Annotated in this window: 673 protein-coding genes, 8 tRNA genes and 1 pseudogene (1 of these 682 cut by a window edge); 349 read left to right on the forward strand and 333 right to left on the reverse strand. The window is 44.9% G+C overall.

Annotation, left to right across the window (positions count from 1 at the left end):
- Positions 1–882: the 5' portion of a H(+)/Cl(-) exchange transporter ClcA gene (gene clcA, locus ACF8CV_RS02245; protein WP_005463563.1), read on the reverse strand. 522 nt of this gene lie to the left of the window's left edge; the window shows 882 of its 1,404 coding nt (coding positions 1–882); it begins with the start codon at positions 880–882; its stop codon lies beyond the left edge, outside the window.
- Positions 883–1,385: 503 nt separating this feature from the next.
- Here clcA and ACF8CV_RS02250 point away from each other — a divergent pair.
- Positions 1,386–1,964: a hypothetical protein gene (locus ACF8CV_RS02250; RefSeq protein WP_011106434.1), complete on the forward strand. Its 579-nt coding sequence runs from the start codon at positions 1,386–1,388 to the stop codon at positions 1,962–1,964.
- Here the strand turns inward: ACF8CV_RS02250 and ACF8CV_RS02255 are convergent.
- On the reverse strand, positions 1,951–2,358 hold the full coding sequence (locus tag ACF8CV_RS02255) for a helix-turn-helix transcriptional regulator (protein WP_005463567.1): 408 nt from the start codon (positions 2,356–2,358) through the stop codon (positions 1,951–1,953). The two genes, ACF8CV_RS02250 and ACF8CV_RS02255, sit on opposite strands and share 14 nt — an antisense overlap.
- A gap of 95 nt (positions 2,359–2,453) precedes the next feature.
- On the opposite strand from ACF8CV_RS02255, the gene ACF8CV_RS02260 reads away from it, so the two are divergent.
- The 5 genes from ACF8CV_RS02260 (at position 2,454) to ACF8CV_RS02280 (ending at position 8,273) form a co-directional block, all read left to right on the forward strand.
- A complete protein-coding gene (locus tag ACF8CV_RS02260) occupies positions 2,454–3,362 on the forward strand; it encodes an aldo/keto reductase family oxidoreductase (protein ID WP_005477146.1) in 909 nt (302 codons plus the stop codon).
- Positions 3,363–3,720: 358 nt separating this feature from the next.
- Entirely contained in the window at positions 3,721–4,725 is a 1,005-nt protein-coding gene (locus ACF8CV_RS02265) for a response regulator (protein WP_005463571.1), read from the forward strand.
- Positions 4,725–5,162: a PAS domain-containing protein gene (locus tag ACF8CV_RS02270; RefSeq protein ID WP_005463573.1), complete on the forward strand. Its 438-nt coding sequence runs from the start codon at positions 4,725–4,727 to the stop codon at positions 5,160–5,162. Before ACF8CV_RS02265 ends, ACF8CV_RS02270 begins: the two co-directional genes overlap by 1 nt.
- Positions 5,163–5,251: 89 nt before the next feature.
- Positions 5,252–6,793 (forward strand): NAD(P)H-hydrate dehydratase, encoded by a 1,542-nt coding sequence (locus tag ACF8CV_RS02275; RefSeq protein WP_021452211.1) that lies wholly within the window; start codon positions 5,252–5,254, stop codon positions 6,791–6,793.
- A 433-nt stretch (positions 6,794–7,226) separates the two neighbouring features.
- Positions 7,227–8,273 (forward strand): GMP reductase, encoded by a 1,047-nt coding sequence (locus tag ACF8CV_RS02280; protein WP_005463577.1) that lies wholly within the window; start codon positions 7,227–7,229, stop codon positions 8,271–8,273.
- Between the two features lie 52 nt (positions 8,274–8,325).
- Here ACF8CV_RS02280 and ACF8CV_RS02285 read toward each other — a convergent pair whose 3' ends face one another.
- From ACF8CV_RS02285 to ACF8CV_RS02295, 3 genes are all read right to left on the reverse strand, one after another.
- A complete protein-coding gene (locus tag ACF8CV_RS02285) occupies positions 8,326–10,359 on the reverse strand; it encodes an acetoacetate--CoA ligase (protein WP_138937138.1) in 2,034 nt (677 codons plus the stop codon).
- An 83-nt stretch (positions 10,360–10,442) separates the two neighbouring features.
- A complete protein-coding gene (locus ACF8CV_RS02290) occupies positions 10,443–11,369 on the reverse strand; it encodes an electron transfer flavoprotein subunit alpha/FixB family protein (protein ID WP_138937137.1) in 927 nt (308 codons plus the stop codon).
- Positions 11,366–12,118: an electron transfer flavoprotein subunit beta/FixA family protein gene (locus ACF8CV_RS02295; protein WP_138937136.1), complete on the reverse strand. Its 753-nt coding sequence runs from the start codon at positions 12,116–12,118 to the stop codon at positions 11,366–11,368. The genes ACF8CV_RS02290 and ACF8CV_RS02295 overlap by 4 nt, the downstream gene beginning before the upstream one ends.
- 158 nt (positions 12,119–12,276) lie before the next feature.
- On the opposite strand from ACF8CV_RS02295, the gene ACF8CV_RS02300 reads away from it, so the two are divergent.
- From ACF8CV_RS02300 to ACF8CV_RS02345, 10 genes are all read left to right on the forward strand, one after another.
- Positions 12,277–13,914, forward strand: coding sequence for an electron transfer flavoprotein-ubiquinone oxidoreductase (locus ACF8CV_RS02300; RefSeq protein ID WP_138937135.1), 1,638 nt, complete (start codon positions 12,277–12,279; stop codon positions 13,912–13,914).
- A gap of 242 nt (positions 13,915–14,156) precedes the next feature.
- Positions 14,157–14,957, forward strand: a complete 801-nt coding sequence (locus tag ACF8CV_RS02305) for an ABC transporter ATP-binding protein (RefSeq protein ID WP_005463591.1) — start codon at positions 14,157–14,159, stop codon at positions 14,955–14,957.
- On the forward strand, positions 14,957–16,909 hold the full coding sequence (locus ACF8CV_RS02310; RefSeq protein WP_138937133.1) for a long-chain fatty acid--CoA ligase: 1,953 nt from the start codon (positions 14,957–14,959) through the stop codon (positions 16,907–16,909). The genes ACF8CV_RS02305 and ACF8CV_RS02310 overlap by 1 nt, the downstream gene beginning before the upstream one ends.
- Positions 16,909–17,802, forward strand: a complete 894-nt coding sequence (locus ACF8CV_RS02315; protein ID WP_005463595.1) for a branched-chain amino acid ABC transporter permease — start codon at positions 16,909–16,911, stop codon at positions 17,800–17,802. Before ACF8CV_RS02310 ends, ACF8CV_RS02315 begins: the two co-directional genes overlap by 1 nt.
- An 11-nt stretch (positions 17,803–17,813) precedes the next feature.
- Positions 17,814–18,881, forward strand: a complete 1,068-nt coding sequence (locus ACF8CV_RS02320; RefSeq protein ID WP_005463596.1) for a branched-chain amino acid ABC transporter permease — start codon at positions 17,814–17,816, stop codon at positions 18,879–18,881.
- A 54-nt stretch (positions 18,882–18,935) separates the two neighbouring features.
- Positions 18,936–20,180, forward strand: coding sequence for an ABC transporter substrate-binding protein (locus tag ACF8CV_RS02325; protein ID WP_025505638.1), 1,245 nt, complete (start codon positions 18,936–18,938; stop codon positions 20,178–20,180).
- Positions 20,181–20,248: 68 nt separating this feature from the next.
- The gene (locus ACF8CV_RS02330; RefSeq protein WP_138937132.1) at positions 20,249–21,070 is read left to right on the forward strand and encodes an ABC transporter ATP-binding protein; all 822 of its coding nucleotides are present in this window, start codon (positions 20,249–20,251) and stop codon (positions 21,068–21,070) included.
- Positions 21,071–21,079: 9 nt separating this feature from the next.
- Positions 21,080–22,282, forward strand: a complete 1,203-nt coding sequence (locus tag ACF8CV_RS02335) for a phenylacetate--CoA ligase family protein (RefSeq protein ID WP_138937131.1) — start codon at positions 21,080–21,082, stop codon at positions 22,280–22,282.
- Between the two features lie 164 nt (positions 22,283–22,446).
- Entirely contained in the window at positions 22,447–23,049 is a 603-nt protein-coding gene (locus ACF8CV_RS02340; RefSeq protein WP_138937130.1) for a methyltransferase domain-containing protein, read from the forward strand.
- A 190-nt stretch (positions 23,050–23,239) separates the two neighbouring features.
- Entirely contained in the window at positions 23,240–23,656 is a 417-nt protein-coding gene (locus ACF8CV_RS02345; protein WP_138937129.1) for a hypothetical protein, read from the forward strand.
- A 182-nt stretch (positions 23,657–23,838) separates the two neighbouring features.
- Here ACF8CV_RS02345 and ACF8CV_RS02350 read toward each other — a convergent pair whose 3' ends face one another.
- Positions 23,839–24,501 carry a c-type cytochrome gene (locus ACF8CV_RS02350; protein ID WP_208871053.1) on the reverse strand — a complete coding sequence of 221 codons (663 nt, stop codon included), beginning with the start codon at positions 24,499–24,501 and terminating at the stop codon, positions 23,839–23,841.
- A 43-nt stretch (positions 24,502–24,544) separates the two neighbouring features.
- Positions 24,545–25,858, reverse strand: coding sequence for a molybdopterin-dependent oxidoreductase (locus ACF8CV_RS02355; RefSeq protein WP_083151788.1), 1,314 nt, complete (start codon positions 25,856–25,858; stop codon positions 24,545–24,547).
- A 234-nt stretch (positions 25,859–26,092) separates the two neighbouring features.
- Between ACF8CV_RS02355 and ACF8CV_RS02360 the strand changes: the two genes are divergently transcribed.
- The 3 genes from ACF8CV_RS02360 (at position 26,093) to ACF8CV_RS02370 (ending at position 27,735) form a co-directional block, all read left to right on the forward strand.
- Entirely contained in the window at positions 26,093–26,449 is a 357-nt protein-coding gene (locus ACF8CV_RS02360) for a MerR family transcriptional regulator (protein WP_025442629.1), read from the forward strand.
- 58 nt (positions 26,450–26,507) lie between these two features.
- The gene (locus ACF8CV_RS02365) at positions 26,508–26,885 is read left to right on the forward strand and encodes a carboxymuconolactone decarboxylase family protein (protein WP_005463606.1); all 378 of its coding nucleotides are present in this window, start codon (positions 26,508–26,510) and stop codon (positions 26,883–26,885) included.
- Between the two features lie 94 nt (positions 26,886–26,979).
- Positions 26,980–27,735 carry a PhzF family phenazine biosynthesis protein gene (locus ACF8CV_RS02370; protein WP_069544593.1) on the forward strand — a complete coding sequence of 252 codons (756 nt, stop codon included), beginning with the start codon at positions 26,980–26,982 and terminating at the stop codon, positions 27,733–27,735.
- A gap of 70 nt (positions 27,736–27,805) precedes the next feature.
- Here ACF8CV_RS02370 and ACF8CV_RS02375 read toward each other — a convergent pair whose 3' ends face one another.
- Genes ACF8CV_RS02375 through ACF8CV_RS02385 form a run of 3 tightly spaced genes read right to left on the reverse strand, consistent with a single transcriptional unit; the run spans position 27,806 to position 30,355 of the window.
- Positions 27,806–27,934, reverse strand: coding sequence for a DUF2474 domain-containing protein (locus ACF8CV_RS02375; protein ID WP_015313385.1), 129 nt, complete (start codon positions 27,932–27,934; stop codon positions 27,806–27,808).
- 20 nt (positions 27,935–27,954) lie between these two features.
- Positions 27,955–28,962: a cytochrome d ubiquinol oxidase subunit II gene (gene cydB, locus ACF8CV_RS02380; protein ID WP_138937127.1), complete on the reverse strand. Its 1,008-nt coding sequence runs from the start codon at positions 28,960–28,962 to the stop codon at positions 27,955–27,957.
- Positions 28,963–28,990: 28 nt separating this feature from the next.
- Positions 28,991–30,355, reverse strand: a complete 1,365-nt coding sequence (locus ACF8CV_RS02385; protein WP_208871052.1) for a cytochrome ubiquinol oxidase subunit I — start codon at positions 30,353–30,355, stop codon at positions 28,991–28,993.
- 136 nt (positions 30,356–30,491) lie between these two features.
- Here ACF8CV_RS02385 and ACF8CV_RS02390 point away from each other — a divergent pair, with 136 nt between their 5' ends.
- Positions 30,492–31,925, forward strand: coding sequence for a PLP-dependent aminotransferase family protein (locus ACF8CV_RS02390; protein ID WP_180793729.1), 1,434 nt, complete (start codon positions 30,492–30,494; stop codon positions 31,923–31,925).
- A 9-nt stretch (positions 31,926–31,934) separates the two neighbouring features.
- On the opposite strand, the gene ACF8CV_RS02395 is transcribed toward ACF8CV_RS02390, so the two are convergent.
- Positions 31,935–32,483 (reverse strand): sugar O-acetyltransferase, encoded by a 549-nt coding sequence (locus ACF8CV_RS02395; RefSeq protein ID WP_021821808.1) that lies wholly within the window; start codon positions 32,481–32,483, stop codon positions 31,935–31,937.
- Positions 32,484–32,821: 338 nt separating this feature from the next.
- On the opposite strand from ACF8CV_RS02395, the gene ACF8CV_RS02400 reads away from it, so the two are divergent.
- Positions 32,822–33,688, forward strand: a complete 867-nt coding sequence (locus ACF8CV_RS02400) for a mechanosensitive ion channel family protein (protein ID WP_005499186.1) — start codon at positions 32,822–32,824, stop codon at positions 33,686–33,688.
- A 98-nt stretch (positions 33,689–33,786) separates the two neighbouring features.
- On the opposite strand, the gene ACF8CV_RS02405 is transcribed toward ACF8CV_RS02400, so the two are convergent.
- Entirely contained in the window at positions 33,787–34,113 is a 327-nt protein-coding gene (locus ACF8CV_RS02405; protein WP_024700735.1) for a DUF1840 domain-containing protein, read from the reverse strand.
- Between the two features lie 132 nt (positions 34,114–34,245).
- Here ACF8CV_RS02405 and ACF8CV_RS02410 point away from each other — a divergent pair, with 132 nt between their 5' ends.
- Positions 34,246–35,082 carry a phosphate/phosphite/phosphonate ABC transporter substrate-binding protein gene (locus tag ACF8CV_RS02410; protein WP_169614779.1) on the forward strand — a complete coding sequence of 279 codons (837 nt, stop codon included), beginning with the start codon at positions 34,246–34,248 and terminating at the stop codon, positions 35,080–35,082.
- A gap of 11 nt (positions 35,083–35,093) precedes the next feature.
- The gene (locus tag ACF8CV_RS02415; RefSeq protein ID WP_140278959.1) at positions 35,094–37,715 is read left to right on the forward strand and encodes a response regulator; all 2,622 of its coding nucleotides are present in this window, start codon (positions 35,094–35,096) and stop codon (positions 37,713–37,715) included.
- 94 nt (positions 37,716–37,809) lie between these two features.
- On the opposite strand, the gene ACF8CV_RS02420 is transcribed toward ACF8CV_RS02415, so the two are convergent.
- The 6 genes from ACF8CV_RS02420 to ACF8CV_RS02445 form a co-directional block, all read right to left on the reverse strand.
- Positions 37,810–38,712 (reverse strand): hydroxymethylglutaryl-CoA lyase, encoded by a 903-nt coding sequence (locus ACF8CV_RS02420; RefSeq protein ID WP_180793727.1) that lies wholly within the window; start codon positions 38,710–38,712, stop codon positions 37,810–37,812.
- Positions 38,693–40,753: an acetyl/propionyl/methylcrotonyl-CoA carboxylase subunit alpha gene (locus ACF8CV_RS02425; RefSeq protein ID WP_392415958.1), complete on the reverse strand. Its 2,061-nt coding sequence runs from the start codon at positions 40,751–40,753 to the stop codon at positions 38,693–38,695. The genes ACF8CV_RS02420 and ACF8CV_RS02425 overlap by 20 nt, the downstream gene beginning before the upstream one ends.
- On the reverse strand, positions 40,746–41,528 hold the full coding sequence (locus ACF8CV_RS02430; protein WP_025556192.1) for an enoyl-CoA hydratase-related protein: 783 nt from the start codon (positions 41,526–41,528) through the stop codon (positions 40,746–40,748). The genes ACF8CV_RS02425 and ACF8CV_RS02430 overlap by 8 nt, the downstream gene beginning before the upstream one ends.
- Before the next feature lie 106 nt (positions 41,529–41,634).
- Entirely contained in the window at positions 41,635–43,242 is a 1,608-nt protein-coding gene (locus tag ACF8CV_RS02435; RefSeq protein WP_138937121.1) for a carboxyl transferase domain-containing protein, read from the reverse strand.
- 114 nt (positions 43,243–43,356) lie between these two features.
- Positions 43,357–44,526, reverse strand: coding sequence for an isovaleryl-CoA dehydrogenase (locus tag ACF8CV_RS02440; protein WP_138937120.1), 1,170 nt, complete (start codon positions 44,524–44,526; stop codon positions 43,357–43,359).
- A 45-nt stretch (positions 44,527–44,571) separates the two neighbouring features.
- The gene (locus ACF8CV_RS02445) at positions 44,572–44,958 is read right to left on the reverse strand and encodes a MerR family DNA-binding transcriptional regulator (protein ID WP_005373242.1); all 387 of its coding nucleotides are present in this window, start codon (positions 44,956–44,958) and stop codon (positions 44,572–44,574) included.
- A 209-nt stretch (positions 44,959–45,167) separates the two neighbouring features.
- Between ACF8CV_RS02445 and ACF8CV_RS02450 the strand changes: the two genes are divergently transcribed.
- From ACF8CV_RS02450 to choV, 14 genes are all read left to right on the forward strand, one after another.
- Positions 45,168–46,346 carry a thiolase family protein gene (locus ACF8CV_RS02450; protein ID WP_025502106.1) on the forward strand — a complete coding sequence of 393 codons (1,179 nt, stop codon included), beginning with the start codon at positions 45,168–45,170 and terminating at the stop codon, positions 46,344–46,346.
- Between the two features lie 70 nt (positions 46,347–46,416).
- Entirely contained in the window at positions 46,417–47,910 is a 1,494-nt protein-coding gene (locus ACF8CV_RS02455) for a CoA-acylating methylmalonate-semialdehyde dehydrogenase (RefSeq protein ID WP_138937119.1), read from the forward strand.
- 88 nt (positions 47,911–47,998) lie between these two features.
- Entirely contained in the window at positions 47,999–49,153 is a 1,155-nt protein-coding gene (locus ACF8CV_RS02460; protein WP_138937118.1) for an acyl-CoA dehydrogenase family protein, read from the forward strand.
- 49 nt (positions 49,154–49,202) lie between these two features.
- Positions 49,203–49,979: an enoyl-CoA hydratase gene (locus tag ACF8CV_RS02465; RefSeq protein WP_138937117.1), complete on the forward strand. Its 777-nt coding sequence runs from the start codon at positions 49,203–49,205 to the stop codon at positions 49,977–49,979.
- Between the two features lie 10 nt (positions 49,980–49,989).
- A complete protein-coding gene (locus ACF8CV_RS02470; protein ID WP_138937116.1) occupies positions 49,990–51,120 on the forward strand; it encodes an enoyl-CoA hydratase/isomerase family protein in 1,131 nt (376 codons plus the stop codon).
- A gap of 18 nt (positions 51,121–51,138) precedes the next feature.
- On the forward strand, positions 51,139–52,035 hold the full coding sequence (gene mmsB, locus ACF8CV_RS02475) for a 3-hydroxyisobutyrate dehydrogenase (RefSeq protein WP_029830150.1): 897 nt from the start codon (positions 51,139–51,141) through the stop codon (positions 52,033–52,035).
- A 9-nt stretch (positions 52,036–52,044) separates the two neighbouring features.
- Positions 52,045–52,803 (forward strand): SDR family oxidoreductase, encoded by a 759-nt coding sequence (locus ACF8CV_RS02480; protein WP_138937115.1) that lies wholly within the window; start codon positions 52,045–52,047, stop codon positions 52,801–52,803.
- Positions 52,804–53,257: 454 nt separating this feature from the next.
- Entirely contained in the window at positions 53,258–55,306 is a 2,049-nt protein-coding gene (locus tag ACF8CV_RS02485; RefSeq protein WP_138937114.1) for a GGDEF domain-containing protein, read from the forward strand.
- 593 nt (positions 55,307–55,899) lie between these two features.
- On the forward strand, positions 55,900–56,499 hold the full coding sequence (gene betI / locus ACF8CV_RS02490; protein ID WP_138937113.1) for a transcriptional regulator BetI: 600 nt from the start codon (positions 55,900–55,902) through the stop codon (positions 56,497–56,499).
- Between the two features lie 18 nt (positions 56,500–56,517).
- Positions 56,518–57,978: a betaine-aldehyde dehydrogenase gene (gene betB, locus ACF8CV_RS02495; RefSeq protein ID WP_138937112.1), complete on the forward strand. Its 1,461-nt coding sequence runs from the start codon at positions 56,518–56,520 to the stop codon at positions 57,976–57,978.
- Positions 57,979–57,999: 21 nt separating this feature from the next.
- Positions 58,000–59,730: a choline dehydrogenase gene (gene betA / locus ACF8CV_RS02500; protein WP_138937111.1), complete on the forward strand. Its 1,731-nt coding sequence runs from the start codon at positions 58,000–58,002 to the stop codon at positions 59,728–59,730.
- Between the two features lie 48 nt (positions 59,731–59,778).
- Positions 59,779–60,717 (forward strand): choline ABC transporter substrate-binding protein, encoded by a 939-nt coding sequence (locus ACF8CV_RS02505; protein WP_025503669.1) that lies wholly within the window; start codon positions 59,779–59,781, stop codon positions 60,715–60,717.
- 54 nt (positions 60,718–60,771) lie between these two features.
- Entirely contained in the window at positions 60,772–61,614 is an 843-nt protein-coding gene (gene choW, locus ACF8CV_RS02510; protein ID WP_138937110.1) for a choline ABC transporter permease subunit, read from the forward strand.
- A 2-nt stretch (positions 61,615–61,616) separates the two neighbouring features.
- A complete protein-coding gene (gene choV / locus ACF8CV_RS02515) occupies positions 61,617–62,801 on the forward strand; it encodes a choline ABC transporter ATP-binding protein (protein ID WP_138937109.1) in 1,185 nt (394 codons plus the stop codon).
- A gap of 114 nt (positions 62,802–62,915) precedes the next feature.
- On the opposite strand, the gene ACF8CV_RS02520 is transcribed toward choV, so the two are convergent.
- A complete protein-coding gene (locus tag ACF8CV_RS02520; protein WP_005499154.1) occupies positions 62,916–63,572 on the reverse strand; it encodes an NAD(P)H-dependent oxidoreductase in 657 nt (218 codons plus the stop codon).
- 314 nt (positions 63,573–63,886) lie between these two features.
- Between ACF8CV_RS02520 and ACF8CV_RS02525 the strand changes: the two genes are divergently transcribed.
- On the forward strand, positions 63,887–64,315 hold the full coding sequence (locus tag ACF8CV_RS02525) for a globin (RefSeq protein WP_138937108.1): 429 nt from the start codon (positions 63,887–63,889) through the stop codon (positions 64,313–64,315).
- 127 nt (positions 64,316–64,442) lie between these two features.
- On the opposite strand, the gene ACF8CV_RS02530 is transcribed toward ACF8CV_RS02525, so the two are convergent.
- The 3 genes from ACF8CV_RS02530 to ACF8CV_RS02540 form a co-directional block, all read right to left on the reverse strand.
- The gene (locus ACF8CV_RS02530; RefSeq protein ID WP_042765493.1) at positions 64,443–65,228 is read right to left on the reverse strand and encodes a slipin family protein; all 786 of its coding nucleotides are present in this window, start codon (positions 65,226–65,228) and stop codon (positions 64,443–64,445) included.
- Between the two features lie 9 nt (positions 65,229–65,237).
- Entirely contained in the window at positions 65,238–66,617 is a 1,380-nt protein-coding gene (locus tag ACF8CV_RS02535; protein WP_138937107.1) for a nodulation protein NfeD, read from the reverse strand.
- Between the two features lie 199 nt (positions 66,618–66,816).
- Positions 66,817–69,540 carry an EAL domain-containing protein gene (locus ACF8CV_RS02540; RefSeq protein WP_392415971.1) on the reverse strand — a complete coding sequence of 908 codons (2,724 nt, stop codon included), beginning with the start codon at positions 69,538–69,540 and terminating at the stop codon, positions 66,817–66,819.
- A 319-nt stretch (positions 69,541–69,859) separates the two neighbouring features.
- On the opposite strand from ACF8CV_RS02540, the gene ACF8CV_RS02545 reads away from it, so the two are divergent.
- From ACF8CV_RS02545 to ACF8CV_RS02570, 6 genes are all read left to right on the forward strand, one after another.
- Positions 69,860–69,982, forward strand: a complete 123-nt coding sequence (locus ACF8CV_RS02545; RefSeq protein ID WP_017447435.1) for a hypothetical protein — start codon at positions 69,860–69,862, stop codon at positions 69,980–69,982.
- 183 nt (positions 69,983–70,165) lie between these two features.
- Positions 70,166–71,128 carry a cytochrome-c peroxidase gene (locus ACF8CV_RS02550; protein WP_138937105.1) on the forward strand — a complete coding sequence of 321 codons (963 nt, stop codon included), beginning with the start codon at positions 70,166–70,168 and terminating at the stop codon, positions 71,126–71,128.
- A complete protein-coding gene (locus tag ACF8CV_RS02555) occupies positions 71,121–73,478 on the forward strand; it encodes an ATP-binding protein (protein WP_138937104.1) in 2,358 nt (785 codons plus the stop codon). Before ACF8CV_RS02550 ends, ACF8CV_RS02555 begins: the two co-directional genes overlap by 8 nt.
- An 89-nt stretch (positions 73,479–73,567) precedes the next feature.
- On the forward strand, positions 73,568–74,041 hold the full coding sequence (locus ACF8CV_RS02560; RefSeq protein ID WP_138937103.1) for an OsmC family protein: 474 nt from the start codon (positions 73,568–73,570) through the stop codon (positions 74,039–74,041).
- A gap of 179 nt (positions 74,042–74,220) precedes the next feature.
- The gene (locus ACF8CV_RS02565) at positions 74,221–75,231 is read left to right on the forward strand and encodes a DUF2804 domain-containing protein (RefSeq protein ID WP_171055838.1); all 1,011 of its coding nucleotides are present in this window, start codon (positions 74,221–74,223) and stop codon (positions 75,229–75,231) included.
- 8 nt (positions 75,232–75,239) lie between these two features.
- Positions 75,240–76,097, forward strand: coding sequence for a sterol desaturase family protein (locus tag ACF8CV_RS02570; protein WP_025517096.1), 858 nt, complete (start codon positions 75,240–75,242; stop codon positions 76,095–76,097).
- 34 nt (positions 76,098–76,131) lie between these two features.
- Here the strand turns inward: ACF8CV_RS02570 and ACF8CV_RS02575 are convergent.
- Positions 76,132–76,206, reverse strand: a tRNA-Gly gene (locus tag ACF8CV_RS02575).
- 314 nt (positions 76,207–76,520) lie between these two features.
- On the opposite strand from ACF8CV_RS02575, the gene ACF8CV_RS02580 reads away from it, so the two are divergent.
- The 3 genes from ACF8CV_RS02580 to ACF8CV_RS02590 all read left to right on the forward strand — a co-directional run bounded on the left by ACF8CV_RS02580 (position 76,521) and on the right by ACF8CV_RS02590 (position 78,294).
- On the forward strand, positions 76,521–77,039 hold the full coding sequence (locus tag ACF8CV_RS02580; RefSeq protein ID WP_005463686.1) for a DUF4136 domain-containing protein: 519 nt from the start codon (positions 76,521–76,523) through the stop codon (positions 77,037–77,039).
- Between the two features lie 110 nt (positions 77,040–77,149).
- Positions 77,150–77,566 (forward strand): hypothetical protein, encoded by a 417-nt coding sequence (locus ACF8CV_RS02585; RefSeq protein ID WP_138937101.1) that lies wholly within the window; start codon positions 77,150–77,152, stop codon positions 77,564–77,566.
- 50 nt (positions 77,567–77,616) lie between these two features.
- Entirely contained in the window at positions 77,617–78,294 is a 678-nt protein-coding gene (locus ACF8CV_RS02590; RefSeq protein ID WP_138937100.1) for a DedA family protein, read from the forward strand.
- Between the two features lie 113 nt (positions 78,295–78,407).
- On the opposite strand, the gene ACF8CV_RS02595 is transcribed toward ACF8CV_RS02590, so the two are convergent.
- From ACF8CV_RS02595 to ACF8CV_RS02605, 3 genes are all read right to left on the reverse strand, one after another.
- Positions 78,408–78,731 carry a hypothetical protein gene (locus ACF8CV_RS02595; RefSeq protein WP_025509265.1) on the reverse strand — a complete coding sequence of 108 codons (324 nt, stop codon included), beginning with the start codon at positions 78,729–78,731 and terminating at the stop codon, positions 78,408–78,410.
- A gap of 79 nt (positions 78,732–78,810) precedes the next feature.
- Positions 78,811–79,284, reverse strand: coding sequence for a hypothetical protein (locus ACF8CV_RS02600; protein WP_025623283.1), 474 nt, complete (start codon positions 79,282–79,284; stop codon positions 78,811–78,813).
- Between the two features lie 284 nt (positions 79,285–79,568).
- Complete coding sequence (locus ACF8CV_RS02605; RefSeq protein WP_025634018.1) at positions 79,569–80,210, reverse strand: murein L,D-transpeptidase catalytic domain family protein; 642 nt, start codon at positions 80,208–80,210, stop codon at positions 79,569–79,571.
- Between the two features lie 1,287 nt (positions 80,211–81,497).
- Here ACF8CV_RS02605 and ACF8CV_RS02610 point away from each other — a divergent pair.
- Positions 81,498–82,256, forward strand: a complete 759-nt coding sequence (locus ACF8CV_RS02610; protein WP_062866820.1) for a 5'-methylthioadenosine/adenosylhomocysteine nucleosidase — start codon at positions 81,498–81,500, stop codon at positions 82,254–82,256.
- Between the two features lie 79 nt (positions 82,257–82,335).
- On the opposite strand, the gene ACF8CV_RS02615 is transcribed toward ACF8CV_RS02610, so the two are convergent.
- The gene (locus tag ACF8CV_RS02615; RefSeq protein ID WP_015313346.1) at positions 82,336–84,699 is read right to left on the reverse strand and encodes an EAL domain-containing protein; all 2,364 of its coding nucleotides are present in this window, start codon (positions 84,697–84,699) and stop codon (positions 82,336–82,338) included.
- A 475-nt stretch (positions 84,700–85,174) separates the two neighbouring features.
- Here ACF8CV_RS02615 and rbsD point away from each other — a divergent pair, with 475 nt between their 5' ends.
- From rbsD to vctC, 14 genes are all read left to right on the forward strand, one after another.
- Entirely contained in the window at positions 85,175–85,594 is a 420-nt protein-coding gene (rbsD, locus tag ACF8CV_RS02620) for a D-ribose pyranase (RefSeq protein WP_015313345.1), read from the forward strand.
- 22 nt (positions 85,595–85,616) lie between these two features.
- The gene (gene rbsA, locus ACF8CV_RS02625; RefSeq protein WP_005463701.1) at positions 85,617–87,122 is read left to right on the forward strand and encodes a ribose ABC transporter ATP-binding protein RbsA; all 1,506 of its coding nucleotides are present in this window, start codon (positions 85,617–85,619) and stop codon (positions 87,120–87,122) included.
- A complete protein-coding gene (gene rbsC, locus ACF8CV_RS02630) occupies positions 87,119–88,102 on the forward strand; it encodes a ribose ABC transporter permease (RefSeq protein WP_005463702.1) in 984 nt (327 codons plus the stop codon). Before rbsA ends, rbsC begins: the two co-directional genes overlap by 4 nt.
- An 85-nt stretch (positions 88,103–88,187) precedes the next feature.
- On the forward strand, positions 88,188–89,066 hold the full coding sequence (gene rbsB / locus ACF8CV_RS02635; protein WP_069502047.1) for a ribose ABC transporter substrate-binding protein RbsB: 879 nt from the start codon (positions 88,188–88,190) through the stop codon (positions 89,064–89,066).
- 228 nt (positions 89,067–89,294) lie between these two features.
- A complete protein-coding gene (rbsK, locus tag ACF8CV_RS02640; RefSeq protein WP_020837978.1) occupies positions 89,295–90,212 on the forward strand; it encodes a ribokinase in 918 nt (305 codons plus the stop codon).
- A gap of 34 nt (positions 90,213–90,246) precedes the next feature.
- Positions 90,247–91,257 carry a substrate-binding domain-containing protein gene (locus ACF8CV_RS02645; RefSeq protein ID WP_021485288.1) on the forward strand — a complete coding sequence of 337 codons (1,011 nt, stop codon included), beginning with the start codon at positions 90,247–90,249 and terminating at the stop codon, positions 91,255–91,257.
- A gap of 152 nt (positions 91,258–91,409) precedes the next feature.
- Positions 91,410–91,628 carry a hypothetical protein gene (locus ACF8CV_RS02650; RefSeq protein ID WP_021485268.1) on the forward strand — a complete coding sequence of 73 codons (219 nt, stop codon included), beginning with the start codon at positions 91,410–91,412 and terminating at the stop codon, positions 91,626–91,628.
- 160 nt (positions 91,629–91,788) lie between these two features.
- Positions 91,789–92,520, forward strand: coding sequence for a nicotinamide riboside transporter PnuC (gene pnuC, locus ACF8CV_RS02655; protein ID WP_023584864.1), 732 nt, complete (start codon positions 91,789–91,791; stop codon positions 92,518–92,520).
- 11 nt (positions 92,521–92,531) lie between these two features.
- The gene (locus tag ACF8CV_RS02660) at positions 92,532–93,263 is read left to right on the forward strand and encodes a nucleoside phosphorylase (RefSeq protein WP_025521674.1); all 732 of its coding nucleotides are present in this window, start codon (positions 92,532–92,534) and stop codon (positions 93,261–93,263) included.
- 202 nt (positions 93,264–93,465) lie between these two features.
- Entirely contained in the window at positions 93,466–94,146 is a 681-nt protein-coding gene (locus ACF8CV_RS02665) for a Crp/Fnr family transcriptional regulator (RefSeq protein WP_065766106.1), read from the forward strand.
- A 163-nt stretch (positions 94,147–94,309) separates the two neighbouring features.
- A complete protein-coding gene (locus ACF8CV_RS02670) occupies positions 94,310–95,218 on the forward strand; it encodes a siderophore ABC transporter substrate-binding protein (protein ID WP_069502045.1) in 909 nt (302 codons plus the stop codon).
- A gap of 22 nt (positions 95,219–95,240) precedes the next feature.
- Positions 95,241–96,176 (forward strand): iron chelate uptake ABC transporter permease subunit VctD, encoded by a 936-nt coding sequence (vctD, locus tag ACF8CV_RS02675; protein ID WP_069502043.1) that lies wholly within the window; start codon positions 95,241–95,243, stop codon positions 96,174–96,176.
- Positions 96,169–97,119: an iron chelate uptake ABC transporter permease subunit VctG gene (gene vctG, locus ACF8CV_RS02680; RefSeq protein ID WP_005482136.1), complete on the forward strand. Its 951-nt coding sequence runs from the start codon at positions 96,169–96,171 to the stop codon at positions 97,117–97,119. The genes vctD and vctG overlap by 8 nt, the downstream gene beginning before the upstream one ends.
- Positions 97,120–97,121: 2 nt before the next feature.
- Entirely contained in the window at positions 97,122–97,877 is a 756-nt protein-coding gene (vctC, locus tag ACF8CV_RS02685; RefSeq protein ID WP_025499447.1) for an iron chelate ABC transporter ATP-binding protein VctC, read from the forward strand.
- Between the two features lie 47 nt (positions 97,878–97,924).
- Here vctC and cueR read toward each other — a convergent pair whose 3' ends face one another.
- Both cueR and ACF8CV_RS02695 read right to left on the reverse strand, forming a co-directional pair.
- Positions 97,925–98,311, reverse strand: a complete 387-nt coding sequence (gene cueR / locus ACF8CV_RS02690) for a Cu(I)-responsive transcriptional regulator (RefSeq protein WP_025606356.1) — start codon at positions 98,309–98,311, stop codon at positions 97,925–97,927.
- Between the two features lie 205 nt (positions 98,312–98,516).
- On the reverse strand, positions 98,517–99,503 hold the full coding sequence (locus ACF8CV_RS02695) for a helix-turn-helix domain-containing protein (RefSeq protein WP_069502041.1): 987 nt from the start codon (positions 99,501–99,503) through the stop codon (positions 98,517–98,519).
- 116 nt (positions 99,504–99,619) lie between these two features.
- On the opposite strand from ACF8CV_RS02695, the gene ACF8CV_RS02700 reads away from it, so the two are divergent.
- Both ACF8CV_RS02700 and ACF8CV_RS02705 read left to right on the forward strand, forming a co-directional pair.
- Positions 99,620–101,626 carry a TonB-dependent siderophore receptor gene (locus ACF8CV_RS02700; protein WP_069502039.1) on the forward strand — a complete coding sequence of 669 codons (2,007 nt, stop codon included), beginning with the start codon at positions 99,620–99,622 and terminating at the stop codon, positions 101,624–101,626.
- Positions 101,627–101,685: 59 nt separating this feature from the next.
- Positions 101,686–101,967, forward strand: a complete 282-nt coding sequence (locus tag ACF8CV_RS02705) for a DUF2218 domain-containing protein (protein WP_005482124.1) — start codon at positions 101,686–101,688, stop codon at positions 101,965–101,967.
- A 65-nt stretch (positions 101,968–102,032) separates the two neighbouring features.
- Here the strand turns inward: ACF8CV_RS02705 and ACF8CV_RS02710 are convergent, their stop codons facing one another.
- The gene (locus ACF8CV_RS02710) at positions 102,033–102,284 is read right to left on the reverse strand and encodes a YgjV family protein (protein ID WP_005454365.1); all 252 of its coding nucleotides are present in this window, start codon (positions 102,282–102,284) and stop codon (positions 102,033–102,035) included.
- Positions 102,285–103,151: 867 nt separating this feature from the next.
- Between ACF8CV_RS02710 and ACF8CV_RS02715 the strand changes: the two genes are divergently transcribed.
- A complete protein-coding gene (locus ACF8CV_RS02715; RefSeq protein ID WP_392415988.1) occupies positions 103,152–118,835 on the forward strand; it encodes a retention module-containing protein in 15,684 nt (5,227 codons plus the stop codon).
- A 114-nt stretch (positions 118,836–118,949) separates the two neighbouring features.
- Here the strand turns inward: ACF8CV_RS02715 and ACF8CV_RS02720 are convergent, their stop codons facing one another.
- From ACF8CV_RS02720 to yccS, 3 genes are all read right to left on the reverse strand, one after another.
- Positions 118,950–119,249 carry a hypothetical protein gene (locus ACF8CV_RS02720; RefSeq protein WP_005477585.1) on the reverse strand — a complete coding sequence of 100 codons (300 nt, stop codon included), beginning with the start codon at positions 119,247–119,249 and terminating at the stop codon, positions 118,950–118,952.
- A gap of 81 nt (positions 119,250–119,330) precedes the next feature.
- Positions 119,331–119,528 (reverse strand): hypothetical protein, encoded by a 198-nt coding sequence (locus tag ACF8CV_RS02725; RefSeq protein WP_017448124.1) that lies wholly within the window; start codon positions 119,526–119,528, stop codon positions 119,331–119,333.
- A 253-nt stretch (positions 119,529–119,781) separates the two neighbouring features.
- On the reverse strand, positions 119,782–121,935 hold the full coding sequence (gene yccS / locus ACF8CV_RS02730) for a YccS family putative transporter (RefSeq protein WP_031381834.1): 2,154 nt from the start codon (positions 121,933–121,935) through the stop codon (positions 119,782–119,784).
- Positions 121,936–122,392: 457 nt separating this feature from the next.
- Here yccS and helD point away from each other — a divergent pair, with 457 nt between their 5' ends.
- Positions 122,393–124,462, forward strand: a complete 2,070-nt coding sequence (helD, locus tag ACF8CV_RS02735) for a DNA helicase IV (protein ID WP_015313109.1) — start codon at positions 122,393–122,395, stop codon at positions 124,460–124,462.
- Positions 124,463–124,540: 78 nt separating this feature from the next.
- On the opposite strand, the gene ACF8CV_RS02740 is transcribed toward helD, so the two are convergent.
- Both ACF8CV_RS02740 and torT read right to left on the reverse strand, forming a co-directional pair.
- Positions 124,541–124,996, reverse strand: a complete 456-nt coding sequence (locus ACF8CV_RS02740) for a methylglyoxal synthase (protein WP_005454351.1) — start codon at positions 124,994–124,996, stop codon at positions 124,541–124,543.
- Between the two features lie 63 nt (positions 124,997–125,059).
- On the reverse strand, positions 125,060–126,109 hold the full coding sequence (gene torT, locus ACF8CV_RS02745) for a TMAO reductase system periplasmic protein TorT (RefSeq protein WP_228750870.1): 1,050 nt from the start codon (positions 126,107–126,109) through the stop codon (positions 125,060–125,062).
- A gap of 43 nt (positions 126,110–126,152) precedes the next feature.
- On the opposite strand from torT, the gene torS reads away from it, so the two are divergent.
- Positions 126,153–129,119, forward strand: a complete 2,967-nt coding sequence (gene torS, locus ACF8CV_RS02750) for a TMAO reductase system sensor histidine kinase/response regulator TorS (RefSeq protein ID WP_138937097.1) — start codon at positions 126,153–126,155, stop codon at positions 129,117–129,119.
- Between the two features lie 68 nt (positions 129,120–129,187).
- Here torS and ACF8CV_RS02755 read toward each other — a convergent pair whose 3' ends face one another.
- The 3 genes from ACF8CV_RS02755 to ACF8CV_RS02765 form a co-directional block, all read right to left on the reverse strand.
- Complete coding sequence (locus ACF8CV_RS02755; protein WP_005454225.1) at positions 129,188–129,379, reverse strand: hypothetical protein; 192 nt, start codon at positions 129,377–129,379, stop codon at positions 129,188–129,190.
- An 18-nt stretch (positions 129,380–129,397) separates the two neighbouring features.
- Positions 129,398–131,752: a fatty acid cis/trans isomerase gene (locus ACF8CV_RS02760; RefSeq protein WP_025521651.1), complete on the reverse strand. Its 2,355-nt coding sequence runs from the start codon at positions 131,750–131,752 to the stop codon at positions 129,398–129,400.
- A gap of 89 nt (positions 131,753–131,841) precedes the next feature.
- On the reverse strand, positions 131,842–132,228 hold the full coding sequence (locus ACF8CV_RS02765) for a winged helix-turn-helix domain-containing protein (protein ID WP_101945347.1): 387 nt from the start codon (positions 132,226–132,228) through the stop codon (positions 131,842–131,844).
- Positions 132,229–132,519: 291 nt separating this feature from the next.
- On the opposite strand from ACF8CV_RS02765, the gene ACF8CV_RS02770 reads away from it, so the two are divergent.
- The 3 genes from ACF8CV_RS02770 to ACF8CV_RS02780 all read left to right on the forward strand — a co-directional run bounded on the left by ACF8CV_RS02770 (position 132,520) and on the right by ACF8CV_RS02780 (position 138,366).
- A complete protein-coding gene (locus ACF8CV_RS02770; protein WP_230391705.1) occupies positions 132,520–134,034 on the forward strand; it encodes an arylsulfatase in 1,515 nt (504 codons plus the stop codon).
- Between the two features lie 309 nt (positions 134,035–134,343).
- Entirely contained in the window at positions 134,344–135,891 is a 1,548-nt protein-coding gene (locus ACF8CV_RS02775; RefSeq protein ID WP_025610029.1) for an arylsulfatase, read from the forward strand.
- Positions 135,892–136,050: 159 nt separating this feature from the next.
- Complete coding sequence (locus ACF8CV_RS02780; protein ID WP_138937095.1) at positions 136,051–138,366, forward strand: cytochrome c3 family protein; 2,316 nt, start codon at positions 136,051–136,053, stop codon at positions 138,364–138,366.
- Here ACF8CV_RS02780 and ACF8CV_RS02785 read toward each other — a convergent pair.
- On the reverse strand, positions 138,353–139,210 hold the full coding sequence (locus tag ACF8CV_RS02785; protein ID WP_005477563.1) for a LysR family transcriptional regulator: 858 nt from the start codon (positions 139,208–139,210) through the stop codon (positions 138,353–138,355). The two genes, ACF8CV_RS02780 and ACF8CV_RS02785, sit on opposite strands and share 14 nt — an antisense overlap.
- A 141-nt stretch (positions 139,211–139,351) precedes the next feature.
- On the opposite strand from ACF8CV_RS02785, the gene ACF8CV_RS02790 reads away from it, so the two are divergent.
- From ACF8CV_RS02790 to yegS, 11 genes are all read left to right on the forward strand, one after another.
- Positions 139,352–140,878, forward strand: coding sequence for an arylsulfatase (locus ACF8CV_RS02790; RefSeq protein WP_005454209.1), 1,527 nt, complete (start codon positions 139,352–139,354; stop codon positions 140,876–140,878).
- 114 nt (positions 140,879–140,992) lie between these two features.
- Positions 140,993–142,294 carry an anaerobic sulfatase maturase gene (locus ACF8CV_RS02795; RefSeq protein ID WP_025551862.1) on the forward strand — a complete coding sequence of 434 codons (1,302 nt, stop codon included), beginning with the start codon at positions 140,993–140,995 and terminating at the stop codon, positions 142,292–142,294.
- An 85-nt stretch (positions 142,295–142,379) separates the two neighbouring features.
- Entirely contained in the window at positions 142,380–143,363 is a 984-nt protein-coding gene (locus tag ACF8CV_RS02800) for a MoxR family ATPase (protein ID WP_005396657.1), read from the forward strand.
- 12 nt (positions 143,364–143,375) lie between these two features.
- On the forward strand, positions 143,376–144,338 hold the full coding sequence (locus ACF8CV_RS02805; protein WP_138937094.1) for a DUF58 domain-containing protein: 963 nt from the start codon (positions 143,376–143,378) through the stop codon (positions 144,336–144,338).
- Entirely contained in the window at positions 144,339–144,917 is a 579-nt protein-coding gene (locus tag ACF8CV_RS02810; RefSeq protein WP_208871049.1) for a DUF4381 domain-containing protein, read from the forward strand.
- Entirely contained in the window at positions 144,910–145,980 is a 1,071-nt protein-coding gene (locus ACF8CV_RS02815) for a VWA domain-containing protein (protein WP_140298881.1), read from the forward strand. The genes ACF8CV_RS02810 and ACF8CV_RS02815 overlap by 8 nt, the downstream gene beginning before the upstream one ends.
- The gene (locus ACF8CV_RS02820; protein WP_208871048.1) at positions 145,973–147,703 is read left to right on the forward strand and encodes a VWA domain-containing protein; all 1,731 of its coding nucleotides are present in this window, start codon (positions 145,973–145,975) and stop codon (positions 147,701–147,703) included. Before ACF8CV_RS02815 ends, ACF8CV_RS02820 begins: the two co-directional genes overlap by 8 nt.
- Positions 147,700–149,016, forward strand: a complete 1,317-nt coding sequence (locus ACF8CV_RS02825; RefSeq protein ID WP_208871047.1) for a BatD family protein — start codon at positions 147,700–147,702, stop codon at positions 149,014–149,016. Before ACF8CV_RS02820 ends, ACF8CV_RS02825 begins: the two co-directional genes overlap by 4 nt.
- 49 nt (positions 149,017–149,065) lie before the next feature.
- Entirely contained in the window at positions 149,066–149,491 is a 426-nt protein-coding gene (locus tag ACF8CV_RS02830) for a bifunctional diaminohydroxyphosphoribosylaminopyrimidine deaminase/5-amino-6-(5-phosphoribosylamino)uracil reductase RibD (RefSeq protein WP_005454234.1), read from the forward strand.
- A 173-nt stretch (positions 149,492–149,664) separates the two neighbouring features.
- Positions 149,665–150,570, forward strand: coding sequence for a LysR family transcriptional regulator (locus tag ACF8CV_RS02835; RefSeq protein WP_171055836.1), 906 nt, complete (start codon positions 149,665–149,667; stop codon positions 150,568–150,570).
- 9 nt (positions 150,571–150,579) lie between these two features.
- The gene (gene yegS / locus ACF8CV_RS02840; protein WP_138937089.1) at positions 150,580–151,479 is read left to right on the forward strand and encodes a lipid kinase YegS; all 900 of its coding nucleotides are present in this window, start codon (positions 150,580–150,582) and stop codon (positions 151,477–151,479) included.
- 134 nt (positions 151,480–151,613) lie between these two features.
- Here yegS and ACF8CV_RS02845 read toward each other — a convergent pair whose 3' ends face one another.
- The 3 genes from ACF8CV_RS02845 to ACF8CV_RS02855 form a co-directional block, all read right to left on the reverse strand.
- The gene (locus tag ACF8CV_RS02845; RefSeq protein ID WP_005454158.1) at positions 151,614–151,949 is read right to left on the reverse strand and encodes a YgiW/YdeI family stress tolerance OB fold protein; all 336 of its coding nucleotides are present in this window, start codon (positions 151,947–151,949) and stop codon (positions 151,614–151,616) included.
- A 15-nt stretch (positions 151,950–151,964) separates the two neighbouring features.
- Entirely contained in the window at positions 151,965–152,612 is a 648-nt protein-coding gene (locus ACF8CV_RS02850; RefSeq protein ID WP_021485233.1) for an AcfA family outer membrane beta-barrel protein, read from the reverse strand.
- Between the two features lie 177 nt (positions 152,613–152,789).
- The gene (locus tag ACF8CV_RS02855) at positions 152,790–153,773 is read right to left on the reverse strand and encodes an HAD family phosphatase (RefSeq protein WP_060658822.1); all 984 of its coding nucleotides are present in this window, start codon (positions 153,771–153,773) and stop codon (positions 152,790–152,792) included.
- 378 nt (positions 153,774–154,151) lie between these two features.
- Between ACF8CV_RS02855 and ACF8CV_RS02860 the strand changes: the two genes are divergently transcribed.
- Together ACF8CV_RS02860 and ACF8CV_RS02865 are read left to right on the forward strand one after the other, a co-directional pair.
- Positions 154,152–155,474, forward strand: a complete 1,323-nt coding sequence (locus ACF8CV_RS02860; RefSeq protein ID WP_025557625.1) for an anaerobic sulfatase maturase — start codon at positions 154,152–154,154, stop codon at positions 155,472–155,474.
- Positions 155,475–155,483: 9 nt separating this feature from the next.
- The gene (locus ACF8CV_RS02865; protein ID WP_138937088.1) at positions 155,484–156,611 is read left to right on the forward strand and encodes a tetratricopeptide repeat protein; all 1,128 of its coding nucleotides are present in this window, start codon (positions 155,484–155,486) and stop codon (positions 156,609–156,611) included.
- Here the strand turns inward: ACF8CV_RS02865 and ACF8CV_RS02870 are convergent.
- Complete coding sequence (locus ACF8CV_RS02870) at positions 156,608–158,245, reverse strand: VRR-NUC domain-containing protein (protein ID WP_138937087.1); 1,638 nt, start codon at positions 158,243–158,245, stop codon at positions 156,608–156,610. The two genes, ACF8CV_RS02865 and ACF8CV_RS02870, sit on opposite strands and share 4 nt — an antisense overlap.
- Positions 158,246–158,312: 67 nt before the next feature.
- Entirely contained in the window at positions 158,313–159,545 is a 1,233-nt protein-coding gene (locus ACF8CV_RS02875; protein WP_138937086.1) for an OFA family MFS transporter, read from the reverse strand.
- A 575-nt stretch (positions 159,546–160,120) separates the two neighbouring features.
- Between ACF8CV_RS02875 and ACF8CV_RS02880 the strand changes: the two genes are divergently transcribed.
- A complete protein-coding gene (locus tag ACF8CV_RS02880; RefSeq protein WP_005454342.1) occupies positions 160,121–160,477 on the forward strand; it encodes a hypothetical protein in 357 nt (118 codons plus the stop codon).
- A 154-nt stretch (positions 160,478–160,631) separates the two neighbouring features.
- Here ACF8CV_RS02880 and ACF8CV_RS02885 read toward each other — a convergent pair whose 3' ends face one another.
- The 4 genes from ACF8CV_RS02885 to ACF8CV_RS02900 form a co-directional block, all read right to left on the reverse strand.
- Positions 160,632–162,485 (reverse strand): M48 family metallopeptidase, encoded by a 1,854-nt coding sequence (locus tag ACF8CV_RS02885; protein ID WP_138937084.1) that lies wholly within the window; start codon positions 162,483–162,485, stop codon positions 160,632–160,634.
- The gene (locus ACF8CV_RS02890; RefSeq protein ID WP_005486526.1) at positions 162,485–163,075 is read right to left on the reverse strand and encodes a LemA family protein; all 591 of its coding nucleotides are present in this window, start codon (positions 163,073–163,075) and stop codon (positions 162,485–162,487) included. The genes ACF8CV_RS02885 and ACF8CV_RS02890 overlap by 1 nt, the downstream gene beginning before the upstream one ends.
- 229 nt (positions 163,076–163,304) lie before the next feature.
- The gene (gene dcuC, locus ACF8CV_RS02895; RefSeq protein ID WP_005454288.1) at positions 163,305–164,672 is read right to left on the reverse strand and encodes an anaerobic C4-dicarboxylate transporter DcuC; all 1,368 of its coding nucleotides are present in this window, start codon (positions 164,670–164,672) and stop codon (positions 163,305–163,307) included.
- Between the two features lie 353 nt (positions 164,673–165,025).
- Positions 165,026–166,150 (reverse strand): fatty acid desaturase, encoded by a 1,125-nt coding sequence (locus ACF8CV_RS02900; RefSeq protein ID WP_029806593.1) that lies wholly within the window; start codon positions 166,148–166,150, stop codon positions 165,026–165,028.
- Positions 166,151–166,421: 271 nt separating this feature from the next.
- On the opposite strand from ACF8CV_RS02900, the gene ACF8CV_RS02905 reads away from it, so the two are divergent.
- Positions 166,422–166,970 carry a GNAT family N-acetyltransferase gene (locus tag ACF8CV_RS02905; protein WP_015313129.1) on the forward strand — a complete coding sequence of 183 codons (549 nt, stop codon included), beginning with the start codon at positions 166,422–166,424 and terminating at the stop codon, positions 166,968–166,970.
- Positions 166,971–167,055: 85 nt separating this feature from the next.
- Here ACF8CV_RS02905 and ACF8CV_RS02910 read toward each other — a convergent pair whose 3' ends face one another.
- On the reverse strand, positions 167,056–167,673 hold the full coding sequence (locus tag ACF8CV_RS02910) for an HAD family phosphatase (RefSeq protein WP_005498603.1): 618 nt from the start codon (positions 167,671–167,673) through the stop codon (positions 167,056–167,058).
- Between the two features lie 319 nt (positions 167,674–167,992).
- Between ACF8CV_RS02910 and ACF8CV_RS02915 the strand changes: the two genes are divergently transcribed.
- Positions 167,993–170,041, forward strand: a complete 2,049-nt coding sequence (locus ACF8CV_RS02915) for a response regulator (RefSeq protein WP_138937083.1) — start codon at positions 167,993–167,995, stop codon at positions 170,039–170,041.
- A gap of 77 nt (positions 170,042–170,118) precedes the next feature.
- On the opposite strand, the gene cqsA is transcribed toward ACF8CV_RS02915, so the two are convergent.
- From cqsA to ACF8CV_RS02935, 4 genes are all read right to left on the reverse strand, one after another.
- On the reverse strand, positions 170,119–171,300 hold the full coding sequence (cqsA, locus tag ACF8CV_RS02920; RefSeq protein WP_138937082.1) for an alpha-hydroxyketone-type quorum-sensing autoinducer synthase: 1,182 nt from the start codon (positions 171,298–171,300) through the stop codon (positions 170,119–170,121).
- 353 nt (positions 171,301–171,653) lie between these two features.
- Complete coding sequence (ylqF, locus tag ACF8CV_RS02925) at positions 171,654–172,598, reverse strand: ribosome biogenesis GTPase YlqF (protein ID WP_005454328.1); 945 nt, start codon at positions 172,596–172,598, stop codon at positions 171,654–171,656.
- A 294-nt stretch (positions 172,599–172,892) separates the two neighbouring features.
- Positions 172,893–173,630 carry an EAL domain-containing protein gene (locus ACF8CV_RS02930; protein ID WP_029999846.1) on the reverse strand — a complete coding sequence of 246 codons (738 nt, stop codon included), beginning with the start codon at positions 173,628–173,630 and terminating at the stop codon, positions 172,893–172,895.
- Between the two features lie 179 nt (positions 173,631–173,809).
- Entirely contained in the window at positions 173,810–176,056 is a 2,247-nt protein-coding gene (locus tag ACF8CV_RS02935; RefSeq protein WP_171055846.1) for a M9 family metallopeptidase, read from the reverse strand.
- Positions 176,057–176,321: 265 nt separating this feature from the next.
- On the opposite strand from ACF8CV_RS02935, the gene ACF8CV_RS02940 reads away from it, so the two are divergent.
- From ACF8CV_RS02940 to ACF8CV_RS02950, 3 genes are all read left to right on the forward strand, one after another.
- Complete coding sequence (locus ACF8CV_RS02940; protein WP_171055835.1) at positions 176,322–179,357, forward strand: M6 family metalloprotease domain-containing protein; 3,036 nt, start codon at positions 176,322–176,324, stop codon at positions 179,355–179,357.
- Positions 179,358–179,403: 46 nt separating this feature from the next.
- On the forward strand, positions 179,404–180,387 hold the full coding sequence (locus ACF8CV_RS02945) for a GlxA family transcriptional regulator (protein ID WP_005454316.1): 984 nt from the start codon (positions 179,404–179,406) through the stop codon (positions 180,385–180,387).
- A gap of 607 nt (positions 180,388–180,994) precedes the next feature.
- On the forward strand, positions 180,995–181,903 hold the full coding sequence (locus ACF8CV_RS02950; RefSeq protein WP_138937080.1) for a LysR family transcriptional regulator: 909 nt from the start codon (positions 180,995–180,997) through the stop codon (positions 181,901–181,903).
- A gap of 52 nt (positions 181,904–181,955) precedes the next feature.
- Here the strand turns inward: ACF8CV_RS02950 and ACF8CV_RS02955 are convergent, their stop codons facing one another.
- A complete protein-coding gene (locus tag ACF8CV_RS02955; protein WP_138937079.1) occupies positions 181,956–182,399 on the reverse strand; it encodes a prepilin peptidase in 444 nt (147 codons plus the stop codon).
- A gap of 194 nt (positions 182,400–182,593) precedes the next feature.
- On the opposite strand from ACF8CV_RS02955, the gene ACF8CV_RS02960 reads away from it, so the two are divergent.
- The 14 genes from ACF8CV_RS02960 (at position 182,594) to ACF8CV_RS03025 (ending at position 194,524) form a co-directional block, all read left to right on the forward strand.
- Positions 182,594–182,848 (forward strand): Flp family type IVb pilin, encoded by a 255-nt coding sequence (locus ACF8CV_RS02960; protein WP_005481274.1) that lies wholly within the window; start codon positions 182,594–182,596, stop codon positions 182,846–182,848.
- A gap of 58 nt (positions 182,849–182,906) precedes the next feature.
- The gene (locus ACF8CV_RS02965; protein WP_005481305.1) at positions 182,907–183,659 is read left to right on the forward strand and encodes a hypothetical protein; all 753 of its coding nucleotides are present in this window, start codon (positions 182,907–182,909) and stop codon (positions 183,657–183,659) included.
- Between the two features lie 2 nt (positions 183,660–183,661).
- A complete protein-coding gene (locus tag ACF8CV_RS02970; RefSeq protein WP_005454128.1) occupies positions 183,662–185,005 on the forward strand; it encodes a type II and III secretion system protein family protein in 1,344 nt (447 codons plus the stop codon).
- Positions 185,005–185,454, forward strand: coding sequence for a hypothetical protein (locus tag ACF8CV_RS02975; protein ID WP_005498619.1), 450 nt, complete (start codon positions 185,005–185,007; stop codon positions 185,452–185,454). Before ACF8CV_RS02970 ends, ACF8CV_RS02975 begins: the two co-directional genes overlap by 1 nt.
- A gap of 3 nt (positions 185,455–185,457) precedes the next feature.
- Complete coding sequence (locus ACF8CV_RS02980; protein WP_005454059.1) at positions 185,458–186,657, forward strand: AAA family ATPase; 1,200 nt, start codon at positions 185,458–185,460, stop codon at positions 186,655–186,657.
- Positions 186,654–187,919: a CpaF family protein gene (locus ACF8CV_RS02985; protein ID WP_005454188.1), complete on the forward strand. Its 1,266-nt coding sequence runs from the start codon at positions 186,654–186,656 to the stop codon at positions 187,917–187,919. The genes ACF8CV_RS02980 and ACF8CV_RS02985 overlap by 4 nt, the downstream gene beginning before the upstream one ends.
- Entirely contained in the window at positions 187,916–188,830 is a 915-nt protein-coding gene (locus ACF8CV_RS02990) for a type II secretion system F family protein (RefSeq protein WP_171055834.1), read from the forward strand. The genes ACF8CV_RS02985 and ACF8CV_RS02990 overlap by 4 nt, the downstream gene beginning before the upstream one ends.
- A complete protein-coding gene (locus ACF8CV_RS02995) occupies positions 188,830–189,696 on the forward strand; it encodes a type II secretion system F family protein (RefSeq protein WP_005481282.1) in 867 nt (288 codons plus the stop codon). The genes ACF8CV_RS02990 and ACF8CV_RS02995 overlap by 1 nt, the downstream gene beginning before the upstream one ends.
- Complete coding sequence (locus ACF8CV_RS03000) at positions 189,696–190,784, forward strand: lipopolysaccharide assembly protein LapB (protein ID WP_005454318.1); 1,089 nt, start codon at positions 189,696–189,698, stop codon at positions 190,782–190,784. Before ACF8CV_RS02995 ends, ACF8CV_RS03000 begins: the two co-directional genes overlap by 1 nt.
- Positions 190,781–191,323 (forward strand): TadE family protein, encoded by a 543-nt coding sequence (locus ACF8CV_RS03005; RefSeq protein WP_138937078.1) that lies wholly within the window; start codon positions 190,781–190,783, stop codon positions 191,321–191,323. The genes ACF8CV_RS03000 and ACF8CV_RS03005 overlap by 4 nt, the downstream gene beginning before the upstream one ends.
- Complete coding sequence (gene tadF / locus ACF8CV_RS03010) at positions 191,313–191,891, forward strand: tight adherence pilus pseudopilin TadF (RefSeq protein ID WP_005498630.1); 579 nt, start codon at positions 191,313–191,315, stop codon at positions 191,889–191,891. The genes ACF8CV_RS03005 and tadF overlap by 11 nt, the downstream gene beginning before the upstream one ends.
- Position 191,892: 1 nt before the next feature.
- Positions 191,893–193,278, forward strand: a complete 1,386-nt coding sequence (locus tag ACF8CV_RS03015; RefSeq protein WP_005454199.1) for a VWA domain-containing protein — start codon at positions 191,893–191,895, stop codon at positions 193,276–193,278.
- Between the two features lies 1 nt (position 193,279).
- Positions 193,280–193,843, forward strand: a complete 564-nt coding sequence (locus tag ACF8CV_RS03020) for an OmpA family protein (RefSeq protein WP_005459729.1) — start codon at positions 193,280–193,282, stop codon at positions 193,841–193,843.
- Positions 193,844–194,065: 222 nt separating this feature from the next.
- On the forward strand, positions 194,066–194,524 hold the full coding sequence (locus ACF8CV_RS03025; protein ID WP_015313138.1) for a hypothetical protein: 459 nt from the start codon (positions 194,066–194,068) through the stop codon (positions 194,522–194,524).
- A gap of 173 nt (positions 194,525–194,697) precedes the next feature.
- Here ACF8CV_RS03025 and ACF8CV_RS03030 read toward each other — a convergent pair whose 3' ends face one another.
- Positions 194,698–195,552: a LysR family transcriptional regulator gene (locus tag ACF8CV_RS03030; protein ID WP_025628658.1), complete on the reverse strand. Its 855-nt coding sequence runs from the start codon at positions 195,550–195,552 to the stop codon at positions 194,698–194,700.
- 167 nt (positions 195,553–195,719) lie between these two features.
- The gene (locus ACF8CV_RS03035) at positions 195,720–196,718 is read right to left on the reverse strand and encodes a LysR family transcriptional regulator (protein WP_025604535.1); all 999 of its coding nucleotides are present in this window, start codon (positions 196,716–196,718) and stop codon (positions 195,720–195,722) included.
- Between the two features lie 190 nt (positions 196,719–196,908).
- Here ACF8CV_RS03035 and ACF8CV_RS03040 point away from each other — a divergent pair, with 190 nt between their 5' ends.
- The 6 genes from ACF8CV_RS03040 to ACF8CV_RS03065 all read left to right on the forward strand — a co-directional run bounded on the left by ACF8CV_RS03040 (position 196,909) and on the right by ACF8CV_RS03065 (position 206,601).
- Positions 196,909–198,360, forward strand: a complete 1,452-nt coding sequence (locus ACF8CV_RS03040; protein WP_138937077.1) for a DUF1254 domain-containing protein — start codon at positions 196,909–196,911, stop codon at positions 198,358–198,360.
- 409 nt (positions 198,361–198,769) lie between these two features.
- Entirely contained in the window at positions 198,770–202,435 is a 3,666-nt protein-coding gene (locus ACF8CV_RS03045) for an ATP-binding protein (RefSeq protein ID WP_138937076.1), read from the forward strand.
- Positions 202,419–203,585: an EAL domain-containing protein gene (locus ACF8CV_RS03050; RefSeq protein WP_138937075.1), complete on the forward strand. Its 1,167-nt coding sequence runs from the start codon at positions 202,419–202,421 to the stop codon at positions 203,583–203,585. The genes ACF8CV_RS03045 and ACF8CV_RS03050 overlap by 17 nt, the downstream gene beginning before the upstream one ends.
- Positions 203,578–204,174, forward strand: coding sequence for a response regulator transcription factor (locus tag ACF8CV_RS03055; RefSeq protein WP_005481323.1), 597 nt, complete (start codon positions 203,578–203,580; stop codon positions 204,172–204,174). The genes ACF8CV_RS03050 and ACF8CV_RS03055 overlap by 8 nt, the downstream gene beginning before the upstream one ends.
- Before the next feature lie 9 nt (positions 204,175–204,183).
- A complete protein-coding gene (locus ACF8CV_RS03060; protein ID WP_005486479.1) occupies positions 204,184–205,554 on the forward strand; it encodes a GGDEF domain-containing protein in 1,371 nt (456 codons plus the stop codon).
- 159 nt (positions 205,555–205,713) lie between these two features.
- The gene (locus ACF8CV_RS03065) at positions 205,714–206,601 is read left to right on the forward strand and encodes a LysR family transcriptional regulator (protein WP_005489294.1); all 888 of its coding nucleotides are present in this window, start codon (positions 205,714–205,716) and stop codon (positions 206,599–206,601) included.
- A 10-nt stretch (positions 206,602–206,611) separates the two neighbouring features.
- Here ACF8CV_RS03065 and ACF8CV_RS03070 read toward each other — a convergent pair whose 3' ends face one another.
- The 4 genes from ACF8CV_RS03070 to ACF8CV_RS03085 all read right to left on the reverse strand — a co-directional run bounded on the left by ACF8CV_RS03070 (position 206,612) and on the right by ACF8CV_RS03085 (position 209,514).
- The gene (locus tag ACF8CV_RS03070; RefSeq protein ID WP_005454317.1) at positions 206,612–207,220 is read right to left on the reverse strand and encodes a response regulator transcription factor; all 609 of its coding nucleotides are present in this window, start codon (positions 207,218–207,220) and stop codon (positions 206,612–206,614) included.
- Positions 207,213–207,377, reverse strand: a complete 165-nt coding sequence (locus ACF8CV_RS03075) for a hypothetical protein (protein WP_005454149.1) — start codon at positions 207,375–207,377, stop codon at positions 207,213–207,215. The genes ACF8CV_RS03070 and ACF8CV_RS03075 overlap by 8 nt, the downstream gene beginning before the upstream one ends.
- 73 nt (positions 207,378–207,450) lie before the next feature.
- Entirely contained in the window at positions 207,451–209,082 is a 1,632-nt protein-coding gene (locus ACF8CV_RS03080) for a response regulator (protein ID WP_005486537.1), read from the reverse strand.
- A 96-nt stretch (positions 209,083–209,178) separates the two neighbouring features.
- Positions 209,179–209,514 (reverse strand): Hpt domain-containing protein, encoded by a 336-nt coding sequence (locus ACF8CV_RS03085; protein ID WP_229628784.1) that lies wholly within the window; start codon positions 209,512–209,514, stop codon positions 209,179–209,181.
- A gap of 548 nt (positions 209,515–210,062) precedes the next feature.
- On the opposite strand from ACF8CV_RS03085, the gene ACF8CV_RS03090 reads away from it, so the two are divergent.
- The gene (locus ACF8CV_RS03090; protein ID WP_005481272.1) at positions 210,063–211,037 is read left to right on the forward strand and encodes a chemotaxis protein CheV; all 975 of its coding nucleotides are present in this window, start codon (positions 210,063–210,065) and stop codon (positions 211,035–211,037) included.
- Positions 211,038–211,103: 66 nt separating this feature from the next.
- Here ACF8CV_RS03090 and mshA read toward each other — a convergent pair whose 3' ends face one another.
- On the reverse strand, positions 211,104–211,640 hold the full coding sequence (gene mshA, locus ACF8CV_RS03095; protein ID WP_392416020.1) for a type IV pilin MshA: 537 nt from the start codon (positions 211,638–211,640) through the stop codon (positions 211,104–211,106).
- Positions 211,641–212,016: 376 nt separating this feature from the next.
- Here mshA and ACF8CV_RS03100 point away from each other — a divergent pair, with 376 nt between their 5' ends.
- From ACF8CV_RS03100 to ACF8CV_RS03115, 4 genes are all read left to right on the forward strand, one after another.
- Positions 212,017–212,739 (forward strand): sulfite exporter TauE/SafE family protein, encoded by a 723-nt coding sequence (locus ACF8CV_RS03100; RefSeq protein ID WP_138937074.1) that lies wholly within the window; start codon positions 212,017–212,019, stop codon positions 212,737–212,739.
- 88 nt (positions 212,740–212,827) lie between these two features.
- The gene (gene rarD, locus ACF8CV_RS03105; protein ID WP_015313147.1) at positions 212,828–213,733 is read left to right on the forward strand and encodes an EamA family transporter RarD; all 906 of its coding nucleotides are present in this window, start codon (positions 212,828–212,830) and stop codon (positions 213,731–213,733) included.
- 205 nt (positions 213,734–213,938) lie between these two features.
- The gene (locus tag ACF8CV_RS03110) at positions 213,939–214,325 is read left to right on the forward strand and encodes an MAPEG family protein (protein WP_005454090.1); all 387 of its coding nucleotides are present in this window, start codon (positions 213,939–213,941) and stop codon (positions 214,323–214,325) included.
- Positions 214,326–214,712: 387 nt separating this feature from the next.
- Positions 214,713–215,252, forward strand: coding sequence for a phosphatase PAP2 family protein (locus ACF8CV_RS03115; RefSeq protein WP_020835216.1), 540 nt, complete (start codon positions 214,713–214,715; stop codon positions 215,250–215,252).
- Positions 215,253–215,327: 75 nt separating this feature from the next.
- On the opposite strand, the gene ACF8CV_RS03120 is transcribed toward ACF8CV_RS03115, so the two are convergent.
- Positions 215,328–216,695 (reverse strand): endonuclease/exonuclease/phosphatase family protein, encoded by a 1,368-nt coding sequence (locus tag ACF8CV_RS03120; protein WP_025518808.1) that lies wholly within the window; start codon positions 216,693–216,695, stop codon positions 215,328–215,330.
- Between the two features lie 350 nt (positions 216,696–217,045).
- On the opposite strand from ACF8CV_RS03120, the gene ACF8CV_RS03125 reads away from it, so the two are divergent.
- Positions 217,046–219,151, forward strand: coding sequence for a M4 family metallopeptidase (locus tag ACF8CV_RS03125; RefSeq protein ID WP_025498858.1), 2,106 nt, complete (start codon positions 217,046–217,048; stop codon positions 219,149–219,151).
- Between the two features lie 154 nt (positions 219,152–219,305).
- The gene (locus ACF8CV_RS03130; RefSeq protein WP_138937073.1) at positions 219,306–219,620 is read left to right on the forward strand and encodes a multidrug efflux SMR transporter; all 315 of its coding nucleotides are present in this window, start codon (positions 219,306–219,308) and stop codon (positions 219,618–219,620) included.
- Positions 219,621–219,703: 83 nt separating this feature from the next.
- Here the strand turns inward: ACF8CV_RS03130 and ACF8CV_RS03135 are convergent, their stop codons facing one another.
- Positions 219,704–220,609: a DMT family transporter gene (locus tag ACF8CV_RS03135; RefSeq protein ID WP_171055833.1), complete on the reverse strand. Its 906-nt coding sequence runs from the start codon at positions 220,607–220,609 to the stop codon at positions 219,704–219,706.
- A 183-nt stretch (positions 220,610–220,792) separates the two neighbouring features.
- Between ACF8CV_RS03135 and ACF8CV_RS03140 the strand changes: the two genes are divergently transcribed.
- From ACF8CV_RS03140 to ACF8CV_RS03155, 4 genes are all read left to right on the forward strand, one after another.
- Complete coding sequence (locus ACF8CV_RS03140) at positions 220,793–221,251, forward strand: NUDIX pyrophosphatase (protein WP_005454164.1); 459 nt, start codon at positions 220,793–220,795, stop codon at positions 221,249–221,251.
- 17 nt (positions 221,252–221,268) lie between these two features.
- The gene (locus ACF8CV_RS03145; protein WP_005454093.1) at positions 221,269–221,754 is read left to right on the forward strand and encodes a GNAT family N-acetyltransferase; all 486 of its coding nucleotides are present in this window, start codon (positions 221,269–221,271) and stop codon (positions 221,752–221,754) included.
- Between the two features lie 5 nt (positions 221,755–221,759).
- A complete protein-coding gene (locus tag ACF8CV_RS03150) occupies positions 221,760–222,332 on the forward strand; it encodes a GNAT family N-acetyltransferase (protein ID WP_171055832.1) in 573 nt (190 codons plus the stop codon).
- Between the two features lie 125 nt (positions 222,333–222,457).
- Complete coding sequence (locus tag ACF8CV_RS03155; RefSeq protein ID WP_138937072.1) at positions 222,458–223,870, forward strand: coniferyl aldehyde dehydrogenase; 1,413 nt, start codon at positions 222,458–222,460, stop codon at positions 223,868–223,870.
- Between the two features lie 67 nt (positions 223,871–223,937).
- Here ACF8CV_RS03155 and ACF8CV_RS03160 read toward each other — a convergent pair whose 3' ends face one another.
- Complete coding sequence (locus ACF8CV_RS03160) at positions 223,938–225,341, reverse strand: anion permease (protein WP_017447632.1); 1,404 nt, start codon at positions 225,339–225,341, stop codon at positions 223,938–223,940.
- 273 nt (positions 225,342–225,614) lie between these two features.
- On the opposite strand from ACF8CV_RS03160, the gene ACF8CV_RS03165 reads away from it, so the two are divergent.
- Both ACF8CV_RS03165 and ACF8CV_RS03170 read left to right on the forward strand, forming a co-directional pair.
- The gene (locus ACF8CV_RS03165; protein WP_138937071.1) at positions 225,615–227,189 is read left to right on the forward strand and encodes a sensor histidine kinase; all 1,575 of its coding nucleotides are present in this window, start codon (positions 225,615–225,617) and stop codon (positions 227,187–227,189) included.
- Entirely contained in the window at positions 227,186–227,863 is a 678-nt protein-coding gene (locus ACF8CV_RS03170; RefSeq protein WP_138937070.1) for a response regulator, read from the forward strand. Before ACF8CV_RS03165 ends, ACF8CV_RS03170 begins: the two co-directional genes overlap by 4 nt.
- Positions 227,864–227,940: 77 nt before the next feature.
- Here ACF8CV_RS03170 and ACF8CV_RS03175 read toward each other — a convergent pair whose 3' ends face one another.
- Positions 227,941–228,420: an aminoacyl-tRNA deacylase gene (locus tag ACF8CV_RS03175; RefSeq protein ID WP_171055831.1), complete on the reverse strand. Its 480-nt coding sequence runs from the start codon at positions 228,418–228,420 to the stop codon at positions 227,941–227,943.
- A 157-nt stretch (positions 228,421–228,577) separates the two neighbouring features.
- Here ACF8CV_RS03175 and ACF8CV_RS03180 point away from each other — a divergent pair, with 157 nt between their 5' ends.
- The 4 genes from ACF8CV_RS03180 to ACF8CV_RS03195 all read left to right on the forward strand — a co-directional run bounded on the left by ACF8CV_RS03180 (position 228,578) and on the right by ACF8CV_RS03195 (position 233,573).
- Positions 228,578–230,119, forward strand: coding sequence for a glutamate synthase-related protein (locus tag ACF8CV_RS03180; protein ID WP_024702908.1), 1,542 nt, complete (start codon positions 228,578–228,580; stop codon positions 230,117–230,119).
- Between the two features lie 193 nt (positions 230,120–230,312).
- Positions 230,313–232,487 (forward strand): catalase/peroxidase HPI, encoded by a 2,175-nt coding sequence (gene katG, locus ACF8CV_RS03185; protein WP_025604558.1) that lies wholly within the window; start codon positions 230,313–230,315, stop codon positions 232,485–232,487.
- 161 nt (positions 232,488–232,648) lie between these two features.
- Positions 232,649–233,101, forward strand: coding sequence for an antitoxin Xre/MbcA/ParS toxin-binding domain-containing protein (locus ACF8CV_RS03190; protein WP_005481265.1), 453 nt, complete (start codon positions 232,649–232,651; stop codon positions 233,099–233,101).
- A gap of 1 nt (position 233,102) precedes the next feature.
- Positions 233,103–233,573: an RES family NAD+ phosphorylase gene (locus ACF8CV_RS03195; RefSeq protein WP_005376497.1), complete on the forward strand. Its 471-nt coding sequence runs from the start codon at positions 233,103–233,105 to the stop codon at positions 233,571–233,573.
- A 79-nt stretch (positions 233,574–233,652) separates the two neighbouring features.
- Here the strand turns inward: ACF8CV_RS03195 and ACF8CV_RS03200 are convergent, their stop codons facing one another.
- Positions 233,653–235,503, reverse strand: coding sequence for an acyltransferase family protein (locus tag ACF8CV_RS03200; RefSeq protein ID WP_138937068.1), 1,851 nt, complete (start codon positions 235,501–235,503; stop codon positions 233,653–233,655).
- Positions 235,504–235,744: 241 nt separating this feature from the next.
- On the opposite strand from ACF8CV_RS03200, the gene ACF8CV_RS03205 reads away from it, so the two are divergent.
- Positions 235,745–236,020 (forward strand): nitrogenase-stabilizing/protective protein NifW, encoded by a 276-nt coding sequence (locus ACF8CV_RS03205; RefSeq protein WP_047707487.1) that lies wholly within the window; start codon positions 235,745–235,747, stop codon positions 236,018–236,020.
- 119 nt (positions 236,021–236,139) lie between these two features.
- Here the strand turns inward: ACF8CV_RS03205 and ACF8CV_RS03210 are convergent, their stop codons facing one another.
- Together ACF8CV_RS03210 and gloA are read right to left on the reverse strand one after the other, a co-directional pair.
- A complete protein-coding gene (locus ACF8CV_RS03210) occupies positions 236,140–237,240 on the reverse strand; it encodes an alkene reductase (RefSeq protein ID WP_138937067.1) in 1,101 nt (366 codons plus the stop codon).
- An 11-nt stretch (positions 237,241–237,251) separates the two neighbouring features.
- Positions 237,252–237,638: a lactoylglutathione lyase gene (gene gloA / locus ACF8CV_RS03215; RefSeq protein ID WP_047123724.1), complete on the reverse strand. Its 387-nt coding sequence runs from the start codon at positions 237,636–237,638 to the stop codon at positions 237,252–237,254.
- 210 nt (positions 237,639–237,848) lie between these two features.
- Between gloA and ACF8CV_RS03220 the strand changes: the two genes are divergently transcribed.
- Together ACF8CV_RS03220 and ACF8CV_RS03225 are read left to right on the forward strand one after the other, a co-directional pair.
- Positions 237,849–238,277 carry a PaaI family thioesterase gene (locus ACF8CV_RS03220; RefSeq protein WP_138937066.1) on the forward strand — a complete coding sequence of 143 codons (429 nt, stop codon included), beginning with the start codon at positions 237,849–237,851 and terminating at the stop codon, positions 238,275–238,277.
- Between the two features lie 26 nt (positions 238,278–238,303).
- The gene (locus tag ACF8CV_RS03225) at positions 238,304–238,693 is read left to right on the forward strand and encodes a MazG nucleotide pyrophosphohydrolase domain-containing protein (RefSeq protein ID WP_005395204.1); all 390 of its coding nucleotides are present in this window, start codon (positions 238,304–238,306) and stop codon (positions 238,691–238,693) included.
- A 45-nt stretch (positions 238,694–238,738) separates the two neighbouring features.
- Here the strand turns inward: ACF8CV_RS03225 and ACF8CV_RS03230 are convergent, their stop codons facing one another.
- Complete coding sequence (locus ACF8CV_RS03230) at positions 238,739–239,614, reverse strand: universal stress protein (RefSeq protein WP_005395202.1); 876 nt, start codon at positions 239,612–239,614, stop codon at positions 238,739–238,741.
- Positions 239,615–239,826: 212 nt separating this feature from the next.
- On the opposite strand from ACF8CV_RS03230, the gene ACF8CV_RS03235 reads away from it, so the two are divergent.
- The 7 genes from ACF8CV_RS03235 to def all read left to right on the forward strand — a co-directional run bounded on the left by ACF8CV_RS03235 (position 239,827) and on the right by def (position 245,750).
- The gene (locus ACF8CV_RS03235) at positions 239,827–241,173 is read left to right on the forward strand and encodes a magnesium transporter (RefSeq protein WP_006742292.1); all 1,347 of its coding nucleotides are present in this window, start codon (positions 239,827–239,829) and stop codon (positions 241,171–241,173) included.
- A gap of 266 nt (positions 241,174–241,439) precedes the next feature.
- On the forward strand, positions 241,440–241,976 hold the full coding sequence (locus ACF8CV_RS03240) for an AAA family ATPase (protein WP_021821594.1): 537 nt from the start codon (positions 241,440–241,442) through the stop codon (positions 241,974–241,976).
- A gap of 113 nt (positions 241,977–242,089) precedes the next feature.
- Positions 242,090–243,535, forward strand: a complete 1,446-nt coding sequence (locus tag ACF8CV_RS03245; protein WP_171055830.1) for an N-acylglucosamine 2-epimerase — start codon at positions 242,090–242,092, stop codon at positions 243,533–243,535.
- A gap of 100 nt (positions 243,536–243,635) precedes the next feature.
- On the forward strand, positions 243,636–243,887 hold the full coding sequence (locus ACF8CV_RS03250; RefSeq protein WP_005395194.1) for a DUF2999 family protein: 252 nt from the start codon (positions 243,636–243,638) through the stop codon (positions 243,885–243,887).
- 315 nt (positions 243,888–244,202) lie between these two features.
- On the forward strand, positions 244,203–244,532 hold the full coding sequence (locus ACF8CV_RS03255) for a YceK/YidQ family lipoprotein (RefSeq protein WP_138937064.1): 330 nt from the start codon (positions 244,203–244,205) through the stop codon (positions 244,530–244,532).
- A gap of 32 nt (positions 244,533–244,564) precedes the next feature.
- Positions 244,565–245,023 (forward strand): ABZJ_00895 family protein, encoded by a 459-nt coding sequence (locus tag ACF8CV_RS03260; protein WP_171055829.1) that lies wholly within the window; start codon positions 244,565–244,567, stop codon positions 245,021–245,023.
- A 220-nt stretch (positions 245,024–245,243) separates the two neighbouring features.
- Positions 245,244–245,750, forward strand: coding sequence for a peptide deformylase (gene def / locus ACF8CV_RS03265; protein WP_005395192.1), 507 nt, complete (start codon positions 245,244–245,246; stop codon positions 245,748–245,750).
- Between the two features lie 64 nt (positions 245,751–245,814).
- Here the strand turns inward: def and ACF8CV_RS03270 are convergent, their stop codons facing one another.
- Positions 245,815–246,222 carry a helix-turn-helix domain-containing protein gene (locus tag ACF8CV_RS03270; protein ID WP_024701298.1) on the reverse strand — a complete coding sequence of 136 codons (408 nt, stop codon included), beginning with the start codon at positions 246,220–246,222 and terminating at the stop codon, positions 245,815–245,817.
- Between the two features lie 84 nt (positions 246,223–246,306).
- Here ACF8CV_RS03270 and ACF8CV_RS03275 point away from each other — a divergent pair, with 84 nt between their 5' ends.
- The 4 genes from ACF8CV_RS03275 (at position 246,307) to ACF8CV_RS03290 (ending at position 249,962) form a co-directional block, all read left to right on the forward strand.
- Positions 246,307–246,810, forward strand: coding sequence for a DUF2938 domain-containing protein (locus ACF8CV_RS03275; RefSeq protein WP_138937062.1), 504 nt, complete (start codon positions 246,307–246,309; stop codon positions 246,808–246,810).
- 232 nt (positions 246,811–247,042) lie between these two features.
- A complete protein-coding gene (locus ACF8CV_RS03280) occupies positions 247,043–248,071 on the forward strand; it encodes a phospholipase A (RefSeq protein WP_005478421.1) in 1,029 nt (342 codons plus the stop codon).
- 94 nt (positions 248,072–248,165) lie between these two features.
- Positions 248,166–248,624 carry a hypothetical protein gene (locus ACF8CV_RS03285; protein WP_005486552.1) on the forward strand — a complete coding sequence of 153 codons (459 nt, stop codon included), beginning with the start codon at positions 248,166–248,168 and terminating at the stop codon, positions 248,622–248,624.
- Positions 248,625–248,957: 333 nt separating this feature from the next.
- Positions 248,958–249,962, forward strand: coding sequence for a metal-dependent hydrolase (locus ACF8CV_RS03290; RefSeq protein ID WP_208871046.1), 1,005 nt, complete (start codon positions 248,958–248,960; stop codon positions 249,960–249,962).
- A 39-nt stretch (positions 249,963–250,001) separates the two neighbouring features.
- On the opposite strand, the gene ACF8CV_RS03295 is transcribed toward ACF8CV_RS03290, so the two are convergent.
- On the reverse strand, positions 250,002–250,394 hold the full coding sequence (locus tag ACF8CV_RS03295; protein ID WP_017447613.1) for a hypothetical protein: 393 nt from the start codon (positions 250,392–250,394) through the stop codon (positions 250,002–250,004).
- Positions 250,395–250,688: 294 nt separating this feature from the next.
- Complete coding sequence (locus tag ACF8CV_RS03300) at positions 250,689–252,449, reverse strand: ABC transporter ATP-binding protein/permease (protein ID WP_208871045.1); 1,761 nt, start codon at positions 252,447–252,449, stop codon at positions 250,689–250,691.
- Between the two features lie 311 nt (positions 252,450–252,760).
- Between ACF8CV_RS03300 and ACF8CV_RS03305 the strand changes: the two genes are divergently transcribed.
- On the forward strand, positions 252,761–255,403 hold the full coding sequence (locus ACF8CV_RS03305; protein WP_208871044.1) for a hypothetical protein: 2,643 nt from the start codon (positions 252,761–252,763) through the stop codon (positions 255,401–255,403).
- A gap of 169 nt (positions 255,404–255,572) precedes the next feature.
- Here ACF8CV_RS03305 and ACF8CV_RS03310 read toward each other — a convergent pair whose 3' ends face one another.
- Positions 255,573–256,484: a LysR family transcriptional regulator gene (locus tag ACF8CV_RS03310; RefSeq protein WP_208871097.1), complete on the reverse strand. Its 912-nt coding sequence runs from the start codon at positions 256,482–256,484 to the stop codon at positions 255,573–255,575.
- Positions 256,485–256,587: 103 nt separating this feature from the next.
- Between ACF8CV_RS03310 and accD the strand changes: the two genes are divergently transcribed.
- From accD to ACF8CV_RS03335, 5 genes are all read left to right on the forward strand, one after another.
- Positions 256,588–257,457: an acetyl-CoA carboxylase, carboxyltransferase subunit beta gene (gene accD / locus ACF8CV_RS03315; RefSeq protein ID WP_069545398.1), complete on the forward strand. Its 870-nt coding sequence runs from the start codon at positions 256,588–256,590 to the stop codon at positions 257,455–257,457.
- 235 nt (positions 257,458–257,692) lie between these two features.
- Positions 257,693–258,553: an immunity 49 family protein gene (locus tag ACF8CV_RS03320; protein WP_069545397.1), complete on the forward strand. Its 861-nt coding sequence runs from the start codon at positions 257,693–257,695 to the stop codon at positions 258,551–258,553.
- A gap of 24 nt (positions 258,554–258,577) precedes the next feature.
- Positions 258,578–258,922: a hypothetical protein gene (locus ACF8CV_RS03325; RefSeq protein ID WP_069545396.1), complete on the forward strand. Its 345-nt coding sequence runs from the start codon at positions 258,578–258,580 to the stop codon at positions 258,920–258,922.
- An 82-nt stretch (positions 258,923–259,004) separates the two neighbouring features.
- Positions 259,005–259,265 carry a DUF5062 family protein gene (locus tag ACF8CV_RS03330; RefSeq protein WP_005376453.1) on the forward strand — a complete coding sequence of 87 codons (261 nt, stop codon included), beginning with the start codon at positions 259,005–259,007 and terminating at the stop codon, positions 259,263–259,265.
- A gap of 223 nt (positions 259,266–259,488) precedes the next feature.
- On the forward strand, positions 259,489–259,983 hold the full coding sequence (locus ACF8CV_RS03335) for a YcxB family protein (RefSeq protein ID WP_025505837.1): 495 nt from the start codon (positions 259,489–259,491) through the stop codon (positions 259,981–259,983).
- A gap of 64 nt (positions 259,984–260,047) precedes the next feature.
- On the opposite strand, the gene ACF8CV_RS03340 is transcribed toward ACF8CV_RS03335, so the two are convergent.
- The 5 genes from ACF8CV_RS03340 to ACF8CV_RS03360 all read right to left on the reverse strand — a co-directional run bounded on the left by ACF8CV_RS03340 (position 260,048) and on the right by ACF8CV_RS03360 (position 267,792).
- Complete coding sequence (locus ACF8CV_RS03340; RefSeq protein ID WP_021485250.1) at positions 260,048–261,166, reverse strand: hypothetical protein; 1,119 nt, start codon at positions 261,164–261,166, stop codon at positions 260,048–260,050.
- A complete protein-coding gene (locus ACF8CV_RS03345; RefSeq protein ID WP_138937056.1) occupies positions 261,159–262,118 on the reverse strand; it encodes a hypothetical protein in 960 nt (319 codons plus the stop codon). The genes ACF8CV_RS03340 and ACF8CV_RS03345 overlap by 8 nt, the downstream gene beginning before the upstream one ends.
- 598 nt (positions 262,119–262,716) lie before the next feature.
- Positions 262,717–265,200: a hypothetical protein gene (locus tag ACF8CV_RS03350; protein WP_138937055.1), complete on the reverse strand. Its 2,484-nt coding sequence runs from the start codon at positions 265,198–265,200 to the stop codon at positions 262,717–262,719.
- The gene (locus ACF8CV_RS03355) at positions 265,197–266,852 is read right to left on the reverse strand and encodes a hypothetical protein (RefSeq protein ID WP_138937054.1); all 1,656 of its coding nucleotides are present in this window, start codon (positions 266,850–266,852) and stop codon (positions 265,197–265,199) included. The genes ACF8CV_RS03350 and ACF8CV_RS03355 overlap by 4 nt, the downstream gene beginning before the upstream one ends.
- A 73-nt stretch (positions 266,853–266,925) precedes the next feature.
- Positions 266,926–267,792 (reverse strand): WYL domain-containing protein, encoded by an 867-nt coding sequence (locus tag ACF8CV_RS03360; RefSeq protein ID WP_055465059.1) that lies wholly within the window; start codon positions 267,790–267,792, stop codon positions 266,926–266,928.
- A gap of 142 nt (positions 267,793–267,934) precedes the next feature.
- Here ACF8CV_RS03360 and ACF8CV_RS03365 point away from each other — a divergent pair, with 142 nt between their 5' ends.
- The 5 genes from ACF8CV_RS03365 (at position 267,935) to ACF8CV_RS03385 (ending at position 274,833) form a co-directional block, all read left to right on the forward strand.
- Positions 267,935–268,699, forward strand: a complete 765-nt coding sequence (locus ACF8CV_RS03365) for a Wadjet anti-phage system protein JetD domain-containing protein (RefSeq protein WP_138937053.1) — start codon at positions 267,935–267,937, stop codon at positions 268,697–268,699.
- 10 nt (positions 268,700–268,709) lie between these two features.
- Positions 268,710–271,625 (forward strand): DUF1749 domain-containing protein, encoded by a 2,916-nt coding sequence (locus tag ACF8CV_RS03370; protein ID WP_208871043.1) that lies wholly within the window; start codon positions 268,710–268,712, stop codon positions 271,623–271,625.
- Entirely contained in the window at positions 271,618–273,048 is a 1,431-nt protein-coding gene (locus ACF8CV_RS03375) for a hypothetical protein (RefSeq protein ID WP_138937051.1), read from the forward strand. The genes ACF8CV_RS03370 and ACF8CV_RS03375 overlap by 8 nt, the downstream gene beginning before the upstream one ends.
- The gene (locus ACF8CV_RS03380) at positions 273,035–273,631 is read left to right on the forward strand and encodes a hypothetical protein (RefSeq protein ID WP_055465062.1); all 597 of its coding nucleotides are present in this window, start codon (positions 273,035–273,037) and stop codon (positions 273,629–273,631) included. Before ACF8CV_RS03375 ends, ACF8CV_RS03380 begins: the two co-directional genes overlap by 14 nt.
- Before the next feature lie 107 nt (positions 273,632–273,738).
- The gene (locus ACF8CV_RS03385) at positions 273,739–274,833 is read left to right on the forward strand and encodes a hypothetical protein (RefSeq protein ID WP_055465063.1); all 1,095 of its coding nucleotides are present in this window, start codon (positions 273,739–273,741) and stop codon (positions 274,831–274,833) included.
- 639 nt (positions 274,834–275,472) lie between these two features.
- Here the strand turns inward: ACF8CV_RS03385 and ACF8CV_RS03390 are convergent.
- Positions 275,473–276,603 (reverse strand): AAA family ATPase, encoded by a 1,131-nt coding sequence (locus ACF8CV_RS03390; RefSeq protein WP_138937050.1) that lies wholly within the window; start codon positions 276,601–276,603, stop codon positions 275,473–275,475.
- A 473-nt stretch (positions 276,604–277,076) separates the two neighbouring features.
- Between ACF8CV_RS03390 and ACF8CV_RS03395 the strand changes: the two genes are divergently transcribed.
- Together ACF8CV_RS03395 and ACF8CV_RS03400 are read left to right on the forward strand one after the other, a co-directional pair.
- Positions 277,077–279,098 (forward strand): ATP-dependent endonuclease, encoded by a 2,022-nt coding sequence (locus tag ACF8CV_RS03395; protein ID WP_206383816.1) that lies wholly within the window; start codon positions 277,077–277,079, stop codon positions 279,096–279,098.
- Positions 279,091–280,950, forward strand: a complete 1,860-nt coding sequence (locus ACF8CV_RS03400; protein WP_138937048.1) for a UvrD-helicase domain-containing protein — start codon at positions 279,091–279,093, stop codon at positions 280,948–280,950. Before ACF8CV_RS03395 ends, ACF8CV_RS03400 begins: the two co-directional genes overlap by 8 nt.
- Positions 280,951–281,124: 174 nt before the next feature.
- On the opposite strand, the gene gcvP is transcribed toward ACF8CV_RS03400, so the two are convergent.
- From gcvP to ACF8CV_RS03415, 3 genes are all read right to left on the reverse strand, one after another.
- Complete coding sequence (gene gcvP / locus ACF8CV_RS03405) at positions 281,125–283,989, reverse strand: aminomethyl-transferring glycine dehydrogenase (RefSeq protein WP_017447602.1); 2,865 nt, start codon at positions 283,987–283,989, stop codon at positions 281,125–281,127.
- 128 nt (positions 283,990–284,117) lie between these two features.
- Entirely contained in the window at positions 284,118–284,498 is a 381-nt protein-coding gene (gene gcvH / locus ACF8CV_RS03410) for a glycine cleavage system protein GcvH (protein WP_005454126.1), read from the reverse strand.
- 51 nt (positions 284,499–284,549) lie between these two features.
- A complete protein-coding gene (locus ACF8CV_RS03415; RefSeq protein ID WP_005478453.1) occupies positions 284,550–285,845 on the reverse strand; it encodes a serine hydroxymethyltransferase in 1,296 nt (431 codons plus the stop codon).
- A 375-nt stretch (positions 285,846–286,220) separates the two neighbouring features.
- Here ACF8CV_RS03415 and ACF8CV_RS03420 point away from each other — a divergent pair, with 375 nt between their 5' ends.
- Both ACF8CV_RS03420 and gcvT read left to right on the forward strand, forming a co-directional pair.
- Positions 286,221–286,844: a helix-turn-helix domain-containing protein gene (locus tag ACF8CV_RS03420; RefSeq protein WP_005454180.1), complete on the forward strand. Its 624-nt coding sequence runs from the start codon at positions 286,221–286,223 to the stop codon at positions 286,842–286,844.
- 260 nt (positions 286,845–287,104) lie between these two features.
- Positions 287,105–288,223: a glycine cleavage system aminomethyltransferase GcvT gene (gcvT, locus tag ACF8CV_RS03425; protein ID WP_005478448.1), complete on the forward strand. Its 1,119-nt coding sequence runs from the start codon at positions 287,105–287,107 to the stop codon at positions 288,221–288,223.
- Between the two features lie 72 nt (positions 288,224–288,295).
- On the opposite strand, the gene vdeR is transcribed toward gcvT, so the two are convergent.
- The gene (gene vdeR, locus ACF8CV_RS03430) at positions 288,296–289,021 is read right to left on the reverse strand and encodes an efflux transporter transcriptional repressor VdeR (protein ID WP_005478460.1); all 726 of its coding nucleotides are present in this window, start codon (positions 289,019–289,021) and stop codon (positions 288,296–288,298) included.
- Between the two features lie 150 nt (positions 289,022–289,171).
- On the opposite strand from vdeR, the gene vmeT reads away from it, so the two are divergent.
- Genes vmeT through vmeV form a run of 3 tightly spaced genes read left to right on the forward strand, consistent with a single transcriptional unit; the run spans position 289,172 to position 294,377 of the window.
- Positions 289,172–290,257, forward strand: coding sequence for a multidrug efflux RND transporter periplasmic adaptor subunit VmeT (gene vmeT / locus ACF8CV_RS03435; protein WP_005454112.1), 1,086 nt, complete (start codon positions 289,172–289,174; stop codon positions 290,255–290,257).
- A complete protein-coding gene (gene vmeU, locus ACF8CV_RS03440) occupies positions 290,257–291,318 on the forward strand; it encodes a multidrug efflux RND transporter periplasmic adaptor subunit VmeU (RefSeq protein WP_208871042.1) in 1,062 nt (353 codons plus the stop codon). Before vmeT ends, vmeU begins: the two co-directional genes overlap by 1 nt.
- Entirely contained in the window at positions 291,318–294,377 is a 3,060-nt protein-coding gene (gene vmeV, locus ACF8CV_RS03445; RefSeq protein ID WP_138937047.1) for a multidrug efflux RND transporter permease subunit VmeV, read from the forward strand. The genes vmeU and vmeV overlap by 1 nt, the downstream gene beginning before the upstream one ends.
- A gap of 68 nt (positions 294,378–294,445) precedes the next feature.
- Here vmeV and ACF8CV_RS03450 read toward each other — a convergent pair whose 3' ends face one another.
- The 4 genes from ACF8CV_RS03450 to fruB all read right to left on the reverse strand — a co-directional run bounded on the left by ACF8CV_RS03450 (position 294,446) and on the right by fruB (position 299,200).
- Positions 294,446–295,021, reverse strand: a complete 576-nt coding sequence (locus ACF8CV_RS03450) for a porin family protein (protein WP_005454197.1) — start codon at positions 295,019–295,021, stop codon at positions 294,446–294,448.
- A gap of 309 nt (positions 295,022–295,330) precedes the next feature.
- Positions 295,331–297,064 (reverse strand): PTS fructose transporter subunit IIBC, encoded by a 1,734-nt coding sequence (gene fruA, locus ACF8CV_RS03455; RefSeq protein ID WP_208871041.1) that lies wholly within the window; start codon positions 297,062–297,064, stop codon positions 295,331–295,333.
- Between the two features lie 19 nt (positions 297,065–297,083).
- The gene (pfkB, locus tag ACF8CV_RS03460; protein WP_138937045.1) at positions 297,084–298,058 is read right to left on the reverse strand and encodes a 1-phosphofructokinase; all 975 of its coding nucleotides are present in this window, start codon (positions 298,056–298,058) and stop codon (positions 297,084–297,086) included.
- Positions 298,059–298,069: 11 nt separating this feature from the next.
- Entirely contained in the window at positions 298,070–299,200 is a 1,131-nt protein-coding gene (gene fruB, locus ACF8CV_RS03465; RefSeq protein ID WP_138937044.1) for a fused PTS fructose transporter subunit IIA/HPr protein, read from the reverse strand.
- A gap of 365 nt (positions 299,201–299,565) precedes the next feature.
- On the opposite strand from fruB, the gene cra reads away from it, so the two are divergent.
- Entirely contained in the window at positions 299,566–300,546 is a 981-nt protein-coding gene (cra, locus tag ACF8CV_RS03470) for a catabolite repressor/activator (protein WP_005454171.1), read from the forward strand.
- 9 nt (positions 300,547–300,555) lie between these two features.
- Here the strand turns inward: cra and ACF8CV_RS03475 are convergent, their stop codons facing one another.
- Positions 300,556–301,509 (reverse strand): endonuclease/exonuclease/phosphatase family protein, encoded by a 954-nt coding sequence (locus tag ACF8CV_RS03475; RefSeq protein ID WP_171055827.1) that lies wholly within the window; start codon positions 301,507–301,509, stop codon positions 300,556–300,558.
- 225 nt (positions 301,510–301,734) lie between these two features.
- Here ACF8CV_RS03475 and ACF8CV_RS03480 point away from each other — a divergent pair, with 225 nt between their 5' ends.
- Positions 301,735–302,274: an RNA-binding S4 domain-containing protein gene (locus ACF8CV_RS03480; protein ID WP_025613590.1), complete on the forward strand. Its 540-nt coding sequence runs from the start codon at positions 301,735–301,737 to the stop codon at positions 302,272–302,274.
- Positions 302,275–302,400: 126 nt separating this feature from the next.
- Here the strand turns inward: ACF8CV_RS03480 and ACF8CV_RS03485 are convergent, their stop codons facing one another.
- The 7 genes from ACF8CV_RS03485 to ACF8CV_RS03515 form a co-directional block, all read right to left on the reverse strand.
- On the reverse strand, positions 302,401–303,219 hold the full coding sequence (locus ACF8CV_RS03485) for an EAL domain-containing protein (RefSeq protein WP_005454118.1): 819 nt from the start codon (positions 303,217–303,219) through the stop codon (positions 302,401–302,403).
- A 92-nt stretch (positions 303,220–303,311) separates the two neighbouring features.
- The gene (locus ACF8CV_RS03490; protein ID WP_021483974.1) at positions 303,312–304,232 is read right to left on the reverse strand and encodes an amino acid ABC transporter permease; all 921 of its coding nucleotides are present in this window, start codon (positions 304,230–304,232) and stop codon (positions 303,312–303,314) included.
- Positions 304,233–304,313: 81 nt separating this feature from the next.
- A complete protein-coding gene (locus tag ACF8CV_RS03495; protein WP_138937042.1) occupies positions 304,314–305,135 on the reverse strand; it encodes a transporter substrate-binding domain-containing protein in 822 nt (273 codons plus the stop codon).
- 9 nt (positions 305,136–305,144) lie between these two features.
- Positions 305,145–305,942, reverse strand: coding sequence for an amino acid ABC transporter permease (locus tag ACF8CV_RS03500; protein ID WP_138937041.1), 798 nt, complete (start codon positions 305,940–305,942; stop codon positions 305,145–305,147).
- Positions 305,942–306,676 (reverse strand): amino acid ABC transporter ATP-binding protein, encoded by a 735-nt coding sequence (locus tag ACF8CV_RS03505; RefSeq protein WP_023585209.1) that lies wholly within the window; start codon positions 306,674–306,676, stop codon positions 305,942–305,944. The genes ACF8CV_RS03500 and ACF8CV_RS03505 overlap by 1 nt, the downstream gene beginning before the upstream one ends.
- Before the next feature lie 209 nt (positions 306,677–306,885).
- Positions 306,886–308,364: a pyruvate kinase gene (gene pyk / locus ACF8CV_RS03510; protein ID WP_005454220.1), complete on the reverse strand. Its 1,479-nt coding sequence runs from the start codon at positions 308,362–308,364 to the stop codon at positions 306,886–306,888.
- Between the two features lie 134 nt (positions 308,365–308,498).
- Positions 308,499–309,878 (reverse strand): MFS transporter, encoded by a 1,380-nt coding sequence (locus ACF8CV_RS03515; RefSeq protein WP_005397635.1) that lies wholly within the window; start codon positions 309,876–309,878, stop codon positions 308,499–308,501.
- A 287-nt stretch (positions 309,879–310,165) separates the two neighbouring features.
- Between ACF8CV_RS03515 and ACF8CV_RS03520 the strand changes: the two genes are divergently transcribed.
- From ACF8CV_RS03520 to ACF8CV_RS03530, 3 genes are read left to right on the forward strand one after another with little or no spacing between them, the layout of a single operon-like run.
- Entirely contained in the window at positions 310,166–311,452 is a 1,287-nt protein-coding gene (locus ACF8CV_RS03520) for an ABC transporter substrate-binding protein (RefSeq protein WP_029810865.1), read from the forward strand.
- Positions 311,452–313,806 carry an ATP-binding protein gene (locus ACF8CV_RS03525; RefSeq protein WP_025508820.1) on the forward strand — a complete coding sequence of 785 codons (2,355 nt, stop codon included), beginning with the start codon at positions 311,452–311,454 and terminating at the stop codon, positions 313,804–313,806. The genes ACF8CV_RS03520 and ACF8CV_RS03525 overlap by 1 nt, the downstream gene beginning before the upstream one ends.
- On the forward strand, positions 313,796–315,064 hold the full coding sequence (locus ACF8CV_RS03530) for a sigma-54 dependent transcriptional regulator (RefSeq protein WP_138937040.1): 1,269 nt from the start codon (positions 313,796–313,798) through the stop codon (positions 315,062–315,064). Before ACF8CV_RS03525 ends, ACF8CV_RS03530 begins: the two co-directional genes overlap by 11 nt.
- 89 nt (positions 315,065–315,153) lie before the next feature.
- On the opposite strand, the gene ACF8CV_RS03535 is transcribed toward ACF8CV_RS03530, so the two are convergent.
- Both ACF8CV_RS03535 and ACF8CV_RS03540 read right to left on the reverse strand, forming a co-directional pair.
- A complete protein-coding gene (locus tag ACF8CV_RS03535) occupies positions 315,154–315,810 on the reverse strand; it encodes a lysoplasmalogenase (RefSeq protein ID WP_025524028.1) in 657 nt (218 codons plus the stop codon).
- A gap of 299 nt (positions 315,811–316,109) precedes the next feature.
- Positions 316,110–317,258, reverse strand: coding sequence for an iron-containing alcohol dehydrogenase (locus ACF8CV_RS03540; protein ID WP_138937039.1), 1,149 nt, complete (start codon positions 317,256–317,258; stop codon positions 316,110–316,112).
- 204 nt (positions 317,259–317,462) lie between these two features.
- Between ACF8CV_RS03540 and ACF8CV_RS03545 the strand changes: the two genes are divergently transcribed.
- Positions 317,463–318,344 carry an AraC family transcriptional regulator gene (locus ACF8CV_RS03545; protein WP_171055826.1) on the forward strand — a complete coding sequence of 294 codons (882 nt, stop codon included), beginning with the start codon at positions 317,463–317,465 and terminating at the stop codon, positions 318,342–318,344.
- 277 nt (positions 318,345–318,621) lie between these two features.
- Positions 318,622–321,786, forward strand: coding sequence for a chitinase C-terminal domain-containing protein (locus tag ACF8CV_RS03550; protein ID WP_138937037.1), 3,165 nt, complete (start codon positions 318,622–318,624; stop codon positions 321,784–321,786).
- Positions 321,787–321,894: 108 nt separating this feature from the next.
- Here the strand turns inward: ACF8CV_RS03550 and glgC are convergent, their stop codons facing one another.
- The 4 genes from glgC to ACF8CV_RS03570 all read right to left on the reverse strand — a co-directional run bounded on the left by glgC (position 321,895) and on the right by ACF8CV_RS03570 (position 327,361).
- Positions 321,895–323,109 carry a glucose-1-phosphate adenylyltransferase gene (gene glgC, locus ACF8CV_RS03555; protein WP_029804891.1) on the reverse strand — a complete coding sequence of 405 codons (1,215 nt, stop codon included), beginning with the start codon at positions 323,107–323,109 and terminating at the stop codon, positions 321,895–321,897.
- A gap of 356 nt (positions 323,110–323,465) precedes the next feature.
- Positions 323,466–325,214 (reverse strand): formate--tetrahydrofolate ligase, encoded by a 1,749-nt coding sequence (locus ACF8CV_RS03560; protein WP_029799170.1) that lies wholly within the window; start codon positions 325,212–325,214, stop codon positions 323,466–323,468.
- Between the two features lie 238 nt (positions 325,215–325,452).
- The gene (locus ACF8CV_RS03565; RefSeq protein WP_024701266.1) at positions 325,453–326,757 is read right to left on the reverse strand and encodes an inosine/guanosine kinase; all 1,305 of its coding nucleotides are present in this window, start codon (positions 326,755–326,757) and stop codon (positions 325,453–325,455) included.
- A 130-nt stretch (positions 326,758–326,887) separates the two neighbouring features.
- A complete protein-coding gene (locus ACF8CV_RS03570; RefSeq protein ID WP_005454218.1) occupies positions 326,888–327,361 on the reverse strand; it encodes a CreA family protein in 474 nt (157 codons plus the stop codon).
- 270 nt (positions 327,362–327,631) lie between these two features.
- Here ACF8CV_RS03570 and ACF8CV_RS03575 point away from each other — a divergent pair, with 270 nt between their 5' ends.
- The 3 genes from ACF8CV_RS03575 to ACF8CV_RS03585 all read left to right on the forward strand — a co-directional run bounded on the left by ACF8CV_RS03575 (position 327,632) and on the right by ACF8CV_RS03585 (position 330,815).
- Positions 327,632–328,141 (forward strand): hypothetical protein, encoded by a 510-nt coding sequence (locus ACF8CV_RS03575; RefSeq protein ID WP_020842098.1) that lies wholly within the window; start codon positions 327,632–327,634, stop codon positions 328,139–328,141.
- Between the two features lie 70 nt (positions 328,142–328,211).
- The gene (locus ACF8CV_RS03580) at positions 328,212–329,963 is read left to right on the forward strand and encodes an HD domain-containing phosphohydrolase (RefSeq protein ID WP_138937220.1); all 1,752 of its coding nucleotides are present in this window, start codon (positions 328,212–328,214) and stop codon (positions 329,961–329,963) included.
- Between the two features lie 183 nt (positions 329,964–330,146).
- Positions 330,147–330,815 carry an HAD-IA family hydrolase gene (locus ACF8CV_RS03585; protein ID WP_020842100.1) on the forward strand — a complete coding sequence of 223 codons (669 nt, stop codon included), beginning with the start codon at positions 330,147–330,149 and terminating at the stop codon, positions 330,813–330,815.
- Between the two features lie 552 nt (positions 330,816–331,367).
- Here the strand turns inward: ACF8CV_RS03585 and ACF8CV_RS03590 are convergent.
- Entirely contained in the window at positions 331,368–332,798 is a 1,431-nt protein-coding gene (locus ACF8CV_RS03590) for a methyl-accepting chemotaxis protein (RefSeq protein WP_138937221.1), read from the reverse strand.
- 577 nt (positions 332,799–333,375) lie between these two features.
- Here ACF8CV_RS03590 and ACF8CV_RS03595 point away from each other — a divergent pair.
- Both ACF8CV_RS03595 and ACF8CV_RS03600 read left to right on the forward strand, forming a co-directional pair.
- Positions 333,376–333,972 carry an ACP phosphodiesterase gene (locus ACF8CV_RS03595; protein ID WP_025504500.1) on the forward strand — a complete coding sequence of 199 codons (597 nt, stop codon included), beginning with the start codon at positions 333,376–333,378 and terminating at the stop codon, positions 333,970–333,972.
- Between the two features lie 78 nt (positions 333,973–334,050).
- Positions 334,051–335,304 (forward strand): DEAD/DEAH box helicase, encoded by a 1,254-nt coding sequence (locus ACF8CV_RS03600; protein ID WP_029832304.1) that lies wholly within the window; start codon positions 334,051–334,053, stop codon positions 335,302–335,304.
- 39 nt (positions 335,305–335,343) lie between these two features.
- On the opposite strand, the gene ACF8CV_RS03605 is transcribed toward ACF8CV_RS03600, so the two are convergent.
- Together ACF8CV_RS03605 and ACF8CV_RS03610 are read right to left on the reverse strand one after the other, a co-directional pair.
- Positions 335,344–336,132 carry an EAL domain-containing protein gene (locus tag ACF8CV_RS03605; protein WP_015313218.1) on the reverse strand — a complete coding sequence of 263 codons (789 nt, stop codon included), beginning with the start codon at positions 336,130–336,132 and terminating at the stop codon, positions 335,344–335,346.
- Between the two features lie 188 nt (positions 336,133–336,320).
- Positions 336,321–336,953, reverse strand: coding sequence for a hypothetical protein (locus tag ACF8CV_RS03610; protein WP_015313219.1), 633 nt, complete (start codon positions 336,951–336,953; stop codon positions 336,321–336,323).
- 214 nt (positions 336,954–337,167) lie between these two features.
- Here ACF8CV_RS03610 and ACF8CV_RS03615 point away from each other — a divergent pair, with 214 nt between their 5' ends.
- The 3 genes from ACF8CV_RS03615 to ACF8CV_RS03625 all read left to right on the forward strand — a co-directional run bounded on the left by ACF8CV_RS03615 (position 337,168) and on the right by ACF8CV_RS03625 (position 338,690).
- A complete protein-coding gene (locus ACF8CV_RS03615; protein ID WP_005454378.1) occupies positions 337,168–337,410 on the forward strand; it encodes a DUF2164 domain-containing protein in 243 nt (80 codons plus the stop codon).
- A gap of 174 nt (positions 337,411–337,584) precedes the next feature.
- Positions 337,585–338,124 (forward strand): cytochrome b, encoded by a 540-nt coding sequence (locus ACF8CV_RS03620; RefSeq protein WP_021448503.1) that lies wholly within the window; start codon positions 337,585–337,587, stop codon positions 338,122–338,124.
- Positions 338,121–338,690, forward strand: coding sequence for a YceI family protein (locus tag ACF8CV_RS03625; RefSeq protein ID WP_005477055.1), 570 nt, complete (start codon positions 338,121–338,123; stop codon positions 338,688–338,690). The genes ACF8CV_RS03620 and ACF8CV_RS03625 overlap by 4 nt, the downstream gene beginning before the upstream one ends.
- Before the next feature lie 115 nt (positions 338,691–338,805).
- Here ACF8CV_RS03625 and focA read toward each other — a convergent pair whose 3' ends face one another.
- Positions 338,806–340,257: a formate transporter FocA gene (gene focA, locus ACF8CV_RS03630; protein WP_138937222.1), complete on the reverse strand. Its 1,452-nt coding sequence runs from the start codon at positions 340,255–340,257 to the stop codon at positions 338,806–338,808.
- A gap of 264 nt (positions 340,258–340,521) precedes the next feature.
- Between focA and ACF8CV_RS03635 the strand changes: the two genes are divergently transcribed.
- Entirely contained in the window at positions 340,522–341,427 is a 906-nt protein-coding gene (locus ACF8CV_RS03635; protein WP_005498809.1) for a LysR substrate-binding domain-containing protein, read from the forward strand.
- 267 nt (positions 341,428–341,694) lie between these two features.
- Positions 341,695–342,177, forward strand: coding sequence for a DUF1097 domain-containing protein (locus ACF8CV_RS03640; RefSeq protein WP_005483841.1), 483 nt, complete (start codon positions 341,695–341,697; stop codon positions 342,175–342,177).
- Positions 342,178–342,370: 193 nt separating this feature from the next.
- Here the strand turns inward: ACF8CV_RS03640 and ACF8CV_RS03645 are convergent, their stop codons facing one another.
- The gene (locus ACF8CV_RS03645) at positions 342,371–344,005 is read right to left on the reverse strand and encodes an ATP-dependent endonuclease (protein ID WP_138937223.1); all 1,635 of its coding nucleotides are present in this window, start codon (positions 344,003–344,005) and stop codon (positions 342,371–342,373) included.
- A 271-nt stretch (positions 344,006–344,276) separates the two neighbouring features.
- Here ACF8CV_RS03645 and ACF8CV_RS03650 point away from each other — a divergent pair, with 271 nt between their 5' ends.
- From ACF8CV_RS03650 to ACF8CV_RS03660, 3 genes are all read left to right on the forward strand, one after another.
- A complete protein-coding gene (locus ACF8CV_RS03650) occupies positions 344,277–346,019 on the forward strand; it encodes a bifunctional UDP-sugar hydrolase/5'-nucleotidase (protein ID WP_138937224.1) in 1,743 nt (580 codons plus the stop codon).
- Between the two features lie 521 nt (positions 346,020–346,540).
- Positions 346,541–347,560 carry a TerC family protein gene (locus ACF8CV_RS03655; protein WP_020842108.1) on the forward strand — a complete coding sequence of 340 codons (1,020 nt, stop codon included), beginning with the start codon at positions 346,541–346,543 and terminating at the stop codon, positions 347,558–347,560.
- 279 nt (positions 347,561–347,839) lie between these two features.
- Complete coding sequence (locus tag ACF8CV_RS03660) at positions 347,840–348,031, forward strand: hypothetical protein (protein WP_005451745.1); 192 nt, start codon at positions 347,840–347,842, stop codon at positions 348,029–348,031.
- A gap of 159 nt (positions 348,032–348,190) precedes the next feature.
- On the opposite strand, the gene ACF8CV_RS03665 is transcribed toward ACF8CV_RS03660, so the two are convergent.
- From ACF8CV_RS03665 to ACF8CV_RS03675, 3 genes are all read right to left on the reverse strand, one after another.
- On the reverse strand, positions 348,191–348,748 hold the full coding sequence (locus tag ACF8CV_RS03665; RefSeq protein ID WP_005455388.1) for a PhnA domain-containing protein: 558 nt from the start codon (positions 348,746–348,748) through the stop codon (positions 348,191–348,193).
- Positions 348,749–349,026: 278 nt separating this feature from the next.
- Positions 349,027–351,435 carry a VolA/Pla-1 family phospholipase gene (locus ACF8CV_RS03670; RefSeq protein WP_138937285.1) on the reverse strand — a complete coding sequence of 803 codons (2,409 nt, stop codon included), beginning with the start codon at positions 351,433–351,435 and terminating at the stop codon, positions 349,027–349,029.
- Positions 351,436–351,455: 20 nt separating this feature from the next.
- On the reverse strand, positions 351,456–352,700 hold the full coding sequence (locus ACF8CV_RS03675) for an outer membrane protein transport protein (protein WP_021448509.1): 1,245 nt from the start codon (positions 352,698–352,700) through the stop codon (positions 351,456–351,458).
- A 358-nt stretch (positions 352,701–353,058) separates the two neighbouring features.
- Here ACF8CV_RS03675 and ACF8CV_RS03680 point away from each other — a divergent pair, with 358 nt between their 5' ends.
- On the forward strand, positions 353,059–354,141 hold the full coding sequence (locus tag ACF8CV_RS03680; RefSeq protein WP_138937286.1) for a site-2 protease family protein: 1,083 nt from the start codon (positions 353,059–353,061) through the stop codon (positions 354,139–354,141).
- Between the two features lie 83 nt (positions 354,142–354,224).
- On the opposite strand, the gene ACF8CV_RS03685 is transcribed toward ACF8CV_RS03680, so the two are convergent.
- Complete coding sequence (locus tag ACF8CV_RS03685; protein WP_005455384.1) at positions 354,225–355,013, reverse strand: M48 family metallopeptidase; 789 nt, start codon at positions 355,011–355,013, stop codon at positions 354,225–354,227.
- 204 nt (positions 355,014–355,217) lie between these two features.
- On the opposite strand from ACF8CV_RS03685, the gene ACF8CV_RS03690 reads away from it, so the two are divergent.
- The 5 genes from ACF8CV_RS03690 (at position 355,218) to cutA (ending at position 358,291) form a co-directional block, all read left to right on the forward strand.
- Positions 355,218–355,652, forward strand: a complete 435-nt coding sequence (locus tag ACF8CV_RS03690) for a hotdog fold thioesterase (RefSeq protein ID WP_005455359.1) — start codon at positions 355,218–355,220, stop codon at positions 355,650–355,652.
- Positions 355,653–355,695: 43 nt separating this feature from the next.
- Positions 355,696–355,929, forward strand: coding sequence for a DUF3389 domain-containing protein (locus ACF8CV_RS03695; RefSeq protein ID WP_005455381.1), 234 nt, complete (start codon positions 355,696–355,698; stop codon positions 355,927–355,929).
- Positions 355,930–356,008: 79 nt separating this feature from the next.
- Entirely contained in the window at positions 356,009–357,715 is a 1,707-nt protein-coding gene (locus ACF8CV_RS03700) for an SgrR family transcriptional regulator (RefSeq protein ID WP_021821670.1), read from the forward strand.
- The gene (locus ACF8CV_RS03705) at positions 357,699–357,950 is read left to right on the forward strand and encodes a hypothetical protein (RefSeq protein WP_005479768.1); all 252 of its coding nucleotides are present in this window, start codon (positions 357,699–357,701) and stop codon (positions 357,948–357,950) included. The genes ACF8CV_RS03700 and ACF8CV_RS03705 overlap by 17 nt, the downstream gene beginning before the upstream one ends.
- 8 nt (positions 357,951–357,958) lie before the next feature.
- Complete coding sequence (cutA, locus tag ACF8CV_RS03710) at positions 357,959–358,291, forward strand: divalent-cation tolerance protein CutA (RefSeq protein WP_005455382.1); 333 nt, start codon at positions 357,959–357,961, stop codon at positions 358,289–358,291.
- Here cutA and ACF8CV_RS03715 read toward each other — a convergent pair.
- Positions 358,253–358,849 carry a DUF2238 domain-containing protein gene (locus ACF8CV_RS03715; protein WP_025504043.1) on the reverse strand — a complete coding sequence of 199 codons (597 nt, stop codon included), beginning with the start codon at positions 358,847–358,849 and terminating at the stop codon, positions 358,253–358,255. The two genes, cutA and ACF8CV_RS03715, sit on opposite strands and share 39 nt — an antisense overlap.
- Positions 358,850–359,124: 275 nt before the next feature.
- Here ACF8CV_RS03715 and ACF8CV_RS03720 point away from each other — a divergent pair, with 275 nt between their 5' ends.
- Together ACF8CV_RS03720 and ACF8CV_RS03725 are read left to right on the forward strand one after the other, a co-directional pair.
- The gene (locus tag ACF8CV_RS03720) at positions 359,125–359,964 is read left to right on the forward strand and encodes an isopenicillin N synthase family oxygenase (protein WP_005455357.1); all 840 of its coding nucleotides are present in this window, start codon (positions 359,125–359,127) and stop codon (positions 359,962–359,964) included.
- 132 nt (positions 359,965–360,096) lie between these two features.
- Positions 360,097–360,717 carry a DNA-J related domain-containing protein gene (locus tag ACF8CV_RS03725; RefSeq protein WP_025553954.1) on the forward strand — a complete coding sequence of 207 codons (621 nt, stop codon included), beginning with the start codon at positions 360,097–360,099 and terminating at the stop codon, positions 360,715–360,717.
- A 128-nt stretch (positions 360,718–360,845) separates the two neighbouring features.
- Here ACF8CV_RS03725 and ACF8CV_RS03730 read toward each other — a convergent pair whose 3' ends face one another.
- The 4 genes from ACF8CV_RS03730 to ACF8CV_RS03745 form a co-directional block, all read right to left on the reverse strand.
- On the reverse strand, positions 360,846–362,501 hold the full coding sequence (locus tag ACF8CV_RS03730; RefSeq protein ID WP_025546194.1) for an ABC-ATPase domain-containing protein: 1,656 nt from the start codon (positions 362,499–362,501) through the stop codon (positions 360,846–360,848).
- 71 nt (positions 362,502–362,572) lie between these two features.
- The gene (locus ACF8CV_RS03735; protein ID WP_005498840.1) at positions 362,573–364,483 is read right to left on the reverse strand and encodes a GGDEF and EAL domain-containing protein; all 1,911 of its coding nucleotides are present in this window, start codon (positions 364,481–364,483) and stop codon (positions 362,573–362,575) included.
- Positions 364,484–364,671: 188 nt separating this feature from the next.
- Positions 364,672–365,871: an enoyl-ACP reductase FabV gene (gene fabV / locus ACF8CV_RS03740; RefSeq protein ID WP_021484013.1), complete on the reverse strand. Its 1,200-nt coding sequence runs from the start codon at positions 365,869–365,871 to the stop codon at positions 364,672–364,674.
- A gap of 83 nt (positions 365,872–365,954) precedes the next feature.
- Positions 365,955–366,557 (reverse strand): arylesterase, encoded by a 603-nt coding sequence (locus tag ACF8CV_RS03745; protein ID WP_005455373.1) that lies wholly within the window; start codon positions 366,555–366,557, stop codon positions 365,955–365,957.
- On the opposite strand from ACF8CV_RS03745, the gene ACF8CV_RS03750 reads away from it, so the two are divergent.
- The 3 genes from ACF8CV_RS03750 (at position 366,556) to ACF8CV_RS03760 (ending at position 371,480) form a co-directional block, all read left to right on the forward strand.
- Positions 366,556–367,248: an ABC transporter ATP-binding protein gene (locus tag ACF8CV_RS03750; RefSeq protein WP_005455354.1), complete on the forward strand. Its 693-nt coding sequence runs from the start codon at positions 366,556–366,558 to the stop codon at positions 367,246–367,248. The genes ACF8CV_RS03745 and ACF8CV_RS03750 overlap by 2 nt on opposite strands.
- Positions 367,248–369,704, forward strand: coding sequence for an ABC transporter permease (locus ACF8CV_RS03755; RefSeq protein WP_171055852.1), 2,457 nt, complete (start codon positions 367,248–367,250; stop codon positions 369,702–369,704). The genes ACF8CV_RS03750 and ACF8CV_RS03755 overlap by 1 nt, the downstream gene beginning before the upstream one ends.
- A 342-nt stretch (positions 369,705–370,046) precedes the next feature.
- Positions 370,047–371,480, forward strand: coding sequence for an FAD-dependent oxidoreductase (locus ACF8CV_RS03760; protein WP_138937288.1), 1,434 nt, complete (start codon positions 370,047–370,049; stop codon positions 371,478–371,480).
- A gap of 22 nt (positions 371,481–371,502) precedes the next feature.
- Here ACF8CV_RS03760 and ACF8CV_RS03765 read toward each other — a convergent pair whose 3' ends face one another.
- From ACF8CV_RS03765 to ACF8CV_RS03775, 3 genes are read right to left on the reverse strand one after another with little or no spacing between them, the layout of a single operon-like run.
- Positions 371,503–372,438 (reverse strand): biotin-dependent carboxyltransferase family protein, encoded by a 936-nt coding sequence (locus ACF8CV_RS03765; protein ID WP_005498848.1) that lies wholly within the window; start codon positions 372,436–372,438, stop codon positions 371,503–371,505.
- Positions 372,435–373,118 carry an allophanate hydrolase subunit 1 gene (locus ACF8CV_RS03770; protein WP_069528927.1) on the reverse strand — a complete coding sequence of 228 codons (684 nt, stop codon included), beginning with the start codon at positions 373,116–373,118 and terminating at the stop codon, positions 372,435–372,437. Before ACF8CV_RS03770 ends, ACF8CV_RS03765 begins: the two co-directional genes overlap by 4 nt.
- Positions 373,118–373,873 carry a 5-oxoprolinase subunit PxpA gene (locus ACF8CV_RS03775; protein ID WP_020835288.1) on the reverse strand — a complete coding sequence of 252 codons (756 nt, stop codon included), beginning with the start codon at positions 373,871–373,873 and terminating at the stop codon, positions 373,118–373,120. The genes ACF8CV_RS03770 and ACF8CV_RS03775 overlap by 1 nt, the downstream gene beginning before the upstream one ends.
- Before the next feature lie 319 nt (positions 373,874–374,192).
- On the opposite strand from ACF8CV_RS03775, the gene ACF8CV_RS03780 reads away from it, so the two are divergent.
- Entirely contained in the window at positions 374,193–376,151 is a 1,959-nt protein-coding gene (locus ACF8CV_RS03780) for a diguanylate cyclase domain-containing protein (RefSeq protein WP_138937289.1), read from the forward strand.
- A gap of 54 nt (positions 376,152–376,205) precedes the next feature.
- Complete coding sequence (gene galE / locus ACF8CV_RS03785) at positions 376,206–377,222, forward strand: UDP-glucose 4-epimerase GalE (RefSeq protein ID WP_005498859.1); 1,017 nt, start codon at positions 376,206–376,208, stop codon at positions 377,220–377,222.
- A 126-nt stretch (positions 377,223–377,348) separates the two neighbouring features.
- Here the strand turns inward: galE and ACF8CV_RS03790 are convergent, their stop codons facing one another.
- Positions 377,349–377,474, reverse strand: a complete 126-nt coding sequence (locus ACF8CV_RS03790) for a hypothetical protein (RefSeq protein ID WP_005480852.1) — start codon at positions 377,472–377,474, stop codon at positions 377,349–377,351.
- A gap of 83 nt (positions 377,475–377,557) precedes the next feature.
- Complete coding sequence (locus ACF8CV_RS03795) at positions 377,558–379,639, reverse strand: TonB-dependent hemoglobin/transferrin/lactoferrin family receptor (protein ID WP_138937290.1); 2,082 nt, start codon at positions 379,637–379,639, stop codon at positions 377,558–377,560.
- A 238-nt stretch (positions 379,640–379,877) separates the two neighbouring features.
- Between ACF8CV_RS03795 and ACF8CV_RS03800 the strand changes: the two genes are divergently transcribed.
- A complete protein-coding gene (locus tag ACF8CV_RS03800) occupies positions 379,878–380,765 on the forward strand; it encodes a LysR family transcriptional regulator (RefSeq protein WP_005455339.1) in 888 nt (295 codons plus the stop codon).
- Positions 380,766–380,851: 86 nt separating this feature from the next.
- On the opposite strand, the gene ACF8CV_RS03805 is transcribed toward ACF8CV_RS03800, so the two are convergent.
- Positions 380,852–383,485, reverse strand: a complete 2,634-nt coding sequence (locus ACF8CV_RS03805; protein WP_025442755.1) for a bifunctional acetate--CoA ligase family protein/GNAT family N-acetyltransferase — start codon at positions 383,483–383,485, stop codon at positions 380,852–380,854.
- 242 nt (positions 383,486–383,727) lie between these two features.
- Between ACF8CV_RS03805 and ACF8CV_RS03810 the strand changes: the two genes are divergently transcribed.
- From ACF8CV_RS03810 to yciH, 4 genes are all read left to right on the forward strand, one after another.
- Entirely contained in the window at positions 383,728–384,297 is a 570-nt protein-coding gene (locus ACF8CV_RS03810; RefSeq protein ID WP_005455347.1) for an SPOR domain-containing protein, read from the forward strand.
- Between the two features lie 151 nt (positions 384,298–384,448).
- Positions 384,449–385,438, forward strand: coding sequence for a D-alanine--D-alanine ligase (locus ACF8CV_RS03815; protein ID WP_138937291.1), 990 nt, complete (start codon positions 384,449–384,451; stop codon positions 385,436–385,438).
- Positions 385,439–385,566: 128 nt separating this feature from the next.
- Entirely contained in the window at positions 385,567–385,956 is a 390-nt protein-coding gene (locus ACF8CV_RS03820) for a DUF3319 domain-containing protein (protein ID WP_005498869.1), read from the forward strand.
- 4 nt (positions 385,957–385,960) lie between these two features.
- Entirely contained in the window at positions 385,961–386,272 is a 312-nt protein-coding gene (yciH, locus tag ACF8CV_RS03825) for a stress response translation initiation inhibitor YciH (protein WP_020835292.1), read from the forward strand.
- Positions 386,273–386,578: 306 nt separating this feature from the next.
- On the opposite strand, the gene ACF8CV_RS03830 is transcribed toward yciH, so the two are convergent.
- Positions 386,579–386,947 (reverse strand): DUF3693 domain-containing protein, encoded by a 369-nt coding sequence (locus ACF8CV_RS03830; RefSeq protein ID WP_046875304.1) that lies wholly within the window; start codon positions 386,945–386,947, stop codon positions 386,579–386,581.
- Positions 386,948–387,073: 126 nt separating this feature from the next.
- Between ACF8CV_RS03830 and ACF8CV_RS03835 the strand changes: the two genes are divergently transcribed.
- From ACF8CV_RS03835 to ACF8CV_RS03875, 9 genes are all read left to right on the forward strand, one after another.
- Positions 387,074–387,697 carry a 3'-5' exonuclease gene (locus ACF8CV_RS03835; RefSeq protein ID WP_208871040.1) on the forward strand — a complete coding sequence of 208 codons (624 nt, stop codon included), beginning with the start codon at positions 387,074–387,076 and terminating at the stop codon, positions 387,695–387,697.
- A 3-nt stretch (positions 387,698–387,700) separates the two neighbouring features.
- Positions 387,701–387,916, forward strand: a complete 216-nt coding sequence (locus ACF8CV_RS03840) for a hypothetical protein (RefSeq protein ID WP_005477640.1) — start codon at positions 387,701–387,703, stop codon at positions 387,914–387,916.
- Entirely contained in the window at positions 387,900–389,048 is a 1,149-nt protein-coding gene (locus ACF8CV_RS03845) for a replication initiation factor domain-containing protein (RefSeq protein ID WP_005477651.1), read from the forward strand. Before ACF8CV_RS03840 ends, ACF8CV_RS03845 begins: the two co-directional genes overlap by 17 nt.
- A 3-nt stretch (positions 389,049–389,051) precedes the next feature.
- Complete coding sequence (locus ACF8CV_RS03850; RefSeq protein ID WP_015975173.1) at positions 389,052–389,405, forward strand: DUF1293 family protein; 354 nt, start codon at positions 389,052–389,054, stop codon at positions 389,403–389,405.
- Between the two features lie 11 nt (positions 389,406–389,416).
- A complete protein-coding gene (locus tag ACF8CV_RS03855; RefSeq protein ID WP_208871039.1) occupies positions 389,417–389,662 on the forward strand; it encodes a single-stranded DNA-binding protein in 246 nt (81 codons plus the stop codon).
- 10 nt (positions 389,663–389,672) lie between these two features.
- The gene (locus tag ACF8CV_RS03860) at positions 389,673–389,906 is read left to right on the forward strand and encodes a phage coat protein (protein WP_208871038.1); all 234 of its coding nucleotides are present in this window, start codon (positions 389,673–389,675) and stop codon (positions 389,904–389,906) included.
- A gap of 371 nt (positions 389,907–390,277) precedes the next feature.
- Positions 390,278–391,567, forward strand: coding sequence for a methyl-accepting chemotaxis protein (locus ACF8CV_RS03865; protein ID WP_238988922.1), 1,290 nt, complete (start codon positions 390,278–390,280; stop codon positions 391,565–391,567).
- Between the two features lies 1 nt (position 391,568).
- Entirely contained in the window at positions 391,569–391,883 is a 315-nt protein-coding gene (locus ACF8CV_RS03870; protein ID WP_017822026.1) for a DUF2523 family protein, read from the forward strand.
- Positions 391,880–393,022 carry a zonular occludens toxin domain-containing protein gene (locus ACF8CV_RS03875; RefSeq protein WP_021035986.1) on the forward strand — a complete coding sequence of 381 codons (1,143 nt, stop codon included), beginning with the start codon at positions 391,880–391,882 and terminating at the stop codon, positions 393,020–393,022. Before ACF8CV_RS03870 ends, ACF8CV_RS03875 begins: the two co-directional genes overlap by 4 nt.
- A 321-nt stretch (positions 393,023–393,343) precedes the next feature.
- Here ACF8CV_RS03875 and ACF8CV_RS03880 read toward each other — a convergent pair whose 3' ends face one another.
- Positions 393,344–393,598, reverse strand: a complete 255-nt coding sequence (locus ACF8CV_RS03880; protein WP_208871036.1) for a hypothetical protein — start codon at positions 393,596–393,598, stop codon at positions 393,344–393,346.
- Between the two features lie 295 nt (positions 393,599–393,893).
- Between ACF8CV_RS03880 and ACF8CV_RS03885 the strand changes: the two genes are divergently transcribed.
- On the forward strand, positions 393,894–394,631 hold the full coding sequence (locus tag ACF8CV_RS03885) for a hypothetical protein (RefSeq protein ID WP_208871035.1): 738 nt from the start codon (positions 393,894–393,896) through the stop codon (positions 394,629–394,631).
- A 155-nt stretch (positions 394,632–394,786) separates the two neighbouring features.
- Positions 394,787–395,185 carry a hypothetical protein gene (locus tag ACF8CV_RS03890; protein WP_208871034.1) on the forward strand — a complete coding sequence of 133 codons (399 nt, stop codon included), beginning with the start codon at positions 394,787–394,789 and terminating at the stop codon, positions 395,183–395,185.
- A gap of 39 nt (positions 395,186–395,224) precedes the next feature.
- Here the strand turns inward: ACF8CV_RS03890 and ACF8CV_RS03895 are convergent, their stop codons facing one another.
- From ACF8CV_RS03895 to ACF8CV_RS03905, 3 genes and pseudogenes are all read right to left on the reverse strand, one after another.
- Positions 395,225–395,590 (reverse strand): phage protein, encoded by a 366-nt coding sequence (locus ACF8CV_RS03895; protein WP_208871033.1) that lies wholly within the window; start codon positions 395,588–395,590, stop codon positions 395,225–395,227.
- Positions 395,568–395,804 (reverse strand): annotated as a pseudogene (locus ACF8CV_RS03900) (DUF3693 domain-containing protein); the annotation flags it as partial. The gene ACF8CV_RS03895 and the pseudogene ACF8CV_RS03900, both read right to left, overlap by 23 nt.
- 454 nt (positions 395,805–396,258) lie before the next feature.
- Entirely contained in the window at positions 396,259–396,498 is a 240-nt protein-coding gene (locus ACF8CV_RS03905) for a hypothetical protein (RefSeq protein WP_069509768.1), read from the reverse strand.
- Between the two features lie 81 nt (positions 396,499–396,579).
- Here ACF8CV_RS03905 and ACF8CV_RS03910 point away from each other — a divergent pair, with 81 nt between their 5' ends.
- Complete coding sequence (locus ACF8CV_RS03910) at positions 396,580–397,413, forward strand: LysR family transcriptional regulator (RefSeq protein WP_138937293.1); 834 nt, start codon at positions 396,580–396,582, stop codon at positions 397,411–397,413.
- 333 nt (positions 397,414–397,746) lie between these two features.
- Entirely contained in the window at positions 397,747–397,959 is a 213-nt protein-coding gene (locus ACF8CV_RS03915; protein WP_005479370.1) for a hypothetical protein, read from the forward strand.
- Positions 397,960–398,007: 48 nt separating this feature from the next.
- On the opposite strand, the gene ACF8CV_RS03920 is transcribed toward ACF8CV_RS03915, so the two are convergent.
- From ACF8CV_RS03920 to ACF8CV_RS03965, 10 genes are all read right to left on the reverse strand, one after another.
- Positions 398,008–398,397, reverse strand: coding sequence for a universal stress protein (locus ACF8CV_RS03920; RefSeq protein ID WP_017447541.1), 390 nt, complete (start codon positions 398,395–398,397; stop codon positions 398,008–398,010).
- Positions 398,398–399,159: 762 nt separating this feature from the next.
- On the reverse strand, positions 399,160–399,318 hold the full coding sequence (locus tag ACF8CV_RS03925) for a YoaH family protein (protein WP_005455352.1): 159 nt from the start codon (positions 399,316–399,318) through the stop codon (positions 399,160–399,162).
- Positions 399,319–399,362: 44 nt separating this feature from the next.
- On the reverse strand, positions 399,363–400,484 hold the full coding sequence (locus tag ACF8CV_RS03930) for a conjugal transfer protein TraF (protein ID WP_005455289.1): 1,122 nt from the start codon (positions 400,482–400,484) through the stop codon (positions 399,363–399,365).
- Between the two features lie 60 nt (positions 400,485–400,544).
- The gene (locus ACF8CV_RS03935; RefSeq protein ID WP_005455351.1) at positions 400,545–401,426 is read right to left on the reverse strand and encodes a DUF2861 family protein; all 882 of its coding nucleotides are present in this window, start codon (positions 401,424–401,426) and stop codon (positions 400,545–400,547) included.
- Positions 401,427–401,432: 6 nt separating this feature from the next.
- A complete protein-coding gene (vxrB, locus tag ACF8CV_RS03940) occupies positions 401,433–402,095 on the reverse strand; it encodes a response regulator transcription factor VxrB (protein ID WP_025442766.1) in 663 nt (220 codons plus the stop codon).
- Positions 402,070–403,524, reverse strand: a complete 1,455-nt coding sequence (gene vxrA / locus ACF8CV_RS03945) for a sensor histidine kinase VxrA (protein ID WP_015313246.1) — start codon at positions 403,522–403,524, stop codon at positions 402,070–402,072. The genes vxrB and vxrA overlap by 26 nt, the downstream gene beginning before the upstream one ends.
- A 155-nt stretch (positions 403,525–403,679) precedes the next feature.
- Positions 403,680–405,056 (reverse strand): Re/Si-specific NAD(P)(+) transhydrogenase subunit beta, encoded by a 1,377-nt coding sequence (gene pntB, locus ACF8CV_RS03950; RefSeq protein ID WP_005461042.1) that lies wholly within the window; start codon positions 405,054–405,056, stop codon positions 403,680–403,682.
- Between the two features lie 9 nt (positions 405,057–405,065).
- A complete protein-coding gene (locus ACF8CV_RS03955; protein ID WP_025502005.1) occupies positions 405,066–406,622 on the reverse strand; it encodes a Re/Si-specific NAD(P)(+) transhydrogenase subunit alpha in 1,557 nt (518 codons plus the stop codon).
- A 432-nt stretch (positions 406,623–407,054) separates the two neighbouring features.
- Entirely contained in the window at positions 407,055–407,336 is a 282-nt protein-coding gene (locus ACF8CV_RS03960; protein ID WP_005498884.1) for an HlyU family transcriptional regulator, read from the reverse strand.
- 53 nt (positions 407,337–407,389) lie between these two features.
- Positions 407,390–407,758 (reverse strand): late competence development ComFB family protein, encoded by a 369-nt coding sequence (locus ACF8CV_RS03965; protein WP_005479403.1) that lies wholly within the window; start codon positions 407,756–407,758, stop codon positions 407,390–407,392.
- Positions 407,759–408,014: 256 nt separating this feature from the next.
- Between ACF8CV_RS03965 and ACF8CV_RS03970 the strand changes: the two genes are divergently transcribed.
- Positions 408,015–409,259 (forward strand): GGDEF domain-containing protein, encoded by a 1,245-nt coding sequence (locus tag ACF8CV_RS03970; RefSeq protein ID WP_011106381.1) that lies wholly within the window; start codon positions 408,015–408,017, stop codon positions 409,257–409,259.
- 75 nt (positions 409,260–409,334) lie between these two features.
- On the opposite strand, the gene ACF8CV_RS03975 is transcribed toward ACF8CV_RS03970, so the two are convergent.
- Together ACF8CV_RS03975 and ACF8CV_RS03980 are read right to left on the reverse strand one after the other, a co-directional pair.
- Positions 409,335–410,324, reverse strand: coding sequence for a Solitary outer membrane autotransporter beta-barrel domain (locus ACF8CV_RS03975; protein ID WP_005498888.1), 990 nt, complete (start codon positions 410,322–410,324; stop codon positions 409,335–409,337).
- Positions 410,321–411,280 carry a diguanylate cyclase gene (locus ACF8CV_RS03980; protein WP_005479359.1) on the reverse strand — a complete coding sequence of 320 codons (960 nt, stop codon included), beginning with the start codon at positions 411,278–411,280 and terminating at the stop codon, positions 410,321–410,323. Before ACF8CV_RS03980 ends, ACF8CV_RS03975 begins: the two co-directional genes overlap by 4 nt.
- A gap of 181 nt (positions 411,281–411,461) precedes the next feature.
- Here ACF8CV_RS03980 and ACF8CV_RS03985 point away from each other — a divergent pair, with 181 nt between their 5' ends.
- The gene (locus ACF8CV_RS03985) at positions 411,462–411,899 is read left to right on the forward strand and encodes a DUF3069 domain-containing protein (protein WP_005461031.1); all 438 of its coding nucleotides are present in this window, start codon (positions 411,462–411,464) and stop codon (positions 411,897–411,899) included.
- A 75-nt stretch (positions 411,900–411,974) separates the two neighbouring features.
- Here the strand turns inward: ACF8CV_RS03985 and modC are convergent, their stop codons facing one another.
- The 4 genes from modC to ACF8CV_RS04005 form a co-directional block, all read right to left on the reverse strand.
- Entirely contained in the window at positions 411,975–413,081 is a 1,107-nt protein-coding gene (gene modC / locus ACF8CV_RS03990; protein WP_069521952.1) for a molybdenum ABC transporter ATP-binding protein ModC, read from the reverse strand.
- Positions 413,078–413,767: a molybdate ABC transporter permease subunit gene (modB, locus tag ACF8CV_RS03995; protein WP_005460972.1), complete on the reverse strand. Its 690-nt coding sequence runs from the start codon at positions 413,765–413,767 to the stop codon at positions 413,078–413,080. The genes modC and modB overlap by 4 nt, the downstream gene beginning before the upstream one ends.
- Before the next feature lie 27 nt (positions 413,768–413,794).
- Positions 413,795–414,550: a molybdate ABC transporter substrate-binding protein gene (gene modA, locus ACF8CV_RS04000; RefSeq protein ID WP_015313251.1), complete on the reverse strand. Its 756-nt coding sequence runs from the start codon at positions 414,548–414,550 to the stop codon at positions 413,795–413,797.
- Between the two features lie 125 nt (positions 414,551–414,675).
- Complete coding sequence (locus ACF8CV_RS04005) at positions 414,676–416,127, reverse strand: cobyric acid synthase (protein WP_025587111.1); 1,452 nt, start codon at positions 416,125–416,127, stop codon at positions 414,676–414,678.
- Between the two features lie 161 nt (positions 416,128–416,288).
- Here ACF8CV_RS04005 and ACF8CV_RS04010 point away from each other — a divergent pair, with 161 nt between their 5' ends.
- A complete protein-coding gene (locus ACF8CV_RS04010; RefSeq protein ID WP_005460948.1) occupies positions 416,289–416,660 on the forward strand; it encodes a YgiW/YdeI family stress tolerance OB fold protein in 372 nt (123 codons plus the stop codon).
- Between the two features lie 155 nt (positions 416,661–416,815).
- Positions 416,816–417,352 carry a hypothetical protein gene (locus ACF8CV_RS04015; RefSeq protein WP_005460944.1) on the forward strand — a complete coding sequence of 179 codons (537 nt, stop codon included), beginning with the start codon at positions 416,816–416,818 and terminating at the stop codon, positions 417,350–417,352.
- A 77-nt stretch (positions 417,353–417,429) separates the two neighbouring features.
- Here the strand turns inward: ACF8CV_RS04015 and ACF8CV_RS04020 are convergent, their stop codons facing one another.
- The 3 genes from ACF8CV_RS04020 to ACF8CV_RS04030 form a co-directional block, all read right to left on the reverse strand.
- On the reverse strand, positions 417,430–418,113 hold the full coding sequence (locus ACF8CV_RS04020) for a RimK/LysX family protein (protein WP_021450877.1): 684 nt from the start codon (positions 418,111–418,113) through the stop codon (positions 417,430–417,432).
- Positions 418,114–418,124: 11 nt separating this feature from the next.
- Positions 418,125–419,312 (reverse strand): amino acid aminotransferase, encoded by a 1,188-nt coding sequence (locus ACF8CV_RS04025; protein ID WP_005460937.1) that lies wholly within the window; start codon positions 419,310–419,312, stop codon positions 418,125–418,127.
- Positions 419,313–419,467: 155 nt separating this feature from the next.
- Positions 419,468–420,325 carry an AraC family transcriptional regulator gene (locus ACF8CV_RS04030; RefSeq protein ID WP_005479361.1) on the reverse strand — a complete coding sequence of 286 codons (858 nt, stop codon included), beginning with the start codon at positions 420,323–420,325 and terminating at the stop codon, positions 419,468–419,470.
- Between the two features lie 158 nt (positions 420,326–420,483).
- Here ACF8CV_RS04030 and ACF8CV_RS04035 point away from each other — a divergent pair, with 158 nt between their 5' ends.
- Entirely contained in the window at positions 420,484–421,869 is a 1,386-nt protein-coding gene (locus tag ACF8CV_RS04035; RefSeq protein WP_025556741.1) for an MATE family efflux transporter, read from the forward strand.
- A gap of 84 nt (positions 421,870–421,953) precedes the next feature.
- Here ACF8CV_RS04035 and nrdG read toward each other — a convergent pair whose 3' ends face one another.
- Complete coding sequence (gene nrdG, locus ACF8CV_RS04040; protein ID WP_005394529.1) at positions 421,954–422,424, reverse strand: anaerobic ribonucleoside-triphosphate reductase-activating protein; 471 nt, start codon at positions 422,422–422,424, stop codon at positions 421,954–421,956.
- A gap of 84 nt (positions 422,425–422,508) precedes the next feature.
- Complete coding sequence (nrdD, locus tag ACF8CV_RS04045; RefSeq protein WP_020842161.1) at positions 422,509–424,629, reverse strand: anaerobic ribonucleoside-triphosphate reductase; 2,121 nt, start codon at positions 424,627–424,629, stop codon at positions 422,509–422,511.
- Positions 424,630–424,938: 309 nt separating this feature from the next.
- Here nrdD and ACF8CV_RS04050 point away from each other — a divergent pair, with 309 nt between their 5' ends.
- On the forward strand, positions 424,939–425,805 hold the full coding sequence (locus ACF8CV_RS04050; protein ID WP_171055853.1) for an endonuclease/exonuclease/phosphatase family protein: 867 nt from the start codon (positions 424,939–424,941) through the stop codon (positions 425,803–425,805).
- An 88-nt stretch (positions 425,806–425,893) separates the two neighbouring features.
- Here ACF8CV_RS04050 and ACF8CV_RS04055 read toward each other — a convergent pair whose 3' ends face one another.
- Genes ACF8CV_RS04055 through ACF8CV_RS04075 form a run of 5 tightly spaced genes read right to left on the reverse strand, consistent with a single transcriptional unit; the run spans position 425,894 to position 431,508 of the window.
- Positions 425,894–426,949 carry an efflux RND transporter periplasmic adaptor subunit gene (locus tag ACF8CV_RS04055; protein ID WP_005460933.1) on the reverse strand — a complete coding sequence of 352 codons (1,056 nt, stop codon included), beginning with the start codon at positions 426,947–426,949 and terminating at the stop codon, positions 425,894–425,896.
- Positions 426,946–430,254, reverse strand: coding sequence for an efflux RND transporter permease subunit (locus tag ACF8CV_RS04060; RefSeq protein WP_138937296.1), 3,309 nt, complete (start codon positions 430,252–430,254; stop codon positions 426,946–426,948). The genes ACF8CV_RS04055 and ACF8CV_RS04060 overlap by 4 nt, the downstream gene beginning before the upstream one ends.
- Positions 430,255–430,282: 28 nt before the next feature.
- Complete coding sequence (locus tag ACF8CV_RS04065; protein WP_005479357.1) at positions 430,283–430,741, reverse strand: YeeE/YedE family protein; 459 nt, start codon at positions 430,739–430,741, stop codon at positions 430,283–430,285.
- 10 nt (positions 430,742–430,751) lie between these two features.
- On the reverse strand, positions 430,752–431,171 hold the full coding sequence (locus tag ACF8CV_RS04070) for a YeeE/YedE family protein (RefSeq protein WP_005394547.1): 420 nt from the start codon (positions 431,169–431,171) through the stop codon (positions 430,752–430,754).
- Positions 431,172–431,199: 28 nt separating this feature from the next.
- Positions 431,200–431,508 carry a metalloregulator ArsR/SmtB family transcription factor gene (locus tag ACF8CV_RS04075; RefSeq protein ID WP_005460911.1) on the reverse strand — a complete coding sequence of 103 codons (309 nt, stop codon included), beginning with the start codon at positions 431,506–431,508 and terminating at the stop codon, positions 431,200–431,202.
- Between the two features lie 178 nt (positions 431,509–431,686).
- Between ACF8CV_RS04075 and ACF8CV_RS04080 the strand changes: the two genes are divergently transcribed.
- Together ACF8CV_RS04080 and ACF8CV_RS04085 are read left to right on the forward strand one after the other, a co-directional pair.
- On the forward strand, positions 431,687–431,872 hold the full coding sequence (locus tag ACF8CV_RS04080; protein ID WP_005460908.1) for a DUF2892 domain-containing protein: 186 nt from the start codon (positions 431,687–431,689) through the stop codon (positions 431,870–431,872).
- Between the two features lie 71 nt (positions 431,873–431,943).
- On the forward strand, positions 431,944–433,647 hold the full coding sequence (locus tag ACF8CV_RS04085; RefSeq protein WP_025535331.1) for an FAD-dependent oxidoreductase: 1,704 nt from the start codon (positions 431,944–431,946) through the stop codon (positions 433,645–433,647).
- A 106-nt stretch (positions 433,648–433,753) separates the two neighbouring features.
- Here ACF8CV_RS04085 and ACF8CV_RS04090 read toward each other — a convergent pair whose 3' ends face one another.
- Positions 433,754–436,078, reverse strand: a complete 2,325-nt coding sequence (locus ACF8CV_RS04090; protein ID WP_138937297.1) for an FdhF/YdeP family oxidoreductase — start codon at positions 436,076–436,078, stop codon at positions 433,754–433,756.
- Positions 436,079–436,744: 666 nt separating this feature from the next.
- Here ACF8CV_RS04090 and ACF8CV_RS04095 point away from each other — a divergent pair.
- From ACF8CV_RS04095 to ACF8CV_RS04140, 10 genes are all read left to right on the forward strand, one after another.
- Positions 436,745–437,629 carry a LysR family transcriptional regulator gene (locus tag ACF8CV_RS04095; protein WP_005460961.1) on the forward strand — a complete coding sequence of 295 codons (885 nt, stop codon included), beginning with the start codon at positions 436,745–436,747 and terminating at the stop codon, positions 437,627–437,629.
- A gap of 53 nt (positions 437,630–437,682) precedes the next feature.
- Positions 437,683–438,513 (forward strand): formate dehydrogenase accessory sulfurtransferase FdhD, encoded by an 831-nt coding sequence (fdhD, locus tag ACF8CV_RS04100; RefSeq protein WP_017447522.1) that lies wholly within the window; start codon positions 437,683–437,685, stop codon positions 438,511–438,513.
- 406 nt (positions 438,514–438,919) lie between these two features.
- Complete coding sequence (uhpT, locus tag ACF8CV_RS04105) at positions 438,920–440,314, forward strand: hexose-6-phosphate:phosphate antiporter (RefSeq protein WP_005479317.1); 1,395 nt, start codon at positions 438,920–438,922, stop codon at positions 440,312–440,314.
- 139 nt (positions 440,315–440,453) lie between these two features.
- Complete coding sequence (uhpA, locus tag ACF8CV_RS04110) at positions 440,454–441,062, forward strand: transcriptional regulator UhpA (protein ID WP_005486300.1); 609 nt, start codon at positions 440,454–440,456, stop codon at positions 441,060–441,062.
- Positions 441,062–442,564, forward strand: a complete 1,503-nt coding sequence (gene uhpB, locus ACF8CV_RS04115; protein ID WP_138937298.1) for a signal transduction histidine-protein kinase/phosphatase UhpB — start codon at positions 441,062–441,064, stop codon at positions 442,562–442,564. The genes uhpA and uhpB overlap by 1 nt, the downstream gene beginning before the upstream one ends.
- Before the next feature lie 6 nt (positions 442,565–442,570).
- Positions 442,571–443,911 carry an MFS transporter gene (locus tag ACF8CV_RS04120; RefSeq protein WP_005394568.1) on the forward strand — a complete coding sequence of 447 codons (1,341 nt, stop codon included), beginning with the start codon at positions 442,571–442,573 and terminating at the stop codon, positions 443,909–443,911.
- A 124-nt stretch (positions 443,912–444,035) separates the two neighbouring features.
- Positions 444,036–445,253: a mannose-6-phosphate isomerase, class I gene (gene manA / locus ACF8CV_RS04125; RefSeq protein WP_138937299.1), complete on the forward strand. Its 1,218-nt coding sequence runs from the start codon at positions 444,036–444,038 to the stop codon at positions 445,251–445,253.
- A 354-nt stretch (positions 445,254–445,607) separates the two neighbouring features.
- Entirely contained in the window at positions 445,608–446,870 is a 1,263-nt protein-coding gene (locus ACF8CV_RS04130) for a hydroxymethylglutaryl-CoA reductase (RefSeq protein WP_138937300.1), read from the forward strand.
- Positions 446,871–447,316: 446 nt separating this feature from the next.
- On the forward strand, positions 447,317–448,879 hold the full coding sequence (locus tag ACF8CV_RS04135) for a DUF1800 family protein (RefSeq protein WP_138937301.1): 1,563 nt from the start codon (positions 447,317–447,319) through the stop codon (positions 448,877–448,879).
- 9 nt (positions 448,880–448,888) lie between these two features.
- Entirely contained in the window at positions 448,889–450,214 is a 1,326-nt protein-coding gene (locus ACF8CV_RS04140; RefSeq protein ID WP_138937302.1) for a DUF1501 domain-containing protein, read from the forward strand.
- Positions 450,215–450,302: 88 nt separating this feature from the next.
- Here the strand turns inward: ACF8CV_RS04140 and ACF8CV_RS04145 are convergent, their stop codons facing one another.
- Positions 450,303–451,397 (reverse strand): ketoacyl-ACP synthase III, encoded by a 1,095-nt coding sequence (locus ACF8CV_RS04145; protein WP_005498926.1) that lies wholly within the window; start codon positions 451,395–451,397, stop codon positions 450,303–450,305.
- Between the two features lie 166 nt (positions 451,398–451,563).
- Between ACF8CV_RS04145 and trxC the strand changes: the two genes are divergently transcribed.
- Both trxC and ACF8CV_RS04155 read left to right on the forward strand, forming a co-directional pair.
- On the forward strand, positions 451,564–451,998 hold the full coding sequence (trxC, locus tag ACF8CV_RS04150; protein ID WP_005486290.1) for a thioredoxin TrxC: 435 nt from the start codon (positions 451,564–451,566) through the stop codon (positions 451,996–451,998).
- A 176-nt stretch (positions 451,999–452,174) separates the two neighbouring features.
- The gene (locus tag ACF8CV_RS04155; protein WP_025507109.1) at positions 452,175–453,335 is read left to right on the forward strand and encodes an MFS transporter; all 1,161 of its coding nucleotides are present in this window, start codon (positions 452,175–452,177) and stop codon (positions 453,333–453,335) included.
- Positions 453,336–453,388: 53 nt separating this feature from the next.
- Here the strand turns inward: ACF8CV_RS04155 and ACF8CV_RS04160 are convergent, their stop codons facing one another.
- A complete protein-coding gene (locus ACF8CV_RS04160; RefSeq protein ID WP_138937303.1) occupies positions 453,389–454,282 on the reverse strand; it encodes a helix-turn-helix transcriptional regulator in 894 nt (297 codons plus the stop codon).
- Between the two features lie 90 nt (positions 454,283–454,372).
- Here ACF8CV_RS04160 and ACF8CV_RS04165 point away from each other — a divergent pair, with 90 nt between their 5' ends.
- Positions 454,373–455,719 carry an MATE family efflux transporter gene (locus ACF8CV_RS04165; RefSeq protein WP_021454656.1) on the forward strand — a complete coding sequence of 449 codons (1,347 nt, stop codon included), beginning with the start codon at positions 454,373–454,375 and terminating at the stop codon, positions 455,717–455,719.
- Here ACF8CV_RS04165 and ACF8CV_RS04170 read toward each other — a convergent pair.
- Positions 455,706–456,101: a nitrous oxide-stimulated promoter family protein gene (locus tag ACF8CV_RS04170; RefSeq protein WP_025505122.1), complete on the reverse strand. Its 396-nt coding sequence runs from the start codon at positions 456,099–456,101 to the stop codon at positions 455,706–455,708. The genes ACF8CV_RS04165 and ACF8CV_RS04170 overlap by 14 nt on opposite strands.
- A gap of 14 nt (positions 456,102–456,115) precedes the next feature.
- Positions 456,116–456,625, reverse strand: coding sequence for a GNAT family N-acetyltransferase (locus tag ACF8CV_RS04175; RefSeq protein WP_138937304.1), 510 nt, complete (start codon positions 456,623–456,625; stop codon positions 456,116–456,118).
- Between the two features lie 72 nt (positions 456,626–456,697).
- Here ACF8CV_RS04175 and ACF8CV_RS04180 point away from each other — a divergent pair, with 72 nt between their 5' ends.
- Positions 456,698–456,880, forward strand: coding sequence for a DUF2986 domain-containing protein (locus ACF8CV_RS04180; protein ID WP_005486333.1), 183 nt, complete (start codon positions 456,698–456,700; stop codon positions 456,878–456,880).
- 52 nt (positions 456,881–456,932) lie between these two features.
- Here ACF8CV_RS04180 and ACF8CV_RS04185 read toward each other — a convergent pair whose 3' ends face one another.
- Complete coding sequence (locus ACF8CV_RS04185; protein ID WP_138937305.1) at positions 456,933–459,110, reverse strand: TonB-dependent receptor; 2,178 nt, start codon at positions 459,108–459,110, stop codon at positions 456,933–456,935.
- A 90-nt stretch (positions 459,111–459,200) separates the two neighbouring features.
- Complete coding sequence (locus ACF8CV_RS04190) at positions 459,201–459,938, reverse strand: siderophore ferric iron reductase (protein ID WP_031812623.1); 738 nt, start codon at positions 459,936–459,938, stop codon at positions 459,201–459,203.
- Between the two features lie 418 nt (positions 459,939–460,356).
- On the opposite strand from ACF8CV_RS04190, the gene ACF8CV_RS04195 reads away from it, so the two are divergent.
- Positions 460,357–461,688, forward strand: a complete 1,332-nt coding sequence (locus tag ACF8CV_RS04195; RefSeq protein ID WP_005460955.1) for an anaerobic C4-dicarboxylate transporter — start codon at positions 460,357–460,359, stop codon at positions 461,686–461,688.
- Between the two features lie 88 nt (positions 461,689–461,776).
- On the opposite strand, the gene ACF8CV_RS04200 is transcribed toward ACF8CV_RS04195, so the two are convergent.
- A complete protein-coding gene (locus ACF8CV_RS04200) occupies positions 461,777–462,265 on the reverse strand; it encodes an NYN domain-containing protein (protein WP_005480252.1) in 489 nt (162 codons plus the stop codon).
- A gap of 117 nt (positions 462,266–462,382) precedes the next feature.
- Here ACF8CV_RS04200 and ACF8CV_RS04205 point away from each other — a divergent pair, with 117 nt between their 5' ends.
- Complete coding sequence (locus ACF8CV_RS04205; RefSeq protein ID WP_005486276.1) at positions 462,383–462,823, forward strand: DUF4174 domain-containing protein; 441 nt, start codon at positions 462,383–462,385, stop codon at positions 462,821–462,823.
- 44 nt (positions 462,824–462,867) lie between these two features.
- On the opposite strand, the gene cobA (ACF8CV_RS04210) is transcribed toward ACF8CV_RS04205, so the two are convergent.
- From cobA (ACF8CV_RS04210) to nirB (ACF8CV_RS04225), 4 genes are all read right to left on the reverse strand, one after another.
- Positions 462,868–463,626: a uroporphyrinogen-III C-methyltransferase gene (gene cobA, locus ACF8CV_RS04210; protein ID WP_031819437.1), complete on the reverse strand. Its 759-nt coding sequence runs from the start codon at positions 463,624–463,626 to the stop codon at positions 462,868–462,870.
- 173 nt (positions 463,627–463,799) lie between these two features.
- A complete protein-coding gene (locus ACF8CV_RS04215; RefSeq protein ID WP_015313275.1) occupies positions 463,800–464,648 on the reverse strand; it encodes a formate/nitrite transporter family protein in 849 nt (282 codons plus the stop codon).
- Positions 464,649–464,850: 202 nt separating this feature from the next.
- Entirely contained in the window at positions 464,851–465,174 is a 324-nt protein-coding gene (gene nirD / locus ACF8CV_RS04220; RefSeq protein ID WP_138937306.1) for a nitrite reductase small subunit NirD, read from the reverse strand.
- A 13-nt stretch (positions 465,175–465,187) separates the two neighbouring features.
- Positions 465,188–467,752, reverse strand: coding sequence for a nitrite reductase large subunit NirB (gene nirB, locus ACF8CV_RS04225; RefSeq protein ID WP_138937307.1), 2,565 nt, complete (start codon positions 467,750–467,752; stop codon positions 465,188–465,190).
- Between the two features lie 439 nt (positions 467,753–468,191).
- On the opposite strand from nirB (ACF8CV_RS04225), the gene rnk reads away from it, so the two are divergent.
- Positions 468,192–468,599, forward strand: a complete 408-nt coding sequence (gene rnk, locus ACF8CV_RS04230; RefSeq protein WP_005480352.1) for a nucleoside diphosphate kinase regulator — start codon at positions 468,192–468,194, stop codon at positions 468,597–468,599.
- A gap of 434 nt (positions 468,600–469,033) precedes the next feature.
- On the forward strand, positions 469,034–470,668 hold the full coding sequence (locus ACF8CV_RS04235; RefSeq protein ID WP_045626294.1) for a hypothetical protein: 1,635 nt from the start codon (positions 469,034–469,036) through the stop codon (positions 470,666–470,668).
- Between the two features lie 78 nt (positions 470,669–470,746).
- Here the strand turns inward: ACF8CV_RS04235 and ACF8CV_RS04240 are convergent, their stop codons facing one another.
- The 3 genes from ACF8CV_RS04240 to ACF8CV_RS04250 all read right to left on the reverse strand — a co-directional run bounded on the left by ACF8CV_RS04240 (position 470,747) and on the right by ACF8CV_RS04250 (position 473,626).
- Positions 470,747–472,549: an Ig-like domain-containing protein gene (locus ACF8CV_RS04240; RefSeq protein ID WP_155006945.1), complete on the reverse strand. Its 1,803-nt coding sequence runs from the start codon at positions 472,547–472,549 to the stop codon at positions 470,747–470,749.
- Between the two features lie 843 nt (positions 472,550–473,392).
- Positions 473,393–473,466, reverse strand: a tRNA-Cys gene (locus ACF8CV_RS04245).
- Positions 473,467–473,539: 73 nt separating this feature from the next.
- Positions 473,540–473,626 (reverse strand) — tRNA-Leu (locus ACF8CV_RS04250).
- A 677-nt stretch (positions 473,627–474,303) separates the two neighbouring features.
- Between ACF8CV_RS04250 and ACF8CV_RS04255 the strand changes: the two genes are divergently transcribed.
- On the forward strand, positions 474,304–476,553 hold the full coding sequence (locus ACF8CV_RS04255) for a hypothetical protein (protein WP_171055854.1): 2,250 nt from the start codon (positions 474,304–474,306) through the stop codon (positions 476,551–476,553).
- A 104-nt stretch (positions 476,554–476,657) separates the two neighbouring features.
- Here ACF8CV_RS04255 and ACF8CV_RS04260 read toward each other — a convergent pair whose 3' ends face one another.
- Together ACF8CV_RS04260 and ACF8CV_RS04265 are read right to left on the reverse strand one after the other, a co-directional pair.
- Positions 476,658–479,342 (reverse strand): Ig-like domain-containing protein, encoded by a 2,685-nt coding sequence (locus ACF8CV_RS04260; RefSeq protein ID WP_138937309.1) that lies wholly within the window; start codon positions 479,340–479,342, stop codon positions 476,658–476,660.
- Between the two features lie 784 nt (positions 479,343–480,126).
- Positions 480,127–480,915 carry a thioredoxin domain-containing protein gene (locus ACF8CV_RS04265; RefSeq protein WP_025505708.1) on the reverse strand — a complete coding sequence of 263 codons (789 nt, stop codon included), beginning with the start codon at positions 480,913–480,915 and terminating at the stop codon, positions 480,127–480,129.
- A gap of 443 nt (positions 480,916–481,358) precedes the next feature.
- Between ACF8CV_RS04265 and ACF8CV_RS04270 the strand changes: the two genes are divergently transcribed.
- Positions 481,359–482,291, forward strand: a complete 933-nt coding sequence (locus tag ACF8CV_RS04270; RefSeq protein WP_138937310.1) for a CHAD domain-containing protein — start codon at positions 481,359–481,361, stop codon at positions 482,289–482,291.
- 97 nt (positions 482,292–482,388) lie between these two features.
- On the forward strand, positions 482,389–483,177 hold the full coding sequence (locus ACF8CV_RS04275; RefSeq protein ID WP_005460910.1) for a lipase: 789 nt from the start codon (positions 482,389–482,391) through the stop codon (positions 483,175–483,177).
- A 62-nt stretch (positions 483,178–483,239) separates the two neighbouring features.
- On the opposite strand, the gene ACF8CV_RS04280 is transcribed toward ACF8CV_RS04275, so the two are convergent.
- From ACF8CV_RS04280 to ACF8CV_RS04295, 4 genes are all read right to left on the reverse strand, one after another.
- Positions 483,240–483,494 carry a hypothetical protein gene (locus ACF8CV_RS04280; protein WP_005460888.1) on the reverse strand — a complete coding sequence of 85 codons (255 nt, stop codon included), beginning with the start codon at positions 483,492–483,494 and terminating at the stop codon, positions 483,240–483,242.
- Between the two features lie 130 nt (positions 483,495–483,624).
- Entirely contained in the window at positions 483,625–485,148 is a 1,524-nt protein-coding gene (gene amyS / locus ACF8CV_RS04285) for an alpha-amylase (protein ID WP_025505706.1), read from the reverse strand.
- A gap of 329 nt (positions 485,149–485,477) precedes the next feature.
- A tRNA-Cys gene (locus ACF8CV_RS04290) sits at positions 485,478–485,551 on the reverse strand.
- Between the two features lie 73 nt (positions 485,552–485,624).
- Positions 485,625–485,711: transfer RNA gene (locus tag ACF8CV_RS04295), tRNA-Leu, on the reverse strand.
- A 535-nt stretch (positions 485,712–486,246) separates the two neighbouring features.
- Between ACF8CV_RS04295 and ACF8CV_RS04300 the strand changes: the two genes are divergently transcribed.
- From ACF8CV_RS04300 to ACF8CV_RS04315, 4 genes are all read left to right on the forward strand, one after another.
- A complete protein-coding gene (locus tag ACF8CV_RS04300; RefSeq protein ID WP_138937311.1) occupies positions 486,247–487,878 on the forward strand; it encodes a methyl-accepting chemotaxis protein in 1,632 nt (543 codons plus the stop codon).
- Positions 487,879–487,990: 112 nt separating this feature from the next.
- Entirely contained in the window at positions 487,991–489,220 is a 1,230-nt protein-coding gene (alr, locus tag ACF8CV_RS04305; RefSeq protein WP_138937312.1) for an alanine racemase, read from the forward strand.
- Between the two features lie 240 nt (positions 489,221–489,460).
- Positions 489,461–490,192, forward strand: coding sequence for an AzlC family ABC transporter permease (locus ACF8CV_RS04310; protein WP_069522821.1), 732 nt, complete (start codon positions 489,461–489,463; stop codon positions 490,190–490,192).
- Entirely contained in the window at positions 490,189–490,497 is a 309-nt protein-coding gene (locus ACF8CV_RS04315) for an AzlD family protein (RefSeq protein ID WP_005460963.1), read from the forward strand. Before ACF8CV_RS04310 ends, ACF8CV_RS04315 begins: the two co-directional genes overlap by 4 nt.
- A gap of 168 nt (positions 490,498–490,665) precedes the next feature.
- Here the strand turns inward: ACF8CV_RS04315 and dld are convergent, their stop codons facing one another.
- The 6 genes from dld to ACF8CV_RS04345 all read right to left on the reverse strand — a co-directional run bounded on the left by dld (position 490,666) and on the right by ACF8CV_RS04345 (position 497,382).
- Positions 490,666–492,372, reverse strand: a complete 1,707-nt coding sequence (gene dld / locus ACF8CV_RS04320; protein WP_138937313.1) for a D-lactate dehydrogenase — start codon at positions 492,370–492,372, stop codon at positions 490,666–490,668.
- A gap of 385 nt (positions 492,373–492,757) precedes the next feature.
- Positions 492,758–493,660 carry a LysR family transcriptional regulator gene (locus ACF8CV_RS04325; RefSeq protein WP_015313288.1) on the reverse strand — a complete coding sequence of 301 codons (903 nt, stop codon included), beginning with the start codon at positions 493,658–493,660 and terminating at the stop codon, positions 492,758–492,760.
- Between the two features lie 221 nt (positions 493,661–493,881).
- A tRNA-Gly gene (locus tag ACF8CV_RS04330) sits at positions 493,882–493,957 on the reverse strand.
- A gap of 3 nt (positions 493,958–493,960) precedes the next feature.
- Positions 493,961–494,034 (reverse strand) — tRNA-Cys (locus tag ACF8CV_RS04335).
- Between the two features lie 222 nt (positions 494,035–494,256).
- Complete coding sequence (gene viaA / locus ACF8CV_RS04340) at positions 494,257–495,711, reverse strand: ATPase RavA stimulator ViaA (protein WP_005463855.1); 1,455 nt, start codon at positions 495,709–495,711, stop codon at positions 494,257–494,259.
- A gap of 9 nt (positions 495,712–495,720) precedes the next feature.
- A complete protein-coding gene (locus tag ACF8CV_RS04345) occupies positions 495,721–497,382 on the reverse strand; it encodes an ATPase RavA domain-containing protein (RefSeq protein WP_005480265.1) in 1,662 nt (553 codons plus the stop codon).
- 269 nt (positions 497,383–497,651) lie between these two features.
- Here ACF8CV_RS04345 and ACF8CV_RS04350 point away from each other — a divergent pair, with 269 nt between their 5' ends.
- The 5 genes from ACF8CV_RS04350 to ACF8CV_RS04370 all read left to right on the forward strand — a co-directional run bounded on the left by ACF8CV_RS04350 (position 497,652) and on the right by ACF8CV_RS04370 (position 502,447).
- Positions 497,652–498,167, forward strand: a complete 516-nt coding sequence (locus ACF8CV_RS04350) for an NUDIX hydrolase (RefSeq protein ID WP_005463851.1) — start codon at positions 497,652–497,654, stop codon at positions 498,165–498,167.
- A 23-nt stretch (positions 498,168–498,190) separates the two neighbouring features.
- Positions 498,191–499,195 carry a low-specificity L-threonine aldolase gene (gene ltaE, locus ACF8CV_RS04355; protein ID WP_138937314.1) on the forward strand — a complete coding sequence of 335 codons (1,005 nt, stop codon included), beginning with the start codon at positions 498,191–498,193 and terminating at the stop codon, positions 499,193–499,195.
- Positions 499,196–499,272: 77 nt separating this feature from the next.
- Positions 499,273–499,590, forward strand: coding sequence for a cytochrome c (locus ACF8CV_RS04360; protein WP_005498990.1), 318 nt, complete (start codon positions 499,273–499,275; stop codon positions 499,588–499,590).
- Positions 499,591–499,818: 228 nt separating this feature from the next.
- On the forward strand, positions 499,819–501,351 hold the full coding sequence (gene yfcC, locus ACF8CV_RS04365; protein WP_005463845.1) for a putative basic amino acid antiporter YfcC: 1,533 nt from the start codon (positions 499,819–499,821) through the stop codon (positions 501,349–501,351).
- Between the two features lie 100 nt (positions 501,352–501,451).
- Positions 501,452–502,447 (forward strand): succinylglutamate desuccinylase/aspartoacylase family protein, encoded by a 996-nt coding sequence (locus ACF8CV_RS04370; protein ID WP_138937315.1) that lies wholly within the window; start codon positions 501,452–501,454, stop codon positions 502,445–502,447.
- A gap of 64 nt (positions 502,448–502,511) precedes the next feature.
- On the opposite strand, the gene ACF8CV_RS04375 is transcribed toward ACF8CV_RS04370, so the two are convergent.
- Positions 502,512–503,666: a multidrug effflux MFS transporter gene (locus ACF8CV_RS04375; RefSeq protein WP_069493813.1), complete on the reverse strand. Its 1,155-nt coding sequence runs from the start codon at positions 503,664–503,666 to the stop codon at positions 502,512–502,514.
- Positions 503,667–503,805: 139 nt separating this feature from the next.
- Here ACF8CV_RS04375 and ACF8CV_RS04380 point away from each other — a divergent pair, with 139 nt between their 5' ends.
- Complete coding sequence (locus ACF8CV_RS04380; RefSeq protein WP_025509441.1) at positions 503,806–504,585, forward strand: helix-turn-helix domain-containing protein; 780 nt, start codon at positions 503,806–503,808, stop codon at positions 504,583–504,585.
- An 18-nt stretch (positions 504,586–504,603) separates the two neighbouring features.
- Here the strand turns inward: ACF8CV_RS04380 and ACF8CV_RS04385 are convergent, their stop codons facing one another.
- Genes ACF8CV_RS04385 through ACF8CV_RS04395 form a run of 3 tightly spaced genes read right to left on the reverse strand, consistent with a single transcriptional unit; the run spans position 504,604 to position 506,263 of the window.
- Positions 504,604–505,125: a lipocalin family protein gene (locus ACF8CV_RS04385; protein WP_020837932.1), complete on the reverse strand. Its 522-nt coding sequence runs from the start codon at positions 505,123–505,125 to the stop codon at positions 504,604–504,606.
- A 55-nt stretch (positions 505,126–505,180) separates the two neighbouring features.
- Entirely contained in the window at positions 505,181–505,708 is a 528-nt protein-coding gene (locus tag ACF8CV_RS04390; RefSeq protein ID WP_138937316.1) for a histidine phosphatase family protein, read from the reverse strand.
- A 30-nt stretch (positions 505,709–505,738) separates the two neighbouring features.
- Positions 505,739–506,263: an AAA family ATPase gene (locus tag ACF8CV_RS04395; protein WP_138937317.1), complete on the reverse strand. Its 525-nt coding sequence runs from the start codon at positions 506,261–506,263 to the stop codon at positions 505,739–505,741.
- 409 nt (positions 506,264–506,672) lie between these two features.
- On the opposite strand from ACF8CV_RS04395, the gene ACF8CV_RS04400 reads away from it, so the two are divergent.
- A complete protein-coding gene (locus ACF8CV_RS04400; RefSeq protein WP_005480328.1) occupies positions 506,673–507,053 on the forward strand; it encodes a cystatin domain-containing protein in 381 nt (126 codons plus the stop codon).
- Positions 507,054–507,117: 64 nt separating this feature from the next.
- Here ACF8CV_RS04400 and ACF8CV_RS04405 read toward each other — a convergent pair whose 3' ends face one another.
- The 22 genes from ACF8CV_RS04405 to tagH all read right to left on the reverse strand — a co-directional run bounded on the left by ACF8CV_RS04405 (position 507,118) and on the right by tagH (position 535,826).
- Complete coding sequence (locus ACF8CV_RS04405) at positions 507,118–510,174, reverse strand: AAA family ATPase (RefSeq protein WP_138937318.1); 3,057 nt, start codon at positions 510,172–510,174, stop codon at positions 507,118–507,120.
- Between the two features lie 9 nt (positions 510,175–510,183).
- A complete protein-coding gene (locus ACF8CV_RS04410) occupies positions 510,184–511,317 on the reverse strand; it encodes an exonuclease SbcCD subunit D (protein ID WP_138937319.1) in 1,134 nt (377 codons plus the stop codon).
- Between the two features lie 96 nt (positions 511,318–511,413).
- Positions 511,414–512,256: a transhydrogenase beta subunit gene (locus ACF8CV_RS04415; protein ID WP_138937320.1), complete on the reverse strand. Its 843-nt coding sequence runs from the start codon at positions 512,254–512,256 to the stop codon at positions 511,414–511,416.
- Positions 512,257–512,547 carry a PAAR domain-containing protein gene (locus ACF8CV_RS04420; RefSeq protein ID WP_005499010.1) on the reverse strand — a complete coding sequence of 97 codons (291 nt, stop codon included), beginning with the start codon at positions 512,545–512,547 and terminating at the stop codon, positions 512,257–512,259.
- 13 nt (positions 512,548–512,560) lie between these two features.
- Positions 512,561–514,396: a type VI secretion system tip protein TssI/VgrG gene (gene tssI / locus ACF8CV_RS04425; RefSeq protein WP_005488647.1), complete on the reverse strand. Its 1,836-nt coding sequence runs from the start codon at positions 514,394–514,396 to the stop codon at positions 512,561–512,563.
- A gap of 57 nt (positions 514,397–514,453) precedes the next feature.
- The gene (locus ACF8CV_RS04430) at positions 514,454–514,933 is read right to left on the reverse strand and encodes a type VI secretion system tube protein Hcp (protein WP_005375967.1); all 480 of its coding nucleotides are present in this window, start codon (positions 514,931–514,933) and stop codon (positions 514,454–514,456) included.
- A 205-nt stretch (positions 514,934–515,138) separates the two neighbouring features.
- Positions 515,139–517,706 carry a type VI secretion system ATPase TssH gene (gene tssH, locus ACF8CV_RS04435; protein ID WP_025632525.1) on the reverse strand — a complete coding sequence of 856 codons (2,568 nt, stop codon included), beginning with the start codon at positions 517,704–517,706 and terminating at the stop codon, positions 515,139–515,141.
- Between the two features lie 10 nt (positions 517,707–517,716).
- Positions 517,717–518,682, reverse strand: coding sequence for a type VI secretion system baseplate subunit TssG (gene tssG, locus ACF8CV_RS04440; protein WP_138937322.1), 966 nt, complete (start codon positions 518,680–518,682; stop codon positions 517,717–517,719).
- Entirely contained in the window at positions 518,679–520,502 is a 1,824-nt protein-coding gene (gene tssF, locus ACF8CV_RS04445; RefSeq protein WP_021450825.1) for a type VI secretion system baseplate subunit TssF, read from the reverse strand. Before tssF ends, tssG begins: the two co-directional genes overlap by 4 nt.
- Positions 520,499–520,963 (reverse strand): type VI secretion system baseplate subunit TssE, encoded by a 465-nt coding sequence (gene tssE, locus ACF8CV_RS04450; protein ID WP_015313304.1) that lies wholly within the window; start codon positions 520,961–520,963, stop codon positions 520,499–520,501. The genes tssF and tssE overlap by 4 nt, the downstream gene beginning before the upstream one ends.
- Positions 520,964–520,971: 8 nt before the next feature.
- The gene (locus tag ACF8CV_RS04455) at positions 520,972–521,769 is read right to left on the reverse strand and encodes a type VI secretion system accessory protein TagJ (protein ID WP_005499024.1); all 798 of its coding nucleotides are present in this window, start codon (positions 521,767–521,769) and stop codon (positions 520,972–520,974) included.
- 10 nt (positions 521,770–521,779) lie between these two features.
- On the reverse strand, positions 521,780–523,291 hold the full coding sequence (gene tssC / locus ACF8CV_RS04460; protein WP_208871095.1) for a type VI secretion system contractile sheath large subunit: 1,512 nt from the start codon (positions 523,289–523,291) through the stop codon (positions 521,780–521,782).
- Positions 523,292–523,346: 55 nt separating this feature from the next.
- Positions 523,347–524,840, reverse strand: coding sequence for a type VI secretion system contractile sheath large subunit (gene tssC, locus ACF8CV_RS04465; protein ID WP_005463811.1), 1,494 nt, complete (start codon positions 524,838–524,840; stop codon positions 523,347–523,349).
- On the reverse strand, positions 524,840–525,370 hold the full coding sequence (gene tssB / locus ACF8CV_RS04470; RefSeq protein ID WP_005463809.1) for a type VI secretion system contractile sheath small subunit: 531 nt from the start codon (positions 525,368–525,370) through the stop codon (positions 524,840–524,842). Before tssB ends, tssC (ACF8CV_RS04465) begins: the two co-directional genes overlap by 1 nt.
- Before the next feature lie 15 nt (positions 525,371–525,385).
- Entirely contained in the window at positions 525,386–526,507 is a 1,122-nt protein-coding gene (tssA, locus tag ACF8CV_RS04475) for a type VI secretion system protein TssA (protein WP_005480330.1), read from the reverse strand.
- Entirely contained in the window at positions 526,504–527,292 is a 789-nt protein-coding gene (locus ACF8CV_RS04480) for a PP2C family serine/threonine-protein phosphatase (protein WP_005463805.1), read from the reverse strand. Before ACF8CV_RS04480 ends, tssA begins: the two co-directional genes overlap by 4 nt.
- A 10-nt stretch (positions 527,293–527,302) precedes the next feature.
- Positions 527,303–527,998 (reverse strand): type VI secretion system-associated protein TagF, encoded by a 696-nt coding sequence (tagF, locus tag ACF8CV_RS04485; protein WP_138937324.1) that lies wholly within the window; start codon positions 527,996–527,998, stop codon positions 527,303–527,305.
- Positions 527,980–531,498, reverse strand: a complete 3,519-nt coding sequence (tssM, locus tag ACF8CV_RS04490) for a type VI secretion system membrane subunit TssM (protein WP_138937325.1) — start codon at positions 531,496–531,498, stop codon at positions 527,980–527,982. The genes tagF and tssM overlap by 19 nt, the downstream gene beginning before the upstream one ends.
- A 15-nt stretch (positions 531,499–531,513) precedes the next feature.
- Complete coding sequence (gene tssL / locus ACF8CV_RS04495) at positions 531,514–532,806, reverse strand: type VI secretion system protein TssL, long form (protein ID WP_025628598.1); 1,293 nt, start codon at positions 532,804–532,806, stop codon at positions 531,514–531,516.
- A gap of 11 nt (positions 532,807–532,817) precedes the next feature.
- Positions 532,818–534,143, reverse strand: coding sequence for a type VI secretion system baseplate subunit TssK (tssK, locus tag ACF8CV_RS04500; protein WP_005463797.1), 1,326 nt, complete (start codon positions 534,141–534,143; stop codon positions 532,818–532,820).
- Between the two features lie 21 nt (positions 534,144–534,164).
- Complete coding sequence (gene tssJ / locus ACF8CV_RS04505; protein ID WP_005463795.1) at positions 534,165–534,620, reverse strand: type VI secretion system lipoprotein TssJ; 456 nt, start codon at positions 534,618–534,620, stop codon at positions 534,165–534,167.
- A 9-nt stretch (positions 534,621–534,629) separates the two neighbouring features.
- Positions 534,630–535,826: a type VI secretion system-associated FHA domain protein TagH gene (tagH, locus tag ACF8CV_RS04510; RefSeq protein WP_138937326.1), complete on the reverse strand. Its 1,197-nt coding sequence runs from the start codon at positions 535,824–535,826 to the stop codon at positions 534,630–534,632.
- Between the two features lie 322 nt (positions 535,827–536,148).
- Here tagH and ACF8CV_RS04515 point away from each other — a divergent pair, with 322 nt between their 5' ends.
- The 4 genes from ACF8CV_RS04515 (at position 536,149) to ACF8CV_RS04530 (ending at position 540,502) form a co-directional block, all read left to right on the forward strand.
- Positions 536,149–538,290 carry a serine/threonine-protein kinase gene (locus tag ACF8CV_RS04515; RefSeq protein ID WP_171055856.1) on the forward strand — a complete coding sequence of 714 codons (2,142 nt, stop codon included), beginning with the start codon at positions 536,149–536,151 and terminating at the stop codon, positions 538,288–538,290.
- A gap of 111 nt (positions 538,291–538,401) precedes the next feature.
- Entirely contained in the window at positions 538,402–539,937 is a 1,536-nt protein-coding gene (locus ACF8CV_RS04520; protein WP_025625980.1) for a response regulator, read from the forward strand.
- 2 nt (positions 539,938–539,939) lie between these two features.
- Positions 539,940–540,275, forward strand: coding sequence for a hypothetical protein (locus ACF8CV_RS04525; RefSeq protein WP_020837948.1), 336 nt, complete (start codon positions 539,940–539,942; stop codon positions 540,273–540,275).
- Between the two features lie 35 nt (positions 540,276–540,310).
- Positions 540,311–540,502 (forward strand): hypothetical protein, encoded by a 192-nt coding sequence (locus ACF8CV_RS04530; protein ID WP_171055869.1) that lies wholly within the window; start codon positions 540,311–540,313, stop codon positions 540,500–540,502.
- A gap of 27 nt (positions 540,503–540,529) precedes the next feature.
- Here the strand turns inward: ACF8CV_RS04530 and ACF8CV_RS04535 are convergent, their stop codons facing one another.
- The 4 genes from ACF8CV_RS04535 to ACF8CV_RS04550 form a co-directional block, all read right to left on the reverse strand.
- The gene (locus ACF8CV_RS04535; protein WP_025636024.1) at positions 540,530–541,024 is read right to left on the reverse strand and encodes an ATP-binding protein; all 495 of its coding nucleotides are present in this window, start codon (positions 541,022–541,024) and stop codon (positions 540,530–540,532) included.
- Complete coding sequence (locus tag ACF8CV_RS04540) at positions 541,017–542,237, reverse strand: PP2C family protein-serine/threonine phosphatase (RefSeq protein ID WP_138937329.1); 1,221 nt, start codon at positions 542,235–542,237, stop codon at positions 541,017–541,019. Before ACF8CV_RS04540 ends, ACF8CV_RS04535 begins: the two co-directional genes overlap by 8 nt.
- A 24-nt stretch (positions 542,238–542,261) precedes the next feature.
- Complete coding sequence (locus ACF8CV_RS04545; protein ID WP_015313320.1) at positions 542,262–542,522, reverse strand: hypothetical protein; 261 nt, start codon at positions 542,520–542,522, stop codon at positions 542,262–542,264.
- A 221-nt stretch (positions 542,523–542,743) separates the two neighbouring features.
- Complete coding sequence (locus ACF8CV_RS04550; protein WP_005463777.1) at positions 542,744–543,358, reverse strand: glutathione S-transferase; 615 nt, start codon at positions 543,356–543,358, stop codon at positions 542,744–542,746.
- 144 nt (positions 543,359–543,502) lie between these two features.
- On the opposite strand from ACF8CV_RS04550, the gene ACF8CV_RS04555 reads away from it, so the two are divergent.
- On the forward strand, positions 543,503–544,078 hold the full coding sequence (locus ACF8CV_RS04555; protein ID WP_015313322.1) for a TetR/AcrR family transcriptional regulator: 576 nt from the start codon (positions 543,503–543,505) through the stop codon (positions 544,076–544,078).
- Between the two features lies 1 nt (position 544,079).
- Complete coding sequence (locus tag ACF8CV_RS04560; RefSeq protein ID WP_138937330.1) at positions 544,080–544,484, forward strand: PPC domain-containing DNA-binding protein; 405 nt, start codon at positions 544,080–544,082, stop codon at positions 544,482–544,484.
- A 98-nt stretch (positions 544,485–544,582) separates the two neighbouring features.
- Here the strand turns inward: ACF8CV_RS04560 and nirD (ACF8CV_RS04565) are convergent, their stop codons facing one another.
- From nirD (ACF8CV_RS04565) to ACF8CV_RS04615, 11 genes are all read right to left on the reverse strand, one after another.
- Entirely contained in the window at positions 544,583–544,918 is a 336-nt protein-coding gene (nirD, locus tag ACF8CV_RS04565; protein ID WP_138937331.1) for a nitrite reductase small subunit NirD, read from the reverse strand.
- Positions 544,919–547,438, reverse strand: a complete 2,520-nt coding sequence (gene nirB, locus ACF8CV_RS04570) for a nitrite reductase large subunit NirB (RefSeq protein WP_138937332.1) — start codon at positions 547,436–547,438, stop codon at positions 544,919–544,921.
- A gap of 10 nt (positions 547,439–547,448) precedes the next feature.
- Positions 547,449–548,285, reverse strand: a complete 837-nt coding sequence (locus tag ACF8CV_RS04575; RefSeq protein ID WP_021450807.1) for an ABC transporter ATP-binding protein — start codon at positions 548,283–548,285, stop codon at positions 547,449–547,451.
- Between the two features lie 11 nt (positions 548,286–548,296).
- Complete coding sequence (locus ACF8CV_RS04580) at positions 548,297–549,262, reverse strand: ABC transporter permease (RefSeq protein ID WP_138937333.1); 966 nt, start codon at positions 549,260–549,262, stop codon at positions 548,297–548,299.
- 80 nt (positions 549,263–549,342) lie between these two features.
- The gene (locus tag ACF8CV_RS04585) at positions 549,343–550,707 is read right to left on the reverse strand and encodes a CmpA/NrtA family ABC transporter substrate-binding protein (RefSeq protein ID WP_005499062.1); all 1,365 of its coding nucleotides are present in this window, start codon (positions 550,705–550,707) and stop codon (positions 549,343–549,345) included.
- A 265-nt stretch (positions 550,708–550,972) separates the two neighbouring features.
- Positions 550,973–551,554, reverse strand: a complete 582-nt coding sequence (locus ACF8CV_RS04590; protein ID WP_171055857.1) for an ANTAR domain-containing response regulator — start codon at positions 551,552–551,554, stop codon at positions 550,973–550,975.
- 63 nt (positions 551,555–551,617) lie between these two features.
- The gene (locus ACF8CV_RS04595; protein ID WP_171055870.1) at positions 551,618–552,535 is read right to left on the reverse strand and encodes a dienelactone hydrolase family protein; all 918 of its coding nucleotides are present in this window, start codon (positions 552,533–552,535) and stop codon (positions 551,618–551,620) included.
- Positions 552,536–552,703: 168 nt separating this feature from the next.
- Entirely contained in the window at positions 552,704–553,657 is a 954-nt protein-coding gene (locus ACF8CV_RS04600; protein ID WP_031813013.1) for a glycosyl transferase family protein, read from the reverse strand.
- Complete coding sequence (cobA, locus tag ACF8CV_RS04605; protein WP_025637278.1) at positions 553,654–554,559, reverse strand: uroporphyrinogen-III C-methyltransferase; 906 nt, start codon at positions 554,557–554,559, stop codon at positions 553,654–553,656. Before cobA (ACF8CV_RS04605) ends, ACF8CV_RS04600 begins: the two co-directional genes overlap by 4 nt.
- A 20-nt stretch (positions 554,560–554,579) precedes the next feature.
- Positions 554,580–557,243, reverse strand: coding sequence for a nitrate reductase (locus ACF8CV_RS04610; protein WP_171055858.1), 2,664 nt, complete (start codon positions 557,241–557,243; stop codon positions 554,580–554,582).
- 307 nt (positions 557,244–557,550) lie between these two features.
- Entirely contained in the window at positions 557,551–557,985 is a 435-nt protein-coding gene (locus ACF8CV_RS04615; RefSeq protein ID WP_025557814.1) for a GNAT family N-acetyltransferase, read from the reverse strand.
- A gap of 366 nt (positions 557,986–558,351) precedes the next feature.
- On the opposite strand from ACF8CV_RS04615, the gene ACF8CV_RS04620 reads away from it, so the two are divergent.
- The 5 genes from ACF8CV_RS04620 to ACF8CV_RS04640 all read left to right on the forward strand — a co-directional run bounded on the left by ACF8CV_RS04620 (position 558,352) and on the right by ACF8CV_RS04640 (position 565,044).
- On the forward strand, positions 558,352–559,608 hold the full coding sequence (locus ACF8CV_RS04620) for an aromatic amino acid transport family protein (RefSeq protein WP_138937337.1): 1,257 nt from the start codon (positions 558,352–558,354) through the stop codon (positions 559,606–559,608).
- A 624-nt stretch (positions 559,609–560,232) separates the two neighbouring features.
- Positions 560,233–562,146 carry a diguanylate cyclase gene (locus ACF8CV_RS04625; protein ID WP_025611658.1) on the forward strand — a complete coding sequence of 638 codons (1,914 nt, stop codon included), beginning with the start codon at positions 560,233–560,235 and terminating at the stop codon, positions 562,144–562,146.
- 28 nt (positions 562,147–562,174) lie between these two features.
- Complete coding sequence (locus ACF8CV_RS04630) at positions 562,175–562,516, forward strand: hypothetical protein (protein WP_005463744.1); 342 nt, start codon at positions 562,175–562,177, stop codon at positions 562,514–562,516.
- Between the two features lie 281 nt (positions 562,517–562,797).
- Entirely contained in the window at positions 562,798–564,576 is a 1,779-nt protein-coding gene (locus ACF8CV_RS04635) for a S8 family peptidase (protein WP_138937338.1), read from the forward strand.
- A gap of 12 nt (positions 564,577–564,588) precedes the next feature.
- Positions 564,589–565,044, forward strand: coding sequence for a hypothetical protein (locus ACF8CV_RS04640; protein WP_005463738.1), 456 nt, complete (start codon positions 564,589–564,591; stop codon positions 565,042–565,044).
- A 116-nt stretch (positions 565,045–565,160) separates the two neighbouring features.
- On the opposite strand, the gene ACF8CV_RS04645 is transcribed toward ACF8CV_RS04640, so the two are convergent.
- The 4 genes from ACF8CV_RS04645 to ACF8CV_RS04660 all read right to left on the reverse strand — a co-directional run bounded on the left by ACF8CV_RS04645 (position 565,161) and on the right by ACF8CV_RS04660 (position 569,532).
- Complete coding sequence (locus ACF8CV_RS04645) at positions 565,161–566,450, reverse strand: alkaline phosphatase (protein ID WP_005463736.1); 1,290 nt, start codon at positions 566,448–566,450, stop codon at positions 565,161–565,163.
- A gap of 130 nt (positions 566,451–566,580) precedes the next feature.
- Positions 566,581–567,510: an SRPBCC family protein gene (locus tag ACF8CV_RS04650; RefSeq protein ID WP_025586982.1), complete on the reverse strand. Its 930-nt coding sequence runs from the start codon at positions 567,508–567,510 to the stop codon at positions 566,581–566,583.
- Positions 567,511–567,650: 140 nt separating this feature from the next.
- Complete coding sequence (locus ACF8CV_RS04655) at positions 567,651–568,892, reverse strand: HAMP domain-containing sensor histidine kinase (protein ID WP_005463732.1); 1,242 nt, start codon at positions 568,890–568,892, stop codon at positions 567,651–567,653.
- Entirely contained in the window at positions 568,864–569,532 is a 669-nt protein-coding gene (locus ACF8CV_RS04660) for a response regulator transcription factor (RefSeq protein ID WP_029854696.1), read from the reverse strand. The genes ACF8CV_RS04655 and ACF8CV_RS04660 overlap by 29 nt, the downstream gene beginning before the upstream one ends.
- Positions 569,533–569,622: 90 nt before the next feature.
- Between ACF8CV_RS04660 and ACF8CV_RS04665 the strand changes: the two genes are divergently transcribed.
- A complete protein-coding gene (locus ACF8CV_RS04665; RefSeq protein WP_138937339.1) occupies positions 569,623–570,816 on the forward strand; it encodes a DUF5666 domain-containing protein in 1,194 nt (397 codons plus the stop codon).
- A gap of 158 nt (positions 570,817–570,974) precedes the next feature.
- Positions 570,975–571,271, forward strand: a complete 297-nt coding sequence (locus ACF8CV_RS04670; RefSeq protein ID WP_015313339.1) for a hypothetical protein — start codon at positions 570,975–570,977, stop codon at positions 571,269–571,271.
- Between the two features lie 95 nt (positions 571,272–571,366).
- Here ACF8CV_RS04670 and ACF8CV_RS04675 read toward each other — a convergent pair whose 3' ends face one another.
- Complete coding sequence (locus ACF8CV_RS04675; protein WP_015313098.1) at positions 571,367–572,410, reverse strand: hypothetical protein; 1,044 nt, start codon at positions 572,408–572,410, stop codon at positions 571,367–571,369.
- Positions 572,411–572,789: 379 nt separating this feature from the next.
- Between ACF8CV_RS04675 and ACF8CV_RS04680 the strand changes: the two genes are divergently transcribed.
- Both ACF8CV_RS04680 and ACF8CV_RS04685 read left to right on the forward strand, forming a co-directional pair.
- Positions 572,790–573,251 carry a hypothetical protein gene (locus tag ACF8CV_RS04680; RefSeq protein ID WP_138937340.1) on the forward strand — a complete coding sequence of 154 codons (462 nt, stop codon included), beginning with the start codon at positions 572,790–572,792 and terminating at the stop codon, positions 573,249–573,251.
- 90 nt (positions 573,252–573,341) lie between these two features.
- Entirely contained in the window at positions 573,342–573,815 is a 474-nt protein-coding gene (locus ACF8CV_RS04685; protein ID WP_138937341.1) for a copper chaperone PCu(A)C, read from the forward strand.
- A 106-nt stretch (positions 573,816–573,921) separates the two neighbouring features.
- Here the strand turns inward: ACF8CV_RS04685 and yegD are convergent, their stop codons facing one another.
- The 3 genes from yegD to ACF8CV_RS04700 all read right to left on the reverse strand — a co-directional run bounded on the left by yegD (position 573,922) and on the right by ACF8CV_RS04700 (position 576,644).
- Complete coding sequence (gene yegD, locus ACF8CV_RS04690) at positions 573,922–575,274, reverse strand: molecular chaperone (RefSeq protein WP_017448115.1); 1,353 nt, start codon at positions 575,272–575,274, stop codon at positions 573,922–573,924.
- An 85-nt stretch (positions 575,275–575,359) separates the two neighbouring features.
- Entirely contained in the window at positions 575,360–575,986 is a 627-nt protein-coding gene (locus ACF8CV_RS04695) for a hypothetical protein (protein ID WP_005483333.1), read from the reverse strand.
- A gap of 337 nt (positions 575,987–576,323) precedes the next feature.
- Complete coding sequence (locus ACF8CV_RS04700; protein WP_005455725.1) at positions 576,324–576,644, reverse strand: DOPA 4,5-dioxygenase family protein; 321 nt, start codon at positions 576,642–576,644, stop codon at positions 576,324–576,326.
- A 685-nt stretch (positions 576,645–577,329) separates the two neighbouring features.
- Between ACF8CV_RS04700 and pdhA the strand changes: the two genes are divergently transcribed.
- The 4 genes from pdhA to ACF8CV_RS04720 all read left to right on the forward strand — a co-directional run bounded on the left by pdhA (position 577,330) and on the right by ACF8CV_RS04720 (position 582,449).
- Complete coding sequence (pdhA, locus tag ACF8CV_RS04705) at positions 577,330–578,424, forward strand: pyruvate dehydrogenase (acetyl-transferring) E1 component subunit alpha (protein WP_025507202.1); 1,095 nt, start codon at positions 577,330–577,332, stop codon at positions 578,422–578,424.
- On the forward strand, positions 578,417–579,400 hold the full coding sequence (locus tag ACF8CV_RS04710) for an alpha-ketoacid dehydrogenase subunit beta (RefSeq protein WP_005455773.1): 984 nt from the start codon (positions 578,417–578,419) through the stop codon (positions 579,398–579,400). The genes pdhA and ACF8CV_RS04710 overlap by 8 nt, the downstream gene beginning before the upstream one ends.
- Positions 579,397–580,551 (forward strand): dihydrolipoamide acetyltransferase family protein, encoded by a 1,155-nt coding sequence (locus tag ACF8CV_RS04715; protein ID WP_017448113.1) that lies wholly within the window; start codon positions 579,397–579,399, stop codon positions 580,549–580,551. The genes ACF8CV_RS04710 and ACF8CV_RS04715 overlap by 4 nt, the downstream gene beginning before the upstream one ends.
- A 236-nt stretch (positions 580,552–580,787) precedes the next feature.
- Positions 580,788–582,449: an electron transfer flavoprotein-ubiquinone oxidoreductase gene (locus ACF8CV_RS04720; RefSeq protein WP_140071907.1), complete on the forward strand. Its 1,662-nt coding sequence runs from the start codon at positions 580,788–580,790 to the stop codon at positions 582,447–582,449.
- Positions 582,450–582,516: 67 nt separating this feature from the next.
- Here the strand turns inward: ACF8CV_RS04720 and ACF8CV_RS04725 are convergent, their stop codons facing one another.
- Complete coding sequence (locus tag ACF8CV_RS04725; protein ID WP_025556617.1) at positions 582,517–583,164, reverse strand: glutathione S-transferase family protein; 648 nt, start codon at positions 583,162–583,164, stop codon at positions 582,517–582,519.
- A 128-nt stretch (positions 583,165–583,292) separates the two neighbouring features.
- Between ACF8CV_RS04725 and ACF8CV_RS04730 the strand changes: the two genes are divergently transcribed.
- Positions 583,293–584,126, forward strand: a complete 834-nt coding sequence (locus ACF8CV_RS04730) for a LysR family transcriptional regulator (RefSeq protein ID WP_025556619.1) — start codon at positions 583,293–583,295, stop codon at positions 584,124–584,126.
- Positions 584,127–584,141: 15 nt separating this feature from the next.
- Here ACF8CV_RS04730 and ACF8CV_RS04735 read toward each other — a convergent pair whose 3' ends face one another.
- The 21 genes from ACF8CV_RS04735 to ACF8CV_RS04835 form a co-directional block, all read right to left on the reverse strand.
- A complete protein-coding gene (locus tag ACF8CV_RS04735) occupies positions 584,142–584,714 on the reverse strand; it encodes a protocatechuate 3,4-dioxygenase (RefSeq protein ID WP_070226390.1) in 573 nt (190 codons plus the stop codon).
- Positions 584,715–584,883: 169 nt separating this feature from the next.
- Complete coding sequence (gene artM / locus ACF8CV_RS04740) at positions 584,884–585,552, reverse strand: arginine ABC transporter permease ArtM (RefSeq protein ID WP_020842245.1); 669 nt, start codon at positions 585,550–585,552, stop codon at positions 584,884–584,886.
- On the reverse strand, positions 585,549–586,238 hold the full coding sequence (artQ, locus tag ACF8CV_RS04745; protein ID WP_070226391.1) for an arginine ABC transporter permease ArtQ: 690 nt from the start codon (positions 586,236–586,238) through the stop codon (positions 585,549–585,551). Before artQ ends, artM begins: the two co-directional genes overlap by 4 nt.
- A gap of 1 nt (position 586,239) precedes the next feature.
- Positions 586,240–586,983 carry an arginine ABC transporter substrate-binding protein gene (locus ACF8CV_RS04750; protein ID WP_017448107.1) on the reverse strand — a complete coding sequence of 248 codons (744 nt, stop codon included), beginning with the start codon at positions 586,981–586,983 and terminating at the stop codon, positions 586,240–586,242.
- A gap of 88 nt (positions 586,984–587,071) precedes the next feature.
- On the reverse strand, positions 587,072–587,800 hold the full coding sequence (gene artP / locus ACF8CV_RS04755) for an arginine ABC transporter ATP-binding protein ArtP (RefSeq protein ID WP_079720406.1): 729 nt from the start codon (positions 587,798–587,800) through the stop codon (positions 587,072–587,074).
- Positions 587,801–588,148: 348 nt separating this feature from the next.
- The gene (locus ACF8CV_RS04760; RefSeq protein WP_138937343.1) at positions 588,149–589,534 is read right to left on the reverse strand and encodes an FAD-binding oxidoreductase; all 1,386 of its coding nucleotides are present in this window, start codon (positions 589,532–589,534) and stop codon (positions 588,149–588,151) included.
- Positions 589,535–590,035: 501 nt separating this feature from the next.
- Positions 590,036–591,139, reverse strand: a complete 1,104-nt coding sequence (locus tag ACF8CV_RS04765; protein ID WP_023585042.1) for an NADH:flavin oxidoreductase — start codon at positions 591,137–591,139, stop codon at positions 590,036–590,038.
- A gap of 268 nt (positions 591,140–591,407) precedes the next feature.
- Positions 591,408–591,734: a hypothetical protein gene (locus tag ACF8CV_RS04770; protein WP_020835103.1), complete on the reverse strand. Its 327-nt coding sequence runs from the start codon at positions 591,732–591,734 to the stop codon at positions 591,408–591,410.
- Complete coding sequence (locus tag ACF8CV_RS04775; RefSeq protein ID WP_045602988.1) at positions 591,718–592,233, reverse strand: hypothetical protein; 516 nt, start codon at positions 592,231–592,233, stop codon at positions 591,718–591,720. The genes ACF8CV_RS04770 and ACF8CV_RS04775 overlap by 17 nt, the downstream gene beginning before the upstream one ends.
- Before the next feature lie 462 nt (positions 592,234–592,695).
- Positions 592,696–593,610 (reverse strand): heme o synthase, encoded by a 915-nt coding sequence (gene cyoE / locus ACF8CV_RS04780; RefSeq protein WP_196216431.1) that lies wholly within the window; start codon positions 593,608–593,610, stop codon positions 592,696–592,698.
- The gene (gene cyoD / locus ACF8CV_RS04785; protein ID WP_005455698.1) at positions 593,571–593,882 is read right to left on the reverse strand and encodes a cytochrome o ubiquinol oxidase subunit IV; all 312 of its coding nucleotides are present in this window, start codon (positions 593,880–593,882) and stop codon (positions 593,571–593,573) included. Before cyoD ends, cyoE (ACF8CV_RS04780) begins: the two co-directional genes overlap by 40 nt.
- The gene (cyoC, locus tag ACF8CV_RS04790; RefSeq protein ID WP_138937345.1) at positions 593,882–594,484 is read right to left on the reverse strand and encodes a cytochrome o ubiquinol oxidase subunit III; all 603 of its coding nucleotides are present in this window, start codon (positions 594,482–594,484) and stop codon (positions 593,882–593,884) included. Before cyoC ends, cyoD begins: the two co-directional genes overlap by 1 nt.
- Positions 594,474–596,510 (reverse strand): cytochrome o ubiquinol oxidase subunit I, encoded by a 2,037-nt coding sequence (gene cyoB, locus ACF8CV_RS04795; protein WP_138937346.1) that lies wholly within the window; start codon positions 596,508–596,510, stop codon positions 594,474–594,476. The genes cyoC and cyoB overlap by 11 nt, the downstream gene beginning before the upstream one ends.
- 4 nt (positions 596,511–596,514) lie before the next feature.
- Positions 596,515–597,396 carry a ubiquinol oxidase subunit II gene (gene cyoA, locus ACF8CV_RS04800; protein WP_005455699.1) on the reverse strand — a complete coding sequence of 294 codons (882 nt, stop codon included), beginning with the start codon at positions 597,394–597,396 and terminating at the stop codon, positions 596,515–596,517.
- A 638-nt stretch (positions 597,397–598,034) separates the two neighbouring features.
- Positions 598,035–598,793: an SDR family oxidoreductase gene (locus tag ACF8CV_RS04805; RefSeq protein WP_005498505.1), complete on the reverse strand. Its 759-nt coding sequence runs from the start codon at positions 598,791–598,793 to the stop codon at positions 598,035–598,037.
- A 75-nt stretch (positions 598,794–598,868) separates the two neighbouring features.
- Positions 598,869–599,771, reverse strand: coding sequence for a 3-hydroxyisobutyrate dehydrogenase (mmsB, locus tag ACF8CV_RS04810; RefSeq protein ID WP_005498503.1), 903 nt, complete (start codon positions 599,769–599,771; stop codon positions 598,869–598,871).
- Positions 599,772–599,797: 26 nt separating this feature from the next.
- A complete protein-coding gene (locus ACF8CV_RS04815; protein WP_015313073.1) occupies positions 599,798–600,934 on the reverse strand; it encodes an enoyl-CoA hydratase/isomerase family protein in 1,137 nt (378 codons plus the stop codon).
- A gap of 8 nt (positions 600,935–600,942) precedes the next feature.
- A complete protein-coding gene (locus ACF8CV_RS04820; RefSeq protein WP_138937347.1) occupies positions 600,943–601,728 on the reverse strand; it encodes an enoyl-CoA hydratase in 786 nt (261 codons plus the stop codon).
- 41 nt (positions 601,729–601,769) lie between these two features.
- Entirely contained in the window at positions 601,770–602,924 is a 1,155-nt protein-coding gene (locus ACF8CV_RS04825) for an acyl-CoA dehydrogenase family protein (RefSeq protein ID WP_208871092.1), read from the reverse strand.
- A gap of 20 nt (positions 602,925–602,944) precedes the next feature.
- Positions 602,945–604,438, reverse strand: coding sequence for a CoA-acylating methylmalonate-semialdehyde dehydrogenase (locus ACF8CV_RS04830; protein WP_025557327.1), 1,494 nt, complete (start codon positions 604,436–604,438; stop codon positions 602,945–602,947).
- Between the two features lie 29 nt (positions 604,439–604,467).
- Positions 604,468–605,694 carry a thiolase family protein gene (locus ACF8CV_RS04835; RefSeq protein ID WP_208871091.1) on the reverse strand — a complete coding sequence of 409 codons (1,227 nt, stop codon included), beginning with the start codon at positions 605,692–605,694 and terminating at the stop codon, positions 604,468–604,470.
- A 258-nt stretch (positions 605,695–605,952) separates the two neighbouring features.
- Between ACF8CV_RS04835 and ACF8CV_RS04840 the strand changes: the two genes are divergently transcribed.
- The 5 genes from ACF8CV_RS04840 to ACF8CV_RS04860 all read left to right on the forward strand — a co-directional run bounded on the left by ACF8CV_RS04840 (position 605,953) and on the right by ACF8CV_RS04860 (position 610,996).
- Positions 605,953–606,327: a MerR family DNA-binding transcriptional regulator gene (locus ACF8CV_RS04840; RefSeq protein ID WP_208871090.1), complete on the forward strand. Its 375-nt coding sequence runs from the start codon at positions 605,953–605,955 to the stop codon at positions 606,325–606,327.
- Positions 606,328–606,405: 78 nt separating this feature from the next.
- A complete protein-coding gene (locus tag ACF8CV_RS04845) occupies positions 606,406–607,575 on the forward strand; it encodes an isovaleryl-CoA dehydrogenase (protein WP_208871089.1) in 1,170 nt (389 codons plus the stop codon).
- Positions 607,576–607,609: 34 nt separating this feature from the next.
- Complete coding sequence (locus ACF8CV_RS04850) at positions 607,610–609,214, forward strand: carboxyl transferase domain-containing protein (protein WP_208871088.1); 1,605 nt, start codon at positions 607,610–607,612, stop codon at positions 609,212–609,214.
- Positions 609,215–609,251: 37 nt separating this feature from the next.
- Complete coding sequence (locus ACF8CV_RS04855) at positions 609,252–610,097, forward strand: enoyl-CoA hydratase-related protein (protein ID WP_020835089.1); 846 nt, start codon at positions 609,252–609,254, stop codon at positions 610,095–610,097.
- A complete protein-coding gene (locus tag ACF8CV_RS04860) occupies positions 610,094–610,996 on the forward strand; it encodes a hydroxymethylglutaryl-CoA lyase (RefSeq protein ID WP_208871087.1) in 903 nt (300 codons plus the stop codon). The genes ACF8CV_RS04855 and ACF8CV_RS04860 overlap by 4 nt, the downstream gene beginning before the upstream one ends.
- Before the next feature lie 35 nt (positions 610,997–611,031).
- Here ACF8CV_RS04860 and ACF8CV_RS04865 read toward each other — a convergent pair whose 3' ends face one another.
- From ACF8CV_RS04865 to ACF8CV_RS04880, 4 genes are all read right to left on the reverse strand, one after another.
- A complete protein-coding gene (locus tag ACF8CV_RS04865) occupies positions 611,032–611,583 on the reverse strand; it encodes a DUF2301 domain-containing membrane protein (RefSeq protein WP_024703254.1) in 552 nt (183 codons plus the stop codon).
- Positions 611,584–611,608: 25 nt separating this feature from the next.
- Positions 611,609–612,487, reverse strand: a complete 879-nt coding sequence (locus ACF8CV_RS04870; RefSeq protein ID WP_005485953.1) for a DMT family transporter — start codon at positions 612,485–612,487, stop codon at positions 611,609–611,611.
- Between the two features lie 285 nt (positions 612,488–612,772).
- Positions 612,773–614,086, reverse strand: coding sequence for a methyl-accepting chemotaxis protein (locus ACF8CV_RS04875; protein WP_208871086.1), 1,314 nt, complete (start codon positions 614,084–614,086; stop codon positions 612,773–612,775).
- Positions 614,087–614,370: 284 nt separating this feature from the next.
- Positions 614,371–615,564 carry an acetate/propionate family kinase gene (locus tag ACF8CV_RS04880; RefSeq protein WP_005483382.1) on the reverse strand — a complete coding sequence of 398 codons (1,194 nt, stop codon included), beginning with the start codon at positions 615,562–615,564 and terminating at the stop codon, positions 614,371–614,373.
- Between the two features lie 360 nt (positions 615,565–615,924).
- Here ACF8CV_RS04880 and ACF8CV_RS04885 point away from each other — a divergent pair, with 360 nt between their 5' ends.
- Positions 615,925–617,463 carry a bifunctional diguanylate cyclase/phosphodiesterase gene (locus ACF8CV_RS04885; RefSeq protein WP_021821499.1) on the forward strand — a complete coding sequence of 513 codons (1,539 nt, stop codon included), beginning with the start codon at positions 615,925–615,927 and terminating at the stop codon, positions 617,461–617,463.
- Positions 617,464–617,537: 74 nt separating this feature from the next.
- On the opposite strand, the gene ACF8CV_RS04890 is transcribed toward ACF8CV_RS04885, so the two are convergent.
- Complete coding sequence (locus ACF8CV_RS04890) at positions 617,538–619,469, reverse strand: DEAD/DEAH box helicase (RefSeq protein ID WP_005483383.1); 1,932 nt, start codon at positions 619,467–619,469, stop codon at positions 617,538–617,540.
- Positions 619,470–619,848: 379 nt separating this feature from the next.
- On the opposite strand from ACF8CV_RS04890, the gene rnb reads away from it, so the two are divergent.
- Positions 619,849–621,855 carry an exoribonuclease II gene (rnb, locus tag ACF8CV_RS04895; protein WP_017448089.1) on the forward strand — a complete coding sequence of 669 codons (2,007 nt, stop codon included), beginning with the start codon at positions 619,849–619,851 and terminating at the stop codon, positions 621,853–621,855.
- Between the two features lie 71 nt (positions 621,856–621,926).
- The gene (locus ACF8CV_RS04900; protein WP_138937355.1) at positions 621,927–622,730 is read left to right on the forward strand and encodes an AraC family transcriptional regulator; all 804 of its coding nucleotides are present in this window, start codon (positions 621,927–621,929) and stop codon (positions 622,728–622,730) included.
- Positions 622,731–622,734: 4 nt separating this feature from the next.
- Here the strand turns inward: ACF8CV_RS04900 and ACF8CV_RS04905 are convergent, their stop codons facing one another.
- Entirely contained in the window at positions 622,735–623,088 is a 354-nt protein-coding gene (locus tag ACF8CV_RS04905) for a DUF3024 domain-containing protein (protein WP_005489200.1), read from the reverse strand.
- Between the two features lie 256 nt (positions 623,089–623,344).
- Here ACF8CV_RS04905 and ACF8CV_RS04910 point away from each other — a divergent pair, with 256 nt between their 5' ends.
- Positions 623,345–624,172 (forward strand): phosphate ABC transporter substrate-binding protein, encoded by an 828-nt coding sequence (locus ACF8CV_RS04910; protein ID WP_138937356.1) that lies wholly within the window; start codon positions 623,345–623,347, stop codon positions 624,170–624,172.
- A gap of 55 nt (positions 624,173–624,227) precedes the next feature.
- Here ACF8CV_RS04910 and ACF8CV_RS04915 read toward each other — a convergent pair whose 3' ends face one another.
- Positions 624,228–624,908 carry a MaoC family dehydratase gene (locus tag ACF8CV_RS04915; protein WP_138937357.1) on the reverse strand — a complete coding sequence of 227 codons (681 nt, stop codon included), beginning with the start codon at positions 624,906–624,908 and terminating at the stop codon, positions 624,228–624,230.
- 329 nt (positions 624,909–625,237) lie between these two features.
- Here ACF8CV_RS04915 and ACF8CV_RS04920 point away from each other — a divergent pair.
- Positions 625,238–625,328: transfer RNA gene (locus ACF8CV_RS04920), tRNA-Ser, on the forward strand.
- A 24-nt stretch (positions 625,329–625,352) separates the two neighbouring features.
- Here ACF8CV_RS04920 and ACF8CV_RS04925 read toward each other — a convergent pair.
- Complete coding sequence (locus ACF8CV_RS04925; protein WP_025542236.1) at positions 625,353–626,306, reverse strand: LysR family transcriptional regulator; 954 nt, start codon at positions 626,304–626,306, stop codon at positions 625,353–625,355.
- A gap of 135 nt (positions 626,307–626,441) precedes the next feature.
- Here ACF8CV_RS04925 and ACF8CV_RS04930 point away from each other — a divergent pair, with 135 nt between their 5' ends.
- Genes ACF8CV_RS04930 through ACF8CV_RS04940 form a run of 3 tightly spaced genes read left to right on the forward strand, consistent with a single transcriptional unit; the run spans position 626,442 to position 631,014 of the window.
- On the forward strand, positions 626,442–627,680 hold the full coding sequence (locus ACF8CV_RS04930; RefSeq protein ID WP_171055859.1) for an anaerobic sulfatase maturase: 1,239 nt from the start codon (positions 626,442–626,444) through the stop codon (positions 627,678–627,680).
- A 7-nt stretch (positions 627,681–627,687) separates the two neighbouring features.
- A complete protein-coding gene (locus ACF8CV_RS04935; RefSeq protein ID WP_025794803.1) occupies positions 627,688–630,057 on the forward strand; it encodes an arylsulfatase in 2,370 nt (789 codons plus the stop codon).
- Between the two features lie 21 nt (positions 630,058–630,078).
- A complete protein-coding gene (locus tag ACF8CV_RS04940) occupies positions 630,079–631,014 on the forward strand; it encodes a LysR family transcriptional regulator (protein WP_171055860.1) in 936 nt (311 codons plus the stop codon).
- A gap of 112 nt (positions 631,015–631,126) precedes the next feature.
- Here ACF8CV_RS04940 and ACF8CV_RS04945 read toward each other — a convergent pair whose 3' ends face one another.
- Both ACF8CV_RS04945 and ACF8CV_RS04950 read right to left on the reverse strand, forming a co-directional pair.
- A complete protein-coding gene (locus ACF8CV_RS04945; RefSeq protein ID WP_079741580.1) occupies positions 631,127–631,300 on the reverse strand; it encodes a hypothetical protein in 174 nt (57 codons plus the stop codon).
- Positions 631,301–631,357: 57 nt separating this feature from the next.
- Complete coding sequence (locus tag ACF8CV_RS04950) at positions 631,358–632,908, reverse strand: PAS domain-containing methyl-accepting chemotaxis protein (RefSeq protein ID WP_025505329.1); 1,551 nt, start codon at positions 632,906–632,908, stop codon at positions 631,358–631,360.
- A 252-nt stretch (positions 632,909–633,160) separates the two neighbouring features.
- On the opposite strand from ACF8CV_RS04950, the gene modF reads away from it, so the two are divergent.
- Positions 633,161–634,615, forward strand: a complete 1,455-nt coding sequence (modF, locus tag ACF8CV_RS04955) for a molybdate ABC transporter ATP-binding protein ModF (RefSeq protein WP_025505328.1) — start codon at positions 633,161–633,163, stop codon at positions 634,613–634,615.
- A gap of 13 nt (positions 634,616–634,628) precedes the next feature.
- On the opposite strand, the gene ACF8CV_RS04960 is transcribed toward modF, so the two are convergent.
- Positions 634,629–636,095, reverse strand: coding sequence for an EAL domain-containing protein (locus tag ACF8CV_RS04960; RefSeq protein ID WP_138937360.1), 1,467 nt, complete (start codon positions 636,093–636,095; stop codon positions 634,629–634,631).
- Positions 636,096–636,429: 334 nt separating this feature from the next.
- Between ACF8CV_RS04960 and ACF8CV_RS04965 the strand changes: the two genes are divergently transcribed.
- The 3 genes from ACF8CV_RS04965 (at position 636,430) to ACF8CV_RS04975 (ending at position 641,331) form a co-directional block, all read left to right on the forward strand.
- Positions 636,430–637,164 carry an IclR family transcriptional regulator gene (locus tag ACF8CV_RS04965; RefSeq protein ID WP_005482748.1) on the forward strand — a complete coding sequence of 245 codons (735 nt, stop codon included), beginning with the start codon at positions 636,430–636,432 and terminating at the stop codon, positions 637,162–637,164.
- Between the two features lie 6 nt (positions 637,165–637,170).
- Complete coding sequence (locus ACF8CV_RS04970; RefSeq protein ID WP_005482584.1) at positions 637,171–638,010, forward strand: arginase family protein; 840 nt, start codon at positions 637,171–637,173, stop codon at positions 638,008–638,010.
- A 300-nt stretch (positions 638,011–638,310) separates the two neighbouring features.
- Positions 638,311–641,331 (forward strand): DUF6701 domain-containing protein, encoded by a 3,021-nt coding sequence (locus ACF8CV_RS04975; RefSeq protein ID WP_138937361.1) that lies wholly within the window; start codon positions 638,311–638,313, stop codon positions 641,329–641,331.
- Positions 641,332–641,421: 90 nt separating this feature from the next.
- Here the strand turns inward: ACF8CV_RS04975 and ACF8CV_RS04980 are convergent, their stop codons facing one another.
- The 4 genes from ACF8CV_RS04980 to pcp all read right to left on the reverse strand — a co-directional run bounded on the left by ACF8CV_RS04980 (position 641,422) and on the right by pcp (position 645,032).
- Positions 641,422–642,714, reverse strand: a complete 1,293-nt coding sequence (locus ACF8CV_RS04980) for a DEAD/DEAH box helicase (RefSeq protein ID WP_005482719.1) — start codon at positions 642,712–642,714, stop codon at positions 641,422–641,424.
- A gap of 184 nt (positions 642,715–642,898) precedes the next feature.
- A complete protein-coding gene (locus ACF8CV_RS04985; protein ID WP_025526409.1) occupies positions 642,899–643,885 on the reverse strand; it encodes a GTP-binding protein in 987 nt (328 codons plus the stop codon).
- Positions 643,886–643,948: 63 nt separating this feature from the next.
- Positions 643,949–644,212 carry a hypothetical protein gene (locus ACF8CV_RS04990; RefSeq protein ID WP_047725634.1) on the reverse strand — a complete coding sequence of 88 codons (264 nt, stop codon included), beginning with the start codon at positions 644,210–644,212 and terminating at the stop codon, positions 643,949–643,951.
- Positions 644,213–644,393: 181 nt separating this feature from the next.
- Positions 644,394–645,032, reverse strand: a complete 639-nt coding sequence (gene pcp / locus ACF8CV_RS04995; protein WP_138937362.1) for a pyroglutamyl-peptidase I — start codon at positions 645,030–645,032, stop codon at positions 644,394–644,396.
- A 241-nt stretch (positions 645,033–645,273) separates the two neighbouring features.
- Between pcp and ACF8CV_RS05000 the strand changes: the two genes are divergently transcribed.
- From ACF8CV_RS05000 to ACF8CV_RS05010, 3 genes are all read left to right on the forward strand, one after another.
- Positions 645,274–645,522: a hypothetical protein gene (locus ACF8CV_RS05000; RefSeq protein WP_005462100.1), complete on the forward strand. Its 249-nt coding sequence runs from the start codon at positions 645,274–645,276 to the stop codon at positions 645,520–645,522.
- A 480-nt stretch (positions 645,523–646,002) separates the two neighbouring features.
- Complete coding sequence (gene trpB, locus ACF8CV_RS05005) at positions 646,003–647,226, forward strand: tryptophan synthase subunit beta (RefSeq protein ID WP_017448076.1); 1,224 nt, start codon at positions 646,003–646,005, stop codon at positions 647,224–647,226.
- A 230-nt stretch (positions 647,227–647,456) separates the two neighbouring features.
- A complete protein-coding gene (locus ACF8CV_RS05010; protein WP_178979042.1) occupies positions 647,457–647,870 on the forward strand; it encodes a VF530 family DNA-binding protein in 414 nt (137 codons plus the stop codon).
- Positions 647,871–648,022: 152 nt separating this feature from the next.
- Here ACF8CV_RS05010 and ACF8CV_RS05015 read toward each other — a convergent pair whose 3' ends face one another.
- Positions 648,023–649,273, reverse strand: a complete 1,251-nt coding sequence (locus ACF8CV_RS05015) for a DEAD/DEAH box helicase (RefSeq protein WP_015313050.1) — start codon at positions 649,271–649,273, stop codon at positions 648,023–648,025.
- Between the two features lie 269 nt (positions 649,274–649,542).
- Positions 649,543–649,758, reverse strand: a complete 216-nt coding sequence (locus ACF8CV_RS05020; protein WP_005375557.1) for a DUF3820 family protein — start codon at positions 649,756–649,758, stop codon at positions 649,543–649,545.
- Between the two features lie 173 nt (positions 649,759–649,931).
- On the opposite strand from ACF8CV_RS05020, the gene ACF8CV_RS05025 reads away from it, so the two are divergent.
- Positions 649,932–650,240, forward strand: a complete 309-nt coding sequence (locus ACF8CV_RS05025) for a cysteine-rich CWC family protein (protein WP_072828505.1) — start codon at positions 649,932–649,934, stop codon at positions 650,238–650,240.
- Positions 650,241–650,281: 41 nt separating this feature from the next.
- Here ACF8CV_RS05025 and ACF8CV_RS05030 read toward each other — a convergent pair whose 3' ends face one another.
- Positions 650,282–650,626: a HopJ type III effector protein gene (locus ACF8CV_RS05030; protein WP_053313905.1), complete on the reverse strand. Its 345-nt coding sequence runs from the start codon at positions 650,624–650,626 to the stop codon at positions 650,282–650,284.
- Between the two features lie 211 nt (positions 650,627–650,837).
- On the opposite strand from ACF8CV_RS05030, the gene ACF8CV_RS05035 reads away from it, so the two are divergent.
- A complete protein-coding gene (locus ACF8CV_RS05035; RefSeq protein ID WP_208871085.1) occupies positions 650,838–652,607 on the forward strand; it encodes a choice-of-anchor I family protein in 1,770 nt (589 codons plus the stop codon).
- Positions 652,608–652,777: 170 nt separating this feature from the next.
- Here the strand turns inward: ACF8CV_RS05035 and ACF8CV_RS05040 are convergent, their stop codons facing one another.
- The gene (locus ACF8CV_RS05040) at positions 652,778–653,116 is read right to left on the reverse strand and encodes a 4a-hydroxytetrahydrobiopterin dehydratase (protein WP_005482617.1); all 339 of its coding nucleotides are present in this window, start codon (positions 653,114–653,116) and stop codon (positions 652,778–652,780) included.
- Complete coding sequence (gene phhA, locus ACF8CV_RS05045) at positions 653,106–653,900, reverse strand: phenylalanine 4-monooxygenase (RefSeq protein ID WP_138937365.1); 795 nt, start codon at positions 653,898–653,900, stop codon at positions 653,106–653,108. Before phhA ends, ACF8CV_RS05040 begins: the two co-directional genes overlap by 11 nt.
- Positions 653,901–654,121: 221 nt before the next feature.
- On the opposite strand from phhA, the gene ACF8CV_RS05050 reads away from it, so the two are divergent.
- Positions 654,122–656,092, forward strand: a complete 1,971-nt coding sequence (locus ACF8CV_RS05050) for an acetoacetate--CoA ligase (protein ID WP_138937366.1) — start codon at positions 654,122–654,124, stop codon at positions 656,090–656,092.
- A gap of 57 nt (positions 656,093–656,149) precedes the next feature.
- Here the strand turns inward: ACF8CV_RS05050 and ACF8CV_RS05055 are convergent, their stop codons facing one another.
- A complete protein-coding gene (locus ACF8CV_RS05055) occupies positions 656,150–656,725 on the reverse strand; it encodes a class I SAM-dependent methyltransferase (RefSeq protein WP_171055863.1) in 576 nt (191 codons plus the stop codon).
- Between the two features lie 225 nt (positions 656,726–656,950).
- Here ACF8CV_RS05055 and ACF8CV_RS05060 point away from each other — a divergent pair, with 225 nt between their 5' ends.
- Positions 656,951–657,829 carry a LysR family transcriptional regulator gene (locus ACF8CV_RS05060; protein ID WP_005461877.1) on the forward strand — a complete coding sequence of 293 codons (879 nt, stop codon included), beginning with the start codon at positions 656,951–656,953 and terminating at the stop codon, positions 657,827–657,829.
- Between the two features lie 175 nt (positions 657,830–658,004).
- The gene (locus ACF8CV_RS05065) at positions 658,005–658,901 is read left to right on the forward strand and encodes a cation diffusion facilitator family transporter (protein WP_005462012.1); all 897 of its coding nucleotides are present in this window, start codon (positions 658,005–658,007) and stop codon (positions 658,899–658,901) included.
- Positions 658,902–659,005: 104 nt separating this feature from the next.
- On the opposite strand, the gene ACF8CV_RS05070 is transcribed toward ACF8CV_RS05065, so the two are convergent.
- On the reverse strand, positions 659,006–659,299 hold the full coding sequence (locus ACF8CV_RS05070; RefSeq protein ID WP_202632722.1) for a hypothetical protein: 294 nt from the start codon (positions 659,297–659,299) through the stop codon (positions 659,006–659,008).
- Between the two features lie 230 nt (positions 659,300–659,529).
- Positions 659,530–659,859, reverse strand: a complete 330-nt coding sequence (locus tag ACF8CV_RS05075; RefSeq protein ID WP_053317626.1) for a hypothetical protein — start codon at positions 659,857–659,859, stop codon at positions 659,530–659,532.
- A gap of 529 nt (positions 659,860–660,388) precedes the next feature.
- On the opposite strand from ACF8CV_RS05075, the gene ACF8CV_RS05080 reads away from it, so the two are divergent.
- On the forward strand, positions 660,389–660,955 hold the full coding sequence (locus ACF8CV_RS05080; protein ID WP_005482595.1) for a hypothetical protein: 567 nt from the start codon (positions 660,389–660,391) through the stop codon (positions 660,953–660,955).
- A gap of 189 nt (positions 660,956–661,144) precedes the next feature.
- Here the strand turns inward: ACF8CV_RS05080 and yddG are convergent, their stop codons facing one another.
- Positions 661,145–662,047 carry an aromatic amino acid DMT transporter YddG gene (gene yddG / locus ACF8CV_RS05085; protein WP_005482638.1) on the reverse strand — a complete coding sequence of 301 codons (903 nt, stop codon included), beginning with the start codon at positions 662,045–662,047 and terminating at the stop codon, positions 661,145–661,147.
- 120 nt (positions 662,048–662,167) lie between these two features.
- Between yddG and ACF8CV_RS05090 the strand changes: the two genes are divergently transcribed.
- The 5 genes from ACF8CV_RS05090 to ACF8CV_RS05110 all read left to right on the forward strand — a co-directional run bounded on the left by ACF8CV_RS05090 (position 662,168) and on the right by ACF8CV_RS05110 (position 666,451).
- Entirely contained in the window at positions 662,168–662,323 is a 156-nt protein-coding gene (locus tag ACF8CV_RS05090) for a hypothetical protein (protein WP_005461930.1), read from the forward strand.
- A gap of 12 nt (positions 662,324–662,335) precedes the next feature.
- Positions 662,336–662,986, forward strand: coding sequence for an isoprenoid biosynthesis glyoxalase ElbB (gene elbB, locus ACF8CV_RS05095; RefSeq protein ID WP_138937368.1), 651 nt, complete (start codon positions 662,336–662,338; stop codon positions 662,984–662,986).
- A 334-nt stretch (positions 662,987–663,320) separates the two neighbouring features.
- Complete coding sequence (gene yiaY / locus ACF8CV_RS05100; protein ID WP_138937369.1) at positions 663,321–664,469, forward strand: L-threonine dehydrogenase; 1,149 nt, start codon at positions 663,321–663,323, stop codon at positions 664,467–664,469.
- Between the two features lie 163 nt (positions 664,470–664,632).
- A complete protein-coding gene (locus tag ACF8CV_RS05105) occupies positions 664,633–665,709 on the forward strand; it encodes a PQQ-dependent sugar dehydrogenase (RefSeq protein WP_171055864.1) in 1,077 nt (358 codons plus the stop codon).
- Between the two features lie 133 nt (positions 665,710–665,842).
- Positions 665,843–666,451 carry an HAD family hydrolase gene (locus ACF8CV_RS05110; protein WP_138937371.1) on the forward strand — a complete coding sequence of 203 codons (609 nt, stop codon included), beginning with the start codon at positions 665,843–665,845 and terminating at the stop codon, positions 666,449–666,451.
- A 110-nt stretch (positions 666,452–666,561) separates the two neighbouring features.
- Here ACF8CV_RS05110 and ACF8CV_RS05115 read toward each other — a convergent pair whose 3' ends face one another.
- The 8 genes from ACF8CV_RS05115 to ACF8CV_RS05150 form a co-directional block, all read right to left on the reverse strand.
- Positions 666,562–667,041, reverse strand: a complete 480-nt coding sequence (locus ACF8CV_RS05115; RefSeq protein ID WP_005461991.1) for a Dps family protein — start codon at positions 667,039–667,041, stop codon at positions 666,562–666,564.
- 217 nt (positions 667,042–667,258) lie between these two features.
- On the reverse strand, positions 667,259–669,259 hold the full coding sequence (locus ACF8CV_RS05120; RefSeq protein ID WP_171055865.1) for a methyl-accepting chemotaxis protein: 2,001 nt from the start codon (positions 669,257–669,259) through the stop codon (positions 667,259–667,261).
- 144 nt (positions 669,260–669,403) lie between these two features.
- Positions 669,404–670,621 carry a hypothetical protein gene (locus ACF8CV_RS05125; RefSeq protein ID WP_138937373.1) on the reverse strand — a complete coding sequence of 406 codons (1,218 nt, stop codon included), beginning with the start codon at positions 670,619–670,621 and terminating at the stop codon, positions 669,404–669,406.
- Positions 670,614–671,327 (reverse strand): ABC transporter ATP-binding protein, encoded by a 714-nt coding sequence (locus ACF8CV_RS05130; protein ID WP_005482754.1) that lies wholly within the window; start codon positions 671,325–671,327, stop codon positions 670,614–670,616. The genes ACF8CV_RS05125 and ACF8CV_RS05130 overlap by 8 nt, the downstream gene beginning before the upstream one ends.
- Entirely contained in the window at positions 671,327–672,562 is a 1,236-nt protein-coding gene (locus tag ACF8CV_RS05135) for an FtsX-like permease family protein (RefSeq protein WP_029862499.1), read from the reverse strand. Before ACF8CV_RS05135 ends, ACF8CV_RS05130 begins: the two co-directional genes overlap by 1 nt.
- The gene (locus ACF8CV_RS05140; protein ID WP_138937374.1) at positions 672,552–673,781 is read right to left on the reverse strand and encodes an ABC transporter permease; all 1,230 of its coding nucleotides are present in this window, start codon (positions 673,779–673,781) and stop codon (positions 672,552–672,554) included. Before ACF8CV_RS05140 ends, ACF8CV_RS05135 begins: the two co-directional genes overlap by 11 nt.
- Positions 673,782–673,821: 40 nt before the next feature.
- Complete coding sequence (locus tag ACF8CV_RS05145) at positions 673,822–674,568, reverse strand: outer membrane lipoprotein-sorting protein (protein WP_005487829.1); 747 nt, start codon at positions 674,566–674,568, stop codon at positions 673,822–673,824.
- Between the two features lie 116 nt (positions 674,569–674,684).
- On the reverse strand, positions 674,685–676,127 hold the full coding sequence (locus ACF8CV_RS05150; protein WP_029862502.1) for a diguanylate cyclase domain-containing protein: 1,443 nt from the start codon (positions 676,125–676,127) through the stop codon (positions 674,685–674,687).
- A gap of 475 nt (positions 676,128–676,602) precedes the next feature.
- Between ACF8CV_RS05150 and ACF8CV_RS05155 the strand changes: the two genes are divergently transcribed.
- Complete coding sequence (locus ACF8CV_RS05155; RefSeq protein WP_138937375.1) at positions 676,603–677,946, forward strand: PAS domain-containing methyl-accepting chemotaxis protein; 1,344 nt, start codon at positions 676,603–676,605, stop codon at positions 677,944–677,946.
- Between the two features lie 28 nt (positions 677,947–677,974).
- On the opposite strand, the gene ACF8CV_RS05160 is transcribed toward ACF8CV_RS05155, so the two are convergent.
- Positions 677,975–678,268 carry an alternative ribosome-rescue factor A gene (locus tag ACF8CV_RS05160; protein WP_025509878.1) on the reverse strand — a complete coding sequence of 98 codons (294 nt, stop codon included), beginning with the start codon at positions 678,266–678,268 and terminating at the stop codon, positions 677,975–677,977.
- A 367-nt stretch (positions 678,269–678,635) separates the two neighbouring features.
- Here ACF8CV_RS05160 and ACF8CV_RS05165 point away from each other — a divergent pair, with 367 nt between their 5' ends.
- From ACF8CV_RS05165 to ACF8CV_RS05180, 4 genes are all read left to right on the forward strand, one after another.
- On the forward strand, positions 678,636–678,845 hold the full coding sequence (locus tag ACF8CV_RS05165) for a cold-shock protein (protein ID WP_005375625.1): 210 nt from the start codon (positions 678,636–678,638) through the stop codon (positions 678,843–678,845).
- Between the two features lie 90 nt (positions 678,846–678,935).
- On the forward strand, positions 678,936–679,481 hold the full coding sequence (locus tag ACF8CV_RS05170; protein WP_138937376.1) for a YaeQ family protein: 546 nt from the start codon (positions 678,936–678,938) through the stop codon (positions 679,479–679,481).
- Positions 679,468–680,010 carry a hypothetical protein gene (locus ACF8CV_RS05175; protein ID WP_138937377.1) on the forward strand — a complete coding sequence of 181 codons (543 nt, stop codon included), beginning with the start codon at positions 679,468–679,470 and terminating at the stop codon, positions 680,008–680,010. Before ACF8CV_RS05170 ends, ACF8CV_RS05175 begins: the two co-directional genes overlap by 14 nt.
- Positions 680,011–680,120: 110 nt before the next feature.
- Positions 680,121–680,480: a glutaredoxin gene (locus ACF8CV_RS05180; protein ID WP_020842304.1), complete on the forward strand. Its 360-nt coding sequence runs from the start codon at positions 680,121–680,123 to the stop codon at positions 680,478–680,480.
- 91 nt (positions 680,481–680,571) lie between these two features.
- On the opposite strand, the gene ACF8CV_RS05185 is transcribed toward ACF8CV_RS05180, so the two are convergent.
- Positions 680,572–681,198 carry an OmpA family protein gene (locus ACF8CV_RS05185; RefSeq protein WP_005482692.1) on the reverse strand — a complete coding sequence of 209 codons (627 nt, stop codon included), beginning with the start codon at positions 681,196–681,198 and terminating at the stop codon, positions 680,572–680,574.
- Between the two features lie 290 nt (positions 681,199–681,488).
- Between ACF8CV_RS05185 and ACF8CV_RS05190 the strand changes: the two genes are divergently transcribed.
- On the forward strand, positions 681,489–682,121 hold the full coding sequence (locus tag ACF8CV_RS05190) for a thiol:disulfide interchange protein DsbA/DsbL (protein WP_086590470.1): 633 nt from the start codon (positions 681,489–681,491) through the stop codon (positions 682,119–682,121).
- Positions 682,122–682,134: 13 nt separating this feature from the next.
- Complete coding sequence (locus ACF8CV_RS05195) at positions 682,135–682,608, forward strand: FKBP-type peptidyl-prolyl cis-trans isomerase (RefSeq protein ID WP_005461979.1); 474 nt, start codon at positions 682,135–682,137, stop codon at positions 682,606–682,608.
- A 77-nt stretch (positions 682,609–682,685) separates the two neighbouring features.
- On the opposite strand, the gene cyoE (ACF8CV_RS05200) is transcribed toward ACF8CV_RS05195, so the two are convergent.
- The 4 genes from cyoE (ACF8CV_RS05200) to ACF8CV_RS05215 are packed head-to-tail and all read right to left on the reverse strand — an operon-like array spanning position 682,686 to position 685,986.
- Positions 682,686–683,594 (reverse strand): heme o synthase, encoded by a 909-nt coding sequence (cyoE, locus tag ACF8CV_RS05200; protein WP_138937378.1) that lies wholly within the window; start codon positions 683,592–683,594, stop codon positions 682,686–682,688.
- Positions 683,587–684,606 (reverse strand): heme A synthase, encoded by a 1,020-nt coding sequence (locus ACF8CV_RS05205; protein ID WP_138937379.1) that lies wholly within the window; start codon positions 684,604–684,606, stop codon positions 683,587–683,589. Before ACF8CV_RS05205 ends, cyoE (ACF8CV_RS05200) begins: the two co-directional genes overlap by 8 nt.
- Before the next feature lie 10 nt (positions 684,607–684,616).
- The gene (locus tag ACF8CV_RS05210) at positions 684,617–685,153 is read right to left on the reverse strand and encodes a hypothetical protein (RefSeq protein WP_017447843.1); all 537 of its coding nucleotides are present in this window, start codon (positions 685,151–685,153) and stop codon (positions 684,617–684,619) included.
- Positions 685,150–685,986, reverse strand: coding sequence for an SURF1 family protein (locus tag ACF8CV_RS05215; protein ID WP_171055866.1), 837 nt, complete (start codon positions 685,984–685,986; stop codon positions 685,150–685,152). The genes ACF8CV_RS05210 and ACF8CV_RS05215 overlap by 4 nt, the downstream gene beginning before the upstream one ends.
- Between ACF8CV_RS05215 and ACF8CV_RS05220 the strand changes: the two genes are divergently transcribed.
- Positions 685,934–686,170, forward strand: a complete 237-nt coding sequence (locus ACF8CV_RS05220) for a DUF2909 family protein (protein ID WP_005482739.1) — start codon at positions 685,934–685,936, stop codon at positions 686,168–686,170. The two genes, ACF8CV_RS05215 and ACF8CV_RS05220, sit on opposite strands and share 53 nt — an antisense overlap.
- 8 nt (positions 686,171–686,178) lie before the next feature.
- On the opposite strand, the gene ACF8CV_RS05225 is transcribed toward ACF8CV_RS05220, so the two are convergent.
- From ACF8CV_RS05225 to coxB, 4 genes are read right to left on the reverse strand one after another with little or no spacing between them, the layout of a single operon-like run.
- Positions 686,179–687,063, reverse strand: coding sequence for a cytochrome c oxidase subunit 3 (locus tag ACF8CV_RS05225; RefSeq protein WP_015313021.1), 885 nt, complete (start codon positions 687,061–687,063; stop codon positions 686,179–686,181).
- A 51-nt stretch (positions 687,064–687,114) separates the two neighbouring features.
- Complete coding sequence (locus ACF8CV_RS05230) at positions 687,115–687,654, reverse strand: cytochrome c oxidase assembly protein (RefSeq protein WP_005498389.1); 540 nt, start codon at positions 687,652–687,654, stop codon at positions 687,115–687,117.
- A gap of 20 nt (positions 687,655–687,674) precedes the next feature.
- Positions 687,675–689,312 (reverse strand): cytochrome c oxidase subunit I, encoded by a 1,638-nt coding sequence (gene ctaD, locus ACF8CV_RS05235; protein WP_021450720.1) that lies wholly within the window; start codon positions 689,310–689,312, stop codon positions 687,675–687,677.
- Positions 689,309–690,472: a cytochrome c oxidase subunit II gene (gene coxB / locus ACF8CV_RS05240; protein ID WP_025501154.1), complete on the reverse strand. Its 1,164-nt coding sequence runs from the start codon at positions 690,470–690,472 to the stop codon at positions 689,309–689,311. The genes ctaD and coxB overlap by 4 nt, the downstream gene beginning before the upstream one ends.
- Before the next feature lie 330 nt (positions 690,473–690,802).
- Between coxB and ACF8CV_RS05245 the strand changes: the two genes are divergently transcribed.
- The gene (locus tag ACF8CV_RS05245; RefSeq protein ID WP_138937382.1) at positions 690,803–692,497 is read left to right on the forward strand and encodes a phospho-sugar mutase; all 1,695 of its coding nucleotides are present in this window, start codon (positions 690,803–690,805) and stop codon (positions 692,495–692,497) included.
- Positions 692,498–692,600: 103 nt separating this feature from the next.
- On the opposite strand, the gene ACF8CV_RS05250 is transcribed toward ACF8CV_RS05245, so the two are convergent.
- Complete coding sequence (locus tag ACF8CV_RS05250; RefSeq protein ID WP_023584657.1) at positions 692,601–693,023, reverse strand: GNAT family N-acetyltransferase; 423 nt, start codon at positions 693,021–693,023, stop codon at positions 692,601–692,603.
- Positions 693,024–693,102: 79 nt separating this feature from the next.
- The gene (locus ACF8CV_RS05255) at positions 693,103–693,735 is read right to left on the reverse strand and encodes a LysE family translocator (RefSeq protein ID WP_005498379.1); all 633 of its coding nucleotides are present in this window, start codon (positions 693,733–693,735) and stop codon (positions 693,103–693,105) included.
- 228 nt (positions 693,736–693,963) lie between these two features.
- Here ACF8CV_RS05255 and ACF8CV_RS05260 point away from each other — a divergent pair, with 228 nt between their 5' ends.
- The 3 genes from ACF8CV_RS05260 (at position 693,964) to ACF8CV_RS05270 (ending at position 695,892) form a co-directional block, all read left to right on the forward strand.
- The gene (locus ACF8CV_RS05260) at positions 693,964–694,791 is read left to right on the forward strand and encodes an AraC family transcriptional regulator (protein WP_025521251.1); all 828 of its coding nucleotides are present in this window, start codon (positions 693,964–693,966) and stop codon (positions 694,789–694,791) included.
- A gap of 79 nt (positions 694,792–694,870) precedes the next feature.
- Positions 694,871–695,581, forward strand: coding sequence for an AzlC family ABC transporter permease (locus tag ACF8CV_RS05265; protein WP_005498374.1), 711 nt, complete (start codon positions 694,871–694,873; stop codon positions 695,579–695,581).
- Positions 695,581–695,892 (forward strand): AzlD domain-containing protein, encoded by a 312-nt coding sequence (locus ACF8CV_RS05270; protein ID WP_138937383.1) that lies wholly within the window; start codon positions 695,581–695,583, stop codon positions 695,890–695,892. Before ACF8CV_RS05265 ends, ACF8CV_RS05270 begins: the two co-directional genes overlap by 1 nt.
- On the opposite strand, the gene ACF8CV_RS05275 is transcribed toward ACF8CV_RS05270, so the two are convergent.
- Positions 695,889–696,503 (reverse strand): fumarylacetoacetate hydrolase family protein, encoded by a 615-nt coding sequence (locus tag ACF8CV_RS05275; protein WP_005461913.1) that lies wholly within the window; start codon positions 696,501–696,503, stop codon positions 695,889–695,891. The two genes, ACF8CV_RS05270 and ACF8CV_RS05275, sit on opposite strands and share 4 nt — an antisense overlap.
- Positions 696,504–696,705: 202 nt before the next feature.
- Entirely contained in the window at positions 696,706–697,734 is a 1,029-nt protein-coding gene (locus tag ACF8CV_RS05280; protein WP_208871084.1) for a porin, read from the reverse strand.
- Positions 697,735–698,347: 613 nt separating this feature from the next.
- Between ACF8CV_RS05280 and ACF8CV_RS05285 the strand changes: the two genes are divergently transcribed.
- The 3 genes from ACF8CV_RS05285 to ACF8CV_RS05295 all read left to right on the forward strand — a co-directional run bounded on the left by ACF8CV_RS05285 (position 698,348) and on the right by ACF8CV_RS05295 (position 701,310).
- Positions 698,348–699,319 carry a porin gene (locus ACF8CV_RS05285; RefSeq protein WP_005498366.1) on the forward strand — a complete coding sequence of 324 codons (972 nt, stop codon included), beginning with the start codon at positions 698,348–698,350 and terminating at the stop codon, positions 699,317–699,319.
- A 474-nt stretch (positions 699,320–699,793) separates the two neighbouring features.
- Positions 699,794–700,651 carry a DMT family transporter gene (locus ACF8CV_RS05290; RefSeq protein ID WP_171055867.1) on the forward strand — a complete coding sequence of 286 codons (858 nt, stop codon included), beginning with the start codon at positions 699,794–699,796 and terminating at the stop codon, positions 700,649–700,651.
- 44 nt (positions 700,652–700,695) lie between these two features.
- Positions 700,696–701,310 (forward strand): glutaredoxin domain-containing protein, encoded by a 615-nt coding sequence (locus ACF8CV_RS05295; RefSeq protein ID WP_138937385.1) that lies wholly within the window; start codon positions 700,696–700,698, stop codon positions 701,308–701,310.
- A gap of 86 nt (positions 701,311–701,396) precedes the next feature.
- On the opposite strand, the gene ACF8CV_RS05300 is transcribed toward ACF8CV_RS05295, so the two are convergent.
- From ACF8CV_RS05300 to ACF8CV_RS05310, 3 genes are all read right to left on the reverse strand, one after another.
- Positions 701,397–701,531, reverse strand: a complete 135-nt coding sequence (locus tag ACF8CV_RS05300) for a hypothetical protein (protein WP_005461920.1) — start codon at positions 701,529–701,531, stop codon at positions 701,397–701,399.
- Positions 701,532–701,663: 132 nt separating this feature from the next.
- Positions 701,664–702,011 (reverse strand): hypothetical protein, encoded by a 348-nt coding sequence (locus ACF8CV_RS05305; protein WP_138938015.1) that lies wholly within the window; start codon positions 702,009–702,011, stop codon positions 701,664–701,666.
- Positions 702,012–702,221: 210 nt separating this feature from the next.
- Positions 702,222–703,415 (reverse strand): multidrug effflux MFS transporter, encoded by a 1,194-nt coding sequence (locus ACF8CV_RS05310; protein ID WP_017447858.1) that lies wholly within the window; start codon positions 703,413–703,415, stop codon positions 702,222–702,224.
- Between the two features lie 107 nt (positions 703,416–703,522).
- Between ACF8CV_RS05310 and ACF8CV_RS05315 the strand changes: the two genes are divergently transcribed.
- On the forward strand, positions 703,523–704,410 hold the full coding sequence (locus tag ACF8CV_RS05315; protein WP_005498358.1) for a LysR family transcriptional regulator: 888 nt from the start codon (positions 703,523–703,525) through the stop codon (positions 704,408–704,410).
- A 248-nt stretch (positions 704,411–704,658) separates the two neighbouring features.
- Positions 704,659–706,479 (forward strand): bifunctional diguanylate cyclase/phosphodiesterase, encoded by a 1,821-nt coding sequence (locus ACF8CV_RS05320; RefSeq protein ID WP_138938016.1) that lies wholly within the window; start codon positions 704,659–704,661, stop codon positions 706,477–706,479.
- A 52-nt stretch (positions 706,480–706,531) separates the two neighbouring features.
- Here the strand turns inward: ACF8CV_RS05320 and ACF8CV_RS05325 are convergent, their stop codons facing one another.
- Both ACF8CV_RS05325 and ACF8CV_RS05330 read right to left on the reverse strand, forming a co-directional pair.
- The gene (locus ACF8CV_RS05325; protein ID WP_011106286.1) at positions 706,532–707,815 is read right to left on the reverse strand and encodes a peptidoglycan DD-metalloendopeptidase family protein; all 1,284 of its coding nucleotides are present in this window, start codon (positions 707,813–707,815) and stop codon (positions 706,532–706,534) included.
- Between the two features lie 124 nt (positions 707,816–707,939).
- Complete coding sequence (locus tag ACF8CV_RS05330; RefSeq protein WP_138938017.1) at positions 707,940–708,569, reverse strand: hypothetical protein; 630 nt, start codon at positions 708,567–708,569, stop codon at positions 707,940–707,942.
- 160 nt (positions 708,570–708,729) lie between these two features.
- On the opposite strand from ACF8CV_RS05330, the gene ACF8CV_RS05335 reads away from it, so the two are divergent.
- The 4 genes from ACF8CV_RS05335 to ACF8CV_RS05350 all read left to right on the forward strand — a co-directional run bounded on the left by ACF8CV_RS05335 (position 708,730) and on the right by ACF8CV_RS05350 (position 714,106).
- Positions 708,730–709,131 (forward strand): GFA family protein, encoded by a 402-nt coding sequence (locus ACF8CV_RS05335; RefSeq protein ID WP_017447860.1) that lies wholly within the window; start codon positions 708,730–708,732, stop codon positions 709,129–709,131.
- 153 nt (positions 709,132–709,284) lie between these two features.
- Positions 709,285–709,956, forward strand: coding sequence for a YoaK family protein (locus ACF8CV_RS05340; protein ID WP_015313010.1), 672 nt, complete (start codon positions 709,285–709,287; stop codon positions 709,954–709,956).
- 468 nt (positions 709,957–710,424) lie between these two features.
- Entirely contained in the window at positions 710,425–711,789 is a 1,365-nt protein-coding gene (locus ACF8CV_RS05345; RefSeq protein ID WP_208871083.1) for a YjiH family protein, read from the forward strand.
- A gap of 445 nt (positions 711,790–712,234) precedes the next feature.
- Complete coding sequence (locus ACF8CV_RS05350; RefSeq protein WP_208871082.1) at positions 712,235–714,106, forward strand: methyl-accepting chemotaxis protein; 1,872 nt, start codon at positions 712,235–712,237, stop codon at positions 714,104–714,106.
- 46 nt (positions 714,107–714,152) lie between these two features.
- Here the strand turns inward: ACF8CV_RS05350 and ACF8CV_RS05355 are convergent, their stop codons facing one another.
- From ACF8CV_RS05355 to ACF8CV_RS05365, 3 genes are all read right to left on the reverse strand, one after another.
- Positions 714,153–714,482, reverse strand: coding sequence for a hypothetical protein (locus ACF8CV_RS05355; RefSeq protein ID WP_025525226.1), 330 nt, complete (start codon positions 714,480–714,482; stop codon positions 714,153–714,155).
- A gap of 215 nt (positions 714,483–714,697) precedes the next feature.
- A complete protein-coding gene (locus tag ACF8CV_RS05360) occupies positions 714,698–715,855 on the reverse strand; it encodes an amino acid permease (RefSeq protein ID WP_208871081.1) in 1,158 nt (385 codons plus the stop codon).
- 710 nt (positions 715,856–716,565) lie between these two features.
- Entirely contained in the window at positions 716,566–716,877 is a 312-nt protein-coding gene (locus ACF8CV_RS05365) for a hypothetical protein (RefSeq protein ID WP_021448112.1), read from the reverse strand.
- 143 nt (positions 716,878–717,020) lie between these two features.
- On the opposite strand from ACF8CV_RS05365, the gene ACF8CV_RS05370 reads away from it, so the two are divergent.
- Positions 717,021–717,356, forward strand: a complete 336-nt coding sequence (locus ACF8CV_RS05370; RefSeq protein WP_005462056.1) for a helix-turn-helix transcriptional regulator — start codon at positions 717,021–717,023, stop codon at positions 717,354–717,356.
- Positions 717,357–717,421: 65 nt separating this feature from the next.
- Positions 717,422–718,186 carry a hypothetical protein gene (locus ACF8CV_RS05375; protein WP_208871080.1) on the forward strand — a complete coding sequence of 255 codons (765 nt, stop codon included), beginning with the start codon at positions 717,422–717,424 and terminating at the stop codon, positions 718,184–718,186.
- 76 nt (positions 718,187–718,262) lie between these two features.
- Here the strand turns inward: ACF8CV_RS05375 and ACF8CV_RS05380 are convergent, their stop codons facing one another.
- The 7 genes from ACF8CV_RS05380 to ACF8CV_RS05410 all read right to left on the reverse strand — a co-directional run bounded on the left by ACF8CV_RS05380 (position 718,263) and on the right by ACF8CV_RS05410 (position 725,746).
- Positions 718,263–719,009 carry a phosphatase gene (locus ACF8CV_RS05380; protein ID WP_025540800.1) on the reverse strand — a complete coding sequence of 249 codons (747 nt, stop codon included), beginning with the start codon at positions 719,007–719,009 and terminating at the stop codon, positions 718,263–718,265.
- Positions 719,010–719,034: 25 nt separating this feature from the next.
- Positions 719,035–719,769 carry a nucleoside/nucleotide kinase family protein gene (locus ACF8CV_RS05385; protein WP_021450709.1) on the reverse strand — a complete coding sequence of 245 codons (735 nt, stop codon included), beginning with the start codon at positions 719,767–719,769 and terminating at the stop codon, positions 719,035–719,037.
- Positions 719,770–719,778: 9 nt separating this feature from the next.
- The gene (locus ACF8CV_RS05390; RefSeq protein WP_005462031.1) at positions 719,779–720,297 is read right to left on the reverse strand and encodes an MltR family transcriptional regulator; all 519 of its coding nucleotides are present in this window, start codon (positions 720,295–720,297) and stop codon (positions 719,779–719,781) included.
- A gap of 59 nt (positions 720,298–720,356) precedes the next feature.
- Positions 720,357–721,628, reverse strand: coding sequence for a zinc-binding dehydrogenase (locus ACF8CV_RS05395; RefSeq protein WP_140056251.1), 1,272 nt, complete (start codon positions 721,626–721,628; stop codon positions 720,357–720,359).
- Positions 721,629–721,675: 47 nt separating this feature from the next.
- Positions 721,676–723,100 carry a PTS mannitol transporter subunit IICB gene (locus tag ACF8CV_RS05400; protein WP_077672446.1) on the reverse strand — a complete coding sequence of 475 codons (1,425 nt, stop codon included), beginning with the start codon at positions 723,098–723,100 and terminating at the stop codon, positions 721,676–721,678.
- Between the two features lie 12 nt (positions 723,101–723,112).
- Positions 723,113–723,556, reverse strand: a complete 444-nt coding sequence (locus ACF8CV_RS05405) for a PTS sugar transporter subunit IIA (protein WP_005391226.1) — start codon at positions 723,554–723,556, stop codon at positions 723,113–723,115.
- 432 nt (positions 723,557–723,988) lie between these two features.
- Complete coding sequence (locus ACF8CV_RS05410) at positions 723,989–725,746, reverse strand: SgrR family transcriptional regulator (RefSeq protein WP_005482583.1); 1,758 nt, start codon at positions 725,744–725,746, stop codon at positions 723,989–723,991.
- Between the two features lie 489 nt (positions 725,747–726,235).
- On the opposite strand from ACF8CV_RS05410, the gene ACF8CV_RS05415 reads away from it, so the two are divergent.
- Together ACF8CV_RS05415 and arsB are read left to right on the forward strand one after the other, a co-directional pair.
- Positions 726,236–726,577 carry a helix-turn-helix transcriptional regulator gene (locus tag ACF8CV_RS05415; RefSeq protein ID WP_005482591.1) on the forward strand — a complete coding sequence of 114 codons (342 nt, stop codon included), beginning with the start codon at positions 726,236–726,238 and terminating at the stop codon, positions 726,575–726,577.
- An 84-nt stretch (positions 726,578–726,661) separates the two neighbouring features.
- Positions 726,662–727,717: an ACR3 family arsenite efflux transporter gene (arsB, locus tag ACF8CV_RS05420; RefSeq protein WP_138938020.1), complete on the forward strand. Its 1,056-nt coding sequence runs from the start codon at positions 726,662–726,664 to the stop codon at positions 727,715–727,717.
- A gap of 42 nt (positions 727,718–727,759) precedes the next feature.
- On the opposite strand, the gene ACF8CV_RS05425 is transcribed toward arsB, so the two are convergent.
- Complete coding sequence (locus tag ACF8CV_RS05425; RefSeq protein WP_171055935.1) at positions 727,760–728,539, reverse strand: helix-turn-helix transcriptional regulator; 780 nt, start codon at positions 728,537–728,539, stop codon at positions 727,760–727,762.
- Positions 728,540–728,560: 21 nt separating this feature from the next.
- The gene (locus ACF8CV_RS05430; protein WP_017447872.1) at positions 728,561–729,094 is read right to left on the reverse strand and encodes a YbhB/YbcL family Raf kinase inhibitor-like protein; all 534 of its coding nucleotides are present in this window, start codon (positions 729,092–729,094) and stop codon (positions 728,561–728,563) included.
- Positions 729,095–729,282: 188 nt separating this feature from the next.
- On the opposite strand from ACF8CV_RS05430, the gene ACF8CV_RS05435 reads away from it, so the two are divergent.
- Positions 729,283–730,074: a PhzF family phenazine biosynthesis protein gene (locus ACF8CV_RS05435; protein ID WP_138938022.1), complete on the forward strand. Its 792-nt coding sequence runs from the start codon at positions 729,283–729,285 to the stop codon at positions 730,072–730,074.
- A gap of 92 nt (positions 730,075–730,166) precedes the next feature.
- Here ACF8CV_RS05435 and ACF8CV_RS05440 read toward each other — a convergent pair whose 3' ends face one another.
- Positions 730,167–731,198: a lactonase family protein gene (locus tag ACF8CV_RS05440; RefSeq protein ID WP_138938023.1), complete on the reverse strand. Its 1,032-nt coding sequence runs from the start codon at positions 731,196–731,198 to the stop codon at positions 730,167–730,169.
- A gap of 545 nt (positions 731,199–731,743) precedes the next feature.
- On the opposite strand from ACF8CV_RS05440, the gene ACF8CV_RS05445 reads away from it, so the two are divergent.
- The 4 genes from ACF8CV_RS05445 to ACF8CV_RS05460 all read left to right on the forward strand — a co-directional run bounded on the left by ACF8CV_RS05445 (position 731,744) and on the right by ACF8CV_RS05460 (position 736,644).
- The gene (locus tag ACF8CV_RS05445; RefSeq protein WP_138938024.1) at positions 731,744–733,375 is read left to right on the forward strand and encodes a methyl-accepting chemotaxis protein; all 1,632 of its coding nucleotides are present in this window, start codon (positions 731,744–731,746) and stop codon (positions 733,373–733,375) included.
- Positions 733,376–733,668: 293 nt separating this feature from the next.
- Positions 733,669–734,616: an HlyD family secretion protein gene (locus ACF8CV_RS05450; protein ID WP_046873728.1), complete on the forward strand. Its 948-nt coding sequence runs from the start codon at positions 733,669–733,671 to the stop codon at positions 734,614–734,616.
- A gap of 4 nt (positions 734,617–734,620) precedes the next feature.
- On the forward strand, positions 734,621–735,547 hold the full coding sequence (locus ACF8CV_RS05455; RefSeq protein WP_025503973.1) for an ABC transporter ATP-binding protein: 927 nt from the start codon (positions 734,621–734,623) through the stop codon (positions 735,545–735,547).
- The gene (locus tag ACF8CV_RS05460; RefSeq protein ID WP_171055951.1) at positions 735,547–736,644 is read left to right on the forward strand and encodes an ABC transporter permease; all 1,098 of its coding nucleotides are present in this window, start codon (positions 735,547–735,549) and stop codon (positions 736,642–736,644) included. The genes ACF8CV_RS05455 and ACF8CV_RS05460 overlap by 1 nt, the downstream gene beginning before the upstream one ends.
- A gap of 110 nt (positions 736,645–736,754) precedes the next feature.
- Here ACF8CV_RS05460 and ACF8CV_RS05465 read toward each other — a convergent pair whose 3' ends face one another.
- From ACF8CV_RS05465 to fdhF, 3 genes are all read right to left on the reverse strand, one after another.
- The gene (locus ACF8CV_RS05465; RefSeq protein WP_005487881.1) at positions 736,755–737,126 is read right to left on the reverse strand and encodes a hypothetical protein; all 372 of its coding nucleotides are present in this window, start codon (positions 737,124–737,126) and stop codon (positions 736,755–736,757) included.
- Positions 737,127–737,302: 176 nt separating this feature from the next.
- Complete coding sequence (locus ACF8CV_RS05470; protein WP_138938026.1) at positions 737,303–738,250, reverse strand: endonuclease/exonuclease/phosphatase family protein; 948 nt, start codon at positions 738,248–738,250, stop codon at positions 737,303–737,305.
- A 72-nt stretch (positions 738,251–738,322) separates the two neighbouring features.
- On the reverse strand, positions 738,323–742,591 hold the full coding sequence (gene fdhF / locus ACF8CV_RS05475) for a formate dehydrogenase subunit alpha (RefSeq protein WP_138938027.1): 4,269 nt from the start codon (positions 742,589–742,591) through the stop codon (positions 738,323–738,325).
- A 242-nt stretch (positions 742,592–742,833) separates the two neighbouring features.
- Here fdhF and ACF8CV_RS05480 point away from each other — a divergent pair, with 242 nt between their 5' ends.
- The 5 genes from ACF8CV_RS05480 (at position 742,834) to ACF8CV_RS05500 (ending at position 750,501) form a co-directional block, all read left to right on the forward strand.
- The gene (locus tag ACF8CV_RS05480) at positions 742,834–743,253 is read left to right on the forward strand and encodes a hypothetical protein (protein WP_025508335.1); all 420 of its coding nucleotides are present in this window, start codon (positions 742,834–742,836) and stop codon (positions 743,251–743,253) included.
- A gap of 218 nt (positions 743,254–743,471) precedes the next feature.
- Complete coding sequence (locus ACF8CV_RS05485; RefSeq protein ID WP_171055937.1) at positions 743,472–744,893, forward strand: TolC family protein; 1,422 nt, start codon at positions 743,472–743,474, stop codon at positions 744,891–744,893.
- Between the two features lie 103 nt (positions 744,894–744,996).
- Positions 744,997–746,712, forward strand: a complete 1,716-nt coding sequence (locus tag ACF8CV_RS05490; protein ID WP_138938029.1) for an efflux RND transporter periplasmic adaptor subunit — start codon at positions 744,997–744,999, stop codon at positions 746,710–746,712.
- 2 nt (positions 746,713–746,714) lie between these two features.
- Positions 746,715–749,855 carry an efflux RND transporter permease subunit gene (locus tag ACF8CV_RS05495; protein ID WP_025503983.1) on the forward strand — a complete coding sequence of 1,047 codons (3,141 nt, stop codon included), beginning with the start codon at positions 746,715–746,717 and terminating at the stop codon, positions 749,853–749,855.
- 64 nt (positions 749,856–749,919) lie between these two features.
- Positions 749,920–750,501: a cupredoxin family protein gene (locus ACF8CV_RS05500; RefSeq protein ID WP_021450693.1), complete on the forward strand. Its 582-nt coding sequence runs from the start codon at positions 749,920–749,922 to the stop codon at positions 750,499–750,501.
- A 119-nt stretch (positions 750,502–750,620) separates the two neighbouring features.
- On the opposite strand, the gene ACF8CV_RS05505 is transcribed toward ACF8CV_RS05500, so the two are convergent.
- The gene (locus ACF8CV_RS05505; protein WP_171055938.1) at positions 750,621–751,970 is read right to left on the reverse strand and encodes a ferric reductase-like transmembrane domain-containing protein; all 1,350 of its coding nucleotides are present in this window, start codon (positions 751,968–751,970) and stop codon (positions 750,621–750,623) included.
- A 242-nt stretch (positions 751,971–752,212) separates the two neighbouring features.
- On the opposite strand from ACF8CV_RS05505, the gene ACF8CV_RS05510 reads away from it, so the two are divergent.
- Both ACF8CV_RS05510 and ACF8CV_RS05515 read left to right on the forward strand, forming a co-directional pair.
- Positions 752,213–753,064, forward strand: coding sequence for a carbenicillin-hydrolyzing class A beta-lactamase CARB-18 (locus ACF8CV_RS05510; RefSeq protein ID WP_005459715.1), 852 nt, complete (start codon positions 752,213–752,215; stop codon positions 753,062–753,064).
- 302 nt (positions 753,065–753,366) lie between these two features.
- Positions 753,367–754,434, forward strand: coding sequence for a sensor domain-containing diguanylate cyclase (locus tag ACF8CV_RS05515; protein WP_005459714.1), 1,068 nt, complete (start codon positions 753,367–753,369; stop codon positions 754,432–754,434).
- 127 nt (positions 754,435–754,561) lie between these two features.
- On the opposite strand, the gene ACF8CV_RS05520 is transcribed toward ACF8CV_RS05515, so the two are convergent.
- On the reverse strand, positions 754,562–754,714 hold the full coding sequence (locus ACF8CV_RS05520; protein WP_005459713.1) for a hypothetical protein: 153 nt from the start codon (positions 754,712–754,714) through the stop codon (positions 754,562–754,564).
- 273 nt (positions 754,715–754,987) lie between these two features.
- On the opposite strand from ACF8CV_RS05520, the gene speG reads away from it, so the two are divergent.
- Positions 754,988–755,518, forward strand: coding sequence for a spermidine N1-acetyltransferase (gene speG, locus ACF8CV_RS05525; RefSeq protein WP_005488166.1), 531 nt, complete (start codon positions 754,988–754,990; stop codon positions 755,516–755,518).
- Between the two features lie 182 nt (positions 755,519–755,700).
- Here speG and ACF8CV_RS05530 read toward each other — a convergent pair whose 3' ends face one another.
- The 7 genes from ACF8CV_RS05530 to ACF8CV_RS05560 all read right to left on the reverse strand — a co-directional run bounded on the left by ACF8CV_RS05530 (position 755,701) and on the right by ACF8CV_RS05560 (position 767,524).
- Positions 755,701–756,498: a hypothetical protein gene (locus tag ACF8CV_RS05530; RefSeq protein ID WP_005459709.1), complete on the reverse strand. Its 798-nt coding sequence runs from the start codon at positions 756,496–756,498 to the stop codon at positions 755,701–755,703.
- 176 nt (positions 756,499–756,674) lie between these two features.
- The gene (locus tag ACF8CV_RS05535; RefSeq protein ID WP_138938031.1) at positions 756,675–757,760 is read right to left on the reverse strand and encodes an OmpP1/FadL family transporter; all 1,086 of its coding nucleotides are present in this window, start codon (positions 757,758–757,760) and stop codon (positions 756,675–756,677) included.
- A gap of 120 nt (positions 757,761–757,880) precedes the next feature.
- Positions 757,881–761,021, reverse strand: coding sequence for an efflux RND transporter permease subunit VmeQ (vmeQ, locus tag ACF8CV_RS05540; protein ID WP_021452513.1), 3,141 nt, complete (start codon positions 761,019–761,021; stop codon positions 757,881–757,883).
- A 10-nt stretch (positions 761,022–761,031) separates the two neighbouring features.
- Positions 761,032–762,174 carry an efflux RND transporter periplasmic adaptor subunit VmeP gene (vmeP, locus tag ACF8CV_RS05545; protein ID WP_005391278.1) on the reverse strand — a complete coding sequence of 381 codons (1,143 nt, stop codon included), beginning with the start codon at positions 762,172–762,174 and terminating at the stop codon, positions 761,032–761,034.
- Positions 762,175–762,264: 90 nt separating this feature from the next.
- On the reverse strand, positions 762,265–763,056 hold the full coding sequence (locus ACF8CV_RS05550) for a hypothetical protein (RefSeq protein WP_005479226.1): 792 nt from the start codon (positions 763,054–763,056) through the stop codon (positions 762,265–762,267).
- A 530-nt stretch (positions 763,057–763,586) separates the two neighbouring features.
- Positions 763,587–765,746 (reverse strand): prolyl oligopeptidase family protein, encoded by a 2,160-nt coding sequence (locus ACF8CV_RS05555; RefSeq protein ID WP_138938032.1) that lies wholly within the window; start codon positions 765,744–765,746, stop codon positions 763,587–763,589.
- A gap of 206 nt (positions 765,747–765,952) precedes the next feature.
- Entirely contained in the window at positions 765,953–767,524 is a 1,572-nt protein-coding gene (locus ACF8CV_RS05560) for an ATP-binding cassette domain-containing protein (RefSeq protein WP_155007034.1), read from the reverse strand.
- A gap of 445 nt (positions 767,525–767,969) precedes the next feature.
- Between ACF8CV_RS05560 and ACF8CV_RS05565 the strand changes: the two genes are divergently transcribed.
- From ACF8CV_RS05565 to ACF8CV_RS05575, 3 genes are all read left to right on the forward strand, one after another.
- Positions 767,970–768,395 (forward strand): universal stress protein, encoded by a 426-nt coding sequence (locus tag ACF8CV_RS05565; protein WP_005459700.1) that lies wholly within the window; start codon positions 767,970–767,972, stop codon positions 768,393–768,395.
- Between the two features lie 235 nt (positions 768,396–768,630).
- The gene (locus tag ACF8CV_RS05570) at positions 768,631–769,248 is read left to right on the forward strand and encodes an NAD(P)H-dependent oxidoreductase (RefSeq protein WP_005459699.1); all 618 of its coding nucleotides are present in this window, start codon (positions 768,631–768,633) and stop codon (positions 769,246–769,248) included.
- Positions 769,245–771,203 carry a monovalent cation:proton antiporter-2 (CPA2) family protein gene (locus ACF8CV_RS05575; RefSeq protein WP_020835009.1) on the forward strand — a complete coding sequence of 653 codons (1,959 nt, stop codon included), beginning with the start codon at positions 769,245–769,247 and terminating at the stop codon, positions 771,201–771,203. The genes ACF8CV_RS05570 and ACF8CV_RS05575 overlap by 4 nt, the downstream gene beginning before the upstream one ends.
- A 108-nt stretch (positions 771,204–771,311) precedes the next feature.
- Here the strand turns inward: ACF8CV_RS05575 and ACF8CV_RS05580 are convergent, their stop codons facing one another.
- Positions 771,312–771,605, reverse strand: coding sequence for a hypothetical protein (locus ACF8CV_RS05580; protein WP_005459692.1), 294 nt, complete (start codon positions 771,603–771,605; stop codon positions 771,312–771,314).
- 244 nt (positions 771,606–771,849) lie between these two features.
- Between ACF8CV_RS05580 and ACF8CV_RS05585 the strand changes: the two genes are divergently transcribed.
- Positions 771,850–772,143: a helix-turn-helix transcriptional regulator gene (locus tag ACF8CV_RS05585; RefSeq protein WP_005459687.1), complete on the forward strand. Its 294-nt coding sequence runs from the start codon at positions 771,850–771,852 to the stop codon at positions 772,141–772,143.
- A gap of 68 nt (positions 772,144–772,211) precedes the next feature.
- Here ACF8CV_RS05585 and ACF8CV_RS05590 read toward each other — a convergent pair whose 3' ends face one another.
- The 3 genes from ACF8CV_RS05590 to ACF8CV_RS05600 form a co-directional block, all read right to left on the reverse strand.
- The gene (locus ACF8CV_RS05590; protein WP_138938035.1) at positions 772,212–773,561 is read right to left on the reverse strand and encodes an alpha-amylase family protein; all 1,350 of its coding nucleotides are present in this window, start codon (positions 773,559–773,561) and stop codon (positions 772,212–772,214) included.
- 476 nt (positions 773,562–774,037) lie between these two features.
- On the reverse strand, positions 774,038–774,268 hold the full coding sequence (locus ACF8CV_RS05595; RefSeq protein ID WP_138938036.1) for a PAS factor family protein: 231 nt from the start codon (positions 774,266–774,268) through the stop codon (positions 774,038–774,040).
- 286 nt (positions 774,269–774,554) lie between these two features.
- A complete protein-coding gene (locus ACF8CV_RS05600; protein ID WP_138938037.1) occupies positions 774,555–777,005 on the reverse strand; it encodes a M9 family metallopeptidase in 2,451 nt (816 codons plus the stop codon).
- Between the two features lie 533 nt (positions 777,006–777,538).
- On the opposite strand from ACF8CV_RS05600, the gene ACF8CV_RS05605 reads away from it, so the two are divergent.
- The 5 genes from ACF8CV_RS05605 (at position 777,539) to katG (ACF8CV_RS05625) (ending at position 783,676) form a co-directional block, all read left to right on the forward strand.
- Positions 777,539–778,519: a hypothetical protein gene (locus ACF8CV_RS05605; protein WP_138938038.1), complete on the forward strand. Its 981-nt coding sequence runs from the start codon at positions 777,539–777,541 to the stop codon at positions 778,517–778,519.
- A 256-nt stretch (positions 778,520–778,775) separates the two neighbouring features.
- Complete coding sequence (locus ACF8CV_RS05610; RefSeq protein WP_029803685.1) at positions 778,776–779,651, forward strand: hypothetical protein; 876 nt, start codon at positions 778,776–778,778, stop codon at positions 779,649–779,651.
- Between the two features lie 114 nt (positions 779,652–779,765).
- The gene (locus ACF8CV_RS05615) at positions 779,766–780,656 is read left to right on the forward strand and encodes a hydrogen peroxide-inducible genes activator (protein ID WP_138938039.1); all 891 of its coding nucleotides are present in this window, start codon (positions 779,766–779,768) and stop codon (positions 780,654–780,656) included.
- Positions 780,657–780,913: 257 nt separating this feature from the next.
- A complete protein-coding gene (locus ACF8CV_RS05620) occupies positions 780,914–781,384 on the forward strand; it encodes a Dps family protein (RefSeq protein ID WP_029810933.1) in 471 nt (156 codons plus the stop codon).
- 126 nt (positions 781,385–781,510) lie between these two features.
- Positions 781,511–783,676 (forward strand): catalase/peroxidase HPI, encoded by a 2,166-nt coding sequence (gene katG, locus ACF8CV_RS05625; protein ID WP_140338085.1) that lies wholly within the window; start codon positions 781,511–781,513, stop codon positions 783,674–783,676.
- Between the two features lie 135 nt (positions 783,677–783,811).
- Here the strand turns inward: katG (ACF8CV_RS05625) and ACF8CV_RS05630 are convergent, their stop codons facing one another.
- Positions 783,812–784,342 (reverse strand): cytochrome b, encoded by a 531-nt coding sequence (locus ACF8CV_RS05630; protein ID WP_238988924.1) that lies wholly within the window; start codon positions 784,340–784,342, stop codon positions 783,812–783,814.
- A gap of 246 nt (positions 784,343–784,588) precedes the next feature.
- Between ACF8CV_RS05630 and ati1 the strand changes: the two genes are divergently transcribed.
- Positions 784,589–785,038, forward strand: a complete 450-nt coding sequence (ati1, locus tag ACF8CV_RS05635; RefSeq protein ID WP_005457555.1) for an Ati1 family type III secretion system chaperone — start codon at positions 784,589–784,591, stop codon at positions 785,036–785,038.
- A 40-nt stretch (positions 785,039–785,078) separates the two neighbouring features.
- Positions 785,079–786,572: a VPA0450 family T3SS effector inositol phosphatase gene (locus ACF8CV_RS05640; RefSeq protein ID WP_025500416.1), complete on the forward strand. Its 1,494-nt coding sequence runs from the start codon at positions 785,079–785,081 to the stop codon at positions 786,570–786,572.
- A gap of 91 nt (positions 786,573–786,663) precedes the next feature.
- On the opposite strand, the gene ACF8CV_RS05645 is transcribed toward ACF8CV_RS05640, so the two are convergent.
- Together ACF8CV_RS05645 and ACF8CV_RS05650 are read right to left on the reverse strand one after the other, a co-directional pair.
- The gene (locus ACF8CV_RS05645) at positions 786,664–788,568 is read right to left on the reverse strand and encodes a S8 family serine peptidase (protein ID WP_140140409.1); all 1,905 of its coding nucleotides are present in this window, start codon (positions 788,566–788,568) and stop codon (positions 786,664–786,666) included.
- 355 nt (positions 788,569–788,923) lie between these two features.
- Positions 788,924–791,143, reverse strand: coding sequence for a nuclease-related domain-containing protein (locus ACF8CV_RS05650; RefSeq protein ID WP_025610765.1), 2,220 nt, complete (start codon positions 791,141–791,143; stop codon positions 788,924–788,926).
- Positions 791,144–791,270 lie beyond the last annotated feature (127 nt).

The raw sequence follows: 791,270 nt of genomic DNA on the forward strand, positions 1-791,270 counted from the left end.
TGAGCCCGTGATCAGGTAACGCTTACGATCGTTTTTATGAATAGCAACAAAGCTGTCTTGCGCCACTGTAATCAGTTTGTTGAAGATCACGCCAAACACGCCAAACAGTGCGCCAAGCAATAGGAACAACCACAAGGTTTGTAGCGCTGGGGATTGATATTGCGGCATGGTGATTACGGCGTCTTGACCATTGATGGCGCGGAACACAATGTTCGCCATAATGGCAGAAATGATCACGGCACGAATCGAGATAAGCGAGTAGCGAAACTGAGGTCGCATTTCCTCAACTACGAACATGATCCCCGCAAGCGGTGCATTAAAGGCCGCAGCCAAACCGCCAGCAGCACCAGAAGCGAGCAGGGAATGGCGGGTATCGTCATCTTTAACGCGGAAAATATCGGTCACCATTCGACCTACAGCACCGCCCATTTGCACCGTTGGGCCTTCACGACCGAGCACCATACCAGAGCCAAGTGCGCCCATGCCGCCGAAGAATTTTACTGGCAGGACTCGCCACCAACGCACAGGACGAATGTTGTCCATCGCGCCTTCAATTTCAGGGATACCTGAGCCCGCCGCCTCTGGGGCAAAGCGGTGAACAAGAAAGTAGCCAATAAAAGCAAGCAGCGCGCTGATCAGCACCGCAGCAAGCCAAAGAGGAAGTACGCTACCGATTTCGCTTCTCAGCCATTCGGTGCGGGTTTCAGAAACAAAATGAACCGCAAGTTCGAAGTAAGTACCGACGAAACCAGCTAATGTGCCGACGATGGCGGCCATAATCAGGACAGAAAATGGTGTGGACCCTCGAGAGACAAACTGGTTAATCGCATCTTTCGGTACGTGCGCTAACACAGATTTCACAATTCTCTCTCGTTTGGTCATTAACAAATTCTCCTGAAGCTTGTGGAAAGGAAGAACGAAAGTATACGCTTCGGAGAGTCTAGACCTAATCAGTAAAGATGCAATTTAGCTTTCCACTATTGAGTGTTCGAAGAATCTCGACGACAACCATTATTTAGGATTGTGCTATTGCTCTCATATTTGGCGGTTTTTTGATATAAAAAAACTTGTTTTCTGAGCAAAATGAACCATGCTTTAAGTGTAAAGCAACATGACTGCTTCAGAAGGAGGGATGTGAGGTTTTACACACAATTTGGATGGATTCAAACCCTACAGTAAGTCCTCGTTTTATGTTCGGGATGCATCAATAGACATCATCGATTCGCAAACTCACGATTGAGTAACGAGGTAGAGGCGCACGCAAGAGTGCGCCTTCTTAATGTCTGCTAGATAACATTTTCGTACTCGCCTCTAAAATATTCTCTTTGATAAATCTAAGCCTAGCGTTAAGGTCGTTGTTTTCCGTTTTTAACTTTAAACACACCATGCGATTTGCTTCTCGAACTTTGCTATTTTTCTGCTGTGTCGCGGCATCCTTTTCTTCATTGGCTTCGCAACGCTGGTGGCAAGAAGTCTTGTCTTCTACGCCGTACCAGAAACTGAGTGAACAGATTCAACATGATGGGAACTGGTATCCGTGTGATGTGCAGATTGGCGAGACAGAAAATCTCAGCCGTTCTTTCTGTTTAGATGAGTTTTCCTACTATCAGCAGACGCTATACGGCGAGGCGGTATTCGAAGAAAAGAAAGCGCAATTCTCCTTTTTAACCGAGTATCAGAGACAAACGCTGAGTGAACTCATTCTTAATCTAAGAAAAGATGGTTTGGTGATGCGAAGCTTAGCAATCGGCAACGAGCAATACGATGTCGCAGCGTCGCTGAAAAACAAATCTGCAGGAGAGGTCGACAAAGAAGTGGTGTTACTGATAAATCGCTACCCGCCAGAGATTGAGAGGTCGATGGTTTGGGTAAAAGCAGATGAGTTTACAGAGCCATCACCGCACGTAGTCATTACTTTACGCAGTGATGGCGAAATGATCGAGTTGCGACTTACTCGGCTTTAGTCTCTTTATGCAAAGCAAGAAATGTCGCCATGGCGGATTCATCTAAAAATCCGTCTGCCTTTTTATGTGCGCGCAGGTATTGGTACCCTGCAATGAGCTTTCGATGAAGCTCTTCTTTATCTTCTGTCAGCTCATCATTCATCACGTGTTGGAAAGCCAACTTATAGGCATCCATATCCACCACTTCAGCTCGACGGTAGAGATAACCGCAACCCGTCGCTAACCATTCAAGAGAGCAGTTTGCCCGCATCGCAATCTGATTGGCTTTGGTTAGGCTAGGTTCGCTGCCTTTTAGGTACTTTCGGATGAGCGCTTCCGACACATCAACGCGTCGTGCAAATCCGCTGATGCTTTCTTCGCCAATCAAAGTGGCTAAACGTTGGGCAAAAGACATATTTCGTACTCCAGTTCGAATTGCGAAAGTTTACCCGTTGAGACGATGTGAAAACAAGACTAGGATGAATGCAGTTCAATTGAAGGAGAAAACCCATGGTTGCAAAAGTTGTGACTGCACCAAATGGCCCTGAATTTTCAGAGCTAGTTCAAGGATATTGGCGTGCGGCAGATTGGGGAATGACGGCTCAAGAGCGTTTGTCATTTCTTAAGCAACATATTGAGTTAGGGATCACTACGGTCGATCACGCAGACATTTACGGTAACTACGAATGTGAAGCGTTGTTTGGTGAAGCGTTAGCTTTGGATAAAAGCGTACGCGACCAAATCCAGATCGTGACCAAATGTGACATTAATTTGTGTGGTGACAAAACACCTGAACGCAAAATTAATCACTACGACACAAGTTCGGCACACATTTACCAATCAGTGAACAACTCACTTGAGCGCTTAAATGTGGATGAAATCGATGTGCTATTGATCCATCGTCCAGATGTATTGATGGATGCTGATGAAGTTGCGGAAGCATTCACGGAGCTGCACAAAGTAGGTAAAGTGAAGCACTTTGGTGTGTCCAACTTTACGCCGCGTCAGTTCGAATTGTTGCAATTGCGCCTTGGTAAACCTCTTGTGACTAACCAAGTGGAAATCAACCCGCTTAATTTTGAGGTTGCGCACGATGGAACGCTAGACCAAATGCAAATGTTGCGCACGCGTCCAATGGCTTGGTCTTGTTTAGGTGGCGGCTCAATCTTCAGTGGGGAAAGCGAGCAAGCGATTCGCGTTCGTAACGAGCTAGAAGCGATTCGTGAAGAAGTGGGTGCGACCAGCATTGACCAAGTGATTTACGCTTGGGTACGTCGCTTGCCTTCTAAGCCAATTCCAATCATTGGTTCAGGGAAAATTGAGCGCGTGCAAACGGCAGTGAATGCACTGAATATCGAATTGACTCGCGAGCAATGGTATCGAGTTTGGGTTGCTTCGAAAGGTCACGGTGTGCCATAGAAAGCGTATTAGCATCGTGATTTTACTTAAGGCATCTTATTAGATGCCTTTTTTGATGTTTCCTCTTTCCTTTCTTCACTTTAGCAAGTAACGAACTTTTTCTCGGTTTTCTGGAGCTTAGATAAACGCAACCCTATGCGTATCAAGGGCTGAGAATGGTCAGTAGGCTTTGTTCGATGTCACTAAATCGACAGTGAAATGCGTTGTTTCTTGTTGGCTAGGTTCACTCATCTATTGATCTTGCGTATGCTTACTGCATAAACAAAAAATACAAATTCCTCGTCAGTTTTCTCGTACTATATGCGGTAACAATCTGGTAGACTCCAGCGCAGATTGTTGAATATAAAAAGGTGATTGAATGTCTTTTCCTGTACTCATCTGTGATGATTCAGCGTTAGCACGCAAGCAGATGGCTAGATCACTGCCAGCAACATTGAATCCGGATATTACGTTTGCTATCCACGGAAAAAATGCGCTTGAAGAATTAGCGCAAAAAGAATTTAAACTGATGTTTCTTGACCTCACCATGCCAGAAATGGACGGTTTTGAAACCTTAGAAAACATGCAGCGTTTAGGAAACAAAACGCCAGTTGTGGTTGTGTCGGGGGACATTCAACCCAAAGCCAAAGAGCGCGTTTTCGCGTTAGGTGCCAAAGCATTTATTCAAAAGCCCATCGCAAAAGATGAGCTAAAAAACGCCCTCAAAGAGCTGATTGAGCCAGAGCCTAGACCGCTTATCATCACACCAAGCGTGATTGAGCTGCCTATTCTCCGCCGACGCGATATTTACATGGAAGTGGCGAACGTTTCTATCGGCCGAGCTGCCGACGCGTTAGCTCGCCATTTTGATGTATTTGTTCAACTGCCTTTACCAAACGTGAATATCTTTGAAGTGAGTGAGCTTCACATGGCGCTGCGTGACTTGGCATCGCATGATAACGTCTCAGGCGTTTGTCAGGGCTTTTGTGGCGAAGGCATTGCCGGGGAAGCATTGGTCATTTTGAGTGACTCTAGCGTATCGGATCTGAAAAAGCTGATGAAAGTGCCAGCCGACAGTGAAGAGCTTGAAGAACTCGAGTTGTTGATGGATATCTCTAACATCTTGGTTGGCTCGTTCCTAAATGGTTTAGGCGAGCAATCAGAAGTGCGTTTCTTCCAAAGTCCGCCGGTATTGCTTGGTCAGCACATTTCGATTGATTCCATTATTGAGTCCACAACGGGCGCATTCAAACGCACAATGACGTTTGAAGTGAGCTACAACATCGAAGGCACATCGATTCGCTGTGATTTGCTGTTTATGTTTGTTGATGAATCGCTGCCATTGCTTGATAACAAACTCGCATACCTAATGGAGGAGTTCTAATGTTGAATATGCCAGCAGAGTTTGAACAATTCCATTGGATGGTCGACATGGTACAGAACGTCGATATGGGGTTGGTGGTGATTGATCGAGATTACAATGTTCAAGTCTGGAACGGTTTTATGACGCACCACAGCGGTTTGCAATCGCATGAGGCAATTGGCCGTTCGATCTTCGATATCTTCCCAGAAATCCCGCCGGAATGGTTTAAGTTGAAGACGAAACCTGTGTACGACTTGGGTTGCAGAAGCTTTATTACGTGGCGTCAACGTCCGTATTTGTTTCGCTGCCGCAACGTACGCCCTGTTACACAACAGGCGGAGTTTATGTACCAGAACGTAACGCTTAACCCAATGCGAACGCCAACTGGAAAAATCAACTCACTGTTTTTGTCTATCCAAGACGCGACAGCAGAAGCCTTGATGTCACAACATAAATAGCGATTGAAATTTATTCGTTAAAAGCCAAGGGGAACCTTGGCTTTTTTGTATACTTATAATTGTGTTTCCCCAATGCGCAGAGCCTAAATATGGACTTTAATCTCGCCTTAAAACTCTACACCGCCGAGCAAGTCAAAAACGGAGAAGTGGTTGCCGCCCACATGGCAGGCGTTTCTATGTATAGCCTAATGCAGCGAGCTGGCATGGCTGTTTACGAACGATTTCTTCATTTATACCCAAGAGCGAAAAACGTTCTTGTCGTTTGTGGCAAAGGCAACAACGGCGGCGATGGCTACGTGTTTGCATCCCTTGCAAAACAAGCTCAGCTGAATGTTCAAGTTTTTCAAATCGGTGATGTAACGCAGCTTCAGGGCGATGCTTTGCGTGCGTATCAAGACTGGCAAACCGTTGATGGTAAAAACAGCAGTTGGGATGATTGGAATACTGCGTTACTTGAAGCGGAAGTGATCATCGACGCTATGTTAGGCACGGGGCTAAAGGGTGAAGTCCGAACTGAATATCGTCGCTACATAGAGCAGATCAACCAAATTCAGTGCCCGGTTATTGCGGTCGATATCCCGTCCGGCTTGTGCGCTAACACTGGCTCAGTTTTAGGTGACGCAATCCAAGCGGACCATACAGTTACCTTCATCGGCGTTAAGCAAGGGTTATGTACCGCTCAAGCGAGAGACCGAATTGGCGAGCTGCACTTTTGTGGTTTGGGCGTCAACGTGGAATTCGATTCCATAGAAGAAGAAAGTGCACTGGGTATTGACCATAAAGTCATCCCTCGTTTGCTCCCAAAGCCAAAAGCGACCGCTCACAAAGGCGATAACGGTAAATTACTTTGCGTCGGCGGGAATCAAGGTATGTCTGGCGCAATCCGTTTGTGCGCGTCTGCGGCGGTTCGAAGCGGGGCAGGGTTAACAGCAAGTATTACGCACCCTGATAGTTTCATTCCTCTGCAGGTTAGTTGCCCAGAAGTGATGAGTCAAAGCATAACCACGGATTTACTCAGAGACACGGAAAACGCGCTCACTAAGCGTATTCGCTGGGCGGATGTTTTGGTGTTTGGCCCCGGTTTTGGCGACGATGAGTGGGCGTATCAAGCTTATCAATACCTATCTCAAGAACAAAAACCGAAAGTTGTGGATGCGGATGGTCTAAATATTCTGGCAATGTTAAGTCAACGATGTGATGGCACATTGGTGTGTGACAACCAACGTGTCATCACTCCTCATCCGGGAGAAGCCGCTCGTTTGTTAAATGTGACCACTCAACAGGTTGAAAGTGATCGATATTCCGCAGCACGCCAACTGCAAGAACGCTATGGTGGCGTAGTGGTGTTAAAAGGTGCAGGAACGCTGGTTTTTGATGGTGTCAGAATGTATGTGTGCCTCGCAGGTAATCCGGGCATGGCGACGGGCGGAATGGGTGACGTACTTTCTGGTGTGATTGGTGCACTGCTTGCCAAAGGTTTACCGATCTCTATCGCAGCGCGATTAGGAGTCATGATTCATAGCCACGCAGCCGATCTCAATGCAGAAAAACATGGAGAAGTGGGATTATTAGCCACAGATGTCGTGGAGACTCTTCGCGCTGCGACTCATATTCAGCGAGCGAAAAACTGAATCTCGGGCGAAAATGTGACTTTAAAAGTGAAATTTCTTTAATGATCTTCGAGATGTATACGCGAGATTGAAGGTTAACTGGTTGAGTTTTAATCAGCTTTGAGAGGTATATCGGTCAAGATAAAAGTGAATGACGCAAAGGTTTGCGCAATGGATTAGCTTTTAGGTTTTCTTAAGTTGTTGAATTTGTTAATTAAGAAGAAAAAAGAGTGTCTTGAAAGGGATTTTTGATATGCGATTTTCAAGATGGTAACACAAAAAAAATGCAAATATCAGACTTGTAGGAAAGAAATCACAGCCTATAATGCTGAAAACCGGAGCGTCTGCCAACGCTCCGGTTTTTTTGTGTCCGAAGAACAGTGAACCCGTCTGCCAACGGTTTCACTACGCACTCTGAGATGACACATATACATATGAATCAAGGAATTACACAATGCGTATCGAACAAGAACTTAAGTTAGGTTTTAAAGATGTACTGTTTCGCCCGAAACGTTCTACCCTGAAAAGCCGTTCTCAAGTAAATTTAACCCGCGATTTTACATTCAAGCATAGTGGTCGTCAATGGTCTGGTGTGCCTGTAATCGCAGCGAACATGGATTCAGTTGGTAGCTTTGAAATGGCTAAAGCACTGGCTGAGCATGGTGTAATGACAGCCGTTCACAAACACTACACAGTGAACGACTGGGCAGACTTCGTAAAATCTGCTGACAACGCAACGCTAAAAAACGTGATGGTGTCTACGGGAACTTCTGACGCAGATTTCCAAAAAACAAAAGACATTATGGCGCTTTCTGACGAGCTCATCTTTATCTGTGTTGATATCGCGAACGGCTACTCAGAGCATTTGGTTGAGTACGTAGAGCGTGTACGTGCAGAGTTTCCAGACAAAGTGATCTCTGCGGGTAACGTGGTTACTGGTGATATGTGTGAAGAGCTTATTCTTGCTGGCGCAGACATCGTAAAAGTGGGCATTGGCCCAGGTTCAGTATGTACTACTCGTGTCAAAACGGGTGTGGGTTATCCTCAGCTTTCTGCAATCATTGAGTGTGGTGATGCGGCGCACGGCCTTGGTGGTATGATCATCGGTGACGGCGGTTGTTCATGCGCGGGTGACGTATCAAAAGCGTTTGGCGGCGGTGCAGACTTCGTGATGCTGGGCGGTATGTTAGCGGGTCACGAAGAGTCAGGCGGCGAGATCATCGAGAAAGATGGTGAGACTTTCATGAAGTTCTACGGAATGTCTTCTCAGTCGGCAATGGACAAGCACTCTGGTGGTGTGGCTAAGTACCGTGCCGCTGAAGGTAAAACCGTACTATTGCCATTCCGTGGCAGTGTTCACGGTACGATCTCAGATATCCTTGGTGGTGTGCGTTCAACCTGTACCTACGTAGGCGCAGCGAAGCTTAAAGAACTAACGAAGCGTACGACTTTCATCCGCGTACAAGAGCAAGAGAACAACGTATTCGGTAAAGAGAAGTAATTTAAAACTTCGAATAAATTGAAATCGTAAGAGCCGCAATAGCGGCTCTTTTTTATAGCGCATTGGTCAGTACTGGCTGTGTTTCAACGGCAATTGCCGCTATCTCTTCCAAAACCTCTGGATTCGCAATTGCGCCGATATTTTTAACTGTCTGACCATTCACGACCTGCTTTACTGCCAGTTCAACCGTTTTACCGGAACGCGTTCGTGGAATATCACTGAGTGCGAAGATCTTGCGCGGGACATGTCGCGGTGAGCAGTTCGCTTTCAACGTTTGGCGGATCAAGTCAGTCAGTTGCGGCGTTAACTCAACACTTTGGCTTAATTTGACGAATAACCAGATCTCTTCAGATTGCTGGCTCAACTTACCGACGGCAATCGAATCTTCGATACCCGATAGCGCGTTCACTTGTTGATAGATTTCTGCTGTGCCAATACGTACACCGCCGGGGTTGAGCGTTGCGTCGCTTCGGCCGTAGAAGATAAAGCCACCGTTTGCGGTTTGCTTGACGTCGTCACCGTGGTGCCAAGTATCAGCAAATTTGCTCCAGTAAGCATCGTGATAACGTTCGCCATTGTCATGCCAAAAGCCGATAGGGAAGTTTGGCAGCGAGTTGTTACATGTTAGTTCTCCGCGTTGTGAAACTACTTCGCTCCCTGCGTCATCAAGCACTTTTACCTTGTTGCCGAGCCCCGCGCCTTGGCATTCCCCTTTGTAGACGGGAGAGATCGGGTTACCGAGAACAAAGCAGCCACAAATGTCGGTTCCGCCAGCGATGGAAGCTAAGTGTAAATCCTGTTTGATATGTTGATAAACGTAACTGAACTGCTCTGGATAGAGCACGGAACCTGTAGAGCATAAGGTCTTCATCGAATCCAAACTATGCTCTGACCGAGGCGAATAATTGGCTTGCTCAAGCGCTTCGAGATACTTTGCAGAGGTACCAAACAGTGACACCGACTGCTCTTCCGCCAAGCGCCAAAGCACAGAATGGTCGGGGTACACGGGGCTACCGTCGTAAATCACCAACGTGGCACCGCTCGCGAGTGCGGAAACATGCCAGTTCCACATCATCCAACCACAAGTGGTGTAGTAGAAAACCTTGTCGAGAGGTTTAACATCGCAGTGCAGTTGATGTTCTTTCAAATGATTGAGTAAGGTTCCACCTACGGAATGGACAATGCACTTAGGCTGCCCTGTGGTTCCTGACGAATATAAAATGAATAACGGGTCATTAAACAGCGCTGGTTGGTAGTGAATAGCTTGTGGAGCAATGTGTTCAGACAACTCGCTCCATGTAATGAAGTCGGAGTCGGATCGTTCGTCTCTTGGTGTTAATTCGCTGCTTGGCGTTAAATAGTCAATTTGGCAAACGCTAATGGTGTTTCCGAGCTTGCTGCTAATCGCTCGGTTTTTTTGCGTCATATCGAAGATCTTGCCGCCAAATTGGTAGCCATTACAACAAAACAATACTTTGGGTGTCACTTGACCGAAACGCTCTAACACGCTGTCGACGCCAAAGTCTGGAGAGGTCGACGTCCAAATAGCACCGAGGCTGGTGGTCGCGAGCATCGCAATTACGGTCTCTGGAAGGTAGGGCAAGTAGGCCGCCACGACATCACCTTTACCGACACCATTTGCAATCAACCATTGTTGGACGATGGACACTTGCTCAATCAACTGTTGACCAGAGAGCTGTTTTTGCTCGCCACTTTCATTGCTGAAAACAATCAATTGTCGCTCTGGTGATTGCTCAGCGTGTACAAGTAAATTCTGAGCGTAGTTAAGGGTTGTATCGCAGAACCAAACCGTATCTCTGTTGATATTTGGTGAGTTTGAATCGCTCCATTTTGGCTCGCCTAAACTTTTGACTTGTGAACCTAACTTGCCAACGACTTTACAAAATTGCCAAGTGTGCTGCCAAAATGCGTCATTGTGTTCAATAGACCAGCGGTGTAATGACGCATAATCGCTAATCTCATTACTTGTGCTGCTTCGTACTTTAGTGCTCTCGATAAATCGAAGTAGGTTACTGTCTCTGACTCGCTCAGCAGATGGCGACCAAATAGGAGTTTGGCTTGGCATAGTTCCCTCTATTTTCAATCCATTGTTAACTTACGTTGATCAAAAAGGGCGAGCATCATCATGCTCGCCCTTAGTCGGTTTATTTATAGTTGCTCAGCGAGCTGAGGCAATATCTCAAACAGATCGCCGACTAACCCATAATCCGCCACTTCGAAGATAGGGGAGTCTGGATCTTTGTTGATAGCGACAATCACTTTCGACTCTTTCATGCCGGCAAGGTGTTGGATTGCACCAGAGATCCCGACGGCAATGTAAAGTTTAGGCGCGACGATTTTGCCTGTTTGACCGACTTGTAAGTCGTTAGCGACAAAACCTGCATCGACAGCAGCGCGAGACGCCCCAATCGCTGCGCCGAGTTTGTCGGCGACTTTTTCGATAAGTTCGAAGTTCTCTTTGCTGCCAACGCCACGACCGCCAGAAATCACGATTTCCGCAGCGGTGAGTTCAGGGCGCTCAGAAACGGTCTTGTCGATAGCAACTAACTCTACAACGGAAGATTGAGCCGAGGTTTGCTGATGTTCAATATCAACTTGGCTATTGCAGGCGACCGGATCAAAGGCCGACGCGCGCACGGTGACCACACGTAAATGGTCGTTTGAAGTCACCTTAGCGAAGGCGTTGCCCGCATAGATTGGACGGATAAACGTCTTATCGTCAACCACTTGAACGATGTCTGAGATTTGTCCTACACCACATTTGGCGGCGATACGTGGCGCAAGATCTTTGCCTTTGGACGATGAGTTAGCCCAAATGCCGTCAAAGCCGTCGGCAAGTCCGACGACTACTGGCGCGATATTTTCCGCGAATTGGTGCACCAGCGATTCGTCGTCAATGCAAATCACTTTTGCAATACCATTGACGCGGCTCGCTTGCTGAGCGACTTCTTCACATTGATAACCAATCACGAGCAATGTGTTATCTTGGCCCGCTTGACTTGCGGCATTCACGACTTTCAACGTATCGGCGTGCAGTTGGTTGTTGTCATGTTCTGCAATAATTAGATTCTTCATGAAATCACCTTCGCTTCGTTACGTAGCTTATCGAGAAGTTCTGAAACAGACTTCACTTTGATACCGGCTTTTCTTTGCGCTGGTGGGGTAACTTCCGTGATGGTTTGGCTAAACACAACTTCAACGCCCAAGCTCTCTGGTGTGATCGTGTCGAGGGGTTTACGTTTGGCCTTCATGATATTAGGTAGGGAAGCGAAGCGAGGCTCGTTTAAACGCAAATCAGTGCTGATCACCGCTGGCAAGTTCATTGCTACCGTCATCAATCCACCATCAACTTCTCGCACCACCTGCACCTTGTGATCTTCAATTTTTACATCCGATGCGAAAGTGGCTTGAGGCCAATCAAGTAAAGCGGCCAGCATCTGCGCGACTTGGTTATTGTCCGTATCGATCGATTGTTTGCCGGTGATCACCAACTGAGCTTGCTCTTGCTCAACAATCGCTTTGAGCAACTTAGACACCACGAGCGGTTCAATTTTGTCCGCCGTGTCGATATGAATCGCGCGATCTGCTCCTAGTGCTAGGGCCGTGCGCAATTGTTCCTGACATTGTGTGCCGCCAGCACTCACAACGATGACTTCTTCTGCAATCCCTTGCTCTTTTAGTCGCACCGCTTCTTCAACGGCGATTTCGCAAAACGGGTTGATAGTCATCTTGACGTTATTGGTTTCAACATCGCTGTTGTCCGGTTTAACACGGACCTTAATGTAGGGATCAATGACCCTTTTAATTGGCACTAGTATTTTCACGTTAGATTCCTTTTTACAGTGAAGACTATCTGTTGACACTGAAGACGATGTGTTGACGTCTTTAAAATGATGTTAATTTACCTTTACGTTTGCGTCAACTTTAAATATATTGTTGATTAACAAGTTGGCAACATGCAAAAGAAGAAGGGAATACAACCATGGAAAGAGACTGCATGGAGTTTGATGTTCTGATTGTTGGTGCGGGCCCGGCGGGCTTGTCTGCTGCCTGTCGCGTCAAACAGTTGGCAATGGAAAAAGACCAAGAAATTTCAGTTTGTGTTGTAGAGAAAGGTTCGGAAGTGGGGGCGCACATTCTCTCTGGCGCGGTGTTTGAAACGCGCAGTTTGGATGAGTTGTTTCCGGATTGGAAAGAAAAGGACGCGCCGCTCAATACCAAAGTCAATCAAGATAAAACCTACTATTTAAGTAACGAACTTAATGGTCATGAACTGCCAACGTGGGCAGTGCCGAATACGCTGCATAACGATGGTAATTACATCATCAGTTTAGGTAGTTTGTGCCGTTGGATGGCAACCCAAGCAGAAAACCTAGGCGTAGAAATCTACCCTGGCTTTAGTGCTAACCGAGCCATTATTGATGAACAAAACCGTGTTTGTGGCGTGCTTACTGGGGACATGGGGTTAGATAAAAACGGCGAGCAAAAAGCCAATTTCGAGCCGGGTATCGAACTTCGCGCTAAGTTTACGCTGTTTGCCGAAGGTGCCAGAGGTCATATTGGTAAGCAATTGATTAACAAATTTAATCTCGCTGAAGATAAAACGCCACAGCACTATGCGATTGGCTTTAAAGAGCTGTGGGAAATACCCGCAGAGCAACATCAGCAAGGATTGGTTGTTCATGGGTTAGGTTGGCCGTTGGCAAACGAAGCAAGTGGTGGCAGTTATCTTTATCATCTTGAGGGCAACCAAGTCGCAGTTGGCCTGATTGTTGACCTTAATTACGAAAATCCCCACCTGAGTCCGTTTGACGAATTTCAGCGTTTTAAACATCACCCGTTGATTGAGCAGTACCTGAAAAACGGTAAGCGCATCAGCTATGGGGCTAGGGCGATTGCCAAAGGCGGCTTTCATTCCCTTCCGACCCAACAATTTGCGGGTGGACTATTGATTGGCTGTGATGCTGGCACGCTCAATAGCGCGAAAATCAAAGGCACGCATACCGCGATGAAGTCGGGGATACTCGCCGCTGAAGCCGTTTTTGAAGCGGTTTCAAATCAATCGGTTATTGCCGACTACCAAAGCCATTTCAAACAGTCATGGCTATATGAAGAGCTTTATCAAGCACGCAACTTCTCTAGCGGAATACACCGTTTTGGCTCTTGGTTAGGCGGTGGTTTAGCGATGTTGGAACACAACGTGTTAAAAGGCAAAGTAAAGTGGAATGTACGTTGTGAACATCCCGATCATCAGTCTTTAATTCTTGCGGAAAACAGCGATGAGATCCTCTATCCGAAACCTGATGGCGTGTTGAGTTTTGACCGCCTTTCTTCCGTCTATTTATCCAATATTTTCCATGAAGAAGACCAACCGTGTCATTTGCAGCTTGCCAGCCAGCGCATTCCTATCGAACAGAACTTGGCGCTCTATGCAGAGCCCGCTCAACGCTACTGTCCTGCTGGGGTGTATGAAATTGTAGAAGGTGTAGAGCAAGCCAAATTACAGATTAATGCGGCGAACTGTATTCACTGTAAAACCTGCGATATCAAAGACCCAAGTCAAAACATCACCTGGACGCCTCCTGAAGGTGGTGGTGGTCCCAACTACCCAAATATGTAGTGGTCTGAGAATAGTTTTTATTAACAACTTATTTACTTAAAGTTTGCGTCAGTTCAAATCTTTATCGGTGAACTCGATTGCAACTTAATCTTCAAGGCATTATTCTGATTTTAAATTGACGTTTACGTAAACTGAATGAAAAGTTGATGCATAGGTGTAGAAGCGGTTACCAGTATCAAAGTGAAGTTTGATATCGAAATAGTGCTCAAGGAAACGCACTCAAAATGAAAGGGAGATCAACTATGGTATCGGAAACACCTCTTTTGCAGGTAAACGATATTTCATTGGCCTTTGGTGGGGTGAAAGCGTTAACCGACGTGAGCTTCCATGTGAACGAGAAGGAAATTTTCTCAATCATCGGTCCCAATGGTGCAGGTAAAACTTCGATGCTCAACTGCATCTCTGGCCGATACACTCCGAACAAAGGGTCGGTCATCTTTGCTGGAAACGACGTAACCAAACGTACCCCGAGCCAACGCGCTGAGTTAGGTCTGGGCAGAACCTTCCAGAACTTAGCACTTTTCTCACATATGTCAGTGCTCGACAACATCATGGTTGGCCGACACCACCTGTTGAAAAACAACTTCGTGACAGGCCCGCTTTACTGGTTCTCTAACGCGCAAAAAGAAGAGATGGCACACCGCAAATACGTGGAAGACGTCATCGATTTTCTTGAAATCCAACACATCCGCAAAGCCACCGCTGGCACGCTTTCTTACGGTTTACGTAAACGTGTCGAGCTTGCACGCGCAATAGCGTTAAGACCAAAACTTCTTTTACTCGATGAGCCGATGGCCGGTATGAACCTTGAAGAAAAGGAAGACATGGCACGTTACATCATGGATCTGAACGAAGAACTCGACATCACCATCATCATGATCGAACACGACATGGGCGTAGTCATGGATATCTCTAACCGCGTGTTGGTTTTGGATTTTGGTAAACACATTGCAATGGGCGAACCGGAAGAAGTGATGGCGAACCCACACGTGAAACAGGCTTATTTGGGTGAAGAACTACCGACATTAGAGGAGAGTGCATAATGGCACAGCAACATAATGATTGGGCAGATATAACCAGCTTAGATACCTTTCCAAAAGTGTTGCAGCACAATGCCAAGCACTGGCCAGAGCAAGTGGCAATGCGAGAGAAAGAGTTCGGTATTTGGCGAGAGTTTACTTGGCAGGATTACGAAAACCGAGTCAAGTGGATGGCATTATCGCTACAAGATTTAGGCATCGGCGAGCAAGATGTGATTGGCCTGTTGGGGGATAACCGACCTGAATGGGTGTGGGGTGAACTGGCTGCGCACGCGATCAAAGGCTATTCACTGGGTATCTATCAAGATTCCATGCATGAGGAAGTGGCGTACTTAATCAATTACGCGAAAGCAAAAGTTGTGATTGCCGAAGATGAAGAGCAATGCGACAAATTGCTTGAGCTAGGCGATGAAATTCCAAGTGTGGAATACATCATTTACTGCGATCCACGCGGGATGCGCAAATACGATGATCCGCGACTGATTGATGTTGAGCAGGTTTACAAAAAAGGGCAGCTGATCGATAAAGCTAACCCAGATAAGTATCTCAATATGGTTGCCGCAACCAAAGGCAGTGATCTCTCGATTCTTTGTACCACTTCGGGTACGACCTCAAAACCGAAATTGGCGCAACTTCACAGCGGCACGTTCTTAGATCACTGTGCGGCTTACTTGCGTGCGGACCCACGTTCTCCGGGCGACAACTACGTTTCTGTACTGCCTCTGCCTTGGATCATGGAGCAGGTGTATGTGGTTGGTCAGGCGTTGATTTCACGTCAAATCGTCAACTTCGTGGAAGAACAAGAAACCATGATGTCGGACTTACGCGAGATTGGCCCGAACTTTGTGCTGCTTGCACCGCGAGTATGGGAAAACATTGTGGCGGACGTCTCTGCACGCATGATGGATTCCACACCGTTCAAGCAGAAGATGTACAAACTCGGTATGAGCTTAGCGAACAAAGCGCTGGATCAAGGCAAACGCTCTAAGCTGGCGGAATGGATTTTACTACGTGCCCTGCGTGACCGTTTAGGTTTCTCGAATCTGTCTTCTGCGGCTACCGGTGGTGCGGCAATGGGGCCAGATACTTTCCGTTACCTGCAAGCTATCGGTGTGCCACTCAAACAGCTTTATGGCCAGACCGAAATGTGTGGTGCGTACACCGTACACCAAGCCGATGACGTGGATTACGATTCAGTCGGTGTCGCATTTGACAATGCCGACGTGAAAGTCATCAACCCAGACAGCAATGGGGTGGGTGAGATCATCGCGAAAAGTACCGGCATGTTTACCGGCTATCTCAATAACCAAGCGGCGTACGATGAAGATGTTCAAGATGGTTGGATGCACACAGGCGATGCGGGCTACTTTAAAGATTCTGGCCACTTAGTCGTTATCGACCGTTTGAAAGATATGTCGGAAACCAGCCACGGCGACCGTTACTCTCCGCAGTTCATTGAAAACAAACTCAAGTTCTCGCCATTTATCGCAGAAGCGGTGGTGGTGGGTAAAGGCCGACCTTGGCTCTCCGCAATTATCTGTATTCGTTATGCGATTGTCGCCAAGTGGGCGGAACAAAAGGGCATTGCATTCACCAACTACACCAATCTTTCTGCACAGCCAGAAGTGTACAAAGCGATTCGCGAAGAAGTGCTGAAAGTGAATGAGTCGCTGCCAGACGCACAGAAAATCAGCAAATTCATTCTGCTTTATAAAGAGCTGGACGCGGATGACGGCGAGCTAACTCGTACACGTAAAGTGCGTCGTGGTGTGGTTGCCGAGAAATACGGCGACATCATCGAAACCATTTACAGCGCAGCACCGACGGTGGATGTCGACACGGTGATCACTTATCAGGATGGAACCAAGACACGCATTCAAACGTCGCTGGTGATAGAAACGCTTATTCAACATGAGCTGACACTGGTGGATAGCGAACAACGGAGGATCGCATAGTGAATACGGATTTATTACTGCAACTCGTCATTAATGGCGTGATCGTCGGCATGTTGTATGGCGTGGTCGCCATGTGCTTTGTACTGATTTACAAATCAACTCAGGTGGTGAACTTTGCTCAGGGTGAGTTTCTATTAATCGGCGCGTGGGTGTGTTGGGCTGCATTGGTTCATCTACAGCTGCCATTTTTCGTCGGCTTCTTACTCACGCTCGCCTTTATGATGGTGTTTGGTATCGCTGTGCAAACCATTGTGCTCAGGCCGTTGATTGGTGAGCCGATCATCTCGGTGATCATGGTGACGATTGGGTTGTCGATGTTCTTCCAAGCCCTGATGAAATGGATGTTTGGTGTATCGGCGGTGTCGTACCCACAGGTATTCGAAACCAACGTCGTCAATATTGGTGGTTTGAACGTAGAATTTGCTTACATCCTCAGTTTGATCTTTTCGATGATCATCATGGGCGCGTTCTACTGGTTCTTCAAATTCAGCAAAATGGGTTTGGCGATGAGAGCGACGGCATTTAACCAGCAGGTCGCCCAGAGTCTTGGCATTTCCATCAAGAAAGTGTTCGCCATCAGTTGGGCTATTTCGGCGATGGTATCCGCGACAGCAGGGATTGTTATCGGGATCGTAAATGGCGTATCAGACGCGTTATCTATCATCGGCATCAAGGTGTTCCCAGCGGTTATTTTAGGTGGCTTGGATTCCGTGGTTGGCGCAATCGTCGGTGGTATCACCATCGGGGTGCTGGAGAACTTGGCTGAGTTCTTTGATAGCCAATACCTGCAAGTGGGTAACCTTTACAACATCGCACCGTTCTATGTGCTGTTAATCATTCTTGCCTTCAAGCCATACGGCCTGTTTGGTACCAAAGATATTGAGCGTATTTAAGGAGAAATACTATGGCTCAACTTAGCATGCGCCCATGTGGGGATTTTCGAACCACATACAAAAGTGATACGCCAATTTTTGAAACAAAAACCATCAGAAGCCTAGCGATAGCGGGTGTGATCGCCATGCTGGCCGCACCTCTGGTACTGGATATTTACTTCCTCAACCTGTTTATTCAGATTGCGTACCTCGGTATTGCGGCCCTTGGTTTGAACATTTTGGTCGGCTTTACCGGACAAATCTCGCTAGGTCACGGTGCGTTCTTTGGCTTTGGCGCGTTTGCATCGGCTTGGCTGAACAACCAGTTCAACATTCCAGTGGTATTTGCCATTCCGCTCGCGGGTTACTTGACCATGATCGTCGGGATGCTCTTTGGCTTGCCAGCCGCGCGAATCAAAGGTTTGTACCTTGCGATTGCAACTTTAGCTGCGCAGTTCATTTTGGAAGACTTCTTTGCTCGCGCGGAGTGGTTCAGTGGTGGTTCATACGGTGCGAGTGCCAGCCCAATCAACCTGTTTGGCTTCGAGTTCTCGACCGATGAAAGCTTCTTCTATGTTGCACTGTTTGCGCTGATCTTTATGTATCTATGGGCTTCCAACCTCATCCGTTCTCGTGATGGTCGTGCGTTTGTTTCGGTACGCGATCATTACCTATCGGCTGAAATCATGGGTATCAACCTGACTAAATATCGTCTGCTCTCTTTTGGAGTGTGTGCGTTTTATGCAGGCATCGGCGGCGCGCTCTACGGGCATTACTTAGGGTTCGTTTCTGCTGAAGGCTTCACCATCATGATGTCTATTCAGTTCCTCGCGATGATCATCATCGGTGGTCTGGGATCGGTGAAAGGTACATTGATGGGCACGATCTTCATCGTGTTGCTACCGGAGGTTTTAGAGTTTGGTGTGACGGGGCTGGCTGCGTTTAGCGATAACACGTCGTTCATTGATGGGCTTGCTTACTTCAAAGAAATGGCGATTGGTTTGGTCATCATGCTGTTCCTGATTTTTGAACCTCAAGGATTGTCGCATCGCTGGCAACAAATTCGAGCATATTGGAAACACTATCCGTTTTCTTATTAATCGGTACGTCGTGTACTTAAGTGGAATATACCTAAATAACAAGGACAACGAGTTATGAACAAAGGACATTTAGCGACAACGTTGGTGCTATCTTCGGCACTGTTTACTACCGCATCTTGGGCAAAAGATTCCGTGTTTGTCGGGCATCTGGTGGATTTCTCTGGTCCAACGGCTTATGTAAGTAAACCGTACGGCTCTGGTGTACGAGATGCACTGCAGTGGATTAATGAAAATGGCGGCATCAACGGTACCGAATTAGAATTTGAAACGGTGGACATGGCGTACAAAGTGCCAGTGGCGATTTCTAACTACAAACGTTGGGTTGCGCGTAAAAACATGGTCGCGATGCAAGGGTGGGGCACAGCAGATACCGAAGCGCTGATCTCATTCGTAACCAAAGACAAAGTGCCAGTATTCTCTGCGTCTTACTCGGGTCACTTAACAGACCCTACGGGCAAAAACCCGAAGACAGCCAAGCCTGCTCCATACAACTTCTTCTATGGCGCGTCTTATTCAGATGCCTGTCGTGCGTTGGTGAAATGGGCGAAAGAGGATTGGGAATCAAAAGGCAATACCACGGCACCTAAATTTACTCACATTGGTGATAACCATCCGTTCCCGAATGCACCAAAAGACGCGTGTGCGGAATACGCCAAAGAGCTGGGCTTTGAAGTGCAAAACCCAGTGGTTGTCTCACTCAAACCGGGTGATTTCAAAGCGCAATGTCTGTCGCTAAAAGAATCCGGCACCAACTACGGTTACATCGCGAACCTAGGTGGCTCAGTCATTTCACTAGTGAAGTCGTGTAACACGGTTGGCACGGAATTCCAGTACATGGCGAATATCTGGGGTGGTGATAAACCCGTAATTGAAGCGGCAGGTGACGGTCTGAAAGATTACGTGTTCCCAGGTATGACGGCATTCTGGGGCGACGATAGCGAAGGCATGAAGCTGGTTCAGCAAATCTCCAAACTGTCTGAATCTGAGCCGGGAGAGTTCCGAACTCACCATTACATTCGCGGCGTTTGTTCAGCGTTTTACATGAAAGAAGCGATGGAATGGGCGAAGGACAACGGCGGCATTACGGGTGAAAACATCAAGAAAGGCATGTACGTACACAAAAACTGGGTTCCGAAAGGTCTAGAAGGCGTGTGTATTCCTGCTAACTGGCAACCAGAAGATCACCGCGGCACTACCACCGTAAACGTGTTTATGGGTAACAACCAAGGCGGTGCAGTAGACATCAAGAAAGTGTCTCAGGTGACATTGTCACGCCGTGACGATTGGCTAGGTTACTAACAACAAAACAAGAACAGGTGAGGGGATGCGATATACATCATCCCTTCCTCTGCACAAGGAGTGGCTTGATGAGTGAATTAGCAAGGGATATAGAACCAGCGGAGATCTTACTCTCGGTAAACAACATCGAAGTGGTCTACGACGAAGTTATTTTGGTTCTGCGTGGCGTGAGCCTTGAAGTACCTAAAGGTCAAATCGTGACGCTGTTAGGCGCGAACGGGGCCGGTAAATCGACCACACTAAAAGCCATTTCGGGTTTGTTAAAAACCGAAGATGGTGAAGTGACTCGCGGGGAAATTAACTTCATGGGCGAACGTATCGATAACAAAAGCCCAGAAGAGATTGTCCGTTCGGGCATTTTCCAAGTGATGGAAGGGCGTAGAATCGTCGAAGACATGACGATTATCGAGAACCTTCGTTTAGGGGCGTTTACCCGCAACGACAACGAGGTTGAGCAAGACATCGAAATGGTGTTTGATTACTTCCCTCGACTCAAAGAACGAACTGGTCTCGCAGGCTATTTGTCGGGCGGTGAGCAGCAGATGTTGGCAATTGGCCGCGCACTGATGGCCCGCCCGAAAATGATCTTACTTGATGAGCCGTCGATGGGGCTTTCACCACTGTTGGTGAAGGAAGTGTTCAGCATCATTGAGAAGATCAACAAAGACCAAGGCATTACCATGTTGCTGGTGGAACAGAACGCAAACTTTGCGCTTCATGCGGCCGACTATGGCTACATCATGGAATCCGGCAAAATTGTGCTCGATGGCAGTAAGCACGAGCTGCTTAATAACGAAGACGTGAAAGAGTTCTATCTGGGTGGCGGCGATGAAGAGCGCAAGAGCTTCAAGAACTTAAAATCTTACAAACGTCGTAAGCGCTGGTTGTAAGGAGCAGAGATGAACGAATTATTCGATGCAAAAGAGTCTTTATCTCCCGCTGAGAGAGAAGAATCGTTGTTTCAACGTCTGCCGACACTGATTGAAAACGCAAAAGCGAACAGCGAGCACTACGGCAACATCTTCGCAGATATCGACGCCTCAATCGCAAGTAACCGTGAAGGGCTATCGAAGTTGCCGATTACACGCAAGTTTAATGTGCCCAGCCAGCAGCAACTCAAGCCGCCGTTTGGGGGCTTGAACAGCGTCAGTATCGGGCAAATGGCTCGCGTGTTTCAATCTCCAGGCCCGTTGTATGAGGCGCAAACGGATGAATCGGACTTCTGGCGAATGGGACGCGCGTTTCATGCCGCAGGATTTCGCCGTGGTGACTTGATCCACAACACGCTCTCTTACCACTTCTCTCCGGGTGGATTCATTATGGATGGCGGTGCTAGAGCGTGTGGCTGCGCGGTATTTCCGGCTGGGGTAGGTAATACCGAAGCGCAGATTGAAGCGATCAAACAGCTTCAGCCGACGGGTTACACGGGAACGCCATCTTATTTGTTGACGCTGCTACAGAAATACCAAGAGCAATACGGCGAGTTACCTAGTTTTACCAAAGCGTTGGTTTCTGGTGAAGCCGTCACCGAAGATATGCAACAAGCGTTTACGGACAAAGGGATTGCTGTATTTCAAGCCTACGCGAGTGCCGAGCTTGGTTTGATTGCGTATCAAGTCGCTGGCGAGCAAGGCTTAGTGATTGGCGAAGATATTATTGTCGAAATCGTTGATCCCGACGGTATACCAGTACAACTGGGTGAGGTCGGAGAGGTGGTCGTTACCTCACTAGATGAGAAGTTTCCGCTGATTCGCTATGCAACGGGAGATTTATCGGCTTATTTAGATTCAGGCTCAGATTCGCCACGCACAAATGCGCGAATAAAGGGTTGGATGGGGCGTGCCGATTCGGCAGTCAAAGTTAAAGGCTTATTTGTGTATCCGCATCAGATCCAAGAAGTGTGTCGACGTCATGAAATCAAAGGTTCTTTGAAGATTGAGCGTGACGGCTTCAGCGATACCATCACATTCTGTTGTCATGATGTACATGTATCGGCAGAGGACATTCAAGCGACACTTCAATCCGTCACCAAACTGAAAGGCAATGTTCAGTTTGTTGCAAACGATGCGGATCAGCCCTTGATCAATGATTTGCGCAGTTAGATGAATAATAAGAACAGTCACGTCATTAACAACGTTAAACATCAACACTAGGTATTTAACGCTAGGCTATAAAAGAAAAGGGATACCGAGATTCATCGCGTATCCCTTTCTGTTTTGAGTGCATGCTTTTGTTGAATGTGTGCATGTGAGCGAGAACAAGAACGATGAAAAGCAAAGATTTACCAATCATCAATGAACAATTTTGGGATGCGCTGTTTTTTAGCGGCACGATGCCTTGGGATCGTAACCAAACGCCAAACGAGCTGAAGCACTACTTAAAACGCATTGCTGACAAGGCTCACTCGGTGTTTATCCCTGGCTGCGGCGCAGCTTATGAAGTATCGCATTTTGTCGATTGCGGACATGACGTTATCGCAATGGATTACAGCGCAGAAGCCGTCAATCTTGCGAAATCTCAGCTTGGTCAACATCAAGATAAAGTGATGTTGGGGGATGTATTTAATGCGGACTTTTCCCGAGCGTTTGATGTGATTTATGAACGCGCATTTTTAGCCGCACTACCGAGAGAAATATGGGGTGATTACTTTGCGATGATTGAGCGTTTGCTACCAAGTAATGGCTTGCTGGTGGGGTATTTTGTTATCAGCGACGACTACCGATCGCGTTTTCCTCCCTTTTGTTTGCGTAGCGGAGAGATTGAACAAAAGCTAGCGGCCAACTTCCACCTAATCGAAAGCGCACCCGTTACCGACAGCGTTGATGTCTTTAAAGGTAAAGAACAGTGGATGGTGTGGCAGAAGAAATGAGGTCATGGCGATTCAATCTGACATTGTTGGTGATCTTTAGTTGTCCAATTACCTATTAGTAGTTTAGTAGTTGACTCATTTTTGGATTAGATATGGAGACATAGATTATACCGAATAGACACCTTGCTATCCTCGAACTCCATTGCCTAGACTTTAATCTGATTACCCATGCTAAACGAAGGTATTCTTCATGAAAATAATGTCTAAATGTAATGTGTTCGTTATCTCTTTATTCACTTTGGGGCTTTTAGGCTGCGCAAGCACGAAAGACAATATGGTGGCCAAAGGGTTTCCTGTTCAATATGCAGAGGGTTTTGATGACGGGTGTCACAGTGGATACAAAGCGGCTGGAAGCTTGTTTGATGAATTTAAGAAAGACATTTCCCGATTTAACTCTGATAAAAAGTATGCTCAAGGTTGGTCTGATGGATTCAGACAGTGTGAGAGTGAACAGGAAGCAATTGAGCGTCAAACCCGAATAACAATAGAGCAGCAAAAACTGATTGAACAACGCGAAGCCAATGAGCGCTCAGAGACATATCTTCTTGAAAAACATGCATTAGAAGGAGTCGATACAAGCGGACTTGAGAGTTTAACCCCCAAGTAGCGGTGGAGTATTGTGATTGCGAGTCGATGTACTTTCCATATATTTAGTATTTCGCAAAACGACGTAAATGTATGGAATGGGCCGCAGTCGTTTACTATAACTGGCGGTCGCGCGGAACTTCACTTTGTCCAAGGACGGGTTGAGTCTCGTATAATCAAATAGCGATAGCAGCTGACGTTTGATTACCCTCCATAATAGGTAGAAAGGTATTCCAGAATGGCTTCTCGGTCGTCGCCTGATAAATCTTCCATACCTTGCTCTTCAATCATCCAGTCGAGGGTTTCATCCCATCTTTGGCGGCTTAGTCCTTGTTGTGTGACCATGTGTAACGAATGACAGGCTGAGCAGACTGCTGCGACGAGCTCCATATTCTCTCCCGGCGTTAATATCCCATTACCTGGCGATTTAACCTCCAATCCTGATGACGTCATATTCCAATTGGGTGGTGTCGGGTTTTTCGTTGCAAGCCATGCAATGATAGCCGCGCGCGCACCGGGATCTGTTACGCCAGGGAAGACCATGTTGGTTCCTTGCGCGAAGTCATTCGGAGCGGATAAAAATGCGTCCAACTTTTCAGCGTCCCACTTTCCTTGATGTTGTCTAATTCCGTCGCTGTAATTGAAGCCCTCAAAACTGGCGATATTGCGCTCCGCTAGCCCCCATAAGGGCGGGCCAACCACTGTTACGCCATTCGGCTCAAATTGATGGCAGGCTTTACAAACCATGGCTTGCTTCTCGCCTGCTGCAATCAACTCGTCGTTACTCGCAAGAACAGGGGCGCTTAACAAAGCCAAAAGGGTGAAAGCGAGCGGGAGTACCCTCTCTGATGGTTGTTTTGTTCTCACCTTGTTATGTCCCCTAAGTTCTCACCATTCTGCTATTGACTCTTTAACTTCGTACAATCAATGCGATGCGGTGGAAAGTGTTGTTGAGGTAACCTTTCGGATTCCATGCAATGGCAAAAGGCTGGCTGACGCCTTGATCGTCAGTTGCTTTCGCCCACACTTCGTAGTAACCCGCTTGAGGGAACTTCACCTTAGCATTGAACGTTTGCCAAGCACCGTCATTGGTAGGAGCTGCGAGGTCGGCATCCATCCATGTTGCGCCAAAATCAATCGAAATCTGCACTTTGGTCACTTTTCGGTCGCCAGACCAAGCATGTCCGCGAATGGCTATTTCATTGCCATTGACTTCTGTGTTGGTTTGCGGAGAGGTGATGAGCGATTTTACTGGCATACGCTCTATGATCTCGAAATCCTCTTTCGCCACGTTTTCTCCCGGGGCTACGGGGCGGTTAGGGACTCGATAGGAAGTGCCTGTCATCTTTGGCCCATCGTGTATTTGATCGCGAATTTGAATGCGAGTGAGCCATTTTTGCGAACAAGAACCTGGCCAACCTGGAACCACTAAACGCAATGGCGCACCATTCATAGGGTGAAGTGCTTCGCCGTTTTGAGCAAAGGCGATGAGATTTTCACTGCCCATGGCTTTAGCAATGGGGACGCCACGAGAAATTGGTAACTTGCCTTCTTTGCCTGAAAGATGCTTGTCGGCACCATAGTGCGCGGTGTAAACGGCTCCGTCTTTTACGCCTGCGGCTTTGAGCACGTCGGCCAAGCGAACGCCTGTCCAACTAGAGCAAGCCACAGCGCCGTAAGTCCATTGATTACCGGATGCTTTGGGATCAAAGAACGCTCGGCCGTTACCACCACATTCAACGACCAGTTGCTGTTCTACGACATCGAAGTTCTTTTTGAGATCGGCAATCGACAGCGACATTGGTTTGTCGACCAATCCATCAATGGTCAACGTCCAAGTTTCAGGGTTTACGTCTGTTGGTGGAATACCGTTGTTGCGAATGAAATGGCGTCGAGTTGGAGTTACGTCGTCATTCAACAAATGGGGTGGGGTTTCTGCATTCATCGGTCTGTCGTTGAGCACCGTTAAACCGTCTTTGCCTTCGATCATGACGTCATCAAGACCCTCTGCAAAAGCTGCGGGGATGATGCCAGCCGGCATATTGCGATGGAATGGGATAAATCCACCAAGCGCGGCGGCCATGGTCGCTAAACCAGCGCCTTTTAGAAAACCGCGCCTGTCTGGGTAGCTGACTCGTCCAAAGACTTTCTCATCCGCAGATTTGGGATTGTTTTCATAATACTTATAGATCCCTTGCGGTTTGTTTTTCTCGTTCTCACTCATGATGTGTTCCTTTGTCGGCACACGCCCAAGAACTGCTACGTCATTCTTGTCCCTTAGTTCGTATCGCCGATCTCTACAGTTGCCTTACTAAAGGGTTTACATCAATAAAAGTAGACGACTATTTATAGTCTTAACAACATCGGTAAGAAACTAGACTGCTTGCTTTGCAAAGGTTATCCATAGTGTGGTTACATTACTTGTGGTCACAGGAAGGGATAATCTTCGGTAAAAATAATGAATATGAAAGAGTTTTCCAGCGCAGTTGGGTTGTCGTCTTACACGCTTCGATACTATGAAAAAATTGGCTTACTGAAACATGTCCACCGAAATAGCAGTGGGCACCGTGTCTACACCCATCGAGATATTGATTGGGTCAACTTCATCAAGCGGCTGAAAGAGACGGGAATGCCGTTAGAAGAGATTCAAGAATATGCTTCATTGAGGGAGATTGGCTCGCAAACGACTGCTGACAGACAAAAGCTTTTGGAAGCTCATCGAGATAATTTAATAGAGCATATCCGACAACAAAATGAGCATCTGAAACGATTAGAAGAAAAAATAAATCTGTATAAAAGCGGAAAAGTACGTTGACTTAGAGTTCACTCTAACTTGTAAGGTGTGCGGGTATTCACTCAAAGGAGCACACAAAATGGAAAATACGCGATTTCAAACAGGGTTAGAGCAGTTATCAAAAATCGATGGGGAGGCCGGCCAAAAAGTTATCGAAAGCCTGAACGACATTTGCCCTGATTTAGCAAAGTTCACGATTGAGTACCCATTTGGCGACATCTACACCCGTGAAGGGCTAGATCTAAAATCGCGAGAGATCGCTACGGTGTCCGCATTGACGGCGATGGGGAACTGTACTCCACAGCTTAAAGTGCATTTACACGCAGCGCTAAACGTTGGCTGTACGGAAGAAGAGATCAAAGAAGTGATCATACAAATGTCTGTTTACGCAGGATTTCCAGCTGCATTAAATGGCATGTTTGCCTTTAAAGAAGTACTCTCGGAAAGGCAGGTTTAGCTGCCTGCAAGCAACATTGAAAGTGAGCGTTAGGAGTCTCTAACGCTTTTATTTTTATATTTTTTAACGCGTTATTAAACCGCAAGGATGGTGGATGATTAAAGCGCAGATATATGATGTATTTTGTGATGAGTTGGCTCAAGGTAACCCTTGTGGCGTTGTCGAACTAAATCACTGGCTGAGTGATTCTGAGTTACTTCAAATCACTCATCAGGTCGCTCAACCTGTCACATCATTTGTGGTTCAGTCTGGCAGTGACTACCACATTCGTTGGTTTACTCTAGCAGGGGAAATCAACTTATGCGGACATGGGAGTTTAGGCGCAGGAGCCGCGCTCATTTCTAAATATCATCGGAATGAGGTCATTCTTCAAAGTTCGCATGGTCATATTACTGTTTCTGAACTGGATGGAATGTACAGGATTGTGATGCCAAGTTGGCAAGCCAAGCCTCATGCCATCCCCTTGGATATTTCAGGCTTCTCCAATCGCCCCATAGGTGCTTTTACAACGCGTGATTTGGTTGTTGTTCTCGAATCCGAAGATGATGTTGTTCGCTATCAACCTAACTTTGATGAGCTGATTAAAATTGATGAGTTTCATGCTGTCATCGTGACGGCTCAAAGTTCTGATAGTGGTTATGTGCTGCGTTACTTTGCACCTAAAATCGGTATTTCAGAAGATCTTGCCACAGGCTCGGCTCAGTGCTCATTAGCGCCTTATTGGTTTGAAAAGCTGGGCAAAGAAAAATTGACGGCTCGTCAGCTATCTCGTTCTGGTGGTTATTTTGAAGTGGTTCGTGGTTCAGAATCTACTATCGTATTGTCTGCACAAATAAAAAGTCGGACTTGAATATAAACGCCTCTAGCTCTTACACAAGCTCTAGAGGCATCCATTTTTTTATTGACTTAAAAGTGCCGAGCTAAGATTTTAACCCTGCCGCGGTCATCATGACGCGAAACAGCATTGATACGAACCCCAGAGCTAGCACACTGGCCGCCCAGATCCCAACCATCCAAGCCCACTGGCGGCACCAATTTTTGATTTTCATACTCACTCCTTATCAATTTGTTAATGGTACGCTTCGCCTTCTTTCACTTTTCCAGAGAAGACGTAGTAACTCCAAAAGGTGTAAGCCAGAATGATCGGGATGATGATCACCGCTCCAACGAGCATAAAGCGCTGACTGCTTGCAGGAGCCGCTGCTTCCCATATCGATATGCTAGGAGGAATGATATTTGGCCAGATACTGATACCAAGCCCAGCGAACCCGAGAATCACGATCACCAATGCCATCACGAAAGGGCTGCGCTCTTTTCGCTTTTTAACGGAGTCGGCAATCTTCAAACAGACCAGCCCAGTAATGACAGGTACGGGCAGTAAGTAGAACAAATTGGGCAGAGAAAACCATCTTTCCGCAATGGCAGGGTAAGCAAGTGGAGTCCAAGCGCTCACAATGACTAATGCGGAGATCATTGCCAGTAGTGTTTTGTTAGTGAAGCGGTACATCGTGTTTTGCAGTGAACCTTCCGTTTTCATGATGAGCCATGTGCTACCGAGCAGCGCGTACGTTGCGACTAAACCCAAACCACAAAAGATGGAAAAAGGGGTGAGCCAGTCTAGTTGGCTACCTACGAAGACGCGGTTTTCCACCGCAAAACCCTGAATTACCGCGCCAACGACGATGCCTTGGAAAAACGTGGTTAAAATCGAGCCGACCATAAAAGAGCGGTCCCAGAACTTTAAGTGGTTTTCCAATGCTTTAAAGCGAAACTCAAACGCTACGCCACGAAAGATCAAAGCAATCAACATCAACGTTAAAGGGATGGTTAGCGCTTCAATAATCACCGCGTAAGCCATCGGAAAAGCGCCAAATAGAGATGCGCCTCCAAGCACAATCCAAGTTTCGTTGCCGTCCCAAACTGGCGCGACACTGTTGACCATGACGTCTTTTTGTTTTTCATCCTTGATGAAGGGCATCAGTATTCCAATACCCAAATCGAAGCCATCCATGATGATGTACATCAAAGTGGCAAAAACGATGATCGCGAACCAAATCACGGATAAATCAAAATGCATATTCTCTACCTTCACTTTGTGACAAATTCTAAATGCGACCTGAAACGGTCGTCATGTCGTGCTCATCGTGCTCGATTGTATCGGGGCCTTTCTTGATTTGGTGGATCATGTAGTAATACCCAAAACCAAACACCAAGCTGTACACAACAAGGAAACACAGCAGGCTGATGCTCATTTGTAGGTCTCCGTGTGCAGAAACCGCATCACGCGTTTTTTGTACGCCATACACGACCCAAGGTTGCCGACCAACCTCTGTCGTAAACCAGCCAGCGAGTATTGCGATAAGACCAGATGGCCCCATAAATAATGAAAACTTGAGGAACCAACGCGAGGTATAAAGCGTGTTCTTTTTTCGTAACCACATGCTGTAGAAGCTTTGAAAAATCATCAGAAGTCCTAGTCCGACCATGATTCGAAATGACCAAAAGACGATAGGTGAGTTCGGTCGTTCCTCTTTCGGGAAGTCTTTCAGCGCCGGAATTGGCTCAGTTAAACTGTGGCGTAGGATCAAACTTCCTAGAACAGGAATTTCTAAGGCATAGTCTGTGCGTTCTTGTTCCATGTTTGGCATGCCGAACAAAATCAATGGGGTTGGTTTGCCATCACTGTTATCCCAATGTCCTTCGATGGCGGCGATTTTGGCGGGTTGGTGTTCCAAGGTGTTTAACCCGTGCACATCGCCAATTACGGCTTGGAGTGGCGCAAGGAACACTAAGATCCCGAGCGACATCGAAAACATGGTTTTTACCGCAGTCGATTGATTGCCTCTCAATAAATGCCAAGCGGCTGACGCGCCTACAAAGAGTGCCGAACTGATGAAAGCCGCGACGCTCATGTGCGCCAAACGATAAGGAAATGAAGGATTGAAAACGATAGCAAACCAGTCGGTTGGCACCACACGTCCGTCGACAATTTCATAGCCTTGTGGCGTTTGCATCCAACTGTTGGAGGCGAGAATCCAGAACGTCGAAATGATCGTGCCTAACGCCACCATCGAGGTTGCAAAAAAGTGCAGCTTTTCGCCGACGCGACGCCAACCAAACAGCATCACGCCAAGAAATCCAGCTTCGAGAAAGAAAGCCGTTAACACTTCGTAAGTCAGTAATGGGCCAGTGATAGAACCAGCGAAGTCGGAGAAACCACTCCAGTTGGTGCCGAATTGATAGGCCATGACAAGACCAGATACAACACCCATTCCAAAGTTAACCGCAAAAATTTTCGACCAGAAGTGATAGAGCTTTTGGTAATCGGGATTACGTGTTTTTAGCCATAAGCCTTCCAGCACGGCGAGATAGGTGGCCAAACCTATGGTGATAGCGGGGAAAATAATATGAAAGGATACCGTAAAGGCGAACTGTATCCGTGCAAGCATAAATGCGTCGAGGCCAAACATTAAACTTCCTTTGATCTTTTAAGTTTTATGAGAGAGCTATTTTAAAAGGAGCGGAATGAGGGAAGTAGGTACAGACAGTGACTATAAACCTATAACAGATTAAATATTGAAGTGTTATTATTTTGAATTCAGCTTTATGGAGGGGGATTTGCGTTTGGCGAAGTATCAAGAGTTAGTGGAACAGCTTAAAAGGCAGATAAAATCGGGGATATGGCATCCGGGTGACAAGCTGCCTTCGCTGCGTCGCCAATCTGAACACTCGGGTTTGAGCTTGATGACGGTGTTGCACGCGTATCAAATTCTGGAATCTCAAGGCTGGGTGACGTCACAGCCGCGCTCTGGTTATCGAGTCGCTCCCAATATTAAGAGTTCAAATGAACCCCAAGCGCCAGCCGCGGTTTCGTGGACAGAGCAGGTAGACATCAATGAGTTTATCTTTGATGTGCTGCAGGCGAGTAAAAATCCATCCATGATCAATTTTGGCTTTGCCTATCCAGACCCAAGTTTGTACCCACGATATCACGTGAATCGGGCGATGAGCGCAGCCGCTCGCAATATGCCGATTTCCACCACCTTTGATAACTTACCGCCGGGAAACGAACAATTACGCACCATCATCGCGAAGCGTTATGCTGCGAAATGCATTGAAATTTCACCCGATGAAATTGTTATTACGGCAGGCGCGCTGGAGGCGTTAACGCTCAGTTTGCAAGCCTGCACAAGACCGGGAGATTGGGTGGTTGTGGAGTCGCCTGCATTCTATGGCGCATTGCAATCCTTAGAGCGGTTAGGTTTGAAAGCGCTCTCAGTAAGAACAGACCCAGTCACGGGCATTGACCTAGACTCATTGGAACGAGCGCTGCAAACACACGATGTGAAAGCATGTTGGCTGATGTCGAACTTCCAAAATCCTCTGGGTTTTACGCTCACCAACGAGAAAAAACAAAAGCTGATTGAGCTGACACAGCGATATAACGTGCCAGTGATTGAAGATGATGTGTACAGCGAACTGCATGCCGAGAATGACTCAGTTTACCCACTAAGAATGTTTGATGACATGGGCAATACCATGTTGTGCTCCTCGTTTTCAAAATCATTAATCGCAGGGCTACGTATTGGTTGGGTTGCGGCGGGAAAGCGGGCGCTAGAGGTACAAAAGTTACAGTTAATGAGTACATTAGCGACGAGTGCACCAGTGCAAATGACATTGGTGCATTATTTAACAAGTCGCAATTATGAATCGCATTTGAAGCAGTTACGGAAAAAGCTGTTTGAACGTAAAAGTAAGATGACGGATCTGCTTAATGAGCTGTTACCTGAAGCAGTCAAAGTGTTAAGCCAAAGCGGCGGGTACTTTATTTGGTTAGAGCTTCCCAAGCATATCGACGCCTTGCAGATATATCGAGAAGCGCTAAAAGATAATATCAGCATCGCACCGGGAAAGATGTTCAGCCTGACAGAACAATACGATCACTGTATTCGTCTTAACGCTTCTTTTGAGCTCAATGACAAATACGTCCATGCTCTCAATCTATTTGCCAACATTATTCGCGATCATTTGGCGAAATAGCGACTTTCTTCAGTTTTTTGGTTTAATGGATCGCGCCGGATTCCCAGCAACTCGATCGCCCGGCGCAACGTCTTTGGTTACGACAGAGCCAGCGCCGACGACGGCCTCATCGCCAATGGTCACGCCTGGCAGTATGATTGCGCCCCCACCAATCCAAACGTTATTGCCGATTTTTACCGGTTTGGCGATCTCATCTCCGGCTAAGCGTCTTTGTGTATCGAGTGAATGAGCTGCTGTGTAAATTTGCACTCTAGGCCCAATCATGACGTTCGCGCCAATCTCAACCTGCCCATTGTCCAGAATAATGGCGTCCCAGTTGATGTAGGTGTTTTCCCCGATGGACAAGTGACAACCGTAGGTAAGTTGAAGCGGTGGCTCTATACAGGCGCTGTTTTCTAATTGGACGCCCATTTCTGCCAATAGTTGTCTACGTATATCTGGGTTTGGCTCGTGGTTAAATTGGAAGACAAGCTGAGCGGTTTTGGCGCGCATTAGCTTTAGTTCTTCATCCAGACAATTATAGGTTTCTCCAGAGCGCATCCGAGTCAGTTCTGACATAACAATCATTCCATCAATGTTGTTTGCAATAAGGTGCATAATAATAAATGAAGGTGATTCGAAGTGAAAATTTGATGCTTAAAAATCAGAAAGTTATCACTGATTTGCCTTGCGTATTCAGTCGGTTGATTGGCTCGTTTAGTACACAAAGACGTACTCCTTAAATGGCTTAATCGTGTTGAAGCCAAAGCGGGAAACCACTCGAAGCGTTTTGCGTAGATTACAATATAGTTAATAAGAAGAACTTAATTGAGCCGTTTGCGCTATCGATTGACCTAAAAACTTAAGACTTATGCGCTCTGGCTTGCTGGCAACGATGAAACAAGAGTGAGCACTTTATGTTCGAACGGGTCATTTCATTTTTAGAAACAACACTGTTTACCTTTAACGAACAACCTATCACGTTGTGGGCGATATTGATGGTACCGACATGGGTGATTGTCGCTTTATGGTTGTCCAAAATTTTAATCAAAACCGTTACGTCAAGAATGTCCTCATCGGGGAAAGATCCAAACGTCATTCATTTGGTTAAACGGATATTATTTGTCATCGCTCTCGCCATTATTTTTATGACCACACTTTCGATGATCAATGTGCCAATTACCGCGTTCGCCTTTCTGTCTGGTGCCATCGCTATCGGCTTCGGTTTTGGTGCACAAAACATCATTAACAACTTCATAAGTGGCTGGATTTTGATTGGTGAAAAGCCAATCCGAATTGGGGACTTTTTAGAGGTTGAGGGCGCCAAAGGCATTGTCGAGCAAATAAATACACGTTCAACTCGAATCAGACGAACCGATGGCGTTCACATGCTCATTCCCAACAGTCAGTTGATTGAGAACGTGGTGATCAACTGGACGTTATGCGACAGATTAGTTCGTGGCTCGGTCATCGTCGGTGTCGCGTATGGGAGCGATGTCAAACAGGTTGCTGCCTTAATGGCGGAAGTGACTTCGCAGCAAGCGCAAGTTCTGAGTTCACCAGCTCCAGACGTGTTTTTTCAAGACTTTGGCGATAATGCTTTGATCTTCGAATCTTATTTTTGGATTAACTCAACGGTTGAAGGCGGGATTCGATCGGTCGCAAGTGCCATACGTTTTGAAATCTATGAAGCTTTCGAAAAGCACGGTATTGAAATCGCGTTTCCACAACGAGATGTGCACATTGATGGGGAAATCAAGTTGTCTAGGGAGAGAAACGGATAGGGCGATAAGCGGTGTAGGTGCCCTTATCTTGGCTTCGAGTAGTGATAGCGAGGCGGTCACAATATGGATTCACCTCGCTAGAAACCAGTTTGAAGGCGTTATTGGTTGTCCCACATGACTTCGCATTCTTCTTTGATTGCTGATTTTAGCAACTCAATCAGTGGAAACGCTCTGCGCCCTAAGCTTACCGCTGGCTCTGCTTGTTCTTCCTCTTCGTCTACATCTACATCAGTAGGGAGGTTTTCCTCAGCCGCATTTTTCGCAGATAGAGCAGAAGTTAACTTTGATAGCGCGTCAGGAACATCTTGAGCGGAAATTGAGCCCGGCACTGTGCCGCTGTGACCCATCATTTTGATCATCTCTAATGCAATGTCGCCAAACATCGTGACATTTGCATAACTACGACAACGAAATGTAATAAGCATGTACTGCTCCTATTTTTAGGTATTCGTTTGAGTATAAATCCTATCCGAGACATGAGGCAATTTAACGCGTTAATTCGCAATCTTTCAAATAGCTATCTATCTTTAACGGAAGACAAACACAAGGAGGTGATTTTGTTGAATTCTCAATTGCAGAAGCTGACTTGGCTGTTTAAAAGGCGAATTTTTACGTTGCTTATGACGTTATGCATATTGTCGCCTTCCATCTTCGCTCAACCCTCTCTTGTTTTTGGTGTGGTGCCACAACAATCGGCCACCAAATTAGTTCAACAATGGCAACCATTACTGCAACGTTGGGGCGAGCTTGCCGGAGTTGAAATCAAATTTGCTACTGCGCGTGATATTCCTACTTTTGAAGCCCGTTTATTGGCTGGAGAATATGACATCGCGTACATGAATCCTTATCACTTTACGCTGGTGAATCAAACTCCGGGTTATACGGCGTTAGCAAGAGCGAAGAACAAGCGTATTACAGGGATTATTGTGGCGAGAAAAGGGCAGTCAATTACTCTTGATGATCTGCAAGAAGAGACGATTGCTTTTCCGGCTCCGCGCGCGTTTGCGGCTTCCATCATCACGCAATCTGAACTAGAACAGAAAGGCATCAAATTTACGCCCAAATATGTGGGCTCGCACGATTCGGTCTATTTAGGTGTTCTGAAAGGCTTGTATATCGCTGGTGGTGGCGTGAAGCGTACCTTTGAGAGCTTGCCGAGTGAAACCAAAGAACAATTGAGCGTGATTTATACAACCGCAGGTTATACCCCTCATGCTATTGCAGTCTCGAATGAGGTAGATGAAGAGATGGCTTTGGCATTGCGAGCGGCGATCTCACAACTCAATGAGGATCCCAAAGCACAGGAGAGCTTCGCTTTACTCAATATTGATGGATTGCAATTGGCGCAAGACCAAGATTGGCAAGACGTCGTCCAATTGGGCATTTCGAGATAAGTAGGCGCTTTATGACGCTGCGTTCAAAAACGATAATCGGCATTGCACTCATCGAAGCACTCGCGCTCGGTGTACTTATCATCAGCGGCCTCAACTGGTTTAAAAGCTCGAACGAGACCAGTCTCGAAGTTGGTAGCCAGAATTTGGTGAGTGTGTTTGCTCAAGCTTCGAGAGACGCGGTAATCGCAACGGATCTGGCGTACTTAGACAGCTTTGCACGCTCTGTCGTAAGTGAACACAAGTTGGCTTACATCCGTATCGTCAATCAAGATGGCATCGAACTTACGCTTCAAGGTGATTACACAGGCGTTGACACCAATGTTCGTCCTTTCGATGCAAGCGACGGTGTTTATGACGTGGCGAAAGCAATCACTTTAGGCGATCAGACTTTTGGCGTGGTAGAAATGGGTGTTCACGTCGAGCATGTTCATCAAATGCTTTCGTTTGCGACTCATGCGAGTTTGGTGATTGCCTTTGTCGAAATGTCGCTGGTGGCGCTGTTTTCATTTGCGCTAGGCAGCTATTTAATGAAGCGTTTGGATCTTCTCCGCACTGGGGTAATCAAGGTTTCACGGCAAGGGCCGGGTTCGCAAATTTCTATTTCAGGCAATGATGAAGTCACGCGCGTTGGAGAAGCGTTTAACCAAATGTCGCGCTCTTTAGCGCAAGCGCAAAATAAACTTCAGCAAGAACATCAGACCCAGCAGCAGTTATCCGCCAAAATATCTCAGCTTGCCGAGGTGGCGGAACACGCTCGCGATACCATCATCATTACGCATCCTGACGGCACGATTGCTTGGGTAAACTCTGCGTTTGAGCAGTTAACCGAATATTCGTTAGAGGAAGTGGTTGGCAAATCACCGGGCGAACTGCTGCAAGGTGAAGACACCGACGCAAACACGGTCGCGCTGCTCTCGCAAAGTGTTCGCAGCCATTCTCCGGTTAGGGTTGAGATACTCAATTACACCAAGTCGCAGCGCCCATATTGGGTCGAGTTAGAGCTGTCTCCGGTGTTTGATGAAAATGGCGAGCTACTGCGTTTTATTGCGGTAGAACGTGACATCACCGATAGACGCGAGATGGAGAAGCGTTTGTCGTCTGCATTGGATAAATCGAAAAAAGCCACGCAAGCCAAGTCGGAATTTCTGGCAAACATGAGCCATGAGATTCGCACTCCAATGAACGCGATCATGGGGATCAGCGAGATATTGCTTGAGAACGAAAACCGCCGAGAGCCAAGGGAGTTATTGCTCCTGCTGCACAAATCTGCCAATAACCTTGTGACCATCATTAACGACATCCTCGATTACAGCAAAGTCGAAGCGGGCAAGTTGACGCTTGTTGAAGAGGAGTTTGATTTGCGCTCGTTAGTCGAGAGTTGCACGGCATTGTGTGCGTATCAAGCGGATAAAAAGAACCTTAAGTTATTGGTTGATATGCCATTAGCCATGAATACGGTCGTGGTCGGTGATAAAGGTCGGATTAATCAAATCTTACTTAACTTGATCGGCAATGCAGTGAAATTCACGGATGAAGGTCATGTGCTGCTGAAAGTAAGAGAAAGTGAGCTCGGTTTTGATTTTTCAGTGACCGATACAGGCATTGGAATTCCTGAAGACAGGCTAACTCATATTATGGATAAATTTGAGCAGGTCGATACCTCCGCGACAAGGCGACATGAAGGAACGGGCTTAGGGTTGGCAATCTCAAAACGTTTGATCAGCATGTACAACGGTGAGCTTTGTGTGCGTTCGGATTTTGGCAACGGATCGTGTTTTAGCTTTAGTTTGCAGTTGCCTAAACGAAGTCAGCCTCATTCTGAACCGGTAGAACTGAATGCAAATCGACTATTGTTGATTGATGATTATCAACCACGCGTGGAACATTTGATGCGCTTAGCTAAGGAGATTGGCATCGAGGTGACTCATTGCAACGATTGGGCTGCGGCGCAGTCTTTGGGCAGAGATTTGGATGATTTTGACCGCATCATCGCGAGCGTGAACAATGCTCAGGATAGAGATGCGCTCTATGAGCTTGATGCGACAGAATCAGCCGCCAAACGGGTACTGTTTCTCGCCCCTTGTGTGATGGAGGAAGGGCTGGCATGGTCGTGCGAACGGGATCGTTTACTGCCGCAACCTGTCACACAGCATAAACTGCAAACTCTGCTTTCTAGCAAAATACAAAAGCGTCGAGCGCTTTCCTCACAAGACAATCCAGATTTTTCTAATTTGCACCTTTTGGTTGCAGAAGACAGCCATATCAATCGAATATTGATTGAAAAAATGTTGCAAGACACCGGTGTGAAACTGACGTTGGCGGAAGATGGTGTCGAGGCCGTTGAACTCTACAAGCAGCTTTCCCCTGATTTGGTGATTACCGATATTTCTATGCCAAACAAAGATGGTTTTGGTGTGACAAAAGACATTCGTGAGTTACAGGAAAACGGTGAGTTTCCTTGGTGTCCAATCGTGGCGTTTTCTGCTCACGCGATGCAAGAAGAGCAGCAAAAAAGTATTGCACTAGGGATGAATGATTACCTGACGAAGCCAGTTCAGAAAAGCGATTTACTCGATATGATTGCGAAGTGGGGACGGCATACTCAAATGGCTGAAAAGCACGCCTCTGGTTAGTGCTTTTGTGAATCGTATTTGGCCCTAATAAAACGGGCATGTTGTTACGCATGCCCGTTTGTATTTATTGGTTGCTTATCGCGGATAGAGTCTTTTACAAGCTGTGCGGATCACCCAGAGCGAGTGCTACTTTGGAAGACGGACGTTTACCTAACGCACGGCAAATTTGCCAACCCGCTTCATTGATAATGTTGAGATCAATCCCCGTTTCAATGCCAAGCTGCTCACACAGATAAAGCACATCTTCCGTTGCAACATTGCCACTGGCTCCTTTCGCGTAAGGACAGCCGCCCAAGCCTGCAACAGCACTATCAATGGTGTTGATGCCCATTAACAAGGCTTGGTAAATATTGGCTAGTGCTTGCCCGTAAGTGTCATGAAAATGAACCGCGAGCACGTCTTTTGGCAGTTGCGTTAATAGCGAATCCAGCATGGCGATAACGCGATTGGGCGTCGCCTTGCCGACCGTATCGCCCAGAGAAATCTCATAGCATCCCATATCAAACAACGTATTGGCGACCGCAGTGGTTTGCTCTGGCTTGATTTCTCCCTCATATGGACACACCATGGTGCAAGACAAGTACCCGCGCACAGGTATGTTATGGTGCTTTGCGAGTTCGATAACCGGCTCAAAGCGAGAGAGGCTTTCGGCAATACTGCAGTTGATGTTTTTCTGGCTGAACGCTTCTGAAGCGGAGCCAAATACCGCAATTTGCTTTACACCGCTTTCCAGCGCACGTTCTAACCCTGCGAGATTTGGTGTGAGCGCGCTATAAACCACGTTTGGCTTTTGCGTGATACCAGCAAACACCTGATCGGAATCGGCCATTTGAGGTACCCATTTCGGCGAGACGAAAGAGCCCGCTTCAATGTGCTTTAAGCCACTAGTGCTTAGCTGATTGACCAAACGGATTTTATCAATCAGCGTCACTGCCGTTTCATTCTGCAAGCCATCACGCGCGCCGACTTCGACGATATTAACCTTCGCTGGTAGCATATTCGTGCTCCTTATCTTCACAGACATTATCGGCTGCAGAAATTAAATGCAGCAGGATGGAACCGTGCTGTACTTGGTCTCCATGTTGATAAAACACTTCATCAACGGTCGCTGCTACTGGAGCGGTAATGGTATATTCCATCTTCATCGCTTCGAGTACTAACAGCGGATCGCCAGCCGCTACTTTGTCTCCTTTATTCACCATGACCGCCGAGATCACGCCGTTCAGTGGTGCGGTTGGACTAAGTTCGTCGTCTTTGCCTTTTGGTGATTCAAAACTTGGTTGATGAGCGAACGTACGTTGCTGACCAAGATAAAACACGGTTGTCTTTTGCTCGTCGCTAAGCACATTAAAGGTGTAACGCTCATTATTGATATCGACGATAAACGGGTTGTCACTTTCAAGCAGAGTGACCTGATGCAACTCCTCACCACATCGGACAGTGAAGTGGTTTAGGTGCAGAGCCCCTGTATCTTGCGATGGTTGTTGCAAGCGTACTTGATGGTTGGCATTGGCATCCGTGAAGTTAAATCGATAAACGTTGTCAACTGATAGCCTAAAACCTTGCGTGGTTGGAGAGGGTAACGTTGAGCTGCCTGATTTTGAAGTGAGATCATTCCAGCGAGCAACCGCCGCCAACGTTAGCCAGATAGAATCCGACACGTTTTGCTGCTCACTTATGCCTTGCTGGTGTGTGACAAGGAAACCAGTATCGAGCTCAATGTTGGCAAAGGCTTGCTGCGAAACAATGCTATGCAGATAACCAATGTTTGTCGTTACTCCACGCACGTGATATTGAGTTAACGCCTGCTTAAGCTGCTTGAGCGCGATATCACGTGTTTGCCCCCAGACGATCAGTTTGCTGATCATCGGATCGTAGTATTCGCTAATGGTATCGCCTTGGGTAACACCGCTATCAACACGCACACAAGCTAGTCGAACATTGCTGTCTGAGATGGGTTCTTGTAAATAATCAATGCGTCCAGTCGACGGCATAAAGTCGTTGTCGGCATCTTCGGCGTAAATTCGCAGCTCGATTGAGTGACCGTTATGAGTGATTTCAGATTGCGAGATCGGTAAATGCTCGCCAGCCGCAACTTTGAATTGCCATTCAACCAAATCAACGCCGGTGATCAATTCAGTGACAGGGTGTTCAACTTGCAGACGGGTATTCATCTCCATGAAGTAGAATTGACCGCGGCTATCGAGCAAGAATTCAACCGTACCAGCGCCAACATAATCGATCGCTTGAGCGGCCTGAACTGCGGCTTCACCCATTTGTTTACGCTGTTCATCACTAAGACCGGGTGCAGGTGCTTCTTCGACCACCTTTTGGTGACGACGTTGAATAGAGCAATCGCGATCAGACAGATAAACACAGTTGCCATGTTGGTCTGCAAAGACCTGAACTTCAACGTGGCGAGGCTGCAATATGCATTTTTCGACAAGAAGCTGCTTATCGCCAAAGCTTGAAAGTGCTTCACGCTGCGCACCGTCGATGGCCAGCGGCATTTCGGCTTCGCTGTTGACCACTCGCATGCCTTTACCGCCGCCCCCTTGGGTTGCTTTAAGCATCACTGGGTAACCGATTTTTTCCGCTTCCGCTAATAAGTGCTCAACGCTGTTGTCTGTGCCGTGATAGCCCGGAACCAAAGGCACGTTTGCCTCTGACATAATGGCTTTGGCTTGCGACTTCGAGCCCATCGCTTCAATTGCGCTGGTGGAAGGGCCAATAAAAACGATGCCATTTTCACTACACGCTTTGGCTAATTTCGGGTTCTCGGAAAGAAAACCATACCCAGGGTGGATAGCATCGGCTTGCCATTTTTTCGCTGCGCCGATAATCGCATCGATATCGAGATACGACTCACTCGCCGGAGCAGGGCCGATAAATTCGGCGAAATCCGCTTGTTTAACATGTAAGCTGCTGCGATCCGCTTCGGAATAGACGGCAACCGTCTCGATAGCCATGCTTTTTGCGGTTTTAATGATTCGGCAGGCAATTTCACCGCGGTTTGCGATCAGTATTCTTTTAAACATGATTCCTCCAATGAGCGGCGCGCTTTTCAAAAAATGCACTCAGTCCTTCTTGTCCTTCACTGGACACGCGGGCGGTTGCAATGGCTTGGCTGGTGTATTCAATTAATGAGTGATCGATAGGGTGGTTGTCACAACGTAAGCAGAGTGCTTTTGCCGCCTGCATGGCTTGTGGACCGTTGTTAAGCAGGTGGTCAATGGTGCGATTGACGGCTTCACGTGGTTGAGAGTCGATCTGATGAAGAATATTCATCGATAGCGCGGTTTCGGCATCAATCAGTTCGGCGGTTAAAAAGTAACGTCGGCTTTGTCGTTGTCCAATCGCTCGGATTACGTAGGGGCCGATAGTGGCGGGCAATAAGCCGAGCTTCACTTCACTCAAACAGAAGCGGCTTTCAGGTGTACCGATAGCGATATCGCAGCAGCAGATAAGCCCGAGTGCACCACCAAATGCCGCGCCATGCACCATGGCAATGGTTGGTTTGCTAAAGGTATCCAGTTTATGCAGGAGCATCGCCAATTGCTGTGCATCTTGAAGGTTTTCACTCTCGGTTTTGGTGGCCATTGACTGCATCCAGCCAAGATCAGCACCCGCAGAAAAGTGTTTCCCTTGCGCGGTGAGCACCAATGCACGTAAAGAATCGTCTCGCTCAAGTTGTTCCAAAGTTTCGATAAGTGAAGCAATTAATTCATCATCAAACGCGTTGTGTTTTTCTGGTCGATTGAGGCTCAACCAGGCAACGCCATTGCTGTCTTTTTCAAGCAGTAGTCCGGTCATGTGACTTCCTTTGTCTGACATTTCAGTCTGATATTCCAATGCTCGCTAACCGTTACTTGTATAAAGATCGGTATTCGCGAGGAGTTAAGGTTTGCCTTGCATCCGACTACATACGGAAGATGCCAAATTTGCTGTCTGGTATCGGCGCATTAAGCGCAGCAGACAGAGCAATGCCGACAACATCACGGGTTTTCGCAGGGTCAATAATGCCGTCGTCCCACAGGCGTGCACTGGCGTAGTACGCATGGCTTTGAGTCTGGTACTGCTCCGCGATAGGACGCTTAAACGCTTCTTCTTCTTCTGTGCTCCAGCTTTCGCCTTTGCGCGTTTTAATATCACGGGTCACTTGTGCCATCACGCCAGCCGCTTGCTCTCCACCCATTACGGAGATGCGCGCGTTTGGCCACATCCACATCATGGTTGGATCATAAGCTCGGCCACACATGCCGTAGTTCCCTGCGCCATACGAGCCACCAATAACCACGGTAAACTTCGGCACGTCTGCACACGCAACAGCAGTTACCATTTTCGCACCATGTTTGGCGATGCCTTCGGCTTCGTACTTCTGACCGACCATAAAGCCCGTGATGTTCTGCAAGAAGAGCAGAGGAATTTTGCGTTGTGCGCACAGCTCAATAAAATGCGCGCCTTTTTGTGCTGATTCCGAAAATAGAATGCCGTTGTTAGCGACAATGCCAATCGGCATACCGTGAATATGGGCAAAGCCACAGACCAAGGTTTCGCCGAACAAGGCTTTAAATTCATCGAACTGGGAATCATCAACAATTCGGGCAATCACTTCTTTTACATCAAACGGCTTTTTAAGATCGGTTCCGACGATGCCGTACAGCTCTTGGGCAGGAAAACGTGGTTCCTGTGGTGCTTTTTGCTTGAGTTGAACGGGTTTCAAGTGGTTGATTTGTGAAACCGCTTGTCTTGCCAACTCTAACGCGTGGTGGTCGTTTTCTGCGTAATAGTCCGCCACACCAGAGGTACGGCAGTGAACGTCTGCGCCACCAAGATCTTCCGCGCTGACTTCTTCACCTGTCGCTGCTTTTACAAGAGGTGGACCTGCCAAAAAAATCGTGCCTTGTTCTTTGACTATGATGGATACGTCGCACATCGCAGGAACATAAGCGCCGCCAGCGGTACATAGCCCCATGACCACCGCAATTTGTGGAATGCCTTTGGCCGACATACGGGCTTGGTTGTAGAAAATACGGCCAAAATGGTCTTTATCTGGGAAGACCTCATCTTGGCGGGGGAGGTTAGCGCCGCCAGAGTCGACTAAGTAAACACATGGGAGTTGGCATTTTTCTGAAATTTCTTGTGCTCTTAAGTGCTTTTTCACGGTGAGTGGGTAGTAACTGCCGCCTTTTACCGTTACGTCGTTGGCGACGATCATGCACTCAGTGCCGTCAATCACACCAACACCCGCTACTACGCCCGCGCATGGAACGTAATCTGGATACACATCCCAGCCAGCAAACTGACCGATTTCTAAAAAAGATGAACCGGGGTCGAGTAGGGCAAGAATGCGCTCACGAACCGGAAGTTTGCCTTTCTTCTGCTGATGCTCGCGGGCTTTCTCACCGCCGCCATCTTCGATTTGTGCAGTCACGGTATAGAGTTGATCTACAAGCGACGCCATAGAGCGGTAGTTTTCCTGATACTGCTCTGAATGGGTATTAATTTTGGTCGTCAAACAAGCCATAAATAGCCGATCTCCATTCGGTAGACGGGTGACACCACCCGTCTTTATCTATGTTGAATAAGATTTAGGTTGAATAAGGAAGTTATTTATATTCAGAACGCCTAGGTATGATGATTAGGCGCTTTCGTTAAACAATTCGCGACCAATAAGCATGCGGCGAATTTCTGAAGTGCCGGCCCCAATTTCATACAGCTTGGCATCGCGTAGTAAACGACCGGTATCAAACTCATTAATATAGCCATTACCGCCAAGTAACTGAATGGCATCTAATGCCATCTTGGTTGCCAGCTCTGCGCTGTAGAGGATCGCACCAGCAGAGTCTTTACGTGTGGTTTCTCCGCGATCACAAGCAGCAGCCACGGCGTAAACGTACGCTTTTGCAGCATTCATTTGCGTGTACATATCAGCGATTTTCGCTTGCACAAGCTGGAATTCGCCAATGGATTTGCCAAACTGTTTGCGGTCGTGAATGTAAGGCACAACGATGTCCATACATGCTTGCATAATGCCAAGCGGGCCACCGGCAAGCACCACTCGCTCGTAGTCCAAACCGCTCATCAACACTTTCACACCTTGGTTTTCTTCGCCGAGAATATTTTCCGCAGGGACTTCGCAGTTTTGGAAGACCAACTCACACGTATTCGAGCCGCGCATACCCAACTTGTCGAGTTTTTGTGCTTGAGTGAATCCAGGAAAGCCGCGTTCCACAATAAACGCCGTGATGCCTTTGGAATGTTGGCTTGGGTCGGTTTTGGCGTAGACAACATAGGTGTGTGCATCAGGGCCGTTGGTGATCCACATTTTGTTGCCGTTTAGCAGGAAAATATCGCCTTTACGTTCCGCTTTAAGCTGCATAGAGACCACATCAGAGCCAGCGCCGGGCTCGCTCATTGCTAGAGCACCAATATGTTCACCCGAGATGAGTTGAGGCAGATATTTCTCTTTTTGAGCTTGTGTTCCGTTGCGGTGGATTTGGTTAACACAAAGGTTGGAGTGCGCACCGTAGCTTAAAGCAACCGAAGCGGATGCTCGGCTGATCTCTTCCATGGCAATCACGTGGGCGAGATAGCCCATGTTCGCACCACCAAACTCCTCGCTGGTGGTCACACCTAAAAGACCCATTTCACCTAATTTGGACCAAAGATGGTTTGGAAAGTCGTTAGATTGGTCGATAGATTGCGCTAAAGGCGCAATTTCTCTTGCAGCAAAACTATTGATTTGCTCGCGAAGCAAATCGGTATTTTCGTCATAAACAAAGTTCAGGGAAGAGTAGGTAGATTTCATTGCGTGTCCTTGCCTTTACGTCACCTACATCCCAGAGTTGAGGTGTTAGGTGACTTTTTCGCCTTTCATGGATCTCAGTGTGTTTTGGCATCGCAACTGCGCCGCGTTTAACTCCATCATTACCGCTTGAATGTCGTTTGCTTGCTGTTGCAATGCTGCCTTCTTCTCTTCGATCAACCGAATCATATAGTTCAACTGCTCAGTACTTTGATCGGTATCGTAGAGTTCAAATAACTCTTTGATATCTGCAAGAGAAAAGCCCAATCGCTTACCTCGCAAAATCAGTTTTAGTCGAATTCGATCGCGACCATTGTAGATTCGAGTGTTGCCTTTACGTTCTGGAGTTAGGAGACCTAAATCTTCGTAGAAGCGAATACTTCGGGTAGTAATGTCGAACTCTTTCGCGAGCTCGCTGATCTTAAATGTGTTCATTCCTTAACCTTACGACTTTCGTATAACATTCATACGAATATACAATTCGTTAACGTTAAAGTAAACAAACAACATCGACTCTTGAGCCTTGATATCACTCGCATTTACTCGAAATAAAAGAATCACTCGAACAAACAATAACCTCAAACTTGACGTTAACGTAAATGTTAGTATAGTTATGACGTAAACGTCAATAAAGGGTTAATGGAATGAAAAATGAAACATGGATTGTTGCCGCCAAGCGAACGCCTATCGGCTCTTTTCAAGGTGCATTAGCTTCAACCGATGTCACGGAACTAGGTGCGAAAGCCATCCAAGGGGCACTAGCTGAAAGCCAGCTAGATGCACACAAAATAGACGAAGTGTTGATGGGATGCGTTTTACCCGCCGGCGTGGGGCAAGCGCCAGCAAGACAAGCAAGTCTTAAAGCAGAAATGCCACAATCCATCGGTTGTACGACATTGAACAAAGTCTGTGGCTCGGGTATGAAAACCGTGATGCTGGCCCATGATCTTATTCAATCTGGTAATGCGCATGCGGTTATCGCTGGCGGTATGGAAAACATGTCGTCTTCTCCTTACCTATTAAAGAAAGCGCGTGATGGTTTCCGTTTAGGTCACGAGCAAGTGCTTGATCACATGTTTTATGATGGTTTGCAGGATGCCTACCAAGGCGAATTGATGGGTGTCTTTGCCGAACAAACCGCGCAAAAGTACCAATTCAGCCGTGAAAGTATGGATGCATGGGCACAACAATCGGTGACTCGTGCGCAGCAAGCGATTGAGCAAGGTTTGTTCAAAGAAGAGATCGTGCCTGTTAACGTAAAAAGTCGACGTGGTGACACCTTGGTTGTAGACGATGAGCAACCGAGTAAACTCGACGTCACTAAAATTCCTACCTTACGCCCTGCGTTTGCTAAAGATGGCGGCGTAACGGCAGCCAACTCAAGTTCTATTTCTGATGGTGCATCAGCAATGGTATTGGTTGATAGTGAATTTGGCCGTCAGGAAAACCTTCAACCTCTAGCCAAAATTGTCGCGTACAGCACGCATGCAAGACAGCCGGATGAGTTCACCATCGCACCCGTATTCGCGATTGAAACGCTGTTGGAAAAAACGGGCTGGGACAAATCAGACGTGGACCTTTGGGAAATCAATGAAGCCTTTGCTGTTGTCACTCAATACGCGGTGAAGACACTCGAACTGGACGCGAGCAAAGTGAACTCTCGCGGCGGTGCATGTGCTTTAGGCCACCCCATTGGTGCAAGTGGTAACCGAATCCTCGTGACTTTGATTCACGCTCTTAAACAAACAGGCGGTAAACGTGGCGTTGCATCGCTTTGTATTGGTGGCGGCGAGGCTACCGCAATCGCGATTGAAATCTGCTAATTCATTCTCAACAAAGTTTCACTTACATAACAGTAGTCAGTAACAAGCTGAAAAATACAAGGATGTCATCATGACAGAACAAGTAAAGCAGTATATCGGTGGTGAATTCGCCATCTCCGACTCAAAACAATGGCTAGATGTAACCAACCCGGCAACCAACGAAGTGATTGCGCAAGTACCTTGTGCCACGGAATCGGAAATGAATGCGGCGATCGCCAGCGCAACAGAAACATTCAAGCGTTGGAAAGAAGTCGCTGCGCCGGAGCGTGCAAGATTGATGCTGCGCTACCAACACCTGCTAAAACAGCAACACGATGAGTTGGCGATACTGCTTTCAAGTGAGACAGGCAAAACTCTAGCGGATGCAAAAGGTGATGTTTGGCGCGGGATTGAAGTGGTAGAACAAGCGGCGAACATTTGTAGCTCAATGATGGGCGAAACGGTGGAAAACGTCGCGACCAATATTGATGGTTACTCTTACATTCAACCGCTCGGTGTTTGTGCTGGCATCACACCGTTTAACTTCCCTGCGATGATTCCATTGTGGATGTTCCCAATGGCGATCGCTTGTGGCAACACCTTTATTTTGAAACCGTCAGAGCAAGTGCCACTAACGGCAATGAAACTGGCGGAGCTGTTTGAACAAGCTGGCGCACCAAAAGGCGTATTGCAAGTTGTTCACGGCACCAAAGAGCAAGTCGACCGCATTCTGACTGATCCAGTCGTTCGTGCGATCTCTTTTGTCGGCTCTGTGCCAGTTGGTGAGTACATCTACAAAACGGGTACGGACAACTTAAAACGCGTTCAATCCTTTGCGGGTGCGAAGAACCACATGGTCATCATGCCAGATGCAAACAAGCAGCAAGTGATTAATAACTTGGTTGGTGCGTCAGTCGGTGCCGCAGGTCAGCGCTGTATGGCGATTTCGGTGGCAGTATTTGTCGGCGAAACTAAAGAATGGATTCCAGAGCTTAAAGAGGCGTTAGCTCAAGTACAGCCAGGCGCGTGGGATGATGAAACCGCAGGTTATGGCCCATTGATTAGCCCGCAAGCGAAGCAGCGCGTGGTGAATCTGATTAATGAAGGCAAAGCGTCAGGCGCGAACTGTGTTCTGGATGGAACCGATTGCCAAGTACCTGGCTTCCCGAACGGTAACTGGGTGGGTCCAACACTGTTTACCAATGTGACCACTGACATGTCGATTTATCAGGAAGAGATTTTTGGCCCTGTGCTGCTGACAATGGAAGTCGACAATTTAGATGCGGCAATTGAGCTGATCAATGCAAACCGTTTCGGTAATGGTACGTCTATTTTCACAGCAAACGGCGCAGCTGCGAGAAAGTATCAGCACAACATCGAAGTGGGTAACGTAGGCATCAACGTGCCAATTCCGGTGCCTTTGCCGTTCTTCTCATTTACGGGTTGGAAAGGCAGTTTCTACGGCGATCTACATGCTTACGGCAAACAAGCGGTTCGCTTCTACACCGAAACGAAAACTGTCACTGCGCGTTGGTTTGAAGATGACATTCCAAGCGGTCCAAACATGACTATTCAACTTAGCTAATTACTGGATTGGCGATACCTCTAGCCAAGCGCCACCGTTTAAGTGGGCTTGGCTTCAAGTGCAACGAATTAGACCTTAGGACTTCAAGATGGATTTTGAATTAAACGAAGATCAACTAGCGTTTGCCGAAGTAGCAAAGCAGTTTGCAGACCAAATGTTAGCGCCGCACGCGGCCGAGTGGGATGAAAACCATCATTTCCCTAAAGATGTACTGCGTCAGGCGGGTGAGCTGGGTTTTCTAAGCATCTACACGCCGCCAGAGCACGGTGGTTTGGGGCTATCTCGTTTGGATGCGGCGATCATTTTCGAGCAGTTGGCCATGGGTTGTACCGCGACCACTGCGTTTATGACGATTCATAACATGGCGACGTGGATGATCACCAGCTTTGCCAAAACCGAAGTCGCGCAGCAATTTAGCGCGGATTTAATTTCGGGTGAAAAGCTTGCTTCCTACTGTTTAACCGAACCAAATGCGGGTTCGGACGCCGCTTCGCTGACGACAAGTGCGGTACGTGAAGGTGACGAGTTTGTTTTGAATGGCGCAAAAGTGTTTATCTCTGGCGCGGGTGATACAGATGTATTGGTCGTGATGGCGCGTTCGTGCGGTGAAGGGGCGGTTGGCGTTTCTGCATTCGTCGTTCCTGCTGATTGCGAAGGCATTAGCTACGGTAAGAAAGAAGCGAAAATGGGTTGGAACTGCCAGCCAACGCGCATGATCACCTTTGAAAATGTCCGTATTCCAGCCGACTATCTGTTGGGTGAAGAGGGCGAAGGCTTTAAGTTCGCCATGCTTGGTCTGGATGGCGGCCGAATCAACATCGCTACTTGTTCCGTGGGCACTGCACAACAAGCACTGAACGAAGCCAAGCAATACATGACCGAGCGTAAACAATTCGGACGTTCACTAGCGCAATTCCAAGCCCTGCAATTCAAGCTGGCCGATATGGCTACTGAGCTGGTTGCCGCGCGTCAAATGGTGCGACTCGCTGCCGCTAAACTCGATGCCCAACACGCTGAAAAAAGTGCGTACTGTGCCATGGCAAAACGCTTTGCTACTGATGTGGGCTTTAAAGTCTGCGATCAGGCGCTGCAAATTCACGGTGGCTATGGCTACATCAAAGAATACCCAGTTGAGCGCCATTTCCGAGACGTTCGTGTTCACCAAATTCTTGAAGGTACCAACGAAATCATGCGTCTGATCATTTCAAGACGTTTACTCACGGAAGGCGTAGAGCTGCTTTAGAAAGCGAGACAGAGCCTTACCTCAAGGAACAACAAAGGACTGAAAGATTATGACGGCACAAATCAAACTAGAGCGTGAAGCGCACATTGCCAAGCTCACGATTAGTAACCCGCCAGCAAACACCTGGACGCTTGAATTTTTGAATCAGCTAAAAGAATTGGCGATTGAACTCAGTAATGATCGCTCCATTTATGCGTTGGTACTGACGGGCGAAGGGGAAAAGTTCTTCTCCGCTGGCGCGGATCTCAACAACTTTGCATCCGGCGATAAATCGCAAGCCGCAGATATGGCGTTCGCATTTGGTGAAGCCTTTGAAGCGTTGTCTGCGTTCGATGGCGTTTCCATCGCGGCAATTAATGGTTACGCGATGGGTGGCGGTTTGGAAGTGGCGATGGCGTGTGACATTCGCATCGCAGAAGAACAAGTACAAATGGCACTTCCTGAAGCATCGGTAGGTTTGTTGCCTTGCGCGGGCGGGACGCAAAACCTGACCGCGTTGGTTGGTGAAGGTTGGGCGAAACGCATGATCTTGTGTGGTGAGCGTGTGACGGCCGAACGAGCGGAAAAAATTGGTTTAGTCGAAGAAGTGGTGGCGAAAGGCCAAGCACTGGAAGCGGCTATGGAACTTGCACAGCGCGTCGCAGGTCAATCGCCAAAATCCATTTCTGCGTGCAAAACGCTCATTCAAGGCCGACGCAGCCAAACTCACGCGGCCGGATTGGTCTTGGAGCGTGAACTCTTCTTGCAGTTGTTCAATACACAAGATCAGACTGAGGGTGTGAACGCCTTCTTGCAAAAGCGTAAGCCACAATGGACAAACAGCTAGCGGAGGCCAAATGACAGGTACAGTAAATGTTTCACAGATAGAATGTGCTGACGGCTCTGTCATTGGTGTGTTGGAGCTTGATAATCCAGCCGCCCTCAACGCACTTAGCTATGTGATGATCGAGCAACTCTATAACCAACTGGTAGAGTGGCAATCGAACGACAGCATCGTTGCCGTGCTCTTACATGCTCAAGGTGAAAAAGCGTTTTGTGCTGGTGGCGATATTCAAGCGATCTACCGTGCACTTGAAAACAAAGAGCAAGACTTTGATTCTGCATTTTCAGCCATGGAAACCTTCTTTGATCTCGAATATCGCTGTGATCATCTTATTCACACTTATCCAAAACCGATCATCGCGTGGGGGCATGGTTATCTGATGGGCGGCGGTGTGGGCTTATTTATGGGCGCAAGCCATCGCGTTTCGGAAACCACCGCACGCTTTGCGATGCCAGAAATTAAAATTGGTCTTTATCCTGATGTGGGCGCGACCTATTTCTTAAATCAGTTACCGAAACATTTGGCACTTTTTCTGAGTTTGACGGCTTGCCAAATTAACGCAACAGACATGAAAGCGTTGGGATTAAGCCAATGGATTGCAAAGCCAGAAAGCAAACAAGCACTGTTGGATCTGCTCGCATCGGTAAGTTGGAAAGGTGAAGCGAACATCAACGAAAAAATCGCCACTACGTTGCGTTCGGTACAAGTGGACGAGCCAAGCGAAGGGATGTTGATGCCATATGCGGGATTGATTGAGCAGCTTTGTTCGGGTGATTTAGATTCGATTGTCCGCGCAATCAGCAGTGCTGACGTTGATGACAAGTGGTTCGTCAATGCGCAAAAGGCACTGAACTATGGCAGTCCGTTGTCGCTCAATATCACCTATCAGCAGTTAACGCAGTATCAAAACCTCTCTTTGAAAGCGTGTTTTGATATGGAATTTAACCTAACACTACGTTGTGGTTTAGAAGGTGATTTTAGAGAAGGGGTTCGTGCGCTGATTATCGATAAAACCAATCAACCGACTTGGCAACATCGCACGGTTTCTGACGTAACGCCACAAGCTTTGGAACGCTTCTTCGCACCAATTGACTCAGCAGAATACCCACTGACCGCATCGTCGGTTGCTACTGCGGCACTTTAGACAAGGAAGAAATACGACATGGACAAAATTGCATTTATTGGCCTTGGCAATATGGGTGCGCCTATGGCTAAGAACCTACTCAAAGCGGGCTTGAACGTTGAAGTGTTTGATTTGAACCCGAACGCAGTAGAGGAACTTACCGCACTTGGTGCGTCGAGTGCAGATTCGGTAAAACAAGCCGTTCAAGGTGCGGACGTGGTCGTTACCATGTTGCCTGCTAGCCAACACGTTCAAAGCGTTTATCTTGGTCAAGACGGGATCTTAGATAGCGTTGAGTCGGGCACTTTGCTGATTGATTCATCTACCATCGATCCGGCGACAGCACGATCAGTCGGAGAACAAGCAGAGCTGCGTGGCATCAGTTTTGTGGATGCGCCAGTGTCTGGCGGCGTTGCGGGCGCAGCGGCAGGTACGCTGACTTTCATTATTGGCGGCTCGCAAGAGAACTTTGTTCAAGCCAAAGCGGTGCTTAGCCATATGGGCAAAAACATTTTCCATGCGGGAGACGCCGGAGCCGGTCAGGTCGCGAAAATCTGTAACAACATGATGCTGGGCATTTTGATGAGCGGCACTTGTGAAGCACTCAATTTGGGTATGGAAAACGGACTCGATCCCAAAGTGTTGTCTGACATCATGCTGCAAAGCTCAGGCCGTAACTGGGCATTAGAGCTCTACAACCCTTGTCCGGGCGTGATGGAAAACACACCTGCGAGTAATGGTTATCAGGGCGGTTTCATGAGTCAACTTATGGCGAAAGATCTCGGTCTTGCGATGGAAGCGGCGGTTGCCAGTCAAACATCAACGCCAATGGGCAGCTTGGCTCGTAACCTGTTTAATTTTCACAACGGTCAGGGCAACGGGCAAAAAGATTTCTCAAGCTTGTTCGAGTTCTACCAAAAGCAAAATCAGGCCTAAGGAGCGCTTATGGAGTTAGCAAATAAGGTCATTGCGATCACGGGGGCAGGGCAGGGGCTGGGTAAACAAATGGCACTGTCTTTGGCGCAAAGTGGCGTTCATCTTGCGCTTATCGACCTCAACCCAAACCAACTGGCTGAAACGAAAGCGGAGTGTGAATCTCTCGGCGTTACCGCTCGTTTTTACGTGACGAACGTGACTGACGAGCAGCAGGTGTGCACTGCATTTGCGCAAATTGAAGCGGATTTCAAACAGCTCAATGGCGTGATCAATAACGCAGGCATTATGCGTGATGGGATGTTTGTCAAAGTCAAAGATGGTCAGATCAATACGATGTCGCTGGAACAATTTCAGTCCGTTCTGGATGTGAATGTGACAGGCACTTTTCTGTGCGGTCGTGAAGCGAGCAAGGTAATGCTGAACACCGACAGTAAAGGTGTGCTGATCAACATATCCAGCGTTGCGCGTGCCGGGAATATTGGTCAAACCAACTACTCCGCATCCAAAGCGGCCGTAGCCACCATGGCGACGGTGTGGGCGAAAGAGTTAGGGCGTTTTGGCATCCGCTCAGTGGCGATTGCACCGGGTGTCATCAAAACTGCAATGACCGATCAAATAAAACCTGAAGCGATGGAACGCTTGGTTAATATGATTCCAGTGGGACGCTTAGGGCTTGCGGACGAAATTTCATCGACCATCAAATATGTGTTAACCAACGAGTTCGTCACCGGGAGGGTACTAGAAGTCGATGGTGGAATGCGAATGTAATCTTAATAAGAGGACCAGCGATAACAGTGTTGCTGGTTCTTCCGTATTATTCTAGTGATCGTTAAAGCGCCACTTTAGTTTCACGTAATGTCCTCTTCCAACAGCGTTTATACGCTAGTTTTCATAACACACCATGCTCAGTGACACGACGCAATTTCTTTTTTATCCAGAATTGTGATGTTTTCGCGTGAAATAACCACAAAATCTATTGTTGCGTCAAAACTGAAATTATTCATTTGTCTCTTAAATGAGAAATTCCCTTTTATGGTTGAAAATTATTCTCTTTGTCTTTTTTGTGGGACGAAATCGTTTCTACATCGAAAGTTGGTGATTTATTATTCACTACAGAATGCATGGGAAAGCATGCGCGGTGTGACCATTGTCATTCACGTGCAAAATAATAATCAAAACTTCCCACCACACTGAAGTAACTACCCATCAGGGAATAATAATAATGTCGCAATTTTATAAGCTCAGAGCGTTGTCGCTTGTGTTTTGGTTCGTGTTTTTGACGACCAAAGTCTACGCGCAAAGCCCTGAGCCAAAAGATAAGTTTCTGCAATCTCTTGAAGGGATTGAGAGCCAAATTTACGCGCTGCCACAAAGTTCACTAGCACAAATCGAATCATTAGAAGAAGACTCTTTACTGCAAAACCAGCCCAAGGATCTGTTGATTCGTTATTGGCTGGCGAAGTCGACCGTTCTTGAGTTGTTAGGGCGCGATAAAGAGAGCTTAGCAGTGGTAGATAAAGGGCTGAGTTTGACACCAGAACAAAGCCAAGAACACTTGCTGTTCAAGCTGATCCAAATTCGAGCCATGATGGGCAATCGAGATATCGATACCGCGCTCTCGTCGTTGGATGCTTTGCTTGAAACATCACGAGAAAAAGGTGACAAAAAATTGGAATCGGAAGTTCTGTTGCTCAAAGGTCGTTACTACGATGAGCAAGGGGACTATAAGAAATCGTACGCGGCGTTGATGTCTTCGATGGAAGCGGCGGAGTCATCGGGTGCGCAGGGCTTAGTCGAACGTGCAGCGCTAGAGCTTGGTGATGTATTGGTAAAAATTCAAGGCTATGACCGCTCTGAAGTCGTGCTGAAGCAGGCGTATCGTTATTTTAAAGACCGCCGCATGTCGTTTAATGAGTTGCTTAGCGTCCTAACTATTGCAAAGTTACACAAAGCTCAGTTCCAATACGATGAAGCCATCAAATCTTATCAAGCAGCTTTAAAGCTTGCGCAGATTATTGGTGACGGACGTTTTCGTTTTCGGGTGAACTTGGAGCTTGCGGCTCTGTATCGCGAAACCAACAACGAAAAAAACATGCTGCGTCATCTCAAGCTTGCCGAAAACTTGCAGTATCGTGAAACCTCGAATGCGTACTTGGCAACATTTAAGTTGTTGCAAGCTGAGTACATGCTAGAGCGTAAGCAGTATCAAGCTTTGTTAACGATGATTACGCCTTTACTTCCTGAGATCATCGAGAGTCGCTACATCAAACAGCAGCAAATGGAGCTGTTAAAAGTCGCTGCTATGGCTTACGCCGGAGATAAAAACTTCGAATTGGCCTATCAAACCTACGGTCAATATCATGAAAAATTCATTCAATTTAGTAATCAGCGTGAAGTCGAGAACTTAGAGCGACAACAAACCTTGTTTGAGCTAGAGCGATTAGAGTACGAAAACGAAAACCTCAACTGGAACAATGTATTACAGCGTCTAGAGCTGGAGAATAATCGCCGAACGTTCTACCTGTTGGGTGAAGTGTTATTGGCAATGGTTGGTATTTTATTGCTTATGGCGTTGGTATTTTTGTACGTGAACCGTTCGCGTTTACGTATGCGTCGTTTGGCGAAAACCGACATGTTAACGGGCCTATTTAACCGCCGATTCTTGGAAGAGTGGTTTGCGAAACCTGCAGAGCAAAAGCCTAAGCTGATTGAAAAGCCAATTCCAGAAACGAAGAAAGGTCAGTTGGTTCACAAGCTAAACAAGCAAGTCATGCGTGTTCAATACGGCTATTTGGCGCTCAATCATTGGGTTGAAAGAAAGCTTGATAAGCAGAAAATGGTAGCGAAAAAGCCGGAAACAGGGCCTATCACGCTGGTTATGATGGATGTCGACCACTTCAAACAAGTCAACGATACCTATGGCCATGTGTTTGGTGACGTCGTATTAACTGGCGTAGCCAGAGTGCTCGATTCGTCGGTGCGTGAGAGTGATATTGTTGCTCGTCTTGGTGGGGAAGAGTTCGTTATCGTTCTTCCTAATACCGATCTTGAAGAAGCAACCGCGCTGGCTGAACGACTGCGTATTGCGCTTTCTCAACGTGGCTTTGTAACGGAGAACAATCAAGCCGTGAATGTCACTTGTAGTTTTGGTGTGATCACTTCGGATGACGTCGGCGTTGCATTTGAAGCGCTTTGTAGTCAAGCAGATAAGTTGTTGTATGAAGCCAAATCCAGTGGACGAAACTGTGTGAAAGCACTGTCGTTTAGCTGATCATGGCACAATAAGAGTCGCGCAACGCGGCTCTTTTTTTGCCAGTTTTATGTGCTCACCACTTCCCTCATAAGTTCTGGCAGAACTCGACGTACTTATCTACCTGAATCTTATCAATTCGCCTTCCTGCAAGTGCAGCACTTGGATATGCGTCCATTTTGCCAGGTGCTCCCACCTTTCATTTAAATCTTCCAATTTACGTAGTTGTGGTTGGTAACAATCTAGCAACTCACGGGGCTGGGCAGTCAATTGGAATTACTTACCTACCATTCAGAAATGAAATAACACAAATAATTAGTGTTCGATGTAAATGTTTTCTAACGCTTCTACGTTGCGTTGTTCGCTTTGTTGGTGTTGAAGTTCAATTTAACTGCTGCTTTTAATTAAGTTGTTGAAATTAATTATTTTAATTTGTTTTGTTTCTTCTTTTTGGGTGGTTCTTGGAATAGATGACAGGGTGTGATTTGTCATCTCATTGCGTGTATTTAAATCTCATTATCACTATTTTTAACAATAAATGATTTGAGTTCGAACTAATTTTTTGGCATTTTATATTTAACTAACCGTTCAATTAAAAATAACAAGGACGCAAAATGCCAAAGGTGGGGATGCCTGAAATCAGAAAACCGCAGCTTGTAAAAGCGACCATGTCTGTGATTGACAGAGTCGGTTTACATGCTGCGAGCATCTCGTTGATCAGTAAAGAGGCTGGAGTATCAACGGGGATAATTAATCACTACTTCGGTGGTAAGCATGGGTTGTTAGAAGAAACCATGCGCGAGATCCTTCGTCAGCTTTCTTCAACAATCACAGGGAAGCTTCGTGCGTTGCCAGCAGATGCTCATCATCAGCGTATCAACGCCATTGTTGACGGCAACTTTGTTGGCTATCAGGCAGAAAATAAAGTAGCTAAAACGTGGCTGGCTTTCTGGTCTTACTCTATGCATGACGAGCAACTTAAGCGTTTGCAACGAGTGAATGAACGACGTCTGTTGTCCCATCTAAGAAGAGAACTAAAAGCACTATTAAGTGCGGAGCAAGCAGAGTTGGTTGCTCACGGGATAGCATCACTGATTGACGGTATATGGCTACGCGGCACGCTCAACCCGCAAGGCATCGATGCTGATAAAGCGAGGATCATCATCAACGATTATCTCGAAAAGCAGCTAACGTTTTACTCTCATAAAATATAAAAGTCACAGGTCTTCACTATGGAAATGAAAACACATTACATCGATGGTGCAATGTATATCGGATGTTCTGACGAGCATTTCACCACTTACAATCCGGCAAATGGCGAGCCATTGGCCAATGTTAAACAAGCAAACCAGAGCGATATGGAAGCCGCTATTGAATCTGCAAAGCGCGGCTTTGAGGTTTGGTCTGCAATGACGGCCATAGAACGTAGCCGAATTCTCAACAAAGCGGTAGCGATTCTGCGTGAACGCAATGACGAGTTAGCCGCTTTAGAAGTGGCGGACACGGGTAAGCCAATTCAAGAAGCGATCGCTGTTGATATTACGACAGGCGCAGATGTTATCGAATATTACGCTGGCCTTGCACCAAGTTTGCAGGGTGAGCAACAACCTCTCAATGAAAGCCAGTTTTTCTATACGCGCCGTGAACCTCTGGGAATTTGCGCAGGTATTGGCGCCTGGAACTATCCTATTCAAATCGCAATGTGGAAATCAGCACCAGCACTGGCTGCGGGTAATGCAATGATCTTTAAGCCGTCGGAAGAAACACCGCTTACAGCGCTTAAACTTGCAGAAATTTATTCTGAAGCGGGTCTTCCTGATGGTGTGTTTAACGTCGTGCAGGGTGACTATCGCGTAGGGCAGATGCTAACGGCGCATCCAGATATTGCTAAAGTATCGTTCACTGGCGAATCAGGCACTGGCAAAGTTGTTATGGGTGACAGTGCAAAAACGCTTAAGCAAGTCACAATGGAATTAGGTGGCAAGTCACCACTGATCGTATTCGACGATGCAAAGCTGGACGATGCGGTATCGGCCGCTATGGTTGCTAACTTCTACACTCAGGGTGAGGTATGTACCAACGGTACCCGTGTATTTGTCCATGAATCTATCTACGACGACTTTGTTGCACAGCTTAAAACTCGTACTGAGAAACTGGTTGTCGGAGACCCTCTTGATGAAAATACACAAATCGGTGCCCTAATTTCAAAAGAACATGAAAGCAAAGTGCTGTCAGCGATTGAGAGCGCAAAAGCGAGCGGTGCCACTCTGCTGACCGGCGGTTACAAAGTAACAGATAATGGTCTGCAAAATGGTAACTTCGTTGCTCCAACCGTATTTATCGACTGTGACGATAGCATGAGCCACGTACAGCAAGAGATCTTTGGTCCTGTAATGTCCGTGCTTAAATTCAGCGACGAAGCTGAAGTTATCGAACGCGCTAATGATACGGATTATGGGCTGGCTGCTGGTGTCTTCACTCAGAATCTCTCTCGCGCTCATCGCGTTATTCACAAAATTCAGGCAGGTATCTGCTGGGTTAATGCTTGGGGTGACTCTCCGGCAGAAATGCCAGTTGGTGGCTACAAGCAATCCGGCATTGGCCGCGAGAACGGCGTCGAAACACTGAAGCATTACACGCAAACTAAGAGCGTACTGGTTCAACTTAGCGATTTCGAAAGCCCTTATCTCTAAACACTCCTAGGAGACCACAAAATGAAACAACACTACGATTATATTATCGTCGGTGCGGGTTCGGCCGGCTGTGTGTTAGCGGATCGTTTGAGTGAGAGCGGTCAGCACTCAGTATTATTACTGGAAGCGGGTGGTACGGATAAGAGCATTTTTATCCAAATGCCAACAGCACTTTCGTACCCGATGAATACTGAAAAATACGCTTGGCAGTTCGAGACCGTACAAGAAGATGGTCTTGACGGACGCCAGTTGCACTGTCCTCGCGGTAAAGTTCTTGGTGGTAGCTCTTCTATCAACGGTATGGTTTACGTACGTGGCCATGCTTGCGACTTCGACCAGTGGGAAGAAGAGGGAGCCAAAGGCTGGAATTACCAAGCATGCTTACCGTACTTTCGCAAAGCTGAATCTTGGGTCGGTGGAGCTGATGAGTACCGCGGTGACAGTGGCCCTCTAGGTACATGTAGCGGCAATGACATGAAGCTGAACCCGTTGTATGAAGCCTTTATTGAGGCTGGTAAAGAGGCGGGCTATCCCGAAACTGACGATTACAACGGTTTCCAGCAGGAAGGCTTCGGTCCGATGCACATGACCGTTGATAAAGGCGTACGAGCTTCAACCTCTAATGCATACTTAAGCCGTGCCAAAAAGCGCAAGAACTTCACGCTCATGAAGCGAGTGACTGTGCGTCGTGTATTACTTGAAGAAACAAGGCTTGGAGATAAAGGGCCGGAAGGGAAAAAAGCGGTCGGCGTTGAATTTGAGAAAGCGGGTTCAATTCAGCAGTGTTTTGCGAAAAATGAAGTCATTTCTAGTGCAGGCTCAATCGGTTCGGTACAGCTACTTCAACTTTCCGGTATTGGCCCTAAAGATGTACTGGAAAAAGCGGGCATCGAGTTGAAACACCAGTTGGAAGGGGTAGGCAAAAACCTGCAAGACCATCTGGAAGTGTACTTCCAATACCACTGTAAGCAGCCAATCACACTGAACAGTAAACTAGGCTTGGTGAGCAAAGGGCTAATCGGTACCGAGTGGATTCTGACTCGAAAAGGTCTTGGCGCAACCAACCATTTTGAATCGTGTGCGTTTATTCGCTCGCGTGAAGGGCTGAAGTGGCCAAATATTCAATATCACTTCCTACCTGCAGCTATGCGTTATGACGGGCAAGCAGCATTCGATGGCCATGGTTTCCAGGTTCACGTCGGCCCTAACAAACCAGAGAGCCGAGGCACTGTAGAGGTGGTTTCTTCTAACCCGACTGATAAGCCAAAGATTGAGTTTAACTACATCTCGACCGAGCAAGATAAACAGGACTGGCGTGACTGTATTCGTCTGACGCGCGAAATTCTCAATCAACCTGCGATGGATGAGTTCCGTGGCGATGAAATCCAGCCAGGTCTCAATATCACTACCGACGAGCAAATTGATGAGTGGGTTAAGCAAAATGTTGAGAGTGCTTATCATCCTTCATGTAGCTGCAAAATGGGTGCAGACGATGATCCGCTAGCTGTACTGGATGAGCAGTGTCAGGTACGCGGCATCCAGGGTTTGCGTGTTGTGGACTCGTCGATTTTCCCAACCATTCCAAATGGTAACTTGAACGCGCCAACCATCATGGTTGCAGAACGGGCTGCGGACATGATCTTGGGTAACGCACTAGAAAAAGCAAATAACACTCCGGTTTGGATTGCACCGAACTGGCAAGAGATGCAGCGAATGCATCCACCGAAAAGAGACTTGGAATCGATCTCTTAATCTTTAAAAACTGAGAATAAAGTCAGAAATTATTAAAAGGAATTCAACATGTCTAAGATGACGAAAATACTATCGACTATCGCGTTAAGTTCTTTAGCTACCGGCGCTTACGCAAATCAATGTAAAACCGTGCGATTTGCCGATGTCGGCTGGACAGACATTACCGCAACCACTGCTGTGACCACAGAAATCCTGAAAGGCTTAGGTTACAAAACCAAGACGGATCTGCTGTCTGTACCGGTAACTTATTCTTCTATGGCGAATGGCGACATTGATATCTTCCTTGGTAACTGGATGCCAACGATGGAAGGTGACATTGCTAAGTACCGAGATGCTGGCACTGTCGAAACAGTAAAAGCGAATCTTGTCGGCGCGAAATACACTCTGGCAGTACCAAAATACGTTTATGACGCAGGTGTGAAGAGCTTTGCTGACCTGGAAAAACATGCCGACAAATTTAAAGACCGCATTTACGGCATCGAACCAGGTAACGATGGTAACCGCCTGATTCAATCCATGATCGACAGCAATGCGTTTGGTTTAAAAGACTTCAGCCTGGTTGAATCAAGCGAAGCGGGCATGGTGTCACAAGTATCACGTGCGGTACGTCGCAATCAGTGGATCGTTTACCTGGGTTGGGCGCCGCACCCAATGAACAGTAATGTTGAAATGGAATACCTATCGGGTGGCGATGATTTCTTCGGCCCAAATTACGGCGGTGCGAACGTTTATACAAACGTACGTCAAAACTACCTTGCTGAGTGTCCGAATGTGGGTCAACTAGTGAAAAACCTAGAGTTCAGCCTAGAAATGGAAAACGAGCTGATGGAAGCGATTCTCAACCAGAAGCAAAAACCATCTAAAGCCGCACAAGCTTGGTTAAACGCGAACGCAGACAAAATCGAAGCGTGGCTGAAGGATGTGAAAACTGTCGATGGCCAAGACGCACAGTCGGCAATTGCTCGTTACCTTAAAGACAACGCTTAATTGATTTTTCTTAGTGGGCAGCAATGCCCACATCATCAACACAAAGGTTTTATTGTGAATTTTATTACGGACAACAAACTACCGTTGGGCCAATGGATGGAAACTGGCGTCGATTGGTTAACCATCAATGCATCAGGTTTTTTTGATGCAATCTCTATTACTCTTGAAACCATTATTATGTTTGTGGTGGACATCTTTAAATGGATGCCGCCTGCAGCGCCGATTATTATCACAGCGGCACTGGCTTGGTTCTTACACCGTAGTATCCCTTTAGTCATATTTATCGTATTGGCACTGCTGGCGATACTTAACCTTGGCTACTGGCAAGAAATGCTGGAAACCTTTGTTCTCGTGTTTGCAGCGACAACGATTTCCGTATTAATTGGCGTGCCACTGGGGATCATGGCGGCGCATCGTCCTTGGTTATACACCTTGCTCAGACCTATTCTGGACTTGATGCAAACCGTACCGACATTTGTGTACTTGATCCCGACATTAGTTCTGTTTGGTTTAGGCATTGTACCGGGACTGATTTCAACCATCATTTTTGCCATTGCAGCACCAATTCGATTGACTTATTTGGGCATCATTAAAGTGCCAGAAGAACTTCTGGAAGCGGGTAAAGCATTTGGTGCAAGCCGTATGAAGTTGCTGTTTAAGGTGGAGTTACCTGCGGCACTACCAAGTATCATGGCGGGGGTTACCCAATGTATTATGCTATCTCTTTCGATGGTGGTTATTGCCGCACTGGTTGGTGCAGATGGTTTAGGTAAGCCGGTTGTACGTGCACTGAATACTGTAAATATCTCGCAAGGTTTTGAAGCTGGTTTAGCGATTGTTCTTGTTGCAATCATCCTTGATCGCTTGTGTAAAGCACCAAACCAGAAGGAGGTTTAATCATGGACGCAATTACTATTGAAAATCTTGATGTAGTGTTTGGTCAGCAGCAATCACAAGCTTTGACTTTGCTGGACCAGGGTAAGTCTCGCCAGGAGATCATCGACGAAACCGGTCAAGTAGTTGGTGTTGATAATGTATCTCTGACGGTCAAGCGTGGAGAAATCTGTGTATTGATGGGTTTGTCTGGTTCTGGCAAATCCAGCTTGCTTCGTACAGTAAACGGACTCAATGATATTTCTCGTGGCTCTCTGAAAATCCAAGACGGCGATGATATGGTAGAGCTCGCTAACTGTGATGAGCAGACGCTTCGTCATTTACGTACACATCGAGTGTCGATGGTGTTCCAGAAGTTTGCTCTGATGCCTTGGCTAACAGTACTAGATAACGTTGCCTTTGGCCTGGAAATGCAAGGTATAGGTAAAGCAGAACGACGTGCAAAAGCACGTGAACAGTTAGAAATGGTTGGCTTGTCAGAATGGGAGAGTAAGTTCCCGCATGAGCTTTCTGGTGGTATGCAGCAGCGAGTTGGTTTGGCGCGCGCATTTGCGATGGACACAGATATTCTTCTCATGGATGAACCGTTTTCAGCACTTGACCCACTGATCCGAGCGCAGCTGCAAGACGAACTGATTCTGCTGCAAGAAAAGCTGAACAAAACGATTTTGTTCGTGAGTCATGATTTAGATGAAGCGCTTAAAATTGGTAACAATATTGCCATTATGGAGTCGGGTAAACTGATTCAGCATGGTAAGCCAGAGCAGATCATTCTCGCACCAGAAACCGATTATGTGGCGGACTTCGTTGCCCACACGAATCCTCTGAATGTGCTTAAAGGACGTTCTCTAATGAAGTCGAGTGATGCTCTGGTACGTGAAGAAGAGCGTGTGCTTATTTGTCCTGATAAAGAAATTTGGGTGACGCAAGAGTCGAAAGGCCTGAGTTTGTCGGACTCTGAACAGTCGCTGATTCAGTGGGTGAGCGAATCATCGAACCTCGATGATGTCGAATCCAACTCTCTGGTTCAGGTTAGCCCGAACATCAGTATGCGCGAAGCGATAGAGCTTAAGCAGCGCAGTAGCCAGCCTCTGTTGCTGGTAGAAGATGACAAGTTGGTTGGTGTCCTGAGTGATCACGAGTTGTATGACGCGCTGCTTGGTAATTTTAAATCCGAGCAAGTGGCTTAGTTGAGATAAACGTCTGAACTGAGAGCGATACTCAACTCAAATTACACTCAAAACAAACAAGCCGCATATCAATGTGCGGCTTGCTCATTCAACAATGATGATTTCAATCAGCTTTTATAGCGTGGTGATAACATCATCCAATGCCATACGCGCTTTAGGTAGACCGTGATTGTAGTCTTCACCATCTTTGTGGTAACCAATCGCCAGCGCAACTTCACAAACGTGGCCTTCTAACTCGTCTTTAAATTCTTCGCCAATCAGCTCAGGATCAACGCCTTCCATTGGAGTGGAGTCAATACCAAGGCGCGCTAATGTGTGCAGTAGGTTACCCAGTGCGATGTAAACTTGCGCCTTAGTCCAATGACCGTTGAAGCCATTTTCATCGGTGTTCGCTTCGGCAAATGCGTATGCGCCCATAAAGGTGTTGTACATATCTGCTGGTAGGTGACCTGAAGTGACTTCGGCATCCACGCGTTTTGCAAACTTCTCTTTTGTGAACTTAGGATCGTAAGCAAGAAGGATCGTGTGCGACGCCGTGGTTGCGTGGGGTTGGTTAAATTGGTGTTTGTTCGCGAACGTGCTGTGGAAGCGTTGTTTCGCTTCATCACTTTCAATCACGATGAATTTCCATGGTTGCGAGTTGATTGACGATGCAGACAGACGAATGGCTTCTTTGATGATGGCCATATCTTCTTGAGAAATGCGTTTTTCTGCGTCGTATTTTTTCGCTGTGTAGCGGCTGTTTAGATCTTTAATGATTTGATGAGACACGTTTTTATCCTCGTTATTCAGTTTTATATCGGCCGCTTTTAGCTTCGACAACCACGCGTACCTCGAAAGTGAGTTCATAGTACCGAATAACCAGCAATTGATAAGATGGCTTTTATTTAAATCACTTTTAACTTTTTGTTGAAAATCGAACAGAGAACTTGGGAGTGATGTTTCAAACTCTGCGTAGAGAACGTGGTCTTTGCTGTTTCTTGGCCAAAATTACAAGCTTTGAGATATTCGCTTGCCCCTTGTTTGAGATATTAAATTACACTCATAAAATATGAGTTGTACTCTGGTTTTCGTTTGGAGTGGTCATGAATGTGATTGAGGTTTTGAACGACAGTTACGAGCGTTGTGTTCTCAGTGAGTACTTTTTCGAGCGGTTTTATGCCAAGTTTTGGTCGAAAGGAGAGAGCTTTCGGCAGAAATTTGAAGGCGTAGATATGCAAAAGCAAGTTCGTATGCTCAAAGGTTCGATCGTCTTTTTTATGATGACAGACACGTCTTCTGATGCGCGAAAAATGATGGAAAAGTATGGCAAAAAGCATGGTATCGGAAACATTGGTATCAAACCCGAAGACATTGATATTTGGTTTGAAAGCTTATTGGAAACAGTACGAGAGTGTGATTATGAGTACAACTCAGACGTTGAAAATGCATGGCGCGCTTGTTTTAAATCGGGTCTGGAAATCATGAAACGCGAATGTGGTACGCCGCCAAGTAAATCCGACACGGGTCAGTGATCGAAAGGTTTGTGATATCTAATATGAAGAAGCGGCCTTACTGTTTACACCAAACTCAATCAGACCAAACTAAGCTCGCTAAAGTTAAACCAAAGCCGCTTCCGCCCTTACTTGAAAATTAATGTGGCTATTCTTCTTTATCCTGCCCCTGATTCTTTTTAACGGCATCGGCAATGTCCGACACCGCTTCGACCAAATTAATTGGCATTGGGAAGATGATGGTTGAGGTTTTGTCCGTCGTAATTTCGGTTAAGGTTTGCATATAGCGTAATTGCAGCGCGTTTGGCGCTTCGTTTAGCATTTCTGCGGCTTCTTTCAGCTTGTTCGACGCTTCCAATTCACCCGTTGCGTGAATCACTTTCGCTCGGCGGTTACGTTCCGCCTCGGCTTGTCGAGCCAGCGCGCGAACCATGCTGTCGTTCAAATCGACGTGTTTGACTTCGACGGTGGAGATTTTAATGCCCCAATCGTCGGTTTGTTGATCGAGAATGGACTGTAAATCCTTGTTGAGTCGTTCTCGTTCGGATAGCAGTTCATCCAACTCGTGTTGGCCCAGCACCGAGCGTAGCGTCGTTTGTGCTAACTGGCTGGTGGCATCGCTGTAACTTTCAATATTGTTGATTGCCATTTGTGGGTCAACCACGCGAAAATACACCACCGCGTTAACGCGCACAGAGACGTTATCTTTGGTGATCAAATCTTGTGTTGGTACATCCAGCACAATGGTTCGTAAATCAACACGCACCATTTGTTGGATGAAAGGAATCAAAATGATCAAGCCTGGGCCTTTTACTTCTTGAAATCGCCCCAGAAAGAACACCACGCCTCGTTCGTACTCGCGCAGAACCTTAAACATTTGTGTCGCTAATGCGAACAGCAGCACCACGATCACTGCAACAGTGTAGAGCATCATAAACGCCTCCTATTCTTTAGGGCGGTCATTGGGCTTCACCGTTAAGGTTAGCCCTTTAACATGAACAATGGTGACCGATTCACCTTGTTTGAGTTCTTGATCTTGTTCGGTCTTCGCTTGCCAAAATGCACCTTCAAACTGCACGCGGCCTTGTCCGTCGATGAAGTCGTCACTCACAATGGCATGTTTACCGGGGTAGGTCTCTAAACCTGTGGTGACGCCTTTTCCTCGAATCCTGAGTAAGAAACCAATAGTGAGAAGAATCAACGCGATAGAGAAAATGGCGATACCGAAAATCAACGGTAGGGCAATTTGGAAGCCCGGGAGCTCGCTGTCCATCAGGAATATTGAACCAAGCACAAATGCTACTACGCCGCCCAAGCCTAAAATGCCAAAGCTCGGGCTAAAGGCTTCGGCAATCATGAGCGCGATACCGAGCAGCAGCAGCCCCAAACCTGCGTAGTTGACGGGCATCATTTGCAGTGCGTACATCGCAAGCAGTAAGCAGATGCCGCCAAGCACACCGGGTAAACCCACTCCGGGGTTATAAAACTCGAGTAATAGGCCGTAAATGCCGATGAGCATTAGAATGTAGGCGACATTAGGATTGGTGATCACCGCAAGCATTTCTGCGCGCCAGTCCGGTGTTCTTTCAACCCAAATGGGATTGTCGAGTGACAATGTCACGGGGAGGTTGTTCACCTTGACGGATTTACCGTTTATTGCGGTGACCAGCTCTTCTGGCGAGTTGGCGATGACATCAATGACATTGAGTTCTAAGGCTTCTTCCGCGTCTAAACTGGCGGCTTCACTGACGGCTTTTTCTGCCCATTGTGCATTGCGGTCATGTAATTTTGCGAGCCCTTTAATGTAGGCTTTTGCGTCATTGATGACCTTTTTCTCCATGGCGGTTTTAGCCGGAACTTGAGCGTCGCTCTTCTCTGCATTGGGTTTGCTTTCATCCGAGGCTTCTTTGTCTTTGCCGTCATCAGAAGAGGGCGCTTGTGGTGCACCACCTATGGCGACAGGGGTTGCTGCGCCTAGGTTGGTCGCTTCTGCCATCGCCGCAACGTGGCTGGCAAGCAGAATGTAAGTGCCCGCGCTCGCTGCTCTAGATCCTGAAGGCCCAACCCAAGTCGCAATCGGTGTGGTCGAGGTTGTGATGGCGTGAATAATGTCTCTCATCGCGCTATCTAGCCCGCCAGGGGTATCCATTTTGAGAATCACTAGGCTCACGCCGTTGATTTGAGCTTGTTCAATTTCCCTAGAGAGGTAGTCACTGTTGGCTGGGCCAATTGCCCCTTTTACGGGCACAATCCAAACCGTATTTGCCAGTGTTTGGCCAGCAAATAGAAGCAGCGGTAGTAGCCATATCCATGTCCGTTTCATGCAGTCCTCCTTGTCCGGTGACAGGGACTTATTGAAAACCTTGTTTAAAGTATATACGCAGACATTTATATCGGGTTGAAACCGTGTTCGATCATCAGTGCGATGCAATACTGAGTCTTACTTGGCAAGAAGCAGAGAGATTGGGGAGCAAAAAAGGCAAAGCGACAGAGGCCGCTTTGCCTTAGGAGAGGGAGCTAGATTAACAGTGGGGCAAGCCAGAAAACTGAGCGAATGCGTCTTCTCGAGTCATCGGTTTATAGAAGTAGAAACCTTGTAACTCATCTATATTCCACACTTTTAGTTTGCGGACTTGGCTGGCCGTCTCGACCCCTTCTGCGACGATGGTTAATCCTAACTCTTGCGACATATTGGCAATGTTTCGCACGAGCGTTTTGGCTCGGTCGTTGGTTTCAATTTCATCCACGTACGATTTGTCGAGTTTGACGATGTCTAGAGGGAAGTTGCACACGCTGCTGAATGATGCGTAGCCCGTACCAAAATCGTCCAACGCCAGTTGTACACCCAGTTGTTTGATTTCGTTGATGCAGTGGATGGATTCCGTTTCGCCGCCCATCAGCATACTTTCGGTGATTTCTAGCACCAAATGACCTGCAGAGATGTTGTGCTCTTCAATCATGGTTTGCAGGAATGAAATCAACCGTGAATGGTAGAAATGCTGCGCACTCAGGTTGACGTGCACCGTCAGTGGCGGCAAGCCTTGGCTGTGTCTCTTTGTGTTCAGTTTGCCGATAAAATCGCAAGACTGATTGAGGATGGATTCTCCAAGCTCTACAATCAGTTTCCCTTGCTCTGCAAGCGGAATAAAGATCAACGGCGAGATAATGCCGAGCGTTGGATGCGGCCATCGAGCCAATGCTTCAAAGCCAATGATTTCACCTGATTTCGCGTTCACGATTGGTTGAAAATAAGGAATGATGTTGTCTTGTCGAATCGCTACTTCTAAGTCGCGATGGATGATCATCGACGTTTCTGCCTGCTCAGATAATTCACCATCAGCGACCAACACTTCATGCATGTGACGCCCGCTCATTGACTGCGCTGAGTAACGAGCAACAAGCAGTAGGTGCTCAAGGGATTGGTGGGTGATTTTAGGGGCAACCATCACGGCTTTGCTGTCGAGCGACAACATAATCCCAGAGAGTTCGATTTTGTAAGAGAGCTGATTTAACAGTCGGTTTGCCGCTTCCAATGCGTCGCTGTGACCGCTTGCGTTGGGAAGAATGACGATGAACTCATGCTCACTAATCCGACCAATTTGGTGAGTGCCCAAATGGTCGCGCAACAAAGTCGAGATGTACTGGATCGCCTCATCAAAAATCAGGTGTCCGTACACTTCAGCGATTTGTTTGAGGCTCTTACTTGTGATGTAGATGAACGAGAAGTGATTCGGCTGGTGTTTCACCAACTCTTCAAGTGCGCCTAAGATCACTGGGCGATTACAAAAGCCGGACACAGGATCAAAATCGGTCAGTTTTTGAATCATCTCAGCTTGTTGTTTGTTTTCACTCAAATCTTGCAACAGCAGCATCAAGGCGGTGTGCCCGTTGTGCTGAATCAGTGTTGCTTCTATTAAACAATCGATGGTTTCGCCATGGCTGTCTAGCATCTGTGCTTCAAACTGATTGCGGCCATGTTGAAGCTCTCGATACATTGCATCAACACGACACTCATCAGTAGTTGTAGGGCAGAGCGTGTCTAATGGCTGCTCAAGAAGGTCGGACTTTTTATAACTCAGTAGTTCAAGCGCTCGATGGTTGGCGTCGACGATTTCACGTTCAATAACGATCAGCATGCCTAACGATGAGCTGTGGTAAAGTGCGCCGAATTTCTCCATGGAGTCTTTCAGCTGTAACTGAGTCATAGACGTGTTTTCAGAGAGCTTTTGCACAAGCTTTGTCGCGAGTTCTAACTCATCGAACTTTACGGACTGCAAACCTTCAAGCTGATATTGGGAGGCGATTTCGTTAATGCCTTCTGCAAAGTGGCTAAAGCGTGTTGCCACCTTTCTTTTGAAGATGAAAAACGTGCTGGTAGCAATGACTGACGCTACCACCCCAACCGTCGCAAAGAGGTAAATAAAGAGCGTATTACCTTTTGAATAGTGTTCACGTTTGGTTTGTGTTTTCAACCACGCAATCGGCTCACCCGCGAGATCGCTGATTGGGGTCCATTTGATGATGGACTCTGAGGTTTTATCGATGCTTTTAGTTTTGGCATGATCGACAGGATTAAACGACTTGGTCACGAGCGTATTGCTGGCAGACATCATCGCTTTAAAGTCGCCAGGGAAACGCTCAGACAGATTGCGTCCCCACAGCATCCAGCCGTTCGAAGGACGATCTCCTTCGCTGTTGCGAACTGGCGCTAAGCTCAACCCCCAAATGTTGTCATTGATCTTAAATATGCCCGCCAAACTTTCGCGGTGAACATCAAGCTTACTGTTCATCGCCAAAATATGCTGTTGGAGGAGTGGCACGGACACGACTTTATTGTTTAGAGAGGATGAAGACTCAGGTGTGTTTTCACGACTCAATGACACTAAGGACTGACCATCCAGTGTGATAAACGACATCAAATCGAGGTTCAGCGCATCAAGGGTTTCGACATATAAGTTGCGTTCGCTGTAACCTGCGATGTCACGGTGTGCGAAAAGGTCATAGGTCTCATCCCAGTAAGCCCAATCGTAGGAACTTCCTTCTTGCTGAGTCACCATCATGTCAATTACGGCTATAGCTTGCTGACTTGAGTGGTCAATTTCCATGTTTTCCAACTCATCTGAGCTGTACAGGAAAAAGTATCGGCTGATAAAAAGGAAACTAATTATCATCCCGAGCAGACCGAGCGAGAAATACAAGGCAGTCTTGTAGCGAAGATTTAAGTTAAACAAGCGAGGTGTTTGCATTAAAAAATAGTTATAAGTATTAGTTTTAAAAAAGTGTACGACATATCATATTTGAAATAGTTGATGCTCGTCCAACTTGTCGACATCCATTTTCGCTCGCTTATCTAGGTTATACAGTGAGTTAACCGATTGCTTTTTAAGCAAAACGTGCAGTGAATTAATAAAAAAGTAGATAGTACAATCGCTTAGAGAACTGCGCTTCTAGCACGTCATTTTTTGCAAAAAATTTTGTTGATTGTTTAACACGCCTTGATACAAGCATCCGTTTTTCATTCGCCTGTTGACGTAGTAAACTGCGAAAAAACAACAGGAAATTGTGATGTTTATAGTTCAACGCTTGGTCAAATTGGCCATCATCTGTGTCATCTTCTTCACCATCTTTGATTTGATTGCTTACGGTGAAGTCACTTGGTTTTATCGCCTGCTTGCCTTCATCAACTAGCCACGCTCTATTGCCTTCCTGACGCGAGTTCGAATTCTATCGGACTCGCTCTGTCTGTTTTAATCTCTCTCCCTCTTGAGCTTTATACGAAACAAAATCATACCTTTTACTCTCGCCTGAAAATGGCAAAAAATCGCATTTGCAACTAGGTTCATAATTAGGGCGTTCTAGGAAGTTCAAGTTATGAGGCTGAGTACAGCTATCAAATGGGGTGCCGCCGTGCTATTCGTTTGTACCGCATCATCCGTCAGTGTTGCAAAAGCAGAAGTCGAACTTGTTTTGCCTATCGAGGGCGATCCGGTCGTCGACGTTAAGTTAGCGCGGATTGGTTGGCATTTATTTAGAGATCCCAACTTGTCATCGAATGGTAAAGTCAGTTGTGAAAGTTGCCACAATCTACAAACGAATGGCGCGCAAAACACAGCCGTAGCAGCAGGTGTAAAAGGGGCAGGAACACGGAACGCGATCACGGTTTTTAATGCGTCACTGAATTACCGACTGTTATGGGACGGCTCGTCGAATACGTTAGTCTCTCAAATGGATGGCCCAATTCACGACCCGTTAGAAATGGATTCCAACTGGCCGAAGATTGAAAGCTACGTTCAAAACAACGAGCAGTATCAAGCGCTGTTTAAACGCGCTGGAAACCTGCCAATTTCTATCGACAACATCAAAGCGTCCATTGTTGAGTTTGTGAAAGGGCTTGAAACTCCAGGCGCGCCGTTTGATGCCTACTTATTGGGTTACACGCATGTTTTGAGTGAGAAAGCGAAACGCGGTTGGAAAACCTTCCAGAAAGCTGGGTGCGTACAATGTCATCAAGGGAAAAATGTTGGCGGCGCGATGATTCAACGCTTCGCTTACTTTGAGCATAAACCCGTGCAGAAAGACACTGGTCGCCATTTACTCACAACGGAAGGGGATGAGGGGTATTATTTCCGTGTTGCCAGTTTAAGAAACGTCGCATTAACGGGGCCGTATTTTCATAACGGGCAAGTGAACACCCTTGCGGAGGCGATTCAAATCATGGCGCAAACGCAGCTTGGTATTACGATGAGTGATAGCAACATCGAAGACATCGAAGCGTTCTTGACGTCACTCAGCGCCCCAAGGCCAGTAATATTAGAGGTGCTGGAAAATGAATAAGTTTAGGTTGGTCAATTCATGCTTATTTATTGCGATGCTGGTGGCGTGCACCTTTGCCTACATGGCTCACATTAATTCCAACAGTACGCAACAACTTCATAGCGCGCTTTCTGAGGTCGGCCATCAGCTGATTGAAGAACGCGATGTGATTGTGAATCAGTATGCCATCAAGGAGCGAAAGAACTTCGAGCTCACTAAATCGTTGGTTGATATTGAAGTGGAAGCGGAAAAATTGGCTGATACCTTCGATAACGCCGTTTGGTTTCCCATCTCACCCAACCGCCAGAAAATACAACAGACGTTAGCCAAGTTTGAGCAACGAGTTATTCAAACCACTTCGCAATTAGACATGTTGATTGGGGTACAAGTCGAAAATCAATACGCTTTGCTGATGCTGTTGGACATCTATGAAGAGGAGTTTTCGACGCACATTGGTGAAACGCAATTAGATAAACATTACGTCGAGTTTTTTAGCCGCGACTTAGTGAATCAAAGTGGGGAGCAAAGCGAAAGTGGCGCGAACTTTTTGGGGCGCTTACATGAAAGCGATAAAAAAATCGAGCTGTTGACCAATGAGCTACTGGATCACAATTACTTTGTGTTTGTGGAAGAGGCCGAGCACTCACTTCTTGATCTCGCCCAAAATGAGGCGCGCTTCACTTGGCTGTTTGTGTTTGTCGCAGTGATGTTGTTAGTCGGGTCGTTCTTGTATCAATTGCAATACCGAATGCACAACTTGAAGCAGCTTAACTCGGAGTTGGAAGCCGAGACGGACAAAGCAGAGCGAGCCGCGAAGGCTAAATCCAGCTTTCTTGCTGCAATGAGTCACGAATTAAGAACGCCAATGAATGGGGTGCTCGGGATTTCTCAGTTGATTGCAGAGGAAACCAAAGAGCCCGTCACCAAAGAGCACATTAAGGTGATTCTGGATTCAGGGCAGCATTTAATGACTATCCTCAACGACATCTTGGACTTTTCTAAAGTTGAGGAAAATAAGCTAGAACTGGAAGAGGCCCCGTTTCATCTTGAACAAGTCTTAACACCGGTTTGCAGCGCCATACAGCCGTTAATAGATGAAAAAAGCATTGAGCTGATTGTTGAGAACGACGTTCCGAACAACACCGAGTTCACAGGCGATTGTGCTCGACTTCGCCAAATTTTGTTTAATTTGGCGGGCAACGCCGTGAAGTTTACCAATGAAGGGCACGTACTGATTCGTACCGAGTTAAATGGTGAAGACAAACAGCTGTTGATCATCGTCAGTGATACGGGGATCGGTATCGCGCCCGATAAACAAGGGCGAGTATTTAACTCCTTCGAGCAAGCAGATTCTTCAACTACCAGAAGGTTTGGAGGAACGGGTTTAGGATTGGCCATCGTTAAAAAGCTCACTGAGCTTATGGGTGGTTCTATTACCTTAAAGAGCGTAGAAGGGGTTGGCACGCAGTTTATTGTCACTTTGCCGATACCATGGAATGAGAGCGAAAAACCGAGCCCGCAGCATACGCCAGTTCAAACCCGAAGCACTCAGAACTTGCGCATTTTGTTGGCAGAAGATAACCGCGTAAATGCTTTGGTGGCGAAAGGCTTTTGCGAAAAGTTAGGGCACGCAGTGGATGTCGCAGAAAACGGGCTGGTTGCTGTAGAAAAGGCACGCGACAACGACTATGACCTTATCTTGATGGATAATCACATGCCAGAGATGAATGGTGTCGAAGCGACTCGTTTTATTCGCGAACAGCTAGGGGTAAAGACGTTGCTGTTTGCCTATACTGCGGATGTCTTTCGTGAGGCCCATGACCACTTTATCGCGGCAGGTGCCGATCATGTCCTAACCAAGCCTCTACAGCGGGAAAGTTTTGCTGACGCTTTGAAGCAATTCAGTGCGAGGCTCAAAGTGAAACAAACCGAAGAGGTATCGCCAGCGAGCAATGTATTGCAACTGCAACGTAAGCCGATTGAAAACTTGAGGCTGACGGAAGAGGAATTGTCGAACTCCGAAATGTTGGCGTCCCTCAAAGAACATCCGAATGAGTTACTTGATCTGCTCAACAGCATCATCACCGATTTTGAACTGGCGGTTGATGACCTGATTGAAAACTTTATGCAGAGCGATTTCGACTCTCTCAAATTGACGATGCATACGACCAAGGGAATGGCGTTGAATTTAGGGCTGAAGATACTGGCTAGCCAAGCGCTGGAACTCGAAACACAGTTAAAAATGAACCAAGTGCCAGCGATTGAACAGCTACAGATGTTGATTAATCGCCTCCAAGTGAATATTCATCAAGGACACCGTTTGAGAGATGAGTTAGTAAAAGCGCAACAAAACTCAGAACAGGTGCTTTGAAGTGGCTGTTCGCTCATTTCACTCAGTGTCTGTTTTCTTTCCGTATTGAGCTGTGATTTACTACACCACTCAACAATCAGGGAATGAGTATGAGTAAGCACACGGCATTAATAGCGTGGCAACGCCAGGCCAATGAAATCTTTAGCGATAATCATTACAGTAGAGCGCACACTTGGCGCTTTGATGGCGGTTTGTTAGTTCCTGCTTCGCCATCTCCTTATGTTGTTCCGTTGCCGCTGTCGGTAGAAGAAAACGTCGATCCCGAAGAGGCGTTTGTTGCGGCACTTTCTAGTTGCCATATGCTGGTTTTCCTTTCGATTGCAGCAAAGCGTCGTTATGTGATCGACTCTTATGTTGATGCAGCTGAAGGGGAGTTGACCGTTGGTGAAAATGGGAAAGAGTGGGTTTCGAGAGTGGTGTTAAATCCGACAGTTGTATTTTCTGGTGATAAGCAGCCAAGCTATGAGCAATTGGAAAAAATGCATCACATGGCACATGAAAACTGTTTTATCGCGAATTCGGTGAAAACGGAGATCGTAACCAATATTCTTCATTCTGATTAATGCTCTACAGCCAAGCTAAAACTCTAAATCGCAGTGATAGTGATGAGATATGAGTGACCTGTTTCACACTATTGCTTCGTTGCCTGCCTTAAATACGTGATTGTTGTGCAGTCGCGCAACTCGTTTGTTGTTAAATTTATGTTAATCTTGTGCCGTGTGTGATTAGTAAAGTCAGAATCATGGACGTAATTAAGCCTTTGGACTCATTTATTCAGCAAGATGGTATGCCGGTTTTTGGGCACTTGTCGGCGATTCCAAGATCATTCGATTTAGAGTCATTTCAATATCTCAATGAGATGGACAATCCTGTATCGAAGTGGCGAAAACATTTCGATTACAAGCAGTTCCAGTTCGTGTCTCTCGTGACGCCTGACTATGTCGTCGGGATTGCGATTGCCGATATTCGCTATTTGGCCTCCGGATTTTGTTATTTGTTCGATATTAAGCGCAATGCACTCACCGAGCAGCAATGGCTTAAACCTTGTCAGCTTGGTTATCAGACTCAACCATCGAGTTGGTTGAGCAAAGCGCATCTCGCGAACAATACAATTCAGTTCTCCATTGAGGAGGGGCAGTGGCATGTTCAGTTTGTGACGCCTTCCGTGAACGCCAACATTACACTGCATCCACAGCCACAAAGTTTGCCTCTTATGCTCTCTACGCCAACGGGTTACTCCGGATGGACGTATACGCAAAAACACAACGCGCTGACGGTAACAGGGAATCTATTTATTCTGGGTGAAGAGCAAGATCTGTCACAGGTTGCTGCGGGTTATGATTTCTCGGCGGGTTACATGCGAAGGGAAACGAGCTGGCGCTGGGCGAGTGTCAACCATAAAGACGGCGACAAAAGCTTGGGTCTCAACCTCGCCGCTGGCGTAAACGAAACCGGGTTTTGTGAAAATGTACTGTGGGTGGATGGTGAAAGGCATTTGCTTAATCCGGTGCAGTTTCAATTTTCACGTCAGAATCCACGTACTGATTGGCGCATCACCTCCCAAGATGGTTGCGTAGACTTAGTGTTTGAGCCTATCAATCAACGTTCTGAGAAAAAGAACTTCTGGTTTTTGAAAAGTAACTTTCGTCAATATATCGGCCACTTTTCAGGGTTTGTTGTGGATGGCAATGGCAGTAAGCACGAACTAGACGGTGTTGTGGGTTTAACGGAAGATCACTACGCAAAATGGTAGATAAGACAATGGATTGGTCACAAATCATGGAACGACCGGAGCTCTTGCTTATGGCTTTGGCTCCTATCTTTTTTCTCTGCATCGCCGCGGAATACGGTTTGGGACAGCGTCGAGGTAAACTGCCTGACAGCGCACAATATTATTTGCCGGAAGTGGCGTGTAACTTTGTGTTGGCAGGATTACATCAAGCTGCTGATATTTTAACGGGGTTGCTGATTGCGCATTTCTACTTGTGGATATTTGATTGGCGATTATTTGATATCGAAATGAGTGTATCGGCCTTCTTGCTTCTTATGTTGCTGCAAGACTTTTTCTATTACTGGTTCCACCGTGCTAGCCATCGTATTCGTTGGATGTGGGCGGCACATGTGGTGCATCACAGTTCAGAAAGAATGAATTTTAGTACGGCGTTTCGCCAAAGCTTGATGTACCCATTGGCGGGGATGTGGCTGTTCTGGCTACCTTTGGTCATTATTGGCTTTGACCCTAAATGGGTTGTATTCGTGGTGTTGTTGAATCTAGGTTTGCAGTTCTTTGTGCACACGCAGTCGATTCGGTCACTTGGTCCACTGGAGTGGGTATTCAACACGCCGTCTCACCACAGAGTGCATCACGGGATCAATCGTCAATATATTGATAAAAATTACGCAGGTGTTTTGATTCTCTGGGATCGAATGTTTGGCACTTTTGAACCAGAAATAGAAACGGTTCGTTATGGCATTTCTAAACCGGTAAACAGCTTCAACCCAATTAAGGTGACGTTTGCAGAATGGAAAGATATGTTCAACGAGGTACGTCGACCAAATTTAACGTGGCAACAACGTTGGCGCTGTTTGTTTGCTCCGCCTTCGGATTCAACTGAGTAACTTAGAAAAGAATTTCTTGGGAGTAGATAGATATTGGAGCGGGCAGCGGGAATCGAACCCGCATCATCAGCTTGGAAGGCTGAGGTAATAGCCATTATACGATGCCCGCGCATCGATAGGACTCAGCTAATATGCCACATTGATTTCAAAAGAAAAGTCTTTTTTCATCAGTCGCTTGTCAGTTGTATAAAAAATTGTCTTCTTGGTGAAAAAATACGCTTTCGATGAACTTAAATGGCTTCCTGATGATGCTCGACGAAAATGACACCGTTATGTGACAGAGCTGGCTCATTAATCGTCAATCCATTTGATGGTTTAATCATCACCTGACATTGAACACTTATCATTCATGGTCAAGACTCAATATTGAAATGACACAACTTTATTGTCAGCCGTATAAGTAAAAAAACGAGGAGAGCGCGTATGTGGAAAACAGTAACAATTGGGGCAATGGCGCTTTTGATGGCCGCTTGTACGACAGTAACAACAGACGTGGATAAACAAGCGGACTTCGCTTCTTATAAAACGTTTGATTTTGGTACTCAAAATGATGCTCCAGCAAGTATCGATGGACGCCGTATAGAACAAGGTTTGGCTGCTCAACTGGAATCGAAGGGGCTTTCTCGAGTTGCAAGTGGTGGTGATTTATACGTTCATCACGATATCGTTGAGGAGTCGGAGTTGGTATCGTCTGGTTCTTCTTTTAGCGTCGGTTATGGATGGAACAGCTTTGGTGTGATTACATCAAGCCCTGAACGATATAAAGAACGCAAATACGGGAAGTTAGTGGTAGAGCTGGTGGATAGTAAGGCGAACCAAGTTGTGTGGAAAGGCGTTTCAAGCCGCAAGTTAACCGAATCAATGAGTACTGAGAAAAGGGAAAATTTGATCACAGAAGAAGTGGCGAAAATGTTCGAAAACTACCCATACGGTAAGAATTAAGTCCTCCGTTATATCAAACTGAGTGGCTAAAACCACGAGGCGAGAATTTCGATTGCAAATTCTCGCCCTCAGAGTTAAAAGTACGTATTACTGTGATGTAGGTGAACGTTGTGCGTGCTCTTCTTATTAGCTTCTTCGGGCTATTTCTGAGCTTATTGGCGGTTTCTGTCGGCCAAGAGTCAACGTCGCCTGAAACTGTTCACCACTACACCGTCGGCAGTGCGTTTTATGATGAAGACGCACAAGTTTCCGAAACGCCACTAGCACCACCTTTTCATTCGTTTGCTAGCCTGTTAAATCGCAATGCACTGCGAGTTCATGATTCAAAATCAGAGCTTGACGAGCTCGATATCGGTTGGTTCGAAACGTTGGCTCCTCATTGGAACCGCTCTTTGTCAGAAACGCCATATTTGAACGTGGGTCTGACGGCTTTTCTTGGTCTTGAGAAAGACTTCTCTCATTCAAAATATCAAATTGGAGATGGGTTAGGCTCTAATCTTATCTATCGGTTTATTCACGCTCGATAGTCCTAAGCATCTACCTTGTTGTTATTTAGTGATGTTTAGGAGCTTATTTTATGTTTGATTCAATGATGGGCGTCTTGCTTGCCTTTTGGCATCAAGACTTTTCTGCACTTATGGTGCCAGGAAGTGCAGGGATTATTTATATTGTCGTGGCGACATTAATCTTTTTGGAAAGTGGTTTTATTCCTGCTGCGCCATTTCCGTGCGATAGCGTAGTGGTGTTGTCTGGCACACTTGCGGCGGTAGGCGTGCTTGATCCTATTGCCATCATGTTGGTGATTATTGTGAGTGCGGGCTTAGGAAGTTGGGCGGCATACTTGCAAGGAAAATGGCTAAACCGCCTACCTAAAGTTCAAGGCTGGGTGAATGCTGTCCCACAGAAAAGACTCGAACAAGTCGATGTTCTTTTGGGTAAACATGGCTTAGTTGCATTGCTTTGCGCGCGTTTCATTCCGGTGGTGCGTTCGCTTTTGCCATTGATGATGGGATTACGTGTGAAACGCGTGTCGAAGTTCCATTACTTTGCATGGCTGAGCGCCATATTGTGGACGTTGTTACTGTGCGGCTTTGGCATGCTCCTGCCTTTACTTCCGGAGAATATCAGCAAGATGGTGACGATGGGGTTAATGGCTGCGCCAGTGATTACTCTTACTATTGCTGTGATGAGTTTTGTGATCCTCAAGGTGCGCAAAGCGCGGTTTAAATCTAAGGCGGCGTCTCAGCTCTCTTAACAATGGTTCACTCATGTGTAACTAGGATATTGATGTAAGCAAAAGGCGCAGAGAATGCGCCTTTTGTTTTTGGAACTGTTGACCCTTTACCGAGTTCTTCATTCTCGCTGGTGTCAGTAGCCCACGCGGTAGAGCTGCTCACCAACTTCTTTACACTGTGTTTGATAGAACTGTTCTATCTCAGAATCGTTGTTGTCTTGTGCTTTAAACTCGGTTTCGGTGGAAGAGAGTTGGCTAAAGCTGTAACCACGTTCAGACATCAAGTAATGACGAAAAACGGCTCGGTGCTCTGGTATCGCGTTACGAGCATTGGAAGCATTTGCGCATTCCAATAGCGTTTCGTTTGTCATTTTGTCCGCGTTTGTGTCTGTATTTGCAAATGTTGGTACTGCAGTGAAAAGTAGGGCCGTTAACGCTGCTGCTGTGAATTTTTTCATAAATAGACCTCGAATCAGATCAGATAAATTTGAGGACATCCATGCCTGGTGTGACATGCTTCCTTGTTTTTTTGTGGTATCAAACTGTGATGATCGATTCGCGGCCGTGTTTAAACACGTACAGTAAATTCGCCTCTTTCCGCCCTGATAAACGATAGAGAGAACGTTGGTTTTTTAACATGCCATAGCTATCAGTAGGCAACGGAATAGTTTGCCACGCTAACTCTTTTAATGGAGGAGGCAAAAACGCGACAAGTAGATGGTATTCAGATTCAAAGCTGAGGGAGAGCGATCCGTCATCAGTAGACGTTCGGCGGTAACTCACCAGAGCGAACAAGTCTCTCTTGATGTGGCGCTCAAACCCATCAGAACCCCAATAGTGTTGTTGTGCTTCTGAATGTGGTGCGTTGACTACGGATTGAAAATCAGATTGCAAGAGTTTGTCGAGGCGTTCTGACGTCACGTGATTTGTATTGTGGTGCTGCGCTGCATGCAAATGCCCAGAGAGCATGGACAGTGTCAGCACAAATAAAATACGAAGAAGATAACGCAAAAAACAATCCTAAACGTCAGTGGGTATAGATTTGGGCAATACATCAGTCGGTAAGTGACCAATTGTGCGTATACTAACGAGACGAAACAGGAATGAACAGTGTTTTAAGCGAATCTAACCAACACCTGAAAAAGCGCTAATAGATTCATGACGTGATTGACTCTCAAAGATTACACAAATATTGGCGTTGTTCTGCTCGACATGCGATTTTACCCGCGACTTGTGAGCACATCAGGCAACAAAAAAGGGAGCTAGGCTCCCTTAGTTTTGGTATTCAGTGTGGTTTACGCGCTGGCGTAGATCACGCTGCCACCTTTAATCGTGTCAATGATTTCGCGTGACAGCTTTTGAGGTAACGCTGGGCAACCCCAACTGCGTCCCAAGTAACCATTCTTTTTAATGAAAGAAGGATTCGCATAGTCTGCGCCGTGTACAACGATGTAGCGCTCGCGAGCTTTGTCATTAAGGCCAGAGCTAAGACCATCTAGTCGCAGCGAATAGCCGTTAGAACCGTAGTATGTTGTGTCTGTCAAAAACGTGCCAAGTGATGTTTTGCGAGAATTCACGACATTCGAAAACTGTGTTGCTGTTTTCTTTCCGCTATTCACACCATGAGCCACGTAAGTGTTGTAAATCAGCTTCTTTTTGTTTACGTCCACAACATAAAAACGTTTTTCGGTCGATGGTTTGCTGTAATCAATAATGGTTAGTATCGACTTCTTTCTGTCTGGTGTTTTTTGGTAAGCGATAAAGGCATCGCGAAACAGTTTAAAGTCGATGACGCCATTGAGTTTGGCTTCTTTATATGTTTTTTCAATAACTTGCTGGGATACGCGGCTCTCTTCCTTGCTATTTGGGTGTTGCGCCATTGCAAAAGGAGAAACCGACAAACATGTCCATATCAACAATAAAAATAACTTTTTCATTTTGACTAAATAAAAACTCTTTGGTGTTACAAATTTATCGATTGCTTCATGCACTCGTTAAAACAACTTGCACATCAATATAATTATATTCCCAATGTTTCTTATTATGCACAAAAGCACGTAATGTTGGGATTCCATTAAGTTTCAAGGGTTCTGTCTAACCAATTGAAACTGCTTAATATTAATAGGTTAATCGTTACTTTTGAAAAACTTCGACGTAAATACTAGCCGATTTCGCTAATTAATAAAACTGTGTTTAGCAATATTTTTGATAGAGTAAAGTTAAAAAACAATGTTTAATTAAATGGATGTGGAAAATATCTTTTAATTTCAAAGTATTTATTAGAACCATGATCGGAGGACAAAAAGTTTACTCTGTGATCCAGCTCGAAACGCCGCGTTACTTAAGGGGCTGTCTCTGATCGTTGTGATTACGGTTTTATAAATAGAATAAAGGATGTAGAACGGAAAGATAGATAGATAAACAGCTCTTCATCTGAGCGTTTCACTCCAACTGAAAAAAGTGAAAAAAATGTGATGATGAGTTTTATAAGATACGGGGATGGAACGAATGGAAACTCTAAATCAGGTAATTCTATATAAGGAAAAACGAAAGTGATGGGTAGCCATTATTTTTATGTTTTCTTTTTATGAAATGAATAAGCAATTAGACTTTTATTATAAATGAATTAATGTTCGGTTAAGACAAGTTGAAACGGAATTAGTTTCATTTTTTAAAATTATTTTTATTCGATAAATAAAAATTGTGGTCTGGATAAAATATTATTTTGTCTTCTCTGAATTTGTTTCTTAAGTTTTTTGAGCAAAGTACGGTTATAAGTCAAATCTTCACTCAGAACATTGTGTTAGTTTCTAAACACTAATTTGGCTAGTTGAGGTCGTTATCGCGTTATAGAATTACGCTTAACGACCGCTTGCTTATCAATAAGATCATTTTCAGGGAGAAGAATTAATGACGAATAAATGTGGTCAATGCCGACAATTCACGAGAGTGAAATCAAGCGATCAGGATATATGTGGCGCTTGGGGGCACCCTACCTGCGCAACTAGGATAGCTTGCGAATTTTTTATGCCTACGATTTCAGCGAAACTGCGTGTCCCGACAGGTCAAGAACCCAAAAACTGAGGTTGTAGAGAAGCTCACCTTGTCTCATTGCTGATTGTTTTGACTGATAGCGTACGGAATATTCCCCCTTTAAATCTCAAGGGTATATAATGTGTGGCGCGTCGCAAAAGGGTGGCGCATTGCTACACTTCAGGACTCGTATGTTTAAGAAATCTCTTGTTTTCATTCTTGCCGCGTTTTCACTTCCTACTTTTGCTGCATCAACGATAGGTATTGTTGGCGCGATGGATGTAGAGGTTGAAGCTCTGCTGCCAAAAATTCAGAATCAACAAATCAAAAAAGTTGCGAACCACACTTTTTATATCGGTGAGCTTGAGGGCAAATCCGTCGTGGTAACGCAATCTGGTGTTGGCAAAGCCAATGCTGCGATGACGACCACTTTGCTGATTGAATCTTTTGGTGTGAACCAACTGATTTTTACTGGTATAGCAGGAGCGAGTGACCCGAAACTTGATCCATTGGATGTGGTTATTTCTACTCGTACTGTACATCATGATGTTGATTTAACCGCATTCAACAAACCGAAAGGGTTATTACCGGACTATCAAGAGCGTTACTTTTATGCTGACAAAGCGCTACAAAATTACGCGTATGAAGCAGCGGTGGAGACGTTAGGCAAAGAGAGTGTGTTCCGAGGCATCATTGCTTCTGGTGACCAATTTATCGCCAGTAAAGTAAAAGTCACGGGCATCTACCAAGAGTTCAACGCGATGGCCGTCGAAATGGAAGGGGCAGCATTGGGACAAGTTGCAACCGCCTTTAAGGTTCCGTACGTTGTCATCCGCACGATTTCCGACAAAGCGGATGGTTCTGCTGATGTGGTTTATTCTGAGCTGAAAAAAGCGACGGCAGATAACTCAGCAACCATTACGCTCAACATGCTTAAGCGCATGCAATAGGGTGAGAATACGAAAAGCAGCACATTAAGTGCTGCTTTTTTATGAGTTCGTCAAAGTAAACATTATCGATTCTTTACCTTCAAATTCCACCCTCAGCCGCGAGTTTGGTTGTAAGCGGCTGAGAGAATCGATTGTCATCGTTGGCCGATTTCCACCACAAGCTAAGTTGCTCTTTGTCCATTGGCTTTCCGAACAAGTATCCTTGCATGAAATCACATCGATAAGCGGACAACCATTTGTGCATAACGTCGTGTTCAATGCCTTCGGCGGTCACGGTTTTGTTTTGGGCATGGCACAGCTCAATGATCGGTTTGATCACGTGTCCATTATTGGTATTCATCAACGTCAGTAGAAACTCTCGGTCAAACTTAATCTTTTGTACTGGATATTGAACAAGCTGAGTGAGCGACGTGTAGCCAGAGCCGAAATCATCAATAGCAAGTCGATAACCCAGTTTCGAAAGCTCATCAAGCAATGCCGTGCCTTGCTGTTCCGCGGCAAACGTCTCGGTAATTTCTAGTTCGATACATTCTGGTTTAATGCCATTTCTCGTTACGTGTTTATGAATAAATTGCGCCATTTCTAACGAGTTTAATTCGGCCGATGAAAGGTTGATGGACAGGACAATGTCTTTGCCGAAAATGCTTCTCAAATGATGGTATTCCTCGGTTGCATTGGCAAACACCCAACGGTCTATTTTGTCAAACAACCCAGCTTGCTCGGCGATTGGAATAAATTCGGTTGGTGGCACTGGCCCCAAGCCTTCTGCGTCCCAACGTAGAAGCACTTCCAAGCCTTCAATTTCGTTGTCTTTGTTATTCATGTAAGGTTGAAACACAAGCCTAAACTCATCTTCAACGTTGCTTTTACGCAGTGCACGTTCGATCTGACTGCGTCGCTGAGATTCCAAATTTAGCTCTGCTGAATAGTACGCGTACTGATTTTTTCCAGCACGTTTGGCTTGGTACATTGCTGCGTCTGCATTGGACAACAGTTTCGCGATGTCTTGCCCATCTTGCGGGTACTGAGCGATGCCAACACTGGCGGTCACCGGGAAGGCGTTCGCCCAAGTTTGGCTGAGGTTGCTAATTGGTTTTAATAGTTCTTTGGCGAGTAAATCTGGGATGCTGCCCACGTCTTTATTGGAGCTGAGTAGAATGGCGAACTCATCACCAGATAAACGCGCGCCAAAACAAGGGCTGTCGTATTGCTGAGAGAACTTTTGACAGGCGTTTTTAATGTGAGTCGAGAAGACCTTTAGCAGGTTGTCGCCAAGTTCATGGCCATATTTATCGTTCACGTACTTGAAGTTATCCAGATCGACATAAATCACCCACAAATGAGAAGGTGGCGAGGCTAGTTCACGCGTGGCAAGTTGGTGGAATCGATGACGGTTAGCCAACTGAGTAAGGTGATCAGTTTCTGCGAGACGTTTGGTCTTTTTGTAAATGACGTTGAGCTCTTCGTACATATCAAAAAAGCGAGATGAAAGACGGCCAATTTCATCATTGGTTCCGAGCTTTTCGATGTTGTCTCGCTGATTCGATTCTAGCTCGCTGAGTTGTTTATCGAGGCGAGAGACTGGATGCAAAACATAACGATAGAGCACTAAGACGATCAGCGTGATGGTACAAAATGCCGCGATACCAAAAGAAAGTGCAAGTTCTAGCCATACTTTGTCCACTTTGTTCCACATCAGATACTCCGCTGGGGAGAGCACCGCATAAAAGTGAGGCAGAAGTTCAATGGTTTGCGCAAGAGGGATGTCTAGATAAATGGGTTTATCGGCAAACGTAATCACACTATGAGTATCGAATTCGACGTCGTGTTTGATGTCGTTAAACACTTCTAAAGATACGGACACGACAACAAAAAATACGTTGCTAGGATCGAAGCTAACTGGCGGTGCGCCCGTTCGTTTATCAATGAGTTCGTATCGCAACAAGATGCTTTGGCCACTGGAGTTATAAATGAAACCTGTGTGACTGTATTCACCACGAGCCGCGAAACTGGTTGCTATGTACTCCAGCACCTTTGGGTCAACAACGCCGGACGATTCGTAATATTGGTTTTCGGTGTAATAAAGCAGATTTTGCTTGCCGTCGAGGATCGCCATGCTCGCATCCCCTTTATAACCATGGCTCAGGACATCAGCGGTTTCATCTAGGCGGCTAAAAAGTACTCGCTCACGGTAGGGATTGTCGTGATTGATAAAATAGTCCTGCAGCACATCACTTTTACTCAGCGTGTACGCATAGCTGTTAAGAAAAATATTGGCTTGTCGAAATTGCCCCGCCAGTTTTTCCATCTGAAGTTGTATGTAGCTATCTTCGCGCTTGATGAGTGTTACTTTTTGAATGCTATAGATGATGTAACTCGATACCAGCGCACTCAAAATGATCACGGGTGCGACAAGCAAGATAACTCGATTGCTTAATTTCATTATGGTTCTTCGACTTCCGTTTGTGTCCCTACAAACGTTGCTTACCTAAACGGTACTGAACGGATGATATATTTTTTGCAAATTGTAACCAGATTGTAAGGTGGGTGTTCTCGAAAATCAGACAACCATTTTAGAAATGTGATGATGTGGCAGATTTCCTTCCCGTTAACTAGAGGCTTTCTCAGTAATTGGACGTATTTCTGCTTTCGCGGGCACAAACCGTAGGGGTTTTGTGGGCTTTAAATATACCCATCGAAACGTTTCGATGAGTAAAGTGTGACTTGGTCGGCCTTTTCTTTCTCTTAGTTGGAAAAATCACGGATCATTCTCACACCTTACCGATCGGTGACTGGTGAAATCTCGCAAGCGTCTTATTATTGCATCGAAACGTTTCGATGAGTTTTCTGTTAATAATGAAAATTTCCTAAAACAGGCACTCATTGTTGTATGAACGTGTAACCGAAAGGTCGATGAGATGAAAAAAAGTACCCTTATTAACTCAGATATTTCTTACTTAGTGGCAACGCTAGGCCACACCGATGAAATCACGATTTGTGACGCGGGGCTGCCGATTCCTGATCATGTACAGCGCATCGATTTGGCGCTAACGCATGGCGTACCAAGTTTTCTTGATACCGTTCGCGTGATTTTGTCTGAGTCACAGATTGAAGGGGTCATCATTGCAGAAGAATTTTCCGATGTCAGTCCTGTTCTTCATGAAGCACTGCTTAAAGAGTTGAGCAAAGAGAGTGAGGAAACGGGCAAATCGATTGAAATCAAATACGTTTCGCACGAGGCCTTTAAAGCACGCACCGAGCAAAGTCGCGCAGTGGTTCGAACCGGTGAATGCACACCGTACGCGAACGTGATTTTCCAAGCGGGCGTGGTTTTTTAAGCCTGAGAATTGAGGACAGATTATGACTCAAGCCATTCTACAACTGAGCGAAATCGAAAAAGCGTTCCCAGGTGTAAAGGCGCTAGATAAAGCGAGCCTGAATGTATACCCAGGTCGTGTTATGGCGCTCATGGGCGAAAATGGGGCTGGCAAGTCAACATTGATGAAAGTGCTGACCGGTATTTACCATATGGATGCAGGTAGCATTCAGTATCAGGGTCAACCTGCTGCGTTTAAAGGTCCGCGAGATTCTCAAGAAGCGGGTATCAGCATTATTCACCAAGAGTTGAACTTAATCCCTGAACTGACAATCGCTGAGAACATTTTTCTCGGTCGTGAATTTACCGGTTCTATGGGGCGCATTCAGTGGAGCAAAATGTACGCGGAAGCGGACAGACTTCTACAACGTTTGAACGTGAAACACAGCTCGAAAACCTTGCTTGGTGATCTAAGTTTGGGTGAGCAACAAATGGTAGAAATTGCCAAAGCGCTCTCGTTTGAATCGAAAGTCATCATCATGGATGAACCAACCGATGCGCTTACTGATACAGAAACCGAATCTCTGTTCAAAGTGATTAATGAGCTTCGTGAGCAAGGCTGCGGCATTGTATATATCTCACACCGCCTGAAAGAAATCTTTGAAATCTGTGACGACATTACCGTGCTTCGTGACGGTAAATTTATCGGTGAATGCCGAGTAGCAGACACGGATGAAGACGGCTTAATCGAAATGATGGTTGGCCGTAAATTAGAGGAGCAATACCCACGTATTGATGTGAAGCACGGCGAGACATGCCTTGAAGTGGTTGGCTTGACGGGCTCTGGCGTTCACGATGTGAGCTTCACGCTTAAACGCGGTGAGATTTTGGGTATCTCTGGTTTGATGGGCGCAGGCCGTACCGAGTTAATGAAAGTGATTTACGGCGCGCTACCAAGCGAGCATGGCGTTATCAATCTCGATAACAAAACCATTAATCCGGTTAGTCCGCAAGATGGCTTGGCAAATGGCATCGCTTACATCTCGGAAGACCGCAAAGGGGATGGTCTGGTGCTGGGCTTATCCGTGAAAGAGAACATGTCTCTGTGTGCATTGGATAAGCTAACCAAAGGCGTACAAATCCAGCACGGCGAAGAAGTCATCGCAGTGGAAGATTTCATCAAGTTATTCAACATTAAAACACCAACTCGCGACCAAATCATTGGCAACCTTTCTGGTGGTAACCAACAGAAAGTGGCGATTGCGAAAGGGTTAATGACCAAACCTAAAGTTCTGATTTTGGATGAACCCACGCGTGGTGTTGACGTTGGTGCTAAGAAAGAAATCTACCAACTCATCAACAAATTTAAAGCCGACGGCATGAGCATCATCTTGGTTTCTTCCGAGATGCCAGAAGTGCTAGGCATGAGCGATCGCATTCTTGTGATGCATGAAGGTCGCATTACTGGCGAATTTGATGCGAAAGACGCCGACCAAGAAAAATTACTCGCCTGTGCCGTAGGCAAAAAGATCAATGAGGAAGCAGCATGAGTACCAATACCATGAGCAAACCGACCGAAACAAGCAGCAAAAAACTGTTTACTAAAGAGTGGTTGATTGAACAAAAATCACTGATTGCACTGTTATTTTTGATTGTTGTGGTGTCTTTTTTAAACCCGAACTTTTTTACGGTAGACAACATTCTTAACATCCTTCGTCAAACCTCAGTCAACGCGATCATCGCCGTAGGTATGACTCTGGTTATCTTAACTGCTGGTATCGACTTGAGTGTCGGTTCTGTCCTTGCGCTTTGTGGTGCATTTGCCGCGAGCCTAATCGCGATGGAAGTGCCAGTTTTAATTGCGGTTCCAACGGCTCTATTAGCTGGTGCAGCACTGGGCGCAATCAGTGGCATCATCATCGCTAAAGGCAAAGTGCAAGCCTTCATCGCGACGCTGGTCACCATGACATTACTGCGCGGTGTGACCATGGTTTACACCGACGGTCGACCAATTTCTACTGGCTTCACAGACACGGCAGACGCATTCGCATGGTTTGGTACAGGTTACGCGTTAGGTATTCCAGTGCCAGTTTGGTTGATGGTTGTTGTATTCGCAGCGGCTTGGTACCTACTTAATCACACTCGCTTTGGTCGCTATGTTTACGCACTAGGCGGCAATGAGTCTGCGACTCGCCTGTCTGGTATTAACGTAGATCGAGTGAAGATTGGTGTGTACGCCATCTGCGGTATGTTAGCTGCACTTGCGGGCATCATCGTGACATCTCGTCTGTCTTCTGCTCAGCCAACGGCGGGTATGGGATACGAACTGGATGCGATTGCAGCTGTGGTACTTGGCGGTACGAGCTTGATGGGCGGTAAAGGCCGTATCATGGGGACATTGATTGGTGCGCTGATCATCGGCTTCTTGAACAATGCGCTTAACCTACTGGACGTTTCTTCTTACTACCAAATGATTGCAAAAGCAGTGGTTATCTTGCTGGCGGTATTGGTAGACAACAAAAACAAGTAATTCATAACAACCTACATATCAATATGTGAATACAAACCGAGCCAGTAGGCGTGTGCTGGCTCACCCTACACAAAGGACTAGAACGATGAAAAAACTTGCAACTCTTATCTCTGCTGCGCTTCTTTCTTCCACTGTATCAGTAGCGGCGCAAGCCCAAGATACGATGGCGATTGTGGTTTCGACGCTAAACAACCCGTTCTTCGTAACGATGAAAGATGGTGCGGAAGCTAAAGCGAAAGAACTGGGATACGATTTGATTGTACTGGACTCGCAAAATGACCCGAGCAAAGAACTGTCAAACATCGAAGACCTAACCATTCGCGGTGTAAAAGCGATTTTGATTAACCCAACGGATTCTGACGCAGTGTCTAATGCGATTCGTATGGCAAACCGTTCTAACATCCCTGTGTTAACTCTAGACCGTGGTGCAAACCGTGGTGAAGTAGTGAGCCACATCGCATCTGACAACGTTGTAGGCGGCGAGATGGCTGGCCACTACATCATAGAAAAAGTTGGCGAGAAAGCAAAAGTGATTCAGCTGGAAGGTATTGCTGGTACGTCTGCGGCTCGTGAGCGTGGTGAAGGCTTTATGACCGCTGTGAAGGGAAGCGATATGGAGCTTCTGGCTAGCCAACCGGCTGACTTTGACCGCACGAAAGGTCTAAACGTAATGGAAAACCTACTGGCTGCTAACCCGGATGTTCAAGCGGTGTTTGCGCAGAATGATGAGATGGCTCTAGGTGCACTACGCGCGGTTCAAGCGTCTGGTAAAAACGTCATGATCGTTGGTTTTGACGGCACAGAAGACGGTATCGCAGCGGTTAACCGTGGCAAGCTAGCAGCGACCATCGCGCAGCAACCTGATCTTATCGGCGCGTTAGGTGTTGAAACGGCTGACAAAGTACTGAAAGGCGAGAAAGTGGATGAGTACATCCCAGTTCCTCTAAAAGTGGTAACAAAATAAGCCTGACGCGCGATAAAGCGTCCTAATTTCTTTGCTCTCTCCTCTGTTTACATCTGTCGTTTAGGGGGAGAGGGCAAGGTTTACCTAAGCAGCCATGCATCTTGAGGTTGCTTGGGTATAGATGCCTTTGACTTTTTACAGCGACTCAAACGAGAAGTTAAAGTCATCTAAGTATTTTCCAAAAACAGTTTTTCAAAAAAGGGTTCATTCAGAACCGAGGATAACCGTATGAATAAGTTAGTGGTGTTAGGTAGTGTAAACGCTGACCATGTTCTTCAAGTGCCTTCTTTCCCTCGCCCTGGCGAGACGCTGCATGGTCGCAACTATCAAGTTATCCCAGGTGGCAAAGGTGCCAACCAAGCCGTCGCGGCGGCGCGATTAAATGCAGACATTGGTTTTATTGCTTGTGTAGGCGATGACTCTTTCGGCATCAATATTCGTGAAAACTTCAAAATGGACGGCATCGATATCACTGGTGTTAAGATGCAACCAAACTGCCCGACAGGCATCGCGATGATTCAAGTGTCGGACAGTGGTGAAAACAGCATTTGTATATCAGCAGAAGCGAACGCCAAACTGACAGCAGAAGCGATTGAGCCAGATTTAGAGCGTATTCGCCAAGCAGATTACTTGCTAATGCAATTGGAAACGCCGATGTGCGGCATTGAGAAAGCCGCGCGTGTGGCGAAAGATGCAAAAACCAACGTAATTTTAAACCCAGCTCCAGCTCGCGAATTGTCAGATGAACTGCTTGCTTGTATTGACGTGATCACGCCAAATGAAACGGAAGCTGAAGTGCTGACAGGTGTTACTGTAACAGACAACGAAAGCGCGCAAGAAGCGGCGAATGTGCTACATGGTAAAGGTATTGAAATTGTCATGATCACTCTCGGTGCAAAAGGTGTTTGGTTGAGCCAAAATGGCCGAGGTGAAATCATCCCTGGTTTCCGTGTCGAAGCGACCGATACCACCGCGGCAGGTGATACGTTTAATGGGGCATTCGTCACTGGTCTCTTAGAAGATTTACCTTTAGAATCAGCGATTAAGTTTGCACATGCGGCGGCTGCAATTTCTGTGACCCGCTTTGGTGCGCAAACGTCGATTCCAACCCGCGAAGAGGTGGACGCGTTTCTCGCTGAACAATAAGGCGCACAACGCCTCTTAAAATAGGAGCAATAACATGGCGACGATGAAAGACATCGCAAAACTGGCAGGGGTTTCCACTTCAACAGTGAGCCATGTTATTAACAAGACGCGTTTCGTGAGTGAAGAAATCTCTGAACGTGTTAACAATGCAGCAAAAGAACTCAACTACTACGCGCCATCTGCTTTGGCGCGTAGCCTTAAAGTCAATCGTACCAAAACCATTGGTATGCTAGTGACAACCTCTACCAACCCATTCTTTGGCGAAGTCGTAAAAGGCGTGGAACGCAGCTGTTACCACAAAGGTTATAGTCTCATTCTATGTAACACTGAAGGTGACAACGAACGCATGCGCCAATCCATTAATACGCTTTTGCAAAAGCGTGTCGATGGTTTGATCTTGATGTGCTCGTCGTTAGAAGGGGAGCGTATCGATGTATTTGAGCGTTATCCAGATATCCCTGTCGTGGTGATGGACTGGGGGCCGATGCTGTTTACAAGCGATAAAATTCAAGATAACTCACTTCGTGGCGGCTACTTAGCGGCAAAATACTTGATTGATTGCGGTCACACTGAAATCGGATGTATCACTGGCCCTTTGATTAAACACCAAGCGCAAATGCGATACGAAGGTTACAAGCGAGCGATGAACGAAGCAGGCTTGGAATTTAATGCCAATTGGATCATTGAATCGGACTTCGAATGTGAGGGTGGGTATCAAGCGTTCAAGAAAATGGCTGAACGAGGTACGTTACCCAGCTCGATTTTTGTCTCTAACGATATGATGGCGATGGGTGTGATTAACGCCGCAAATGAGCTCGGTATTAAAGTGCCAGATGATCTTTCCATTATTGGCTACGATGACATTCATATCGCGAAATTTATGTCGCCTTCCTTAACGACCATCCACCAACCCAAATATCGACTCGGCCAAGCCGCCGTCGAAACTCTTGTCCGAAGACTGGACGACAAATCTAACGAAGCTCAAGTCGTTCAACTGGAACCAACATTGGTTGTACGCAACAGTGTGAAATTGCTAAATTGTTGAACTCATTGTGCAAACGGATATCACATAACCACAAATTACGTGTGATATTGAGCTAGAAAATTAAAAAAGACATTTCTCTTGAAACGATAAAAGCTTATTATCATCGTTGCTTATAAATAAAAATGTTAATTGTTGTCTAGCGGATTAGTTAAATGTTATCAAAAGGTTATGCGAAGTTCTCGGTCAAACATCCTTGGTTTCACCGAGCGAATGTTCTCGCAGTAGTGATCACTTTTCTCGTGAGCTGTTACCAGCTATTAGTGAATGAAGCTTTTGAATACGTGATTGGCTTTGTTGTTACGCTATTGGCATCGGTGCTATTTGCGTCAGCTTCCGCTTTCAAAAAGCGCTACTTAGGACTCGAGTCCTAGTTCATTTAGAATGAATGGTTGATATAAATAGGCGCTTTCAAGTAAGTAATGATCTGATTTATGATCGAGTGCATCAAGAGGAGGACAAATGTCCTCCTTTTTGTTTGTTGCTGCACCCTAATATGGGCGTATTCCAAACAAAATAATAAAGGACATCACCATGGACCTATTCGCCTTACTCGATATCAACAATACCCTCGTTACCATTCCGATTGGAGACGGCTACGCAATGAGCTGGATCGAAGCATTCGGAACCGTCTTTGGTCTGCTTTGCATTTGGTTTGCGAGCCAAGAGAAGACCGTCAACTACGTATTCGGCTTACTGAATGTCACGCTTTTTGCTGTTATCTTTTTCCAAATTCAGTTGTACGGGTTGCTACTTCTTCAACTGTTTTTCTTCTGCGCCAACATTTACGGTTGGTACGCATGGACTCGACCAAATGCACAAGGTGAAACGTTGGAAGTTCGTTGGCTTAGCAAGCAAAAGCTGATGGCGACTGCGGTTGTTTGTGTGGTCTCGATTGCATTGTTGACCATCTACATTGACCCATTCTTCTTCGCGCTAGCAAACATTGCTGTTGATAGCCTAAACATTTTCGGTGCAGGCCTGTCTGAGCCAGTACTTGAGCCTGATGCGTTCCCGTTCTGGGATGCAACCATGACGGTACTTTCTGTTGTTGCACAAATTCTGATGACACGTAAATACGTCGAAAACTGGATCCTATGGGTTGTGATCAACATCATCAGTGTGGGTATCTACGCGACGCAAGGTGTTTACGCAATGTCTGTTCAGTACGCGATTCTTATGTTCATTGCTGCCAATGGTACGCGTGAGTGGGCTCGTAGTGCCAAGCGCAATGGCGATAAAACCTTAGCTCAAGCAGCAGCGTAAGGAACAAGCAAATGGCTAAACAACCTCATATCGGTGTTGATGAAACACAAGTCGCTCCTCTTGTTATTGTATGTGGCGAGCCAGATCGAGCGAATCGTATCGCGGCATTATTTGATGATGCAGAAATGGTGTCGGAAAACCGTGAGTACCGCGTGTTTACCGGCAACTACAAAGGTCAGGCTGTTTCTGTATGCAGCACAGGCATCGGCGCACCATCGATGATCATTGCGGTAGAAGAGCTCAAACAGTGCGGCGTAACTCATGTGGTACGTGTTGGATCTGCGGGTGCAATGCAATCGCAGATTCAGCTTGGAGAATTGATTGTTGCTGAAGGTGCAGTAAGAGACGAAGGTGGTTCCAAATCGTACGTCGATTCGGCTTATCCGGCGTACGCAAGCTTTACTCTACTGAAAGAAGTCGAGCGTTATTTGTCAACGCAAACGACGCCATATCATTTCGGCGTAGTACGTTCTCACGACAGTTTCTACACCGATGACGAAGAGGCCATTTGTCAGTACTGGAACAAGAAAGGCATCTTAGGTGCAGACATGGAAACTTCGGCGCTGTTTACGGTCGGTCGATTACGAGGCCTTCATGTGGCTTCGATCTTAAACAATGTCGTACTCTACCAACAAGATGTGAAGGAAGGGGTAGGTCAGTACGTAGATGAAGCTAAAGTGATGATGGAAGGTGAAAAGCTTGCATCTTTCACGGCTTTAGAAGCGTTGATTGCCCAAGCATAGCGTCATCTCTTTCTAAGATTAATATCAAAAGCGGCACATGGTTGTCGCTTTTTTTACTTGGTTTCATCGTCTTAATGGAAGGGGTACAATCCATCTGAGATTGTTATCAATAGTAATTATCTGGATGAACAAGCAAACTGGCTTAGTCTTTGAGTTGCTCATTTGTCCGGATTAGCATCCTTCCTAGCATAGAGAAAAACGCATGAAAATCAGCCCTTATCCGACTGGTCGCTTCAAAAACTATCTAGAACAGAAAAGTGCCGCGTTTCGTGATCTCATCTATCAGTGCCAAGTAAACACTCGTTATTTTGATGCAGGCGAAGCCATTTTGCGCCAAGGCGAGCAACTTCAGTACCTGTATATCGTGCCTGTTGGACGTGTTTCTATGAGCATTTTGGCCGCCAATGGGCGACGTTTCCAACTAGGGGAGGCGAACTGCGATTACCACATTTATGGCGAAATGGAGTACTTTACTCAAACCCCTTGCCAGTGGAATGTGGTGGCTGATGAGCACATGCAAGTCGATGTCATTTGCATTCAAAAACTGACCGAAGCACTACAGCAGCACCCTGAGATGATGGTGTTTTTTGCCTCTGCACTGGCAGAAGACTATCAGGACTCAATGGATATCTATACTAACCGTTTGCTGCATCCCATCACTTACAACATTGCCTATGATCTTCTCGTCCGTAATCAGACGGATACGCTGCTTGGTGGCTTTGACAAAGTGAACCAAGAGGCGGAACGATTTGGTACGTCAGGCCGAGTTTATCGACGTGCGGTCAAAGATCTTATCGATAAAGGACTCATTACAAAAACCGACAATGGCTTAGCGATTCTTGATGAAATGGCGTTAAAAGCGTTCATCGATTCGCACGAATAATTCAATTCGGGATTGCAATGATTGCCATTCATAAGTACTTGAAATGGTTTAATCTAAAATCACTGTAATGAATGTAAAGTCGTATAAATCTTGTTGAATGCTTTTGAGAGTAACGCTATATTGCGAATGCGCATGATAATAGATCTCATTAAGGCTCAACAAAATGAAAAAACTCGTCAGTGCGGCTGTTTTCTCGCTGCTAACCATTTCTCCATCTTTTGCTGCTAACGTTGTTATTGACCATTACATGGAAAAAACCGAGCTAGAACAATCACCTAAGCGCGTGGTTGTGATTGGTTTTGGTCCTTTAGATGCTTTGGATAACTTCGGGATTGACCCTGTAGCTGTGTCAAACGCATCTCATCTTCCGAGCTACCTTTCTAAGTACAGCAAAGAGAATTACACATCAGCAGGCAGTTTGTTTGAGCCTGACTTCGAAGCTATTTATATGCAAAAACCAGATCTGATCTTGGTTGGCCCGCGTGGCTCCGCGAAATATGAAGAGCTAAGTGAAATTGCCCCAACGGTTGTGTTTGCAGCTAAAGAAGGCGAAGGCTACTGGGAAGGCACGCAGGCTCAATGGCGTAACATTGGCAAAATCTTCAACATTGAAGACAAAGTCGAGCAAAAGATTGAAACATTGGATGCTCAATTTAAAGCGATTCGCGACTACAACCAAACGAACAATAACGATGCACTAACGATTTTGAGCATCGGTGACAACATCAGTGCCTTTGGTGCGAAGTCCCGCTTCGGTGCGATTTACAATGACTTTGGTTTCATTGAAACGGTAAAAAACATCAAGACTGGTACACACGGTGACGTGATTTCTTACGAGTTTATCCGTGAAGCTGATCCGAAAAACATTTTGGTGATCGACCGTAATTCGCTGCATGCGAAGCCGAGCCAAGACCTTCGTAAGTCGATGGACAATGATTTGGTGAAAGCGACGACGGCATACAAGAACCAAAAAATTACGTTCTTGGATGTAGATGCGTGGTACTTGGCTATGTCAGGCGTGACTGCGACAGAAAAAATGGTCAACGAGATCAAAAACACCGTCGATCTTTAAGCCCGGCTAGCAGAGGTTAACTTTGAAAAAGTTATTGCTAACCCTTGTGGTTTTAAGCACTGTTTCGTTGTTTGTTGGGGTGGCTGATATGACGCCCCAACAATTGTTTTCAGGCGATGCAAAAGCGTTAGAGCTTTTCTTTACTAGCCGTATTCCTCGTTTGTTCGCGATTTTGCTTGCTGGGGCAGGGCTTAGTATCGCTGGCCTTGTGATGCAGCAGATCAGCCAAAACCGTTTTGCTGCGCCTTCGACCACGGGGACAATCGAGTGTGCCATGTTGGGCTACGTAATGAGCGTGGTGTTCTTTGGCGATGGAGATCATCTTTGGTTGGTGTTTGGTATCTCCGTGCTCGGAACGCTCACGTTTGTACATTTCATCCAACGTATCCAATTCAAAAGTGTGGTGTTTGTACCGCTTGTCGGGATCATTTTCGGTAACGTTATTGAATCGATGACCACGTTCATCGCTTACAAGTACGATTTGCTCCAAAGCCTGAGTGCTTGGTCGGTCGCGAACTTCGCCAACATTTTGCGGGGGGATTTTGAACTGCTTTATATTGCGGTTCCGATGGTGATTCTCAGTTACTTGTTTGCCGCAAGAATCTCTGCGGTCGGTATTGGTAAAGACTTTGCCGTGAACTTGGGTTTGAACTATCAGCAAGTGGTTACTATTGGCGTGCTGTTGGTGTCCATCATGTCCGCAAGTGTGGTGATGATAGTTGGTCAGCTGCCGTTTCTTGGCCTTATTGTGCCGAACCTCGTCAGTCATTTTTACGGTGATAACCTGAAGAAGAACATTCCTTTAACCGCCATGTATGGTGCCATATTGGTTCTCGGCTGTGATTTAGTGAGTCGTTTGATCATCTTCCCTCATGAAATGCCAATTTCCATTGTGATCAGCATTTTAGGTGGCGTGGTATTCATTGCGATGTTGCTAAGAGGTAAGCAGCATGCGTGATTCAACCAAAATCGTTTTGCTTGGTGTTATCGCTCTGGTGTTTGCCTTTTTGTTTATCGGCATTGGCTTGAACGCAGACAACTACCAGTACTTTCTTTCGCGACGCGTACCCAAAGTGTTGGCGATTGTATTAGCTGGCGTGGCGATTGCTCAGTCATCTATGGTGTTTCAAACCATTACGCATAACCGAATATTGACGCCAAGCATTATGGGCTTTGATGCTTTGTACGTGCTCACGCAAGTGTTGATCGTATTGTTGTTTGGTGGATTGAGCACATTAGTGTTGAATATCTACGTCAACTTCACCATTGCGGCATGCATCATGGTGGCGTTTTCTCTGCTTTTGTTTGGCTTCTATTTCTCCAAAGGCAGCCGAAATTTGATCACCTTATTGCTGGTCGGTTTGATATTTGGGCAGCTCTTTTCCAATGTTGCGTCTTTCTTCTCGCTATTGATGGACCCCAATACGTTCGCTTTCGTGCAGTCCAAACTGTATGCAAGCTTTAACAACGTAAAGGTTAATCTCGTGTACTTCAGTGCGCCGATGTTGATACTGGCTTGCTGGTTATTGTTTCGTATGCATCGCACATTGGATGTGTTCTGGTTAGATCAAGACAACGCGAAAAGCTTGGGTGTTGATGTGCCGAAAGTGACCCGCAACGTCTTCATCCTTTCTGCGGTTTTGATTGCAATTTCTACCGCTTTGGTTGGCCCAATTATGTTCTTTGGTTTGCTTGTGACCAACTTGAGCCGTGAGATGTTTCATTCCTATCAACATAAAACATTGTTGATAGGCTGTTCACTATTGGCCATTAGCTCATTGCTTTCAGGGCAGTGGATCATTGAAAACGTATTTAATTTTGAGACAACGCTAAGCGTGGTCATTAACTTCCTTGGCGGCATTTATTTCTTGTATCTGCTGTTGAAAAACAAAGTCGTATAAACATGATAGTCATAGAGAAACTAACCAAAGCATTTGGTTCGAGTAAAGTCGTTGATAGCGCGGATACTCAGTTCGAAAAAGGCAAAGTGACGTCAATCATTGGCCCAAATGGAGCTGGCAAGAGTACCTTACTCTCCATGGCTTCTCGCCTAACAGAGCGAGACGGTGGTAGCGTCATCATCGACTGTAAAGAGATCGCTGAGTGGGATACCAAAGAGCTGGCGAAAAAGCTTGCTGTGTTGCGCCAAGCGAACTCAATCACGATGCGATTTACCGTGAAAGAACTGGTCTCTTTTGGTCGCTTCCCTTATTCAAAAGGCAATCTTACCAAAGACGATCATGCGGTCATTGCACAAGCCATTGATTACTTAGACCTGCAAGACATTCAAGATAAATACTTGGATGAGTTGAGTGGTGGTCAGCGCCAGTTGGCGTTTATCGCCATGGTGATTGCTCAGGATACGGACTACGTTTTCTTAGATGAACCGCTGAACAACTTGGATATCAAGCATTCATTGCAGATCATGAAGGTGATTCAAAGGCTTGCTCATGACATGAACAAAGCAATGGTGGTTGTGATTCACGATATCAACTTCGCGGCGTGCTATTCCGATGTCATTCTGGCGCTTAAACAAGGCAAAGTGGTGGCAAGTGGCGCGGTTGAAGAGGTGATTAAGGCAACAACATTGGAAGACATCTACGAAACACCATTTAACATCATTGAGTTAAATGGCAAGCGCATGTGCACTTACCATTAATCTGAACCAACTTGTTGCCTTTAACGAACTGCAATAGATAGGCGAGCTTACTTAGTGAGCTCGTCTATGATTGGACAGCGACTTTTTGCATCGCCAGGACAAGCCGATACCCAACCTTCCAACTGTTTTTTGATTTCCATCAGGTGAGCAATTTTCTCTTCTACTTCGTGCAGTTTATCCATCGTTCTTTCTTTCACTTCGCTGCTTTTACGGTTTGGATTATGCGCAAGCTGGACGAACTCTTTACATTCTTGAAGTGAAAACCCTGCGTTTTTTGCTCGTGAAACTAAGTTAAGTTCTTGAATATGATTATCTGAATACTCGCGATAGCCAGAATCACTGCGTGCTGGTGGAGAGATGATCCCTTTGTCTTCATACAAACGAATCGACTTTGATGACAGTCCAGTTAGCTTCGCGACAGCGCCAATATTCATGTTTAACCTCCACATTCGAGATAACGCCGATGCCGTTAATTGTCGTTGCGTATCAGCGCGTTAAACATATTGGTTTCTACGCAGCTTTGATTTGCAACTGATGGCATTGGCTTGATGTTTAACGCGAGTATATACCCATGTCGCCGACGATATATACCCCAAAGTACCTAAGTAGGCTGGATAGACGCATTGTTGAGCGCTCCCGTCACTCTTTTACGATCTCATGGGGCGGCACACCGAACACTTTTTTAAACGCAATAGTGAAATTAGAAGGATGGTGATAGCCCGCTTCGTACGCGGCTTCAGTGATCGACACTAAACCACGCTCCAAATGTACTCTTGCGATCTCAAGACGACGATAACGGATATAACCATTCACCGTCATATTAAGTGACTGTTTAAAGCGGCGTTGTAGGTTAGACACACTCATCGAGAATACCTCTGCAATGTGTTCGAGGCTCAACTCTTGTCCAAGGTGCGTTTCGATATAGCTGACAATGTTTTCCACGCGTGAATCACTATGACGTTCGGTGATTTTATCTCGGTAACTGTTGGTGTTTTGAGGGCAAAAATCCTGTGGCATTTGTTGTGTTGCGTGAAACAGAATTTGATAAATCAAACTTTCGATTTCGAGCTTGTCTTGGAAACGATGCGGTGTATCCCGGTTGGTGAGTTCGGTGGCAAGAATAGTTAACGCCTGATTAAGCTCTAGGTGGTAAAAGGCTTGGTGCGTTTCAAAGAAGGCAGTACTGCAACACGATTCTTCCGAGCGGGACTCTAACCATTGCGGCTTTACAAGAATATTAATCTTGTTGATCTGATTGTTTTCAATAAGCGAACGACGAAAGTTAGCAGGATGAATGAGATTCACCACCACGCCTTGAGGTGTATCACTGGCATCGAGATCGAACTGTAAATCGTCGTAGCCGAAAGAGAGTTTTCCTTCGAGAAGAATGGTGATCAACAATGAAGCGTGCGCGGTAGAGACGATATTGGAGTCAACCAATTCAATGCAGCGCCCGCCATGCACAAAAATCTGGTCATTGTATTGATAAGACAAAAACTTCCCTTCGGCCAGTTGGGTCTGGCATGGTTGCCCTTGCGTCACAATTAACTGTTTTTCCGTGGCTTCCAGTTTTTGGGTCATAGCTATTTTGCCAAGTTTAGTTCGTTTGGCGGTGACTTCCTGCATTTGACGTTTCCTCATAACACTTGTGCGATTTCGCATAACTGAATCGCCTTTGTATTTATAAAACACCTGCTTATTATACCTGAGAATTATTATCATTAATATTTAGGAATGTACTTATGGAAAGCCCAGCTTGCTCATCAATCAAGCTTTCAAGCCTTTGCCTTGCAGTGGGAATGGCCTTGGCAAATCCCGTTTTAGCTCAAGAATCTGACTCTCATTTCGAAGAAGTCGTAGTATGGGGAACGAAAGTTTCCAGCAATACCGAATCGATGTTCGCGGACGATATGTCATTAAAGCAGGCCGATCATATGTCGGATCTACTGCGTGATATTCCGGGCGTTGATGTGGGCGGCACTCACTCAGTCAACCAACGCATCACGATTCGCGGCTTGGGTGAGACTGACTTGGATATCCGTCTGGATGGCGCGTCACAACACGCGAGTATGTTCCACCACATCGGTAACTTGACGCTGAACCCCGATATTCTAAAGTCGGCAGATATCCAAGTGGGTAACAACTCAGTGACGCAAAATGGGTTGGGTGGTTCGGTGTATTTTGAAACCAAAGATGCACGCGATTTGCTTCGTTACGATGAAACTTTTGGCGCGCGTGTATACGGTGGTTTTGCATCTAACGACAATCAACAAGGCTCATTAACGTTATACGGTTTGCTGTCAGAAAACGTAGACGCAATGGTTTATGGCCACTATGTGACGCGTGACGATTTCAAAGATGGAAACGGTGATAAGACGTTCGGTTCGGCAGGGGACGTTTACAACATTCTTGCGAAGCTTGGCTACGAGTTTAATGACATTCACCGCTTCGAACTTTCCTACGATATGTACCGTGACAGCGGCGATTACAGTCCGCGCCCTGATATGGCAGGTAGCGCAAACAATGGCTTGTCGAGCAAGTTGCTGATCCCAACGGATTACGATCGCGATACCGTCACGCTCAGTTACGAGCTAAGAGGCGAGCAGCACCAAGGTAACGTGACGCTTTACAACACCGAAACTGAAATCAAACGTGATGAAACGGTTATGGCACCGCGTTGGCCTTCGAACCGCTTGTCAAAGAACACGGCTAAGAACCAAAACCTCGGCTTAAATGCGAAATTCCAATCGGATTTTGCTCTCGCTCAGTTTGATAACCGAGTGACTTATGGCTTTGACTACATGGATAAGACGTCATCTAGTTACTACGGCAGTAGCAAGTTTATGGATGAATCGGCTGTTTCAACGGCGCTGTTTATTGAAGATCAGTTCTTCTTTTCGGATGCCTTCTTTATTACTGCGGGTCTGCGTTTTGATGATTACAAACGTAAAGCGGAAACAGGCACAAGCAATTTTGATGACGTGACTTGGGCATTGGCTGCAGAGTGGGCGGTGACACAAGACTGGACACTGTTTGCGAGCTCGCGTTCCCTGTTTAAGGGCCCAGAGTTGATGGAAACGTTCATCGCGTATCAAGACGTTGCGTACCTCGATGAAGGCATGAAGGCGGAAACGGGCCAAAACACCCAAGGTGGCCTGCGTTTCAACAAGACGTTAGATAAACACTTCTTCGGTGCCAATGTGACGGTTTTCCAAACAAACATTGATGATTACATTGCTGATAAATACCAAGATGCGACTCAAACCTACCTGATTTACAACATCGGTGACGTTGAGATCAAAGGCTTTGAAGCCAGTGCGTCCTACGGGTATGACAAATTCAACAGTAAGCTTTCTTACTCGCAGTCTGATACCAAAAACAAGAACACTGGCGGCCCACTTGCAGGTGGAAATGGTCGCAGTATCGACATGGGTGACAGCATTGCTTTAACGCTGGATTACCAATCTGATTCGCTAGAAACCATCTTTGGTTGGACATCCATGTTTGTACTTGAAGAAGACAATGTGTTTGATGGTCAGCCTGCTAAAGATAGCTACGATGTGCATAATCTGTACGCTCAGTGGGTGCCGTCGAACGTTGATGGCTTATCGGTAACGTTCGGTATCGATAATATCTTCGATGAGGTTTACACATCACATGCGTCACGTTCGGGCACGGTACGCGGCTTCACGCTAGATGATTACGAACCAGGTCGTAACTTCAAGCTTTCAGCGGCTTACCAATTCTAAAACCTACTCATAAGGCTCTCGAAAGAGGGCCTTTTTACACGAATAAGCAAAGTGACAATATGATCAAAGAAACGACCCAGATTGAAAGTGAACACGCGAGCAAATACTTAGTGACACTATGCCGACATTTCGCACGTAAAGTGCCTGCAACGTGGGATGAACAAAGTGGCTTGGTAACATTCCCTGCTGGAAAGGCAGAATTCAGTTTGAATGGGCTGTGCCTCATTATTGCGTGTGAAGCGGATTCTGAAAAGCAGTTGGAGCAAGTGAAGGGCATTATCGAATCGCATGTCGAAATGTTTTCACGTAGAGAGACGCTCGAGCTTGATTGGATTCGATAAAAACGAATTTTAGACAATAAAAAAGCCCGCAGTGTATGACTTGCGGGCCTTTCAAAATACGAGTTTTATTGGGCTTTTTCAGGCTCTAGGCTTTTTTTTTCCTGCTGCATTTTAGCTAGGAAGTACACGTTAACACATGCAATAAAGCCGTTTGTTAGCACTACTGGCCACGAATCAATCATCAGTCCGTAAGCAGTGAACAGTGCACAGCCGATAAAGTTAAGGATACGAAGCTTAACAATATCTTTCATAGTTAGCGAAATTGCGACCATGATTGAAGCTGCGTAGCCTAAAATCTCAACCATATTCATTTCCATTATTTGACCCTCTTTAAATCTGCCGAATTTGTCGGTACCAATTCTTCTCATCTTGAGATTAGCGAGGAAGCTCCATGCCTCGAATGGTCTTTATTTTTGTATTGGCCGTACTATATCAATGGAAAAACCGTGATGAAAGCCTCAAATCAAGGTTAAGAGAAGGTTAGCGATTACGCAAACGTTTAGGGAGAAAATTACTGATAACTTTACTTATTATGTTGATTGATAATAACGATGGGATTGATAGCTCAAACGCAGTTGAATATATGGGCATATTATCCTAATATTGCAAATGAGAATTATTTTTATTTGTGTCGTTTTTATGATGTATTTTTCTGCTAGTTTAGTTGTTTTATGCGCTGTTGCGCTTCGGACAAAACCTAATTCATGGTGTGTAGGTTTGCACATGGCTTTACACATGATGTTAGCCCTGTTTTTCCAACCTATTTATCTCGTTCAGTATCTAATTGTGACGTTCTTTTCTTCTCCTTTACTAATAAAATTATCAACTCGCTCAAGTCTCTACAGTATTTTGTTTGCGTTTTTACCACTTTTGATCGCAACTGGCAGTATCGCTTTTAGTTAAGTGACTTTGATAACTCCGTTTTTTATCAGACCGACTACACTTGTTTAGAAATAAGTGACGCATTTCATATAATTAATTGATATTGCGCCGCTAGGATATGTGTCCTATTTTTGTGACAGATAGTAACTTTCACTTGTTTTGGGATGTGGAACGCAATAAGTCGATTGTTTAATGAGTTGATAGTTAGTTTAATCAACCAACGATGTGCAAAACACCACATATATTCAACTAAAAACTATGCAATAGGTTAATGGGAAACGTTGGCCATTAGCGGAGGTCAGATGAGTACGCAAACCGTGCCGCAAAACGCGATTGTAAATGCTGTCAAAGGGGAAGTTTTGGTATTGGATCTTACAGGTAAGATCCGAGTGGTAAGCGCCGGAGATGCGTTAAATACAGGGGATGTCATTGTCACAGAAAACAATGCGTCTTTGGATGTTCTAATCAATAACGAGCTCTATCTTGTCGACCAAAACTGTGTCGCATGTCTTCCCGAGCCTTCATCAGAACAACCGGAAACTTTGGTTCAAACCCCGGTTGATGGTCAAATTGCTTTCGACCCGACGGCGATTGATAGTGCTAATTTTGACGCAAATGATGTTGCTGCTATACAACAAGCGATTTTGGAAGGTGCCGACCCGACGGCAATTCTTGAAGCAACGGCCGCTGGTGGCGATGCATCTGGCTCGGCAAATGCTGGCTATGTGACGGTTGAATACAACAACCCAGAAATGCTTGCCTCGACGTTTTTCGAAACCTCTGCAGCGCGCACTGGCGTGAAAGATCGCGAAGAAACCGATGACATCAACGTCACCATTTTTGCTGATGGTGGACAATCTCTTGAATCGGAAGTAACCGAAGGTTCGATTTCCCTTACGACTTATCCTCAATCTATTGCAACCAGCATCTCCGTTGAGGCGGGGGATCTCCCGCTTGACCCTAGCTCATTTGTGCCATCTGCTGCTTCACTAGAGTCGCTACTGGCAGAGTTGAACACCGATATTCAATCTGGTGGTAAAGCTGTCGAGTTCTCATACGACGAAGCGCAAAATGCCATCATTGGTGTTCAAGATGGCAATGAAGTCCTACGCATTGAAATTGAAGCGACTTCGCTAGGTCGTAATATCGAGTTGGAGGTGACGACCACCATAAGCCAAGGCATTGACCATGTTGCGTCTGTAGATGACGGGCAGGTGTCGATTGTTGGTGACCGCATCAGTATTGAGTTTGAGATGACGGGTGCCGATATTGGTGGTAACAGTATTCGTACGCCAATTGATTTTGTCACGACGATTATCGATGGCGATAATCCAGCGCCGCAAGACATCTCGTTTGAGAATGAAGAATCTTCATCGACGCCAATCACGGGGACGTTTGTCGAAATTGGCAGTGACCAGTTGGCTTCTGTCACCTTTAATCAGGAAAGTTTGTCGCAATTTGGTGGTGTGTTGAGTGACAACCAAGCGACGGTTGCGACCTTGTCTGAAGATGGCAGTAACATCACGTTAACCGTAGCTGGCACGGGAGAGGTGGTATTAAGTATCTCTTTAAACACCGACGGCACGTACCAATTTGAACAGTTCAAACCGCTTGAGCAGACGAATGATAGCGATACGATAGCGCTTTCTCTTCCAACGACGATCGTGGATTACGACCAAGATACGGTCAGCAATACCTTTGTGATTACAATTGCTGATGGCGATAACCCAGTCATTAACAATGTCACAAGCTTGTCTTTGGATGAGTCTGGCGTCGAGCAAGGTTCTCTACAGGGCATCGCGATTACTAGCGGTACCGGATCGATTTCGGCAGCCGCAGGCAGCGATATTATTGATCACTTCGAAGTAGAACCAACGGAATTTAATGTCTCTGGCGAGTTGCAATCGCAAGGGCAAAATGTACTTCTTGAACTCACTTCTGATGTCAACGGCGTTCGTACTTACGAAGGTTATATTGAGCTTGATGGTGTGCGCATTACGGTATTCGACATCAGTATCGACTCTCCGTCTCAAGGCGAATATCAGTTCAACCTCTATGAACAGCTGGATCATACTGGCGCAAACGACGAATCGTTAACGTTCACCATTCCAGTTTATGCCGTTGATGCCGACGGAGACCGCTCTTCTTTGACGCTCGGTTCGAACGATGCCAAAGCCGCAGAAATCGTTATAGAAGTTAAAGATGATGCGCCTTCTATTGATGGTGTAGAAGCTTTAACGGTGGATGAAGACGACCTTGCGAGCATCGGCTCGGATCAAAATGATTCTGTTTCGGTTAACGGCAAGTTCACCACGACAGAAGGTTCCGACCGAGTGGTGAGTTATCAACTCGACGCATCGACCAATCCAATTGATGGCTTGACTTCACATGGTGAAGCCGTTGAGCTGGTAGAAACCGCAAATGCCGACGGCAGCTTCACTTACACCGCGACAGCAAACGGCAACTCAGTATTTACGCTGGAGGTGAATGTTGATGGTTCATACAATTTTACGTTGGAAGGCACAATCGATCACGCTAGTGGTAGTGATGCGTTAACACTGAGTTTCCCTATTACAGCGACGGATTTTGATGGCGATGCCAGCACCATGGTTTTGCCTGTCACCATTCAAGATGACGTTCCTACGATTGATAATGTCGAGCCTCTCACTGTAGATGAAAATGACTTAATTACGAATGGTGGACAATCAAACGCACTGTTGGTTGAAGGGCAGTTCACTACCACGCAAGGCTCAGATGGTGTAGTTCAGTACCAGCTTGAAACAGGTTCAGACCCGCTAAACGGTTTGACCTCCAACGGTCAAGTTATCACGTTGGCTGAAGTCAGTAATGCCGACGGCAGCTTTACCTACACGGCGACGGCAAACGGCAATCCGGTATTTACGTTACAGGTAAACAGTGACGGGAGTTACTCGTTTGAACTACAAGGGGCTGTTGATCATGCTCCAAATAGTGACACCTTAACGTTGGGCTTTTCCATCATTGCGACGGATTTTGATGGCGACACGAGCAAAATTACGTTGCCAGTCACGATCGTTGACTCATTGCCAGTTGTAACGAATTTTGAAGCGATCAGTGTTGAGGAAGACGATCTGGCTGGTATCGGTTCAGACCAAAACGACCCAGTTTCAATTGATGGCCAGTTTACGACCACTGAAGGTGCAGACAGAGTTGTGAGTTACCAGCTTGACTCGAATGCGACACTTGTTGATGGATTAACCTCACAAGGCGTAGCTGTCACAATGACAGAAACGGCTAATTCTAATGGCAGCTTCACCTATACGGCAACAGCAGGGACAAATCCGGTTTTCACATTAACCGTCAATCCAGACGGCAGCTACAACTTTACCCTTGAAGGCGCGATTGACCATGCAGAAAACAGCGACAGCTTAACGCTCAACTTCCCGATCACAGTGACCGATTTTGATGGAGACACGACTTCCGCCGTTATTCCTGTCACGATTACTGATGACCAACCGACTATCACAAATGTTGAAGCCATCAGTGTTGATGAAGACGACTTAGCGAACATCGGTTCGGACCAAAATGATTCACTTTCGATTGATGGGCAGTTCACGACAACGCAAGGTTCTGATCGCGTGGTGAGTTACCAGTTAGATACCTCTGTAGATGTGGTTGCAGGGCTCACCTCGCAAGGCAATCCAGTGGCGTTGATAGAGACTGCAAATCCTGATGGCAGCTTCAGCTACGTTGCGGCCGCAGATGGCAACCCTGTGTTTACGTTGGTAGTGAAAACGGATGGCAGTTATAACTTCACGCTGGAAGGCCCAATCGATCACGCTATTAATAGCGACGAGCTAACGCTGAACTTCCCAATTATTGCGACTGACTTTGATGGCGATACAACTTCTGCCACCATCCCAGTGACTATCGTAGACGATAAACCAGTCATCACGAATGTGGATGCAATCCAAGTTGATGAAGATGACTTGACGGGGATTGGCTCAGACCAAAATGATGCACTTTCCATCGACGGCCAATTTGCAACAACGCAAGGTTCTGATGGTGTCGTTAGTTATCAATTGGATGCTTCTGCCGACCCTGTAGTAGGGCTGACGTCTCAAGGCGTCGCGGTAACGATGACTGAAACGGCCAACCCAGACGGCAGTTTTACTTATCAAGCCACCACGGGTGGTAACGCCGTCTTTACCTTGATTGTTAACGCAGATGGTTCTTATAACTTTACGCTAGAAGGCCCTATCGACCATGCCAATGGTAGTGACGAGCTAACGCTGAACTTCCCGATTATTGCGACCGATTTTGATGGTGATACCAGTTCAGCGGTGATCCCAGTGACCATCGTAGATGACCAACCAACTATCACAAACGTCGATTCTATTACGGTTGATGAAGACGATTTATCGGGCGTTGGTTCTGCTCAGGATGGCGTTGTTTCTATTGACGGTAAATTTACTACAACAGAAGGCTCTGATCGAGTGGTGAGCTATCAACTTGATTCCTCGACGGATCCTGTTGCTGGCCTTACCTCACATGGCGAAGCGGTTGTACTCGTAGAAACGGCAAATGCTGACGGCAGCTTCACTTACAGTGCGACGGCAGATGGCAATCCAGTATTTACGTTGATAGTGAACGCTGATGGCTCTTACAACTTCACGTTGGAAGGCCCAATCGATCACGCTATTAATAGCGACGAGCTAACGCTGAACTTCCCAATCATCGCAACGGACTTTGATGGTGACACCAGCTCCGCGGTGATCCCAGTGACTATCTTCGATGACCAACCGACCATCACAAACGTCGATGCCATTACAGTGGATGAAGACGATCTGTCAAATACAGGCTCAGACCAAAACGACGCAGTTTCTATTGATGGCAAGTTCACCACTACGGAAGGTTCTGACCGAGTGGTGAGCTATCAACTCGATGGTTCGATGAACCCTGTAGCAGGATTAACGTCGCACGGCGAAGTTGTTGATTTAGTTGAAACAGCGAATGCAGATGGCAGCTTCACTTACACTGCGACCGCCAACGGCAATCCTGTCTTTACGTTGGTGGTGAATACCGATGGTTCATACAACTTTACGTTGGAAGGCCCAATCGATCACGCGACTGGTAGTGATGAACTGACGCTAAACTTTCCAATCATCGCGACCGACTTTGATGGCGATACGTCATCGGCAACCATCCCTGTAACCATTGTTGATGACCAGCCAACAATTAACGATGTTCAAGCGATCACCGTTGATGAAGATGACCTCGCGCAGATTGGCTCGGCTCAAGACGGTTCAGTATCGATTGACGGGCACTTCACCACCAATCAAGGTTCTGATGGTGTTGTGAGCTACCAATTGGATGCCAGTGCGACGCCTGTTGATGGGCTTACTTCGCACGGTGTTGCGGTGACATTGAGTGAAACGGCAAATCCAGATGGTAGTTTCACTTATACGGCAACCGCAGGAACCAATCCTGTCTTTACGTTAACTGTGAATCCAGATGGCAGCTACAACTTTACACTCGAAGGCCCAATTGACCACGCTATTAATAGCGACGAGCTAACGCTGAACTTCCCAATCATCGCGACGGATTTTGATGGTGACACCACTTCTGCCACGATTCCTGTGACCATTGTTGATGACCAACCAGTGATCACAAATGTTGAGCCAATCACGGTCGATGAAGATGACTTGATCAACATTGGTTCTGATCAAAAAGATGCGCTTTCCATAGACGGTAAATTCACTACGACTCAAGGCTCGGATAGTGTCGTCAGTTATCAGCTCGATGCGAGTGCGATGCCTGTTGATGGGCTTACTTCGCAAGGTGTTGCCGTAACCATGACTGAAACTGCAAACGCAGATGGCAGTTTTACTTACACAGCAACCGCGGGTGCGAATGCTGTGTTTACGCTCGTTGTAAAACCGGATGGCAGTTATAATTTTACTCTTGAAGGGACACTTGACCATCCAATCGGTGCAGATGAGCTAACGCTGAATTTCCCTATTATCGCGACCGATTTTGATGGCGACACCACGAGCGCGACTATTCCAGTCACGATTGTTGATGATCGACCAACACTCGATGGTATCGACGCAAACAGCGTACTCACAGTAGACGAAGATGATTTGCCAACCGTGGGTTCTGATGGCAATGAACCAACGAGTATTATTGGTAAGTTTGTCGCGACAGAAGGTGCGGACCATATCGTCGAGTACCATATCGTTGACTTGAACACGCCAGTTCAAGGCTTAACGTCTGGTGGGCAATCACTGACTCTCGTTGAAGTTTCTAATTCAGGTGGCGTATCCGTTTATGAAGCCATTATTGATGGAACAACAACACCTGCTTTTCGAGTGACGTTGGATGTTTCTGATGGCAGCTACAAGTTTGAACTACTTGAGCCTCTCGATCATCCAACCGCGAATGGTCAAAACGACATCGTCATCAACCTTCCTATCGCAGCGACGGATTTTGATGGTGATGTTTCGAATACTCTCACGTTGCCGATCACTGTTGTGGATGACGTACCAACCATCGATGGTTTGGCTCAGGGTAGTGAACAGACCGTCGATGAGGACGACCTACCGCAGGGTACTGACCGTACTCAAGACACCATCATCGGTGGTACCTTCGATGTAACAGAAGGGGCAGACCAAGTCACCTCGATTCAACTGAGTGATTTGACGACGCCAGTTAGTGCATTAATGTCTGGCGGAGAGGCAATCACCTTAGTCTTAACGTCCAGTACTGGCGGGGTGAATGTTTATCAAGGTATCACGGTTACTTCTCAAGAAGTGGTGTTTGAGTTAACTCTGAATGCGTCAAATAGCTCCTATGAGTTTGATCTTAGAAAACCACTTGATCATCCTGATGGTAATCAGCAAAACAACATTATAATCGAACTGCCAATCACCGTGACTGACGGTGATGGCGATGTATCACCAGTGTTCACGTTACCAATTACGGTGGTAGACGATGTACCTGTGGTAACGAATATAGACCGCTTACAAGTGCATGAAGATGATTTGCCGCTGGGCTCAGACGAGACCAAGGAGCCTCTAACGGTTTCTGGTCAGTTTGAAGTGACCAGCGCGGATGGTATCGACTCATTTGTTCTGGATCTCAATTCCAATCTACTGCCTGCACTTACTTCTGGCGGCGAGAGCATCGCGATTACTCAAGACGCTACAGCGTCAACGAGTGATGCTTTGGTTTATGTCGGAAAAACCGCTGGTGGCGACACCATTTTCACGCTGACATTGCATCAAGACGGACGCTACGATTTTGAATTGTCTGGCGCGCTCGATCATGCGACGAACTCTGATGACCTGACCATCAATCTGCCGATAGTGATTACGGACGGCGATAACGACTCCGTTAACGCGACGTTGCCAGTCACTATTTTGGATGATAAGCCGACGATTGAAGCTATTCGTCCAGGAAGTCACTTGTCCATTGATGAGGATGACATTCCGAACAAAGGGTCGGATGGTCAAGGTGATCATATTATCGGCGGACATTTTGATGTCGTTGACGGTGCAGATTCTATCGTTAGCTTCCAATTGGAGGATCTTGTCTCACCTGTTGCTGGGTTAACGTCAGCAGGTCAGCCACTAGAGCTTGTTGAATACTCAAACGCGAATGGCGTGATTGAGTACCGTGCGTACGTGCAAGGCACTACCGATATCGTGTTTAAACTTACGTTAAATGCTGGAGAAGATAGGTATCAATTTGAATTATTTGCTCAGCTAGACCATCCAAATGGCAATGGTGAAAACGAGCTAGTGATTGATTTTCCGTTGAATGCCACGGATTTTGATGGTGATGTGTCGAACACGATTAGTTTGCCAATTACCGTTGTTGATGATGTGCCGTCTATCACTGGGGTGGATAACAGTAGCCAGTTGACGATTGACGAAGATGATTTACCTGCTGGCTCTGATACTTCTGGCTTACGAGTGTTAGATGGACACTTTAACGTTGTTGCTGGCGCTGATGAAATCGTCAGTTATCACGTTTCTGACTTAGCTGGCGCGGTCGCTGGTTTGCAGTCAAATGGTCAAGATGTGGAACTAAGACTGGTCTCTGAAACCGACGGTGTAAGCACCTATGAAGCGGTGATTGTTGGCACGAACACGCAGATTTTCACCCTAACGTTGGATGCAAAAGACAATAGCTACCAATTTGAGTTAGTGGGCCCTGTGGATCATCCTGCTGGCGCGGGAGAAAACAGCCTAACGTTAGATATTCCTATTTCTGTTACTGACTTCGATGGTGATACATCGGCATCTGTGAACTTGCCAATTACCATTGTGGATGACGTGCCGGAAATCAAAACGGCGACGCCGTTGTTCTTAGATGAAGATGACTTGCCTTCAGGCTCAGAGCTGAGCAAAGACAGTCTAGAAGCAAGCGGCAGCTTTGATAGCGTAGAAGGCGCGGATACGATAGTTTCTTACCAGTTAGATTTGTCTGGCAACCCAATCAGCGGGGTAACGTCAGGCGGCCAAGCGGTCACGCTCGTACAAACTGGTGTGAATAACAACAACTACACTTACCAAGGTCAAACGCCAGATGGAAAATCGGTGTTTACTCTGGTGTTACGTGCTGACGGAACATACAAATTCACGCTAGAAGGCGTACTGGATCATGGTGTTCAGGGCGAAGATTTACTGACGCTCAATCTGCCTGTTTTTGCGACGGATGTGGATGGCGATACCGCAGGTATCAATCTTCCTGTGACGATCACAGATGATATTCCAACGATTTACGATAGTTCCATCACTCGTGTTGAAGGGCAGGGAACGCGAACCGTTCAACTGTTCCAAGACCCTGTAGAAGGCGACTTAAATTATGGTGCAGATGGCAGTGAGCTGACCTCATTTAGCGCAGACGATTCAGGTATCTATTTCAAACAGAATGGAATAGATATGACAACCGTTGATCTTAACGGCAGCAATCAAACGGTTTTTGTACATAAAACCTTAAACGGCGTTGACACTGAAATTGGGCGTTTGATTGTTCGAACTGATGGCTCTATTAGCTTTAGACCAAATGACGATCTTGATCATACCGATGCGGCTTCAATCGATTTCACGGTTCATGTTACGGCTACCGATGGTGACGGCGATACGAGTACCGCCGATCTCGACATCTCCGTGACCGACAGAAATGCACAAATCGATACCTCATCGGTGTTGTCTTTCGAAGATAAAGGCCGTGACGGTTCTATCCTTGGTACTGAGAATGCCAATACGCAAGATAACTTATCTGGTCTAGATACTACGCCAGCGAAAGTCGATCTAGTGATTAACTTGCACGACCTCGATAGAAATGAAAGCCTAGGCGATATCACGATTCGCGATGCGAGCACGCACAACGGCACGTTCTATTATCGAAATGCCAATGGTGAGTACATTGAACTTACTCCAGTCAATGGTTCTGTTGTGTTGGACGGTTCGAATGTCATTCAATCATTCAATGGTGAGTTCGTTACGCTTGAGAACCTCTATTTTGTGCCTGACCGCCATTTTGCGACAGGCGATAGTGGCATAGATCCACGTATCCGAGTTGAGATCCTTAATAACGGCGTGTCTGACCACATCATCAATGGTAGGCTCAACATTCAAGTGGAAAGCGTTGCAGACATCGCGACTTGGACGGCAAACAGTACCTTTAACTACACGGTTGATGAAGATGGTAACAACGTTTCTCTGAACATCAGCGCGCAAACACAAGACAGCAGTAACCCAGAAAGCATCGTGTACGAACTTGTCTTTACCCAAGGTGAGGGCAACGCAACGCTAGTTTACTCAGATGGCAGTGCTATCGCGCAAACGGGTGGGGTATACCTTGTTGATGCAAGTCGAATTGGCGATGTTCAAGTCGATCCAATTGATAACTTCTCGGGTGAAATAAAAATTGATGTCACTGCGATCACCACGGAGAGCGTGAATCCACTGACAGGTAAAGAAACGGCTCGCTCAGAAAAGGAAACCATCGTCATTGATGTCTCTCCAGTCGCCGATGCTGGCAGCTTTACCGTTAATCGCATCAATATTTTCGAGGATAACGCTCGCACTCAAGATACGGTCGATCCGGTTACTGACCACGATCCACTTCAATTAAGCGAAGTGATTTCAATGAAACCATCCGCGGATATGGATGGTTCAGAAGAGCTGTTTGTTCGCATCTCGAATTTCTCTATCGACGGCGTGACGCTTGTTTGGCTCGATGGCGCGAATCCTTCACAGATTGTTGAAGTGACGGATGGCAACGGCAATGTGCTGTATTACGAAATTCCTGAGTCACAGCTGACGAATGTAGAAGTGCTGCCACCACTGCACAGTAACGACGATTTCACCTTCAACGTAGAAGGCATCGTAAAAGACAGCGCTTCGCTATCAACAGGTTCCGCGCAAGATGTACTTTCACTCGGGAACAAAACCGTCATTGTTGATGTGAAAGGCGTAGCGGATATTCCAATCGTTGAACTCAATGATAAGTCAGGTATTTGGCAAGAGTTTGATGATGGTAACGTACGTGGCGTTCAAACATTTGTGGATGAAAATGGCCAAGTTGATATTTCGTTCAGCATTCTTTCTGGAGAGTTCAAAGACAACCCGAACGACCACTCTGAAACGGTAACGGTACTGCTTTCCAACATTCCTGATGGCGTTGAGATATTTGATAATGATGGCAACTCGGTCGATTTAACGTTCGTTGGGTACGATGGTAATAACCAGCCAATCTATGAAGCGAATATTACGCAAGCAAACATCAACTCGGGCATTGTGATTAAACCGGAAGCATCGTCTACCGAGAATATTCACATCACAGCAACCACGATCGTTACTGAAAACGATGGTCATACGCGCACCTCAACTGGGGAAATTCGTGTGATTGTTGGCCCTGTGATTGACGCAAGAAATAACTATACCGTGGTTTCGGAAGGTGACGAAGATACGCGCTTCAACATCGATTGGAAACCAACGACCAGCCAAAGTCCAGATGCCGATGAGTTCTTCTCAGAAGTGACGATTTCTGGCTTCCCTCCGAGTTGTACCGTGTTCGTGGATGGTGTAGCGCAAACGCTTGTCGCTGGTACGTTAACATTAACGCCGCAAGCCAATGAATCGGAGCAAGACTTCTCTGCTCGCGTTACGCAGAGAGGTTATGTTCAAGTTGAGTTGGAACAAGATTCCAGTACCGACTTTGATTTGAGCACAACGTTGACTGTGAAAGAGATTGACCATGAGTACGTTGATGCGGCAAATCCAGGACAAGGGATTGCAGAAGCGGTGATTACTGGTTCGGTTCACGTTCAAGTGAATCCGGTTGTTGAGCCGGAAGATATCTCTGGTGCGATAGGCGATCAAACGCGCTTGCTGGTCACAGAAAGTAATGGTACTGCGATAGACGTTGTTAAATCGGATGCGCAAGGTGCAATCGACTTTACAATCAACACCTCTGCGGGTGGCCAAGCTGGTGCAAACATCATTAAATACCAAGAGTTTGATGCTTCTTCGGATGAGGTGGTGACTGAATTGGTTGTACAGTTACACACGACCGATCCTGCCATTCTCAACCAGCTAGTCATTATCGGAGCACTGAATGAAGGTGACGGTCGTTGGACGATCATTGATGAGGAGAATTTCTGCATCAAAGCGCCATCTGGCCTTGATTTGACGCCTAACGACGACACTGACAATGGTGATAACGGCGGTTTATCGCAAATTGGTTTGACGATTTACGCGCGTGTGAATGACTTAGGTGAAGATTCGGTTGAAAAAGACGCAACTGAAATAAGACAAACGGACGTGATGTTGGAGTTCCCAACGGTTCTTACTCCGCAAACCAGTGTCGCGGCCGAAATTGACGTGACCGATGACGTACAAATTGAGGGCTCAGAAGACAACTTTGTCGATCTTGGTGCTCAGCTTACTTCCAAGATTGATGTGATCAATCCTGATGGTGTGGAAGACGTATTGACCATCATCATTGACCCATCTTCACCTGGTATTCCGCCGGGCCTAATCATTACGGGTACGGACGTTGATTTTATTAACGGCAAATACGTATTCCAAGCGGATATCGACGCAAGCGGAAACATTGTTGGCCTTGAAGGCTTAACGATGCGTGTGGCTGAAGATTATGCTGGCGACTTCGTTTTGCCTGTGAGATTTGTGACTAAAGATACGGGCTCTGCAGATGAAAAATCGTCCACAGAACTGATTCCGGTGCAAATTCTGCCAGTTGCTGACGTGCCAAGTTCGGCAGGCGACCAGCCGTTGGATCGCAACATCACGCCAGATGTCACAGTCGATATTACTGGAACACTTGGTCTTGATGCGAACAAGCAGCCTGTTGATGACCTCAATAACGATGTTCCAACCGCTGATGGTATTGGTTACGAAGATGGATTAATTCAGCTTAATTTGAACGTCGATTTTGCAGATGGCTTCAACAACACATTAGGCGGTAGAGAAACGTTAACCAACATCAAGTTGACGCTTGATGACACGACACAGGGTGAGTTTGTCGATAGCAATGGCAATAGTTTGGGCACGAGTATCGAATTTAATGAAGCCGATATTTTAGCGGGAGCGTTGGATAACGTTCTGTTCAAACCGAGTGAAAACTACCCGGTTGGTGGTGGTCAAAATACGGTGAAAATTAACATCGAAGGCGAAATCACAGACGTTGCCGTGTTTGACCAATCGACATTGATCAATCCGGGCGATAACGTAGATGTACGCACCTTTACCGACGACGTGACATTTGAAGTCACGCCTGTCGTGGATGACATTGTAATTACGGGAACCGATCCAAGTCAGCCTATCGTCGTGACGGGTGATGAAGATACGTTGATTTCACTCAACCAGTCAGGTACTGGCGTTACGATCAGTCTGACCGACGATGATGGCTCTGAAAGCTTTGTTTCACTTAAGCTGACAGGCATTCCGAATGACTTTGTTGTTGAGTCTAATTCATCCGATTACATTGTGAAAAACGCAGGCAATGGCGAGTGGAGCATTCAAGTTAAAGACTTGACGCAAACTTCTATCGACTTGAGCGATATTCAAATTAAGCCGCCAAAACACTTTAGTGGTGAAGTTGAAATCGGTATCTCTGTCTTCATTCAAGAAGAGTTGTTGAAAGTGCCTACCGAGCGAAACAGCAACTTTACGTTAGTCGTTAACCCGATTGGCGACGATGTGGATGTTAACCCAGATACTCAAGTCTCAGGCTATGAAGGCGAAGACATTACCATCAACGTGAATGCGCTGGTGGTGGATAACAAAGAGTCGATTGGCGACGGTGCAAATTATCAAGAGAATGATCCAGAAACATTGAGGGTTGAGATTTCAAACGTACCAGATGGTGCGAGCTTGTCACTTCCAGATGGAACGACATTTGTTGATCAAGGTAGTGGTGTTTTTGTCCTTGAAATCAATGCTCAAGACCTAGATCAAATCGTCTTTAATTCTGGTGACAGAAATGACAATTCTTGGGCTGGCTCGCTTCATTTTAAAGTGCAAGCGGTCGATACCGGCCTAGACGGCAGCCAAAGCTTGGGTAATGCGGAAGAGTTTGATGTGTCCGTCGATGTTACTGCGGTAAACGACAGACCTGATTTCGTTAATGTTGTCGATGTGGAAACACCTGAAGACAACGCCTTATTGCTAAATAGCTTCGGTATCTCTGATGTCGATGCGGTACTTGATAACCCGAATGCAGAGTATGTTCTTAATGTAGCGGTAGATAGCGGGTATCTCGCATTGAACGCTAACGTTATCTCGAAATATGGTTTGACGGTTCAGGGTGACGGTACAGGAGCGGTTGAGCTAAAAGGTTCAGTCGCAGATCTCAATGCCGCCATTGCAGAAGGATTGATAGAGTTCAACCCTGATCTCAACTTCTTCGGCGATGTTACTGTGAACATTACAGTCGATGACCAAGGTAACGAAGGCATTGTTATTAGTGGTGTTGATGACACTTTAAACACCAACAGCAGCAGTTTTGTGATTGATGTTACAGCCGTGAACGATGCGCCTGAAACGTCGCCAGTTACCTTGACAAGTATTGGTGAAGACAGTGGTGTATTTGCAATTTCTGCATCAGATTTGCTTGTGAATGCCACTGATGTGGAAAACGACAACTTGACGGTGAGTAACGTTCAACTTGTAGACCCAAGTTCTGGCTCTTTGGCGTTTAACGCAGCCACAGGGAATTGGGAGTTTACGCCAGCGCCGGGTTACAACGGCCCTGTAGAGCTGACTTACGATATTACGGACGATGGCACAACAAATGGTGTATCCGATCCTAAGACGGTATCGGGTTCTGCATCTTTTGAAGTGTTCGATGTAAACGATGCGCCTCAAACATCGGAAGTGACGCTTTCTTCGATAGAAGAAGACAGCGGCGCTGTGAGTATTACTGCCTCGGAACTATTGGCAAACGCGACCGATCCGGAAAACGATAACTTGGCGGTCAGTAATGTCACGCTTGCGGATCCATCAGCGGGAACGATCACGCAGATTAGCGCGACGGAATGGCGCTTTGAACCATCAGTAAACTTCAACGGCGACGTGAGTTTTGTCTATGACATTACTGATGATGGCACAACCAATGGAGCACCGGATCCAATCACAATCAGTGGCTCTGCGGTCATGAACGTTCAAGCGGTTAATGATGCTCCAGAGATTGATGGCTCATTAGTAACCAGCACGATCTTCGAATCGGCAGGTCAAAAAATATCAGGCATTACGATAGCGGATGTGGATTTCACTGGTATCCATGAGAACGAGATCATGACGATTTCGCTCAGCACGAGTGAAGGTGATGTCAGTGTTATCGCGCCATCCGGCAGTGGTGTGACGCAAGGTGTTGGTTTAGCGGGTGAAACCGTGTTGATGGGGACGTTGTCCCAACTTAATGCGGTGTTGACTTCGACAGATCCAAATGTCGGTGTTTTTGTCGATGCAAGTGACGTGAACAGTTCAGCGATTTCATTGACGGTTACAGCGGACGATAATGGAATTTACTATGAGAATTCCACAGGAACGTCGCTGCAAGCCACCGAAACGTTTGATATCAACGTGACACCAGTGGCGGACAAACCGACGCTTGCCTTTGACGCGAACTTTAATTACATCCAGCGCATTACTGCTAGCCAAAGTGCGAGTTTTCAGGGCGTAGCGTTAGTCGGCATTATTGCTGCACTGACGGATTTGGATGAAGTCTTAGCGTTAGAGGTGACAGGCGTTCCAAGAGGCGCAACGCTAACGAGTGATGCAACCACATCGAGCATCAGTTTTGATAGCGCGACTTCTACTTGGACAGTGCCTGCTGATGAAATTGATACGCTTCACATCGATAATGTGCGCCAGGGTGATCACGATATCACGCTGACTGCGGTTTCAACGGAATCGAATGGCGATCAAGCGTTCTCAGACCCAATCGATATCAGCATCAATGTTACGTCCAACAACCGTGACATCGATGTTTCTTCTGAAACAGAAGATAATCTGTTACTTGGTAGTGATCGCGGAATTTCCCTCATCGGCGGGGCGGGTGATGACCGCATTATCGGTGGTGACGGCGATGATATTCTTATCGGTGGTCTGGGTTCGGACATCCTAACGGGTGGCGGTGGTAACGATATCTTTAAATGGACTCAAGATACCGTTGACGAAGGTGCGGTGGATACCATCACCGACTTTACGCTTAATGAAGACACGATCGATCTTAAAGACGTGATTGCGGATTTAAATGACCCAATGGCAGGAATTGATGAGTTACTTGCGCATATTCAAGCGGACTACGATGCCACGACAGACAATGTCTCTTTGAGCATTACTACTGATGCGAACGTTCATCAGACTATTGTGGTTGAGAACTTAGGTCAGGCAATAGACTTCAATGGATTAAGCTCAAACGAGATTGTTGAATCGCTTCTTAATCGAGGTGTTATTGATAACGGATAAAGTGACTTGAGAAATGAAAAGTGCGGCGGTTAGATTTGACCGCTGCGCTTATTAGCGTTTGGTGTTCTTCAATATCTGGAAAGGGAGTTAGGTATAATTTTTATCTTGGTTTCTTTAGACGTGAATGTCGAGAAGGCTGCCAATTACCTCGTTATTTTTTTCCACAACGGACGCACCAATACGGTTGTAACTTGCGGCTTGAGTAACTTCGATAAGAGGTTCGATAACAGTAGCATGTGCGGCTAGGGAAGGGTTCGCGGCGAAAGCCACATTTTTAGCGAGTTCGACTTTATTGAATGATAAGTCTTCACCGCCTTTTGCGAAGGTTTGTTGAATCTCATGTGCAGCTTTATCCGCCATCTTGTGCGATAACTGCATGATTTGTTGACCGGAGTGAATCCCTGAAACTGGCATGATTATAATTCCACTTATTATGCTGCTGTTAGCATAGGAAGTGTTTATAAAACGTGCAAGTGATTTATATCAATAACTTAATCAAACAAACAGTTTAGATAACATTTCACGCTCTTCAGTGGAGAGCAATGGCTTTTCCTTTTTGTTCAGCGTCATGCTGATTTCGCCTTGCAATGTTTTTAACTGACTTGCCGTCAGGTCTCCAAGCTTCTTTTTTAGCTCTTTAAATTGTTGCGCTTTCATCTCTGTATCCTCGCTGTACTCAGGTTTATCCTTCATGTCCTGTCTAACGGCCTCCGTGGCCACACAACATACTTATTCAATAGAATTAGATTAGAATTTGATCGATGGTTTTTTGTCCGAGTATTGTCAAGGTGCGTTAAGTGATACGTAAGACTTTTCCTATGAAAGGTAATTTCACCTACTTCGGGTTATCTAAAATTAAAAAGGGAAGCAAAAAGTGCTTCCCTAATTGCATAAAGAACGCGTGTTAAGTCACATGCACCTTTAAGTTAGTCTCTCTAAGGTCGAGTTAGTTCACACGAACGGCAAATTTGCTCGCCAGCGAGTGAAGCTCAGGCAACATGCGATAAATAAGGTGGAGTTGTTGAAGCACCATACGCGCCGAGCTGTCATCCTCATCGCGCCATTCGTTCAAACGCTGCTCAAGTCCAGCATCGTCAATGTTGGATAAATCGCACTCTTCGCAATGTTGGTGTAATTGTTGATGCAACACATCCAAATGCTGGTGGATACAACGGTGAGCATCCAGAACCAGTTTATGAATGGATTCATCTTCGATGCGAGTACGATGTGCGCCTAAAGCAGAGATGTAGCTGAGCATGGCGTGGTTGAGTGTCAGAAAGCGGAAGCTCTCATCGACGGCTGCGCGATACTTACCTGGTTCAGCAAGCATTGTGCTGATTGCTGACGTCAATGTCGCATCATTATTGTGAGCCTGACGACGAGCAATGCGGTAGCTCAGGTTGTCTTTCTTACCGATACGATATTGGCCGATGATCTGATCCAAATACTGTTTATTCGCTTCTATCGCATCAGACATCACTTTATGCAGTCTTCTCGATTGCCAGTCAGGTAAAATGAACATCACAGCCGCGACGGCTAGCGCGCAACCAATCAGTGTATCGGCAAGCCGAGGAAGCACCACTGCGTAGCCTTCACCTAACTGGTTGAACAGGAACAAGACTAACAAGGTGATAAATCCGGTCGCGTAGCCGTAGTTGTTCATCCTAAATGCAAAGAACATCACGCCCGAAACAACGATAAACACCAACTGACTTTCTTGAGAAGGGAAGAACGTTAGCAGCGGTACGCCAATCAACAACCCCGCTAAAGTACCGATCACACGAGCCGTAAGTTTTTGGCGCGTCGCACTGTAGTTCGGCTGGCATACAAACAGCGTTGTAAGCAAAATCCAGTAACCACGGTCAATATCAAACAGCTGAATGATGCCGTACCCAATAGTAAGCGCAATTGACATACGTAGCGCATGTCGAAACAGCATCGAATCTTTATGAAAGTTAGCCGAAATGCGTTGCCACATTGCTTTCAACGTATGTGGGTTGGTATCGGCAAGCGTGTCTTCTTCTAGGCGTTCGGCATCCGGGTTATTGATGTTGTTTAGCTGCTTTTCAACCGTAGCGAGGTTATTGAACAGGTACGTCAGCTGCATTAACAAACGCTTCCAATGACCTTGTTGCTGCTCTTCCAAATACGCCAGTGAATTTTGTAGTTCTGCCAAAGCCAGAATCGACTCATCGGTGTGAGTGTATTCGTTGCCGAGTTGAATGGCTTGAGCAATATCCCGGCAAGCTTGCGCTTGTGTCTCAAGAAGATATTTAAAGCGGAACAGCACGTCTGAACGCTCAAACTCCGTTGCCAAATCTTGGTAGCGGTAGTGGCTCGAACTCACGCGTTCGTGAATGTCCTGCGCGATAAAATAGATATTCAAGAATCGGTCACTTGGGCCGTCTACATGACCACGCTTGGAACGGGTGAGTAGCGTTGCTTTACACGCATTGAGTGCGGTGACCGTTGCAGCATTAAGGCGAGCCGCTTCAATACGCATTGGTTGCGGTGCAAGGTTCGTGACTGGATGGAAAAGCTTGGCTTTGGCATCGAGATAATTAGCAAGCGCAAGAAACACGTTCGCGAGGCTTAACTGCACCGGCTGCAACGGCCAGAACATTTGCCAGATCATCGACATAAAGTAATACCACGCGGCGCCAGTTAGCAGTAACAACGGCTGGAACCAAATATTCGTGCTTTCGTGCGCGCCGAGCATGGTGTAAATGGCGATCAGCAACGAACCAAATGCGATACTGGCATACTTTGGCCCAATTGCGCCAAGCATGATAAAGCCAAACGTGGAAATAAACAGACCCGTGGCAAACAGCCAAGGGGTGTGAAACAGTATTTCAATAGAGAAGGCCGCAACCGCGAAACAGATAAACGTGAGAATCAGAGCTTTGATTCGTCCCATAAAGCTGTCATCACTTTCCGCTAGTGCAGCGGCAATCACACCTAGTATGAGAGGTGTGATCAAGGTGTTTTGTCCGAAGTACCAAGCAGGAATAACGACACCCAACAGGGTGATCAATATAAGAATGCTGTAGTTAATGGTTTTATTTGCCCAATAGAGGCGAAATTTAGAAGCTGCTTGCACAATGCGCCTTACATTTCCGATAAAAACGGAGAAAAATTCCCAATTTCACTCAAGGATGACGGCGTTAGAAAGTTGACGTTCTCACGGTTAACGCTCACCAATTGAGCCTTAAAACAAACGGCTTTCACGGGCGATATCATCTTGAAGTTGTTTGGATATGTTACCAAGCTCACTATAGCGTGTTTATGATTTAATTTAAGAAAAAATCACGCTTGGTTATGAAATCGACAGAAATGTCATTGACTTAGGAATGCAGAGCAGTTTTCGGATGCGAAAACCGTCTAGAGTTTGGGTTTATAGCGTTGAAGTAATGACAATTATGTTCACAAAATCAGCAGTAATGTGAATTTTATTAAAGAATCAAGGAAGATGCGTATTTAGGTGGCGGTCGCTGCTACAATTTGAAGCCCTAAAATGATATAAATCGACAACTTCTCACTTAAAAGGCGCACGTTTCATGCAGCTTACTGCCACCAGCAAAGCACAGTTTTTTATTCAAAATGAGTATTATCATGTCGAAATAAAAGAGAACAGTGTTTTATTAAGCTCAATTGGCAGTGAAGAGCATATTCCTTTCACCGTCTGGAACGGTAAAGTCAACGTGAAACGCGGCCTGTTTTGGAGCTCGCTTCAGTTCTTCGCTCACGAGCAAGATGGCAAGCAACAAAGTTGGTTAGTACAAGGTTTACCTTGGCCTCAATGCCGTAAGTTTGCGTTAGAAGCTGTGCGTCAATATCAAGAGTGGCACAACACTCAGTGCCGAAAACTGGCGGAGTACCTTCCTAAATGGGAAGAAGAGTTGTACCAGCTCAAACACCTTCCTGCCTATCTTTCTCATTCTCAAGTTATGGCGTGGGTAGAGAAACTCAATCAAGAACTAGCAGAAATCAAGACCAGCCTAGACGAAGCTAAAATGCGCATGCCTAATCGCATGGGTGAAATTGAGCCTTGGTTGGTTGACACCTCTCATACGCTGGGAGAGCGCAATCACGAATGGTTGGAGAACGAACGTCCTAATTGGGAAGTCTTGTTCAACCGCATTGAATCGTCTCCGCTGAACTTGTCGCAACAATACGCAGTGTTGCTCAATGATGATCACAACCTCGTTTTGGCTGGGGCAGGCTCGGGTAAAACCAGCGTATTGACTGCAAGAGTGGCTTACTTACTTCAAAGCCATCAAGCTCAAGCGGAAGAACTTTTGATGCTTGCGTTTGGCCGAGATGCCGCGAAAGAAATGAAAGAGCGTTTGGTTGATAAAGTCGGTTTGGCGGCAGAAGGCGTAAGAGTAAATACCTTTCATCAACTCGGCTTGTACATTCTTAATCAAGTCGAGCAGCAGCCTGTCGAAATTAGCCCTCTTGCATTAGACGATAACCAACGCACGGCTTGGTGTGTCGACTGGTTGAAAAAGCACTGGATGACACCAACAAATTTCAAACGTTGGCAAAAGCATTTAGATAAATGGCCTATTGCTTACCTGAAAGGTGATGATGAGCTGGGTAGCCATTCGGAAAACCCGAAGCTGATTGCTTGGTTGGATTCTCAATTGTCGCATTTAGCTGCTGTTGGTTTAACAAAAAAGCAAGTGCAAGAGAAGTTGGTGGATCACCAAGACTATACGCGCCTCAATAGCGAATTAGCATTGTGTTGGCCGTGTTTTTCTGCATGGCAAAAAATGCTCAAAGAGAGCAATCAAGTCGATTTCCCAACCATGATAAGTCGAGCAACGGATTACGTGAATAAAGGGAAGTTCGTATCGCCTTGGCGTTTTGTTATGGTCGATGAGTATCAAGATATCTCTCCAGATCGTTTGGCGTTGATCGAAGCGTTATGTGAATCAACAGAGAAGCAGCCTGGCGCAACCTTGTTTGCCGTGGGCGATGACTGGCAAGCGATTTACCAGTTTGCGGGCGCAGATGTGGACTTGATTACTGGGTTTAAAGAGCGATTCGCTCACTCTACGGTACATCACCTAGACACGACCTATCGTTTCAATAATCAAATTGGCGATGTGGCGAATACGTTCGTGCAACAAAACCCATCACAATTACCGAAGACGCTCAACAGCCACAAACAACGCAAGCAAAAGAGCGTGCACACAGCGCCAAGCAACCAAGTTGAGAAAATCCTCGATCAATTGAATCAACAAGCGAAACAAACTAAGTCTGTATTGTTGCTTGGCCGTAACCATTACCATAAACCCGATTTGTATGATGACTGGTTAAGACGATTCCCGAATCTCGATATTCGTTTTATGACTTGTCATGCGAGTAAAGGTCGAGAAGCCGATTTTGTGATTATTTTGGCTGTGGATGAAGGGCAGTTCCCAGCTAAGAAGAAGCAGATTCACATCGACGGTGCGTTGACCGAGTCCAAAGACAAATTCCCGTATGCCGAAGAGCGCCGACTGTTCTATGTCGCGATTACGCGTGCAAAAGAGAAAGTGTGGATCACGCATACGGGGGCAGGTTCTGCATTTGTGCAAGAACTCGTAAGTGGCGACTACCCAATCGTTACCTCACGCTAAACGCACTTTTTCAACCGTTAAAAACAACAAAGGCGATACTCAGTATCGCCTTTGTTTTATCTATTCGATTACGTCGATTTACATGCGTTCTGCAAGGTAAGCTTCGTAATCTGGCACTTCGATGTCGACTTCTTGTTCTAAAAGAGGAGAGTCGAAGAGGAATTTTGCCGTTGCACGGTTAGTCGCAACTGGGATGTTCCAAACACTCGCGATACGAAGTAGGGCTTTCACATCAGGGTCGTGAGGTACGGCGTTTAGTGGATCCCAGAAGAAGACCAACACATCGATTTTACCTTCCGAAATCAATGCACCGAGTTGTTGGTCGCCACCCATCGGGCCGCTGATCATACTCTTAATTGCTAAGCCAGTTTCTTTGCTCAGCATGTGGCCAGTTGTGCCTGTAGCGTACAAGAAATGGCGTTGCAGCTTTTCTTTATTCTCTTTTACCCAGCGAAGTAGCTCAGGTTTGCAATTGTCGTGGGCAACCAATGCCACGTGTTTATGCGCAGGCATGGTACGAGTCGTTTTTTGCATCAAGTTATTCCGATTTTATGATTATGAACTGGTTACTTATCAATAAAACACTTTTTTAGCGCATCAATCAACAGCCTTTATGCTGAATGTCGGCCTATATTCTGACGGAGATAACGATTCTTCAATTGTGTCATCGTGAAGCGTCTTTGGCGTCAGTGGTTTGATGATTGGCGATGCCTGTTTTTCATACGGTTGATGGCGTAAATAGTGCGCCGCTTGCATGACAGACAGGCGGCCTTGCTGCACCATTTTGTCTGTCGGAGCAAAAAGCACTTTATTGCGCAGAAGACCACGATACACACCGTGACTCAAATACACCGATACCAAACCAATATCATGGGTTTTATCTGCGCTGCGCAATTCACTGATGGCTGCTTCTATAGCGACCGCACTGCCGACGATGTAGTCAATGTTACCCATATCAATCACGCGCTGCACAAGGTTACGCTGTAACTCTTTGTCGTTGTCTGCCCAAAAGGAGTCAACGATGTGGATGTCGCTGTTTTTGATAGCTTCATAAAACCCCGTTGTGACAGGCTTAGTGCCACCACGAGTGCGCGGGCCAAGCAGTAGGGCAATATTGGTTTTACCTGAGCCTTTTGGATGGCGCTCGGCTAGGTACTTACCGGCCTCGTAACCCATCCAATACCAATCGACACCGACTTCGCCTTTGAGCAGTGTGCTCTGTTCTTCATCAAGATCGAGTTGGTTGACTGTTGCAAATACGGGCGTGTTGCCGACCCAACTTTTTAAGTTGTGTTCATAGGCGTGAGGATCAACCGTGCCTAAAATAATGGCATCCGCACCCCATTGGGTACACAGCGCAAGTTGCTGCTCTTGACGACTTTTATTTGGGTAGCCACCTGCTTCTAATACGCGCAGGTTGACGCCTTGTTTCTCTGCTTCAGAGACCATTCCATAGTTTACTGATAACCAGTAAGAATCCTTTAAATGAGGGTAGATCGCACAGATCTTTTCAGCGGCCACAGAAGGCAGTGAAGCGCAAAGTGACGCTGCCAAGACTGAATGCTTGAAAATTGTACGAATTGAGCGTTGATTTATAACCATGAAATGAAGTTCGTTGGCATAGATTAAGTAAACACTGCAAAATATAACGTAATATGTCGCCGAACACGAACATTAAGGTCATGAAAATATGTTGCTAGCAACCGCAAGCATCGGTCGTAAACTTCTGTTGTCATTCATCGCGATGGCAATGCTGGTCATGTTATCAGCATTGATTGGCGTATCCGGCTTTTCGCTGGTGGCAAAAACTGAAAGGAACGTGGTAGATGCCGCGATCCCCGCCATGATAGAAGCGCGACAAGTCTCGGAATTGAGTACTCGAATCATTTCATCGGTGCAAATGCTCTCTAATGCGCAAAATGAGCAAGAGAGGAAAGAAGCCGGGCGAGTGTTGTTCGAACAACTTGAATCGCTGTTGACGCACATTAAAGAGCTAGGCGGTGAGTCGTTTGATTCAAAACTGCTCGATGCACTTGAAAACAATGTTCAGAATGTGATCAATAACCTCGCAGAGCTTGGTGTCACGGTTGAAAGAAAGTTGTGGCTCGCGAAAGAAATTGATACTCGTGTTGAAGAAATGCGCCTGCTGAGTGAAGAGTTGGAACAGCTCACTCGCACTCAAGTGCAAAATACCAGCACGATTGCGGTTGCTAACGTAACCCACATTTATGACCTGTTAGAAGCGAACAAAAAAGACCAAGTCTATCAAGCGCTCGATGCCTTGGTTGAAGTCGATCTTGACCTAACCGAGCGTCTGCACGAGCTGCATCTTCTCGCTTTTAAAATGCTTAATCAAATTGAAGAAGCACGCACTCTGACCAACGTTGATCGTATCCAACAAATCCAGACGGCGTTTGAAAACAATCTTAAGATCATGAAACGCCGCGTCTTAGCGGTCGAAGACCCAACACGTTCAAAGCAGATGAGCCAATTGCTCACCGAGCTCGGTAAGCGCCAAGTTGTATTTACCATTTTGCTGCAACAATACGAAAACAACGAGCAATCTCAACAGTTGATGCAAAAAACGCTGGAGCTGTTTTCTGAATTGAACAGCACCGTAAACAAGCTGGTGGACGATTCCAACAAAACCACCACGTTTGCCGTTGACCAGCTGACCAATACCCTGAAATTTGCCCAATGGTCACTAACGGTGATCTCGATTGTCGGTTTGATTGTGGTTGTGCTTATCCTTTGGCGCGTGGTGTATGTGTCGGTAGTGAAACGTCTGGCGGAATACTCTGCTGCGCTGCTTTCTGTTGCTCAAGGTAACTTGGCTGTTGAACTAGAAGTTAAAGGCAAAGACGAACTCGCGCACATGGGGCAAGCTATCATCACCGCCCGCAATACCGCCCAAGCGCTCAAAGTGGTGGCAGAAGGGGAGGCAAAAGCCAAACGAGAGCTGGAAGAGCACAAAGAACACCTTGAAGAATTGATTGAGCAGCGTACTTCGCAGTTGAGACAAGCAAACCTGCGCTTGAATGAAGAGGTCGTGAACCACGCTCAGGCGCGTAATGAAGCTGAGCAGGCGAGCCGCGCGAAATCAGCCTTCTTAGCGACAATGAGCCATGAAATTCGAACGCCGATGAACGGCGTGCTCGGTACTGCTCGTTTGTTAATGGATTCTGGTTTAAACCCAATTCAAAAGCGTTACGCGGAGATCATCAACCGCAGTGGTAAAACCTTGCTTGCCATCTTAAATGACGTTCTTGATTACTCGAAAATTGAAGCCGGCCATCTTGAGATTCGCCGCTTGGGCTTCGACCTACATCAAATGGTTGAAGACACGTTCCAACTGATGAACAGCCGAGCACAAGAGAAGCAACTGCTGTTCTCTTACCACATTGAAAGTGACGTCAGCCGATACTGGAAAGGGGATGTAACGCGCATTAGCCAAGTGCTGAACAATCTAGTGGGTAACGCGATCAAATTCACTGAAGACGGTGAAATTGATATTTACGTCAGCCTGAATCCAGAAGACGAATCGCAAGTGCTATTTGAAGTCTCAGACACAGGTATCGGCATTTCGAAAAAAGATCAGAAAACTCTTTTTGATGCCTTCACGCAAGCAGAAGGTGGTCTGAATCAAATCGGTGGTACAGGGCTTGGTTTGGCGATAAGCAAACGCATCGTAGAAGCGATGGGCGGCGTGCTAGAAGTCGACTCAGAAGAGGGCGAAGGCAGCCGTTTCTGGTTCTCCATCCCACTTGAAGAAAGCGAACCTGTTGAAATCGGTGTCGTGGCGAGCGCTCGCTGCAAGGTGAAAGCGAAAGTGCTGTTGGTCGAAGACAATGAAGTAAACCGCGTGGTGGCGGAAGGTTTCCTCCAGAGCATGGGGCACCAAGTTGTGATGGCGGAAGATGGTCTGCAAGCTGAACGAATCATTGATAAACAAGATTTTGACATCGCGCTTGTTGACATCAATTTACCTGATTGCGACGGCACAGATTTGATTCAACGCTTAAAACGCATCGAACGTAACAAGCCAGGTGACAAAGCGCTGTCACCGACACCTATGATTGCGGTGTCTGCTCATGTTTTTGCGGAAGAAGTTGAACGCTACTTGGCAGCGGGTTTTGATGGTTACTTGCCAAAACCGGTTGAGAAAGAAGCCCTTGCTACGTTGATTCAGGATGTTCTGGATGGCAAACAATTACTGCTTCCGCAAAGTGGAGAATGCTTACCTCTGAGCGAAACGAGCGATACCAATCTAACTATTGAAAATCAGGTCGAACAAGACCACCAACAACGAGAGGAACCAGAAATGGTCATCATTAATCCAAGCGTGATCCAGTCCGACATGAAGATTTTAGGCAGAGAAAAAATGCTGCATATCATCGACTTGTTCAGAAATACCAGTGCGGATGTACTTGGACAGTTGGTTGAGTCAGCAGAAAAAAATGACAGCCTAGCAGTGAAAAATCTCGCTCATAAACTAAAAGGCAGTGCGGGGAGTTTAGGTCTTACTGCGTTAATGAACACTTGCCAAAGTATCGAGATTGCTGCCGAACCGCTAGATACATACAACGCTCAGCAAGGTTTATTGGCCGAGCAAGTCGCTACGTCAGTTAATGCGCTTGATGAGCTGATGGCAGAATAAAGCTCTGCGTTTTAAACCTAAGCCCAAACCTAAAAACAAAAACCTCCGGTAAATGCCGGAGGTTTTTTCTATTTGGTCATGTCATCTTCCCACTCGAATCGAGTGTCTAAGGCATAAGGGTCATCATCTAATGGATGTTCCACTTTGCCACGCAAGTATTCGAGTTGATGTTCAAGCATGTTGACCGTCTCGTAGTCTCCCTCTGAACAAGCAACGTAAATTTGTTGCTCCAGAGCGGCAATGTTGTCTCGGATACCCATGAGAACCCCCTTAAATCATCATCGATTCTCAAAACGATTATAGTCAAGTAATCCAAATTCGATCGGTTGATTTGTACGGTACCAATTGTGGATACGATCGCTAAACGGCCAGAATTTTTCCGAGCTACGGCGAATCGCAAAATTATCCAACAACTTAACGTAATCGGCTTCGTTTTGAATCGCGCTAAACTGATCGACAAATTCTTTTACTTGGTTTTCTTTAAGGGAGAAAAATGCTGCTGGGTAGCTCCCGACAACGCCACGCACGATGGTCATATCGTCGTTGGCGAAGTCTCGGTTGCTTTCTTCATCAAACAAACTCGAAATATTAGTGTGCGCATTGTTGTGAAGTAGGGTGAACAGTTCGTCTTTACCTGACTTACTACGCACCATCAGCATCGTGATTTGTGGGACGGTTTGTAGCCCTTCACCACGCACTTGACCGATGCGTTTTAGCTCTTTTTCCGTTTTATCTGAAAGCGCAGTATCGGTAATCTCATAACGAGGCAGTAGCACTGGCGATAAGCGTTTGCGCATCATGTTCAGTAGCTCGGTTTTTGGATCGTCCGTTTTGTAAACAACGCTGGTCGGTTGATTAAAAGGCTTCACGTTACGTTGCAAAAAGTCACTAAGCTGAGGGCTTTGATCTTGATACCAGCTCGATTGAAGCTGGTGACGCATATCCGCAGGCAGCAAGGTAACAAAGTTACTCTCGCCTTCAAGACGTAAGAAGTCCATGAACATACGCGTCATCAACTGGTGACCAAAGTTACCGTATACGTCAAATCCTGCTACCAATAGGTAGTGAATACGCTCCAGCAAAGCGTAATCTAAGATCCAGACTGTTTTTGGCTGCTCGCCAACCAACCCTTGAACTACAGATGCACTGTCGAAATGACGGAATACTGTTAATGCTGCATTTGGGTTGGTGCCGTTACCATCCCAAATGACGTCAGTCGATAGGTTTTCGCCATGCTTAAACCAGTTGTTCGTAAACTCAGATTTTGCTTCAAGATAACGCGCTTGTTGGCGTGCGTACTTAACCCAGTTTGTGACTGGAAGCGTATTACTTTCTTGTTCGGCTGGCAGTTTTAAGTTATCTGCTTGTGAACGGTAGAACTCGTTAACCTCAGGAATGTCAGCTTTGTCTGGGTCTAAGAAGAATACCCAGAAGCGATCATTGATGACGTTAAGTGCAAGCTGACCACGACAAACAGGGCCTTTGATATACGCCATGATGGTGTTTTGCGCGTTATCAAGCATGAATTTGAAGCGAGACTTCACTGGCATATCAATGAATGCCGTCATCGGGTTAGCTGCAACTTCTGGCTCGTAGCTAGGTAACTGAGTAACGGAGTAATCCGCTTCAATAAACCACTTTTTCCAGTTACTGATGCGCTGTTTGTTGAGCGCAAATGGCATGTGCGTTTTGTCAACAATAGTGCCTTGTTCTGGAATGATTCGGTAGTAAACGCGTTCAACGCCCGGATCGTCGTAAGGGCGGCGAGTGGAAATGCGTTTTACTGGCTGTCCTGGTGGCGTTGCGGAGCGCACGAGGGTAAAGAAGCGCGGTTTTTCGCTCAACTCAGAGAAGTACAGGTGCGACAGGAACAAGTGCTCGTAAATATAACGCGACATCAACTGATTCTTGAGATCAGAATGGTTGAGCAGTGTTTCGTATTGATTGATTTGCGCCTGCTCTTGGTCACTGATTGGCGTGTGCATATTCATGATCGCGCCGTTTTCTAGCCAAGTCATCAGCGTGTGGTATTCGCTGTTGGTTAGATTCGGCATACCAAATGGCATTCCCCAGTTTGGGTTGTCTTTTTCGTACTGCTCGTACTCTTCAATTGTCGGGCAGGTTTGCTCACGATCAATCGAAAAATCAAAACCTTCTAATTGCACTTGGTCTGGCAAGGGATGGCGCTCTTTCTGTTGCAATAAACGAGCGATAAGGCCAGCCTCAAGGTTTGCTGCCATGCTTTGGTCGCGTTCATTCAAAACAGGGTGGAAGCCAGCGTCGCGCCATTCTTGGGTGGTTTCTGCATCTTCAAACAAGCGAGTAGGTGCAGCAGCTGTCAGGCGAGTGCCTTCATAAACCAATGCTTTCGATGCTCCGCGGTCGATCCCTTCTACCGATGAGAGTTTTAGCTGACATGGCGCATCGTAGCAGGCGTGGCAAACCACACAGCGGTTATCGACGATAGGTTTTACCTCGCGTTGGAAGAAATCTGCCTGCGGCGTTTCAACGCTGGCAGTACGCTCACGAACCAACTGAGGGCCGAACAATTGGTCAAAGTTCAGGCCAGCATAAGTAGCACAACCAGCAAACAGACTGGCAATGCAGAGTATAAAAATTAGACGCAAATTCATTGAGTTATTTTGAGTAAATTGAATTTGCATTAATTAAAGCAAAATAAGTGACGAAATACCAAAAATCGAGACAAATAGCCGCGCTTTCTTTACCTATTTATGGATTTAAATAGGTAACCCTTACGGTGAATTGTCTGAATTTGATCTGGTGGCATGCCTTCGGCAATCAAGCGTTTTCGCATTCGGCTGATGTGCATATCCAGCGCTCGGTCATGCTCAGTGAACGGACGTTGCAAAACGGTTTGATAGAGGAAAGGTTTGGTCAGTACTTTATCTTGATGCTGAATGAGCGTGCGCAGTAGTTCAAACTGAATGGGCGTGAGTTGGATATTCGTCTTCTTTGGCTGGCTTTGAATCGTAACAGACTGCGTGTACTTATCGAGTGTAACTATATGATTTGCCGAAGAAGAGTGGCTACAATCTTGGCTATCAGACGTTAAGGTTGGCAAAACTGTCAAGGTTGCTTGATCGCTCACGTTGATACCTAGATTAATAATGAAATTGCGAACCATTATCATTAATGAACAATCAAAAATCAATGCAATATATAAAGAAGATATTCAAATCGATGATGACAAGTGGTTGGTAAATGTGCTCATTGTCCGGCACAAACTGCCTTGTTATTGCAATGCTATGCCAATTGAGATGAGATTTGGTTATATCTTGTATAACTTCAATCGTTTTTTCAGCAGGCATACCATAAAGAAAGTTTTTAACGTGAAGGAATAAAAAACGTGAACTTTCGCAAAAATACTCTAGTACTCACGATGCTTGCAATGGCAGCTCCGATTGCCGCACAAGCAGCTTCTAAACCCAACATGCTGGTTATCATGGGTGATGACATCGGCTACGGTAACATCTCTGCTTACAACCAAGGCATGCTTGGCTACAACACACCAAACATCGACAGAATTGCGCAAGAAGGTGCGCTTTTCACAGCGTACTACGCGCAGCAATCTTGTACTGCGGGCCGTAGTACTTTCATTACTGGTCAAATGCCAATCCGTACCGGTTTGACGAAAGTAGGCCTACCAGGTGCAGAACAAGGTCTTCAACCGCAAGACATTACAATGGCGACGGCACTTAAAGATATGGGCTACGCGACAGGCCAATTTGGTAAAAACCACCTTGGTGACAAAGATGAAATGTTGCCAACAAACCACGGTTTTGATGAGTTCATGGGTAACCTTTACCACTTGAACGCGGAAGAAGAGCCTGAAAACCCTGATTACCCGAAAGATCCTGCGTTCCGCAAAAACTTTGGCCCGCGTGGCGTAATCCATTCTTATGCCGATGGCAAAATTGAAGACACAGGTCCTTTGACGCGTAAGCGCATGGAAACGGTCGACCAAGAAACGCTAGACGCGGCAATGAATTTCATGGAGCGTCAGGTTAAAGCGAACAAGCCGTTCTTCTTGTGGTACAACGCAACGCGCATGCACATTTGGACGCATGTGAAAGAAGAAAACCGTACAACAGGTTTGGGTGAATACGCAGATGGTATGGTAGAGCACGACAACATGGTTGGTGAGTTGCTAGATAAACTGGATGATCTGAAAGTTGCCGACAACACCATCGTGATTTACACCACCGATAACGGCCCGATGAACGCGACCTGGCCTGATGCAGCATTTGGTCCTTTCCGTGGTGAGAAAAACACAGGTTGGGAAGGTGGCTTCCGCGTACCAGCAATGGTTCGTTGGCCTGGGCACATTGCACCAAATACGAAGTTAAACGACATCTTTGCGGGTGAAGACTGGTTCCCAACACTGCTTTCTGCTGCGGGTAACAACACCATCAAGCAAGATTTGTTGAAAGGTTATAAATCATCGTCTGCTGATCGCACATACAAAAACCATTTAGATGGTTACAACCAAATGAATTACTTGATGGGTAAAGACAAAGAGTCTGCTCGTGATGAGTTCTTCTACTGGTCAGACGATGGCGACTTGCTGGCAATGCGTGACAAGCGCTTCAAGCTTCACTTCAAGATCCAAGAGCATGAAGGTTGGGATGTTTGGACGAAAGAGTTCACAAACCTACGTATACCAATGATCTTCGACCTTAAAGTTGACCCACTAGAGAAGGGCGACCAAGGCTTCGGTTACGAAACATGGCAGTTCAACCACGTATTCTTGCTTGTTCCTGCTCAAGCGAAAGTAGCGAAAGTTCTGAAATCATTCAAAGAGTTCCCACCACGTCAAGAGATCCCAAGCTTCTCGGTTGATAAAGTGATGGAACAAATGAAGAACCTAAGTAAAGTTCAACAAGCGAAAGGTTAATCCTAAGCGTATTTGAACCCCCAACGGTTCGCAATGATGATCTATCTTGGTTGTCGGCGCGAACCGTTTTTTATTTTATCTATTTCGCAACCCTCTAATCGTTTGTTATCTCTTCCTGCCATTCCTTGCGTTAGCGAACCTTCTCTTATCTAAACGCCTTCAGATCTTTGTTGTCGCCGTGTGAATATGTTCGCGGAAATTATTAAACCCCATTGCCTTTATTCTCATTTTGAATATTCGCAAATCCGGAGGTTGTGAACTATACATTCTGTTGCAGGAAGCACTTTTCTAATACACACAGAGGTTTATATGACAGCGAAATATGGCGTTAAACGCCGATTAGCGATTCTTGCCGCGGCTTTAATTGGCGCGACAAGCAGCAGTATCGCGGCAGAAAAACCTAACATTCTCGTCATCTGGGGTGATGATATTGGCCAGTCCAATCTCAGTGCGTACACCTTTGGCTTGATGGGATACAAAACACCAAACATCGACAGCATCGCGAAAGAGGGCATGATGTTCACAGATTACTACGGTGAACAATCTTGTACTGCGGGTCGTTCCACCTTTATTACCGGCCAGACTGTGCTCAGAACGGGTCTAAGTAAAGTCGGACTTCCTGGTGCTGACCTAGGTTTGAAAGCGGAAGACGCAACTATTGCGGAAATGCTTAAACCAATGGGTTACATGACTGGTCAGTTTGGTAAAAACCACTTAGGGGACAAAGACGAACATCTTCCTACTAACCACGGCTTCGATGAATTTTTTGGCAACCTTTACCACCTGAACGCTGAGGAAGAACCGGAAAACGTTGATTACCCTAAAGATCCTGAGTTCCGTAAGAAGTTTGGCCCACGCGGTGTGATTCGTTCGTACGCTGACGGCAAAATTGAAGATACAGGGCCTCTGACTCGTAAGCGTATGGAAACTGTAGACGAAGAGACGTTAGATGCGGCACTCGACTTCATGGATCGTGCCGTGAAAGCGGAAAAACCATTCTTCGTATGGTGGAACGCAACCCGCATGCACTTCCGTACTCACGTGAAGCCAGATAACCAAGGCAAAACCGGCATCAGTACTTATGCTGATGGTATGGTAGAGCACGACAACCATGTTGGTCAGCTACTGAAAAAAGTGGATGACTTAGGCATTAAAGACAACACCATTGTTTTCTACTCAACCGATAATGGCCCACACATGAACTCGTGGCCAGATGCGGGTACAACGCCATTCCGTGGCGAGAAAAATACCAACTGGGAAGGTGCGTACCGTGTTCCTGCAATGGTACGTTGGCCAGGTAAAATTAAAGCGGGTTCTGTTTCGAATGACATCATGCACCACATGGACTGGATGCCTACATTTGTAGCCGCCGCTGGTGATGACAACATCAAAGAGAAACTGCTAAAAGGTTACAGCGCGGGTGATAAGAAATTCAAAGTTCACCTAGACGGCTATAACTTCCTGCCATACCTCACTGGTAAAGAAGAGAAAGCACCGCGTGAAGAGATTTTCTACTTCTCGGACGATGGCGATTTAACTGCGCTTCGTTACAATAAGTGGAAACTGGTTTTCATGGAACAACGTGCAAAAGGTACGTTGCGTATTTGGGCTGAACCATTCACCAAATTACGTGTGCCGAAGATCTTCAACTTGCGCATGGACCCTTATGAAGTTGCGGATGTTACCTCCAACACGTACTACGATTGGATGCTTGATCGCGCCTACATGTTGGTGCCAGCACAAACGTATGTTGGTCGATTCCTAGAAACTTTCAAAGAGTTCCCGCCAAGGCAAAAAGCCGCAAGTTTCTCGCTTGATCAAGTGATGGAGAAGCTGCAAGAGAACCCGAATAAGTAGGTTTGCTGCACGATCAAAACTTCAAATCGAGAGGCTCTGATGGGCCTCTTTTTTTGCGCACCGTTTAAGTTTTTCTTAAAACTCATGTAATTACTTGTCCAAAAAGAAAAAGTCATCCTACAGTTGATGAAGAACAAAATTAGAATAACAAGGATCGTTATGACTCAGTGGGCAAGTCGGAAGCAGGCAATAGTGAGCCTTGCTATGCTCGTCAGTTTTTCTCTGTTTGGGCAGCAAAACGCCCAAACTCCACCAGAAGTTGTTCAAGCTCAGTTTATTGGTAATGAAACGTGCATCGATTGTCACCAAGTCGAAGTGGAAGCGTGGCAAGGCTCGCACCATGATATGGCGATGCGCCATGCTGATTCAGAATCCGTACTGGGTAACTTCGACAATCAAGCCGTTGAACATCAGGGCAAGGCAAACCGTTTTTTTCGCAAAGACGATGAATATTGGGTCAACATCCAAGGTCCAGATGGACAGTGGCACGATTACAAAATCAGCTATACGTTTGGTTGGGTGCCATTACAACAGTACATGGTGGAATTTGATGATGGACGCATACAACTGATTCCTTTTGCTTGGGATTCGAGAAGTGTGGAACAAGGCGGGCAACGTTGGTTTCATTTATATCCAGACACGACCACAACCGATGAGTTTTACTGGGCCAATACAGGGCAAAACTGGAACTTCATGTGCGCTGATTGCCACTCAACCAACTTGAAGAAAAACTACGACGCTCAAAGCAATACGTATCAAACAACGTGGTCGGAAATCAACGTCAGCTGCGAAGCGTGTCATGGCCCGGCAAGTCTGCACGTGGAAATGGCGAAACAGGCCAAGCAAAATGGAATGCCAATTGCCACCGCGAATCATTATGGTTTTTCTCGCGATCTTTCAGCCGCAGTCAAAGAGTGGGTCTATAAAGAAGGGCACAGTACGCTTCAGCCAAAAGACATTGTGCCAACCAACCAAGTTCAAACTTGCGCTCAGTGCCACAGTCGACGTACCCAGTTGAATGAAGAAGCGGATCACGTCAAAGGTACGTTTCTTGATAAGTACCGTCTGAGTTTAATTACCCCTGAGCTCTATTATCACGATGGCCAAATTTACGATGAGGACTATGTCTACGGCTCGTTTTTGCAATCGGCCATGGCAGAGAAAGGCGTAACGTGCACAAATTGTCACGATCCACATACCGCCCAACTTAAAATCCCTGAAGAAGCAGTATGTGCGCAATGCCATGTAGCGTCAGATTATCTGTCAGAAAACCACACCTTTCATCAAGCGAACACCGAGGCATCAAAATGCACAACGTGCCACATGCCGGAGACGACCTATATGCAGGTAGACCCGCGTAGAGACCACAGTTGGCACGTTCCGCGCCCAGATTTAAGTCAGCATATTAATACGCCCAATGTTTGTACTGCTTGTCATGATGATAAAGATGCGAAGTGGGCCGATGAGCAGATTGGTCAATGGTTCCCAAAATCAAAGTATCGCAACACTCAGCACTTTTCGGTCGCATTTTATGCAGACGCGATAGGTCATAGAGGTGGTTCAGATGCCTTGGCTTATACGGCTCAAGATTCTTCCATCAGTGACATCATTCGCGCATCGGCTTTAGAGCGAATGGCAGGCAATACTGGCCAGAATACGTTGGTTGCGCTTGCTCGCGCCGTGAAACATGAGAACGAGATGATTCGACTGGGTGCTGTTGCTGGCTCGGCAGGGTATGACTTTAGTGACCGTTGGCAGATTCTACAGCCGTTGCTGAGTGATCCGGTGTTGTCGGTGCGAACCGAAGCGGCGGCTGCGCTAGTCAGTCATTATGGGGAAATGAATCCGCTACAAAGAGAGCGCATTCAAAAACCGTTAGATGAATACATGGACATTCAACGCTTTAACGCCGATCGCGGATTTGGGCGAACTAACTTAGCCAATGTATATCGCAGTTTGGGAGATGCTAATAAAGCGATCGAACTGTATCAACAAGCTATCGACATCGAACCTTATTTCGAAAATAGCTACGTCAATTTAGCGGACATGTATCGCCGACAAGGTGATGAAGCCAAAGCGGTCCAAATTCTGAGTGCGGGAATGAAAGCACAACCGAAAGCAAGTTCGCTGCCTTACAGTGCAGGGCTTGCGCTGTTAAGACAAGGCAACAGCAAACAAGCTAATCAGTATTTAAAACAGGCCGCAGAAAGCGCGAAAGATAACGCTCAGTATTGGTATGTGTACGGTTTAGCGTTGGAGAAATCCGACGTATTAGAAGCGAGTAAGGCCTTAAACAAGGCGTTTGAAGTTGGTGGCGACCCACGGCATCTTTATGCCCAGTGCGAAGTGTTAGCGAGAAACTATCGACAAGGCGGCGTTGCATTTGCCTTTGAACAGTGCACCAAGCAGCTTGGTGCACATGCTCCTGCGGAAGTTGTTCAACAGCTCAAAGCGACCGTGACTACAAAGAAATAGGTTCGTAATGCGCAGCGGCTAGGTGCGTTTTGATTCTCTCTCGCAATGCAATATGAGCAGGGTTGTTTAACTCACGTTTATGGTAGACGAACTTGTAAGGGATGGTGCATATAGAAATGGGGCAAGGCAGAACTTGAAGCTTAAGGGCTTTGCTCCATTTGTTCGCAAAAGATTGAGACACTAGACCTAAACAATCGCGTTGTGCGACGTACAACGCCATACCAGCAAGCGAAGATGTGACGAGATCCACTTTTCTTTCCAAAATGGTTTCTTGAGCAAGTTGCTCAAAACCCGACATGTTGTTCCATTTGCCTGAAAACAAACAGTGAGTTTCATCATAAAATTGTTCTTTGCTCAAAGTGCCTTGGATTCGAGGGTGTTGCTCTCGACAAATAATGACGGCCTTTTCTTCGTACGCCTCCTCCATAACAAACGCCGCATCTTTTGTGACCACTGTATCAATTACAAGATCTACTTTTTGTTGTCTTAAAAGCTCAAACAAGATGTATTTTTCGGGAGGTGACTCGTAAAAAATGGCATTTTTTATCGGGCTCATAATGTGCAGCAGAATCTCTGAACAGCACACCTCAAAGTGCTTCTTCTCCATGATAGCATTATCAATAATACTCACCGCTTGCTCAAACTGAGGCAGTAGTTGATACGCCGCGGATGTCAGCGTAATTCCCCGTCCTTTTTTCACAAATAATTGCTTATCTACGACTTGCTCTAAACGCTTTATTGCAGCGCTCACAGCAGGTTGCGTAAGCCCCAATTGTTCCGCGGCTTTTGTATAAGATTGGAACTCCGCGACAACAAGAAAAGTTTGGATCAAATTCAAGTCCATAACGTTACTCATAAATTTAATTTATAGGTTAACTAATTTTGACTGCATTTATCGCCTGAAATTAGTGCTTTATCTTATATCAACAATGGTATTGAAAAGCGAATACCATTTTTTACGCACTAGCGAACTCTTGGAGATAATATGAAAAATGCGACCAAAACGAGCAGTAAAAAACTCGTACTTAACGCATGTACGTTAGCATTAGGCGCTGCATCTGCAGTTGCACACGCAGCGGACAAACCCAACATTCTTGTCATCTTTGGTGATGATGTTGGTTACTGGAACCTTAGTACCTACAACCAAGGCATGATGGCGTACAACACGCCAAACATCGATAGTATTGCTAAAGAAGGTGCGAAGTTCACTAACTTCTACGCACAGCAAAGTTCGACAGCAGGCCGTTCTGCATTCATCACTGGTCAAATGCCAAAACGTACTGGTCTATCAAAAGTGGGCTTACCAGGCGCTCCGGAAGGTATCTCGGAAAAAGATCCAACGATTGCAACCATGCTTAAGCAAATGGGTTACGCAACCGGACAATTTGGTAAGAACCATTTAGGTGACCGAGACGAACACCTTCCTACCAACCACGGTTTTGATGAGTTCTTCGGCAACCTATACCACTTGAACGCGGAAGAAGAGCCAGAGAACGTGGATTACCCTAAAGATCCAGAGTTCAAGAAAAAATTTGGCCCTCGCGGCGTTATCCATTCTTACGCTGACGGCAAAATTGAAGATACCGGCCCTCTAACTCGCAAACGTATGGAAACAGTAGACGGTGAGTTCCTAGAAGCGGCTGAAACGTTCATCGACAAGCAAGTTAAGGCAGACAAGCCATTCTTCGTTTGGTTTAACACCACTCGCATGCACAACTTCACGCACGTTCCTGAAGAGTACCAAGGTAAAACCGGTGCTGGTTTCTATGCTGACGGTGTGAAACAGCACGATGACCAAATCGGCGAACTACTGAAAAAAGTGAAAGATCTTGGTGTCGATGACAACACTATCATCGTTTACACCACAGATAATGGCCCGATGGTTGACCTATGGCCAGACGCAGGTATGACGCCATTCCGTAGTGAGAAGAATACAGGTTGGGAAGGTAGCTTCCGTGTTCCTGCTCTTATCAAATGGCCTGGTCACATCAAAGCTGGCGAAACCTTTAATGGCATGATGTCTCTTGAAGACTTCTTCCCAACATTGGTTGCAGCAGCAGGTGACACTAAAGTTAAAGACGAGCTACTGAAAGGTAAGAAAGTTGGCAAGATGAACTACAAAGTTCACCTAGATGGTTACAACCAATTGCCATACATCACAGGTAAGTCAGACAAGTCTGCTCGTAACGAATTCGTTTACTGGAGTGATGACGGTGACTTGGTTGCACTACGTTACGGTAAATACAAATACCACTTCATGATCCAAGAAAATGAAACGGGTATGGATGTATGGCGTAAACCATTCACTAAACTTCGTGTTCCATTGATCTTCGATTTGAGCATTGACCCATTCGAACGTGGTGACCAAGGTATGGGTTACTCTCGTTGGATGTACGAGCGCTCATTCCTAATGATGCCAGCGGTAGAGAAAGTGAAAGAGGTAATGGGTACGTTTAAAGAGTTCCCTCCTCGCATGGAAGCAGGTTCATTCGTACCTAAGTCTTCTAAGTAATAAAGAACATCGATAATCAATAGCGCTCTTCGGAGCGCTATATACCCAAATAGCTTCCCGTTTACTGCACTACGCTTACGAGGTTATTTGGGTATATTTAATAGTGAGAAACGTATGAGTAAGATTTCCCCTCGCCATTCTACTACCATGCCTATTGTTCCTCTTAAAACGGCTTCTAAAGCACCGGTTTCGGGCGCGTATGACCGTCGATTCCATGTGATGGCAAAGCCGGGCGGAGCAAAATGCAACATCGATTGTCAGTACTGCTTTTATCTGCATAAAGAAAATCTACTGCACCAAGAAAAGCAACCAAAAATGGACGACGCAACATTGGAAGCGTTCGTGAAAAGCTACATCGAAAGTCAGGATGGCGAAGAAATTGTATTCTCATGGCAGGGTGGGGAGCCAACGCTGCTTGGGCTGGACTATTTCCGCAATGTCGTAGCTCTGCAAAAGAAACATCAGCCGAAAGGTGTTCGCATTGAAAACGACCTTCAGACCAACGGCATTTTGCTAAACGATGAGTGGTGTGCGTTTTTAAAAGAGCACAACTTCCTAGTTGGCTTGTCGATTGATGGGCCACGAGAGCTGCACGATAAATATCGCAAAACCCGCAGCGGTAAGCCGACGTTTGATCTGGTGATGAAAGCGGTAGATAAGCTCCAAGCGCATGGCGTGAAATTCAACGCGTTGGTGACGGTGAATCGACACAATGCGAAATACCCGCTCGAAGTGTATCGATTTTTAACCCAAGAATTGGGTGTGACATACATTCAGTTTGCACCGGTGGTTGAAGCGAACGACTTCCAAAAAACCGCACCGCAGTTTTGGAACGAACAGATGATCCCAACCAAAGGCAGTGATCTGGCGAAACCGGGTCATCCAATGTCTGTTGTGACGGATTGGTCGGTTGAGCCTGAAGACTGGGGACGCTTTTTAATGGCGACCTTTGAAGAATGGGTGAATAACGATCTTGGCCGTGTACTGGTTAACCTGTTTGAAACCGCGGTAGCGCAAGTAATGGGGAAACCGTCTCAGCTTTGCGTGACAGCTGAGTTTTGTGGCAAAGGCTTGGCGATTGAGCACAATGGCGACGTGTTCAGTTGCGACCACTATGTGTACCCAGAATACAAACTCGCCAACATTCATGAACACTCATTGAATGACATGGCCTTCTCTACACGACAATACACCTTTGGCATGGCAAAACGCGAATCTTTGCCGACGTATTGTAAACAGTGTCCCTACTTGCCTTATTGCTGGGGCGAGTGTCCGAAAAACCGTCTGATCAAAACGCCGAATGGCGAGGCTGGACTAAACTATCTGTGTTCGGGAATCAAAATGTTCTTTGATTACGCGTTACCGATGTTAGTTGGTCTTGCACAGCTTCTCCAATCTGAAGAACCGCAAAGATAACATAGTGAATATAACCTTAAGTTATTTCATTTGTTCTTATACTTAACTATTGAAAAGACGGCTTAAACCACTGAAAAGGTACCCTATGAACCACGCACAACAAGCGATAAAAGAACTCATCGAACAAACAGAAAAAAGCGTCATTGGACAAAGCCACGTGGTTCGAGCTTTAGTCATCGGGTTATTAACGAACGGGCACATTCTTCTAGAAGGTTTACCGGGAACGGCAAAAACACGTTCTGTAAAATCGTTGGCCAACTTGTTAAACACCAGTTTTGGTCGAATCCAGTTTACGCCGGACCTTTTGCCATCGGACGTGACGGGAACCGAGGTTTATCAAGAGTTGGATGGCAAGCCGCAGCTCCATTTTCAACCAGGGCCAATTTTTAACAGCATAGTGCTTGCCGATGAGGTCAACCGTGCGCCAGCCAAAGTACAAGCAGCACTGCTTGAAGCTATGGCCGAAGGCACAATCACGGTAGGCGATAAAACTCACGTATTGCCAGACTTGTTTATGGTGCTTGCAACGCAAAACCCAGTAGAACAGGAGGGCACGTACCCACTGCCAGAAGCGCAAATGGACCGTTTTATCATGAAGGTTACCGTCGACTATCCAGAAGATGAAGCCGAACGTGACATCATCCGTTTGGTGCGCAGTGAAGAATTAGGTGCGGAAACCAGCAGCGAAATTATTACGCCAAAACACATCGAGCCAGACGTGGTGCTAGAAGCTCGCCGTCAGTTACCAAACATCGTGGTATCAGATTTAGTGGAAAACTACATTGTCGCGTTAGTGATGGCGACTCGTAAGCCAGAGCGTTATGCCGATTCAAACTTAGCAAAATGGATTGAGATTGGCTCTAGTCCCCGTGCTTCCATCGCACTAGACAAATGCGCTCGTGCGTATGCGTGGATGCAAGGACGTGACCATGTCACTCCTGACGATGTGCGAGCCATGGTTCCGTCTGTACTGGGCCACCGTTTTTCTTTGACCTACGATGCACTAGCAGACGGAGTCGATCACCAACGCGTCGTGCAAGAGCTGCTAGATTGTGTAGAAATTGGATAAGCGGGAGGCATTATGGCTAAGCCAACTCTTGCGCCAAAATCACAGGGGATGGATCCCCGTTTGTACTGCGATTACGCTCGTTTAGTACGCTTGCAAGCACAAGCAGAATCATTCAGTTTACTTCCTCATCTAAAAGCGGGTAGCGTACTCTCAGGCCGCCACAATTCGCTGTTTCGCGGTCGTGGATTGAACTTCGAAGAGCTGCGCCATTATCAATTGGGTGACGACATTCGTAACCTGGATTGGAAAGTCACGATGCGCACAGGCAAGCCGCACGTGCGCAGCTACACCGAAGAAAAAGATCGCAACGTGATCGTGTGTGTCGACCAGCGCAGCGCAATGTTTTTTGCTTCGACGCAAGTAATGAAATCGGTTGTCGCGGCAGAAATCGCGGCCATGTGCGGGTGGCGCGTGTTAAAAGATGGCGACCGAGTTGGTTTTGTCATCGCATCCCAACAGGCGCTGTTTCACAGCAAGGCGCAGCGTTCGCAAAACGATCTTCTGGCTCAACTTAAGCGTCTCGCTAAAGCCAATCAATCGCTCAATGTGGACTCCCGCAATTCCGAAAAAGTGACGTTCAGTCAATGGCTTGAGCTCATTAAACGCATGAAGCTCAAACAATCCACATTGATTTTTATCAGCGACTGGAGCGACTGCGAGGAGCACCACCTTGATCACCTTAAACAGCTACAACAGCACAACGATGTTCTCGCAGTGATGGTCAGTGACCCATTAGAACAAGCGCTACCAGACGATTTGGCAAAATCGAAATGGGTGGTTGGTGATGGGCAGTATCAACTCAATTTAGACAGCAAAGCAAAGGTAGAAGCCGCGAGCGCAAAGCTTGAGGCTCGAACTAGCTTACAGCGACAATCACTCTCTCAACTTATGGCGATGAAACACCTTCCGCACATCGAACTCGATACGACAGGCGAGCACATTAAACAATTTCAAAAACTGGTAGGGGGGCGTTAAATGAGTGGTCTTCCTACGCCTCCGAGTACCTACATACTCAGAGAGCTACATGATGTGGCCGTGCCACCAAGCGTGAGTTGGTATCCGCAAACTATTGGCTGGAAGATTTTAGCGGCGGTTGCGCTCATTGCACTGGTGTATGTCGCGTATCGTTTGGCTCAACAGTGGTGGTGTAACCGCTACCGACAAGAAGCTCTGCTGGCGATTTCGCAAATCAAACCGAGCGACAAAGGCATGCCTAAAGCATTGTTCTCTGTGCTTAAAATTGTGTTGATTCATGTTGATAGCCGTAACGCGAAATTGTTTGATACCGCCTTTTTGCGCAAGCTCGATGCGCTATATCCGCAAACCGGAGATTCTCAAGCAAACTCGCAAATGGTCTTTAACGATGAGCTTTCAAAGCGCTGGTTACAAAGTATTGTTGACCCAAGCGTTACGCTAGCCAACGAAGAACGAGTAACGCTTATTGCTCGTGCGAAAAACTGGGTGAGTGAACACCGTTGTGATGTTCAAAAAAGCGCGGCAAAGAAATATCCATTATTGAAACGCAAAGCAAATCAGGGAGGTCAACATGAATGATCTTCTTGCATCGCTAACTGGTTTGTCTGGTTTTGAATTTGCTCACCCAATATGGTTTCTGATTTTGCCGCTGCCATTGGTGGTGTCCTACTTGGTGCCTGCGTATCGCACTAAGCAAATGGCGATCAAAGTGCCGTTTTTTAGTCAGCTTGTGGAAGCGATTGGCGAGACGCCATCAGAAGGTGCAAGCCAGTTAACCCCAAGCTGGTGGCAACGAGCAACGTTAATTCTCTCATGGCTTTTGGTGGTGTGTGCGATGGCAAAACCCACTGTGTTAGGCGAGCCTCAAGTTCGCGAGAGTTTAGGGCGCGATGTGATGGTCGTGGTGGATCTTTCGGGTTCCATGGCTGAGCCTGATTTCACCTCTCGTACAGGTGAAAAAATTTCTCGCCTTGATGCGGCAAAAGAAGTGCTGACGGAGTTTGTTCAGTCTCGTAAAGGTGACCGATTAGGCTTGGTACTTTTTGGTGATGCCGCTTTTGTGCAAACGCCATTTACCGCAGACCAAAAAGTGTGGCTCGAACTGCTTAACCAAACCGATGTGGCGATGGCAGGGCAGAGTACCCATCTTGGTGATGCGATTGGCCTAGCGATTAAAGTTTTTGAGCAAAGCGATAAGTCGCGTGGTGCTTTAGTACAAGATCAAAACCGTGAAAAAGTCGCGATTGTATTAACCGATGGCAACGACACGGGCAGCTTTGTCGAACCGATTGATGCGGCGAAAGTTGCGAAAGCCAAAGGCGTGCGAGTGCACGTGATTGCGATGGGTGATCCGGAAACGATAGGTGAAACGGCGTTGGATATGGACACGATTCATCGCATTGCGAAAGAATCCGGCGGTGAAGCGTTTGAAGCACTCAACCGTGATGAACTGTCGGCTGCCTACGACGAGATTGGCAAACTGGAACCTCAACTTTACGAAAGCACCACATACCGCCCAAAACAAAGTCTTCACCATTACTTGATGGCGTTAGTGGTCATCATGCATTTACTCGCGTTCAGCGTCGCGACACTCAAAAGAAGGGCTGCAACACGATCATCATTAGGAGAGAGCGATGTTTGATTCTCTTAGTTGGACGCAATTCTTTACGCAGTTTCATTTTATCCGACCGTTGTGGTTACTTGCTTTGATCCCCATGTTTTTCTTGGTGTGGTTGCGCTGGCGAGAAGAAAGCAAACCAAGCTGGAAGGATATTCTGCCCGAACATTTACGCAATGCTTTGACGATAGGCGAGCGAGGTTGGCGCAAGCAACTGCCGCTTAAGCTCTTGATGCTGATTGTGCTACTCGCCATTGTGATTTGTGCAGGCCCAACGTGGCAACGTGAATCTTCCCCCTTTGGCGAAGATAAAGCCTCTCTGCTTGTGGTGCTTGATAACAGCGACTCGATGCTGCAAAAAGATCTCCCACCAAGCCGCCTTGAGCGTTCCAAACAGAAAGTACGCGATTTATTAGCCGCTCGAAAAGGCGGAAAAACGGGTTTAGTCGTGTTTGCGGGCAGTGCTCATGTGGCGATGCCTGTGACTCAAGACAGCAAAGTATTTGACCCATTCTTGGCGGCCATTACGCCAGAAATCATGCCCGTGCAAGGTAAGCTTGCTGAAAAAGCCTTGCCGTTAATTGATCAACAATTGCAAGGTCAACCAGGCTCCACCGTTTTGTTGGTGAGCGATGGCGTGAACCCGGCCACGATTAAGCAATACCAAGCGTATTTTGAAGGTAAACCTTATCAACTGTTAATTCTTGCTGCGGGGAATACAGACATCGTGAGTAACAACCCGATGGATTTGGATTCTCTGCAAAAACTGGCCAGCCAGACCAACGGTCGATTGGTGGAAGTGACGGTCGATAACAGTGATATCGAACAACTGAATCGATACGTTGAGCGAAATATGCAGCTTAATGGCGAATCTTCAATGCCTTGGAAAGACATGGGTTATCAACTGCTGTTCCCAATCGCGTTGATCATGATGCTGTGGTTTAGAAAAGGGTGGTTAGTGCAGTGGTGCGTGATCGTAATGGTGAGCGGTACACTGTTGATGCCGACCAGTGCAATGGCGGAGAACATTTCTGTGAAAGCCGAGCAGCCACAAGTTGTGCAAAAAGTGACGACCTTCGACAAGGTGGCGCAATGGTGGTGGGATTTGTGGCTGACGCCAGACCAACAAGGACAGCGTTTGTTCAACCAACAAGCGTATTTAGAAGCTGCAAAACACTTTGTCGATCCATTACGCAAAGGCACGGCGTACTACTACGCTAGCGAGTTTGAGCTCGCGCACAGTGCGTTTTTGGAAATGCAAAACGACCCGTCCGAAGAGGTTAGAGATTACGGTCTTTACAATGCGGCGAGCGCATTGGCGCGTCAGCGTGAATATTTGGCTGCTCGTGACTTGTTAAAATCCCTAGCCAGTAAGCCAACGTTGAGTGAGTCGTTAAGACCTGATGTTGAGCACAACTTGAAAGTGATTGCTGGCATCGTCGATGAGATAAATCAGATGAGTGAGAGTCAAGCAGGAACAGAGCAAGAGGCGTCAACCGAGCTAGGCGACAACCCTCAAACCGCAGAAGGAGCGGATGAACAAACGTCAGCAGAGTTGATGATTAAAGAGACGTTAAGCGCAGACGACATCTTAGGTAGCCAAGAATTAGCCGACAAGTGGCTAAAGCGAGTCGAAGCGGATCCGAAGTATTTCTTACGCGCTAAATTCCAAATTCAATTACGCTCGCCAACAACGGGTAGCTCAACTACGACAACGGAACACAATACAGAGGAGGCGGCCCAATGATGATGAATGTCCATCGCGTTACCTCTTTTGCACCTCCTGCAAGGATAGTGGCATGGTTAGTGGTTTGTTTGAGTCTGTTCGTAAGTCGTCACGTTTTCGCTCAAGATATTTACGCTCTTCAACGCAATCATGGTGTTGAGTTGCAAGCGTGGGTCGGTCAACAACCAACGGCTGGGGAAAAGCGTAAAACGCCAAGTTTTAGTGTCAACGAGCAAGTCATTTTAACCATCGAAGTGGCAACGCCGCGCTGGTTTACGGGTGGGACGCGAATTGGCAGTATTGAAATGCCCAATGTTATCGCCAAACAGCGTAATCAGTTAGCCACTAACTTCACGGAGCACAAGGGCGGACAAACTTGGTCGCGTCAACGCTGGGAAGTGACTTTGTATCCACAAGCATCTGGTGATTTTGTGATTCCACCTGTCGCAGTGGGCGTTCAGGTGTCAGCACCGGACGGCGAGAAGGTGTCAGGCACCCTTTACACGCAGCCGATTAAGTTCAAAACTGTCTTGCCATCGGGATTGTTGAGCGGTGACACGCCTTGGTTTTCTGCAACGCACGTAGACGTAAAACAAGAGTGGGCGACCTCCACTGAGTCACTCAAAGTTGGGGATGCAATCACGCGTAAAATCACCATTTCAGCTCAAGATTCGCTATCTGTGTTGCTACCAGACTTGTTGAAAGGAGAATCAACAACCCGTTACCAAGCGTATCCTCAACCGCACCGTCTTACAGATACGCAAACACGTGGTGATTACCAGTCAACACGCACAGAAGAGAGCGTGTACGTGATTCAACAAGGTGGTGAATTAACCCTGCCAAATTATGAGTTCCGTTGGTGGAACAGTAAGACTCAACAAGTGGAAACGGTGGTGCTAGAGGGCAAAACATTTGCTGCGAAGCACACGTTGAAATCCTTCATCAATACGTACTTTGCATGGATTGTATCCACGCTTGTATTGCTGGGTTTTGTGACTGTTTCATTGGTAGCCATTAAACGTTACTACCGCAACAAACCGACACCAGCATGGTTGACGTTCCACCGTTTGCTAAAGGCTAAACGTTGGTCTGAAGCAAGGACCGTATTGTACAAACAATTGCGTTTAAATACGGCAGAGCTGGAAATGACCAAAGCCGATACGAGTGAATCGTGGCAAAAAAGTGCGTCGCGAATGCAAAATGGTGAAAATAGCGCTCATTTAATGAAGTCGATGTGGCGCAAGATCCAGACCAAACAACAACGCTTTAAATTCCGTATTCCACGAGCGTTACCAGAACTGGACAAAGTCATTGGAAGAGATGGCAATGAATAAAACGGGGCGCTAATATAGCGCCTCGTTTTTATTAGAGAATAGAGTTCAAATGAGCCAAGAGTTTATGCGCCGCGCATTGGAAGTGTCCAAAAATGCGCTTCCTGAATGTCAACCCAACCCACCGGTTGGCTGCGTGTTAGTGAAAGACAATCAAATCGTTTCAGAAGGTCATACTCAAGCTATTGGTGGCAACCACGCGGAAGTAGAAGCGCTGAATGCATATCAAGGCTCGTTAGAATCGGTGACGGCATACGTTACGCTCGAACCGTGTTCGTTTGTAGGTCGCACGCCAGCTTGCGCGGTGACATTAGTGAAATCCGGTATTGGCAAAGTCGTCGTAGCCATGTTGGACCCAGATCCGCGCAACAGTGGTCGAGGTATCGAGATTCTAAAACAAGCCGGTATTGAGGTAGAAATTGGTTTATGCGGCAAGGAAGTCAGCGAGTTTCTTACCCCATATTTAGGCAAATCTTAATGTAAGCTTTGGCCTGCACGTTAGCAGCCCACTTATGCGGTGAATGGAGTACGTCAAAATTGAGTTAAAACTCATTAAAACAGGTCGTACCGCCCATTTCTTGTACTTGGCTACGTTAACTATCATGCTGTTAGATTAAAATAGAAAAAGTGATTTTCGAAAAATTTAATAGCATGAAACCGACCGATCTTAATCTCATCCCCATTTTTATCGCCATCTACGAAGAGCGTAATTTGTCTCGGGCGGCGGCACGTTTAGACATCACCCAACCCGCGGTGAGTAAAGCGCTAGCAAGATTGCGCGATATCTACGACGAACCATTGTTTCACCGCAGTTCTTCTGGTGTTGAGCCAACATCGTTTGCTGTCGATATTTATCCGGCCATGGTTGCGGCGATAAAGAACTTTACCTCGACGCTGTCGGCATCGGTTGAGTTTGATCCTAAAGTTTCCAATCGCATTTTCTCTATCGCTTGCGTGTCGATTTTAAGCTACGAGTTGCTGCCACAGTTGATGAAGCAGATTCACGAGTTAGCGCCGAATATCGCTTTGGAAGTGCACCCGCTGTTTACTGAGGATTACGAAAGTGATCTACGCTTACAACGTTATGATTTGATTATCGATTTAGCACCGCGCGGGAGAACGGTCTTGAAAGTTGACCCCGTGATCACTGAGCGTTTGATGGTGGTGTGTAACAAAGATCACCCTCGTATCGCTGAGAGCATTTCTCAAGAGCAGTTTTTTGAAGAAGAACACGTTGCAGTATCGCAGTGGCAAAGCCGAAAAAGCATGCTGAGTGCAGAAGATATTGTTGATTTGGACAAACGCAAAATCATGTATCGAGCCGCAGGAGCACTGGAAATGTTGCCGGTTATCTGCGGTAGCGAATACATTGGTTTGATGCCAGAATCGATGATTAAGTTGTTCAGTAATACCTATCATGTGAAAGCACTGCCGTTTCCATTTGATGTAACAACTTACGATCTTTGCACCATTTGGCACCCTAGTCGCACTAATGAAAGTGCTCATCAGTGGTTGCGCGCGCAAATCAAACACGCAGGGAAAGTCATCAAGAAATAGGAAGTCCATATGAAGACAATACGAGCGATTCTAAACGGCAAAAAAGCCGGTAATCCTGAGCTAAGAGACGCCATCATGAAAATGAGAGACAGGGGCGTAGATGTGCAAGTTCGCGTCACTTGGGAATCGCAAGATATGCCGCGTCTCGTGAAAGAAGCGGTAACGGATGGTATTGAGCGTATTGTTGTTGCGGGTGGCGATGGCACTGTCAATGAGGCTGCTTCGGCACTTATCCACATTGATCATGAAAGTCGTCCTGAACTTGCCATTATTCCGCTTGGTACGGCCAATGATTTTGCGACCGCGAATCATATTCCAGATTCGATTGCTGATGCATTAACCTTGGCAGTGGAAGGGCAAGCGCTGTCTGTTGATTGCGTTAAGGCGAACGATCGTTGCTTTATCAATGTTGCGGCGGCAGGTTTTGGCGCAGAAGTGACAGCAGAAACACCTGTTGAGTTAAAAAACTTTCTCGGTGGTGGGGCTTACACACTGACTGGCGTTGTGAAGGCGCTCGGCTTCAAACCTTATGATGGCAGCATCATTATCGAAGGGGGCCGTTACGATGGCGAAATGTTGTTAGGGGCATTTTGCAACAGCCGCTTAGCTGGTGGCGGTCAACAGCTCGCTCCTCATGCGATGATTGATGATGGTTTGATGGACTTAACGCTGGTTCGTCCGTTTTTACCGCATGAATTGCCCAAAGTCATTGAAGAGATTAACAACCCATCCGAGAAAGGCGAGTTTGTGAAACACACCCGAGCCAGTTGGTTGGAGATCGATTTTACGAATCCTCTACCACTTAACTTGGATGGCGAACCGTATCATTCCCGTAAAATTCGATTTGAAGTGCAGCCAAAGAGTTTGAAGTTGGTGCTACCTAAAGATTGCCCGTGCGTGACGCACTAAGTCCAACCTTGTGAGATGAGCAAAAACAAAGCCACCGATGGGTGGCTTTGTTTTATCACTATTTTTACTGTTTCAACAATAGCTCCTTGGCTAGAGGACTTTCGTTGTTAGGGCTCTTCGTTGTTAGGGCTCGTTTATAGCTTTTGGATGGTATCTACGTCGATTTGCATGGTGGTCCATTCTGAATCAATTTCGCCACGAATTGCCACTTTGTCGTTTGGAGTCACGTCTAAGCCCATCCATTCTTCGTTGTCGATCTCTACTTCGATTTCGCCAGTGCTGTCTTTGAATAAGTAAGTCTCGTTACCTAGTGATTGAATGATGTGCCCAGTGAGCATTACGGCGCTGTCTTCGGTTGCGTTTTGCGCATCTTTCACTGTGTTGATTACGCTGACTTCTGGGCCATTAAAAGCAGCGAAAGCCGAGCTTGAAAGTAGGGCAAACATGGATGCCAAAATCATTTTTTTCATTATCGTTTCCTTATATTAAAAGTAGTAAGTTGTGCCTACGTTAAAGGATGCTGAGTTTGCGTAGCTGTCTAGTTGGTATTTTGCGTTTGCGCCAATGGTGAGCTTTGGGAACACTTGGTATTCCGCACCCACAGAGAACATTGCGCCGAACTCGTTATTTTTCTCCGCGCTATGGAAAAGCGTGTTGGTCATTTCCACATCGTCGTTCGCGACAAGCTCGTATTCTTGATGTTTAGAAACCTTGGCGTCGTATTGTGTGTAAGTTAGACCCGCTTTGAATTTTGTTGTCCATTTATCATTTAATGCGTAGCTAAACACTGGAGCCAACGACACTTGTTTGGCTTTGATTGACGCATCCCAATCCATTTCATGATGGTAATCTTTGCCATCAATTGGCTTGATACCTAGGTTTTTTGAACGACTATCATCAAGGTCAAACTGGCTGTAACCCAGTTCCAATGCCCAGTTGTCATTAAATGCGTAACCGATAAAGCCTGAGAAAATACCATCTTCAAGTTCAGGGTTGAGTGTTACGTTGTCAGCTGAAAAGTGAGGTTCCAAATCATGGTCAGTGGTGCCTAATCCATATTCCAGACCTACATAAGGAGCCGCAGATACCGAAACTGAGCAGGTAACAAGTAACGCAAGAAGTGTTTTGTTCATTCTAATTTTGCCTCTTCAAATCAACTTAGTGAGTAGAAGCGCATTTTGTGTGATGAAGCGTGAAGTGATCGTGAAGAAATAAAAGAATTTGGCGTGCAAATAGAAAAATTCCCCAAAGCGTGGGGAACTTTTCGGTCTTGGTTCGTTAATTGAGTGGGCTTCGAACAGCGCTCTTGTTTAATAAACGGTGCACCAATCGTTTTTCATGTCTATAAGCTGCCAGTTGTCACGCGCATTGGCTTCGTCTAACGCTTTATCTAAGCGGCCAACGTCCGATTGACGGTCGTATTTCCACTCGCGCGCTTCGTCAGTGTGATGCACAATCATCGCCATAGAGTTTGGTTGGCTTGTCGCCCACTGCATCATCGCTTGGTCTCCGTCCGAGTTACCAACGGCGAGCACTGGTTTCTTACCAATAATGTACTGGATGTTTTCGACTTTCACTTCTTTATCATCGAGCGTTAACAGTTCGCCCAACTTCATCACTTTAGGTTGACCATCATTAAAGCTGTATTCGTATTTCAACGCGCTGCCGATGATTTGCTCTTCAGGAATGTTGTAAGCTTCTGGCGCCCACACGCGCATAAAGTCCACGCCACCACCCGAAACAATGTAGGTTTTGAAGTTGTTCTCTTGCAGGTACGTAAGCATTTCGCGCATCGGCTTAAAGGTGAGGTCGTTGTAGGCTTTACCAAAGCGCTTGTCTTTCGCCGCCGCAAGCCATTGCTCGACGGATTGTTGGTATTCTTCAACGGTCATGCCGCTGTGGGTGACTTTCATGATTTGGAGTAGCGATTCTTTACCGCCAGCAAAGACTTTCTCTAAGTCGTTTTCAATGACGGATTTAAAAGGTTCCTGCGTTTTCCACTCCGGATGCATTTTCGCAAGGGCTTTGACTTGATCTAACGCGAACGCAATTTGGAAATAAATCGGCTTTTCTGACCAAAGTGTACCGTCGTTGTCGAACACGGCAATGCGGTCAGAAACGGGGATAAATGTTGCCTTTGAACTGTCGGTAGATTGCTCGACAAAATTCACAATGGCGGTTTTGCTGTCGCTGTCTTTCCAAGAGGGGAGCAAGTTGGCATCGCAATCTTTCGCGAGGCTGGAAAAAGATAAGCTAGTTAAGACGGCAAGAGTACAGAGATGGATTTTGTTCATTATTTACCTCGATTGATTTCACTAGGTTGTGATCCCTAAAAAGGGCAATGAGGGCGGATAACCTTAAACGACCACTTACACGTTGTACTCATGTCATTTTCTCGCCCACGCGTTAGCGTTGAAAATTCGCCTTCATCATAAGCAAGCGTAGTCGCATTCCTTGGTTGTGCACGAAATGAATAGCGTAATGCTTCCCAAACGCCGCATACGGGTTATCTCAAACTGCCCAAAGTAGAGTAGCAACAAGCGCCATGAAAATAGGTTATAAGCGGTATAACAAGCCTGCGGTATTAATGAAATTTATGATTGGGTCATCAAGGTGAATCGCGGGTAAATATCCGGATCACGCCTTCAAATTCGCAACAGCAAAGGTGACTCATGCAAATTACTCAAAGTCCTCAGTTCAACGGCAAAGCGTCTAAGCGTTTACATGTTATGGCAAAGCCAATTGGTGCTGCCTGTAACATTGACTGTACTTACTGCTACTACCTCAGCAAACAGGACTTACTTGAGTATAAAAAAGGATGTTCACCAATGATGGATGAAGCCACGTTAGAGGCTTACATCAAACAGTATATTGAAGGGCAAAATACACCTGAGATCGTCTTCTCTTGGCAGGGCGGTGAGCCAACGATGCTGGGTTTGGATTACTTCAAGAAAATTGTCGAGTTTCAAGCGAAGTACCAGCCCGCAGGCGTGAAGATCTCTAACGATCTGCAAACAAACGGCACGTTATTGAATGACGAATGGTGCGAATTTTTAAGCGAGAACCATTTCTTGGTGGGCTTGAGTATTGATGGCCCTGAAATGCTGCACAACGCGTATCGAACCAACCGAGCCGGTCGGGGTACATTCAAACAAGTCATGAATGCGGTGGAGTTGTTGCATAAACATCAGGTGAACTTTGCCACGCTTACCTGTGTGAACAACCTGACGAGCCGAAATCCGCTTGAAGTCTACCGTTTTCTGCGAGATGAAGTCCGCTCGCCACAAATGCAGTTTATTCCTATTGTTGAACAGAAAACGTTCCGCACCACTGCGCCTCAAAAATGGCAACCGCAAGAACAGCTTAAACAAGGAGACAAGCGTTTGATTCCGGGTCACAAAGATTCTGTCATGGAACCTTGGTGTGTTGCCGATGAAGCTTGGGGTAACTTCCTGATTGCGATTTTTGATGAATGGATTAAGAACGATATCGGCAAAGTGTTTGTGCAATATTTTGAAGCCAGTGTAGAGGCTTGGATGGGGCGCGCTAATCCACTTTGTACGCTGGGTGAGGTGTGCGGTAAGGGGTTAGCGATGGAGCCAAATGGCGATGTATTTGCGTGCGATCATTACGTTTATCCGGAGTATAAAATTGGCAATATTCATCATGACAAGCTGGATGAACTGGCCTACAGCAAAGAGCAACAGAAGTTCGGTTTTGCAAAATCTCGCTTGTTAACGCAGCAATGTCGAGACTGTGAGTATCAGTTTGCATGCTACGGTGAATGCCCGAAAAACCGTTTCATTCGTACTCGTGATGGTGAGCCGGGACTTAACTATTTATGTGCAGGATGGAAGAAATTCTTTGCACATGCTGACAAAGCGATGGCATACATTTTACGCGCAACGGGTAACGTGGTGGCTCATGGCAAATACAGCGATTCAGTCGTGCGCCAAGAGAGTGAACAACGCCCAGTATTCGAAACAAAATTTTGAGGAATTGGTATGTCATTGTCTACAGAAGCCCCCCTGTTAAAGACACCGTGTTTGGCACCGCGCAAACGTCGATCGAACAAAGTGAAGATGCTTTCTAAGTCGTTATTGGCGGTCACGTTAGGCGCGGTCATTAATCATTCTGTTATGGCGCAAACGCCGACGGAACAAACGCAAGCTCTGCCGACGGCGGCAGAGCAGGTGCAACAACCAACGCCGCAGCAAGTGATTTCTAAGCTCGCTTATCAAGCCCAAGACCAAAAGTTGCCGACCGAACAACGTGTTCAAGCTCTGCGCGAACTGGGTAATTACCCAAACCAGAATGCTCTGGTGGCTGTTGCTCGAGGTTTACAAGATAAAGACGCGGCAATTCGCGAAGCTGCGATAGTCGGCGCACAACCTTACGCGATCGAAAACCGCTGGCGCATGGTGGAACCACTACTTAAAGATGAATCCTCTTCCGTGCGTATTGCGGCAGCACTGAACTTAGTGCGTGACTATTCTGTTTTGACAGAAGCGCAAAGACCAGCGATAGAAAAGCCTGTGGACGAGCTTTTAGCGAGTTTAAAGAGCGGAACGGATAACAACACCCAATTGCTGTTAGCCGATGTGTATCGCTGGCATGAAAACTGGAAACAAGCGGACGATATCTATCAAGCATTGTTATCCAAAATGCCGGAAAACCCAGATGTTTGGCTGAACTTAGCCGACAATTACCGCGCGCAGCAACGTGAGCAAGAAGCGATTGATACATTGGATAAAGCGATTGAACGCCTTCCTGATAATGCCGCCCTGCATTATTCGAAATCTTTGACACTCGTTCGTTTAAACGACAAAGAGCAAGCCGCAAATGAAATCGAAAAAGCGGCCAACATGGCGAAAAACAACAGCTACTTTTGGTATTTGAATGGTGTGCTACAAGAAGAGTTCAGTGTCGATAAGGCTGTGAAATCTTTTGAACAGGCTTACTTGATTTCAGGCGCGCCAGAACAGCTGTACGCGGTTTGTGATATCTATATTCGTTACGATAATCCGAAAACGGATGAATGCTTGACGGAACTAGAAAAAGTCGCACCAAGCTATGTGATTGACCAGCTCAAACAGAAAAGAGCGCTGACTTCTGCAAAGCCTAAAAGCTAGTCAATCCGCATTTCATCTTCTTTTCGCGCGGTGACGTAACACACTGCAAATGGCACATTAAGGCGAGAAAACTCTTTGATCCAACGCCATTGGTTATCTTGGAGTTTATCGCCGGGCCCTTTTACTTCAATCCACTCGAACTCGTTGTCTCTAAAAGCAATCAGATCCGGCATCCCATTGCGGTAAAGCTTAAGATCGCTTAACTGAACCTTAAATAGTTCGAGTAATGTGCGGGTAGGAATGGTGTTAAGTGACTGTTCAAGCAATTCCTTGCCTATTAAGCTCCATTGAACAAACGGATTGCTGATACCAAACTTTTCATCGTATTTCGCTAAAATCGCTTGTGTATTACCCAATTCTAACTGTGTGAAAGCTTCATCAATCAGTGCTTGGCGCTTTGCTACAAAATCGGAATGGTACAAATCCAGAGGACGGTGTTGATAGGCATTGATGAATGCCCCTTCAATGGGAGCGAAAATCGCATCCCAAAAAGTGAGCCCAAGTAATGCATTCAGCAGTGCATTTTCGGCGTAAAACACACTCCAGCCTAAAGATTCAAAGTGCGCTTTGCTGGCGAGTTCGACTCTCTGTTGAGATAAATCCAGTTCAACGCGGTACTCCATACAGGTTGGCTTTGTCACTCTTGGCACTTTCTCACCTTGTTTTCGTTTCAGCCGCTGCTCAAGTTTTTGTGCGACTTCGAGCTCAGACACATCGATCGGTGAGTGAAGCATCTCTGTGACAATGTCACTAAATAAATCATCATGGTTCAGTTTGTCATAGATACGTGCGCGTCGTTCTCGGCTTGGCGTAAGCTGAGTTTGGCCAAATAGAGATAGGGCGGTCTCTAGCTCATCAATCCGTTCGTAATCACGTGCTATGTCATTCAACATGTGCTCACGTTTACGATCCACATAAGGATGATGAACAGGGTGAGGCATCACCTCAATAAGAAGGTCGAGATTGGCTTTGTCTTTTCGGTCAAATTGCCAGTACAGGTTGGCCAGTTGGCTCTGTTCAATTAAGCGGTCTATTTGCTCACGTGAATCAAAGAAGCGGCGCACTTTACTCAATTGATATTGCTCGAACTGGTGTAGACCTAAGTCATCAAGCACAAACTGACTTAAGTCTTGATGGGTGTTGGCAAAAAACAGAGTGAGCAACACGTCGATCATGTGGGCGGAATTGAGTTTGAGGATCGTAAACTCAAGTTGCTCTACGCGATCAAATTCCGTATTACTCAAACGTTCGACAAGGGCGTCTTTCTTGAGTGATTTCGGCAGTTCGGGATAAAGCGCGGAGATCTCTGGTTTGGTCAGTAAGTTAGCCGCCAACTCTTGATGAGAAAGTGGTGGGGATAGTGAGATGAAATCTTGTTCGCCTAATTCCGCCAGCGCAGCATCGATGAATGGAATTTCTTGATAATTGAGTTTATCGCTTCGAAACCAACATCCTTTTCGGCTGTATAAACGCACCAAAAGGCACTGGGCGTGTTTGTTCAAGGAATCAAACGAACAAAGCCAGGCGTGTTCTTCCTCGGTCAGTAAATCGCTGTACCACGTTACTGCGTGGTGAGTCAGCTTAAAGAAGTTCTCTAGATAGTAGTCTGGTGCGAGTTCGATTGGGCTTTCCATAAACGACCGATAACAAAAAAGGCTTAACCCATAGGTTAAGCCTTTTCGCTATCAAATCAATTCGCAATTATGCGTTTTTTAGCTGTGCTACTTTCGCTTCAGACAGTGGCTTAGTGATGAGCGCAAGTACGATACATACAGCCATCATTGCTGAAGAAATAGTGTAAGCCAAGGTGTAGCCGTCGCCATTTGTCATCGAGAAACCAACAACTGCTGCGCCGATTGCACCACCGATACCCCATGCAGTGTAAAGCACACCGTAGTTAGTACCGTAGTTTTTCAGACCGTAGAACTCAGCCGTTAGAGTAGGGAACACCGCTAGAAGCGTACCGTAACCTACCGCTGCGATTGCGGTACCGATGATGAGAGTGAACTCAGAATCGAACGTTGCGAACAACACCATGTTTACGCCTTGTAGAACGAACGCAAGTAGAAGCGTACGAACACCGCCGATTTTATCTGCAAGCATACCCGCAGCAACACGACCGCCAGAGTTGAATACAGCAAGAATGGACGCTAGGTAAACCGCGTTTGGCAAGTTTGCTTGAACGCTTGCGATTGTCGTGATGTTACCGATGATCATTAGACCAACAGAAGCTGCGAACGCGTACATGATCCATAGAGAGTAGAACTGTGGCGTTTTCAACATTGCTTTCCAAGTTAGGTCATCTGACTTTTTCACCGCTTTAGGTGTTTGGCCTTCTTTTACTTTCGGCTCTGCAGGTGTGTAGTCTGCTGGTGGGTTGTTGATGGTTGCTGCAAGAGGAACCGCAATTGCTAGGATACCAACACCAAGAACCATAAAGCTGGTTTGAATGCCCATGCTGTCGATCAGCGCAGACGTTACTGGCGCAAGATAGATAGCCGCTAGACCAAAACCTGCCGCAATAATGCCGTTGACCATACCTTTCTTCGAAGCGTGGAACCACTTCATCGCAGAAGGTGACAGACATGCATAACCAAAACCGATACCTGCACCTGTGATCACACCAAACGTAATGTTCAGCATTAGTGGAGAATCAACAAAGCCAGATGCGATCATGCCTAGACCTGTAAGAACAGTACCTAGGATAAGGATCATACGCGGACCCATACGGTCTTGAAGGATACCTGCAACAAGAAGACAGATAGAGAAGGTGATCGTTGCAGTTGCGTAAGGTGCAGAAGCTTCTGCAGCACTCCAGCCTGATTCAGTCACCAATGCCTTGTTGAATACACTCCAAGCATACAGGATGCCAAGACAAAGGTTGATACAGAACCCTGCAAGCAGGATGCGCATAGCTTTATCAATCTTGCTCATTTTCATTCTCAGTTTTACCTCTTGCTACAACGCAAAGAGGTGTTAGTTTAAAGATGTTTTTTCTCAAAATTAGTTTGCGTTTTTCAACGTTTAACGCAATGAGCGCGGATTATAACCAATAAAGATGTGATTGGAATCTCTTTTTACTTACAGATCTAAAAATAATTTGAAAATTTAAAATCAATTGTTAATTGATGGTTTTGTATATAGGAAAAATGTTGATCTAACGTAATGTGCTTTGTTTTCAATCCTGTAAAGCTAAGTGCAACTGAGTGAATTCAGAACGACTCGACGTTTAGCTCACACTTCCTGTAAATAGTTTCAAAATGTTTTTGAGTTAATTTTTTGTAACAAAAGTGCTCAAAATAAGTGCTAAGCAGCCGAAGTGCCGAATTTAAAGGCTTTATAAAATTCTGCTTGTTAACTGTATGTAAAGTGCGCGCTCTGAGTTGTCAGTAAGGACGAAAGTGAATAAAAAATGTGCTTGATATTGCGACCTAGATAAGCAAAATGAAGCGCAAAATGAGTTTTCATTTATGAAGGGATGCTTTTTTAGACTTGTTGTGAGGTGACTTATGAAATTGTTCCTATTACTCATGGCTTCTGTTTCTGCTGGTGTAGCATCTGCAGATCACATCCATTCATTTATGTTAGGTTTATCTATTGCTTCTCTGGCAGTGGGTAGCTGTTATTTCTTTGCTTTCCGTAGCTCGCGTTTTCCGCAGTTAGCGCTGTTTCTATTGATTTGCGGCATGTTATCTAAACTGACTATTACGGTTGTAGGTGTTATGTGGGGTATGTCTGCGCAATTGATTACTTCACCAATCGTGTTTGCGTTGTCTTATCTTTTCTTTTCACTTGCTGTTACGTACTTGTGGTTCAGCTATCGTGAAAGCATCACGCAAATTCCAGAGCGATTTAAAGCAGCTTGATTTAGCGCTTTGATACCGACAAATATGAAAACGCCAGCGATTAACGCTGGCGTTTTTGTTTTGGTGATACTTCGCTATTTGGCGTGAAGTTTCTTCTTAAGTTGCAGCAAATAACCTTCGTTTGGAGCGAAAGGCTTAAAAAGACACGCCTGAGCTAACCCGAGACGGTAAGTGGTGGTTCCGGCACCTCAAGGAAGCAAGCAATGACGCGATAGAGTTCTCCTTCCGCAACGGTAATTTCCCCATCTGATTCAATCGCGAGTCGACAAGCTTTGACGAACATTCGTCTGTCTTTGGGTTTCAGTTGCAGCAACAACTCTAATGCGGCGCGACTTAAATGCCAATTGCTGTTAGCTGGTTCTAACTTCACTTCAGGAAAGCCTAAATGGGCTAGGGCACAATGGTAGGCGCGCTGAGCTTTGTCTGCTTGAGAGTGGCTGACCCATGCCAGTTCTCGCAATAGCCAAAACACACTTTCCTCTAATTGCTTCAACGTCTTGTGTTGTTTGATGAATCCAAAAGAGGCGAGTAGCTGCTTTTCTAGTAAGTTGATGACACACCATTCGGCTAGCGAGTATTGATTATCCGTCTCTGAGAGCTCACGTAGCACTTTACATAAGCTGATTTTCTGGGCTTCACTCAGCGATTTAAGTGCCGGCAGAGCGAGTTCGAGTAACGGGAAACGCAGATGAAGTGGTAAGTCATAATCTAGCCAGGGAAGCAATGTAGATTGCGATGCGAGTGGAACGTACGACTTAATCATTTCGCGCTGAATATCGCTGTCATCAAAAATGAGGGCGAATGTGATAAATCGGGCGCTATATGGTTCACGTGCGATATCAACTAACTCTGGTGGTAATTGACTGATCAACTGTTGGCCTGTCTCACTCAATTGCTCCGATGGTGAGGCAGATTGCGAAGCAGGAGAGCCGCCACCTACGGCAAAGCCACTGACTTGTTCGTTATCAAACGCCGTGCTTTGAGCATGAGAATGTTGAGCGTAGATTCCGTCCCAATTGGGTTCGATTCTTCGAATTCTTTCGTCCAGTGGTGGGTGTGTCGCGAACAAACTAGAGAAACCGGACAATTTACTCTGTCCAAACATCATGTGGCTCATTTCATCACTGGCTTTCGTGTTTAAGGTAGAGCCTTGAACGTTGCTGCCAATCTTCTTTAACGCTCCCGCAATCCCTTGATCGTTGCGAGTGAACTGCACGGCACTGGCGTCAGCTAAAAACTCGCGTTGGCGCGAAATCGCTGCTTTGATCATATTGCCGAACAAGGTTCCTAACCAACCCAGCACCAAGCAGACAATCGCAATCAGTATGATGACAGCGAAGCCTTTGTTTGAATCAGAAGAACTGCGTGATACGTGACGAGTGCTGTTCGAGTTATCCAAGATCAGATGACCAAAATGAGCAATGCAGGTAATGCCAAATAACGCACCAATCAGACGAGTATTCAACCGCATATCACCATTTAAGATGTGGCTGAACTCATGGGCAATTACACCTTGAAGTTCGTCACGGCTAAATGCATCTAGTGCTCCTTGCGTTACTCCGATGACGGCATCATCAATGCTCATGCCTGCAGCAAACGCGTTGATGCCGTGCTCTTCCGTCATCACATAAACTGGTGGCACGGGAATCCCCGACGCGATGGACATTTCTTCCACAACATTGAGTAACTGGCGGTGTTTCGCATTTGACGTGTCTGTCGAAATCAACTTGCCGCCGATACTTTCTGCAACGCCACGTCCACCATTGGCGTTTAGCTCACTAAGACGAATGAATGAGCTGATGCTAACAACCGTTAGCACGCCCACAAAGCTCAACAAACAATAACTGATGATGGATTGAGTGGTGAACGGTTCGCCAGTGAAATAAAAGTAGATGCCAATCGAAATGACACTCACTAGCCCTGTGATGGCTAAAACGGCCAAAGTGAATAGCATCACCAAAAGTCCAGTTCGCTGGCGCGCAGTGTCTTGATGATGAAAAAAGTCCATTAGAACGCAACCTTCGGCGCTTCTTGGATTGCTTCTGTGTCTGCAAACTCAAGTAACTTACCGTCTTGGAAACCAAATGTGTTCGCGAAGATAACGGGTGGGAATGTTTGCTTGTAAGTGTTGTAGCTGGTCACGGCATCATTAAATGCTTGGCGGGCAAACGCGACTTTGTTTTCGGTACTGGTTAGCTCTTCTTGGAGTTGGCTCATCGTCTCGTTTGCTTTCAATTCAGGGTAGGCTTCTACCACAACGTTCAGTTTGCCTAGAGCGTTTTGTAACATGCCTTCTGCTTGGCTAAGCTGGCTAATTGCAGCATCACTATCTGGTGCATCACTGGCGGCTTTTAAACCTGCTATCGCTTGGTTACGAGCTTGGATAACGCGTTCAAACGTTTCCTTCTCATGATCCATGTAACCTTTAGCGGTGTTTACTAAATTCGGAATTAGGTCGTATCGACGTTTCAGTTGAACTTCGATTTGAGCGAAGCTGTTTTTAAAGCGATTTCGTAGAGTAACGAGCTTGTTGTAAATACTGATTGCGTAAACCACAACCAGCAGAACAATAACAATAAAGACAATCAGTGCAGTCATAGTGAGTTCCATTTTGTGAATGTATCAGTGTTTTATATAAGTAGTTGAGATATTAAGCAAATTAGACTTACTTATAATGTGGGGTATTTTTAAATATGGCACGTATTGCGTAAGAAATATGAGAGCCATTTAGGATAAGAACGAAGGGAAAGGATTCTCAAGGAGAGCAAAATAAAAAGGCCCGGCGTGAAAGCCGAGCCTTGTGGAGTGTAGAAATTCTAATCCGTGATTACGCTGTCATCGGAACAAGTACCATAGTACCGATGATTACCGTCAATAGGCCAGCAAGCACAGGCACTGAAGTGCGTTTTACAACTTCAAATGGGCTGATGTTTGCCATACCTGATGTCGCAACGATTACGCCAGATACTGGCGAGATGGTACGACCTAGGTTTGATGCTTGAAGCATTGGGATGATTAGGAACGCTGGGTTGATGCCCATTTTCGCCGCTAGAGAAGGCGCAAGTTCTACAAACGCATAGAAAGGCGCGTTACCAGAACCAGTAGCAATAGCCGCTGCAACGGTTAGACCTGTTAGGATCAGCATTAGTGCAACGCCGCCCGCACCTGCGTTATCGGCAAGGTGAAGTAGGTTATCGATAGCACCAATAGACATCAGACCTTGTGCAAATACGCCTGCCGCAACCAACAACATCACAACACCTTTAAATGCATCGGCCATGCCTGCGTAGCATGAGTCTAAATCTTCAAGCGCTTTTTTGCCGTCGAATTTGTTCACGACATAATGGATAAGTGCGCCAAGGAAAATAGAACCCACAACGATGGTGTAGATATCTAGACTAAGACCAGGAATCGTACGGCCATTAAATAGGAACACACCGATGATTGGTAAGAATGGTAGTGCTGCGTAAAACGCTGGTGCATCTGCTTTAATTTCTGATACGTCGATTTTTTCCATCGGCGTATTTTCTTTCTTATCTAGGTATTTGTTCCAGAAGAAAGCTGCTGCCGCCATTACGACGATTGCACAAATCGAAACAGGAAGAACAGTTTGCACCGCAAACACATCTAGCGCCAAGCCAGACTTTTCTGCAGCAATAACAACGTCACCTGAAGTAGGAGAAAGAATAATAGCAGCAGGAGATGCACACACTGCCACAGCCGCAGGACGAGAGATACCCATCGCAACCATCATTGGGAATAGGGTTGCCATCAATAGAACGCCAAGACCTGTTGCAGAGCTCACCGCTAGAGACATCAAACACGCCACAATGTAAGCCGCTACCAAAAGGACATAAGGAGACTTGATAACAGAAAGCGGTTTAGAGAACTGTTTCACTACAACGTTGTTCGCGCCGATGTGAGTCATGTAAGAAGCGAAACCACATAGCAACATGATTTGCATACCAAGGCCGCCGCCACGGTATTGCAGCATGTATTTCACGTATTCTAGCGAGTCTGTCACCATGTTACCGGTTGAGGTAATGCTTGATGGCAGAACGTCATGGCCCAAAAAGCCAGTCATAAGAAGCAAACTGATACCGGCTGTTAAAAGTACGCCAGCTGCTTTGTAACCTTTGACAATGAAATAGCCCACCGCAATGGTTACTACCAAGCCTATTAAGAGCTCTAGCATAGGGGTCTCCAGATGTTATGAAAAAAAGAAAGATTCTGTTTCAATTTATGACAAGGAATTTACAGAATTCTTAACTGTGGCACGAGGCTAATCTGGGACTTGCATGATCTAAAACAAATAATAATTTAATAATTAATTCCGACAGATTCTCTTGTTTCAATTTCGTTTTGTAGGTGTTATGTGCTGGTTTTTTGGGTTTTAATGGAAAGAAAATATAAGCAGATTGGTGAATGAAATGCAGATGAAATAATTAAAAGTAATCGAAAAGCATTATTCGAGTTAGATCACATTTGTAACGGCTAAAATAAACAAAAAGCCCCGACTAAGCGGGGCTTATTTAGCAACTTAATGCATTATGCGTAACGACGGATCATCAAGTTCCAACTGCGTTGTTGACGCTCAAACTCAGTTTTAAGTTGTTGATACTTCAATTTCGATACAGAGCACTCGTATTTCTTCACTACGTTCGCAGTTTTCTCACCGAGCAACTCTTTGCGTGCTTCGTAGTATTCCTGCATATGGTGAACCAATGCATCAAACTCTTGCTGAAGTTGATCGAGAACTGTTTGCGCATTGGGTTTGGACTCCAGTTTCTCTTTCGCTTTCTTCAACAACTGGGTTGCTCGCGCTTTTTCAATTCGGAAAGTTGATGTAGTGCGAAGCTTGGACGTCAGCCCCAACCAAGAACAAGACTTGATCAGCCATTTAGTTGGATCGTAGTGCCACCAATAAACACCATTGCGGTAGTCATTCTCAAAGATGTGGTGAAAATTGTGGTAACCCTCGCCAAAGGTAAAGAAGGCCAAGACACCGTTATCGCGGGCCGTATTTTTGTCCGTAAAAGTTTGCTTGCCCCAAACATGCGCCAAAGAGTTAATAAAGAAGGTTGTGTGATGGCTCAAAAACAGGCGAGCTGCGCCAACAACCAGCAGCATTCCCCAAACATCCCCATAGATAAGACCTAAAGCTACGGGGAAACCGATATTAGTCAGCAAAGCTAACGGCACGTAGTAGTTGTGTTGCCACATCACAATGCTATCGCGTTTTAGATCGCGGCAATTGGTGTACTCATTTTCTTTAGACTTATTGTAGTCGCGCAACATCCAGCCAATGTGTGAATACCAAAAGCCACGTTTGGCGGAGTAGGGATCTTTGTCATTGTTATCGACATGTTTGTGATGCACTCGGTGATCAGAAGACCAGTGTAATGCACTGTTTTGGAGAGAAAAAGCGCCGCCAATCGCGAAAATTGCACGTAATACAGGATGAGCTTCGTAAGTTTTATGGCTCCAAAGGCGATGATATCCCGCAGTAATCGACAGGTTAGTGAAACTGAATGCAAGGACACCCCAAATCAAGTGTTCCCAGCCCAGTCCATAATGATATGCGTACCAAGGCATTACAATAAACGTTAGAACAAAACTGGCTGAAAAAATCAATATATTCAACCAGATAAATGGTGGTTTGTTTTGATTCACGGAGGTATTCCTAACTTTGAGCTAACAACTGTTCGCTAGAATATCAGCGAACACGTGTAAGTCAAATTAAAGTTAGATAAATGTGACTATTCTTGTTGAGCTGAGCCGGAATTCTAACTGGGATATTTTGCTTTTAATTTAATAATGAGTAGTATTAAAAAATGAGCTATGGCTTGAGGTGTATGAAATCTACCAAGTAATTGGCTTTATAAAGGTGGAATATGCCAAGGCTCTGTGGAAAAGCAAAAATGTAAGAAAATAGGAATACGTAATGGAATTACGATTAGCGGAATATAAGGACTATGAACGCATTGCTCAATTGCATGCGGACAGTTGGAAACGTCACTACCGAGGCATTTTAACGAACACTTACCTGGACAGCGAAGCCATCGACGACAAATTGTTGATTTGGCAGACTCGCTTAACCAATCCTCCATTTAACCAACATATCGTTCTTGCAGAAGAGGGTGGCTTGTTACTCGGCTTTGTCTGTGTTTTCGGCAACCATGACTTTGAGCGCGGTACATTCATTGACGCTCTGCATGTTGATGATAGCTATCGTGGTCGTGGTATCGGCAAACAACTCTTGCTTGCCGTTGCAGAGTGGCAACAGCAATACTTCAAAGATTCAGGATTGTATCTAGAAGTTGTCTCGCAAAACACATCAGCGATTTCGTTCTATCAACATATTGGTGGACAAGAATGCCAAGAGCGTACGTGGCGTGCTCCGGGCGGAACAGAAGTAATGGAAAAAGTGTTCCGTTGGTCTAACGCGCAAGCGCTGGTAAATGGCATTGAGGAAAACGTCATCTATTCATAACGCTTTCTAAGCGAAGAACGGAGACGATAAGAGCAGCACTGACGCTGCTCTTTTTTGTTTGCGGGATAGTTAACAATCTGGCGAGTCAAAAAGACAGGCCCATTTCCTTTAACTCACTTTCACATTGGCTCGCGTTTTCAAACTGAATAGCAGCCATGCCCACCTGTTTGGCCCCTTCGACGTTGTAAGGCATATCATCCAGAAAAACGGTTTCTGATGGGTTTAAGTCGTAGCGGGAGAGAAGCGCTTGATAAATTTCCGGTTGAGGTTTTAAAAGTGCGACTTCGGCAGACACAATCGCGCCATCAAAAAGTGGCCAAAAATTGTACGTTGATTTTAAGTGTTCGACAATTTCTACAACATTATCAGTTAGTGCGTAGACACCGTAACCCGCTTGCTTCACCTTTTGTAGAAGCTCAACACTGCCGAACAGTTGAATCTGAGTCTGTTTTACGTAGTAGAAGAAACAGCAACATTCTTCAGCCGTTAAGTCGAGTTCTTGTTGATAACGGTGTATTGCTTCTTCTTCGCTGATCAAACCTTTGTTGAGGTCTAGCCAGATCTTGTTTGAGAACAGTCTTTTCGCCATTTGTTCTGCATCTACGGAATGACCAAATGTTAAGCGTACAATCTCTGGTGGTGACCAACGAACCAGTACGTTGCCGACATCGAAAACAACATTTTTAATTTGAGAGCTTTCCATAGAACACCTTTGATTTGTGAGTTGGTCAGAGTAATCAAACGAAGATGAGTGAGAACAACATTCGCGTTGCCCTCGCATAAGTTGATTCTACTTGAATCACAATAAAATAATATGCAATTGAACTCGTTACCAAAAAATTCGTGAAATCAAGCTGAACTTAGATAAAAGACTGAATTTAAAGACAAGCATCGCGAATAAATTGACGGATTTCGCGCTGCTTATATTTGGCAAGTAATATATAATTACAAAACAACGTGATTATAAAAAAGATAGCAAGTCACAACTTTGAACGTCAGGCGGAGTAGACAAATTAGATAGTATGGATTCGATACGTAAGGTATATGAGTACGCAGAGCCCAATTTAACATTAGTTGGTTGGATGGGATTTATTGGCTTCCCGCTCTACTACTTCGTTTGGGACTTCATGTTCCCGCAATCCTATGAAAACTTGCCGCTACGTTTGTTCTGTTCCGCACTGTTTTTTGGCATCATTTTTCGTAACCGTTTGTCGTCATCATGGCGAAAGTACGTGCACGTCTATTATCAAATAACGATTACGACCTGTTTACCTTTCTTCTTTTTTTATATGTTACTCATGAATGATTGGTCCAATGTTTGGGTGATGTCATTCATGTCGGCTATTTTCCTGCATATTTTGTTGGTTCATGTCACAAGGGTCATGTTTGCTCAGACGTTCGCTGGTATTGGTCTAGCGACGTTTTTTGCGTGGATAGCGAAAGGCTTTCATCTCGATATCACAATGGATTGGACGCATGTGCCGATATTTTTGTTTATTTATGTGTTTGGCAACATGTTCTATTTCCGAAATCAGGTCGAGCATGAAGCAAAAGTATCGCTCGCTAAGTCGTTTGGCGCTGGTATTGCTCATGAAATGCGTAATCCACTCAGTGGCTTATGTACGTCGATAGATGTTATTCAGTCTGTCTTGCCTAACAAAAAGGCGATGGGCGAAAAAGATCAGTATGTCATGAGTGGTGAAGACGTAACCTTGCTCCGTGAAGTGAGCGAAGATGCGATGAACATTATTCATTCAGGCAACGAGACAATCGATTTATTGCTCACATCGATTGATGAAAACCGCGTATCTCGCTCTTCCTTCAAAAGATATTCTGCTCAATCGGTGGTTGAAAAAGCCATCGAGAGTTTCAGTTATAAACGTTCGACAGACAGGTTCGCGATCTCATTCGATGCAAGAAGTGAGTTTGACTTTTTGGGTAGCGATACATTGTTAAAGTACGTCATGTATAACTTGTTTAAGAACGCATTTCATCATCGCAGCTCAGATGAGTTTCATATTCATGTGAGTATGCAGAGTAATGACACGGTCAACCAAATTGTAGTGACGGACAACGGCTCAGGTATCGCGCCAGATGTAATTCGACATATCTTTCAGGACTTCTATACCACAGGTAAATCGGGCAGTTATGGCCTTGGACTACCGTTCTGTAAGAAAGTCATGCGTTCATTTGGCGGTAATATTAAGTGCATTTCCCAGCCGGGAGAGTGGTCACAGTTTACGTTGACTTTTCCACCTATCACATCAGATACGGTAACGGAAATTAAAGATGAACTGACCAAAATGAAATCAATTTTATTGGTCAGTAATCAAGACATTATCGTGCAAAAAATGGCAGATATTAGTCGCTTCATGGGATTTGATGTCACCGTTTTAGATGTAAAAAGCGTCTTTAAAAAGAAAGAATACGAGTTTGAATTTGACCTGATATTTGTCGATGTGGAAAGCCTTGATGTTTTAGAAAACCAATTAGACAGAATCGAATCGTTACTTTCATTTACTGAAGCGCGTGTGGTGTATCTTTTTGAACACACACCTGCACAACGAGCTAAAAAAGCCGGCCATGACCCGATTTGGGTAGAGACTCAAGCGTGGTTGCTAAACACTAAAGCTACGATTGAACGTTTGCTTTATGATTCCACTTATATCTCTTCAACGTTGCCATTTGCGCCTTTAGATAAATCCATTAAACGAACCATCATGGTTGTGGATGATAACGAGTCTCTGCGTAAGTTTACGGCGATGTTACTAGAGAAGCAGGGATTTGAAGTGGTACAAAAGGAAGATGGTCAGCAAGCATTGGACACTCTTGAAAAAGAAAATATCGATCTGATTTTAATGGATATTGAGATGCCAATCATGGACGGAGTAGAAGCGTCGCGACGTATCCGTAACTCAGAAAAGCCGTATGCGTCTGTGCCGATTATTGCGCATACGGGAGACAGTTCTCCTGTGACGCTAGATAAAATAGGCTCATCCGGCATGTCCGACTTTATCGTTAAACCCGCTGATAAGAATCGCCTTTTCGATAAAATTGCTAACTGGATTTAAAACAGAGCTCAGGATTGAACTGAGCTCTGATCTTTCACTGGAGCCAAGCGTAGGCTCAGCGTCCACTACGAATCAACTTACACAAATTCTAAGTCGGGATGGTCAAATGCCTCCTGACAAGCCGATAAGACGTGATCCACTTGTTGAGCTGTCATGTCGGCATTGACAGAAAATCGAATGATGTTCTTGTTTCTGCCCGTGGCAGGTCGGCAAAACACCGCACCGAAAACGCCTCTTTCTTCAAGAAAGTCTCGTACTCGTTCAGTGTTTCTCTCACTTCCACACTCAAGAGCAATAATCTGCGATTCGCTGCGAATTTTAAACCCAATACGTTTTAATCCGATGGCGAGTTCTTTGGCTCGCTTGAACAAACATTCACGTTTGTCGTCAGCCGCTTTAATTACCTCAAGTGTTTTTTCTAGACGCACGACTTCTTGCGGCAAAACCGTTGAGCTAAAAATCGCAGGATAGGCCACGAAGGGCAGCGATTGTGCTAGCTTGTTCGGGCCTAAAATCGCACCAGCGCGGTAGGCGAACGTTTTCGCCAAACTTACGGTAACGAAATCCACCATCTGTGTTAGTCCCAGTTCTTGTAATAATCCAGACCCCTTTGGCCCGTGTGTGCCTAATGAATGGGATTCATCTACCACTAAGCCACAATCAAACTCCTTCGCCATTTCGTAGATGGCACGTAACGGGGCGATTGTGCCAATCGTGCTATACACAGAATCGACAACGATGATTCCCGCACCGTGGCGTTGGATCTGCTTGCGCAGATGATTCATGTTGTTGTGCATGAAAGGATGAATCTGCGCTCCAGCGGTGCGTGCTCCTTCCCACAACGACATATGAGCGAAAAAGTCGATGTATACGGGAACGTTTGACGCGCAGATGGTTTGCAGTAAACCAATATTGGCTGCCCATCCTGATTGTGACAACAAACAACTTTCCATGCCGATAAACGTCGCTAGCTGGTGCTCAAAGGCGGGTTTTGATTGATCATCTTGCAAGAAGATTGCTGACATCACGACATTGTCATCTCGTTCAGAAATTGCGTCTCGATGCGCTTTCTGAATGAGCTCATTGTGAGAGAGCGAAAGGTAATCATTGCTTTGCATAACCACAGCATTTTCGGACGGTCGTTTGCCAAGAACGAGGTGCTTTTGATTTTCGTTAGATTTAATTAAATCTTGAATATGGAAAGTAAGGCGTTCCTCGATAAAAGAGGGCAGTGGTTTAGTTTCGTTTTTAGTACACATAATAAATCTCTTTGTGATTTGGAAAAACGCCAGCGCTGACCTTATTTATATTGAGGATTTTGGGGAGAGTGTCACTAATCAAGTTGCATAACTTTGCTAGCGCTTGCAAACTCGATATTTAAGGGTTGGATGGTGGCTGTAACTCCTTAGGCTGTGGGGGTCTAAACTAGTTTGTGTTCAATAAATAAACATAGTTTATTGCGATTGTACGCCGTAAAAAATGTAGTACAAAATTACACGTAAATACGACAAAAAGTGGTTACGTTTATGAGGCGGGGTTATCTAGTGGGTGTAACAGTGGCGGACAAAAAAGGCGCGAAAATCGCGCCTAGGAATAGAGTGAGAAAAAGAACTTAGCGTTTGTTACGTAAGTAACGTTTACGACGTTCTTCCTTACGTTTCGCTTTCTCTTCTTCTTTGCGAGCCGTTTCTATTTCGACTTCGATCAGTTCTTGAGTAATCATCTCAGGAAGCTCAAGAGTGATTTGTCCTAGTGTACCTTGTCGAAGCTCGTGAAGTAGAATCTCAGATACTTTATGAAGATCTACTCGGCCACCTGCTCGTAGCGCGCCGCGACGACGGCCAATTTCTTCCATGATCTCAATGTCAGACTCTGGCAGTTCTTCGATTTGGTAACGTTCTTTTAGACGTTCTGGGTAATGTGCTGCTAGATACTCAACAGTGTAAAACGCAACTTCGTCGTACTCCATTGCTGTATCTTTTACGGCACCCGTTGCCGCTAAACGGAAACCACTATGCGGGTTTTCCACTTTTGGCCAAAGAATCCCAGGTGTGTCAGACAGGACAATGCCGTTTTGTAAATTAATGCGTTGTTGGCGACGCGTTACCGCTGGTTGGTTACCCGTCACTGCGATAGTGCGACCAGCCAGTGTGTTGATGATGGTCGATTTCCCCACGTTTGGGATGCCCATGATCATGGTACGAATGTTTTTACCAACTTCTTCACGGTGTGGCGCAAGTTTACGACAAAGCTCCATAATTTTATGTACTTCTTGAGGCTCAGAAGTCGTAATTGCCATTGCTTTTACGTTTTGTTCTTTCTCAAGATGGTCAATCCACAGTTGCGTCAGCTCTGGATCAGCCAAATCGCGCTTGTTTAGCACTTTTACAACAGGCTTTTCACCGCGGATTTTTGAAATCATAGGATTTTCGCTACTGAAAGGAATACGAGCATCCAGTACTTCGATGATCACATCCACCTGCGGGATGGCTTCTTCGATCTCTTTACGCGCTTTGTGCATGTGGCCAGGAAACCACTGGATTGAGTTGTTAACCATTTGAAAATATGCCTTTAAATTTATGGTTAAGCTGTTGAGGGTATGAGGTGAGGTATCAAAGGTACGATATCGGTCACCTGAAACTACGACAGCATAGATGTGAGGATCTTAACACTTTATCTTGTAGCGGAAAACGTTCAGGAACCCTTATCATTTAGAAACAGAGTTTCAACGTGTTCCTCTCACGATCTCGGACCAATATCAAAGGCATTCAGTTGCGACATAATGGCCTTAAATAAGGAATACAAAAATGAACAACAGTGGAACTGTTCAAATTGCTTTGCTTTGCTTTATTTAACCTGCATAGGAGAGTTTGATTGAGTCGGCAACGCGCGGTTTTGAATCGAGAGAGTTTATTGGGGACGGTCTAAAGTAATAGTAACCTTGAGTTAATGAGTGGCTTGTCTTTAACATCTTATGATGTTCGATGTACTCAGCACCCTCGAAGATCAATCCGTGTAAGCAGAAAGGGGCTAAGAAGTACTCTAGTGCTTGTATAGACTCTTGGTCGGCGTGTTTTAGAAAGCTTTTGTCAATCTTGATACGATCCCAAAGTATGTTGCCAAGTGACATGTTAGCCAGCTTGTTGTTACGGTGATAGTCATCCAGCCAAATCTCGATATTGTTCGCTTGTAACACTGATAAGTTTTCGCGTATTTCTTTTGATTCGGTATAACAATCAAGCTCGCTTATCTCAAGAGCAAACTTAGCACCATTGAAGCTTAAAAGCTCACGGACAAAATCTTCGTCAGCTAAACAAGAGAGTTTAATATTAAAAGAGTGTAGTTGGTGAGGGTATTTTTCAAGAGAAAATCGAATTTGTTGTAAAGCGAGAGTTTGAATAAACGTGTTGTCTATAATGGAAAAAAATACGTCGTTGTTTATGTTGCTTTTATCAAAAGTGCTTATCTTAGACAAAGTTTCGTAATATTGAATTTCTTGGCTTCTAGGACAGAGGATAGGTTGTACTAACGTTTTTATATCAAAGTCAGTCAATTTGAAGCTAGGTAGGTAAGGCATATTCCTTTTCATATTATCCACTTTATCCGTTTACTATTACTATGTTTGACTCACACTTAAATATCGTTTCATATTCTATATCTAAAGTTATTACGTCAGGAAATTAAGAATTATAATACCTCTATAAATAATATTTAATGTTCATTAAGCACCATCGAGAAAACAGGTGCCTAATGAACGATGATAGAAATTTATTTCGCAACAACAGACAGTTCTACGTCGAATTCTTCACGACCACTGATGCTGAAATAGTATTGTCCCATTTTGATCGACCCGTCTTCATTTTTTGGGATTGAAATCGTTTCGTTACTACCATGGGTGTAGTTCGACCATTCGTACTCGAAGTAGTGGCATACTTTGTCGTAACAAGCGTATAGATCGGCATCACCAGTGCCGGAGATAGACACTTCCAGTTGATTATAGCTTTCTGAAACATCGACAAAGAAGAGCGTTTCAGAGAACTTTTTACCACTTACTTGGATGCTGGTATTGAGTTCGATTTTCTTAGGCTTCTCTTTCGGTTTTGGCTGAGAAATATCCGAATCGTCAATGTCTTTCGTCACCTCATCCAGCCACGAATGAAACTCAGTATTGTAAGCAGGACCTAATCGTTCAAGCAGTTTTACCCACTCTTTGTATTGGCCGGTACGCGAGTAACCTAACAGTTCAGTAACGTCTTCAGGGTGTTTCTCTATCATGAAGCGTACAGCTAAGTAGCCCCAGCGATACACACGGTTTAAACCGTCGCTGTAGTTCGTACTGAACACGTCTGCCAATGTGTGCGTCTTTTCTTTGCCAAGTACTAGAGCAGCATTGTAGCTCTCTTTGTAATACATGTATTCAGCAAAACCTTCCAACCACCACACGATACTGCCTTCGCGCATTGTGTCATGAAAGTCACCGTATTGGTTGAATCGACCGTCTAAATAATGCACATATTCGTGCTCTAAGTTTAGAATCGAAAAGTCGTCGTCCCATCCGTTTTGATAAGCGACGAATCGAGGTACATTTCCTTGTTTTGATGGGTCTCGCTCAAGGAACTGTCCGCCGTTGTTGGTTGTGTTATCAAAAAGGAAGCTGGAGTAGGTCGAGTAGTCACTTTTGGTTTTAAAAACAATAACATCGACACTATCGCTATGATCATCAGCGACAGGCTGATATCCGGTATTAACAGTTTGGTGGAAGTCATCTTCTTTGAGGTTTAATGTTTCGCAGCTTGTTATTGCTTGAGCTTCGGTCATCTCTTGAGCAAGAATTCGCGCGGGTCCGCGACAATCATAACTGAATGTCATTATTCGCTGTTTTAATACGGATTTTGAGTTACTTAGCCCTAGTTGCTCAAGATAATCTGATGCATAAGCGTCAACCATTTCGGCGATGCCAACCCAAATTCTGTCTGACTTACCGCCTAGCGGGTAGCGCTTTAACAAAGAATCTAAAGTGTCGACAACGACTTTTTTTGTCTCTGCATCTTCAGTTTTTATCAGCCTAGCGAGCTCTCGCGCGGCATTGCCAAGTAGTTGTTCAGAATCCGTGCCTATCGCCCATTCGTTGTTGGTAATAAAACCACTCAAACGATGGATATAACTTGAGTCAGATTCAATCACATCGTAAAACGCTTTGGTTTGTGAGTGTCCAGCCATAGCGACAAAGATATTGTTGATGGCTTTACGGTAGTAATAGCTGTCGCTTTTATCCGCTGAAAAGCTATCAAGAATCGCGAAAACATCGGGTGCGGCGACGGCGAGTTGACGAATACTATCAACAACAATCAACATGGATGCGAGCGCTTCTTGCTGTTCGCGACCTTCAGTTAGAGCGTATGGCGAGCGCAAAAATTGTTGAATGGTATTGGCAATATTTACGCTTAATTCGGATGGGAAAGGTTGTAACTTTTTGGCAAAGGTATCGTGTCGGTTTTTGTAAGCTGCCTTAATGAACTCACCTAAATAGTATATTTGCTGAGCTTGCTCTTTTGTTCCTTTATAAGCTTCAATTGCCTTTTTTAATCCGCCAGTAATTCGACTCACGCTCATGGTACTGAAGACGACGTCTGCTTGCTCTAACGATGGAGAAAACCACGTTCTCATGCACTCGTAGTCACTGTTTGCGACTCTTGATTCGATATTGACTCGGTCAACCGTAAAATCTTCAACAGTACATTTTCCTTTGTGTGGGAAAAGCTCGGTATCGTCATCTACCACGGTGTCATCGTCAGTCGTATCGTCGTCTTTCGTGGAATCATCATCGACGGTACTGTCATCATCTGTATCTGTATCTGTATCTGTATCTGTATCTGTATCTGTATCGTCATCCACAGTTGAATCTACGTCAGCGTTGTCATCGTTTTTGTCGCCAGAATCTACGCCAGCGACGGGAACAGTCTTGACTCCACCGGAAGAATCATCACCACCACATCCAGTTAAAACACCAAGCATGGATAATAGAAGACATGCAGTTTTAATATTTTTCATAGAATTAGTATTGTATTTGAAATGGGCGTCAAATATATATTTTTACTGATGCATAGTTAAATAATAGAATTTAATGGTTAGATAAAAATGTATTATGCTCAACACGCCTATTTTTATGTGATATTGAACAAATAACTATTATTTATAAATTCAGTAGAAATGTTAATTGGGAAGGGAAAATTGGTTTTGATATACATAACGCTTGGTTTTTATTTTAGTCGACGGGTATATGAAAAAAATATATTTTCCAATCATCAGCACTTTGATGGTTTCCTTTGCTCATGCCAATACGCTGCCTGCGCCAACTTGGCATCAATTTCAGTTAAATGATGGCTCAAAGAAAGAATTAAAACTTTATGGCGATCAAGAATCTTTCTGGTATCAAGATAGAGAAGGCATTATTTATGTCTACGATGAAGAGACAGGGTGGTTTTATGGTAATCATGAAATTGTTGATGGGCGTTTTGTCGTCACTTCTCTTGGGGTTGAAGCCAAATTAGAAATGCCACAAGCAGTGAGAGAGTTGTTAAAAGAGCGCGTCACCCCGACGTCTTCTTTATTGCCTTCTGAGCACGTTTATCCGATGAATGAGCCATATCTTGAGCAAACTCCCATTCGAGCACTAAACGCAACAAATGAGCCCACGCACCAACCTTTGCTCGTTGTTCAGGTGAGCTTTAACAACCAAGACTTTGTGAATGACTTCACCAATGTGATTTTTGGTGATAATCAGCAAAGTGTAAAAGACTACTTCAGTAAGAATAGCTACGGACGTTACATTGTAGAGCCTGCGAAAGAAACGGAAGGTACGGCGAACGATGGTGTCATCGATCTTACGTTGGATATCGCTCACCCGAACTGCCACTCAAAAAATGATGCGACTTGTGACAGTAAGTTAAATGAAGCCTTTAAAGCCGCTTACGACAAGTTAGACCGTTATGTGGATTTGTCTACTTACGATTTGAATAACGACGGCAAAATCACGCCTGACGAATTGTCTGTGATGTTTGTATTTGCGGGGTATGACAAATCTGCCGGTTCGGTAAATACGCCGTACATTTGGCCTCATCGTTATAGTCATAATGCGATTGAGATCGATGGAAAGACCATTCGAGATTACTGCTTGTTTGCTGACTTCCAAGGTGATCATCAATCTACGATGGGCGTGATTGCCCATGAACTTGGACACTTGATGCTTGGTCTACCTGATTTGTACTCCTACAAACATTCTGGTTCTGTTGGCCAATGGGGATTAATGGGTGGCGGAAGCTGGGCAAGTAAACAAGGTGATACGTATGCAGGGGAAACGCCGGTCAATATGTTGGCATGGAGTAAGGAAGCTGCTGGTTTCATCAAGCCGAAAGTGATTGAAGCGTCTGGTTCTAGCACAATCGAGACTCGTCAAGGCGAGGGTGTGGTGTATCTCGATCCGTATTTGAAACAGCAAGGTCCAAGAGCTTACTTCGAAAACAGAAGAAAAACGGAATACGACCGTGCGTTGTCAGGTGAAGGTCTTTTGATCACGGCCGTAAGTATCGACAACCGTTTCAATGACATAGGGCCAATGCAAGTTCAGGTATTCCAAGCGGACGGTCTGGATGAACTGCAAACTCGTGGCTGGTCAGATCAAGGTGATGTGTTCCCGGGTTCAAGCAATGTGGTAACTATTTCGGACGATACAACTCCTTCTTTGAAACTCATCACCGGTGGCCGGGAAACCAATATCTCGATTAATGATATCGCCAGTACAGATCAAAGCGGCACGTTACGAGCGTCTATTCCTTCATCGACGAATAAATCGGCTTGGATAACGTCACTTTCAAGAACGTACGTGTATGAAGACAGCCGCAACAATACGATAGGGTTTGGGTTAGAAAACAACGACGGTTACCAATCTTTGGTTGGTTTCTACTTATTTGCTAAGCCAATCCTACCAAACTCCGAGATGCGTTATCGCATGTTTAAATATGACCTGACTACAAACCGTTGGGGGAATGCGTCTATTAACGTTGACACTCAAGTTGAAGTGTCATCGGGGGTGATTCCTACGTTTGGTGGTCGAGTTATGTTTGCATCGCCATTTGATATCGATGAAGGTGAGCAGTTGTTGGTCATTGAGCTAGAAAACGCTAAGCCAGAATACAGCTATTCATTCTTGGACGCTTATTTGTCTAACGGAGAGAAAAAGAAGCAGTTCTATGGAAATGCCAGTTCGTACAAGACGAGCGGATTAAGCGAAGGGCGTGGCCGTAACTATCCTTTTGCTGCTTTGTTCGAAAAACCTCAGGCGAAACCTAGTATTACGGTTGAAACGGATTCCGTCACCGTATTAAGCGGTGAAAGTATTACGATTGATGTACTGGCGAATGACCACTCATCGGATGCGAATAGCACATTGAAGCTAGATAAGATCACATCAAAGCCTTCGATTGGTAGCGCTGAAATCTCAGGACAAAAAATCCACTATTCTGTTCCTGTTTCAGACATTCCAGAACAACGAGCAGTAATGAAGTATCAAGTGTCTGACGATTTTGGGACGACAGCAGAAGGTGAGGTGGTCATCACGATCAATTCTCCAGTAATCACCGCCAATAGTCTTCAATACAAAGCGCTAGAAGATACGCCACTGGAACTTAACTTACGTCAGCAACAAGGACTTGAGAAAGGGGACACCATCATCATTAAAAAGCCGCCGATGCACGGCAAGATTGACGGGAATACCTACCAAAGCAAGGAAAACTACTTTGGTAATGACCAGTTTGAGTTTTCTATTGTGAAAGAAAACGGACGTGAATCTAATACAGCTATGGCTGTAATTACAGTCGAAGCGGTTAATGATGATCCGATCTTCGCTGTTGAAGCGAGCCGTAAAGAAGGCCTATCAAACGAAAAAGTCACACTATCTGTACTTGGCTTAAAAGACGTTGATTCAACGGATCACTCATTCAAATGGCGTCAAGTTTCTGGGACTAAAGCTCAGTTTGCCACCACGGACACGGCAAGTGTAGAAGTGACGTTACCAAAAGTGAGTGAGAAAAGTGAAAAGCTGACGTTTGAAGTGGCGGTAAACGACAACGATGGTGCAATTATTACTAAGAGCGTTGTTATGGTCGTTAAGCAAGAAGTCGTTGTGGAAAATGATCCTGGCAAGAGTGAAGAAGGCGGCTCTATGGGGCTATGGGTTACTCTGTGTATGATGCTGATTAGCCTGAGAACAAAGGTTAATAATTTGTATAGATTCGTAATAAGAAATGATATTTGGTAGAAAAATATTATAATTCATCGTCTTATATTCGCAGGATGAATGAAGATTGAAGGAAACCAATAAGAAAAACCTCCGTGTCGTAGCGCTTGCTCCGACAGGGAGGTATTTTGCATCAATAATAAGCTCATTAGAGATCTTGGAAACAGCAGCTGAATTTGCAGAGTTCCAAGGTTTCATGACACACGTCGTTACGCCAAACAATCGGCCGTTAATTGGTCGAGGGGGGATCAGCGTTCAACCCACCGCACAATGGCAATCATTTGATTTTACAAACATATTAATCATTGGCTCAATTGGCGATCCTTTAGAATCGTTAGATAATATCGATCCTGCATTGTTCGATTGGATCAGAGAGTTACACCTAAAAGGCAGCAAAATAGTTGCAATTGACACTGGTATTTTTGTCGTCGCGAAAGCCGGTCTTTTGCAGCAAAACAAAGCTGTAATGCATTCTTACTTCGCCCACCTCTTTGGCGAACTGTTCCCTGAGATAATGCTCATGACTGAGCAGAAAGCACTCATTGACGGAAACGTCTATCTTTCGTCTGGACCTTACTCTCACTCAAGTGTGATGCTGGAAATAGTAGAAGAGTATTTTGGAAAGCACACTCGAAACCTTGGTAACCAGTTTTTAAGTACAATAGAGAGCAGTGGAAACTCTCATTCATACTGTGATGTTTTCCGTTACATGCAACACAGAGATGAGCTGATTCTAAAAATCCAAAAATGGATTCTCACCACGGATCTAGACATCGTCTCTATCAGTGATTTAGCGAATGAAGCTTGCTTATCAGAACGTCAGTTAAAACGCCGATTTAAAGAGGCGACATCCATCAGTCCGCTAAAGTTTATTCAGTTAGGGCGTTTATCTTTTGCAAAAGAACTGTTGAGGTCAACAAAGTTGTCAATTGATGAAGTTGCAAGTCGATCTGGTTATGTTGATACACAGTTTTTCAGGCAGATATTCAAACGAGAAAATGATTGTTCTCCGCTTGAATATCGTAAAAGAAACCAAGTTAAAGCTGAATGATAAGCATATCTCATGGCCAGAATCATGATCTATACAACATTATTAATTGAATAGTCGTATTTACATTCGTTTTAAATCCATATTATAGTTCGAACGAAAATGGCAAACGTTTGCTATTTTCGTTCGAGTATAAATTGGTTAGTCTTGAATTGATTTTTAATAACGGTAACTTATACTTATATATACGTATTCTTATAATTACTTAATTTCTATTAATAATATTGTCGTTCATATAATGTATATTGTTTGTTATGAAATAAACCAATATGAATATTATTAAGTAATTACTTAAAATTAAAGGGGGATTTAGACCTTATAAAGGGGGTGATTAAGACACAATATTATAAAGTTATCTTTTTTTAATTAATTATTTCGCAACGTGAAATAATAGTTAAAACAGATATTTACAATGTTTTTTATCTTGTCGGATCAGTGGTAAACTCAATGAGTAAGCAATTAGTTTCTTATACAACTGTTTAATGCTTAGACGTAAAATAAGACACTGAGTTATAGAGGGGAGCTATTTATTAACTGGCTTCATCTGTAGCTTTATGGATTTATAAAAATTATAACTATCGGAAAATTATTGGGTCTTGGTGTTATTTAAATGAAAGCTAATAAACGTACCATCGATGTAAAGTACTTGCGCACTTTTTCACATGTTGCAAGGCATAGAAGTTTTACTGCGGCAGCAGAAAGTCTATATTTAACCCAACCAGCCGTTTCACAACATATTAAAAAACTTGAATGTACTATAGGGGCTGAAGTCTTCGATCGAAAAGATGGATTCAATCTGACTAAACATGGCCAAATATTGCTTAGTTATACAGACAGAACAATGTCTTTATATGACCAATTATTTGACGAATTGGCTCAAGTAGATATGTTTGATCGGTACTCTATTGCGATATCTGATTCATTTGCCCCTGAATTGGTCGCGAAGGTAATTAGCTCTTTTAGAGTGTATAACGACGTCGAGTTGGCTATTACAAGTTATAGCGACATGAACTGTGTTGATAAAGATAACCACGATTTAGTCTTCGCTATTGGTGACACCACATCCGTGGAAGGTCGCGTTTTCCCCCTAAATAGAGAGCAATACATTTTAGCTTGCGACTGTGCCGTCAAACCTGAGGAGTGCTACCCTGAGCGAATCGTCTTTTGTAATACTTTGACTAGGCGAGATGCTGAAGTATTGCTTGATTCTTCTGGGGTGAATATTTCTAAGGTAAAACATTGGCTTACCACTTCTTCGTCTCGGTTGATGATCAATGAACTGCAAGCGGCAAATACTTTTGTTATCTGTCCAAGTTGGACATTAGGTGATTACAAGTGTAGTCAATATCCGCTATCCAAGTATATCGAGATGTACGTATGGTGTAATGATTCTGCCGCGAAGAAAATTGACCAAGAACGTTTGAGAAGTTTGATTACCGAAACATTCCGACTTACTTCTAAAGGCGTGGTTGGTAGGCCACCTACGGGTCGCTTACTAACCAGTTGTGAAGTGATGTAGAAAAACGCCATGCCTATTGAATAAATAGACATGGCGTTTGTTTTAATAATGATTAAATTAATGATATGTAGAAGAAAAAGAGCCCACTTATACCAATTGGTATTGTGTAAGGGATACCATTCTCAAAAGGTGTTTTTTTGCGATAAACAGACATTAACCACATAACCAATATTTGAATCCCACCCAATAATCCTATCGCTACTATTGCCGCTAACATATATTCATCGTTCACTCCTAAGAAAAGTGCACCAATGAGTTTTACATCCCCTCCGCCTACAATATTTATCAACCAAAGTATAAAGAAACAAATAAAAACAGAGGTACTCACTGCAAGCTGGGTTAGTGGTTCTGGAGTAAAGAACAAACTAAGTAGAGAAGTAATAAAGATAATAAGAAGAAATCGATGTTTTACAATTCTATAACGAATATCATCATAGAATATGAGTAAGACGTTAACCAGGCAAGTTAGCCATAAAGCAAAATTTATATAATTCATTTTACTATTTTAAATGTGTTATTTCTAAATTCAAATCTTTTTGGATAATAAAAAGTTATGTAATGGATTTCATTGATTTTATAACAACATCTTATATGTAAATAAAAAAGCTTAATTGGTGTGATTGTTTCTGTTGATGTAAATTTTCTTCGTTCACGAAATGAGTGATTAATTCAAGGGAAATAGAGGTAAACATGCTTTTAAATATCAATTCTAAACTTCGTAATATCCGCAACAAATTTAAGTCTGACAAACGTGGTGTCACTGCTGTGGAATACGCAATCATCGCTGTAGCAATGTCTTCAATTATTCTATTTGTATTCAAAGATGGCACTTTGAAAACAACGTTAAATGATGCAATGGGTAAGATCTCTACGTCGATGGATAGTGCTAATTCAGCTGGTGGCAGTGGTAGTAAAGGCGGTACTGCCGACGGTAAACAAGGATAAGTTAACCCGTTATAAATTTAGAGAGAGGGGAAACCCTCTCTTTTAAGGTTTTTATTCTATGAGTAGAGCATTAATTTTTGTATTTGTTGCCATCACTATGTTTTTGGCCTTTTTTTACGTCAGTGATTTCTTTGACCAGCCAGAGCCTGTGGCCGTCGTGGAAAATGAAGTGTTTGTACAAGTCGCATTTGTTAATCGAACTGTGAACAAAGCTGATCCCGTCAATATTGATGCAATTGATATTCGTGAGTTTTCAGAGTCAGAAGCAAAACAGCATTCTTATACCCCTTATACGAGTATCAAGATTGAATCTGGCGCTCTATGGGCAAAAGATGTCACCGAAGGAACTCAACTAACGTCAAACTTGGTTTCTAACCCCGGCGAAAAAGATTACATGTATCTTTCGCTTAAAAAAGATCAGGTTCCTTATTACTACCTTTCTCAAGGCAGTAGCATTGTTGAGGCGTTACCAATACAACCTGGCGACCGCGTCAGCTTTGTCGCTACAACCTCATCTCAATCGAATTTATTAGAAAGCGGTTATTCCGATATCGATAGCTTAACAAGCAACGTCATTATTGATGGTGCATTAGTTTTACAGGCGATGAATGTGTCTGAAGATGATTCGTCAAACGAAGACTATGGCTTGATCATCGCGTTGACCGTTAAACAAGTACTTAAGCTTGAAATGGCACAAAAGATCGGAGCTATAACGTTGGTTCCTGCAAAGATGGTTCATAAATACTTATCTGTGAAAAGTAGCGATTTAATTGAGCATCGATTTGGCGTTCGACAGCTGAGAGGGAATTAAGGGTGTTCAATAAAAATATACTATTAGTCACATTAGGAGTGGCGCTATTACTCCCAGCTTCAGTCTCCGCAGGGGAGCTATTGAGCTTAGATAAAGGCGCAGCAAAAACCATTAACGTAAAACGTAATATCGACACCGTATTTGTCGCAGACACTCAAATTGCGGACTACAAGGTAATCGCAAATGGGAAGCTCGTGATTTACGGTATCGGTCGTGGTGCAACGTCGATCATTGCTTATGACCGAGCCGGAAACGAAATTTATAACGCAGAAGTGGTAGTCAACAAGAGTCTAAGACTTTTAAAGCAAACCATTATTGCGAGATATCCAGATGAAGACATTAAGCTGACCAATATTGGTGAGCAAATAGTCATTGATGGTGTTGTTAGCAGCGAAGAGATCAAAGACAAAGTTTACCGCCATGTTGGTGAGATGCTGAAAAAGAGTAAGCAAAGAAATACTTTTGAGCTTTCTGGCGCAAATGGAGAATCCGTTGATCCGCTTGACTATACAGCTACTTACGTTTTCGAAGATATCATCAACAACCTAAAAGTGCTCACTACCGATCAAATCAATGTGAAGTTGACGGTTGCAGAGGTTTCGAGCTCATTCTTAACAGAACTCGGCGTGTCATACGCAGAGACGAATGGTAAGTCGATTGGCGGTGCTGGTCAGTTTGTTAACAAAATCCTGGACTTTACGGCAGAAGATATCGTCGCGGTTATTTCAGCGAGTGGCAACGACAGTATCGGCCAAGTGCTGGCTGAGCCAAACCTGTCGGTAATTTCTGGCGAATCGGCGAGCTTTCTTGTCGGTGGTGAAATCCCAATCACCGTCCGAGACAACGATGGTATTTCCGTAACTTATAAAGAATACGGGGTAAAGCTGTCTATGGTTGCTAAGGTGACAGATTCAGAAAACATCCGCCTGTCACTGTTACCAGAAGTGAGCTCGATTGATAAAACCAATGGTGTGAACTCTGGTCTAGTTAGCGTCCCTTCGCTACGAACTCGAAAAGCTCAGACAACGGTTCAACTGAAAGACGGCCAAAGCTTCGTGTTAGCTGGTCTTTTAACGTCGGAAGAGCAGGAGTCATTGGCAAAAATTCCTTATCTAGGCGACATCCCAATTCTTGGTGCGTTATTCAGTAAGACCAATACCGAAAGAAGAAAGACGGAGTTGATCATCGTCGCGACAGTTAATCTTGTCGACCCTGTCAAAGAAACCGACATCAAGCTGCCGAAGTTCGAGCGAACGAGTGACCTTGAGCGCTTGCTGAAGCTCGATCTTTCGAAAGTTGATGACGAAGAATTGGAAAATACGATAAAGGCGGGAGGCTTTAACTAATGAAGGCAAACCTATTATTGGTCGTTTCCGTTTTACTGACCGGTTGCTCGGTATCGGTAACCCCAAATAAAACGACGGTAGACACCATTGTGGAAACCTTTGAGTTTCGAGTCACCAACAAAGACGTGGCAATGGATAAGTCGGTCAACTTTGTTAATCAAATCAATAGCCAATACCCAAAGTCTACGTTTGCAATCAATTACGACACCGAAGAGAGTCAATTTGTTGATGGTTTTGTAAAAGAAATCAAAGCCAAAGGCGTAAATAAACTGCGATACACACTGAACGCAAACAGTGAGGGCAAAGGTGTAAAAATCGTCGCGAAGTATCACAAGATTCAAGAACAAACCTGTGGTGCTGTTTCATTCAATACTCTTAAAAATCATCCATTTGGATGCAGCTTGGAATACAACAGACGTTTGAGTATGACGAATCCTGTCGTGGAGTAAAAAATGGATTTAGATAACCTATTCAAAACGACTTCATCGAGTAAAGACAAAAAGAATAACACCATTGATCTGGTTGTTTCAGATGATATGGCTTTTCTGCAAGCGATCGATGAGCTCTATGCGATCGAAGGTTTCGCATCACCTCTTAAAGTAGATGATATCGATGATGAGAGTTGGCACAAAACAAGCGCAGAAATAAAGCATGTCGTTCTTGATTTGCGAGATTGTGGCGAGCTTGTTTCGGAAGTGGCGGAAATATCTTCAAGATTAGATGTGAGCATCTCTCTGATTGTGTTGAGCAACACGGACTCAATCTTGATGCGTGACAAAGTGCTGTCGTTAGGTGCGAACTACATTCTTTGGGATCCGGAACTTGATGGCTTGTTGGGCGCATTAAAAGAGTCTGGTAAAGACACATTTTCGCCAACGGTGAAGAAAAAGTCGCGAATCGCTAAAAGAGTCTTGATGCTTGGTAGTAAAGGCGGTGTTGGCGTGTCAACCATCAGTGCTTTTTTATCCCATAGCTTGAGCCAGCAAGCGAGCTTAAAAACGTTGCTTGTTGAACACGATACGCTGGCATTAAATTCGGATATTTTCTTGGGTTTAAAAGGGCTAAAGGCGCAACAAAATAGCATCGATTTAAACCAATCTGAGCTCGATGCCGCAATTGCTGGGAGCTATGTACACCCGATCAAAGACAAGCTTGATTTCCTTGCCCTTGAAAAGAACATTGCATGCATAAGCGACCATGCAGACTCTCTATTTAGAATTTCTAATGAGCTGGTGGATCAGTACAACTTCATCATAGATTCATTGCCTTTAAATGCGATAAACGAACTGACTTCAGAAGACATCAATGAAAGATACAACCGCATTTTTGTTGTTTGTGAACCTTCTGTTGCCTCGTTACGCGCTTACCACTCGATAAAGAAAAAATTAGGAAAGGCCGAGCATCGAATCATTTTTTCTATGACTCGATCGCAGAAGGATTACATGATGCCTCTCCAAGGCGCCAAAGAAAAAATTAAAGCGAAAGACACCATTGATTTTGTTTATGAAGCCAATTTGGAAAAGTTGATCATCCAGCAGGGCATTCACAATACGGCGAAAATTAAGTTCACCCCAGCTATTGCAAATATGGTGAATTCGCTGACTGGTAAAAAAGTCAAAGTGCAGAAAAAGTTCGCGTGGTTTAAGAAATGAATCACCTAAAAGAAGTTTATATTGACATAAGAGACGAAATCTTTGACGCGCTTGATGCCGCTTCTTTAGTCGATGTCGAGCCATTAGAGCTTGAAAGCCAATTAAAAGATTCCGTCAATATTCTTATCGAGAAAAAGCAACTGCAAATCAGCAGTTTGAAGCGTTTAGATCTCGTCAAAGCACTACTGGATGAACTTAAAGGTTTAGGACCGCTTCAAGCGTTGGTTGATAACGATGATATCTCGGACATTATGATCAATGGCCCGTCAGATATTTTCATCGAAATCAACGGCAAGGTAGAGAAGTCGCCAATCCAGTTCGTCAATGAAAAGCAGCTCAATACTATCGCCAAGCGCATTGCATCCAATGTAGGGCGTCGAATTGATGAATCGAAACCGCTCTGTGATGCGCGTTTAGAAGATGGTAGTCGTGTAAACATCGTAATACCACCTCTTGCGATTGATGGTACTTCAATCTCAATTCGTAAGTTTAAAGAGCAAAAAATCAAGTTGGAAAACTTGGTTCAGTTTGGCGCGCTGTCCGTTGAAATGGCGAAGCTACTTTCCATTGCGAGCCACTGCAAGTGCAACATTCTTATTTCAGGTGGTACTGGTTCTGGTAAGACAACACTACTGAACGCTTTGTCAGGCTTTATCGGCAGTGGTGAACGTATTGTCACCATTGAAGATGCTGCCGAACTTCAGTTGCAGCAGCCGCACATTGTGCGTTTGGAAACGCGCCAAGCAAGCGTCGAAGGTACTGGTGAAATTACCGCCCGAGATTTGGTGATTAACGCCCTTCGTATGCGACCAGACAGAATCATCGTCGGTGAGTGTCGTGGCGGTGAGGCATTTGAAATGCTTCAAGCGATGAACACCGGTCACGATGGATCTATGTCAACACTGCACGCGAACACCCCTCGTGATGCAATTGCGCGTGTCGAGAGTATGGTAATGATGGCTACAGCAAGCCTACCGCTTGAGGCGATTCGTCGCACTATCGTGAGTGCGGTCGATCTGATCGTCCAAGTACGAAGACTGCATGATGGTAGTCGTAAAATATTGTTCATCAGTGAGATTGTTGGCCTCGAAGGGGACAGCGTGGTGATGGAAGATATTTTCCGCTTTGAGAACAATGGCGTAGGTGATGAAGGAAAAATCTCAGGTGAATTCCGAACGCCAGGTCTTTCTAAGCGTTCTGTGATTTATGAGAGAGCTAAGTTCTTCGGCTTAGATGGGGCACTTCAGGAGTTGTTCTCATGATGCTGATCGTCATTTCACTATGGGTTGCTGTCGCGTTATTCCTGTTTATTGGTCATGTGAAAAGACAAAAAGAAATCACGTCTATCATTGAACAGTCCAATACATTCGAGGGCGTTACTGGCTCCCGAGCGGTTATCGACTCGGAGAGTTTTGATGTTAGCTATAAAAAGAAAGTAAAGGACAAATTTAAGCAGCTGAAAAAGCTGCTGAGCCCAAATGCAGGACTAAAACTGATCGGCTTTATCGCTGCGTCTTCGATAGCGGTTTACTGCGTTAATGACTGGTTTTTTATGTTTGAGTACTGGAAAGTGCTGCTGGCGTTAGAACCAATATTATTTGTGATGTTTATCCTCAAATTAAGTGGTATCCAAGCGCAGCGATTCAAGGATAACTTTCCAGATGCACTAAACATATTGTCGGGTGCGCTCTCTTCGGGACAAAGTATTGTCCATGCGTTCGAATACGTAGGAACTCAGCTTGATAATGAAGTTGGCGAAGAGTTCAAAAAGATGTCAGAACGACTTCTGATTGGCGAAGACCCAGACGATGTATTGGCACGAAGTGCAGCTTCGTTTCCTTACGTTGAGTACTTTTTCTTTGCCGCAACAATTCGAATCAACTTAAGTCGAGGTGGGCAGCTAAAAGACGTGATTAACCGCATCAACCGAATCATGTTTGAAGCGAGGGCAATCGAGAAAAAGAAAAATGCGTTGACGTCGGAAGCGCGCGCATCAGCAAAAATTATCGCGGCGTTGCCAGTTATCTTTATCATGATTTTGAAAGTTACCAGCCCGGAAAACTATAACTTCGTAATGTTTGAAGAAGGGGGAAAGCCCATCTTTTATTACGTCTTGGTTAGTGAAGCTATTGGGTTCTTCTTTATCTACATGATATTAAGAGGAGTTAGGTAATGGTTGATATTAAGTTAATCTTCTTAGCGCTCGGTTTAATTATCTCGTTATCTGCCGCGTATTACTCGTTAAAGGTGTTTGATAAAACCAAGGCAAATATTTCAACAAAAAAGATTATTGACTCAACCCAAGAAAAAACGCCTTTTGTTGACAAATTATCGTTACATCTTTCTCGATTGTCTTTTAATAAAGAAGAAACAAAAAATAATTTGGTTAGAGCAGGTATTCATAGCGAGTTTATTGCTCAAGCCTATTATCTATTGAAAATTATACCCTTGGTTTTTTGTTTGGCGTTTATTGGCTACTCCTACATTCAAGGAGAGATGGAGTTTTCCTCCGCGTTTATTTCATTCTCGCTTTCTATGCTTGTTTGTTTGATCGCGCCGGATATGTATATCTCATCGCGAGGGAATGCAAACGTGCGACATGTAAGTAGTCGGCTGCCTTTCTTACTGGATTTGATGAACGTTTGTGTACACACAGGGATGACGTTAGAAGCAAGCTTGGATTACTTGTCGAACGAGCTAAAAACGGTCGATGAAAACCTTGCTTATGTCGTTAAGAAAACGTCAGAACGGGCCAAAATTGTTGGGTTAGACCGAGCTCTCACCGAGTTTTACGACTTAGTCCCAACGACGGAAGCACAAAGCTTCGTCATGACGCTTACTCAAAGCTTAAAGTACGGGTCATCCGTGGGTGCAGTGTTAGCCTCTCTTGCTTCTGATATTCGAGAAATAAACATGCTCGAACTGGAAGAGAAAATCGGCAAGATGGGGGCAAAAATGTCGATCCCAATGATCGCTTTTATCATGATTCCTATTGTTGTTCTAATCGCAGCGCCAGGGATAATGAGGATGCTAGGATAATGAATATAAAAAACTATTTCTCTCTTTTGGTGTTACTTTTTTTAAGTGGCTGTTCAACTATCAATCAAGAATTAGTAACAAAAGAAAAATTACTGACTAACTCTGGTCAAACTGAACAGCTTATTGAATTTTATAAAGCGAACTTAGTCGAAGTCCCGAGTTATAAGATAAAACTGATCAATTTATATTTGGATAATAAAGACCAAAAATCCGCTGAGTTATACATAAACACTCTAGAGAAAAAGGATCTTAAAGACCCAGATATTATTTATATCTTAGCTAAGCTTGAATATTTAAAATCCAATTACGATGCGAGTGAACGTTACTTAGAAGAGTATTTAGATAATGGTGGTCCAGAGGGTGATTACTACCTTCTAAAAGGCAAAATACTTGCGCGTAAAAAAGACTACGATGGTGCAATTTCTCACTTCAATGACAGTAAGAAGAATGGCGCATCAGATCGTGAGGCAAACAACAATATTGCGGTAGTGATGATGCTGCAAGGCAGACCAGAGCCCGCAATGGAACTGCTCTATGGCTTGTTTGCTGCCAATCCAAATGATGAAAAGGTACGTTCAAATCTCCTTTTGGCGTCGACTCGGTCTAATCGTCCGGATGTGGCGTTGGAGGTTTTGAAACACGACAGTAGCGAGCAAGACGCACGAGTCAAACTGAAAAAGCTCATGAAGAGCGTTAAACCTCTGAATAAAAAAATAGATACAAAAGTTCCACCCAAACAGGTCGCGAAGTCAAAGGAAAAGAAAAATATGGAAATGGATACGAAATCTGTCGATTTGAAACCAAAGTACGTAGCGCGCTCAGTATTAGACCCGCAAAACTTACGTCCTAAAGCGCCGTCAATTTATCGAATTCAAGTATTAGCAACCTATAAAGTCATTCCGTCAGATTACCTAAATTACCTGAAAGGCAACTATGGCAAAGTGTATTCCTACACTCACGGCTTATGGAAGCGTTATTGCGTTGGTGAGTTTAGCGATATAGATGATGCAAAGAAGTTTCTTGAAAACATGAATATCAAAGGTGCTTTTGTCGTTGATTACACGAAGAAAAGGTACGTTGAATTATGATCAAGTCTCAAAAAGGAAGTTTGACGGTCGAAGTTGCGATGGGCTTACCCGTTTTGATCATGGTGCTATTTACCTGGTTTGACTTGTCTGTACTTACGTATTCGATGGGTGTAACCGACCATGCGCTGACGACAGCTGTGATGAGTAGTAAAAAACAAGGTAGTTCTAGCAACTCGGAAAAAGTGGACTATCAAGATGTGGTCAAAACCAAACTAGAATCTAGCGGTGGTGCCTTATGGTCGAAGGTTGTTGACCATTCATCGGTATCTGCATCGGTCTATTACTTTAAAAATTTGTCTGATTTTGTTCAATGTAACCGTAGCGGCCAAGCCTTAGATGATTGCCCCAATGTTAAAAAGGGCGATGCAGTGGCGAACTCAGTCAATATGCCGATAGCCATCTATCAATTGAGTTTCACTTATCACCCTTTGTTTAACTTTGTTATGCCAAGCATGAGCATTAATCGAGAGATGGTCGCAGTTCAAGAATATGAACGATGCACTTTCAAATTAGGTGAGGAGATCACTTGTGGTGGCTAAGTCGAAACAAACCGGAGCCTTTATCGTTGAACTCGCATTGGTATTACTCTTTTTTGGTTCAATCATTGCCATGCATATCAACTACACGATCGCAGTAAACAAGAAAGGGCAGTTGGATAGAGTGGTTTATTCCATCGTAAGCGTCATAAGCGAGCGTCGACAGTTGTTCGCCAACGAACTTAATATTTGTGGTGAGAACGGTAGACATTGTGAGGCACAAGTAAATAACGCGTTTTACATGGCGAAAGGCATGCTGAAACGTACGTTACCAGATTTTGATGCCAGCGAATTAGGCATGAGAATCACGGAGCTCTCGTTAGAAGAAAAGGACACTAAGCTCGTTACGTTTACCAACTTCAAAGGCAAAACAGAAGATTGCAATTTTCCAGATCTGAAGGAAATCACGGTGGCAGAAGCGAAGAAGCTATTACCACTGACGACACAGAACCGACGTCTTCCGCTTTATCACGTATCTCTATGCTACAAAACACCTTTCAATATCATCGGTGTAATGCGTGGTGAGCCGATCAAGGTTGTGACCAGTTCATACTCATTTGCAAGGATTTAATATGAAGGGCTTCACTAAGCAGAAAGGAGTGGCTGGAATCATATTTGTTTCGTTTCTCCCTATATTAATCATCACTTTCTCATTTTCTGTCGGTTACACACAACGTTTACTTGCGCACTCCAAAATCGAAGAAGCGGCGGAAGTAGCAAGTCTTGCTTTGATCGCAAGCCCTGGTAAAGACAATAAAGACGACCAGGACTATGCGCAGAGAATTGTTGATTTATACATTACTGACAACATCAGCGATATCGAGATCAGCGTATCCACCAAAAAGTGTGAATACAAAGATGGCTGTGTTCAACGGAATAATGAGCTATCACCATTTGCTGACTTCACCGTTGTCGCGACTGCGGAGCATGACTCGTGGATCTCACACAACGAAATTGGTGTAGAACCCAAGTTCAAGGTCTCTGGTGACTCGATTACGAGAAAATACCTACCTCAGCCCGTTGATATCTACTTTATATTGGATACCAGTCAATCGATGAGTAACCCATGGTATGGTGAAAGAAACAAGACTCAAATGCAGGTCGTAAAAGATACGATTACCAGAGTCGTTAAAGAGTTGGAGAACTTCAAAACCGGTCCGGATAAGAAAAGTCGAGTTGCGCTTTTAACGTATAACGCCTACAACGCAAAGTTCGATAAAGGCGCTGGTCGAGTGAAGTTATACGATTATGCAAGTGAGTTTTCTCACACTGAAGCGTCATTTGAAAGCATTGTCGATAAGATGTTTGATAAGTCTGTAGTAGAGCAAAAGCCGCACTATGCTAGTGATTATAATAAGTCGCAGGATATCCCTCTGACTGATAAATATCAGGAATTTATTGATATTCTAAACTCCAACAAAGTGATGCCAGCAAGAGGTGGCGGTACTCAATCATGGCTCGGCTTAATTGCTGCGGCGAAAGAAGCGGATAAAGTTAAAAAGGAAGATCGAAACCCAGAGCAAGTGTTTATTATTCTTTCTGATGGTGCAGATACAGATGTGCAATTCCCGATGGGACTGAATAGAAATAGATCTTATAGAGATAAGTATGACGTCGTGACTAAATATTACGTAGACCAGTATGATGGGCGAACTTATTATTATCAGGTTTATGACAAATTCTTAAAGTCATTAGTGGGTGAGCATGGTTTGTGTGAAAGCCTTAAGAAAAGAATATCTAGTAAAGAAAATAAGTTTCAAAGTGAACATGCGAAGCTAGAGGGTGAAAAAACCAAGGTCACCATGGGCGTAATAGGTGTTAACTACAACGTACAAAAAGATGATGGTTTCGGTGAGTGCGTTGGTGAGAAAAACATTTATCATGCGAAAAATGGTAAAGACGTTTACAAATATATATTAAATCTGATTAACGAAGAAACAGGACGATTAAAAGATTAAAATGAAAAAGTTAATACCATTTGCGATTATTTTTACTTCAAATGTCGCGCTCGCTAATTGTATCAACCAAAGTGAAAACTATGTTACTTCAAAAGTTTTGAAAAGCTCTGATACAAAAATTACTCAGGTGGATGGAAAACTCGCATCAGTAATTAATGAGGATCTTTCCATTGTGCAAGATGAAAAAATTGAAAAGGTTGAAGCTACAAACGCCACGGAAAGTTGCACATTTGATAAGAACTCAATGTCGTTAGTTCTACACTATGATACTAATGAGCACTATCTAACAAACGTACATAAACAAGCTATATCAAAGTATTTAGAACTGGTTAACGAAGACAAACGTATTCTCGTTGAAGGGCACACGGATGATGTCGGAAGCCAGGCTTACAACAAAAGTTTATCCCTTCGACGTGCAAGCACTGCCTCAAAGTATTTAAAGAAAGATCTGGGGCTTGGCAACAGAATCGTGGAAAAGGCCTTTGGGGAGTCTGCACCTATATGTAAGGTGAACGAGAATAAGCTGTCAGGCTGTAACCGTCGAGTTGTATTAACTATAGAGTAATGAGCAATCCACTATTTGCTGTTGTAATTTTAATATTCATGTGCTCAATCTTATGTGGTATTTAAAAGCTTAGTTTTCACTAAGCTTTTATTTTTGTGAATATTATTTCTGTAATGTATAAATTAGTTGTCTCAATCAATGAAATGTAAACATATTTTCGTGTCGATATTTTTGTTTTTTGGTAACGCTTACCATTCCTATGCTGAAGTAGAAAAACCAGCGATGAGCGCCCAACTAGAGGAGTATGTATATAACCCTCGTATACTCAAAGATGTTTCTGACACTTTATTAGGCATCGACTTAAATAAAAATAATATCAGAGATGATGTCGATAAAGTCGTTAACCACCTAGAAGTAACAGAAGCTGATAAAGAGTTTATGTTACGTTATATCCAATACGCGACAAGTATATTAAGTTATGATTTCGCAAAAGATAGGTTAGAAAATCCGCTGATTGCTAGCGAACTCTACAAAGAGCTCAATTATATAAATAGCTGCTATAAAGAGTCAGGTGTTGATGGTAAAGATTTATATGATTCAATAAATGCATTAAACGTATTGATGTTTAATACAGACGCTAGAATCATTGCCTATCTACATTATGAAAAATACTTGGATATTAGAAATACATACGAATTGCTAAGCTATGATTGTAAAAACAAAAAATATCATCAAGTTTAATCGCGATATCTTTGCAGTTTAAAAAGCTCTGTTATTTAAAAACGAATTTAGCCACCATCGCTTTTGTTCTGTCTATACAATTATTATCAGTACACGAGGTAAAGCCGCTAGATAACCGCGCCTAGCTTACCGATACAACTGTATGGTTCTTGGCATCGGGAATAAGCAAAGAGCTAAGATTTGTAAAATGGTTTTAGCGTTTCTTTGATGTTGTTTCGAATACGCTTGTGGTGCAGGTTGTTTTTTTCTCTTTTGTGATAAATGAAATGGTAGGTGACAAGGTTTGACTCAATGGGCAAGTCAATCACTTGTAAGTCTAGCTGTTCCTTCCATTTCATTGCAAAAGAGTGGGGGATTATCGCGATATTGTCACTCTCAATCACGTTTAACACGACGCCAGAAAGAGAAGATGCCACGGTTTCGACTTGTACGTTATTTAGGTATTGGTTGTGATTGGTCGTTTGATTCACAGCCCATTCATCAGTCAGCACGCAGTGTTTCTCTTTAAAAAACTGCTTGGTATTGATTTGTCCATTTATTCTCGGATGTGTTTTGCGGCATACGACGACATTTGGCTCTTCGTGAATCACCTCATTGACCAGTGTAGAATCATCAGACTTGATTGAATCAATGATTAACGCAATTTTCTGCTGATGAAGCAGTTCCAGTAACAAGTTTTTTGTCGCGACAGCTTCGTGAATAGAAACGTTGTTAATCGACGATAAACTACCCGAAAATACCTCTGAGCAGTAAACCTTAAATTGAGGCGAAATGGACAATGCATTCTCTACCATACACAGTGCTTGCCTTAGTTTGGGGAGCAAGTTCTGCCCTCTAGAAGTCAGGGAAATTGAACGTCCTACCTTGGTGAAGAGTTGGTATTCAATTAGTGCTTCCAAGCGCCTAATGGAAGCACTTACTGCTGGTTGCGTCACGCCAAGGTGCTCAGCTGCTTTGGTGTATGATTGATATTCTGCAGCAATTAAAAATGTTTGGATTAAGTTTAAATCCAGTTTTTTATTAGTCATCAAAGTTATGGTCTGTTGTTATTTTAATATTGATTGCTTAATCAATATACCTCTAAACCAAAGATCAATTAACTTCGTTGATGTTATACAGAATATATCAAATATTAATATCTCACCGATAAATGAAACGTTACCACTGAGGAGAATCGAAAGGCTTTGAAAAACAACTAATTATCGTTAATGGATGAAAGTGTGCTTTCAATTATTGGAATCAGCCATTTATAAATAGGACTATTGCGATGGCGATAGTGCATGTATAGGTAAATATCTTGAGATTCGCCTTTGAAGGAGGCTTTTAGTTGTGGAGAGAGTGACAAACTTTTGAGTCCGGAAAGATGCTTTCTTGAAAGAAACGCAGATGTGGGGAATAGAGCATCTGTCTCAGAAATCACTTCTAATAGAGACAAAATGGAACTGGACCTAAAAGCGGTTTCGGTTTCAATGTTTTCACGCTCTGCCCAGCACTCAATAAGCGTTCTGTTCTCATTCCAATCTGGGACGATGGCAGTGACAATTGGGTATAGACTTAAGTCATTACAATCGAGCGCTTGATCTGATAAAGGGTGTGCATCTCTCGCTAATATCTGAAATTCATCGGTGGCAAGGTGCTTGGTTTGTAGTTCTTTTGGGACATTGTTTAGAGGGTAGTTGATTCCCAAATCTAACTCACCATTAATCAGTTTACTAATGGTATTTGAGCTCCAACTTTCTGTTTCTATTGTGATATTAGGAGCGATATCTAATAACTTTAAATGCAATTTAGCAGGGAAGGAGACGCCAAAAAATCCATTAATTGCGATTTTTATATTCGCGGAACTGCTTTCTGGCGAAAACTCATCAAGCTCTAAAATGAGATTCGATAAATCATCCATTATTTTAGGTAAGCTATCGGATAAAAGTTGTCCTTTGTCCGTAGGCTTTAATCCATACCTCGTTCGCACAAACAGTGGGTCGTTAAAATGCTCACGTAGACGTGCCATCGCCCGACTGACAGCAGGTTGAGTGATGTTGAGCCTCTTGGCTGCGGCGACTGTTTTCTTCTCTTCCGATACTACTCTAAAAATCTTTAGCAGATTCAAATCTAAATTATGTAACGGCTTTTTGTTTTTATCTTTATTTTTCATTCGATTACGTTCTGGTGGTGTAAGGCGTATCCGTGTTTGCATAAATTAACTTATACCAAAATTGGTATATTACCAATAATAAATGGTCAATTTATCTCCTTATCTATGAACCTTATGATGATGGTGGGTTTGAGATATGAACAAAGAATAATCGGTTCAACATTAATCTAGACTTGAAAAGACTTGTTCTAATTTGAGCAACACCATCTAATAAGATAAGGATTACTTCCATATGAAAAAGCGCATTTTAGCAGTAGCAGTGACGAGCATGCTTCTGTCTGCCTCTGTCTTTGCACAAGAAACGGTGGTTCCAAGCCGCGTGGGTGATTTGAAATTTGAATCAGATTTTCCGACACAAGAAACAATGAAAAACATGTTGAATGAAATGGATTTTCAGCGTGCAACCCAAGCTTATCTTTGGGGAATCCCTGCCTCAAGTATTATGGAATGGCTGAACGTTAGTCGTAATGATTTTAAATTTGAAGAAGGTCAAATGGGCTTCTTCAATACCCTTAAGCAAAAACAAGGCATTATTACCGCCAACTTCACAACGCCTTATGTTATCGGTACGTGGAACCTAGAAAAGACAGGCCCGCTAATTATTAACCTCCCTGAAGCTAAGATGGCGGGCATGATGCTTGATGTCCATCAGCGCGTACTGTCTGATTTGAGCTTATTGGGCCCAGATAAAGGTAAAGGTGGTAAATACTTGATTGTGCCACCGGGTGAAAAATACAAAGATCTAAATCCAAAAGGCTATTACGTAATTAGACCGAAGACCAATGTTGTATATGGTGGCATCCGTATTCTTGAACCGGATGTTGGTCGCGTAGTGAAACAAGTGGTGCCAAACATCACAACGCAACCATACGCCGATGGCAAACTAGGTCGTAAAATCCCGGTTGCTCAAGTGCCGGAAATTGATTGGACGCATATTCCAAAAGATGGCTTGGAATACTGGAAGACCATCCATCAAATCATCCAAGAAAACCCAGTGGAAGAACGCGATCGTTTTGTTATGGCTCAGTTGAAGTTCTTAGGTATCGAGAAGGGTAAGCCGTTTAACCCAACAGAAGAGCAAAAGAAAATTCTGCTTGAAGCAAGTAAAGTCGGCCGAGCAATGGCGCAATCAAATGATTACACCAAGCGTTTTACACAGCCGTACTGGAAAGGCACGAATTGGAAAGATGCCATCAGTGTGTCACTTGACCAACGAAGCGAAAACTACGATGAACTTGATGAACGTGCGGCTTGGTTCTACGAAGCGATCACGGTTTCTCGCGGTATGAAGAGTACGATTCCAGGCTTTGGTCAGCGTTACTTAGTGACGTATCAAGATAGTGATGGCAACTGGCTTTCAGGTGAACATACCTACAAACTGCATGTTCCAGCGAATGTCCCTGCGTCAAACTTCTGGTCGACGACGGTTTACGATGAAAACAATCGCCTGATGATCATCAACGATGCAGGCTCACCAGACATTTCTTCTCGTAAGAATTTAAAAGTTAATTCTGACGGTTCGATTGACGTTTACTACGGTCCAAAGCCAGTGAAAGGTTATGAGAACAACTGGGTACAAACGAACCCAGGAGAAGGTTGGTTTACGTATTTCCGCTTCTACGGCCCAACAGAGAAAATGTTCGATAAGAGCTGGACGATGGGTGATATCGAACTCGTCAAATAAGAACATTGGTATCAATATAGGGAAACACACGTCTCCCTGAGTTATAACACGGCACCTCAAAACTGAGATTGTCTGTTGTAAAATTAAGCTCGGCTACAGGACTGTTTTACCTGTGGCTGAGCTTTTTACTAAATAAACAAGACTTATCAACTGGCTAAGTCTTGAGAATAATCTGATGGCGCGTTTTCCAACTTTCCAGTTGTTTATTGGTTGAAACACAGAACATTTACTGTTGAGATATTGAACGCAAATATCGTGTAGTCAAAGGTGGAATATCTTGTCAGAATGTCCTTACTTATTTTTAATTAATCAATTAAAAACATATAGTTAGTGGTTATTTCGTTAAAGTTCGAAATTTGACATTTTTGCTGATCAATTTAGTCTGGCTTTCCAATTAGAGGAAGCATTTATGTTCAGCATTCTAAGAAAAATAATCATACTTACCGCAACCGTAGCCAGTCTTGCGGTTTCCTTTAATGCGCTTGCGAAAGAAAATACAAAAGACAGCATCGTAGTCGGCGTTATCACACAAAACGACTCTTCAAATTCCGTTGTAGACAGTGTCGGTCCATTTTACGGCATCAACCTCGATTATCTCTCTAACATCGCTAAGGTTCTTGGGCTCAACCTAGAACTGCGCGCTTATCAACACATTCCGCCGTTGCTTAACGATGTTGAAAACGGTGTGATTGATGGCGCTGTGGGTTTTAGCAAAACGCCAGAAAGAGAGAAGCGTTTTCTGTTCTCGAAACCCTTTTTCTCCAGCACCATCGCTGCTTGGTATCGCGATGCTAGCTACAAAGATCGTGATATTCGCGATATCAAATGGGTGTGTGTGGAAGGTAGCGTGTACTGCGACAATCTAACTTCGCAGGGCATCGACAACATTATCTATGTGAAAACGCGTTTAGAAGCCTTTGATGACGTTCGACGCGGCAAAGCTAACGCGTTGATTTACACCTATGTGGGCATTACCGAATACCTTGATGCTAATGATATTGTGAAAGGAATTGTCGATATTCCGAATTGGCTGCAAGAAGAGGAGGTGAGTTTTATCGCCTCACTAGACAACCAGAAACTGATCGACAACATCGACAAAATTCTTGAATGGGAGCAGAGCGGTAAAAACATTCGTTCGGTGGCATCAAAAAACCCGTATCACATCAACGACAAGTTGCTGGTGGCGTACCGTCGTAATCATAAAAGTAACTTAACGATCACGTACAGCAGCAGTGATGAAGCGTATCCATTTCTTTATCGAGATTCGCACACGGGTAAGCTGGACGGATTCTTCCCAGACTTTATCGACTTAATTCAGTCGCGTACGGGTTTGGCCTTTAGCTATGTGAAACCGACGTCGAGTCTTTCTAATGGGTTGACGGCGTTTGATGCCGATATTGTCCCGGTATCTTATGTGGGCCCAGTCCCTAAGTCAGACTGGCTGATCACTAAACCATTCATGCACAGCAATTACGTTTCTATCCAAGCAGAAGAGAGCGAGCGCGACAAGTCATCGCCAGAAAAAGCGGGCATTCTACTGAGTTTAAAGAAACAAGGGTTGGTGCACTTAGGTGTGTGGCAACAGGATCGTTTTGACCGTTATGACGATTTAAAACAGCTGCTTGCAGATTTGAAATCAGGCGTTTTGGACGTGGCTTACATTCCGGATGACGTTGTTCATAGCATGATTGCACAAGACCAGGTCGATGGTTTGGTGATCAATGAGCAAGACGTTCTGACGTTCTCGAATGCGTTTGCAGTTGCAAAACACAATACGCAGCTCCAACACATGCTCAACAGCATCATCGAAACCATTGATTCAAATGAGATAGAAAAACTTCTGCGCTCGCACCGAAGCTTCAACCTAGTTTATGGCTACGACGACGAGCAAATGGCAAAATTTTTCTTGGCAGGTGCGGTCACTTTTTCTCTGATGTTTGCTGCCGCGTATTTCATTCTTGCGCACCTACGTCTAAAGGTGAAATTAGCTGAGCTGAATGCCAACAATGAAGAAGCGGAAAAACAATGGCTGATGGGCATCATTCAAGAAATTAACAGCTTGGTGTTTATTCACGGTGAAGATAACCAGTTGGAAATGAGCAACTGTGCCAACTATAAGAGCAAGCAATGCCAAGAATGTAAGCTGAAAAGCTGCTCGACTAATGCGCCTCTTGTGAACAACTCGGATGAATTGGCCACTGTAATTGGCGGACAACGCATCTCGGAAGAGGTCGCGTCTGCGGGGTGCGAACTCGGTATTAAACATGTGTATCGAGAGCGTAAAACCATCGCGTCTCCAAGCGGGAAGAAGAAGTTTGTGCTGACGGTGATTCAAGACATTACCCAGCAAAAAGAGCGTGAGCAGGCGTTAATTGATGCGCAAAAAGAAGCACAAACTGCAGTGCGCGCCCGTGAAAACTTTTTAGCGACCATGAGTCACGAGTTAAGAACACCATTATCGGCGGCGCACGGCATCCTCGATTTGCTGAATCGCCAAGTGACGGCCGATTCAAATCGCGAGTTGATCGCTCAGGCCATGCGGTCACTCAATCATTTGAATGTGTTAGTAGACGAAGTGTTGGATTACTCAAAGCTAGAAGCAGGGCAGTTAACCGTTGCTCCCGCTAAAACCGACTTACTCAAAACTTTGTGCGATGTGTTTAGAAGCTTCGAGCCAAGAGCGCTTGCGAAAGGTTTGGATTACAAAGTTACGATCAAGCCGTTTTCGGATGCGTTCATTGAAATCGATGCACTGAGATTAGTGCAAATCACCACCAATCTCCTCTCAAATGCCGTGAAATTCACAGCAGAAGGCGAGATCGGAATCAGTGTCATCCTGCACGAAAAGCAGCTTATTTTGAAAGTTGCAGATACGGGCATCGGTATGACGGATGGTCAACTCGAAGGCATTCTCAACCCGTTTGTTCAAGCGGATGACAGCATTACGCGCAAATATGGCGGCACAGGGTTAGGGCTGAGCATCGTTGACCGATTGATCGAGTGTATGGGCGGCGTGCTCTGCATCGATTCACAATTCGGCTTGGGTACGACGATAACTGTCAAATTGCCAATTGAGCGTTGTGATTCAGAACCAGAAGTGTGTTTGAACTGGACTTACAGCGAGGCATTGCCACTCAGCATTCGTCAGTGGTGTGACGCATGGAAAATGCAGCCAGCAACACTGGCAAGAAGTATGGCGAACCTTTACGCCGCACAAGACAACGAAGCGGGCTTTGATGGTGTGATGCTGCGCGATGATCGAGAAATTCTCGGTAGTCTCACGTTGCGAGAGCTTCAATACCCAGATGCGCTGTTCAATTTGCTTAGCCAAACGCAGCAAGAGACCAAGTTGGACGAGCTTAAGTCCGAAGAAGTTTCGTGGATTCTCGGAACGGTATTGGTTGCGGAAGATAACCCAATCAACCAAAGCGTGATTTCAATGCAGCTACGTGAGCTTGGTATCGAACCTGTGATTGTGAACAACGGCCGTGAGGCTTGGGAGTACATCAACCAAGATGAAAACGTCGTGTTGCTGCTGACCGATTTTCACATGCCAGCAATGGATGGCTATGAACTGATCAAACATGTGAGGGCGTCTGGTTTCAAATCGCTGCCAATCATCGGTGTGACGGCGGAGGATGCTCGCCTTGCCAGTGAGCGCACACAAGACATCGGTATTGATGATGTACTTTACAAGCCTTACGACCTCAACAAATTGAAAACCGTTTTGGTGCCATTTATTGGCAAGAAAGAAAAGACCCGATTACCGGATTGGATTAAGCGTTTTAAAACGCAAGACGCAAAAGAAATTGCGCGTGTGTTTAGCCAATCTATGGCAACGGATATTGAAAACCTACAAGCTGCCTCGACTGAGCGAGATAAAAAACGGGTTATCCACGGCATCAAAGGTGCGGTTGGGGCAATTGGAATCAGCATGCTGACTGAGCTTTGCATTGAGGCAGAGCGAGTCACCGCGGCGGAGTTTGACAGGCGAGCCGCGGAGTTAATTTTACGAATCGAGCAGGAGATCGACAATATAGACTATTGGGCAGAGATGAATGAATACACAGCTTAATGTGATGGTGATTGATGACCATCCACTACAAACCACAATACTTACGCAGATATTGAATCGCTATTGTGCGCAAGTAATGTCCTTCAACGGTGTCGATGATGCGATTCAATGTGCGCAACATCAGCATTTTGATGTGATTTTTTGCGATATCCAGATGCCAGGAAAAGACGGCATCGACATGATGGAAATGCTCGATCAGATTCAATACCAAGGACAAGTTGTGTTAGTCAGTGCGATGGAGCTGACCATCATCTCTGCGGTACGTGCCATGTGCGAAGGGTTTAGCTTTGAGGTGTTAGGAAAGCTGCCTAAGCCGTATGACGAAAACCAAGTGGTTGAACTGCTGAGTCTAATGAAAGGTGAAAAAACCAAAAAGGCGACGTTTATTCAACCCATTGAAGTGCAGGATCAAGAGTTCTTATTCGCGTTGGGTGAAGGGCGAGTGAAAAACTATTACCAACCGCTAGTGGATGCGCAAAGTGGAGAGGTGCTTGGTTATGAAGCGCTCGCGCGTTGGAGTCATCCGATTTATGGCGTGTTGTCGCCTTACCACTTTCTGCCGATTGTTGAACGTTGTCATCTCTCTGCCGAGTTGTTCCAAGCCGTCTTGAATAACGCGATTTATGACATCAAGCATCGGGGTTTGACGCAAAAAGTATCCATCAATGTTGATCATGAAAACTTGGAAGAACCGGAGTTTTCACATCGCTTTTTGCAGCAATGCCTTGAGAACGAGATTGAACCCTCTCAAATCACCATTGAAATTACAGAGCGAGACACGTTCCAAACCAGTGCATCTCTGTACAAGAACTTACTCAAGCTAAGAATGAACGGCGTCACCGTCTCAATTGATGACTTTGGCACCGGCTCATCGACGTTTGAAAAACTGGCTCAACTGCCGTTCAACGAGCTCAAAATAGATCGCTCGTTTGTGCAAGGCGTCGAGTGCGATATGAAAAAACGCAACATTGTTGTCGCCATCTGTGCGCTGGCGAAAAGTTTGAACATACGGCTCGTCGCGGAAGGAATTGAAGATGAAGTCACGCTTCAAGTGATGCGTGAATACGGAATTGACCTTTGCCAAGGTTTCTACATCGACAAACCCATGCCTTTAGAAGCAATAACCATACTGAATGAAAGATATGAATAAAATGAATTGTTTGATCTTTGATGATCACCCTCTAGTTTGCGTTGCAATCAAATCCTTACTGAAAGAGCTGGGGATGACCAATGAAGTGTTTACCGCAACGTCAGCTAAGTCTGCATTTAAGACATTAAAAGAGAGCAACATTGAACTGCTGATTTTGGATGTGAACTTGGCCGATTGCGACGGCTTTGATTTCTACAAACGCATCAAATCCCACGGTTATGAAGGCAAGGTCATTTTCTTCTCGGCGGAAACCAGCCAAATGTACAGTCAAATGGCGTTTCGATCTGGCGCAGATGGCTATGTGTGCAAATCGGAAAATCACGACATTCTGAAAGACGCTATCGAAGCGGTGGTGAAGGGCTATACCTTCTTTAAATTTAAGCAAGTCGCGAACGAAGTAAGAGAAATGCCGCAACTTTCGAGCAGAGAAAGTGCCGTGATGAAGTATTTGCTGCAAGGCAAGTCCAATCGAGATATCGCGTCCGTGTTGTCGATTAGCGATAAAACCGTCAGCACTTATAAACGCCGCGTACTGGATAAATTTAACGTAAAGAACATTGTCGAGCTAACGAGAGTAGCGGGGACCTAAGGAGACACCATGACATTTAAAAGCATCGCGCTGTCTTTCTTTGTGGCGACGTTACTGTTTGCAACTTCAACAATGATGATTGGCGCTGTGTTGATTTCTTATGAGGTAAAGCAGTTCAACACATACGCAAATAACCTAGCCAAAATAAAGCAAAAAGTCATTTTAATGGGGCTGCTGACGGAAGCGAAGCTCGAACAATACAAAGGCTTGAGCGTGGATGAAGTGGAAGCTCAAACTGAGTTCAGCTTCCAAGACGCGATTTACTCGCTGTCACCGTACGAAAAGCTGAATTACGTTGAAGCCGTCGCGCGCAAATCGCTGCATCAAGCCGAAGCGTATTTATCGAATGCGTTTAATCGACAAAATGCCATTATGTACTTTCGCTCTTATACTGGGAGCAAGTTGATTTTAGAGCGACCAATCAAAGCGTTAGAAGGTGTGAAGGCCACATTCGATGTCGATTGGTGCAAGAGCAACTACTCTTGCGTTCTGGCTGCGTGGAAAGAACAACTGACTGATCGCGTGTTGTTTTCTCTGCCGTTTAAAACCACCTACTCGGATGACATGGCAATAAGCATCATGAGCCCGGTTTATTTCCAAGGTGAGTTAGTCGGCGAATTTTCGGAACAGCTCTATCTTTCATCACTTTATAACGAAGGGAAAGCCGTCGACGTACAGATCTCCAATGGCAACAAGCAAATGGTGATCTATTTTTCGGGTTATCCGTGGCCATCGTTCGCGTACACTCAATCTTTTGTGGCAGACAACAACAACTTGATTGTCTACATGTACCCGTTCAGTAAAGTGATGGTGGATTACAGCTTTCTGTTTGTTATTTTCTTTTTGGCAACCTTGGCGTATTACAACAAAGCGCATGAATCCAAAGAGAGCAAACTTCGTCTGGCGACGGCACTGACGAATGTGACAAAAGACGATTTAACTGGGTTACTTAACCGCAGGGTCTTTAAAGATAGCGAATTCAAACGCCGCTTGAAAACGGCCCCTTATTCCGTCATTGCCATTGATGGCGACAGGATCAAGCGAATCAATGATCGCTATGGTCATCACGTTGGGGACGAGGTTATCGAGATCATTGCCGATGCGATGCGTAAAGTGTTCAGAACCAGCGATTATCTCGTCCGAACTGGGGGCGATGAGTTTATCGCAATCTTGCCGGGGTGCAGCATCAGTCAGTCTTCGATGTTGGCGAAAAAGTTACGTAGCGTTGTCAAAGACAACCGACTTAAAACGTTAGACATTGAAGTCAGCGTAAGCACAGGCGTTGCGGCAAACGAATCACACGAATCACTGCAAGATGTTATCGTTCGAGCGGATGAAGATCTCTATGAGATGAAAAAACGCAGACAACAATCACAGTAAGTAATAGTTTTATTGATAAAAATGCCAAGTGATTGGACATAACCATGACATAACTGTTTGATTAATTTGACCAAACAGAAAGAGTGGTCTTTTATATTAGAGCAGCCAGCAAACAATGGCTGCTCTAATTATTTTCTGACCTTACATCTGGTGTCGCGTGTGAACAAAGATCTCGACTTAAACCTACTCAAAATTCTTGTCTTATTGGATAAGCACCGCCAACTCAAGCCCGTTGCAAAAGCGATGGGGAAAAGTGAAGCGTCCATCAGTAAATACCTTGCCCGATTACGACTTCAGCTTAACGATGAGCTGTTTATCCGACATCCTCACCACATGGAGCCGACGGACTATTTAAAGCGTCAACTGCCCAAAATTGCCGACGCGTTGGAAAAGCTTGAAACCTGCTTAATTAGTGGCGAGTTTGAGCCAGAAAACTACGAAAAAGACATCACAGTCTGTTTACCGCAAACCGCTCAATACTCATTTGGTCACTTGCTCGCAATGGATTTGATGGAGCTGTTCCCTAAAGCGCACATTTCAGTGGCCACCATTACTGAGTACACGGTTGAAGAGATCATCCTAGGCAAGGTGGACGCGCAGCTTCATTACTTTAACGATGACTTACCGAAATCTGTCCATCAGAAATTCATTGGTTATGCACCCGCAGTGGTTGTGGTTCCGGAAGAGTTGGGGATTACAACTCTTGAAGAAGCTGCACAATTACCATTCATCATGTTAGAAATCATCGGCTGGAAAGAGAAAGAGCAGCTTGCCAAGCGAGCAATGGAGAGTCACGGTATGGTGATTAACCGAATTGCAGCGTTAGATAATGTAAGCAGCGTTTTGAAGCTAATTAAGAAAAAGAGTGCGGCAACGGTGTTGCTTGAGTATCAAGCGCCAATAGAAGGGTACAACTTTATACGAGTACCGGAATCTTACTACCCGAATGGTTGGCCCAAGATTGTGGTGCAAATGAAACAAAGTCACCGGCATGATGCAATGCACCAGCTGTTAACTGGCGCCATTGCAAAATACATGAGTGCTTAATTCTCAGTGCTTAGCGGCAAAACTGAATGTTTTCTGACTGAGGGATAGTATGCAGCAGCTCAATCAATGAGTCTGCGTGGTACTTCTTCAAGATACGTGTTTTGTAGGTACTGATCGTTTTAGCGCTCAGTGAAAGCTGCTCAGAAATCTTCTTATTTGAGTAGCCTTGCGCTAAGTAATGGAACACCATAGCTTCGCGGTTTGACAGCGTCACATCACCCGATGATGGCGTGTGAGTCGACTTAAACATCGAGTAACCGCGAGACACACTCACAATCGCATCGGCGATAGTTTCTCTTGCTTCATTCTTGTTTAAGAAGCCGTTAGCGCCCATTTCGTAAGCGGCTTTAGAAAGGCTAGAGTAGTCTCGTGAAGAGACAAACAACAGTCGTCCACGATAGCCCGTCGCTAAAATGTTTTTGGCTAAACGCATACCATCTCGGTCGCCAAGCACTACGTCTAATATAATCAAATCAATCCTTTGACTTCGAACGAGCTCCATTACTTCCGCACTGTCAGTGGTTTGGATTACTTCAGCTGTGTTGATTGCATTTTCAACAAGAGAAGCAAGCGCTTCGCTGTACAATGGCTGGTCGTCGATAATAAGAACGTTATTCAAAGTGAACCTCATCTAATATTTCAACTAGTACGCTGTCAGGCAACAGCTCGATTGGATGAGTAGGATTGTAGGAAAAACCTTGCTGAGAGGAAGGAAAATGACTCTTTCCAAAAATGAAAATCAGTGTCTTATTTTTTGGAATGTTGGCGGCAGCCATTGAAACGCTTAACGAAGAGAAAATTGTGTAAAAACACGCTCTGACAGAAAACTAACAAACAGAAAACGTTAATTCATCCATTGCTGACCGTGATGTTCTGTTTCGCATATTGATACATGTTGTTGTATTTAATGGATTGTAATTCTCGGTTATCACACAAGTTTCGTATTACGCGGTCACAATGCTCGAGCTTACGATAAATCGCGTATTCGCCGCGATACTCAAATGGGCGAAGTGAGGCTAACCTCACAATCGCTAAACAGATTTTCTTGGAGTGAGGAAGAAGGTCGTGCAGTTGAAAGTAGCGATCAAAGTGCGGCGTGATTGAGGAGGTTGAAATCGACTTCTGAGCGGTAATTTGTCTTCTGATTTGCTCGATTTTGGTCTGCGATTCTTGCAGGCGCACTTCCAGGCTTTTGAGCATGTGCACTTGGCTTCGGAAAATACTTGGATGTTGCGCCTCGGCAATGGCTCGGCGAGCACGTGGCAACATCGATTTCATTTCACTTAAAAATGAACAACGTTCGAGCAGTACGCACAGATGGTAAAGATCATAGAAATGCGACAGTTGATTGCTGGCTAGTACCGCTCTGACTTGAGAAATAGCGGCTTTTAAATCACCACGAATCAGCGCGATGTGCGCGTCAATCAATGCAAATTGGGCTTTGAATTGTGAGTTCTTCTCTATTTCACCAATCAGTGGGTTTAATCCAAACAGGAGGTTTTCAAAGCATTGATTTGAAGGTGCATTGAGTGCTCTATATAAGTGGCAGCGCACAAAATTCAGTTTGGTGAAGATGCCGCCTCGGAAGGTATTTTCGTTCTTTTCGTAGTAGCGCTTAATGTAAGTGACCGCGTCATCGTAAGATTCGCTGGCTAAAGAGAGGTTGGTGATCACCAGTTCACGCTCAGAACCAGCATCCAGCAACATGGTCGATTGCTTAAGGTGTTTGATCGCTTTAGGAATGTCTTCACTCAGCACCGCCATGTTAGACATTTCATCGTGATAGTAGGGGTTCTCTTTTTTACTGCTCAAGCTTTCCAGAACTTCTTGTGCTTTTTCTAGGTCATCGGTCTCGATTAGCGTGTTGGCGAGCGCAGTTTTAATCCAGTCAAAATTGTCTTCTTTGAGTAACTTTTCGTATTCGCTACGGGCGCTAGAAAACTGTTTGTTTTGCACCATTGCATGCGCACGGTAACGTCTGATCAGTTTTGAATATTCGGGATGAAAGGGAAGAAGGGTATCGGTGGCTTCAATCACGCCTTCAAAGTCCATCTCACGCAGTTTTTCGTAAATCGGTAGTAGCACGCTTCTGCGTTTCATGGCTGACAGCAGTCGGTTACGAAAAAAGGTGTGATTAAACGGTTTTAGCAAGTAGTCATCAGGGTCGCAGTCCACTATTGAACGTACGATCTTGTGATCATTTTCTCCGGTCAAAAAAACGAAAGTTGTATGTGCAGGCAGAATTTGCGCGTGCTTTAACTCTTCTAACAACTGAAAGCCATTGAGCTGAGTTTGAAAGTTGTAGTCACAAATCACCAAATCAAAATGCATTTGCTTACAAAGATTGATGACCTCAAAAGGTTTATAAGCGTAATAGATGTCACTTAAATCGAGTTGTCGAAGTATCGCGGTCACGCTACTCGTAACCAGTCTGGAATCGTCAGCGACCAGAACTTTACACAGATTACGGTCAAAACTCATGGGTCAATCCTTGTGCAGTCAAAGCGTGTAAGAAAATTCAATGCAGCGGAAGCTTAAATGCTTCTCTTGAGATTTTTTTGAGGGAAGATAATCGCTTTATGTATGTTGAGTAACCCAATGATGGACGTCATTAACGCTTAGCTCTAGATCGGTGATGAGTTTTTCTAACGCCGTTTGATAAAGGGGGGAATCAGATCGGCCCAATTGTTCGGTCAATAAAGCGGATTGATGAATACGCTCTAAGCCTATTTGTGCGAGCCCGCCTTTAATCTTGTGCACGGTCTGGAGTGAATGTTTTGGTTCGTGTAGATGCGCTTTTAACACTTCGAGATCTTCTGTCATGGTTTCCAGATACACCGTTGCCATGTGGTGTTGCATATCGGCTGGAAAGTGAGTTAACCATTGAGTATGTAGAGAAGAGTCTGAATTCATATAAGTGGAGCATCGTTTGTTATTGATTAAGAACAGATAAATAGTTATTAATTTTAAGAAACGGGTCAAGTATAGGACTGTTTTTAAACTAATTCTAAATTATTGATATCTAATGTTTTATTGTGGTTGTGAGGCTTTTCTTACATCAAAATAGGAAGCCAATAAGGGAGAGGTTGCTGCACTACACTCGATAGCTGCGTTTCAAATTTCTTCATGTTAGAAATGAGTGGCATTTTATTGCTATCTTCTGCGTTGTAACTTTGCTTGTGGCATAAAGCATTCGCTCAAATTATTCCTAAACTTTTCAGTGTTATGGCCGCTATAGAACGTAACGAAGGCGGGAGAGTAGAATCTCTACCGAAGTCTTGTTCAAAATTGAGACATATTTTCACTGTTTGAGATGGAAGTGTGCAGTAATCGTCCTTTTGAAGGTTTACAAACACAGTCGTAAAGACTAAAAAGGACGCTCGGATTTTTTGCCGTAGGAAGAAGTTCTTTACGGTATTGCATCAAGCCTTTTCTTGACGCGTTTTTTGGATATTGGGTCTATGAGTAACGTAACCAGCACCATTTTGACTGAAAGTGGTACCAATGAACTCGAAATTATTGAGTTTCACCTAGAAAAACAATTGCCAGACGGCAGCACCAAAACCTGTTATTACGGTATTAACGTTGCCAAAGTACGTGAAGTGATTCGCGTGCCTGAGACGACAGATTATCCGAACGCGCAACCTCATATGATTGGTGTGTTCTCATCTCGCGATGTCCTAACGCCTTTAGTCGATTTGGCTGGTTGGTTAGGTGTCCCTACGCGACAAGACCTTGAGCGCAAGTTTGTTATCGTTACCGATTTCAACAAGATGACCAATGGCTTCCTAATCGACAGCATTTCACGTATTCACCGTATTTCATGGAATGATGTGGAATCGCCAAGTCAGTTTTTAGAAGCCGGTGAGCAGGATTGTGTTGTGGCGGTCGTTCGCAAAGATGGCAACCTGATTATGATCCTCGACTTTGAAAAGATCATTGCAGACATTAACCCTGAGCTGAGTATGGAAAAATACGACGTGAAAGTGGATAAATCTGTTGATTTGAACCAGCGCATGGTTGGTAAGCGTAACGCGAAAACCATCATGGTTGTGGACGACTCCGCGTTCATCCGTTCTCTGATTCAAGATACCTTGGCGTCGTCAGGTTACAACGTTATCACCTGTAAAGATGGTGGTGAAGCGCATGAGAAATTGATGAGCCTGATTGAAGTTGCGAAAGAAGAACAGCTACCAGTACGAGAACTGCTGGATGCGGTTGTGACGGACGTAGAAATGCCTCGAATGGATGGCATGCACTTAGTGAAAAGGTTGCGTGAAACCGAAGCGTTCCGCCAAATGCCAATTATCATGTTCTCGTCACTAATGAGTGAAGATAACCGAGCAAAAGCGCTGTCGCTTGGCGCTAATGACACCATTACCAAGCCAGAAATTGGTCGTATGGTGAATATGATGGATAAATACGTATTCGCTTAATTTGCTTATCGCTCATCAAGCACAGAGTTAAAAGTAATAAGGCTGCCGATTGGCAGCCTTATTTGTTTATGGGCAAGGAAGAATTTCTAATTTATAGCTTTCGTTTGATGTAGTTGGCGGAGCATACAAAATACCGCACTGGGTTAAGCTACTATTTTTGTCGTCTCTAGCGGAAATTACGACTTCAATTTTTTCCTGTGATTGGGTTACTTTCCAATCACTTGTTCCATACTGATTATCTAGCTCAGCAACGAGTACGGCTAAGTTAGTTTCATCCGCATCTGGGTATCCATATCTAAATGTACAGCTCTTAGAACCATTAAGATTGCAACCTGGGAAAGGAAGACTTTCTGGGCCTTTACCTGATCCCGCGTCTGTGTGTTTGTTTGAAATGTATGGATAATGCTCTAATCCTACGATCGCCATTTTTCCATATCCGATCCCCAACGCCGACGCAATTGCGCCTTTCATACCTTCTAAGCGGGCTTCGCGAGCATCGTTTTGTAAGTTTAAAAAACGTGGTGCGGCGGTGACAGCAAGAATGCCGAGTATCACAATCACCACTACTAACTCAATTAGAGTAAATCCAGTCTGTTTTTTCATATTATTTTCACAGCAAGTTAAAGGTAAAAAAGTAAATAACTGTACGCTTTTTTGTTGTGGAAATAAGTACAGTATTGATAAAAGGGTCAGCATTATAGAGCGATGCAAAATAAAGCGCTAGAGCTCGACATCAATCATTTTGATGATTTTATCAACGGCATATGTGTTGTTTTGGTGTACAGTGCATTCAGTTTTCTGTAAGAAAAGCCTTACGTTGGTAGTGAGGTTAGCGAAAACGAATGTTGTCTAAAAACAGACAAATAGATTGTCTTTTCTTGGTCATTGAGGAATGCTACGCAAGGCGGGGTTAGGCAACTATCTCGAAATGCGATAAGTCTAGCGCCCTTATTGATCATCTGAATATAAGAACATCTAGATGGAATTTGATTCGGTTAACTTGCTTGCGATGGGACTGATTTTTCTCGGTTCTTTTGTCCAAACTGCGATTGGTTTTGGCTTAGCCATTGTGGCCGCGCCATTGCTCATTCTATGGGCGCCCGAATATGTGCCTGCACCTATCTGTTTGGTCGCGTTGTTTATTTCGATCATGAATGCGCTGAAACATCGCAGTAGCGTCGAAATCGGTGGTCTAAAAATGGCACTGATTGGCCGAGTTCCCGGCTCTATTGCTGGTGGCTTCATGCTGTTTTTTGTCTCCACTCAAGCACTGACGTTGTGGATCGGTTTACTCGTTCTATTCGCGGTTATCGTTAGTGTGCTTCCGTTTCGTATTGAACCAACACCCCAGCGTATGACGTTAGCTGGATTTTTCTCCGGTTTGTTTGGTACCAGCTCGGCAATCGGTGGCCCTCCGATGGCATTGCTATTGCAGCATCAAGAAGCGAACCAGTTACGCGGTAACTTGTCGGCATTTTTCGTATTCAGTTCTATCATCTCTTTGGTGGTTCAAATCCCAGCGGGCTTCTTTACGTTGCACCACCTTGTGATTACGATTCCGTTACTACCAGCTGCCGGGCTTGGGTATTGGCTTGCGATGAAAACGACGCAATCGCTGCCGAAAGAAAAGCTTCGTTTTGGTGCGTTACTGCTGTGTTTTGTGAGTGGCTTTACGGCAGTCGTACAAGGGCTGAACCTGTAACAATTAGGCGCGATGATAATCACTTTACAAACGCCTTTTGCGCTATAAAATCGCGTCACTTTTTCTTCATCTCAATGAGCAATGGCCTATGAATCATCGTCACTACGGCAATTTTATGGCTGCGTTATCCTTCGTTATTTGGGGATTACTGCCGGTTTACTACCGTTTTCTTCCTAATGCTGCAATGGATGAGTTGCTGGCATGGCGCATTATTGGCTCGGTACCCGTAGGGATTCTTATCGTCTACGCGGTGACTCGCCATTGGCCAAATTGGTCGCAGGTGTGGCGAGATAAAAAGTCTCTTTGGTATACCTTTGTGGCAAGTAGCCTAATGTGTATTTCTTGGAGTGCATTTACGTGGGCGTTGACTCACCATCGAGTGATTGATGCAAGCTTGGGCTTTTTCATCGGGCCACTTGTGTCTGTCGCTTTAGGTGTATTTGTTTTGGGAGACAAGCTTTCTAAGGGGCAATTAATTGCAATATTGCTTGCAACTTGTGGCGTGTTATACCAAGTGTTTCAATACGGGCAGCTACCGTTTGTTGCCTTAACAATGGGGCTTTTCTTTGCGCTTTATGGACTCTACAAAAAGAAAATCAACTATGATTGGAGCACAACATTGTTTATTGAAGCGCTTGTTCTTGCGCCGTTTGCGTTGGGATATTTGCTGTTCAAACAATGGACGACAGGCGAGCTTGCTTCTTCCGTTGATACGATAACCTTATTGCTTTACTTCGGCAGCGCGCCAATCACGATTCTGCCTTTGATCTTCTACTCAATCGCGATTCGTATTACAAACTTATCGACGGTTGGCTTGATGCAATACATAGAGCCGAGCTTGCAGTTTATTCTTGCTGTCGTGTTCTTTGGGGAGCTATTCGATGACGTTAAAGCGGTTACGTTTGCCTTTATCTGGATGGGTTTGTTGCTCACGATCTTCGAAGGCGTTGCGAAAGGAATAAAGCGTAAAAAGTTGGCTAATCATTCGGTGTAGGTTGAATCCGGTTTAAACCAAATTTGGGCCAACCACGCTCGTTTTAGTTCATTGTGCATCCAAGTAAAACCAAACATAAAAGCGCTCAGTCGAGCGCTTTTTTTATCACTGAAATTCAAGTTATGAATAGCGATGTTTTTCATTATTCGGCATCTTGAAGTTACTTAGGTATAGTGAATAGGTATCTGAATAGAAAGGACTCAACATGATCACTGCACTTTATGCCAGTATTCTGGCTCTACTTTTAGTTTGGTTAGCGTTTCAAGTCATCAAACAAAGGCGCCTTAACAAGGTTGCGTACGCAGATGGCGGCGTAGAAGCACTGCAAATTGCCCGCAGCGCACAAAGTAACGCAAGCGAATACATACCCATTACGCTAATTCTTATGGCGTTGTTAGAGTTTAACGGCGCAGCACCCATTTGGATTCATCTTACCGGTATTATCTTTGTAATTGGCCGCATCATTCATGCCAGAGGTATCCTACAAGAGAGTTTTAAAGGAAGAGTGAAGGGCATGCAGCTGACGTTTCTCGTGATTGTGTCTCTTGTGGTCTTGAATATGTTCTACTTCCCTTACGGAAAATTGTGGTAAGTCTAATAAGTTCCTACAGCGCGAATCTGTTTGCGAATTGCTAAATCGAGTTTGCAAATTGCAATGAAAGCTGTGAGCAAATAGTCGCTATTGATGAAGTTTTAATGAAATTGATTAAATATCAGCCTGTTTCTATGCGCTTTAAAGTTGGCACGCCTCATGCTTTAGTACTATTGACCCTTTCTAAGCCGAGGGTCACCTAGCCAACTGACGTTGTTAGTGAACCCAATTGTTCACAAGTATATACAGCCAATCACACACCTTGTGGTTGGCTTTTTTTTATCTTCAGGTTTCCTATCTCTACACGTTATTAAGGTGTTTGCCTTATCGAATAAAACCAACAAGTGTGATAACTTGCGCGCGGTTTAAATGTAATTGGTTGTATTAATGAAGAAAACAATACGTGTAGTAGGTGTGGCATCTTTACTGTGCTGTCAGTCGGTTAATGCGATGAGCGAAAAAGACTGGGACGTTCTAACGGATATTGGCACTTACGGTTTAGTGGCAACCGCTGCAGCTGTGCCAGCTTATAAAGGCGATTGGGAAGGGTTCTGGCAAGCAGGATTGAGCATTGGCACGGCTTCTGGTGTTGGTTTGATTGGTAAAAAGACCATCGATGAAGAACGCCCAGATAAAAGTGACAACGACAGCTTTCCATCCAACCACACGGCAAACGCATTTGCTTCTGCGACCAACCTTTACTTGCGTTATGGATGGGAAGCCGGACTTCCTGCATACAGCATGGCAGCGTTAGTGGGCGTCGGCCGTGTTGAAGCCAAGAAACACTACTGGCGAGACGTGTTGGCAGGCGCGGCTATAGGCACGTTGAGTGCTTATATTTTTACTGATGCGTATGACGAAAATGTACAGCTTGTACCTTGGGTGACCAGCGAGGATGCGGGTATCTCCATCACTTATCGTTGGTAAGGGTATGAGTTAGATATTTGAATCGAATGAAAAAAGCCTCGGAAATGTCCGAGGCTTTGTTGTTTATGAAGTTACTTAGAACTGCGCTTTAATCCAGATCATGCGGTGGTCAGATGAAACATCTTTGCCATTACCGTATTTGCCGATGCGCGAATCGTTAAACAGTTTACGACCTTCTTCATAAGATGCAGACCAGTAAACGCCGGAATCAACCACGTTTAAGTTTGCAGAAGGCAAGGCGTAGTCTACACCTAAACCAAATGTTGAAGTGATACGGTTCGGATATGGGTGAGTTGAGCTCTTTTCAACGGCGTGTTCAGCTGCGCCAAAGCTTGTTGGGTACAGGTTGCCGTTCATCACGTCTTGGTTAACCAGCGGATCACTATGCAGATCTTGCATGACAGAGCTAATACCATCGCCAGCAACTGGATCGAGGTTTTGGTCGCCCATCATGACGAATTTAGCACCGCTCGCCAAGCCACCTTGTTTACCTGCATCGTCGTAGAAAAATTCTTTTCCTTGGATGTAATGGTGCCAAAATTCCACTTCCGCTGCGTTTTGCGCTTGGTTTTTACCTGGATCGAAAACTGGTGGTGTAGGGTGCGACATCAGAAGATGAACAACCTCATTACCATTGCTGGTCGGGATGATAATTGGTGCATCTACGTGGTTTTTAGAAGAGAGGCGTACTTGAGCCCATTCCTCTGCAGAGTACCACTCATCGCCACACTTCATGTTGTCTGGAATTTTTTGTGAGCCGTCACAGATAGTAATGGTTGGGATTTTCGCGCCTTCTAAATCTTTCCATTTAAACTCTTGGAAGGTTCGTGTATTTGCCGTATCAATTTTGTACTTAGACATTAGGGCAAAGGCGTATTGGCCGTGGTACATGCCAAAGCCCCATGCATCCCCCGGCATTTGGCCGGCAGTGCCGTTGTTGTCGAGGTCAAAATCGCTCAACAAACCTGTGTTGGTAGAGTAAGACTCCGCGTAAGGGTATTCGATAGGTTCGAGGTTTGCTTCTCCGCCCGCGCCATCGAGGCTTTGTGCAACAGACAGGTAGTTCTTTTGGAAGCCTTCAAGGGCTGCTTTGTCTTCGCCTGTTCCGTCGTTGTTGTATTCCGCCATCATCAGTACATCAGGGCGATTCTTTTGAATGATCGCAGCAACGTTGCGAATTTGAATGACCTTTTCCGCAGTGGTTTTGTCTTCAGCTGCGATGGATCCGTCTAAATAGGCTGTAACCAATGCAGCTTGCTGCGCTGGTTCAATTTGCATTTCATTTACTAAAGCTTCGAAGGTCGCGCGGTCAAAAGAGAGGTTGTAGGTGGCAATCTTTACTTCAGTTGGCTGAACGTTTACGTATTTCGTGTCGTCGTCATTGCAGCCAGTCAGTAAAGCGGCACCGATAAGGAGAGCGAGAGAAGTTTTAATTGTTTTCATGGGTACGTCATACCTTATAATTGATTCGGGCAAATATTAATAACATCAGTAATATTTGTAAGCGATATGAGTCACACAAACGTTTGCATAATTACATATACAATCAATTTTTGTGTGATTTGTGCAATAAATGCGACAGTTTCAACATCAAAAGGTTATATGCAAATTGTTAAAGGTATATGTCGAGAACGTTGAGTCGCCATAAACTCATCCATAAGGTCTATAAATTCCTGTGCTAGACTCAATGAACAGAATGAGATCAATAAGCCTAACGTCCTGTTAAGGGATTATTCGGCGCATAAAATCTGTCAGTTTGGCTTTGCTATTTGTGCAAAATAGGGGACTTACCGATGGATCTAGGATCAAAATATCAGCGCAAGCTCGCAGTTGGCTTGGTGTTGGTGTCACCACTTCTTGTTTCACCTTCTCTCTCTGCCGCTCAGTTGGAGCGATTAGAGCCAAATCATGGACGTGTGGTTTCTCTCGAAAAGCAAAACCTTGCCGCGACCCAAAATGTCGCCAAAGCGCTTGGATTAAAGCCGGGCAATAATGTTCAAAAGCTTAAAGCCAACCAAGACAAAAATGGTGATGTCCACGTCCGGTATCAACAAACCTACAAAGGAATTCCGATCTGGGGGAAACAGATCGTTTTACACCGCGATAAACAAGGGAAAATCAAACGCTTTGGCGGTACGTTAGTTCATGATATCGGGCAAGACATTTCTAACACGACTCCTCAGCTCAGCCTTGAAAGAATAAGAAGCAAAGTACAAAAGCCGTATTTGGATGTTGGCTATCACATCGAAGATCAACAACAGGGATTGCGTATTTATATCGATGACAAAGACGTTGCGCATTTAGCCTATGAGATCCAGTTTTTTGCCGATTCTGAACAAGCGGTAAACCCAACTAGACCAACTTATCTCGTGGATGCTAAATCAGGTGAAGTGCTGTTGCAGTATGAAGGATTAGCTCATGCAGAAGCAGATGGCCCGGGAGGCAATCAAAAGATTGGTTTCTATGAGTATGGTAAGGAATACGACCCGCTACTTGTTCAGCAGTCGGGGAGCACTTGTATCATGGATACGCCTAATATCGTCCAAACCATCAACCTAGATGGCCGAACTTCAGGTAGTGTTCACACCTTTACTTGTCCAACGAATACGGTCAAAGAGATCAATGGCGCGTACAGCCCATTAAACGATGCGCACTACTTTGGCAAAGTGGTATACGACATGTACAAAGATTGGTTGAATACTGCTCCCTTGACGTTTCAGCTGCAAATGCGAGTCCATTACCGCAAGCGATATGAAAATGCCTTCTGGAATGGATCGAGTATGACATTCGGCGACGGAGCGAGTTACTTCTATCCGTTAGTGAGTTTGGATGTCTCCGCGCATGAGGTCAGCCACGGGTTTACAGAGCAAAATTCTAACCTGATTTATTCAGGTCAATCTGGCGGTATTAATGAAGCGTTTTCGGATATGGCTGGCGAAGCAGCAGAGTTCTATTCCCGAGGTTCAAACGATTGGAAAGTCGGATTTGATATTCGTAAGTCTCCAACTGGCGCATTACGTTACATGGACAACCCTCCGTTAGACGGACGCTCGATTGACCACGCGTCTCAATATGTCAGTGGTATGGATGTTCATTACTCTAGTGGTGTGTTTAACAAGGCGTTCTATCTGTTAGCCGTCGATTATGATTGGGGCACCGAAAACACCTTCAAGGCATTTGCCCACGCGAACCAAAACTATTGGACACCAAGCGCGACGTTTGATTCAGCTGCCGCTGGCGTATTGGCGGCGGCACAAGACTTAAGCTTACCTGCGAGTGATGTGACGGCGGCTTTTGCCCAAGTTGGCGTGTCGACGGATGGTGGTGTCGTTGAACCACCTTCAAGCGCTTGTGATGCTGTGTCGTTGAGTAATGGGACATCAAGCAATATCGAATCTGCTTCGACAGGGCAGTGGCACTGCTTCACTATTGATGTGCCAGCAAACGGTTCAGACTTAACCATCACGACCGCAGGTTCAAATGGGGATGCCGACCTCTACGTTAAGTTGGGCAGTGCGCCAAGTTTGTCAAACTACGATTGTCGCTCTATCAGCTCGAATAGTAACGAAGTGTGCAGTTTTGCTACGCCAAGTGAAGGGACGTGGCATATTGGGGTTTACGCGTATAGCGGTATCAGTAACGTGAGTGTAACCGCGAGTTATACAGAACAAGAAGCCCCACCACCTTCTGGCGGTGTGACAACACAATCCATCAACAATGGCAAAACGTGGACGGCGATTGTCACGGGCTCAGGATTGCTTGGTGGCGTGTGGAACAACAACCCTAGTGATTCATGTGGCAATGATAGCGAGTGTAGCAAATCGGGTATTGATAAAAAAACTGGTTCGGTAAGCTTCACGCTGAGTGATGGGCAAACTTTTGTCATTCTCAAACCATAGCGACAAAGCATATTTCCTAAGGCTCTGAAATTCTCAGAGCCTTATTTTTCTCTTACGAATTTTTGATTATACTCGAGGGCCACACAGAAGTGAGGACGACCTCACCGCTCTATCTTTTCTCGGGGACGACCCCAATCTCGTTGGGAAATATGACATGGCTTGGGGAATTCTCTTCATTGCGGGCTTGTGTGAAATCGCATGGGCTGTCGGTCTTAAATATTCACAAGGGTTTACCAAATTTGGCGCTTCGGCGTTCACCATCGTTTTTATGTTGTTGAGCTTTTGGCTGCTTGGTATCGCGCTAGGAACCTTACCTTTAGGCATCGCTTATGGCGTCTGGGTTGGCATTGGCGCAATAGGCACGGCAATCGTCAGTATTTACTTGTTCAATGAGCCAGCAACGCTAATTAAAGCACTGAGTTTATTGATGATTGTGGCAGGTATTTCAGGGTTAAAAATCTCTGCTTAACGCCGGGTTAAACATAAAAGAAAAGCCAGAGTCGACTCTGGCTTTTTTGCATTTAAATATCTTGCCCGTTTGGTATGGAAGCGTTAAGCACTGCGCTTAATAAAGGGCAACCGTAAATTATGGCCGAACACATTGATCAATGCGCCCGCTACAATTAACGCGCCGCCAATGTATGTCCATAGTGATGGAAGTTCGCCAAAGAACACAATGCCTAACAGTACCGAAAAGACTATCTGCACGTAAGAGTAGGCTGATGCTTTACCTGCTTGTTGAGTTTGCATCGCCTTAGTCAGCCCAAGTTGACCAATTTGAGTGAACACGCCGACCAATACCAACATACACGTCAGGTAAAGATCTGGCATGACAAAGTTATCCCCCATAAACAGGATGGACGTTGGTAGCGCCACAAGTGGGAAGTAGAAAATGATCACCGAGCTGTCTTCGGTTTGGCTGAGCTTTCTTACAATGACATAAGCAATAGAGCTACCAAAAGCACCTAAAATAGCAATCATTACACTGAACATCGGAAGTGTTTGTGCAGATTCTACGCCGGTTTCTGGCCGAACCATGACGTAGACGCCGAGCAAACATAGCGCAATACAAATGAAGGTTGTGGGCTGAATTCGCTCTTTCAAAAAAATGACAGCGAGCAGCGCCGTAAATACCGGATGAATGTATTGGAAGATGGTTGCTTCTGCCAAAGGTAACGTGGTCACCGAATAGTAAACACACATCAGCGCGAAGGTGCCCACCGCGCCACGCGCTAAGAGTAGTGGTTTGTTGTTGCCCCAAACAGAGATTCGTTTTCGTTTCACATCTAAATAACTGATCACTAAAGAAACGAGTGCTCTTGCTGCAACGATTTCAAAGACAGGGATACCATGAAGACTGACGTGCTTTACCGTGGCCGACATTAGCGCGAACCCGAAAGCGGAGAGCACCATAAAGTGCACACCAATGGGAACCATAGTGTTGAGTGAATTAGACATTTTACTGCTCATTTGTTGCGACAGATCGCACTTTAGCATACTCAACAGACAAAATGATCGGCGGCATTCAAACATCGCTGCCGAGAGAAAGAATAAGCGGTAGACTGTGGGTTCTCAATCAATCTATCTTTCTTTCGCGCATGGAGCGCATCTAGGAAATATCTAGATATTTAAGGAGCATACATGATCCCAATACAAGCGACGCATGTCTCTGGCGTTGTCATCTCTCGAATTGATGGCGTAGATAAAATTCTGTTACTCAAACGCGTTAAAGGTGGGTATTGGTGCCATGTGGCTGGTGGTGTAGAGGCTGGTGAAACAGGATGGCAAACCATTCTGCGAGAGCTTAAAGAAGAGACGCAGATTGACCATGTTGAGTTACATAAGGCGGACTTTTTAGAACAGTTCTACGAAGCGAAGGAGAACCGAATCTTGGTCATCCCATGCTTTGTGTTATTTTGTCCGCCAAACCAACCTGTGGTGCTTAATGAAGAACACACGGAATATCGCTGGTGTTCGCTGGAAGAAGCAAAGCAGCTTACGCCGTTTGCTAATCAACATCATCTCTATGATCATGTTTGGCAATACTATGTTGATGTGGAGTCGCTGACACCGTATACATTGATCGAGCAAAACAGCTAGGAAAGGGCAACAAGGACGTGACTCATAAAATTTCTGTGCGAGCAGCACAAAAGCAGGATTCTGCAACCATCTTAAGATTTGTTAAAGAGTTAGCTCGTTACGAGCACTTAGAACATGAAGTTAAAGCCAGCGTCGAAGACGTTGATCGAGCGATTTTCGGCGAAGATTCGACGACACACGCAGTGATTTGTTATGTGAACGAAGAACCGATAGGATTCGCCGTCTACTTTTTTAACTACTCAACATGGCTTGGAAAGAACGGACTCTACTTGGAAGATCTATATGTTTCTTCTGAGTACCGAAATGTTGGTGCTGGGAAAGCGTTGTTAAAGCATTTGGCGAATATTGCCGTTGATCGTGGTTGTGGCCGTTTTGAATGGGCTGTATTGGATTGGAACCAACCCGCGATTGATTTCTACCAGTCAATTGGTGCAGAGCCTCAAGATGAATGGAAGATCTATCGACTGGCGGGAGATGCATTGCAGCGCTTTGCTAAAGGATGATGTGAATGGGAGATTCGATGTATCCACACGACTATCAAGGGAATGGCTCGCAAGCGCGCTTTTCCGTCTCAGAAAGGGTCTCAATTGAGCCTCTAACCACCAAGCATGCGACGGTTTTACTGGAAGTGGTGAACACGTATCGAAACAGCCTATCTGGCTATTTACCTTGGACGGACTTTGTGACCAACCGCAGAGAAGCAGTGAACTACATCTCTCAGCGCGTGAACAGCAAAGCGTTAGATGCCCACTGGTGCGCGATTTATTTTGATGAGCAGTTTACGGGCGTTATTGGTATCAAGGGTGTGGATTCGCACACACACGTCACTGAGATTGGCTATTGGTTGGCGAACAATGGGCGAGGACACCGAGTGATTGACCAAGTGCTTGCGGTTCTGATTCCTTTTTTAAAGCAGAAAGGGCATGCGCAGTTCATCCAATTCCACTGTATGGAAGATAACATTGCCAGTATCAATATTGCGGAGCGTTCTGGTGCCACATTAAAAGAATACGTTGATCACGAGTTCGAGACGCTTGACCGCTCTCAACGATTAGGCATTTATGAATTGCGTCTGACTTAGCACCAAACCCACCGATATTTTAATCAGAGTTCGAACTCTAATTTCGCGAGCGCTACAATAGTAACATTGTTGCGCTCGTGTTAATTTGGAGCGTCATTGATCGAAACTAGGCTAGGAGAAGCATCATGAACGCAATCGCAGAGGTTGACGTGGACACCTCGTTACAGCAAAGCCTCGACCGCTTAAAAACGGCGTATGCCGCCGAACCTTATCCTAGTTTGGATGAACGTAAGCAGCGCCTTATTATGCTAAAACAAGCGCTTATCGCGAACAAACAAGCGTTGGTGGAAGCGCTGAGTGACGATTTTGGTTATCGTTCAGAATTTGATACCGCAATGACCGACGTTTTGCCGACGGTCTCGCACATCAATTACACCCTCAAACGGCTAAAAAAATGGTGTAAACCTAGCAAACGTGAATCAGGTTTGTTGCTTGCTCCGTCGAAAGTGACCGTTCAATATCAGCCACTCGGCGTTGTCGGGATCATTTCGCCGTGGAACTTTCCTGTCATTTTGAGCCTTGCGCCTTTAGTGACTGCTTTGGCCGCAGGCAATCGTGTGATGATGAAGCTCAGCGAATTTACGCCCAAAACCAATAAAGTCATCGTCAATATTTGTCGCGAGCTGTCGGAATATGCCGAAGTATTTGAAGGTGAAGCAGACGTTGCACAAGCATTCAGCCAACTGCCATTCGATCATCTCTTGTTTACTGGCTCGACAAATGTTGGCCGCGCTGTGGCAAAAGCAGCGGCAGAAAACCTGACTCCAGTGACGTTAGAACTGGGTGGGAAATCTCCGGTGATCATCGCAGAAGATGCAGACATGAAGAAAGCCGTTGATGCAATTTTGTTTGGTAAATGCATCAATGCGGGCCAGATTTGTGTGGCTCCTGATTACGCGTTTGTACCGCAAGAACGCGTCGAAGAGTTCATCACGCTGTTCTTAAAACGTTTTGAAAAACTCTATTTGAAATCCAACAAGAATCAAAAGCTGACCCATATTATCAACCAACGACAGTATGAGCGTTTGACTGCGCTGCTTGAGGATGCCAAAACCCAAGGCGCAAATCTCCATACCGTTGAAGCGTCACCTCAAGAGGAACGGCTTTTGTACCCTCATTTGGTCACAAACGTGTCAGCGGGTATGCGAATCATGCAAGAGGAAATCTTTGGGCCACTTCTACCCATCAAGCCATACAAAAGCTTAGAAGAAGCGATTGACTACATTAATCAGCACCAGCGACCACTTGCGCTGTATGTTATGTCGGACGACAAATCGACCATCAAACATATCGTGCGCAACACACACAGTGGCGGCGTCGGCATTAACGACACGGTATTACACGTTGGCGCTGAAGATGCGCCTTTCGGTGGCATTGGCCAATCGGGCATTGGTCATTATCACGGAGTGGAAGGATTCAGAACCTTTAGCCATGCGAAAACCGTACTCCACACGCCGAAATGGCTGCCAAGGACGGGGGCTTTAATGCGTCGCAGAGCAATGGCGATAAAAGCGATTCAAAAGATTTTTGTTCGATAGTGATTGGATTGATAAAAAACCGCCCAAACGGGCGGTTTTTTGGTTTCTATGCGTTCTAAATTGCGGATTACCAAAGGCCGAGAAGCTTCCACCACGCACCGCCAACAAAAACAAAGATTGGAATGACGATGAGTGAGAAGATAAACCCGATTTTCCACCAGTTTTGCAGAGTGTGGAAACCAGCACCAAACAAGATTGGCGCAGGGCCAGACGAGTAATGCGTGGTTGACATATACAAGTTGCTGAAAATACCAAGAACAATCGCAGCAAGCATCGGAGGCGCGCCAGCAGAGATCGCAATTGCCAGGAACGCGGAGTACATCGCACTGATGTGTGCCATTGCACTCGCCATCAAATAGTGGCTGTAGTAGTAAACCAAAAGAAGCACGACGATGGTTGTCACCCAGCCAAAGCCGGACAGTGACTCGGCCATAGACTCGCTGAACCAGCTGATGAATCCGAGTTTGTTAAGTTGCGCAGCCATCATTACCAATACAGCGAACCAAGTTATGGTGTGCCATGCTTCTTTTTCGCCAAGAACGGCGTCCCATGTGATGGTGTGAGTGAGAAGCAAGAAAACTAACCCAAGTAAAGCCGTAACCGTTGCATGAATGCCTAATGTTGGGCCCAATACCCAAAGTGAAACCATACCGATAAAAGTGATACAAACCATCAGTTCGTCACGCGTCATTTTGCCCATTTCAGCCAACTTTTGACGCGCAATTTCACGCATTTCTGGTGTCTTCTTCAGCTCTGGTGGAAACACCATGTACATCACGAGTGGGATGAGGAACAAACACAACAAACCAGGGACGATCGCCGCGGTTGCCCAGCCAGCCCATGTAATTTCAACGCCTTGTTCTTTTGCGAAGTTAGCGGCGAGTGGGTTACCTGCCATAGAGGTCAGGAACATCGCACATGTAATCGCGTTACATTGGAAGATACATTGCACCAAAAATGCGCCGATTCGGTTCTCAGTACCTTTTTCTGGGTCGGAATCATAAGCACTCGCAACCGAGCGAAATAGCGGAGAAATAATACCGCCACAACGTGCTGTGGTACTTGGGGTTGCAGGTGCAAACAGCAAATCAGTCAACACTAAGCCGTAAGCAAGGCCTAATGAGTTGTGACCAAGTTTAGAGATAAACCAGTATCCGACGCGTCGACCAAAGCCGGTGGTAATAAAACCGCGAGAGATAAAGAACGCAGCTGCAATCATCCAAATCGTTGGGTGCGCGAAGCCAGTCAGTGCGGTTTTGATTGGCAGTACGCCAAGCAGTGTCGCGAGCGTCAAACCCATCAAGGCCATCGCGCCAAGAGGAAGTGGGGCGAGGATCAAGCTTAGTACGGTGGTGACGAAAATCGCCATCATTTGCCAAGCTTGATCGGTGAGTCCTTCCGGGGTTGGGATAAACCATAAGATGCAGCCTATCGCGACCAGTAGGAGCATTTTCATTTGGGAACTATTCATACATCCATCTCCAAGTTATTTTTCTTCATCATAGGGTTTGGAAATGGCAAAAAACTGAGAGAAATCAATTTCATCAACGACGTACTTGAGCTCTTTATCAATTTGCATGTCACGACAAAATCTGTTTGAAAAATAATTGAGAATAAACGCATTAAATTAATAAAAGTCATAAAAATCACCACTGAGATCCGCGTCAAAATTCATGGTGAGAGCCCCTAAGTCGAATAAGGAATTGCGGTAAGCTTAGGGCAAGTCATCTCTTGGAATCCTATCGTGCCGTTTGCTTCCTTTTCTTTTACTAAACAACTGGCCGTATTGCTTAGTGGTGTAATGCTATTGGGCATGTTGAGTTGGTGGAGTTACAGTGCTCATCAGTTGGACGACATCCTCACTCATCAAATCAGCCTGCGTGCTCAAGTTCAGTCGCAGCAGCTCTCGCAATTGTCCAGCCTTATTACCGCTGTTGGGGCTGGTAGCGCAAGCAAAACGTCAGAAATAATCAATGCGGTTCAGGCAGCGAGTGATGCGGACTTTATCACCGTGAGTGATCGCGCAGGAATTCGCCTAGCACATCCTGTCGCTGAACGCGTTGGTTTGCCTGTATTGGGAGGTGACATTGAAAGAGCGCTGGAAAACGGTGAGTCCTACCTTTCTTATGGCGTGGGATCTTTAGGACCATCGGTTCGTTACATATCTCCCATTTTTTCCAATGAAGGCGATGTGATTGGCATGATCAAAGTTGGCTATTTGATTGATACTTTGGATCTCTGGACAAGCGAACGGTTATTGCCCTTGATATCGTTCGGAATCATTGCCGTCGCTATTTGTATTTGGTTGTCTTGGAAGTTTTCTCGCTATGTTCGTACTCAAATGCAAGAGTTAGAACCTTGGCAGCTTAAGCAGGCATTAAAAACGCATCAAGGCGTGCTGCAAGCGACGTATGAAGGATTGGTCGCGATAAACTCCGAGGGAAGTTTGTACCTTATTAATGATTCCGCTCGCACTATGCTCAACTATCATCAAGAGCTTGGCAACGTATTTACCGACGGGATAGATAACCCTGAAAGTTTTTCGCTGAAAGGTGACGATTACATTAATGGATTGATTCGCGTGAATGGTAAAAACTTGGTGATGAACCGAGTTACGCTTCGTACGTCGACAGGTGAACCTTATGGCGCAGTGTTTAGCTTGCGTGACCAAAATGAGATGCACGTACTCTCGGAGAAAATCAGTCAGGTGACGCAGTACATGGAGAACATGCGCGTTGCGCGTCACGAGTATCAAAATAAACTTTCGACTATCTCGGGCCTCTTACAAATGAGGGCTTACGATAAAGCGCTTTCAGTTTGTTTGTCGCAAGCGAAAGCCAGTCAATCACAACTGGATTCGCTACATGCGCTGAATAGCAGACCGGCCTTGTCAGCCTTGATTTTGGCAAAGGCGAGCAAAGCCAACGAACTGGGTGTGGCACTGAGCATTGACTGCCAAAGTGATTTGAGCGCGCTGTCTCGCTGTTTGTCAGAAGAACAATTGTGTGGGCTGATTGGCAATTTAGCTCAAAACGCTTTGGAAGCGGTGAAAGGACAAGAGAACGGTCATGTACACATTGGTATTTCAGAATCGGCCTGTGAGTACACCATTCAGGTTTCGAACAATGGCCCGCTGATCGAGAGCGAATTTGATGCGTTGTGCGAATTGGGCTTTACCACTAAGAAAAACAAAGCCGATCATGGAGTAGGCATGTACCTTGTACGTTCCATCGTTGAGCAAGGCAATGGGCATATGGAGTTGGACAGTGACGAGCAAGAAACCGCGTTTACGATCTATTTTCCCAAGGAGTTAGGATGATAAAAGTAGTCATAGTGGAAGATGATCCCAACATTGCAGAGCTTCATCACCATTTCATTGAGCAAGTGGAACAATATCAAGTCGTCGGTATTGCTGGCAGTATTCACATTGCCCAGCAGCTAGTGACGCATACTAAGCCGGATTTAGTCATCGTCGACAACTACTTGCCAGACGGGCAAGGTGTCGAGCTGGTTTATCAATGGTTAGAGAGCGACCAGAAACCAGAATGCATTTTGGTCACGGCGGCCAATGACGCATCTACTGTTCAAAAAGCTCATCGTTTCGGCGCATTTGATTACCTAGTCAAGCCCGTTGATTACTCAAGACTAACCGAAAGCTTGCTTCGTTTCGCAAAGGTCAAAAACCATATGCGTAACCAAGAAAGTTTTCGACAGTCGCAGCTTGATGATTTGTTTCATCTTGGAAAAGGTACGCCAACGGATTTGGCTGGTTTAGATCCTTTTATGTTCCGTCAGGTGGTGGACCTGTTTACGCATGTGCATGTCGAGCACACCGCATTGAGTGTGTCGGAAAGCTTAACCATCAGTAAGAGCACGGCTCGTCGTTATTTGGATAAAGCCGTTGAACAAGGTGAGTTGGTGGCCTTTTTAGAACACGGGAAAGTAGGGCGACCGACTCGGGTTTATCGCAATAAGTTAGTCTCAGAAAGCTAAGTGTTTGAGATAAAGAATAAAGAAAGGCTCTTGTTGAAAGAGCCTTTTTCACGAAATGTCGACATATTTTGGCAAGTTTAATGCAGAACTTCACTGCTGAATCTTAAGTATTTGCAGTCGTTCATCAAATCTTTAAATGCCTTTCTATCCAGCTTAATCAGAGTTTCATGATCGCCGGCTTCGAGATAGACATGTTCCAAATTTGCTAACCTTTCATCGCAAACTGTCGACATGTGGTAAGGGCAACCAATCGGCGGAATAGCGCCGTGTTCACAATCGGTGAAGAGTCGATAAACCATGCGCTCTTTCACCAAGTGGAAGGTGACGTTAAATTCGTCGTTTAATCTCGACAAACTGATTTTGTTGTTGGCAGGTAAGACCGCCATTATATGACGCCCTTCATGATCCTCAAGAATCACACCTTTTGCGATATTCATTAAAGGCACACCTGCGGCAACACCACTTTGTAGCGAGCTATGACTGTGGCTGTGATTCACGGTTTGAAAGTGAATGTTATGCTCAGTCAAATATTCATCTAATCGGGTTGCAATTGTCATATAGCCTCCACGTGTATGAGACCCATAAAGAGTATAGGAGAGGACGGTCGCAATCGCGCATTTTACTCCGCTTGCACTGACGCTCTTTGGCTCCTGTTCTACGCTTATTTGAAAGCCAGCGACAAAGCATGGTGAAAAACAATAACTAGGGGGCAACATGAGCAAGCCAATCATCGCCGATAACAAGCCGATCAAAGTCGAATTGAAGGCCGGGCAAGAATACTATTTTTGTCGTTGCGGGCGATCAAAAAAGCAACCTTATTGTGACGGCTCGCATTCTGGTACTGGGATGAAGCCAATGAGCTTTACTGCGGAAAAAGATGAAGATGCTTATCTCTGCCAGTGCAAGCACACCGCCAATGCGCCTTTTTGCGACGGTACGCATAAACGATTTACCGCCGAGCAAGTGGGCAAAGAAGGTCCCGATCAAAAACGAGAGAAAAGTGAAAAGCTCGCCGCTGCTAATACTCAAGAGGAACCTACTCTAGAGTTTATTCACCAACTTGCCAGAGAAGGGCTCTCTAAGCTCGGTCATCATGGACCGATGGCTGCAATGGGCGTGCCTAGGCACTTGTTACCACATTGGGATGCAATACAAATCATGGTGGCGCAAATGGCGACACAACCGCTGTTGGAAGATGTTCCCGTGTCTACCGAGTTGATTGTGGGGCCAAACGCACGTAAGCCGCTCAAGCTCGCCATTCCTTTATTGGTGTCGGACATGAGTTTCGGTGCGCTTTCGGAAGAAGCGAAAATCGCGCTGGCAAAAGGTGCGGAGTTAGCCGGAACTGGGATTTGCTCCGGGGAAGGCGGCATGTTGCCAGAAGAGCAAGCTGCTAATTCTCGATATTTTTATGAGCTAGCCAGTGCGAAGTTTGGCTACGACGAATCCAAGCTCCTAAAGGTTCAAGCATTTCACTTTAAAGGTGGACAAGGTGCGAAAACGGGGACAGGAGGCCATCTTCCTGCCAACAAAAATGTTGGTAAGATCTCTCAGGTGAGGGGCATTCCTGAAGGGCAACCTGCAATATCGCCACCAACCTTTACCGATCTTCATACTACTCACGATTTCAGAAAGTTTGCCGACAGAGTTCGTGGCATTACTGGCGGTATTCCGATTGGCTTTAAATTAAGTGCTAACCATATTGAGCAAGACATCCAGTTTGCGCTTGATGCGAGTGCCGATTACATCATTCTCGATGGCCGTGGTGGTGGCACGGGCGCGGCACCAACCATGTTCCGTGATCACATTAGCGTACCGACCATTCCTGCGTTAGCCCGCGCACGTAAATACTTAGATGAAAAAGGTGCAAGTGACCGCGTCACGTTAATCATCACTGGTGGACTTCGCGTTCCTATGGATTTTGTCAAAGCGTTAGCGCTCGGTGCAGACGGCGTGGCGATAGCGAATAGCGCGATGCAATCAATTGGTTGTGTTGCAGCTCGCATCTGCAACACCAATAACTGTCCGGCAGGCATTGCGACGCAAAATGCCGATTTGAGGCAGCGTCTCGATATTGAAAAATCGTCTCAACAACTGAAAAACTTCTTTGAATCATCGGTTGAGCTCATGCAAGTGATGGCAAGGGCGTGCGGTCATCATTCACTCAGCCAATTCAATGTTCGGGATTTAGCGACGTGGGATCAAAACATGGCGAGATTGTCTGGCGTTAAGTATTCAGGGGTAAATCCAATCTGATCTGAATTCATATAAAACGCATATATGTACATGTTTGGTAACAGTAAAAGCTTGTAAACAGCGTGCAAATTTTGAAGAAAAAGACTTCTTTCTTGCGTCAAGTGGACTACGCTGTTTTGGTCAGGTATTCAATGTTTTTCGCATTGAGTAGAGAATGAGTAGCCAAGGAGGCTACAAAATAAAGGAGTACAATATGAGCAATACAAACGGCGGTTCAGTAGGTAAATGTCCAGTTATGCATGGTGGACAAACATCTACAGACAAGTCGGTGATGGATTGGTGGCCGAATGCCTTAAACTTAGACATCCTGCATCAGCACGACTCCAAAACGAATCCATTTGGTCCAGATTTTAATTACAAAGAAGAACTTAAAAAACTGGACGTCGACGCACTCAAGCAAGACTTAAAAGACCTAATGACAAACAGCCAAGATTGGTGGCCAGCAGACTGGGGACACTACGGCGGTTTGATGATTCGTATGGCATGGCACGCGGCTGGTAGCTATCGTATCGCAGACGGACGTGGTGGTGCTGCAACCGGTAACCAACGCTTTGCCCCTCTCAACTCTTGGCCAGATAACGCCAACCTAGACAAAGCACGCCGACTTCTTTGGCCGATCAAGAGAAAGTACGGCAACAAATTAAGTTGGGCCGACCTGATTATTCTCGCAGGTAACATGGCTTATGAATCGATGGGCTTTAAAACCTTTGGCTTTGGTTTTGGCCGCGAAGATATTTGGCATCCAGAAAAAGACACCTATTGGGGTTCTGAGCAAGAGTGGCTTGCGCCAAGTGGCGCGAAAAACAGCCGTTACTCCGGAGAGCGTGATTTAGAGAACCCACTTGCAGCAGTAATGATGGGCTTGATCTATGTGAACCCAGAAGGGGTGGATGGCAACCCAGATCCACTGAAAACGGCGCAAGATATGCGAGTGACATTTGCGCGCATGGCAATGAACGATGAGGAAACCGTTGCACTAACGGCTGGTGGTCATACCGTGGGTAAATGTCACGGTAACGGTGATGCTGCGAACCTTGGTCCAGATCCAGAAGGCGCTGACGTGCATGAACAAGGCCTTGGTTGGATGAACCACAAGACTCGTGGTATTGGTCGTGACGCGGTAACAAGTGGTTTGGAAGGGGCTTGGACAACGCATCCGACTCAATGGGATAACGGTTATTTCTATTTGCTCTTCAAATACGATTGGGAACTGAAGAAGAGCCCAGCCGGCGCTTGGCAATGGGAGCCTATCGACATTGAAGAACAAGACAAACCTGTTGATGTGGAAGATGGCTCTAAGCGCTACAATCCAATCATGACCGATGCCGATATGGCACTCAAAATGGACCCTGAATATCGCAAGATTTCAGAGCGTTTCCAACAAGACCCTGCATACTTTGAAGATATGTTTGCCCGTGCGTGGTTCAAACTGACTCACCGTGATATGGGACCAAAATCGTGCTACCTAGGCCCAGATGTACCTAGCGAAGATCTGATTTGGCAAGACCCAACGCCAGCAGGTAAAACGGACTACAACGTCGATCTTGTGAAAGGCAAAATCGAAGCGAGCGGCTTGTCTATCGCTGATTTGGTCGCCACCGCTTGGGACAGTGCCCGTACTTATCGTGGCTCTGACCGACGTGGCGGCGCAAATGGCGCGAGAATTCGTTTGGCTCCGCAAAAAGATTGGCAAGGTAACGAGCCTGAGCGTCTAAGTCGTGTTCTTGCTGTGCTAGAAAGCATCGCAGCAGAAGAGGGCTGTAGCGTTGCTGATGCTATCGTGCTTGCTGGTAACGTAGGTATTGAACTGGCTGCGCGAGCGGCGGGTCATGATGTATCTGTGCCTTTCGCACCAGGTAGAGGCGATGCTTCTCAAGATATGACGGATGTGGAATCGTTCGAAGTGCTTGAACCTGTGGCTGACGGTTTCCGAAATTGGTTGAAGAAAGACTATGTGGTGAAGCCGGAAGAGTTGTTGCTCGACCGAGCGCAGCTTATGGGTTTGACAGCACCAGAAATGACGGTACTGATTGGTGGTTTACGCGTTCTGGGTAGCAACTACGGTGGCAGCAAAGATGGCGTCTTTACCGACCGTGTGGGTACGTTATCGAACGATTTCTTCGTAAACCTCACCGATATGGCTTACACATGGAAGCCAACGGGTGAGAACCAATACGAAATTCGTGATCGTAAAACAGACCAAGTGAAATGGACGGCGACTCGAGTGGATCTTGTCTTTGGTTCAAACTCGATTCTACGTTCGTACGCGGAAGTGTATGCGCAAGATGATAATCAGGAAAAATTCATCCATGATTTCGTCGCTGCATGGGCGAAAGTCATGAACGCGGATCGTTTTGACTTGCAATAAGTGAAACGATGTTCATCGATAAATGCGTAAACAAAGTTGTGAATAAGTAAGAGAGGCGGGCGCAATGCTCGCCTTTTTCTTTACGTGGATTTTTACTTTGTTTGAAAATTAAGCTCATTTGAACCATAATCACCAGACCATATGAACTAAAGGAGCTTGATATGGCAACTGCAGCATTAAAAAGCTTCAAACCGAAACAACCTCATAAAGCCAATTTCTGGTTTATGTTGGGTATTGAAGACGCCGAGACAGGCCGCACTGATGCGGTTCACAAAGGTTTTGAACCTAAGGTGTATCGCAATATTGTTGAGCGTGTGAAGCTATCTCAAAATGAGTTTCAAAACGTCACATTGATACCTGTCAGCACGATCAAGCGTCGTCTAAAAAACGATGAACGCTTCAATACGCAAGAAAGTGATGCGATTTATCGATTAGCGATGTTATTAAAACTCGCGACAGAGCTGTTTGACGACGAAGAACGCGCGCTTGAATGGATGAAAGAGAATGTTTACGGCTTAGGTGGAAAAAGGCCGCTAGACATGGTCTCGACCACGGTGGATTTTGAAATCGTGAAAGATTTGATCGGCCGTTTAGAGCACGGGGTATTCTCGTAATATGAAGCTCTATCGTCTCACACAAAAGAAATTTGCTGACACGCCATTCAGCCCCGTTGGCGCAAAGTTATTTGGAGGGCGATGGAATTCAAAAGGAACCGAAGCCCTCTACTTCTCTGAATCGGAATCCCTTTGCTCGTTGGAAGTGTTTGTTCACGTAAACAACGATCCTGCTATCACCAAGTTGTACGATTTATATCGTATCGAAATGCCAGAATACCTCATCGCCACCTTAGATGAAGAAGATCTCCCAGTGACGTGGCGAGCAATACCGGCGAGCGAGTCTACGCAATACATTGGTGATCAGTTTCTCAATGATCCTCATCCTGAGTTTGCCGCGCTGCAAGTGCCTTCAACGATTTCACCTCGTGATAAAAACTACGTGGTGAACCCAAATCATCCCAAAATGAAAGAGATCATCAAGAAAGCCGAAAAGCTCGATTTCGCGTTTGACCCGCGCATTTTCAAATAGAGGCGTTGGTTTTTGTCTTGCTTGAAAATATTCAGCGCTTACCTCAGATAAGCGCTGAAGCATAAAGCTAATTCCTTGGTTATTGTCGGTCGTAAGTGAACTGTTGAGTTTCATTCGTACTGCTGTGGTAATGCCCAAGCACCAACTCAGCACCTTTGTAAGATAAATGGCTGTCATCGGTATACATGGCGTTGTTCGCACCAACTTTCATTCGACATACACCATTTCTGCAAATGGCATCGGTCAAGTCGACAAACTCAACGTGCTCAAATCGATCAAAGTAGTTCACTAACTTCGCCACGTTTTGAGGGTGATGTCGCTTGGGAGAGAAATCGCATGCGGTCTCTTCCTGCTCGCCAAACAAACGCGCTTTCCAAAGGCATTCTCCTACCGCAAAAGGTGCAGAAGGCGTTGGGCCGAAAACGACCACTTCTTTCCCTTCCAGTTCATTTAACAAACCAGTCAATGATGCCTCGTAATCGGCTTGTGAAAGCTCTTTATTGAAGTTGGAAGAGATAACGACGCGACGAATAGAAGGGGTACGCAAAATGGTATCGACTGCCTGTTTGAAGAACTGTCGGCAAGAAATTGAGCCAGCAGCTTCGAGGATGTCGACATAACCGACCGCACAGGAATCTTGAGTAAGTTGCACCACGCCAGTTGGTGTGACTTCGGATAGATGCTTCACGTAAACCATGCTGTGGCTATTACCTAACACAGCGATGGTAGGCTCCGGTGCAGACGAGCACACATCGTTAACGTCAGTGTTGCCGTTGCAATCTAAACCGTAACCGTTATTAACGCGCATGGCCTCGAAAAATGCGCTTCTTTCTGGAAAACCACCGTTTTGATGACCAATAACGCCGAACGTCAGCAAAGGCAGCGTCAACAACACAACAACCGCAGATACAGTGCGCATACTCATGGCTTTTCGGCTGCGGAACGGCTTTTCCACAAAGCGCCAAGTGAAGTAAGACAGTACAAAAAGAGCGGCAATGTAAAGCGAGATATTGACGTCTTGAGTTGCGTCCAGCATGTAGCGGTAAAACACAAATAGCGGAATATGCCACAAGTACAAGCTGTAGCTGATTAAGCCGACGAACACGACCCATTTTAGGCTCAGCAATTTACCGCAGACATTGTCTTTAGAGGCAAACAAAATCACTAACGCGCTACCGATGACCGGCACCAGCAAAGTGATACCCGCGCCATCTTGCGATTTTTCAAACAAAAGTGCAGAGGCCAATATCAAAACGATGCCAATGGTTGCCAGCGTATCGTTGGATTGAACTTGAGCTTTTCTCATTACTAATGCGAGTAATGAACCGGTTGCCAGCTCCCAAGCACGAGAGAAGATCATGTAGAAGGCGAAATCAGGATCGTTGCTCGCATAAACAATAGTCATCAAACTCAGCGCAAATACCGCGATGAAAAAAGTCAGGTAAAACGCGTTTTTGCCACGAGCGAGTAGCATGAGTAGCAAAGGAATGACAATGTAGTATTGTTCTTCAACGCCCAAGCTCCAGGTGTGAAATAGCGGATTGGCTTGATCTTCTAAACCGAAGTAATTGTGGCCTTTTAAATACAGAAGAATGTTGGATGAAGAAAGAATAGAAGACACTGCGAACTGACCAACGTCTTTGTGTGCTTGTGGCAAAAATAGCCACCAAGACATCAAATAGCTGACGGCAATCACCACCAGTAGCAGGGGAAGTATGCGGCGAATGCGTCGCTCATAAAAATCACCGAGGCTGAACTTCTGGTTTTCCAAATCGTTAATCACGATGGTGGTGATCAAATAGCCGCTGATAACAAAAAATACGTCGACGCCAATAAAGCCACCAGCGAATTGCTCAACTCCAGCATGAAACAAAATCACTAACGTGACAGCAATCGCCCTTAATCCGTCTACTTCCGCTCTGTAAGTCATATTGTGTCCCTCCAACATTCCGTTTAACGAAGTAGAGCAAAATATGAACCAGAAATAATATTGCTTTAAATCAGTACCTTAAATTGATTGTCAAAATGAAAAGGCTGGGGGAAATAACGAATTCCCAAATTGAATTTCAATATGGAAATCCCAGAAAGAGTGATGTTAAGAAGCGCCAAATCAAAGAACGTAAAGCGCGAGGCTCTTAGACTTCATTGAAAATGATAACGCTAAAGAAACAATGACAAAGAATACGATTCAGGAAAAAATTGCCAGCTTTACTTCTATCGAAGAAGCGTTGGATTACTTCGAAATCGAGTTTGATAGCCGATTTATCGAAAACAACCGAACCGAGTTGGTTAAGAGGTTTAACGGCTACTTAATCCTCACTAAACCGGATGATTGGTTTTCAGGCCGCCGCGCACTGAAAAACGCCTACTGTAAAGTACAACGCAGTTTACTAAGTAAAACGACGCGCTCTGCGTGTCGAGGTTGTACATCTTGTCAAAGACGTTAATTCTTTGTGGCTTGCCTAAAAAAGAACCCTGCATCTTGGCGTCACAAGCGGAAGAGCAAGGTTCTTTTGGGTTAGCTGTTGGTTTGTCGCGAGTTGCGAATCAGCTTTACGCAGATGAATTAACCCGCGTGATACGCAGGGTAGTCCACTAAGCCTTTTTCACCACCGCCGAACAATGTGGCAGGGTCATGTTCTGCCAGTGGATAGCCATGCTTGATGCGGCTTGGTAAGTCTGGGTTTGCAACAAACGGACGACCAAAACCGATCATGTCGGCTAAGCCACTTTCAATCGCGTGTTGCGCCTTTTCTGCGTTGTAACGACCGGCATAGATCAGTGTGCCTTTATACGCCTCACGAACTGTGGTTTTAAAGTCGTGCGGAGTGTCTGGCGCGTCGTCCCAATCCACTTCTGCAATGTGAATGTAAACCACATTGAGTTTATCAAGCAGCGCAGCAGCAGCGGTGTAGGTGTCGACAGGTGTGCTATCAACGGTGCCGTTTAACGAAGTGAATGGTGCAAGGCGAACACCAACACGCTTTGTGCCAATGGCTTGCGTCATTGCTTCGACCACTTCACCAAGAAAACGCAGACGGTTTTCAATTGAGCCGCCGTATTCATCAGTGCGGTTGTTCGCTTCAGAATCGATAAACTGGTTAACCAAGTAGCCATTTGCTGCGTGAAGTTCGACACCATCAAACCCAGCTTCTATCGCGTTTAATGCGGCTTGGCGGTATTCTTCAATAACATTCTTGATGTCTTGTTTGGTCATTTCACGTGGCTCAACCACGTTGACAAAGCCAGGTTCGTCTGTGCCATTGTCGATAAATACTTTCACGTTTTCTGCTTTAAGCGCAGAAGAAGAAATAGGTTGCTCGCCGCCGATGTTGTCAGGATGAGTCACACGACCAACGTGCCATAATTGCGCGAAGATAACGCCGCCTTTCTCGTGCACTGCATCAGTTACTTTTTTCCAGCCAGCAATTTGCTCTGGGCTATAAATACCCGGTGTCCACGCGTAGCCTTGACCCATTGGTGAAATTTGCGTGCCTTCAGCAACGATTAATCCCGCTTCGGCGCGTTGAGCGTAGTAGGTGGCCATCATGTCGTTGGCAACATTACCCGGTTGAGAGGCTCGAGAGCGCGTCATCGGAGGCATAACGATGCGGTTTTTTAATGAGAGAGAGCCAAGTTGAATCGGTTGAAATAATGCGTCTGTCATAGGAAACCTCGTTATTGTTTAGTTTGAATCAGTTCGATTGGGTAGCCGTCGGGATCTTTAATGAAGGCGATGTGCGTTTCTCCTCCTTTCATTGGACCGGGTTCGCGAGTGACGTTGCCACCAAGCGCTTTGATTTTTTCGCAAGCTGCGTAAATGTCTTCACACCCAAGCGCTATGTGCCCGAATGCGTTACCTAAGTCGTAACTGCCGGTATCCCAGTTATAAGTTAGCTCGATGGTCGCGCAATCTGGTTGATCAGGGCTACCAACAAACACCAGTGAGTAACGGTATTCTTGGTTTTCAAAACGATCCAAAACGCTCATACCCAGAACTTTTGTATAAAATTCGATAGATTTGTCTAGGTCAACAACACGGATCATCGTGTGGAGAAACTTCATAAGTCGCCTTTCATAACGTTGCGTAATCACGATGCAAACCTTATCGCCACTCTAAACAAACTGGAAATTATCGTTAATTATGAAAATGATTATTTAACGTTATGGACAATGAGGTTGTTGGTCCTAAAACGTGCAAACAAAGATTACTCTCCGTTTCTTTTTAATAATTGGCATATGCTAATTACTCTTTTTACAAGCTGAGTACTTATCATGTCCGCAAACAGCCACTTTCATTCCACTCACGAAGCTCATTATCAATGTGCGGTTTGTTCTTCAATCGATGCGAATCCGAACTCTTTGGCTGTGAACTACCAGTGCCTAGCCGATGGTTCTGTTGTCGGAGAGTTTCACGTTTTACCGCGTCATCAAGGTTACACAGACCTGTTGCATGGTGGCATTGCGAGTTCGCTGCTCGATGGTGCAATGACGCACTGTTTGTTGTTTAGAGACATTCAAGCCCTTACCGCGCAGTTGGATGTGCGCTACCATGCACCTATTGAGCTAGATGAGCACGTCACGATTACTGCACACTGTGAAGGTGAACGCCGCGGTATATACCAATTGGTGGCTCAATTGCTGGTCAATAATGCAGTTAGAGTGACGGCAAAAGGGAAGTTCATTCGTCCTAAAGAGGCGTAAATAAAAACTCGTTCTACGGAGAGATAATGAAGAAATTTGATGAGCTGTACGCAATTGCGACGAGAAAATCTCAATATGACCAAACCAACACTTGGTTTAAAGGCGTAGAGACTTATCTGGAGGCCATTGGCAAAGAAGTCGATGAAGTCCGTGAAGAGATTCGTGAGGATCGCCTTTGTCATTTGGAAGACGAGTTAGGCGATGTGTTGTGGAACTATCTTAATGTATTAAAAGCGTTGGAAAGAGAAAAGGGCATAGATCCTGAGAAAGTACTCGAAAGAGCCTGCACTAAATACGAGCAGCGTGTATCTGCGATTGAATCGGGACGCAGTTGGGATGAGGTTAAACAGCAGCAGAAACAAGCCTTGAACGCGGAACATGAAGCCGCGCAGTTAGAGACCATGAAGAGCCAATAACTGCGCGTGATATTATTTAAGATGCGGCGGAATGGGGAAGCCTGATCAATCCTTCGTGCTATTGACCAACAGCAGGTCACAAGGCGGTTGATCAAGTAACGTGTCTACAGTGCTGCCAGACCAAAATTGGGATGACATGCTTCGCTTACACGCGCCCATAATCAGAATTGCCGCTTGTGATTGCTTAACTGCTTTTGGTAACGCCGTTTCAGGGTTTCCTTCTGGCAGCAGTAGTGGTACTCGAGTTAACTTTTGCGCAGTAATAAAGTCCGTAATGCCTGCTTTTTGGTTGCTCAAAATCTCTGCACGATAGCGAGACAGATAAGGCGCAACGTAGCGGCAGTAAACTAATGTCATTTTTCCGCTCAAGGTTTTTTCTAGCTTTGAGCCTCGCGATACGATGGCTTTATCTACGACTGATTTTGCATCTCCGCGATGAAGCGGATCTATCGCGCAAAGCATGTTGGCGTGAGAAGGCCATGAACGCTCACTTAATAGCAATAGATCACAATCGTTTTTTGCTAGCTCGGTGAGTAAGGTTTGAATGTCGTGCTTGTTAAAATGCCCCACGAGCAGTAAATCTGTGTGGTCGACAAGCCGTTTCGCGACTTGAGCGATCCAATGACTCCCTTTGAAATGCTCATAAGAGAGTGTTGGCGTTTCAACTTCCTCTTCTTCACAAAGTTCGATAACGAAGTCTTTAAATTTTGATGTCCAAGCTTCAAACTCAGCTTGTCTCTTTTCTATATGGTCAGAGTTGAAACTAAGGAAATGCGCGAACGCGTGATCTTCACTCCGGCGGTGATCTTCCACCAATACCACGATGGGTTGAGCCAGCGCTGTCGCAAACTGAATCACTTTACGAAGCACCTTACGACTTGGTAAGGCGGCTTGTTGAGTCAGAAAAAATACTGGTGCCATTGATTACTCCATTATCAAACGAGGCAAATGCGCCTGATGCACACTAAAAGTTTATACCATCCCCTTATGCAAAGACGTTCTGTTTCTGCGAGCAAAATATAAATTCCGCAATTGTGCGCGCCATTGCCTAGAATTTTAACATCAGGATCTCATGCCTTTAGGTAATAGACATCGTGTTGACACTAACGTGATGCCCAAGGAAATCGGTGACAATGATGATAGATTCCAGCCAATTACAAATTAATCGCAAAGTGCCTCATTTGCTTGCCGAGATCATTAAAGCGATAGAGTCGACCGAAGACCTCAGTTTTTTGAAAGACTATCAGGAAGCGCAAATCGCGAACATTTTGGAGTCGGTCAACATTGCTTATCGTAAACGCGTGATAGAAGCAGTGCCGCCAGAGAAGTACTGGACGGTATTAAATTTGCTGCGATACGACACCGCCAAGCACATTCATCAATCACTCAACAAAGAGCTGCAACATGAACGCTTAGCGTACATCACGGATTCGGAACTGATCATCTTTGCAGACTTTCTACCGACCGAGTTTGTGGATGAGTACCTTATCGACCAAAGTGAAGAGTCGGTCGCGCACATTCAACAAGCATTGTCGTATGAAGATAATAAAGTGGGGAGGTATGCCGAGCCGCATTTTTTAGTCGCAAATCCTAAAAACAGCGTAGGAGGCATCAAAACCGAGTTGTTAAAACGCGGACAAAGCCCGGTGCGATTGATCATCGTGCGTGATGTCGGAGGCGTTATTGGGACGATAGAACCTCAAACCCTGTTGCTGCATGAGAACCATACCAAACTCACAGACTTGACCGTAGTCACGCCAATTCTGGAAGATATCCAAACGATTCAAAGCGTCAGTAAACAGGTCTCGATTGATGGTGGAGCGCATTGGTTTCCTATCATGGCTGGTGGCAAAATTATGGGCGTTTTGTCGATGGCGACCATCGCGATTACGTTACGTGAACTCAGCCTACAAGCTGTAGTGGCAGAAAACGTACGAAGCGAAGAGGATTTGTTTACACCATTAACTGTGGCGACAAGGCTAAGAGCACTTTGGTTGGTGATTAACTTGCTGACCGCTTTTGTTGCCTCTGCCATCATTGGTATTTTTGATAATGTGGTCGAGCAAGTCGTTGCGCTTGCGATCTTAATGCCCGTCGTGGCGAGTATGGGCGGCATCGCAGGTAGCCAAACCTTAGCGGTGGCCATTCGGGGTATCGCATTGAACCACTTGCACCAAAGTAACTTGAAGCTATTGGTGAATAAGGAATTAAAAATCGCCACCATTAATGGCTTGATCATGGGATTAGTCATCGCGGGTGTCGTCTACATGGTGTTTGACTCTTGGCCATTGGCGCTTATTATCTGCTGCGCAATTTTTCTCAATAGTCTGGCGGCTGCGGCATCGGGTACGCTGATACCATTCACGTTGAAGAAGTTTAACATTGACCCTGCCGTGGCTGGCTCGGTAGTATTGACAACCGTTACCGATGTCGTCGGTTTCTTTGCGTTCTTAGGCTTAGGTGCCATCTTCTTGATATAGAGAGCCAATTGACGCGTTAACCTAATGATCCAATCTCTCCATTTCCCAACCCAATATTTTGGGCAAGTTTGGTTCGCTCAAAACTCCTCCGTTTTTCATAAGCGCTGAACACGTCATTTCGGGTTTCATTTCATCAATATTTTTCACTGCTCATTTCTATCTCAAAACTTTCCACTGCCGATCTCGCTTAACGCTGGCGTGCCAAATGCCAATTTTCTTGGCTGTATACGCATCACTTCACTCAAACAAAAAATAAGGAAAAGATTTTGAACAAACTCATCGTATTCACTGGTGGTCCCGGTGCAGGAAAAACCTCGGTTATCGAACAACTAAAAATACAAGGCTTTATCTGCGCGCCAGAAACTGGTCGTCACGTGATACAAACGCAGGTTGCGAATCACGGTTCAGCATTACCTTGGAATGACAAACAAGCCTTTCGAGATGAAATGACAAAAGAAGAAGTGAGCAACTACCGATCTTTCAATGTCCGCCAAGGGGACGTATTTTTTGATCGCAGTATTGTGGACGTATATGGCTACAGCAAGTTGGAACAACTGCCAATCTCGCATGAGCTCATCACGCATTGCCAAACGCTTCGTTATCATCCTCAAGTATTCATTTTTCCACCGTGGGCATCGATATTCAGTAACGATGAAGAGCGAAAACAAGATTTTTCTGAAGCGGTCGCCACGTATCAACAGATGGTCGATGCATACCACAAGTTCGGTTATCAATTGATCGAAGTGCCCAAAATGTCAGTCGAAGACAGAGTGGCGTTTATTCTCGACTCAGTCATCGAATAAGGCAGACAGATGAATAATGCAAACAAATGCGTAAGGCGATTGTGACCACGACGACAATATGTGTAAAGGGAGTTATTTATACTGGATAAAATTCAATAACTTAATTGAGTATTATGTCTTTTAAATATCTTACCTTATTGCTCGCAACGACGAGCATGAACAGCTTTGCTGATGTGGACCTGCCTTCGGGGGATGATTGGTTAAACCATGTGACAAATGGCCTAGCGCCATATTGGATGATGGAAAGTGCGCATGGGCAACCTGCGGGGAATTTTCCAACATTTCGTTGTGATAACGGTGTCATTCTCGACCCACAAAAGCCGTGTGAAGAATTAAACAAAGGGTGGATTAGCCCGCACTTCGATCGCGAATACACACGCATGAAATCGCGTCAAACTTACGCTTATGGCGTGCTTTTTCATCTTACGGGTGACAAACAAGCATTAGAGCTAGCCAAGAAAGGGGCTTATTACCTGATTGATCATCTACAAGATGAGAAAAACGGTGGCTTCGTGAGCTTTACGCGTAGTGGAAAACCGGGGATGGAGTGGCAACAGCGAACTTCTCAAGACCAAGCTTACGCCTTGGTGGGCTTGGCGATGTACTACTACTTGACGCAAGATCCAAAGGTTGAACAAGCACTTATCGACCAGCAAGCGTTTATATTTAAACAATACCGACGAAGCGATGATCGCGGTCTGGCGTGGGTTTTGAAAGATGGTGATGGGGAAAGTGAGAAGCAGCAAGAGTTAGTCGCTCAACTTGACCAGATCAATGGCTATCTGTTGTTAACGGCACCACTCTTACCAGAGCCAGCGCAAGCCAAATGGAAACAAGATCTGGAGTGGCTGACGCAAGTGATGCTGGATAACTACCACTCCAAAAAAGAGCAGCGCTTTTATGGCGCGATACACCACAAAGCGGTAATGATGCCAGATGCGAAACACAATGATTTTGGACACACCATCAAAGCGTATTGGATGACGTATCTCACTGGTCAGTTGTTGGAGAATTCCAATTGGACAGAGTTTGGTTTCAAAGGAATGAAACACACGCTTAAACAAGCGCAATACCAGCAAAACTTTGAGCAAGTCAAAGCGCTCTTCTCACCAGAATGGCAGAGTAAATGGACGCAAGAGAGCATTCCTGCTTGGCAATCAAGACCGCACAAGCACTATAGCTCGTCTTGGGAATGGGCTGAACTCGATCAAGCGGCTATGACGGTTTCTCTTGTCGATGGTTCGATGAAAGAAACGCTTCAATACACGTTACCCACCTTTATGGACGTGTGGGTGGATCATCAGTACGGAGGTGTTGGTCTGAATCCTAAATCAACCAAAGCGTTCCATTGGGGAAATGGTTACCACCAGTTTGAACATGCGTTGGTCGGTTATTTGTACGCGCAACAAATGGCAAAACAGTCCGCCAAGCTTTACTACGCGCGACCAGCCGAGAGTAAAATGCCACTTAATCCATATTACTTTAACGCGGATATAAAAGCGCTTTCATCGCAAAGTGATGGAGTCACTACCGCAACGTTCACCAATATTCGACCATAACTTGGTCGATGGTGGTGTGGTGGTTAAAGTCTGCGTGCAAACTAACAAAACCCAATGGTAAACTGCGGGTCTGTTTTACATAGTATTTAAAGGTAATTTGATGAACCCGATTCTTGCGATGTTGAAAGAAAACAATATTAGCGACGAGCAAATCAACGAGCTATTTCAGGCGTTAACTCAAAACCCTCTGGCTGCAATGGCAACTATCAGCCAACTAGGTCTGCCACAAGATCAGCTTCAAGCGTTAATGGCGCAGGTAATGCAAAACCCTGTACTGATTAAAGAAGCAGTGGAAGAGCTGGGCCTAGACTTCTCCAAAGTAGTAGAAGCCAAAGCGAAGCTACAGCAGTAATCGAGTTTTCGATAAAAACAAAAGCCGCCAGAGCCAAATGGTTCTGGCGGCTTTTTTACATCATATGAAAGGTACGCGACTCCAACGGGAAAGCGAATAGGTTGAGCTTAACTTGGTGCTTGCATAAAAAATTAAGTGCGATTCTAGTCACGTCGCATGAACTCACGGGTGCTATTGGAAATAAATGAATTGTTTCTAATACATAGAACGTATTAACATTGTTGCACTAGGCCCATATGAGTAAATTCATTGAATATACAATTTGAGAGAGGGTTTAGTTTTAAAAAAATAATAGTTAGTTGGAATCTAGGTTAAATGAAAATAAATATATTTAAAAAGCTACAAGTTGTATTTCTTGTGGTGTCAGCATCTTTAATGGTGGGGTGCTCGTCTATAGATGCGCATGCTGGTGGCGGATACGGAAAGCCGTTTTCAGGCACAGCGTTATCAGTCGCACGACAACCTTGCTATTTTAGAGCTGATATTACTTCCATCGCGTTATACCCACTTTCATTGATTGACATTCCTTTGTCGTTAGCAACGGACGTTGTGTTTCTTCCTGTTGATTTAATCATGGTAGCTACACCAACAACGAGTTATGGCGGTGTTGTTTCTCTAGGTTGTCCAAGCGGAAGCATGATCTAAAACACTTATTTTATTCAAATAAATGGAAGGAAATGAAAGTGGAATCGAAAAATAATTACTCAATAAAAAACAACGCTCCCTCGGTGCTCTTTGTAACGTTGCTTTTGTGTCTGGCATCAGTTTGTTTGGCCATACTGCTATTTATTATTGAGTATATTTCTGGCATGGAAATGAACGGTATCGGCTTTCTTGGGACTTTAATACCAGCGATGAGTGTAGGATATTATTTGGGCTATAAAACAGGGAATATAATGCCTTCGAGAACGAGGTGGTATTCAGTGCTGCTTTGGAATTTATCGAGCTTAGTGGTGTTTTCTCTCATCTTAATGTTTTTGGGCATCTCTATATTTGAATTGATAGCGGAACTAGGTTGGTTCAGTATTATTATCGTTGTATTAACCTTAATAACCGTTTGTCTCGCGTACTTTATTTTTAAGAGTGGTGAAAAAATGGCGATTAAGGTTTTGCTAAAAGAGCAAAAGGGTGCGTAACTCAAATATAACGGACGCTTAAAGATTGATATGTAAAAAAGACGCCAGCCATATCGTGCTGGCGTTATAGTTTTCTCCTCCTTTGTGCCTCTTTGGTCTCTAGCAAAATCGAATGTTTTAGACGAAACGCTCTTTCCACGAAAACTCAACATGTTTATGTCTGCCCAAACGTGTGTATAATTCGCCGGAAATTACGATTTACAGATAACGAAAGGTAAGTATGGCAGTCCTCGAAATTCTCTCCATTCCAGACCCAAGGCTTAAAGTAAAAGCAGAAAAAGTTACTGACGTATCGACAATACAAACGTTGATCGACGATATGCTAGAAACACTTTATGCAACGGGCAATGGCATCGGTTTAGCTTCAACCCAAGTGGGCAGAAAAGAGGCAGTTGTTGTCATCGATATCTCTGACGAACGCAATGATCCTTTAATCTTAGTCAACCCAGAAGTGGTGAGCGGAGAAAACAAAGCACTTGGTCAAGAAGGGTGCCTATCTGTTCCCGAATACTATGCCGATGTAGAGCGTTACACATCAGTTGTTGTGTCTGCATTGGACCGTGATGGCAACCCGATTACAATCGAGAGCGATGAGTTCTTGGCGATTGTGATGCAGCATGAAATCGATCACCTATCTGGTAACTTGTTCATTGATTACCTTTCACCGCTAAAGCAAAAAATGGCGATGAAAAAAGTGAAGAAGTACGTAAAAGCGCAAGCTAAGTAAGATGGGAAGAAGTAACTCACAACCGCGAGTTGCTTCCTTTTAAATCAAGAATAAGTAGAGTGGTTTATCTCGGTTTTTTGGGGACATAACGCTTTACGACCTTCATAAGCCTCTGAAATGAAGAGCAGTCCATATGTGACTCATGAGGGCAGGAGGCAACATGGTTTAGGCTGTCTCGCACCGCTTTCAAACGTGTTATTTGCTCATCAATCTCAAGCGCCTTTTTCGCCAGTAAGTCACGATCAATGTATGGTTTTGAGCCTTCTGAGTGATTCAACATTTCCGCCATTTCGTTAAGTGATATTCCAGCGATACGCCCTAAACTAATTAAGTTGAGTTTATTGAGTACCTCTGGCGAATATTGACGTCTCAATCCATTCCTTCCTATTGAACGAATTAACCCCAATTGTTCGTAGTATCTGAGCGTTGAGGTCGGTAATCCTGATTTTTTAACCACTTCTGCAATATCCATACTATTCCTCATTGACTTCAAGTTGGCTTTAAGTTGTAGCATGCAACTAAGACCTTAACAAATCAAAAACTTGAGGAGCGATAAATGCTGTTTTTAATAGGATTACAAGCGGCGCTAATAGGGATTGGAGCGACTTTGATAATGGATTTATGGGCTTGGCTACAAAGGAGAGTGTTTGGTATTCCCTCATTAAACTATGCATTGGTTGCGCGCTGGGTTTTGTGCATGCCCAAAGGGAAGCTTGTGCATGCGCCAATTATGTCAACAGACCCGATGCGGGGAGAAAAAGCACTCGGTTGGTTTTTGCACTATGCCATTGGCGTTGTTTTCGCTTTGGCTCACATTGCTGTTTTTGGTCATCATTGGTTGGTAGAGCCTAGCCTAACACCTGGCTTAATTACAGGTGCGGTAACGTTGGTGTTCCCATTTTTGGTCATTCAACCTTGTTTAGGATTTGGTTTTGCTGCCAGTAAAACCCCAACACCTTGGAAAGCTCGTTTTCTTAGCACATTGGCGCATTTGGCTTATGGATTGGGCTTATTCATTACCGCATTCGCTATCAAAGGTGTGAGTCAGTATTTTATGTAGTGAGCATGAGCATCATAAAAACGTACTGTTTTCGGTTTGGATTTATGATGCTCAACTCTTGGTTTTTTTGGCGCTCTGTTCATAGTGAGCAGATATCTTTTAAATCTGTCGTATCAATCCAAGACGTAAAGTCGGCCAACATTTAACATTACCTTAACTCCGTTATGGCAAGTGATTTGCCGATAAAAATTAGAATTGTCTGGTTTGACATCAAGATTATTGAGGATTTCAGATGGCTTCAAAAGCGACAGGGATATCGATACTGAGTTTATTAGTAGCTCCGGTGGCGATGGGAGAGACCGCAAGCGCATACGATTTATGTTTGCTAGAAACAATCAAAAAAAGCAATGGCGAAGAAACGATCGAGAGCATTCGCAAGCAGTGTGAGTTAGATACCGTCACGAGCACTGCGTCTGTCGAATCAACAACGAAAGAATCAGAAGAACCGCAAGAAAGCTTGATCGACAAACGTTTGGAATCAGAAAAGCAAACCGCGTTCGAGCCTTTTAGCTTGGTTGCACATCGAATTAACTACATTCTGCCGTTTACTTATAGTGATCGCGTAAACAAACGTGCGTATGCCGACACCAAATACGGCGATGAACTGCGTAAGGAAGAGGCAGAGTTTCAAATCAGCTTTAAAGTACCAATGAACTACGACGATTTGTTGTTTGACGGCGATGGTCTGTTTTTTGGTATGACGCTAAAATCGTTCTGGCAGGTATACACGGGGGATGCGTCGCGTCCGTTTCGCGAAACCAATTATCGTCCTGAGCTGTTTTACTTCACTCCTACAAGTTGGCAGCCGCTTGGTGGCTCAACTTGGCTGGGTTTCGGTATTGAGCATGAATCAAATGGCCAAAGACAAGAGCTATCGCGCAGTTGGAACCGCGTTTATACCAACTTAACCTTTGCGAAAGACAATTTTGTCGCCTCTATCCAGCCTTGGTGGCGCATACCTGAGGACGAAAAAACCTTTCCGAATGATCCTAAAGGTGATGATAACCCAGATATCGAAGATTACATGGGGCATTTTGAGCTAACAAGCGCCTACAAATGGGACGATTACGAGTTGACGTTCTTGGGGCGCGAGAATTTTAAAACGCATAAAGGCTATGCTGAGATAGGTTTGTTGTTTCCAATTTGGGGAAAAGTTAGGGGATATGCTCAATACTCGACTGGATACGGCAAGAGTTTAATTGACTACGACCATAATCAGCAGCGCATTGGTGTTGGTATCGCGATCAACGGTGTTCTGTAGTTTTTCGATAGCCCAAGAGAAATAAACACTGGCAATTGAGATTTCAGTATTTAGAATGCGTGGCTGAAATTGATTTCCAACCTAGAGTGATTTTATGCTTCGTGATTACACCTTCGATTGTCTTGTAACCATGCCTCGCCATGAACTGGAAGAGTTTAGTGCTCGCATGATCAGTAAAATGGTGCCAGAAGACGTGATGAATGAGCTGTTTACTTTTGATCAAGAAGAAGTGGATAGCGAAGACCGTATGTTGTCTGCACGTCTTGATGCAATGCTACGCATGACAGCAATCGCACTGAGTGAAATTCAACAAGCGTTTGATGACTCAGACAATGCAAAGCAAAATAGCGAGCGAATGACGCGACTGGTTCTTTGGCATTTCTATGCGATTTCATTCCATTTGGAAGAGGCAATCACGCTAGAAACACACTGTGCACTAGTGGAAAAACTACTCGAAAATACCCCTTCGGATGTTTTTGCTTGGGTGAAAACTCTGACAGAGCTTCTGCACACTTACGCTGAAATCAACGCGAAAGAAAACCCTCAAGACTAAGGTTTTTTGTCGTTAATCGTTCAGTAAACAAGGCGAGCTATCTGGTTCGCCTTGTTTTATTTTGCGTCTGTAAAATCCGCTGTTTTGGACTTTTGACGTACACCACGATCCTCGCTTCAGGTTCGCTTCTCACTAGCGAATAGGGCGATTCCTTCTTACACTAAAATCAAAGCATTTGTTTTCGAACACTTTAATGCATCATTAAGCCGTGATTTCCAATCCACTTAAATACGGATAATTTATGTCGGAGAACGTTCTGGTTTTTAAATTTGAACCGATTTTGAAGCGCATATGCCGTCTCTCTCGCCTACGTTATCGTGGTGGGCGTAAATAATGGACCCGTTAACGCAAGGTTTACTGGGCGCTGCTTTGCCGCAGTCTGCAAGTAACAAGCGGCATATTGTGGCTGCTGGCGTGTTAGGCGTGGCCGCTGGGATGGCTCCGGATTTGGACGTACTTATCCGTTCATCAAGTGACCCATTACTGTTTTTGGAATATCACCGACACTTTACCCATTCATTGTTGTTTATCCCTTTTGGCAGTTTTCTCTGCGCTTTAGTGTTGTATCCGTTGTTTGCAAAAAGACGAGAGCTAAACTTTCAACAGAGTTGGTTTTATTGTGCCCTTGGTTATAGCACCCATGCGCTGTTAGATGCTTGCACCAGCTATGGGACTCAGCTTTTTTGGCCGATAAGCAACACACGCTATGCCTGGAATACGATCTCTGTTATCGACCCCGCTTTCTCACTTCCGATTTTGATCCTGCTTTTCTTTGCCGCACTGAAGCGAAATCGAAATTACGCGCGTGTCGCATTTCTATGGTCTCTGGCTTATCTGACTCTTGGGGTTATTCAACGAGATAGAGCAGAAGCGGCCGGATGGAAAATTGTCCAAGAGCGACAGCACAGCGCTGTGCAGCTAAAAGCAAAACCAACCTTCGGCAATCTTTTGGTCTGGAAAGTAATTTATGAAACGGAAGATAACTACTATGTGGATGCGGTAAGAGTGGGGCGCTCAATAAAAATCTATCCTGGCGAATCCACACCAAAGCTCAATGTGAAAACACAATTTCCATGGCTCGACCCACAATCTCAGCAAGCGAAAGATATTGAACGTTTCCGTTGGTTTTCAAATGGTTTTGTAGTGCAAGACCCGGATGACGAAATGCGAATTGTTGATGTGCGTTACTCCATCGTGCCAAACCAAATTAATGCGCTGTGGGGCATCAATCTATCCCCGAAAGCCAGCGCGGACGAACACGTCGAATACACTGCTCATCGAGGTAGTGCAGCGGAAGACCGCCAAACTTTTCTCAATATGCTTACGGACTTTGATTGAGCGTTTACTTGGGTTACATGGGGAGCGACTCGGTGACTATCAAGCCGATTGAAAGTCCTTCACCAGCGTCGGCTTATTTGCAAAGAAGATCTTGCTAAACAGAGATTTGTACTTCCATCCAAGAGACAACAGTCGTTTTGCTAAGCTTTTGTTTTCAATGATAGCGACTTCAACGCCTTGGTAATGATATGGATGGCTTTTAATGTAGTCGATAAATGCAGTAAGCACACCTTGCCCGCGAACGGAGGGCGCAAAGTTGACTGCAACAATGGAAAAGCGCTGACTGCCTACAGTGCAACGGACAAAGCAGTGTCCAAGCGGATGAGTGATGGTCTCGGAAAACTCAGGAAATGCGCGAGACTCTAGATCTTGAGAGAGCGCATCGTATTGCTGACATAAATGATAAAAAAGTTGTTTCGCTTCGCTGTTCATATCGGTGCTACTTACTTGTAATTTGGCTTAAAGGCATTGATTTCACAAATATTGTAACCATAGTCAGCAAGACAAAACGCGGTGAACTTTTACAGTGGTGATTTCCTATTTTGAAAACAGATTGGTTACGAGTGAAGTCCATTCGTCTTCTAAGTGGAGTAGTGAAATAATGGAGTGAGGTTTTTTAGATGAGCGAAAGGATGTTGGGATTGCACAAAGTTCACGGAAGTGAATGAACAGAAAAAGGCAAACCGTTTGGTTCGCCTTTGCTTGTTTTGAGGGCTTAACTAGGCGCTACTCTAAGTGTTTAAATTGCAACGCCACAAGTCGCTGATACAACTCACAGCTTTGCATTAATGATTGGTGGTTACCAACATCGACTAACTCGCCATTGTCCAGCACCGCAATTTTATCCGCATGTTGGATAGTAGAAAGGCGATGAGCAATGATCAGCGTTGTGCGTCCTATCATCAGTGCTTCAAGTGCTTGCTGAACGTGGTGCTCACTTTCACTATCAAGGGCGCTGGTGGCTTCATCCAACAGTAAGATTTTTGGATCTTTTAGAATCGCGCGAGCAATCGCAATGCGTTGCTTTTGACCGCCTGATAGCCTAACGCCGCGCTCGCCTAAAAAGCTGTGATAGCCTTCGGGAAGCTTCTCAATAAACTCATGGGCATGGGCTTTTTTGGCGGCTTCGATGACTTGTTCATCCGTGGCTTCTGGATTGCCGTAACGAATATTGTGAAACACATCATGGCTAAACAGTGCTGGTTGTTGAGGTACGAGTGCCATTTGGCGTCGAAGCTCGTTTGGATCGAACTGTCGAATGTCTTCGCCACCAAACAACACTTGCCCCTGTTGTGGGTCATAAAAGCGTTGCAGCAGTTCGAATAGCGTTGTTTTACCTGCACCAGAAGGGCCAACCAACGCCAAGACTTTGCCTTGTTCAGCGGTTAGGTTTAATCCTTTGATAGCAGGTTGATTTGGGCGAGAAGGGTAGTTGAAATTCACCGACTTAAAGCTAACTTCAGCAGACATGTCTGAACGGACAAGCAAATGGTTGCTTGGTGCTTTAATATCGCTTTCTACTTGAAGGATCTCAATCAGTCGCTCGGTAGCGCCTGCGGCCCTTTGCAGTTCACCCATGACTTCGGAAATGGTTGCAGTCGATGAGGCAACCATAATGGCATAAAACACAAACGCTGCTAGGTCTCCCGCAGACATCTTTCCGTGAATCACATCGCTGCCGCCAACCCAAAGCATGCCTGCTATTGCGCTGAACACAATCACAATAACGCCAGATATCAGGATCGCACGTTGTTTTACTCTCTGTCTGCCCACTTCATACGCTTTTTCCACCTCGACAGCGAAAGCCGCTCGTTCGTACGGCTCTGAGCTAAAGCTTTGCACGGTTTTAATATGTTCTATCGCTTCACCTGCGTAGCTGCCGACATCGGCCATTGAGTCCTGACTTTGGCGGGAGAGCGCACGCACGCGTCGTCCATAAAACAAAATCGGAACCAAAACCAAAGGCACAGAAGCTAGCACAATCAGCGTGAGCTTAACGTTGGTGGCAAACAACATTATGATGGCCCCAAAGCACATCAAAGCGCTACGCATCGCCATCGAGAACGATGAACCAATAATGCTTTGCAGCAACGTGGTATCGGTAGTCAGGCGCGACATAATATCGCCGCTACTGTTGGTCTCAAAATAGCTCGGATGCAGCGTAATCACATGGTTAAACACTGCAAGGCGAATATCCGCACTGACGCGCTCACCTACGGAAGATACAAGGTAGAAGCGAAAGAACGTCCCAATGGCAATACACAGTGTGACACCAACAATAAACTGAATCGCATTAGTAAGCTCTTGCAATGATTGCTGTGCAAACCCTTGGTCGATAAGAATACGTACTCCATAGCCAACGGATAACGTCAAACTTGCCGTCGCGACAAGTGCAACTAAGGCCGCTGCAACCCGCCATTTATAAGGCGCAATAAAGGTGTTGAGTTTAAGAAGAATGCTGAGATTTTTGTTATTTTTTCGGCTCATGAGTGACTCACAAAGCGTTTTAGGTAACTGGCATAGTAAGCGAGTTTGGTGAGGGAGACCAGCGGCGTTCTCGTTCGAGTAAAAGACACCTTTTTACTGAGGCTAGGGTGGGCTATTTGACTCCAAGGAATCAAAGAATTGTCAGGGGAAGTTACTCCAATTAGCTAACTCCACGGCACACCAATTTTCCATTTGAATTTCTAGTGAAAAATATAATGCTTTAGAATTAGCCTGTCATTATCTAAGTGTTTGGTTTATAATGAATTTATTCGCTTAGATTCTAAGCTTTCAATAAGCAGGAGGCTGGCTTAATGCCACAAGTAATAAACTGGTACGATATTGCTGAAAAATTGTTGTCTTCACAACCCGGTGAAGGATGTAAACCTTTCTTGGATGCTTACGATAAGCTCAAGCTCGGTGATGTTTGTGGTGCAGTATCGGCACTAGAAGAATTAAATGAACTGCAATACTACTTGAGCACCATAATGCTTGAAATTCAGTTGGTTGAATTGGGGGGAGATGTCACTCAGTTACCGTTATTCACACTGGGCTTACGTGAAAATGTACCTGTTGAGTCGCTGAATACCTCGGAGATCTATCATGAGTTGAACCGAACTTGGACAGAAAAAGTTGCTGTCTTATTACCTTATGATGATGTCATGTATCGTAACCAATACTCCCGTAGTGATGGCGCATTGGAGGGTGTGATTCGCGCTCTCTGTGCCCAAGGCAAGCACGAAAAAGCGATACCTTATGCAAAGGCATCTAATACCTACAATCGCGAGTATGTAGCGGAGTCATGGGCTGAGATTATCCAGGGATTATCCGATGGAAAGCTTAAAGATCAGGCAATTTGTAGCTTGAGTTCTCTTGGTGCACTTAGACCAATGATTCAAGACGGGGGAGAAGAAGCGACAGCCTATGGCACAGCTATTGAAACATTCGCAGCCATCAACTTAGGCAGCAATCACCCTGAAGTGCAGCGTTGTTATAAAGGATTATTACGCCTTGCTCGTCATTATGCGCCAAGAGATTGTCGCTCTGGCGGTACATTTCGCGCAGCTGTCGCAGCGGCGAGGCTTGCAGGAAAACAAAATTGTGAGCGATGGTATGAAATTGCTGAGTCGCTAAGTAAGTATATTTGGAGTGCCGATCTCAATCAGAGAGCTAGCATCGCTTTAGAATTGGCATCCTATCAAATGGAAAATTGCTCAATCGAGGTTTTAAAGGAGCATGTTGAACTGATTGGGTATGATTGGTTGGCCATTGATGATCCTGTATTTATCCTTAATCAATATGTAGACAGCAACAGTCAGCAAAAGCCAGATGCCGACACTGAACTGGCCAATGCAGTAAAAGCTGGCAAAGATGTTTCCGCGCTAGTTGAACAAAGGATGATTGATGAAGACAAAAAAAATCCATTCGGCGCAAAAGAAGAAAATCGGTTAAAACTAGGGTGTAAGCTTTGCCTACCCGATGATGAACTAGAAAGGCTATACTCGGAAATTGCTCCTCGCTGGCAGAAATCGGCTCTAATAAATGGTGTTGCGTGGGGTTTTGAAGGGCAACCAGAACGTATCTTACCCTATCTAATTAAGGCGTATCCAGAAGGAGATGAATTTGGTATCTACACAAAGCGTCTTCTTCCCTATTTAACTACGGAGTTGTTAGATAAGGCAGAAAAATTCTATGTAGAGAGTGAACAAAATGAACCTCTAACGTTACTTGCGGCTTATTGGTTTACAAGGGGAGATTTGTTAAAAGCGACAAGAGTTATTGGTAAACTTGGTCAGGCGACGTCAGTTGAAGAGTGGACGCCGTATTATCGTAGAGGGTTCCGTGCAGATAAACCGTTCATCACTATTGGTGAAAGCGAAAATAGTAAGAATGAACGGCCTTATTCGGGAGAGGTTGCAGATATTCCTTCGGTCATTAAAACATGTAAAACTGCAACTGCTCTATTAGACGCTGTCAAGAAGCACTGGCAGGATGAAGCGTTTGTTCATGCAGCATTAAAAGCAGCTCAGTTGAAGAAATATCAAAAAAACTATGACGATCGCAGTGCTATCATTCAGCTGTTTATTGTCGCAGGTAGAGTGGATCAGGCTGTCGCATTGATACCTTCAGTGAACAAAGGGAAAAGTAAGCCAGGCGATGGTGATTATGCAGTGGAACCACTAAAGGTTGTTCTTGACTATTTAAATGACTGCCCTGAACAAATAACACCTGAATTATTGACTTCATTATTGAATGAGGTTGCTAAAGTATTCCCTCAATGGGTGTGGAAGCTATTTTTCCAGTTAAGTCGATTAAGTTGTCGGCTTTCTATGCCATCTCGTGCTGAGCTGATGACTGAAATATTGGCAGTGAAACAGAAGGGATATCGACGACGTTTTGATCATGTGACTTTCTACTTGGGAGTATTAAAAGGCACGTTAGAAGTAGAAGGGTATAACGAACGTAATAAGTCGGAAATAGAATCCTGGTTTATGACTTTGAGTGAGCTAGTTCGTGGAGACTCTATGTATGTCGATTCAATCTGGATTATCAGTCAGTATGCCAACCTGAAAACTCATTTGCCTGAAGATATTTGGCAGCAATGGAGTGCAGATGTGTTAAATGTCTTGTACAGCCGTCAAGGGTTCAGGGGAAAACTCCATCCATCGCAACTATTTGAAGGTGCTTACCGTCATTTATGGTCTGTGAATGATGACAGTATCATGGGGTTGTTTTTACAATCAGGACAATTACCTCAACATCTTCATGCGGAGATTTGTAGAAGTATCTGGAAAGACATTCACCTTGCACCCAATCCGTTTGCAGTATTAACAATGACGCAACCTGAGCAAGCATCGACTGATGTCATGAAGCGTGAATTCGTTGAAGCATTGAGTCGGGTACTTATTCAGGAAAATCATCCGGATGCGCATCGTCTTAAAAACTTAATGGCATGAAGCGAAGAAATTGCGCAAGGGTGAACCTTTGCGATCTGACTTAAATTTTGTGTCAAGCTAATAACGAGAATGAATGGTTTGATAAATTTCTAATTATGGGGGTAAGTCTTGCGTTTTGCTAAATGCAAGACTTACCCTAAGTTGTACTAATTCAGACCTGATCTGACAGTTACCCACTTGCTTCGTTATTCGCTTGGCGTTTTAAGTGCTCGATAAACGCCGGGATCTTCTTGGCTACGTGTTTTCTGGAAGCGTAAAAGGCATACAACACCAAATCTTCTGGTTCATATTCCAGTTCGATCACTTCCAGATCTCCTGATTCGATTTCTTCATGGCAAAACTCGACAGGTAGAATCGCAAACCCGAATCCTGCTAACGCGCCGGTTTTAGCAAGTTGCCCACTGTTGACCTTAAATGCAGATTGTACTCGTTGAGTTATCAGTTCTCCTTCCGAATTTCTGAAAACCCAAGGTGTTCCTTTCAATGCAGTAAAGCTGCTGATACAAGGAACGTGCTTCATATCGGTAATTTTGAAAGGTCTCTGACGTGTGTGCAGTAGCTTAGGTGAGGCGACCACAACACTGGGCCAGCGCTTGATCTCTTTTGCAATCCAATTGCTGTCTTCAAGCTTGCCGCGGTGAAAACTTACGATAACGTCAAACCCATCGAGCAAGTCCTCTTTAGGGCTGAGGTTCGTCTCGCAATTCAATGAAATAGCAGGGTACTGAGTACAAAAAGAGACGACGGCTTTAGCTAGTTCTGGTGAATCTGGCATGACAACGTTGAGCTGCCCCATGACCTCACGAGAGTGTTGCGTCACTTCTTCAAGCGCATCATTCAGTTTGTCTAACAAAGGCTGTGTGCGTAAATAGAGCTGTTCTCCAGCGTCTGTTGCACAGATTCGTCGAGTCGTTCTGTCGAATAAACGCACATCAAGCTGTTCTTCAAGTAACGCAATGTGGCGACTGACATTTGATGTCGGCAGAGATAAAAATTCGGCGGCTCTTTTAAAGCTGTTGTTCTCGTAGACACAATGGAAGCTTTTTAGCCATTGTTGATCAATTTTCTCAAGCATCTCCATTAATCCCATTTTGCTGAACTATAAAGCCAATAAGTTGCACTTTATTACTTAAAACAGGTTTATACAATGCGAGTTACTGTGGTTTGGGCATAAAGGTTTTCCAATGAGTTGGCTAGAAAAACTATTAGATAAAAAGAACATCATCAATACGCGTAAAGCGTCGATTCCGGAAGGCGTATGGACTAAGTGTCCGTCTTGTGACCAAGTGCTGTATCGCATCGCGCTCAAGGAAAACTTGGAAGTTTGTCCCAAGTGTCAACACCATTTGCGAATGTCTGCGCGACATCGTTTAGACAGCTTCTTGGACAAAGGTGAGCGTATAGAGCTTGCTAGCGAATATGAGCCGAAAGATCTGCTCAATTTTAAGGACAAGAAACGCTACAAAGAGCGTCTTGCTCTCTCTCAAAAAAGTACTGGCGAGAAAGATGCGTTGGTCGTGATGAAAGGCGAACTGTTGGGCTTACCCATCGTGGCTTGCGCGTTCGAGTTCTCTTTCATGGCTGGCTCGATGGGGTCGGTTGTGGGTGCTCGTTTTGTTGATGCCGTGGATGCGGCGATAGAGGAAAATTGCGGGTTAGTTTGCTTTTCTGCGTGTGGTGGCGCACGTATGCAAGAGTCGCTGATGGCTTTAATGCAAATGGCCAAAACCAGCGCTGCGTTGGAGCGTTTATCCAATGCGCGCTTGCCTTATATCTCGGTATTGACCGATCAAACCTTTGGCGGCGTCTCGGCAAGCTTGGCAATGCTGGGGGACATCAATATTGGTGAGCCTGAGGCAAGAATCGGGTTTGCAGGGCGTCGTGTGATTGAGCAAACTGTACGAGAAAAGCTACCGGATGGCTTTCAACAAAGCGAGTTTCTGCTTGAGCATGGCGCTTTAGATATGATTGTGCAAAGGCACGATATGCGCGAGAGGATAGGCGGGTTGATAGCAAAACTCACCAATACAAGCATCCGACTAGAAGTTAAGTAATAGTGGTTGTCTCATGCTTTATATGTTCTTTGAGATACTCACTGCTATGCAATCGATCGAATAGCATAAAGGCGGCTTTTTGATTCATTTCAATTAAGTATTACTTTTCGATATAAGATACTGATTATAAATTGATTTCATAAAACAACTTCGGCATCATTCACTGCTTGATTTTGAGGATGATTATCATCACGGCAAAAAATTAGAACAACTTATAATGCGAGGCTAGGGAACGATGGAACCAATGAAAAATCACTATTTAGAGATACCTGAAGAAAGAAAATTGCGTATTTTTCGTGAAGAAGATGAAGATTTCTACAGCTTCTGGGAAAGAATGCTTGATGAAAAACAATCTTTTTATAAGCAACCTCTTAAAAGAATGAAAGGTGATGCTTGGGATTCACTTCACGCATTCTTCACAGCTTCAAAATATGGACAACATCAGGCCTCGCCAGCTTATATAAAAAGAGCACTTGAGTTACTGAATAACGTGTACTTGCTGGCCAATCATTCAGAGCAAGTTGTTGAATTCTCCGTTGGGCACCGACATTTTTCGGAAGTAGGTAACCGTTCTGTTGCAGGGGGAACGATGGATGCTTGGTTGGATGAAATCTGTTTAACGATGGCCGCGAGAGATTGGCGCTGCGTAGAGCTGATGACCATCATGGATGAGTCGTTAGTGCGTTTAAAAGATCCATTCGATGTTGCGCTAGTCGAGTTCGTTAACGGTGTATTTAGCAATTCATCAGCGTTACCTGAGTTATTGCAAACTGTGATGGAGAAATCTTCTCCGCAATACTTAGAATCAACCAGAGTGCCCTATGTACATTCTTTGTTTATTCCATTTGTGAATGTGTTTGTTGCCATTATCGATGGTGATGAGGAACATTATCAAAAAGCACTAAGAGATGCGTTAGAGGCGCATTACCAGTTCTATATGAATGAAGATGTTCGTTATTCGCCAAAAGGGAATGTTTCTTTGAAACTGACTGGTCTTGCTGCATTGGCATACGATAAGTATGGCTGGACAATTCCAGAAGCCGCATATTTACCGAAATGGCTCGTTTACGGTGAACAGGATCTTTGTTCTAAATAAATCATTAATAGAACACCTTATGTAGTGTCTGCAGCAATGCCGTTCGATGAAAGGTTGGCGCAGCTGCGGGCTCTGTTTGAGCGAACAAAACAAACCTACAAGATCATTGATGAGTTCCCATCTTTGGCGGTAAGACCAACCCAACCGCAAGCAAACATGTTGCACCTTATCCTGCCTTTCAGCTGTGAAAAGTTGAAAGAACTTCAACATACTTTCGCTACAGAAAAGGGCATTTGGTTTGGTAATCCGCAAGTCACGGCACATCCACATCAATCCATCGTTGAATGGTATGTCGGTGACTACCTGCTCAGCCTTGGTGACGAAGAATTAAGGTCGTTTTTCAACCAGTTACTCGGTGGTAAGACATAAACTTATCAATATGCGAGCTTACTAACACGCCATACGTGACACTTCATGTATTCTTAATTGAAGCGAAGAAGAGGATTTATCAATGTCAAAAAGCTCCAAGCTTCACAATGAAGACAAACTGGTTAAGAAGGCATTAGAGATTGGTGGGAAGATGGCGAAGCTACAAGGCTTTGATCTTCCACAGTCACCACAACCTCTAAGAGTAAAAGCGATTTACCTATTCTTGGTCGATGCCAAACAGATCACGCCACTACCGGAAAGCAAGCTAGATGGCGCAAGCATCAAACACCGACTGGCAGTATGGATACACAGTGCGTTGCCAGACAACGACCCTCTAAAGTAAAAACCTCAAGAAGTTACATAGGTCATTAATTAACAAGGCGAGCCAGGTGGTTCGCCTTGTCTGATCTTGGCAAGTGCACCGAGGCCTTCTAATGTTTCGTTATCATTGATTTACAAAACAGCATCAAAAGGGCTAAAGATAAAGCCAGAGAAGCGCTACAATGCTCGCGTTGCAAGAGTGCAACCAAGAATACTCATTTACAGAAGCCTTGAAGTAACCATACATGTCTAAAGATTTCGAATTCACCACAGAATACACACTCGACAAGCCATTTTTTGCTGAGTGTTATGATCAAACTAGCCAGCCAACGAAGTTCCCACAAGCGTATTTGAAAGGATTACTCTTTCTCATTTTTGGTGTGGTCTTATTGGAGTTTGAACTGCTACCTAACGGTTACGTCGGTTGGTTCTTTATCGTATTGAGTGTGATTGAAGCGTGTAGCGTTTACTTCAAAAGAACCTGGTGGCTATGGCGTCAAACCATCAGTTCAAGCCGTGGCAACAAAGTGGTGTTTGAAGTGAATGCAGATGGCGTGCGCTATAAAAGCGGTAAAATCGATCGCAGCCTCGCTTGGAGTGAAATCGACCAACTCGAACAAACAGACCTAGGTTTTATCCTTCATCTTGGTAAACAACGCCAATACATCAGCAAATCTTGCTTAAACGAAGAAGTCATTGCGTTTATGGTAGAGCAGCACGCCGGATCAAAAGCGAGCTAAGAAATCTCTATTAACAGAAGAGGCGAGCCAACGGGTTCGCCTTTTTTGATCTTACACTTAAATGCTAAATTTTATGCTGAGAAAATAATGAAAACTTCTTCTCTTCAAATGTTTTTAGTACAAAAGTTTTTAATTCCTTTTTGTTTTTTTGAGAAAGCTTCCCACGTACATTAAAATTGGCAATATAGATCTGTAGTTCACTGGTATTCATTGAGTCATAGATTGGGAACTCAAAAACCAGGTCACATGTCCCTTCATACTTAGTTGTTTTTATCTCATACGAACCTTGTACACTATATAGTTTCAAGTGCTCTTTTAATTCGTTTTTACTCAAAAAAACACTACTATCCAGATTAGAGCCTTTTAAGGTTAAGTCATTGATTTTCTTTTCAAGAAAATCTATTTCCTTAGGTCTAGTTTTAGTCACTGTGTCATCGGGTTGAATGTGTATTCTTCGCGTATGTTTTTTAGAAGGGTATACCTCTACCTTTGTAGATTGTACCAGCGCTTTTAAGAAGTTAATTCTACCTATATTGGTGAAGTCGGTGAAAAGTATTCTCTTAATATTATCTGATTTGATTAAGCTGGCATCTTTTAAAGCTTTAGTAGCTCGCCTTACAACCTCGTTTGCTACGTACAAAGATTCTTTAGCAGTATGTTTAGTCGTTATGTTCAAATCAAGCTTGTTTGATGCATCAACTTTCAGTTCGACTTGGCATTCAAAGTAGCTTTCATCATCACCAAAGTTTTTTGTTTTATCTCGGCGTTTTAGTTTGATTTCAGCGATAACATGATTCGGATCTTTTGCGTTTCCAGCAGCTCGAAATTGTGGACTGTTTTCTATCGTTAAGACATCAAATGGGTCGTTAATTAAATTATTGAAATCAAAATTAAAACCCAAAGCTTGAACTAATGTTTTCCCTTGGGTTGCATCCCACTGTAACTGCTTAGTTTGAATTTTTGGATTGTCTTCCTTTTCCTTTACAGTTTCTTTGAGTTGTTCGAACTCGTAAGGAGCTACACCTGTTTTAATTAGTAATGGTCCCAACACTTTTTTGTCGTTTGAGCTACTAAAGCAGCCTCTACTCTGTAAGATTTGTTTTAAGTCACTAGCTTTTATCATTGGGTTTGCAAGAAACTGACGTAAAACATCACCAACAGGAATGAAAGCGTCACTATTCATTTGTTAAGTTCCTAAAGTTTGGTATGTAGTTTTCGACACGTAGTTTTTGCTCTGTAATATTATGGGCTTGCATAACTTTACTAACATCAACCTTGTGCTCATCTAAAAAGAAGTCTGGAAAACAGATTGATACTGAACTAATTCTATCTGAATGTTGGAGAGCACTATATGTGTGTCTTGATAAACTATCTTGTGAGAAAGGCTCGTTGGCAACAACTACACACTTAAACACTTCCTCATTCTCGATGTTCTTTCTCAAAACAAAAGTGAGATATGGAAGGGTCAAGTACTCTACGGGCATAACCGAACTATATGAACGTTGATTGAACGACATTCGATTTAAACTTGTGCTAGTGTGACCAAAGAAGATTTCGTAGTCTGAATAGTGATTAGTAACATGGTCAATAGCGTTAAGCATAAAGGTAAATTTGCTGTTATCGACAACATAAAATTCCTCGATTCCTTCATTCTCAAACTTTGTGAAGTACTGGGTGTTTGAAATATTAGCGAAGTAATCTTTATGTTTATCTTCCTTACTAGACAAATAGAAAAGTACAGGTACGTATTTTATGTTTTTTATCGTATTCCCAGAGAAGATTGCGTTTGTGTCTGCATTATGATCTGATACTCGAAAACAAACACTTGAATAAATAATATCGTCTACATAACCTTTTATCTTGTTAGTAAAGCTTTTTGGGTAATCACCAGTTGTGTGTTTTACCGAAGCAAGTATATGTACAAGTGTCTCAGTTTCTAAGCTAGATAAGTAAGAAAAGTGTTCATCTACACCATGCTTGGTTCTTGGTCCATCAGCATCAGATGGATGCGTTGTTCCAAAATGGCACGGAAAACTAATGTTTGGGTTAGAGTTCGGCCATCCGACTTTTTTGAAAAATTTACTGACAATATTCTCGCCAGTTTCACCTGATGATTTGGAGTCTTCTCCAGACATTTTTATCCACTTGCATGCTATTCGTTGTGATGAGTATATTTTACCTAAAAACTTGTATTTGAAAACAAATTATAGCTTCAGATTACACAGTGTTGATTAATAAAATCTAATGGGAATAAGCGATTTGCTTTAATTTTGGTTGTGTTATTGTTTTACGTGTTGATATTTAAAGGTAAATGAGCGTATTTTGTTTCTTGTAATGGGGTGGGTATTAATGTGGTTAACTGTGAGGACGGTTTCTGTGAGATTAAATAACAAAAAGGCGAACCAAACGGTTCGCCTTTGTCTATTTAGATTCTACTGATCACAGATAACTAAGATGGAAACTTGCCAGCCGTCTAAATCAACGATCTGGAATACTCTTTAAAAATAACCAAGTTGGAAACTCCATCGCTTAATGGCAAATGAAGCCAGCAGGTTTGGTTAACTAAGTTGGAAACTCTCTCTTCAATAGAATTCTCTCGTTTAGAGTGATTGTTCAGTTCGTAAAACCCGAACCGTACTTTGCAAACCGCGTTTTACGAACTGAACGTTTACGAGTGATTATTTCGCGAGTAATAGTTTTATTAGGTGCGGTTGTAGCTCTTAGATTTGCGTATCAAAATGCAATGTCTAATGATTTTCGGCTAAATATTAAGCTTGAACCTACAGTGGCAAGTTGTACTGATGGGCTGTTATTTCTTTTCTTGTCAACGAAACAGAATCCGTTAAAGCCACCGCATTTCGATTTAACTAATTGATATCCAGAATAAAGGGGCCTGTCTTCATAAAGTAAGAGCTCAGTTTCAGATATCGATCTGTATAACCATTCTAGAGCATTTGGAGAATCCTCTTCAAATAAGCTTTCCGCAGTTTTAAAAGCCTTTTCATCACCATCTAACCTTTGCATCAGAAATAGCATTTGAGCGTTTGCTTGGTGAATGATTTCGCATTCTTTTACGCTTTTTGATAGCCGTGGAGCATCGCTATAGCTTATGCCCAACTTAAAAAGTAACCACGAGACGTATGCTAACAACTGGGTGTATTCGTTGCTGTTGTATATATTTTCACTGTCATTGAGGATCTGAATTGGAGATTCTTTTTCATTAAAGAAACAGACAAAAGAGATCTCTCTAAGTTTTTTAAGGTGCTTCTCATCAACTATTGGTTTTGCTTTGTTGGCATTGTCTAGAGTCGGCTGTACCTTGATTTCATGTGAACCGACAATAAACTCGTGACGGCTAAGGTTATGAATTACAACGAAGGCCATTAGTAGAAAACTCATTTTATTGGCTTCATTATCCGAGTTCGAAACATATACTTTTTCAAGCTTATTAAGTATTTTCGTGAGCTTTTTATGTACATATTCTACTTGCTCAGGAGAAATACTTGGGCTTTCAGCGGTATCTTCATCATCAGTTCCGACAAGTTCTTCCTCATTGCGTCCTAAATGGTCTTCCCTATATAGAGAATTGCTGCCTGTCTGGATAGAAGGTATGGTGTGAAGAAACATATCTAAGATTAGGTTTAATCCATCCGACGATATGGCACGCCTTCCTGACTTGGTGCTGGCGTCGTTTTCTTGAACAATACTAACAATGAGCGAATCTCTCTCATCCGTATCATCATGAGTTTGTGGTATATATTTTTCAGATGCACCAACAGGACGGCGTAATTGAGGTGTTAGCTTCTCAATGCAGTTAAATAGAAGATCAAATTGAGGGTAATCAGTGCTTAATGATGAAACAGCCTGTCTTAACTGGCGTTCTTCAGAAGACTCGCATAGTTTCTCTAGCGAGGGGACGTTATGTGTGACGACAGTAGCGATTAACTCTTCATTATGGAGTAGATAGATCAGTCTCCCGCAGCCTAACAACTGCTCAGATATAATAATGACCTGATTTTCCAGAGTATGTTCAATTTGGTAATAATCGCCAAACTCATCCTTGTAAAACGGCTGACAACCTCTTTGGCTATCCATAAGCTCGATTTCTAGAGACTGGTTAAGTTGTAGTTCAACAAACATCAACTCTATATGTGTAGTGTCTGTAGAGCCTTCGCTAAGCTCTTTACTATTTACTTCCAGTACTTCTTCTGACGCTTCCATATGCAAAAAGTTGGTCGAGACTATTGCCTCTTTTGCATCTCCATTTCGGAGGAGAAGCATTGCCTCAGCGTTAGTATTACTGCCAGTTTTAAGCCATGCATTGCTACTGAAATTAGCACTACCAGATATGAAGAATGTTTCTTGATTGGCGAGAAATACTAAAGCTTTTGCATGAGCGTATGTCGTGAACTTTGACATACCATCAGGTTGGATAGATTTTATATCCACAAATTTTACGGTGCCGCTATGAAGTATTGTGGTACTCAGGCAAACGCTTTTAGGCTGTATTGCAATAATGGGTTTAGCTACAGATAACTCAGAAAGAGAAGAAACGAATTGTCCCGAGTTGTCAAAGAACGCTGAAACGCCGTATGTTTTGTCAACTGTTTTTGGTAGGTGTGTTTGGAGACTTCTCCAAAGACATTCTTTATTGGAATAGGACGAAAATAGGAAGCTATTGCTACTAGGTAGCTTTGGCTTCTTTTTAATCCATGGAGCTAAAGCCTTGGCTTTACCCAACATCTCTCTAACTATCTGAGGCGAGCTTTGCCCATAATCATTGAGCCATACCTCAAACGCATGAAAAGCATCTTTAAAAATAGAAAGATCTTCTTCGTTAGATTTCTCATCGAACCTAATTACATTTGTAACTTCTAAGTTCCTGCCGAAACCAGATAGAGTCATGTTGTGGCTTCCAACTACAAGCAAGCCTTTCTTTTTGCCAAGGAGCATATACACTTTGGGGTGAAATGCTTGGTTACATTTCATAGGTGCAATGCCGTATGCGTAGCTAGCAAACTTAGGTGGAAAATTCTGGATAGCCGCTTTTAACATGCGATTATCAACGAACAGTAAATGATTTGTCACACCAGCAATTTGCATTTTTCGAAGAAGGTACTCTTCATAGAATGCAAAGTTAATAGAGTAGCTTGTCATTAGGCATGAATCATAACCACCTTTCTTCAGCTCTTCTATGAGTGAAATAGGGCTGCTCATGAGCTCACCTTCAGAATGTCATAGCCCGCAGGTTCTACTAGAAAAGAGTTCTCTGTTATACGAACCATGCCAAGATCTGCCATAATTTGAATAACTTGCTTAAACCTTGGTGACGTAAAAACTGCTGGGGGTGGCTTTATTATTTCGATACCAAATTCACTGGGTAGGAAACGGAAGGTCATCTGTTGTTGGTTTCTTAGCTTTCTCATAGCAATAAGAAAGTGGTTCTCAAGTAAGCCATGGTGAGTTAATTGTATCAACGCTGACAGAGTAGATTGTTTATTCAATTGGGTATTTAAAGTTTCACAGATAGCTAGCAGATTGAGTGGGTATCTATCTAAAAAGCTCTTCTGGAGCTCTACACTGTTATACCCCGACTTATTCTGAGTGCGGGAAACCAGTGCTGCCAAGATCATTAAGCAATTTTTAGTTATGGATTCTAAATCGTTACTGCCATTCTTTGTAAGTTTCTCCACTCTGTGGGCAAGAGTCACTTCATGGTTGTTTTCATCCCATCGCTCATAGTTAGGTAACTGAACAGAAAGTTGAGACAAGGTTTGATCGAATTGTTGGTGATGATAATTTGATGTTACCTTGCTACCAGGCCCTTCTTGCCAGTACCACAAAGCTATTGACCGAGTGTCTTTGAAGTTCGGTCTGCGAGATTCAGTTGCTTTTAGAACACAGTAAAATATTCCCTGCATGGCAATAGAGGCTATCTCATTTCTAGCGTAATCTTGCCAGCTAGATTCAATGTTCCAAAGGTGCTCGTATTTACCTGAGTATTGAAGAGCATTTGTATAAGCAAGTTTTCGGAAGACCGCCACATCAAAACTTTGAGATGTGTCTGTTTTAGTAATATGCTCGGTGAGAGCAAGGATGTAAGCCATTGATTCAACGCGGTTGAGAGCTTGAAAGTCAGTTTCGTACTCTGTTTGATAAAGTGACGCGAAACCTTTGGTGAATAGGCTAATTAAAAGAGTTCGTTCTTCACTGTCGCATGATAGATTACATGGGCAGAATGACTTTAAATGAGTCAGAGTTTCGTAGGTAAACTCATCATTTTCAATAGTTTCCAAAAAAAGTGATGAGTTGACGTTTTGGTCAAATGCTTTGGCTAGTTTTAGTCCTACTTCTTCAATGAGCTTCCCGTTTTTAGGAGACTCGCCCGCTAGTATTTTTAGGTTGCAAAGTGTGCCAAAGTAATACTGTCCTAGGCCGCCAAAGGAGTTCTTAAAGTATCGAGAGGAATCAGGATTAGTATGGCTAAATTGCGATAGCTTGAATTTTTTCCCTGAGGTGATCTCTTCGAAGTGTTTCTGAAATGTATCCTTGCCTACAAGAGCTCCAGAGTGATTAACTGTACTGTTATCACTTGTTTCATGTGCCATAGCAGCAAGTGTGAATAGACAGTCTGCTCTTCGGAACATTTTTAAAAAAGTGTCACTATCTAACCACTTTTTCCTTTCGAAGGCATAAAACACCCATGCGTAGAACGAATAGTACCGAGCTCTATCGGTAACATTAGTTATCCCAGGAAGAAGTTTACCGTAGACTTCGATGCATGGAGCTTGCACTCCTAAATGGTCGAGGCCAGTAATCTGATTAATCGGCTTAACCCAGCCAGTATCTGAGGTAGCTTTCAAGCTCATTGTCCTACTCGTTAAGGATATACAAAACAAATATGTATAGCTGTCTATACGCTAATTTGGTGTTTAGTGATGGTCATCGGTTTCCTGATTTAAATCCAGGTACTAGGGCTCGAATAGAGTCAACATGCTCTAGCTCGTGTCTATTCATCAACTGCAAGTTAAAGGCATGCGGCGGCAAAGAAGCATTAGGTGTGCAGTCTACGTGGAGGTCATTTAGCACGTAACCAGCTAACGCTTCGTTGGTTGTAATGTTTCGCACGTATTGACCCTCCATACCAAGATCAATAGCTAAGTCATTTCTATTTTCATGCTTAGAGTGCGGTGCAACACTTAGGACAACGTCACGGTTCCAAAGAGTATCGTCCTCTATAGTCCTGTCGTATGAGCAGTCAGTTTGTTCAGCCTTAAGAATTCTACTTATTCTAAAGCACAGGAATTTACGTCTTTTACTGTCCCAAGCACGGATGTGCCAAGCCCCAAGCCCTTTGAATAGAGAATGAGGTGTCAGGGTTCTAGTCTCGGTGCTAGTTGAGGAACTGTACAGGACAGAAATACAGTGCTTATTAAGGATCGACCTTGTGACTTGAGAGACGATATCAATGGATAGTGAATCCAACACTGTCGCAAAGCTGCTTACACCATAAGTTGTTACTGGAATGGAGTTAAGCTCCTGACCCCATGCTATTAACCTCAGAGCTGCTTCTGGGTCATGCTCAAAAGCTGGGCTAAACGATGCTGACCTCATGTATGCTCGCAAGCTTTCGTTGAAAACCGTGTTGTCGGGAAAACGTTCTTTGTAAGCATTAAAAGAACGGCTTGCTGTAGCAACGGCAATATCACCATGCTGAATAAGGTCGGAGCGATTCACTTTCCCAAAGAAGCAGAGATAGAAATCAATAAGCCTTAGTCGTTTGGTTTGCGGAGATTCGACACAACGCATAATGATTACCCTTATCAAAATGAACTGTACTAATTTACTCTAACGAATCATTTGATTCCAGTGTAATATGACACTAGTTGATTCTAGCAATGTTGCTTGACGTGTTACTTATGGTATAAATTTCTGGCTGTTGAGGACTACAATGAACGTCAATGACTACTTATCCAAGATCGAAGAAGGCTTGCCGATAAACTTGAAGGGGTTTATTGAGAAGCTTAGTTTGAAAGACCCTGAACAGTGGATGTCCATCTATAAAGCAAAGCGTGTAAGCAAAGGACACGTGCTAAAGGTGTTAGATGAGGAACGTCACACCTCATTCTATACAAAGGATATTTCAAGTCGAACCGATGGCGCTAAGCAAGGCAAATCACACGCTATTAATACAAGTTTTTCTCATATCCTCTTATTTAACACGACTAGTTTTCCGAATACTCCATATGTGATTGTTTCATCAGAAGGTGGGGTGATTAGTTCCTTACCCAAGCTGAACGATCAAGCTGTGGTCATTGAGAACATAGAGAATTTTTATCGGTACATGTCTTTTATGGAAAGCATAGGACGTGAAGAGTTGATTGAGCAAACTGACTTTTTGTTTGGTGCAGGGACACAAATCAATAACAGCCTAAATTTAAAGTTTCTTACGAACTACAAACGGATCTACGTAGCGGGAGACTTAGATCTAGGTGGTCTGAAGATTTTTAGAACACTAGCAATGAACGTGTCAGATTGCCATTGGCTTTCGCCAGTTGATTGGGGCAAGTTTGAAGCGTTTTTCAATTTGAAGCCCAAGTCTGTTTCTGAATGGCGACAAGCGATTTCTATTGCCAGTGAGTTAAACCTCGAACAAGAAAAACAATTGTTACATACACATAGAGCATTTTTGGAACAAGAAGCCCTACTACCATAAGGATAAGATGATGGAAGATTTTCGCATAAGTATTTCAAGATTGATTGTTGTCGACTCTGTGGGGGTGGCTATCGCAGAAATCGATCTTAGAAATGGTGGGATCATAATTGCGAAGGGGAATGTTGGTAAAACATCAATACTTAATGCGATTCGGTTGTTTCTACTGCCAGAGACAAACTTCAAGAAGAGCTTTCAAAAGTTTGGGTTCATGAATAACAAAGGTGAACCTTATACGGATGATGAGAGTTATGAGCATTATTTCCCAAGTAGATCGAGTTTCTTGATTTTAGAATGTGAGAATTTTCTTGGCGGCCCAGTTCCACACTGTCAGATTCTGTATAGAGGTGAGTCTAAGTCTTACAAAAGGATGTTTACATCTCTTCCTTACCAGAACATAAAAGATCTATTTTGGGATTCAAGTGTTGGAGAAGATGGTATAGGAGGCGCAGTACAAAACCTATCGATCGACTATGTTAAGAAAGCATTAAAAGAAAGAGATCCTAAGCACTTTAAGACTATTGAGCGTCCTCAGGCAATCAAAGAAGCGCTGTATGCAAATGATTTACTTGATGTAAATGCTATGCGTTATTGCTTATTTCCATTGAGCAAGTTAGATGATGCCAGTATTAACTCCTTTAAAGCGTTAGTTAAGCTCCTGTTTGATATGAAGACTGGTTCCGATGCTGTTAGGCTGGCTATTGCCAACATCATTGAGTCTACTAAGAAAGAGCGTAAAGACGAATTAAGCCTTGATATCAATGAGTTTTTGAATAGAAACCAGATGCTTGGCGATAAGGAACTTCATCTACAGAAAGTAAAAAATCTAAAACCAAAATTTGAAGAACTTTCTATCTCGTACGCCACTTTAACAGACAACCAAAGTGCAGAAACTAAGTTGCTGCAATTTGATCGTGTGCTTAGAGGGGAGTTGGACTCTAAAGCTAAAGAACACAAGTTGCTTGAAGACCAGATACATTTGGCGCTTGAGCAGAACAAGAATAACCAAAAGTTTCACGATGACGCACAACGACACCTCAATGAGTTGAAGGGAGCCCTTAAACAGGAAAGTGCGAAATTGGAGAAACTACAACCTCAGCTAGATACAGCGAAAAGGATCATCGATGATTACTTTGGAAAGCCTATTTCTGAAATTGAAGAGATCCTTGCTGAAGAGCTTGATGAAGAGGTATCCAATCTCGACAACTTAAAAGATGCATCTAAAAGGAAGGTGCGTATTGATCAATTGAAGACGTTAATAGCAGATGAAAATAGGCACATCAGAATACTTAATCGAAGCTTAGAGTTAAAAGAATTTTTCTTATCAAAGCAGTTAGAGAATGGCGACTATCAAATACTATCTTCGATAAATAGTATTATTTCCAAAGCTAACCCTGGTCGTAGGTTAACAGAAACAGAGTTAGATCGTTTTAAAGGATTTTTAGCTCTTTTTGAAAGAGATAATCAGCAATATCGTTTCTTTGATAGAACTCTAAATATTGCCAGTTTGATTGAAGAACATTCAACAGAAGAAGAGCTTGAGCAGAGAACTAAGAACTTAGCTGCTTTTGAGGATGAGTTGCATGAGTTAGATAAAATTGGCAACCAAAGCGATATCCTTACTCAAACTGAAATAGCTAGGTTACAGCGTAAACTAGAACGATATGACAGTGAACTTACCAAAGTTAAGAGCTATGAGTTCAACCTCCAAACCGCTAACCATGCCAATGAGGAAGTACGATCTTTAACCCAACAAGTTGAAGAAGCTGGAAACTCATTATCTAAAGCCCAAAATAGTCTAGACATATCTCAAAGGGAGCTAGCTGAATCAAAGGAGAGTTTAAGTAACTTCAACTCAAATTTAGAAAAACTTAAAGGCTTGAGCCAGAGAGTGAGTAATAGCCTAGCTCGACATCAACTTGTAGATTTTCCACTGGAGAAGCTAAGTGTTGAAAACGTTGAAGTGTCGGAACAGTTTTTTGAAAGTCTGGAAAATGCACTATTAGCAAAAGTGCGGGCGCGTAGTGGCGTTATATCCAATATACATTTTTTGGTTAAAGAAGGTGTCATCGACAATGATGACGACTTGTTTACCGCGACTCTTTCTGATGAACAAATTCGTCATACATATAAGCAGATTGAGTCAAAATTTGTACATGTGGATGAAGAGATAGCTAATCTGAAAAGGCAGTTTGTTGCCCTTAAGAGTGAGATTCATGGAATCATTACTGAACTTGAGAAAAACCGACAGCTAATTGATAGCTTTGAAGGGTTTATTAACACTGAGTTTAAGAAAGCGACCATAAATGATTTATCGGAAGTAAAAGCTAAAATCGGTGTTAATAGTCGATTCGAAGCACTATTGGCAGAGGTAGCACACATTGACTTATACGCCGATAGCCGACTTTCAAGTGAGTTTGTGGATCGACTCAAGACCTTTAGCAAAGAGTTTTTTGATGAAGGCACTGCATCCACTTTAACTATGGAAAAAATACTCACGGGAATCAACTACCATGTTAAAAAACAGGGCGCGAAGAGTCTTGAGACAAAATCTCAGTCCACTTCGACAGTGATGCTAATAAACATCAAACTAGTTGAAGTGTTACTAAAATCTGTCCAGCAATCGAGCTGTAAAGTATTTTTCCCATTAATTATAGATGAGGGAGCTTCTGTAGATCTCTCGCAATTTCAGTGGCTTTTGCCACAACTCAATGAGTCGGGTTTTAGAGTACTAAGTGCATCTACACATTCAGTATCTAGTGAGTTGATATTACTCTTTGGCTACTACTTCAAAATTGACTCGATGAAAACAAGTCTTCCTTATCATCCTGAGCGTCAGATTGCCTTTACTAGTGAACCTGAGTACATCATTAAACCAAGCGTAGCGAAGGAAGATCAGATGTGTATTTTTGGAGAGACTGATGAATAGCCAAGTTCTAGATACACTTCCGACATTTAAGTTAATGATGGAGTATAAAGCCATCATGCTTGAGTCGATAAGGTCAATGGATACATATGGTGAATCGTATGTACGTGAATACGATTTTAATGCAGCTGTATTTAAGTGTCTCAAAACGCTGGAAGGAGATACAACTCAGCAAAATGCTGTCAGAGTAGCTTTTTCAAAGGATAATCTGATTAATTCACATATTTTGTCTGATTTTGATCATTTCGAAGGTGCTGGGAGGCTGTTTTTCGATAAAGCAGTACTGGATATTTTTAGACTGTTTGATAGAAGCTTAATCCAAGAACTTACCCATATAGAGTTAAACACAAGGCTTGTTGCATTAAGGGAGCTAACTGATAGGTTTGACAGTGGTAGCCTTGATTTTAACCCCCAAGACTTGGACTACAAGGAGGCATTGGGAGCTTTGTTTCGAGCTCTTGCTGCTCTGCAAAGTCTAATTCGTAGAAACCTTACTCGCATGGAAGATGTGAATAGGGACTTGAGCGAACAGAGTGAGAAAGCCCTGAAGGCTACCAACCCTAATGTCGTACAAGCATTACAAAAAGACAATATTGAACATATATCAAACCTTTTGGTGAGACATATCCTACCCACTAGAGCTTTTCTGGATGAGAAAGTGGTGCTTAGAGATGGGGCAAATTTATTGGCATGTCTGGAAAAGCTTAAAAGGTTGTTTGAAGTGCATAGTTTAGATAGTGAAGCTTCGACCATGCTCCGATATGCAATTTCATTTAATGCTTATCATAAAGACATAAGTCGTATATCTACATCTATTGATCAGTTCTTAGCTCGCTCAAGGAAAAGGCTCACCCAGTTTAATGCAATCGAAAATGCATTTTCTGAGTTAGTGGAATATTTAAAAGAAACACAACAGGACTTAAGGCGTAAAAGAATCAGTTCAGATTTTGCTCAAACATCAGGTTTGTTTTGTGGTTTGATGAACCAGCCTCGTCCCAAAGACCTCCGACTGAGTGATTCACAGTCGTACTTTAATAATATAACAACGGACATCACCACGAAGCTTGAAGATTACAAACTTGTTAATCAGCTTGATTTATCTCTTTTACAGAGCTCTAAAGATAATAGTTTAGACACGCGCTTGGAAAGGGTGAAACAGGTTAAGCAACTAATGTATTCGATGAGATTCGAGCATTGTGATGATTTAATAAAAGTAGTGAGCGATAGGCTAGAGGGCTTGTTGGACGATTACCAAATACTTGACCTTCTTGAAGCCCTAATGACTCTAAATTCAGTAGGCCAGTTAAACCTTCACAACCATCTTCCAAGAGTTACTAATATTTTTCATGAGATAACGGTAGGTGGGTATGTGTTTAAGTACAGAAAAATAAAATTGGAGGTACGAGAGACTTATGCATACGACTAATAACCTAATATCTAACACTTTCGACTATGCTGACCTCGAACTCAGTCAGCAAGTCTACTCCCAGTTCTCGTCTGGCAAAGTGATCACTAAGCGCATTTATGAAACATATACTCAGCAGTTTATTGAGAACCCTTTGTATACAGAGCTATATAAGCATTTGGATAGCCATTATAGCCTCCTTTACAAGCACATTGGGTTTGAGCTGGTTTTTAACTCTGGAGGCGAATTTTTTCACATTCGTAAAGATGATAGTTCAGAAGATGCGGACGAAAATGCTACTAAGGTACAAGCATTGCTTTTAGTGATAGCTAGGTTTTGGACTGATAAAAGTTTCGATCTAGATGATTTAGCCAATGAACATTTTGGCCTTAAAGCTAAACATATAGATGAGATCAAACGAAATGAGCAGTATGACCGTATTCGAGGGGCACTAATGCCAAAAGATGACTGGGATGCATGCGTGCGCTTTCTCTTGAATCGTAACTTTATGTACCGATGCGGTGATGGGCATTATGTAGTGAGTTCTGCGGGCATGTTCTTTATTCAACACCATGTAAAAAAATACGAAGAATCGATCAGCTAATCTCTTACTTGTTCGCTAAACGAGAGTATTACCTAGTTCTTACAACAGAGCTTTTTGGTTAGTAATGCTCACCGCATATGTAGTTGGTAACACTCAAAGGAAGTTAGATGAAAATTTGGGCGTATGTTACAGATAAGAATCAAAAACCTATTCCAGGTAAGCAAGACCATAGTCAACTCATGATGTACATTTGGGAAGCTCTCAAACTTAAACGGGATCATGGGGCGGAGTTTAACCATTTCATTCTGTGGAGCACTCACAGAGATCCAAAAGATCGGAAGCCTGTGCATCCAAATAAAAATGGCTTTTTTAGATATAATCCTAAGAACGCAGCTAAAGAAGTACAGGGTGATAGTGATGGAGAGAGTCTATCGCATCAGTTAGCAATAGAAGCACTAACGTCTTTAAGTACGATTCCTTTTAAGATCGGAAACCAAGACCTTCCGCTAAAGTTTGAGTACTTTGACAAGGATTATCAATCTACTCGGCTCCAATTTGGTAGCGACAAGTACTTCTATCCTGATGCTATTGGTTATCTGTCTAAAGACTCTCTGATGTACGATGAGTGGGGGGGAAAGGTTGCGTTAGAAATTTTTGTCACTCACAGTTGCGAACCCGATAAGGTGAAGGCATTCGAATCCCACAATATTCCTATCTTGGAAGTAAAGATCTCCGATAGCATTAGGTTTCGCAAAGAATTGAACAAACAGCCTTTTACGCCAGAGGACTTAGAGGACTACTTTGAGAAACTACGCGCTAGATTTAGCCAACAAGTCTTTGCGAAGATTTTGAGCAATCCACTTGTGACGCAACACTCAAGAACAATCATCAAGAAACTGAAAGATACTTTAGATAGTTCTAACGACAAAATGAGTCGTGTAACTAGAAATGTTACACTCTTAGAAAGGGAATCGGCCCGCTATAAGCAATACGTGGAGCAGCTAAAGATTTCGCAAAATCAAGAGTTGGAATCCTTCCAAAGCATCTTGCTTGAGAAGCAGAAAAGCTTTGAGCAAAGTAAATTAGACCTCCATCAGCAATACCAACGTCAGATCGGGATTTCAAAACTCTACACAGGTATGGGGATTGTGTTTACAGGAGTGCTAACTACGCTAATGCTATTTTTGTTAGCACTCCCTCATATCAATTACGAACTTGCTGCTGGGCTAGTCGTTGACTATTTCAATTGGATAAGCAATTGATATTTACTTTGATAACTACTATTCAAAGAGAGCTGTAGAGTCTCTCATACTGTTTATTGCTGAAGTTTCGCAAATTTGGACAACGACTCTGCGCTCACTTTCCTTACTTTTCGTCTTCCTTGAGCCAGATTCGCTGACTCAACCTCAAACTCATGTAATCGGAAATAGCTATAAGTGTACTCTCCTTTATCAGAATACCGATGGTACTTGATTAGACGAATAGGCCCTTGTTGTAGATGTGTCCGAACTAGGTGCTTGAAAGGAAAATCTAAGTTTGGATGAATAAATCGATAGTATCTACTTTTGAAGGCTCTTCTTGGAAGTGATGCTATTGGAATACTAAGGAAGTCTGTCTTAGCACCTTTGATTGACATATTGCAGCGTTTACATGATACGCTGAGATTTTTCATAGTAAACATATGCCTAAGTCTTGATGACTTAGGAATTATGTGTTCAATATCTAATACAAAATTAAACTCCGAATTTATGTCTCTTTGGCAATAGCAGCAAAGTTGTAGAGTTTGCTGTTTCTTTTGATGCTTTATCTTGGCTTTAATAGCTGCAAGATTTTTATTTGACCACTCGGTATGGCCCAACTGTGTTGCTGATTTCATGAGACTAATTTCAGCGTTGGTGAAGCTAATCTTTGGCATTTACCATCTCCAACTCTAAGATAATGTTTCTCACACCGATTAGAAACTCTCGTTGCTTGGTGTCGTAGGATTGCTGGTAGAAGGAGTCAAGACTTTCAGTTGCGTCTTCTTTGGTTAGCTGCCCAATCTCTACTTTGTGAATGAGTTCAATACACCTTTCTGACAATGCGTTGCTTTCTGGCGTGACGATACCAAACTGGTCAATTAGTGCATCTTCTATATTTTTTACTTGCGCTGGAGCTTCAATAAACTGGTCTTGTGATGCCCTGTAAACTGAAACATTTTTTTCGGTAAGCCCACCCGCGACTAGTAAAGGTGAGTGAGTCGCAATGTAGAAGTTGGTCTTATAATAAGGAAATAGATTTTGGAGGTTGGTTATATATTTTTGTTGCCACTCGGGGTGTAGGCTGTTTTCAGGCTCGTCAATCAATATGTTATATCTGGCGTTAGAGTCATGAAGATTAGACGCAATAAACACTGCTGTAGATATTAAGGATAGTTCTCCAGAACTTGCTTGTATCAATGGGAAAACGATGTCCTTTTTTTGAACAACTATTTCAATTGACCTAAATAGTTTAATTTTTTTACACAGCTTTTCGTGTTTTACAAGATTTACCAAAGCCTCTCCCCCCGAAGTTTTGGAAAGAGGTGTTTCTTGGTCTACCCAAAAAGTGTGGTCGGGCTTTAAGGTGCTTCTTATGTATCTAAAACTATTAGATATTACATCATAGTTTTCATAAACCCCTGATTCAGAGTCTGAGTCAAGTAAATGATTCATTAACTCACTCTCAATATTTTCACGAAGACCATTTATCGTTAGCCCAAATTTCTGTGAAAAACCAGCATAGTTTAAGATGTTAAATATGGATGAGAACAACTTATCTTCATGTCCGTAGCTATAAGATATTGCGCTCTTTATAGCCTCTCTAGCAACGAAGCGGCCTAATCTAGAGCCCATATAGTGATATGGCTTGTGAGGAGTTCTTCTAGGAAATTTATCGTTTGGAGCTGTCGAGATTGCAATGACTGTTTCTCCTTTGGCAATTAGGTTAGTTGCGATCTCGCCTAGTTTCTTACTTTTACCAGAGCCGTTTTCACCAACATATATATGTATCATAGAGTGTTACTTGTTATGGTTAGGTTTCTTAGTCTAACTTATTGAAAATAAAAAGCTGATATCTTGATTAGCGACGTTGGAAGTTATTCGACACGACAGTGGCAGACCAAGTCAGCGCGTATTACAAGAGAAAGTTAAATAGCACCTTCAAACTCACTATTTCAACTATTGAGAGTTTGAAGGTGCACCTAAGTTCTCTTTATGATGCTTGATTTATTATCACGCGTAGTTTAATGCTTGATATTTCGTCAATATAGGCTTCAGTAGCTCCCAGAACTGATAGAATATCTTTAGAAATCAGAGGTTTTGAAATTGCTGGTTGAACGATAGCTACTCCAACTTTGAATGAGGCATATCTAGCAACTTTTGACAGATGGATTAGCTGTTCTAGCGTTCCTTTGTCTATACGTGATGCCTTCTCTTGACTTAATCTAACTCGCTCTCTATCGATTAATCTGTTGATCAGAGCTTCTTTGTTAGCAAACCATTTGAAACAGGGGGCCACTTTAGCAGAACTGCCTGAATGGCAACCTTATTGCCCTTCGTTAGATGTTTGGATAGACGCAGATGTTAAAGAAGTTCAAAGAGTTTCTCATCTTATCCCTACTTTAAAGTGGGATGGAGAACCTTTAGGTGTCCGATTGATATATCAGCCCAAAGATTTAGATAGGTTGCGAGAAAACTATGTACGTGAAAGAGATGCTGTAGTTAAGGTAAACAAAGATAAGCAACTATCACTTTGGCCTAGAGACTTTAAAGACTACCTCAAAGAAAAGTTACACGTTGAATTTGAAATCAAAGCGTACTTACTTGATCCGTCCAAGAAAGATGAGACTCAAACGCTATCAAATGACTCTATATGTTTTGAGTCTGATCCATTTAAGGGTATTTTTCGAGTCGATACAATTGAAGCACAAAGAGGTTTTTCTGACCCTCACTCAGATTTAGGAAAGTCAACTAGCAGCTTATCTTCACAACTAAACGAGTACTACAAGCGCCATTTAAATCCATCTGATATGCCTGAGGCTGAAGATTTAGATGCGTTAGAGGCGGTTGAAAAGGCTCAAATCGAGTTTGATTCTCGATTGGATAAAGCCTTTGAAAAAACTCTTGGTGAAATAAAGGAGCTTGGATATCCAGGGTTTACCGATCCTGATATTAAGCTATCGAGCAGGTTGAACCCGATCGATACTTTAGAGCATGATGCCGCTGTAATCTTTGACGTTAGAAAACAGAATTTCGGTGACAATACATTTTCTCTTCCTGAGCAATACAATGGGTTGGGTTACAAAAACTTGAACCATATAATTTTTCAGTTGATTACTTTCCGAGATCGTTGGTTGAAGGTCGGAAAAATAGGCAAAAAGCGCTCGGAAGAAGACGCGGCGATTGAACCTATCCATTTAGTTTTGGTTGAAGAACCAGAAGCTCACCTCCATGCTCAAGTACAACAGGTTTTTGTTCGTAAAGCCTATAAGGTACTTAGAGAGTATGGATCCGTTGAAGCTAACTTAACGACCCAAATGGTTATTAGTACCCACTCTAGCTACGTTGCTTATGAAGCAGGTTTTGAATCCCTTCGTTATTTCAAAAGAAAACCTGCTTCTAAAGAACAACCTACTCCTCAGGCAGAAGTGGTGAACCTTGCGACAGTTTTCCCCTCCGAGAAGAAAAATGAAACTGATGTATCGTCCACGAACAAATTTGTTTCAAGGTATCTAAAGACAACTCATTGCGACTTGTTCTTTGCTAATGGGGTGATTCTGGTAGAGGGAGCTGCGGAACGGATGCTTCTACCACATTTCATTTCCAGTCATCATCAGGATTTGAGACGAAGCTATATTTCAATATTGGAAATTGGTGGTGCTCATGCGCAAAGGTTACGTCCTCTAATTGAGCTTCTAGGTTTACCAACATTAGTCATTACCGATACTGATGCGTGTGACTCTCTAGGGAAAAAAGCTCGCCCGAAAAGAGGGGCTTCTTTAGAGTTTGGCAGTGAAACACTAAAAAGTTGGTTTGAATTTGGTAATTTGACTTTGGACGACCTGCTTGACCTACCGCCTGAGCAAAAAGTTCAAAGTAACGTACGCGTATCTTTCCAATATGGCATTCAGACAAAATTTACGCCGAAAGCGAGAACGACGAAAGAAGTTATTCCTTATACGTTCGAAGATGCAGTAGCTCTGACGAACTTGGAGCTATTTAGGAAGCTAAGTAAGTCAACTGGAATGGTAAAGAAAATGCATTTAGCTACGAAAATGACAACACTAAATGCTTGTTGCAATGCCATGTATAAAGCTCTCGATGGAGAGAAAGCAAAAATGGCTTTAGATCTACTATCTGATGTTGAACCAAACGAGCTGCTTGTTCCTGAGTACATAAGCGAGGGGCTGGTTTGGCTAGAGGGTGAGCTAGAGATGATGAGCTTAGAATACACATGGGCACCAGAAGATCAAGCCTCTGAAATTATGGAGGAAATGATTGGTGAGTAAGCCTAACAGCCTAATCGGTGTCGATCATGAAATCTACGGATACCTAAACCTTGATAACCCCAAGAGCTTTCTATTATTTGCTGGTGCTGGTTCAGGTAAAACTAGGTCTCTAGTAAATGTATTACAAGAAGTACGAGAGAAGAACTTAGGTCGCCTTATCCAAAATGGTCAACGGGTCGGGGTCATAACATATACCAATGCGGCGTGTAACGAAATTCAACGGCGCTTGTCTTATGACCCATTGTTTCATGTATCCACAATCCATAGCTTTGTTTGGGAGATGATTAAGCCGTTTACCGAAGATATTAAAGGGTGGTTTAGGACAAAACTTAGTGCCGATATCGAGGAGCTTGACTTAAAAATCTCGAACGCTAGAGACATCAACGGTAAGACAGCTCAGCAAAATATTAGAAAGAGAGAGACTAAAGCTACGAGATTAGACGAATTACGATTAGTCAGAAAATTTACGTACTCGCCTACAAGTAATAGGATCGAAAGAGGTACGGTTTCTCATGAAGAAGTTATACAGATCACTGCAACTCTATTGAATGAGAGCCCGTTACTTCAAAATATACTTACAAATAGGTATCCCATACTTTTAATCGATGAAAGCCAGGACACCAGAAAAGAGCTCATGGAGGCTTTCATTCAAACTCAAAGTTTGAATCGTTCGAAGTTTTCTCTTGGGTTATTTGGAGATCTCATGCAAAGGATCTACGGAGGAGGGAAACATGATCTAGAGCCCTCCTTGCCTGACGATTGGAAGACCCCTTCGAAAACGATTAATTACAGCTGCCCGCAGCGAGTAATAGAGTTAATTAACAGTATTCGCGAAGAGGATGATAAGAAAAAGCAGGAGCCAAAAGCGGGTGCGCCGCTTGGAGTCGTTAGGTTGTTTATTGTTGATTCTGATACAGCACATAAGCGAGATGTAGAAGCTTCAATTAGAGCTAAGATGTCAGCTATTTCAGAGGATTCTTTGTGGCTTGAGCCAAATCAGATAAAAGCTCTTACTCTGGAACATGCAATGGCAGCTATCAGGGGTAACTTTGATAAGTTTTATTTGCCACTTGCAACAGTTGACAGTCTCAGAGATTCGTTACTTAACGGAACAAATGCTTCTTTAAGGTTTTTGTGTAGTAGCTTGTTACCTCTTGTTGACGCGATCAGAGTTCGAGATGAGTTTGCCATCGCAAACATTATCAAAAAGTATTCTGGTGTTATTAGCTCCACTAACGCGGATTTTTGTTTAGATCCTATATCGACTCTTAAAAATACGGATCAGTCGGTTGAAGAAATTAGGGCCATAGTCTCGGAGCCAGATCCTCCTTTAGCGCAGGTATTGCTCTTGATAAAAGCTTACAAGCTACTTTATATTCCTGATGAACTAAATGCTCTTCTTGTAGAATCATCCAGCTTGAAAAACGATGATGAGGAGGAGAACTTGAGCAAACGGTCAATTGCATGGAATCAGGCTCTTTTAGCTCCTATCAGCCATTTGGCAAACTACGCGCTTTATATTAATGAAGAGTTAGGGTATGGAACACATCAAGGGGTTAAAGGGTTAGAGTTTGATCGTGTTATGGCAATTATGGACGATAACAGTGCAAATGGATTCCTGTTCCGCTATGAAAAACTATTTGGTGCTCAAGAGTTATCCCAGACGGATATACGAAATCAATCAGAAGGTAAAGACTCTGTTCTATCAAGAACTAGAAGGTTGTTTTATGTGATATGTAGTAGGGCAGAAAAGAGTTTAGCTGTCGTTGCATATACCAAAGATCCCAAAGCTGTAAAGAGGAAGAGTTTAGAGTCTGGCTGGTTTACTCAAGATGAAATTGAAATGATGTAGCGGGGTTCTATCTACTTGTAATTTGGTGACAGTGATTTCTAGGTGATAGTGACGTGAAAAAGGCGAACCAAATGGTTCGCCTTTTGTTATTCAAGTTAGTTTCCAACTTAGTTATCGGTTTCCAACTCGGTTATCACAGTTTCCAACTTGGTTATCTGTGATCATCTACAAAAATTAATCTTCGTAGTTATCGATGCTTGGGCACGAGCAGATTAGGTTACGGTCGCCGTATACGTTATCTACGCGGTTTACTGTAGGCCAGTATTTCCAAGATTTGGTTGCTTTTGATGGGAAGCAGCCAAGTTCGCGTGAGTATGGGCGATCCCATTCTTCAGCAGAAAGGTCAACTTGCGTGTGTGGCGCATTAACTAGCGGGTTGTTCTCTAGTGGCCATTCACCGTTTTTCACTTTCGTCATTTCTTCACGAATAGAAATCATCGCATCACAGAAGCGGTTTAGCTCTGCTAGGTCTTCAGATTCCGTTGGTTCAACCATTAGCGTGCCAGCAACTGGGAACGACATGGTTGGCGCGTGGAAACCGTAGTCCATTAGACGCTTCGCGATATCTTCTTCGCTAATGCCTGTTTCTTCTTTCAGCGGACGGATGTCGATAATACATTCATGCGCTACGCGGCCATTTTTGCCACGGTAAAGAACAGGGTAGTGAGGGCGTAGACGCTCCATCACATAGTTAGCGTTTAGAATCGCGACCTTGGTTGCGTTGGATAAGCCTGCTTCACCCATCATTGCGATGTAAGCCCAAGAGATAGGTAGGATAGATGCGCTACCAAAATCTGCAGCTGATACTGCGAAGTCTTCGCCTTCTACACCGTTCTCGATGTGACCTGGTAGGAAAGGTGCTAGGTGGGATTTAACGCCGATAGGCCCCATACCTGGACCGCCGCCACCGTGAGGGATACAGAAGGTTTTGTGTAGGTTTAGGTGAGAAACGTCTGAACCGATAAAGCCAGGGGATGTTAGACCTACCTGTGCGTTCATGTTCGCGCCGTCTAGGTATACTTGACCGCCTGCGGCATGAACCATTTCACACACTTCTTTCACTTTCTCTTCGTAAACGCCGTGCGTAGAAGGGTAAGTGATCATGATGCTGGATAGGTTGTCTTTGTGCTTCTCGATTTTCGCTGCTAGATCGTCGATGTCGATGTTGCCTTCGTCATCACACTTAACAACCACAACTTTCATTGACACCATAGATGCGGTTGCAGGGTTAGTACCGTGCGCAGAGCTTGGGATCAAACATACGTTGCGGTGACCTTCGCCACGGCTTTCGTGGTAGCGTTGAATCGCGATAAGACCTGCATACTCACCCGATGCGCCGGAGTTTGGCTGTAGTGAGAATGCGTCGTAGCCTGTGATTTCACAAAGCTTCTCTTTTAGATCTTTCGCTAGCGCTGCATAGCCCGCCGCTTGTTCTGCTGGTGCAAATGGGTGGATAGAACCAAATTCAGGCCAAGTGATTGGGATCATTTCTGCTGCTGCGTTTAGCTTCATCGTACAGCTGCCTAGTGGGATCATGCCGTGCGTTAGCGAGAAGTCTTTGTTTTCAAGCTGTTTTAGGTAACGCATCATTTGTGTTTCACTGTGGTAAGTGTTGAACACTGGGTGCGTTAGGTATTCTGAAGTACGACGTAGCGCTTCTGGAATGGCGGCAAACTCGTTACCAGCGATTTCCGTAGATAGTGCGGTAACGTCTTCTTTTACGCCAAAGACAGCAAACAAAGCTTCGACATCTGCAACGGTTGTTGTTTCATCTAAGCTAATGCCTAGTTTGCCAGGTAGGACGCGTAGGTTGATGTCTGCTGCGAGTGCTTTTGTGTACAGATCTTGCGTTTTCTCACCAGTGTTGATGGTGATGGTATCGAAGAAGCTGTTATGAGCAAGTTCAAAGCCGCCTTTTGTTAGGCCAGCAGCAAGGATGGCAGTCATGTGGTGTGTGCGACGAGCAATGGTGCGTAGACCTTCTGCACCGTGGTAAACCGCGTAGAAAGATGCCATGTTTGCTAGTAACGCTTGAGCGGTACAGATGTTTGATGTCGCTTTTTCGCGGCGGATGTGCTGCTCGCGAGTCTGCATTGCCATACGAAGTGCTTGGTTGCCTTTCGCATCGATAGAAACACCGATAACACGGCCTGGCATTGTACGTTTGTGTTTGTCACGAGTTGCCATGAATGCCGCGTGTGGACCGCCGTAACCCATTGGTACGCCGAAACGCTGAGCTGAACCGATTGCGACGTCTGCGCCCATTTCTCCAGCAGGCTTCAATAGGGTAGAAGCAAGCAGGTCTGTCGCAACAGTAACAAGCGTTTTGTTTGCTTGTGCTTTCGCGATGATGTCCGTTAGATCACGAACTTCACCCGTTGTGCTTGGGTATTGAACCAGCGCGCCGAATACGTCTTGCTCTGGTAGAGATTCTAAAGAGCCAACTAGCACTTCAAAACCGATGAATTTAGCACGCGTTTTTACCACTTCGATGGTTTGTGGATGCACGTCGTCAGCCACAAAGAATACGTTGCTCTTACTCTTACCAGCGCGCTTACAAAGTGTCATCGCTTCTGCCGCTGCCGTTGCTTCATCAAGCAAAGACGCGTTTGCGATTTCCATACCGGTTAGGTCGATAACCATTTGTTGGAAGTTCAGTAGTGATTCCAAACGGCCTTGAGAAATTTCTGGTTGGTATGGTGTGTACGCGGTGTACCAGCCTGGGTTTTCTAGCACGTTACGCAGAATGACATTTGGCGTGAACGTGTTGTAGTAACCCTGACCGATGAATGTACGTTTGACTTGGTTTTGTTTTGCGAATTGTTTCATTGTAGCCAACATGTCCGCTTCGCTTTTCGCTTCTGCCAACGTCATTGGCTGCTCAAGGCGGATGTTTGCTGGTACGGTTTCGCTGATCAGTGCGTCTAGGCTAACTGCGTTGATCGCTTCCAACATTTTTTGTTGGTCAGAAAGTTTTGGTCCGTTGTGGCGTCCAACGAACTCGTTTTGTGTGCTGAGGCTTTGAAGTAATTCAGTCATTGTCCTTTACCTACTCCTTGGCTCGGGTATCGGAAATGGTCTTAATTGACTCATTTAATTATACGTCCGAACCTAGAAAAAAAGCTGCTCTCTAAACAGGCTAGGGAACAGCTTTCGTCACATCCTAATTACTCTTCTTCGATAGAGCTTAGGTATTCTTCCGCATCTTTTAAGTCATCCAACTCAGATGGGTCAGAAAGTTTCACTTTCACGATCCAGCCACCTTCGTATGGTTCTTCGTTGATTAGCTCTGGGCTGTCTTCTAGCTCTTCGTTGATTTCAACTACTTCACCGGTTACTGGTGAGTAGATGTCTGAAGCCGCTTTTACAGACTCAACCAAAGAGAAGCTTTCGCCAGCTTCTACTTCGTCTTCCACGTCTGGCAGGTCAACGAATACTACGTCACCCAACATTTCTTGCGCATGCTCAGAAATACCGATTGTCACTGTGCCGTCACCGTTGTCACGTACCCACTCGTGGCTATCTGTAAACTTCAGTGTTTTGTCCATTGCTTAATCTCCAAATAACTTGTCAGGAATTATTCTGATTTAAAAAGTCGTTTACTGGTAAAGAGGGAAGCGACTGCAAAGCTCTTTTACTTCTTTGCGAACGCGTTTCTCAACGATTGCGTCACCTTCTGGGTTGTTCACCAAACCGTCCAGTACGTCACCAATCCAATTACCGATGAGTTTGAATTCTTCAGCGCCAAAGCCGCGGCTTGTACCCGCAGGCGTTCCTAAACGGATGCCCGATGTAATCATAGGCTTCTCTGTATCGAATGGGATGCCATTTTTGTTACATGTGATCCCAGCACGCTCTAGAGCTTCTTCTGCTTTGTTGCCTTTCAAGCCTTTAGGACGAAGGTCAACAAGCATTAAGTGCGTGTCTGTACCACCGGTTACGATGTCGCAACCGCGAGTTTGCAATACTTCCGCTAGGACTTTTGCGTTATTGATCACCGAATCAATATAAGTTTTAAATTCAGGGCCAAGTGCTTCACCAAATGCGACCGCTTTAGCGGCGATAACGTGCATTAATGGACCGCCTTGTAGGCCTGGGAATACCGCCGAATTGATCTTCTTAATGATGTCTTCGTGGTTAGTCAGAATCATGCCCCCGCGTGGACCACGCAGTGTTTTGTGCGTTGTCGTGGTCACAACGTGTGCGTGTGGCAATGGGCTAGGGTGTGCGCCTGTTGCGATAAGGCCTGCGATGTGCGCCATATCGACCATTAGGATTGCGTTCACTTCGTCGGCGATTTCACGGAACTTTGCGAAATCGATAGTACGTGGAATCGCGCTACCGCCTGCGATGATCATCTTTGGTTTGTGTTCTAGCGCCAGAGCGCGCACATCATCGTAGTTGATTTCTAGTGTTTCACGATCAACGCCGTATTGAACTGCATTAAACCACTTGCCAGATAGAGCAGGGCGTGCACCGTGTGTTAGGTGGCCACCTGCGTCCAAAGACATGCCAAGAATGGTGTCGCCAGGTTGAAGTAGTGCCAGTTTCACTGCGCCGTTTGCTTGAGCGCCTGAGTGAGGTTGAACGTTTGCGTATTCGCAATTAAAAAGTTTTTTCGCACGTTCGATAGCAATGGCTTCCACTGTATCTACGTGCTCACAACCACCATAGTAACGGCGACCTGGATAACCTTCAGCGTATTTGTTTGTTAGGCATGTGCCTTGAGCTTGCATTACCGCTTTAGACACGATGTTCTCAGAAGCGATAAGTTCGATTTGTTCGTTTTGGCGAGTGAATTCCGCCTGAATTCCGGCAAAGACAGCGTCATCTGTCGCAGAGAGGTTGGTAGAGAAAAAGTTTTCCAAGCTGTGGTTAGGGTAACTCTTATTCATGGTAGTTGACCTTCCAAATCTGAAAATGAACCCGCAGAAGATTGATTGACTTGCGATGTGGTTCATTTGTCCTCAAAACAGCTGAACTGCGTAGCAGAACAGAGTGAACATCCAGCCCTAAAAAGTGGGCGAAAACTCCGTCGGATTGCGCTTTTTCTTCTTCAATCTCTTACGGAAATTTGCATCTCTACATCTAACAAGTTGGTAACATAGCGCTTGGGGCGGGAACAATCAACCAAAAATTTCCTATAAGAAACAAGATTTCTGGTTTTGTTAACAAGAGCACGCTTTAATTAACGTGGTGCACTTTTATCCACTATAGGGTTCATGCACAATGCTAGTAGGAGAGAAATAAGGATATTTATAGAGGGATTTATGGCAGAAAGTATTTACGATGAATACCCGTCGATGACGTTGGCGAAAGAACAAAATGATCAAAATATCGAGCCGTTAAAGCTTGGTCAGCGCATTAAGGATATCCGTTCTAAGTTGGGCATTACGTTAGAAGAGGCGAGTCAGCGTACTGGCCTTGCGCGTTCTACGCTAAGTAAGATTGAAAACGAACAGATTTCTCCCACATTCCAAGCCATGCAAAAATTGGCGCTTGGATTGCAGATTGATATGCCTCAACTATTTGAACCTCCAAGAAAAAAAGTGGCAACAGGGCGTAGAGATATCACTAAGAAAAGTGAAGGAAAACCACACCCAACTCAGACCTATGAGCATGAACTGCTTGCGACACAACTTTCCAATAAGAAAATGATGCCGTTTAAGAGCCAGATCCGTGCTCGTAGTTTCGACGAATACAAAGATTGGGTTCGTCATGATGGCGAGGAGTTTTTGCTCATCTTATCAGGGGAGGTTATGTTCTATTCTGAGTTTTACGAGCCGGTGGTTTTGAGCGAAGGTGACAGTGTCTATTACGACGCGAACATGGGACACATGTTGACCAGCGTAAGTGAGGAAGATGCTCAAATTTTGTGGGTTACCGCTAAGTAGTGATAAATAGTTGTAAATTTCCTATAGTGAAAGCAAACGATTGCTAACAAGTGTAAATACGTTATGATGGCGCTCTGTTGATGATATATCGGTCAATGAAGCGCCTTTTTTATACGTTTTGTTGTGATTAAAATGTTAAGAGTCACACTTTTGAAAGCCGATCGCTGTCTTGTTCGTGCAAAATAGAATGAGCCATGTTTATTATTGGAAACTCATCGAATGCCGATAGCATTCTCGGGTCTATCTAAATGGAGACGAAAATGACTCAAGAACTTCTGAAAACACCACTGCACGCACTTCATGTTGAAGTTGGCGCAAAAATGGTCCCGTTCGCGGGTTACGATATGCCGGTTCAATACCCTCTAGGCGTAAAGAAGGAACACTTACACACTCGTGATGCAGCAGGTTTGTTTGATGTATCTCATATGGGTCAGCTTCGCTTAATTGGTGAAGGCGCGGCAGCATTTCTAGAAACATTAGTTCCTGTTGATATTGTGGATCTTGAGTCTGGCAAACAGCGTTATGCGTTCTTCACTAATGAAGAAGGCGGCATTATGGATGACCTAATGGTTGCAAACTTGGGCGATCATCTTTTTGTGGTTGTGAACGCAGCTTGTAAAGAACAAGATATCGCGCACCTAAAAGCGCATCTGCCATCGGGTGTTGAACTAGAAGTCATTGAAGATCGCGCTCTTCTGGCGATTCAAGGCCCTCAAGCGGCGACAGTGTTAGCCCGTTTTGCTCCAGAAGTGGCAGACATGCTGTTCATGGATATTCGTAAAGTGGAAATTCTGGGCGCTGAGTGCATTGTTTCTCGCAGTGGCTACACTGGCGAAGATGGTTACGAAATCTCTGTTCCTGCTGACAAAGCAGAAGAGCTAGCACGCAAACTGACTGCGGAAGAAGAAGTGGAATGGATCGGTCTTGGTGCGCGTGATTCTCTTCGTCTAGAGTGTGGTTTGTGTCTATATGGACATGACCTAGACACGACTACAACACCAGTTGAAGCGAGCTTGCTTTGGGGTATCCAAAAAGTGCGTCGTGTTGGCGGTGAACGTGAAGGTGGTTTCCCTGGTGCTGATATCATTCTAAAGCAGATTGAAACCAAAGATGTTGCACGTAAGCGCGTTGGCCTTGTTGGCCAAACAAAAGCGCCAGTTCGTGAAGGTGTTGAGCTGTTTGATGCTGATGGTGCGAAAATTGGTATCGTCACCAGCGGTACAGCCGGTCCAAACGCAGGTAAGCCAGTATCAATGGGTTATGTGCGCGCCGACCTTGCTGCGATTGGTACAGAGCTGTTCGCAGAAGTGCGTGGCAAAATGTTACCAATGACGGTTGAAAAAATGCCGTTTGTACCGCAACGCTACTACCGCGGTTAAAACTGAATGAAACAAAAATGCCGAGCTGAATAGCTCGGCATTTTTTATGTCTTCTTTTCGCTTATTGGCTTTTTAGTTTACCGCTTCATCGATGGTACAACACATGTCGATAACGATGTCTTCAAGCTTGCTAGGGTGGATCATATCTTCTTTCGCGATTCTGAATTGCGTCGCCATGATCGTATTAAACAATTCCCAGTGTTTGATCAGCAGTTGTTCACGATTGTCTGCGATATCTGGCCATGTTTCTTGCATCATTGGAGCAAGGCTGACTGCGCCGTGTGCAAAGATCAACATCTGCCATTTTGATTCCCACTGATCGAATTGTGCTTCTGGGAATTCACTGTTGTACTGCGCGAAAATGCTCGTGAAAATCTCGGCAAACTCGTCTTTTGACTTTAAGAAGTAGTCAAACAGCGCGTTATCATCTTGTCTGATTGAGTCCGCAATCATTTGCACTGGATGAGGGTTCACGAGTGCAAACGCCAACATGCGAACCATAAACAGGTAAATCTTGCGATTTGATGGGGTGTTCTCAGGCATTTCGTTGATTAGGCCTGCCATATAATTTTGCAGGAACTCATCCATCGCGTCACTCACTGCTTGCCAGATTTTCTCTTTGCTGCCGAAGTGATGACGAATCAAACTATGTGATACACCCGCCTTTTCGCTGATGTTTCTTAGCGAGACTCGCTCGTAACCCAGCTCACAAAACATATCTGCAGCGACCTTAAGGATCAGACACTTAGTTTGTTCTGCGGCTTCAGCGCTACGTCGGCCTTGCTTTCTTACATTCATAGTTCGATTTTTCCCGAATATTAATCAACGTGCCTACTTTTACCAGAAACCGAACGCTTTGACTAATTAATTTGCTATCCATGTGGAAAATATGTTGATCAATATTCAATTCTGCCTATACTGCACGACTGTGTAGTAAATTTTAAGTCTATGGAGAAGCCAGTGCGAAAACAAACTATAAAGCACACTTTGATTGGCGCTGTGGTGACGTTAAGTCTCTCTACGTTGCTGACAGGGTGTAATAAAGCCATATCAGAACCGGCAGAGCCTTTAATCAAACCCGTTAAATTACTTGCTGTTAAAGATCTTACGGTTGACGACTCTGACGCTTTTCTTGCGCGTATTGATGCAACGTATCGAGCGCAGTTGTCTTTTCAAGTTGGTGGGGAAGTTGAAAAGCTACTGGTAAGAATGGGACAAGGGGTAGAAAAGGGTGAAGTGCTCGCCACACTAGACCCGAAAGATCTGCAATTGGCTTTAGACGCGGCGCAAGCCCAATATGCACTGGCGAAAACTCAGTGGGAACGAGCAAAAAGTCTGTACAGCAAAAAACTCATCAGCACCGATAGCTACGATCAAAAAGAAACGCAATACAAAGCAGCGTTGGCAAGTTTTGAACAAGCGAAAACCGATTTGAGCTACACCAAAATTCAAGCGCCATTTGACGGTGTGGTGTCGTACACCTACGTGAAGCCGTATCAAGTGGTAGGTGAAAAGCAAGAAATCCTCAATTTGATTGATAACACCACGCTGGATGTTTCTTTCACTTTGCCCGTTAGTTACGCGGAGTCTGTCTCTCTGTCTGCACTAAAAAACGCAGAGATGTGGGTAACGATGGACAGCGAACCAAGCAAACGTATTCCGGGTAAGTTCAAAGAAATCTCAACGCAGCCAAACATCGATACCAACAGCTATGAAGCGATTGTGACGATCACTCGGCCAACCGATCGCAACTTGCTCACTGGGATGACAGGACAAGTACACATTGCTAAGCAAAGCAAGTCTAACGCCATGACGTTGCCGACATCGGCTTGGGTAAACAAGCAAGAGAGCCAAGGTGAAGTTTGGGTGATGGATAGCTCAACGCAACAAGTGAATAAGGTGACATTGTCACTAAATGAAAGTGGCGCGATTGAGTCAGGTTTGGATAACAACGACTACGTGGTTATTGCTGGCGTAGAACGATTAGTCGAAGGGCAAGTGGTGAAAGCTTGGATTCGTGAGGAAGGCATTTAATGAAGCATTCTCTATTCGCAGTATCGGCTATCGCATTGGTCGTTCTTACTGGTTGTCAAAGTGATAGCCAAAACGTAGCCGAACAACCGTTGTATGTTTCGACTATTTCAGTTGACGCGCCAGTGAAAAGCCAATATCGCGCGTTTAAAGGGCTAGTCGTTCCTGCTGAACAAACACCAATGGCATTTCGTCGCGCCGGTGAAATTCAACACGTACTAGTGAAAGCTGGTGACGTAGTGAAAGAAGGACAAATGATCGCCAAGCAGGATGACAGCAAAGAAAAGCAAGCGGTAAATGATGCGGAAGCGCAATACACGCTTGCGATTCGCCAGCTTAAACGAGGTGAAGAACTGCACGGCCGCCAAATGATATCCAAAGCAGAACTGGATGAGCTGACCGCAAACAAGGAACTGGCAGAGGCAAACTTCTATAACGCCACCAACCAGTTGAACTATACGCGTTTATTTGCCCCGTTTGCAGGCAAAGTCTCTGACGTTTTCAAAGAGCGTTTTGAGCGCGTGGCGATTGGCGAACCTGTACTGAACTTGTATCAAAACGATGTGGTTTATGTGCGCATCGAACTGTCTGACAACGTGTTAGCGATGGTGAACCCAACCGCACAAAACATGAGTTATAAGCCGCGTGCGACGTTCTCTGGTATTCCAACAACGTATGCGCTGGACTATTTAGAGCACACTAGCGAGCCAAACTCAGAAACACAGACTTATGAGATGTACTTAACCATGCCTCAACCAGAGCAAGAGATTCTTCCGGGCACCAGTGTGAGCGTGATGGTCGACATGATCAAAGCCGGTATCACTTCTATCGATGGTTACAACATCCCAATGACGGCACTTCAAGCAGGCAACGATGACAATGAGTTCTTTGTTTGGAAAATGAGCGGTGACGCTGTCACAAAAGTGCCTGTGGCGATTTCACAAGTTAACGGTGAAGGGGCGATTGTCTCATCGGGAATCACTCAAGGTGATGTGTTGGTTAATTCAAACCTGCGTAAATTACGCGAAGGTAAGCATGTGGATGTTGTGGAGAAGGAACAATAATGAACATTGCTGAGTATTCCATTAAGAACAAAGTCATCAGTTGGTTGTTTATTGTTATTCTTGCTATCGGTGGGGTGACTTCATTCCTAGAGCTTGGTCGATTAGAAGACCCTGCGTTTACGATTAAGGACGCGATGATTGTCGCTACTTATCCTGGGGCAACCTCCAAAGAGGTGGAAGAAGAATTAACGTATCCTCTTGAGAAAGAGATTCGTAAACTGCCGTACATTGATCGAATCACGTCGACCTCTTCGAATGGTATGTCGCAGATCATGGTCAGTATGAAGATGGATTACGGCCCAGATGAACTGCCACAGATTTGGGACGAAATGCGCCGTAAAATCAACGATCTGCAACCAACTTTACCGCAAGGTGTTCAATCTCTGCAGATTATTGATGACTTCGGTGACGTGTACGGTGTCATGTTGATGCTGACGGGCGACGATTACGACTATGTCGAGCTTAAACGCTATGCCGACCACCTACGACGTGAAATCGAACTGGTTGATGGCGTGGGCAAAGTAGACATTGCAGGTGATCAGCAAGAGATGTTGTTCGTTGAAATCTCGCTTGACCGCCTTGCATCTCTGAATCTCGACATGAACGTTGTGTCTGGCTTGCTTAACCAACAAAACAACGTGGTTTCGGCTGGCGAAGTTATGGTGAATGGTGAAAGCCTCGTCATTCGTCCTAGCGGTACGCTGAATACCGTTCAAGCGTTAGAAAACCTGATCATTCACGGTCGTGATACGGGTAATTTGATTCGCTTAAAAGACGTTGCAACGATCACCCGAAGTATTCAAGAAAAGCCGGGCAACATGATTTTGTTTAACGGCAAGAAAGCAATCAACATTGGTATTTCGTTTGCGTCTGGCGTTAACGTAGTAGAAGTAGGTGAGCGCCTTAACGCTGAGCTAAGCAGTTTAGAGTCCATCAAACCTGCGGGTTTGGACATGAGCTATTTCTACAACCAAGCGCAAGAAGTCGATGATTCTGTAAAAGCGTTTGTGATCAGCTTAGCTGAGGCGGTAGCCATCGTAATTATTGTGCTGTTGTTCACTATGGGCTTACGTAGTGGCGTGATCATTGGTGTGGTACTTCTGTTGACGGTGTTTGGTACGTTCATATTGATGAATTACAACAACATAGAACTTCATCGGATTTCGCTCGGTGCGTTGATCATCGCATTGGGTATGTTGGTGGACAACGCGATTGTTGTGGTTGAAGGTATTCTGGTTGGCCTGAAGAAAGGGCGCACAAAGGTTCAAGCTGCCGTTGATATTGTGAAACAAACACAGTGGCCTTTGCTTGGCGCGACAGTAATCGCAATTACCGCGTTTGCACCAATCGGTTTATCTCAAGACGCAACTGGTGAATTCATGGGCTCACTCTTCTGGGTGTTGTGTTTTTCATTGTTCTTGAGCTGGGTTACGGCAATTACACTCACGCCTTTCTTAGCAGACCTGCTTCTAAAAGAAGAAGAGAAAGACACGAACGGTGAAGACGAAGACCCTTACAAAGGCTGGTTGTTCGTTGTATTTGGCGCGTTGCTTAAGTTCTCGTTACGTTTTCGTTGGATGACGGTCGCTGCGATGGTGGCGTTGTTAGTGGGTGCCGTTATTGCGTTTGGCAATGTGAAGCAGCAATTCTTCCCACCTTCGAATACGCCGATGTTCTACGTTGATATGTGGATGCCAGAAGGTACGGATATCCGTCAGACCATTAAGCAAGCGGAAAAAGTAGAAAGCTATATTCGTCAGCAAGATGACATCGATTTTGTCTCGGTTTCGATTGGCCAAGGTCTACAACGTTTTGCATTGACGTACCAACCGGAGAAAAGCTACGAGGCTTACGCTCAGTTTCAAGTGCGAGCAACTGACCGTGACAATATGTTCAAGCTGCTTCACAAGCTGGATGACAATTTAGCGAAGGCGTTCGATGCGCCTACATTCCAGTTCAAACTGATGGAATTTGGCCCGTCTCCAGCGTCTAAAATTGAAGCGCGTATTACTGGCCCAGATCCGAAAGTGTTGCGAGAACTAGCGGTTAAGGTGGAAGACATTCTTCACACGGATCCAGGTGCGAGAAACATTCGCCACGATTGGCGTGAAAGAACGAAAGAACTTGTGCCCGTCTTCAACGAATCTAAAGCGCGTCGCCTTGGTATTTCGAAAGAAGATCTATCAAGTACGCTGCAAATGGCGTTTGGCGGCAGCACATTTGGTGTTTTGCGTGACGGAACTCATACATTGCCTATTATGATGCGTCTTCCTGAAGCGGAGCGTGTGGACTTTGAATCGCTACAAAACGTGAAGATTTGGAGCCCGTCATTACAAACGTACATTCCTGTCGATCAAATCATTGATGGTGTCGAACTAGATTGGAGTGAGCCTCTGATCCAACGCCGAGACAGAAAACGTACCTTAACGGTGTTGGCCGACCACGATGTATTGAGTGATGATACGGCGGCAAGTTTGTTTGCTCGTGTACAACCAAAAGTGATGGCTTTACACATCCCTGAAGGGTACGAAATTACTTGGGGTGGGGAATACGAATCATCGAAAGATGCGCAAGAAGGGCTATTTGGTTCTCTGCCGATGGGCTACTTGCTGATGTTCATCATTACCATTTTACTGTTTAACTCAATCAAAAAACCGTTGGTGATTTGGTTTACGGTTCCGCTTTCCATTATTGGTGTGGCGTTCGGTCTACTAACAACTAACATGCCATTCAGCTTCACTGCATTCCTTGGATTGCTGAGCTTGAGCGGGATGATTTTGAAAAACGGCATTGTGTTACTTGATCAAATTAACTTGGAATTAGAGTCTGGCAAAGATCCGTATCTTGCGATTGTAGATAGCGCGATCAGCCGTGTGCGTCCAGTAAGCATGGCGGCGCTGACAACGATTCTAGGTATGATTCCACTCGTGTTTGACGCCTTCTTTGGCTCAATGGCGATTACGATTATGGCAGGTCTTGGTTTTGCAACGGTACTAACATTGATTGTTGTACCAGTAATGTTTGCGATTCTATTTAGGATTAAACCGACCACTGCATAAGGACTCCTGACTTATCTAAGTCAGCTTCCTGCCTAGCCCTGAGGGATTTCCTCAGGGCTTTTTTCGTTTTAGAACTTGTAAGAGACGCCAGCGTAAAGCGAGCCGAGCATGATGGTTAAGTCATCGTAAGTTTCGTCAATTACAAATGTGTCTACTTCATACGCGATGCGGAAATTCAGATTCTCGATCGCTTTAGGTGAGTATTCGCCACCAACACCGGCACGGAATGACGTTTCTGCTTTTGACGAAGAGCCAAAATCAAGTTCGGTACGACCAAGGCCAACCGTCGCAAACGGACGCCAGCCACTGTCAAAGGTGTAACCTAGGTTCGCCATTAGAGCGATGTTTTCAGGTTTTACCATTGTGCGTGGTGCATCTTCAAACTTGTCAAAAATATCACCGTAGCGTGTGTATTGCGCTTCGATTGCGACGATACGGTTGAACTGGTAACCGCCAAACAGTTTGTATGTGGAGTCGTTAGAATCCAGATTAACCGCATACGGCCAAACACTGTCGTCATAGACAGTTGTAACCCCGATACCACCACCAAGGTAAAAGCCTGATACGTCTTTTTTCTCGACATCAGTTTGATTTGCTTGCGCGAATGCTGAAACAGCAGCTAACAAAAGGACAGCTTTTTTCATGTGTAATTAACTTTATTATTTTGATTAAAACGAAGTGAAATATAAGAGGCTTTATCTGCTTTTGGGATTTTTCATCGGCTACTTGAAAAAACACAAGTCACCGAAGCGTTAGTTAAGCAAATAAGTCGCACCTCTCATGCGTGCAGCATAACGAGTCAAAAAATAAAGGTTAAGTATCGAAATGTATGGTTTTGTCAGAAGAGGGGGAAATAAAAAACACCTCCCTTAACCGGAATTTAAGGGAGGTGCTGAATGCCAAATCGAGGGTGGCATTGTTAATTGCTTAAGTGTTAATCGCTTAAGTTTTGCTTATGCAGCAACTTCTTGTTTTGCATCCGCTTTGTTTTTTAGGAATGCATAGGTAAAGCCTGTTACCGCCGTACCTGCAGCAATTGCTACCAAGTACATCAAGACTGGAGAAATTGCGTTAGGGATAAGCAGTACAAATAGACCGCCGTGAGGTGCCATCAGTTTCGCGCCGAATAGCATAGATAGAGCACCTGTTAGAGCGCCACCAGCCATACAAGATGGGATTACACGCATTGGGTCTTTCGCTGCGAATGGGATTGCACCTTCAGAGATAAAGCACAGACCTAGCACGAATGATGCTTTGCCCGCTTCACGCTCGTTTGGTTCAAACTTGTTCTTCGCTAGGAAAGTGGCCAGACCCATACCTAGCGCCGGCACCATACCTGCCGCCATGATTGCAGCCATTGGTGCGTAAGTTTGAGAAGCCAATAGACCTACACCGAATGCGTAAGCCGCTTTGTTTACCGGGCCACCCAAGTCGAAGCACATCATTGCGCCAAGGATAATACCAAGTAGAACGGCTCTGTCTGAACCCATGTTGTTTAGGAAGTCAGTCAGACCATTCATGATGCCAGACACCGGACCACCAACGATGTAGATCATCACAAGGCCCGTAAATAGCGTCGCAACAAACGGGATGATCAGAATCGGTTTCAATGCTTCCATTGATTGCGGAAGTTTTACTTTATCTGCTAAGAGCTTCGCTGCGTAACCTGCGATGAAACCAGCCGCGATACCACCAAGGAAACCTGCGCCAGTAGAGCTTGCCAACATACCACCAACAAGACCCGGAGCCAGACCCGGACGGTCAGCAACTGAGAAGGCAATGTAACCAGCAAGCACAGGGATCATCAGTGCAAACGCAGAGCCGCCGCCGATGGTCATTAGTGCTGCGGCTAATGTACCTTCTTCTTTAAATGCTTCAATACCGAATACGAACGATAGGGCGATGATCAAACCACCTGCAACGACGACAGGAAGCATGTGCGAAACACCCGTCATTAAGTGTTTGTATGCGCCTTTCTTCTCGTCTGTTGCCGAAGCAGAACTTGCAGTGCCTGAATGTTGGTAAATCGTGGCTTGTTCGAACGCTTTGTCTATCTCTTCAGCGGTTTTCTTCAGAGCTGGGCCAGTCTTTGTACGGTACATTTTTTTGCCGTTGAAGCGATCAAGTGGCACTTCGATGTCCGCCGCAATGATAACCAAGTCCGCATCTGCGATTTCTTGGTCAGTTAGTTGGTTCTTCGCGCCAACAGAGCCACGAGTTTCCACCTTAATTTGGTGACCACGGCGTTTGCCTTCTTCTTCTAACGCTTCTGCTGCCATGAAGGTATGCGCAACGCCAGTAGGGCACGCCGTAATAGCGACGATTTTCTTGGTTGCAGAAGCACTTTCGACAGGCGCTTCAACTGTGGTTGCTTGTTCAAGTGTTGCTGCACTTTCGACTGCGGTCGTCAAGAATGCGGTAGCGTCTTTTGCCACCGAGCTGATTTCTGCTTGGTAGACTTTTTTACCTACGAAACGAGAAGTATCAACGGTGGTGTTCGCCGCGATTACGATCGCGTCAGCTTGCTCAATGTCAGCGTCTGTCAGCGGCGTTGGAGCAATAACACTGGATTGGCATTCAATCTTGGCGTTCCAACCTAGTTTAGCGGCCGCTTGTTCTAATAGACCCGCCGCAAGGATGCTATTAGCAACACCACTAGGGCAGGCAGTAATAATGGCAATATTCATACTGATAACCTTCTGTTCCTTAGTTTTTGTCTAAGTTCGTATTAGGGTAAAGCTCGCTGACTTGTGTTTGCAGCTTAATGTTTTCCAGTTCTTCTTGACTGGTTAGCCCCACGCCAACTTGGCTAACTGCTAAAGCAGAAAGCGCTGTCGCGAAGCGCAATAAATCGTGTTTCGGCATCACTTGCATGTGGCCCCAGCATAAGCCTGCCACCAGTGTGTCGCCCGCACCTACGGTGCTCACCACATTCATGCGTGGCGGTTGTGCGCGTAGCCACTCGCTTTGGTTTAGCCACATCACACCGTCAGCACCCATCGACACAACAATGTTCTCGATGCCTTTGTTGCTGAGGGTTTGTGCTGCCACTTGGCACTGTTCTGGCGTTTCTAGGTGCTCACCGACAAAGTCACTCAGCTCTTCATCATTTGGTTTAATAAGCCACGGATGAGCATCAATACCTGCACGTAGAGCGGCTTTGCTGCTGTCGAACAATACTTTTTTGCCTTGTTGATGCAGTTTTTCAATCCACGCTGCGCATTGCTCAGCGGTTACACCGCCCGGTAGGCTGCCAGCTAGAACGAAGTAGTCGTGAGTGTCTGAAAGGCGGAACAGTGTCTCTTCAAAACGAGCAATTTCTTCTGCCGTTACTTGAACGCCAGGAAAGTTGATGTCACTCACTTGGCCGTCGGCTTCAACCAGTTTTACGTTGATGCGTGTTGCGCCTTGAACTTCAACAAACTCGTTTTTTACGCCAATTTCGGTGAAAAGTTGATGGAACAGTTCTGGGTTGTCTTTACCCAAAAAGCCGGTCACCGTAACGTCGGCGCCAAGGTCGCTCAGCACTTTTGCAACGTTAACGCCTTTGCCTGCCGCGTGAAGGCTACTTTGTGCAACAAGGCTGACTGAACCTACCTTTAGCGCGTCGAGCGAGCCTGTTAGATCAAGCGCAGGGTTTAGCGTGATGGTCACAACTTTGTTTGTTTTTAATGTTGTCATTTGCGTGCCCCTTAACCTTCACCTAGGCCAGAAGCAATCGCGTTGCCGATAGACTCCAGCGCTTGAGCCGCGTCTGGGCCTTCAGCAGAGAACTGCAATTGGTGACCGTGTTTCACACCAAGGGCAATCACTTTCATCAGGCTTTTCGCATTTACTGCTTTACCATCACCATCTAGGTTTGCCACGCGAATGTTTGATTCGAATTTCTTCGCTTCTGCAACCAGCATCGCACTCGGGCGAGCGTGAAGGCCATGTGCGTTTTTGATCTTAAAGACTGCTACGTTGCCATCTTCGGCTGGCGCAGCCACTTCTTCGCCTTTGAATAGCGCGAGAATCTGTTCTGCAGAGGCATCTAACAGCTTATTGTGTTCGTTGTTGAAAACGATTTTAGACAAGTTGTTCAGAATTGATTGGTGAGCGTTGTTACAAGCAGCAAACGCAACCAAAGCACGCACTTTTTGGCCTTCGTATTCGCAATCGTTGGCCGTCGAGACAAAAGACACACCGGTGCGAGAAACGTGCTTATCGCTACCAACTAGCCATAAACCGTTGCCAAGATGAGTCGGTGCTTTTGTCACGAGATCAGCAACAAATTCAGCGCCAGCACAGCCAGTGTTTTTCAAGAGGCCACCAGCCACAGCGCTCATCTGTACCATATCGCTTGCAGGGAAAAGCAGTTGGATAAGAGACGCATCGAAGTCCGCTTCAAGTTGAACATCACCATGAAGTAGGGCAATGATGTCTTCTTCGCTTTTTGCATCGCGAAGACGCTCTTCCACGCCATCAGCACCTAGCACTTTGGTCAGTTGCTTCAGAATGCCTAAGTGCTCGTCTGATTTTGCCGCGATACCAATCGCAACGAAGACTTTGTTTCCGTCACCCCAATCCACACCTTTAGGAAAGTGGTGAACAGCGACGCCAGTGGTTTTTACCATTGAGCGAGTGTCGGTTGTGCCGTGAGGGATCGCGATGCCGTTACCTAAAAACGTTGAGTTTTGGTTTTCACGATTTAGCATGCCTTCCACATAACCTTGTTCAACAAGGCCTTTGTCTGTCAGGCTTTGCGCAATATTCTTGATTGCTGCAAACTTATCTGTCGCTGATTGCGAGAGGGTAATGTCGTTCTTGTTTAGCTTAAGCATGGTGCTTCTCCAGCCTTAAGGTATTCGTACCAATCAAATTAAAAATGTATTCAGTCTTGCTCTAGTTTTGTTGTGTCTTAGCTAAACCTTCTTTCGGTGCTGAATCGATTCAGCTAAGTGGCAAATTTTTTAAAAGACTTAACAAAATGTTTTAAAAATCTGACGCTAAACACCCCCTTGAGCTGTATTGCTTAAAGCCTAGACGAAGACTTACTGCATTGCCGGATTTTGGTGATTTTCGTCAATTTTTAGATTTTGCTGAATCCTTTAAGCTTTTATACTGAATCGGTTCAGCTTATAATTCAACTTATCGTAAGATCGTTGATGTATTAATATGATCGCGCGCACAGAATAGGGTTGAGAATATGACACTGGATGAAATAGCCAAATTGGCAGGGGTTTCAAAGACAACTGCAAGCTATGTAATTAACGGAAAAGCGCAGAAATACCGCATCAGCGAAAAGACGCAAAAGAAAGTGATGGCGGTTGTCGACGAGTACAATTATAAGCCGGATCATGCCGCTTCTTCGTTGCGTGCCGGTAACTCGCGTTCGTTTGGACTTATCATCCCAGACTTGGAGAACACCAGTTACGCACGCCTTGCAAAACTGATTGAACAAAACTCGCGTAAGGCTGGTTATCAAATTCTAATTGGCTGCTCAGATGATGATCCGGAAACGGAGAAAAAGGTTGCTGAAGCGCTAATCAGCCGCCGAATTGACGCGCTATTTGTCGCAAGTGGTATGCCATCGGCTAATGAGTATTATCTCAAGTTACAAAACTCGGGCACTCCGGTTATAGCACTTGACCGTCCAATGGATGATGAGCATTTTTGTTGCGTTATCAGTGAAGATTTTGATGCTGCTTTTGAGCTTACAGAATCGGTACTGTCACCAGAGATCAAAACCATTGGTTTGATTGGTGCGTTGCAAGATCTGCAAGTGTCGAAAGAACGCGAACTGGGTTTTCGGTCTGCCTGCCAAAAAGACGATACGGCAATGACCGTCGGTTATGGTTTGCACTTCTCTCGTGAGGAGGGAAAAAAGGTACTGGATAAATGGGTTCAAGCAGACAGTTTGCCTGATGCGATCGTGACGACTTCCTACACGTTGCTTGAAGGCGTCCTAGACGTGATGCTCGAAAAGCCGGAACTCATGAGTCAAGTTCGTCTGGCGACATTTGGTGATAATCGACTGCTGGACTTCTTACCAGTGAAAATCAACTCTCTGCCTCAGCAATTTGAGTTGATTGCTGATAGTGCGATGGAGTTGGCACTGAATGCCTCGGCCAAACGCTACAAGCCAGGTGTGGAGCTTATTCCTCGCAAAATTGTCAAACGACAATAGTCTCGGCACTTACAGTTTCACCTCGACCGTCAGCGACACAAACGCGTGATCGCTGGCGTTTTTATCTTTCTCATAGGATGGGTTAATCAGGTGTTGTTCTAACACTTGATAATCAATCACTTCCGCTACCGATACATCCGAATGTGTATCAAACTCTTGAGAAAGCAGAATGTAATCCAGCACGTTCCCCGTAGAAAAGTGGTAGTGAGTCGCTGGGCGTACCTCAAGAGACGAGCCCGTTTGCAGATTCCAACCATCCTTTAGTTGTAATTCGGTGACGCTGTCACTAAAGGTTTCGGTAAGCACGTTATTAACGCTTTCTTTTGAGATGGGCTGGTTCATATCACCCATTAACACGGTCGGTATCGGATGTGCTCGATATTGTGCCTGCATCGCGTCTCGCAACATGGCCGCTTCCCAACCGCGTTGCTGTGTAGACAACCAACGAGCCATTACGCGACTTGATGGTTCTGGCGTTTCGGTATCCGCAGGGCGTTGAGATTTGAGGTGAGTGACATATATGGCAATGTGACCAAGGACTGGGTGAACGACTTGCGCATAAATCGGCTTGCGACTGAAATCGGGTGCTTCATTTACCCCAAATGGCGTGAGTGAGTTTGAATCGAACTCTACGGGTTTTACATCCTCAATAGGAAAGCGAGACGCAATCGCGACGACGGGGCGAGAGTAAATATACTCGTCTTCTATTTTTGGGGTATCGACCGTTGCGAAATACGGAAAGCCAAGTGACAAAAAGTACGCTCGGGTTTCTTCGATACTGAACACCTCTTGCAGACCGATAATGTCCGGTTCGAGCTTTTCTAATTGGTTTTGCGTCCAAGCAAGTTTGTCTCGCCACTGCTCTTGGGAATAAATATTCTCGAAGTCGTAGTAGGCGTTCGGCGGTGCGACAAAATTAAACAAGTTAGCCGTAACAAAGGTAATTCTGCTTGGTTGAGACAAAGTATTCGCTCTTTCAACAATAACCTGGAGAGTATATACCTTCGGATTATGGAATTGCAGCCTCGTTTGAAGTTAGCATTGACGTAACAGCTTGCGAATGGTCAGTCAAATAGGTCAAGACGTGCTCAAAAGCCACAAAGAACCTGCGATAGAGCATTGGCTGAGGTTTCTATTTTGGGGCATTGCGTTTAAACTTCAGAGCATCAAATATGAAGAGTAAATAACATGACCCAAGATTACGACCACGAAGAGTATTTAGAAGGCGACGAGATTGAAATCGAAGCGATCGGCATTGATGTTGATGCGCATCCTATCGAACTGTATAAGCTTTTTAAAATCGCAAACTTGGTCAGTGGTGGTGGCGAAGCAAAACATATCATCGAAGAAGGTTATGTTGCGGTGAATGGCGAGCTAGAAACACGTAAACGACGCAAAATGTACGATGGTGACTTTTTTGAGTTTAACCAAGAATACTATGTGGTGGTTTGTGACGCGCCAGTTACAGAACCAGAAACGGCAGAACAAAAAGCGGAAAAGAAAGCGAAGAAAGAAACGCAATCTACTCGTAAAGAGAAGTCTCGCCAAAGCAAGCCGCCTAAAGCGAAAGGCACAGGACCTAAATCAACGGGTCGTAAAGCGGCACATAAAGAGCGCAAAGCACAAAAAGAAGCGCTGTCTCAATCTGCTAAGAAAGGCAAGAAAGAAGACAAACCACAAGCAACGCGTGACCCGAAGAGTGGACGTAACTCTATCGACTTCTTCTAAGCGATAGAATCATATAAGCGATTGAATCTTAGCGTTCAAACCCATACATACCAAAAGCGCCGACATGTGTTCGGCGCTTTTTTGTTGGGATAGTTTGTGTGGCTTATGCGGCATGACGAGATAAGCTTAATGCACCGTGCATTGGCAGGTTGCGTATTCTGTCCAGTGATGAATTGCACTTGGTTTACCGAGATAAAACCCTTGATAATAATCGAGTTCCAGTTGACGCATAGCCTGCAGCTGGTTGTTCTCTTCAACCCCTTCGATAATCACTTTGGCCCCCATGTTTGCCGCTAGATCTACCGCACTTCGAATGGAAAAGGTATCACCAGCGCAATAATCGAGTAGATAAGAGCGATCAATTTTAATTATGTCAGGACAAAGCTGCTGAACTCGGGCAATGTCGGAATGTTGCGCGCCAAAATCATCGATGGCAAAGATAAAGCCATTCGCTCTCATTAACTGTACGGCTTTGATCAGTAAATCAGTATCGCCACAGGATTCTTCTACAACCTCAAACACCACATCAGACGGGGTCATACCCAAATCGGCAAGACGTTTGTAAAGCAAGCCGTTGTCTTTAAAGCCCATGTCTTTGGTGAGCGTGAGTAGAGTTTGAGGCATAACATTGAGAAAGAGCTTAATCGGCGTTCCGGCAAAGTGACGAGCGAAGTTTCTGATGTGCATGGCTCGGGATAAAAATTCAACACATAAGCGAAAGTAAGGGTCGATACTTGCGTTGGAGAGAAAAATATCTGGGCGAATTTGAACGCCGTCTGCGCCATGAATACGAAGGAGGGCTTCCATTCCAATAACGCGTTGGTGCTTATCAAAAATCGGCTGATAAACACTGTGAAAAGTGAATTGGTTGATGACTACGTAATATTCCCCAAGACCGTCCTGTCTTATGTACTGTTCGTAGTCAGACTGTTTCTTTAACTCCATGAAAAACGCCGAGAATTTAGCATTGAGTCAATGTAACAGGATGCAGTTCCAATTTGAAGAATCAAATGTGTCTAATTGCATGTGCTATTGAGTTAATTTGAAATAGATTCCGATTTTTTCTCAATATATCGAAAAATGAGTGACAGACCGAAACAAATCAAGAAGTAAGAAAAGCCAACAATCAGCCAAATTTCAAAGATATATCCTGATGAGTTTGCCATCTCTGTCCCAACGAAAGTCATTTCTTGTATAGAAATTAGCGAAACGATGGAGGTGTCTTTCACCAAAGAGATGGTTTGACCGGCAAGTGCAGGTGTTATTGCTTTAAGTACCTGTGGTGCGATAACGAATCGGTACTTCACCCATCGAGACAAGCCCAATGAATCCGCCGCTTCCCACTGACCTTGGTCGATGCTTTGTAAACCTGCGCGCACAACTTCTGCTATGTAGGCAGAAGAAAGTAAGCCGACGCATAACACACCAGAGGCAAGATTTTCCCAAAGGTTAGAAGGTCCAAAAAGAAAGCTTTGTAGCGCATTTGGTTCACCATTGTAGTTTCGTAGAAGATCTTCCAAACCGAGTAACGGGATCAATTGGTTAGAAATGAAAAAGTAGAAAATAAAAACAAAAACCAACGGTGGGATGTTTCTTACCAACTGAATAAACGCGTTGGCAGGTGTGCGCAACCAGACGGAGCGAGAGAAACGCGCTAAGCCCAACAAAGTGCCAAGCACTAATGCGAAGCTGATGCCCCAAATACTGAGCCTTAACGTCGAAATCAAACCTTGGAAGAAGTAGGGCAAACCACCGTCGGATCTTGGTGTGAAAAGTAGTTCAAACGCCTCTTTCCACTGCCACAAATAATGCACACCAACGTTGGAACGATGGTACAGCCAAACACCACCAATACCACAGATAATAAGCAGTACCCAATCGAGCGTGTTTAACCGAACTAGAAAGGAACCTGTGTTGGCCTTTGTGGGTGCTGTGCGAGTGGTGGTTTGTTCGCCCAAAAATTTAACTCCGATAGATGATGGAAAAGTAAAATGGATGATTAAAAAGTATAGGCTCGCGAAGACCACGAGCCATTTAGATTACTGGCCTTGCGCGACTTGGTCTTGCCAATCTAATGTCGAGAACCAGTATTCATAACGCTGTTTTAACCATCCATCTTGGGTTCTTTCTTCAATCCATTTATTGAAAAAGGCTTTTTTATCTTCCTCCCCTAAGCGAACCGCAAAGGCTTCGTTACCTTTTGATAGTCGCTCAGAGAATGGAAGGAATAGCTTGTCGCTGTGTTTCACTGTCTCATGTTCTGGTTTTGGGCTAGAAGCAATGACCGCGTGGGCGTTACCATTCAGCACCTCTTGGAAGGCTTGCGCGTCGTCATCAAATTGCAGAATCTTCGCTTTCGGGAAGGTTTCTCTGGCTACTTGAACGGTGAATGCGCCGCGACGAGCCGCAATTTTTACGCGTCGTGAGTCAAAATCGGAGAATTCGCTAAAACCTGAAGCAAGCTCTTTGTTCGCTGCCACTTGAACTCCAGAGTGCGAGTAGGGCTCAGTAAACAACACGCTTTTGGAACGCTCGGGCGTGACCGACATGCCACCGATGATCACGTCGAACTTTTTCGCCAGTAGTGCGGGAATAATGCCATCCCACGCGGTCGGTACAAATTCCACTTTCAAACCTGAATCTTCAGCTAAGCGTTTGGCAACATCGATTTCAAAACCGATTAACTCACCTTGCTTGTTGCGCATTGCCCAAGGGACAAATGTTGACATACCAACGCGCAAAGTACCTCGTTCCTTGATTTGATCTATGTTGGGTGTGGTGGCAGCTTCTTCTTTCGCGAGAGTAGGCATAGTGATGGCTAGCCCTAATAATGCAGTAATGGTCGCTTTGAATAACTTCATGTTATCTCCTTATAATTTGCGCCAACTGGCTCCAAGTTTGTGTTCTAGCCATGCAGACAAGCCAGAAAGTGATAGAGTGAGAGCAAGATAAATTGCTGCCACGGTAAACCAAATTTCAAACGGCATCGCCGTCTCAGAGACGATGTTGCGTGCCTGTGTTGTTAAATCAAAAATCGCCATCACGCTTACAATGGAAGAGTTTTTGATCAAAGAAACCACTTCATTGGTCAATGGCGGTAATGTGCGTTGTAAAACCTGAGGCAAAATCACGTCTTTGTAAGTGTAAAACGGTGATAACCCGAGTGTTTGTGCTGCTTCGAATTGCCCTTTAGGAATACTGTTTAAACCTGCGCGGAATATTTCCGCAGTGTAGGCACCTTGGAAAAGGGACAATGCCAAAACGGCGGTACTGAATCGGTCCAAACCAATCACGGGGCCAAACACGAAGTAGAGCAAATAGATTTGCACCAACAACGGCGTGTTGCGTATTACCTCGACATAAGTGGTGCCAATAACATTGCCGACTTTCGAATCGCTAAGCCTTAGTAACGCGGTGACCAACCCCAACACTAAGGTGAAGAATAGACTAATAGCCGAGATGTTAAGCGTGACCAATAGCCCATCGATAAGTTCTGCTGGCCACCATTCGCCATCTTCATAAAAAGCGATGTAATTAGGTACGCGTTCCCATTGCCATTGATAGCCCATAGCATCGGCACCAGAGTCCAACACCCACACAATCGCGATGAAGAGGAGCATCATTTGCAGCAAAGCTTGAAGGACGGGTTTGATTACGCGAACTATCATCAGTAACTTAAAATTTGGTTCAAAAATGCTTGGGTTCGTGGATGCTGTGGTGTTTCAAATAAGGCGATCGGTGAGTTCATTTCCACGATTTGGCCTTCATCCATAAATACCACGCGGTTCGCTACTTTTTTGGCAAATCCCATTTCGTGCGTGACGCAAATCATCGTCATTCCACTTTGAGCCAGTTCAACCATGACATCCAACACTTCGTTGATCATTTCCGGGTCAAGCGCCGAAGTCGGTTCGTCAAAAAGGAGTAAGTCCGGTTCCATACATAAGGAACGGGCAATCGCGACGCGCTGCTGCTGACCGCCGGAAAGCTGGATAGGATACTTACTCGCTTGCTCCTCAATATTGACTCGTTTGAGGTAGTGTCGTGCGCGTTTTTCAGCTTCTTGTTTTGACAATTTGAGTGTGCGAATCGGCGCTAAGGTAAGGTTTTCCAGTACAGTCATATGAGGAAAAAGGTGGAAGTGCTGGAACACCATGCCGATTTTACCGGGTTTGAGGGATTTTGCATGAGAAGGCTGGTCGAACACATGAAGTTGGCCATCTTGAATCGATTCAAGATGGTTGATGCAACGAATGAGCGTTGATTTTCCTGAACCAGAAGGGCCACACACCACGACGATCTCGCCAGAATGTACGGAGAAGTTGATATCTTTTAGAGCGTGGTAATCGCCATACCACTTATTTACGTTGCTAAATTCGACGACGGGAGTGTTCTCTTTCAAAGGGGCACGCTTTTAGGGATAACAATCGCTCTACAATAACAAGTTGTGAATGCGATTTCATTAAGTTAACGCTCATATTCCTAGAGTCAGCGAATGGTTGGTTATATCGTGCGCAATAAAAAGGACCTGCCATTTGGCAGGTCAAGTCCCTGTGGAGCAAGTTATGGGGGAGAAATTCAAGGTCGAGCTTGAATAAGGGGGAGGTAAACCTAAGCTGCGATTTCTTCCGCTGGCTTCATGTGAGAAGACACATTCAAGCTCAGCAAGCGACACGCGTTGATTTCACCCATGCCTTCGATGGAGTCGAGTTGGGTCATCAAAATGGAGGAAATATGTGCTTCGTTGGCCTTTTGACGTAAGCATTCCACTAACTGTGGCGCGAGATCGACGTGGCTTTCTGCTGCTTTGAAATACAAAGGTTCAACACCGCGTAGAATGGTCATTTGTGCAAGCAAGGCTGGGTTGTCGCTCAGGGCCCAAATCTTAGTTTTACTTTGGCAGCGAGACATCAACAGGGGTGTTTCACCATGTTGGGTTAAAATCGCAACGCCAAGGTCTTGATGAACGCGAGAAGCCGAAATCATTGATGAAAGCGCGAAACTTTTGCCTGGGTTAGAACATAAGTGTTGCAGAGTATCCCAGCAGTCATGGTTGCATTCCAGCTCGTGCTCTGCACCTTGTGCGATGCGAACCATGGCTTCGACCGCTTCGATTGGGTATTTGCCCGCCGCCGATTCCGCCGACAGCATCACGGCGTCTGTTCCGTCAATAATCGCGTTTGCCACGTCTAACACTTCAGCGCGAGTTGGGAGAGGATTCTCGATCATCGATTCCAACATCTGGGTCGCGGTAATGACTGGCTTACCCCAATGTTTAGAACGATTGATCAATGATTTTTGCACCATTGGCAGTCGTGCGTCGCCAATCTCTACGCCTAAATCGCCGCGAGCAACCATAATGATGTCTGATGCTTTAATGACATCATCCATCGCTTCTTTGGTTTCAACCACTTCTGCGCGTTCTACCTTCGCGACAATCTTGGCGTGACAACCTGCTTTTTGCGCCAAGCTGCGAGCGTATTCGATATCTTGTGCATTGCGCGGGAAAGAAATGGCAAGGAAGTCGGCTCGAAGTTTAGCTGCGGTGTCGATGTCTTGAATGTCTTTCGCGGTAAGAGCCGGAGCGGAAAGACCGCCACCTAACAAGTTAATGCCTTTACGGTTAGACAATTTACCGCTGTTCAATACTGTGGTTTTAATCCACTGTTCGTCACGGTGTACTTGGCTTACTTTTAGCTGAATACGGCCATCATCTAGCAACAAAATATCGCCTTCGTTCACGTCTTGAATCAGCTCTGGGTAATCAAGCCCAACCATTTCTTGGGTTCCAGATTGTGCGTCAAGTGTGCCGCTCAGGGTGAATACGTCGCCTTGATTGAGTAGAACTGCGCCATTTTCGAAGCAAGAAATACGAATCTTAGGGCCTTGTAAATCGACTAACACACCAACATAAGTGTCGAGTTCGGCCGCAATTTCACGAACTAAATTCGCGCGGGCAATGTGTTCTTGCGCCGTTCCGTGAGAAAAATTGAGTCTGACTACGTTCGCGCCTGCTCGAATCAATTTAGTTAGTGTTTCGCGGCTTTCACTTGCTGGGCCTAGCGTAGCCACAATTTTGGTTTTACACATTTGTCACCTCAATCGACACTTAAAAAGGAAAATAGAAATAGGGGGGATTTTCTATCAATCTCGTAAGCACTCTTTGCAAAAGAACTTAAGACATTGGGGGAGTAAGCGGGAGTTGCCTCCCGCTTTAGTCAGGATTAGTGACTAGGGCGAGCTTCTAGCTCTTTTTCTTCAACTGGGTCGATATCAACCACTTTCTTCGCATTCCAAACTGTTAGAGCAAGAAGTAGAGAAATCACACCAGCAGCCAGCCAGAAATATTGCGCTTGAGAGAAGTCGTATTTAGTTACGCCATCAACCTCTGTGATTTTGATTAGAGAAGCTGACGCTAACTCTTGACCAGAAGCGGCGATGTAAGAGAACAGACCGATGAAGCCTTTCACTGCGCCAACTGCGTTCTTAGGCATCAAGTCACAAGCAGTTAGACCTGCAAGGAACACAACCAGACCACCGATAGCGAAACCGATCATACCTAGTGCTACTGCGTCAACGATGCGGTTATCTGGGCCGAAGAACATCAAGCACATGCCACCGATGTTCGCCAATCCGTAAAGTAGAGTCGGGATATGGCGGTTAGAGTTGAACACCTTGTCAGAGATGATGCCGGATAGGATTGCACCTGCTAGACCCGCGATAGGGTATGTAGACATTGCGAAGCCAGCGTCAATCAGTGAGTAACCTTTTGCTTCTTGTAGGTAAAGCACTGCCCAAGAAGACATCGCGTAGCGAGAGATGTACATCGCTGCACACGCTGCTGCAATTAGCCAAACGGTTGGTTGCTTCAGGATGAACATTTGAGCTCGACGAGTTGCTTGCGGATCGTTCTTTTTCTTGATCTCAGGTTCTTCGTCGAATGCTGTTGCTGAATCTGGCAAACCGTAAGTTTGTGGACGGTCCTTTAGGATGAAGAACATACAAATCGCAGCTGCAATCGCTGCAATACCCGCACCGATGAAACCTGCGCGCCAACCGAAGTAGCTCACTAGAGACGCCGTTAGGATCCAAGTGATACCTTCACCGATGTTACGTGAGCCACCCCAGATAGAGTAACGGCTACCACGTTGTTTTGGTGAGAACCATTGGAACAGAGACACACAAGACGGTGCTGAACCAACAGATTGGAACCAACCGTTTAGACCCCAAAGCAGAACAAAGAAGAATGCCGTGGTGTTCAAACCCATGAATACTGCGGTGATACCAGACAGTAGTAGAGAGAACGACATAAATCGGCCAATGTTGGCATAGTCAGAAAGGAAGCCGTTCGAGAACTTACCAAAAGCGTAAGTGAAGAAGAAAGCCGAACCCATGATACCGAGTTCTTCGATGGTTACGATGCCTGCATCTAGCATTGGTTTTTTAACAACACCTAAACTCATACGAACTACGTAGAAGACGGCGTAACCGAAAACCAAGCCTAAAAATACATGCCATTGGTAGCGTTTGAAACGCGCTTGCATTTCCTCTTTCGAGCCATCTGAAAGAGGGAGGTCAGGGCGTGTTTTAAAGAAATTAAACATCTTGCACTCCAAGTTTTAATCACAAATGTTTTGTTGCAGGGCTATCTTGAAGTGACAGATTGCACAGTGCAAAGGCATGAATTTGAGACAGAATTGACCCATATTGATATTTAGGTTGAGTCAAAAACGGGAATTTAGAACGTTAGGCTGACACTTGTTACTGATAGAATATGCTTAGTTCTGGTTGAAGTGCGTCAATAGTGACTCAAACATACTCTGTAAGATTTTTTGACAATCTTTCATAGATTTGAGTTACCGCACACTATTTAAGGTTTTTGGTTAATTTGATGGCTGATTTCAAGCAATTTGGGCGTCGTTTACTTCTTGGTGCGGCGCTTTATGCACCACTCACAATGGCAGCAGAAAAAGAGTTGGTGATACTCACGACCTTCTCTCAAGCACCAATCACTGCTTTGGTGGATGACTTTACGCAGCACTATCCTGATGCTGAAGTCCGAGTGGTTCACCGACGCACTCAATCAAGCCTGCAATTGCTTAGCAAAAGCTACATGAAGGATATCGACTTGGTGTTGAGTTCGTCGCCGTTTCTGATGCAAGAGCTGTCTAATGAACATCGTTTGGCTGATATGTCGTCGCGTGTGCAAGTGCCGAAATGGTTGTCGCCTTATCTATTACCTAATAACGATCAAGTCGTGGCGTTTGGATACTCTGGCGCCGGGATTGTTTGGAACAAAGATTATTTGGCCGCGAACCATTTACCAGAACCGAAGCGTTTTCAAGATCTGACCAACCCGCTGTACTTTGGTCACGTCACCATGAGCACGCCAAGCCGCTCTGGAACCACGCAATTGATGGTCGAGAGTGTGCTTAGTCAATATGGTTGGCAAGAGGGCTGGCGGATTTTACTCAATGTGGGAGCGAACCTCGCGACGATCTCTTCTCGCAGTTTTGGAGTGGCGGATTACATCGCCAAAGGTAAGTTTGGTATTGGGCCGACGATCGACAGCTACGCACTGATTGCGCAACGCAAGTTCGACTACGTTGGCTTTGCTTATGACCAAGACTTTACGCTGATGCCTACCTATATTGCGCAAATCAATCGGGGCAAGAGTGATAAGTTGGCAGAGTCCTTTATTGCTCATTTGCTTTCGAAAGAAGTACAAGAGCAGATGGAAAGCAGCACCTTCTCCAAAACAGCGCTTGACGATACGGCTCGATACGGTGGAGAAAATCCAGTTCTCGACCTAGAACAGGTAATGCCACGCGAAGCGCTAATCAACTTGATTTTTGACACCGCGATCACCAAGCGTCTTCCGGAGCTTCAAGACGCTTGGCTCTCGCTCATTAACTTGAATCGACTCGCCGACGGAAAACCAGAGAAACAACGTTCGCTACAAGCCATTGAAAAACAACTGTTTGAATTACCACTGAGCAAAGCGCAAGTAACTGAAATTGCGCAAAAGCTGTCGACCATGGATAAAGACTCCGAAGTTGGCATGACGCACTACCAAGCGTTATTGGCTGAGTTTTCCCATGAATTGGGGCGTGCGATGTCGGAAAAATTGGACAACGTAAATCAGCAATTGGCTCAATGGCGAGGGAAAGAGAAGTAGTGTTATACCCGAAATACAAAACCATTGGTGCCCGCCTAATTGCCGCTTTTGCTTGCAGCACGCTCTTGCTCACCGTGGTGTGTTTGGTCGCTTGGGCGACATGGAACAGCTTGGATAATCAGGTGCGCCTTTTGTTGGAAGATAGCGTGCCTAAATATAACGCCAGCTATTTTCTCGAAAGTAAAACCAGTGAAATTAACCGCCGCGTAGAAGCGCTGCAAGCGGTAGACAACAAAGTACAGCTGACTGAACAAGCCATGCAGGTCAGCGAGCAATTGGCCTCGATTTCGACCGTTCTGAAAAGCAATAAGATGAGCTCCGAGTTTTATCAATTGCTCGAATCGGAAGCTGGCCTTGCCTCGCTACTGGAAAAGTACGTGGATATGATTTCAACTCGCATCGATCAAACTCGCCGCGTCGACCAACTGATGGAGCAGATTAACTGGCTCCACCAAGATATTCGCTCTGAGCTCAAACCGGTTCGACAAGAAGTGCATTGGCAGATTGAGCGGGTAAACGATTCGAAAGAAATTCAAAACTTGCTGGTGCAATTGAGTACTTTGCAACGGGTCATCGATATTGAGTCGGCGGTGTACGACATGGCGATTGATGTTGCTGGCGCATCAATGCCGGAGCAGGTCGACAATGGGATGAAGGTGATTCACTTTCGCTTGATGGATCTGCAAGAAAGCAGCACAACCTTAATGAATCAGCCAACCTCAATCGCTTACAAACAGTTATTGCAAGAACTTGTGGTTGTGTTGAGTCCAGAAGGCGCGTTCGATAAACAATTGATGTCATTAGTGACACTGAACGGCGACATTCAGAAAATACAAGAGCAAATCGCGCTCAGCATGGATGCCATTCATCAACAAATCGGTGAACTGGTTTCTACTGCGGACCAAACGTTCAAACAGGTGAAGAGTGAAACCGCCGAGCGCGTGTCTTACGGCAACCACGTTTTGATCGTCTGCTTTAGTTTGTCGATCATGACGAGTATGTTCTTGACGTATTACTTCATCAACCGCCGCATTGTGGCACGTTTGATAGGGTTAGGTGACAGTATTGATGCCATCATCAAAAACGACCTGAGCCATCCGGTTGTGGTGGACGGCAATGATGAGATCGGACGCTTGAGTGAAAAGCTCATCGAGTACGGTGAAAAGGTACAGGAAATTCAGCGGACTAACGCTTTGAGCCTAATCAACAACACTACGGCGAGTTTGATTACCAGTGACCTCAATGGCGTTGTCGAATCAGCAAACTTAAGTGCACGTAAGTTATTGAAACTTGGTGAGGTTAACGAAAGTTATCCGATTTGGGAGTACTTCCCAGAGAGCTGTCGAGATCAACTGAAAAAGGTATTCGATGGTTCTCATTTGTGGATTGAACTCGGTAAAATTCATGTGACATTGTCACTTGGAGACGAGAAGCCAAAGTATGTGCGTTTCGATATTCGTCCTTTCGCTCATGGTGCTGAATACAAACTGATCATGACCATTACGGATGTCACTCATCAAGAAATGACCACGCGTACCTTGGAAAGTCGGGTGTTAGAAAAAACGCAAGATTTGCTACTGAAAAACCAACAGTTAGAAAACGAAATCGAAGAGCGCATTCGCACCGAAGACAATCTTAAAAAGACGCAAGATGAGTTGATTCAAGCTGCAAAAATGGCGGTTGTAGGGCAAACCATGACCAGTTTAGCGCATGAGCTTAATCAGCCATTAAACGCAATGTCGACGTATTTATACAGCGCGAGAATGTTCCTCGAACAGGAATCTCCAGAAAAGGTTGGTGAATCCATTACTCACATCGAAGGTTTGGCGACTCGGATGAGTAAGATCATCAACAGTTTGCGCCAATTCGCTCGCAAGCCAGAAGGTGAAAGAGAAGTGAAGTCTGTAAGTGTTCATGAGGTGGCGGAGCAAGCATCCACCATTGTGAACACGCGAGCGAAGCGTCAACAGATCATCATAGAAAACCAGTTACCTGATGATGTAAAAGTGCAAGGCGACATGTTGGCGCTAGAACAGGTCTTCATTAACGTCTTAGTAAACAGTTGTGATGCGTTGATGGAAAGCACAAGGGACGAACAAAAACGGATTCAAATGGCGCTGGTGGAACGAACCAGCCAAACCACACTGATTGCAATCAGTGACAACGGCATTGGGTTTGGTGAAGAGATTGTGCAGCGGATTTTTCAGCCTTTTGTTTCGACAAAAGAAGTTGGTCTAGGGCTGGGGATGAATATTTGTAAGTCATTAATAGAAAAGCATAAAGGAAGTATCTACCTCGCTTCCTCATTAGAAAAAGGTGCGATGGTTGTGTTGGAGTTACCTAATGAGCAATAACCCATATTCAGTATTATTGGTCGATGATGATCAGGATGTTTTGGACTCTTATTCGTACTTGATGAACATATCATCAATCAAGTCAAAGGCCATTAACGACCCAACACAAGCGCTGCAATATGTCTCTCCAGAGTGGGCGGGCGTTGTTATTCTCGATATGTACATGCCGCAAATGCATGGATTAGAACTGCTTCGGATGATCAAAAACGTCGATGAGCGAATCCCTGTCATTGTGATCACTGGGCACGGCGATATTCCAATGGCGGTTGATGCAGTAAAGCAGGGCGCGTGTGAGTTTTTAGAAAAACCGATCAATCCTGCGGAGCTCTTAACACTAGTAAAACAGCAGCTTGAAACTCGAAGCAGCCAGGTGGAATTGCAGCTACAGGCGGAGAAATCTATTTCGCGCTCATTAATTGGTAAGTCTGCGCATATGGAGCAGATCCGCAAGCTTGTTGCCCAATACGCGTTACTGGACACGCACGTGGTGGTTTATGGTGAGTCGGGCACTGGGCGTCACAGCGTCGCGGGGTTAATTAAAGACATGATGTCTAAGAGTGAAGAAACGGAGTATGGTTCTTTTGCTCTCAGTGCAACCACAACAATGGATAGCATTGATGATGCCATCGACAAACAGCAGTCGTGTTTACTTGTGTTAGAGAACTTACCTGAACTAACTGAAGAGGGGCAACGGCATCTGGCTCAATTATTACTGGCGCGAGAACGTTGTGGGAAAAAGAATCTGCGTGTTGTAACGATTTTTGACTCAGAACCAGAAGAGTACATCACCAAAAATCAATTGCTGCCGGAACTGTACTATCTACTCAACCAAGGCGTGGTTCACGTACCGCCATTGCGTCAGCGCCCTGACGACATCGTGACGATATTTCATTACTTCTTAAAACTGAGTTGTAAGAAATTAGGCAAAACATTGCCAAATGTCGACTCTAGCTATCTTGCGCTACTGAGAGGCTATCCGTGGCCGGGCAACATCCGGGAGCTAAGAAATATCGCTGAGTTATACGCAATCGGAATTGTTAAGTTAACGGGTAAAGAGCGCATATACTCACAAAATGAGATTCAGCTTCCATTGGATGATTTGGTGGACGATTTTGAAAAGCAGCTCATAGAAGATGCGCTGTTTTTGCACTCCGGGCGAATTACGGATGCGGCAAACCATCTGCAAATACCGCGTAAAAAGCTGTATTTGAGAATGAAAAAGCACGGAATTGAAAAGGGCAATTACAAGTCGCGATAACAAAAAAGCGTTTGAGGTCTACATCAGTAAGCTCAAACGCTTTTTCATCAAGACTCGGAGTGATGAGCACCAATCTGCGGCATAGAAAATTAACTGATCACCGTGAGATACGGATACCGGATCACGATGGCAATTACGGACATCGCCATTAAAGTTTGCGCGGAATAGTACGTGACCATCACCACTTGCCGAGAAAATACCGAGTAACCACCAAAGCGTTCAAAAGCCAGCACCGTGCCGGAAATGATGAAGATAAAGCTTCCTAACACCGCAAACGAAGACGACTGCGTTTTCCCACTTAGATAATACTCAATGGCCATCCAACACATGGTCATCAAAACCAAAATGTAGCTCGCGACAGGGATTCTTTCTTTGCCGAGGTCAGGTCGAAACAGCCAGTAAAAGCAAATGCCGAGCCCAAACAAAGCAATAGGAAGCCAAGGAGTGAAATGCCATGCCGACATTAAGCTAAAGCCATAACTGTAGGACAAATGAGCAGAGCAAAATAGGCTTAGACCAATGATGAACTTATCTCGCGGTAACATTAGTAGTAAATCACCGAGTAGTGACAACGATAAACCCACTAATATCCACTGAGTGTAAGGCAGTTGACTCGCGGGAGAATTAAGCAAAATGCCAATCATCACAAGTACAGGCAATGGCTTTGATACGTAAAATAGCCATTTCGGCCCTTTACGGACACTTATGATGTGTATGAATGCTAATACAACGACAACTAGCCACATATATAAAGAACTCTCGAACAGACAAACGTGAGTAGCGTAGTGCTACTCTAAACAAAAAGATCTAACAAATGCGTAAGTTAGACCTTTGATTTCAATTTTATTTTTTGTGTATGTAAAGCTAAACAGTTGCCACTTTACTGACCAACGCGAACACTTAATTTTGTGCATTAATTGTTGTTTTTAGAATGCCCAATATTTGAACGCGTTAAAGCTTACAAAATAGCATAAAAAAACGGTATTGTGACCGTTAAGTCACAATACCGTTAAACCCTAGAAAGGGCAGTGAACAGTTGTTGCTGTTATGAGACAGCTAATTCTAAAATTTCACGGCTGCGTTCAAGAGTAATCGCTTGGTTTTCACCCAGAACTGTCATTCCGTGTTTGTTGAGTTGGTCAATGATGGCATCGATCGCTTGCTCGCGGCTTTCACCGTAGTTGTCTAGTTGAGTCGCTACGCCAAGTTGGTGGTAGAACGCTTCGATGGCTTCGATAGTGCGTTCTGCAAGATCATCACCAGACTCCAAACCAAATACATTACGACCCATTTGCTCAAGCTTCGCGCGCTTAAATTGCATCTGGTTACGCAGCAGTGATGGTTGGATGATGGCAAGAGAACGTGCGTGATCAACGCCCCAAAGAGCAGTCAGCTCGTGACCGATCATGTGCGTTGCCCAATCGTGAGGAACGCCGCTACCAATCAAACCATTCAATGCTTGGTTTGCAGACCACATGAGGTTTGCGCGCCATTGGTCGTCATCGCGCTCTGCGAACTGTTCGCCAAGCGTTTTTAGAGTTTTTAGCAGGGTCTCTGCGTAACCGTCTTGAACCATCGCACCAGTAGGCAGTGTAATGTATTGCTCACAAACGTGTACCCACGCATCCACAATGCCGTTAATAAGCTGACGCTCAGGCAGCGTTTTCATTACATCTGGATCTAACACTGCAAACTTAGGCTGTACTGCAGGAGACATGAACGGCAGTTTGTCTTGAGTTTCTGCTTTTGTAATCACTGCACCCATGTTGGATTCTGAACCAGTTGCAGGTAGCGTTAGGATAGCCGCAAGCGGTGTTGCTTCTGTCACTTGATGCTTACCGATCATAATGTCCCAGCCGTCACCATCGTACTTTGATGCTGCCGCAACGTATTTAGAACCGTCGATAACCGAACCACCACCAACAGCAAGAATAAAGTCGATGTTTTGATCTTTTACGATAGCGACCGCTTTATCCAATGTTTCTTTTGTTGGGTTTGGTTCTACACCAGAAAACTCAGACCATTCGTGGCCAGTGAGTGCTTCTGCTACTTGGTCGTATACGCCGTTCTTTTTGATTGAGCCGCCACCGTAAATCACCAAGACCCTTTGAACCGCTGGGATCGCGTCTTTGATTGCTGCGATTTGTTGTTGGCCAAAGAAAATTTTGGTTGGGTTGACATAAGAAAAGTTCATTGCAGACCTCTTGTTTCCAGTTGAGGAGATTGAATACGTGCATATTAGTACGACTTTTTGTCGTGTTGTAGGTCGGTTTCTGTAAATTACTTGCCTATTTCTACAAAATTGTTGTTATAGCGCTGGAATCGGAAACAGAAGAGAAAGTATAGTGAGCAAAATGACAACAAAGCGTAGACCGATTGACGGTTTATGGAGCATTACATGAACACATTAGCCGAAACCATGCAGCAGTATGTTGAAAAGCATGATCTGCACAATTTAGAAGGCATTAAGCAAACCGCTATCGAAGGCGTTTGGTTTTATCGCAGTAGCAAAGGCAATAACCGTCAACCATTTGTGTATCAATCAGGGATCATTGTGCTTGGCCAAGGGCATAAAAACATCCATATAGGGCAAACGCCAGTTCAGTATGGTCCGGATGACTATTTGGTGGTGGGTGTACCTATGCCTCTAGAGTGTGAAGCATTTGCCACCAACAATGAGCCTTTGCTCGGTATTTCTATCGACATCTCGCCCACGCTGCTGCACAAACTTGTGAAAAAGCTCGAAGCACAGAAATTCAGTAATATCTGCGAAGATTCTAAACGTTGTGGCCTCAAATCGGTTCGAATGAACGACGCCATGCTCGATGCTTGCAAGCGATTAATGAAGGCGCTTTGCAACGATTTGGATGTGGCGATATTGGGCGAGTCCTTACTAGAAGAAGTTGTCTATCGAACGCTTGTAAGTAAAGAAGGGTACGTGTTGTTTGAATTGGCTCACCAAGAAGGCTCCTACGCGAGAGTTGCAAAAGCACTCAATCGAGTTCATGCCGAATATCATGAGCAATTGAATGTCCAAACATTGGCGGAAGAGGCCAACATGAGTGTCTCGGCATTTCATCAGGCGTTTCGGAGTGTAACCTTAGAATCACCTTTGCAATACATCAAAAAAGTACGTCTCAATAAAGCGAGAGATTTGATTCAACTCGAAGGGAAACGAGTCAACGATGCTGCTCGACTTGTAGGCTACAGCAGCCCATCACAGTTTAGTCGCGAGTACAAGCGACATTTCAATGAAACACCAAGGTCAACAAAGGCATAGTGATCTTTATTTCAAAATGACGACTTTTTTCGCCTTTTTTATTAATTTGCGAGTCACTTATTTATTCGAATTATAAAATTAGTTGCTGGTGCCAAATAATAGGTATTTTGTTGCAACCATTTAGTGGATTCTTGAGAGGTGGTGTTGAAAACTCGCAAATACATAGTGTGAAATTTCCAACTTGTACTTAAGTTATTTTACGTCGAAATAAAAGTAAGAACGTGTTGTTTCAAACACGTTTAATATTGTTTTAACAATAACTTAAGGAAGAGCGATTATGCACCTTAAAAACGGGAAAGCAGTGAAAAGTGTCTTTACGCTAAGTACGCTGACTGCATCTTGTCTATTGGCCTTCAACAGCTACGCAGCGGTTGATTGTGCCCCTCTAGAAGTTTGGGATTCGTCAAAAGTTTATAATGGCGGCGACCAAGTTCAGCATGAAGGTAACGCATACAAAGCGCGTTACTGGACGCAAAACAATAACCCTGCACAAGCTGGCCAGTGGGGCGAGTGGGAATCTCTTGGTGCTTGTGATGGAACAGGTCCTGTTGACCCACCACAAAATGAAATCCCGACGGTGACTCTAACCGCTCCTTCTGCGTCGGCATCTATCACCGCTGGTGAAGTGGTTAACCTAGCCGCAGATGCAGCAGACACTGATGGCACAATTAGCAAAGTTGAATTCTTTGTTGATGGTGCTTTAGTTGGTCAGTCTACTTCGGCTCCTTTCACTGCATCTTGGACTGCAACTGAAGGCGTACACGAGTTTTCAACTAAATCTTATGATGACGCTGGTGCGGTAAGTACTGCAAGTTCAGTAACGCTTACGATTGCTTCAGCTCAACCAGGTAATGAAGCGCCTACAGTGGATGTTGCGCTTTCAGCTACTTCAATCGAGCTAGGCGGTACTGTTACGCTTACTGCTAACGCGGCAGACTCGGATGGTAGCATTGCTAAAGTTGACTTCTACGTTGCTGGCGCATTAGCTGGCACAGCAACAGCTGCCCCTTACACACTAGACGTAACGCCTTCAAAAGCGGGCGCTCTAGCGGTATACGCGAAAGCGACAGATAACGCAGGTGCAAGCACAGACTCTGCAATTGCTACGTTAACTGTAAATGGTGGCGCAGTGGCGTCTAACTGTCGTCCTGACGGTCTTTACCAAACCACAGGCGTGGACGTACCTTACTGTTCAATCTACGACGAAGAAGGTCGTGAGAAAATGGGGGCGGATCACCCACGTCGTGTCATCGGCTACTTCACGAGCTGGCGCGCAGGTGATGACCCACAATCGACTTACCTTGTTAAAGACATTCCTTGGGAACAGCTAACTCACATCAACTACGCGTTTGTGAGCATTGGTTCTGACGGTAAAGTGAACGTTGGCGATGTTAATGATCCAAACAACGCTGCAACTGGCAAAACATGGCCAGGTGTTGAAGTCGATCCTACGCTTGGTTTCAAAGGTCACTTTGGTGCACTAGCAACTTACAAGCAAAAACACGATGTTAAGACGCTAATCTCGATTGGTGGTTGGGCTGAAACTGGCGGTCACTTCGATGCAAATGGCGATCGTGTTGCTGATGGTGGCTTCTACACAATGACGACAAATGCTGATGGTTCTATAAACCATGCTGGCATTGAGAAGTTCGCAGCTTCTGCAGTTGACATGATGCGTAAGTACAAGTTCGATGGTCTGGATATCGACTACGAATACCCAACATCAATGGCTGGTGCTGGTAACCCTTACGATAAAGACTTCATGGAACCACGTCGTCAGTACCTATGGGCTTCTTACCAAGAGCTGATGAAAGTACTTCGTGAAAAACTAGATGCAGCTTCTGCTCAAGATGGTACGCATTACATGCTGACTATCGCAGCGCCATCGTCTGGTTACTTGCTACGCGGTATGGAAACCTTCGATGTAACTAAGTACCTAGACTACGTAAACATCATGTCTTACGACTTGCACGGTGCTTGGAACGATCACGTTGGCCACAACGCGGCATTATTCGATACAGGCAAAGACTCTGAGCTAGCACAGTGGAACGTATACGGTACAGCCGCTTATGGCGGTATTGGTTACTTGAATACTGACTGGGCTTACCATTACTTCCGTGGTTCTATGCCAGCAGGCCGTATCAACATCGGTGTTCCTTATTACACCCGTGGTTGGCAAGGCGTAACTGGTGGTGACAATGGTCTTTGGGGCCGAGCAGCGCTACCTAACCAAGCTGAGTGTCAACCAGGCACTGGTGAAGGTGAGAAGAACAACTGTGGTAACGGTGCTATCGGCATCGACAACATGTGGCACGATTTAGATCCACAAGGTCGTGAAATGGGTGCAGGCTCGAACCCAATGTGGCACGCGAAGAACCTAGAGAAAGGCATTTGGGGTTCTTACGCTCAAGCTTACGGTCTAGATCCAGTGAACGATCCTTCTGACAAATTGGTTGGTACGTACACTCGTAATTACGACAGTGTTGCTGTAGCACCTTGGTTGTGGAACGCGGAGAAGGGCGTATTCCTATCTACAGAAGATAAAGCTTCTATCGAAGTGAAAGCGGACTACGTTATCGATAAAGAAATCGGCGGTATCATGTTCTGGGAACTAGCAGGTGACTACAACTGTTACGTACTAGATGCAAATGGCAACCGTACTGCTATCGATGCAACTGAACAAGCGTGTGCTGCAGGTAATGGTGAATACCACATGGGTAACACTATGACCAAAGCTATCTACGACAAGTTTAAGTCTGCAACGCCTTACGGTAACAAAGTAGCGACAGGTCCAACACCAACTGAAGCAGTAGATATTACTGTTAGTGTTGGCGGCTTCAAAGTTGGCGACCAAAACTACCCAATTAACCCTAAGATCACATTTACGAACAACACAGGTCAAGCAATCCCTGGCGGTACTGAATTCCAATTCGATATCCCAGTATCTGCGCCGGACAACGCGAAAGACCAATCTGGTGGCGGTTTGAAAGTGATTGCTTCTGGACATACTCGTGCAAACAACATCGGTGGTTTGGATGGCGTAATGCACCGCGTATCGTTCTCTCTACCAGCATGGAAAGATCTTCCAGCAGGCGGTACTTACGAGCTTGATATGGTTTACTACCTACCAATCTCTGGTCCTGCGAACTACTCAGTGATTTCTGGTGGTAAAGAATTTGCGTTCAAGTTTGAGCAACCAGATCTACCAATCGGAGACCTAAACGCGGGTACTGGCGGTGGCGGTACAACTGAACCAGGTTCTTGTGATACTGCTGGTTTGGTAACATACCCAAATCTGCCACAAACTGACTGGGCAGGTAACCCAAGCCACGCAAACCAAGGCGACAAAGTCATCCACAATGGTGTGGTTTACCAAGCAAACTGGTGGACGGCTTCTGAACCAGGTAGCGATGGTAGCTGGGCTACAGTATGTAACATCTAATCATTATTGATTAACTGTTATTACCTAACTTTCATAGGTACTTAAACAAAAGCGCACGGTAATTATCGTGCGCTTTTTCGTTTATGTTGTCGTTTGAATTGAGGACTTTCAGAACTGGTAGCTCTCCGGTATAACAACAATGCCTTTTTCTGAGATTTTGAAGCGTTTGGCGTCTTCAACCTTATTGATGCCGATTTGTGTATTCGGTGGTATGCGAACGTGCTTATCGACGATGCAATTCACCAGTTGGCTGCCTTCACCGACTTCTACATCATCAAAAATGATGGAATCCACAACGGTCGCACTGTCTTGAATGCGCACATTTGATGAAATGATCGAGTGCTGGACTGAGCCACCTGAGTTGATAACACCGGTAGCTATGATCGAGTTGATGAAAATACCTTCGTTTCCTGTTGCAGAGGAGACGGTTCTCGCTGGTGGAAATTGAGGTTCGTAAGTGCGGATCGCCCAGTTAGATTGATAAAGGTTCATCGGAGGTACTGGTTCCAATAAATCCATATTTGCTTCATAGAAGGAGTCAATTGTCCCGACATCACGCCAGTAACAATCTTTATCGACACGACCTTTGCTGCCACAAAACTTGTAAGCGTAAACCGATTCGGTGTCGATCAATTTTGGAATAATGTCGTTGCCAAAGTCATGGCTAGACGTTTCCAGTTTCGCATCTTCGGTCAGCGCTTCTTTGAGCACATCCATATCAAAGATGTAGATCCCCATTGATGCAAGGCTCTTGGTTTTATCGTCTGGAAGAGTAGGTGGGTTTTCGGGCTTCTCGACAAAAGACTTAACCAGTCCGTTTTCAGCGATTCCCATAACTCCGAAAGCATAGGCGTCCTTTACTGGAACATCCATACAAGCGACGGTCAGCTTTGCCCCTTTCTCTTTATGCTCCTCAAGCATCGCTGCGTAATCCATACGATAGATATGGTCACCAGATAACACAACAACGTATTTTGCGTCGTTCCGCGATAGTAACCACAAGTTGTGGTAGATGGCGTCGGCGGTACCCTCATACCATGCACCACCTTTGCGCATTTGAGGCGGAACTGCCGTAATGTACTCACCAAGTTCGGGATTAAAAATCGACCAACCGTCACGAAGGTGCTTTTGTAGTGAGTGAGATTTGTATTGAGTAAGCACTAGAATTTTACGTAAACCTGAATTAAGACAATTGGTTAGCGTAAAATCGATAATTCTGTATTTACCGCCAAATGGTACCGCTGGTTTGGCTCGATCATCAGTGAGTGGGCTAAGTCGTGAGCCCATCCCGCCTGCTAAAATTACAGCGAGTGCGTCTTGCATAATATTCCCTTTCCCTTGTTCTACATGCGTCTAAACCGTGCTTAACCGGAGGAGGTGCTATACAACGCAACAATTTAGAATGACATGTGCTGGTTTGTTTGTTAGCTACTGCAAACTGTAGTACAAGAATCGCGCCATTGAATATTTCTTTAAAAATCAAAATGATGAATTTTGTGACCGAGAGTTGATGCACTATATTAGTGAATTAAAAAATAGGCAATGCATCATATTGGGGCGGTATAGAATCTGGGGATTTAAAGAGATTATTGATTTACAATGTAAAACCTATTTAAAACAGTAAGATAAAGGGAGCTGTCTAGCTCCCTTTGTGTTTGATTTCATTTAAATGAAGCTCATTATGACAAACCGATGATATTACCATCTTCATCAAGGTCGAGATTCATAAACGCTGGCTTGTCAGGAAGACCGGGCATGGTCATAACGCTACCCGATAATGCGTACACGAAGCCAGCACCGGCACATAAACGCAGTTCACGAATTGGAACAGTAAAGCCAACTGGCGCGCCTTTTACTGAAGAATCGGTGGTGATAGAAAGTGGCGTTTTAGCAATACAAACAGCTAATTCGTTAAACCCTAGTTTTTCAAAATGAGCCAATTGCTGAGTTGCAAGTTCACTCATTTCAACATTTGTCGCACCATATCCAGCTTCACACACAGACATCAGCTTCTCCTGAAGGGATTGATGTTTCTGATATAGAGGTCGGAAATTCGTAGTTTTTTCGCAAGCATCAACGACATGCTGTGCTAGATCTCTCGTACCTTCACCACCTTGGGCAAAAGCAGTGCTGATAGCGACTTTAACATTTGGATCGAATGCGTGAATGAGATCTTGAAGCGCGATGAGTTCTTGTTCGCAATCTTGAGGGAACTGGTTAATCGCAACAACGGCTGGGATTCCATATTTATGGACGTTCTTGATGTGCCACTTTAAGTTTTCAAACCCGGCTACCAATGCCGCTTGGTCAGGTGAGAAAATCGAATCTGGAATTGCCATGCCTGGGCGCAAGTCGTAGTGGCCGGAGTTCGCTTTAAGACCTCTTAATGTCGCAACAATCACCACACAGTCAGGCGCTTTGTTGGCAGCCGCTGCTTTAATATTACAGGCTTTCTCAAATCCCATGTCAGAGCCAAATCCTGCTTCAGTTACCGTGTAACGCGAAAGCTTTAACGCAATCTCATCAGCGATAATAGAAGAATTGCCATGCGCAATGTTAGCAAAAGGGCCTGCGTGGATCAGAGTAGGGACACCTTCAAGCGTTTGCATCAATGTTGGTGCAATGGCTTCTTTCAACGTTACGGCCATCGCACCTGCTACTTGTAAATCTTCTGTGGTGATAGGCTGACCGTCGAGATCATAAGCAACAACAATTTTGCCAATGCGCTGACGTAAGTCTTTAAGATTTTTTGCCAACGCAATAATGGCCATCAATTCGGATGCGGCTGAAATATCGAACCCTTCGTTACGCTCAAATCCGTTAATGGTTTTGCCTTGTTCGTTCAAACCAATTTTGACCATGCGAAGTGCACGGTCGTTGTGGTCCATCACGCGTTTCCAAGTAATGCTTTCAACGTCAATTCTTAATGCTTTTAAACCAGTTCGAGCTTCAAAGGCGTCGTATCCTTCGCGCTGCTCGTGGAATAAGCGCGCATCTAAAGCTGCAGACGCTAAGTTGTGAGCTGCCGTAACGGCGTGAATATCCCCCGTCAAATGCAAATTGAGCTCTTCCATTGGCGCTACTTGGGAATATCCGCCACCTGCGGCACCACCTTTGATGCCAAAGACAGGGCCCATTGATGGCTGTCGAATACATGCCATCACGGATTGCTGTAGCTTCGCCAGTCCTTGCGCAAGGCCGATGGTTGTCACGGTTTTGCCTTCACCTAGTGGAGTTGGGGTAATCGCGGTGACCAGAACCAATTTCCCGTTTTGGTTGTCATTCAGGCGGGCTAAACACTTAGGGTGTACTTTGGCTTTGTATTTTCCATGTGTATCAAATTCTTCAGGCAATAGACCTGCTTTTTCAGCGATAACATCGATGGAAGATAACGGTGTGTTTCGGCAAATTTCAATATCAGACTGCATGGATACTCCCAAATATGGCTAACACGCGGCGTTCAACATCAAGCAATCTATGTAGACTGTATTGTTGTTGCGCAAACGTTTGCGCGAGAATAATACTGGTAAAAAATTAGGTGTAAAGAAGTTCGAGCGTCTTCGCGTGCTACATTGTAACAAAATCCACTAAATACTGCGCTAGATCAAAACAAAAAGGCCACCAAACGGTGACCTAAGTATATTTTTTGCTCTAAAGCTAACCTTCTTAGCGATCCCAGTAGGTCTCTTCTAAGCTGTCTTCGCGTTCTGGTAGAGCTCGCGATAGGCGAGGAGAGTGCTGAGTTAGCACTTCGTAGCTCACACGGTTCGCGTATTTACAAATTTGAGAAAGTGATGAATACGTCAGACAGCGTACTTCGTGTTTCTCTGAAGTAGGCACTTCTTTCTGATGGAAAGAGTTTGCAGCCATGTCATGCAGCAGTGCAGACAGTGCAGCATCACCCGCGCCATTAGTGTTCTTAATTTCTAGAGGGCCACCAAGGTATGGACCGATGTGTGAATACACTTTCATTGGATTCACACAATCTTCTTTGCGCATTGCGCGGCTGAACTCAAACTTGTTGAATTTCTCAATAGAGCTTTCAAGAATATCGTGTGTAGTTTCACGTTTCACTTTTTCGTCAGTGTAACCTGCCATGTAAAGACCGTTTGGCCCGGCAGTACAAAGAACAAGATCTACCCACTCAAGTGCTTTATCCGCAGCGGCGAGTGGATCGTTTTCGCCTGTCAGCGCCGCGCCCTCTTCTTCATTCATAGCCACAACAGATACGTTTTCACGAATGTACTCTTGCCACCATTCCGCATTGCCTTCAATCACGTACTTTGTACCTAGAGTAAGAACAACAGGTACATCGTGCTTCTTGGCAAAATCAATCGCGCGTTGCACTGCTTTAGGCATTGGGTCTTCTTCTTTACCGCGCATTAGATACGAAGAAACAACAAGCGCAGACGCTTTCTCAAATACTTCTTCAGGAATGCTTTCTGGAAGAAGTTGATTCATGTGACCTTCGTTGATCGCGAATGTACGTTCACCATCTTGAGAGATAAGGGTGTAGCAACGACCAATCGGACCATCTACCGTTTGTAGGTGGTTTAAATTCATGCGTGAAGACGTACGGCAAAGGTAGCGGTAGGCGAAAGAACCCACTTGAATGTTCTTTGACATTACGCCAAGCAATACAGATTTGCTGTCTGCTAGAACAGAATAATTGTGCAGCGTGTTACCAATAGTATCGCCAGGGTACTGGTGTGTGATCAGCCCTTGCTCTACTAACTCTTCATATAATGCATCTGCTTTGCTCTCTTCAAGAACAAGAGAATGTCCTTTACTTAGGTTGTATTTTTCTAGAAACGCATCATCCACACGAGCTTCGATATCTACGATGGTTTGACCAACACCGACAATGGTTGGGCGGTATAGCTTAGGCGCTTGTCGAATTTGGTTGACTAATGGATCTCGAGCGTGAGTTGGGAAGTAGTGTTTAGATTTACGCTGACCAGGAAACTTCATGCTTGTTCTTGAGTGAGAAAAAAAGAGGCGGGATTGTATCACAAAAAAATGAAAATCGTGGTGTTTTATTGCAAAGAAATTTGCCCGCTGAAAAATGCAGCGGGCTGACGAATTCGTAAGCGAATTGAGCTTAATTTATCTTAGCTTCAGTCGGTTGGATGTAAGCTTTCGTACCCCAAAGAGGTACAGTTGATAGACTGTGTTTGAAGCTGCCTGATGTCTCTTTAGTTGAGTAAGAAAGGTACATCAAGGTTTGATTTTCTGGATCATAAATACGGCGAATCTTCATCGACTTGAAGAAAACGCTCTTGGACTTTTTAAATACCACTTCACCTGATTTGCTCTTATCAATTTTAGTAATCATCTCCGGTGTAATTTCACCAGTTTGACGGCAAGAAATTGAACTGTCGCTTGGGTCCGCTAAACTGAAGTCCGCTTCGATGCTCGCTACATGACAAGTAACGCCTGGAACTTCAGGGTCTACGAGCGTATTCAGTTTTATGTCTTTCATAGTAAACATACCCAAAGAGACATCACCAACCTCATCGTTGCCACAGCCAGCAAGAATGGTAACCAAACCTAAAGCAAGCAAACGTTTTTTCATTATTCCGTCCTTAATTAGAAAAATATATAGATTCAATCTATCAGACGTTGGCATCTAAAACAAAATTTGGCGCAACCTCAGGACTTTAGCTAGGTTTGTTAAGGGCTTCATGCTAATGTACCGCTTCAAAGCGAGTTCATGTTTAAGAGTCGAGTCAATGCGGTATAGAAAATCCAGTTAGGTTTTCGAAATATTGGCGTGATGGCTCATATACAGCCCTCGTTTTTGGCTCGCTACTACTCTGTAGCCTGAGATATTTAAGGTACTCAAATGAATGAACAGCAGTTAGCCAGCATCGAACGCAAAAATGCGTGGCTGCACGATCTCGTCGAAGTTGAATTTCCCACTCCTGAAAGCTTGAAAGGTCGCGAAACCTATTTCCAAGCAATAAATGCTCAAGAATACCAAATCGTTGCTAAAGACTCCTTGTTGGAAGGCGAAGCGAATTTGCAGGCTGATGACATTTTCCTCGTGGATTTTCATCGACTGACTATTATGTTTTCGATTCTTCAGTCTCAACGTTGGGAAGAACAGTATGACCAAGAGATGATTGTTGAATACCTTACCCAAATTATCTTAACGCCGGATTTTGAGTTGTACGTTGGTTTTAAAGATGGCAACCCGGTGGGTGCCGCCATTGCAAGTAGCTATGAGGGTAATACGCTGATTTCTGACGTGGCCGTTTCTCAATCTTTAGATAAACAACAGTTTTCAGCGGATATTGCGAAAAGACTTAATAGTGATCACAAATTATGTGACACAATTATAATAGAAAGTTGATCAATATCGGCTTCATTTCAAAATGAAGCGCTACTATATGCAGCATTGCATTGGTTCGGCTGGGTAAAAAATGGTTAAGCGTTTAGCGCGTTTTCTCACTCTTTTGTTGTGCATAGGAACGGTTGCCGTACAAGCAGAGGAAACAAATTGGGAGCTCAAACGAGTTCTCGTGCTTCACTCCTATGATCCGTCTTATCAATGGACTAATGACATTCAGGCGGGAATCGAAAAGGGATTCAAGCAAACTGACGGCGAAGTCAAACTATCCATTGAATATTTGGACGCGAAGCGTGTTCATTCCGAAGGCTATTTGCAACAAATGGCGAGTTATCTTCGGTTTAAATATCGAGCTTATGAATTTGATGGTGTGATTATCTCTGACGACGCAGCCATGCGTTTCGTCAGAAATTATTTTCAGAACCCCAAGCGCAATGTTCCTATGGTCGCGATTGGGATTAATGATAAAGACTCTTCTCTCGATACAGTAAGTACAAATGGCAGTGTGATTTACGAAGAAGATCGCGTGGTCGAAAACATCTCGCTGATCAATCGTTTGCGTCCCCGTATCAAAAATTTGTATTACCTTGCCGATCGCAGTGTGACCTCAGAACTGATATATCAACGCGTAAAAGCAGAGATGAACAAGTTTCCACGTATCAATTTGATTGAAATCAGAGACGCGAGCCTACAAGAGGCGGCAAATCAGCTTTCTACAGTCAGTGCTAATGATGCGGTTTTGTTGACTCACTACAATACGGAAGGGGATTCAGGTAAATATCACACCTACAGAGAAGTGGCTCGAGCTATTGGTGCAAAAAGCCGTGCCCCCGTGTTTGTGATGTGGGAACTCTATTTAGGCGAGCCGGGAATACTGGGTGGCTTTGTGAACCGTTCTGAGCAATTTGGTTATGAAGCTGCGGAGATAATGGCGAGTAAGATGGGGATGTCTCTGACGTCAGCGGCGCATGCGTTGGCTATCACTGAAGCGGTCTTGGACTATAAGGCGCTCACAAAGTATGAAATCAGCCATTATGACATCCCTAAAAATGCTGAAATTCTTAATGCGCCGCCGCCACTGTTTAAAGTAAACCTCAAAACACTGTTGTTCACGTGCGGCATTATTGTGCTGCTTTCTCTTGTTGTTGTGATTCAGTTTATGACTATTCGCCAACGCAAAGAGATTGATAAGAAAAATAGAAAAATTGTGTTGCTTCAAAAACGAACGCTAAACGTCCAAAAAGAGATGATTCACGTATTGGGTGAGGCGATTGAAAGTCGCTCTGGAGAAACTGGCCAACATGTAAAACGTGTCGCTAAACTGTCTCGTCGTTTGGCTCAACTTTGCGGATTGACGCATCGTGAAGTGGAAATGATTGAAATCATTAGCCCTATGCACGATGTCGGTAAAATCTCCGTGCCAGAATCGATTCTCGACAAGCCTGGCGCATTGACAAGTTCAGAGCGTGAAATCATGAAGCAACATACCATTAAAGGTTATGAGTTGCTGAACATGAAAGAGGGCGACATCACCAAATTAGCAGCGGTGGTTGCCCACGAACACCATGAAAAATGGGACGGTACGGGTTATCCAAATAATCTAAGAGGTGAGGACATTCATCTCTTCGCACGCATCGTCGCAATTGCTGATGTATTTGACGCATTATTAACAGAGCGTTGCTACAAACGGGCTTGGACAATTAATGAAGTCGTCGATTGGTTTAAGTTGGAACAAGGAAAACACTTTGACCCAATATTATGCCAACTGTTGCTAGATAATTTAGATGACTTCATCGAAGTTCGATACATGTATCCTGATGCATAACAAACTGAGCAAGATTACATTCGGTGATCTTGCTTAGAAAAACAGGAATTGCTTTTCCCCATTTCTACGAAATGCCAAGTCTGTCGTTTAAACAAATCTAAACTCAAATATGATTAAGCCATACATTTGTATTAAAAAATAAGTTTGATCAGCGACATCGACAAATGCGTCTAGGGGAAGGCTATGGCAATTACCAATATTAAATGCGTGATTTTTGATTGTGATGGCACGTTGGTCGACAGTGAGCGTTTATGCTGCCAAGCACTAGTGAATGTATTTAATCAACACGGTGCAGAGTTAACGATGGAAGAATGTGTTTCTCACTTTAAAGGTGGAAAACTGGCCGATATTCTTCTTGATACCAAAGAGTTGATGAACATTAATGTTCCAATTGATGTTCTTGAACCCCAATACCGAACAGAAGTTCAAAAATTGTTTGTTCGTCATTTACAACCAATGGATGGCGCTAAAAGGCTGATCCAATTCCTCGACTCTCACAATATTGAATACTGCGTCGCGTCAAATGGACCCAAAGATAAAATTGAATATGCACTTGAGTTAACTGGTCTGCTTGATGCATTCAAAGGAAAAGTATTCTCTGCGTTTGAAGCAAATAGTTGGAAACCTGAACCTGATTTGATCATGTACAGCGCGATGAGCATGGGCTTTTTGCCTAGTGATTGTTTGTATATCGATGATACACCCAAGGGTGTAGAAGCAGGGTTGAATGCCGGAATTAAGACGGTTCAGCTATTTAATGGTGAGGCCATTAACCGAGTCGACGATGACCGAGTTATTCGCATTCAACATTTGGATGAATTAAAAGAGCAGCTCATGGGCTGCTCTGTTTAACCGTTTAATGACGAGAATGACTTAGGTTATGAATTTGTTTAATTTTTGACTGTAAATATGGCGCTTGGTAAAGGCATTGAATGGATGAGAAATTTTTCGTGTGGAATCCACAAGCAGCACACGTGAATTTTTCACCGTTTGATGAGATTAAGTATTCATCACATTGGCAAATAGGGCAGTTTAGATTTTCGTTGTCTTTTGTATCGTTGTAATTATTCATATTGTTTTCCAGCAGCAAATTGGAATTGGCAGGTTAAGCATAGCGGAACGCCGTCCGCTTGAACATTATTTCATCAGGTACAAGGAGAACTTGAGATTCACTTCAAAATAAACCGTTTCCCAATCGGTATTTTATCAATGCTATATTCCTTTCATTCCTCAAATAGACTTCAAATTATTCAATAAGTTCGGTTTTGTTACACCAGAGAATGGGTACGAGACAAGTACGTAGAGAAAGTGAATGCGAGTTATATTCTCGAAACAAATAAGTGAATACAAATGTAGAAAATAAAGGCTCCCAATTAGGAGCCTTTATTTGTTATTACCTTGTTATCAAGCTGTGCGGTAACGCTCTAATACTTCACCGAGTGAAACCGACGCTTTAGTTAAGTTCGCGACACCAACAGTAGACTGCTCCGCCACTTCTCGAATTGTGCTGGACTGAGTACGGATATCAGCAAGCTCAGAGGCGATATCATTCGCAACCGCACTTTGTTCCTCCGCGGAAGTAGAGATTTGAATGCTCATGTCCATCAATGAACGAGCAGAGTCCGCAATCGCTGTGAAATCTTGACCAATTTCATCGATCAACTGGCTGCTTGTTTGAGCTTGCTTGACCGTTCTACCAGTAATCGAAGCGATGTTTTGGCTTTCCGATTGCAGCTTCTCAATCATGGCTTGGATTTCTACCGTGGCTTGTTGTGTACGACTTGCCAGCGTTCGGACTTCATCGGCTACAACGGCAAAACCGCGGCCTTGTTCGCCTGCGCGAGCCGCTTCGATAGCGGCATTGAGAGCTAACAGGTTGGTCTGCTCAGAAATCGCATTAATGGTCGTGATGACATCATTAATCTGCGTAGTGTTTTCATTTAAGTTGGTGACTGATGACGAAGCTTGCTCGATGTAGCTCGACAAGGTTTCGATCTCAGCAATAACGTGCTGTACACGGCTACGGCTCGTTTCTATTTTTTGTGCATCTTGATCCGATTGTATGGTCGCTTGTTGAGAGATGCTCGAAACCTCTTTGGCAGACGCCGTCATTTCTTCCATTGCGGTTGCGACAGAATCAAGTGTTTGGTACTGGTGCGTAATCTGTGTTTCGCTCAGTTTCATGTCTTGTTCAAATGCAGACGACGTTTCACTTAGCGTATTGGCGTTTTCTTTTACGCTATTGACCAGTTCGCTTAATGTATCCATCGACTTATCTAGTGCGCAGCCAATGGTGCCAAACTCGTCACGGCCAGGGTGAAAGCCCAATCGAGAAGTTAAGTCACCGTCACCAATTTTCTCTGTTGTGGTGTATAGCACCCACAAAGCGCCTCCGATGAATGTCGCTACCCAATAGCAAAATACTGCAAACGGCAAAACCCATAGAAAACTAAGAAGGAAAGAGGTAAGGGCGTCGGAGCGCAGGGCGTTGTATTGATTGCCAGCGTGCTCGGTCAATCGAACAAGCTCACCCGCAGAGGTTGTGCCATAAACCGTGGTAACACCATCTGCAGACAAGCTCTTTTGTTGATGGTTAGCTTTTGAGATACCTGTAATTTGATAGATATCTGTGGGATTAGCTTCAATGATGCCATCTAGTTTTGCTTGCACGTTGGCGATAGATTGTCGCTCGAACTGATGTAAATCATTTAGGTATCGGCTTCCTGCTACCGAAGTGAGTGCCATCAGAAATAGGAGGAAAATAACCCACATTTTGTCGTTGATAGACATCTTAATAAATAGTCGGTCTATCGTTCTAAACTCAACTTCTCTCATTGATTACTCCATTAGAGATAAAAGATATTGAACAAATCTATGGATATATCGAAACAAAATATGCGATGCGAATCAGCAAAATATGTAACGAAGGGTGAGTTTATTTTACAAAATGAGATCTAGGGTCGCCTATAACAGTATGTTATGTCTTTTAATGATAGAAATATCGATGTAATTCCAGCTATCTAAGTGAAGATGGCAGAGAAGAGTAACGACGCTGCAATCGTTTACTTATGATTATGCTCATAGGTTTTTAAATCTTTACTTTTCGCTGTCATGAATGTGTCATATAAAGTCTATAAAAAGGAGTTGCTGTCACCGAATGAAATAGGAATGGTGGCAGTAAGTTGAAACCGCAATGTTTCATAGTTTCATAAAGGAGGTCACAATGAGCGACCAATACCAAAACGACGAAAGCCTAGAGCTGCTAGATGCGCTTGAAATTGGCATTATTTTGTCGGAATACGTTGGCTCTGACAACGAAAACGAATAGTACCGTTTAGTACTCTCTTCACGTTCTTTTAGACGTTATACTAAGTTCATGAAACACCGAGCCAAGAAGGGCGAAAGACGGTAAATGAACTTTTTAGCCCACCTGCATATTGCAGATCACTGTAATAGCCATTTTATGGGAAACTTGCTTGGAGACTTCGTCAAAGGAGATCCAAGCAAGCTATACGATTCTGACATTACTAATGGCATCAAACTCCACCGCTTCGTTGACCGAATTACCGATCATCACCCTATTGTCGAAGAATGTAAGCCACATTTTAAAGGCGTAGCGAGACGCTTCGCGCCAATTGCGCTAGACATGTTTTGGGACCATTGTTTAGCCAAGCATTGGAATGATTTTCATCAAGAGTCGTTAGACGACTTTGTCGAGTTTGCATTTCAAAAAGTAGACCAAGATGTTCACGAACCGCTTCCTGCGCGTTTTATGTTATTGCATCAACGCATGTGGCGGGGCGGCTGGCTGCAATCTTATCAAGATCTCTCCAACATCGAGTTTGCACTGCATCGGATGTCTCAGCGAAGCCCGAGAATGGCCGACTTGACGACAACGTTTGAGGTGTTAGATGGTGAATACGCAGCGTTAGAGGCGAATTTCTCAGAGCTTTATCAAGACGTGCTGCGCCAATCACTTGAATTTCACCAACAGCTAATCAGTTCATAACTCAATCCTTTGGCGTAGAGGTAGTATGGCTATGGCGGCTCTGGTAAACTCTGCGCTCCAAAAATTATGAGGTTTATCATGTCCGTTAATTTTGCTGATCTTGGCATTGAACAACAGTTAGTCAAAACGTTGAACAATATGAATATTGTGACGCCAACGCCAGTCCAAGAAAAATCGATTCCACACGTACTGGAAGGCAAAGATCTTCTTGCGGCTGCGCAAACGGGTACCGGTAAAACGGCGGCATTTGGTTTGCCGATTATTCAGGCGGTACAGCAAAAGAAACGTAATGGCACACCTCACGCTCTCATCCTAGTTCCAACTCGTGAATTGGCGCAGCAAGTGTTTGACAATTTAACGCAATACGCGGAACACACGGATCTACGTATTGTTTGTGTGTACGGCGGTACAAGTATTGGCGTGCAAAAGAACAAGTTGGAAGAGGGCGCGGATATTCTTATTGCTACGCCGGGCCGATTGTTAGACCACTTGTTTAACGGCAACGTAAACATTTCTAAAACTGGCGTGTTGGTGCTTGATGAAGCTGACCGAATGTTGGACATGGGTTTTTGGCCTGATCTGCAACGCATTCTTCGTCGATTACCGAATGACAAACAAATCATGCTGTTTTCTGCGACGTTTGAAAAACGCATTAAAACCATCGCTTACAAACTGATGGATTCTCCTGTTGAGGTGGAAGTGTCTCCAGCGAATACAACGGCAGAAACGGTTAAGCAGATGGTGTATCCAGTTGATAAAAAGCGTAAGCGTGAGTTGCTAGCGTATTTAATTGGTTCACGAAACTGGCAACAAGTACTTGTTTTCACTAAAACCAAACAAGGTAGCGATGAGCTTGCAAAGGAGCTCAAACTGGATGGTATTAAAGCGGTTTCGATTAATGGTGATAAATCGCAAGGTGCTCGCCAGCGTGCACTTGATGAATTCAAGCAAGGTAAAGTTCGAGCCCTGATTGCGACAGACGTGGCGGCTCGCGGTCTAGATATTCAAGAGCTTGAACAAGTGGTGAACTTTGATATGCCATTTAAAGCCGAAGACTACGTACATCGTATTGGTCGTACTGGCCGCGCGGGTAAATCCGGTTTGGCCGTTTCATTAATGAGCCGAGATGAAGAATATCTGCTTCGTGCGATCGAAACGTTGTTAGACCAGCGTTTGCCTCAAGAATGGCTAGAAGGATTCGAACCAAGTCTAATTGAAGAGGTAGAACCTGAGCGTGATGGTGGCGGTCGTCGTAAGAGTCGTTCATCAGAAAAGCGCAAACTAAAAGCAAAACTCGCGATTCATAAAAATCGTGGCAAGCACCGCAAGTAATCTAGGTATTCAAAGGCGGCGGTGCTTAACAAGACGGTCTTAGGCCGTTTTGGCCTCTTCGTACATTTCTAGGGTTTGAGGCATCGCAAGCAAGTAGCCTTGATACATATCGAAACCGAGTTTTTTCATTAAGTTAAGTTGATGCTCGGTTTCAATTCCCTCGATAACGGTTTTTGAACTCAGTTCTTTCGCGAGCGCTAACGCTTCTATTAACGCAGAAAAATCCCCGTCTTCGTATTTCAACAGCAATGAACGATCCATCTTGATGATGTCTGGTCGAACGCATTTCACTCGCTCGATGGTTGAGGCATTAATGCCGTAGTCGTCAATAGCAAGTTTAAAGCCTCCGTCACTCAGTTCTTTCGTCGCTTTGTACAGAAAGGACTCATCGCCTGCGCTTAATTCAACTAACTCCATCACGATTTGTTCTCGACGCAAATCCGCCTCACAAATCACTTGCTTCAGTAAATGGCTGTATGAAAGGTCCTTCGCCAGCATTTCTGCAGCTCTGGGAAGCACATTAAGAAAGAGCTTTTTGTTGCGGTAACGAGATTGCCCAAAGTTTTTGATGTGAATAAGGCGACTAAGTCGCTCGACATTAAGTTGAACATGTTCAGAGATGGAAGGAGATTGGAAAAAGAGATCCGGACGTATCATAGAACCATCCGCAGTGCTAATTCGCACTAAGGCTTCCAAGCCGATGATGGAAAGATCCTTTTTATAAATGGGTTGAAAGACACTGCGAAGTGTCAACTCCTCATATTGCGCGATGTACTGCCCATCTACTTGTTTAGAAATGCAGCCAAGAAGCTGCGAGATGCTCATCATTATTACAACAACCTAGATCAATGGTTTTTGATTGGTGTTACATGGACACCAACTTTGATTTCAGTAGTCAGAATCTAATTGGGCTAGGCCATATGAGGCAAGAGGGTTAATACGAGATGATTAGATTTATCGAGCCGTATCAAACAAATGTATGAATAGACTGATAATCTACCTGTTGCAATTTGATACTACCACTGTAATACGGCGTACAACTGCAAGTACTTTCGAACCAGTTGCTGTTTGTTAGAACGACGCAAAGGGTGGCCAAATTTGATGTAACAAGGGCTGATACCAAAGCGAGTATCAAGGGATTGAGTGAGCTGAGATTCACTGGTGTAAAGAGTGATGCCTTGCTCAGTATATTCGTTGATTTGATCCGGCAATTCGCCCATCCACCAATGGAGCAGTTCTCGGCTGGTTTTACTGCGACTGATCCAATGATCGCAAACAAGGAAGAGTAGGTCGTTAGGTTGCAGCGCGTAGCCATACTCGCTTTGCCATTCGGTAATTGAAGACAACAAGTTTTCGCGACACGATTTACCGGCACTGACCATGTGATGGCTTAACACCCAAACCGTTCCAATCTCAGAAGAAATGCGATAGTGGTGAGGTAGGTCTGGAGCGTCGAGTACTTCTATCGGTCTTACGATGCTGTTGTAACCAAAATGACGGAAGGTGTGTTCCATTCGGCGAGAAAATGCAAGACCAAGATGGTGTTCACTCATACCTTGGTTATGTACGGCAGGATAATGCTTCTCACACAGTTTAAGACAATCGTCCTGAAAATCATTGACACTTTGGATCACTAGGTCGAGTAGCAAAGAATATCCCTTAATGGTTAACAAAACGAACCGCAAAAGGTTAGCATAGTCTTTTCAGAATAGACTAATTTAGATCGGCAACTTCTTGATCTAAACACCAAAATTAGAAGCAATACGAATTTGGGGTGATTAATGGCTACACAATCGAGACGAAACTCGATTATTTCGTAACGGTTAGCGAAATCCCCATTAAGCCGCACTAAAAGGAACACGCATGATTAAGTTAGAAAGAGCCCAAAAAGAAACATTAGCGTCGGCAATTCAAGATTATATGCAGGATGAACTCAGCATTGAGATTGGCCAGTTTGACAGCGAATTTCTGATAGATTTTATTACCGATAAACTAGGCGCAGTCTATTACAACAAAGGCGTTGAAGATGCGAAAGCCGTGATAGAACGTCGAATGCTTGAAATGTCTGATGAGCTTTACGAGATAGAGCAAGAAGTATCAATTTAAGCTTTTGCGCATTCAATACGCCAAAGTTCCTTCAAAATTTTCGAACAAGTTGATAGATACGGTGCGATTGGCTGGATGTAAAGGATGGTAAATAATCTGTTTCATATAAGGTAAATAGGTTAATGTTGTGTTTCTTGCTCAACATTAACTTAGGAATATATCTAGGAACGTGAGATGGAAACACTGGTAAAAAGCTATAACCTGCCTGCTCGAGTAATGCACTGGCTTTCTGCGCTTTGCATTATTGGTCTGTTTGCTGTGGGTTTGTGGATGGTCGACCTTAGCTATTACAGCGAATGGTATCGAACTGCGCCACATTATCATCGCTCTGTCGGTATTCTTCTGGCCATTCTTACTGTGGGTCGCATCGTGTGGAAGTATGTTACGGCGTCACCAAAAGTAGAAGGCAGTCGATTTGAAGTCGTCGCAGCTAAAGCGGCACACGGTGTGATGTATCTATTACTTCTCACAATCTTTGTTTCAGGTTACCTCATCTCTACATCTGATGGTCGCGGTATTGAAGTATTCAATTGGTTTACTGTACCCGGCGCAGGAGAATTATTTTCTGGTCAATCAGATATCGCAGGTGAAATTCACTTCTATGCAGCTTGGGCTGTGATCCTAATTGCAGGTTTACACGCTGTCGCTGCGCTCAAACATCACTTTATCGATAAAGACAACACATTAAGAAAAATGTTAGGAGCTTCAAAATGAAAAAGTCACTCTTCGCTACAGGACTAGCAATCGCTATGGCACTGCCTTTAGGTGCTCAGGCTGCAGACTACGTTATCGATACGAAAGGTGCTCACGCGTCTATCAACTTCAAAGTTAGCCACTTAGGTTACAGCTTCATCAAAGGTCGTTTTAATACTTTTTCTGGTGACTTTTCTTTTGATGAAAAAAACATTGCTGACTCAAAAGTAAACGTAGTAGTAGACACCACAAGCTTAGACTCAAACCACGCTGAGCGTGATAAACACATCCGCAGCGGCGATTTTATTGATGCTGGCAAATACAGCGAAGCGACTTTTAAGAGCACGAAAGTGGTTGATAAAGGTAATGGTAAGCTAGACGTAACGGGTGATCTAACGCTACACGGTGTGACTAAGCCTATTACTATCGAAGCAGAGTTTGTTGGCGCAGGTAACGACCCATGGGGTGGTGAGCGTGCTGGTTTTGTTGGCACAACTCGTCTAGAGCTTGCTGATTTCGATATCCCAGTAATGGGTTCATCAAGCTACGTTGATATGGAACTGCATATCGAAGGCGTGAAGAAGTAATTAAGCTTTGAATAAATGAAAGCGCTCTTGGTTTCAAGAGCGCTTTTTTATTGGTGCCATGTAACGCTGTTAGTTTCTAACAACTAGCGTTTTGTTATTGTTCGTTCTTTATTGTTTAAGCAGTTTCTAGTGCTTTATCTTCAACAAGGTTTAGTCGCTCACCGAACACTGGACGTAGGGCTTTAAGGACTTCTTGGCGAGTAACAACACCAACCATTTGACCATTTTCAAGAACCGGCAATACTTGCGGTTTGCTAACCTTCATGCTTTTCGCTCGTTCTTCTAAAGATAGAGAAGTTAGGCGAGTTGCAATCCCCATGCTGCTTGTTGGGTATAGTTGCTCTTTGTCGATGCATAGGAACTCGACCACATCCACCAAACGATCGCTAGCATCAATTGCAACGACATCACGGCTCATCAAATCAACCACTTTTTGATCTTTCACTGGGATGTAATCTTGACACCACAGTTCAACCATCACGTCGTGTGCAGAGAAGAAACCAACTAAACGATTGTGGAGATCCACCACTGGTGCGCTTGTTAGATTGTTGTCTAATAGAGTATCAAGAGCTGCGGCTACAGGCATTTCCACGCTGAGTGTAACCGGTTTTGGATTCATGATGTCCTTTACGAAAGATGCGTTTTTCATTGTGATTTCCTTAACTGACGATAACTGAGTTGTATTTGTGATAGATGAAACATTGGCTGCTTTTAACTCTGGACGGCGGTAGATGCACCAGTTAGCCAAACCAACGAGTACCGCGCCACCGACGATGTTGCCAAACGTCACTGGAATTAAGTTCGCACTAATAAAGTGTGCGACATTTAAATCCGCATATTGGGAGGCCGGTACACCAACAGATGCCCAAAATGATTCAGGGGCAAAATTGGCAATAACGATGCCTAGTGGGACCATAAACATGTTTGCCACACAGTGCTCAAAGCCACTGCTGACGAACATCGCAACTGGAAGAATGGTCATAAGCGCTTTCGTCATTGCGTTTGCAGAACTAAACGTCAACCAAATTGCAAGACAAACCAGTAGGTTACATAGAACGCCCAAAGCAAAGGCTTGAAGCAATGTATGGTGCAGTTTGTGTTGTGCGATATTAAGAGCATTCAAACCCCATTGGCCTGCATCCATTTTGTACAAACCTGCCGCAGTCACAAGAGCAAGCAAAAACATTGCGCCGATGAAGTTACCCACGTAAACCTTGCCCCAAATCGACAACATTTTGCCGAAAGAGATTTGTTTGTTTGCCCATGAGATGCTGGAAAGCACCGAACTGGTAAACAGCTCACCACCGCAAATAACGATAAGGATTAACCCCATACTGAAGGCGATACCACCGGCTAAGCGGCTTAAACCCCAACCTGTATTCGCACTGCCAGTTGTCACTGTGATGTAAAACAAAAATGCCAAACCGATAAACGCACCAGCCATTATTGCTAGGCCAAGTGTCATGCTGCTGGTTTTGTTTGCTTTACTTAATGCGAATTTCTCCGCCTCAGCCATCATCTCTTTAGGAGAAAAGTCCTGGTGAGTTTGAGAACTGGTCACCGCCATAATGACTCCTTAGTTTGTGGTTCCATAAAAAGCTCCTTGATTTATTAGCTCAAAAATGAATTGTTGTTTTTGTTTTGCGGTGTTCCCGAACCGCATATCCAGAATAGGGCGGGCAGTGGTACAGGTAAAATTGATAATATTTAGAAATCTCATCAAATTATTTGATAAGTTTTTAGCGCGGAGTAAAATGAACCCTATTGCTTATTGGGGCATGTTTTTGAGGTTGTGAGAGTATGGGAATACTCGCCCATGATGGAGGACACTTTGCGCTACTCTCTTAAGCAATTAGCGGTTTTCGACGCAGTTGCAGATACCGGCAGTGTAAGCCAGGCCGCAGACAAACTGGCTCTGACACAATCGGCGACAAGTATGTCGCTCGCGCAGTTAGAAAAAATGCTTGGCAGGCCTTTATTTGAAAGGCAAGGAAAGCAAATGGCCCTAACACATTGGGGGATGTGGTTAAGGCCAAAAGCAAAGCGTTTATTGCAAGATGCCTTGCAGATAGAAATGGGATTCTATGAGCAACATTTGTTGAGCGGAGAGATCCGTCTTGGTGCGAGCCAAACACCAGCAGAACACTTGGTGCCTGACCTTATCAGTATCATTGATAACGATTTTCCTGAGATGCGAATCTCGCTAGGCGTACAAAGTACGAAAGGGGTTATCGATGGAGTATTAGATTACAAATACGATTTAGGCATTATTGAAGGACGTTGTGACGATAACCGTTTACACCAAGAAATCTGGTGTCGTGACCACCTTACTGTAGTCGCAGCTTCTCATCATCCTTTTGCTCGTAACCCTTCGGTCAGTTTAGCTCAATTAGAGCAGGCGAAATGGGTGTTGCGTGAGCATGGCTCAGGTACTCGTAAAACCTTTGATAGCTCCATTCATCATTTGATTGAAGATTTAGATGTATGGCGTGAGTATGAACATGTTCCTGTGTTGCGCAGCTTGGTGGCTAACGGACAATACTTAACTTGTTTGCCATATTTGGATGTTGAACGTTACATTGAGGCTGGACGTTTAGTCGCGCTAAACGTACCAGATCTGAAAATGGAGCGCACATTGTCCTTTATTTGGCGTGCGGATATGGCCGAAAACCCGTTGGTCGATTGCATCAAGCGTGAAGGTTTGCGCATGATGAAGGGCAAACCATCCGTCTTATAGGTACTATCAATTTAAATGGGCTCTGCATCGCAGAGCCTTTTTTATTTCTTTTATTCGTCCATCTCTGTTTTTGTTATTTTCTAAATCTGTTGATTTATCGGTTGCGTCAAATAATTTGTGTAAAACATGAAACAAAAGGTGATATTGTTGTGATCATTATCACCGATAAACTGGCGCGATGTGCCTAGTATTGGTTCTTGATTTCAATGTATGAAGGCAGTTATCAAACCCAAAGGGTGCGATAGTCGCCAAGCAGGTACGAATACCATGACAACACTTTTAGCTATCTCTATTACTACTGGGATTCTGTCCGGCGTTTGGGGTTGGATTGCCATTTCTCTTGGCCTTTTATCTTGGGCAGGCTTTCTAGGCTGTACAAGCTACTTCGCAGCTCCAACGAGTGGATTAAAAGGTTTAGCGACAAGCTTAATTACTAACTTGACCGGTGTATTCTGGGCAATGGTAATTATTTATGGCTCCACTTACGCAGGTTTAGAGATCTTGGGTTATGTGATCACAGCTGTTGTAGCGTTTTTCATGTGTATTCAAGCGAAACAGGCTTGGCTAGCGTACATTCCTGGTACTTTCATTGGTTCTTGCGCGACATTCGCAGCAGATGGCAATTGGCAACTTGTTGTTCCATCGCTTGTATTAGGTGGCGTATTTGGTTACTTGATGAAAGCAACAGGACTTTGGTTACATGCGAAATCAACCGCTACTTCTTCTTCGCTCGCTGAGCAAGCACAGTAGTGAACCCCCGATCTAATTTGTATCCGCTGTGTGTTGAGCTTTATCCCTCTCAATACAGTTAATCAAAATTAATGATATTTGATACAAGCACACTAAATTAGTGTGCTTTTTTTTGCCTAAATTTTAAGGGGATAGCGCAGTGCTATCCCCAAAGACTATTTAAATGGAAAACGAGTAAGTAGATATATAAGGCTTAAGTATTCCCGCTTGCCATAGTAACGATGCGTTTTAAAGTCCAACGCAACAACACAGGGATACATTCCATGCCTTTCTCTTCGCAGTGAGACACAATGGCTAGAGCCAAATCTGGCTTCGCATGTTTTTTCAAAACGCGGTTAACCACTTTCTTCGCCGGAATTGGATGGTCGTGAGGGACTTTGATCATGTCCTTAAAGAAAAGCTCGAACCCATGATTATAAAGAAAATGCTCGATGTCCCGATCGGGAAGTTCAGTGAGCCTATGGCGCTCTTGATCATGCCCAAGCTGCGCTCTCACTGTGTGGGCGTATTTTTTACCCGCCGGGTCACCATCGGTAACCACATGCCAATCGATACCGAACTCTTTGGCTACTTTTATTAATGAACGTAAGCCAGATTGTGCAAATTCGACAATCTGAACCCCTTCAGCGGCGAGATCGTATCCACATTGTCTTGCCAATTCATTAAACAACCAAACCTCAGTTTCGCCTTCCACTAATAGCCAGCAACGTGCAAACAAAGCGCCAGCGCGATGAAAACGAATGTGGAAACCAATTCGTCTTAACTCATCCCCCCCAAACTTAGACGTATTTAGACTCTTCGCGATAGTTTTGTCGGACAGACGGATAAGCCTACGGATGGAGTAGAGCGGCACGGAACCAAGCAAACTGCCACTATTCGTGGTTAAGATTTTTTGCATTGGCAAAAGTTGAAGCAACGACCAAGCTCGAGCTAAATGCGTTGGGTGTAAACGACCTTCTGGATCTTCGATGATCAAAATAGGCCGCGCGCAACGTCTTAAATCCGTCGGCCCTTTGGCTTGAAGATATGCATTAAGCAACCCCATTAAGAGCAAACGACTTTGCTTATCGTTGGTCTCTTTCAGGTATTGGCTCAATCCTTTATCAGAAGATGGGCTAGTGTAGAATAATCCGTCTCTCGGTTTTCTAGGATTGCCTTTACTGATGCTACGAAACGCAAAATAGTGCTCGACCAACGTTTTCATGGCATCGAGGCTGCTTCGTATTTCCCCTTTGTTTACATGACCCGGCATCGCCAACAAACGTCGACAGGTGTTGTTGATGCGTTTTTCTATACGCGCGTTTTTGCTGTCACCATTAATGTGTGTCGGACGAGGAAAGCGACGAGAGTCCCTTAATCGAATGACAGGGTGCAACGTCATCAACTCAACCGCTAATTTCTCTGAATGGTGAATCTGTTTCGGTTTGCCATCACGGTCAAGAAACGCGTATTTGGTCGTGATGGCATGATCAACGCGAGAGGCACTGATTCGATAATAAATGACATGTTCACCATCTTCTGTTGTGCACCAAGCGGGTTTGATGCGGCGATAACGACCAGCGTTTGCTTCATGTTTATCTTGTGCTTTGAAGCAAACAATAATTTGGATGTGTTGAGACTGAGGGTGAGAAATGGAGTAGTCGACGTGGAAATCTTTCAGTTCGAACTCATACAGACTTCCGTTGGCTGGTAACGCGATAGATAGGGCGTCGAGCAATGAAGATTTGCCCCACGTATTCTCACCAATGAGGGTAGTGAGTTCATCAAAAGAGAGTGAAAGGCGTTTGATGCCTCTGAACCCGGAGATTTCGATGCGTTCTAGTCTCATCTCAATCCTCCTTGCAATTATTTGAATTATAGAGAGTTATTTTGCTACTCCTAAGCATATATGAATTCGAAATTTTTGAGTTAAGCTCAGTTCACAAAATTACGAGAGCCTCCTATTGAATAGAGACCGCGACAAGCGTAAGTTGCTTTCAATTGAACGACAGACAGCATCGTGATCACGTAAACGTGAAATCAAAAATTCACAGTTTCATAAAATTCATGATTCTGTCATGATTCACTTCTTATTATTATAAGGAATGAAAAGAGAGAAGATGAAAATGAATAAAAATCATAAGCCAGTAAGAATCAAACTGGCACACATCAATGACACTCATTCCTACTTTGAGCCAACGTCATTACAGCTAAAACTCAAAATCAACAAAGACCTCATATTAGAACCTTATGTTAGTGCGGGCGGATTCTCACGAATTGCGACTCGAGTTGAACAGCTACGTGATGATGCACAGCGTCAAGGGCAGGGAATGTTGTTCCTTCATGCTGGCGACTGCTTCCAAGGCACGCTCTATTTCTCCTTATTTAAAGGCAAAGCGAACGCCGATTTGTTGAACGCCTTGAATATTGATGCCATGGCATTGGGAAACCACGAGCTCGACATGGGGAACGAACCGGTTGCACTATTTTGTCAGCGCACCAATTTTCCGCTGCTCGCAGGTAACTGGGATCTGTCCAATGAGTCAAAAAACAAAGCGCACCGACTAAGCGACTGTAACAACGTACTGAGCTATCAACCGGATTCACGCAGTGCGCAATACCTTGTGAAAGAGTTTAACGGTGTAAAAGTCGCTATTTTTGGTTTGTCCATCGATAAAATGAGCGATATAGCAAACCCTGACGCCGATACGCCATTTATGACTGCAATTGAAACCGCGAAAGCGACAGTCGCACAAATTCACAATGATGGAATCAAAAACATTATTTTACTGAGTCACCTGGGTTACGAAGGCGACTTAGAACTTGCAGGGCAAGTGGAAGGCATCGGTATCATCGTGGGTGGTCATAGCCACCGTTTGCAAGGTGACTTTACTGCGATTGGTTTGGGTGAAGATGATCCTTATGGTATCAAAGTAAATGGAACCTACGTTGTGCAAGCCGGTTTTCATGCTCTGACCATGGGCCATTGTGTGCTTGAGTTTGACGAGAATGGCCAAGCAACCATGTTGAATGGTCAAAATGAATTACTGTTAGGGCGCCGTATTTTCTGGGATTCAACGTTGAATCAACAATTGGACCAAGGCGTATTTGAAACCGCTTGTGATTTTATTCACGGCCAACCAAATGTTGTGGTCTGTAAGAAACACCCAGAAACTCAAGCTATTTTGAGAGATAAATACATACCTCGCGTGCGTGCCTTGCAATCGCAGGTGATTGCTCATGTGGAAAACAAAAAGCGTCATGTCCGTATACCGGATGAGTTGGGCGGAAGTGAACTTGCCGGTGCGGTCGCTCGTTCTTTCCTTCATAGCTTAAATAAACGCGGGCACAACGTTCAATTTGCAATTCATAATGCAGGTGGCGTTCGTACTTCACTCAATCCAGGTGATATTACAGTGGCAGATGTTGCCGGACGATTATTGCCTTTTGCCGTACCGATCGGGTTTTACGATGTGAAAGGTGCGGTTATTCGTCGAGCTCTAGAAGGTGCAATCAATAACGCACTAAACAACGGCGTAGAAGGCACTGGGTCAGGCAGTTACCCATATACGTACAATCTGAACTTTGACTATCAAGCCGATGCGCCAAAAGGTGAGAGAGTCCAACGATTAGAAATATTTGATGGATACCGCTGGGTAAAGGTTGATGATGACACTTGGTATCGTGGCACCTCTTCGGCTTACACGATGAAAGGCAAAGAAGGCTATGAAGCCCTGCTTGATATGAAAGGCGAGGGTTGCGTGAGTAACTTATCAATGGCGGATTGTTTTATTGAACTACTTACAGATGAGCCTAACTGTTTGAACGAAAGTCACAAACTTTACTCTCAACAAAATCGTTAATCATTTTTGGTATTGATTTTGCTGTACTTTCCACACTACATGCGAGTGAGAGGGTGGAAAGTATGTGGAAAAAAGACTGGGCAGACGCCGCGGTGGTCATTGCGTGGGTAGCCGCTTGGTCCATGCTTGTGTATTTTGTGCCGCTAAATGGGCTATAAAGAACAAAGAGCAATAAGAGGGAGCACTGGTCAGTGCTCCTTTTTCTTTATATTCATATATTTGATGGACTGCTGGCGATTAAATGCATTGATTTTATTGATAGGGAATTTTTGTTGGAAATCAGAATGATCAGGCGTATGATGGCGGCGTTTGGGGAGTAGTTAGCGCAAGTTTACTTATCGTCATCTCGTTAAGCGATCGCTTATCCGGTAAGTAAAGGTGTCTGATTGAACATTCAATCTTGGCACTTCAACGAGACCAACGCATTCATTGATTAGCAGACACATGGGTAATGTGACTGCTGGTTTGTATTGTTTGCGGAAGGTCACCAAACACTGCTGTCCTTCCGCGTGGGAGGAAGCATGTCTCTTATTGAAAATACCACCCAGTTAAGCCAATCTGTTCTATTTCAAGAATCACTGACAATGTATGGTGCATTCGGCCTTTTCACACTCGTTTTGGTTGCGCTTGATATCTATCAAACCCGAGGCGGTGCCATTACGATGCAAAAAGCCATCGTTTGGAGCATATTCTGGTTCTTACTCGCGTTTCTTTTTGCAGGTTCCATCTATTTCTTTTGGGACGTTTACGCTCCTCATAGTGCTTACAGCAATGAGAAAGCGACCGTGTCATTCCTAACTGGTTACTTGCTCGAAAAGTCGTTAAGCGTTGATAACTTATTTGTCTTCGCCATCATATTTGCCCAATACAAAGTGCCAGAGCATCTTCGTCCTCGCGCGTTATTATGGGGTGTGATTGGCGCGTTGGTTCTGCGAGCAATTATGATTGCTGTCGGTGCGCAGCTGCTCGCCCAATACCATTGGGTACTCTACCTATTTGCGGCGTTCCTAATCTGGACAGGTATTAAGCTTGCTCGCGACAAAGGTGAAGAGGAAGAAGTGAACCCATACCCAGAGCAAGTGATTCGTAAATTGCTGCCAGTAACAGATGATTATCAAGGCAATCATATGTTCTTGAAGCAAGCAGGGAAGTGGGTTGCGACGCCAATGTTAATTGTAGTAGGCGTGATCGCCGTGATGGATGTGATGTTTGCACTCGATTCAATTCCGGCTATTTTTGCGGTCACTCGCGAGCCATTCTTGGTGTTAGCGGCTAACGTATTCGCGTTGTTAGGCTTACGCTCGCTGTACTTCGTGCTGCAAGCGATGCTGGACAAGTTTGTCTACTTAAAACCTGCGCTCTCTGTGATCATGATGTTTATCGGTGTGAAGATGCTTTTGGTCGGAACAGAATACGAAATCCCAACGATTTGGTCGTTGACGTTCTTGATTCTAGTAATGACTTCCGCGGTAGTTGCGTCGGTGTATAAGAACAAAGAAAACAGTCGTTCTCGAGTTAATATTACTAATCAAAAATATTGATAACCGGATTTTCTAAAAGGTATTTTTAGTATTGATTGGTTAAATATTTGTTACTTAAAAGCTTGAAGTTATCCCTGTAACTCCAAGTTATTCAAGAAAAGTACGCGATTGTTGAATTTTTATGCGAAAAGTGGGCATTTCTAGCTCACAGCAATGTGAATGATTTGTTTTATTAGAAAAACTAATTTGGTTGGTCAAATTTTGTCATTTTTTAAACAGTGAGGAAGTGACTACTATACAACCAACAAAACATATTACTGCTTTTAAAGAGAGGCAATCATGGCACAAGCAATGCAAATGACAAATGTAGCTTTACCAACCTCTATGGATAAGAAAACCTACGCGGTTAACTTCAAAGGATTGATTGCTCACTTACTCGACATTCTTTTTGTAGATAACTCTGCTCCTCGCAGCTACTACGCAGAAGATTTGTCAGCTCACATTCAAAAAGATATCGGTATGTACCGTTAATCTGAACACTGTGAAAAAAATGCCAGCTTAGCCGCTGGCATTTTTGTATTTGCTGTTTCAAAGGGACCTGATTCAAACGCATGGGTTAGGGGGCCTTCCGAAGCACAAACAAAAACGGGGTTCCAACTGGAACCCCGTTTTATACAAAAGTAACTAAAATTACTTCTTACGGCAGTACTCTGCGATCACGTACATTGACTGACCACCGTTTGCCTTACCTGAAATCAGTTTAGGGTCATCACCAAGGCTGATACCGCGAATCACAGTACCTTGCTTAATTACTTGGTTTGTACCTTTAACTGGTAGATCTTTGATTACTGTTACATCGTCACCTTTCTTAAGTTCAGTGCCGTTGCAGTCAACAGTTTTGTCATCAGCAGACATACCTGTCATTGCCCAGTTCTTTTGCTCTTCTTCCATGTACATCATGTCAAGAGCGTCTTGAGCCCAGCTTTCAGAGTTTAGGCGAGTTAGTTGGCGCCATGCAGTTACTTGTACTGCAGGAACCTGGCTCCACATGCTTTCGTTCAGACAACGCCAATGGTTAATGTCTTTAGGTTCTTCGATCTCGCTGTGGCATTTGTCACATACCATGATAGCGGTATCAACTGTTACGTTACCGTGTGGTGGTACAGCGTAAGCAGTTAATGGAGATTCAGATGAACACAGTTCACATTTTGACTCGCAGCGTGCAAGCAGAGTAGCTTCGATAGACATAAGGACTCACCTTAGTAATGTTATTTTGTGGCGGTATTATCCACTTTATCCTGAGAAATAAAAGGGTGTTAGCGAATTAAAGCCGAGATTTTACAATATTCCAACCTGATTAGGTGAAAGATGTAAAACAATCGCTAAATAAATAATATTTGGAATATAAAAGAAGTGGTCAATTACCTTGGGTTATGAATTGTTGTGTGAATTATTCAACACTCTTTTGAGTGCGAAAAATAAAAAACCCAGCCTAAGCTGGGTTTTTTCGATGGATGAATGGTCGATTATTTCAGTACTGTTGTATCCGAAACATCACTCAATGCGTTGTCCATCAAGAAGTCCGCGTTTTCTTTTTGCATTTCAGCATGATGATTGATATCGGCAAGTGTGCCTGATGGCGACGCAAACGTACTGTGTGAAGCAATAGCGTTGAATTGAACAAAGCTTGACGTCGCAGCGACCGCTGTATTTAAGCTATTAACCTCAGTTAAGCCCAATTTCTTGGCTAACGGCTCTGTACCTGCAAATGGAGCGTTCGCAACGTTATTCGGTACCGTCTTATCACCTTCAACTTCTGTCATCAAGAATGGGGTAGTTAGAGTGCCTGAAGCAACTAGGTCTGCAGCATTAGTAAATGGATCTACAGTATCAAGCGTGGTTTGCGCTGCGTAGATGAACTGTGAGAAACCAGCACTCAGAGCTGCAAGCTGTTCCGGTGTCGCTAAACCTTCAAAGACCTCGTAACATGCTTTGTCATCTAACTGAGCACACTGCGCGTCAGCGTAAGACTTGTAATCCGTTGATGCTGCATAAGCAAGGTTGTGCTTGATTTGTGGACCAAAGTCTGAAGAACCCAACAATAGATTACCGATTTGACCACCAGAATTCTGAATAGAGGCCGCGCTAAATGTATACAGTGCGTCAGCAGTAGGGCTGCCTAGTGTGTTGTTTGCAGCAGCAACCGCAGACGTACCAACAATACCGCCTAGTGAGTGACCTAGCATTTTTACTTGAGAGCCCGTCATTGGGTTAAAACCTTGAAGAGGGCCTCCAGCCAATAGACCGCCTTGCGCTGATACTACTAAACTAGCACGTAAGCCCAATACATCCAGCACGCTTTGACGAAGGTTGTCACGCGCTACAGCAAGGTTAGACAGGTTCAAGTAAGCAAGAACGTTCGCATTTGCCGATCGTTGTTCGTCTAGGCTACGTGTACCGTGGATTGGAAGATCGATAGCGATAACAGCTACTCCAGCCTGCACCATATTAAAAGCAAATGCATACGCGTTTTCTTTCGCTGAGGTGATACCGTGTTGGTAGATCACCACGTCTTTCGCTACACCATTTTGAGGAGTAAACAGTAAGAACTCGACATTTTCTAAAGACTTAACCGCAGGAACAGGAGAGTAACGAGTAATAACTCGCTCACTATCCAGCTGTGTGCCGTCGTTTAAGTACAGTTTCGAGCCTACCAGTTTTAGCTGCTCTGTTGGATCTGTTGCCAGCTTGCTAACGTCTACAGGAGAGCTTGCGAAAACGCCAGAAGAAAGCTGCTGAACCATGTTCGCTTGTTCTGCTGGATCGGTAAGCGCTGCGTTTAGCTTCGCTAGGCTTGGCATCGCAGACACCATCGGTTGCATGTTCCAGTTTGCGCCTTTTTCAAGGTAGTGTGGCAGTCTTACTTGACCCTGAGTAACATTCACACTCGCGCCAGATTGCAGGTAAAGACCTTTAATCGCGGTTTTCGCTGCATCTAAGTCACTGACGTATTTGTTAAAGTCACTGTCCGAATCTAACGCTGTCATAAAGTCTTGTGTCTCACCAAGCACCATTGTGTACGCAGTAGAAAGGTCGACAGCATTCTCGTTATTATCATTTTTGTAAATGGTATTTAGCGTGTTCGCGCCAGTAGCAAAACCTGTCGCAGTAACACCTTTAACAGCCGCTAACGTGTCACCTACAGATTGAGTGCTGAACCATGATGAGTAGACAATATCAGCTGGGTTGACTTGCGCTAGACCAAAAATGCCTTCCACCGCTTGTGTCACCGCTTGAATAGAAGCAAGAGCACCAGTTTCATAAACGATTTCTTTCGATTTACCTGTCGCGTAACTGGCTGATGTACCGATTGGCTCACCATTCACGTCAGTAACATCTTGTGTTACTGCAAAAATGTACTCGCTTGACTCATCAAGCGCATCCATGAACTGGATATATAGAGAGTTGCCTTTTGCTTGAACAACGTAGTCTTGGTTCTGAACGAGAACGTCTTCGATTGGGTTGGACTTACCATCCCACTCGGTTAAACGTTGATTAATCTTGATGACTTTAATACCAGACGGCAGCATACCCGTTGCAAAACCATCGCCTTTAAAGTTCAGAACGATTGGCATAGACGTTGACCATCCATCCATCGTATTCATCGAGGCTCTAGGGTTGGTTAAGGCATCATCACCGTCAGTTGGCAGACCAAGCGTGCCATCTGTTGTGTCCATTAATAAGTAAGAGGGCGCAGGTACATCCGCATTCGCCCCTTGAAGCGTAAAGCTGATAGATGTTCCACGGTCGAGCAGTGCTTGGACTTCATCTTCAAATTGAACTTTGTCGGAAGTACCAGAGCTTGATGTATTATCACCACAACCAGCAAGAAGGATTGCAGAACAAAGCATTGATAATTTAAACGTGTGTTTCATTGGTTTACTCCGTAATCCCATTATTTGAAGGTGTAGTTCATCTGTACCGCGCTGATGTAAGCAGTACCTTCTGAGTCAAACTTAATCTCGTCACCCAGAGCATTTGTCTCAGTGAAAGAGCCTGATTTACTCTTAACAAGTGCAAAGCCTGCATCGAAAGTTAAATTCTCATTCATTGCGTAAGTTAGGCCCGCGCTGTACCAAAAACGGTCACTGTCAGGGATGCTCAATGTGGCTTCACCTGCTTGTTCGTCGTATGCAAAGCCTGCACGGAATGTCCAATCCGCATTGAGGGTGTAAGTTGCGCCAATAGAATAACGGTTGTTGTCTTCGTATTTCTCTGGTTTGTAGAAACATTGACCAGCAGTTCCATCATTACATTGAGGACTCGTCGCTTTCAGTTCTTTAAATGTGCTCCAATCGGTCTGTTGCCAGCCGTAATGTACTGCCCATTCTTCATTCAGTTGATGGAAAGCCGATAATTCGATAATTGAAGGGAGAGAGATTTTTAAACGGCCATCCACTTTTGCTGATGGAGCTCGACCTGAGTCGTAACTACTAAACTCACCGTCGTCAAAATCTAGATCAACTTTAGAACGATAGCCAAAGCCAAATCGGTTGTTTTCATTTAGCTCGTACAAAGCGCCAATATTCCAACCCCAAGCAAAAGTTTCGCCTTCCATGCCGACAAGGTTATCGGACTTATTACCACCTAAAATACGGGCGAGTGCGCCTTTGTGACGAGTCAGCTCCGCTTCCGCGTACACTAGGTTGATACCGCCACCCACACTGAATTTTTCGTTGATGCGGTAAGCAATGTTTGGATTGATATTGACAGAAAGTAGCGAGGTGTCGCCAGCCATATCACCCGCAGAAATATCATCTGGATAATCTGTTGCAACACCGTAAGTGGTGAACATACCGATACCCCAAGCCCAGTTGTCATTGATTGGGCTGATGTAATAACCCGCAGGAACCACTTGCAGTGGTGCTACGTCATCAGATTGCTCTTTATGAAGCGTATCGTAAACGTTGACTTCAGGATCAACGATAGAAAGTGCGCCAGAAAACTGAGCTTCTTTGAAAAGAGTCATTGCTGCTGGGTTACGTGCAAGAACGCTGGCATTGTCTGCTACAGCCCCTTCACCTGAGAATGCTCGACCAAGACCAGATGCCGAGTGTTCAGCAACCTGAAAGCCCGCTGAATGGGCATTACACGCAAACAATATTGAAATTGTCAGCAGAGAGCAGTGCTTCTTGTTCATCCTTGACCCTCCTAGGGTGTCATTATGCTGGACCGAAGTCCTTGTAATTGTTGTGTGGTACTAAACAGCAGTTGTGATTGCGTTGAAACACAGCTGTGATGTAAACGTAATGTTAATTGTATGTTTAATAACTTGTCAAAGTTTGAGCGTATTTGGCGTTTTAAATTTGATGCATACGTCAAACGCCTGCTCGTAAGGGCATGTATTATCGTTATATTTTTTGTGGAAATGGTACGACCAGAATTGTTTTGCAAATCTTATGATTAAATAACCTTCAAATCTTGAGTTCACATGCTTTGATGTCACTTGTTATAAGAGGCATAATTCGACCTTTGTGGTTATCGCATTAGGAATCGCGTTGGAATTACTACACACTGAATTTTTGGGTCGCCCGTTAAGATTAGAAGGATCGATGGCGGGATGGCAGCAATTGTACTGGGACAACACTCTAGTTTCTCAAATTGATGCGAGCGAAAAGAAAACAGAAACTTACACGCATCAATTTAAGTTGAGTGCTGGAGAAGAGGTTTTGCTTTGCCAATTAGACTGCACATTGGATTGGCAACCTTTTGATCTGACCTATCGCGCCACCGTTAACGGTGAGCTAATTACGGAAGGTTCAAGAAACGAAAAAGATATTGAAAGGCAGGTGCCACAGGTCGCGCCGCCATCAGAAAAGCGCTTGAGTGTCATCGGTATTTTTTCCTTAGGTATGAAAGCCTTAAAAAGCGCGAAAGTGATTAAAGTTGCGCTGGCGTCAGCAAGTTTAGCTGCCTATTCATGGTTGTTTTCTATTGAGTTTGCTCTGGCTCTTATTGCTTGTCTTATGTTCCACGAATATGGGCATATCAAAGCGATGAAGTATTTCGGTATGAAAACCAAGGGCATTTACTTGCTCCCGTTTCTAGGTGGCTTGGCTTTAAGTGACGAGAAAATAAACACGCGTTGGCAAGATGTCGTCATTTCTATCATGGGGCCTTTCTTTGGATTGGTTTTAAGCATTGTGTTTACTCTGCTTTATTGGATGACAGGCGAAATGATATTCGCTGGTCTTGCTGTGTTTAACGCGCTGCTAAACCTCTTTAACTTGCTGCCGATCTTACCGTTAGATGGTGGCCATGTTCTAAAGAGTATTACTTTCTCGATGAATACTTGGATTGGGTTGGCGGGCAGCATTGTTACAGCACTACTTGGTATTGCGCTCAGCTATTCATTTGGTTTAACACTGCTCGGGTTCTTACTGATGATGGGGATGCTGGAAGTGGTCATGGAATGGCGAGCAAGACATCACAGCCACTTGCTGCCACTCACTCGCTACGGTCAATTGTTCTCATTGGTTTGGTATTTAGCATCCGTTGGTGGTTTTGTTGGGATTATTTGGTATTTCGCAGGGCTGGGTGACAGCTTACTCAGCTTACCTTTGCAAATTCTTGGAACTTAACGAAAGTTCTCAACACACAAATAACGAAAAAGCTCCTTAAGTAGGAGCTTTTTTGTATCAGACTTTGTAGGGTTATACGCTTTCTAACCACATTTCGGTGCTTTCACATTGTACTTCGGCAACTTGTTGATGGTTGCCTGCAAGTCTTTAATTCGCGTACTGTGAGAAGGGTGAGTAGAGAAAAACTCCGGCGGCTGAGCTCCACCTGATGCTGCACTCATGTTTTTCCACAGATCGACGCTTTGATTAGGATTGAATCCAGCTTTCGCCATGTACTCTAAGCCAACGATATCCGCTTCAGACTCTTGCGTTCTTCCATAAGGGAGAATCACGCCGTACTGCACACCAACACCTAACGCGGCCATAGTGAGCTGTTGATATTGTTTGTATTCAGATGCGCCAATTGCCACATTGGCTAACGACAGCCCAGCATTGGCCAACTGGCTTTGAGACAGCCGCTCGTTACTGTGTTCTGCTAAAACGTGCGCCACTTCGTGCCCGATAACCGTTGCTAACTGATCTTGGTTTTTCGCTACCTTGAGAAGGCCAGTGTAAACACCAATTTTTCCGCCTGGCAACGCAAACGCATTGACTTGGTCACTATCAAACACCACGACCTCCCAATCTTTGAAACCAGCTTGAGGTGGAATGGCATTGGTGATCTGCTTAGCTACGCATTGTACGTAAGCGTTGGTCTTTTTATCTTTACTGATTGGAATATCCTTCTTCATTTGATCAAAGGATTTTGCACCAAGTGATGACATTTCTTGATCTGAAAACATCAGTATTTGATTTCGACCAGTTGGTGAGGCGCTGCACGCAGTTAAGCCTGCTAAGGTCAAGAGAGCAGAGGCTTTAATCCATACCTTCATAAGTGGCTCCATATTCACTAATTCTTGTTTTGAACCAGTAGTATATACCCAAATGATGACAAGATGCATAGGCGAGGTAAGTGTGATTGTAGAGTTGAGGGCTAGCGCGTTTTGTCTTGAAGTGTCGCAGCAATAGAGACTATGCTAAGCGCTTGGCATAAATATGAATAAGCAGTCTCAACCTGCAAACAGTAAGAGCGAAAAATGAGTATTTGGAAAAAGCCGATCAGTTTGGACATCCTTAACGCTACATCAAGAAATACCATGATGGAGCACCTACAAATCGAGTACACCAACTTCACGGATGATTCATTAAGTGCAACGATGCCAGTGTGCAGTTTTACTCACCAACCGCTAGGTATGTTGCATGGTGGTGCATCCGTCGTGCTAGCAGAAACATTAGGTTCCATTGCCGCAAACTTTTGCGTAAGTGAAGGTAACTACTGCGTAGGTTTAGATATCAACGCAAACCATGTACGAGCAATGCGCAGTGGTTATGTTATCGGTACCGCAAAACCTATTCACCTTGGTGTGTCGACTCAAGTTTGGCAGATTGAAATTACAGACGAACGTGATCGCTTGGTGTGTACTAGTCGTCTAACGATTGCTGTGAAACAACAAAAAGCAAAATTGGCTTAATTCGACGTTCATCAATCAGCAGAGATACACCCAAAGGCAGAACATGGTTATCGAGTTTTCATTAGGTAAAATTATCGCGACGCAGCGTGAAATCGTCATCAAACTAACCGGTGAGGCAATGGTCACATTGCAAGCACAAACCGATGCACTTCAACTTCTTGGTCGTGGCGCAAATGTGGTGTTAGCCCATGGGGCCGAATGCAAATGGTCAATAAAATTGGATAATGAGGAACAACTTATCCAACTCGCACAAGAAATTGGTATCGATATTCAATAATTTACCCCTTCATATTTGCACTTTTTCATAAAAATGAGGAAACTTGACTTATTGACATCAAGACAAGTATTTCCTCTTTATGAGTAGCCCTCGTTTACGTGTTCAGTTCGAAACACTCTTTGAAAAATTTGCCGGTAACGACACAGAAGTTCAGCTAGAAGACATTACCGACGCTCTGTTTTGTACGCGACGAAATGCGCGTATCGTTCTCAATAAGCTCGAAGAAGAGGGGTGGATAGAATGGCACCCGGCTGCTGGCCGAGGAAAACTATCCAAACTGATCTTTAAACGCAATCGTAGTGACGTAAGCGAAAACTTAGCGAGACGCTATCTAGACGAAGGAAAAATTGGACAGGCGCTCGATGCGTTAGACAATGACGCCGCACGTTTAACCCAGGTGATTCAAGGTTATTTGGGATTGCAGCATCGACAAGGCGAGCAAGTCGTGAGATTACCTTATTACCGACCGTTAGCCATGTTGAATCCGCAAAAGCCGATGCGTCGCTCGGAACAACACATCGCGCGACAAGTTTTTAGCGGTTTAACGCGTCTTGATGAAAACGAACAACTTCAACCGGATCTCGCACATACGTGGGAGGCGCTTTCTGACACTCATTGGCGTTTCTATTTGCGTCGTGGCGTACGCTTCCATAATGGTGAACCACTCACGACAGATTGTGTTGTAGAGAGCATTCTTGCCTTGAGTGGATTGAATTTGTTCTCTCACATTCAGCAAGTTTCGTCACCACAGCCTTGGACCGTTGATATTAAGCTTGTTCGTCCAGATCGCTATTTACCGTTAGCATTGAGCGAGTCTCAAGCCAAAGTCTTATTGCCACAAGCGCTTCGCTCTGAGGATTTTGACCGTAAGCCTATTGGCTCAGGTCCGTTCCAAGTAAAAGTGAACGACGACAAACGCCTTATTCTTACTGCTTTCGATGGTTATTTTGGGTTTCGTCCACTGCTGGACCAAGTTGAAGTGTGGGTGATTGATGAAGCCTACTCATCAATGGTGTATCCAAGCCTGTCTAAGCCACAAATGAACAAACAAGCGTCGACCGATGAAGTGGAACTCGATCCGGGTTGTACCTTCTTGCTGCTTAACAAAAACACCGGGATCGCAAAAGACCCACGTTGGGCCGAATTTTTAAGCCAAACACTAAATAGCCATCAAATCTACGCGCACGTTCCCCAAGATAAAGTGATTGAACTGGGTGTACTGCAAGCATTTGGTTTAAAACCGGGGTGGATTGACTTAAGGCCGACATCAGTGGGTGAAGTCCCGCAACAAGGTAAATCGATTACCGTCGCTTATCAGAAAAAACATCCGATGTTTCCTGTCATTGCCAAAGCAATTAAACATTTGCTCAAACCGCACAGTGTCGATGTCGAGTTTATTCGCTACGATACGCAGCCTCCAAACCCAGAAGAAGTCGACGTTTGGGTAAAAGCAATGGGTATTGCGACCAATCGCAACGATGCCTTAGCGGGCTGGCTACTTGATTATAGCGACATCGAAAAATTCAGCGCGGGTTACGATTTTTCAGAATGGGCGACATTAGTCGATCAATGGCGTGCAGGCATTCACGCCGACTTTCCTGCTCGCGAATTAGGAAGGCAGTTAGTGAAAAGCTGTCAGGTTATTCCAATGTTCCATTGCTGGCTTGGTGTAAACAAAGACCACAGCGGAGCGCTTCAAAATGCAAAATGTAATGCGCTGGGGTGGTTCGATTTCAGCAATGTGTGGGTCAAGCCAGAGATAGAAGATAATGGCCAAGCCGAATAAAAAGCAACCGAGTAAAACTGTCGAAATTTATTGTGCGAAATGCAAAGCGCAGCTATATAAGTATCGCAAGGGCGGAAAGGGGGCCTTGGTGAAGTGCTTTAAAGAACGCATTGTAGAAGATTACACTCAAACCCCTTGTTTTTGCCCGAGCTGCGGGCAAGAGTTTGCACGAGATACGTTAGTCAGAGGTACGCCTGCGTTTAAGATGATTGGCGGAAAAGTGACAATGAAGTAGGAAAAATAATGAGCCAACAAAACGATTGCTGCATGGTGTTAAGTACCACCAATAATGAAAAAAATCGCGATGAAATCATCAAAGGTTTATTAGAAGCTCAATTAGCGGCGTGTATTCAGACGATGCCAATTGAGAGCCATTATGTTTGGAAAGGGGAAGTTTGTACTGACCACGAATGGTTATTGATCATCAAAACACGACGTGAGCTTTACGAGTTAGTGGAAGAAAAAATTGAAAACCTGCACGAATATGAGGTTGCTCAAATCGTACAGGTTCCTATTGTGGATGGTTTTAATCCGTATTTAGAATGGCTTCGCGAATCGACGTTGAGCCGACATTAAAAACAACGACAGTATGGCACCCGTCGTATCACACAACATGTCTTTCTGGGCATCCCAAATGTCTCCTTGGGAGCCTAGGAAGGCAATGCCTTCATCGCCACCAGCCAGTTCGGCATACCACCACTCAATGATTTCGTAGCCTGCAGCCAAAGACATAATGGCAAACAACGCAAACCAGCATGAAAAAGTTGGGTTGAATTTTTTGTTGTGAATCAAATACTCAGCGATCGGGTAGGCATATAAACCAATCGCAAAGTGGGCTACGCGATCAAAATTGTTTCTCTCTGATCCAATTAGGTTATTGAACCAATCAAACGGCACTTCAGCGAAGGTGTATTTCGCGCCAATGGTGTGTAGGCACAACCAAATAAACATCAAAAGGTAAGCGGTGTTGCTGAACTGGTAGCGAATCGAAATCGCCCAAATCGCAATGAGAATACCAATCGCCGGAATGATTTCAGCAAACCAGACAGCACGCGAGCTAGGTTCTAATGCTGAAAATAAAAAAACGATGGCGTAAAAAATCGTCAATCCCAATAGTGTAGAAGTGCTTTTCATAGGGTTAGTTGATCCTTCAATTGATTTTTTAGAGCGTACAAGCATCGAGTTAAACCGTTTATATCTCTGTTTGTAATGCGTTAACAATGATTACACTTAATTGAACGGTGTGCAATTGTTTATTTTTATTGGTCAATTATTAACTAAACATGTTGAATTATCAGCGAACTGCTCAACATTAAAACGTTTGCGCGTGCACATTTCATTAAAGTTTGATTTACAACATGCCCATCCATAGAATCCGTGACTCAGTCTAATAAAAAAGAAGTAAAGTCATGAAACTGGAAACTGTCGATTATCTTGCTGACGACGCTGCTCAACAGTTCGTAGCATCACTACGCGAAACAGGATTTGGCGTATTAAAGAATCACCCAATCCCTCAAGAGTTGGTTGAGTCCATTTACAAAAACTGGCACGAGTTTTTCTGCTCAGAAGAAAAAAATGATTTCCAATTTAATGTAGAAACGCAAGATGGTTATTTCCCACCTTCGGTTTCTGAAGTTGCGAAAGGCCACAAAGTAAAAGACATCAAAGAGTACTTTCATGTTTACCCTTGGGGACAAATCCCAGAACAGTTGAAAGCAGAGATTCTTGAGTACTACGAGCGCGCAAACGCTTTTGCACAAGAACTGCTAGGTTGGGTAGAAGAGTACGCACCAAAAGACGTACAAGAGAAGTTCTCTATCGCGCTGTCAGAAATGATCAATAACAGCGACAAAACGTTGCTTCGCGTTCTTCATTACCCACCAATGACAGGCGAAGAAGAGCCAGGTGCAATTCGCGCAGCCGCTCATGAAGACATCAACCTACTGACTGTACTGCCAGCGGCGAACGAGCCTGGTCTGCAAGTTATGAGCAAAGATGGCGAGTGGATCGATGTTCCATGTGACTTTGGTAACTTGATCATTAACATCGGTGACATGCTACAAGAAGCATCAGGCGGTTACTTCCCGTCGACGACACACCGAGTTATCAACCCAACAGGTGCTCGCCAAGAAAAATCGCGCATTTCATTACCGCTTTTCTTGCACCCAAAACCAGATACAGTACTTTCTGAGCGTTACACAGCACACAGCTACTTGATGGAACGCTTACGTGAGCTAGGCGTTATTTAATCAAACGCGATCCTGATTCCAAAGGTCGATGGTTTTTCGCTATCGGCCTTTTTTCGTTTATGGTACAAAAGTAACGACGTTGAGCTTTAAAACGTGCTCAATTTTAATCGCTTATAAATCAAACGAGGGCGCATGGAAGATCAATATGGCGTATGCGATAGCAGTCAGAGTGAAATAGAAAACCCGTTGCTTTGGCCAATGCTTGAGATTCTCAAAAAGCAACCGTCTGGTTGGAAAGTACACACCTTGGCCAGCAAGCTCAGTGAGCGCGGTTACATTAACCAGCTTGACCCCTCGCCAGATAAAGACTTATTCAAAAGAAACTTTCTGATAATGAATGCGCTGTATCAACTGCAAGAGACGCTCTTTCCGGACAGTTGGTTGCAAGTAGAAGCGATGGATATCATGTTGATGTCAGCATTAGAAGCGAGTAGAAATAGCGTCGATCCAAACGATCCTTTGCGACAATACTATTTGGATTGGACCCATTATGAAGCGAACGAAGATGAAGTTCGTCGATTACTCAATGAGTTTTGGAGTCGTTATCAACGCTTTGTAGGCGGCGCCTCGGAGCATAACATTGATAAAGCGAAAGCGCTTAAACTCTTTGACCTAGCGGGTGACGCATCTCGTACTGAAATCCGCCGACAATGGCGAAAACTGGCGTTACGCTGGCATCCTGATAGAGAAAATGGCGATGCCGAAAGATTCAGAGTGTTGTGCGAAGCATGGAACGTGCTTCGAAATGGATAAATAGTAAATAACTACCTACTGTAGTAGGTGGTTTAGGACTGAAAATAAAAAAGGCAGCGATTATCGCTGCCTTTGTGTTTTAGACGAGCCAGACTTGGATAAGTCGTGATACGTCAAATACAAAATACTTAGTGTGAAGGTTTGAACTGTGACTTACGCATACGGTTAAGTGCTGCCATTACATCCAAAGTACGTGGTTTAGCAAGGTCACCTTGTTTAGGCAGTGATGCGTGCCATTCGCCCGATAACATCTCTTCAATTTCTTTTGCAGGGTTGTTACACCAACCAGGCAGTTGTGCAAGTTGGAACCACAACCAACCAATGGCGTTCACCTCGTCAGCAGACTCAATCTGCTCTAGAGAGCTAAGGTCAGTAAATTCTTTACCAAAACGCAGTGAATCTTTGCCTTTTGCACTTACGCGGAATTTACCATCAGTCAATATATTCATAAGAGCCACTCGGTTTAGTGCGCGTGGTCGGAAAGTTTGTAAGCTCTCTTCTGATTCGTTATGGCGCTGAGTAGGGTGCTGAGCAATCACTTGTTTTGCTTTTTCAGTCACGTCGACCGCTTGGTAGTCATGCATCTGAATAACGGTATTCGCCACATCTAGGTAATCACCAGAGCCACCCATAACGATGATAGTAGAGATATCCAGTTCATCACGTAATTGACCGATACGGTCAACCAGCGGTGTGATTGGCTCATCACCTTTTGCCACAAGTGCCTGCATACGCTCATCACGAATCATAAAGTTAGTTGCTGACGTGTCTTCATCGATCAGCAGTGATGTCGCACCGGCTTCGATAGATTCTTGTAACCAAGCCGCTTGCGATGTTGAACCTGATGCATCTTGCGTTGAGAAATCTGCAGTATCTTTACCCATTGGCAAATGGTTGATGTAGTTCGACAGATTTAAGTGATGCACACAACGGCCATCTTCAGCACGAATCTTCATCGCTTTCTGATCTGTCACGATGTACTCGCGACCATCACCAGGAATGTGATCGTAAATAGAACGCTCAATGGCGTTCAGTAAGGTCGACTTACCATGAAAACCACCGCCGACAATCAAAGTGATGCCTTTGGGAATGCCAAGTCCAGTCACGTAACCTTTGTTTGGTGCATGCAGAGTCACCTGCAAAGACTCAGGAGCCGTAAACTCCACTGCTTCTTTCATCGGCAAATCACAGTTACCCGCAATACGTGGTAGAACGCTACCATTCGCAACAAACGCAACAAGATTGTGTGCTTCTAATTGTTCTCTTAGTGCGCTTTGATCTTCTACGACTTGACAGTGCTTCACCATCGCTTCTTTATCCAACTCACGCTCAAGCGTCGCGCGTCGAATAAATTTAGGCAGATGGAACGTGAGGATGTTGTTCGCCTTTTTACCAAGCACAGAACGGCCTTCAGCGGGTAGGTTGACACGAAAACGCAGTTCAATCCCTTCTTCTGTGAATAGCACCGCTGTGCTGTCTAAAACCGTTTGACCATTTAAAGCGATTGATACGGTATTTTCTTGTTTAGCAAATTGCTCAAAGCTACGAGCAATAAAGTCGCGAGCCGCGCGTTGGAACGCCGGAGACTCGTCTTTTAGCCACTCAAGACCAGTTAGTGACCAAGCACGAGTCGCACGAAAACGTGACGCAGAAGCATACGGGTCGCCTTGAACATGATCGATAAACAACGTGAAATCAGTGAAGTCATACTGACCTTTGATTTGTTGGTAAGCACGGTAGTTCTGCTTTTCAATTTTCTTAAGCGTGGCAGTTAACTGATCCATGAAGATATTGGCCTTTTAATTAGAAGCGGGCGGCGATTATAGAAACCGCCGCAAGGAGAGTAAAGGAGAGCTTATGAAGAATAGGCGTATTGGCCACCAATTTGACGCTGATTAAACAAACTTTGTTCGAACTCGTTACAAGGCATCGGTTTTCCGTACAAAAAGCCTTGTCCGATATCGCATCCTTCGCCAATCAAAAACTGCTCTTGTTGTGGCGATTCAATTCCTTCAATGACCACTTGCAGCTCAAGTTTTTTCGCAATATGGATGATGGAACAAATGATTGCGCGGTCATCGTCGGATTTTTCCATTTGCTGAACAAAACTCTTGTCGATTTTGATGGCATCAAAAGGGTACTTCTTCAAATAACTGAAAGAGGCGTAACCCGTACCAAAATCATCAAGTGACAATGTCACGCCAAGTTTATTCAATTTTTTAAGGGTTGTTCGTGCGACCACTTCATCAGCAATTAACGCACTTTCTGTCACTTCTAACTCAAGAAAACGTGCCGGAAGGTGAAACGCTTCGAGAAGGTGTTCAACTTGCTCGGCAAAATTCACGTTTTGCAGTTGAATAGGAGAGACATTTACCGCGACTTTGAAATTATCGAATAACTCAGACCACTGTTTGGCTTTGTCGATAGCAGTACGCAGAACAAATGAGCCCACTTCAAATATGAGCCCATTTTGCTCAGCCATGTGGATGAGCGCTTCGTTAGATACATCGCCTAAAACGGGGTGACGCCAGCGTAATAGCGCTTCTGCACCTATCCATTTGTGCGTATGAGGGTTCACTTTCGGTTGGAAATACAACATCAAATCGTCATTACGTACCGCTTGGAGCAGATAACTTTCGAGCTGATTATGGTTGTTCAACTCATGCGTGTGGCTCTCACAGAAGTAACTGTAAGCTTCACCCGACTCTTTACATAGCAACATCGCGTAACAAGCATTTTGTAGAAGTTGTTTGGCACTGCTCGAGCGATGAGCCTGAACTACGCCAACGTAGGAGTGCAAATGCACTTCTGTGTCGTTGATATAGAAGTTCCCCACGCTGATATTAGTGATTTTATCGAGCAGATTATGCAGTTTCGAATCAGCATCTTCTCCCCATAACAAAAGCACTAAGTCGTTTGAACTTGGGCGACCAGTAATGAAGTAGTTTGAATCGTTCGTCCCAAGGCGCTTGCGAAATTCTTTGAGGATCTCATCAAACGCTTCAAAGCCGTATCGAGTTTGTATGCTACGCGCATTACTAAAGCCCACATTTATAACAATTAAAGACTGATGCCCGTGTTCTAGGGATTGAAGCGTATCTTCAACCACCGCTTCCAGTGCGGCGCGATTAAGAAATCCGGTACCTTGGTCATGGGTTTTCTGGTAGTTAACTTGTCTTTCAGCGGCTTTGCGGCGGTCAATTTCTTGGGTGAGTGAAAAGCTGAGTTGGGCGAGGTCAGTAGTTCGGTTTTCTACGCGATTTTTGAGTTCGCTGTTAAGTCTCAACAGTTTGTATTGTTGGTAGACAACAGCAAGTTGAGCTTCTATTGAGTCCTTGAACGTATTGAGCAATTGCCGGTAAGTTTCGCTGTACTCATTGGCTTTGGAGTCCAACATACAAATGGTTCCAAACGTTTCTCCATTTGGCCAAAACAACGGCAAACCACAATAGGAGAGCATACCAAGTTTGATGTCCGGGTTATTCGACCATTTTTCATCTGCAAGGGCATCGGGAACAACCAGTTGGCTTTTGGTTTCAATGACATGTTCACAGTACAAACCATGTCCAAGATCTTCTTTGTCACCAGCTTTATATGGATTACCTTGGGTGTCGCTTGAGGTGTTTACTTCGATGTGGTTTTGATGCACTCGCATGATAAGCGTGGTTGGCACGTCTGCAATCTGTGCGAGGAGATTGACGATATCCTGCCAGCTTCGCTGCATGGATTCAGGAATCTCATAATCTAGTGTTTGAAATCTCCCCATAGAGACCTTCCTTTCCGGTAGTTTCACATCCTGTGAATCGAAGATTTATGCAGTAGTAATTGTTATAACATTAGTCGTTTTACTTAAGTATAGGGTCGCCCACAGACGAAACAAAAAAAAGTCCTGAAAACCTTTCAGGACCCTAAATTGTTGGAAGCCATCTCAAATATGAAACAAATTTGACGAACTTATGGCTTAAGTGACGCCAAGGTTTCTAACGAAATGTCTTGCGAGTAGTCTACATCGTCAAAGTTAAAGCCGTTGAGTTTCATGAACTCGTCTTTAAAGCCTTGGTAATCACCAATCTCTTTAAAGTTCTCCGCATTCATTTGTTCTAATAAATGACTCACTTCAGCCTGCGTTTGCGGATCCAGTTCTAAGTCATCAATTCGAATTAATCGCTCGCCATCAACAGGAACTTTAGGCTGATCGTAAAGCTTCGTCGTGAACAGACGTTGCATTTGTTCGATGCAGCGTTCATGCGTGCCTTTCTCTTTCATTACTCGGTACAGAGCTAAAAGGTAAGGGCTCAGAGCAGGAATGAAAACACTGGCTTTGGTTACCAGCGCTTTACACACCGTGGCGTAGGCACCACCGTCGAAGTTAGCCAGCTTCAGATTCAATGCATGGCTGGTTTGGTGCAAATCAATTTTGGCTCGGCCTAAAGTACCATCGAGATAGATTGGGTGAGTAACTTCTGGGCCCATGTATGAGAATGCAATGGTTTTGCAACCTTGAGCGACGGATTCCGTGTTGATGAGAGTATCAATCCAGCTTTCCCAATCTTCTCCACCCATGACCTTAATGGTCGCTTCTGCTTCCTCTTCGGTGGCAGGCTCGAGCGTGGTTTCAACCCATTGATCATTTTCAAGTAAGATGGAAGCGCCAGTAACCGACTCACCAATAGGCTTAATCACACTGCGCCAGAACGTATCTGAATGAGGTTTTGGACGAACGCCCGCTGCAAGGCTGTAAATCACCAAATCGACTTCACCTTCAAAGTAGGTTTCGATCGCTTCGATAACTTCATTACGGACAGAGTCAGAGAATGCATCACCAACAATATTGATTGCAGTGCGTCCTGCATGTGTTGCTTCTTGTTTGAAAAAGATGTTGTTGTACCAGCCTGCGCTGCCAACCCCTTTCTCAGATGGACCTCGTTCAAACGAGACGCCAATGGTGTCTGCTTCAGCGCCGCCAAACGTTAGGGCAATACGTGCTGCTAACCCAAAACCGGAGGAAGCACCAATAATTAAAACTCGTTTAGGGCCGCTTTTGATCTGCGGGGCTTTTTTTACGTATTCAATTTGCTCTTTTATGGATGCATGGCAACCGTGTGGATGCGCAGAGCGAGCAACAACACCTTGAATTAACGGTTCTATTCGCATTGTTGTGATCTAACCTCGGTGAGTGGAATTCTGGTTAGATTAACGTAAAGTTAGGTAAAACTTATTGAGCTAGACCATCAAAATTAGAGATGTTTAACCAATTCTTGAGCAACGAATTCCGCAATCCAAGGTTGCGCTTCAGGTTTCGGATGTAAGCCATCATCCATCATCCACTCTGGTTTGGTGATCACATGCTCTAAGAAGAACGGCATTAACTGAACTTGTTGATGTTCAGCCAATTTGGGATAGATGTCGTAAAACATGTCGCTGTAGCGCTTGCCGTAGTTAGGTGGGACACGAATTTGCATCATGACCACATTGGCACCAGAATCTTTGATCATGCTAATCATTTTCGACAGATTCGACGTAATAACTTTGGGAGGGAAGCCACGCAACCCATCATTGGCGCCCAACTCGATAAGAACTAAGTCTGGTGTATGTTGGTCAAGCAGTTGCGGGAGGCGAGCCAAACCGTTGCCAGTAGTGTCTCCGGAGATGCTGCCATTAATAACTGTTACATCTTGCCCGTGTTCGAGCAGCGCGTCAGGGAGTAAGCTAGGCCAACTCTTCTCAATCGGCATTTGATAGCCCGCACTCAAGCTATCACCAAGAACAAGAAGCTTTTCGCTTGCTTGCGATGCGGCGGAAAGACAAAAAAAGAGAACTAAGGAAAGTAAACGAATCATGCAAACACCTGTACTCAAAGCACCTATTGTTCAAGCGAATTTGGTTTCTAAACAAGTCTCTACTAATCAAGAACAATTAACAATCCTTAAAGATGTAAATGTTGACATCAGAAAGGGCGAGACCATCGCAATTGTCGGCACATCTGGTGCAGGCAAATCCACTCTAATGACATTGTTGGCGGGGCTCGACACACCAACCTCCGGAGAAATCACGCTTCTAGGACACGAACTTTCGAAGCTAGATGACGAAGCTCGTGCGAAAATCCGAGCCGATTCTCTAGGATTTGTCTTTCAAAGCTTTCTACTTATCCCAAGTTTGAGTGCACTTCGCAATGTGACCTTACCGTGTCTTTTACGCGGAGAAGCCGAAGATGAAGCACGAGCGACAGAATTATTAAGCGCCGTAGGATTGGAAAAGCGACTCGACCACTTACCAAGTCAACTTTCTGGTGGTGAACAACAACGCGTCGCGTTGGCCAGAGCATTTATGACTCAGCCAGAATTGCTGTTTGCTGATGAACCGACAGGGAACCTTGATCACCAAACCGCGGATAAAGTCATCGAGCTGTTGTTCGATCTCAATAGCCAGCACGGTACGACATTAATATTGGTCACTCATGATGTGAACTTAGCAAGCCGATGCGACAGAATTTATCGTATGGAGGCGGGTGAGCTTAAGGAGGAGATGTAATGTCAGCAGTATCTTCAAGTGAAGTAACATCTTCAGATCAACGTGGATTGAAGCAACACTCTCCGAATAAAAGTTTGGTGCGTTGGAGTTTGGGCGAAATTAGACAAGGAAACCTTTGGCCGATCAGCGTCGCTCTTGTGTTGGTCATCGCGAGCATTTTTGCATTGTCTGCACTTGCATCTCGTATGGAGCAAGTGATTGTCAAGCAGGGGAAGGATGCATTAACAGCGGATGCGGTGTTCGTTTCCGCAAACCCATTATCTGACTCACTATTAAAATCGACAGAGCAACTTGAGCGCTCCGTGATGACCCGATTTTCGACCATGGCTTTTAGCGATAACGGAATGCAGCTTATTTCTGTACGAGGTGTCGATGAAAGTTATCCTTTAATGGGAGAGTTGGTTTTAGATGGGAATGAGTCAGGTCGCGTGAAGCCTAATCAGCTTTGGTTAGACGAACGTATTATGGCTCAATTAGAAGTCACTAAAGGTGACAATGTAACTATTGGTGATGCAGATTTCACTGTTTCAGGTGCCGTGCTGATGGAGCCGGGTTTAAGTTTCAATCCATTCCAACAAATGCCTGCGGCGTATATTCACCAAAGCGACGTAGAAAAAACAGGCGCGATACAAGTCGGCAGTCGAGTGCAATATCGACTGTTTCTAAAAGCAGACAATGCGGCGCTAAAGCAACTCCAAGATAAGACAGAGCTGTCACCAAGTGATCGCTGGCGTACTCAAGATACCGCGAGTCGCAGCAATGAAGTTTTTGATCGCACTACACAGTATTTATCATTGACCGTAGCTATCGTCATAATTATGGCCGCGACAACGTTGGTTCTTACTTGCCAAAACTACGTGAATAGCCGAACTCAAACCATCGCAATGTTGAAAAGCCTTGGCGCGAGCAGACGTTGGATAGAAAAGTGGTTATTGATTCAAGTTGCCATTCTATTGGTAACCGCCAGCATTGTCGGACTCATTCTGGGTAGCGGCTTGGAATATTTGTTACGTATTCCTCTAAAAGATCTCTTGCCAAACCCACTGCCGAGTTACGGCGTCACTCCGTTTATTGTCGCTGTGGTTTCTGCCATTCTCATCACCGTTCCGGCGCTTGGTATCCCGCTACTTGGGTTAATTAAGACACCAGCACTTGAGGTTTTACAGCAGGGCACAGCGCAACGATCTTGGAAGCGACTGCTGCTCGTTCTTGTCCCAGTGCTTCCATTGCTCGCGTTGTACGCAAACAACACTTTGGTTTGGATTGTACTGGCGGGTATTGCAGCACTATTTGTCGTGTTGGCCGGATTAAGCATCGCACTGACGAAGTTATTCTCCCGCTTTGCCACCAAGCCAGCGATGAAGTTGGCACTGAGCCGAATCAACCGCACGCCTATTACCAGCGGTTTGCAGTTTGGTGCGCTTTCACTTTCTTTGATGCTCCTTTCCATTATTTGGCTTGTCCGTAGCGATATCCTCGCAGATTGGGAACGGACTTTGCCTGCGGATGCGCCTAATGTATTTGCATTAAACATTGCCGGTTATGAACTGGCTAACTACCTAGAAACACTGGATAAAAATGGAGTGACGCGGTCACAAGCATTTCCAATTATTCGAGGACGACTCACAGAGATTAATGGCCAAAACGTTAAAGGCGTTGAATATGAAGGGGAAGGCTCTGACGCAATCCGTCGAGAGCTTAACTTAACATGGGGTGATCAGTTACCAGAATATAATGACGTTCTTTCAGGAAAATGGACGAACGCAAACAGTGTATCTGTTGAAGCCGATGTCGCGCGCGATTTGGGTATTCAACTTGGAGACAAATTAAGGTTTGTTATCAACAGCCAAAACTTTGATGCGTCGGTGGATACCATTCGCTATGTTGAGTGGCGAGATATGAAGCCTAACTTCTATTTCATCTTTTCTTCTGATGTGATGGCAAATGTTCCGGGTTCATATTTAATTAGCTACCGAATCAATGAAGGAAACGAATCGCTGCTTACATCAATGTCGAGAGCGCACCCAACAGTTTCTGTGTTAGACATCCGAACGATGGGAGAGAAAATACAGGCGCTAATACAACAAATCGTTTCTGCGATCACCATTCTTGCTTTGTTAGGCGTAGTTGCAGGACTATTGCTCATTTTTACATTATTGCGATTGAGCTTGTCTCAACGTCAGCAAGAAATCCGTCTGTATCGTACGCTTGGCTCAAGCAAAAAACGGATTAATACAACCTTGTGGGCGGAATACGGAATTATGGCGCTTGTCGCAAGTTCTGTCGCCGTTATGGCAGCCGAAGCCTGTGTTGCAGCAGTGATGAAGTATGGGTTTGACCTCAATGCTCAAATTCACCCTGAATTGTGGATAGCTTTACCGTTAGCCACTTTCGTTACACTGGCACTTGTTGTAATGAGTTTGTTGAAAAGATTGCTAACGCCAGTAAACACTTAATACCCATTTATATAACTAACGCGGACTCACTCCATGACATTTTTATTTTAGTTATCCACAAAAACGGTGGATAACTTTTGGGATAACTGGAGAGGTCAAAAATAGGGGTGTTTCCGCAAGCTTTACGCCATGGGTCTTAGAGTGGGATTCTTATACACAACAGGCTAAAAATTCGCTCATCAAACCACTTCGTCAAGCACTTTTTTTGCAATTTTTTTATTCCGTAAAGCAACTTTTAAAGTTATCGCAAACCCATGAACTTTTTGTGATTTTAATCATGCCAAAACCCGAGTAGAATCACGGTTAGTAAAGATTTCTCCTTATAAAATTTTTAGTGAAGCAATGAAGTCTGAGTTTCTAAGTCATAAAGATAAACACATCGCCGTTATAGGTGGTGGTGTAGCCGGTGCCACAGCCGCCATTCATTTTGCAGAGTTGGGATTCAAAGTCTCTGTTATTGAAAAGGGCGTCTCGTTAGTCAACGGCCCACCAATTTGTCACCTTCATGCGGGCGGTAATTTGTATCGTGAAATTTCTGAACAACAATGTTTGGATTTGCTTACGCAATCTATAGATACGATCAGACTGTATCCTCACTCACTGAATATTCGTCCTACCATTATTGCCGTACCTCACTCTGATGGGGGTGACCCATTCGCGCTTCTGCCTCGCTTAGAGGTGATTAAAAGTGCTTACCAGGCGTTGGTCGACAAAGACGAACACAACAAAGTACTTGGCGAGCCTGAAGAGTATTTCAAACTGTATTCGAAAGAAGAATTGCAGGAACTGGCAAAACAAAACCAACCAGAACATCCATCCACCTTTGATGAATGGAGCATTCCTTTTGCTCAGCACGCTGATTTAGAGCAATTAAAATATCCGGTCGTTGCCGTTCAGGAGTATGGTTGGAGCGTGTTCCGATTAGCGGCTATTGCTAACTTAACCTTAGCAAAACTGCCGAATTCAAACGTGATTACTCAAGCGACACTGAATCAGGCAGATTGGCTTGGTGATCATTGGCAATTGACTTACGAACACAATGGCGTCAATTGTTTGCTTACTTGTGATTACTTAGTCAACGCATGTGGTTTCGAGACGGGAACTATTGATAACGCAGTTGGCGCTAAGCGTGACCGTTTAGTTGAATTCAAAGCCGCTTACGTGACCAAATGGAACGAATGTAACCAGCAATGGCCAGAAGTCATTTTCCACGGCCCCCGTGGCACAGATAAAGGAATGGCGCAATTAACTCCTTATGGAGATGGCTATTTCCAGCTGCACGGCATGACGAAAGAGATCACGTTGTTTGAAGATGGCTTAGTTGAAAGCACGTCACTCTCTGCTCAACCTGAGCTACCTGTACCGTTACTGTCTAAAATTCGCAGTGGGTGGCGTGAAGAAATTTTGGGTGAAAGAACGCATAACGCAATACAACACATGGCCCAATTTATCCCTGATTACAAAACAGCGGAAAAAGGTGGCAAAGCATTGTTTGGTGCTCAACAGATTCCAGGCACAGATCCTGTGCTTCGCGCGGCAGATGTTTCATTCGAACAAAATCACTACGCTCGAATTGAAGTTGTGAAAGCGTCTTCTACGTTGTTAGCTGCTCAAAAAATGCTTCAGTATTGGTTTGATATCACGCCTCAACAAAATGTAGAAGCGCAACATCCAGTGACCGTTAATTGGTCTGAAAACGAAATCGAACAATACGCGATTAAACTTACCGAAGAACGAGGCTATCCGCACGCTCTAGCTGAACGCTACGGGATGTAAACAGCCAAAAACTGAATAGGGCTCAGTAGCCAAAGAACTGAGCCCACTGACACCACACATCCTGTAAACCTTGTCTATCACCCTTGATGAAACGCACTTTCTGACCCGGCTTCGCTTGCGCTAATCTAGGCAAATCTATTCTTGCAACACAACCAAGCTTTGGATACCCGCCAATGGTTTGGTGGTCATTGAGTAATACAATCGGATTACCATCATGGGGAATTTGAATGGCGCCTAGCGCGATCCCTTCAGATAAGATGCCATCATAAGGTGGCTTTACCGTATTTCCTTCAAGGCGATAGCCCATTCGATTAGAGTCTGGCGAGATCGCAAAGCTTCCCGAATAGAATTTTTCTTTAGCTTCAACACTGAAATCATCACATTGATAACCTTCAATAACGCGTAGTGTAATTGGCAAGTTGTAATCTGGCTTGAAACGAAATGTCATGATTCTTGGTTTATGGTTAGGTAATGAATGCGCGTCAAAAGGGAGAACATCTCCAGCTTTTAGAGCGTTACCATTGGCTTCTAGTCCACCTAATGCTTCACGAAGCACGGTCGATGAGCTCCCAAGGTGCTCAGGCACATTGAAGCCACCTTTTACAGCGAGATAGGCGCGAAGGCCATTTTTCGCCATTCCGAACTGAAGCTTTTGACCTTTTTTTATCGAAAAATCCGACCAATTAGCAATAGGGTGACCATCTACTGATGCATTCAGATCGCCGCCACAAATTGCCAGGTGACAGTCTTGTAAGGCGACAAAACAAGCATTGCCTAGCGTAATCTCGATTGCTGAGCAATTTACACGATTTCCAAGTAGATGATTAGCCCAACTGTAGGCGTAATCATCAACAGGGCCACCTTGCGTTATCCCGATGTGAGCAAGACCAAAACGGCCAAAGTCTTGAATCAATGACAAAGGCCCTGACTTTTCAACTAATAATCCTGATGCGCTCATAACGCTCCCCCTAATTCAAGAAATTCCTGTTTTGATACCGCATAAAACGTGACCTTGTCACCAACTTCAAAAGGAATAAAAGGAGGAGTATCCGAAAAGAGTGAGAGTGGAGAGCGACCTATGATATTCCAGCCACCTGGACTGTCTGATGGGTAAACGGCGGTCTTACTATCGGCAATGCCGACACTTCCTGATGGCACAAACGTTCTCGGCGTTTTTAACCTAGGCATGGCGATACTCTCTTCCACATCAGAAAGAAAGGCGAAGCCAGGTGCGAACCCAATCGCGGAAACGGTATATACCGGCTTTGTATGAGCATCAATAAGCGCTCCGAGATCAATGCCTTGTTCTTCAAAACGCTCCAAATCTAAAGCAGTTTCTTCCGAGTAATAAACGGGGATCGAAATTTCGTTAGGCTCAGCCTTGTCGGCTTTATTTGGATCAAACGCGACTAAGATATTGTGCAGTATGTCGACTAACTGAAATTCACTGATTCTGAACGGTAAGTAATCAATTAACACGGTTCGATAGGAAGGAACGATATTCATGACAATATGGGACAGATGTTGGTTCATTGCTCGCGCTAACTGTCCAATTGAGTTTTCAGAAATGGTTTCATCAAATCGAATCAAAATGCTGCATTCAGAAACCAAATCAATCGAGAACTTTGTTTGATGCATTAATTTCCTCCGGAGTAGAGGCTTTGACGAATTTTTTGAATCAAAGCGATCGACTCTTCATTGTCTCCATGGACGCATATTGTGTCCGCTTCTAACAAGATATAACTGCCTGACGCGGTTTTTACTCGGCCTGAATCAGCCAATGTTCTGACTTGTTCTAAAATCGCTAGCTCATCTTTCAAAACGGCATTTGGGTGCGTTCTTGGTGTCAACATCCCATCATCCTGATACAGGCGATCGGCAAACGCCTCAAACAACAATGGCACATCATAATCGTCCGCGATTTCTAAATATTTTTCGTTCTCTTGCGATGCAAGGATCATCAACGGTACTTTAAACAGTGCGGCTGCTTTAACGACCGCTCGAAAAACCGCATCGCTTTTCATCATATCGTTGTAAAGGGCACCATGAGGCTTGATATAACCGATATCGGTATACTGCGCACGGCACAATGCCTGCAACGCGCCTACTTGATAGATCACCATGTTAGTAATTTCATCGCTGCTCATACTGAGGCTGCGTCGACCAAAACCTTGTAAGTCGGGATAACCGGGATGCGCACCAATATCAACATCGTGAAGATTCGCTAAGGTAATCGTGTCGTGCATCACGTTCGGATCGGAAGCGTGAAAGCCACAAGCAATGTTCGCCATATCGACATGAGGCATCACGCTATCGTCAGCGCCCATCGTCCAAGAACCAAAGCTCTCGCCCATATCGCAATTTAATGTCAGTTGCTGTTTATTCAATGTCATATATTTATAGTTACCTTAGCAATCACATCACGATGCAGGAAAAACCTTTTATCTTCAGTGACTCAGTTCATTCTTCAAACAACCAGAATGAGATTTTTACTTAGAACTCGAGCTGAGAAAGATCATTAGAGTCCAGTACGTCGTTATCGTTCTTTGATTTGATCCGAATTTTAAGGTAATTCGGTCCTTTTCAATCCAATTTTTGAGAATTTAACGTTATTTTGCTTTGCCGTCATGTTAGTCTTACGGCTTCTATTGGGTGATAGTTTGCATAACAACTCTTTTGTCTTCTAGTTGTTGTTGTGCGACAGGAATATATATGTCATTACGAGCAAAGCTTATCTGGCCGATTCTGGTTTTTATTACGGCGATCTTTGTTGCTTCAAAAGGTTATACCTCGTACACCGCATACCAATCGTCAAAACATGAGTTGGTTGAGCAAACTCGCAAGTTAATCAATAACGTGTCTTATTCAATTAAAGATGCGCTCACAACAAAGAACAAGCGAAAAGCACAAACTATTCTGGCCGATCTTCTAGAACAGCCCAACGTTTCTAGAGTGAAATTGTATGATAGGGCCAATGAACCTTTTGTTGTGCTTGAAGGGAGTGGGGAGTCTGCTCCCGTTCCTAATCAAAATGAAAGAAGTAAGCTCGATGCATTAGGGTATGCGTTGTCCGCCAAGTTTTTGTACGTACTTGAGCCTATCATCCATGAAGGGCATGTGATTGGTTCAATTCGAGTGACGTTGTCACACATTCCAATTATAAATGCGCAACATTCATTCTTGAAAGATGCCGGCGTACTTCTGCTGATATTGGCGGCTGGTGGCATTATTTTCTACATTACCATTGATCATATCATTCTAAGACCGTTGCTCGATCTCAACGGTGCAATTCAAGATGTTACTTTTGGTAATGCCTCTCACGTACAAATTCGTCATCATTCTAAAGACGAACTGGGCGAAGTTATTCACTCATTCAACCGAATGATGACCAAACTCCGAAAAAGGGAAAAACAACGCCAGCATTCGTTAGCTACGCTCGAACAAAAAAGAGCATTTTCAGAAGAAGTCATTGAATCCATTCAGTATGCGTTGGTTATTACCGACAACCTTGGCACCATTATCCACAGTAATGCTGCGACTCAGCATATATTTCAGAAAACACCGGAAACATTAGAAAATGCGAATATCCGCGATCTGATAAAAACAAAAATGCCGAACGAGCTTAGCCAAATTCTTAGTCGATGCTTAGAGTGTGATGATATCCACCTTCAAAACATTGATAACGAACAGCAGCTAAGCCTAACGACTCGTCGTTTGTCTAACCACGGTTATCTTCTCTTCGCCATTCAAGACATCACAGAGATTGAAGAGGCGATGAATCGCCAGCGCGTAGCTGGTCGAGTGTTTGAAGCCAGTCAAGACGGCCTTATTGTGCTTAATCACAAAGGCGTCATCACCATGGTTAACCCAGCAGTCACCAAACTTGTGGGTTTAGAAATCGACCAGTTAGTTGGTCAGTCTTTCATTCAAACTCTTCGTTGGCGAAAATTACAAGAAATGATGCCGAGTATCATTGAGTCCATTGAAAACTATGGCGTATGGCAAGGGGAAGTGATTGAGCAAAATCACTTAGGCTTACTTGTGCCAATGTTTGCTCGAGTAAATCGCATCGTGAAGTGCGAGGATAACGGTTTCTACGACTTGGTCATTATTCTTACCGATCTCTCCAATGCAAAAGAGATGGAGCGCCTCGAGTATCTCGCACATCATGACGCGCTTACAGGATTAGCAAATCGTTCTAAGTTCCATTTAGAGCTGGAAGATTTAGTCCAAAGATCAGGCTATCAGCGCGATGAATTTGCGGTACTTTATCTTGATCTAGATGGTTTTAAGGAAATCAACGACACATACGGCCATGACGCTGGGGATGAAGTTTTAAAACGTGTCGCAGATCGTTTGACATCGGCGACTAGGCACAGTGACTTAATCGCACGCCTGTCTGGCGATGAGTTTGTTATGCTGGTCAACCCGGCCAATCAAAAAGTCGTAACGCGAATCGCCGAGCAATTGTTAGAGAGCATCTGCGCGCCTATTGAATACAAAGGTAATGAGTTAAAAGTCGGTGTGAGCATTGGGGTGAAATTGGTTGGCGTTAATGAACGAGACGCAACCCGTATTTTAAAGAGTGCGGATACCGCAATGTACCAAGCGAAGAAAGCCGGAAAAGGGCAAGCAATATTAATGGGATGCGAATTGCAAGAGACCGTTTAAATTGTCGCATTAAAGCTTTACACTAACCGGATTCGCGTCAGAAGGATTGATAAAATGAAAGTACTTGTTACGGGTGGTATGGGCTACATTGGCAGCCACACTTGTATTCAAATGATCGAAGCTGGTATGACACCAGTTATTCTCGATAACCTATACAACAGCAAATCTACAGTCTTAGAGCGCATTGAAAAAGTATGTGGCGTAAAGCCTACTTTTATTGAAGCGGATATTCGCGATAAGGCTGCGCTTGTTGAGGCACTAAAAGCACACAATATTGAAGCCGTTATTCACTTTGCCGGCCTAAAAGCAGTCGGAGAATCAGTAGAAAAACCGCTTGAGTATTACGATAACAACGTAAATGGCACACTTGTTCTTGTGGACGCAATGCGTGAAGCAGGCGTGAAATCACTGGTATTTAGCTCATCTGCGACAGTTTATGGTGATCCTGCATCTGTGCCAATTACTGAGGACTTCCCAACTAGTGCGACTAACCCATACGGTCGTAGCAAGTTAATGGTAGAAGAGTGCTTAACTGACTTCCAAAAAGCGAACCCTGACTGGAGCATCACACTTCTTCGTTACTTCAACCCTGTTGGTTCGCACCCAACTGGTGAGTTAGGTGAAGACCCGCAAGGTATTCCAAACAACCTAATGCCATTTATTTCTCAAGTAGCAGTTGGTCGTCGCGAGTTTCTATCTGTCTTCGGTAGTGATTACCCAACCAAAGATGGTACTGGTGTTCGTGATTACATTCACGTAATGGATCTATCAGATGGCCACGTTGCTGCGCTAGAAAAAGTCGGCAGTAAAGCTGGTTTGCACATCTACAACCTTGGTACCGGTAATGGTTACAGCGTTCTTGAAATGGTAAAAGCATTTGAAAGCGCATGCGGTAAAAATGTGCCATACCAGCTGGTTGAACGTCGACCTGGTGACATTGCAGAATGTTGGGCAGATCCTTCAAAAGCAATGAATGAACTAGGCTGGAAAGCATCACGTACTCTTGAAGAGATGACAGGAGACACATGGCGCTGGCAATCAAATAACCCACAAGGTTACCCAGACGCTTAATCTTTTAACGCTATAATAACAAAAAGGCGCATTCCAGCGCCTTTTTTGATCTAAATCGGAAAAAATCGTAAATTACTGGTTAAAAGGTAGCAACCAAATAGATAAGTGCTAAACTACCCATGACTCTTAATTTAGGTCGTAAATTTTCTTGTAGCTATTGGGGTAGTTCATGGAGCTTGGTCTGATCATCGCATTCATCGTTGCAGCAGCAGTGATGGTGAAGAAAGAGATGGCAAAACAGTAAGCTTTCATTTTTCATACTTTTCTTAACATTTTTGAAATGAAAGCCAATTAAAAAAGCCAGCATTAAGCTGGCTTTTGTGTTTTCGGAGGCTTTAGAACTCGTATTTTGCTGTAATTGACCAGTTCCGCCCAGCTTGAGTCAGATCTTTGTTCTCTGTCTGAAGGTCACGCACATCATTCCAATTGTAGTACTCTTCATCTGTCACGTTGAACAGACCTGCTCGCAACGTAAGATCTTTTATAGGTTTGTAGTACGTGGTGATATCTACAACCGTAGCAGCAGAGAGAGGCAACACTTTATCGTCATTTATGTCGCTTTTGTCTTTAGAAGCTGTGTAGTTAATGGTTAACGTGGTTCCCCAGTTTTGTTCTGAATCGTAATTAAAACCAGCGACAAGGTTCCAAGGGTTAACACTGTTTAGTGGATTATTGTTTCCATCTTCACCTTCCGTATACGCCGCTGCTACACGAGAGCTAAAGCCTTCGATTGGCATGAACTTGTTCCACGAAAGTTGGTTTGAAAACTCAATACCTTTAATTGTCGCTTTGCCTATATTCACGTACTGCTGAATTGCAGGGTCAGTCACTGGCGTCCAAGTGCCAGAGACGGTTTTACTTTCGATGAAGTTGTCGTAGTCGCTGTAGAAAACTGACACTTCACTGCTAGAAATGTCATTGTTATGTCGCCAACCAAACTCGTACGAAATACTGTCTTCTGCTTTTAAATCAGGATTTGGCTTAAAAATGTAGCCATGCATTGGGTTACCGAAAGAGTAGTACAACTCCTGGAAATCTGGAGCACGGAAACCTTGGCTGATTTGCGCGAATAAACGATGTTGTTCATTAAGCTTATAAACAGAACCTAAGCGGCCTGTAAATGCAGAATCAGAGAACTTTTTGTAGTCGCTAGCCGCGTTACCACTTGGGTTACTGCTTGTATCGCCTGGATCGGTTTCAAATGCATCCCACCGTACGCCCGGAGTAATCGTAAAGTTACCTACCGTAATCTCGTCTTGTAAAAAGAGCCCGTAACGACGCTCGCTCGCAGAAGGAATATAGAAAATTTCTTTGTTCGCGCTTGCACTGTTGTACTCTTTGTTGACGTTCTTAATGTCTTTATCACTAAAGGATGCACCGTACACAAAGTAATGCTCTGTACTACCAAGCGAGAGATATTTGTCAAACTGTGAGTCAAACTGGTAGCCTTCATCCTCGTAGATGTAGTCTTTACGTTGGATATTCTGGCCTTTAACACGATCAGTAATGCCGTTTTCTTCCTTGCTAAGCCAATCTAGTTGCCAGGTAAGGGAGTCCGCCAGGGCCGTTTGCATCTCCCAAATATGTTTTATACCAACTTGATATTGCTCTGTTACATCTTCACTTGTTGCATTCGTATAACCGTTGTAAGACTGCTTTCCGTTGCCTTTGTTGCGAATATAATTCCCATTGAACTCAACACGATGTGCATCATTGACTTGGTACTGAAGTTTAACCAGTAAGTTGTTCGCTTCAGTACTTGCATCTGCTAGATCTCCAAAGTTATCCAGTTCATCGCCGTCGCGACGCGTATAGGCAACTAAAGATTCCAAATCGCCCGTTTTGTTCGCTAGTGCAACAGATTCACTGAATGTATTGTCTTCGGAAGAGTAGTTGAACTTCGCATGGCCCCCAAAGTTACGACCCTTAAGGAAATCAGCCGGATCTTTGGTTTCAAATGCCACAATGCCACCAATTGCGTCAGAACCATGCAGAGACGATGCTGCACCTTTTACAATTTCAACCGCTTTTATTAGGTCGGTATCCACGTTAACGCGAGCAGAGTTAATGAACGTATTCCCTGATTCGAACTGGTTACCTTGAGATACGCCGTCAACAAGAACCTTAATTCGGTTACCTTCGATACCTCGAATATTGATACTCTGGACACCTTGACGCGAGTTTGTCTTAACCGTGACTCCTGGCGTGTACTCAAAGATATCATCTAAGCCAGTGACCATGCTTTCTTCGATGTTCTTATCAGTAACGACGGCAACAGAAGCAGCAGTGTCTTCGATTTGGCTATTAGTACGAGTCGCAGTCACGACCACTTCATTGAAGGTTGAATGGTCTTCAGCGTAGGCACCTTGGGATAGTGCAATCAGAATAGAGGCTGATAAAATTGATTTATTATACATTGGTTTCAATACCTTAAATCCATAATAGGCAATAACAACGCGCAAATGTTAATGGATCTAAATAATAATTACTATCATTATCATTATCATTTTAACATTCAAATTTTGATGTCGTCTATTCTTGAATGCTTGGCATTTCTAGTCTTTATTTATCAGTGTGTTATATTGTTGAAAACGATTTCTGACAAATCTATCCAAATATCACAGCTGTGATTCACATCACACAAAGGGAGTTATCGTGCAGAGCCCTATCACTTTAGAAGCGCTCCATATCTTGGATGCGATAGATCGCAGAGGCAGCTTTGCGGCAGCGGCAAATGAGCTCGATAGAGCACCATCTTCACTGAGTTACCAAATCCAAAAGCTCGAACAAGATCTCGACATCAATATTTTTGACCGTTCAGGACACAAAGCGCTCTTTACGGAGGCGGGTAAGCTCATTTTGGAAAGAGGGCGTGCAATTCTGCAAGCGAGTGAAAAGTTAGTGAATGATGCGACTTTACTTGCCAACGGTTGGGAGTTGGATATTACTGTTGCGTTTGATGGCATCATTCCAATTTCAAACTTCTTTCCGATGGTGGATGCGCTGGCGGAAGTAAGCTCGACACGCATTAGGCTGCAAGAAGAAATTCTTGCAGGAAGCTGGGAATCTCTGAATACAGGAAGAGCTGATCTGCTTGTGTGCCCTTCGTTGGATACGTTACCGCAAGAAGTGAAAGCAGAGAAAATTGGCAAGATGTCCATGATTTGGGTTGCGGCAACCGAGCATTACGTTCACAAACGCAGTGGCGAGTTTGATGATTCAGCAAGAGAGAAATACCGAATTATTGCCATTGCAGACACCGCACGCGAACAGCCAGCACTTTCGATAAACATCATTCAAAAGCAACCTAGACTCACTGTTACTAACTTTACAGCAAAAGTAGAAGCATTAACCGCAGGCTTAGGGATTGGTACCTTACCTAGACAAATCGCGCTACCGTTAATAGAAAAAGGCGTACTTAAGCAAATTGAAGGCACAGAAGAGCAGCCGATGGATATCATTCTAGCGTGGAGAAGAAACACCATGGGTGAAGCGAAATCTTGGTGCATTCAGTATCTGAAGAAGAATTGGAAACTAAAGTAACAGCGTCACTTTTTACTTCTTAGATTCAGATGAGTCTACTGAATCTAAGAAGTTGAGCGGTAGAAAGAGAGCACGCTCCTCACTCATTAATTTAAAGGTAGCACCATATCTGCCGTACCGTCTGCAAACTGGACATCAACTTCAAACCCCAAACGTTGAGCAAGCATCAGCATCCCTCGATTGGTAGGCATTGTCATACCTGACATTTGTTTCGTGCCTTTAATTTTGCAATAGCTGATGATCTTCTCCATCAAGATTTTTCCTAATCCTTTTCCTTTCAAATCTGAGCGAACCAAAATCGCAAATTCAGCATCACTATTGTCTGGCGTGATCAGCGCACGCGCGACACCAATGATCGACGGTCCACTTTTATCAAAGGCTACTGCGACAAAGGCCATCTCTCGGTCGTAGTCAATTTGAGTAAAATTAGCTAAAGCTTCGTGGTTAAACTCACCAACCTCTGAGAAGAACCGTTTATAGAGATCTTCTTTGGATACACTATTGATGAACTGAGCGTGGAGTGGCTCATCTTCAGGAAGAATTGGACGAAGAAGGATTGGTTGACCATCACGCAGTGTCACAGTTTCAACAAATTCAGCAGGGAAAGGGCGAATAGCCAGTCGTTTTTGAGCGTCACCTTCATATTTGCAAAGCGTCACATCAGCATCAAGTATGGTTAAGTCATCTCCAGACACCAATACTGGATGGATATCCAGTCTTTGTATTTCAGGTAACTCAACCGCCATTTGCGAAATACGAACTAAGAATTTTGACAGCTCAGTGATATCGAGCGCATCTTTGTGTTTCTGAAGACGGATCTTCCCGGACTTTAATGCAACCACGACTAAATAGCGTGCAAGCGTCATATTCAAAGGAGGCAGGGCGGCCACCGCATCTTGAGCGATGTTCCATTCAGATCCACCTTGACCAAGTAAAATGACAGGCCCAAATACCTTGTCAACCGCGATACTGATTCGCAACTCTTCCGCGCTGCCAAGCTTCGCCATGCCTTGAACTAGCAGGCCGTGTACGTTTGCAGATGGGTAACTGAATTTGACGGTATCTAAAATCGATTGTGCAGCGTTAGAAACTTCTCGACTATTTCTCAAATTAAGCGCCACGCCGTGTACGTCTGATTTGTGAGGAATATCAGGAGAGCGAAGCTTCACGGCGACCGGGTAGCCAATATTTTCTGCCATGTGAACAGCTTCGATTTCATCCGATGCTATCCAAGTAGGCAAAACATTAAAGCCAAAAAGCTTAAATAGTGGGCTAGTTTGGTGTGTATCCAGTGTAACTGTGTTTTTATCCAGTAGTCGTTCATCTACCCATTCTTTTGCAGAATTTACGCTACCTGAGTGCAGTGGCTCTGCTGTTGTTGGCGTTTCCATCAACTGTTTCTGGTTTCGCCTGTATTCAACGAGGTGCATGTACGCAACGACCGCGCTTTCCGGCGTACGATAGGTAGGTATCCCCGCTTGAGTGAATGCCAGTCTAGCATCTCGAGATGTTTGTTCCCCAGACCAGTTAGTTAGGACATTAAAATGTTTATGTCGAGGGTGATTCTTGATGGCTTCAATAACCGCCAAAGCCGTTTCATAAGAATCAGACACGGCAGAAGGACTGTGCATAATCAAAATCGCATCAGCACAATCATTATTCATTACCGCATTGATCGCATCTACGTAGCGTTTTTTCGTTGCATCTCCGGAAAGATCTATCGGATTAACACCCCGCCAGTTAGACGGTAAAATGGCTCGGAGCTGATCGGTTGTTACTTCGTCCAGAGTCGCTAAATTGCCACCTCGTTCAACTAGTGTATCGACTGCCATGACGGCAGGGCCGCCACCGTTAGTGATGATGGCTAAGCGTTCTCCACGCAACGGAACTGAGTGCGTCAGCGTCTCTACCGCAGCAAATAACTCATGCGTATTGCTAACACGCAGCATACCCGTTCTTCGTATCGCAGAGTCATAAATCACATCGAGCGTATCGCCATCTTGCTGCTCGAACGTATTCATTTCTTTTGAACGACCAGCTTTCAACACTAATATACGACGATTGCGAGAAGCGGCACGGGCTGCAGACATAAATCGTCGTGCATCTTGAATGGAGTCGACATACAACAATATTGCTTCGGTATTACCATCCATACTCAAATAATCGAGCAAATCTGCAAAATCAATATCTTGTCCACGCCCAATCGAGATAAATGAAGAAAACCCGATATTTTTGTCGTTAGCCCAATCTAAAACCGTGGTACAAACGGCAGCCGATTGAGAGATAAAAGCAATCTTTCCCGGCTTTGCTGCGACAGGCGAAAACGTACAATTGAAATTATGCCAAGGTAAGATAATTCCAAGACTGTTTGGTCCAAGAACCCGAATATTAAGAGATGACAAATCTAGCGTTTGTGCATCATCAGAAATTACTATCGCGAATGGAGTACCACGCTCATCCAGCTCTTTGAGAAGTTGTTCATTTCGCGAAGCATTAGTACAGAGAATAGCGATATCCGGCGTATAGGGCAGGGAAGCAACATCGCGATAGGCAATGACACCCGATACCGCTTTATACCTTGGGGTAACTGGCATGATTGCACCGTCAAACCCACTTTGCAGAAGATTCCGCATAACGACTTGGCCTGCACGGAGTTCTTTTTGAGAGGCGCCAATTACCGCTACGGAACTAGGTTTAAAGAGCTTATGTAGTTTATTCATGTGAACTCCTGCGGCTTGTCGCGACTTACTTGCAATCTGCTACGTTGATATCAACAATCATAAACGAATAAATAGGCCAGAAAACATAAACGAACCGGACATTGAAGCAAATCTATACAGTGCTTGTAGAGTTTGTGTTACTCATCACATCAAATTCGCAGATTATTGTATTTGATGCTTGATAAACGGGCCTGCTATCGGCATGATTTATCGTAATATTTATCCAGAGCGTTTGTTACTTCATGAAAAAAATCGCAATCATCGGCTTATCAGTCCTTCTTTCAGCTTGTGTTTCGGAAACTTACATCACAGATGTCACCTCCGAAAGCTACCGAGAAGACTACAAATCAGACGCAGTCTCTAAGCCTATAATGGCGTCTGAAAGTGCAGTTGTAGAACAAGACGTTAAGCCTGAAGTCGTGAAAATGACGGCAAAGCCTGAAGAGAAAAAAGTGGTGAAACTCACACCAAAAGAGCAGGTAAAACCCGTTAAAATCGTCCCACCGAGCAAGAAGCAAGCAGGTATTCAACGATTCGGTTACACCATCCAAGTAGTCGCCGTCGGTAGCCAAGCTAAAGTTGATCAATTTGCAAACAAACTGCCTCAAAACGGTCAGCCGATTTGGGAGAATTACAAAGTTGTCAACGGCACAAAGTGGTTCTCGGTTCTTTACGGTGACTACGCAACAAGCGCCGAAGCTCAACAAGCGATTTCAACGCTTCCAACTCAATTCCAACAGTTGAAGCCTTTTGTTAAAAGCATTGACGCAATTAAGAACTCATCATTTCCAACGCTTAACAAACTCAACTAATCAAACCAAAATAAGGGAGCAATACGCTCCCTTATTTCTTTGGTCAAATCCTATTCGAACAGAATTCCTCACACTAAAATAACTGTACGTTACACCTCAAAGGTTTATCATATTAACTAGTATCTTTTGTAGGTCACGGAAAGATTGATTCATGATTAAAAATATTCTTCTATTATGCGGCGGCGGCTCTTCTGAACACGAAATTTCACTGTTGTCGGCTAACTTTGTTGAACAACAACTAAACCTAATTCAGAACGTCAAAGTCACTCGCGTAGAAATAAAAAATGAAGGTTGGGTTACAGATCAAGGTGAATTGGTTTACCTTGATTTAAACACCAAACAATTGTGCTCGAATGAATCCAATCAAACGATCGACTTTATTGTGCCTTGTATTCACGGCTTTCCTGGCGAGACTGGTGACATTCAATCACTATTCGAAATTGCCGGTATCCCATACTTAGGATGTGGACCAGAAGCAAGCAGCAACAGTTTCAATAAAATCACATCAAAACTTTGGTACGACGCTTTAGACATTCCAAATACACCTTACTTATTCCTAACTCGCAATGATGAACACGCTCACAGACAAGCTGAACAATCCTTTGAAAAGTGGGGAAAAGTGTTTGTTAAAGCTGCACGTCAGGGCTCGTCTGTTGGGTGTTACAGTGTAACCGAGAAGCAAGCTATCGCTAAAGCAGTAAACGATGCGTTTGGTTATTCAGATCAAGTACTTGTAGAGAAAGCGGTAAAACCTCGTGAGTTAGAAGTCGCAGCTTATGAAATGAACGGTGAACTGCACATCACTAAGCCAGGTGAAGTGATCGCACCCGATGGTGCATTTTACTCATACGATGAAAAATACAGCAGCTCAAGCCATTCATTAACAGAAGTAGAAGCGAAGAACCTGACTCAAGAACAGATCGATAAGATTCGTCATGCGTCAGAAACCGTATTCAAACAAATGAACCTTCGTCATTTGTCTCGCATCGACTTTTTCCTTACGGAAGATAACGAAATTTACTTGAATGAAGTGAATACATTCCCAGGAATGACACCAATTTCAATGTTCCCTAAAATGCTTCAAAACAATGGTCACAAGTTCCATGAGTTTCTTGAAGATTGTATTAATAGTGCAAAGTGATTAACGTTTACGCGATACGTTTTGTGTTAGAAATAGTTGAATAGAGCACGGTTTGTTCAAGCGATATTTGAATAATGCTCAGTAACAATTATGATTGTATTAACGCATTAAACAGATGATTCAGTGGTATGGCAATTTCAAATTATAGAGGTTTTAACCTGCAGTCAGGCGGACCCGATGGCAGTATTTGGAAGGTTAAAATCAAAAACCACGTTTTACAAGGCAGTTTGACGGCGGTGAAAAAGAGCATTGATTGGTGGTGTGACACAGCATCAATCATTGACCCGAAAGAATTCGCGTCTCTTGGACAAAGAGCAAACCCAACCGGTGGTGTTCAATCAGAAGTTTTTAACGGCTATACCATTAAAAACGACACTGGTGAACCAAACGGTTGGTACTGTATGTTTAATGGAAAACTCATTAAAGGCGGCAAAGCTGCTATTCAACGACACATCGAAGCTTATTTAGTTGCAAAGCAGAAAGCGATGCAAGCACAGGCACAACAGCAAAAGAAATAACAGAATGACCCTGGTATATTCAACAGAAACCGGACGCATTAAACCGGAAGAAGAAAAAGTAGCTCGTCCTAAAGGCGACGGTATTGTTCGTATTCAGCGCCAAACCAAAGGCCGTAAAGGCAAAGGCGTTTGTATCGTTTCAGGATTAGACCTGGACGACGCGCCTTTGAAACTGCTCGCTGCAGAGCTTAAAAAAGTATGCGGTTGTGGCGGTTCAGTCAAAGATGGCACCATCGAAATTCAAGGGGACGCAAGAGATAAGATCAAAACGCACCTTGAAAAGAAAGGCATGGCAGTAAAACTAGCTGGTGGCTAAATTCCTGACATTAAAATCTCAGATAAACTAAAAATGGCGTCTATATGATTAGACGCCATTTTTATTTGCAATAAACAACGAGCTAATTGAAGAACAAGCAATCGAAGATTGATAGATCGATATTAGCTATTTTATGGTAAATCAGAATACTGTTAAATAAACTAATTCATGAACCTAACATAAACCACATAATTTTTACTTATGAAGTTATCGTAGACTCATCACAATAAATTGGCAAGTAGGTGATCTGATAGGTAACTGGTTGATTTCGGCAAGATCATGAACTTAATGACAACCCCAACATATTTAACATAACACATATAATGCGCACTGTAATAGTGGTTCCTGTGGACTTGAAATCACTAAGGCTAATCCAGTGCAAGCCATTGAGATTCCTGACAATCCAAGCCCATTAAACTTTTTTGCAATTCCTTCCCATACTGCTTTTATCTGCGGATTATCATTGCGATCAGCGTGACAACCCAGCAATGCAATCTCAGGGTCTAAACCTGATTGCTCTGCAAGAAAAATTGCTTGTGTATCAGTCATATAACGCTTTCCTTTGCGGAAATCACTGATTCTCTGCGGCGGCACATTCATATCCGCTGCAATTTGTTTGTCTTGTACGTAACTTTGAGCCTTTTTGTAGGCATCTAATAGTTTGTTCTGATACATACCGCTTCCTCCGTTTCCGTCAGTTTAGCTTATCAATCACCATTTTTGGTGTCTTGTGCTAACCAATTTTGGTGATTACGCTAATAACCAAATTTGGTTACTCAGTTAAATTTGCTTGGTGTTGCTATGAAAAAACTCTCTACTCAGAACGCGATCATTCTTGATACGGAAACTACTGGTTTAGGTTCTCAAGCAGAAATTGTCGAGTTCACAGCTATTTGTGCTCACACTGGCAAAGTTATCGTGAACGAACTTGTTAAACCTACATGTTCGATTCCTGCTGACGCAACGGCTATTCATGGCATCACCGATGAAGACGTTAAGGATGCACCCGACTTTCACTTAGTCTTCTCAAACCATTTTCTTCCGCTTCTTAACGGTCGCCCAATCATCATCTACAACTCAGATTTTGATACGCGCTTAATTATCCAATCTTTGGATAAGCACTGTAACGCTGCTTACGTGCAATCCGTTCACGATTTGTTTTTCAAGTTCTGTGTTCCTCAGTGCGCAATGCTTTGGTATGCAGAGTTCTTTGGTGTTTGGAATGAACACCATGAAGATTACAAGTGGCAATCACTTTCCAACGCTTGCGCTCAACAGAATGTTGATGTGTCTGACTTAACAGCGCACCGTGCACTGGCTGATTGTGAAATGACTCGTCGATTGATTCACGCCGTTAACTCACTGATTGAAAACCAAAACAATCAAAACTGTGACAGCGTCACTAAGCCTAGTTCAGAGGCTTAATCCATGAACGAAGCTCAAATCATCTATTACGACTTGCTGCCTGACTACACGGTTTCTGTGTTGGTCAAAGGTTGCGACGAATGGGATTTGCTTAAATCCATGTCTCATCTTGAGTCTTGGGCTTCCTCTCAGTTTACTTCTTATGAGTTGGTGTCCATCACCAACACGACCGTTGAACAACGTATCAATTTGGGGGTGTTTGATGACTACTGCAACTAACATCCTTAAAAGTTTCGATGAGCAAAGCGTTCATATTGATTACCTGTGTTTTACGTTTGCAGTGAAAGACTTACGTCATTGTCATGATGCGGTTCGTCGATTGCACAAGCATGAGGAATACAAAGGCTTTGCCAAATCTGGACTGTTACAGCGTCACTGTCGTGCACCTAAGTTCCCTGCTCCACCTGTGTTTAATCCGACGGTCGCTCAGACTTCCGACGAGATTGATGCGTACAACAAAGCATTTGATATCTGCTATCGCAATTACTTGGAAGACTGCTTGCGCATCTTCACCAACCAAGTGCTTGGTTTGTCGCTGTCAGCACCTCGCGGTTTGGGTTTCCAGTTCTACACCGAATCCATGAAACTGACTTCGCCAGATGGTGAGGACTTCTGCGGCTTCGTTGGTATCGGCGGTAACAATGACACGGTGCATTTCCAAATCAACGGAACGGGATGCAAGCATGTATTTGCCCGTCGTCCTACGTGGTCGCTACATGACTGGCTGACCAATGTACTTGGTGTGCAAACTTTGGCGCGTGTTGACTTGGCCTATGACGATTACGACGGGATTTTTGATTGCGAATACGCTTACAAGGCGTGGCGTGACGACTGTTTCCGCACCGCCGAACGTGGTCGTGGCCCTGTGCTTCATGAAGATATGACCATTGCCAGTATCGGCAAAGACGGCAAACCGATTTACACCAAAGAGCAATACTCGATTGGTTCGCGTACCTCGCGCATTTACTGGCGTATCTACAACAAGGCTCTTGAGCAGAAACTCGCGAACACTGGCCTTGTCTGGTATCGCTCCGAAGTCGAGCTTAAAAAATGGAATGTTGATGTGTTGCTGAATCCGGCTGGCGCGTATGCCGCGCTGAATGATTTCGCAGCCTCGATTTCTACTGCAAAGAAATTCAATACCAAACCCGTCCCGACGAAACGCGCGGCGTTAGACCTGTTGGCCTCTGCGCACTGGATGCGTCGCCAGTACGGGAAAATCCTTAATTCACTTATCGAGTTCCATGAGGGCGACATTGAAACCGTGGTCGGTTCCCTTGTCCGTGATGGAACGAAATTCACCTTCCCCGATACCTACGGCAAGTTGGTGACTCACATATTGGAGACTTAACAAATGGCTAAATCCGTTTTTGTACTTGGCATGGATATCACTTGGAACTCAGCACGTGGTGACAGTGCTCAACTGAACGTGTCACGACCTCTACGTGAAATCAACTCGGAGAAATTCAAACGCCGCACTATCGGTGAATCCGGTGATGTGAATCCCCAATGGGATCAACCTTTGATGATTGATCATCAATACGCCCTATTACTTGAACGTACTGGTGCTCTCGTTCCTCGTCGTGAATACCAATTGCGCTTGGAGATTAACCCAGAAGACCCATTGGCGGGTGCCATCGTTACGGAACTCATCCCTGTGGATGACGACATCAAGAAACATTTTGAAGCCTCGCTAAAGGCTAAATAAGGAATTTCGTTATGCCTGTGTGTGCTCTACCTAACGTGGACGGTTTTCTCGCTGTCGTTCCTGACATTGAAGCGGCTTCATGCAGTGGTTATGTCATGGTGACAGCTCAAGAATATGACACGTTAATGAGCTACACACAGCTGACTCCAGGAGAGATATCTCAAGCGTTCGGCTTGGGTTTTACCTTGGTGTTCGTTGGCGGCTATCTCTCAACTTACGCCATCAAGATGGCAATACGTTTAATAAAACTACTTTGAGGAATCTGTTATGAAACGTCTAAACGCGCTTAAAAAGTTCGGTAAACAAGCGGCGGCAACCGTCACTGTTGCGGTGCTTTCTGTCCCTGCTATGGCGGCGGAAGGTGGTACGGCTGACCCGTTCTCCGCTATCGACTTATCTGGTGTAGCAACCAAAATCGGCGCGGCAGGTCTGGTGATTGTCGGCATTACTATGGCTTACAAATCCATCACTCTTGCTAAGCGTGCTGTGAACAAGGCTTAAGTTTATGTTGGCCGTTCTCCACGATGTCCAACTCATCGTCTTTGTGCTTTTGGGTGGCATTGCCGGATACGTGGCCAGCCAAAACTTTAGAGGATAAGGGGGCTTCGGTCCCCTTTTTTAATGGTGAAAACGTGAATAAATCACTCTTTTTACTTCTGTTTTCGTGCTTGTTCTTATCACTTAATGCAAGCGCGGCTCAACCAACATATAAGGTTTCAGACGTTTCAGCTTATCCCGATTGTAAGTTGCTATTGGGTATGAGAGTTAACCCTGCCTCTTATGTCTCTTGTTATGAAAACAAGTTTGTTAACTACAAAGATTTCTCGACTAAGTCCTGTTATTTGAGGCATGGCAAATACGTTGTAGATATTATGTGTCACACAACCAGTGCTTCTTGGCCTCTTTATCGTGCAGCAGGATTCTTTCAAAATTCAGCTCAATGTCCTCCCGACCATGAAAAAGTAGAAGACGGGTACGTCGTCTCATGTGAACCCATCGTTCCTGCATGTGAGTATGGTGAAAACCCTGATGGCACCTGTATGGACGCTTGCCAGTTCAAAAAATCCATTGATGAAACCAAGCTGCTTCAATGGGTTGCGTACGTCTACGGTGAACAAGTCACTGGGGCATGCTATGGCGACTTTGGGGCAACCCGTTGCGAATTAGGCCGCATTCCCAGTGATACTACGCTTTGTACGGATGTCGAGTCTGGTCAATGGACTCAAAACACATTATGTCACGGTAACTTCCAGTTCACGGGCAATCAGTGTGAAGGTGGCACACTCTTCTGGGGTAAAGATGGCCCTGATACTCCTATCATTCCTGATGACCCAATTCATGACCCTGACGACCCAACAGGCGACATCGAAGACCCTAGCGTATTACCTGATGGCTCAACCAATACGGTGAATCCACCGGATACTGAGAAAAAGCCGGATGTTGAAGACCCTGATACTGATGATTCAACAGACATGGCAGTATTGAATGCGATTAAAGGCTTGAACTCGGATGTCAACAAGGCGCTAAATGATATGAACATCGACATCAATCAAGCCAGTGCTGACGTTCAAAACCAAATCATTGCATTGAATGCGTCGATGGTCACCAATACGCAAGCCATTCAAAAGCAGCAAATCAACGACAACAAGATTTACGAAAACACTAAGGCCCTTATCCAACAAGCGAATGCTGACATCACCACGGCCGTGAACAAGAACACCAATGCAATTAGTGGTGTGGGTGATGATGTAGAGAAAATTGCAGGGGCAATGGATGGTATCGCGGAGGATGTTTCCGGCATTTCCGACATCTTAGACGGCATTGCCAACACAGATACGTCTGGCGCAGGTACGGGTGGTACGTGCATCGAATCTCAAACCTGTACAGGTTTTTATGAGTCGGCCTATCCCGATGGCTTAGGTGGTTTGGTGTCCGGTCAGTTAGACAATCTCAAACATAACACCATCGACAACTTTGTCAGCTCGTTTGGTGACCTTGACTTATCCAGTGCCAAGCGCCCTTCTTTCGTGCTCCCTGTGCCGTTCTTCGGTGACTTCAGTTTTGAAGAGCAAATCAGCTTTGATTGGGTGTTCGGTTTTATTCGTGCGGTGCTCATCATGACGTCAGTGTTTGCGGCGCGTCGTATTATTTTTGGAGGTTAATATGGATTGGTTAGTCGATTTATTTAACAAGTTGTTGGTGTTCCTCTATCAACTTTTAATCTCGCTGGTCAACATGCTCAAAGACCTGTTCTTTTGGGCGGTTGAGCAAATCATGGCAATGGTGAATCTGTTGCTCTCTGGAGTGTTCTCCCTATTCGCTCCGGTCGATATGAGCCAGTACATGACCAGCATTCCGCCTACGGTGGCTTGGGTCATGGCTGCAGTTGGCGTGCCTCAATGTCTGTCCATCATTCTGGCCGCCATTACGGTGCGTTTGATGCTGCAATTGATTCCGTTTACGAGGTTAGGTTCATGATATACGCCATAGCAGGAAGACCAGGTGGCGGTAAAACCTATGAGGCTGTTGCCTACCACATTATTCCGGCCATTAAGGATGGCCGCAAAGTCATCACCAATATCACCTTAAACATTGATTGGTTCGTTAAGGTGTTTGGTGAAGACGTTCGAGAACTCATCAAAATCGTGGATGGCCGTTTAACGGATTTCGGTTCAACCTCGCGCCCGTTCAGCCAGATTGAAGACTACTCGGACGAATGGCGCAATGAAAAAGGACAAGGACCACTTTATGTGGTCGATGAGGCGCACATGAGCTTGCCAAGTCGAGGCTTGGCCGCGCCCATTCTAGAATGGTACTCAATACACCGTCACTACGGTGTCGATATTATCTTGCTCACGCAGAACATCCGCAAAGTGCATCGAGACATTAAGGACATGATTGAAGTGACCTACCGATGCACAAAGAACACGGCCATGGGTTCAACCAGTTCTTACACCAAGAAAGTGCAAGATGGTTGTGCCGGTGAAGTGGTGAACACCTCTACCCGATTTTATAAGTCGGAATACTTCCCGTTCTATAAGAGTCATTCGCAATCCAACAAGCAAGTGCAGGAAGCCGAAGCAAAAGACATTCGCCCGTTCTGGAAGCGTTGGCCTGTCGTCGGAACGGGGGTGCTGCTATCGCTTGGATTGGTTTTCAATATCTGGGCTTGGTGGCCGGAGCCAGAGCAACCGCCCGACCCCGTTAAACCACCACAGCCAGTACAAGCGCAGCTGCCTGACGGAACGCCAACGGTAGATACGGCAGAAACCAAAGCGAAGAAGAAAAAGAAAGCATCAGGGTTCGGGCCTTTGGAAGACTACGACTTCTATATCACCGGATACGCAAAGCAAATCGCCTACGCCAAACGGCTGAAGTATGCTGCCGAACTCGACCGTGACCTGACGTTCTACAAGATATACATCGATGTGTACGATGGTCGCGACAAGCTATTCAGTTTCGATCATCTGGACTTGGTAAAGATTGGGTATCAGTTCGAAGTGTTGAGCGATTGCGTGTATCGAGTGACTTGGGAAGAAACAGAGAGGATTTTCACGTGCGGCCAAAGAGAAAAGCCATCAGACATATTGCAGCAAAACATGCCTGTCCATATCTAGACCGCTCGCCACAGCGTCGAAGCTAGCGCAGTCTGCGTAGACCGAGGAAGCGGAACATGTAGGACACCAAACCTTGGCACTTCCACACCGAACTTAATCATGAGGCTCTATACGAGCCCTTTTTTATTATGTGCGCGGTATTGCGAGCATTTTGGGAGGGGCCCGCTTTGCGGGAGGGACCTAAAAGCGGAGCAAACCCCCGAATCTGTATTACGGGGGTAAATTCCCACTCCTTACTAACCTTGTGCTCTGGTACAAAAAAGCCGAACTATAAAAGCTCGGCTGAATCTACTAAATACAAGCATGCATAAAAGTTTCGTTTTACTCGTCTTCTTCTAACGCCACAATTACCTGAGATATATATTTCGGTAAATTGCTTAGATGCTCATCTAGCCTTGTTCCCGTACGTTGTGACGTTGCAGAAATATCAGCTTTAATCAATTCTAAAACAACTGATGCTGCTGCATGCTTTTTCTCAGTGTCTGTCAGTGTGGAATATTCAGTTCTCCACTTCTTATTTGCTTTATCCCAATGTGGGATTGTTTTTAGAATATCTCCCATGTACTCATTAGACATTGTGCCTCCTAACAGGCGTTTGATGTGTGTCAATAATATGAAACCGTATACACACAAAATCAAGAAAATAATTGATTTAGCACGCTCGTGCTATGCAAATTATGTATTGCAGGCCATTTCTAAACGATCCTCTGACCTTCGGAGAGAACTGGAGCTGGTCGATACCTATTGTTAGGCCTTCATAGCAATGCCACTTATAGAACTGAACATAGTTGAGTTCTTTAAACTCTATGGTGTACTATATTCATGTTTTTATGCAAGGGGTAGCTCCCTTATCTCAATAGCAGTGTTTGAAATGTATACAGACAATAAATTTGTTTTTTACGAAAAACAGTATTATCACGAAATAGAGTCCAAGCAGAAAATTGACCTTCGCTTGCAAACGATTATCGTTTTCACGTTTGCTTGGCTTAATTTAGCTACGTATACATTACAAGTTATAGATTATGAAAATAATAAATTAATCTCTCTGGTATTTTATAACTTGATGGCAATGTATTTTATTTTCGTATTAAAGAGCATGAGATACTCTATTTTCTCATTCTATGGTAGTACTTATCAATATTTACAATCTCCATTAGTGTTTGATGATTATTATAAAGACACTAATGATTATTACACTAAGTACAAAAATGACCCCGATTTTGCGGATAAAGAACTTAAACTCTTTATCAAAGAGAACTTGATAAATTCTACACATCATAATTGCAAGCTTAACGATGAAAGATCTCAAAAGGCTTTTGAGTCAGTAAAGTGGTTAGTAATATCTTTCTTACCCTTCTCGTTAGCATTCGCAATTTTTATAGCTTTTAAGCTAGATTTAAAACACCCTACAAAACCTATTTTAATCGAAGAAACCAATCTATCAGGAGCACATATAAATGTCAGAGAAGGACGCACCTCAGAAACAGACAAAACCATCATCGCCACCATCGCGACCGATAGGAATTCGCTCTGTACGCAACCATGTAACGATTCCGGTGGAGAACCCATCACCAACTTCTCATCGCCAAGGTCAAAGGACGTTCTCTAATGAGGAGTAAAGTTTGTGACAGATGACAACAAGAATGATAAAAAACCAAGTCCTCCACCTCCTCCACCTCGTCCACCTGGTGTTCGATATGTGAAAGATGGTTACAATCACGGTAAAGACAAAACCGAGAAGAAGAATAGAGGCTGAGTCTATTTATGTACTTAGATATACTAGAATGCGAAGAATATTTTTTCCCTAAACTAATAGAGCAATACTCTATGCTGGGAAATTACTTACAATCTTCAGACTATGTTAGTTTTGAAAATAACATTATAACTATTAATTTATTGTCTTATGAATTCAAATCAAAATATGGAGTTGTCTTTATAGATGGAAACATCAGATTGCGAGTTAAATTTGAAACTGTATCTTTAGATGGTGACGATTTATACTTTGACTTGTACTTAGATCCTCAAGGTCGAATTTATTCTGACTACAATTCTATCTTAGATAAAAACTACGTAGATATTTTAGAGCGCAGTAGCGTTAAATCAATTGACAAAAATATTTCTGAGTTTGTTTATAACTTTCTAAGTAAAAATAGCTTGATATAAAGAAATAAAAGTTAGGCTCATAGCCTAACTTTTATACTTTTACATGATTTTTTTCAATGCTCTAGCGTACTTTAATACTTTTCCCGCAGCTTCTAAATCAGTCAATGCTCCAATCTCTAACAACGCAATTCCAGTCAAAACTTGCTGAGCCGTTACCAGCTGTCCTGTTGGAAGCTCTAGTCTGTCGTAGTGCATTTTAAAGTGCTCCCATTGTTCTGATGGGCTCAGTTCCCTTCCTTTTGTCATTCTCATGAGTCGTTTACACTCAGGAGGAATGGTTTTCCCCTTATCCCATTCTTTGACCGTTCTCACATTTTTCAAACAAAGTTCAGCAGCTTGTTCGACGGATAAACCACATTCAAATTCACGAAAAATATAGTTTTTAGTCATTTCGTGATACTTCATTGAGTAGTCCCTCAAAAGAGAGACATTTTATAGGACTGGCATATGCAATCGCATTCAACATAAGCAGATATAATGCGCACTGTAATAGTAATTCCTGTGGACTTGCAATCACTAGAGCCAATCCGGCACAAGCCATTGAAATACCTGATAATCCAAGCCCATTAAACTTTTTTGCAGTTCCTTCCCATACTGCTTTTATCTGTGGATTATCATTGCTTCAAGCCCACATGGTACCTCAGGTTGAAGCAATGTTTGGAACGGCTATACCAAGCCTTATCAACGATCTCGTGTATACGTCAGTGTAATAATTTATTTTTTCATGAAAATTTGAGGTGTAAAAACCGAACCTCATAACCAAAGGTTCGGCTTATTGAGCTGTTGTTTTATTTATAACTTCACAAACCAAGGTCTCTTTTCATATGGTCGCTTAGCTCTTCGGATGCCCGTACGTTTTGCTTTCTTGAGTACCGATGCCTTAACTCACCACCAAACAACACGCGAAATACTCTAGTATAAAAATTTATGGTTTGTACAACTAACTTAGAAAAACTTATTTCTGGCAAGGATAATTGTTTCGTATTTTGTTTTATTACTTTCATATTCATAAACCTCAACATAATTTGTACTTAAACTTGATAATGCAACATCGATTACTAAAATAATTTTATTTATATTTTTGGTACAGTAATTTCATTATGGATAACGCAAGCCGCTTCAATTAACATGCTAACTTTACTTTTATTCAAAGATGTTATTTTTGATATAATGTCAACCTTATAGTTCCTATCGTTGACTAAAGATTTAATATCGTCACTGCCTGAAACGTTAATAATCCCATTTTTTATATTATTAACAATCTGCTCCAAGTGGTATTCAGAAACCACTTCTTCGTAACTTTTAAATATCATTTTCCCCCTCCGTTGATGCAAGTTATACTGTTCAGCCTCCAAAAAGACAACGTGACTCAGAGTTGCAGATAGGTAACAATCATGGAATGGCTCAATAGCGAACTCATCAACTTCGCGGCAATATGCAAACACCTCTCTTTAACTGAAGCAGCTAAGGAACTTGGAAAATCAAAGGCTCAAGTCAGTCGTCAACTCGCGATGCTTGAAACTGCTTTAGGCGTAACATTGGTGCATAGAACGACTCGAAAGCTCGTCTTAACTGACCATGGGAAAAGTATTAGTCCTCTGGCTCTTGAAACATTAAGTAAGCTACAAGAACTAAACTATAGAGCCAGATCACTGACTGACTGTATTAGCGGTAAATTCAAGATAACAATGCCAAACTCTATAGCTTCATCAATTTTCGGCAGTATTTTGAGAAAATTACAAGAGAGATACCCTGCGGTAATTTTTGAAATTTCGTCTAGTAATAAGGTCGAGAATTTATTAGAAAGCAATGTTGATATTGCAATAAGACTAAATGATGTTGTTGATGATAATTTAATTGCGCATAAAGTTGGGAATTATAATGATGTTCTAATTTCTAACAACAGCAATGAAAAAAGTAGCACTCTTCTTATATATAAAAATCATTCGAATAAGGAAGAAATAAGAAAAAGTTATTGTGATGTGATAGAGGTCGATAATACATCAATTTTATTGAACTTTGTTGAGCAAGGTGTGGGATTGGGCGTAATACCCAACTACCTGTTAAAAGGCAGTAGTCATCAAGAACTTTTAAAAGTTACCCATACATACAGCACAGAAAAGTCAATGTATGTCGCCTACCCCTATCAAAATCCATTACCGAGAAAGCTGGCCGAAGTTTCATCTTTCATAAGGTTAGAGCTCACAGCGATCTTAGGGGAAAAGTAACTATAATTACGGTGTCACATCCAGTTGGACTTACTCATTTGAGGTCTGCCGAAAAATGACAAATAACACTCAAAAACAAAGTTAAGTTGTAACAAATTATGTTAACGATATTGTCAATTCAATTATCTCAATAGAGGAATGATGCTTTGCGTCACAGAGATCGTGGTAAAACATATCCTCGGAAATGCTTCTAATGAATGCATATCACGTTAAATAGTGCATCAATTGACTTTGACTAAAACATAAATCTAGTACAGCTCAATAATCAATTGATTTCATAATCTGCGAGCGGTATGGTGTTTGTGACCCCCATAAAAAACAAGGATATTGGCTATGGATAAATTACTGGCGTCCGCTTTAGAAATTAAACAGCGCACCATGGTTACTGGCCTTTTTGCAAAGAACGGGTTCAAAATCGCCATGACAGATTTTGACGATGTTACTTTTGAGCGAGAAGGCGTCCAAGTTAACGTACATTTTGACATGGCTTCAAATGCTGAATCCGTTTCTGTTTTGTCCAAAAAGCCATTCTCGTTAACTCGATAAACGATATAAGCCGAACTAACCTTTGGTTCGGCTTTTACTCATCATTGTTTAATCATCTAAGTACACGACTAGCAAATCAGCTTCTATGGCGTTCGCAAGCTTAGGGACAGAAGAAAAGAAACGACTCAACAAGCTATGATGATGGCCACATACAACGAGATCTATCCCTACTTCCTTCGCAATTCCGGAGAGCTTGATGTGAAGATCACCAATTACAACCATACTGTCATGGACTTCGTAATCACACTCGTCAGCAAGCTTTTGTAATGCATTCTGCAACTTTCGTTCTTCTTTCAACTCTAGAATAATCTTATCGACATCTACATAGACTAAGGAAAGCTTACTTTTTTCATCTTTCGCTAAAGAAACTGCTTTATCGATGACTTTTTTGCTGGAATCAGTAAGGTCTACCGCGACCAAAATATGTCCATAACTCATTACGTTCTCCTATTTTGAATGGTACTACTTTTAGTCTAGCTTATCGAACACACTAAACATCGGCTTACCTGCCGATATCTAAATGAAAACATCCAAATCCCCATCTCTAAGAGCTCAGCTGTTCGAACATATCCCCCTAAAACATCAAAAGCCTCTCACTAAACATTACACCGTAACTTAAGTTGACTAGTAACCGATGCTGTAAAACTAAGTCCGTAGTGGCTCCTGCCTCTAAGCGCTCTGAAAATCTAGATTAAAGATCATCAAAAACTCTGCCGCAATTTTAATGATATAGCCCCTGGATAAGCAGTTCTGACACACCGTCTGCAAGTACTTACTGTCTTTGTATGGAACTATATATAAGCACCTAATTCCAATTTTATTTTGTGACACTGTATCTTAATGGAAAATTCAACACATTATACTGGCTAATTATCCCCCTTAATGGCTGTTGTGTAATTTAATTACATTTAAATCACACAAAAACCTTGGGAAAGCAAATAACTCTACGATAACTTACTGATTAATATTAACTTTAACCCAGATTGACCTGAATGACTATAAAGTAGCCACTGCAGCATGCTTATGGATAAAGATGAGTTGGTAAAATTTTACCTGCTACTTTCGTCTAAATGGTTGGCTCTTTTACTGCTGTAGTTAAGAAGGTTGTGTTACGCGGTAAAGGAATGACTTAAATTGTTTGATGGGAAATGGATTAAGAAAGGGGCAAAAAAAAGCAGGGTCTGTGCCCTGCTTCTTCTATTAACTGTCTTGTTGTTTGGCTGCGTATTCTGCGCGAATCTGCTCTGCCACGATTTTGATCGCTTCGGCTGTACTTGTGCCCTTTGCCATCAGTTCTTGAATTCGTTCTACAGCTTCTTGCTGCTCTTTGTGCGATATAGGTGGTAAATCGTCAAACATAAAAAAAGGCTCCTCAATGTGAGGAGCCGACTATAACGATTCAGTTAATAGGTCGCAAGGAAATTAATGGATGCGCCCATTGCATTTTCGTTTGTGTATCTCGCAGCAATATCTAATTCAATCAGGTTCAATGGCGATAAGCCTATACCAGCCGTAATCGTCCCTTCATCATTACTTCTCGCAAGGTTTTTCATATAGCCACCTCGTAGTGCCATTTGGCGCAAAATGTCTATTTCGAAGCCAGCTCGAATCATTTGGGTGTTGTCATCAAATGAGGAAAAGCGTTTCTCTTCATTTAAGTCGTAGTCGACGCTCATGGTAAAGTAGTCTGCAACGATACCCGCACCGACTGTGTAAACAGGTCTCATACTGTATTCGTATGACTGAATCGTATCAGTGTTGTACTGGAACGATTTGGTTTTCACGTCTCTTCCAATCAAGTTTTTAGCCGAGATACCCAAACGATATGGACCGAAGAACCAAAGTGCACCCGCATCTAAGTTAAACATAGTTTCAGCAGTTTCGTGTTCACGGAGATCTTTGGTATCAAAGTTTTTAAAGCTGGTCGCATACGAATATGTATAGATGCGCTGCAGTTTTGGGGTGATACCAAAAGAAAGATGCTGATTCATAAAGTTGGTGTACTTGGCAAGAGACACCCCCGCCTCCGCTACGCCAATCGAAACACCTTGAACATAGCTGTCTGTTAGTGGATCGACACCTGATGTATCAACATTAGGTTGAACAAATGACTCTGTGTAGAGTTTTCCGTAGACAGTTGCTGATAAGAATTTATTTGGAATACCAACGGCAACGACACCACCTAAGTCAAAATCCATTTTTTTGCCGTCAATAGCGTCCATGGACTTTTTGATCTCATCAACATCGGTCAGCTTACTGATGCGCTCGATTTCGTCAATAAGATCATATTGATCGTCATAACTTATACCGAAACTTGGAATGATCATACCCGCGTCGTCATTGCGGCGGTAAATTGCAGTCAACGCAGGGTTGAAAAATGGAGCGGTCAGATAAGAGGCAGAAACGGTACCAACACCACCCATTGCATCGCTACGTGCTTCAATAGCATAAGTCGCAGCAGAAGCGACATTCGCAAATAGTGATGCTGTAATGGTGGTGGCTAAAATTTTGAATTGGGTTTTCATACTACACTTGTGTTTTTAGTTCTTCCTGAACTTATATCGGCACAAATGTTATTTCTTTAATTATTCTTCCTGAGAAAGATCATAAGTACGGCTGATTGTTTGAGCTTGCTCAACAATTATGTCCCCTTGCCAACGTCTACTGTTGATACTTACCGCTAAAACATATCTATCGTTTGGTACACCAGCTAATTCAAGTGAGTTTGGGTAATTAGATTCGTAGGTTTTCTTCCACATCTGCTCATACTGGCCATCCACATAGTCGTATAGACCGACCTCTAATTGAGGTAATGGGCAATGAGGATTGCGAAGTGCACTCTTTTCTACTTTCCAGTTCTCTTTTGATGTCCAGCGAACATATTGGGAGGAGTTTGAGTCTCCGAGTATCACCCAAGTTCGGTAAACTTGTTTATCTTTAGATACAACGGACAAGTGATACAAACCGGCTTCCAGTTTACCTGTGAGGTTGTATCGCTTGAGAAAACTGCGTTCGTTTGCTATTTCTGTCCCATCAGCTTGCTCTTCATAACTGAAAGAGCTGTCACCAGATATAGACTCATCAACCCAACGACGAAACGATATGTCCTCAATATCTGTTGTCGCTCTAAGTTTGATCACCAAACGGAAAGTATCGCGCCCCGGACTTTGGATAGTTTGACGAATCACGTTTACGCCACTGATCCAATCAGGCAAGGTAACACCTGTCAGTGATTTGCCACAATTTTTCGAAAGAGATTGACCGAGTAAGTCATTGAGATGAGGAGTTAGATCTTTGCTTGGCTCTGTTTGCCATAACTCAACCAACGAGTTGAACATCCCTGCGAGGTCATCTTCAAGCAGGTGTTGATGAGCTTGTGTCAGTGGCGTATTGGTTTGAAACCAGTCCATCGCTTGGACTGGTTTCACTAACGCTAACGAGAGAACTACAGGGAGTAGCGTTTTCATTATCGATTATGCTTTCATCTTGTAGCCTACGCCACGAAGCGTTTCGATTTCAAGGCCTGGCAATTTCTGACGAAGTTGAAGTACGTGGGTATCTACGGTACGTGTTGTAGGGAAATGGTTGTAACCCCATACATGGTCTAGTAGTTCATCACGAGTAAAAACGCGGCCTAGGTTTGACGCCAAGAACAGAAGCAAATCAAACTCAGTACGAGTTAACGTGATCAAATCACCTTTGAAGATAACTTCACGTGTTGCGCGATCGATCTCCAGATCTTTCGTCATCACTTTATCTGCATTAGCTTGATCAGCAGAGTCAGGCGCACGCAGTTGAGCACGAATACGCGCGAACAATTCAGCTTCTGCAAACGGTTTTGTAAGATAGTCATTTGCACCAGAGTCTAAACCAGCTACCTTATCTTTAACGGTAACAAGAGCCGTTAACAAGATAACTGGAACGTCTTTAAGTTTCTTCCATTCAGGGAGATGTTGTACGGAGTCACCGTCAGGTAGCTGGCGATCTAGGATGACAAGATCCGCTTTTTTCCACTGAGGTTCGACGTCGGCAATACGCTCCACATGTAAACACTCATATCCTGCTTGTTCCAGGCTTACTAACAGGCCATCAGCCAAGTTTTTATCGTCCTCAACGAGAAGCAGTGTCTGTTTCACAAGGTATCTCCAATATAAAGGTTGTAGGTGGTCCCATTAGGGACATTTTTCCGCCCATGCGGCCTACCATAGATTCAACGATTGTTAATCCAAGTCCTAACCCGCTCTTACTTACGAACGGTTTTCTCAAATTTGCCCAGTCTTTAGAAGTCAAATCACCGGCATCTCGGACTTGGAATACGATTTTTTCTTCACTGGTTTGAACATTCAGTTCAACCGGTGGAACGCCATACTTAAGTGCGTTTCGCAATAAGTTATCGATACATGTTCCAAGCCAGTAAACGTTAACTTTTGCCGCTACATCTTCGTTGATGTTGAAAAGCACAGCGTTATCAAATTCTTCTTCAATCTTATATTCTAGCCATTCTGCTACAGATGGAACCCAATCTGTTGCAAGCATTTGGTTATCAGATTGCAAATAATCTTTACTTGCCTCCGCCAATTGACGCAATCGGCGAGTATCTTCACATAATCTTCGGAATTCGTCATACACACTTTCAGGTAAGTGCTCAAATTCTCGTCTAAATCCTTCGACGGTTAGCGATAGTGAAGCAATTGGCGTTCGAAGCTCATGCGTTAAGATCTGTAAGACCAGCATACGGCTACGAAGTTCTTCACGCTTACTGTTCCAACGGTACACCGCCCAGCCAATGACAAGCAAGATGTTTGCAATGACAAGGATGATCATACTGATCCGCAATACTTGCGAGTGATCTTCTACATCCCAACATATATTGCCTCGTTTCACGAAACAGCTTTTGCTTTGTGACGCTAATGTATAAGAAAGACCTGCATTCGCGACGTTTTCTTGCCAAACATCTTTGGAAAATACGAAGTAACGGTCTCCACGACGAAGCCACATTTCCTTGCCTTCAATAAACATACTTGCTCCTGCAATTAGAGCATTAATGGCGTCATCGTCCATATTTTGCAAGCTTTCTAGTAGCTCGTCACCTTCTTCGTTGTCACGCTCTTTAATGTGCATGTACTGAGCAAGTTTAGGACGCAACTCGGGATACTTTTCAACATAGCGCGCCGCGTAAGTACCGCCACCCGGGTGAATTAATCCACTACGCGAGAACCAACGCGGCGTTAATTGCGTTCCCTTACAAATAGCACGAGTAAATACTAGAGGTTCAGTAATTAGAGGGCTGAGAGGTAATTTCCCTCGACATGTATTCGCCAAGCTGTAGAGCTGCTGAATATCCTTCAAAGGATAGTCAGAAGTTTGAGGAAGCAACGAATCAGGTGAAAGTAACTTCGTAGGGTAATTTGATTGCAGAATGCGTATATCATACGATTTAAGAGCCACTTCATAGTTAAATAGCTCTGTAAACGTATCTATGCGTTCTGGTAGTGAATCGGATAATGCAGGTGCCGAGAATAGTGGCAATATTGATGCAAAACCGAGCAAAAACTGTTTAATCAAACTGTTACCGTTACTTGTTTCATTAGCGAAAACTATACATCAATCTACAAGCAATTGACATTAGCTAACTTAAGGATTTGCATTACTATAACATTGAAACGGAACAAAAAAGGGCCAGCAAGTGCTGACCCTGTATAGTTTTAAAACAATTTCGATTACAACGCTTTAAAAATCGCCTCTACGCTTTCTTTGGCATCGCCAAACAGCATCGAAGTGTTTTCTTTAAAGAACAGTGGGTTCTGAACGCCCGCGTAACCAGTATTCATTGAACGCTTGAATACGATGACGTTTTTCGCGTTCCACACTTCCAATACAGGCATGCCAGCAATTGGACTGTTCGGATCTTCTAGCGCTGCTGGGTTTACAGTATCGTTCGCACCAATAACCAGAACCGTATCTGTTTCTGAGAAATCATCATTGATTTCGTCCATTTCCAGAACGATGTCGTATGGTACTTTCGCTTCTGCAAGTAGCACGTTCATGTGACCAGGCAGACGACCCGCGACAGGGTGAATACCAAAACGAACTTCAATACCTTGTGAACGAAGTGCATCAGTAATTTCATGCACCGGGTACTGCGCTTGCGCTACTGCCATGCCGTATCCCGGAGTGATGATTACTGACTTCGAGTTTTTCAGCATTTCAGCCACTTCTTCAGCAGTGGTTTCACGGTGTTCGCCCTGCTCTTCATCACTTGAAATGATAATCTCTTGACCAAAACCACCAGCAATAACACTGATAAACGAGCGGTTCATCGCTTTACACATGATGTATGACAGAATTGCACCTGAAGAACCAACCAAAGCACCTGTTACGATCAATAGGTCGTTTGCAAGCATGAAACCTGCTGCCGCCGCTGCCCAACCTGAGTACGAGTTAAGCATAGAAACAACAACTGGCATATCCGCGCCACCAATGGATGCGACTAGGTGGTAACCAAATGCGAACGCAATTAACGTCATCACGATAAGCGCGAACATGCTGCCATCTGCTTTTACGAAGTAGATCATTAGAAGCGTTGAAACTACGATCGCAGCCAGATTCATTTTGTGCTTGTGAGGAAGGTTCAGTGGAGACGATGAAATCACACCACGTAACTTACCAAACGCAACAATAGAGCCAGTGAACGTTACAGCACCAATGAATACACCAAGGAAAACTTCGACAAGGTGGATAACATGCTCTGCATGCGTTGCAGCTTCTGGTGCGTCTAAGTAGCTATTGTAACCAACAAGTACCGCCGCCAAACCTACAAAGCTATGTAGAATAGCAACCAGTTCTGGCATTTCGGTCATCTCTACTTTCTTGGCGTAGAAAATACCGATCGCACCACCGATCGCCATCGCGATAATGATCCAACCAAACCCTTGAGCATCTGGGCTAAAGATCGTTGCGATCAACGCGATCGCCATACCCGCAATACCGTAGTAGTTACCGTTACGTGCGGACTCTTGCTTAGACAGTCCCGCCAAACTCATGATGAAAAATAATGCAGCAACAATGTAAGCTGCTTGTACTAATCCTGCAGACATTGTGACTCCTTATTTATCTTTGCGGAACATTTCAAGCATGCGCTTGGTTACGGTGAAACCACCAAATATATTGATACTTGCAATCAATACAGCAATAAAGGATAGGAATGATACAACCCCGTTTCCTTGTCCGATTTGCAACAACGCTCCAACCACAATAATGCCCGAGATAGCATTCGTTACAGACATTAGTGGCGTATGCAGAGCATGTGTTACGTTCCAAACCACGTAGTAGCCCACCACACACGCAAGAACAAACACGGTAAAGTGAGAAAGGAACGCAGCAGGTGCTACCGATGCAATCCAAGCAAATGCGCCAACGGCTGCAACAAGACCAATCAACTTTTTAGTCGGAGAAGTTGGTTCTTCAACTTTTGGCTCTTTCTTAATGGGTTGAGCTTGCTTAGCTTGAGGCTGAGCCGATACTTGAATTGGTGGCGCAGGCCAAGTGATTTCGCCTTCTTTAATAACAGTAACACCACGAAGAACCACATCTTCGAAATCAATATTGATGTTGCCGTCTTTTTCTTTACAAAGCAGTTTAAGAAGGTTTACAAGGTTGGTTGCGTAAAGCTGGGAAGATTGCGTTGGCAAACGGCCGACCATGTCGGTGTAACCAACAATTTTTACGCCGTTGTCTGTCATGATAACTTGGTCTTTCACTGTGTATTCACAGTTACCACCATTAGCGGCTGCCAAGTCCACAATCACACTACCCGCTTTCATGCTATCGACCATTTCTTTGGTGATCAACTTCGGAGCAGGTCTGCCCGGGATTAATGCAGTTGTGATGATGATATCAACGTCTTTAGCTTGCTCTGCATATAGCTCTGCCGCTTTCTTATTGAAGTCATCAGACATTTCTTTTGCGTAGCCGTCACCAGAACCAGAGTCTTCTTGGAAATCTACGGTCAGGAACTCCGCACCCATCGACTCAACTTGTTCTTTTACTTCTGGACGAACGTCAAACGCACGAACGATAGCGCCAAGACTGCCAGCAGCACCGATTGCAGCCAAACCCGCTACACCAGCACCAGCGACCAAAACTTTCGCTGGTGGCACTTTACCTGCAGCCGTAATTTGACCGGTAAAGAAGCGACCAAACTCATGCGCCGCTTCAACTACCGCGCGGTAACCGGCAATGTTAGCCATTGAAGAAAGTGCATCCAAGGCTTGTGCACGAGAGATTCGAGGAACAGAATCCATAGCAAGAACGTTAATATTCTTACTTGATAGTTGTTCCATCAACTCTGCGTTTTGAGCTGGCCAAATAAAGCTAACAAGTGTTGCACCATCTTGTAGTAACGCGATTTCGTCGATGCCTTTTTCTTCATCTACGATTGGCGCATTCACTTTTAAGATAAGACCAGATGCCCATACTTCGTCACTAGAAACAACTTTCGCTCCAGCAGCTTCATAAGCAGCATCATCGAAACTTGCTAGCACCCCCGCTTGAGATTCGATAACGACGTCGAATCCCAATTTAATTAACTGCTCAACCGACTTCGGCGATGCAGCCACTCGCGATTCACCCGCGAGTATCTCTCTAGGTACACCGATTTGCAAAACGCATACTCCTTGTATACATATCAATAAATTAGTCCCAAAACAGAGCTGTGCTCTACTCTAATTCTTTTTTATTTCTATCTGTTTACCACGCAAGACAATTGCAAACGAAAGATGGTGTTTGGGGCCACCCATTTGCACAATAACACCTTGACTAACAGCCCTGTTATTATTCTGTTTGTATCGAACGTGGGTTATGACTTCAAGTGTTTTGTAATTTAAATACTAAATTCATTACATATAACGCTAAGTAATCAAAGATTCTCGCTTTGACCATGAAAAATAACAACGCTTTGTCACACAAGACCGAGGTCTAACCAGATCGTCGTAACTACTTAGTTAACAGACATTTAAGCTAAAAAAAGAAAGAGCCATCAGCATATACACTAATGGCCCTCGTTAAGATGATTCGTATCAAGTTGCAGCGAATTGTTAATCGAAGATTTTGTCGCCCATTTGATCGATAAACATTTGAGATTTCTTCAACATCAGCTCGTTTGCATCTCCCTCAGAGGCGAGCAAATCAGAGCGAATGAAACGATGCGTTTTGACTTCTCCATCGTAGGACTTTTCAATGCGCCCTGCGATTCTGTATTGACCGCCTTCTGAAATACTCTCTTGATAGATCAGAAAGCCTTTGTATTCGACAGGCTCTACCGTTTTTACTTCAGCAGTTTTTTCACTGCCACCAAACAAGCGTGAAAAGAATCCCACGATTCCTCCTTGGGTACGATTACTCTATTGTTTCGGTTCTGCGCAAACGCCAATCACCTAATGTTGACGTTTAAGATTGGTTTCTCAAACCAGTCCAGCTCTTTGTCATCATCATAACTGGTATGAGAGAAAATGACAGGCACATCATTATCGCGATTCTTACGCCTGTCTTCTAAAATCATAGCGGCAGCATTATGTACCGCGACATCCACGCTTTGCTTGAACTGAGTGAGTTTTCTTTCCGGTAGTGCAGAAAGGAAATCAATATCATGACGAATATAAACAGGTTTAAGCTGAATCAGCGCGAGACAGGCAATATCTGCCAACTGCTCGTTATCGAATTGAGAAGTGTATTGGTCTGAACTTAGCACTTGACCAACGAGGGTTTCCATATAGTTATGTACGTCAGAACTGATCTGCATTGATGATTCTCCTATGTTCATTGTGAACAAGTATAGCAGCCGGTCGTTTTGAACAACTCATTGATTGCTCTTAATTTAATCAATCTCTCTCTTTTTGTTGCGATGCGAGCCAAAATACTTGGGAAAATGCGCAAATACACGTATTCTTCTTAAATCAAAAAGCAAGAAAATCAAATACTCATCTTACTCGGTATTGATTAAATGCTTAACGTAACATACTAGATATAATCAACTATTTGCAGGCAGTTTTTAATAAATGTCCTCATCTTTAATGACGTCATCAGGCTTTAGATTTTTATTCCCGATCGCACTATTAGGTATGGTGAGTGTTGGTATGGGCAACATCATTCAGATGACTCAATCCAACTGGGGTATTGCTGCAAACCTACCTTATATCTTGCTAGGTTGTGCGCTCGTGCTTTGCTACTCCTTTAAGCAAGGCAGAGAATCAATGGTCTGTTTATCCATGTTGGTAGCATACTTTGTTATTCAGCATCGATTGCAAGTCCCTCTAAACAGCGGAACCGCGTTATTAGAACTCACTATTCTCGCTACCCTGCTTCCTGTCTCCTTTTTGACGGTCTTTCTGTTCAACAAAGATGGATTCGATTCAAAAGCCATGTTCATCTATGTTTTGATGCTGGTGATGTTCATCTTGTGGTCCTACATCATCTTGGCTTATTACGTTGATGGTGGCTTTGAGCAATGGACCAGCGGCATTTTGTTCATTGTGCCTAGCGTATCTAAGCTGCCGTTTATTCTTGTTTTGTATTGTGTTGGTATTGTGTGCTTTCTTGGTATTCTGCTGCTGAAAACCAACAAAATCATCCATGCGATGACCTATTCTGCAATGGCTTTGGCCTCCGCGACATTCATCTTCTTTGATGTGCAGTACATTTCCAGCACCATGTTTACGCTTACTGGTCTGCTCATCATCATCTATTCAACCTCGGCGAGTCACCAACTTGCGTTTACTGACAGCCTAACGCAGATTCCAAGCCGCAGAGCATTAGATTTAGATCTAAAACACATGGGCAGAAAATTCACAATTGCAATGCTCGATGTCGACCACTTCAAGAAATTTAACGACACGTACGGGCATGACATCGGCGATGATGTGCTCAAAATGGTGGCTTCAAGATTAATGAAAACACGTGGTGGTGCAAAGGTTTATCGCTTCGGCGGCGAAGAATTCACCATGGTCTTCAAGGGAAAAAACGTTGAAGATTGTCGCCAATATATAGAAGAAGCTCGTAAAGCTATCGCTGAATATGAAATGATCCTTCGTGACAAAGCCTCTCGCCCTGACGATCACAAGCAAGGCCAGCAAAACCGAGGTACCGAAGACATGCAAAGAGAATCGGTATTCGTCACGGCGAGCTTTGGTGCTGCAGACAGTAGAAACGGAAGAGAACCTGCTGAAGTCATAAAACTGGCGGATGCGGCATTGTATAAAGCTAAAAAAGCAGGTCGAAATTGCACAAGAGTAAATCAGAACTAATCAGATAAAGAAATACAACGACCGCACTCAAATAAGTGCGGTCGTTTTGTTTAGACAGTTCAACGGCAAGTTTCGTCAATCCTGATTAAAGAACAGAACCAAACTGCCGCCTTTCAGATCACTGCCATAATTAATGGTTAAACCGATACCAATATTGTCTATCCAATCGGACTCAAACGGTGGAGTCATCAACCATCCAATACTGCCTTCATAATAATTCGTGGTATTTAGCGGATCGCTCGTATCGCCACCAATATCGATTCGACTAAAGCTGGTATAGAAAGATTGAACTGTCGTACCAATATGAGCGACGTCGTAGAAGACTTTGACACCATTTACCCAATACCAACCTTCCGGCTTTCCTACATTCCCGTTATTTGCCTCACCCCATCCAGTTCCATAGAAGTAATGTGGCGATGTCCAGAGATACCATTTACCCCATGATTCTTGCTCAAGGTATTTTAACTTGGCGTTAAGCTGTCCGAGCAAAGCCCAAGCGCTGGTATTTATCAATGCACCATCCAAAATAGGTTGGAGTGCCGTAATTGCATCACTTCGGTAGGTATAGTCCGTTTTATAATGTATGAGGTGAGCCCCTAGCGCACCACTTAAGCTAAAGTGTTCTGTGAGTTGCTTTTCCACTTCAAACTCGTTGTACCCACCGATAAACTGCTCTTTACTTCGATCAGGAATAGGTTCTTCATTGAAGTAAACATCTTGATCAATGCCCAACAGATAAAAGCGTCCATTAAAACGATACGTTAGTTTCTCAGTTTCGTTTTCGGCAAGGTCAAAGCTGTAAGGTAACGTGAATTCTTTGATCTCTTTGCGCAGATCCAAAGAGTCTGCCGTCCCAATATCTTCGTTACTTAAGTTGAAGTATTGGTTAGGGTCGAAATCATGAAACCCAAATGTAAATACATCGGTGTCAGTTAAAACCACACTCAATGCAAAGTTGTACTCAAATTCTTTGACTATTAAATCATTAAGCGTTTCGGCTTGTGAAGCCGCGGACAAAAGTGACAGTGTAGCTATAGCGTAACTGTTGATAACAGCTTGTTTCAACTTGCGTTTACCATTGTATAAGTATTGCGACCTAACGATTTTGAAGTATAAAGTGCCCTATCTGCCGTGGCATACAAATCTGCTTGATTCTCTTTTCCAGTGGGTTGGAACACAAACACACCCTGTGACACCGTCACTCTATTTGCAACGCTTGAGAACTCATGCTGATAGTCAAGGAAGTACATCGCTTCTTGAATGCGCTCTGCTTCCCTTTCTGCCGTTTGCGCGTCCGTGCTACTGAGTAAAACCACAAACTCTTCTCCGCCATAACGACCAACATATTCACCAGAGCGACAGAATGTTGCTTTAAGCTGGTTGGCAATCGCTTGTAAACAGCGGTCACCTTCTATGTGTCCATAGTTATCATTAAATGGCTTAAAGAAATCGACATCCAACAGTATCATCGCCATCGGCATATGGTGCCTTCCATGCCACGCCACCATTGAATCTAACTTTTGATCAATGTAACGGCGGTTGAAAAGCTTGGTCAGTCCATCCTCGTTGGCTTGTTGAGTGAGAAGTTGGTTGACTTGCTCTAGTTGAGCTGTTGCTTGTTTGAGTTCTCGACGCATATGCGCGATACGCTGCATCGCTATGAGTTTGGAGTTCAGGACGAGTTTGTCAACTGGCTTAATCAAATAGTCATCGCCGCCCGCATCGATCGCTTTCGCAATCATTTCAGGTTCTTCATGACTACTTAAGAAAATGATAGGAATCCAGTCGGGAAAAGTTTCTCGAACATGGAGGGAGACTTCAAAACCGTTCATTTCAGGCATGGAAATATCAAGCAGTACCAGTTCGGGGTCAAAGCTCTCGTAAGTATTTAAAGCTTCTATACCGCTACCGACGGCTTTGACGATATGTCCAAGCTGTTTAAGACGAATAGCCAACTGCATTCTGTCTAGTTGAACATCATCAACCAGAAGAATACGCATTGATGTCCCTGTAGGCTGCATAACGCGTTCCATTTTTATTTGTCTTTATTAAACATATACCATACTCATAGACTTGTTGCATTACGCTAAGAATTAAGTGCTATATTTTTTGTCGATTTGTCACGAATTCAAATGGTTCTTATGGTAGCTATTTGATGCATTTGGTATTACTATTCCCGCCTTTTGTAACGAGAGACACACCATGTCAGAAGCAACTAACAACGAAAGCAAAAAAATTGATCTAGAAACCATTTCTCCAGAACTACGTAAAGTTATCGAATTTGACGAAGTTCCAGAGCAAATGTTCGAAATGGTTACCTCTATCCATGAAGTGTCTGAAGAAGCTGTACGTGCGTCTTGGGACGAAATGCCTGCAAGCGCGCAAAACATTCTAGATAACTTCGAGCAGTTCCATGCTCTAGTATCAGTAGGCCAAGCGTTTGCTGGTATTAATGTAATGGAAGAGTTCCCAACTCTGAATCTGCCAGAAAACATGACAGATGAAGATAAAGAAGAGTACCGTTCGCAACTGCTTGATAACGTTCTTCACAACTGTGTTAAAGACATGGTTAAGCAACTGAAGAAAGCACGCCGCGACCCAATTCTTAAGCGTGAATTCAAAGAAGTATTTGCAAAATAATTGCTAGAATACAAATAATTAAGGCCGCATCGCGGCCTTTTTTTGGTCATTTAATAAGTCAATTCTTTTATAGGTTTAATGCGGTGCTAGCGCAACGTCTCTCTGCGTGACACTCACACCTTTCACCTGAGCATAAACCTTGTCACCCACTTTCAAGTTCAAGTCATCAAGCGCCCATGGCGTAATAGTCGCCCACAAATAGCATCCATCATCTAACTGCAAAGAGACGTTAATACTTTGCTTATCATCTCCCGCGTTAAACGCTTCTATCAAATGAACTTCAGCAGGCAATACATTTCGGATTGACGTTGCTTTCGGCTGCTCTAAAGCAATCGAGACATCATTTGCACGTACCTGTAAACGAATTGGCGTGTCGGGCTCGCCATCAATCTTTTGAACCCAGAGTGACGCGTTTGGAGCCAGCTTCACACGAGTCAGCGCATATCGCGAATGGTGTGCATCGATCTTTCCTTCAAACAGACTGCTTTGATCGGAGAATGATTGCCATGGTCGCATTGCGTGAGAAGCCCAAACCTCTTCAAGTTTGCCAGATGTGGTTACTTGCCCTTTATCGATAATCGCAAGATGCTGAGCAAGCCTCAAAATCTCTTGTAGGCTATGCGTCACATAGATAATGGGAATGTTCACCTTGTCTGACAACTCTTCCAGAAATGGCATGACTTCACGCTTTCTGGGCATATCTAGTGATGCGAGAGGTTCATCCATCAACAACAAATCCGGCTTCGATAACAGTGCACGAGCAATAGCGACACGTTGCTTTTCACCGCCAGAGAGTGAGATTGGAAAACGCTTTAAAAGAGGTTTGATGGAGAGCAAGTCCGTAACGGCATCAAAATACGCATCATCTTTTTCCTTCACCCCATACAAAAGATTGCCCTGTACAGAGTAATGAGGAAATAAACGCGAGTCCTGAAATACATACCCGATTTTACGTTTATGCGTTGGTAAGTTGATCCCTTGTTCACTGTCAAACAAGACGTGATCGCCAATTGCAATTCTGCCCTGTTTTGGCGTCACCAACCCACTAATCACATTGATTAATGTGGTTTTACCAGCTCCAGAACGTCCAAATAATGCACTTATCTCGTTACGTGGTAACGAAAGATCGATATCAAAGTTAGTTTCGCCAAGCGTTTGTTTGAATTGAATTTTAATTGTCATCGCTTCGCACCCAATCTACTCGCTGCTTTACGATTCAACCACTCAGAAATCATCAACGTCGATAAAGCGAGAGCAATAGAAATGATACACAAGCGTGCCGCTTCCATTTCCGCTCCCGGTGTTTCAATAAAATTGTACATAGCAAGGGGAATGGTTTGTGTCTCCCCGGGAATATTGGACACAAAACTGATGGTTGCGCCAAACTCACCCAGACTGCGGGCAAACGACAACATAGTGCCCGTGATGATTCCAGGAATCGTCAGAGGCAAAGTAATGGTTAAAAAGACTTTTAAAGGCGATGCGCCCAACGTGGATGCCGCGTGTTCCAGTTTAGGATCCACACTCTCCAAGCTCAACCGGACAGAGCGAACCATCAAAGGCAATGCGACAACAATACAAGCGACAACTGCCCCTTTCCAATTAAAGCTAAACACCAAACCTAAATGCTCATAGAGCCAACGCCCTAAAAAGCCTTGTCGCCCTAACGAGACTAACAACAAATAACCAATCACCACCGGTGGAAGCACCAGTGGTAAATGAATCAAGCTATCTAAAATAGATTTGCCGAAGAACTCTTTGCGAGAAAGTAACCAAGCAAGAAATACACCTAAAGGAATAAGCCAAAGTACCGCATAAGCGCCAACTTTTAAGCTCAACATTAGGGCTTGGTATTCAAGTTCTGTCACTCTTTGTCCCTATTATTGAAAACCGTATTATTGTTGGAAACCGTAATGAGCAAAAACTCGCTTCGCGTCTTCTGATTTCAAATACTGGAAGAATTGTCTCGATTCCGTTGAATCGTTCACTACCGCCGCTGGATAAACGATGGCCGCGTGCGTGTCACTCGCAAACTCGCCAACAATTTTCACTTTGCTAGTCAACTGCGCATCGGTCTTATAAACCACCCCTAGAGGAGCTTCTCCGCGCTCAACTAAAGCCAAAGCAAGACGTACATTTTTTGCTGGTGCAACTTTGGTTTGAATCTCTTTCCATACACCAAGTGTAGTCAGTGATTCTTTCGCGTACATCCCTGCCGGCACAGACGTAGGGTTGCCCAATGCGAGGCGACTGCCATTTAACGCCGCTTCCCAAGCTTTTGCATCCGCGAAGTTAAATACGGCTAAGCTTGACGATTGAGGTGCAATAAGAACGAGACTGTTGCGCACTAAATTAGTGACATTGTCACTATCTATAACACCTTCATCAACCAAGTAGTCCATCCATTTCGTGTTTGCAGAAATAAACACATCAGCTGGAGCACCATTGATAATTTGTCGTGCGATCGAAGACGAGCCGCCATACACAGGCGTAACTGTTACGTCATACTTTTCTTTAAAATCTTGAGCGATTTCGTCAATCGCATTCGTCATCGAAGACGCAGCATAAACTTTCAGATCCGTTGCTGCATTTGTTGAGAATGAAATGCTTAATATTGCCGCTAGGCAAGCATGCGTTTTCCATGCTTTCATAAAGTGACTCCGTACAAGGCAAGCGAAAATTCTATCTAGCCAAATGAATGCGTTCCCAGCCCGATCCGTTTTTCTAATAAGGAGCCGAGAGAAAATTTGGTTAAAGATAGCGTTTGGTTAACGAGTTATTTAAACAGAAAGTCAAGGTTCATGTGTTGTTCTATCGCATCCGCAATACGGTTAATACCTTGTTCTTTCAATGCTTCAAAATCTTGCTGTTTGACCTGAGTGCCATTCACCCACTCAGTAATGAGGTTTAGCGCTTCCGCTTCGTCAAAAAATCCGTGCAAGTAGGTTCCCATAATTTGGCCACATTCACTAATGGCACCGTCACATTCTCCGTTGTCGAGTTCAAGCGGTTGTTCGTCAAGTACCCGGCTTCTACCAACATGAATCTCATAACCTTTCACCTTCGCTTTTTGGTTATTGAGATTGAGCACAGCTTCAGTCTTGGTGAGCTGTTTACTACCAGTTAGCACGGTATGAACATTCAATAGTCCCAAACCTTCGCTTGAACCCGGTTCACCTTCTACACCGTCTGGATCATCAATCGTTTTACCAAGCATCTGGTAGCCACCACAAATGCCCATTACTTTTCCACCTAAACGAATGTGGCGCAGAATGTCTTTATCCCAACCTTGACTTTTTAGATATGCCAAATCGTCTCGTACTGATTTCGTTCCCGGTAAAATGATGAGATCGGCTTTATCTATCTTCTCACCTTTCCCAACATAGCGGAGATTAATGTCGGGATTTAAGCGTAAAACATCAAAGTCAGTATGATTGCTAATGCGCGTTAACACCGGAACAACCACATTTAACTTAACTTCAGAGTTCAACTCCTGCTGTGCAGTAATGGCGTCTTCGGCTTCTAGGTTCAAGCCGTGCAGATATGGCAACACGCCTAAAACAGGCTTACCCGTTTTTTCTTCTAGCCAATCCAGACCTGATTGCAGCAAACGAATATCGCCACGAAAGCGATTAATGACAAACCCTTTTACTCTCGCCTGTTCAGATTCAGAAAGTAACGCCAATGTTCCGTATAAATGCGCAAACACACCGCCACGATCAATATCCGCAACAATGATCACTGGCACATCGGCTGCTTCCGCAAACCCCATGTTTGCGATATCGCCTTCTCTCAAGTTGATTTCCGCTGGGCTACCAGCACCTTCGATCATGATCGAATCAAACTCTTTAGTCAGCTTAGAAAACGAATCCAACACAGTGTTCATGGCCACTTTTTTGTAGTCATGGAAACTGGCGGCATCCATATTCGACAAAGCCTTGCCTTGAAGAATGATCTGAGCACCTGTGTCGCTATTTGGCTTAATCAAAACCGGATTCATGTGCACAGTTGGCTCAATGTTGCACGCCTGAGCTTGAACCGCTTGAGCTCGTCCAATTTCACCGCCATCTTTGGTTACAGCACTATTGAGCGCCATATTTTGTGGCTTAAATGGGGCAACATTTATCCCTTTTCTGGCTAATACACGGCATAAACCTGCCACAAGCACACTTTTTCCGGCATCTGAGGTGGTGCCTTGAACCATTAACGATGGAATTGCTGATTTCATGAACATTTGTAAGGAGTAAAAGAAGATGAACAATCATAACGTTATCGTCAGTCCTGACTCAAGCAAATGAATGGAATATGAATGTTGAAATCATCATTGGTTCAAACTTGGTTTGTTTTAATAGCACCATCGAAAACAAACACACATAGGAATCAAACATCATGAAAAAAACAATTATCGCAACAATTGCAGCATTGACTATTGCCCCATCTATCGCACTTGCAAAAGATCACAGTCAAACCCCTTCTAACGTGCAATTTGGCGGCCCAGTTACCGTCGAAAAGTTAGATACGCTATTGAAAGATTCCAATATGTTCACAGAGAAAGACGTAGTAGTAGAAGGTAATTTACTCCGCCAAGTTCGTGCTGATACGTTCATTTTTAGCGATGGAACCGGTGAAGTTATGATCGAGTTAGACGATGACATTCGTCTAAATTCTCCGATTGACCAAACCACCAAAGTTCGCCTGTTTGGTGAGTTCGAAGGTGGCAACAAGCCAGAAATCGAGGTTGAGCAATTAGTCATTATGTAAGGTAGTCACAAATTTCGCTTTATATCAGCATGATGTAAGAAATTGTATCTGTTAACAGATGACGGCAAGCACTTAAAATGATAGCTTTACGATTCTTGGTCTGCTTTTTGCAGACCATTTTTTTGTTCATTTTAATCATCTTGCCCGGAGACGCCATGCTAGGTAAAGCTCTAAAGGTTGCAGCCATTGGTTTGTGTGCTGTTTTGCCACTATCCGCACATGCAAATAATTTCAACTACAACATGATGGAATTTCGCATGGGTACTAGCCCTGGTACTTTTGGTGGCGAGTTCACTACGTACTTTACAGAAAACACCCACTTTGTTGCGCGCGCTGACAGTGAATTCAGTGGTGACTGGGATGTTGCTGGTGGTATTGGTTTCAATGGCCCTGCTGGTCAATTTGCTGATATTTACGGTCAGATGTTGGTACATAACATCAAAGAACACGGCAGCGATAAAGTTGGAGATGAGTGGCGTACGGAGGTTAACATCGGTACTCGCATTTGGTTTATGCAAAATTTAGAACTTCACGCGCGCCTTGGTCAAATCATGGATAACGACAACGCCAATACGATTTACAACGTTGGTGCTCGATTCCACTCGACACAACAGCTATCTTTAGGCGCAGATTTCAAAAACAACGGTGTTTATGGTCAGCAGATCGTAATGTCTGCCCGTTTCGCGTTCTAATGTTGATTCAGACCAATCTGATTTCTCTGTAAGATAAAAAGGCCTCCGTTTTGGAGGCCTTTGTCGTATTAAAACTCTTATTTTTTGGTCGACTTTGTTGGTTTGTCTTGAATGTACTTTTTAGACACATCCACAACGGCGATATCTCTGAAGAAGCTTCGGCCTAAGAGAATTGGAAACTTCATGTGATCGCGGTCCGCTAGAGTAAACTCCGTCTTCTCTTTGTAGTCGCCAACTTGAATATAAGCGACAACAACAGCTCGTTTATCTACTTCATCAGAAGATGACTGCTTCACCTTAGCCCAACGCTCAACAGGCACTTTGAACTCTTTGCTCGTCTTACCATTGATGTCGATTTTAAACTGAACCCAATCTTTACCATCACGCTCAAAAGGCACGATTTCCGTCGCACTGATTGAAGACGTTGTTGCACCGGTATCGACTCTCGCTTTAAACGTCTGGTCAATCGCGGGCACATAAACCCACTCTTCTGAACCCAAAATCAGCATACCATCAGGTGTTTTTTGCACCTTCACAGGTTTTTTTGGTTCTGGTTCTGGTTTCTTTTCAGGCTTTGTTTCCGGTTTAGGTTTCACCTCAGGCTTAGGTTCAACCTCTGGCTTCACTTCTGGTTCAACCGTCACCGGTTGTTCAACTTTTGGCGTTTCTGGCTCAACAGGCTCTGTGGTCGTTTGAGTTGACGTACAAGCAATTAAACTGCCGCTCATCATAAGCGGCAGAATCAGTTTCCAGTTATTCATCCACACTCCAATTAAGGTTGAGATATTTTCTTAATTGCGTCAGCTACGTATGGAATATGAGTTTCGGTTAAGCCAGCGATATTAATTCGACCATCGCCAACACCATAAATGCCATAATCTTCACGCAGTTGCGCCATTTGGTTTTCACTAAAGCCTAGCACAGTAAACATGCCTTTGTGACTCTCAATGAAGTCAAATTGATCTGTATTATGGTTGTTTCTCAATTCGTTACACAAACTTTGACGAAGGCTGACCAAACGTTGTTGCATTTCGCTCAACTCTTGCTTCCAGACAGAAGTCAGGTTCGCATCTTGCAGAATGGTTTTCACTAAAGCAGCACCATGATCGGGTGGCATAGTGTACGTAGATCGCGCCAACGTTAACAATTTGCCTTTCGCGTTAGTGATGTCTTGCGTGTTCTTACCCACAACAATAGCAGCACCAGTACGTTCGCGGTACAAGCCAAAGTTTTTAGAACAAGAAGTTGTAATCAACATCTCTTCGACATTATCCGCCATGTAACGAAGACCTTTTGCGTCAGCTTCTAAGCCGTCACCAAAACCTTGATACGCGATATCAACAAATGGCGTAAAACCGTTCTTTTGAGAAAGTTCTGTAATAGCTTGCCATGCGGAAAAGTCGATGTCTGCGCCTGTTGGGTTGTGACAACAACCATGCAGTAGAACCACATCTGTCGGCCCTGCTTTAGCAAGATCATCCAGCATTTTTGCAGTGTCGACTTGTTTCGTTTCTGGCGAGAAATAATGGTAGAACTTAACTTTAAGCCCAGCAGCTTCCATTACTGGCTTGTGGTTCACATAGCTTGGATTCGAAATCCAAACCGTTGTATCTGGTTGTGCGACCTTCATTAGGTCACCCAGCATACGCAGTGCACCACTTGCTCCTGGCGTTTGAATTGCAGCAACACGATCCATCGCTGACGTTCCCGTCAGTAGAAGATCAATCATGCTTTGGTTGAACTCTTCACAACCAGCAAGACCAACGTAAGATTTGGTTTTTTGAGTTTCAACAACGACATCTTGAGCCATTTGAATGGCTTTCATGATCGGCGTTTCGCCTGCGCTGTTTTTGTATACGCCAATACCAAGGTCAACCTTGTTTGGACGTTCATCGTTACGGTATGCAACGGATAAAGATAAAATTGGATCTAATACGGGAGTTGGTAGATTAGAAAACATGAAAGTCATAACCCTTTGAAATTCAAGTATCGAACCTCACGTTAACACTATCGTTAAAAATGGCGAAATGATTTTTCACTTATTTCATCAATTAGAGGAGAATATTCTGAGAGCCAAGAGGTTCTGTGCGCCCAATCGTTCACAAAAAGTACGAATTACTTCTCAGGATCTCGCTCTATTCTTCCATTTTGTCTGAACTCTCTTGGCGTCATGCTCGACCACGCTTTGAAGCGCGTACTAAAGTTTGCGCTGGTTGGGTATCCGACAATCTCACCAATATGTTGAATCGGCCACTCTGTTGAACGAAGTAAACGCGCGGCATACTCCATTCGCATGCGCATCAAGTGTGCCATCGGGCTTCGACCAAATTGTTGCTGCGTTAAACGATGTAAATGGGGCTCCGAACATGGATAGAGTGCCGCTAACTGCTCAACGCTCCAGTCTTTATGTAATTGACGCTGAACGAGGTCAAATACGCGGCGAAGTTTAAGCTGATTGCGAGAAACAGATTCCGAAGACGGCATATTCAGCATCAATTCCAGTTGCGCTACGCTGTGAGCACCGACCGCACTACCGTAATCAATGGATAGATTTATGCTGCGAAGCAATGTCTGAATACATGAATACATCACTTCCGGTGCAGGTGTTAGTTGATAACTGATGTTTTCCCCCACCATCGACCACTCTTTATGTTGGGAAAGAAATACCCAAGCGATTTGCCACGTTTCATCTTCCATTCCAAACCCATTTTCAATCCCCGCAGGCACGACCACCAGCGATCCGGGTTCAAGCTCATAACGGCACGCCCCACTTTCTAACCAACCTTTACCACGCACAGTGTAAAGCAGCATGTGTTTCTTCTGGTTCTTGCGATAAACGGAAAAGAAGTCACGGCAAGTCGCGATCCCACACTGCACAATGCCTCGTTCTTCCAGTGCAAGCACTCGCGTGTGATCAATGAACTCTTGATAGGTTTTCTCTGAGATGCTGTAGCGCTCTTGCTTTTCTTCCATGTCGGTGACTCGTACTGTGAGTTATCGCTTTTTTACAATGACAAAATTTATTTGCGGGTGTTAGTTGAGAGTTTTGCAAAAGTTTTGGATGCCTTTGAAAAATACAACGCGAAATCATGGGGATAAACTACTCGCATCAATCTTTAAGGAGAAATGCGATGCTCTTAACACGCGAATACATCGATAAAGCATTTTGGCAAAAGCTGATTGCGATTGGCCTCCCTGTTTCATTGCAATCCATGCTTTTTGCGTTGCTCGGCGTCGTGGATATTTTCATGGTGAGTCTACTCGGCGAATCCGCAACAGCTGCGGTCGGTGTCGGAAACCGCATCTTTTTCTTCAACCTTGCGGTCGTTTTTGGCCTGTGTGGTGCGGTAACGGTGCTGGCTTCTCAATATTACGGCTCAGGGAATATGGCGGGAATTCGCAGAACGTTGGCGCAGTCTTGGTGTATTTCCATTTTAGTGACACTGCCATTTATTGTTCTTTATGCGATTTTTGATGAAGAGATCGTCTCTTTCATGTCAGACGATCCTGAATACGTCACTTATGCACGTGACTATCTTGTGGTTACGGGCTTTAGTCTCATTGCAACGGCGATAGTGGTACCGATTGAAGCGGTATTGCGCTCCGTAGGCCAAACTAAACTGGCAACCAACGTGAGTATCTCCGCCATTGTTGTGAATGTCGTGCTGAACTCCGTTTTGATTTTCGGTTTATTTGGATTTCCTCAATGGGGCGTATTTGGTGCAGCAGTCGGTACTTTTGTTTCTCGATTTTTCCAAACTGCGGTATTGATTTACTTTTTCTGCAAACGTTATGCGCACCTGATTCCGACCAAATTCGATTGGGCACAAGGCCGTTTAAAGCAGTATCGTCAAAAATACTTTAAGGTTTCTCTACCCATGTTGGTCCACGATGCGCTCTGGACTGGTGGACTGATCGTTTACAGCATCATCTATGGTCAATTGGGCGTTTCAGAACTTGCGATCATCTCATTCTTGTCGCCAATTGAAGGTGTACTGATTTCAACCTTTATGGGATTTGCGGTCGCTGCATCCGTTCTTCTTGGGAATGATATTGGCGCAAAACATTATGATCGGGTCGAGAAAACAGCGTGGTGGTATGTGTTAATCAGCGCAATCTTAGCCACCTTACTGTTTTTCCTGGTGTGGTTGAGCTCGCCTTTGATTCATCATCTATTGGTGCTGAGCCCATTAACCGATGCAGAAATGGCACTCAACGTATGCTTAGTCATGGCGCTGGGTATGATTTTGAGAGTGTTTAACATGGTAGGGATTGGCGGCGTACTAAAGAGTGGTGCGGATATTCGCTACAGCATTTTTATTGATACGTTCGGTCAGTGGGCTATTGGTATTCCCCTTACCTATTACACTGGTATGGTACTCGGGTTGCCTTTGCATTTTGTCTTGATGTCTCTGCTAGCTGAAGAATTTGTGAAAGGCGTACTGACGACTTATCGTATCCAATCTAAACGTTGGATAAACAATATGGTCGAAGATGACCAAACGGTGACAGCGTAACTGAAGATGCACTGACGAACTCACACCAAAAGGGCTCACCCGTTATGCACGCGTGAGCCCTTTTTATGTTTGGAGAATACTTGGTTAGATATCTGTAAAGCGATGAATGATTTGGTTTGAACTACCACGCCATTCGAGATTGAGGTCTTTCTTGTCTTGTTCAAACTTACCATCAATCAAAACATCGATGTATTGCACCACTTCTCTTTGCGCGTCATCCAGTTCAGCCAGCGTGTAGCCTGTCCAAACCCAGATGTCTTTACCGGGACACTCTTCTCTCACCCTTTTCACGATCTTTAAAATATGAGGCACATTAGCAGGATGAAGCGGATCTCCGCCCGACAACGACAAACCGCGACGTTTAATGCGCGTGTCATTCAAGTCATTGATGATCTTGTCTTCCGCTTCTTGCGTGAACAACACACCCGAATCCAAGCGTTGCGTCGACTGGTTATAACAGCCACGACACTGATGTACACACCCCGACACAAACAATGTGCAGCGCGTACCCGGTCCGTTAACAACGTCAATTGGATAATATTGGTGGTAGTTCATAATGCGTCTCTTTGTTATCGCGAAAAAGAAAATCAACCTAAAGCAGGTTGATTTTCAAAGTGTTGAATCGAGTGGTAATTAACCTTATAGGTGTTTCACTCGACGTTTAACTTCTTCTTGTTTGCCGAAGTTAAACGGACGTGCATCTGGGCTGCCCAAGTAGCCACATACGCGACGTGTCACCGATACTTTGGTTGAATCGTGGTTGCCACAACTCGGGCAAGTAAAGCCTTTGCTTGTACATTCAAACTCACCGGTGTAACCACATTCGTAACACTCATCAATCGGAGTGTTGGTTCCGTAGTAAGGAACGCGGGTGTAACTGTAGTCCCACACGTTTTCTAGCGCTTCTACGTTACGTTGCATGTTCGGGAACTCACCGTAACAGATGAAGCCACCGCTTGAGATTTCTGGGTAAGGCATCTCGAAGTCGATCTTGTCGTAAGGGTTAACCTTCTTCTCAACATCCAAGTGGAAGCTGTTGGTGTAGTAACCTTTGTCTGTTACGCCTTCAATCAAACCAAACTCTTTGGTGTCGATGCGGCAGAAACGACTACATAGGTTTTCACTTGGTGTTGCGTACAAGCTAAAGCCATAGCCAGTTTCGTCAGCCCATTGGTTCACCGCATCTTTTAGATGTTTGATGATCGCGACCGCTTTTTCACGCAATACGGCATCATCGTAAACGTGCGCTTCAGTACCAAACAATGCGTTGATAGTTTCATGCACGCCAATGTAGCCTAGAGAAATTGATGCACGGCCGTTTTTGAAGATTTCTGCAATCGAATCGTCCGCTTTCAAGCGCACACCACATGCACCTTCCATATATAGAATTGGTGCAACGCGCGCTTTTACGTTCTCTAGACGAGAAATACGCGTTTCTAGTGCTTTACGAGCAAGACGTAGACGATCATCAAGCAGTTCATAGAACTTCGCTTCGCTGCCTTTTGCGCGAAGTGCGATACGTGGCAAGTTCAAGCTAACTACACCAAGGTTGTTACGACCTTCATGGATAAGTTCGCCATCCTCTTCGTAAGTACCTAGGAAGCTACGACAACCCATAGGTGTTTTGAATGAACCCGTTACTTCCACGACTTTGTCGTAGTTAAGAATGTCTGGGTACATACGTTTTGAAGCACACTCAAGTGCAAGCTTCTTAATGTCGTAGTTAGGATCTTCTGCCTTGTGGTTTAGACCGTCTTTAATACCGAACACCAATTTAGGGAATACGGCGGTTTTACGGTTTTTGCCAAGACCAGCGATACGGTTTTTCAAAATCGATTGCTGAATAAGACGAGACGCCCAGCTTGTACCAAGACCAAAACCAAACGTAACGAATGGCGTTTGACCATTTGCCGTGTGCAGTGTGTTTACTTCGTACTCTAGCGATTGGAATGCGTCGTAACACTCTTTCTCGGTGCGCGCTTTAGCGAACTCTTCTGGCTCGGCAATGTTCCACTCTTTCGCGATCTCTAGGTGCTTCTCATAGCTTGTCATAACGTATGGAGCAAGCACTTCGTCGATACGGTTGATTGTCGTACCGCCATAAATATGGCTAGCTACTTGCGCAATAATTTGCGCCGTTACGGCAGTCGCAGTTGAAATCGATTTAGGCGTGTCGATTTCTGCATTACCCATTTTGAAGCCGTGCGTTAGCATGCCTTTCAAATCGATAAGCATACAGTTAAACATCGGGAAGAATGGCGCGTAATCCAGATCGTGGTAGTGAATGTCACCCACTTCGTGTGCTTGAACCACATCTCGAGGCAGGATGTGCGTTTTCGCGTAGTGCTTCGCCACGATACCCGCTAGAAGGTCACGCTGAGTTGGGATAACTTTGCCGTCTTTGTTCGCGTTTTCGTTGATCAAATCAAGGTTACTTTCTTCAATCAAGCCTTCGATTTCACGAGTTAGTGCACTTTGCTTTTCACGCGCGATGTCGCGGTCATGGCGATATTCAATGTAAGAACGTGCTAGGGCTTTGTAAGGACCTTGCATGAGTTCATTCTCGACTAAGTCTTGAATCTCATGGATGTGAACTTCATCGTGATCTTTTAGCTGTAACTCGACAGCAAGAGCGACATTAAGAGCATAAATGGCGACATCTTTATCTTTGTTTTCCGCTGCCGCTTCAACTGCTGCTTGGATACGATCCCTGTTGAACGGAGCTCTTGAGCCGTCACGCTTGATTACGATTGGTTTCACTTTCTTCTCCTTACCCCAGCATACTCACAGAGTTATCCACAAACACACTATATGGGGTTATTTTTTATTCTGCTAACACAATATATTGTGGCGTATTTAACGAAAAGCACCACTTGAAAACATTGATTTTGATCAATAAAGATCGGCTAGCGGACAAGAACAAATCGATCTTATTGGTACTGATCTCAGTTGCGAAGAAAACCGTGAAAATTGCAAAATTGGAACTAAATCTACTTGCTTTTTTGGGATGTCTTATAGAATAAAGGTTGGAAAGGAATACGCTAAAAACCAGGAGTGAAACAAGCCAATATGCGATCACTATTTGTTACTGCCTTATTAATTTTTAGTTCAACGTCACTTGCTCAAAACTCCATCAACTTAACCAGTTGGAATATAGAATGGCTGTCTATAAATGGAGGTAAGGTTTCGAGAACCAGTGACGATTTCGTCAAACTCAACCAATATGTGGATAAAACTCAAGCCGACATCATCGCCTTTCAGGAGGTCGACTCCAAAGCCGCCGTTCAAAAAGCCGTAGGCGATGGCTACGCGATTTATCTCTCTGATCGAGCTCAATCAAACAATAAGCACCTTCAGTTTTCTGATACCAATCAGTACACCGGTTTTGCTGTGCGCAAAGACATTGAAGTGTCTGACCCTGCAGACTTCTCAATCACGCGTGATAATAGCAAGTTGCGCTTTGCCAGCTACATCGTCGTTAACCCAAGCCAAAAGGACGAGCTTCACCTGCTCTCTGTGCATCTAAAAGCAGGATGCAGCGGAGCGTATAAAAATAGTCGTGATTGCCAGACACTGAGTCAACAAGGAGAAGCACTTGCGAAATGGATGAGCGAGAGAGAAAAGAAAAAAGAGCAGTATGCCGTAATGGGCGATTTCAATCACAACTTGTCGTATCAACGTGATTGGTTGTGGGCGATCATGACGCTCGGTAACGATGCACAATTGGTAACGCGAGATACCCAAGCCGATTGCAAGGTTCGCTCAAATAAGAACCCAAGCAAAACACACCAATTCCGCTCTTTGATTGATCACATTATTGTTAGCCCGCAAATAAAAGCGAAAAACGCACATCAAACGCTGTTTGGCTCACAAGATGTTTTAGATTACAAACTGAGTGACCATTGCCCTGTAAACGCAACGGTAACGCTTAACTGAACGAACAAAATAGCCCAGCATGATGCTGGGCTATTTTATGTTGTAGTTTGTTAGATAGACGTTTGATTAGAAGAGAGAAACCGTTCTATCAAAGCGCTCTTGGATTCAGCAGCACTACGTCCCCCTGCTTTAACCCAGTTCGCACTCTCCCCAACTCTCCAAGCTGAATAAGCCGAGTTTCTACCTCACCGCTGTCTTGCACCACTTTTACGTAGTCCAATTGGCCAACTTGGTAAACCGCCTCTTTTGGCACGCGAAGTACAACATCGTCGGTCAAGGTCAACGCGACTTTGGCGTATGTACCTGGATAGATAGCCGTTGGCGGCTCAAATTGAAGCTTTACGGTATAACTGCGCGAGTTGGCATCTGCCGACGGCGTCACTTCTTTTACAGCCGCTTGCGCGTTGAGGTTGTAAGACGGAAAAACAACGTCCACTTCTTTATCATAAGTCACATAAGGCATGACAGACTCAGCAAAATTCACCTCTATTTCCAACGAGTTTGGATTGTACATTGATAAAAGCAAAGCCCCCGGCGTCGCGGTATCACCTTTGTTGATGGGCTTTTGCGTGATCAAGCCATCAAACGGTGCAGTAATGATGCTGTAGCCAAAGGTCGTTTCCGCCTCAGAGACCGCCGCTTGCGCTTTATTGAAGTTGGCTTGTGCGGTTTGCAACGCACTTTCCGCTTGGTCAAATTGCGATTGAGGGATCAGCTTTTTGTTTAAAAGCGCTCTGACACGAGAAAACTCCTTTCTCGCCGCATTGAGTTGCGCTTGTGCAGAGGATAAAGCCTGCTCACTTTGACGAACTCGCGCGTCGAGATCATCGCTTTCTAGCCGCGCCAACACGTCTCCTTGCTTCACTCTATCGCCAACCTTCACCAATACCTCCATCACCGATGCCGTTAACCGTGCAGCGATATCGGCGTGCTGCTCTGCAACGACGACGCCCGGAAACTCTCGAACAACCGGTTCGCTGGTTAACATCAGTTGATGTGTCTCTGCATTATTTACATCAATCTGGTTAGTTTTCGCGTCATGTTCGGTCGGCAACTTTTCTGTAAAAAATCCAGCCATATAGAGAAAAAGAAGCGCGAGTATGGCAAACAGAATCACGCCTAACCATTTGGTATCTAATTTCATTGCTCTTCCTCCATCTGAGGTAATCCATGTCCTTTGGTGTTTTGGTATGCAAGGTTGTAAACCACCGGAACCACAAGCAACGTAAAGATGGTCGAGGCGGTAATTCCGAATATGATTGCCCAAGCCAAACCGTTAAAAATTGGGTCTAACGTAATCACGACATTACCCAGTAACGTTGTACCCGCGGTCAGTAATATTGGCCGCATACGAACAACACCAGATTCAATCAACGCATCATGTAGGCTACGACCTTCAGCCAGCGATTGCTGAACAAATTCAATCAAAACGAGTGAGTTACGCACCACAATCCCTGCTAGCGCAATCATGCCGATCATCGCGGTCGCCGTGAACAGAGCTGGATTCGGGTAATTACCGATGTCACTGCTTAACACATTCAAAATCCAGAACCCCGGCATAATCCCAATCACAGTCAGAGGTATCGCCAGCATGATGATGCCCGATACCGCAGGTAAACCAGTTTGAATCAACATCACCACAAATACGCCAAGCAGCGCAGCTCCATAAGCAATGCCTAAATCGCGGAATACGTCCACTGTGATTTTCCATTCCCCCTCACCACTCCAAACCACTTCGATGTTGTCTGGCACGCTCCAATTGACACCAGCGCCATTGCTCAAGTACGTGCGATCTTGCCAGTGACGATGCACATCTTCCGCGTGAGTTGTATCTTGGTCAGCCATCACATCGGCAATCACTTCACCCGGAACACGCCCAACTACCTCGGCGTAGACATACACAACAGGCTTGAGGTTTTTATGGAAAATCGGTTTGTCCGCTGCGCGTTTCACAAAATGACCGACTTCAGACAACTGCACGATAGGCTGAGGAGCATCCACAACCGCCCCATTGGATTCTACTTTGGCAATGCCCGGACGGCCTCGCACATAAAGCTGCTCTAGTTGATTCAGGTTATCTCTGTCTTCGCGTCGGAGCTGCACTTCGATAGGTAATGGCTCCACTTCTCTTGGATCGGCGATATAACCGAGCACTTTGGCGTTCGCGGCGGTAATCAGCGTGTTATTGATATCAGCAACAGAAACACCAGACAGCGCCGCTTTTTCTTGATCAACGATGAATTGCCACGTTTCTAAATCACCTTGGATGCTGGTATCCACCTCAGAAACCAACTGTTCTTTGCGAAGCCTATCCGCGACTTTCTCTGCTTGGATCATCAGATCTTCATAAGATGTCGCTTCATCACCGTAAACTTCTGCTGTAATGGTGGCGATAACAGGCGGGCCTGGCGGCACTTCGACTAGCTGCACGTCAGCGTCAAACTTATCTGCAATCTGCTCTAAATCCGCCCTGAGTCGTGTCACCAACTCGTGTGATTGCATTGCGCGGCGATTCTTCTCTGCAAGAACGACTCGAAGCTCGCCTTGGTATGGTTCGCTACGCATAAAGTAGTGGCGCACCATGCCGTTGAAATCCATTGGGGAAGCGGTGCCTGCAAAGCCCGACACACTTGTCACTTCCGGCACCGTCATTAAATAGTCCGTAAAGCTCGACAGCGCGTTGGAGGTATCCACAAAGCTTGAAGACTCTGGCATGTTTAATACCAATTGGAACTCATTTTTATTGTCATAAGGCAGCAACTTGAGTGGAACTAAGCGAAGTGCTGGCAACAATGCTGCCAAGACGAACAACAAGGCAACCAAACCAAGGAAAAGCCATGCTTTCTTGCGACTTTCAAGTAGCGGAATCAACACACCACGATACAAACGATACATCGGCGAAGATTGGATGTCATAGTGGCCGTTTTCCTCAGCACCTTTGAGTAGCTTCTTGGCAAGCCAAGGCGTGATCATAAACGCGACAACGGTACTAAAGATAACGCTGATCGGAACGTTGAACGCCAGTGGCGCCATGTAAGGCCCCATCATCCCAGTGATAAAAAACATCGGCGTAAACACGATCACGATTGCGACCGTCGACATTAACAAGGCGCTACGAATTTCTGCCATGGCGAGAACAATCGCGTTGGTTCGTGTTAGATTTTTGCGTTTGAGGTAGCGTTCAATGTTGTCGATACTGGCGATCGGATCGTCCACGATCAAACCTAGCGCCAAAATCAATGCAAAGAGTGTGACTCGGTTGATGGAATAGCCAAATGCCAAGTCCATCCCGAGCGCGGCACCATAGCTAATCGGAATCGCGATACCAACCACCAATGCGCTTCGCCAGTTCAAGAACAAACCGACAAACACCACGACCGTTAGAATAGAGATGCCAAGGCTTGATACCAAGTTGTTTACTTTCGCATTCGCCGTTTCGCCATAGTCACGAATGACTGCAACTCGAACTTGTGGAGGAAATTGCTCGGATTGAAGCGCCGCCAGTTTATCCCGAACAGACTGAGCGACGTTAACTGCGTTCGAGCCTTTTTGTTTAGCGACAGAAATGAACACCGCTGGGTATGCTTCATCGTAGTTTTTATCGCGATACCAAGTATCGGATGTTGCCTCACCTTCACCGTCGTAAATACGCGCGACATCTTTCAAATAAACGGGTTTACCATTGAGCACCGCGATAACAAGATCGCCAACCTCTTCGGCGTTGGTCAGAAACCGTCCCGACTCCAATGTGTAATTTTGCCCGTTTACGCGAACGTTCTTGCCTTGGGTTTTGCTATTACTGAGCTGAATGGCCTGTTCGAGGTCATCGATGGTTACTTTGAAGTTTGCCATCGCAACGGAATCAAGCTCTATCTGGATTTTTCTCGGCTCACCGCCAATCACTTCCACCTTGTTGGTGGCATCCAATGATTTAATGCCTAACGTGGCTTGGTCTGCAATACGTCTCAACTGATGGCGATCGAGAATGTCTGGATCGGTGGAATAAATTGCGGCAACAACAATGGGTACATCATCGATTTCAACAGGCTTTACAAGCCAGTTAGTGACAGAAGGAGGAACTTTGTCTTGGTTGGAATAGAGTTTGTTATACAGCTTGACCAGAGCATCTTCCCGGTTTTCGCCGACATAGAAACGAACGATTACCTGCGCAGCACCTTCCATTGACGAAGAATAAACGTATTCCACACCGTCAATTTGGCTAACAAGCTTTTCTAATGGTTCAGTGATTTGATTTTCGACTTGAGAAGCGCTGAGTCCGGGAGCTGAAACCAATACATCTGCCATCGGCACAACGATTTGCGGGTCTTCCTCTTTCGGGGTCAACCACAAGGCTGCGGCACCGACCACAAGCGCGAGTAAGATCATGATCGGAGGGAAAAAGCTGTTCATCACAGATTGAACAAAACTTCGCTTTAGTTTGTCGGGCATCCTTTCCCCTCCATATCAGATTGATTGTTTACGCGTTCGCGGTTTTCATCTTCTTCGCGTTACGGTGAGTAATGATCGCTTTCGCGAACAGAGATCCAACTAACATCGCAAGGAAGAACACTACAATGCTCACGTTGCCTAATGCCAGACTCGCAACTGCAGGGCCAGGGCAAATACCTGCCAAACCCCAACCTAAACCAAAGATCGCCGCACCAGATAGCAAACGTCCGTCGATGTTCTTATTGGTTGGTGTGCAAAACGCTTCACCGCTAACTGATTGTTTTCTCGGCTTGATGATTAAAAAATAGCTTGGCATGAATACCGCGAGTGCGCCGCCCATCACAAAAGCCAAACTTGGGTCCCAACTGCCAGAAATATCTAAAAATCCAATGACTTTAGCTGGGTCGATCATGCCGGACACCGCCATGCCCATACCGAATAACACACCGCTCAAAAGAGCAGAAAAACGAAAAATAGTCTTGTTCATGGAATCTCTCTTAAACTAGGTGAAGTCGAACGAATACCGTTAGGCCAGCGACAGCCATAAATACACAAGTCGCCACAATAGAGCGCTTAGACAAACGGCCCATGCCACAAATGCCGTGTCCGCTAGTACATCCGTTACCCAGTCTGGTCCCGATTCCTACCAATAAACCAGCGGCAATCACCATCCCTAAAGAAAGGTTCGCGGTACTAGGAACCGCAACGCCCAACATCAGAACGCTAATCAAGCCACCAGCTATCATTCCAACCGCAAAAAGCAATCGCCACGAATAATCACCTTTTTTCGGTGACATAATGCCATTCATAATTCCACTTATTCCGGCAATTTTACCGTTAACCAACAACAATATAGTGGCGGAGATCCCTAACAAAATGCCACCAAACAACGATTCCCATGGAATAACGTTTAACATTATTTACCTCTAAAATCTTAGCTACGAATTAGTTACAGAAAACGCCATGAAGCGCTTTAATTAATGACTCAACTCTCGGTTCTGACAACGAATAAAACACTTGCTGTGATGCCTTACGAGCCGTGATCAATTTGTGCTTGCGAAGCACCGTTAAGTGCTGTGAAAAGGCGGATTGGCTAAGGAACGAGTTCTTTTGCAGTTCCCCAACACCAACTTCACCTTGGGTCAGTTGGCACAACACCATTAGCCTTTCCGGATGTGCCATTACTTTTAGGAGATCAGCAGCTTCATTGGCATTGCCTTTCATTGCTGCTACATCCATATCTGTATAGCTCATGACTCACCTCTACATTAAAAACTAAATTAGATATTACTAAAACATCACCTTTAGTCAACACTAAATTAGTAATTGTGAATTTAGACAAATTAACATTAGACATTTCTAATTTAGTTAATTATAGTGATGAACATCAAAGGATGGCGTTCTCAGTTTGAGAGTACGAAGGAGAAGAGTTATGACGTTAGAAAATGCAGTACGAGTTTTTGCAGGCACGATGGTATTGGTCTCGGTCATACTAACCGTGTTCGTTCACAGTAACTTCATTTGGTTCACCGTGTTTATCGGCGTTAATCTTATTCAAAGTGCTTACACGGGAATCTGCCCTGCTGCTTATTTTTTAAAGAAATTTGGTTTTAGATAATCTAGAGCGCAGTGACCTTTCACACAGGCTATTCGTGAAAGGTCAGCTCGCCCTAAAACTTGGAGTTAAAAATGACTAAGATCTTAATCGTCGGTGGTGTTGCAGGTGGTGCATCTGCGGCGGCGCGTGCTCGTCGTCTAAGCGAAGATGCCGAAATCATCATGTTTGAACGTGGCCCGTTTGTTTCATTTGCCAACTGTGGCTTGCCTTATCACATCGGCGGCGATATCCAAGAACGCAGTAAGTTACTACTACAAACGCCAGAAAGCTTTTTAGCACGCTTTAACGTTGATGTTCGCGTGATGAATGAAGTAGTTTCTATTAACCGACAGGACAAAACCGTTACGATCAAAAACCTGTTGGATGAGTCTGAATACGTAGAATCATACGACTTCCTACTGCTTAGCCCAGGTGCTGGTCCTATTGTTCCACCAATCCCAGGCCTCGATAACCCGCTCACCCACTCGCTACGTAACATTCCAGATATGGATCGCATCATCGAAACGATCCAAATGAACAAACCAGAACATGCGACGGTTGTTGGCGGCGGTTTCATCGGTTTAGAAATGATGGAAGCCTTCCACCAACTTGGCATTAAAACCTCTCTGATCGAAATGGCAGACCAAGTCATGACGCCAGTAGACCGTGAAATGGCAGGTTTTGCTCATGCAGAAATTCGTGACAAAGGTGTCGACCTCAAACTTGGCGTCGCGCTTGAATCTGTGAAATTCGTACCTAACGAACACGTTGCAAGTTTCGACTCTGGTGAGAGTGAGAAACACCAACACCTAGAAGGTGAATTGGAGTTAACACTGAACAACGGTGAAAAACTCACTACCGATATTCTGATCATGGCAATCGGTGTGCGTCCTGAGACAAAACTGGCGCAAGAAGCTGGCCTTCAAATTGGCGCGCTAGGCGGTATTTACACGAACGAATACATGCAAACCAGCGATCCTTCGATCTACGCTGTCGGCGATGCGATAGAAGAGAAAGACTTCGTGACAGGCGAGCAAACTCTAGTGCCACTTGCAGGCCCGGCAAACCGTCAAGGCCGTATGGCAGCGGACAATATGCTCGGCCGCAAAGAAACTTACCAAGGCACACAAGGGACAGCGATTTGTAAGATCTTTGACCTTGCAGTGGCTTCTACCGGTAAAAACGAGAAGCAACTAAAACGCGCTGGTATCGCATACGACAAAGTGTACGTGCATACAGCAAGCCACGCGAGTTACTACCCTGGCGCTGAAGTGGTGTCGTTCAAAATGTTGTTCGAACCAAAATCAGGCAAGATTTTAGGTGCTCAAGCAGTTGGTAAAGATGGCATCGATAAACGCATCGACGTTATGGCTGTTGCACAACGTGCTGGCATGACGGTTGAACAACTGCAGCATCTTGAACTGACTTACGCGCCACCTTACGGCAGTGCAAAAGATGTGATCAACCAAGCGGCATTTGTGGCAAATAACATCATCAAAGGTGACGCAACGGCGATTCATTACGATGAAATCGACAACCTGACAGAAGATCAAATTCTCCTCGACGTCCGCAACCCGGGTGAATTGGAGTCGGTTGGTTATCTTGAAGGGGCAATCAACATTCCGGTTGATCAGCTGCGCCATCGTATGGGTGAACTACCAAAAGACAAAGAGATTGTGATTTACTGTCAAGTAGGCTTGCGCGGTAACGTGGCATACCGTCAACTCGTCAACAATGGTTACAAAGCTCGTAACTTGATTGGTGGTTACCGTACTTACAAGTTTGCAAAAGCGTAATGTAATCTTCGCAAACATTACATCGGTTTGATTTGAGAAATAAAAACGGCTGATACATATATCAGCCGTTTTTCTTATCCCGAATATTGTAGTGCTGGTTTGGTAACTATTCCGTTTCCACCAAAGCGATTTTATCGGATGTCGATTTTTCCAATTTGATCGCAATAAACTTGGAGGTTGGCGTAAACGTTCTATCCCCATAACTGTCTAAAGGAACCAATGGGTTGGTTTCTGGATAGTAAGCCGCCGCCTGACCTGCTGGCACATCATAGGCAACAAGCGTAAATCCGCTTACGCGACGCTCTACGCCATCTTCCCATAATGACACCATGTCCACTTTGTCGCCCGGTTCAAAACCGAGTTTACGAATATCCGCTTCATTGATAAACAGCACTTCGCGCATACCAAATACTCCACGATAACGGTCATTCAAGCCGTAAAGTGTCGTATTGTATTGGTCGTGTGAGCGCATGGTTTGCAAGATCAAATCAGGCTTTTGGCCTTTTTCGAGTATCGCTTCGCTGATCAACTGCTTCGGCAACTCGCTAGAGCTGAACTGCGCTTTGCCGCTTGGTGTGTTCCATCGACGCTCAGCAGCTGGGTTTACCAAGTGGAATCCACCCGGGTGTTTAAGCTTATGGTTAAAGTCGGTAAAGCCCGGAATCGTGTCGGCAATCAAATCGCGAATACGGTCATAATCTTCAATCGCCCACAACCAATCAATTGGTGTTGCCCCGAGTGTAGCATTGGCAATACCGGCAATAATCGCTGGTTCTGAACGCAAATGCTCCGAACGCGGTTTTAGCTGACCAAATGAGATATGTACCATACTGAAGGTATCTTCAACCGTCACGCCTTGTGGGCCAGTCGCTTGCTGATCAATCTCAGTACGGCCTAAGCATGGAAGAATAAGCGCATCTTTACCTGTGACAAGGTGAGAACGATTTAACTTCGTCGAAATGTGTACGGTTAAATTACAGTTTCGCATCGCGTTGTGCGTACGTTCTGTGTCTGGCGTTGCTTGTGCAAAGTTACCGCCCAAACCGATAAATACTTTCGCTTGTCCTTCTTCCATCGCTTTAATGGCTTGCACAGTGTTGTGGCCTTCACCACGCGGGACGGCAAAGTTAAATCGACTTTCAATGCGATCCAATAACAGATCTGAAGGTTTTTCATCAATGCCCATCGTACGGTCGCCCTGAACGTTACTGTGACCTCGCACTGGTGAAAGACCCGCGCCCGGCTTACCAACGTTACCTCGTAACATTTGCACGTTTGCGACTTCTTTAATGGTTGGCTCAGAGTGACGATGCTGAGTCAACCCCATCGCCCAACACATGATCACACGTTCTGCACGTCGATACATGCTCGCCACCATCTCGATTTCACTTAAATCAAGACCCGATTGTTCCGCGATGTGTTCCCAAGAGGTTGCGTCCACTTCAGCCAAATACTCATCAATACCTATCGTGTGTTGTTTGATGAATTCACGGTCAAATACCGCTTTGCCACCGTTTTGCAATGCCTCGCGTTCCCATTGCAACAAGAATTTCGCGATGCCACGAAACACTGCCATGTCTCCGCCCAAAGCAGGACGCAGGTACGCCGTGTTGGTAGGCTCTGAACCGTTACTCAACATCTCAATTGGCATTTGTGGGTTTTGGAAACGCTCTAATCCGCGCTCTTTCAGCGGGTTTAGACAGATAACCTGTGCACCACGTTTTACCGCTTCGCGCAGAGGTTCAAGCATTCGTGGGTGATTCGTGCCCGGGTTTTGACCAATCACAAAAATCGCATCAGCTTCTTCAAAATCATCAAAGATCACTGTGCCTTTACCAACACCAATGGTGTCTTTCATCCCGATAGCACTGGCTTCGTGACACATGTTGGAACAATCTGGGAAGTTGTTGGTACCGAATGCGCGCACAAATAGCTGATACAAAAACGCCGCTTCGTTGCTTGCACGACCAGAGGTATAAAACTCCGCTTGGTGCGGTGAATCCAATTGGTTGAGATGTTTAGCCACAAGAGAAAAAGCCTCATCCCAAGAGACAGGCACATAGTGATCAGATTCGGCATCGTATCGCATTGGGTGGGTGATACGGCCTTGGTATTCCAACCAGTAATCGGTTTGCGTTGAGAGAGATGAAACGCTGTGATTGGCAAAAAACTCAGGATCAACCAGACGATTGGTCGCTTCCCAGTTTACTGCTTTCGCGCCATTCTCACAGAAATTGACTTTACCACTATCTGGCGACTCACCCCATGCACATCCCGGGCAGTCGAAACCGCCATTTTGGTTGGTTTTGAGCATAGTGCGAATGTTTTTAACTGCATTTTCACTGCCCCACCAACTTCTGGTTACGGCTTTCAGTGCACCCCAACCACCAGCTGGACCTTTGTATGTTTTTATTTGTTCTTTTTGGCTCACGACTTTACTCCTCGCAGATATACCAGCAAGCAGGGTGCCCGTGAAAACAAGCGCGTTATTTATTGAGATAATGCGGAAGTATTGAAGGGCTTAGTTTCTAATCCATGTATTTTTTAATCCAAATAAGTAACCACTCAACATGCTCTCGCTTGTCCGAGCGTTTACTTATCTAGATTCTTGATATCGGATACCCGCCTACTGTTTCTAAGACTGGTAGATTCAATTCGCATTGTTGCGTCTTGATCTAAATCAAAGATTAAGTCGATATTCAATATGCGTCCAATTGATAATCCTGACCGAGTGATAAACAAAATCTATGACGAATTTTTCCACTGACGGTCATCACATTTTTAATCAATACAATTTATGAGGTTAATCGTTTTCCTATTCGATTCCACCTAGTTCGCGTAACGAACTCAATAAAATCAGCACTCTTGATAATAGATAATACCTATCACACTATAGATACTTTAAATTTGACCCTAATTAATATCAGGAATAGCCTTGATTCAGATCAATTTTGAGTGTGGTTTTATTCTTGACTTGGTTTTGGTTTTCCATTCCCAAGTTAAAACGCTCCAGCGCTTAAAAAGTACGGTAGTGCTGTGCCCTTTTTAGGGAGTTCCCCCGTACATGTGACTCACAACGCAAGGTTAACAAGCCATTATGGATATCAAACAACTTAAATATCTCATCGCACTTGAACAGACCAAACACTTTGGTCAAGCCGCCGCATTGTGCCACATTACGCAGCCTACCTTGTCCATGAGAATCCGAAGCTTAGAGGAAGAACTCGATCTCGAATTAATCCAAAGAAGTCAAAGATTTGAAGGATTCACTGAAGCCGGAGAACGCATTTTAGCTTGGGCAAAAACCGTCTTAGCAGCTCATGATGGATTGCAAGCCGAAGCCGCCAACTGCCGTGGTCAGTTGGTCGGCTCTCTTCGGCTTGGAATGGTGCCACTCGCCAGCCAAAACCCTATGCAATTGCTCAAACCATTAGCTCAACAGTTCCCTGAGTTACGCTTTCAAATACTCTCCATGACGACCGAACAGATCATAGACCAACTCAATCGCAATCAACTGGATTTGGGGATGTGTTATGTCGATCAAGTCAACACCGCTTACTTTGATGTTATCGAGCTAGATTCAACCAAACTTGGCGTTTTATTCGATGAGCGTCATTTTGATTTTGCCGAATCTGAAGTGTTGTGGGAGTCACTCAATAACATTCCGCTAGGGCTGCTTTCGAAGGGCATGCACTATCGCCACTCCATTGATCTTAGCTTTGTGAGTAAAGGGCTGGTTCCGCAAACCGTCATTGAAAGTAACTCAACCTTTCACTTGATCCAAGCAGTAACCAGTGGCCTTTGTTGCGCCATTATGCCTCTGAATTGTGGATTGGAAGAGTTGAACGATACGCTTCGCATTATCCCTATCGAAGAAGCCGCCGTTCACGCCCCACTAGGTTTGTTAAAGCGAAAACAAGAACCCTTCTCCGCGCTAACCGATCAGTGCTTCGCAGAAGCAAAAAACATATTCAATCGATAACAAGAATCCACACGTCAATGTTTGGCATGCATAACGGCTTATGAGGTGATTTCATGAGATGTACTACTCAATCTTATTTTGAACTGTCCGATTTCAATCAAGCACCACCTCAACCAAGTGCGTTCAATTACCGAGAATTGATTGATGGCCGCCCAGTGCAACAAATGTCGCTGGCGAGTGAATCCGCCTTAGCTATCAGCTACAACGGCATTAGCCAAGCGGTCATGATGGTGACGCCAGGCCATCTGGAAGACTTCGTAAAAGGATTTAGCCTAAGCACAGGCATCGTCCACGACTTCAAAGAGATCAAAGACATTGAAATTGGTGGCGATCACGAATCTCACTATGCGGAAGTGGAAATCAGCAACCGCGCTTTCTGGGCGTTAAAAACACAACGCCGAAATCTTGCTGGCACAACCGGATGCGGCATTTGTGGCGTCGAGGCTCTTGAACAAGCTTTGCCTGATTTAGCACCGCTGACACCGTCCCTTCCTCCGCGCTCCGATGTATTCGAAGGGCTGCGAGACAAAGTCGCACTGCATCAAGAAGCCGCACGTGAATCTGGCGCGTTACACGCCGCCTTATTTGCAGATTTACAAGGCAACATCAAGTTGTGCCGAGAGGACATCGGCCGCCACAACGCGCTAGATAAGTTGATTGGCGCATTGGCCAACAATCACATCGAGCCTCAAAGTGGCTTCGCTATCATGACAAGCCGTTGCAGCTTGGAGTTGATCCACAAAGCCGTTCGAGCGCGTATCCCCACTCTGGTTTGCTTATCTGCACCTACAGCGTTAACCGTCGAATGGGCAAGAAGAAACCATTTGAACCTAATTCACTTACCAAAACACGGCTCGCCGCGTCTATACAGCCCTGCGCCTTAACACGTCAACCTAGCCGAATTCCTAATGTTTCTAACAGAGACCTCCGGGTTTCTGTTGTTTGCTTCTCGTTCCCAATTGATACTTAGCGACAAGCCACTATTCTCTCCAACCAAACGTGCTCACCCCTTGTCTGCACTAAGCTTACGCATATTAACCCACTTGCATTTGAACGCTTTCCAATCCGATAAGAACCCAGTCAAAAACCCATAGATTAGTAAGGATTTTGTGTGACTCTTTTCACGCTTTTCCTCCTTCCTAGGCATTTCTAGGAATTTTTCCTAGCCGATCTAGGCAACCATCTCATGTGCCTCACAAAACCACTCTCTAGAATTCCGCTCAGTCAAAGGTAACAAGAGCGCATAACGGTCTCCGTTGTGTTTCTAAAACAATTACAAGAGAGTTCATCATGTTAAAATTCCTCGAACAGGTGCGGAAGCCGACCCTCGATCTTCCTGTCGAAGTTAGAAGAAAGATGTGGTTTAAACCGTTCATCCAATCTTACTTGGTCGTATTCATCGGCTACCTAACCATGTACTTGATTCGTAAGAACTTCAATGTCGCGCAAAACGACATGATCTCAACTTACGGTTTGAGCATGACAGACCTAGGTCTTATTGGCCTTGGCTTCTCCATCACATACGGCATCGGTAAAACCGTTGTGTCTTACTACGCTGACGGTAAGAACACCAAGCAATTCCTCCCTTTTATGCTGATCCTTTCTGGTCTTGCAATGCTTGGTTTCAGCTTCAGCATGGGCGGCGGTAGTGCAAGCCTGTTCTTGATGGTGGCTTTCTACGCTCTAAGTGGTTTCTTCCAAAGTACTGGTGGCCCTTCTAGTTACTCAACCATTACAAAATGGACACCTCGTAACAAACGCGGCTCTTACCTAGGCTTGTGGAACATGTCACACAACGTTGGTGGTGCGGGCGCAGCGGGTGTTGCTCTTTTTGGTGCTAACTACCTATTCGACGGCCACGTAATCGGCATGTTCGTGTTCCCTTCTATCATCGCGATCATCGTTGGCTTTATCGGTATGCGCTTTGGTAGCGACTCTCCAGAAGCTTACGGTCTAGGTAAAGTAGAAGAACTTTTCGATGAAGCAGTGAGTGAAGAAGACACCGCTGCTGAAGAAAACCAGATGACCAAAAAAGAAATCTTTGTTGAATACGTTCTTAAAAACAAAGTTATCTGGCTACTTTGCTTTGCCAACATCTTCCTTTACATCGTGCGTATCGGTATCGACCAATGGTCAACGGTATACGCGTACCAAGAGCTTGGTCTGTCAAAAGAAACGGCAATCTCTGGCTTTACTCTGTTCGAAGTCGGTGCGCTTGTGGGTACTTTGATGTGGGGTTACTTATCTGACCTAGCAAACGGTCGTCGCGCATTGGTTGCTTGTGTGTCTCTTGGTTTGATCATCGTATCGCTTGAGTTCTACCAACACGCAACAAATGAATTCATGTACTTGTCGTCTCTATTCGTACTTGGTTTCTTGGTGTTTGGTCCGCAACTTCTTATCGGTGTTGCAGCGGTTGGTTTTGTTCCTAAAAAAGCAATCAGTGTGGCTGACGGTGTGAAAGGTACATTCGCTTACCTAATCGGTGACAGCTTCGCGAAACTTGGTCTCGGTATGATTGCAGACGGTACACCAATCTTCGGTCTAACAGGCTGGAAAGGTACCTTCGCAGCCCTAGATACCTCCGCCATGATTTGTATTGTTTTGCTTGCTTTCGTTGCTATCGCGGAAGAGAAGAAGATTCGACACGCGAAGAAGCTTCAACTTGCACAAAACCAAGCCTAACTTCTCTGCGCGCTTTACTTCGGTAAAGCGCGCAAGATCATTAAAATGAGTTGATCAATTCAGTATCATTAAAGGTTTTTCTATTAGCTCCGTTTTGGGGCTTATTGTTGTTTGTTGTCTGCTCTATTTGGTTGTAATGATGATTCATGTTGCTCTAGTTGATGATCACGTCATCGTGCGTTCTGGTTTCGCACAATTATTAAATTTAGAAAATGATATTACCGTTGTTGGTGAATTTGGTTCTGTCGCCGAAGCACGCACAGGCTTGCCTGCGGTACACCCACACGTCGTTATTCTAGATATTTCCATGCCCGATGAGAGCGGATTAAACTTACTGAGCGAAATTCCAACTGGCATTGCCTGTGTCATGCTAAGCGTGCACGACTCCCCTGCAATGGTGGAAAAATCACTAAAACTTGGTGCAAAAGGCTATCTAAGCAAACGCTGTAGCCCAGACGAACTTATTCAAGCCGTGAGAACCAGTGCGTCTGGCGGCTGTTATCTTACCTCCGACATTGCCATCAAACTGGCAACACCAAGTGACAAAGCTGCATCGCTTTGCCAACTAACAAGACGCGAAAATGAAGTTTGCCAGCTTTTAGCCAAAGGGCTGGATGTAAAATCCGTCGCGGCAGAGCTTGGCTTGAGCCACAAGACCGTACACGTTCATCGAGCGAATGCCATCGACAAACTCGGCGTAAAAAACAACGTTGAGCTCGCCAAACTATTCTCTCAAGAGTCCTTTTAATGCGAGCCTATTCTGTCACAACGATTTGTGGCCTGTTTGTTATGGCCTGTGCTTGGTTCTGTTTGTGGGTGATCGCCTACTACTTTGTCAACGATCCAGAGCTCGCCATTCTGCTTTTCCCATTCGCCTTACGATTGGGGATTGCGCTGCACACTCGCACCGCTTACTGGCCAACAATCTACGTATCAGAATGGGCGCTGACAATTGCACTGGCGACCCTATTAGAGCAACCTCAATGGCTCACCGTGCTGATCGCCAGCGTTGCCAGCATCCCTGTCACACTGATTGCGAAAAAATACTACTACGGTGACCAAAACCGCCACTTAGCCGTAATGGGTATTGTGATCATCATTACCGCCTTCATCAACGTAATGGCGGTCGGCTTTCACGTGCCTTCTGTTTACATGGTGTGGTTAGCCAGTATTTCTGGTGGGCTGATGCTGGTTCCTATGTGCTACCTACTGTGGAACTACCTATTTCAAAGCCGATGGTCGCCTCTGACGTCGCATCTTTTGAACAACACTGTGGTGTTCAGCATTCGCCACATTGTGTTTTACGCCGTACTTCTTATCGGCAGCATTCTGGTGCAAACGAGTTTGCCTGAAGAGTTAAAACGATTTGCGCCATTTTGTATGGCTATCCCAATCATCGTGCTGGCACTTCGTTACGGCTGGCAAGGAGCCCTACTCGCCACCATGCTCAACAGCATTGCGCTGATTGCGGCTCGTAGCGGCGTATCGAATCTAGAAATCACCGATTTGTTGTTGTCTCTTTCAGCTCAAACCATCACCGGCATCATGCTGGGTTTGGCGGTGCAAAAGCAAAAAGATCTCAACCACAAACTGCGTGGCGAGCTATCCCGCAATCAAAATCTGTCTCGTCAACTTATCGAAGCGGAAGAATCGGTAAGACGCGACATTGCCCGCGAACTGCATGACGAAATCGGCCAGAACATTACCGCTATCCGTACTCAAGCCAACATCATCAAGCGCATCGATAACGCGGAAATGAGCGCACATTGCGCAGATACCATTGAGGGGCTTTCTCTCAACGTTTACGACACCACTAAGCGACTGTTAAGCAAGCTAAGACCCAAAATGCTGGATGATTTGGACTTAAAAGAATCCGTCGAGCAACTGACGCGAGAGATGGAATTCGCCAATCACGGAACGACTGTTCAACTGAACTGGCAAGGCGATTACACCAGCCTGAGTGACACGCTCAAAGTCACCCTATTCCGTTTATGCCAAGAGTCATTAAATAACGCAGCCAAGTACGCAGAAGCGCAGTTGATCAATATTGAACTGACAATTGGAGAAGCTGCGGTGTCACTGATGATTCACGATGATGGTGTCGGCTTCAAAGTTCAGGACAGCATGAAAGGCATGGGCGTTCGCGGCATGCAAGAGCGTGTGCACGCGTTAGGTGGAAAAATGGATATCTACTCCACCAGCGATCAAGTGATCGGCACACAAATCAGCATTACTTTACCTAAGGTGTAACTCAAGATGTTTGGATTTTTACGTTCACCTAAATTTACTCAGCCGAGTCTGAGCAACGAGCAAATCGACCAGCGTTACCGCCATTGGCGTTTGCACATTATGTTGGGGATGTACATCGGCTACGCAGGTTTCTACTTTACCCGTAAGACCTTTAACTACGCCGCACCAGCGATGATTACCGATCTTGGCTTAGATAAAGGTGATTTGGGTCTTATCGGTACGCTTTTCTACATTACTTACGGCTGCTCGAAGTTTATTTCCGGTACGATTTCAGATCGCTCTAACCCTCGTTATTTCATGGGATTAGGATTGATTGCGACAGGTCTGGTCAATATCGCGTTCGGTTTTTCTAGCTCACTCGCGGCTTTCATTACTCTGTGGATCTTAAACGCCTGGTTCCAAGGCTGGGGCTGGCCTTCATGCTCCAAGCTGTTAACCACTTGGTATTCACGCTCCGAGCGTGGCTTCTTATGGGCGATTTGGAACACCGCACACAACGTTGGTGGCGCGCTGATCCCTATTTGGGTGGGCTATTTAACGTTGCACTACAGCTGGCGTGAAGGCTTTATTCTACCCGGCATCATCGGGGTATTACTCGGTCTATTCGTTTGTTGGCGATTGCGCGACAAACCCACAACAATGGGCTTACCAAGTGTCGGACAATGGCGCAACGACGCACTAGAACTTGCGCAAGAAAATTACGGACGTGGCCTCACCTACCGCGAAATTCTGAAATCGTACGTATTTAACAACAAATACATCTGGCTACTCGCGTTCAGTTATGTATTGGTTTACATCGTCCGAACCGCAATCAATGACTGGGGAAACCTGTACTTGACCGAGCAGCATCACTATAGCCTGATTAACGCCAACGCAGCTCTGTCGATGTTTGAAATCGGCGGTTTTGTTGGTTCATTGGTTGCGGGTTGGGGCTCAGACAAACTCTTTGGCGGTAACCGTGGGCCAATGAACTTGCTGTTCGCGATTGGGATTTTCTTATCTGTCTCTGCGCTTTGGCTGATGCCTCTGACCAACTTTGCATTCCAAGCGGCGGGATTGTTCTCCATCGGCTTCTTTGTCTTTGGGCCACAAATGCTAATCGGTATGGCGGCGGCGGAGTGCTCTCACAAAGATTCTGCCGGCGCGGCAACAGGATTCGTAGGCTTGTTCGCCTACATGGGCGCAGCATTGTCTGGCTATCCACTGGCGTTAATTCTTGAAGAATATCATTGGACGGGTTTCTTCATCACCATTTCAGTTTGTGCAGCCGTCATTGGCCTTTTGTTGCTGCCATTTTTGCAAGCGCAACCATCACGAAAACCACTCGAACCAAAACCTCGGTTGTAAATCAACTTATCGCCCTTCGGGCAAATTGGCGAGTGACCTAACCGCGCTCGCCATCCTTATTTAACGTATCTCTGCTCAATTTTTCTTCCGATTCAGTTCGGAGGGTTAACTATGGGAAAAATTCATGAATTTGAACACTATTTCATCGCATAGCTTCTTTCAAATGAACAACAAAATCCAAAACTACGCTTGGGGAAGCACCTCTTCTATTCACGATTTGTTTGGCTTTTCTAACGAAACGAATGAGCCTCAAGCAGAAGTATGGATGGGTACTCACCCAAACGGCTGCTCTGAAGTTCAGATTGAGCAAAACACGCTGCCTTTGTCTGAACTGATCAAACAAAACCAACCTGCTTACTTATCAGCAGAAACCGCAGCGAAATTTGGCGACCTGCCCTTTCTGTTTAAGATCTTAGCGGCCGAACACGCACTGTCGATTCAAGTTCACCCAAGCAAACAAGATGCCGAAATAGGTTTCGAAAAAGAGCAAAGAGCTGGGATCCCACTAAACGCGAGCCATCGTAACTACAAGGATCCAAACCACAAACCTGAATTGGTGTACGCGCTGACAAGTTACCAAGCCATGAACGGTTTTCGTTCGTATGACGTGATTATTGAGGCATTTGGCCTTTGCGATATCGATGAGCTACGCACACCGCTAGATGCATTCAAACGCGAAATCAACTCACAAGGTTTACGCGATTTCTTTGTGCACATTCTGACCATGGAAGGAGAAACAAAAGAGCGTGCACTGAAACAGCTTCTTGCCCACGCTTCACGTCAATCGGAGCAAGGCACTGACGGCGACGTTTTCCAGCTCATCTTGGATCTATCCACTCAATACCCTGGCGATGTCGGCTTGTTTGCGCCATTACTGTTGAATGTCATCACGCTGCAACCTGGCGAAGCGATGTTCCTGAGCGCAAGAACGCCACACGCTTACATTAAAGGAACGGGATTAGAGATCATGGCGAACTCAGATAACGTTTTACGTGCAGGACTCACGCCGAAACACATGGATGTTGAAGAACTGGTTAAATGCACAGACTTTGTGCCTAAGCCGTTTAACAGCCTTGTACTAGAACCCAATGCCAATGGTTGCCAAAGCCTTTACCCCGTTCCAGTGGCAGACTTTAGTTTCAGCATTCTTAACCAACCGAACAATGAAGTGGTTGAGGCAAACAGCGCAGAGATTTTGATGGCGGTTGATGCCGACCTGACACTCATCAGTGATAACGGTGAGACATTAACCGCTGCGAAAGGACAATCTGTATTTGTTCCTGCTTACGTTGGCCATTACCGTATTCAAAGTGCGGGACGTGTGGCTCGCGCCTTTAACTAACTTCTGAATAACGGATTCAAGCTAGCGTCTGACCCAAGGGACTGGGTTAGACAATTTATTCCTCTCATAGATTGAGCCAGCCCGATTTGAAGGCAATCATGCTTATACCTTATCGACTCAAAGCCGCTGCGGTCTAAACCATCTAAGTTCTCTGAGAACCATAGATTCCTCTATTCACTGCAACATTCATTGTCAAAACCCATTTATTTCCGGTAAATTCGCCGCTCCAATATAAAATCACTTGGATAATAAAGGCGCTTGCACAGTGGTATTTGTTGCAAAACGTATAATCAACGTTGTAATCAAAGCCCCAATCACTACAATCTCTGGTTCGATTTTTCAGTTAACGTTTGTATGCCGAAGTTAAACCAAGATAACCCTGTTCAAAGCTCCGCCCTTTCCGATATCGAAACCAGCAGTAAGATTCAATCGGCATTAGAACCGAAGTTTCACAAGCCAGAGAAACGTCTCTGCTTAAGCCCTGGCCTATCGGATAAGCATTTGGCGCGCCGTTGGCAAGTATTGGAACAAGTGACCAATAAAGATCATCTTCTTGATCCTTTCACGCAGTCACATTGCGACGCTTACTCCAACAACATCGAGCACTTCATTGGTACTGTCAATGTGCCGGTCGGCATCGCAGGCCCTTTGCGCGTCAACGGTTTGTATGCGAACGATGACTTTTTGGTTCCGCTCGCAACGACAGAAGCCGCGTTAGTCGCTTCCTACAACCGTGGCGCAAATCTTATTACCGCCGCTGGTGGCGCAAGCGCATTGTTACTGAGTGAAGGGGTGAGCCGAACACCAGTGTTCGCCTTTAATAACCTTGCCGACGCTGGCCAGTTCGTCAGTTGGGTTGTGACCCAATTTGAAGTATTTCGTCAAATAGCGGAATCCACCACCTCACATGGCAAACTCAAAGATATCAATGTAAATATCGAAGGAAACCACGTTTATTTGGTCTTTGAATACGTGACCGGTGACGCTTCCGGACAAAACATGGTGACCATCGCAACAAACGAAGTGTTCCATCATATTTTGGCGACCAGCCCAATCAAACCAACTCAAGCATTCTTGGATGGCAACTTATCAGGCGACAAAAAACCAAACGCGCACACGCTGCGCTCGGTACGCGGTAAGAAAGTATCCGCCGAAGTGACCATTCCAGCAGAGTTGGTGGAAAAATATCTGCATACAATGCCGGAGTCTATGGTTCAATTTGGCAAAATGACAACGGTGGGCGGTTTACTCAGCGGGACAATTGGCGTCAACGCGCATTACGCAAACGCTCTTGCCGCGCTGTACATTGCTTGCGGTCAAGATGCAGCTTGCGTTGCAGAGTCTGCCATTGGAATCACTCGTATGGATGTGGACGCTCAAGGCAACTTGTACGCGTGCGTAACCTTGCCAAACATCATGGTGGGAACGGTTGGCGGGGGCACTGGCCTTCCTACGCAAAAAGCATGTTTGGATATTTTAGGTTTGCACGGCAACGGCAAAGCGAAAGCCTTAGCCGAAGTCGCAGCTGCGCTTTGTCTGGCTGGCGAACTCTCGATTGTGGGCGCATTTTGTGCCGATCACTTCTCCCGAGCTCATCATAAATTAGCGCGTAAATAACTGACTCGCCGCTCAGAGAAGACCTTTTGTTTTTCTCTGAGCGCTGAACTTCTGCGGGGCACTTATTCAGATCCTTCTCTTCGAGAATTTTCTTTCATGGCTCATTCGTTTTAAACACCGAGTTCGCTCTCATCGATAAAGCCGCCTCTTTACATTGGGCAAAATTGACCGTCAGTTCCGTATCTGTTCACAATTATTCTCTTTCTTACGCGGTTTTTCTTTCTTTTTGTCTATACATAAAATTCAGTAAGTTATCTCAAATTACCAATTCCTGTCGTTACAAAATCGTACTATTTTCAGTAATTGTGTTTTTTATTAGTCACTTATAGCGACTATACTCACATCTGCAGCTGCTTGATTTTTCTAAATTTATTTTAAAGCTCACACGAGCGTCACTACTCCCGTTAAATGGATTTAAGTCGTTCCTTTGGGTAAGCGAGTTAACTATGAGACGTCAGAAACAAAATGGAATTTCTTGTTGGGTGCTAGGATTCTTAGCCATGTTGCTCTGCTATGCAGGGCCCGTTTCCTCAGAAGAGGATTCCGCTAACTTCGTCAATGCGCGCTTTCTTTATCAAAGTACGTTTGGACCAACGCCAGCCTTGATTGATCAAGTCGAAGAAGTTGGCATTGAAAGTTGGATCAAACAACAACTTCTTCTTCCGGCGACCTATCATCGTCCTCTCTACGACACTCCTTTTAGCAAAGGAGCACAAGCAAATCGAGAAAATGCTTGGTATCAAATTGTTCTCACATCAGAAGACCAGCTTCGTCAGCGAATGGCATTTGCGTTAAGCCAAATACTCGTGGTCTCGCGCTATGGCGGAGCACTATCGAGCAAGCCAACAGGCCTAGTGGACTACTACGATGTGTTGGTGAAGCATGCTTTTGGCAACTATCGTGATCTTCTACACGAAGTGGCTATCCACCCGGCGATGGGCAACTACCTATCGATGATGGGCAGCACTAAGGAAAATCCTTCAACAGGCGCGCTACCGGATGAAAACTTTGCCAGAGAACTGATGCAGCTTTTTACGTTAGGACTTTACGAGCTAAACCTCGATGGCAGTGTAAAACGTGATCCTAAAACCAGAAAACCGCTGCCGACCTACTCTCAAACTGATATCCAAGAACTGGCCCGTGCGCTAACTGGTTGGAAAAATTCAGACACGGCATTTGTTGAACCCATGCGCGTGATAAACAGCCGACATGACACCAACGAAAAAACCGTGTTGGGAACAACCATTCCTGCGGGTTTGACCGCCCAAGAAGAGCTCTCACAAGTGCTGGATATATTGATGTCTCATCCTAACATTGCGCCATTTGTGTCGAAGTTTTTGATTCAACGATTCGTCTCTTCTAACCCAAGTCCGGAGTACGTTGCGCGAGTTGCTCGCGTATTCAACAACAACGGAAAAGGGGTAAAAGGTGATTTAAGCGCAGTGATCCGCGCGGTTTTACTTGATAACGAAGCCATGGGGTTAACCAACACGCCGCCAATGAAAGTGAAAGAGCCCATTTTGGTGCTCACCAACTTCCACCGAGCCGCAGGCTTTACACTTACCGCTGCGCGCTATGACGGAGCAACAACAGTGATGAACACCGCAGAACAAGGCGCACTGCGCTCTCCTTCAGTATTTAATTTCTACTCGCCAGACTATCAACCTTCGAATGAGTTTGTGCAGTCAGGCATGGTGTCACCCGAATACGAATTGCTCGATTGGTCAGTGTATACCGATCTGGTCAATTTCATGCTTAGTAGCACTCGCTCGGGTGGTGGTGATACTTATACGCTGGACTTTAGCGAACTGTATTCCCTACTCGATGATCACGAAGCTCTCGTTGAGCGTGTCGATGAACGATTCTTTGCGGGCACGGCTTCGCCTGAACTCAAAGCGCTTTTGCTAGAAGTGTCGGATGAGTATCGAACCGATTACGTACCAACAACAAAACTCGCACTCGTTATCTTTACTGCGATTTCTGGCGATGAATTTTACATTCAGGATTAGGGGTGAATTATGGGCATTTCGAGACGCAACTTTCTAAAAAGCACCGCATCGTTTGGGGCGATCGCATCACTCGGGTTGCCGGGTTATTCACTTGCCGCGCCTTCAAATGATTTCCGAGCGCTGATCTGTGTGTACTTAGCTGGCGGAAACGACGCGATTAATACCATATTGCCGCTATCTGATTTTCACTACAACCAGTACGCCAATGTGAGAGGATCTCTTTCTGTTGCCAAAAATACCATTATTCCCATTGGATTGAATGCCCACGACGCAAAAAACAACGCCGTTCCGCTTGGGCTGCATCCTAAGTTGTCGGCACTTGCTCCACTATTCCAACAAGGCGATGCTAATTTGGTGCTCAATAGCGGCATTCTCAACCAACCTGTGACAAAACAAGCCATCGAACAAGGTGATGTCCCCCTGCCAGAGCAGCTGTTTTCTCACAACTCACAGACCGCATCTTGGCTGCGCGGTGGGATGGATGCTTCTACGAATTTAGGTTGGGCTGGACGCATGCTCGATGTGCTAACGTCAGACGCTCAAATCACACCGCTGTATAGTGTGCATGGCGATACGTTGTGGTTGAAGGCCATGGAGCACCGTCAGACCGTACTCAAAAAAGACAAAGCAGTTCAATTGACTGCGGTTGGAAATCCACTTTACGAAGAGATTTATCAAAAATTGCTCTCACAAAGCGCAGATAACCCGTTCAGTGGGCATTTTAATTTGATGGTCGACGAATCCATGATGATGAGCAACATCCTCGCGGAGCAACTGAAACTGATCGACGACGCGCCTTTATTCTCCTCTTCTACGCTCGGCAAACAAATGCAGACCGTGTACAAATTGATCGCCAGCCAGAGTGCGCTTAGCCAGCAGCGACAAGTGTTCTTTGTAAAACATACAGGATACGACTTGCATGACTCGCAACTTGCGCGACACCCTTTGTTACTCGAAGATCTCGCCACCAACCTAAATGCCATGTATCGCGCAGTTGATAAGCTCGGTATGAGTAAAAACGTGACCACATTTACGATGTCTGACTTTGGTCGACGAATGACCAATAATGGTAACGGTACCGATCACGGCTGGGGCGGTCATCAGTTATTGATAGGTGGTGCGGTAAATGGCAGTGCGCCGATCGGTACGTGGCCAGAGTTAACACTTGGAGGGCAAGATGATTACTCAAAAGGTCGATTGATTCCGGCTATTGCCGCAGACCAAGTTGGCTCAACTCTCGCACAGTGGATGGGAGTGAGTGACAATGCCGCACTGGAATACGTATTCCCGAACATTCGTAATTTCACCACATCTAACCTTGGCTTTATGGCTTAAGCTAAGTGGCTTAGTTTCGTTTATTTAATTGTCAAAAAAGGGAGCACAATGCTCCCTTTGCAATATCATCTATGTTAACGAACGTTCATTAAACTTCGTCACGACGACGTTCGTTACAAAGCTTGATAGCGCGCTCAAGTAATTCTAGCGCGGATTGTTCACACTCAGGCAGAGCCGCATCACTTTCACCAATTGGCGTTACGCGGTCACCCCACTTCAGCACTGCTGCACCCCACGTCAAACCTGCACCAAACGCAGCCAGAAGCATGTTATCGCCAGGATTTACTCGGCCTTGCTCTACCGCTTCACACAATGCAATTGGCACCGTTGCCGCAGAGGTATTGCCATAGTTTTGAATGTTCACAAACGCTTTGTCTTGAGGAATACCGGAAAGGTCGCACAGCGTTTGAATAATACGGATGTTCGCTTGATGCGGAATCACCACATCAATTTGTTCCGTCGTCAACTGAGATGCTTTCAGTACGGTTTTCGCCGCTAGGCCCATGCCTTTCACTGCGCGTTTGAAGATCTCTTGACCCACAAAGTTGAAATCCCAGTAACCGTTATCTTCCGCAAAGCGGTCCATACAAGTACCAAACTTCGGCACAGAAAGAATATCGCGACCTTTGGCATCACAACCAATTTGCGATTGCAGCAAGCCCGTTTCTTTCTCTGTGCGAGATAGAACCACCGCACCCGCGCCGTCACCAAATAGAACCGCGGTATCACGCATCGCCCAGTCAATGTAGAAAGACAAGCGTTCCGCACCGATGATGATGGCGTGTCGGTAGTTACCGGACTGAATCAAACGCGTGCCCGTTTCTAGGCCGTACACAAAACCGGTACATGCTGCGTTTAAGTCGAAAGCCGCCGCTGAACGAATGCCCAGATTTTGCTGCACTTTAGACGCAATGTTTGGAATAAGTGAATCAGGAGAACACGTTGCAACAATGATTAGGTCGATTTCGCTTGCTTCAACGCCTGCTCTTGCCAACGCATGCTGAGCGGCTACTGTCGCCATATCTGAAGTATTTACATGGCTAATACGGCGATTTTCGATACCTGTTCGGGTGCGAATCCACTCATCTGAAGTATCAAGGAAAGTGCTAAGATCATCGTTAGAGAGCACGGTTGGCGGAACACATTTCCCCCAACCTGTAATTTCAGCGTAGTAATTTGTCATCGCAGACCTATTTATTGTTGTATTTTAATGAAATATCTAAGAACCTGATCCGGTTCTATTATAAAACTTGCTATTCCATAAAATTTGCAAGTAAAAAGAAAGTATACGCATTATGAAGCTGACTGATAAGTCATGTTTTCATCAAGTTGTTATAAAGGAAGAAGTCATGTCATCGTTTAAAACTCGTTGCCCATCTTGTGGCGGTTTAAATCGTGTCCCTAACGAGCGTGTTGCAGAATCTGCAACGTGCGGTAAATGCAAGAGCCCGCTTTTAGATGGCGCGCCTATTGAAGGTACACTCGATAACTTTTCTGCACTATTAGAAAGCTCAACGCCAGTTGTCGTCGATTTTTGGGCTCCATGGTGCAATCCGTGCGTCGGCTTTGCTCCTGTTTTCTCGGATGTCGCGCAAGAACAAGCAGGAACGGCTCGTTTTGTAAAGATTGATACTGAAGCCCAACAACAGCTTGCGGCGCAATTTGGTATTCGCAGCATTCCAACCATCATGGTATTCAAGAACGGTCAGCGCGTTGATATGCTGAATGGTGCGCTGCCTAAATCGCAGTTTGATCAATGGTTAAATCAAGCACTTACAAAATAATCCCAACCTTGAGCCTGCCAGTCTGGCAGGCTTTTTTATGCAGCAAATTGCCATATAATCTCGACAAATTTTATTTGTCGATACGACACAAATTTATCATTTTACATGCCTACTAATTAGCCTCATATTCGCGCCGAATAACCCCCAGATTTCTCTTAATTTATAGGCGCAAAACATTGGAAAACACAGTCGTTTCTGCAGCATCACCACGAGTTACAGTTCCAGTCGTCGCACTGTCTCTTTACGCGGTTGCTTCAGGCTATTTGATGAGCTTGATCCCACTCATGCTCGGCGAATACAACATCTCTGCTGATTACGCGAGTTGGTTGGCGAGCGTGTTTTATGGCGGCTTGTTGATTGGTGCCATGTTTATCGAACGCATTGTTCGCAATGTTGGCCACCGCAAAGCATTTATTGGCTGTTTGGCTGCATTTTCGCTCACCATCGTTGCCCTACCAGCATTCCCGAATGGCCTAGTTTGGCTCGTTGCGCGCTTTATTGCTGGTGTCGCGGTTGCTGGTGTATTCGTGATCGTTGAATCCTGGTTGATGGCGGGCGACGAAGCATCACGCGCAAAACGCCTAAGCCTATACATGCTTTCTCTATACGGCGGCTCGGCTCTAGGTCAATTTGGTATTGGCGTTCTTGGCGTAAGTGGCGGCGTACCCTTTGTTGCGATTACAACATTGATCCTAATGGCGATGCTGGTACTGATGTTTATTGATTGCGAACAACCGAATAGCCATGAATCGACTTCATTGTCATTCAAACAGATTGCAAAACTCAATCATGCAGCGATCATCGGTTGCGTCGTATCTGGTTTAACCTTGGGTGCGATTTACGGTCTTATGCCTGTTGAATTGGCGAACCGTAAAATTACCCACCAAGACATTGGTACGCTTATGGCGTTGGTGATCCTTGGCGGCATGTTGGTTCAACCTATGGTGACCACATTAAACAAATACATGAGCCGAACAGTCTTAATGGCGTTTTTCTGTATTTTGGGTATTTTCTCTATCGGTTTGACGTTCATCTCTACGTCTACCGCAGTGTTGGCGGCGTCGCTTTTCCTATTGGGCATGGCCACGTTTGCTCTATATCCAGTGGCAATCAACCTCGGCTGTGAAGGACTTGATGAACGCTTTATTGTCTCTGCAACTCAAGTCATGCTGTTTAGCTACAGCGTAGGCTCAGTAGCAGGCCCAGTGGTCGCAGACAAATTTATGGGCCAAGTACACGGCTTGTTGGGTTACTTGTTTGCGGCGTTGGTAGCGACATGCGTTTACATGTTGCTTGCAGCGAGCAAAACCAAACAGCAAATGGCTGCGGGCCTATAAAGCTAAAACAACCAAATGACCATTGAAAACGAGGGCTATCTGCCCTCGTTTTTTTATGCGTTTTCCATTAACTGCTTTCGATAACGTGTTGGTGAAATGCCGTAGAACTTCTTAAATCGATGCGTAAAGTTGTACGGATCTCGGTATCCCAATCGATTGGCAATCATCGCAATTGACCACGCCCGGTATTGCAACAAGTCAGCTGCTTTGTGCATTCGCAGCTCGATCAACTTGCTCCTCGGACTCATATTGAAGAGCTGTTTCGACAAACGGTTTAGCTGTTCTTCACTAATAAAACATCGCTTCGCCATTTCACTGACAGTCCAAGGCAAATGCAGTTGCCCTTCTATCTCATTAAACAAGGTCTGAACACGCGAAAGCGACGTACTGATTGGCGTTTCCACACTTTGCACCAACCGTTGAACTTCACTGATCAATAACTGACGAAAACCAGAGCGTCCGCCGATTTCGTTGTAGAGTAAGGTCATCAACGACCAAATCTGTTCTGAGCCACGAAATGGAATCACGCACTGACCAAGATCATTGAGATGATGCCATGCAGGTGTATTTTGCGGCAGCAACCAGACCATTTTCCAACTTCCCAAACGCGGGTTGATCTCGAAACGAAAGCAAGTGTCTACGGGCAAGATGGTCAGCGTATACGGTTCGATCTCCTTAACGCAATTCGGCGTAATCAACACACCGCCGCCTTCTAACGTGAATAACAACGTATGCACGCCCACCTTGTCACGCTCAACGTGATAACCGTCGTGCAGCTCAGCCAATCCCGCCATAAAAATATCGGCACGTTGCCATTCTGGAATTTCCGTTAGCGTAAGAAAACGTTCTTTGCACGCAGGCGCAAGGTAGACGTCATCGTGCCACTCATGTTGAGGAGAGAATTGACCGATGACGGATTCGCACAGGTTTTGTCGATTTTCGAACATGTATTTATGCCTCGGTTGGTTTTATATTCCCCCACAAACTGAGGAGTGACTATGACGAACAATACTGACATCAAAAACCAAACAAATCCTATGTCTGGCGACTTGTTACGTCAGATTATTCGCTTAGGTTTTCCTGTTGCAATCCAAAGCGCGCTTGTCGCGATATTGGCATTGGCTGATGTTCTCATGGTTAGTGACTTTGGTAAAGAAGCGACAGCGGCTGTGGGAATTGCGTCAAAATGGCATTTCGTGGCGATCATGATCATGGCCGGTCTAGCCTCTGCCAACGGCACGCTCGTTGCTCAATATTGGGGGCGAAATGATGCCGTCAGTGCCAAAACCGTCACTGGAATCGCCATCCGATTTGGCTTAAAAGTTCTTATCCCAGTGACGTTGATCATCACGCTTGGTAGCGAACTCATCATGCGTTTACAAACCAGCGATACACGAGTGATTGAGTTGGGTGCGACTTACTTGTGGTATGCGTTTCCGGTGCTGTTGCTTACGCATATCGTCATCGTGCTCGAAGCCAGCATGCGCTCCTCGGGAGACACCGTCACTCCGCTATTAATGGGTGCAATGACCATCGTCCTTAATATTGGTTTGAATTTCTGGTTAATCAAAGGCGGCTTTGGCATCCCAGCAATGGGGGTCGCTGGTGCGGCATTCGCTACGACCATTTCTCGTTTGTTCCAAGTACTCGCCATGATTGCCTACATGCGTTGGCGGAAGCACTGGTTGCTGGAAGTAAAAGAAGGCTCTGAACGCCCTTCGCTGTGGCTGTCTTATCGTCGTCTTGCGCTGCCAATGACGCTAGGTGCACTACTTTGGGCAATCGGCACCATGGTTTATCAGATGATTTTTGGCCACATGGGGACAACCGAATTGGCAGTATTTAGTATGCTCGGCCCATTTGAATCACTCTGTTACTCGATTTTCTTTGGGATCTCTGTGGCGTGCTCTGTGATGATTGGTCAATCCTTGGGGCGCGATGCCTTTGAGCAAGCCGAACACATGGCAAAATTCTTTATCAAAGCAGTCTTTGTTTTTGGTATTTCCATCGGCGCACTGTTGCTTCTTAATCGTGAGTTGATCATTGCAGCATTGAATTTGGACAACCCTGAGCTTTACCCACTCGCCGCCCCTGCGGTGATGATTTTGTGCTGCGCGATTTGGTTGCGTATGTTGAACATGATCATCATTAACGGGATTATTCGAGCTGGTGGCGACAACGTATTCTGCTTACGCATGGACTTTATCGCCATGTGGATGACAGGCTTGCCACTTTGTGCAATCGCTGCGTTTGTTCTTGGTTGGGAGTTTAAGTACGTGTATGCACTGATGATTGCAGAGGAAGTCGTTAAGTTGGCGTTGTGTTATCGTCGATATACGCAAAAGTATTGGATAAAGAATCTAACCGTCGTTACGACTTCTTAGTATCGCGTTCTTCATTGATTCTTTTGTGGCGGTTCGATGCATTGGCAGCTGGTTTTTCAGGAACCTCGCGTTTCTCGTGCAGCAGGTGCCGAACTGCCAGAATCGGATGTTTTAGTAGCATTCTCGGGCCTGAATAGCGCATCACTAAACGCATCTGTTCTTTAGGTTCGGGTTTATAGCAGTGGATTGGGCACTTGTTACACGTCGGTTTTTCTTCTCCGTATGGGCATCGGTCCAATCGCACTTCCGCGTAATCAAGCAGTTCACGGCATTCGCTACACAGCGCATCTTTGGTTCCATGATGATCATGGCAATACACCTCCACCATCGCTTTGACGGTTTTAAATTCGGTGGCGAGTTTGCCAAGTAAAATATCGCTCATGGTATTGCCCAAAATCACAGCTGGAGAGTGTAGAGTTCTAAAGTTCGGCCATTATCATATTGCTGCTCAACACGTTCAAATTCGAAACCGAGTTTTTTCAGCAAACTTATACTACGAATATTATCATTATTCGTAATCGCGAGCAGTTGACTAAGTTGCATCGCTTGTTTCGCGTACTCGATCACTGCCTTTGCTGCTTCTATAGCAAAACCTTGGCCGTAAGCTGAAGGAAGAAAACCATAGCCGATGTCGTAAGCGTTCAAGGTATCACGCTTCACTAACCCACAAATGCCTAGCGGCTGTTTTGTCTGCTTATCTTCAACCACCAGCAAGCTCACACCTTTCTTTTCTTCCATACGCAGCATGTTCTCTTTGATGTAACGAACCGCTTCGTAATCGGTTCGCATCTGCTTATCCCCAACAAAGCGATAAAAGTCAGGGTGGTTGTAGAGATCCAATATAAATGGCGCATCATCTACACTCACTAGACGCAGTATCAATCGTTCGGTGGTCAAAGTTTTCATACGAACTCCATTAAGGTTGTAACTTGGATGAAAAATCACTATCCTGCCCCGCTAAATTAAAGGACCAACACCATGAACCGCAAGAAGAAAATCAATCAGATCTTAAAAGCGAAGCAGAAGAAGCACAACGCGAAGCTGCATAAAAGCAACAAACCGCGCTACATCTCTAAAGCTGAGCGCGCGAAAATGGAAGCCGAAGAACAACAGCAATCTTCTGAAAACGCTGTAGAGACAGCAACTGCTGACCAAGCTTAAAAAGAAAAGCCGCATAATGCGGCTTTTTTACTTTTAGAAAAGAATATTGAACTTAGAATTCAAGGCTGTAGTTCAGTGTAAACGTGCGGCCTCGACCTTTGTAATCATACGCCGCCGCATCGTAGTGAGCTGCGTACAAGATCTGTGCACGTTGACCCCAAGCCGTGGTGTAATCTTCATCAAGCAGGTTTTGAATACCAAAGCCAAGTTGACCAACTGGCAAATTCACATTGCCCAGCAGATCAAACGTGGTGTAACCATCGAGCTTGTTATTGGCATCATCTTCGTAATCAAACATGGTTTGGCTTTGTAGACGCACTGAATAATCATCCTGATAATAAGCCGCCCACGCGTTCGCTTTTGATGTGCTTGCTTTACCTGCGCTTAAGTCTTCCCACTTCCCGTTGGTTTTCAGCTCAGAGATGACATAATGACCAGAAGCACCCAATAGGATGTCACTGCTTACCCAATAATTGATGTTTGCTTCTGCGCCGTAAACGCGCTGCTCGTCATCGACGTTGGTAATTAGAAGCGTCTTTTTATCGTACTTGATGGAGTTATCCGACACCGAGTAGTAACCCGCCGCTTGCATTGCGACGGTATCGGTATCTAAGCGATAACCAATTTCGTAGCTGTCCGTTTTAATGCCCGACATTTTTGAATCGGCTACGTTGATGCTGTCTTTGAGTGCGTAGTGCCCGTTGGCATCAACGGCCTCGTAGCTGCCTTGACCGTAGTATTTCGCTGGGTCTGCTAATTCAAAACCTTGTGAGAAGTTCGCCCACAATTGAGATTCATCATTCAACTGATAAATTGTCCCAACATTAAACAAACTCACCGAGTAATCAGTACTGCCACCCGGCACTGCATCGGCAGACACACCTTTGCCCGAAGCAATGTTCTTCTGCACGCTGTATGCGACAAAATCATCAATCTTGTTGTCCATATATTGATAACGGTATCCCGCCTGCACAGACCAATCTTGATTGATTTGGTAATCCCCCTGCACAAACATCGCGTAAGATGTTACATCTACACCAGGATAACGCCCCACTTCCGCATACGTTCGGTTAATTAGGTTACCTGAGTTGTCTGCGATGGTTTTGTCGAACAAAGCTTGATTGCTATCGAATCGATCTAGGTATGCATCCACACCGTAGACGGCACTGAATGCACCCCAACTTTTCGCCAGCGCTAAACGCCCCGCAAACACTTCGGTTTCTTGTTGTGAAGAGCTTTGGTAATACGGTGTAAAGGTTTGATCTTCGCTGCGGTAAGACAATTCACCAATCAATTGATGACCGAATACGTTGTCGTGTGCGTAGTTTGCACTTAAAAGTACACGCTCTGTACCATGCTCACGATCGGAATCGAACCCTTTTCGCACATCAACAAATTTGCTATTAACAATGTACAAGCCGTATGGCGAATCTTGCTGGCTGTCATAGTATTGCGCGACAAGGTTTAACTTGCTGGCATCGGAGATTTGGATCTCTGCCGACCCCATAACATCAAGCGTTGAGTTGTATTGCAGAGAACCTTGAGAAATGTCTGGCGTGACAATGTCACCATTTCCGTCAAATGCACCTTGTGTCTCGGAATACACCACTGAGCCACGTGCTTTTACGATGTCATTTCCACCAGCAACGGATTGTGCGACTTTGTAGTCAAAATCATCGCTGCTGTTGAAGCCTGACGTACCGCCGACAAAAGATTCAAACGCCAATTCATCTGAGTACGCTTTTTTAGTGATGATGTTAATGACACCACCCGTCGCACCAGCCCCATAAATGGAGCTCGCGCCTGACAGCACTTCAATTCGTTCGATGTTGAACGGGTCAATCGCATCCAATTGACGACTGATAGGACGAGAAGATTGCAGAGAAACGCCATCAATCATGACCAGCATGGCTCTGCCACGCAGATTTTGGCCGTAGTTTGTCCGGCCGCCAGTGCCAACATCTAAAGAAGGGATCGTGGCAGAAAGAATATCACCCAGAGTTTTACCTGCTCGGTATTGTTGAGCAATTTCTTCTTGCCCTACAAACCAAACCGTACCGGGAATATCAGAGATGGATTTTGGCATGACGCTGCCAACCACGACTAATTGTTCATCTGCTGCGTTTTGAGACGCCAGTTGCTGAGCTTGTTCTGCAGCCAATGCGTGCGCTGCATATCCACTGCTCATCGCTAATACGATGAGGTTTAAAGAGAACTTCCTATTTGTCATTGTATTTATCTTTTTGTTGTAGCCAAAGAATCGACAATGATACTTATTATCAATAACAAATCGAGCACTGTTACATAGGTTAATAAGTTGTTAACCATTGCTCTTTTGCATGATTAACTGACGGTTTTTTGCTGCTCTCGGGCAGTCCTCGCAGAGCTTTCTTCCTTCACACTTGTACACCAAGCAGCAGCTTTTTCTGACCAATTTGAGCGGTTGCTCGTGAGGCACACCATGCAAAGCATCGATATGACGCTCATCCAGCCCCAGAGCACTAAGCCACAAGCTAGCGTGCTCTTTAATGATGGCATCGGTCAGTTGAGGGAAATGTTGCTGTAACCTTAACAAGCACGCCAAAATACCGTCTGACATCAACTGATGAGTAAACCCCGGACGAATGCGAATCCACTCGTTCATCTGTTCTTGATAAAAATCGAACAAAGCTCGAATTTGACGCCCTGCCTGCGCAATCAATATTGTGTGACTACCTTGAATATGTTCCTGATCCGCAAAGCGAAATCCTCTTACAAAGCAGGGCTGTAAGTACTGCGCCATATTGCGCAAATTCGGGAGCGATTGAAAACCGTAGATAGAGACAAGCGCAACGTAGATTGGCTGCCAGCAGAGCAAATCCCATGTTCTTGTGAGCCAATACGCCCTTCCGGCCTCTGGATACGTTTCAGAAAGTTGACGATACAACTCTTGAACGATGGGATTGATATCATTATCGATATGAATGGCATCCGACTCAATGCGACCAATATCGCCATGTAAATAAGGAGTGATGGTTTGCGATGTTTGAAAGAGTTGCGGGAAAAATGACTCGGACATGATTGCGTGCGATTACGGTTTGAGATCTGCCCCCTTTATACTTAACCATGAATCGCAATGCAAACTATTATCTTTTGTATTTGTGCGTTTTATATACCGTTGACCGGCGCGACAAATCTGTATCCATTTCGTTGCTCAACCACTTGAGTAAAACGACACACTATAAAATTCAACAAATGATTAAATCATCAGCAGGTTTTGAGGTATTTCGATTTAAAAATGCCACAGCATAAAAACACCTTGGTAAAAGGTCTGTAACAGTTCGCTCTGATAGCGTGAGTTATTGCCAATAATTGAATATTGCTGTTTCTTATCCAGCGGAATGTGAACAACATGAAGTATTTTCCATCTGAATATCGGGACAATATAACTAGGTAATTTGGCTATATAGCCCTCTGTTTTGAATAAGGAAATCCACATGTTGTATCTTGAGTTTCTATTTTTGCTCGTGATGCTGTATATCGGCTCACGCTATGGTGGTATCGGCCTCGGGGTCGTATCTGGTATTGGTTTGGTGATTGAAGTCTTTATCTTTAAGATGCCGCCAACCTCCCCTCCTGTCACCGTTATGTTGATCATCCTAGCGGTTGTAACATGTGCATCGATTCTTGAAGCCGCAGGCGGTTTGAAATACATGCTTCAAGTTGCCGAACGTGTGCTTCGTAAAAACCCAAAACGCGTCACCCTGATCGCTCCTTTTGTGACTTACTTTATGACTTTCTTGCTCGGTACAGGTCACGCGGTTTACTCCATTATGCCAATCATTGGCGACGTTGCATTGAAAAACGGCATTCGTCCTGAGCGTCCAATGGCGGCGGCGTCTGTCGCGTCTCAAATCGCAATCACAGCCTCACCAATTTCAGCGGCTGTGGTTTACTACTTAGCACAACTATCTGATATTCAGCACGAGATCACTCTGCTTTCTATTTTGCTCGTTACGGTTCCAGCAACACTATTCGGTACGTTGCTAATGTCACTTTACAGCATCAAACGCGGTAAAGAACTGGAAGACGATGAAGAATACCAAGAGCGTTTGAAAGATCCTGTGTGGCGTGAAAAGATCCTTAACACAACTGCAACGTCTCTTGACGAAGTGCTACCAACAAGTGCTCGCAACTCTGTGTTGCTGTTCATCGCTTCTATCTTGGTTATCGTCGTTATCGCGATGTGGCCAGACATTCGTACCATTGTGGATGGCGCGAAGCCAATTAGCATGGCCGTTGTCATTCAAATGATGATGCTCTGCTTCGGCGGTATCATTCTTCTTGCAACCAAAACTGACCCGCGTGACGTGCCAAACGGTGTGGTCTTCAAATCGGGTATGGTGGCGGCAATTGCTATCTTCGGTATCGCATGGATGTCTGATACTTACTTCCAATACGCAATGCCTCAATTCAAATCTGGCATTGTAGAGATGGTAACGAACTACCCTTGGACGTTCGCGCTTGCGTTGTTCATTGTATCGGTTGTGGTGAACTCTCAAGCTGCAACGGCTCGTATGATGCTGCCTGTTGGTCTTGGCTTGGGTCTAGATCCTGCACTGCTTATCGGCCTAATGCCAGCGGTGTACGGTTACTTCTTTATTCCGAACTACCCTTCTGATATCGCGACAGTGAACTTCGATACATCAGGTACAACTAAGATTGGTAAGTGGTACTTCAACCACTCATTTATGTCGGTAGGTTTGATTGGTGTGATCGGCGCGTGTTGCTTAGGTTACGTACTAGGACAAATCATCATTCCTTCATAAACAACCTGTAAAGTAAAATTGGAAGGCGAGTCATTGTACGCATAAGTACAGCCTGAATGACTCGCCTTTTCTTTGTCTGGTCTGATGCTTACAGCAAGAAATCATCATCAATCGCGACGAAATTATCAGCACAATCAATCAAGGTTTGCGAGGTTAACCTTGGTACACCATAGACGGTGACCTTCTTGTTGTAGCGCTGCTGAATACGTTCCACCAGCAAACTGAAGTCGCCATCACCAGAAACCAAAATCACGCGGTCAACATCAGGCGCAATCTCAATCGCATCGAGCGTGATACCGACATCCCAATCCCCTTTGGCGCTGCCATCTCGACGCTGAATGTAAGGCTTCAACATCACCTCAAATCCCACACCTCTTAGAATGTGATGAAACTGGCGTTGCTTCGGATCGTTACTGGCAATGGCATAAGCTTTTGCGCTTACTACTTCCTTTTCTTGTGTCGCGACATACCAAAACTGGTTGTAGTCAAAGTTACTGCGATACGCTTCGCGACAAGTGTAATAAACGTTTTGAACGTCAACGAGAATGGCGATTTTTTCTTTGTGGTCTGATTGCATGGTGATCTCATACCGATAATTTGCCGCCTACCCTAAGCCAGATCGCCCAAAAGCACAATGAGCCAATTCCACTAAACTTAACGTATAAACGGAAAATCGCGTTTTTAGGAGTGAGTCATGAGTGGAAAGTTATTGGTGATACTGCTTTCGTGTATCTTTGCCTCGACGGCACTCGGCTATCCTGCGCACACTCAATACTGGCCGCATCGCAGTGTTCTGTATTTCGCGCCTGAAAATGATGATTACGTAAAACAGTTCTTGCTTGAAGCATTGATGCACGAGTGCGAGTTAGTTGATAGAGATGTCGTCACACTGGTGATCACAGAAGATGGCTACACCGTGCCAAGCTGGCTTAAAGAAGAGTTTGATTTAAAGATACTCGCAGAGATCTACAGCGTGAAAAAAGGCGAGCACACTGCGATTTTGCTCGGTAAAGATGGCTTAGAAAAATACCGCTGGGGGGCAGAAACCGACTGGCAATACATTAACGATTTGATTGACCAAATGCCGATGCGAAAACAAGAGATGCAGAGGCAGCGAAGCCCCTGCGAAATCTGAAGCACTTGAGGAAATGAAGACTCGTGAAGAAACAGGATTCTTCGTTACTTTCCGAACCACGCCAACTTATTATGCAGCTGCGTAACGCTCCCCACCACTATCAATGCAGGGCTCACTGCTTGCTCTGCCATGCTAGACAATTCATTTAGTTTACCTTGGAACACGCGTTGCTCTGGTCGCGTCCCATTTTCGATGATTGCGCATGACATTTCTGGGTCTAAGCCGTGCGTGATGAGCTTGTCCATAATGTGACTGCTTTGCTTCAAACCCATGTAGAACACAAGTGTGTTGTTTGACTGCGCTAACGAGTGCCATTCAATTTCGCGACCGTCTTTTTGCACGTGACCCGTGATGAATTGAACGCTTTGCGCATGATCACGGTGCGTTAATGGAATACCTGCGTAAGCCGTCGCGCCAGCCGCAGCAGTGATCCCCGGCACCACTTCATATTGAATACCGTATTCTGCAAGCTCTTCCAACTCTTCACCGCCACGTCCAAAGATAAATGAATCACCACCTTTTAGGCGCACAACGCGTTTTCCTTCTTGTGCTTTTTCCACCAAAATTTGGTTGATCTTATCTTGTGGTACGCAGTGAAAATCGAGCTTTTTCCCGACATAAATCATCTCTGCGGATGCCTGTGCTAACTCTAGAATCTCTTTCGATACCAAACGGTCATACACCACAACTTCAGCCGCTTGAATCGCTTTCAACCCTTTGACCGTCAGTAAGTCAGGATCGCCAGGCCCAGCACCAACAAGAGAAACAAAGCCGCTGTTTAAAGATGAGTTCGCAGTAGTCATATCAACGCCTATCGGAAAATTTGGATATAAAGAGTAACACTCACCTAATTGGCTTAGGGGTCAAACTACCCCAAGGAGTTATTACTTTTTATAGCTAAATCAATACAATATCTATCGAAAGTTAAATGAGTTGAATAGCCCTACCCACCAAAGGTAGGGCCAAATAAAACGGTTTATTTTGCGATTGCAGGTTCTGCAATAACGTCCTCTTCTACACTTAGAGAAGGCGCTGTTTTCGCATGAGTTAGGTACAGTGGCAAACAAGTCATGACAAGACCACCGATGATGTTACCTAGAATGGTTGGGATTAAGTTGAAGTTCAACCAAGTCGCGATACCAAAGTCCGCACCTAGAATCATACCTAGTGGGAATAGGAACATGTTTACCACAGTGTGCTCAAATACGAGTGCGAAGAAGATGAAGATTGGGAACCACATCATCGCCACGCGACCGGATACTGAACGCGCAGTCATGTTGCCAATCACGCCTAGACACACCATTAGGTTACAGAAGATGCCGCGTACGAAACACGTGATCCATCCGTCCATACCCATGTTTTCAAAACCAAGGCTACGCGCTGTAGAAACAGCGACAAACTTCTTCGCTACCGCGTTGAGTTCTAGAGAAAAGTTACCGGTTAGAGAAATCGCCACAAGGTAAGCCACAATCAGAGAACCAATCAGGTTACCCAAGCCTACCAGCCCCCAGCAACGGAAAATGCGCCCCCAAGTGATGCCCGGACGGTTTGCAAACTTCGCCAAAGGCGCAAGACCAAATACACCTGTAACTAGGTCGTAACCCATCACACTAAGAATCACAAAACCAACAGGGAAAACAAGTGCGCCCACAAGGCCAATTCCCGTTTGCACCATCGCAGTAATCGCGACAACTACCGCTAACGACAAAATAATGCCCGCCATCGTGCCACGAAGCAGAAGATCGCGCGTGCTTGTATTGGTTTTTGCTTCACCAACGTTGATCATGGTTTGCACGAATTCAGCAGGTTTAAAGTCTGTAGACATGAATGTGTCCTTATTCAAAATTGAAAGTTAAAAGTTGAAGATTGAATAGAGAAAGGCTTCCCGCTGACATCCACTGCTGTCGACATCATCTCGCTTCCCTGTCCCCCGGAAATGATGCGTGGAAAGCCTTTGTCTATTGAATCTATGAAACGGATACCGAAAGGCGAAGAAACATCCCTCCTCCACAGAGGAGGGATTAAACTTACGCTTGAATCTCGACTTCGCCGTTTGTCACGCGCGCTTTGTACGCTTTCACGTTAAAACGCTCGTCTTCCATACAAGCACCTGTTGTCAGGTTAAAGCGTTGCTTCTTAAGCGGGCTCGCCACCCAAAGCTCTCCTTGATGCTCACAAATCAAACCGCGAGAAAGCACGTTCGATTGGAAGAACGGGTCGGTGTTGCTGATAGCTAACACTTCTTCCGCTTCTGTTGGGCGGAACACCGCAACTTGCTGACCGTCAACCAATGCACAAACACCTGTGCCCGGTACGATGTCGCTGATGTGGCAAATCTTTTCAAATGACATGTTCAACCTTCCCTTATGCTTCAGTGATCGCTACGTGTAGGATGTCGCCTTTCGCTTCAGGATGTTTCTCCGTGAAGGTCGCTGGGCGGTGCTGTTCGCGCTCTTGAACAAACACAACGTTGTCATCGCGCTTGTCAGAGTTGATGAAGTGTGCGAAACGAGTCAGTTGTGATTCGTCGTTGATGGTTGCCGTCCACTCACACTCGTACTCGTCTACAAGCTTCGCTACGTCAGCTTCTAGTTGAGCGTTGATGCCAAGTTTGTCTTCAACAATCACTGCGCGTAGGTAGTCAACACCACCTTCCATGTTTTCCATCCAAACTGATGTGCGTTGTAGTGGCGCAGCAGTACGGATGTAGAACATCATGAAGCGGTCGATGTACTTGATTAGCGTTTCTTTATCTAGATCGCTGGCTAGTAAGTCTGCGTGACGAGGTTTCATGCCGCCGTTACCACAAACGTACATATTCCAACCTGCGTCAGTCGCGATGATACCAAGGTCTTTACCTTGTGCTTCCGCACACTCACGAGTACAGCCAGAAACACCGAACTTCATCTTATGAGGCGTACGAATGCCTTTGTAACGGTTCTCGATGTAAGAACCTAGACCAACAGAATCTTGAACGCCGTAACGACACCAAGTTGAGCCAACACAGGTCTTCGCCATACGAAGTGCTTTTGCGTACGCTTGACCTGTTTCGAAACCAGCGTCGATAAGCTTGCGCCAGATCTCTGGAAGATCGTCTTTTTGAGCACCAAACAGACCAATACGCTGAGCGCCGGTGACTTTGGTGTACAGGTTGTATTCAGCAGCAACGTTCGCTAGCGCACCCAGTGCTTGAGGCGTTACTTCACCACCCGCCATACGTGGAATAACAGAGTAAGTACCGTCTTTTTGGATGTTACCTAGGAAGTTGTCGTTCGTGTCGTGCAGCTTAACCAGTTTTGGCTTAAGAATGTGCTCACCCCAGCAAGAAGCCAAGATAGAACCAGCCAATGGTTTACAAACTTCACAGCCGTAACCTTTACCGTATTTCTCTAGAAGCTCATCAAACGTTTTGATCTCTTCAATACGGATTAGGTGGAACAGCTCTTGGCGCGAGTAAGCAAAGTGCTCACACACATCGTTCTTCACTTCGATACCCGATTTAGCAAGCTCAGCATTTAGAACAGACGTCACTAGAGGAATACAGCCACCACAGCCTGTACCTGCGCCAGTCACTGCTTTGATGTCACCCAATGTGTGGTGACCATCAGCAACCGCTTGTGCGATCTTGCCTTTGGTTACGTCGAAACATGAACAGATCACTGCGCTTTCTGGTAGTGCATCCGCACCGAGTGCTGGTTTCTCAGCGCCTGCGTGTGCAGGAAGGATCAACGCATCTGGGTGTTCTGGTAGGTCGATTTCGTTCAACATCAGTTGAAGCAGATCGCCGTAGTCAGACGTATCACCCACCAATACCGCACCGAGCAGTTTCTTGTTGTCTTCAGAAACGATAAGACGTTTGTAAACTTCTTGCTCTTCGTTTTGATAAACGTAGCTCTTACAACCTTCTGTACGGCCATTCGCATCACCAATCGAGCCCACTTTCACGCCAAGCAGTTTTAGCTTCGCAGACATATCAGCGCCTTCGAATTTGCTTTCTGTGTTACCTAGTAGGTGATCAACCGCAACGGTCGCCATCTTGTAACCAGGAGCAACAAGGCCGTAGAACATTTCATTCCAAGACGCACACTCACCAATCGCGTAGATGTTCTCATCAGAAGTCTGGCAGTGGTCGTTGATGGCAACACCGCCACGAGGGCCAAGTTCTAGCTCCATTTGGCGAGCCAGTTTGTCTTGTGGACGAATACCCGCAGAAAATACGATGAAGTCTGTCTCTAACTCAGTGCCGTCAGCAAAACGCATGACGTTACGAGCATTTTTACCTTCTGCTGCAATCTCTAGCGTGTTTTTGCTGGTATGAACGTTCACGCCCATACGCTCGATTTTTTGACGAAGTTGATTACCACCAGCAAGGTCAAGTTGCTCAGCCATTAGCTTTGGCGCGAACTCAACGACGTGTGTTTCTACACCGAGTGCCTTTAGTGCGCCTGCAGCTTCAAGACCTAGCAGACCGCCACCGATAACCACGCCTGATTTACTCTTCTTCGCACACGCTTCGATCGCTTTAAGATCTTCGATTGTGCGGTAAACAAAACAGTCTTTGCTTTCATGACCTTTGATAGGCGGAACAAATGGGAATGAGCCAGTAGCAAGAATCAGCTTGTCGTATTGAACTTCACGACCAGTGCTTGAGTAAACGATTCGGTTTTCACGGTTGATGTTAATCGCGCGTTCACCGATCAACATATTGATGCCGTGTTTCTCGTAAAAGCCTTCTTTAACTAGAGACAGTTCGTCAGCTGTGTGGTGAGAAAAGTAAGAGGAAAGGTGCACACGGTCGTATGCGACACGAGGTTCTTCACAGAAAACGGTGATATCCATTTGCGAGACATCCGTTTTCTCGACTAAGTCTTCGATGTAACGGTGCCCTACCATACCGTTACCGATAACTACTAGCTTCAACTTGCTCATTGTACTTCCTAAGGGTTAGGTTCTTATCACTGAGCGCATTGTTAATTGTGAAAGAAAATTAATACATGATGTAAATCAATTACAAATTCAAACTACCCTAAAGGGGTAGTCGGCTCTATTTGCTCTGTTTACTTATAAAATAAGGTAATTTATTAACGAATATTGGTAGTTTTTACAAAGAACGCTTATAAGCAATCAGCTGCCCATGATAAGTTATGGTTATAAGGAAGAATTTTTTACCGAACAGCGTTCGAAGTGTTTGATAGTTTTAGAAAAAATCAAGCCCCACAATAAAAATCTTTTACTAGCTAACAGATTGCATAAAGACTAGAATCAAAAGCAGTTCATATGGAATGAAAACCATGTGATTTATACCGTAATTGACATATAGAGCGCCGTCCCATGTTTATGAGGCGGCATTTTATTTGGGAGTCATAAAATGTCAGAAAACAACTCTATCTATATCTCAAGCTTAGATATGAACAGAATTACCGCCCTGCTGGATAAGATGCCAAACATCGCTGCAGAGCTTGTTGAGCTAGAAGCAGAGCTTGACCGCGCAACAGTTTTAGAACCAGAAGAGATGCCGTCGAATGTGGTCACCATGAACTCAACCGTTGAGTTTAAATTTGCAGGCGAAGAAAGAACCATGACCAAAACATTGGTCTACCCATCGGAGCTAAAAAGCAGCGATGACATTTCGATTTTTGCTCCTGTTGGTAGCGCACTAATCGGTTTGTCTGTGGGCCAAAAGCTCGATTGGCCAATGCCAAACAAACAAGTGAAGACGATTGAAATTGTCGATATCACATACCAACCTGAGCGTTGTGGTGCACTAAACCGCTAACCCTCAGGAGTCCCGGTGCAAAGGACATCGCAAGACTTTGCACCAGGAGAGCTTCTCGAACTTTTTCTTACATTGTCGCTTTTCACTTTCGGCTTCCCTCTCGCTTCCTTGCTACTCTCTTCGCCAGCCTCTACAACCTGTTCACGTGTGTTACACATTGTCCATCTGATACAGATTTCTGTCTTTTCAATCGAATTCATACGCTTATCGTTCCGTATCACCTAAACACCGCAATCTAAACTGTTCACCTCGACAGCTTGAAATTATTTTTTCCAAATTTTTCAGCCAGTTAACTAACGGATTACTTCTTGCTTAATCCCTCCCGTACGTAACGAGCCCAGCGTCAATCGTGATGACGTGTTAATTGGAGACGCTCCTTGCCGTTATGAGCGCCAATCGGCTCGTATCTTCTGTTTGGAAAAGGAGAAAGTAAGATGGACTTTAATAAACTGGTGATATTGGCTCGAGCATTTTGCTTGGGGCTGATATTGAGTGTGTTCGCCTCGCCGACTTGGGCGGTTCATGATCTGGGCACCTTCGAACTGGAAGGTAATGCAACAGACGACGCCGTTGCTGGGGATGATTGGGAAAATATTTACGATGGTAGCGACAGTGCCAATGTCGATACTGGGATTCTTCCCGATCCGTCACCTATCTCCATATTTACTGGTGGTCGAAAAGATATTCAAGACATATCAGAATGGTCTCACAAAGATGGTTCTGTACCAGATAAAGATGACTTAACCAATGCTTACGCTGCTGCCTACGGCGTCGATAACGGCGGTGGCGGTTCGGATTTGGTCATTTATTTTGGTGCCGACCGTTTTGCGAACGTAGGTGATGCCTTTATGGGTTTCTGGTTCTTCCAAGATGATGTCCAAGCCCTTGATGACGGTTCGTTCTCTGGTCAACACGTTGTGGGCGACGTTTTGGTATTGATTGATTATCCGCAAGGTGCGAATGATGAACCTTACGCCGCATTGGTAACTTGGGATCCAACCTGTTCAAAAGCGGACAGTAATGACCCTGCCCCTGGCGATTGTGCAGCCAAAAACTTACGCCTACAAGCGGAAACCAGTGGTGCAAACCCTGCTGACTGTTCTGCTGTCAATGATGGTGACTTTGGTTGTGCAACCACCAACAAAGGTGAAACACCAATCCCATCACCTTGGCCATACACTGCAAAAAACGGCACAATGAACGCTTTCCCATACGAAAGCTTCTATGAAGGTGGTGTAAACCTCACTCAACTGCTTGACGGAATCGACGGCACAGCGTCTTGTTTCAGCAGCTTCATGGCTGAAACCCGTTCGTCTGCTTCATTCACCGCATCTTTGAAAGACTTCGTTTTAGGTCAATTCCAGTTATGTGGTATGGAACTTGTGAAAACATGTCCAACTGGTGCGTTATCACCAAGTGGTGACTCAATCATCTACAACTACGAGATCAAAGTAACCAATACTGGCTTTGGTGCACTTTACGATCTTTATGTTGAAGATATTACCGCTGGCGATTCATTCACTGCTGACGTTCTTGCCGCTGGCGAAACTGCAACATTTACTGGTTCCTTTGTTTCGCTCATCAACGGTGTAGAAAATGAGGCTACGGCGAGCGCAGCCATCAAAGATGGTGGCGAACCTGTGCTTACTAAGTCTGACACAGATAGCTGTCCTCCACTTACTCCAGTGGGCGCATTGAGTATCACTAAAGACTGTACAACCTACGTTGAAGAAAACGCATCTGGCGCGTACGGATTAAGAGTGAACTACGAAGGTAAAGTATGTAACGACAGTAAAGTGAAACTTAACGATGTGAAAATTACTGAAATGCATGACGGTATGACAGTCGTTAAAGATGTCGGTACTTTAAATCCTGAAAGCTGTATGAACTACGATGGTACCTACATCCCTGCTCCGGGTAGTGACGTTTCTGGTGGTCCGGTTGTTGCACATGATGTAAGAACCTTCAAAGACACCGTCGTTGCAGAAGGTGTTAACGCCATTACAGGTGTCACTGTCGATACAGGCATGCCTGTAGAGGCAAGCTGTCCACTATGTCCTGCTCCGTAAGCAAGACAAACCGATAGCAGCAATCCACAGTACACAATAACGAAAAAGCCACCTGAAACATAAGGTGGCTTTGCTTTGTTATTTGTTCTTACCTTTGCCTGGTGAAGACCCGCCAGAATCAGGAGATGATTGCAGCGCCACAGTCACCATTGCTGTCGACGTAACATTACCGCTGGTGATCGTATAGCTAAAGCTGTCTTGATTCTTGAATCGCTTCGCTGGTGTGTATTGGATACTCCCATCAGAAAGTAGCTTCACCGTTCCTTTACTCGGTGCGCTCATTGCTGAGATCTCGACAGACACACCATCAGCAATGATGTCATTACCCAACACATTGATGGTTACCGTTGAAACTTTGCTCATCTGAACGTTATCGTCGACCGCCACGACATCACCACTACCCATTTGCTGCTCAGCAACGGCATACGTCGCTTGTTTAGCCACGTTGTAAGCCTCATCTTTCGTGTTTACCACATTAAACGTCACAGGGTAGTCACCAGAGGTTGCACTTAGAGCAGAAGTCACCGCGATGGTAGCCACGCTAGATTCGCCAGACGCAAGGGAAATAGATTGAGAGCTCGCTTGCCAACCACTCTCTACTTGAGCAGACACATCAAAACGAATCGTGCCACAAACGTCATTCGCCGTGTTTGTTACCGTCAGTTGATATTCAACCGTGTCGCCAGCATTAACTTGTGTATCAGACGTCGCTTTCACAGACACACTTGGCGCAGACATCTCGCAAACGCTTGGAGTTACCGAACCACCAAACGATACATTCACACCGGCAAAACCATTGGCTGCACTCGCAAGATTAATCGTGAGACCAGAAACTGGATCGGTGAAACTGTCACCCACTGGTAACGCGGTGTCTTTCCAATCCTTTCGGCCATAAACTTGGCTGTAATCCGAATTTGGCTTCATGTGCAGAAGGTAACTTTCTTCCGCGCCTTCTTCGACTAAACGAACAATCACACCACCCGTCACATCGCCACGAAACAGCATATAAGAGCGGTCATCTAAAAACTGGTCATAACCCATCGCTTGACGATATTCGACATAGAACCACTCCTTCAAGCCAGTATTAGGGTTCACACCGCGAGGTATTTTTAACGCGATGTTTTGTGTTATGTCTTGGGTTTCGTACTCTGCGATTTCATACAAACCATCTTGAGTTGCCGTAATAATGTTTGGTGATTCCGCATCATTCAACCATCCCATACGTTCTTTGTAGTACGTATTGATGTAACCCATATCAGGAGTACCCATAACATCGTACGAGTCGCCGTATTCAATTACGCTACAGTTACTCGATACCGACGCATCGCCACAATCCAACGCCTTGGCGTGGCTCAAACCTAGGTTGTGCCCGAATTCATGCGCAATCACTCTTGCTGACAGCGTGCCATCTATGTATGCACGACTCGGGAACGTTTTCCCTGTTGTTGCAGAACCACCACCAGCACAACCCGATTGCGTCATGATGTAAATGATGCGCTGATAATCCTCAAGCACTACGCCATCAGCACGCGCCATTTTATCCGCTTCCGCTTGAACCGAAGGATAATCACACACCTGATTCGATACAGACAATGTGTACCAACCTGCAACTTGACCACTTAGCCATGTCTTGCCATAGGAGTTTTCTTGGTAAAAATCGTTAACTTCACCAAATACTAACGCGTGCGCCTCTTCTGACGTGATCGGTCGATCGTTAGAATTCTCTTTGAAATTTAATAGCATCACCAACGTATCTTGCTGGCCTATTGAACTGCCTGCGGCTTTGGCGTACTGGATATTTTGTAGAAATAGAAATAAGACGAGTAAGAAAAAGATCCCTTTATTTAGGGCGTGCTTATTCATGCGGAGTTTATCAATCACTGCTTCACCTGAAATAATTATAATAATTATCCTTCCCACCGAGTTAACGATAAGAATATATAGGATTAGATAGAGGTTAAAATTTAGAAAAAATAGAGCCAGAGCTTATTCCATGAATAATCTCAATTTTCTATACATAATGTATTTATTCTTCTAAAACATCACCAACATCAATAAATGAGGCAGCATCATAACAAAGCAAAAGGTTAAAATTCAACCAACCACATCACCAAATTACGTTAATTCTTTGTAAGAGCCAAAGAGTTTCAATCACATCAAACAGTTAAACATCGATCATTTTTTTGCTCAAAAATTGAGAATATTCAATCGTATCAATAATGAACCGATTGCACCCATAAAAAGAAAAACTTCTACAAATCAATTAAATACATGTCAAAAATAGAAAATGAGCGCAGAACTGTTCTCACTCAACTGCTATTAGTTTTTTTACTGACCACATTTCAAAGCCTTACCTTTAGAAAACAACAAAGAACAACAATTAACAAACAAAATAAAAACATTAATTACATTGCACACCAAGTGTAAACTTTATATTTAAGGTTGTATTTATATGAACATAATAGATATAAAATGATGACAATAATAAGATCACTCGAAGAAATATAGAAGCTTCACTCACTATTCAATTCCTACCTGTGAATAAAAAATTGAACAAGATAAATAGTTTTATTCTGTAGAAAAGATGGAAATACACTTTGAATATGATAATGATGTGACAAACAGAATGATGATAATTAATTGTAGCCAGAAAAAGAGAGGAAAATGATTTGTGGGCGCTATAAACGAGAAAAGCCAGTCATAAGAGACTGGCTTTCGAAATAATGGAGGCGCGTCCCGGAGTCGAACCGAGGTCCACGGATTTGCAATCCGCTGCATAGCCACTCTGCCAACGCGCCTTACCTGATTGTTTTCTCATTGTCATGAGAACGATGCTTTAAAACTGAATCTGAAATCCATACATCGTTTTGATGGTGCCCCGGGCCGGACTTGAACCGGCACAGCGCGAACGCCGAGGGATTTTAAATCCCTTGTGTCTACCAATTCCACCACCAGGGCAACGCAAATCTTTGCGATGGTAACACCATCTCTCAGCGGCCTGTGCCGTGAGAACGAGGCGTACTTTAACGGATTAATTTATCTGGTCAACAATAAATTTTATCTTTTTGATTCAGATGTTTAAAAAGCAATCCCAACAGCATAAATCACGCACAATTAGTGCAACTATCATTCAAATCGGTTCCTCACCTCTTGTTCGAATCCCCTTCCCCCAGTCTCTACATTGACTTTGTTAGGCTCAAAAAACCACAGCAAGACACATGACTTTCTCACTCGCTGTCAACAAAGTGTCCACCTGTTAACTCGAACACTACCCAAGTGGCACGTTTTTCTTTCCCTCTATAACCGACTGATATCCCGTTTAATTTCTAGGAATGGCCTCCTAGACCGTTTCCCAACAAGTTAACACTCTGTTCACACAAAGTGTTTTTGAAACAGTTTTAAAAAACACAAAATATTTAAAAATCAATGCAATAGGTGTTGGTTTGTTTTTTGCTCTCTAGTGGGCACCGACAAGCGCTCCACCATACAAGTTTCAGAACACACACTTTGTGGAGCAATTGTCATGGGACAGGGGGCACAGCAGTTCGTGTGTTCAATGATGCCGGAGTCCAGTGTTGGCATCATTGGATACTTACATCGCCCTTTTATCAACTTTCAATGAGAAAAGAAGGTAGATGATGGAACATTTAATATTTCACCCACATAAAACGCTGTTCAGCGCCATGTTACTAGGTGCAGCAGCGCTTTATGGGCCAACAGCCTTAGCTCAAGATCCTGGCATACAAAGCGTTTGTATGGAGGATCAATATGGAAAGAGTTTGAACTGTACAGCAAATGACATAAACATTGCTGAAGCTTCAAACATCAAAATAATTGAAATCGATGGTCAGCCAGTTGATCCAGACACCACAGTCTGTGTCGCAGGTAAGGATGTTACCTTTGAAGCTGATTTTAATGTCGTCTCAACCGCAAGTGATCGTTACGACATCGGTTTATATTTCCAAAGAAATGGGGCTCCAGACGCGCTTAACGGAAGCTGTAATATCTACACGTTAAGCGATGAATACTCAACCAACGCATCAAACACAGATGGCGACTCTTGTTGGGACGTAGAACAAGCTGCAGTAGTTGTTCACTCAACAACTATCACCACACTTTGTCAGGACTCTGACGGTGACGGGCAACTCAACCTGCCAAACTGTGTAAGCTGGCGACAACCTGGTAAAAATGAAGTTTGTGAGGATGGTAATGATGCCTACCCTGGCGCTCCATCAAAATGTAATTGTGATGATGATTACAACATCCCAATCTTTATTCAGCCAGATCCACCTGTATCAACTAAGTCTGTTAATAAAACAACCGGCTCAGAACCTGGTGACGAGTTTATCTATACGATTAAAATCGTTCCAGCTGACAGTACAGGCAATAGTGTCTTCGTAACAAAAATTGAAGATGAAGTGTCTTCTAGTACTGATTCTGATTCACAAACCTTCTTGCTAAATAGTGTTGGTGGCGGTAATGAAATTGGCACAACAAAAGGTCACTACACTCTCATGTCTAGTGGCTTAGCGAATGCTTGTGAAAATCTCGTACTACCTTATGAGATCCCACCAGAAGCCGTTGGTTTAGAATGTACATTCAAAATAGCGATTAGTGATGACGACTTACCAAACATTCCTACTGCGGAATCGTTTGAAAACTATGTTCGTTCTACTATCGTCGATGAATATGGTGAACCTGTTGGGGATAACACTTGTACCGTCGCGAGTACCGCTGGTACGCCAAATCCTAACTGTAGTAATGAGGTCGTCGTGACACTCACAAATGTACCTCCGGTAATTTCCGTTACTAAATCCGCTAACCCAACAACTGTTGTAGAGAGTCTTGCTGGTGAACCTGTCGAATACACTGTGGTAATTACCAACAATTCTTCAGTTGACGCGGTAGAGATCACTTCTATAACGGATGATCAGTACAATATTGCTGCTGAAGCGGCGACATGTCTGGGAGCAGTACTCGGAACTGGTGGATCATGTCAATTCAGCTACACACGAAATGTTACTGGTAATGTGGGTGATCCTGCATTTGTAAACACGGTAACTGCAAAGGCTTATGACAACGAAAACGACTCCGATGAAGACTCTGGTCAAGCGAGTGTGTCCTTTAGTAACAGCCCTGGTGCTATTGATTTGGTAAAAACTCCTAATGCTTTAGACGAGCCACCATATTCGGTAACAGAGTCTGGTGACAATGTAAACTTCACGTTTACTATTACCAATACATCCCCAGTGGACAGTATCACTCTTACAGAAATGACGGATGACAAACTTGGTGTATTGTTCGACTCAGTAAGCTATCAAGGCGATTGTGACTTCTATGGTGATGTCTTAGCTCCTGGAGATACTCGATTCTGTACTGTTAGTTCCTTCCTATCGGGTGAGCCAGATGCACCGCATATGAACACCGCTCAAGTAACTGGTGAGACAGATGACGCGGTTCCTGAAATAGTCACAGACACCGATAACGGTAAAGTAGCATTTATCAATGAACCTGCTGACATTAACTTGAGCTTCGCTCTGTCACTAACATTGAACCTCAACATTGCCAATGCTTCTAGTTATGAGGCGGTCAACTTAAATGCGCTTAGTGTTGCGGGTACACCGATTGCGGCTGGTCAAGGTAATACACATTACATGATTACCGCAAGTGACTGTCCGGTTGCGTTCCCATTCTCTATTGCAGCGAATGGCAACATGAACTGTACATTTAGTGTTGATTTATTAACACCTGATGCTTCGGTAGATAATTTGTTTAGATCTGCTGGTTCAGGTGGTTTATTGCTAATCTCAGTAGCCGATGAAGATGGCGGACCTGCTGTAGAGCCAGTGATTTCAGTCAACGCACAAGCGATATTGGCACCTTAACCTTTAGGTAGCCACACGAAGATCTTGAATTATCTTTGTATAAAAGGGGCAATGGTATCACCCACTGCCCCTTTTCATTTGATTGGACTTTACTTACAACAGAACTATTTTCGGCCCTTTCCTTTACTTGAATCGTTGCCAGAAGAGCTCGCCATACTAATATACACAGATGCTGTCGAAGTAAGGGAGCCATCGCTGATAGTGTAACTAAAGCTATCGCTGCCTTTAAAGCTTTTCGCTGGCGTATATATTAACTGGCCATTTGACGTAATTTGTACTGAACCTTTCGAACCTTGAGTCACAGATGTTATCGTCAGTCTATCTCCTTCAGGATCGCTATCATTTGCAAGTACATTAATGCTCACTGAATCTTTTGAGGTCACTTCCACTCGATCAGTTTGAGCAGTTGGCGCAGTGTTCACCTGAACTGGAACTGAGATGCTGAAACTCACTCTTTTACTAACACTTAGACTTGAATCCGACAAGTGCTGCGCCGTAATAGCAATATCATATGTACCCTCTGTTGCTTCAGTGCTTGACGTTATGTTCATTGTGAGCGATTGAGTTTCACTTGGGTTCAATGTAATAGCCCCACTATTGGCGCTCCACCCACTTGGTACACTCGCCGCTAGGGTAAATGTACTCGCGTCACAAGTAACACTGTCTTGGTTAGTCAGTGTCGCGGTGTAACTCGCTGTGCTGCCTGCTTCAAGCTCATCAGTTTGACTTGCCGATAACACCAACAATGGCGTTCCACGTAAGCAGGCTTCCACTGGCGTTTCGATGACATAATTTTCTGTCGCCTTCGTGAAGTAGTTCGTATCAGCGCTGTTTGTTACATTAAATAGTATTGAATAATTACCATCCGTCGCAGCAACATCAGAAGTCACATCAATTAACACACTTTCACTAGCACCAGGATCTAAATTTAGCGTAGACGAGGTTGCAGTCCACCCACTTGGTACCAAAGCGTCAACTTCAAATTCTGACGCATCACAACCTGCCGCATCATTGTTAGTGACCGTAACGTTATAGCCAAGTGTGCTACCCGATTCCGCTTCAACATTTTGACTAGGAGAAACGGTAACAACAGGATCACTCTTGTTGCATACTGGCTGAGTAAAGCTGATATGAACACTTGCTCCAGTATTATCTGCCCATTCTGTAGTCATAGTGATTCCAGCATCGGCATCTGTATAGGTTGAACCGACAGCCAATGTAGAATCGTTCCAGTCCATAACTTGGCTTGCTGGTGTTAAATCGATGATTTGGCTGCTATTCATATCAGACTCAGTACCCAAGCGCATCGTTACACCCGATGTTAGAGATGGATAGCTCTCTAGGTAGCTGTCAAAACCTGTCGGCTGACGATACTCCAAGTAGTACCATAGCTTTTTTCCAGTCGAATCAACGCCACGCTGAACTTTTATTGCCTTTGCTTCGCTTTCGGGAGCTAATTCATAAGGCTCTAATATGTAGCTACCATCGGAACTGACTTCAATAATTTTGCCTGCGACTGACGATGACTCTGCAGAAAACCACCCAAGACTGTCTTTATTGAAAGCATTGAAATGTCCGGTAAAACCAGGCGCTCCCATGATCTCTAAGCTGTCGCCGTATTCAATCGTGTAACAATCCCCACTAATCACATCGACACCACATTCAAGCTTTTTAGCATGATGTAACCCGAGGTTGTGACCAAGTTCGTGAGCGACAGTCCTTAGTGTCAAAGAACCATTTACCCAAGTTCTCGATGGTGTCCCCCCCACTGTACCTTTTCCTGTCCACCCACAATCTGCAATCTTAGGAAAAACAAAAACGACTCGGCTGTAACTATCGATATCTACATTTTTAGTTGCAGCAACATCTTTACTTGCAGTGTAAATCTGCGCAGTATCGCAAACTGAGTTAATAGGCAACGTGTAATAACCTAGAACATCTCCAGCAAACCACGTCTGATTATTTGAATTTTCTTTATAGAAATCATTCACCGAGCCAAACACTAGATCGGTTACTTCTTCAACAGACCATGGTTCTTGTACATCGTCCTGAAAATTCACTAGCATCACGAGAGTCGATTGTTCACCTAAAGTATTGGACAAAGTGAAAGATGATGTGCTCGTCGATGCACTACCTGTGCTGCCATCAGCCAAAACAAGTAGACTTTGTTGTGATTCTTCCAGAACTAGCGCGCTTTGATTATCAAACTTCCAACCACGCGCACGTACTTTTGCACCCGACTGAATCGCGTTGATTGGTGATTGTGAAGAACCGTGCACCTCAATAAGTCCCTCAGAGGTGTTTAGTACGTGTCGAAGACGGCTCTTGCTGTGATCTTCATAATCTTCGTAGAAGACTTCCAGTTCGCCTTCTAGCGTTTGCTCCTGCTCTAGCAAAGCTTGTACTTTTTCAGGCATACCTTTGCGAGCTTTTGCAGTCAGAGCAACCTGCGCTACCGCGCTAGGATCTGACTGAAACAACTCGGAAAGCAATGCTTGACGACCGTGAGCAAGAGAAATCATTTGCTCTAGATAGTGATGTTTGTTTTTCGCCGATGCACCGCGATAATCAGCCATCGCCTGCTTTAATGCGCTGGTATTATCTTTAGCCTGTTGGCGTTTTCCCTTAGCAGTAGGTGAAACCAATTTTTCTTGTTGAATCACATGTCCATGTGGGATGTCTTGCGACTGCGCCGTCGCGTTGAATGTCAGAGATAAGAGGCCGATAAGAGCCGTTATTGATAGTTTAAATGTATTGGAAGTAACAATATTAAAATGGGTATTAAACATACTTAATTTCTTATGTATTTTTATCTTTGGTTCTTAATTTTTGCGCAGCAGAAGTCCGCAATCATGTCGATCGCTTGACGCTTAGGGAGCGCAAATAACTAAGCTAAACGCATGAATTTCCATTCATTTCGAAAAGCTACAAACGTTAAAGGTAAGCAATAGATGCTAGAATTAGAACCCCAAAGACATCTAATAATTAGTCAATAAGATGCCGTGCCTTTTAACAAAAATTAAAAAGCAAAACTCTAAAATAGTCGTTTATTATTTAGGTTAAACTTGCATTAGTAACACAAGATAAATTATTTATTTGTATGCAATAAATTTACCCCTCTTTCCTATTTTTTAAGCGCAGGTTGGTTTTTGAAGGTAAAATCCTACAAACACAGTGATTGAATTTCAACCAAAAACAATTAATTTTTATCGCAAGATCAAACATTCTTATTTAAAGCATGAATATATAAGAAGATTTAAATTACAAGTAAAATGCCAATCCCAATATGAATTCAGCTTAATATAACTTTGCCATTTTAATATATGCTCAAAGTTAACCCATGAAAAATAAGAAATTTATCTTAAATAACCAAAAATTAACACAAACAAAACAATTATTAAGCATCGATGATTTAAGAAGATCTATGTGTGTGGTTTCAATTCACCAGAACAACTATAAATATCGACACCTAATATCAATATATAAAGACAAGCTCTAAATTAATAAACTGGTTAATTTAGATAAAATAAAAGGCAACTAACATTAGTTGCCTTTTATTCAATATGAAAAATATTATTTTGCTTTATCGCTATTCGACAACTGCTCTAATAGCGATTCAAACACTGCATACCTCTGCGCGCCCACTACTATCTGTGGTTCTACAAGTTGATCGTTTTCGACGCGACCAATTAAGAAACTTGGCGTACCACGAATGCCCAAGGATTTTCCTAACGTCAAATCTTGTTCAACTTTGTTAGCAATTGATTGATCTTTCATGCACTTGTTGAACTCTTCCAAGTTCAACGATAAATCTGTGGCTGCTTTTTGATAGAGTTCGTCTCCTAAGTCTTTGACATTGCTAAACAGCATATCTCGCATTGGCCAGTAGGAATTTTGGTGAAGACTACACGTAGCTGCGATCGCAGCCCCCATGGCTTTCGCGTGAAAACTCAACGGGAAATCGCGCGCAATATATTGAACTTTACCAGTATCAATATAATTTTCTTTTATCTGTTTAAAAGCACTGTCTGTAAATCGTTTACAATAAGGACATTGAAAATCAGAAAATTCAATAATAGCAATTTTTGCGTCTTTACTTCCAAGAAGTGGCAATGTGCCATCTTCGGTAAAGTTAGGTTGATTTGGCAAAGTCGGTGGCTCTTTTTTGGGTGGGTTAAATGCCAAATCTTTCATTTCTTTCACTTCATTTTCTATTTTTCCTACTTCTTTTGTTAGTTGACTGATCTCTTGTTTTAATGACTCAATTTCTGACTTTAGCTTATCGTTATCATCCGACTGACAACCCGTTAAAAACTGCAGTAATACTAACGGTATGACGATTCTTACTGTTTGTATAAACATCTCACGCCCTCACTATGAAATAGTACGAATATAAATTCGCACTTTACTTATCCCTATTAAAAGATTTGCTGAGATGTCATTGACAGAATATGCCTGTTAAGTGATTAGAGAAAATTTAAACTATCAGTAATAACAACAAGCTACAGATTTCCATCTAATCTGAGTATTAATAAATTCCGAATAACTATTAACACTGACGATAAGACAGCAATTTCTTTCAAGTTGGTAAAAAGTATTGTAAAGGAGTCGATATAAGTCAATTCGGTTAATAATATGGTTATAAAAAATGGTCATATTATGCTTATATAAAATGACGATCGGCTAACGACATGTATTTAAAACAATTAATTTATTGCTTGGTAAGATTTCGATTTATTTGAACGACTTTTATGTCTATGCAATATCAACCTCTACACTTAGTCTAAGCATGTTGGAGGAAAACCATGAGCGCCCCACCAAAATCTTCAAGTCGATTGCCACTGCATCTCGATTCCGAACTCTGCTTTGTATTGCCTGATTCCCTTGCGAGAGAGTTTGAGTATGCTCGTTCGTTAGAGCAAGGGATCATGGATAACCTTCACCCTGAATTTACACATCAATATCGCGTCACGTTGCGGCGCATGCGCTCTTTATGCGTTTTACTCAGCGAAGTGATTCCCTGTTTTGAGTTAGCCATCCTCAAGCCTCACTTAAAGACATTAATGAAACAAACGAACTTATTGCGAGACCTAGATGTGTTCACTTTAGACACCAACCAATATCTTGCGATGTTGCCAGAACAGCATTCATCATTAACGCGCATTTTCGCGGATATTGATGCCATGAAGAATGCTGAACAAGTGCGCGTAGCAAGTTGGTTGGCATCACTTGCTTACCAAGCGCATTGCGCTATGGTTCGAAACAGCCTTGAGCGAACTAAACAATACGACTTGCTAAAATACGACATTGAATTAGTGACGTTCGCAAATCAAAAGATTGCCGACCAGTTTAGAAAAGTAAATAACTCACAAAGAAAAATCTCGCCCGCGAGTAAAGACGATGTCATTCACACATTACGCATTAAATGCAAAGCACTGCGCTACTTGCTGGAGTGCTTCTCTGCTATCTATCCCGCACAACAACACAAAGAAAACGTGAAGCAACTTAAGCTACTTCAAGACAAGCTCGGCAACTTCAATGACACTTCGACTCAAATTGCGTTTTTCACCCAGCTCCGCAAAGACAAACGCTACAACAAACAAGATCGTCAAGTACTCAAATCTCTGATTAAGGAAATAAAACAGGCCCATGAGCAGTCTCGGCAATCTACCTTACTTCGTCTAAAAAGTTTTGATTCATTTATCAATGACGCTTCAACGTTAGAGATTTACCGTTAACCGCGAGGATTGAACCAATAAACATTCTGCTGATGTTCACGTGTTCTTCACACTCGCTCACTAGAGTATAAGGTTGGACAGTTTTAAGTAAGACAACGTGAAACCACTAAAACGATACCAATACGAACGCTACGCCGTACTGTGCAACCTCGCGTATCCAAGAGTCTTTAAACAAACACGTTATGGCTTCGATCCCAATGGTCAGCGAATCATCCGAAACGAACACGGCAAGATTATGATTCGCGTACTGTGGAGCAAAAACCGCGATGAAGTCGTGGTCGTTATTAAAGGTTCTCACAGCATTACCGATTGGTTGCTCAACTTTGCAATGTGGACACGAAGCTGCCGTCGATTAGGTCTCAACTACCGTATTCACGCAGGGTTTTATCACCTATTGTTCCAAGAAAGTTTACCTAGTAGAAACGAAGACCGCTTAGGTTTGAGCGTGATAGAACGGCTAGAAGCAACCGTTGTCCCGCTCATTCTGCAAGGCAAGCGCATTTCGGTGACAGGCCACTCTTCTGGTGGTGCAATTGGTAGCGTGTTTGCGGATTACATAGAAAAGAAGTATCCGAAAAGCATCAAGCGCGTTGTGACTTTCGGGCAGCCCGCCATTGGTGACTGGACGTTCAAACGCCGTTATCGTTTGGCACATAAAACCTACCGAATTTGTTGTGATATCGATATTGTGACGTTCATGCCTCCGGTGCCTTTTCTTTACTGGCACGTCGGAAAAATGCTGTGGCTGTACAATGGCAGAATTTATGAGAACACGCCGACACTCATTCGCCTCGGGCGTTCACTGTTTAGTTGGCTGATTCGTCCGTTTTCTTACCATTTAATGAGTAAGTACATCCGAAACAAAGACTTTTTCGATGAACGTTGACTGAAAAACCAAACGATAGACATAAAAAAGCCGGACTGATCCGGCTTTTTCTAAGATTTGAATTACAGTGAAGCAATTTCTTTCTCAAGTTGATATTTGCTGTCGGTGACGATTCTCTCTAGCACTTCAACGCGTCGTTTTAACTCGCCAATTTGCTTTTTGAGGCTTTCTTGTTCTTCTTGGCTCATCGTATTTCGCTCAGAAATCTCTAACGCTCGAACTTCTTTACGATGATTTAAGATCAACTTGACGATCCCGCCTCCAAAAATGGCACCAAACACAATGGCGACAACCAATACATCAGCAATAGATTCCATTCTTTATATTCCTCTAGATAATGCTCAAATATAAGTTACGCATTTGTTACATGAATATCAAATAACGCCTTGATTAAATGTAATGTTTCATTGAAATTTGCATGTTCTGTATCAAAATCACAGGACGACGTTACTTAACGCCCACCCAAACCGAAACTGAACCACCATTGACAGGAAATTCTGCCCAGCCATTGGCATCGGTCCAAACATCTTCAGTTCGGATACCCAGCTTGTCGACATAGCGCGTGCTTGGCTTACCGGTATACATCCATTTTGTGCCGCCCGGTCCATCACTCATGATCACCGCCATTGAGTTTGGATGTTCAGCATCGCCCTCTCGAGTCCAGCCAATCACATCCCAATGGTCGAGATAAGAATTCTGTTTGCCATACGCATACTCTTTACGCAGTGTTACAAGTTCTTCAATGTAAGGCACTTTGGCCATATTGATGTTGTAGCCTTTGTCGCTGTACTGCGCGCCGTAGTAATCTGCGTAGAACACCGATGGATAACCTTCTTCACGCAATAAAATGAATGCGTAAGCAAGAGGCTTGAACCACCAATCTACTGTCGACTCTAACGCCTGCAGTGGCTGTGTATCGTGGTTTTCTACGAGAGTCACTGCTTTGACTGGGTTGTCCTTCATCAACGTGCCATTCATGATTTGGCGCATATCGTAATTGCCGCCAGATTTTGACGCGTTGTAGAAGTTCATGTGAAGCGGCGCATCGAACAACGACATACTGCCAGAGGTCTTAGTAATAAAGTTGTGCAGTTGATTTACGTCGTAATTCCAATACTCACCAACGGTGAAAAGCTCTTTGCCTGTTTTCCAACGTAAATGATCAATCCACTCTTGTAGATACTGATATTTAATGTGCTTCACGGCATCCATTCTAAAGCCATCAACGCCGGTCATGTTGATGTACCACTCACCCCAATCTTTCAGCTCTTGTTTAACTTCTGGGTGATCCATGTCTAAATCGGCGTACATTAGGTAGTCGTAATTGCCTTTTTCAGAGCTGACTTCCCAATCCCATGCTTTTCCTTCGCCTTTGAATTTAAAGATCGCTTTTTCTTTGCCGGCGTCATCCCAGTCAACACCGTCAAAGTGATACCAAGTCCAATGGAAGTTCGAGTATTTGTCGTTGCGGCCAGGAAAATTAAACTCAACCCAAGCTTCAATCCATTTGTCGCCCAGTTCAATGTTACGGTTGTCCCAATCAACACGCTTGGTATCGACCCACGACTTCCCATCTGCGCCACCTCGGTGGTTAAACACAACGTCGCCGTAAATTTGGATATTGTTGTTGTGTGCGGCATTGATTGCAGAGATGTACTGAGCCTTGGTGCCGTATTTGGTTCGTACTGAGCCTTTTTGGTCAAACTCACCTAAATCGTACATATCATAGACGCCATAACCGACGTCATTACTGCCGCCCGCGCCTTTGTACGCTGGCGGTAGCCAGAGCGCTGTAAAACCGTTTTCAGCGAGTGCTGGAGCATTGCTTTCAACCTGCGTCCATAATGCGCCATCATTAGGTACGTACCAATGAAAATACTGCATCATGGTGCCATTTTGCCCAGCAAAGGCAGGAGCACTGAGCAGCAAAGTTAGCGGTAAAAAAGTGCGTTTTAATTTGAATGTTTTCATTATTTTTCTCTCACGTTAAAGGACTAAAACCCGCTTTCTGACCTACCATGCAGCTGCAATAGCAACACATAAAACTTGCTAACGTATTGTCTGTAAGACAGAAAGTTCGGATTACAATCGAAGAGAAATTAACACCAATCTACCCATACAATTATTGAGTTGATTAACATTTATAAAATCAATAATTAGCGTGTGTAAAATATTGAATGACGATCAAATGAGTTTGGTGATACGGATACGAATGAAACAAAGCGAAGAGAAGAGAAGAAGCGATTTGCGAGCACTAGAAACGAGAAAAGCCAGTCATAAGAGACTGGCTTTCGAAATAATGGAGGCGCGTCCCGGAGTCGAACCGAGGTCCACGGATTTGCAATCCGCTGCATAGCCACTCTGCCAACGCGCCTTACCTGATTGTTTTCTCATTGTCATGAGAACGATGCTTTAAAACTGAATTTGAAATCCATACATCGTTTTGATGGTGCCCCGGGCCGGACTTGAACCGGCACAGCGCGAACGCCGAGGGATTTTAAATCCCTTGTGTCTACCAATTCCACCACCAGGGCAACGCAAATCTTTGCGATGGTAACACCATCTCTCAGCGGCCTGTGCCGTGAGAACGAGGCGTACTTTAACGGATTAATTTATCTGGTCAACAATAAATTTTACCTTTTTGATTCAAACGATTAAAAAGCACGCTAACAAGTTTAATTGACGATCAATCAGCACACATTTTCGTCACCAAATGAGTAAAACAATAAGTTCAGCAAGCGTCGCATCGCGCTCTTATCATATCCATGCACAACAATTCCGGTACTTCCCTCACCTTTTGTGCATTAAGCACATCGTTAACACCCCGTAAAAATGGAAGCGTCCTTTCATTTTCAACAATTTGTTACACGTAAATGCATAAAACGCCTGGTCTTACCATTATAAAACCATTGACATAATTTATTTTTTTGAAAAGCTCAATGCGTTATCGAAAATCGTTTCGATTAATGATACTTTAAATGTGTTGCAGTAATTTAATGGATCAATATCACATATAAGGACGTGGTTTACTTTGACGACACTGCATAAAAAAAACAAGGTATATCACCAATGTCTATCAGAAACCTATCTATTGCGAAGAAAATTTCGCTCTCTTTTTTACTGATTGCGCTTATTAATATTGTATTTGGCGTGTTTTTGTCTAAAGAGCTCAAAGAAATCAAATCTGAGCTTTTAAACTATACTGATGACACTCTTCCAGCAATGGAAAGAGTGGATGCGATCCGAGATGATCTTTCTCACTGGCGTCGCTCTCAATTTGCTACTTACACCTATAAGGACGCAGATAAGATCAGAAACAAAATCGCAAGTAACATCCGTGAACGCGAAAAGATCAGCAAAGAACTTGAAGCTTACGGCTCAACCATTTGGCCAGGTGAAGAACAACAAACGTTCCAACGCCTAATGCGTCAATGGAAACAGTACTTAGTTACTATGGACCAATACAATGAGTCGATGTTAGCAGGCAACAAAACCGAAGCGCTCGCTGTTCTATCTAACTCTTTAAATGACTTCGAAGCCGTCGATTCTGATCTAAACGAGCTAATCCGCTTGTTGAAAGTCGCAATGGACAGCAACAAAAATCACATCCTTTCTTCAGTGAACGGTTTGAGCAACTCATCCATCGCGAGCAACGTGACCATTCTAGTGATCATGATTGTTATGACGCTTGTTCTAACGCGTTTGATTTGTGGCCCACTACAACTTGTTGTGGAACAAGCAAACTCGATTGCGAAAGGTGACCTTTCTAAAGACATCGATCGTAAATTGATTGGTAACGATGAACTGGGCGAGTTGGCAGATGCAACGACTAAGATGCAAAACGACCTACGCCAAGTTATCGACAACGTTATTGCCGCTGTAACGCAATTGAGCAGTGCAGTAGAAGAGATGAACCAAATCTCTGAGCTTTCTGCTTCTGGCATGAAAGACCAACAGCTACAAATCACGCACATTGCAACAGCAATGACGGAAATGAAAGCTGCGGTAGCCGACGTTGCACGCAACACGGAAGAGTCAGCGAGCCAAGCAAACGATGCAAACCACCGTACACAACTTGGTGTGCGTGAAACACAAAGCATGGTTGATGCGATTGGTGAAGTAGCAAATGTTATCGGCGCTGCTGGTGATACAGTTTCAGAGCTTGAACAGCAATCGAACCAAATCAACGTTGTGGTTGATGTTATCCGTGATATCGCAGATCAAACAAACTTGCTTGCGCTTAACGCCGCTATTGAAGCAGCGCGCGCTGGTGAATCGGGCCGTGGCTTTGCAGTTGTAGCGGACGAAGTTCGTACTCTTGCTGGCCGTACTCAAGATTCAACAAGTGAAATCACAGCGATCATCGAGCAGCTACAATCACTAGCGAAAGACGCGAAATCAGCGACTGAGCTTTCTCGCACAAGCATTGCCGAGTGCGCTGACCAAGGCATCCAGTCAAAACAACTGATGAATGACATCGAACATGCGATTTCTGATATCTCAGACATGGGCAGTCAAATCGCAACAGCATGTAACCAGCAAGACTCAGTTGCTGAGGAACTAAGCCGTAGCATCGAAAACATCCATCTTGCGTCTCAAGAGGTCGCGCAAGGTTCAGAGCAAACTGCACAAGCTTGCCGCGAACTGAGCCAGCTATCCGTATCTCTTCAAGATGTAATGAGCCGCTTTAAGTTAAACTAAAACGACTCGACAAAAACGCTCCAAGCTCCGCAGTTTGGGGCGTTTTGTTTTTCTGGCGTACATTCCCTCGTACGCTTTCCTTTAACAATAAAAAAACGCGTATGGAGGTTTTATGCGCCTTAAGAAAACTCTTCTTTCTATTGCCATTGCTGCAGCAACGTTCACCCCTGCTATGCATTCAATCGCAGCTCCACTCCAGCTTCAAACGACGTTAGACCAAGAGAGTCAAATTCAATCATCCAACACTTGGCTAGAAATCGATTTAGGTCAGTTTAAGCAAAACATCGAGCAGTTTAAGTCACACATGAATGACCAGACTAAAATCTGTGCGGTGATGAAAGCTGACGCCTATGGCAACGGTATCGCAGGCTTAATGCCAACTATCATAGAACAGCAAATTCCTTGCGTAGCGATCGCAAGTAATGCAGAAGCACAAGTTGTGCGAGACAGCGGCTTTAAAGGTCAATTAATGCGTGTTCGCTCAGCAGAGATTGGCGAAATTGAAGGTGCACTTGATCTTAATGTTGAAGAGCTAATCGGCACGCTTGATCAAGCAAAGGCGATCGCTGCACTCTCTAAAAAAGCAAACAAGACAGTCAAAGTTCACCTTGCGCTTAACGACGGCGGTATGGGTCGTAACGGCATTGACATGACGACAGAAAACGGCAAAAAAGAAGCCCTTGCGATTACTAAGCAATCTGGCGTTGAGATTGTCGGTATCATGACGCACTTCCCGAATTACAACGCAGAAGAAGTACGCGCGAAACTTGGCTCATTCAAAGAAAGCTCGGCATGGCTAATTGAAGAAGCGGATCTAAAACGTGAAGACATTCTTCTGCACGTAGCGAACTCGTACACAGCGCTCAACGTACCAGAAGCTCAACTTGATATGGTTCGTCCTGGTGGTGTGCTTTACGGTGATCTACCAACTAACCTTGAATACCCTTCTATCGTGTCTTTCAAAACACGCGTAGCATCACTGCACCACCTACCGAAAAACAGCACTGTGGGTTACGACAGCAGCTTTACAACCACTAAAGAAAGCGTAATGGCGAACCTTCCTGTCGGTTACTCTGACGGTTACCCAAGAAAAATGGGTAATACGGCAGACGTGCTGATCAATGGTCAACGTGCAAAAGTGGTTGGCGTAACGTCAATGAATACAACAATGATCGACGTTTCAGATATCAAAGGCGTGAAGCCGGGTTCTGAGGTCGTTCTGTTCGGCAACCAAAAATCTCAAACCATCAATGCCGCAGAAATCGAGAAGAACGCCGACGTGATCTTCCCAGAACTTTACACCATTTGGGGCACATCAAACCCTCGCGTGTACGTGAAGTAATCTTACGACTTCCTTTTTAAACACTTCCTAACTCAAAGCGAGCTTCGTGCTCGCTTTCTTTTTTCGCTCAAAAAGCCCTGAAACACTGAGAACGTTAATGTCATCTTGTTGTCTGCGACGAAAACCACATTCTGGTTGTGTTTGAAAGCCCATCCAATTGATGTTAAACATGCAGTTTACAAAATCACAACAATACCCATTTGGGGCTTCTCCCGACTTTGCTGCCGGCTAGGTACATTTATGACAGAAAATACATCCTCTTTTCCTCGATCTTCTGGGGAGCTACATGAGTTCACTCGGGCTGACGTCTGGGGTGGATTTACTCAGCTTTTACCGCTTTCCTTTTTTGTGGTGGTCTTTGGCCTCGCCTTTGGGGTTGCTGCGGTGCAAACCGGCTTAGACGCCTTTCCGACTCTTTTAATGAGTACGCTCGTCTTTGCTGGTGCGTCTCAGTTTGCCACGTTAGAAATGTGGGGATCTGAAGTACCACTTGTACCGGTTTTGATTACTGTGTTTGCCATCAATGCTCGCCACCTTCTGATGGGTGCGACGCTCTACCCTTGGCTGAGACAGCTACCGCCACATAAGCGCTATGGCATTATGTTGCTTGCCTCCGATGCAAACTGGGCAATGGCGATGAACGCATTTGGCAAGAAAGAGCCTGGGTTTGGTTTGTTGGTCGGCGGAGGGCTTGCGCTTTGGGGCTTCTGGATTGTCGGCACGTGGATGGGGATCTACTTTGGTGGAGCCATCAAAGATCCAGTCAGTCTCGGACTTGATATGGTCATGGGTTGCTTTTTACTTTCTATGGTTGCAGGCGGCCCTAAAAATCTGCGTATCTTCGCGATTTGGGGCATGGCTGCAGCTTCATCACTGATGGCTTACTGGTATTTACCAGAAAACAGCCATGTCGTTGTCGGCGCAATCGCTGGCGGTATTTTAGGTGCTTGTTGGAAGGAGAAAAAAGCATGAACATTGAAACAAGCTTAGGCGGCACGCTGTTTATCATTATCGCAATGGGATTGGTAACTCTGGCAACTCGCTGGGGTGGCGTTTATGTGATGTCATTCATTCCGATTAGCGAACGCGTGCAACGTTTTATCACCGCTATGTCAGGGTCTGTACTGATTGCCCTCTTAGCGCCTCTCGCCGTCGAAGGTGACAACGGTGCGAGAGCCGCGCTATTTTCAACCGCTGTGGTGATGTTTATCGTTAAAAAACCGCTTCCTGCTATTGCTGCTGGCATTATCGCTGCCGCCGCAGTGCGCGCTTTCTAAAACTGGGTTTTAAATCGCGTCAACGGCTCAGAAAAGCCATATTCATCAAAATCACGATTCATAAACACCAAAGCCCTGCTGACTCTAATGTCGTCAGCAGGGCTTTTTCTTCATGTTTGATGAATCTCAGATATATAAGCCTAAGACTCTAGTGATCAATACAGGGGCTTAAGCACAGCAGTTACAGTTGCGCTTATATTTGTCCATTTTACCGATGCCCGGGTTAAAGGTATTGGTTGGATCAAGCTCGTGGTAGAACTTCTGTAATGAGTTTTCTGCTTCGTACAAATGACCCACATTGTGTTCAGCTGGGTATTTCGCACCACGACTATTGAGGTGCTCTAACATCAGCTTCTTCATCAATTTGGTATCTGTACCTTTTTTGAAGATGTAATCCTGATGGAAGACGTAACACATGAAGTGCCCGTAATAGAGCGACTGAACCAGATTTTTGCTCACCTCTTCAGGCAAAGTTTCCAACCACTCTTCATCATTTCTGCGCAATGCGATATCGAGCGCAACAATGTCTTCAACCTCGTTGCGATGAATCGTTTCGTAGCGAATCGCAGCCCCAGCCGCCGCAAAACGATGTAAGTAAGCTTTTTTACCTTCATCTGGCGTACATTCGAAGAAATCGCAGTCATCTTCAACAGCCCATACTTCTTTCAGGTATTTTTGTGCCTCTTCAATTCCGCCATCACTCATTTTTAGCACTAAGTGGTGCTCGTATTTATCGCGGAATTCTAACATTCGCTCAGGCAAATGCTGCGGGAACAATTTGCTTGCGTAGTACAAAATGGTGTCTGGCAAATATTTGCTGACAAATGGCACTCGCTCTAAAAAGTTCTCTACTTTTGCTTTCAATGCGAACATCTTAGGCAGTTTGTCCGTACCCAATAAGTCGATCGATAAAAACACGTCTTTGCCGTATCTCTCTGCCATATTGAAGATATCGCGATGCAGATACTCCCCCATTTCAGGCAGGTTATCGAATTGAGTCAGAAAATCTTTTCTCAATTTGGTTAACTTGTTTGCGTCGTTCGTACCCAAGTAAAACACTTGCTCTTTGCTTGGAACTGGGTAGCTATCAACACGCACTGCAAACACGCCCAATTTGCCCGCACAACCGCTCGCTTCAAACAAGCGACGCTCGTCTGCATTAAAACGTGAAGGGATGTCAGACGTCACGTCACGTACTCGTTCATCATATTCTTTGTCTGATGCCATGCGATCATCGTGAACAATCTTGCTTGGGTCGAAATTACCTTCTTGCAGATTGTGAAGAATCTCTTCCGGCGTCTCACCCAAGCCATCAATACCAAGATGGTTAACCAGATGGAGGTTGCCCTGCTTATCGACCTGCGCGTAGATGGCAAGCTCAGTATACGCCGGACCGCGTTTCACTAACGCACCGCCTGAGTTATTGGCAATGCCACCAACAACCGTCGCTCCTAGCGATGAAGATCCAATAATAGAATGCGGCGCGCGGTTAACGGCTCTGAGTTCTTTTTCTAGTGAGTGTAGACTTGCACCGGGTAAGCACACCGCCTGTTTGCCACCATCCAGCAGATGAATTTTTTTGATTTTGGTAATGTTGATCACCACGACATCGCGGTCATAGTCGTTACCATTTGGTGCAGAGCCTTCTGTGAGACCTGTTTTCGCAGCCTGCATGATGATGATGCAGTTCGCCTCGACACACTGTTTAATGATCTTCCATTGTTCTAACAAAGTGTTAGGAAACACGACGGCAAGCGCTGTACCACTACCAGAGCGAAAACCTGAGCGGTAGTATTTGGTTTTAACCTGATCGGTCAGGACATTCTCTTCCCCGACTATCGTTTTAAATTCTTCTATCAGCTGCTTTTGTTTCATATCCGTATCTCTAGTTATTTTGCATCACTCACATCCAACCGAACACGGTGTGGATTTGAGTTTGGCTCACTATAAGCAGTCAATTTCCCTGCGTCCATCCGGGTCAAGCGTACAAACCTTAACCAGCACTCACATAGCGTAATTAATCTGTTGTTTTTCTGTAACTTAGCGTTCACAAACCGACGTTAGAACGAAAGAAACAGATCGTTTCCAAAAAGAAACAATAACAAAACCATTCTTTAACAGGTGTGCGCAACGTCTTGTTATCAAAGTAAGTGATGAGGGAGTAACACCGTGTAAGTGGCTAAATTGGATAAATTATTTAAGAGAAAAGGTGGAAACAAAACCACAACACCAAAGTAACCAATGGCGTTGTAGACTTGATTTAAAATCGATGATTTTGACTTTGGAAGCTGTTGTATAGGTGATCAATGAAGATCTTAATCTTCTCGGGTTGCTGCCTTGTGTATGGGTAGACAGCGTAGATACCCAAGCATTTCGCCGTTTCTTCTTTGAACAACTGGATCAAGCTGCCCTGCTTTAAATCTTCATACACCAATACACGAGGTACGTAGATAACACCTTGCCCTAACAGCGCGACATTTCGTAACGCGGAAGAGTTGTTGGTGCATAAGTTGCCATCAACGGTAACTTGGTACGTCTTATCGTCGGATTTAAACGCCCACTCACGCGCGCCAGTCTCCTGATAGGAGTAAACCAAACAGTTATGCTTAGTAAGTTCGCTCGGCTGCTTTGGAATGCCATGCTTGGCAAGATACTTGGGAGACGCACACACCACCCAGTTTGCATCCACCAGCTTTCTGGCAATAAGGCTAGAATCTGGCAACATGCCAGTACGAATGGCCAGATCGAAACGCTCATTGACGATATCGACAAATCGATTATCAAGTTCCATATCGATATTGATGTCAGGATACTTGTCATTGAACTCCGAAATCACACCCGGAAGAATCAACTCACCAGAAATGGTAGGTACCGTGATCTTAATGTTGCCAGACAGGTTCTTCCCCAATCCAACGATCGATTCTTCGGCTGTAGCAACAGCTTGATAAACCGCTTTAGCGTGCACAAAGAAGGATTGCCCCGCCTCTGTCAACGTCAGCGTTCTCGTCGTGCGATAAAGAAGCTGAACACCTAATTCTTGCTCCAACTTCGCAATACGTTTACTAACCACCGATTTAGTGAGCTCCATGTGCCTTGCCGCACTGCTGAAGGAGCCTTGTTCGACCAAATGGTAAAAAATGATGTAATCGTCGGTGTTTCTCATGCGTCTTCGTCAAATCCTTTAGAGGCCGATATTGTAAACCGATATCAGCCGAGGCGCTAAATGTAGGGTCACAGTTACCAATGGTGATACCTACAAATCACGAGAGAGAAATAAGAATAGGATCTGTTTTCGGATATTCAGATACAAAAAAACCAGCTTCCGCTGGTTTTAAGTTAATGCTTTAAGCATCGAGATACCGCAATTGCCATATCTGAATAATTTGGAGCGACACACGAGGTTCGAACTCGTGACCTCAACCTTGGCAAGGTTGCGCTCTACCAACTGAGCTAGTGTCGCAAATGGAGGCGCGTCCCGGAGTCGAACCGAGGTCCACGGATTTGCAATCCGCTGCATAGCCACTCTGCCAACGCGCCTTTCTTTAACGCTTTAAGAGGTCTCCCCCGTTGCGTTGGTTGCTACTTTACGGATTCAGAAAAGATAGTCAAACAAAAATCTTTCATTTTCTGTTTGTTTGCTTTTTTTTAAATCAATCAGATGAAAATTCGATCCAATTGCGTATTTATTGATTCTGCCCCAAACACTTTCATCCGGTAAACGAACTAAAAATAAAGCGGCGAATTCGCCGCTTTAGGTCATCAACCGTTACTTACACGCTTGAGTAAACGTCCCACAACGTTTGGATGGTAAGACCAAGTATGATCAAACATCGACATTAACGCAGGGTTTCCGTACTTAGATAAACTGATCGCATGGAAGCGGTTTTTCTTCGCTTTAAGCGCATCCACTTTTGCCAACAACTCATCTTGCTGTTTTGGCGCAATAAAATCAGAAATTACCACCATGTCGGCGTTTTTGTATTTATCTCCACTCATCAAATCGATGGATTTGATAAGCGTTGGCTCCAAATCTGTACCACCATGGAAACTGTACGTTAAGAAATCCGCCGCCTCACGCAAACCATCTTGTTTGGTGAGCTCGTAAGTAATGTGTTCAGTAGAGAAAATGATCACGTAACAATCGCGCTGTTCGGCCAGTGCGATCTGCATTAACGCATACGCCATCGCTTTTGCGCACTGCTCAGGGAAACCACTCATCGAGCCAGAGGCATCCACACAGACGATGAACGGCCCTTTTTCGATATCCACAGCTTTGTTGTCTGGACGATGCGCTTTGACTTTACGTAAAGTGCGAGATTTACCTTGCGTGCGATAGTTCATCAAACGCTTGTCGACCAGATGCTTGTAGAACACAACTTCTAGCTCTGGGTAGGCCAAAAACATGGTTTCGTTTGGCAGCAGCTTGTTGAGATCGTCACTTTCATGGATACCGACGATATCATCAGTCGCTTCGTCGCTTTTTTCTTCAACCATTTGCAGCTCTTCCGCTGGTGCACGGTTTAAGTCAGGATCATTCACTTGCCCAGCCATACGGCCAAGCTGTTCTGCGATTTCTTGCAAGCCTTTGTGCTTTTTCAAAAACTCTGCATGGCGCTTCATCACCGTTAAATCGGTTTTGCTGAGTTTTGCCGAAGCCATATCCCACAAGCGCCCTACGCTTTCAGCGTCGCCAGATTCCGTCACTTTATCCATATTGCGCATGGTTTCCATACGTTGATACAGATCGTTAAGAACTTTCTCTTTGTTGGCTTCTAACTCACTTACTTGCGCCTGTTTAATTGCATCAGCAAGGCTTTGATACCATTGGTCACAGAAGTAATGCGGGAACATAGGGTTATTAACCCCTTTGTTTTTCTCCATCATGCGGCGTGCTTGCATGTAAAACGCAGAGTGCCACTCAAGCTTTTTGATCACATCCTCTATGCGCTCAAAAAACTCGTCTTCATCCCAGTGAATCACTTCTTGATATAAAGCGAGCTCTTGTTGGAAACGCTCCGTCTCACATACTTTGGTGATGCGTTTCTTTACGTTGCCGCGCCATTTTAACAAATGGTTTTTCACCGACGATTTTACACCTCGGTTTTCTGCCATCATCATGACTTGAGAGCGAGCCATCAAATCATTTACAGCACTGTCGATGATGCCTGAATCCGCCACCATCAGCGCCAAGTTGAGTCCGTCTGCACCTAACATGTCGTCTCCTTAAGAGAAAAACTGATGTAAGTTTTTAAAGCGTTGAATGATCTTCTCGCTTTCACCTTGGATAGACTCAAGTCGTTGGCTCACCTGTTGCAGACTCGACTCCATAAGACGTGGTAATTCAGGATCCACAAAACTGTGTGGCAGTGCATCATGAAAGTTCGCTTTGACTTTACGCATGTGGTGCTCTGCTTCACTCAGTTGGTTTACGGCTTTTTCGCTTTGCGACAACCATTTTTGGTACAGCTCAATGTCCAAACCTTGTTGCGTTACCAAGCTCACCAAAATACCGCGGTTAGCAATATCGCGGATCACCAAGTTGTTCGCCGCATCCACATCAAAACGCAGACGACACATATTGGTGTTTTGGTTTACGTAACCGTACACATCACCTTGGCCATCTTTGATCACACGATCCAGCTCATCTTTCGGTACATAAACCCAGCGGCTATCCCCTTTTTCCGATTCCGATACCGACATGTTGCTTTGCAAGATCACCAGCTTCACTAGGTTAACAGCTGCACCCACTTTGTAGGTTTTCGCCTTCGAAGTATCGAAACGCATGGTTTCTTTGCGCAAAATACCCGTTGCTGCTTCAGAGGTCAGCGTCATGCGGTAGGTATCTTCTAGCTCATGCTGAACATCAATCAAAGACTCGCGGCAGTACTCGATTTCCTGCTCTGCGTCTTGTTGGTCAAAAGCGTGCTTGAGCGCGAATTCTTGTACCACTTCACGCACGACATCACGCGACTCAGGGCTATTCCAGAGACAGTCTTGCAATAACAACAGATCAAGAGGATTAATTTCATCACGACCATTAAAGAAAGCGCTCGCTTTCAGTAACTTAACCGCCTTTTTCCAGCGACGGTCAGACACGTACATGTCGGTATGTGCTGCGTCACCAAATTGTGCTTCCACTTTGGTTTCCAGCATCGTTTTTAGCTGGAACAGCTTTTCAAATGCATTGTCGGTGAGTGTCAGTTTGTCGAGTTGTTGCTGCCACTGGTGATACTCTTCATCGGTAATCGCCAAACCTTCCGGAATTTGCGCTTCTTGCGATGTGCCAACGGTCAGCATGGATTTGAAGTTTTGCTTATTCTGAATTCGGTTTACGAACACACGTACGAGCATTCGGTCGTACAGTGCGTCTAGGCCGCTGTCTTCATCTGGTAATTCGTTGGAAGCAGAAACCAACAAACGCATTGGAACACGTTCAATGTCACTGCCATTTTTGAATGTTTTTTCGTTCACGACGGTCAACAGAGTGTTCAGAATCGCAGGGCCCGCTTTCCAAATCTCATCAAGGAAAACGACTTGCGCTGTAGGTAGGTAACCTTTGGTGAGTCGGACATAACGGCCGTTGTCCTTCAACTCTTGAATACTCAAAGGACCAAACACTTCTTCTGGTGTCGAGAATCGAGTCATCAAGTATTCAAAGTAACTGCTGTTATCAAAAGCTTGGATAAGACGCTTTGCAATAAGACTCTTTGCAATACCTGGAGGACCTAAAAGAAAGACGCTCTCCCCAGCCAAAGCGGCAAGGAGACAGAGTTTGATGGTGTGTTCGCGTTCATAAACGCCATCAGTTAACGCTTTTGCAAGCTTGTTAATACGCTCGGAAAGTAGTGCTTTTTCGGCATTGGATGCAAAAGAAGGTTGGATCATACGTACTCCGGCTGCTGAACTGATGCTGTGTATTTATTTTTATACATTTGTTATCACTTTGTTACAAGTGTAATTTGTTCGAATCACCCTTATAACAGATGCTTATCTCTCTCTTTGCTGAGCAATCAAAGTTTCCATTTATGAGATATAGCTCACTGAAAGTGCAAACGCTTTCGTGGCCTTGCAACAGTTTTTGCTTTTGTTTCCCAGCGTTTGTGGTTAATGTTCAAAAACGTCAAATTGCGGTCATTGCTAGGGTTTACAACTGCATGAGCAAAACTATTCATAAATGGAAGCAAATTTCTTTGGTTGAAGAAGACGTTCAGCTTCCTACTGGTCAAGTCATTTCACACACCACCATTCACCATCCAGGCGCTGCTGTAATACTGCCAATCGCTGCCAATGGCGATATCGTCTTAGTGAATCAGTTTCGACCTTCTCTCAATAAATGGCTTCTGGAGTTACCAGCAGGGACTCGCGAAGGCGACGAAGACCCGCTCTGCTGCGCGCAACGTGAGTTGGAAGAAGAAACCGGCTTCAGCGCAGATAAATTTACCCCACTCGGTCAAGTGACACCACTTGCTGGGTTTTGTGATGAAATTCAGTATTTGTTTGTCGCCGAACACTTAGCCAAAACCAATCGCTACGAGTGTGACGACGATGAAGTGATTGAAGTCGTGACATTGTCACGGGAACAGCTCGAAGAAAAAATTATTGATGGCACCATTACCGATGCCAAAACCATCGCTTGCTTAAGCAAAGCTCGCCTTTGCGGATACATTTAGGAATTTGGACCAAGGAGATATTCATGGATTTTCGTTCAGACACAGTGACTCAACCCACCCAAGCTATGCGCGAAGCAATGTTCAGCGCCCCTGTTGGCGATGATGTTTATGGTGACGATCCTACCGTAAACGAGCTAGAGCAGTTCGCGGCTGAATTAGCAGGGTTCGAGGCAGCGTTGTTTACCACTTCTGGCACGCAAGCAAACCTTTTAGGGTTAATGGCACATTGTGAGCGTGGCGATGAATATTTATGCGGCCAGCAAGCACACAATTACAAATATGAAGCAGGTGGCGCAGCGGTACTGGGTTCTATCCAGCCTCAACCAATAGAAAACAATCCAGATGGCACGTTGCCATTTGACAAATTAGAGGCAGCAATTAAACCTGATGACGCGCACTTTGCTCGTACTCGTCTGCTAAGTTTAGAAAACACCATCAACGGTAAAGTGATCCCACTGTCTTACTTAGCGGAAGCTCGTGAATTCGTTAATAAACACAATCTGAAACTGCATCTCGACGGTGCCCGCGTGTTTAACGCAGCTGTTGCGCTCGATGTTCCCGTCAAAGATATTGGTCAATACTTTGATTCCATGACGATTTGTTTATCGAAAGGTCTTGCGGCACCCGTTGGTTCACTGCTGCTTGGCAGCAAGGAATACATCGCGAAAGCTCGCCGTTTAAGAAAGATGGTCGGTGGCGGAATGCGTCAGGCAGGTATTTTAGCGGCAGCAGGTAAACTGGCGATCACGGAACAAGTCGCGCAGTTAAAGCAAGATCACATCAATGCAAAAGCATTGGCGGAAGGTTTAGCTGAACTACCGGGTTTCTCGGTAAATCCTGACTTCGTTCAAACCAACATTGTGTTTGCTAAGTTGGATGCTAAAGTCGATATCCAAAGCATCGCGGAGCAACTCAAGCAACAAAACATCATCATCAGCCCAGGAAACCCAATTCGCTTTGTCACACACAAAGGCATCTCTGCTGAAGATATTCAAACCTTCCTATCGAGCCTTAAATCTCTGCTTTAGATTGATTTTGATCATTGAGCTTCCCCTTGGGGGAAGCTTTATTCTACGGTCAATTATCGCTAAATCGAGAATCCATAATGCTAAGAACCCTCCTTTTAACGTCTCTCATTTTTACTTCCACCGTTTATGCCAATCCTTTTGGCGATGCTGAGAAAGGCAAAGTTAAAGCTCCAAGCTGCGTATATTGCCACGGCACAAATGGACTAAGCAGTAATGACGCCTATCCGAACCTTGCAGGTCAAAGTCCTAAATACTTGTATGACTCGATGAAAGCCTATCAGGATGGTTTGCGAACCGGGCCACTGGCAGAGATGATGAAAGCGCAATTACGTATGCTGAACGATGAAGATCTCCGCGATGTTGCTGCATTTTTTGCCGAGCAATCAGGCGACTAAACGGTCTGCATTAATGAGTGAGAAAAGGCTCGTCAGCAGTACGAGCCTATTTATTTTCCTGAATATAAAACCAACAACACATTTCACCAATAAATGAACACAAATCAATCAAACACACTTTAGATCAAATATTTGATGAATTTATAGTTCACTACAGGCATTAATATTGACTTTTTATTCTACTTTATCGATATTTCATGCTTTGTTTGATTCGACGTGAAGTAAGTTATGTCTCACACACATGCGCAGCCATCGGAATCGGCTGCAACAAAGCAATCATGGCAGATGCCTGACACTCTCATTTTAATCTTTTTTGTTGGTATCTTTGCTGCGATTCTTACCTATCTAATTCCTGCTGGTCACTTTGATAGCCAACAGGTGTCTTACGTGGTAGATGGTGCGGAAAAAACACGTACTGTTATTGATCCGTCTTCATTCTCGTACGCAACCGACGAAAACGGCGAGCTGGTTTACAACAAAGTGGGTCTCTTCGCTTCTGGCGGCGGTATCGGCTTGATGAACTTCCCATTTGAAGGTCTGGTTTCAGGTTCAAAATGGGGCAGCGCAATCGGCGTTATCATGTTTATGCTTGTGATCGGCGGTGCTTTTGGTGTCGTGATGCGCACGGGCACTATCGACAACGGTATCCTTCGTCTGATCGACAAAACCAAAGGTAACGAAGCGCTCTTCATTCCTGTTCTGTTCTTGCTGTTCTCTTTGGGCGGCGCTGTCTTTGGGATGGGTGAAGAGGCGGTGGCGTTCGCCATCATCATCGCTCCATTGATGGTTCGCCTAGGTTATGACGGCATTACGACCGTAATGGTGACTTACGTTGCGACTCAGATTGGTTTTGCGACATCTTGGATGAACCCATTCTCGGTTGCGATTGCACAAGGTATTGCTGGTATTCCTGTACTATCGGGCATGACGGTTCGTATGGCACTTTGGGTTGGTTTTACACTCATCGGTATCGCCTTTACGATGGTTTATGCGTCTCGCATCAAAGCAAATCCTGAGTACTCTTACAGCCGCCGTACGGATAAATACTTCCGTCAGCAAGAACTAGGTAGCCACGACTCTCGTTGGAACTTCGGAGACACGCTCGTTATTCTAACGGTTATCGCAACGACGATTTGGGTGGTTTGGGGCGTAGTAGCCAAAGCATGGTACATCCCAGAAATCGCTTCTCAGTTCTTCACAATGGGCTTTGTGGTTGCCATTATCGGTACGATCTTCCGCCTAAACGGCATGACCCTTAACTGTGCGGCGGATGCTTTCAAAGAAGGCGCAGCAATCATGCTAGCTCCTGCTCTTTTGGTTGGCTGTGCGAAAGGTGTATTGCTTATTCTGGGAGGTGGTACTACCGATGAAGCAAGCGTACTGAACTCGATTTTGAACAGCGCAGGCGGCGTGATCAGCGGCCTTCCTGATGTCGCCGCAGCTTGGTTGATGTATGTGTTCCAATCCATCTTCAACTTCTTCGTGACCTCGGGTTCTGGCCAAGCAGCACTTACGATGCCTCTGCTGTCTCCTCTTGCAGACATCGCTGGCGTAACGCGTCAGGTAGCGGTTCTGGCATTCCAACTGGGTGATGGTTTCACTAACGTGATCGTTCCTACTTCTGCGTCCCTAATGGCAACGCTTGGCGTGTGTCGTATCGACTGGGGTGACTGGGCGAAATTCTGCTGGCGCTTTATGCTATTACTCTTTACCCTATCGAGCATTGTCGTCGTCGCAGCTCACGTGATGGGTTTTGCGTAAACTGATTAACAGATAAGAAGGCGAGACAAGTTCTCGCCTTTTTTGATTCAAGCCAAATGGCAAATAAGCATCAAAACGATGTTTTGGAGTGACAACTTTAATGGCAACACAATTTCTGGATGACGTAATTCAAGGTCATCAAGTCATTCAATCTCTCGACGTAACTAACTTGCCTGCTGGCGAGCATAAATTCTGGTTCCGCATTGCAACCAATGCCCTATCTCAGTGGCAACACCTACCAGTATTGGTATTCAAAGGCGACAAGCCGGGCAAGAAGATTATGATCACTGCCGGTGTTCATGGCGATGAATACAACGGCGTTCTTGCCGCGCAAAAAACAGCTCGAGAGCTAATCGGCAAAGAACTGGCGGGCACTGTCACTGTTGTTCCAACCATCAACTTAACGGGTATGTTGAACCACAGCCGCGATTTTTACTCCGCTGATCCTGATGCCTCACCAGCAAACCTAAACCGCTTTTTCCCAGGCGACACAAACGGCAATGAGGCCAATCGCTACCTGTTTGCATTATGGAACAATCTGCTTAAGCCAAATGCAGAGCTTGCGATTGATCTGCACACCCAAACCAGTGGTGCCGCTTACCCATTGTATGTGTTTGCCGATTTCCGTATCGAACAATCGTTGGAAATGGCTCGTTCAATTAACCCAGACGCTATCTTAAACGATCCGGGGGACGCAGGTGTTTTAGAAACCGTGTGGAACAACAGCGGTATTCCAAGCATTACTATCGAAGTGGGCATGGGGCGTTACACTGAGCAAGCGCTGATTGATCGCACGGTTGCGGGGATTTTTAACGTGCTAAAGCGCCACGAAGTGATTTCTGGTGAAGCTTCGCCAGTCATCCCTTGCCTTGAAGGTAACGAGATCATCAGTATTCGAGCCGAGTTTGGTGGCTTCGTTCTACCACAAGTGAAAATGATGGATACCGTTGAACAAGGTCAATTGCTTGCGATTCAATACGATAGCTTTGGTGACGAAATTCAGCGCTACATGGCACCAACTAGTGGCACGGTATTAAGTCACAACATTGAGTCGATCAGGGCTCCTGGTTCATTGGTTGTTCGCCTAATCAAATAGCCCTAGTTGTTCGCTATTTGAAAGCACTTTTTCGGATAGGTCAGTTTGCAACAAAAAGCCCCGCTCATTTAGCAGGGCTTTTTACGAATAAAATCTGTTTCTTCATTCGTGACATTGTCACTAACAATACGGTTACTGCACAACTTGTCTGTACTACACCTAGGTTTTGAATTATTCCTGCCAATCCAAGCCCCGACCCAATCAGTAAGTAGTACATCAACCCAAATACTGCGCCAGCACTGCCCGCTTGCTGTTTATAATTCACCAAAGCAGCGCTTAGTACATTAGGTATCGCAATGCCAAACGCCATCACGACCAATAACATTGGAACTAAAAACCAAATAGATGTTTGAGCCCAAAAGACACCAAACCCACCAGCCAACAACAGTATCGATGCGATCCACAACAAAGATGTTTGCGTTCGTCCTTTACCCAGCATAAATTTATTCAACAAACTGCCGACAAAAGTACCTAAGCCAAGTACAACGCCACTGTATCCAAACTCCGATGAGCTAAAACCTAACGCCTCAAATGTGAAAGCACCTAATTGGTAGTAAGAAAACAATGCGATATTGTAGAGCGCAACTAATAACGTCGATTGCCAGATTTGCGCATCTCTCAGCATTCGCCCCAGAAGTGAACCCATATTCAAAGGCTGTTTCTGAATTTGTGTCTCTGGCAGTTTGAAAACGTTGTAAACAAACAAGCCTAACGCCATGACAAACAGTGTAAAAAAGACTGTTTGATAGCCGCCCAATGCGGTTAACTGGCCGCCGAGCAACATGCCAATCACCGGACTGACAGAAATTCCTATTCCCATTACGCCGAATACTTTACCCAGTTCTTCGCCAGAAAAACTGTCCCGCAACATGGTTTGCGTCACCACAGAACCAACCGCAATACCAAAGGCGCTCAACGCTCGAGCCAACATGACCACATCAAAGCGGTCAGTTTGCATCGCAACCAATGCAGAAAGCCCATAAACGAGCAAGCCAACTAGCATGGTTGGACGTCTTCCCCATTTATCTGCTAATAGACCCCAAACCACGACTCCGATTGCAAATGCTGTAAAGTAGATCGATAGGGTTTGCGCTGCTTGCGAATAGGTGATTGAGAATGACTGTGCAATATCACCAAGTGCAGGGCTGTAAATCGTCTCTACAATTTGCGGAAACATCAGCATCACAACCATTAATCCAATAGAAGGTTTCGTTTTCATTTTTGCCTCTCTATCCCACTTCGACCTGATGAATTCAGAAGCTTAAGTGGGTAACAAACTTAACTTGGCGCGCAGTATAGAAGGCGTTATGCTTTACCCATTAACACCATTAAGACCAAAAACATCAAAATTCGGACAAATGGCACTTATTGAAGAAAACTCTCAGTTTGATGCAGACAAGCTCACAGCCAACGTGGTCGGCATTGCTGCAGATGTTGGTAAACACGACTCAGGGATGCATCAGCACCATAAAGGTCAGTTACTTTACGCGCCACAAGGATGCATGACGTTTGCCCTAAATGATTCCATTTGTATTTTGCCGCCAACCAAAGCAGTGTGGATCCCACCTCATACTCCACATCGCGCCGTAATGACGAATGTTGTGGCGTATCGTTCTGTTTATTTCGATTGTGACAAGTTTTCTTGCCCAAAAAGCATCGTAATGATTGAAGTTAACGATCTCCTAAAAGCACTGATCAATAAAATGGCTTTGTGGGAGTGGGACATAGAACAAACCAAAACAAATGCGACAACCATATTGTTTTGGGAAGAGTTTTATCAAGCGAAGCAATTCGAGCTCACTTTACCATTGCCATCGGATCGTCGTTTGGCTTCATTTCGAAACGCGATGACAAAAGACGGATTCATTGCTCCTGATCTCAACCATTTATCGAAAACAATCGGGGCAAGCGGTAAGACAATTACAAGACTGTTTAAGTCCGAAACAGGCATGTCTTATCAAGATTGGCGCCAGCAATGGCGATTGTTAAAGGCAATAGAGCTGTTGTGTGAGGAGAGACAAGTCAGTGATGTTGCCCATTGCTTAGAGTTTTCATCAGACAGCGCATTCATTGCGTTCTTTAAAAAACAAACGGGACAAACACCACTGAGCTTTATGAAGCATCGAACCTTACTGTAAGGTCAGCAGTTGGACAATTTACTGTTTTTGATCGACCAGGATCAACTCATCTAGCGCAAAGCCTTTCTCTTTGGCGACTCGCTTAAATCGCTCCACCGTCGCCTTATCGACATTTGGTTTCCGAGAAAGTAGCCACAAGTAATCATGGTTAAAACCTGAGATAAAGGCATACTCATAGTTTTCTCCTAGCTCGAACACAATGTACGAGGAATAGAACGGGCCAAAAAATGAAACTTTAAGATGGCCGATGTTTTCATCTCCAACGAAATACGCTTTGCCTTCGGCTTGTGTCCACTTTTTATCTTCTTGCGAATAACCACGGTTGATAACCGTGACACCACCGTCTTCACGCAATTCGTATTCAGCCGTAACGTTAGAGAGGCCGCGCTCAAAGGAATGATCCAGTCGAGCTATTTCATACCATTTACCGAGGTATGGTTGGAGTGCAAAGTTGTTTACAGGCTCAACATCATCTGGTTTTGACGTACAACCAAACATCGCGATCAAACATAACAACATCCATGCTTTTATAGATTTCATTTTTAACTCCATTAGCGATTACTCATTGATTTTACTCTATAAGATAGAAAATCGATCACAGACGAAAGATTTTAGAATCTCCGCAAGCCAACCCTTGTTCCTGATAACCTTGCAAAGCTTCAAAAACATTGAAATGACTGACGACAATAACTTTGTCATATTGTCTGTACCTGTCCAAAACCTCCATCGTTCGTGCTTTTAACGCTGTCACATGCTCATAGCGCTCGTCGCTCATCGGCAGTCTTAGTTTTAGCAACTCGCGATATTCGTGCCAACGCCGGTCTCGCTCAGCCAACGAAATATAACCACCAGAAGTATCCGCCCGCCACTCTCTCAGATCGTGTTCGACAAACAATTCAAATCCATGACGACGGTTAAGGATCTCCGCCGTTTGGAGCGCTCTCGTATATGGTGAACAAATAATAGCCTGCGCATCATCGAATACGGCGTTGGTAAGCTTTTGATGAAGTTCCGATAGATACGCTCGATCTAATGGCGCGTAATCTTTCTCTAACTGCGTCATGCATCTTTCATCAGCTAATGAAAAATCTGGCACGCCATGTCGCACAAAAATAATTTCCATCTATTTGTTTTCTCTTATCTTTTACTTATTTTATAGTTTTTCGAGATAAGCTTGTGCTTTTTTCGGGTTAGTCAAATGAACAAATTGAATGGGTGAGCCGCTCAATTCACGTTTCAGTTGAAGATATTTTTGTCGTCGTTTGGCGTAGTTTTTAATAGACCATAATACGATGGAGTCTTTTGTGAACAGTCGATACAGACTTTCTCTGTTACCAGTCCCTTCCCACAGCTCTTGCTTTGTGTAAATACGTGTGAGTGCACGTTTGATCGCTCGATAAAACGTCACCGTTCTTGAATAGTCCAACCAAATGATCGTGTCGACGTCTTGCCACTTTATGCCTTCAGTTCGAGAATAGTTTCCATCCAAAACCCATTCGCTTTGCGTGAGGGCCGTTTTTAAGTTGCTGAAAAACTCATGGTCGGTGCTTTCTCGCCAGCCCGCTTTCCAAAACAATTTGTCCATTTCGATATGTGTAACGTCGAGCTTCTGAGCTAAGGCTTTTGCGAAAGTAGACTTACCACTGCCGCTACTACCAATGACATTTATCCTTTTCATATAACGCCCTCCATGGCGCTGGCAACAAACTGACGAAGAACGCTGCAGTTAGTCAAAACTACAGCTTATTTTTACAGGTCGGTGATAGTAGTGTTTTGTATGATTGATAAGAAGTTTCAACGTCAATCATGTGAACCATAACTCATATTAAATTTGATTTATAGCGCTTAACGCTGCCCCAACTCTCGAGTAAATTGAGTCTTCGTAGGCAACAACATCACGAGTTTTTACACTGTAAACTGATTTATCAAGAACAGAGTGTTTGATTTATCGTGCTTATTTTCTATGTAAACTCGCTCCAATTACTCATCGAATTAACTTTGTGCATATCAAAAGTTTGCACAACATAGACAATGGCGTGATTTCATCACCACTATAATACGATCCGATATGAATAGAGGTGATGGTTATGATGTTAAAAACAGTGTCGACTTGTGCAATTTTGGGGTTGCTTGTTGGTTGCCAACCAAAAAACCAAGAAGAGACGACACATGTAACAGCCTCGGCAGATGTATGTAATACACAGGGAAACATGCCAGGTGGGTGGAACGAATTTGATGCTACCCCTGATGCACAAAAGGCGATGGCCTTTGTCCTGAAACAAATGGATACTCTTTCGTCATTCAAACAAATTCTGACAGTTCATGCACAAATAGTGAGCGGTGTGAACTACGCAATTGAATTTGAAATGGATGATGGCTCGATTTGGAACACTATTGTGTATCGTAATCTCGACGGAGAGTACGCGATTACTCAATCGCCAAAAGAAGGTCACTTCTGCGAACAATAAGTGTCAGAGTCGATAAAAAAGCCCCATAAAGGGGCTTTTTTGTTTTCATTTAACTATTTGATTTTTATTTAGATAATAGCATCTGAGATTTAACCGAAACGGTAGAACCAAACCTAGACGGTTCAACATCGATTCGCAACGCCATCTGCTCTTTGAGTTCAGACACGTGTGAAATTACGCCAATCATGCGACCCGTTTGTTGCAAGTCGACCAATGTTTGAATCGCCAGATCGAGAGATTCAGGGTCCAAGCTACCAAAGCCTTCGTCGATGAATAACGTATCTAAACGAATTCCACCGCTGTAAGATTGCACGACATCAGACAAGCCTAATGCCAAAGCTAAAGCTGCCATGAAGGATTCTCCCCCCGACAACGTTGCAACATCACGCATTTTTCCGGTGTAACCGTCTTCCACCACGAGATCAAGTCCTCGCCCTGCTGCACCCTTAAAACCCTCTGTTTTACGCGCTAGAATATATCGACCCTTGCTCATCAAACTCAGTCGTTGAGAAGCTTGAATCAACACATCATCCAATAAAACCCCCAACACAAATCGGTGTAAACTGATACGGCTGCCCGTTTTACCACTGGCGACATCATAAAGCGTACCGAAAACTTTGTACTCTTCCTCTAATTTACGGTTTTTATCGTGCAGATTCGAAATTTCATTGCGAACTTTTTCCAAGCCTTCAAACAGTGAACGCGTGCTATCCAGCTGATTTCTAATTTCTAGATACGAATGTTGAGCAGTGCTTAAACTCCCGTTAAGCGCTTCTAAATTAGGCTTCTCGACCTCCTTCAAAACTTGATTTAAATCCGCAAGAGTTTGTTCTAACTGAATTTTTGTCTGCTTAAAGTTATCTATTTCTTGTTGCCAAGTTTGAGTTTGTTGTTCACTCACTTTACTCTGTAAGAAGTGCGCTTCATCAGCAAACGCACTCGCTTTTAGTGCGCTTTCCCATTCGGTTTTAGCATTTTCCAGTTTACTATTCGCTTCCAACAGCCACTGTTGGTGAGTCGTCAACTGACTATCGACATTTGATTTCGCCAGCACAGCTTGTTGTAACTGCGCTTGCGCAGATTCTAGGCCGTTATTCAGCTCAACAATTTGCTTGTGTATCTGAGTCAAGTCGTTTTCTAGTTGCTCTAGTGATGTGTATTTATCATCTAATGACGCACTCAATTTCGCTAACTGCTGCTGATTTGCTTTAATCGTCGATTCATTTGCAGCCATCTGGTTTTGCAAATCGTTGATCTTACCTTCGCCAACCACACAACGTTGATTCAACTCGTTCACGCTTTGCTCAAGCTGAGCAATATTAATTGCGTTCAAATGCTGTAATCGTTCATTGAGTTGATGAATTGATGCCTGTAATGCTTGCAGCTCTAGGTTCGCGTTCTGCCCCAACTCCGAAACCATTTGCTCAATTTGCTGCGTGTATTGAGCAATCGCAATATTGTGTTGTTCCAACTGGTTGCTCAATTGGTTCAGCGTGATTTGAGCCTCACGCTCCTGATGACGAGCCTGTTGAACTTGCTCTTTTGTGACTTCATCACCAACAAATTGAGCAGGCTGAGGATGTTCGGTACTACCACAAACGGGACACTTCTCTCCAGTTTGTAAACGAAGAGCAAGAACTGCCGCTTGCGCATTATGCCAACTGAGCTCTAACGCATCCGCTTCACGTTGAAGGTTTTCATAGTGAGACTTGGCTTGAGTTACCGAGGCTTGTTTACTTGATGTCAATGCATCTAGCTTTGAAAGCTCTTGATTTAAATTACCTAACTTTTGAAGATCCGACATCAAACGCTGCTGCTGTTTGATCTCTGCATCCACACCACCAATACTTGCGACATCAATGCGAGCTTGCTCCAACACTTTTTGCGCTTGCAGGGCGTCTTGCGTCAGTTTTTCCCTAAACACTATGTATTTTTTTAGCGTTTCTTCAAATTCTGATTTCTGCTGAAGTCCTGCAGCGATGGCACTATCCAGTTCAACCTTCTCGACCAACTTGCTTTTCATGCTTTCAAGTTGGTATTGCTGCTCTGTCAGCCTAGGAACCCGATTCGCTTGTTCTTTTGCCTGTTGGAAGGCTTGTTCCTTCGTTTTTAAGACGTCGTCAGCGGCTTTTAAATCTTGAGAAAGAACGGCAACCTTTTGGTTTAAATCTTGAACTTGCTGGGCGGCATTTTGCAGCGTGATATAAGGCAGTTCAATCCTACTCGCCTTTTTCGCATTCTCTAACTGCAGTTGGCGAGCCGAAATGGTTTCAGTTTGTTGCAAGTGCAGATGGAGCGAGGCTTCTGCTTGTTCACGCTTTTTAAATTCATTACTTAACGTTTCAGCTTTCTGAATTTCTGTTTTCACGGCATTTAACTGAGCAAGCGATTCCTGCTCTCGCTTTTGCGCTGACGCGAATTGGACAGACAGCGTTTCACGTTGTTCTGTTAACTCCGCTTCTGATGTCACTCCCGCAACTTGAAGCGCGCCACGAATTTGGTTATCAAACTCATCTTTTGCTTTGCTTATCGAGCTTGCTTTGTCTTTTAAGGCGTATTCAATCTTTTTATAGATATCCGTTTCGAATAACTGGCCAAAGATTTCTTCACGCTCTTTAGACGTTGCTAATAACAGCTCGCGAAATTTACCTTGAGGCAATACCATAACCTGACGGAACTGAGTTTCGTTCAAACCAATAATATTAGTGATCTCAGTTTTAACTTGGGTCGTTTTGCTGGTGATGAGTTTTTCTGTCTCACCCAATTCATACAATGACGCCGTGTGTTTGCGAACGGTCAAGCCCTCACCACGGGCTTTCGGAGCTTCTTGCTCCGGCGCGCGAGTCACTCGGTAAACTTTGCCATGCAAAGAGAAATCTAGAGTTACTTCGGTTAGCAGCTGTGGCGATGCTAAATCACAGCGCATTTGGATCCCTTGACGTTCATTGCTAGTGGTTTCGCCATATAGCGCAAAGCAAATCGCGTCTAAGATCGAGGTTTTACCTGAACCAGTAGGTCCATTAATTAAAAATAAAGCATTACTTCCAAGCTTTTCAAAATCAATAGTTTCTGTTTTCGCAAACGGACCAAAGGCTTGCATCGTGAGTTTGATTGGTTTCATATTTGGCCCTTACTGCTGTGAAAGTTGCTTAATGATGTTGCTGATTGCTTGCTCTTGCTCATTTGATAACTCACTATCCTGTGCTTCAGCAAAGAAATCTTTGAACATGTCAATTTCACTGCGAGCGAGCTTAGCTTGCGCCATTTCTTGCTCGACACCAATTAGCATTCCTGGCTTCTCTAGATGCAAAACATTCGGGTAAACCGTACGAAGTTTCTCCATCGGATTTAAAATGGCGTGTTTATCCATTAATCTCACCAGTAAATAATCTTCATTTTTCGGATCCGTTTTGCCCCACTCTAGAATTTGTTCCAATTCGCCTTCAACGATACGCATTTCATGAGGCGCAGTTAACTCAATATGTTCCGCCCCAATAAAGCCATCTTTGCCGATTTCAACTAATGTGAAGCCTTTCTTTTGATTTTGTTCACCGAAGCTGTACTTCATCAACGAACCAGAATAACGAATGTACTCCTCACCTTTCTTTTGAGGTTGGTGCAAATGACCTAACGCGACATAATCGAAGTTTAAAAAATGCTCGTGGCTAACTCGATCAGAGCCACCGATAGAGAGTGGTCGCTCTGATTCAGATTCAATAGCACCATCTACGAAGCAATGACTGATTAGAGTATTTCGATGCTCAGATTGGAACTGCTCTGTAATTTTTTCGGCAAGCAGTTTATGAGCTTCATCGTGTGTCGACACCGGCTCTTTATACACATAACGTACTTGTTCAGGATCATTGTATGGCATTCCATAGAAAGCCACATGACCAGCAGCTTTCGTTTCAATCACAACTGGCGTTAACATATCTTCAAAGTTGCTGATGATATGCAATCCCGAACGTTTCATTTGCTCAGAACCAAAACCCAAACGCTCTGCGCCATCGTGATTGCCTGAAATCAATATCATAGGAGTATTGAGCTCACCACAGATTTGCTTTACGACTCGATTAAGCAACTCGATAGCAATCGTTGGTGGAACGGAGCGATCATAGACATCTCCGGCAACGATTACAGCATCAACCGGATTGTTTTCAATATATTGGATAAGTTGCTCAAGAACTGCCTGCTGATCTTCAAGCAAAGAGACATTGTGAAACTGTCGGCCAAGATGCCAATCTGAGGTGTGGATAAACTTCATTCGAATTCACTTTCTGCCACAAACATGGCGTTATCTTATTATCCCGTTAGGATATCGTGACTTCGTAAGCTTTTCATGTGGTTTGTGTTGATTGATCTAAGAATTTTCGCTCTCATTTCGACCAAATAAGGCTCCAACAACATACCCACTTGGCTCGATGTCTAGCTGAACAGCGTGAAAGCGTTCACTCGCCTCGTTCAATTGTTGTTGATACAGGCAAACTGCTTTGAGAATACCGCTACAGGCTCCAAGCGAACCTAACTTCACATTCAGAAAATGGTATCTAGTGTCGGAGGTAATCCACGGTGAGAAGCTCTGAATATGATGCATCCAAATAGGCTCTTCGCCTTCAACAGATACAGTAAAGTCACTCACTGGATATTTACAGTTAAGCCCTAACTGCTGAAGGACCTTCTCTACTGCGATTGACTGTTGTGTGGCATCTAAATCAACACAAACGTTTCTGCTGAATAAACCACCTTTGCACGGCTCGCATTTCGCCGCCACGACCGAACTACGCGAACCATTCACGTCATCATTTTTGGCATTAAATCCCAAAACCCAGGTAGGTCGACTTGAGACCAACTCTCTTTTTATTCTTCCAAGAGCCATCAAAAAGGATGCCTGCCCGTAAGGATACAAGTAGATATTTGTATTTGGATGACCACCTAAGGCAGAGGATATCTCAAGCATGATTTTTTTCAGTAGCGTTTTGTCGCTGAGTTGGGGCAACAATACGCAAACACAACCAGATACTTCTGCTTGTTTTAAGCTTCTCCCATGTGACGCAATCAGCTTAAAAAGTCGTTCTTCATAAACTTCATTGTTAACGTTTTGTGTTCTTTCACCGGAAAACCTAAATGAAGCATCGAGAATAGAGCTGACTTGTACTTCCTCATCGTCAATAAGACATAAAGGCATCTTAAAACCAATTCGCATCTATCCCCCGATGAGGACGGTCGGTACACCGACGAGAATTTTTCCACCATGAGATGTAGAGTCCCCTGATCTAGCAGCCGGTTTACCATTAATCTTAACGCTAGAAGACCCCGCAGATATGCTGTCAGGCGGCCCGATACAAACGAGTTTGTCACCTTTTCTCGCGGCAGGGATGCCTCCTATTTTTACATTTGGAGAACCCATAACAACAGGACCTCCAACATGAGGGATCTTGCCTGTTTTCTTTGGACAAAGGTGAAAACTTCCAATCACTGCTGCTGGTTTACCCATTCTCAGTTCCCTCTTAATTCAAAGAGATTTGTCCTGCTTTCAATGCGATTGCAGAGCCATTGATAGAAATCTTGTTGCCCTTAATGTTGATTTCGCCAGAACTCGACATTTGAATTGAGGCTCCACCGACTTTAATTTCAATACTTTTCCCTGCATTGAGGGACAGCACTTTGCCAGTGTCAGAGGTATAGTTCTCTCCCACCTTTAACATCGCATTTTTTCCAACGTCTTGAGTTACATCGTTGGTTACTTTCTCAACTTTATTGTTCTCAACCACAATATCCACGCAGTCTTCGACTAACATTTGGAACAACTTTTCTGCGTGAAGGTAAATGTGTTCTTCGCCAGGTTTATCTTCAAAGCGTAACTCGTTGAAATTGGCGTTTCCTTTTTGAACTGAGCGGGACTTAAAACCGCTTTGAGAACTTTTCTCTGGAAGAGAATACGGGGGCAACTGGCTCCCGTTATACAGCGCACCCGTGACAATAGGTTGATCTGGGTCGCCATTCACAAACTCTACGATAACCTCTTGCCCTACCCGAGGATGAAACACCGCACCCCATCCATTTCCGGCAACACTTTGAGCAACTCGAATCCAACACGAACTATTTACATCGTACTTACCCAAACGATCCCAATGGAACTGTACTTTTATTCTGCCATGTTTATCAACGTATACCTCACCGTCTTTATTACCAGTCACAATGGCTGTTTGAAGACCTTTAATTTGCGGTTTAGGGTAAGTAACCGCCGGCCTTAAAATGGTTTTAGAGTCCACACAAGTAAACGCAACACGAACACCTTGAGAAGCGGTGCCACCCAGACCAGTTTGATTAAACACAGAAGCAAAAATCGTCACAGAGGCCAAGACATATTCTTTTCCTACTCGCGATTTATCTTCGTGTTTTTTGAACTTAAAACATTTACCCACAGAAAAGGTTCGACAACTCGCCTCTCCGCTACATAGATAAACGTTCTGTTGAAGGGATTCAATTGCGTGAGTGTTTCGAAGCGAGTACTGATCGTCACTTTCTGTTTCACCCAGATACTCAAAATACTCACTCGCAGGTACGGTAAACAGTGCAGTATCACCAGCAGCTACGTTTTTGGGTTGTGAGGCTGGTTTTAGCATATTGAAGCCAGACTTCTGGCTTGATTTAGTCGTTAAAACTTGTGTTTCGTTCCAAGCAGAAATGTGACTCGACTCTGAACTGCCTGTATCGAAATCGACCATAAACTCAGGACTGGGTTTGTAAAAGCTTACATCATCAAAAATATCTAGGACATGGGATGATTTAGAGTGACTAAAGCAAAAAGAGAGCCCCTCTTCGGCTAGGAGGCGCTGAACAAAAGCAAGATCAGATTCTTCATACTGAACTTTGTAGGAATATTGGGGATACGTATTTTTTAGTTCAAATTTAAATGCAACACCATGCTCTGAAAGCACTTCGGAAATAATGTCTTTTATATTTTTCTTCTGAAAGATCTTACAATTATTTCTGTACGCTGCGAACTTAACTTTCGGTTCAACAATAATTTCAATATTTTTGTAGTTTTCTCCATTATGAGAATTCATCACTCTCTGGCCTTCGAGCTTTGCAGCAGAGACAATGCCATGGAAAAAACGCGGACTTTTAGAAACACGACTACTATTTTCCACTGAAATCGTTACTTCTTTACCCACGATTTCATTGAGCTCATTTTTTTGATCATTAAAATAAGCTTTAGCACGCAATGAAAAAAGCTCCGAGATCCCTTCTCTATATTCGAACGAATTGAGAATAAGAGCATCTTTTCCAAACGGAGAAGAAATACGGATAAAGTTGTTGTCTTGACTTGCTTTTTTCATTGGATACTTATATTTCCTTTTGAAATGGCGGAGGAGATAACCCCTCCGCACAATAAATTACATTTGTTGACCTTTAACACCGCTGTAACCGTAAACCAACGGAGCAGAAGTGTTGTTTTTGTCATCAGTAGGTGTCACTGTCATCATCATTTCAGTGTATGAAATTGTGATAGTTTCTACTGGGCGATCATCTTGAATCGATACTGAGTAGTTAGAAATCATCGCATCAGTCAGTTCGATTTTCATGATTTCTTCAACTTTTTCACCCTGCTTAGTGATGTGGAATACTGCAGGTTTACCTTTACCGATTGTTGCTTCCTTGAATAGATCAGGAGACGAACGATCTTGAAGTTTAGTGATAGTTAAATCATATAGGCGTGTTGCACTTGCTTCACGGTCCATTGCTGTACCCGTGTAAGAAGAAATTTCACGACCAACACTCCAATCTACAGATAGTAGTGTAATTAAATCCTTATATTGTTCCGCTGTCGCTTCACCTTTAATATCTGCGTATTTAAGATACGTATTAGACTGCATGCTAATCTCCTAGAGCATTATTAATTGACATATTTCGTATTAATTAAATTATCTGAATAATGATAATTAATGATTGATGTATCAAAAACTTCATTTTAAATACGCTCCTTTATATCTTTAAATCAGATTTAAATTAAGCGATATTTATAACTAATAATAGTTATTATGAAGCAACTCTCAATTATTATTTACAGAGTTAAACTTGTTAAATAAGTGAGACTTCTAGTTCTTTAATTGAACCTCTAACATTAATTTCATCGAACGTCTTACCATTAAGAATTGCATTCAATATTTCATGAGAAATTTTAGGAAGTAAATTATTTTCAATGGTGGTTTGAACTACACGAGCACCACTTCCTGACTCATTACTATTGTCTACAATGTCATTAATTAGTTGTTCATCAAAATACAACCCTGCCGAATAATGTTTTCGGATACGGTTAGATACTTTGTTGAGTTTTAACTTAGTTATTTCCGTTAGGACTTCTTTTCCGAGAGGCAAGTAAGGTAATACATTAACTCGCCCCAAAAATGCAGGTTTAAAATCTGTTAGCAAATCATCTCTAAGCGCTTCTTTTAGAGCTTCCGGTTCTGGCGCTAAGTCTGGATCTGCATAGAGAGACATTGTGGTTTCTGTGCCAGTATTCGCCGTCATGATAATGATGGTGTTTTTAAAATCGATATCTCGACCTTCACCATCTTTAATGGAGCCTTTATCAAACACTTGATAGAAAATATCTTGCACACCGGGGTGCGCTTTTTCCATTTCATCCAACAGAATCACACTGTAAGGTTTACGCCTTACGGCTTCCGTTAGAACGCCCCCCTCACCGTATCCGACATATCCAGGAGGAGAGCCTAACAACAATGAAACCTTATGCTCTTCTTTGAATTCCGACATATTGATCGTGGTTACGTTGTCTTCGCTCCCATAAACTTTCTCTGCGATAGCAAGAGCGGATTCCGTTTTTCCGACACCACTAGGGCCAGTTAATAAAAACACGCCATTAGGTTTAGTTTCATCCGTCAATTGGGCACTTGCTGTTTTGATCACTTCGGACATGATTTCTAGAGCATGATCTTGCCCCACCACTCGCTCGCACAAGCTATCTTTTAGGTTAAGAACCGCTTCAATTTCGTCATCTTGCAATTTTCCAAGTGGAATACCTGTCCAATCAGAAATTACCTCAGCAATCAAAGATTCATTCACATGAGAAAAGACTAAAGGTTGCGCGTTGAGCGCTAAGTTCGATTCGATTTCCTGTAATCGCTCTTTGTCACAGTCGGCATTCTCTTCTATCACCTTAGCTCTCAAGGACTTAGCTTCTTGAACCCACTGCTTTTCTTGTTCCCAAATTGCCTCTAATTCTATGACTTGATTAGATAACTCATCGATCTCATATCGAATATTATTAAGCTGTTCATCGTGACTTACGCCTAACAGAGCCTCTTTGGAAAGTTGTTGAAACTCCGCTTCTTTGATGTTTAGCTTTTTCTTTTTGCTATCCAACGCGCCCGGAGTGGCAGATTGGCTCAATGCAACACGCGAACATGCAGTATCTAATACCGATACTGCTTTATCTGGTAGTTGGCGTCCGTTGATGTAGCGAGCAGAAAGTTGTACCGCAGCATTCAGTGCTTGGCTTGTGATATAAACATCATGATGTTGCCCCATGATGTTAACCAAGCCTCTAAGCATATCTACCGCTAACTCAGGAGTCGGCTCGTCTACTTTCACAACCTGGAAGCGCCTCGTTAACGCGGCATCTTTCTCAAAATATTTTTTGTATTCAGCCCAAGTAGTTGCAGCGATGGTCCGTAACTCTCCTCGAGCCAACGCTGGTTTCAATATATTAGCAGCATCACCTTGTCCCGCTTGACCACCACCTCCGATTAGACCATGAGCTTCATCGATAAAAAGAATGATTGGCTGCGAAGATTCGTTAACTTCTCGAATGAGATTTTTAAGTCTGTTTTCAAACTCCCCTTTCATCCCCGCCCCCGCCTGAAGCAAAGCAAGATCGAGTGATTTGATGGCAACATCATGTAAAGCCGGAGGAACATCCCCATCCACTATTTTTTGCGCCAGCCCCTCAATTACCGCAGTTTTACCTACACCAGCCTCACCCGTTAAGATCGGATTGTTTTGGCGGCGACGCAATAAGATATCGATCATCAAGCGGATTTCATTGTCGCGACCGATAACAGGATCTATTTTTCCAGCTTTAGCTTGCTCAGTAAGATCCGTTGTGAACTGATTCAATGCAGAGTTCGAGCTGCTCGTCGCCTTAGAAGTATTGTTTCCACCATCGCCCACATGCTCTTTAATTACGACTAGGCGAGATGGTTCGACTTTGTCTAGCTCCGCGCTAATAGCATTCATCATATTCACTAGCGTGTCATCAGAAAGATATGCAAACAGTAAGTGGATACAGTTCACTTGTTCTTCATGAAACTCTATCGTTGCGCACATCAAAGCATTCTGCATCATGGTTACAGTATGAGCAGAAAGGCCTGGGACGGTTTGGCATCCAGTTTTGTATTTTTCAAGCTGAGCTTGCAGTTGTTCTTCGACTTTTCTTTCATCAATATCAAAAGCTTCAAACACTTCTGAATAAATACCGGATGGATGTTGAACTATCGCCAACAACCAGTGGGTCAACTCTATACTATGATGTGTACGCGAACTTGCCATTGCCGCCGCTTGCTCTAGCGTTTCCTTCGCTTGCGGAGACAATCTTTCGACCAACGCTGAAAGTGATAATGAAGCCATTATGTTTCCTTTAAACCGTAATTGTTATGTTGCGATCTTCCGTACGTTCATGTTTTTTCAGTACAGAGCCGACACCTAACTGACCTTGTTGCTTAGATATTTGAACTTGAGGCAATAGACTATGTTTAGTCGTAAGTTGCCACTTAACGTGCTTGTGTTTGCCAATGAAGTCACCTGCTACCCGTTTTATCGTTTTCAATGTATTGGTCTTGGGTAATAGATTTTTGACTTGCTTACTTTCCTTTGGGAGAAACTCAATTGTTGTACTTGCATTGATATTCCAGGCTTTTTTTCCTAGTGACGCACCAGCACCGAGTTGTGCAAACTGGCCTTCGGGCATACTTTTCGATGCCAAACAAGTTTGTTCAGATTTAGACAGTCGCATCCATTGACCTTGAAACTCGTGAATACGAATTTGGCAACCAGACAAACATTCCAAAATGCTCTTCAATGCACCTTTACTTCGTGTTGGAGATGCATACATGCCGCCATAATGCAGTGCTAGATCATTCCCATCGCCAGTCAATGACGACATGCAATCAGTTAATGGGGAGCGCTGATTTTTTGCATGCGCACGCGCTTGTATGGTTAACTGACTCAACTGCCAACTTCGATAATAGAGGGATAAAAGCCGGTGGTTAAAAATGTCATAGAAGTCCACCATCGCATGATCGCCTTCTTTCAGTCGATGCAATGCAAGCTCACTGTAATGCTGAGGCAGTACACCCTGCTCCCCCGTCAAGCCAATCAAATTTGTCTCAAGCGCTAATTTATCTTTACCTAATGGTTTAGTAGAAACGAGTTGCGCACTCTCAAAGCCTAAAGACGCATTGACCTTTAAGTTGAGTTTCTCGTTTTTTGGTAATGCATCTGTTCCAATTTGCGATTCAACTTTCAAAAGCTCTTGCTCAATAAGATGAATAGATTCAAACAAAGAACGTTGCTTTAGCTCGCGGTAGAAGTCCTCTGAGCTCATAACAACACCTTATCACCTGTCAGCGCAGGCCATACGTGAAAGGAGCTGCTGGTTGATTTCAACTTAATCTCTAACTGCGTAAACACGTTAATCTCCGCATATTGAGCAAAGTAAATAGATAACACGCTACCCAATAAAAAGATCTGCTCTTTTGGCAGTATCTGATCGGATACTGTTAGAATCAGCTTTACTCCATGTGCAAAACCAACTTTTCCTTTCTGACTAACCCTACCGGTTGTATGTTCAAACTCTAGCTTGACTAGAGCATCTATAACGGCTTTTGTTTCGGCAGTGCCTGCAAATGCATACAAGTTCAATGTTTGTTTTAACGTTGCTAGGCCGTCAGCTTCAGTAAAATGGTTCAATGTTAATAGCTTGGTAAGCTGCCATCGTGTGCTTTCATCCATCTCTGGTCTAAGCGTTTCGGAGAGAGACGTTAAGCACCTGATTGATTTAAAATTATCATCAACATTGGGTAACTGAACCTTTGGTAGCCCGCCACCAAATGGAATTTTTTGTGGCAAATTACGATTGCAACACTCAGCTTCCACATACATCAGCCAATTATCTCTGCTTTCAGGGCTGAACAACTGGTATTGCTTATCAACAAAAGAAACATAAGTCTCTCGACCAGGCTCATCGTAGCCACCGGCCCAGTTTTTATCCTCTCGTCTCATTAACCAATACACTTCACTCGCGCTCATGTAGTGCGTGTGCTCTCCTGAATGGTAGCAGGGTAAGTGCTCGTAAGTTTTGTTCCAGTTTCTCAAGGTAACATCAGAAATCGAGACAACTTCATTACTCTCTGCATCTTGGTACTGAGGAGATAATTGATACTCGTACTCAGTTGGAAGGAGACGTTTAGGTTCCATGGTTGATTTGAACAGATTTACAATGGGAACACAGCCAACCATGACACTTTCCTCGTCTACTTGCTTTGGTAGCCAGTCATCGCTTGTATCGAAGTAAAAGCAAATCTCGACCTGCCCTTGAATCTCTAACTTATCTAAGCCGAGCTCGATCAAGTCAAAGAACATGAATTTTTCTGGGAAATGAAGGTACTCGACCAATAAACGAGATCCCGAAAAACTTCTCTTACTGTAAGGGACGACTTGTTCCTCGTCCCCAAAACCAACCGATTGAAGATGCCTCTTAGTTAGAGGCATGATTTCTTTACCATCCAATACGATTGAAAGACCAATCAAACTTTGGAATAACATTTGATATAGCTTGAGTGTTAATTGCGTCTGTCCATTTAAGTACAAACGCAAACAATCGATACCCATGGAATTGATAGAGGACTCTGAATCATGAGCACTCAGCTGACACCTTAGTACAGAGTGCGCATTATGCTCCCACTTAGAGCCAGTAGGCTTGAAAGGCGCGTTCTCAAATGAACCAGAGATAATATCGAGTGGATACATTGTTGTCGGGTAACCGGTTCGAAACTGGCAATCTTGATATCCAGGGGCACTAACTTCGACTCTTTCACCCACAGGAATAGCAAATGAACTAGTGGTTGACTCTGAACAGTTCAATTTGATCACGGACATCGAAGGAATTGGCGCATGAAAGTCCGGATATAGCTGTCCCATCAGTGATTCCGTAAACTGTGGGTAACTGTTATCCAGACTTTGTCTTATCCGAGCGGTTAAAAAAGCACAACCTTCCAACAGACGTTCAACATGTGGGTCTTCAACTTGTTCTTCGCTGATACGTAACCTAGCCGCAATTTTAGGATATTGCTCGCCAAACTCTTGTCCTTTGTGTCGCAGATAGGCCAATTCACGATTGTAGTATTTTAGAAACTCTTCACTCATTTCGCTCGACTCAACTTCATTCCTAAGTTCACTGGCTCGACTTCCGAATTGAATTTCAACTCGTGGATGTCATTATCAATCAAACAAGTTGCGCTAATTTCTAACCGTAAGGTTCGATCTATCGCATTTTTTTCATCAGAAATTTGAACGTGCGGATTTCTTAACCGAGGTTCAAACTCCCGAATAGCTTCATAAACGATGTCACACAACTGACTTTGTCCATCTTGGCTGCTATAAGGCATTGAAGAAAAATCAGGTAACCCATAGTTCAGAATTGAGTATCTAACTTCTAAAAAGTCTTCGTGAATATTTTTCCAACCAATACGACTATTAAGCATCGACTCTAAGTCTCTTAACAAACCATTGAGCATGTGTTGCTGACTGACAGGAAAATCTTTTTCTTCTCTGGTAGTTGGGTCGCTATCAATCAACTTGTCTAGCAGTGAAACCGTTAAAGCCATAATTGCTCTTACGCCAACTCTTTTGTTACTTGTAGATTTTGTAAGTCAGAAATCGGCAGCGCCATTTCACCGACAAGCCAACACTTCAGGCCTAAACCTAAGTAAACTTCTTTGTCAGCTATTTGTTCCCAGTCCGTTTCACGACCTAGTTTCTGAGCATCACTTTCTGAATCCACGTAAGTCATCGGCATATGGCCTTCACCTTCACCTAAACCGTCAATGTCAAACTCAACGGGGCGCCAAACACTTTCTAGCAAAGAGGTAGCAGATTTGATTTCTAAAGTGTTGATGCTAGCAATAGGGACGAGGAAGTAATTGCCTGCGGTAGAAAACAGCTCAATGTAACCACCTAAACGATCATCAATATCCCGCACGTCTGAGAACGAAGTATCATTAGCTAAAAAGCCTTTTTCTTGTCTCAGTTCTTCGATTTGAAGAGCAAGTTCAGAAACTTGTTCATAATCTTGACTCACCATTGATAAGTTGAAGCTAACCAATGACTTAGTTAGTTCTTCGTTCTCACCCAATACCTTCGCGGTTGCCGCACCTTGAGCAAAATCCTTTCGCGCTTGAGCAGCTTTAACCAGATGTCTTAACTGACTAGCGCCTGGAAGATATTCAGGAAACAGTTTAATAGACTGCATCAGTTGCTCATCAGCTCGCTCAAAATCACCGTCAATACAAAGCAGTTCAATAAAAGAGCTTCTCAAACTGGCATCCTTGGGAGATGCCTTTATTGCTTCGATTAGTAGTTCTAAAGCTTGTTGCAACTGCCCTTCCGATAAGGCATTTTTCCACTGAGTCATCTTTCTTTCCTTACACCAAATGTTCTGGTGATAATTCCGTAATTAATTTGATACTTGAGACCATTTGGTCGAGCTGAAAATGAGGGCGTAAATGTATCACCGAGTAGAAGTGCCCTGGCGTATCGCGTTTCTCTCTAACTTTGATCTTCGCTTCGTTCAATGGGTACTTAGCTCTGAGTTCATCCGAAGCTTCGTCTGAAGCCGTTGTATATTGATGTAACCAAGTCTGAAACTCCCTCTCGAGCGATGCCGCGTCCTGATAGCCACCTATCTTGTCTCGCCCCATAACTTTGACGTAGTGTGCTATACGCGATACACACATCGTGTATTGGAGCATTGAGGTGAGTTTTGCATTAGTCGCAACATGCTTCTCTTCGTACAGTTTTGGCTTATACAACGAAACATTGGAAGTCATGCCGACCATGTCTGTTTCAGGAACTGGTGAAATCGGAATGAACCCACAATCAGACAGTTCTTGCTCTTTACGCTCAGAGACTTTTAGATTTAAAGGGCATCTATCTCTGTCATTTTTGCCATTAATGCGCGTTTTGTTTCTTGTAGGAGCAACAATAATGCCTTGACTATAATCCCCCTGCTTTATTCCTCGCATATGAGTAAACCAACCGTGCTCTTGGAATGCTCTTATCGAAACAGCAGCGAAACAGAAGGCTCCACTTCCCCACAATAAATCGTTATTTGAATCGTCAATATTCTCTTGAAATTCAAATTGATCGTTTCGAGAACCATCACTTTTGTAGGGTTGTCGAAAAAGCACGTTAGGAGCGGTTAAGCCAATAAACTTGGTATCATCGTTATCTCGCAACTGTCTCCATTTGACATAATCAATTTGTTCAAATTGTGCCGCAACGTCTCGAGTCGACGAAAGTTCGGCAAATTTGTTCACACCGAATATTTCAGGAGACGCAGACATTACAAATGGACTAAATGCCGCAGCAGCAGACTGAGATATCTTGCTTAGCACAGAGATATCTCTATCAAAATAATTTGTTCTCGGGTCATAACGTAATTGATAATCACCAACAACCACACCAAAGGGTTCTCCTCCGGCCATTCCATATTCATTTTGATAGAGCAATTTAAACAAGGCAGACTGATCGAACTCGATAGCCTTGAGCGCATCTTTACTTACTTCATTCCATGTTGCAGATAGAACTTTAATTTTTACGGAGTCAGACGATGGTTTATCAACTTGTTCACATAAATATCGAACGCCTACCCAACTGCACTCTAATTTCTGAAAATCTGGATGATGAATGATCTCATTGAGCTGCTTCTGTAATAGTGTGTCAATGGTATTAATCGTGCTCACAATGCTATGGCGAAAACTCGCAAAATCTTTAGATTGCGTGCCTTCCAACCAAATTCGTGCCGCAAGTATTGAATCTGAACATTCAACAAATTTAGTCAACCAATGACTGTCAAACTCAGCCAGGCCCATCGGTGTAAACTCGTGTGTGAGTTCCTCTGGGTCTAGAAAGTTCAATGCATCTATTTTCGTCATAACTACCATAAGCTTGGCTTAATGGCTGGTCGAAGTGACCAGCCATTAACTTTATTTAGCCACCCGACTGAGGAATTTTAGCAACGAGTCTTAAAGACGTGGTTAGCTCTTCCATTTGAAGCCATGGTTTGAGCCAAGCAACCGCGTTGTAAGAACCAGGAGAACCTGGAATCTCCTTAACTTGTACGCGAGCGTCGGCAAGAGGGTATTTCGCACGAATTTCTTGACCGCCACCTTCAGAAGCGTTCACATAGCCAAGAATCCAACGGTTCAACCAAGATTCAACGTCCTCTGCTTCCATAAAGCTACCGATCTTGTCTCGAGCCATTACTTTCAAATAATGTGCAAAACGAGAGGTTGCCATCATGTAAGGAAGTCTTGCTGAAATTGCCGCGTTTGCTGCCACTTCTGGAGATTCATGATTTGCTGGTTTTTGACAAGTTTGAGCACCAAAGAACACGGCATAGTTTGTATTTTTGTAGTGACACAACGGTAAGAAACCCAGTTTACCCAATTCCGCTTCACGGCGGTCTGTAATGCCAATTTCCGTTGGGCACTTCATATCTGGGTCACCATCATCACTCATGAAGAAGTGTGTTGGTAGGTTATCAACTCGCCCACCACCCTCTGCGCCACGAATAGCAGTACAGAAACCATACTTAGAAAATGCATCCGTCAGTTTGACGCCAAGCACGTACGATGAGTTCATCCAACAATAATCATTGTGATCAGCATTAACGGCGATACCCGACACAGGATCCACATCAAACTCTTCAAAGCCAAACGCTTCTACAGGAGAGGTAGCTTGGCCGTATGGCAAGCGAGCTAATACTTTAGGCATCGTTAAGCTTACAAAACGAGAATCTGCACTTTCACGGAAAGAGCGCCATTGCGCATATTCCAACGACTCAAAGACTTTATCTAAATCGCGCGGTTTAGATAGTTCTGTCCACTCATCAAAACCAAATAGCGCAGGAGAAGCAGCAGACAAGAATGGTGAGAAACCCGAAGCAGCAACATTCGACATTAAACGCAAAGACTCAATATCTTCTGGATGGTTTGTAAACTCGTAGTCACCAATTAAAGCACCATACGGTTCACCACCAGCGCTACCAAATTCAGATTCGTACACTTTTTTAAAGATTTGACTTTGATCGAATTCAACCGCTTTACTTAAGTCTTTATGAAGCTCTTTCTTCGTGATGCTAATCATGCGAATTTTCAGCGTAGAACTTGTCTCAGAATTCATGACTAAGTAATTCAGCCCACGCCATGAGCCTTCTAACTTTTGTAGCTCAGGATGGTGCATAACTTCAGAAAGCTGCTCTGAAATCTGTCTATCAAGCAAATTAATCGCTTCACGGAAAGTTACGGTTAGGTTTTTATTCCAAGAAACCGTCCCCTTCATCGCTTCTTCAGTCAGTGTCTTGATCAGCTCTTCTGCTCTCGATGCTTCTGTTTGTTTCGTCGCACCAATAGCCTGTTCAAGAAATGAAGTGGTTTGTTCACCCACCGTAGGATCGAGTTGTTTTTCAACTTGAGTCGTCATTATTCTGCTCCCTCAGTACTTTCTGATGGCGCTTTTTTGCCAAGATCTAGCTCACCAGCTAGTTTTGCCAAATTGTCTGTATTGTTGAGAACTTCTTCTAGGATGTTTTCAAGTTCTTCCGAACGGTCGACTTTAGTCATCAAGTCTCGCAGTTTGTTACGAGTTTCCATCAGCTGACGCAATGGTTCTACTTGATTGACAATCGCTGCTGGTTCAAAGTCTTGCATCGATTTAAAGCTCAGTTCAACCGCAAATTCAGAATCGTCATTTGCTAACTTGTTTGCGACTTTGAACTTAACCGATGGACTCATCTTTTTAAGTACATCATCGAAGTTATCACGATCGATTTGAATGAAACGGCGATCCTTTAATGGTTTCAATGCTTCGGTATTTTGGCCTGCAAAGTCGCCCATAACACCCACCACAAAAGGAAGCTCTTTTTTCAAAGTTGTTCCTTCGGTTTCAACATCGTAGGTAATGTGAACACGAGGCTTCCGTACTCGTGAAAGTTTCGAGTGGATACTCGTCATACCATTCTCCCTTTATTAATTTTCATTTTGTTCTGCTATGCCAACCAAACGGAAGTAGCTTCGTTTTGCGTCTCCGTCGGAGATTAGTTCCGCCAGTAATTCAGGCAGAGGCATTCCACACCAACGAATAATTTGTTCGATGGAGTAAGAAACTGGTGAGTGAGGCTCGCTTTCTCTAAAAAAGTCCGCCACATGTTGCAACTGTTGAATAGCTTGTTCTCGAGATTGCATGTTTGTAACTAATAACGCAGATGAGTTGTGAGTAACTGCTTGTTGACTTGCTTCTTCTAACTCTTCATCACCATTTTCGTCAGAAATGGAGACCTCAGCCTTATCCTTAAAACGATTACCCAACAAGTGCTTAAGTGCCGCGTGTATTGATTCAATTCTTTTTGAAATATATGAGCTAGGCGTTACATCCCCTACAGCGTCATCAAGTCGCTGACTGAACTCATTAAAAGCACCTGTAGCGAACTCGAGATCTGCAATCAGAGACTGGTAAAACTCATCAGAAGTTGATTTCACAGTGTCAGTGATACGCGACAATTCAATTGCGCCTTGATCTACTCGTGCTCTTCGCTTGTCTTCGTCCAAGCGCTCGAGTTCAATAGCTTGTTGGTATTCCCAATATGCATAAGCTTGCTCTACACCCATATCCGTCAATGGAATTGAGGCAAGAGGAAAGATCAGCGTTCCCTCACTATCAATACCATTAAGTCCGGTGATGGCAGAAATCCGCGTTTCTATGCCGTCTTCATCAGGCATTGGGTGCAGCTCATCCCAATATGACTCAACAAACGCGCTAGCAATTTTGTAGCCTACGCCCATGCCTCTAAAACCATAAAGCCGAGTTAATGCTTCTATTAGCCAGGCAACAAACTCAAAATCTTTTGATTGTGTAGCGAGAACTTCTGGTACTTCTTCAACAAAAACGCGCCATAAGTTGTTATGTGTATGAATACTCTCTTCTTCGATGATGGCGTTTCGCTCTGCGTTTCTTGCCACCATTCGCTGATCTTTAAGTCGATAATAAGCAGACTGAGGAGAGACATCCTCTCTTGGATCAATGCCAGTCGGATTGTCTTCCGAAATTGGTGCAAGGACTTGCTCATACCAATCAAACATCGTGTTACTCATACTCTCCCCCTCAAAAACACAGGAATAGTCGCATCATCTCGCCTAGCGGAGTCAAACTCACTAGGTTCTTGACGCACTTTAATGAGCGCACACGTCACGTTATCACTAGCGCCACGCACCAGAGCAGAGTGCATTAATGCCAAACCAGCTTGGTTAACTGAATCTGCACATAGAGTTTTATGCATTTCATCACAGCTTAGTTCCTTGGAAAGTCCATCACTGCACAACAAGAACTGGTCACCATCCGCAAGCTGTCCCGATACTTGGTCTATCGTCACCATCTCATCAACCCCAACAGCTCGGGTAATTACATTGGCTAATGGATGTGACTCTGCGTCTTCAAATGCCAACAAGCCTTGCTCAACTAACTCCATCACTTGGCTATGGTCACGAGTTTTTTGTACAAAAGTACCGTTTCTTAGTTGATAAATGCGGCTATCACCAACCCATAGGCAGTGGTAATAACCATCCTGAATAAACAACAGTACCAATGTTGTGCCCATTGTCTTTCCATCTAAGTTCATTTGAGCATATTGATAGATCTCAAAATTCGCTTGCTGCACTGCTGCGCGAATATCATCTATATTGGTGTTTGGCACATCTTGCATATGGCGTGCAATTCTGTCGACCAGCATTTGACTCGCGATATCGCCAGCGCTATGACCGCCCATGCCGTCAGCAACAACCCATATATGCTGTTCAGTCATATCCAGTAACGCATCCTCATTATAAGGACGAACTTTACCTGCATGAGTTTTGGCAAAAGTAAAATAATTCCAATTCATTCTTTGCTTCCTACCAACTCCACATTTGCCAACGACCATCTAACATTGCAGAGAATTGGCCAATAGATGGCAGTCCAGTGCTAACAAACATACATGGTTCAATATGAGTAGAGCCTTCTGTCCACCAGAAGCATGGTTTTCTCTGTTGACTCTCAATTAGATGATTTAACAACATGTTTTGCTTTGCTTCAGTTGAAAAGCTAAACACTGTAGAGATCGGGCTTTGGTACAAAAGCGCCATTTCTTCATTGCATATCGATACTTCAGAAACAAGCTCACACTTTTCCTGCATGCTTCGGTGCCATGCATCAAATACAAATTCATCGTCTAACACTGACAGCGCTAGAACCTGGCTATCTTCAGTCCAGCCACTTTGTGCCCAATACTGTGATGCTTTGCCTTTTACCGCTCGAACAACAGTAAAAAAGAAGTAGCGACCGCATGCATCTACACTTGGAATCATGCTGCCGATATACGTAGCATCGTCCATGTAACTCACATCCAGTGCAAAGTGCCAAACTGGTGCAGTTAAAAAATAATCATTCCAAGTATCACCCAGTTGCTCTTTACTCACTGCAATAACAGCTTGCTGCCAGTCGTGCCAACGGTTTGCAAATTCAGGAGAAATGCCGTCCTTAACAAAGTCACCTTTAGCCGGCATTTTTCCGATGTAGCCCCACACAGGCGTTACAAGGTTTGCGGACATCTGAACCTCTCCATCTCATTAGACCAAAATGGGTTGATTGCACTAGATGGAATCAACTCAAGCTGAACCTTGTTCCCCTTCAAATCGATCATGACAATGTTGTCGTTGCGGGACTCTGGTCGAGCCTTGAGTGATTGGTCCAATAGTTTGAAAATGCCCCATTCCCCTTCATAGGTATGAGCAATTTCTCGTTTTGATTCGGGCGGTGTAAACACAATACGCGTCTGATCTTGACCCGATGGCCAGCGAAGTTCCTTCGATCTCGCAGGACCGTGCTTATAAACCAAGTCTTGATCACCTAGCTCTAGCACAAATCGAGTAATGTGTTGATCTAGATATACGGGTTTCATACCAAACTCGACTCGTAGCGAGTTATCTGATTCAAAGAACGATTGTCTAATGCGTTTTGCCCTTTGAAAAACTGCAAGCGTCTCGGGCCTTACACCGATTTCTTTTTCTAGTCTCCAACGACTCTTAGACGTATCAACAAACGGCTCCAGATATTCTTGGAAGAACGAGTCCAACGTACCACCGTACCCGAAGAATCGTTGAAAGTCCTTTAGACGAACTTCCTTCGTTGCATTAGGTTCAAATGGGTATCTACCTGCTATAGTCCGCTGATAAGGACGCACTACATTAGTCACCCAAAGCTGATTTAGATGATCTTTAGAGCCGCTTTCTGCAAACTTAACCGATTCCTGTGACAACTCTCCCAACCATTGATTAAACGGTTTTGGTAAGAGATCTTTTGCTCTAGCAAAGGAGGCAGCAACATCCTGAGTCACCGTTCCATCCAATATGCTTTTGTAAGCAATTTTTTGATTGTTGCCAGAGCTAGACAAATCAGATAAGTACGAACGCAAATTCACCATCGCTTGCTGAATATCATCAAAGTCTTGTTCACTAAGTCGTAAGATTTCGGTGAAATGGGATTCAACTTCTTTACCTGGTAGAGCAACATTAAATCCATTCTCTTCAGGCAAATACATATCGAGTTTGTCTGCCGTATTAGAAAACTTCACTTTTGCAACCTTTCCTGCGACTTCCGTTGCTGCCTTTTGATTTTCCGATAACGTTACTTTCGATAACCCCACTTCCTTTTGTATTGCACGCAGAAGTGATTCAATTGGTCTTTCTACACCGGATAAAACTCTTGATTGCTCTGTTGCTAAAGCCAAACTCGGAGCTTGTTTAAGCTGAATATCCTCTATCAGAGTTTTCCACTCATTGACATAATCTTGATAATAGCGGGCTTGAACCCCCTGAATAGCACTATCATGATCAATTTCATGAGCTTTAAGATCATCCCCATACACCCAGTTTTCTTCCATCAAACCTTTGACGGTGCGATTAATCTGAATTTGGAAAATGCTGTGAAAACCGTTGTAGGTATAAAAACCGGAAATACCTTGCGATAGAGGTTTTCCACTTGCTCGCTCAAATTGTTCTAAACCTTTAGGTCCTAACACGTCTGTTAAACGGAAAGACGGAACGTGACTTTTAGCAAACTGCATCTTCATACGCTGATATGCACGCTCTGGAAGTGACATTTGCGTTAGAACTTCTCGTGCTGCACTAATAGCAGTCGCATCCATTGAGAAGCCTTTCTCGTCGTTCTCTAGTAAGTTTTTAGTATGCACTAGCAAACGCTCACGTAGCTCTTTGTTTAACTCTCCTGGATACTGACGTTCAAAGTAGAAGTTGAACCAAGCAATTACCTCTTCTTGTTGATACTTTTCCGGATTAAACAACATTAAATACGTCTTTAACGTCTCGTATAAGTATTCACGATGGTGCTTATTCGCTTCCATTTCCGAGACCAAACTCTCTGACAGCAGAGTAGCAAAGTGTTGAGAAAGAGCATCTGAATACGCGTTATTTGCTGCTTGAGAAACTTTGTCACCTTGATACAGACCAAACTTTTTCACTGCATCAGAATGACCATATTCACTATTTTTCCCTAGTGGCAACATCATGATCTTGTCTAACGTGTCTACAGCACTGATAACGTCCGATTCAAAATCAAGGCTCTCTGCACCTATCATCGCTTCAATATGATTTACTTGGCTATTGGTATCGACAATTAACTTTGAATTCCATTGATAACTCAGGAACCAAAGAGCAGAAGCACCAACAAGAACACCAACACAACCCATGTATATGCCCGTACGCATCCATCCAGATTGCTTTTGATAGTGACGGTTAACGGTACCTAGTAATTGCTCTTTAAAGATGACTCGCTCAAAAAGATTTTTAACAAAATAGCTATGCGAACTGTTAACGTTTGTCGCTAAAGGCAACCTCCCTAGTCCCAATCCATTAGTTGATTCACTCATCAGTCGATCAACAGGAATACCTTCTTGTACAGAGCTAAGCAAGAAAACACCGCGAATAAGGGCTGGCTCTTCAAACGTGTTCTGCGCAAATATCTCAGACAAAAACTCATCTAAGTTTGCTTGTAAAACTCGCAGCTGTTTTGGAAATTCGAATATTAGCGTGCGCTTTTCTAAGTCATCTTCAGTTTCTAATATACGTAACATGCGCGCATCGAGCCGCTCCAACATGCCGTGAAACTCTTTATTAAAGAGAGAAATGACACCACGTTCGTCATCAACTTCTCGTGGGAACATAAATCCAAAAAGTTCCTCACGCTCTTCTTTACTTAAATCAGCAAAAAATTCATTAAAGCCAGCAACCAGATCCATTTTCGTCAGCAGAACATAGATTGGGAATTGCATACCCAACTGATTTTTGAGTTCCTGAAGGCGAGATTTTATTGATCTGGCATGTAAGCTACGCTCTGTACGAGTTTGAGACATCATACTTGCTAGGCTGATTGTTACGATAGCGCCATTGATAGGCCTTTGAGTGCGGTATTTCTTAAGCAACCCTAAGAAACCGTGCCAAGCTTTAGAGTCAACCTTTTCTTGACTATCTTGCGTGGTGTAACGTCCTGCTGTATCAATAAGTACTGCTTTATTAGCAAACCACCAATCACAGTGACGTGTTCCACCTACACCAGCTATAGAGTCAGCCCCTAAGCTCTCAGCTAACGGAAATTCCAAGCCAGATTGCTTTAGAACCGTGGTTTTACCTGTTCCAGGAGGACCAATCAGAACGTACCAAGGTAAATCGTACAAACTACGCTTTCCTTTATGCGTTTTTGTCACAACTTTGATCGCTTGCTCTATACGATCGCGCATTACGTCAATTTCACTGGCGGCTTCTTTGTCTGACTGACTGTCTACTTCAAGCAACGTCTGAATACTTTCGTCTTCTCTAACTTTCTGTTTGTGCTGCTTTGTTAAGTTGATAAGCGCCCAAGCAAAAACAATCACTAAGATCGTAACTAAACGTTGGAAATCACTTTTAAGCGGCTCGTAACCTGCAACCGTGATCAGAGGACCCACAACCCAAATAAAAATGGAGCACGCGGCTACACCAACTAAACCAAGAAACCATCTTTGGGTAAATACTCTGCCTATTTCTTTAATACTCATTTCATTGCCCAACCATTAGTTGCCCACAATAAGATCGATTTCAATTCGACGATTCATTGCTCGGTTCTCTTCACTGTTATTTTCCACCAAAGGTCTCGCATCACCCAACCCTTCAGGAATCACTCTGCCTTTAAGTGCACTGTTGGCGATTAACTGTTCGGAAAGAGAAGTTGCGCGAGCTAAAGACAAGTGCCAATTGGATGGGTACTTGCTGGTAAATATCGGACGGTCATCGGTATGCCCGGTAATTATGATCTTCCCTTGTGTCGCTTCTAAGGTACGTGCAACTTTAGAAATAACTGGCTGTATGTAAGCCACAACGCTCGCACTACCAGATTCAAATAGGTCTTGAGCTTTAAGAGAAATGCGAACTCTATCTTGCAACGCTTCCACGGTGACAAGATCCTTGCCAATCTCCGTTGCCAAATACATAGATATTCTTTCAGCAATAGGTGCTGACTTTGACTCAACCATAGGATTACTAACAGCTGGGGTTGGTTGAATCAGGTTTACCAATTGAGCAAAAGTTTGGTTGGAAGCTTTGTTCAACTCGTAACTGAAGTACATAAAAATACAAACAAGCAGTGCGGAAGTTACCGAACAAACCACCCACAGAGGAGCACGTTCCGAAACCTGAGCACCTGCCAATATATGTTGTTCTACTTTGTTACTAAGCTCTTGCTGTACTCCGCGACCATGTGACTTAAGCACTGATACAACTTGTTTTCTCAATCGACGGTGAGCTTCAAGCCCATTTTTTTCTAAACGATACTGGCCTATAAAACCCAAAGATAAGCATACGTACATTAGCTCTAGTAAATCTAAGTGGGATTCCGGATGAGCCAGACAGCTGTCTAGATGCTTAAAAAAAGCCTCTCCACCTTGGCTGCTCGCGTAAAAAGAACTCAACAGAGAATCATGTGTCCAAAACGATTGACTCCCCCAATTGGTATTCAATACTGCTTCGTCTAAAGAACAACACAGACAATAACGTGCGGTATCAATGGTTTCCAAGTCAACATCATGTTGACGTAGACGATTCTCATAATCCCTAAGCTTTTGCGCAAGCGTTTCTTTAAGAAATAAAGGATCGGAATGAGTAGCTGTTGCTCTGATTTGTCCAATAATCGAAAGTAGACCATTAGCTTCTGCCAATAATGGATTATCTCCATAAGCAACAACTGAATCGTTGTTAACCAACTCAGGGCTTTTGGATATCACAACAGTACTGTCTGCTGATCTTTGAGGCTGAGCTTTAGATACAGCCGCTCTTCCGCCAGGAGTAGGTTTTACTATCGTCTGTTCCATACTTACCACTTTTATTGATTAATGCTCCAAAGCTCTATGTCCGGATTTGGGAAATGACCAGATAAATGCAGTGCAATACCACCGCTGTCTTTAAGTCGCATCCAGAATGGCCCCTTCTTAACGACCTCAAAATAAACATACCCCGTTTGATATGGAATCTGTCGTGGCACGACACTTAAAGGAGCTACGTTAATTCCATTAATCTGGTTGTTGATTAGATCTCTAATCTGCTCTGCCGGACCAAGCTTCAATTGCGCAGGGACTAAGCGTCTAATCTCATCCGTTGTTGTGTCCGCTTTAATCGCCAATACAAACTGACATGATTCCAATAATCGCTTATCTGGAAGTGGTGTCACTTGAATACCGTACTGGCGTACTTCTAGTGGCAACTTACTTGCAGTCTGATCAAGAACGACACTCAAGTACTGACTAAGGACTTGATTAAGTTCAGCAAACACACTTGCAACTTCAAGGTGATCGTAAGCTTTGAGATTAGGTAAGCGCTTGGTGGTGTGAGAAAACGTTGCCAACTCGCCTATATAGCCTTTAAAGGTTGTCGCAAGCTCTAAGGGATGTACTTTCTCCAGCTCACTAAAATGCTTCAATATGGCTTCATATCGATTCAACATTTGCAGCATTATGAAATCTACCGCAGATGCTGAAGCCGCTTTTCCTTTAACAAGTCGTTGAGCGATAACATCTGCGCGTATCTTGGTCATTGCCATTGCATTACGTAGATACCCCGTCATCACCTTGTCATTTAACAAGTTTAGAAGTGGCGGTACGTAAGAGTCATCAAGAATGACCTCTCCTTCCGTAGAAACTTCTTTAATCTTAAGGATTGGTAGCTCTATATAACCTGTTAACTGCTCATTGCTTGATTTCAGCTCGATATTTAATGAGGCCACTTGAATCGTTTCTTCATCTTGGCCCGTCAGGTTATCAATAACGTCTAGATCTTGAAGTAAATACCGAGAAACCGTTGTTTCACTTGGATCCGCGATCATTTTACTGCTGACTTTTGAGAGTGGAACGATCACCTTCACTAAGGTATTTTCCGTCCCTTTTTTTACCTTTAAAGGAGACAGAAAACTTGTTGTTGCTGAAAAGTCTATCAGCGTCATATCAGGAAGAATTGCTTGAAGATTATCAAGTTCAATCAAGCCTGTTTTTAAGGCATGTTCTTTTACACGGCAATTCCAAACGCCCCACGTATATGAGCCACCTAAACTGTGTAAGCCTTTATATTCATTAGATATTGCGCGTTCGTGCTGTTGAAAATGCTGGGGACGCAGAAACATCCCCTCGCACCAAGCCGTCTTGGAGTATTGCATCATTTATAATTAGCCAACTAAACGTTATTGTACGACCAAAGACAGATCTTCTAACGAGATTTGATAAGTGTTGTAACCCGTCTTATCTACTTTAATGACTTGTCGCCAATTTGAATTCTCAATATCGCGAAACGCGGCTACGATACCCAAATATTCTGTTTTAGGAGACATACTAGCTTGGTAGATTTCTTTTTGGCCTGGTGTCAAAGATATTTCATATTTATTCACCAAGTCTGGACCGAGTACTTTTTCATGCTCCTCATAAATAGAGAAAAAATCTTGACTCTCAAACAGTGTATTTGATGTAAGTTCAAATACATATACAACAACTGGTGATGGTCTTCCATTCGAGTCAGGGTTGATATTATGATTTGCCGTTATTTCTAAATCCGCATATGGGTCGACCACTAAATTAGCGGCGGAGCATCCCATTAATACTAAAAATATAAACAGCAAAAATGATTTATAAATTTGTTTCACAATCCCACCTTAACCTTTATTCTTGAGCGCTAATTCGTAGTGCTTAGCAAAATCTTCTAAATAAAATGGAGACTCTTTATTGACAAGTTCATTTGTTAATTGGCTATGAATACCTTCAAAGCGCTTCCAACTCTGAGCATATTTTCTTGCTGGAATAACCTTGTTAATTACATTGTCTTTAGCCAATGCATCTGAATAAATAGTATTAGGTTCAACGAGAGACATGACACTCGATACCGTACCCGCTACTCCTTGCATTAAAGCCTGCTCATGATTTTCAATATCGCTAAATGCTTCTTTTATTGCGGCATTAGGCTTTAAAAAACTTGACGTTTGACGGTTATACAAATTGTGTATTGCATCTTCCAAATTTGCTGAAAACTTAAGTGGATTATTTTCAGACTTTCTAAATGCAGTATGGTTGACGCGATTGGTTTGTTTAAATACAGCCCGATTGTGAAGAGTCTCCATTAGCCCAATAAGCATGAGAGAAAACGACTGACCTAATTGTTCAAACCACTGCTCTCGATTTTGGCTTGGTACCATATTGGGGTCGATCCCCATGCCATAAATGAAGGCTTCCAGTTCACCTCGATGCACTGTAGGTTTTTGACTTTTAGCGTTGGTATCAGGCTGCATTGATGCAACTTTAGGTTGTGGCACTTCAGTTTCGTGACTCGGAATTTCTAGAAAATCATCTACTAGACCAATGTCTAACTGAAAATCTGATGGGACACTTTCATCCATCAACTCGGCAGCGCTTAAACCAAAATCTTCCATCTCTGGAATCGATTCTACGTGCTGTTCGAATCCAACTGGCGTCTTAACCTCTGGGTTAGATGTAAATTGATGCTCTGTCCTATCTTCAGAGATATCACTAATACTAATTTGTATTTGATAATCGCCTAAAGCAACAGTGTCACCATGGGACAAAGCAAGCTCATTCCCTTGGCCGATTGGAGTAACTGCATTATTAACAAATGTGCCATTTGTTGATAAATCTTTAATTAGATATTTATCGCCAAATTTAATCAATTCGCCGTGAGTCCCAGAAATAACTCTCTCAGGGTCTGGTAACGTCCAGTCACATTGTTCTGAGCGTCCGAAGGTTACCTTTGCATGCTCATCACTTGATTCAAACACAAACTCACTCTCTATTTCTGGAGTAAATTTGTGGAAACTCGTTATGGTCAATACCAATTTCATGAAAAACCTCGCCAAAGACCTGCTAAATATTTATATATCGATTTTTATAATTAGATTTGAAGCTTTAATTATTAACATTAAGATTAATAGAGTTCTTATAGCTGTTATAAAAACTATTGACGGCATAATGAATCATTTTTTTATCAAAGCAATCATGAATTGTTGAACAATTTTAAATATCCAACCAGGTTCAAATTTTTGACACTTAAACTTTCACCCGTCAAAAAACCGATGTTAGTTTGGCCGAGAAAATCTAACCGAAGTATTTTTCATTTAGCAGGAATATATATATTAACCCCATCATTTATATGGAGTCCTTGTGATGGAAGAAAAAAATAAAGACAAATCTATAAATAGCAGCGATAGCGGAGATAAAACAAAAATTGTAAAGACTCAAAAAAGAGAAAACGCAATTGAATCCGCTAAAAACGTTAATAAACAAGACTCCGCTGAAAATATAAATGAAACGGATACAAAACTGTCTCAAAAAGAAAACACAATACCACCTATCTACAAAAGTAATAATAAGAACACAAAAAACAAAAGTGTTATTAACTCAAATTTAATTGGGCAAACAGTAAAAAACCGTTACGAAATTGAGTCTATTTTAGGTCATGGTGGACTCTGTGATGTTTATTTAGCAAAAGACAAAATTCTTGAGTCTTCTGGCTCGGAATCCCCTTATGTTGCTCTAAAAGTTTTACAGAAAGAATTTGCGTCTCAGCCAGAGACAGCAAGAATGTTGATTCGAGAAGCGCAACAAACACAAAGACTTAGTCATCCAAACGTAATCCGGGTCTTTGATTTCGGAGTCGACGGTGATATCTACTTTTTAGTGATGGAATATATTGACGGCGAAACGTTGGAAAGTTTAATCCAACGATCTCGTCCAAATGGTTTGAAGTACCATGCAATGCTTTCTATCCTCAACCAAATCCTCGACGCACTATCCTATGCTCATTCGCTCGGCGTTGTACACGCCGACTTAAAACCAGCCAACGTAATTTTGACCTCCGAAGGCCATGTAAAGCTTTTGGATTTTGGTGTGTCGAAAACTCACCAGATCAAACAGGATCAGTATGCAGCAAAACGTAAAACAGAAGATCTAGAAACGCTGGGCTACACGCCTAACTACGCCTCACTCAACCTGCTCTCAGGAAAAGAACCAAACATAAGCGATGATATGTTCGCCTTATGTTGTATTACGTATGAATTGTTGAGTTGTAAGCATCCATATTCAAGAACACCAGTTAATGAAGCACTAAAGAAAAATATTAAGGTCTCTAAACCAGCAAATATGCCAATAGCGAAGTGGCCGATTTTCTCGAAGATTTTTTCAACTGGTACAATTCCCGCTGATTTTAATGCAAAGACAGTTAAGCGTCGTTTGAACAAGCAATATTGGCCCTTGGCCACTGGTGTCGCAGCCAGCTTGTTGTTTATGGCAGGTCTTGGATTAGTCTACAACCAACAGCAAGTTACCATTTCCGGTCTAGAAGCAAAGCTCAGTCAACAAAACGAAGTTATCCAAAATGCAGAGCTTCTATTAAGTACTTCGCCGGAGCATAGCCGCTCTTTAATCGATGGTGACGCTTCCCTTCACCCTCTAATTAAAGCTGGGTTGCTCCGTCTACATAAGCCCTATTTACTCGGTCAATTTGAATCAGAAATAGACGATGTACTCAATTCCGATGCGACTAGCTATCCGAATTACGATGAGATTGAGGCTATTTTACAAAAGGCCAAGGGCTACTACCCGGACTCACATAAAATCGAAGTTCTTGCATTAGACATTCAATCAAGTAAGCACTCTACTCTACTTTCTATTGCTCGTCAGATTAACAGTCATTTGGAGAAATCACGTTACGATAAGGAAGAAGATACCAAGTCTATCTATGAGCTGAAAGAAGAGCTAAACCAGATCCATCAGGACTACCCTTTCGTACCGAGCTCACTTTCTAGTGACGTGTTTGGTAAACACTTAAGTGACGCGTTGAAAGATCGTGATGCAGCGGCATTAGTAACATTGATAAAGGTTGGCAACACGTTCTTCACCAATAGCGATGAACATAAAACTAACTTAGAGATAAGCAATGCGATGAAAGATGCGGTGCTCGAAATGAAGCTCTATGAAACGGCGATAGATTCGAGCAATCCGTTACCTTTCCCTATCGATGCCGCTCGTATCTTGTATCAAGACGAGTTTGATGGCCTGTACTATCGCCTAAAGCAAGCAAGAACCACTGTACATTTGGATAAGTTAGTTAAAGACGTCGATAAATTCTCTGAAAACTTCCCTGTTGGATTCCAAGATATCAATGACCTACGCTTCCAAACAGCGGACAAGTATCTACAATTCTCCGACATTCTGTTGAATAAAAGAAAGACCACCAGCGCTAGACGAGCAATGAAGAAAGCGAACGATTTGATGAAACAAATTGAGCAAGATTCCAAGCAAAGTTAACGAATTTTGTCTCATTTAAGGGGCTTCTAAGCCCCTTTCCTCAAAAACGCCTTGCCTTTATGCACTCAGATGACTAGCTTATTAGTGTAGCTGTAGTAAGGAAGATAGACTTTGGCCGAGGGAAGAGTCGCCGTTGGTGATATCAATATCCTGGTCGTTGATGACTGTTCTACATCATCACTGCTAGTGAAACACCAACTCATTGCATTAGGCGCAAAAGCTTCTAACATCACTTGCGTGACTAACACGCAAGCGGCCTTGCTCGCCGCAAAAACTCGCTTTTATTCCTTCTTAGTAATTGATTACCATCTTGCAGAAAAATATACCGGTTTGGATCTCGTTCACCTCCTGAGCAGAGCACAACTGATTTCAGACACAACCGCTGTGCTTATGATTTCTAGCGATGCCACAAAAGAGACGGTTCTCACAGCACTTTCTAGCTCTGGGCGGGTTCGTCACCTGCTAACAAAACCCCTTCAAACAAAAGCACTTTACACGAAAATGCTCCAAGCACTGCAAGAACAACAGCACATTGCCGCTGTAACAACAAGACTGCTGGCTTCACAACCTCTCTTACTATCTGATGTCATCTTGCTTCACAAGACCCACGCGTCCAGTATTTGTGTTGAATCTCTGATTATCGATACTTTAGTTGAAAGACGTGACTACACACTACTTGAGGATTATTTACCTCTCTGCAGTCAGAAAGAGCATGCAAGTAAAGTATGTGCGACCGCGTTTTTGTTACATCATCAAGGCCACATATCTGAAGCAGTCAAAGTTCTGGCTGATTATGTAACTCGGAATCCGCTCTGCTTGGCTGCCATTGACAGTTTGATCGGTCTTTATGAAAGCTTGGGGCAACAACGACATGCGCTCTGTTTGGCAAAAAGAGCTTTTTCGCTCACGCCAAGTAATGGTTCTCGTTTTCTCTCAGCATCCCGAATTACTGCCAAGTTGGGCCTGTTTGAAGATCTCTATGAGCTAGGCCGTACCTATGCAGCCCATTTATCACAAACCGATGCCCAATGGCTTAATGTCCTTTCTTCTTACGTTGATTTAGTCAGCGACCATTTTAAAACGCTTACTCATATTCATACCAAGAGGAAAGTGCTTGTTCAACTGAATGAACTCTGTTTACTCACGCAAAAGCAGTTGGGTAAAGAGCAGCAAGTCAATCTATTAGCTTTTAAGCAGCTCATGCAGTGCAAGCTACTTCTCGTCGAGTCTCGCGCGGCAGAAGCGCACCTAAAATTGCTAGAGTCATTAAGTTACTTTTACGATATTCCAACACAAATGCCGATAGCATTATTGAAACAAGCCCTTCCGCTATTAGCATTTTTTGGTGAGTTTTCTATCAGACGCAGCTTGCTCGGAGTCATCAATCAATCGTGTTCATCAGTCCGACTTCAAGAGTGCAATATCGTACCACACGAATACGACTATCCATTTTCAGTAGAGACAAAACTGAACACTCTAGCAGCGCCGGACCAACAACACCATTCTAATTCGGAGTCGGTGGTTAACTTCCTAAAACAAAGGGCATTACCACCAAATTGGTCACGATGGTTAAGCGATTATCTCTCTGGTTCTTTTTCTAGCCAGATACCCGAACCGTTTAGCTATCACGTAACCGACAGGGAGTGAAAATGATCAACTTCGAATTGCTCAATCAATACATGGACAATGACGTAGACATTATCATTGCTGTCTTTTCAACGTACTTGGAGGATTACTCTGATGCGACAGAACAACTAAATGAAATGTTCGTACAACAAAATTGGCCAGAGCTGTATCTGATGGCACACAGCTTGAAAGGTATTCTAGAAGGCTTTGGAGAAGATATCGCAGTTGTTGCGCTGGAGAAGATAGAAACAAGTACAAGAAACAATACTGCACCAGAATGCGAAGATATAACTATAGTTAATAACGAGCTGGTGACAATTAAAAAGCAGATTTTCGCTTACTTAGAAAACTTAAAATAAAACACCTTAAGGCTTAGAACGGGGAAATTATGAACATGGACAACAACCATTTCAAGGAGTTGATTGAGTCGCTCAAGGACTTAACTCCTACTCAAAAGCGATATTTGATCAGCAGAACCAAGATGTCCTTAGACGACGAGAGCGGGATTCTAAATCCGCAAGACTTGTTGACCAGAGAAGAACTAGAAGCGCTTCTGTCATCGGCTTCCACCACCGATAACAAATAAAGAAAGCTAATTCGTCATGGACGCAAACTAAGAACCAGGTAAAGTGACAGAACTTTGCTTGGTTGTTAGACGCCCCTCTCTTTTAATCAATACAAACGTATTTTTTCGACCACATCTCAATACCTGAAAACTGTCAACTAGATTACTGATTAACATTAATCCTCTTCCTGACGACATCCAGCTGTCTTCATCAAACAAGCTTGGGGCTGTTATTTCTTTATTCGTGTGCTCTTGGAAAACCGATTTTTTAATAGGACGACCGTAATCAGAAATACGCATTTCGATCTGAGTAGACTTAGAGTCAGATAAGATTGCACATTCGAGCTCAATTGGTTCGCCTTCCCGCTCATCGTAGGAGTGTATAAAGGCATTGTTCATCACCTCAACGACGCACAATTCGAGGTGTTGGACATCACTTACCAATACCTGATGTTGAAAGAGAAACTCGGCAAGCTGCTTACTCGCCTCACGGGAAGATTTTAGTGAGCTAAGAAACGTTTTTTTAAACTCGTAATCAGTCATCCTCACCCTCACATGTCGACGTGTTTGGACCAGACCATTGAAGTTGTAAAAGCGTCAAATCGTCGTCTAGCTCTTCCTTCACTTGCCAACGTTTAATACTTTCGACGACAGAAGAAACCTGTGCTTCAAATGGAAGTCCAGAAACGCTCTGTACGTTCGCGATCAAACGATTTACAGAGAAAAACTCATTTTCGTACCGCGCTTCAACCACGCCATCAGAAAAGCACCAAATCGAGTCGTTTGGTTCTAACGTAATTTCCCCGCCCTTGTATTGCATTGGTGCTAACGCGCCTACTATAAAATTCTCATCACCAACCATATCAATGGTTGCTTCTGATTGATGTTGCCATAAGAACTTAGGGTGACCGGCGGTACAGTACCTCAGTTTGCCTGTTTGAGTATTCAAAACTGCGTAAACGATTGTGAAGTACAATTTGCTGTCAGGTGTTTGTTGATATCGAAGGTTGAGCCTCTCCACCACCACATTCGGCTCCGAAACAACATATTCGCCCTCGACAAGATCTGTCGTTACCGACTCCGGTCCACAGCTTCGAGATAACGTTTTTTGAATGGAAAACGACATCAGAGCAGAAGAGACACCGTGCCCAGAAACATCGAATACATAAAACGCCACATGCTGCTCATCAAGCGCAGCATAACCAAGCATATCCCCACCAAGCTGAGAACAAGGAAGATAGGAATAACTTAATTTTGTCGCTCCGATTTGCAGCTCTACCGGTAAAAGCTGCCTCATGAGATCACCAGCAGATTCTAGATCTTGTCGAATCGTTTGGTAAGCGATGTCTAATTCTTGATTTCTCGCGAGTAACATATTGTGCAAATCGAGAGTACGAAAACCTGCTCGTATGCGTGCTTGAAGCTCTTCTACCGATGTTTTTTTATCTACGAAATCATCCGCGCCAGCGTCAATGCCTTTGACAATCGAGCCCTGATCATTGCGTGAAGAAAGCAGGACAAAAAAGATATACCGCTCAAACGCCGCAGATTTGAGTAGACGACATAAATCAATACCACTGAGCCCAGGCATCATCAGGTCACTAAGAACAAACTGAATATCTTTTCGGTGCGTCAGGACTTCAAGTGCAGACTCACCGTCCTCCACCGCGACGACTTCGTACCCTTGCTTTTGCAATGCAGAGGTCATGTAAAGCAATACCGTTTTGCTATCGTCGACCAATAAGATTGGTTTCATCTCTCTCCTCAACGCTGGTAGCGACTAACGAAGTACTCTGTTTATTGACTGCTCATCTCTAAAACGACTGTAGTCTTCGGCTAAAAGTTGATGTTGATAACGGGTGTAAGACAATGCTTCGTTTGAAATGACGATCTGATTTTCTTTTTCGATAAGTTGTCCGCGCAATTGCTCTATTTGATCACTTTGCTGCGTATAGTTCAGGTACATCGCAACTAAACCAAAGATAGAAACAACGAGCGAAGCAAACAGTACGTTGTTGATGGTTTTGATTTGAAGATTCATAACCTCTCCTTGTCTCTTGCCAGACATCTCTAAATGAAAAGAACGTCTACAGACTAAGAGCACTCTGCTCTAAAACGCATTGAAGCCTATTGAGGTTGTTGTATATAAAAATAATTATAGGAGATGAGTAAAAAAAGAAGAGAAAACTTGAAGTATTTGAATACCTTTTTGTCATTGGCGTTCAATACGCAGCGAGAGAGAAAACGCTCGCTGCGAAAAAATTAGCTTTGGAATGCGTCTCGGGCAGACACTTGTTCAAACCAGCGAGCGATGTTTGGGTACTTCTCGAAGACTTCAATACTCAAACCATTCACCGCAAAACCAATGAAAATATAACCGGTAATATCGACAACGGAAAACTGGTCTGTCGCGATGTATTCACTCTCTGACAAACGTTTATCTAAGGTTGGCAAAAACTCGAGGACACGAGACTTGGATTCTTCACCCCACGCTGCCACACAGTTTTCACGATCTTGATAGATCGCCGTAATGTTGCGAAACGCTTGGAATGCCGCATAAAGGCCTTGGAACTCGACGACACGGTGCCACATTTCCACCTGTGCTCGTTCTAATTGATTTGCGCCAAACAGAGCTAAGTCATTTTCAAACGCTTCATCGAGATAGCGGCAAATAGCCACGCTTTCACAGATCGTTGTGCCATCGTCTAGCTCCAGTAATGGCACTTTGCCATTCACGCTTTTTTGCTTGAAAGATTCAGATAGATTATCACCCTCACGCACGTTCAACGCGACACGCTCAACCTCTCCACCGATTTCCTTTAAAAAAATGCTAACTCGCTTACAACTTGGAGTCATTGCTGTTTCATAGAGCTTCATTTTGTATCCTTTTTCTTTTTCTAACCGATTGGTTAGGATATACTGTAGCCAGTTTATAAACGATCAGTCAAGAACTTCATTTCCAAAAAGTTGTTCAATAAGTTTAGGAGTGGTTTGAGAAAAACCGCTCAGGTAGGTACGCATATGGCAAGAAAAGCCAACTTCGATCGAGAAGAAAAACTCTTAGTCGCTATGGACGTTTTTTGGCGCAAAGGTTTTGCTAATACATCCATTTCTGATCTCACTGACGAGTTGAATATCAACCGCTTTAGCCTTTACAACACCTATGGTGATAAGCAGCAGCTTTACTACGAAGCACTGGATGCTTATCTAAAAAAAGTCTCGTTACCCTCACTCACCGACTTAGAGAAAGACGGCGCATCCCTGCCAGAACTTGAGTCTTTCCTTAAGTCCTTTGCAGAGCTGCAACGCAAGCGAAGTTGTGGCTGTTTTATCCAAAATGCGCTTGTGGAGCATGCAGGCGAAGACGATGATGTACTGAGAAAAGGGCATTTTTTATTTGATCATTTAATCGACATCATTACCGATGCCTTGAAAAACGCACAGAAAGAAACCTTAGTGCCGAAAACGCTCAAGCCAGAAGAACTCGCCCGTTTTGTTCTCAACAACATGCAAGGCATGCGCGTACTTGGCAAAGCCAAACGTTATGCCGACTTGGATACGGCGCTTTCCTGCTTGCTGGTTTTGATTAGGAAGTAATATGTCGATTGAAGTAATAACAGTACGTCTTACCAAAGGCATGGACTTAAAGCTGAGCCTAGCGAAATTGGTCGAGAAACACGGTATCAAAGCGGGTTCGATTGCTTCATGCGTTGGCTGTATCTCTGACCTCAAGCTTCGTTTGGCAGGTGCAGAGAGTACGTTAACCAAACAAGAGCCATTTGAAATCGTCTCTGTGATGGGAACCCTAACGCCTGAACATCAACACGTTCATATCTCGGTGTCTGATCGTGGAGGACGAGTCTGGGGTGGGCATTTGCTGGAAGGTACAGTGATTGATACCACCGCAGAATTGATCATCCATTCTTACTCAGAACTTAAGTTCACTAGAGCGATGGACGATTCGACTGGCTATACCGAACTCCAAGTGAATCCTTCCAAATAGTAAAAAGCTCCAGAGCCATACTGTGCTGTCTCTGGAGCTTTATTCGCTTGCCTCTTACGCTAAGAATTTACTCATATCGAGCAAGCTAATTTCGAGGATCATTCTTCGACTAAGTAACAAACCTGATTATCGTCAACCGTTACTCGCCACGTTTTTAGACAGTGCGCTTCGTCTTCCAAACACTGCCCGCTCTTTAAGCTGAAATGCTGTTTGTACAGTGGTGATGCAACACACACCTCACCATCAATATCACCGACAATCCCCCGACTCATCACATAAGCCTTACCAATTGGGTCCCAATCTTGAACGGCGTAAACGCCGCTATCTGGTATGTAGAATAACGCGACATGCTCGCCTTCAATCAACACAGTGGCACCGATGAACGGCATTAAGTCATCAAGCTGACACAGTTTCACTTTGGTTAAAGCTGCCATTTACACCTCCTGTTTCACCGGAATACGCTGACCGCGTACACGCTGGTACGGTAAAGCTTTACTGCCCGACGTGCTGTTCAAGAAAGGACGGAAGCGTTGCAGTTTCTGAGGATTATCCAGCGTGCTCTTCCACTCACATTGATAGGTATCTACGACTCGTGCCATTTGTTCATCCAATGAATCACATAGGTTGAGAGAGTCATCCAAAATCACTTGTTTAAGGTAATCTAGGCCCCCTTCCATGTTCTCCATCCACACCGACGTACGCTGCAAGCGATCAGCTGTGCTGACGTAGAACATCAAAACTCGGTCAATCATGGTGATCAACTCTGATTTGGATAAGTCGGATGCAAACAAATCAGCGTGTCTTGGTCTCATGCCGCCATTACCACAAACGTATAGATTCCAGCCGTTTTCAGTGGCGATCACCCCAATGTCTTTACTTTGCGCTTCTGCACACTCGCGAGTGCAGCCCGATACGGCAAACTTAAGCTTATGGGGCGCTCGCAATCCTTTGTAGCGGTTCTCTAACTCAATGGCTAATCCAACCGAATCATCAACACCATAGCGGCACCAAGTAGAACCGACGCAAGATTTCACGGTGCGCACCGATTTACCGTAGGCATGCCCTGTTTCAAAACCGGCATCAATCAAGGTTTGCCAGATTTCAGGAAGCTGCTCTAACTGTGCACCAAATAAATCCACGCGCTGACCGCCAGTGATCTTGGTGTACAGATCGTATTGCTGAGCAACTTCGCCTAGCACGATGAGCTTGTCTGGTGTGATTTCGCCACCCGGAACACGAGGTACAATCGAGTAGGAGCCATCTTTTTGTAGGTTCGCCATAAAGGCATCATTAGAATCTTGCAGAGATTGATGCTGAGGCTCCATGATGTGTTCATTCCACAAAGAAGCAAACACAGATGCAGCTGTCGGCTTACAGATATCACACCCATGCCCTTTGCCATGCAGTGCAATTAAGGTATCGAAGTCTTTGATTTGTTCCACTTGGCAAATATGGAACATCTCTTGGCGACTGAGCTCAAAGTGCTCACAAAGGTGGTTGTTAACCTCTACCCCCATGGCTGCCAGTTGAGTATCCAATACCGACTTCACCATATTGCTACAGCCACCACAGCCAGTACCAGCTTTGGTGTTGGCTTTAAGGTCCGTCAGGTTGGTTGTGCCAGCTTGAATCTCGGCAACTAAGTCGCCTTTTGTGATGTTGTGACAAGAACAGATTATGGCGCTGTCTGGCATCTCTCCGTCCAGCATTCCGGTATCAAACAGCAGGTTCGCCGCGTGGTCTGGCAGGACAGTTTTGTTCAAATAACACTGTAAGAGCGCATCGTAGTCGCTGTTGTCACCAACGAGAATCGCACCAAGCAATTGAGTGCCACTCGCATCAACCACCAGCTTTTTGTAGATGCCTGCAACCGCATCTTGCAATACCATTTCTTGTGCGCCTTCCGTTTGCATTTGTGCATCGCCGATAGACGCCACATCCACCCCAAGGAGTTTGAGTTTGGTGCTCATGTCTGCACCTTTAAAACCTTCGCTCGGCATTCCAGTCAAGACATCGGCGGTGGTTCTAGCCATGGTGTAACCGGGAGCGACCAAACCAAAGATCTTCTGCTCCCAAAGGGCACATTCGCCAATCGCGTATATGTTCTCATCGCTGGTTTGGCATTGGTTATTAATCACAATACCGCCTCGCTCGCCTACTTCTAGCTCAGCCAGCCTTGCCAACTCATCTTGGGGGCGAATCCCTGCGGAAAAGACAATCACATCCACTTCGAGAGGATCTTTGTCTTTAAACACCATGCGATGCTTAGCCGTTTCACCATCGCAGATTCGTTCCGTACCCGTTGAGGTGTGAACGGTTAGCCCTAGCGCTTCAATCTTCTCTTTCAGCACTAAGCCGGCACCATCATCTAACTGTACGGGCATCAGGCGGGGTGCAAATTCAATAACGTGAGTTTCTAACCCCAATAGTTTGAGTGCGTTTGCCGCTTCTAAACCCAACAAGCCACCACCAATCACTGCGCCTGTTCTTGCGCCTTCACATGCCTTCTTGATTTGTGAAAGGTCATCAAGCGTGCGGTAGACAAACACGTTGTCTCGGTCTTTACCTTCAATTGGAGGCACAAACGGGTACGAACCGGTCGCGAGCACGAGTTGGTCGTAACCCAGCACATCTTCACCATCAAGTAGAATACGCTTTTGCTCTCTGTCGATGCCTGTTACTTGGCTGCCAAGTACGAGTTGGATGCCATGCATGTCATACCATTCTTGGTTACTCAGCATCAAATCATCATGAGACTTACCCGCAAACAAAGAGGACAACTGTACACGGTCATACGCGATAAAACGCTCTGCACCAATCACGGTAATTCGGTGCTCCAAATGCGCGTTTTTCTGCACTAGTTGCTCGACGAGATGTTGCCCGACCATACCGTTGCCTACCACAACGATGTGGCTCAATGCGTTCTTTACTGGAATCGTTAAAGGACTGTTCATCGCTGCCTCCTTATGCCGTTTGCGCTGCGGTTTTGGGTTTGTCTTCTTTCGAAGCAGGAATCTCGACTTTGGATTGCTTCTCGTAAAGGAACTTCAGCACTGCTTGTCGACACTTCTGATACTGCGCATCATCCGCCAGTGCGACACGCTCACGAGGACGCGGTAGATTCACTTCCAACACTTCACCAATGGTCGCTGCCGGTCCGTTGGTCATCATCACGATTTTGTCGGATAGCAGCACCGCTTCATCCACATCGTGAGTAATCATGATCACGGTGTTGTTTAGCTCGGCTTGAATCTTCATCAGTGCATCCTGCAAATGCGCACGAGTTAACGCATCCAACGCGCCAAATGGTTCATCCATCAGCAAAACCTTTGGTTGAAGTGCCAGTGCTCTCGCGATGCCGACTCGCTGCTTCATACCACCAGAGATTTCATCCGGCTTTTTGTGCGCGGCATGCTGCATTTGAATCAACTCCAAATAGTGATTCACTTGCTCCTGAATCCACGCTTTGCCCTTTTTGCCGGCAATTTGTTTTACTGCGAGCTCAACGTTTTGATACACGGTTAACCAAGGCAATAATGAATGATTTTGGAACACCACCGCGCGGTCGGGTCCCGGCCCTGCCACCTCTCGCCCATCGACTATCACGCCGCCGTCTGTTGGCATGTACAGCCCTGCGACTAAGTTCAAAACCGTTGATTTACCACAGCCAGAGTGACCAATCAGGGATACAAACTCACCTTTATTGATTTGTAAATCGACGTTCTTAAGCGCGATGAATTCGCCATCTGGCGTTGGGAATCGCATCCCTAAACGCGTTAGATCTAATAATGCTTTTTCCATGATCTTTTCCCTTATCTCAACGCTTGTTGTTTATTCCAAGACAACCACTTTTGAAGTTGCAGCATGCCTCTATCGAGCATCAAACCAATAAAGCCGATAGTGATGACCGCCACCATGATGCGACCCAATGATGCCGAGCTGCCGTTCTGGAATTCATCCCAAACGAACTTGCCTAACCCTGGGTTCTGAGCGAGCATTTCTGCCGCAATCAACACCATCCAAGCGATACCTAAAGAAAGACGTAAACCGGTGAAGATCATTGGAATGGCAGAAGGTAAAACGATGGTGCGGATGTGCTGCCACCACGAAAGTTGAAGCACTTTGCTCACGTTGATTAAGTCTTTATCAACGCTCGTCACTCCCACAGCAGTGTTAATCAGCGTCGGCCATAAGCTACACAGCGCCACTGTGATCAGAGAGTTAATGAACGACTTCGCAAACATCGGATCATCACTCACATAAGTGGCACTCACCACCATGGTAACGATGGGCAGCCATGCCAAAGGTGAGACAGGCTTGAGCAATTGAATGATTGGGTTGAACGCTTGATACAGCCCTTGATTCAGACCAAGCACAATACCGAGCGGAATCGCGATAACTGTCGCCAACAGAAAGCCCGCAGTCACAGTCACTAAGCTTGTTACGATTTGATCGAAGAACGTAGGCTTACCTGTGTAAGGACGAATCTTCACTTCCGTGCCTGGATTCTTGGCTAACTTCGCAGCATTGCGTTTTTCCTGACGTTCGATAAACGCTTGTTCCTTTTCTCGCTCTTGCCAATGGTCATCGACAAGGTTGCTGAACTGCTGAAAAGTTTGCACTGGGCCCGGCAGCGTACCTAATGAAGTTTGCACTTCTCTCGCTGCTAAGTGCCACATTGCCAAAAAGATCAGCAAGCCAATGACGGGCAAAAGCACCAGCCGACTTCGGTTCACTACCTGCTTAGCAGGAAAAAGGGAAATGACATTACTAGACATACTCACTCCTAAGAAATCTACATCCTTGTTATTGCGGGCAGACTCACCTGCCCCCTGAATTTTTAGTAGGATTGCTCATCCTAAACCTTGTCTTTTCCTTTAAGCCCGATAGAGAACTTCTCTAGATACTTATTTGGCTCACGGCCGTCATAAACGATGTTGTCGATAAAGTGTGTTTGTGGTGCACGAAACCCATCTTCAACGCTGAAATCTGGGAAATCTTTTTTGCTCAACACACCATCTTCAATTAACGCTTGAGCTGCTTGTTGGTAGATATCTGGACGGTAAACCTCTTTCGCCACATCCATGTACCAATCATCGGATTTCTCGCTTGAGATTTGTCCCCAGCGGCGCATTTGGGTCAGATACCAAATCGCATCGCTGTAGTACGGGTACGTGGCGTTATGACGGAAGAACACGTTGAAGTCTGGTACGTCTCGTTTGTCGCCTTTCTCGTATTCAAACGTGCCTGTCATTGAGTTGGCGATAACATCGGCATCGGCTCCCACATACTCGCTCTTCGCCAACATCTTCACCGCTTCTTGGCGGTTGGCATTGTTGTTTTCATCCAACCAATGTGCCGCTCGAATCAGGGCTTTCACGACACGAATGTGCGTGTTGGGGTTCTTTTCTGCCCATGCTTTGGACACACCAAACACTTTCTCTGGGTTGTTCTTCCAGATTTCGTAATCGGTCACGACTGGCGTACCAATGCCTTTGAATACGGCTTGCTGGTTCCATGGTTCGCCGACGCAGTACCCTTTGATTGTGCCCGCTTCCATTGTGGCTGGCATTTGTGGTGGCGGTGTAACACTCAAAAGAACGTCAGCATCCAATTGACCACTGTTATCGCCTGAGTCTGGTGCATAAAAACCTGGATGAATCCCACCAGCCGCAAGCCAATAACGCAACTCGTAATTGTGAGTAGAAACAGGAAACACCATGCCCATATTGAATGACTTGCCCTTGTCGCGATAACTGTCAACGACGGGCTTCAACGAATCCGCTTTGATTGGATGTACAGGTTTGCCATCTGGCTGCTTTGGTATGTGTGGCTTCATCTGTTCCCACGTGTCATTGGAAACCGTGATTGCGTTGCCATTCAAATCCATGCTGAACGCGGTAATCACTTCTGCTTTTGTTCCGATACCAATCGTCGCGCCCAATGGCTGCCCTGCCAGCATATGCGCGCCATCGAGTTCACCATCGATAACGCGGTCCAACAGCACTTTCCAGTTTGCTTGCGCTTCGAGCGTGACGTATAACCCTTCGTCTTCAAAAAAGCCTTGCTCGTAGGCAACCGCTAGCGGCGCCATATCGGTTAACTTAATAAAACCAAACTTCAGGTCTTCAATTTCTGGCTCACCCAACCCTGCCTTTGCGCTAACCGTGGTGATTACCGATAACGAAATTGCTGACACTTTCAGCATCGAACTCCATTTCATTGGATTGCTCCCATAAAAAAAGCGCTACTACTCCGAAGAGCAGTAGCGCCGTTGCTAAGTCTGCAATTACCGCCATTGATAATTGAGATAAGCGATTCAACAATAAACCCGTTCTAACTAATCCAATTACTGTGCCAACTAATTTTTCACTTTAAATACAGTAAATTAGAGTTAACCCTAGTTACCAAACAATTGTATTTGCTTACTGTTAGTGCAACACGCACCACGGTAGAATTTTCACCATAACTCCAAAGTAGTAGAGAAGTTAATCCATTAACTGCAATGCCGTAATCAGGTTCTTCGCAACTTGAGTAAGCGTTTGACTCGATTGCATTGCAGAGTTTCGCATTGCTTTGTACGCGTGTTCCTCATCTACATTGTGCACTTTCATCAATAAGCCTTTGGCTTTTTCCACCAGCTTTCGCTCTTCAATCTTGTTCGTCAGCGATTCAATTTCTGAATTCATTCTCTCGAACCGCTCACGTACCAAAGTTGTGTGGTCAATCCAAGGTTGAAGAGCAAACTCAGTATCATGAGGCATCAACACATAATCCATTTGGCTTGATAACCGATTGATATCATTAGAAGATAGTTGCTTTAGCACGATAAGAAGTGGTACCGATTTTTGTCGGCAGAAATCGACTATCAAACGCAGCTCTGCGGTTGGCTGCTGCCATCCAACCACAACTCTTGCCGATGGTTCTCTCTGTATCAGCGTTTCTAGCTGTGCCAATTGGCTACCGATGATGTTGTCGTAATCTTTGCTCAATAAGCCGGACAATCGAGCTTGCTCTTGAAGGCTGTCACAGCAGACGATAATGGGTGTTTTTGACGTTGATTGAGTCATGCACATTCCTTGTTAATATCTCACTCACTAAAGGAGATAAAACAAGGAATGTGCCAACTCCGATTAACTGGCGATGAGATGTTCTTTGAAGAAAGCTAAGGTACGTTCCCAAGCAAGAGCCGCTTCCTCGGGTGCGTAACGTGCGGTTGAGTCGTTGTGGAAACCATGATTGACGTTTTCATACATCAAAGCTTGGTACTTCGCACCTGAAGCAATCAACTGCTGCTCGTACGAAGGCCAAGTGTCATTCACACGTTTATCCAACCCTGCGAAATGCAACATTAATGGGCCTTTCACTTGTTTTTGAATCTCTTCTGCAGCGGGTGTTCCATAAAAAGGGACGCCTGCATCTAGCTCATTTGACATAACTGCCGCCAGCATATTGACGACATAACCACCAAAACAGAAACCAACCGCGCCAAGCTTGCCGTTTCCATGTTCGTGCTGTTTGATAAATTTAGCGGCCGCTATAAAGTCTTGCTCAATCTTGGCTCTGTCCATCTCTTTTTGCATTGCTCGCCCTTCATCATCATTTCCCGGATACCCACCTAACGGGTAGAGAGCATCGGGAGCAAAGGCGATAAAACCATCTTTCGCTAGTCGTCTCGCGACGTCTTTAATGTAAGGGTTGAGGCCACGGTTTTCATGAATCACCAAAACCGTTGGTGATTTGATGGTCTTTTTCTGAGGCATCACCAAGTAACCACGCCCTTCACCATGCCCATTCGGCGACGAAAAGGTTTCGTACGTGGCTTTGATTTCAGGATCATTGAAGGAGACTTGCTCGGCAAGCGCGTAATTTGGTGTCAGCGCGTCAACCAGTGCGGTCATGCTAAACCCTAGCACCGCAAGGCCACCAAGCCGATTAAGAAATTCTCGGCGCGAAATCTTTCCGTGCGCGTATTCGTCGTACCAATCGAAGGCTTCTTGCGGGATGGGGTGAGCCGCCTTTTCACTTGACGTCGTGTGCTTTAGCATTATCCATGTCCTCATTTCTTATCGAAAAGTAAACCCATCACCGCAATGGTGATGTTTATGCTAACCAGCAAAGAGAGACTTGTGGTGATAAATTCATCACTGACGAGCATACACAAACAATAGATAAAGGAATCCGATCCAACAACTTTGCATCGTTAGGCAGTCATGCAATCAGTTCGCTGCGCAATACGACGCCCAGTACAAAAATGCACGTTCAAAAGCTTGTTCTCTGTCATGCATTTCAGCAAACAAGACAACCGTCATGGTAGCTAACACCGTGTTCGCCATTTGATTCATGTCGGTTTCTTCTGTACCAAATGGACAAGCCGTAGGCATTGGCACCTCTGACAGCATTTGCTCTGTCCAGTAGTGAGATGTCACGCCACTGGTTTGACTAAGCCATACTGTCTGGCTTACTTTCGGGTTGTATTCGGACTCACCCGACTGGCCTTTAAACGACACCACAGCATGCGCCGTTTGGCCAATTTCGTGCTCGACTTCAGCGTGGAGCTGCTGGAAACCAGGATGGAAGCTACCACGAATACCGACTGTCGCCTGCCCCGGGTTCAGTGCTCGAACCACGGTATTAATCGGCGTTCTAAGCCCATAACGATTCTTCCAACCGATCATGGTTTCTGCTTGCGGCGCAAACGCACTCAGCGGTAGATACACGATGTTTTGTGTTTCTAACACACGCTTTGCGTCTTCTGCTGATTCCGCTTTCTTGATAGCAAACTTGTCGAGGTAATCTTCTGCGTGTAAACGACCAGATTGGCGGTCGTGATAACCGTGCATCAATACTTTATGACCGTTGTCAGCAAGGATTTTCGCTGCCAGTAAATGCCACGGATGACCTGCTGCTTCTCGCTTACCGGCGTAACATGGCCAGTCAATGTCTGCGCCAATGGCAGGCATGCGCGATTGGAATGCTTTCACAAAGCCAGCGATTTCTTGTTGAGTCTCGTTCTGTACGCGGATAAGCATCAATAACATCGCCATCTGATCGTCATCGCACTCACCGTTTAGGTATTCATCCATAACTCGAAACGCTTGGTCAAAGTTCAGTGGTTTTCTACCACGCTCGCCACGACCGACTGTTCTGATACATTCCAAAATGCTGCTCATATTCCCTCGTATTCCGTCACTGACTGTACGGTTTCTATTAGTTGTTCGCGCAGTTTGACAACTTCTCCCATCACAATCAATGCTGGGCTGATGCCTTTGAGTGTAATCGATAACTCATTGAGCTGATTGAGTTGGGTAACATACACTTGCTGTTGGGGGCTACAACCATGAGTGATGACCGCGACAGGGAAATTTTCTCTCAAACCAGAGCTAATTAAACCCGTTTGTATTTGCGATGACTTTTCTAACCCCATGTAGAAGACTAACGTTTGTCCGCTTTGCATCAGTTGGCACCACGATTCAAATGCGCCCGTGACCACTTGCCCTGTTACAAAGGTAACGCTGCGAGCAACACCACGATGAGTCAGCGGAATCAAGCTATTTGCGGAACACCCTATCGCTGCAGTAATACCGGGGATGACTTCATACGGAATCGCATGTTTGACTAGAGCTAGCGCTTCTTCGCCTCCACGGCCAAATACAAAAGGATCGCCTCCTTTCAGCCGAACAACACGTTTGCCTTGCTGAGCTAATGACACCATTAAACCGCAGATTTCTTCCTGGCCGATGCTAGGTTGTCCGCATCGTTTTCCCACGTAAATCCAATGGGCTTGTGGCGAAGCCAACTCCAAAATATCTTTGTTAACCAGACGGTCGTACAGCAGCACCTCTGCTGACATAATTGCTTTCACTGCCTTCACCGTTAACAAGTCTGGATCGTGCGGGCCTGCTCCGACAATCGAGACAAAACCTTTGTGGTTCACATCTAGATCTACGGATTGGTCTTCTAAAAGTTGGTTCAGTTTGCTTGCTTGGTCATGCCTAGAAAAGCGAGACGAGCGTTTTTGACTCTGGTCCGCTTGTCCTTTCTTAAACCAAGACTTTTGATAAGGCGCTTCCATGTGCTTATCCTCTTTGTGACTTACTTTATTTGAATAGCCAGACTTTGCTGGCTCGCTTGCTGTTTGCCCTTTTGATGCTGATGACTGTCGACCATCAGTTTGATTTGAGAAACGCACGAGCCACAGTTAGTACCGCATTTGAGTTTGTTTTGAAGTTGGGTCACTGACGTGCAGTCTTGTTTCTCCATCGCGTCATGTATTTGTTTATCAGTGACGCGGAAACAACTACAGATCAGTTTGGCGCTGCTTTGCGATTGAGTGATGGTAAGCAGTTGCGATAGCTCCATCGGCTTACCAATCAAGCCGGTAAAGTTGGTGTAGTCGGTTTGAATCGGTTCGCTAGACACCACCAAAACCGAACGAATGATACGAACGTCTCCAACAAGGTCGTAATCCACCGCTAGCCAACCTTGGGCAATATCTATCGCAATTCTGCGGCTCTTTTCCGTTCGACAAAAACTCTGCTTTTTTGGTCGTTTATCGTGTGCAAAGCGCCAGATGCCCAAATTACTTTCTGCTTGAAATGCGCTGTAGAGAAACTTGCTGGAATCAAACTGTGTCCCGATGAACATACCGTAGGTTTTTACCGCTGCGTCTTGCACTTCAACATAAGACGACTTAAACGCAGGTTGCCCAGAAATAGGGTCTTTTGCGCTGTTTACTATCGCGTTAACACTGCTTTCACCGCCATATCGACCCGCCCAGTGCATTGACATAAACAGCTCCTGAAAACCTAAACCTTCATCAATGGCAACTTTGGCATAAATACTGGTATTTGAAGTAGGCTGGAACAGCTTGGTGAGTTGTCCTGCTTTTAAACGATTTTGAGTGGCAGAGAGTGTGTTCATGTACACGGTTGGTTCTAACTCAGAGGCGGCAAGGTGTGCAATATGGCCTGTACGTGTCATGGTGTGCCATTGATCTCGTTGTCTACCCGTATTGAGCCACCAGCCTTTCGTTCTGGCTAAACGCTGTGGCGATTCGCGAGTTACTACAAACCGCGCTTTACCATCTGGGTGAGAATACACGCCATCGGAAAACGGTCGCTCGCCACCCCATTGGGTTGGCCGCCACTCTTCGTACTCTTGCTCATTCAAATTGGCGTATTGAGACAGTTCTAGCTTTAAAGGCGACTTTTTATTCATGCCTGTCATGGCAGCGTACTCGCAAAACACCTCGTGTTCAGAGTCAAAATCAAAACCATTCTTTGTCTCTTCTAAGGTGCATAATGCTTGCCCGACTTGGCTCACTGCCCACCAGTCCGATTTTGCCTCACCGGGAGGGTTTTGGAACTGACGCTGTCTTGAAATCCGACGTTCAGAATTCGTCACCATCCCCTGTTTTTCACCCCATCCAGCCGCCGGAAGCAACAAGTCGGCATAACGCGCAACATCCGACTCTACGGTAATATCCGAGACAATCACAAACGGACAGCGTTCTAGCGCCCTCTTAACCAACTGATTGTCTGGCAAAGAGACAACGGGGTTGGTCGCCATGATCCACAGAACTTTAATCTCACCACGCTCAACCGCTTCAAACAGTTCAACCGCTTTTAGCCCCGGTTTTGTAGCGATTTCTGGTGACTCCCAAAACGCTTGTACTTGTTGAATGGATTCGCCATCAAACCCTCGGTGCACCGCTAATTGATTAGCTAAACCGCCAACTTCTCGTCCGCCCATTGCATTAGGTTGCCCGGTAATGGAAAACGGGCCACAGCCCACCCTGCCAATTTTACCCGTTGCTAAATGCGCATTGATGATCGCATTGCCTTTATCGACACCATTTCCGGCTTGGTTAACCCCTTGGCAAAAAAGCGTAATCGCAGTCGGGCTGTGGGCAAACCATTGGAAAAACGTTGTGAGTTTGTCTTGTGAAACGCCTACATCAGTTGCTAAATTAGTGACATCGTAACGTTGTTGAGTTACTTCTCTCGCTATCGCATCAAAGCCATCGGTATGAGATTGAATGTATTGAGAATCAAGACATGGCTGATCGATAAGAAATTTAAGTAGACCGTTAAACAATGAAACGTCGCCGTCGTTTTTTATCGCTAAATGTAAATCGGCTTGCTGCGCCGTAACAGTTTCTCGTGGATCGATCACCACTAACTTGAGACTTGGATTGTTCTCTCTCGCTTGTTGAATACGTCGAAATAAAACAGGGTGCGTCCAAGCGGTATTAGCACCGCAAATTATCAATAGCTCAGTCTTATCTATGTCATCGTAATTGACAGGAACGACATCTTCACCAAATGCTCGTACATGAGCCGCAACCGCCGAAGACATGCACAAACGGGAGTTAGTATCGATGTTAGCGCTGCCAACATAGCCTTTCATGAGTTTGTTGGCGACGTAATAGTCTTCCGTTAATAACTGACCTGACACATACATCGCGACGGAATCAGGCCCAAACTCCGCTTTAGCTTGATGGATCTTTTCAGCAATCATGTTTGTGGCTTGCGACCAGTGAATTTCTTTACCTTGTGGCCGCTCCTTGGTGACAAGCTTCGGATACAAAAGGCGTGATGGCATGTTTAAGCTTTCAGCCAACGCAACGCCTTTCACACACAAGGCTCCCGCGTTCGCAGGATGGTTATCGTCCCCAACAATTCCTTTTGAGTTTACTTCAACCCCGCACCCTACCCCGCAATAAGGACAGGTCGTTTTTCTGCATCCCTGCGACATTACGCCTCCTGCTATTGACCAACACGACTTACAAACCCAACCATATGAGCAAAAAAAAGCCTCTCCAAACTGGAGAGGCTGCAATGCCTTTAACGCTGTAAGTACATTTTTAAAAAGTAATACCCTAACCCGCATCTCCGCCTGCTCTGGAGAGCGGTCATCGAGTTAACGATGAACATTCTACAAATAGCAAACAAAGTGCCAATAATGAAAATGCTTTAATTACAAGGCATTATGAAAAATGATGAACGGCACATTTTTAAATCCGCACATTTTAAGTGCAGATTAGACTCATTTCTGTGCAGGCCTACTTTACGAATTCCATCACCAAGCGGGATTCTTCATCACCGAAGTAATTCGCTTCTTCTTCTAGTACAGTAAAACCCATAGATTGATAGAGAGACAATGCAGGTTGGTTGAGAGGATCAACCGTCAGTTTAACACTAGAACCTTCGGCCAGAGGTGCCATCACCCGCTCAACTAATGATCTCGCGATTCCTCGACCGCGAAATTCCGAATTTACGGCTAACGACATTATCCAATAGTGCTTCGCGACATTGCTGGTGGTTAAAAGCACATAACCAGCAACTGCTTCTCCTTCCTTTGCAACTAACAAGCTTTGACCCCAACAATCGTACGCTTGTCGTATAAAAAACTGAGGATACGAATGTTCTCCAAACAACTTGTTTTCTAAAGCATAAACGGCGGCTAAATCTTCTTTACGCGCAGACAAAATGTCCATCTCAACTCTACTCCTAAACTCCTTTGTTTGCGGCAATATAGAGGAATCCTTCGTTAAACCCAACTTTTGCTGTCAACTCAAACAGTTGGAGCGGAACACTTTCCTTGCCCTCATCCATAGCAAATACCACCATGGATACATTTTAACCACAAAATCTAAAACCAAAAAATATTGAAAATTTGGTAAATGACTTCAATTAATACATTAAAATTCAGAATATAAATCTAGTTTTTAAAAATATTCATAGTTTGATAATTTACAAAATTGTCTTTTTATCAGCACGATTCACCACATAGTTGATGTGATAACAATCACTAAAACAGATACCATCCGCCACATTATTATTTTTATAAAGGCGAGTCTTAAGTGAAAGAATCTCGAAATACGTTAAATTCTAGTGAATTAAACACAACAACCTCTTGGTCAAAACATGACACACATTGGGTACTTAGCCTATTCGGGACCGCCGTTGGTGCCGGTATTTTGTTTCTGCCAATCAACTTGGGCATCGGTGGATTTTGGCCACTAGTCGCAATGGCGTTTTTGGCATTTCCAATGACTTACCTCGCCCACCGCGGTTTAGCGCGCTTTGTATTGTCTTCTAAGATCAAAAATGCCGACTTTACCGATGTGGTTGAAGAGCACTTTGGCGCAAAAGCGGGACGTTCAATCTCTCTGCTTTATTTCCTATCGATTTTTCCTATCCTGTTAATTTACGGCGTGGGCATCACCAATACTGTAGACAGCTTTATGGTGAACCAAGCGGGAATGGAAGCCTTACCACGCGAGCTACTTTCGGGCGTATTAGTGTTCGCTTTGATTGCCATTATGATGGCTGGCGAAAAAGTGATGCTGCGCGCGTTTGCCGTTATGGTGTACCCACTTGTTGCGATTCTAGCTTTCCTCTCATTCTACTTAATGCCGAACTGGACAATGCCCGTGCTTGATACACCGGACATGGGTGCGTTTGCGAGCACAATGTGGTTAGCCGTTCCTGTTGTGATTTTCTCGTTTAGCCATGCAGCAGCGATCTCTAGCTTTGCCAATGTTCAGCGCCGACACTACGGTGATGATGCCGATGTAAAAGCCGAACTGATTTTACGTCGCACGAGCATCATGCTTATCGCATTCGTACTATTGTTTGTTTTCTCGTGCGTATTGGCACTATCGCCAGAGCAACTTGCACAGGCAAAAGCGCAAAACGTATCCGTACTCTCTTACCTTGCAAACGCAACGGATAACCCATTCATCGCAACACTTGGTCCTTTGGTGGCGTTTGTCGCGATCACTTCTTCTTTCCTTGGTCATTTCTTAGGCGCACGTGAAAGCTTGAACGGCTTAATCACAAAGCACTCAAATTTGTCTGAAACACGTGTTGATCGTATTAGCGTAGTGGTTCTTTTCTTGTCAATTTGGGCTGCAGCAATCATGAACCCAAGTATTTTAGGCATGATGGAAGCGTTATCTGGGCCAGTTATCGCAATGATCTTGTTCATTATGCCGATGTTGGCGGTACATAAGATTGAGTCGATGAAGCAGTATCGTGGAAAGCTCTCTACCTATTTTGTTCTGCTCACAGGTATTGTTGCGGTAAGTGCTTTGGTTTTTAGCTTACTCAGCTAAGAAGGGGTTACTTTGAGTGATTTTCAGGGGAATACCGTTTACAACTGAAGGTAATTCCCTGAATTTTGCTTTTGTTTTCTAAAACGTAATCTAGCTTACGTCACTCCACTAAATAAGAGCGAAAACACCCGCCAACATTACTACTGAGGCGATACAAGTGCGAGCAATGATGCCGAAGTGCGACGGTTGAATCATTTCGTTATGCATAAATAATCTCCTGTTTGTTATGAACAGCCAATTTACTTTGGCTTAATAACACTATGTCGAATATCCATTTTTTTAACAACCCATACAAACATTAAATATTTATGACACCAAAATCATCTTTTGGAGATCGGAATTACTTTTGGGAGCAGTATCACACATAATTTACATGGAAATATCTTCACCGATTATCGCTATTTCTCAGTCAAAACCCCCTGTTCCCTTATATTGCGATTAAAATTATTTCCCAACTTATAAAAAGCACTTTTCTTTATAAATCAAAAAATTAAATCAAATCAATCAATTATACTCGTCTTAAAATCCCTTGTTCTTGGGGAATCCATAAGCACTTAATAGATAAGAAGTGATAGACTTAGCAAGTAATGCTACTTAACGAGATCACAATTTATTAATAAGCTCATGCACTTTCCGATTAAAACGCTGTCTTGCGCTCTATTAGCGGTGATTGGACTCTTCTTCCAGACTGGTTATGTCTTCGCCAATACAGATAAACATATCTATCTCGAAGAACACATTTCGCCCGAAAGCCAACCCATGTTGAGTACCTACTTCCGTTCTATGGGTAAGCCTCGCTCAATCAAAGAAAATGTGCTCACGGTTCCGCAAGATGCTTCTCCCGAATCGCTCGCCCTCTACTATTTTGCTCGTATTTATTTAGAACGCTATGAAGGTGTTCCCCTACCTGACGACATGCCAGATTTGATCGAATTTGGTCGAAAACACAATATGCCTTGGGTTGTCGCAGAAGCAAAATTGAACAAAGCGATTCGAATGATTGAGTTGGATGACGATTGGCACGCAGAGCTTTTGCTCCACGATGTGATTGGGGAGTCTCGTGATATTGGCTATCTGGCGCTGCAAGGCCGCGCTTATCGCTGGATGGGAAATTTAGAAATTGCGCGTAACCAAATCCACAACGGATTGAAACATTATCGTACCGCCTACGAGTTACTCGAAAATACAGTGTTTGAGATTCAAGTTGCGATGACGCTTAACAACATCGGTACTGTCTATTTAGACTCCTCCGATTGGAATCGCGCAAGCAACTATCTAAAACAAGCACTCGATGTATATGAGAGCAGTGAATATGAGTACGACAACAGTTTCTTTATTGGCGTAATCTATGCCAACTTAAGCATTGTTCATCTTGGCTTAGGAGACAGTGAGAAAGCCGAATACTACTTCCATGAGGCGATTCGGCGCTCAATGCAAACAGGGTCGGATGTCATTAAACATCATTCATTGTCCAACTTTTCTCAAATGCTAAGCAGCATCGGTAAAACAGACGATGCCCTACTGCTCGCACAACGCTGTGTTGAGTTACCTAACCCAGACGGCATCGAAATCATTAAGATGCCATGCTATGAAGCGTTTGCCGAAGCGTATCTCGCCGACAAGCAATACGACAAAGCGATTCGAACTGCTCTCCTCGTCCTAGAACAAACCAAATCAACCAATGAGCTTGAGCTAAAACAGCGTATCGATATGTTGTCGGTTTTGGTTAACGCCAACCAAGTGCTGCAAAATTATGAAGCCGCCTTCCGCTATTTGTCTCAGTTGAGAGCACTTGAAGAAGAATTTTCTGAGCACATTCACGGCGAAGAAATGATCAACATTAAGTTTGATCTTGAAGCGAAACTGGCTCAGAAAGAATTGAATTTGCTTGAGACGAAAAACGCACTTCAAGCCTCTGAGTTGCGCTCGCAACGTTATCGCGAAATGTTCTACTTTATCGCTATTGCAGCCATTGGTGTGGTGGGTTTCCGTTATGTTTTGCGAGTCAAAAAGATCAATAAAGCACTAACGCAAGAAAGTACTACAGATCTTTTGACTGGCCTTCACAATCGCCGCTATTTAGAAGTGTGGTTAGAGAAGATGGCCCGCCGCACTCCAGATAGAACCTTCGCGCTTGCGGTTCTTGATGTCGACCATTTCAAAGCGTTTAACGACACTTATGGTCACGACATCGGCGACCAAATGTTGATGCATATTGCCTCTATCTTCAACGAATCCACTCGCTCAGGTGACCTGCTGATTCGTTGGGGCGGTGAAGAATTTGTGTTGCTGGTGGAGGTGAACGATCCAAATGATTGTGCGAAATCGCTAGAGCGTTTGAGACATGTCATTGAAAATACGCCATTAATCATTGACTCTAAGCCAATAAACGCCACAATTTCGCTTGGTGCGGTCGACCGGTTATCAGCCCAAACCATCAAACAAGAGTGGGACCAATGGTTCTTCTTGGCCGACCAAGCGTTATATGACGCAAAACAAGCGGGCAGAAACCAATTTAAGATTCACTCGACGTCTTAATGGCGTCCACGAGTAAATAGATACTTACATGAAGAAAAAATTAATATTCGCCCTGCTTTCACCTGTTGTTTTATCCGCTTGTAGTAATCAACAAGCGTCGCAAATGGGCATGCGTAGCAGCAGTGTGAACATGTACGCTCAACAAATGAGCAATACTCAACTGTGTGAGACGCTGTATTACAATCGCTCAACGAACCAAACCAAAGTCGCGATTGGTGCAGAATTCAACCGCCGTGGACTCAATAAAAAATGGTGCGATAACGAATTGAATAAGTGGTATTTGGAGAAGTTTGTCGATAGCGTGTTACCAAAGAAAAAGCCAGCACCGCGCAAACCGATGGCAACCATTCAGCCGGCCTCCACCAAATAGTAACTGTAGTAGCTATCACCTCTCTCCAGCTAACAGATGAGATAGAAAGCAGAAAGTCCTTACCAACTTTCTGCTTTTTTACAGCTAACAATGATCAAGATCAGCCAAAACCTTCCTTTACTTCAGTGAGTTAACATCAATTTACGCAGTCCGTCGAAAAAACAACGTAAACAATTTGTAAACAGTTTGCGTCCTCATTCTTTGCCGCTAGTTTTATTCATTCCTGTTTAAAGGAGTATCGAACAGGGACAAAAATTCCAAACAAAGACATGAGGTCACAAATGGAAACACGCTTTAATCGCCTATTTGCCGCTATGTTGGCTGTGGGCCTTACACCTGCCGTCTCGGCGTTTGATCCGCTCTATTCAGAACAATGGCATCTCGACAACACTGGCCAAACTGCATTCGCAGCAAACCCTGCTGTTGCGGGTAATGACTTAAACACCAAACTTACGCAAGCTATGGGCATTGCCGGTATTGGCGTTAAAGTTGCGGTCATTGATTCTGGTGTGCAGATCGATCACCCAGACCTTGCAGGTAACGTAGTCATAGGTAGCAGAAACTTCGTTGAAGACTCTTTATTCCCATCCAGTTATCCCGTAGACACCAACGGCCACGGTACTGCCGTTGCTGGTTTGATTAGTGCGGTAGGTAACAATGGTGAAGGTGGTCGCGGCGTTGCTTCTCGCTCTTCGCTTGTTGGTTTTAACTGGCTTGCAAACCAAACATTAGAAGGTTGGTTGATTTCTCACGGTATGGACCCAGCGACGCGAGATGTACGCGTATTTAACCAAAGTTATGGCTTTAGTCCGATCAACCCAATCGCGTTTGATGAGAATGACCCAGAGTTCAAGCTTGAAATGGATGTCATGCAGAACGTCAGCGAAACGAACGCTTGGGGCCGCGGTGCACTGTTTGTCAAGTCTGCGGGGAATGGTTACCGCTATTTCAACACTGGACGATTCTTCGTTCTTCCTAGCGATTTCTTCGCGGGAGGAGGAAACCAAGGTTTACCGATGCACAACTCGGCGCAATCTTACGACAACTCTAGCTACTTCAACCTTGTCACCAGCGCGCTACGCGCAGATGGCACCCGAGCAAGTTACTCTTCTGTTGGCGCTAACGTGTGGGTTGCCGCGCCAGCAGGAGAATACGGGCAAGACTTCCCTGCGATGGTCACAACTGACCTGATGGGATGTGAAGAAGGACAAAACACCAGTGACGGCCTTGGTATTAATGGTCTACACGGTGGTACGGAGCTTGACCCGAACTGTAATTATACCAGCACCATGAACGGCACATCATCGGCTGCGCCGAACACTTCTGGTGCAATCGCCGCTATCATGTCAACCAACCACGCTTTATCTGCCCGTGATGTTCGTGCGTTGCTGGCAGAAACCGCACGCGTTACCGATGCCGAGCATCCGGGTGTTCAACTTGAATTTACCAATAATAAAGGTGAGTTGGTGAGCTACGAAGCGATCTCACCTTGGCAGAAAAACGCGGCTGGCGTGAACTTCCATACCTTCTATGGTTTTGGTGCCGTTGATTTGGATGAAGCGATGAAACGCGCTCGCATGACAAATAATGTTCTGCCAGCGCAAAACATCACACCGTGGGCAAACAATGCAACAGAAGTCAGTGTGCCAGATGCAAGCCTTGCTGGTGGTTCGTCAAACATCGCAATTACTGACGACATTACCGTTGAGTCTGTACAGGTGCAGCTGACGCTAGAGCACTCGCGTCTACCTGATTTGGCAATCGAGCTTGTTTCCCCATCAGGCACTCGCACCGTATTGCAAACACCACGTAACGGCCTTGTTGGTCAGTCTCTTGATCCAAACATTACGGGTTACGAAAACCAACTGATGTTGTCTAACCAATTCTACGGCGAGAATGCCAAGGGAGAATGGACACTGAGAGCTATCGATACAAACGGTGATGAAGTCTTCTCATTTATCGCTTACTTCAACTCATCCGCTATCTATGATGTACCGATGGCGAACAACGCAAAACCAGGAGTTATCAAAAACTGGTCTATGCGTATCTTTGGCCACTAAGGAGTCAATCACATGAAATATCAGACATTTTCTATTTTGGCTCTTTCACTAATAGCCAACGCAGCCTATGCCGAAACGCAGTTGTCGCAACAACCAAATCCCGAGTTATTTGTTCCTTCTGATGCCGTTGAGGTGAATGGTGAAGCGTATCGTAAAGTGCAAACGAACACAGTGAGCAATCTCTCTGAAGCGGTTAAACTGCAAGCCGGTGACGAGGTGTTTAAGAACGCGTTTGGCAATGTGTCTAAAGCGACGGGACTTATCTACATCACTGTAAACAACGCCGCTGATGCCAAAGCAGTAGCAAAAGAGTTAAAGCTAGACGTTGTGTTTGCAGATGGTGAATCTGCGGTGCTAAAAGCTTCTGAAGGACAAGACTTGCTTAGCATCAGCGATTACTTGAATGCTGACAGTCGCGTCAAAGCGTCTAAAATTGAACTAAACAGCGGTAAATACCGTGCACAATAATTCTCTAGCAAGAGAAGTTGGCTTCTAAAACAATGCCTCAGCAATTGCTGAGGCATTTTCTTTGTTCTTTCGTTTACAGAGCAACTTCTAACTTATCTTCGGCTAAAAAACGTCTCTTATTGAAGATAACCAATCAACTTGTTTGCGATATCGGTATTGTTCTGAGAGCCAACGAATGCTTGTGACCCCTTACCATAAGCAAACACCTGAACATCCACCGCGGTATGCCCTTTTGTCGTCCAACCTGTAAGGCTTTGATCGTTGATGATTGACTTTACGGCTTGATAAAGCGCTTTCGCGGGCTCTTCACTCTTCTTCGCGTCAATGAGGAGCGCAAATTGCACATCTGACAGCGCCCAATCTACTGATTCTGACCACACTTGTTTGATGTCTGAACCCTTTGCAAGTGACGTTGCTAATGGCCACGCCGTTTGATGCACGCCTTTGATCACATCCGTTTTCCAGTCGTATTCTCCATTTGCACCGATAGTTAAACCTCCCGTGGAGTGATCGGCGGTGACAACGAGCAAAGTGTCAGGATGAGCATCAACATACGCCTTGGCTAAAGCAATCGACTTAGCAAAATCATCCATTTCTGCCATCGCGCATGCTATGTCATTCGCATGACCGCACCAGTCGATTTGGCTTCCTTCGATCATAACGAAAAAGCCATGCTCTGAGCGCGACAATAACGACAGCGCCTTGTTCGTCATATTCTCCAGTCGGTTGGGATTGTCATCCAAAGCAAACGGAAATGCTTTGTCGGCAAACAACCCAATCGCAGGCAATGTTTGCAACGAAGGCAAGGTATCAAAATCCGTTAGGTAGTGATAACCCTGCATTTTAAATTCTTCAATCAGATTTCTGTCTTCACGCTCAAAATATCGAACACCACCACCAAGTAACAGATCGACGGGCAGCTTTCCATTTACTTTGTTATCCAAGTAGTCGTCTGCTATCTGATCATAATTACGACGAGATTCGTTGTGTGCGGCAAAGCTTGCGGGCGTCGCGTGGTTAATTTGCGAAGTCGCCACTAGAGCGGTTGTCATGCCCTGCTCTTTCGCTACTTCCAACATCGTTTTAACTGGCTTTTTATGGGTATCGACAGCGACGGCGCCATTGTAACTCTTTATGCCACTGCTTAAGGCCGTCGCGCCTGCTGCACTGTCAGTGACATAAGTATCATCATCGGGATAGGTGTGAGCCATGCCAACCAGTATCGAGTCAAAGACTGTAGGCTCAATCTGTTTAGTCTCTGGGCTATCTTGATAATAACGGTAGGCGGTTGTGTAGGCAGGGCCCATTCCATCACCGATCATATAAATAATATTTTTCGGTGCTTCATTGGCGTGAACAAGCCCAGCCAGTAAACTGGCCGCAAGTAAAGAGTATCTGATTGTCATATTTCATCCAGAAAAAGTGACTGCGAATATAAGCCGTCACTTTAATTACTGTTTTGCTTACAAGTATTCATCAATACTATCATTCAGTTAGGATGAAACCGCGTGTTACATCATGGTTTTGCAACCCAAATCATTTCTTAAATAGGATCACTTCTGTACGTAGGCCGGCTTTAGGTGTCTCATTCGGGTTATTCAAGTAGCGCTCAATCCCCAAAGGCTTGCTCTTCACTTTTATGCCGTTTTGGCGTGTCAAATTCATCCCTAACGACCACGCATTGCCCAAAAACTGGTAGTCACCTTTGTGCTCAATCACAAAAGTTTCACACGCTGGAATCGTGCCAAACACAAAACCATTTGGTACCTCTACCATTTCATTCACGGGCAAGCAGGTTACAAATTCAAAATGACCGAGCTTCATGTCCATTGAAAGGTAATAGCAGAACAGTTCGCCGCTGACGGGCAGACTTTCTTTCTGCATCAGTTCGTACAGTCTTTGAGTTTGCTTTTTCATGATTGGACCAAGCTCAGGAATTGTCCCTGAACCTTGCAAACCAACGTAATGAATCAAATCTTGATGACGAGTGCCGATTTCGCTCAACTGCGACAATATTTGCCCAGTTTCTAACTGGCTTTTTAGCATCTTGAGTCCACGATCGTAATCCATTTCAACCATGGATTTGAACATCGTTTTCAGAAAAAACAGATACCAAGGAACACGAGACTGCATTTGCCATTCTACGGTACAACCATCTTGTGACGGCGTCACGATGAGCGTTACCTTGCCGTGGCTTTTGATGGGGCGAAAAAAATGTAGCTCCATGTCTAAACGATGTTCTTGTGTGCTTTCCAGAACAACCGCCCCCGTTCCAATTCGTTGCCCATTCCATTGGTAACCAGCACCAACGTGGCCTTGATTGTCACTGTAAGTCAGCTCGCAGCTTGGCTCCAAAATGATCCAAGGAGACCACTCAGGCCAGTTTTTAAAATCCTTTAGATAATCGATGATCTCACTTTGAGATTTGTTGATTTCAATACTTTTGCTGACCTGATAAGCAAGCATAGCCATTCCTTAAGTTTCTGTTTCGCTCTACTTATTCTAAATCAAATCCTAGTTTTTTCTTGTTTCACTGTGAGTTAGAGGTAAAAAGTGAGACAAAAAAGCCAGAACGTTAACTCTGGCTTCATTGGCAAATTGGGACGTTAAGAAACAAACGTCACTTTCGCGCTAAATCGGACGCCATCATCGTTTAATTCAAACGGCCACCCCATCCGTTCACAAATGCGTTGCACTATCACTAAGCCGCAACCATAACCCGCATTATACGTTTCGTTACCGTCATGACGATTGGTGATAATCAGCGTGTTTTGCTGTAGATCGATCTCGATGTCTCCAACGCTGTAACTGAATGCATTTTTGATTAAATTGTTGATGACTATCGTCACGAAGCTTGCTGGCGCATACACTTCGCCGCTATTTTGTTCGTTAAGCTGATAATGCGCATCTTGCTTTGCAAACAACGGAGCAAGCTCTTCCAATTGCTGGTGTAAACAAACTAAAAGCGTTTGATCGCCAAAGTGCTGCGGCTCAATTTTCTCTTTACCTAACAACAAAAACGCCTCGGTCAAAACGCGCATGTCTTCACACGCAGCTTGCATTCGCGCAATCGCTTTTTGTGCCACCCTTGGCTGGTCAGGCACTCGAGATAAAATGTCTGTTGAGCCTGCTATTACCATAATAGGCGTGCGAAGCTCATGAGAGGCAAAACGACTAAACTCTTGTTCGCGGCGGAAATAGCCCGCGATGTCGTTCTTACTGTCTAACAACGTCTGCTCAATATGGCGCGTTTCACTGAACTTCGTTTCCACTTCAAATGCAGGCTGGTCGGGTGGCATCTGGCTGATTTTTGACTCTATTTTAGCGAGCGGTCGAGACAAAATTTTCACCATATAAATGCCGTAACCAAGCATAATCAAGGAAAACAACCCGCCCAATAACAGAGTGAACTGGTGCAATGAGCTTTCGTATTCATCCAGATAATCGTCCGAGTCATCTTGGAAGACGATGTACATCAAGCCTTCGCCAGAAGGATGATCAAACACCACAAAGTGCTTATCCTCTTCGCCCAACAAGTATTCATAAAAGCCTGGAGATTTGAACGCGAGCAACCAACTTGGCGTCGGTGCTTTACTCCAATAGGAGTTAAATTCCAACTTGTTTGGTAACGGGGCCTTCCAACCCTGCTTTTGAAAATTTTCGGTGTAGAGCGCCGCTTCTGTATCGAGCCAGTGATGAAGGCTCAATACCTCAAGTTTGTTTTCTGCGACATAAATCAGTGACCAAAACAGCGTAAACATGACGAACGTCATCACGCCAAAACCCCAGCGAATCTTGCGATAAATACTTGGGTATTCGTTATGCTTTAAGTCGGTAGCCTTGTCCATGAATAGTCTCTAATCGTGATTCTTCAAAACCTTTATCGAGTGCAGTTCTCAAACCATAAATATGACTGCGTAATGCATCACTACTAGGTGGTTCGTCACCCCAAACACTTTCGATCACTTCCGTTCGTGATACTGACGCAGGCGCGTACTTCAAGAGCAACTTTAAGATTTTGGTTTGGATGCGACTTAGCTTGATCTCTTTACCATCGCGCGTGACTTTACCAGTGCGCGCATCTAAACAGATATCAGCGAACGTCAGCGTACCAATGTCTTGGCGTGGACCACGACTAGCTAAAGCATGAATGCGTAAGCTGAGCTCTTGCATCGCAAACGGCTTCATTAAGTAGTCATCCCCACCCGCTTTAAATGCCGCTATTTTGTCATCTAATGTGTCTTTTGCGGTTAGAAAAAGAATGGGCGTTCCGCAAAACTGTTCCTGACGCAGCTTTTGCACGGTACTGATGCCATCGAGTTTTGGCATCATGATGTCCATAATGATCACGTCGTAATGGTTACCTTCCAACAACGCCAGCGCAGCCTCTCCGTGATACGCGCAATCTATCGTCATACCTTCGAGTTCTAGGTAGTCAGCAATGGTCTCGGAAACATTGTGGTTATCATCAACAATTAAAATTTTCATACGACTCACATTTCTTCACGATCTCTTCACGGTATGCCTCATAAGATACCGCCAAATTCCTAAACTAGCTCGTAAATTGAGGTTAATACAATGAAAAAACTGGCTCTTATTTCTGTCGTAGGTTTGGCATTGTCTGGTTGTGGTGGTTCTGGCAGCGACAATAACGACAGCTCATCAACACTCCCAGCAGCAAAACCAAGTGCGGCTATTGGGTCTGTTGAATCTGTAGATGCTCAAGAAAGCACATTAACCGTCAATGGATATACTTACCGCGTTTCAAAGGTGGTTTACGGTACAACTCCATTAGCGTTAGCTGTTGTGCAACCAAATATGATGGTAAAAGTGGATGAAAACATCCAAAAAACAGCAGATGCGAATGCCGTTGTGTCACTAGAACCAACCATCACAGGTCGAGTGACTGCCATTGATTACGCAAAGAAAACCTTCACCGTAAATGGTGTAGAACTGCAGTTTGATGGCTTAAGTAACGAGATAGATTTAGGTGAATGGGTGATGGTGTCTTCACTTCCAACTGCTGATGCTGGCTACAAAGTCTTATCTGTGGTGGAAATTGACGTTGACCACTACCCAAGCCTAGGCGACATGTACGAAATTGAAGGCCGAATCGCAAGCATTGATGCAAACCAAAGCACCTTCAAACTGGGCGCAAACATCACCGTGTCTTACCACAGTGTTGACCAACTAAAAGTAGGTCAATGGGTAGAAGCGGAAGGCAAAATGGAAGGGGGTACTTTTGTCGCCTCTGACGTCGAAATAGAAGGCTATGACAACCTAGAAAACGACAGCGATGTGGAAGGCATCGTCACTTGGGTTGCGAACGATTACAGCGAGTTTTCACTAAACTACCGCGGTGCGTTCTTTGTTGATAACGCAACTCGATTCGAAGACGGTAGCAAAATGAGTTTAAAACAAGGCCAAGAAGTCGACGTTTCTTCTGTCTTGAGAAATGGCAAACGCATTGCCACCGTCGTTGAGTTTGAAGCGCCAGATTTTGATGACAACCATCAATGGCAAGGCAAAGAGTTTGAATGCGAAGGTTATGTGTCAAATTATGATGCGAATGCAAGAACATTTGAAATCGAACGTTGTGAGAATGATGCTGATCAACGGCTAAATAACAAATTAGTGGTTATCGATGCGCAAACTCAATTCCAAGGCATTGAAGAACTGAACTTGAATGGTGCTCGTGTCGAAGTCGATGGTGTGATCATCAATAATCAAAACGTCGCTCGCGAAATCGAGCGAGAAGGCTACGACGACTAAACTAGGTCAGCCACCACGTTTAAACAAAGCCCAATAAAAGTGTCACTTCGGTGGCACTTTTTCTTACTTTGCATCCCTAGCTTAAACCAGCAAATTCTCAGCCAAACTCTTTTCCCTCAATTACACTTTACCTATGTTTCACAACATCGGTGACTACCATGAAAAAACGTAACCTCGCTCTGCTTATCTTGCTTTTTGGTTCAACCACCAGCATAGCTAGCGTGATGGATCCCGACTGCGATGCAGAAAAAGCAGCCAAAGCCGCAGCAACAAAAGCCGTGGTTGGTGTTGGCGGTCGCTGTACGCCTAAAGAAGCACTGAAAGATACCGCAGTTGACGCAGGAAAAGACAAACTGCCGGATGAAGGGATGGCAGGCAAAGCCGTTGATGCAATGACACCAGAAAAAGAAAAGAAAACGGTGAAAGACGTGACCAAAAAGTTCAATAAAGATTAAGGCTTAAGCGATTAAGTTTAAGCGTGGAAGATAAATTGCAGAAACAGAAAAGAGCGTCCATCGACGCTCTTTAATAGTTTACTGAGTCTAGACCATTAAGCGGCTTCAGCTTGACCAATCCAATGGTAATGGTGGTTGGCTTTTTTACCCACCAGCCCAAGCTCTGCCAGCTCTTCGAAGACTTTGTCTACCTCTTCCGCAGAAAGTCTAAATTGCTTCGCTACCGCCTTTTTCGTACACGTAATTTGATGAGTTTTAAGGGCATCGCTCACCTGTTCTAGTAGTGTTTTTGGCTCTTCCGGTTCTTCAACTTTTTGCTCAATGGCAGGTTCATCTTCATCCTTAATGTGTGGAAGATAACCCGCTGGTTCTGGTTCAATATCGCGAATTGATGCCACAGTCATGCCTGCGTAGCGACGGTAATAATGACGGAAACGTTGTTCTTCACCAATCAAACCAACAAAAAACGCCGCAAAGAAATCGAGCAGGATGGATAAGAACACCACCAGCCATAACTGAGCTTGTTGCGATGTCGTACCGAACGCATTTGCAAGGCTATCGATCAGACCGATGACCGAGCCTTGTGTCACCGGAGGCAAGCTGTCTCGCTCCATCGCCAATCTCTGCTGCTCTTCGCGCAGGGTTTTGTTTTGCTCTTGAATTCGCGTCACCCCCGTTGCGATGCGCTCCATCTCGATGTACTTCTGCGCCGCGATGTTGTTCAGCTCGATCTGTTTATCGATAGACGCAATCTGGCGGTTAAACGCTTCGATTTTTGCTTGCTCGACAGAAATATGGCTTTGTGCGCTGTTAGTCGCGCTGTTGATGCCGCCGATACTACCGCCAATAGAGATAGCGGCAAGCACAGAGTAAAACACCAAGGCCGTAATTGCCCCACCGTAATTTCTGTGGGCGCGACGCTCGCCGTATTCATACCACGCATAAAATTTGCCAGCTTCAAAGATGATGGCCAAACCACCAAACAGCGCCTGCATCATTGGGTTGTCGTCAATTGATAAAAATAGCAATAGAGAAAAAATCGTCGACGCTAAAATAGCGGCGCCTGTGAATGTATAAACACTCACCATCGCGAATCGACCTTTAGGGTATCGAAATTCGATCTGTTGTTCGTATTTCATTGGAGAAATTTCTTAAGATGACGCCTCTCTTGCCACAGCAAGAAACGCTCAGGAATACACAAAGGAGCGAGAGAATACCGTATCCTTTATTAAATTACTGTCATAATTCCGTTAACGTAAAACAAGTGCAGAATCAGTGTTCAGTTTGATCTTTTATCTCTCAAATTTTGCACACTAACTCGCCAGTCAATTTTCGCTATCGCCCGTCGTTCATGGCCTTGGGTTCACGACTCACCTGGTTTTTCCTTTTGCACATTTTCGCGCGGTGGGTAATGCACACAAATAAAATACACTTGCATCACTTTTTGAAAATATTGCAGTTACATTTTTAGGGTTATTTGTTAGTATCCTGCGCCGAATCAGCCAGATATCAAATCGTATGGAAACCACTCAAATACAACCTAAGAAACAACGAGTCGCCGCTATTGCGGTTATTTTCGCGGTACTGTTTCAGCTGTATTTGGCCTCCACTGCGGCGCTCAATCCCACGCAAGTGCGCAATAAAAGCTGGCTTAACAAAGTTCAGAATGAAAAGGTGTTGCTCTGTACCGCTGAAGGTTTTAAGTGGGTCGACATCAATACACTCATCGCTGTAAACGCTCAACCGTCTTCCGAATTTATTGATAACTTGAAGCTACACGACGGTTTCCAGTTTGAATGTCCACTGCTGCAAGCCGTGCAATTTTTCTTGCTTGTCGCGGTTGGGCTTTATCTTGCTACCATTCAGTGGTTACGCCGCGTTAAACACGCGCTCACGCCCTACCATTTTGCTCAATGCGGCAGATTGGTTTACCAGCATATCGCACCAAAGCAATCCCCTCCTTGTGTTTTTCCTGCCTAATGGTTCTTTAAGAACTCAGGCTCACAATAATAACAATTATCCCATTAAGCATTTGCTCGGGAAGTCATTCTATTTAAAAGGAAAATACACATGCTTAAACAAATGAAAATCGCCACTTTGTCACTTATCGCTCTCATTGCTAGCCCTATGAGCCTTGCTCACGATTACGAAGCCGGAAAAATACACATCGATCATCCTTGGAGTCGTGAAGCGCCATCAAATGCTCCTGTTATTGGCGGATTCTTTCAGCTGACCAACCATGGGGATACGGAAGACGCGTTGATCGCAGCAGAAAGCCCAATCGCTGGCCGCGTGGAGATCCACACTCACGCGAACGAAGACGGAGTAATGAAGATGATTAAAATCGATGAAGTGCGTGTAGCGGCACACGAAACCGTGGTATTTAAGCCAGGCAGCTTCCACTTAATGATCTTCAACCCAACGCAAACATTGCAAGAAGGTGATCGCTTCCCAATGACGCTGACGCTCAAAAACGCAGGCAAAATCGATGTTGAAATGGCGGTGGAAAAGAAAGGTCATATGGAAAAACACATGCACCACTAAGTCCCTTTCATTCCATACAAAAGAGCCCGGTCATACTGCCGGGCTCTTTTATTAGAAAAAGGTTCTATTTAGCGCGTGACATCAGTAACTCGCTCAGAACTAAAGATCACTTAAAGCAAACGTCCGCCCAGCGTGCCAAGCCTGCGGTTACCGAACCAAAATAGTTACCGCTGACGACAGGAATATTTGGCAACACGGTTTGTACCGCGTCACGTAAAATCGGCGAACGAGCGGAACCACCAGTCATAAAGATCGCATCCGGTTTTATGCCTGCTTGCTCAACAGCTTCTGTTACCAGCGCCGTCATCTTGTTCTTTGGTGATTCAATCGCTTCAATCATCTCATCGCGCTGAACGTCCACTTCAATCAGCTCCGACAATAAGTTGATGCCAGTACGGTAAGCCGTTTGATCAGAGAGTGCCACCTTCGCTTCTTCTGCACGGCGGACAATGTTGTAGCCTAATGATTCGTGATAAACCTCAAGCAAGCGCGCTAGTTTTTCTGGCTCTTGCGCCTGTTTCTGCAACAGTTTTAACGCCGCTAAGTTCTCACGTGAGTAAAAGTCGTTTTGCGCTTCAACGTTATTGATAGCAATCGGATTCCAAAACTGAGTCGTCGGCATCACAATGCCCGATTCCATCTTGCTTTCCATTCCAAACGGGAACATCAACTGTTTGAAAGCCAACGCGATATCCAGATCGTTACCGCCGACACGCTGACCACTGTGAGCCAACAAACTTGCCGTTCTGTCTGCTTTTCCTCGCCAAGATGGCCCCATCTGAATCAAAGAACAGTCGGTTGTACCACCACCGATATCCACCACCAAAATCAGTTTGTCTTCGCTAAGCGTCGCTTCGTATTCTAAACCAGCGGCTACTGGCTCAAACTGAAATTCGATATTTTGAAAACCGGCACGTTTGGCAGCGCGAAGTAGAATATTTTCCGCTTGAATGTTCGCCGTTTCTCCACCACGACCATGAAAGTTGATTGGGCGACCAATCACCGCATCCGTAATGCTTTGCTGAGCATGGTTTTCTGCCTGAGCTTTGATGTTGTCCATCATGGCGCAAACCAGATCTTCAAAGAAGCTCAGCTGAACATCACGCAAGCCAGATGCACCAAGAAACGACTTTGGCGACTTCACGTAATAGATATCGCGTGGATCTTCTAAATAGCGGTTCAACGCTGCCTGCCCAAACGCGATGTCTTCTGGCTCCAGCTCGATGCTCTCTTCTCGGTTCAAGTTGATTGCGCGACGCAGTACCTGCTCTCCAACTTGATCAAACGGTTTGATGTCACGGTGACGAAACAAATGCTCAGACACAGACTCACGAGTCGGAGCTGCAAGGGTGGAAGGAATGAACGGGCTATCCCCTTCAAGATTTAGCAAAACAGGCTCGCCTGATTCCATTTTTGCCACTGAACAGTTTGCAGTGCCATAGTCAAAGCCAATATACATGAGTCCTCCCACTGACGAAAAAAAGGTCGGCAATGCTAACTCAATGGCACATGAATTACTACTCAAACGGTAGAGCGATTCACGCTTATTCGCTTTCGGACGTTTCTTTTTTCATGGCAGGTAACACGACGGCTAACAATAACGCTAATAAAAGAAAAGCAGGCGTGAGTTTCAATCCTTGCCAAATTGAGTACGTGTCGTGAAACAGCCAAAAAATTCCTATCGTTAACAAGTAAGCAAAATAGCTGCTGAACACTAAACTCATGGCGACAAAACGCGTGCGATTAATGATGAGGATTCGCACTAAATATTGGCTAAGTAAACTCGCACAATGCATCGCCAGTTGCCAGTTAATGATAAAAAAAGCCAGAGAAACAAACCCAGCTACCAGCATGGCGTCGTGCGTACTAACAATAAAGTAGCTGCCGAAACGGCTCATCATAACAGGATAATTGCCTTCGTAGACAATGGACCAAGAGATCGCATTCGCCACTGCAATATAATTGGCAAAATAGGCAATAGCATAGAAAGTCGTGCGGGAACTAAAAGGTTGAAATACGTCCGCACAATAGCCGCGCCATTCTTCTTGATTAGCGGTGGGGCCAACCCAATTGCGTTTGTGGTCTGGGAGTCGCTCGGCAAATGCAGGGCCATTTCGAAACAGTAGCCAGAAAATATACAGCGCCAATGCAATCAACAGTATCGTCAACATACTCCCCCCTTAGAAATGTCTGTGCCACTGCCGTTGCTATTGAGGTCGTAAACTGCACTTCCCTAATTGTCATCGTCATCGCTAACGTCACACATCGTTTAACGCGTACTTAAGCCTTTCTAAGCAATTAGAATTGCGATGATTTTTCTATCTTATATGTTTACTCAGCGAGTAATGTTAGTTTTAAAAACGAACACGCTAACGGTTTTAAACGTGCGAAGGCACACCTTTAGGTCTAGCACACTACGGAATGGATTGCAGGGAAGGAAATAGGAAGAGAGGGAACGCGCCCAAATGATATCGACGTCATACGTCTATACCATTTGGGCAAAAATCGTTAATTTTCTAGCTTTTCTTCGAAAACACCTAGTTCGCGACCTAACCAAATCGCGCTCTCTGTGTGATCACGCAGTTCTCGTTCGCTGACCGGGTGTATAAGCACAGAAAAATCCCCACGAATGGTATCTAACCAAGCCAAAAACTCTTCACTGATCGACTCAAGGTGCATTTCAAACATCGGCATCTTGTGCGGGCCGACTAATCTGTCGACCAATGGATACACGCGCAACACATCTTGACGCTCTTGGCGGATGATCTCATTCAGAGCTTGTGCTTTTTCCAATTGTTGCAAAGGAAAGTAAACGTGAACGTGGTACATAACTTCTCCAATCTGAATTCTAAGTGTTGCACTCCCCCGTCGTTCAAAGCCTGTGTAGCCATCTAAACACTGAACCACACTAGGTTCGAATTAACGCCGCTTAGGCACGTTGGAATCCAAACTTCTTCAATTGACTGCCACCCTACCTTGATTCCGTCTGATTGGGAAGAAGTTATCTTTCTGCAACAAATAAATCTACGACACTCAAATACTTTAGCTTTGTTTGTCAAATTTCACAGCCCAATTTTGTTGCAATTTTGTAACAAATGAAAGTGATTAAATTCAGCTTTTGAAATGAATAATATAAAAAACCAGTATTTTACTCTGCAAAAATGGGGTGTAAGCAAAACTTTACTGATGGGTTAAAGTCAAATTAAAGCACAATTTAACATTTTGTTTACACTTACTGTATCTGGTTATACCAAGATTGAATCAGAGGGTTGGGCCAAGTGAATAGCAGTCAACACGAGGTCTTGCGTTTTAAAACAATGTGTTTTTCAAACAAGCAGCGGTGTGAGAGACCAATCGTTTAAAGGACAAATAGATGCCTCAAACGCTCGATGACATTCGCAACCCTAGGTATGGCCTTTTGCGCTGATATCAAAGACTGAGTACCCATACAGACTTTGGTTTAATAATGAACAGCTGCAGTCCAAAAGACCCGCAGCGTCAAAAGGAGCTTGAGATGAACGTTCAGGCGTTACCCATGCATCGGTTTATCGACCATCATGGGAACCTAGTCGGCCAACTACCCAACTGGGCTGACATTGAAACTTTGGTCGGGTTTTACCGCGACATGGTATTAACTCGCACCTACGATCAGAAAGCCGTTGCGTTGCAACGAACAGGTAAGCTAGGTACCTACCCTTCACACCTTGGCTCAGAAGCCATTGGTATAGCGGTAGGACGGGCATTAAAAACCGATGACGTCTTCGTCCCTTATTATCGCGATATGCCTGCGATGTGGTGTCGTGGCATTGGTATGGAAAAAAATCTTCAATATTGGGGCGGCGATGAGCGCGGCAGTGACTTCGCGCCAGAAGGCAGCCCTATCCCAAGCCGAGACTTGCCATTTTGTGTCCCAATCGCAACACAATGTACACATGCGGTCGGCGTTGCTTCTGCGTTGAAAATTCAAGGCAACCACGAAGCGGCACTGGTCATGTGTGGTGACGGTGGGACATCCAAAGGAGACTTTCTCGAATCCATCAACTGCGCAGGGACATGGAACATTCCGTTGGTTTTTGTGGTGAATAACAACCAGTGGGCGATTTCTGTACCACGCAGTTTGCAATGCGCGGCGGAGTTTCTTTCTGAAAAAGCAAAAGGCGCTGGCATTCCAGGGATTACCGTCGATGGCAACGACGTTGTTGCTATGTATGACGCTACCATGACCGCATTAGAGCGAGCACGAAAAGGCAAAGGGGCGACACTGATCGAAGCGGTAAGTTATCGTCTGAGTGACCACACCACCGCCGACGATGCGACGCGTTATCGTAATGCAGATGACGTGCAAACCGCATGGCAATTCGAGCCCGTGAGCCGACTAAAAACCTTTTTGATCAATCAAGGTGCTTGGAGCGATGAACAAGAGCAACAATGGCAAAGCGACTGCAAGGAACAAGTCGAGCTCGCGGTTGAACGCTACTTAAACTTGCCTCAACAAGCGCCTGAAACCGGATTCGATTACCTCTACGAATCGCTTCCTCAAGAGCTTCACGCTCAACGCGATGAATTGATCAATAAAGCAATGCGAATGCAAGGAGGCAAACATGGCTGAACTTACATTAGTTGAAGCAGTAAACCTCGCTCTGCATCATGAAATGGAACACGATCCAAACGTCGTCGTACTTGGCGAAGACGTGGGTGATAACGGCGGCGTATTCCGCGCAACCGTCGGGCTCAAACAAAAGTATGGACTAAAACGCGTCATCGATACTCCGCTTGCAGAAGCCTTAATCGGCGGCGTTGCAGTGGGCATGGCAACTCAAGGTTTACGCCCTGTTGCAGAATTTCAGTTCCAAGGTTTCGTCTTCCCGGCTATGGAGCACCTAATGTGTCACGCGGCCAGAATGCGTAACCGTACTCGTGGACGCCTCACTTGTCCGGCTGTATTCCGCGCGCCTTTTGGTGGCGGCATTCACGCGCCGGAACACCACTCAGAAAGCATTGAAGCACTGTTTGCACATACCGCAGGCTTTAAAGTGGTGATTCCATCTTCTCCTCAGCGTGCTTACGGTTTGCTGCTTGCTGCCATTCGCAGTAACGATCCAGTGATGTTCTTTGAACCCAAACGCATCTATCGAACCGTTAAATCCGAAGTGATTGATAACGGGGAAGCATTGCCGTTAGACACTTGTTTTACGCTGCGCAAAGGCCGAGATATTACGCTCGTGACATGGGGAGCATGTGTTGTTGAATCTCTCCAAGCTGCGCAAACCCTATCAAGCCAAGGGATCGAAGTCGAAGTCATTGATCTGGCAAGTATTAAGCCGATTGATACCGCGACGATTTTCCGTTCACTAGAGAAAACCGGACGCCTGCTGGTTGTACATGAAGCCAGTAAAACGTGTGGTGTGGGTTCTGAGCTGCTGGCTCGAACCGCCGAGCACGCGATGTGCTTGCTAAAAGCGCCACCTAAACGAGTCACAGGTATGGATACCATTATGCCTTATTACCGTAACGAAGATTATTTCATGGTTCAGGAAGAAGACATTGTGATCGCAGCGCGCGAGCTCGTGGAGGATTGGAAATGAAGACGTTTAACTTACCCGATCTCGGCGAAGGTCTCGCTGAGTCAGAAATTGTAAAATGGCATGTCAATGTGGGCGACATGGTCAAACTAGACCAAGTGATCCTCACTGTTGAGACGGCGAAAGCAACCGTAGACGTTCCTGCTCCGTACGCAGGCAGAATTGTCAGCCGCCATGGTGAAGAAGGCGACGTAATTAATATTGGCGCCCTACTTCTAGAAATCGACGAAAGTGGCGCAGAAAACACTGTCTCTGCGGAAAAACGACAAACCGCCGATGCCGCAACCGTTGTTGGCACCGTATCTCACCAATCTCATAATGTAAATGTTGACGATTTTTGGGTGGGCGGCAGCCACAACAAATCAACAGACAAACTCATCACCGCTTTACCTTCCGCGCGTTTGCTAGCGAAAAAGCTAGGCGTAGATTTGAAAACGATGGTCGGTAGCGGACCAAGCGGTTTGATCGTCGATGCCGATGTTTACGAAGAAGCAGGCAAACAAGTTCCTGGCACTGAAGTGCTCAAAGGAGCGCGACGTACGATGGTCTCGACCATGGCAGAATCGCATCAAAACGTCGCAGCGGTGACCATTACCGAAGAAGCGTTATTGGAAGATTGGTTGCCAAACGAGGACATCAGCATTCGTCTGGTACAAGCTATCGTTTACGCTTGTCAACAAGAGCCAGCTCTCAACGCTTGGTTCGATGCCGAAACCATGACGCGCTGTGTTCATCCTACCGTCAATCTTGGTGTAGCGGTGGATAGCCGTCACGGACTGTATGTCCCCGTGCTTCGCCACGCGGATGAGTATGAACCGCAAGACGTTCGTCGCTGGCTCGATCAAACCGTCAAAGGCATCCGAGACAGAAAGATCAGCCGAGAAGACTTACAACACGCAACCATTACTTTATCCAACTTTGGGGCCATTGGCGGCATTTTCGCAACACCAGTGGTTTCGCCACCGCAAGTCGCGATTGTCGGTGCAGGACGAATTGTGGACCGGGTCGTGATCCGTAACGGTCAAGCCGTGGCCGTAAAAGCAATGCCGCTGTCCATTACCTTTGACCACAGAGCTTGTACCGGCGGTGAAGCCGCGCGCTTTACCAAGGTGCTTGCAGAACATCTGCAAAGGCCAAGTGTAACTAAGTCATAACGACATAAGGCTTCCTAAATGGAAGCCTTTTTTCTGCTTTACGCACTAATTCAAACCCAACAACCGAACAGATACAATCATCACTAATGGTTTGATTTTCATACTCATGTCACTCTTTCATATTCCAAAACCCTGACCACCTCTCATCGAATTCACGTTTACGTTAACTGAGCTATAGTTTTCTATATAAACGAAAAATGTCACCCAGATGACGAAAATAAAAAGGAAGCACAAAAATGGAACGTGAATGCATGGAGTTTGATGTGGTGATCGTCGGAGCTGGCCCTGCGGGGTTAAGTGCAGCATGTCGATTAGCACAGTTGAACCAAGATCGTGAAGGCGAAGCGCTGTCAATTTGTGTGGTAGAAAAAGGCTCTGAGGTCGGCGCACATATATTATCTGGCGCGGTATTTGAAACTCGCGCCTTAGACGAGCTTTTCCCAGATTGGAAGGAAATGGGAGCGCCCGTTTCAGCCCCCGTTCAACATGATGATGTTCTCTATCTAACAACGGAGCTTAATCATATACGTGTGCCCCACTTCCTCACGCCTAAACCCATGCATAATGACGAAAACAATCACGTTATTAGCCTTGCTAATCTGTGTCGCTGGCTTGCTACTCAAGCTGAGCAGCTCGGCGTTGAAGTATTTCCTGGTTTTGCCGCTGCGAGCGTTAACTACGATGAATCAGGTGCCGTTACTGGAATCACCACCAGCGATATGGGGCTGGATAAAAACGGACAAGAGAAAGCCAATTTCGAACCGGGCATTGAGCTTAAAGCCAAATGCACGCTGTTTGCTGAAGGGTGCCGTGGGCATTTAGGAAAAGAGCTCATTCGTCATTTCGATTTGGATGCGGGCAAACAACCTCAGCATTACGCATTAGGCTTGAAAGAGATTTGGGAACTGCCGGCTGATGCGAAAGATTTTACTGGCAACGTCATCCACTCCGCCGGTTGGCCATTGAGCGAAACCAACACAACTGGTGGTGGATTCCTCTATCACATGGAAAACCGCCAAATTGCGGTTGGGTTGATTGTCGATCTTAACTATCGCAATCCCCACTTGAGCCCATTCGATGAGTTTCAGCGCTTTAAACACCACCCTGCAATCAAACAATACCTAAAAGGGTCACAGCGTATCGCTTATGGCGCAAGAGCCATCGCAAAAGGTGGGTTATCTTCTTTACCGAAACAACAATTCCCCGGCGGTTTATTAATTGGCTGTGATGCAGGAACACTTAACGTTGCGAAGATAAAAGGCAGCCACACCGCGATGAAATCAGGCTTACTAGCAGCAGAAGCCATTCATCAAGCATTACAAGACTCAAGGTGTGAACCTGATTATCAAACGCGATTTGAAGCCTCTTGGCTGTACGATGAACTCGCCGAAACGCGTAACTTTGGAGCGAACCTGCATAAGTTCGGTAGCCTGTTTGGCGGAGCTCTTTCTACCTTCGAGCACAACTTGTGGCTTCCTCTGATTAAAAAGCCAATACCGTGGACAGTGAAAGACCATTCCCACGATCACGAACAGTTAAAACCCCAAAATGAATGCCCGCCGATTGAGTATCCAAAACCGGATGGAGAAATCAGCTTTGATAAACCATCTTCGGTGTTTTTATCCGGCACACAACATGAAGAAAACCAACCGTGCCATCTTGTTTTGACTTATCCTCATATCCCCATCGATGTGCACCTCGGGTTGTTTGATGAGCCAAGCCAGCGTTACTGCCCTGCCGGGGTTTACGAAGTGGTCGAAATTGATGGGAAAGTGAAGTTTCAAATCAACGCCGCGAACTGCGTACATTGTAAAACGTGCGATATAAAAGATCCGTCACAAAACATTACGTGGAAGACGCCTGAAGGCGGTGGCGGGCCTAATTATCAGAGTATGTAGTCAATGGAGCATGATAGCACCGTGTCTATCATGCTCTGTCTTTCAAGGGTGAAACAAAATCGAGGACTTAAACCTCTACTCCTGCTTCATCTTCTTCCACAATATCTGTTTCTTGACTTGCTTCCGCTAGCCACTTTTGCACCGCATGGCTTGCTAGCACTTTTTGCTGGTAAGCTTTAGCGCCTTGGGACAATTCAATGCCATAAGTTTCAAAGCGCAACGCAACCGGTGCATACATAGCATCGGCAATCGACCACTCTCCAAACAAAAAAGCGTCTGGGAACTTTGCCATTTGCTCAGACCAAATTGCGTCTATGCGTGCAATATCCTTTAGTGCTCCATCGCTCAGACCTACTTTTCGACGTGCGCGACAGTTCATCGGTAACTCGTTTCTCAAATCAAAAAAGCCCGAATGCATTTCAGCCGAAATCGCGCGCGCTTTCGCTTTGTCCGCTACATGGCTCGGCCACGCCTTTCCCTGTAGGTACTGCTCGTTCACATATTCCAAAATCGCTAAGGAATCCCAAACCGTGACTTCGCCATCAACCAATGTTGGCACTTTGGCCGTTGGTGTTACGCTCGCCAGCTTGTCGTAGAAGTCTTCAGTAAACAGCGTTAGCTTAGTCACATCCACTTTTAAATCGTATTGAGAAAAAATGAGCCACGCTCGCAATGACCAACTTGAGTAGTTTTGATTTCCGATAAAGAGTTGCATTGTTGCCTCCATGCCAAATGGTGTTGTTATTAATTAAAGCGTGAAATCACAATATCTGATTGTTTTATTTCAAACTAACGGATAGTTTTGATGGGATACTTCAACAAAAACGATGGATAGAAAAGAATATGGATATTGACGCGCTGCGCAGCTTTCTTGCGTTTGTTGAAACAGGTAGCTTCACTCGTGCTGCAAAACAAATCAATCGCACCCAATCCGCGTTTAGTGCTCAAATGCGAAAGCTTGAAGATGAACTCCATGTCAGCTTATTCGAAAAGGAAGGTCGCAACCTAGTACTGAGCGAAGCGGGTATGTCACTTCGTGCGCATGCAGAGCAACTCGTAAGTTTGCACAATCAAGCCGTCAAGCAAGTAAAACGCTACGAAAACAAACGCCCACTGCGTTTAGGATGTCCAGAAGACTATAACGATAGTCTGCTGCCGAAACTCATCCGCGTATTGCAGCAAACCGAACCGACCTGCTCTATCCAGGTGTACAGTGAGCCAAGCGTGACGCTCCGCGAATGGCTAGATGAAGGCAAATTAGACGCCGCCATCGTGACTCGTGCACCCGATAGCGAAGAAGGATACTGGCTCGCAAGTGATAGAGGCGTGTGGATCAGTCACCCCGATTTCACTATCGACGAATCACAGCCAATCCCTCTCGCGCTATTTCAAACCGATTGTAAATACCACGCCGCCGCTATTAATGCGCTGACCAAAAGAGGAACGCCATATCAACTCTTAGCTTGCTGTAACACCTCTTCTGCTCAACGAGCCATTGTTCGCTCTGGCATGGCGATTGGCGCAATGGGAAGAATCAGTGTCACAGATGATCTGAAGATCTTAGAAGATTTGCCTCCACTACCGTCGGTGGATATTGTTTTGGTGACTGGTGTCGAAACTCATCCCATACTAGACAAAGAATGCTTGTCGCAGTTGGCTGAGTTGATGCCTTGCTAGCGAACATCAAACAGATTAAGCAATCACGAAATCGAACGTTCCGACAATTCGCCGATCAATATTTACCGGCTCAAACTGTAAATGGTCGCGGGCTTTACCACCCCACCATTCGTTCCCTGTTTGTCCTTTCAAATAGAGTTGGGTGGTCAACAATTCGTGGTCGCCACGCCACAGTTTGACGTGAATGTGAGGAGGTCTTGAGCTGTATGGGACAGGAAACAGCGTTTGGAAAAGATAGCGTCCATCTTCTTCAGTTACTGTCGCGCCAAAACCTGAAAAACTTGGGTCAAACTTGTTTTGGCTGGGTTGATTCGGATGGTCATAAATCCCTTGGCCATCACACTGCCAAATTTCTATTTTTACGCCAGAGATAGGACGACCAAACACATCCAACACTTTACCTTGCAATGTTATCGCCTCTCCGATCAAAGTATCCGGTTTCAATACTAGGTTTTGGCGAAGCGGAATCTTCACCACGGGATAAAATGGACCTTCGGTCTGAGAGGGCGTCGGACGCATAGAGCTTTCCGCTTTAAGAAATGGCGCAAACATCAATGTCCATAACGCAAGAAAATGTCGTCGTTCCATGTTACTACCCAGAAAAATCTACTCACTTAAGTTTGGTAAAGATGCGCAGTTTTCCACTTCCGGGTAAAACAAGAGAAGAGAAATAAAAAATGCCCCTACCAGAGAGTCAGTCGCAGAGGCATGGTGAAATTGAAGATGTGATGAACTTAAATCAACAATGGTTTCGTATTTATACGGCTTCAAAAGCCAGAGCTTTTTTCTCAACTTGGCGGAAGATAAGCGTCAGAATCCCGTTCACGCTCAGATAAAACGCGCCTGCTACACCGAAGACCATTAATGTATCGTAGGTTTGAGCATTAATGCGCTGAGCATAGCCCATCAAGTCCATGATGGTGATGGTGCTCGCCAAAGACGTGCCTTTGAACACCAAAATCACTTCGTTTGAGTAAGCAGGTACCGCGCGGCGAATCGCATAAGGAAGTAACACACGTAACGTGGCACTTTTGTTCATACCCAGCGCACGACACGCTTGCCATTGACCTGAAGGAATAGCATTAAACGCGCCTTTAAAAAGCTGAGTACTGTACGCGGCAGTATTTAATGCCAACGCTAACATGGCACAGAACCAAGGTTGGCTCAGCCAAGTCCACAGCACACTCTCTCTAACTGCATCAAATTGACCCGGACCGTAGTAGACCAAGAAAATCTGAACCAGCAACGGTGTCCCAGTAAACAGAGTGATGATGCCACGGCTTACCCAGTGCAAACCCGGAGTGCGTAGAATCAACGTCAAGGTCATCAATAGTGCAAGAATACAGCCGACAGCCAAAGACGCAGCCGTTAATTGAAGGCTAGTGCCTAAACCATCCAGCATTTGCCATACATGTTGTTCGTTCATGCGTTTGCCTCCTGCCCCATACTCATGCCTTGGATTGAGAATTTCTTATCAATCACTTTGACCACGCGCTGCGTGATAAGCGTGATCACTAAGTAAATCGCCGCTGCCGTCGCATACCAAGTAAACGCTTCGTGCGTTGCTGCCGACGTAAGCTGAGCTTGTTTCAGCAGATCCGTCACGCCAATCAAAGAAACCAGCGCCGTGTCTTTTAGCAAAACCAACCATTGGTTGGTTAAACCAGGAAGCGCATGTCGCACGGCTTGTGGCAACACAATGCGCACAAACGCGTGAAACTGACTGATACCGAGTGCGCTTGCAGCTTCTCTCTGTCCTCTGCCTACGGCGTTTAATGCGCCGCGCAGAGTTTGAGAAGCATAGGAAGCGAAGATCAACGATAACGCCACCACACCAGACAAAAACGGGCTAACCTCAATAAAGTCTCCGGTGATTAAAAACAGAACCTGAGTCGAACCAAAATAGATGAACAACACGACAAGGATTTCTGGCAAGCCTCGCACCACCGTAACAAACGCCGTTGTAGGCCATTTCACGAATACGCGACGAGACATTTCACCACTGGCGAACACCACTGCCAGAATTAAACCGACTAAAAGGCTTGTGAAGGCTAGCTGAACCGTCATCCAGCTAGCTTGTACAAGCGATAAAGAGTAACCCGTTAACGCCATATTACTTACCGAAGTACTTGTTGTAGATTGCGTCGTATTCGCCGTTCGCTTTCACGGCTTCTAGCGCTGTGTTTAGCTTGTTCACAAGTTCATCGTTGCCTTTGTTTACTGCGATACCAAAACCATTACCGAAGTATTTAGGATTCGTAACGCGCTCACCAACGTACGCAAGGTTGTCTTCCTTCTTGAACCACTCCGCCACTACCGCTGTGTCACCAAATACAGAATCAATACGGCCATTCTTCATGTCGATGAAAGCATCTTGGTAGCTTGAGTAAGGAACCGACGTTACACCCGGCATTTGCTCGATAAGGTAACTTTGGTGAGTTGAACCGTTTTGAACGCCTACACGCTTACCCTCTAACGCGTTTTGGTCAGCGACTTTGTCTTTGATAGAAACAAACGCTGCCGAGTTGTCGTAGTAAGCATGCGAGAAATTGACTTGCTCAAGACGCGCTTCAGTAATGTCCATTGCAGAAATAGCCGCATCATAACGTTTGAATTTTAATGCAGGGATCAAGCTATCGAAAGATTGGTTGTGGAAGCTACATTTTGCTTCCATTTCTTTACATAGAGCATTCGCCAGATCCACATCGAAACCTTGGATTTGATTGTTCTCATCCATGTATTCGAATGGCGCGTAGGTCGCCTCCATCGCGAATTTGATTTCATCTTGTGCCACTGCGTTTGCTGCCACATTTGCAGAAATAAGGCCGATTAGTGAAGTTAGTAGAATCTTTTTCATTGCAATACTCCGTGTGTACGTCTTGGGCTGACACTCGCAATGACAGCCGAGCTTATCTGTTAGTTGACTGAATTTATTGGTGTTGTTTTTAGTGCTTTAGATAATCAGCAAACTGTGTGGTTTGCGGGTTAGCAAAAGCGTCGTGCGTACCATGCTCTACGATGTGTCCTTTCTCGAGGTACAGAACGTGGCTAGCAATCTTCTTAGCAAAATCGACCTCATGCGTCACTACGACTTGGGTGATGCCAGTTTCGCTTAAATCTTTAATAATCTTAACGACTTGGTTCGTAATTTCAGGATCAAGAGCTGCGGTCGGTTCATCAAAAAGCAAGACTTCCGGTTTCATCATCAATGCACGAGCAATCGCCACACGTTGTTGCTGACCACCAGATAGCTGCATCGGCCATGCGTCAGCCTTATCAGCCAAATGCAACGTAGACAAAATTTGGATAGCTTGGGTTTTAGCTTCTTCTTTATCCATTCCAGACACTTTAATAGGCGCTTCAATCAAGTTCTCCATGACCGTCATGTGAGGCCACAAGTTGTATTGCTGAAATACCATGCCCACTTTACGGCGAAGCGCTAAACCTTGCTTTTCTTTGATTTCAGCCGAGAAATCAAAGACGTCATTAGCGATGTTTAGCTTGCCGTTATCCGCCCCTTCCAAAAGGTTTAGAACACGTAATAAAGAACTCTTCCCCGCGCCGCTTGGGCCCAGTAACACTAGCGTTTCACCGTTTTCACAATTGAAACTCACATCGTGAAGAACTTGTGTGTCACCGTAGGATTTGTTGATTCCGCTTACCTGAATACTCATGCTGCAATACCGCATTAATTGTCACTTGGCATTCATATTACCAACAAAGAGTTTTTATGCAATAAAAATGTATAAAAATTTAATTTGTTAACTTTTTGTATAAGAAACAAACAGCGAGATAGAGAATATGACTGGTTTGATGAGTGTGGTTTTTACAGAATTTGTTGATCAAAAAGGCCAGCTTACTTGCTGGCACTTATCTAACCTTGCATATATCGATAACCCCCAGAAAATTATGAAATAGTTCAGGATTAAATACCGGACAAGAATACGTAGCTTTGACCGTGGCTACGTATTCTTGAGTTACCAAACAGATACAACATAACGAAGAACAGAATATCGAGTCACTCACTCTGGCTTGATGTTCTGATTCATTCTGAACAAGTTATTTGGATCAAACTTCTTCTTCACTTCTTGTAAGCGCGCATACGTTGGGCCATATGCGGATTCAGTGCGTTCGGCTTCATCTTGCGTTAAGAAGTTAATGTACGCACCGCCACTGGCATACGGTTTGGTTTTGGCAAAAAAGTCTCTCGCCCACGCGATACAAGCTTGGTCATCTTCTGCGGCGTCCCATCTTCCGTGCACATTTAATACGTAATTAGCGTCACGGCTAGAATAAGCCATAGATTCAGGTTCTGGTCTAGATGCCGCGCAGCCAAGAGAGGCGATAAAAATCTCGCATTGAGGCGATGGCAACTTCCCTGCGTATTCTATCGCCGCATCAATGACACCTTCGCTTAGCGAGTTAAAGTTATGCGATTTCCAATAGTTACGTGCGCCCGGAGTAAGCAAGGGATCAAACGCTTGTTGCCATGCAGCAAATGGTTGTACGCCAACATGCTCACCATGTGCGTCACCAAAATCTCTGAGTGGAGCAATAAGCTTTTCACCCTCGGATGGGTCGCCTGCATAACATATCGCCAGTACGACAACTTCTTTACCGTGAACGCTTTCAGGTAAGAATGGGAGTGGCGGTGCTTTACGACTCACCATCCACACACTTAACTCTTCTGGTGCAGATTCGGTGAATTTTGCAAACTGCGTGATGATCGATTTAGCTTGATCAAACGGGAAGACAATCAAACCACTCAGTACTTCAGGGCCAACGGGATGCAATTGGAATTCAAACTGCGTAACAATGCCAAAATTACCGCCGCCTCCGCGCAGCGCCCAGAAAAGATCCTCGTTTTCTGTTTCACTGGCAAGCAATTGGCGTCCGTCGGCAGTAACGACGTTAGCAGAGACTAAGTTATCTATCGTCATACCGTATTTACGGCTCAACCAACCAAAACCACCACCTAAAGTAAGACCAGCAATACCAGTGGTAGAGTTAATTCCTACCGGGGTCGCTAACCCGTGTTTTTGAGTGGCTTCGTCTAAGTCGCCTAAGGTACAGCCCGGCTCAACAAACGCTCTCTTGGCATTTTCATCAACTCGGACTTGGGTAAGGAGCGACAGGTCGATCATGACCCCATTATCACAGACAGCGTTGCCCGCAATATTGTGTCCCCCACCTCGTACAGAAAGTAGCTGACCATTGTCTCGCGCAAAGTTAACCGCCATCACAACGTCATCTGTCGACTTACAGCGAGCAATCAAACTCGGCTTGCGATCAATCATGCCATTCCAGATTTGGCGAACTTCATCGTAATTAGATTCGGTAGGTAAAACGACGTCACCTTGAAAGTGACTTTTGAAATGTTCAATGGTTGTGTTTTCTAAACTCTTCATATTAGTTGCCTCTCACGTTTTACATGAGCGCTTGTAAAAAGTGATGCAACTACGAGCTTGTACAAGCTTCCTCACTGTTAAACGTGACGTTTTAGTAGTCATTTTCTAGTAAACAACACACGCATCAACACAAACCGCATTCGAGCGTCATCATTCACTTCCGGCACAAGCTTGGAAACCTAAAGTGCAGAATCAGCAATCCATTGAGCGTTCAATATTGCAGATCCTTTACCTTGTCCTCGTGCCTAGTTTGAAATAAAAACGCTTAAAGTTTAGAACGCCATTGAGTTTCATCTATGAAACACTGTCTTATTATTGATACTTTTGACGATTAATATTATTCCCATTTTTTATCAATGAGTTGGAATTAAAAAATCGATAGGACTTAGTTGATGAGAAAAGCCAAACCAAAACGCAGCTGTCGAGTGTTTATGATAATACGGCCATAAAACAAAGCCTCCTTCGATACGAGGAGGCTTCTTCATTGGTTATGTAAACTCACTAACTGCGGCGGTTTCGGTTCTTATATACCACGCAGAAGTTGCCGCGCTTAGTTCGGCATTTAGAGCAGCGTTCACAGTCTACTGGTGCGCGATTGCCTTCTTTCCAACGTTTAATCAACTGTGGCTCAGCGAGTAGAGGACGTGAAACAGCAAAAAACTGGATGTTGGTATTCTCAGCAATGTTCTCGATCGCATCAATATCGCGTAACCCGCCAACCGTAATCACGGGGATATGAATATCTTGACTGATCACTTGCCCGTATTCGTGAAAATAGCCTTCTTCTTGCAGTGTGCAACCATCGAATCTTTCACCGACAAGTTCGTTTGCTTTGCCGTGAATGTTGCCTGAGACGATGATCGCATCAACGCCCACTTCTTCGAGTTTCTTACATACGATGCGTGTTTCATCGAATGTTAAACCGCCGTCAAAAAATTCTGTCGCGGTCAGCTTCACAAGAATTGGAAACGCATCCCCCACCAACATTCTGGTTTCAGAATAAATTTCCAAAAGCAAACGCATACGATTTTCTAAGCTGCCTCCGTATTCGTCTTCGCGTCGGTTGTAGTACGGGCTTAAAAACTGGTTGATTAAGTAAGTGTGCGCGGCATGAATCTCGACACCGTCAAAACCGGCTTCTTGAGCTCGTTTACTCGCTAATGCAAATGCTTTTACGATGTAGTCGATTTCATCCTTCGTCATCGCTTTGCCTTGAGTATTCGTGCCGCGCTCAGGCACATCACTCGGTGCAAAAATCACGCGCTCACCGACGTTGTAGGTGGTTTTAGTACCGCCATAAGCAATTTGCATCACAATTTTAGAATCGTACTGATGAACCAGTTCTGTGAGCTTTTTGTATTCTTCGATGAAAGAGTCGTTGTAAATACCCATCATCCCTGCGTTGGGCTTTTCTTCTTCAACGATATTGGCGTAACCTGTGACGATTAGCCCGACTTCACCTTTAGCAAGCTCTTCGTAAATATCGTAAAGCTTTGCCGTCATGTGGCCATCTTCAGTCGCCATATTTTCCCACGTTGCGCTACGCACAAAGCGGTTCTTTAGGGTCATGCTGCCAATGCGGGCTTCGGAAAACAAAATACTCAAAACCAGTCCTCTTAATTCGTTTTTATTGTTTGACGCGTTTGTAAATCAACAAGAACGAAAAAGGAACAGCGATACATACTGCATGGCTGTTCCTTCTCTGAATCCTTGAGACTTAACATCAACAAGGCGCACCTTACTGTTTTGGGGAGGACAAAACTTTAATCTGGGTTAAGGTTTGGTGGGATGAGTCTTAATACAACAGAATATTGGGTGGAAATAGTTTAGGAGAAGCGCCAAGCCGAGTAAGCCCTTCTCCACAAGGCCCGCTCTATAAGCCAGAGGCCTTCATAGCGAATTGAGTTTTCATTTTCAAAGATGCTGGCTTTACACAAAGCACATAGTGTTCTTTATTATTTCGCAATGTCCTAAGCAAACGACCGCGGACCTCAGAAGAAAGCCAACTCATTGGACTTTGTCCCACAGCCATTGGCCTTGGCACCATGTCAATTAGGTCGCTACATTTCTTTGACTCTTCTAGAAGTTTATATGTTAAATCGAACATGTCCGCGTTAACTGGCCATTGATTTGCTTGAGGGCCATATAAACTAATCCAGAATGTCTTTAGGTTTCTCTTTTCTTCAATTGTTAAACTCATTATTTTTCTCCCGAATTGACTGATAAAGGTTTTTAAAAAGCTCATCTGAGCCCAAAAAGGTAAAATGATGTATTAGACTAGTATCTAATATAAAAAGCTGTCCACTTTGGCTTTCAGAATCATAGAACCCTAATATTTCGAGCCCACCTTTAACCTCAATAACTTTATTATCCTTCGTAATACCTAATGTCTCTGATAACTCATTAGAAGCTGCGTTTAACCATTGTGGAAATGAACTGTTTTCCGTAAACTTGAACAGAGATCTAACAAATTCTTTTTCAACACCAGTTAAATCTATGGGAGAAAAAAACTCTTTAGGACTCAGAACTTCATGAGAAATATGGCTATCGCCAAATTTAAATATAAGTATATTACCCGTATGAAGTATTGTTTTTGATAAGGGGACATCGAGCACAACGTTTTGAGATAGATGTAACTCTTGATTTTGTGCAAAGCATTGAAACGAGAGTACTAAGGCTAACAATTTTATAAACTTCATTTTATACACGACTCAGATTTGATTTTATCCAAATCTTCATATGGTAATCTTTTAATGTCTATAAACGTAGAAACTGTTTCTTCGAAATGCGACTAGCCTAATAAATCTCTGTAATTGTTAAATATGTAAGCTAAAATTACTTTTCAATATAAGTTGATTATCAGCCCTAAGTCCATTTTCAATATTAAATCACGTAGTATCCAACCAACTTGTAACTCGATCTGATATTGTTAATTTATCTTGCAAGCCATTGATTTATTAAAATTATGATTTTTAGAGTGCACAGTCAATGAAAGGGAGAAAATAAAAACACAAAAATGGAAATGTATTAATAGATGCAATGAAATAGAGTTAAAGCGAAAATATCCTCTCACTTCAACTCCATGTTTTGACAGTTCCAGAGTTCTATTGCAAAGCACTTTTTGCAGGCATCTAAAACTATGGTTATCCGTTGTCTAGCCTTTAAAGAGCAAGAGGTATCAACTCGACGCCAAGCACACCACTTATCCCCATCACCACCAGCAGCGAGACTTTAAATACCGACTTCGACCACGCGACGTAATTGCTGTCGTCAATGCTGCGAAAGGTTACTTTCGTCCACATAAAGCAAACGACAGCCGCAACCGCTAAGTATTCATAGCCGGCTTCACCAAGTAAAAATAATCCCAACGATACTGCGCCAAAGGCCACCACATACGCTTTCATGTGTCGGTGCGCTTTATGAATACCCTCTTTAACGGGTAAAACCGGAATCCCCGCTTCTCGATAGTCTTGCATACGGAACATCGCAATCGCGTAGGAGTGCGGCATTTGCCATAAGCAGAACATGGTAAACAGCAAAATCGCTTCTAAGCTGATGAAGTTGGTCACCGCCAAGTAGCCCACTAATGGCGGCACGGCGCCAGAGATGCTACCAACGAGAGTGCCGTATACTGAGTTGCGCTTGTACCACATAGTGTAGAAGAACACGTAGTAGACGTAACCGAGCAGCACCACGACCGCCGAAAGCGGATTAACTAATTGGAACAGCAGCGCCGTTCCCACCAGTAACATCGCCAAAGCATAGACAAAGGCGACATCGATGTTGATGTTCCCTTTTACGGTCTCACGATTTTGTGTCCGCGCCATCTTTTGGTCGATATCGCGGTCAAAAATATTGTTCACCGCACAACCTGAAGCAATCACCAGCCCCACGCCAGCCAAGGTTGTTAAAAACAACGTCAGGCTCGCAGGTTCTGATTTTGCGGCGAGGAAGAACCCCGCCGCAACTGAGATCAGGTTGCCGAAAATAATGCCCGGTTTGGTGATAGACAAATAACTTTTCAGCATACCCTTGCCTACAACTTCATGTTGACGTTCATGTTGTAAATAATCCAGATCGAACCGGCAATCAGGATCAGCACAACAATGGCGGTAAACATCAGTGACACCAAATTCCAACGCCCATCTGACGTTTTCGCTTCCATGTGTAGGAAGTACTTAAAGTGCACAAAAATCTGCACCAAAGCACAGGTAAACATCACAACGTAAGTGGTACTCGCTGGCAGCGTTTGCGCCCAGACGAAGTAAAACGGAATCACCGTTAAGATCAGCGACGCAACGAAGCCTTTTACGTAATCCGACGAGCTGGTTTCAACATGTTGGCCCATTACATCACCCCCATTAAGTAAACGATGGTAAAGACACAGATCCAAACAATGTCTAGGAAGTGCCAGAACAGGCTCAAGCAGTTAAAACGCATCGCCATGTTGTCGTTTAGACCTTTGGTAGAAAGCTGATGATAAGCCACCGCCAACCAAATCAGACCAAAGGTCACATGCAAGCCGTGCGTGCCAACCAGCGTAAAGAATGCCGATAGGAACGCACTGGTCTGCGGGCCATAGCCTTCTTTAATCAGGTGATGGAACTCGTAGACTTCCATGCAGATAAAGCCAAGACCGAGCGCAAACGTCACTAGCATCCAGCGCTTGAGACCCGCCACGTTGTTGCGCTTCATCGCGATAATGCCAAAACCGAAAGTGATACTACTAAATAGCAGCAACATGGTTTCGACAAACACGAACGGCAGTTCGAAAATTTCTTTACCTGTAGGACCAGCAATTGAGTTGCTAGACAGCACCGCGTATGTCGCGAACAAAGTCGCAAACAATACGCAGTCACTCATCAGGTAAACCCAAAAACCAAACAGCTTGTTGCCATTCGTGTCATGGTGGTGATCGTGGTCATGATGAGCTGCGACATTAGTTTGCATAGGTCACCTCCAGATCATCGCTGTTTTCGTTGTCTTTCACGGTTCCTTTCTTCGCTTCTTCTAACTGAGCTCGGCGAGCGGCTTCGATCGCTTTGATCTCTTCCACTTCAACGTAGTAATCCACGTCATCGTTGTAGCTGTGCTGAATACACGTCACAACGATACCCACCAAACTTGCTGCCGCTAGCCACCAGATGTACCAGATCATCGCAAAGCCAAAGACCAGCGCCCAAGCCGACACATAAATACCCGTTGCCGTGTTCTTCGGCATATGGATGCGTTCGTATTCCACTTCTTTCATTGGATCGAACTCGCCACTTTGTTTTTGATACCAGAACGCGTCCAGTACATCGCCTTTTGGCAGATGAGCAAAGTTGTAGAACGGCGGAGGTGAAGACGTTGCCCATTCCAATGTACGGCCGCCCCACGGGTCACCCGTTAGGTCACGGTTTTGCTCACGGTCACGAATACTCACGTAGATTTGGATGAACTGAGACAATACGCCCAGAGCGATCACAACCGTGCCCGCCGCCGCAACAGCCAATAGCGGGAAGAATTCCGGGTTGATGTCTTGGCTCAGACGACGGGTCATACCCATAAAGCCCAACGCGTAAAGCGGCAGGAACGCCATCAAGAAACCGACAATCCACAGATAGAATGCGCGTTTGCCCCAAGTTTCATTCATGGTGAAACCGGTCGCTTTCGGGAACCAGTAAGTGATCGCCGCAAAACAGCCGAACACCACACCACCGATAATCACGTTATGAAAGTGTGCGATTAGAAATACAGAGTTATGCAGAACGAAATCCGCCCCCGGTACCGCCATCAGTACGCCCGTCATACCACCAACGGTGAAGGTAATTAGGAAGCCTACTGTCCACATCATCGGTGTGGTAAATCGAATGCGGCCTTTGTACATAGTGAACAGCCAGTTGAAGATCTTCACCCCAGTTGGGATAGAAATGATCATCGTGGCGATGCCGAAGAAGGCATTCACGTTCGCGCCAGAACCCATGGTAAAGAAGTGATGCAGCCAAACCACGAACGCCAAAACAGTGATGACAATCGTCGCCCACACCAGTGAGGTGTAACCAAATAGCTTTTTACGCGAGAAAGTTGCCGTCACTTCTGAGAACACACCAAAGATAGGTAGTACCAAGATGTACACTTCTGGGTGGCCCCATGCCCAAATCAGGTTGACGTACATCATCACGTTGCCGCCAAGATCATTGGTAAAGAAGTGCATGCCCAAGTAACGGTCGAGCGTCAGTAGTGCGATTGTGACAGTCAGAATTGGGAACGAAATGATGATCAGAATGTTGGCACATAGCGACGCCCACGTGAAAACTGGCATCTTCATCATAGGCATTGACGGTGTACGCATACGCAAAATGGTGGCGAAGAAGTTCACACCCGTTAGCGTGGTACCGACACCAGATATCTGCAGCGCCCAAATCCAATAGTCGACCCCGACGCCCGGACTTGCTTCAATGCCAGACAGCGGCGGATACGCCAACCAACCGGTACGACCAAATTCACCTAAGCCCAAAGACATGTTCGTCAGGATGACACCGACAACAAACAGCCAGAAACTTAAGTTATTCAGGTACGGGAAAGCCACGTCACGCGCGCCGATTTGCAGCGGTACGATGATGTTCATCAAACCAATCACGAGCGGCATCGCAACGAAGAAAATCATAATCACGCCATGCGCGGTAAAGATTTGGTCGTAGTGATGAGGCGGCAAGTAACCGGCTTCACCCGCAGAGGAAAGTAGCTGTTGGCTACGCATCATCACTGCGTCCGCAAAGCCACGTACAAGCATCAACATCGCTACAGCGATGTACATGAAGCCAAGTTTTTTGTGGTCTACCGAAGTAAACCATTCATTCCATAGGTATTGCCACTTTCCAGCTTTAGTCACGGCAACCACCACGGCTAATCCCACCAACGCGACGATCGCCAGCGTGATGATGATGATCGGCTCGTGATATGGAATTGAATCCAGAGTTAATCTTCCAAACATGTGATTATCCTTGGTTTTCAGGCAAACAGTTCATGGAACCCGGATGTTGGGTCACGACGTTGCTGAACAGAAACGGAGGAACACTTGAGAACAGAGTGACAGGCGCAGCAACGCTTGGCTCAGCCAGCGAGCTGTATTGCTCCCAATCTTCGATTCGATCAGGGCTTGCTTTCACTTTTTGCACCCAATTTAGGAATGCCGCGCGATCCGGCATTGCCGATGCGGTGAACTTCATCTGCGAGAAACCTTCGCCGCTGTAGTTCGACGCAAAGCCCTTGTAGTCCCCTTCGTGGTTAGCGATCAGATTCAACTTAGTCACCATGCCTGGCATCGCGTAAATCTGAGTACCCAAACGCGGGATAAAAAACGCGTTCATGATGTTGTCTGACGTCAGCTTAAAGGTCACAGGCACATCTTTCGGAAACGCCACGTAGTTTACGGTCGCGATGTTTTCTTCCGGATAGATGAACAACCATTTCCAATCAAGCGAGACCACTTCAATCGTCATCGGTTTGACATCACTCACCAGAGGTTTGGATGGCTCTAGTTCGTGGGTAGAACGCCAAGTGATGGTGGCAAGAATGGCGATAATGATGATGGGAATTGTCCATACCACCACTTCGATTTTGGTCGAGTGCGACCATTCTGGTGCGTACTCTTCGTCGGTGTTACTTGCTCGGTATCGGTAGGCGAAGTAAATCGTCATCAGAATCACAGGGATCACGACGATTAACATCAGCAAAAGAGCGGTGATGATCAGCTCTTTTTCTTGGACACCAATAGCACCTTTCGGGTCAAGCAAAGCAGAATTACATCCTGAGAGCAAAAGTATGACGCACGCCAAACTCCCCCTCGACAAGATGCGTTTATATCTTGAGGCTTCCATTAACTTTCTCGATGGTTGTCTGGTTTCAAAGCAAATGCCATTACGTTCGGTATCAAGCTAAGAACCAGTTGTTATAGTCATTAGAATGTTTATGTGTTGAGCATGTGCAACATTGGGATCATCGAGTATCAAACGGGATTGCAGCGTGGTTAAAACCACACTTACAGTGTGAGTTTAATGTTACACTTTGAAACACAATGTTACATTTGGCGCATTATGAGGAGGAAAAAGTTAAAGCTCATTAGTCACAACTGGAAACTAACCTTCCAATAATGAAATTTAGGTGTGTAAACCACCAGCTAAAACTCTCGCGTAAAACTGACGTGCCACAGAGTAAAAGCCATATTTAATAAGGTGTTAGATAGACAGGAAAGAACGGACTGATGAATTGATCATAAATACGGTGATAGTTATAAGATGATTAAAAATCAAACCAAAGAATTGTGACTAACATCAAATTAATGATTTCACGTAATATTTGAATGGTATTTATTCTTAATTAAATATGGCAAGAATTTTATTTACTACATGAATATGTGTATTGGTAATAAAAAAGAAAGCAGATCCTGCCCTCAATACGACTCGTCACTAAGCAGACAAATATGCTTCCCTGAGGGAGTCATTCTCTGAAAAAGCGTTTACATTCGGATTCCGCCATCCACCTCAAGCACGCGGCCGGTGAAGTAATCACTCTCAAGAATGTATTTGACGGCATGAGCGATTTCACTCGCTTCCCCCATTCTCCCTACCGGAATCATCTTTTCTAGACGTTCGATCGCCTCTGGCTTCATTTGATCAGCCATCGCCGTATGTACAACCCCCGGCGCAATCGCAGCGGCTCGAATGCCGTACCTTGCAAGCTCGCGTGCCCACGTTGTTGCCATGGTAGCGACCGCCGCTTTGGAGGCGGAATAGTTGGTTTGACCAATATTCCCGGCTCTAGCAACGCTGGAGATATTGATGATGACCCCTTGTGAGCCACTTTCAATCATTTTTACAGCAGCCTCACGCCCACACAGAAATGTTCCCGTGACATTGACATTCATGACGAGATTAAACTGCTCCAACGACATTTTGCTGATAACGCCATCTTTGGCTTTTACAAGTAAACCATCTCGCAGCACTCCCGCATTGTTGATGAGTCCATTAAGCTGACCGAAATCTTGAAGAATGGCGTCAAATGTCGCTTCCACATCCGATTCATTTGTCACATCAACCGGATAAGTGAACACTTTCGCACTTAACATCTGACATTGTGATTGTGTCTCTCGTAAACCGGTTTCATTCACATCGAGCAAAGCCAAATCAGCTCCGGATTGAGCGAGGGTAATCGCCATCATTTGGCCCAGCCCCTGCCCTGCACCTGTAATCGCAATAACGCTATTTTTTATGTCCATATTTGCTCTCCCAAACTTGTCGATGCTCAGACACGAAATATCGAAACTGGGAGCTTATTGCTCCCAGCACAATGTTCATTTGTTGTTCTTATAGAATTCAAACAGACTTGAGAAATCGAGCTCACCATGACCGCTCGAGTTATGGAATGCATAGAGGTTACGCGCCAACGCTCCCATAGGCACCGAGGAGTGGGTTTGCAATGCGGCATCTAATCCCAAACCTAAATCCTTTAGCATCAGCTTGCTCATAAAGCCCGGCTGATAATCATGGCTGGCTGGCGCGCTATCCATCACGCCCGGGCATGGATTATAAAGCTCTAACGCCCAGTTTCGTCCTGAGCTTTGCAGCATGATGTTGGACAAGACTTTTGGATCGAGCCCATGATCAATGCCTAAGTTCAGCGCCTCACACGTGCCTGACATCAAAATACCCAGCATCAGGTTATTACAGATTTTAGCCATCTGCCCATCGCCAGCTTTACCCGCATGAAAAACGTTTTTCCCCATGTACTGCAAAATGGCGTTCGCTTTTGAGAATGCCTCATCCGAGCCACCGACAATGAACGTCAACGTAGCCGCTTTAGCTCCCGCGACGCCACCCGAAACCGGTGCGTCGACAAATAACAAACGCTTGTTTGCCGCTTCATTGGCAACCAATCTTGCTGAATCGGGATCGATCGTCGAACAGTCAATCAATAGCGTATTCGGTGCGACAAGGTTCATCACGCCAACGCCCCCGTGTAAGTCCCCCAAATACACCGACCGAACGTGAGACCCCGCAGGAAGCATGGTGATCACAGTGCTTGCACCATCCACCACTTCTTCGAGCGAGCTCGCAACCACGGCCCCAAATGGCATCAGTTGTTTTGCGGCTTCCACATCCACGTCAAATATTTGCACGTTAAACCCTGACGCTAACAAGTTCTGCGCCATTGGATTTCCCATTCGACCCAACCCAATAAATGCGATGGTACTCATGATTATTCTCCTTATTGACCTAACGGCTAACCTAGCGGCTGTTCACCGAGCTTGGCGAGCGGGTGTTCATCGTCAGCCCAAAGCGAGGTAAACAATAAGTCGATGACATCTTCATCGACTTCACTGACCGTTTTAAACATCCAGTTTGGCTCACCATCTCGGTCGATAAGGCGAGCGCGAACGCCCTCTTCAAATTCCCCTAAGAGCGCACAACGAACCGACAGGCTCAGCTCCAATCGGAAGCAGTCTGCAAGCGGTAAACGGTGATATTCTTTGACTTGTCGAAAGCAGATATGAGCAGTAATCGGGCTGCCTGACGAAAATGTTTCTTTCGCACCTGCAATCCACGGGCTGCTGTCTTCCATCGCCATAATGCGTTGAGCAATGAGGTTTAGGTCTACGCCTTTGCAAGCTTCTTTGATTTGCTCGAGATGAGGGCAGATTTGCGTGGTTGGTTTGCTGTCGATGATTTGTTCTTCCAACAACGCCAACAGCGCACTAACCAGTTCCTTCGCACCAGAAGTCCCCCATGGCACTTTTTGTAGCTCTTTTAACAAAGTGGGATATTGCTCTTCCAGCAACAGCCAATCCGCCAGACCAGTAGTGACAGCGTCACTCGAATTAACGAGCGCACCGGTCAAGCCAAGGAATAAACCCACTTCGGGATCGATTTGACTAAGGAACCAAGTACCACCTACGTCTGGATATAGACCGATGTTGATTTCTGGCATGGCTAAACGCGATATTGGCGTAACAACCTTGTGGCTTGTGCCCATAAACAGCCCCATGCCACCACCCATCACGATGCCTTCACCCCATCCAATGATGGGTTTGTTGTAGGTATGGATTAAGTAGTCACACTCGTATTCCAACGCAAAGTATTTTGTGCAAAATTCTACGGTCGCTTCTTTGCTCTCATTGTGCATGACGTGATACATCGCCCGCACATCCCCGCCAGCACAGAATGCTTTTTCTCCCGCACCACTTAACACCACACAAACCACGTGCGGATCGTGTTGCCATTTGATCAATTGATCGTGAAGTTGAAGCAACATATCGAACGTCAATGCGTTCAGTGATGGCGTGTTATCCAACGTCGCAACGCCGATGCGATGTACGCCATCGACACAATCCATTTCTGTAATGGTGACCGTTCCTACCATGAAGCCTCCTATTGGTTCTTCCAGTTAGGTGGACGCTTTTCAAGAAAGGCGCGTACGCCTTCTGTTTGATCTTCTGTATCAAATAAATCGAGGAATAATTCACGCTCTTTCATTAAGCCGTGTTTGAGTGGCGCAGAGCGCATGTTTTGAATCAAAATTTTGCACGCGGCGACCGAAGAAGGCGATTGATTTGCAACCGAATCAGCCATCGCAATCGCTTTACTTAAGGCTTCCCCTTTTGGCACTAGCTCCTCCGCTAAGCCTAGTTCTTTTGCCAGAGAGGCGCTGATTTGTTCGCCGCAAAGAATCATGCGTTTCGCCCATCCTTCGCCAACAAGCGCGGTGAGGTTTTGTGTGCCACCAGCGCAAGGAAGCAGCCCAACTTTCGCTTCTGGCAGCGCGAGTATGGCTTGCTCTTCGACCACTCGAATATCACACGCCAACGCCACTTCTAGCCCACCACCCATGGCATAACCATTAATGGCAGCAATAGATACACCTCGAAACTCGGAAAGGGTTTCAAACGCTTCACCAAAGCAGCGCGCCATCTCTAATGCGCGTGCTTTGTCACCATCAGCAAACAACTTGAGATCCGCACCTGCCGAGAAAAACTTGTCACCACTGCCAGTAATGGCCAAGGCATAAACGTCTTTATTTTGGTTAAGCGTACACACCAACGCTTTTAAAGCGTGAAGGCTATCTGCCGTCCACGTGTTCGCGGGGGGATTATTCATCGTAATCACTGCGACGTGATTTTGAATGGTGTGCTCAATGGCTTGTGGCGTTGATGGCATAATGTGACTTCCCCTTTTGATGGCGCAGACCCGATAACTTGTTAGAGCAACGCTGACGTTTCTGAGAGCAGACGACGCGCGATGATCAGACGCATAATTTCGTTAGTGCCCTCAAGAATTTGATGTACGCGAACGTCACGGAAATAACGCTCCATGGGATACTCTTTTATGTACCCGTAACCGCCGTGGATCTGCAACGCTTGGTCGCAAATTTGAAAACCGATGTCGGTTGCAAAGCGTTTCGCCATCGCGCAGTACGTCGTCGCATCGGAATCGCCTCGATCGAGTTTGCTGGCGGCATAACGCACCAATTGCCGTGCTGCGACAAGCTCCGTCGCCATGTCCGCTAACTTGAACTGCAGCGCCTGAAATTGCGCTAACGATTTTCCGAACTGTTTTCGCTCCAGCATATATTGCGTAGCTTGATTCAGAGCTTGTTGCGCCGTACCAACGGAGCACGTCGCGATATTAATGCGCCCGCCGTCCAATCCTTTCATGGCAAATATGAAGCCTTGCCCTTCTTCGCCCAGTAAATGACTTGCTGGAATAACGACATTGTCAAACGTAACCGCGCGTGTTGGTTGGCTGTTCCAGCCCATTTTGGGCTCTTTTCGCCCATAACTGATGCCGTCAGCTTGAGCAGGAACAACAAATGCAGACACACCTTTGGCACCCGCTTCGCCCGTTCGCGCCATCACGACCAAAACATCCGTCTCTCCTGCGCCGGAGATAAATGCTTTGCCGCCATTCAACACGTATGTATCGCCTTTTTTGTGCGCGGTTGTACTCAACGAAGCGGCATCCGACCCCGCATTGGGCTCCGTCAAGCAATACGAACCCAACCATTCTCCGGTGACGAGTTTAGGACAATATTTGGCTCTCACGTCTTCGGTCGCGAAACTCGCCACCATCCAACTCACCATATTGTGGATAGTCATGAAAGCAGTCGTCGACGTGCACCCCATTGAGAGCTGCTCAAAAACAATCGACGCATCCAAACGGCTTAACCCCAAACCACCATGTTCTTCTGGCGTATAGAGGCTGAGAAAACCCAGTTCTCCCGCCTCTCTCAATACGTCTTTAGGAAAGTTCTGTTTTTCATCCCACTCTGCGGCCATTGGTGCTAAACACTCTAACGAAAACTGCTGAGCCGTATCGGCAAATGCACGTTGATCTTCATTAAGTTCAAAGTCCATAAAAGCTCCTTGCTGGGTAGTCAGCGCAGTTGAATGGTCAAATTCGGCCCTGTTGGGATGTCATCATCAAACCATCTCGCCGTTACGGTTTTAGTCTCGGTGTAAAAACGCACAGCTTGCTTGCCATACGCATGCAAATCGCCATAGAAACTGCCCCTCCAACCCGTGAAGGAGAAGAATGGCAAAGGCACCGGAATCGGAACATTGATACCGACCTGACCAACTTGAATCTCGTGCTGATATTTCCGTGCTGCCGCGCCATTAGCGGTGAATATCGACGTGCCATTACCGTAAGGATTGCGATTGACGAGCTCGATTGCCTCTTGCAACGTCTCAACCTCAATACACACCAAAACTGGGCCAAAGATCTCCTGGGTGTAAATCGACATATTCGGCGTTACGCCGCTAAACAGCGTTGGCCCGACCCAATTACCATCGGGAAACCCTTCAACTTCACATTGGCTGCCATCAAGTTCACACACCGCGCCTTGTTGTTTGCCTAGCTCAATCAAACCCAAAACTCGCTGCTTGGCTTGCTCACTGATCAAAGGGCCATACGCAGCATCCTCATCATCCCAAGCGCCGGGATGGATTTTCGCCATTTCTTGTTTGAGATCCGCAATCCAGGCTTTTGACTCGCCAACAAACACCGCGACTGAAATCGCCATGCAACGTTGCCCTGCAGCACCAACCGATGATCCCACCAAGTTGTTGATGACGTGATCTTTGTTAGCATCAGGCATGACAACCATGTGATTTTTAGCGCCAGCAAAGGCTTGTACGCGTTTAAAGTATTGAGTTCCCGTGGTGTAAATGTACTGCGCGACAGGCACTGAGCCGACGAAAGACACCGCGCGAATATCGGGATGAGCAAGCAAGAAATCGACTTGATCTTTGCGGCCATGAACGATCTGCAATACGCCTTTTGGCGCACCCGCCTCTTCAAAAAGCTCAGCTAAGCGAATCGAGGTTAAAGGCACTTGCTCGGAAGGCTTAAGAACGAAAGTGTTGCCGCTCGCGATTGCGATGGGAAACATCCACAACGGGATCATGGCAGGAAAGTTGAACGGAGTAATACCGCAGCACACACCCAAAGGCTGGATTATCGAGTAACTGTCGATGTCAGTCGCGACATTTTCGACCGTTTCTCCCATCAGGTTGCTGGCAATGTTGGCCGCTTGCTCAACCACTTCTATGCCGCGCCAAACATCGCCTTTGGCATCGGCAAAGATTTTGCCCGTTTCGTGCGAAAGCAAGGTTGCGATTTCATCATGATGTTCTTTCAAAAGATGCTGATAGCGAAGCATCAAACGCGCTCGCTCTGATACCGCCACCTCTTTCCAAGATTGAAAAGCCGTTTGCGCACTTTCGATGGCCGCTTTCATCTCAGCATTTGTCGAACATGGCACATACGCGATTACGTCATTGGTGGCGGGATTAGTGACTTCAACCCAATCTGAGGTTTGAGACTCACGAAACTCACCATCAATAAATAAGGGAACCAAACGAGTCATCATTTACTCCTTTGTTAACTGTGCAGAAATTACAGCGGGATCTCGATACCTATCGCTGTCGCCTCGCCACCGCCAATACACAGTGACGCAACGCCTCGCATCACTTTCTTGTTGCTTGCATCCCCATCAATCCCCAGTGCTTGTAGCTGTCGTAAACTGTGGATCAATGTGACCAAAATGCGAGCCCCACTGGCACCAATTGGATGCCCGAGCGCACAAGCTCCGCCTTTAATATTGACCTTGCTTGAATCAAGCCCTAATTCCGCAACCGCAATTTGTGTCACTACCGCAAAGGCTTCGTTGATTTCCCAGAGATCAATTTCGTCAATCGACCAATCCAATTGCGACAACAATTGTTCAATAGCGTAGACCGGAGCCAACGTAAACTCATCCGGCTTTCTCGCATGAGTCGCGTGCGATTTGATAATGGCAAGCGGGGTAAGATTTTGGTGGCGCGCCGTCTCTTCATCCATCAAAATCAACGCGGCTGCACCATCGGAAATGGCACTGGAGTTCGCCGCAGTCACTGAGCCTTTTTTATCGAAAGCGGGTTTGAGCTGAGGAATTTTTTCTAGATCGATGGAGCGAGGATGCTCATCATAATCGAGATGGGTTGTGGCTGTTTTGGTACGGATTTCAATTGGTGCAATTTCATCATCAAACAAACCACGCTCTTGCGCTTCTAACGCTCGTTTTGCAGACATGGTTGCCCACTCATCCATTTTCTCACGGCTGAATTTGAGCCTATCTGCAATTTGCTGAGCATAGACGCCCATCAAGTGCCCTTCGTAGGCATCCTGCAATCCATCGAGAAACATGTGATCGTAAGTGGAGTGATGCCCTAATCGCATGCCATTGCGCACCTCTTTCAACAAATAGGGCGCATTCGTCATGCTTTCCATACCTCCAGCAACAGCCGTTCGAATAGTGCCAGCTTTGATCAAATCATGAGCAAGCATGACGCTTTTCATTCCCGAACCGCAAACTTTATTGATGGTTGTGCACCCTGTACAGGGTGGTAAACCCGCACCGAGCGCTGCCTGTCTAGCCGGCGCTTGTCCGCATCCGGCTGGTAGTACGCAGCCCATCAACACTTCATCAGTTACGGTTTCAGAAAGTACGTTTTCACCCAGCGATTTCATCGCGGCCTTTATGGCAAATGCGCCTAACTGCGGTGCGGAGTACGGTTGCAACAGCCCTTGAAAGCGCCCAATTGGCGTTCTTTTCGCACTGACAATCCAAATGTCGTTTCCCATGATTCGCGTTCCCTAACGGTGTATCACAGCGTACGAACTTACCCACCACAATTGCCTATTTAGGTTTTCTCACCTCAAACGATGAAGCTCTATCCCTTATCCGGCAACGAAATTATCGCACTGTGATTTCTTGACGTTTACGTAAGCATAGCACTAGCCTTTACAGTGAGGTAAAGAAACACATTGATAACAACCTAATTTTTATTCAGTCATGGTCAGATTTCGAGAAGCTGGATTTTTATTCGAGGTAAGTGTGTTATGGAAAAATACAAAATCAGTGATCTCGCCAAAGAGTTCGACATCACGACGCGCAGTATTCGATTTTATGAAGACGTCGGCCTGATTGAGCCAGAGCGAAAAGGCAATATGCGCGTTTATCAGCGTAGGGACAAAATCCGACTTAAACTGATTCTTAGAGGGAAACGGCTCGGCTTCTCGCTGGCAGAAATACGTGAACTGTTCGAACTTTACGACATGCAACAAACGGATGAACAGCTGCTCAAAATGCTCAATATCATTGAAGAAAAGCAAGCCGTGTTGCAACAGCATTTAAATGACATTGGTGTCGTCATGGGCGAGCTCAATGCCGCAAAAGAACGCTGCCTTCAAACACTAAAAAACAACGAAAAGTAACAACGGCACTAACTCAAATTTCCCTCACTCAAGCAGTGCACGATTTTCACAGTCACACACCTGCAACAGGGAGACGTTATGAAAACGAGCTACATCCCGCTGAATTTCGGGCTCGGTGAAACCATTGATATGCTCCGAGATCACGTCAATGCGTTCGCGAGTGAGCATATAGCTCCTATTGCCGCCGATATTGACCATTACAATCAGTTTCCGAGCCATTTATGGCCACTTCTTGGCGAAATGGGCTTGCTTGGCGTGACCGTCAGCGAAGAATATGGTGGTGCTGAAATGGGTTACCTCGCCCACGTTGTAGCAATGGAAGAGATAAGCCGAGCATCAGCCTCCGTCGCGCTCAGCTACGGCGCACATTCAAATCTTTGCGTAAACCAAATCTTTCGAAACGGCACCCCAACGCAACGAGAAAAGTATCTGCCTAAATTAGTTGATGGTTCGCACATAGGCGCTCTGGCGATGAGCGAAGTCAATTCAGGTTCGGATGTCGTCAGCATGCAATTAAAAGCCGAAGACAAAGGCGACCACTTCTTACTCAATGGCACAAAAATGTGGATCACGAACGGCCCCGATGCGGACGTGGTCGTGGTGTACGCCAAAACAGATGCTGATGCGGGATCGCGCGGGATCACAGCGTTTATTGTCGAGCGCAATTTTACCGGATTCAGTGACGCGCAAAAGCTCGATAAGTTGGGTATGCGAGGCTCAAACACATCTGAGCTCGTCTTCAACAATTGCAAAGTACCTAAAGAAAACATTCTCGGAGCACTCAATTGTGGCGTCAAAGTATTGATGAGTGGGCTTGATTACGAGCGCGTTGTTTTAGCTGCTGGCCCACTCGGCATTATGCAAGCGTGTATGGATATCGTCGTCCCCTACGTGCATGAGCGCAAACAGTTCGGCAAATCCATCGGCGAGTTTCAGCTTGTGCAGGGCAAATTGGCCGACATGTACTCACGTATGAACGCTGCAAAAGCGTACGTCTACACCGTCGCGGCGGCTTGTGATCGTGGTGAATGCACGCGCAAAGATGCCGCTGGGGTGATTTTGTACAGCGCAGAATTGGCAACACAAATGGCGCTCGACGCCATTCAGCTACTCGGCGGTAATGGCTACATCAATGAATACGCAACCGGACGCCTTCTGCGTGACGCAAAACTGTATGAAATTGGGGCAGGAACCTCCGAAATTCGCCGAATGCTCATCGGGCGCGAATTGTTTGAGGAATCACGCTAGCTCCTGATTCACTCGCTAGGAAAAGGAAGTCATCATGGCCATCATAAAAAGCAAAACCAAGCCAACTGACGAGCTGTTTCTTTCTAACCAAGCCGCGATGGAAATGCTGGTTGAAAAGCTGCAAAAAGACATCGCCACCATCAAACTCGGTGGCGGCGAACGTGCCATTGCTCATCAGCAACAAAAAGGAAAACTCCCGGTTCGAGAACGAATTTCACATTTGCTCGATGATGGTAGCAACTTCCTTGAAATTGGTCAGTTCGCCGCTTGGCAAGTGTACGATGAGTCCATCCCATGCGCGGGTGTCGTGGCTGGTATCGGCATAATCGAAGGAGTTCAATGCATGGTGATTGCCAACGATCCTTCGGTCAAAGGCGGCACCTATTATCCTCTCACCGTGAAAAAGCACCTTCGAGCACAAGAGATAGCTCAGCGTTGCCAACTACCGTGTGTCTACCTTGTCGACTCTGGCGGCGCAAATCTCCCCCATCAATCTGAAGTCTTTCCCGATAAAGATCACTTCGGCCGTATCTTCTTCAACCAAGCCAGAATGTCGGCCAAAGGCATTCCTCAAATCGCCGTTGTTATGGGGCTGTGCACCGCAGGCGGTGCTTATGTCCCAGCAATGGCAGACGTGTCGATAATGGTGAAAGAACAAGGCACCATTTTTTTAGCTGGGCCACCATTGGTAAAAGCCGCAACGGGCGAAGTTGTGACTGGTGAAGAACTCGGCGGCGCAGATGTGCATTGTCGAAAATCGGGGGTGGCAGATTATTACGCCGAAAACGATGAGCACGCCTTAGACTTGGCGCGCGAGGCGATTGCCAACGCGAACCGTCCAAAGCCGCCGAAATCGGACAGTGCCATCTTACCTCCACGTTACGATGCCGAAGAGATGTACGGCATTGTGAATGCCAATTTGCGTTTGTCGTTTGATGTACGTGAAATCATCGCGCGTATCGTCGATGACTCAGATTTCGATGAGTTTAAAGCCCTTTACGGACGCACGTTGGTGTGCGGTTTTGCGCGCATTCATGGTCAGTTGATTGGTATTGTCGCGAACAATGGCATTTTGTTTTGTGACTCCTCACAAAAAGGGGCGCACTTTATTGAACTGTGCGCCAAACGCAAAACGCCGCTACTCTTTTTGCAAAACATCACCGGATTCATGGTCGGCAAAAAAGTCGAGGAAGAAGGCATAGCCAAACACGGCGCAAAACTGGTGATGGCGGTGGCGTGTGCTGATGTGCCCAAATTCACCGTGATCATTGGCGGTTCTTACGGCGCAGGAAACTACGGCATGTGCGGACGAGCGTATGACCCAACCATGATGTGGATGTGGCCAAACGCACGTATTTCCGTAATGGGCGGAGAGCAAGCCGCTGGCGTGTTGACTCAGGTGCGCAAAGAGATAAACCAACGTCGCGGCGAAGAATGGTCCGAGCAAGAAGAACACACTTTCAAAGAATCGATCATAGACTTGTATGAGACCCAAGGGCATCCGTACTTTGCCAGTGCAAGATTATGGGACGACGGCATCATTGACCCCAAAGAGACGCGAAACGTGCTTGCACAAGCGTTAATGGCCGCGCTCAACGCGCCAATACCTGATAGCGAATTTGGCATCTTTAGAATGTAACCGCGCAATTGAAATAAACGTTCACAAGGAAATCATTATGCAGGAAAGACAACCAAGCATTGTTCCAAACGCTCAACGACACAATGATGTGCTTTGGCAGGTTGACGAATTCGGTGTTGCAACGCTGACGCTGAATCGGACAAAGAAACACAATGCCTTCGATGCCTGCATGATTGATTTGATCATCCATCGCTTAGATTATCTTGCACTAAGAACCGATGTGCGTTGCTTAGTGCTGCGCAGTAATGGCAAACACTTTTCCTCTGGTGCGGACTTAGCTTGGATGCAATCGATGGCAAATAGTACCCGAAAAGAAAACCTAGTCGATGCACAAAGCCTCGCTCGCCTAATGGAAACGTTGGATGCCTTCCCTCAACCCACCATCGCTGTCGTACAAGGCTCAGCCTTTGGTGGCGCATTGGGGCTAATTTGCTGCAGCGATATCGCTATCGCCAGCCACTCCGCTCAGTTTTGCTTGAGTGAAGTCAAACTGGGATTGGTGCCCGCCACCATTGCACCATACGTGATGCGTGCGATGGGCAATCGACAAGCACGTCGTTACATCCTCAGTGGTGAAGTCATCCCTGCGGTTAAAGCGCAACAATTTGGCATCGTGCATGAAGTGAAAAAAGATGACGAGCTTGAATCATGCGTAAGCGAAGTCGTCGCTTCTTTGCTACTCAATAGCCCAGATGCGATGAGAAAAGCGAAAGCACTGTGCGAACAATGCCACCAAAATCCCATTGATTCTCAGCTTATCCGCTACACCAGCCAATTGATCGCCGATATCCGTGTATCGCCTCAAGGGCAAGACGGTTTACAAGCTTTCTTAGAAAAACGGCCTCCGAGCTGGGTCCATCAACCTGATGCGGAGGAAGAATGACACTGCCTACTAACGTAAACATTGTTGAAGTTGGCCCTAGAGATGGACTTCAAAATGAATCCCCAGTTTCGACTCGCACTAAAATCCGGCTGATTGATTTACTTTCTGACACGGGTTTGAGTCACATCGAAGCCGGCTCATTTGTCTCCCCCAAATGGGTTCCGCACATGGCAGATTCCAAAGAAGTCATGCAAAATATCACGCGAAGAGCCTCGGTGACTTACTCGGCACTCACCCCCAACCTCCAAGGGTTAGAGCAAGCCTTAGATGCTGGCGCCAATCAGGTCGCCATTTTCACTTCGGCTTCTGAAGGTTTTTGCCAGCATAATATAAACTGTTCAATTGCAGAGAGCTTGAAACGCTTCGAGCCATTAATGGTTCAGGCCGATAAATACCATGTTCCAGTTCGTGGATATCTGTCGTGCGTCGTCGATTGCCCTTACGAAGGGGCGACATCTCCAACACAAGTAGCCAACATATCGCAAGCGTTGATCGAGTTGGGATGCTACGAGGTGTCCTTGGGCGACACGATCGGAACCGGTACGCCTAATCGTGTAAAAGAAATGCTGGAATCGGTGCTAGCGAGCATTCCAAACCAACGTTTAGCCGTACACTTTCATGATACATGGGGGCAAGCGCTGGCAAATATCTACCAGGCCTTAAGTATGGGCATCACCACGGTAGACAGCAGTGTCGCAGGATTGGGAGGGTGTCCGTACGCACATGGTGCATCCGGCAATGTTGCTACAGAAGACGTGTTGTATTTATGCCAAGGCTTGGGCATTGAAACTGGCGTGGATTTAGAGCTGTTAGCCAAAGCAGGATGGATGATAAGCGATGAACTGCAACGCCAACCAACATCGAAGGTTTCGCAGGCATTACGTCATAGAATGGAATAACGCACTTTGCGTGACGGGCTCAACTAACCCGCCCGTTAGACTTCATAATTCGCTTTGATGCCGATATCAAAGTGCAGTGGCATGCGCCATTTTGCTATAGATAAGTAGGCCATGATCAAACCCGCAAGAAGCGCAGAGATTGCAACAATGGTTGACTGTTCGAACCACAACGCAAATGTCGTCACAACCAACAGCGTAGGTACCAATTTCAAGCCAAGGACTTTGAAACAGAACGACTCTTTCAACGCAATCCCAGAAAAGGTGACAAAGATAAAGCCTAATGCGAGCCACACTCGATTTAACTCTGGGTCGCAGACCATCAAGATCACCCCTATCCAACCAGACCAACTGATGATGGTGCGAACTGACTTACTGTAAACGTGAATATTACTCGCCGACATTGCACCAGCAATGGCGAATACCGCAAAGACTGCTCTATATCTGCCATCCACCCCGTCGAGCCATTGACTTTCCAACGCAGCCAACCCCAAAAGAGCGATGGCAAACACACTGATGCCAGCGCGATACAAGCAAACGCTCAGCTTATCTAAAAAATCTAATGTTTCTTGATGTTCAGTATTTGCCATCGTCGTTCATCTTTAGAGCGTGTATTTACGCTCGCTTGGGGAAGCGGAATCTGCCGCCAGTGCGGTAAATCACCAAAGAAAAGAGAATCAGCAGACAACCAACAAGTTTATTGGCCGTCAGAACTTCGCCATACCAAAGAATGCTGAGAACAACCGTCCAAACCGGCTCTAAGATCATAATCAGTGCCGCATTCCCTGCTTGGACAAACTTTTGCCCCATAGTCTGCATAACGTAACGCAAACTCGTCGCGAGCAACGTACTGAGCGCAAACCACCACCAAATGGATGAATCCACCTGCTCTGGTCGTGATTCCATCAAGAACGACACCAATAGACCTAGACAGCCTGCCGAAAACAGCTGAACACAAGTCAGTAGTAATACGGGCAACTTCTGCGAATATTTGCTGTTTACATTAAAGTGTAGCGCCAAGATAAGCGCCGCTCCAAGAAACCAGAGTTGACTCGCAGACTGCTTCCAACCTCCAGCCAATGAAAGGCACGCTAAACCAATCACCGCAATAGGTAACGAGATCCAAAAGATGCGCTGAGGGCGTTGTTGAAACATTACCCAAGCCACGATTGGCACGAACAGCATCGAGAGGCTCATAATAAATGCGCCCTCGCCTAGCGTATCGCTGATTGAAATGGCGTAAATCCACGTCATCACAGCGCCGCCAAGCAGCAAACCTACGCCGCTAGCTGCTAACACGTCTTTTAACCGTGCCGCTTTTAGTGGTCGGTAACACAATGGCAGTAAACAGAGAGAGGCGATGGTAAATCGCAAGCCAATAAAACCAAAGGGAGGCAGCCCTTGGATGGTTTCTTTGGAAAAAATCCAGCCCAGTGCCGCTATCATCGTAGTGGCCACCAGAATCACGGTCGCTTTGCGTTCTGAGTTAAACATAATTACTCACAAAAAGGCCTGATGAATCGTCATCAGTGGGGATATTTATATCGATTTTAAGCTACGAAAGTTATTTATATTCGTATCGCAAATGCTGACGAGGTGTGTAATAAGAATGGAAGATGTTAACGTTTGCGAAACGTCGGCATTATACATTGCAGGTGAGATTTCATCGAGAAATAACAGCGTGTTACCTTCCTCGCTATAAACGGCTTTCGCGAAGCGAGGAAGGAAAACTAGAACCGAGAATGGGCTCTTTGAAGCAGAAGTTTTTGAAGCGATTAATTACAAGGTGCGGTTGAACTGTGCGACAGCTTCAACCACTCGGCTTGCTCCGTCTTGAATATCGTTCATAACATTGCCCGCCTTTTCAGAGAGCTCTAGAGTATCAAGCGCCTCTTTTTGACACTGAGAAATCAGTGCAACAGCATTATTGGTGCGCTCTAGGTTTTCCGTCACCATCGAGACAATCACATCTGTCGTGGTATTGGTGCGCATGGCAAGCTGGCGTACTTCATCGGCAACCACCGCGAAACCACGTCCATGATCGCCGGCGCGAGCGGCTTCTATTGCCGCGTTGAGCGCCAACAAGTTCGTTTGGTCAGCAATTCCGCTAATGCTATTCACCAGTTCACTGATTTTCGATGAGTGTGCTTTCAAATCTTCGATGGCGGCATTGGCTTGCTGCATTTGCTCTGAAAGGATCTGCATTTTCTCAAGGGTAGAGCCGATTACTTGACGGCCTTGGACAGTTTGAGTGCCCGTTTCCTGAGATACTTCATTCGCCAACTGCGCCGCTTGCGCCATGGATTGCTCTTGAAGCACTTGCTGAGTAATGTTGGTCGCAAATTTGACCACTTTGTACAGCTCGCCTCTGTCGTTATGGATCGGGTTGTAAGAAGCTTCCAGCCACACGACTGAGCCATATTGGTCTACGCGTTTGAATCGGTCGGTAACAAACTGCCCACTTGCCAGCCTTTTCCAAAAGTCGTGATAGGCCGAAGAGTTTGCCTCTTCAGGCAAACAGAAAATTCGGTGATGCTTACCCACGATTTGTTCATGTTTGTAACCCATCGTGCTGAGGAAGTTATCATTTGCTTTAAGCACTGTACCGTCTAACGTAAATTCAATGACTGCCATCGAGCGGCTCAGTGCATTCAGCATGTCTTCGTACTCGCGCGATGTCGTGATCGTTCGAGTCAGTTCAGAGGCAAACACAAAAAAGCTCTCAACCTGGTCACTTGTATTTCGCACAGGCTGAATAACCACTCTTAACCACGCCTCTTCACCATCCCCCTTGGTGATTTGAAACGCGCCATTCCAGAATGCTTTTGCTTGAACCGACTGTTTCATGCGGTAAAAGTGGTCAGTATTTCTAACGTTTGATGGTACAAGGTCAGAAATATGCTTCGCCAAGATGTCCTTATCTGACAGTGAAAGTTGCTGCAAAAACTTTTGGTTTGCCGATGTGACTTTGCCTTTCGCATCCAACGTCAGCCTTAACATTTCTTCGTCTAGGCTTTGCTGGATCTGTTGTAGGCTGTAGAGCTCTTGTTTTAATCGTTGGTTTTCTTGTTGAAGCGACTTATTAAAAAACATTACTTTCCCTTACTCGACCAATCTATTGATTAATCAAAGGTTTATTATTTATATCTATATCTATACAGCTCGATATTACTCAGGTAGCAGTATACTGGAATTTAGACTTGGCTCACAATTAATTACATTAATATCACTAGAGGACATTTGTTAATCAATGTGAACGACAAAATCGCAATCAGATTCGGGCAAGACGCTTATATGAGGAAAGTGAAGTGATAGATCAAAAAAAGCTCTTTCCTTACGGAAAGAGCTTTGACTTAGTTCCCAAAATTTTTGCCGTTTTACAGCAGTTCCACCGACTGTTGAGCGATTACCCACTCTTCGTTGGTAGGAATAACCAGTGCTTTCGCACCTAGCAACTCAGATGTAGCAATCACACCTGCGTTACCAAATCGAGCGTCTTCGTTACCTTTCACATCTTCAACAAAACCTAGCAGTTTTAGGTTTTTCAGAATTTCACGACGAATTGGCATAGAGTTCTCGCCAATACCGCCAGTGAAGATGATGCCGTCGAATGAATCGAGCGCAGCAAGGTAAGAAGCGATGTATTTAGACACACGGTATGTGAACACTTGGAATGCAAGGGCAGCGCCTTCGTGGCCTTCTTCCATTGCTTCCAAAATACCGCGTGCGTCGCTTGTTAGGCCAGAAACACCTAAGAAGCCAGAAGCTTTGTTCAGTGAGTTGAACACTTTCTCTTGAGACCAACCTTTCTTCAGAAGGTACTCAATGATGCCTGGGTCAAGGTCACCACAACGTGTACCCATCATTAGACCCGACAGCGGAGTGAAGCCCATAGACGTATCTACAGATTCACCATTGTTGATTGCACAAACAGAAGCACCGTTACCTAAGTGAACAGAGATGAAGCTCGATTCTTCAATCGGCTTGTTGATCATCTTCGCAGCTTCGCGACTTACAAAGTAATGACTTGTGCCGTGGAACCCGTAACGACGAATGCCGAAATCTGTGTAAAGTTCTTTAGCGATTGCACCAGTGAACGCACGTTGAGGCATTGTTTGGTGGAACGCTGTATCGAATACTGCAAATTGTGGAAGGCTTGGAAACGCTTCAACAGCAGCACGGATGCCGATAGCACCAGCTGGGTTGTGAAGTGGAGCAAGGTCTGCAAGCTTCTCAATTTCTTGTGTAACTTCTTCAGTAATACGAACGGTTTTAGTGAATTTCTCACCGCCGTGAACAATACGATGGCCCACAGCAACGATGTCTTGAGCTAGACCTAACTCTTCGGTTAAACCTACTAGTTTGCCGATAGCGATTTTGTGATGGCTATCGTCACCTTCGATGGAGATTTCCTTTTTTTCACCGTTGAATTTCCAGCTCATACGAGCGTCTGATAGACCAAAGCATTCGCCCAGACCACTTAGCACCGCGTCACCCGATACGGAATCGATGACTGCAAATTTTAGTGAAGAGCTACCAGAGTTGATCACCAGTACAAACGAATTAGACATGTAGTTATCCTGTTGTGGAGCAGAGGTTGTAATTGCGCTTCCGCGCTGCGTACTTCTTGTTTGCTCCCCTATTATTCAATAATTTTTTAATCTTTCAACAATCTTTTAGTGAAAGCGATTTGATTGAACAAATTTTGTTGATCTATAGCAAGTTTTGATTTTATTTGAAGTCTAAAAAATATGATTTGTTAAAGCTAATTTATGAATTGGTCAATTTGTACAAATTCAAACCTATGAGCTACGTTGTTTATTGGATGTATAAAAATAACAATCTCATCAATAATTCGGGGTAATAGCGTGCCCACAATAGCCTTTTTATTAGTGATCTTAGGTTTGATTTTGCTCTGCTGGGGATGGCAGATGACAAAAAATATTTGCTCGAAAACAGAGGTACCCGGGTGGACATGGCTGTTGATGTTAATAAGTTGCTTCATTTTTGCGTATGCTGCTTTCTTGCACGCAATCATGAAAAAACCAGTGGCATCACTGCTTGAAACTGGTGTTTCTTTGCTCTTATTCGGTGGCAGTATTTTTGTCGTTTTAGTCATCAAGTGGAGCAACGATTCCATCTTAGAGCTACACAGCGTCGCGGAGCGAGAAAAACGAAATGCGGTTCATGACTCCCTGACAGGGCTTCCCAATCGCAAATATTGCTTCGAACTGATTGATGACAGAATACAATCTGGCGACCCTTTCTCTGTCATTCTGTTTGACGTAGTGAACTTTAAACAAGTGAACGATGCGATGGGACACTTCTGCGGAGACCAGTTACTGATTCAGATTGGTCAACGATTGCAAGACAAGCTCAAAGGGAGCGACAAGATCTTCCGTGTGGGGGGCGATGAATTTGTCATTCTCACCTCTTCCGCCTGTGAAAAAACGGGCACAGAACTTATCGAAAGCCTAGATTGCGCCCTCTCTGCACGCTTTCACCTAGATGAGTTCCAAGTATCTTCACGTGTTGTATTTGGGATAAGCACCTACCCTTACGACGCGATCTCGAATGATCTTTTGATTAAACATGCTGATATTGCCATGTACCACGCCAAACGCAACGGCAATTTATTCGCGTTTTATCATGATGATATGAACGTAGGCGCCAAGTACCAGCTTGAAATTTCCTCTCGCATTCAATGCGCGTTAGAGAAAGAAGAGTTTCAGTTGTACTACCAACCCTTGATTGATGCGAACACCAATTTAGCTGTCGGGTTCGAGGCAGTGATCCGTTGGCACGATGAAAACGGGAAAACTATCTCACCCAACGACTTCATCCCCATCGCGGAGCGCAGCAACCAAGTCCACAACATCACCATGTGGGTATTGGGCCAGGTAGAAAAAGATCTCAAAACCTTTATCGAAAAAGGCATTAAGTTGCCCGTACACGTGAACCTTTCAGCCAAAGACCTCTCTTCGAACCTTCTTTTCCATCGTCTTGAGAAACTGCTTGAAAACAATCCGCAATTTGCCGATCTGATCAGTTTGGAAATCACGGAAACCATGGCAATAGATAGAGTTGTGGAGCTCAACCCACTCATTCACCAAATTAAAGGGTTGGGTATTAAAATCAGTTTGGATGACTTCGGTACGGGGTACTCGTCGCTTTCTTTATTGCGGGATCTGCCTGTGGATCAAATTAAAATCGACCGTTCGTTTTTGTGCACAGCAAATCGCACAGAAGGCTCTCGTTCCATCGTAGAGAACACGATAGCTCTAGCACATGGTTTAGGGTACTCAGTGGTAGCGGAAGGCGTTCAGGACATGGACACGCTGTATTTTTTAAGAAGCAGAGGCTGCGACATCATTCAAGGCTACCTATTTTGCCCTGCGCTGCCGCTGAATGAAGTGATTAATTGGGTTAACGAGCACGACGACAAACAAAGTCATACCCGGCGCGCATAAAAAAGCCGAGCTTAATGCTCGGCTTTCAAATCAATCTCTACAACAATTTATGTAACTGTGTAGTACTGCGCTGATTATGCGTCTTGAGTGCGACGACCACGGCCGTGACCACGTTCGCCACGGTAGTTACCACGGTGATCACCACCACGGTTACGATCGAAACGACGTTCGCCACCTTCACGGTTACCTTCGCGGTTGCCGTCACGGTTACCACGGAAGCCACCTTCACGACGACCGCCTTCACGACGCTCACCACCACGGTTGCCACCTTCGCGGTTACCACGGAAACCACCTTCACGACGACCGCCATCGCGACGACCACCGTCACGGCGACCACCACGAGACTCGCGGAAATCGTCGAAGTCACATACTACAGCACCAACATCTTGTTGACGGATACGCAGTTTGCTTAGCTTGCTCGCAGCTTCAGAAGTCATTGCTTTTGGTAACTGAACGAATGTATGACCTTGCGCTAGCTTGATCGCACCGATAGAACCTTTACCTAGGCCTAGTTCGTTTGCTAGAGCGCCAACGATATCTTTAACTTGAACGCCTTGCTCGCGACCAACTTGAAGCTGGTAAGTATCCCAGTCTTGGTTGTTGAAGCTACGACCGCCTTCACGACCACCTTCACGGCGTTCTTTACGACGCTGCTTGTCACGCTCAATTGCTTCAACCATTGGGTCTTCGCCAATGTAGAACAGAGGACGTTTACCTTGTTGACGCTTAAGAAGCATTGCAGCAAGCATCGCAGGGTCGATTTCTAGAGAAGTTTGTAGTTTCTCTACTAGCTCTGCGAACTTGTCTAGTGCTTTGTGCTCTTTCTCAGCTTCCAGTTCAGCCGCTAGCTTGTTTAGACGAGCTTCTGCAACTTGGTCACGTAGAGGAAGTTGGATTTCTTCCATAGATGACTTAGTCACGCGCTCGATAGTGCGAAGCATGCGGATTTGGTTAGTGCGAACTAGAAGGATCGCTTTACCTTTACGTCCTGCACGGCCAGTACGACCGATACGGTGGATGTAAGACTCAACATCGAATGGGATGTCGTAGTTAAATACGTGAGTGATACGTGGAACATCAAGACCACGTGCAACAACGTCAGTTGCCACTAGGATGTCGATAACACCTTGTTTGATGTGATCAACAGTACGCTCACGTAGAGACTGAGGAATGTCACCGTGCAGTGCAGCAGCTTTGAAGCCACGTGCAGATAGCCAGTCAGCTAGACGCTCGGTGTCTTGACGAGTACGTACGAATACGATTGACGCGTCAGTTTCTTCAGTTTCAAGAAGACGAGACATAGCTTCATCTTTCTCTACACCTTTCACTACCCAGAACTGCTGTTGAACTTTGTCTACAGTGTGGTTTTTACCAGCAACGTCAACAGTTACAGGATCACGTAGGAAGCGCTCAACAATGTTTTTCAGCATTGGAGGCATAGTTGCAGAGAATAGAACGCGTTGTGCTGATTCAGGAGCGTGCTCCATGATTGCAGTTACGTCGTCCACGAAACCCATGTTTAGCATTTCGTCCGCTTCATCAAGTACGAAAGTATTCACTTCGTCAAGATGTAGACGTTCACGGTTGATAAGGTCTTGAACACGGCCAGGAGTACCAACAACAACGTGTGCACCGTTTTTAAGAGCACGCATTTGATCTACGATAGATGCACCACCGTAGATTTCTAGAACTTTAAGACCCTTGATGTTTTTACCAAGGTTTTTCATTTCAGCCGCAACCTGGATCGCTAGCTCACGAGTTGGAGCAAGAACGATTGCTTGTGGTTTACGTTGATCAAGATCTAGCTTGTTTAGAAGAGGCAGAGAGAATGCTGCCGTTTTACCTGTACCCGTCTGTGCTTTACCCAGCGCGTCAGCACCTTCCAATAGGTGTGGGATTGCCGCAGCCTGAATTGGAGTTGGTGACACGAAACCCATTCCGTCTAGAGCAGAAAGGATAGAATCATTCAGAGATAAATCGCTGAATTGAATAACAGAATCTTGCATTGGGATCCTACTTAATTAAACAAAAAAACAGTCCCATATGCTCTTCCAATTCGATACTGATTCATCCAGTTACTAAATCCATTCAGACAGGAGTTAGCACAGTACACAACCGCGATAAGCCATTAGGGACGACTAAGGGAGGCGGATTATTCCTTAAATGCATAAAAAAAGCTAGAAAAAATTGAATTACATCACAATTTATTCTCACTAATGGTAATATCCGCATAAAAATCCACCTACCGCCCGTTTCTCCGAAGAGAAAAGCACCGTTGAGCTGTTTAATTCCTCAATAATTCACAGCGAATTTGTGTGCTTTAGGTAGTAATAATAGCCCGCAATGATTATAGTGTGGCCAACTCCATTGGTAAGTTAAGAAAAGATGTTTCAAGATAACCCGCTATTAGCCCAGCTTAAGCAGCAAATCCAAGAAAACCTGCCTAAAAAAGAAGGTTCAATCAAAGCAACAGATAAAGGCTTTGGTTTCCTGGAAGTGGACAGCAAGACCAGCTTCTTCATCCCACCAGCGTACATGAAAAAGTGCATTCACGGCGACAAAGTCGTGGCCATCATCCGTACTGAAAATGAACGTGAAGTCGCAGAACCACAAGAGCTGATCGAACAATCTCTTACTCGCTTTATCGGTCGAGTAAAGATGTTCAAAGGCAAGCTAAATGTCGTGCCTGATCATCCTCAACTAAAGAAATTGTCTCTAAAAGCGAAACTGAAGAAAGGTTTAAAGCCTGATAACTTCGCGGAAGGTGATTGGGTTGTAGCACATCTTGTTCGTCACCCGCTAAAAGGCGACAACACGTTCTTCGTTGAAATTTCAGAGAAAATCACTGACGCTGATGACAAAATCGCACCGTGGTGGGTAACGCTAGCGCAAAACGATCTACCAAACTCAGAACCTGCTGGCATTGAGAACTGGGAATTAAAAGATGACGCCGATCTAGAGCGCATCGACATGACTCATGTTCCTTTCGTCACAATCGATGGTGAATCAACCAAAGATATGGATGACGCGTTGTACGCGAAGAAAACAGAATCTGGTGATTTTGAGTTAACTATCGCGATTGCTGACCCAACTGCGTACATCACACCTGAAGACGAAATGGATAAAGTCGCGCGTGAGCGTGGTTACACCATTTATCTACCAGGCCGTAACATCCCGATGTTACCTCGCGATCTAGCGGACAACCTATGTTCTCTAATTGAAGGCGAAATCCGCCCAGCAATCTGCTGCACCGTAACAGTGAGCAAAGACGGTGTGATTGGTGACGATATCAAATTCTTCGCTGCAAACATCAAGTCACATGCGCGCCTAGCATACGATCACGTTTCTGATTGGCTAGAAAACGGCAACTCTGACGCATGGCAACCTTCAGAAGAAATCGCAACTATCGTACGTGATCTATACGAGTTTTCTCTAGCTCGCGCAGAATGGCGTGAGAAAAACGCAGTCGTATTCCCTGACCGTCCTGACTACCGTTTTGAGCTAAGTGAAGACAATGACGTTATCGCTATTCACGCTGATATGCGCCGCAGTGCAAACCGTCTTGTTGAAGAATCGATGATCACAGCGAACATTTGTGCAGGCCGTACACTGCGTGAAAAATTCGAAACTGGCGTATTCAACACTCACGCAGGTTTGAAACCAGAGAAAATCGAAGAAGTTGTGCAACTCGTTAACCCTGAGGGTACGCTAGAATTCACAGCAGAATCGATTGCAACGCTTGAAGGCTTTGCGGCTCTACGTCGTTGGTTAGCGGTTCAAGAGACATCTTACCTAGACAACCGCATTCGTAAGTTCCAAGCATACAGTGAAGTGGGTAACCAACCTCTTCCTCATTACGCGATGGGTCTAGACATTTATGCGACTTGGACATCCCCAATTCGTAAATACGGCGATATGATCAACCACCGTATGCTAAAGGCGGTGATTCTAGATAAAGAACCAGTACAAAAACCTGACGATCAAGTGGGTGAAGAACTGGCACTGCACCGTAAGCACCACAAAATTGCAGAGCGTAACGTGTCTGATTGGCTATACGCGCGCACTCTTGCGGATGAACCAAGCAAGCAAACTTGTTTCACAGGTGAGATTTTCGATATTAATCGTGCTGGTGCACGTGTTCGACTTCTCGAAAATGGTGCAGCAGCCTTTATTCCTGGTGCCCTGATTCTTGATAATAAAGAACGAATTGAGTGCAATGGCGACAACGGCACAATCTCTATCGATAAAGAGGTGGTGTACAAGCTGGGTGACACATTGGAAATCGTTCTTGCGGACGTTAACCAAGAAAACCGTAGTTTAGTTGCAAAGCCAACACAGGTATTTGCTGATCAACCAGCAGCACAAACAGAACAAACTGTAAGTGAAGAATAATACCGAATGAAGTTTAAAGGCGCTCGAATGAGCGCCTTTTTTATTTGTCATGGAAAACGATAAGAACGAATATGCCGAACATTGAGATCATTCGCTTTAACCACTTCACTGCTCGCAAAAGTGAACGTTACACCGCCACCCATAACGGCTTATATGTCGTAGAAGAAGGCGCATTAGTCGTCCACCAGCCAAATGGCGAACAATTTGAACTACAAGCTGGCGACTTTACCCTATACAACTCTTCTGACTTAAGAAGTGCAGAAGCCATACCTGGCGAGAATGGCTTTAAAGCTGTTGCGCTAGTCTTTGACATCAGCCTATTTTGCGAGTTTAAGAAAGCACACCCTGGATTGCATTCAGAAGCAGAACACCGACGCTTCTACCCTTTCTCGCCAGAATCAAATTCAGAAATCACACAGCTTAAGAATACGTTATTGGCTTTAGCCAGTCGCAATGCTCCTGGTTACACTCAGAGCCACATCGCAATGGCGCTACTTTCTCTTATGGTGGAAGTTCAGCCAGACATTCTTTCGATCATTGACGATGCAAGCAGCCTAACAGCGTCTCAAAAGGCCATTAAGTACATCGAAAAGAACATTGAGAAGGATATAACGTTAGAAGGCCTAGCGGCGCACATGAGCATGTCTATTGCGACATTAAAACGCCGCCTTGCAGCCGAAAACCTTTCTTTTTCTCAGATATTAAAAGTGAAACGTATTAACTACGCGGCAACACAACTGCGCGTTTCACAAAAATCGATAACAGAAATCGCATTTGAATCTGGATTTAAGAGCGCTGCTCACTTTAGTACCGCGTTTAAATCCATTTACAACATCACCCCTAAAGACTTTCGTAATCAGGTAGTAAGAGGTTAATCCCCTACTCCCAAAAACACGCTTGAGGATCGCTTTCAAGTTCGGCAAGGAGATCTTCAAGCGTGTGACTATGCGGCAACTTTTTGTAAGGAATCCATCGAATGTCTTCTGAGCGAGAGGCGGGAACATAAAAGCGCCAAAGCTGAGTCTGAGAATCAAATAGAATTTTTGCAATTGGCGAGGTGTATTCACTATGTTGTGAATCTAGCAAGAAATGCGCATGGTGAAGTTCAACGCCGTTTTCAATTGGCTCATAAAGGCATTTTCCTTGCTCTACTGGCAAATTAGCATTGCGCGCCGAACAAAGAATCTGAACCAGTTTATATAAGCGGCTGGTTGCCATTTGAGAAACAGACATGACGTTCTCCTGATAGGTAGTTTTTAGTATACACCCAAGCGCCATTTAAGGCTGACTTCACCAACGTTCCGTTTACAGACTTCTCAGAGATTACCATCTCACCCTCCAAGGAAACACTACGTACATCACCACTTTGCTCAAATAACGCGATAAACACGCTGCTGTTTCACATTCGAACAATCTTTTCTGATTCACAAAAGTGTAACCTGAACGCAATATCATAAGCGCTGCTTTATACCGTATATGGAGTTTAAATATGTTACGTTTTACTGTGGCAACTTTACTAGCCATGGCTGTCTCCCTTCCTTCTGCTATGGCGAAAGAAGTCAACATTTCAGGTTCAACTTCCGTTGCTCGCGTGATGGACGTACTCGCCGAAGAATACAACAAGACACACCCAGATAATTACATCGCTGTACAGGGCATTGGTTCTAGTGCGGGGATCACCATGGTGAACAAAGGTGTCGTGAAACTTGGTATGAGCTCTCGCTATCTGACAGAAAGCGAAAAAGGCGAAGACTTGAATGTGTTTCCAATTGCTTACGATGGCCTTGCCGTTGTTGTGAACCGTACAAACTCTGTGACTAACCTTTCAGCACAACAACTGTTTGACATCTACAAAGGCGAAATCAAAAACTGGAAAGAAGTCGGCGGCGCGGATCAACCGATAGCAGTTGTCACGCGAGAAGCATCTTCTGGCTCGCGCTACAGCTTTGAAAGTTTGTTAGGTCTCACCAAAATCATTAACGACCGTCTGGTTTCTGATATCAGCCCAAACAACTTAGTTGTAAATAGCAACAGCATGGTTAAAACCATTGTGAACCACAACACACGCGCGATTGGTTTTATTTCGGTGGGGTCTGTAGACATTTCTGTGAAGGCGATTCAGTTTAACGGGATTGAACCAACAGCAGCGAACATCGCAAATCACAAATACAAACTGGCTCGACCATTTTTGGTGCTTTACAAAGTCGACTCACTAGATCAAGCAGGCAAAGACTTTGTCGCGTTCCTAAAATCGGAAGCGGGACAAAAAACCATTGCTGACTACGGGTACATACCGGTTAAAAACTTTAACCAGTAAAAACAAAAAAAGAGAGCATTGAAATGCTCTCTTTTTTATTAATTCGAATATGTTTTTAGAAGTGCAATTGAATCACAGATACCACTACCGCACCTGGGCGTCTTACGCCTTCAATTTCCACTTTGATTTCACGCTCGATCTCTAAACCTTTTTTGATAGGCGTTACTTTAGTCAGTGTGCTTACTGCACGCACGTTGTTACCAGCTTTAACTGGGTAAGGAAAACGTACTTGGTTCAAACCTAGATTCACAACCAATTTCGCTGTCGGAAATAATGGTTTATCCGCATCAACTGAGTCCGTCAGTTTAGGCAGTAGAGCCAACGTCAGGAAACCATGCGCAATGGTTGTTTTAAAAGGTGATTCAACAGATGCACGCTCTGGGTCAGTATGAATCCATTGCATATCTTCTGTTACCGCACCAAATTGATTGATACGCTCTTGAGATACATGAACCCAATCACCCGTATGGATCACTTCACCGATCTTACCGCTTAGCTCGTCATACAGTTTTTGAGCTTCTGGCTGAAGAACAATCGGCGCAGGTTGAGGAACCACTTCTTCATTTACTGCAGGCTGATTATGGTCGCGCACATTAGAAAACAAAAAGCTGTTTTGTGCCTTGCCCAAAAAGTCACTCCAGTAATCGCGTAGCGTTGGAGACATCCAATTCATAAACTCGGATTGATGAGCAGAAATCGCATCAACTTTGTCTTTAAATAGATTTGTGACCTTCATAAACACCCTTAGAAAAATTAAGCACAACTGGCTATACCAGTTAATTTTGAATTAGTTCACAAACTGTTGCAAACACTTTCGGGCGAACACATGTATCCTCAAAGCCTATAATTTGTTATTTTTCATAAAGATAACAATAAAACACCATTTTATTGATTAGCTCTAGGATAAAGTAAAAACTCTACATTTAGGCTTATTTCGCGTTGTTTTTACTCACTTTCAGTGTTGGTCACTATTGCATCGGCGTCTAGAAAATCATCAAACGGCACTTCAATTGTAATTCAGTGCTTTACAACGACTACTCCACTCCCTATTATACGTCCCGCAACGGAGAGATGGCTGAGTGGTTGAAAGCACCGGTCTTGAAAACCGGCATACGTTAATAGCGTATCTAGGGTTCAAATCCCTATCTCTCCGCCACTTTTAGAAAAAAGCCGTTGATAATCAACGGCTTTTTTCGTATCTACTGTCAAACTTCTTGTTATACACATCTAGAAAGTCATTCATCAGCTTAGAAATGGTACTGTGTAACCACACAATCATAGGATCGTTTTTGTAGGCCTTGTCGTATATAAAGCCAAACTCTTTTTCTTGCAGCGGCAGAAACACCTCATCGCTCGAAGTAATGTAGCTAAATTTTTCACCCAACTGTTCTGCAATGTAGATTGAACAAGGAAACAATAAGTCTGTCGTCTCAACGGCATTAATAATGACATTGATATGCGTCGTTTTAAGTTTTACTTTGAAATCGATACCGTGACTCAACAGCAATCTTGAGAGTTTATCTTGCCGCTCATTCCAATGCTTTTGCAAGTGGATAGCCAGAGGATAAGACGCGATTGTCTCCAAGGATATTGACTCGTTATTAATTGGATGATCTTTTCTACAGACCATAACCGACATATCTTTTCCGACTTTTCTTTGGACTAAGTTTTTATTTAAATTTAATGGAAAATAATGAATTCCAAAATGAACGAGCTGATTATTAATTCGATCTGGCGTTAACTCATTCCAATCTTCAATGGTTAATTCTATATTCGGCGCGTTCTCTGAAAAATATTGAATTATTTCTGGGGCTAGCCAATATGCGATGTAGCTATTCATCGCTATATTGATTTTTATATCTGAGGTCGATGGATCAAAAGACATATCCTCAGTTAATTCATCAATATCATGAATAATATTATTGAGTTTGGCACGTATGGAGATTGCTTTTGGCGTTAGCTCCATCCTGCCGTTTTTTCTGGTAAGTAATTCATCCTGAAATATTTCCCTTAAGCTTCTTAGAGTTCGGCTCACCGCAGAAGCACTTGTCGACATTTGGTTTGCTGTTGCTGTGATACTTTTTGTTTCCAACAGTAACACCAACGGTTTCAGTAAGTTATAGTTAAATATCATGTCTAAACTCTCTCGCAACACTCCCTAAAAACATAATATCAATTTTGATAAGTATCAAGTATCACTATTATCAATTGTGGACAAGAACATATTAATTAAACTAGTTCCATCTTGGTTGGAGTAGAAGAATCCCTTATGGCTGGTTTACATACTACAGTGAAAGTTGTTGGCTCAAAATGCAACTATGAATGTCAATATTGTTTTTATTTAGAGAAGGACCTGCTCTTAAAATCTAAAAAATCAATGAATATAGAAACGCTAGAGACTTATATTAAAAATTATATTTCTAGCCAAGATACGCCTATTGTCGAGTTCGCATGGCACGGTGGAGAACCTACATTGATAGGCATTGATTTTTTTGAAAAGGCTGTTGAGTTTCAAAAACAATACGCTAACGGAAAATTAATAAAGAACACAATTCAAACCAATGGTTCTAAATTAAACAGTGATTGGTGCCGATTTTTTCGAGAAAATAACTTCTTGGTTGGATTAAGTTTAGATGGGCCTGAGTGGCTTCAAGAAAAATACCGAACCAAACAAGGAAAAAGTGCTTTTAAAGAAAGCTTTTCTGCATTAAAGCTTCTACAAAAAATGAACGTTGAATACAACGTTTTGGCATGTGTGACCAAAGAGTATTGCAAACATGCTGAGGCTATCTATTCATTTTTCCGAAAGAATAAGGTGAAACATATTCAGTTCTCACCTCTTGTCGAATCATCTCCATTAGAAACAGAGCAAGCTCGTGGCCAGCACTTTGGTAGCAATTTGATTTTCTCGACAGACAAATACCATACAGATCCTCAGAAATACGAACCTATCGCTTGGTCTGTTGATGCCAAAGAATACGGACGTTTTCTCACCGACGTATTTCATCTTTGGGTTTCTCAAGATGTGGGCAAAGTCTTCATTTCGAACTTCGAACAGGCATTAACACAATATCTTGGCAACCCCTCTCCAAACTGTATTCATGCAAAAAAATGCGGCTCGTCTTATGCCGTTGAAGCAAATGGTGACGTTTATTTCTGTGACCATGTCGCCTACCCGGAATCGAAACTCGGCAATGTATTCGAAACATCGTTGCACGAGATGTCGCTGAATCACGAACTTCAGTTCAATAAAGAATCCCGCTTATCTATGCGATGTAAACAATGCCAGTTCTTGTCTCTCTGCAACGGCGGCTGCCCAAAACAACGCTATCTCTCCGCCACTGGAGAGCATGAAAACGTCCTTTGTGATGGTTATTTCTATTTTTTCAGCTCAGTACAAAAGTATTTGCAAGCAATGACGACGCTCTTAGCTCATGGCTATCCAGCAAGCTATGTCATGCAAGCATTAGACGGCCCTTTAATCCTAACACCCTCTAATAAAAGGTAATCAATAAATGGATATTTTGAAAACAACGGTGACCATCACCGGAGCACTCGCTCCGTGTTTGGTTGCGGCAGGAACGGTAGATAGAACAAAGCTCCCAATTCCTGACATTGAGCCCCAAACTTACACTCAACTCGACGTGCGAGATGTTCAGCGCCCCGAGCCAACTCGCCGAATAGCGGCACCAAAAGATGCACCTAACGTGCTTGTTATCTTGTTAGATGACGTCGGTTTTAGTCAGTCATCCCTTTTTGGTGGTGCAGTTGATATGCCAACACTTGACGCGTTGGCTAAACAAGGTCTTATCTATAACCAATTCCATACAACCGGCGTAAGCTCTGCAACTCGAACTGCCTTACTTACTGGCCGCAATCATCACCAAAATAATATGGGTTCAATTGCGGAAACATCGACGGCCTTCCCTGGCAATACAAGCGTTCGACCAAACTACATCGCTGCCCTACCAAAAATTTTGAAATATAACGGTTACAGCACGGCAATGTTTGGTAAAAACCACGAAATTCCAGCTTGGGAGACAGGGCCCGCAGGTAACCAAACGCTTTGGCCTTCTGAAGTGGGTTTTGACAAATTCTACGGCTTCTTCGGTGGTGAAACCGACCAGTTCCAACCCGTGTTGATTGACGGTAATACGCGCATTAAAACGCCACGTAAAAAGAACTATCACTTCACAGCAGATATGACCGACCAAACTATTGAATGGTTGAACCTGCAGCACAGCTATAATGCTGACCAACCGTTCTTCGCTTACTACGCTCCGGGGGCCGCACACGCCCCTCATCAGGCCCCAAGAGAATGGATTGATAAGTTCAAAGGCAAGTTCTCAATGGGCTGGGACAAACTAAGACAAGAGTCGTTTGAACGTCAGAAGAAGTTAGGCATTATTCCACAAGATACGGTTTTGCCACCAATGCCAGACTTTGTGCCTCGTTGGGATTCTCTCTCATCTGATGAAAAACGTGTCTTCGAACGCCAAATGGAAGTTTATGCAGGCTTCTTAGCACACACTGACCATGAGATCGGTCGAGTCATCGACACACTCAAGAAAAATGGTGAATTCGATAATACCTTAATCTTCTACATTGTCGGCGATAACGGTGCGAGCGCAGAAGGCAACCGTAACGGTAGCTTCAACTCACTGGCGTTCTATAACCTCATCACGGAAGATCCTAACCGCGTGCTAGAAAACATCGATAAGCTAGGCGGGCCAGATAGCTTCCCACACTACGCTTCAGGCTGGGCCGTAGCGGGTGACTCTCCATTTACTTGGACGAAGGGAATGTCTTCAGACTTTGGTGGCACTCGAAATGGTATGGTCGTGAGTTGGCCTGCGGGAATCGATAACAAAGGCCAGCCTTTGCGCGATCAATGGTCTCATGTTGTAGATATTGCTCCGACAGTACTAGAAGCCGCCAATTTACCAGTTCCAAAAGAAGTCGATGGTGTTGAGCAAATCCCGATGGCAGGCGTGAGCTTCACTAATACATTTAAGGAAACAAAAGCACAAACACGACACAAACCTCAATATTTCGAACTGGGAGGTAACCGTGCCATCTATCACGAAGGATGGCTAGCGCGTGTTACTCACTGGGCTTTAACTGAGGGGTCAACTAAGTTTAGAGACCTACAAGATGATAAATGGGAATTGTACGACACAACGAAAGATTTCTCTTTAGCCAACGACTTAGCAAAATCTAACCCTCAAAAGCTTGAGGAGCTGAAGAAGCTATTCGATAAAGAAGCAGAGAAAAACCATGTCTACCCTATCGATGATCGCACAATGGAACGTGTGAACGCAGAAATTGCGGGCCGACCTGATGCTCTGTTTGGTAAGAAGAGCCTAACGCTTTATGAAGGCGCAAGAGGCATCCCTGAAAACTCCTTCTTAAATATCAAAAATAAATCGTTTGATATTATTGCGGACATTTCAACAGACAATGCGTCAAAGACTAACGGTGTGATTATCGCGCAAGGCGGTAACTTCGGTGGTTGGACGTTATATGTGAAAAACGGCGTCCCAACCTTCGAATATAACTGGTTAACCTACGAGTACACTAAAGTCTCTGGTTCTAAACTAAAAGAAGGCAAGAACGAGATTAAAGTGGCATTCCGTTACGACGAGAACGGCCAAGGTGGTAAAGGTAACGCAGCTGGCAGAGGTAAAGGCGGTAACGTTTATCTCTACGTGAACGATAAGCTTGTTGAGAAGAAACTTATCCCTAACACAAACAGCCGCTTGTTCTCGCTCGACGATGGCGTGGGTATTGGTGAAGATGAAGGTGGCGCGGTGAGTAAAGACTACCAAGCACCATTCGAGTTCAATCAAAAAATTGAACAGGTCACAACCTCTATCGTTCAATAGCGATAAATCTCCTGAGTCATTATGTTAATAGTGGCTCAGGAGTCACTTCTCACTCCCGTTGATTTCCCCAACAATTCATTACTCGAGTTCAAGATGTCCAAAGCCATTGACCTAAACTTAATCAATACATTTATTGTGGTGACCGAGTGCCTTTCTTATACGAAAGCGGCGGATAAATTAGGTGTAACTCAGCCAGCGATAAGTGCTTCCATTAAACGGCTAGAGCGCACAACAAACACAAAGTTATTTACGAAACGAGGGCGAAATATTGAGCTAACCAGCACGGCCCAGAAATGGCTACCTCAACTACAACAAGCGCTGAGTGTAATCGATAGCGTGATCACCCAACCTGCTCCCTACAATGTGTACTGTTCAAATATCTATCCGGCTCAGCAATCCAAGCTTGAAAATGTCTTTTTTCATGAGTCAACATTAAGCGAAAACCATTTATTCTCTCTGCTTTACAGCAATGAAGCGGATTTACTATTGGGGGATATTGAAAGCAGAGAAGCGTCAATTATAGTGGAAGACGTTTGTCGAGAGCCTTGTGTTGTTATATGTCGAAACGGTCATCCAAGGATTGACGATCACATCTCCACCGAGATGTTAAGCGACGAAAAACATTGCGTACTTGCCAGTAAATGGAGTTTTGATACTGAGTTTGAAAAACATTTGGGCTTGATCGTCAAATCAAACAATATCGATTCTATCGCATCTAACTATTTGGGTATTCTCACCCACGTAGCTCAAAACGACTGCATCGGAGTCATTCCGCTATCTTTGGCAAAGAAATGGGGGAAAACCTTTAATATTAAGCATTTTACTTCCCCTTTGGGCGCTTGCTTTATTCAATATCAAATCGCATACCACCAACGAAAAGTGAACTGTAAAAGGCATGGAGCGATGCGAGCATTGATAAAATCTAGGGTATTAGAAGATCAACAACGTATCATTTAATCAATTGATTCCTCCCTACTTTTCAACAGATTTTATTGACAAAAAAGCCGTTGTTCATCAACGGCTTTCTGTTCACTTTCATTGCTTTAATACAACCGATTGATGAGAAAAGCTAAAAAGCGATACCTATCACGGCTTCCAACATTTTTAACTCTTCATGAGTCAAAAAATCCGTCGATTGCCTGCTGAGCACACTGCTATTGAATTCAACTATTGCTACATTCTGTTGCTCGTCTTTTTCATGTTTTGGTTGCTCCGGGGAAAAGTTGGCATTTTGCGTAACCATATTTGCTCCTACCCTATGCTTTATTTAGAGAAGCACTAAGCCATTTACTTCCGCTGCTTATGCGAATTTTTTTATCATGTCAGAGAGTTCATTCGTACAGTTTTGCACTCTGCTGTTCATCTGGTTGGTTTCTGTCATCAGATCATACGACTCGCTGTATTTCAAATTGAGCGATTGGATGTTCTCATTGATTTCATCCGTGACGTAGACCTGCTCTTCGATGGCGACGGCTATCTGTTGATTTCTTTCTACAACATCTTGGATCAACGACTCTAGTTGCTGAATGCTCTCAAGCGCCGTTCCAAGCAAAGTCACCGTCCCTGTAGACATCTCGTTGCCTTTCTCCAACGCAGAAACCGCAGACTTACTGCCATGTTGAATGCTCTCAATCGCAGATTTGATCTCTGTTGTGGACTCTTGAGTTCGTTTGGCAAGCGTTCTCACTTCATCCGCGACTACCGCAAAACCACGACCTTGCTCGCCTGCCCTTGCCGCTTCTATCGCAGCATTCAATGCCAGAAGATTGGTTTGTTCGGCAATGCCATTAATCACCTCAATAACCGTCCCTATTTGATCCGTTTGTTGATTCAAACGCATCACTACTTTCGAAATCTCACCCAACTCGCCAACAAGGTCGAGAACGGAATGGTTAACGTTATCGATAACATTGCGGCTATCAGTCATGGTGTTTTGCGCTTTCAGCGTCGCATCTGCGGTTGCTTGAGCATTATGAGATATCTCGGAAGACGATGCTTGCATCTCATTCACTGCGGTTGCAACAGAATCAATTTCGATTTTTTGCGCGCTTAGGTTTTCAGTAACGCGCTCACTGTTATCCGCCGCGCTATCGGCATTCGTTTTCGTCTCTTCACAGGAATCTTTTACCGAAACTCCTACTCTGCCTAACAAGGCGTTCGCGAACTGCTTCCTCATTTTCATAGCCAGTTCGATTTCTGCAAGATCATTCACTTTCCCGCAGTATATGTATTCCATCAACGGGTTATTGAAATCCTGCCTTGCTTGTTTAGCCAGCTTCTCAATTGGTCTGGTCAACATGTAAATGGATAATGCCGAAAGTAACGCTGCTGCGCTGAAAGCCACCATTGGTGATTGATTCATCTCTAGAAGTAACAAGCCCAAAAAGTTCGAAATAAAAAGGAAAAAGGCAGCTCTCATCCAAAGACGTGTTCGAGGTAGGTAAAGTTGAAGCGGTTTTTTATCATTTCGCAGTTTCGCGTAAGCTTTCTCTGCGCGTTTGACATAAATACGTTCTGGTTTAAAACGGACAGATTGGTATTCAACAATTTCACCGTTGTATTTGATTGGCGATGCAAACGCATCCACCCAGTAATATCCTCCATTTTTTCGTCTGTTTTTCACCATTCCCATCCAATGTTTCCCAGCTTTGAGATGAGACCAGAGGTCTTTAAACGCCTGTTTAGGCATATCTGGATGGCGAACAACGTTATGTGGTTTTCCTATCAACGCTCCTTCTTCAAAGCCAGCAACTTCATTAAAATGCGCACTGGCATATTTGATGTAACTTGATGGGTCGGTTATGGAAACGAGACTGTAGCTCGCAGGATAATCGTATTCCTTTTCACTCATATACATGCATCCTTACATTTAATAAATAAGTGCCACATATGAGTGTAGCAGCATAATATCCATACGCATAATGATGACTATATGGAAATATTCCCGCGACTTATTCAACAGAAGATTCGTTACATAAGTCTTTCATTTCTGGTCGTAACAATCTCTACTTTGGTTAAAATTAATACTGATATCCCCTTCCTTAGGCCCTTGGTTAGTTGTTATAACTAGTCCAATACAACAATAACAAGGAAGACAAACACAATGGCTATTCGCTTTAGTCAGCTTGCTGTACAAGGACATACCACCACACTTTCCATTAATGAATGGACAATCGATAACAATGACTCTTGGGGCATCTTCAGTGCAGAAGGCGACATCGGCTCCCTGCTAGGCGATCTGCTTTGTGGCGAACTGAAACCCACACAAGGGACGTTAGATCTTGGTGAATTGAAAGTCGCGCAAGTATCGCTTTCAGAGCAACAACGACTACTTGAACGTGAGCTAGAAAAGGACGACACCGATTTTCTCGATCGTATCGACCAAGGCAGTACCGTTTATGCTTTGATTTTTGAGTGCTGCCAAGATGCAGCAACAACGGAAAGACTGCTTGAGGAGCTCGACCTTCACCATTTAAAACAGAGCGGTTTTCGTGTTTTATCGACTGGCGAGACCAGACGAGTCATGCTCGCTAGAGCGTTGGCAACCCAACCTGACCTTGTGCTTCTGGATAATCCTTTTGTCGGTCTAGATGTTGCCCACCGCGCTTCACTCGCAACCTATTTGCACTCGCTTTCGCAATCCGTCCAGATGTTGATTACGTTTTCTCGCGAGTCCGACATGCCAGAATGGATAGATCATGTGGCGCTATTTAATGCCGGCAGTCTTGACAGCACAATGAATAAAGAAAGTTGGGACAACCACCCGATAATCGAACAAATCAAGTCACAATCCCAAAAACAAAGCGAAGAGATGATGGGGTTGATACGACGTCACCAACACTCTACACACTTCGATGATCCTATTTTCGAACTAAAAAATGGCCAAGTTGAATACACTGAAAAACGTATTTTCACTGACCTGAATTGGCGCATAGATAAAGGACAACACTGGCAAGTTAAAGGGCCAAACGGCTGTGGTAAAAGTACGTTATTGGGGCTGATATTTGGCGATCATCCACAATGCTACAGTAACGACATCCACATCTTCGGCAAGAAACGAGGCTCTGGCGAAAGCATCTGGGAGATAAAACAGCATATTGGCATGGTCTCCTCTGCACTGCATCTTCAATACCGAGTGAATTGCAGCGCGTTAGAGGTCATTCTGTCTGGGTTCTACGACTCGATTGGCTTGTATAATCAGCCTTCGCGTAAAGAGATTGACGTAGCTAAAGAGTGGCTTGATATCTTACACATGCGTCACTACGAAAAGACGTCTTTCAAACAGTTGGAATACGGTCAGCAACGTTTGCTGTTGATCGCGCGCGCTATAGTGAAGCAGCCAACGCTACTCATTTTGGATGAGCCTTATCAAGGTCTCGACTTTTTAGGACGACGCTTGGTAAAAAACACGTTGGAACTGATTGCACGTGAAAATCTCAGCCAATTGCTTTACGTCTCCCATTACCAAGAAGACAGCCTTGAGAGCATCAAAAACGATCTTGAGTTTGTCTTCGATGACGAAGCGCAGTGTTATCGCGCTCAAATTCATCACTGGTAATGCGTAACAAGAGCTAGGAAATCGGCTGCTGCGCAAGCAGGGAATATGGTAAAGGTTTGGAATACAGGTAGCCTTGATGGTATTGCACTCCCATATTTTTCAAATGCTCTGCTTGCGCCGGCGTTTCGACGCCTTCGGCAATCAACTTCACTTGCAGCTCGTCCGCAAAATGAACGATGGCATTCAATACGGATGCACTCACACTTTGAATGCCTATGGTTTCAACAAAACACTTGTCGATCTTCAAATAATCAATTTTCATGTGCTGCAAAAATGCTAACGACGTTTGGCCAGTTCCAAAGTCGTCAATCAGTACATCAATTCCGTGCACGCGCAGCGCTGCAATATGCTTCCTTGCTTCCCCATTGATCAACTGACGCTCCGTAATTTCGATGCCGAGCGACACATTGTTCTCACTTAGCTTCCTGTGGATGAGTTGCAGTTTTCTTATTACATGAGAACCGACAAGGTAGCCAGGAGGCACATTAACACCAAGATGCACCGGATGAGTAAACGTCAGTTTGGAGAAATCGTCCGCAGCTTTTTCTAAAACGTAGTCAGTCAGCAACGATACTAACCCGTTCTGTTCTGCCGCAGGAACAAATTCATCTGGAGCAATAAAACCTTTTTGTTGATGCTCCCAGCGTATAAGCGCTTCGTAACCAAACACGCGTCCGCTTTCAACATCAATTTGAGGCTGGTAATACAAGGTTAACTCGTTTTTTTTCAGTGCTTTTTTTAGTTCTGCTAAAAGGTTTCTTTGCGGATCGACAAACTTGTTTAACGCGTATAAGCAAAGATAAATCATCGCGATAATAGGCACTGAATAGATGATGTAAGAAATCAATTTTTGCTCGACAAACAAGTCGCTAGCTTCAGCGAGTGCTTGGTATTCAAACACCTTAGATTCATTAAAAGCAATCGGGTTTGTACCTTTTCTGGATGCGCCAGCGGGCACCACGTCGTCATGAATAAACAAAGCTGACCGCTTGAGGCGTAAATCGTTGTTAAATCCAATTGTCGCGCCAAAGTAGTCTCTATCAATGATGGTGATGGCTTTATATGTCTGCTGCCCTTGTGTCACCACTAGCAGTAATGGCTCATCTAGGCCGTTTCTCTGGCCGAAGGTTAAGGCATGATTGGGCGTGAAGGTTAAGTATTCAGAAAGCGGTTTGGATAAGTGTCCAAGCTTCGATGAGCAAATGATCTCATCACCTTTTACAATGAGCATTTCATCGATGTCTCGCTCAAACATCAAGTTTTGCTGCAACTGCTCACACCGTTCTGGATGAATAAGCGCAGTTCGGTTTTCAGTCTCAATTTGAAAGAGAATTTCATCCGCGATTTGTATGTTCTTTTCGAGCAAGTGATCGAGGTTACTTTGCACACTCTCGTGTGCCAAATAAAAAACCTCCGCAAATACCAAAGGAAGTGGCAGAAAAAAGATAGCAGCTTTCTTAAGAAGCATTTTATTCAGCATATAAAAGCGACCTTTTATAAACCGATTGACTCAGATGGTATCGAGAAAACGATACCCACCAGCAACTCACGTTTACAATATTATTCATTAGATTTATTGAGTATGCGAGACACCTCCTACTCTCGCAAATAAAACAAAATCTTAATTGTTTAAGTTCCAGTTTAGTGGCAGGAGACTCAAAGGTGAGACATCCACTTTTCAAGTTTTCTTCAATATTTAACCGCTCACTGCCATTTTCTCATTAAGTGAGAATTACTCATAAAAATTATTTTTCTTTTCTCAGTGATTAAGAATTATATTTGTCCTATATCTTTTAACACGTTACAACTCTCTCATGACATTAAACAAAGCCAACGCTAATCAGGTAAACGAAAAGGCACTGCAATTATTAATGCAAGTTGCGGTAAGCCAATTCCCAGTCTCTGCGAAAACACTCAGCGAACAATTGAACGTTCCATTAAGCAGTTTGTATCGACATCTAAAACTGCTGAAAGAATGGAACTTGATTGAAGAAAGTGTGCACGACAAGACGTTTGTTGTTGGACCAGCAGCCTTACTGTTGATGCACAGCTATGAAACCGCTCAGCACGGCCTTGATATGGTTGAAACCATCTTGGCGCGCTTGGTACAGCAAACGGGGGAAATGGCGGCGTACATGGTGCCATCGGGTTATCGAGCGCTTTGTGTCAGACAAAAAGAAAGTATGCAGGCGCTACGATGCAGCTTCGTCCAGGGTCAAAGTCAACCCCTGCTTCGTGGCGCCTCATCTAAAGTGATGCTGGCTTTTATGCCTCAAAGTCGTTGCGAAAAGATCTTACGTTACTTTAGCCAAGATCATCGCTTAGACGAATGGGAAGAAGAGCTCGCCACAATCCGAAAGAACGGCTATGCCGTAAGTACCTCCGAGATTGACCCTGGTGTTTCTGGTATCAGTGCGCCAGTCATGAAAGGAAGTAAGCTGGTTGGCGCAGTTTCGGTTATGGCTCCGGCACACCGAGTAGAAAAGGATAAGCAGCGCATTATTTTGCATGTGTTGCAGGCGGCAAGGGCACTACCACCAGAAAGGTAATTCAACATGTTAAGCTTTTTCAAACGCTATAAGTTTCATCACACACCAAAGCAGCCGCATCATTATCCTTTTTCTTTTATGACGGTTTGCGAACACTTAGCCCCTATGTCTAAAGGTGCGTTTGAATTAGCAGACCAAAGTTTGGAAAACGCGAGCGAATGGTTGTATCAACAACATGATCACGCGACAGCAGCGAATTTCGGTCATTTTTCTCACTCAAAATTAGAGAGTGGTGAATTTCAGGAAGCATTGAGCCTATCGCTTTCTCGCCACTCAATCCCTGTGTTGGTTTCTAACTGCACGGAAGCCATTTTATCGATGCTTCCTGTCGTTGTGTCGTACCGCGATGAAGTGGGCATTGTGAATATCGGCCATAAGATGAGCCTAAAGCCGACGCTTGAACCTCGCATGGGTTCAGCGTTTCACTTTGCCCTTTCTCGCTATCAAAATGTGCGACTATTTTTTGCTGGCGTAAGCGAGCAAGACACGAAACAAGAAACCTTGGAATACGCCGAAGATCAAGGCTGTGATTGGGTAACGGATCGTGAGTTTACGTTCAGACATCGCAACCATGTAAAGCAGCAAATCAGCAATTATTTGGATCACTGTGACCAAATCATTGTGACGATAGATTTGGGTTCACTATCAACGAAAAACAATCTTGAAGGTACGCCATCGCTGGATATTCAAATGGTACTAAGAACATTAAGGCTGTGTTTGGTATCTGGTAAGGTAAAAGCGATTCAACTTGTAGGCGACCGTGACCGATTGGTGTATTCACGACAAACCAAAGCCATTCTTGAGGAGTTGTATCAGATGGCTCCCCTGCTCGACCACGCGGCGTAGCGAATAATTGTACAGAATAAGGCCATCACTTAGCCTTATTCTGGCAGAGCCTCACCTTTTATTATCATTTACTAACAAATACTTACACCATCAATGCGACTTATGTCACATTTATCTATTGAACAAACAACCCATCTAAGTTCTAATATCCTTACATCACTATGGTATGACATACGAAATAAAAATCCCCATAGTTCAATAACTAAGCGGTTCTTCTAATAATATTTAGCCGCTATTTTTCTGAGACACTTATTTTCTCTCGCTTGATGTCATTCAGTTCCACGAGATTTAGGATACTTAATGATGCGTCTTTACTGCGTTATTGCTACGGCCATGTTGATGCCGTTAACAGCACAAGCAACGGTTTATGACGTTGCGAAACCTTCTGAGCTAAACCAAATATGCTCAACTCATAGTTCTTTTGATATTCAAAGAACAGACACTACCTTTTTTTGCCATGGCAAGATCGTATTACCCGCTGGTGATTCCATCATCTCCTCTTCACCTGAGAACGAAGTCATACTAGAAGCTCATCACGGCATTGTTTTAGAGGGCAATAACCGAATTGGTGAGCCCAATAAACGCATCTCACTTCGCTCGCTTTCAGTCGAGTTGAAGGTTAACAATGAGCAAGCTTCTAGCATTGAAGATTACCAAAACAAACACACTGTTATTTATGGTGACCTTCTGTCGGCCTACCCAACAAAACTGCATAATGTTCTCATCGATGGGGATATAGTGCTAACGGGGTCGACGCTTCATATTGACGGTAAGTACAACACCATTATTGGTAAAATTTTGACTCACAGTACGACCGATATATTCAATGCTAACGTTTGTGGCACCATTGAATCAAAAGGCCATCAATTGCATCTCAAGACGAATCACCCTTTCCAACAACATTTCGTCGTCGGTGATATTGTGGCGCACAGTTCTCTGCTTATTGATGATATGGCGATTTACGGCACGACAGAGTCCAAAGGTGCATCTGCCGCACTGAACGGTTCGTTCTACGCGAAAGATACTGCGATTAAATACTTCCAGACATTAAACTTTAATCAAGGTGTTGGAAGTCAGGTTTGCGGCGAAATCCAACAAACGCCGGGAAGCTCGCACCCTTATAGTGTAACTGGCAAGTATTCTCAGTTCTGCGGTGTTGGCCAATCACGTTGTGATTACTCGAGCTCCATTTGTCCGAGCACCGCAACTCCGCCGCCTGAGTGTAGCATGTTGCCTCCAAGTAACGATAACTTGGGCCTGACGGTGACACCATCTGATGACATGGCGTTGATGTGCGGTGACGATCTCCCGCAATTCACAGCGATCACAACCAACAACGATGAAGTAGTCAGCGCACCCGTGATGGCAATATTGTCTGATCCCGACTTGTTCACGCTAGAGGTAGTGAAAGGGAAACCGACCTCAACTGAAAACCAGTTTCAATCTAACGATAATGGTGAGCTCGTTGTTCGTGTGGTTCCAAACGACATCAATAAGATCGCATTAGACGCCAATTACTATCTGACTTTCACGATGGTCGGAGACTCCGCTAAGGAGCAAACTGTCAACTTCATGTTTACGCCGTTTATGTTCGAAGCGTATTCAAATGAAAGACGGACACTGAATGAAATTCGCGTCATCGCTGGTAAACCAGAAAATGTTCATACACGTCTGCTCGCTTGTGCCTCCACAGGAGAACCCGTCGTTGCCAGCAATTACAATGGTAAACCCAAAGTAGTTCACCCTTTAATTAAACCTCTCGGTGGAAGCGAAGGTGATTTTAGTTATTCTGCTGAGTTCAAAGACGGATTATCGGAACATGGCTTAATTACTAACGAATCCGGACTGTTCGAGGTGACATTATCCGACCAATTCGAATGTAAAGGATTTTCAGAGTGTCCGGACGACGGCACAGTTGAAGTAACAGGCAAGTTTAATGTGTACTCGCGACCATGGACCTTGGCAATCTGTGAGAACCAAAACACCTTGCCTTCAGGCACATCCGAACAAGGTGATAAGTTCATTGCCGCTGGCGAACATTTCTCGTTAACGGTGAAACCCGTCATCTGGCAAAAAGGGGGTTCTATCAGTGATCCTATCGACTCATCAGCTTATTGTGATGCTTTGGTCACGACCAACTTTATGCATGATGGCGCACCAGCAGCATCGGTTGTTTTGTCGAGCGAGCAACACTCGCCTTTAGACACGGCAAACCAAACCTCGACGCTGTTGAAAAGTAATTATGCGTTAACTCAAGGACACCAATCAGCCAAGAACCATCGCTTCGTTTTTAACGGATTGTATTGGGAAGAAGTCGGCAGCTTGAAAGTGAAAGCAAACCTCGGCAGTACATATTTTGGCATGAAGGTTAACGAAGGTTATCGCCATATCGGACGTTTCTATCCGAAGTACTTCAAAGTGCAAAGTCAAGATTGGACTTACCCTAAAAACCAAGGCTTTGTATACATGAATCAACCGTTTGAGAAAGTTACCTACGATGTGGTTGCGCTAAACGCAAACAAAGAGGACGTAAAAAACTACGCCCATTTTGCGCCAAGTCTACAACAACATTTTTACTTAGGAGAGCTTGGCGGATACCAAGATCGTTTTGTGCCACCAGCACCACAAAAGGCAGAATGGAAACGCATCGGCGATGCCAGTATCGGTCAGTTTGTGATTGAAAAAGCATCTACAAATGCAACGTGTCACAACAGCCCGTGTTGGGAGAAAGATATAACTAAAGGTCAGTACCCTGACGGCCCGTTCAACCGCGGTGCAAACAGCAAGGACAGTAAAATTGGCTTAGTGACTACTCACGTGGTTGATGAGGTGAACTTCTTCGATGGCGGTGAAATTCTGACGAAACAACCAGACATTCGTTTTGGTCGCTTGAACTTTAAGGATGTTGGAGGAAATCAGGGCATGAAGATCAAAGTGCCATTGGACGTAGAGGTGTGGCAAAACGGTAGATTTGTTACAAACTTCGATGACAACTCGACAACCGCAAATGGTGCGTACTACACCAGCACGCCTATTTGGTCGAACGCACCGGTAAATAACGCCCAGTTATCTGGTGTTGCTAAGATGAGTGTTGGCAGAACCAACGACATCATTGCAAGCCAAATTGACGCGGCAAGAGAACAAATTCAGTTCAGCCTAAATCTAGATCACTCAGGCAACCAACTTCCTTGGCTCAAATACGACTGGGAAACTTCGACTCCTGAAGAAGAAAACCCGCCAACAATAGTCACGTTTGGTATTCACCGTGGAAACGATCGCATTATCTATCGTGGTGAGCCGAATATGCTCGGCTTAAATTAGCATCTTAAACCAACACTAGACGGCAAATAAAAAGAGCCTCTCAATTGAGGGGCTCTTTCGTTACAAACGAATGTAATTATCTAACCGTGTTTAGTTCGTGCCACGACGCGCTTTCAAACGCTTCACCATTGCAAGACGACGCTCTGCTGAGCCTTGGTCTGTCGCAGACTGGTTAGGGTTATTACGACGACCTTGACGGTTCTTAAACGCCGGTTTCGAGTTCAATTTCTCGATGTAAGATTCACGCTGCTTTGGCTCATAACCCGCAAGTTCGATACGACGAATGCGTTGCTGGATGAGGTTTTCTACTTGAACAACCGTTAGCTCTTCATCTCGGTTTACGAACGAAACCGCATGACCTTGCTTACCCGCTCGACCAGTACGGCCGATTCGGTGAACGTAATCTTCAGCAAGGAAAGGCATGTCGTAGTTCACTACGTGAGGCAGATCTTCAATATCCAAACCGCGCGCTGCCACGTCCGTTGCTACCATGACGCGAACTTTGCCCGTTTTGAACTCTTCTAGCGCACGACGACGAGCACTCTGAGCACGGTCACCGTGACAAACTACTGCTTTGATGCCGTCAAGTTTCAGCTCTTTCACCACATCATTTGCGGTTTCTTTGTAGTTTACAAACACCAAAACTTGTTGCCAGTTTTTGCGACCGATCAGTTCAGAAAGCAGTTCTGTTTTACGTTCTTGATCGACTGGGTAAAGTACGTGAGCAACAGTGTGCGCGGTAGTGTTTGCACGCTCTACTTCGATGCGTTTTGGTTTACGCAAAATGTCTTTCGCTAACAGATTTAGCTGGCTTGAAGTCGTTGCCGAGAACATCATGATTTGCGGATCAGTATCAACGTCCAACATGATCTTACGAACAGCGTGAATAAAGCCCATATCCAGAATACGGTCAGCTTCATCAAAAACAAGGAACTCAAGGTTCGCAACAGAAACGTTGCCTTGTTCGATGTGCTCTTCCAAGCGGCCTGGCGTTGCAACCAGAATATCGACGCCGTTTTCTAAAGCAGAAACTTGTGAAGACATTTTACGACCACCAAATACAGCCACAACCGATAGGTCTGTGTACTTAGTGTACGCTTTAATGTTGTCAGCAATCTGCTCTGCCAGTTCACGCGTTGGTGCCAAGATAAGTGCACGGGCGGTTTTACGAGAAGCAGTACGACCGCTGTCTAGCAGCTGTTGAATCATAGGCAATGAAAACGCTGCAGTTTTACCAGTACCTGTTTGTGCTGTAGCGAAAATATCATGGCCTTTACGAGCCATTGGAATCGCCTTCTGTTGAATTGGCGTTAACTTTTCATAACCGCATTCTGCCAGTGCTTTAACCACTTCTGGCGCAAAACCTTGAGATGAAAATGACATTGAGCGTATTCCTTAAACAAACCACTTAAAATAGCTTTAAAAATTTAGCCGTGCACTATACCCGAATTTGAGTGATTTATCTCACTTTTCTCACTGAAACTCGATAAAAGAAAAAACGGTGAACCCTGCCATGCAGTCGATTCACCGTTTCATTCCAATATTTGCGCGAAGAATGGCGAATTCCCTATCCTTCGACACCCGCAAGTTGCAGTAATATTTGCTCTAGTTCATCCCAAGGAAGAAGCTGAGAATCAATCACTTCAAGTCGTGATTCAAACCCTTCTAAGCTGATTTCGTTGACCGATACCACGCGATTTGCCACGTTAAATGCGTAACACCCTTGATTGGTGTTGACTACCGCTTTCACACGTTCGGCAGTTAGGTCAGACAACATCGAGAACAGCTTATCAAAATCGAACTTGTATTCAGCGCCAAATAGCCAGCCACAACTGAAATAGCCCTGCCCTTTGTTCTCTTTACGGATGAAAGCTTCACCCGGTGGTAACTGAAACTGAGGCTCTTGGTGTGCATGCTCATGGTGATGCGCTTCGATATGAGAAGAAGCACTGCCGTGTACGCGTTCAATATCCAGAACTTCAATCGGCAGCTCGCCGTTGTGAATCAACTTACTGAACACTTTAGCTGGCGTTTGATCGGTAACCCAATCGTTGAACACATCAATATCATGGCTTGAACAGAGATCGACTTTGCTGCCAATCACCACATCGGCACTGTCTAGCTGATCAACAAAGTTTTGATTAGACGTGTATTTTTCATCGCTCAAGTTACGAGGGTCGACTAACGCGATGGTCGCCTTTAGATCAACGTATGGCAGATATTGCTCTGATGTCAGCGTCGCAATCACTTGTTTTGGATGACCAAGGCCTGTTGGTTCAATCAACAAACGATCTGGTTTTTGGCGCAATAATGCCGTAATACCAACAGACATAGGAACGCCTGCGGTACAACACATGCAACCGCCCGGCACTTCTTTAATCAACGCACCTTGGTCGGTCATTAATGCACCATCGATGCCAATCTCACCAAACTCATTGACCAACACCGCCCAATTTTCATTTTCAGGTTTGTTCTTTAAAAGATTTAAAATCGTGGTCGTTTTACCGACACCCAAAAATCCGGTCAGTATGTTGGTAGGTACTCGATTTGACATGTTTTTCTCCGACACAGTCGTGCATTAGTGCTGGGGCAAAGTATACGGAGAATGTGACTTGCTTCAACGCTTTTTATCACGCTCGCTTATGTCTTGATTTAATGTGTGACGGTTTGAGTTTTGAGAATAGTCAGAATGACTTACCACCTCTGCACGTTTCACATTCGACAGGTACATACTGGTGTGAATGACACAGGTAAAGAATGCGATAATCGCGACTAAGATTGGAAGGATTCCGAGCGTGTTTTCGAATTTAAGCGCAGCGATAGCCAAAGCGAAAACAACGACAGAGATAAGTGCAATAGCCTTACTTTTGTTGCTTTTCATGATAACTCGCCTTTTTTGAGAGTAAGCCCCTGACACCTCCTGTGACAAGGGCACCGAACGAAAGTCTTACACCTTCAATCCGACACTCTAATGCTACTCCTTTCGAAGTAAGCAAAATTTGAACAAGTTAACATTTGACAGAACATATGCTTAGTAACTTATTAGTTATTTCAGTAGCTTACTAACAAATTTGTCCACCACTCACCACAACATCGCTTTCGTGTTCAATGACAACTTGTGCCACCAACTTTAGGCCAGCCACGATCATATCGAGGCTCATTGACGGGTGGCTGCCATCCGTCGCTTGTTCTGGCAACAACGGAATATGCACAAATCCATGCCGAATCGATTTGTCCCTCAGATAATGCTGTACTCCATAAAACAGATGGTTGCACACAAACGTCCCCGCGCTATTAGAAACCTGACAAGGGATGCCACTCTCATGCAACATTTGAGCAATACGCTTGATTGGCAAAGACGAAAAATACGCATCCGGGCCTTGTTCGATGATGGGCTCATCGATTGGCTGATTGCCACCGTTGTCTGGAATTCGGAAGTCATCCACATTAATTGCAACGCGTTCGGGCGTTATTGCCGCTCTACCCGCGGCCTGACCAACGGTAATAACACAATCTGGTTGATGCGCTTCAATCGCATCAATCACAGCACTGATGGACTCAAAACGCGTCACAGGCACCTGACAAGTAACAATGATGCCACCGTCAAGACTTGTTTCCTCTAGCCTTTTCACAGCCTCCAACGCCGGATTTATTGCATCACCACCAAACGGTTCAAAACCAGTAATCAAAACCTTTTTCATCGCAACCTTCAAAGAGAAATTGTTTCGCCGATTATTGCATCGCCTCTTTCACTCTCCAACCATAAAGTCGGCTTGCAACCAAGCCACATTGTTTTGTGTGAATCCACTCTAACCTGTGCTCCCCAACAATAAGTGAATCAGCACAGAACCGACCATAACTCAGCGGGAACTTGGTTTCTGTGCCTAACTTATGTAGAGTACGCGACCACAAAATATCGGCAGTTCAAAGAGATCGAATACCATGAACATTGATAACCACGTCATTGAAAGTCTTGAAGAGTTAGAAGCTTTTCTGCATTTAGTCGAGAGCGGTGCATTAGGTTTGGAAGGGGTAACTGGCGTTGCACTAGCGACAACAAACACTGACGGCCGTCCTTTTGTTGCAGTTTTAGGCGACAAACACCAACTTTTGTTGGGCCGTTGGGTTTCACAACATGTTTACGACAACGGTAAAGACATCGTTAGAAACGGCTCAGCACGTAAACACTGATTTCTGCGCATCCACGTATGCTAAAAAGAGATAAGCTTGCTGTTATTTAGCAAGCTTTTTTTATAACTAAAACCCTCTAAATAACTTCAATCCCAAAAACAAGAAATCTCCGTAACCCATTGTTCAAAAATAAAAAATAAGCTTTTGAGTTAATTCGAGAGTTGTGACATTTCGCTGACATAACATGGCTTGAAATCCCTAACATCTGCCAACGGAAGCGAATCTAACTTTCGTTTTCAGACACCATCGCAGAGTACACTTCCTTGTACTCTGTTTGTCCCGAAAGACCCTTGTGACAGCCTAGAGTCTTTCGGGACCTTTTTTGTTCCTCTTACTCACATTTTCCTCCAGACAAGATCAATCTCGTACTATTTAACTAGTTCATGATAGCAGCATCACGATTTAAGCAACTGCTCACACAACCTATTTGTGAATTTGGGTATAAAAGTATCAATACTCTCATTTACTAGGACGTAACTAATGAAAAATTCTTTCGACCACAACATGCCCAACAATGAAGGATATTTTGGCGAATATGGTGGCAGCTTTGTTCCGCCAGAGCTTGAGCAAATCATGCGAGACATTAACGCCGCTTACGAAGAATGTTGCCAAGATCCAGAGTTCAAAGACGAGTTAGCTCGCCTTTATAAACACTTTGTCGGTCGACCTAGCCCTATTTTTCATGCCGCGAATCTATCTAAGAAATACGGTGCCGACATTTATCTAAAGCGAGAAGACTTGAACCATACTGGCGCTCACAAAATTAACCATTGTTTAGGTGAAGCCATCCTTGCGAAGAAAATGGGCAAAAAGAAGCTGATTGCGGAAACTGGTGCTGGCCAGCATGGCGTGGCATTGGCGACTGCTGCCGCTTTGGTTGGATTAGAATGTGACATTTACATGGGCGAAGTCGATATCGCCAAAGAGCATCCGAACGTTGTCCGTATGAGAATCCTTGGTGCTAACGTGATTCCTGCCACGCACGGACGTAAAACGCTGAAAGAAGCCGTTGATGCTGCCTTTGAAGCGTACCTAAAAGATCCAGAAACTCAGCTTTATGCCATTGGTTCCGTGGTTGGCCCTCACCCTTTCCCTAAAATGGTTCGCGATTTCCAATCCATCATCGGGAACGAAGCGCGAGTTCAGTTCAAAGAAATGACGGGAAAATTGCCGAACAATCTTGTCGCGTGTGTGGGTGGCGGCTCAAATGCCATGGGGTTGTTTAGCGCATTTTTAGAAGATGAAAACGTCGCGATCCACGGCGTCGAGCCTGCTGGACGATCTTTGGACAAAGTGGGTGAACACGCAGCTACCTTAACGCTTGGCGAGCCAGGCATCATGCACGGATTTAAGTCTTACATGCTTAAAGATGAACAAGGCGAACCACAAGAGGTACACTCCGTCGCCAGTGGCTTGGATTACCCATCGGTAGGCCCACAGCACAGTTATTTAAAAGACATCGGACGCGTGAACTATGGTTCAATCAACGATGACGAAGCGATAGACGCCTTCTTTGAGTTGTCTCGCGAAGAAGGAATTATTCCTGCTATCGAATCTTCCCACGCAGTCGCATACGCAATCAAACTGGCACAACAAGGTGAAACAGGTTCGATTCTTGTCAACCTTTCAGGTCGAGGCGACAAAGACATCGATTTTGTGGTTGAAAACTACGGTGCAAAATACGGCATTGAGTCGCTTATCTAACTGGCAGCCACTGAGCTGAGTTACGTTTAATCGCAACGCGCAGACAAAAGCAACGCCACCTAAAACAAGGTGGCTTTGTAGTTTTCTCTCAATTTACCTTTGCTTTAGTGGCTTAACTACGCTGCCTAGGCCTTCTGGCGTTTCTATTCAAACCATCGCCGCCTAACTATAGATATCTCTGTAATGTATACTTTGCTAAACTCCGCCCTTTGATGAGTAAGGCCCCTAAAATGATGACTGACGAAGAAAGAATCGAACTGCAACAAAACAACCCACTGCATGGGTTAAAGCTAGAGACTATGTTGCAAGAGTTGGTAGATTTTTATGGCTGGGACATTCTAGATACAGCCATGCGTTTTAATTGCTTTAATACCAAGCCTTCGATTGCAAGTAGCGTGAAGTATTTAAAGAAAACTGAATGGGCGAGAGAAAAATTAGAAAACTTTTATCTTTATCGCTTTAAGCGCATGCCACGCGCGAGTGAAGAAGAATACAATTTGCCACCACGAGCCCGTACTTTCCCTCACGGTCTTGAGCCTAAAGAGCCAATGCCGCTAACCGTTGATTCTATTCTCAATTCACAAGCGAAAGCAGCATCCTCATTTAAAAAACGCTCATCTAGTGGCCGTCCGACACGTCGCTAGTATACTTCCTTGGAAAACAATTAGAGCCCTACTGACAGATCCAGTAAGGCTCTACTATTTTTCCTTAAAAGGGTTAACGGCGGCGAGTGGCCAACTGGTTCATCTCCGCCCAAGAAACTCTCGTAATTCGACTAACTTGTAGATTACGTCTTCTACTGATTACGCTTTTTCTTCTTTTTACCCGTTCCTGCTGGCTTTGCGCGCGGCTTCATCGGTAAAAAGTAGGCTTCACTTTGGTCATCTTCCACTTCAAAGCCTTCTACCTGCTCGCGTTCAAGCTGGAACTTATTTTTCTTTTCTATCACTTTAAAGTGGTGGTAGTCATCGTAATCGATAAGAGATAGACCTAGACCCACTTCCCCCGCACGGCCACTGCGTCCGATGCGATGCATATAATCGGCAGGACTACGCGGAAGATCGAAGTTAATCACCACTGGCAATTTTTCAATATCGAGACCGCGCGCTGCGATATCGGTAGCAATCAGTACTTGAATCTCACCAGACTTAAAGCCATCAAGAACGCGAGTACGAGCGCCTTGCCCTTTATCGCCATGAAAAACTTCGGCAGTGATGCCGCGTTTTGACAGTTTCTGAGCTAGGTGGTTACAGGCATTCTTAGCATTCACAAAAATTAAAGTCTGGCGCCATTGATGCTGTTTGATTAGATGCGCGAGTACCGCCGTCTTTTCACCTTTATTGACACTAAACACGCGCTGCACCAAAGTGCTGGCTTCTGCACTCTGTAACTGAACTTCAACAGGATCGTTAAGTAAGTGCTGAGCCAAAGTCGTGACTTTCTCAGGGAAAGTAGCAGAAAATAGCAGTGTCTGTTTCTTCTCTGGCAGTAAGGCAAGAATCTTATTGAGCTCTTCGGTAAATCCTAAACTCAACATACGGTCGGCTTCATCGAGCACGAGCGTTTTTACTTGGTCTAACTTAATCGCATTACTCGATACCAGATCAAGTAGTCGTCCCGGCGTTGCAACAATGATGTCACAGCCGCCACGTAGCGCCAGCATTTGCGGGTTTACGGACACGCCACCAAATACGGCAACCGTTTTGATCTTATCTCTAAGATGGTATGAGTAAGATTTAACGTTGTAAGCCACCTGCGACGCCAGCTCACGAGTAGGAACCAAAATCAGATGAGAAACGAAGTTACCACGACGATCATTTGATTCACCTTGCTGAAGAATTTTCTGCAGAATTGGCAGCGAGAAAGCGGCGGTTTTACCTGAGCCCGTATTGGCTCCACCTATCATATCCCTGCCATCAAGCACATGAGGAATAGCATGAGATTGAATAGGTGTTGGTTGGTTATATTCTAACGCTTCTAGTCGCTCGACTAAGGTTGGAATCAGGCCAAGATCGGCAAATGTCGCTTGCTGTGTTTTGTCTGTCATTACGATGAGAGGCTCAGTACTGGGTAAAGGCCAAGTATCTTATGCTATTTAGCGCGAGGATGTTAGCGATAATGCGCGAAACAGAGGTGGTTTGGAGCAGCGCTATAAAGGTCAGGAGTGCTCTTTGCCTAATATTCGTGAATCCCCTAATGATAAACCATCATTTATGAACTCATTGGCGATTCACTTTAAAGAAAAAAGAGTCAGGCAGCCTGACTCTTTAGAAGTAAAACACACTGTATCGTGGGAAATAGGGTTACAGAGGCAGGTTACATCCTTTTCAAAGGTTTCACGACGCTGTCTAGCCCTTCAATTTTTAACGCTAAACACAGCTTTAATAGGTCACCTAACTCGCCGCTCGGCCAGCCTTTTTTATCAAACCACAGCAAATATTCCTCAGGTAAATCAATAAGTACTCTGCCTGCATATTTGCCAAATGGCATTTGCATTCTTGCCAGTTTAATCAGGTTTTCTTTTTCTAACATAAATGAAGCGCGGTTAAGACATCTCACGCAAGAGTATCACCAGCGGTGCTCCCTCACCAGTTAAAGGACCAAATAAGGCAAGAAGCTCAACGATCGTTCGGGCGGTTTATTTTGACGGCTTTGAGTTGCTTTGTGCTAGAGTACGCGACATTAAAAATTAGAACGAGAATGTAATGAAGTCACCATGTAGAGCAGCCTGTAAGAATAACGCTGGAATTTGTTCTGGCTGTCACCGAACGATGGATGAAATCATCCAATGGAAAGACAAAACCGAACTCCAACGAGAAACCATTATCGAGCAAATCACCGGAGAAGATTCCACCCACCGCTGTCCTGAATGCGATTCGCAAGCTCACTGCGATATTGCAGCAGGAAAAGAAACGTGTTGGTGTTTTGGCATTGAGCCTCGTGACTTGCCTAAGCCGGAGCCCGATCAGCTTTGTTTATGCCGCAAGTGTTTAGAAAAAAAGCCAGTCGCATAATACGACTGGCTTCTTCATGTAACGCGATTCTAAAATGATAACTATTTTGCGGTAAGCGCAGAAGTCTCAAATTGAATGCCATCCCACCCCGTCACCATGAAATTGCGGATATTTTGGTGATCGTTGTTTTCTGGGTGAAGCAGTACGTCCTCGCGGTAGAAACGACCAAAACACGCCAACGTCGCTTCTTTATCGAGAGTGTTCAATAAGCCGAATGCAAAAATTTTGCACGAACCGTTGTTTTCATTCGCGCCATTTTGCGTATTGCCATTCGTAAATGCAGCGGGCGTAAAATCGTAATTATCTTCAATCACCGCCATCGTCGTTTCAAATTCAATCTTTTCAGGTGACGATGCCAGCACATCAAGAAATTGTTGTAGTTCCATTTTCATTCCAAATCCTAATGCCATCGCAATCTCGCCAATGACACATTTGTTTCATAAAAAGCCCATATAAGAGTCATAAATCATACATATATTCAGAGCCTTACCAAATCACACGTCAATCAATGTTCTATTATCGTCCACTGCAGTGAATGAATAGATATCTGAAAATCATGCATTGAGCGACAGTATATCGGATTGATAAGGAGATATCATGACCACCCCACTTAAGGCAATAGGTGCAATGGCGTTATCGACGCTCGCCATCGCATGTTCATCGCAACAGAACGATGTTATCGCATCTTTCAGTGCACAATGTAAGCCGATCAGTTCACCCGCTGTTGGGGAAACCTCAATCCAAGGTTTGACGTTTGTTGGGTCATCTATCGCCGATGCGCCGTTTGATACTTCTGCCGCAGAAATCGTGAACTATGATGCGTGCACGGACAAACTCTACGTGGTCAATGCTCAAGCCAAACGTGTGGATGTGTTGTCGCTCAACGAAAGCAGTGCGCCTTCACAAACCGATTTTATTGACCTAACCGATGCGGGCACTTCCACAGGGATTGAAATCGGCGCGGCCAACAGTGTTGCTGTATTTAATGGCTTAGTCGCCGTCGCGATTGAAAACAATAATAAGCAGGAAGATGGCTTGATCGCGCTGTATCGCTCGGATGATCTTTCTCTAATCACCACTTTCAAAACCGGTGCGCTGCCAGATATGGTTGGTTTTTCTAAAGATGGTCGTTACATTGCCACCGCAAACGAAGGCGAACCGAACTCCGATTACAGTATCGATCCCGAAGGTAGCGTGACGTTGGTCGATTTGAGCAAAGGTATTAACAATGCTGACGTTACGCAAATTGGCTTTGGCGAATTTGATGGAGTGCGCTCAGATGAATTGCCAAAAGCTGTACGTATTTCCGGCCCTAATGCCTCAATTGCTCAAGACCTTGAACCGGAATATCTGACGTTTGCCGACAACGGGAAAATTTATGTCGCCTTGCAGGAAAATAACGCAATGGCGATTATTGATCCACAAAGCCAATCGGTAGAAAAAATTGTCGCTTTAGGGGAAAAGTCTTGGTCAAATTCAAAGCTGGACGCCTCAAATAAAGATAAGATCATCGGCAATTTGAAAAGCTATCCGCAGTTGGTTGGCTTGTACATGCCCGACACGCTAGACAGTTACTCTGTCAACGGCCAAACCTACATTGTTTCAGCCAACGAAGGGGATGGTCGCGAATATGGTTTTAAAACCACTCAAGCTGAATGTGATCAAGCAGGATTCAAGTGGGATGAGGATGACTATCAAGGTACGCCAGATTACACCAATGTCAAAGGCTCCTGTTTGAGCCATATCGACGAAGTCCGTGGCAAAAAACTCAAAGTTACGACCGACCACCCTCTTGCTGGAGCTCTGAAAGACAACAAACAGCTAGCTAGACTCAAAGTTATCAAACCAAACCACACATTAAACGCAGAAGAAAACGTTCAAGCATTTGGCGCGCGTTCATTCTCAATTTGGAATGAAAATGGTGAGCTAGTTTTTGATAGTGGAGACGATTTCGCAACAGTTGCCCTCTTGAACGAAGGTAAACACTTCAACAGCACAAACGACAGCAACAGTAGCGGTGATGACCGAAGTGATGATAAAGGCATCGAGCCAGAAGCCATCGAAGTAGCGAAGATCAATGGGCGAGACTACGCATTTATCGGTTTAGAGCGCCAAGGCGGTATTATGGTTTACGACATCACCGAGCCAAAAAAAGCGCAGTTCTTGCATTATGTAAACCACCGCGATTACACCCAACCAGTATGTACCTTGGTAGAAGACGGTAAGTGCGCAAATGACACTTACAATCCTAAAGCGGGCGATCTAGCGCCCGAGTCAATCAACTACTTTGCTCGTAACGGACAACATTTTATTGCCGTCGGTAACGAGGTATCGGGCACAACCTCAGTTTTTCGTATCGAAATCTAAAAACAGTAGTATCTCAAAGTGTCTACAACTGTGGCGCTAAAACCGTGGCCATAAAACAGAAGTGCTAAATAGGAAACGCCCGAATATCAGTTCGGGCGTTTTTTATTCACGGTCAAGTGTGTTAATGCTTTTCAGAGCATGAATAGCAAACAACGGCTGTCCATTCGTGTTTATTCGCTCAACACCAACGCATCACACTTAGACGCACAGATGAAATCGTTTTTATGCAAACCTTTAATGGAATGGCTCCACCAAGTCACGGTGACTTTGCCCCACTCAAGCAAAATTGATGGGTGATGAAATTCTTCTTCTGCCAATTCCGCAATCTTGTTGCTGAACGCCCATGCTTGTTTAAAGTTCTTAAACTTATAGACCTTCTCAAGTTGCGGAATGTCGTCCCTTTCAATGAGATGCCAATCGGACAGCTGCAGCAATAGAGATTGCTGTTCTTCTTTCGTCAGGGCAATGGCATCAAAGCTACAAGCTTCGCATTTTTGTTCATTCAGCATGAGCAGGTTCCTTAGGTTCAAAAAGTGGTGGAAGCAATCCAGCATCTATCGCTAGATCCGCTTGTTTCAATAAATTCAGTTGGCTAATTTGGAAAAGCTGGGAGAAATCATTAATCACATAGTATTTAGGCTGCATGATATCGATACGATATGGTGTTCTTAATACCGTTTGTAGGTCAAAGGACTCACGAATTGCACTTTCGCTTTCCAATGCGTAGATGGTTTCTCCTGGGGAAGAGAGTATGCCGCCGCCATAGATTTTGGTTTTCGTGCCTTCTTTCACTAAACCAAATTCAACGGTAAACCAGTAAAGACGAGCCAAGTAAGCTCTCTGTTTTGGTGTTGCCGCTTGTCCGAGCTGACCATAATGTTCCGTAAACGCAGCAAACTCTGGATGCGTGAGCATGGCACAATGGCCGAAAATTTCGTGGAAAAAATCCGGCTCTTGTAAATAGTCGAACTCTTCTCGGGTTCTTAGGAAAGTCGCGACTGGAAAACGTTTGTTACCCAACAAATTAAAAAATCGGTCGAAATCGATCAGAGCAGGCACAGGCTCAACCTGCCATCCTGTTGTTTCCATTAAGACTCGATTGATTTCCGGCAACTGAGGCACACGATCCGGAGGTAAGTTCAGCAATTCCAAACCACGTAGATAAGCATCACACGCACGCTCTTTGATCACGCTCATTTGTCTCGTGACAAGGTCACTCCAAATGGCATCTTCTTCGTGGCTCCATTCTACCCTTCCATCCTGGCTAACGGGCTTTGAACGATATTGAGTCATGACTCATCTCCATTAACAAATCTTTTACATTAAGCCTATCTGGAGTCTTAAGAGCTTCCAATCCCTGATCGATTTTCTCAATCAAAGTTTGATGTAACATATTGTTTACATCAGTTCATAACATCATGATTTATAAAACAACAAGCTTTGACGTGGGAGTTTGACTTTATTGGCATTCCCCCTCAGACTAAAACTGTTATCACTTTGTTATAGAGGGACCTATGCGCGAGAGCAACAAAGTATGGCAACCGAGCGAAAGTCGTATCGCAGAAGCCAATATTACTCAGTTTATCGAACACATTAATCGACAAGGTTTTGACCTAAAAAACTACGCAGACCTGCACCAATGGTCTTTGGATCATAACGAACAGTTTTGGCAAGAAGTCTGGCTTTTTTGCGATGTAATAGGTAATGCAGGTGAGACAGTAAAAAGCCAAGCCAAGAGCAAATGGCAACAACCAGTACTCAATCGCGATTTATGTTGGTTTCCTGACGCTCATATTAACTACGCAGAAAACTTATTGAGCTTTGCTTATCAAAAACCACATGAGCTCGCCATCTGGTTTGAAAATGAGCGTGACGAACGACAGACCTATACGTGGCAACAGCTGTGTGATGAAGTCTCGAGTGTTCAACAGTGGCTTAGGGATTGTGGCATCAAACAAGGCGATGTTGTTGCTGGTTACTTACCGCACCTTCCTCAAACCGCCATCGCGATGTTGGCAACCACCAGCTTAGGTGCGACATGGACGTCAACCTCGCCAGATTTTGGCGTAGAAAGTGTGCTGGAACGTTTTGGACAGGTAAAACCAAAAATTTTGTTCACTTGTGATGGCTACACATTCAATGGCAAAACTTTCGACATGGCGGAGAAAAACCAACATATATCCGATCATCTCGATGGCCTCAAACAAGTGTGCCAAATCAGCTATCTCAAGCCTCACATCTTTGAATGTGATGTTTGTACCCAAGATTGGCAAAACGTGCTCAATCAATACTCACCCGAGCCCCTCACCTACACTCGCGTTAACTTCCATGACCCACTCTTTGTGTTGTATTCGTCCGGTACGACAGGTAAACCCAAATGCATTGTGCACTCGGTCGGTGGCACCATTCTGAATCACGTCAAAGAGCATCAACTGCACTGCGATATTCAACCGAACGATCGAGTTTTTTACTACACGACCTGTGGTTGGATGATGTGGAATTGGCACGTTTCCGCCCTTGCAAGCGGAGCGTGCTTAGTCATTTTTGACGGTAGCCCTGTTTATCCTTCTCACAAGGTGCTGTGGAACCTTGCTCAAAATGCTGACGTGACCTTGTTTGGTACGTCGGCTAAATATCTGGAAGCGCTTGAAAAAGCGCAATTCTCACCGAAAAGAGCCGATGCTTTCCCCGCACTCAAGACGATTTGCTCAACTGGCTCTGTACTTTATCCTGAGCAATTCAATTACGTTTACGAGCACTTAAAAGAAGACGTACATTTAGCGTCCATTGCTGGGGGCACAGATATTTGCGGATGCTTTGTATTAGGCAATCCGATATCCCCAGTCTATCGAGGAGAATGTCAATCCGCAGGCTTAGGCGTTGATGTGCAAGTATTTAATCCACAAGGTCACAGTGTCGTAGGTGAACGAGGTGAGCTGGTTTGCACCAATTCACTGCCGAATTTTCCTTCTGGGTTCTGGCGTGATTCAGGCGAGCGTTACCATCGCGCTTACTGGGATAAGTTCGATAATGTTTGGCATCATGGCGACGATGTAGAAAAAAGTGAGGTTGGCGGTTTTGTCTTTTATGGCCGTAGTGACACCACTCTTAATCCAGGTGGCGTCAGAATTGGTACCGCAGAAATTTACCAACAGGTGAATGCTATTGATGGTATTGTTGACTCCATCGCAGTTGGGAAAGAAGTGGATCGAAATGAACAGATCTGGCTTTTTGTTCAATTAGAAAGCCAAGATGAGTTGGATGATGAGTTAATCGGTAGCATTAAAGCGCAGCTGAAATCGGCCTGTTCACCACGCCATGTTCCGAGTGCCATTTTCGCCATCAGCGATATTCCGAAAACGCGATCAGGCAAACTGGTAGAACTTGCCGTCAAGCAGGTTGTCAATGGTCGACAAGTTGAAAACTTAGGCGCAATTGCCAATCCAGAGATACTTCAAGAGATTCAAACCGCGATATCAGCTTAGATTCCACCCACAAAAAAGCGAGCACCTTGGCTCGCTTTTTTTAATCTTTTTGGTAAATTAAGGGCGACCAACGCCCATTAATACCGACATGATTTGTCCATCAGAGGTGATATCGAACACTTTTTTCGCTTCAACATCGACAAAACCAGCGTTGCTCAATGCATTCTCGGAGCGGCTTAAGGTGAAGCCGTCTTGCTCAGATTCTGCAACCCAATCAAAATGAACGAAGTAACCACCTTCATTTAGCAACGAATGAGCAATGTCTAACGATGATTCCACATCATCGACAAAAGCAAGGACAGAAGACGCAACCACAAGATCAAATTGTCCGCGGAAAGCAGGATGTTGCGCCACTAAACCTCGTGATAATGCATCTACGACTGGCTCAACGTTGAGTAACTCTTTCTTGTCGAGCTCTTCAATCATGGCTTCAGACGCATCTAACGCCACAATATCCTTAACAATGGGTGACAACAATTGGCTTAATTGTCCGGTGCCGCATCCAAAATCTAAAACTTTAATGCCATCAAGCTGAGTTAGCTGTTGTAACTGTGCAAACACCGACTGCGCAAATTGCTCTGTTGCTGGGTTCGATTCCCAGTTCTTTGCTAAGCCGTCCCAATCTTGTGCCATCGTGGCCTCCATGTTCACTTCTTATAGCCCACATATCACTATGTGACGTCAAAATGCAGTTGGCGCATTTTGAGATTAATAGGCTATAGGGTACCGCAAAACCGCTAAAAGACCATAGACTTATCTGGCGAATTACTATTTTTTTCGATAATCTTTCACAGCTTTGGGAGCACATCTCTATCGTGCCCTACTTTATTGCAAATTCTTAATTGGTTGTGTCAAATCATGAACTTAACTCAAGTAGAAGCTTTCTGCACTATCGCAGAGTGTGGCTCAGTCTCCGAAGCTGCGCGGCAGTTAGACTGTAACCGAACCAAACTCAGCATGTCGATCAAGGCATTAGAAAAAGAGCTCGATGTTGAGTTGTTCACAAGAACAGGAAACCAACTGACGCTTTCGGAAGCGGGAAAAGCAATTTACAAAGATTGCGAGTATTTGTTGGTCACAGCTCAACGAATCAGAAAAACATGCGCGCAAATATCCGAAGGCTTCAACGCCGAAGTCTGGGTGGCGCGTGATGACTCGCTGCCAGACGATTTGTGGCAAGAACTGTCTCACCGACTCAACAATCGATTCCCTTCTACAACGTTTAACCTCATCTTGGCCTCTAGTGGTGACTTGGCTAACTTAGTCAGTACTCATCAAGTCGATTTTGCGTTCGGTGTCGACTATGAACGCATTGATGACCCGCACATTGTTTACAAACCTCTGGGTAAAATCCGAATGATGTCGGTGTGTAGCGTTGATCATCGCTTAAGTAAGATGCGTCGCGTATCCGATGAAGATCTACGCAGCCAAATGCAGGCTTTGATGGTTTACCTCAACGAGAAAGACAACCCAGGCTTACAGCCGTTCTCAACTCGATACATTGGCTTCTCAAGTTTCGATTACATGCTCAACACCATTTTGGAAGAAGACGCATGGGGTGTATTGCCAGAGCCGCTCATTCGCCACTACTTGCGCCAACAAAAACTTGCCGTCATCAAACACACTTACGGTTTGACTCAAGAAGACTACTGTATGTTTGCCCCAAACGGTCAGATTGAACACCCAGCAATGACTTGGTTAGCAGATAAGTTAAGCGAATATTTATTTGACTTCTAAATAAAAGGCAGTGACCGTCAATATATTTGACACTGCAAAGTTACATTAAGTCATTGTATTTAAAGAAAAATAATAAAACGGTCGCTTTCTCGTTTAATTTCCACTCAGTTTGTAGTTGCCTAAAATGCCTCAGAAGAGAAGAATAGTAAGGTATTAAAACCAAAAGGCATCTTTTATGTGTGACAGGACAAGCAAAAACGAAAACCGTATTCTAACCATTTCAGCCCTTTTAGCTTCTGGGTTTGCAGCTGGTGGTATGGTACTTGGCTTGCTTGTTGGGTCGATTGTCATCGTTTTTGACGGTGTTTACTCGCTAGTCAGTTTACTGTTAACTTTATTGTCACTGGCAGCATCTTCCTACATCAGCAAGCCATCAAAATCTGTATTTCCATTTGGTAAAGCGGTACTCGAACCTATCGTTATTGCGATTAAAGCGGCCGTGATTCTTGTTGTTGTGTGTTTTTCGCTTTACTCAGCGATCTCTGCATTGATGACTGGGGGTCGTGAGGTTGATACCTCAATCGCGACTATCTTTGGTCTCGTGAACGTTATCGGTTGTGGTTACGCTTGGTGGTTTATGGCGAAAAAAAGTCGTCGTTTCTCATCAGGTCTGATCGATGCGGAGAAAAAACAATGGCAAATGGATACGCTATTAAGCGTGGCAGTTACTGTTGGTTTTATCGCTGCATGGCTAGTATCTCTTACCCCATTCGCGCATTACGCAGTCTACGCGGACCCAATGATGATGCTACTTATGGGCTTCTACTTCCTAAAAGTACCATTTGATATGTTGTGTGGCGCATTGCGTGAGTTACTAATGATGACACCAAGCAAAGAACTTTGTCAGGTTGTTGGTAACGACGTTTTAGAAATTGAAAAAGTATCTGATCATCAGTTAAAACTGGCAGGCATTACGAAGGTTGGTCAAGAGCTTCGCGTGAACATTGATCTACACGTTGATGATGACATGATTGAACTCGACACTCTTGAACAAACTCGAAAACAGCTAACCACGCGTCTGTCGAAGCACAGATTCAAACTGCAACTGAACTTAAACGTAGCGAATTGTTAGAACACGAAACAAAAGTCAGGTATTTCTATCATAAAGCACCTAAATTGAGTGTTCAGTCTTTACGAAAATGAAAAAACCGCCACTAACGGCGGTTTTTTTGTGTTTCAAGCTAGATCTTTGAAGTCTACTCGGCCAATTGAGCGGTTTACGTACTGGAAAATGCTCATTGGAGCAGATGTTTTGTCTAGGTGGTTCGGAATGTTCGCTGCTCGATAGCTAACATCGTCCTTAAAGCCATACTTTTCCACCAATTCGTTGTCTATAAGCCGATGAATGAGAGCAATAGCCACATGTATACTGAGCCCTGTTCTCTGCGAAATATCATCTGCATTGAGCCCAAAGTGCTTACCCTCATATATACGACCTCGTACCAGTTCGTGATATAGATTCATAGCCATGCTTTTCAAAGTCTTTCTATTTAATAAACCAAGCATACATAACCTTTTCTTAGCTACGTCAAAATGTCACATATTCAGTTTTCTTCTCAACCCTCAAATCAAGCCTGTCTCGGGCGCTCGGGATTACTCCAAATTTTTAGTAAACATCCAATACAGCCTTGATGGTTGAAAACGCAATGACAGTGCAAAACGACAAAACCGCCTTTTGGGGCGGTTTTAAAAAGTGTTGGTTAAGCCAGTCCTTTAAAATCAACTCGGCCAATTGCACGTTTTACATAATCGGTAATAATGCTTGGCGGAGAGGTGTCATCTAGATAAATTGGCACGTTCACCGCTCGGTAGCAAACGACATCAACAAGCTCATACTCCTCCACCAATCCTGTCGCTATAAGTCTATGAATCAAATTGAGGGTCGAGAATAGATTAAGCCCTGTTGTTTTGCATAAGTCTTCTGTATTTAGCCCGAAACGGTTGCCTTCATATAGCCTGCCAAATACCAGTTCTTTGTATAGATTAAAGGCTCTTTTTTTTAAAGCTTTTCGTTTAAAGAAGCCAAACATATCTACTCCTTTTGTTGTTAAGTCAAAACTTTAAGGGATGGCGATTATTAATGCGATTTAATATGCAAACTTTGACATATATCACTTTTTTAATTTGCACATAATAGAAAAATTTGGTCGTGTGGAGAACGCAGTTTATTTGCATTTTTACTCGACATTAAAATTCTAAACTTCTGGAATAATGGTAATAAAAATGTGCAATAGATCACTGTTTTAGATAGGGAAAACGTGAAAAATCCTGCGCTGTCAGTTGGTCGTTATCGGAATGCTCACCCATCCGATTAACGCTAACCATAATAAGAAATTGACTCCCAATATCTGTAAGTAATACTGGCTCTGTAAACATTTTAAAAAAAGTTTAAAAGGGGTGAGTATGAAGATTGCGGGAGTCAACACTCCGCCAACACAGCCCGATGAATTAATTAAAGTATCTGAGGGAGGTCACTTTGTTACACCTCATCAAATTAAGTGTTCGCGTCACGTTTATTAAACGACGTTGTGCTACTAGCGAGTGAAAAGGAACAGAACAATGATCATAAACTACGCCCTGACAACTGCTCCTTATTCAAATGATATTGAATCATGTATCAACGTAATGACAGCGAGTATGTTTGCTCTTGTCGACCAAGGAGAAGAGACCGAAGTCGCTACGTGTGACTTTTACATCGTAGATTTATCCAGAGCCTCGAGTACTATCAGCTGTCATAAATTATTGAACATTAACGCCAGCATTGCCCACTTTATCCAAATTCTTGATGATGATTACTTGCTAAAAGAAAGCATCGCAAAACGTAACGAAACAATGCGTTGGGGAATCTGCCCAGAACCAGATCGCCTCATAGTGATTCACGAACTAAAGGTAAAGAAAGAGCATCGAGGAAATAAGTATTCCAAAGCCTTAATTGAGGACTTTATTGAACGCTTTACATCGATTTACGACATCATCGGTCTAAAGGCGCTTCCTTTAGAAGATCGCTCAGAGGAAAGCGTAGAAGCACTTAAAAGCTATTACTCAAAGATAGGCTTTAAGGACGTTGGTATTGATGATTTGATGCTCTGGCCAGCGTTAGAAGAACCAAACTGGAACGAAGCCTAAGTTAGACATCGCATCTCATGATGCGACTTACCTTCCCACACCTATCTCAGCTTGGTGACTGATGCTTGCTCTTGGAAAATGATTGGTGACCTGTCGATAACACGATGACGGCTCAAGCAGGCCTCCATCAACACCGACAAGAACCGGAGAAGCCACAAACCAGTCATTAATCACTCAGATAATGTGGGTTTAACCAGCAGCTTCTCGCTTCTCTTTTGTTACCAACCAACACAAGAGTGACCCAACCGTCACCATAACAACGCCTTGCCAGAAACTATTGCTCAACGTAACACCAAGGATAAGCGACGAAAACAGCGCAGAGAAAATCGGCGTGAAGTAAGACAAAGTCGCCAAAAAGACCATGTTCCCGCCAACAATGGCGATGTTCCATAAGCCATAACCACCCGCCATCAACGCTGCCGATGCGAACAGATATCCAAGAGCTGACCATGAGAACGTCATTGTAGGCTCATCCGCAAATGCGTACTTCACCCAAAGCGAAACCGCAGTTGCGATAAAAAACAACGTGATCGCATTGTGCTTCGATTGCTGTCGCTGTGTGAGATTACAATAAACCGCCCAAATCACCGCGCCAGTGAACGCCATGAAGTACACCAGCGGATTGCTGCTTACGTTCGAGATGATTTGTGTCGGGGATAAACCGTTATCGCCGCTCACTGTCCAAGCCACACCAATAAACGCGAGGGTTACTGCTGGATACAACAGCCAATTTGGCTTTTTGTTGCTACCCAACACTGCAAACAACACCGTTAGTGCGGGCCATAAATAGTTGACGATAGATACCTCAATCGCTTGAGCTCGCGAATTCGAATACCCAAGAGCAAGCGCAAGAAAGATCTCATAGCAAACAAACATTGCGCCGCCAACTATCAGATACTTCGGAGAAAAGTAAGACAACTTTGGGATGCCCACCACAATCAATAAAAAGATTGAACTTAGCGAATACAACATCGCCGCCCCACCTACTGGCCCTAAACTTTCGGTTACGAGCCTTGCAATACCCAGTAAGCAACTCCAAGAGAGGATGGCAATGCAGCCATAAAGTGTGAAGCGAAATTGCACGGATTTCATGTGACCTACTACTCACGAATGCCAAAGGAAACTTCAGCTTAACTCAAAAATGATCCGCTTCAACGTACTGTTTTATAAATTTCAGTATAAAAATGATTCTGTTATGCGTTTGGAGTCGATATGAAACACTTTCTACCATCGAGCGTCATGCTGACACCTTTTGTGGTCCGCTACTATGATGAAGAAGAAGACGATCAAGAAATCGTCGAAACTAAGGCAAATGCTCAATCTCAATCCCCAAATATAAAAGAGCAACAAACGGAAATATCAGACTAAAGGAATCTTAAAATGAAAAAAGTCGCAGTTATTTTGAGTGGCTCAGGAGTTTATGATGGATCAGAGTTACATGAAGCCGTGCTAGCCCTGCACGCCATCGAAAAAGCTGGTGCTACTTGGCATTGCTTCGCTCCAAACATTGATCAATTACACGTCATCAATCATCTCACTGGCGAAGAAATGGATGAGCCACGCAACGTGCTCGTTGAAGCGGCACGCATAGCGCGTGGAAACATTGAGGATGTGGCTAGACTGAACGTTGAAGACTTTGATGCGCTATTGTTACCAGGTGGCTTTGGTGCAGCAAAAAATCTGACTGACTTTGCCGTTTCTGGCGCGGAATGCTCGATTAATACACACGTTGCACAAGTTTGCCGTGCGTTCGCAAATGCCAACAAGCCTGCCGGTTACCTCTGCATTGCCCCTGTCATTATTCCTATGATTTACGAACATGGCGTAAAAGGCACAATAGGTAATGATGACGCAACCGCAGCTGCGTTTCACCAAATGGGTGGAGAGCACGTTGAATGTAACGTAGATGAGTATGTGTTTGACGAGAAACACAATGTGCTTTCTACGCCAGCTTACATGTTAGCGCAGAATATCTCACAAGCAGCTTCAGGAATCGATAAATTGGTATCAAAATTGGTCGAAATCGCCTAATTACTGATAGATAACTTAAAACTCAATTTTAAATCCCCATTGATAGATCGAATATCAATGGGGTTTTTTTATACTTTAGTCTAATTGAGATATAAATCATCATCAGATTTCAATTTTTACCAATCGTTTGCGTTAATAGTTGCATATTTGGGCTACGTTGTATTTGTGTTGCACCTCCACACTGTGCAACAAGATCGCTGTCACACTTTCCTCCTTTAAAGTACCCCTAAATGGGTAAACTTGCTCTGGATCAATTTCGTTCTAGAAAGGGGTGTGCGACAGTTAAATGGCAAATTATGAAAGATTATTAATAATAACAACGGAGCAATCCAATATGACAAGTGCATTTTTTATCCCTACGGTAAACCTAATGGGCGCTGGCTGCCTAAAAGACACAGCAAACAGCATCCAATCTCAAGGCTTTAAGAAAGGTTTGATCGTTACGGATAAGATCCTTAACCAAATCGGCGTAGTAAAACAGGTTCAAGATCTTCTTACTGAACGCGGCGTAGCAACCGTTGTGTTCGATGGCACTCAACCAAACCCTACAATCACCAACGTTAATGACGGCTTAGCTCTTCTAAAAGAGAACGAATGTGACTTCGTAATTTCACTTGGTGGTGGCTCACCACACGATTGTGCAAAAGGCATCGCACTGGTTGCATCTAACGGCGGAAAAATCGGCGATTACGAAGGCGTGGATCAATCAGCAAAACCAATGCTGCCACTAATCGCAATCAACACCACAGCAGGTACTGCATCTGAAATGACCCGTTTCTGCATCATCACTGATGAAGAGCGTCATATTAAGATGGCAATCGTTGATAAACACACAACGCCTCTTATCTCTGTAAACGATCCAGAATTAATGCTTGCTAAGCCAGCGTCTTTGACTGCAGCAACAGGTATGGACGCGCTAACTCACGCGATTGAAGCGTACGTATCTATCGCGGCAACACCAATTACTGACGCTGTTGCAATCAAAGCGATCGAGTTAATTCAAGCGCACCTACGCACCGCAGTGAAAAACGGCGAAAACCTAGAAGCTCGTGAGCAAATGGCATATGCACAGTTCATGGCTGGCATGGCGTTTAACAACGCATCTCTAGGTTACGTGCACGCTATGGCGCACCAGCTAGGTGGTTTCTACGACCTACCACACGGTGTATGTAACGCAATCTTGCTTCCTCACGTACAACGCTACAACGCGCAAGTATGTCCAGAGCGTCTACGTGATGTCGCAAAAGCGATGGGTGTGGATGTAGAAGGTATGTCGGCAGAGCAAGGTGCTGCGGCAGCGATCGACGCTATCGTCGCGCTAGCAAAAGACGTTGGTATTCCAGCTGGTATTAAAGAGCTTGGTGCGAAGCTAGAAGACATCCCAACGCTAGCAGACAACGCATTAAAAGACGCGTGTGGTTTCACTAACCCGAAACAAGCAACTCACGAAGAGATTTCTGCAATCTTCGAAGCGGCAATGTAATCGCAGAAAGACAGATTCATCTCTAACACCTTAACTCAATCCCCGATCTGGTATCGGGGATTTTTATATTCACACACCGCTCGCTGCAGCTTGTCGTCATTTGGGGATCTCACCATTTAGTGTTAGCTTTTAAGCATCCACGCACTTCAACATGGAAGGCCCCATGAGAATTGTAACCACCGCCCTGCTCGCTTGTTTATCTTTTTCACTTCATGCTGCGCAATACCAAGCTGATGAGGTTGCCAATGGGTTTCAAGTCCCTTGGGGCATTGAATTTATCGATTCGCAACGCGTAGTAGTGAACGAGAAAAATGGCACCATTTCATTGCTCAATGTGATGACAGGTCAACGCCAGAAAATTCATAGTGCTCAGAACGTTAACACCAGTGGACAAGCCGGTTTACTGGATGTCGCACTCGCCCCAAATACCGATAAGAAAAATCCACAGCTGTATTTCACCTACAGCAAACGAACCCAGAAAGGAAACACCGTCGCACTTGCCACCGCAACGCTAAATGGCGAGCAACTAACTGGCTGGAAAGATCTCTTCATCGCCGATGCCATCACCGATACTGGCCGACATTTTGGCAGTCGAATCGCGTTTATTGATGGCAAGATCTACTTCACGATTGGCGATCGCGGTGAACGAGACAACGGGCAAAATACTCAAACACATGCGGGCTCAATACTACGCTTGAATTTAGACGGCTCGGTGCCAACAGATAACCCTTTTACTTCCTCCAAGGCAAAGCCTGAAATATGGAGTTTCGGGCATCGCAATCCACAAGGTTTGTTCTACGACAAAGAGACAGATCAACTTTGGTCGATTGAACATGGGCCGCGTGGAGGTGACGAAATTAACCTAATTAAAAAAGGGGCGAACTACGGTTGGGCAAGAGTCTCACAAGGGAAAGAATATTGGGGCCCACTTGATGTGGGTGAAGCGAAGTCACTGCCAGGAATGGAAGACCCCAAATTGGTTTACATTCCCTCTATCGCTCCAAGCAATATGGTGCTCTATCGCGGGGATAAATACTCAGAACTTGACGGCAAAATATTAGCTGGAGCGTTAAAGCTCACTCATATCAATGTCGTCAGCATTAACGATGGCAAGCTCACAGAATCGCAACGCTTACTGGAAAAGCTTGGAGAACGAATCAGAGATATAACGATAAGCCCCGATGGCTATATCTACTTTTCTACCGACAGCGGCAAAATCTTCCGCTTAACCGAGCAATAAGAACTGTGCAACGCTTTTTCGATTTGTGATGCATCAGTGATTTATTTTCGTACAACTTCGCCAGAAGAATCTAAACTTAACAATAACCTTTTGTTTTTATAACGATAGTTTGGTTAAGTTGTACGAGGCCACTATGATTCCCTTCCCACTAGAACTTGAAAGAATAAAAGCCGTCATTTTCGATTTAGACAACACGCTCGTCAGTTCAGATATGAACTTTCAAGATCTTCGTCAGCAACTCGGTTGCCCTCAAACAGAAGATTTATTGGATTTCGTAGAGCGCATCGATCACCCGCATCACAAAGAGCATGCACATAATGTCATTTTTGACCACGAGATTTCCGATGCTGAACAATCTAGCCCGATGATTGGTTGTCATGAATTGCTGAACTACTTGAAGAAAAAAGCGATTAAAACCGCCATCGTGACGCGAAACTGCCTAATTGCGACACAAAGAAAATTGGAACATAACCAAATCACCGTTGAGAAAGTGATCACGCGTGAATGTTATCCACCAAAACCCGATCCTTTATCGCTACAAGTGCTCGCCAAGGAGTGGCGTTTGATGCCAAATGAAGTGCTGTATGTCGGTGACTTCCTTTACGATTTACAAGCTGCGTACAATGCACAAATGCCGTCTTGTTTAGTGCATCACGGCATCACCGAACAATTTCAAAATTCGGCATCACTTGCGGTGAGAGAACTGTCCGATTTGCTGGCGTACTTTGAATCAGCGCACTGATCCCTTTGTCCGAAAAGCTCAACGAATCAGATTGCCAATTCTCAGAGACAAAAAAGGAGCACTCATGTGCTCCTTTGGCTTATTCCCGAATCGTATGTAAATGTTTGAACTTAGCCTTGTAGGTAAGCGTTAAGCATCCACATCAGTTTTTCTTGCTCACGGATGTAGTCACCCATCAGTGCCGCAGTACCTTCATCGTCTGCTTCACCAGCGTTTTGTAAAATCTCACGCTGTTTAACAAGCAGAACACCAAAACCATCAACCAAGCCTTTCACGCACTCTTCACCCGCTGTCGCGTTTTGATGCTCTTTGATTTCGCTTGATTCTAAGTAATGGCTAAACGCGTGTGCTGGTGTGTAACCCAACGTTAAAATACGTTCTGCAAGTTCATCAATTTTGGTTTGAAGATCTGTGTAGATCTCTTCAAATTTTACGTGCAATTCAAAGAACTGGTGGCCTTTGATGTTCCAGTGATAACCGCGCGTGTTCATGTACAGCACTTGATAGTGGGCAAGTAGCTGATTCAGTTGTTGTGCTAGTTGTTCTGATTGTTGACGATCTAGACCAATTAAGCTTACTTGTTTGCTCATAATCTTGCTCCTTGGAGAGTAAAGTTTAAAAAATTCTTTTGCAGTGTTTGCTGCCGATGGAGTCATATTAGATCTGAGCGGTGAGGAAGGAAATTTGGTTTTAGCTATAGATTTAATAACTAAACTCAATGAGCAATTAGGTTATGTGAGTAGTAGAATAGTCGAAACCCTCGACCATTGTATTTCTTCATGGTCGAGGAGCATTCATTGGGGGGTTCTAAGCCGTTTTAAACATGGCCATTTGTTGATTCAACTCGGTGACTTGTTGCTTCACTTGCAACGACGTCTCAGAAGCATGCTGACTGTTACTCGCCACCATTTCGACCGACTGTGTAATGCCTGCCATTAACCCATTTATGGATTGCGTTGCGTGAGATTGCTGCTCGGCAGCAGCGGCCAATTCTGCCATTTGCTCGTTTAGAGAACCGATCTGCTCTGTCGTTGAAACCAATCTCGTTACGGCATTATCGATGTGTTCAGCACCTTGCTCTGCCAACGACTGGCTGTGTTCAATTTCCTGAACCACCGTGTGAGTTGAACGCTGAATTGCGTTAATAATACCGTTGATTTCTGTCGTCGATTGCGTGGTTCTTGTCGCCAACATGCGCACTTCATCGGCAACCACAGCAAAACCTCGCCCTTGCTCACCAGCTCTCGCCGCTTCAATTGCCGCATTGAGTGCCAGCAAATTAGTCTGTTCTGCTAACCCTTCAATCACTTCCGTCACGCGGCCAATTGCTTCGCTCTCTTTGCTTAACTGCGTAACTTGGGTGCTGGCGCTTTCTATGCTGCTGTGTAAACTTTCCATGGTCGCTTTATTTTGCTCAAGTGCGTCACGACCTTGTTCTATCTCATCTTTTGAATCTGACAACTTTTGCACCGATTGATTAGCTTGATCCAACGTATTGCTCGCGGCAAAGGCAATCTCTTCGAGTTGACGCCCCATTTCTGAGATATTGGACTGTTGTTGTTCAACGTTATTGGATGTAACTTGTGCCGATTCGAGAAGCGCACCCATGCTGGTGTCCACTTGGTTCGCTTTGCCATTTACACCTGCAACAATGCCTGCCAGTGACTCGTTCATGCGATTGATAGAGCGCGTAAGGTCAGCCAGCTCGTCCTTGCCAACAACGTTCAATGGTGGTTGAGAAACATCGCCAGAGGCTATAATCTTCGCTCGTTCTGATAATCGCTGGACTCTGCGCCCAATGGTATTTCCCATGTATTTTGAAATCGCAATCGCCGCAATCACGACCAGTAATGCTGCCACCAGCATCGACGTAAGCACATTTTTGATTGATTGACTGATGCCAACACCGCTTTGATCCGCTTTAGCTTGCTGAGCCAACACAATCGTTTCTAGGCTTTGATTTAACGCGTTTGCCGCGGGTAACAACTCATTTGCCATTAGCAAATTTGCTTTGTTCCATTCATCTGATTGACGCAGCGTAATCACTTGATCAGCCAAGGGGAAATACAGCTGTTGCATCTCTTTAAACAATGACCATAGTGATTGGTCGTTGTCTGACAACATATCCAGTTTAGCGTCGATTTCTGCGACCGATTGGTTGTGGAATTTGATCAGGTCTTGATACTTCTCCAAATGTGTTTGCTGTCCGTACAACAGGAAATCACGCAGTGCCGAGAGAGCATTAGCTAGAGAAGTGTAACTGTCCGCGTAGACTTTAAATAAGCGCTTACGCTCACCGCCCATTTCATTGCCTGACTCTTCATTAATTAGGCTTTGAATTTGGTCGAGCGCGACTTCAGCAATGGGTGCAGCTTCGTTAATAAACAGATTATGCGCTGGCAGATTTTCCGCGCTGTGGCTCAACTCAATAAGCTGAGAAAGTGACACTTTCATCGCTTCCCATTGCTGATGAATCGACTGGAAATCTGACTCCGAAATCAGAGCTTGTAAGGTTGGCAATGCATCGTCCGTTGATGCCATGATACTTTGCACTTCCTGACTCAAACGCAAACCTTCGGCTTCATCACTTCCCAATAACATGTACGCTCGGATTGAAGACAACGAAGCTTGAACCGATTGCTGAATTCCACGACTGGTATCAACAGTCGGCAAATCGGAACTCAATAATGATGATGCATGCTGTTCAACTATGTTTATATTACGATAAGTGAAAATCGCAGATGCGATAAATACGACGGCTAACAGCACGAAACTGAGCTGCAACTTCCCTGATATTGTAAGGTTCATCCATAAACTCCTGACAACGATGAGCCTTAAATATAACGACATTTGCGCAAATGTTAAATCAATGTATCAAAATGCATTTAAAAACGAGGCATTCTTCGCCATTGATAAACGTATTCAGATACAACGACTGGTCACATGGCAAAGCTAGAAGCTGTATCGAATATTCGCAAACAACAAAGTGGCTGGTGTTTCGCCAAACAAACTGTCTCCACTGCCTGAAAAACGTTGTAATACAGTGAGCAGTTGCCAGTCGGTAGCTAAAGAATAATTACTTGATAAGCCTGCAAAGTAAGAACCATCGTCATAGTAGCTGGCTGACAGAGTGAAACGATTCAATGCGGTTAAATCAAAACTCACATCGGCATAGAAGGTATTTTTAGTAAAGCTCAGGGTTTTAGCGTTCAGCGGCAAGTTGAGATAGGCAAGCGCGCTGTTGGCATCTTGAGGTTTCGAGATAAACAGCCAAGCCCCTCTTGTCATCCAGTTACGAACACCACCAAAACTGTAATCTGCTTCTAAGCTCGCTACAGTGTTATTATGCGTTGGCTCACCTTGATATTCAGCGTCTATTGGATCAAACCAAGTTAACTCACCTCGCAGCCCTGCATCGTAAACATCGGTCGCAAATCCAGCTCCAAGAATGTAGTCCGTCCGTGCTCGACCTGCAATAATTTGATAATCCCACCCAGAAACATTTGAAAAATAACGCAGCGAAGCACTGTTTTGCCCAGATGCTTGTGAAGGAGAGAACACCAAATCTAAACCGTCGGCAAAACCAAGTTTTTTGCTGACCATAATGGCATCGGTGCCCGCTCTCTCTTCATAATCAAAGTCATAAATCGAGTACGCGTTATAAACGTCATTAGGGTTCCAGATGGTATTCATGGACCAGTTAATACGAAAACGCCCGACACTGGCACTCCAATCGTCGCTCTTCCAGCTCACATACAATCGGTCAAATTGAGAATTCAGAATAACGTCGTCTTCGCGCCAGTTTTTGCTCAAATCAAAGTAGCCATTATCTAGCGCGACAAGTTCGGGATATTGAGGAATGTCTAACGCATCGCCCCACAAAGCTCGGTTTCGCAAGCCAACATTAACACGCCAGTTTGGAGAAAAACGGTATTCAAAATTCAGACGATTGTGCAGCAGATGATCGAACGAGTTACTTTGATCATCTGGCATGCTGTATGTCGCCATATACTTAATATAACCATCAAAATCCCAAGATTTTTGAGGTTGTAAACCAGGGATATTGGCAACAGCACAAAAGCTGAAAAAGCCAAGCAAGGAAAGGCTTAATGCCTGACTAACCACCACTATCCATGGCGGAGAAAAACGAATGTGTAAGCCGCTACGCATGAAACTTCTCTGCCGTGCTACCGATGTTGGCGAAATCTCTCGCGAGGCGTCCGTCTTCAAACACAATAATACGATGGGCTCGTTTGATGACCCTCGGGTCGTGAGTCGAGAAAATAAATGTCGTGCCCTCTTGTTCGCTCAGTTGCTCCATGATGTCGAGTAACTCCGAAGTACTCTTTGCGTCTAAGTTGGCGGTCGGTTCATCTGCCATGACAAAGCGAGGCTTAGGTGCAAGTGCCCGTGCGACAGCGACTCTCTGTTGCTGACCACCCGACATTTTGCTCGGACGCTTGTGCATCTGCTGAGCTAAACCAACTTGCTCAAGGAGAGACATGGCACGCTCTCGGCATTCTCGTTCCGTTTTGCCTTGTAACTGCATCACAAACTCGACGTTTTCCAACGCGGTCAAAACAGGAAGAAGACTGTAGTCTTGGAAGATAAAACCAATATTGTCTCGTCGATAGGCAATCAGCTCTTTCTCCGACATCTCTGAAATTAAACACCCATCGATTTCAACGCTGCCTGAAGTTGGAGCATCAATGCCACCAAGCATATTGAGCAATGTTGTTTTACCCGAGCCAGAAGGCCCCATGATGGCGACAAATTCTCCTTGTTTTATTTCTAAATCAACGTGTTGTACCGCATGCACAGGGAAATCGCTGTCTGGATTATAAGTTTTCGTCAGTCGCTCAAGTTTAATTGTCATCAGGTCTTCTCCCCCATGGCATCAGCCGGTCGATGCGTGAGAATTTGTCGTGCGGGATACAGAGCCGCAAACAGACTGGCCATAAAAATCGCTACAATGATCATTTGATATTCGTAAAACGAAACACGAGGATAAAGCAGAGTATCGACGCCGTATGCACCTAAACCATCGGCCAGCCCTCCAAGCGACAATCCCGTCACACTGAGCAGCTTTATCATGGCAGCGCTGCCAAATAACCCTAAAGCACATCCCGTCAAACCAAGGAACATGGTTTCCAACGTGATCAAAATACGAATTTTGTGTTGCTGCATGCCCACTGCCATCAGCACGCCGAATTCTCTGGTTCGTTCAAACACCGACATTAGCATGATATTGATGATGCCAAGCGTCATAGCCAACACGAACACCACCAGCATGACTTGGTTGGAGATATCCATCGAGCTCATCATAGTTGAAAGCAGGGGTTGAATTTCTAGCCATGTTCTTACCGTTAACGGCTTTCCTGAACCATCGTCGGTCAAGGTTCGGGTAAACGACACGATATTTTGCAACACGTCGTCATCATTGGCGTTGAGCAAAATGGCGATTTCATGCGCCCCCGCTATCCCTGCAATTTTCTCTAGGTCAGCTTTACGGACGTACACGTTGCCGTCATCAAAGGTCGTGGACGGTGTTTTGAAGATGCCTTTCACTCTAAACGCAGCGCCAGAGACATCCCCATTGATATCGGAAAGCGTCAGAATGACTTTTGAACCGACCCGTAGCTTCAATCTTTTCGCCGTCTTGTGCGATACAAGAATGGGATTCCGGCCCTCTTCATCCAACCAATAACCATCGATGATATGCTCAGAAAGCGGCGTTATCTTCTGCTCTTGTTCAAGATGAATACCATTAATACGAATACCGCGAGAACTTCGAGCAGAAGCTATCATGCCATCGGCGAGAAACCGCTCCGATACGGCTTTCACGCTTTGATGCTTGTCTAACGTTGTCACGATGCTTTGCGAGTCAGGTATGGTGTCTTTCAGTTCAGGATTAACGAGATAAGCACTTTGATGAATCTGCAAATGGCTGGTTTGCCAAGCAATCGCATTTTTGATCATGCTGTCCACTAAACCATTCATAAATCCGATCATGGCGACAACACCCATCAAACCAAACACCATCGCGCCAAGCATGATGGACGTTCTTAGTTTGTTCCGCCAAAGATTACGCCAAGCCAATTTAATCAACATGCGCGCCCCCTTTCAGCCCACTGGCGATAGGTAAACGAAGGAGACGAATCATCGGGTAGACAAGGCACAAGGATAAGATGATGAGAACCACGATAATTTGGTTAAGCAGCAAGTGAGGATCGAGAGAAACAGGCACAATGGGCTCAAAACCACTTTCCAACATGACTTGAGCAGCTTCGCCAGTAATTTCAATGGGATTAAAATAGAAGTAGCCAAGCACAGGTGCACTGACGATCAAACCCAAAACAATGCCAATAATGGCGATGAAAAGCGATTCAATTGAAATTAAACCAATCAGCTTGCTCCTGAGCATCCCAGTGGCCAACATCACGGCAAATTCACGCTGGCGTTCTAACGTCGTCATCAAAATGGTCGCGAATAGACCAAAACCAACGATGCCATACAGAATGTAGATGAGGAAGATCCCGCCAGCTTTGTCTAATGCGATTTGTTGAGAAAGCTCCGGCGATAACTCCTGCCAGCCTTTTACGGCGACGCTATTGCCGTAATCTCGCTTTAGTTGCTCAATCACACTGGGCAATACACGTAAATTTGAAGTATTGAGCACCCATGCCGTCACTTGTTTATCAAGTGAATACAATGTCTGAGCTGTATCGAGAGGCATATAAACCAATTGGGAATCCAACTGCTGTAACGGGAAATGCAAAATTCCAGCGACACGATACAACCCCGCAGCCGTCTGACCACGATACCCAGCGCCATACAACACCAACTCATCGCCAATCTTCAAGCGAAGATACTGCGCTAAACCGCCACCGACCAAAACCGCATTTTGCCCAGAGGCGATAAACTCACCTTGAACCAATTTGTCACTAATGTGGGAGTACGCATTTTCTGATTCAGGATCAACGCCTAGAACCATGACGCCTTTCGAACACTCCCCTTTCGCCGCTAACGCAAAGGATTCAACACGCGGAAGAATGACATCGATATCAGAGTTTGCTTTAGATGCTGAAATAAAAGTATCGGTTTGAGGAAGCACATCATCAATGCTAGATGAGTCGCCAAACTCAGGGTTTTGCAATTGAATAAGCCCAGTATAAAACTTTGCGGCGTTTTTGATGTTGGAACTGTAGCTACCTTCTTGGAACGCTCTGGTGAGTAAGGAGAGAAAAAGCACTAGCGCGAGAGCAGTGGCCGTCAGTAACGTCCGCCTTTTTTGCCGCCATAAGTTGCGCCATGCAAGTTTGATGAGCATCCGCTTCTCACCCCTCTCTTTTGTTCGTCTCTACCGCAAGTTAATCACGCAGGGATTTCATTTGCTGCTGCGAGAAAAAGTCATCATTTATATCGAAGTCAAACTGTGCCTGATGCGTGGTAAAAATGGTTTTATTCCCCGGTTTATCGACGGGTTTCATCTCCATTCGCGTCGCTATCTTTCTACCGCCTAACTCTTTAACGTCGTAAGTCGTCAACACATTCACCCGTTCATCGAACTCATCATAAAATTCCACTTTGCGTTGCAAATACGTCGACTGAGAAATCCACAACGTAACTTTGTTCCAAACAACAGGCGCATCAGGTTTAGCCGTCGCTTCAATGACCCAGACTTTATCCCCCTCAAAGCTGTCATTGCCGAGTAAAGCGTGTTGATAATCCACAACGATTGATGATTGGTTGATCAGATCATCATTAGTAAAATCCGACCCCATCCAAGATTGGCTCAACATAGAAGGCGCGATTTTAATTACGCGCTCAATACTCGGCACCCAGTTCCACATTTCTCTATGACGCTTTAGCGATGCGCTGCCTTTATCTTTGGCTGGTGCGGTTACCAACACGAGCGACAACTCCGTGCCTTTTGTCCAACTTTTCATCGTCATAGAGCGTGTCCAATCAGGACGAACGATCTCCATGGTTGCCTCGCTATAACTGGATTTTCCCCTCATTGCTTGGTCTGATTTTTGGACAATATCGAAAGCACTTTCGGCATACGAAAGTGAAGTGAAGAGCAGGAAAAACAGAGCGGCGACAGCTTTTGGCATAACTTTCCTCTAAGTCTTTGAGCTAATCTCAGAAACGAAAAGCGGCAATAAAAACTTGAAATTCAATTGAGTATAGCAAGAGGAAAAATCGAAATAGCGATTCACTACGCAAAAACTTAAGGCACCTGACGAAGAAGAGGCTCAACTTTGCTTTTATCGATCACTTTGAACATCGCGCAGTTTTTACCATTCATTTTGCCGCAGTACATGAGTTGGTCGGCTTCGTGCAAGTTTATGATGCCTTTGAACTCGCGATAATAGGCGCAACCCAAACTCACGCTGACATGGATCGCTTGCCCATTGAGTAAAACAGGTCGATCGTAAACACAGCTGCAAATCGCCTTTGCAAGCGTTTCAGCTTCTTTTTCAGATAGAGAGGCAGTCACCAACGCAAATTCCTCACCACCGATTCGCGCTAAGGTTATTCGTTCGTCAGTCAGCGATTTTGCCGTGTCGGCAACAGCGACAATCGCTTGGTCACCGATTAAATGGCCGTATTTGTCGTTTATAGATTTAAAGTCATCAATATCAAACACCATCACGGTTACGTTTTTTTGCAATGAACTCAGCGTTGCCAAACGCTCGATCAAATGCCTGCGATTATAAAGTTTGGTGAGCGGATCCGTCAGCGTCAGTTCAAGCAATTGCTGATTTGCTAAGGTAAGCTGTTTGGTTCGTAGAGTCACCATTCGCTTAAGGGCGAAGATATGGTAAAGCGTGGCAATAACCATGATGAAAATGGCAATTGGCAACAGGTAAATGGGATATACCGTTTTGACCAAACTCCAACGATTGAGGATCCGTTCTTTGTCTGAGTCGATGATTTTTTCAAAGTCGTGGGAGATTTTCGTCACTGGAACCGAACTGTGCTCGCCCGTCGCAATGCGCAGATCTTTGCTGTACAGATTGAGGGTAGGCACAAACATGCCTGCATCTGGTGTTGTCGCCATGTGGAAGTTAGCCACTTGCAAATCGGCGACAAAGTACAAGATATTTTTCTCGACGGCGGCTCGGATCATCGCATCGTTATTTAAATATTCCACTAGCGACGCTCTAGGGTAGTTGGCACGCACAAATTCCGCTTCATAGCTGCCTTTTACCAAGCCAATAGGAAGCTCTACCTCTCCAGTAAGCACGCCCTTAATATCAACGGCTAGCATATCTTTATTGACGTACAACTTGGTTTGAATAGGCATGATAACCGCACCAAAATCAAGGTACTTATCGCGAGCCTCAGAGTAAATCAGACCAGCGTGAACATCCGCACGCCCCTCCTTAACTGCACGCAAAGACTCTTCCCAATCGAGCAGCAGAAACTCAACACGAACGTGATTTCTTTCGGCATACTCACGCCAGAAGTCGATCAAGATGCCTTTGGGTTCACCATCTTGTGAGACATATGAGAACGGCTTCCAAGCCTTAGAATTGGTGACAATCAATGTATCGACTTTAGTTTGGTGAGCGAAACTGTACGAACACATGGCAAGCCATAGTAATAACAACGAAGTACACGCCCTGGTGCACTTGTAACCATAAGTACTAAAACTTGTTGATGTCATACCCACTACTCACCAGTCTTTTTTTGAAAACAATGTCTGCTGTTTGATTCGAATAAAGATATAGCAGACCTATCAATAACGAAATGAGATGCTTATTGATATGAATCTAAATTAGTACTTTTTAATACAAATTTGGTACTTTTTTGTTATTTTTACTTTGAACACGAAGTCACTAATTTGTTTATATGCACTTCATTAATAAGCTCAATTGAACAATTTCTTAAAAAGAAATTTTCTATACATCTTCTGAAGAAGTGACCTTCCACCCCTTTGTTTTGCATACAGTTATTTCCCAAACGCGAATCAAAGCCATCAAACATTCGCCAAAAACGCGACAAAATTGACTCTGCTGCCATTTGCTTTATGCACATGTACGCCTAAATTTACATACTGACAACTTTATTTACAAATACTTACATCGAACAAATAGCGAAAACTAAATTCTTGAAAAGCTCATTTAGAAAAGGAATTCAAAATGTTTGGCTTGCGAACTCGAAACCAAGAAGCAGAAAGTGAATACCGTCGCTTCATCAAAGGCTTATCCGATAGTATGGCAATGATTGAGTTTGATACGAGAGGCATCATTCTCAATGCAAATGATTTATTTCTTTCTTGTGTCGGATACACACGAGAAGCGATTGTTGGAAAACATCATTCGATTTTCTGTGACCGAGGCTATGTTCAATCCCCTCGATACCAACAATTTTGGGATGATTTAAAAATGGGTAAGCATAAGCGCGGTACGTTTGAGCGTCTAACCTCGCAACGTGAAAGACTGGTACTTGAAGCCAGTTACTTTCCCATTGAATCTGAACACGGACAAATTGAAAAAGTAGTCAAGATCGCGTCAGACGTGACACAACAGCGGCTAGAATCAGAGCAAAAAGAAGCCATTTTGAATGCGTTAGATCTGTCTCTAGCCACGATTGAGTTCGACCGTGAAGGATACATTCTGACCGCCAACCAAAACTTCTTAAAAACCTTGGGATACGAGTTGAGCGATGTTCAAGGAAAACATCACAAACTATTTTGCTTTGACGATTTTTACCAAGAAAATCCCGGCTTTTGGAAAGATCTCGCCGCCGGCCAGTTTAAGTCCGGACAATTTTTAAGGCGTTCAGCCTCAGGTGACAAAGTGTACATTGAAGCCACTTACAACCCCATCTTCGATCCGTTGGGCAACGTCATCAAAGTCGTCAAATTTGCATCTGACATCACTGATAAAGTTCAAAGGGATTTAAACATCTCTCAAGCGATAGCCGACTCTTCTTTTATCGCGAGAAATGCCAGCGAAGAAGCCACATCAAACGTCTGCGGCGCAGAACATTCTCTGAATGAGTTTCGCACCATGATTGAAGAAGTACTGAGTGCCGTCACCGCTTGTGACGATAAAGTTCAAGAGCTATTTAAAACCTCTCAGCAAGTCACTGAAATCGTCAAAGTGATCGACAGCATCGCCTCACAAACCAATCTCCTAGCTCTAAACGCAGCGATTGAAGCAACTAGAGCTGGTGAACATGGACGAGGATTTGCAGTGGTTGCGGATGAAGTGAGAACTTTAGCAACTCGAACCAGCACGTCGATTGATGAAATCAACCACGTAGTTCTGAGCAACCAATCCCTAACGACCGAAACTCGCTCATTTATCGAGGTCATCAACCAAGGCTTTCTCAGTTCGATGTCGAAACTATTGGAAGTGGACGAGTTTATGAAATCAATCGATGAAGGTTCACACCTAACAGTTGAGTCGATCAGTGCGCTGAGAGCTATCGTCAATCAGGATACTCATCTCCCTTTGAATTCAGCATCAAATGGTTAGCGCAAACTTGACAGCTAAGTATTGATTTTTATGAGCAATAGGCCTGAACAGAAACTTTTCGGTCAAACAATTCTTTGACTCTGAGCATGAAAAAAGCCCTATTCAAAATCCACATTGGTGAGAACTTTGAATAGGGCTCTTTGCCTCGGTGCTTCATTTTACGGTTGAAGCTGCCTTTACCTTTTTTCGCTTTGACGACTCGGGTTCTGAACAACTGACTGGTAACGACTGCCTTTAGCGCGTTGTCTTTAATCTCGCCTCTGCCGAATTCGGTGTCTTTGTTAAATTCATTCGGCTGAGGATTACATTTTGCTTTTGCCATAAATCCTCCTTAATGGTCGAACCAGATTGGACAATAATTATATAAAGAAGTCAAATTTGTAGAATTCCTCGTATTTTATGCTTAAAAACTTCACTTCTACGTCATTTATTTGAAATTTAATCAAAAACATGCCGGTTAAATAGTGACTAAATACAAATATTTCTCCATAAAGCACTAATATATGTTGACTCCTACAGGATTTAACCTAGACTCAAACACGGCTAGAAAGAAAGTTCTTTGTTTTCACATTTCGTTGGATTTCTTGTAACTCCGTCGTCCTGTGGTACGCAATAGCAATTTATTTTTCCACGCTATAAGCGCCGTTGAGGCGAAAGATTACACAAATTTAGATATTTAGGAAATAGACATGTCTAACACAGCTACTGGCACAGTTAAGTGGTTCAACGAAACTAAAGGCTTCGGTTTCATCCAACAAGAAAACGGTCCTGACGTATTTGCTCACTTCTCTGCAATCACTGGTGACGGCTTCCGTACTCTAGTTGAAGGCCAGAAAGTAGAATTTGTTATCTCTCAAGGTCAAAAAGGCCCTCAAGCAGAGCAAATCAAAGTACTTTAATTCTTAAAGAATTTGATATGATAGCCAGCTTTTAAGCTGGCTATTTTTTTGCCCAAAGCAAACTTTCGCCCATAAAAACGATATAAACCCATGGCTCTAAAACCAACCATTTATAAATTTCGTATCGCTCTTTCCGATATGAATAACGATTACTACGATTCCAAGAACCTTACTATCGCTCTGCATCCCTCTGAAAAACCTCAACGCATGCTGGCTCGTATCTTGGCTTTCTGCCTTAATGCCCAAAAAGACTTGGAATTTACCAAAGGCCTCTCAACCACGGAAGAGCCAGATTTATGGCACGTTGCAGATGACCAAAGCATCACGCATTGGATTGAGATCGGCGAACCAGAACCAGATCGAATCAAAAAAGCCTCTCGCCTTGCCAAGCAGGTCAAGGTCTATACGTACAATACTAAAGCACCGGTGTGGTGGGAGAAAATGTCAGGTAAGTTTTCAATGCTTCCAGTAAGCGTAGAAAGCTTTGACTACGACGCTATCGATATGATTTGTCAGCACCTTGACCGTGGCACAAACCTTTCTGTTATGATTACCGGCACCTCTATTTTTGTTGATGTGAACGATCAACACGTCGAAGTAACAGTGAAGGAACTGCAAAGTCATGGCGCCCCTTAGTGAACTGATTAAACAAATGGGAATCAAAAAGATTCCCTTCGTTGATGAGCATAAAGCTGCCAAGAAGCGTTGGTTGAAAGAACAAGCTCCGTTGTTTGCACGCGTATGTGAAAACAAGCCAGCAACGAATCCAGTACTTCACCTACTCGGGCTCCTGACGAAATCCCATATCGAAGCAAGTGCGTTGTATGAACAACACGCTCATTCGACACAGCAAATGCAAAAGGTCTTGGCAGATACGCTGGGGGATGAGCAGGCAGACAAATTCACCAATCAATCGGCAGAAGATCTTGTTCTGATCACCCATTTGTGGCTCTTCACTCAAGGCTATCTGAACATGGATTTTAGCTTAGCGCACGATCACGCGGAGCAGACACAAAACACATTACAGCACGAACTTGTGATTAAACGTATTGATGTTGACGCGTTCAGAACAGAGCTAATGCAAAGCTTCTATTTAGGTAAAGAGGCAAACCCAACAGCATCAAATGGCTTTTTCGGCTGGTTGAAGCGACTCTTTTCCTCATAAAATCCATGGTTTTATCAATCCGAAACAACTGATAGACTGCGTCTCCAATGCAACAAGCATCATGTTTGCATTGTTAAGGACATTCATCCACTGAGCATCAAGGGATCATTATGAAGTTTATCCGTTGGATTTTAGGCAAAGTCATTTTATTGCTGAACGCTGTCTTTTCTCCTCGTGGCATCAAACGCACTAACGAAGCACAGAGCAACGTCGATGACAAAGCAAAGCAATACGCGTTATATCAGTTTGAAGCTTGCCCTTTTTGCGTCAAAGTACGACGTGCGATGAAACGACAATCCGTTAATATCGAATTACGTGATGCGAAGAATGACCCAACTCACCGCGCTGAACTTGAACAAGGTGGCGGTCGCGTGAAAGTCCCTTGTCTTCGTATCGAAAAAGATGGCAAAACGCAATGGCTTTATGAGTCATCAGACATTGTCGCTTATCTTGAAAAAGAATTTGCCTAGTTCCCCCTAAGAACATTGGCGGATGTAAAAGAGGCACCATTTGGTGCCTCTTTTCTATTTTGATGTTTTTGCTTCTAAACCGACTGGCGGCCTACTCATCGACAATCAGCATCAACTCAACACGTCGGTTACACGCTTTACCGCTTGATGTAGCATTGCTACATTGCGGCACATATTCGCCGAATCCGCGAGAGAAAACGCGCTGACGCGGAATGCTACTCGCTAGCATTTGTTTTTCTACTTCACGAGCTCGTTTTTCGGAGAGCGTATCATTGAAACTCGCCGCACCAGTGCTATCGGCATGGCCATCAATCACCACATCCACATCGGTTCTGCCTGCTAAATAGTGCCCCAGCTTTCGTAACCAATCTTGTGAGTTTGACGACAATTGCGCCGACCCAGTCTGAAAGTGAACTTGCTCTTTTAAACGAATCATAAGGTGACCACCCCCGATCGTCTCATGCGGGATATTGTGTCTATCCAAGAACATTTCTAGTGAGGTCACGTTGTTAGACTTTTTTTCGGCCGCCCTCGCCGTCTGGTTGACACGTGGAGCCGTCGAAACGTGAGATGCACTCGCATACCCCCACTCAGGGTGTCTCAGCTCTGTGTTTGTTTTTGGGGCTGTATCCAACATATTCCCACCCGGAACCATGTCTGGATTAAGGCTGCTACACCCACTAAGAATGCCACAGACAATGAAAAACCAATGCTTCATACCGTTACCAACGTAGAAAGAATTCTTGTTCACTATGTCGACGAAAAACACATATTCTTTAGTGTTTTTCGCTATTTGATGGTTTTATATGCACCGTTCGTGCCATTCTCAGTTCGAGCTTGTCGCCTATGCTGCAAAACAGTAAACGTCCAATTTGCTAACACCATGTCACTATTCGGTTATATCCACACCAATCTGTTACTAATCGTCTCACTTTATTGTTATTTAATGGTTTTAGTCGCTATCGTTAACCGATAAACTACCGTAAATTTCTCATTCAGAGCGTTGTTATGTTTAAAACTATCTCAAAAGGCGTCGCTTTATTTGCCGCTATTGCGGCTCTGTCAGCATGTGACAGCGGCAATAGTCAGCCACAACAAGGTAAGCAATACGAAGTGTTGCCTGTTTCTCTTCAAGAATACAATCTAGCGCCACTAACCGAAGCTTTTGCCCTAACTTGCGGCCATTGTCGTTCAATGGAAGAGTTTGTCCCTCAAATTGAATCGCTAACAGAGCAAAAAGTTGAAAAGATGCACGTGACTTTCAATGAAAGTGCTCAGATCAGCGCAATTATCTTCTACACTGCTGTTATGCAGCTCGACGCAACACCAGATAAAGCTTTCATGGCTGATTTATTTGCAGCGGTTCAAATGGGCGCAGATGCAACAGCAGAAGAGCGTCAACAAGCGGTAGAGAAAGCTTTTGAATCTCGTAACTTGATCAGCCCATACCATCTTGATGAAGCTCAACAAAAAAAACTGTTTGAATACATCACTAAAGCTGAATCCATCACTACTCGTGGCCAAATCAATTCTGTGCCAGCGTTTATCGTAAACGGTAAGTACCAAGTGATTACTGGCGGCCATGACAGCGTTGAGGCAATGGCAGAAACTATTAACTATTTGCTTAAGCAACCTAAATAGACAAGGAGTCAACGTGTCTAAATTTTTGTTTCCTATCATTATTTTTGTTTTAGCCGCATTTTTCATTTACCGCACTTGGACAAACCACAAAGTGGCAGATGAGAACTTTGCAAAAGGCCAAGCTTTCCTACTAGAAAATGCGAAAAAAGAAGGCGTGATCACCACAGAGAGCGGACTTCAATACCTAGTACTAGAAAAAGGTACAGGTGACGTTCACCCAACCGCAACAAGTAAAGTGAAAGTGCACTACCACGGCACGCTTATCGATGGCACTGTTTTCGATAGTTCAGTAAATCGTGGCGAGCCAATTACATTTGGTTTGAACCAAGTAATCAAAGGCTGGCAAGAAGGTCTTCAATACATGGTTGTGGGCGAGAAAATCCGTCTATTTGTACCGAGCACACTTGGCTACGGCAAAAATGGAACGGGTCCAATTCCACCTGCAAGTGTTTTGATTTTTGATGTTGAGTTGTTAGAGATTCAGTAATCTTTCCTCTCGTACAATAAAAACGCCGCACTTTTCGCGGCGTTTTTTATTAGCAGATATACCATTAAGTTATTCACTTACTGCAACACCATTCCAATATAGTGATCGGCTAGGAGCGCAACAAACAGCGCCAACAGATGATAAATGGAGAACTTAAATGTCTCTATTGCGCTATTAGGCTCGGGGGCAAACTTGAGTTTCCACGCGTGATAAATGAAACCCGCATTTAGCAGCAATGCTGAAAAGAGATAGATAAAACCGACCATCCCCACCAATACAGGCATCACGCACACCAATGTGAGCAATACCGTATAAAGTAAGATCGACGTTTTGGTGTATTCAATGCCATGGGTTACCGGCAGCATGGGAATGTCGACCTTGCGGTAATCTTCCACTCGATGAATCGCAAGCGCCCAGAAATGCGGCGGTGTCCAGATGAAAATGATCATTACCAATAGCCAAGCGTTACCATGCAGCTCACCCGCCACCGCTGTCCAACCTAAGAGTGGCGGCATCGCACCGGCAATGCCAGCAATCACAATATTTTGCGGCGTTGCTCGCTTCAAATACATGGTGTAAACCACCGCATAGCCCAGTAAACTCAAAAACGTCATCCACGCTGTGAGCGCGTTTACCCAAGCATATAGGAGTACAAAACCAACCACGCCGATTGCCACGGCAAAAATCGCAACCGACAAGGGATTGGTATCTCCCGACGGTAAAGGACGCGTATGAGTACGAGCCATTCTTGCATCAATTCTGCGGTCAATAAGATGATTAAATGCCGCAGCAGAACCAGCCATTAGTCCTATTCCCATCAATCCGATGGATGCTTGAATCCAAGGAAAATCAGTGACCGGAGCCAAGCTCATGCCGACAATGGCGGTGACTAACATTAGCGCGACAACTTTAGGTTTAGTCAGTTTTAAGTACGTTGAGCCGAGACGCTTTCGACTATCGAGTGTTAACGCAATTTCCTTACTCATAGCGAACTCCTTTCACTGCATAATTCCAATCGGCTTTTCCTTGCCACAAATAAAACTGACTGACACAAATCAGGCTCAACATGATTGCAGCACCCAGGTTATGAGCCACTGCGATGTAAATCGGTAACTGAAACACCACGTTGCTAATACCAAGCGCAATCTGGCAAGCCAGCGCCATCCCAAGCCACATGCCGACTTTCTGTGAATGGTGCGAGTCTTGTTTCATCAACACCACACAATACGTCAGGACAACCACTGCGGTGACCATCGCGCCGATTCGATGAGAGACATGGATTGTCATCCTCGCGGGGTATTCCAACACACCAAATTCATAATTGTCGTGCCCCGTTTGCCAGAAAGAGAACGCCTCTTTCCAATCCAAGTAGTTCATCCAATCTCCTTCGCAAATGGGCAACGTTGTACACATCAAAGCCGCGTAGTTTGATGAAGTCCAACCGCCGAGCAACACTTGGGAGAACACAACCAAAAAGGAAAACACTGAAAACAACCTAACCGACCGAGAGGAGGGGGAAAAATAAAGATTGTCTCTCGCTTTCAGTTGGCAATAAAACACCGCTTGCAGCGCGAGTAAGGTGAACCCACCAAGCAGATGAAGCATGACAATGACAGGCATCAGTTTTAGAGTCACCGTCCACATACCTAACATCGCCTGCCCCACAACCAAAAAGCTGAGCAGAATAGGAATGGATGGGTTCACGCGTTCAGTTCGAATAGCAATAACGGTAATAGCAAAAATCACCATGCCGAGTGTTCCAGCAAAATAGCGATGAATCATCTCTAGCCACGCTTTTTCATGCTCAATCTCGCGTTCTGGAAAATTGATGTTGGCGCGCAGAACATCGTCTTCATGGTGTGGTACAGAAAAGTGACCATAACACCCCGGCCAGTCAGGACACCCCAAACCCGCATCCGACAAACGAGTATAGGCGCCCAACATGATGACGACTAACGTCAGGCACAAACTTAATCTAACCAACTTTGTTAACGTCATGATGCACTCCCTATCCGACTCGCGACAATTTGAGCAACTTACGCAAATCCGCCAGCATATCTTTGCTGAGTTTGACCAAATCTTCGTTTGGCTCTGCGGTGTACGACATCACCAGTTGCCCCAGAGGATCCACAATCAGCACTTGCCCTTGCTGCACTTTTGCCGCCACGTTTTCATTCATCGCCATGGTTTCCATCGGCATTTCTATCGTGTCTGATGTTGTAGAAGTCCACAAAACTGGCACAACGCGTTCTTGATACTTGCCTAAAGCAACATGGCTTTGTTTGAGTAAATAGAGTTGTCTTTGACATTGGCTGTCGCAAGAATCAGGCACCACATAAGCCAGTTGCCAACCGTGCACCGCCGGTGGAGCAGATTGGCCTAACTGCGCTAACGTTGTGTACGGTTCGATGAGCTTTCCTCGGTTTGTTACGCCCGTTTCGTACCAACCTTGCGCCAAAATCAACTTTGCAACAATCGCTGGTAAGGCGAATAAGCAAATCAGTGCGATCAGCACAAACCGCCCTTTTGTAACTTGAGATGTCATGCCTCACCTCCTTGTGATACCGCTTTTCTAAACCATCGAATACACACAACCATTGTGAGCAGTAAGAACACGCCAGCCATCACAAACCACTGTACGGCATACCCAAAATGCTTCGCGCTCGTCAGTGGAAGTGGATTCCAAGGAAATGGATATGCCCAGTTTTCTAGGTTGTCTGGCTGCAACACTGCCGGCATCAGCTCTACATTCAACAACTCATTGAGCTCGGAAATATTGAGGTTTTGGACTCGAATCCCCTCTCCCATTTCTGGCATCAATTCTGAGCTTAACGGATTCATTGATTTGCGATACAAACGTCCGGTTACGTTTGTGGGGCTCTTCAACGTCGTTACGGTTGGTAAAGAATCACGAGTTCGCCGCCCTTCGACGAAACCCAATTCTAAAAGCGCTAAGGTTATTGGATCCTGACCGACAGAAACCACTTGGTATGCGAGATAACCCACTTTGCCTTGAAAGGTTTGGTTATCGAGCAAAACCACTGGCAACGGCTCTGGCTTTGCTTCCGTTTGCACTTTCACGCCAATCACGCTCTCCTCTCGCCAATCATTGTTATCAAGGACAGAAGTGAGGGATTGATATGGGGCATCAGCCCGAGCGAGTATCGCTTGTTCAAGCGCTTGTTTCTCCTGACCTCTTTCTAGTTGCCAAAATCCAAGTTTGACCAACAAAGAAAACACAACCACAGTTAAGCAAACTGCAATACCAAACCGCTTCGATAGCCATAACTTGTGCGATAACAAAGACGAAGAAACCGGAGGTACTATGTCCACCGTATTCCTATTCAAATTAACGCTGGTCCTTTTGCTGCTTTTCATTATCTTCAACCTCGCAAAAGCGCTTATCGAAATGGTTCGAGAAGACCCAGATAATCCGGACAAGCCAACAAAACCCATGAGCCACTATCTCGGTCGTCGTGTGATGTTTTCTGCGTTAGTGGTCATCCTTCTTTTGATTGCGTTAAGCTCGGGTTGGCTTGCTCCCAATCCACGTCCTTACTGACTCTGTCACTACAACACATAAACAAAAACAAACAGGCATAGCCATACCACATCAACAAAATGCCAGTACCAACTGCCTGCTTGAAATGCGAAATGATTAGTAGGAGAAAAGTGGTCCTTCGCGATTCTAAACAGCAATACAGTTAAGAATATGGTGCCAAGACAAACGTGCATGCCATGAAAACCTGTAAGCATAAAGAACGTATTGCCATAAACCCCCGATTGAAGCGTGAGCCCCATTTCCTGATAAGCGTGAATATACTCTTTGGCTTGATAGAACAAGAAAAAGCCCGCCAACACGATGGTGATTTCAAGCCACACGACTAACGCTGTGCGTCGGTTTTTCTCCAAACTGATGTGTGCCATGTGTAACGTGATAGAAGAGAGAAGCAAAATAATGGTGTTAGTGAGCGGAATACCTTGCCAAGGCATCGCTTGGGTGCTTTCCCCACTTGGCGTTGTTGTGAGCGGCCACATTGCTTCAAAGCTTGGCCACAATACTTCATTGGTCATGAGGTTATTATCAGCCCCTCCTAACCAAGGGACAGACACCATTCTGGCGTAAAACAGCGCTCCGAAAAACGCGCCAAAGAACATCACTTCTGAAAAGATGAACCAACTCATCCCCTGACGAAATGATCGAGTGATCTGCGCGCTGTATTTACCCGTCAACGATTCAGTGATGACGTTACTAAACCATCCTGCCAACATGTAAAGCAGAAACAAAAAGCCTACGGCAAGCACAATGCGACCAACAACACCGACCGCACCATCGCTTTGAGTACCTTGCACCGTCATGCCCGCACCGACGGCGACTAAAAACAGAGCAAACGCGCCAATGATCGGCCAACTACTTTGAGCAGGAACGTAATAGGTTCCAGGTTTATTACTCATCAGTTCTCTCCTTACAGACACTATTTGGCCTGTATCTCACTCCTTGAGAGGCTAACTGCCTGTGGGAGGAGGAAGTTTGTAGAGTGTATAAGACAGCGTTAATGTATGTATTGAGTCCGGCAAATCGGGCTCAATATAGAAAATCAATGGCATCTGAGCGTGCTGCTTTCCATCCAGCGGCTGTTGCGTAAAACAAAAGCACTCTATTTTGTTGAAGTAAGCTGCACCGTTGCCGGGAGAAACGGAAGGCACCGCCTGCCCCACCAACCTTTGTCCACTTTCGTTAAATGCCAAGTATTCAGTTTGCACGACCTCACCTGGATGAACATTCATCGAAATGACTTTCGGCTTAAACTCCCACGGCATATCTGGGTTGACGTGTGCCATAAACTCCACACGAATAGTCCGGCTCAAATCGGGTTGCATCCCCGTAGGTTGAATCGCTGCAACATCACTGGTTTTACCGTTGATGCCTAACGCATCACACATCACGTCATAGAGCGGCACGAGCGCAAAACCGAACCCGAACATGGCAAAAGTGGCCAGCACTAACTTTATCGTGAGCTTTTTGTGGGATGATTTTTCTGCCATGTTCTTCGCCTCTCGTTCCGTTAATCCACTTTAGGCGGCGTACTAAAGGTGTGATGAGGCGCAGGGCTTGGCACAGTCCACTCTAATCCTTCTGCACGCTCCCAAGGTTTGGCCGACGCTTTCTCTCCGCCACGAATGCACTTGATCACGACCCACAAGAAAATCAGTTGCGACAAACCAAAGGCAAAGCCGCCGATGGATACGATTTGGTTCACATCCGCAAATTGAATCGCGTAATCAGGGATTCTTCGCGGCATGCCCGCCAAACCTAAAAAGTGCATCGGGAAGAAAAGGACATTGACGGAAATAACTGAGCACCAGAAATGCCACAAACTCAACTTGTGGTCGTACATATTCCCCGTCCATTTCGGCAACCAATAATACGACGCCGCCATGATTGAGAAGACCGCGCCAGACACCAAGACATAATGGAAGTGCGCAACCACAAAATAGGTATCGTGGTACTGGAAATCCGCCGGCACAATAGCAAGCATCAAACCCGAGAATCCGCCAATAGTGAACAGAACAATAAACGCAATCGCAAACAACATTGGCGTTTCAAAGGTCAGTGCGCCACGCCACATGGTTGCGACCCAGTTAAACACTTTTACTCCGGTCGGTACCGCAATCAACATGGTGCAATACATAAAGAACAATTCTGCAAACACGGGCATGCCTGTCGTGAACATGTGGTGTGCCCACACAAGGAAAGAAAGAAGCGCGATACTGCAAGTTGCGTACACCATAGAGTGATAGCCGAACAGCTTTTTGCCACTAAATGCGGGAAGAATGGCAGAGATGATCCCGAACGACGGCAAAATCATGATGTACACTTCTGGGTGACCAAAGAACCAGAAAATGTGTTGGAACATCACAGGATCGCCACCGCCCGCAGCATCAAAGAAGCTGGTACCAAAGTACTTATCGGTCAGTACCATCGTCACCGCACCCGCCAACACTGGCATGACGGCAATAAGTAAGAACGCAGTGATCAACCAAGTCCAAACGAACATCGGCAACTTAAACCATGTCATGCCAGGTGCGCGCATGTTGACAATCGTCACGATGACGTTAATCGCCCCCATGATGGAGCTGATACCCATGATATGCACAGAGAACACAAACAGCGCAGTACTGTCTGGCCCATACGTAGTCGATAGCGGCGCGTAAAACGTCCAGCCGAAATTCGGTGCACCGCCCGGTAAGAACAATGAGCTCAACAGAATGAGAAACGCAAATGGCAGAATCCAAAAGCTCAAGTTATTCATACGTGGCAGCGCCATATCAGGCGCGCCGATCATCATCGGGATCATCCAGTTTGCTAATCCAGTGAACGCGGGCATGACCGCACCAAACACCATCACCAAACCGTGAACCGTTGTCATCTGATTAAAAAATTGCGGATCGACAAGCTGCAAACCCGGCTGAAACAGCTCCGCACGAATGACCATTGCCATCGCACCACCCGTTAGGAACATGGTGAAACTAAACCATAGATACAACGTGCCGATGTCTTTATGGTTGGTGGAATACAACCAACGAGCAATACCTTTTGGCGCGTCGTGCGAATCGTGGTCGTCTAGTGCAATTGTTGCGTTTGCTGCGGTATGCGCTTCAACGGGAGCCGATTTTACGGCTTTGTCTGCTGGCTTACTCATATTTCCTCCTTGGCACTTTTTTGTGCCTTAAAGGCATTGACGTCGGCCGCTTGAACCGTATCGCCAGTATCATTTCCCCAAGCATTGCGTTGGTAGGTAATTACCGCAGCAATTTCTTGATCACTAAGTTGGTTAGCAAAAGACTGCATCGCCGTCCCTGCGCGGCCATCAACAACCACGCCGATATGTTCGGCGATATCACCTGTCGCGACAGGACTGCCTTTAATTGAAGGGAACGCCCCCGGAATACCCTCACCATTAGCTTGGTGACAAACAGCACAACGCGCCGAGTAAATCGCTTCGCCTTGCGCCATGAGCTCATCCATCGACAAGTCTTGAGTTAGCGCCTCTTGCGCCGCGGCTTTTTGCATCGCGATTTCTTCTTTCTTGCCCGAGAGCCACTGATCGAATTCTTCTTCCGGCATGGCATGGACTACGATTGGCATAAAGCCATGAGCTCGTCCACAAAGCTCTGCACACTGACCACGATAAACGCCCGGCTCATCAATTCGCGTCCAAGCCTCGTTGATGAAACCCGGGATGGTGTCTTTTTTCACGGCGAAATCAGGTACCCACCAAGAGTGAATCACATCGTCTGAGGTCAGTAAAAATCGCACTTTACGATTCACAGGGAGCACGAGCGGGTTATCCACTTCAAGCAAGTAATGCGCGCCTTTCATCTCTATACCGTCAATCTGCTTTTGGCTGGTTGCGAGCAAGCTGAAAAATTCCACATCTTCACCAAAGTAGCTGTAATGCCACTTCCATTGCGAACCTGTGATTTGAATGGTGATATCCGATTGGCTAGTGTCTTCCATTGCGACTAAAGTTTTCGTTGCGGGAATCGCCATCGCGACAAGAATGATGATAGGGATTACAGTCCAAATAATTTCCACTTTGGTGCTTTCGTGGAAGTGTGCGGCAACTGCACCTTTTGATTTGCGATGACGGATGATGGCATAGAACATAACACCAAAAACAACTAAGGCTATCGCGCAACAAATGTAGAAAATGAGCATATGTAATTCATACACTTGCTCGCTGATCGCCGTGACCCCTTTGGTCATGTTGAGTTCATTGTCCTTTGACCAACCGTAGGAGGAGAATGTGATTAAAATCACACTCAGTGGTATGGCTAGAGTAGTCGCTAATCTTTTCAAAAGATCTCTCCTCTGCTCAGCCGCTACGCTTGCGCGAGCTTCCTTGCGTCCCATTGCAAATATCGAACAACTTTACGAAAAATCACAAAAAATACGATTTCGACACAGTTTGTTATATTTATGTTAAAAGGCTAGTTATAGTTCCAAAGTTCTTCAAGAAATTAAATGTGATTAAATTTTGTTCAGACAGGAAAAATAAGTTCGGTTTATCGATTGCCCTCTTTGAAATGGAATTGAGAACCATTTACATTAAAGTAAAAGAAAACATTGGATACTTTTTCAGAAAAAGTGTCCAAACAAGTAGGCTCCCCCTGCTAAGGAATGAAAGATATGACAGCACTAATTACTCAATGGCTAGCGCGAGATCCTGACCCTAAAACTCGTGAAGAGCTTCAGCACCTCGTTGATACGAATAATGAACAAGAACTTTCTGACCGCTTCGGCTCCCGCCTTGCCTTTGGTACAGCGGGTCTACGTGGCAAAGTTGGCGCAGGTCCAAACCGAATGAACCGTTTGGTGATTCAAGAAACTGCCACAGGTCTCGGCCACTATTTGCTTGAACAAGTGCAAGATGCAGCGAGTCGCGGCGTTGTTATTGGTTACGATGGCCGACCAGATTCTAAACAGTTCGCGCACGATACTGCTTCTGTCTTAACAGCACTCGGTATCAAGGTTTACCTAACCTACCAAGTCGCGGCAACGCCTATTGTTGCTTTTGGTGTACGCACAATGAATGCTGCAGCGGCCGTTGTTGTAACCGCTAGCCACAATCCACCCGAATACAACGGCTTCAAAGTGTATTGGGAAAATGGCGCGCAAATCATTCCACCTCACGACTCGGGAATCGCGGCAAAAATTGATGAAGCGACCACAAAGCCTCTGCCGTTGATGTCTTTAGACGATGCTAAACAACAAGGCTTACTGGTTTGGTTGGAAGACGATTACTACCAAACTTACCGTAAAACCATGAACGAAAATGCTCTGCTGACTCCTGATAGCAACACCGATATTTCTATCGCTTACACTGCGATGCACGGTGTTGGCGCAGACATGGCAGAAACGTTACTTGCTGACGCTGGCTTTAAAAAAGTGGCCAGTGTTGCGGAGCAGCGCGAACCTGATGGCACATTCCCTACAGTTAACTTCCCAAATCCAGAAGAAGCAGGGGCAATGGACATGGTCATGGCGCTCGGTAAATCCGTAGATGCGGATATCGCCTGTGCTAACGACCCAGATGCAGATCGTTTCGCCGTCGCCGTAAAACGCCCAGACGGTGAATACCAAATGTTAACTGGCGACCAAGTTGGTTCATTGTTTGGTGATTACTTGCTAGAGCAACAGCCGAACTCACTGGTCGGTAACACCATCGTGTCATCTCGCCTCTTGAGCAGCATCGCAAAAGCGCATGGCGCAGAGTATTACCAAACGCTAACAGGCTTTAAATGGCTAACCAACGTCGCGATGAGCCAAGAAACCGAGCAACATCCGTTCTTGTTTGCTTACGAAGAAGCGCTTGGCTACACCGTTGGCAATAAGGTGTGGGATAAAGATGGTTTGTCCGCGATTGTTGCGTTTTCGCAATTAACCGGAAAGCTCAAAGCACAAGACAAAACATTGTGGGACAAGTTGGAAGCGCTTTACCGTCAACACGGTTTTTACTTTAACGCTCAACGTAGTATTGCGTTGGATCCAAACTCACCACCAATTGGTGACAAGTTACGTGCAAATCCACCAAGCGAAATTGCAGGCAAGAAAGTATCGGTTACTGAGGACTTGAAAACTTCCGTTCGTACATTTGAGGATGGTTCAGAAGAGACGATTAATTTACCAGCAAGTGATGTGCTGATTTATCATCTCGAAGACAAATCCCGCGTAATCGTTCGTCCTTCTGGTACTGAGCCTAAGTTGAAATGTTACTACGAAGTCATCAGTGACTTCCCTGCTGACATGAGCTACGAGCAAGCGCAACAAACTGCCGAAGCCAAAATGAACGCGCTGATCGACGCACACCAAAAAAGCTTGTAACTCTCTCAACAAGTTGTCATGAAAAGCTCATGACTACATACTAAAAGAGGCGCTGTTCGCGCCTCTTTTACTGGATTCCTAACAAGCTAAACATCAGTAGCGACTATTCTGCGATTTCTTTTTGGAGGAAGTATTTGTGGATTCCCTCAGCCGGATAACCGGAATACTGCCCTACTTTTTCAAAGCCCAATTTGAGGTAGAAATCGAGCGCCTGGAAGCTGTAAGTATCTAAATAAATATGAGTCACGCCATACGGCTTCACATGCTGCTCTAACATTGCCATCAGTTTACTGCCTAAGCCCGATGTTCTGCTTTCTGCGTCCACCCACAAGAACTCCACAAAAACCGTATTTTTAAACATTTCCCCAGTAAGGCCGCCAATGATTTTGCCGTCTTCATCTTTTGCAAAGCAACCCACCGCATTCACTTCTCCTTCAGGTAAGTGCTTGCGGTTATATGATCGAATGCCATCACGAACGCAATCAAGAGCGGCTTGGTCTGGGTTTAAACAAAATTCAAGTTTCATACATCCTCTCCTTGGAAAACGTTTCTATCCTAAAACAAAAAGCCAGCAATTGCTGGCTTTCTGATTGAATTTGATAGGTTTATAGCACGAAGCTGCTCAACATCCACAAAGCGAGGATCACAAACACCAACCCCATAAGTTTGTGTTGGTAAGTGCGGAACTTCTCATTCTCCAGCAACCCTTTCCCTAATGTACCAGCCAACGCTACCAATAACAGGTTGAACAAAAGGCCAAGAACGTTCAACAACAAACCAAGCGCCAGCATCTGCTCGCCGGATGAAGCGGTAATATTGCTCGAAACGAACTGAGGCAAAAACATCACAAAAAAGACCAACGCTTTAGGGTTGAGCAAATTGCTCATTAATGCACGTTGATAGTAGGTCGATGCCATCTTATTTTTTTGATCAAGCTCTGGAGCAGATGAAGCTTCTGCTCTCAAGCAATCCCAACCCATTTTAAGTAGGTACGCACCACCTAAAAGGTGAAGTACTTTGAGTGCCACAGGGCTCATCGCAATCAGGGTTGAAACCCCCATCGCAGCAAGTAAAGTAAGGATAAGGCCAGACGTCGCGTTCCCCAGACTGGCAAATAGGCCAACCTTTTTGCCGTAGCTCATACTTGAGCTCGCAATCAGCAACATATCAGGGCCAGGCAAAAGCAATAAGGCGATAACCGCCGTGAGATAAATAGGAAGTACAGCTAAATCGATCATGATGGAACAGGTTTTCTACAACAAGGCGGCGAATCTTATACCAATAAATCAAACTCGACCAGATTAAATACCTTTAAATGTAGCCATATTTAGAAAGGATAAATCACTAATTCACTCATATAAAAACAATTAACCTTTTTAACGATACCGAATAGCAATTTTGTACAAAAATAAGGACGATGGATACGTTACACTCGTATGACGGACTTCTCGAGCAGATTGGAAACAATGAAAGAAAAGAACAAGGAAATCGCGACATTCAAAATTGCTCAAGAACTTGGTGGCTTGGAGCTGCTAGATGCTAAGTATGAAAAGCAGAACTTCTCTCGGCACAGTCACGAAGGCTACACCATTGGTGTGATCGAAAAAGGCGCTCAACAATTTTTCCGCACTGGCGGCAACCACATTGCACCACAAGACAGCATTATCTTAGTTAACGCTGATGAAGTGCATAACGGCCATTCAGCAACCGAGGGGGGCTGGGAATACAAAGCAATGTATCCTGTGCCAGAACAATTTCAAACCTTGGGGCAAGAGCTTGGCTCACCCAATATCTCGCTGCCCTATTTCCCTCAACCTGTGGTTTATGATCCCGAACTGGCAAGCCAATTGCGCTTGGTGTTTGAGACTCTAGAAAAATCGGACAATCGACTGCTGCGAGAAACCTTGGTGTACGGTACGTTGATCAAATTGGCGAGTAAACACAGCACTCACCGCGCACCACTAAAAGAATCCACCAAAGCGCAACGACAGTTACAGCTTGTAAAGGAGTTTTTAGAAGACTTTCCACAAACCGATGTGTCGCTGGAAGAGCTCGCGAAACTGGCTGGGCTGAGCCCTTTTCACTTACTGCGCGAATTTCAAAAGCAATTTGGCTTTCCACCTCATGCTTACCAGATTCAGCAACGTTTACGTATGGCGAAAAAACTGCTCAAACAAGGGCAGAGAATCTCTGATGTCGCACAAGAATGTGGTTTTCATGATCAAAGCCACCTGCATCGACACTTTAAGAAAGCCATGGGCGTCACGCCGGGCCAATATCTTCGCTTTAGCTAAATCCGCAATATCGTACAAGGCGAGATGCCTCTACCACGTTACGTTGATAGCCTGACTTCAAAACAATTAAGAACAAACAATGGATAACACTTTGCCGTTACAAGAAGAATCAAAAACCACTTTATTTTGGCAAGGCACACTCGCAATGATGCCGTTGAGTATTGCCGTACTGCCTTGGGGACTCTTAGCAGGTTCGTTCGCGATTGATACAGGGCTTCACCCGCTAGAAGGACAAGCGTTATCCGCGATTCTTTTCGCGGGGTCCGCTCAGCTCGTCGCGATGGGAATGATAAAAGCGGGCGCGGGGCTAACCACTATGTTGCTCACCACGTTTTTCATCACCTCACGACATTTTCTCTACAGCGTATCCATGCGCAGTAAAATTGCACCACTTCCGCTTAAATGGCGGCTATCGCTTGGTTTTCTGTTAACCGACGAGCTGTTTGCCATTGCTGGCCATCATTCTGACGAACAATTTAATCGCTGGTACGCACTTGGGGCCGGATTGAGCTTCTATTTGTTCTGGAACCTTGCGACGCTGACAGGCATCGTGGCGGGTAGCCTAATCCCAGAACTGAATGAAATGGGGTTGGAATTTGCAGTAGCCGCAACCTTTATCGCGATTGTCGTACCCACGATTAAAAATGCAGCGGTACTTTCTAGCGTCGTAGTGGCTTTGGTAGGCTCAGTCGCGTTGACCTATTACCAAGTAGAAGGAAGTTTGATGATTTCGAGCATTTTAGCCATGTTAACAGGCTATTTTGTCGAACAAGTACAGGAGAAACGCTAATGATTATGCTGTCAATTTTACTCATGACGCTGTTGGTGTTCACAAGCCGATACTTGTTTCTCGAACCGAAGTTGCCATTAAAGCTTGGCACGCGCGCACAAAAGATTCTCAACTACGCGAGTCCGGCCGTTTTAACCGCGATCTGGGCGCCGATTGTCTTCATCCCCGAAGGGAAACTCAGTGTCAGCGTACAAAACCCGTTTTTATTGGCTGCGACATTAGCTGCGTTGATCGCCTATTTGACAAAAAATGTTCTCTTAACGACGGTTGTCAGTATGGTGGCGTTTCTTCTTTTGCGCGTTTGGCTTTAATCAGCCACCCACTCAATTTCTAACAAGGTGACGTCGCCACATTTTAAGCGTCCAAGGAAGACGTCGCCTTGATGGACTTCGCCAACCCCTTGCGGCGTTCCCGTCATCACCACATCACCGTCTTGCAAAGTTGTGTAGCTACTTAGCTCATCCAAAATCGCAAATGGCGGATACAGCATCTGTTGTACGTGGCCTTTTTGCACACGAACACAGTTAATCAATAGCTCTAAGTTAAGGTCATGAATATCAATGCCTTCAAGAGGCACAAAGCGGCTAAAAACCGCAGAACCATCAAATGCTTTTGCTCGCTCCCAAGGCAAGCCTTGCTTTTTTAGAGAAGATTGCAGACCGCGTTTCGTCAGATCTAGCCCCAAACCCACGGCGGCGTATTGACCGTCTTTGATTAGAAAGCAGATTTCCGCTTCATAATGCAAAGGTTCTTGATGAAATGAGCGTAAGATCGTCGATACAGAGGTAGAAGGTTTATTAAACACCACCATTTGTTCTGGAATAGCATTGTCCAACTCATGGATGTGCTCAACGTAATTACGTCCAACACACAGCACTTTTCCAACTTCTACTTTCTTTTCTTCAACTTGAATGACGCTCATTGTTCTTCCCTGCAAAACAAAAACATCATCATAATCTAACCTTTTGATGGAACAACACTAGAACGCGCTCTGAAGTATCGAAAATAAGACATTCAGCCCGTTTTATGTTTTGTGTCATCAGTTTGAAACGCATGTTGATTCTTCGAAAAAACGAAAAAAACCAGCATCATGCTGGCTTTTGAATCGATAACTGTAACGACAATTATAGGTAGTAACGTGCACCAAGTGCCCATTTGTCATCAGTTTTGCGGTCGTTAGCGTCGTTCAAGTCAAACTGGTAACCCGCATAACCCACAAACTTAGGTGTGAAGTTGTATTCTGCTTGCAGCGCCATTTCTTCACGAGCCGTTTCTGTCTTCGCGCCTTTCACGTCTTTGCCTTCAACCATTTCGTAGTTGATGCTCAGATTTAGGCTATTAGGTAGTGCATAAGCGATCAACGCTTCGTACGCGTCGCTTTCAGCTAGACGAGTTTTACCGTCGAAGTTCATGTTTTCGTTCGAGCCGTAAACCGCTGCTAGGTACAAACCTTGACCGTAAGAACCGTATGCCGCAGATACTAAGTGAGATTCAGCTGAATGCTTACCGATGTACGCTGAATCTTGGAAGTCGCCACCGTTGTACGTGTAACCCACTTTTGCGCCCATGATCGCGTAAGAAATTGCAACTTGTACGCGGTCATCGTATGTGTGCGTATCCGTCGCTTCGTTCGTACCTTGCCAACCTAGACCAACGTTAATTTTGCCTGCTTCGCCAAGTTCGATTGCGTTGCGGTAAGAGATCATTTTCTCTGCGCGGCCAGTGCCTAGGTTGCCGTGGTCGTCATAGATAAAGTCGTTCGCAAATGCAATTGGCATATCTGCTACGCCAGCTACGTCGTAGTAAGGTGCCCACTGCGTACCGCCCACTGCACGACCGTATGTATCGTGAGTCAGACCTAAGTAACCAAGACGAGTTTTGAATGAGTTTTCGCCGCCATCTAGGTAGTTAAGTGCCCATTCACCACGAGCGTCAGCAGTAAAGCCATTACCTAGATCCTGAGTTGCTGTGAAGTTGATACGTGGAGAGTTTGTGCCTACGTCAGTATCACCTTGCTCTGAACCGTTCAGGTTAACAGACACATGGCCACCAATAGAGAACGTAGTGCCATCGTTATTGTAAAGTTCCACTGCTACTGCTTGAGTACCGAATATTGCAGCTGCGATTGCTGCCGCTAGGAATTTTTTGTTCATTTATTAAGTCCATGTATTTATTAGTCGGTTAGTCGATTTGCACCTTGAGCATTTGGATTTATGTACGAATAAACGCCATATGCTTCGGGTGTATACAAAGGCTTTTTGGGGCATCTTTTCCGCCAAAACTGAATTACCTTTGCGCAACAACTGCCGCCACTTTATTTGAAGACTCTTCGGCAACCGAGTGAAAAATTATAAGAAACCGAATGAAAGCAAACGTTTAGATTGCTAACTTATCATTCATTCAGTCGATAACCTTACAAATTGAAATGTTTTGTAACGCGCAAGATCACGAAATCTCATAACCCTCTGAAACTTAAATGATCGAGCCAGATGATTAAGAAATATTTGCTTACATTTGTGAATTTAAAACACCTTCAGGAACTTTTTGGAAAAATTGTGGTCAGTAATCAAGCACGAAAAAGCTAAAAAAAGCTAAAACCCTTCTAGTTATGCACCTTTTCTAAAGAGGCGCTTAAACGTGCCAGAAATAAAAATGCAATAAAATCATAACTTAATAGCAATCTATCTTTCATTTTCGCGGTTTACCTTAGCGTCATCAACACATCGGGCAAGTAAGCCCATCGATTACAACTAGGGTAATAAGAAAATGAAAAAGGCAGCACTAACTACTGCAATTCTAACAGCATTGGTATCAGCACCATCTTTCGCAGCAACAGTTTACAAAAACGACGGCACTGAGCTAAAAGTTGGCGGTCGCGTTGAGTTTCGTGGCGACTTCATCGGTTCAGATGGTGCGGAAGTAGAAGGCTCAATGGAAGACCAAAGCCGCGCTCGTCTTAACCTAAAAGGTAAAACTGACATCGGCAACGGCATGTCTGCATTCGGTGTGTACGAAGCAGAACAAAAGACAGGTAAAAGCGAATTCAAAAACCGCTACATGTACGCTGGTGTAAATACTGACGTTGGCGCATTCTCTGTAGGCCGTCAGGACATGGCTGCCGTGATCATCTCAGACATGACGGATATCACTGAGTTTTCTGGCGTTCAGCAAGTGATTGATTCTTCTTCTGATAAGCAAGACAGCGTATTCGCATACCGTGGTGAGTTTGATGCACTACAACTTCAAGCGACTTACCAAGCAAACTCTGGCGATAGCCAAGACAAATACGGCATCTCTGGTATGTACTCTCTGCCAATGGGGCTAGATTTGGGTCTGGCTTACTCTGGCGGCGACGTAGATAAGAACAACTCTGAAGACCAAATCCTAGGTGGTATCGCTTACTCTCTAGATAACCTATACCTAGCGGGTACGTACTCTCAAGGTTCACTAACAGATTCTGAAGACTTTACTGCTTACGAGTTGGTTGCAAGCTACAAAGTAGCAAGCAAAGTAACGCTAGCAGCGCTTTACACGGCACAAGAAAACGATCCAGACAACGGATCAAAATACGACTCAGTTGAAGGTATCGAGCTAGTTGGTTACTACAAACTAAACAGTAACTTCCGTACTTACCTTTCTTACTACATCAACCAACTTGATGAAGTGAAAGACGCAACATCTGGTCTAGTGACTGAAGGCGAAGATACGCTACGCCTAGGTGTACGTTACGACTTCTAATTCACTCTTGTCCTAAGAGCGAGTCCACTTGGCCGGCACTTTTGTCGGCCATTTTTTGTGGTGCTCACAGATAAAGCAATGAATTTTCATCTTTATTCTATTACCCCTTCACTGCTCCACTAAAAAATACGAGCCTCAGAGCCACCACTTCTGCCCTCTTTTAATGCAATTTTTCACTGACTTAGTGCATTTCTTCTAACCTTGACATCGCCATAAAGTAAAAACACTTATAAATCATGCAGATAAAAATTGGCACGTGTTCTGCAATACTAGAATTGCAAATGCATGGCAGCGTTTGTGCTTCTCGTTCTTTGTACCTGTAATGACAGGCACGTCCTTTGAATTGGTAATGTCGCCTCCCTCTGGGAGGCATTTTTTTATTTGCGCAAAAAGCTTTAGGACGTATTATCCGTCTACCTCTTTCAAACCGGAAATATTCAATTGAATCATCATCCTGTTCAAGGTGCTTCTTGGATGCTAACTGCAGGATTGGCATTCGCCATCGTGAATAGCTTTGCCCAAATCGCAAGCATCCACTTTGGTGTGTCTTCCACCACTTTTGCATTGTTTCAATACGCGATCGCGTTGTTCGTTATTCTTCCTTATCTAAGAACGCTAGGCATTCGATGCTCTTTGAGAACTCAACATTTGGGCTGGCACGCTTTTCGTATTTTTCTCTCTGTTATCGGTATCCAACTGTGGCTTTGGGCGCTCGCTTACCCTGTTCCGATTTGGCAAGGCATTGCGCTGCTAATGACTTCTCCGCTGTTTGCGACCGTAGGCTCAGGGCTTATCTTGAAAGAGAAAGTGGGCACCGCACGCTGGCTTGCCACACTAACTGGCTTTATCGGTGCCATGATCATCTTAGAACCGTGGTCAGACTCCTTCACTTGGGCAACTCTACTGCCTGTTGGGGCGGCCTTCTTTTGGGCGGCGTATTCTTTGATGGTAAAAAAGATGTCGGTAAACGATCCACCGTCTACCATGGTGGTTTACTTGTTGTTACTGATCACGCCTTTCAATATTGTGCTAGCGATACCAAGCTTTACCATGCCTAGTGACTGGACTATTTGGCTGATCCTTCTTTTTTCTGGTGCACTAACAGCATTAGCGCAATGGGCGATTGTGAAAGCTTACGCAGTTGCGGACGCTTCCTTCGTTCAACCCTTCGATCACGCTAAACTGCCTTTAAATGTGCTGGCTGGATGGATGGTCTTTGGATGGGTGCCTCCTGGTCGTTTGTGGCTAGGCGCTGCGATTATTGTAGCGTCGATTGCATTCATCACGCACTGGGAAGCAAAAAAGACAAAGTTAGTTGAAAGAAAAATCTAGCTTTTGAGTTCTATATTTTCAGGAAAGGAAATGAGGAACACTCTATGACACAACCAATCAAAATCACACTTTATCGCTGGGCTGGCAACTGGGGGCCGTTCAAAGTGAACATCCCATGCGGAGAATGTACGCTAACCAAAGATATTTTAGTGGACACCTTCGCGAACGAATTGGCGGATGTACCAGTCGAACTCGAAGTGAAAGATTGGTTATCTCACTGGTGGGAACCTTTGAAAGTCGGTGCATGGCACGCCCCTATTCTTCTGGTTGAAGGTAAAGTCGTGAGCCAAGGGGAAGCGCTAAACCGAGGAGTGCTCGTGCAATCGGTCATTTCGGAGTGGGTAAAACGTGATGAACTGAAAGGCAACATCGTTTACGGAAAAGCCACTTGTCCGTATTGCGTCAAAGCTAAACAGTTACTCGACGATGCTGGTATTAAGTACGAGTATCACGATGTCGTCAAAGACAGCGCTGCCCTGTATAGAATGATCCCAGAAGTTAAAGCGATCATCGGTGAGAAAACACCAGTGACCGTGCCGCAAATTTGGTTAGAGGGAAAATACGTCGGAGGCGCAGATAACCTAGAAAAGTGGTTAGCCGTAAAGGGATTAGACAAGGTGCCGAATAACGTCGTAGAAATACCAAGCCAATCGGCATAGTCGTTATCGCACTAGCATAAAGACCGTATAAATATTTGGTTGATAGAAACAAAAAGCCCTGATTTTTCAATCAGGGCTTTTCTGCATTAATTCGCCAGTTTTTTCATAACACGAGCAAAAATAGAAGCTTTTTTCTTCTTCGCTTTACCGTAAAGCGCTTTGTGCATCGCGTCTTTTGCAATCATCTGGCCAATGTAAGCACCACCAATTTCGTTACCCATGACCTTCTCCTGAATGTATTGACTTAACTATGTTGTAATTTTACACCACAATAAGACAAAAACAAGATGCGCGTCACATTTATTTTGTAATTTTCTTTCAGGAAGTGCTTTTTGATTTTTTAGAAAGCCTGTTTATCGCTTCGGTTGCTGGTAAGTTTTACCTGCAGCCATGTAGGTGTCTTTCTGCTTGATCTCAAAGAAAGTTTCGAAAAACCAAGCTGCAAACTTAATCATGTTGTCGCCTTCATTCATGACATGCTCAACGTATTCCTGCTCTAGACCGGACTCGTCTTCTTGTAGAGTGATGTGGTAAATACGTTTTTCGCCATCAACTTCTGCAAGACCAAACTGACCAGTTAGGGATTCTGCCGCTTGTGCAACTTCTTCTTCCTCACACGCTTTAAGTAGTTCTAGCGCCTTTGGCATGTTTTCTTGCAAGGTAATTTCTTTTACCAGTGTTTCAAATTCGTTTTGTTGCATTCTTTCACCTAACGATTGGAGAGCGAGTTGTCAGTTTGCAGAAACTACTGCGCTAGCTTGAATCAAAGTACCACGCCAAACCTTGTTCCCTTGATTGAAACAAGTTCAGTGCGATTGACTCAAGTCATTCACTAAGCCTGACTTAATTTAGCTGCGCATTTTAGAAAGGAGCCACTAACCTTGCAAGTACATTTCCCTTCGCTAGAACATTCAACTGGAAGCTTCCGGTTGCGCAGTCTGACGAGGTGCCCTTCGATATTGGCTAACCACCAGTACGATGCAAGAAATTAGAGCGATAAATAGATAAAAAATGCCTAGCTGATGCTGATCCGTCACCCACTTTTCAACCAAGTAGCCACCAAACAAACCCGCTAAACACATTTGAATTGAGCCAGATAATGCAGACACTGCACCGGCTTGCTGCTTATGCGGAGACAACAATAAACTTATCGAAACAGGAAAAGACATCCCTTGCGCAAAACTCAAACACGTGAATGCGACCAGTAACGATGCAACCGTAAACGGCGTCACCAACAGTAAACACCCAGAAAGCGCAACAATCGCAAAGCTCATCAACAGTATTTGCTGTGCTTTATAACGGTTATTGATCAAATTGAGGACGACGCTCCCCATCAACAAACCAGCTGACGGGATAATCATCAAAGAACCATAATCAGCCGCGGTTAAGCCCAATTCTTGCTGCATCAAAAATGGATATAAAGACAGTGTCACTAAGCCAGATAGGTAGCTTAACCAGTTATAACTGGCACTCCCGATAACTTGCTTGTTCGTTAGCAAGTAGAAGTAATTCACCATGACTTGCCTTACCTCGAACTTACGTTTTGGATACGGCAGCGTTTCTGGCAGAACCAAGTAGCCAAGGATAAATATCGCCAACAAGTAAAGCAGCACAAAGACAAATACCGCTTGCCAGCTAAAGTGGTACGCAATCCATCCGCCAAAAAGAGGCGCGACAATCGGCATGACAGAAGCAGTGACAGAGATATACGACAAAGCTTTCGTTAACTGCATACCGTCATAACTGTCCCGTAGCACTGAGCGCCCTAAAACAGAGGCACTGCCGGCTCCTAATCCTTGCAGCAATCGCCCTGCCTCAAGTGCAGAAATGTTATCGCCAAAGACGATACAAATGACGGTACCGATTAAACAGATGCTTTGTCCGAGAATAAACACCGGTCGTCGTCCAATGGCATCAGAAAGCGGACCGTAAAATAGCTGTGACACACCGAAACCAACCAAAAATAACGTCACCAAACTCTGAATCGAAGGTTGTGGCAAGTTAAGGTCATGGCCAATGAGAGGTAAAGAAGGAAGATAGATACTGACGCCAACCTGGCCAGTAGCAATGATCATCATCGCAAGTAACAACGGTGTTTTACGCACTAGTCCCCTCCCACTTGTATTACAGACTTATTGCAAACAGTGTATATTTGATACTCAACGATGATAATCAGCTAAATTGGAAAGGAATTATTTCCTCGGAGGACTTAATGGATTGGATTCAAAGTGTACAAAGTTACATTCGAGTTATCGAAGAAGGCAGCTTCAATGCAGCCGCCCGGAAGCTCAACACAACAAGCTCTGCTATCAGCAAGCGTATCCAGTGGTTAGAGGACAAAATTGGCGTCCAGTTACTCAAGCGTACCACTCGTTCAATAAGTCAAACCGAAGCTGGTGCCCTATTCTACGAGCGAGCCAAAGTGCAACTTGACTCTTGGCAGTCCGTGTTAGATGAAACTCGCTCAGTAAACCAGTCTCCGGCCGGTCTGTTAAAGATTGGCGCAACGTTGGCGGTAGGTTCTAAGTTTTTAGTCCACTACCTTGATGATTTTCTAGAAAAATACCCCGATATCACTCTGCAACTCACCACGACGCTACCCGGTCAACTGCCGGAACTGAGTTTGGATCTCTTCATCAGTCGTCATTTAGAACAGCTCAATTCATTAAGCTTTAAAGCCACCCCGCTGTTCGAACACAAAGCTCAGTTTTATGCAGCGCCGAGTTACTTAGAAAAATACGGCACGCCACAAAATGTTGAAGAGCTGACAAAACACAATATTTTGATTTGGGGAGAAAAACCTGCAAGAGAGATCAAAACCAACCGAGGGAAAAGAGTGAGCTTGTCAGGCAACTTCGCAACGACCAATCCAGAAGCTCTGTTTCATGGTGCAAAACGCGGAATGGGTATCTTGATGACCAACAACGTAATGATCAAAGACGATTTAAAATCCGGGGCGCTAGTGCCTATTTTGCCGGATGTTACAGCCGACGAGGCTACGGTGTATGCGTACTACCCAAAACTGGACTACCAACACACACGCACCCAATTGTTCCTCGACTATCTAAAATCCCGTTTAGAAGAAGAAAAACGCATCTAATTTGATAGTTTTCTTGTTAAATGTGTGAGTAAGCGACTACTTTGAAATTAATGCCTCAAACTTTGATAACACTCTAGTCTTACTAGACTCACCTATTAGTGTTAATTCCTTATCTGTTGGGATTCAAAGTTTGATAAATCTCCTGAAGTAAACGATAGTTTACTTGATGCATATCAAATTATAAGTCGTCGTGTCGCACAACTATCAAAGCACGATATGAAATTAATAACGGCTAGGTAACGTGTTTAATGGATCATGTACAAATCAGTGTCCAAAAGCTTGATGAAATATTGAAGCTCAATGGGAGCGCTCTGCTCAACAGAGTGACTTTAGATATCCATCAACAGTTGAAGAGTCATTGTACATGCGTTGTTGAAGTGGCTCATCTTCAACATGCTGCGCACACCATTTCCTTTGCAAGTGGCGGAGAGATCTCAGATAACCTCAGTTACCACCTGTCTGGCACGCCATGTGAAAAAGTCGCGAAAGACATTGGCGAGCACATCTTTTACCAAGATCAGGTTTATAAACGCTTTCCTGAAGACCAGATGTTTCAGGATGATGGCGTTCAAGCTTACCTTGGCCTCCCGTTGAAAACACAAAGTGGCGAAGTGCTTGGGATTTTGCTGTCTACTTTTACGCGAAGTATTCACGCGAAAGAAGCACAAGATGTGCTAGAACTTCATCGCTTTTATGCCAATGTGATTATCCATAGCCTTCGTGAAAAATGGGTCAGCGAGCGTTCGGACAAACTCCTAAACCAACTTAGCTACGAAGTCTCCCATGACAACCTCACCGGTTTGTTGAACCGCAGCTGTTTGGCAGACACGCTAGAAACATTAACGCAGCAAGCCACCCGCCCTTTTAATCTGGCGTATTTAGATATCGACAACTTCAAATCGATAAACGACATCAACGGGAACTACATTGGTGACCAGATCATCAAGTTTACTGCAAATGCGATTCAACAGAGCTTGTCTTCCCCGAATAACGCGTTTCGCGTTGCTGGCGACGAGTTTGCCTTTATTACTTATGATGAAGATCCCGTAGCTGTATGTCAGGAAGAGCTCGATAAAATTGAAGCCGGTTACAGTGACAAATCCAATCGTATTTCTTTTACCGTGAGCATTGGCATTGCACGAGCGCCTGTTCACATGCTCAACAGTGATGAACTGATCCTAAATGCCAGCTTAGCGTTGAAAGATTGCAAAAAACACCGTGACACACGAATTCAACATTACGACACGCACTTAAGTGCGCTTTATCATCGTCAAACGCAACTGATTGAAGCGATGCGCATTCAATTAAGCACGAGCATTACTGAAAGTCATGAGCTTTACGTGGTGTTACAACCGATTGTTGATGTAAACAATGATCGCTGGGATTACTTTGAAATACTCGCTCGTTGGAACAGCAGTGTGTATGGCAACATCTCCCCTGCGGAGTTTATTGAAGCGGCAGAGCAATCGGGATTAATCATCGAATTAGGTGAGCGAATCATAGAGTTAGCATGTATTGCGAAGCAAGAGTTAGAGGCCCACCTCGGTTATACCGTGAAGCTATCCATCAACTGCTCTGCACACGAACTGGTCGATTCAAACCGCTACATCAACCACCTAACAACCTTGCTCGAGCGATACGGTCACGATGCTTCGGACTTTGTTATAGAGCTCACTGAAACCGTTTTGCTTTCTCAAAGTGGGCGCGAGCAGATGGTTTTGAACTCGCTTCGCTATCTTGGTTTTAAAGTCGCACTGGATGACTTCGGCACTGGTTATTCGAGCTTAAATTACATTCATAATTACCCTATCGACAGCATCAAAATTGACGCCACATTTGTGCGCAATATGCTCTCGAACAAAACGTCAGAGCAAGTGGTGTATCTGATAGCCCAGTTAGCTCAACTGTTGGATGTCGACTTAATTGCAGAAGGCGTAGAAGACGACAGGGCGCTAAATAAGCTTATCGACATGGGTTGTCATTATATTCAAGGCTACTTCTATTCTCGCCCACACAACGTCGATGAATTGGTACACATGATTAACGATAGACAAGTCAAACGCGCATAAAAAAGACCAAGCAATTGCTTGGTCTTTTTGTTTCGATTAAGAGCCTAAACAGCTATAAAACCGCTTTTTCTTTATTTTTTAGCAGCTTATCCATTTCATCTCGATTCGCGATGAAGGTTGCCATCTCCTTCTTAGGAACAGAGCTCGCCATCGGAATGTTCGCGCGCATCGCGTTTACAGGGCGTCCGTACTCGATCAATTCATAATGAAGGTGTGGACCAGTAACTCGGCCTGTTTTACCAGACAAGCCGATACGCTGACCGCGAGAAACTTTTTGGCCTTTCTTCACTAAGATCTTGCTTAGATGCAGGTAACGCGTTTTGTATTTGTTACCGTGCTCAACAACAACGTAGTTACCCGCATACGGGTGCTTACGTGTCATAATCACGGTGCCATCACCCGTCGACACTACAGGCGTGCCAGTCGGTACAGCAAAGTCAGTACCGTTATGCGGTGCAACACGGCCTGTTACTGGGTGTAAACGATTCGGGTTAAATCCAGAACTGATACGCCAACTACGGCTCACAGGATAACGTTGGAACGCACGCTGTAGGCTTTCACCTTTCGCGTTGTAGAACTGACCATCCGTATGAAGATACGCGGTTATCTCACGACCACGATTGTAGATTTTGATCGCTTCGATTTCATTCTTGCCAGTTGAAACACCGTTGATAGTTTGTGAACGACGAACCACTTCAAATCGGTCACCCGCACGAAGATCACGTCCAAAGTTCACCTGCTCTTTTAGCAAGCTCACCACTTGGCTGATTTCTGCAGAACTCAGACCTAAACGATTCGCAGAAGAAGAGAAACTGCCTTGAATTACGCCAACTAGCGGCTCCTGACGCCAAACACCAGGAATGGAAATATCGGTAAAGTCATAGCCACCATCGCTGTTCAGCTGGTAAACCACTTTATCTGCAATCGAAAATTGCAGTTCCATTTTTTCTAGCTCGCCTGTGGCATCATTGCGCCAAAAACGCAGCGTATTACCAGGCTTTAAGGTATCAAGTGCAAGGTAGTTCAAATCCGTTTCCATTACTTTCATTAATGAACTGTAACCGAAACCGAGTTGGCTAAAGATAGTACTTAAATTATCGCCAGCTTGGATTTGATACTCAAAATTAGGTGGAGTGACGACTTCCGCAGTCGTCGCATCAAGAATTCGTTCAACAACCTGCGATTCTGGCAGGTTTAATGCGATGGTTTTAGTTAAAGATGACTCTTTGAGAGAGTGAGAAACACCTATCGCAACTAAAACTGGCAAGGAGTATAACAGTAGCGCTCTACGACTTGTCAGATTCGGCAACCGTTTTGTAATTTCATTTGTAGACACGGGAATTACTATCTCCTTTCAAACAAGGCTCATAGCTTATGCATTCCCGTATAAGAAATCACTATGAAATTTCGAGATCTAGCGCAGAAAACACTTAATTTTTACAGAAGTCAAAAAAAATTCATCACTGTTGCATATGTAGGTTATTACCTACACGAGTTAGAGTGGCTGAATTTGATTGATTTGGCTCATCTGCCATGGATTGACTTTCGCCATGCGTTAGGAATGAAATAGCGATTTTGGTATCCGTTTGCCAATTGATTTGAGCAAATTTAACTCGATCACCAATAAACACGCTGTCTAGCAACACCACTCGGCTCGGGATCGGATCAAACTTAAACAACCCAACATAATAAAATGCCCCTGAGCCTTGAGTCGTAACAATCATCGGCGCCGCAATCCAAAATTCTTTGTTGATTTTACGTTGAGCGATAAACGCGGTCGGTACCAAAACCTGCCCCTTTGTCGCGCCTGCATCATACTGACCAATCAGGTAGCCATTCTCCTTGTCCCACTCTTCTAAAAAAGAGACGGCATTTTGCTCTGGTACTTGAATTGTCCACGGATTCCTCGCTTGCACTCCCAACACTTCGGCAACGATAGGATTAGATTGCACCTCTGCTTGCGGAAACTTGGCCATGATTTCATCATCAGACAAGCTAAAGCGATACACACCAGCAATGATAACAATCGCTAATAGCACGATAGGAATAAGAAGAATGAGTGGAATTGGCAGAATTCTGCTGCGAGCCATGGCGACTTCCTTGTTTTTGTTCTAAAAATTGTGTTCGGAGTATATACCAATTCCAATAGGATGACCGCATACACTCAAATCTCGATGAACCAAGTATCGTGAAATCACTCGAGCGGATTTAGGTATAAACTGTTTAGTGGGCAATCGATAGGTAATAACGATGACAAACATAATTCACACCGGAGAGTGCGCCTGTGGCTTAGTTCAACTTCGCTGTAAAGATGAACCTCTGCGAACCTCTATTTGTCACTGCTTTGAATGCCAGAAACGAACAGGCAGCGTTTTTGGTGTCCAGGCCAAATTCGATAAAGAGCAGGTCATTTTAGATGGTGACACGACCAACTACACCAGAATCAGTGACGATGGTAATGAAGTGAAATACGAATTTTGCCCTGCTTGTGGCACGACGATGCAACTGTTGTTATCCGCAGCACCCGAAATCGTTGTTGTTCCCGTTGGAATTTTCAATAACACCGAATTTCATGAGCCAAAAGTTTCGATTTATGAGCAAAGGAAACATGGCTGGGTGAGTTTCGAGTGCACAATGGAACACATTCAATAGAGGGGAATCCCCCTTTATTGGCTTGTTATTATCTGAGCAAAAGCTCTATAAATGAGATTTTTTTGAGAATGATCAACCGAGTTGAACAGGAAAAGGTTTCGTAACTCAGTGTGAGCGTTATAATCTGCTCCTAACATTTGGTGGGGTTTTATTGTGATTTCCAGACTTCCTCGTTGGGTGGAATATGGCGCGTTTCTACTTGCCCTTCTCGCGGGCTGCGTCAATGCCGTTGGTCTTCTCGGCTTTCAACATCAAGCGATAACGCATCTTTCCGGAACCGTAACTCAGCTAGGGAATAGCCTATTAACAGGTATGGATAATTCCATTCACCTGCTCTTTATCGTATTCAGCTTTTTGATTGGCTCTGCGTTTAGCGGCTTCTTTATTGAGAGTAGCGCTTTAAAGCTTGGCCGACGCTATGGTGTGGCACTTTGTATTGAAGGGAGTTTGTTACTGTTAAGTTTAGGCTTCTTGGTCGAGGGCGACTCCTACGGCCAATACTTAGCGTCAGCAGCATGTGGTTTGCAGAATGCGATGATCACCACTTTTAGTGGCGCAGTTGTCCGAACGACACACATGACGGGGATCATTACCGACCTTGGCATTATGATTGGTGAGAGCTTACGAGGACGTCAATTTGACCGCCGTAAAGCTAAGTTGTTTCTATTCATCTTCTTTGGTTTTTTACTAGGCGGGAGCGTCGGCGCTGCCTTATTTATGGCTTATGGCTTGTATGCTCTGGTATTTCCTGCAATTTTAGCCTTTGGTATCGCGCTAATTTACTGGGCTTACCTTTACTCCATCAGTCGCAACCAAAACGCTTAATTTCAAGCAACGGATTCAGCCATCAATGCATGAATCCGTTGCGACTCTGCTTCATTCCAATCCACCTTCGACTGTCTCAACTTTCTTTATATAACACTCAATACAGCCTTCTATAGCCCTTAGTACTATTAAGGTTAAGCCTAAAAACCAAGGTAATTTACGTGAGATCGTAATCACATTTGCCCGTCTTTTTATTATTCCAGTCACACTGCGCCCCATAAGAATCTGCACAGCACGCCTCTCGTGCTACAATTTTCTAACACACGCAACATTTTCATATACACAATGGCGTTATTTGGCAATTTATCCGATAAATCGGCTGAATAACTACATGTATTTAATGAATAGTATTGCAATGGATGCAGTTTGCGGGTACCCTCCGCATCACTGTGATTAAATACGGATGTTTAGTGAATATTTATGTCATGGAATATGGCGAGTATTGACTAGTAGTAACACGAGAAAACTATGCATAACAACACCAATGCTACTGAAGCACCTAAGGGCAACTTTTGGATGTTCTTCATTCCATCCCTAATCGGTCTTCTGCTGTTTATGGCGCCTATTTCTTACAATGGCGACCTCACTATCCCTGTTGCAGTCATGGCAAAAGTCATTCCTGCCTTACTTGGCGATGCACTTATTGCTATCGTTACCGCTATTATCGCTTTCATGGCTGCCGCTTCTGTTCTTTGTAAAATTTTCAAGCCAGCAGCGATCCTTCGTAACGGTTTCTTAAACGGACTTTTCAACCCGTCTCCACTTTGGCTTGTTGTTCGCCTAATCGGTGGTGCTGCGGTATTGATGACGTTCTTCCAAGTAGGTCCAAAAGCGATTTGGGAAGAAAACACCGGCGGCCTTGTTTTAACTGGTCTTCTACCAACGCTATTCGCAGTATTCATTTTTGCTGGCCTTCTGCTTCCTCTACTACTTAACTTCGGTCTTCTAGAACTATTTGGCGCGCTATTAAGTAAAGTAATGCGTCCGGTATTTAACCTACCTGGCCGTAGTGCGATCGACTGTATGGCATCATGGTTGGGTGATGGCAGTGTGGGTATCCTACTGACAAGCAAGCAGTACGAAAACAAGTTCTACACTCAACGTGAAGCGGCAGTTGTTGGTACAACGTTCTCAGCGGTATCGATCACATTCAGCTTAGTTGTTATTGCTCAGGTTCAACTTGAACACCTGTTCCTACCTTTCTACGGAGCTATCTGTTTAGCAGGTATCGTGGCTGCGGTTATCATTCCTCGTTTGCCGCCTCTAAGCCTGAAAAAAAACCGCTACATTGACGGCAGCAAGCCAGCAGAAGATGTAGATGCAGTGCCAGAAGGTCACACGACATTCTCTTGGGGCATGGACTTAGCTCTAAAACGCGCTGCAGAAGTAAAATCTGTTCAGTCCGTATTCAAAGAAGGTGTGCACAACGCTATCGATATGGTGTTTGGCGTTCTGCCTGTGGTTATGGGTTTGGGTACCGTTGCACTAGTGATTGCTGAATACACGTCAGTGTTTGAGATCCTTGGTCAGCCATTCATTCCTTACTTAGAGTTGCTACAAATTCCTGAAGCGGTACAAGCATCGCAAACTATCGTGGTTGGCTTTGCAGATATGTTTATCCCTGCGATTCTAGCGGCATCTATCGACAACGAAATGACTCGTTTTGTTATCGCAGCAATGTCTGTTACTCAGTTGATTTACATGTCAGAAGTTGGTGCACTACTACTAGGTAGCAAGATTCCAGTTAACATCGTAGAACTGTTTGTTATCTTCATTCTGCGTACGCTGATTACACTTCCTGTGATTGCTGGTGTTGCGCATCTAATTTTCTAAAATCAAAGCATACACAAAGGCTCCGCTCTGTCGGGGCCTTTTTTACAAACAAAATTTGGCTTACTTCCCTACTTAACTTCGCCCCCAACGTAAACTCTATAATTTACAAAGAAAAAACCTCTATAAATGCTTATTTATAATAAATAAAACTTTACTAAACTCCTCAATCAAACCTGTTAGCAACAGTACTCTTTAAGCAATTCCTTTCATTATGACGCTTTCATTAAGATGGCTCACTAATCAGATCAAACTCACAAGTTTTAACTCAAATCACCATTTTGTTTAATTTTAGTTAAAAAAGACAACAAATGGATTCATGTTTTTGATAAAGATGTCGATAAGAAAGTAATCAAACACAACAGGTTTCTTTTTCTGCCGAATTCACCCGAACCAAAAAAGAGGTGGAAGCAGAAGAAAACTATCCGGGAGACTTAGAGGAAAACTCATGAAATTCAGACATAAGGTTGTCACCGCCTCTTCAATTTTGCTGCTAATTACTGTGTCGCTACTATCGACGCAACAAGTTATGACGATTCGTTCTCAAACTCAGGAGCACATCAATTCAAGCGTTAAAGAGATTTTGACCAGCGTGAGCAACACCGTTCAATCTGAAATGAACGCGAAGAAAGATCTCGCACGCTCGATCACAGAGATCATAGAACTATCGCCAAACGACCGCACATACGTAAAAGACATTCTTGAGAAGCCAACTCCGAAATCGAGCTTCCTAGCGATTGGTTTTGGTTACGAAAGTAATGGCTTCGTGATTGAAAACGACGACGGTTGGGATGCAGGGCCTGATTATGATCCTCGACAACGCCCTTGGTTTATCGCAGCCAAAAACAAAGGCGATTTGGTGGTTACCGACCCTTATGTTGATGCATCATCTAAGAATGTAATCATCTCTGTTGGTACGCCAGTAAAACAAAACGGCCAGTTCTTGGCGGGCATGTTTTACGACCTAGAGCTAACTACCCTTTCCGACCTAGTTAACCAAGTGAACCTGTTTGATGCTGGTTACTTGTTCTTAGTCACTGACGATGGCACGACGATTGCGCACCCGCAAAGTAAGTACAACGGTGAAAAGCTCAATAGCTACCTACCGCAAGTTGACTTAAATAAGGCGACTCAACGCATCGAAGTTGATAACAATCCTTACATGGTTAGCCTTACTCATATCCCAAGTGAGAACTGGTACGTGGGTGCAATCATTGATGAAACAGCAGCTTACTCAGTGGTTGGAGAGCTACGTAATAGCGCGATCATTTACTCAATCATCGCTGTACTGGCTTCAGTTATCGCATTAACACTTCTGATCAGAACCCTAATGCGCCCGCTAGATACACTAAACACGGCAATTAAAGACGTCGCATCTGGCAAAGGTGATTTAACGCAACGCCTAGAAACTGACACCGATCAGGAGTTTTCTGAGCTAGCGAAAAACTTCAACACCTTTATGGAAAATCTTCAGCAGCAGATCATTGAATCGAAATCTATCTCTGATCAGATTCTTACTGGCACTCAAATCACGGCAGAAGGCGCACGCGACTCCGCTGGTGCCATTCAAACTCAGCTTCAAGAATTGGAGCAACTGGCAACCGCAATGCACGAAATGTCTGTCACCGCGACAGAAGTTGCGAACAACGCTCAAGGCGCCGCAAGCGCTGCCAAAGAAGCCGATCAAGCAACCATTGAAGGCTCATCAGTCGTGAGCGAATCAACACAAACCATTAATATGCTCTCAGACAGCATTGATTTGGCGGTTGAAGAAGTTCAGGTGTTAGAGTCAGCAACAGCAAACATCGAAACGATTCTTAAAGTTATCAACGATATTGCAGACCAAACCAACCTACTTGCATTGAATGCTGCAATCGAGGCTGCACGCGCAGGTGAATCTGGTCGTGGTTTTGCTGTAGTGGCCGATGAAGTTCGCACACTGGCACAGCGTACACAGGAATCGACAACAGAAATTCGCAGCATGATTGAGCAGCTACAATCTGGTGCTTCTTCGGTGGCAAGCGCAATGCATCAAAGCAAAGGCAGTGCTGTAGAAGCGGTAGAAAAAGCTGATTTGGCGAATGATGCGCTACAACGCATTCGTGATGCGATTCAACGCATCTCAGACATGAACTTGCAAATCGCCTCTGCGGCAGAAGAACAAAGCCTTGTTGCGGAAGAAATCAACAACAACACGGTCAATATTAAAGACCTATCCACTCAAGTTGCTGATTCTGCAAACCGCACTAACGAAGCGATGCAATCTCAACACGACAATGTACGCAAGCAGGATGAAATCCTAAATCGCTTTACGGTTTAGACCTTTCATCAACAAAAACAGCGAGCCTAGCTCGCTGTTTTTGTATCTATAGTTTTACATGGATATATCGGTCACTTGAACGACGATAATAATGGTCATCCACTTTTAAATACGTAAAGTTACCAATTTGAATATAAGTGCTATTACGAGGAATGCGGTCGTAATAGTAGTATTGGTGCCTTGGCGGCCTTGGGTTCACCACAATCACATCATGATGTCGGTGTTTATGCTTGTGCTTACGTTTATGGTGGTGATGGTCATGATGATGCTCGTGTTTATGACCGTGTCTGTGTTTTGGATCTGCCATCGTTTCCGCACTGAACACACCCAAAGACAGCATAACGCCAACCATGGCAACAGATAATTGCTTTGACACAACGATTCCCCTTATCGACATAACTATCACTATATTAGTCAGCATCTGCTTACCACATGTCAGTTGTTCGCTAAGGAGTATCACCTCTCGGTCAGAGCTTATGAACAAATATCAGCACGACGTCAAAGCCGTCATCTCTCGTAAAACTTATGTCATTGCCATTAAAAAAGCCGCTCGTTTTTCAACGGGCGGCTCATGTATTCAATGTGCTTGTATTAGACAGCTTGCGCAAATAGTAGGAAGCAGCCAAACAGGAAGATCATACTCATGCCCATCACACCGCCACCAGCTTCATAAACGCTGTTATCTTCGACAGGAACACGGCGCACTTTCATTGTCATCGACAGTGGAACAAAAACCGCCAAGAACACAAGAATAATGCCTGCGTAGCTTAAAATTGCTAAGAAATGTTCCGGAGCAAATACAGCACCAAGTAGCGGCAGAATAAATGTGGTGACGAATACCACTGGCTTGCTGGTTTTGAGCAAGTCCGCGTTTTGGTCGTAAAGCGCCATTGCCACACCCAAGAATGAAGTTAGCAACGCCAAACCAGTAAACATGGACAGAATAAACTCCAAGCCATTGTACTGTTGACCAAGAACCGAGATAAGTTCAGTGACGTTTGAGTACTGTACCAGCTCATGTGGCGGCAAATTACCCACAACCGCAAACAACCACAATAGGTAACAAACCAAAGGAATCGTAGAGCCGACAACGATCATGTTGCGCAGCTGAGTTTTGCTCGCTTCTTTGTTGTAAGTCACCAACGAAGGAATGACGACCATAAAGCCAAAACTGGTGAATAGCACAGAACTGGTTTTGATCAGTGCCATTTTGTCGCTACTAACGACTTCGTTTAGGCCTTCGAATGAAACACTAGGAGCAAGAGCAAACAGCGTTAAAACAAGCGCAACAATCATACCGATAAACAGACCACGGTTAAGCTTGTCGACCACACCAGTGCCAGCAGAAACAATCAGACCCACTAAGATGGTAAAGCCAACTTGGCTAGAAACAGTGGAAATAGAAAGGCCGACTGATGCCGTGATTTTTTGCACTAGATCGCCAGCGCCAATGATGTAAGCCATCAATAGACAAACAAGCAACGCGTAAAGCAGGCCATTAGTCACTAACTGACCGCCTTTACCAAGTGTTTCGCGGGCGATTGCGTTCATACTTACGCCACCACCGACTTTGCAACTCGCTTCAAGTAGAAGCAAAGCGGCATAAGTCGTTCCAGCCCAGATGAACAACATAAGAAGAGTGCCCCAAAGGAGGCCAAATTGAGCAAGCACCATAGGTATGGCAAGCATACCAGCGCCAAGAGCAGTACCTGCAACGATCAGGGAACTGCCGACAAGTTTTAGGTTCACGGTTAATACCTCTAAATTCAATCCGTTTATCTCTCGCCTGCTGTGCAGCATCCAAAGCACAGACACAAAACGACCCTACTTCTCTCTTAGCCAGAAAATGGATACAAGAACCCCTGTCACAAGAAACATGCAGCAAAAGGTGGTTAGTTCAATTGCACATGAATGAATCGGGAGTCGTTTTGGGCGTGTTAATGGCTGATGAGATGTGACAACTTTGGGTTCGAAGCAAAATCGTTCATCTGGAATCATCAACCCCATTCTTTATGAATGGATTTGGTTCGAAAAAGATTGTAAGGCATAACTAGGACGATTGAAAAGCAAAAGGTCAGTCTTACAGCGATATATTTTAACAACCCTTTACTGGAGCAATAGATATGTTGCTATTTTCATCGCTAGTTAGTCTTTTATCGCTTAATGAGAAAAAGAACGTGCTGGAGCGCTCAATTATTGGCGTGTGTACAAATTAATTTACAGTTTAGGTTAAGGTATTAGATTCCAAGGACGTAGCCTAGATCAGACAATATCGCTATTATTCGCTGCGTACCGACTCGCTTCGGTTCACATACCTCTAAACACTGATTTACGGTTCGAAAATTTAGGTAAATGAGTGTCCGAATGCTGGGTGTGGTTCCCCAGCATTTGCATCCCTTCTTTGTTTATTATTCCCTTTATTCAACACAATCCAATCGTTGACGATATTGTGCAATGCGTTAGCACGCTCTATCTAGCGCTTCAATGGCATAAGTTAGTTCTGATAGCCCCATATCAGCTATCTGTTTCTCTGTATCACTCATACTTTCATACGCCAACAGCAGTTCACTTTCGGCTATAGCCTCACGGTGAAGATAAAGCTCTTTATAGCTCATCAGACGATGCTGTGACTGCCGAGTCAATGTCACAACATTCTCTTTTGAAGCGCGGTGTTTCTCATCAATTTCATTCAGCAGCTGATCTAAAATGCGTTGCATTTTGCGAATAGAAACTTTTGCTGTAATTGATTTATATGACTGATGCTTTTCCATTTTTATAAGAACTGACTGAAATAATTGCACATTTAATTAGAACGCCATTCTTATACCCTTTTTAAAATCGGGTAAAGATAGGGTGGTTAAAGTGGTCCACTTCTTGCGTTGATTAGGTCAAAACTGTCCTATCTGGAGAAGCCATGCACGTAGACCCTATCGTTGAAGCGCTCATTATTAGACGAAAAGAGCACGGTTTGTCGCGTGAACAAATGGCAAATATCGCAGGAATGAGCGTCAAAACCTACCAACGCATCGAGCGAGGCGAATCGGATCTCAAACTTTCGCAATACCGCTCTATTTTGCGCTCTCTAAATCTGACTGACCTCGATATCGCGCTCGATATTAGAGGGATAGAACACGTGACCGCAGAAGATTTGGTGACGGTTGCTCGGCTGCTATCACCTGAAGCACAGTCCCTACTGGTGCGCCTCTTGTCTCTAGTACTTGAACAACGCTCAGATCCTAACGCTTCCTAATTGTTTCGCTCTGTTATACTTATGTTTTGAGCACCCTACTCTCCAATATCAAGGGGAGGCGTTTTATGAACTACATATCAATTTTCAGAGGGCTTGCGACCAGTGTGTTTGTCATGATACTCGGCACAACAACATTACAGGCAAAACCTCATCCGCAACATTCGGTGAAACCCATTACTCAACCGGGCAATAAGCACCACAGTCATCCTGTAAATCGTCCGGAGAGACCGATTCGGCCGCCGCATCACCATCGCCCTTCACACGACTACAGACCGCCTTACTACCATCGTCCACCCGTCGTAATAAGACCGCCGCGATACCATTCCTCTTTCATTTATGTGCGACCTGGTTATTGGTATCCACCTTATCGTGGGCGTTATTACTATTACCATAACGATCTGGTTGGCATAGCTACGTTTGCGATTTTCGCTGGAGTGACCTATGCCATTGTGCAAGACGCCTATTATCAACAGCGCGGCAGTCGTTACGTGTATGTCCAAAACCCACCAGCCGGAAATTACACGGTCATCAGTGGTAGTGATGTTTTACCTAACTCAGTGTCAACAACAACGAACTTAAGCACTGTGACAACCTCACCCAACTCTTATTCTGCCTCTCCTAACCAAGTGAGTACCACGACAACAGAGACAAGCAAAACGATCACTAAGAAAACCCCAAGTCCTTATAAGCTTGGCGAAATTGTTGACTCACTTCCCCACACCAAGCAGACGATAGTGATAGACGGGCAAAGCTATTTCAAATACCAAGACACATGGTTTGCGCCACTTAGGGCAGATCGTAAATATGTAGTCGTTGAGTCACCTTTGTAAGTAATCAAGTTTGTACATAACTAATACAAACCCCGCCGATTGGCGGGGTCTACTTTTGATTATTCATGCACATACATCAGTAAAACGCGTCGAACTCAGGAATGCGTGGTTTACCTCTGAGTAGTAAGAACTTCAAGAAACGACAGGTTGAAGTCGTTAGGATTTTGTCCTTCTCCACGCCATGTTTTTCCAGCAATTCGATGGCGAGATCCAGTTTTGAAATCTCTTCGCAAAAGTGCGCATCAGAGCCGGTACTGAAATACACGCCAATCTCTTTTCCTAAGGCAACAATTTGATCACAGCGCGCATCACTGCCCTTTCGGCTCTTGCCTGTGAGAGACGTATTGTTCACCTCAATCGCCACATTGTGTGATTTAGCACAACGCAACACTTGCTCCATATCAAATGGGTAATTGGGATTACCTAAGTGCCCTAACACGTCCACTCTGCCACTTTTAATGACGTTAATTAGCGCGGCAGTGTGCTCCGCTTCGGTTGCGGGTCTAAAAACGGGCTCATGAAAGCTAGCAATTACCCAATCAAGATGTTGATCAGAGGAAAGCGGAAGATCGATCTCGCCTTTGACGTTTAAAGTGTTGGCTTCAACGCCACGGAGAATACCGACCTCATGCAAAAAGCGGGGCAAAATTCTTTGATTATTGAAGTGCCAGTAGTGAGGGGCTCCTGGCATTTCGGGAGCATGATCGGTGGTACAAAGAAGTTTTAACCCCTTATTCTTGGCTGCCAATGCGTTCTCTAAAATGGTGCTGTAGGCATGTCCACTGGCAATAGTATGGGTGTGGCTATCAACGACGATATCCATGGTGACCTCCTAAATTGTGGACAAATTATCGAATTTCGAACGAACCGTTTTGATTGAGAAACAGCGTGAGATCCGCTGGAATTGAGTGATTTAAAACCTTATCTACATTTACGGCATCTGAGTTTAAATAAAACGCTAATGCGGCTTCTGGTGCGGTGCCACCACGAATCTTACGGTTTACTAAGCGTTCTTGCAGAAACTCAGGCTGTGTATTGACGAAGACGGTAAAATCTGCCAAACGATGCAGTTCATTCCACACCGGTTCATTAAGCAGTAACCAATTCCCCTCAACGACAACAACATTGCGATTCACTAAAATGGCGTCGTCGACTGGATCATGCAAATTGCGGTCGTAGTAAGGCCATTTCGGATCTTTCACTTTGAGCTGTTTGAGCTTGTCGATAAGCTCCGTCAGATTAAATGTTTGATAGGCCCCCTTAATACTGCGCAGAGACACGAGCTCGCCATCTCGTTCAATCGTATTGTTGTCGAGGATCTCATTTGGATAATGGAAACCATCAAACGGCAGCACTTGTAAAGGCTCTTGGCTTTCATCTTGTTCCGACAAGTATTCCCAGAACGCAGCGAGTGTCGACTTGCCACTGCCCGGAGGAGCGCACAAGAACACTACTATGCGTTCCTGCTTCTCATGATAGAGGCGAGTAAATTTTTCGATAAGAGGCTGATGGATTCGTTTTACGTCGGCATCGGGAAAGGTTGCTTCGGTTTCGAAGCCACTGACGTTTAAATTCACTTTCATGGTGAACCCTTACTGATTGATTTCCTCTTCGATTCTTTCTATCAACATTTCACACGACAGCTTGAGCACTGTTTTGATGAGAGATTCGTATCTCATCTGCGAAAAGGACTCAAACGAAGAGAACTTTAGCTGATTGATCGACTCAAGATAAAAGCAGTCTTGCTGAGAAGAGAGTACCGCTTGGTTTTTGATGAAGTCATAAATCACATCATCTGTAAACGCGATCTTTTCAGGCTGAGTAACCACATACTCCAATACCTGATCGTACAAGCCAATGTCTGCATAAGTTTGTAATGAGATTTTTCCCATCGCAAACATCAACTTGGAGACAACATCGGTCGTGACCAATGGCCCATCTTCTCTCAATAACGGATCCACAGCATACTCCTTCACTAAGTCGTCTTGGACGAACACACTCGGAAGTAATGCTTTTAACTTGAGGTTAATTATTTTGTTAGAAACCTGAAGAAACGCAGTGGCATTTTCACACTCATCCAATTTCTCCAGTAATTCGTCTTCACGTGACAACGTCTTATGACCTCTCCATTATGTGGCAGCGCAAAGGCTACCACACATGTTCGTTGCAACTAAACCGTTAAGCTCACGTCATAAAACTCAAGTAACGCTTTTTCTGCATGCGCGTTCCACACATAGTTGTTCGCGCACAAAATCGCATCGAGTTCCGCAAAGAACGGGTCTTGGTCTGCCAGCGATAAAAAGTCATCAATCGCCGTCAATGGCAGGTCAATATGTGGGTAAATCAACTTCTTGCCTCCCGGAATATCCAACTGATTCAGAATCGTATGTGGCGCAGCTTGTAAGCCACCAACATGTGTGATCATGAACGATGGATTGATCTTGCCTTGTGAGGAAAGCTCAATAGATTCCACCATGTCACCCTTTGAACCACCGGACGTCCCTACAATATGGGTTGATTCGTAATGCACGTTGTAGAAATTAAACGGCACTTTGAAATTCTTATCCGTTGGGCCAGCAAAGAAGTTGAGGCAGCCATCATTGCCAAGTAGCTCATCGGCTTGTTCTAGCACTTGAGCAACCGCCGCGTAGACCATTACATCGTCGTAGCCTTTGCCACCGTTGAGTGCTTTGAGATACGCGACCGGAGCGTCTATTTGAGCGGTATTCACGTAGTGCAGTTCTACGCCCTGCTCTTTAGCTTTTGCAACCGGAATAAGGCTTTCAGCTCGGTCTAAACGCGCAGCGTCGATGTCAGTAACCACCACCAGCGTTGGCTTTACAGGGCCGTTGATCGCATAGTCAATCGCACCAATGCCCATTGGGCCAGCACAAGCGAGTAGCGCTAACGCACCACCTTCTTTAATGCCCATATCGTGTTCGTACACGTATTGGGTAGTGTGGTAACTCGCGTGGTACGCACCAATAATGCAAGACATTGGCTCAGCCAGAGACGCATCAGCAAAGTAATCGCCGTGGTAAGGCAGTACGCAACCTAGGTCGATAGCGATTTTAGGAATAACGGAATACGTCGCGTTGCCACCAAATGTCTCATAGCTGTAGCCTGCTGAGTAGCCTGTTGGCAAGCCCATGGCAGGTTGCAAAACAAAGTAGTCACCAGCTTTGAATTGATCTTTTAGATTCTCACCGACTTCAACAATCACACCTGCGTATTCATGACCTGTCATCACTGGCACTTCGTCAATGTTTTCAGGAACGCGTTTGTGTTTGCTACCTAACAATGCTGCTTTGTACGTGGATAGACAAATGCTGTTTGAAATGTTTTTAACCAGAAGTTCGTCGGCTGAAATGTTTGGTAAATCAAAGGTTCTTAATTGAACGTTTTTCTCACCACAGATAACCGCTGCCGTTGTTTTTACCATGATTTTTCTCCTAATTGGGGCGATACCTGCCGCCCCAAACTGCATTGTTAGGCTGGTTGCTCAGTCGCGACCGTTTGTTGCTTAATCTTATCCATCAGCTCGTCAAGCGCTGGGTCGTTGAGGAAGTTCTTGATCGTTACGACTGGTAAACCTGTCGCGTTGAGTGCGCGGCTTTCTAAGCTCTCGTGTGTCACGACGATATCGGCTTCACTCGGGACTTTCTCGATGGCAAAGTTCTTCACTTCAATCTCTATCCCAGCTTGTACCAGCTTGCGTTTGAAGGTCGATGCGCCCATCGCACTAGAGCCCATACCCGCATCACATGCGAATGCGACAAATGAAATTGGCTTGCTCGGCTCTTGCGTCGTCGCAGCTGCAACTGGCTGAACTGCGCCTTCCGCTTTCATCTCTTTCATGTCAGAAACTGATTTCTCAAACTCGCTTTCTTTTTCTTCTGATTTGCTCACTTTCAAAATCGCACTTGCTACTAAGAAAGAGACAATCGTTGCACTTGTCACACCTGCGATGGTCGCGATGAAGCTACCTTTCGGAGTAAGAGCAAGGTAAGAGAAGATAGAGCCTGGACTTGGACCCGCGACCAAACCGGCGTCGAATAGGTTGAAGGTTGCGATGCCTGTCGCCGCACCAGCAATCATTGCCACAATCATGATTGGTTTCATGAGTACGTATGGGAAGTACAACTCATGAATACCACCAAAGAAGTGAATGATGATGGCACTTGGCGCAGAACGTTTAGACAAACCCTGACCAAACTTCGCGTAGGCCAGCAGCATACCAAGACCAGGGCCTGGGTTAGACGCCACCATAAAGAAGATGGACTTGCCCGTTTCTGCTGCCGCTTGCAGGCCTAGTGGGTAGTAAATGCCTTGGTCAATGGCGTTGTTCAGGAACAGCACTTTTGCTGGTTCGTTAATGATCGCTAACAAAGGCAGGAACCCCGTTGCAACCAACGCTTCAATGCCTGATTTCACGAACAAGTTTGCTGCGGTGACTGAAGGGCCAACAATCTCGTAAGCGAACAAACACAACAACATACCGACGATACCCAACGAGAAGTTGTTGACCACCATCTCAAAACCAGAAGGTATGCGGTGTTGAATACGTTTATCCACTTGCACCACAACCCAAGCGCTCAGTGGGCCCATGATCATTGCGCCAACAAACATCGGTATGTCAGCCCCGACAATCACGCCCATCGTACCGATAGCCCCCGCTACCGCGCCGCGTTTTTCACCAACAATCTGACCACCAGTGTAACCAATCAAAAGTGGCAGCAAGTAAGTGATCATTGGCCCCACGAGTTCGCCAAAGGCTTCGTTTGGCATCCAGCCCGTAGGAATAAAGAGTGCAGTAATAAAGCCCCAAGCGATAAAGGCTCCGATATTTGGCAGCACCATGGCGGTCAAATGACCTCCGAAGGCTTGCACATTGGCTCGCATGTTTGCTTTCACGTTATGTTCCTTTTAGTATGCTTTTATTATGTCTAGCACTTGTTCTTTGGAAGAGGCTTGTGCCAGTTTTGCAATGTTCTCTTCATCCACAAACATCTCGCTCAACGCTTGAATCACCTCAATGTGGGTATCAGAGTCTTTCGCAGCTAAGGTAATAAGAATATTGGCCGGACCGAGATCCGATCCAAAATCAACAGGTGATGGGAAAATATGGATGCCTAAGCCTGTTTTTAAAACGCCAGTTTCAGGTCGGGCATGAGGCATAGCCAATCCAGGGCATAACACATAGTAAGGACCGTTTTCTTCCGTTGAACGGATGATCGCATCAGCATAGTGCTGGGAGACGTAACCTTTATTTTCTAGGTATTGAGTGGTCTTTTTAACCGCATCTTGCCATTGGTAAGCGCGATCATTAATTACATCTACTAGTTCGTGGTCGATTAACTCGTACAGCATATTTAACCCTATCAACAGTTCGTCATCTGATGGGTTAATTATCAATAACAGAGTCCCAACCGCGCAACCGAGCTACTTTTGCGCTTCGAATCACACTTTAAAGCCTGTCAATTTGTTTAAATGGACAGATCTCAAAAATCTCACACGTAAAAAATCTACAAATTTTATTTGAGCAACAAGTCAATAGACGAATTTTGAATAAAATCACTTTCTCGACAATATTCTTAAAGTTACATTATTTAAATCAGATCACATTAGACCTATTGACTCGATATAATTCGTGATTAATTTCAAAGTTCATTTCGAGCTATTTCTTGATGGCTCGCACTCAAACGTAGATAAACATCACATTTGTTGGCTCGAAGAAATAAAAACGTCACTGGCTTTCACCAAATTGCAGACACAAAAAAACCGCCATTCAGGCGGTTTTGATCAGTCCGCAGACCAAACGGATCGTATGTCTGGCCATCCCCAGTTTGTGAGTGCGACATCTTCCAAGACCCCTTGAAAACGTAGCGTCTGAGTATGGTGGAACATCGGTGCAATCCAATATTCGCTAATCAATGTGGACGCGATCGGCTCTAACGCGCTCAGGTAATCTTCAAGCGGTGAGAATGCACGGACATTTTCCATTTGAGCATCCAACCACGCCGCATTCTGCGCCCCTAAGGTGTGGTAAAGCACAGCATTGCTAAAGAAGTTGCTAAACGCAGACGCATGACGGTTATCGTCCAAGTTGATATTGGTGACAACCAGAGTCTCATCAAGCGTGCCGTTTTTGGCTTTCTCGCTCAGTTCTCGGTAGGAGTACATAACGATCTCCACTCGGCTGCCCGCACGCTCTAAACGCGAAGAAATCGCTCGCGCGCACCGGCGTAGCGCCGTGTAATTGTACCCTGCGATGGTGATCAGCTTTGGCAACTTGACCACATCTCCAAAGGGGCGCAACACCGGTTTCCAGTTTGGCAACAAGTTATAAGCAGCGACGCTACCAAAATTGATCTTTTCGCTCTTCATCACTTCGGCTAACTGCTCCGGTCGAATCAAATCACTGATGTATCGGCGCTGAGCCTGAGACAAAGCGTGCTTCGCATGATGGTTAAACAGTGCGAACAAACAACCGTCTTCCGTTCGACTGCGTTTGCTCGCTGGGGACGTTTCACTGTTCGGTGTCGACATGTAGTGACCGCACATGTCATCAACAAGGACTGGCTGTGGTTGCAGAGTATTCGCAGCGAGCGATGGGTTCTCCATCTTTTCATCGTTGACGATCCAGATCGTCACCAAATCCGTTAATACTCGACACGCGTAATAACCATCAAACGCTTGCAGTTTCAAACGGTTTTCACTGTGCTCAACGACGGAAAATGGCCCACTCCCTACCACCAACTTGTTGTTCGCAACGTTCACCTGACTTACGGGTTGAATGCCATATTTCACGCCAGAAATAAGCCCAGCAAAACCCAAGTCAGGTCGGTTAAGTGTAAACACCACTTTGAGAGGGTTTGGCGCAGTCACGTTTGCCACATGCGCGAGTTCTTTCTCGTAGTATTCTAGTGAGCTCAATTTGGCAAACAAACTCACCACCGTGTCGGCATCGATTGGGTTGCCATTATGGAAGGTAAGCCCGGGGCGAAGGTAAAACGTCCATTCGAATTTTTGCTCATCGTATCGCCAATGGTGCGCCAGCTCTGGTTTTACGCGCCCGTAATAATCACTTGATACCAAACAGCAATAAATTTGGCGTAGCAAAAAGCGCTCACTGCTTCGCTGCAATTGATGAGGAACAACACGCTCGAACATGCGTTTGTAGGTCAGCTGAATATTGAGCCGCCCCTCTTTTACCGATGCGCCCGACGTTGTTTTGAGGAGTCGCCCAAATGCAGCTTCATCTTCATCCAGAATCGACAGCGCTTTCTCGTACTTACCAAGCTTGATCCGCTCTAGTGCAAGGCTTTCTTTTAGCGCGCTGAGTTCAACATTTAACAACAATGTTGAACGTTGGTTCCGTCCCGGTTTTGGTCGCCAACTTAACCACGCTATCTCTTGCATCTGCGCCAGCAAACTGCGCGCATGACGAGGCGAAGTAAACAACAAATCGGCGATTTCTTGCAGCGTAGTTTTTGCTTCATTACCAACACCAAAAGAGAGCAAGCGTTGGTAATAACGAAATAAGTTGAGATCAGACACCGCACGTACCTTAACTCTAGGAGGTCATTGAATAGGCGTATTTTACTGAACTTGGCGGCAATAAAATAAGAAAACTTCCAAACACTTTGTTCCCCTTTTACTAGCATTTCGTCCCTATATTGTAGGAAAAACCCACCTATTTGGTCTTATCAGGAATAAAGCGAAGAAATCTACTCTCTTTTTTACCTCCCCTTTTTTCACCATACTGATTTGGCTCGCAGGAAATATAGAAAATTGCTCACAACCTAACCCCCAAGCAGAACTTAGCTCCTGATACCACACCCCCAATTCGTCGTATCTTTAAGTTCTGCTTCTTTACTTGCTGCCATTTGACCGAATTCTTTGTTAGTCCGCCAAATATTTGCGAGACATCATCCCTTCCCATTTTTTGACGTCGCTTATCTTCAATTCTCCTTTCAACAGTTGCGCCTTAGAAAAAGCACACGTACACTTAATCGCAATTCGACGATTAACTATAAAGGTCTGCTCATGAGCAACAAATGCAACGAAACGTGCCAAATTGCTTTTGAAACCACGCAACAACAACTCGATAAAGAACAAGCACTCGCCGCTCAAGCGAAAGCGCTGTCTCATCCTGCTCGCTTACGCATTCTGCATATTCTTCACACTTTAGACACCATGGGTGGCTGCTTAAATAGCGATTTAGTCTCTGAGTTAGGTTTAGCGCAATCGACTGTATCAGAACACTTACGCATTCTAAAACAGGCCGGGTTTATCAGTGCAGAACCCAACCCGCCAAAGGTTTGTTACCGTATTCAACGTGAAAAACTGAACGCGTTTAACGCTCAGTTTTCCGGTTTATTTAGCTAAGACACGTTGCGCGCTTTCCACGCGTGCAAAGATAAACTATAACTTAATACATCGCCTTTCGACGATAAACGAATAGAGACCACTATGACGACTGAAGTTTTAAATAGTGCCAGTGAAAAAATGAGCTTTCTTGACCGCTACTTAACGGTCTGGATTTTTGTCGCAATGGCCATCGGCGTGGGGATAGGCGCAGTCTACCCGCAAGTAGCAGAATGGAACGAAGCAATGTCCGTTGGTAGTACGAACGTACCGCTCGCCATTGGTTTGATTTTGATGATGTACCCACCACTCGCCAAGGTGAACTACGGTCTATTGGGAACGGTAACGAGAGATAAAAAAGCCATTACGCTGTCTCTGGTTATGAACTGGATCGTCGGTCCAATCCTGATGTTCGTTCTTGCCTTAACCTTTCTTGGTGATCATCCGGGTTACATGGTTGGCATTATTTTGATTGGCCTTGCACGCTGCATCGCTATGGTTTTAGTGTGGAATGATATTGGCGGCGGCAACAAAGAATATGGCGCGGCCTTAGTGGCATTAAATAGCGCATTTCAAATTCTGACTTACAGCGTTATGGCTTGGCTATTCATCACGGTACTTCCACCGTTCTTTGGTTACGAAGGTTTTGTGGTTGATATTTCCATGGGTGACATTGCAGAAAGCGTATTGATTTACTTAGGAATTCCTTTCCTTACTGGTTTTCTCAGTCGCAAGTGGTTAGTCGCTGCAAAGGGTGAGAACTGGTACAACGATGTGTTTATTCCTCGAATTTCACCCATTACTTTGATCGCTTTGCTCGCCACCATCGTGCTGATGTTCAGCCTCAAAGGAGAGATGATTTTACAACTGCCAATGGATGTATTCCGCGTGGCAGTCCCACTAGCGATCTACTTCGTAGTGATGTTTTTTGCCAGCTTCGTTATCGGGAAGAGAATGGGCATCCCCTACGATAAAAATGCCTCCATCGCATTTACGGCAACGGGTAACAACTTTGAGTTGGCCATTGCGGTTTCCATTGCTGTATTTGGTCTGAATTCCGACCAGGCATTCGCTGGCGTAATTGGCCCGTTGATCGAAGTTCCGGTTCTGATTGCTTTGGTTAACGTCGCACTGCGGATGAAAACCAAATACAAAAGCTAAAATGGGAAACATTGAGACCGAGCCAAATAGCAATGTTAGGTACTAACTGGCAACGGTTTTGATGTACTCGCTGGGCGTTAAACCAAACTTGCCTTGAAAGCGTTGGCTAAAACGCCCTTCCGATTGATAACCACACAACTGCGCGAGCAACGCAACGTTGTATGAACCATTTTGCATCAGGTAGAGTGCGTGATTTAAGCGCACTTCTGCCAGCACTTCGCGATACTGAGTACCCTCTTGCTTGAGTTTGCGTATCAACGTTGCTCGGCTCATAGCAAAACGCTCAGCCACCCGTTCCAAAGGATGATCATCGCCCGGAGAGCGTGACAAATAGCGACTGAGTTTTTCGCTAAATGAGGTGTTCGAGCTGGTAAAAAGTCGATGCAATAATCCCCTTTCCGCTAACTGCTGATACAACCCCAACACCCAATAACGTTGCGTCGCTTCACTCAAGCTCTCTTGCTCAAAAGAAAACAGCGCATTCAGCGTTGCTTGCAACGCTTTATCTGTCTCCACCGCGGGTACATTTTCGCCAAGCGCACTGCTCATACTCAGCTCCAGCATGTCATCACTCGGCACGCAGTGAAAGCTGAACATTCGAGAGAGAAAACGCCCTTGCTGAGGAAGGTTTTCAAAATTCAGCGAAGCGTTTGCTTCACAAAGCATGATATTAGGATGAAGAATATCGAACGCTTCGTCTTTCCAAAACAGACGCTTACTCCCTTTAATGATCTGGATAATACTCGGGGAATGAATCCGAACGTTACGCAGCTTTTGTTGCTGCTCCGCACGAAATAACGTGACTTGATATTGGTGGCTCATCTTCTCCCCTTTCTTATTCAATTATCGTGTGTAAGTGGCGGTTAACTTCGCTTTGTCCAATGCGACACTATTCAACGTGAATCCCACAACCGCCGCTGGCGTGTTCTCATCCAAGTTCAACTTGTCACTTGGCAAGGCCCAAACGGTAAACTGGTAGCGGTGCATACCATCTTTTTCTGGAGGACATGCGCCGCCAAAACCAGTAGTACCGTAATCGATACGAGACTCCTTACCGCCGAGCTTGCTGATATCAACGCCACGAGGCAATTCGTTAACTGAGGCTGGAATATCAAACGCTATCCAATGCCAAAAACCACTGCCTGTTGGTGCATCAGGATCGTACGCGGTAATCGCAAAACTTTTCGTACCCTTTGGAACGTCTTTCCACATCAGTTGTGGAGACTGGTTCGCACCATCACATCCCCAACCTGAATATTCAAATGTCTTCGCCATTGGATGACCTTCTTGAATATCTTTACTCTTTAGTTCAAAAGCATGGGCAGAGCCGATAACCAAAACGCTAAGGGCCAAAACAGACTTGTGAATCGCTTTCATGTGTTTCTTCCTTTCAATGAGTTCAAATCAAGTCTATTCATCAACCCAAGCCAAGACACATCAATAAGTATCACAAAATATAAAATAATCGTCTATTTTGACACTTTAAGATTCAAGCATAAATTTCTTATTCTCTGAGTTGCATCTGGTTTATGCTAACTAATTGCTCAGAAAACAAGGAAGACAAAATGGAACTGGATATCTACGTCGTTGACGCATTTACAGACACGCAATTTAAAGGCAACTCAGCCGCAGTCGTACCCTTACAAGAGTGGTTAGAACCAGAGCTAATGCAAAACATTGCAGCGGAAAACAACCTCTCTGAAACCGCGTTTGTTAAAACGATTGGGACGAATCAATATGAAATACGCTGGTTTTCACCACTTACAGAAATCGACTTTTGTGGACACGCAACGCTCGCCGCTTCTATGGTGTTGTTCGACCAACTCTGCGTTACAGGAAGTATTGAGTTTCACACATTAAAAGTGGGCACCTTAACCGTAATTAAGAACGCACTTGGCAAGATTGAAATGACATTTCCGACAAGAGCGCCACACCCCGTCAACGACATTCCTACGCAATTGATTGAGGGATTAAACTGCGAAATAACACACGTACTGCTTAGTCCACAAGCTTACTTCGTCATCGTGGAAGATGAGCAAACCGTTTTTGATGTTCAATATCGATCCGACCAACTGAAACAACTCGCCCCTTACGATGTCGTCGTCACATCAAAAGGCAATCAATACGACTTTGTATCTCGCTACTTTTGGCCAGCTAACGGCGGAGATGAAGACCCTGTCACAGGATCAATCCACGCAGGCTTAGCACCATATTGGGCGCAAGAGCTCGGCAAAGCATCTTTAGTGGCGTATCAAGCATCAGCGCGTGGTGGCGTTCTGTACTGCGAAGTCAAAGAGGATTGCGTCAAAGTATCTGGTGATGGTGTGTTGTATATGAAAGGCAAAATTTACGTCTAACTGTACGTTGAAGATTGGCGTTAACTGTTTTTGTCCTGAAAGCCTAGCCGCCCGCTAGGCTTTTCTATTTCCTGTTGTTTCAGCGTTAATCGTTACAAAGGTTGTTCGACAATACACACTGGAGAGCCTATCTCACAGTCATAACCCGTTGGGGTAATTTCACCGATTTGAGGATTGCGACGAAAGCTCACCACATTGTTGGAATGTTGATTGGCAACCAACAACCACTTTTGATCATGAGACAACACAAAATCTCGTGGAAAAAAACCTTCACAGTGAATGGCTGCTCGCCTTTTCGGCGTATCGCCAGACACATCAAACACACTGATTTTGTTCTGAGCTCGGCAAGAGACATACAAAAACGTTTCATCTTGCGAAAGACGAATCGCCGCCGCCGCTTGCTGATTCTCTTCCCCTTCTAATAATTCTGTTTGATTCGAGATAAGCCATTTATCTTGGTGCTTCACCAGTACAATCAAGGTTTCTGACAGTTCGCAAACCACATACGCTGTCGACTCTTGTTGGTTAAACACCACATGGCGCGGTCCCGAACCCGCGGGCAAATGAATCACTTGCGACAGTGAAAAATCCGGCGGCTGGGCATCGTAATCATAAATAAGGACGCTATCACTGCCTAAGTCTACGACAACCAATTGATCACTGTGCTTTAAAAACGTGACTTGATGAGCGTGAGGAGAAGTTTGGCGCTCTAAATTCGGCCCGCATCCATCAACGTATAAATCCGCCAATAAACCAAGCGGTTTACCATCGCCATCCAATTGAAATACGCTAACATTTCCAGAGCCATAATTAGCAACCGCCAACAACGGTTCTTTGATATCCAAATGACACGGATAATCGCCATTTATCGGCAAAGAGACGGATTCACTACCGCGAAAAAACGCGAGCTCTGCACCTTCATTTCTATCCATTTCGCTAAACGTATACAGTCCGTGTTCGGTGATCGTGAGATAGGACGGATTACGTTGAACTACAACATCATCGTCAAGCCGAGTCAGTTCACCCGTTTCAGTGTTCAGCGATAGACGCGCAATGCCCGTGCTCGTACTCGGTGGGTTGGTGTAAGTGCCAATATAAAAATGCACGTGACCAGTTGTTGTCATGGATGGCCTTATATGAGTGATTCGTATTATTCAACACCTTGCCTATTGTCATGGCAGACCGCAATCCATTTTACGAATCAGCCACTTAAAATGTGAAGCAATTGCTCATTTAAAACCGCAACGACATCGCCGTTTGCAGTTAAAGTGGTTTGGCGTTTTAAACAGTATGTCAGACTTGAGCATGAAAGCCTCGACTTACAGTTACTTTCAAGTGTTATATTAAAGACGAAGAATGTATTTTATGTTCAAGATCTAAGTTTCATTAGCAAACGCTATAATAAGAAACAAAAATCGGGATAAAATAAATAATAATCATGTAACAGTTAATTTTCCTATAAACACCAAATTGAAACACATTATTAATTTCCATTTATTTATAAAATTATAATTAATTTTATAAATAACAAGGATTTATTTTAATTATGAACATTTAGATTACGACTTAATTTTATTCACGATAAATTTATTTGAGACATTAATCACACTATATTTCAAATCTCAGTAATAGACTCCGAGCCTTTCAAACCCCCATTATCAGTGAGTCTATGAAACTTTCTAATTTAAGTATCAAGTATAAAATCAGTGCGCTGATTTTGATCATTTCGTTATCTGTTATCGCTCTCTCCGTTTTCTTTACATCTGAAATCAAGATGATAGAAGGAAAACTTACCGTATTTTCTGAAACCACCGTACCTAGCGTATTGCTCGTAAAAAATACCGAAATTGAACTCGGAATTTTAAGAAAGGATGAATTCTCTTTATTAACCAATGTGAATCACCCTCAATTCATGGAATGGGTAGCCGGATTAGAAAAATCTGAACAGAAAATTGATAAATATCTAGACCAATATGAGAAAGGACTATGGGATCAACGCGACCGAGACGCTTTCAATAAAGTAAAAAGTGCCTGGGTTAAATACAGTGCGTTTAACAATGAATACGCGAAGTTGCTATTGAACAATAAAATCGATGAAGCAAATGAAACATTGTTAAACGGATTTTCTACATTCACACAATTATCCGATGCGATTCGTGATTTAGTGGAACTAAACCAAACCTACGTACAAGAAGATATTTCTAGCGCTCATGAAGCAGTGCGCAGCGCAATCACCTACAGCATTATTGCTATCGTCGCGCTATTGGCATTGAGTTTTACGCTAGGCCTATTCCTAACCAAACAGATCTGCACACCACTAAATTACGTGGTAAACATGGCATCAAAAATCGCGTCAGGCGATCTAACTTACCAGCTTCCACGTAACAAAATTGGTCATGATGAGCTTGGCACCTTGGCAGATGCCTGCGTTGATATGCAAGCGAAGTTGCTTACTTTGGTCGACAGTATCTCGTCAACCACAGCTCAAGTAGGCACCGCCATTGAAGAAGTGAGCGCGATTTCCGAACAGACTTCAACCGGCATGGATGAGCAACAAGTTCAGCTAAACCTTATCGCAACAGCAATGAACGAGATGCAAGCGACAGTAAATGAAGTCGCCAGCAACACCGAAGCCGCGTCAGAAACGGCAAACAGTGCTTCTCACGATGCGAAAGAAGGCCGCGGTGTCGTTCAGGAATGTATTAACCAAATCCACGAAGCATCATTGGCGATTCAATCGGTTGGCAACATGGTGACAGAACTGGAACAAGATGCGTCTAACATTAGTGTTGTGGTTGACGTTATCCAAGACATCGCGGAACAAACCAATTTGCTTGCGCTTAACGCTGCCATTGAAGCTGCGCGCGCTGGTGAACAAGGCCGTGGTTTTGCCGTCGTAGCGGATGAAGTGAGAACGCTAGCAAGCCGCACTCAAGCTTCAACCGAAGAGATCATCACGATCATCTCTAAACTGCAAAATTGTTCGAAGAGTGCCGTTTCAGCAACAAACAACAGCAGCGATTTGATTCAAGAGTGCGTTGAGCAAGCACAAAAAGCCGGTGCAACCATCGAACAAATCGAAAAAGGCGCAGATAACATTGCTGAAATGAGCATTCAAATTGCGAGTGCTTGCAGCGAGCAAAGCTCGGTAACAGAAGAGCTGCATCGTAACGTAGAACACATCAACCAGTTCTCTAGTGAAGTGGCGACAGGTTCACGCCAAACAGCAATTGCATGTCGCGATTTAAGTGAGCTGGCGGTAGGTCTACAAGAGATCGTCGGTCAATTCAAAACTGCATAGTCACTCACGTCATTCTTATCTATTCAAGCCCAGCGCTCATCGCTGGGCTTTTTTAATGTCATTTGCCGATAAAAACCGGAGCTTGGTCAAGGTTCTTTAAATTGAGGCCTTCATAGCCCTCTTCCAACGCTAAGCCTCTCTATTTAAAAAGAATCGCTTGTAGATAAAATGCTAAGCTCTAAAAAGAAATCGTTATGGATGGCGGTTAGCGACGGGTTAGCGGGCTCAATCAACACGCTCCCGTTCGCAAGTTATCTATTCATGCATTACTTCTTCAAAGGAAGCACCGCACTATGAAGCGAATCATTTTTGGCACATTGATTATTGCCCTTTTAAGCGCCTGTTCAAAAGATAACACGCACCAAGCGCTTGGCACCTTAGAGCGTGACCGTGTAACGTTTACCGCCACATCTAATGAGATAATTAGAGCCCTTCCCGTCAAAGAAGGCAGCTTGGTCAGTGAAGGGGAAGTGTTGGTTCAGCTCGATACTAAGAATCAACAAGCCGTTCTTGCACACGCCGTTGCCGAGCAAGCCAAAGCGGGAGCGTATTTGCTTAAATTGACCAATGGTGAACGCCCAGAAGACATTGCTGCCGCATCGGCACGCGTAGCCCGAGCGGAAGCGCAGCTCACCGAAGCGCAGAAAAACTATCAACGCAAAGCCGAACTGGTGCGTAAAAAACTCATCAGCCAATCCGAAAAAGATTCAGCTCTTGCGGCAAGGGACTCGGCGAGAGCCGAATTAGACTCAGCAAAAGAAGAGTTCAGTAAGCTCACCGCAGGTTCTCGCCTCGAAGACATCGAACAAGCTAAAGCCGCTTTAATGGCGGCAAAAGCCGAAGTAGCGTTGCAAGAGCAAAAACTGGCAGAACTCACCATCACGGCCACGCGTGACGGTACGCTCGATAATTTGCCTTACAATCTTGGCGAACGCGTACCAGTGAACGGTGTGGTTGCCGTGATTCAAGCCAACCGCGTACCGTATGCGCGAGTGTATGTTCCTGCCGATTATCGAATCGGGTTTATTCCTGGGAAAACCGTGACGGTAAATATCGATGGCCTTGAGAATCCATTACAAGGCACCGTTCGTTGGGTGGCTAGTGAACCTTCATTCACGCCCTACTTCGCACTAACCGAAGAAGAACGTTCACGATTGATGTATCTAGCAGAAGTTGATTTACCTGAGTCTGCAAAAACGTTGCCGTCCGGTGTGCCTGCCCAAGTAGATTTGGTGGAGTAAGCCAATGACCGAGTATGCAATTCAAGCTCAAAATGTGGTCAAAAAGTTCGGCGACTTTACTGCTATCAATAACATCACACTCAACGTGCCCAAAGGCAGTATTTACGGATTTTTGGGGCCAAATGGTTGTGGTAAGTCGACCACCATTCGTGTGCTCACCGGCCTTCTCAGCCCAAGCGGAGGCAGTGTGGATGTGCTTGGGTTAGAAATCCCAAAACAATCCGAACAACTGCGGCTCAAAATTGGCTACATGACACAAAAGTTCTCGTTGTACGATGACCTATCCGTTCAAGAGAACCTTGAATTTATTGGGCAAATTTTTGGTTTAAGCAGCAAGTCGCTGAAAGAGCGGATAGAAGAGCAGCTCACCACTTACGGGTTGGATCAATTGCGCAAACAGCGCGTAAGCGGCATGAGTGGCGGTCAAAAGCAGCGCCTTTCACTCGCCGCGGCGACCATGCACAAACCCGAACTGCTATTTTTGGATGAGCCGACATCCGCCGTTGACCCCGAAAATCGACGCGATTTTTGGGAGCAATTGTTCGACTTGTGCGATCAAGGAACGACGATTTTGGTCACCACGCATTACATGGACGAAGCGGAACGCTGCCACCGTCTGGCGATCATGGAATCGGGCGAAATTCGTGCCGATGGCGAACCCGAACAGTTAATGGAACAGATGGGCGTTAATATCATTGAGGTGAAAGCCGACAAACTTCGTGAACTCAAAGAAAAGCTGATTCAACGTGACGAAGTTCGCTCTGCGGCGCAGTTGGGGATTCGTTTACGCATCCTTATCCACCAGCATGTCGAGCAGCCGATTGAATGGTTAAAGCAGACGTTTCCTGAACTTCAAAACGCTGAAATGAACCACGCTCGCCCAAGCTTAGAAGATGTTTTTGTCAGCGTGACAGGGAAAGGCCGCCAATGATGAAACCTATCGCTCGCATGAAAGCCGTCATGATCAAAGAGATTCGCCAACTTTCCCGTGACCGAATCACGTTTGGCATGGTGGTGATGATCCCGCTTATCCAGCTTTTGCTGTTCGGCTTCGCAATCAATACGGACATTCGCAACATTCCGGTAGGTGTTGTCGACCAAAGTGGCAGCAACGCCGGGCGGATCATTACCCAGTCCGTAAAAGTCACTCAAGTGGTGGATATCAAAGAAACCTATGCCACCGCGCAAGAGGCCGAACAAGCGATTCAAGATGGTATTGTGCGCGCCGTGCTGATTTTGCCAAGCGATCTCACACAACGCATGATGCAAGGTCGAGAGCTTGGGCAATGGATTGTGGATGGATCAGATACCATGATCAGCTCGGCAATATTGTCGTTGCAAACCATGCCATTGACCGATTTTGATTTCGAGATTCGCCCAGCGCCAAGCAAAACATTCGAAGTCGCACTCTACTACAACCCAAGTCGGCGTTCTGCGGTCAACATCGTACCCGGCTTACTCGGTGTGATTCTCACCATGACGATGATTTTGTTCACCAGTGCCGCGATTGTACGAGAACGTGAACGGGGAAATTTGGAGCTATTAATCACCACGCCCATCCACTCGATAGAGCTAATGGTGGCGAAAATCGTGCCGTATATCTTTGTCGGCTTAATTCAGGTTTTCATCATTCTAGGGTTGGGACATTGGATTTTCGGCGTACCAATTAACGGTGCAATCAGCCAAATTCTGTTTGGAACCTTGTTGTTTATCGCCGCCAGCTTAACTTTAGGATTGGTCATATCCACCATCGCCACAACACAGCTTCAAGCCATGCAAATGACGGTGTTCATTCTTCTGCCTTCGATTCTACTGTCTGGATTTATGTTCCCTTACGAGGGCATGCCAGTCGCTGCACAGTGGATTTCAGAAGCCCTGCCCGCCACTCACTTTATGCGCATGATTCGAGGCATAGTGTTGCGAGGAGCGGATCTGATGGACTTGTGGCGAGATACCCTTTGGTTGCTCGGGTTTACCGTATTTGGATTGGTCGTCGCGTCACTAAGGTTTAAGAAGTCGCTCGATTAAAGTTACCCATTTTTTCTCTTTCTCAGAAACAAAAATAGCCTCGACAATGAGGCTATTTTTGTTTGGAAATTTGAATGCCTAACAGGCAATGCTCAATGGCACGATTCGGTTTAGTAATATTCACCAAAAGAACAATCGCGTAAGTCAGAAATGCTGTAATTCTTCAACGAGTTAATTTTGAAGTTAAAAACCACTTCTTTACATACCATCCCGTCTCGGTCGGTATAGGTGATGAACCCTTCACTGTAAGCACGTTTGCCATCAGAGGATTTAACATGCGCAGCAAGCTCTAAATGCCCTTTGTGAGCTTCTACGCGGTTCATCATTTCAAACACATCCATCCACTCTTCGCGATTTGCCATTTGTATCAACATGGATTTGGCCTGTGTTTCCAACTGCTGCGGATACACGTAATAACGGTTGTAACCAAAGTATGCGCACATCAGTAATAGAACGAGTGCAAATGAGGTTGTTCTTGTCATGCAAGCTGCCTCTTGTTGTTATAAAAACTCTGCTTCGTTAATTCAGTATAGGAAGCGAGCAAAGTTTAGGTTATAGAACTTGCTCAAATAACAGAGGATCGTCAGAGACAGTCAATTCTATGACAAGCTCAGTACCGGTTTTACTTATGAAACATGACAAATTCTAAGAGCTTGAACTATGGAATATGCACACCAATCTGGGTTGTCACCATGCGGTGATCTGAGCCTTGTGGTAAAGCAGAGGATTCACGAGAGCAAATGATTCGCTGTCCTTGCTCAGATTTTAGCCACAAGTGATCAATACCTATCATCATCGGCTCTGGCACGTTTATGCCTTTGATGTTAGTTGGCCAGCTCGTCACTGGCGCGGTTTGAAAACTCGGGAACAGCGCAGAAAAACGAGGGCTAACCGAGGAGAGATTGAAATCCCCCACAACCAACACCTCTGGCTCAGGATAAAGCGCGGTCAGCGTTTCTATGGTTCGCACCAGCGCATTTCTTTGATGCCAAAGCTCGCTGGTTCTTGGTGACGGTGGATGAGCCGCAAACAAAGTGATCGGTACTTGACCTTTAGGCAACCAAACCGCTCTGATGACTTCTTGTCCATTTGGCGCACGATAAACCGAAACCTCCGTGATCGGGTGTCGGCTAAGAATCATCAAATTTGATGGGTACCCTACGTCACGTTGGCCACCATAATAATGCGGATAGACATCATCCAACATGTGCAAGAGGCTGCCAACACGCGGCGTCAGCTCTTGCATCACCACCAAATCAGCAGGATGCCTCAACAGATAGTTGATGAACTGATTGATGTATGAGTTTTCGTAAAAAAGATTGAATTGAATGACGCTCAAAGACTGCGAACAAGACGCCACATGGCTGCGCTGCGGCGGAACAAGTAACAAGACAAACAAAATAGCGACAAAGGCAGAAAATGCACTTTGCAACCATCGGCGAGCGATAAAAAACGCCGAGGCTAAAACAACGTAAGTGAACACAATGAAGGCGGGAATCGAGGTAAGATTCTCCGCCCACCAAATATGTTCAATTTGCCTGACCGCCAGCCAAATAAGAGCAGGTAGAAGCAATATTATCCACTTAAAAACGCTCGACACACGCACTGCTCGTTTCGCTATTACATATCATAAGCTTAAATGCAATTTCTCAACTCGCCAGTGCGTGAAGCGTTGATGTTAGACGTGGTGTACCGCCTCCTCGACAGGCTCTGGTTGAGCGGCCGTTTCACTGATTTCAATCTTAACCGCTGCGACTTTGAATTCAGGAATTTTCGCATGCGGGTCCGTTGCCGTAGTCGTCAAGCGGTTAACTGGCGACTCAACGAAATGGAAAGGAATAAACACGACGCCTTTTTGCATTCGCTTAGTCACAAACGCATCAATTTCGATGCTGCCACGACGAGTCGACACTTTTAGGCGCTGACCATTATGGATACCAATTGCTTCAGCATCTTCAACGCTGATCATCGCTCTTGGCCCAGCAAGGTTATCCAACCCTTTCGTTTTGCGTGTCATCGTACCGGTGTGGAACTGTTCTAGCACACGCCCTGTTGTAAGCACCAAAGGATACTCTTCATCAGGCAACTCGGCTGCATAACGGAACGGCACGCCCACCATTTGCCCTTTCCCTCGGGTAAATTGGGTTTGGTGCATGATACGAGTACCGTTTGGATTGTTCTTGTTACTTGGCCATTGAACACCGTTCGGCGTGATCGCGTCCCAACGCAACCCTGCATATTGCGGCGTTACACGCGCGATCTCGCTAGTGATTTCAGAAACACACTGGTAATGCCAATCGCTGCCCATCGCGTTTGCGATCGCTTGAATGATCCACCAATCTTCTTTCGCCTCACCCGGCGCTTTCACTGCCGCATTAACGCGCTGCACGCGTCGCTCAGTATTGGTGAAGTGACCGGATTTTTCCGCAAATGAACAAGAAGGCAATACCACATCGGCGTACTGCGCCGTCTCGGTGAGGAAGATGTCTTGCACGACCAAGAAGTCGAGTGCTTCCAACCCTTCAATCACGTGTGCTTGGTTTGGATCGCTCAGTACTGGGTTTTCGCCCATGATGTACATCCCGCGAACTTCTCGTTTGCACGCCGCATCGATGATTTCCGTTAGGGTAAGCCCTTGCTCAGAAGGTAAGTTCGGCGCATCCCACTCAATCGCGAATTTCTGACGAACAATCGGGTTATACACCTTTTGATATCCCGGATAGCAGTTCGGCAAAGCACCCATATCACACGCACCTTGTACGTTTGATTGACCGCGCAGTGGGTTAATACCACCACCCTCAATACCGATGTTGCCACACAACAATTGCAGGTTTGCAATCGAACGAACGTTGTCGTGCCCTGTTGTATGCTGGGTAATACCCATTGAGTAATACACCGCCGTGCGTTTTGCCGTACCAATCATTCGCGCCATCGCGAAAATATCGTCCGCTTTTATGCCCGTCACTAACTCAACTTTGTCGAGGTTGTACGCTGGTGACATCACCTCTTGAAGCAAGGTATCAAAGCCGTCGACGCGCTCTTCGATGTATTCTTGATCGTACCAACCATTTTTGATGATTTGCTGCATCACGCCGTTGAGCAACATAACATCCGTACCCGGTCGATGCGCTAAGTACAGCTCTGCATGTTCGGCCATGTCCACTCGTTTCGGGTCTGCCACAATCAAGCGTGCCCCGTGATGACGAATCGCCTGTTTGATGTGCGAAGCGATGATCGGATGCGCAGATGTGGTGTCAGAACCGATAATAAAGATCACATCGGAATGCTTAATGCTTGGAATGTCGTTGGTCATCGCACCACTCCCCAACGATGCTTCAAGCCCTGTCACACTTGATGCGTGACACAAACGTGCGCAGTGATCAACGTTGTTCGTACCAAGTTCACGACGGATGAATTTTTGAAACGCGTAGTTATCTTCGTTAGTGGTTTTCGCTGAAGAGAATCCGGCCAGTGCGTTGTTACCAAAATCTTGCTTGATGGTCGAAAGCTTCGAAGCCACTAGCTGAATCGCTTCGTCCCAACTTGCTGGCTGCAACCAACCATCTTTACGAATCAGTGGTGTCGTTAAACGCTCTTCGCTGCTAATGAAATCAAAACCAAAACGGCCTTTCACGCACAGCATTCCTTGGTTAACCGGCGAATCCGCACCTTTTACATAGCGGATTTTGTTTTGTCGCTCATCGACAAACATGGTCAACTTACAACCCACACCACAATAGGTACAAATGGTATCGACGGCTTTTAAATGTTCGGTTCTGCCTTGAGAGCGGTCACGGCTGTCCACCATCGCGCCCGTTGGACATGCCTGAACACACGCACCACATTGCACGCATTTTGAATCGCCCATGAGCGTCAAACCGCTGCAACTTGCGCCTTTTTCATCGGAGCGGAATCGTGGACGATCATCTGGTCGTAAAGCTGGTCGGCCATTTTTATCCGACACAAAACTCAACACACCATGTACCGCTTGCTCACGGCATGCTTGAATACACTGACCACAACTAATGCAGCGGTTAGCATCAAATTCAATGAACTCAGAACTGCGGTCTACTTCGTATTTATGACGAAGATCTTTCGCACGTAAATCGAGCCAATCTTGATGACCAATCACGCTAGCAGAGGAAACGTCCACGGAAACATCGAAATGTTGCTCGGCATGATATTCCGTTGAGTAATCTCGCAAGGCACAGTCGGTATTCGCTTGGCAACCACACTCTAAGCAGCGCGCCGCTTCTTTCATGGCCTCTTCGTTATCAAAGCCCAGTTCCACTTCAGCAAAACTCTGCTCACGCTGCGCTGGAGTCAACTCCGGCATGATTGAACGAGCAACTTTTTGGATGTTTTCAAAATGAAGTGGGTCAACCTGCGCCAGTTTTTTCTCTTTACGAGAGTTGAACGCAGGTTTCGGCATATCCGCCATATCGCCATTGAGGAACAGATCAATCGCTTTTGCCGCAACTCGCCCGTCTCCCACTGCTTCAACCGCTGTCGCAGGACCACGACGAAAATCACCGATACTGAAGATATTGCCCGTACCCGTGTGCATGGTTTGCGAGTCGGACTCAGATGTGTTCCAACGCGTTAGTGGAATAGACAAATCATCGTTTTCTAAGAAGCTGAGATCCGGCTTTTGCGATACCGCTGCAATCACGGTATCAAATGCTTCAGTAAAGAACTCACCCGTTGGTTTCGGGCTACGACGACCAGACGCATCTGGCTCACCTAACGCCATTCGCTCTAATCGAATTGCCTTCACCCGGCCGTTTTCATCCGCGATGTTTTCCGCCGGATTCGTCAAGAAATGGAACTTCACGCCCTCATGTTCAGCTTCGACGATTTCGTAGTCTTCGGCCGGCATTTCGTCGCGAGTTCGACGATAGATCAAAGTGGTATCGGCACCCGCACGACGCGCCGTACGCGCACAGTCGATCGCAGTGTTACCACCACCAATCACGGCAACTTTTTTGCTCGTAACGTAGTTTTGTTCTGTAACGTAATCTTTCAGGTAATCAACACCGAGATAACAACCGTCCAAGTCGCTACCAGAATAACTCATTTCTACCGCTTGAGACGCCCCCACTGCCAAACAGACAGCATCGTAGTCTTCACTCAATTGAGACAGCGTAAAATCAACCCCAAGCTTTTTGTTGGTTTCAACTTGCATGCCGTTGCGGCACATCAGTTCGATTTCTTTGTCTAGAATGTCTTTGGGTAGGCGATATTCAGGAATGCCGTAGCGTAGCCAACCGCCTGCTTTTGGCATGGACTCAAATACGGTGACGTCATAACCTTCATTCGACAAGTAATAACCTGCCGTTAAGCCACCGGGGCCACTACCAACAACGGCGATCTTACGATGCTTCGCTGGTTTTTTCTCTGGGACATACGCTTCATGCGCCGCTAAATCTGCGTCTGCGGCATGGCGTTTGAGTTGGCGAATGGCAATCGGCTCATCCACCAAAGAACGGCGACACTCACTTTCGCAGAATGCCGGACACACGCGCCCAATCGACAACGGCATTGGCAGTGTGCGTTTAATCACTTCAATCGCTTTTTGATGATCGTTTTGCGAGATATGGTAGAGGTAAGATTGGATGTCTACCCCAGCAGGACACGCCGTTTTGCATGGAGCTTCACAGTCGGCGTAGTGGTCCGTCATGATTCGGTTGAGCGCTTTTCTGCGGTGCTCACTCAGTTGTTCTGATTGTGTGACGACATTGAGACCGCGGTACACTTTGAGATCACAGGCGCGCTTAGTTCCGCCACTCTCCACTTCGACAACACACAAATCACACGGAATTTTCTCGTTACTTTTGTTCATTCCGCACAGTGAAGGGATTTCGACCCCACACACTTTGGCTGCTTCCAGAAGGGTTAGCCCCTCTTCTACAATTCTATATTTTCCATCGATGACAATTTCTATCATACAACCCCCGAAGCAGGCACGTTAAACCTTACATTCTATAAGGATAACCCCTACCATGGAAAGTTCGTGTGACAAAAAACTCAATAAAGAGATATTTATTGGCGATTAATATGTCTAACCTCTCCCAAGATGCACCAAATATCTCACGCTTACTTGGGGGTGAATGCTTGACTTTCCCCCTAGGGTAACCTTTATTATTAAGCGGTTACTCGTTATTTACACTCATTTTGACTGGACTCCGTATGCGCCTTAAATCACTGCATACAATTTGGCTAACGTTATGTACAACGCTGATACTGCTGGTATCTAGCGTGGTTAATAGCGCGCCTTTAATGAGTATCAAAATGATGTCGAGTGGCGCTATGATGCCTGAACACATGACAGAAATGGCAAGCGCGAACGATCACTGCGGCTCCCAGAGCATGAGCATGGAGATGGCCTCATCGTTGAGCTCCGACTCTACAGAAATGACCATGAGCTGTGTTGATGGCTCCGGCATGATCCACAATTGCTGCACAGCATCTTGTTCATTCGTTTTCGTCCCGTTACCAGCCCCTGTCAGCCAGCTATCCCCACTGGCTTATCGCGCATCCATTGCCTCAGAAATCACCGCACCAGTGGTACAAGTCACCCATGATTTGTATCGGCCTCCGATAGTTTAATCCATACAAAGCATTCGACCCTGCATCCCTTTGCAGGCAGTTTCTTTGCGCCCAACTGATAGCGTGCTCGCCTCAGCTATTCGCTCGTAACTCCATTTGTTACCTGCTATTTAGCGATAAAAAAGTGCGTCATCCGTTTGGCAAATACCAACGCTCTCCCGCTCGGTTCAATAGTTCCCGAAACGCAAAAGAGCTTGGTATCAATTTGGATGTAAATTATGGAATTCAACCCAAATCGCTTAGTGGCACCAGTATGCTCACTGGCTCTGGTTGCCCTACCGGCTTTCAATGTGGTGGCGCAATCGCCAACCAATACGAAAGCACAACAAGAAGCGCAAGCTCAGTCAATCCAAGCCCAATCAACCAATGAGCTAGCAAACCTCATTAGCATCGCGTTGAGCAACGATGGCAACCGCAAGCAATTCTATGCTCAATCGGAAGCGATGCGTGAAACAGGCGTAGCCAGCGCAACCTTGATGGACCCGAAACTGAAAGTCGGTTTTGGTGGTTTGCCTGTCGATAGCTTCAAATTTGACGAAGATCCGATGACCAATATCTCCGTCGGTTTGATGCAACAGTTCGAACGTGGCTCGACGCTCGATCTTCAACAAAAGAAAGCCAATCAACAAGCCGATGGTTTGTCTCTGCAAGTTCACGCACGGGAGCTTGAAGTGGCAAACAGCATGACTCAGCTTTGGTTGGAGTTGGGCTATCAGCAGAAAGCAGAGCAAATTTTGCTAGAAAACCGTCGGCTCATGACGGAAATGGAAAACTTCATTCAAACCAATTACTCAATCGGAAAAAGTGAAGCGCAAGATTTACTGAATGCACAGCTTCAAGTGAGTAAGTTGGATGAAAAGCTGCAAGCCAACGCACAAATGCAGCGCCGTTTGGTCTCCCAACTCTCAGAATGGTTGGGCTCTGACTGGCTCAATACCTATACCCAAAACGGACGCTCAACACTTCAAGCCAGCAACACACTGACTTGGGCGTCATTGAACCAAAAGTTGTCTGCAAATAGCGAAACGACCAAGCACTACCAACAGTTGAGTGAGCACCCGATGGTGAAAATGGCAGACGTAAGTATTTCTGCCAATGAAACTCAAGTGGACATTGCAGAGCAAGCTTACACGCCTCAATTCGGTGTGGAAGTGATGTACGCTTATCGTCAAGCCAACAATATGAAAGGCGAACCTGCATCGGATTTGGTGAGCGCGTATCTAACAATGGACATTCCCCTGTTCACTGGTAATCGCCAAGACCGCAACTTAGCCGCCGCGCAGTATCAAGTGGGTGCTGCTCGCTCACAAAAAGATACGTTACTGACTCAGATGAACGCGAAGGTCAACACATTGCTGGTTGATCGCGCCAACTTGAGTCAGCGTTTAGAGCGTTATCAATCCACCTTACTTCCCCAAGTTCAAGCTCGTATTCACGCGGTAGAAAGGGGTTATCAAAACAATACCGCACAGTTTAACGACGTGATCATGGCAAGCACAGACGAGCTGGCGCTAAAGCTCGAACAGCAACGTCTTATTACCGATTTAAACATCGTAAACAGCAACTTAGCGGCTTTATTGGGTGGTTTCGAATATCAAGTATCCACACCCAACATCACGCCTGAAGCAAGCGCGAACTAAAACAAAAACATGAAAGAACCCAAGTTTGGGGACGATGGCGAATGCACACCAATAAACAATCAACATCGCTGTCATGCCTCATGGGGAAAATAAGGAATTAGGAATGAGTTCAAATTCAATCAAGATAGCAACCATCGCTCTGCTTGTTGGCGGGGCACTAGGGTTTGGCGTTAATCAGTACCTATCTGGTGCAAACCACGACATGAGCGGCACAGGCGGTAGCGCTGCAAGCAGCTCAAACGAGCCACTCTATTGGGTTGCACCAATGGATCCAAATTATAAGCGCGACAAACCGGGCAAATCGCCAATGGGTATGGACTTGATCCCAGTGTACGCCGAAGACCTCGCAGGTGAACAAGACAAACCCGGCACGGTAAAAATTGACCCATCGGTTGAAAACAACTTAGGTGTAAAAACCGCTCAAGTCTCTTTAGAGCAACTTTCACCTCGGATTGAAACTGTCGGCTATATCGCGTTTGACGAAAGCCATTTGTGGCAAACCAACGTTCGCGTGGCGGGCTGGGTTGAAAAGCTTTACATCAATGCCGTGGGTGAAAAGGTCAACAAAGGCGATGTGCTGTTCACGCTGTATTCTCCTGAGCTAGTCAAAGCACAAGAAGAGCTGCTGAACGCCTACCGAACTGGGCGTAGTGGCCTAGTGAAAGGCGCGACAGAACGTTTGGTGACACTTGGTGTTGATCGTTCTCAAATCAAAGCCATTACTCAACGCGGGAAAGCATCGCAAACTATTGAAATTAAAGCTCCGGAAGATGGCGTCATCGCGAGTTTGAACGTTCGTGAAGGTGGTTACCTATCCCCTGCTCAAGCGGTGATCAGCGCGGGCCCACTTGAAAACGTATGGGTGGATGCCGAAGTGTTTGAGCGCCAAGCTCACTGGATGAAAGCAGGCAGCGACGCCACTATGACGTTGGATGCGATTCCGGGTAAAGAGTGGCAAGGCAGCGTCGATTATGTATATCCAATTTTGGATCCTAAAACGCGCACGCTTCGTGTTCGTCTTAAATTCTCTAATCCCAATGGCGAGCTGAAACCGAACATGTTCGCCAATATTGCCTTGCAACCTGTCAGCGACAACGCGGTATTAACCATTCCAAAGTCGTCCGTTATCCGCTCGGGGGGTATGACTCGCGTCGTGCTGTCTGAGGGAGACGGCAAATACCGCTCAATGCGCATCGAAGTCGGTCGTGAAGCTGACGACAAAATCGAGGTACTACAAGGCCTGACTCAAGACGATCGCATCGTAACCTCGGCTCACTTTATGTTGGATTCAGAATCGAGCCAAACGGCTGATCTATCGCGCATTTCATCACCGACCGAAGCCACTGCACAAACGGCTTGGACGAAGGGCGAGATCACTGATGTGATGAAAGACCATCGCATGTTGACCATCAACCACCAGCCCGTACCAGAGTGGGATTGGCCGGGGATGGTTATGAACTTTACCCTCGCTGACGGCGTCGATATGGGCTCGCTGCAAAAGGGCCAAGCTATTGAGTTCGAAATTCAAAAAGCCGCATCGGGTCAATACGAAATCGTCGATTACAAAGCCGATGACACCGTTCTCGCGACTGACGTTTGGGTAACGGGAGACATCAGCATGCTAATGGCGGATTTTGGCATGATCACGCTCAATCACCTTCCGGTTTCAGAATGGAGCTGGGATGCCGGTGAAATGAACTTCTCTGTGGGTGATGAAGTGGATTTATCCGGTTTCAAGGAAGGTCAGAAAGTCCGATTTCTAGTTGAAAAACAAGGTTCTGACTACGTTTTGAAACAAATTGAAGCGATCGAGGGCTAACTATGATTGGAGCAATTATCCGTTGGTCACTCAATAACCGCTTTATGGTTTTGATCGCGACCTTAATGCTTGTTTTAGCAGGACTTTACAGTGTAAAGAATACGCCTGTTGACGCAATTCCGGATCTTTCTGATGTTCAGGTGATCATCAAAACCAGCTACCCGGGTCAAGCACCGCAAGTGGTGGAAGATCAAGTCACTTATCCACTAACCACCGCGATGCTCGCCGTACCGGGTGCAGAAACCGTTCGTGGGTATTCCTTCTTCGGGGATTCGTACGTTTACATCATTTTCAACGACGATACCGACATGTACTGGGCACGTTCACGTGTTTTGGAATACCTAAGCCAAGTTGCACCTAAATTACCACCAAGTGCAAAACCAACCTTAGGCCCAGATGCAACGGGTGTGGGCTGGGTCTACAGCTATGTATTGCAAGACAAAACGGGTCAACATGACCTTGCCGAGCTGCGCAGTTTGCAAGATTGGTTCTTAAAGTACGAACTGCAAACCGTCGATGGCGTTTCTGAAGTTGCAACCGTAGGCGGTATGGTTAAGCAGTATCAAGTCCAGATTGATCCGGCGAAGCTGCGTGCTTACAACTTAACGCTGCAACAAGTAAACATGGCGATTCAAAACGGCAACCAAGAAACGGGGGCATCCGTAGTTGAAGTTGCTGAAGCTGAGCACATGGTTCGCACCACCGGTTACTTGACCAGCATCGAAGACATTAAATCGCTGCCGCTTAAAGTGACCGACAAAGGCACACCGCTCTTATTGGGCGACATTGCTGATATCAACTTAGGTCCGCAAATGCGTCGCGGTATCTCTGAGCTTAACGGCGAAGGTGAAGCGGTGGGTGGCGTGATCGTGATGCGCTATGGCGAAAACGCAAGTGAAGTGATCAGCAAAGTTAAAGACAAGCTGGAAGATTTACAGCGTAGCTTGCCGGATGGTGTTGAAATCGTCGCCACTTACGACCGTTCTACGCTGATCAATGCAGCTGTCGATAACCTTTGGAAGAAATTAGCGGAAGAGTTCATCGTCGTAGCCATCGTCTGTGCACTGTTCTTGTTCCACATTCGCTCTTCATTGGTTATCGCCCTGAGCTTGCCTGTAGGTATCCTTGCTGCGTTCATCGTGATGCATTCTCAAGGCATTAATGCCAACATCATGTCGCTCGGGGGGATTGCCATCGCCATCGGTGCAATGGTGGATGGTGCCATCGTAATGATAGAAAACGTCCACAAGCACATTGAGCGAACGCCACTCACGGATAAGAACCGCTGGCAAGTGATTGGCAAAGCCGCTGAAGAAGTGGGTGCGCCCCTATTCTTCTCGCTGCTTATCATCACGTTAAGCTTTGTTCCAGTGTTTGCACTGGAAGGTCAAGAAGGCAAGATGTTCTCTCCTCTCGCCTTTACCAAGACGTATGCTATGGCGTCAGCGGCAGCACTTGCGATCACGCTCGTGCCCGTTCTAATGGGTTACTTTATTCGCGGTAAAATACTGCCAGAACATAAGAACCCTGTTAACCGTGGTCTGGTTGCGCTGTATCGTCCATTGCTTAATCTGAGCTTGAAATATCCGAAAGCGATGATCGTACTGGCGCTCGGCCTATTAGCATCGGCGTACTACCCAACTAGCCAACTAGGCAGCGAATTCATCCCACCATTGGATGAAGGCGATTTGATGTACATGCCGACCACCTACCCGGGCATTTCCATCGGTAAAGCACGTGAGTTGGTTCAGCAAACCAACAAGCTGATCAAAACCGTACCGGAAGTTAAAACGGTTTGGGGCAAGATTGGCCGTGCAGAAACCGCCACCGACCCTGCGCCACTCACCATGATTGAAACAGTAATTCAGCTCAAACCTCATGACCAATGGCGTGAAGGCGTGACCACAGAGTCATTGCGCAAAGAATTCGACAATCTCGTGCAGTTCCCGGGGCTAACCAACGCGTGGGTAATGCCGATCAAAACGCGTATCGACATGCTTGCGACGGGTATTAAGACACCAATCGGGATCAAAATCGCAGGCCCAGACCTGAAAGAGATCGAAAAGATTGGTGCACAGTTAGAACCTATCTTGAACAACGTTCGCGGCACTTCATCGGTTTATGCCGAGCGTGTAGCTGGTGGCCGTTACGTAACAATCGACATTAAACGCCGCGCTGCCGCGAGATATGGATTGAGCATCAAAGACGTTCAGCAAGTCATCTCAACCGCTGTCGGTGGTATGAATGTTGGAGAAACCATTGAAGGCTTGGAACGCTACCCGATTAACGTTCGCTACCCGCAAGACTACCGTGACTCTGTGGTTAAGCTGCAAAACTTACCGCTAGTGACACCAAATGGAGCGCGTATCGCACTCGCTGATGTCGCTGACATTCGTTACGAAGACGGTCCGCCGATGATCAAAACCGAAAACGCACGTCCTAACGGCTGGGTGTTTGTGGATATCGATGGCCGAGACCTTGGTTCTTATGTGGTGGAAGCGCAGCAAGCAGTGGCTGACCAACTGGTGCTCCCGGCTGGATATTCGCTCGCTTGGTCTGGTCAATACGAATACATGGAACGCGCGAAAGATCGCTTGAGTGTGGTCGTGCCGATAACCTTGGTGATCATCATGATGTTGCTTTACTTCAGCTTCCGCCGTGTGGGTGAGGTGCTGATCATCATGCTGACTTTGCCTTTAGCGATGGTTGGTGGCTTGTGGTTGATGCACTACCTCAACTACAACTTCTCCATCGCCGTGGGGGTCGGATTTATCGCACTCGCCGGCGTTGCGGTGGAGATAGGCGTCATCATGCTGGTGTATCTCAACCAAGCGTGGCACCACAAAAAACTTCACGCAGAAGAAAACCAACAAGCTCTGCAAATTGGTGATTTAACCGATGCCATTCGAGAAGGCGCGGGGCTGCGTGTGCGTCCGGTCATGATGACGGTTCTCACGGTCATCATTGGCCTTATCCCTATCATGTATGGCTCAGGTACTGGCTCTCAAGTCATGCAGCGCATTGCTGCACCAATGATTGGCGGCATGGCCTCTGCCCTACTACTGACTCTGCTGGTGTTACCAGCCATCTTCAAGCTGTGGAAGCAGCGAGAAGTCAACAAAACACAAAACCCAGAGAAATAAACAACAAGCGCCATTGTACAAACCGCAATGGCGCACTACTTCATTGATAGTAAAGGAAATCAACATGAAAAAGACACTTATCACTCTTGCTCTAACTATGGTATCAGCAGGCGCATTCGCACAAATGGATAACTCGAACATGAACCACGACAACATGGATCACGGCAAAATGGACCATGGTTCGATGTCGATGGATAACATGAATATGGGCGAGATGCCGATGGATCATTCAAAAATGGATCACTCCAACATGCAAGGCATGGCAGGAATGTCAGCTGTGGGTATGCCAGCGAATGGGGCGAAACCGGATAAAGTCGTCCATGTAATTTTGAGCGATGACATGAAAATCACCTTCAAGAAAGACGTAAAAATCGAGCCGAACGACGTCGTGCAGTTCGTGGTGATGAACACGGGCAAAATCGATCATGAGTTCACCATCGGTTCTGCAGCAGAACAACTTGAGCACCGTGAGATGATGAAAAACATGTCAGGTAATCACATGCACGACTCTGGCAATGCTGTCACCGTAGAACCGGGTAAAGCAAAACAGATTTTGTGGCACTTCCACGGAGACAACAACGTAGAGTTTGCTTGTAACATTCCAGGCCACGCAGAAGCTGGCATGGTCAAAAAAGTGAAGTTGTAAGGTTATAAGTAGGCTTCGGCTTAAACAAGATAATCTAACGATGACAATACGTTAGACATGAATACAACAAGACAAAAGGAGCTGCACTCAGCTCCTTTTTGTTTCGTTCATCCCTGCTACTATCGTATGACGAACAGCTCTTCATGGTAATGACGTTCGGTATCGACGCGATAAGCATTCAACTCTTTTTTCAGTGTTTGCGAAAAAGCTTCAGGCCCGCAGAAATAGAACTCATAACGCGCTAAATCGCCACATTCGCTCGCGATACGCTCTACGTTAAGTCGAGGAGACACCGCCGTATCAATCACGTTCAGCTTCACTTGCGCAAGACGTGCCATTTTCCACAACTCGTCCACTAAGTGACTGTCCAAACCTCGCGTGCAGTAAAACAAATGCACAGGAGGATGCGTTTTTAGCGATTTTAGTGACGCTAAGATGGCAAAGAACGACGCGACCCCAACACCACCCGCAATCCAAATCTGGGGCTTATTGACGTCAAACGCCAAGCGTCCGTAAGGGCCTTCAACCATCACTTCTTCACCAATTTTAACCCTGTGGTACAAATCCGTAGTGAAATCACCCAACTCTTTGATCAAAAAGCGTACCTCTGGTTCATGCTCACCTGAAACAATCGTAAACGGATGCGGATCTTCATTACCAAAACGAACATAAGCAAACTGCCCAGCTTTGTGTCCTTGCCAAGGTTTTCCTTGGCCGCTATTGCTTGGCGCCAAAACCAGCTCCATCACTCGCGCTTGAGGGAAGTAGCGAGTCGACACCACTTTGGCGGGATGGCGATTTGCTCGTCCGACAAAACCAAGCAAGCTATAAACGGCAGCTACAGAGCCCATCAAGGCAAAGCCCAAGGCAACGAAATGAATTGGCTCACCCCAGTACGCGTGCTTGATCAACAAAACGGAGTGAACAGCAATCATCAAATACACAGCAGCCATTAAACGATGCGACAACTTAAATGGCTTGTATTTAACAACCGTCCACAATGACACCACGAGCAATGCTAAGAGCAGGTAAAAACCCCACTCCCCCAAACCAAGCCCCACATCGCGCAACTCTTTGACCCAGAGTTCTAAACCGACAAAGTTGTTCCCAGAAGGCCCAACCCCGGTGTGTTTGATTGGTTTTTCGAGCACTCCTGCCGACACTAGCCATTTTGGCACTTTATACGTCAACCAATGCACGACTCCGAGGCTAACCCCCGCAATGCCGAGCCATTTATGCACACGATAGGCCTTATCCATCCCGTGAACCCATTGCTCGATCACAGGTAAGCGCAGCGCCAACACCATCGCAATAGACATCAAAGCCAACGACAAAACACCAGAATATTGAATAAGCGCGGAGCGCCATTGGAAGAATTGGGTCGAGGACAGTAGTTGCGGTTCACTCATCCACCACAACACAGACACGGCGGCAATTATCATCCATACAAAATTTCGTACAGTTTTCATGAACATCACTCTCAAATTGACGACAACTCTAGTTTAGTTTTTCTAGCGTAATGCAACGTCAATATTCGTAAAGTTGAGTAAACCCACAATATACCTAAGGTCAATAACAAACTTGGAGGTATTGCGCAGAATCCTACAGAAAATCGACAGGGATTTAACAGTGGTTAGAGTATTCACTCGTTATAGTTTGCTTAACATCGCCAAAGTGCGAATCAAAACCAAAAGAACGAAGAACACCACGCATGAAAAAGTTATTCCTGTTGGTTGGGCTGATGGTTTGCTCAACTGTTAGTTACGCCTCCAAATTAAACGAAGACATCTCCCTCATCGAGAAACAAACATCTGGGCGAATTGGAGTGTCAGTCTGGGATACACAAACGGACGAGCGTTGGGATTATCGCGGAGACGAACGTTTCCCATTAATGAGCACATTCAAAACGTTAGCGTGTGCCACCATGCTAAGCGACATGGACAGCGGCAAACTCAACAAAAATGCCACAGCGAAAATCGATGAACGCAATATTGTGGTTTGGTCTCCGGTGATGGATAAACTGGCTGGACAAAGCACACGTATCGAACACGCTTGTGAGGCCGCCATGTTGATGAGCGACAACACCGCCGCGAACTTAGTGCTAAATGAAATTGGTGGTCCTAAAGCGGTCACGCTGTTTTTGCGATCTATTGGCGACAAAGCAACGCGACTTGACCGATTGGAACCCCGTTTGAATGAAGCAAAACCGGGCGATAAGCGAGACACCACAACGCCTAACGCCATGGTAAACACCCTACATACCTTGATGGAAGATAACGCCCTATCTTACGAGTCACGCACACAGCTGAAAATCTGGATGCAAGACAACAAAGTATCGGATTCGCTCATGCGCTCTGTTCTGCCAAAAGGCTGGTCGATTGCAGACCGCTCTGGCGCAGGTAACTACGGTTCACGCGGCATTAGCGCGATGATCTGGAAAGACAACTACAAGCCGGTTTACATCAGTATTTACGTCACAGACACCGACCTTTCGCTTCAAGCTCGCGATCAACTGATCGCGCAAATCAGCCAACTGATTTTAGAGCACTACAAAGAAAGTTAAACTCGAACTCGAGCAACCAAGCCCTTCTCATTCAGAGGGGCTTTTTCTTACCTGCTCTCTCAAATGCGTAACAAATCTCTCTTATTCTTGCTGTCTTCGCTAAGCTTTACCGAATGGTCACCTCTTGCTAATTAGGCATAAAAATTATCGGTTTAGACATGAGTTCAAGCTCACATTAAGCAACCTGACACTCACAAGTGGCGAGAAATAAACCATACTCTGTTAAAGGAACGTATTTTTCTTGAAAATAGCTGCGTGTTACTTATTGTTTACATTTAGAGGAATGTCTAGGGAGATAGCTATTGAGACTTGAAAGAACTTTTGACCCAAATGACTTGTCGACGCAAAACATGGAAAGCCCAATATGTTTACCGATCGGCTTCGTTCACTTTTTGGCTCAATCACAGACGTTACAGCAGGTGCTCGATACTGTCGCAGAATGGATCAATCGGATTTTTGAATCTGACCGCACCAGCATTACGCTGTACGAAAACAGTGACTACCTCAAGGTCTACTCTTTTTCCGGCAATAAAGCGATTCCTGCCGATTTTCTCGTGCCGATTGATCAAGCCTTCGTCGGGCGTGTGTTCAAAAACCAACAACTGATCATTTGTGACGACGTTTCTCAATCCGACGAGCTAGATTGCGTCATGTTGACCTCCAGCGGTATGGGCACGTGTATGGATGCGCCGCTGATGCATGGTCAAATGTGCTTGGGCACGCTTAACGTCGCGCATCATCAAACCCATTTTTATACCAAGGAACAAGCAGCACAGTTGCAATGCATTGCCAACTGGATAGCGTTGAACATTGCACTGCATATTCAGATCATGAAAATGGAGCACCTCGCCACCACAGACGATCTTACTGGCATTCCAAACCGCAGAGAGTTCATGCGTCAAATTGAGCATCGTCTTTCTGAATTTCGCACGCAAGGGATCAAATTCCACGTCGCGATTTTGGATTTAGATAACTTTAAAAAACTGAATGACAAGTTCGGGCACGACGCTGGCGACAAATCTCTCATCCATGCTGCCAATACCATTAAAGGGCATTTACGAGAATGCGACCTGCTTGCTCGTGTCGGTGGTGAAGAATTTGCTATCGTCCTGAGAAGCCGATCTTCTCAAGAAGCAATGGATACGTTAGAAACCATCCGAAATGCCTTAGAAACCACGACGATTCGATATTCAGGGCGTGATATGACATTCACCGCCAGTATTGGGGTAACTCAAGTGTGTGGCTTGGATGATTCTTTTGAGCCGTTAGTGAAACGTGCTGATTTAGCGTTATACAAAGCGAAAGAAACCGGGAGAAATCGCGTAGAAATCAACCACAGCGAGCATCAAGGCGTATCGAATGAGCAATGAGTGAGATGATGAATCAACAATAAAAAAGGTAGCGACTGATGCGCTACCTTTGCGATTCCCAAGTAAATTCAAGATGAGGAGTGAATCACCTTGCGCTGACTTGGGATTAAGAAGTCAGCAAATTGAATTATGCTTTCTTAAGATCTTTAGCAGGGTAAGTTAGCGTCTTTTCGCCAGCTTTAACGTGAGCGTAAAAACCGCCGCTGCTTAAACCTGTAACAACCATTTCGCCTTGCTCGACACCTTTAGTCGCTACTACTACGTCACCGATTGAAAACATATTGAATACCTTGTTTGTTTAGATTAAGACACGAAGTCGTTGCGCGGTATTTAATATGAAATCAGCCTCCCTTACTAATCAGCTTTTTTATCGTCTGGATTAACGAGTATTATTAATGATTTTAGCAACTTACAAAGTTTGACGCAGGTCAAATATCCGTTGATACAAATGACAAAGTTGATAAAAATATGCGAGGTGTTTTCCCTAAGATACGTTAAGATTTTCTAGCATCAACCGGGGAGGATTTGCCCTCCCACTCATTGGAGAAACAGGATGAAAAAAGGCCTAAAAATGCGTGCATTAGAACGTTCTGATTTGCGTTTTATCCACGAACTCAACAACAATCGCAATATCATGGCCTACTGGTTTGAAGAACCTTACGAGTCCTATGACGAACTCGAAGAACTTTACCGTAAACACATTCACGATGACGCAGAACGACGCTTTGTCGTTGAAGACGCTGACGGCATTTTGATTGGTTTGGTGGAGCTGATTGAAATCAACTACATCCACCGCAGTGCGGAATTTCAAATCATCATCGCGCCAGACCATCAAGGCCGTGGTTATGCGATGGAAATGATTCATCGCGCATTGGATTACTCTTTCTCCATCCTCAACTTACGCAAAATCTACCTATTGGTTGCGGTTGAGAACGAAGTTGCCATCCATCTGTATAAAAAGTGCGGCTTTATTGAGGAAGGCCATCTTATCGAAGAGTACTTCATTAATGGCAGCTATCGTGACGTGAAGCGCATGTACGTTTTGAAACATCAATACCAGAAGAGTATTGAAGAACAATCGTAAGCCGATTGAACGTTATCACTGGCGTTAATTCATGCTGTGCTATCTCTCGCATTGCTGCTTGAGAATTTCCTCAGTATTCATCACTGAGCAAGGGCTGAAATAATGTCAGTGACACGCTCGAATCACAGGCTCGCTTGTGTTGACGGACTGGACGTCACAAATGCATTAGCGCTGTGTTTCCATTATTCAAATTGATATTGGTACGATACCGCAACACGCTTGTCTGCTTCATCCAGATAGGTGTTGTTGTCCATGACAAACGTCATTACGTTAAAAGAGTGGCGTTTGTTCACAAGGTAACCAAGGCCGATACCACCAAAGAAGCCTTTGTAGTTCTCTCCTTCACTGTTTTCTGAGCCGTAAGTGCCCGCTGCGAAGCTGATTAACGTCAGTTCTTTGGTAAACGATTTCAGCGCAAATGCACCAACGTAACCGCTGCTGCCTGAAGAGCTCATCATATTGAAGCCATTCTCTGCACTTGGAGTGCCCGTAAAGTTAGGCTCGCTACAGTGGCTACTTTCTGCACCGTCACAAACAGGAACATCACCAGTATTGTACGTATAGCCTGCCATTGGGAAAATTTGGAAGCCTGCTGGCTCAATCCCGAAATAACTTAGCGGCATAAAGGTACCAACGCTGTAGTTGGTTTGATCCGCGCCGTTTACGTATTCATTTTTACCGAAGTTGAAGTTCACGATACCGACCGGAAACAACCACGAGCCACCAATACGCCACTCGCTCGCATCATCATTGATACGCAGGTTAATTTTGCGCGCTTGGTCAAGCGCAAGTGAGCCCGAGAATGAGATGTTTTGATCATCAAAATCGTAGTTGTTTGCGTAAGACGCGCCAAATTTCGTGATGACTTTTGTTGGGTCATCCGCCAACTTGTTTTTATTGTCTTTTACTCGATGCTCGGCACCATGAGCCAGCGTACTGACCAACAAAGTCGTACACACTAACGCTAGTTTATTTTTCATTTTTTAGTCCTTTGAGATGTTGAATACCCGCACTTAGCTGCGCAGATACTTTTTGAATCATCACTCACTGGATGTGACAAAAGCGCCCTAACTACCTTAGATGGCGTGACAGAATCCAGTGCAGGTAGTTAGGGTAGAATGGCCTGTAAGGAAGGCGTTTTAGCGATTAGGAATGATTAGTTTTTCCAGTTGTAGCTCATGCTCATGAAGTACAGAGCAGGCTCATCAAAGCCAGCTTGGAAGCGTGGCGTTTCTGACGATTCCATCAAGATCGCTTCAAACGCGAAACCAATTGAGTTTTCTGAATCCAATTTGTAATCAATGCCTGTACCAATGCGGTATGCCTTGCCAGTAGGAACGGTAATGTCACCGTTTGATTGGCTTTCATACATGCTGGTATCGAATGCAAAACCTGCATTCCACATCATTTTTTCATTCAGTTTGTACTGAGTACCCAATGCGATTTGGTAAGTGTCTTGTGTCTCTACGTTCAGCGTGGTTGTGTATTCGCTCCAGTCTTGCCAGTTCACGTTCCACATCACCGCTAGGTCATCATTCACTTCATGGTAAGCACTGAAGATCAGTTGTTGCGGAGCAATGGAGTTGCTATTGTCGAATTCAAATTCGGTTTCAGAAGAGTAAGACAGACCAAGACGCGTGCCTGGTGTTGCCTCATAAAGCACACCTACTCGGCCGTTGACCTGAGTATCTTGGTCTTCGTCATTGAAGTTCAAGACTCCCTTCGTTTCCACTTCATACATACCGTACTGAATGCCAAGCGCCGCACCCACAGACCAGTGATCATTGATGCGGTAAGAAGCGGAAGGTTGAATGGTCAAGGCTTGCGTCGTTGCTGTAGGAATATCTAAATGATTATTCAAAAGACCTTCGTATTCTAGGCCAAGACCGTAGTTGCCATACAGACCAATACCCAGCGTCCATTTGTCGTTCACTTGTTGGCTGTAAAATGCCGACGCCATAGGAACAAAACCAATCACGTTGCCCGCATCGCCAGTCATCGTGTCTAGTTGCGCGTCACCGTAAAGGCCAATCAGGTTACCAGAGAAAGATTTACCAGAAACATTCGCCAGACCAGCCGGGTTTGCTGCCATTACTGAGGCATCTTGCGCACGAGCCGCCATACCAGCGGATGCCAAACCAATATCCGATGCTGTTGTTTCGTAAAGGTATAACCCGCCCGCTTGCGCAGCAGCACACGTCAGTAGAGAGCTCGCTACGACGATTTTTGAAAGATTTTTCATGCTAAAACCTATTATTGTTAGGAGAACCCACGCTGCGACGGTGGTTGTATATCAATGAAAGGCATTGGCCAATCGCACACAGCGTGGGGGTGTTGTGGAGTCAGTCGGTTGAAATCAGCGTTATTGCTCGCTCACCTCAAGTTCAGAGGGTTTCTTTCGCTTAAACTTCTCGCGCAGAGATTGCATCATCACGAAGAACACCGGCGTCAGCAACGTGCCTACAAACGTAGAGAGAATCATGCCGCCGAAGACCGCAAAGCCCAGTGAGTGACGAGATGCCGCACCAGCACCCGATGCAATCACCAACGGGAATACCCCCCAGATGAAGGCGAACGCAGTCATCTGTACTGCACGGAAACGGATTCGAGCAGCTTCTTTGGCAGCATCAATGATGGATAAGCCCTTTTCTTCTCGCAGAACTTTGGCAAATTCCACGATAAGAATCGCCACTTTGGCGGACATACCAATCAAGATGACCACACCAATCTGCACGTACAAATCGAACGGTTGTCCCACCAGCAGTAGCGTGCCCATTGCGCCGAGAATCGCGACGGGAACCGCCATCATTACCGCAGCAGGAATGGTCCAACTTTCGTACTGAGCCACCAAGAACAAGTAGGTGAACAGCAAAGACAATGCGAACGCGATTGGCGCCATGTTGCCTGCTTTCATCTCTTGGTAAGTCATGCCTGACCACTCGTACGAGTAACCACTTGGCAAAGATTCCGCAGCCAGTTTTTCAATGGCTTTTACAACATCACCCGAGCTGTAACCTGGCGCTGGCGCACCGTTCACGGTTGCAGAACTGAACATGTTGTAGTTCGATAAGGTATCAGGGCCAAAGATCGGCTTCACTTTCACTAGCGTTGCCAGTGACACCATTTTTCCAGAGCTTGAGCGAACAAACAGATGGTCGATGTCGTCGATGTTGTCACGGTATTGCTCTTCTGCTTGCACTTTCACTTGGTACGAACGACCAAACAAGTTGAAGTCAGAAATGTATGCACCGCCCAACTGTGCTTGCAGTGTGCTGAAGATTTCATTCAACGGTACGCCCATCGAAATCGCTTTATCGCGGTCAATATCGATGTAACGTTGCGGAATGTTCGCACGGAAAATCGAGAACGCACGCGCCACTTCAGGCAGTTGATTGATTTGGGCAACAAAATCAGCGGTTGTTTTTGCCAACTCTTGTGGAGAACGGCCCAAGTTGTCTTGCAGCACAAGGTTGAAACCATCTACCGCACCCATGCCTTTGATTGCCGGCGTCGCGAAAACGAACGAAGCGGCATCTGGCGTTGAGTTCAGCATTTGGTTAACTTTATTCATCAATGCGCGTTGGTGTAACTCAGGGTCTTTACGTTTGCTCCAGTTATCCAGTTTGATGATCAACATGCCCGAGTTTGGAATCGACGCCATGTTAATTACCGAGAAGCCCGCAACCGAAACCACGTTCTCCACACCTTCCATCTGTTTTAGCTCATCAACGTACTTCTTCATTAATGGTGCAGTACGCTGCAATGCTGCTGCGTCTGGCAAACGCATTTCGACCATGAACACGCCTTTATCTTCGTTCGGTACGAAAGAAGAAGGTACGGTCATGAACGCAAATGCCAGCACCGCAATAAGCGCGCCATAAACACCGATACTCAGCACAATACGACGGCTCAAGAAGCCAACTAAACCTTGGTATTTGCGCGTTATTGCTTCAAAACCTCGGTTAAACGCACGCAAAGGCGCAATAGGTTGCGAGTGAGTAGATTTCAACATCAACGCACAAAGCGCTGGCGTTAACGTTAATGCGTTGATCGCAGAGATCAGCACCGACACACAGATGGTGACCGCGAACTGGTTGAACATTCGACCAGAAATACCCGGCAATAGCGCAACCGGTACGAATACCGCCAACAAAATAAGCGTTGTTGCCAATACTGGACCCGTCACTTCTTTCATAGCTTGGATCGTGGCCGGAATCGGGTCTAAATGCTCTTCATGGATAACCCGCTCCACGTTCTCCACCACGATGATCGCATCGTCCACCACGATACCGATGGCGAGGATCAAGCCAAACAACGAAATGGTGTTGATGGTCATGCCCATCACGCCCATGATTGCGAACGTCGCAATGATGGAAACAGGAATCGCTAAGGTTGGAATGATGGTCGCTCGCCAGTTCTGCAAGAAAACGTACACAACGAAGGTTACAAGAAGTACCGCAATCACCAGCGTCTCGTACACTTCATCAATCGATGTCTCTACGTATTCGGTAGAGTCATACGCGATGTCGTAGACCAAATCATCTGGGAACGATTTCTCGTACTCTTTCATGGCCTCTTTCACGCGTTCCATCACGTCTAGCGCGTTCGCTGTCGGCAACTGGTACAAGGCCAGAACGGCGGCTGGTTCGTTATTCATACGACCATCAGCTTCGTAACCTTGTGCGCCAACTTCGACACGAGCCACATCTTTCAAGCGAATCAAAGAACCTTTCTTGCTCGCACGGATGATGATGTTCTCGAACTCTTCCGCAGAAGTAAGGCGACCTTTGGTTTGCAAAACATATTGATATTGCTGGTCACCCGGAGCTGGCATACCACCGATCTTACCCGCCGCCACTTGGATATTTTGCGTTTTAATTGCGCCAATAACATCGCTAGCAGAAAGCTTCAAGGTAGCCAGTTTATTTGGGTTCAACCAAATACGCATTGAGTAGTCTTTCTTACCCAGCAGCGTAATGTCACTCATACCTTCGATACGTTTTAGACGCTCAACGATATTGAGATCCGCGTAGTTAGAAAGGTAGATACTGTCGTAAGACTGTTTCGGGGAACGCAGTGTGATAACGCCCAGCATGTCGGAAGATTTCTTCTTAACCGTCACACCGATTTGGTTTACTTCTTGTGGTAGAGACGACGTCGCCTGTGCAACCAAGTTGTTCACACGAACCTGCGCCATATCGCCATCTGCGCCCACTCGGAAGTAAATACGCAATGTATATGAGCCATCGTTACCAATCACAGAAGACATGTAAATCATGTCTTCAACGCCGTTGACTTTGGCTTCTATCGGTTGTGCTACGGTCTTTTTAACCACGTCCGCGTTTGCACCCGGATACATGGTGCTCACCGTAATTACCGTTGGAGAGATTTGAGGATACTCAGAAATTGGCAAGACTTTCAGGGCGATCATACCCATCAATGTCATCGCCAGTGAGATCACCAAAGCAAACTTCGGCCGGTGAATGAAAAATTTACTTAACATCAGTACTCACTCAGCCTTGTTCACTCTGTAGTTCAACGTCTTTCACCGTTGCACCCGGACGCACTTTTTGTAGACCATTGACGATGACTTTTTCGTTAGCCGCCAAGCCAGTCAGCACAGCACGTTTCACACCGTAGGTCTGACCGAGTTCAACGTTACGACGAGACACCACGTGATCATCACCAACCACCATGACGTAATCACCCGCTTGATCTTGCTGAACAGCCGCCGATGGGATAAGCAAACCATCAATGGTTTTGTTGCGCAGCTTGATGGTCAAGTTGCCATATTCACCCGGCATAAGCGCGTAAGTTGGATTATCGAATTGTGCTTCTGCTCGAATTGAGCCTGTTTCTAAATCGATCTTATTGCCAACGGCGTAGATCTTGCCATCAAGCGGATACAATGAACCGTCTGAAAGCGTCAGTGTTAAATCAACATCCAGTTTGTCATCGTTACGATGAGCCACATCAATCGCACTTCTTACGCGGCGGTAGAGCTTCTCATCCACATCAAAGCCAAAGCGAATTGGGTCGATTTGAGTGATCGAAACAAGAGGAACGAGTTGAATTTTCGAAATACGGTCACCCACTCGGAAGTTGCTGAAACCCACGCGGCCAGAGAAAGGAGCACGCACAGAGCTAAATTCAAGATCGAGCCTTGCTGAAACCAGCGTCGCTTTCGCCTCTTCTACCGAAGCAATCGCTGCGGCGTGCGCAGCAATGGCGTCATCGTATTGCTGCTCACTGATGCTTTTATCTTTGATGAGTTTCTTCACACGTTCTGCATCACGCGTAGTTTGAACGAGTTGTGCTTTTGCTTTTTGCAACGACGCTTTTGCATACGCCAGTGCCGCTTTGTAAGGACGGTCGTCGATTTCAAACAGCAATTGGCCTTTTTCGACCATATCGCCATCTTTAAAATGAATCGCGGTTAATTCGCCACCGACTCGAGGCATAATATCAACGTCATTTACCGCTTCAGTTCGACCGATAAAAGTATGATAAGGAGTGATTTTTGTTTCGGTTAGGGTAACGGTTTCAACAGAGGGTGCTTGGGCAGTTTTCGTTGCGATATCGCCAGTTTTGCATCCTGATAGTAATGCAGAAGATATAGCAATAGATACCAACGCAAATTTATATTTGGCTTTCATGATAAACCTACTTTATGTAGAAAGTGCCCTAGCCTAAATATTTAAATATATGGATAAACACACTTTCTATTCTGGAAATAAACGAGGGAGTTAGAATTGGTAGTTAAATTCGATACGGTGATCACCATCACCGAAATTAACGTGCTCATTCCAGTTTGCAAAGTAACGAATATTTGCGCGAGGATTAATTTGATAAGACAACGCAAACTCATGAGTTAAGATATTATCTTCACCCGCGTAATAAGTATCTTTATATTGACTAGACCCTGACAATGTATGCATATACATTGGGTTGTAGTTAATCCAGATTTTATCGGTTAATTCAATTTTTGAGTACATACCGACAACGGTGAAAGTACCTGGAATTTCATAACCTTTGTCATCACCACTAAAATCATTAGCAATAGTGACACCCGCACCAGCTAAAGGAAATAACTGCAACATGCCAAACTTAGGTAGGCCTTGAATAAAGCTATAAGATGCATCTAATTTATCGTTATCAACATCGTAGTTTACATCTAATTGACGCCCTAGACCTTTTGCGACTTCTACTTGGAAATTACGTAGTCGGAAAGAGTCAATGCTGTCATCAACATTGGCATACATTGGATCGTCATTGTCGCGAATTCCAAATAGCTCACCACCAATGCCTTTCATTTCGATGATGTTCATCGCCATGGTGCCAGGCTGGCTAGATTGGTAAGTTTGACCGATTTTGATGTTCGCGCCTTTGTCAGTAATACCAAAGCCCGCTTGGGTGTAAACCGCAAGTGGGTCAGACATATCTTGTAGTTCTTCGTCATTATTTGTCTGAGCATAAGCAGAAGACGCGAGTTGAAGGGCTGCTGCCATGATAACAACAGACGGTTTCACTAAATTCATAAAACTGTATCCATTTTAATGATTATAAAATTATTCACGTCATGAGGTCATCATAAATAGCAAGCAACATAACTCGCTTTGGATAATATAAATTATCAAAGCAAATTTAATAATGACGAAACATTAGACGTTTTAATTAAAATAAAATAAAGCGTCGTAAAAGTTCAATCACTGCTACTTATATCTTATATAACTTGAAATTTGGTAAGCTTTACGAAGAAGGGAATATTAAAACTTATGAAAATTCAATTATCATTAAAACAAATGATTAATTAATTTTACCATATAAATAAGGAGTGCAATGGTGTTAAGTGATCGCGATCAAGTTTTATTTTTATCGCATATTACTCTTCAGGTAAAGAAGAGAGTTGTAATAAATTGCAAATACCTTAATTTAATTAGCCTTGCGGTCAATTTAGAATAGTTACTCCACAATAAATTGAAAGGAAATCACACTCTGTGATTCCCTTTTATTTTCGAGTGCAAAAGCACCAATGCATTTCGTTAACTAAAAACGCAAACGATTCGCACTATTGCAGTTTCTCTATCCCCATATTGAACAGTGCAAAGCTATAAATATCTGCATTTGTCTCAATTATTTTACGCGTTGGTGTGCCAGCACCATGTCCTGCATTGGTTTCGATGCGAATCAAGGTCGGATTTGAACCCGCCTGTTTTGACTGCAACTCAGCAGCAAATTTGTAAGAGTGAGCAGGAACAACACGATCATCATGATCACCCGTTGTAATCAATGTTGCTGGGTATTCCACCCCCGCTTTTACATTGTGCACTGGCGAATAACCTTTCAGATATTGGAACATCTCTTTACTTTGCTCTGCCGTACCGTAGTCATACGCCCAACCAGCACCTGCGGTAAAAGTATGATAGCGCAGCATGTCCAGTACGCCGACTGCTGGCAGCGCCACTTTAAACAGCTCTGGACGTTGCGTCATAACAGCCCCCACTAACAAGCCACCATTCGATCCACCGTTAATGGCTAACTTGTTTGATGACGTTACCTTTTCATCAATTAGAAATTCAGCCGCCGCAATAAAGTCATCAAACACATTTTGCTTTTGCATTTGAATGCCAGCGTTGTGCCACTCTTTACCATACTCCCCACCGCCACGAATGTTCGCTACCGCGTAAACACCACCAAGCTCCAACCAAGCCGCACGTGTCGGGCTAAAAGATGGTGTGAGGCTAATGTTGAAGCCGCCATAACCATATAGGATGGTTGGTGCACTGCCGTCCATCGGTGTCCCTTTTTTATAGGTGATGATCATCGGCACTTTTGTTCCGTCTTTTGAGGTGTAAAACACCTGGCGAGAGTCATACAAAGCTGGATCAAATGGCGCTTTAGATTTGTAGTACACCTCGCTATCACCATCTTTGATGTTCAGACGATACGTAGTGCTGGGCATCTTGTAGTTGGTGAAAGAATAGTAGACTTCGGTTTCATCTTTTTTACCCGAGAAACCGTATGCGCTGCCAATATCAGGCAATTTGATTTCTCGAATGAGTTTACCGTTCATGTCGTATTGCTTCACCATCGAGATCGCATCAACAATATAACTCGCAAACAAGTTGCCACCCGCGGTAGAAACGCGTAACACGTTCTTTGTTTCAGGGATCAAATCTTTCCAGTTTTTGGGCTGCGGCTGACTCGCATCCACCGTCACGACGCGTTTGTTCGGCGCATTAAGGTTCGTAACCAAGTACAGCTTCGTGCCTTGGTTGTCTATTACCCAAGTATCAGAACTGGTGTTATCTAAAATGGTTTTAAGCGGGCTGTTTGGCTTACTCAGATCTTTAAAGAACAGTTTGTTACCCGATGTCGATACGCTGGCTGAGATAAACAAGTAGCGTTCATCATCTGACGTATAGCCGCCAACATAACGGTATTTCTCTTCCTCAAAGCCGCCGAAAATCAGCTGGTCTTCACTTTGTTTCGTTCCAAGTTTATGAAAGTAGAGCTTGTGTTGATCTGTCTTCGCGGAGAGTTCACTCCCCTGTGGCTTGTCATAACTTGAGTAATAGAAACCTTGATTGCCGAGCCAACTGATGCCGCTGAACTTAATATCCACCAGCGTTTCACCGACTGGCTTTTTGGTTGCTGTGTCTAACACAATGACTTTGCGCCAATCGCTACCGCCTTCCGAAATACTGTATGCGACCAAAGAACCGTCTCGTGAAAAGCTCACTCCCGCTAACGATGTGGTGCCATCCTCACTAAACGTATTTGGATCGAGGAAAATTTCTGCGTCACCATCACCTAACTGCCGATAAAGCACATCTTGGTTTTGTAACCCGTCATTTTTGTAGAAATAAGTGAACTTACCCTCTTTGAACGGTTGGCTTTGCTTTTCGTAGTCCATGAGCTTAGTGATGCACTCTTCAATCTGCTCGCGGTAAGGAATTTTCGACAGATAATCAAACGTCACTGCATTTTGTGCCTTCACCCATTCTGCGGTTTCTGGGCTGAGATCGTCTTCCAACCAGCGATAAGGATCACTTACTTTTGTACCAAAGTAGTCATCGACAACATCCACTTTTTGTGTGGTTGGGTACGTGATGGCTTTCGGGGTTACCTGTTCAACCGACGATTGCGCCGCTTCATTTGCATACGCCACAGACAACACACTTCCGAGTGCGAGAGCCGTTGTGAGTGCTAGGGTGTTCTTTTTCATGAAATTCCTTTTTATTTTTCTGTTTTCTTTTTGTGCAATACATCAGAACTCTACTATATATCGACAAAATGAATCTAATTTCATTAAACGAGTTGTGAAAGCCATCCTAACTCCCTTATTTCCTGCCAATTCTACATATCGGTAAGTGGAGGTGTAGAGCTTAGGAACAACGCTGAAGAGCTACGATGGCGTTTACTCTCTTTCGTCTAATTCAGTTCGATTTGACGCAAAACCCCAGACTCAGAAGCGAAATCTTGGTCGTGACTAATCAGAACAAATCCACCTTTGTATGTATTTAGCGCCTGACTAAGCATTATTTTTGACTCGAGATCGAGATGGTTATCTGGTTCATCAAGCAGCAGCAAAGGCTGGGAGTGTTGATGGCTGACGATCAGCATTGCGAGCTTCATCTTCTCGCCACCACTGAGTACGCATCCCAACCGAAACACAGCGTCTCGACGAAAACCGATCCCCGCCAATAAGGTTCTCGCTTCACTTTCCGTCATCTCTTGGCAGGTCTCCATTACGTTCTCAAGTAACGAAAGATTTGGATTCACTGCGCCAAAGTGTTGGTCGAGATAATACAAGGGGGTATTCACTTGCAGCTCACCACTCAGCAACGACAACTCGCCAAGCAACGTCTTTAACAAGGTTGACTTTCCGCATCCATTTTTCCCTTTGAGATGGACTTTGTCGTTCGCAAAAATCTGCAAAGTGATAGGAGTAGAATCCCCAAAAGGCAATATACCTTCTTGTATCGACAACACTTTTTTCGAACGGTTCGGATTATCTGCAAGATAAAGCTTTTGCGCTTTGAGCTGCTCATGTCGCGATTGCAACGCCCGCTCTTTGGCTTGTAAATGCACTTGTCTGAGTTGCTCATTCTTATTGCGATTTGAGGCGCTGGCGGTCGCGCTATCCTTTTTGCCATCAAGCAAAATTTTGGGCTGACTGCCGTCTTTGCGCAGTTTGTTCCCTTGCGCGGCGCGTTGGTCTGCTTTTTCGCGATTTTTCTGGGCTTGCTCAGCTAACCGTTTTTTCTGTTTATCGACCTGCGCTAACTGCCTTTCGACCGCTTGTAGCTCAGTGCGTTTTTGCTCGGCATACACATCGTAATTTCCACCAAAAACCTGTAAGCCTAGGCCCGAGAGTTCCCAAATTTCCTCCATTGCTCGCAGCAGCTCACGATCGTGACTGATGAGTAAAATCGCGCCACCGAAATGCCTCATAGACTCTATCAACCATTGTTTCGCCTCGGTATCGAGGTGATTGGATGGCTCATCGAGAATCAAAAGTTCCGTTTCGTTTTCAAACAACTGCCATAACTGCAAACGTGCCAACTGACCACCACTGAGCCGAGCACAAGAGAAATCAGGGTCTTGCGGCAAGCCCATCGCAGCAAGCTGCTGTTTGAGTTTCAGTTCAATATCCCACTGTTCGCCAACCAGTTCGAACCAATGCTCAGAAACATCACCTTGTTCAATCTGCTTTAAAGCATGCAAGACCGAGTCTGTTCCCAGAAACTGGGCGATCGATTGCTGACCTGAGAGCAAATCAGACGGCTGCTGGCGATACATCATGAAAGAAGAGGGAGAAGTCACAACACCGCTGGCAGGCTGAGTTTCGCCCGCCAAAATGGAAGCCAAAAGCGACTTACCGATGCCATTGCGCCCAACCAAACCAACACGTCGTTTAGTCATGGAACAAGAAATAGACTGGAATAGCGTCTCGCCATTATCAAACTGATGGCTAACATTAAAAGCTTGTAAAACTGGCATAATTTGCCTCCTGTATGACAGGGACAACAGCCGTAGCTATGATTTGAGATTGCAACAAAACGCGTGCACAAACGCATTAAGCTTTATGTAAAGCTCGACGATAAACGTCAAATAAAAAATTTGTCTTGTTGCAAAGAAATATCGGAAAGTGAGCTACGCCTACTAACCCTGCTGATCCAAAAAATAAGTAAAAATATGGATGACAGGTTTAGTTCTTCATGTTGGCGTAATCTCCTAGAGAAATGATGCGCAGAGTGTAGCGGCTTTTTTGTTCAAAAAGCAAGCTTTCTAACCAAATGAGTACAAAGAGAAAGTTTCACAGCAAGTTGTTATATCGTATTAACTTTTTAACAAAACTTTGAACAATTTCGAGATCTTATCAACACAATTTTTGCCCAAGCCATACTATGCTTAGGGTAAAGATAATCCACATAAGGGCGTGGTTATGAAATACAAACATATCCTTGTTGCACTCGAACTGTCAGATGAAAGCACCGTGCTTATCGACAGAGCGGTATCAATGGCAAACTATCTCGACTCCGATATCTCCTTTATCCACATTGATGGTACGCACGGAGAAATCTATCGCGAGCTTGTAGACATTAAAGAGAACCCGGATCAAAGGCCGTTGAATGAGCATTCAATGGAATGTTTAAGAACATTCAGTGATTATATGGACTACCCACTTAAACACTTCTTTGTAGGTACGGGTGATTTAGCTGATAAATTGGAAGTCACCATTAAGGAGCAAGAAGTAGATCTGCTGATTTGTGGTCACCACCAAGATTTCTGGAGCAAGATCATTTCTTACTCAAGACACCTAATCAACAAATCACCCGTTGATATTTTAGTGGTGCCTATTCACGAATAAATTGGCGTGATCATGAAATAGCCTCAAGGGATCAGAGAACTTGTCTCATTTTATAAAACCACCAACTTGTTTGGTGGTTTTTTATTAATACTTCATCAGTTTATCTATTCCTACATGGTAGATAGGTTAACGTTTATGCGTTACATTTTGTAACTGACCGAGACGGACATAGCGCGTCAGTCTCTTCACCCACCTTCTCCATTCGGATAAGGCCATGCTGAAAGCAAGGATCCCTATGACAAATAAAAAAGTACTGATTCTCTTTGCTCATCCTTCCCAGCATCGTTCAGAAGTGAATACTCCACTTTTCAAAGAAGCTCAAAAAATCGAAGGCGTGACATGCGTTGACTTGTACGGTGAGTACCCTCGTTTCAACATCAATATCGACCGAGAACAACAACGCCTTCGTGAACATGATGTGGTGATTTTCCAATTTCCGCTTTACTGGTACTCAACACCAGCGATTTTGAAAGAATGGCAAGATTTGGTGTTGGAATACGGCTTTGCATACGGCACCGAAGGAACCGAACTGCAAGGCAAAACCATGCTGTGCGTGCTTTCTGCCGGCGGCAAAGAAGAAGCCTACAAAGCCGAAGGCTACAACCATTTTACGATTCGGGAACTGCTCGCTCCTATCGAGCAAATGTCCGCACTCACGGGTATGCACTATATTGCGCCTCTTGCTTTGTTTGGTTCGCGTACCGCAGCCGAAGAAGGTCGTATCCCGCGCCATATTGAACGCTATAAAAAGCTCTTAACGGCACTGGTCGAAGACCGATTGGATGTCGAGGCCGCCGCTTCGCTCATTAAACTTAACAGTGCATTGCCGGAGCTCATCAAGGAGGCGTCATGACAGGAATATTCTTACAAGCCTTTGTGTACCTTGTAGCCGCCGTTATCGCGGTTCCGTTAGCAAAACGCTTAGGTTTAGGCTCTGTGTTGGGCTACTTAATTGCCGGCGTGGTGATTGGCCCAATCATCGGCCTAGTAGGCGAAGAGACCACAACCATCCAACATTTTGCGGAATTTGGCGTTGTAATGATGCTGTTCCTTGTTGGTTTAGAACTCGAACCTAAAATGCTGTGGGCGATGCGTAATCGCTTGATGGGGTTAGGTGGCTTGCAAGTTGGCGGCACTGTCGCCGCGATTATGGGTATCGCCTTGTATTTTGAGCAGCCTTGGACGATTGCTCTGGCGATTGGCCTAATTTTCGCGCTGTCATCAACCGCCATTGTGCTGCAAACCTTTAGCGAAAAAGGGCTAACCAAAACAGAAGGTGGTAAAAACGCGTTTTCTGTTCTGCTCTTTCAAGATATCGCTGTTATCCCGATGTTGGCCTTTATTCCATTGTTGGCCCTGCCGGAGTTAGTCGAACAAGCACAAAATGCCGTTCAAACTGCTGCGCAGCATCATGACGATTTAAACCTCGTGGCCGATTTGCCGGGCTGGGCGTACGGTATTGTCATCACAGCATCGATTGCGATTGTTGTCGTTGGCGGGCACTTTTTAAGCCGCCCGTTACTAAAGTACGTGGCTAGCTCTGGTTTGCGCGAAATCTTTACGGCGACCGCGCTCATGCTGGTGATTGGCATCGCTGCGCTGATGAGTTTAGTGGGCTTGTCTCCCGCGCTTGGAACTTTCTTGGCAGGCGTAGTATTGGCAAACAGTGAATTCCGCCACGAGTTAGAGTCCAACATCGAACCATTTAAAGGTTTATTGCTGGGTCTGTTCTTTATTACCGTTGGCGCGGGAATCAACTTCTCGGTTCTATTTGGTGATTTCTGGCTGATCATGGCGCTGACCATTGGCGTGATGGTATTGAAAGCCTTGGTGCTGTTTATTCTCGCGCTGATATTTAGAGTGAAAGGTAGCAACCGCTGGCTGTTTACCCTAAGCTTGGCTCAAGCGGGTGAATTTGGTTTTGTGTTGCTAAGCTTCTCTGTGCAAAACCACGTCATTCCGTTTGAACTCTCGCAAACTCTTGCACTGGTGGTTGCGATTTCAATGTTCCTGACACCAGGCTTGTTCATTCTGTTTGATCGGGTGATTTTGCCTCGCTTTGAAACCCAATCGAATGAACGCGAAAGTGATACGATTGAAGAAACAGGCACAGTCATCATTGCTGGTATTGGCCGCTTTGGTCAGATTGTGAATCGCCTATTAGTATCGAACGGCGTAACAACTGTAGTGCTTGACCATCAAGCCAACCAAGTCGATAACATGCGCCAGATTGGCACTCGTGCCTATTTTGGTGACGCAACCCGACCAGATATGCTGCACACGGCAGGTATCGAGCATGCGGCTGCGTTGGTCGTCGCGATTGATAACCAAGAATCGAGTGTGGAACTGGTGAAATACGTGAAGCACACGTACCCGAAAGTGAAAATCATCGCACGTGCTTTCGACCGCGGTCATGGTTACTTGTTGCGTCAAGCTGGCGCAGATGTGATCGAATCGGAAACTTATCACTCGGCACTGGAAATGGGTGGGCATGCTATGAAAGCGTTGGGCATTCACCCATTCTTTGTTGAACAGCAAAAAGACACTTACAAGCGCGTAGAAGCTCGTAAATCTGAAATGTTATACCAAGCGTGGGAAGACGATTCGGAAGGTGAGCGCTTCGATAACAACTTCCGCGAACTATTCATCCTGCTCGAAGAGAAAATGGCGGAAGAGATGCGCAAAGATCGTCACGATAAGTTATCGCGTTCTGAACGTGGCTGGACGCCACCGCCAAAAGGTTACGCTGAAAACTTTGACGGTGAAAACGTGCAAGATATTACGCCACCAAAAGAAGAAGCGATTTAACGCCAAAACAGAAATACAAAAACCTCCCACCATTGGGAGGTTTTTTTGTCGGTTGTACGTCAGCACGCCGCCCTAAATCACCACAGTGACTTTCATCCAGCATGAAAGTTACATGAGGTCATTCATCAAAATCTCATACTCTTCATTCGCTTCTTCAACTAAATGAGAAAGCTCTAACGCGTCGGTAACTGCAAGATTGAACTGCCACGGGGTTGCGTCTTCTTTGCCACAAATTCGAGTTTCACACCCACGACTTTCAAAAGATAAATCATCAAACTCGGTCGTATGACGCTCTTCAAGTTCGATAATTTCAACTTCCAATCTTCCAACAGGGTTTACTTTAACGTGCGCGTGTAACTCTGAACTGCTAGACAAACAATAATCTCGATGAACTGCAATCATGGCCGCCTCCTTGTTCTGCCAACTGACAACTCATCAAAGAGTGTAGGAGAGGAAGTTTAAACGTGGGGTGAAATAATAATGAAGATTGATCTGTCTCATTGGAGGAGACAATTTTTGTCATCACAGTATGAGTCGGTATGAAACTCGCCTGAAATCACACAGAGTCAAACCAGAAAAGTTGGCATTCAAGGCGAGTTTCCCTATTATCGAAACACATTTAACGTTGGTCAGTTTAGAGGTCAGTATGGAGCTAGAAGCCGTCGCTAAAGCATTAAAAGAATTAGGGCACCCTACCCGTCTATGCATTTATAAAGAAGTCGTTAAAGCGGGCTATAAAGGCATTGCGGTAGGCGGTGTGCAAGAAAAACTCGGTATTCCTGCATCCACACTTTCTCATCATATTTCCAGTTTAGCCTCTGCAGGACTCATTACTCAGCGCCGTGAAGGCCGTATTCTTTTTTGTGTTGCTGAATACGAATGTTTGGACGATGTCATCGACTTTCTTCGTGCCGAATGTTGCGTGAATGAATGCCAATAACAGCTTTGACGATTCAAATAAAAACGAGCTCCTATTGAGCTCATTTTTATTGTCTTCTGCCGCCGCTTTTATTTTTGTACCAATAACATGAACGACTTTGCCGGAACCTTCTGTTCTATCCCGGCTTTAACGCTTTGATCTGACATCAAATCGAACCAATCACACTCAGTCTTTAGCGATAGCGATTGTGCGCGTGTGGATTTGTTTAGCACCACAATACCTTTCTCTCCGCGTTTTAGCACTAGCATATCGTCATTCCCTTCCAGTACCGTCATTGATTCGCCATGAGTCACATTATGGAACGCGATCATCTTCGCCATACGAGGATCATTCCAAGCGTCTTTCCATCTTGGCTTTCCGTTTTTGTTCTTAATGCCGCTGGTATCCAAATCGGTATAAACCAAAGGCACGCCGCCATCGCGACCAAGAATGTAGGCATAAGCGATCCACTCATCCTCTTCATCCATTATCAAGTCGAGAAAGACGTCGTTGTTGGGAATATCATGCGTCACCACAAAAGTGATGGCTCGACCGTTTGAGAGCGCTTGGCCAAAACAGTAAGGGTCAATCAGAGACTTGAAACTGCCTTTTTTTGAAAACGCTTTAAAGATGGTCGAAAACAGCGGGAAATCATACGCACCTAAACGGGTTTCTTGTAAATACGGCTCAAGAAACAGTTGATACTCTTCTTCTGTTGCACCGCCATCGGTAATGATTTCCCCAAAAATGTGCACATCTTGGGTTATGTCGTCTGTCCATACGCGTTTTAGGTGTTCAAGCGTCATGTGCTTCGCGGCATCAATACGGAAGCCTTTCACACCTATCGCTTTCAATGCTTTTAAGTAAGCTCGCTGCTGCTCGACAACATGTTCACAAACGCGAAGGGTTGGTAAACCAGGATCGGTTGGCCCACCTGTAATTCGGCCATTTTGGACCTGCCATTTATCTTTCCAGTCTTTGATGCCAAACGCTTCAACAAAATCTTCTTCACTAAATAGCGGTTTGGATAAATCGCCGAAAAGCTTCAGAGACTGGTATTTATGTTCGTTTTGTCGGTATTGATCTAACACATCCTGACGAGGATATTGCAGATCACGGCGTAAATGTGCTTCGTTAGCCATGTGGTTAAACACCACATCGGCGTATACCAAAACGCCTACGCGTTCGAGCGCGCGAACCATATAGATGAAGTCTTGGGTGTCACCGAGCGCGTTGTCGATAACACGGTAATCTTGTGGTTGATAGCGCTGCCACCAACGTTCATCGTGGGCGCTTTTCATTGGTGGCGAAACCAGCACCGAGCCATAACCTAGCTGGTGGATTTCATTTGCTCGTTGGGCAATGTCAGCGTACTTCCAATCAAAGGCGTGCAAAATCACGTTTGCACCTGCTGATTGCGTTTCCTGTAAGCCACTCATGTTGTTCTCCTACTCGTTTCCACTCACGATTACTTGTTTGGTTGTTTTGTGTGAATGAACTCAATAGTCGAAATTATAAAAGCTATTCGCGATACGCCCTCACCCTTTTGCGCTTAACTCAAGGCTGAAAATCAAGGCGTAGATACGCCCTGCCTAGCACAATGAGAGTCTGTGAATCACCACCAGTCGATGACAGCTCTTGCCATCCGCAAACCAAATGCAACTAAGCCATTGTTTTTATTTACATAAAATCCAAAAACAAATTCCAAGCAACAAATCCTTATGTACGCCCTAACCCACTCGCTGTAAATGAGTAGGTTATAAAATGCGTTGACGTAACAAATAGTTAAGAAAAGCAAACTGGCAACTAGATCACGTTTGGTGAGAAGGAATTAGCGTCGAAAAGTGTGTTGAGGAAACGAAAAAACAAAAACGGCCCTTGGGGTATTGGGCCGTGATAAAGACAACGAAGTAGATTAGCGTTCTGGTGTTTCCAGAAGTTTAACGGCGCATTCCACAGCGTTGTTGATACCTTGACTGCTCTCAAGCTTACCTGAACTCGCAGGCCCAAGGGCACAAGAGTACAAAGCCAGTTGCTTATCGAACGGCAGATCCAACTGTTCATATAGGTTTTGTCGGATACGTGCATGTTGTTCTGGTTCTTGGCTTGCAAGGCTAATCAACGTGTCATAAATAAGCGTTTTCATGTCATTCCCTTTAATTTTATTGCACGGGGTGCATATATATTGTATCCGTTTAGAAACCACAAATCAGAAGCTAGGTCACAGAACGCGGCGCTAAAAAAGATTATGTGAGAAGGATATGCCAACACAAAATTGAGACGCTTTCGACAAAAATTGACAGATACATCTCGAAATCATGCAAACGTTTGGCATTTAACACTGTTTGAATACAACCAAAAGCAGGAAAAACGAACACGCCGCCAAAAATGGCGGCGTGTTTTTTTGTGTCACGAAACTAACTTAACGTCGATTAGAAGAAATAAACCAGCATCTCTACATCATCACCTTGTTGAGGGGCTTGAAGAGAAAAGTGCACATAGCCCGCTTCAGTCACTGGGATAGCAAGATATTCGTTGCTGCCCGCATAGTTTGATGCGTACTCGTGTTGCTCTGCTGTCGGCCAGTGTTTGCGGCTTGCGTACAAGTCCACATTACCTGCGCCGTAAGGGTCGTTCGCATTTGATTGGCTCGACATCCAAACGCGTACTTCTTTCACGCCTTCAGGCACGTAAACAGCGGCATAACGCTGCTGATGAACCGTTAGCACTTTCGCTTCTCCTGATTCCAAAACCACAGGAGCTAAATCGTCTTGCACTTGTGTTGGTGGCGTTTGCGCTTCAACTTCTAAAGCTGCCACAAGGTTTACGGAGTCGTAGCTATCACGCCCTGTTAAACTGATGTAGTAACGGCCAGCTTTAACGTAACCATTTTGCTCTGGCGCAAATTGAATCTCTTCATTGCTACCGTCCGCGTATTGGCTCATTTCGAAGTCGTAGTAATGCGCCACTTTGTTGTAGCTCATGTAAAGGTCGGCATCACCCGCCCCTTCAATAGAGACACTAAAGCGAACGGTGTTAGCAGGCACGTCAACGTAGAACAGTTTTTCGCTATATGCTTCGCCACTCAGTTGAAGGCTTTGGTTCGCCGCCAGTTCCGTCACTTGCACTTCAGGATCGGTTGGTTCGCTTGGCTCTTCTGGATCCGTTCCTGGTTGCTCCGGTTCAACTACCACTTCTAACGTATCTAACCAACGATCAAATTCCGCATCATATTGTTGACCAAGCACAGTAACCTGCTGCGCCCATTGTGCAAACTGACCTGAACGAGACAACGCCAATAAGCTCTCTACATCTTGAGGGTGGTTTTCTAGCATGAAGCGAACTGCCAGGTAACCCCAACGGTAAATGCGGTTGCTATCGTGCGAGTATGTGGTGTCAAACACGGTTGAAAGGCTCAGTTTGCCACTTGGGATCAGATCGATCGCGGCCTTGTAACCTTGTTTGTAATGCATGTATTCCGCAAAGCCTTCCAGCCACCAAACGATATGACCATGAGCTAAGTTGTCGCTGAATGAACCGTATTGGTTGAAACGTGCATCCAAGTAGTGAGTGTACTCGTGCTCAAGGTTCAAAATAGATAGATCTTCGCCATTCGCGTAGCGATAAGCCACGAAACGCGCCGTATTATCGGCTCTTGACGGAGTCCCCTCTAAGTACTGACCACCGTTATCCGTTGTATTGCCAAACAGGAATGAAGAGTAATCAACGTAACTGTCGTTGCTTGCAAACACCGCGACTTCAACACGATCGTTCAAGTCATCCGCCACTGGTTGATTGCCAGTATTCGCAACTTGATGGAAGTCTGCTTCTTTCGCAGCAAGCACTTCACACGCTTTCGCAGCTTGAGCATCGGTGAGATCTTCAGAGCGAATGATGGCAGGTCCCTGACATTCGAAACGATTTGGCATCACGCGTGCTGCTAGATCTTGCTTCGCTTGCTCTAGGTTTAGACCATTCAAACCCTCAGGCGCGTAGTAACTCATCATCTCAACGGCGGCAAGCCACAGTTTGTCGTGCTCACTGCCCAATGGGTAACGCTGCATCACTTGTTGCATGACAGCCAATGCTTTGCGTTTGGTTTCTTGATCTGGGCTCGCAAGTAGACGACCAGTTTCACGTAATGCATTGAAAACGATAAAATTTGCATCTGTATCTAACGCCCATGCATTGTCAGAAGCGAATCGCGCTAACGTATCAATATGGTGAGTGTTGTTTGCCATGTAGCGGTAGAACGCATCGTTCGCCGCGTGACCTGCCATAGAGCGGAACAAGTTGTTCAGGCCATCAACCCATTGGGTATCTTTCGCGGTGTCACGGTTAAAGTGCATCAACGCGGCCATCATGCTATCCATGGTCAGCGGCAACTGCTTCACGTTATCAACCATCAAAGTCAGGCTCTTCATTGCGCCAACTTGCTCACGGCCTTGATCCAAAGCATGAGGGTTGTTAAGGAACAGGTTCGTTGACTGGGCAAAACGCTGACTCAATGCTTCTGAAAACTCAGGTGTGCCAGTGCCAGCGTTGTAACGAACGTAATACGCCGCACGAACAAATTCGCCTAGATTTTCTAGAACGCGAGCTTGTTCTGCTTCACCACGATAGCGTGCAATTTCTTGATCCAACGCGACTTGAATGCGGCTTAAACTTGCTTCGCTATAAATATCATTCAGCGTTGCTGAAGGCGCAGAGAACCAAGCGTGGTAGCAATCATATTCAGCGCCAGAAACGGCAGCGGCCAAATCACGCGATTGTTGTAAATCAGCAACAGCACACTGATTTTGGGCAAAAGAGAAGCTAGAAACACTCGCTAGCATGCAAGCAAGCGCCAAACGATGACGCGGGAAAAAACGGATATGAGACATAACAACACTCATTGATTATAAAAATAAATTGAGTGGGGTTTATATTCCTTACAGCTCAAACAGTGAAATCAGTATCATAAAATTTATGAAACCGATCCCAAAAATAGACTTATTACTCTAATTTAATGGGACCAATCCCACACAGAAAAACTCAATAATTATTAATAAAAACATTAATTTACCTTTTCCTAAATAAATCAATATGAGTCAAAAGTGACTCAAAAAATGAAATTTATCGCACCAGACCAAAAAGTTAGTTAATAGCTCAACTGAGAACAATTGAAAACGAGTTTTCATTATGAGACATGAACCAGATAAGCATCAAAACACATATCTGAGAGCGATGAATGATGGTAAATTCTCGCCACACGTCGTGCCTAATACTCTATTGCATAATGACATCATCCTTTTTTGTCGAAACGTAATATCAATGAGAGTAAAACCTGCATCGAGCAAATCACGGCACTGAACTAGGACTACATATCCCCTTCCATCACACCAGAAAGAAGTGGGACTTAAAAGGATCAGAAACCATGTCACTTTGGGGATTTTTAGGAGCGGGGCTTGCTTACTTATTAATGACGTTTGCCTTTGTTTTTGGCGGCATTTTTTGGTTATGTGCGGAAGGTAATACATTAAGAGAAACAAAACGCCAATCATCGATAATGTCAGGGATTATTGTTTGCACTATGGGAACTTGGGTGATTGCATTTAGTATTTATATTTACGGTTACTTTTGGGATAACTCTTCTCACTATTATTTTTACTTGCTCGCTCCATGGCCTCTTGCCATTGTAGGCGTAACACTTCGTAACCATTGGGTTAGCCAATACGCAAGTGTAAAACAAGAAAAAAATGAAAAGTGGCAAAGGCACTGGAGAGAAATATTAGGCGAAGATACTGAAGATCTTCCACCGTATCGATATGACTTCGGGCTCTACTCAGGCATTTGGCAAGCCAATGAAACACTCAGAGAGCAGTGCTTTGCAGCGCTTACTCACGGGAATTCAGTCTATGAGAGAGTAAAGGCTTTTCAAAAAATGACTACTCACGAGCACAACACCGATGATCAAATTTTGCTGAGTAAACTCGCCCAATTAGAGAATGAAATTATCCAAGCACTGGAACAACACTCGCAAAAAAACGTAAGCATTGAAACAGGCTCTGGTACTTTATGCAAAGAGTCAAAACGCAATGTTTATCGCCATGAGAATGGCCCAACAGAAGAACAACTGTACGACTCAATCAATCTCCAACATGATTTGGATCGAGAGCTACGTAACATTATCTATGGCAGTCTTGGTGACGATGGCTTGGATGAATACTTTTTCCTCCGAGCGCCACTCGAAGAGCTTACCGAGAATGAAACCGCAATCAACTGGATGCTTTGGGGTTTAGTAAGCAACCATTTTGACGTTGACCCATACCAAACGGCGTTGGAGCTCAATTTAATGAATGCGGAACCAAGATGGGGACAAGATGAGCGGTTTGTGGTGGTAACAACGGCAGTTTGAACGACTTTACGCGTTGATTACTAGACGCCTTAAAGCTGAAAATATTGCCCTGCCCGATAAACAACCAACTTATTGACTACAAGCTCATTTATCATAATCGAGATAAGCACAACGTTGCTCATCAAGCACTTAGGAGGCGCATTCGTCACGATCTCATCCAGAGCTTTCATCGGCTTCATGAGACATCGTAAAGAACTGTGCTTCCCATTTCTGCGTATATACTTTCTATCAACAGATGCCTTTTCAGAGAGTAGTTATGTTAGAAGAACGACTTTATGAACGTTATCTGCCTGGGTACTTAGAAAGTAATAGTGAAGAAGAAAAGCAGCGCCTATGGCAGCAAGCTGACCCTAACACGATTTATCAGCTCAATAGCGAATTACAAAAACTGCACGGCGAGGGTAACGACCTCATATCTTTTAGTGACTCCAATCGTTCGCACCTCCCGATCACCGCTTGGCCGGACATGCTATCGGCCGACATTGCCTTTTGGCGCAAGCACCAACACTGGTTGTTGCAAAGTAATGATCCGGTCACTGCAACTAATGAAGACGACTTGAGCGTGAATTATAAAATTCCGCTCAATTACATCAATCAATACAATGGTGAACATTTACGCCTGTTCTACGGGTCTCGCCTCGTTTATGCGAGATTGTTCAGCGCCCTGCACTACATTTTGAATCACGTTAAATCGGTGATCGAAGATTGGAGCCACGATCGCTACCCCTATCAATTACCCATAGAACTGTACACACCAACGACAAGTGAGCCGCAATCGGCAGTACGAAATACATATCACCATTTCAATAGTGCTAACTATCAATCACTTAAAAACTATTTCCAGCAGCACTATTCAAGTTGGATTGAAGAGCAGTATCTCAATTGGATGTTCGAACTCAACACACAACTTAATCACCAAACCGCCGCCACTTACATCATTGAATACGAGGACGAGCTTGGCATTCCGCGTGTGGACTTTATTTGCAAAAACGAAAACACTTTGCGGATGATTCGCCCCGCTCATTTTGTTGAAGACATGCGACAAATGGTGAGTTCGACCGATTATCTTGATCACCAAGTACAGCAAGTCGCGCTCAGAATCGAACGGCAATGCCGAGCGAAAGGATGGTAGATAAAGGCAGGAACAACGTTAGGGAAATTCGAACAACAAAAAGCCATCTTCTAAGCTTGATCATTAGAACGAGAAGTTTGAACGGCGAGAAGACTCAACGGATGGATAAACGCTATGCTATCGATAAAACAATTATCTTATGCCTTGGCTGTCTCAAAAACGCTGCATTTTCGTAAAGCAGCAGATTTGTGTCATGTTCGCCAATCAACGTTGAGCACAGGCGTCAGTGAACTGGAGCGTCAACTAGGCATTAAGATTTTTGAGCGGGACAATAAAAAAGTGCTCGTCACGCCACTTGGTCGTGAAGTTTTAGACAAAGCCAGCAACATTATGCTTCAACTGGAAGACATGGCACACCTCGACCACAGTTGCGGCGAACCTTTTTGCTTTCCGTTGTCCATTGGCATGATCCCGACCATTGCACCTTATTTTCTGCCAAAGTTGTTACTCACCTTAAAAGAGCAGTACCCGAACGCGAAAATAGACATCGTCGAAGAACAGTCGCATGTCCTTGTCGACATGGTTCACAGCGGTGAGATTGACGCGGCCGTGCTGGCCATCCCCTACCCTTGTGACGGCTTGTTAACGTTAGAGTTTTGGCAAGAAGACTTTTACTGGGTCGCGCTCGATGGGCAAATGCACACAGACAAAAGCAGCATTACGTCCGAAGAACTACAAGAAACCAACCTCATGCTGCTTAAAGAAGGCCACTGCCTCAAAGATCATATTTTGGATGCCTGCCGCCTCTCAGAACAAACCTCCAATCAGGAATACCGTGCCACCAGCCTAAACACGTTAATTCAAATGGTAATGAGTGGAATGGGCACAACCTTGATCCCGGAAATGGCACTGGAACAGCTCGTCACGCACTACCCAGTATTATCGGCAGTGCATTTAAATGAGCCCGGCCCTCACCGCAGAATAGCCCTCGCGTTTCGCCCAAACTATGTGGACGTTTCCAGTCTCGAAGCGCTTTCCCGTATCGCGAAGCAATCTCTCAAATAATCTCGAAATCAAAATCGTTTAAACCCAGCAGCATGCCGTTACCTCGGTGTGCTTTGTGTGCTTTGTGTGCTTTGTGTGCTTTGTGGGCGTTGGTATTTGCTATAGACAACGCCTTCCATTCAGTAATCAAAATTTTCGAACGTTACATTCATTTTTATCATTTTTACAAATCAGAACATCTATCCAATACTTTTTTTAGTTGTTTGCTGACGGCTTACAAAAAGTCGTGAAACCAGATGGAATAAGAGGAAGCTAGCATGACGCACATCGATATCGGCATTGATAGAGAGCACCGATTAAGCACCGCAGAGGGCTTGAAGCAGCTCTTGGCAGATTCTTACACGCTCTATCTGCAAACGCACAACTTCCACTGGAATGTGGAAGGCCCGAACTTCAGAGAACTGCATCTCATGTTCGAAGAACACTACACCGAACTTGCGACGGCTGTTGACGAGATTGCCGAGCGCATACGCACACTGGACGTTCCCGCACCCGGCACGTTTAAAGAGTTCGCCAAACTTAGTGTAATTGTAGAGGTTGAAGGCGTTCCAAGCGCGACGGAAATGGTCGACATACTCACGCACAATCACGAACAAGTCGTAAAAACCGCACGTAAAGTGTTAAAGCTAGCCCAACAAGCGGATGACGAATCTAGCGTGGCGTTGGTATCGGACAGAATGCGCATCCATGAAAAAACAGCATGGATGTTACGATCGCTGCAGAAATAACGCCGAGCGAAACGACCTAAGGATAATGCTCTGCATTAAAACATCACTAATTAATAACGGATGCCCGTGTTTGTTCACCAGTTGTACCGACTAGCACTCGCAAAACGCAAGAATGGGAGAATTAACATGACACAAGAAAAAGCGCATTCCGCAGGCAAATGCCCCGTAATGCATGGCTCCATGACCACCAATGACAGAACAGAAAAGAACTGGTGGCCGAAGTCGCTCAACCTCGACATTTTGCATCAACACGACGCTAAAACGAATCCAATGCCGAGTGATTTTGATTACCAAGAAGAAGTCAAAAAACTCGATTTCGCTGCACTCAAACAAGACCTCATCGCACTAATGACCGATAGCCAAGAATGGTGGCCTGCTGACTGGGGACATTATGGCGGCTTGATGATTCGTATGTCATGGCATGCGGCAGGGACTTATCGAATCGCAGATGGTCGCGGCGGTGCGGGCACCGGTAATTTACGTTTTGCCCCGCTAAATTCATGGCCAGATAACGCTAATCTCGACAAAGCAAGACGTATCCTTTGGCCGATTAAGAAAAAATATGGCAACCAACTGAGCTGGGCCGATCTCATTGCGTATGCCGGTACAATGGCTTATGAATCCATGGGGTTGAAAACGTTCGGCTTCGGATTTGGGCGCGAAGACATCTGGCACCCAGAAAAGGACATTTATTGGGGCTCAGAAAAAGAATGGCTGGCACCTACCAACAACCCTAACAGTCGCTATTCAGGTGAACGGGATTTAGAGAATCCACTCGCCGCTGTGATGATGGGCTTAATTTATGTCAACCCAGAAGGCGTGGATGGACAGCCGGATCCACTCAAAACCGCGCACGACGTACGAGTTACGTTCGCTCGAATGGCAATGAATGATGAAGAAACCGTTGCCCTAACCGCTGGTGGCCACACCGTAGGTAAAGCGCATGGTAACGGTGATGCAGCCAATTTAGGCCCAGAGCCAGAAGGTGCCGACATTCACGACCAAGGATTAGGTTGGTTAAACAAGACAACCCGCGGCGTAGGCAACAACGCGGTCACCAGTGGGATTGAAGGCGCATGGACAAGCCAGCCAACGCAATGGGATAACGGCTATTTTCATCTGCTGTTAAATTACGATTGGGAACTGAAAAAAAGCCCAGCCGGCGCATGGCAATGGGAACCTATCGACATTAAAGAGGAAGACAAACCGGTCGATCCTGAAAACCCTAACGTTCGGCATAACCCAATCATGACCGACGCCGATATGGCGATGAAGATGGATCCGGAGTATCGCAAAATCTCAGAGCGCTTCCATAGCGACCCGGCCTATTTCGCCGACACCTTTGCTCGGGCTTGGTTTAAATTAACGCACAGAGACATGGGGCCTAAGGCTCGCTACATCGGCCCTGATGTCCCGCAAGAAGACCTCATCTGGCAAGATCCGGTTCCTCACGGCAATGCAAACTATGATGTAGACGCGGTAAAAGCCAAAATCGCAGCCAGTGGGTTATCGGTCAGTGACATGGTCACAACCGCTTGGGACAGTGCACGCACGTTCCGTCAGTCTGACAAACGTGGTGGCGCAAACGGCGCTCGTGTTCGCTTAGCACCACAAAAAGACTGGCAAGGTAACGAGCCAGAGCGGCTAGCCCGAGTACTACCGGTGTTGGAAAGCATCGCGAAAGATACGGGAGCCAGCGTCGCTGATGTGGTCGTATTAGCAGGTAACGTCGGTATTGAGCAAGCCGCCAGCGCTGCTGGTGTTAACGTCACTGCGCCTTTCCTTCCAGGACGTGGCGACGCAACACAGGAGATGACGGATATTGAGTCTTTCGAGGTGTTAGAACCGTTGCACGATGGGTATCGAAACTGGCTCAAACAAAACTACGTTGTAACACCAGAAGAAATACTGTTGGATCGCACCCAGTTGATGGGGTTAACTGCCGCTGAAATGACGGTGCTCGTCGGAGGGATGCGCGTTCTTGGCACAAATCATGGCGGTAGCAAACACGGTGTGTTCACAGACCGAGTCGGCCAACTTACCAACGATTTTTTCATTAACCTAACCGACATGAACTACACGTGGGAACCCGTTGGCGAAAACCTTTACGAAATCCGTAGCCGTCGCTCCAAAGATGTAAAATGGACAGCGACCCGCGTCGATCTTGTCTTCGGCTCAAACTCAATACTCAGAGCCTATGCCGAGCTGTATGCGCAAGATGACAACGCAGGAAAATTCGTTGAAGACTTTGTCGCCGCGTGGACCAAAGTGATGAACGCCGACCGATTTTGATGTCATCCAAAGCGAAGCCTAATTTAACAATTAGGCTTCGCTTATATTAAAATGGCAGGTATCACTTACCTGCCATTTTGTTGCTCAGAAACCTTCGAAGCACATTCTTGTTTTGTCTTATCAAGCTGTGTCTTATCAAGCTTTGCCCAACATTCTCAGCAACGTTCCGTCCTGCTTAATAAAGTGATGCATAAAGCTGGCACCAAGGTGCAAAACCAATAGGAATGGCAACAACGCTTCACCACTAAACTCGTGGATCCCCTCGCTCAGCTCTTTCAGCATGTGTATTTCTCTGCCAGAACTCACTAATTCAAAACCAAACAGGCTCAGGCCGTACCCTTCTCCTACAGAAACCGCGATACCAGACAAAGGCAACACCACAGTTAAGGCCAAAAGAGAGTACATAACCACAGCCGCCGCGATAGACTCAAATTTACTTCTTTCAGTCATAGGTTTTGGCATACCCGCAATGAGTCTCCCAACTAACCTAGGCACGCTCAAGGCTAAGACTAAAAGTCCGAATGACATGTGAGCATTAAAAAGTAAGTTGTTTGATTCATCATCCATAACTAGACCAGAAATGAGTACCGCAATCATTCCAAGCCCGATAACCCAATGGAAAAACATCATTGATTTTGAGATTGCATTGTTCGTTTTCGCGTCCATCTTCTTTCTCCATGTAAAAGACATGGTTATTCTTCACATGAGCCATGAATAAAAGATGAATACTTTATTCAGACAAACCACTCTCAGACGAACTAAACAGGTCGCCGCCCTCTAGTTGTGGTCCGTGTTGATACGATAAAAATAAAAACTTACGCCCATACTCAATATCCTTCCACACCCTCACTCTTATACTCTTTCCCAAAATGAGTAATAACCATAATAAATTTTTAGATTGAGGGGAAAACAATGGATATCTACCAAGAAAGCATCAGTTTTTTAGGTAACGACGCGAACTTCGATGCAAACGGATTATTTCAATGCGAACTGTCATCGAATACAAATGACCATGATGAAGCGCTTTTCTTAACCATATTTAAGAACGAAACCACCATCAATTTGCACATGTCGTTGACCAGCCCTGTTGAGTTGCCAACACCTCTGCCAGAAGCCATCGCAATTGCAATCGGTGAACACGCGCTAGAACCATTTCGAGGTGGTTTCGGTGTTGGTTTAATGCCGGACAGCCGCAGACTGACCGTTTATAAGGTTATTTCGTTAGCTAATAAGCCTCAAAGTTATGTTCAAAACACATTCCAACAACTGCTAGAAAAAATTGAGCAGTGGCACCTCTTCATTGAACAAACCGATAACGAAGAAGCAATTCCAGAACAATTACCTGCTGGGATTTTCATTTAATCCCGCTAAAAACGACCATGTTTAGAAATGAGTTTATTTTATGTCGACAATTCAAATTAATAGTCAACATCGAGGTAATTTAGACCTCGCAGATATTCAAAATATCAAAACCAATGCGAAAGAAGGCGATACCGTTAAATTTGGCTCTGTATTTGGTAAAGAATACAGCGTTACCAAAAGCAATGATGGTGAAATTAGCCTCAAACAAAAAGAAAATCGCAGCTTTTTTAATCGCTTTTTTAGCAAAACAGATTCATCGAAAAACAGCGACTTAAAGCTGAACTTGATGAACCAACAACTGCACAAAAAAGAGAACAACGGCAACGTTAAGGTCCTGACGTTAACGTACAACCAAGCCAACCAAAAGATGCCTGCAGAGACGAAGAACTACTTCCAAAACCTTATCCAAAAGGGTGACTATGATGTGGTCTTATTTGCCGAACAAGAATCGAAATTGCTTGCTAACGACCTAGAACTCGATGGCATGAACCTGCTTAGCCAAAACAAAATGAAAGTCATGACTAAAGGGCTTGGTGAAGGTATCAGCTACACTTCGATGTCTGTTTTTGCGAAAGATGGCGTCGATATTAACGTGAAAAATGAGTCTGAATATCGTCACGGCATCGGTGGACGAAACATGGAATTCTTCATGGGCATCACGGGTAATAAAGGCGGCGTGAAAACGGCTTTGGAGATCAATGGACAACCTTTAAACGTCATTTCTGCACACCTGGATTCCAACAAAGAAGTCAAACGTGAGTTCGAAGGCAACAAGTTGATGGAAGGCATTAATCCAAATGAGGAAGTTCTGATCACTGGCGATCTCAATGAACGTGAGAAGCGCGTTGCTGAAGGCTCTGATGTGCTGTACGACCCAATTGCCCACGATGATACGCACTTAGCGAAACATGGCTTTAAGTTCAAACCACTCGATAGCCATACTTACATGCAGCTAGATAAGCACACTGGCAATATTAAGCAGAAAGAAGGCCGAGATCGCCCTGACTTCGGTGAGCTGGATAACACTGGTTTAACCAACAAAACGGGCAACTTACAGAACCACCAAACCAGTGTTATCACTGATGGTTTTGAGAATGTCAGCGACCATAAGCCAGTGCAGTCAACATTCGAAGTCAGAAGCTTTTCTCAAAAGTTGATTGAAAACGCATTTACTCAAAATGCCAATGACTTTAAAAATGATGCCGCCTATCTGAAGCCAGGCACGAACCCAGCTAACGCAACGTTTGATGATGTAACCTCTGCTAACCAAGCACGTCTGGGTTTAGAAAACTTAAACCCGAATGAACAAGCATTCGTGAAAGAGAATTTTGCGAGCTTTATTATCGGTAAAGACGCGATCTTCAGCCAGCTAACTAGCGGCTTTATGGAGGAGATGGGCCAACTTCATGCCTCTGATCTTGCTAAGAACCCAACTCATCTACAAGCGCAGCAAATTGCGTTGAGCGAAAAATACGAACAGCTAAGCGATAAAGTAAACGCTGAGTTTAATAAACAATTCGTGGCAAATCTTTAGCCACAGAGCCGTATTTATCTCTGTTCGATATGGAAAACATAGAAAGTTAAAAACACAAAAAGGCCCTCTTCTCGGGCCTTTTTCATGGCGATCATTTGTTCGGCTTTCCTCCACCTTTTCCGCCGCCCTTACCACCACCAGAACCCGCAACCGTGATGTTATCGCTCCATCCACTCCAGAACAAAGAACCATCGCTTTGCTGAATGGTGCCAACACGATAATGCACTTCGCCATTGGCGCTGGAATCTTCAAACGTCGTGACCGTAGGGTCGAGAACATCCCAACTGCTTAGGCTTTGCCATCGATTACGTTTTGCATTCCAACTCTCGCGTTCGACTCTAAAGCCTGCAATGGCACCTTGATCCCCCGAATAGTTCCAAGTGAGAGAAACAATACTATTGTTGATCGAGATGGAAAGAGCTTCTGGTGCCTTAACGACTAGAGGAGGTGGTGGTGGCGGTTCCGAAGGTGTCGCAGTCAGAGCTCCCACCAAATTAAGTCGTCCGTATTGAGAGATGCTCTGTAAATCTTGCCCATCAGCACCTATTGGATCCGTTCCCTGTTCCAACATCATACGAATCATCTGGTTACAAGGTACGCCAGAGGCATCTTGGCAAGTTGCAGGATCGGATAACTGATCTGCATATTTGTATGCCCAAAGTAACGCAGCTGCGCCAGCAACATGAGGGCTGGCCATGGATGTACCCGACTGCCAATGCAGACAGGCGTCATTATCGTAATCGAAGGTACCACACTGCTCATTTGGCATCGTCGAGAGAATACTGTCACCGGGTGCCATTAGCGACACCCAATCGCTACCGAAAGTAGAAAAACTGGCACGATTGTCATCGTCATCCGTCGCACCTACGGCAATCACGTTGTCATAAGCTGCGGGATAGTTCTTGATCGGGTCTCCGGCGTTCCCTGCTGCGCTCACTAACAACACGCCTTTCCCCCAAGCGTAGTTAACGGCATCATTTTCCGCTTGGCTATAACCGACTAAGCTAATCGGGTTGCCCTCTTCATCGATTTCATCAGAGCCATAACTCATGTTAATCACGTGGTAGCCGTTATCGGCAGCATAGGTGATCGCATCAATGGAGGAAGATAGCGGGCATACCCCCGTCGCAGCGATAAGGAAGCAGCCAAAAAATGGGTCGCAGCTATAAATCAGATATTCGTAGCACGTCTTCAGGTTGCCAACAGAACTGTTAAAACCGACCCCAGCAATACCAATACCGTTATCTGTCTGAGCCGCCGCAATACCTGCGACATGGGTGCCGTGTCCAACCACGTCCTCTAACGTATCACTTTGATAATCGGTGATGAACTTCTGCTGCTCAACACATTTTCCGTTCCCGAACTCAATGCTACTCACGCTATCCCCTGCCATACGACAATCAATACCGGAATCGAGAATGGCTATCTTGACGGCAGAACTACCTTTCGTCATATCCCAAGCTTCGGGAGCATTGATATCTGCACCAGGCAAGCCAGAGGCCTCATCCAGATACGGACCAAATAGTGGGTCATTCACCACGGTAGAATGTACTTGCCCAGTATTATTGAGCGCCCACTGCTCAGAAAAGTAGTCACTAGCATAGATACTTCCACCGAGACCTTCATTGGGAACATACTGAACAATGTGGTTGATATCAGGTTCTGCATACAACACATTCGGGTTCTGGTTAAAACGGGCTAACTGCGCTTCCACTGTTCCAACGGGCACTTGCAAGACATGCACATCAATGCCGGAAATGACTTTGAGCGCTTCGGCTCTGCTCTCACGCATCAACTCCCCTACGTCAGACGCCGCTGCACCGGGACGGAATTTAACGAGAATACGATCCACGGCATAAGCCGGAGGTGGAGCTGTATGAACGGGATGAGGATGACTATCGAGGTAAGCCTGCGGTATAGCAAGGCTTTCTGGAACCGCCGCTTGCACAATGGCAGACGACAACAATAAAATCGGCAAGGATAATGAATGATGCATGGCACTATACTCCGTGTTGGATAAGTCCCTTCCTTGACTGAGGAACTCCATTTGCCAGATGAAACGGCAGCGGGTACGACTCAGCCCCCATCAAAACCTTTTAGCTTAGAATAGAAGTCTAATGATAAATTTACCAATAAGGAAAATATCTAAGGCATGTAATAGACCGATAGCAACGGTGAGAAAATGAGCGGGGGCTAACTATTTTCTTTGAAAAACCAGAAAAATGTTTCTGGTCGGTAAAACACTGTCACCACATCAATTTGGGAAGAGAAGAGCGTTCTAAACGCATTTTTGGACAGAAATGAGTTACAGGTGAACCGTAAATGGATAGCCTAGAAATTATCTAGGTTCCTCAGGACTTACCACAATTAAAATGGTCTGCACTTTCCCAGACTCTAGAATGCTCTATAACTTCTAGAAATTCTTTGCCACTAAACCCATTTTCGTACAATGAGTGCGCTTCGGAAACAAGGTTCACCTGTTCACCTGACGCTAGTGATGACGAGAATTTTTGTTCTTGGTTACATAAGAAGTGAGCATTGTCGGCTAATGCAATAAGAAGCTCTTCTATTGTTACCTTCATAAATCCTGAAAAATACTCATGGTCAAATTCAATGGATGTATCGGCAATCAACCCAACTACGTTGGGAGTATCGGTAGTTAACTTTAAAGTTTTCCTAAGCTGATCATCTACTTGAATCTCCCTTATTATTGCATCAACTTTCTTCCTCACTTGCATACCTGCTTTGCGTAAAGTTTTATCTCGATGATAAAAGATTTCAGACTTGGTCGTTCTGCAATACGTAGATTTAACTTCGATAACAATCACGATGTTATCTATTACACAAATTAAATCTATTTCCCCAACGTCTGATCCCCCACAGCTTTTAACGGTAAAGTTTTTTAACACTGAGAACCCTCTGAGCTTGAATTCATCACCCAGCTGGTTTTCGATTCTTGTTGTCTCATCCTTCAATGAGCTACGTTGATTTGCAAATCGGCGTAGATTATTTACAGCATTAACTGAACTTATTTGAGCTGACATTAGCCAAGGGAGTTGAACACAATAACTACCGATTTTAAAGACAGGTTTTTCGGTTAGTGGCTGAAGTTCACTGGTCGGAGAGGCTTTCAAAAGCGCACTGCGCTTTTTCAAATCAAGGCACCAGAAATCTAAAATTGCTTTAGCTGCATTGATATTGCCATTAGGGAAATCATCCGATACCGTCCAGCCGACAATATTATTGACCTTATCTTTCCAAAGCGACCATGTGATGGGGAATCGATTTTGTCCTGTCGCTAGTCCTTGTATGGTAACTAATCCAATGGCTTTCTTCCAATCACCTACCTCTGCATACTCTCGATCAAATGCTTCGATATACTCCTTTGAATAAAAAGATATCATTAGCTCTTGAGCTAATAGTGCCTGGAACAGATTGACGTTGAATCCTGAACTAATGGTCACGGATGATGTAAATCCATACACCTTCTGAAGTTCGAGTGAACTTGCTATTGCTTTGACGTAAGCGAGTTGGTTACTTTCATGGTTCTCACTTGTTCCAATTTGTTTGGATGCCATACCAGAACTTATGAACTCATTTACTGCTAAGTTAAACCAATAACCCCTAAGCATTTTTTGTCGATTTCCATTCCGCTCCCATGTATCGTCTAAACCACTATCTAGATGCGTCAATGTTAAACGTTCATTTTTGACCGAAAAAAGAAGCGAATCATCAAAACAGAATGGATAAACACTCTGAGATATAAACTCATCGAGTTCCACTTGAGCTTGCACTAATTGGCTGAAAATTTCTAAAAAAGCCTCTGCTCTAGAATTATCTTCATTTGAAGGAAAAATTAGAGGAGCATGATATTTCTTTAAAGACTGTGAAATCTTAATATCGTTTAAGGTAAAACTTTCATTTGATACATGTCTCAGCTTCCATTGCATTAACTCTGTTAACGCTCTTAACTGTGAATCTGCACTTATGAGCCCACCGTCAAACGAAACAGCCTGTTCCTTTAAGTGTTTAAATGAGTAAGCAGCAGATAATGACATCAACTCAAACAAAGTTAAAGGCTGTAACGGTTTGCTGAATTCCTTTACTAAATTTAGCCTGTCTTTATGTGCTGATTGGAATGCTTCGCATGTAGTGATGAGCTCTATTAGTTCATGTGGGTTTTGATTGGCTAGTGTTCTAATCTCGTTCCACTTTGCATGCTCTTTCTTTAAAACCAATTGAGAACGACGAATTGCAGTGCGAATAGTCACAGGAGACTCTGCGTAAATCTTAGTCATTAAGTTGAAATTTTTGGCGATATCCTGCGCGAAGTAGCGTGTTAACGCGAGTATGAAAATATCAGTTTTATATGTTGATAGTGGAATGTCAAAAACAAACTTTGAGTTCCAAAAGGATTCATCTCGGTTTGGTTGGGGTTTCGTTTTCCTTTTCTTTGAAGGATTTCTGTAAAGATATGCCTCGATCACAAGCTTGTATGGACAATAACTATACCCTCTCTCCTTTAAATCTAAGAAAAGTTTGTCAAAGTAATTAAGTTCACAATCTAACATCAAGGATTCCATTCACTATATAGTGTTATGCCATTTCACTAACCTAAACCATTGCACAATAAAGAGGAATCGGTATGCCCCGCGATTCCCTAGACACTCTTATGGTATAAGCAGAAATAGGGAAATA

The organism is Vibrio sp. zbq_1, assembly GCF_043102935.1.
GTDB lineage: Bacteria > Pseudomonadota > Gammaproteobacteria > Enterobacterales > Vibrionaceae > Vibrio > Vibrio parahaemolyticus.

Coding starts and splice junctions, on each gene's coding strand:
- ACF8CV_RS02250 (WP_011106434.1), top strand. CDS start 1,386: ATGCGATTTGCTTCTCGAACTTTGCTATTTTTCTGCTGTGTCGCGGCA.
- ACF8CV_RS02255 (WP_005463567.1), bottom strand. CDS start 2,358: ATGTCTTTTGCCCAACGTTTAGCCACTTTGATTGGCGAAGAAAGCATC.
- ACF8CV_RS02260 (WP_005477146.1), top strand. CDS start 2,454: ATGGTTGCAAAAGTTGTGACTGCACCAAATGGCCCTGAATTTTCAGAG.
- ACF8CV_RS02265 (WP_005463571.1), top strand. CDS start 3,721: ATGTCTTTTCCTGTACTCATCTGTGATGATTCAGCGTTAGCACGCAAG.
- ACF8CV_RS02270 (WP_005463573.1), top strand. CDS start 4,725: ATGTTGAATATGCCAGCAGAGTTTGAACAATTCCATTGGATGGTCGAC.
- ACF8CV_RS02275 (WP_021452211.1), top strand. CDS start 5,252: ATGGACTTTAATCTCGCCTTAAAACTCTACACCGCCGAGCAAGTCAAA.
- ACF8CV_RS02280 (WP_005463577.1), top strand. CDS start 7,227: ATGCGTATCGAACAAGAACTTAAGTTAGGTTTTAAAGATGTACTGTTT.
- ACF8CV_RS02285 (WP_138937138.1), bottom strand. CDS start 10,359: ATGCCAAGCCAAACTCCTATTTGGTCGCCATCTGCTGAGCGAGTCAGA.
- ACF8CV_RS02290 (WP_138937137.1), bottom strand. CDS start 11,369: ATGAAGAATCTAATTATTGCAGAACATGACAACAACCAACTGCACGCC.
- ACF8CV_RS02300 (WP_138937135.1), top strand. CDS start 12,277: ATGGAAAGAGACTGCATGGAGTTTGATGTTCTGATTGTTGGTGCGGGC.
- ACF8CV_RS02305 (WP_005463591.1), top strand. CDS start 14,157: ATGGTATCGGAAACACCTCTTTTGCAGGTAAACGATATTTCATTGGCC.
- ACF8CV_RS02310 (WP_138937133.1), top strand. CDS start 14,957: ATGGCACAGCAACATAATGATTGGGCAGATATAACCAGCTTAGATACC.
- ACF8CV_RS02320 (WP_005463596.1), top strand. CDS start 17,814: ATGGCTCAACTTAGCATGCGCCCATGTGGGGATTTTCGAACCACATAC.
- ACF8CV_RS02325 (WP_025505638.1), top strand. CDS start 18,936: ATGAACAAAGGACATTTAGCGACAACGTTGGTGCTATCTTCGGCACTG.
- ACF8CV_RS02330 (WP_138937132.1), top strand. CDS start 20,249: ATGAGTGAATTAGCAAGGGATATAGAACCAGCGGAGATCTTACTCTCG.
- ACF8CV_RS02335 (WP_138937131.1), top strand. CDS start 21,080: ATGAACGAATTATTCGATGCAAAAGAGTCTTTATCTCCCGCTGAGAGA.
- ACF8CV_RS02340 (WP_138937130.1), top strand. CDS start 22,447: ATGAAAAGCAAAGATTTACCAATCATCAATGAACAATTTTGGGATGCG.
- ACF8CV_RS02345 (WP_138937129.1), top strand. CDS start 23,240: ATGAAAATAATGTCTAAATGTAATGTGTTCGTTATCTCTTTATTCACT.
- ACF8CV_RS02355 (WP_083151788.1), bottom strand. CDS start 25,858: ATGAGTGAGAACGAGAAAAACAAACCGCAAGGGATCTATAAGTATTAT.
- ACF8CV_RS02360 (WP_025442629.1), top strand. CDS start 26,093: ATGAATATGAAAGAGTTTTCCAGCGCAGTTGGGTTGTCGTCTTACACG.
- ACF8CV_RS02365 (WP_005463606.1), top strand. CDS start 26,508: ATGGAAAATACGCGATTTCAAACAGGGTTAGAGCAGTTATCAAAAATC.
- ACF8CV_RS02370 (WP_069544593.1), top strand. CDS start 26,980: ATGATTAAAGCGCAGATATATGATGTATTTTGTGATGAGTTGGCTCAA.
- ACF8CV_RS02375 (WP_015313385.1), bottom strand. CDS start 27,934: ATGAAAATCAAAAATTGGTGCCGCCAGTGGGCTTGGATGGTTGGGATC.
- cydB (WP_138937127.1), bottom strand. CDS start 28,962: ATGCATTTTGATTTATCCGTGATTTGGTTCGCGATCATCGTTTTTGCC.
- ACF8CV_RS02385 (WP_208871052.1), bottom strand. CDS start 30,355: ATGTTTGGCCTCGACGCATTTATGCTTGCACGGATACAGTTCGCCTTT.
- ACF8CV_RS02390 (WP_180793729.1), top strand. CDS start 30,492: ATGGAGGGGGATTTGCGTTTGGCGAAGTATCAAGAGTTAGTGGAACAG.
- ACF8CV_RS02395 (WP_021821808.1), bottom strand. CDS start 32,483: ATGTCAGAACTGACTCGGATGCGCTCTGGAGAAACCTATAATTGTCTG.
- ACF8CV_RS02400 (WP_005499186.1), top strand. CDS start 32,822: ATGTTCGAACGGGTCATTTCATTTTTAGAAACAACACTGTTTACCTTT.
- ACF8CV_RS02405 (WP_024700735.1), bottom strand. CDS start 34,113: ATGCTTATTACATTTCGTTGTCGTAGTTATGCAAATGTCACGATGTTT.
- ACF8CV_RS02415 (WP_140278959.1), top strand. CDS start 35,094: ATGACGCTGCGTTCAAAAACGATAATCGGCATTGCACTCATCGAAGCA.
- ACF8CV_RS02420 (WP_180793727.1), bottom strand. CDS start 38,712: ATGCTACCAGCGAAGGTTAATATCGTCGAAGTCGGCGCGCGTGATGGC.
- ACF8CV_RS02425 (WP_392415958.1), bottom strand. CDS start 40,753: ATGTTTAAAAGAATACTGATCGCAAACCGCGGTGAAATTGCCTGCCGA.
- ACF8CV_RS02430 (WP_025556192.1), bottom strand. CDS start 41,528: ATGACCGGACTACTGCTTGAAAAAGACAGCAATGGCGTTGCCTGGTTG.
- ACF8CV_RS02435 (WP_138937121.1), bottom strand. CDS start 43,242: ATGGCTTGTTTGACGACCAAAATTAATACCCATTCAGAGCAGTATCAG.
- ACF8CV_RS02440 (WP_138937120.1), bottom strand. CDS start 44,526: ATGAAATCTACCTACTCTTCCCTGAACTTTGTTTATGACGAAAATACC.
- ACF8CV_RS02445 (WP_005373242.1), bottom strand. CDS start 44,958: ATGAACACATTTAAGATCAGCGAGCTCGCGAAAGAGTTCGACATTACT.
- ACF8CV_RS02450 (WP_025502106.1), top strand. CDS start 45,168: ATGAAAAATGAAACATGGATTGTTGCCGCCAAGCGAACGCCTATCGGC.
- ACF8CV_RS02455 (WP_138937119.1), top strand. CDS start 46,417: ATGACAGAACAAGTAAAGCAGTATATCGGTGGTGAATTCGCCATCTCC.
- ACF8CV_RS02460 (WP_138937118.1), top strand. CDS start 47,999: ATGGATTTTGAATTAAACGAAGATCAACTAGCGTTTGCCGAAGTAGCA.
- ACF8CV_RS02465 (WP_138937117.1), top strand. CDS start 49,203: ATGACGGCACAAATCAAACTAGAGCGTGAAGCGCACATTGCCAAGCTC.
- ACF8CV_RS02470 (WP_138937116.1), top strand. CDS start 49,990: ATGACAGGTACAGTAAATGTTTCACAGATAGAATGTGCTGACGGCTCT.
- mmsB (WP_029830150.1), top strand. CDS start 51,139: ATGGACAAAATTGCATTTATTGGCCTTGGCAATATGGGTGCGCCTATG.
- ACF8CV_RS02480 (WP_138937115.1), top strand. CDS start 52,045: ATGGAGTTAGCAAATAAGGTCATTGCGATCACGGGGGCAGGGCAGGGG.
- ACF8CV_RS02485 (WP_138937114.1), top strand. CDS start 53,258: ATGTCGCAATTTTATAAGCTCAGAGCGTTGTCGCTTGTGTTTTGGTTC.
- betI (WP_138937113.1), top strand. CDS start 55,900: ATGCCAAAGGTGGGGATGCCTGAAATCAGAAAACCGCAGCTTGTAAAA.
- betB (WP_138937112.1), top strand. CDS start 56,518: ATGGAAATGAAAACACATTACATCGATGGTGCAATGTATATCGGATGT.
- betA (WP_138937111.1), top strand. CDS start 58,000: ATGAAACAACACTACGATTATATTATCGTCGGTGCGGGTTCGGCCGGC.
- ACF8CV_RS02505 (WP_025503669.1), top strand. CDS start 59,779: ATGTCTAAGATGACGAAAATACTATCGACTATCGCGTTAAGTTCTTTA.
- choV (WP_138937109.1), top strand. CDS start 61,617: ATGGACGCAATTACTATTGAAAATCTTGATGTAGTGTTTGGTCAGCAG.
- ACF8CV_RS02525 (WP_138937108.1), top strand. CDS start 63,887: ATGAATGTGATTGAGGTTTTGAACGACAGTTACGAGCGTTGTGTTCTC.
- ACF8CV_RS02530 (WP_042765493.1), bottom strand. CDS start 65,228: ATGATGCTCTACACTGTTGCAGTGATCGTGGTGCTGCTGTTCGCATTA.
- ACF8CV_RS02535 (WP_138937107.1), bottom strand. CDS start 66,617: ATGAAACGGACATGGATATGGCTACTACCGCTGCTTCTATTTGCTGGC.
- ACF8CV_RS02540 (WP_392415971.1), bottom strand. CDS start 69,540: ATGCAAACACCTCGCTTGTTTAACTTAAATCTTCGCTACAAGACTGCC.
- ACF8CV_RS02545 (WP_017447435.1), top strand. CDS start 69,860: ATGTTTATAGTTCAACGCTTGGTCAAATTGGCCATCATCTGTGTCATC.
- ACF8CV_RS02550 (WP_138937105.1), top strand. CDS start 70,166: ATGAGGCTGAGTACAGCTATCAAATGGGGTGCCGCCGTGCTATTCGTT.
- ACF8CV_RS02555 (WP_138937104.1), top strand. CDS start 71,121: ATGAATAAGTTTAGGTTGGTCAATTCATGCTTATTTATTGCGATGCTG.
- ACF8CV_RS02560 (WP_138937103.1), top strand. CDS start 73,568: ATGAGTAAGCACACGGCATTAATAGCGTGGCAACGCCAGGCCAATGAA.
- ACF8CV_RS02565 (WP_171055838.1), top strand. CDS start 74,221: ATGGACGTAATTAAGCCTTTGGACTCATTTATTCAGCAAGATGGTATG.
- ACF8CV_RS02570 (WP_025517096.1), top strand. CDS start 75,240: ATGGATTGGTCACAAATCATGGAACGACCGGAGCTCTTGCTTATGGCT.
- ACF8CV_RS02580 (WP_005463686.1), top strand. CDS start 76,521: ATGTGGAAAACAGTAACAATTGGGGCAATGGCGCTTTTGATGGCCGCT.
- ACF8CV_RS02590 (WP_138937100.1), top strand. CDS start 77,617: ATGTTTGATTCAATGATGGGCGTCTTGCTTGCCTTTTGGCATCAAGAC.
- ACF8CV_RS02595 (WP_025509265.1), bottom strand. CDS start 78,731: ATGAAAAAATTCACAGCAGCAGCGTTAACGGCCCTACTTTTCACTGCA.
- ACF8CV_RS02605 (WP_025634018.1), bottom strand. CDS start 80,210: ATGAAAAAGTTATTTTTATTGTTGATATGGACATGTTTGTCGGTTTCT.
- ACF8CV_RS02610 (WP_062866820.1), top strand. CDS start 81,498: ATGTTTAAGAAATCTCTTGTTTTCATTCTTGCCGCGTTTTCACTTCCT.
- ACF8CV_RS02615 (WP_015313346.1), bottom strand. CDS start 84,699: ATGAAATTAAGCAATCGAGTTATCTTGCTTGTCGCACCCGTGATCATT.
- rbsD (WP_015313345.1), top strand. CDS start 85,175: ATGAAAAAAAGTACCCTTATTAACTCAGATATTTCTTACTTAGTGGCA.
- rbsA (WP_005463701.1), top strand. CDS start 85,617: ATGACTCAAGCCATTCTACAACTGAGCGAAATCGAAAAAGCGTTCCCA.
- rbsC (WP_005463702.1), top strand. CDS start 87,119: ATGAGTACCAATACCATGAGCAAACCGACCGAAACAAGCAGCAAAAAA.
- rbsB (WP_069502047.1), top strand. CDS start 88,188: ATGAAAAAACTTGCAACTCTTATCTCTGCTGCGCTTCTTTCTTCCACT.
- rbsK (WP_020837978.1), top strand. CDS start 89,295: ATGAATAAGTTAGTGGTGTTAGGTAGTGTAAACGCTGACCATGTTCTT.
- ACF8CV_RS02645 (WP_021485288.1), top strand. CDS start 90,247: ATGGCGACGATGAAAGACATCGCAAAACTGGCAGGGGTTTCCACTTCA.
- ACF8CV_RS02650 (WP_021485268.1), top strand. CDS start 91,410: ATGTTATCAAAAGGTTATGCGAAGTTCTCGGTCAAACATCCTTGGTTT.
- pnuC (WP_023584864.1), top strand. CDS start 91,789: ATGGACCTATTCGCCTTACTCGATATCAACAATACCCTCGTTACCATT.
- ACF8CV_RS02660 (WP_025521674.1), top strand. CDS start 92,532: ATGGCTAAACAACCTCATATCGGTGTTGATGAAACACAAGTCGCTCCT.
- ACF8CV_RS02665 (WP_065766106.1), top strand. CDS start 93,466: ATGAAAATCAGCCCTTATCCGACTGGTCGCTTCAAAAACTATCTAGAA.
- ACF8CV_RS02670 (WP_069502045.1), top strand. CDS start 94,310: ATGAAAAAACTCGTCAGTGCGGCTGTTTTCTCGCTGCTAACCATTTCT.
- vctG (WP_005482136.1), top strand. CDS start 96,169: ATGCGTGATTCAACCAAAATCGTTTTGCTTGGTGTTATCGCTCTGGTG.
- vctC (WP_025499447.1), top strand. CDS start 97,122: ATGATAGTCATAGAGAAACTAACCAAAGCATTTGGTTCGAGTAAAGTC.
- cueR (WP_025606356.1), bottom strand. CDS start 98,311: ATGAATATTGGCGCTGTCGCGAAGCTAACTGGACTGTCATCAAAGTCG.
- ACF8CV_RS02695 (WP_069502041.1), bottom strand. CDS start 99,503: ATGCAGGAAGTCACCGCCAAACGAACTAAACTTGGCAAAATAGCTATG.
- ACF8CV_RS02700 (WP_069502039.1), top strand. CDS start 99,620: ATGGAAAGCCCAGCTTGCTCATCAATCAAGCTTTCAAGCCTTTGCCTT.
- ACF8CV_RS02705 (WP_005482124.1), top strand. CDS start 101,686: ATGATCAAAGAAACGACCCAGATTGAAAGTGAACACGCGAGCAAATAC.
- ACF8CV_RS02710 (WP_005454365.1), bottom strand. CDS start 102,284: ATGGAAATGAATATGGTTGAGATTTTAGGCTACGCAGCTTCAATCATG.
- ACF8CV_RS02715 (WP_392415988.1), top strand. CDS start 103,152: ATGAGTACGCAAACCGTGCCGCAAAACGCGATTGTAAATGCTGTCAAA.
- ACF8CV_RS02720 (WP_005477585.1), bottom strand. CDS start 119,249: ATGCCAGTTTCAGGGATTCACTCCGGTCAACAAATCATGCAGTTATCG.
- ACF8CV_RS02725 (WP_017448124.1), bottom strand. CDS start 119,528: ATGAAGGATAAACCTGAGTACAGCGAGGATACAGAGATGAAAGCGCAA.
- helD (WP_015313109.1), top strand. CDS start 122,393: ATGCAGCTTACTGCCACCAGCAAAGCACAGTTTTTTATTCAAAATGAG.
- ACF8CV_RS02740 (WP_005454351.1), bottom strand. CDS start 124,996: ATGCAAAAAACGACTCGTACCATGCCTGCGCATAAACACGTGGCATTG.
- torS (WP_138937097.1), top strand. CDS start 126,153: ATGTTGCTAGCAACCGCAAGCATCGGTCGTAAACTTCTGTTGTCATTC.
- ACF8CV_RS02755 (WP_005454225.1), bottom strand. CDS start 129,379: ATGGGTATCCGAGACAACATTGCCGCTCTGGAGCAACAAATTTACGTT.
- ACF8CV_RS02760 (WP_025521651.1), bottom strand. CDS start 131,752: ATGAATTTGCGTCTAATTTTTATACTCTGCATTGCCAGTCTGTTTGCT.
- ACF8CV_RS02770 (WP_230391705.1), top strand. CDS start 132,520: ATGCTTGCAATGGCAGCTCCGATTGCCGCACAAGCAGCTTCTAAACCC.
- ACF8CV_RS02775 (WP_025610029.1), top strand. CDS start 134,344: ATGACAGCGAAATATGGCGTTAAACGCCGATTAGCGATTCTTGCCGCG.
- ACF8CV_RS02780 (WP_138937095.1), top strand. CDS start 136,051: ATGACTCAGTGGGCAAGTCGGAAGCAGGCAATAGTGAGCCTTGCTATG.
- ACF8CV_RS02785 (WP_005477563.1), bottom strand. CDS start 139,210: ATGGACTTGAATTTGATCCAAACTTTTCTTGTTGTCGCGGAGTTCCAA.
- ACF8CV_RS02790 (WP_005454209.1), top strand. CDS start 139,352: ATGAAAAATGCGACCAAAACGAGCAGTAAAAAACTCGTACTTAACGCA.
- ACF8CV_RS02795 (WP_025551862.1), top strand. CDS start 140,993: ATGAGTAAGATTTCCCCTCGCCATTCTACTACCATGCCTATTGTTCCT.
- ACF8CV_RS02800 (WP_005396657.1), top strand. CDS start 142,380: ATGAACCACGCACAACAAGCGATAAAAGAACTCATCGAACAAACAGAA.
- ACF8CV_RS02805 (WP_138937094.1), top strand. CDS start 143,376: ATGGCTAAGCCAACTCTTGCGCCAAAATCACAGGGGATGGATCCCCGT.
- ACF8CV_RS02810 (WP_208871049.1), top strand. CDS start 144,339: ATGAGTGGTCTTCCTACGCCTCCGAGTACCTACATACTCAGAGAGCTA.
- ACF8CV_RS02815 (WP_140298881.1), top strand. CDS start 144,910: ATGAATGATCTTCTTGCATCGCTAACTGGTTTGTCTGGTTTTGAATTT.
- ACF8CV_RS02820 (WP_208871048.1), top strand. CDS start 145,973: ATGTTTGATTCTCTTAGTTGGACGCAATTCTTTACGCAGTTTCATTTT.
- ACF8CV_RS02825 (WP_208871047.1), top strand. CDS start 147,700: ATGATGATGAATGTCCATCGCGTTACCTCTTTTGCACCTCCTGCAAGG.
- ACF8CV_RS02830 (WP_005454234.1), top strand. CDS start 149,066: ATGAGCCAAGAGTTTATGCGCCGCGCATTGGAAGTGTCCAAAAATGCG.
- ACF8CV_RS02835 (WP_171055836.1), top strand. CDS start 149,665: ATGAAACCGACCGATCTTAATCTCATCCCCATTTTTATCGCCATCTAC.
- yegS (WP_138937089.1), top strand. CDS start 150,580: ATGAAGACAATACGAGCGATTCTAAACGGCAAAAAAGCCGGTAATCCT.
- ACF8CV_RS02845 (WP_005454158.1), bottom strand. CDS start 151,949: ATGAAAAAAATGATTTTGGCATCCATGTTTGCCCTACTTTCAAGCTCG.
- ACF8CV_RS02850 (WP_021485233.1), bottom strand. CDS start 152,612: ATGAACAAAACACTTCTTGCGTTACTTGTTACCTGCTCAGTTTCGGTA.
- ACF8CV_RS02855 (WP_060658822.1), bottom strand. CDS start 153,773: ATGAACAAAATCCATCTCTGTACTCTTGCCGTCTTAACTAGCTTATCT.
- ACF8CV_RS02860 (WP_025557625.1), top strand. CDS start 154,152: ATGCAAATTACTCAAAGTCCTCAGTTCAACGGCAAAGCGTCTAAGCGT.
- ACF8CV_RS02865 (WP_138937088.1), top strand. CDS start 155,484: ATGTCATTGTCTACAGAAGCCCCCCTGTTAAAGACACCGTGTTTGGCA.
- ACF8CV_RS02870 (WP_138937087.1), bottom strand. CDS start 158,245: ATGGAAAGCCCAATCGAACTCGCACCAGACTACTATCTAGAGAACTTC.
- ACF8CV_RS02875 (WP_138937086.1), bottom strand. CDS start 159,545: ATGAGCAAGATTGATAAAGCTATGCGCATCCTGCTTGCAGGGTTCTGT.
- ACF8CV_RS02880 (WP_005454342.1), top strand. CDS start 160,121: ATGAAATTGTTCCTATTACTCATGGCTTCTGTTTCTGCTGGTGTAGCA.
- ACF8CV_RS02885 (WP_138937084.1), bottom strand. CDS start 162,485: ATGGACTTTTTTCATCATCAAGACACTGCGCGCCAGCGAACTGGACTT.
- ACF8CV_RS02890 (WP_005486526.1), bottom strand. CDS start 163,075: ATGACTGCACTGATTGTCTTTATTGTTATTGTTCTGCTGGTTGTGGTT.
- dcuC (WP_005454288.1), bottom strand. CDS start 164,672: ATGCTAGAGCTCTTAATAGGCTTGGTAGTAACCATTGCGGTGGGCTAT.
- ACF8CV_RS02905 (WP_015313129.1), top strand. CDS start 166,422: ATGGAATTACGATTAGCGGAATATAAGGACTATGAACGCATTGCTCAA.
- ACF8CV_RS02910 (WP_005498603.1), bottom strand. CDS start 167,673: ATGGAAAGCTCTCAAATTAAAAATGTTGTTTTCGATGTCGGCAACGTA.
- ACF8CV_RS02915 (WP_138937083.1), top strand. CDS start 167,993: ATGGATTCGATACGTAAGGTATATGAGTACGCAGAGCCCAATTTAACA.
- cqsA (WP_138937082.1), bottom strand. CDS start 171,300: ATGTGTACTAAAAACGAAACTAAACCACTGCCCTCTTTTATCGAGGAA.
- ylqF (WP_005454328.1), bottom strand. CDS start 172,598: ATGGTTAACAACTCAATCCAGTGGTTTCCTGGCCACATGCACAAAGCG.
- ACF8CV_RS02930 (WP_029999846.1), bottom strand. CDS start 173,630: ATGAAAAGGAATATGCCTTACCTACCTAGCTTCAAATTGACTGACTTT.
- ACF8CV_RS02935 (WP_171055846.1), bottom strand. CDS start 176,056: ATGCTTGGTGTTTTAACTGGATGTGGTGGTGATGATTCTTCCGGTGGA.
- ACF8CV_RS02940 (WP_171055835.1), top strand. CDS start 176,322: ATGAAAAAAATATATTTTCCAATCATCAGCACTTTGATGGTTTCCTTT.
- ACF8CV_RS02950 (WP_138937080.1), top strand. CDS start 180,995: ATGAAAGCTAATAAACGTACCATCGATGTAAAGTACTTGCGCACTTTT.
- ACF8CV_RS02955 (WP_138937079.1), bottom strand. CDS start 182,399: ATGAATTATATAAATTTTGCTTTATGGCTAACTTGCCTGGTTAACGTC.
- ACF8CV_RS02960 (WP_005481274.1), top strand. CDS start 182,594: ATGCTTTTAAATATCAATTCTAAACTTCGTAATATCCGCAACAAATTT.
- ACF8CV_RS02965 (WP_005481305.1), top strand. CDS start 182,907: ATGAGTAGAGCATTAATTTTTGTATTTGTTGCCATCACTATGTTTTTG.
- ACF8CV_RS02975 (WP_005498619.1), top strand. CDS start 185,005: ATGAAGGCAAACCTATTATTGGTCGTTTCCGTTTTACTGACCGGTTGC.
- ACF8CV_RS02980 (WP_005454059.1), top strand. CDS start 185,458: ATGGATTTAGATAACCTATTCAAAACGACTTCATCGAGTAAAGACAAA.
- ACF8CV_RS02985 (WP_005454188.1), top strand. CDS start 186,654: ATGAATCACCTAAAAGAAGTTTATATTGACATAAGAGACGAAATCTTT.
- ACF8CV_RS02990 (WP_171055834.1), top strand. CDS start 187,916: ATGATGCTGATCGTCATTTCACTATGGGTTGCTGTCGCGTTATTCCTG.
- ACF8CV_RS02995 (WP_005481282.1), top strand. CDS start 188,830: ATGGTTGATATTAAGTTAATCTTCTTAGCGCTCGGTTTAATTATCTCG.
- ACF8CV_RS03000 (WP_005454318.1), top strand. CDS start 189,696: ATGAATATAAAAAACTATTTCTCTCTTTTGGTGTTACTTTTTTTAAGT.
- ACF8CV_RS03005 (WP_138937078.1), top strand. CDS start 190,781: ATGATCAAGTCTCAAAAAGGAAGTTTGACGGTCGAAGTTGCGATGGGC.
- ACF8CV_RS03015 (WP_005454199.1), top strand. CDS start 191,893: ATGAAGGGCTTCACTAAGCAGAAAGGAGTGGCTGGAATCATATTTGTT.
- ACF8CV_RS03020 (WP_005459729.1), top strand. CDS start 193,280: ATGAAAAAGTTAATACCATTTGCGATTATTTTTACTTCAAATGTCGCG.
- ACF8CV_RS03025 (WP_015313138.1), top strand. CDS start 194,066: ATGAGCGCCCAACTAGAGGAGTATGTATATAACCCTCGTATACTCAAA.
- ACF8CV_RS03030 (WP_025628658.1), bottom strand. CDS start 195,552: ATGACTAATAAAAAACTGGATTTAAACTTAATCCAAACATTTTTAATT.
- ACF8CV_RS03035 (WP_025604535.1), bottom strand. CDS start 196,718: ATGCAAACACGGATACGCCTTACACCACCAGAACGTAATCGAATGAAA.
- ACF8CV_RS03040 (WP_138937077.1), top strand. CDS start 196,909: ATGAAAAAGCGCATTTTAGCAGTAGCAGTGACGAGCATGCTTCTGTCT.
- ACF8CV_RS03045 (WP_138937076.1), top strand. CDS start 198,770: ATGTTCAGCATTCTAAGAAAAATAATCATACTTACCGCAACCGTAGCC.
- ACF8CV_RS03050 (WP_138937075.1), top strand. CDS start 202,419: ATGAATACACAGCTTAATGTGATGGTGATTGATGACCATCCACTACAA.
- ACF8CV_RS03055 (WP_005481323.1), top strand. CDS start 203,578: ATGAATAAAATGAATTGTTTGATCTTTGATGATCACCCTCTAGTTTGC.
- ACF8CV_RS03060 (WP_005486479.1), top strand. CDS start 204,184: ATGACATTTAAAAGCATCGCGCTGTCTTTCTTTGTGGCGACGTTACTG.
- ACF8CV_RS03075 (WP_005454149.1), bottom strand. CDS start 207,377: ATGGCTGCCGCCAACATTCCAAAAAATAAGACACTGATTTTCATTTTT.
- ACF8CV_RS03080 (WP_005486537.1), bottom strand. CDS start 209,082: ATGAGTTTTGACCGTAATCTGTGTAAAGTTCTGGTCGCTGACGATTCC.
- ACF8CV_RS03085 (WP_229628784.1), bottom strand. CDS start 209,514: ATGAATTCAGACTCTTCTCTACATACTCAATGGTTAACTCACTTTCCA.
- ACF8CV_RS03090 (WP_005481272.1), top strand. CDS start 210,063: ATGAGTAACGTAACCAGCACCATTTTGACTGAAAGTGGTACCAATGAA.
- mshA (WP_392416020.1), bottom strand. CDS start 211,640: ATGAAAAAACAGACTGGATTTACTCTAATTGAGTTAGTAGTGGTGATT.
- ACF8CV_RS03100 (WP_138937074.1), top strand. CDS start 212,017: ATGGAATTTGATTCGGTTAACTTGCTTGCGATGGGACTGATTTTTCTC.
- rarD (WP_015313147.1), top strand. CDS start 212,828: ATGAATCATCGTCACTACGGCAATTTTATGGCTGCGTTATCCTTCGTT.
- ACF8CV_RS03110 (WP_005454090.1), top strand. CDS start 213,939: ATGATCACTGCACTTTATGCCAGTATTCTGGCTCTACTTTTAGTTTGG.
- ACF8CV_RS03115 (WP_020835216.1), top strand. CDS start 214,713: ATGAAGAAAACAATACGTGTAGTAGGTGTGGCATCTTTACTGTGCTGT.
- ACF8CV_RS03120 (WP_025518808.1), bottom strand. CDS start 216,695: ATGAAAACAATTAAAACTTCTCTCGCTCTCCTTATCGGTGCCGCTTTA.
- ACF8CV_RS03125 (WP_025498858.1), top strand. CDS start 217,046: ATGGATCTAGGATCAAAATATCAGCGCAAGCTCGCAGTTGGCTTGGTG.
- ACF8CV_RS03130 (WP_138937073.1), top strand. CDS start 219,306: ATGGCTTGGGGAATTCTCTTCATTGCGGGCTTGTGTGAAATCGCATGG.
- ACF8CV_RS03135 (WP_171055833.1), bottom strand. CDS start 220,609: ATGTCTAATTCACTCAACACTATGGTTCCCATTGGTGTGCACTTTATG.
- ACF8CV_RS03140 (WP_005454164.1), top strand. CDS start 220,793: ATGATCCCAATACAAGCGACGCATGTCTCTGGCGTTGTCATCTCTCGA.
- ACF8CV_RS03150 (WP_171055832.1), top strand. CDS start 221,760: ATGGGAGATTCGATGTATCCACACGACTATCAAGGGAATGGCTCGCAA.
- ACF8CV_RS03155 (WP_138937072.1), top strand. CDS start 222,458: ATGAACGCAATCGCAGAGGTTGACGTGGACACCTCGTTACAGCAAAGC.
- ACF8CV_RS03160 (WP_017447632.1), bottom strand. CDS start 225,341: ATGAATAGTTCCCAAATGAAAATGCTCCTACTGGTCGCGATAGGCTGC.
- ACF8CV_RS03170 (WP_138937070.1), top strand. CDS start 227,186: ATGATAAAAGTAGTCATAGTGGAAGATGATCCCAACATTGCAGAGCTT.
- ACF8CV_RS03175 (WP_171055831.1), bottom strand. CDS start 228,420: ATGACAATTGCAACCCGATTAGATGAATATTTGACTGAGCATAACATT.
- ACF8CV_RS03180 (WP_024702908.1), top strand. CDS start 228,578: ATGAGCAAGCCAATCATCGCCGATAACAAGCCGATCAAAGTCGAATTG.
- katG (WP_025604558.1), top strand. CDS start 230,313: ATGAGCAATACAAACGGCGGTTCAGTAGGTAAATGTCCAGTTATGCAT.
- ACF8CV_RS03190 (WP_005481265.1), top strand. CDS start 232,649: ATGGCAACTGCAGCATTAAAAAGCTTCAAACCGAAACAACCTCATAAA.
- ACF8CV_RS03195 (WP_005376497.1), top strand. CDS start 233,103: ATGAAGCTCTATCGTCTCACACAAAAGAAATTTGCTGACACGCCATTC.
- ACF8CV_RS03200 (WP_138937068.1), bottom strand. CDS start 235,503: ATGACTTACAGAGCGGAAGTAGACGGATTAAGGGCGATTGCTGTCACG.
- ACF8CV_RS03205 (WP_047707487.1), top strand. CDS start 235,745: ATGACAAAGAATACGATTCAGGAAAAAATTGCCAGCTTTACTTCTATC.
- ACF8CV_RS03210 (WP_138937067.1), bottom strand. CDS start 237,240: ATGACAGACGCATTATTTCAACCGATTCAACTTGGCTCTCTCTCATTA.
- gloA (WP_047123724.1), bottom strand. CDS start 237,638: ATGAAGTTTCTCCACACGATGATCCGTGTTGTTGACCTAGACAAATCT.
- ACF8CV_RS03220 (WP_138937066.1), top strand. CDS start 237,849: ATGTCCGCAAACAGCCACTTTCATTCCACTCACGAAGCTCATTATCAA.
- ACF8CV_RS03225 (WP_005395204.1), top strand. CDS start 238,304: ATGAAGAAATTTGATGAGCTGTACGCAATTGCGACGAGAAAATCTCAA.
- ACF8CV_RS03230 (WP_005395202.1), bottom strand. CDS start 239,614: ATGGCACCAGTATTTTTTCTGACTCAACAAGCCGCCTTACCAAGTCGT.
- ACF8CV_RS03235 (WP_006742292.1), top strand. CDS start 239,827: ATGATGATAGATTCCAGCCAATTACAAATTAATCGCAAAGTGCCTCAT.
- ACF8CV_RS03245 (WP_171055830.1), top strand. CDS start 242,090: ATGTCTTTTAAATATCTTACCTTATTGCTCGCAACGACGAGCATGAAC.
- ACF8CV_RS03250 (WP_005395194.1), top strand. CDS start 243,636: ATGAACCCGATTCTTGCGATGTTGAAAGAAAACAATATTAGCGACGAG.
- ACF8CV_RS03255 (WP_138937064.1), top strand. CDS start 244,203: ATGAAAATAAATATATTTAAAAAGCTACAAGTTGTATTTCTTGTGGTG.
- ACF8CV_RS03260 (WP_171055829.1), top strand. CDS start 244,565: ATGAAAGTGGAATCGAAAAATAATTACTCAATAAAAAACAACGCTCCC.
- def (WP_005395192.1), top strand. CDS start 245,244: ATGGCAGTCCTCGAAATTCTCTCCATTCCAGACCCAAGGCTTAAAGTA.
- ACF8CV_RS03270 (WP_024701298.1), bottom strand. CDS start 246,222: ATGGATATTGCAGAAGTGGTTAAAAAATCAGGATTACCGACCTCAACG.
- ACF8CV_RS03275 (WP_138937062.1), top strand. CDS start 246,307: ATGCTGTTTTTAATAGGATTACAAGCGGCGCTAATAGGGATTGGAGCG.
- ACF8CV_RS03280 (WP_005478421.1), top strand. CDS start 247,043: ATGGCTTCAAAAGCGACAGGGATATCGATACTGAGTTTATTAGTAGCT.
- ACF8CV_RS03285 (WP_005486552.1), top strand. CDS start 248,166: ATGCTTCGTGATTACACCTTCGATTGTCTTGTAACCATGCCTCGCCAT.
- ACF8CV_RS03290 (WP_208871046.1), top strand. CDS start 248,958: ATGGACCCGTTAACGCAAGGTTTACTGGGCGCTGCTTTGCCGCAGTCT.
- ACF8CV_RS03295 (WP_017447613.1), bottom strand. CDS start 250,394: ATGAACAGCGAAGCGAAACAACTTTTTTATCATTTATGTCAGCAATAC.
- ACF8CV_RS03300 (WP_208871045.1), bottom strand. CDS start 252,449: ATGAGCCGAAAAAATAACAAAAATCTCAGCATTCTTCTTAAACTCAAC.
- ACF8CV_RS03305 (WP_208871044.1), top strand. CDS start 252,761: ATGCCACAAGTAATAAACTGGTACGATATTGCTGAAAAATTGTTGTCT.
- ACF8CV_RS03310 (WP_208871097.1), bottom strand. CDS start 256,484: ATGGAGATGCTTGAGAAAATTGATCAACAATGGCTAAAAAGCTTCCAT.
- accD (WP_069545398.1), top strand. CDS start 256,588: ATGAGTTGGCTAGAAAAACTATTAGATAAAAAGAACATCATCAATACG.
- ACF8CV_RS03320 (WP_069545397.1), top strand. CDS start 257,693: ATGGAACCAATGAAAAATCACTATTTAGAGATACCTGAAGAAAGAAAA.
- ACF8CV_RS03330 (WP_005376453.1), top strand. CDS start 259,005: ATGTCAAAAAGCTCCAAGCTTCACAATGAAGACAAACTGGTTAAGAAG.
- ACF8CV_RS03335 (WP_025505837.1), top strand. CDS start 259,489: ATGTCTAAAGATTTCGAATTCACCACAGAATACACACTCGACAAGCCA.
- ACF8CV_RS03340 (WP_021485250.1), bottom strand. CDS start 261,166: ATGAATAGTGACGCTTTCATTCCTGTTGGTGATGTTTTACGTCAGTTT.
- ACF8CV_RS03345 (WP_138937056.1), bottom strand. CDS start 262,118: ATGTCTGGAGAAGACTCCAAATCATCAGGTGAAACTGGCGAGAATATT.
- ACF8CV_RS03350 (WP_138937055.1), bottom strand. CDS start 265,200: ATGAGCAGCCCTATTTCACTCATAGAAGAGCTGAAGAAAGGTGGTTAT.
- ACF8CV_RS03355 (WP_138937054.1), bottom strand. CDS start 266,852: ATGAGCTTGAAAGCTACCTCAGATACTGGCTGGGTTAAGCCGATTAAT.
- ACF8CV_RS03360 (WP_055465059.1), bottom strand. CDS start 267,792: ATGCGTTGTGTCGAATCTCCGCAAACCAAACGACTAAGGCTTATTGAT.
- ACF8CV_RS03365 (WP_138937053.1), top strand. CDS start 267,935: ATGAACGTCAATGACTACTTATCCAAGATCGAAGAAGGCTTGCCGATA.
- ACF8CV_RS03370 (WP_208871043.1), top strand. CDS start 268,710: ATGGAAGATTTTCGCATAAGTATTTCAAGATTGATTGTTGTCGACTCT.
- ACF8CV_RS03375 (WP_138937051.1), top strand. CDS start 271,618: ATGAATAGCCAAGTTCTAGATACACTTCCGACATTTAAGTTAATGATG.
- ACF8CV_RS03380 (WP_055465062.1), top strand. CDS start 273,035: ATGCATACGACTAATAACCTAATATCTAACACTTTCGACTATGCTGAC.
- ACF8CV_RS03385 (WP_055465063.1), top strand. CDS start 273,739: ATGAAAATTTGGGCGTATGTTACAGATAAGAATCAAAAACCTATTCCA.
- ACF8CV_RS03390 (WP_138937050.1), bottom strand. CDS start 276,603: ATGATACATATATATGTTGGTGAAAACGGCTCTGGTAAAAGTAAGAAA.
- gcvP (WP_017447602.1), bottom strand. CDS start 283,989: ATGACTGAATTACTTCAAAGCCTCAGCACACAAAACGAGTTCGTTGGA.
- gcvH (WP_005454126.1), bottom strand. CDS start 284,498: ATGGACAAAACACTGAAGTTTACAGATAGCCACGAGTGGGTACGTGAC.
- ACF8CV_RS03415 (WP_005478453.1), bottom strand. CDS start 285,845: ATGAATAAGAGTTACCCTAACCACAGCTTGGAAAACTTTTTCTCTACC.
- ACF8CV_RS03420 (WP_005454180.1), top strand. CDS start 286,221: ATGGCAGAAAGTATTTACGATGAATACCCGTCGATGACGTTGGCGAAA.
- gcvT (WP_005478448.1), top strand. CDS start 287,105: ATGACTCAAGAACTTCTGAAAACACCACTGCACGCACTTCATGTTGAA.
- vdeR (WP_005478460.1), bottom strand. CDS start 289,021: ATGAATGTAAGAAAGCAAGGCCGACGTAGCGCTGAAGCCGCAGAACAA.
- vmeT (WP_005454112.1), top strand. CDS start 289,172: ATGGAGAAGCCAGTGCGAAAACAAACTATAAAGCACACTTTGATTGGC.
- vmeU (WP_208871042.1), top strand. CDS start 290,257: ATGAAGCATTCTCTATTCGCAGTATCGGCTATCGCATTGGTCGTTCTT.
- vmeV (WP_138937047.1), top strand. CDS start 291,318: ATGAACATTGCTGAGTATTCCATTAAGAACAAAGTCATCAGTTGGTTG.
- ACF8CV_RS03450 (WP_005454197.1), bottom strand. CDS start 295,021: ATGAAAAAAGCTGTCCTTTTGTTAGCTGCTGTTTCAGCATTCGCGCAA.
- fruA (WP_208871041.1), bottom strand. CDS start 297,064: ATGAATATTGCCATTATTACTGCCTGCCCTAGTGGTGTTGCTAATAGC.
- pfkB (WP_138937045.1), bottom strand. CDS start 298,058: ATGACAACATTAAAAACAAACAAAGTTGTGACCATCACGCTAAACCCT.
- fruB (WP_138937044.1), bottom strand. CDS start 299,200: ATGCTTAAGCTAAACAAGAACGACATTACCCTCTCGCAATCAGCGACA.
- cra (WP_005454171.1), top strand. CDS start 299,566: ATGACACTGGATGAAATAGCCAAATTGGCAGGGGTTTCAAAGACAACT.
- ACF8CV_RS03480 (WP_025613590.1), top strand. CDS start 301,735: ATGACCCAAGATTACGACCACGAAGAGTATTTAGAAGGCGACGAGATT.
- ACF8CV_RS03485 (WP_005454118.1), bottom strand. CDS start 303,219: ATGGAGTTAAAGAAACAGTCTGACTACGAACAGTACATAAGACAGGAC.
- ACF8CV_RS03495 (WP_138937042.1), bottom strand. CDS start 305,135: ATGAAGTTATTCAAAGCGACCATTACTGCATTATTAGGGCTAGCCATC.
- ACF8CV_RS03500 (WP_138937041.1), bottom strand. CDS start 305,942: ATGATAGTTCGCGTAATCAAACCCGTCCTTCAAGCTTTGCTGCAAATG.
- pyk (WP_005454220.1), bottom strand. CDS start 308,364: ATGTGTAAAACCAAAATTGTGGCTACGCTAGGCCCAGCAAGTGAAAGC.
- ACF8CV_RS03515 (WP_005397635.1), bottom strand. CDS start 309,878: ATGTTTAATTTCTTTAAAACACGCCCTGACCTCCCTCTTTCAGATGGC.
- ACF8CV_RS03520 (WP_029810865.1), top strand. CDS start 310,166: ATGGCTGATTTCAAGCAATTTGGGCGTCGTTTACTTCTTGGTGCGGCG.
- ACF8CV_RS03530 (WP_138937040.1), top strand. CDS start 313,796: ATGAGCAATAACCCATATTCAGTATTATTGGTCGATGATGATCAGGAT.
- ACF8CV_RS03535 (WP_025524028.1), bottom strand. CDS start 315,810: ATGTGGCTAGTTGTCGTTGTATTAGCATTCATACACATCATAAGTGTC.
- ACF8CV_RS03540 (WP_138937039.1), bottom strand. CDS start 317,258: ATGAACTTTTCTTATGTCAACCCAACCAAAATTTTCTTTGGCCAACAA.
- ACF8CV_RS03545 (WP_171055826.1), top strand. CDS start 317,463: ATGAACACATTAGCCGAAACCATGCAGCAGTATGTTGAAAAGCATGAT.
- ACF8CV_RS03550 (WP_138937037.1), top strand. CDS start 318,622: ATGCACCTTAAAAACGGGAAAGCAGTGAAAAGTGTCTTTACGCTAAGT.
- glgC (WP_029804891.1), bottom strand. CDS start 323,109: ATGCAAGACGCACTCGCTGTAATTTTAGCAGGCGGGATGGGCTCACGA.
- ACF8CV_RS03560 (WP_029799170.1), bottom strand. CDS start 325,214: ATGCAGTCTGATATTGAAATTTGCCGAAACACACCGTTATCTTCCATC.
- ACF8CV_RS03565 (WP_024701266.1), bottom strand. CDS start 326,757: ATGAAGTTTCCTGGTCAGCGTAAATCTAAACACTACTTCCCAACTCAC.
- ACF8CV_RS03570 (WP_005454218.1), bottom strand. CDS start 327,361: ATGAAAAAACGTTTGCTTGCTTTAGGTTTGGTTACCATTCTTGCTGGC.
- ACF8CV_RS03575 (WP_020842098.1), top strand. CDS start 327,632: ATGAATGAACAGCAGTTAGCCAGCATCGAACGCAAAAATGCGTGGCTG.
- ACF8CV_RS03580 (WP_138937220.1), top strand. CDS start 328,212: ATGGTTAAGCGTTTAGCGCGTTTTCTCACTCTTTTGTTGTGCATAGGA.
- ACF8CV_RS03585 (WP_020842100.1), top strand. CDS start 330,147: ATGGCAATTACCAATATTAAATGCGTGATTTTTGATTGTGATGGCACG.
- ACF8CV_RS03590 (WP_138937221.1), bottom strand. CDS start 332,798: ATGAGAGAAGTTGAGTTTAGAACGATAGACCGACTATTTATTAAGATG.
- ACF8CV_RS03595 (WP_025504500.1), top strand. CDS start 333,376: ATGAACTTTTTAGCCCACCTGCATATTGCAGATCACTGTAATAGCCAT.
- ACF8CV_RS03600 (WP_029832304.1), top strand. CDS start 334,051: ATGTCCGTTAATTTTGCTGATCTTGGCATTGAACAACAGTTAGTCAAA.
- ACF8CV_RS03605 (WP_015313218.1), bottom strand. CDS start 336,132: ATGATGAGCATCTCGCAGCTTCTTGGCTGCATTTCTAAACAAGTAGAT.
- ACF8CV_RS03615 (WP_005454378.1), top strand. CDS start 337,168: ATGATTAAGTTAGAAAGAGCCCAAAAAGAAACATTAGCGTCGGCAATT.
- ACF8CV_RS03620 (WP_021448503.1), top strand. CDS start 337,585: ATGGAAACACTGGTAAAAAGCTATAACCTGCCTGCTCGAGTAATGCAC.
- ACF8CV_RS03625 (WP_005477055.1), top strand. CDS start 338,121: ATGAAAAAGTCACTCTTCGCTACAGGACTAGCAATCGCTATGGCACTG.
- focA (WP_138937222.1), bottom strand. CDS start 340,257: ATGGCGGTGACCAGTTCTCAAACTCACCAGGACTTTTCTCCTAAAGAG.
- ACF8CV_RS03640 (WP_005483841.1), top strand. CDS start 341,695: ATGACAACACTTTTAGCTATCTCTATTACTACTGGGATTCTGTCCGGC.
- ACF8CV_RS03645 (WP_138937223.1), bottom strand. CDS start 344,005: ATGAGACTAGAACGCATCGAAATCTCCGGGTTCAGAGGCATCAAACGC.
- ACF8CV_RS03650 (WP_138937224.1), top strand. CDS start 344,277: ATGAAAATGAATAAAAATCATAAGCCAGTAAGAATCAAACTGGCACAC.
- ACF8CV_RS03655 (WP_020842108.1), top strand. CDS start 346,541: ATGTCTCTTATTGAAAATACCACCCAGTTAAGCCAATCTGTTCTATTT.
- ACF8CV_RS03660 (WP_005451745.1), top strand. CDS start 347,840: ATGGCACAAGCAATGCAAATGACAAATGTAGCTTTACCAACCTCTATG.
- ACF8CV_RS03665 (WP_005455388.1), bottom strand. CDS start 348,748: ATGTCTATCGAAGCTACTCTGCTTGCACGCTGCGAGTCAAAATGTGAA.
- ACF8CV_RS03670 (WP_138937285.1), bottom strand. CDS start 351,435: ATGAAACACACGTTTAAATTATCAATGCTTTGTTCTGCAATCCTTCTT.
- ACF8CV_RS03675 (WP_021448509.1), bottom strand. CDS start 352,700: ATGAACAAGAAGCACTGCTCTCTGCTGACAATTTCAATATTGTTTGCG.
- ACF8CV_RS03685 (WP_005455384.1), bottom strand. CDS start 355,013: ATGAAGGTATGGATTAAAGCCTCTGCTCTCTTGACCTTAGCAGGCTTA.
- ACF8CV_RS03690 (WP_005455359.1), top strand. CDS start 355,218: ATGAGTATTTGGAAAAAGCCGATCAGTTTGGACATCCTTAACGCTACA.
- ACF8CV_RS03695 (WP_005455381.1), top strand. CDS start 355,696: ATGGTTATCGAGTTTTCATTAGGTAAAATTATCGCGACGCAGCGTGAA.
- ACF8CV_RS03700 (WP_021821670.1), top strand. CDS start 356,009: ATGAGTAGCCCTCGTTTACGTGTTCAGTTCGAAACACTCTTTGAAAAA.
- ACF8CV_RS03705 (WP_005479768.1), top strand. CDS start 357,699: ATGGCCAAGCCGAATAAAAAGCAACCGAGTAAAACTGTCGAAATTTAT.
- cutA (WP_005455382.1), top strand. CDS start 357,959: ATGAGCCAACAAAACGATTGCTGCATGGTGTTAAGTACCACCAATAAT.
- ACF8CV_RS03715 (WP_025504043.1), bottom strand. CDS start 358,849: ATGAAAAGCACTTCTACACTATTGGGATTGACGATTTTTTACGCCATC.
- ACF8CV_RS03720 (WP_005455357.1), top strand. CDS start 359,125: ATGAAACTGGAAACTGTCGATTATCTTGCTGACGACGCTGCTCAACAG.
- ACF8CV_RS03725 (WP_025553954.1), top strand. CDS start 360,097: ATGGAAGATCAATATGGCGTATGCGATAGCAGTCAGAGTGAAATAGAA.
- ACF8CV_RS03730 (WP_025546194.1), bottom strand. CDS start 362,501: ATGGATCAGTTAACTGCCACGCTTAAGAAAATTGAAAAGCAGAACTAC.
- ACF8CV_RS03735 (WP_005498840.1), bottom strand. CDS start 364,483: ATGGGGAGATTTCAAACACTAGATTATGAGATTCCTGAATCCATGCAG.
- fabV (WP_021484013.1), bottom strand. CDS start 365,871: ATGCGAATAGAACCGTTAATTCAAGGTGTTGTTGCTCGCTCTGCGCAT.
- ACF8CV_RS03750 (WP_005455354.1), top strand. CDS start 366,556: ATGCAAACACCTGTACTCAAAGCACCTATTGTTCAAGCGAATTTGGTT.
- ACF8CV_RS03745 (WP_005455373.1), bottom strand. CDS start 366,557: ATGATTCGTTTACTTTCCTTAGTTCTCTTTTTTTGTCTTTCCGCCGCA.
- ACF8CV_RS03755 (WP_171055852.1), top strand. CDS start 367,248: ATGTCAGCAGTATCTTCAAGTGAAGTAACATCTTCAGATCAACGTGGA.
- ACF8CV_RS03760 (WP_138937288.1), top strand. CDS start 370,047: ATGAAGTCTGAGTTTCTAAGTCATAAAGATAAACACATCGCCGTTATA.
- ACF8CV_RS03765 (WP_005498848.1), bottom strand. CDS start 372,438: ATGAGCGCATCAGGATTATTAGTTGAAAAGTCAGGGCCTTTGTCATTG.
- ACF8CV_RS03770 (WP_069528927.1), bottom strand. CDS start 373,118: ATGCATCAAACAAAGTTCTCGATTGATTTGGTTTCTGAATGCAGCATT.
- ACF8CV_RS03775 (WP_020835288.1), bottom strand. CDS start 373,873: ATGACATTGAATAAACAGCAACTGACATTAAATTGCGATATGGGCGAG.
- ACF8CV_RS03780 (WP_138937289.1), top strand. CDS start 374,193: ATGTCATTACGAGCAAAGCTTATCTGGCCGATTCTGGTTTTTATTACG.
- galE (WP_005498859.1), top strand. CDS start 376,206: ATGAAAGTACTTGTTACGGGTGGTATGGGCTACATTGGCAGCCACACT.
- ACF8CV_RS03790 (WP_005480852.1), bottom strand. CDS start 377,474: ATGAAAGCTTACTGTTTTGCCATCTCTTTCTTCACCATCACTGCTGCT.
- ACF8CV_RS03795 (WP_138937290.1), bottom strand. CDS start 379,639: ATGTATAATAAATCAATTTTATCAGCCTCTATTCTGATTGCACTATCC.
- ACF8CV_RS03805 (WP_025442755.1), bottom strand. CDS start 383,485: ATGAATAAACTACATAAGCTCTTTAAACCTAGTTCCGTAGCGGTAATT.
- ACF8CV_RS03810 (WP_005455347.1), top strand. CDS start 383,728: ATGAAAAAAATCGCAATCATCGGCTTATCAGTCCTTCTTTCAGCTTGT.
- ACF8CV_RS03815 (WP_138937291.1), top strand. CDS start 384,449: ATGATTAAAAATATTCTTCTATTATGCGGCGGCGGCTCTTCTGAACAC.
- ACF8CV_RS03820 (WP_005498869.1), top strand. CDS start 385,567: ATGGCAATTTCAAATTATAGAGGTTTTAACCTGCAGTCAGGCGGACCC.
- yciH (WP_020835292.1), top strand. CDS start 385,961: ATGACCCTGGTATATTCAACAGAAACCGGACGCATTAAACCGGAAGAA.
- ACF8CV_RS03830 (WP_046875304.1), bottom strand. CDS start 386,947: ATGTATCAGAACAAACTATTAGATGCCTACAAAAAGGCTCAAAGTTAC.
- ACF8CV_RS03835 (WP_208871040.1), top strand. CDS start 387,074: ATGAAAAAACTCTCTACTCAGAACGCGATCATTCTTGATACGGAAACT.
- ACF8CV_RS03840 (WP_005477640.1), top strand. CDS start 387,701: ATGAACGAAGCTCAAATCATCTATTACGACTTGCTGCCTGACTACACG.
- ACF8CV_RS03845 (WP_005477651.1), top strand. CDS start 387,900: ATGACTACTGCAACTAACATCCTTAAAAGTTTCGATGAGCAAAGCGTT.
- ACF8CV_RS03850 (WP_015975173.1), top strand. CDS start 389,052: ATGGCTAAATCCGTTTTTGTACTTGGCATGGATATCACTTGGAACTCA.
- ACF8CV_RS03855 (WP_208871039.1), top strand. CDS start 389,417: ATGCCTGTGTGTGCTCTACCTAACGTGGACGGTTTTCTCGCTGTCGTT.
- ACF8CV_RS03860 (WP_208871038.1), top strand. CDS start 389,673: ATGAAACGTCTAAACGCGCTTAAAAAGTTCGGTAAACAAGCGGCGGCA.
- ACF8CV_RS03865 (WP_238988922.1), top strand. CDS start 390,278: ATGTGTCACACAACCAGTGCTTCTTGGCCTCTTTATCGTGCAGCAGGA.
- ACF8CV_RS03870 (WP_017822026.1), top strand. CDS start 391,569: ATGGATTGGTTAGTCGATTTATTTAACAAGTTGTTGGTGTTCCTCTAT.
- ACF8CV_RS03875 (WP_021035986.1), top strand. CDS start 391,880: ATGATATACGCCATAGCAGGAAGACCAGGTGGCGGTAAAACCTATGAG.
- ACF8CV_RS03880 (WP_208871036.1), bottom strand. CDS start 393,598: ATGTCTAATGAGTACATGGGAGATATTCTAAAAACAATCCCACATTGG.
- ACF8CV_RS03885 (WP_208871035.1), top strand. CDS start 393,894: ATGTATACAGACAATAAATTTGTTTTTTACGAAAAACAGTATTATCAC.
- ACF8CV_RS03890 (WP_208871034.1), top strand. CDS start 394,787: ATGTACTTAGATATACTAGAATGCGAAGAATATTTTTTCCCTAAACTA.
- ACF8CV_RS03895 (WP_208871033.1), bottom strand. CDS start 395,590: ATGAAGTATCACGAAATGACTAAAAACTATATTTTTCGTGAATTTGAA.
- ACF8CV_RS03905 (WP_069509768.1), bottom strand. CDS start 396,498: ATGATATTTAAAAGTTACGAAGAAGTGGTTTCTGAATACCACTTGGAG.
- ACF8CV_RS03910 (WP_138937293.1), top strand. CDS start 396,580: ATGGAATGGCTCAATAGCGAACTCATCAACTTCGCGGCAATATGCAAA.
- ACF8CV_RS03915 (WP_005479370.1), top strand. CDS start 397,747: ATGGATAAATTACTGGCGTCCGCTTTAGAAATTAAACAGCGCACCATG.
- ACF8CV_RS03920 (WP_017447541.1), bottom strand. CDS start 398,397: ATGAGTTATGGACATATTTTGGTCGCGGTAGACCTTACTGATTCCAGC.
- ACF8CV_RS03925 (WP_005455352.1), bottom strand. CDS start 399,318: ATGTTTGACGATTTACCACCTATATCGCACAAAGAGCAGCAAGAAGCT.
- ACF8CV_RS03930 (WP_005455289.1), bottom strand. CDS start 400,484: ATGAAAACCCAATTCAAAATTTTAGCCACCACCATTACAGCATCACTA.
- ACF8CV_RS03935 (WP_005455351.1), bottom strand. CDS start 401,426: ATGAAAACGCTACTCCCTGTAGTTCTCTCGTTAGCGTTAGTGAAACCA.
- pntB (WP_005461042.1), bottom strand. CDS start 405,056: ATGTCTGCAGGATTAGTACAAGCAGCTTACATTGTTGCTGCATTATTT.
- ACF8CV_RS03965 (WP_005479403.1), bottom strand. CDS start 407,758: ATGCAGATCAGTTCTGACGTACATAACTATATGGAAACCCTCGTTGGT.
- ACF8CV_RS03970 (WP_011106381.1), top strand. CDS start 408,015: ATGTCCTCATCTTTAATGACGTCATCAGGCTTTAGATTTTTATTCCCG.
- ACF8CV_RS03980 (WP_005479359.1), bottom strand. CDS start 411,280: ATGCAGCCTACAGGGACATCAATGCGTATTCTTCTGGTTGATGATGTT.
- ACF8CV_RS03985 (WP_005461031.1), top strand. CDS start 411,462: ATGTCAGAAGCAACTAACAACGAAAGCAAAAAAATTGATCTAGAAACC.
- modC (WP_069521952.1), bottom strand. CDS start 413,081: ATGACAATTAAAATTCAATTCAAACAAACGCTTGGCGAAACTAACTTT.
- modA (WP_015313251.1), bottom strand. CDS start 414,550: ATGAAAGCATGGAAAACGCATGCTTGCCTAGCGGCAATATTAAGCATT.
- ACF8CV_RS04005 (WP_025587111.1), bottom strand. CDS start 416,127: ATGAAATCAGCAATTCCATCGTTAATGGTTCAAGGCACCACCTCAGAT.
- ACF8CV_RS04010 (WP_005460948.1), top strand. CDS start 416,289: ATGAAAAAAACAATTATCGCAACAATTGCAGCATTGACTATTGCCCCA.
- ACF8CV_RS04015 (WP_005460944.1), top strand. CDS start 416,816: ATGCTAGGTAAAGCTCTAAAGGTTGCAGCCATTGGTTTGTGTGCTGTT.
- ACF8CV_RS04020 (WP_021450877.1), bottom strand. CDS start 418,113: ATGAATAACTGGAAACTGATTCTGCCGCTTATGATGAGCGGCAGTTTA.
- ACF8CV_RS04025 (WP_005460937.1), bottom strand. CDS start 419,312: ATGTTTTCTAATCTACCAACTCCCGTATTAGATCCAATTTTATCTTTA.
- ACF8CV_RS04030 (WP_005479361.1), bottom strand. CDS start 420,325: ATGGAAGAAAAGCAAGAGCGCTACAGCATCTCAGAGAAAACCTATCAA.
- ACF8CV_RS04035 (WP_025556741.1), top strand. CDS start 420,484: ATGCTCTTAACACGCGAATACATCGATAAAGCATTTTGGCAAAAGCTG.
- nrdG (WP_005394529.1), bottom strand. CDS start 422,424: ATGAACTACCACCAATATTATCCAATTGACGTTGTTAACGGACCGGGT.
- ACF8CV_RS04050 (WP_171055853.1), top strand. CDS start 424,939: ATGCGATCACTATTTGTTACTGCCTTATTAATTTTTAGTTCAACGTCA.
- ACF8CV_RS04055 (WP_005460933.1), bottom strand. CDS start 426,949: ATGAAATTAGATACCAAATGGTTAGGCGTGATTCTGTTTGCCATACTC.
- ACF8CV_RS04060 (WP_138937296.1), bottom strand. CDS start 430,254: ATGCCCGACAAACTAAAGCGAAGTTTTGTTCAATCTGTGATGAACAGC.
- ACF8CV_RS04065 (WP_005479357.1), bottom strand. CDS start 430,741: ATGAACAAGACTATTTTTCGTTTTTCTGCTCTTTTGAGCGGTGTGTTA.
- ACF8CV_RS04070 (WP_005394547.1), bottom strand. CDS start 431,171: ATGTTAAACGTTATTCCATGGGAATCGTTGTTTGGTGGCATTTTGTTA.
- ACF8CV_RS04075 (WP_005460911.1), bottom strand. CDS start 431,508: ATGAGCTATACAGATATGGATGTAGCAGCAATGAAAGGCAATGCCAAT.
- ACF8CV_RS04080 (WP_005460908.1), top strand. CDS start 431,687: ATGACGTTAGAAAATGCAGTACGAGTTTTTGCAGGCACGATGGTATTG.
- ACF8CV_RS04085 (WP_025535331.1), top strand. CDS start 431,944: ATGACTAAGATCTTAATCGTCGGTGGTGTTGCAGGTGGTGCATCTGCG.
- ACF8CV_RS04095 (WP_005460961.1), top strand. CDS start 436,745: ATGGATATCAAACAACTTAAATATCTCATCGCACTTGAACAGACCAAA.
- fdhD (WP_017447522.1), top strand. CDS start 437,683: ATGAGATGTACTACTCAATCTTATTTTGAACTGTCCGATTTCAATCAA.
- uhpT (WP_005479317.1), top strand. CDS start 438,920: ATGTTAAAATTCCTCGAACAGGTGCGGAAGCCGACCCTCGATCTTCCT.
- uhpA (WP_005486300.1), top strand. CDS start 440,454: ATGATTCATGTTGCTCTAGTTGATGATCACGTCATCGTGCGTTCTGGT.
- uhpB (WP_138937298.1), top strand. CDS start 441,062: ATGCGAGCCTATTCTGTCACAACGATTTGTGGCCTGTTTGTTATGGCC.
- ACF8CV_RS04120 (WP_005394568.1), top strand. CDS start 442,571: ATGTTTGGATTTTTACGTTCACCTAAATTTACTCAGCCGAGTCTGAGC.
- manA (WP_138937299.1), top strand. CDS start 444,036: ATGAATTTGAACACTATTTCATCGCATAGCTTCTTTCAAATGAACAAC.
- ACF8CV_RS04130 (WP_138937300.1), top strand. CDS start 445,608: ATGCCGAAGTTAAACCAAGATAACCCTGTTCAAAGCTCCGCCCTTTCC.
- ACF8CV_RS04135 (WP_138937301.1), top strand. CDS start 447,317: ATGAGACGTCAGAAACAAAATGGAATTTCTTGTTGGGTGCTAGGATTC.
- ACF8CV_RS04140 (WP_138937302.1), top strand. CDS start 448,889: ATGGGCATTTCGAGACGCAACTTTCTAAAAAGCACCGCATCGTTTGGG.
- ACF8CV_RS04145 (WP_005498926.1), bottom strand. CDS start 451,397: ATGACAAATTACTACGCTGAAATTACAGGTTGGGGGAAATGTGTTCCG.
- trxC (WP_005486290.1), top strand. CDS start 451,564: ATGTCATCGTTTAAAACTCGTTGCCCATCTTGTGGCGGTTTAAATCGT.
- ACF8CV_RS04160 (WP_138937303.1), bottom strand. CDS start 454,282: ATGTTCGAAAATCGACAAAACCTGTGCGAATCCGTCATCGGTCAATTC.
- ACF8CV_RS04165 (WP_021454656.1), top strand. CDS start 454,373: ATGTCTGGCGACTTGTTACGTCAGATTATTCGCTTAGGTTTTCCTGTT.
- ACF8CV_RS04170 (WP_025505122.1), bottom strand. CDS start 456,101: ATGAGCGATATTTTACTTGGCAAACTCGCCACCGAATTTAAAACCGTC.
- ACF8CV_RS04175 (WP_138937304.1), bottom strand. CDS start 456,625: ATGAAAACTTTGACCACCGAACGATTGATACTGCGTCTAGTGAGTGTA.
- ACF8CV_RS04180 (WP_005486333.1), top strand. CDS start 456,698: ATGAACCGCAAGAAGAAAATCAATCAGATCTTAAAAGCGAAGCAGAAG.
- ACF8CV_RS04185 (WP_138937305.1), bottom strand. CDS start 459,110: ATGACAAATAGGAAGTTCTCTTTAAACCTCATCGTATTAGCGATGAGC.
- ACF8CV_RS04190 (WP_031812623.1), bottom strand. CDS start 459,938: ATGTCCGAGTCATTTTTCCCGCAACTCTTTCAAACATCGCAAACCATC.
- ACF8CV_RS04195 (WP_005460955.1), top strand. CDS start 460,357: ATGTTGTATCTTGAGTTTCTATTTTTGCTCGTGATGCTGTATATCGGC.
- ACF8CV_RS04200 (WP_005480252.1), bottom strand. CDS start 462,265: ATGCAATCAGACCACAAAGAAAAAATCGCCATTCTCGTTGACGTTCAA.
- ACF8CV_RS04205 (WP_005486276.1), top strand. CDS start 462,383: ATGAGTGGAAAGTTATTGGTGATACTGCTTTCGTGTATCTTTGCCTCG.
- cobA (WP_031819437.1), bottom strand. CDS start 463,626: ATGACTACTGCGAACTCATCTTTAAACAGCGGCTTTGTTTCTCTTGTT.
- ACF8CV_RS04215 (WP_015313275.1), bottom strand. CDS start 464,648: ATGTCTACAGACTTTAAACCTGCTGAATTCGTGCAAACCATGATCAAC.
- nirD (WP_138937306.1), bottom strand. CDS start 465,174: ATGTCATTTGAAAAGATTTGCCACATCAGCGACATCGTACCGGGCACA.
- nirB (WP_138937307.1), bottom strand. CDS start 467,752: ATGAGCAAGTTGAAGCTAGTAGTTATCGGTAACGGTATGGTAGGGCAC.
- rnk (WP_005480352.1), top strand. CDS start 468,192: ATGTCAGAAAACAACTCTATCTATATCTCAAGCTTAGATATGAACAGA.
- ACF8CV_RS04235 (WP_045626294.1), top strand. CDS start 469,034: ATGGACTTTAATAAACTGGTGATATTGGCTCGAGCATTTTGCTTGGGG.
- ACF8CV_RS04255 (WP_171055854.1), top strand. CDS start 474,304: ATGATGGAACATTTAATATTTCACCCACATAAAACGCTGTTCAGCGCC.
- ACF8CV_RS04260 (WP_138937309.1), bottom strand. CDS start 479,342: ATGTTTAATACCCATTTTAATATTGTTACTTCCAATACATTTAAACTA.
- ACF8CV_RS04265 (WP_025505708.1), bottom strand. CDS start 480,915: ATGTTTATACAAACAGTAAGAATCGTCATACCGTTAGTATTACTGCAG.
- ACF8CV_RS04270 (WP_138937310.1), top strand. CDS start 481,359: ATGAGCGCCCCACCAAAATCTTCAAGTCGATTGCCACTGCATCTCGAT.
- ACF8CV_RS04280 (WP_005460888.1), bottom strand. CDS start 483,494: ATGGAATCTATTGCTGATGTATTGGTTGTCGCCATTGTGTTTGGTGCC.
- amyS (WP_025505706.1), bottom strand. CDS start 485,148: ATGAAAACATTCAAATTAAAACGCACTTTTTTACCGCTAACTTTGCTG.
- ACF8CV_RS04300 (WP_138937311.1), top strand. CDS start 486,247: ATGTCTATCAGAAACCTATCTATTGCGAAGAAAATTTCGCTCTCTTTT.
- alr (WP_138937312.1), top strand. CDS start 487,991: ATGCGCCTTAAGAAAACTCTTCTTTCTATTGCCATTGCTGCAGCAACG.
- ACF8CV_RS04310 (WP_069522821.1), top strand. CDS start 489,461: ATGACAGAAAATACATCCTCTTTTCCTCGATCTTCTGGGGAGCTACAT.
- ACF8CV_RS04315 (WP_005460963.1), top strand. CDS start 490,189: ATGAACATTGAAACAAGCTTAGGCGGCACGCTGTTTATCATTATCGCA.
- dld (WP_138937313.1), bottom strand. CDS start 492,372: ATGAAACAAAAGCAGCTGATAGAAGAATTTAAAACGATAGTCGGGGAA.
- ACF8CV_RS04325 (WP_015313288.1), bottom strand. CDS start 493,660: ATGAGAAACACCGACGATTACATCATTTTTTACCATTTGGTCGAACAA.
- viaA (WP_005463855.1), bottom strand. CDS start 495,711: ATGTTAGGTGCAGACGGACTCAACTTGGCGCTGATGGTGGCGGATTCA.
- ACF8CV_RS04345 (WP_005480265.1), bottom strand. CDS start 497,382: ATGATCCAACCTTCTTTTGCATCCAATGCCGAAAAAGCACTACTTTCC.
- ACF8CV_RS04350 (WP_005463851.1), top strand. CDS start 497,652: ATGAGCAAAACTATTCATAAATGGAAGCAAATTTCTTTGGTTGAAGAA.
- ltaE (WP_138937314.1), top strand. CDS start 498,191: ATGGATTTTCGTTCAGACACAGTGACTCAACCCACCCAAGCTATGCGC.
- ACF8CV_RS04360 (WP_005498990.1), top strand. CDS start 499,273: ATGCTAAGAACCCTCCTTTTAACGTCTCTCATTTTTACTTCCACCGTT.
- yfcC (WP_005463845.1), top strand. CDS start 499,819: ATGTCTCACACACATGCGCAGCCATCGGAATCGGCTGCAACAAAGCAA.
- ACF8CV_RS04370 (WP_138937315.1), top strand. CDS start 501,452: ATGGCAACACAATTTCTGGATGACGTAATTCAAGGTCATCAAGTCATT.
- ACF8CV_RS04375 (WP_069493813.1), bottom strand. CDS start 503,666: ATGAAAACGAAACCTTCTATTGGATTAATGGTTGTGATGCTGATGTTT.
- ACF8CV_RS04380 (WP_025509441.1), top strand. CDS start 503,806: ATGGCACTTATTGAAGAAAACTCTCAGTTTGATGCAGACAAGCTCACA.
- ACF8CV_RS04385 (WP_020837932.1), bottom strand. CDS start 505,125: ATGAAATCTATAAAAGCATGGATGTTGTTATGTTTGATCGCGATGTTT.
- ACF8CV_RS04390 (WP_138937316.1), bottom strand. CDS start 505,708: ATGGAAATTATTTTTGTGCGACATGGCGTGCCAGATTTTTCATTAGCT.
- ACF8CV_RS04395 (WP_138937317.1), bottom strand. CDS start 506,263: ATGAAAAGGATAAATGTCATTGGTAGTAGCGGCAGTGGTAAGTCTACT.
- ACF8CV_RS04400 (WP_005480328.1), top strand. CDS start 506,673: ATGATGTTAAAAACAGTGTCGACTTGTGCAATTTTGGGGTTGCTTGTT.
- ACF8CV_RS04405 (WP_138937318.1), bottom strand. CDS start 510,174: ATGAAACCAATCAAACTCACGATGCAAGCCTTTGGTCCGTTTGCGAAA.
- ACF8CV_RS04410 (WP_138937319.1), bottom strand. CDS start 511,317: ATGAAGTTTATCCACACCTCAGATTGGCATCTTGGCCGACAGTTTCAC.
- ACF8CV_RS04415 (WP_138937320.1), bottom strand. CDS start 512,256: ATGCGAATTGGTTTTAAGATGCCTTTATGTCTTATTGACGATGAGGAA.
- ACF8CV_RS04420 (WP_005499010.1), bottom strand. CDS start 512,547: ATGGGTAAACCAGCAGCAGTGATTGGAAGTTTTCACCTTTGTCCAAAG.
- tssI (WP_005488647.1), bottom strand. CDS start 514,396: ATGAAAAAAGCAAGTCAAGACAACAACTTTATCCGTATTTCTTCTCCG.
- ACF8CV_RS04430 (WP_005375967.1), bottom strand. CDS start 514,933: ATGCAGTCTAATACGTATCTTAAATACGCAGATATTAAAGGTGAAGCG.
- tssH (WP_025632525.1), bottom strand. CDS start 517,706: ATGGCTTCATTATCACTTTCAGCGTTGGTCGAAAGATTGTCTCCGCAA.
- tssG (WP_138937322.1), bottom strand. CDS start 518,682: ATGAGCTCAGAGGACTTCTACCGCGAGCTAAAGCAACGTTCTTTGTTT.
- tssF (WP_021450825.1), bottom strand. CDS start 520,502: ATGAGTGAAGAGTTTCTAAAATACTACAATCGTGAATTGGCCTATCTG.
- tssE (WP_015313304.1), bottom strand. CDS start 520,963: ATGGCTTTAACGGTTTCACTGCTAGACAAGTTGATTGATAGCGACCCA.
- ACF8CV_RS04455 (WP_005499024.1), bottom strand. CDS start 521,769: ATGACTCAGTGGAAAAATGCCTTATCGGAAGGGCAGTTGCAACAAGCT.
- tssC (WP_208871095.1), bottom strand. CDS start 523,291: ATGACGAAAATAGATGCATTGAACTTTCTAGACCCAGAGGAACTCACA.
- tssC (WP_005463811.1), bottom strand. CDS start 524,840: ATGACGACTCAAGTTGAAAAACAACTCGATCCTACGGTGGGTGAACAA.
- tssB (WP_005463809.1), bottom strand. CDS start 525,370: ATGACGAGTATCCACTCGAAACTTTCACGAGTACGGAAGCCTCGTGTT.
- tssA (WP_005480330.1), bottom strand. CDS start 526,507: ATGAGTAACACGATGTTTGATTGGTATGAGCAAGTCCTTGCACCAATT.
- ACF8CV_RS04480 (WP_005463805.1), bottom strand. CDS start 527,292: ATGAATTGGAATTATTTTACTTTTGCCAAAACTCATGCAGGTAAAGTT.
- tagF (WP_138937324.1), bottom strand. CDS start 527,998: ATGTCCGCAAACCTTGTAACGCCTGTGTGGGGCTACATCGGAAAAATG.
- tssM (WP_138937325.1), bottom strand. CDS start 531,498: ATGAGTATTAAAGAAATAGGCAGAGTATTTACCCAAAGATGGTTTCTT.
- tssL (WP_025628598.1), bottom strand. CDS start 532,806: ATGGAACAGACGATAGTAAAACCTACTCCTGGCGGAAGAGCGGCTGTA.
- tssK (WP_005463797.1), bottom strand. CDS start 534,143: ATGATGCAATACTCCAAGACGGCTTGGTGCGAGGGGATGTTTCTGCGT.
- tagH (WP_138937326.1), bottom strand. CDS start 535,826: ATGAAATTGGTATTGACCATAACGAGTTTCCACAAATTTACTCCAGAA.
- ACF8CV_RS04515 (WP_171055856.1), top strand. CDS start 536,149: ATGGAAGAAAAAAATAAAGACAAATCTATAAATAGCAGCGATAGCGGA.
- ACF8CV_RS04525 (WP_020837948.1), top strand. CDS start 539,940: ATGATCAACTTCGAATTGCTCAATCAATACATGGACAATGACGTAGAC.
- ACF8CV_RS04530 (WP_171055869.1), top strand. CDS start 540,311: ATGGACAACAACCATTTCAAGGAGTTGATTGAGTCGCTCAAGGACTTA.
- ACF8CV_RS04535 (WP_025636024.1), bottom strand. CDS start 541,024: ATGACTGATTACGAGTTTAAAAAAACGTTTCTTAGCTCACTAAAATCT.
- ACF8CV_RS04540 (WP_138937329.1), bottom strand. CDS start 542,237: ATGAAACCAATCTTATTGGTCGACGATAGCAAAACGGTATTGCTTTAC.
- ACF8CV_RS04545 (WP_015313320.1), bottom strand. CDS start 542,522: ATGAATCTTCAAATCAAAACCATCAACAACGTACTGTTTGCTTCGCTC.
- ACF8CV_RS04550 (WP_005463777.1), bottom strand. CDS start 543,358: ATGAAGCTCTATGAAACAGCAATGACTCCAAGTTGTAAGCGAGTTAGC.
- ACF8CV_RS04555 (WP_015313322.1), top strand. CDS start 543,503: ATGGCAAGAAAAGCCAACTTCGATCGAGAAGAAAAACTCTTAGTCGCT.
- ACF8CV_RS04560 (WP_138937330.1), top strand. CDS start 544,080: ATGTCGATTGAAGTAATAACAGTACGTCTTACCAAAGGCATGGACTTA.
- nirD (WP_138937331.1), bottom strand. CDS start 544,918: ATGGCAGCTTTAACCAAAGTGAAACTGTGTCAGCTTGATGACTTAATG.
- nirB (WP_138937332.1), bottom strand. CDS start 547,438: ATGAACAGTCCTTTAACGATTCCAGTAAAGAACGCATTGAGCCACATC.
- ACF8CV_RS04575 (WP_021450807.1), bottom strand. CDS start 548,285: ATGGAAAAAGCATTATTAGATCTAACGCGTTTAGGGATGCGATTCCCA.
- ACF8CV_RS04580 (WP_138937333.1), bottom strand. CDS start 549,262: ATGTCTAGTAATGTCATTTCCCTTTTTCCTGCTAAGCAGGTAGTGAAC.
- ACF8CV_RS04585 (WP_005499062.1), bottom strand. CDS start 550,707: ATGAAATGGAGTTCGATGCTGAAAGTGTCAGCAATTTCGTTATCGGTA.
- ACF8CV_RS04590 (WP_171055857.1), bottom strand. CDS start 551,554: ATGACTCAATCAACGTCAAAAACACCCATTATCGTCTGCTGTGACAGC.
- ACF8CV_RS04600 (WP_031813013.1), bottom strand. CDS start 553,657: ATGAGCAGCATTTTGGAATGTATCAGAACAGTCGGTCGTGGCGAGCGT.
- cobA (WP_025637278.1), bottom strand. CDS start 554,559: ATGGAAGCGCCTTATCAAAAGTCTTGGTTTAAGAAAGGACAAGCGGAC.
- ACF8CV_RS04610 (WP_171055858.1), bottom strand. CDS start 557,243: ATGTCGCAGGGATGCAGAAAAACGACCTGTCCTTATTGCGGGGTAGGG.
- ACF8CV_RS04615 (WP_025557814.1), bottom strand. CDS start 557,985: ATGGACATTTTGTCTGCGCGTAAAGAAGATTTAGCCGCCGTTTATGCT.
- ACF8CV_RS04625 (WP_025611658.1), top strand. CDS start 560,233: ATGCACTTTCCGATTAAAACGCTGTCTTGCGCTCTATTAGCGGTGATT.
- ACF8CV_RS04630 (WP_005463744.1), top strand. CDS start 562,175: ATGAAGAAAAAATTAATATTCGCCCTGCTTTCACCTGTTGTTTTATCC.
- ACF8CV_RS04635 (WP_138937338.1), top strand. CDS start 562,798: ATGGAAACACGCTTTAATCGCCTATTTGCCGCTATGTTGGCTGTGGGC.
- ACF8CV_RS04640 (WP_005463738.1), top strand. CDS start 564,589: ATGAAATATCAGACATTTTCTATTTTGGCTCTTTCACTAATAGCCAAC.
- ACF8CV_RS04645 (WP_005463736.1), bottom strand. CDS start 566,450: ATGACAATCAGATACTCTTTACTTGCGGCCAGTTTACTGGCTGGGCTT.
- ACF8CV_RS04650 (WP_025586982.1), bottom strand. CDS start 567,510: ATGCTTGCTTATCAGGTCAGCAAAAGTATTGAAATCAACAAATCTCAA.
- ACF8CV_RS04655 (WP_005463732.1), bottom strand. CDS start 568,892: ATGGACAAGGCTACCGACTTAAAGCATAACGAATACCCAAGTATTTAT.
- ACF8CV_RS04660 (WP_029854696.1), bottom strand. CDS start 569,532: ATGAAAATTTTAATTGTTGATGATAACCACAATGTTTCCGAGACCATT.
- ACF8CV_RS04665 (WP_138937339.1), top strand. CDS start 569,623: ATGAAAAAACTGGCTCTTATTTCTGTCGTAGGTTTGGCATTGTCTGGT.
- ACF8CV_RS04670 (WP_015313339.1), top strand. CDS start 570,975: ATGAAAAAACGTAACCTCGCTCTGCTTATCTTGCTTTTTGGTTCAACC.
- ACF8CV_RS04675 (WP_015313098.1), bottom strand. CDS start 572,410: ATGAAATACGAACAACAGATCGAATTTCGATACCCTAAAGGTCGATTC.
- ACF8CV_RS04680 (WP_138937340.1), top strand. CDS start 572,790: ATGGAAACCACTCAAATACAACCTAAGAAACAACGAGTCGCCGCTATT.
- ACF8CV_RS04685 (WP_138937341.1), top strand. CDS start 573,342: ATGCTTAAACAAATGAAAATCGCCACTTTGTCACTTATCGCTCTCATT.
- yegD (WP_017448115.1), bottom strand. CDS start 575,274: ATGTATATTGGCTTTGACTATGGCACTGCAAACTGTTCAGTGGCAAAA.
- ACF8CV_RS04695 (WP_005483333.1), bottom strand. CDS start 575,986: ATGTTGACGATACTGTTGATTGCATTGGCGCTGTATATTTTCTGGCTA.
- ACF8CV_RS04700 (WP_005455725.1), bottom strand. CDS start 576,644: ATGTACCACGTTCACGTTTACTTTCCTTTGCAACAATTGGAAAAAGCA.
- pdhA (WP_025507202.1), top strand. CDS start 577,330: ATGAACGTTCAGGCGTTACCCATGCATCGGTTTATCGACCATCATGGG.
- ACF8CV_RS04710 (WP_005455773.1), top strand. CDS start 578,417: ATGGCTGAACTTACATTAGTTGAAGCAGTAAACCTCGCTCTGCATCAT.
- ACF8CV_RS04715 (WP_017448113.1), top strand. CDS start 579,397: ATGAAGACGTTTAACTTACCCGATCTCGGCGAAGGTCTCGCTGAGTCA.
- ACF8CV_RS04720 (WP_140071907.1), top strand. CDS start 580,788: ATGGAACGTGAATGCATGGAGTTTGATGTGGTGATCGTCGGAGCTGGC.
- ACF8CV_RS04725 (WP_025556617.1), bottom strand. CDS start 583,164: ATGCAACTCTTTATCGGAAATCAAAACTACTCAAGTTGGTCATTGCGA.
- ACF8CV_RS04730 (WP_025556619.1), top strand. CDS start 583,293: ATGGATATTGACGCGCTGCGCAGCTTTCTTGCGTTTGTTGAAACAGGT.
- ACF8CV_RS04735 (WP_070226390.1), bottom strand. CDS start 584,714: ATGGAACGACGACATTTTCTTGCGTTATGGACATTGATGTTTGCGCCA.
- artM (WP_020842245.1), bottom strand. CDS start 585,552: ATGAACGAACAACATGTATGGCAAATGCTGGATGGTTTAGGCACTAGC.
- artQ (WP_070226391.1), bottom strand. CDS start 586,238: ATGGCGTTAACGGGTTACTCTTTATCGCTTGTACAAGCTAGCTGGATG.
- ACF8CV_RS04750 (WP_017448107.1), bottom strand. CDS start 586,983: ATGAAAAAGATTCTACTAACTTCACTAATCGGCCTTATTTCTGCAAAT.
- artP (WP_079720406.1), bottom strand. CDS start 587,800: ATGAGTATTCAGGTAAGCGGAATCAACAAATCCTACGGTGACACACAA.
- ACF8CV_RS04760 (WP_138937343.1), bottom strand. CDS start 589,534: ATGAAGAGTTTAGAAAACACAACCATTGAACATTTCAAAAGTCACTTT.
- ACF8CV_RS04770 (WP_020835103.1), bottom strand. CDS start 591,734: ATGAGTTTAACAATTGAAGAAAAGAGAAACCTAAAGACATTCTGGATT.
- ACF8CV_RS04775 (WP_045602988.1), bottom strand. CDS start 592,233: ATGAAGTTTATAAAATTGTTAGCCTTAGTACTCTCGTTTCAATGCTTT.
- cyoD (WP_005455698.1), bottom strand. CDS start 593,882: ATGGGCCAACATGTTGAAACCAGCTCGTCGGATTACGTAAAAGGCTTC.
- cyoC (WP_138937345.1), bottom strand. CDS start 594,484: ATGCAAACTAATGTCGCAGCTCATCATGACCACGATCACCACCATGAC.
- cyoB (WP_138937346.1), bottom strand. CDS start 596,510: ATGTTTGGAAGATTAACTCTGGATTCAATTCCATATCACGAGCCGATC.
- cyoA (WP_005455699.1), bottom strand. CDS start 597,396: ATGGAAGCCTCAAGATATAAACGCATCTTGTCGAGGGGGAGTTTGGCG.
- ACF8CV_RS04805 (WP_005498505.1), bottom strand. CDS start 598,793: ATGGACATAAAAAATAGCGTTATTGCGATTACAGGTGCAGGGCAGGGG.
- mmsB (WP_005498503.1), bottom strand. CDS start 599,771: ATGAGTACCATCGCATTTATTGGGTTGGGTCGAATGGGAAATCCAATG.
- ACF8CV_RS04815 (WP_015313073.1), bottom strand. CDS start 600,934: ATGGTAGGAACGGTCACCATTACAGAAATGGATTGTGTCGATGGCGTA.
- ACF8CV_RS04820 (WP_138937347.1), bottom strand. CDS start 601,728: ATGCCATCAACGCCACAAGCCATTGAGCACACCATTCAAAATCACGTC.
- ACF8CV_RS04825 (WP_208871092.1), bottom strand. CDS start 602,924: ATGGACTTTGAACTTAATGAAGATCAACGTGCATTTGCCGATACGGCT.
- ACF8CV_RS04830 (WP_025557327.1), bottom strand. CDS start 604,438: ATGACTCGTTTGGTTCCCTTATTTATTGATGGTGAGTTTCGTGAGTCT.
- ACF8CV_RS04835 (WP_208871091.1), bottom strand. CDS start 605,694: ATGGGAAACGACATTTGGATTGTCAGTGCGAAAAGAACGCCAATTGGG.
- ACF8CV_RS04840 (WP_208871090.1), top strand. CDS start 605,953: ATGGAAAAATACAAAATCAGTGATCTCGCCAAAGAGTTCGACATCACG.
- ACF8CV_RS04845 (WP_208871089.1), top strand. CDS start 606,406: ATGAAAACGAGCTACATCCCGCTGAATTTCGGGCTCGGTGAAACCATT.
- ACF8CV_RS04850 (WP_208871088.1), top strand. CDS start 607,610: ATGGCCATCATAAAAAGCAAAACCAAGCCAACTGACGAGCTGTTTCTT.
- ACF8CV_RS04855 (WP_020835089.1), top strand. CDS start 609,252: ATGCAGGAAAGACAACCAAGCATTGTTCCAAACGCTCAACGACACAAT.
- ACF8CV_RS04860 (WP_208871087.1), top strand. CDS start 610,094: ATGACACTGCCTACTAACGTAAACATTGTTGAAGTTGGCCCTAGAGAT.
- ACF8CV_RS04865 (WP_024703254.1), bottom strand. CDS start 611,583: ATGGCAAATACTGAACATCAAGAAACATTAGATTTTTTAGATAAGCTG.
- ACF8CV_RS04870 (WP_005485953.1), bottom strand. CDS start 612,487: ATGTTTAACTCAGAACGCAAAGCGACCGTGATTCTGGTGGCCACTACG.
- ACF8CV_RS04875 (WP_208871086.1), bottom strand. CDS start 614,086: ATGTTTTTTAATAAGTCGCTTCAACAAGAAAACCAACGATTAAAACAA.
- ACF8CV_RS04880 (WP_005483382.1), bottom strand. CDS start 615,564: ATGTCTAATTCGTTTGTACTGGTGATCAACTCTGGTAGCTCTTCACTA.
- ACF8CV_RS04885 (WP_021821499.1), top strand. CDS start 615,925: ATGACAAAAAATATTTGCTCGAAAACAGAGGTACCCGGGTGGACATGG.
- ACF8CV_RS04890 (WP_005483383.1), bottom strand. CDS start 619,469: ATGCAAGATTCTGTTATTCAATTCAGCGATTTATCTCTGAATGATTCT.
- rnb (WP_017448089.1), top strand. CDS start 619,849: ATGTTTCAAGATAACCCGCTATTAGCCCAGCTTAAGCAGCAAATCCAA.
- ACF8CV_RS04900 (WP_138937355.1), top strand. CDS start 621,927: ATGCCGAACATTGAGATCATTCGCTTTAACCACTTCACTGCTCGCAAA.
- ACF8CV_RS04905 (WP_005489200.1), bottom strand. CDS start 623,088: ATGTCTGTTTCTCAAATGGCAACCAGCCGCTTATATAAACTGGTTCAG.
- ACF8CV_RS04910 (WP_138937356.1), top strand. CDS start 623,345: ATGTTACGTTTTACTGTGGCAACTTTACTAGCCATGGCTGTCTCCCTT.
- ACF8CV_RS04915 (WP_138937357.1), bottom strand. CDS start 624,908: ATGAAGGTCACAAATCTATTTAAAGACAAAGTTGATGCGATTTCTGCT.
- ACF8CV_RS04925 (WP_025542236.1), bottom strand. CDS start 626,306: ATGATATTTAACTATAACTTACTGAAACCGTTGGTGTTACTGTTGGAA.
- ACF8CV_RS04930 (WP_171055859.1), top strand. CDS start 626,442: ATGGCTGGTTTACATACTACAGTGAAAGTTGTTGGCTCAAAATGCAAC.
- ACF8CV_RS04935 (WP_025794803.1), top strand. CDS start 627,688: ATGGATATTTTGAAAACAACGGTGACCATCACCGGAGCACTCGCTCCG.
- ACF8CV_RS04940 (WP_171055860.1), top strand. CDS start 630,079: ATGTTAATAGTGGCTCAGGAGTCACTTCTCACTCCCGTTGATTTCCCC.
- ACF8CV_RS04945 (WP_079741580.1), bottom strand. CDS start 631,300: ATGGTTACGCAAAATGCCAACTTTTCCCCGGAGCAACCAAAACATGAA.
- ACF8CV_RS04950 (WP_025505329.1), bottom strand. CDS start 632,908: ATGAGTGAAAAGGAATACGATTATCCTGCGAGCTACAGTCTCGTTTCC.
- modF (WP_025505328.1), top strand. CDS start 633,161: ATGGCTATTCGCTTTAGTCAGCTTGCTGTACAAGGACATACCACCACA.
- ACF8CV_RS04960 (WP_138937360.1), bottom strand. CDS start 636,095: ATGCTGAATAAAATGCTTCTTAAGAAAGCTGCTATCTTTTTTCTGCCA.
- ACF8CV_RS04965 (WP_005482748.1), top strand. CDS start 636,430: ATGACATTAAACAAAGCCAACGCTAATCAGGTAAACGAAAAGGCACTG.
- ACF8CV_RS04970 (WP_005482584.1), top strand. CDS start 637,171: ATGTTAAGCTTTTTCAAACGCTATAAGTTTCATCACACACCAAAGCAG.
- ACF8CV_RS04975 (WP_138937361.1), top strand. CDS start 638,311: ATGATGCGTCTTTACTGCGTTATTGCTACGGCCATGTTGATGCCGTTA.
- ACF8CV_RS04980 (WP_005482719.1), bottom strand. CDS start 642,714: ATGTCATTTTCATCTCAAGGTTTTGCGCCAGAAGTGGTTAAAGCACTG.
- ACF8CV_RS04985 (WP_025526409.1), bottom strand. CDS start 643,885: ATGTCAAATCGAGTACCTACCAACATACTGACCGGATTTTTGGGTGTC.
- ACF8CV_RS04990 (WP_047725634.1), bottom strand. CDS start 644,212: ATGAAAAGCAACAAAAGTAAGGCTATTGCACTTATCTCTGTCGTTGTT.
- pcp (WP_138937362.1), bottom strand. CDS start 645,032: ATGAAAAAGGTTTTGATTACTGGTTTTGAACCGTTTGGTGGTGATGCA.
- ACF8CV_RS05000 (WP_005462100.1), top strand. CDS start 645,274: ATGAACATTGATAACCACGTCATTGAAAGTCTTGAAGAGTTAGAAGCT.
- trpB (WP_017448076.1), top strand. CDS start 646,003: ATGAAAAATTCTTTCGACCACAACATGCCCAACAATGAAGGATATTTT.
- ACF8CV_RS05010 (WP_178979042.1), top strand. CDS start 647,457: ATGATGACTGACGAAGAAAGAATCGAACTGCAACAAAACAACCCACTG.
- ACF8CV_RS05015 (WP_015313050.1), bottom strand. CDS start 649,273: ATGACAGACAAAACACAGCAAGCGACATTTGCCGATCTTGGCCTGATT.
- ACF8CV_RS05020 (WP_005375557.1), bottom strand. CDS start 649,758: ATGTTAGAAAAAGAAAACCTGATTAAACTGGCAAGAATGCAAATGCCA.
- ACF8CV_RS05025 (WP_072828505.1), top strand. CDS start 649,932: ATGAAGTCACCATGTAGAGCAGCCTGTAAGAATAACGCTGGAATTTGT.
- ACF8CV_RS05030 (WP_053313905.1), bottom strand. CDS start 650,626: ATGGAACTACAACAATTTCTTGATGTGCTGGCATCGTCACCTGAAAAG.
- ACF8CV_RS05035 (WP_208871085.1), top strand. CDS start 650,838: ATGACCACCCCACTTAAGGCAATAGGTGCAATGGCGTTATCGACGCTC.
- ACF8CV_RS05040 (WP_005482617.1), bottom strand. CDS start 653,116: ATGCTGAATGAACAAAAATGCGAAGCTTGTAGCTTTGATGCCATTGCC.
- phhA (WP_138937365.1), bottom strand. CDS start 653,900: ATGACTCAATATCGTTCAAAGCCCGTTAGCCAGGATGGAAGGGTAGAA.
- ACF8CV_RS05050 (WP_138937366.1), top strand. CDS start 654,122: ATGCGCGAGAGCAACAAAGTATGGCAACCGAGCGAAAGTCGTATCGCA.
- ACF8CV_RS05055 (WP_171055863.1), bottom strand. CDS start 656,725: ATGGCACAAGATTGGGACGGCTTAGCAAAGAACTGGGAATCGAACCCA.
- ACF8CV_RS05060 (WP_005461877.1), top strand. CDS start 656,951: ATGAACTTAACTCAAGTAGAAGCTTTCTGCACTATCGCAGAGTGTGGC.
- ACF8CV_RS05065 (WP_005462012.1), top strand. CDS start 658,005: ATGTGTGACAGGACAAGCAAAAACGAAAACCGTATTCTAACCATTTCA.
- ACF8CV_RS05070 (WP_202632722.1), bottom strand. CDS start 659,299: ATGGCTATGAATCTATATCACGAACTGGTACGAGGTCGTATATATGAG.
- ACF8CV_RS05075 (WP_053317626.1), bottom strand. CDS start 659,859: ATGTTTGGCTTCTTTAAACGAAAAGCTTTAAAAAAAAGAGCCTTTAAT.
- ACF8CV_RS05080 (WP_005482595.1), top strand. CDS start 660,389: ATGATCATAAACTACGCCCTGACAACTGCTCCTTATTCAAATGATATT.
- yddG (WP_005482638.1), bottom strand. CDS start 662,047: ATGAAATCCGTGCAATTTCGCTTCACACTTTATGGCTGCATTGCCATC.
- ACF8CV_RS05090 (WP_005461930.1), top strand. CDS start 662,168: ATGAAACACTTTCTACCATCGAGCGTCATGCTGACACCTTTTGTGGTC.
- elbB (WP_138937368.1), top strand. CDS start 662,336: ATGAAAAAAGTCGCAGTTATTTTGAGTGGCTCAGGAGTTTATGATGGA.
- yiaY (WP_138937369.1), top strand. CDS start 663,321: ATGACAAGTGCATTTTTTATCCCTACGGTAAACCTAATGGGCGCTGGC.
- ACF8CV_RS05105 (WP_171055864.1), top strand. CDS start 664,633: ATGAGAATTGTAACCACCGCCCTGCTCGCTTGTTTATCTTTTTCACTT.
- ACF8CV_RS05110 (WP_138937371.1), top strand. CDS start 665,843: ATGATTCCCTTCCCACTAGAACTTGAAAGAATAAAAGCCGTCATTTTC.
- ACF8CV_RS05115 (WP_005461991.1), bottom strand. CDS start 667,041: ATGAGCAAACAAGTAAGCTTAATTGGTCTAGATCGTCAACAATCAGAA.
- ACF8CV_RS05120 (WP_171055865.1), bottom strand. CDS start 669,259: ATGAACCTTACAATATCAGGGAAGTTGCAGCTCAGTTTCGTGCTGTTA.
- ACF8CV_RS05125 (WP_138937373.1), bottom strand. CDS start 670,621: ATGCGTAGCGGCTTACACATTCGTTTTTCTCCGCCATGGATAGTGGTG.
- ACF8CV_RS05130 (WP_005482754.1), bottom strand. CDS start 671,327: ATGACAATTAAACTTGAGCGACTGACGAAAACTTATAATCCAGACAGC.
- ACF8CV_RS05135 (WP_029862499.1), bottom strand. CDS start 672,562: ATGTTGATTAAATTGGCTTGGCGTAATCTTTGGCGGAACAAACTAAGA.
- ACF8CV_RS05140 (WP_138937374.1), bottom strand. CDS start 673,781: ATGCTCATCAAACTTGCATGGCGCAACTTATGGCGGCAAAAAAGGCGG.
- ACF8CV_RS05145 (WP_005487829.1), bottom strand. CDS start 674,568: ATGCCAAAAGCTGTCGCCGCTCTGTTTTTCCTGCTCTTCACTTCACTT.
- ACF8CV_RS05150 (WP_029862502.1), bottom strand. CDS start 676,127: ATGACATCAACAAGTTTTAGTACTTATGGTTACAAGTGCACCAGGGCG.
- ACF8CV_RS05155 (WP_138937375.1), top strand. CDS start 676,603: ATGTTTGGCTTGCGAACTCGAAACCAAGAAGCAGAAAGTGAATACCGT.
- ACF8CV_RS05160 (WP_025509878.1), bottom strand. CDS start 678,268: ATGGCAAAAGCAAAATGTAATCCTCAGCCGAATGAATTTAACAAAGAC.
- ACF8CV_RS05165 (WP_005375625.1), top strand. CDS start 678,636: ATGTCTAACACAGCTACTGGCACAGTTAAGTGGTTCAACGAAACTAAA.
- ACF8CV_RS05170 (WP_138937376.1), top strand. CDS start 678,936: ATGGCTCTAAAACCAACCATTTATAAATTTCGTATCGCTCTTTCCGAT.
- ACF8CV_RS05175 (WP_138937377.1), top strand. CDS start 679,468: ATGGCGCCCCTTAGTGAACTGATTAAACAAATGGGAATCAAAAAGATT.
- ACF8CV_RS05180 (WP_020842304.1), top strand. CDS start 680,121: ATGAAGTTTATCCGTTGGATTTTAGGCAAAGTCATTTTATTGCTGAAC.
- ACF8CV_RS05185 (WP_005482692.1), bottom strand. CDS start 681,198: ATGAAGCATTGGTTTTTCATTGTCTGTGGCATTCTTAGTGGGTGTAGC.
- ACF8CV_RS05190 (WP_086590470.1), top strand. CDS start 681,489: ATGTTTAAAACTATCTCAAAAGGCGTCGCTTTATTTGCCGCTATTGCG.
- cyoE (WP_138937378.1), bottom strand. CDS start 683,594: ATGAGTAAGGAAATTGCGTTAACACTCGATAGTCGAAAGCGTCTCGGC.
- ACF8CV_RS05205 (WP_138937379.1), bottom strand. CDS start 684,606: ATGACGTTAACAAAGTTGGTTAGATTAAGTTTGTGCCTGACGTTAGTC.
- ACF8CV_RS05210 (WP_017447843.1), bottom strand. CDS start 685,153: ATGACATCTCAAGTTACAAAAGGGCGGTTTGTGCTGATCGCACTGATT.
- ACF8CV_RS05220 (WP_005482739.1), top strand. CDS start 685,934: ATGTCCACCGTATTCCTATTCAAATTAACGCTGGTCCTTTTGCTGCTT.
- ACF8CV_RS05215 (WP_171055866.1), bottom strand. CDS start 685,986: ATGAAAAGCAGCAAAAGGACCAGCGTTAATTTGAATAGGAATACGGTG.
- ACF8CV_RS05225 (WP_015313021.1), bottom strand. CDS start 687,063: ATGAGTAATAAACCTGGAACCTATTACGTTCCTGCTCAAAGTAGTTGG.
- ACF8CV_RS05230 (WP_005498389.1), bottom strand. CDS start 687,654: ATGGCAGAAAAATCATCCCACAAAAAGCTCACGATAAAGTTAGTGCTG.
- ctaD (WP_021450720.1), bottom strand. CDS start 689,312: ATGAGTAAGCCAGCAGACAAAGCCGTAAAATCGGCTCCCGTTGAAGCG.
- ACF8CV_RS05245 (WP_138937382.1), top strand. CDS start 690,803: ATGACAGCACTAATTACTCAATGGCTAGCGCGAGATCCTGACCCTAAA.
- ACF8CV_RS05250 (WP_023584657.1), bottom strand. CDS start 693,023: ATGAAACTTGAATTTTGTTTAAACCCAGACCAAGCCGCTCTTGATTGC.
- ACF8CV_RS05255 (WP_005498379.1), bottom strand. CDS start 693,735: ATGATCGATTTAGCTGTACTTCCTATTTATCTCACGGCGGTTATCGCC.
- ACF8CV_RS05260 (WP_025521251.1), top strand. CDS start 693,964: ATGAAAGAAAAGAACAAGGAAATCGCGACATTCAAAATTGCTCAAGAA.
- ACF8CV_RS05265 (WP_005498374.1), top strand. CDS start 694,871: ATGGATAACACTTTGCCGTTACAAGAAGAATCAAAAACCACTTTATTT.
- ACF8CV_RS05270 (WP_138937383.1), top strand. CDS start 695,581: ATGATTATGCTGTCAATTTTACTCATGACGCTGTTGGTGTTCACAAGC.
- ACF8CV_RS05275 (WP_005461913.1), bottom strand. CDS start 696,503: ATGAGCGTCATTCAAGTTGAAGAAAAGAAAGTAGAAGTTGGAAAAGTG.
- ACF8CV_RS05280 (WP_208871084.1), bottom strand. CDS start 697,734: ATGAACAAAAAATTCCTAGCGGCAGCAATCGCAGCTGCAATATTCGGT.
- ACF8CV_RS05285 (WP_005498366.1), top strand. CDS start 698,348: ATGAAAAAGGCAGCACTAACTACTGCAATTCTAACAGCATTGGTATCA.
- ACF8CV_RS05290 (WP_171055867.1), top strand. CDS start 699,794: ATGCTAACTGCAGGATTGGCATTCGCCATCGTGAATAGCTTTGCCCAA.
- ACF8CV_RS05295 (WP_138937385.1), top strand. CDS start 700,696: ATGACACAACCAATCAAAATCACACTTTATCGCTGGGCTGGCAACTGG.
- ACF8CV_RS05300 (WP_005461920.1), bottom strand. CDS start 701,531: ATGGGTAACGAAATTGGTGGTGCTTACATTGGCCAGATGATTGCAAAA.
- ACF8CV_RS05305 (WP_138938015.1), bottom strand. CDS start 702,011: ATGCAACAAAACGAATTTGAAACACTGGTAAAAGAAATTACCTTGCAA.
- ACF8CV_RS05315 (WP_005498358.1), top strand. CDS start 703,523: ATGGATTGGATTCAAAGTGTACAAAGTTACATTCGAGTTATCGAAGAA.
- ACF8CV_RS05320 (WP_138938016.1), top strand. CDS start 704,659: ATGGATCATGTACAAATCAGTGTCCAAAAGCTTGATGAAATATTGAAG.
- ACF8CV_RS05330 (WP_138938017.1), bottom strand. CDS start 708,569: ATGGCTCGCAGCAGAATTCTGCCAATTCCACTCATTCTTCTTATTCCT.
- ACF8CV_RS05335 (WP_017447860.1), top strand. CDS start 708,730: ATGACAAACATAATTCACACCGGAGAGTGCGCCTGTGGCTTAGTTCAA.
- ACF8CV_RS05345 (WP_208871083.1), top strand. CDS start 710,425: ATGCATAACAACACCAATGCTACTGAAGCACCTAAGGGCAACTTTTGG.
- ACF8CV_RS05350 (WP_208871082.1), top strand. CDS start 712,235: ATGAAATTCAGACATAAGGTTGTCACCGCCTCTTCAATTTTGCTGCTA.
- ACF8CV_RS05365 (WP_021448112.1), bottom strand. CDS start 716,877: ATGGAAAAGCATCAGTCATATAAATCAATTACAGCAAAAGTTTCTATT.
- ACF8CV_RS05370 (WP_005462056.1), top strand. CDS start 717,021: ATGCACGTAGACCCTATCGTTGAAGCGCTCATTATTAGACGAAAAGAG.
- ACF8CV_RS05375 (WP_208871080.1), top strand. CDS start 717,422: ATGAACTACATATCAATTTTCAGAGGGCTTGCGACCAGTGTGTTTGTC.
- ACF8CV_RS05380 (WP_025540800.1), bottom strand. CDS start 719,009: ATGGATATCGTCGTTGATAGCCACACCCATACTATTGCCAGTGGACAT.
- ACF8CV_RS05385 (WP_021450709.1), bottom strand. CDS start 719,769: ATGAAAGTGAATTTAAACGTCAGTGGCTTCGAAACCGAAGCAACCTTT.
- ACF8CV_RS05395 (WP_140056251.1), bottom strand. CDS start 721,628: ATGGTAAAAACAACGGCAGCGGTTATCTGTGGTGAGAAAAACGTTCAA.
- ACF8CV_RS05405 (WP_005391226.1), bottom strand. CDS start 723,556: ATGCTGTACGAGTTAATCGACCACGAACTAGTAGATGTAATTAATGAT.
- ACF8CV_RS05415 (WP_005482591.1), top strand. CDS start 726,236: ATGAGCAACAAATGCAACGAAACGTGCCAAATTGCTTTTGAAACCACG.
- arsB (WP_138938020.1), top strand. CDS start 726,662: ATGACGACTGAAGTTTTAAATAGTGCCAGTGAAAAAATGAGCTTTCTT.
- ACF8CV_RS05425 (WP_171055935.1), bottom strand. CDS start 728,539: ATGAGCCACCAATATCAAGTCACGTTATTTCGTGCGGAGCAGCAACAA.
- ACF8CV_RS05430 (WP_017447872.1), bottom strand. CDS start 729,094: ATGAAAGCGATTCACAAGTCTGTTTTGGCCCTTAGCGTTTTGGTTATC.
- ACF8CV_RS05435 (WP_138938022.1), top strand. CDS start 729,283: ATGGAACTGGATATCTACGTCGTTGACGCATTTACAGACACGCAATTT.
- ACF8CV_RS05440 (WP_138938023.1), bottom strand. CDS start 731,198: ATGACAACAACTGGTCACGTGCATTTTTATATTGGCACTTACACCAAC.
- ACF8CV_RS05445 (WP_138938024.1), top strand. CDS start 731,744: ATGAAACTTTCTAATTTAAGTATCAAGTATAAAATCAGTGCGCTGATT.
- ACF8CV_RS05450 (WP_046873728.1), top strand. CDS start 733,669: ATGAAGCGAATCATTTTTGGCACATTGATTATTGCCCTTTTAAGCGCC.
- ACF8CV_RS05455 (WP_025503973.1), top strand. CDS start 734,621: ATGACCGAGTATGCAATTCAAGCTCAAAATGTGGTCAAAAAGTTCGGC.
- ACF8CV_RS05460 (WP_171055951.1), top strand. CDS start 735,547: ATGAAACCTATCGCTCGCATGAAAGCCGTCATGATCAAAGAGATTCGC.
- ACF8CV_RS05465 (WP_005487881.1), bottom strand. CDS start 737,126: ATGACAAGAACAACCTCATTTGCACTCGTTCTATTACTGATGTGCGCA.
- fdhF (WP_138938027.1), bottom strand. CDS start 742,591: ATGATAGAAATTGTCATCGATGGAAAATATAGAATTGTAGAAGAGGGG.
- ACF8CV_RS05480 (WP_025508335.1), top strand. CDS start 742,834: ATGCGCCTTAAATCACTGCATACAATTTGGCTAACGTTATGTACAACG.
- ACF8CV_RS05485 (WP_171055937.1), top strand. CDS start 743,472: ATGGAATTCAACCCAAATCGCTTAGTGGCACCAGTATGCTCACTGGCT.
- ACF8CV_RS05490 (WP_138938029.1), top strand. CDS start 744,997: ATGAGTTCAAATTCAATCAAGATAGCAACCATCGCTCTGCTTGTTGGC.
- ACF8CV_RS05495 (WP_025503983.1), top strand. CDS start 746,715: ATGATTGGAGCAATTATCCGTTGGTCACTCAATAACCGCTTTATGGTT.
- ACF8CV_RS05500 (WP_021450693.1), top strand. CDS start 749,920: ATGAAAAAGACACTTATCACTCTTGCTCTAACTATGGTATCAGCAGGC.
- ACF8CV_RS05505 (WP_171055938.1), bottom strand. CDS start 751,970: ATGAAAACTGTACGAAATTTTGTATGGATGATAATTGCCGCCGTGTCT.
- ACF8CV_RS05510 (WP_005459715.1), top strand. CDS start 752,213: ATGAAAAAGTTATTCCTGTTGGTTGGGCTGATGGTTTGCTCAACTGTT.
- ACF8CV_RS05520 (WP_005459713.1), bottom strand. CDS start 754,714: ATGTTTTCAATCGGTGACGTAGTAGTAGCGACTAAAGGTGTCGAGCAA.
- speG (WP_005488166.1), top strand. CDS start 754,988: ATGAAAAAAGGCCTAAAAATGCGTGCATTAGAACGTTCTGATTTGCGT.
- ACF8CV_RS05530 (WP_005459709.1), bottom strand. CDS start 756,498: ATGAAAAATAAACTAGCGTTAGTGTGTACGACTTTGTTGGTCAGTACG.
- ACF8CV_RS05535 (WP_138938031.1), bottom strand. CDS start 757,760: ATGAAAAATCTTTCAAAAATCGTCGTAGCGAGCTCTCTACTGACGTGT.
- vmeQ (WP_021452513.1), bottom strand. CDS start 761,021: ATGTTAAGTAAATTTTTCATTCACCGGCCGAAGTTTGCTTTGGTGATC.
- vmeP (WP_005391278.1), bottom strand. CDS start 762,174: ATGAAAGCCAAATATAAATTTGCGTTGGTATCTATTGCTATATCTTCT.
- ACF8CV_RS05550 (WP_005479226.1), bottom strand. CDS start 763,056: ATGAATTTAGTGAAACCGTCTGTTGTTATCATGGCAGCAGCCCTTCAA.
- ACF8CV_RS05555 (WP_138938032.1), bottom strand. CDS start 765,746: ATGAAAAAGAACACCCTAGCACTCACAACGGCTCTCGCACTCGGAAGT.
- ACF8CV_RS05560 (WP_155007034.1), bottom strand. CDS start 767,524: ATGCCAGTTTTACAAGCTTTTAATGTTAGCCATCAGTTTGATAATGGC.
- ACF8CV_RS05565 (WP_005459700.1), top strand. CDS start 767,970: ATGAAATACAAACATATCCTTGTTGCACTCGAACTGTCAGATGAAAGC.
- ACF8CV_RS05570 (WP_005459699.1), top strand. CDS start 768,631: ATGACAAATAAAAAAGTACTGATTCTCTTTGCTCATCCTTCCCAGCAT.
- ACF8CV_RS05575 (WP_020835009.1), top strand. CDS start 769,245: ATGACAGGAATATTCTTACAAGCCTTTGTGTACCTTGTAGCCGCCGTT.
- ACF8CV_RS05580 (WP_005459692.1), bottom strand. CDS start 771,605: ATGATTGCAGTTCATCGAGATTATTGTTTGTCTAGCAGTTCAGAGTTA.
- ACF8CV_RS05585 (WP_005459687.1), top strand. CDS start 771,850: ATGGAGCTAGAAGCCGTCGCTAAAGCATTAAAAGAATTAGGGCACCCT.
- ACF8CV_RS05590 (WP_138938035.1), bottom strand. CDS start 773,561: ATGAGTGGCTTACAGGAAACGCAATCAGCAGGTGCAAACGTGATTTTG.
- ACF8CV_RS05595 (WP_138938036.1), bottom strand. CDS start 774,268: ATGAAAACGCTTATTTATGACACGTTGATTAGCCTTGCAAGCCAAGAA.
- ACF8CV_RS05600 (WP_138938037.1), bottom strand. CDS start 777,005: ATGTCTCATATCCGTTTTTTCCCGCGTCATCGTTTGGCGCTTGCTTGC.
- ACF8CV_RS05605 (WP_138938038.1), top strand. CDS start 777,539: ATGTCACTTTGGGGATTTTTAGGAGCGGGGCTTGCTTACTTATTAATG.
- ACF8CV_RS05610 (WP_029803685.1), top strand. CDS start 778,776: ATGTTAGAAGAACGACTTTATGAACGTTATCTGCCTGGGTACTTAGAA.
- ACF8CV_RS05615 (WP_138938039.1), top strand. CDS start 779,766: ATGCTATCGATAAAACAATTATCTTATGCCTTGGCTGTCTCAAAAACG.
- ACF8CV_RS05620 (WP_029810933.1), top strand. CDS start 780,914: ATGACGCACATCGATATCGGCATTGATAGAGAGCACCGATTAAGCACC.
- katG (WP_140338085.1), top strand. CDS start 781,511: ATGACACAAGAAAAAGCGCATTCCGCAGGCAAATGCCCCGTAATGCAT.
- ACF8CV_RS05630 (WP_238988924.1), bottom strand. CDS start 784,342: ATGGACGCGAAAACGAACAATGCAATCTCAAAATCAATGATGTTTTTC.
- ati1 (WP_005457555.1), top strand. CDS start 784,589: ATGGATATCTACCAAGAAAGCATCAGTTTTTTAGGTAACGACGCGAAC.
- ACF8CV_RS05640 (WP_025500416.1), top strand. CDS start 785,079: ATGTCGACAATTCAAATTAATAGTCAACATCGAGGTAATTTAGACCTC.
- ACF8CV_RS05645 (WP_140140409.1), bottom strand. CDS start 788,568: ATGCATCATTCATTATCCTTGCCGATTTTATTGTTGTCGTCTGCCATT.
- ACF8CV_RS05650 (WP_025610765.1), bottom strand. CDS start 791,143: ATGTTAGATTGTGAACTTAATTACTTTGACAAACTTTTCTTAGATTTA.